805 protein-coding genes, 2 tRNA genes, 1 other RNA gene, 29 pseudogenes and 1 riboswitch (2 of these 838 cut by a window edge) are annotated in these 906,710 nt (G+C 70.9%); of the genes and pseudogenes, 391 read left to right on the top strand and 446 right to left on the bottom strand.

The genetic code is table 11. The features are described from left to right. From BKE41_RS27395 to ggt, 6 genes are all read left to right on the top strand, one after another. Positions 1-1,143, top strand: the 3' portion of a protein-coding gene (locus BKE41_RS27395) for an ABC transporter substrate-binding protein (RefSeq protein ID WP_063111952.1). 345 nt of this gene lie to the left of the window's left edge; only the last 1,143 of its 1,488 coding nucleotides appear in the window; its start codon lies off the left edge, out of view; it ends in the stop codon at positions 1,141-1,143. Further along, complete coding sequence (locus BKE41_RS27390) at positions 1,143-2,087, top strand: ABC transporter permease (RefSeq protein WP_012321987.1); 945 nt, start codon at positions 1,143-1,145, stop codon at positions 2,085-2,087. Before BKE41_RS27395 ends, BKE41_RS27390 begins: the two co-directional genes overlap by 1 nt. Continuing rightward, the gene (locus BKE41_RS27385; RefSeq protein ID WP_071000428.1) at positions 2,084-3,013 is read left to right on the top strand and encodes an ABC transporter permease; all 930 of its coding nucleotides are present in this window, start codon (positions 2,084-2,086) and stop codon (positions 3,011-3,013) included. The genes BKE41_RS27390 and BKE41_RS27385 overlap by 4 nt, the downstream gene beginning before the upstream one ends. After that, positions 3,010-4,026, top strand: a complete 1,017-nt coding sequence (locus BKE41_RS27380; RefSeq protein WP_071000427.1) for an ABC transporter ATP-binding protein — start codon at positions 3,010-3,012, stop codon at positions 4,024-4,026. Before BKE41_RS27385 ends, BKE41_RS27380 begins: the two co-directional genes overlap by 4 nt. After that, positions 4,023-4,946 (top strand): ATP-binding cassette domain-containing protein, encoded by a 924-nt coding sequence (locus BKE41_RS27375; RefSeq protein ID WP_043074913.1) that lies wholly within the window; start codon positions 4,023-4,025, stop codon positions 4,944-4,946. The genes BKE41_RS27380 and BKE41_RS27375 overlap by 4 nt, the downstream gene beginning before the upstream one ends. Before the next feature lie 202 nt (positions 4,947-5,148). After that, positions 5,149-6,750, top strand: coding sequence for a gamma-glutamyltransferase (gene ggt / locus BKE41_RS27370; protein WP_059408845.1), 1,602 nt, complete (start codon positions 5,149-5,151; stop codon positions 6,748-6,750). A gap of 186 nt (positions 6,751-6,936) precedes the next feature. Here ggt and prfB read toward each other — a convergent pair. Next, a protein-coding gene (gene prfB / locus BKE41_RS27365) for a peptide chain release factor 2 (protein ID WP_106427873.1) occupies positions 6,937-8,065 on the bottom strand; the annotation gives its coding sequence in 2 pieces (ribosomal slippage) (positions 6,937-7,995 and positions 7,997-8,065; 1,128 coding nt in all). 188 nt (positions 8,066-8,253) lie between these two features. Here prfB and BKE41_RS27360 point away from each other — a divergent pair. Further along, a complete protein-coding gene (locus BKE41_RS27360; protein ID WP_071000426.1) occupies positions 8,254-8,592 on the top strand; it encodes a DUF3140 domain-containing protein in 339 nt (112 codons plus the stop codon). Positions 8,593-8,613: 21 nt separating this feature from the next. Here the strand turns inward: BKE41_RS27360 and BKE41_RS27355 are convergent, their stop codons facing one another. The 4 genes from BKE41_RS27355 to BKE41_RS27340 form a co-directional block, all read right to left on the bottom strand. Next, on the bottom strand, positions 8,614-8,973 hold the full coding sequence (locus BKE41_RS27355) for a hypothetical protein (RefSeq protein ID WP_043074910.1): 360 nt from the start codon (positions 8,971-8,973) through the stop codon (positions 8,614-8,616). Positions 8,974-9,086: 113 nt separating this feature from the next. Then, positions 9,087-9,299 carry a hypothetical protein gene (locus BKE41_RS27350; protein WP_012321979.1) on the bottom strand — a complete coding sequence of 71 codons (213 nt, stop codon included), beginning with the start codon at positions 9,297-9,299 and terminating at the stop codon, positions 9,087-9,089. Positions 9,300-9,433: 134 nt separating this feature from the next. Further along, positions 9,434-10,651, bottom strand: coding sequence for an LL-diaminopimelate aminotransferase (locus tag BKE41_RS27345; protein ID WP_024828312.1), 1,218 nt, complete (start codon positions 10,649-10,651; stop codon positions 9,434-9,436). A gap of 111 nt (positions 10,652-10,762) precedes the next feature. After that, positions 10,763-11,149 (bottom strand): hypothetical protein, encoded by a 387-nt coding sequence (locus BKE41_RS27340; RefSeq protein ID WP_106427872.1) that lies wholly within the window; start codon positions 11,147-11,149, stop codon positions 10,763-10,765. Between the two features lie 156 nt (positions 11,150-11,305). Between BKE41_RS27340 and phaC the strand changes: the two genes are divergently transcribed. Then, on the top strand, positions 11,306-13,147 hold the full coding sequence (gene phaC, locus BKE41_RS27335; protein WP_012321976.1) for a class I poly(R)-hydroxyalkanoic acid synthase: 1,842 nt from the start codon (positions 11,306-11,308) through the stop codon (positions 13,145-13,147). Between the two features lie 181 nt (positions 13,148-13,328). Here phaC and BKE41_RS27330 read toward each other — a convergent pair whose 3' ends face one another. Beyond that, on the bottom strand, positions 13,329-14,618 hold the full coding sequence (locus BKE41_RS27330; protein ID WP_244413137.1) for an OmpP1/FadL family transporter: 1,290 nt from the start codon (positions 14,616-14,618) through the stop codon (positions 13,329-13,331). Between the two features lie 435 nt (positions 14,619-15,053). Between BKE41_RS27330 and BKE41_RS27325 the strand changes: the two genes are divergently transcribed. The 3 genes from BKE41_RS27325 to bioB all read left to right on the top strand — a co-directional run bounded on the left by BKE41_RS27325 (position 15,054) and on the right by bioB (position 18,318). After that, a complete protein-coding gene (locus BKE41_RS27325; protein WP_012321974.1) occupies positions 15,054-15,938 on the top strand; it encodes a fumarylacetoacetate hydrolase family protein in 885 nt (294 codons plus the stop codon). Positions 15,939-16,157: 219 nt separating this feature from the next. Further along, positions 16,158-17,273 carry a methyl-accepting chemotaxis protein gene (locus tag BKE41_RS32510; protein WP_107645324.1) on the top strand — a complete coding sequence of 372 codons (1,116 nt, stop codon included), beginning with the start codon at positions 16,158-16,160 and terminating at the stop codon, positions 17,271-17,273. A gap of 31 nt (positions 17,274-17,304) precedes the next feature. Further along, positions 17,305-18,318, top strand: a complete 1,014-nt coding sequence (gene bioB / locus BKE41_RS27315) for a biotin synthase BioB (protein WP_012321972.1) — start codon at positions 17,305-17,307, stop codon at positions 18,316-18,318. A 125-nt stretch (positions 18,319-18,443) separates the two neighbouring features. On the opposite strand, the gene BKE41_RS27310 is transcribed toward bioB, so the two are convergent. From BKE41_RS27310 to mnmA, 4 genes are all read right to left on the bottom strand, one after another. Next, positions 18,444-19,931 carry a HAMP domain-containing sensor histidine kinase gene (locus BKE41_RS27310; protein WP_043343100.1) on the bottom strand — a complete coding sequence of 496 codons (1,488 nt, stop codon included), beginning with the start codon at positions 19,929-19,931 and terminating at the stop codon, positions 18,444-18,446. A 223-nt stretch (positions 19,932-20,154) separates the two neighbouring features. Beyond that, on the bottom strand, positions 20,155-20,958 hold the full coding sequence (locus BKE41_RS27305; RefSeq protein WP_024828317.1) for a VTT domain-containing protein: 804 nt from the start codon (positions 20,956-20,958) through the stop codon (positions 20,155-20,157). Beyond that, entirely contained in the window at positions 20,955-21,608 is a 654-nt protein-coding gene (locus tag BKE41_RS27300; RefSeq protein ID WP_063111956.1) for a class I SAM-dependent methyltransferase, read from the bottom strand. Before BKE41_RS27300 ends, BKE41_RS27305 begins: the two co-directional genes overlap by 4 nt. Positions 21,609-21,633: 25 nt before the next feature. Further along, complete coding sequence (gene mnmA / locus BKE41_RS27295; protein WP_071000424.1) at positions 21,634-22,788, bottom strand: tRNA 2-thiouridine(34) synthase MnmA; 1,155 nt, start codon at positions 22,786-22,788, stop codon at positions 21,634-21,636. A 335-nt stretch (positions 22,789-23,123) separates the two neighbouring features. Between mnmA and BKE41_RS27290 the strand changes: the two genes are divergently transcribed. From BKE41_RS27290 to BKE41_RS27255, 8 genes are all read left to right on the top strand, one after another. Then, the gene (locus BKE41_RS27290; protein ID WP_245295856.1) at positions 23,124-24,596 is read left to right on the top strand and encodes a flagellar hook-length control protein FliK; all 1,473 of its coding nucleotides are present in this window, start codon (positions 23,124-23,126) and stop codon (positions 24,594-24,596) included. A gap of 95 nt (positions 24,597-24,691) precedes the next feature. Further along, complete coding sequence (locus BKE41_RS27285) at positions 24,692-25,378, top strand: flagellar hook capping FlgD N-terminal domain-containing protein (protein ID WP_043074908.1); 687 nt, start codon at positions 24,692-24,694, stop codon at positions 25,376-25,378. Between the two features lie 91 nt (positions 25,379-25,469). Further along, a complete protein-coding gene (locus BKE41_RS27280; RefSeq protein ID WP_007569077.1) occupies positions 25,470-25,745 on the top strand; it encodes a DUF1153 domain-containing protein in 276 nt (91 codons plus the stop codon). Positions 25,746-26,114: 369 nt separating this feature from the next. Then, positions 26,115-27,746: a flagellar basal-body MS-ring/collar protein FliF gene (fliF, locus tag BKE41_RS27275; RefSeq protein ID WP_071000422.1), complete on the top strand. Its 1,632-nt coding sequence runs from the start codon at positions 26,115-26,117 to the stop codon at positions 27,744-27,746. Between the two features lie 25 nt (positions 27,747-27,771). Beyond that, the gene (gene fliG, locus BKE41_RS27270; protein WP_071000421.1) at positions 27,772-28,830 is read left to right on the top strand and encodes a flagellar motor switch protein FliG; all 1,059 of its coding nucleotides are present in this window, start codon (positions 27,772-27,774) and stop codon (positions 28,828-28,830) included. Further along, positions 28,827-29,438: a FliH/SctL family protein gene (locus BKE41_RS27265; protein WP_071000420.1), complete on the top strand. Its 612-nt coding sequence runs from the start codon at positions 28,827-28,829 to the stop codon at positions 29,436-29,438. The genes fliG and BKE41_RS27265 overlap by 4 nt, the downstream gene beginning before the upstream one ends. A 10-nt stretch (positions 29,439-29,448) precedes the next feature. Beyond that, positions 29,449-29,781 carry a flagellar motor switch protein FliN gene (gene fliN, locus BKE41_RS27260; RefSeq protein WP_012321962.1) on the top strand — a complete coding sequence of 111 codons (333 nt, stop codon included), beginning with the start codon at positions 29,449-29,451 and terminating at the stop codon, positions 29,779-29,781. Between the two features lie 57 nt (positions 29,782-29,838). After that, entirely contained in the window at positions 29,839-31,200 is a 1,362-nt protein-coding gene (locus BKE41_RS27255; protein ID WP_012321961.1) for a sigma-54 dependent transcriptional regulator, read from the top strand. Between the two features lie 134 nt (positions 31,201-31,334). Here BKE41_RS27255 and BKE41_RS27250 read toward each other — a convergent pair whose 3' ends face one another. Together BKE41_RS27250 and BKE41_RS27245 are read right to left on the bottom strand one after the other, a co-directional pair. Continuing rightward, positions 31,335-31,619, bottom strand: a complete 285-nt coding sequence (locus BKE41_RS27250; protein ID WP_012321960.1) for a hypothetical protein — start codon at positions 31,617-31,619, stop codon at positions 31,335-31,337. A 105-nt stretch (positions 31,620-31,724) separates the two neighbouring features. Further along, positions 31,725-33,035 (bottom strand): capsule polysaccharide transporter, encoded by a 1,311-nt coding sequence (locus BKE41_RS27245; RefSeq protein ID WP_012321959.1) that lies wholly within the window; start codon positions 33,033-33,035, stop codon positions 31,725-31,727. Between the two features lie 194 nt (positions 33,036-33,229). Here BKE41_RS27245 and BKE41_RS27240 point away from each other — a divergent pair, with 194 nt between their 5' ends. Genes BKE41_RS27240 through fliP form a run of 3 tightly spaced genes read left to right on the top strand, consistent with a single transcriptional unit; the run spans position 33,230 to position 35,587 of the window. Beyond that, positions 33,230-33,658: a hypothetical protein gene (locus tag BKE41_RS27240; RefSeq protein WP_244632978.1), complete on the top strand. Its 429-nt coding sequence runs from the start codon at positions 33,230-33,232 to the stop codon at positions 33,656-33,658. Between the two features lie 55 nt (positions 33,659-33,713). Then, positions 33,714-34,781 carry a lysylphosphatidylglycerol synthase domain-containing protein gene (locus BKE41_RS27235; RefSeq protein ID WP_012321957.1) on the top strand — a complete coding sequence of 356 codons (1,068 nt, stop codon included), beginning with the start codon at positions 33,714-33,716 and terminating at the stop codon, positions 34,779-34,781. A 29-nt stretch (positions 34,782-34,810) separates the two neighbouring features. Beyond that, positions 34,811-35,587, top strand: a complete 777-nt coding sequence (fliP, locus tag BKE41_RS27230) for a flagellar type III secretion system pore protein FliP (RefSeq protein ID WP_029359978.1) — start codon at positions 34,811-34,813, stop codon at positions 35,585-35,587. A gap of 18 nt (positions 35,588-35,605) precedes the next feature. On the opposite strand, the gene BKE41_RS27225 is transcribed toward fliP, so the two are convergent. From BKE41_RS27225 to BKE41_RS31820, 4 genes are all read right to left on the bottom strand, one after another. Further along, complete coding sequence (locus tag BKE41_RS27225) at positions 35,606-36,085, bottom strand: AAA family ATPase (RefSeq protein ID WP_071000419.1); 480 nt, start codon at positions 36,083-36,085, stop codon at positions 35,606-35,608. Further along, the gene (locus tag BKE41_RS27220) at positions 36,082-39,465 is read right to left on the bottom strand and encodes a hypothetical protein (protein WP_012321954.1); all 3,384 of its coding nucleotides are present in this window, start codon (positions 39,463-39,465) and stop codon (positions 36,082-36,084) included. The genes BKE41_RS27225 and BKE41_RS27220 overlap by 4 nt, the downstream gene beginning before the upstream one ends. A gap of 137 nt (positions 39,466-39,602) precedes the next feature. Then, a complete protein-coding gene (locus tag BKE41_RS27215; RefSeq protein ID WP_012321953.1) occupies positions 39,603-40,286 on the bottom strand; it encodes an invasion associated locus B family protein in 684 nt (227 codons plus the stop codon). Positions 40,287-40,388: 102 nt separating this feature from the next. Next, entirely contained in the window at positions 40,389-40,565 is a 177-nt protein-coding gene (locus tag BKE41_RS31820) for a hypothetical protein (RefSeq protein WP_012321952.1), read from the bottom strand. A gap of 377 nt (positions 40,566-40,942) precedes the next feature. Between BKE41_RS31820 and BKE41_RS27210 the strand changes: the two genes are divergently transcribed. After that, a complete protein-coding gene (locus BKE41_RS27210) occupies positions 40,943-42,388 on the top strand; it encodes a saccharopine dehydrogenase NADP-binding domain-containing protein (RefSeq protein WP_071000418.1) in 1,446 nt (481 codons plus the stop codon). Between the two features lie 219 nt (positions 42,389-42,607). Here the strand turns inward: BKE41_RS27210 and BKE41_RS27205 are convergent, their stop codons facing one another. The 3 genes from BKE41_RS27205 to BKE41_RS27195 all read right to left on the bottom strand — a co-directional run bounded on the left by BKE41_RS27205 (position 42,608) and on the right by BKE41_RS27195 (position 45,131). Then, the gene (locus BKE41_RS27205; RefSeq protein ID WP_012321950.1) at positions 42,608-43,501 is read right to left on the bottom strand and encodes a transporter; all 894 of its coding nucleotides are present in this window, start codon (positions 43,499-43,501) and stop codon (positions 42,608-42,610) included. 140 nt (positions 43,502-43,641) lie between these two features. Beyond that, positions 43,642-44,493, bottom strand: a complete 852-nt coding sequence (locus BKE41_RS27200) for a metallophosphoesterase (RefSeq protein WP_012321949.1) — start codon at positions 44,491-44,493, stop codon at positions 43,642-43,644. A gap of 32 nt (positions 44,494-44,525) precedes the next feature. Then, positions 44,526-45,131: a cation transporter gene (locus BKE41_RS27195; RefSeq protein ID WP_012321948.1), complete on the bottom strand. Its 606-nt coding sequence runs from the start codon at positions 45,129-45,131 to the stop codon at positions 44,526-44,528. Between the two features lie 189 nt (positions 45,132-45,320). Between BKE41_RS27195 and croR the strand changes: the two genes are divergently transcribed. From croR to BKE41_RS27160, 7 genes are all read left to right on the top strand, one after another. Continuing rightward, complete coding sequence (gene croR / locus BKE41_RS27190) at positions 45,321-45,794, top strand: 3-hydroxybutyryl-CoA dehydratase (protein ID WP_012321947.1); 474 nt, start codon at positions 45,321-45,323, stop codon at positions 45,792-45,794. A gap of 1 nt (position 45,795) precedes the next feature. Then, positions 45,796-46,671, top strand: coding sequence for an RNA methyltransferase (locus tag BKE41_RS27185; RefSeq protein ID WP_012321946.1), 876 nt, complete (start codon positions 45,796-45,798; stop codon positions 46,669-46,671). Between the two features lie 139 nt (positions 46,672-46,810). Beyond that, positions 46,811-47,812, top strand: coding sequence for a helix-turn-helix domain-containing protein (locus BKE41_RS27180; RefSeq protein ID WP_012321945.1), 1,002 nt, complete (start codon positions 46,811-46,813; stop codon positions 47,810-47,812). Between the two features lie 234 nt (positions 47,813-48,046). Then, the gene (crtI, locus tag BKE41_RS27175; protein WP_058607694.1) at positions 48,047-49,636 is read left to right on the top strand and encodes a phytoene desaturase family protein; all 1,590 of its coding nucleotides are present in this window, start codon (positions 48,047-48,049) and stop codon (positions 49,634-49,636) included. 32 nt (positions 49,637-49,668) lie between these two features. After that, positions 49,669-50,100, top strand: coding sequence for a DUF2141 domain-containing protein (locus BKE41_RS27170; RefSeq protein WP_063110366.1), 432 nt, complete (start codon positions 49,669-49,671; stop codon positions 50,098-50,100). Positions 50,101-50,104: 4 nt separating this feature from the next. Continuing rightward, positions 50,105-51,082: an ABC transporter ATP-binding protein gene (locus BKE41_RS27165; protein WP_071000417.1), complete on the top strand. Its 978-nt coding sequence runs from the start codon at positions 50,105-50,107 to the stop codon at positions 51,080-51,082. Then, complete coding sequence (locus BKE41_RS27160) at positions 51,079-52,287, top strand: ABC transporter permease (protein WP_029359974.1); 1,209 nt, start codon at positions 51,079-51,081, stop codon at positions 52,285-52,287. Before BKE41_RS27165 ends, BKE41_RS27160 begins: the two co-directional genes overlap by 4 nt. Before the next feature lie 29 nt (positions 52,288-52,316). Here the strand turns inward: BKE41_RS27160 and BKE41_RS27155 are convergent, their stop codons facing one another. Beyond that, positions 52,317-52,826, bottom strand: a complete 510-nt coding sequence (locus tag BKE41_RS27155; protein ID WP_083374511.1) for a cache domain-containing protein — start codon at positions 52,824-52,826, stop codon at positions 52,317-52,319. Between the two features lie 103 nt (positions 52,827-52,929). Continuing rightward, positions 52,930-53,244, bottom strand: coding sequence for a hypothetical protein (locus tag BKE41_RS27150; RefSeq protein ID WP_012321939.1), 315 nt, complete (start codon positions 53,242-53,244; stop codon positions 52,930-52,932). Positions 53,245-53,442: 198 nt separating this feature from the next. Between BKE41_RS27150 and BKE41_RS27145 the strand changes: the two genes are divergently transcribed. From BKE41_RS27145 to BKE41_RS27130, 4 genes are all read left to right on the top strand, one after another. Then, positions 53,443-54,291, top strand: a complete 849-nt coding sequence (locus BKE41_RS27145; RefSeq protein WP_071000416.1) for a type 1 glutamine amidotransferase — start codon at positions 53,443-53,445, stop codon at positions 54,289-54,291. A gap of 97 nt (positions 54,292-54,388) precedes the next feature. Continuing rightward, complete coding sequence (crtI, locus tag BKE41_RS27140; RefSeq protein ID WP_012321937.1) at positions 54,389-55,918, top strand: phytoene desaturase family protein; 1,530 nt, start codon at positions 54,389-54,391, stop codon at positions 55,916-55,918. Between the two features lie 95 nt (positions 55,919-56,013). Further along, complete coding sequence (locus BKE41_RS27135) at positions 56,014-56,772, top strand: lysophospholipid acyltransferase family protein (protein ID WP_024828334.1); 759 nt, start codon at positions 56,014-56,016, stop codon at positions 56,770-56,772. 67 nt (positions 56,773-56,839) lie between these two features. Continuing rightward, a complete protein-coding gene (locus BKE41_RS27130; protein WP_012321935.1) occupies positions 56,840-57,976 on the top strand; it encodes a glycosyltransferase family 2 protein in 1,137 nt (378 codons plus the stop codon). Positions 57,977-58,022: 46 nt separating this feature from the next. Here the strand turns inward: BKE41_RS27130 and BKE41_RS27125 are convergent, their stop codons facing one another. Together BKE41_RS27125 and cutA are read right to left on the bottom strand one after the other, a co-directional pair. Beyond that, entirely contained in the window at positions 58,023-58,634 is a 612-nt protein-coding gene (locus BKE41_RS27125) for a hypothetical protein (RefSeq protein ID WP_083374461.1), read from the bottom strand. A gap of 324 nt (positions 58,635-58,958) precedes the next feature. Beyond that, positions 58,959-59,312, bottom strand: a complete 354-nt coding sequence (cutA, locus tag BKE41_RS27120) for a divalent-cation tolerance protein CutA (protein WP_012321933.1) — start codon at positions 59,310-59,312, stop codon at positions 58,959-58,961. 143 nt (positions 59,313-59,455) lie between these two features. Between cutA and BKE41_RS27115 the strand changes: the two genes are divergently transcribed. Next, complete coding sequence (locus BKE41_RS27115) at positions 59,456-60,223, top strand: NAD kinase (RefSeq protein WP_020090865.1); 768 nt, start codon at positions 59,456-59,458, stop codon at positions 60,221-60,223. Next, the gene (locus tag BKE41_RS27110; protein WP_089231450.1) at positions 60,220-60,708 is read left to right on the top strand and encodes a GNAT family N-acetyltransferase; all 489 of its coding nucleotides are present in this window, start codon (positions 60,220-60,222) and stop codon (positions 60,706-60,708) included. Before BKE41_RS27115 ends, BKE41_RS27110 begins: the two co-directional genes overlap by 4 nt. A gap of 10 nt (positions 60,709-60,718) precedes the next feature. Here the strand turns inward: BKE41_RS27110 and BKE41_RS27105 are convergent, their stop codons facing one another. The 6 genes from BKE41_RS27105 to BKE41_RS27080 all read right to left on the bottom strand — a co-directional run bounded on the left by BKE41_RS27105 (position 60,719) and on the right by BKE41_RS27080 (position 63,986). Beyond that, the gene (locus tag BKE41_RS27105) at positions 60,719-60,919 is read right to left on the bottom strand and encodes a hypothetical protein (protein ID WP_012321930.1); all 201 of its coding nucleotides are present in this window, start codon (positions 60,917-60,919) and stop codon (positions 60,719-60,721) included. Positions 60,920-60,955: 36 nt separating this feature from the next. Continuing rightward, positions 60,956-61,258, bottom strand: coding sequence for a DUF6481 family protein (locus BKE41_RS27100; RefSeq protein WP_234742139.1), 303 nt, complete (start codon positions 61,256-61,258; stop codon positions 60,956-60,958). A gap of 190 nt (positions 61,259-61,448) precedes the next feature. Further along, positions 61,449-61,658 carry a cold-shock protein gene (locus BKE41_RS27095; protein WP_012321928.1) on the bottom strand — a complete coding sequence of 70 codons (210 nt, stop codon included), beginning with the start codon at positions 61,656-61,658 and terminating at the stop codon, positions 61,449-61,451. 370 nt (positions 61,659-62,028) lie between these two features. Further along, entirely contained in the window at positions 62,029-63,168 is a 1,140-nt protein-coding gene (locus BKE41_RS27090) for a beta-ketoacyl-ACP synthase (RefSeq protein WP_012321927.1), read from the bottom strand. A gap of 7 nt (positions 63,169-63,175) precedes the next feature. After that, positions 63,176-63,655, bottom strand: a complete 480-nt coding sequence (locus BKE41_RS27085; RefSeq protein WP_012321926.1) for a 3-hydroxyacyl-ACP dehydratase FabZ family protein — start codon at positions 63,653-63,655, stop codon at positions 63,176-63,178. 22 nt (positions 63,656-63,677) lie between these two features. Then, positions 63,678-63,986: an acyl carrier protein gene (locus BKE41_RS27080; protein WP_012321925.1), complete on the bottom strand. Its 309-nt coding sequence runs from the start codon at positions 63,984-63,986 to the stop codon at positions 63,678-63,680. Between the two features lie 301 nt (positions 63,987-64,287). Here BKE41_RS27080 and BKE41_RS27075 point away from each other — a divergent pair, with 301 nt between their 5' ends. Next, positions 64,288-65,406 (top strand): AI-2E family transporter, encoded by a 1,119-nt coding sequence (locus BKE41_RS27075; RefSeq protein WP_071000415.1) that lies wholly within the window; start codon positions 64,288-64,290, stop codon positions 65,404-65,406. A gap of 13 nt (positions 65,407-65,419) precedes the next feature. Here the strand turns inward: BKE41_RS27075 and BKE41_RS27070 are convergent, their stop codons facing one another. After that, positions 65,420-65,911: a thermonuclease family protein gene (locus BKE41_RS27070; protein ID WP_234741058.1), complete on the bottom strand. Its 492-nt coding sequence runs from the start codon at positions 65,909-65,911 to the stop codon at positions 65,420-65,422. A 222-nt stretch (positions 65,912-66,133) separates the two neighbouring features. Between BKE41_RS27070 and BKE41_RS27065 the strand changes: the two genes are divergently transcribed. Then, positions 66,134-66,412 carry a hypothetical protein gene (locus BKE41_RS27065; RefSeq protein WP_071000414.1) on the top strand — a complete coding sequence of 93 codons (279 nt, stop codon included), beginning with the start codon at positions 66,134-66,136 and terminating at the stop codon, positions 66,410-66,412. A 26-nt stretch (positions 66,413-66,438) separates the two neighbouring features. On the opposite strand, the gene BKE41_RS27060 is transcribed toward BKE41_RS27065, so the two are convergent. Next, positions 66,439-67,119: a L,D-transpeptidase gene (locus tag BKE41_RS27060; RefSeq protein ID WP_012321921.1), complete on the bottom strand. Its 681-nt coding sequence runs from the start codon at positions 67,117-67,119 to the stop codon at positions 66,439-66,441. A gap of 171 nt (positions 67,120-67,290) precedes the next feature. Between BKE41_RS27060 and BKE41_RS27055 the strand changes: the two genes are divergently transcribed. Further along, entirely contained in the window at positions 67,291-67,731 is a 441-nt protein-coding gene (locus BKE41_RS27055) for a VOC family protein (RefSeq protein ID WP_012321920.1), read from the top strand. On the opposite strand, the gene BKE41_RS27050 is transcribed toward BKE41_RS27055, so the two are convergent. Next, positions 67,732-68,175 carry a Crp/Fnr family transcriptional regulator gene (locus BKE41_RS27050; RefSeq protein WP_012321919.1) on the bottom strand — a complete coding sequence of 148 codons (444 nt, stop codon included), beginning with the start codon at positions 68,173-68,175 and terminating at the stop codon, positions 67,732-67,734. It lies immediately after the preceding gene. Positions 68,176-68,311: 136 nt separating this feature from the next. On the opposite strand from BKE41_RS27050, the gene BKE41_RS27045 reads away from it, so the two are divergent. Beyond that, positions 68,312-69,070 carry an electron transporter gene (locus BKE41_RS27045; protein ID WP_245295855.1) on the top strand — a complete coding sequence of 253 codons (759 nt, stop codon included), beginning with the start codon at positions 68,312-68,314 and terminating at the stop codon, positions 69,068-69,070. A gap of 16 nt (positions 69,071-69,086) precedes the next feature. Here the strand turns inward: BKE41_RS27045 and BKE41_RS27040 are convergent, their stop codons facing one another. Then, positions 69,087-69,284: a hypothetical protein gene (locus BKE41_RS27040; RefSeq protein ID WP_012321917.1), complete on the bottom strand. Its 198-nt coding sequence runs from the start codon at positions 69,282-69,284 to the stop codon at positions 69,087-69,089. Between the two features lie 240 nt (positions 69,285-69,524). Here BKE41_RS27040 and BKE41_RS27035 point away from each other — a divergent pair, with 240 nt between their 5' ends. Continuing rightward, complete coding sequence (locus tag BKE41_RS27035) at positions 69,525-69,713, top strand: KGG domain-containing protein (protein WP_010683678.1); 189 nt, start codon at positions 69,525-69,527, stop codon at positions 69,711-69,713. Positions 69,714-69,877: 164 nt separating this feature from the next. Here the strand turns inward: BKE41_RS27035 and BKE41_RS27030 are convergent, their stop codons facing one another. Then, positions 69,878-70,141 (bottom strand): hypothetical protein, encoded by a 264-nt coding sequence (locus BKE41_RS27030; RefSeq protein ID WP_234741055.1) that lies wholly within the window; start codon positions 70,139-70,141, stop codon positions 69,878-69,880. 545 nt (positions 70,142-70,686) lie between these two features. Then, positions 70,687-71,490 (bottom strand): response regulator, encoded by an 804-nt coding sequence (locus tag BKE41_RS27025; RefSeq protein WP_012321915.1) that lies wholly within the window; start codon positions 71,488-71,490, stop codon positions 70,687-70,689. A gap of 174 nt (positions 71,491-71,664) precedes the next feature. On the opposite strand from BKE41_RS27025, the gene BKE41_RS27020 reads away from it, so the two are divergent. Beyond that, the gene (locus BKE41_RS27020; protein ID WP_234741054.1) at positions 71,665-72,003 is read left to right on the top strand and encodes a NepR family anti-sigma factor; all 339 of its coding nucleotides are present in this window, start codon (positions 71,665-71,667) and stop codon (positions 72,001-72,003) included. 206 nt (positions 72,004-72,209) lie between these two features. Here the strand turns inward: BKE41_RS27020 and BKE41_RS27015 are convergent, their stop codons facing one another. Further along, positions 72,210-72,386: a DUF1328 domain-containing protein gene (locus BKE41_RS27015; RefSeq protein ID WP_007568853.1), complete on the bottom strand. Its 177-nt coding sequence runs from the start codon at positions 72,384-72,386 to the stop codon at positions 72,210-72,212. A 205-nt stretch (positions 72,387-72,591) separates the two neighbouring features. On the opposite strand from BKE41_RS27015, the gene BKE41_RS31815 reads away from it, so the two are divergent. Both BKE41_RS31815 and BKE41_RS27010 read left to right on the top strand, forming a co-directional pair. Then, positions 72,592-72,768 (top strand): hypothetical protein, encoded by a 177-nt coding sequence (locus BKE41_RS31815; RefSeq protein WP_012321913.1) that lies wholly within the window; start codon positions 72,592-72,594, stop codon positions 72,766-72,768. A gap of 229 nt (positions 72,769-72,997) precedes the next feature. Then, the gene (locus BKE41_RS27010) at positions 72,998-73,918 is read left to right on the top strand and encodes an MBL fold metallo-hydrolase (RefSeq protein WP_024828340.1); all 921 of its coding nucleotides are present in this window, start codon (positions 72,998-73,000) and stop codon (positions 73,916-73,918) included. 13 nt (positions 73,919-73,931) lie between these two features. Here BKE41_RS27010 and BKE41_RS27005 read toward each other — a convergent pair whose 3' ends face one another. Beyond that, on the bottom strand, positions 73,932-74,711 hold the full coding sequence (locus tag BKE41_RS27005) for a DUF1499 domain-containing protein (protein ID WP_029361197.1): 780 nt from the start codon (positions 74,709-74,711) through the stop codon (positions 73,932-73,934). A gap of 67 nt (positions 74,712-74,778) precedes the next feature. Then, positions 74,779-76,611, bottom strand: coding sequence for an AsmA-like C-terminal region-containing protein (locus BKE41_RS27000; RefSeq protein WP_053622358.1), 1,833 nt, complete (start codon positions 76,609-76,611; stop codon positions 74,779-74,781). Positions 76,612-76,918: 307 nt separating this feature from the next. Here BKE41_RS27000 and BKE41_RS26995 point away from each other — a divergent pair, with 307 nt between their 5' ends. After that, positions 76,919-77,659, top strand: a complete 741-nt coding sequence (locus BKE41_RS26995; RefSeq protein WP_012321909.1) for a CoA transferase subunit A — start codon at positions 76,919-76,921, stop codon at positions 77,657-77,659. 24 nt (positions 77,660-77,683) lie between these two features. Further along, positions 77,684-78,346 (top strand): 3-oxoacid CoA-transferase subunit B, encoded by a 663-nt coding sequence (locus tag BKE41_RS26990; protein WP_012321908.1) that lies wholly within the window; start codon positions 77,684-77,686, stop codon positions 78,344-78,346. Between the two features lie 227 nt (positions 78,347-78,573). Here BKE41_RS26990 and BKE41_RS26985 read toward each other — a convergent pair whose 3' ends face one another. The 16 genes from BKE41_RS26985 to BKE41_RS26910 all read right to left on the bottom strand — a co-directional run bounded on the left by BKE41_RS26985 (position 78,574) and on the right by BKE41_RS26910 (position 95,377). Continuing rightward, on the bottom strand, positions 78,574-78,867 hold the full coding sequence (locus BKE41_RS26985) for a formate dehydrogenase subunit delta (protein ID WP_029361198.1): 294 nt from the start codon (positions 78,865-78,867) through the stop codon (positions 78,574-78,576). Between the two features lie 9 nt (positions 78,868-78,876). Further along, the gene (fdhF, locus tag BKE41_RS26980; RefSeq protein ID WP_024828344.1) at positions 78,877-81,738 is read right to left on the bottom strand and encodes a formate dehydrogenase subunit alpha; all 2,862 of its coding nucleotides are present in this window, start codon (positions 81,736-81,738) and stop codon (positions 78,877-78,879) included. Positions 81,739-81,748: 10 nt separating this feature from the next. Further along, on the bottom strand, positions 81,749-83,308 hold the full coding sequence (locus BKE41_RS26975) for a formate dehydrogenase beta subunit (protein WP_071000413.1): 1,560 nt from the start codon (positions 83,306-83,308) through the stop codon (positions 81,749-81,751). Continuing rightward, entirely contained in the window at positions 83,305-83,778 is a 474-nt protein-coding gene (locus BKE41_RS26970) for a formate dehydrogenase subunit gamma (RefSeq protein ID WP_071000412.1), read from the bottom strand. The genes BKE41_RS26975 and BKE41_RS26970 overlap by 4 nt, the downstream gene beginning before the upstream one ends. Positions 83,779-84,177: 399 nt before the next feature. After that, positions 84,178-84,834, bottom strand: coding sequence for a glutathione S-transferase family protein (locus tag BKE41_RS26965; RefSeq protein ID WP_071000411.1), 657 nt, complete (start codon positions 84,832-84,834; stop codon positions 84,178-84,180). Between the two features lie 96 nt (positions 84,835-84,930). Beyond that, positions 84,931-85,395, bottom strand: a complete 465-nt coding sequence (locus BKE41_RS26960; protein ID WP_012321903.1) for a cytochrome c-type biogenesis protein — start codon at positions 85,393-85,395, stop codon at positions 84,931-84,933. Continuing rightward, entirely contained in the window at positions 85,395-87,395 is a 2,001-nt protein-coding gene (locus BKE41_RS26955) for a heme lyase CcmF/NrfE family subunit (protein WP_012321902.1), read from the bottom strand. Before BKE41_RS26955 ends, BKE41_RS26960 begins: the two co-directional genes overlap by 1 nt. Positions 87,396-87,405: 10 nt before the next feature. Continuing rightward, positions 87,406-87,918, bottom strand: coding sequence for a cytochrome c maturation protein CcmE (gene ccmE / locus BKE41_RS26950; RefSeq protein ID WP_012321901.1), 513 nt, complete (start codon positions 87,916-87,918; stop codon positions 87,406-87,408). Positions 87,919-88,116: 198 nt separating this feature from the next. Beyond that, positions 88,117-89,604 carry a c-type cytochrome biogenesis protein CcmI gene (ccmI, locus tag BKE41_RS26945; protein WP_071000410.1) on the bottom strand — a complete coding sequence of 496 codons (1,488 nt, stop codon included), beginning with the start codon at positions 89,602-89,604 and terminating at the stop codon, positions 88,117-88,119. A 199-nt stretch (positions 89,605-89,803) separates the two neighbouring features. Further along, positions 89,804-91,222, bottom strand: coding sequence for a sensor histidine kinase (locus BKE41_RS26940; RefSeq protein ID WP_012321899.1), 1,419 nt, complete (start codon positions 91,220-91,222; stop codon positions 89,804-89,806). A gap of 15 nt (positions 91,223-91,237) precedes the next feature. Further along, on the bottom strand, positions 91,238-92,398 hold the full coding sequence (locus BKE41_RS26935; protein WP_083374460.1) for a PrpF domain-containing protein: 1,161 nt from the start codon (positions 92,396-92,398) through the stop codon (positions 91,238-91,240). Beyond that, complete coding sequence (locus BKE41_RS26930; protein ID WP_012321897.1) at positions 92,395-93,072, bottom strand: response regulator transcription factor; 678 nt, start codon at positions 93,070-93,072, stop codon at positions 92,395-92,397. The genes BKE41_RS26935 and BKE41_RS26930 overlap by 4 nt, the downstream gene beginning before the upstream one ends. 35 nt (positions 93,073-93,107) lie before the next feature. After that, on the bottom strand, positions 93,108-93,479 hold the full coding sequence (locus tag BKE41_RS26925) for a PepSY domain-containing protein (RefSeq protein WP_012321896.1): 372 nt from the start codon (positions 93,477-93,479) through the stop codon (positions 93,108-93,110). Between the two features lie 418 nt (positions 93,480-93,897). After that, a complete protein-coding gene (locus BKE41_RS26920; RefSeq protein WP_012321894.1) occupies positions 93,898-94,242 on the bottom strand; it encodes a hypothetical protein in 345 nt (114 codons plus the stop codon). A gap of 56 nt (positions 94,243-94,298) precedes the next feature. Further along, on the bottom strand, positions 94,299-94,820 hold the full coding sequence (locus tag BKE41_RS26915; RefSeq protein WP_012321893.1) for a hypothetical protein: 522 nt from the start codon (positions 94,818-94,820) through the stop codon (positions 94,299-94,301). Between the two features lie 59 nt (positions 94,821-94,879). Continuing rightward, positions 94,880-95,377 carry a phage tail tip lysozyme gene (locus tag BKE41_RS26910; protein WP_024828350.1) on the bottom strand — a complete coding sequence of 166 codons (498 nt, stop codon included), beginning with the start codon at positions 95,375-95,377 and terminating at the stop codon, positions 94,880-94,882. Between the two features lie 121 nt (positions 95,378-95,498). Between BKE41_RS26910 and BKE41_RS26905 the strand changes: the two genes are divergently transcribed. Further along, positions 95,499-96,059 (top strand): GDSL-type esterase/lipase family protein, encoded by a 561-nt coding sequence (locus BKE41_RS26905; protein ID WP_012321891.1) that lies wholly within the window; start codon positions 95,499-95,501, stop codon positions 96,057-96,059. 22 nt (positions 96,060-96,081) lie between these two features. On the opposite strand, the gene BKE41_RS26900 is transcribed toward BKE41_RS26905, so the two are convergent. From BKE41_RS26900 to BKE41_RS26875, 6 genes and pseudogenes are all read right to left on the bottom strand, one after another. Next, the gene (locus tag BKE41_RS26900) at positions 96,082-97,338 is read right to left on the bottom strand and encodes a DUF2793 domain-containing protein (RefSeq protein WP_071000409.1); all 1,257 of its coding nucleotides are present in this window, start codon (positions 97,336-97,338) and stop codon (positions 96,082-96,084) included. 18 nt (positions 97,339-97,356) lie between these two features. Continuing rightward, a complete protein-coding gene (locus BKE41_RS26895; protein WP_071000408.1) occupies positions 97,357-101,265 on the bottom strand; it encodes a glycoside hydrolase/phage tail family protein in 3,909 nt (1,302 codons plus the stop codon). A gap of 305 nt (positions 101,266-101,570) precedes the next feature. Then, on the bottom strand, positions 101,571-101,966 hold the full coding sequence (locus BKE41_RS26890) for a hypothetical protein (protein ID WP_071000407.1): 396 nt from the start codon (positions 101,964-101,966) through the stop codon (positions 101,571-101,573). Between the two features lie 173 nt (positions 101,967-102,139). Continuing rightward, positions 102,140-102,607, bottom strand: a pseudogene (locus tag BKE41_RS26885) (NlpC/P60 family protein); the annotation flags it as partial. Then, positions 102,604-103,479 carry a DUF2163 domain-containing protein gene (locus tag BKE41_RS26880; RefSeq protein WP_012321887.1) on the bottom strand — a complete coding sequence of 292 codons (876 nt, stop codon included), beginning with the start codon at positions 103,477-103,479 and terminating at the stop codon, positions 102,604-102,606. The gene BKE41_RS26880 and the pseudogene BKE41_RS26885, both read right to left, overlap by 4 nt. 14 nt (positions 103,480-103,493) lie before the next feature. Further along, positions 103,494-104,135, bottom strand: a complete 642-nt coding sequence (locus tag BKE41_RS26875; protein ID WP_059409911.1) for a DUF2460 domain-containing protein — start codon at positions 104,133-104,135, stop codon at positions 103,494-103,496. Between the two features lie 396 nt (positions 104,136-104,531). On the opposite strand from BKE41_RS26875, the gene BKE41_RS26870 reads away from it, so the two are divergent. Then, on the top strand, positions 104,532-105,449 hold the full coding sequence (locus BKE41_RS26870) for a TauD/TfdA family dioxygenase (protein WP_053622349.1): 918 nt from the start codon (positions 104,532-104,534) through the stop codon (positions 105,447-105,449). Positions 105,450-105,486: 37 nt separating this feature from the next. Here the strand turns inward: BKE41_RS26870 and BKE41_RS26865 are convergent, their stop codons facing one another. The 7 genes from BKE41_RS26865 to BKE41_RS26840 are packed head-to-tail and all read right to left on the bottom strand — an operon-like array spanning position 105,487 to position 108,433. After that, on the bottom strand, positions 105,487-106,065 hold the full coding sequence (locus BKE41_RS26865) for a phage tail tape measure protein (protein ID WP_071000406.1): 579 nt from the start codon (positions 106,063-106,065) through the stop codon (positions 105,487-105,489). Between the two features lie 9 nt (positions 106,066-106,074). Next, entirely contained in the window at positions 106,075-106,233 is a 159-nt protein-coding gene (locus BKE41_RS30655; RefSeq protein ID WP_076730264.1) for a phage tail assembly chaperone, read from the bottom strand. Between the two features lie 59 nt (positions 106,234-106,292). Then, positions 106,293-106,640, bottom strand: coding sequence for a gene transfer agent family protein (locus BKE41_RS26860; RefSeq protein WP_053622351.1), 348 nt, complete (start codon positions 106,638-106,640; stop codon positions 106,293-106,295). Between the two features lie 5 nt (positions 106,641-106,645). Then, on the bottom strand, positions 106,646-107,056 hold the full coding sequence (locus tag BKE41_RS26855) for a phage major tail protein, TP901-1 family (protein WP_012321882.1): 411 nt from the start codon (positions 107,054-107,056) through the stop codon (positions 106,646-106,648). 11 nt (positions 107,057-107,067) lie between these two features. After that, positions 107,068-107,496, bottom strand: a complete 429-nt coding sequence (locus tag BKE41_RS26850) for a DUF3168 domain-containing protein (protein ID WP_012321881.1) — start codon at positions 107,494-107,496, stop codon at positions 107,068-107,070. Beyond that, positions 107,493-107,846 (bottom strand): head-tail adaptor protein, encoded by a 354-nt coding sequence (locus tag BKE41_RS26845; RefSeq protein WP_012321880.1) that lies wholly within the window; start codon positions 107,844-107,846, stop codon positions 107,493-107,495. Before BKE41_RS26845 ends, BKE41_RS26850 begins: the two co-directional genes overlap by 4 nt. 23 nt (positions 107,847-107,869) lie before the next feature. Then, positions 107,870-108,433: a phiE125 gp8 family protein gene (locus tag BKE41_RS26840; RefSeq protein WP_029361546.1), complete on the bottom strand. Its 564-nt coding sequence runs from the start codon at positions 108,431-108,433 to the stop codon at positions 107,870-107,872. A 25-nt stretch (positions 108,434-108,458) separates the two neighbouring features. On the opposite strand from BKE41_RS26840, the gene BKE41_RS26835 reads away from it, so the two are divergent. The 3 genes from BKE41_RS26835 (at position 108,459) to dps (BKE41_RS26825) (ending at position 110,960) form a co-directional block, all read left to right on the top strand. After that, positions 108,459-109,232 (top strand): trypsin-like serine protease, encoded by a 774-nt coding sequence (locus BKE41_RS26835; RefSeq protein ID WP_024828359.1) that lies wholly within the window; start codon positions 108,459-108,461, stop codon positions 109,230-109,232. 149 nt (positions 109,233-109,381) lie between these two features. Next, positions 109,382-110,293, top strand: a complete 912-nt coding sequence (locus BKE41_RS26830; RefSeq protein ID WP_012321877.1) for a trypsin-like serine protease — start codon at positions 109,382-109,384, stop codon at positions 110,291-110,293. A gap of 121 nt (positions 110,294-110,414) precedes the next feature. Next, the gene (gene dps / locus BKE41_RS26825) at positions 110,415-110,960 is read left to right on the top strand and encodes a DNA starvation/stationary phase protection protein Dps (protein WP_012321876.1); all 546 of its coding nucleotides are present in this window, start codon (positions 110,415-110,417) and stop codon (positions 110,958-110,960) included. A 49-nt stretch (positions 110,961-111,009) separates the two neighbouring features. Here the strand turns inward: dps (BKE41_RS26825) and BKE41_RS26820 are convergent. From BKE41_RS26820 to BKE41_RS31380, 5 genes and pseudogenes are all read right to left on the bottom strand, one after another. After that, positions 111,010-111,423: pseudogene (locus BKE41_RS26820) on the bottom strand (phage major capsid protein); the annotation flags it as partial. 215 nt (positions 111,424-111,638) lie between these two features. Then, on the bottom strand, positions 111,639-113,564 hold the full coding sequence (locus BKE41_RS30650; protein WP_083374458.1) for a TniQ family protein: 1,926 nt from the start codon (positions 113,562-113,564) through the stop codon (positions 111,639-111,641). Positions 113,565-113,566: 2 nt separating this feature from the next. Further along, positions 113,567-114,640 carry an ATP-binding protein gene (locus BKE41_RS30645; protein ID WP_083374457.1) on the bottom strand — a complete coding sequence of 358 codons (1,074 nt, stop codon included), beginning with the start codon at positions 114,638-114,640 and terminating at the stop codon, positions 113,567-113,569. 7 nt (positions 114,641-114,647) lie between these two features. Then, positions 114,648-116,888, bottom strand: a complete 2,241-nt coding sequence (locus BKE41_RS26810; protein WP_159392805.1) for a hypothetical protein — start codon at positions 116,886-116,888, stop codon at positions 114,648-114,650. Beyond that, positions 116,885-117,580 carry a hypothetical protein gene (locus BKE41_RS31380; RefSeq protein ID WP_159392804.1) on the bottom strand — a complete coding sequence of 232 codons (696 nt, stop codon included), beginning with the start codon at positions 117,578-117,580 and terminating at the stop codon, positions 116,885-116,887. Before BKE41_RS31380 ends, BKE41_RS26810 begins: the two co-directional genes overlap by 4 nt. Positions 117,581-118,761: 1,181 nt before the next feature. Between BKE41_RS31380 and BKE41_RS31375 the strand changes: the two genes are divergently transcribed. The 4 genes and pseudogenes from BKE41_RS31375 to BKE41_RS26785 all read left to right on the top strand — a co-directional run bounded on the left by BKE41_RS31375 (position 118,762) and on the right by BKE41_RS26785 (position 120,748). Next, entirely contained in the window at positions 118,762-119,175 is a 414-nt protein-coding gene (locus BKE41_RS31375; protein WP_159392803.1) for a hypothetical protein, read from the top strand. 545 nt (positions 119,176-119,720) lie between these two features. Beyond that, positions 119,721-120,025: pseudogene (locus tag BKE41_RS26795) on the top strand (transposase); the annotation flags it as partial. Between the two features lie 93 nt (positions 120,026-120,118). Continuing rightward, the gene (locus BKE41_RS26790; protein WP_245295989.1) at positions 120,119-120,421 is read left to right on the top strand and encodes a hypothetical protein; all 303 of its coding nucleotides are present in this window, start codon (positions 120,119-120,121) and stop codon (positions 120,419-120,421) included. A gap of 48 nt (positions 120,422-120,469) precedes the next feature. Continuing rightward, positions 120,470-120,748: a hypothetical protein gene (locus tag BKE41_RS26785; RefSeq protein WP_071000399.1), complete on the top strand. Its 279-nt coding sequence runs from the start codon at positions 120,470-120,472 to the stop codon at positions 120,746-120,748. A 31-nt stretch (positions 120,749-120,779) separates the two neighbouring features. On the opposite strand, the gene BKE41_RS32340 is transcribed toward BKE41_RS26785, so the two are convergent. Continuing rightward, entirely contained in the window at positions 120,780-121,292 is a 513-nt protein-coding gene (locus BKE41_RS32340; protein ID WP_245295854.1) for a hypothetical protein, read from the bottom strand. Positions 121,293-121,453: 161 nt separating this feature from the next. Between BKE41_RS32340 and BKE41_RS32335 the strand changes: the two are divergent. Continuing rightward, positions 121,454-121,572, top strand: a pseudogene (locus BKE41_RS32335) (SOS response-associated peptidase); the annotation flags it as partial. A gap of 52 nt (positions 121,573-121,624) precedes the next feature. Here the strand turns inward: BKE41_RS32335 and BKE41_RS32330 are convergent. Then, positions 121,625-122,626, bottom strand: a complete 1,002-nt coding sequence (locus BKE41_RS32330; RefSeq protein ID WP_245295853.1) for a low affinity iron permease family protein — start codon at positions 122,624-122,626, stop codon at positions 121,625-121,627. Positions 122,627-123,848: 1,222 nt separating this feature from the next. Here BKE41_RS32330 and BKE41_RS26765 point away from each other — a divergent pair. Then, the gene (locus BKE41_RS26765) at positions 123,849-124,049 is read left to right on the top strand and encodes a hypothetical protein (RefSeq protein WP_071000397.1); all 201 of its coding nucleotides are present in this window, start codon (positions 123,849-123,851) and stop codon (positions 124,047-124,049) included. A 425-nt stretch (positions 124,050-124,474) separates the two neighbouring features. Here the strand turns inward: BKE41_RS26765 and BKE41_RS30630 are convergent. From BKE41_RS30630 to BKE41_RS26720, 8 genes and pseudogenes are all read right to left on the bottom strand, one after another. Beyond that, a pseudogene (locus BKE41_RS30630) lies at positions 124,475-125,187 on the bottom strand (IS5 family transposase). Positions 125,188-125,433: 246 nt separating this feature from the next. Next, a complete protein-coding gene (locus BKE41_RS26750; RefSeq protein WP_071000394.1) occupies positions 125,434-125,799 on the bottom strand; it encodes an SPW repeat protein in 366 nt (121 codons plus the stop codon). 828 nt (positions 125,800-126,627) lie between these two features. After that, complete coding sequence (locus tag BKE41_RS26745) at positions 126,628-127,119, bottom strand: HEPN domain-containing protein (RefSeq protein ID WP_159392802.1); 492 nt, start codon at positions 127,117-127,119, stop codon at positions 126,628-126,630. After that, positions 127,103-127,459: a nucleotidyltransferase domain-containing protein gene (locus tag BKE41_RS26740; RefSeq protein ID WP_159392801.1), complete on the bottom strand. Its 357-nt coding sequence runs from the start codon at positions 127,457-127,459 to the stop codon at positions 127,103-127,105. Before BKE41_RS26740 ends, BKE41_RS26745 begins: the two co-directional genes overlap by 17 nt. 382 nt (positions 127,460-127,841) lie before the next feature. Beyond that, positions 127,842-128,270, bottom strand: a complete 429-nt coding sequence (locus tag BKE41_RS26735) for a hypothetical protein (RefSeq protein WP_071000391.1) — start codon at positions 128,268-128,270, stop codon at positions 127,842-127,844. Positions 128,271-128,689: 419 nt separating this feature from the next. Then, positions 128,690-129,397, bottom strand: coding sequence for a TetR/AcrR family transcriptional regulator (locus tag BKE41_RS26730; protein ID WP_071000785.1), 708 nt, complete (start codon positions 129,395-129,397; stop codon positions 128,690-128,692). 595 nt (positions 129,398-129,992) lie between these two features. Further along, entirely contained in the window at positions 129,993-132,314 is a 2,322-nt protein-coding gene (locus BKE41_RS26725; RefSeq protein WP_071000390.1) for an MMPL family transporter, read from the bottom strand. An 85-nt stretch (positions 132,315-132,399) separates the two neighbouring features. Beyond that, entirely contained in the window at positions 132,400-132,858 is a 459-nt protein-coding gene (locus BKE41_RS26720) for a hypothetical protein (protein WP_159392800.1), read from the bottom strand. 893 nt (positions 132,859-133,751) lie between these two features. On the opposite strand from BKE41_RS26720, the gene BKE41_RS26710 reads away from it, so the two are divergent. Further along, complete coding sequence (locus BKE41_RS26710; RefSeq protein ID WP_159392799.1) at positions 133,752-135,089, top strand: MFS transporter; 1,338 nt, start codon at positions 133,752-133,754, stop codon at positions 135,087-135,089. Here BKE41_RS26710 and BKE41_RS31370 read toward each other — a convergent pair. Further along, positions 135,059-136,096 carry a LacI family DNA-binding transcriptional regulator gene (locus tag BKE41_RS31370; protein ID WP_159392798.1) on the bottom strand — a complete coding sequence of 346 codons (1,038 nt, stop codon included), beginning with the start codon at positions 136,094-136,096 and terminating at the stop codon, positions 135,059-135,061. The genes BKE41_RS26710 and BKE41_RS31370 overlap by 31 nt on opposite strands. 124 nt (positions 136,097-136,220) lie before the next feature. Here BKE41_RS31370 and BKE41_RS26700 point away from each other — a divergent pair, with 124 nt between their 5' ends. The 4 genes from BKE41_RS26700 to BKE41_RS26685 all read left to right on the top strand — a co-directional run bounded on the left by BKE41_RS26700 (position 136,221) and on the right by BKE41_RS26685 (position 140,834). Next, complete coding sequence (locus BKE41_RS26700; RefSeq protein WP_071000386.1) at positions 136,221-137,384, top strand: mandelate racemase/muconate lactonizing enzyme family protein; 1,164 nt, start codon at positions 136,221-136,223, stop codon at positions 137,382-137,384. A 91-nt stretch (positions 137,385-137,475) separates the two neighbouring features. Then, positions 137,476-138,216: a hypothetical protein gene (locus tag BKE41_RS26695; protein ID WP_071000385.1), complete on the top strand. Its 741-nt coding sequence runs from the start codon at positions 137,476-137,478 to the stop codon at positions 138,214-138,216. A gap of 97 nt (positions 138,217-138,313) precedes the next feature. Continuing rightward, positions 138,314-139,603 carry an MFS transporter gene (locus BKE41_RS26690; protein WP_083374451.1) on the top strand — a complete coding sequence of 430 codons (1,290 nt, stop codon included), beginning with the start codon at positions 138,314-138,316 and terminating at the stop codon, positions 139,601-139,603. Between the two features lie 262 nt (positions 139,604-139,865). Further along, positions 139,866-140,834 carry a zinc-binding dehydrogenase gene (locus BKE41_RS26685; RefSeq protein WP_071000782.1) on the top strand — a complete coding sequence of 323 codons (969 nt, stop codon included), beginning with the start codon at positions 139,866-139,868 and terminating at the stop codon, positions 140,832-140,834. A gap of 562 nt (positions 140,835-141,396) precedes the next feature. Here BKE41_RS26685 and BKE41_RS26680 read toward each other — a convergent pair. The 3 genes from BKE41_RS26680 to BKE41_RS26670 are packed head-to-tail and all read right to left on the bottom strand — an operon-like array spanning position 141,397 to position 144,774. Next, positions 141,397-141,855, bottom strand: a complete 459-nt coding sequence (locus BKE41_RS26680) for a Mov34/MPN/PAD-1 family protein (protein WP_071000384.1) — start codon at positions 141,853-141,855, stop codon at positions 141,397-141,399. After that, positions 141,830-143,497 (bottom strand): ThiF family adenylyltransferase, encoded by a 1,668-nt coding sequence (locus tag BKE41_RS26675; protein WP_159392797.1) that lies wholly within the window; start codon positions 143,495-143,497, stop codon positions 141,830-141,832. Before BKE41_RS26675 ends, BKE41_RS26680 begins: the two co-directional genes overlap by 26 nt. Positions 143,498-143,547: 50 nt before the next feature. After that, on the bottom strand, positions 143,548-144,774 hold the full coding sequence (locus tag BKE41_RS26670; protein ID WP_199825818.1) for a nucleotidyltransferase: 1,227 nt from the start codon (positions 144,772-144,774) through the stop codon (positions 143,548-143,550). A 90-nt stretch (positions 144,775-144,864) separates the two neighbouring features. Between BKE41_RS26670 and BKE41_RS26665 the strand changes: the two genes are divergently transcribed. Both BKE41_RS26665 and BKE41_RS26660 read left to right on the top strand, forming a co-directional pair. Next, positions 144,865-145,998: an SAVED domain-containing protein gene (locus tag BKE41_RS26665; protein ID WP_071000381.1), complete on the top strand. Its 1,134-nt coding sequence runs from the start codon at positions 144,865-144,867 to the stop codon at positions 145,996-145,998. Between the two features lie 347 nt (positions 145,999-146,345). Beyond that, a complete protein-coding gene (locus BKE41_RS26660; protein ID WP_245295852.1) occupies positions 146,346-147,680 on the top strand; it encodes a DUF2235 domain-containing protein in 1,335 nt (444 codons plus the stop codon). A gap of 510 nt (positions 147,681-148,190) precedes the next feature. Here BKE41_RS26660 and BKE41_RS26655 read toward each other — a convergent pair. The 5 genes from BKE41_RS26655 to BKE41_RS26635 form a co-directional block, all read right to left on the bottom strand. After that, positions 148,191-148,472 (bottom strand): hypothetical protein, encoded by a 282-nt coding sequence (locus BKE41_RS26655; RefSeq protein ID WP_071000380.1) that lies wholly within the window; start codon positions 148,470-148,472, stop codon positions 148,191-148,193. Between the two features lie 914 nt (positions 148,473-149,386). Continuing rightward, positions 149,387-150,940: an MFS transporter gene (locus tag BKE41_RS26650; RefSeq protein WP_071000379.1), complete on the bottom strand. Its 1,554-nt coding sequence runs from the start codon at positions 150,938-150,940 to the stop codon at positions 149,387-149,389. Positions 150,941-150,962: 22 nt separating this feature from the next. Next, positions 150,963-152,522: an efflux transporter outer membrane subunit gene (locus BKE41_RS26645; protein ID WP_071000378.1), complete on the bottom strand. Its 1,560-nt coding sequence runs from the start codon at positions 152,520-152,522 to the stop codon at positions 150,963-150,965. 2 nt (positions 152,523-152,524) lie between these two features. After that, the gene (locus BKE41_RS26640) at positions 152,525-153,559 is read right to left on the bottom strand and encodes an HlyD family secretion protein (RefSeq protein ID WP_199825817.1); all 1,035 of its coding nucleotides are present in this window, start codon (positions 153,557-153,559) and stop codon (positions 152,525-152,527) included. Between the two features lie 229 nt (positions 153,560-153,788). Further along, positions 153,789-154,706, bottom strand: coding sequence for a LysR family transcriptional regulator (locus BKE41_RS26635; RefSeq protein WP_159392795.1), 918 nt, complete (start codon positions 154,704-154,706; stop codon positions 153,789-153,791). Positions 154,707-155,102: 396 nt separating this feature from the next. On the opposite strand from BKE41_RS26635, the gene BKE41_RS26630 reads away from it, so the two are divergent. Together BKE41_RS26630 and BKE41_RS26625 are read left to right on the top strand one after the other, a co-directional pair. After that, positions 155,103-155,321, top strand: a complete 219-nt coding sequence (locus BKE41_RS26630) for a hypothetical protein (RefSeq protein ID WP_071000376.1) — start codon at positions 155,103-155,105, stop codon at positions 155,319-155,321. 1 nt (position 155,322) lies between these two features. Next, complete coding sequence (locus BKE41_RS26625; protein WP_071000375.1) at positions 155,323-156,921, top strand: Na+/H+ antiporter; 1,599 nt, start codon at positions 155,323-155,325, stop codon at positions 156,919-156,921. An 869-nt stretch (positions 156,922-157,790) separates the two neighbouring features. Here the strand turns inward: BKE41_RS26625 and BKE41_RS26620 are convergent. The 3 genes from BKE41_RS26620 to BKE41_RS26610 all read right to left on the bottom strand — a co-directional run bounded on the left by BKE41_RS26620 (position 157,791) and on the right by BKE41_RS26610 (position 160,118). Beyond that, complete coding sequence (locus BKE41_RS26620) at positions 157,791-158,693, bottom strand: LysR family transcriptional regulator (protein WP_083374448.1); 903 nt, start codon at positions 158,691-158,693, stop codon at positions 157,791-157,793. A gap of 375 nt (positions 158,694-159,068) precedes the next feature. After that, positions 159,069-159,653 carry an ester cyclase gene (locus tag BKE41_RS30615; RefSeq protein ID WP_245295851.1) on the bottom strand — a complete coding sequence of 195 codons (585 nt, stop codon included), beginning with the start codon at positions 159,651-159,653 and terminating at the stop codon, positions 159,069-159,071. 93 nt (positions 159,654-159,746) lie between these two features. Next, positions 159,747-160,118, bottom strand: a complete 372-nt coding sequence (locus BKE41_RS26610; protein WP_071000372.1) for a helix-turn-helix domain-containing protein — start codon at positions 160,116-160,118, stop codon at positions 159,747-159,749. A 203-nt stretch (positions 160,119-160,321) separates the two neighbouring features. Between BKE41_RS26610 and BKE41_RS26605 the strand changes: the two genes are divergently transcribed. After that, a complete protein-coding gene (locus BKE41_RS26605) occupies positions 160,322-161,833 on the top strand; it encodes an aldehyde dehydrogenase family protein (protein ID WP_199825816.1) in 1,512 nt (503 codons plus the stop codon). A 232-nt stretch (positions 161,834-162,065) separates the two neighbouring features. Here BKE41_RS26605 and BKE41_RS26600 read toward each other — a convergent pair. Beyond that, positions 162,066-162,443: pseudogene (locus BKE41_RS26600) on the bottom strand (FAD-dependent oxidoreductase); the annotation flags it as partial. A 570-nt stretch (positions 162,444-163,013) separates the two neighbouring features. On the opposite strand from BKE41_RS26600, the gene BKE41_RS26595 reads away from it, so the two are divergent. The 6 genes from BKE41_RS26595 to BKE41_RS26570 all read left to right on the top strand — a co-directional run bounded on the left by BKE41_RS26595 (position 163,014) and on the right by BKE41_RS26570 (position 168,591). Continuing rightward, the gene (locus BKE41_RS26595) at positions 163,014-163,985 is read left to right on the top strand and encodes a PDR/VanB family oxidoreductase (protein ID WP_071000370.1); all 972 of its coding nucleotides are present in this window, start codon (positions 163,014-163,016) and stop codon (positions 163,983-163,985) included. Positions 163,986-164,007: 22 nt separating this feature from the next. Next, positions 164,008-164,889: a polysaccharide deacetylase gene (locus tag BKE41_RS26590; RefSeq protein WP_071000369.1), complete on the top strand. Its 882-nt coding sequence runs from the start codon at positions 164,008-164,010 to the stop codon at positions 164,887-164,889. 12 nt (positions 164,890-164,901) lie between these two features. Continuing rightward, positions 164,902-165,222, top strand: a complete 321-nt coding sequence (locus BKE41_RS26585; RefSeq protein WP_159392794.1) for a hypothetical protein — start codon at positions 164,902-164,904, stop codon at positions 165,220-165,222. Beyond that, complete coding sequence (locus tag BKE41_RS26580) at positions 165,219-166,304, top strand: GTP-binding protein (protein ID WP_071000367.1); 1,086 nt, start codon at positions 165,219-165,221, stop codon at positions 166,302-166,304. The genes BKE41_RS26585 and BKE41_RS26580 overlap by 4 nt, the downstream gene beginning before the upstream one ends. Before the next feature lie 5 nt (positions 166,305-166,309). Beyond that, the gene (locus BKE41_RS26575; protein ID WP_159392793.1) at positions 166,310-167,557 is read left to right on the top strand and encodes an amidase; all 1,248 of its coding nucleotides are present in this window, start codon (positions 166,310-166,312) and stop codon (positions 167,555-167,557) included. Between the two features lie 95 nt (positions 167,558-167,652). Further along, complete coding sequence (locus BKE41_RS26570; protein ID WP_083374446.1) at positions 167,653-168,591, top strand: LysR substrate-binding domain-containing protein; 939 nt, start codon at positions 167,653-167,655, stop codon at positions 168,589-168,591. 7 nt (positions 168,592-168,598) lie between these two features. Here the strand turns inward: BKE41_RS26570 and BKE41_RS26565 are convergent, their stop codons facing one another. The 13 genes and pseudogenes from BKE41_RS26565 to BKE41_RS26510 form a co-directional block, all read right to left on the bottom strand. After that, the gene (locus tag BKE41_RS26565; protein ID WP_071000364.1) at positions 168,599-169,372 is read right to left on the bottom strand and encodes an MOSC domain-containing protein; all 774 of its coding nucleotides are present in this window, start codon (positions 169,370-169,372) and stop codon (positions 168,599-168,601) included. A 51-nt stretch (positions 169,373-169,423) separates the two neighbouring features. Further along, positions 169,424-170,758, bottom strand: coding sequence for an ABC transporter substrate-binding protein (locus tag BKE41_RS26560; RefSeq protein WP_245295849.1), 1,335 nt, complete (start codon positions 170,756-170,758; stop codon positions 169,424-169,426). 375 nt (positions 170,759-171,133) lie between these two features. Further along, a pseudogene (locus BKE41_RS26555) lies at positions 171,134-172,432 on the bottom strand (MFS transporter); the annotation flags it as partial. Positions 172,433-173,319: 887 nt separating this feature from the next. Further along, positions 173,320-174,327 carry an HWE histidine kinase domain-containing protein gene (locus BKE41_RS26550; protein ID WP_071000362.1) on the bottom strand — a complete coding sequence of 336 codons (1,008 nt, stop codon included), beginning with the start codon at positions 174,325-174,327 and terminating at the stop codon, positions 173,320-173,322. Between the two features lie 497 nt (positions 174,328-174,824). Continuing rightward, positions 174,825-175,103, bottom strand: a complete 279-nt coding sequence (locus BKE41_RS32325; protein WP_245295848.1) for a helix-turn-helix domain-containing protein — start codon at positions 175,101-175,103, stop codon at positions 174,825-174,827. Between the two features lie 160 nt (positions 175,104-175,263). Continuing rightward, positions 175,264-175,401, bottom strand: a pseudogene (locus BKE41_RS32320) (Crp/Fnr family transcriptional regulator); the annotation flags it as partial. A gap of 557 nt (positions 175,402-175,958) precedes the next feature. Then, positions 175,959-176,486 carry an SMI1/KNR4 family protein gene (locus BKE41_RS26540; protein WP_159392792.1) on the bottom strand — a complete coding sequence of 176 codons (528 nt, stop codon included), beginning with the start codon at positions 176,484-176,486 and terminating at the stop codon, positions 175,959-175,961. A gap of 206 nt (positions 176,487-176,692) precedes the next feature. Then, complete coding sequence (locus BKE41_RS26535) at positions 176,693-177,646, bottom strand: HlyD family secretion protein (RefSeq protein WP_071000360.1); 954 nt, start codon at positions 177,644-177,646, stop codon at positions 176,693-176,695. A gap of 254 nt (positions 177,647-177,900) precedes the next feature. Further along, positions 177,901-179,940 carry an FUSC family protein gene (locus tag BKE41_RS26530; RefSeq protein WP_071000359.1) on the bottom strand — a complete coding sequence of 680 codons (2,040 nt, stop codon included), beginning with the start codon at positions 179,938-179,940 and terminating at the stop codon, positions 177,901-177,903. Between the two features lie 827 nt (positions 179,941-180,767). Further along, entirely contained in the window at positions 180,768-180,992 is a 225-nt protein-coding gene (locus BKE41_RS32315) for a hypothetical protein (protein WP_071000358.1), read from the bottom strand. 60 nt (positions 180,993-181,052) lie between these two features. Next, a complete protein-coding gene (locus tag BKE41_RS26520; protein WP_071000777.1) occupies positions 181,053-181,328 on the bottom strand; it encodes a hypothetical protein in 276 nt (91 codons plus the stop codon). Between the two features lie 156 nt (positions 181,329-181,484). After that, positions 181,485-182,390 carry a S1/P1 nuclease gene (locus BKE41_RS26515; protein WP_071000357.1) on the bottom strand — a complete coding sequence of 302 codons (906 nt, stop codon included), beginning with the start codon at positions 182,388-182,390 and terminating at the stop codon, positions 181,485-181,487. 110 nt (positions 182,391-182,500) lie between these two features. Further along, on the bottom strand, positions 182,501-182,767 hold the full coding sequence (locus tag BKE41_RS26510) for a hypothetical protein (RefSeq protein WP_159392791.1): 267 nt from the start codon (positions 182,765-182,767) through the stop codon (positions 182,501-182,503). 1,063 nt (positions 182,768-183,830) lie between these two features. On the opposite strand from BKE41_RS26510, the gene BKE41_RS26505 reads away from it, so the two are divergent. After that, entirely contained in the window at positions 183,831-184,886 is a 1,056-nt protein-coding gene (locus BKE41_RS26505; RefSeq protein ID WP_083374506.1) for a cytochrome c peroxidase, read from the top strand. Positions 184,887-185,282: 396 nt separating this feature from the next. Here BKE41_RS26505 and BKE41_RS26500 read toward each other — a convergent pair whose 3' ends face one another. Continuing rightward, complete coding sequence (locus BKE41_RS26500) at positions 185,283-186,263, bottom strand: AraC family transcriptional regulator (protein WP_245295847.1); 981 nt, start codon at positions 186,261-186,263, stop codon at positions 185,283-185,285. Between the two features lie 198 nt (positions 186,264-186,461). On the opposite strand from BKE41_RS26500, the gene BKE41_RS26495 reads away from it, so the two are divergent. From BKE41_RS26495 to BKE41_RS26450, 10 genes are all read left to right on the top strand, one after another. Then, positions 186,462-187,151 carry a cytochrome b/b6 domain-containing protein gene (locus BKE41_RS26495; protein ID WP_071000356.1) on the top strand — a complete coding sequence of 230 codons (690 nt, stop codon included), beginning with the start codon at positions 186,462-186,464 and terminating at the stop codon, positions 187,149-187,151. After that, a complete protein-coding gene (locus tag BKE41_RS26490) occupies positions 187,148-187,921 on the top strand; it encodes a molybdopterin-dependent oxidoreductase (protein WP_071000355.1) in 774 nt (257 codons plus the stop codon). The genes BKE41_RS26495 and BKE41_RS26490 overlap by 4 nt, the downstream gene beginning before the upstream one ends. Before the next feature lie 119 nt (positions 187,922-188,040). Continuing rightward, the gene (locus BKE41_RS26485; RefSeq protein ID WP_245295846.1) at positions 188,041-188,448 is read left to right on the top strand and encodes a hypothetical protein; all 408 of its coding nucleotides are present in this window, start codon (positions 188,041-188,043) and stop codon (positions 188,446-188,448) included. A gap of 34 nt (positions 188,449-188,482) precedes the next feature. Continuing rightward, the gene (locus tag BKE41_RS26480) at positions 188,483-189,202 is read left to right on the top strand and encodes a DUF2064 domain-containing protein (protein ID WP_071000353.1); all 720 of its coding nucleotides are present in this window, start codon (positions 188,483-188,485) and stop codon (positions 189,200-189,202) included. Further along, positions 189,199-190,557, top strand: coding sequence for a glycosyltransferase 87 family protein (locus tag BKE41_RS26475; protein WP_071000352.1), 1,359 nt, complete (start codon positions 189,199-189,201; stop codon positions 190,555-190,557). Before BKE41_RS26480 ends, BKE41_RS26475 begins: the two co-directional genes overlap by 4 nt. Next, a complete protein-coding gene (locus BKE41_RS26470; RefSeq protein WP_071000351.1) occupies positions 190,554-191,606 on the top strand; it encodes a radical SAM protein in 1,053 nt (350 codons plus the stop codon). The genes BKE41_RS26475 and BKE41_RS26470 overlap by 4 nt, the downstream gene beginning before the upstream one ends. Positions 191,607-191,609: 3 nt before the next feature. Beyond that, positions 191,610-192,308, top strand: coding sequence for a glycosyltransferase family 2 protein (locus tag BKE41_RS26465; RefSeq protein WP_071000350.1), 699 nt, complete (start codon positions 191,610-191,612; stop codon positions 192,306-192,308). An 8-nt stretch (positions 192,309-192,316) separates the two neighbouring features. Beyond that, positions 192,317-193,543 (top strand): pyridoxal phosphate-dependent aminotransferase, encoded by a 1,227-nt coding sequence (locus BKE41_RS26460; RefSeq protein WP_083374443.1) that lies wholly within the window; start codon positions 192,317-192,319, stop codon positions 193,541-193,543. Continuing rightward, positions 193,540-195,708, top strand: coding sequence for a hypothetical protein (locus tag BKE41_RS32310; RefSeq protein ID WP_245295845.1), 2,169 nt, complete (start codon positions 193,540-193,542; stop codon positions 195,706-195,708). The genes BKE41_RS26460 and BKE41_RS32310 overlap by 4 nt, the downstream gene beginning before the upstream one ends. 433 nt (positions 195,709-196,141) lie before the next feature. Further along, positions 196,142-196,630, top strand: a complete 489-nt coding sequence (locus tag BKE41_RS26450; RefSeq protein WP_071000348.1) for a MucR family transcriptional regulator — start codon at positions 196,142-196,144, stop codon at positions 196,628-196,630. Positions 196,631-197,104: 474 nt separating this feature from the next. Here the strand turns inward: BKE41_RS26450 and BKE41_RS26445 are convergent, their stop codons facing one another. The 3 genes from BKE41_RS26445 to BKE41_RS26435 form a co-directional block, all read right to left on the bottom strand. Then, on the bottom strand, positions 197,105-197,755 hold the full coding sequence (locus BKE41_RS26445) for a DUF892 family protein (protein WP_083374442.1): 651 nt from the start codon (positions 197,753-197,755) through the stop codon (positions 197,105-197,107). Positions 197,756-198,318: 563 nt separating this feature from the next. After that, entirely contained in the window at positions 198,319-199,500 is a 1,182-nt protein-coding gene (locus tag BKE41_RS26440; RefSeq protein WP_083374441.1) for an HlyD family secretion protein, read from the bottom strand. 7 nt (positions 199,501-199,507) lie between these two features. Beyond that, the gene (locus tag BKE41_RS26435) at positions 199,508-201,049 is read right to left on the bottom strand and encodes an MFS transporter (RefSeq protein WP_071000346.1); all 1,542 of its coding nucleotides are present in this window, start codon (positions 201,047-201,049) and stop codon (positions 199,508-199,510) included. A 93-nt stretch (positions 201,050-201,142) separates the two neighbouring features. Here BKE41_RS26435 and BKE41_RS26430 point away from each other — a divergent pair, with 93 nt between their 5' ends. Next, positions 201,143-202,039 (top strand): LysR family transcriptional regulator, encoded by an 897-nt coding sequence (locus tag BKE41_RS26430; protein ID WP_159392790.1) that lies wholly within the window; start codon positions 201,143-201,145, stop codon positions 202,037-202,039. Between the two features lie 525 nt (positions 202,040-202,564). Next, a complete protein-coding gene (locus BKE41_RS26425; RefSeq protein ID WP_083374439.1) occupies positions 202,565-202,936 on the top strand; it encodes a DUF892 family protein in 372 nt (123 codons plus the stop codon). Between the two features lie 238 nt (positions 202,937-203,174). On the opposite strand, the gene BKE41_RS26420 is transcribed toward BKE41_RS26425, so the two are convergent. Further along, on the bottom strand, positions 203,175-203,426 hold the full coding sequence (locus tag BKE41_RS26420; RefSeq protein WP_245295844.1) for a hypothetical protein: 252 nt from the start codon (positions 203,424-203,426) through the stop codon (positions 203,175-203,177). Positions 203,427-203,559: 133 nt separating this feature from the next. Between BKE41_RS26420 and BKE41_RS26415 the strand changes: the two genes are divergently transcribed. Next, complete coding sequence (locus BKE41_RS26415) at positions 203,560-203,880, top strand: hypothetical protein (RefSeq protein WP_071000771.1); 321 nt, start codon at positions 203,560-203,562, stop codon at positions 203,878-203,880. Positions 203,881-204,074: 194 nt separating this feature from the next. Here the strand turns inward: BKE41_RS26415 and BKE41_RS26410 are convergent, their stop codons facing one another. Next, on the bottom strand, positions 204,075-204,791 hold the full coding sequence (locus tag BKE41_RS26410) for a winged helix-turn-helix domain-containing protein (RefSeq protein ID WP_071000344.1): 717 nt from the start codon (positions 204,789-204,791) through the stop codon (positions 204,075-204,077). Positions 204,792-205,156: 365 nt separating this feature from the next. On the opposite strand from BKE41_RS26410, the gene BKE41_RS31365 reads away from it, so the two are divergent. From BKE41_RS31365 to BKE41_RS31805, 5 genes and pseudogenes are all read left to right on the top strand, one after another. Next, positions 205,157-205,489, top strand: coding sequence for an NIPSNAP family protein (locus tag BKE41_RS31365; RefSeq protein WP_071000343.1), 333 nt, complete (start codon positions 205,157-205,159; stop codon positions 205,487-205,489). A gap of 10 nt (positions 205,490-205,499) precedes the next feature. Then, positions 205,500-206,459, top strand: coding sequence for an alpha/beta hydrolase (locus BKE41_RS26400; protein WP_071000342.1), 960 nt, complete (start codon positions 205,500-205,502; stop codon positions 206,457-206,459). Positions 206,460-206,481: 22 nt separating this feature from the next. Beyond that, positions 206,482-207,153, top strand: coding sequence for an antibiotic biosynthesis monooxygenase (locus BKE41_RS26395; protein WP_071000341.1), 672 nt, complete (start codon positions 206,482-206,484; stop codon positions 207,151-207,153). A 139-nt stretch (positions 207,154-207,292) separates the two neighbouring features. Further along, positions 207,293-207,451 (top strand): hypothetical protein, encoded by a 159-nt coding sequence (locus BKE41_RS31810; protein WP_199825814.1) that lies wholly within the window; start codon positions 207,293-207,295, stop codon positions 207,449-207,451. Positions 207,452-207,566: 115 nt separating this feature from the next. Continuing rightward, positions 207,567-207,785, top strand: a pseudogene (locus BKE41_RS31805) (PAS domain-containing sensor histidine kinase); the annotation flags it as partial. Between the two features lie 87 nt (positions 207,786-207,872). Here the strand turns inward: BKE41_RS31805 and BKE41_RS32305 are convergent. Continuing rightward, positions 207,873-207,965: pseudogene (locus BKE41_RS32305) on the bottom strand (sigma factor-like helix-turn-helix DNA-binding protein); the annotation flags it as partial. A 1-nt stretch (position 207,966) separates the two neighbouring features. Here BKE41_RS32305 and BKE41_RS30940 point away from each other — a divergent pair. After that, positions 207,967-208,194 (top strand): annotated as a pseudogene (locus tag BKE41_RS30940) (AI-2E family transporter); the annotation flags it as partial. A gap of 532 nt (positions 208,195-208,726) precedes the next feature. On the opposite strand, the gene BKE41_RS26380 reads toward BKE41_RS30940, so the two are convergent. Next, positions 208,727-209,635: a LysR family transcriptional regulator gene (locus BKE41_RS26380; protein WP_071000338.1), complete on the bottom strand. Its 909-nt coding sequence runs from the start codon at positions 209,633-209,635 to the stop codon at positions 208,727-208,729. 338 nt (positions 209,636-209,973) lie between these two features. On the opposite strand from BKE41_RS26380, the gene BKE41_RS26375 reads away from it, so the two are divergent. The 16 genes from BKE41_RS26375 to BKE41_RS26300 all read left to right on the top strand — a co-directional run bounded on the left by BKE41_RS26375 (position 209,974) and on the right by BKE41_RS26300 (position 226,332). Next, the gene (locus tag BKE41_RS26375; protein WP_159392789.1) at positions 209,974-210,468 is read left to right on the top strand and encodes a flavin reductase family protein; all 495 of its coding nucleotides are present in this window, start codon (positions 209,974-209,976) and stop codon (positions 210,466-210,468) included. Further along, positions 210,465-210,863, top strand: a complete 399-nt coding sequence (locus BKE41_RS30590; RefSeq protein ID WP_083374434.1) for an ester cyclase — start codon at positions 210,465-210,467, stop codon at positions 210,861-210,863. Before BKE41_RS26375 ends, BKE41_RS30590 begins: the two co-directional genes overlap by 4 nt. 13 nt (positions 210,864-210,876) lie before the next feature. Continuing rightward, on the top strand, positions 210,877-212,475 hold the full coding sequence (locus tag BKE41_RS26365; RefSeq protein ID WP_071000336.1) for a 4-hydroxyphenylacetate 3-hydroxylase N-terminal domain-containing protein: 1,599 nt from the start codon (positions 210,877-210,879) through the stop codon (positions 212,473-212,475). A gap of 86 nt (positions 212,476-212,561) precedes the next feature. Then, entirely contained in the window at positions 212,562-213,623 is a 1,062-nt protein-coding gene (locus tag BKE41_RS26360) for a maleylacetate reductase (protein ID WP_071000335.1), read from the top strand. An 18-nt stretch (positions 213,624-213,641) separates the two neighbouring features. Further along, positions 213,642-214,553 carry an intradiol ring-cleavage dioxygenase gene (locus BKE41_RS26355; RefSeq protein ID WP_071000334.1) on the top strand — a complete coding sequence of 304 codons (912 nt, stop codon included), beginning with the start codon at positions 213,642-213,644 and terminating at the stop codon, positions 214,551-214,553. A 4-nt stretch (positions 214,554-214,557) separates the two neighbouring features. After that, entirely contained in the window at positions 214,558-215,442 is an 885-nt protein-coding gene (locus BKE41_RS26350) for a hypothetical protein (RefSeq protein WP_071000333.1), read from the top strand. 121 nt (positions 215,443-215,563) lie between these two features. Continuing rightward, positions 215,564-216,163, top strand: a complete 600-nt coding sequence (gene wrbA, locus BKE41_RS26345; protein WP_071000332.1) for an NAD(P)H:quinone oxidoreductase — start codon at positions 215,564-215,566, stop codon at positions 216,161-216,163. Positions 216,164-216,192: 29 nt separating this feature from the next. Beyond that, positions 216,193-217,122: a ring-cleaving dioxygenase gene (locus BKE41_RS26340; RefSeq protein WP_071000331.1), complete on the top strand. Its 930-nt coding sequence runs from the start codon at positions 216,193-216,195 to the stop codon at positions 217,120-217,122. 81 nt (positions 217,123-217,203) lie between these two features. After that, complete coding sequence (locus BKE41_RS26335) at positions 217,204-217,821, top strand: alpha/beta hydrolase (RefSeq protein WP_071000330.1); 618 nt, start codon at positions 217,204-217,206, stop codon at positions 217,819-217,821. A 31-nt stretch (positions 217,822-217,852) separates the two neighbouring features. Then, a complete protein-coding gene (locus BKE41_RS26330; RefSeq protein ID WP_071000329.1) occupies positions 217,853-218,800 on the top strand; it encodes a ring-cleaving dioxygenase in 948 nt (315 codons plus the stop codon). 110 nt (positions 218,801-218,910) lie between these two features. Then, the gene (locus tag BKE41_RS26325; RefSeq protein WP_071000328.1) at positions 218,911-219,123 is read left to right on the top strand and encodes a dodecin; all 213 of its coding nucleotides are present in this window, start codon (positions 218,911-218,913) and stop codon (positions 219,121-219,123) included. Positions 219,124-219,977: 854 nt separating this feature from the next. After that, entirely contained in the window at positions 219,978-221,120 is a 1,143-nt protein-coding gene (locus tag BKE41_RS26320; protein WP_107645322.1) for an HPP family protein, read from the top strand. 411 nt (positions 221,121-221,531) lie between these two features. Further along, positions 221,532-222,653, top strand: a complete 1,122-nt coding sequence (locus BKE41_RS26315; protein WP_071000327.1) for a patatin-like phospholipase family protein — start codon at positions 221,532-221,534, stop codon at positions 222,651-222,653. A 23-nt stretch (positions 222,654-222,676) separates the two neighbouring features. Continuing rightward, positions 222,677-223,420, top strand: coding sequence for an acetoacetate decarboxylase (locus BKE41_RS26310; RefSeq protein ID WP_071000326.1), 744 nt, complete (start codon positions 222,677-222,679; stop codon positions 223,418-223,420). A gap of 20 nt (positions 223,421-223,440) precedes the next feature. Continuing rightward, positions 223,441-224,226, top strand: coding sequence for a 3-hydroxybutyrate dehydrogenase (locus BKE41_RS26305; RefSeq protein WP_071000325.1), 786 nt, complete (start codon positions 223,441-223,443; stop codon positions 224,224-224,226). 645 nt (positions 224,227-224,871) lie between these two features. Further along, a complete protein-coding gene (locus BKE41_RS26300) occupies positions 224,872-226,332 on the top strand; it encodes an FAD-dependent monooxygenase (RefSeq protein ID WP_071000324.1) in 1,461 nt (486 codons plus the stop codon). A 124-nt stretch (positions 226,333-226,456) separates the two neighbouring features. Here BKE41_RS26300 and BKE41_RS31355 read toward each other — a convergent pair whose 3' ends face one another. Both BKE41_RS31355 and BKE41_RS30585 read right to left on the bottom strand, forming a co-directional pair. Beyond that, positions 226,457-227,023, bottom strand: coding sequence for an AraC family transcriptional regulator (locus BKE41_RS31355; RefSeq protein ID WP_159392788.1), 567 nt, complete (start codon positions 227,021-227,023; stop codon positions 226,457-226,459). Between the two features lie 678 nt (positions 227,024-227,701). Continuing rightward, the gene (locus BKE41_RS30585; RefSeq protein WP_083374432.1) at positions 227,702-228,664 is read right to left on the bottom strand and encodes an AraC family transcriptional regulator; all 963 of its coding nucleotides are present in this window, start codon (positions 228,662-228,664) and stop codon (positions 227,702-227,704) included. A 606-nt stretch (positions 228,665-229,270) separates the two neighbouring features. On the opposite strand from BKE41_RS30585, the gene BKE41_RS26290 reads away from it, so the two are divergent. Then, entirely contained in the window at positions 229,271-232,672 is a 3,402-nt protein-coding gene (locus BKE41_RS26290; protein WP_071000322.1) for an EAL domain-containing protein, read from the top strand. A 108-nt stretch (positions 232,673-232,780) separates the two neighbouring features. On the opposite strand, the gene ribB is transcribed toward BKE41_RS26290, so the two are convergent. From ribB to BKE41_RS26270, 4 genes are all read right to left on the bottom strand, one after another. Then, on the bottom strand, positions 232,781-233,866 hold the full coding sequence (ribB, locus tag BKE41_RS26285) for a 3,4-dihydroxy-2-butanone-4-phosphate synthase (RefSeq protein WP_071000321.1): 1,086 nt from the start codon (positions 233,864-233,866) through the stop codon (positions 232,781-232,783). A gap of 160 nt (positions 233,867-234,026) precedes the next feature. Further along, complete coding sequence (pcaF, locus tag BKE41_RS26280; protein WP_071000320.1) at positions 234,027-235,229, bottom strand: 3-oxoadipyl-CoA thiolase; 1,203 nt, start codon at positions 235,227-235,229, stop codon at positions 234,027-234,029. An 11-nt stretch (positions 235,230-235,240) separates the two neighbouring features. Continuing rightward, positions 235,241-235,927: a 3-oxoacid CoA-transferase subunit B gene (locus tag BKE41_RS26275; RefSeq protein ID WP_071000319.1), complete on the bottom strand. Its 687-nt coding sequence runs from the start codon at positions 235,925-235,927 to the stop codon at positions 235,241-235,243. Next, positions 235,924-236,631, bottom strand: coding sequence for a 3-oxoacid CoA-transferase subunit A (locus BKE41_RS26270; protein WP_071000318.1), 708 nt, complete (start codon positions 236,629-236,631; stop codon positions 235,924-235,926). The genes BKE41_RS26275 and BKE41_RS26270 overlap by 4 nt, the downstream gene beginning before the upstream one ends. Before the next feature lie 125 nt (positions 236,632-236,756). On the opposite strand from BKE41_RS26270, the gene BKE41_RS26265 reads away from it, so the two are divergent. Together BKE41_RS26265 and BKE41_RS26260 are read left to right on the top strand one after the other, a co-directional pair. Further along, positions 236,757-237,512, top strand: coding sequence for an IclR family transcriptional regulator C-terminal domain-containing protein (locus BKE41_RS26265; RefSeq protein ID WP_071000317.1), 756 nt, complete (start codon positions 236,757-236,759; stop codon positions 237,510-237,512). 869 nt (positions 237,513-238,381) lie between these two features. Then, a complete protein-coding gene (locus BKE41_RS26260; RefSeq protein WP_083374431.1) occupies positions 238,382-239,335 on the top strand; it encodes a transporter in 954 nt (317 codons plus the stop codon). 301 nt (positions 239,336-239,636) lie between these two features. On the opposite strand, the gene BKE41_RS26255 is transcribed toward BKE41_RS26260, so the two are convergent. Both BKE41_RS26255 and BKE41_RS26250 read right to left on the bottom strand, forming a co-directional pair. Further along, positions 239,637-240,092 carry a carboxymuconolactone decarboxylase family protein gene (locus BKE41_RS26255; protein WP_071000316.1) on the bottom strand — a complete coding sequence of 152 codons (456 nt, stop codon included), beginning with the start codon at positions 240,090-240,092 and terminating at the stop codon, positions 239,637-239,639. A gap of 23 nt (positions 240,093-240,115) precedes the next feature. Then, on the bottom strand, positions 240,116-240,523 hold the full coding sequence (locus BKE41_RS26250; protein ID WP_071000767.1) for a cupin domain-containing protein: 408 nt from the start codon (positions 240,521-240,523) through the stop codon (positions 240,116-240,118). 87 nt (positions 240,524-240,610) lie between these two features. Here BKE41_RS26250 and BKE41_RS26245 point away from each other — a divergent pair, with 87 nt between their 5' ends. Beyond that, positions 240,611-242,068, top strand: a complete 1,458-nt coding sequence (locus tag BKE41_RS26245) for a PLP-dependent aminotransferase family protein (protein ID WP_071000315.1) — start codon at positions 240,611-240,613, stop codon at positions 242,066-242,068. Between the two features lie 104 nt (positions 242,069-242,172). On the opposite strand, the gene BKE41_RS26240 is transcribed toward BKE41_RS26245, so the two are convergent. Continuing rightward, positions 242,173-244,884, bottom strand: a complete 2,712-nt coding sequence (locus BKE41_RS26240) for a glucosidase (RefSeq protein ID WP_071000314.1) — start codon at positions 244,882-244,884, stop codon at positions 242,173-242,175. Between the two features lie 11 nt (positions 244,885-244,895). Further along, positions 244,896-246,833 carry an amylo-alpha-1,6-glucosidase gene (locus tag BKE41_RS26235; protein WP_071000313.1) on the bottom strand — a complete coding sequence of 646 codons (1,938 nt, stop codon included), beginning with the start codon at positions 246,831-246,833 and terminating at the stop codon, positions 244,896-244,898. A 362-nt stretch (positions 246,834-247,195) separates the two neighbouring features. Here BKE41_RS26235 and BKE41_RS32505 point away from each other — a divergent pair, with 362 nt between their 5' ends. Continuing rightward, positions 247,196-247,327 (top strand): hypothetical protein, encoded by a 132-nt coding sequence (locus tag BKE41_RS32505; protein WP_280944443.1) that lies wholly within the window; start codon positions 247,196-247,198, stop codon positions 247,325-247,327. A gap of 7 nt (positions 247,328-247,334) precedes the next feature. Here BKE41_RS32505 and BKE41_RS30580 read toward each other — a convergent pair whose 3' ends face one another. The 3 genes and pseudogenes from BKE41_RS30580 to msrB all read right to left on the bottom strand — a co-directional run bounded on the left by BKE41_RS30580 (position 247,335) and on the right by msrB (position 249,178). Beyond that, a complete protein-coding gene (locus BKE41_RS30580; RefSeq protein ID WP_083374502.1) occupies positions 247,335-247,562 on the bottom strand; it encodes a zf-HC2 domain-containing protein in 228 nt (75 codons plus the stop codon). Positions 247,563-247,687: 125 nt separating this feature from the next. Then, positions 247,688-248,233: pseudogene (locus BKE41_RS26230) on the bottom strand (sigma-70 family RNA polymerase sigma factor); the annotation flags it as partial. 417 nt (positions 248,234-248,650) lie between these two features. Beyond that, positions 248,651-249,178 (bottom strand): peptide-methionine (R)-S-oxide reductase MsrB, encoded by a 528-nt coding sequence (gene msrB / locus BKE41_RS26225; RefSeq protein WP_245295843.1) that lies wholly within the window; start codon positions 249,176-249,178, stop codon positions 248,651-248,653. A 250-nt stretch (positions 249,179-249,428) separates the two neighbouring features. On the opposite strand from msrB, the gene BKE41_RS32630 reads away from it, so the two are divergent. The 7 genes from BKE41_RS32630 (at position 249,429) to BKE41_RS26200 (ending at position 255,445) form a co-directional block, all read left to right on the top strand. Next, a complete protein-coding gene (locus BKE41_RS32630; RefSeq protein WP_348628363.1) occupies positions 249,429-249,905 on the top strand; it encodes a metalloregulator ArsR/SmtB family transcription factor in 477 nt (158 codons plus the stop codon). A 198-nt stretch (positions 249,906-250,103) separates the two neighbouring features. After that, entirely contained in the window at positions 250,104-250,514 is a 411-nt protein-coding gene (locus tag BKE41_RS31350) for a hypothetical protein (RefSeq protein WP_159392787.1), read from the top strand. A 452-nt stretch (positions 250,515-250,966) separates the two neighbouring features. After that, positions 250,967-252,247 carry an IS66 family transposase gene (locus tag BKE41_RS26215; RefSeq protein ID WP_071000312.1) on the top strand — a complete coding sequence of 427 codons (1,281 nt, stop codon included), beginning with the start codon at positions 250,967-250,969 and terminating at the stop codon, positions 252,245-252,247. Between the two features lie 256 nt (positions 252,248-252,503). Beyond that, complete coding sequence (locus tag BKE41_RS31345) at positions 252,504-252,746, top strand: hypothetical protein (RefSeq protein ID WP_159392786.1); 243 nt, start codon at positions 252,504-252,506, stop codon at positions 252,744-252,746. 300 nt (positions 252,747-253,046) lie between these two features. Further along, on the top strand, positions 253,047-254,129 hold the full coding sequence (locus BKE41_RS26210; protein WP_071000311.1) for a pilus assembly protein TadG-related protein: 1,083 nt from the start codon (positions 253,047-253,049) through the stop codon (positions 254,127-254,129). A gap of 16 nt (positions 254,130-254,145) precedes the next feature. Beyond that, positions 254,146-254,793 (top strand): TadE family protein, encoded by a 648-nt coding sequence (locus tag BKE41_RS26205; RefSeq protein WP_245295842.1) that lies wholly within the window; start codon positions 254,146-254,148, stop codon positions 254,791-254,793. Between the two features lie 4 nt (positions 254,794-254,797). Further along, positions 254,798-255,445: a TadE/TadG family type IV pilus assembly protein gene (locus tag BKE41_RS26200; protein WP_071000763.1), complete on the top strand. Its 648-nt coding sequence runs from the start codon at positions 254,798-254,800 to the stop codon at positions 255,443-255,445. 569 nt (positions 255,446-256,014) lie between these two features. Here BKE41_RS26200 and BKE41_RS26195 read toward each other — a convergent pair. Continuing rightward, entirely contained in the window at positions 256,015-256,908 is an 894-nt protein-coding gene (locus BKE41_RS26195; RefSeq protein WP_071000310.1) for a LysR family transcriptional regulator, read from the bottom strand. Positions 256,909-257,012: 104 nt separating this feature from the next. Here BKE41_RS26195 and BKE41_RS26190 point away from each other — a divergent pair, with 104 nt between their 5' ends. Genes BKE41_RS26190 through BKE41_RS26180 form a run of 3 tightly spaced genes read left to right on the top strand, consistent with a single transcriptional unit; the run spans position 257,013 to position 258,862 of the window. Next, positions 257,013-257,690 (top strand): peroxiredoxin-like family protein, encoded by a 678-nt coding sequence (locus BKE41_RS26190; RefSeq protein ID WP_071000762.1) that lies wholly within the window; start codon positions 257,013-257,015, stop codon positions 257,688-257,690. A 38-nt stretch (positions 257,691-257,728) separates the two neighbouring features. After that, positions 257,729-258,397, top strand: coding sequence for a glutathione S-transferase family protein (locus tag BKE41_RS26185; RefSeq protein WP_071000309.1), 669 nt, complete (start codon positions 257,729-257,731; stop codon positions 258,395-258,397). Positions 258,398-258,451: 54 nt separating this feature from the next. Further along, the gene (locus BKE41_RS26180) at positions 258,452-258,862 is read left to right on the top strand and encodes an SDR family NAD(P)-dependent oxidoreductase (RefSeq protein ID WP_083374430.1); all 411 of its coding nucleotides are present in this window, start codon (positions 258,452-258,454) and stop codon (positions 258,860-258,862) included. A 216-nt stretch (positions 258,863-259,078) separates the two neighbouring features. Here BKE41_RS26180 and BKE41_RS26175 read toward each other — a convergent pair whose 3' ends face one another. After that, positions 259,079-260,518 carry an IS1182 family transposase gene (locus BKE41_RS26175; protein WP_071000308.1) on the bottom strand — a complete coding sequence of 480 codons (1,440 nt, stop codon included), beginning with the start codon at positions 260,516-260,518 and terminating at the stop codon, positions 259,079-259,081. A 135-nt stretch (positions 260,519-260,653) separates the two neighbouring features. Then, positions 260,654-261,772 (bottom strand): NAD(P)/FAD-dependent oxidoreductase, encoded by a 1,119-nt coding sequence (locus BKE41_RS26170; RefSeq protein ID WP_071000307.1) that lies wholly within the window; start codon positions 261,770-261,772, stop codon positions 260,654-260,656. 56 nt (positions 261,773-261,828) lie between these two features. Here BKE41_RS26170 and BKE41_RS26165 point away from each other — a divergent pair, with 56 nt between their 5' ends. Next, complete coding sequence (locus tag BKE41_RS26165) at positions 261,829-262,344, top strand: MarR family transcriptional regulator (protein ID WP_071000306.1); 516 nt, start codon at positions 261,829-261,831, stop codon at positions 262,342-262,344. Between the two features lie 186 nt (positions 262,345-262,530). Here the strand turns inward: BKE41_RS26165 and BKE41_RS26160 are convergent, their stop codons facing one another. Then, positions 262,531-263,904, bottom strand: coding sequence for an IS5/IS1182 family transposase (locus BKE41_RS26160; RefSeq protein WP_071000305.1), 1,374 nt, complete (start codon positions 263,902-263,904; stop codon positions 262,531-262,533). Between the two features lie 232 nt (positions 263,905-264,136). After that, on the bottom strand, positions 264,137-264,409 hold the full coding sequence (locus tag BKE41_RS26155; protein WP_071000304.1) for a hypothetical protein: 273 nt from the start codon (positions 264,407-264,409) through the stop codon (positions 264,137-264,139). Between the two features lie 259 nt (positions 264,410-264,668). On the opposite strand from BKE41_RS26155, the gene BKE41_RS26150 reads away from it, so the two are divergent. Both BKE41_RS26150 and BKE41_RS26145 read left to right on the top strand, forming a co-directional pair. Beyond that, positions 264,669-266,843 carry an AAA family ATPase gene (locus tag BKE41_RS26150; RefSeq protein ID WP_071000303.1) on the top strand — a complete coding sequence of 725 codons (2,175 nt, stop codon included), beginning with the start codon at positions 264,669-264,671 and terminating at the stop codon, positions 266,841-266,843. Further along, positions 266,840-267,034 carry a hypothetical protein gene (locus BKE41_RS26145; protein WP_244535027.1) on the top strand — a complete coding sequence of 65 codons (195 nt, stop codon included), beginning with the start codon at positions 266,840-266,842 and terminating at the stop codon, positions 267,032-267,034. The genes BKE41_RS26150 and BKE41_RS26145 overlap by 4 nt, the downstream gene beginning before the upstream one ends. 241 nt (positions 267,035-267,275) lie before the next feature. Here the strand turns inward: BKE41_RS26145 and BKE41_RS31340 are convergent, their stop codons facing one another. After that, complete coding sequence (locus BKE41_RS31340; RefSeq protein ID WP_159392785.1) at positions 267,276-267,608, bottom strand: hypothetical protein; 333 nt, start codon at positions 267,606-267,608, stop codon at positions 267,276-267,278. A gap of 141 nt (positions 267,609-267,749) precedes the next feature. Between BKE41_RS31340 and BKE41_RS26140 the strand changes: the two genes are divergently transcribed. Continuing rightward, positions 267,750-268,067: a hypothetical protein gene (locus tag BKE41_RS26140; protein ID WP_071000302.1), complete on the top strand. Its 318-nt coding sequence runs from the start codon at positions 267,750-267,752 to the stop codon at positions 268,065-268,067. 287 nt (positions 268,068-268,354) lie between these two features. Here BKE41_RS26140 and BKE41_RS26135 read toward each other — a convergent pair. The 4 genes and pseudogenes from BKE41_RS26135 to BKE41_RS26115 all read right to left on the bottom strand — a co-directional run bounded on the left by BKE41_RS26135 (position 268,355) and on the right by BKE41_RS26115 (position 272,730). Continuing rightward, positions 268,355-269,667, bottom strand: a protein-coding gene (locus tag BKE41_RS26135) for an IS3 family transposase (RefSeq protein WP_245295841.1) whose coding sequence is annotated in 2 segments (ribosomal slippage) — positions 268,355-269,343 and positions 269,343-269,667 — 1,314 coding nt in all. Because the reading frame shifts where the segments join, the coding sequence is not laid out codon by codon here. A 343-nt stretch (positions 269,668-270,010) separates the two neighbouring features. After that, positions 270,011-270,898: pseudogene (locus BKE41_RS26125) on the bottom strand (phage major capsid protein); the annotation flags it as partial. 24 nt (positions 270,899-270,922) lie between these two features. After that, entirely contained in the window at positions 270,923-271,477 is a 555-nt protein-coding gene (locus tag BKE41_RS26120; protein WP_012321874.1) for an HK97 family phage prohead protease, read from the bottom strand. 59 nt (positions 271,478-271,536) lie between these two features. Continuing rightward, positions 271,537-272,730: a phage portal protein gene (locus BKE41_RS26115; RefSeq protein ID WP_012321873.1), complete on the bottom strand. Its 1,194-nt coding sequence runs from the start codon at positions 272,728-272,730 to the stop codon at positions 271,537-271,539. Positions 272,731-272,760: 30 nt separating this feature from the next. Here BKE41_RS26115 and BKE41_RS26110 point away from each other — a divergent pair, with 30 nt between their 5' ends. Beyond that, positions 272,761-273,738, top strand: a complete 978-nt coding sequence (locus BKE41_RS26110; protein WP_071000300.1) for a hypothetical protein — start codon at positions 272,761-272,763, stop codon at positions 273,736-273,738. A 580-nt stretch (positions 273,739-274,318) separates the two neighbouring features. Here BKE41_RS26110 and BKE41_RS26105 read toward each other — a convergent pair. The 5 genes and pseudogenes from BKE41_RS26105 to BKE41_RS26095 all read right to left on the bottom strand — a co-directional run. Then, a pseudogene (locus BKE41_RS26105) lies at positions 274,319-275,134 on the bottom strand (ATP-binding protein); the annotation flags it as partial. Positions 275,135-275,360: 226 nt separating this feature from the next. Beyond that, a pseudogene (locus tag BKE41_RS30930) lies at positions 275,361-275,498 on the bottom strand (IS5/IS1182 family transposase); the annotation flags it as partial. Then, positions 275,494-275,775, bottom strand: a complete 282-nt coding sequence (locus BKE41_RS31795) for a hypothetical protein (protein WP_043074888.1) — start codon at positions 275,773-275,775, stop codon at positions 275,494-275,496. The gene BKE41_RS31795 and the pseudogene BKE41_RS30930, both read right to left, overlap by 5 nt. Positions 275,776-276,103: 328 nt before the next feature. Further along, a pseudogene (locus BKE41_RS30565) lies at positions 276,104-276,343 on the bottom strand (transposase); the annotation flags it as partial. A gap of 610 nt (positions 276,344-276,953) precedes the next feature. After that, entirely contained in the window at positions 276,954-278,045 is a 1,092-nt protein-coding gene (locus BKE41_RS26095) for a mechanosensitive ion channel family protein (protein WP_236962057.1), read from the bottom strand. Between the two features lie 1,367 nt (positions 278,046-279,412). Between BKE41_RS26095 and BKE41_RS26090 the strand changes: the two genes are divergently transcribed. Beyond that, complete coding sequence (locus BKE41_RS26090) at positions 279,413-280,141, top strand: hypothetical protein (RefSeq protein WP_043074887.1); 729 nt, start codon at positions 279,413-279,415, stop codon at positions 280,139-280,141. A gap of 186 nt (positions 280,142-280,327) precedes the next feature. Here BKE41_RS26090 and BKE41_RS26085 read toward each other — a convergent pair whose 3' ends face one another. The 5 genes from BKE41_RS26085 to BKE41_RS26065 all read right to left on the bottom strand — a co-directional run bounded on the left by BKE41_RS26085 (position 280,328) and on the right by BKE41_RS26065 (position 288,361). Continuing rightward, on the bottom strand, positions 280,328-281,149 hold the full coding sequence (locus BKE41_RS26085) for a hypothetical protein (RefSeq protein ID WP_071000299.1): 822 nt from the start codon (positions 281,147-281,149) through the stop codon (positions 280,328-280,330). 1,392 nt (positions 281,150-282,541) lie between these two features. Continuing rightward, positions 282,542-285,511, bottom strand: a complete 2,970-nt coding sequence (locus tag BKE41_RS26080) for a hypothetical protein (protein WP_133250924.1) — start codon at positions 285,509-285,511, stop codon at positions 282,542-282,544. Further along, entirely contained in the window at positions 285,450-285,902 is a 453-nt protein-coding gene (locus BKE41_RS26075) for a hypothetical protein (RefSeq protein ID WP_127992109.1), read from the bottom strand. Before BKE41_RS26075 ends, BKE41_RS26080 begins: the two co-directional genes overlap by 62 nt. A 692-nt stretch (positions 285,903-286,594) precedes the next feature. Further along, on the bottom strand, positions 286,595-286,990 hold the full coding sequence (locus tag BKE41_RS26070) for a hypothetical protein (RefSeq protein WP_024828371.1): 396 nt from the start codon (positions 286,988-286,990) through the stop codon (positions 286,595-286,597). Positions 286,991-287,776: 786 nt separating this feature from the next. Beyond that, positions 287,777-288,361 carry a PepSY domain-containing protein gene (locus tag BKE41_RS26065; protein ID WP_052517014.1) on the bottom strand — a complete coding sequence of 195 codons (585 nt, stop codon included), beginning with the start codon at positions 288,359-288,361 and terminating at the stop codon, positions 287,777-287,779. A 182-nt stretch (positions 288,362-288,543) separates the two neighbouring features. On the opposite strand from BKE41_RS26065, the gene BKE41_RS31335 reads away from it, so the two are divergent. Further along, positions 288,544-289,113 carry a hypothetical protein gene (locus tag BKE41_RS31335; protein ID WP_124262942.1) on the top strand — a complete coding sequence of 190 codons (570 nt, stop codon included), beginning with the start codon at positions 288,544-288,546 and terminating at the stop codon, positions 289,111-289,113. A gap of 763 nt (positions 289,114-289,876) precedes the next feature. Here BKE41_RS31335 and BKE41_RS26060 read toward each other — a convergent pair. After that, entirely contained in the window at positions 289,877-291,397 is a 1,521-nt protein-coding gene (locus BKE41_RS26060; protein WP_043075248.1) for a phospholipase D-like domain-containing protein, read from the bottom strand. Positions 291,398-291,576: 179 nt separating this feature from the next. Here BKE41_RS26060 and BKE41_RS26055 point away from each other — a divergent pair, with 179 nt between their 5' ends. Both BKE41_RS26055 and BKE41_RS26050 read left to right on the top strand, forming a co-directional pair. Continuing rightward, positions 291,577-292,173 carry a DedA family protein gene (locus BKE41_RS26055; protein WP_245295840.1) on the top strand — a complete coding sequence of 199 codons (597 nt, stop codon included), beginning with the start codon at positions 291,577-291,579 and terminating at the stop codon, positions 292,171-292,173. A 46-nt stretch (positions 292,174-292,219) separates the two neighbouring features. Next, positions 292,220-293,521 carry a sodium:proton exchanger gene (locus BKE41_RS26050; RefSeq protein WP_083374428.1) on the top strand — a complete coding sequence of 434 codons (1,302 nt, stop codon included), beginning with the start codon at positions 292,220-292,222 and terminating at the stop codon, positions 293,519-293,521. 486 nt (positions 293,522-294,007) lie between these two features. On the opposite strand, the gene BKE41_RS26045 is transcribed toward BKE41_RS26050, so the two are convergent. From BKE41_RS26045 to BKE41_RS26030, 4 genes are all read right to left on the bottom strand, one after another. Beyond that, positions 294,008-294,679: a hypothetical protein gene (locus tag BKE41_RS26045; protein ID WP_043075246.1), complete on the bottom strand. Its 672-nt coding sequence runs from the start codon at positions 294,677-294,679 to the stop codon at positions 294,008-294,010. A 23-nt stretch (positions 294,680-294,702) separates the two neighbouring features. Then, entirely contained in the window at positions 294,703-295,725 is a 1,023-nt protein-coding gene (locus BKE41_RS26040) for a hypothetical protein (protein ID WP_127992110.1), read from the bottom strand. A gap of 409 nt (positions 295,726-296,134) precedes the next feature. Further along, positions 296,135-297,370: an HAD-IA family hydrolase gene (locus BKE41_RS26035; RefSeq protein ID WP_159392783.1), complete on the bottom strand. Its 1,236-nt coding sequence runs from the start codon at positions 297,368-297,370 to the stop codon at positions 296,135-296,137. Between the two features lie 232 nt (positions 297,371-297,602). Further along, positions 297,603-298,652 carry a DNA-processing protein DprA gene (locus BKE41_RS26030; protein WP_024828379.1) on the bottom strand — a complete coding sequence of 350 codons (1,050 nt, stop codon included), beginning with the start codon at positions 298,650-298,652 and terminating at the stop codon, positions 297,603-297,605. A 771-nt stretch (positions 298,653-299,423) separates the two neighbouring features. Here BKE41_RS26030 and BKE41_RS26025 point away from each other — a divergent pair. Further along, positions 299,424-299,636 (top strand): hypothetical protein, encoded by a 213-nt coding sequence (locus BKE41_RS26025; protein WP_043075244.1) that lies wholly within the window; start codon positions 299,424-299,426, stop codon positions 299,634-299,636. A 307-nt stretch (positions 299,637-299,943) separates the two neighbouring features. On the opposite strand, the gene BKE41_RS26020 is transcribed toward BKE41_RS26025, so the two are convergent. The 12 genes from BKE41_RS26020 to BKE41_RS25965 form a co-directional block, all read right to left on the bottom strand. Next, positions 299,944-300,858: a 3'-5' exonuclease gene (locus BKE41_RS26020; protein ID WP_071000297.1), complete on the bottom strand. Its 915-nt coding sequence runs from the start codon at positions 300,856-300,858 to the stop codon at positions 299,944-299,946. Between the two features lie 41 nt (positions 300,859-300,899). Next, complete coding sequence (locus tag BKE41_RS31330; protein ID WP_159392782.1) at positions 300,900-301,037, bottom strand: hypothetical protein; 138 nt, start codon at positions 301,035-301,037, stop codon at positions 300,900-300,902. 367 nt (positions 301,038-301,404) lie between these two features. Then, the gene (locus BKE41_RS26015) at positions 301,405-302,289 is read right to left on the bottom strand and encodes a hypothetical protein (protein ID WP_124262945.1); all 885 of its coding nucleotides are present in this window, start codon (positions 302,287-302,289) and stop codon (positions 301,405-301,407) included. A 472-nt stretch (positions 302,290-302,761) separates the two neighbouring features. Beyond that, complete coding sequence (locus BKE41_RS26010) at positions 302,762-304,804, bottom strand: AAA family ATPase (protein ID WP_124262946.1); 2,043 nt, start codon at positions 304,802-304,804, stop codon at positions 302,762-302,764. Continuing rightward, positions 304,801-305,250 (bottom strand): hypothetical protein, encoded by a 450-nt coding sequence (locus BKE41_RS26005; protein WP_124262947.1) that lies wholly within the window; start codon positions 305,248-305,250, stop codon positions 304,801-304,803. Before BKE41_RS26005 ends, BKE41_RS26010 begins: the two co-directional genes overlap by 4 nt. A 52-nt stretch (positions 305,251-305,302) precedes the next feature. After that, on the bottom strand, positions 305,303-306,307 hold the full coding sequence (locus BKE41_RS26000) for a metallophosphoesterase (RefSeq protein ID WP_107645320.1): 1,005 nt from the start codon (positions 306,305-306,307) through the stop codon (positions 305,303-305,305). Beyond that, positions 306,304-308,052: an AAA family ATPase gene (locus BKE41_RS32300; protein WP_236961830.1), complete on the bottom strand. Its 1,749-nt coding sequence runs from the start codon at positions 308,050-308,052 to the stop codon at positions 306,304-306,306. Before BKE41_RS32300 ends, BKE41_RS26000 begins: the two co-directional genes overlap by 4 nt. A gap of 41 nt (positions 308,053-308,093) precedes the next feature. Continuing rightward, entirely contained in the window at positions 308,094-308,876 is a 783-nt protein-coding gene (locus tag BKE41_RS25990; RefSeq protein ID WP_043075229.1) for a metallophosphoesterase, read from the bottom strand. A 99-nt stretch (positions 308,877-308,975) separates the two neighbouring features. Next, on the bottom strand, positions 308,976-309,932 hold the full coding sequence (locus BKE41_RS30560) for a hypothetical protein (RefSeq protein WP_052517004.1): 957 nt from the start codon (positions 309,930-309,932) through the stop codon (positions 308,976-308,978). Between the two features lie 1,332 nt (positions 309,933-311,264). Next, on the bottom strand, positions 311,265-311,531 hold the full coding sequence (locus BKE41_RS25975; protein WP_024828390.1) for a hypothetical protein: 267 nt from the start codon (positions 311,529-311,531) through the stop codon (positions 311,265-311,267). Positions 311,532-311,743: 212 nt separating this feature from the next. Beyond that, on the bottom strand, positions 311,744-312,652 hold the full coding sequence (locus BKE41_RS25970) for a GGDEF domain-containing protein (RefSeq protein WP_071000294.1): 909 nt from the start codon (positions 312,650-312,652) through the stop codon (positions 311,744-311,746). Between the two features lie 861 nt (positions 312,653-313,513). Further along, positions 313,514-313,927 (bottom strand): helix-turn-helix domain-containing protein, encoded by a 414-nt coding sequence (locus BKE41_RS25965; RefSeq protein ID WP_043075225.1) that lies wholly within the window; start codon positions 313,925-313,927, stop codon positions 313,514-313,516. A gap of 58 nt (positions 313,928-313,985) precedes the next feature. Between BKE41_RS25965 and BKE41_RS25960 the strand changes: the two are divergent. Continuing rightward, positions 313,986-314,718 (top strand): annotated as a pseudogene (locus BKE41_RS25960) (cation transporter). Positions 314,719-314,848: 130 nt separating this feature from the next. On the opposite strand, the gene BKE41_RS25955 reads toward BKE41_RS25960, so the two are convergent. Beyond that, positions 314,849-317,185 (bottom strand): restriction endonuclease, encoded by a 2,337-nt coding sequence (locus BKE41_RS25955; RefSeq protein WP_043075224.1) that lies wholly within the window; start codon positions 317,183-317,185, stop codon positions 314,849-314,851. A gap of 371 nt (positions 317,186-317,556) precedes the next feature. Here BKE41_RS25955 and BKE41_RS25950 point away from each other — a divergent pair, with 371 nt between their 5' ends. Next, the gene (locus tag BKE41_RS25950) at positions 317,557-317,835 is read left to right on the top strand and encodes a metal-sensing transcriptional repressor (protein ID WP_043343706.1); all 279 of its coding nucleotides are present in this window, start codon (positions 317,557-317,559) and stop codon (positions 317,833-317,835) included. Positions 317,836-318,144: 309 nt separating this feature from the next. Here BKE41_RS25950 and BKE41_RS25945 read toward each other — a convergent pair whose 3' ends face one another. Beyond that, positions 318,145-319,137 carry a hypothetical protein gene (locus tag BKE41_RS25945; protein ID WP_127992111.1) on the bottom strand — a complete coding sequence of 331 codons (993 nt, stop codon included), beginning with the start codon at positions 319,135-319,137 and terminating at the stop codon, positions 318,145-318,147. Between the two features lie 520 nt (positions 319,138-319,657). Between BKE41_RS25945 and BKE41_RS25940 the strand changes: the two genes are divergently transcribed. Next, on the top strand, positions 319,658-321,157 hold the full coding sequence (locus BKE41_RS25940; RefSeq protein WP_071000293.1) for a TniQ family protein: 1,500 nt from the start codon (positions 319,658-319,660) through the stop codon (positions 321,155-321,157). Positions 321,158-321,388: 231 nt separating this feature from the next. Here BKE41_RS25940 and BKE41_RS25935 read toward each other — a convergent pair whose 3' ends face one another. Then, positions 321,389-322,909, bottom strand: a complete 1,521-nt coding sequence (locus tag BKE41_RS25935) for a hypothetical protein (RefSeq protein ID WP_052517002.1) — start codon at positions 322,907-322,909, stop codon at positions 321,389-321,391. 158 nt (positions 322,910-323,067) lie between these two features. Between BKE41_RS25935 and BKE41_RS32500 the strand changes: the two genes are divergently transcribed. The 4 genes from BKE41_RS32500 to BKE41_RS25915 all read left to right on the top strand — a co-directional run bounded on the left by BKE41_RS32500 (position 323,068) and on the right by BKE41_RS25915 (position 328,954). After that, positions 323,068-325,968, top strand: coding sequence for an EAL domain-containing protein (locus tag BKE41_RS32500; RefSeq protein ID WP_269467569.1), 2,901 nt, complete (start codon positions 323,068-323,070; stop codon positions 325,966-325,968). A gap of 295 nt (positions 325,969-326,263) precedes the next feature. After that, complete coding sequence (locus BKE41_RS25925) at positions 326,264-326,785, top strand: LysR substrate-binding domain-containing protein (RefSeq protein WP_107645319.1); 522 nt, start codon at positions 326,264-326,266, stop codon at positions 326,783-326,785. Between the two features lie 608 nt (positions 326,786-327,393). Continuing rightward, on the top strand, positions 327,394-328,029 hold the full coding sequence (locus BKE41_RS25920) for a PAS domain-containing protein (RefSeq protein ID WP_043075221.1): 636 nt from the start codon (positions 327,394-327,396) through the stop codon (positions 328,027-328,029). A gap of 262 nt (positions 328,030-328,291) precedes the next feature. Next, a complete protein-coding gene (locus BKE41_RS25915; protein WP_043075220.1) occupies positions 328,292-328,954 on the top strand; it encodes a hypothetical protein in 663 nt (220 codons plus the stop codon). A gap of 13 nt (positions 328,955-328,967) precedes the next feature. On the opposite strand, the gene BKE41_RS25910 is transcribed toward BKE41_RS25915, so the two are convergent. Next, on the bottom strand, positions 328,968-330,635 hold the full coding sequence (locus BKE41_RS25910) for a TniQ family protein (RefSeq protein ID WP_071000291.1): 1,668 nt from the start codon (positions 330,633-330,635) through the stop codon (positions 328,968-328,970). After that, positions 330,632-331,138: a hypothetical protein gene (locus BKE41_RS25905; RefSeq protein WP_043075217.1), complete on the bottom strand. Its 507-nt coding sequence runs from the start codon at positions 331,136-331,138 to the stop codon at positions 330,632-330,634. The genes BKE41_RS25910 and BKE41_RS25905 overlap by 4 nt, the downstream gene beginning before the upstream one ends. Positions 331,139-331,594: 456 nt before the next feature. Between BKE41_RS25905 and BKE41_RS25900 the strand changes: the two genes are divergently transcribed. Then, positions 331,595-332,629, top strand: a complete 1,035-nt coding sequence (locus tag BKE41_RS25900) for a phage exclusion protein Lit family protein (RefSeq protein ID WP_083374425.1) — start codon at positions 331,595-331,597, stop codon at positions 332,627-332,629. 132 nt (positions 332,630-332,761) lie between these two features. Here BKE41_RS25900 and BKE41_RS25895 read toward each other — a convergent pair whose 3' ends face one another. The 8 genes from BKE41_RS25895 to BKE41_RS25860 form a co-directional block, all read right to left on the bottom strand. After that, positions 332,762-333,088, bottom strand: coding sequence for a DUF6527 family protein (locus tag BKE41_RS25895; RefSeq protein ID WP_238195010.1), 327 nt, complete (start codon positions 333,086-333,088; stop codon positions 332,762-332,764). A gap of 11 nt (positions 333,089-333,099) precedes the next feature. Continuing rightward, on the bottom strand, positions 333,100-334,494 hold the full coding sequence (locus BKE41_RS25890) for a ThiF family adenylyltransferase (protein WP_071000290.1): 1,395 nt from the start codon (positions 334,492-334,494) through the stop codon (positions 333,100-333,102). Then, a complete protein-coding gene (locus BKE41_RS25885; RefSeq protein ID WP_043075260.1) occupies positions 334,494-335,186 on the bottom strand; it encodes a multiubiquitin domain-containing protein in 693 nt (230 codons plus the stop codon). The genes BKE41_RS25890 and BKE41_RS25885 overlap by 1 nt, the downstream gene beginning before the upstream one ends. 143 nt (positions 335,187-335,329) lie before the next feature. After that, entirely contained in the window at positions 335,330-338,758 is a 3,429-nt protein-coding gene (locus BKE41_RS25880; protein WP_043075261.1) for a UvrD-helicase domain-containing protein, read from the bottom strand. Then, positions 338,745-339,377, bottom strand: a complete 633-nt coding sequence (locus tag BKE41_RS25875; protein ID WP_043075262.1) for a hypothetical protein — start codon at positions 339,375-339,377, stop codon at positions 338,745-338,747. Before BKE41_RS25875 ends, BKE41_RS25880 begins: the two co-directional genes overlap by 14 nt. After that, positions 339,374-340,147 (bottom strand): sigma-70 family RNA polymerase sigma factor, encoded by a 774-nt coding sequence (locus BKE41_RS25870; protein ID WP_043075263.1) that lies wholly within the window; start codon positions 340,145-340,147, stop codon positions 339,374-339,376. The genes BKE41_RS25875 and BKE41_RS25870 overlap by 4 nt, the downstream gene beginning before the upstream one ends. A gap of 133 nt (positions 340,148-340,280) precedes the next feature. Then, positions 340,281-341,078 carry a metallophosphoesterase gene (locus BKE41_RS25865; RefSeq protein ID WP_043075264.1) on the bottom strand — a complete coding sequence of 266 codons (798 nt, stop codon included), beginning with the start codon at positions 341,076-341,078 and terminating at the stop codon, positions 340,281-340,283. Further along, the gene (locus BKE41_RS25860; RefSeq protein ID WP_043075265.1) at positions 341,075-341,629 is read right to left on the bottom strand and encodes a metallophosphoesterase family protein; all 555 of its coding nucleotides are present in this window, start codon (positions 341,627-341,629) and stop codon (positions 341,075-341,077) included. The genes BKE41_RS25865 and BKE41_RS25860 overlap by 4 nt, the downstream gene beginning before the upstream one ends. Before the next feature lie 256 nt (positions 341,630-341,885). Here BKE41_RS25860 and BKE41_RS30555 point away from each other — a divergent pair, with 256 nt between their 5' ends. Next, the gene (locus BKE41_RS30555; protein WP_083374424.1) at positions 341,886-342,578 is read left to right on the top strand and encodes a DNA-binding protein; all 693 of its coding nucleotides are present in this window, start codon (positions 341,886-341,888) and stop codon (positions 342,576-342,578) included. Positions 342,579-342,705: 127 nt separating this feature from the next. Here the strand turns inward: BKE41_RS30555 and BKE41_RS25850 are convergent, their stop codons facing one another. Both BKE41_RS25850 and BKE41_RS30550 read right to left on the bottom strand, forming a co-directional pair. After that, complete coding sequence (locus BKE41_RS25850; protein WP_052517016.1) at positions 342,706-343,302, bottom strand: hypothetical protein; 597 nt, start codon at positions 343,300-343,302, stop codon at positions 342,706-342,708. A 93-nt stretch (positions 343,303-343,395) separates the two neighbouring features. Next, positions 343,396-343,476, bottom strand: a pseudogene (locus BKE41_RS30550) (arsenic resistance protein ArsH); the annotation flags it as partial. Positions 343,477-343,699: 223 nt separating this feature from the next. On the opposite strand from BKE41_RS30550, the gene BKE41_RS25845 reads away from it, so the two are divergent. Further along, the gene (locus BKE41_RS25845) at positions 343,700-343,909 is read left to right on the top strand and encodes a hypothetical protein (RefSeq protein WP_043075266.1); all 210 of its coding nucleotides are present in this window, start codon (positions 343,700-343,702) and stop codon (positions 343,907-343,909) included. A 27-nt stretch (positions 343,910-343,936) separates the two neighbouring features. Here the strand turns inward: BKE41_RS25845 and BKE41_RS25840 are convergent, their stop codons facing one another. Continuing rightward, entirely contained in the window at positions 343,937-344,149 is a 213-nt protein-coding gene (locus tag BKE41_RS25840; RefSeq protein WP_043075267.1) for a DUF2188 domain-containing protein, read from the bottom strand. A 97-nt stretch (positions 344,150-344,246) separates the two neighbouring features. Here BKE41_RS25840 and BKE41_RS25835 point away from each other — a divergent pair, with 97 nt between their 5' ends. After that, the gene (locus tag BKE41_RS25835) at positions 344,247-344,603 is read left to right on the top strand and encodes a hypothetical protein (protein ID WP_043075268.1); all 357 of its coding nucleotides are present in this window, start codon (positions 344,247-344,249) and stop codon (positions 344,601-344,603) included. Positions 344,604-344,625: 22 nt separating this feature from the next. Here BKE41_RS25835 and BKE41_RS25830 read toward each other — a convergent pair whose 3' ends face one another. Both BKE41_RS25830 and BKE41_RS25825 read right to left on the bottom strand, forming a co-directional pair. Continuing rightward, positions 344,626-345,207 carry a toll/interleukin-1 receptor domain-containing protein gene (locus tag BKE41_RS25830; protein WP_043075269.1) on the bottom strand — a complete coding sequence of 194 codons (582 nt, stop codon included), beginning with the start codon at positions 345,205-345,207 and terminating at the stop codon, positions 344,626-344,628. Positions 345,208-345,426: 219 nt separating this feature from the next. Continuing rightward, positions 345,427-346,179, bottom strand: a complete 753-nt coding sequence (locus tag BKE41_RS25825; protein ID WP_043075270.1) for a hypothetical protein — start codon at positions 346,177-346,179, stop codon at positions 345,427-345,429. 515 nt (positions 346,180-346,694) lie between these two features. Between BKE41_RS25825 and BKE41_RS25820 the strand changes: the two genes are divergently transcribed. From BKE41_RS25820 to BKE41_RS25790, 7 genes are all read left to right on the top strand, one after another. Continuing rightward, a complete protein-coding gene (locus BKE41_RS25820) occupies positions 346,695-347,357 on the top strand; it encodes a hypothetical protein (protein WP_071000289.1) in 663 nt (220 codons plus the stop codon). Positions 347,358-348,332: 975 nt separating this feature from the next. Beyond that, positions 348,333-349,319, top strand: coding sequence for a hypothetical protein (locus BKE41_RS25815; RefSeq protein WP_071000288.1), 987 nt, complete (start codon positions 348,333-348,335; stop codon positions 349,317-349,319). Positions 349,320-349,469: 150 nt separating this feature from the next. Then, positions 349,470-350,255: a hypothetical protein gene (locus BKE41_RS25810; protein WP_071000287.1), complete on the top strand. Its 786-nt coding sequence runs from the start codon at positions 349,470-349,472 to the stop codon at positions 350,253-350,255. Positions 350,256-350,353: 98 nt separating this feature from the next. Further along, entirely contained in the window at positions 350,354-352,456 is a 2,103-nt protein-coding gene (locus BKE41_RS25805; protein ID WP_071000286.1) for a DDE-type integrase/transposase/recombinase, read from the top strand. Positions 352,457-352,467: 11 nt separating this feature from the next. After that, positions 352,468-353,580, top strand: coding sequence for a TniB family NTP-binding protein (locus BKE41_RS25800; RefSeq protein WP_083374423.1), 1,113 nt, complete (start codon positions 352,468-352,470; stop codon positions 353,578-353,580). Continuing rightward, entirely contained in the window at positions 353,570-355,489 is a 1,920-nt protein-coding gene (locus BKE41_RS25795; protein WP_071000285.1) for a TniQ family protein, read from the top strand. The genes BKE41_RS25800 and BKE41_RS25795 overlap by 11 nt, the downstream gene beginning before the upstream one ends. An 879-nt stretch (positions 355,490-356,368) precedes the next feature. Continuing rightward, positions 356,369-356,674, top strand: coding sequence for a hypothetical protein (locus BKE41_RS25790; protein ID WP_024828423.1), 306 nt, complete (start codon positions 356,369-356,371; stop codon positions 356,672-356,674). Between the two features lie 64 nt (positions 356,675-356,738). On the opposite strand, the gene BKE41_RS25785 is transcribed toward BKE41_RS25790, so the two are convergent. From BKE41_RS25785 to BKE41_RS25775, 3 genes are all read right to left on the bottom strand, one after another. After that, a complete protein-coding gene (locus tag BKE41_RS25785) occupies positions 356,739-357,290 on the bottom strand; it encodes a PAS domain-containing protein (RefSeq protein WP_043075177.1) in 552 nt (183 codons plus the stop codon). A gap of 1,972 nt (positions 357,291-359,262) precedes the next feature. Continuing rightward, positions 359,263-360,594, bottom strand: coding sequence for an MFS transporter (locus BKE41_RS25780; protein WP_071000284.1), 1,332 nt, complete (start codon positions 360,592-360,594; stop codon positions 359,263-359,265). 10 nt (positions 360,595-360,604) lie between these two features. Further along, positions 360,605-360,877 carry a metal-sensing transcriptional repressor gene (locus tag BKE41_RS25775; protein WP_024828426.1) on the bottom strand — a complete coding sequence of 91 codons (273 nt, stop codon included), beginning with the start codon at positions 360,875-360,877 and terminating at the stop codon, positions 360,605-360,607. A 108-nt stretch (positions 360,878-360,985) separates the two neighbouring features. On the opposite strand from BKE41_RS25775, the gene BKE41_RS25770 reads away from it, so the two are divergent. Further along, positions 360,986-361,285, top strand: coding sequence for a hypothetical protein (locus tag BKE41_RS25770; RefSeq protein WP_071000283.1), 300 nt, complete (start codon positions 360,986-360,988; stop codon positions 361,283-361,285). Between the two features lie 849 nt (positions 361,286-362,134). Here the strand turns inward: BKE41_RS25770 and BKE41_RS25765 are convergent. The 8 genes from BKE41_RS25765 to BKE41_RS25730 all read right to left on the bottom strand — a co-directional run bounded on the left by BKE41_RS25765 (position 362,135) and on the right by BKE41_RS25730 (position 370,389). Then, positions 362,135-362,434 (bottom strand): hypothetical protein, encoded by a 300-nt coding sequence (locus BKE41_RS25765; protein ID WP_127992114.1) that lies wholly within the window; start codon positions 362,432-362,434, stop codon positions 362,135-362,137. Between the two features lie 145 nt (positions 362,435-362,579). Next, the gene (locus BKE41_RS25760) at positions 362,580-362,870 is read right to left on the bottom strand and encodes a hypothetical protein (protein WP_024828429.1); all 291 of its coding nucleotides are present in this window, start codon (positions 362,868-362,870) and stop codon (positions 362,580-362,582) included. Positions 362,871-362,970: 100 nt separating this feature from the next. After that, positions 362,971-363,141: a hypothetical protein gene (locus tag BKE41_RS31325; RefSeq protein WP_159392781.1), complete on the bottom strand. Its 171-nt coding sequence runs from the start codon at positions 363,139-363,141 to the stop codon at positions 362,971-362,973. Between the two features lie 15 nt (positions 363,142-363,156). Next, complete coding sequence (locus tag BKE41_RS25755) at positions 363,157-364,098, bottom strand: cation diffusion facilitator family transporter (protein WP_043075180.1); 942 nt, start codon at positions 364,096-364,098, stop codon at positions 363,157-363,159. A gap of 40 nt (positions 364,099-364,138) precedes the next feature. After that, positions 364,139-364,699 carry a threonyl-trna synthetase gene (locus tag BKE41_RS25750; protein ID WP_089231486.1) on the bottom strand — a complete coding sequence of 187 codons (561 nt, stop codon included), beginning with the start codon at positions 364,697-364,699 and terminating at the stop codon, positions 364,139-364,141. 5 nt (positions 364,700-364,704) lie between these two features. Next, a complete protein-coding gene (locus tag BKE41_RS25745; protein WP_043075181.1) occupies positions 364,705-367,953 on the bottom strand; it encodes a CusA/CzcA family heavy metal efflux RND transporter in 3,249 nt (1,082 codons plus the stop codon). Positions 367,954-367,964: 11 nt separating this feature from the next. Continuing rightward, a complete protein-coding gene (locus BKE41_RS25740; protein WP_071000282.1) occupies positions 367,965-369,332 on the bottom strand; it encodes an efflux RND transporter periplasmic adaptor subunit in 1,368 nt (455 codons plus the stop codon). 793 nt (positions 369,333-370,125) lie between these two features. Continuing rightward, positions 370,126-370,389, bottom strand: a complete 264-nt coding sequence (locus BKE41_RS25730) for a hypothetical protein (RefSeq protein ID WP_024828435.1) — start codon at positions 370,387-370,389, stop codon at positions 370,126-370,128. Positions 370,390-370,655: 266 nt separating this feature from the next. Between BKE41_RS25730 and BKE41_RS25725 the strand changes: the two genes are divergently transcribed. Continuing rightward, positions 370,656-371,387, top strand: a complete 732-nt coding sequence (locus tag BKE41_RS25725; RefSeq protein WP_043075184.1) for a YoaK family protein — start codon at positions 370,656-370,658, stop codon at positions 371,385-371,387. On the opposite strand, the gene BKE41_RS25720 is transcribed toward BKE41_RS25725, so the two are convergent. Together BKE41_RS25720 and BKE41_RS25715 are read right to left on the bottom strand one after the other, a co-directional pair. Further along, the gene (locus BKE41_RS25720) at positions 371,321-372,742 is read right to left on the bottom strand and encodes an ATP-binding protein (RefSeq protein ID WP_083374422.1); all 1,422 of its coding nucleotides are present in this window, start codon (positions 372,740-372,742) and stop codon (positions 371,321-371,323) included. The two genes, BKE41_RS25725 and BKE41_RS25720, sit on opposite strands and share 67 nt — an antisense overlap. Further along, positions 372,739-373,485 carry a response regulator transcription factor gene (locus BKE41_RS25715; protein ID WP_024828438.1) on the bottom strand — a complete coding sequence of 249 codons (747 nt, stop codon included), beginning with the start codon at positions 373,483-373,485 and terminating at the stop codon, positions 372,739-372,741. Before BKE41_RS25715 ends, BKE41_RS25720 begins: the two co-directional genes overlap by 4 nt. A 567-nt stretch (positions 373,486-374,052) precedes the next feature. Between BKE41_RS25715 and BKE41_RS25710 the strand changes: the two genes are divergently transcribed. Next, a complete protein-coding gene (locus BKE41_RS25710) occupies positions 374,053-374,349 on the top strand; it encodes an MgtC/SapB family protein (RefSeq protein WP_107645318.1) in 297 nt (98 codons plus the stop codon). Between the two features lie 63 nt (positions 374,350-374,412). Here BKE41_RS25710 and BKE41_RS25705 read toward each other — a convergent pair. Then, positions 374,413-374,727, bottom strand: a pseudogene (locus tag BKE41_RS25705) (IS256 family transposase); the annotation flags it as partial. A 337-nt stretch (positions 374,728-375,064) separates the two neighbouring features. Here BKE41_RS25705 and BKE41_RS25700 point away from each other — a divergent pair. After that, complete coding sequence (locus BKE41_RS25700) at positions 375,065-377,260, top strand: heavy metal translocating P-type ATPase (protein WP_071000281.1); 2,196 nt, start codon at positions 375,065-375,067, stop codon at positions 377,258-377,260. A gap of 127 nt (positions 377,261-377,387) precedes the next feature. On the opposite strand, the gene BKE41_RS25695 is transcribed toward BKE41_RS25700, so the two are convergent. Then, positions 377,388-377,999: an SCO family protein gene (locus tag BKE41_RS25695; protein WP_024828449.1), complete on the bottom strand. Its 612-nt coding sequence runs from the start codon at positions 377,997-377,999 to the stop codon at positions 377,388-377,390. A gap of 558 nt (positions 378,000-378,557) precedes the next feature. Here BKE41_RS25695 and BKE41_RS25690 point away from each other — a divergent pair. After that, complete coding sequence (locus tag BKE41_RS25690; protein WP_043075186.1) at positions 378,558-379,496, top strand: NAD(P)/FAD-dependent oxidoreductase; 939 nt, start codon at positions 378,558-378,560, stop codon at positions 379,494-379,496. 985 nt (positions 379,497-380,481) lie between these two features. Here BKE41_RS25690 and BKE41_RS25685 read toward each other — a convergent pair. The 5 genes from BKE41_RS25685 to BKE41_RS25670 are packed head-to-tail and all read right to left on the bottom strand — an operon-like array spanning position 380,482 to position 382,882. Next, the gene (locus tag BKE41_RS25685; protein WP_043075188.1) at positions 380,482-380,907 is read right to left on the bottom strand and encodes an MgtC/SapB family protein; all 426 of its coding nucleotides are present in this window, start codon (positions 380,905-380,907) and stop codon (positions 380,482-380,484) included. Between the two features lie 30 nt (positions 380,908-380,937). Next, positions 380,938-381,093, bottom strand: coding sequence for a hypothetical protein (locus BKE41_RS31320; protein ID WP_159392780.1), 156 nt, complete (start codon positions 381,091-381,093; stop codon positions 380,938-380,940). 48 nt (positions 381,094-381,141) lie between these two features. Then, on the bottom strand, positions 381,142-381,525 hold the full coding sequence (locus BKE41_RS25680) for a hypothetical protein (protein WP_024828456.1): 384 nt from the start codon (positions 381,523-381,525) through the stop codon (positions 381,142-381,144). Further along, complete coding sequence (locus tag BKE41_RS30545; protein WP_052516998.1) at positions 381,522-382,517, bottom strand: thioredoxin family protein; 996 nt, start codon at positions 382,515-382,517, stop codon at positions 381,522-381,524. The genes BKE41_RS25680 and BKE41_RS30545 overlap by 4 nt, the downstream gene beginning before the upstream one ends. Beyond that, positions 382,505-382,882, bottom strand: a complete 378-nt coding sequence (locus BKE41_RS25670; protein ID WP_124262951.1) for a hypothetical protein — start codon at positions 382,880-382,882, stop codon at positions 382,505-382,507. The genes BKE41_RS30545 and BKE41_RS25670 overlap by 13 nt, the downstream gene beginning before the upstream one ends. A 220-nt stretch (positions 382,883-383,102) precedes the next feature. On the opposite strand from BKE41_RS25670, the gene BKE41_RS25665 reads away from it, so the two are divergent. After that, positions 383,103-383,978, top strand: a complete 876-nt coding sequence (locus BKE41_RS25665) for a LysR substrate-binding domain-containing protein (RefSeq protein ID WP_024828459.1) — start codon at positions 383,103-383,105, stop codon at positions 383,976-383,978. Between the two features lie 956 nt (positions 383,979-384,934). Here BKE41_RS25665 and BKE41_RS25660 read toward each other — a convergent pair. Both BKE41_RS25660 and BKE41_RS25655 read right to left on the bottom strand, forming a co-directional pair. Continuing rightward, complete coding sequence (locus tag BKE41_RS25660; RefSeq protein ID WP_071000280.1) at positions 384,935-385,621, bottom strand: transporter; 687 nt, start codon at positions 385,619-385,621, stop codon at positions 384,935-384,937. A 7-nt stretch (positions 385,622-385,628) separates the two neighbouring features. Beyond that, a complete protein-coding gene (locus BKE41_RS25655; protein ID WP_043075190.1) occupies positions 385,629-385,922 on the bottom strand; it encodes a hypothetical protein in 294 nt (97 codons plus the stop codon). 1,726 nt (positions 385,923-387,648) lie between these two features. On the opposite strand from BKE41_RS25655, the gene BKE41_RS25650 reads away from it, so the two are divergent. Beyond that, complete coding sequence (locus BKE41_RS25650; RefSeq protein ID WP_071000279.1) at positions 387,649-389,760, top strand: carbohydrate porin; 2,112 nt, start codon at positions 387,649-387,651, stop codon at positions 389,758-389,760. 99 nt (positions 389,761-389,859) lie between these two features. On the opposite strand, the gene BKE41_RS25645 is transcribed toward BKE41_RS25650, so the two are convergent. After that, positions 389,860-390,159 (bottom strand): hypothetical protein, encoded by a 300-nt coding sequence (locus BKE41_RS25645; protein ID WP_043075192.1) that lies wholly within the window; start codon positions 390,157-390,159, stop codon positions 389,860-389,862. A 180-nt stretch (positions 390,160-390,339) separates the two neighbouring features. On the opposite strand from BKE41_RS25645, the gene BKE41_RS25640 reads away from it, so the two are divergent. Further along, positions 390,340-391,020, top strand: coding sequence for a hypothetical protein (locus BKE41_RS25640; RefSeq protein WP_124262952.1), 681 nt, complete (start codon positions 390,340-390,342; stop codon positions 391,018-391,020). 640 nt (positions 391,021-391,660) lie between these two features. On the opposite strand, the pseudogene BKE41_RS32280 reads toward BKE41_RS25640, so the two are convergent. After that, positions 391,661-392,110 (bottom strand): annotated as a pseudogene (locus tag BKE41_RS32280) (transposase); the annotation flags it as partial. Positions 392,111-392,177: 67 nt separating this feature from the next. On the opposite strand from BKE41_RS32280, the pseudogene BKE41_RS30540 reads away from it, so the two are divergent. Then, positions 392,178-393,013, top strand: a pseudogene (locus BKE41_RS30540) (IS3 family transposase); the annotation flags it as partial. A 238-nt stretch (positions 393,014-393,251) separates the two neighbouring features. On the opposite strand, the gene BKE41_RS25620 reads toward BKE41_RS30540, so the two are convergent. Continuing rightward, positions 393,252-394,529, bottom strand: coding sequence for an IS110 family transposase (locus BKE41_RS25620; RefSeq protein WP_071000277.1), 1,278 nt, complete (start codon positions 394,527-394,529; stop codon positions 393,252-393,254). Positions 394,530-394,675: 146 nt separating this feature from the next. On the opposite strand from BKE41_RS25620, the pseudogene BKE41_RS30925 reads away from it, so the two are divergent. Next, positions 394,676-395,038, top strand: a pseudogene (locus BKE41_RS30925) (integrase core domain-containing protein); the annotation flags it as partial. Positions 395,039-395,220: 182 nt separating this feature from the next. Here the strand turns inward: BKE41_RS30925 and BKE41_RS25610 are convergent. Then, positions 395,221-396,504: a hypothetical protein gene (locus tag BKE41_RS25610; protein ID WP_124262953.1), complete on the bottom strand. Its 1,284-nt coding sequence runs from the start codon at positions 396,502-396,504 to the stop codon at positions 395,221-395,223. A 1,041-nt stretch (positions 396,505-397,545) separates the two neighbouring features. Here BKE41_RS25610 and BKE41_RS25605 point away from each other — a divergent pair. Beyond that, positions 397,546-399,918: an EAL domain-containing protein gene (locus BKE41_RS25605; RefSeq protein WP_071000275.1), complete on the top strand. Its 2,373-nt coding sequence runs from the start codon at positions 397,546-397,548 to the stop codon at positions 399,916-399,918. 319 nt (positions 399,919-400,237) lie between these two features. Here the strand turns inward: BKE41_RS25605 and BKE41_RS25600 are convergent, their stop codons facing one another. Further along, positions 400,238-401,320: a catalase family protein gene (locus tag BKE41_RS25600; protein WP_043074875.1), complete on the bottom strand. Its 1,083-nt coding sequence runs from the start codon at positions 401,318-401,320 to the stop codon at positions 400,238-400,240. A 517-nt stretch (positions 401,321-401,837) separates the two neighbouring features. Here BKE41_RS25600 and BKE41_RS25595 point away from each other — a divergent pair. From BKE41_RS25595 to BKE41_RS25565, 6 genes are all read left to right on the top strand, one after another. Continuing rightward, the gene (locus BKE41_RS25595; protein WP_043074874.1) at positions 401,838-402,923 is read left to right on the top strand and encodes an isocitrate/isopropylmalate dehydrogenase family protein; all 1,086 of its coding nucleotides are present in this window, start codon (positions 401,838-401,840) and stop codon (positions 402,921-402,923) included. A 432-nt stretch (positions 402,924-403,355) separates the two neighbouring features. Further along, positions 403,356-406,637 (top strand): TerB N-terminal domain-containing protein, encoded by a 3,282-nt coding sequence (locus BKE41_RS25585; RefSeq protein ID WP_083374420.1) that lies wholly within the window; start codon positions 403,356-403,358, stop codon positions 406,635-406,637. Beyond that, positions 406,634-407,974, top strand: coding sequence for an ATP-binding protein (locus BKE41_RS25580; protein WP_071000274.1), 1,341 nt, complete (start codon positions 406,634-406,636; stop codon positions 407,972-407,974). The genes BKE41_RS25585 and BKE41_RS25580 overlap by 4 nt, the downstream gene beginning before the upstream one ends. Continuing rightward, the gene (locus tag BKE41_RS25575) at positions 407,971-410,289 is read left to right on the top strand and encodes a DEAD/DEAH box helicase (RefSeq protein ID WP_071000273.1); all 2,319 of its coding nucleotides are present in this window, start codon (positions 407,971-407,973) and stop codon (positions 410,287-410,289) included. Before BKE41_RS25580 ends, BKE41_RS25575 begins: the two co-directional genes overlap by 4 nt. A 130-nt stretch (positions 410,290-410,419) precedes the next feature. Beyond that, complete coding sequence (locus tag BKE41_RS25570; RefSeq protein WP_199825813.1) at positions 410,420-413,068, top strand: PD-(D/E)XK nuclease family protein; 2,649 nt, start codon at positions 410,420-410,422, stop codon at positions 413,066-413,068. Beyond that, complete coding sequence (locus BKE41_RS25565; RefSeq protein ID WP_071000271.1) at positions 413,068-416,481, top strand: UvrD-helicase domain-containing protein; 3,414 nt, start codon at positions 413,068-413,070, stop codon at positions 416,479-416,481. Before BKE41_RS25570 ends, BKE41_RS25565 begins: the two co-directional genes overlap by 1 nt. A 144-nt stretch (positions 416,482-416,625) precedes the next feature. Here the strand turns inward: BKE41_RS25565 and BKE41_RS31315 are convergent, their stop codons facing one another. The 3 genes from BKE41_RS31315 to BKE41_RS25550 are packed head-to-tail and all read right to left on the bottom strand — an operon-like array spanning position 416,626 to position 419,263. Next, positions 416,626-417,111 carry a Mov34/MPN/PAD-1 family protein gene (locus tag BKE41_RS31315; RefSeq protein ID WP_071000270.1) on the bottom strand — a complete coding sequence of 162 codons (486 nt, stop codon included), beginning with the start codon at positions 417,109-417,111 and terminating at the stop codon, positions 416,626-416,628. Beyond that, complete coding sequence (locus BKE41_RS25555; RefSeq protein ID WP_159392778.1) at positions 417,108-418,826, bottom strand: ThiF family adenylyltransferase; 1,719 nt, start codon at positions 418,824-418,826, stop codon at positions 417,108-417,110. The genes BKE41_RS31315 and BKE41_RS25555 overlap by 4 nt, the downstream gene beginning before the upstream one ends. A gap of 2 nt (positions 418,827-418,828) precedes the next feature. Next, positions 418,829-419,263: a hypothetical protein gene (locus BKE41_RS25550; RefSeq protein ID WP_127992122.1), complete on the bottom strand. Its 435-nt coding sequence runs from the start codon at positions 419,261-419,263 to the stop codon at positions 418,829-418,831. Between the two features lie 92 nt (positions 419,264-419,355). Here BKE41_RS25550 and BKE41_RS25545 point away from each other — a divergent pair, with 92 nt between their 5' ends. After that, positions 419,356-420,303, top strand: coding sequence for a WYL domain-containing protein (locus BKE41_RS25545; RefSeq protein WP_071000268.1), 948 nt, complete (start codon positions 419,356-419,358; stop codon positions 420,301-420,303). A gap of 197 nt (positions 420,304-420,500) precedes the next feature. After that, the gene (locus BKE41_RS25540; protein WP_052516965.1) at positions 420,501-420,734 is read left to right on the top strand and encodes a hypothetical protein; all 234 of its coding nucleotides are present in this window, start codon (positions 420,501-420,503) and stop codon (positions 420,732-420,734) included. A 135-nt stretch (positions 420,735-420,869) separates the two neighbouring features. On the opposite strand, the pseudogene BKE41_RS32275 reads toward BKE41_RS25540, so the two are convergent. Further along, positions 420,870-421,354: pseudogene (locus BKE41_RS32275) on the bottom strand (HAD-IC family P-type ATPase); the annotation flags it as partial. 668 nt (positions 421,355-422,022) lie between these two features. On the opposite strand from BKE41_RS32275, the gene BKE41_RS25530 reads away from it, so the two are divergent. Further along, a complete protein-coding gene (locus tag BKE41_RS25530) occupies positions 422,023-424,605 on the top strand; it encodes a PAS domain S-box protein (RefSeq protein ID WP_052516963.1) in 2,583 nt (860 codons plus the stop codon). Next, positions 424,602-424,985 (top strand): response regulator, encoded by a 384-nt coding sequence (locus BKE41_RS25525; RefSeq protein ID WP_043074867.1) that lies wholly within the window; start codon positions 424,602-424,604, stop codon positions 424,983-424,985. The genes BKE41_RS25530 and BKE41_RS25525 overlap by 4 nt, the downstream gene beginning before the upstream one ends. A 42-nt stretch (positions 424,986-425,027) precedes the next feature. Here the strand turns inward: BKE41_RS25525 and BKE41_RS25520 are convergent, their stop codons facing one another. Together BKE41_RS25520 and BKE41_RS25515 are read right to left on the bottom strand one after the other, a co-directional pair. After that, positions 425,028-427,478, bottom strand: coding sequence for a PAS domain-containing protein (locus tag BKE41_RS25520; RefSeq protein ID WP_043074866.1), 2,451 nt, complete (start codon positions 427,476-427,478; stop codon positions 425,028-425,030). A 720-nt stretch (positions 427,479-428,198) separates the two neighbouring features. Then, the gene (locus BKE41_RS25515; protein ID WP_071000267.1) at positions 428,199-429,005 is read right to left on the bottom strand and encodes an SDR family oxidoreductase; all 807 of its coding nucleotides are present in this window, start codon (positions 429,003-429,005) and stop codon (positions 428,199-428,201) included. A gap of 291 nt (positions 429,006-429,296) precedes the next feature. Here BKE41_RS25515 and dps (BKE41_RS25510) point away from each other — a divergent pair, with 291 nt between their 5' ends. From dps (BKE41_RS25510) to BKE41_RS25480, 6 genes and pseudogenes are all read left to right on the top strand, one after another. Beyond that, positions 429,297-429,833, top strand: a complete 537-nt coding sequence (gene dps, locus BKE41_RS25510; RefSeq protein ID WP_043074865.1) for a DNA starvation/stationary phase protection protein Dps — start codon at positions 429,297-429,299, stop codon at positions 429,831-429,833. 594 nt (positions 429,834-430,427) lie between these two features. Further along, positions 430,428-431,552 carry an ATP-binding protein gene (locus BKE41_RS25500; protein WP_043074863.1) on the top strand — a complete coding sequence of 375 codons (1,125 nt, stop codon included), beginning with the start codon at positions 430,428-430,430 and terminating at the stop codon, positions 431,550-431,552. After that, complete coding sequence (locus tag BKE41_RS25495; RefSeq protein WP_043074862.1) at positions 431,536-431,961, top strand: response regulator; 426 nt, start codon at positions 431,536-431,538, stop codon at positions 431,959-431,961. Before BKE41_RS25500 ends, BKE41_RS25495 begins: the two co-directional genes overlap by 17 nt. A gap of 7 nt (positions 431,962-431,968) precedes the next feature. After that, positions 431,969-433,141, top strand: coding sequence for a hybrid sensor histidine kinase/response regulator (locus BKE41_RS25490; protein ID WP_071000266.1), 1,173 nt, complete (start codon positions 431,969-431,971; stop codon positions 433,139-433,141). A gap of 197 nt (positions 433,142-433,338) precedes the next feature. Beyond that, positions 433,339-433,902 (top strand): Crp/Fnr family transcriptional regulator, encoded by a 564-nt coding sequence (locus BKE41_RS31785; RefSeq protein ID WP_071000265.1) that lies wholly within the window; start codon positions 433,339-433,341, stop codon positions 433,900-433,902. An 89-nt stretch (positions 433,903-433,991) separates the two neighbouring features. Continuing rightward, a pseudogene (locus BKE41_RS25480) lies at positions 433,992-434,715 on the top strand (response regulator); the annotation flags it as partial. A gap of 39 nt (positions 434,716-434,754) precedes the next feature. Here BKE41_RS25480 and BKE41_RS25475 read toward each other — a convergent pair. The 3 genes from BKE41_RS25475 to BKE41_RS25465 form a co-directional block, all read right to left on the bottom strand. Continuing rightward, positions 434,755-435,675, bottom strand: coding sequence for a molybdopterin-binding protein (locus tag BKE41_RS25475; protein WP_043074860.1), 921 nt, complete (start codon positions 435,673-435,675; stop codon positions 434,755-434,757). After that, a complete protein-coding gene (locus BKE41_RS25470; protein WP_236961835.1) occupies positions 435,672-436,556 on the bottom strand; it encodes a cytochrome b/b6 domain-containing protein in 885 nt (294 codons plus the stop codon). The genes BKE41_RS25475 and BKE41_RS25470 overlap by 4 nt, the downstream gene beginning before the upstream one ends. 76 nt (positions 436,557-436,632) lie before the next feature. Continuing rightward, positions 436,633-436,866: a hypothetical protein gene (locus BKE41_RS25465; protein ID WP_043074859.1), complete on the bottom strand. Its 234-nt coding sequence runs from the start codon at positions 436,864-436,866 to the stop codon at positions 436,633-436,635. 560 nt (positions 436,867-437,426) lie between these two features. Between BKE41_RS25465 and BKE41_RS25460 the strand changes: the two genes are divergently transcribed. Beyond that, positions 437,427-439,982, top strand: coding sequence for an ATP-binding protein (locus BKE41_RS25460; RefSeq protein WP_071000264.1), 2,556 nt, complete (start codon positions 437,427-437,429; stop codon positions 439,980-439,982). 289 nt (positions 439,983-440,271) lie between these two features. Here the strand turns inward: BKE41_RS25460 and BKE41_RS25455 are convergent, their stop codons facing one another. From BKE41_RS25455 to BKE41_RS25420, 8 genes are all read right to left on the bottom strand, one after another. Then, positions 440,272-441,969 carry a GMC family oxidoreductase gene (locus BKE41_RS25455; RefSeq protein WP_071000263.1) on the bottom strand — a complete coding sequence of 566 codons (1,698 nt, stop codon included), beginning with the start codon at positions 441,967-441,969 and terminating at the stop codon, positions 440,272-440,274. Between the two features lie 14 nt (positions 441,970-441,983). Further along, positions 441,984-442,643: a gluconate 2-dehydrogenase subunit 3 family protein gene (locus BKE41_RS25450; protein ID WP_043074858.1), complete on the bottom strand. Its 660-nt coding sequence runs from the start codon at positions 442,641-442,643 to the stop codon at positions 441,984-441,986. A 14-nt stretch (positions 442,644-442,657) separates the two neighbouring features. Beyond that, complete coding sequence (locus BKE41_RS25445; RefSeq protein ID WP_236961837.1) at positions 442,658-443,644, bottom strand: hypothetical protein; 987 nt, start codon at positions 443,642-443,644, stop codon at positions 442,658-442,660. Between the two features lie 40 nt (positions 443,645-443,684). Beyond that, positions 443,685-444,779, bottom strand: a complete 1,095-nt coding sequence (locus BKE41_RS25440) for an enolase C-terminal domain-like protein (protein ID WP_071000262.1) — start codon at positions 444,777-444,779, stop codon at positions 443,685-443,687. Between the two features lie 15 nt (positions 444,780-444,794). Then, entirely contained in the window at positions 444,795-446,582 is a 1,788-nt protein-coding gene (locus BKE41_RS25435) for a thiamine pyrophosphate-requiring protein (protein ID WP_043074856.1), read from the bottom strand. Between the two features lie 180 nt (positions 446,583-446,762). After that, positions 446,763-447,707, bottom strand: coding sequence for an SMP-30/gluconolactonase/LRE family protein (locus BKE41_RS25430; RefSeq protein WP_043074855.1), 945 nt, complete (start codon positions 447,705-447,707; stop codon positions 446,763-446,765). Between the two features lie 651 nt (positions 447,708-448,358). Beyond that, the gene (locus BKE41_RS25425) at positions 448,359-449,795 is read right to left on the bottom strand and encodes a YncE family protein (protein WP_007557737.1); all 1,437 of its coding nucleotides are present in this window, start codon (positions 449,793-449,795) and stop codon (positions 448,359-448,361) included. Beyond that, entirely contained in the window at positions 449,792-450,244 is a 453-nt protein-coding gene (locus tag BKE41_RS25420) for a DUF305 domain-containing protein (RefSeq protein ID WP_007557739.1), read from the bottom strand. The genes BKE41_RS25425 and BKE41_RS25420 overlap by 4 nt, the downstream gene beginning before the upstream one ends. A 181-nt stretch (positions 450,245-450,425) precedes the next feature. On the opposite strand from BKE41_RS25420, the gene BKE41_RS25415 reads away from it, so the two are divergent. The 5 genes from BKE41_RS25415 to BKE41_RS25395 are packed head-to-tail and all read left to right on the top strand — an operon-like array spanning position 450,426 to position 453,423. Further along, positions 450,426-450,809 (top strand): hypothetical protein, encoded by a 384-nt coding sequence (locus tag BKE41_RS25415; protein ID WP_007557741.1) that lies wholly within the window; start codon positions 450,426-450,428, stop codon positions 450,807-450,809. A 43-nt stretch (positions 450,810-450,852) separates the two neighbouring features. Beyond that, a complete protein-coding gene (locus tag BKE41_RS25410; protein WP_043074853.1) occupies positions 450,853-451,362 on the top strand; it encodes a sigma-70 family RNA polymerase sigma factor in 510 nt (169 codons plus the stop codon). Continuing rightward, positions 451,359-452,168, top strand: a complete 810-nt coding sequence (locus BKE41_RS25405; RefSeq protein ID WP_043074852.1) for an anti-sigma factor — start codon at positions 451,359-451,361, stop codon at positions 452,166-452,168. The genes BKE41_RS25410 and BKE41_RS25405 overlap by 4 nt, the downstream gene beginning before the upstream one ends. Next, positions 452,165-453,055 (top strand): LysR family transcriptional regulator, encoded by an 891-nt coding sequence (locus tag BKE41_RS25400; RefSeq protein WP_007557747.1) that lies wholly within the window; start codon positions 452,165-452,167, stop codon positions 453,053-453,055. Before BKE41_RS25405 ends, BKE41_RS25400 begins: the two co-directional genes overlap by 4 nt. Further along, on the top strand, positions 453,052-453,423 hold the full coding sequence (locus BKE41_RS25395) for a DUF202 domain-containing protein (RefSeq protein ID WP_007557749.1): 372 nt from the start codon (positions 453,052-453,054) through the stop codon (positions 453,421-453,423). Before BKE41_RS25400 ends, BKE41_RS25395 begins: the two co-directional genes overlap by 4 nt. A gap of 3 nt (positions 453,424-453,426) precedes the next feature. Here BKE41_RS25395 and BKE41_RS25390 read toward each other — a convergent pair whose 3' ends face one another. The 7 genes from BKE41_RS25390 to BKE41_RS25360 form a co-directional block, all read right to left on the bottom strand. Further along, the gene (locus BKE41_RS25390; protein ID WP_007557751.1) at positions 453,427-454,512 is read right to left on the bottom strand and encodes a sulfite oxidase; all 1,086 of its coding nucleotides are present in this window, start codon (positions 454,510-454,512) and stop codon (positions 453,427-453,429) included. A gap of 78 nt (positions 454,513-454,590) precedes the next feature. Beyond that, positions 454,591-455,574: a beta-propeller fold lactonase family protein gene (locus tag BKE41_RS25385; RefSeq protein WP_007557753.1), complete on the bottom strand. Its 984-nt coding sequence runs from the start codon at positions 455,572-455,574 to the stop codon at positions 454,591-454,593. A gap of 183 nt (positions 455,575-455,757) precedes the next feature. Next, positions 455,758-456,096, bottom strand: a complete 339-nt coding sequence (locus BKE41_RS25380) for a cytochrome c (protein ID WP_007557755.1) — start codon at positions 456,094-456,096, stop codon at positions 455,758-455,760. Between the two features lie 11 nt (positions 456,097-456,107). Beyond that, a complete protein-coding gene (locus BKE41_RS25375) occupies positions 456,108-457,331 on the bottom strand; it encodes a molybdopterin-dependent oxidoreductase (protein WP_043074850.1) in 1,224 nt (407 codons plus the stop codon). A 196-nt stretch (positions 457,332-457,527) separates the two neighbouring features. Continuing rightward, entirely contained in the window at positions 457,528-458,667 is a 1,140-nt protein-coding gene (locus BKE41_RS25370; RefSeq protein ID WP_007557758.1) for an adenylate/guanylate cyclase domain-containing protein, read from the bottom strand. A 101-nt stretch (positions 458,668-458,768) separates the two neighbouring features. Further along, the gene (locus BKE41_RS25365) at positions 458,769-459,866 is read right to left on the bottom strand and encodes a putative sulfate exporter family transporter (RefSeq protein WP_007557760.1); all 1,098 of its coding nucleotides are present in this window, start codon (positions 459,864-459,866) and stop codon (positions 458,769-458,771) included. A 147-nt stretch (positions 459,867-460,013) separates the two neighbouring features. Next, on the bottom strand, positions 460,014-460,628 hold the full coding sequence (locus BKE41_RS25360) for a 2,3-bisphosphoglycerate-dependent phosphoglycerate mutase (RefSeq protein WP_193375331.1): 615 nt from the start codon (positions 460,626-460,628) through the stop codon (positions 460,014-460,016). A 341-nt stretch (positions 460,629-460,969) separates the two neighbouring features. Between BKE41_RS25360 and BKE41_RS25355 the strand changes: the two genes are divergently transcribed. The 3 genes from BKE41_RS25355 to BKE41_RS31780 all read left to right on the top strand — a co-directional run bounded on the left by BKE41_RS25355 (position 460,970) and on the right by BKE41_RS31780 (position 463,350). After that, positions 460,970-462,250, top strand: coding sequence for an MFS transporter (locus tag BKE41_RS25355; RefSeq protein WP_052516962.1), 1,281 nt, complete (start codon positions 460,970-460,972; stop codon positions 462,248-462,250). A 73-nt stretch (positions 462,251-462,323) separates the two neighbouring features. Then, entirely contained in the window at positions 462,324-462,998 is a 675-nt protein-coding gene (locus BKE41_RS25350) for a phosphatase PAP2 family protein (protein ID WP_245295839.1), read from the top strand. A gap of 175 nt (positions 462,999-463,173) precedes the next feature. After that, positions 463,174-463,350 (top strand): hypothetical protein, encoded by a 177-nt coding sequence (locus tag BKE41_RS31780; protein ID WP_164706348.1) that lies wholly within the window; start codon positions 463,174-463,176, stop codon positions 463,348-463,350. Positions 463,351-463,752: 402 nt separating this feature from the next. Here the strand turns inward: BKE41_RS31780 and BKE41_RS25345 are convergent. From BKE41_RS25345 to BKE41_RS25335, 3 genes and pseudogenes are all read right to left on the bottom strand, one after another. Continuing rightward, a pseudogene (locus BKE41_RS25345) lies at positions 463,753-464,260 on the bottom strand (terminase family protein); the annotation flags it as partial. Then, entirely contained in the window at positions 464,235-464,885 is a 651-nt protein-coding gene (locus tag BKE41_RS25340) for a helix-turn-helix domain-containing protein (protein WP_012321870.1), read from the bottom strand. The pseudogene BKE41_RS25345 and the gene BKE41_RS25340, both read right to left, overlap by 26 nt. Before the next feature lie 117 nt (positions 464,886-465,002). After that, a complete protein-coding gene (locus BKE41_RS25335; protein ID WP_071000261.1) occupies positions 465,003-465,263 on the bottom strand; it encodes a DUF3761 domain-containing protein in 261 nt (86 codons plus the stop codon). Between the two features lie 421 nt (positions 465,264-465,684). On the opposite strand from BKE41_RS25335, the gene BKE41_RS25330 reads away from it, so the two are divergent. Together BKE41_RS25330 and BKE41_RS25325 are read left to right on the top strand one after the other, a co-directional pair. Continuing rightward, the gene (locus tag BKE41_RS25330) at positions 465,685-466,776 is read left to right on the top strand and encodes a PAS domain S-box protein (RefSeq protein WP_012321868.1); all 1,092 of its coding nucleotides are present in this window, start codon (positions 465,685-465,687) and stop codon (positions 466,774-466,776) included. A gap of 80 nt (positions 466,777-466,856) precedes the next feature. Then, positions 466,857-467,285, top strand: coding sequence for a SufE family protein (locus BKE41_RS25325; RefSeq protein ID WP_012321867.1), 429 nt, complete (start codon positions 466,857-466,859; stop codon positions 467,283-467,285). 15 nt (positions 467,286-467,300) lie between these two features. On the opposite strand, the gene BKE41_RS25320 is transcribed toward BKE41_RS25325, so the two are convergent. The 3 genes from BKE41_RS25320 to BKE41_RS25310 form a co-directional block, all read right to left on the bottom strand. Continuing rightward, positions 467,301-468,149: a DUF6456 domain-containing protein gene (locus BKE41_RS25320; protein ID WP_024828484.1), complete on the bottom strand. Its 849-nt coding sequence runs from the start codon at positions 468,147-468,149 to the stop codon at positions 467,301-467,303. 93 nt (positions 468,150-468,242) lie between these two features. Beyond that, complete coding sequence (locus BKE41_RS25315; RefSeq protein ID WP_024828485.1) at positions 468,243-468,467, bottom strand: hypothetical protein; 225 nt, start codon at positions 468,465-468,467, stop codon at positions 468,243-468,245. Between the two features lie 113 nt (positions 468,468-468,580). Then, on the bottom strand, positions 468,581-470,188 hold the full coding sequence (locus BKE41_RS25310; RefSeq protein WP_046154868.1) for a porin: 1,608 nt from the start codon (positions 470,186-470,188) through the stop codon (positions 468,581-468,583). A 554-nt stretch (positions 470,189-470,742) separates the two neighbouring features. On the opposite strand from BKE41_RS25310, the gene BKE41_RS25305 reads away from it, so the two are divergent. Then, positions 470,743-472,878: a S9 family peptidase gene (locus BKE41_RS25305; protein ID WP_071000260.1), complete on the top strand. Its 2,136-nt coding sequence runs from the start codon at positions 470,743-470,745 to the stop codon at positions 472,876-472,878. 195 nt (positions 472,879-473,073) lie between these two features. Here BKE41_RS25305 and BKE41_RS25300 read toward each other — a convergent pair whose 3' ends face one another. Then, entirely contained in the window at positions 473,074-476,514 is a 3,441-nt protein-coding gene (locus tag BKE41_RS25300; protein WP_071000259.1) for an AsmA-like C-terminal region-containing protein, read from the bottom strand. Between the two features lie 397 nt (positions 476,515-476,911). Between BKE41_RS25300 and BKE41_RS25295 the strand changes: the two genes are divergently transcribed. The 7 genes from BKE41_RS25295 (at position 476,912) to BKE41_RS25265 (ending at position 483,870) form a co-directional block, all read left to right on the top strand. Continuing rightward, positions 476,912-479,305 (top strand): UvrD-helicase domain-containing protein, encoded by a 2,394-nt coding sequence (locus BKE41_RS25295; RefSeq protein WP_071000258.1) that lies wholly within the window; start codon positions 476,912-476,914, stop codon positions 479,303-479,305. Positions 479,306-479,718: 413 nt separating this feature from the next. Then, positions 479,719-480,435, top strand: a complete 717-nt coding sequence (locus BKE41_RS25290) for a PhoH family protein (RefSeq protein ID WP_012321860.1) — start codon at positions 479,719-479,721, stop codon at positions 480,433-480,435. Positions 480,436-480,568: 133 nt separating this feature from the next. Beyond that, positions 480,569-480,817 (top strand): hypothetical protein, encoded by a 249-nt coding sequence (locus tag BKE41_RS25285; RefSeq protein WP_012321859.1) that lies wholly within the window; start codon positions 480,569-480,571, stop codon positions 480,815-480,817. A gap of 159 nt (positions 480,818-480,976) precedes the next feature. After that, on the top strand, positions 480,977-481,261 hold the full coding sequence (locus tag BKE41_RS25280) for an accessory factor UbiK family protein (protein WP_012321858.1): 285 nt from the start codon (positions 480,977-480,979) through the stop codon (positions 481,259-481,261). Positions 481,262-481,551: 290 nt separating this feature from the next. Further along, a complete protein-coding gene (locus tag BKE41_RS25275; RefSeq protein ID WP_012321857.1) occupies positions 481,552-482,061 on the top strand; it encodes a YbjN domain-containing protein in 510 nt (169 codons plus the stop codon). Between the two features lie 26 nt (positions 482,062-482,087). Further along, entirely contained in the window at positions 482,088-482,891 is an 804-nt protein-coding gene (proC, locus tag BKE41_RS25270) for a pyrroline-5-carboxylate reductase (RefSeq protein ID WP_041372842.1), read from the top strand. Between the two features lie 127 nt (positions 482,892-483,018). Then, positions 483,019-483,870 carry a TetR family transcriptional regulator gene (locus BKE41_RS25265; RefSeq protein ID WP_107645317.1) on the top strand — a complete coding sequence of 284 codons (852 nt, stop codon included), beginning with the start codon at positions 483,019-483,021 and terminating at the stop codon, positions 483,868-483,870. A gap of 9 nt (positions 483,871-483,879) precedes the next feature. On the opposite strand, the gene BKE41_RS25260 is transcribed toward BKE41_RS25265, so the two are convergent. Both BKE41_RS25260 and BKE41_RS25255 read right to left on the bottom strand, forming a co-directional pair. Further along, positions 483,880-485,826 carry a methyl-accepting chemotaxis protein gene (locus BKE41_RS25260; protein ID WP_083374499.1) on the bottom strand — a complete coding sequence of 649 codons (1,947 nt, stop codon included), beginning with the start codon at positions 485,824-485,826 and terminating at the stop codon, positions 483,880-483,882. A 538-nt stretch (positions 485,827-486,364) separates the two neighbouring features. Next, positions 486,365-486,799, bottom strand: coding sequence for a hypothetical protein (locus BKE41_RS25255; RefSeq protein ID WP_012321853.1), 435 nt, complete (start codon positions 486,797-486,799; stop codon positions 486,365-486,367). 230 nt (positions 486,800-487,029) lie between these two features. Here BKE41_RS25255 and argJ point away from each other — a divergent pair, with 230 nt between their 5' ends. The 4 genes and pseudogenes from argJ to BKE41_RS30525 all read left to right on the top strand — a co-directional run. Further along, on the top strand, positions 487,030-488,280 hold the full coding sequence (argJ, locus tag BKE41_RS25250; protein ID WP_071000257.1) for a bifunctional glutamate N-acetyltransferase/amino-acid acetyltransferase ArgJ: 1,251 nt from the start codon (positions 487,030-487,032) through the stop codon (positions 488,278-488,280). Further along, positions 488,277-488,993: an SIMPL domain-containing protein gene (locus BKE41_RS25245; protein ID WP_012321851.1), complete on the top strand. Its 717-nt coding sequence runs from the start codon at positions 488,277-488,279 to the stop codon at positions 488,991-488,993. The genes argJ and BKE41_RS25245 overlap by 4 nt, the downstream gene beginning before the upstream one ends. Beyond that, entirely contained in the window at positions 488,990-489,430 is a 441-nt protein-coding gene (locus tag BKE41_RS25240) for a (deoxy)nucleoside triphosphate pyrophosphohydrolase (protein WP_012321850.1), read from the top strand. Before BKE41_RS25245 ends, BKE41_RS25240 begins: the two co-directional genes overlap by 4 nt. Positions 489,431-489,519: 89 nt before the next feature. Further along, a pseudogene (locus BKE41_RS30525) lies at positions 489,520-489,915 on the top strand (transposase); the annotation flags it as partial. 16 nt (positions 489,916-489,931) lie between these two features. On the opposite strand, the gene BKE41_RS30520 reads toward BKE41_RS30525, so the two are convergent. From BKE41_RS30520 to BKE41_RS25215, 6 genes are all read right to left on the bottom strand, one after another. Continuing rightward, positions 489,932-490,471 carry a hypothetical protein gene (locus BKE41_RS30520; RefSeq protein WP_348628370.1) on the bottom strand — a complete coding sequence of 180 codons (540 nt, stop codon included), beginning with the start codon at positions 490,469-490,471 and terminating at the stop codon, positions 489,932-489,934. A gap of 1,316 nt (positions 490,472-491,787) precedes the next feature. Then, positions 491,788-492,765 (bottom strand): Gfo/Idh/MocA family oxidoreductase, encoded by a 978-nt coding sequence (locus BKE41_RS25235; protein ID WP_058608368.1) that lies wholly within the window; start codon positions 492,763-492,765, stop codon positions 491,788-491,790. A gap of 99 nt (positions 492,766-492,864) precedes the next feature. Then, positions 492,865-493,686, bottom strand: a complete 822-nt coding sequence (locus BKE41_RS25230; RefSeq protein ID WP_071000256.1) for an alpha/beta hydrolase — start codon at positions 493,684-493,686, stop codon at positions 492,865-492,867. 79 nt (positions 493,687-493,765) lie between these two features. Beyond that, a complete protein-coding gene (locus BKE41_RS25225) occupies positions 493,766-494,176 on the bottom strand; it encodes a DoxX family protein (RefSeq protein ID WP_024828494.1) in 411 nt (136 codons plus the stop codon). A 34-nt stretch (positions 494,177-494,210) separates the two neighbouring features. Then, on the bottom strand, positions 494,211-494,843 hold the full coding sequence (locus tag BKE41_RS25220) for an alpha/beta hydrolase (RefSeq protein WP_024828495.1): 633 nt from the start codon (positions 494,841-494,843) through the stop codon (positions 494,211-494,213). 69 nt (positions 494,844-494,912) lie between these two features. Next, entirely contained in the window at positions 494,913-495,836 is a 924-nt protein-coding gene (locus BKE41_RS25215) for a ring-cleaving dioxygenase (RefSeq protein ID WP_024828496.1), read from the bottom strand. Between the two features lie 119 nt (positions 495,837-495,955). On the opposite strand from BKE41_RS25215, the gene BKE41_RS25210 reads away from it, so the two are divergent. Both BKE41_RS25210 and BKE41_RS25205 read left to right on the top strand, forming a co-directional pair. Further along, positions 495,956-496,894 (top strand): LysR family transcriptional regulator, encoded by a 939-nt coding sequence (locus BKE41_RS25210; protein WP_043343129.1) that lies wholly within the window; start codon positions 495,956-495,958, stop codon positions 496,892-496,894. A gap of 289 nt (positions 496,895-497,183) precedes the next feature. After that, a complete protein-coding gene (locus BKE41_RS25205; RefSeq protein WP_071000255.1) occupies positions 497,184-497,879 on the top strand; it encodes a GntR family transcriptional regulator in 696 nt (231 codons plus the stop codon). Positions 497,880-497,904: 25 nt separating this feature from the next. Here BKE41_RS25205 and BKE41_RS25200 read toward each other — a convergent pair whose 3' ends face one another. The 4 genes from BKE41_RS25200 to BKE41_RS25185 are packed head-to-tail and all read right to left on the bottom strand — an operon-like array spanning position 497,905 to position 501,087. Next, positions 497,905-498,483, bottom strand: a complete 579-nt coding sequence (locus BKE41_RS25200) for a GbsR/MarR family transcriptional regulator (RefSeq protein ID WP_012321841.1) — start codon at positions 498,481-498,483, stop codon at positions 497,905-497,907. Between the two features lie 48 nt (positions 498,484-498,531). Further along, positions 498,532-498,654: a DUF2474 family protein gene (locus BKE41_RS25195; RefSeq protein WP_012321840.1), complete on the bottom strand. Its 123-nt coding sequence runs from the start codon at positions 498,652-498,654 to the stop codon at positions 498,532-498,534. Continuing rightward, positions 498,654-499,661, bottom strand: a complete 1,008-nt coding sequence (cydB, locus tag BKE41_RS25190; protein WP_012321839.1) for a cytochrome d ubiquinol oxidase subunit II — start codon at positions 499,659-499,661, stop codon at positions 498,654-498,656. Before cydB (BKE41_RS25190) ends, BKE41_RS25195 begins: the two co-directional genes overlap by 1 nt. Positions 499,662-499,668: 7 nt before the next feature. Beyond that, a complete protein-coding gene (locus BKE41_RS25185; RefSeq protein WP_071000254.1) occupies positions 499,669-501,087 on the bottom strand; it encodes a cytochrome ubiquinol oxidase subunit I in 1,419 nt (472 codons plus the stop codon). A 256-nt stretch (positions 501,088-501,343) separates the two neighbouring features. Between BKE41_RS25185 and BKE41_RS25180 the strand changes: the two genes are divergently transcribed. Then, positions 501,344-502,564: a pyridoxal phosphate-dependent aminotransferase gene (locus BKE41_RS25180; RefSeq protein WP_071000253.1), complete on the top strand. Its 1,221-nt coding sequence runs from the start codon at positions 501,344-501,346 to the stop codon at positions 502,562-502,564. A 55-nt stretch (positions 502,565-502,619) separates the two neighbouring features. On the opposite strand, the gene BKE41_RS25175 is transcribed toward BKE41_RS25180, so the two are convergent. Continuing rightward, entirely contained in the window at positions 502,620-503,546 is a 927-nt protein-coding gene (locus tag BKE41_RS25175; protein ID WP_012321836.1) for a dihydrodipicolinate synthase family protein, read from the bottom strand. Between the two features lie 237 nt (positions 503,547-503,783). Here BKE41_RS25175 and BKE41_RS25170 point away from each other — a divergent pair, with 237 nt between their 5' ends. The 3 genes from BKE41_RS25170 (at position 503,784) to BKE41_RS25160 (ending at position 506,086) form a co-directional block, all read left to right on the top strand. Further along, positions 503,784-504,569 carry an amino acid ABC transporter substrate-binding protein gene (locus BKE41_RS25170; RefSeq protein WP_012321835.1) on the top strand — a complete coding sequence of 262 codons (786 nt, stop codon included), beginning with the start codon at positions 503,784-503,786 and terminating at the stop codon, positions 504,567-504,569. 78 nt (positions 504,570-504,647) lie between these two features. Further along, positions 504,648-505,328 (top strand): amino acid ABC transporter permease, encoded by a 681-nt coding sequence (locus BKE41_RS25165; protein WP_012321834.1) that lies wholly within the window; start codon positions 504,648-504,650, stop codon positions 505,326-505,328. Further along, positions 505,325-506,086: an amino acid ABC transporter ATP-binding protein gene (locus tag BKE41_RS25160; RefSeq protein ID WP_071000252.1), complete on the top strand. Its 762-nt coding sequence runs from the start codon at positions 505,325-505,327 to the stop codon at positions 506,084-506,086. The genes BKE41_RS25165 and BKE41_RS25160 overlap by 4 nt, the downstream gene beginning before the upstream one ends. Positions 506,087-506,109: 23 nt before the next feature. On the opposite strand, the gene BKE41_RS31775 is transcribed toward BKE41_RS25160, so the two are convergent. The 3 genes from BKE41_RS31775 to BKE41_RS25150 form a co-directional block, all read right to left on the bottom strand. Then, positions 506,110-506,265: a hypothetical protein gene (locus BKE41_RS31775; RefSeq protein ID WP_012321832.1), complete on the bottom strand. Its 156-nt coding sequence runs from the start codon at positions 506,263-506,265 to the stop codon at positions 506,110-506,112. Continuing rightward, positions 506,262-506,771: a DUF2243 domain-containing protein gene (locus tag BKE41_RS25155; protein ID WP_012321831.1), complete on the bottom strand. Its 510-nt coding sequence runs from the start codon at positions 506,769-506,771 to the stop codon at positions 506,262-506,264. Before BKE41_RS25155 ends, BKE41_RS31775 begins: the two co-directional genes overlap by 4 nt. A gap of 175 nt (positions 506,772-506,946) precedes the next feature. Then, complete coding sequence (locus BKE41_RS25150; protein ID WP_071000251.1) at positions 506,947-508,956, bottom strand: oligopeptide transporter, OPT family; 2,010 nt, start codon at positions 508,954-508,956, stop codon at positions 506,947-506,949. Positions 508,957-509,163: 207 nt separating this feature from the next. Between BKE41_RS25150 and BKE41_RS25145 the strand changes: the two genes are divergently transcribed. Further along, the gene (locus tag BKE41_RS25145) at positions 509,164-509,613 is read left to right on the top strand and encodes a DMT family transporter (protein ID WP_024828504.1); all 450 of its coding nucleotides are present in this window, start codon (positions 509,164-509,166) and stop codon (positions 509,611-509,613) included. A gap of 43 nt (positions 509,614-509,656) precedes the next feature. After that, entirely contained in the window at positions 509,657-510,100 is a 444-nt protein-coding gene (locus tag BKE41_RS25140) for a DMT family transporter (RefSeq protein WP_012321828.1), read from the top strand. Positions 510,101-510,111: 11 nt separating this feature from the next. Here BKE41_RS25140 and BKE41_RS25135 read toward each other — a convergent pair whose 3' ends face one another. After that, complete coding sequence (locus BKE41_RS25135) at positions 510,112-510,840, bottom strand: SDR family oxidoreductase (RefSeq protein WP_012321827.1); 729 nt, start codon at positions 510,838-510,840, stop codon at positions 510,112-510,114. Positions 510,841-511,097: 257 nt separating this feature from the next. Between BKE41_RS25135 and BKE41_RS25130 the strand changes: the two genes are divergently transcribed. Together BKE41_RS25130 and BKE41_RS25125 are read left to right on the top strand one after the other, a co-directional pair. Continuing rightward, a complete protein-coding gene (locus tag BKE41_RS25130) occupies positions 511,098-512,270 on the top strand; it encodes a DUF305 domain-containing protein (protein WP_245295838.1) in 1,173 nt (390 codons plus the stop codon). A 62-nt stretch (positions 512,271-512,332) separates the two neighbouring features. Beyond that, positions 512,333-512,557, top strand: a complete 225-nt coding sequence (locus BKE41_RS25125) for a hypothetical protein (protein ID WP_012321825.1) — start codon at positions 512,333-512,335, stop codon at positions 512,555-512,557. A 64-nt stretch (positions 512,558-512,621) separates the two neighbouring features. On the opposite strand, the gene egtD is transcribed toward BKE41_RS25125, so the two are convergent. Genes egtD through gntA form a run of 3 tightly spaced genes read right to left on the bottom strand, consistent with a single transcriptional unit; the run spans position 512,622 to position 515,318 of the window. Next, a complete protein-coding gene (gene egtD / locus BKE41_RS25120; protein ID WP_053621863.1) occupies positions 512,622-513,581 on the bottom strand; it encodes an L-histidine N(alpha)-methyltransferase in 960 nt (319 codons plus the stop codon). Continuing rightward, the gene (locus BKE41_RS25115) at positions 513,578-514,552 is read right to left on the bottom strand and encodes a methyltransferase (RefSeq protein WP_024828507.1); all 975 of its coding nucleotides are present in this window, start codon (positions 514,550-514,552) and stop codon (positions 513,578-513,580) included. The genes egtD and BKE41_RS25115 overlap by 4 nt, the downstream gene beginning before the upstream one ends. Before the next feature lie 10 nt (positions 514,553-514,562). Beyond that, positions 514,563-515,318 carry a guanitoxin biosynthesis heme-dependent pre-guanitoxin N-hydroxylase GntA gene (gntA, locus tag BKE41_RS25110; protein ID WP_024828508.1) on the bottom strand — a complete coding sequence of 252 codons (756 nt, stop codon included), beginning with the start codon at positions 515,316-515,318 and terminating at the stop codon, positions 514,563-514,565. A gap of 391 nt (positions 515,319-515,709) precedes the next feature. On the opposite strand from gntA, the gene BKE41_RS25105 reads away from it, so the two are divergent. Beyond that, positions 515,710-516,294, top strand: coding sequence for a YgjV family protein (locus BKE41_RS25105; RefSeq protein WP_058607816.1), 585 nt, complete (start codon positions 515,710-515,712; stop codon positions 516,292-516,294). Between the two features lie 103 nt (positions 516,295-516,397). Then, entirely contained in the window at positions 516,398-517,135 is a 738-nt protein-coding gene (locus BKE41_RS25100) for a DUF4336 domain-containing protein (protein WP_071000249.1), read from the top strand. Positions 517,136-517,413: 278 nt separating this feature from the next. Here BKE41_RS25100 and BKE41_RS25095 read toward each other — a convergent pair whose 3' ends face one another. The 4 genes from BKE41_RS25095 to BKE41_RS25080 form a co-directional block, all read right to left on the bottom strand. Beyond that, positions 517,414-517,707 carry a hypothetical protein gene (locus BKE41_RS25095; protein WP_071000248.1) on the bottom strand — a complete coding sequence of 98 codons (294 nt, stop codon included), beginning with the start codon at positions 517,705-517,707 and terminating at the stop codon, positions 517,414-517,416. 59 nt (positions 517,708-517,766) lie between these two features. Then, positions 517,767-518,072, bottom strand: coding sequence for a hypothetical protein (locus tag BKE41_RS25090; protein WP_071000247.1), 306 nt, complete (start codon positions 518,070-518,072; stop codon positions 517,767-517,769). Between the two features lie 65 nt (positions 518,073-518,137). Next, entirely contained in the window at positions 518,138-518,335 is a 198-nt protein-coding gene (locus BKE41_RS25085; RefSeq protein ID WP_012321817.1) for a hypothetical protein, read from the bottom strand. A 21-nt stretch (positions 518,336-518,356) separates the two neighbouring features. Next, the gene (locus BKE41_RS25080; RefSeq protein ID WP_071000246.1) at positions 518,357-518,746 is read right to left on the bottom strand and encodes a hypothetical protein; all 390 of its coding nucleotides are present in this window, start codon (positions 518,744-518,746) and stop codon (positions 518,357-518,359) included. A gap of 230 nt (positions 518,747-518,976) precedes the next feature. Between BKE41_RS25080 and BKE41_RS25075 the strand changes: the two genes are divergently transcribed. Together BKE41_RS25075 and BKE41_RS25070 are read left to right on the top strand one after the other, a co-directional pair. Next, complete coding sequence (locus BKE41_RS25075; RefSeq protein WP_071000245.1) at positions 518,977-519,240, top strand: hypothetical protein; 264 nt, start codon at positions 518,977-518,979, stop codon at positions 519,238-519,240. A 150-nt stretch (positions 519,241-519,390) separates the two neighbouring features. Next, positions 519,391-519,579, top strand: a complete 189-nt coding sequence (locus BKE41_RS25070) for a hypothetical protein (RefSeq protein ID WP_012321814.1) — start codon at positions 519,391-519,393, stop codon at positions 519,577-519,579. 15 nt (positions 519,580-519,594) lie between these two features. Here BKE41_RS25070 and BKE41_RS25065 read toward each other — a convergent pair whose 3' ends face one another. Further along, a complete protein-coding gene (locus tag BKE41_RS25065) occupies positions 519,595-519,840 on the bottom strand; it encodes a hypothetical protein (RefSeq protein WP_012321813.1) in 246 nt (81 codons plus the stop codon). A gap of 155 nt (positions 519,841-519,995) precedes the next feature. On the opposite strand from BKE41_RS25065, the gene BKE41_RS31770 reads away from it, so the two are divergent. After that, positions 519,996-520,163, top strand: coding sequence for a hypothetical protein (locus BKE41_RS31770; RefSeq protein ID WP_164891345.1), 168 nt, complete (start codon positions 519,996-519,998; stop codon positions 520,161-520,163). A 45-nt stretch (positions 520,164-520,208) separates the two neighbouring features. Here BKE41_RS31770 and BKE41_RS25060 read toward each other — a convergent pair whose 3' ends face one another. Together BKE41_RS25060 and BKE41_RS25055 are read right to left on the bottom strand one after the other, a co-directional pair. Beyond that, entirely contained in the window at positions 520,209-520,538 is a 330-nt protein-coding gene (locus tag BKE41_RS25060; RefSeq protein WP_234741029.1) for a hypothetical protein, read from the bottom strand. Between the two features lie 85 nt (positions 520,539-520,623). Next, a complete protein-coding gene (locus BKE41_RS25055; protein ID WP_071000244.1) occupies positions 520,624-521,382 on the bottom strand; it encodes a CDP-diacylglycerol diphosphatase in 759 nt (252 codons plus the stop codon). 96 nt (positions 521,383-521,478) lie between these two features. Between BKE41_RS25055 and BKE41_RS25050 the strand changes: the two genes are divergently transcribed. The 7 genes from BKE41_RS25050 (at position 521,479) to BKE41_RS25020 (ending at position 527,517) form a co-directional block, all read left to right on the top strand. Beyond that, positions 521,479-521,904, top strand: a complete 426-nt coding sequence (locus BKE41_RS25050; protein ID WP_024828514.1) for a hypothetical protein — start codon at positions 521,479-521,481, stop codon at positions 521,902-521,904. 184 nt (positions 521,905-522,088) lie between these two features. Then, the gene (locus BKE41_RS25045; protein WP_012321808.1) at positions 522,089-522,391 is read left to right on the top strand and encodes a hypothetical protein; all 303 of its coding nucleotides are present in this window, start codon (positions 522,089-522,091) and stop codon (positions 522,389-522,391) included. Between the two features lie 360 nt (positions 522,392-522,751). Continuing rightward, positions 522,752-523,294: a MucR family transcriptional regulator gene (locus BKE41_RS25040; RefSeq protein WP_012321807.1), complete on the top strand. Its 543-nt coding sequence runs from the start codon at positions 522,752-522,754 to the stop codon at positions 523,292-523,294. Between the two features lie 240 nt (positions 523,295-523,534). Then, positions 523,535-523,795 (top strand): hypothetical protein, encoded by a 261-nt coding sequence (locus tag BKE41_RS25035; protein WP_024828515.1) that lies wholly within the window; start codon positions 523,535-523,537, stop codon positions 523,793-523,795. A 124-nt stretch (positions 523,796-523,919) separates the two neighbouring features. Next, complete coding sequence (locus tag BKE41_RS25030) at positions 523,920-524,987, top strand: phosphatase PAP2 family protein (RefSeq protein ID WP_058606332.1); 1,068 nt, start codon at positions 523,920-523,922, stop codon at positions 524,985-524,987. Between the two features lie 65 nt (positions 524,988-525,052). Further along, positions 525,053-525,982 (top strand): oxidoreductase, encoded by a 930-nt coding sequence (locus tag BKE41_RS25025; protein ID WP_012321804.1) that lies wholly within the window; start codon positions 525,053-525,055, stop codon positions 525,980-525,982. 59 nt (positions 525,983-526,041) lie between these two features. Next, positions 526,042-527,517 carry a protein adenylyltransferase SelO gene (locus BKE41_RS25020; protein ID WP_012321803.1) on the top strand — a complete coding sequence of 492 codons (1,476 nt, stop codon included), beginning with the start codon at positions 526,042-526,044 and terminating at the stop codon, positions 527,515-527,517. Between the two features lie 16 nt (positions 527,518-527,533). On the opposite strand, the gene BKE41_RS25015 is transcribed toward BKE41_RS25020, so the two are convergent. Continuing rightward, a complete protein-coding gene (locus BKE41_RS25015; protein ID WP_024828518.1) occupies positions 527,534-527,749 on the bottom strand; it encodes a hypothetical protein in 216 nt (71 codons plus the stop codon). 386 nt (positions 527,750-528,135) lie between these two features. Here BKE41_RS25015 and BKE41_RS25010 point away from each other — a divergent pair, with 386 nt between their 5' ends. The 6 genes from BKE41_RS25010 (at position 528,136) to BKE41_RS24985 (ending at position 533,303) form a co-directional block, all read left to right on the top strand. Continuing rightward, positions 528,136-529,122, top strand: a complete 987-nt coding sequence (locus BKE41_RS25010) for an ABC transporter substrate-binding protein (protein WP_234741025.1) — start codon at positions 528,136-528,138, stop codon at positions 529,120-529,122. A 201-nt stretch (positions 529,123-529,323) separates the two neighbouring features. Next, positions 529,324-530,520, top strand: coding sequence for an ABC transporter permease (locus BKE41_RS25005; protein ID WP_071000243.1), 1,197 nt, complete (start codon positions 529,324-529,326; stop codon positions 530,518-530,520). Continuing rightward, positions 530,517-531,449, top strand: a complete 933-nt coding sequence (locus BKE41_RS25000; RefSeq protein WP_012321799.1) for an ABC transporter ATP-binding protein — start codon at positions 530,517-530,519, stop codon at positions 531,447-531,449. The genes BKE41_RS25005 and BKE41_RS25000 overlap by 4 nt, the downstream gene beginning before the upstream one ends. Then, a complete protein-coding gene (locus tag BKE41_RS24995) occupies positions 531,446-532,189 on the top strand; it encodes an ABC transporter permease (protein WP_199825812.1) in 744 nt (247 codons plus the stop codon). Before BKE41_RS25000 ends, BKE41_RS24995 begins: the two co-directional genes overlap by 4 nt. 257 nt (positions 532,190-532,446) lie before the next feature. Then, the gene (locus tag BKE41_RS24990) at positions 532,447-532,665 is read left to right on the top strand and encodes a hypothetical protein (RefSeq protein WP_012321797.1); all 219 of its coding nucleotides are present in this window, start codon (positions 532,447-532,449) and stop codon (positions 532,663-532,665) included. Positions 532,666-532,829: 164 nt separating this feature from the next. After that, on the top strand, positions 532,830-533,303 hold the full coding sequence (locus BKE41_RS24985) for a hypothetical protein (RefSeq protein ID WP_245295837.1): 474 nt from the start codon (positions 532,830-532,832) through the stop codon (positions 533,301-533,303). Between the two features lie 382 nt (positions 533,304-533,685). Here BKE41_RS24985 and BKE41_RS24980 read toward each other — a convergent pair whose 3' ends face one another. The 3 genes from BKE41_RS24980 to BKE41_RS24970 all read right to left on the bottom strand — a co-directional run bounded on the left by BKE41_RS24980 (position 533,686) and on the right by BKE41_RS24970 (position 534,929). After that, on the bottom strand, positions 533,686-534,105 hold the full coding sequence (locus BKE41_RS24980; RefSeq protein ID WP_071000242.1) for a hypothetical protein: 420 nt from the start codon (positions 534,103-534,105) through the stop codon (positions 533,686-533,688). Next, entirely contained in the window at positions 534,105-534,365 is a 261-nt protein-coding gene (locus tag BKE41_RS24975) for a hypothetical protein (RefSeq protein ID WP_012321793.1), read from the bottom strand. Before BKE41_RS24975 ends, BKE41_RS24980 begins: the two co-directional genes overlap by 1 nt. 129 nt (positions 534,366-534,494) lie before the next feature. Next, a complete protein-coding gene (locus tag BKE41_RS24970; protein WP_053621872.1) occupies positions 534,495-534,929 on the bottom strand; it encodes a hypothetical protein in 435 nt (144 codons plus the stop codon). Between the two features lie 300 nt (positions 534,930-535,229). On the opposite strand from BKE41_RS24970, the gene BKE41_RS24965 reads away from it, so the two are divergent. The 3 genes from BKE41_RS24965 to BKE41_RS24955 all read left to right on the top strand — a co-directional run bounded on the left by BKE41_RS24965 (position 535,230) and on the right by BKE41_RS24955 (position 537,088). Then, complete coding sequence (locus BKE41_RS24965) at positions 535,230-535,640, top strand: MucR family transcriptional regulator (protein WP_012321791.1); 411 nt, start codon at positions 535,230-535,232, stop codon at positions 535,638-535,640. A gap of 138 nt (positions 535,641-535,778) precedes the next feature. Next, positions 535,779-536,021: a hypothetical protein gene (locus BKE41_RS24960; RefSeq protein WP_053621873.1), complete on the top strand. Its 243-nt coding sequence runs from the start codon at positions 535,779-535,781 to the stop codon at positions 536,019-536,021. A 227-nt stretch (positions 536,022-536,248) separates the two neighbouring features. Then, positions 536,249-537,088, top strand: a complete 840-nt coding sequence (locus BKE41_RS24955; protein WP_012321789.1) for an alpha/beta hydrolase — start codon at positions 536,249-536,251, stop codon at positions 537,086-537,088. Between the two features lie 190 nt (positions 537,089-537,278). On the opposite strand, the gene BKE41_RS24950 is transcribed toward BKE41_RS24955, so the two are convergent. Next, positions 537,279-537,740, bottom strand: a complete 462-nt coding sequence (locus tag BKE41_RS24950; protein ID WP_012321788.1) for a GNAT family N-acetyltransferase — start codon at positions 537,738-537,740, stop codon at positions 537,279-537,281. Positions 537,741-538,037: 297 nt separating this feature from the next. On the opposite strand from BKE41_RS24950, the gene BKE41_RS24945 reads away from it, so the two are divergent. Together BKE41_RS24945 and BKE41_RS24940 are read left to right on the top strand one after the other, a co-directional pair. After that, a complete protein-coding gene (locus tag BKE41_RS24945) occupies positions 538,038-539,426 on the top strand; it encodes an MFS transporter (protein WP_159392775.1) in 1,389 nt (462 codons plus the stop codon). A 128-nt stretch (positions 539,427-539,554) separates the two neighbouring features. Next, positions 539,555-540,514 (top strand): helix-turn-helix domain-containing protein, encoded by a 960-nt coding sequence (locus BKE41_RS24940; RefSeq protein ID WP_024828525.1) that lies wholly within the window; start codon positions 539,555-539,557, stop codon positions 540,512-540,514. Positions 540,515-540,524: 10 nt separating this feature from the next. Here BKE41_RS24940 and BKE41_RS24935 read toward each other — a convergent pair whose 3' ends face one another. Beyond that, on the bottom strand, positions 540,525-542,669 hold the full coding sequence (locus BKE41_RS24935) for a peptidase domain-containing ABC transporter (protein WP_063110351.1): 2,145 nt from the start codon (positions 542,667-542,669) through the stop codon (positions 540,525-540,527). Beyond that, positions 542,666-543,982: an HlyD family efflux transporter periplasmic adaptor subunit gene (locus BKE41_RS24930; RefSeq protein ID WP_041372407.1), complete on the bottom strand. Its 1,317-nt coding sequence runs from the start codon at positions 543,980-543,982 to the stop codon at positions 542,666-542,668. The genes BKE41_RS24935 and BKE41_RS24930 overlap by 4 nt, the downstream gene beginning before the upstream one ends. 552 nt (positions 543,983-544,534) lie before the next feature. Here BKE41_RS24930 and BKE41_RS24925 point away from each other — a divergent pair. Together BKE41_RS24925 and BKE41_RS24920 are read left to right on the top strand one after the other, a co-directional pair. Next, the gene (locus BKE41_RS24925) at positions 544,535-544,765 is read left to right on the top strand and encodes a hypothetical protein (RefSeq protein ID WP_012321783.1); all 231 of its coding nucleotides are present in this window, start codon (positions 544,535-544,537) and stop codon (positions 544,763-544,765) included. An 85-nt stretch (positions 544,766-544,850) separates the two neighbouring features. Continuing rightward, a complete protein-coding gene (locus tag BKE41_RS24920) occupies positions 544,851-545,777 on the top strand; it encodes an AraC family transcriptional regulator (protein ID WP_029361430.1) in 927 nt (308 codons plus the stop codon). A gap of 165 nt (positions 545,778-545,942) precedes the next feature. On the opposite strand, the gene BKE41_RS24915 is transcribed toward BKE41_RS24920, so the two are convergent. Together BKE41_RS24915 and BKE41_RS24910 are read right to left on the bottom strand one after the other, a co-directional pair. Next, a complete protein-coding gene (locus tag BKE41_RS24915; RefSeq protein WP_029361429.1) occupies positions 545,943-547,304 on the bottom strand; it encodes a Gfo/Idh/MocA family oxidoreductase in 1,362 nt (453 codons plus the stop codon). A gap of 177 nt (positions 547,305-547,481) precedes the next feature. After that, on the bottom strand, positions 547,482-548,414 hold the full coding sequence (locus BKE41_RS24910; RefSeq protein ID WP_024828530.1) for a LysR substrate-binding domain-containing protein: 933 nt from the start codon (positions 548,412-548,414) through the stop codon (positions 547,482-547,484). Between the two features lie 129 nt (positions 548,415-548,543). Here BKE41_RS24910 and BKE41_RS24905 point away from each other — a divergent pair, with 129 nt between their 5' ends. Then, positions 548,544-549,407: a class II aldolase/adducin family protein gene (locus tag BKE41_RS24905; RefSeq protein ID WP_012321779.1), complete on the top strand. Its 864-nt coding sequence runs from the start codon at positions 548,544-548,546 to the stop codon at positions 549,405-549,407. A gap of 34 nt (positions 549,408-549,441) precedes the next feature. On the opposite strand, the gene BKE41_RS24900 is transcribed toward BKE41_RS24905, so the two are convergent. Beyond that, positions 549,442-550,038, bottom strand: a complete 597-nt coding sequence (locus BKE41_RS24900; RefSeq protein ID WP_245295836.1) for a citrate/2-methylcitrate synthase — start codon at positions 550,036-550,038, stop codon at positions 549,442-549,444. 57 nt (positions 550,039-550,095) lie between these two features. On the opposite strand from BKE41_RS24900, the gene BKE41_RS24895 reads away from it, so the two are divergent. From BKE41_RS24895 to BKE41_RS24830, 14 genes are all read left to right on the top strand, one after another. Then, positions 550,096-551,544 carry a CoA transferase gene (locus BKE41_RS24895; RefSeq protein WP_071000241.1) on the top strand — a complete coding sequence of 483 codons (1,449 nt, stop codon included), beginning with the start codon at positions 550,096-550,098 and terminating at the stop codon, positions 551,542-551,544. 270 nt (positions 551,545-551,814) lie between these two features. After that, positions 551,815-553,278, top strand: a complete 1,464-nt coding sequence (fumC, locus tag BKE41_RS24890; RefSeq protein ID WP_085985321.1) for a class II fumarate hydratase — start codon at positions 551,815-551,817, stop codon at positions 553,276-553,278. 45 nt (positions 553,279-553,323) lie between these two features. After that, on the top strand, positions 553,324-555,051 hold the full coding sequence (gene poxB / locus BKE41_RS24885) for a ubiquinone-dependent pyruvate dehydrogenase (protein ID WP_012321775.1): 1,728 nt from the start codon (positions 553,324-553,326) through the stop codon (positions 555,049-555,051). Between the two features lie 30 nt (positions 555,052-555,081). Then, positions 555,082-555,480 (top strand): hypothetical protein, encoded by a 399-nt coding sequence (locus tag BKE41_RS24880; protein WP_071000240.1) that lies wholly within the window; start codon positions 555,082-555,084, stop codon positions 555,478-555,480. A gap of 11 nt (positions 555,481-555,491) precedes the next feature. After that, a complete protein-coding gene (mqo, locus tag BKE41_RS24875) occupies positions 555,492-557,003 on the top strand; it encodes a malate dehydrogenase (quinone) (protein WP_071000239.1) in 1,512 nt (503 codons plus the stop codon). A 107-nt stretch (positions 557,004-557,110) separates the two neighbouring features. After that, a complete protein-coding gene (locus BKE41_RS24870; protein WP_012321772.1) occupies positions 557,111-558,523 on the top strand; it encodes a cytochrome ubiquinol oxidase subunit I in 1,413 nt (470 codons plus the stop codon). Positions 558,524-558,529: 6 nt separating this feature from the next. After that, entirely contained in the window at positions 558,530-559,516 is a 987-nt protein-coding gene (gene cydB, locus BKE41_RS24865; RefSeq protein ID WP_012321771.1) for a cytochrome d ubiquinol oxidase subunit II, read from the top strand. 47 nt (positions 559,517-559,563) lie between these two features. Continuing rightward, complete coding sequence (locus tag BKE41_RS24860) at positions 559,564-561,420, top strand: FUSC family protein (RefSeq protein ID WP_029359516.1); 1,857 nt, start codon at positions 559,564-559,566, stop codon at positions 561,418-561,420. Next, positions 561,417-561,641 carry a DUF1656 domain-containing protein gene (locus tag BKE41_RS24855; protein WP_012321769.1) on the top strand — a complete coding sequence of 75 codons (225 nt, stop codon included), beginning with the start codon at positions 561,417-561,419 and terminating at the stop codon, positions 561,639-561,641. Before BKE41_RS24860 ends, BKE41_RS24855 begins: the two co-directional genes overlap by 4 nt. 1 nt (position 561,642) lies before the next feature. Next, positions 561,643-562,638, top strand: a complete 996-nt coding sequence (locus tag BKE41_RS24850; RefSeq protein WP_012321768.1) for an HlyD family secretion protein — start codon at positions 561,643-561,645, stop codon at positions 562,636-562,638. Between the two features lie 103 nt (positions 562,639-562,741). Then, a complete protein-coding gene (locus BKE41_RS24845) occupies positions 562,742-563,773 on the top strand; it encodes an aldo/keto reductase (protein WP_012321767.1) in 1,032 nt (343 codons plus the stop codon). A gap of 160 nt (positions 563,774-563,933) precedes the next feature. Next, entirely contained in the window at positions 563,934-564,872 is a 939-nt protein-coding gene (locus tag BKE41_RS24840; RefSeq protein WP_024828537.1) for a pirin family protein, read from the top strand. 166 nt (positions 564,873-565,038) lie between these two features. Next, a complete protein-coding gene (locus BKE41_RS24835; protein WP_071000238.1) occupies positions 565,039-565,614 on the top strand; it encodes a hypothetical protein in 576 nt (191 codons plus the stop codon). Between the two features lie 31 nt (positions 565,615-565,645). Next, positions 565,646-566,164, top strand: a complete 519-nt coding sequence (locus BKE41_RS24830; RefSeq protein ID WP_012321764.1) for a hypothetical protein — start codon at positions 565,646-565,648, stop codon at positions 566,162-566,164. Between the two features lie 77 nt (positions 566,165-566,241). Here BKE41_RS24830 and BKE41_RS24825 read toward each other — a convergent pair whose 3' ends face one another. Next, a complete protein-coding gene (locus BKE41_RS24825) occupies positions 566,242-566,682 on the bottom strand; it encodes a MucR family transcriptional regulator (protein ID WP_012321763.1) in 441 nt (146 codons plus the stop codon). Positions 566,683-566,803: 121 nt separating this feature from the next. On the opposite strand from BKE41_RS24825, the gene BKE41_RS24820 reads away from it, so the two are divergent. Beyond that, positions 566,804-567,772 (top strand): helix-turn-helix domain-containing protein, encoded by a 969-nt coding sequence (locus BKE41_RS24820; RefSeq protein WP_058606319.1) that lies wholly within the window; start codon positions 566,804-566,806, stop codon positions 567,770-567,772. 7 nt (positions 567,773-567,779) lie between these two features. On the opposite strand, the gene BKE41_RS24815 is transcribed toward BKE41_RS24820, so the two are convergent. Together BKE41_RS24815 and BKE41_RS32270 are read right to left on the bottom strand one after the other, a co-directional pair. Next, the gene (locus tag BKE41_RS24815; RefSeq protein ID WP_012321761.1) at positions 567,780-568,007 is read right to left on the bottom strand and encodes a hypothetical protein; all 228 of its coding nucleotides are present in this window, start codon (positions 568,005-568,007) and stop codon (positions 567,780-567,782) included. Between the two features lie 586 nt (positions 568,008-568,593). Next, entirely contained in the window at positions 568,594-569,328 is a 735-nt protein-coding gene (locus BKE41_RS32270) for a hypothetical protein (protein ID WP_012321760.1), read from the bottom strand. A gap of 214 nt (positions 569,329-569,542) precedes the next feature. Between BKE41_RS32270 and BKE41_RS24805 the strand changes: the two genes are divergently transcribed. Together BKE41_RS24805 and BKE41_RS24800 are read left to right on the top strand one after the other, a co-directional pair. Next, a complete protein-coding gene (locus BKE41_RS24805) occupies positions 569,543-569,818 on the top strand; it encodes a hypothetical protein (protein ID WP_012321759.1) in 276 nt (91 codons plus the stop codon). A 57-nt stretch (positions 569,819-569,875) separates the two neighbouring features. Beyond that, on the top strand, positions 569,876-570,736 hold the full coding sequence (locus BKE41_RS24800; protein WP_012321758.1) for a hypothetical protein: 861 nt from the start codon (positions 569,876-569,878) through the stop codon (positions 570,734-570,736). Positions 570,737-570,749: 13 nt separating this feature from the next. Here the strand turns inward: BKE41_RS24800 and BKE41_RS24795 are convergent, their stop codons facing one another. From BKE41_RS24795 to BKE41_RS24765, 7 genes are all read right to left on the bottom strand, one after another. Continuing rightward, on the bottom strand, positions 570,750-571,130 hold the full coding sequence (locus tag BKE41_RS24795; RefSeq protein ID WP_012321757.1) for a response regulator: 381 nt from the start codon (positions 571,128-571,130) through the stop codon (positions 570,750-570,752). A gap of 222 nt (positions 571,131-571,352) precedes the next feature. Next, the gene (locus BKE41_RS24790; protein ID WP_071000237.1) at positions 571,353-572,009 is read right to left on the bottom strand and encodes a hypothetical protein; all 657 of its coding nucleotides are present in this window, start codon (positions 572,007-572,009) and stop codon (positions 571,353-571,355) included. A gap of 77 nt (positions 572,010-572,086) precedes the next feature. Further along, entirely contained in the window at positions 572,087-573,433 is a 1,347-nt protein-coding gene (locus BKE41_RS24785; RefSeq protein ID WP_071000236.1) for an LLM class flavin-dependent oxidoreductase, read from the bottom strand. Between the two features lie 19 nt (positions 573,434-573,452). After that, positions 573,453-573,995 carry a cupin domain-containing protein gene (locus BKE41_RS24780; RefSeq protein WP_024828543.1) on the bottom strand — a complete coding sequence of 181 codons (543 nt, stop codon included), beginning with the start codon at positions 573,993-573,995 and terminating at the stop codon, positions 573,453-573,455. Between the two features lie 19 nt (positions 573,996-574,014). Then, on the bottom strand, positions 574,015-574,953 hold the full coding sequence (locus BKE41_RS24775) for an ABC transporter substrate-binding protein (protein ID WP_071000235.1): 939 nt from the start codon (positions 574,951-574,953) through the stop codon (positions 574,015-574,017). Next, positions 574,953-576,047 (bottom strand): LLM class flavin-dependent oxidoreductase, encoded by a 1,095-nt coding sequence (locus tag BKE41_RS24770; protein WP_071000234.1) that lies wholly within the window; start codon positions 576,045-576,047, stop codon positions 574,953-574,955. The genes BKE41_RS24775 and BKE41_RS24770 overlap by 1 nt, the downstream gene beginning before the upstream one ends. 27 nt (positions 576,048-576,074) lie before the next feature. Next, positions 576,075-577,220, bottom strand: coding sequence for an acyl-CoA dehydrogenase (locus BKE41_RS24765; protein ID WP_071000753.1), 1,146 nt, complete (start codon positions 577,218-577,220; stop codon positions 576,075-576,077). Positions 577,221-577,709: 489 nt separating this feature from the next. Between BKE41_RS24765 and BKE41_RS24760 the strand changes: the two genes are divergently transcribed. From BKE41_RS24760 to BKE41_RS24750, 3 genes are read left to right on the top strand one after another with little or no spacing between them, the layout of a single operon-like run. Further along, positions 577,710-578,810, top strand: a complete 1,101-nt coding sequence (locus BKE41_RS24760; protein WP_071000233.1) for an ABC transporter substrate-binding protein — start codon at positions 577,710-577,712, stop codon at positions 578,808-578,810. 8 nt (positions 578,811-578,818) lie between these two features. After that, positions 578,819-579,823 (top strand): ABC transporter permease subunit, encoded by a 1,005-nt coding sequence (locus BKE41_RS24755; RefSeq protein WP_071000232.1) that lies wholly within the window; start codon positions 578,819-578,821, stop codon positions 579,821-579,823. Beyond that, positions 579,817-580,608 carry an ABC transporter ATP-binding protein gene (locus BKE41_RS24750; protein ID WP_012321748.1) on the top strand — a complete coding sequence of 264 codons (792 nt, stop codon included), beginning with the start codon at positions 579,817-579,819 and terminating at the stop codon, positions 580,606-580,608. The genes BKE41_RS24755 and BKE41_RS24750 overlap by 7 nt, the downstream gene beginning before the upstream one ends. Positions 580,609-580,622: 14 nt before the next feature. Here BKE41_RS24750 and BKE41_RS24745 read toward each other — a convergent pair whose 3' ends face one another. From BKE41_RS24745 to BKE41_RS24730, 4 genes are all read right to left on the bottom strand, one after another. After that, a complete protein-coding gene (locus BKE41_RS24745; protein WP_071000231.1) occupies positions 580,623-581,981 on the bottom strand; it encodes an MFS transporter in 1,359 nt (452 codons plus the stop codon). Positions 581,982-582,021: 40 nt separating this feature from the next. Beyond that, the gene (locus tag BKE41_RS24740) at positions 582,022-582,933 is read right to left on the bottom strand and encodes an amidohydrolase family protein (protein WP_071000230.1); all 912 of its coding nucleotides are present in this window, start codon (positions 582,931-582,933) and stop codon (positions 582,022-582,024) included. A 4-nt stretch (positions 582,934-582,937) separates the two neighbouring features. Further along, positions 582,938-584,173 (bottom strand): MFS transporter, encoded by a 1,236-nt coding sequence (locus BKE41_RS24735; RefSeq protein WP_071000229.1) that lies wholly within the window; start codon positions 584,171-584,173, stop codon positions 582,938-582,940. Positions 584,174-584,259: 86 nt separating this feature from the next. Then, complete coding sequence (locus tag BKE41_RS24730) at positions 584,260-585,000, bottom strand: GntR family transcriptional regulator (protein WP_024828552.1); 741 nt, start codon at positions 584,998-585,000, stop codon at positions 584,260-584,262. Between the two features lie 159 nt (positions 585,001-585,159). On the opposite strand from BKE41_RS24730, the gene BKE41_RS24725 reads away from it, so the two are divergent. The 3 genes from BKE41_RS24725 (at position 585,160) to katG (ending at position 588,104) form a co-directional block, all read left to right on the top strand. Further along, complete coding sequence (locus BKE41_RS24725) at positions 585,160-585,399, top strand: hypothetical protein (RefSeq protein ID WP_071000228.1); 240 nt, start codon at positions 585,160-585,162, stop codon at positions 585,397-585,399. A gap of 60 nt (positions 585,400-585,459) precedes the next feature. Beyond that, complete coding sequence (locus BKE41_RS24720; protein ID WP_024828553.1) at positions 585,460-585,639, top strand: hypothetical protein; 180 nt, start codon at positions 585,460-585,462, stop codon at positions 585,637-585,639. A gap of 146 nt (positions 585,640-585,785) precedes the next feature. Beyond that, positions 585,786-588,104, top strand: a complete 2,319-nt coding sequence (katG, locus tag BKE41_RS24715; RefSeq protein ID WP_071000227.1) for a catalase/peroxidase HPI — start codon at positions 585,786-585,788, stop codon at positions 588,102-588,104. A gap of 58 nt (positions 588,105-588,162) precedes the next feature. Here katG and BKE41_RS24710 read toward each other — a convergent pair whose 3' ends face one another. From BKE41_RS24710 to BKE41_RS24680, 7 genes are all read right to left on the bottom strand, one after another. Next, positions 588,163-589,317 carry a M20 aminoacylase family protein gene (locus tag BKE41_RS24710; protein WP_071000226.1) on the bottom strand — a complete coding sequence of 385 codons (1,155 nt, stop codon included), beginning with the start codon at positions 589,315-589,317 and terminating at the stop codon, positions 588,163-588,165. Between the two features lie 77 nt (positions 589,318-589,394). Continuing rightward, entirely contained in the window at positions 589,395-590,771 is a 1,377-nt protein-coding gene (locus BKE41_RS24705; protein WP_071000225.1) for a DUF3100 domain-containing protein, read from the bottom strand. 106 nt (positions 590,772-590,877) lie between these two features. Further along, complete coding sequence (locus tag BKE41_RS24700) at positions 590,878-592,416, bottom strand: aldehyde dehydrogenase family protein (protein ID WP_071000224.1); 1,539 nt, start codon at positions 592,414-592,416, stop codon at positions 590,878-590,880. After that, positions 592,416-593,300 carry an NAD(P)-dependent oxidoreductase gene (locus tag BKE41_RS24695; RefSeq protein WP_071000223.1) on the bottom strand — a complete coding sequence of 295 codons (885 nt, stop codon included), beginning with the start codon at positions 593,298-593,300 and terminating at the stop codon, positions 592,416-592,418. The genes BKE41_RS24700 and BKE41_RS24695 overlap by 1 nt, the downstream gene beginning before the upstream one ends. A 101-nt stretch (positions 593,301-593,401) precedes the next feature. Next, on the bottom strand, positions 593,402-594,313 hold the full coding sequence (locus BKE41_RS24690; protein ID WP_012321736.1) for a LysR substrate-binding domain-containing protein: 912 nt from the start codon (positions 594,311-594,313) through the stop codon (positions 593,402-593,404). Next, entirely contained in the window at positions 594,310-595,551 is a 1,242-nt protein-coding gene (locus tag BKE41_RS24685) for an amidohydrolase (RefSeq protein ID WP_071000222.1), read from the bottom strand. The genes BKE41_RS24690 and BKE41_RS24685 overlap by 4 nt, the downstream gene beginning before the upstream one ends. 14 nt (positions 595,552-595,565) lie before the next feature. Then, a complete protein-coding gene (locus BKE41_RS24680; RefSeq protein WP_012321734.1) occupies positions 595,566-596,015 on the bottom strand; it encodes an Lrp/AsnC family transcriptional regulator in 450 nt (149 codons plus the stop codon). 147 nt (positions 596,016-596,162) lie between these two features. Between BKE41_RS24680 and alr the strand changes: the two genes are divergently transcribed. Then, the gene (alr, locus tag BKE41_RS24675; RefSeq protein WP_083374413.1) at positions 596,163-597,296 is read left to right on the top strand and encodes an alanine racemase; all 1,134 of its coding nucleotides are present in this window, start codon (positions 596,163-596,165) and stop codon (positions 597,294-597,296) included. Between the two features lie 8 nt (positions 597,297-597,304). Next, complete coding sequence (locus BKE41_RS24670) at positions 597,305-598,564, top strand: D-amino acid dehydrogenase (RefSeq protein ID WP_071000221.1); 1,260 nt, start codon at positions 597,305-597,307, stop codon at positions 598,562-598,564. Positions 598,565-598,752: 188 nt separating this feature from the next. On the opposite strand, the gene BKE41_RS31305 is transcribed toward BKE41_RS24670, so the two are convergent. From BKE41_RS31305 to BKE41_RS24630, 9 genes are all read right to left on the bottom strand, one after another. Then, on the bottom strand, positions 598,753-599,190 hold the full coding sequence (locus BKE41_RS31305) for a hypothetical protein (RefSeq protein WP_159392774.1): 438 nt from the start codon (positions 599,188-599,190) through the stop codon (positions 598,753-598,755). Between the two features lie 29 nt (positions 599,191-599,219). After that, positions 599,220-600,305 carry a chemotaxis response regulator protein-glutamate methylesterase gene (locus BKE41_RS24660; protein ID WP_012321731.1) on the bottom strand — a complete coding sequence of 362 codons (1,086 nt, stop codon included), beginning with the start codon at positions 600,303-600,305 and terminating at the stop codon, positions 599,220-599,222. Then, complete coding sequence (locus tag BKE41_RS24655) at positions 600,302-601,150, bottom strand: CheR family methyltransferase (RefSeq protein ID WP_012321730.1); 849 nt, start codon at positions 601,148-601,150, stop codon at positions 600,302-600,304. Before BKE41_RS24655 ends, BKE41_RS24660 begins: the two co-directional genes overlap by 4 nt. A gap of 13 nt (positions 601,151-601,163) precedes the next feature. Further along, complete coding sequence (locus BKE41_RS24650; protein WP_058607681.1) at positions 601,164-601,652, bottom strand: chemotaxis protein CheW; 489 nt, start codon at positions 601,650-601,652, stop codon at positions 601,164-601,166. Between the two features lie 113 nt (positions 601,653-601,765). After that, complete coding sequence (locus tag BKE41_RS24645) at positions 601,766-604,009, bottom strand: methyl-accepting chemotaxis protein (protein ID WP_071000220.1); 2,244 nt, start codon at positions 604,007-604,009, stop codon at positions 601,766-601,768. 49 nt (positions 604,010-604,058) lie between these two features. Next, positions 604,059-604,640 carry a chemotaxis protein CheW gene (locus BKE41_RS24640; protein WP_071000219.1) on the bottom strand — a complete coding sequence of 194 codons (582 nt, stop codon included), beginning with the start codon at positions 604,638-604,640 and terminating at the stop codon, positions 604,059-604,061. Then, on the bottom strand, positions 604,640-605,821 hold the full coding sequence (locus BKE41_RS32265; RefSeq protein ID WP_245295835.1) for a chemotaxis protein CheA: 1,182 nt from the start codon (positions 605,819-605,821) through the stop codon (positions 604,640-604,642). Before BKE41_RS32265 ends, BKE41_RS24640 begins: the two co-directional genes overlap by 1 nt. Further along, positions 605,788-606,774, bottom strand: a complete 987-nt coding sequence (locus BKE41_RS32260; protein ID WP_245295834.1) for an Hpt domain-containing protein — start codon at positions 606,772-606,774, stop codon at positions 605,788-605,790. Before BKE41_RS32260 ends, BKE41_RS32265 begins: the two co-directional genes overlap by 34 nt. Positions 606,775-607,330: 556 nt before the next feature. Beyond that, on the bottom strand, positions 607,331-608,614 hold the full coding sequence (locus BKE41_RS24630; RefSeq protein WP_024828567.1) for a methyl-accepting chemotaxis protein: 1,284 nt from the start codon (positions 608,612-608,614) through the stop codon (positions 607,331-607,333). Positions 608,615-608,933: 319 nt separating this feature from the next. Between BKE41_RS24630 and BKE41_RS24625 the strand changes: the two genes are divergently transcribed. From BKE41_RS24625 to glnT, 7 genes are all read left to right on the top strand, one after another. Then, complete coding sequence (locus tag BKE41_RS24625; protein WP_012321724.1) at positions 608,934-609,215, top strand: STAS domain-containing protein; 282 nt, start codon at positions 608,934-608,936, stop codon at positions 609,213-609,215. Positions 609,216-609,250: 35 nt separating this feature from the next. Beyond that, positions 609,251-609,616, top strand: coding sequence for a response regulator (locus BKE41_RS24620; RefSeq protein WP_024828568.1), 366 nt, complete (start codon positions 609,251-609,253; stop codon positions 609,614-609,616). Between the two features lie 147 nt (positions 609,617-609,763). Then, on the top strand, positions 609,764-610,369 hold the full coding sequence (locus BKE41_RS24615) for an XRE family transcriptional regulator (protein WP_012321722.1): 606 nt from the start codon (positions 609,764-609,766) through the stop codon (positions 610,367-610,369). Positions 610,370-610,507: 138 nt separating this feature from the next. Next, the gene (locus tag BKE41_RS24610) at positions 610,508-611,401 is read left to right on the top strand and encodes a glutamine amidotransferase family protein (protein ID WP_012321721.1); all 894 of its coding nucleotides are present in this window, start codon (positions 610,508-610,510) and stop codon (positions 611,399-611,401) included. Then, on the top strand, positions 611,401-612,090 hold the full coding sequence (locus tag BKE41_RS24605; protein ID WP_012321720.1) for a protein glxC: 690 nt from the start codon (positions 611,401-611,403) through the stop codon (positions 612,088-612,090). The genes BKE41_RS24610 and BKE41_RS24605 overlap by 1 nt, the downstream gene beginning before the upstream one ends. Continuing rightward, on the top strand, positions 612,090-613,418 hold the full coding sequence (locus tag BKE41_RS24600) for an FMN-binding glutamate synthase family protein (protein WP_012321719.1): 1,329 nt from the start codon (positions 612,090-612,092) through the stop codon (positions 613,416-613,418). The genes BKE41_RS24605 and BKE41_RS24600 overlap by 1 nt, the downstream gene beginning before the upstream one ends. 155 nt (positions 613,419-613,573) lie before the next feature. Next, positions 613,574-614,872, top strand: coding sequence for a type III glutamate--ammonia ligase (gene glnT / locus BKE41_RS24595; RefSeq protein ID WP_071000218.1), 1,299 nt, complete (start codon positions 613,574-613,576; stop codon positions 614,870-614,872). A gap of 36 nt (positions 614,873-614,908) precedes the next feature. Here glnT and BKE41_RS24590 read toward each other — a convergent pair whose 3' ends face one another. Together BKE41_RS24590 and BKE41_RS24585 are read right to left on the bottom strand one after the other, a co-directional pair. Further along, complete coding sequence (locus BKE41_RS24590) at positions 614,909-616,024, bottom strand: hypothetical protein (RefSeq protein ID WP_029361171.1); 1,116 nt, start codon at positions 616,022-616,024, stop codon at positions 614,909-614,911. A 71-nt stretch (positions 616,025-616,095) separates the two neighbouring features. After that, complete coding sequence (locus BKE41_RS24585; RefSeq protein ID WP_071000217.1) at positions 616,096-617,052, bottom strand: antibiotic biosynthesis monooxygenase; 957 nt, start codon at positions 617,050-617,052, stop codon at positions 616,096-616,098. 741 nt (positions 617,053-617,793) lie between these two features. Here BKE41_RS24585 and BKE41_RS24580 point away from each other — a divergent pair. Continuing rightward, a complete protein-coding gene (locus BKE41_RS24580) occupies positions 617,794-618,309 on the top strand; it encodes a hypothetical protein (protein WP_024828571.1) in 516 nt (171 codons plus the stop codon). An 8-nt stretch (positions 618,310-618,317) separates the two neighbouring features. On the opposite strand, the gene BKE41_RS24575 is transcribed toward BKE41_RS24580, so the two are convergent. Beyond that, positions 618,318-618,629, bottom strand: a complete 312-nt coding sequence (locus BKE41_RS24575; RefSeq protein WP_012321714.1) for a PilZ domain-containing protein — start codon at positions 618,627-618,629, stop codon at positions 618,318-618,320. Between the two features lie 158 nt (positions 618,630-618,787). On the opposite strand from BKE41_RS24575, the gene BKE41_RS24570 reads away from it, so the two are divergent. From BKE41_RS24570 to BKE41_RS24520, 11 genes are all read left to right on the top strand, one after another. Next, positions 618,788-621,532 (top strand): ATP-binding protein, encoded by a 2,745-nt coding sequence (locus BKE41_RS24570; protein ID WP_071000216.1) that lies wholly within the window; start codon positions 618,788-618,790, stop codon positions 621,530-621,532. Then, positions 621,532-622,203, top strand: coding sequence for a response regulator transcription factor (locus tag BKE41_RS24565; protein WP_012321712.1), 672 nt, complete (start codon positions 621,532-621,534; stop codon positions 622,201-622,203). The genes BKE41_RS24570 and BKE41_RS24565 overlap by 1 nt, the downstream gene beginning before the upstream one ends. A 231-nt stretch (positions 622,204-622,434) precedes the next feature. Then, a complete protein-coding gene (gene bcsS, locus BKE41_RS24560; RefSeq protein ID WP_012321711.1) occupies positions 622,435-623,178 on the top strand; it encodes a cellulose biosynthesis protein BcsS in 744 nt (247 codons plus the stop codon). A gap of 116 nt (positions 623,179-623,294) precedes the next feature. Then, positions 623,295-625,994, top strand: a complete 2,700-nt coding sequence (gene bcsA, locus BKE41_RS24555; RefSeq protein ID WP_245295982.1) for a UDP-forming cellulose synthase catalytic subunit — start codon at positions 623,295-623,297, stop codon at positions 625,992-625,994. A 7-nt stretch (positions 625,995-626,001) separates the two neighbouring features. Next, on the top strand, positions 626,002-628,302 hold the full coding sequence (locus BKE41_RS24550; protein ID WP_071000214.1) for a cellulose biosynthesis cyclic di-GMP-binding regulatory protein BcsB: 2,301 nt from the start codon (positions 626,002-626,004) through the stop codon (positions 628,300-628,302). After that, a complete protein-coding gene (locus BKE41_RS24545) occupies positions 628,299-629,402 on the top strand; it encodes a glycosyl hydrolase family 8 (RefSeq protein ID WP_071000213.1) in 1,104 nt (367 codons plus the stop codon). Before BKE41_RS24550 ends, BKE41_RS24545 begins: the two co-directional genes overlap by 4 nt. Further along, positions 629,387-631,255: a hypothetical protein gene (locus tag BKE41_RS24540; protein WP_071000212.1), complete on the top strand. Its 1,869-nt coding sequence runs from the start codon at positions 629,387-629,389 to the stop codon at positions 631,253-631,255. The genes BKE41_RS24545 and BKE41_RS24540 overlap by 16 nt, the downstream gene beginning before the upstream one ends. Further along, positions 631,252-632,232 carry a cellulose biosynthesis protein BcsN gene (gene bcsN / locus BKE41_RS31765; protein ID WP_071000211.1) on the top strand — a complete coding sequence of 327 codons (981 nt, stop codon included), beginning with the start codon at positions 631,252-631,254 and terminating at the stop codon, positions 632,230-632,232. Before BKE41_RS24540 ends, bcsN begins: the two co-directional genes overlap by 4 nt. Positions 632,233-632,239: 7 nt before the next feature. Further along, positions 632,240-633,616, top strand: a complete 1,377-nt coding sequence (locus BKE41_RS24530; RefSeq protein ID WP_059408634.1) for a response regulator — start codon at positions 632,240-632,242, stop codon at positions 633,614-633,616. 733 nt (positions 633,617-634,349) lie between these two features. Beyond that, positions 634,350-634,832, top strand: a complete 483-nt coding sequence (locus tag BKE41_RS24525; RefSeq protein ID WP_012321704.1) for a nucleoside deaminase — start codon at positions 634,350-634,352, stop codon at positions 634,830-634,832. 87 nt (positions 634,833-634,919) lie between these two features. Beyond that, positions 634,920-636,308 carry an FAD-dependent oxidoreductase gene (locus tag BKE41_RS24520; RefSeq protein WP_071000210.1) on the top strand — a complete coding sequence of 463 codons (1,389 nt, stop codon included), beginning with the start codon at positions 634,920-634,922 and terminating at the stop codon, positions 636,306-636,308. Between the two features lie 12 nt (positions 636,309-636,320). Here BKE41_RS24520 and BKE41_RS24515 read toward each other — a convergent pair whose 3' ends face one another. Then, positions 636,321-637,418 (bottom strand): DUF4272 domain-containing protein, encoded by a 1,098-nt coding sequence (locus BKE41_RS24515; RefSeq protein WP_083374412.1) that lies wholly within the window; start codon positions 637,416-637,418, stop codon positions 636,321-636,323. A 238-nt stretch (positions 637,419-637,656) separates the two neighbouring features. On the opposite strand from BKE41_RS24515, the gene BKE41_RS31295 reads away from it, so the two are divergent. The 7 genes from BKE41_RS31295 (at position 637,657) to BKE41_RS24485 (ending at position 645,868) form a co-directional block, all read left to right on the top strand. After that, on the top strand, positions 637,657-637,821 hold the full coding sequence (locus tag BKE41_RS31295; protein WP_159392773.1) for a hypothetical protein: 165 nt from the start codon (positions 637,657-637,659) through the stop codon (positions 637,819-637,821). Positions 637,822-638,145: 324 nt separating this feature from the next. Beyond that, positions 638,146-638,463, top strand: coding sequence for a hypothetical protein (locus BKE41_RS24510; protein ID WP_245295833.1), 318 nt, complete (start codon positions 638,146-638,148; stop codon positions 638,461-638,463). Positions 638,464-638,527: 64 nt separating this feature from the next. After that, complete coding sequence (locus BKE41_RS24505) at positions 638,528-639,700, top strand: efflux RND transporter periplasmic adaptor subunit (protein ID WP_245295981.1); 1,173 nt, start codon at positions 638,528-638,530, stop codon at positions 639,698-639,700. Between the two features lie 148 nt (positions 639,701-639,848). Then, the gene (locus BKE41_RS24500) at positions 639,849-643,037 is read left to right on the top strand and encodes a multidrug efflux RND transporter permease subunit (protein WP_071000208.1); all 3,189 of its coding nucleotides are present in this window, start codon (positions 639,849-639,851) and stop codon (positions 643,035-643,037) included. A 204-nt stretch (positions 643,038-643,241) separates the two neighbouring features. After that, positions 643,242-644,165: a hypothetical protein gene (locus tag BKE41_RS24495; protein WP_071000207.1), complete on the top strand. Its 924-nt coding sequence runs from the start codon at positions 643,242-643,244 to the stop codon at positions 644,163-644,165. Positions 644,166-644,700: 535 nt separating this feature from the next. Beyond that, complete coding sequence (locus BKE41_RS24490) at positions 644,701-645,432, top strand: Crp/Fnr family transcriptional regulator (RefSeq protein ID WP_071000206.1); 732 nt, start codon at positions 644,701-644,703, stop codon at positions 645,430-645,432. Between the two features lie 4 nt (positions 645,433-645,436). Further along, the gene (locus tag BKE41_RS24485) at positions 645,437-645,868 is read left to right on the top strand and encodes a hypothetical protein (protein ID WP_012321696.1); all 432 of its coding nucleotides are present in this window, start codon (positions 645,437-645,439) and stop codon (positions 645,866-645,868) included. 272 nt (positions 645,869-646,140) lie between these two features. Here the strand turns inward: BKE41_RS24485 and BKE41_RS24480 are convergent, their stop codons facing one another. After that, on the bottom strand, positions 646,141-648,498 hold the full coding sequence (locus BKE41_RS24480) for an EAL domain-containing protein (protein WP_071000205.1): 2,358 nt from the start codon (positions 648,496-648,498) through the stop codon (positions 646,141-646,143). A gap of 955 nt (positions 648,499-649,453) precedes the next feature. Between BKE41_RS24480 and BKE41_RS31290 the strand changes: the two genes are divergently transcribed. Then, positions 649,454-649,921, top strand: coding sequence for a hypothetical protein (locus BKE41_RS31290; protein WP_139342547.1), 468 nt, complete (start codon positions 649,454-649,456; stop codon positions 649,919-649,921). A 531-nt stretch (positions 649,922-650,452) separates the two neighbouring features. Here BKE41_RS31290 and BKE41_RS24470 read toward each other — a convergent pair. The 4 genes from BKE41_RS24470 to BKE41_RS24455 all read right to left on the bottom strand — a co-directional run bounded on the left by BKE41_RS24470 (position 650,453) and on the right by BKE41_RS24455 (position 655,049). Further along, complete coding sequence (locus BKE41_RS24470; RefSeq protein WP_029359906.1) at positions 650,453-651,664, bottom strand: acyl-CoA dehydrogenase family protein; 1,212 nt, start codon at positions 651,662-651,664, stop codon at positions 650,453-650,455. Positions 651,665-652,058: 394 nt separating this feature from the next. Beyond that, a complete protein-coding gene (locus BKE41_RS24465; protein WP_071000204.1) occupies positions 652,059-653,720 on the bottom strand; it encodes an SDR family oxidoreductase in 1,662 nt (553 codons plus the stop codon). Further along, complete coding sequence (locus BKE41_RS24460) at positions 653,717-654,436, bottom strand: DUF4166 domain-containing protein (protein ID WP_029359904.1); 720 nt, start codon at positions 654,434-654,436, stop codon at positions 653,717-653,719. Before BKE41_RS24460 ends, BKE41_RS24465 begins: the two co-directional genes overlap by 4 nt. A gap of 55 nt (positions 654,437-654,491) precedes the next feature. Then, positions 654,492-655,049, bottom strand: coding sequence for a MarR family transcriptional regulator (locus BKE41_RS24455; protein WP_012321689.1), 558 nt, complete (start codon positions 655,047-655,049; stop codon positions 654,492-654,494). 387 nt (positions 655,050-655,436) lie between these two features. On the opposite strand from BKE41_RS24455, the gene BKE41_RS24450 reads away from it, so the two are divergent. Beyond that, complete coding sequence (locus BKE41_RS24450) at positions 655,437-656,543, top strand: ring-opening amidohydrolase (RefSeq protein WP_053620605.1); 1,107 nt, start codon at positions 655,437-655,439, stop codon at positions 656,541-656,543. A 188-nt stretch (positions 656,544-656,731) separates the two neighbouring features. Here BKE41_RS24450 and BKE41_RS24445 read toward each other — a convergent pair whose 3' ends face one another. Continuing rightward, positions 656,732-657,406: a Crp/Fnr family transcriptional regulator gene (locus BKE41_RS24445; protein ID WP_012321687.1), complete on the bottom strand. Its 675-nt coding sequence runs from the start codon at positions 657,404-657,406 to the stop codon at positions 656,732-656,734. Between the two features lie 187 nt (positions 657,407-657,593). Between BKE41_RS24445 and BKE41_RS24440 the strand changes: the two genes are divergently transcribed. Continuing rightward, entirely contained in the window at positions 657,594-658,394 is an 801-nt protein-coding gene (locus BKE41_RS24440) for a pentapeptide repeat-containing protein (RefSeq protein ID WP_029359903.1), read from the top strand. Between the two features lie 411 nt (positions 658,395-658,805). Here the strand turns inward: BKE41_RS24440 and BKE41_RS24430 are convergent, their stop codons facing one another. After that, complete coding sequence (locus BKE41_RS24430) at positions 658,806-659,210, bottom strand: hypothetical protein (protein ID WP_012321685.1); 405 nt, start codon at positions 659,208-659,210, stop codon at positions 658,806-658,808. Between the two features lie 555 nt (positions 659,211-659,765). On the opposite strand from BKE41_RS24430, the gene BKE41_RS24425 reads away from it, so the two are divergent. Beyond that, on the top strand, positions 659,766-661,664 hold the full coding sequence (locus BKE41_RS24425; RefSeq protein ID WP_071000203.1) for a S9 family peptidase: 1,899 nt from the start codon (positions 659,766-659,768) through the stop codon (positions 661,662-661,664). Positions 661,665-661,990: 326 nt separating this feature from the next. Here the strand turns inward: BKE41_RS24425 and BKE41_RS24420 are convergent, their stop codons facing one another. From BKE41_RS24420 to BKE41_RS24405, 4 genes are all read right to left on the bottom strand, one after another. After that, the gene (locus BKE41_RS24420) at positions 661,991-662,794 is read right to left on the bottom strand and encodes a L,D-transpeptidase (RefSeq protein WP_071000202.1); all 804 of its coding nucleotides are present in this window, start codon (positions 662,792-662,794) and stop codon (positions 661,991-661,993) included. Positions 662,795-663,437: 643 nt separating this feature from the next. After that, entirely contained in the window at positions 663,438-663,968 is a 531-nt protein-coding gene (locus BKE41_RS24415; RefSeq protein ID WP_012321682.1) for a VOC family protein, read from the bottom strand. Between the two features lie 67 nt (positions 663,969-664,035). Then, positions 664,036-664,884: an alpha/beta hydrolase gene (locus BKE41_RS24410; RefSeq protein ID WP_012321681.1), complete on the bottom strand. Its 849-nt coding sequence runs from the start codon at positions 664,882-664,884 to the stop codon at positions 664,036-664,038. Between the two features lie 50 nt (positions 664,885-664,934). Beyond that, positions 664,935-665,819, bottom strand: coding sequence for an NAD(P)-dependent oxidoreductase (locus tag BKE41_RS24405; RefSeq protein ID WP_012321680.1), 885 nt, complete (start codon positions 665,817-665,819; stop codon positions 664,935-664,937). 174 nt (positions 665,820-665,993) lie between these two features. Between BKE41_RS24405 and BKE41_RS24400 the strand changes: the two genes are divergently transcribed. The 8 genes from BKE41_RS24400 to BKE41_RS24365 all read left to right on the top strand — a co-directional run bounded on the left by BKE41_RS24400 (position 665,994) and on the right by BKE41_RS24365 (position 675,324). Further along, positions 665,994-666,854 carry a LysR family transcriptional regulator gene (locus BKE41_RS24400; RefSeq protein WP_012321679.1) on the top strand — a complete coding sequence of 287 codons (861 nt, stop codon included), beginning with the start codon at positions 665,994-665,996 and terminating at the stop codon, positions 666,852-666,854. Positions 666,855-667,172: 318 nt separating this feature from the next. After that, complete coding sequence (locus BKE41_RS24395; protein WP_024828592.1) at positions 667,173-668,810, top strand: amidohydrolase; 1,638 nt, start codon at positions 667,173-667,175, stop codon at positions 668,808-668,810. After that, positions 668,807-669,799, top strand: a complete 993-nt coding sequence (locus BKE41_RS24390) for a GTP-binding protein (RefSeq protein WP_053620601.1) — start codon at positions 668,807-668,809, stop codon at positions 669,797-669,799. Before BKE41_RS24395 ends, BKE41_RS24390 begins: the two co-directional genes overlap by 4 nt. Then, the gene (locus tag BKE41_RS24385; RefSeq protein ID WP_071000201.1) at positions 669,790-671,409 is read left to right on the top strand and encodes an ABC transporter substrate-binding protein; all 1,620 of its coding nucleotides are present in this window, start codon (positions 669,790-669,792) and stop codon (positions 671,407-671,409) included. Before BKE41_RS24390 ends, BKE41_RS24385 begins: the two co-directional genes overlap by 10 nt. Then, complete coding sequence (locus BKE41_RS24380; protein WP_012321675.1) at positions 671,406-672,389, top strand: ABC transporter permease; 984 nt, start codon at positions 671,406-671,408, stop codon at positions 672,387-672,389. The genes BKE41_RS24385 and BKE41_RS24380 overlap by 4 nt, the downstream gene beginning before the upstream one ends. After that, complete coding sequence (locus BKE41_RS24375; protein ID WP_024828594.1) at positions 672,386-673,306, top strand: ABC transporter permease; 921 nt, start codon at positions 672,386-672,388, stop codon at positions 673,304-673,306. The genes BKE41_RS24380 and BKE41_RS24375 overlap by 4 nt, the downstream gene beginning before the upstream one ends. Positions 673,307-673,309: 3 nt before the next feature. Next, positions 673,310-674,305: an ABC transporter ATP-binding protein gene (locus BKE41_RS24370; protein WP_071000200.1), complete on the top strand. Its 996-nt coding sequence runs from the start codon at positions 673,310-673,312 to the stop codon at positions 674,303-674,305. Continuing rightward, positions 674,302-675,324, top strand: coding sequence for an ABC transporter ATP-binding protein (locus tag BKE41_RS24365; RefSeq protein ID WP_071000199.1), 1,023 nt, complete (start codon positions 674,302-674,304; stop codon positions 675,322-675,324). The genes BKE41_RS24370 and BKE41_RS24365 overlap by 4 nt, the downstream gene beginning before the upstream one ends. A 77-nt stretch (positions 675,325-675,401) precedes the next feature. Here the strand turns inward: BKE41_RS24365 and BKE41_RS24360 are convergent, their stop codons facing one another. Both BKE41_RS24360 and BKE41_RS24355 read right to left on the bottom strand, forming a co-directional pair. Further along, positions 675,402-676,784 carry an FAD-binding oxidoreductase gene (locus tag BKE41_RS24360; protein WP_041372817.1) on the bottom strand — a complete coding sequence of 461 codons (1,383 nt, stop codon included), beginning with the start codon at positions 676,782-676,784 and terminating at the stop codon, positions 675,402-675,404. 18 nt (positions 676,785-676,802) lie between these two features. Next, positions 676,803-677,201: a nuclear transport factor 2 family protein gene (locus BKE41_RS24355; RefSeq protein ID WP_024828596.1), complete on the bottom strand. Its 399-nt coding sequence runs from the start codon at positions 677,199-677,201 to the stop codon at positions 676,803-676,805. A 283-nt stretch (positions 677,202-677,484) separates the two neighbouring features. On the opposite strand from BKE41_RS24355, the gene BKE41_RS24350 reads away from it, so the two are divergent. Continuing rightward, entirely contained in the window at positions 677,485-679,005 is a 1,521-nt protein-coding gene (locus BKE41_RS24350) for an aldehyde dehydrogenase family protein (RefSeq protein ID WP_053620595.1), read from the top strand. Between the two features lie 22 nt (positions 679,006-679,027). Next, the gene (locus tag BKE41_RS24345; RefSeq protein ID WP_012321668.1) at positions 679,028-679,783 is read left to right on the top strand and encodes a sulfite exporter TauE/SafE family protein; all 756 of its coding nucleotides are present in this window, start codon (positions 679,028-679,030) and stop codon (positions 679,781-679,783) included. Here the strand turns inward: BKE41_RS24345 and BKE41_RS24340 are convergent. The 6 genes and pseudogenes from BKE41_RS24340 to BKE41_RS24320 all read right to left on the bottom strand — a co-directional run bounded on the left by BKE41_RS24340 (position 679,757) and on the right by BKE41_RS24320 (position 684,551). Further along, positions 679,757-681,262 carry a PLP-dependent aminotransferase family protein gene (locus tag BKE41_RS24340; RefSeq protein WP_071000198.1) on the bottom strand — a complete coding sequence of 502 codons (1,506 nt, stop codon included), beginning with the start codon at positions 681,260-681,262 and terminating at the stop codon, positions 679,757-679,759. The genes BKE41_RS24345 and BKE41_RS24340 overlap by 27 nt on opposite strands. Positions 681,263-681,638: 376 nt before the next feature. Further along, positions 681,639-681,759 (bottom strand): annotated as a pseudogene (locus BKE41_RS30905) (IS110 family transposase); the annotation flags it as partial. Positions 681,760-681,816: 57 nt separating this feature from the next. Beyond that, positions 681,817-681,906: transfer RNA gene (locus BKE41_RS24335), tRNA-Ser, on the bottom strand. Positions 681,907-681,987: 81 nt separating this feature from the next. Next, positions 681,988-683,106 carry an ATP-dependent RecD-like DNA helicase gene (locus BKE41_RS24330; RefSeq protein WP_071000197.1) on the bottom strand — a complete coding sequence of 373 codons (1,119 nt, stop codon included), beginning with the start codon at positions 683,104-683,106 and terminating at the stop codon, positions 681,988-681,990. Continuing rightward, a complete protein-coding gene (gene hemF / locus BKE41_RS24325; RefSeq protein ID WP_024828669.1) occupies positions 683,103-684,035 on the bottom strand; it encodes an oxygen-dependent coproporphyrinogen oxidase in 933 nt (310 codons plus the stop codon). The genes BKE41_RS24330 and hemF overlap by 4 nt, the downstream gene beginning before the upstream one ends. 102 nt (positions 684,036-684,137) lie before the next feature. Continuing rightward, positions 684,138-684,551, bottom strand: a complete 414-nt coding sequence (locus BKE41_RS24320; RefSeq protein ID WP_012321589.1) for a PaaI family thioesterase — start codon at positions 684,549-684,551, stop codon at positions 684,138-684,140. Between the two features lie 437 nt (positions 684,552-684,988). On the opposite strand from BKE41_RS24320, the gene BKE41_RS24315 reads away from it, so the two are divergent. Next, a complete protein-coding gene (locus BKE41_RS24315) occupies positions 684,989-685,498 on the top strand; it encodes a MucR family transcriptional regulator (RefSeq protein ID WP_012321588.1) in 510 nt (169 codons plus the stop codon). A gap of 81 nt (positions 685,499-685,579) precedes the next feature. Here BKE41_RS24315 and BKE41_RS24310 read toward each other — a convergent pair whose 3' ends face one another. Continuing rightward, positions 685,580-685,774 (bottom strand): hypothetical protein, encoded by a 195-nt coding sequence (locus BKE41_RS24310; protein WP_012321587.1) that lies wholly within the window; start codon positions 685,772-685,774, stop codon positions 685,580-685,582. Between the two features lie 285 nt (positions 685,775-686,059). On the opposite strand from BKE41_RS24310, the gene BKE41_RS24305 reads away from it, so the two are divergent. The 3 genes from BKE41_RS24305 to BKE41_RS24295 all read left to right on the top strand — a co-directional run bounded on the left by BKE41_RS24305 (position 686,060) and on the right by BKE41_RS24295 (position 688,214). Further along, a complete protein-coding gene (locus BKE41_RS24305) occupies positions 686,060-686,521 on the top strand; it encodes a GNAT family N-acetyltransferase (protein WP_043074674.1) in 462 nt (153 codons plus the stop codon). A gap of 69 nt (positions 686,522-686,590) precedes the next feature. After that, a complete protein-coding gene (locus BKE41_RS24300) occupies positions 686,591-686,947 on the top strand; it encodes a hypothetical protein (RefSeq protein WP_012321585.1) in 357 nt (118 codons plus the stop codon). A gap of 136 nt (positions 686,948-687,083) precedes the next feature. After that, on the top strand, positions 687,084-688,214 hold the full coding sequence (locus BKE41_RS24295; RefSeq protein ID WP_012321584.1) for a DUF2336 domain-containing protein: 1,131 nt from the start codon (positions 687,084-687,086) through the stop codon (positions 688,212-688,214). 11 nt (positions 688,215-688,225) lie between these two features. On the opposite strand, the gene BKE41_RS24290 is transcribed toward BKE41_RS24295, so the two are convergent. Then, positions 688,226-688,579, bottom strand: coding sequence for a hypothetical protein (locus tag BKE41_RS24290; protein WP_012321583.1), 354 nt, complete (start codon positions 688,577-688,579; stop codon positions 688,226-688,228). 261 nt (positions 688,580-688,840) lie between these two features. Between BKE41_RS24290 and BKE41_RS24285 the strand changes: the two genes are divergently transcribed. Both BKE41_RS24285 and BKE41_RS24280 read left to right on the top strand, forming a co-directional pair. After that, positions 688,841-690,724, top strand: coding sequence for a PAS domain-containing sensor histidine kinase (locus BKE41_RS24285; protein ID WP_106427862.1), 1,884 nt, complete (start codon positions 688,841-688,843; stop codon positions 690,722-690,724). Between the two features lie 26 nt (positions 690,725-690,750). Then, positions 690,751-691,512, top strand: a complete 762-nt coding sequence (locus tag BKE41_RS24280; RefSeq protein ID WP_071000748.1) for a peptidoglycan-binding domain-containing protein — start codon at positions 690,751-690,753, stop codon at positions 691,510-691,512. Positions 691,513-691,586: 74 nt separating this feature from the next. Here the strand turns inward: BKE41_RS24280 and BKE41_RS24275 are convergent, their stop codons facing one another. Continuing rightward, positions 691,587-691,877: a hypothetical protein gene (locus BKE41_RS24275; protein WP_012321580.1), complete on the bottom strand. Its 291-nt coding sequence runs from the start codon at positions 691,875-691,877 to the stop codon at positions 691,587-691,589. Positions 691,878-692,207: 330 nt separating this feature from the next. On the opposite strand from BKE41_RS24275, the gene BKE41_RS24270 reads away from it, so the two are divergent. Continuing rightward, a complete protein-coding gene (locus tag BKE41_RS24270) occupies positions 692,208-692,546 on the top strand; it encodes a DUF1491 family protein (protein ID WP_012321579.1) in 339 nt (112 codons plus the stop codon). 164 nt (positions 692,547-692,710) lie between these two features. Here the strand turns inward: BKE41_RS24270 and BKE41_RS24265 are convergent, their stop codons facing one another. The 5 genes from BKE41_RS24265 to BKE41_RS24245 form a co-directional block, all read right to left on the bottom strand. Beyond that, on the bottom strand, positions 692,711-693,760 hold the full coding sequence (locus BKE41_RS24265) for a 2-dehydropantoate 2-reductase N-terminal domain-containing protein (RefSeq protein WP_012321578.1): 1,050 nt from the start codon (positions 693,758-693,760) through the stop codon (positions 692,711-692,713). A 279-nt stretch (positions 693,761-694,039) separates the two neighbouring features. Further along, on the bottom strand, positions 694,040-695,023 hold the full coding sequence (gene dgcA / locus BKE41_RS24260; RefSeq protein ID WP_024828674.1) for an N-acetyl-D-Glu racemase DgcA: 984 nt from the start codon (positions 695,021-695,023) through the stop codon (positions 694,040-694,042). Position 695,024: 1 nt separating this feature from the next. Beyond that, positions 695,025-696,038 (bottom strand): N-acetyltransferase DgcN, encoded by a 1,014-nt coding sequence (gene dgcN / locus BKE41_RS24255; protein WP_012321576.1) that lies wholly within the window; start codon positions 696,036-696,038, stop codon positions 695,025-695,027. A gap of 259 nt (positions 696,039-696,297) precedes the next feature. Continuing rightward, a complete protein-coding gene (locus tag BKE41_RS24250) occupies positions 696,298-696,849 on the bottom strand; it encodes an N-acetyltransferase (protein WP_024828675.1) in 552 nt (183 codons plus the stop codon). A 226-nt stretch (positions 696,850-697,075) separates the two neighbouring features. Next, on the bottom strand, positions 697,076-698,242 hold the full coding sequence (locus BKE41_RS24245) for a type III PLP-dependent enzyme (RefSeq protein ID WP_024828676.1): 1,167 nt from the start codon (positions 698,240-698,242) through the stop codon (positions 697,076-697,078). 732 nt (positions 698,243-698,974) lie between these two features. Here BKE41_RS24245 and BKE41_RS24240 point away from each other — a divergent pair. The 7 genes from BKE41_RS24240 to BKE41_RS24210 all read left to right on the top strand — a co-directional run bounded on the left by BKE41_RS24240 (position 698,975) and on the right by BKE41_RS24210 (position 711,602). Beyond that, the gene (locus BKE41_RS24240; RefSeq protein ID WP_012321573.1) at positions 698,975-699,481 is read left to right on the top strand and encodes an N-acetyltransferase; all 507 of its coding nucleotides are present in this window, start codon (positions 698,975-698,977) and stop codon (positions 699,479-699,481) included. 482 nt (positions 699,482-699,963) lie between these two features. Next, positions 699,964-702,063: a HAMP domain-containing methyl-accepting chemotaxis protein gene (locus tag BKE41_RS24235; protein WP_071000196.1), complete on the top strand. Its 2,100-nt coding sequence runs from the start codon at positions 699,964-699,966 to the stop codon at positions 702,061-702,063. Between the two features lie 124 nt (positions 702,064-702,187). After that, positions 702,188-703,630 (top strand): polysaccharide biosynthesis C-terminal domain-containing protein, encoded by a 1,443-nt coding sequence (locus BKE41_RS24230; RefSeq protein ID WP_012321571.1) that lies wholly within the window; start codon positions 702,188-702,190, stop codon positions 703,628-703,630. Between the two features lie 129 nt (positions 703,631-703,759). Then, a complete protein-coding gene (locus BKE41_RS24225) occupies positions 703,760-704,947 on the top strand; it encodes an FAD-binding protein (protein ID WP_071000195.1) in 1,188 nt (395 codons plus the stop codon). A gap of 57 nt (positions 704,948-705,004) precedes the next feature. Then, a complete protein-coding gene (gene glcF, locus BKE41_RS24220) occupies positions 705,005-706,345 on the top strand; it encodes a glycolate oxidase subunit GlcF (protein ID WP_012321569.1) in 1,341 nt (446 codons plus the stop codon). 710 nt (positions 706,346-707,055) lie between these two features. After that, positions 707,056-710,187 (top strand): ribonuclease E/G, encoded by a 3,132-nt coding sequence (locus tag BKE41_RS24215; protein ID WP_071000194.1) that lies wholly within the window; start codon positions 707,056-707,058, stop codon positions 710,185-710,187. Between the two features lie 170 nt (positions 710,188-710,357). Further along, complete coding sequence (locus BKE41_RS24210; protein ID WP_012321567.1) at positions 710,358-711,602, top strand: methyl-accepting chemotaxis protein; 1,245 nt, start codon at positions 710,358-710,360, stop codon at positions 711,600-711,602. A 61-nt stretch (positions 711,603-711,663) separates the two neighbouring features. On the opposite strand, the gene BKE41_RS24205 is transcribed toward BKE41_RS24210, so the two are convergent. The 3 genes from BKE41_RS24205 to BKE41_RS24200 form a co-directional block, all read right to left on the bottom strand. Then, on the bottom strand, positions 711,664-711,885 hold the full coding sequence (locus BKE41_RS24205; RefSeq protein WP_043074667.1) for a DUF2934 domain-containing protein: 222 nt from the start codon (positions 711,883-711,885) through the stop codon (positions 711,664-711,666). A 112-nt stretch (positions 711,886-711,997) separates the two neighbouring features. Continuing rightward, positions 711,998-712,168 carry a DUF3606 domain-containing protein gene (locus BKE41_RS30505; RefSeq protein WP_012321565.1) on the bottom strand — a complete coding sequence of 57 codons (171 nt, stop codon included), beginning with the start codon at positions 712,166-712,168 and terminating at the stop codon, positions 711,998-712,000. A 122-nt stretch (positions 712,169-712,290) separates the two neighbouring features. Continuing rightward, positions 712,291-713,295: a 2-keto-3-deoxygluconate permease gene (locus tag BKE41_RS24200; RefSeq protein WP_024828681.1), complete on the bottom strand. Its 1,005-nt coding sequence runs from the start codon at positions 713,293-713,295 to the stop codon at positions 712,291-712,293. A 193-nt stretch (positions 713,296-713,488) separates the two neighbouring features. Between BKE41_RS24200 and BKE41_RS24195 the strand changes: the two genes are divergently transcribed. The 3 genes from BKE41_RS24195 (at position 713,489) to pdxA (ending at position 716,548) form a co-directional block, all read left to right on the top strand. After that, positions 713,489-714,301, top strand: coding sequence for an FCD domain-containing protein (locus BKE41_RS24195; RefSeq protein WP_106427859.1), 813 nt, complete (start codon positions 713,489-713,491; stop codon positions 714,299-714,301). A gap of 109 nt (positions 714,302-714,410) precedes the next feature. Further along, positions 714,411-715,526 carry a four-carbon acid sugar kinase family protein gene (locus tag BKE41_RS24190; protein ID WP_024828682.1) on the top strand — a complete coding sequence of 372 codons (1,116 nt, stop codon included), beginning with the start codon at positions 714,411-714,413 and terminating at the stop codon, positions 715,524-715,526. Further along, on the top strand, positions 715,523-716,548 hold the full coding sequence (pdxA, locus tag BKE41_RS24185; RefSeq protein ID WP_024828683.1) for a 4-hydroxythreonine-4-phosphate dehydrogenase PdxA: 1,026 nt from the start codon (positions 715,523-715,525) through the stop codon (positions 716,546-716,548). The genes BKE41_RS24190 and pdxA overlap by 4 nt, the downstream gene beginning before the upstream one ends. Before the next feature lie 175 nt (positions 716,549-716,723). On the opposite strand, the gene yidD is transcribed toward pdxA, so the two are convergent. Together yidD and BKE41_RS24175 are read right to left on the bottom strand one after the other, a co-directional pair. Further along, positions 716,724-717,056: a membrane protein insertion efficiency factor YidD gene (gene yidD, locus BKE41_RS24180; protein ID WP_024828684.1), complete on the bottom strand. Its 333-nt coding sequence runs from the start codon at positions 717,054-717,056 to the stop codon at positions 716,724-716,726. A 4-nt stretch (positions 717,057-717,060) separates the two neighbouring features. After that, positions 717,061-717,504 carry an iron-sulfur cluster assembly scaffold protein gene (locus BKE41_RS24175; protein WP_024828685.1) on the bottom strand — a complete coding sequence of 148 codons (444 nt, stop codon included), beginning with the start codon at positions 717,502-717,504 and terminating at the stop codon, positions 717,061-717,063. 240 nt (positions 717,505-717,744) lie between these two features. Here BKE41_RS24175 and folE point away from each other — a divergent pair, with 240 nt between their 5' ends. From folE to BKE41_RS24155, 4 genes are all read left to right on the top strand, one after another. After that, on the top strand, positions 717,745-718,563 hold the full coding sequence (gene folE, locus BKE41_RS24170) for a GTP cyclohydrolase I FolE (protein ID WP_012321558.1): 819 nt from the start codon (positions 717,745-717,747) through the stop codon (positions 718,561-718,563). A gap of 29 nt (positions 718,564-718,592) precedes the next feature. Further along, complete coding sequence (gene hisI, locus BKE41_RS24165) at positions 718,593-719,015, top strand: phosphoribosyl-AMP cyclohydrolase (RefSeq protein ID WP_012321557.1); 423 nt, start codon at positions 718,593-718,595, stop codon at positions 719,013-719,015. Then, positions 719,012-719,995 carry a patatin-like phospholipase family protein gene (locus BKE41_RS24160; protein ID WP_012321556.1) on the top strand — a complete coding sequence of 328 codons (984 nt, stop codon included), beginning with the start codon at positions 719,012-719,014 and terminating at the stop codon, positions 719,993-719,995. Before hisI ends, BKE41_RS24160 begins: the two co-directional genes overlap by 4 nt. An 88-nt stretch (positions 719,996-720,083) precedes the next feature. Next, complete coding sequence (locus BKE41_RS24155) at positions 720,084-721,655, top strand: alkaline phosphatase D family protein (RefSeq protein WP_071000193.1); 1,572 nt, start codon at positions 720,084-720,086, stop codon at positions 721,653-721,655. Positions 721,656-721,906: 251 nt separating this feature from the next. Here BKE41_RS24155 and BKE41_RS24150 read toward each other — a convergent pair whose 3' ends face one another. Both BKE41_RS24150 and BKE41_RS24145 read right to left on the bottom strand, forming a co-directional pair. Beyond that, positions 721,907-722,338: a CBS domain-containing protein gene (locus BKE41_RS24150; protein WP_012321554.1), complete on the bottom strand. Its 432-nt coding sequence runs from the start codon at positions 722,336-722,338 to the stop codon at positions 721,907-721,909. 150 nt (positions 722,339-722,488) lie between these two features. Then, positions 722,489-723,310, bottom strand: a complete 822-nt coding sequence (locus BKE41_RS24145) for a rhomboid family intramembrane serine protease (RefSeq protein WP_058606240.1) — start codon at positions 723,308-723,310, stop codon at positions 722,489-722,491. Between the two features lie 347 nt (positions 723,311-723,657). Here BKE41_RS24145 and BKE41_RS24140 point away from each other — a divergent pair, with 347 nt between their 5' ends. Together BKE41_RS24140 and BKE41_RS24135 are read left to right on the top strand one after the other, a co-directional pair. Beyond that, positions 723,658-724,257 carry a PAS domain-containing protein gene (locus tag BKE41_RS24140; RefSeq protein ID WP_012321552.1) on the top strand — a complete coding sequence of 200 codons (600 nt, stop codon included), beginning with the start codon at positions 723,658-723,660 and terminating at the stop codon, positions 724,255-724,257. A gap of 230 nt (positions 724,258-724,487) precedes the next feature. After that, positions 724,488-725,129 (top strand): PilZ domain-containing protein, encoded by a 642-nt coding sequence (locus BKE41_RS24135; RefSeq protein WP_024828689.1) that lies wholly within the window; start codon positions 724,488-724,490, stop codon positions 725,127-725,129. A 27-nt stretch (positions 725,130-725,156) separates the two neighbouring features. Here the strand turns inward: BKE41_RS24135 and BKE41_RS24130 are convergent, their stop codons facing one another. Together BKE41_RS24130 and BKE41_RS24125 are read right to left on the bottom strand one after the other, a co-directional pair. Beyond that, positions 725,157-725,738: an SCO family protein gene (locus tag BKE41_RS24130; protein ID WP_012321550.1), complete on the bottom strand. Its 582-nt coding sequence runs from the start codon at positions 725,736-725,738 to the stop codon at positions 725,157-725,159. Positions 725,739-725,843: 105 nt separating this feature from the next. Then, on the bottom strand, positions 725,844-726,347 hold the full coding sequence (locus BKE41_RS24125) for a PRC-barrel domain-containing protein (protein WP_071000192.1): 504 nt from the start codon (positions 726,345-726,347) through the stop codon (positions 725,844-725,846). A gap of 176 nt (positions 726,348-726,523) precedes the next feature. Here BKE41_RS24125 and BKE41_RS24120 point away from each other — a divergent pair, with 176 nt between their 5' ends. From BKE41_RS24120 to BKE41_RS24105, 4 genes are all read left to right on the top strand, one after another. Further along, positions 726,524-726,973, top strand: a complete 450-nt coding sequence (locus BKE41_RS24120) for a tRNA (cytidine(34)-2'-O)-methyltransferase (RefSeq protein ID WP_024828690.1) — start codon at positions 726,524-726,526, stop codon at positions 726,971-726,973. 205 nt (positions 726,974-727,178) lie between these two features. Next, complete coding sequence (locus BKE41_RS24115; RefSeq protein WP_053620565.1) at positions 727,179-728,606, top strand: protein adenylyltransferase SelO; 1,428 nt, start codon at positions 727,179-727,181, stop codon at positions 728,604-728,606. Positions 728,607-729,006: 400 nt separating this feature from the next. Further along, positions 729,007-729,234, top strand: coding sequence for a hypothetical protein (locus BKE41_RS24110; RefSeq protein WP_012321546.1), 228 nt, complete (start codon positions 729,007-729,009; stop codon positions 729,232-729,234). Between the two features lie 18 nt (positions 729,235-729,252). Further along, positions 729,253-729,609: a hypothetical protein gene (locus tag BKE41_RS24105; protein ID WP_071000191.1), complete on the top strand. Its 357-nt coding sequence runs from the start codon at positions 729,253-729,255 to the stop codon at positions 729,607-729,609. On the opposite strand, the gene BKE41_RS24100 is transcribed toward BKE41_RS24105, so the two are convergent. The 4 genes from BKE41_RS24100 to BKE41_RS24085 form a co-directional block, all read right to left on the bottom strand. After that, positions 729,545-730,786: a GNAT family N-acetyltransferase gene (locus tag BKE41_RS24100; RefSeq protein ID WP_058606242.1), complete on the bottom strand. Its 1,242-nt coding sequence runs from the start codon at positions 730,784-730,786 to the stop codon at positions 729,545-729,547. The two genes, BKE41_RS24105 and BKE41_RS24100, sit on opposite strands and share 65 nt — an antisense overlap. Before the next feature lie 10 nt (positions 730,787-730,796). After that, positions 730,797-732,212 (bottom strand): oligosaccharide flippase family protein, encoded by a 1,416-nt coding sequence (locus tag BKE41_RS24095; RefSeq protein ID WP_053620563.1) that lies wholly within the window; start codon positions 732,210-732,212, stop codon positions 730,797-730,799. Between the two features lie 126 nt (positions 732,213-732,338). Then, positions 732,339-733,850: a 2,3-bisphosphoglycerate-independent phosphoglycerate mutase gene (gpmI, locus tag BKE41_RS24090; RefSeq protein WP_041372804.1), complete on the bottom strand. Its 1,512-nt coding sequence runs from the start codon at positions 733,848-733,850 to the stop codon at positions 732,339-732,341. Positions 733,851-734,094: 244 nt separating this feature from the next. Next, complete coding sequence (locus tag BKE41_RS24085; protein WP_024828695.1) at positions 734,095-735,162, bottom strand: glycosyltransferase family 2 protein; 1,068 nt, start codon at positions 735,160-735,162, stop codon at positions 734,095-734,097. Positions 735,163-735,464: 302 nt separating this feature from the next. On the opposite strand from BKE41_RS24085, the gene BKE41_RS24080 reads away from it, so the two are divergent. From BKE41_RS24080 to BKE41_RS24070, 3 genes are read left to right on the top strand one after another with little or no spacing between them, the layout of a single operon-like run. After that, complete coding sequence (locus BKE41_RS24080; RefSeq protein WP_024828696.1) at positions 735,465-736,361, top strand: ABC transporter permease; 897 nt, start codon at positions 735,465-735,467, stop codon at positions 736,359-736,361. Next, positions 736,361-737,596, top strand: coding sequence for an ABC transporter ATP-binding protein (locus BKE41_RS24075; protein ID WP_029361107.1), 1,236 nt, complete (start codon positions 736,361-736,363; stop codon positions 737,594-737,596). The genes BKE41_RS24080 and BKE41_RS24075 overlap by 1 nt, the downstream gene beginning before the upstream one ends. Before the next feature lie 15 nt (positions 737,597-737,611). Beyond that, positions 737,612-739,306, top strand: a complete 1,695-nt coding sequence (locus BKE41_RS24070) for a glycosyltransferase (protein ID WP_012321538.1) — start codon at positions 737,612-737,614, stop codon at positions 739,304-739,306. Positions 739,307-739,604: 298 nt separating this feature from the next. On the opposite strand, the gene BKE41_RS24065 is transcribed toward BKE41_RS24070, so the two are convergent. Genes BKE41_RS24065 through BKE41_RS24035 form a run of 7 tightly spaced genes read right to left on the bottom strand, consistent with a single transcriptional unit; the run spans position 739,605 to position 746,217 of the window. Further along, positions 739,605-740,573 carry a glycosyltransferase family A protein gene (locus tag BKE41_RS24065; RefSeq protein WP_012321537.1) on the bottom strand — a complete coding sequence of 323 codons (969 nt, stop codon included), beginning with the start codon at positions 740,571-740,573 and terminating at the stop codon, positions 739,605-739,607. After that, the gene (locus tag BKE41_RS24060; protein WP_058606246.1) at positions 740,570-741,370 is read right to left on the bottom strand and encodes a polysaccharide deacetylase family protein; all 801 of its coding nucleotides are present in this window, start codon (positions 741,368-741,370) and stop codon (positions 740,570-740,572) included. Before BKE41_RS24060 ends, BKE41_RS24065 begins: the two co-directional genes overlap by 4 nt. Further along, positions 741,367-742,503 carry a DegT/DnrJ/EryC1/StrS family aminotransferase gene (locus tag BKE41_RS24055; RefSeq protein ID WP_071000190.1) on the bottom strand — a complete coding sequence of 379 codons (1,137 nt, stop codon included), beginning with the start codon at positions 742,501-742,503 and terminating at the stop codon, positions 741,367-741,369. Before BKE41_RS24055 ends, BKE41_RS24060 begins: the two co-directional genes overlap by 4 nt. Beyond that, positions 742,500-743,531 (bottom strand): NAD-dependent epimerase/dehydratase family protein, encoded by a 1,032-nt coding sequence (locus BKE41_RS24050; protein WP_024828698.1) that lies wholly within the window; start codon positions 743,529-743,531, stop codon positions 742,500-742,502. Before BKE41_RS24050 ends, BKE41_RS24055 begins: the two co-directional genes overlap by 4 nt. Then, positions 743,515-744,630 carry a DegT/DnrJ/EryC1/StrS family aminotransferase gene (locus tag BKE41_RS24045; protein ID WP_024828699.1) on the bottom strand — a complete coding sequence of 372 codons (1,116 nt, stop codon included), beginning with the start codon at positions 744,628-744,630 and terminating at the stop codon, positions 743,515-743,517. Before BKE41_RS24045 ends, BKE41_RS24050 begins: the two co-directional genes overlap by 17 nt. After that, positions 744,627-745,655 carry a Gfo/Idh/MocA family oxidoreductase gene (locus BKE41_RS24040; RefSeq protein ID WP_012321532.1) on the bottom strand — a complete coding sequence of 343 codons (1,029 nt, stop codon included), beginning with the start codon at positions 745,653-745,655 and terminating at the stop codon, positions 744,627-744,629. The genes BKE41_RS24045 and BKE41_RS24040 overlap by 4 nt, the downstream gene beginning before the upstream one ends. Positions 745,656-745,668: 13 nt before the next feature. Continuing rightward, positions 745,669-746,217, bottom strand: coding sequence for an acyltransferase (locus tag BKE41_RS24035; protein ID WP_012321531.1), 549 nt, complete (start codon positions 746,215-746,217; stop codon positions 745,669-745,671). Positions 746,218-746,564: 347 nt separating this feature from the next. Here BKE41_RS24035 and BKE41_RS24030 point away from each other — a divergent pair, with 347 nt between their 5' ends. The 4 genes from BKE41_RS24030 (at position 746,565) to BKE41_RS24015 (ending at position 753,047) form a co-directional block, all read left to right on the top strand. Further along, positions 746,565-747,854 (top strand): polysaccharide biosynthesis/export family protein, encoded by a 1,290-nt coding sequence (locus BKE41_RS24030; protein WP_012321530.1) that lies wholly within the window; start codon positions 746,565-746,567, stop codon positions 747,852-747,854. Positions 747,855-747,950: 96 nt separating this feature from the next. Next, positions 747,951-750,308 (top strand): polysaccharide biosynthesis tyrosine autokinase, encoded by a 2,358-nt coding sequence (locus tag BKE41_RS24025; protein ID WP_071000189.1) that lies wholly within the window; start codon positions 747,951-747,953, stop codon positions 750,306-750,308. Beyond that, a complete protein-coding gene (locus BKE41_RS24020) occupies positions 750,305-751,537 on the top strand; it encodes a glycosyltransferase (protein WP_012321528.1) in 1,233 nt (410 codons plus the stop codon). Before BKE41_RS24025 ends, BKE41_RS24020 begins: the two co-directional genes overlap by 4 nt. Before the next feature lie 682 nt (positions 751,538-752,219). Further along, positions 752,220-753,047, top strand: coding sequence for a response regulator transcription factor (locus tag BKE41_RS24015; RefSeq protein ID WP_012321527.1), 828 nt, complete (start codon positions 752,220-752,222; stop codon positions 753,045-753,047). A 155-nt stretch (positions 753,048-753,202) separates the two neighbouring features. On the opposite strand, the gene BKE41_RS31285 is transcribed toward BKE41_RS24015, so the two are convergent. Together BKE41_RS31285 and BKE41_RS24010 are read right to left on the bottom strand one after the other, a co-directional pair. Continuing rightward, positions 753,203-753,349 carry a hypothetical protein gene (locus BKE41_RS31285; protein WP_012321526.1) on the bottom strand — a complete coding sequence of 49 codons (147 nt, stop codon included), beginning with the start codon at positions 753,347-753,349 and terminating at the stop codon, positions 753,203-753,205. Between the two features lie 20 nt (positions 753,350-753,369). After that, positions 753,370-754,740, bottom strand: a complete 1,371-nt coding sequence (locus BKE41_RS24010) for a UDP-glucose/GDP-mannose dehydrogenase family protein (RefSeq protein ID WP_024828702.1) — start codon at positions 754,738-754,740, stop codon at positions 753,370-753,372. Positions 754,741-755,136: 396 nt separating this feature from the next. On the opposite strand from BKE41_RS24010, the gene BKE41_RS24005 reads away from it, so the two are divergent. The 4 genes from BKE41_RS24005 to BKE41_RS23990 all read left to right on the top strand — a co-directional run bounded on the left by BKE41_RS24005 (position 755,137) and on the right by BKE41_RS23990 (position 756,778). After that, positions 755,137-755,358 carry a hypothetical protein gene (locus BKE41_RS24005; RefSeq protein ID WP_012321524.1) on the top strand — a complete coding sequence of 74 codons (222 nt, stop codon included), beginning with the start codon at positions 755,137-755,139 and terminating at the stop codon, positions 755,356-755,358. Between the two features lie 96 nt (positions 755,359-755,454). After that, a complete protein-coding gene (locus tag BKE41_RS24000; RefSeq protein WP_012321523.1) occupies positions 755,455-755,691 on the top strand; it encodes a hypothetical protein in 237 nt (78 codons plus the stop codon). 300 nt (positions 755,692-755,991) lie between these two features. Further along, the gene (locus BKE41_RS23995; RefSeq protein WP_012321522.1) at positions 755,992-756,297 is read left to right on the top strand and encodes a hypothetical protein; all 306 of its coding nucleotides are present in this window, start codon (positions 755,992-755,994) and stop codon (positions 756,295-756,297) included. Between the two features lie 175 nt (positions 756,298-756,472). Continuing rightward, entirely contained in the window at positions 756,473-756,778 is a 306-nt protein-coding gene (locus BKE41_RS23990; RefSeq protein ID WP_024828703.1) for a hypothetical protein, read from the top strand. A 45-nt stretch (positions 756,779-756,823) separates the two neighbouring features. Here the strand turns inward: BKE41_RS23990 and BKE41_RS23985 are convergent, their stop codons facing one another. Continuing rightward, positions 756,824-757,849 carry a glycosyltransferase gene (locus tag BKE41_RS23985; protein ID WP_012321520.1) on the bottom strand — a complete coding sequence of 342 codons (1,026 nt, stop codon included), beginning with the start codon at positions 757,847-757,849 and terminating at the stop codon, positions 756,824-756,826. Positions 757,850-758,054: 205 nt separating this feature from the next. Between BKE41_RS23985 and BKE41_RS23980 the strand changes: the two genes are divergently transcribed. Continuing rightward, positions 758,055-758,888: a glycoside hydrolase family 16 protein gene (locus tag BKE41_RS23980; RefSeq protein ID WP_012321519.1), complete on the top strand. Its 834-nt coding sequence runs from the start codon at positions 758,055-758,057 to the stop codon at positions 758,886-758,888. A gap of 322 nt (positions 758,889-759,210) precedes the next feature. Here BKE41_RS23980 and BKE41_RS23975 read toward each other — a convergent pair whose 3' ends face one another. Both BKE41_RS23975 and BKE41_RS23970 read right to left on the bottom strand, forming a co-directional pair. After that, positions 759,211-759,441, bottom strand: a complete 231-nt coding sequence (locus tag BKE41_RS23975; RefSeq protein ID WP_012321517.1) for a hypothetical protein — start codon at positions 759,439-759,441, stop codon at positions 759,211-759,213. A gap of 45 nt (positions 759,442-759,486) precedes the next feature. Continuing rightward, positions 759,487-760,224, bottom strand: a complete 738-nt coding sequence (locus BKE41_RS23970) for a sugar transferase (protein WP_076729977.1) — start codon at positions 760,222-760,224, stop codon at positions 759,487-759,489. A gap of 211 nt (positions 760,225-760,435) precedes the next feature. Here BKE41_RS23970 and BKE41_RS31760 point away from each other — a divergent pair, with 211 nt between their 5' ends. Together BKE41_RS31760 and BKE41_RS23965 are read left to right on the top strand one after the other, a co-directional pair. Beyond that, positions 760,436-760,588 (top strand): hypothetical protein, encoded by a 153-nt coding sequence (locus BKE41_RS31760; protein ID WP_012321515.1) that lies wholly within the window; start codon positions 760,436-760,438, stop codon positions 760,586-760,588. A 169-nt stretch (positions 760,589-760,757) separates the two neighbouring features. Continuing rightward, positions 760,758-761,834, top strand: coding sequence for an acyltransferase (locus tag BKE41_RS23965; protein ID WP_029360035.1), 1,077 nt, complete (start codon positions 760,758-760,760; stop codon positions 761,832-761,834). A 34-nt stretch (positions 761,835-761,868) separates the two neighbouring features. Here the strand turns inward: BKE41_RS23965 and BKE41_RS23960 are convergent, their stop codons facing one another. After that, positions 761,869-762,090 (bottom strand): hypothetical protein, encoded by a 222-nt coding sequence (locus BKE41_RS23960; RefSeq protein WP_012321513.1) that lies wholly within the window; start codon positions 762,088-762,090, stop codon positions 761,869-761,871. A 555-nt stretch (positions 762,091-762,645) separates the two neighbouring features. Between BKE41_RS23960 and BKE41_RS23955 the strand changes: the two genes are divergently transcribed. Together BKE41_RS23955 and BKE41_RS23950 are read left to right on the top strand one after the other, a co-directional pair. Further along, the gene (locus BKE41_RS23955) at positions 762,646-763,665 is read left to right on the top strand and encodes a glycosyltransferase (protein WP_245295832.1); all 1,020 of its coding nucleotides are present in this window, start codon (positions 762,646-762,648) and stop codon (positions 763,663-763,665) included. Between the two features lie 4 nt (positions 763,666-763,669). After that, positions 763,670-764,602 carry a glycosyltransferase gene (locus BKE41_RS23950; protein ID WP_012321511.1) on the top strand — a complete coding sequence of 311 codons (933 nt, stop codon included), beginning with the start codon at positions 763,670-763,672 and terminating at the stop codon, positions 764,600-764,602. Between the two features lie 6 nt (positions 764,603-764,608). Here BKE41_RS23950 and BKE41_RS23945 read toward each other — a convergent pair whose 3' ends face one another. The 13 genes from BKE41_RS23945 to BKE41_RS23885 all read right to left on the bottom strand — a co-directional run bounded on the left by BKE41_RS23945 (position 764,609) and on the right by BKE41_RS23885 (position 779,763). Next, on the bottom strand, positions 764,609-766,744 hold the full coding sequence (locus BKE41_RS23945) for a TonB-dependent hemoglobin/transferrin/lactoferrin family receptor (RefSeq protein WP_071000747.1): 2,136 nt from the start codon (positions 766,742-766,744) through the stop codon (positions 764,609-764,611). 181 nt (positions 766,745-766,925) lie between these two features. Further along, positions 766,926-767,750: a heme ABC transporter ATP-binding protein gene (locus BKE41_RS23940; protein WP_071000187.1), complete on the bottom strand. Its 825-nt coding sequence runs from the start codon at positions 767,748-767,750 to the stop codon at positions 766,926-766,928. Positions 767,751-767,782: 32 nt separating this feature from the next. Further along, positions 767,783-768,829, bottom strand: coding sequence for an iron ABC transporter permease (locus BKE41_RS23935; RefSeq protein ID WP_071000186.1), 1,047 nt, complete (start codon positions 768,827-768,829; stop codon positions 767,783-767,785). Between the two features lie 24 nt (positions 768,830-768,853). Continuing rightward, entirely contained in the window at positions 768,854-769,732 is an 879-nt protein-coding gene (locus BKE41_RS23930) for an ABC transporter substrate-binding protein (RefSeq protein WP_071000185.1), read from the bottom strand. Continuing rightward, positions 769,729-769,941 carry a hemin uptake protein HemP gene (locus BKE41_RS23925; protein WP_012321506.1) on the bottom strand — a complete coding sequence of 71 codons (213 nt, stop codon included), beginning with the start codon at positions 769,939-769,941 and terminating at the stop codon, positions 769,729-769,731. Before BKE41_RS23925 ends, BKE41_RS23930 begins: the two co-directional genes overlap by 4 nt. Before the next feature lie 437 nt (positions 769,942-770,378). Next, complete coding sequence (locus tag BKE41_RS23920; protein ID WP_107645315.1) at positions 770,379-772,193, bottom strand: SpoIIE family protein phosphatase; 1,815 nt, start codon at positions 772,191-772,193, stop codon at positions 770,379-770,381. Between the two features lie 50 nt (positions 772,194-772,243). Next, complete coding sequence (locus tag BKE41_RS23915) at positions 772,244-773,089, bottom strand: GGDEF domain-containing protein (RefSeq protein WP_083374410.1); 846 nt, start codon at positions 773,087-773,089, stop codon at positions 772,244-772,246. Continuing rightward, a complete protein-coding gene (locus BKE41_RS23910) occupies positions 773,086-773,475 on the bottom strand; it encodes a DUF1987 domain-containing protein (protein WP_012321503.1) in 390 nt (129 codons plus the stop codon). Before BKE41_RS23910 ends, BKE41_RS23915 begins: the two co-directional genes overlap by 4 nt. Positions 773,476-773,488: 13 nt before the next feature. Further along, positions 773,489-774,043 carry a SiaB family protein kinase gene (locus tag BKE41_RS23905; RefSeq protein WP_071000184.1) on the bottom strand — a complete coding sequence of 185 codons (555 nt, stop codon included), beginning with the start codon at positions 774,041-774,043 and terminating at the stop codon, positions 773,489-773,491. 192 nt (positions 774,044-774,235) lie between these two features. Beyond that, on the bottom strand, positions 774,236-776,095 hold the full coding sequence (locus BKE41_RS23900) for an ABC transporter ATP-binding protein (RefSeq protein ID WP_059409789.1): 1,860 nt from the start codon (positions 776,093-776,095) through the stop codon (positions 774,236-774,238). A 2-nt stretch (positions 776,096-776,097) separates the two neighbouring features. Next, a complete protein-coding gene (locus BKE41_RS23895) occupies positions 776,098-777,030 on the bottom strand; it encodes an ABC transporter permease (RefSeq protein WP_012321500.1) in 933 nt (310 codons plus the stop codon). Further along, a complete protein-coding gene (locus tag BKE41_RS23890) occupies positions 776,996-777,955 on the bottom strand; it encodes an ABC transporter permease (RefSeq protein ID WP_012321499.1) in 960 nt (319 codons plus the stop codon). Before BKE41_RS23890 ends, BKE41_RS23895 begins: the two co-directional genes overlap by 35 nt. Positions 777,956-777,972: 17 nt before the next feature. Next, positions 777,973-779,763: a peptide ABC transporter substrate-binding protein gene (locus tag BKE41_RS23885; protein ID WP_043074649.1), complete on the bottom strand. Its 1,791-nt coding sequence runs from the start codon at positions 779,761-779,763 to the stop codon at positions 777,973-777,975. Positions 779,764-780,083: 320 nt separating this feature from the next. Here BKE41_RS23885 and BKE41_RS23880 point away from each other — a divergent pair, with 320 nt between their 5' ends. Further along, entirely contained in the window at positions 780,084-781,505 is a 1,422-nt protein-coding gene (locus BKE41_RS23880) for a M20 family metallopeptidase (protein WP_012321497.1), read from the top strand. 12 nt (positions 781,506-781,517) lie between these two features. Here the strand turns inward: BKE41_RS23880 and phnE (BKE41_RS23875) are convergent, their stop codons facing one another. The 6 genes from phnE (BKE41_RS23875) to BKE41_RS23850 all read right to left on the bottom strand — a co-directional run bounded on the left by phnE (BKE41_RS23875) (position 781,518) and on the right by BKE41_RS23850 (position 786,814). Continuing rightward, entirely contained in the window at positions 781,518-782,333 is an 816-nt protein-coding gene (phnE, locus tag BKE41_RS23875) for a phosphonate ABC transporter, permease protein PhnE (protein WP_012321496.1), read from the bottom strand. After that, positions 782,330-783,139 carry a phosphonate ABC transporter, permease protein PhnE gene (gene phnE / locus BKE41_RS23870; protein ID WP_071000183.1) on the bottom strand — a complete coding sequence of 270 codons (810 nt, stop codon included), beginning with the start codon at positions 783,137-783,139 and terminating at the stop codon, positions 782,330-782,332. The genes phnE (BKE41_RS23875) and phnE (BKE41_RS23870) overlap by 4 nt, the downstream gene beginning before the upstream one ends. Continuing rightward, positions 783,136-783,930 carry a phosphonate ABC transporter ATP-binding protein gene (phnC, locus tag BKE41_RS23865; RefSeq protein ID WP_043074660.1) on the bottom strand — a complete coding sequence of 265 codons (795 nt, stop codon included), beginning with the start codon at positions 783,928-783,930 and terminating at the stop codon, positions 783,136-783,138. Before phnC ends, phnE (BKE41_RS23870) begins: the two co-directional genes overlap by 4 nt. A gap of 35 nt (positions 783,931-783,965) precedes the next feature. Beyond that, positions 783,966-784,988 carry a phosphate/phosphite/phosphonate ABC transporter substrate-binding protein gene (phnD, locus tag BKE41_RS23860; RefSeq protein ID WP_012321493.1) on the bottom strand — a complete coding sequence of 341 codons (1,023 nt, stop codon included), beginning with the start codon at positions 784,986-784,988 and terminating at the stop codon, positions 783,966-783,968. A 183-nt stretch (positions 784,989-785,171) separates the two neighbouring features. Continuing rightward, positions 785,172-785,699 (bottom strand): cytochrome P460 family protein, encoded by a 528-nt coding sequence (locus BKE41_RS23855; RefSeq protein ID WP_012321492.1) that lies wholly within the window; start codon positions 785,697-785,699, stop codon positions 785,172-785,174. 65 nt (positions 785,700-785,764) lie between these two features. After that, on the bottom strand, positions 785,765-786,814 hold the full coding sequence (locus BKE41_RS23850) for an alpha/beta hydrolase (protein WP_071000182.1): 1,050 nt from the start codon (positions 786,812-786,814) through the stop codon (positions 785,765-785,767). A gap of 203 nt (positions 786,815-787,017) precedes the next feature. On the opposite strand from BKE41_RS23850, the gene BKE41_RS23845 reads away from it, so the two are divergent. Continuing rightward, positions 787,018-788,595: a winged helix-turn-helix domain-containing protein gene (locus BKE41_RS23845; RefSeq protein WP_071000181.1), complete on the top strand. Its 1,578-nt coding sequence runs from the start codon at positions 787,018-787,020 to the stop codon at positions 788,593-788,595. A 28-nt stretch (positions 788,596-788,623) separates the two neighbouring features. Here the strand turns inward: BKE41_RS23845 and BKE41_RS23840 are convergent, their stop codons facing one another. Beyond that, complete coding sequence (locus tag BKE41_RS23840; protein ID WP_012321489.1) at positions 788,624-789,520, bottom strand: LysR family transcriptional regulator; 897 nt, start codon at positions 789,518-789,520, stop codon at positions 788,624-788,626. A gap of 117 nt (positions 789,521-789,637) precedes the next feature. Here BKE41_RS23840 and BKE41_RS23835 point away from each other — a divergent pair, with 117 nt between their 5' ends. The 8 genes from BKE41_RS23835 to BKE41_RS23800 all read left to right on the top strand — a co-directional run bounded on the left by BKE41_RS23835 (position 789,638) and on the right by BKE41_RS23800 (position 799,168). Beyond that, positions 789,638-790,588 carry an NrtA/SsuA/CpmA family ABC transporter substrate-binding protein gene (locus BKE41_RS23835; RefSeq protein ID WP_012321488.1) on the top strand — a complete coding sequence of 317 codons (951 nt, stop codon included), beginning with the start codon at positions 789,638-789,640 and terminating at the stop codon, positions 790,586-790,588. Then, complete coding sequence (locus tag BKE41_RS23830; RefSeq protein ID WP_059409784.1) at positions 790,585-791,445, top strand: ABC transporter permease; 861 nt, start codon at positions 790,585-790,587, stop codon at positions 791,443-791,445. The genes BKE41_RS23835 and BKE41_RS23830 overlap by 4 nt, the downstream gene beginning before the upstream one ends. After that, a complete protein-coding gene (locus tag BKE41_RS23825) occupies positions 791,438-792,220 on the top strand; it encodes an ABC transporter ATP-binding protein (protein WP_012321486.1) in 783 nt (260 codons plus the stop codon). The genes BKE41_RS23830 and BKE41_RS23825 overlap by 8 nt, the downstream gene beginning before the upstream one ends. Next, entirely contained in the window at positions 792,220-793,134 is a 915-nt protein-coding gene (locus BKE41_RS23820; protein ID WP_024828724.1) for a polysaccharide deacetylase family protein, read from the top strand. Before BKE41_RS23825 ends, BKE41_RS23820 begins: the two co-directional genes overlap by 1 nt. 149 nt (positions 793,135-793,283) lie before the next feature. Beyond that, the gene (atzF, locus tag BKE41_RS23815; protein WP_012321484.1) at positions 793,284-795,089 is read left to right on the top strand and encodes an allophanate hydrolase; all 1,806 of its coding nucleotides are present in this window, start codon (positions 793,284-793,286) and stop codon (positions 795,087-795,089) included. Positions 795,090-795,204: 115 nt separating this feature from the next. Then, on the top strand, positions 795,205-796,212 hold the full coding sequence (locus BKE41_RS23810; RefSeq protein WP_012321483.1) for a dienelactone hydrolase family protein: 1,008 nt from the start codon (positions 795,205-795,207) through the stop codon (positions 796,210-796,212). 491 nt (positions 796,213-796,703) lie between these two features. After that, positions 796,704-797,795: an acyltransferase gene (locus BKE41_RS23805; RefSeq protein ID WP_159392772.1), complete on the top strand. Its 1,092-nt coding sequence runs from the start codon at positions 796,704-796,706 to the stop codon at positions 797,793-797,795. An 845-nt stretch (positions 797,796-798,640) separates the two neighbouring features. After that, entirely contained in the window at positions 798,641-799,168 is a 528-nt protein-coding gene (locus BKE41_RS23800; protein ID WP_071000744.1) for a hypothetical protein, read from the top strand. A 274-nt stretch (positions 799,169-799,442) separates the two neighbouring features. Here the strand turns inward: BKE41_RS23800 and BKE41_RS23795 are convergent, their stop codons facing one another. The 3 genes from BKE41_RS23795 to BKE41_RS23785 form a co-directional block, all read right to left on the bottom strand. Next, a complete protein-coding gene (locus tag BKE41_RS23795; protein ID WP_012321480.1) occupies positions 799,443-799,955 on the bottom strand; it encodes a hypothetical protein in 513 nt (170 codons plus the stop codon). Positions 799,956-801,399: 1,444 nt separating this feature from the next. Then, entirely contained in the window at positions 801,400-801,624 is a 225-nt protein-coding gene (locus BKE41_RS23790) for a hypothetical protein (protein ID WP_012321479.1), read from the bottom strand. A 351-nt stretch (positions 801,625-801,975) separates the two neighbouring features. Next, on the bottom strand, positions 801,976-802,734 hold the full coding sequence (locus BKE41_RS23785) for a sugar transferase (RefSeq protein ID WP_012321478.1): 759 nt from the start codon (positions 802,732-802,734) through the stop codon (positions 801,976-801,978). 1,187 nt (positions 802,735-803,921) lie between these two features. Between BKE41_RS23785 and BKE41_RS23780 the strand changes: the two genes are divergently transcribed. Beyond that, positions 803,922-805,067, top strand: a complete 1,146-nt coding sequence (locus tag BKE41_RS23780; protein WP_024828730.1) for a glycosyltransferase — start codon at positions 803,922-803,924, stop codon at positions 805,065-805,067. A 125-nt stretch (positions 805,068-805,192) separates the two neighbouring features. Here BKE41_RS23780 and BKE41_RS23775 read toward each other — a convergent pair whose 3' ends face one another. The 6 genes from BKE41_RS23775 to BKE41_RS23750 form a co-directional block, all read right to left on the bottom strand. Further along, positions 805,193-806,536, bottom strand: coding sequence for an NAD(P)-binding protein (locus BKE41_RS23775; RefSeq protein WP_029360244.1), 1,344 nt, complete (start codon positions 806,534-806,536; stop codon positions 805,193-805,195). A 520-nt stretch (positions 806,537-807,056) separates the two neighbouring features. After that, the gene (locus BKE41_RS23770) at positions 807,057-808,544 is read right to left on the bottom strand and encodes a hypothetical protein (RefSeq protein WP_012321475.1); all 1,488 of its coding nucleotides are present in this window, start codon (positions 808,542-808,544) and stop codon (positions 807,057-807,059) included. A gap of 150 nt (positions 808,545-808,694) precedes the next feature. Then, the gene (locus BKE41_RS23765; protein ID WP_012321474.1) at positions 808,695-810,053 is read right to left on the bottom strand and encodes a polysaccharide biosynthesis/export family protein; all 1,359 of its coding nucleotides are present in this window, start codon (positions 810,051-810,053) and stop codon (positions 808,695-808,697) included. Between the two features lie 279 nt (positions 810,054-810,332). Further along, on the bottom strand, positions 810,333-811,748 hold the full coding sequence (locus BKE41_RS23760) for a lipopolysaccharide biosynthesis protein (protein ID WP_063110079.1): 1,416 nt from the start codon (positions 811,746-811,748) through the stop codon (positions 810,333-810,335). A 243-nt stretch (positions 811,749-811,991) separates the two neighbouring features. Then, positions 811,992-813,053: a glycosyltransferase family 4 protein gene (locus BKE41_RS23755; protein WP_024828732.1), complete on the bottom strand. Its 1,062-nt coding sequence runs from the start codon at positions 813,051-813,053 to the stop codon at positions 811,992-811,994. A 181-nt stretch (positions 813,054-813,234) separates the two neighbouring features. Then, on the bottom strand, positions 813,235-814,257 hold the full coding sequence (locus tag BKE41_RS23750) for a glycosyltransferase family 2 protein (RefSeq protein ID WP_071000180.1): 1,023 nt from the start codon (positions 814,255-814,257) through the stop codon (positions 813,235-813,237). A 666-nt stretch (positions 814,258-814,923) separates the two neighbouring features. Here BKE41_RS23750 and BKE41_RS23745 point away from each other — a divergent pair. The 8 genes from BKE41_RS23745 to BKE41_RS30500 all read left to right on the top strand — a co-directional run bounded on the left by BKE41_RS23745 (position 814,924) and on the right by BKE41_RS30500 (position 827,724). Continuing rightward, positions 814,924-815,688, top strand: a complete 765-nt coding sequence (locus BKE41_RS23745; protein WP_071000179.1) for an HAD family hydrolase — start codon at positions 814,924-814,926, stop codon at positions 815,686-815,688. Next, on the top strand, positions 815,685-816,992 hold the full coding sequence (locus tag BKE41_RS23740; protein ID WP_024828734.1) for a glycosyl transferase: 1,308 nt from the start codon (positions 815,685-815,687) through the stop codon (positions 816,990-816,992). The genes BKE41_RS23745 and BKE41_RS23740 overlap by 4 nt, the downstream gene beginning before the upstream one ends. A 270-nt stretch (positions 816,993-817,262) precedes the next feature. Next, on the top strand, positions 817,263-819,281 hold the full coding sequence (locus BKE41_RS23735) for a glycosyltransferase (RefSeq protein ID WP_024828735.1): 2,019 nt from the start codon (positions 817,263-817,265) through the stop codon (positions 819,279-819,281). Position 819,282: 1 nt separating this feature from the next. Continuing rightward, positions 819,283-820,947 carry a Wzz/FepE/Etk N-terminal domain-containing protein gene (locus BKE41_RS23730; protein ID WP_012321467.1) on the top strand — a complete coding sequence of 555 codons (1,665 nt, stop codon included), beginning with the start codon at positions 819,283-819,285 and terminating at the stop codon, positions 820,945-820,947. Positions 820,948-821,018: 71 nt separating this feature from the next. Further along, the gene (locus tag BKE41_RS23725) at positions 821,019-822,131 is read left to right on the top strand and encodes a glycosyltransferase (protein ID WP_012321466.1); all 1,113 of its coding nucleotides are present in this window, start codon (positions 821,019-821,021) and stop codon (positions 822,129-822,131) included. Between the two features lie 351 nt (positions 822,132-822,482). Further along, the gene (locus tag BKE41_RS23720; protein ID WP_012321465.1) at positions 822,483-825,113 is read left to right on the top strand and encodes an FAD-dependent oxidoreductase; all 2,631 of its coding nucleotides are present in this window, start codon (positions 822,483-822,485) and stop codon (positions 825,111-825,113) included. 133 nt (positions 825,114-825,246) lie between these two features. Beyond that, a complete protein-coding gene (locus BKE41_RS23715) occupies positions 825,247-826,191 on the top strand; it encodes a family 16 glycosylhydrolase (RefSeq protein WP_024828736.1) in 945 nt (314 codons plus the stop codon). 438 nt (positions 826,192-826,629) lie between these two features. Then, the gene (locus BKE41_RS30500) at positions 826,630-827,724 is read left to right on the top strand and encodes a glycosyltransferase family A protein (protein WP_083374408.1); all 1,095 of its coding nucleotides are present in this window, start codon (positions 826,630-826,632) and stop codon (positions 827,722-827,724) included. 326 nt (positions 827,725-828,050) lie between these two features. On the opposite strand, the gene BKE41_RS23710 is transcribed toward BKE41_RS30500, so the two are convergent. The 5 genes from BKE41_RS23710 to BKE41_RS23690 all read right to left on the bottom strand — a co-directional run bounded on the left by BKE41_RS23710 (position 828,051) and on the right by BKE41_RS23690 (position 833,957). Beyond that, positions 828,051-828,127, bottom strand: a tRNA-Arg gene (locus BKE41_RS23710). Between the two features lie 126 nt (positions 828,128-828,253). Continuing rightward, positions 828,254-829,006 carry a nucleotidyltransferase family protein gene (locus BKE41_RS23705; protein WP_029358672.1) on the bottom strand — a complete coding sequence of 251 codons (753 nt, stop codon included), beginning with the start codon at positions 829,004-829,006 and terminating at the stop codon, positions 828,254-828,256. Positions 829,007-829,025: 19 nt separating this feature from the next. Further along, positions 829,026-830,588: a tRNA (adenosine(37)-N6)-threonylcarbamoyltransferase complex ATPase subunit type 1 TsaE gene (gene tsaE, locus BKE41_RS23700; protein WP_041372398.1), complete on the bottom strand. Its 1,563-nt coding sequence runs from the start codon at positions 830,586-830,588 to the stop codon at positions 829,026-829,028. Positions 830,589-830,766: 178 nt separating this feature from the next. Beyond that, complete coding sequence (locus tag BKE41_RS23695; RefSeq protein ID WP_071000178.1) at positions 830,767-832,047, bottom strand: EAL domain-containing protein; 1,281 nt, start codon at positions 832,045-832,047, stop codon at positions 830,767-830,769. Positions 832,048-832,133: 86 nt separating this feature from the next. Next, positions 832,134-833,957 carry a sigma 54-interacting transcriptional regulator gene (locus tag BKE41_RS23690; protein ID WP_043074641.1) on the bottom strand — a complete coding sequence of 608 codons (1,824 nt, stop codon included), beginning with the start codon at positions 833,955-833,957 and terminating at the stop codon, positions 832,134-832,136. A gap of 375 nt (positions 833,958-834,332) precedes the next feature. Between BKE41_RS23690 and cynS the strand changes: the two genes are divergently transcribed. Then, positions 834,333-834,821, top strand: coding sequence for a cyanase (cynS, locus tag BKE41_RS23685; RefSeq protein ID WP_012321458.1), 489 nt, complete (start codon positions 834,333-834,335; stop codon positions 834,819-834,821). Positions 834,822-834,879: 58 nt separating this feature from the next. On the opposite strand, the gene BKE41_RS23680 is transcribed toward cynS, so the two are convergent. The 5 genes from BKE41_RS23680 to BKE41_RS23660 form a co-directional block, all read right to left on the bottom strand. Beyond that, on the bottom strand, positions 834,880-838,152 hold the full coding sequence (locus tag BKE41_RS23680) for an efflux RND transporter permease subunit (RefSeq protein ID WP_071000177.1): 3,273 nt from the start codon (positions 838,150-838,152) through the stop codon (positions 834,880-834,882). Positions 838,153-838,440: 288 nt separating this feature from the next. Next, entirely contained in the window at positions 838,441-838,875 is a 435-nt protein-coding gene (locus tag BKE41_RS23675) for a tellurite resistance TerB family protein (protein ID WP_012321456.1), read from the bottom strand. 117 nt (positions 838,876-838,992) lie between these two features. Next, entirely contained in the window at positions 838,993-839,193 is a 201-nt protein-coding gene (locus BKE41_RS23670; protein WP_012321455.1) for a DUF3606 domain-containing protein, read from the bottom strand. Positions 839,194-839,346: 153 nt separating this feature from the next. After that, entirely contained in the window at positions 839,347-839,568 is a 222-nt protein-coding gene (locus BKE41_RS23665; RefSeq protein ID WP_012321454.1) for a YbdD/YjiX family protein, read from the bottom strand. An 8-nt stretch (positions 839,569-839,576) separates the two neighbouring features. After that, positions 839,577-841,637: a carbon starvation CstA family protein gene (locus BKE41_RS23660; RefSeq protein WP_012321453.1), complete on the bottom strand. Its 2,061-nt coding sequence runs from the start codon at positions 841,635-841,637 to the stop codon at positions 839,577-839,579. A gap of 286 nt (positions 841,638-841,923) precedes the next feature. Between BKE41_RS23660 and BKE41_RS23655 the strand changes: the two genes are divergently transcribed. Then, complete coding sequence (locus tag BKE41_RS23655) at positions 841,924-842,793, top strand: NAD(P)-dependent oxidoreductase (protein WP_024828742.1); 870 nt, start codon at positions 841,924-841,926, stop codon at positions 842,791-842,793. Between the two features lie 133 nt (positions 842,794-842,926). Here the strand turns inward: BKE41_RS23655 and miaA are convergent, their stop codons facing one another. Further along, positions 842,927-843,853 carry a tRNA (adenosine(37)-N6)-dimethylallyltransferase MiaA gene (miaA, locus tag BKE41_RS23650; protein WP_071000176.1) on the bottom strand — a complete coding sequence of 309 codons (927 nt, stop codon included), beginning with the start codon at positions 843,851-843,853 and terminating at the stop codon, positions 842,927-842,929. 14 nt (positions 843,854-843,867) lie between these two features. Between miaA and serB the strand changes: the two genes are divergently transcribed. Then, positions 843,868-844,761, top strand: coding sequence for a phosphoserine phosphatase SerB (serB, locus tag BKE41_RS23645; protein WP_071000175.1), 894 nt, complete (start codon positions 843,868-843,870; stop codon positions 844,759-844,761). 3 nt (positions 844,762-844,764) lie between these two features. Here the strand turns inward: serB and BKE41_RS23640 are convergent, their stop codons facing one another. From BKE41_RS23640 to BKE41_RS23610, 7 genes are all read right to left on the bottom strand, one after another. Beyond that, entirely contained in the window at positions 844,765-845,271 is a 507-nt protein-coding gene (locus BKE41_RS23640; RefSeq protein WP_071000174.1) for a DUF1640 domain-containing protein, read from the bottom strand. Between the two features lie 142 nt (positions 845,272-845,413). After that, a complete protein-coding gene (locus BKE41_RS23635) occupies positions 845,414-846,964 on the bottom strand; it encodes a DegQ family serine endoprotease (RefSeq protein WP_012321448.1) in 1,551 nt (516 codons plus the stop codon). A 113-nt stretch (positions 846,965-847,077) separates the two neighbouring features. Next, the gene (locus BKE41_RS23630) at positions 847,078-848,055 is read right to left on the bottom strand and encodes a protease modulator HflC (protein ID WP_012321447.1); all 978 of its coding nucleotides are present in this window, start codon (positions 848,053-848,055) and stop codon (positions 847,078-847,080) included. Further along, positions 848,052-849,236 (bottom strand): FtsH protease activity modulator HflK, encoded by a 1,185-nt coding sequence (hflK, locus tag BKE41_RS23625; protein ID WP_059408908.1) that lies wholly within the window; start codon positions 849,234-849,236, stop codon positions 848,052-848,054. Before hflK ends, BKE41_RS23630 begins: the two co-directional genes overlap by 4 nt. 282 nt (positions 849,237-849,518) lie before the next feature. Then, positions 849,519-850,019 (bottom strand): dihydrofolate reductase, encoded by a 501-nt coding sequence (locus BKE41_RS23620; protein WP_012321445.1) that lies wholly within the window; start codon positions 850,017-850,019, stop codon positions 849,519-849,521. Further along, entirely contained in the window at positions 850,016-850,810 is a 795-nt protein-coding gene (locus BKE41_RS23615) for a thymidylate synthase (protein ID WP_043074623.1), read from the bottom strand. Before BKE41_RS23615 ends, BKE41_RS23620 begins: the two co-directional genes overlap by 4 nt. 119 nt (positions 850,811-850,929) lie before the next feature. Then, positions 850,930-851,787, bottom strand: coding sequence for a type II CAAX endopeptidase family protein (locus BKE41_RS23610; RefSeq protein ID WP_053621366.1), 858 nt, complete (start codon positions 851,785-851,787; stop codon positions 850,930-850,932). Here BKE41_RS23610 and ssrA point away from each other — a divergent pair. Further along, positions 851,779-852,160, top strand: a transfer-messenger RNA (tmRNA) gene (gene ssrA, locus BKE41_RS23605). The genes BKE41_RS23610 and ssrA overlap by 9 nt on opposite strands. A gap of 65 nt (positions 852,161-852,225) precedes the next feature. Next, positions 852,226-852,852, top strand: coding sequence for an SspB family protein (locus BKE41_RS23600; protein WP_071000173.1), 627 nt, complete (start codon positions 852,226-852,228; stop codon positions 852,850-852,852). Between the two features lie 449 nt (positions 852,853-853,301). Here the strand turns inward: BKE41_RS23600 and BKE41_RS23590 are convergent, their stop codons facing one another. Beyond that, the gene (locus tag BKE41_RS23590; protein WP_071000171.1) at positions 853,302-854,690 is read right to left on the bottom strand and encodes a cytochrome P450; all 1,389 of its coding nucleotides are present in this window, start codon (positions 854,688-854,690) and stop codon (positions 853,302-853,304) included. A gap of 133 nt (positions 854,691-854,823) precedes the next feature. Here BKE41_RS23590 and fumC (BKE41_RS23585) point away from each other — a divergent pair, with 133 nt between their 5' ends. The 4 genes from fumC (BKE41_RS23585) to BKE41_RS23570 all read left to right on the top strand — a co-directional run bounded on the left by fumC (BKE41_RS23585) (position 854,824) and on the right by BKE41_RS23570 (position 857,562). Further along, the gene (gene fumC, locus BKE41_RS23585) at positions 854,824-856,233 is read left to right on the top strand and encodes a class II fumarate hydratase (RefSeq protein ID WP_012321440.1); all 1,410 of its coding nucleotides are present in this window, start codon (positions 854,824-854,826) and stop codon (positions 856,231-856,233) included. 62 nt (positions 856,234-856,295) lie between these two features. Further along, positions 856,296-856,499: a DUF4169 family protein gene (locus BKE41_RS23580; protein ID WP_012321439.1), complete on the top strand. Its 204-nt coding sequence runs from the start codon at positions 856,296-856,298 to the stop codon at positions 856,497-856,499. 130 nt (positions 856,500-856,629) lie between these two features. Next, entirely contained in the window at positions 856,630-856,854 is a 225-nt protein-coding gene (locus BKE41_RS23575) for a ribbon-helix-helix domain-containing protein (protein ID WP_012321438.1), read from the top strand. A gap of 81 nt (positions 856,855-856,935) precedes the next feature. Continuing rightward, the gene (locus tag BKE41_RS23570; RefSeq protein ID WP_012321437.1) at positions 856,936-857,562 is read left to right on the top strand and encodes a ParB-like protein; all 627 of its coding nucleotides are present in this window, start codon (positions 856,936-856,938) and stop codon (positions 857,560-857,562) included. A 33-nt stretch (positions 857,563-857,595) separates the two neighbouring features. Here BKE41_RS23570 and BKE41_RS23565 read toward each other — a convergent pair whose 3' ends face one another. Further along, positions 857,596-858,024, bottom strand: a complete 429-nt coding sequence (locus BKE41_RS23565) for a PRC-barrel domain-containing protein (RefSeq protein WP_245295831.1) — start codon at positions 858,022-858,024, stop codon at positions 857,596-857,598. Between the two features lie 120 nt (positions 858,025-858,144). Here BKE41_RS23565 and mepA point away from each other — a divergent pair, with 120 nt between their 5' ends. Further along, the gene (gene mepA / locus BKE41_RS23560) at positions 858,145-859,065 is read left to right on the top strand and encodes a penicillin-insensitive murein endopeptidase (protein ID WP_012321435.1); all 921 of its coding nucleotides are present in this window, start codon (positions 858,145-858,147) and stop codon (positions 859,063-859,065) included. Between the two features lie 25 nt (positions 859,066-859,090). Here the strand turns inward: mepA and BKE41_RS23555 are convergent, their stop codons facing one another. Beyond that, positions 859,091-859,744: a TetR/AcrR family transcriptional regulator gene (locus tag BKE41_RS23555; protein ID WP_024828753.1), complete on the bottom strand. Its 654-nt coding sequence runs from the start codon at positions 859,742-859,744 to the stop codon at positions 859,091-859,093. 55 nt (positions 859,745-859,799) lie between these two features. On the opposite strand from BKE41_RS23555, the gene BKE41_RS23550 reads away from it, so the two are divergent. Both BKE41_RS23550 and BKE41_RS31755 read left to right on the top strand, forming a co-directional pair. Continuing rightward, positions 859,800-861,326 (top strand): FAD-dependent monooxygenase, encoded by a 1,527-nt coding sequence (locus BKE41_RS23550; protein WP_071000170.1) that lies wholly within the window; start codon positions 859,800-859,802, stop codon positions 861,324-861,326. A gap of 9 nt (positions 861,327-861,335) precedes the next feature. Then, complete coding sequence (locus BKE41_RS31755; protein WP_164891351.1) at positions 861,336-861,503, top strand: hypothetical protein; 168 nt, start codon at positions 861,336-861,338, stop codon at positions 861,501-861,503. Between the two features lie 3 nt (positions 861,504-861,506). On the opposite strand, the gene msrA is transcribed toward BKE41_RS31755, so the two are convergent. After that, positions 861,507-862,163, bottom strand: coding sequence for a peptide-methionine (S)-S-oxide reductase MsrA (msrA, locus tag BKE41_RS23545; RefSeq protein WP_024828755.1), 657 nt, complete (start codon positions 862,161-862,163; stop codon positions 861,507-861,509). A gap of 188 nt (positions 862,164-862,351) precedes the next feature. On the opposite strand from msrA, the pseudogene BKE41_RS23540 reads away from it, so the two are divergent. Continuing rightward, positions 862,352-862,834, top strand: a pseudogene (locus BKE41_RS23540) (PAS domain-containing protein); the annotation flags it as partial. A gap of 25 nt (positions 862,835-862,859) precedes the next feature. On the opposite strand, the gene BKE41_RS23535 reads toward BKE41_RS23540, so the two are convergent. Next, positions 862,860-863,180, bottom strand: a complete 321-nt coding sequence (locus BKE41_RS23535; protein WP_012321429.1) for a hypothetical protein — start codon at positions 863,178-863,180, stop codon at positions 862,860-862,862. Between the two features lie 187 nt (positions 863,181-863,367). Here BKE41_RS23535 and BKE41_RS23530 point away from each other — a divergent pair, with 187 nt between their 5' ends. Both BKE41_RS23530 and BKE41_RS23525 read left to right on the top strand, forming a co-directional pair. Beyond that, the gene (locus BKE41_RS23530; protein ID WP_071000169.1) at positions 863,368-864,045 is read left to right on the top strand and encodes an HAD family hydrolase; all 678 of its coding nucleotides are present in this window, start codon (positions 863,368-863,370) and stop codon (positions 864,043-864,045) included. A gap of 408 nt (positions 864,046-864,453) precedes the next feature. Further along, the gene (locus tag BKE41_RS23525; RefSeq protein ID WP_029358695.1) at positions 864,454-864,741 is read left to right on the top strand and encodes a hypothetical protein; all 288 of its coding nucleotides are present in this window, start codon (positions 864,454-864,456) and stop codon (positions 864,739-864,741) included. Between the two features lie 8 nt (positions 864,742-864,749). On the opposite strand, the gene BKE41_RS23520 is transcribed toward BKE41_RS23525, so the two are convergent. The 4 genes and pseudogenes from BKE41_RS23520 to argH form a co-directional block, all read right to left on the bottom strand. After that, entirely contained in the window at positions 864,750-865,475 is a 726-nt protein-coding gene (locus BKE41_RS23520) for a hypothetical protein (RefSeq protein WP_053621371.1), read from the bottom strand. A 108-nt stretch (positions 865,476-865,583) separates the two neighbouring features. Next, on the bottom strand, positions 865,584-865,865 hold the full coding sequence (locus tag BKE41_RS23515; protein WP_024828759.1) for a hypothetical protein: 282 nt from the start codon (positions 865,863-865,865) through the stop codon (positions 865,584-865,586). A 148-nt stretch (positions 865,866-866,013) separates the two neighbouring features. Beyond that, a pseudogene (locus BKE41_RS23510) lies at positions 866,014-866,297 on the bottom strand (AAA family ATPase); the annotation flags it as partial. A gap of 135 nt (positions 866,298-866,432) precedes the next feature. Next, positions 866,433-867,812 carry an argininosuccinate lyase gene (gene argH, locus BKE41_RS23505; RefSeq protein WP_012321423.1) on the bottom strand — a complete coding sequence of 460 codons (1,380 nt, stop codon included), beginning with the start codon at positions 867,810-867,812 and terminating at the stop codon, positions 866,433-866,435. Between the two features lie 42 nt (positions 867,813-867,854). Here argH and BKE41_RS23500 point away from each other — a divergent pair, with 42 nt between their 5' ends. From BKE41_RS23500 to BKE41_RS23490, 3 genes are all read left to right on the top strand, one after another. Beyond that, the gene (locus BKE41_RS23500; RefSeq protein ID WP_012321422.1) at positions 867,855-868,496 is read left to right on the top strand and encodes a TlpA disulfide reductase family protein; all 642 of its coding nucleotides are present in this window, start codon (positions 867,855-867,857) and stop codon (positions 868,494-868,496) included. A 65-nt stretch (positions 868,497-868,561) separates the two neighbouring features. Then, the gene (gene nhaA / locus BKE41_RS23495; RefSeq protein WP_012321421.1) at positions 868,562-869,764 is read left to right on the top strand and encodes a Na+/H+ antiporter NhaA; all 1,203 of its coding nucleotides are present in this window, start codon (positions 868,562-868,564) and stop codon (positions 869,762-869,764) included. A gap of 71 nt (positions 869,765-869,835) precedes the next feature. Then, positions 869,836-871,593 (top strand): carbamoyltransferase C-terminal domain-containing protein, encoded by a 1,758-nt coding sequence (locus BKE41_RS23490; protein WP_071000168.1) that lies wholly within the window; start codon positions 869,836-869,838, stop codon positions 871,591-871,593. Positions 871,594-871,647: 54 nt separating this feature from the next. Here BKE41_RS23490 and BKE41_RS23485 read toward each other — a convergent pair whose 3' ends face one another. From BKE41_RS23485 to BKE41_RS23470, 4 genes are all read right to left on the bottom strand, one after another. After that, the gene (locus BKE41_RS23485; RefSeq protein ID WP_046154864.1) at positions 871,648-872,007 is read right to left on the bottom strand and encodes a hypothetical protein; all 360 of its coding nucleotides are present in this window, start codon (positions 872,005-872,007) and stop codon (positions 871,648-871,650) included. Positions 872,008-872,187: 180 nt separating this feature from the next. Then, positions 872,188-872,865 (bottom strand): haloacid dehalogenase type II, encoded by a 678-nt coding sequence (locus BKE41_RS23480; RefSeq protein ID WP_024828761.1) that lies wholly within the window; start codon positions 872,863-872,865, stop codon positions 872,188-872,190. Between the two features lie 71 nt (positions 872,866-872,936). Continuing rightward, positions 872,937-874,463: a murein biosynthesis integral membrane protein MurJ gene (gene murJ, locus BKE41_RS23475; RefSeq protein ID WP_063110270.1), complete on the bottom strand. Its 1,527-nt coding sequence runs from the start codon at positions 874,461-874,463 to the stop codon at positions 872,937-872,939. 200 nt (positions 874,464-874,663) lie between these two features. Continuing rightward, positions 874,664-875,263, bottom strand: coding sequence for a superoxide dismutase (locus BKE41_RS23470; RefSeq protein WP_012321416.1), 600 nt, complete (start codon positions 875,261-875,263; stop codon positions 874,664-874,666). A 309-nt stretch (positions 875,264-875,572) separates the two neighbouring features. Here BKE41_RS23470 and BKE41_RS23465 point away from each other — a divergent pair, with 309 nt between their 5' ends. Then, a complete protein-coding gene (locus tag BKE41_RS23465; protein WP_071000167.1) occupies positions 875,573-876,421 on the top strand; it encodes a hypothetical protein in 849 nt (282 codons plus the stop codon). A 25-nt stretch (positions 876,422-876,446) separates the two neighbouring features. Here the strand turns inward: BKE41_RS23465 and BKE41_RS23460 are convergent, their stop codons facing one another. The 4 genes from BKE41_RS23460 to BKE41_RS23445 all read right to left on the bottom strand — a co-directional run bounded on the left by BKE41_RS23460 (position 876,447) and on the right by BKE41_RS23445 (position 881,146). Continuing rightward, positions 876,447-878,162, bottom strand: a complete 1,716-nt coding sequence (locus tag BKE41_RS23460) for an HWE histidine kinase domain-containing protein (RefSeq protein ID WP_012321414.1) — start codon at positions 878,160-878,162, stop codon at positions 876,447-876,449. A 171-nt stretch (positions 878,163-878,333) separates the two neighbouring features. After that, positions 878,334-879,071, bottom strand: a complete 738-nt coding sequence (locus BKE41_RS23455) for a tRNA (guanine(46)-N(7))-methyltransferase TrmB (protein WP_024828763.1) — start codon at positions 879,069-879,071, stop codon at positions 878,334-878,336. Between the two features lie 312 nt (positions 879,072-879,383). Next, positions 879,384-880,562 carry a methionine adenosyltransferase gene (gene metK / locus BKE41_RS23450; RefSeq protein WP_012321412.1) on the bottom strand — a complete coding sequence of 393 codons (1,179 nt, stop codon included), beginning with the start codon at positions 880,560-880,562 and terminating at the stop codon, positions 879,384-879,386. A gap of 176 nt (positions 880,563-880,738) precedes the next feature. After that, a complete protein-coding gene (locus BKE41_RS23445) occupies positions 880,739-881,146 on the bottom strand; it encodes a helix-turn-helix transcriptional regulator (RefSeq protein ID WP_012321411.1) in 408 nt (135 codons plus the stop codon). A gap of 595 nt (positions 881,147-881,741) precedes the next feature. On the opposite strand from BKE41_RS23445, the gene BKE41_RS23440 reads away from it, so the two are divergent. From BKE41_RS23440 to BKE41_RS23430, 3 genes are all read left to right on the top strand, one after another. Then, on the top strand, positions 881,742-882,566 hold the full coding sequence (locus BKE41_RS23440; RefSeq protein WP_083374498.1) for a DNA-binding protein: 825 nt from the start codon (positions 881,742-881,744) through the stop codon (positions 882,564-882,566). Between the two features lie 5 nt (positions 882,567-882,571). Beyond that, positions 882,572-884,056: a M48 family metalloprotease gene (locus BKE41_RS23435; protein ID WP_012321409.1), complete on the top strand. Its 1,485-nt coding sequence runs from the start codon at positions 882,572-882,574 to the stop codon at positions 884,054-884,056. Positions 884,057-884,129: 73 nt separating this feature from the next. Further along, complete coding sequence (locus BKE41_RS23430; RefSeq protein WP_012321408.1) at positions 884,130-884,810, top strand: glutathione S-transferase family protein; 681 nt, start codon at positions 884,130-884,132, stop codon at positions 884,808-884,810. Positions 884,811-884,835: 25 nt separating this feature from the next. Here BKE41_RS23430 and BKE41_RS31750 read toward each other — a convergent pair whose 3' ends face one another. The 5 genes from BKE41_RS31750 to BKE41_RS23410 form a co-directional block, all read right to left on the bottom strand. Next, positions 884,836-885,003, bottom strand: a complete 168-nt coding sequence (locus tag BKE41_RS31750; protein WP_012321407.1) for a hypothetical protein — start codon at positions 885,001-885,003, stop codon at positions 884,836-884,838. Positions 885,004-885,078: 75 nt separating this feature from the next. Continuing rightward, complete coding sequence (locus tag BKE41_RS23425) at positions 885,079-885,516, bottom strand: EamA family transporter (RefSeq protein WP_012321406.1); 438 nt, start codon at positions 885,514-885,516, stop codon at positions 885,079-885,081. Between the two features lie 135 nt (positions 885,517-885,651). Continuing rightward, on the bottom strand, positions 885,652-887,919 hold the full coding sequence (locus BKE41_RS23420) for a xanthine dehydrogenase family protein molybdopterin-binding subunit (RefSeq protein WP_024828765.1): 2,268 nt from the start codon (positions 887,917-887,919) through the stop codon (positions 885,652-885,654). An 8-nt stretch (positions 887,920-887,927) separates the two neighbouring features. Beyond that, on the bottom strand, positions 887,928-888,935 hold the full coding sequence (locus BKE41_RS23415) for a xanthine dehydrogenase family protein subunit M (protein ID WP_071000165.1): 1,008 nt from the start codon (positions 888,933-888,935) through the stop codon (positions 887,928-887,930). Then, positions 888,932-889,456 (bottom strand): (2Fe-2S)-binding protein, encoded by a 525-nt coding sequence (locus tag BKE41_RS23410; protein ID WP_024828767.1) that lies wholly within the window; start codon positions 889,454-889,456, stop codon positions 888,932-888,934. The genes BKE41_RS23415 and BKE41_RS23410 overlap by 4 nt, the downstream gene beginning before the upstream one ends. A 295-nt stretch (positions 889,457-889,751) precedes the next feature. Here BKE41_RS23410 and BKE41_RS23405 point away from each other — a divergent pair, with 295 nt between their 5' ends. Then, positions 889,752-891,137: a M20/M25/M40 family metallo-hydrolase gene (locus BKE41_RS23405; RefSeq protein ID WP_029358713.1), complete on the top strand. Its 1,386-nt coding sequence runs from the start codon at positions 889,752-889,754 to the stop codon at positions 891,135-891,137. 19 nt (positions 891,138-891,156) lie between these two features. Here BKE41_RS23405 and BKE41_RS23400 read toward each other — a convergent pair whose 3' ends face one another. Then, positions 891,157-891,879 carry a ParA family protein gene (locus BKE41_RS23400; RefSeq protein ID WP_071000164.1) on the bottom strand — a complete coding sequence of 241 codons (723 nt, stop codon included), beginning with the start codon at positions 891,877-891,879 and terminating at the stop codon, positions 891,157-891,159. A gap of 297 nt (positions 891,880-892,176) precedes the next feature. Between BKE41_RS23400 and BKE41_RS23395 the strand changes: the two genes are divergently transcribed. Together BKE41_RS23395 and BKE41_RS23390 are read left to right on the top strand one after the other, a co-directional pair. Then, entirely contained in the window at positions 892,177-893,337 is a 1,161-nt protein-coding gene (locus BKE41_RS23395) for an L-dopachrome tautomerase-related protein (protein WP_083374405.1), read from the top strand. A 6-nt stretch (positions 893,338-893,343) separates the two neighbouring features. Next, entirely contained in the window at positions 893,344-893,787 is a 444-nt protein-coding gene (locus tag BKE41_RS23390) for an MEKHLA domain-containing protein (RefSeq protein WP_012321399.1), read from the top strand. A 69-nt stretch (positions 893,788-893,856) separates the two neighbouring features. On the opposite strand, the gene crcB is transcribed toward BKE41_RS23390, so the two are convergent. The 9 genes from crcB to BKE41_RS23345 all read right to left on the bottom strand — a co-directional run bounded on the left by crcB (position 893,857) and on the right by BKE41_RS23345 (position 905,409). Beyond that, the gene (gene crcB, locus BKE41_RS23385; RefSeq protein ID WP_012321398.1) at positions 893,857-894,288 is read right to left on the bottom strand and encodes a fluoride efflux transporter CrcB; all 432 of its coding nucleotides are present in this window, start codon (positions 894,286-894,288) and stop codon (positions 893,857-893,859) included. Positions 894,289-894,367: 79 nt separating this feature from the next. Next, positions 894,368-894,429, bottom strand: a riboswitch (Fluoride riboswitch). A 65-nt stretch (positions 894,430-894,494) separates the two neighbouring features. Next, positions 894,495-895,475, bottom strand: a complete 981-nt coding sequence (locus BKE41_RS23380; RefSeq protein WP_071000163.1) for an oligopeptide/dipeptide ABC transporter ATP-binding protein — start codon at positions 895,473-895,475, stop codon at positions 894,495-894,497. Further along, positions 895,472-896,452: an ABC transporter ATP-binding protein gene (locus BKE41_RS23375; RefSeq protein ID WP_058606270.1), complete on the bottom strand. Its 981-nt coding sequence runs from the start codon at positions 896,450-896,452 to the stop codon at positions 895,472-895,474. Before BKE41_RS23375 ends, BKE41_RS23380 begins: the two co-directional genes overlap by 4 nt. Further along, complete coding sequence (locus BKE41_RS23370) at positions 896,449-897,420, bottom strand: ABC transporter permease (RefSeq protein ID WP_071000162.1); 972 nt, start codon at positions 897,418-897,420, stop codon at positions 896,449-896,451. Before BKE41_RS23370 ends, BKE41_RS23375 begins: the two co-directional genes overlap by 4 nt. Positions 897,421-897,430: 10 nt before the next feature. Continuing rightward, entirely contained in the window at positions 897,431-898,411 is a 981-nt protein-coding gene (locus tag BKE41_RS23365; RefSeq protein WP_029358725.1) for an ABC transporter permease, read from the bottom strand. Positions 898,412-898,420: 9 nt separating this feature from the next. Then, positions 898,421-900,016, bottom strand: a complete 1,596-nt coding sequence (locus BKE41_RS23360; protein ID WP_348628368.1) for an ABC transporter substrate-binding protein — start codon at positions 900,014-900,016, stop codon at positions 898,421-898,423. 365 nt (positions 900,017-900,381) lie between these two features. Next, positions 900,382-903,540, bottom strand: a complete 3,159-nt coding sequence (locus BKE41_RS23355; protein WP_012321392.1) for an efflux RND transporter permease subunit — start codon at positions 903,538-903,540, stop codon at positions 900,382-900,384. Positions 903,541-903,558: 18 nt separating this feature from the next. After that, positions 903,559-904,839 carry an efflux RND transporter periplasmic adaptor subunit gene (locus tag BKE41_RS23350; protein WP_024828774.1) on the bottom strand — a complete coding sequence of 427 codons (1,281 nt, stop codon included), beginning with the start codon at positions 904,837-904,839 and terminating at the stop codon, positions 903,559-903,561. A gap of 156 nt (positions 904,840-904,995) precedes the next feature. Then, positions 904,996-905,409 carry a hypothetical protein gene (locus tag BKE41_RS23345; RefSeq protein WP_058606272.1) on the bottom strand — a complete coding sequence of 138 codons (414 nt, stop codon included), beginning with the start codon at positions 905,407-905,409 and terminating at the stop codon, positions 904,996-904,998. A gap of 260 nt (positions 905,410-905,669) precedes the next feature. Between BKE41_RS23345 and BKE41_RS23340 the strand changes: the two genes are divergently transcribed. Further along, a complete protein-coding gene (locus tag BKE41_RS23340; protein WP_012321389.1) occupies positions 905,670-906,233 on the top strand; it encodes a L,D-transpeptidase in 564 nt (187 codons plus the stop codon). Between the two features lie 61 nt (positions 906,234-906,294). On the opposite strand, the gene BKE41_RS23335 is transcribed toward BKE41_RS23340, so the two are convergent. After that, positions 906,295-906,710: the 3' portion of an NAD(P)H-dependent oxidoreductase gene (locus BKE41_RS23335; protein WP_012321388.1), read on the bottom strand. The gene runs 199 nt beyond the window's last position; the window shows 416 of its 615 coding nt (coding positions 200-615); its start codon lies off the right edge, out of view; the stop codon is at positions 906,295-906,297.

Here is a 906,710-nt window from a genome sequence, read left to right as displayed (position 1 = left end):
CAGCGCCGCTCGGAGATCGCGCCGATCGACTCGGTGGACGTCGTCGACGACCTGACCTTCCGGATCAACCTGAAGCAGCCCTTCGCGCCGCTGCTGGCGCAGTTCACCGACCGGGCCGGCATGATGGTCTCGCCCAAGGCCGCCGAACGGCTCGGCGACAAGTTCGCCACCGCGCCGGTCTGCGCCGGACCGTACAAGTTCGTGGAGCGGGTGCCGCAGGACCGGATCGTGGTCGAGCGCTTTCCCGACTACTGGAACAAGGACGCGATCCACATCCAGCGGGTCGAGTTCCGGCCGATCCCCGACGCCACCGTGCGGCTCACCAACCTGCGCGCCGGGCAGCTCGACCTGCTTGAACGGCTCGCCCCCACCGACGTGGCGCAGGTGAAGCGCGACGCCAAGCTGAAGCTCGACTCGACCACCGAGCTCGGCTTCCAGGAGATCCTGTTCAACCCCAACAAGGCCGGCTCGCCGGTCTCCGACCCGAAGGTGCGCGCCGCCTTCGAGGCGGCCATCGACCGCAACGCCATCAACCAGGTCGTCTACAACGGCGAGTTCCTGGCCGGGAACCAGTGGGTCAACCCGAAGAACCCGAACTACGTCGCCGAGTACCCGATCCCGAAGCGGGACGTCGCCAAGGCCAAGGCGCTGCTGGCCGAAGCCGGCAAGCCGAACCCGCAGATCACCCTGACCGTCTACGCCAACAGCGAGTCGCCGCAGGTGGGCCAGGTGATCCAGGCCATGACCAAGGAGGCGGGCTTCGACGTGAAGATCCAGGCCGTGGACTTCACCACCGCGCTCGATGCCGCCGACAAGGGCAATTACGAGGCGCAGCTCTATTCCTGGAGCGGCCGCTCGGACCCGGACGGCAACACGTTCAGCTTCCTGGCCTGCAAGGCGGCGCTGAACTATCCCAAGTACTGCAGCCCCGAGGCCGACGCGGCGCTCCAGGCCGAGCGCGGCACCGTCGATCCGGCCAAGCGCAAGGCCGCCTGGAAGGCCCTGGCCGATCAGGTCCTGAAGGACCGGCCGGGCATCTACATTCTGCACCGCAAGCTGCTCTGGGCCTACAGCCAGAAGATCACGGGCTTCGTGCCCTACCCGGACGGGCTGGTGCGCTTCACCGGGCTGAAGCTGAACTGATGCTGCGGTTCCTGGCGCGTCGCCTCGCCCTGGCGGTCCCGACCCTGATCCTCGCCTCGATGATCATCTTCGCCCTGCAGCAATTGCTGCCGGGCGACGTCGCCACCGCGCTCACCGGCGAGGAGCGCGACCCGCAGGTGATCGCCTTCATCCGCGAGAAGTACCACCTCGATGAGCCCCTGCCGGTGCGCTACGCGTACTGGGCCGGCGGCGTGCTGCGGGGCGATCTCGGCGAGTCGATCCGGCTGCAGAAGCCGGTCTCGGAGCTGATCGTCGAGAAGCTGCCGGTGACGCTGGAACTCGCCTGCCTCGCCATGCTGGTGGCGCTCGCCATCGGCGTGCCCATGGGCGTGCTCTCGGCGGTCAGGCGCGGTCAGGCCGCCGACACGATCGCCAACGGCGTGGCCCTCTGGGGGCTGTCGGTGCCCAATTTCTGGCTCGGGATCCTGCTGATCCTGCTGTTCTCGGTCGAGCTCGGCTGGCTGCCGGCCTCCGGCTACGTCTCGCCCTTCGAGAGCCTGTCGGACAACCTCGCCGCCATGGTGATGCCGGCCTTCGTGCTCGGCAACGCCATCGCGGCGGTGATGATGCGCCACACCCGCGCGGCGATGCTGGGCGTGCTGGGCTCCGACTACGTCCGCACGGCCCGCGCCAAGGGCGTCTCGCCCCTGCGCGTTACCCTCCGGCACGCGCTGCCCAACGCCGCGATCCCGATCATCACCCTCGGCGCGCTGGAGTTCGGTCAGCTCCTGTCCGGGGCGGTGCTCACCGAGCAAGTGTTCTCCGTGCCGGGCTTCGGCAAGCTGATGGTCGATGCCGTCTTCAACCGGGACTTCGCCACCGTGCAGGGCGTCGTGATCTGCACGGCGGCCACCTACATCGCCCTGAACCTCGCCGCCGACCTGCTCTCGGCCGCCGTCAATCCGAAGCTGAGGCGGGCATGAGCACCGGCAGCGAGATCGCCCGCGCCGAGGCGGTCGGCCTGGAGTCCGCCCCGTCCGGTACCCCCGCCCCCGCCATCCTTCAGGAACCCGGCACCCGCGCGGCCTTCTGGCGGCGCCTGCGCGCGCGCCGGAGCGCGGTCGCGGGCCTCATCATCGTCGGCCTGCTGGTGCTGATGGCGGCGTTCGCGCCCTGGATCGCCCCCTACGACCCCACCGCCACCGACTGGGGCAATGTCCGCGGCGCGCCGAGCCTCGCGCACCCGTTCGGCGGCGACGAGGTCGGGCGCGACGTGCTCTCGCGGATCATCTTCGGCGCCCGGGCCTCGCTCGGCGCCGGCCTCGTCTCGGTGGCGCTGGCCGTCTCCCTCGGCCTGCCCCTCGGCCTGCTCGCCGGCTACGCGGGCGGCTGGATCGACGGCGCGATCTCCCGGCTCACCGACGCGCTCCTGGCGATCCCGTTCCTGATCCTGGCGATCGCGCTGGCCGCCTTCCTGGGCCCGAGCCTCGTCAACGCGATGATCGCCATCGGCCTGTCGGCGACCTCGACCTTCATCCGGCTGACCCGGGCGCAGGTGCGCGCCGTGGCGGCGGAGGAGTTCGTGGAGGCGGCCCGCGCCATGGGCAACCCGCCCTGGCGGATCGCTCGGGTCCACATCCTGCCCAACATCGTCCCGGCGATCCTCGTCCAGGCGACCCTCACCATCGCGGCCGCGATCATCGCGGAGGCGAGCCTGTCGTTCCTGGGCCTCGGCCAGCAGCCGCCGGAACCGTCCTGGGGCGCGATGCTCAACACCGCCAAGAACTTCATGGACGAGGCGCCCTGGATGGCGATCTGGCCGGGCCTGTCGATCTTCCTGGCGGTGCTCGCCTTCAACCTGTTCGGCGACGGATTGCGGGACGCCCTCGACCCGAGGCAGCGCACATGACCAAGCCCCTCCTCGACGTCCGCGACCTCGCGGTCGCCTTCGACACCGACGGCGGCGCGGTCCACGCGGTCAACGGCGTGTCCTACACCCTGCACGAGGGCGAGACGCTGGGGATCGTCGGCGAGTCGGGCTCCGGCAAGAGCGTGCACGTGCTCGCCATGCTGGGCCTGATCCCGCGCCCGCCCGGCCGCATCACCGGCGGGCAGGTGCTGTTCGAGGGCCGCGACCTCCTCGCCCTGAAGGAGCGGGAACTCCGAAAGATCCGCGGCGGCGCGATTGGCTTCGTCTTCCAGGACCCGATGAGCTCGCTCAACCCCGGCATGACCGTGGCGGCGCAGATCGTCGAGCCCCTGCGCATCCATCTGGGCCTCGACGCCCGCGCGGCCCGTGCCCGGGCGAAGGAGCTGCTCGACCTCGTGCGCATCCCGAATGCGGGTTCCCGCCTCGATCAGTACCCGCACGAATTCTCCGGCGGCCAGCGCCAGCGGGTCATGATCGCCATCGGTCTCAGCTGCCGCCCGAAGCTGCTCATCGCCGACGAGGCGACCACCGCCCTCGACGTCACCGTCCAGGCCGAGATCGTCGCCCTGGTGCAGGAGCTGAAGCGCGAGCTCGGCATGGCGATCATCTGGATCACCCACGATCTCGGCGTGGTGGCCGGCATCAGCGACACCGTGCAGGTGATGTATGCCGGCCGGATCCTGGAACGCGGCCCGGTCGACGACATCTTCTCGGATCCGCGCAACGCCTACACGCTGGGGCTGCTGCGCTCCCTGCCGGACCTGTCCGGCGGCCGGGCCGGGCGGCGGCGCCTGCACCAGATCGAGGGCGCGCCGCCGGACATGCGCCACCCGCCGCCGGGCGATCCCTTCGCGCCGCGCAACGCCTTCGCCACGCCCCGCTGCCGGGCCGAGATGCCGTCCCTGGCGCAGGCGCCCGGTGCCGCTCCGGGCCACCTCGTCGCCGCCTGGTACGACCTGCCGAAGCTCCTGAGCCGGGAGGCCGCACGATGAGCGGGCAGGATTACCCGGTCGTCTCGGTGCGCGACCTGTCCAAGCACTATCCCCTCCGCTCGTGGTGGGGCGGCAAGGCCTCGGTGTTCCGCGCCGTCGAGGGGGTCAGCTTCGACATCCGCCCCGGAGAGACCCTCGGCCTCGTCGGCGAATCCGGGTCCGGCAAGTCGACCATCGGCCGGGCCGTGACCATGCTCAACCCGCCGACCTCGGGCACGATCGCCTTCGAGGGCACCGACCTCGCCAAGCTCTCGGCGGGGGCGATGCGGAGGATGCGCGCGCGCATCCAGACCGTGTTCCAGGACCCCTACGCGGCCCTAAACCCGCGGATGAGCGCCGGGGAGTACGTCGCGGAGGCCTTCAAGCTGCACCGGCGGGATATGCGGGGTCCGGAGCGGCGGGAGGCCGTAGCGGCCCTGTTCCAGCGGGTCGGACTCGATCCGCGCTTCATGGGGCGCTACCCGCACCAGTTCTCGGGCGGCCAGCGGCAGCGCATCTGCATCGCCCGGGCGATCGCCCTGAAACCCAGCTTCATCGTCGCCGACGAGCCGATCGCGGCGCTCGACGTCTCGATCCAGGCGCAGGTGGTGAACCTGCTTCAGGATCTGCAGGACGAGATGGGCCTCTCCTACCTGTTCATCTCCCACGACCTGCGGATGGTGCGCTACCTCTGCCACCGGGTGGCGGTGCTCTGGCGCGGGCGGATCGTCGAACTCGCCGAGGCCGATGCCCTCTACGAGGATCCGCGCCATCCCTACACGCGCCGCCTGCTCGCCGCCGTGCCGGTCCCGCACCCGGCCGAGGAGCGCGCCCGCCTCGCCGCGCGGGACCTCGCCGGCCACGACCAGCCGCCGGATGGGCCGCTCACCGAGGTGGCGCCGGGGCACTGGGTGGCGCTGCCCGCGGGGCAGCACGCGTGACAGGCTTACATTCTCTTTCCCGCCCTCCTCCCTCATCCTGAGGTGCGAGCGCAGCGAGCCTCGCGGGATAGCTCAGGCCGGCCTTGGGATCCCTGGGGCCCTCCTCCGAGGCCTCCGCTGCGCTCCTACACCTCAGGATGAGGTCGCGTCTTGGATCAAGCCATCCCGTCTCCCTGAGGCGGTCATCACAGCAGGACATCCCGTGAGAGACTTCTCCGCCCCCGGCCGCTCCCCGGTCTACGCCGCCAACGCCGCCGTCGCGACCTCGCACCCGCTGTCGACGCTCGCCGCCGTCGAGGTGCTGCGCGCGGGCGGCAACGCCGTCGATGCCGGCATCGCGGCGGTGGCCGTGCAATGCGTGGTCGATCCGCTGATGACCGGCATCGGCGGCGACTGCTTCGCCCTCTACGCCCCCGCCGGCGCCAGCAAGCCGATCGCCCTCGACGGCTCGGGCCGGGCGCCGGCCGCCGCCACGCCCGAATGGTACGCCGAGCACGGCGTCGGGATCACGCCGACCTCGCCGCACGCCGTGACGGTGCCGGGCGCGGTCGCGGCCTGGGACCTGCTGGTGCGCGAGCACGGCACCCGCTCCCTCGGCGAGCTGCTCCAGCCGGCGATCCGCTACGCGGAGGACGGGTTCGTCGTCCAGCAGCGGGTGGGCTGGGACTGGCTGCGCGGCGCCGAGCGCGTCGCCGCGGACCCGCACGCCGCCGAGACCTACCTGCCCGGCGGGAGACCGCCGGCGATCGGCAGCGTCGTCCGTCTGCCGAAGCTCGCCGCGACGCTCCGGGCGATCGCCGAGGCGGGTGCGCGCGCCTTCTACACGGGCCCCGTCGCCGAGGACATGGTGAGCCGGCTGAACGCCCTCGGCGGCCTGCACACCCTGGACGACTTCGCGGCCGCCAGGCCCGACATCGTCACGCCGGTCTCGACCCGCTACCGCGGCTACGACGTCTACGAGTGCCCGCCCGCCGGCCAGGGGCTGGCGGCGCTGATGATGCTCAACGTGCTCTCGCACTACGACGTCGGCGCCCTCTCGGACCTCGACCGGCTCCACCTCTTCGCCGAGGTGTGCAAGCAGGGCTACCATCACCGCGACGTCCTGTTCGGCGACGCCGCCCTCGCCAACGTGCCGATCGAGCACCTGCTCTCCGACGCCTGGAAAGCCGCCGCCCACGGGGCGATCGACATGGGCCGGGCCCGGGAGCCCGAGATCTATCCCGAGATCGCCCGCGAGATGGCCGAGGGCCGCGCCCACAAGGACACGGTCTATCTCTGCGTGGTCGACCGGGACGGCAACGCGCTGTCGCTGATCAACTCGATCTTCCAGGGCTTCGGCTCCGGCATCCTGGCACCCGAGAGCGGCGTGCTGCTGCACAACCGCGGCCTATCGTTCCGCACGGAGGGCGGCCACCCGAACAGCGTCGGGCCGGGCAAGCGGCCGATGCACACGATCATCCCGGGCATGCTGATGAAGGACGGGCAGGCCGTCGCGCCGTTCGGCGTCATGGGCGGCCACTACCAGGCCATGGGCCATGTCGAGCTGCTCTCCGGCCTGCTCGACCGGGGCCTCGACGTGCAGGAGGCCCTCGATGCGCCGCGCAGCTTCGCCTACGGCGGCAGCCTGGAGGTGGAAGGCGGGATCCCCGATGCGGTGATGGCGGGGCTCAAGGAGCGCGGCCACCCGGCGATCCGCGCGCCGCTGCCGCTCGGCGGCGGCCAGATCATCTGGATCGACCGGAAGGCCGGCACGCTGGCGGCGGGCTCGGACCCGCGCAAGGATGGGGCGGCGCTGGGGTATTGATGCGTGTGTGAGGATGGGCGCCTCCGGCGCTCATCCTTCGGTGCGGGCAACGGCGAGCCTTGTCAGCACATCGTCTTTGCGAGCGGAGCGAAGCGATCCCGGGTGGCGCCACGCTGAGCGATCGCGTGCTGCCCTGGGCCACTTCGCTCCGCTCGTGATGACGGCGTTGCGGATCGAGACCGCCGATCAGTCGATATCCTCGACCGCCTCGCCGCCGCCGTAGACCCGCTGGGCCAGCGAGGCCTCCATGAACGGGTCGAGGTCGCCGTCGAGCACCTCGTCCGGATCGGTGGACTGGGTGCCGGTGCGCAGGTCCTTCACCAGCTGGTACGGCTGCAGCACGTAGGACCGGATCTGGTGGCCCCAGCCGATATCCGTCTTGGCGGCGGCCTCGGCGTTGGCCTTCTCCTCGCGCTTCTTCAGCTCCAGCTCGTACAGGCGGGCGCGCAGCATGTTCCAGGCGGTCGCCCGGTTCTTGTGCTGCGAACGCTCCTGCTGACATGCCACCACGATCCCGGTGGGATTGTGGGTGATGCGCACCGCCGAGTCGGTGGTGTTGACGTGCTGGCCGCCGGCGCCGGACGACCGGTAGGTGTCGATCCGGCAGTCGGATTCCTTGATCTCGATCTCGATCCGGTCGTCGATCACCGGGTAGACCCAGACGCTGGCGAAGCTGGTGTGCCGCCGCGCGCTGGAATCGTAGGGCGAGATCCGCACCAGCCGGTGCACGCCGGACTCGGTCTTGAGCCACCCGTAGGCGTTGTGGCCCTTGATCAGGAGCGTGGCGCCCTTGATCCCGGCCTCCTCGCCGTCGGTCATCTCGACGACCTCGACCTTGTACTTCCGGCGTTCGGCCCAGCGGGCGTACATGCGCTGGAGCATGTTGGCCCAGTCCTGGCTCTCGGTGCCGCCGGCGCCCGCATGCACTTCGAGATAGGTGTCGAAGCCGTCGGCCTCGCCGGACAGTAGGGTCTCGACCTGCCGGCTCGCGGCCTCCTTCTCGACGGCCAGGATCGCCGCCTCGCCCTCTCGGATCGAGGATTCGTCACCCTCCATCTCGCCGAGTTCGATCAGCGTGGCGCCGTCCTCGAGGTCGCGCTCGAGCTTCTTGATCGCCGTGACGGCCTCGTCGAGCTGCTGGCGCTCGCGCATGACCTTCTGGGCGGCCTCGGCATCGTTCCAGAGGTCGGGGTCCTCGGAGGCTGCGTTCAGCTCCGCGAGGCGTTTATCGACTGTGTCCCAGTCAAAGATGCCTCCTCAGCAGCCCTATAGACTGCTTGGCGGCATCCGAGGCTTGCTCGATCTCGGCGCGCATCTGGTTTTTCGGGGATGGGGTGCGGGGAAGGGGTTTGGTGTCGGGCGGGGGTGATAGCCCCCGGGGACCGACCTGTAAACGCCGCCAAGCCGTCCAACCCTCCCCCCGTGCGGCGCCCGACCGCAGGGATGCGCGCGAGCCGGTCCGCGCCGGGCGCGTTGTCGGGCACGGACGAAGGAGGCTTGTAGATGGCGGATGACGATCACGCGGCGACGTGGAAGGACTTCAACGAGGCCGTCAACATGACGCCGGCCGCGCTGAAGAAGCACCTCGACAGCGACGCCAGCAAGGAGGTCGGCCAGAAGAAGGACGGCAATGAATCGACCGGCCACGAGATGGGCCGGCGCATCCTGGCCATCAAGGACAAGAAGAAAGCGGATCTGACCGACGACGACTACACTGCCATGCGCAAGGTCGTGGGCTACGTCCACCGCCACCTCAAGCAGGGCGGCGCGGCCCGGAAGGATCCGGACTCACCCTGGCGGATGTCGCTGATGAACTGGGGCCACGATCCGCACAAGGATTGAGGCCCCGGAGCGCCCGGCGGCTCAGTACCGCGGCGGCACGATGTAGGACGGGGCGATCACGTACTCCCGCGGCCGCTTGCGCGCGCCGAACCGGCCCTCGGTGATCTGGTCGTTGTAGTAATCGAACCCGGTGTAGCCGAAGCCGCCGCCGTTCATCACCTCGGCCACCGGGACCGCCGGCTGGGCGAGGTCGGGCCGGCCCGGCGGTACGACGACCTGGCAGCAGCCGTCGGTCTCCAGGACGGTCGGGCCGTTCGGGGCGGTGAACACGAAGGCGCGAGGTTGGAAGGGCGCCGCCGGGTAGGCGGCGTCCGAGGCCGAGGCGCCCTGCCCCGCAAGGAGGGCGAGGAGTCCGGCGGCGATCAGGGTCTTGGTGCTCACGCGATGCTCCGTCAGGGGGCCGGACGAGCCGGCATCCGGCCTACAGTCTAGCTGATCGCGGGCGGCTTGTCCGTCGGATCCGAATCGACCGGTTACCGAAATCCCGGGCGGGATCAGCCGCGCGCGCGCAGCACGACCTGCGGGCTCGCCGGAACGGGGCGGCAATCCGTCATGAAGGCGTTGACCGGCAACGGCTTCGAGTCGCACGCGTACACGTCCGCCGGTCCCGGCGCGGGGATCGGATCCCGGGCGATGATCGGGTTCGGCGCGCAGGCCGAGGCCGCGGCGGCGAGCAGCAGGGCGGCAATCAGGTTCAGGCGGCGCATGCGACACTCGGGACGCGGGAAGACCCCCGCACCTGACCCTGGCCATCGCGCCCCGCCCTGACAAGCGCCGGCGCGGGGCGCCGACACCTTTGACCGGGTCTGTCGCCCCGCGGCAACAATCTGCGCGGGCCCGGCTACCCGGCCCGGGCCATCGGCACGACGTTGTGCAGCGTCTTGTCGGTGCCGTCGAAGAACCGCCGGATGTTTCGCGCCGCCTGCCGGATGCGCTGCTCGTTCTCCACGAGGGCGATGCGGACGTACTCGTCGCCGAACTCGCCGAAGCCGATGCCGGGCGCGACCGCCACGTCGGACTTCTCCAGCAGCAGCTTGGAGAATTCGAGGCTGCCCAGCTCCCGGTAGCGCTCGGGGATCGGGACCCAGGCGAACATCGAGGAGGCGGGCGACGGGATGGTCCAGCCGGCCTTGCCGAAGGATTCCACCAGCGCGTCGCGGCGCTTCCTGTAGATGCTGCGCATCTCGTGGATGCAGTCGTCCGGCCCGTTGAGCGCGGCGGTCGCGGCGACCTGGATCGGCGTGAAGGCGCCGTAATCGAGGTAGGACTTCACCCGGGTGAGTGCCGCGAGCAGGCGCTCGTTGCCCACCGCGAAGCCCATCCGCCAGCCGGCCATTGAGTAGGTCTTCGACAGCGAGGTGAACTCCACCGTGCAGTCGATGGCGCCGGGCACCTGCAGGACCGAGGGCGGCGGGTTGTTGTCGAAGTAGACCTCCGCGTAGGCGAGGTCCGACAGCAGGATCAGCTCGTGCTGCTTCGCGAAGGCCACGAGGTCCCGATAGAAGTCGAGGCTCGCCACGTAGGCGGTCGGGTTCGACGGGTAGCACACGACCAGCGCCACCGGCTTCGGGATCGAGTGGCGCATGGCCCGCTCCAGGGCGGGGAACATCGCGGGAGTCGGCTCGGCCGGCACGGAGCGGATGACGCCGCCGGCCATCAGGAAGCCGAAGGCGTGGATCGGGTAGCTCGGGTTCGGCACCAGCACGACGTCGCCCGGCGCGGTGATCGCCTGGGCCATGTTGGCGAACCCTTCCTTCGACCCGAGGGTCGCCACCACCTGGGTGTCGGGGTTCAGGGTCACGCCGAAGCGCCGCTGGTAATAGCCCGCCTGGGCCTTGCGCAGGCCCGCGATGCCCTTGGAGGCCGAGTAGCGATCCGTGCGCGGCCGCCCGGCCGTCTCGCACAGCTTGGCGATCACGTGCTTCGGGGCGTCCAGATCCGGGTTGCCCATGCCGAGATCGATGATGTCGGCGCCCTGCGCTCGGGCGGCGGCCTTGATCCGGTTGACCTGCTCGAAGACGTAGGGCGGCAGTCGCTTGATGCGGTGGAAGTCGGTCATGGGCGTGTCCATCGGCGCGTCCCGGATCCGGCGTCTCTCGTCTGGGCCGGTCGGGCGAACCACTTGCTCTAGCAGAGTTGCGGGCCGTCGCCGACCCAGAAAAAGGGCCGGCTATTGCGGCGCCGCCGGGGCCGGCTTGATGGTGGCGGCCGCGCCCCGCCCGGCGCTCGCGGCGGCGCGGCCCCGGGCCTCGTTGCGTCCGCGGGCGCCCTCCAGCTCCGCCTCCAGGGCCTTCTGGCCCGTGACCGACTTGGCCCGGACCGGCCGCTTCGGCGCGTCGACGCCCACCGGCATGAAGTCGGGCTGCACCTTGCTGCGCGTGTCCGCGACGAAATCCGGGGCCGCGACGACCCGCGGCCCGTAGCCTGCATCGGAGGCCAGCGAGCGGACGACGTCGCCCGAGCAGGCCCCGAGCGCGCCGACCAGCACGCCCAGGCCGGCCACGCGCGTCAGGCGGCGCAGCGGACCGGCGCGACGCGGGCGGACGGCGGGGTTCAAAATGGCACGATCCATCGTCACATGCGTATGAAAAGATCGGCCGGATGTTTCGGCGACGTCCTGAGCCGGGCTGGCGAAAACTCTGGCTCGCTCCTTATTTTGTCGGAAACGAGGCCCGCGCCATCGGGTCAACAGATGAAGCACAGGGAGGCACGTTTGACGAGCCCGCAGGCGCCGGATCGGACCGCCCCTCCGAAGTCGGTCTCGAACGGCGCGATGCCGGACGGCACGGTCGCCCCGATGCCGGATTTCGAGGCGCTCTCCCGAAATGCCGGGCAGTTCGTCGAGGCGATGGGGCGCAACGTCGCCCGCCTCCTCGGGCCCGAGGGCCAAGCGGGCGCGCCCGGCAGCGAGATGAACGAGGCGGCCAAGGTGCTCGGTCAGGTGGCCGAGGCCTGGCTCGCCGACCCGAACCGCAGCGCCGAGGCGCAGGCCCGCCTGGCGCAGGCCTTCCTGTCGCTCTGGGGCTCCACCTACCTGCGCCTGCAGGGCCAGCCCGCCGATCCGGTGGCGCTGCCCGAGCCCCGGGACGCGCGATTCGCCCATGCCGAGTGGTCGACCAACCCGTATTTCGATTTCATCAAGCAGGCCTACCTGCTCGCAACCCGCTGGGCCGAGAGCCTCGTGGACGAGGCCGAGGGTCTCGACGCGCATACCCGCCACAAGGCGCAGTTCTACCTGCGCCAGCTCACCAGCATGCTGTCGCCCTCGAACTTCCTGCCGACCAACCCGGAGCTGATCCGCCACACCCTGCAGGAGAACGGCGCCAACCTCGTCCGCGGCCTCAAGATGTACGAGGAGGATCTGCAGGCCGGCGGCGGGCAGCTGCGGGTACGCCAGACCGACCCGAGCGGGTTCGAGGTCGGCCGCAACATGGCGGTCACCCCCGGCGAGGTGGTGTTCCGCAACGACCTGATCGAGCTGATCCAGTACGCGCCGACCACCGAGACCGTGCTGCGGCGCCCGTTCCTGATGGTCCCGCCCTGGATCAACAAGTTCTACATCCTCGATCTCAACCCCCAGAAGAGCTTCTTCAAGTGGATGGTCGATCAGGGGCTGACGGTCTTCTGCATCTCCTGGGTGAACCCGGATACGCGCCACGCCGACAAGGACTTCGAGTCCTACATGCGCGAGGGGATCGAGGCGGCCATCGACGCGATCGGCGTCGCCACCGGCGAGAACGAGGTCACGGCGGCGGGCTACTGCGTCGGCGGCACGCTGCTCGCCGTGACGCTCGCCATGCAGGCCGCGACCGGCAACCGCCGGATCAAGAGCGCGACGCTGCTCACCACGCAGGTCGACTTCACCCACGCGGGCGACCTGAAGGTCTTCGCCGACGAGGAGCAGATCCGCCAGGTCGAGGCGCGCATGGCCGAGCAGGGCTATCTCGAGGGCGCCCGGATGGCGAACGCCTTCAACATGCTCCGGCCGAACGACCTGATCTGGCCCTATGTCGTGAACAACTACATCAAGGGTAAGGCGCCCTCGGCCTTCGACCTGCTGTACTGGAATTCCGACGCCACCCGGATGCCGGCGGCCAACCATTCCTTCTACCTGCGCAACTGCTACCTCAACAACACGCTGGCGCAGGGCCGAATGGTGCTGGGCAACGTCCGCCTCGACCTCCGGAAGGTGCAGGTTCCGATCTTCAACCTCGCCACCCGCGAGGACCACATCGCGCCGGCGCTGTCGGTCTTCGAGGGCTCGAAGGTGTTCGGCGGCAAGGTCGATTTCGTGCTCGCGGGCTCGGGCCACATCGCCGGCGTGATCAACCCGCCGTCCAAGCCGAAATACGGCTACTGGACCGGCGGCCCCGTGAAGGGGACGCTCGAAGAGTGGATCAGGGCCGCGGTCGAGACCAAGGGCTCGTGGTGGCCCTACTGGTTCCAGTGGATCGAGGCGCAGGCTCCGGAGCGGGTGCCCGCCCGTCAGCCGGGCGGCGACGCTCTTCAATCCCTGGGCCCCGCGCCCGGGACCTACGTGCGGATGCGCGCCTGAGGCGCGCGACGCGCGCGGGTCGACGGGTGATCGGCCGCGACGATCACGGAGCCGCCCCGCCATCACGAGCGGAGCGACGTCACCCAGGGCAGCGCGACACCTGTCAGCGCGGCGCTGCCCTGGATCGCTTCGCTGCGCTCGCAACGACGGCGGCAGCGAAGCACGCAACCTGAGCTGGCTGTCAGTACTTCCGCACGAGCGGCGCCGGAGCCGGGGCCGGCGGCGCGCCGAAGACGTAGCGGAAGCCCACCGAGACGATGTCGGCGCTGGAATCCACCACGCCCGCGAAGGCGATGTTGCTGATGTTGTAGTCGCGGCCGATGCCCGCGAGGATCCGCGAGCGGTCCAGGAAGAAGTGCGAGTAGGCGAGGTTCAGCGTCAGCTGCTGGCTCCAGCGGTAGCTCGCGCCGACCGAGACGTTGTACCGGTCGCCGTCCGGCAGGCGCACCGAGCGGTTCCGGAAGTCGATGGGCGAGGTCTCGTAGGCGAAGCCGGTCCGCAGCGTCAGGTTCGGCGAGGCGTCGTACTCGGCGCCGATCGCGTAGGTGAACCCGTCCTTGTAGTTGAGCGGCAGGTTGTTCACCGGCAGGCCGATCGTCTTCGACACGATGCCGATGGTGCCGAGCCTCGACCAGTTGTCCCACTCGAAGCCGAGATTCACCCGCGCCACCGGCGAGACCGCCTGGGTCAGGCCGACGCTCAGCTTGTCGGGCGTGTTCAGCTTGGCGCGGACCTGCCCAGCCAGCGGCGCCAGGGCGACGAGCGGCACGCCGATCGAGCCGTCGATGTCGTGGTGCACCGAGGAGCGGTAGCCGATGCCCAGCACGGTCCCGTCGCGGGGCGTCAGGGTGGCGCCGGCGGTGAAGCCCGCGCCCCAGGACTCGCCCTTGAGGAAGGAGCTCGGGTACGAGGTCGGCAGGATGCCGGGGATCGGCAGCGCCTGCCGGAGGGTCAGGCGGAAATACTCGATGTTCGGGCCGGCCGCGATCGAGAGCCACTCGTTGACCTTGAAGCCGATGACCGGGTTGATCGCCAGCGAGAAGATCCGCGACGAGCGCCCGTAGACCTCGCCGGCCCACACGTCGCGCGGCTTGGTCACGAGGCCGAACGGGGCCCCGGTGGAGAGGCCGAGCCAGAGGCGGTCGTTGAGCTGATAGGACGTGGCGCCCGCCGGCACGACGGCGCCCTGGCCCAGCTCACCCGAGCCGCCCAGCCGCGCGAAGCCCGGATTGGTGCCCGGCGCGGGCCGGATCTCCGAGGAGAGGCCGATATAGGTGAAGTTCTGCTCCGCGACGAAGCCCGGGTTCATCGTGATCGTCGCGGGATTCCAGAAGATCGACGAGACGCCGCCCGATCCCGACGCCGCGCCCGCGAAGGCCAGTCCCTGGGCCTCGGTGCTCTGCTCCCGGATCCCGAACGCCCCCGCCTGCACCTGCCCGGCGCCGAGGATCACCGCCGTCGCCGCCAGCATCGCAGCGCGAACCGTCCCGCCCATCTGTTCCCCCAAGCCTTCGTTCTGCTGGGCGCCGTCGATTGTTCGAGACCCGTTATGCGGCGACCTTTCGTGCATGGTGCCGTTTTCGGGCGCAGGACCGCAATGACCCTGATCATTTTCGGCACCGAGAGGAATAACAGTAGATTACGATCGGTAAACGGCACCTTCACAAGCGAAAGCGCGCGATCATCGAGACTCTTCAGTCTTGATCCGGGGTCTCGCACCGAGACGGCGGCAGGAACAATATATCCAGATGTCGCCGACCCTGCACTTTTCCGCCGTCCTGTGGCCCGGCTGCGACACCCGATGGGCGGACCCGTAGCCGCGGCCGGCCTTGCACCCGGGTCGAGGCCCGGCCATGGTCCCGGCGTCCGGCGCAGACCGGTTCAGGGAAGGATGAGGAGTGCGACCATGAAGCTCTTCCGGCACGGCCCGAGCGGCGACGAGAAGCCCGGCCTCGTGGATGCCAGCGGGGGGCTGCGCGACCTGTCGGGCATCGTGCGCGACATCGCCGGGCCGGCCCTCGCGCCCGACTCGCTCGCGCGGCTGCGCGCGCTGGATCCCGAGACCCTGCCGAAGCTGCCTCCGGACGTGCGCCTCGGCCCCTGCGTCGGCGGCACCCGGAACGTCGTCGCCATCGGCCTGAACTTCGCCGATCACGCCGCCGAGACCGGCTCGCCGATCCCCGCGGAACCGATCATCTTCAACAAAGCCCCGTCCAGCCTGTGCGGGCCGAACGACACGGTCATCATCCCGAAGGGGTCGCACAGCACCGACTGGGAGGTTGAGCTCGCCGTGGTGATCGGGCGGCGCGCCAGCTATGTCCACGCCAACGAGGCGCTGAGCTACGTGGCGGGCGCCTGCATCTGCAACGACGTCTCCGAGCGCGAATGGCAGATGAACCGCGGTCCGACCTGGACGAAGGGCAAGAGCGCGCCGACCTTCGGCCCCCTCGGGCCCTGGCTGGTGACGCTCGACGAGATTCCCGACCTGAAGAACCTCGCCATGAGCCTCGACGTGAACGGCGAGCGCCGGCAGACCGGCTCGACCGCCACGATGATCTTCGACGTTCCCCAGCTCGTCGCCTACACGTCGCACTTCATGCTGCTGGAGCCGGGCGACGTGATCACCACCGGCACGCCGCCGGGCGTCGGCCTCGGCATGAAGCCGCCGCGCTACCTCAAGGCCGGGGACGAGATGGTCCTGCGCATCGACCGGCTCGGCGAGCAGCGCCAGAAGGTCATCGCGTTCGACGACTGGACCGCCAAGGTCTCGGCCGGGGAGCCGACGGACTGACAGGCTGGGCCGCCGCCTGCGCCCGGGCGGCGGCCTGTTCTCCGGGACACCCCACCGATATCGGTGATCGCCCGACGCCGGGTCCGGACGGGGTTTCTACATACCCTCGATTGAATTCTGATTTTATTTTAACATTGCAAGTTAGATCAGGAATATCGGCCAATTAAGACAGCGTTATAGCATCGATGTAAAATGCCCGCATCGCCGATCGGGCCAGACATGACGACCAACATTGATTTTTCAAGAGGCCGGACGTTCAGATCGGAGTCCGAGCCGCCGACGCTCAGGTCGATCGAGATCCTGGCCGATGCCGTGAAGCAGGCGGCTCAGGAGAAGACAGGTCGGATCCGGCGGATCACGGCGCGGACCAAGATCCTCGCCCTCAACGCCCTCATCGAGGCCGCACGGGCGGGAGACGAGGGACGCGGCTTCGCGGTCGTCGCCCAGGAGGTGCGCGCCCTCGGCGAGTCCGTGGACGTCATCGCCGGCGAGCTGGAGCTTCACCTGGCGGGCCGCATCGTCGAGCTGCAACGCACCGTCGAGACGATGGCGGGCCGCGTCCAGGGTGAGCGGCTGGTCGATCTCGCGCTCAACGCGGTCGAGCTGATCGATCGCAATCTCTACGAGCGCACCTGCGACGTGCGCTGGTGGGCGACCGACGCCGCCGTCGTGACCTGCGCGGCCGATCCCGGCCCGGCCGCGGCGGCCCTCGCGGGCGAGCGCCTCGGCATCATCCTCTCGGCCTACACCGTCTATCTCGATCTCTGGGTCTGCGACCTGGACGGCCGCATCCTCGCGACCGGCCGCGCCGATCGCTATCCCGGCCTGCGGGGCCGGAGCGTCGCGGGGGAAGCGTGGTTCCGGGACGCGCTCGCCCTGCAGAGCGGCGACGCCTTCGTGTGCGCCGACGTGCGTCGGGAGGAGGCGCTGGGCGGCGCGCAGGTGGCCACCTACGCGGCGAGCGTGCGGGCGGACGGCCGGGCGAACGGCGCCCCGCTCGGCGTCCTGGCGATCCACTTCGACTGGGCGCCGCAGGCGCACGCGATCGTCTCCGGGATCCGCGTCGCGCCGGAAGACCGCGACCGCACCCGCGCGCTGCTGGTCGACGCCGGCGGCCGGGTGCTGGCCGCCTCGGACCAGGCCGGGCTCCTGACCGAACGGGTCTCCTGCCGGATGGACGGCCAGACGAGCGGCGTCGCGCGGGATCCGCGGACCGGCACGGTCACGGCGTTCCATCGGACACCGGGCTACGAGACGTATCGCGGGCTGGGCTGGTACGGCATGATCGTCCAGACCGACCCCTCGGTCGGGCGTTCGGGCGCGCGGCCCGCTTGATTTCTGGCCGCCGATCCGGCTCAAACACCGGATGAGCGCGACTTCCCTCCCCGGTTCCCAGCAGCCTGACCTCGGCGAGATCCGCCACGACTGGAGCGTGGCGGAGATCCGCGCGATCCACGACCTGCCGCTGATGGACCTCGTGTTCCGGGCTGCACAGGTGCACCGCCGGCACAACGACCCCGCCGACATCCAGCGGGCGTCGCTCCTGTCGATCAAGACCGGCGGCTGCCCGGAGGATTGCGCCTACTGCCCGCAATCGGCCCACCACAAGGGCGCGGGCGTCGCCCGCGAGCGGTTGATGCCGGTGGAGACGGTGCTGGCCGAGGCGGCCGCCGCCAAGGCCGCCGGCGCCCAGCGCTTCTGCATGGGCGCCGCGTGGCGCCAGCCGAAGGACGGCCCGGAATTCGACGCGGTGCTCGCCATGGTGCGCGGCGTGCGCGGCCTCGGCATGGAGGCCTGCGTGACGCTCGGCATGCTCACGCCCTCGCAGGCCGGGCGCCTCGCCGAGGCCGGGCTGACCTCCTACAACCACAACCTCGACACCGGCCCGGACTTCTACGAGGACATCATCTCCACCCGAACCTACGACGAGCGTCTGCAGACCCTCGCGAACGTCCGCGAGGCCGGGATCGGCGTGTGCTGCGGCGGCATCGTCGGCATGGGCGAGGGCGTCACCGACCGCGCCGCGATGCTCCAGGTGCTCGCCAACCACGCCCCCCATCCGGAGAGCGTGCCGATCAACGCCCTCGTGGCGGTGCCCGGCACGCCGCTGGAGGATCAGCCGGCGGTCGATCCGTTCGATCTCGTGCGCATGTGCGCCACCGCGCGGATCGTGATGCCGCGCTCCCGCGTGCGGCTCAGCGCCGGCCGCAAGAGCCTCACCCGCGAGGCCCAGGTTCTGTGCTTCCTCGCCGGTGCCAACTCGATCTTCTACGGCGAGCGGCTGCTCACCACGGCCAATAACGGCCAGGACGACGACGCGGCTCTGCTGGCCGATCTGGGCATCCGGGTCGGCGAGCCCGTCCGGGCCGCGGCCGAGTAGGCAACAGGTCGCCGTCTCGCCCTTCCCGGCCCCTGCGCGCGGCGCCTCAGCGGCGCCACGGAGCCCGGCATCGCCCCCCGACCGGGCCCCTCCCGGTTCACGGCGGTCGCCCGCGGGCGATCGCGTCAGCCCTCCGGCAGCACGATCCGGAAGCGCGCCCCGCTCGTCCCCTCGTCCTGGTAGGTGTCGAGGGTGAGGGTTCCGCCGTTGATCCCGATCAGTTCGGCGGCGATCGGCAGACCGAGGCCCGTGCCGCCGGACCGCATGGATCCCTGGAACGGCGCGAACAGGTTCTCCCGGGCGCGCGCCGGCAGGCCGGGGCCGTTATCGGTGACCAGGATCGTGATCCGACCCGACGCCGCGCGCGAGGCGACCACGCTCACGGTGGCCTCCGGCACGGCGGCCCCGTCCAGCGCCTGCACGGCGTTGCGCACGAGATTGGCCAGCGCCCGACCGAGCTGCTCCGGATCGGCCTGCACGGAGAGATCGCCCGCCGCGACCTGGACGCTGACCGGGTGCGCCGCCAGCGCGGCGAGATCCGGGAGCTCCGCGAAGATCGGCGCCAGCGGCGTGCTGGTCAGGAGCGGCGTCCGCTCGGAGACGCGCCCGTAGGCGAGGGTCGCCTCGCAGAAGCGGATCGCGCGGGCCAGCGTCCCGACGAGGCGGGGGGCCACGCGCTGCACCGTCGGATCCTCGGTACCCTCCAGGCGGTCGCCCAGGAGCTGCGCGCCGGTCAGCAGGTTGCGCAGCTCGTGGCTGATCTTGCTGACCGCGAGGCCGAGCTCGGCGAGACGCCGCTTCTGCCGGAGCTGGTCGGCGAGGCTGCGCTGCATCCGCCCGAGCGCCCGCTCGGCCTGGCCGATCTCGTCGCTGCGGCGGGACGGGGCGATGATCCGGCCGGCATCCTCCGGATCGTCCGCGAAGACCGTGATGCTGGTGGCGAGGCGCCGCACCGGCCGCACGATCAGCACCTGCAGCACCACGAAGACGAGACCGGCCGCGGCGGCCGCGATGATCAGCGAGGAGACCAGCAGGCGCAGCGCGTAGTCGATCATGGCGGTGCGCAGCGGCGCCTCGTCGAGCAGGATCTCGACACGGTCGAAGCCGATCCCGCCCTCCCCGACCACGCGGATCGGCTCGTGGACCGGCGCCACGAGGGTGCGCCACGCGCCCCGGATCGCCGACAGGGCCGTGACGTCGCGCAGGTCGACGGTGTCGGCGACCTGCTCGGGCATCGGCTCGATGGCGAGCAGGCGCTGGGCGCCGCCCCCGCGGACCGCGATCGCCCGGGCGTTCACGCCGGCCAGGAGCCGGCTCTCGAGCGGCTCGGAGACCGGCTCGCCGGTCCGGCCATCGAGGACCAGGGCGGCGACCTGCGCGGCCGCCAGCCGGTCGGACATCCACTCGATCCGGTAGTTGGCCACCGCCGGCACGTAGGTCAGCACCTCGGCCACCACCACGAACGCGACGGTCACGAGGAACAGCCGCCCGGACAGGCCGAGGCGCGCCGTGCGCCGCTCGGGCAGGTCGCGGGCCGGAGCGGGCGCCGGCGTCGCCGGTGCCGCGGCCTGATCGGACTTGACGGACACGCCGGTCACGCTCCGCGCGGGCATCGCGGATGAGGATCGGCGGAGAGAGGATTGAGAAAGCTCGAGCCGGGTCCGGCCTTCGCGGGATACATGTTCGCAAGCCACAGATTCGCAGGCGGGAATACAGGCTCTCGGCGGCGAGCACTATACGATATCCACCCCCACGCGGTTGCATGTGCCCTTAGACACGGAAAAACGGATCCGGCGGTGGATCGCGTATCCCGGCGGCGCCTGTCAGCCGCGCCTGTCAGCCGCGCTTGGCGCGCCGGCTCAGCAGCATGCTGACCAGGGCGAAGGCGGCCAGCATCCCGAGACCCGCCACCATCTTCGGCGTGACCAGGGCGCGCAGGGTCAGAGCCGTGTCGCAGCCGCCCGACCCCGCCGCCAGGCAGGCGGCCTTCGCGGCCTCGTGGGCGGCGACGACGTCCTCGATGCCGGCGCCCGTGGTGGCGTACACGAGAGCCCCCGGCAGCAACCCCAGGAACGTCGCGAGCACGAAGACCCGCATCTTCACCCCGAAGGCGGCGGGTGCGAGGTTGGTCACCCAGAATGGGAACAGCGGCAGGAGGCGCAGCACGGCGATGTAGCCGAAGGCGTCGCGCCGGAAGCCCTCGGCCAGCCCGGCGAGGCGCGTGCCGCCCATGCGCCGCAGGAGGTCGGCGCCCGGCCCGCGGCCGATGGCGAACACGATGGCCGCTCCGGTGGTGGCGGCACAGACCGCGGTGAGCGCCCCCGGAACGATGCCGAACAGGAAGCCGCAGACCATCGTCAGGATCAGCGTGGCCGGCACAGACACGACGACGGCCCCGACATAGAGGCAGTAGGCCGCGACCAGCGCGCGGAGATAGCCGGCCTCGACGAAGCCCCGCAGCCAGAGGCGCGAGGTGAGCAGGCGGTCGAGGCTGAGGAGCTGCGCGGCCCCCGAAACCAGGACCACCGCCGACACCGTCAGGAGCAGCACGAGCGGGAGCCAGCGCCGCAGCCGCTTCCAGCGTCCTTCGCGGCTCTCCGCGCGACCCTCGGCGACGGGCGCGTTGCCGGTCTCGCTCACCCGGGCTTGCGCATCCGCAGGATCTTGAAGAACCCGCCCGGGAAGGTCGGCTTCAGGCCCAGGACCTCGACGCCGTTGCGCCGGGCCCAGGCCTCGATCCGCGTCGCCTTGAAGTCCGACGACCAGCCGATCTTCGTGCAGAGCGGCGCCACGATCTCCTCGACCCGCGCGACCGGGCCCTCGCTCTGGCCGAAATGGTTGGCGAGCACGATACCGCCGCCCGGGCGGACCACCCGCAGGAACTCCGACAGCGCGGCCTCGGGATCGGGAACCAGGGTGATCAGGAACTGCGCCACGACGGCGTCGAAGCTCGCGTCGGCGTAGCCCAGGTGGCAGACGTCCATCACCTGGAGGCCCTTCACGTGCGCCAGGTTCCGGCGCCGGACCTTGGTGCGGGCACGCTTGAGCATGTCCTCGGAGAGGTCGACGCCGCAGACGAAGCTCGCCTTCGGATAGTAGCCCAGCGCCAGCCCGGTGCCGACGCCGGCCTCCAGGATCCGCGGCCCGTGCTCGGCCGCCGCCTCCACGGCGGCGCGAGCCGCGGGCTCGGTGAGCTTGTCGTAGACCACGTCGTAGACGGGGGCCCAGCGGGCATAGGCCTTGCGCATCAGGGCCGTGCTCGGCCCGGCCATCTGCGGCTCGCTCAGCATCGTTCGCAATTTCCAGAGGTTGAGATCAGGCGGCCTCGCGGGGCCGGGCCGACAACGCGTCGACACGCCGGATGGTGCCGCCGCCCAGGACCCGGGCCCGGGGGCCGTCATCCGCGTAGATCGCGCAGGCCTGGCCCGGCGACACGCCGTCCTCGGGCTCGGCGAGCACGACCTCGACCGCGCCGTCCGGCCCGACCGTCAGCGTCGCCGGGCGCGGCGGCCGGGTCGAGCGCACGCGGACCGCCACGGGCTGGTCGCGCACGGCTTCCGCCGGCCCCTCGCCGAGCCAGTTCAGGTCCGACAGTCGGATCCGGGTCGTGGCCAGCGCCGTGCGCGGCCCGACCACCACCCGGGCCGCGTCCGGCTCCAGCCGCACCACGTAGAGCGGCTCGGGTCCGGACAGGCCGAGGCCCTTCCGCTGGCCCACCGTGTAGTGCACGATCCCGTCGTGCCGGCCGAGAACGTGGCCATCGAGATTGACGATCTCGCCGGGCCGCGCCGCGTCGGGGCGCAGACGCGCGATCACGTCGCTGTAGCGGCCCTGCGGCACGAAGCAGATGTCCTGGCTGTCCGGCTTCTCGGCGAGCGACAGGCCGAGTTCCTTGGCGAGCGCGCGGGTCTCGGTCTTCTCCATCTCGCCCAGGGGGAAACGCAGGAAGTCCAGCTGCTCCGCCGTGGTCGCGTAGAGGAAGTAGCTCTGGTCGCGGGCGGGATCGAGGGCGCGGTGGAGCGCCCGGCCGCCGCCAGGAAGCGCCCGGCTGGCCACGTAGTGGCCGGTGGCGAGCGCGTCGGCGTCGAGATCCCGGGCGAGGCCCAGCAGGTCGCGGAACTTCACCGTGCGGTTGCACTCGACGCAGGGGATCGGCGTCTCGCCCGCGAGGTAGCTCTCGGCGAACTTCTCGATCACCTCGTCGCGGAAGCGATCCTCGTAGTCGAGGACGTAGTGCGGGATGCCGAGATGCTCCGCCGCCGCCCGGGCGTCGTGAATGTCCTGGCCGGCGCAGCAGGCGCCCTTGCGGTGGCTCGCCGCGCCGTGGTCGTAGAGCTGGAGCGTCACGCCGACCACGTCGAAGCCCTGCCGCTTCAGCAGGCCCGCGACCACGGAGGAATCGACGCCGCCCGACATGGCGACGACGACGCGCGTCTCGTGGGGGGCTTTGGGAAGATCGAGGGCGTTCATCGCGAGGGTCCGCAGCCGCCGGCCCGGAAGCTCCCCGGCTGCACGGGCCGTCTATAGCGGGACTTCGCCCGGCTTTCCAGGGCGGCCGGGCCGGACACTCGGCAGATCCTGCCGGGCGGGCGGCAGCTTCGATCAGGCCCGCTCCGCGCATCGCGGGAAGAGAACGAACGTTTCCAGCACCTTAGCGGACCGTCCCGGTGGCGCGCGCCTTGCTGCGGAGCGGCTCAGAGGAGTCCGGTATGGCGAGCGGCGCGGCGGATCGGTTGGATGTCACCACGTGGATTCCGTCCGCGCGGAACGCGCAGGCGCCGCGTTCGGGCTGGGAGGCCGCGGGCGTGGCGGCCCGCGCCGGCAATTCCGCGCAGGACCGCTTCGGCGCCGCCCTGAGCGCGGCCCAGGCCGCACGCGCCGCCGCGGGCGGCCGCGCCGCCGATCAGCGCGACGTCACCGACGCGGCCCGCGCCCGGCAGGCCGACTGCGCGATCAGGCCGACGCCGCGCGGTGCCAGGACCGCGCGGGATGCGGCGCTGCGGAGCGAGGCCAGGGCCGCAGACAAGAAGGCCAGCCTCGCCAAGCCGGCGGACGCCGCGGCCCCGGCGGAAGCCGCGGCTCCGGCGGACGCGGCGGCTCCGGCGGCGCGGGCCCGGCAGGCCGAGGGGCAGCCCTCCGTCGCGGGTGCGCGCACCGCCGAGACCGGACGGACCGAAACCGCCGGTCGGCAGGGTTCCGAGGCCGCCGCGGCCGGGGAGGTTCCGGCCTCCGAAATGGCCGCCACGGCAGACCACGAGGCCGCGTCGATCGACGCGGCGGCGCTGCCGCAGAAGGCCGAGACCGCCGCGCAGCCGGCGGGGTCGAGCCCGTCCGCCTCCCTGCTGGCCCTCATCGCCGCGCTGTCCGAGGGCGGCGCCGCGACCGGGACGGTCAAGGTCGAGGCGGACGGGGACACCGGCACCGCGCCGGCGCAGGACGGCGCGGCGGCGCTCCCCGGAACCGGCGTGGCCGCGGGTCCTCCCGGCACGGACGCGCGGGGCAGCGGCCGCGCGGGCGGAGCCGTCTCGGGGGTCGCCGGATCCGGCCCCGCCACAGCGTCGGCCGGCGGTCACGAACCCGGCAAGGTCGGGCCGGGCAGCGTCCCCGTCGACGGCCCGACGGCCGGTGCCGGCGGCGCGGCGGCCGCGACGTCCGACGCGGCGACCCAGGACTTCCTCACCGTTCTGACCGACGCGGGCCAGGGCGCAGGCCCGCTTCAGACGATGCCCGCGGCGGCGCAGGGCGGTCCGACACCGCCCATACCGACCGGCCAGGCCGTGGACACGTCGCGTGCCGCTCAGGAGGCTGCCGCGCCGAACCAGAGCGCCGCGTCGGTCCGGACCGATCCGCCCATCCCGATCGGCCAGGTGCCGATGACCATCGGCCTGAGGTCCCTGCGCGGATCCAACGAGTTCCAGATCCGCCTCGATCCGGCCGAACTGGGACGCATCGACGTCAAGCTGGAGATCGACAAGGCGCACGGCCGCGTCATGACCCACTTGGTGGTCGACCGGCCCGAGACCCTCGCGCTGCTCCAGCGCGATTCCGGCCAGCTGCAGCAGGCGCTGTCCCAGGCCGGCTTCGATCCCGCGGCCGGCGGCATCAACCTGTCGCTGCGGGGCGACGGAAGCGCCCAGAGCGGCGGCAGCGGTGGTCAGCCGGGCGATTCCCCGCGCGGGGGCGGCACAGGCTGGTCGCGCGATCAGGCGGACGCCCCGCAAGAGATCGCCCCGATCCGCCACCTGCGCGGCTACGGCGGCGTCGACATGAGAATCTAGGCGGGGCGCAGGGCGCCCGCATCGCGGACCGACACGGACACCGACACAGCGCGCATCCGGCCCCTGCGCCAGGACGCGGCACGGGAGAGATCAGCATGACGAGCGGCATATCCAGCCTGACCAGCACGACGAACACCACGGGCTCGTCGACGAGCAGCAGCGGCAACGCCACCGAGATCGCCAGCAACTTCACGCAGTTCCTCACGCTGCTGACCACGCAGCTCAAGAACCAGAACCCCCTCGACCCGATGGACACCAACCAGTTCACGCAGCAGCTGGTGCAGTTCGCCGGCGTCGAGCAGCAGCTGAAGACCAACGACCGCCTCGACAGCATCCTCAGCGCGTCGCAGTCGGCGAGCTCGGCCTCGGCCACGAGCTACATCGGGAAGACCGTGACGGCGGACGGCAGCGCGTCGCAGCTGTCCGGCGGCTCCGCCTCCTGGACGCTGAACCCGGCCCGGGCCGCCTCGAAGGCGGTGATCACGGTCCTGGACTCGAAGAACAACGTCGTGGCCACGCAGACCACCGCCCTCAGCGCCGGCAGCCAGACCTACACGTGGAACGGCAAGACCTCGGCCGGCCTGACCGCGCCCGACGGGAACTACTCGATCAAGGTGGCGGCCACGGACGCCACCGGCTCGAGCGTCGCGGTCGATACGAGCCTGACGGGGGCCGTCGACGAGGTCGATCTCAGCGGAACGTCGCCGGTGCTGGTGATCGGCTCGCAGAGAGTGCCGCTGTCCAGCGTGCAGACCATCGGGTTGTCCACAAGTGGCACTTAACGAATCACATCCGAGTGACTCGCTTCAACATCTCTTAAGCGGGCACAAGTACCTTCAATGCTCGACAGGTCAGTCGAGTGTAGAGCGTATCATGACCGAACCGAGCCGCCCGAGAGTGAAGTACGTGATCGGGCCCGACGGCAGCCCCCTGACGATCGCGGACCTTCCGCCCCCGAGCACCCGTCGCTGGGTGATCCGGCGCAAGGCCGAGGTCGTGGCCGCGGTGCGCGGCGGTCTCCTCAGCCTGGAGGAGGCGTGCAAGCGCTACACGCTGACCACCGAGGAATTCCTGAGCTGGCAGTTCTCCATCGACCAGCACGGCCTTGCCGGCCTGCGGACGACCCGGATCCAGCATTACCGCCACTGATACGCGACGCCCCTGCCGGGCGCCATCGTCCCGGGACGCCGCAGGCGATCCCGGGGCCCATCGAGACCGAGGGTGCCGAGACCCGGCGCATCGGCGGCTCTGGTCGAGGGACTCGCCTCGCGGCCCCGGACCGACGCGAAGGCCTCACGCCCGCAGCGACGACCCGAGACGGCGCCCAGGGACTGGCCCGGTCGACTCCGAGATCCCACGAAGCCGCGTCCGGACCCCGGGCGCGGCTTCGTGCCGTTCCGGGCCCGCCTCCGGACCGGCCGGACCGTCGGCATTAACGACCCGCTAACCACGACCTGGGCAATTTCTGCCGAGCGGACCGCCGGGGTCCGCCAGCGTTAGAGTGCAGCGAATCCTCCCGTGAAGCCGGTTCTCGATCTCGTCACGAAGTTCGGACCGGCCCGAATCGCCGCCATGGCGGCGGTGACGCTGACGCTCATCGGCTTCTTCGCCTTCATCATCCTGCGGGTCTCGCGCCCCGATATGGGCGTGCTGTTCTCCGACCTGTCGATGCAGGACTCCGCGTCCGTGGTCCGGGAATTGGACAGCCGCGGGATCCGCTACGAGACGCGGGGCGATGCCGGGCAGACGATCCTGGCCCCGCGCCCGGACCTCGCCAAGCTGCGCATGGACCTCGCCGGCAAGGGGCTGCCGACCCAGGGCGGCGTCGGCTACGAGATCTTCGACAAGGGCGACGCGTTCTCGTCCACCAACTTCGTTCAGAACGTGAATCACCTGCGCGCCCTGGAGGGCGAGCTGGCGCGCTCGATCCGGGCGATCGGCCGGGTCCAGGCGGCCCGTGTCCACCTCGTCCTGCCGGAGCGCCGCCTGTTCGAGCGGGACCGGGAAAGCCCGAGCGCGGCGATCGTGCTGAAGCTGATGGGCGACCTCGATGCCGGGCAGGTCCGGGCGATCCGCCATCTCGTGGCCTCCGCCGTGGAGGGCCTCAAGCCCGAGCGGATCTCGATCGTCGACGAGCGCGGCCGGCTCCTGGCGGACGGCGCGCGGGATGCCGCGACCGACGTCGCCAGCGGGTTCGAGGACCGGCAGGTCGCCCTCGAGCGGCGCCTGCGCGGCCAGATCGAGGACGTCGTCGCCGGCATCGTCGGCCCGGGCCGGGCCCGCGTCCAGGTCAACGCGGAACTCGACCTCAACCGGGTCGAGAGCCGCTCCGAGACGTTCGATCCCGAGAGCCGCGTCGTGCGCTCCGCCCAGACCCGCACCGAATCGGCGGTCACCGGCAATGCCGAGGGGCAGGTCAGCGTCGGCAACGAGCTGCCCGGCGCCAATGGCGGCGACAAGGCGCCGACGCCCAAGGACGCGACCAACAAGAACGAGGAAACCACGAATTACGAGATCTCCCGGGTCACCAAGACCGAGATCGCCGAGGGCGGCCGGATCAAGCGCCTGTCGGTCGCGGTGGTGCTCGACGGGGTCTACGCCGCCGCGCCCGACGGCAAGCAGACCTATAGCCCGCGCACGCCCGCCGAGATCGAGCGGATCACCGCCCTGGTCCGCGGCGCGGTCGGTTTCGACAAGGCCCGCGGCGACCAGATCGAGGTGGTGAACCTGCGCTTCGCGGAAGCGCCGAGCGTGCCGCAATTCACCGAGCCGACGCTGATCGAGTCGCTGCTCGCCCCCACCAAGGACGACGTGCTGCGCATGGCCGAGCTCGCCGTCCTGGCGCTGCTGACCCTGATCGTCCTCCTCACGGTGGTCCGCCCCCTGGTGCGCCAGGTGCTCGCGCCGGTGCCGGAAGCGCCGGCCCTGACCGCGTCGGGACTGGCGATCCCCGGCGACGCCGCCGCGGTCGCGGGTCCGGGCGGGACCGTGACGGTCATCGACCGCGACAGCCCGACCGCGCGGCTGATGGAGTTCGCCAAGATCAACGGCCAGGTCCAGGCCGAGACGGTCCAGCGCGTGGTCGACATGGTCCGGGCGAGCCCGTCCGAGACCGTCGAGGTGCTGCGCACCTGGATCCAGGAAGAGTGAAGCGTAGGGCGTCGAGGGCAACACGATGGCGGCAGGTGCGGGACAGGGTCTGGCGAACACGCTGGCGACGGCGGGCGGCGATTCGTTCGCGTCGATGCCCGGCCCGCAGCGCGCCGCCGCGCTCCTGCTGATGCTCGGCGAGGAGGAAGGCGCGCCGATCTGGCAGATGCTCGAAGAGGAGGAGATCAAGAAGGTCAGCCACGCGATGGTCCAGCTCGGCACGCTGGAGGCGACCACCGTCGAGAAGCTGATCATCGAGTTCGTGACGAAGCTCAGCAACAGCGGCGGCATCTCGTCCAACTTCGAGCGGACCGAGGCGCTGCTCCTGAAGATCTTCCCGAGCGACCAGGTCTCGCTGATCATGGCGGAGATCAAGGGCGCGTCCGGCAAGCGGGTCTGGGCCTCGATCGCCCAGGTCGATCCGGAGATCCTCGCCTCGTTCCTGCGCAACGAGTACCCGCAGACCGTGGCGGTGGTGCTGTCGCGCGTGCGGGCCGACTACGCCGCCAAGGTGCTGACCATCCTGCCCGAGGATTTCGCCATCGACGTCCTCAACCGGATGCTGCGCATGGAGACGGTGCAGAAGGAGGCCCTGCGCCACATCGAGGAGACCCTGCGGGTCGAGTTCGTGTCGACCATCGCCCAGACCCAGCGCCGCGACGCCCACGAGATGATGGCCGACGTGTTCAACGCCTTCGACCGGCAGACGGAGGGCCGCTTCCTCGCCGCGCTCGACCAGGCCAACCGCGGCTCGGCCAAGCGGATCCGGGAGCTGATGTTCACCTTCGAGGACCTGCTGAAGCTCGATCCGGGCAGCGTCCAGACGCTGCTGCGCGGCATCGACAACGACACCTTGTGCCGCGCGCTCAAGGGCGCCAACGAGCCCACCCGCGGCTTCTTCCTGAGGCAGATGTCGACCCGCGCGGCCAAGAACCTCACGGACGAGATGGCCTCGCTCGGGCCGGTCCGCCTCAAGGAGGTGGACGAGGCGCAGGCCAAGATGACCGAGATCGCCAAGGACCTCGCCGAGAAGGGCGAGATCATGATCGCGAAGAATAGCGCCGAGGAGGAGCTGGTCTATTGAGCGCCCAATCCGCCCGGAGTGCGAAGCCGTTCCTGTTCGAGACCGACTTCCGCAGCGCCCGCCCCAGCGCCGAGGCCCAGCGCGCCGCCGAGGCCGCGGCCCGCGTCGAGGCCGAGGCCCACGCCCGCGGCATGCAGGAGGGCCGGGTCCAGGCCGAGGCGCAGGTCCAGGGCCGGCTCGCCGATGCCATGACCCGCCTGGCGCTCGCCACCGCGGGCCTGATCGCCCAGGCCGACGCGCGCGACCTCGAGCGCGAGGCGCAGGCGGTCGAGGTGGCCATGCTGATCGCCCGGAAGGTGGCCGGCGACGCCCTCGACGCCGCCCCGCTCGCCGGGATCGGCGAGGCGGCCCGGACGGCGCTCCAGCACCTGCGCGGCGTGCCGCACTTGGTGGTGCGGGTGCACGACAGCCTCGTCGAGGACGCCGAGGCCCTGGTGAAGCGCCTTGCCCGCGAGCGCGGCTACGAGGGCCGGCTCGTGGTGCTGGGCGATCCCGACATGGCGGCGGGCGACGCCCGCATCGAGTGGGCGGACGGCGGCATCGTGCGGGAGCGCGCCCGCATCGAGGCGGCGGTGCTCGACGCCCTCGGCCTGCCGACGAGCCCGTGAGGAGATCCTGATGTCCGACGATTTCAGCCTGCCCCAGCTCGGCGAGCACGACACCGACTACGCGGCGGGCTCGATCCGCGACGCACCCACCACGCCGAAGACGGCGGCCGACCTGGAGCAGCTCTTCGACGTGCCCGTGATGGTCTCGGCGGTGCTGGGCTCCGCCCGGATGCCGATCGGCGACCTGCTCCGGCTCGCGCCCGGCGCGGTGCTCGAACTCGACCGGAAGGTCGGCGAGGCGATCGACGTGTTCGTCAACAACCGGCTGGTCGCCCGCGGCGAGGTCGTCCTCGTCGAGGACCGCCTCGGCGTGACGATGACCGAGATCGTCAAGGGTGAGTGATTGTTCGGTGCGGATGCCGGGGGGCTGTCCGCGCCCGGGTTTTGAGAGGGACGAACCATGCGGCTCCTGATGATCGGGCGGCTCAACGGCGAGCTGATCACCGCCTCGAAGATCGCCATGCAGCGCGGCGCCGCCGTCACGCAGGCCGACGCCGTTCCGCAGGGCCTCACCGTCCTGCGCGCGCGGGGCGCCGACCTCATCATGATCGACGTGGGGCTGCCGATCCGGGAGCTCGTCACCGCGTTGGAGGGGGAGCGGATCCGCACGCCGGTGGTCGCCTGCGGCGTCTCGGCGGACGCCTCAGCCGCCGTGGCGGCGATCCGGGCGGGCGCCAAGGAATACATCCCGCTCCCGCCCGATCCCGAGATGATCGCGGCGGTGCTGGAGGCAGTCGCCACCGACCGCGCCGCCTTCGTCTGGCGCGACCCGTCCATGGAGCGGGTGGTCAAGCTCGCCGAGCAGGTCGCCCGCTCCGAGGCCTCGGTGCTGATCACCGGCGAGAGCGGCACCGGCAAGGAGGTGCTGGCCCGGCACGTCCACCAGAAGTCCAACCGGGCGGGCAAGCCCTTCGTCTCGGTGAACTGCGCGGCGATCCCCGAGGCCCTGCTCGAGTCCGAGCTGTTCGGCCACGAGAAGGGCGCGTTCACCGGCGCGGTCGCCCGACGCATCGGCCGGTTCGAGGAGGCCAACGGCGGCACGCTGCTCCTCGACGAGATCTCCGAGATGGACGTGCGCCTGCAGGCCAAGCTGCTGCGCGCCCTGCAGGAGCGGGTGATCGACCGGGTCGGCGGCACCGCCCCGGTCCGGGTCGACATCCGCGTGCTCGCCACCTCGAACCGCAACCTCGCCGAGGAGGTCCGCAAGGGCACGTTCCGCGAGGACCTGCTCTACCGCCTCAACGTCGTCGGGCTGCGGCTCCCGCCGCTGCGCGAGCGACCGGCCGACATCCTCGAACTCGCCACTCACTTCGCCCGGAAATACGCCGCCGTGAACGGGATGCCGGTCCGCCCGCTCTCCGCGGAGGCCCGGGCGCTCGTGCTGCGGAACCCGTGGCGCGGCAACGTGCGCGAGCTGGAGAACACTCTGCACCGGGCGGTGCTGCTCGCCTCGGGCGACGCGATCGGCCCGGAGGCGATCCTCTCGCCCGAGGGCGAGACCTTCGCGGCGGAGGGGCCGGCCGCGCGCGCCGCGCAGGTCGCCGAGGCCGCCACCCGCGGGCTGGTGGGCCGGACCGTGGCGCAGGTCGAGTGCGACCTGATCCTCGACACGCTGGACCATTGCCTCGGCAACCGGACCCACGCGGCCAAGATCCTCGGCATCTCGATCCGGACCCTGCGCAACAAGCTCAACGAGTACGTCTCGGCCGGTCTCGACGTGGCCGAGCCCGGCAGCGTCCGGGCGAGCGTCGCCTGCGGCTGACGCGCGTGTCCCTGTAGGGGCTTCGGGATCGGCTTCACCCTGCCATCCCGGGGCCGGGCGGCGGAGCCCGGGATCCCGACGCGCCAGCGCAGGGCGGACCCGGGCCGTGACGGGAGCGGAGCGGGAGAGACGCTCTAGCGCCGCCCGCCCTGGGCCGCCTTGTGGGCCTCGGCCTGGGCCGCGAAGGCAGCGTCGAGCTTGCGCAGGGATTCGTAGCGGGCGACGTCGCCCTCGACGTCGCGGATCGTCTCCTCGACGAGGTGGCGCTGAAGGGCGACCCGCGGATCGTCGGGCGGGAACGCCTCCCGCTCCTGCAGCCGGAGCACGGCCTGCCGCACGACCGTGTAGACCGCCTCGCGCTCCTCACGGGTCATCGACGGCTGGATCGCCTTCGCGACGAGATCGGAGAAATCCGACATGGACCGTTAGACTTCGCTCATCCAGGGGCGCCCGGTTCGCCGGGCCGCCTCCCTCTACAGATCGCGCGCCCCGGGATCCAGATCCCGGGGCCGCGGTCCCCGCGACTACATCCGCTGGTCGCGGATGCCGGCGATCAGCAGCGCGGACGAGCTCCAGATCACCAGGAAGCAGAAGAACGACACCAGCAGGGAGTGGCCCCGCTCGGGATAGAGGCTGTCGGTCGGCAGGACCGGCGGCACGAACGTGGCCAGGAAGATGTGCTGCTTGCTGGCCGAGATGCGGGCCCGGTCCAGCAGGCTGTGGGCCGACTCCTCGAGCTTCTCGGCGATGGTCCGCTCGACCAGCAGGCCCTCGTACTGGAGCAGCGCCTCGGTCATGTTCTGGCCGCCGGCAGCGGCGTTGGCGCTCGTCAGCTCGTCCTGAAGCGCCTTCATCTGCTGATCGATGGCCGCGATGTTGGCCACCAGCGTCTGGATCGAGCGCGAGCGCTCGTCGAGATTGGAGCTGCGCAGGACCTGCAGGTCGTTCTCGGCCTTCAGCTTGTCCTTCCGCAGGAGGGTCAGCGTGGTCAGCGTCCCCTCGGCGGTCTTGATCGGATCGATCACGCCCCACTGGTTGCGGAACGCCTGGAGCGCCACGTGCGCCTTGCGCAGCCGGTCCTGCGCGGTCTTCGCGTCGGCCTCGGCCTGGGCGACCATGTCGGCCTGCGCGCGCTTCGAGATGTCGTTGATCAGCGCCTCGGAGCGCGACACCACCGCCTGTGCGATGGTCAGGGCGTCCTCGGGCGTGAAGGCGCGCACGGACAGCCGGATCACGCCCGAGATCGAGTCGATATGCGCCTCGACGTGCTTGCGCCAGTATTTGGTCAGGTCCTCGATGGGATCACTGGGGTCGAAGCGGGCCCAGAAATCCGCCTCGGACCGGGAGAACATCTTGGAGATGCCGATGCTCTTCTCGAGCGCCTCGACCAGCGTCTGACTGTTGATGAAGTCGCGGACGATGAAGCTGTCCTGGCTGTTGTGCTTCTGAATGAGGTTCGTGTACTGGCCGAGCGAGATGTTCTCCATCGGCTCCACATTGCCGCGGACCGCGAACTGGGCTTCGGCGACGTACTGGTTGGACGCGAACGCGAACAGGTAGAGCCCGACCACGAGGGTCGGCAGGAGCACGAACAGGCCGACGCGGCGGATGATCCGCGCGCCGTAGGTCGAGGTGTCCTCCTCGCGGGGGCGCAGGCCCGGCAGACGGCTCCAGTCGAGACGCTGCCGCACCGTGGTCACGAGGGCCCGCGCGGTGCGCTTCTCCGGCACCGGCCGGATCGTCTCCGCACTGCGCCGCAACTCCGTCATGGTCGGAGCGGCGAACGTCACGATCTCGCCTTCGCGCGTGTCGTCCTTGACGTCGTCGAAGCTCATCCGCTCTTTGTTCCTGGGTCTGCGCCGGTTCCGCTGCCGCGGCGCCGGCCGAGGGGCGGCCCGTGCGCGGTGACCGGGATCCCGTTCTTTTAGGCCCTTTTTATGGCGCCCGGCCCGACCGCCTCTCGGCTGCTGCACCGCGGCGACGGGGGCCGTAGCCCGGGACGGGTATCGCGTCCTACAGTCTCTGAATGATGACAGAACCGCGTGCCGCGGCCCCGGATGGCCGCCCGGCCGGCCGCACGGCCAAGACCAACCTGTCCGAGATCGTGGTCGTCTGCTCCAAATGCGCCAAGCGGCAGGGCCTGCGCGGGCGCGATCTCCGCGCGCTGCTGAAGAAGGCCGGGAAGCGGGCCGCCCGCGACGGGGGAGCCGGGCGCCGTCAGAAGCTCCGCATCGTGGAATCGGGCTGCCTCGGTCCCTGCCCGAAGCGCGCCGTGGCGGTCGCGACCGGCGCGAGCCTGGCCGCGGGCCGGGTCGTCCTGCTCGACCCCGCGGCCGATGCCGCCGAGGCGCTCGCCGCGGTGCTCAATCCCGTCCTGCCGCGCCGTGCGGTCCCCGAATTCGGCCCCAATACGACTCTAGCGGCGATACCACCCGACGAATCGCCGCCGGTCCGCTGACCGGTACAACCTGGAGCGCGCTCTTGCCCGCCTCTCGACGCGAGGCCCTCACACCGTGACCGGCGACCGCGTTTCCCGGAAGCGGCGGGCGGCCCACGCCGCGCTGCGTCGCCTGCCGCTGTTCGGCACCCTGATCGGCCTCGGCCTCGCGGTCTGGCTCGTGGCGACCAACGATCTCGCCGCCGTGGCCGCGGCCTTCGGGCGGATCGGCGTGGCGGGCTTCGCCGGCGTCACGCTGGTGCGGATCCTGGTCATCCTGCTCTGCGGGCTCGCCTGGGCGCGCATCCTCGACGGTCTGGCGCCCGCGACGGCTCCGGCCTGCCTGATCCTGCGCTTCGTCCGCGAAGGCATCAACGTGCTCCTGCCCGTGGCCTCGGTGGGCGGGGACGTCCTGGGCGCCCGCCTCCTGACCTTCTGGGGAGTCGCCGGCTCCCTGGCGGCCGCCTCCGTCCTGGCCGACATGCTGTTCCAGGTCGGAACACTCGCCCTGTTCGCCGGGCTCGGCGCCGGCCTCCTGAGCCGGGTCGAGGGCGCCGAGGCGGCCGCCCTCGCCAGCTGGACGCTGCGGACGCTCGTCGTGGCCGGGCTGGCGGTGGCGGCGTTCTTCGCTCTCCAGCGGACCGGCATCGTGCGGGTGCTCGAGGACCGCGTCGCCGCCCTCGGACGGCGCTTCGTGCGCGAGGCCGAGGCCCGCCCCGAGCCGAACCGCCGGATCCAGGGCGCGCTGGACGCGGTCTGGGCTCCGGGTCGCCGGGGCCATCTCGCCCAGTCCTTCGCCCTTCACGCCCTGGCCTGGCTGCTCGGCACGGCCGAGGTCGCGGTCGTCCTCGCCTGCATCGGCGTGGACCATGTCGGCTGGGCCGACATCCTGGTGATCGAGGCGCTGAGCCAGGCGATCAAGGCCGCTGCCTTCCTGGTTCCGAGCGGGCTCGGCGTCCAGGAAGGCGGGCTCGTGCTGGTCTGCGGCCTGTTCGGCATCGACGCCGGGACCGCCCTCGCCCTGTCGCTCGCGCGCCGCGTGCCCGACGTGGTGCTCGGCCTGCCGGCCCTGCTCGTCTGGCAGAACCTCGAGGCCCGCCGCGCCGGCGTGCGCGCGGCCACACCCAGTTGCGACCGTCCGTGACCCGAGACCTTCCCGTGCCGACACGCCCGATGCGCCGGACGCGCGAGGTCCCGAAGCCGCGCCTGCTGCGGATCGCGCTCGCCGCGCTCGCCGCACTGGGCGCGGTGGCCGGAGGACTGCTCGCCGCCGGACCGGCCGTCGCGCAGAGCGTCACCCTCGATCTCGGCGCCGGCGGCACCACCGAGCGCGCCCTCCAGCTCGTGGCGCTCATCACCGTCCTGGCGGTGGCCCCCTCGGTGCTGGTGATGGCCACGGCCTTCACCCGCATCGTCGTGGTGCTGTCGATCCTGCGGTCGGCGCTGGGCACCCAGACGGCGCCGCCGACCGCGGTGCTCGTCAGCCTCGCGCTGTTCCTGACCGCCTTCGTGATGGCCCCGACCGGCCGCGCCGCCTACAGCGCCGGCATCGAGCCGCTGATCGCCGGCCGGATCACGCAGGCGCAGGCGTTCGAGCGCGCCTCGGCACCGTTCAAGACCTTCATGCTGCGCAACGTCCGCGAGAAGGACCTGAAGCTGTTCCTCGACCTCGCCAAGGTGCCGGCGCCGAAGGGCCCCGAGGATGTCGGCCTGGAGATCGTGACACCGGCCTTCATGATCTCGGAACTGCGCCGCGCCTTCGAGATCGGCTTCCTGCTGTTCATCCCGTTCCTGATCATCGACCTCGTGGTCGCCTCGGTGCTGATGGCCGTCGGCATGATGATGGTCCCGCCGGCCACGGTCGCACTGCCGTTCAAGCTGATCTTCTTCGTGCTGGTCGACGGCTGGACCCTCGTCGCCGGATCCCTGGTCCAGAGCTACGGCGGATGACGGCGGCGTCCCGGGCCGTCAGTCCGCCCGGGACGCCGCGTCGACGATCCGGACCGCCGCGAAGCCCTCCGCGCGCGAGGGCGGCTCGAACAGTCGGTCGACGGAGCGGACGCTCGCCTCGGGAACCTGCCGGTCGGCGGCGCGCCGCCGGTTCCGTTCGAGGGCGACCGCGAGCGGCGCGCGGATCCAGACCGCCTCCGCGGCGACACCGCGGGCTCGCGCGATGGCGAGGATCGGCGCGCGGTGCTGCCGGCCAGGCAAGGCCGCGTCGAAATAGACGCGGCCGAGCTGAGGTCGCTGCCGGGCGATCCAGGTGGACTTGCCGGCCCCCTGCAGCCCGCACACGACCACGAGCCGCTCGACCGAGTCCGCCGCGAGCGCCGCGCTCAGCGCCGCGAGGGCCAGCCGCCACGCCTCGGCGTTCCGTTCGGGCGTCCAGACGCGGCCGCGCTCGGTCTCGAGGAAGGCGTCCGGGTCGATGACGACCGCCGCGCTCACCCGGGGGGCGTACCGGGTGTCTCGGCGCTGCTCTGCTGCTGGCCGCCCTGCGCACCGTCGGCCGCCGCCTCGCCGCCCGCCCCCGGCGCGTCGGGGCGGCCGCGATCGGGGGCGGCGGCATCCGGATAGCGCTTGCGATACTCGGCGAGGAAGGCCGACAGCGTCTGGACTTTCGTGGCGCGCGCCGCGATGTCCCGGAAGCCCGGTGCCCGGGTCGGGTCGGTGCCGGTCAGCAGCGCGAAGGTGCGGGCGTCCGGACTCGCAGCCATCCCTTCCGAGAACTTCGCCTTGAGCCGCTCCAGGCCCATGGCCTCGTGCGCGAGATCGTAGGCGATCGCGGCGCGCACGACATCGGCGCGCGCCTGCTCGTCCAGCGGCTGGCCGGACTGCCACGCGTCGCCGAGCAGCGCCTCGTGGGCCTCCCCGGCCTCGCGCCAGCGGCGCGCGCCCCAGTAGATGTCGGCGCGGAGACGGTCGATGTCCGGGCCGCTCTCGTCCTCGATCGTTTCCAGCGCCAGATCGGTGCGGGTGAGGTCCGACAGGGCCCTGGCGCGGACGAGCCCGCGGGCGCGCCTCAGCTCGCCCGGAAGCTCGGGGAGCTCGGTGGCGTCGAGGACCTTCAGGGCCTCCATCGGCTTGTCGTCCATCAACCGGATCGTCGCGAGCCGCGCCGCTACCGCGGATCGCGCCGGGCCGGTGAGGCGATTGTCGATCTGGTACTGCAGCAGGTCGGCGGCCGGATCGAGGAGGTCGAGGGTCACGAGGCGGTCGGCCAGCCGGCGCACCACCTCGTCGCCGCGCCGCCCGATCGGGCTCAGCTCGCGGAAATCGAGGAAGAGCGCCACGGCCTCGACCCCGGGCAGCGTGTTGCCCTTGTCGGTGAGGTAGAGGTTCTCGAAGGCCGTCTGCGCCTCCCGCGTCAGGGCCGCCGTCCCGGGGGCGTTGGGGGCGGAGACGTTGGCCCGGCGCACCGCCGCGAAGGCGTCGCGCCACCGGCCGGCGGCGAGGTAGAGGCGGGCGAGGCCCGCGGTGATGCCATCCTCGGTCGGGCCGCCGTGCCAAGTCAGGCCGAGCCGCTCCAGCTTCTCGATGGCGGCCTCGGGGGCCAGCTTGCCGGAAGCCTGAGCCAGGAGCGCGCCGCGCAGGGCGGCCTCGACCGAGACCGGGCGCACGGCCGAATCGTCGAGCCGGGCATAGGCGTCCAGGGCCGCCTCGGTCTGGCCGGTGGCCTCGGCCACGCGGGCGCGAACCAGGGCCAGCCGATCACGGATCCAGGGCGGCAGGGCGCGCTCCGCCTCGGCGCGCGCGGCGGCGGTCTCGGCATCGCCGTTCTCGATCGCCGATTCGGCGGCGCGGGCCCGGATGAGCTGCGCGACGTCCGCGGGATAGCCGTTGGCCAGCGGCAGCACCTTGAGGAAGCCCAACTCCGCCGTCTTCCAGTCGCCCGCCCCGGCCGAGGCCATCGCCCGCCACAGAGCGGCCTCGCGGTCGTCGACCAGGGGCGGGACGCTGAGGGCCTTCAGCGCCTCGGCGTTCCGGCCGATCCGCACCAGGGCGATGCCCCGCAGGAGGGCGGTCTCGCGCTGCGTGGCCAGGAGCGGATCGTCGGCGGCCGCGATCTCGAGGGCGATCAGGCCCTCGTAGTCGAGGCCGTTGGCGAGGTCCGCGCGTGCCAGCGCGAGGCGGGCCGGGCCGCGCTCCGACGGCGGCGCCGCCACAGCCGCGTCGAAGAGGCCGCGCAGGGTCTCGCGGACATTCCCCATCCGGGCGCGCTCCCAGGGCTCCCGCGCGATCGCGAGGGTTCCCGCGTCGGTGAGCACCGTGTCCGGCTTGCGCGCCGCCATCGAGGCGGCGAGGCCGCCCTCGCGGCCGATCGAGACGCCCTCGAACTCGGGCCGCACCGCCAAGTCGTCGGCGCCGGCGAGCACCGCGAGGCCGTGCCGGCTCGGCAGGATCTCGAAATCGACGAAGCGACGGTTCTTGGGATTGCCGACGGGGCGCTGCGCGGCCGACGTGACGACCGCGATCCGCTCGTCGTCGAGGGCGAGCCACGTCGTCGATCCGGGATGCGGCAGAGTCAGGGTGACGGCGATGCGGCCGGACGGGTCGGGCTTGCGGACGGGATCGATCGTGTCGCTCGGACTCAGCGTATCCCCCGCCGAGAGTTCCCAGGCCACGCCGGTCCCGGTGGTGACGGCGTTGAGATCGACGAGGCGGCCGGGCGGGACCGGGAACCGCACGACCGTGAGCGGACCGGTCCGGGTGGGCGCGCCCGTCGGTGCGAGACCCTGGCTCGACGGCGGGACGACCACCGGCTCGGCGGTCTCGAAGGCCAGCGTCGCGATGCCGCCGCGCTCGAACAGGACCGCCGGCGGGAGGGTCTTGAACGGGAAGAGCAGGCCGCCGCCGGCCCGGCGCGTCGGCGGCGGTTCGGGCGGGCGAGACGCGAGTGACGGCGCCGGGGCGGGGGCCGGACGCGGCGCGACCGGGGGCGACGGGGCCGGCTTCGCGGCGGCGGGCCCCGGCACCTCGACGGCGGCCGTGGCCGGCTCCAGCGGCTTGCGGCGGACCACGTCCACCAACATGGCGCCGTCCTCCCGCTCCGTGCCGATCGTGAACCCGTCCTCGGGCGTGATCAGGAGGCTCGCCGAGTTCGCGTCGGTCTCCGTCGCCAGCTTGGCGATCCCGGGCCGCGGACGGCCGCGGGTTCCGCTCGGATCGATGGTCCAGGCGCCGATCACCCGCACGCGCGTCGCGGGCCCCTCGGCGGTCACCGCGGAGACGGCCTCCGCGGGCAGACGCAGCGACAGCCGCGTCAGGGTCGGGAGCAGCGCCAGCTCGAGCGACAGCGTCCGGCGCACCGGTTCCGGGGTGCGCGCCCTGAGCGCCTCCTCGGCAACCCGGGCCCGACGGGCGAGCTCGGCAACCACCTCGGGCGGCAGCGGCGGCATGAGGCCGGACCACCCTTCCGGAAGCAGGTCCACGAACACGCGCTCGCCGGCCGACTGGACGTTGACCCGGAAGGGACGCTGCAGGGCGAGGCGGAGACCCGTGCCGTCGGGATCGCGGCGGACGCTGGCGATGAAGGCCGGCATCTCGTCCACGAGATGCTCGGGTCCGGGCGCGACCCGCTCGCCGTAGCTGACGAGCAGCACGCCGCCGGCGAGCTTCGCCTTGACCGTGACCGGCTTGTCGAAGGTGAGCACGATCCGGCCGTAGCCGCCGGCCCCGGTGCCGGCCTCGCTGCCCTTCATGCTGACGAGCCGCGCGGCCAGCGCCGGAGCGAGCCCGGCCAGGAGGGCGAGCAGCGCCAGCGACGCGGTCAGCAGCCGCGCGCCACGTCCTCGACCGACCCGGGGTCGCCCGCCAACCGATCCCATCGCCTCGCCGATCCGAACCCGGCGCGCGGCCCCTGAGGGGCTCGCGGCGCGCGGCGCCACATCTCGGCGGCATCGTGATCGACCGCGGCTAACACTGGCTTAACCGTAACCGGAAAAGGCCGCGGGCCGCGGCGGGCTCAGCCGCTCAGGGCGACGGCGCGGTCGAAGGCCTGCGGGAAGCCTGTCAGCGGCACCGTGATGGTGGCCGGCTCGGTGCCGCCGGCCTTCTCGCCGGTCACGGTCAGCGCCTTGGCGGTGCGCATGCCGTCGAGGGCGAGCGTCGGGAAGCTGATCGCCACGATGCAGCCCTCGGCGCTGCAGGTCGTGTAGGGGGCGCCCTTGCCGAGGGTCTGCTCGTCGAGCTTGAAGGTCACGCCCGGCTCGATGGCGAGCCCGAACGGCATCAGCACGATCCCCTCGGCCCGGCCGTTCGCGGGCGTCTGCAGCTCGAAGCCGAACTTGCGCCGGCCGGTCCGCGAATCGCCCTGCGCCTGGGCCACGATGCAGGTGACCTTGTCGCTCGGGCGCGTGCAGGTCATCGTCCAGTCGCCGTAGCTCTCGCTGACGGTGCTGGCGCCGGTGGGCCACGCGGCGTGCGCGGCCGCAGGCGCGGCGGCCTCCTCGGGCTTCGCCGCCTCGGCTGGCTTGGCCGCCTTGTGGGGAGCCGGCTTCGGCCGCGGTTTGGGCTTGGGCTTCGCGGGCGCTTCGGCGGCCGGCGCGGCCGCGGGCTCGGCATCCTGCGCGCGCGCCGCCAGGATCGGGACCGCCGTGAGCGACGTCGCGATCAGGCTGAGACGCAGAAGCGCACGAAATGTCGGCATGGAATCACGATCCCCCGGAGAGCCATTGGGCGGCAGTGCCGCCTAATGCTCAAGCCGGGGCGACGCAATCGCCAGGGGCAGCGCCGGTGGGTTGCGCGCTTCTCAGAGAGGATTCGGGCCGCCGATGGAGCGGGCGAGGGCGCAGCGGCGCGCGAAGGCACTCTCCGCGCCGCTGCGCACCGTGCGGGCGACAGCGAAGACGAGGGTCAGGAAGCCGGGATCGCGATCGGCGGTCTCGACGGCCGGGCCGGGGATCCGGGATGTGATGAGCGCGAGCATGGCGGACTCCAGATGCGGGGTGCCGGGCGTTTCGGAGTTCCCCAGTTCCTGCGGTCCTCTGTGCGACCTTGCTGCACCGCAATATGAGACCTGCATCCCGAGCCTGCCACTGAGCAGACGTTGGGGGACGCATGCATCGAACTCATGGCTTGCGCCGCGTCCGGGAAAGGACGCGTTAACGAACGGTCGGGCGGGCGCGGTTGACCGGCGACGGGCGAGCCGCCATTGAGCGCGTTTCCGGCGACTCGGACCCTGGACCGCCCCGGCCCCGCCCCGGCGGCGCGGGCCTGTCGCCGCACTGTCACACGCGCGCCATAACCCGCCCGCGAGCCAGATGAGCGGACGCGCCCGGCGCCCGCCAGACGAGGATGTCCCGCATGACCGATCAGCCGACCCGTCACCCGATCCATGGCCGCATCACCGGCCCCATCGTGATGATCGGCTTCGGCTCGATCGGCCGGGGCACCCTGCCGCTCATCGAGCGCCATTTCGAGTACGACCGCGCGCGCTTCACGGTGATCGACCCGGTCGACACGCATCGGCCTCTCGCCGAGAAGCACGGCCTCCGGTTCGAGAAGGTCGCCCTGACGCCGGAGAACTACCGCGCCGTGCTCACGCCGCTCCTCACCAAAGGTGGCGGCCAGGGCTTCTGCGTCAACCTGTCGGTCGATACCTCCTCGCGCGCCATCATGGAGCTCTGCCGCGAGCTCGGCGCCCTCTACATCGACACCGTGGCCGAGCCCTGGCCGGGCTTCTACTTCGACAAGACCAAGAGCCAGGGCGACCGCACCAACTACGCGCTCCGCGAGAACATCCTCGACGCGCGCGCGCAGAAGCCCGGCGGCACCACCGCGGTCTCCTGCTGCGGCGCCAATCCCGGCATGGTCTCGTGGTTCGTCAAGCAGGCGCTCCTGAACATCGCCCAGGATACCGGCCTCCAGCGGCCGGAGCCGAAGACCAAGGCCGAGTGGGCCGCCCTGATGAAGGACCTGGGCGTCAAGGGCGTCCACATCGCCGAGCGGGACACCCAGCGCGCCAAGACCCCGAAGCCGCGGGGGGTCTTCGTCAACACGTGGTCGGTCGAGGGCTTCGTCTCCGAGGGCAATCAGCCGGCCGAGCTCGGCTGGGGCACGCACGAGACCTGGAAGCCCGCCAACGCCCGTGAGCAGGAGAAGGGCTCGCGCTGCGCGATCTACCTGCTGCAGCCGGGGGCCGACACGCGGGTGCGCACCTGGGTGCCGACCGCCGGCTCGCAGTTCGGCTTCCTCGTGACCCACAACGAGGCGATCTCGATCTCCGACTACTACACGGTGCGCGAGGGCGATAAGCCGGTCTTCCGGCCCACCTGCCACTACGCCTATCACCCGGCCGACGACGCCGTGCTGTCGCTCCACGAGATGTTCGGCAAGGCGGCCCAGGTGCAGGAGCAGCACCACATCCTCGACGAGACCGAGATCGTCGACGGCATCGACGAGCTCGGCGTGCTCGTCTACGGCCACGAGAAGAACGCCTACTGGTACGGCTCGCAGCTCTCCATCGAGGAGACCCGCCGGGTCGCCCCCTACCAGAACGCCACCGGCCTGCAGGTGACCTCGGCGGTGCTCGCCGGCATGGTCTGGGCCCTGGAGAACCCGGAGGCCGGCATCGTCGAGGCCGACGAGATGGACTTCCGCCGCTGCCTGGAGGTCCAGACCCCGTATCTTGGCCCGGTCGTGGGCGTGTACACGGACTGGACGCCGCTCACCGACCGTCCGGGCCTGTTCCCGGAGGACATCGACACCAGCGATCCGTGGCAGTTCCGCAACGTGCTGGTGCACGGCTGAGCCTCCGCGCCGAGCAGGCGCAAGCCGCTGTCGGCGGCGCGGATGTCGGGCAAGTCCGAGATCCGCGCCGGCCGTGACCGGGTCGCCCCTGCCCCGCCGCGATGGGGCACGGCCCGACGGCGGAGCTGTGCCGGACCGGGCGATGCCTCCCCTCGGCCCCGCGCCGCGGAAGCACGGACACCGCGGGCCGCGAGCGATCGCGGCGCGTCGATGGTTCGGCTACTCGGCCTGACGCCGCGTCACGAGGGTCCGGCCCGGCTCGACCTCGTTCTTGTCCTGGTACAGCGGCACGATCGCGCGCAGCCAGCCGCGGACCTCGCGGCCGCCGTAATTCCGCTCGACCACGTCGTGGGTGAGGTAGGCCTGCAGGTTCACCGGCCCGAAATTGTAGCCGACGAGCCCGCCCACCGCGATCTGGCCCTGCGGCCGGTAGCTCGCCACCCCGGTGGGAAGGTCCGTCGAGCCGAAGGCCACCGCGCCGATCTGCCAGGAGCCGAATTTCTTCGTCATGGTCAGGTCGAGGTTCATGTAGTCCGGGTAGAGGGTGCCGCTGGGCGAGCGCGTGTCGAGGAAGACGCCGTAGAGCAGGTTCGCCGTCAGGTTCCAGCCCTGACCGGTGTAGCTCAGCGCGAAGCGGTGGGTCAGAGAGGCTGACTGCGTCAGGAACCGCGTCTGGATCGGCAGGTAGCCGCCGAACAGGTAGCTGAAGCCGACATCGCCGCCGAGGTCCCAGGCGAGCTGGGCGGCCAGCAGCTGCTGCCCGACGCCGCTCTGGTATGGGGCGCCCCGGCTGCTCGCCGCCGCGATCGGCTGGGTGAAGAAGAACTGGAGGCGCGCGCCCGCGACGTTCCAGGGCGTCGCCCACGCGAAGGTCGGCAGGTTGACGTTGGTCGACGAGTCGCGCGGGAGGGTACCGCGCACGCCGAAGCTGGACAGGTTCACGAAATACAGGCCGACCGGCAGCTGGTCGCCCACCGGCAGGCCGACCGTCTGTCCCGGCTGCGCCGCGGACGCCGCCCGCGCGGTCGTCGCCGTCGACGCGGCGGTGATCGGAGCCGAGACGGCAAGAGCCGCCGCCGTGATCCAACGTGACGTCAGGCTAAAACCGGCCATGGGAACCCTGAACCCGAGCCCCGTCATCCGGGGCCGATCAGGGTTTGACGGGCGCTCACTCCGACAGCATCCGGCCGTTACGGCCGAGCTGTGCGCGATCGCACCGCTTCGACAGACCGATCTCTCGGCGGGGGACTAAATCACTGATCCTCGACTTCGACGACGAAGTCGCCGCGATAGGTCGTGCCCTCCACCGGGTTCGAGATCCAGCGGCAGCGGCCGACCCGCACATCGTGGCCGGCGTGGAAATGCCCGGAGATCCACAGCCCCGGCCGCTCGGTCTCCGCGAGGTCGTCGAGGGCCGTGCTGGCGTAGAAGGCCGGCACCCACCAGGGGACGCCGGGCGCGTCCCGGAAGCGATCGGCCGCGAGCGGGCTCGCGGGGTGATGGGTCACCACCACGGTCGGCCCGTCGTGCGGGGTCCGGAGCGCCGCGTGCAGGGCCGCCCGCTCGATCCGGTGCTCCGCCATCGCGTCCGCCGGCTGCCACGGGCTGCCGTCGGCCTTGCGGATCGAGCCGAGATACTCCCGCGAGCCCGTCACGGGGTCGGTCATGCGGGACGCCGCGTAGGCCACCGGATCGTCGGGCCGGTTCGGCGCGTCCGGTCCGAGCCAGCGCCCGGCGAGCGCCCAGTCGCTCCAGAGGGTGGTACCGACGAAGCGGACGCCGTCGATGACGCAGCTCCGCGCGCGCTGGAGCAGGTGGATCCGCGCGCCGAGCCCGTTGAGGCGGCCGACCTCGGCCTCGAGGGCGGCGAGCAGCTCCGGCGCGGTGCGCCGATCCCCGGTCGGCGCGTAGCGCTCGTGGTTGCCCGGCACCAGCACGACCGGCCGCCCCTGCGCGAGATGCAGCAGCGCCGCGAGCCCCCGCTCGGGATGCCCCTCGTGGAGGTCCCCCGGGCAGGCGAGCAGGTCGAACGGTTCCGCGGGCGGCGCGATCAGGTCGAGGCGCCGCCGCTCCAGGTGCAGGTCCGAGATGGGGAAGATGCGCATGATGGTCGCTGCCGTGTCGCCGCTCGGGGCCGCTAGCCCGCGGCTCTGCGCTCGGCCGCGGCCGCCTTGAGGATGTCGGCGGCCGAGTCGGCGTTGAGGATCGCGATCCCGGCCGCCACGACGAGGTCGGGCCAGGGGGACGGGTGGAGGGCCGTCACCAGGCCGGCGGCGATGATCGCCAGGTTGGCGACGGCGTCGTTGCGCGCCGAGAGGTAGGCCGCCCGGGTCAGGCTGCCCGAGCCGGAGCGGTGCCGGGCGAGCATGAGCGCGCAGGTGAGGTTGACGGCGAGCGCCCCGAGCCCCGCGAGGGTCAGAGGCAGAGCGGCGGGGGCAGTGAAGTCGGCGATCTTGCCGTAGGCCGCCCAGGCCCCCGCCAGCGCCGGCAGGAGCAGGATCCCCGCCATGGCGGTGCCGAGGCGGGCGCGGTTGCGCGCGCTCCAGCCGAGGCCCGCGAAGATCAGCAGGTTGATCGCCGCGTCCTCGAGGAAGTCGAGGCTGTCGGCGATCAGCGCCACCGAGCCGATGGCGAGCGCCACCGCGATCTCGATGCCGAAATAGCCGAGGTTGAGCGCCGCCACGCGGGCGACGACCGGGCGGAGGGCGGGCGGCGCGGGCCGGGGCGCATCATCGGCGATCACGGGACGCCTCTTCGCCGACGCGCGCGGCCCTGTCGAGCGGCTGTTGAGAAAAGCCTGTCCGCGGCTCAAGAAAGTTCGAGGCCGTTACGCCTTTGTCCGGGTGGATTCGGCGCCGCGATCGTGCGACGCCGTTGCCGGAGCCGGCAACACGAGACGCATGACCGGCCGGAACCGGAGGTCTGCCGCGTCATGCTGCCCGAACTGCGCGTGCTCTATTTCGAGGATCTCGAGGTCGGCCTGTCGGAGACCCTGTCGAAGACCATCGCCTCCTCCGACGTGGTGGGCTTCGCCGAGATCACCGGCGACCGCAACCCGATCCACCTGTCCGAGCACTTCGCCGCGCGCACGCCGTTCGGCACCCGCATCGCCCACGGCCTCTACACGGCCGGGCTGATCTCGGCGGTGCTCGGCACCCGCCTTCCGGGGCCCGGCGCCGTCTACATCTCCCAGACCCTGAACTTCCGCGCCCCGGTGCGGATCGGCGACGTCGTCGACGTCACCGTGACGGTGGCCGAACTCATGCCCGAGCGGCGGCGCGCGCGCCTCGCGTGCCGGTGCTCGGTGGGCGGCGAGACGGTCCTCGACGGCGAGGCGCTGGTGAAGGTGCCGACCAAGGCCGAGGCCGACCCGCTGGCGAACCGCTCCGACCGGTCACAGGGCTGAGGTGCCCCCGGCCCCGGAGCCCCTCACCGACCCGGACGACCCCCGCCTCGAGCCCTACACCCGGATGCGCGAGCGCGACCTCGTGGGCCGCGCCGGGCGCTTCATCGTCGAGGGCGAGGTGACCCTGCGGCTGCTGCTCGGCCGCCGCAGCCGGTTCCGCGCCGAATCGATCCTCCTCGCGCCCGAGCGCTGGCCGGGCCTCGCCGCCGACGTCGCCGCCTGCCCGGAGCCGCCGCCGATCTACAGCGCCTCCAAGGCGGTGATGAGCGCCGTGACGGGTTTCCCGATCCACCGCGGCGTCCTCGCGGTCGGCCTGCGCGGGCCGGGGCTCGACGCGGCCGCCCTCGTGCCGCCGCCGCCCGCGCCCGCCCTGGTGGTCGGCCTGGCCGGCCTGACCAATCACGACAATGTCGGCGCCGCCTTCCGCAACGCGGCGGCCTTCGGGGCCGACGCCGTTCTCCTCGACGGGGCGACTTGCGACCCGCTCTACCGCAAGAGCATCCGCGTCTCGGCCGGGGCCGCCCTGATCCAGCCCTTCGCGCGGCTCCCGGACGGGCAGGACTGGCTGCGGCTGGCCGAGACCCTCGACCTCCGGCCGCTCGCCTTCAGTCCGGGGGCGAGCGAGACCCTGGACGCGCGCGCCGCCCCGCCGCGGGCGCTCCTGATTCTCGGCACCGAGGGCCCCGGCCTCGACGCGGCGACGCTGGCCCGGGCGCGGCCGATCCGGATCCCGATGGCCGCCGGCTTCGACTCGCTGAACGTCGCTACCGCGGCGGGCATCGCCCTCTACACCATCGCCCGCGGCCAAGGGCGCCTCGGCGAACCGCGAGCGCGCCGCGGCGGCGAACCGTTCGACCCGGGGCCGGCAGGTTCTTGAAGTCAGTATTCCCCGCGTAGACGCCGCGGAACAGGGCCGGAGAACGCGCCTCCAGCTGGAACACATTGACATCTCGACGCCGCGCGCGGGCGCGCGCAATCTGAGATCCGACGACCGTCCCGACGCCGCGCCGGATCGCATGTCGAATATCCCGACGCTTCACTTCAACACCGATCATCTCGACCCCGCGCACGCCTTCGCGGCCTGGCGCGACCTGATGGCGCCGATCGTCCGGGTCGAGCGGATCGCGGGGGCGCCGGTGCCCCGCGGGAACCTGTCCTGCACGGTCCTGGGGGATATCCTCGCCAGCCGGATGGTCTTCTCCGCCCAGCACATGGTCCGCGATCGCCGCCACGCCGCGGCGACACCGGATCACTTCACGTTCATGCTCTACGTGTCCGGAGGCCTGTCCGGCGACGTCGCGGGCAGCCCGGTGGTGCAGCAACGCAACCGGATCATGGCCGCCAACATGGGCCGGGAACTGGATGCCCGCGGGGTGCGCTCCAGCGCGATCGGACTGACTGTACCGCGTCGTCTGCTGCCAGACTGCACGATCGAGCGGATACCGATCTTCCTCGACAGGGAACGGAACCGTCTGCTCGTCGCGCGGCTGCACGCCCTGTACCGGCGGCTGCCGACGACCACGGCCGAGGAGGAGCCGGCGATCGCGGGCGAGCTGGCCGGTTTCGTCCGCCGCCTGTTCGATCCATCGGCGGCCTCGGACGTCCTGCGGGGCCCGGAATTCGACGTCGGCTTCGTCGCCCTGGCCGAGCGCCTGATGGACCTCCATCTGGCCTCACCCGACCTCTCGCCGGACTGGCTCGCCGACGCTGCGGGCGTCTCGCGGACGGTGCTGTACCGCGCCTTCCGGAGCACCGGGGGCGTCATGCAGCGCGTCTGGGAGAAGCGGCTGGAGGCGATCCGGCTCGCCTTGGAGGATCCGCTGGAGACCCGGGCGCTCGCGCGCTTGGCGAGCGAGCACGGCTTCAAGGATCCCGCCCATCTGAGCCGCGCATTCCGCGCCCGGTTCGGGGAATCGCCGCGGGCATGGCGCCGGACGCGGGGAGCCCACGGCGTCCGGACCTTCGAGCGGACGCCGGCCCGGGCCCACGCGTGGTACGAGCGCCTGGGCCAGCGCTGAAACGCCTCCGCGGGCCAGGACGAACAGGACACCGGATCCTGCGCTCGCCAGGCTGCCGCTCAGAGCCCGCGACGGCAGGCGCCGCATCCGGCCTTCACAAACCTTACGGATGCGTCTCCACGGTATGATCGTGTACAGCGTTCTGCGCGCGACAAACGGCTGCAATTGCCGCCCGATGATGCGAAGCTAGCTTGGCCGCATGGGGTATCGGGATTCTGTGAGGAGTCGAGGACGTTGCTTCAGTCTGGGGACGGGTTGCGGGCGCTGACCGGACGCCGGGTGGCCGTGGTCGGGGCTGGGCCGGGCGGACTGGCCGCCGCCCTGCTGCTCGCGCGGGCCGGGATCCACGTCACCATCTTCGAGAAGGACCCGCAGGTCGGGGGTCGGACGAAGACCGTCGAGGCGCCCGGCGGCTACCGGTTCGATATCGGCCCGACCTTCTTCCTCTATCCACAGATTCTCGCGGACATCTTCGCGAGCTGCGGCGAGCGGCTGGAGGAGCACGTCAAGCTCGAGCGGCTCGACCCGCAGTACCACCTCGTGTTCGAGGGCGCGGAGGGCATCACGGGGACGATCAGCGCCACCGGTGACGTCGAGCGCCTGGAGCGCGAGATCGCCCGCCTCGCGCCGGACGACGCCAAGAACGTCAAAGACTTCTTCGCCGAGAACCGGACCAAGCTGAACTACTTCAAGCCGGTCCTCGAGCAAGCCTTCCACACCCTGCGCAGCATGGCGAGTCCGGCCATGCTGGCCGCCCTGCCCTACCTGCATCCGGGTCGGAGCGTCGACCGCGACCTGAAGCGACACTTCGCCGACCCGCGGGTGCGGCTCGCCTTCTCGTTCCAGACCAAATACCTCGGGATGTCGCCGTTCCGGTGCCCGAGCCTGTTCACCATCCTGTCGTTCCTCGAATACGAGCACGGCGTCTACCACCCGGTGGGCGGCTGCGGCGCCGTCTCCGAGGCGATGGCGGGCCTGGCCGGCCGCATGGGCGTCGATCTCCGGCTCAACAGCAACGTCGAGGAAGTGCTGTTCGACGGCAAGCGCGCCAGCGGTCTCGTGGCGGACGGTGAGACCTTCAACGCCGACGCGGTGCTGATCAACGGCGACTTCGCGAAGGTCGTCCGCGCCCTCGTCCCGGAGCGGCACCGGCCGCGCTGGCGCGATGCCAAGATCCGGAAGGCCCGGCTCTCCTGCTCGACCTTCATGCTGTATCTCGGCCTCGAGGGGAAAATGCCCGACAGCCTCGGGCACCACACGATCCTCCTGGCCGACGGCTACGAGAAGAACATCCGCGAGATCACCGAGGGCACGCTGCCGATGCAGCCGTCCCTGTACGTGCAGCACGCGGGCTACACCGATGGCGGCATGGCGCCGCCCGGACACACGGCCCTCTACGTGCTGGTGCCGGTGCCCAACCTGAAGGCGGGGATCGACTGGGCGGCGATGCGCGAGACCTACCGCGCCCTGATCCTGGACCGGCTGAAGCTCCTCGGGATCGACGATCTCGAGTCCCGCATCCGCTACGAGCGGATCATCGACCCGACCCAGTGGGAAGAGGATTTCGCCGTCCACGAGGGCGCCACCTTCAACCTCGCCCACGACCTCCTGCAGATGCTGTATTTCCGGCCGCACAACCGCTTCGGACCGGGCCTCTACATCGTCGGCGGCGGCACCCATCCGGGCTCCGGCCTGCCGGTGATCTACGAGGGCGCCCGCATCTCCGCCCGGCTGCTGATCGAGGAACTGGCGGGCGCCCGCGCCGCCGCCGCGGCCGGCATCCCCGATACCGCCCCGCTGGCGACCTCCGGCGAGGCCTCGTGAGCGCGGCGACCGACCGGAGGTATCTCCGGAGGCTGGCAGGCCGCGCGACGGTTGCCTCCGCGGTCTGGCTCTGCGCCGCGACCGTGCCGGCCTGGGCCGCCGTCGTGCAGGTCGAGGTCGACGGGATCGAGCCCGGCGGCGGCCAGGTGCGGGTCGCCCTCTGCCAGGGCGGTCTCTCGGAGTCGTCGTGCCTGCGCGGCGACGACGCGCCGGCCACCGCCGACCGGGCGCGGTTCACCTTCCGGGATGTCCCGCCGGGCACCTACGCGGTCGCGGCCTACCAGGACGCCAACGGCAACGGGCGCCTCGACCGCACCGGTCTCGGCCTGCCGCTGGAGCCCTACGGCTTCTCGGGTACGGTCGGGCGGCGGGCGCGCCCCGATTTCGCCGAGGCGGCCTTCGCCCTCCGGGAGCCCGGCGCCGCCGTGCGGGTGCGCCTCGGCCGTGCCCTGCCGAGCCGGTGAACCGATGGACGATCCCCTCGTCCGGCTCGCGGACGTCGGCCTCGACCTCAGCGGCCGACGGGTGCTGGATCATGTCGATCTCGACCTCGGGGCCGGCGAGACCCTGGCGCTGCTCGGACCGAACGGAGCCGGCAAGTCCTCGCTGATGCGCCTCGTGGCGGGGCGTCTCGCCCCGAGTGCGGGGTCGGTGCGCGTGGCCGGAGCGGATCCGTACCGGGCGGGACAGGCCCGCCGCGCCATCGGGTGGGTGCCGCAGGAGATCGCCCTCTACCCGCGGCTGACCGTCTCGGAGAATCTCGGCGTGTTCGGGCAATTGGCGGGGGTCTCCCGGCGCGAGCGGAAGGCGGCCGTGGAGGCCGCCCTGGCCATGGCCGACATCGCCGACGTGGCCCGGCGCCCGGTCGGCGTCCTGTCGGGGGGGTACCGGCGCCGGGTGAACATCGCCGCGAGCCTGATGAACCGGCCCCGGCTCGTGCTCCTCGACGAGCCGACCACCGGCGTCGACCTCGCCGCGCGGGCCGCGATCCACGCGGTGCTCGACCGCCTGAAGGCCGCCGGCACCGCGATCCTGATCGCCACACACGATTTCGCCGAGGCGGAGCGCCTCGCCTCCCGGGTGGCGTTCCTGGCCCAGGGGCGGGTCGTGCGCGCCGGCCGTCTCGCCGAGCTGCTCGCGCAGCTGCGGACCGGCGCGCCCGAGCGGGAGCTGAGCCTCGCCGGTCCGGCGTCGGGACCGGCCGAGGGCGTGCTGCGCCGGGCCGGCTTCGTGCCCGCCGAGGCGGGGGGCCTCGTCTGGCGGTCGGTCGAACGGTCCGGCCTCGACGGCGCGGCCTTGCTCGGCGCCCTGCGCGCCCAGAACGTTCCGGTGGCCGAGATCCGGGTGCGGGCGCCGCGGCTGGAGACGCTCTATCTGGACGCCCTCCGCCCGCGGGAACTGACGGATCCCGAGGCCGCCCCGCTCCGGGCCGGGACCGCCGGATGATCGGCGCCGCCTTCCGCGTCATGCTCCTGACCCTCCTGCGCGACCGGGCCGCGCTGGTGATGGCCTTCGTGCTGCCGACCGTGATCTTCTCGATCTTCGCGGCGATCTTCTCGGGAGCGATCGGCGACCGGATCCGCATCCATCTCGGCCTGGCCGACCTGGCCCACACCGCGGCGACGGGGCGCCTCGCCGACGCGCTCGCGGCCGATCCCTCCCTCCGCGTGACGCGGTTGCCCGCGACCGACATCGACGCCGTGGCGCAGGCGGTGCGGGCCGGCGAGGTCGACGTGGCGCTTGTCCTGCGCGGGGACCTGAACGCCGCACCTGCGGAGGCGGCGCCCGGCGCCGCGGATCAGCCGGTGGTGCTGGTCGAGAACCCCGCCAAGGCACTGGCGACGCCGATCGCCCTCGGACAGCTCCAGAGGGTCCTGAACGAGGCGCTGCCCGACGTGGTCCTGTCGCGGGTCGTCGCCGACGTCGAGCGCACGGGCAAGATCGGTCCCGACGAGCGCCGCTTCCTCGACGAGGCCTTCGCCGAGCAGCGCGCCAAGAAGGAGCCGTTCAGCTTCGCCTCCCTGGTGGAACGCCGCAGCACGGCGTCCGGGACCGCCAATGCCCGGGTGAGCTACTACGCCGGCGCGATCACCGCGGTGTTCCTGCTCTTCGCCGCCATGCAGGGCGCGATGTCGCTGGTCGAGGAGCGCGAGACGGGCCTCACCGAGCGTCTGATGGCCGGGCCGGGCGGTTTGCCCGTCGTGGTGCTCGGAAAGTTCGCCTTCCTGACGCTGCAGGGACTCGTCCAGGCCGGGCTGATCTTCCTGGCCGCCGCCCTCCTCTACGGCGTCGAGATCGGGCCGCACTGGCCGGCCTTCCTGGCCGCCTGCCTGCTGGTCTCCGCGATGGCGGCCGGCCTGGCGCTCGCGGCCTGCGCGCTCGCGGCCTCGCGCCAGCAGGCGCATCTCGCGTCGACTTTCGGCGTGCTGCTGCTCTCGGCCGTCGGTGGCTCCATGGTCCCGCGGTTCCTCATGCCGCCCTGGCTGCAGCAGGCCGGATGGCTCACCCCCAACGCCTGGGCGATCGAGGCGTACCAGAGCGCCCTGGGCGAGGGGTTCTCCGCCGCGGCCCCCGCCCTGGGGGTCCTGGCGGCGCTGACCCTGGCCGGTCTCGGCTTCGCCCTGGCGCTGGCGGCGCGGCGGACGGCCTAGGACCCGGCGCCGTCCCGACCCGGACGGCGCTACTCGACGTAGACGCCGGCACCGACGAGCGCCTCGACGCCCGCCACGCGCGTCGCGCAGACGTAGCTCCACTTCACGCTCGGCCCCGCCTGGCCGGGCTTCGGGAACATGTAGTCGACCCAGCCGGACCCGAACCGCGTGACGGCGTCGATGAAGTCCTGGTGGAACTGCTTCCCGTCGGCGTCGCGCTCGTGGAGCAGGTCGTGCCCCTCGCGGTTCGGGTGGGCGGCGTTGAAGAGAACGATCCCCCGCAGGTCGACGACGAACAGGTAGACGTCCCCGTATCGCCAGACGCCTCCCCGACGCCGGAACGCGTCGAACGCCCGCGCGCCCTCACTCTCCAGCACGTCGGCCGCCCTGTTGACGAGGGCTTCGATCTCGGCCGCCCGGTGCAGCGGCGGGGGCGTTCGTCGGGCGTCGGCCGGAATGGCCGCGTCCGGGACGAGCAGCAGGACCCAGATCAGCAGGGCTCTCGCCAGGCCGGCGTACCACCGCGCCGCCGGCCCCACCGGATCTCCCCGTCGCGCGCGACAGGGCTCCCCGCGCGAGATCCGGCCGATCGCGAGCGCGCTGACCGGCATGCGCGGGATCGGACGCCCCGCCGCGACGGCCCTAGGAGTGCGCCTCGATGCCATGGCCGGGGTGCCCGCCGCGCGGCCGGAGGAAGATCAGCCAGTTCCGCCTCTGCGGCGGGGGTGGGCCCGGGGTCGGGCCGACCGCGTTGGGCAGGGACTGGAACGTCAGGCGCCTGCGATGCCGCTCGATGATGCGCTCGAGGTTCCGCAGCGCCGCGAGGCCCTGGCTCGCCATCATGCGGTGCCCCTCGCAGGCACCGCTCCGGCCCAGGTCGTGAACGATGGCCTCCGCGTGGGCGAGGAGGTCCCGAGCTTCCGCGCAGTAGAGCTCCACCTCGGCGAGATCCGGCATCCTGTCCTCCGCGATGATCGCTCCTCGAAGTCCGACGCGGCAGAGGTAAACCCGGAGCGGGGGCGCGCATCACCCGTTTGAAGGAGCCGGGCCCGATTTCGACGCCCGCCTCCCGCGACGATCCGCGCCGTTCCTGCGACGCGGTGCGCACCGACATAGAGGCGCTTCCGCTACGGCCGCGCTCCCCGGAAATCCCGCATGCTCCGCCTGCTCATCGCCGACGGCAACGATCGCGCTGCCCGCGACCGCCACGTCGCGGCCACCGGACGAACCTCGGCCGAGTCCTACGCGGCGGTGGTGCGGGACCTCGCGCCGGGCTCCGTCTGCCGGCACATCAACGCCGCCGACGCCGACGCGACGCTGCCGGCAGACCTCACGGATTTCGACGGGCTGATCTTCACCGGGTCGACCCTCAAGGTCTCGGAGGGTACGCCGGCCGTGATCCGGCAGCTCGACCTGATGCGCGCGGCCTTCGAGGCCGGGCGCGCGGTCTTTGGCTCGTGCTGGGGCGTGCAGGTCGCGGCTACGGTGGCGGGTGGCCATGCCGCCGCCAACCCACGCGGGCCGGAATACGGCTTCGCCCGGGCGATCACCCCGACCGAGGAGGGTCGGACACACGCCCTGCTGGCCGGCCGTCCGGCGACCTGGGATGCCCCGGCGATCCACTCCGACGCCGTACTGGAGCCGCCCCCCGGCGCCCGCGTTCTCGCCGGCAATCGCGTGCTCGGCATTCAGGCCATCGAGATCCGCCGGGAGCGCGGCTGGTTCTGGGGCACCCAGTATCATCCCGAACTCGACCTCGACGAACTGGCCGCGATGCTGCGCCTCTGCGACACCGCCATCGTCGCGGCGGGGCTCGCCGAGAACCCGCGGGCCGTGGCGGCCTACGCCGACGAGATCGCGACGCTCCAGGGACGCGACCCGGAAGCCGCGCGCCGCCTCGCCTGGCGTCACGGCATCGGGCCGGAGGTGATGGAGGCCGGCCTCCGTCGCCGGGAGATCGGCAACTTCCTGGCGCGCCTGTCCACAGGCGAGCGCCGCCGGTAGGCTGCCGCGACCGGGTGGCGCGTTGACCCGCCCGGTCTCAAGTCTAGCTTCGCCCTGCGGGCCACGCGTTCTTCGGCCCGGGGAGCCAGCCAGCAGGATGAGCCAGGATTCCACGGTCGCCGTCATCGGCAGCGGGCTCGGCGGACTCGCCGCCGCGTGCGTCGCCGCCGCGCGGGGCCACCGCGTGACGGTCTACGACAAGAACGGCTGGCTCGGCGGCAAGGCGGCGGTGCTGCACGAGGGCGGCTTCCGCTTCGACATGGGCCCGACCATCCTGACCGTTCCGCGGGTGCTGGAGCGGATCTTCGCGGAGGCCGGCCGCTCGGTCCACGACTACATGGACCTGCGCCGCCTCGACCCGCAGTGGCGCTGCTTCTTCGACGACGGAACCCACATCGACCTGATGCAGGACGTCGAGCGGATGGCCGGCGACATGGAGCGCTTCGCTCCCGGCACCGGCGAGGGCTACAAGAAATTCCTCTCGATCTCCGAGCATCTCCACGGCGTCTCGGAAAAATTCTTCTTCTGGAAGCCCGTCGAGGACCTGTTCGACACGATCAACATCCGCGCCAACATGAACCCGGGCACGCTGCGCGACGTGCTGTCCCTGCGCATGCACGCCTCGGTGGCCTCGACGATCCGCGGCAAGGTCAAGGACGCCCGGCTCGCGCAGATGCTCGACCACTTCGTCCAGTATGTCGGCTCCTCGCCCTACGGCGCGCCGGCAGTGCTCTGCGCCATCGCCCACATGCAGACGGCCGACGGCGTCTGGTACCCGATGGGCGGCACGCGCGCGGTCGCGGAGGGCTTGGCGAAGCTCGCCCAGGAACTCGGCGCCACCTGCAAGACCGACACCGAGGTGACCGGGATCGAGACCGCCAACGGCGCGGTCCGGGGCGTGCGGACGGCCGCGGGGGTCACGCCCTACGACGCGGTGATCTCCAACATGGACTCGGTGCGCACCTACCGCGAGCTCGTGGGCGGCGAGGCCGCCAAGGCCTACGCCAAGAAGAATCCCGAGCCGGCCTGCTCGGGCGTGGTGCTCTATCTGGGCCTGAACAAGCGCTACGAGCACCTGAACCACCACGATTTCGTCTTCTCTCGCGACCCGGAGGAGGAGTTCGACTACATCTACAACAAGGGCGAACCGGCCCCGGACCCGACCGCCTACCTGGCCGCCCCCTCCTCGACCGACCCGAGCGTGGCGCCCGAGGGCGGCGAGGCGCTCTACGTCCTCGTGCACACGCCGTATCTGCGGCCGCACCACGACTGGCGCCCGGACGGGCCGCTGTTCCAGAACTACCGCCGGACGATCCTCGACAAGCTCAAGCGCACCGCCGGCATGCCGGACCTCGAGGAGCGCATCGTCGTCGAGCGCCACCTCACGCCGCAGGACATCCACGAGCGCTACAAGGTCCTCAACGGCGCGATCTACGGCCTCGCCTCGCACGGGCGCGTGATGGGCGCGTTCAAGCCCGGCAACCGGTCGCGGCAGGTGCGCGGCCTCTACCTCGCGGGCGGCGCCGCCCATCCGGGACCCGGCATGCCGATGGTGATGATGTCGGGCTGGATCGCCGCCGACGCGCACGACCAGGACGCGCGCGGCGCCCTGCGCGCCTCGGCGTGACCGCGACGCCGCCATCTCCGCCCCCCGCCGCGGGGGGTGCGAGAGGCACGCGCGGCGCCCCCCTGCCCACGGTCTCGCCCCGGATCCGCGCCTTCATGGTGGCGTGGTTCGAGCGCTACCTGCACCGCCACCTCGACGCCCTGCGGCTGCCCCTGTGGAGCACGCCGCCCGTCGCGAGCCATCCCGGCGCGATCGTGGTCTACTGCAACCATCCGGCGTGGTGGGACGCCGCGCTGATCATCGTGCTGGCCGGTCGCCTCTATCCGGAGCGGGCGAGCCGCGCGCCGTTCGACGCCGCGATGCTGGCGCGCTACCGCATCTTCGAGCGGATCGGCGCCTTCGGCGTCGACCTCGACAGCCCGCGCGGGGCGGCGCAGTTCCTGGCCGCCGCCCGGTCGATCCTGGGGGCGCCCGACGGCATGCTCTGGATCACCGCGCAGGGCCGCTTCGCCGATGCCCGCGCGCGTCCGCTGGCCCTGCGTCCCGGCGTGGCGCGGCTCGCCGAGATCGCCCCCGACGCGCTCTTCGTCCCCCTCGCCGTCGAGTACACCTTCTGGGACGAGCGCGGCGCGGGGGCCTTCGCGGCCTTCGGGCCGGGGATCGCCGGATCCGAGCTCGCCGCGCTCCCGCGCGACCAGCGCCTCGCGCGCCTGGAAACCGACCTGACCCAGACCCTCGATCGCCTGAGCGCCGACGTGATCAGCCGGGACCCGGCCCGCTTCCGCACCCTGGTCTCCGGCCGGAAAGGCGTCGGCGGCCTCTACGATCTGTGGCGGCGCCTCGCGGCCCGGCTCTCCGGCCGACGGTTCGATCCGGCGCACCGCGCGGCGGGTGGACAGGATCGCGCCGGATGAAACCTTCCGCTCGCGTCCGGCCCCATGCGATGCCTCATCGCGGCGCGACACCTTCCCGGCGGGGATGATGACCGACTCGATCCTCACGGTCCTGGCCCTGCTCTGCCTGATCGCGGCCCTCCTGCCGGCCGCGCTGGCGGCGGTAAATCTCTCGGTCCTGCGCCGGCCCGCGGCGGAGAGCGGCGCGGGCCTCGTCTCGATCCTGATCCCGGCGCGCAACGAGGCCGGCAACATCGACGCCACCGTGCGGGCGGCGCTCGCCAGCGTCGCGGTTCCGGTGGAGGTGATCGTCGGCGACGACCATTCCACCGACGCGACCGCCGAGATCGTGCGCGCCGTCGGCGACCCGCGCCTGCGTCTCGTCTCGGTCCCGCCCCTGCCCGAGGGATGGACGGGCAAGAACCACGCCTGCAGTCACATGGCCGGGATCGCCCGCGGCGACCACCTGCTGTTCATCGACGCCGATGTGCGGCTCGAGGCCGGGGCGGCCGCCGCCCTCGCGGCGCAAGCCCACCACACCGGCGCGGCCCTCGTCAGCGGCGTGCCCCGGCAGCGGACCGACACGGTCGGCGAGATGCTGACGGTGCCGATGATCGACTTCCTGCTCCTCGGCTTCCTGCCCGTGCCGCTGATGCGCCGCCTGTCGGACCCGTCGCTCGGCGCGGCCTGCGGTCAGTTGATCCTGATCGAGCGGGCTGCCTACGCGGCCACCGGCGGCCACGGCGCGATCCGCACCTCCCTGCACGACGGGGTCCGGCTGCCCCGGCTGCTCCGGGCCGCGGGCTACCGGACGGATCTCGTGGCCGCCGCCGCGCTGGCCACCTGCCGGATGTACGAGGGCTTCGCCCAGGCCTGGGCCGGCTTCTCCAAGAACGCCCACGAGGGCATGGCCACGCCCCGCGCCCTTCCGATCTGGACCCTCCTCCTTGGCTGCGGCCAGGTTCTTCCGCCGATCCTCGTCCTGGCCGGGCTGCTCGGGCTGCTGCCGGCCTCCGCCCTGGCCCCGGCCGCGCTGGCCCTCGGCCTGTCCCTGGCGACCCGGACGGCCGTCACCGTGGCGGTCCGGGCGCCGTGGGCGACGATCCCGCTCCATCCGGCGGCGGTCGCGGTGGCCCTGGCGATCCAGTGGAACGTGCTTCTGCGCCGGGAGCGGGCCGGCGCGGCGACCTGGAAGGGCCGCAGCTATCCGGTGAGCGGCGGCTGACCCGCGCGGGCCGGCGGACCAGAGGGTGCCGGCCCGCGCCCGGGCCTCACGGCTGGGACGGCTGGCACGGATCGGTGGAGCGGGCCTTCCCGGCCTGCGGTTTCAGGGAGACGATGAGCTGGACGTTCGGCACGTCGCCGACCTGCCGGGTCAGGTGTCCGACGTGGCCCTCGGGCCCCTGCGGCGTCGATCCCATGTCGGCGTTGAACTCCACCTCCCCGGGGCCCTGCTCCAGCACAGCCCCGTCCGTGGCCTCCACGGACCAGCGGCCCGACAGGGTGATCACCCATTGGGGACCCGGCGCCGTGTGCCACGTGCCGACATAGCCGACCGGCAGGACCGCGTACTTGATCGACGTCACCTCACCCGGCGGAAAGCCGACATATTGCGGCGCTGCCGGAGGCGCGTAGCTCTTGAAGATGAAGTTCTTCAGGTCGCAATACTGGACATGGCTGTGGCCCTTGTCGTCGGCATAGAGCACCCCGTACCGCAAGGCGGGCGGGTCGGCCGATGCGAGGCCAGCCGGACCGGACGGCGCCGGCGCGATGGTCATCAGCGGCTCGCTCTTCGGCGCCCCGGCCGCGTGCGCGTGCAAAACACTTATGGCCGACGCGAGCAGGGCCAGCTCGACCCGCCCAGCATTCCTGAACCATCCCATGATTTCCCCTCCGCGCCGTCTCGCGCACGGCGAACGCGCGAAGATTTTCTAGGTCTTCGGATCGAGAGAACGCAATATACCACCCAGCTTGCCTGGAACGATTGCTTATGATCATAGATCTATTCTGGATACTATACTCGCGGATGAACAGGGTTTGTTCACACATATCGGGCTTCACGGGCGCGGCGTCGGTACTGCTCTCCGATGGGCCGTCGAGGCGACCGTACCGGCGGCGCGGCGCGCTTGTCCACAGGCGTCTGCCCGGCGGTCCGGGGCCTTGCCAGGACCGGCCGGGGCGGAAGCGATGCGGCTCGGTCGGGTGGGTCAGTCCGCCTGAGGCCCGGCGCCGGCCGGCCCGCAGGGCCGCGTTTCCGCCAGGATCCAGGCAGCGGTGTCGGCGTCCGCCCCGGCGACCGGCAGATGCAGGATGATCGGCGTATCGTAGGGGTGGCGCGCCTTCAGCGCGACCGCCAGCGCGTCGGCCAGCCCCTCGCGGCTCTTGAGGATGGCCGCGACCTCGGCGCCACGCTCCACCGCGCCCTTCCAGCTGTAGACGGACTGCATGCCCGGAAACACGTTGATGCAGGCGATGAGACGCTCGCGGACCAGGGCCTCGCCGATGTTCATCGCCGAGGCGAGGTCGGGGAAGGTGGTGTAGACGAGGAGCGGACGCTCCATGCTATGCCTCCGTCGGCGCGTGTGCTCGCGGAGTGAGGCGCATGCCGGGTAAGGACGTCAACCGGGCGGTTCGCTCGCCAGACTGGAGCCGTGACGTGAACCCTGAGGCGATCCCGACGCGCCTGCGCGGCTGCGCCTGATCCATGCCGCGCTTCCAGAAGATCGCCTTCGTGGCGAGCCCGACCGGCTACGCCCGCGAGGCCGCGGCCGCGCTGATGCGGCGCTACGACCACGTCCCGCCCGAGGAGGCCGACGTCGTCGTGGCCCTGGGCGGTGACGGACTGATGCTCCAGGTGCTGCACCGCTTCATGGACCACCCGAAGCCGATTTACGGGATGAACCGCGGCACGGTCGGCTTCCTGATGAACGAGTTCCGCGACGACGATCTCCTGGAGCATCTGGAGAATGCCCAGCGCAGCGTCATCCACCCGCTCGTGATGGACGTGCTCGATACGGAGGGCCGATCCCACCGGGCGCGGGCGATCAACGAGGTCTACCTGCTGCGCCAGACCCACCAGACCGCCAAGCTGAAGATCGCCGTCGACGGCAATGTCCGGCTCGACCTGCTGATCGCCGATGGCGTGCTCGTCGCCACCGCGGCGGGCTCCACGGCCTACAACCTGTCGGTCGGGGGACCGATCCTGCCGCTCGACGCCAAGCTTCTGGCGCTGACACCGATCTCGGCCTTCCGCCCCCGACGCTGGCGCGGCGCACTTCTGCCGGACTACGCGCGGATCCGGATCGACGTGCTCGACGCGCCCCACCGCCCGGTCGCGGCGGTCGCCGACCACACGGAGTTCCGCCGGGTCTGCACGGTGGAGACGTCCCTCGACCGGGCCACCGAGCTGGTGCTGCTGCACGATCCCGGCCACAGCCTCGACGAGCGCATCCTGCGGGAGCAATTCGGGTGAGTCTGCACATCCGGGCCGCGCGGGCGGCCGACCACGCGGCCATCACCGGCATCATCGTGCCGACCATCCGGGCCGGCGAGACCTACGCGCTGGACCGCGACCTCGGCGAGGCCGAGGCCCTCGCGTACTGGACCGGCCCCGACCGCGAGACCTTCGTGGCCGAGGAGGCGGGCACGGTGCTCGGCACGTATTATCTGCGCGCAAACCAGGCGGGCGGGGGCGCCCATGTCGCCAATTGCGGCTTCATGACCGGCGCGGCCGCTCTCGGCCGCGGCGTCGCCCGGGCCATGTGCGCGCACGCCCTCGATCGGGCGCGGGCGCGGGGCTTCACGGCGATGCAGTTCAACTTCGTGGTGAGCACGAACGTCCGGGCCGTTCGCCTGTGGGAGAGCTTCGGCTTCGATGTGGTCGGCCGGCTACCGGGCGCCTTCCGGCACCCGGACCTCGGGCCGGTCGACGCGCTGGTGATGTTCCGGACGCTCTGAGGCGCCCGGATCAGGGCCGCGGGGCCGCGACGAGGTCGCCCTCGCGGATCGCCCGCTCGCCGGTCTTCGTGCGGATCCGGTAGCTCGGCTCGCCGGTCTGATCCTCCGGCATGAGCCGCAGGATCTCGAACACCTCGCCCTCGCCCGTCTCGCCCGGGATGCCCAGTCGGGGTCGGCAGACGCGCTCGCCGATCTTGAACTTGTGGGACATGCCGGGCTCCTGGACAGGTATGGCTGCGGTCGCGCCTCAGCGCTTCTTCTGAGCCTTCGCCTTACGGGCGAGATAGCGCGCGTCGCGCTGGGCCTTCTGCTCGGCCTGCAGCGCCTTGGCGCGCTCCTGGGCGGCCAATTGCTCGGCGTGCTTGCGCTCGATCTCGGCGAGGCGTTCGGCCTCGGCCAAGGCGGCGGCGCGCTCGATCTCGGCCTGACGCTGGGCAGCGCGTTCGGCCGCGCGGGCCTCGCGGGCATCGACCACCGCGCGGCGGGCGGATTGGCGGGCGAGGACGGCCGGGTCATCGGCGGACGGGCGCGCCCGGAACCGGGCCAGCATCTCGGAGCGCGCCTTGGCGGCGGTCTCGAGGCGATCGGCGACACCCTGCTTGTTCAAAAAGCTCACAGACACTCCTGGATCAGGTGCGGCGAAGACCGTCACCCGCAGAGGGGAAAGTAGAAACACGACGGCAGATACGAAGAAGCCGCTCCCAGAGGAGCGGCTTCCGGAGAAACGCTGAGGACGGCGATCAGGCCGTCTGGAGCTGACCGGCGGACTGCTTGCCGCTGCGACGGTCGGTCTCCAGCTCGTAGGAGACCTTCTGGCCCTCGTTCAGGCCGCGCAGGCCGGCGCGCTCGACGGCCGAGATGTGGACGAACACGTCCTTGCCGCCGTCATCCGGCTGGATGAAGCCGTAGCCCTTGGTCTCGTTGAACCACTTGACGGTTCCGGTGCTCATGGAAGTCCTTGATCTTCGCAGGCATAGTGAGAGATGGCGCCCTCCCGAAGGAGCGGGCGCCGGCATCGACCGATAGCGATAGGAAAGTCAGAACCGCCCTGCGAAGGCGTAACGGTCCAAGATATCCGGACACGTGCCGATGCGGTAGAAGTAGACCGCCGGCGGTTCTTTGGCAAGCGCGGGGAAATATTTCCCCCGGCCAGCGCCGCAGCGATGCGGGAAATTCTTTCCGCAAATTCCGGTTGAGCAGCGCCAGAACGGTCGCTTGAACAACGGGATAAGGGATTTCGATGCGGCGCGGCCGCGCGAAACCTGTGCTGCCGACCGGACGATCGGACGCGGCCGACGCGCACCCGGGCGGCGGGTTCGCTCAGGCCGGGACGAGGCGCAGGACACCCTCGCCGCGCCGGTGGCCGACGGCGGTCACGGCGACCTCGCGGGCGCGGCCGTCGGCGACGAGGGCGGCGGCGAGCGCCGCCCCGAAGGGCGCCGCCACCTCGAGCCCGTGCCCGATCACGTCCCCGAGGGCACGCAGGCGCGCGCGCGGCGCGAGCTGCGCCAGCGCCGCGCGCTCCTCCGCGGTGATCGGGGCGACGCCGGTGGCACCGGACAGGACGTGGTCGGGAGCCGAGAGGCCAGCCCGCCGCCAGAGGGTCTCGAGGCTGCCGGCGACGCTGCCCGGCACGCGCCGGGTCCGGTCACTCGCCACCGGCTCCAGCCGGGCCAGGGCGCGGGCGCCGCGGGCGGCGGCGTGCGCGGCGGATTCGAGCATCAGGAAGGCCGCACAGCTCCCGAGGATGAACCCGCCCGCCTCGCCACCCGCGTCGCCCCGCGCGAAGACCGGGCGGTAGGCGTCGCGGGCGAGATAGCCGCCCATCTCGTGGATCACCAGAACGTCCGGCCGCTCGGCGCTGTAGGAGCCGCCGACCAAGATCGCGTCGATCTGGCCCGAAGCCACCCGCGCCTGGGCGATCCGCAGGGCGTCGACGCCGGCGGATTCCTCGCCCATGAACGTGCGCGAGGCGCCCGTCACCCCGTGCACGATGGCGATGTTGCCGGCGAGCAGGTTCGAGAGCTGGGCGAGGAACAGCGTCGGACGGAGATCGTTCTGAAGGCGCTCATTCAGGTAGGCGCCCGGATCTGCGGCGTCGCGCAGACCGGTCAGGATCGCGCCGTCCGCCGCGTAGTCGCGCTCGCCGCCGCCCGCGGCCACGACGAGGTGAAGCGCCTGCTTGAAGGCGGCGTCGTCCTTCACGCCCGCCTCGTCGAGGGCGAGGCCGGCGGCGTAGACCCCGAGCCGCTGCCACGCCTCCATCTGCCGCTGGTCGCTGCGCTTGGGGATCTGGCCGTCCCACGCGATCGCCGGGGCCGGATGGACCGGATAGGGCGCGAAGGTCTCGCTGTCGGTGCGCGGGGCAGCCTCCCCGGCGAGGGCGGCCAGGTGGGCGTCGACGCCCTCACCCGCGCAGGAGACGAGGCCGAGGCCGGTGACGACGACGGGGCGGCTCATGGCTGACTCAGGGCTCGCGTTCGGCCGGCGCCGAATCGGGAAACAGGCCGATCGTCCGCGCCCGCTCGCGCATCGGCGCGTCGAGCCCGTCCGGGAACGGCATGGTGCGGAAGCGGAGCTCCGCGTCGCACAGCGCCTTGCCGTCGTGGCTGATCGCCGCCTTGGTCACCGCGTAGCCCGAGCCGTCGTGCTCCAGGGTCGCCGTGACGAGGAGGTCCGCGCCGGGCCCGACGAAGGACCGGAAGCGCGCCTTGTCGACCCCGGTGAGGAACGGCATCCGGGCGAAGTCGAGATGGGCGAGCACGAGGTACCCGGAGGCCTGGGCCATCGTCTCGGTCAGGAGCACCCCCGGCACGAGGGGATGGCCGGGGAAATGCCCCTCGAAGACCGGGCTCGCCATCGGAACCCGGGCGAGCGCCTCGATGCGGCCGGCGGCCCTGTCGAGGAGCCGCACGGAATCGATCATCTCGAAATATTCGAGGCGCATGACGGGTCGGATCGGCCTTGGTTCAGACCTTGGCGGCCTTCTCGGCCACGAGGCCGTCGATGCGCGCGCACAGGTTCTTGAGGACGAAGTACTCCTCGGCCGGGACCTTGCCCTCGTTCACCTCCTGGGTCCACCGCTCGAGCGGCAGCTTGATCCCGAAGGCCTTGTCCACCGCGAAGGCGATGTCGAGGAAGGCGAGGCTGTCGATGCCGAGGTCGTCGATGGCGTGACTCTCGGGCGTGATCTTGTCCCGCGGGATGTCGGCGGTCTCGGCTATGATGTCGGCCACGCGCTCGAAGGTGGCGCTGCCGTGGACGGGCTCGTCGGACATGTCTACTCGCGGGCTGTTCGAGTTCCGGATCGGTCGTGCGGGAGCCCCCTCGCCGCCCGGGCAGCCCGGCGCAAGCGCCCCGCGCGGCCGCCCTACGCGTGGACGGGCCCTGGAACGCGGCCCGGTCGAATGGCGGCGACCTCTACACGAGGGTGTCAGAAGCGGCAACCGCGGCGCTTCCCCGGCGTTTCAGCGCCTGTCCACAGGCGTGCGCTGCCCGGTGCGGGGGCGCGCGTACGCTCCGGACGCGCGGGCCCTAGCTTGACGGCGAGACGAGGCGCGTCCTCAGGAGACCAGACGGATGCCACCGATCACCAAGCCCGCCGCGCCGCCGGCGCGGATCGAGACGCCGCCGCTGCCGCCGCAGGAGCGCGCGCGCTCCCAGGGGGCGGCCCGCGTCCTGCTGGTCCTGGCCCTGACGGCCCTGGGCCTCTGGATCCTGCACGAGTTCCTGCCGGCGCTCGCCTGGGCGGTGGTCCTGGCGATCGCCCTCTGGCCGATCTACCAGCGGCTGGAGCACCGCTTCCCGCCGGGCAAGCACAACATCCTGCTGCCCACGCTGATGACCGCGGCCGTGGCGCTGGTCTTCCTGGCGCCGCTCGCGATCCTCGGCATCCAGGCCGCCCGCGAGGCCCACGACGTGGCGGAGTTCGTCCGGAACGCCGAGGCGAACGGCATCCCGGCTCCGGAATTCCTGCAGCACCTGCCCTACGGCGCCGCGCAGGCGACCGCGTGGTGGAACGACAATCTGGGCCACGCGCAGGCGGGCTCCGATCTGCTGCGCCGCTTCGAGAATCACTCGGTGCTCGGCGCCTCGCGCAATGTCGGCCGCGAGGTGGTGCACCGGATCGTGCTGTTCGGCTTCAGCCTCGTGGCGCTGTTCTTCCTGTTCCGCGACTGGCGGACGGTTCGGGACCAGTCGCTCACCGCCTGCCACCGCCTGTTCGGACCGCGCGGCGAGCGCGTCGCCCGCCAGATGGTGGCCTCGGTGCACGGCACGGTCGACGGGCTGGTGCTGGTGGGCCTCGGCGAGGGCTTCGTGCTGGGGATCGTCTACCACTTCGCGGGCGTGCCCCACCCCGTTCTGCTCGGCGCGTTCACGGCGGTGGCGGCGATGATCCCCTTCGGCGCCGCCGTGGCGATCGCCTTCGCGGCGCTCCTCCTTGTGGCGGCGGGGTCGGTGACGGCCGCTCTGGTGGTGGCGGCGGCGGGCCTCGTCGTGACCTTCGTGGCCGACCACTTCATCCGTCCGGCGCTGATCGGCGGCACGACCAAGCTGCCCTTCCTGTGGGTGCTCCTCGGCATCCTCGGCGGCGTCGAGACCTTCGGGCTGCTCGGCCTGTTCGTCGGGCCGGCCGTGATGGCCGCCCTGGTCCTGCTGTGGCGAGAATTCACCGAGGGACAGGACGCGACGGCCTGAGTCGCGCGAGCCGCTAGTCGGCCGCGCTCGTCCCGGCCGCGGCCTCGACCCGGCGCCGATCCTGGCGCCAGTCGGCCGGCTTCTCGAAGGTGCCGGCCCAGATGCCCCGGCGGGTCGCCCAGGCGTGGCCCTCCTGCCGGATGTAGGGGGCTGTCACCTGGCGGCTGGCCAGCGCCAGCCCCTGGCCCACCATCCAGGCGGACAGATCCTCGCCCTGGACATGGCAGATCCCGGCGACGCGGCCGGCGACAGTGCCCTCGCGCCGCTCGCAGGTGACCACGCCGCCGCCGATCCGCGCGCGCAGGGCCTGCGCGGCCTCGCGGCCGCAGCGATACTCCCGCCCCTTGGCGGTCTCGCAGCTCTGCGCGGTCTCGGGGGCGTCGATGCCGTAGAGATGGATGCGCGTGCCCTGCACCTCGATCGTGTCGCCGTCGATGACGGTCGCCGGGCCGCTGACCGTCCCGGCCGCGGCCGCGGGGCCGCAGAGGAGGAGCAGGGCAAGCATCGGTCTGATCATAACGGGGATGTCCACGCGGGTGGCGAGAATCTGGTGACGAGTTCGTCGAGCCCGAGACGGTGCCCGGCCAATGTGGCGAATTTGCCGGGCGACCGAATCGGCCTCGCAGGCGCGCCGCCGAGTTTCGGCCGTCATGGTTGCCAAAGCGTTCCGCCCGCCGGAGCGAAGCTTGGCAACGGAACGACGGCCCGGAGCCGCTCGTTATGAGTCATGACCTTCCTCAAGACCCTGCTGGCCAGCCTGGCCCTGTGCGCGGCTCTCCTGGTCTGGGCCGGCTTCGAGATCGGTCCGGAGCGGCCGACCGGCAGGACCGGACCCAGCCTGACCGCCGCCGCGGTGCTGGCCAGCGACGGCATGGCGCCGGACGGTCGGCCGGGCGGGCCCGCCGCGGACGGTGGCGGCCTGGACCGTGCAGCTCTGGACCGCCTCGCCGGACGCGTCTCCGGAGAGGTCCGCGACGCGTCCGCCGCGGCAGCGCCGGCCGGCTGACCGGCCCGGCGATCGGCGTCGGCCGCTCAGGTCCGGTACTTGCCGTTGCGCTTGATGAGAACGCGGGTGCCCACCGGCACGCGCTCGTACAGGTCGGCGATATCCTCGTTCAGCATCCGGACGCAGCCCGACGACATCTGCTCGCCGATGCTCCAGGGCTCGTTGGTGCCGTGGATGCGGAACAGGATGTCGCGGTTGCCCTGGTAGAGGTAGAGGGCGCGGGCGCCGAGGGGGTTGTCCAGGCCGCCCTTCCGGGTGCGCGGCAGGTCGGGATGCAGCGAGACCATCGTGACGGTCGGGCTCCAGTCCGGCCAGACGCCCTTGCGCCCGACCCGCGCCTCGCCCTTCCAGGAGAAGCCGGCCTTGCCCACACCGACCCCGTACTGCATCGCCGTGCCGTCGGCCTGGACGAGGACGAGCTGACGCTTGTCGATGTCGACCACGATCGTCCCCGGCTGCTCGGGACCGTTGTAGCTGACCTGCTGCCGGCGATACTTCGGATCGAGGCGCTGCGTGTCGACCAGCGGAATATCGAAGGGCTTGTCGGGTTTGCTGCCGATGTACCAGGCCGACTCGTCGTCCTGGGCAACTTGGACCGGACGGGTCTGGCACGCCGCCAGGGGGGCGATCGCCACGACGGCGAGGAGGACTCGCGAGAGAACGATCCGGCGCAGGCGGCTCCAGGCCGAGGGAAGCGTGGCGATCATAGGTCCTGTCGTGCGGGATACGGTCGTCGCGCCATGCCTACCGTCTCCGCGCCTGTGACGATGTAGCTTTTCCGCCGCAGCCGGCCGCGCGCGGGCCGCTCCCGCGGCCACGGTTGCGCCCTAATTCTGAATCGCAGAGGCGCTCTATTGCGCCCGGCGCGGAGGTGAGCGATGCCCGAGACCGAAACTCTTCCGACCGAGGCGACGGTCGCCCCGGATGTCCCGCTCAGACCGGCGATTCACCTCGATCACTGCGTGATCCACGTCAGCGACTGGGCGCGCTCCAACACCTTCTACCGGGACGTGGTGGGTGCCGAGATCGTCGAGCGCGGCGCCGGCTTCGCCTACCGGTTCGGCGGCGTCCAGCTCAATTGCCACGGCCCGGGCGTCGAGGCCGTGCCGGTGGCGGCGACTCCCGTCCAGCCGGGCAACAGCGACCTGTGCTTCCGCTGGTCGGGCGCGATCGAGACCGCGATCGCGCATCTCGAGGCCGCCGGGGTCCCGGTGGAACTCGGCCCGGTGGAGCGGCACGGCGCCGCGGGTGCGGGGATCAGCGTCTACTTCCGGGATCCGGACGGCTCGCTCCTGGAGTTCATCACCTACGCGGGATGATCAGCCCCGGCTCTCGGCCAGCGCCTGATTGGTCTGCTCCAGCCGCAGCGCCAGCACGCGCATCAGGGCGATGCTGATCTGCGGAAACTGTGCCAGGAGTTCCAGGAACACGCCGCGGTCGATGCGCAGGGCGGTCACCGCGGATTGCGCCGTCACGGTGGCGGAGCGGGGCTGCTCGGCCAGGATGCCCATCTCACCGACGAGGGCGTCCTGGCCGAGGAGCGCCAGCCGCACCGGCCCGGCGGGACCGTCGATGCTGACCTCCGCCGTGCCCGAGAGGATCACGTAGGCCGCATCCGCCACGTCGCCGCGGGCGAAGAAGCGTTGCCCCGGCTCGAAATGCACCCGCTCGCTGGTGAAGGCGAGGAGCTTCAGGCGCGCCGGCTCCACCTCGCGGAAGAGCGGCACCTGCTTCAGGGAGGAAACCTCGGTGTCGAGGGTCATTCGGGGGCTCCGCGACGGGTCTCACGCCCAGGACGGCGGGGCCGGACGGGCGCGCTTATCCATGCGGTTCGTCAGGCACTTGTCCAGCCCCGCGCCTGCCGCAACCTGTCGGTGTGGTCTGGGCGCCGTCCTGACGGTGGGCCTCGCCCTGGCCTCGGGCCCGGCCGCGGCACGCCTCGTCCAGGCCGATCTCGCCCGCGTCGCGGTCGCGCCGCCCCCGGGTGCCCGGGCCCCGCTCGACCTCGCCGCGACCGACGCGCGCACCGATCGTACGACCACTCTGGGGCAGGCCGTCGGGGGCCGCGCGGCCCTCCTGCTACCGGTGGACTACACCTGCGGGAATGTCTGCGACCCGATGCTGTCCATGTCGGCGGACGCCCTGGCGGCCACGGGCCTTCCGATCGACGACTACACCCTCGTGCTGGTCGGGATCGACCCGCGCGACGACGCCGCGGCCGCGCGCCGCATGCTGGCCGAGACCCTCGGGGACCGGGCGAAGACCGTCCGGCCCCGGGCACTCCTCGTGTCGGACGGCGCGCTGGCGCGCCTCACCGGCGCGCTGGGCTACAAGGCGGTGTACGATGCTGGGACCGACAGCTTCGCGCATCCCGCGGCGGCGCTTCTCCTCGCCGCCGACGGCCGGCTGTCGCGGGTCCTGTCGCCCCTGGCGCTGACCGGGCGCGACCTCCGCCTCGCCCTGATCGAGGCCGGAGAAGGCCGGATCGGCAGCATCGCCGACCGGCTCACCCTGCTCTGCTACGGCTACGATGCCGCGCGCGGTATCTACACGCCGCTGATCCAGCGAATCCTGACGGTAGCCGGGATCGTCACGATCCTGGCAATCGCCCTTCTGATCGCGGGCCTGACGCGCCTCGCGCGCCGGCGTCAGGCCTGAGACCTCTCCGTCCGACTCAGCGCTTCGTGGCGAGGCCCAGACCGCCGGGAGGGGGCGCGTCGCGCTTGAGACTGGCATTCAGGTGCGGCGAATCCGTCGGCTCCTCGCGCGTGGTCGGCGTGGCGGAATCTTCCGGCGCGGGCATCGGCGGCAGCGGTGGCGTGTTCGGCCGCGGCGCCGAGGCCTCATCCTTGACCATGTTGCGGTTCGTCATACGCGAAAACCTTTCCCTCGCGCCGCGCGGCGGCGCCATCCACCCGGAACAAGCCGCCGAACCTCCGGGGCAGCCGGAGCGAACGCGGACATCAACCAGCGTCGAATGTCGACCAACGCGGGACACAAGTCCGGGTTGCTGCCAAGCTTAGCTGGCGGAAGCTTGAGCAGGTCTCAGGATAGGAACCTTGGTTATTGCTGAAGGTTGTTGCGGGGTGAAGCGAAGCCTGAGGAGGAACTGATGGCATCCGGGAATTCGACCTCGAAGCGGGGCTTTGCCTCGATGGATCTGGAGCGGCAGCGCGAGATCGCCAGCAAGGGCGGCCGCAGCGTGCCGGCCGAGAAGCGCTCCTTCTCGCAGGACCGTGAGCTCGCCTCGTCCGCCGGCCGCAAGGGTGGCCAGTCCACGGGGACCGGCCGGGCCGAGTGAGGCCGCTGCCGAACCGAACCGCGTAGCGGCGCCGTGTCCCCCGGGACCGGCGCCGTTCTCGATTCCGGCCCCGGGCCGAGAGAGTCCCGCCAGCGTCGTTCACACAGCAAAAGGCCCCGCCGAAACGGCGGGGCCTTTTGCTGTGGGACTCCCGTCGGCGCCGATCAGGAGATGCAGCGGCCGGGGGTCATGCGCCGCGCCTCGGGGCCGACCAGTGAACTCAGGGCCGCCTCGCACCCCTCGCGCATCCGCCGCGGCGGCTGCCGCAGGATCGGCTTGATCTCGAGATCCTGGGCCTCACCCGCGACGGGCGCGTTCCGGCTCTCGAGCCGCTGCACGCCCGCCACCCGCGTCGGGCTGATCGACAGGGAGACCGGGCGCATTCCGGGCAGCGGGGCCTGAACGGTCTGAGCCGTGGGAACCGGCATCGTCCAGCGATCCGCCGTGTCGCGAACCACCGGCTGGATCAGAACGGTGAGAAGAGCGGCAGGAGCACTCACGCCCAGAATGAAACCAGACCGCAGCATCGCCCCGACCTCATCGCGAGAGCTTGACAGGATGTTCGTACAACGCGCCCTGCAATCGCAGGTTCCTAGACTGTGCCGCGTCTACGCATCCTGAGTATTCGAACGCAGCTCGGCCGTTGGTGCGGCGGCGCACGCCCGCTATCCACAGACCCGAACCGTTGCCGAAAAACCACTCGCTACGAAAAATCGCCCGCCCTGGAACCTCCTGGGCCGGCACCCGTTCCCTCTGCACCCGGCCACCTGGTCCTCCCCGCATTCCCCTTGTGCATCGGCCGGAACCTTCGCGACGGGCTGGAGCCTTCTCCGGCCCGTTTTTTTGCGCGCTTCCGGACACGGGCGGCGGCCAGGCAACAAAAAACCCCGGCTCGCGCCGGGGTTTTTTGTTGCCACCGTTCCCGGTCGCGGGCGGCCCGGGCGAACCCCGGGCGCGACCCTACAGGCCGGCCTCAGGCCGTCTTGGCCTCGCGCCGACGGGCGGTCTGCTGGAAGAACAGCGCCTGGCTGATCACCGCCGAGACGTTGGCGGGCTGGAACGGCTTGGCGATGAGGAAGGCCGGCTCGGGCCGCTCGCCGGTGAGGAAGCGCTCCGGATAGGCGGTGATGAAGATCACCGGCACCTCGAAGGACTTCAGGAGGTCGTTCACCGCGTCGAGGCCGGAGGAGCCGTCGGCGAGCTGAATGTCGGCCAGGATCAGGCCGGGGCGCTTGCCCTCGCCGGCGATCTTGATCGCCTCGGTACGGGTGCGGGCAACGCCGATGACGTTGTGGCCGAGACCCTCGACCAGAGCCTCCAGATCCATCGCGATCAGGGGCTCGTCCTCGATGATGAGGATCTCGGTCGCCATGTCGGCGGCGAGCTCACGGCCGGCCTCGTCGACGAGGTCGCGAACCTCGGACACGTCCACGCCGAGGATGATGGCCGCGTCCTCCTCCGAGAAGCCCTCGAGGCAGGAGAGCAGGAAGGCCTGGCGCGGCAGCGGCGTGATCTGACCGAGGCGCACCTCCGCAGGCAGGTCGTGCTGAACCTGCTCGCTGCGGCCGTTGACCGAGAGCGAGTTCCAGATCCGCGTGAAGACGCGGAACAGGTCGGCCTTGATGTTGGTGCTGCGACCGAGCGTGTCCGGCTCGTTGACGAGGGTCTCCAGGGTGGCGGCGACGTACGCGTCACCCGCCACTTGGCTACCCGTGAGCGCGCGCGCGTAGCGGCGCAGGTACGGCAGGTGCTGTACCACGAGTTGCGATGTCGACATTCGATCCCCTGTGCCTCGCCGTGTTGCCCGGCCGCGAGCGCCTCGATCCGTTACCGAGGGCCTGCCGGGGCCGGCTCTGTGTCCTGCGCAGCCTACCGCCCAACGCGGAGGCCCGCACTCCGTTCCACCCCCCGGCGGAACCGATGCCGGCGCGCAGGCGTTGCCGGCGCAGCCATGGCGTATGTCGAGCCGCAGCACAATGCGGCCGGGCCGACTTCGGCAACAAGGGGCGTGTTGATGGTGGACCAGGGGAAGGAGGCAGGTCTTCGCGCGCGCGACCCGCACGCCGAGACTGCTTCGGATCGCTCATCGGCGCCCGAGAACAGCTCCGGTGACGCATCCGCTTCCGACCAGCCCGACCGCGCCCGGAGCAGGAACGGCCTGAGCGATCAGACCCGCAATCGCATCGCCGCGCAGTTGCGCGCGATGTACGACACGGTCACGCAGCAGCCGGTCCCCGACCGCTTCGCCGAGCTGATCGCACAGCTCGACAGCGCCGACCGCAAGGGCTGAGCCGCCGACGCATTGATCGGCCTGCATGCGAGCAGCGCTCGGACCGCCCCCACCTGTCCTCACACGATCGTGGAGACCGGCCCGGCCAATCACCATCGCGCGCGGCGGCATCATCCCGACGGAAGAAGCCGCCGCCCTGAGGCGACGGCTTCTCCTGCGTGCCCGTGCGCCGGCCCGCGTTCGGGGCCGGCATATCCGGTCAGTCGTCAGAGGGTCGGCGAACGGCCCCGCATCAGGCCGACGACGGCGGAGATCGCGAACAGGACGATCGCCACGAAGAACACCAGCTTGGCCGCTTCCATAGCGGTGCCGGCGATGCCGCCGAAGCCAAGCAGAGCGGCCACGAGGGCGACGACGAGAAAAGTTACGGCCCAACCGAGCATGGTTCGTATCCTTAGAAAGTACCAACGCGGGCGGGCCGCGTCGTTCTGAACACGAAAACGCCAAGGTTTAGCTCCGGTTCCGCCCCTATTGCGAAGTCCTGTGAGTCCCTACGGCCGCGCGCGCCGTCCGCGACACGGGGTGACGGAACGAGACAGGGGCGCTAGCGTTCGAAGATAGGTCTCCAGGCTCGATCCGGGATTTGCGATGCTGCAATCTGCCAAGAGTGCCGTTCGATCGAAGGCCGCCGCGATGGCGGCGCGCGTGACCGAGATCGTCGACAGGGCCGGCGATGCCCTGCGCGCGGCCGCGCTCGGACTCGTGCCGGCACCGGCGCCCGTACCGGTCCGCGTGCGCGCGCGCCAGCCGCGCCGGCAGGACTGACCGCACGGCGGGCGCGCCCCGCGGGATCGGACGCGGCCCCCTCCGCGTCCATCCGGCTCGGCGCGCGGTGGGATCGCCACCCCGGCCGCGATGGCCAGCACCGCGGACGGGTCCTGACGGCGACCGACACTCCCTTTGCCGTGGCCGCCGATCCGCACAGCCTTCGGGGTGATTGCCACGCGGCCGCCGAGCGTCCATGGAACCGCCGTTTCGATCGCACGGGATCGCGATGGCGGACACCGACGAGACCACCCTGACCTTCGATCCCTCGATGCCTCCGGCCGGCCGGCTGGACCGGGTCGCGCCGCTGATCCGCCGACGGGTCGCGCCGAACGGCGGCCCGTTCACGGCGAGCGGCACCTGCACCTACGTGGTGGGCCAGGAGCGCGTCGCGGTGATCGATCCGGGCCCGGACGATCCGGCCCATGTCGACGCGCTGCTTCAGGATCTCGGCACCGAGCGGGTCGAGGCCATCGTGGTCACCCACACCCATCGGGATCACTCGCCCGGAGCAAGGCTGCTCGCCGCGCGCACCGGCGCGCCGATCGTCGGATGCGCGCCGCACAGGGCCGCGCGGGCCCTGTCGGAAGCGGAGACCCCGATGCTCGACGCGAGCGCCGACCGGGCGCACGCGCCGGAACGGATCATGGTGGAGGGCGACGCCGTGTCCGGCCCGGGCTGGACCCTCGTGGCCGTCGAGACCCCCGGTCACACGATGAACCATCTCGCCTTCGCGCTGCCGGAGGCGCGGGCGCTGTTCTCGGGCGACCACGTCATGGCGTGGTCGACGACGATCGTGGCCCCGCCGGACGGCGCGATGCGGGCCTACATGGAGTCCCTCGACAAGCTGCGCGGCCGCGACGAGGCGGTCTACTGGCCGGGGCATGGCGGCCCGGTGCGCGAGCCCGCCCGGTTCCTCCGGGGACTGGCCGGGCACCGCCGCCAGCGCGAGGCGGCGATCCGCGCACGGCTGGCAGCCGGCGACGGGCGAATCGCCGACATCGTCGCGGCGATCTACCAGGGGCTCGACCCCCGGCTCCGCGGCGCGGCGGCCCTGTCGGTCTTCGCCCATCTGGAGGATCTGGTCGGACGCGGGCTCGCGTCCTGCGACGGCGCCCCCCGGCTCGACGGCACTTACGCGCCGGCCTGAGGCGCGCGGCGGCTCACTTCACCGCGAGGGCGAGGTTGGCGACGTCGTCGAGATAGGCCCGGATCCGGTCGGCGTTGCTGCCGAAATCCCGGCCGCCGAGCCGCGAGGCCGAGCGCACGTCGATCCGCGCCCCGTCGGCACGGGGGCGGATGCGCACGGTGACATCGTCGGGCAGGTTCAGGATCAGCCCCCGGGCCACGGCCTCGATCCGGCCGTTGCCGGTCCGGCCGCCCGGCCGGATCGCCTCGACGATCTGCCAGTGCCGCTTCAGGGCCGCCTGCCGGGCGAGTTCGAACGCCTCGTCGGCGCCGATATCGAGGGTCAGCGGCGCGATCTGCGGATAGGCGCCGCGCTGGCTCTCGCGTGCCGCCGGGCTCGGGTCCGCCGGGTAGCGTCCGCCGCGGGCCGCGAAGGCCGCCCGCGAGCGCGAGAAGGCCGGCGGATTGTCGATGTCGGTGGTGATGTCAGACAGGGCGGGCAACCGCAGGCCGCGCAGGCCCAGGAAGGCGGGGTAGCCCAGCACCGCCAGCGCGAGGACCAACCCGGCGAGGGCGGCCCCGAGGCCGCGGGCGCCCTCGCGCCAGACCCGCACGAAGGCGAAGATCGCGGCCGCGGCCGCCAGCAGCGCGACGCCGAGTCCGGCCAAGAGGGCCACGAGGGCGGCGTTCGTGTCGGAGCGCGGATCCCGGACGAGGACGAGGGCGATCCCGGTGGCGATGACGGCGAACACGGCGAGCCGCCGGGCCAGCGGCCCCGCGCGGGTGACGGGTTCCTCGATGAGCAGACGGCGCATGGGGATCATGGAGGCGTTCGAGGCCTGATCTTAGAGCTTGGCCGGGGCCGGCACCATGGCGCGGCCGTCACGGGGCATAGGCGCGGGCGTTGCCGGGCAGTCCGAGCGTCGCGGGCAGCTTGAGCGGATCGGGGAGCATCGCGTCCCCGTACCGGCCGGCCGGATCGGAGGCCTCGCTGTGGGCGACCGTCTGGGCCGTCAGGGCGCTCCAGGGCCCCGTGACCGCGAACAGGATCCCGCGGGAGGCGTCGCCGGGCGGGCGCAGGACGAGGTCGCCCTTGGCATCGAGCCGCCGCTCCGGCAGCGAGACCTGACCGTGCAGGGTCGCCCCGACGCTCGGCCCCAGGAGCCCCGATTCGGCGATCTCGCCCACGCCGTCGACGAAGCGCAGCGTCACCACGGCCCGCTCGAAGGCCGTCCGGCCGTTCCGGCGCGCCAGGGCTCCGGACGCCACCGCACCGTTGCGGTGGACGACGTCGGCGAGGTCGAGGCCGGCGATGGCACCGCCGTCCATGGCGAGCGTGGCCCGACCATTCAGATGCGCCAGCAGCCCGGCCGTGTCGCGGGCCCTGGAATCGAGGGCGAAATGCCCCTGCACGGGCCCGATGACCCACCGCGCCGCACCGATCTCGCCGAGGAGCGCGCCGAGATCGACGCGATCGAGGCTCCCCTGCGTGCGCAACTCGGTCGCGGCCGGGTCGGCGCCGCTCGTCAGGTTCACGCGCCCCTTGAACGTGCCATCCTGGATCCGGGCCCGGTTCACCGCCACTTCCAGGGCGGCCTCCCGCACCAGGACGCTCGCCGCCAGATCCTGCACCCGGACCGCGCCGGCGCGTCCCTCGGCCGCCGACAGGCGCAAGTCGAGGTCGCCCCGCGTGAAGGGCGCCAGGGCGATCGACACGGGCGCGGGGTCGAGGAGTCGCGACAGATCCGCGACGAGCGGCGTGAGATCGAGTGTCTCGGCCGCCAGGGTCGCCTGCACCGAGAGGCGCGGCGCCTTGCCGGGCCCGAGTGCGACGGCGCCTGCCCCCTCGAGCACGTTCTGGCCCAGGCCGATGCGCAGGCTCGGCCACGAGACGGACCGCTCGGCCGTCTCGAACCGGCCGTCGACCGAGAAGGCCCCGGCGAGCGGCGCCAGCGGCACGTCACGGCCGATCCAGGCCAGGCTCTCCGGCAGGGATCGCGTCTCGAACCGGACCTGCCCGGACATGACGGGCAGCGCGCCCCCCTCCGCGGGCGGCGCCAGCGTTCCGTCCGCCGCGAGGCTGCCGTTCGGCCACGTGATCTCCGCGGTGAAGGGGCTGCCGCGGCGCTGGGCCAACGCGGCCGGACGCAGGTGAGTCAGGGCGATCCGGGTCGGTACGCCCCGCCAGATCAGGCTGGCCCGGCCCTCGGCGGCCCTGCCCCAGAGCGGCCACGCGATGTCGAGGTCGATATCCCGGGCCGCGTCGCCGGCGGCGAGGCGCGCGTCGCGCAGGACGATCCGGCGCGGCCGGGCCGTCTCGCCGGACCGGGCCTGCTCGGCGAGGCGCGCGAGGGCTGCGTCCCAGCCGACGGGATCGTCCGACAGCCGCGCGCCCTCCAGGCGGAGGCCGCTGACGGCCGCGCGCCCCCCGAGGAGGCTCAGCGGGTCGAGGTCGATGGTCAGGCGGCCCTCCTCCGCCAGGACCGGGCCGGCGGAACCGGCGGCGAGCCGGACGCGGTCGAAGGTCAGGCGCGGCCAGGGCAGCACCGCGAGGCGCGCCGGCCCCTCCAGCGTCAGACCGAGGCCGTAGGCATCGAAGGCGCGGCGGGCGAACGCCGTGACCCGGCCGTCCTCCACGGGCCAGTCGCGCAGGCCGAGGCCGGCAGCGATCAGGCTCCCGAGAGCGAGGACGAAGATCGGGCGGCGCAGCGACATCATGCTCCGAAGGGGCGGCGGCTGTGGCCGGAAGCCGGGCGCCGCGCCGGCCCCTCGGGCTGCCACGGCCCGGCAGGGTCTGCACGTCGAGGGGGCAACTTAGCGTCCCCGGCCGGCTTTGTCTGCCGCGCCCGCGCAGGGCCGCCCTGCCCTCCCCAACGCAGTGCCGGTTACGGATCGCCCGGGACCGCACGGACCGGTGCGGCGCACCACTGGATTTCGCGCGCGGAATCGGGGAGAGCAGGCGCGAGGACACGCGCTTCCCAAGGTTTCGGCCGGTCGGATCCGGCGGGAAAAGGACGGTTCGATGAAGAAGGTCTACACGGATGCCGCCGCCGCCCTGGCCGGCCTCCTGCACGACGACATGATGGTGATGTGCGGCGGCTTCGGCCTCTGCGGCATCCCCGACGAGCTGATCGAGGCGGTGCGCCTCTCGGGCGTCAAGGGCCTCACGGTCGTGTCGAACAATGCCGGCATCGACGGGGTCGGCCTCGGCAAGCTCCTGGATACCCGCCAGGTCGCCAAGATGATCTCGTCCTACGTGGGCGAGAACAAGGAGTTCGCCCGCCAGTATCTCGGCGGCGAGCTGGAGATCGAGTTCAACCCGCAGGGCACGCTGGCGGAGCGGATCCGCGCCGGCGGCGCGGGCATCCCGGCCTTCTTCACCAAGACCGGCGTCGGCACCAAGGTCGCCGAGGGCAAGGAAGTCCGCGAGTTCGACGGCGAGCAGTACGTGATGGAGCGCGGCCTGTTCGCCGACCTCGCCCTGGTCCACGCCCACACCGGCGACACCGAGGGGAACCTGCGCTACCGGATGACCGCCCGCAACTTCAACCCGATGATGGCCACCGCCGCCAAGATGACGGTGGCGCAGGTCGAGCACCTCGTGAAGCCCGGCGAGATCGACCCGGACACGATCCACACGCCCGGCATCTTCGTGAAGCGGATCATCGACGTCGGGCAGCGCGACAAGCGCATCGAGCAGCGCACCACGCGCAAGCGCGGCGACAGCACCCCGGCCGCGGCGGCCGGCGGCGGCACGCACTGATCGGACGGGAAGGGAGCGAGAACGATGGCCTGGACCCGCGAGCAGATGGCGGCGCGCGCCGCCAAGGAGCTGGAGGACGGCTTCTACGTGAACCTCGGCATCGGCATCCCGACGCTGGTGTCGAACTACATCCCCGAGGGCATGTCGGTGCAGCTCCAGTCGGAGAACGGCATGCTGGGCATGGGCCCCTTCCCGTACGAGGGCGAGGAGGACCCGGACCTGATCAACGCCGGCAAGCAGACGATCACGGCGCTGCCGACGACGAGCTACTTCTCCTCGGCCGATTCCTTCGGGATGATCCGCGGCGGGCACATCAACCTGTCGATCCTCGGCGCCATGCAGGTGGCCGGCAACGGCGACCTCGCGAACTGGATGATCCCCGGCAAGATGGTGAAGGGGATGGGCGGCGCCATGGACCTCGTGGCGGGCGTGAAGCGCGTCGTCGTGGTGATGGAGCACGTCGCCAAGAACAAGGACGGCACCGAGAGCCCGAAGCTGCTCAAGGCCTGCGACCTGCCGCTGACCGGCACCCGCGTGGTCGACCTGGTGATCACCGATCTCGGCGTGTTCGAGATCGACAAGAAGGGCGACGGCGGCATGAGGCTGATCGAGCTCGCCGACGGCGTCACCGAGGACGAGATCCGCGGGAAGACCGAGGCCGACTTCACGGTCGTCCTGAAGAACTGACGCCCCTGGGCCCGGCGGCCGACGTCGCCGGGCCCGTCGCGGGACGCGTTACCGGGGTCGGACGACCGATCGTCTAACGGTCCCGCGGACGCGGCCGACGCGCCCCTCACGCCTCGACTCGGACGCGAAACACCCCCTGCCACGTTCGGAACAGGAGGTGTTTCGCGCGGTCAGTGCAGGCCCGGCCGCGGGGCTCGGTCCCGTGAGTCCGTCCGGCCGCGGCCGTGTCAGCCCGCGTCGCTGGCGCCCGCACCCGCGAGCTGCGGGTCCCGGGTCGCCGGGCGCACCGGGCTGTCGGCCGCCGGCTCCGCGCCGTGCAGCGCCCGCCGGACGTAGCCGTCGACCCGGTCGCCCTGCTCCGGCAGGGCAGCCTCGAGATGGGCGATCATCTTGGGCGTCCAGAACGCCTTGATGTGCTTCTGGATTCCGGCCACCGCCTCCTCCTCCGGGTAGGACCGGAAGAAGGTGGCGATCTGGTTGGCCATGCGGACGAGCTTGTCCGCCTGCGTCACGGCGCTCATCGGGTACTCTTACTCTGCCGCGTCCAGGGTCTGTGCGATCCGGGTCAGGGAGAAGTCCTCCTCGTAGAACTTCGCCTGCCAGTCGGAGGGCCGGTTGGTCCGCCGGACCTGCACCGCCGTCACCTTGTACTCGGGGCAGTTCGTCGCCCAGTCCGAGTAATCCGTGGTGATGACGTTGGCGCCGGTCTTGGCGTGGTGGAAGGTCGTGTAGACCACCCCGGGCTGCATCCGCTCGGAGATCTTGGCCTTCAGGGCGATGTCGCCCGAGCGGCTCTCCAGGGCGACGAGGTCGCCGTCCACGATGCCGCGCAGCTCCGCGTCGAACGGGTGGATCTCCAGCACGTCCTCCTCGTGCCAGCGCGAGTTCTCGGTGCGCCGGGTCTGCGCGCCGACATTGTACTGGGAGAGGATCCGGCCCGTGGTGAGGATCAGCGGGAACTTCGCCCCCGTCCGCTCCTCGGTGGCCACGAACTCGGTGATCATGAACCGGCCCTTGCCGCGGACGAACCGGTCCACGTGCATCATCGGCGTGCCGAGCGGCGCCTTCTCGTTGCAGGGCCACTGCACCGAGCCGAGCTCGTCGAGCTTGGCGTAGGACACGCCGGTGAAGCTCGGGGTGAGCGAGGCGATCTCGTCCATGATCTCGGACGGGTGGCTGTAGGTCATCGGGTAGCCCAGCGCGTTGGCGAGCAGCACCGTGCCCTCCCAGTCGCCGTAGCCGCCCATCGGGGCCATGACCTTGCGGACCCGCGAGATGCGGCGCTCGGCGTTGGTGAAGGTCCCGTCCTTCTCGAGGAACGAGGCGCCCGGCAGGAAGACGTGGGCGTACTTGGCGGTCTCGTTCAGGAACAGGTCCTGGACGACGATGCACTCCATCGCCATCAGGCCCGACGTCACGTGGTGCGTGTCGGGGTCGGACTGCGCGATGTCCTCGCCCTGGATGTACATGCCCTTGAACGAGCCCTCGACGGCCTCGTCCAGCATGTTGGTGATGCGCAGGCCCGGCGCGTTGTCGAGCTTGGCGCCCCAGAGGGCCTCGAAGCTCTCGCGGGTGGCGTCGTCCGAGACGTGGCGGTAGCCGGTGAGCTCGTGCGGGAACGAGCCCATGTCGCAGGAGCCCTGGACGTTGTTCTGGCCGCGCAGCGGGTTCACGCCGGCGCCGAGCTTGCCGATATTGCCGGTGGCCATGGCGATGTTCGCCATGCCCATGACCATGGTCGAGCCTTGGCTGTGCTCGGTGACGCCGAGCCCGTAGTAGATGCCGGCCGCGCCGCCTTTGGCGTAGAGCCGGGCCGCTCCGCGGACCTGCTCAGGGTCGAGGCCGGTGAAGGACTGCTGGTTCTCCGGGGAGTGTCGCTCGTCGGCGATGAACCGCGCCCAGGACTCGAACTCGGCGAGGTCGCAGCGCTCGCGGACATAGGCCTCGTCGATCAGCCCCTCGGTGACGATCACGTGCGCCAGCGAGTTGATGAAGGCGACGTTGGAGCCGGGCTTCAGCGGCAGGTGATAGTCGGCCTTGATGTGGGGCGACTTGACGAGGTCGATCTTGCGCGGATCGGCGACGATCAGTTTCGCGCCCTGCCGGAGGCGCTTCTTCATCCGCGAGCCGAAGACCGGGTGGCCGTCGGTCGGATTGGCGCCGATCACCAGGATCACGTCGGAATGCTCGACCGACTTGAAGTCCTGGGTGCCGGCCGAGGTGCCGAGCGTCGACATCAGGCCGTAGCCGGTCGGCGAGTGGCAGACGCGGGCGCAGGTATCGACGTTGTTGTTGCCGAAGGCGGCGCGCACCAGCTTCTGGACGAGGTAGGCTTCCTCGTTGGTGCAGCGCGACGACGTGATGCCGCCGACCGAATCCTTGCCGTACTGGGCCTGGATCCGCTTGAACTCGGAGGCCGCCCGATCGATGGCCTCCTCCCAGGAGACCTCGCGCCACGGATCCGTGATCTTCTCGCGGATCATCGGCTTGGTGATGCGGTCCTTATGGGTGGCGTAGCCGTAGGCGAAGCGGCCCTTGACGCAGCTATGGCCCTCGTTGGCCTTGCCGCCCTTGTACGGGACCATGCGGACGACGCGCTCGCCCTGCATCTCGGCCTTGAACGAGCAGCCGACGCCGCAATACGCGCAGGTCGTGACCTCGGCGTGCTCCGGCTGGCCGTACTCGTGGATCGACTTCTCCTGCAGGGTCGCGGTCGGGCAGGCCTGCACGCAGGCGCCGCAGGACACGCACTCGGACTCGAAGAAGTTGGTCGGGCCGGCCGCCACGCGGCTGTCGAAGCCGCGACCCGCGATGGTCAGCGCGAAGGTGCCCTGCACCTCCTCACAGGCGCGGACGCAGCGGTTGCAGACGATGCACTTCGACGGGTCGTAGGTGAAGTACGGGTTCGACTCGTCCTTCGGCAGGTACTTCTCGGAGCTCGGCCGGACGTGGTTGTCGCCCTCGTAGCCGTAGCGCACGTCGCGCAGGCCCACGACGCCCGCCTGGGTCTGCAGCTCGCAGTCGCCGTTCGCCGCGCAGGTCAGGCAGTCGAGGGGGTGGTCGGAGATGTAGAGCTCCATCACGCCCTTGCGGAGCCTGGCGAGCTTCTCGTTCTGGGTGTGGACCACCATGCCGTTCTCGGCCGGCGTCGTGCACGAGGCGGGCGTGCCGCGCCGGCCCTCGATCTCAACGAGGCAGAGGCGGCAGGAGCCGAACGGCTCCAGCGAGTCGGTGGCGCAGAGCTTCGGGATCTGCGTCCCGGCCTGCATCGCCGCCGCCATTACCGAGGTGCCGGCGGGCACCGTCACCGACATGCCGTCGATCGTCAGCGTCACCGTCTGCGCGCTGACGCGGATCGGCGTGCCGTAGTCGATTTCTTTGATGAGGGCCATGCGCGCCGCCTCACTCAGCCGCCGCAGGCAGCGAGCCCGCACGGCGAAAATCTTCGGGGAAATGGGTGATCGCGCTCATGACGGGCATCGGGGTGAGCCCGCCCATGGCGCAGAGCGACCCGTCGGTCATGACCTCGCAGAGGTCCTCGACCAGCTTCAGGTTCGCGTCCGGCCGGATGCCGGCGATCACCTTGTCCATGGTCTCGACGCCGCGGGTCGCGCCGATGCGGCAGGGGGTGCACTTGCCGCACGACTCGGTGGCGCAGAACTCGAAGGCGAAGCGGGCCTGGGCGGCCATATCGACCGTATCGTCGAACACCACGATGCCGCCGTGGCCGACGAGGCCCTTCTTGGCCGCCATCGCCTCGTAGTCGAGGGGCGTGTCGAGGAGATGGTCGGGGAAGTAGGCCCCGAGCGGCCCGCCGACCTGCACGGCCCGGACCGGCCGACCTGAGCGGGTGCCGCCGCCGAAATCCTCGATCACCTGACGGAGGGTGATGCCGAAGGCCATCTCGATCAGGCCGCCGTGCTTGATATTGCCGGCGAGCTGGATCGGCAGGGTGCCGAGCGAGCGGCCCATGCCGTAATCGGCGTAGGCCCTGGCGCCGTTCTCCAGGATCCACGGCACGGCCGTGAAGGTCATGACGTTGTTGACCAGCGTCGGCTTGCCGAGGAAGCCCTTCAGCGCCGGGATCGGCGGCTTGGCCCGCACGATGCCGCGCTTGCCCTCCAGGCTCTCCAGCAGCGAGGTCTCCTCGCCGCAGATATAGGCCCCGGCGCCGAGGCGCACGTCCAGGTGGAAGCTCTTGCCCGAGCCCAGGATGTTGTCGCCGAGCACGCCCGCCGTCACGCCGTTGGCGATCGCCTCCTTCAGGGTCGCGAAGGCCTGCGGGTACTCGGAGCGCAGGTAGATGTAGCCGCGGGTGGCGCCGGTGGCGACGCCCGCGATGGTCATGCCCTCGATGAGGTTGAAGGGATCGCCCTCCATCATCATCCGGTCGGCGAAGGTGCCGGAATCGCCCTCGTCGGCGTTGCAGACCACGTATTTCTGGTCCGCCTCGGCGAGCATCACGGTGTTCCACTTGATGCCGGCGGGGAAGCCGGCACCGCCCCGGCCGCGCAGGCCGGACTCGCGCACCGCCGCGACAATGCCCTCGGCATCGAGCTTCAGGGCGGCCTCGAGGCCGCGGTAGCCGCCATGGGCCCGGTAATCGTCCACGGAGACCGGGTCGATCACGCCGCAGCGGTGGAAGGTCAGGCGCTGCTGCCGGGCGAGGTAGGGGATTTTTTCAGGATCGCCGAGGCGCAGGGCGTGGTCGCCGCCCGTGGTCAGGCCGGCATCCAGCAGGGCGTCGACGTCGGCGAGCGTCACGGGTCCGTAGGCGACCCGCCCCTCGGGCGTGCCGATTTCGACCATCGGCTCCAGCCAGAACAGGCCGCGGGAGCCGGTGCGGACGATGGTGACGTCGAGGCCGCGGCGCTCGGCGCCCGCGAACAGGGCGCGGGCGACCTTGTTGGCGCCGAGGCCGAGGGCGACGGCGTCGCGCGGAACGTAGAGGGTCACGCTCACTGGCGCACCTCCGTCAGGGCAGCTTCGAGGGCGTCGGCGGTCAGGTGCGCGACCGGCTCACCGTCCACCAGCGCGGCGGGACCGTTGGCGCAGAGGCCGAGGCAGTAGACCGGCTCGACCGTGGCGCTGCCGTCGGCGGTGGTCTCGTGCCAGCCGCAGCCGAGGCGGCCGAGGATCTCGCGGTGCAGCTTGTCGGAGCCCATGGCCTGGCAGGCCTCGGCCCGGCACAGCTTCACCTCGTGGCGGCCGGCGGGGTGGGCGCGGAAGTCGTGGTAGAAGGTGATGCAGCCGTGGACCTCGGCGCGCGACAGGTTCAGCGCGTCCGCGATCAGCGGCACGGCGCCGGAATCCACGTAGCCGAAGGTTTCCTGCAGCGCGTGCAGGATCGGCAGCGTGGCCCCTTCGAGATGGGTGTGCTCGGCGATGATCCCGGACGCGCGCTCCGCGCTCCAGGGCTTGTGACGCGCCATGGTTTCCAGCCCAGTCTGTTCCTGTTCTAATGCGAAGAGGAACAGAAATGCCGAATGGCATCAATCGCGCTGTCCGGTCGGGCGACAAAGGACGTTTGTCGAGCTGTAACGCGCAGGCCAGACGAGCGGAGACACCTCGTTAACCTGTTGCCACAGCGCGATTTTTCAGATCCTATACGCGGTTAGAATTTGTCGCGTGCATCGCAACATAAATTTGTGCCATGCAAGAAACTGCATCCTGTCACGTCGGGTCCGGAACGTCCGGTGAGAGCCCTCCGTCCTTGCGAGCGGAGCGAAGCAATCCAGGGCAGCGCGACCTCGGCAAGCGTGGCGCGACTGGATCGCTTCGCTCCGCTCGCAAGGACGGCGGCGGGCCCCGAGACCGGAGCCTCGGCCGCCTCAGAACTCCATCTCGAGTTCCTCGATCTCGTCCGGCTCGTCGGCGGCGGCCTCAGCCCACTCGACCATCAGCGGCCAGTGCAGGATCGTGTCGCGGTAGGCGGCGGCCCGGGGCGGCAGCGCGACGTCGTAGGTGCGGAAGCGCGTGCAGACCGGAGCGTACATGGCGTCGGCCAGGCACGGCCGCGCGCCGAACAGGTACGCACCCTCGTAGCGGTCCAGGCAATCGTCGAAGATCGTGACGATGCGCTCGATATCGGCCTTCGCCCCGTTGAACACCCGGAAGTCGGGGTGGAAGGCGCGCAGGTTCATCGGCAGCGCCGAGCGCAGATTGACGAAGCCGGAATGCATCTCGCCGGAGATGGACCGGCAATGGGCGCGCTCCGCCACGTTGCCGGGCAGGAAGCCGGCCTCCGGGAAGGTCTCGGCGAGGTACTCGGCGATGGCCAGGGTGTCCCAGACGACCACGTCGCCGTGGCGCAGGCGCGGCACCAGGAAGGACGGCGAGAGGTGAAGCAGCTCCGCCCGGGTGGTGGCGTCGGCGCCGGACAGGACCTCGGTCTCGAAATCGAGACCCGCCATCCGGCAGATGAGCCAGCCCCGCAGGGACCACGAGGAGTAGTTGCGGCTCGAGATGGTGAGCGTAGCGGCCGTCATCGTCCTGCCCCGGGCGCGTCGCCGATCGTGCGGTCTGCGAGGCCCGATCCAAGACTCGTGCCGAACGGGGCTGGCGAATCGCTTCCGCCCGCGATTCTACTCCCGTCGCAGCAGCGCCGCGACCTCCGCCTCCTCGGCCGCCGACAGGTTCCGGGCCGGCGCGGGCGGGCGGCGGCGGGCGAGGCGCCAGATTCCCAGCCCGCCGAGCAGGACCGCGAGCACCGGGGTGAGCCACAGCAGCAGGGTGTGCAGCGCGAAGACCGGGCGCAGCAGCACGAACTCGCCGTAGCGGGCCACGACGTAGTCGAGCACCGCCGTGTCGCTGTCGCCCTTCTCCAGCCGCTCGCGGACGATCAGGCGCAGGTCCTTGGCGAGCGGCGCGTCGGAATCGTCGATCGACTGGTTCTGGCAGACGAGGCAGCGCAGTTCGGCCGAGATCTCCCGCGCGCGATGCTCCAGGACGGGATCCTTCAGCACCTCGTCGGGCTGCACCGCGAGGGCCGGCAGCGACGCCAGCAGGGCGAGCGCCGCCAGCGCGGGCCGGAGCGAGCGGCGCGCCATCACTCGGCCGGCACCGCGACCGGGAGCGGCCGCGCCTTCGCCTTGGCGGGGACGCCTACGCGCATCCGCCGGTCCGTGAGCGACAGGCCGCCGCCCACGGCCATCACCACCGCCCCGAGCCAGATCAGCAGGACCAGCGGCTTGTAGTAGAGGCGCAGGCCGACGCCGCCGTCCTGCCCGATCTCCCCGAGACTCGCGTAGACCTGGCTGGCGCCGACGGTCAGCAGGCCCGATTCCGTCACCGCCATCTTGCGGCTCGGGTAGAACCGCTTGCCGGTCTCGACCTGCCCGACCTCGTCGCCGCCGCGGGTGCGGATGGTCAGGTAGGCGGCGGCCTCCTCGTAGTTCGGTCCCTTGCGCGGCGCGACGCGATCGAGGGTCGCCACGTAGGGTCCCGTCGCCAGGCTCTGGCCGGCCTTGAGGGTCGCCAGCCCCTCGGTCGCCCAGCCCTGCGCGGCGATGCCCAGCACCACGACGCCGACCCCGGCATGGGCGATGGCGGTGCCCCAGGCCGAGCGCGGCAGGCCGACGGCGCGGCGGCCGATCTGGCCGAGGGAGCGGGCGCGGCTCGCCCCGTAGCCCCGGGCGCGGGTGACGATCTCCAGGGCGGAGCCGATCAGCAGGTAGGCGCCGAGGCCGATCCCGACCGGCGCCATGACCGGCCCGCCCCAGGTCAGCGCCAGCACCCCGAAGCCGACGACGAGGGCGACCGCCAGCGCGGCGAACAGGCGCTGGGCGGCGGCGAGCACGTCGCCGCGCTTCCAGGCGAGCGACTGCCCCATGGGCACGATCAGCAGGAGCGGGATCGCCAGCGGGACGAAGGTGGAGTTGAAGAAGGGCGGCCCGACCGTGATCTTCTCGCCCGTCAGCATCTCCAGCACGAGCGGGTACAGGGTGCCGACCAGCACGGTGGCGCAGGCCGCCACCAGGAACAGGTTGTTCAGGACGAGCGACCCCTCGCGAGAGATCGGCGCGAACAGGCCGCCCTGCCGCAGCAGCGGCGCCCGCCACGCGAACAGCGTCAGCGAGCCGCCGATGAACAGCACCAGGATCGCCAGGATGAAGACGCCGCGGGTCGGGTCCGTGGCGAAGGAATGGACCGAGGTGATCACGCCCGAGCGGACCAGGAAGGTGCCGATCAGCGAGAGCGAGAAGGTCAGGATGGCGAGCAGCACCGTCCAGACCTTCAGGGCGTCGCGCTTCTCCATCACCACGGTGGAGTGCAGCAGCGCCGTGCCGGCGATCCACGGCATCAGCGAGGCGTTCTCCACCGGATCCCAGAACCACCAGCCGCCCCAGCCGAGCTCGTAATAGGCCCAGTAGGAACCCATCGCGATCCCGAGCGTCAGGAAGCACCACGCGGCCAGCGTCCAGGGCCGCACCGCCCGCGCCCAGACGGCGTCGATCCGCCCGTCGATCAGCGCGGCCACCGCGAAGGCGAAGCTGATCGAGAAGCCGACATAGCCGACGTAGAGGAGCGGCGGGTGGATCGCGAGACCGGGATCCTGCAGCAGCGGGTTGAGGTCGTTGCCCTCGAGCGGCGCCGGGATCACCCGGGTGAACGGGTTCGAGGTCGTGATGATGAACAGCACGAACACGAAGGTGATCAGCCCCTGCACGCCCAGCGTGCTGGCCCGCAGCCGCGGCGGCACCGAGTTCTTCGCGGCCGCCACGCAGGCGCCGAACAGGGTGAGGATCAGCACCCAGAGGAGCATCGAGCCCTCGTGGTTCCCCCAGACGCCCGAGATCTTGTAGATCAGCGGCTTCTGCGTGTGCGAGTTCTCGACGACGTTCTGGACCGAGAAGTCCGAGGTGACGTGCGCGTAGGTCAGCGCCGCGAAGGCGAACAGCACGCAGGCGAACGCGCCGAGCGCCGCCTGCGAGGCGATCTGGCGGAGCGCCGGATCGCCCGAGCGGGCGGCCCAGATCGGCATCACCACCTGGACGAGGGAGATCGCCAGCGCGAGCGCGAGGGCGAAGTGGCCGGTCTCGACGATCATGCGGGTTCCCTCACCGCTCGCTGCGGGGACCGAGGGTGCTGTCCGCCGCCGCGGTGGCGGGCTTCGGCGCCGGGCCGCCCCTGTTCGGGCCGCCCTCCTGCCAGCGCCCCTGCGCCTTCAGCGCGTCGGCCACCTCGCGGGGCATGTAGGATTCGTCGTGCTTGGCGAGCACCGTGTCGGCGCGGAACTGCCCGCCCGGCTCCAGCACGCCCTCGGCGACCACGCCCTGCCCTTCGCGGAACAGGTCCGGCAGCAACCCCTTGTAGTGGACCTCGACGGTCTCGTTCGTGTCGGTGACGGCGAAGTCGACCGTCTGGTCGGGACCGCGCCTGAGCGAGCCGTCCTTCACCAGACCGCCGAGCCGCAGGCGCGTGCCCGGGGCGATGGCCTGCTTGGCGATGTCGGTGGGCGAGCGGAAGAACACGATCGAGCCGCTCATGGCGTACAGGATCAGCCCCACGGCGAGCGCCAGGACGCTGCCGCAGGCGGCGATCAGGATCAGGCGGCGTTTCTTACGCGTCACGATACTTCCACCCCGCGGTCCGGCGCGCGGAGACCCGCCCCGACCGGAACCGTTCTCATTCTAGTCTTGAGGGTGTCGGCTCCAGGCGCCCGCGGGTCAAGGGCGGGCGTCGGGACCGATTGTCGTACGGACCGCTCGGCGGAGGCGGCCTCGCGATCTCGTGGTGCCGGGGGCTGGGCCTGGCGGGGGTCCGGCCTGTCAGGGATTGGGCTTGGCGGGCAGGTCCAGCTCCCGGGCGAGGCCGTCGAGCCGCGTCACCGCCTCGCTGTTGGCGGCCAGCGCCATCCGGGCGCGGTCGAGGGCCTTCACCGCTTGGTCCCGCTCGCCCAGCGCGCTGTAGGAGCGCACGAGGCGCATCCACTCGTCCGGCGTGCCGCCCCGCGCGGCGAGGCGCCGGTCCAGCCCCTCGACCATCCCGCGAATCGCCGCCTGCTGCTCAGCCTGCGGCATGGCGCGCACGGCCGCCATCGCGGCCTCCTTCTCGGTTTGGGCGCCCGATCCCGGCTGGCCGGATCCGGCCGGCGCGGGCGCCTCGCCCTCCGTGCCGAGCCCCACGGCGCGGGCGGCCTGCTCCACCTGGGCGAGCCCCTGCGGGTCGCCCGCCAGGGCCGCGCGCGCCCGGGCCAGGGCGTCGGCCGCCTGCTCGCGCTCGCCGAGGACCGCCCGGGACCGGACCAGCCGCAGCCACTCGTCGGGGGTGCCGCCGCCGGTCTTGAGCCGGGCGTCCAGCCCGTCGACCATGCCGCGGATCGCCGCCTGCTGCTCCGCGGGGATCTGCGGGGCGGTCTGCGGAGCTGCGGGCGGCGGCGGCTCGCCCTTGAGCCGGGCGAGGCTCTGCTTGACGATCCCGAGCCAGGGGGCATTCGGCGGGCTCGACGCCTCGAGCTCGGTGAGCTGGCGGATCGCCTCGCCGGTGTCGCCGGCCTGCTCGGCCGCGCGGGCCAGGTAGAATCGGGGCTTGGGCGCGTTCGGCTCCTTGGCCTGCGCCTTCTCGAACAGCGCCCTGGCCTCGGGCGAGACCGTGCCGTTGCCCGCCGCCGTGAGGGCCTCGCCCTGGTCGGCCAGCAGATCGGCGGTCTCACCCTTGATCCGCGCGATGTTGGCGTAGGCGCGGGCGGCGTCGTCGAAGCGGCCGGTGCGCATGTAGACCGGGGCGAGCACCGCCCAGCCGCGGGCGTCGTTCGGGTCCCGGGCGAGGCGCGCCTCGATCTGGCTGACCGCCTTCATCAGCTCGTCCGCGCCGCCACGGGCGGCCTGCCGGTCGGCCTCGGTCTGTGCCGGCACCTCGGGCGAGCCGTAGAGCCCGTAGGCGATCAGCGCCACGAGGGGGATGGTGGAGAGCGCGAAGGCCGAGGCGGCGCGCCGGCGGCGCAGGCGCGGCTCGGCCGGGCGCGCGGCCTCGGCGATGCCGGCATCCTCGGCCTCGCGCTGCGCCTCGCGGCTCGACCGGAGCAGGCGGCGGCCCGCCTCGGCCTTGGCGGTCTCGGCCTCGTCGGGGGCGATCAAGCCGCGCTCGAGGTCGCGCTCGATCTCGGCGATCTGATCCTCGTAGAACGCCGTCTCGGTGGCGAGCCCGGTCCCGCCCGCCTCACCGGTCGGCACGGCGGCGCGGCGCGACATCGGCCAGAGCAGGCCGAGCACGGCCGCCGCGGTCATGGCCGCCAGGATGAACCAGATCGCCGTCATGGACCTTATCGCCAACGAGCCGGACCGGCCCGCCCCTCCCCACGCCATGTGGAGCCGGCAGCGTGACGCCACGACGCCTCCCGGCGGCGGCACGGTGTCACGCAACTCTGTTGCGAAGACAAGGGGCCGGGCGGAGCCATGAGGCCGCGTCCCGCAGCTCGATCCGTGCCCGGCCCGTACCCGGAGGCGGCGGAGGGCCTCAGTGGGTCGGGGTGCCGACCGGCAGGTCGCCCGGCACCTCCAGCACCGCCCGCAGGCCGCCGAGCGCCGCCTCCTCCAGGGTGAAGCGTCCCCGGTACAGGGCGGCGAGGTCGGCCACGATCGACAGGCCGAGGCCGGAGCCGGGCTTCGATTCGTCGAGGCGCCGCCCGCGGCCGAGCACGGCCTGGCGGGCCTCCGGGGGCAGGCCGGGGCCGTCATCCTCGATGGCGACGACGAGGTGGGGATAATCGTTCGTGTTCACCGCCTCGGCCCGGATCGCGACGCGGCCGTGGGCCCATTTCGACGCGTTGTCGACGAGGTTGCCGACCATCTCCTCGAAATCCTGGCGCTCGCCGCGGAAGCGCAGGCCCGGCGGCACGTGGACGTCGTAGGCGATGTCCTTGTCCCGGTAGATCTTCCCGAAGGTGCGCACGAGGCCCGCGAGCGCCGGCTCCACCTCCGTCGAGGTGCCGAGCGTGCCGGCGAGGGCGGCGGCCCGGGCGCGGTCGAGGTGGTAGTTGACCTGATCGCGCATGACCGCGGCCTGCTCGCGGATCTTCTGCGCGAGCTCCTCGGGGGCGTCGGAGGCGCCGACCTCGTTGACGATGATCGAGAGCGGCGTCTTCAGGGCGTGGGCGAGGTTGCCGACCTGGGTCCGGGCGCGCTCCAGGATCTCGCGGTTGGTCTCGATCAGGAGGTTCACCTCGCCGGTGAGCGGCGCGATGTCGCGGGGATAGGTGCCGGTGATGCGGTCGGCCTCGCCCCGGCGGACGGCGCCCAGCGCGGCGCGCATCTTCTTGAGCGGCGCGAGGCCGAACCGGATCTGCAGCAGGGTGGTGATCGCCAGCGACAGGCCGAGCAGGCCGAAGGTGATGGTCAGCGAGTTCCGGAACCGGTCGACGTCGTTGACGATCTCGTCGGCGGGGCCGGCGACCCGGACCGTGTAGCGGCCCTCCTCGCCGAGATCGACGTCGCGCTCCATGATGCGCAGGAGGCGTCCGTCCTGCCCCTTGCCGTAGCCCTGACGGATCTGCCCGACCCCGACCTTGCCGTCCGAATCGGTGGCGGGCGGGAGCGGCACACCCACGAGGGAGCGGGAGGTGCGCACGTCGCGCGGCTTCGCGTCGGGCTTGCCGACCTGCCAGTACCAGCCCGACAGGGGCAGGTCGAAGCGCGGGTCGCCGAGCGAGAAGGTCCGGCTCTCGGGATCGTTGGGCGAGACGAGGTCGGTGGCGAGATTGTTGGCGAAGACGAGGAGCCGGCTGTCGAAGGAGCGCTCGGTGTTCTCGCGGTAGAGGGTCGTGAGGATCCAGGCCGCGATCAGCAGGATCGCGGAGCTCGACAGGAACGCCGACACGGCGAGCCGCACCGCGATGGAGCGGCGGCGCAGGGAGAAGAGGCCGATGAGGTCGATCATGGATGCGTCGGTCGCTCAGACGGGCGGCGGCGCGTCGTAGAACACCGCGCCGCGCATCAGCGGGCGCGCCGTGCGGAAGAAGGCGCCGCGCTCGGCCCGCCAGCCGTCGGCCCCGCGGGTCACGGCGGCGTCGGCGGTGAGGATGCCCGACGGCATGCCGACCCGCAGGGCCGCGCCGGTGGGGCGGGCGGCCTCGTGGACGAGACTGCCTTCGAGCCGGGCGGCGACCGCGAGGCACAGGGTGGCGGTCAGCGGCAGCGCCTGATGCGGCACGCCGTTGGAGATGACCCGGGCGGTCAGGTCGATCTCGGCGGCGCGGATCGCGTCGCCGGAGAGGCTGCCGGACTCCTGCGGCGGGGCGACGAGGCCGACGAAGGGCACGTGGACGACGCGCGCCGCCGCCTCGACGTCCGGCGCGATGCCCATCGCCACGGAGCCGGCCCGGCGGATCCGCGCCAGCCGATCGAGGAGGCCCGGCACGGACTCCAGGGCTGCGGGCAGCTCGGTGCCGGCCAGCCCGAGATCGGCGGCGCGGACGAACACGCAGGCGTTGGCGGCGTCGATCAGGGAGGCCTCGATCGCGCCGAGGCCCGGCACGTCGAGCCTCTGGCGGACGGTGCCGGTCGGGAGCAGCCGGCCGGTCGTGGCGCCGCCCGGATCCAGGAAGTCGAGCTGGATCGGCGCGCCGGTGCCAGCGACGCCGGGGATCGCGAGGTCGCCGCGGTAGACGCTGCGGCCGCCCTCCACCGCGAAGGTCGCCGCGATCCGCTTGCGCGTGTTGGTGTTGAAGATCCGCAGCCGCACCGGGCCGTCCGGGACCTCGACGAGCCCCTCGTCGACCGCGAACGGTCCCACGGCGGCGAGCATGTTGCCGCAATTGCCCGACAGGTCGATGCGGCCGTCCCGGACCACGACCTGCACGAAGGTGTAGTCGATGTCGGCGTCCGGCCGCGCGGAGCGCTCCACCACGCAGATCTTCGAGACCGACGAGACGCCCCCGCCCATGCCGTTGAGCTGCCGCCCGAACGGGTCGGGGCTGTCCATGGCGGAGAGGAAGACCGGCTCCCAGGCGGCGAGATCCCCCGGCACGTCCCGGCGGTGCAGCATCAGCGCCTTGCTGGTGCCGCCGCGCATGAACACGGCCGGCAGCGTGCCGGAACGCGGAGCCGCGCTCACATCCGCGCCGGCGGCTGGTTGGGATCCACGAGGTAGCCGAGGCCGCGCACGGTCTGGATCAGGTCCACCGCGAGCTTCTTGCGCAGGCGGCCGACGAACACCTCGATCGTGTTCGAGTCGCGGTCGAAATCCTGGTCGTAGAGGTGCTCGGTGAGTTCGGCGCGGGACACGACCCGGCCGGTATGGTGCATCAGGTAGGAGAGCAGCCGGTACTCGTGGCTCGTCAGCTTCACCTGGGCGCCGTCGACGAAGACCTTGCCGGAGCGCGTGTCGAGGGTCACCGGCCCGCAGGCGATCTGGCTGGTGGCGTGGCCGGCGGCGCGGCGCAGCAGGGCGCGCACCCGGGCCATCAGCTCCTCCATGTGGAAGGGCTTGGTGACGTAGTCGTCGGCGCCGGCGTCGAAGCCGTCGACCTTGTCGGACCAGCGGTCGCGGGCCGTGAGGATGATCACCGGGGTCTTCACGCCGGCCCGGCGCCACTTCTGCAGCACCGTGACGCCGTCGGCCTTGGGCAGGCCCATGTCGAGGATGATGGCGTCGTAGGGCTCGCTCTCGCCGAGATAGCCGCCCTCCTCGCCGTCATAGGCCTTGTCGGCGACGTAGCCGGCCTCCTCCAGCGCGGCCACGACCTGCCGGTTGATGTCCTTGTCATCCTCCACGACCAGCAGACGCACGGCTCACTCCCCTCCGAAACGGTTCCGGCGCCCGCTCAATACTGTCCCGCCACGGTGCCGGTGCGCGCGTCGACAATCACGTGCACGAAATGCCCGTCCCGGCGCAAGGCGGTGAGCATGTAGACGAGGCCGTCCGCGTGACGGCAGAGGCTCGCCCGCTGGATCTCGGCCCGGGGGATCACCGTGCGGGCCGCGCGGATCGCCGCGACCGGCGGGATCACCCGGCGCTCGCCGACCTCCTCGCGCAGGTCGGCGGGGGACAGGCAGCTCTCGATCCGCAGCGGCGCCTGGCTGGACACCGCGCCCGTCTGGGGGGCCGGCCCGTCGTCGGCCATGGAGCCGAGGCCGCCCGCGGCGAGGGCCGCGGCGGTCAGGCTGATGGCGACGAGGGCGATGGCGTAGCGCATTGGCAGATGATGTGCGCCCAGGGCACTGAATGCGTCCTGAATACGTGGCCGTGCGCCGCCCCCGGCGGTCGTCGGTGGCGGTCCGGACATTCCTCGCGCGGTTGACGCGGCTGACTTGGCGGCGGACGGCATCGTGCGGACATGACGGCCGAGGCGGCGCCCGGTTCCACGGCGCGGGCAGCTTCGCACAGGCGCGCGCGCGGGTCTCACGGCGGGCCGCGGGGCGGTCCGCAGGCGCGCGCGCGGCCGACGGCACGGCCCGCCGGCGCGCGCCGGCGCGCCTGCGCGCGCCGCCGGCCCGAGCGTCCAGCGCGCGCCGGCCGACCGCACCGCCCTCGTGGACGCGACCGTCACCGCCGCGGCCGACGCCAGGGCGAGCCACGCCCGGTCGAGAACCCTGTCCCAGCGCAGGCGCATCTCACGCTCCCGTCAGCAGCTTCCAGAGGGCCCGCAGGGCCGGGATGTGCGCGGCGAGCCACGCGACCTGGTCGGAGAACCAGTGCGCGGCCGCCGCCGCGGCGACGAAGGCGAACACCGTCGCGTGCTTGAGCCGGCGCAGGTAGCGGCGCAGCGCGCGGCGCTCGAGATGCGCGTCGACCAGCTCGTCGAGGGCGGCGAGGCGCGGCTCGGACTGGCGGGCGAACCACGCGTGCCAGACGGGCGGGAAGCGGATCGTCCGGGGCCGCCCGCCGAGGGCGACCCCGGGGCCGGCCGCGTCCTCGGGGGGCGCGGATCGCCGCGTCCCGGTGCGGAGGGGCTTCATGGTGATGTTCCCTGTCTCACGGCCCCTCTGTGCCGCCGGAGCGGCGACGCCCGGCTTCAGGCCGGGCGCGTGTCCGCCCCGCGCAGCTGCGCGAGCGCCGGCGCGAGGACGTTGGCGGCGCTCGCCTCCGGGTCGAGCGGCAGCGCCCGGAAGATCCGCGCGGCCACGCCCGCGGGTCCGCCCGCTTTCCGCACGACGTGCGCGGGGGCGGTGGCGAGGACGTGCCGGGCGCCGGCGGCCACCACCGCGGCGCCGAGATCGGCGCTGACGGTCCGGCCCCGGGCGGCGCCGGCCACGGCGTTCTGGCCGAACTCGGCCCCGGCGCGGATCGCGGCCTCGATCCGGTCGCGGGTGAGCACGGAGGCGGCCCATGGCGCGACCCGGGCGATGCCGGCGGTGACGGCGGCGGCGGCGAGCGGCACGAGGGCGGCCGTGACCGGCTGGAGCAGCCCGGCGAGCCAGTCGCCCCACGGGAGCGCCGGGCCGGCGGCGGACGCGGAGGGGGCCGCGATCGCGGGCGCGGCGAGCGGCAGGCTCGTGACGGCCAGGGCGAGGGCCGTCCGGATACGGTGCGTCATCGTTGGACTCCGTGGTTGCGCGCGGCGGACCCGGCCGGCTCGGGATCGGGTGCGGCGGGTCAGGGGCTGCCCGGCGGCGGGGCGGCGGGGGCGTCGCGCAGGGCGGCGAGGGCCCGGCGGGCCCAGGCGAGGCGGTCTCTCGCCGCCACGACGCCGGGCCGCTCGTAGCGGCGCCAGACCGCCGCGGTGGCGGACGCGAGGGTGGTGGTGGCCCGCAGGGCGGCGAGGGCCGGCGCCTCGGGCCCGCGCAGCTCGGCGCAGAGATAGCCGTAGCCCGCCTCGGGATCGGCGGGATCGAGGCCGCGCGCCCGGCACCACGTCTCCATGGCGACGCGCCGGGACCCGGTCCACTGGGCGAGCCCCCAGCCGCCGCGGGAGCCCGGCACCGCGGGCGCGACCTCCTGGAGGTGGCGGAACCCGCCGGTCTCGCGGCCGAGATTGCCGAGCAGGCCGGCGGCCTGGAGCTCGCTCAGGCCGAGATCGCGCATCAGCCGCGGGCCGAGGCGGCGGCAGGCGGCGGCGAAGGGCTCCTGCGCGGCCGGAACGGGAGGCGGCATCGGCCCAGGTTCGGGCCTGGGTTCGGGCCTGGGTTCGGGCATGGGCGTGCTCCGGAAGCTGGCCTCCCCGGTCGCGCCGGGCTAAGGCGGCCCGCGCCGTGGGCGGCGCCGAGGGGGATGCGTGGGACGCGGACAGGACCGGCCGCTCGTGTTCATCGGCGACTCGATCACCGCCGCCTGGGGCGCGGTGCGGGCCGAGACCTTCGCGCGCCACGGCTTCGTGGCCCGGGGCGTCCCGGGTGAGACGAGCGGGCAGATCCGGGCGCGCTTCCTGCGCGACGCGGCCGGGGCCCGGGGCGTTCACCTGATGTGCGGGATCAACGACATCGCGGAGATCGGCGGCCCGGTCCCGGACCGGGCGATCGCCGGGAACATCATGGCCATGGGGCGGATGGCCTTCGCGGCCGGGCTGCCGCTCACGATCGGCACCGTGATGCCGAGCGACTTCTGGGGCTGGCGCCCCGAGCTGCGGCCGGTGGCGCGGATCCGCGCCCTGAACGGGTGGCTGCGCGCCTACTGCGCGGCGGGTGCGGCCCGCCTCGTCGATTACGGGCCGCCGCTCGCCACGGAGGCGGGCGCGCTCCGGCGCGAGTTCACCGACGACGGCATCCACCTCAACGGCGCGGGCTACGCGGCGGTGGAGCCGGCGATGCTCCGGGCCCTCGGCGCAGGCCCGGAATGACGGCGGCCGCGGGGTCGGGCGCTCACGCGCCCAGCGCCAGCCAGTAGGTCGGCACCGACCCGACGCCCGCCACCGAGCCGGCCGCCGCGCGGCGGGTGCGGAGCGTGAACCCGGTGGCCGCGACGTCGCTGACCTGCGCGGCGTGGAGCGCGTCGCCGGCGCCGGCGACCGGCTGCGCCCAGACGCCGAGGCAGCTCCCCGGGAAGGCGATGCCGAACGCCACCGCGACATCCGCCTCGGCGGCGGTGACGAGCCCCCATTGCGCGATCAGGCCGCCCGGGAGCCGGATCGATCCGTTCGCGCCGAGCGCCTGCGCGCCGGCCGCGAGCGGCGTCCCGTCGGCGCGCTGGTAGTGGCGCACGCGCCAGCGGCCCGCCGCGTCCGAGGTGGCGATGCAGGTGTCGTCGGGGGCCGTGACGAGGTCGGCCCGGGTCGGCAGCGCCAGCGCCTCGGGATCGTGGACCAGGGTCGCGGCGCCCGAGAAGCGCACGAGCCGCTCCCGGTCGGCCGCGGCGCCGAAGCTCGCGATCCGCCCGGCGCCGGTGACGAGGACGCGCCGGGTGCCGGCCGCGCCGAGGTCGGTGGTGGGGGCGGCCGCGAGCGCGGTCTCGGCCGAGGCGAAGTCGATCCCGCCGGTCCGCGCCGACGCCGTGAGCGCCGTGGCGAAGGCGGCCCCGTCGGGCGAGACCTTCAGGGTGAAGTCGTCGCTCCCGAGGTTGCCCAGCAGCGCCCGCGCCGCGTAGCCGGTCTCGAAGACCAGGGCGGCGTCGCGGGCGGCGGATTTCCGGTTGACGGAGACCCGCATGTCGCCGGTGCCCGGCGTGGCGTCGTCCCAGGTCAGGAGGGCGGAATCGGACTTCACCGCGAGGCGGTTGCTGGCGTCGGCCGCCGTGTTGATCCCGAGGCGGCCGACGCTCTGGAGCGCCGTCAGCGCCCGGCGGAGGCTCGTCCAGGCGGCCCCGTCGAAGACGTAGAGGTCGGCCTCGTCGACCAGCCAGGCGAGCCAGCCGGCCCGCGGCGCCGCGCCGGTCCAGATCCCGTCGGCGTAGCGCACCACCTGGCCCGCGAGCCCCGCCCAGGCGCCCCCGGGCGCGTCGGCGGTCACGAGGTAGCGGTCGCCCTCCGCGGGGCCCGGCGGCGGCGCCGCGAGGTCCTTGTCCAGGCAGGCGAGCTGGACCAGCGCGTCGAGGAGGGCGAGCGCCTCGTTGTGGGTGACGTGCTTCTGCGCCTGGCTCGCGGCGATCAGCGGCAGGCCGAGAAGGGGCGTGGCGTCGGACATGGGGCAGCTCCCGGGCGGTCAGGCCGAACGGACGGGGATTCGGGCGCGGCAGGCGGGGCCGGGGCCGGCGACCGGCCCGATCTGCGTCACGGCCACGTCGAGATGCGTCTGGGCCCCGCCGAAATCGGCCGCCTCGTCCCCGTAGAGACAGTGCTGCGCCGCGGATCGGAGCGTGCGCAGGGCCGCGCCGGCGGCGGAGAACACCGTCACGGCGTAGGCGTCCGGCTCGTCGAGCGGGATCTCGGCCGGCTCCCAGGCGTCGCCGTCGCGGCGGGCCCGGCGGATCCAGGAGAGCCGCACGCCGTCCGCCGCGCGCCGCGCGCGCAGGTGGACCGGCCGCAGGGGCGTCAGGGCCGCGAGGCCGGCCGCGGCGGTGAGCTCAGTGACGGCCGGATCGGCCGGATCGCTGTCCGCCGGCCCGATCCGGTAGCGGAACGCGCGGCCGACCTCGTCCAGCCGGTCGACCAGGGGCGTCACGGCGCCGTCGTCGAGGCGCACGATCAGGCTCCCCGCCGGGCTGACGCGCCCCGCCGCCGCCTCGCTGCCCGCGAGCCCGCGCAGGAAGCCGGACAGCCGGTAGGTGTCGGGCCCGGTCAGGACCGCGGACGCGGCGCCGAGCAGCTCCACGGCTCCGTCCGCGCCGAGCAGGGCGAACAGGTTGCCCCCAGCGAGCATCGCCCCCTCCCCGATCGACGCGAGGGCCGCGCCGCGCCGCAGGGCGACGTCGAGGTGGACGCCCCTCTGGATCCGCCAGAGCGGGCCGGCCGGCAGCGCCGACAGGGTGCGCCCGAGGCAGGCCGGGTAGTCGACGACGCGGTGCAGGGCGAGCGGCCCGTCGCCCGCGGCGCGCCAGATCGCGACCGCGCCGGGCCAGGGCTCGGCCGCCACCGCGCAGTATTGCAGGGTGACCGGGTCGCCGCGGTCGACCGGCAGGTCGAGGGCGAGGGCGAGCGGCGGTCCCGGGAAGGCGGGCGGCGCCACCGCCGCCTGGGCCATCGGGCGGGGCACCCCGCGCCCGGGCCCCGCCCGGGGCGGCACGCCGCTCGCCTCGATCCGGCGGCCCGTGGGCGCGTCGTCGATCCGGTCGATCCGGCGCAGGACCGTGCCGCCGGGCACGTCGGCCGGCACCGCCACGAGGTCGCCGGGCTCCAGCTCGACCCGGCGCGGGCTCACGGTGAACACCGCGCCGTCGCGGGCCGCGATCAGCCGGTCGAGCAGCGCCTCGGCGAGGCCGTCGCCGGTCTCGCGGCGGGTGACGATCGCCGCCTCGATCCGGGTCTCGCGCCGCCGCTGGCCGGCGGGCCGCACGGCCGAGGCCGCGGCGCGGCGGTAATCCGGGCTCTCGGAATCGGTGATCCCGAGCTCCACGGAGCGCGGCAGGGCGCTCTCCTCGGCCCGGACCTGGTGCAGGACCGGCCGGTCCTCGGACAGCCGGACGAGGTCGGCCTCGGCCAGGACCGCGGGCCGGTCGCGGCGGGGACCGCGCAGCCGCAGGGTCCCGGCCACCGCCGAGACGTCGAGGCCGTAGACCTGCGCCAGGGTCTCCAGGGCGCCCCGCGCCGTGAGCGGCCGGTCGATCACGTAGCCGTCGAGATAGGCGGCGGCCTCCACGGAGACCGGCGCGTCGAAGCCGAAATCCGCGAGGATCTTCAGGACCAGCAGGTCGAGGTCGCAGCCCTCGATCCGGCCGGTGATCCAGTGGCCGACGCGCCAGTTGGCGGCGTCGGCCCACACGCCCCGCACCGTCGGGAAGGCGGGGAAGGGCCGCGCGTCCCAGGCCCAGACGAAGATCCCGTCGGGATCGACCATGCGGCCGCCGTAGACCGGCGAGACCGGGTTGTCGGCCTCCCGGAAGCCCGGCACGGCCGGGTCGAACCGGGCGATCACGGCCTCCAGCCCGCGGAGCTGGATCAGCTCGTCGCGCAGGGCGCGGGATTCCGGCGGGAAGGCGCTCTCGGACGATTTCGGGTCCGGGAAGACGTTGGGGCCGTTGGTGCCCTTGTCCACCGCCGGCACGCCGATCTCGGTGAGCCAGATCGGCTTGCCGGCCGGCACCCAGGCGGTGGTGCGGGTCTCGACGCCGCCGTCGCGCTCCACGTGCGGGCTCGACCACCACGCGACGAGGTCCTTGGCCCGGTAGATCCAGGGCTTGCCGGCGGCGCCGTCGGTGATCGGCCGGCGCCGCTGGGCGGCGCGGTCGGACGCGTCGGCGTAGTACCAGTCGAAGGCCTCGCCGGACGCGCCCCGGGCCTTCAGATAGGCCCGGTCGGCGATGTCGCCGGTCACCGCGAGGTCGGCGTGGTCCGGGTCGTCGCGCCAGTCGGAGACGGGCGGGTACCAGTCGATCCCGACGGCGCCGATATTCGGGTCGGCGAACAGGTCGTCGAGGGGGAAGCGCACCGTGGCGCCGCCGTCGCCGACATGGGCGCCGTACTCGGTCCAGTCCGCGCCGTAGACCAGGGTGACCGCCGGGCCGAGGCGGTCGCGGAGCGCGGCGGCGAGGTCGCGCAGCGCGCGCACCGCCGGGTAGCCGGCCGCGCCGCGCACCCGGGTCAGGCCGACGAGCTCGCTGCCGATCACGAAGGCCGCGAGCGGCGCGCCCGAGGCCGCCCAGCCGGCCGCGAGGTCGGCGTAGTGCAGGACCGCGGCGCGGTAGCCGCCCGCGAAGAAGGCCGCGACCTGCGCGTCGGCCGCGGCGGTGCCGTCCGGGCTCCCCGGAACGCCGGGAGCCGGATCGCAGGTGATGCGGCCGCGCCAGGGATAGGCGGGCTGCGCGGCGCCGGGGCTGTGCGGATCGGGCAGCGCGTTGCCGGCCGGCACGTCCATCATGACGAACGGGTAGAGCGACACCGCGAGCCCCCTTCGCGCCAGCTCGGCCACCAGCCGGGTCAGGCCCGCATCCGCCGGGGTGCCGCCGTAGGCGGGGCTGCCGTCCGGCAGGGTCGAGACCGTCTCGGCCCGGTCGCGGGTGATCCCGGCGACCCGCCAATCCTCCGGCCGGGCGCGCTTGTCGGCGGCCTCGACCTTGGGCACCACCCGGCAGGATCCCGCCCGCAGGTCGGTGCCGAACCACGTCGCCACCACGGCGACCCGGCGCAGGTTCGGGCAGAGTGCCTGGAGGGCGTCGAGCGAGGCGACGACGTCGGTGCCGCGCTGGAGCTGGTGCCGGTTGGCGGCCTCGGTGCGGCCGAGCCCGAGATCGACGGTGACGCGGTCCGGATCGAGGCCGAACTCGCTGGCGCCGGGGATCAGGTCGACGGCGCGCACCCGGTCGAACAGGCCGTTGACCGGGCGGATCACCTCGAAGGCGAATTGCGGGACGCGGTTGCCGAAGGCCGCGAGGGCCAGGTTCTCGAACACCACGTAGGCGAGGCCGCGATAGGCCGGCGCGTCCCCGGCCCCCTCCTTGGCGACGATCAGCGGGTCCGGCTCCTGGCCGGGGCCGCCGGTATGGACCCGCAGGGTCAGGCCGGCCTGGTCGATCTCCCGGCCGTCCGCCCAGATCCGGCGGACGCAGGCGATCTCGCCCTCGCACAGGCCGACCGCGAGGTTGGCGAAGTAGCTGTAGCGGGTCGTGACGGTCTTCGGGCCGCCCGCCAGGCCGCCCACGCCCTTGGCGGGTGCGGCGGCGCGCTGCACCGCGGTGTTGGCGAGCTCCAGCGGACGGGTCGCCCAGATCAGGGTGCCGCCGATCCGCGCCCGCCCGTAGACCCGGGGGATCGGATCGCCCTCGGTGGAGGTGAGCCCGGCGACGTCCGCGAGCCGCGGCCCCTCGACGAGGCGCGCGTGCCGCCCGGACCCCGACAGGGCGCCGCCGAGGGCCGCGCCCGCGACCGAGCCGAGCGCCCGCCCGACCAGGCCGCCGATCGGGCCGCCGAGGGCGGTGCCCGCGGCCGCGCCGGCCGAGGACAGGATCAGCGTCGCCATGACGGGGCTCCGGGCCAGTTTGATGCGGATCTCGGGTGGGCTTTATCGGGCGAGCCGACCCATCGGGCTCTCGGTGGCGCCGCGCCAACCCTGTAAAGGATCGCCGCGACCGCTGGGGGCTCAGAGAAGCTGAAGCCGCGCGGACCCTGGGACCTCGGCGAGCCCGCGTGTCGGATCTGGGGCGCGGAGCGATCCATCTGCGCGGCATTGACCTGCCCGTCGCGGCGACCGCAACGCGGGCAGCGCGGGGTCAAGGATCGAACTTCCTGCCGTCCCGGAGGCGTCAACCGTCCGAGGCCCGCCCCTCAGTCCGGGACGAATCCGGTCGGAGTTTTCCGGAAGCGTGTGTCACCGACACCGTAGCCGCGGCCGCCCCGCTCCCACCGGACGACATAACCGTCCGACGTCGGATAGCCGCAGATGAGACGCATCCATGGAAGGCGCTCCTGCTCGGGACCAATGACATCCGTTCTGAGAAACGGCTCGCCGGGATCCGCCATGCGCCCTGGCAACGCCCTCACTATTCCGCCGGGAAGCTCGGCCTGCTTCCTGGCGATTCGAGCGTCCGAAGAGCCACATTGAATCGCGGGATCCACCGGCTGGGCATGCGCCGCGATCGAAGACAGCGCAGGGATCAGCCAGAGCAGGATTGACTTGAGGCAGATCGGCATATCGACCCGAGGGATCAGGGCACCATCCATCGGCCGCGCCGTCTCGCAGCCTGCGCGCCCTCCTCACAGGCCTGCTGACGCGGCCGCCCCAAGCTAGACTCGAAGTCGGAGCCTGTCTCGCCCGCGAAGCTCAGCGGCACGTGGTGCCGTCGATCGGCGACGACCGACGAATCCTGCTCCAGACCCTCCGCAAGTCCGGCCATCTCCGGAAACCGGAACACCCCCGTCGCGTGCCGCCGCCACCACGCGGTCAGCGCCACCTCGGCGACCGCCGCCCCGTCGTGGGCGTGGATCATCGCGCCGTCGCCGGTGGCGATGGCGCAGTGGCGGGCCGGCAGGTGGCGGCGGAAGGCGAAGAGCAGGACGTCGCCCGGCCGCGGCGCGCAGGCCGCGGGCCTATCCGGCACCGGCACGAGGTGGCGGGCGGCCGCCTCGGTCAGGGGGTCGGTCCCGGGCGCGGCCGATTCCGCCCAGGTGCCGGAATAGGGCGGCGGCGCCTCGGGCTCGGCGCCGTAGAGCCCGCGCCAGACCCCGCGCAGCAGGCCCAGGCAGTCGCAGCCCACGCCGCGCAGCGACGCCTGGTGGCGGTAGGGGGTGCCCAGCCACAGCCGCGCCTCGCCGAGCGCCGCGACACCGATCTCTCGGCCGATCTCCCGCCGCATCGCGCTCATCGGAACAGGCTCCCGCCGTCGAGGACGTGGTCCGAGCCCGGGACCGACCGCATCACCGCGTCGTTGCCGGGCATGTGCGGGAAGCCCTGGAAATTGACCGCGTTGGCGAAGCGGTCGCGGCAGGTGGCGAGGCGCTTGTCGCACCCGGCCGTGAGGCTGAACCCGTCGCCGGGATCGACCGGCCGGGGCGGCGCGGTCCAGAGCTCGATCAGCGGCCCGAGTTGGAGGCGCACATCCGCCGCGAGCCCGGCATTGGCGCCCGTGGTCCAGGTCAGCCGCCCGCCGGTGAACAGGCCGTCCGCGAACGGTCCGGCGAGCGTCGCCGCGAGCGTGGCCGGCTCCGGGACGCCGGTCACCCGGCCGGCGGTCGTCCACGCGCCGCGGTCGACGCGGCAGCGCCCGTCCCCGAGATCGGCGCCGCAGGTCGCCCGGTAGGTGCGGCCCCGCTCGGCGCCGAGCCGGTGCGTCAGGCCGCGCAGCTCGGCCACGAAGGCGTCCCCGTCGCGGCGCACCTCGCCGATCGTGGCGACGTCGAGGAGGAGCCGGGTCTCGGGCTCGGTCCAGTCGACCAGCCAGGTCTCCACGGCGGCGCCGTCGTAGAGGCCGCCGGCGATGTCCGCCTCGGTGAGGCCGAGGCCGCTGAGCGCCCCGGCGACGTCGCCGCCCGAGACCGCGAAGCCGAGCTCGGCGCCGGCCTCGGCCGCCTCCAGCCCGGTGCGGGCGGCGTGGACGAGGCCCGCGACGGTGAGGTCGCGGTCGTGGTCGGTGAAGCCGAGGGCGAGCCCGTCCCGCCGCCGCAGGGACCAGCAGCGGCACAGGGTGGTCACGCCGCCGGCGAGGTGGGCCGCGAAGGCCTCCGGGATGTCGCGCATGGCGTCACGCCTCCTCAGGGCACGATCTCGACGAGCGGCACCCGCGGGATCTCCCCGGCCGTGAAGGCGGCCAGGTCGACGGTCAGCGCGTCGGTGTCGAAGCGGACCGGCACGTCGAAGCTGAAGCCCGCCGTCACCGCGGTGCCGGGCGGCGGGACCTGGCCCGCCGCGAAGGTCACGAGACCGGTCGTCGGGTCGCAGGCGAAGCCACCGGGCTCCACCTCCCGGCCCGCCACCGCGACCCGGACGCTGCCCGCCACCGGCTTGGCGATCCGGCGGCGGTAGGGCGCGAAGCCGGACCCGTAGGTCTTGAGCAGCGGGAAGGACGCGGTGGCGCCGTCGCCGGTGCCGAGGGGCTGATCGAGGGGGCCGATCGGTCGGCCGGGCGGTCCGGACCGGCTGTCGACCCGGTCGCGGAACCGGAAGCCGTAGAGCCGCCCGCGCCGCTCCTCGAAGAAGGCCAGCACGGCGTGCAGGGCGTCGAGGCCGCGCATCCCGAAGCCGGCCTCGTAGCGGCGGCGGGAATCGGCCCAGCGGCCGTTCCGGTGCTCCCGGCCCGAGGCCAGGGTCACGATCTCGGTGAGCCGCTGCGGCCCCCCGCCGGCGCGCAGGGACACGTCGAGGGGGAACAGCACCTCGTGGAAGTCTTCGGCCATGGCGGGCCACTCCGGTTGGGGTCGCGCTGTTGCCGCGCCGGTCGTCCGGGTCCTCACCGTCGTCGCGCGCAGCGAAGCGACCCAGGGCAGCGCGACATCGGTGACCGTGGCGCCGCGGGATCGCGTCGCTCCGCTCGCGGGGACGATCGCGGTGCCCCGCCTCGGCCGGCCCCCGCGCGACGTCGGGGAACGTGATCGCCGCCGGACGGGACCGGCTGAAAAGAGTCTTCCGGGCGAGACCGGAAAATAAAAAACTCCGTTCATCGACAAAGGACAGCGATCGATCGAAGATCGACGTGCCGGAGCGTAGGTCGTCCGAAGTTCTCCCGGTCCGAACACCTCGGTTCATCGCGCGATCCGCGCATCCCGTCGCCGCCCTGCCTGGGAAACCTTTCGATGAGCGCCGTCCCCCAGCCCCTCCACGCGCCTGTCCCCGCCCTCGACATCCGCCGCGTCGCCGGCCGTCTCGGCGCGGAGATCCGCGGCCTCGCCCTCTCGGGAGACCTGGACGACGGGACGGTCGCGGCGATCCGGCAGGCGCTGAACACCCACAAGGTGGTGTTCTTCCGCGACCAGGACCTCGACGAGGCCGGGCAGGAGGCCTTCGGCCGGCGCCTCGGCGACCTCGTCGCGCATCCGACCGTCCCCTCCCTCGCCGGCACGGCGGGGGTCCTCGACATCGACGGCAGCCGGGGCGAGCGGGCGAGTTCCTGGCACACCGACGTGACCTTCGTGCCGGCCTACCCGGCGCTCTCGATCCTGCGGGCCGTGACGCTGCCGCCCTACGGCGGCGACACGCTCTGGGCCAACACGGCGGCGGCCTACGCGGACCTGCCCGAGCCCCTGCGCGACCTCGCCGACAAGCTCTGGGCGCTGCACTCCAACGTCTACGACTATGTCGGCGGCCGGGTGAACGTGTCGGAGGCCGGGCGGCGGCGCTACGACGAGGTGTTCACCAAGACCGTGTTCGAGACCGAGCACCCGCTGGTCCACGTCCACCCGGAGACCGGGGAGCGCTCGCTGATCGTCGGCCACTTCATCCAGCGGATCCTGGGCCTGACCACCGCGGATTCGCAGCATCTGCTGGCGATCTTCCACGACCACGCGACCCGGCCCGAAAACACCGTGCGCTGGTCGTGGCGGACGGGCGACGTGGCGATCTGGGACAACCGCGCCACGGTCCACCGGGCGGTGGACGATTACGGCGAGGCGCCCCGCGTGGTCCGCCGCGTGACGATCCAGGGCGTCGCGCCGGTGAGCGTCGACGGCCGCACCAGCCGGGCGCGGGAGACGCAGGCGCGCGAGGCCGCGTGACCCGCGACGGGCCGCGCGGCGGCCGTGCCGGCCGCCGTCACGTCGCCCGCTGGCCGCGCGCCACCGCCCGGGCGAGGCTCGCGGTCACCTGCGCCTCCGAGCGGCGGAAGGCCCCCGGATCGGGGGTCGCGATGTTGACCGTCACGGAGACCGGCCGCGTCGGGGCGCCGCCCGCGGCGACGCCGAGGCGCCCGTCCGGCCCGCGGCCGAGGGGCAGGATCGCCTCCGGGCCGGCCTCGCCCATGAGGCCGGCACCGCCCGCCATCGGGAAGTAGGTCGGGGCGGCCACGACGCCCCCGGCGGCGAAGGGCTGGACGCGGCCGCCCCGGAACACGCCGCCCCGGGCGAAGCCCGTCTCCGCGCCGGAGCCCAGCATCGCGCCGACCAGGCCCGTGAGGCCCGACTGGATCGGCCCGGCCGCCGCCCGCGCCGCCACGCCCGCGAGGCGCGCCCCGATCGTGCCGAGCACGCCGTCGAGGCTGCGGCCGGACGCGGCCCCCCGGGTCAGCGCCGTGTCGAGGCTGCGGCCGAAACTCTGCGCCAGCCGGTCCAGGGTCTCGAGCTGCCGGATGCGGTCGTCGGCCTGCGGGTCGGTCTGCGCGTCGGTCTCAGCCATGGCGGCGCCTCACGGTGGGTCGGGATGGGCGGCGAGGAGCCGCGCGAAGGCGGCCCGGGTCAGAGGTTCCGGGCCCGCGCGCCGGCCGAGCGCGGCGGCGAACTCGCGCGGCGTCGCCGACCAGAAGTCGCGGGGTCGCCAGCCCAGCGCGCCGAGGCCGAGGGCCAGGGCGTCGTCCCAGGGGAAGCGGTCCGGGGCCGGACGCGGCGGCTTGTCCGCGCCCGGCCCTAGGGAGGGTTTGCCGGGCCCGGCGCCTCCCCGCCCGGCGCTTCCCCGAAGGCGGCCGCCAGGACGTCGCCCAGGGCGACCGAGACGGCGTCGAGCCCGCCCGCCAGCGGCAGCCGCGCCACCGCCGCGTCGTCGAGGTCGTGGCCGCCGCCCCGCAGGGCGACGCCCAGGAGGGCGATCAGGTCGCGGGCCGAGACGCGCCCGCCCGCGAAGCGCGCGGCGAGGCCCGCGAGGTCGCCGGCCTGGAGCGCGGCCTCCAGCTCGGCGAGCGCCCCGAGGGTGAGGCAGAGGGTGTAGCGCCGCCCGCCGAGGGTGAGCGGCACCTCGCCGCGGATCCGGTTGGCCACGGCGCTCAGACCGCCGCGAAGGCGAGCGCGCCGCCGGATTCGAGGCTCATGTCGAAGGTGACCTCGCCGGCATGGTCGCCCCGGTACTCCAGGCTCGCGATCTGGAACGGACCCTCCAGGATCCCGAAGGCCGGGATCACGATCTGGAACGCCTCGACCGCGCCCTCGAAGAACAGCAGCCGCAGGCGCGCGTCCGAGGCCTGGTCGCGGAACACGCCGGAGCCGGCGATCGCGGCCCGCCGCACCCCGGCCCCGGCGAGCAGCTCGCGCCAGCGCCCGGCGGAATCGGCGTTGGTGACGTCGACGGTCTCGGCGTTGAGGGTGATCTGGCGGCTGCGCAGGCCCGCCACCGCCGCGAAGCCGCCCGCGCCGTCGCCGGCCCGGATCAGCAGGTCCTTGCCCTTCTGCGCGCCCATCGGCACCCTCCTCACAGGTTCTCGGTGACGGCCTCGACCGTCAGGGTCGCCCGCGCCTCGCCGGTCCGGGCGTCGCGGTGGGCGCGGACGGCCCGCACCCGGAGGGTGACGAGCCGGCAGCCAGCCAGCGGCAGGACGAGGGGCGTCGCCCCGTCCGCGAGCAGCGCCGCCATCCGCGCCGCGGCGTCGAGGGCGGTGCGCACCGAGCCTGCCTGAGCGATCACCGCGATCGCGTGGCTGTGCCGGTGGCGCTCGGCGCCGTCGACGGACGCGTCGGTGATCTCGGACTCGCCGAACAGCGCGTAGACCGGGAGCGTGCCCCGCGGCGGCTCATCGTAGAGCCGGACCCGGCCGCCCAGGAGGGCGGCCAGGGCGGCGTCGGCGGCGAAGCGGGCGATCAGGCCGGCGCGGAGCGCCAGGAGCGGGCCCGGATCGCTCACGACCGGCCCTCACCGGGCAGTTCCTCGACGTGACAGACCAGGTCGCGGCCCCGCGCGTCGGGCTCGGCGACGGCGCGGATCGCGAAGCGGCGCGGCCCGGCGGCGAGGCGCATGGTCGGGTCGAGCGCGGCCCGGCTCCGCAGGGTGACGCGGTAGGCGGGCCGCGTGTCGGTGCGGCCGCCGGCCGGGCGGTCGGCGAGCCCCGCCGGGGCCATGGCGCCCCACAGGACCGGGCCGGCCACGTAGCGGCGCAGCACGCCCCCGAACCCGTCCGGCTCTTCCAGGGGCCGCTCGAGCACGAAGCGGCGGCGCCGCGCGCCGAGGGCTGGGCGTTGGGGCGAGATCGCCATCGGGGCAGCTCCGGGTGCGAGGATCACAGCCGCAGGCGCCGGAACGGCGCGGCGAGGGCGGCGGTGTCGGTGCGGGCGGCGTCGGGCTCGTCGCCGCGATGCTCGTAGCGGGCGGCCGCGAGGCGCAGGACCGCGAGGCGCAGGGGCTCGGGGAGCGGGGGCCCGTCGCCGCCGTACCCGGCCGCGACCTCGATCAGGATGGTGCGGCCGGCGGGATCCGGCGCGGACGGGTCGACCCGCAGGGACGGCGCCCCGTCCGGGTCGGGGCCGAGGCGCACCAGCCCGGCGTCGAGGTCGGTGACGCCTCCGGACGGATCCGCGAGGCCGGCGCGGAGGACCGCGACCAGCGGGCTCAGGGGCAGCGGCACCTGCCCGTCGGGCGGCCAGGCGGACAGGGCGATCCGGTACCGCCCCGGGACCAGGATCCGCCGGGTCTCGACCTCCAGGCTCGCGCGCGCCGCCGCGATCAGGGCCTGGAGCAGGCCGTCCTCGTCGGCGCCCGCGTCGGAGTCGACGCGCAGGTAGGCGCGCAGGTCGGGCACGCCCACCGGCTCGACGGCGGCGGCGGCGATGCGTAACGGGATCATCGCGCGTCTCTCTGCAGGTGGTCCGATGACGATCTCGAAGCGCCGCCCCGCGGCCCGCGCCGCGCCGGCGACGGCCCTGACGGCGATCCTGGCGGCGATGCTGACGGCGATCCTGGCTCTCGCGGCCGTCCCGGCGCGGGCGATCGTCGGCGGCACCGAGGCGCCGGCCGGCGGGGCCGTGATGGTCCTGTCGTCGAGGGGCGGCGTCTGCACCGGCGTGGTGCTCGCCCCCGACACGGTGCTGACCGCCGGCCACTGCCTCGCCGACGCGCGGGAGCACCGCGTCCATTTCCGCGACGCCGCCGGGGCGCCCGTGCTCGTCGACGTCGCCGCGCAGGCGCTCCATCCGGGCTACGATGCCGGCGCGGCCGCGGCCCGGCGGCGCTCCGTCGACCTCGCGCTGCTGCGCACCGCGACGCCGCTGCCCGCGCGCTTCGCGCCCGTGACCCTGAGCGCCGCCCCGGCGCGGGCGGGCGAGACCCTGACCCTGGCGGGCTACGGCGCGGCCAGGCCCGGCGACCCGCGCTCCACCGGCACCTATCGCAGCCTCGGCCTGCCGGTGATCGAGCCCTACGGGCCGAGCCGCATCCTGGTCTGGCTCAAGGGCGCGGGCGGCGGCGCCTGCCAGGGCGATTCCGGCGGCCCGATCGCGGGACCGGACGGGGCGGTGCTGGCCGTGTCGGCCTGGATCGGCGGCGCCTGCGGCGGCCTGACCCAGGGCGTCCTGGTGGGGCCGCAGCGGGGCTGGATCGACCGCGTGCTCGACGGCTGGAACCGGACGGCGCGCTGGGCGCAGTAGCGTCGCGGCGCGGTGCGCGCAGGGAACCTCAGCTTGGCCGGGCTATTGCCTTGCTCTAGGCTCGCTTCCTCTAGGGTGCCGTGCCCTAGGCCGTCTCGGCGCCGCCTCCGGCGTCCCCCACCCGCGCCCGCGCGCGCCCGGAGTTCCCGATGTCCCCTCGCCCGATCCGAAAGGCCGGCCCCCGCGAGCGCAGCCTGCGCGGCGGCCTGTGGGGCGGGATCCTGGGCCTGTCGCTGCTCGGCGCCCTCGGCGGCCTGCTGCCCACGCCCGCGGCGGCGGTGATCAACGGCACGACGACGCGGGACCCGAACGGGGCGCGCAGCTTCGTGGTGCGGATCGAGAGCACCGAGGGCGAGATCTGCTCGGGGACGCTGATCGCCCCGGACCTCGTGCTCAGCGCGGCCCACTGCGTGATGCGGCCGGCCGGCTACACGGTGATCAGCGTCGACCGGAACTTCCGCCAGCACCGGACCGCGGTGATCACCGCCTCCATGCACCCGGACTTCGTGCCCGGGACGACCCCCGAGGACCAGCCCGGCGTCGACCTGGCGCTGCTCAAGCTCGAGCAGCCCCTCGGCACCGATTTCGTGCCCCTCGATCCCCGGGGCGCGGCCTCGATCACCGACGGGCAGCCCGTGGACATCGCGGGCTTCGGTGTGGTGGCCGAGAATCGGCGGAACTCGGCGCGGATCCTGCGGCTCGCCCACCTCGTGTCGATCGGCTCGCTCCAGGTCGCCAACCGGGTGACCGTCGTGACCGATCGGCGGCGCATGGCGGAGACCTCGGGCGCCGGCGCCTGCCTGGGCGATTCCGGCGGCCCGATCCTGACCGGCGGCCCCGGCGGCTACCGGATCGTCGGCGTGGTGAGCTGGTCGAGCGGCGCCCTGCAGCAGGGCGCGCGCCGGACCGCCTGCGGGGGCTTCACCGCCGTGACGCCGGTCGCCGAGCATGCCGGCTGGATCGCCGCGCGCTCGGCGGAGCTGTCGCGCATCCAGGTCGGCGAGACCGCGCCCCGCGGCAACCGGTCCGACTGGATGGCCCGCCCGGGCCGCCGGCGCTAGAACGGCCCGGCCCCGCCGCGGCAAAGCCGCCGCCCTCCCGCGGATCCTTCGCGCCTGCGGGAACCTGGGGGCCGATCGGCACTTTTCGCATCCGAACCTTACCGGCTCACGGAGCGAGAGCATGGCCGACACCGGCACCAGCAACACCCCGCGGACGCACAAGACCCGCAACAACACCGACTCGAACGCCAAGAAGGTCTCGATCGAGGCGCTCAACGCGCGGCTCGCGGACGGCATCGATCTGGCCCTGGCGATCAAGCAGGCCCACTGGAACCTCAAGGGCCCCCAATTCATCGGCGTCCACGAGATGCTCGACGGGTTCCGCACCCAGCTCGACGAGCTGAACGACAGCGTCGCGGAGCGCGCGGTCCAGCTCGGCGCCACGGCCTTCGGCTCGACCCAGGCGGTCGCCGAGCGCACCAAGCTGCCGGCCTACCCGACCGGCATCTACGCCATCGCCGACCACATCGCCGCGCTGATCGACAGCTACGCCGCCTACGCCAACGCGGTGCGGCAGAACATCGACGAGACCGACGAGGCCGGCGATCCCGACACCGCCGACCTGTTCACCGAGATCTCGCGGGCGGTCGACAAGCACCTCTGGTTCCTCGAGGCGCACGTGCAGGAGCCGACCGGCACCCTGCGCGACGGCAACGCGGGCCGCTGACCGCCGACGCGGGCCGCGGCCACGCCGCGGCCCGCCTTGCCGTGGGCGCTCAGGAGAACTTCAGGAGCTTGAGCGCGTCGAAGTCCTGCACCCCGCCGCCGACGCGCCTGGTGGTGTAGAACAGCACGTAGGGCTTGGCCGAGTACGGGTCGCGCAGCACCCGCATCCCGGTCCGGTCGACCACGAGGTAGCCCCGGCGGAAATCGCCGAAGGCCACCGACAGGCTGTCCTTGGCGAGATCCGGCATCGCCTCGGCCTCGGTGACCGGGAAGCCGACCAGCGTCGCGGCCCGGCCGGCGGCGAGCGGCGGCTGCCAGAGATAGTTGCCCTCCGAGTCCTTGAACTTGCGGATCGCGCTCTGGGTGCGCCGGTTCATGACGAAGCCGGCATTCTGCCGGTAGGCCGCGCGCAGCCCGTAGATCAGGTCGAACAGCACGTCCCCCGGGCTGGCCGACGGGTGTGAAAAGAAGGTAAGTTCGGCCGAAGCATGCGCTAATGAGTTGTTTTTGTTAGAGAATTTTTTGAGCGATCGACTTTTTCCCCTGAAGTTTGGGAGTGCCACCACCGAAAGTCTGGGTAGCAACGGGTTTTCTTTTCGCCTATCACAGCCTCGGGGAGACCACAGATGGAAAAAAACCCGCGCCTAGGCGCGGGTCCGTAATGGTCGGGATTTAATTGCTAGAATATGATGGTGTTAGATTGTAGTTCCTCCTGACTCTGCACCTTCTTTCCCTGCTTCAGCACCACCATACTTCCTGCGATTGATTTTAAATCGTCAATTTTATACAAATGGCATCCTCTAGCCGGATTTTTCCTCCCCGTGTTCATAAGCCGTCGATAATATCCTCCTGTCACGAACGTACTTTGCACGCCTCGTCGGCGCAACGCAGCATGGAGAGCGTTGGTTTGGACGCCAATTTTCCGAGCCAAAGATGATACGATAATGTAATTCTTTTCAAATAAAATTATACTGGATGCATCTATGAGACGATATTTCCCTCTTACAGGAGGTGATCTTACTGCTATCAGATGCCCACTGCTTATCAACGCATCTAGAGATTGACAGCCAATCCCAAAATATTTTGCGGCAAAATTGAAACTGAAACCTGATGAATTCGCACGAAGTTTCATGACCGAGTCTAAATCGACATGGATCTCGGGAATCGTATCGACTCCACGCAACCGAAACGCCGGCAGGTGGCCACTTAAGATTTCCGAAGCCAAATCGGCAAATGTCATCGAAAAATAGCGCGCGGCGTGTCTCAAGCCAACGGCATAAAAATTTTTTGGGAATTCCTCTACTTCCGTCGCAGATGAAATCATACGCTGCGAGAAATCGACGATATCATTGTTCCAAAAGCGAAAAGCACCATTGTTTCGCTGACTCACGATCGGGGATATCATTTCGGCGCCGACGAGTGACAAAGCTTCCTTGCGAGTGAGGCCAAGGGTCTGCTGAAGCTTTGCGAGATTTACGCTGTTTGCTGCCTTGCGGAGAATCAAATCGTTCTGCTCGTTTGCTGCAAACAAGGTGGCTTCAAAAGGTGCGTCCAAGTCGTTCGGGATCACGCCAGCTTCCGTGAGAAGACGTGAAACTGTCCCCTGGGTAAGCCCGAATTTATTCGCCGCCGACGTCACACTCCAGAAGCGCCGGTCTGGCAGAGCCCTGCCAAACACCACAGTTCCCGCCGGCAGGGCCGTGGTCGAGAAGACCTGCTCCGCCGCGATATCCCGAATAGGATCGAAGGCCGGCCCGGCATGCGTGAGCCATCGATAGAAGGCGCCCAGATCGGGACTGTGCGACGCCCGGCCGGGAGATCCGCGTCGTTGTTTGATCCACTGCTCGAAGGCATCGGGGCCGCCCGCGAGGACTGAAAATCCGACGCCTCCCGCGCGCCACCATCCGTCGCTGTCGACCGAACACCAGGGCACTTCCTGTCCGATCGTTTCCAAGTATCCAATCGCCTCAGAGGTCTTTGCGACGACGTGCAGGGGCAGACCGTCCAGGAAGGGATCGCCCGTATCGCGGGCCCGAAGCCGTAGGCGGAGATAGTCCTCGAGCCTCGAGCATTTACGGGCAGCGAGACCGAAGGCGAGCCTGTCGAGGCGCGAGAGGAACGGCTCGTACCGCCTTGCCAGATCATGGGAGCGCGTCTTCTCGGTGGCATGTGTCAGCGTCGCCAGGGCGAGGCCATGCTCGGGGCAGGTCCTGAGCGACGCCACGTGCCACCAACCCCTTCCGAACGCAGCGGTGGCTGGATTTCGGGCGCCTCGGGCGTCGTTCGCGAGGCACATGGCGCAGGCGCGGATTTCCGACCTCGACAGCGCGCTCTTCGGCAGCGGCACCCCGCCGAGAGTGAACCCATCTTCGCCTTTGCGGAAACTGTTCGCGAGGAGATGCATGTGGTCGACGTCAGCGGCCTCCGACAACGAGCGGATCGTGTCGTCTCGCCCCACTAAGACGTGACCGAACAAGGCGCCATGCGCCGCACAGAATTCCATGGCGTTCGAACAGCCCGACCTCACGGCGAGACGGGAAACGAAGGAGTGGGCGGATTCGCCCTCTCCCAGTTCCAACGAGCGATAGATCCGCGAGAACGGCATAGTCAGCTTCTCCTCGAACCTTTCTGGCGGTCGGCTGCCACACCTACCTCCGTCGTGGCCTCAAGCGCGTTGCCGAGAAGCTTCTGGACATCGATCTTCCACCACTGCGTTGCGAGATAGGGATTGGCCAAGGCCGGCCACGCATATCTGCGATGAAGAGCATCCGCGAATGACGCGACGCGAATAGTCCGATCCTGCGAAGTGAGCGCCAGATTGACGGCGTCCATGATGATTTCGACCGACCTACCGAATGCGCGATTGCAAGCATGACCGTGTCGAAACACGAACTCCGCATCTTCCGGTAGGTCTATCTTGAGGCCGTAGACAGCCGCGTACCTTGCGATGAGGGGCCGGATGGAAGTGGTCAGCTCGACGTCCGACATGGGTTTGAAATGAACGGTCGCGTTCAGTCGGCGAAACATGCCCCCTTCGGTTTCAAACAGAGGCGCGATCTCCGGAGTACTCGATATCAGCAGACCGAACGGGCACCCCTTCCAATCCTGTATCTCTGCGAACTTGTCGCGAATACCAACGAATTCGGATTTGGAAGCAGACCTTCCAATCCGATAGCTGTCATCGATATGTATGATGTAGCGCCCTGAGGCCTCCCAGTTGCGTATCACCATATTCCAGACCTTCGTATTCACGAGACTTGTGCGTGGATTTAGTCCCGCCTCTTCCAGGATGTGCTCGCCGAGCGATCTATGGGTTCCTTGAGAATTCGCATTGAACGTCACAATCGGACAGTCGGAAAAGCGCTCGCCGTATCCTGGAAAGAGGTCGGGATACGACCGAATTGCCATTTTGATCGCATAGGTCTTTCCTGCCCCCGGCTGGCCGACGCAGAACAGGCTTGGCGCCGTCAGGTCTTCCATGACCTTGTCGGAGAAGGCTTCCCACGGCGCCTTCCGGGCCTCCTCGACAGCCTCGAACCGTCGGCAATATGCATCCCAGGCGGCTCTCGACAATGCTATGTTTTTGCGGGCCAACGCCGTCTCCGAGAGAAGCTTTAGTATCCCCAGACAGGTCTCGTGGTAGACGGGAGTTTCAAGCTGTATTTCACGGAGTCGAGACATCGTTCAATCACTCCCTGACCGACCAGTAGGGCTGCGACGGCTGCTGATCGCTCGACGACTCGTCCCGCTCAGTTGAGGGCGACGCCGAGAACTTGGCCAACTCCGAGGAGGACGCAGTCGGGACGCTCTGTTCGGACCGTGCAGTCCGGAAGCGAAGCGGCATCTTGTCCGTTTGGTCAGATGCACGACTGGTCGAGTACTCGCGCGCCGTGATTGCAATCGAAATTGAGCCTTCGGCTCGATTGACAGTTGCCTCCGTCGGCCTGGTCGGACCGAGCGCTGCCTTTGCAATCGCGTCCTCACTTCGCTGCCTGATGGCGAGCCGGGCCTCGTGGACCACGTGGGCATGAACTTCCGCCTGGTCGCCGAAACGCACGCGCATCTGTCGCATCGCCTCGACATGAAGCGTGAGCGGTATGCCGTCGAGCGTCTCGTCCATCGCGGGCAATTCGTACCAATCCCGCCCGAGACGGACGCTCACGGCGCCGAGATCATGCTGATCGACTGAAATCTCCAATCCCTCAGCCGGAATATCGCTCGTGTCTCGAATGTATTGCTGGATGTCAGTCGACTGGTAGTGGTTCCCGAGAACGACGACACCCCGTGGTCCGGGCTTGCGAAAGACTCGTATGCCAAACAAGACCCTGCGCTGGTTCGAGTTCAGCGGCGGGACGATCCCTCTCGTACTTGCAAGTCGCCGCCAGCGATCGATTGGTGTTTCACCCCTCATGGCCGGCGAAGGCGTGAGGTGATGGACGTCGACCAGCCACCTTGCGATGTCGAGAGCGAGATCGTCTCCGTCGATCGAAGCGCGGGCTTCACTGTCGTAGTCGCCGCGCACTACGGGATTCGAGAATGTCTGACCGGTGTATCCAGCGAGTAGATCGGTGTTCACGACGCCGAAGAAGCGCTCCTTCGTACCGCGCAACTGCGGCTGCCCGACTGGGCCGATCAGATTCTTGCTACCCATTCCAATGATGGCGCCCCGAACGTCATCGCTCGTGACTGCGGCGCCGGCATCCGTTGCAATCGTATCCGCACCACAGGCCATATCCCACCTGGAGCGCGCACCGGTGCCGCGAACGATCGCCGACTTGTCGCGTGTAGCGAGAGACAGAACGGAAAGAAGGGCGTCCGCACCTGGATTTCTGGTGAGGACGAAGCCTAGAATGACACCGGTCGCGACATCGATCGCAGAAACTATCCAAAGTCGTTGCACACTCCTGAGCAGCTCTTGCTTCAAGTCGCCAAGCGATTCCCAAATCCCCGCCGACTTGAGTAGAGTCATGATCGGCAGCTTCGACTCGTCTATCTCGACTCGAGCCCCTGGCCAGTCCGCGTCTACCCCGCTGGAAACAACTCCGAATCGACGCTCGGCCGACCGAATGCTTTTCCGAGCCGCCTCGATCTGAAACGGCGTGTATTTCCTTTTGATCGTGCTTGTCAGCGCCTTGTCCGACGGAACGATGAGGAGTGGTTCACCGTTCTCCGCGCGCTTGATGTTGTCTTTCTCGATCTCAGCCTTCATATCCCTGTGGAGCTTAGGCACACTCGGGCGGCGCTCATCAAGATATGATGCCGCCGTTCTTGCCAGTATAGCCAATATTTCCGCTTGGAGAGGAGATTCGCTACGACCACATCGAAAATGTTGCTTCCGCAGCGCCAATGGATGAAGATTATGCGCTTCATAGGTCGGCACCCAGCGCTCAAGATTGCGGCCGCTCGCGGCCCGAAGCACTGTCACAGGATCGCCGGCACGAGCCCGACGCTCCTTCGCGGCGTCGATCGCCGGGGCAGCCCTCTTACTCCGCGACGCCTGATGCGGCCGCTCCATCGCCTCGGAGTATTTGAGCGCCCCAATGACGCGTGCCGCCCTTTCGTAGCCTGGGCGTGTCCGGCAATACGTGTCCGGGTCTTCATTGTGGAGCCGAAGAAATTCGTCGCAACAACTGGCCGCATGTAGGCAAAATGCTCTCTCTTTCTCGGGGAGCTGATCCAACGAATCGACCCCCGACAAAAGTTTCAAGGCCGCGGTTGCCCTACTGAAAGATCCACGCTTGATTTCCAGTCTACCAGCCAGATGATAATTCCATATTTCCTCGTAGGTGAATGCCTCCGCTCTCAGTTTGGCGTCGTCGCGAGCGAGAATGTACCCGCTAGCTGTCGTTTCCACCAGAACGTAGCCACGGCCACAGATCTCAATTTTATCATGCAATTCAATTCTCAAGATTGTGCCGAGAAGGCTCATCGCCCGTCACTCCATTCCGGTGCATGTTTGACCAAAGATTGGGGAGTTATGCGGCCAGGCACGACCAACTTCAGAATCCCGGCATCGATCAGGCGGACGACTGCACGAAAGGCAGCTCCATCGGCGAACGTGCCGACGATCCACGAGATACGCACTGCTCCGAGCGTGTCGGCCAAGAGCTCGAGAATGCGTCCGTCGAGAGTGCTGGGTGGGTCGCGACGTACCGACATCACCAGCTCGGCGTTGTAGATCTCATTCGGGTGCGGATTTCGATCGGTGAAAATCTCAACCCAATCGGCGCGATGGCCATTTTGGGATGCGATCAGACTCATTTCCGCAATGAAAGTTTCGGAAATGAACAATTCCGGTTTTACCTGTACGAAGCATTTTTCGGCGCTTTTCATTGTGACGAGCAAATCGAATGTGTGCCTCTTCTCTATACCATTGGAATTCACGTAGCTCACGAATTCGGGCTGCTCGATGAGACTGACGAAATCCGATTGTGCGAAGTAGAATTTCATGGCCTTGGCTTCGAGATCGGCCTCGAAAACGTATTCGCGCCAATCAGGTCCAACGAGAGAGCCGCGAGCGGACGCCGCCGAGCGTAAACTCGGCATGCGGGTAGCGAGGCTTTCGTCCGGATATCGGTAAGGCGGCGACGTCCACCTCGTGTTGTAGTGTTCGGATTTCATGACGCTGATTCCGGGCACGCTCCTCCCCGCCGCCACTCCCGGCGAGGGCGCTCAAAGGACAGAATGAACGAGGTACGCCCGGCGTCTGCCGGGCGTGGGAGAATGCCGGCCCGCTAGGACCGACCGATCCGGAACTCGCGAACGGTACAGTCCGGGTTCAGGATCGCGTCCACGTTCAGGCCGCGAACAAGAAGGCCGCTCTCTGGCGTTGCATCGGAGCGGTCGTTGGGATTTTCGATAGCTCTCGTCTCTGCATCCGCGCCGTCGGCCGAGCGGGCACTTGCAACGAAGGGCTGGGCGTTCTGCGAGGCTCGAACGAATCCTGTACGAAATTCATCACATACGTGGCGCATGAGGGCTCCCCGGCTTCGTCGAACCGCGCCTCCTCCCCACCGCTGTGGATAACGGCGGGTCGGAATGGCGTCGGCGTTTGCAGGGCCCGGCGAACGATGGCAAAAAAGGATCGTGCCCAATGGCACGACTCGGCCCTCCTTATCCTGGCAAGAACAAGGTTGGTTGAGCCACCGGATCCGCAAGGATCCTGCTGGTGTGGAGCTGCTGTCTGGTTCCTAGGCCGTGAAGCAGCGGCTCCATTTTAATTAGGGCGCGACGGCGACGTCGCGCCCTGTTCTCGTTCAGATCATCACCTTCCTCCGCTTTGGGCGATTGCCCACAGGCGTTGAGTCGGCGCATCCAAGCGGATGCGACGGCCCGACAGGGCAAAATTTTGATTGAGATTTTCGAGCCCGCGCTATGGAGTGCGGCACAGCCATCCGGCTATGCAGGTTCCGCAGTCCTAAGCCGCACCGCGCGAGGGCAGATGCGACTGCGTAGCGCCGAGGGTTGGCAATCCCCGGCTACCGCCCGCGTCCCTAAGGATGGCTCCCACCTGCGAGAGCAACGCGAACGACCGCGCGAAGGACTGAGCCAGGCCTGGAAACCTATGGCAAGCGGAAGTCCCACAGATTCTTCGCCGACCTATCGGTTCCTGTGGACAATCAAAGGAACCGACTACCCGGTGATAGGCGCTCCTGAACTTCGGAAGGGTCCCGCGATCGGCGCCTCCACACCCTCGTTTCCGGCCGAATCCCGTCCGAGATCGCGAGCGCCAATTCGCCCAGGCACGCCATGCCAAGGATGGCATCGACACCGTCGGCGGGGGCTCGGACGCAGGCGGCGAGATGGGACAGCGTGCGCTGTTCAACCTGCTCGAACGCGGCCAGGATCCTGACGCGGTCGCTCGCCGCGACAATTTGATGTCGTGTCGCCCAGACCGCCCGCGCATCGCTCGCGATCGGTTCCGACAGAACGGTCGCCCTCGCGACGTGGACGATCTGAAGATCGCACTCGATCACCGGTTTGATCGTAGTGTCATCGACCCCGACGACGAGCATCCGTCGGGCTCCTTTTTGGACCACGAAGGCGAGACAACCCGGGACTTCGATCTCGACTGGATCCATCGCATCGACCGCAGGATCGAGGGCGGCCTGGAGGAGCAGATCTCGATGCCAGCGATGCCGGTATCGGATCGGGTGTCGGCATATTCCGCCTCTGAACCCGGGATAGCGCGCATGGAGCGATCGAACATCGGTTGACGGTAATATTTCTTTCATCGCGATCTGCGGCATTGCCTGTCCATCAAGATATGGTTCCACACGGACAGGAATCCACATCGTCGGATCCTGCCTATCCGGATCGAATTCGTTTCATCGAATCCCTTCCTGCAAGGCTCGGCTCGCGAACCCAGGGGAACGGCCGGACTTCATCCGATCGGTACGCAGCAAAAGGGGCTAAATATGCCCCTTTTGCAACTACGTCTTCTGCTCTTTGCCGGCTCGACATGGTGGATAAACGGGACGTCCGATACTGCGTCTCGTCATGGCGAACGCGAATCTTCGATTGGAATCATGGAAATAACCTCCGATAGGAGGATCGCGGATCTTATCCACACCCAAGCTTTCTCTCGGCCGACGGCATTCGGCCAGAGCGGCCTGCCTAATGGCGTCGAGGAGGCCACGCGAGAGCGTTGGCGAGCGCGGCAGGTCGAAGGTGGCGCGCTCGATGACCCTGACCCAGCAAACTGGTCCGCGCCGAGCGCAAGTTTTTCGGGCATCCTGAACCCTGAAGGAGGGTGGATGCCATGCCTCGCAAACGCTTCACGAACGAACAGATCGCCTTTGCCCTGCGGCAGGCGGAGAACGGCGCGACGGTGGACGAAGTCTGCCGGAGGATGGGCGTGTCCGAGCCGACGCTTTACCGGCGGAAGAAGCAGTTCGTCGGCATGGGCGTGCCGGAGATTCGGCGGCTGAAGCAGCTGGAGGACGAGAACAGCAAGCTCAAACGACTGGTGGCCGACCTGACGCTGGACCGCTCCATGCTGCAGGATGTGCTCAAGCGAAAGTGGTGAGGCCCGCCGTTCGCCGCGAGGTCGCCGGTCATCTGCAGGCGGCCTACGACATCAGCGAACCATCTCCTGGCCTACTGCTTTGGACTTCCCGCCGCGAACAAAGCGGAAAGCGGGACGGGAGACGCCCTTCCGTGGCCCGCAGCCGAGTTTGCGACACGCCCCCCAGCTATGGCCAGAAAGATCCCGAGCGTCGGCGACCTGCGCCGCAAGTCCGAGTTGTCGGACGAGGAGAGCGAAGCAGCCACCGCTGCCTCCTGCAGGACGAGGGCGCCCCGCCGTTCGCCTTCAAATCCGGCCATTGGGTCGACGTCGCCAAGGCCATCGAGATGCACCCGCACGCCAAGAAGCTGCTGGCTGAGGAGGCCGCCACGCCCGGCCTCCGCCGCACGATGGTGACGACCGCCGTGATCATGAGGTTTCCGGTCGCGAACTAGATTACCTGAGCCGTTCTCAATCTGGATCACGCTGACGGGAGGTAGCCTATGACCAAGGACATGAAGAGCGAGTTCCCTGGTTCTTTGCGAGAGCAAAAGGACGCGGCGAAGGCTGAAGCCGAAAAGGTGAACTCGAAGATTGATGAGGCGTTCGAGAAGCTAGCCAAGAAGATGCGTGATCGCGCGGACAAGGCGAAGGCGAAGATTGACGGCACAAAGAAGCCGGAGAAACGTGCTGTGCTGTTGCGGCGCTTTGAGTTGTACGCGGATGCTGCGACCCACCTCGAAGAGCGTCTTGCCCATCGCGGCGAGTCGTCTGACGGTTAACGCCAAGAAGCCGATCAATTCCAGGGGTGCGTCAGATCAGGCGCACCTCGTCCGGCTTCAGCCGCAGCTGCCGGGCTAGAGACCTCGATAATCGCCCGACTTCCCGGAGCTTGGATCGCGGAGCAACAGCAGCCGCAACCGCGTCCAACGCTTCATCGGCGGTGCTCGCCAACACGGCATAAACGGGCGCCGTCCCGCGTCGATGCTCGATGGCGATCAGGAAGCAGTGAAGCTTAAGCGGCTTGCTCACCCATACCGGGAGGTGGGCTGCGACTTTGACGTCGTCATCCTTGAGGGCATCTCGTCCAACACCGATGAAATCTGCATCGAGGGACATCCTGAGGCGGAGACGCACCGCCCCGGCTGCGTCGCGAACAGCCGCGATGAAATCCTGGCGCCCTGGCTCATCCGAGAAGCTGTGGGCGAACTGTGTGAGGACGCAGACCGCATGAGCGCGCGCAGCGTCGAGGTTGAGTAGCTCCTGACCTTCCGCGTCGCGAACCGCCTTGGTTCCGTCGTGCAGATCGATGAAGTAGCTGGGCATCAGCCAGACCCGGTCGCCGCAGCGCGGCGGCAACATAAGTAGTTTTCGCGCTGCGGGCCGTACCTCTTTCTGGCACGCAATTTTGCCTGCTGCCCGACGGCTGTTGACACGGGTTCCCGAACACCACCGCGACCGTGATCCGCATGCGCTTGGCCGAGGGCTGGCAGAGTGTGCGCAAGCTGAATGACGACCTCTACGCCTTCCTGCTCGCGGAGCCGAACGCCGAGGTCGGCGCAGTTCACCGTAGGCGATGCCGGTGATCCTGACGAAGCCCGAAGAGTGGATGGCATGCATGGCTTTCGGCGCCCTAGCCAAGGCGTTGTAACGGTCGCCTAAGCAGGCGGTGATGGCGTCTTGTCCTGGCGGAGAAGCTCCAGTTCCTCGGCGCTGCGATCCTCGATCCCGATCAGCCGCTCGTCCGTATCTTCGACCGCGCGAATAAGCTCATCGAGCTTGATCTGGATCGCAGCAGTGTCGCGGGCGCCGGCCACGAGGATGACGCCCGCTAGGAGCATGGCGGCGATTGAGAGGAACAGGTTGAAGACGAGCGCCCAATGATCGTTGAAGCTCAGGAAGAAGCCGGCTCCGAGACCTGCCGTGACGGTGAAGCAGGTGACCAGGAAACCAATGGGCTTCGAAAGCCAGACAGCCAAGCCGATGATTGGTCGGTCGAGCATCAATCCGTAGGCCTCGGCTGAGAGACTACCCCAATGAGCCATCGACTTCCTTCGCGGCAATGAATCCGAAGCCGACGATAGTTCCAGCGATGACGAGGATGTGAGCAGGTCAAAGCCCGGCTCCGCCGCCCGATCTGCCAGGCGCGCAGACGATCGCCTGCGAATGCCGGCGGGACGTCGTCTCAGGCTGCCCGCCAGCCCAGCATCGCGCCCGCGGCCAGCCGCGAGTTGCGGTAGCGTTCGTCCGCCGTCACCTCGCGCTCGACCCCGGGGCGGCAGTACCAAGAGCTGATCCTCGCGTGTCATCTCGATCTCCGCCAGGATCAGCCCGCCGAGGGCGCCGCCGAACACGTCCACGTCCCAGATCGCCCCGGCATGCTCGACCCGGTAACGCATCTTCTCGATCCGAGCCTGTGGCGGCACGCTGGCGAGCAAGGCTTCTCCGGCTTCCCAGGCAACCTCAAACTCCGTTTCCGTGCGGCTGAAGCCCTGGCGTGGCCCCTTCCACGCCATAAGCATCTGGTCTCCCGCGCGGCGGATGCGGACCGTGGTTGTGGCGTCGGTGAAGAGGTAGCCCTGTGTGAGGAGGGTTCCAGATTGGCAGAACGCCCGTACCGCGGGCCTTGCGAGGAACTTGCGCTCGATCTCAAGGGCCATGGGGCACCTCGCGTCTGGAGACGGGCCTCACGCACTGACAAACGCAGAACAAGTCGGCATGAGCGCCGCACCCACATCATTGTGGGATGACCTTCCTCGGCAAGCGAGGGATGATGCGCGCAACCTAGATCAAGATGCCGCACGGGCAACCGATGCGGGCATTCCTCCCGTCGAAAAAGAAGGCCGCTCGGGGGAGCGGCCAGAAGTCTTGGGAGGAAACGAAGCCCTAACGGGCCCTAGCACTACTTTGGCAGAAAGGCGTACAGACCTAAGAAAGCGTAGAAGGCGGACAATTGTCCGCTTCAGCCGCGACCAAAGGTGATAGAAAAGAGCGGCATTCTGGCGTCATTGCCTACCGTCAGGTAGCGCGACGTCGACACCCTGAATGGGACTGCCAAAGTAGTGCTAGCCCGGAAGAGCACAACGCCCATGCGTATGGCGCTGCATCGCACCAACTTGTGTTGCGCCGCGTCGTTCCGTTTGGTTCCGAGAGTATGCGAGGTCCACCGGCCCGGCTCGCAGGGATGGGGGGGCCTGTACAACCGAGCCGGTGGGTGTCTCTTGGGAGGACCACCCCAGTTTGGTGCGGCGGTGCAGCAAGTGAAGGTCGAGAATTGGCACGCCTGCCCTGATGTAACAGGGAGGATGCGACTGCGCCGGCGAGGCCGCGCCAGGACTGGGCGTGGTCGCGCCCTGGTGCTGCTGCCGACGCTCAGCCCTCGGCCGATCGCCTGGGCAACCTGGGGCAGCATCGTTAATGGATCGTGGCCGGTGCCGATCTGAACGGTGTCATGGAAGTGACTTCCAACGGTCGCACGGCAGGCGTATCCGCGGCCTCCCGCAGCTCTCGCGCAGGTCCGCCTATGACGCTTCCCGCTGCCCCTTCCCGCACCGTCGCCGAGTGGTTCAACTCTGGCTATCGTGGCCTTCGGATCCCTCGCTGCCCAACCTGCCATATCTCGACATCGGCGACCTGGGATCAGCTCCAGGCGGAGGCAGTCGAGGACGTGGTGGACGTTGCCCGGCGCTTCCGGTGCTCTGCATGCGGCGAAGTCCCGGCCGGGCTTGGTGTTGTAGTGAGCACCGGAGACGAGCCTTCCGGACAGCGGCCCAATTAGCCGCGAGCATCAGGATCACCGGCTGCATCCGTGCTCAACGGGCGGGCATAGAGTGTGTCGGTCATACGTTCACACCAAAGACAAGGCGCCGCAAAAGACATCCGATGAGCGAAACCGAACAGCTCCAGCCCTTCTCTTTCGAGCTGGTTCCCTCGAAGCGCGAAGCGGGCGGCTATCATTGGGCCATCCGCAAGCACGGCAAGCTCGTCCAGCGCTCCGATACCCCACTTCAGACGGAAGCTAAGGCGCGCGATCAGGCGCTGGCCATGATTGAGCGACTTCGGATCGGGCAGGTGAACTGGTAGGAGACTAGCTGCTGGGCAGGAGCCCGCCGCAGCTGTGCCGGGCGGGCTCCCTCCCTCGGACCATTTGTGTCAACGCGGGGCCCGATGGCTCGCTGGCGTCGGCTGTTGAGACGGACGCGCAAGGAAGCGTAGCATAACCGTGCGATCAGAAAGCCATGCAAGCAATCTGAAGGACGGGATGGGCGAAGGCTTTTCGCCTTGGCGCCTACTCCTACCATTGTGAGCGCGACAACCGCGTGACCGCACACTCAAAGTCGCCTTTTGGCCAATCATCCGATCGAGATTTTTGCCAACTCAGGTCAGAGTGCTAGTAGAACTGAGCTGTCTGTTCAGAGGCCTTTGCCGTCCCGAAGCGGACAGACGGCAAACCACCCGTTGCAGACGGTACCAAGTGTCAGATTTCGCCCACTAGGGCCTGTTGGGAATCATCGTGAGGCGATGACGGCAGCGGCCAGATGGATCATGGCTGCAAAGCTTCGATCGGTTTTATCTGCACGCATCGCGATGCGTTTGAATTCCTTCAGCTTGCAGAAGAAATTCTCGATCAAGTGTCGCCATTTGTACATCTCGCCATCAATGTCGCGCGGCTTGGTGCGGCATGGATGCTGTGAGATCACGATCTTGGCCCCCCGCTGATCGAGGCCCGCGACGATCGCGTTGCTGTCAAAGGCCTTGTCGGCGATCAGAGCCTCGAAGCTCACCCCGTCGATCAGAGGCGTTAACCCGACCGTATCGTGGCGCTGCCCCGGCAACAGCACGAAGCGCACGAGATTGCCCAGAGCATCGGTCAAGGCCAGAACCTTCGTGGTCATGCCGCCCTTGGAGCGACCAATGGCTTGGCTTGAAGTCCCCCTTTTGCGCCCTGGCCGTGGCGATGGACCTTCACGATGGTGGCGTCCACCATCGCATACTCCATGTCTGGCTCATCCGAGACCGCTTCGAACAGCCGCGTCCAGACATCGGCCCTCACCCAGTCGCGGAAGCGCGAGTAGATCGAGTCCCACTTTCCGAACCGCTCCGGGATGTCGCGCCAGGGACTACCCGTGCGCACCACCCACAGCACCGCTTCCACGAAGCGACGGTTGTTCTCGCCACTGCGACCCGGATCGCCCGGCTTGCCCAGGCAGTGCGCTTCCATCTGTGCCCATTGGGCGTCCGTCAGTACGTCGCGGTCCATCGTGAGCTTGAATCACACGCTCACCCGCGCCAACAACCCTGATTCCCAACAGGCCCTAGTCCTCACTTGGAGGGCGACTTCCGCGGTCCTCGTCCCGGGACATGCCGTCGGGGGCGCGAGCCGGCGATTGGCGACGGTCCGACGGGGAGGAGCGGGTTGACGCGATCGGCGTCGGACCCGCTCCCAGGCGACTTCGGGCGCCGCCGGTCAGCCGTGGACCGGTCGGTTCCGGCCGACGGTTGCCTTCGAAGCCGACACCAGCTGGACGGCGGCGATGCCGACGACGCAGGCGCCGAGTATGACGTGCGCCCACATCGGAGCCTGCACCGCGCCGAAGCCGAGCACGAACGGGGCGGCCACGGCCCAGCAACCCAGGCCGATGTTGGTCCATTCCGCCCAGGCTCCGTAGCGGGCCAGGGCGGCCGCCGAGCAGCAGGCGATCAGCACGCCGACGGTGCCCGCGTCCCAGGCTGCGGCTGGCAGGCCTCCCATTGCGAGGGCTGCGCACGCCAGGCAGCCGCCGAGCAGTAGGTTCGTCCATTCGAGCGGTCGGTTAGGGTTCTGCTTGGTCATAGGCTTTCTCCTTTTAATACGGCAACGTACCGTACCACGAAGAACGATCTGTCCAGGGCTTGGTTCCCGAGTTTCGTCCCGCGGTTCCAGGCCGAGGGTGCCATCTCCGCAACGGCTAGCACCGGTATGCCCCTTGATGGCGGATGGCTCGACAGCTGCGTGCTCACTCGGTTCCGGCGGCTCCGGCGGCGCGCTGCGCATCACGGGCGGCCGTCCCCGTGGATTCCGGGGACCACCGGCAGCCGAACGGGCCCGCCGAGGAAGTCGATGCGCCAACGCTCGCAACCGTCGCGCGCGACGGCTGTGTGGGCCTTGGGCGCCGCTGGGATTGCATCGCTGGGACGGCCGAGGTCCTGGACCGCGCTCATGGGAGGCGGAACTCCGGGGCGTCGCACAACGAGCGCCCGGCCCGTCGCATCGCAGCGGGCCTTCGAGACTGCGGCCGAGGACCGGGCAGGTCGGCCTCGCCCGCAGGTCGATCTCGGCGAGGCGCCGGCTTCCGGGCATGGCGTCGACGCCCGTCGTTGGCGCGACGTTTCGAAAAGCCGGCGCCTATCCGACCTGGTGCTTCCGAAGCTCGCCTGCGATCGGCGCTCCCCTCGACGGCCTCGGCGTCCGCTCCCGGCCGATGGCTGGTGCCGTCCGCGTAGCGGAGACCTTCGAGGGTGAGATACCACGTCGGGCGGTTACTGGGATCGAGACGACCGCGTGTGGCCGACGACGGCTTTCGGGGACCCCTCGACCTGCCGATCGGCGTCCCGCACCGCCATCCGGCGTCCTCGCGCACGGACGGACATCCCAACCCGCCGATCTCTCAGCTCCCCCGCGTCACTCCTTGAGAGGCGATGGTGGTTCCGATTCGGCCCTTCGCCGCATCGGCTCCGTGTTTCCTGCCGGGGCCCGGTCTCCGGCATCCAGATCCACTTGGAAATGCTGGGCGCTCGCGTCGATCAGCTGGCGCAGGGCTTTCGAGGCCCGGTCGAACCTTTCATCGGGAATGGCCTCGGGCAACCGGCCGCCGGTCTTCGGGTAGCGGAATGCGGTGGCGTAAGACTTCAGGAAACCCAGTCCCTGCATCGCGGACCGAAGGGGATGTTCTTCAGGAAGCCTATCGGCCAAGCGATCGAGGATGTGCGTGTCCCTGATCTCGACGTGCGTGCCTTCCGAGGTAAGCAAGGCCAGGAGTAGCTTCTCCGCCGCCTGCTCCAGGTGATAGGCGTCGTTCCTGCTCCGACACCTGTGTAGAATTATCGAATCCTTCAGGTCCCCATCCGCCAGCCTGAGCTGGTTTGCGATGTGGAGGTTAGCGGGTGAGGACACGGACGGCATGTCCGACGATTTCACGGGTCCTCGAATTCGCCACGGTGATGTCCGACAGGAACTCGCTTCTCAGCGAGCATAGCACGTCGGCGTAGACCCCCGATCCCCTCTGGGTCTCGTAGCCGAGGGACGGATCGAGCAGGCGCTCGTCGGCGTCGTCGGGAAGGACCACGAGGACGTCCCAATCGCTGTCGGGACCTGCTGTGCCCTTCGCACGGCTACCGAACAGAAGCACTTCCTCGGGGTCGTAGATCGCCTTGATGCGATCCATGAGCGTCTTCAGCACAGGATACTCGGCCGCGGTGGGCACGAGTTCCGCTACGGATGCCGGCATCGTCATGGTCCGATCCTCGCTGGCCGAAAGGATAGCAAGCGCCCCAGCTCGCGTCATCCGCTATCGACGCCGCTTGAAATGAAGCCGAGAGGCTTGCCAGGCAAGCCAGGATTGGAAGTATCTTCACCGCTGCGGACGAACCGACGAGATGCGCCTGCGGTGCATCGATCATCGGCTCGCGTCCCGGTCCCCGCCCATCGACCATGGGCGGGGATCGATCGTATCCCGGGACAGGACCAGGGGCGGTGCCGCTACTGCCCCCAGACCCCGAAGCCGGACGGCGGCTGGTAGGACCACGCACCCGGCGAGAGGCGGCCGGTGAGCGTCGACCGGCCCGACATGCCGGCGATGGCGTACGTCCAAGGCCGGTTGTAGGCGTTGCCGTAGATCAGGAGGGGCTTGGCCGGCAGGGCGAAGCCGCGGTGGCCGGGTTCTGGGTGCCGGAGCCGAACCAGGCCCCGTTGTAACCGAACCAGACCTTGGAGGCGCCTAGGTCCACCGCCATCATCGCCGTCCCGCCCGTGAAGTGCGGAGCGTTGCTGTAGAGGGCGCCGTAGGCGTTCGAGGCGCTGTAGTTGCGCACCCCCGCGGTGCCGTCGGACTGGACGTTGCAGTACATGACCGCGGCCGCGGAGTTGCCGGTGGCCGTGGAAGCGGCCTGGACGCCAAGGCACCCGTCGTCCCCGGCGTCGAGGACGGCCTCCGCGTAGAACCGGCCGGAGCTCTTCTGCCCGAGGGCGCGGCCCGACGTGTTGGAGTCGGCCACCGGGCCGGTCATGGTCAGGTTGCCGTTCGACAGCGTCGTGGCCGAGGTCACGTCCGCAGGGTTCCAGGTGGTCGGCAGCGACTCCAGGACGGTGACCGAGACGGCCGCCAGCCGCTTCAGGTCTGCGGGCGAAAGTCCGATCGAGATCTCCTGCGTGCCATCGCGGATGTGGAGGGTTCCCTCTGGGGTTTCGACCGGGAACGGGGTTCGAGAGGGACGGACGCATTGGCGCCGGTTCCCTTGCAATCGAGTTCAGGGATCGCTGCCGACGCAGCGGGACAGCGAGAAATCAAGCTGGGAAGACAGCATGACAGCTTGCTGTTTTGGATCGCTTCGAGAGTGAATGTGCCGAGGCGCTCAGAACGGTGACGTATCGGAGCGGTTTCCGACGGAATTCCGCCGCCACTGACTCCCAGGTCGGCTCCACGTCCGAGCGGGCGGTGGATGCCTGACCGGGGCGGCCGCTTTCGTCAGCGCCTGGTGGCGCCGGGCTGGTTCGAGTTGGCCGACGAGCCGCGACTGGTACGGGCTCGCGGCCCGCCGCCGCTCGATCGATCCTTGCCTTTCACCCCGTCGAGAAAAATTCCGACCGCGGTCGTGACGGACGTCTCGATCTCCGCCGGCGATAACGGTGGGCGCATACCGAGCACCACCTGCAGGTGGAGGTTGTCCCTGAGCATGCCGACGAAGTGGTTCGCCGCCGTCGCGAAGTCGTCGAGCCCGATCTCGCCGCGTTCTCCGGCATCCGCCAGAACCTCCGCCAGCCGGTCGGCCGCACGCCCGGGCCCCTTCTCGTAGAACGATCTCGCGAGGGCCGGGAAGCGCGACGCCTCGGCCATGACCGCCCGGTAGGTCCCGAGCAGGGCCGGCGACATGTACACCGTCATCAACTGCCGACCGAACTCGTGGAGGAGGTCGTCGAGGCTGGAGTCGGAGGACCGCTCGGCGGGCAACGCCGCCAGGATGGCGTCCGCGTTCTCCGAGACGAGGGCGGTGAACAGGCCCTCCTTGCTGCCGAACTCATTGTAAATGTTGCGCTTCGAGCCGCCGACACGCTCGATGATGGCGTCGATGCTGGTCGCCGCGTAGCCCTGGTCGAAGAAGACGGCGGCGGCCGCGTCCAGCATGGCGGCGCGCCGGCCGTCACGGGAGGCGCGCTTGGTGACGGATCCGTTCATCGGCTTCCCCCATTCCAACGGATGCCGAGACGGCACGGTATCCTACCCGGACCATGGCCGTGATCCCGACGCCTGGGTCGACGGCGGGTTCGCGGCGCTTCCGGCGTGCTCGCGCGTCTGGTGGATGACGCCTCCCTAAGTGGTACGGTACGTTACCAATCAGGTCAAGGCGCGGGCCGCCGGGCGGGGACGAATGCATGGAATGCCCGGTTTGCGCGGCATCATGGGACGCGCATTGGTAGGAACGGTCCGGCTGCCGCCCGCGCGGCAGTGGCGGCTACGCGCCCGACGCGAGGCGTCCGGATGCCGGCAACGGCGGTCGAGAGGGGGACGTCGCCGGGCGCATACGGGCGACGGCAGCCGATCTCAGGCGGGGAAGGGCGTTCCTTCTCTCACGGTCGCGTGCCGATCCTCGCCTCGGCGTTGTGGTGGGCTGCCACGCTTGCGACCGTGGGCTCACGGTACCTAGTCCACCCGAGCTTCGGATCGGCGTGAAGCCGGGACGACCTCCTTGATCGCGAATCGCGTCGACTTCCACCTTCTTGCGGTGGACCCGGTCGAGGGTCGATGGCGTCGGCCCATCGCCTCCCTTCGTCTAGGTACCGGTGCGATCGTAGCGATACAGAAGCGTGATCACGGGTCGCAGGATGAGAAGATCGGCGACCAGCGCGAACAGCATGGCCAGAGCGCTCAACCAGCCGAACAGGCGCAGCATCGGCAGATTCGACAGGATCGTGATCGCGAAAGCGCAGCTCAGCACGACCGTCGTCAGGATCAGGGGCGGCCCCATCTGGACGGTCGCCTGCTCGACCGCCAATCCCGGCCCTTCGGCCGTGACGAGGTCCAACGTCATTCGGTTCAGGAAATGGATGGTCGCGCTCAGGCCGAGGCCGAGAGCCACCGTCAACGCCACGACGCTCGCGAAGCGCAACCCGCCATCGGTCAGCCACAGGAGGCTGCCAGTCGCCACGACGGGGAAGATCGCCGGCAGTATGCTGGCGCACATCACGCGGAGCGAGCGGAACGCCACGCCGATCGCCGCCGCGATGAAAACCACCTCCACGGTGATGCCACGGCTGAGCTTATCGATCATGCGGGCGCTGTTGCGCGCGGCGATGGCCGACAGGCTCGTGACCGCAACCGTATATCCCGGGTTGCCTTGGCGCACGGCGGCGAGGGTACGGTCGAGGTCCTGGACGACGGGAAGCAGGTCGCTCGCGTCGACGTCGCGCACGCGGCCGGTCACGAGCAGCGCCCTCTCGTCGGCCGAGACGAATCGCCGGACGAGGAAATTCGGCAGGGCGTCGACGTAACCTTTGATCGTGTCCGGGTCGGCGCGCTGTCCGTTCTCGGCCAGCCACGCCCGCAGCGTCTCCAGAGACCACACGTTGCCCACCCCGGGCTGCCGTCCCAGCATCCGGTGGACCTCGGCGACGACACCGAGCGTCCGCGCGGAGTACAGGCTCTCGCCCGGGGGGATCTGGATCATGACGTCGATCGGGTTCGCTCCGGTCAGGTCACGATCGAGCCGATCGCTGGCCGCGACAGCCTGCTCGTGGCCGGGGACCTCGTCGGCGAGGCGGTAGCGCGGCTGCAACTGCAGGTAACCGATCGCGAGCAACCCTGTGAGCGCGAGGCCGCATCCCGTGTAGAGCCCGGGACGGTGGACCATCCAGCCCGCGATGAGCGCGCAGAAGCGCCGCAGGACGCTCACGCCCGGATCGGCCCTTCTGGCGCTGCGGGCGAACGCGTCCGCTCGCCCGAGCAACAGGAGGCCGAGGGGCGGCATCAGCGTCAGCACGGCCGCGAGTGCGATCGCCGTGGCGAGCAGGCCCGCCTTGCCGAAGTCGCGGATCAGGTCCGATTCCGAGGCCTGCAGGGCGATGAAGGAGATCGCGGCCGTCGCGTGGGTCAGGACGCACGCCGGCCCGACGACGAGCAGGGCGTCCCGGATGGCCTCACGCTTGTCCGTCCCCGCGATCAGGCGCGTCCTCACGTGGAAGGTCAGCTGCATGCTGTCGGAGAAGCTGATCACCATGATCAGCGGCGTCATCATGTTCAGGAAGATGTTGAGCCGCAGATCGAGCCAGCCGAACGCCCCGAGGGCGAGCAGGATCGACACTAGGGGCGGCCCCGCGGCGATGAGCATGAACGAGACGCGGCGGAAGAAGACGGCCGCGATGAGGCAACCGACCAGCAGCCCGGCCGCGTTGTAGAGGACGCGGTCGCGCTCGATCGCGCGACGGATCTCGAGCTGCATCACGGGCACGCCCGTGAGCTGGACCTTCAGGCCGCTCCCGGCGAGATCGGAATCGATGGTGGACTGGATGTCGTGAACGGCGGCGGCCAAGTGCGCGCTCTCGACGGCCTCGGGCGCGAGCGCCAGCACCATCAGGGTCAGCGCGCCGTTCGAGGCCAGCAGCTTGTCCTTGAGGATCTCGTTGGACCGCACGCTGTCCAAGAGGCGTTGGTAGGCCTCTCCTTCCGGCAGCGGTTCCGGGAACAAGGGGGCCGGCAAGCGGCCGCTCGTCGGCGCGGTGCGGGCCGAGAAGATCGACACGAGGCCGCGCGCGCCGTCGACGAGTTGGAGGTCGGTCGCGAGATTGCGCAGCGCCTCGAGCGAGGTTCGTTCGAGCACCGGACCCGTCACGACCGCGAGGATGTCGTACTCGCTGGACGGAAACCGTTTCGCGACCGTCTCGTACTGCCTGAATTCGGTGCTGTCGGATCGGAAGAACTGACTGAGCGAGTCGTCGACTTGCAGCTTGCCGATCCCTAGCAGCGCCAAGCCGACCAGGATCGCGGCCGCGACGCCGACCGTCACGGGATGCCGGAGAGCGAGGAGGCCGAGGCGTTCGGCGCCCAAGCCGATCGACGGCGGCACTCGCGTGCGCCGTTCCGTGACTTTGTTGCTCAAGGACGACCATCCTGCGCTGGGGAGCCGGCGGCCGGCGCCGGTTCCGGATGCGGTGAAGCGCCGATCCGTATGCGCCCGCGGGCCGCTAGCCCCGACGCAGGCGGATGCTGACCTGCCTGACGTCGTTGCCCTGCGGCGTGATCACCACCTCCTGGGTGTTGCCACGTGCGACGAGGCTCAGCCCGGCGCTGAAGATGGGCGCGGTCACGACGGCCTGCAGCCGACCGCCGTCCAACGTGCCCGCCAACGTTCCTGAGACGTTTCGGGTCGTCTCGGACCAACTTCCGGACACCCGTCCCCCGGCCTCGCTCGCGCGGCATTCGATGTCGAACTGGTAGCTCGCGCTGGCACACACGAGGTGCTGTTCGACGCGCGTGCCTCCGTCTGCGACACCGTACCGGGCACGGCAGCGGATCGTCTCGCTGCCGCCTGCCGAGTCGACGCGCCCGGAGCCGGACCAAGAGCCGGCGAAGTCGGCAAAGCCGCCGCGCGGAGCCGAGTATGACGGCCCGGCTCCGATGGACGCGACGACGATCGCAACCATCGTCGCTGATCCGAATCGCCCCAGGAGGCGCATGGCCGACATCTCCAGCATAAAAGGCTTAGAAGCGATACATCCAGATCATTGACTCGGCAACAAGTTGCCAGAAAAGGATCAGATGCAAGACGACGTTGATTGGAACTCGAAGCGTAGAAGATAAAAACATCGTGATGACTACGTGCGGAAAGCCGCACGAGACCGGAAAGCCGCACGAGACCGGATGGACGCGCGCGACGTGATCGATCGCCGAGCCGGAGACGAACACGGATCAGAGTGGTTTCTATCGAACGTTCTCGTACGACCTTTCGAACCTCACCAGGATTTCGGTTCGAGCACATACGTGCGGTGGTTCCTACCAGCACGTCCATCGCCACGGACATCATGGCTTCGACATAGCTCACCGCCGCCCCCCATCCATGCCGCCGCGGTCGATCGCCGTCACCTGCTTGCGTCGGAGGCGAGTGATTCGTAACGCGCTTCCGTGACGCTTCGGCAAAGGTTTCCCAACCGCGAATAAGCTGCACGGAGCGCCCGACCGATCCGGGTCGCACGCCTCACACCGCGGAGCTTCGCATGCCCCGAAGGCACGGAGTGCGACTCTTCGAGTCGAGCGGCTCGGAAAACCTTCGCTCGCCCGACGCGGCGGAAGACGCCGGCCATCCGATGGAAGTCCTGGGCCTCCCGAGGTTGGCTGGATGGCAGGGACGAGCGGAAGGCATGAGAGGGTTCGTTCGTGGCCTTTGCCACCCGGAACGCGAAGGCTGAAACATGGAAGGCCCGGCCACCAGCGGCAGCCTCTCTCCTTGACAGAGCCGAACGGCTCTGGAAACGTTTCCAAAGCGGGTGCGAGGGATGCGATCGGGTGACTCGCCCCAGCTATCGCGGGAGGATGGATCGTGACGACGCTGTCGCTGGCCGCACATCCGACCGCCGCCACCGACCTGCGCAAGGCCGTCATCGGCGCGATCGTCGGGACGGCCATCGAGTGGTACGACTACTATCTCTTCGCGACGGCGGCCGCGACCATCCTCAACAAGCTGTTCTTCCCGCAATACGATCCCCTCGTCGGGACGCTGCTCTCGTACGCGACCTTCGCCATCGGCTTTCTCGTCCGCCCGCTCGGCAGCGTCCTGTTCGGCCGGATCGGTGACCGCATCGGCCGCAAGAACACGTTGCTCATCACCCTCGTCCTCATGGGCGGGGCGACGACGCTCATGGGGCTGCTGCCGACCTACGCACAAGTCGGCCTCTGGGCGCCCATCCTGCTGATCCTGCTGCGCGCGGTGCAGGGTCTCGGGTCAGGAGCTGAGTATGCCGGGGCCGTCCTGATGGTCATCGAGAACGCACCGCGGGACCGACGCGGTCTCTATGGCTCCATGCCGTATATCGGCGTGGCGCTCGGGCTCCTCCTCTCGCTGGGTACGTTCACGCTCTCGTCGACCGTCGTGACGGGCGCGGCGTTCGACGCCTGGGGTTGGCGCATCCCGTTTCTGCTGAGCCTGATCGCGGTCGCCGTCGGCCTCGTGCTGCGCTCCACCCTGCACGAGACGCCGGTGTTCGAGCAGCTCGCCGCGCGCAGGAAGGCGCACGCACCCGTCAGCGAGGTCTTCCGGAATTATCGCCGGCCGCTCTTCTGCGCCTGGGGCGCCCGCCTCGGCGACGGGTCCCTGGCATACTTCTACGAGTCGTTCGTCATCGTCTACGCGACGCGCCATCTTGGCCTGGACAAGAACCAGATCCTGCCGGCCCTGATGGTCTGCACCTGCGCGCAGTTCGCGACGGTGCCGTTCTTCGGATGGGTCTCGGATAAGGTCGGCCGCAAACCGGTCTACCTGCTCGGCGGCCTCCTGTCCGGCGCGCTCGTGTACCCGTTCTTCCTCCTGATGGCGACGAAGTCGCTCCCGCTGATCTACCTCGGTCTCCTCATCGTCTCGGCCGGCGCCAAGACCATGATGACGGCAGCGCAGGGACCGTGGTTGACCGAGATGTTCCCGGCCCAGATCCGCTATACCGGGTTCGCGCTGGCGCGGGAGGTGACCTCGCCCATCGCCGGCGGCCTGGCGCCGATTATCGCGACCGCGCTCCTCGCCTATGACTCGTCCGCGACGCTCGTCGGCCTCTACGTCGCGGCACTCGGCCTGATCACCGCCATCGCCGTCTGGCTCGGCCCCGAGACGCGCGGCCGCGACCTCGCGGCGACCGCCTACCCCGATCCCGCGCCGAACCTGTCCTGATCCGCGCGCGAGTCGAACCACGTCGCCATGACCTCCGGCGGCGGGGTCTCGCCGGCGATGCGGGCCAGAAAGGCGCGCGCTGCGGCCCGGCCCATGCCGTCGGTGTCGCGCATCACCGTTGGGATCGGTGGCCGGTGCAGCCGGCCGAGCGGGATATCGTCGCAGCAGACGAGGGCGAGGTCCCGGCCGATCGCCACGCCGCGGCCCTGGGCCGCCTCGATTGCGCCCTCGAGGAGCTGATTGCCGCCGAGGATGATCGCGGTCGGTGGCTCTGCGGCACGGAGGAGTTCGCCCACCGCCTCGGCGCCGCGGGGGGCCGACAGCGGGCCGAACGTGAAGCCGAACGGCGGCACGCCCGCGCGCGAGTGGGCGTCGGAGTAGGCGCGCAGCCGCTCCCGGGCCGGCCGCATGTCGGGCCCGGCGACGAGGGCTACGCGCTGGTGGCCGGCCTCGAACAGGTGACGGGTGGCGGCCAGGATCCCGGTGTAGTGGTCCGACAGGACGACGCTCGCCTCGGGCACGCCCGGCAGCTCCCGGTCGATGGCCACGACCGGAACGCCCGCGCCGGCGAGCGCCGCGATCGTGCCCGGATCATCCTCGGACGCCGGCAGGACGATGAGCCCGTCGACCTGCCGGCGCAGCAGCAGGCCGATGCGCTGCGCGTCGACCTCCGGGCGCCCGCCGGAATTGGTCAGCAGGACCGAGTAGCCCGCCTCGCTCAACACGGCCTCGGCACCGCCGACGATGGCCGCCAGCAGAGGATTGGTGATGTCCGAGATGACGAACCCGATCGTGTTCGTCGCGCGGCTGCGCAGGCCCCGAGCTAGCAAGTTCGGCTGGTAGCCGAGGCTCTCGGCCGCCTCGCGGACGCGCCGCAGCATCTCCGGGCTGACCGAGCCCTTGCCGGACAGGACGCGGGAGACTGAACCGAGACCGACGCCGGCGCGCTCGGCCACGGCGGTGATGCTGACTGGCTTCCCACCCGGCAGACGTCGCCCCTCGCCCAACGACCGACCTCCTCTATCGTCCCACAAGCACATCGCACCTTGACGGGGCGCGCGCCGCGGCGCTAGCTGGAAACGTTTCCAAAGCGAGCGCGATCGGCGAGGTGGTCGTGCAAGGGGCGATCGCATGAAGATCACGAAGATCGAGCCGCTGCACGTCGGACAGTTCATGTATGCCCGCGTCGAGACCGACGAGGGCATCACCGGTGTCGGGGAGGCGGGGATCTGGGGCCACATCCGGACTGCCGGCACCGCGATCGAGCGCTTCGCCGAATACCTCGTCGGCAAGTCCCCCTTCCCGATCGAGCATCACTGGAACGTGATGCACCGCTTCAGCTACTTTCAGGGACTCGCGATCAACTCGGCGATTTCGGCGATCGACATCGCTCTTTGGGACATCAAGGGTAAGGCGCTCGGGGTGCCGATCCACGAGTTGATCGGCGGGGCTGCGCGCACGAAGGCCCGGATCTACGGCCACATCTACGAGGACACGATCGAGAAGGTCCTGGAGGAGTGCCAGCGCAAGATGGAGGCCGGGTTCAACGCCTTCGGCCACATCAACCCGTTCCTCGACGAGGGCGACGACCAGGTCTGGTTCAAGACCCACATCCGCAAGATGCGCGACGCCATCGAGAACGTGCATCGCATGCGCGAGGTCGTCGGCGATCGGGTCGACCTGCTGGTCGAACTGCACCGCCGCCTCACGGTGCCGGAGGCCATCACCTTCACGAACGGCATCGAGGACACGCTCCCGATGTTCGTCGAGGACCCAATGCGCCCGGACGGCCCAGACGCGATGGCGCGCATCGCCGAGAAGATTCGCGTGCCGATCGCCACGGGCGAGCGCTTCTGCACGATACACGAGTTCGAGACGATCCTGGCGCGCAACGCCTGCGAGTTCGCACGGGTGGATGTCTGTACCTGCGGTGGCATCACCGGCATGAAGAAGGTCGCCGCCATGGCCGAGGCGCGCCACGTTCAGGTCGTGCCGCACAACCCGCTCTCGCCGATCGGCCTCGCCGCCTGTCTCCAGGTCGCCGCCGCCATCCCGAACTTCGCGATCCAGGAATACGCCACAGGCTTCGAGGCCGGCACCTTCACCTCGACGATGAAGCACCTCGGCCACGACGTGGTCGACGCGGTGCCCGAGCCGAAGGACGGCTTCGTCGAGATCCCGCGCGGCCCGGGCCTCGGCATGAGCCTGCTGCCGGACGCGCAGAAGATCCGGCCCCCGCTGGTCAAGCCGATCGCCATGCGGCCGCACCTCGACGGCTTCGTCATCGATCAGTGAGGCGTGGTGAGCGGAGCGGGCCGGGCGTTCGCCCCGCTGGCGGCGCCGGGCGCGTGATCCGGCCGGACGTTCGGCAAGAAGGAGAGCAGGTATGATGGGATGGCGGGCACGTCTCGGCTTCCTGGTTCCTCCGGGCAATCCGACGGTCGAGGTCGAGATGGGCGCTCTGGCCGCCGTGCCGGGCGTCTCGGTCCATTACACCCGGATGAACGCGACCGGCGCGACCGGAAGCCTCGCGGGACAGGACGCGCGCAACCGCGAGCAGATCGCCGGCCTCGACGCCAACATGGACCTGCTCTGCCTGGTCAAGCCGAAGGTCGTCGTGCTGGCACACACCGCGACCAGCTACACGCTCGGGCAGGCCGAGGAGGCCGCCCTCGTCGCGCGGATGGAGGAGCGCTACGCCACACGCTTCATCACCGCGTTCGGGAGCGTCGTGGCCGGGCTCCGGCACCTCGGCATCCGCTCGATCGCCTTCGGCACGCCCTACGCGATGGAGGCGACCCTGCAGGGCAAGGCGCTGCTCGAGGCGCACGGCTTCGCCGTCGTCAGTCACGGTAATCTGCCGGGCGTCCGCAACATCTACGATGAGACGGCGGAGCGGGCCTACGGCCTCGGCCGCCTCGTGGACCATCCCGATGCCGAGGCCCTGGTGCTGAGCGGCGTCGGGATGCCCACCCTGGCGACGATGGCCACGCTGGAGCGCGACATCGGCAAGCCCGTGATCTCCGCGACCTCGGGCATGATGTGGAACGCACTGCGCGCGGCAGGCCTGCGCGAGGCCATAGCGGGGTACGGCGCCCTGCTGGCGGGAGCCACTGGGTCGGCCTGAGGTGCACGGAACGCCCCCATAGCGATGCGCTGCACGTCGCCGCGTGAGGCGGCCCAGACAACAGCCGGAGGCCTCCTTGCGGACACGAGCGGAAGCGATGGGCTGGTACGGCCAATTGGATGCGACCGAGCGCCGGACGTTCTGGGCGTGCTTTGCCGGCTTCGGCCTCGATTCCATGGACAACAGCATCTACGCGCTGGTGATCCCGGCCCTGATCGCCACGCTCGGCCTCACGCGGCCCGAGGCGGGTTACCTCGCGACCGCGGCCCTGGTGGGCGCTGCGGTGGGGGGCTGGGGCGCCGGCGTGGCGGCGGATCGGATCGGTCGGATCCGGGTCCTGCAGGGGACCATCCTGTGGGTCGCGCTGTGCACCTTCGGTGCCGCGTTCGCGACCGGGTTCGCGCCGCTGGCCCTGCTGCGCTTCGGCCAGGGCATGGGCTACGGCGGCGAGGCGGCGGTCGGGGCCACCCTGATCAGCGAGGTGGTGCGGCCCGCCCTGCGCGGGCGCGTCGCCTCCGCGGTCAGCAGCGGCTACGCCGTCGGCTACGCGGGCGCCGTGGCGCTGTTTCCGGTCATAGCCAGCCTGTTCCCGCAGGACCTCGGTTGGCGCGTGTTCTTCGCGATCGGGCTCATCCCGGCCGCGGCGGTATTCCTCATCCGCCGGTTCGTGCCGGAATCCGGCGTGTACGCCGAGAGCGCCGCCGCACCGCGCCGTACCGGCGGACTGGATGCAGTCTTGCGGATCTTCACGCGTGCGCATCGGCGGACGACGCTCGTGGCCGCGACCCTGTCGACGGGTATCTTCGGCGGCAACTACGTGATGATCATCTGGCTGCCCACGTACCTGCGGACCGCGCTCGGCTTCACGGTCGCGACCAGTGCGGGATACCTCGCCGCCAACATCGCCGGCTCGCTGGTCGGCCCTCTTCTCTACGGCCAGTTGGCCGATCGGGTCGGCCGCCGGCCGGCCTTCGGCGCGTTCCTGCTCCTACAAGCCCTCAATGTCAGCCTGTACGTGTTCGCCGCGCCGAGCCTCGGCTCCCTGATCGGGCTGAGCTTCGCTCTCGGCGCCTGCCAGAACGCCCTGGCGTCGGGCATGACGCCGACCTTCGCCGAGTTGTTCGAGACGAGCCTGCGGGGGAACGCCCAGGGCTTCTGCCTCGGTGGCGGCCGAGGGTTCGGATCGGTGATGCCGGCCCTCGTCGGGCTCATCGCCGCGGCCGCTCCGCTCGGCACTGCGATGGGCGTATGCGCGTTGGGCGCCTACGCCGTAGCCTTGGCCGCGACCCTGGCGCTGCCCGAGACGACTGGCATCGAACTGGGAGGCGTCGGCGAACCGCCCACGACGGGCCGTGATGGTCCGGGCCGCACCTGCCGTGCGCGATAGCCGTTCGCGCGGAATGGTCTACGCAGCTCGCCGCGATCCGCCTGATCTGCACGCCGCCGCGGCCCCAGACGCGTCCGAACCGAATCCTCCGCGTGCGCACACGCACCACCGCAGGACGTCACACGACAGCGCGCCGAGACAATGGCAGGAGAGACCCATGGACATCGATCGACGCCTCCTCCTCGCCGGCGCGGCCGCGCAGCTTCTGCCGGCCCGCGCAGCCTCGGCCCAGGAACGCCGCATCACCCCGGCCGAGGCCCGGATGAAGGCCATCGTGGTCGGACCGGACGGGGCGAGCCTCGCCGAGGTCGATACCCCAACGCCGAAGGCCACGGAGGTGCTCGTCCGGGTCCGGGCGGCCGCCCTCAACCGTGCCGATCTCGCCGTCGCCGCGGGGCAACCGCACGGCCCAACCGGTGGGCCCGGCGCGATCCCGGGCCTGGAGTGGGCCGGAGAGGTCATGGCCGTCGGCGCGGCCGTGAGCGACATCCATCCCGGTGACCGCATCATCTGTTCCGGCGCCGGCGGCTACGCCGAGTATGCCGTCGCGGATCACGGGCGAACCCTCCCGCTTCCAGCGGGCCTGTCGTTCGAGATCGCCGCGACCCTGCCGGTCGCCCTGCAGACGATGCACGATGCCCTCATCACCCAGGCGCACCTGCAGCCGGGCGAGACCGTGCTGATCCAGGGCGCGAGTTCCGGGGTCGGACTGATGGGGCTTCAGATCGCCCGGTGGCGCAAGGCTGCGGTGGTGATCGGCACGTCGCGAAGCCCCGAGCACCGCGCGCGCCTGCCTGAGTACGGTGCAACCCTGGCGATCGACACCAAGGATCCGGCTTGGCCCGAGCAGGTGCGGGCGGCGGCCGGCGGCCGGGGCGTCGACGTGATCATCGATCAGGTCTCCGCGCCGGTGGCCGACGGCAACCTGCAGGCCGCGGCCGTTCTGGGCCGCATCGTCAACGTCGGCCGCCTCGGCGGGAGCCGGGGCGAGTTCGATTTCGACCTGCACGCCACGAAGCGCATCAGCTACATCGGCGTGACCAACCGGACCCGGTCGATCGAGGAGCAGCGCGCGATCACCGCGCGCGTCCGTGCCGACCTGTGGCAGGCGATCGCGGCCGGAGGTTTCAGCCTGCCGATCGACAGCCGCTATCCGCTGGCCGAGGCGCCGGCCGCGCTCGCGCGCATGAAGGCGAACGCGCATTTCGGAAAGATCGTCCTCGTGACGTGACACCGAGCATCGGTCCCTGAACCGAGGCGAGAATGTTTCCCGCAAGGAGGTCGTCGGTCCCCACTCCCGCACCCGGATCCGCTTGTGCGTGTCCCGAGCACCCGCGTTCCGGGAGGGCGCCACCTCAGGCACTCCGCCAAACGTCAGGACGCCCTCCCTCTTCCCCCGATGCCAAGTGGACGATCGCGGAGGCGTGCCTCGCTGGATTCGCCTCCTGTGTCCCGAGGGTCGCTCCCGAGCGGACGATCTGCGGACCAAAATGGTATCCGGGAATGCAGGGCGGAACAGCGGCGCGAGGTCGATCCTCGATGAGGCGCCGAACCATGCTGACCGCTGGGACGGGTCTCCGGACTTCAGGCACGCCCCGTTCCGGACCGTCCGGCTGCGTCTAGGCTCGCGTTTCCCACCTCAAGCGGATATCAATTCAACGATCGACGTTCTCCCTTTCCGCAGTCGCTCGCAGGGCCTGGCCCGCCACAACGTAACGCGTAGGGCGCAAGCCCACGCCCCGACGATTTCCCGAAGGTTCCTGGGAATAGCCTCCGGCAGCCTGTCCTGCACCTCATCGGACGAGCGTGACGGGACCGACGACGCCCGGCCTCGCGAAGATCTGGCAGCCGGCCTCGATCCGGACGGAGCACCGCAGCCGGACGATCAACAGCACGGCGAAGGTGATGTCACGCTCCCCGGTCACCAGGTCGACCATCGACGCCACGTCCTCCCGGCTCGGCATCACGGGGAAGCTCGGGTGGGAATGCCACTCGCCGAGGTAGTTGAACCGCCGATAGTCCGCACCCGTCCTCCGGAAGAACGCGTCGAGTGCCGCGCGATGATGCTCCGGGCTGCGCACGAAATGGGCTCCCGTGCCGCTGGTCTCGTCCACGGTGAACTCGACGACGCGGAAGCGGTCGTGCTCCAGTTGCTCGCCCATGAGGATCCCGCCGATCTCGCGTCGCCCGGCCCGGCGCAGGTGGCGCCCGAGTCGGGCGCGCTGGTCAGGCGGCAGGCTGATCGTCGTCATCGACCACCGCCGGCATCAGCTCCCGGATAAGGGCCAAGCTCTCCTCGGCCGACGCGGTCGTCGCCTCGGGCGACCATTCCCTTGCGCCCAGAAGGTCGATGGGCCACGTCTCGAACGGTGCGTCGAACATCCATCCCGCCCGCAACGCGACGACGTAGGCCGGCGACGGGAAGATCGTGTCCGCGGGACGCGCGAGCGCATCCGTCGCGAACCGGGCGAGGTGGGCGGCGATCGCGCCCACCTCCGCGTCGTCGGCCACCCAGGTCCCGTCGGGGCCGCCTCCGTAGGGATCGGCGCCGGGGTCGGTCTGCACGGGGATGCCCCGCGCCTCGAACCACGCCGCGATCCGGCCCCTGGCGACCTGCGGCTCAGGTTCCAGGTCGGGCCGGACGCGCGCCACGAGGCCGCCGATCCCGCCCGCGAACACCTCTCCCCACACCAACGGCCGGCGGTTCCGCGAAGCGACCGCCGCACAGAAGTTGAACGCGTGCGGATCGGCCGTGGCGTCGACGATCACGTCGCAGGCTGCGAGGTCCGCGAGCACGGACTCGGTCGTGCCGGAGCTTTCCTGTCCGCCGAGGGGCACGCGCCGCTTGGTCACCTCGACTTTCCCTCGGACGGCCGCGAGCCGGGCCGCGAGCGCATCGACCTTGTGGATGCCGATCGCCGCCAGGCCGAGCTCGTTACGGACGAGGTTGCCCGGCAGGAACACGTCGTCGTCGATCAGGACGAACCGCCCGAACCCGGCTCGGGCCAGCGTCACGGCGACCTTCGAACCCAGGGACCCCGTGCCGACGATGCCGACGGTCTTGCCGCGCAGGGCGTCGTAGGCCTCCGGCAGCCGACGCCCCGGGTCGGTGATCGGCAGGGTCTGGTATTCGACGATGCTCCGCACGCCCTTGCTGTCGTAGACGTAGTAGACGACCACGTCGCCCGGCGAGGCGAGGACGACATGCACGCCACCCGGCATCCGGACGAGGCGTGCATCCTCCACGAGGCCGAGCCCTTCGAGCGCCGCCGCCAGACGTTCGACAGTGAGCCCGCGTTTCGGCGCAGCGGGATCAAGGGATACGACCCGGGCCGGGAACTGATCGGAGCCTGCCGTGCCCGGCTCCCATGCCCCCGCGATCGCTTCGCCGCCCACCTGGACGAGGGTCGACACGAAGGTGCCGGCACGCAACCTCTCGGACACGAGCGCCTCGACGGACGCTCCTTTCGGAACGAACGACAGTCGGCGCTCCGCCTGCGGCATGAGGAGGAACCGGAACGGTTGCCCCCTCGTCCGCTGCCCGAGCGTCGCATGATGGGCCGACGGCACCCCTCGATCGCCCTCGCCCCGTTCCCCGGAGATGAGGCGGTGCGCGCTTTCGATCAGCATCGCGCCCGTGACGTCCGGCACCCAGTTGTCTGGCCTGTACTCCAGGCACAGTTGCCCGTCTGCGTATTGATGCCCGGAGAGGCGACCGCCGTCCCGGGGCACGATCCGCGGCGGGGCATGGGGATGCAGCGCCGCGTAGGTCATCGTCAGCGGGAAGGTCTCGGCCCCGTGCGCGACGTCGAAGTCGACGGTCAGGGCCAGGTCATCTCCCACGTACCAACGGATGCCGCCCAGCCATCCCGCCCCTTCGGCGAGTTCGGCCACGGCGGCCTGTTCGGACCTTGCGCGGCCCGGATCTGTCACCCACCAGGCCATTATGCCGCGCCGAACCCCTGCGGCTTCGATGGCGCCCGCTGCTTGTCCGGGAACGAGAAGCCGGCGCCCGCGGGCGCTACGGACGCCGTCCTGAGCAGAGGGGAACCCAGAGACGGCTGGCGCCGCTTCCGGGCCCTCTCGGCGATAGAGGTGCCCACGCCACGGCCGACCGACGCGGTGATGACTTGGCGGTCGGTGGTCTGGGCCGCCTGCCCGAAATCGCGGCGGGCCTGCCCGAGCCATTCGAAGAACGCCTCGGCCCGCTCCGGATGCTTCTCCCACTTGTCCGCGAAGTTCTCCAGGGGGTCGGTCGGGTTGGGTATCGAGTACCGACCGCCGGTTTCGGAGATGTGCGCGTCCATGCCCTCAAGGATCGCGATGAGGGCCTGTCCGGTCGTCTCCTCGCTGCCGTAGGCGTGTGCGGCGAGGGTCGTGACGATAATCGAGATGGGCCGCACATCCGGCCGCTTCTCGAACATGTGGTCGCGATGGCGCTTCAGGATCATCACCGCGGCCTGCAGCGGCGTGCGCACCTTGTGATCGGGGATTTCCTCCACGCTGGCGTGGACCCTTTCCGCGAGCTTGCGCTTCCTGCGCTCCAGGGCGATCGCCATCCGGCCGCGGAACCAATCGGCGTATGCCTTCGGGTTGGAACGGGGCCACTCGTCGGTCACTACCGTGTAGGTCGGGACCTCGCGGTCCGTGATGGCGATGGCGGTCTTCGACCACTTCGGATCGTGACCCCGCGCCTCCAGGAGAAGGCGCACGGACCGCTCGTTCGGAAGCGCGGGCACGATGTCCATGTGGAACTGCGCGCCATCGGCGTAATCGAGGACCCAGCAGCGCCGCCCCTCGCGCACCGGCTTCGTCATGCTCTGCGCGTCGTGGTAGGCCTCGATCTCGCGACCGAGCATGGCCTTCAGCGTTTGCTGGCTGAGCTGGGACTTGCCGAGCTTCCTCAGCTCGCAGACGGAGTCGATGTCGTACTCCTCGGCCTCCGTCAGCGGCCGGATCGTGGTGCCCAGCCTGAAGGAGCCCTGGACATAGACCTGGGGATCGTACTGTCGCACCGTCGACGCGGGCCGATGCAGCCATTCACCCAGGGACTTGTAGCTCCGCTCGGCCTGCTCGTAGCGGCTCTCCGGCACGGCGAGCTCCTCTGCCAGGTCGTCGAGGTAATCCTCGCTCTCACGGGTCGGCTTCGGCAACGGCTCCTCCTCGGCCACATCGTGCCCGGGTCGCGCGACCCTGCGGGCCAGCCCGGGCTTGAAGAATGAAAAGGGAACATCCTATACCCTGCTGCGGAGGGGGACGCCATGGCAAAGACCCGGATTCCAGGTAAAACCCAGATCGAGCTCTGGGCGCGGGCGGCAGGTCGGTGCGAGTATCGCGGCTGTAACCACGACCTCGTCGGAGACTTGATCGCGGGGCGGGAGGACGGAACCTTCGGGTTCATCGCCCACATCGTCGCCGACAGCCCCGACGGGCCGCGCGGCGACGCGGTCCGCTCTCCCCAGCTCGCCAGGGATATCAAGAACCTGATGCTGCTGTGCGCCACCCACCACAAGGGCGTCGACGTCGATTACCTCGCCAGCCACCCGGAGGCCGTCCTGCTGGCCATGAAGGCAGAGCATGAGGACCGCATCGCCATCGTCGCCGGCATCGACGAGGACCGAGCCTCCTACGTGATCCGCTTCGCGGCCAGCATCGGCACGAACAGCGCGCTCGTCGATACGCGGTCGATCTTCATGGCCATGCCGCCCGACCGCCACCCGGCCGAGGGGAAGACCATCGACCTGGAGCTGTCCGGGTGCGACTATCAGGACCACGAGGAGCCGTACTGGACGTTCCAGCGCGACAACCTGCGTCGCCTCTTCGCGCGGAAGGTGAAGGAGCGCATCGAACAGGGCGAGGTCCGTCACCTCAGCGTCTTCGCGCTCGCGCCCCAGCCCTTGCTGATTGAGTTGGGCTGCCTCCTCGGGGACATCGTGCCGACGACGGTGCACCAGCGGCATCGGGAACCCGCGACATGGCGTTGGCAGGCCGCCCAGCCGGCCATCGCCTTCCGAACCACGGATCCGGGGGACCGACCCGGCGGCACCGTCGCGCTCAAGCTCGCACTCAGCGCCACGGTGAACGACGAGCGCATCCAAGCCGCGCTGGGGCCCGACGCGGCGATCTGGTCGCTCACGGCCGACACCCCCCACAACGACATCCTGCGCCGCCCCGAGGACCTGTCCGCGTTCAAGACGCAGCTTCGGCAACTGCTGAATCGCATCAAGGCGGTGCACGGGGAGGGCGCGACCATCAACGTGTTTCCCGCGCTGCCGAACTCCGCCGCCGTCGAGGTCGGGCGGGTTTGGATGCCCAAGGCGGATCTGCCGATGGTGATCTACGACCAGAACCGCTCGGCCGGCGGTTTCATCAGGACGATCGAGATCCGACCCTGAGGACCGGCGACGATGCGGCCAGGTGGGCATGGGCCCATGTCATCGCACGCGCACCGGCGCGACTTCGATCCCACATAAACCAATGCGTCGGATGGCGACACTCGGCGGTTGTAAACTCTCTAACCAGAAGACTCTGGAGCCGGTGGAGGCGCCCCCTTGTCGGACCTTGAACGGATCACGGATGCTCCGGGCATAGCATTCCGCCGCACCCTGATGCCGTCGTCACCGGATCGGCCTGCGGTATGACGATGCGAGGATCTCGAACCGCCAAGCGCACGATGCGTGGCGATGCCGGGACGTGAAGGTCGCCGCCTCGTCGTTCGCCACGCGGGAGCGAGGAGCGGTTCATGGCGGATCGGAGTGGGCGGGGTCACGCGATGGCGAAGCTCAAGCGCATCATCAAATGGACGTGGCACGTCCTCGTCGCCGCGACCGCCATTTCGGCCATGATCGCGGTCGGCGTCCTGATCGGCAGGCCGTCCGAGAAGAGTGGGAACCAGCCGAATTTCGCAGGCACGGACCAGCAGAAGAAGCGGCTAGTCGTCTTCCTCGACGGGACGTGGAACAGCGTCGAGAGCAATACGAACGTTTGGCGCATGCGCGCGCTCTGCGCCGCGAAAGGTGGCGACGGGAAGCCGCAGCTCGTGTACTACGAGGTCGGCGTCAACGGGTTCCTCGGCGGCGTCTTCGGCCAGGGTCTCGATGAGAACATCCGCCTCGCGTACGAGTGGCTCATCGAGAACTACAACGACGGCGACGAGATCTTCATCTTCGGATTCAGCCGTGGGGCGTTCACGGCCCGGAGCCTTGCGGGCCTCGTCGCGATCGATGGCATCCTGAAGGCCGGGTCGCCGATTGGCATCAGCGAGCTGTTCTCGCGGTACAAGAAGGGCGACGAGGAGAGCATCTGGCAACTCAGGGAGGTCGAGAAGGCCGGGCACGCGGGCACGCTGAGCGTGCAGGAGCGGTGGCTGCTGAAATACTCTCAGCCTGCCGAGGTGAAGGTGATAGGCGTCTGGGACACGGTGGGCTCCGTCGGCGTCGCGGCCGGGCGGATCCCCGGGATCAGCCGCTCGTCCTTCGACTACCTGCAGACTGGACTGCGCATCCACATCCTGAACGGATACCACGCGCTCGCCATCGACGAGCACCGCGCGGACTTTGCGCCGACGCTCTGGGACGTGCATCGATCGAAGGACGAGCGGGCGGTCTTCGCCGCGCCGCGCTCCCTCTCCAGCGTCGAGCAGCGCTGGTTCGTGGGTGCTCACGCCAACGTCGGCGGCGGCTACGAGACGGACCTCCTGGCACAGGCGCCCCTCAGGTGGATGATGAGGAAGGCAGAGGGGCAAGGCCTCAGGTTCCGCTCCGAGGTCGAGCTGGATGGGGACGCCCTGAATGCCCCGATCGCGGACTCGTACGGCTCGTTCGGCGGGGGGCTCTACGCCTGGGTGTCCTCGCCCCTGTACCGCACGATCGGCCAGCCGCCCGTCGTGCGCGAGGATGGCAGCCATACGAACGTCAACGAGACGATCGACGCCACGGTCTTCGAGCGGTGGCGCACGGACCCGGCCTACCGCCCGGCCAACGTCGCGGATTGGGCTAAACGGAAGAACGTCGACCCGGCCGGGCTGCTGACGTCTGTCCGTGCGGACGATCCTGCTACGAGCGTCCCCGATCCGTAGGCGGTGCGGTACGGTACGGTAACCTGCGGGGCGGGGCCTATATGTCATCCCCGAGTCATGGATTCCGCTCGCCGGGGAGTTCGGCCGTCGCGTCGGTCCGGCGGCAGGAGCCGGCATCGAGCGGCCGCCGCCCTCGGCGAGGATCTCGATGAACGAGACCCAGTGGCGCTGCGCGCGCGACGGCACGCGGACCCGCGGTGTCGGCCTCGGCGCCACCGTCGTGGCCTTGTCCGTCGGACCGGGCATTGGGATCGTATCTCTCCGTCACGGATCCGGCGGGCCTGGCCCTGGCGGGGATGGAACGTGATCCACGCTGTAGGCGGTCCAAGTCCGAAGCCCTTGCCGACCGTTTCCATGATCGCTCGGCAGGTCTTTGGGCCGGATCGCCACGAATGGCACGCCCGACCGGCGAGTGGCCTGCGGCTGGGGTCATCCCGGGGATCGACGGCTGGCCGACAGCCCCGTCATGACGCGCGCTTCCTGCAACGCGAACGCAGACCCATCACCTAGTCAATACGCGCCCGCAACCCACGGATGCTCGATGCCTACCTCCAGCGACGCCTCCATGCCAATCTGACCCGCGCCGAGCGCGACGGACTGCGTGCGCATCTCACCGATCTGCTCCTCGCCGGACGCTTCCCTACCTATCGAGGCCGTTGGGTCGATGCCAACGAACTGGCGGTCGGGACCGGCGTCCCGGCCGAACGCCTCCGCGCGGTGCGGACCAAGCTGCCGCCGCTCTGCGATGCGATTTGCCGGGCGGCCGCTGCGGCGCGGCCCGACGTCGGGCACGAGGCCCCGGTCCGCGCCGCCCCGAGGCGGTTGCCGAAGCGCGCTTCCAACGGGCGCGACTCCCCTCCCGCCAAGGAATCGACGCAAGTCCCCGCGTTGGACGACGTATCGGCGGTGTCAGACGAACCGCCCGGCTTCGCCGAGGCGTTGCGGTTCCACATGGTCTCTCGCTCGTCCGGGCCGAGACGGGCTGGTTGCGCCAGACCCCGACGGTCGCCGCTCGCCTCGTGCCGATACCGGGGCTCCTTTCGCCCGCCGACGTCGCGGCGGCCCGGGCCGACTGAGAGGGCACATGCGAGGCGATGTCTCAGCACGACCACGGCCGGATGTGGGAGATCATGCGCGTCGCCCGCGCGTACCTGCCCACGGATGCCACCGCCCGAGGCCATGCGCGCTCCGGACGCTCCGGCACCGGAGGTTGCGTGCGGGACGCGAAAGCTTAACGGCTGGACCTATCTGGCCTCCTCCGAACGTGCGTCGGGGCCTCGGCCCGGGGTGGGGGATGGCGACGGCGCACCACGTCCGGTTCGCGTACGTCCCGCGTTCGCGCAGGACTTCTCGCGGTCGAGCAATCCGGGCGTCCGGGCGAACCACACGCATGCCGCCGTCCGCGTGCCGGCCGCGCACGCAGGCCCCCGATGCCCGGCCACGCCTTGACCTCGTGGGCTGGCCGTCAGGTCGGTTCCCTCGCCACGGATCGATCGTCGGAAGCAGAAGGGGCGGCGCCGTGCGGCGCCACATCGGCGAAGCGCGGGGCGCCAGCCAGCGGCGGGCGACGTCGGGCGCGAGCCGACGGGTCGGGTCGGCTGACGCCGCCGGCCATCTTCCGAACCCCGGCGAACGGCCGAGCGATGCCGGATCCGACACCGTCGACGGCGTGGTCCGTCCGAGATGGTTTCGAACGCCGATCCCAGTCACCGCTTGCCGGCCAGAAGTATTCGAGGCGGAAGCGTGCGGACGGGCAGGATCAGGACTATGCCGATGACCACCAGGGTCAAGATCCCGAAGATGAGGTACGCGTCGCTTGTCGTCAGGATCTCGACCTGTTGCTTGACGCTTTCCGCGAACCCGGACAGGCTCCCGGGTACGCGTGGGATGCCGTCGGAGCGCAGCGGTGGCGGGTGCTGCGGCAGGACGCCGGGGCCTTGGATCAATCGCCAGCGGTCGAGCCCGACTTGATCGACAATCCGGTCGGAGTGGAAGTGGCCGCGCCGATGCTCGATCACGTCGAGCAACCACGGCCCCACGACCTCCGCGACCGAGCGGGGGAAGTTGATCCCAGCCGAAGCGAACGGCGCTTCCTCTTCCGACTTCACCGTGTTCGTCGCCATCATCAGCAGCGACATGACAACCATCGACTGACCCACCGACTGCAGTCCCTGCCAGAAGTAGAACTGTTCGCGGTTCCAGTAGACCGTCACGGACGCGCAGCCGAGGCAGGCGGCGGCCATCAAGCCCAGCCCGACGACGCTCACGACGCGGGAGTCGACGCTCCTTCGATCGAGCAGCGGTGCCATCAGCGGCAGCAGGAGAAGCTGGGAGGCGGCGATGACGAGCGTGACCGTCTGGGCCTGCAGCGGCCGGAGTCCGTCCACCTCCGTGAGGAACCTGAGCGGCAGCGGACCGGAGGCCTGAGCTATGACGATGAAGGAGAACAGCCCGACGACTCCGTAGGCGAAGTTGCGCCGGCCCAGCATCTGCAGCTTGATGAACGGGAGTGGATGGAACCACTCGTTGACCAGCAGCAGCGGGATGCCGACGGCGCTGATCAAGGCGAGAACGCAGATCGTCCTGGAATTGAACCAGTCGAGCCGGTCGCCCTGGTAGAGCATCGTCGTGAGCGAGCCGATGCCGACGACGATCAGCACGACGGCGCGCCAATCGAACTGCTTGAACCGTCCGTACTTCGGTTTCTCGGGTGGCAGGCCGTACCAGACCAGCAAGGCCCCGAGCGCACAGAGCGGCAGGGACTGATAGAACGCGAATTTCCATTGGACGACGTCGGACCAGAACGCGCTCACGGTGGGTGCCATCGCCGGGACGAAGGTCGCCGTCAGCGCGTAGGCAGCGAGCCCGTAGAGGCGGATCGGCGGTCCCAGGACGAACAGCGCCGTGTCCATCAGCAGCGGCGTCATCAGACCGCCGGCCAGGCCTTGCAGGATCCGAAGCGCGTAGAATGCCCCGACGTTCGGGCTGAACGGTAGAAGGATGCTCGTCGCCGCGATCAGGGCGATGACTGCGAGCGCCCAGCGCCGCAGGGTCAGGGTCACCATGAACCACGCCGAGACCGCCATGCCGAGTGGTTGCGCCGATAGGTAGAGGCTCTCGATCCAGGTGCCGGCGTCCAGGCCTATGCCGAGGCTGCCGCGCATGTCCGGCAGCGACACCCCCGTGACCTGGTCGTTCAGGTCGCTGGCCATGACGGAGAGCAGAACGCCCGCGAGGCCAAGCAACGGTCTGACGTTCATCGCGCGTGTCGCCTCCGACGCGTCATGGCTGGACGGCTGCGCTCGCCAGACCGTCGAGCAGGCTCGGGATTGCGAGCGGGGGACCGGCGACGGGCGGCGGCGGCCGGAGGCCGTCCGGCCCGTCCGCGACGTCCCAACCGCCACCGAGGGCTCGGTACAGCTGCACCAGGGTTGTCGCGATCTGCACCTCCGCCTCGGCGAGGTCGTTCTGGCTTTGCAGCAGTTGCGCCAGCACGGTGTTGACGTTGAGGAAGTCCGACGCGCCCTCGGTGTAGCGCTGGCGGGCGGCCGAGAGGGCGATCTGGTTCTGGGCGACCGCTCGGGCGAGCTGTCCCCGGCGCCCCTGCGCCTGCGCGTAGGCGGTACGCGCGTCGTCGACCTGCTGCCAAGCCGTCAGCACCACCTTCTGGAAGCGCACGGCGGCTTCCCGTTGCTGCGACTCGCGCAGCTCCAGGTTTCCCTTGAGGCGCCCCCCCTCGAAGATCGGGATCGTCACAGATGGGCCGACCTGCCAGGCCGTCGAGGCTAGATTGAACAGGCGACCGAGCGTCAGCGACTGCACATCGAGCGTGCCGTTCAGCGAGACGCTGGGATAGAAGCTCGCCGCCGCCACCCCCGTCTGCGCCACGGTCGCGCGCAGGCGCGCCTCCGCCTCCCGCACGTCAGGGCGCCGACCGAGCAGGTTCACCGGCAACCCGACCGGCACCGCGCGCGGCACCCGCGGCAGGGCCCTGGCCGGGCGCAGCGTGCTCTCCAACGCGCGTGGGACCTCCCCAAGCAGGAGCCCGATCGCGTTGATGAGTTCGGCCTCCCGGGCGAGCAACGGCGGCAACGCCGCCGCGAACGTGGCCTCCTGCGCCCGCGCCTGGGCGAGGTCGAGGGTGTTGGCCACGCCGTTGGCGAAACGGCTCTGCACTAGCGCGACGTCCTGACCCGCGAGCGAGAGGTTGCGCCGGGCGATGGCCAGCCGCGTCTGCACTCCGCGCAGCTGCAGGTAACCCTGCGCCAGCTCGGCCAGCGCGGCCAGCGCGACGCCGTGCCGGGCCTCGACCGAGGCCAGCGTCTCGGCGTCGGCAGCCTCGACGGCGTGGCGGATCCTCCCGAAGAAATCGAGCTCCCAAGACGCGGCGAGGCCCTCGTTGTACAGGGTGAAGTCGGGCTTGGAACCCGGGGCCGGCTCGACGAGCCTGAGCAGGCCGTTGGGACTCGCTCGCAGATACGCCTCCTGAGACGTGCCTTCGACACGCGGCAACCCCTGGGCGGCGGTGATCCGGATCTGCGCGGAACTCTGGACGACGCGCTCGTAGGCCGTCTTCAGATCGAGGTTCTGCGCGCCTAGCCGGTCGACAAGGGACACGAGCAGGGGATCGCGGAAGCTGCGCCACCAGCGCAGCTCGACATCCTCCTCGCCCTGCACGGTGCGGCTCGCGGACTTCGGCTCCGGGCCCCAGCGCTCCGGTGCCCGGATCACCGGAGGCGCGTAAACCGGCCCCGTCACGCAGCCGGCGAGCAGGGCGCCGGCCAGGGCGGCGGCACCGATCGGGCCGCCGCGCCGGGTGCCAACGCTGCGAGGCGGCGGCATCGTCAACGGCCCGTGACCGCGCGGCGATCATGCGCCTGCTCGGCGACGACGTCCTCCAGCCCGGTATGGACCGTGGTCTCGACGGAGAGGCCGACGCGCAGCAGCTTGGCGAGCGGCTGGTCCGGCTCGAGGTCCACGCGCACCGGGAGGCGCTGCACGATCTTGGTGAAGTTGCCCGTGGCGTTGTTGGGCGCGATCGGCGCGAACGAGGCTCCGCTCGCGGCGGGGATCGCGTTGACCCGCCCCCGCAGCGTGATGTCGTAGGCGTCGACGTGGATCGTCACCGGCTGGCCGGTGCGCATGTGGATCAGGTCCACCTCGCGGTAATTCGCGTTGATGTACACCTCCCGCAGGGGCACGACGGTCATCAGGGTCGCGCCCGGCGACACGACGTTGCCAACCTGGACCGATCGCTGTCCGACCATGCCGTCGATCGGGGCGAGGATGCGCGTGTAGCCGAGGTTGAGCTTGGCTTGCTCCAGGCGCGCTTGGTCGCCCTTGGTCGTCGCGTCGGAGGCGGATTTCTGCTTCTTGAGCACCTCGAGTTGGCGGCGGTTGGCTTCGAGCTGGGCCTGGGCGCCGCGCAGGGCGGCTTGGGCTGCCTTGAGCGTGGTGTCGGACTGCTGGCGCTGCTGGCCGGTGCCTGCGCCCGTGGCGGCGAGGTTGTCGTAGCGGCGCGCGTCGGCCTCCGCGAAGGCGAGGCGGGCACGCGCCGCGTCGACCTCGGCGGCGGCTTGGTCGATCAGGGCCGGTTGGCGTTCGATGTTGGCGCCGATGTCGCCGGACTGCGCCTGGTCGCGCTCGACCTGCGCCTCGGCCGCCGCGACCGCGGTCTCGAAGTCGTGCGAATCGAGCTGGGCGAGCACGTCCCCGGCCCTGACCACGTCGTCGTCGTCGACCGGGACGGCAGCGACGTGCCCCGAGACGCGCGGCGCGATCGTGGCGTAATGAACGCGCACGTAGGCGTCGTCGGTCCAAACGTCGGGCTCGGGCCGGAAGATCACCCACAGGACGCCGCCGACGAAGCCGACCACCACCACGGCCGCCAGGACGAAGGGCCAGCGCGGGATACGGGGCTCGCTCCCGGCATCGGAAGCCCCCTCGTCCGGGGATCCATCCTTTTCCTTCGATCGCTCGTCGTCCTTCCTCGACGGTCGATCGCCTTCGCCCGAGGCGTCGCCTTCCCGTCTCGACGGCTTCGCGTCATCCTTGGACGGTCCGGCGTGTTCGTCCGGGGAACCATCGCCGGGCTCGCGGTCGCTCTCCCTAGGCATCGCGGGCCCGGGGCTCGTCACCGGAGTACGGCGTCTGGAACCTTGTGTCCGCCAGATGCTCGAGGACTTCGGCGACGGCATGAACGACGCCCTTCGCGGATTTCGAAGGGCCGTACATCACGAAATCCACGTCCGGCAGGGAAGGCAGACCACTCTCGGGTCCAAGCACCGGCACGTGCTGATGGGGCATGCTGCTTGGCCCACCGACGACGCCCAGCCTGCATCGGAGCGCCGACTCGATTCCGGCGATGCCGGAACTTTCGAACATCACCTTCCAGGGACGCTCGGCGGCGTTGAGCGCATCGATGATCGCGGTCCGCATCGGGTTGGGGGCGAGCGGCACGACGAGGGGCACCGGATCCTCGACCCGCGTCGCGAAATAAGGGTGGCCGTACCAGACCGAACTGTCCGTCCAGAGGAGCTTCGTGTCCGGGAAGCGGTCCCAGCGGCGCATCACGACGAGGTCCAGGGACCGGGCGGCGATCGCCTGCGCCAGCAGGTCGTAACTGCCGGACACGATCCGCACGTCGACGGTCGCGAAGTTGTGCGCGAGTAGCCCGAGTACCGCGGGCAGCGCGGTCCGGCAGAAGTCCTCGCCCATCCCGATCGACACCTTGCCGCTGGTGCGGCCTTGGTCGAAGTGCCGGCGCATGTCCTCGGTGAGGCGCTCCATGGCGCGGGCGTAGAAGATCACCGTCTCGCATTCGCTGGTCAGGTCGATGCCCCGCCCGTTGCGCCGGAACAGCGGGAAGCCCGCGAGCCTCTCGAGGCGCTTGACCTGCTGGCTGATGGACGACTGCGTGATGCCGAGTTCGACCGCGGCGCGGCTGAAGCTATGCCATTTGGATATAGCGAGCAGCAACTTGATATGATCGGACGCAACCAACGCCCCAATGTCGCGGTCAGCCAAGATCGGCACCCATGCGCATCATCGCGTATTTCTCCGCCCTCGACGCGCAGCATCGTAGTCTCCTTTGCTTGATACCGCCAACGCTTGCCCGGAATTATCGATGCAATTCGACATTCTGTGTCGGGTGTACCACATTACTAAAGTCTTATATCAGATATTAGCTGGTATAATGACCGAAATAGTGTTTGTCTTGGAGCGCTTCACCATTTACCTCATTGATCGACGACGGTGTGCGGAAGGCCGGACTTGGCTGGGAATGCCACTCGAGCGACGCAAGATGCCGAGCCACTGTAAGCGGACGCCGCGGAGGGCCGTTTCCTGGCCCGCATGTCGTAGCTCGTCGACGCACGAGCGCTGCCGGGCCGCGCGGATGGCACGTTCCGGACGTTCGAGCGCGTGACGATCGCGCTCGAACGAAAGTTCGGCACGCTGTCCAAGGTGGCCGAGCCGGAGACGGACGCCTTCCTCGGCAAACTGTCCCAGGCATCGACTCACCTCGCCCTTAGCCACGCGGCGGCGCCCTTGGGCGGCATCGAGCCGCGAGACGCACTCCGGGGTGCGGACATGCGAGAGATCCTCATCGCGGGTGCGGACGCGGTAAGCCACGCGAGGTGACATGACCGCCGTCGCCTTGTTCGAACTGATCCTCACCCTGCTCGGCGCGGCCCTGTGCCTGTCGGTGGCGGCGGGACGGCTCGGGTTCCCCCCGGCCGCCGCCCTGGTCATCGGCGGCATGGCGCTGGCTGTGGCGCCTGGCCTGCCAGCCTTCGACCTCGATCCGGACCTCATCCTCGTCCTGTTCCTGCCGCCATTGCTCCTCGAATCGGCCTATGCCACCGTCTGGCGCGACTTCCGGGCCTGGCTGGGCCCGATCGTGTCGCTCTCGTTCGGCGCGGTGGCGTTCACGACCCTGGTGGTCGGGCTCTGCGCGCGCGCGGCGATGCCGTCCTTGCCCTGGGCCGCCTGCTTCGCCCTCGGCGCCATCGTCTCGCCGCCGGACGCGGTCGCCGCCAAGGCGGTCCTCGCCCGCGTCGCCCTGCCCCGACGGCTGGTGACGGTGCTGGAGGGCGAGAGCCTGGTCAACGACGCCTCGGGCCTTATGCTCTACCGCTTCGCCGTGGCGGCGGCGCTGACGGGCAGCTTCAGCGTCTTCGCGTCGGCGGCCAGCCTCGCGTGGCTGGCGGCCGCCGGCGTCGCCCTTGGACTGGCATTGGGCTCCTGCGTGAACGCCGCGATACGGTGGTTCGACGAGGCCAATGCAGCCACCGTGTTGAGTTTCCTCGCCGCCTACGTGGCCTACATCGCGGCGGAAAGGGTTCACGCCTCCGGGGTTCTGGCCGTGGTCGCCTGCGGTTTGATGATCGGCGGACGCGAGCACGAGACCTTCGACGCGCACGTCCGACGCCACGCGACGGCGGTGTGGACGTTCGTGGCGTTCGTGCTGGAGGCCCTGGTCTTCGTGCTGATCGGTCTGGCGCTGCGCGGCGTGCTCGCACGGATGGGTGGCAGCCTCGACGCCTTCGAGGCAGCGTTGCCCTTGGCGCTCGTGGTCATCGCGGCCTGCGTGGTCGCGCGCCTGTTCTGGTTGTATATGGCCGTCTACCTCCCGCTCCTGATGCTGCGGAAGACCCACGCCCCCCGCCCGCGCGCGGTCGTGCCCTTGATCGTCGGATGGGCCGGCATGCGCGGCGTCGTCACGCTGGCCGCGGCGCTCGCACTCCCGACCGACTTCCCGGGACACGATCCGATCCTGGTCGCGTCCTTCGCCGTCATCCTGTTCACGGTGCTGGTGCAGGGCACGACGCTCGGGCCATTGATCCGCGCGTTTCGGCTCGATCCCCCGGGGGAACCCTCTGACGGACAGCTCGACGAGCCGATGGCGCGTGTGGTGATGAATCAGGCTGGACTCGCGGCGCTCGAGGGCATGTCGGATGAGGGATCGGACCTGGCCCGGCACACGCGTTTGTTGGAGGAGTACCGCCATCGGGTGCGCGCAACCACGCGGGTGCGCGATGAGCGCGGTGCGGTCGACGCGGAGCGGGCCGCTCACTTCGCGGCAGCCCTCGCGGCCGTGCGCGCCGGACGCGACGCCTTGATCGCGCTGCATCGCGAGAACCGCATCCACGCTTCGGTGCTGCGCACACTGGAGATCGAGCTCGATCAGGAGCAGATCCGCTTGGAGCATCTGGACGGCAGGACCAAGACGAACGACTGACTCGCGCGAGTCGGTCGATCCCGCCTCCGTCGTGGTCGGCGACAGCTGCCTCTCCGCGCCACCGTTCTTCGACGTGGAGAGGCGGCGTCTCGGGGATCGGCCGCCGGTGGTTCGGCGTGCCGCTCAGCGAGCTGGCTCCGACACGGCCGCCCGGCGCGATTGCCTCCCACGCCGAGGGCGCCCGGCTGCCGGACCCGTCCGACGTGCCCGCGGGCGCGGGAGGCGGATGGCCGCTGCGCCCGGCCTGCGCGGGGCGGCCGCACAAGCGAGATCATTTCCGCGACCGAGGTTTGGGCGGTCCGACAAGTCGCATCGATTCGATGGAAGCTGGTGCGCGATCTCGGGGACCGGTCCACGCCTCAGAGCCCACCCCGCACCAAGCTCGGTCTCGAACCGAGGCAGATCGTGTCCCAGCCCGTGCTGCACTGGGGTTACGGGCTCACCTTCCGGGAGCCTCGCGCGCGACTCGGGGCCGCGGCCACGGTGGTCGCGCGAGTCCGTCGCCCGCACCGCGTCCGCTCGCACCGTTCTTGACCGGCAAGCCGCTCGCGGCGGGGGCGCCACGGGCGTTTGGTACGCCGCGGGGAGGCCGGCCCTCGTCGCCCTCGCGGCCGCTCGCTGCGCGCGCGAACAAATCGCTGCAGCGTCCTGCCGGCGGCGCCGAGGCCCATCACGACGCTCCGTCTCGCCCGACCCTCGGCTTGGTGCCATGCGCCGCGCCGTGCGGTCGGCCAAAGCCGAGCCGGATGCGGGGAGCGTCTCCCCGTTCGACCTCGCGTCGCGAGGCGGTACGCCATCGATCGGCCTGGGCGCATTCGGACCGCCTCATCGCGCGGGTAGCCTCATCGGCTCCCGTGAATGCGAGCCGTTCAGGCCTCGTGATCGATGGCAGGCGCTTGGAAACCCACGTCCGCCAGTTGCCGGAGGACTTCGGCGACGGCATGGATGACGCCGTTGGCCGATTCCGACGGGCCGTACATCACGAAGTCGACGTTCGGGAGGGCTGGAAGTCCGCTCTCCGGCCCGATCGCGGACACGCCATGGAACGTCATGCTCCGCGGCACGCCGATCACGCCCAGCCCGCACTGAAGCGCCGCCTCGATGCCGGCGATGCCGACACTCTCGAAGCGGACTTTCCACGGGCGCGATGCGCCGTCGAGCGTGTCGAAGATCGTCGTTCGTGTGGGGTTGGTGGCGAGCGGCACGACGAGGGGCACCGGATCCTCGACCCGCGTCGCGAAACGTGCATGCCCCTGCCAGACGAGGTTGTCCGTCCAGAGGAGTTTCGTGTCCGGGAAGCGGTCCCAGCGGCGCATCACGACAAGGTCGACGGACCGGGCGGCGATCGCCTGCGCCAGCAGGTCGTAGCTGCCGGATACGATCTGCATGTCGACGGTCGGGAAGTTGTGCGCGAGCAGGCTGAGAACCGCGGGCAGCGCGGTCCGGCAGAAGTCCTCGCTCATCCCGATGCGGACCCTGTCGTTGATCCGGCGCCGGTCGAAGTGCCGGCGCATGTCCTCGGTGAGGCGCTCCATGGCGCGAGCGTAAAAGACCACCGTCTCGCATTCGCTGGTCAGGTCGACGCCCCGCCCGTTGCGCCGGAACAGGGGGAAGCCCGCGAGCCTCTCGAGGCGCTTGACCTGCTGGCTGATGGCCGACTGCGTGATGCCGAGTTCGGCCGCGGCGGCGCTGAAGCTGCGCCACCTCGCTATGGCGAGTACCAGCCTGATATGATCGGACGCGATCAATGCCCGAATATCTTGCTCAGCCAAGGTCGGTACCCGTCAGCAAGTGGCGGCAGTCCCGTCACCTTACGTACGACGGCTCCGCTCGGCGGATCAATGTCCAGCGCATGGCGTACCGTCGGGTCGTGAGACCCGAAGGGACGCCTCGATGCGGCGTCCGTCCGCCGTGCTTGAAGCTCCCACGATCGACGTCGATGGGCGCACGGGAATGAAGTTTGCAACCGGGGAGCGGCGGGACGGTTTCCGAAGCCCCGGCCGTTTCGCCGTATCTCGGCCTTGGGGTCGAAGTGATAGCCGAACCAACGTTCCGCGTTCCGCTTTAGGCCCCCAAAGTTCCGTGATTTGGCAACCTAGGGCATTTGAGGCCACCCGCTTGCCGGACGGCCTTTTTCTTTGCCTATTTCATCTGTTGGCCCTTCCCTGCGTGGACCTATTTCGTTTGCGCGAGTCATCACACGGACGGCGTGGGTCAGCCTCGGTCCGTTCCTGCGGGACGGTCGGCGTATCCCTGCGCGCTGGCGGACGAACCGCTACGGGATCCGGAACGGCGGAGGCTCCGAGACCTCGATCTGGGCATCGGACCAGGTTCGGGAACAGGCGTTCGCGGTAATCGAGCGGAAAGACGTTCTCCGCGAACCGGACACGCCTGCCGCTGACCGCGACGCCCATGAAGGCGGCGGCCGGGTGGCAGTCGAAAACCAGCCGGCTCGCGATCCGGTCGCCCTCAGCCACCACTAGCTCGATCTCGAATCGAGGGTCAGGGATCGTGGCGACGTCCCTCTCCAGCATGGCCCGATAGCCCATAACGCCGAGTTGGTTGCCGTTGCGCGAGAAGCGTTCGCCGACGAAGCCGCCGAGCTCGTGCCAAGCCCTGGCGGATTCACCGACATCCTCCGGTCGCTGCCTCGCGGCGTAGGCATCCTCAGCGAGATAGTCGACCCGGAGACCGGTGACTTCCTTGGCAACACGCCCCAGGGCCTCCGCCACCTTTCCCTGATCCACGCCGCCTGCACCCTGGGCGGCGACAGGGCTCCGCATATCGGGAAGCCATGATGGTCCCGAGCGGATGCCACCGAGCCGCTATAGGCGCCAGGTCCGGTTCAGGAGGGTGTAGTTTTCCTCCGCCCACACGCACAGGCCGGCCAGCGGTTTCGCGAGGCTCACGCCCAGCGGCGTCAGCGAATACTCGACCATCGGGGGCACGACCGGGTAGACCTTGCGCGAGACGAGCTTGTCCTTCTGCAAGCCGCGCAGCACCTGCGTCAGCATCTTCGGCGAGATCTTGCCGACCTGATGCTGCAGTTCGCTGTAGCGTTTCGTCCCCTGGCTCAGGGCGTAGATCACCAGCAACGTCCACTTGTTGCCGACACGGGCGACGACCTGATGCGCCGGGCACTCGACGTTGAAGACGTTGATCTCGCGCACGCGATCCAGCGCCGAATCGGGTTCCATCGTCGAGCTCCAAGGGACGGCCATCGCACCGTCGAGATTTTATACCGGCTAAGGCATTGCGATAGCGCAGTTCTTACCGATAGGTAATAGCTACACTTTTCGGTGCATTCTTCCAAACGGGTAGCGCCAGAGGTACCTCAAGCCATGCCCGAAGGTCGATCCGGTTCGGTCGCCCAGGCAGCGGTTCGGAAGAGGATCTCGCCATGAACATGCACACGCCCACGCTCACGCCCAAGCTCGCCCCGGCCATCGCGGCCTACCTCGACGGCGCCCCCAAGCTCCTCATCGATGGCAAGCTGGTGTCGGCCAAGGCCGGCGGCCTGATCGACGTCCGGGACCCGGCTACCGCCCAGGTCGTGGCCCGGGTGCCCGAGGCGCAGGCGGAGGACATCGACGACGCCGTGCGGGCGGCGCGCAAGGCGTTCGACGACGGTCCGTGGAGCCGGATGACCGCGGCGGACCGCGGAAGGCTGGTCCATCGCCTGGGCGAGATCATCGAGCGCCACGCGGAGGAGTTCGCGCAGCTGGAGTCCCTCGACAACGGCAAGCCGATCGCGGAGGCCCGGGCCGCCGACATCCCGGTCGCCTACAACACCTTCTACTACATGGCCGGCTGGGCGACGAAGATCGCCGGCTCGACCCTGTCGCCGTCGGTGCCAGGCGAGGTGCACTCCTACACGCTGCGCGAGCCCGTCGGCGTCGTCGGCCAGATCATCCCCTGGAACTTCCCCCTGATGATGGCGGCCTGGAAGCTGGCGCCGGCGCTCGCGGCCGGCTGCACCGTGGTGCTGAAGGCCGCCGAGGACACGCCGCTCTCGGCCCTGCGCCTCGCCCAGCTCATCGTCGAGGAGGCCGACTTCCCGCCCGGCGTGATCAACATCGTCACCGGCTACGGCGAAGGCGCCGGCGCGCCGCTTGCCGCCCACCCCCTCGTCGACAAGATCGCGTTCACCGGCTCGACCGACGTCGGCAAGCTGATCGTCAAGGCGGCGGCCGGCAACCTGAAGCGGGTGACGCTGGAACTCGGCGGCAAGGCTCCGACCATCGTGTTCCCCGACGCCGACCTCGACCGCGCCATCCCGGGCGTGACGCTCGGCAGCTTCTTCGCCCAGGGCCAGGTCTGCGTCGCCGCCACGCGGATCTACGCTCACAAGAGCATCTTCGACAGGCTGATGCAGGGCGTGTCCGACGCCGCCGCCAAGATCAAGGTCGGGCCGGGCCTCGACCCGACGACGCAGATGGGCCCCTTGGTCAGCGCCGAGCAGCTGCGACGCGTGTCGGGCTACGTGCAGTCCGGGCGGGACGAAGGCGGCCAAGTGTTGACCGGCGGCGATGGGCTGCCGGGCACCGATGGTTATTTCCTCAAGCCAACCATCTTCACGAACGCCAACCCGGACATGAGGATCGTGCGCGAGGAGATCTTCGGCCCCGTCGTCGTGGCCCAGGCGTTCGACGACAGCGAGTTGGACGCACTCGCCGCCGAGGCCAACAACACCGAGTACGGGCTCGCCGCCAGCGTCTGGACGCAGAACGCCGGCGTCGCGCACAAGATGGCCAGGCGCATCAAGGCCGGTACGGTCTGGCTCAACTGCCACCACGTGTTCGACCCGGTCCTGCCGTTCGGCGGCTACAAGCAGTCGGGCTGGGGCCGCGAGAACGGGGCCCAGGCGCTGGAGAACTACCTCGAGACCAAGGCGGTGACGATGGCGCTCTGAGGCGCGCCTCCGACGAACCCGGCGGGCCGCCACGGCGTGGCCCGCCCCGACCGCGCCACCGGGCGAGGTCGGATGAACATGGCTCGCTTCGACGGACCGGACTGGAAGACGGTCTCCGAGGATGTCGACCGGCAGGGCCGGGGCGTGCTGCCGAGATCGCGGCCGGCACGTGAAGCCGCTAACGTGCCGCTCGAATTTCCCCGGTGGCAGAGGGGCTTCGCCGTTCAAGGGCCTATCTGCCCGCAAGCGCCGCCATGGCCTCGTCGACGGCCCTTTGGCCGCTGTCGTGGGCCCCGTGGGCCGTCGTGAAGTCGCGCGGGTGGGTCGCCTCGCCCGCGAAGAAGAGCCGGTCCTCGAAGGGACGGGCCAGCCGCGCCCGTTCACCGGATCGGCTCGGCAGGGCGCAGCTATAGGCGCCGCCGATGGACGCCATCCGGCTCCACGAGGTTGCTGCCACCGGACGGATTGCCGACGTCACGTCGCTGCCGAACGGGGGGGCCAGCTCGGCAGACGCATGGGCGAAGCCCGCGGCTGGGCTTTCCTGCGCCACGATGCGGGCGCCATCGCCCCCGAGGAACGCCTCGATCACCGGCCAGCCGTTGGGGCAGATGACCGCGTCGCCGCGCGGGACGTCCCCCGGCACACACGGTGGCGAAGCGGGCGCTGCGAGGAGGCGCCTCGCATCGCCCGTCGAGCGCGGTCCTTCGGTGATTCGCATTGGATCGAGACAGCTGACACCTGCGCGGTCGCAGGCCACGTTGCGTCCGCCACGCCACGTTCCCAGGGGATCGGGCATCCTGGTCATCGATCGCGACGGCGCAGCTCCCCCGGAAGCTGCGACCGCGACGCCGAGAGGTTGACCTCGCGACTTTCTCAGGCTGGAGATCCGCCCGACCGAACCAATGATGGCCGAGCGCGACGGCGGCGAACCCGTGCCGACATGGACCGACGCGGCCCAGCGCGAGCGGGGTCGGTCGGCCAGCTTGACACGGGACGGCGGTCGACGGGCGATCGCCGCGGCCCTGTCGCTGCCTGGGCGAAACCATCCCCGACCTTCGCGCCTCGGCACCGCAACCATGTCCCGACGCGTGATCGAAACTGATGGATCGGTGCGAATTAATCGATTGTCAGCTCGGACCTTCGGGACGAAATTGCCGGCCCGCATTCGTGAATTACGTCGATGGCCGACACGAAGAGCAATAGAATTCTACTCCAAGTGCAAAGAACGCGTGACCTGAGCGCGTGGGTCCGCGAGTACGAGCTGTTCTCGCTCGACGGGTCGATACTGATCCCATATGAAGCGGGAGCGCACATCGATCTCCACGTTCCGGGCATTGGCAACCGGCAATACTCGCTGGTGCAGATGTCACGCCCTGGGGCGCCCTACGTCGTCGCAGTCCAACGCGAGGACACGGGCCGCGGCGGATCGACGTGGATCCACGCGAACCTGGAGGTCGGCGGAGTCGTCGAGGCAGGCGGACCGCGGAATCATTTCCCACTCCTCGATGCGCCGCACACGCTTCTCATCGCCGGCGGCATCGGCCTGACCCCGCTCATGTGCATGGCGGAAACCTGCGAGGCGCTCGGTCGCTCGTGGCATCTCGTCGTGTGCGGCCGGGACGAAGGCCGCTTGATCTTCGTGGAGGAACTCCTCGGTCCGAAGAACCATGGACAGGCTCGGTTCGTGCTCGACGGCGGAGACCCGACGAAAGGCCTGGACATCGCGGCCTTGCTGGCGGGACAGCCGGCCGGCACCCGGGTTTACTGCTGCGGTCCGGACGGGCTGATGGGAGCCGTGCGCGAGGCCGGGAAGGACCTCGCCGGCATCGAGATGCATTTCGAGTCCTTCGGCGCGGCCGCCGCGCCGCTCGCCGACGACGCGGACTGCGGCCCGTTCTCCGTCGAGTGCGTCCGGAGCGGGGTCACCGTCGAGGTTCCCGACTGGAAGTCGGTGCTGGACGCCCTCTTGGAGGCAGGCATCGACGTCGATCACTCCTGCCGGGAAGGCTACTGCGGGACCTGCCTCACGCGATGGAGCTCGGGCGATCCCGTTCATCGGGACACCTGCATGACCGACGCGGAACGAGCCAGGTACGTGGCCGTCTGCACCTCCCGGGCCCGAACCGGCTCGAACCTCGTGCTCGATCTCTGACTTCTGCGGCGGACGGCGCAACATGACCAAGAAGATCACCTGCGGGTTCGGCATCGACGTGGATGCGGTGGCCGCCTGGATAGGAACGTTCGGCGGGGCGGACTCGCCGCATGACATCTCCCGCGGGATGTTCGCGGGCGAGGTGGGGAGCCTGCGCCTGCTGGACCTCTTCGATCGATACGGGCTCAAGACCACCTGGTTCATCCCGGGCCACTCGATCGAGACCTTCCCCGCGGAGATGGCCGAGGTCGTCGAGCGCGGCCATGAGGTCGCCCTGCACGGCTACACGCACGAGAATCCCCTGGCTATGTCACCCGCCCAGGAGCGTGACGTCCTGGACCGTTGCATCGAACTCATCACGGGCCTCGCCGGCCGCCGTCCCGTCGGCTACGCGGCACCCTGGTGGGAACTCAGTTCGAGCACGCCGGACCTGCTCCTCGAGCGGGGTATCCTGTACGACCATTCGATGATGCACCGCGACCACGCCTGCTACAGGTTGCGCGTCGGCGACAGCTGGGTTCCGATCGACTACGGCCAACCGGCCGCCAACTGGATGAGGCCGCTCCTACGCGGAAAGGAGACCCGCCTCATCGAGATCCCGGTAAGCTGGTATCTCGACGACCTGCCACCGATGATGTTCATAAAGAAGTCGCCGAACAGTCACGGTTTCATGAACCCCCGGGATATCGAGGAGCTCTGGCGCGAGCAGTTCGATTGGGTCTACGAGGAGATGGACGAGGCGGTATTCACGTTCTGCCTGCATCCCGACGTCGCCGGGCGTCCCCAGGTCCTGAGAATGCTTGCGCGCCTGATCGAGCACATGGCCCGCCATCCCGGCGTCGTTTTCCGCACGCTCGAGGAGATCGCCCTGGACTTCGACCGGTCGAACCCATTCCGCGGCTGATCCATGTGCGGCATGTGCGGGCTCTGGGGCGGCATGGCCCACTGGTCGAACGCCAGCAGCCTTCCGGGGCGGGCGAGAGCGAGCGGCCAGCCGATCGCCCTACGATTGGCCCAGGCCAGGGACCTGTCGGAGGTCGCGGCGCATCGAGGGGTCTCGGTCCGGGACTGGATGCATTCCTCCTGGATCCTCGAAACGCAATCGGGCGCGAGCTTGATCGCGGAGAGCCTCCCCCAGGTCTGGGAGGGCATCGAGCGCCTCGCGGGCAAGCCGCTCGACCCGCTCGAGCCCGCCTTCATAGCCCACCTTGAGAATGCCGGGCGCCGACGGCGATGACCGAGGGTTCCAGCGATCACCGGATCCCGGTGACGATCGTCGCCGGTCCGCTTGGGAGCGGCAAGACCACGTTCCTGCGACGCTCGCTCGCCGATGGGGCGCTCTCCGGCGCGCTGTTGGTGGTGAACGAAGCCGCCGATTACGGGGTGGACGACCTTATCCTTCGGACGAGCGCCGACGCCGTGGCCCTCCTCTCCAACGGCTGCCTCTGCTGCAGGGCGGACAGGGGCGTGCAGGAGGAGCTGCAGCGCATCCTGTCGCTCGACCGTCGCTCGTCCTCGTTCAGCAGCGTCGTGATCGAGCTGAGCGGTCTCGCGGAGCCGCTGCCGGTGATCGCCGCCATCATCTCCAACCCTTACCTCAATGGCCAGTTGAGGATCGCGCTGACGGTCACGATGGTGGACTGCCTGCAGCCGGCGGAGAACGTCCGGTCCGCCCAGGAGCAGAGAAGGCAGATCGAGGCCGCGGACGTCGTGCTGCTGACCAAGACCGATTTGGTGGGCGACGACCGGGTTGAAGCCATGCGAGGGCTCGTCGGCAGCATCCTGCCGCAGGCGCCATGCCTTACGGCCGGGAAGCTGCTCATGCACGAGCTTCCCGCACTCGTGCCGTCCATACGGCCCGGACGCTCCGGACCTGACCTCCCCGCATGCGCTCCGTCCGGCGCAGGTTCGTTCCGGATGTCACGGCCGTCGAGGGCCGCGCGCCCGCCCTATGCCTGCGACGCCGTGGAACGGATCAGCTTCTCGCTCCATGTCGAGGAGACCCTCGACTGGACCAGGCTCGCGCTCTGGTTGTCCATGCTGCTTCACGCGCACGGCGACCGCGTCCTGCGCGTGAAAGGCTTCCTCGCACTCGAGGGCGCAGCCGCACCGGTCTTGATCAATTGCGTGCGCCACATGGCGTACTTCCCCGAGCATCTCGATGAGTGGCCCGGCGACGATCGGTCGTCGTTCCTGATATTCATCGTCGAGGATCTCTCCCCGGATCTCGTCGCAGAGTCGTTCGACGCCTGCGTGCGGCGCGCTCGCTCAGGCGACCCGGGTCACGGTTTGTCCACCGATAGGGAGTTTCGATCATGAAGCCCTTGTCAGAGGCCAGCGAGGCGGATCCCGTCGGTGCGTTCATGCCGGGACCACGCCTGCTGCTGCCACCCACCGCCTCCGGCCCGCTGGACGGAGTCGTTTGCGCGGTCAAGGATGTCTTCGACATCGATGGGCGTGTCTCGGGCTACGGAAACCCCGATTGGGCGGCGACGCACGCTCCCGCCTCCCGGCACGCGTCGGCGGTGGGCCATGTGTTGGGGCATGGGGCGCAGGTCGTCGGGATGACGATCACCGACGAGCTCGCCTTCAGCCTCAGCGGTGCGAACCACCACTTCGGCGCCCCTCGGAACGCCACGGCACCCGGTCGCCTGACGGGCGGGTCGTCCTGCGGGTCCGCCGCCGCCGTGGCGGCCAGGCTGTGCGACGTCGCGCTCGGCACGGACACGGCCGGTTCCGTCCGGGTACCGGCCAGCTTCTGCGGCATCTTCGGCTTCCGTCCGACCCATGGTGCCGTGTCGAGCGACGGCGTGCGTCGACTCGCCCCTTCGTTCGACACGGTCGGTTGGTTCGCCCGGGATCCCCGTCTGCTCGTGGCGATGGGCGACGCGCTCCTGCCCCCGGACGGCATCCGGCTCGACGCCTCGGCCGCCCTTTGGGACCCCGGGGCCTGGGAGTTGCTGGACGAACCCCAGGCCGCCGACGTCCGGGCCGTCGTCGAGGGGTCCTTGCCGGCCGCACGATTCCTCGACCGACGCCTGGCCGACGACGGCTTCGGTCCCTGGTTCCAGGCCTTCCGCACCCTGCAGTTCGCGGAGGTCTGGGAGGAACTCGGCCCCTGGGTCTCGGATGTCCGGCCGACCCTCGGGCCGGGCGTTTCCGACCGGGTGGAGGCCGCGCGCCGCATCACGGCCCCCGAGGTCGAGGCCGCACAGGCGACCAGGGACCAGATCTGCGCCCTGGTGGCCGCCGTATGGAAGGAAGCCGGCGTGATCGTCGTCCCCACCGTCCCCGGAGCCGCTCCGCTCCGCACAAGCTCGATCGAGACGTTGGAGCGTTACCGCGGGATCGCCATGGGTCTAACGTCCTTGGCGGGCCATACCGGCTGCCCCCAGCTGTCCCTCCCCGTGCTCCGGATGTCGGGAGCCCCGCTCGGACTGTCCCTGATCGGGCCACGCGGGAGCGACCGGCAACTGCTCGCGCTCGGCTCGGAACTTGCGGGAGCCATCGCCGCCATACCCGAGCCGCCCTCGCCCGTGCATGCTTGGTGGCGGCGCGATGGAACCGGCTGAATCGCTGGCACCCGATCCTTCAGGTGTGTCAGGATCAGCGCCCGGGAAGTCACGTCCCCACCGGACAGGATCCGGGCGCAACGCGTAGCAGCCTGATGAAACGTCGCCTTCCACCGTTGCTGGCGCTCCGCGCCTTCGAGGCCGCCGGGCGACACCTCAGCTTCTCCAAGGCCGCGGACGAGCTGAACGTCACGCAAGGGGCGATAAGCAGGCAGGTGAAGCTGCTGGAGGAGTTCCTCCATGCGCGGCTGTTCAGGCGACTGACGAGGCAGGTGGAGCTCACGTCGTTCGGGCAAGACTATCTGGCGGCAGCAACGAGCGCCCTCGACGTGATCGAGCGCGCGACCGCTCGGAGCCTTTCCGAGGCGCGCGTCCTCTCGGTGAGCGTCCTGCCCACGATCGGCGCGTTATGGCTGATGCAGCGGCTCACCGCCTTCATGATCGGCCATCCGGAGATCCGGCTCCAAGTCTCGTCCTCCCTTGAGCCCGTCAATTTCAAGCGCGACGGCATCGACGTCGCGATGCGCGTCGGGAAGCTTCCGGGCAACGCCTACGACGCCCTGGCGCCGCAGATCGACTTCCGCATGACGGAGTCGTGGGACGACGTGATCGTGTCGCCTCTCTGGGAAGATCGGATCACGCCCGTGCTAAGCCGCAGGCTCGCCGACCGCGTAGGACCGGTCGCCACGCTCGCCGACCTGAAGCGCCTGCCCCTGATCCACAACCTCAGGCGTCCGGACTGCTGGCCCGCTTGGTTCCGGGCCTCCGGCTCCGACATGGCGGACGGCGCCGGGCGCATCGATGTCGGCCATTCGTTCATGGCGGTCATGGCGGCGCGCGAAGGCACGGGCGTCGCCTGCGTTCCCACGGTCGAGATCGAGAACCTGGAATGGCGGGACGAGCTTCTTCGCCCGTTCGAGCTACAGGTTCCGAGCGCAGGTGCCTATTACATCCTGTATCCGAAGGATCGAGCCGGGTCCAAGGACGTCAAGTTGTTCGCGGGATGGCTCGTCGACCAATGCGATGGCGTTTGATCGCCGCTCACGCAGGGTCGAGCCGTAGCGTGTCGCCGGGCGCGATGCAGCCCTCCTCCTCCACCTCGGCATAGAAACCGAGATCCCCGTGATCCCGGTACTCGCGGATCGCGAGCGGGAGGTTCGCGTCGCGTTCAGCCGTCCTCGGATTGACGTTCGTGGCGGCGCACCTCTTCGTGCGCCGAACGACCTTCAGCACCGTGCCGCCTATGCTCAGGCGCCTGCCCAGCCAATCGAGCTCCGACCATGCCTCGGCTCCGTCGAAATAGATGTTCGCGCGGAAGCGGATCGGGTCCAGATCGCGTCCCAGGTGCGTTCCGAGATCTTCGACGGTCGCAAGATTGATGAGGGACACGGAACGCATCAAGCTCACGGAATGGACGCTGACGTCGGTGAACTGATGGCCTTGCGCGCTCACGACCCGAGGCGTGCCGGGCAACGGTTCCTGCACGACCTTCGCGAGGTAGTCAGCCAATTCCTGGCGCCCAAGCTCCGGCTCTAGGTCGAAGGTCCGCGCGCCGTCGCCGTCCTCCACCTCGAGGCGGTCCGGAGAGGGGCGGAAGCGCGTCTTCAACCGGGCGAGGCGATGGTACTTCGCCAGCATCAGGAACTGGGTCTTCGGGGCCGGGACCGGATGCTCCGGATCGAACGCGAGCGACCCGTCGGTGACGGCGTACCGGCGATCGTCCGGGAACCCGTGGCCGGCTCGCAGCTCGACCTGCGGCAACCCCTCGGCGGACAGGCCCTTCACCGGATATCGAAATAGGCTGACGATGTTCATGAGCGATCCCGAGTTTGAACGCACCGCGACCACGGCATCTGGCCGCGGCTCTCAACGCGCAGCGGCGCAGGCTCCTTCGACCGGCGGCGAGAACGCCTCATCAGCCGAGACCCTCGACCTGAAGCTGTAATAATCCCAGGGATACTTCGAGTCTTTGGGTTGTTTGACTTCCATCATGAGCATGTCATGCACATGAAGGCCATCGCTCCTGATGTGGCCGCCGCGCGAAAAGAAATCGTTGATCGGCCGCGACTTCATGTTCTGCATCGTGACTGTCGCGTCGTCGGTTCCGGTTTCCGCCACGCTTTTGAGATAGTGCATCGCCGCGGAGTACATACCCGCCTGCACCATCGTCGGCATCCGGTGCACGCGCTCGAAGAACCGGCGGGACCATCGCCGGGTCTCGTCGTCGAGGTCCCAGTAGAAGGCCGTCGCGAGCAGCAGGCCCTGTGCTTGGTCCAATCCCATGCTGTGGACGTCGGTGATGAAGGTCAACAGCGTGGCCACCCTCTGGTCACCGGCGGCGAGCCCGAACTCGGCGGCCCCCTTGATCGCGTTGATCGTGTCCGCCCCGGCGCTGGCGAGCGCCACGACCTTGGCCTGCGAGGCCTGGGCCTGGAGCAAGTAGGACGAGAAATCCACCGTGTTGAGCGGAAAGCGTGCGCTGCCGACGACCTTTCCGTGTCCGGCCCTCACGACGTCGGCGGTGGTTTTCTCGAGCCCATGACCGAAGGCGAAGTCGACGGTCAGGAAATACCAGGAACTGCCCCCCTGGCGAACCAGTGCCTTGCCGACAACGTTAGAGAGGGCATTGGCATCGTATATGTATTGTATGCTGTTAGGCGTGCAGGAATCGGTGGTCACTTTGGGCGTGCTGACACCGCCAAGCATGACTATTTTGTTCTTCTCCTTCGTCACGTTCATGACCGCTAATGCGACCGCAGAATTCGACACATCAAGGATGGCGTCGACCTGTTCGACATCGTACCAAGTCCGCGCTATCGACACGCCGACGTCGGTTTTGTGCTGGTGGTCCGCAGCCACGACCTTGATCGGGACACCCGCGACGCTGCCACCGAAGTCCTCGACCGCCATCTTCACGGCCGTGAGCGATCCTTCCCCGGAGTAGTCCGCGTAAGACCCGGACATGTCCGTCAGCACGCCAAGCTTCACGATTCCGTCGGAGATCCTGGGCTTGTCCGGCGTCTGGGCGTACGCCGGCGAGGCGACCGCGAGGAAGCTCGACGCGACCAGACAACCCCTCAACCATCCTGGCTTTCCCATGGAGCTCCCTCCCGACCGGTCCCGCGGGCCGAACGCACGCGGCTTCCTGGACCGCAGTCTGAGCAAGGCGGCGAGGTCGACAAACGATTTTTCGGAGGCCATGCATGATCTCCGGTCATGCGAAACGGGGCGATCCGAGCCGCGCCCTGCCCGTTCGGCGAGGCTCGCCCGCGCGCGGCCTCGGCCGCCCGACATCCGGCGGGGTCCTCGGTCGCGGATCGAAACAGCGCCCGCTCGCCCCGGCCGCACGGTGCGGTCACCCAGCGGCGAACCGCAGGTCGACGACCGGAGCGGCGCGTGAGGGTCCGCGGACTTGCGAACGACCGGCGTCGGCGGCGCGGTTTCCGGCGCGACAGCGCGCGACGTGGCCGCACCGCCGAATAGGCGGCCGAGCCGCACCGGTCCCTATCGTTCGCGGCCGGCCCGGCCCCCAGCGGCCGAGGCCAGGATTGCGGTTCTGCCACGGTGCGGCAGGAGCCCCGGCCGGACGAGCAGCATAGCCGCCATACCGATCCCGGTCGCGACAGCCGTCGCGATGAACATCGCTTGGTAGCCATAGGCGCTCGCCAGGATCCCCGCCAGCGTTGGCGCGAGCACCGAGCCGATATTGGCGAAGAAGTGCATGAAGCCGCTCCAAGCCCCGAGGTGCTCGCGGGGGGCGGTGTCGATCACCACGGTCCAGTACACGGTGTTGACGAGCGCGTTCAGGCTATTGCCCAGCGTCATCAGGGCGATCACGGCGGCGGGGCTCGTGGCCTGCGAAACCCCGAGAAAGACGACCGTCGTCAGGAGCAGCGTGAGCGCGGCGAACCAGCTGCGCGCGATGCGCAGGTTTCCGGTCCGTTTGAGAAGCCAATCGGAGAAGCGGCCGCCCAGCAGGACCGTGACACACGGTCCCGTCCACGGGATCATGCCCAAGTACCAGAGCGAAGCCAGGTTGAAGTGGAATTGATCTTGCAGATATTTTGGGGTCCAGGTCAACAACATGAAATTGACGTAGATGAAGGCGAAGTAGCCGATGGTATTGAAGATCATGGTTCGGCTAGTGAAGAACACCCACCACGGGATGTCGGTCGCGCCACCGAAGGCCGGGGCCGATCCGACGCCCCGATCGTCTGTCGCGCTCCGAATCTCGGCGAGTTCTGCCGCACTGACACGCGGGTTTTCCTCGGGACGGTTGGTGAAGATGCGCATGAAGGCGAGGAGCGCGATCAGCCCTGTCAGACCAAGGATCCAGAACATCGCGCGCCAGCTGCCGGTGAGCAGCAGCAAGCCGACTGCCATGGGTGCCGTTAAGAGCGCACCCAGGGGCGTGCTGAGCAACCCGATCGCGACCGCGAAGCCGCGCTCGCGCGGCGTGGCCCAGTTCCCGACTGTCTTGTTGATGATGGAGTAGGCCGGCCCCTCCGAGAACCCGAACAGGACGCGGACGACAGCGAAGCCTGCAAGGGCCGAGCCACCCAGTGCCGCCACCCCGAAATCGCCCGCGTAGGCCGTCGCGATCTCGAACAGCGACCAGGCGACGCCTGCGACCAGCCAGACCAGCTTGGCGCCGAAGCGATCGCCCAGGGCGCCGCCGATCAGAGCACCGAATATGTAGCCGTACCCGAAATAGCCGAGCACGGCGCCCCAGGCCGCACGATCCAGGTTGTACTCGGCCGTGATGTCGGCCGCCGCGTAGGAGATCGCACCGCGGTCGATGTAGTTGATCATCGCGATCACGACGATCGACGAGAATATCACGAACCTGAATTTTCCAGATCTTGCATGATCCATATCGCTGTCCTCCCGACGGATCGTTGATTGGGAATCGCGCATCCGGGCCGTCTCCCGCACTCGCCTCGATCACCTCCGCCGGCCGAATCGGAGCGCCCGACCGGCAGTGGTACTCAATCGCGATCCGCGATCCGCACCGGCATCGAGTCACCTGGGCCATGGAGGCATGGGCGACGGTCCAATCCGGCACGCGGGGCCAGGCAGGGCTGAGGCACAAGGGCCGGTGGCCATAGGGCTCGTTCCGGAGCGGCGACGGCGGGGATTCGGCGAGCGTGAGGATGGGATTCCCGAGCGGGGGACCCGGCGGCCAGCCGCGCTCCTGCAGGAGGTGCCGATGACGCATCACGATCGGATCCCGCCCCCGCGAGCGGGCCCTTCGAAACCAGACCCCCTGTAGCCGGGCAATCCCGCCATAAGGCAACCGATTTGTTTTCGCCGATCGATGACTTGCGGTCATGCGTCCGGCAGCCCGGGGCTGCGCCCTGGAAGGCGGCGCGGCGTGCGGGAAAGGCAGCGACGGCGCCTGCGTGCCGTCCATGCCCGCGCCAGGGCGATCATCAGGCGCAGGGCCAGCGCACTCGCTTGCCTCCGACCTGCTACCCCCTATGGATCCTCGACAAGAACAGCACGAAGCGGCAGCGCTATCGCGACTTCCCCGTGCAGTCGCAAACCGCCTGGGTCGAGGTGAAGCGCCAGCGGTTTCGCTGCCCGAGTGCGGCGCCACCCACTACGAGATCTTGCCCGACACCGACGCGGGCAGCCCCTTTGGTCGATGGGGACGCCGTCGCCAGGACCGGAACCGCGCGTCGGCTCGGAGAGCCAATCTCGCCGAGCCGACGCTCTCCGTCGAGCGGCCATGCTTCATGGCTTCGCGTGAAGTATGGTACTCAGGAACGAGGCGCCGGCAGAGGCATCCGGACTGAAACCCTCAGCCCGTCCGAGGCGAAGGCGACGTCCACCTCCGCCCCGGTCTGCGTCGCCAGGACCTTGTTGAGGAGGCGGGAGCCGAAGCCCTCGCGCGTCGGAGGCGCGGCGGGCGGCCCGTCGTGCACGCTCCAGTCCCAGCGCAGCGCGCATCCCGCGGCGCCGTCCTCCAGCCGCCACGTGACCTGGAGGCGGCCGTCGGGGTCGGCGAGCGAGCCGTGCCGCAGGGCGTTGGTGGTGAGTTCGTGCAAGGCCATGCTGACCGGCACCGCGAGCGCGGAGGGGAGCCCGACCTTCGGGCCTTCCAAGGTCAGTCGTCCCCGCTCCCCGTACGGGTCGAGCTCGGCGCGCAGCAGCTCCTCGAACGAGGCGGCCTGGGCGAGGTCTTCGGTGATCAGTGCGTGGGTGCGGGCCAGCGAGGCGATCCGGCCCGTGAGGGCCCGGGTGAACTCGGGGATGGAGAGCGACGAGCGGGCGGTCGCGTTCAGCACGGCCTGAACCGTGGCGAGGGTGTTCTTCACGCGATGGTGCAGCTCGCGAACCATCAGCGCCTGCCGGTCCTCGACACCGCGCCGCTCGGTGATGTCGCGCTGGGCGGAGACCCAGTGGGTGATGCGGCCGTCCGCCTCGCGCACCGGCGTGATCAGCCACTCGACGACGTAGGTCGAGCCGTCCTTGCGGTAGTTGAGCGCCTCGCCCTGGCCCGGCTCGCCGGCTTCGAGGGCGGCGCGGAGCCGGTCCAGCTCGGCACGCTCGGTGCCGGGGCCCTGCAGGAACCGCGGCGACCGGCCGAGCACCTCGTGCGCCGCGTAGCCGGTCATGCGGGTGAAGGCGGGGTTCGCATACTCGATGCGGGGGCCGGGCTCGTCGAGTTCGGCCGAGGTGATCAGGATGGCCTCGCCGGATGCCTCCACCGCCGCACGCAGCAGACGGAGGTCGACCGCGCCCCTCTCGCACTCGTCCCGACCCATGCGGTCATCGTCCTCGAAGGTCGCCGCACACGGCGCTGTTGCGTGCTCAGCCCGACCAAGCCGGCAGGTGCCAACTAACCCATGATGCCTTTCGAGGTTGCTGGCAAACTCCCGTTCGTCTCGGCGCGGCGGGCTGCTCCGCGTCCCGGTCGACCGTCTGTTCGGCTACGGGCCGAGGTCGGCGACGCGGTGTTCTTGACGGGATTCGGTCGACCGTTCGCGTCACACCTGCGAGGCCGCACCGAACGCCACGAGGACGGTTTTGCCTGCGGCGTTCGCATCCTCGGGGGAAGAGTCGGCCTCCGGCGATACGCGAATGGACACGCCGCCGGCGTTAGGCTTGTGCCAGCGGTAATCGTATGGTTCTGACCGCCGCCCTCGACCGTACCGGTGACGGGGTGAGGTCGTCCATTCCTCGAGCGCCTTTGGGCGTCTCGTGGCCCCAGTACATCGGCGACCCCCGCGGTGTGAATGGCGGGTCAGCCGCGCCCTTCCAGCTAGCGAGCGGCGCACACACCATCTCGTGGGAGCAGGTGCAGATAGTCCGGGTTGAAACCGCAGAACGCCCTCAGCCGCTCGATGTCCGGCACGTCCAAACGCCGGCTGCGCAACACGATCAAGTTCTCGTCGCGGAGTGCCTGTAGAGTGCAGTTCACGTGCACGTCGGTCAGACCCGTCATGTCGGCGAGGTCTCCTTGCCGGATCGGCATGGGGCAGCCGTTCGCGCCACCGGCCATCTGGAGCCGTAGCAGCAATTCGCAGAGAAGGTGCGCCAATCGCTGATCGGCTCCGCGCCGACCGGATGTCGACCAGCCACTCGCGAAGCACGGCCTTGTCCACCGCCGTGGCCCACCAAAGGGCACGGGCGATGCCCGGATGGTTCTCGGTCAGCTCCAGGATCGTGGTCCGTGGGATCTGGACCATCGTGCAGGGCGTCAGCGTGGCGATGCCGTGATCCATCCTGCCCAGGATGGCGACGTGCAGATCGCAAAAGTCGCCGGACACCATCAGAGCCACGATCTGGCGAGCACCGGTCGTCAGAACCTTGTAGCGGCAGGCGAAGCCGTCGAGCACGAGATGGACGTTCTCAAATCGGTCCTCTTGTCGGATGAGGTCTCGTCGCGATTCGACCGTTCGCGTCGTCGCGCATACGCGCCGGAGTAGGTCGCGATCCGCTTCGGTCAGGCCGCCGGCGCGGTCGAGTTTGCGGATCAGCGGATTGATTACCGTTCCGACACAACGATGCCCGACAGTTGTCGGTGCCCGTCGTGGCTATCTCAGCGGCGATCGCATGCTGCGGACAGATCGACCGGGCTGCCCGCAAACCGTTGCAATGCGGGCCGCTCCTCCGCTCGCCGGGCGATGATCCATGCTGGGGCGATGATGTCACGACACGGCTGCCTCATCTCCTCGACGGAAGGGTGACTCCTGCCTCGTTCTTCCTCGACATCACGATGACAGATCGACGGTAGGCGGCGAGGGTCTGGAATTCCCGGATGCTCATGCCGCCCGCGACGCCGCACCCGCGATCCCGCCCGACATCGCATGCGACGAGCTTCGTCCAAGCCCGATCCGGGAAGCGGTCGTTGGAGCATGCGGTCTCAACGTCTGCATCGGAGCCGCCGTCCCGGCTACTCCGGTCGCGGCGTGAAGCGTGCGAAGGTGCGCGGCAGCGGCGCGTAGCCGGGACCGAAGATAGCTTTGATCCGATCCGTCTGGCTGTCGCGGATAAGCGTGTCGAGCGTCGCCCCGCCCGGCCGGACGGTCGAGCCGTCGTATCCGAGGACGTAGATGCCGTACTCATCCGAACCGGGGCGCACATCCCAGAACAGCCTCTCGCCATTGTAGCTCATGCCGAAGAAGCGCGCCCGGCCGAGGATCGCAGGGTCCACGCCCTCGTAGACGTCGACGCCGAACACGAAGCCTTCCTCGGCATGCCACGCCATGTCGTGCCGGAAGCGTTGGTCGGCCCTTGGGTTGGTGACGGTGATCGCGAGCGGGTGGTCGGAATCGGGCATCGGCGTCGCGACCGCGAAGTGGCCGCCGATCAAGCCTGGTCCGTAAGTCAGGCAGAACCGGCGATAGGACGGGGGAAAGGCAAAGCCAAGAGCGGCTTCGGCGGCCGCGACCTCGTCGGGCGTGCAGGGGCGCTCGATCACGGAGGTGTCAAAGAGCGGTTCCATGTCCGGTCAGGCTCCGCGCGTTCCGAGGTTCCACCGCAAGCGCTCACCCTGCCAAGGGATCGACTGAGATCGTAACGCCTCTATCCGCGTGGCGCCCGCTGCGGCCTCGGCTGCCTTCATCTGCCCGGCATCATCAGCACCTCGCCCGGTTCGGTTTCGTCGCGCGGCGCTTCGACGGGCGTTCATCTCTGCCGAGGTCCGCGTCGCTCGTCGAGCTGCTTCGAGGCACGGCGCAGCAAGGCGAAGGGGTCGAACTTCGGCATCTCGCCCCGGGGCTCGACGGAGACCGTCGCGGTCCTGCCCGAGACCAACCTCGTCTGGTCGGGCGCGCCGTCCAGCTTGATCCGCACGGGAATGCGCTGGGCGAGCCGCACCCACGCGAAGGTCGGGTTGACGTTGGCGAGCAGGTTCGCGCCGGCCGAACGCTCCCGGTCCTCGATGCCGCCGGCCACGCTCTCGACGTGGCCGGTGATCAGGCCGTCCTCGCCCATCAGGTGGATGCTCGCCTTGTCGCCGACGTGGATGCGCGGCAGCTTGGTCTCCTCGAAGTAGCCCTCGACCCGGAGCGTGTCGCGGTCGACCAGCGCCATCACGCCCTTGCCGGTGTTGACGTAGTTGCCAGGGCGCAGTTCCATGTTGGTGATGCGGCCGTTGACCGACGCCTTCACCGCCGAGCGCTCGAGGTTCAGCCGGGCGAGGTCGCGGTCGGCCACGGCCTGATCGTAGGCGGCCTTGGCCGCGAGGTCCGTCGCCCGGGCCAATTCCACCTTCTGCTGCGAGACGGCGGCATCGCTAAGCTTGCTGTAGCGCTGGTAGTCGGCCGCGGCCTGCTCGGCGGTCGCCATCTTGCCCTCGACGATGGCGTCGGCCTGCCGCAGGGCCAGGGTGAAGCGCGCGGGATCGATTTTGAACAGCACGTCGCCGCGCTTCACGGTCTGGTTGTCCTCGACCAGCACCTCGGTGACGAGGCCGGAGACGTCGGGAGCGACCTCGACCACGTCGGCGCGCACGCGGCCGTCCCGGGTCCAGGGCGCGTCCATGTAGTAGTCCCAGAGCGCGAGGCCGACGACGGCGGCCGCGGCCACCATCGAAAGGGTGACGGCGAGGCGGACCGAGAGGGTGAGGAACCGCGGCATGGTAGACCTCACGGACGAGGCGGCGACGAGTGCGAGGGAGTTCGGGCGGGTTAGCTGGCAAGCAGCTTCGCGAAGCGCACCACGAAGCCGGGCAGGACGACGTAGGGGGCGAGATCGTGACGGACGATGCCAGACCAAGCGATAGGATCCGGTCCGGGCGAGGAGCCACCGCAGCGGCGGTCGGACGGCGAACGCGAGCAGCATTCAGGGCGCCAGGCTTGGCACGAACACACCGTGGGGATCGAACTCGCTGGTCATGCCGCGAGCCCCGGAAGCGGCTTGGGACGGGACGTCCGGTAGCGTCGCGCATCGGGGAAGAGGCCGCGGCGGATGCCCACGAGAGCCATGAGCGCCGCACGGCCCGGGGCTTGGGCCGCCTCGGCGCAAACGGCGTCGAGGGCCCCGTCGATGATGTCGAGCAGCCCGGGCGGCGACGCTTCCGCGGCGCTTTCGAAATGGAGCGCCAGGGCAACGAGGAGTCGTTCGACCGCGACTTTCGCAGGGTCCGGGAGCCTCCCTCGGTCGCGGCGCAACTCGACCAGGTTGATGCCGACGCGGACCTCGGCGAGCAGGTCGGCCGTCCACTCCGCGTCGTCCGCTGGCAACGCGGCCAGGCGCGAAGCGATCAGGCCGACGCGATCGAGCATGAGCGCCGCGAGTTCGAGGCCGTTCTGGGCGCCCTGCCGCTCGGCGGCCCGCGCGAGGCTGCGCCGGTTGACGCCCCGGAGGCGCCGGACCGACCGATCGGCCCCGACCGAGCGGACGAGGCGCATGACCACGGCCGCCGCCCACATGCCGACGACGACGGCGATCGACGAGTTGGCGAAGGCGGCGAACTCGCCGGTGTAGCTGCCCTGGAGGGCGAGCGTGGCTGAGCCGTTGACCGCCGCGCCCATCGCTATCGGCGCCGTCCGCGACTGCGTCGTGAAGACCCCACAGAGCAGGAGGCCCGGCGCCAGGGCCAGCGACAGCATCTCGAAGGACGTCGCGAGCGGCAGGATCGCGAACAGGTAGACCCCGGCCCCGATCGCGCCGACGATGGCCGAGTTGGCGAAGCCGACGATGAACGGCGCGGGGTCGTCCTGGGCGGCGAAGAAGCAGCATCCGACCGCCGCCATCATCGGGGCAGCCGAGCCGTCCGACCATCCGGTGGCGATCCAGACCGCGCTGGTCAGGAGGACGGCGAGGAACACGCCGATCGCCGACAGGAGGGCCATCCCGCGGTCGCGATGGCGGATCGTGCGCGCCTGGGCGGTGTACCGGAAGGCGAGATCCTTGCCGACCGGACTGCCGTCCGCGATGTGGCGCTGGAGGAGGCGGGTGTCCTGGCGCAGGTCGATGAAGTCGCGCAGGCGCGCCAGCAGGCTCGCGAGGACGAGGTCGTCCCACTCCGCCCCTTCGGCGAGACTGGGCTCGATGGCGTCCGTTGCGGCACGGAGGCGGGCGGCCTCGGCCGGGTCGGTCGTCCCGGACGCGAGCCATGCGGCCATCTCGTCCAGCAGCGCCCGGACCCGGGCCGGGAGCGCCCGGTCCCTTTCCAGCGCCTCGATGCGGTCCGAGACCGCCGAAGCGATGGGAAGGAACATCAGCATGTGCTGGCGCAGCGTCGCCATGGCCGCGACAGAGCGCTCGGCGCCGGTCATGTCGTAGCGCAGCGGCGTCGCCAGGGCATCGAAGCTGATGGCGTCCGCGGCGAGCTTCAGCCGCTTGGCCTGCGTGTCCCTCGTCGGGTGCGCACGGCCGAGGACGTCGGCGACCCAGCCGCGTGCGTCGCGCAGCCAGAGGTCCAGCCGGGCGGCGATCGTCGGCGCCACGGACTGGGGCAGCACGACGGTGTTGACCAGGCTGGCGCACAGGATGCCGAGCGTGATCTCTTCGGCGCGCGCCACCGCGGTGTCGAACATGGTCCCGGGGTCGCCGACGCTGGGAAAGCCGATCAAGGCCGCGGTGTAGCCGCCGAGCATCATCAGGTAGCTGCGCGGGGTCCGGTCGAGCAGCGAGAAGTAGAGGCAGACCGACACCCAGAGTGCGATGGCGAGCGTCAGGAGCTCCGGCGAATTGACGAGATTCGGCACGAGCGCGACCGTCACGACCGCCCCGAGCAGGGTGCCGAGCACCCGGTACAAGGCCTTGGCCCGGGTCGCGCCGGCGAGGACCTGGCAGGTGATATAGACGGTGCCGAGGGCCCAGTACGGCCGAGGCAGGTCGATCCACATGGCGAGGTACAACGCGAGCACCGCCGCCGCGAAGGTCTTGATCGAGAACGCCCAGTCGCGCCAACCGGGAAGGGTCACCCCGCCGCCTCTCCGCCCTTCGCCTCGCTTCGGACGGCATCGAACCACGACATCACGCGAGCGGGGCGCCGCACCACCACGAACGCTCCCAAGGACGTCTTGAGACATGCGGGATCGACCTCGGCGGACATCGCCTCGGGCCGGCACCCGAGCTCGCCCCCGGCCGATCGGCCATGATCCTGCCGGGCTGCGTGAGGCTTGGCACCTCTCGTGTGGTGGTCGGACGAATTTTCCTCGCGCGTGACCTGTCCAGCGGCGTCACGCCAGTTCGGAAGGCGTACGGAATACGGCCCCTCGATCCCGGACGCTTCCTCGAGCGCGTTCCGGCGAGGATCCGCGCCCACCCATCCGAGTTTCGCGAGCGCCCTAGCATCGCAGATCCCTTGGCGATCGGTCGCCGTACCGGCGACGCGCCGCCACCGACGCCGTATCGGGAGCGGGACATGCGAGCAGGCCTGATGCGATTGGCACGAGACCGTGGCGGCCACCTCGTACCTCCTGGTTCGACGTCGATGGAACGCTTCCCAAGGTCCCGTGTCGACAACCAATGGTATAATACGTCTTCGGCCGGAACATAATCGGGCGTAGGACGATCCATCGTCCGGTCGCGAGGACGATGCTGCCCGCGAACGACGCGGCGTGCCGGACGCCCCGCCGATCGAGCCCGAGTCGCCCTAGAACCCGCACGGGCTCAGGATCCTGGATCGGGTCGACCCCACCGGCCGCGACGTTCGGTTCAGGCAGGGGCGGCCGGTCGCGGGCTCCGGCGGCGATCGTCGGCCGTGACTCCGGCCAACGCCGGGGGAAACGTCACTCGCCGACCGGGATCAGGTCGTCCAGTCGGCCCGCGGACACGACCATATGCCGGCGCGTTCCGCCGACGGTCGGCGTCGACCCGAGCCCATGCGACGCTCGCCGCCGTGATGGGGCGCGTCGCTGCCGACGATCCGCTCGATCGTCAAGCGCGGTTCCCAGCTGCCGGAGGTCCGCCGGCAGGTCAGCGCGAGATGCTTACCGAGCGCGTCGGCGAGCAACTTCGTCAGGTCGAACATGCCAAGCCCTCGCGGTGGGGATCGGCAGCGCCGGACAACGCTCGGCCGGATCGATGTCGTTCACGCGGGAAGCTCCCCGCGACGGACGAGGCGCTCCTCGAGGTAGGTCGCCGCATCGGCGTAGAGCTCGAAGCGTCGCACCAGCATCGCGCGCCTGTCGGCCTGCATCGCGCCGGCAAGCTTCGCCTTGGCCTTGACGGCCCGACCGCGCATCTTCTCGGCCAGCTTGCCGAAGGCCGCGTCGATCTCGGCATTCACCTTCCTGGCCTCGTCCCTCGCCGCGTCGGCAGCGCCCTGAGCGCGCCCGGGGATGGTGCACTGTGCGTCTCTCGTCACGACACATCTCCAGCCGTACTGATCCATCCTGAAGCCACGCAACGCCGCGATCGAGCCTCCCTCGAAGCGGCTTCCGGCGAGGTCATCCGGGCGCTCGGACGACCGGATCCCGGATATGGCACCGCATGCGGTCTCGACGTCATCGCCCTGCCTTCGCTAATGGAGGGCGGCGTTCAGCAATGCGGCCAAGCGGAAGCCCGCCTTGGCGAGCTGCTCGCGCGCGGTGGCCGAAGCCCGTCGCTCGTAGGCCTCGTCCAGTCGATAAGCCGGCGTGCCGTGCTCGTCCGGCACCGTCGCCGTCGGCAGCGCGTAGGCCGCCGCCTTGGCGGCCGCGAAGCTTTCCAGCGCCCAAGCGGCGGGTCGACCCTGCTGCCAAGCCTCGCGTTCGGCAGCGAAGCCCGTCGCCAGGTCGTCCGCGACCTTTGCCTCGTCGTGCCCGATCCGCTGCACGACGGCTGTGTCCCAATAGGCGTGCAGCCGGCCGGCCACGCGGTTGTGCCCGTAGAGCACCTGCACCTGGTTGCCGCCCTGGTCATGGTTGTCGGACGCGTGCAGCGGCTGGTGCAGGTCGCCGGTGAAGTGGAGCAGGAACTTGAGCGCCAGGATCCGCTCGGTTCGCGGCAGGCTCCCGTCAGCGAGTTCGGCGGCGAACTGCTCGACCTTGTCGACGACACAGTCCCGCGCCGGCCCCTGGCTCGCAAGTGTACCGTCGGGCAGCGGCTTACGCCCCGCACAGGCGTCCGACAGGTCGGGACGCGCGAGTTCGATGTCGACGAAGTGCCACTGCTCGGTGGCGCCGTAGCGCACCTTCGTCGAGTTGCGGTCCGAGTCGCGCCAGCGGTCGGCCCATACAGTCCGGAAGACGAAATCAGGTGCCGTGAGCGTGTCGTCGTCGGCCGCCAGCAGCGCGTCGACCTGGTTGCGCGCCGCCGATGTCAGCAGCGGCAAGGCGATGCGGCCGACGATGCGATGCCCCTCGTCACCCCAAGCCAAGGCATGGCCTGGAGGGACCGCCCCGGCCAGCGCGCAAAGGAGGAAGGCGGTCGTGCCGCGGCGCGACATGGAAAGGCTCCCGCGCGGTCGCCTACCCGCGGGACCGGCCTCGCGGCACCGCGCGATCGCCATACCTGCGGGACGCCGGGACGACATGCTGCGGCGTGCCGAGGACCGGTTCATAACCGCGACGAAGCCCGAACTCGTTCCGGCTCCGCGAGCAAGACGGCGGCCCGCACGGCCGCGTGTCGAAGCCCCTCGCCGGCCCAGGATTGTTCGATCAGCGTGCGAGCGAACGGATGCGAGGCGACGGCGGCAGCGGGGTCGATGCGATAGCCTTCCCCGAACGCCGCCGTCCTGGACGTGGGATCGGCCAGATAGGCCTCCACGAGCGCCGACACATCGTCGTCGATGATGTCGAGCGTGAGGAACGGGTCGAGGGTCATCGGCCGCCTTGCCATGGCGGCCATTTAGGCGCCCCTGCGCGACAAAGCGACAACCATGGGTCTCCGACGCCGTCGCCCCCGGTTCACGTTTGAGCTAGCCGGGCGGAGATCTCAACGTCGATGGTGGGCCGGGCCGCGGCGCGCGCCGAGCGATCGAGGCGCAACGGAGACGGGGCCGTTCCAGTCGGAAGGCGCGTTCCGGGCTCGGGAGGCCAGTCCCGAGACGACCTCATGCATGCGTGACCAGGATGAAGGGGAGGGAACTCGGCCCGCGTCCGTGTCGGTGCGGGCTCACGTAGGCTATTCGTCCCGACTCGGAAGCCCGACGCCTGTGGAGCGTCGCATAGCCGTCATTGAGGAGATCGTGGCGGCTCCGTGCGATATCCTGAGGCCAGGTATGAGGTCGAAGGCGATCCGCACGACGGTGCGGGACGGACATCCGGACGCAACGGGGAAGGATATTGTTCGGGCCACCTTCCATCCCATGGCGAAGGCGCCGGTTCAGGGCGCCGCCGCGGATCCGCACGACATCGCTCTGGCCGGGATCGGCCGCTGGCCCGGTTCGGCCGCCCGCGAGCGGATCATCCCGACTTCGGAGCAAACCGCGGATCGCCCCTCGCCGCCGGTTCCGAGCGACGGATCTCGATCGCCATGATATGCGATCCCGGCCTGCGTCCAGTCCCGGACGAAGTCGAGCGTCCGGCATGGCCCCATCCGTACGCTCCTCGAGACCGGCCGAATCCGGTCGGTCGTCTATGAAGGCGTATGTCTGTCGCCTTGCGCAGAGAAGTGAGCCGGCCAAGGCGGACGGTCGTCCCAAGTCGCGGTACGACGATCGCGTCCGGCGGCTTCGATGTGGTGCGGGCGCGATCGTCGATGGATCGCGGACGTAGATGATCGGCGGCGGCCTTGCTTAGATGAACCGGGGACGATTGGTTTGCCGCATCGAGGGCATGGGAACGCGATCGGGGACGACGGACCCTCGACCGTCGCCGACGGAAGCGCCTCTTATCACCGGGCGGGATCATCCATTCTAAACCTATCAGGTTCTAGCGTGGCTCTCATGAGACCATCTGTTCGACGGAAAGCCTGCGTCGTCGCAGTTGCACTCGCGGGTTTCCTCGGCTTCCCCGGCCCACCCAGAACCATCCTCGCATCCTGGGATGGGGAGAGGCGTGCAGCGTACCGCGTCCCGGCCGAAATCCCGTTCCCCGCCGACAATCCTTATTCGGCTGCGAAGGCCGAGCTCGGCCGCAGACTGTTCTTCGACCCGATCCTGTCCGGCGATCGCACGCGGGCCTGCGTGACCTGCCACCTGCCGGACCTCGCCTGGGGCGACGGGCGCTCACGTGCCGCCGCGCTCGACCAAACGGACATGGACCTGCGCAGCCCGACGCTCCTGAACATGGCTTGGCAGGACGGTCCGCTCGGTTGGGACGGGAAGTTTCGTGACCTGGAGGCGGTGACCCCAGTCCCGCTCATGGCGCCTGCAAACATGAATCTGACCATGGCGGAGGCCGTCGAACGCTTGTCCGAGGACGAGAGCTACCGTGCCGCCTTCGCGGCGGCCTTCCGAGACCCGGAGGTTACCCCCGAGCGGCTCGAGGCGGCGATCGCGACCTTCGAACGATTGATCGTCCCCGGTACAAGTCCCTTCGACCGATGGATCGCCGGTGACGACGAGGCGATCGCCGCGTCGGCGCAACGCGGCTTCGCCCTCTTCAACGGGCGCGCGGGCTGCGCCGGGTGCCACTCCGGGTGGTCGTTCACCGATGGATCGTTCCACGACATCGGGGTGGGTACGGGCGCGGACATCGGCCGCGGCCGCTTCATCAAGTCGTCGACGGCGCTGCGCTACGCCTTCAAGACGCCGACGCTGCGGGACGTGGCGAAGCGCGCGCCCTACATGCACGACGGTTCGGTGGCCACGCTGGGCCAGGTCATCGACCTGTACGATCGCGGCGGCATCGAACGGCCCAGCCGCTCGCGACAGATCAGACCGCTCGACCTGACGGCGACGGAGAAGGCGGACGTTCTCGCGTTCCTGGAAGCGCTGTCGTCCTCTTCGCGGCCAGACTTGGCGTCCGCAACCTTCGGCGACGTCCCGCCGACGCCTTGACGAGCCCGGGACCGATATATCCGGCCCGGGCGCGTGGCGAGGCGCGAGGGCGGCCCCGTCGTCCTGCCACTTGACCTTTCACCTCCGCCGAGCGGCGGGGGCGCGCCTCGGCGGGGCCAGACGCCCCCTCGATCTGGACGGCGCGCCTCGCCCCGCGGCCCCCGTGCTCGAAGGTATGGGCCCTTCCCGGAGGTCCAGGACCGCCGCGCGGTGCCGTTCGAGATCGGTGTAGGTCGTAGGCCAGCTTCTCGGGACGCCGACCAGCCGAAGCCGAGCGATCGCTACGCCGCGACACCCGATCCGAACGATAACGCACCTCGATCGGCTTTCGTCGATCGCACTCATCCGCGAGATTGCCGCGGATCGATGATGACGAACCGCCTGTCTGCGCCCCCGTCAGGGCCATCGGCTTCCGTGCCCCGCCAGCGCCCGATCGCTCCCGGTGGCTGGCAGCCCGTCGCCGAACGCCGTCGTCCTGGGTTCCGCGGCCTTCGCCGCGTCCGCGCGCAAACTGCGGTAAGCGTTCGGACCCATTCCGTAGGCCGCCTTGAACGCATGCGAGAAATAGCTGCGGCTGGCGTAACCCACACTCGCGGCAACCACCTTCACAGGCATCGGCGAGGTCGCCAGCAACTGTGCCGCCAGCCGCAGACGGACTCGGTGCAGGTACTCGATTGGGCCCTCGCCGAACGTGGTGGAGAAGCGCTCGGCGAATACGGACCGGCTCATTCCGCAGAGTGCCGCGAGGCTGTCGACCGTATGGGACTCGCCGGGCGCATCGAGGATCGTCGCGAGAGCCGGCACGAGCCGGGGATCCCGCAGCGACTCGAAGATCGGCGAGCGCGTGCCTCTCTCCTTCAGGTGCACGCGCAGCAGGATCGCAAGACACTGCTTCATCAGCGCGCTCGTCACTTCCTGCGTCCCCAGCCCGGGCTGGACCAGCTCCTCGATCATGAAGGCGAAAGCGTGCCGGAGCCGATCGTCGCTCGACAGATCCTCCACCAATGCGCCGTGCAACCGGTCGAAGAGGCCGAGCGCGCCGGCGTAGCTGGCCGAGATCGAGCCGCACGCCAGAAGGATATCGCGGCTTCCATCGCCGGCCGTGAGAGCGACCAGGCCGTTGGGGAGGACCCTGAGTGCCTCCCCGGCTGTAACCGTACGGATAGCTCCCGCGAAACCGAGCGAGTGGGGCACGCCGCGCGGCGGAATGACCATGCAGTTCGGTCCGAACGACACGGGCGGCTGATCGCCGACGACGATCGTGCCGGAACCAGCGAGTACATAATGGACGAGGAGCGCGTCCGACGTCCCTTGTTTCGCCAAGCGCCAATCTGCTTGGATTTCGCAGAATGCGAAGGCATGAACCTGTACCGTCAACGTCGAGAGAAGCTCCGCTAGAATATTTCCAGACATTCGGTGCCGCTCATAAAAGTCTCACGTCGCCGAACCCGATACGTCGGGCGGCAAACAGAATCAAAGGATAGTTCGCTCGATGTATCGTTACACCGCTACGGCGTCAGCTCGTCGCTCGCGCGACGGTCGGCCGTCCGAACCGCATACGCGCGAGCGCCGGTGATGTCCTCGATTAAGGGCCCACTGGTGGGCGCAATCCCGGATGCCGTCGCCGCGTCGCGCCGGCTCCATCCCTGGCCGGTGCGGGTGATGCACTGGACGAACGCCGTGGCGATGGTGGTGCTGATCGGCTCCGGCTGGGGCATCTACGACGATTCCGTCATCGTGCACGGCCTCTACTTTCCCAAGGCGATCCGGCTCGGGTCCTGGGCGGCCGAGAGCCTGCTCTGGCATTTCGCCGCCATGTGGCTGCTGGTTGCGAACGGCGGCGCCTATCTCGTCTACGGCGTCGCGACCGGGCGCCTGCGCGAGCGGCTCCTGCCGATCCGTCCGCGCGACGTGGTGCAGACCCTCCGCGACACGCTGCGGCTCAAGCTCGCCCACGACGACCTGACGACCTACAACGCCGTCCAGAAGATCCTCTACATCGTCGCCATCCTGGCCGGCATCAGCCAGGTCGTCAGCGGGCTGGCCATCTGGAAGCCGGTGCAGTTCTCCGGCCTCGTCGCGCTGCTGGGCGGCTTCCAGGGCGCGCGCTTCGTCCACTTTGCCGGCATGACGGTGCTGGCCGGCTTCATCGCCATCCACGTCGTGCTCGCCCTGCTCGTGCCGCGCACGCTGTGGGCGATGCTGACCGGCGGCCCCGTCCGCCGCCCGGCCCTCGCGGCCGCGGCGCGGGAGGCGACGCGATGAGGTCGCCCTTCCGTCCCCTCAAGGTGCCAGATCCCGGCATCCTCGACGATCACCGGCCGCTGGTCCGGCGGATCGAGCGGCGCGGCCTCCTGCGGGGCGGTCTGTCGCTGGGCGCGCTCACGATGCTCACCGGCTGCGACGTGACCGACACGACCGCGGTCGGCCGGGCGCTCCGCGCCGTCTCGGACTTCAACGACGGCGTGCAGGCCGCCCTGTTCGATCCCCGGAAGCTCGCGCCCGAATACCCCGCCTCTCAGGTGCTGAAGCCGCCGCGATTCAACGCTTATTACGACGTCGAGGACGTGAAGCCGGTCGACGGAGAAGCGTGGCGGCTCGAACTCGCCGGCCTGATTTCCGACAAGCGCCCCTGGACGCGCCGCCAGATCGCGGAACTTCCCGAGCGCGAGATCATCATCCGCCACGTCTGCGTGGAGGGCTGGGACTACATCGGGCAGTGGTCGGGCGTGCCGCTCCGCGCCTTCCTGGAGCGCGTCGGCGCCGACCTCACCGCCAGGTACGTCGCCTTCAAGACGGCGGACGACTACCCGAGCAGCATCGACATGGCCAGCGCGCTGCACCCCCAGACGCTGCTCGCCACCCGCTACGCCGGCCAGGACCTGCCGGACCCGTACGGCTATCCGCTGCGCCTGCGCACCGCGGTCAAGCTCGGCTTCAAGAACCCGAAGTGGATCACCGCCATCGAGGTCACCAACACCTATCCCGGCGGCTACTGGGAGAGCCGCGGTTTCAGCTGGTTCGCCGGCCTGTGAGCGCCCACGCGATCCGAAGCGCTCTCGGCGCCGTCCTTCTGACGCTGGCTACCGCCGGGCCGGGGCGGGCGCAGACGGCCGGCCCCTCGCCGGCCCCCGAGCACATGCCGAAGCCCGGCATGACCGCCCCCGAGATGGCCGGTCGCGCGGCCAGCCGGTTTCCGCAGCCGGTACGCGCCGGCGACCTCGCTGGTCGCTTCCTGCTCCAGCCGGAGGAATCCCAACCCGTCCTCGGGCGCGTCACGGGCCTCGTCCGCCGGGGGGACGGCGCCGTCGCTGTGCTCGTGCGCCTCGACGGTGCGCTGGGGCTGACGTGGCTCGGCCTGCAGCCGATCGCCTGGAGCGGGACCGGATCCCGGCTCGTGGCTGTGCCGGTCGAGGCGGTGGCGCTGCTCGGCGAGTACGTCGCCCTCATCGGTCTGACGCCGGAGCGCCTGCGCGCGCTGCCGACCTACACGCCCGGCTCGGCCACCGAAATCCCACCGGACGAGACGCTCCGCATCGGGATCGTCCGCCCCTTCCACTGATCACGCAGGAGGCTCGGAAATGGCACGAGGACCGATGTCCGGACCGGCCGCGACCTGCGCGATCGGCGTCATGGCCAAGGCTCCGCGGAGCGGCCGCTCCAAGACGCGGCTGTGCCCGCCGCTGACCCCCGACCAGGCCGCGACCCTGAGCGCCGCCTTCCTGCGCGACACGACCGCCAACATCTTGGAGGCGGCGCGCGCCGCGCCGATCGCCGCCTACGCGGCCTACGCGCCGCATGGCGCCGAGACCTCGGTGGTCCCGCATCTGGCCGTCGGAACGCACCTCGTCCTGGCGGATGGCAGCACGCCGGTCCCGGCGTCGGTCGAAGGCTTCGGCCGCTGCCTGCTGCAGGCCGTCGAGGCCATGCTGGCGCACGGCCACGCAGCCGCCTGCGTGCTCAGCTCCGACATCCCGACCCTGCCGACGCACGTCCTGGTCGCGGCAGCCCGGATCCTGCTCGCGCCGGGCGAGAGGGGGGTGCTCGGCGCCTGCGACGACGGCGGCTACTACATCCTCGGCCTCAAGCAGACCCATGCCCGCCTGTTCGCCGAGATCGCCTGGAGCACCGACACCGTCGCCGCCGCGACACGCGCCCGGGCGCGCGAGATCGGCCTCGAGCTCGTCGAGCTGGAGCCCTGGTACGACGTCGACGACGCGGTCTCGCTCGCCCGGCTCTGCGCCGAGTCCGCCGGCTACGCGGCACCGGCGACGCGCGCGGTCCTGGCGCGGCTGTCGGAGCCCGTTCCGGCATGACCCGGCTCCTCGCCAGCCCCGCGCGCCGGCTCGGGGCGCTCGGCCTCCTGCTGCTGGCCGTCACTGTCGGCGCGCTCGCGGTCCACGTGCCGGGGGCGGACACCGTCGGCTCGGTGGCCCGCGCCAACGTCTTCGTCGGCGTGGTCGCGGTCGGCCTCGCGGTCTACCTCCTCGCCGTCCGCCTGGTGCTGCGGGAGCACCTGCCGCGCACGGCCGTGTGGATGATCCTCGGCATCGCCGTGCTGATGCGGGCCGTGCTGCTGCCGGCCCCGCCGTTCCTGTCGAGCGACATCTACCGCTACGTCTGGGACGGGCAGGTCCAGGCCGCCGGGATCAACCCCTACCGCTACATCCCGGCCGATCCGGCACTCGAACAGTTGCGCGATCCGGCGGTCTACCCGCTGATCAACCGGAAGGATTACGCTCGCACGATCTACCCGCCCGCGGCGCAGATGGTCTTCGCCGCGGTGGGCCAGGTCTCGCACGGCGTCACCGCGATGAAACTCGCGATGCTGGGCTTCGAGGCCCTGGGCGTGCTGGCGATGCTCGCGATCCTGCACGGCGCCGGCCTGCCGTCGGTCCGCATCCTGATCTACGCCTGGAACCCGCTCGCGCTGTGGTCCTTCGCCTGCGACGGGCACGTCGACGCCGTGGCGATCGGCCTCCTCGGCCTCGCGCTGCTCGCCCGCACCCGCCGTCGGTACGGGCTCGCGGGCGCGGTGCTCGGCGTGGCGACGCTGGTGAAGCTGCTGCCCGTCGCGGTGGCGCCCGCCTTCGTGCGCGGTGGCCGGCTGTGGCGGCCGATGCTCCTCGGGGCGGCCGTGATCGCGGTCCTCTACCTGCCCTATCTCGGCGCCGGCGCGAACGTGCTCGGCTTCGCCGGGGGCTACGGGGCCGAGGAGGGGTACGAGACCGGCGCGGGCTACTGGCTGCTCGCCGGACTCGGCCACCTGGGACTTAGCCCCCCGGGCCTGCTGCGAACCTATATGGTCTGCGCCGGCCTGACGCTCGCCGCGCTCGCGCTCCGGATCGCCTTCGGCCGGGACCGGGCACCCGCGCCCGACGCGGTCGCGCTGTGCCGCGATGCCGGGCTCCTCGCCGCCCTCACCACCTGCGCGGCGAGCCCGCACTACGCTTGGTACTACCCCTGGCTGGCGCTGCCCGCGGTGGTCGCGCCGGCCCCGGTCCTGATCTGGCTCGGCGCGGCGCCGATCCTGTTCCTGATCGATCCGTTCAACGACCGCTTCCTCTGGCCGTCGCTGGTCTTCGTCCCGGCCCTCGTCCTGGCCGCCCGCGCGCTGTGGCAGGCCCGCACCACACCCCTCGCCGCCCTTCCGGAAGGAACCGCCCGATGACGGCCTCAGCCGCCCTGAAGGATCCGCGCCGCTACTTCGAGGCGGTCGGCGCCGACCGCGCCTCCGAGGCCGTGGCGCCGCCGGTCTGCCTCTATCTGGAGGTCACGAACCGCTGCAACCTGCTGTGCGAGACCTGCCCGCGCACCTTCGAGACCCTGGAGCCCCCGGCCGACATGAGCTGGGATCTGTTCACGCGGATCGTCGACCAGGTGCCGAACGTCGCCCGGGTCGTGCTCCACGGGGTCGGCGAGCCGATGCTGGTCGAGGACCTGCCGCGGATGGTCCGCTACCTCAAGGATCGCGGCACCTACGTCCTGTTCAACACCAACGGCACCCTGATGCAGCCGAAGCGCTTCCGGGAGCTGATCGACACCGGTCTCGACGAGTTGCGCGTGTCCCTCGACGCCGCCGACCGGGCCTCTTACCGCAGGGTGCGGGGCAAGGACTTCTTCGACCGCATCGTGCGCGACGTCGGCAGGTTCGTCGCGTTCCAGAAGGCGGCCGGCGCCACGACGCCCCGGGTGTCACTTTGGCTGACGGGCCTCAAGGAGACCGTGGACCAGCTCCCGGCCTTCGTGCGGCTCGCCGCCGAGATGGGCGTGACCGAGGTGCACCTGCAGCGCCTCGTCTTCGACGAGGCCGGGTACGGCATGGCCCGCGCCGACCTGTCGCTGTTCGAGAGCACGCAGGCCGAGGAGACCGCGGCCATCGAGGCGGCGCAGACGCTCGGCCGGGAACTCGGTGTTACGCTCGACGCCTCGGGTGCGACAGAGCCCGGGATCAGCCTGAAGCGGCAGGAGGACCGCGCCTGGGCCACCTGTCGGCGACCCTGGTCCTTGATGTACTTCACCGCCCACGGACGGGCACTGCCCTGCTGCATCGCGCCGTTCTCGGTGCGCGGCTATTCCAACTACACGCTGGGCGACGCGACGCAGGCCACGCTCCGGGAGATCTGGAACGGCCCGGCCTATCGCGACTTCCGCACGTCGCTCCTCTCCGACGCGCCGCCCGCCCCGTGCCGGAACTGCGGCTTGCGCTGGAGTCTCTGAGTGATGCATCCGGTCAGCATCGTCATTCCGACCCTGAACGAGGCCGAGGCGATCGGCGCGGTGATCCGCGAGATCCCGCCGGCCTACGCGGCCGACATCATCGTCGCCGACAGCGGCTCGACCGACGGGACTCAGGACAGCGCCCGGGCCGCGGGCGCCCGGGTGATCAAGGCCGGACGCGGCTACGGCCGGGCCTGCGCGCTCGGGGCGGCCGCGGCCGCCCCGGCCTCGCGCGTGATCGTCTACCTCGACGGCGACGGCGCGGACCGCGGTGACCTGATCGACCGGATCGCCGGGCCCGTGCTCGCCGGCAGCCATGACCTCGTCCTCGCCTCGCGCACGCTGGGCAGGCGCGAGCCCGGATCGATGCTCTGGCACCAGGTGCTCGCCGGCCGCCTCGCCGGCTTTGGCATCGGCCTGCGCTACGGCGTCCGCTACACCGACATGTGCGCCTTCCGCGCCATCGACCGCGCCACGCTGCGGGCCCTCGACCTGCGCGAGCTGACCTACGGCTGGAACATCGAGATGCAGATGCAGGCCGCGCGAGCCGGCTTGCGCATCCGCGAGGTGCCGATGCCCTACCGGTGCCGGCTGGGCGGATCCTCGAAGGTCGCGGGCTCGCTCGGCGGGACGCTGCGGGCAGCGACGCGGATCGGCGCGACGTACCTGCGCGTGGCGGCCGGGCCGGTGCGCGGAGCGTGAGGCCGGCCATGACCCTCCAGGATGACGCTGCACCGGGTCCGCGGACCGGCAACCCGACGGAGGTCGCCGCCCCCGAGACGCGGCAGGATCGCGGGATCGCGCCCGCCGGGTCGTTCGCGTTGGCGGCGTATCTGGAACGTTGGTCGGCCTGCGCGCATCCCGACCTCGCCGCCTCGGACTCGGAGCCGCTTCCGCTCGCCGCCTTGCTGCGCCTTGCCGGCCCGGAGGATCGGCTGCGCTGGCGCAGGGCCGACCTCGGCTACGCCGACCCGCGCGGCGCCTCCTGGCTGCGCGCCACCGTCTCCGCCCGCTACCACCGGCTCGAGGCGGACGACGTTCTGATCAGTGCGGGGGCGCAGGAAGCGGTCGCTTGCGTTCTGCGCGCGCTGCTCGGTCCGGACGACCATGCGCTGGTTGTGGTGCCGATCTATCAACCTTCGGAGCTGGCCGTCACCTGTCTCTGCGCCGCCGACGGCATCCCCCTCGATCCCGGCCGGGCCTGGGGTCTCGACCTCGAGCGCCTCGCGGCGGCCATTCGGCCGAATACGCGGCTGGTGCTGATGAACTTCCCCAACAGCCCGACCGGCGCGACATTGGACCGGGCGACGCTGGAGGGCCTCGTCGCCCTCTGCCGTCGGCACGGGCTGTGGCTCGTCAACGACGAGGTTTACCGCCAGACGGAGGTCGAGCCCGAGCGCGCCGTTCCGCCGGTCGTCGACCTGTACGAGCGCGGCATCTCCATCAACGGTCTGTCGAAGGGCTTCGGGCTCCCCGGCCTGCGCGTCGGCTGGGCCGCCTGCCGCGACCGTAGGGCGCTCGACCGCGTCCTCGCGGCCAAGAGCCTGCTGTCGAGTTGCCTCGCCCGGCCGAGCGAGATCCTGGCGCAGGTCGCGCTGCGGGCCGAGCCGCGCCTGACCGAGCGCGCCCGCGCGATCGGGCGACGCAACCACCGCCGGCTGCGTACGCTTCTCGACCGCCTTCCGGAACTGTTCGAGCCGGACGAGCCGAGGAATCTCGCCTTCGCCTTCCCGCGTTTCCACGGGGCGGAAGGCGCGACCGCATTCGCGCGGGTGGTCGCCTCCGAGGCTCGCCTGCTGGTGTTGCCTTCCGACTTGTGGCGGTCGTCGCTGGCGACGGTCCCCGTGGACCGCTTGCGCCTCGGCCTCGGCCGACGCGGCAGCGGCGCTGCGCTCGGGATCCTTGAGCATCACCTGCTCGGGCGCAGCCGCCGATGAGCGCCGGCCTGGAGCGTGGCCTCGGCGCCCCTACGCCAGTCGGTTATGCCAAGTCGATCCCGCGCGGGATGTGGCGAGCGGCGAGACGTCTCGTGCGCGTGGTCGGGGCCGGGATAGCAGCCGTCGCGTTCCTCGCCTTCGGTATCCTGTTCCTGAACTACGGCGTGCTCTCGACGCCTCAGGACCGCGCCTACCGTGACCTCGATCCCGCCGTCCCGGAATGCCGCGAGGGTCTCAAGACCGGTTGGGCCGTCCTCAGCGAGGTCGGCCGCGGCGTCCCGCAGTCGTCCATGCTCGATGGCGACGGCTGGCGCGATCCCACCAACGACGAGAACGCGCTACGCGCCGATCCGCTCTGGCGGACGCGGCTGCGGTGCGCCCTCCAGCGGCACGTCGTTCCGTCGATGCGCGGCGAACGACCGCTGGAGTACACGCTCGGCTTCCTGGAATTCAAGGAGGACGGCGAACCCTACGCCCTCGTGTCGCGCTCCGGCGGCAACGACGTCGCCATCGACAGCGCCATGCTCCGTCACGCGATGGAGAGTGGGCTGCACGACAGCGGCGCGCAGGCGACGCGGCTCAAGCCGGTCATCACGCAGCTGGATGCCCTGGTCCAACACCTCGCCACGGGCCGTCACTACGTCATCGCCTTCGTCCATGGCTGGCGCCACGATGCCCGAATCGGCGATGCCAACGTCGCGGACCTGCGCTTCTACGCCGCGCACGCGGCCCGCTTCCTGCGCGACCGTTGCCGGAGCGACCCGAACGCATGCGAAGCCGAGGTCACGGCGATCTACGTCGGCTGGCGCGGCGCCCGCGTCGACGAGCGCGGCCTGCGCGACAGGTTCGGGACGTCGCTCGGTGGCTTCTTCGGCGACCTCTCCGCGGCGGCGACGCTGTTCGACCGCAAGCCCGTGAGCGAGGCGGTCGCCCCGGCCGCGATCTCCGCGTTGCGCACCGTCGAGAAGACGCTGAGACGGCCGGCGCCTGACGGGACCGATCGGCGCAACAGGCTCGTGGTGGCCGGCCACAGCCTCGGCGGCAACATGCTCGCCGCCGGCTTGCGGGACGACCTGCTGAAGGCGGTGAGGCGCCATCGCTTCGGCGAGGCGTTGCCGCCGGTGCTGGGCGATCTCGTGGTTCTCATCAACCCGGCCGCCGAGGCGAGCAAGTGGACGGCGGTCCAGCGCGCGGTCTGGGAACGCGTCGCGACCGCAGCCGACTTGGGCGCCACGCCCGAGGAGGTGGCGCGCGACGGCGGCCTGTTCCCGATCGGCCAGCGCCCGGTGATGGTCTCGGTGACCGCGGCGCTCGCCTTCCCGGCGGGCGGGCTGCGGCCGGGCGACTGCGCCTGGGTCAACCTGGACGTCGAAGACGGATTCAAGGAGGCGCGGGCGCGCATCCGGCAGCGGCTCGCCGGCACTGATGCGATGTTTGATGCCGGCGTGGACTACGACTGGGCGACCCACGACCTGTTCCCGGCCTTCAAGTTCGACTTCAGGCCCGCCGCGGGCTTTCTCGAACGAGCCGCAGCGCGCTTCGAGCGCAGGTCACCGCGCGGCATGAGCTGCGCGGCCCCACGGGAGCCCGATCCCGTCGACGCGATCCTGACGGCACCCTTGCGTGGCCTGTCGCTCGTCGCCGCGACATTCCCGTTCCAGGTCAGCCTGCCGGAGGAGTCGCATACGATCGGCAACCTCGATCCGCCGCGGCCGGCCGCCGGGGTGCTCGCGGACGCGCAGCCCTCCGGCGCTCCCTTCGGCACGACGCACGAGATGCTGGGCCTGACCGCCAGCGGTAGCGAGCGCCATCACGCCTACGGGACCTTGGCGGACGCCGACATTACATGCCCGCGGACGACCGGTTGGCTGAGGCGGGCCCGACAGCGGCGCGCGGCGCAGCAGGGGCTCGGGTGGGACAGCCAGGATTTGGGTCCGCCGGAATCCGGGGGCGAGGGCCAGGACGCACCCGCGGTGCGGTTTCAGCATGGGCTGCCTTTGACTGGCATAGCCCCGATCACGCTGGGCAACGACCCGTTCTGGAACGTCCGCGCGTTCGACAACGCTCTGTCGCGCCACGACGGCTACCGGCTGTCCTCGTTCATCTGCGCGCTGAACCAGTTGGTGATGGACGACATCGTGGGCGGAGGATCGCGCACGCGATGACCCATCGCGGCCACGCGATACATGGCGGTGCAACCCCGGCGGCACCTAGATCGCCACGGGCCTGCCGCGGACATGGGAAGCCACGGTTTCCCTCGAACGCGCCCGAGTTCCTGCCGGCGATCAAGGCGGTCGGTGCCCGGGATTGGGCGGCCGCCAGGCCCGCCGCCGCCGCGGATCCCCGGGACTGCCGAATGCAATGGTCCGGGCCCGGCGGCCGTGTCGCCTTCCTCGCTCACCGATGATTCATCGCCACACGCCATACAAGGCGCATGACATCATAGATATCAATCGATGACTTGAGCCATCCATGAATATAATCTTAAATATCCATAACATTCGTTTGCATATATAAAGGATTTTTACGGTCAGAACTTGTGATTCGCAGTTCTTCAGCGCAAATCGCGCCCGAGGGCGCATATCAGGAACGCACGAAGTGTCTGAAAAATACGATTCGAATTTCACCGTGTTGGCCAGCAAGATCGTTGCCGCCTATGTCTCCCACAACCCTGTTCCGGCTTCGGAGATTGCAGGTCTCATCCAGGGCGTGCACAGGGCGGTCGCCAACCTGGCCGCCGGCGGCGAGCCCGCCGTGGATACGTCGGCTGCCGGGGTCAGGAAGGCTAGCGCGACCCAGATCCGCAAGTCCGTCCAACCCAGCGGCATCGTGAGCTTCATCGACGGCAGAACCTACAAGACGCTCAAGCGCCACCTGAGCGCCAATGGACTCGACCCGCGCAGCTACCGGGAGCGCTTCGGGCTCCCGATGGATTATCCCATGGTCGCCCCCGGCTACGCCGAGCAGCGCTCGGCGCTCGCCAAGGCCATCGGCCTGGGCCGACCGAGCGCGATGGCGTACAGGGCCACGACGGACCACGGCGGCACCGCTCGATGGGGCCATGACACCGGTGGTACGCATCGCTGACGACCCGACCCCGCGCGCCACGGGCCGCGGGGACCTGGGACCGGGCGGGTGTCACGACGGCTCGGCCGGCTTTCCGCGGCGTGCCTTGCCGCGTGCGCGACGTGAGTTGAGCGTCGCCTGCCATTCCGAGACCCTTCCGGCGAGTTGGTCGGTCCCGTCCCGGCCTGCGACCGGACCGCACCGAGGCCGACGGGTATGGCGGCTGCCGAGGCAGGCGGGCTGAGCCTTCGGGGCATCCGCTCGGATCGGCACGCCTGTAAGCCGCGGAGACCATATGAAGCCGCGTCGCTCGAATGCGCCCGCAAAGCGAGGCCGAGTTGCACTTGCCGCGCCTCTGCCGAGCGGTTTCGGACCTGGTTGGCCCCCGCGCCCGATGCATCCGTCGGGTCGGACAGGTCAGGGTTGGACCTGTCCCGTGCCCGCCAGCAGGGCCACCGCCCGGGCGCTCGGCCACGCCATCCAGCGCCACAACAATCAACGGGCTTTCGATTGTCCGGCGTCGATGAGCGCGATCGCAGCCACGACGCCGCCGAGCGTCAATCCGGCCGTCAGGGCAGGATGCATGGCCGCGGTGGTGACGAGAGCACTCTCCCCCGGATATTGGGTCGAGGCGCGGCGTGCCAGTAGGTGATCGTAGAGCCGCGTGAACGCGCGGTCGATCGAACGCGTCTCGGACAGCGTACGCTCGAGGAGTTTGGCCGCCTTGGCGTGTCCGAGCGCTCGCGCGGTGCTGCGCAGCGCGCCGTATCTGGCGATGTAGAAATGCGCCGCCACCTGGCCGTACTCGATGATGACGAGATCACGCTCCTCGGCGCCCGTGTGTTCCGACATCTGCGATTGGTTGAGGTCACAGATGCCCTGCATGGCGTCATCGTTTCGCGGCCGGGATTCGGCGCCGACCAGCGCGAGGACCTGCTCCAGCCGCTCCAGCTGAACGAGGTTTTGCCTCGCGCCCGTCTGCAACATCTGCTTCAGCTTGGGCAGCGTGGCGCACTCGTCGTTGCGCCTTGCCTGCGCCGCGCCTTGCCGGTGCGCCCCGAGGAGCAGGTGCAATCCATCCTCGAAAAGGTGTCGCTTCGCCGACATCGCATTATTCCTCATACGTTTGATCCGGGATTGGATCATGGCTTCGATCCGGCTCCTTACCGGCCGGACCTACGAGTTCATTTCGCGATCAGTTTCTTCTGAATTTCGAAGGAATTTGCTCCGAAGAGCAAAATACATCCACGATATCGAGAGAAAAACTGGCTCATTTGATCAGATTGGCATTCGAGGTCCTCGGTATACTGCAGAACATCTTGGACTCTGTGCCGATACCGTCCAGAGCGGGGACGGTCGCCGACCCGTTGCGCGTCAAGGCGCCCGCTCGGTCGATTTCTTGATCCACGCAATCATCCCTGCTGAGGAGGCATCGTCGATCGGAGGTCATTCGCCGCGCGACACCGACGGCCGACACGCTCGCCGCATGAGCCAGGATTGTAACGGCGTATATCTCAAGATGTTCCCGCCGAGGAAAGGCCCAAGAATTACCGCTCGATTATATCAGATATTAGTTGTCGGCCACGATATCCTGTCGAGCTGGTCTGGTGACTTGCAGGAGGCCCTAGGCTGGAACACGGCGACACCGATCGCCCGGATCGGGTCGCCATGGGTGTGCGCTGTCCCCGCGCCGGGATTCGGAACGGGATCTAGGGTTGCGGTGTCAGGCTGGCCGTCTTGGCCTGCGCCGCCTCCCGATGCTGGCCGACGACATCGGCGAGCTTCGTCTCGATCGTCGTTTCCACCGACAGTCCGACACGCAACAGGCTCGCCAGGGGTTGGTCGGGATCTATCACGATCTCCACGGGCAGCCGTTGGACGATCTTCGTGAAGTTGCCGGTCGCGTTGTCCGGCTGGATCGTCGCGAACGTGGCGCCCGTGGCGGCAGGGACGCCGACGACCGTGCCTTCCAAGTCGATGTCATAGGCGTCCACGTGGATCCGCGCGTGCTGCCCAGGCTGCACGTGCCTCAGCTCGACCTCGCGGTAGTTCGCCTCGACGTAGACCTCCGACAGCGGAACCACGGCCATCAGGCCCATGCCGGAGTTCACGTAGTTCCCCACTTGGACGCCCCGTTGAGCGACCATTCCGTTCACGGGTGCCACGATCTTCGTGTAGGAGAGGTTGAGGCGCGCCTGCTCGAGCTGTGCCTCGCTGCCCCGGACATTGGCCGTCGCGGACATCTTCTGCGCCTGCAGGACCTTCAACTGCTCCTGCGCGGCCAAGAGAGCGGCCTTCGCGCCGTCGAGCCCAGCCTTGCTTTGCTTCAAGGCGCTGTCGGCCTGCTGTTGGGTCTTGATGGTGCCGGATCCGGTCGTGGCGAGATACTCGTAACGCTTGGCGTCGGCTTGCGAGAACGATAGCTGCGCCTCCGCCGTCGCGACCTGCGCCTTCGCCTGTTCGATGAGCGCCCCCTGCCGGGCGAGGGACGCCTCCGCGTTCTCCACCATCGCGCGGTCGCGGGCGAGGTTCGCTTCGGCGGAGGTGACCGCAGCGCGATAATCGCGATCGTCCAATTCGACCAGCACTTGGCCGACCTTCACGACGTCGTTGTTGCGGACGCGCACCTCGGCGACCTGACCGGGGACGCGTGGCGCGATGGCGGCGTAATGCACGCGCACGTAGGCGTTGTCGGTCCGGACGTCCGGGTGGGGCGCCAGTATGTGCCAGGCGACGCCTCCGCCGAATCCCGCGACGACGAGGGTCGCGAGGATCCAGGGCCAGATCCGCCGGTGCAGGGCCCGCTTGCGGGCCGGCTCAGGGGTCGTGGGTTGCGTGGCCGCCTCGTTTGAGGCCGTCGGCGGGGACGGCAGGGTCGCGGTGGTGGACATGGGCGCCTCAATGCTTCGCGAAGAGGATGCGCGGCGGGTATGTGCGAACCGGGAGCAGCAGGACGAGCAGCGCGAGGAGGAGACCGAAGGAGGAGAGGATGAGGAACGTGTCGGCGGCCGTCAGCACGTCGGCTTGCGTCTTGACCGCTTGCGCGATGCGGACCGCCCCGGCCCCCGTTCCGTCCGGCGAGATCGGGACGGCGTTTCCGGGCAGGAAGCCGTGGGCGAGCTCGGGCCGGAAGCGCATCTGCCCGAGTTGGTCGACCAGACGCTCGGAATGGAGCCCGCCCCGGAATCGGTCGATCAGTTCGAGAATGCAGGTTCCCACCGGCGCTGCGAGGCTTCGGGTGGTGTTGATCAGGGCCGAGGCGAACGGACCTTCCGCGGGTCCCTGGACCGCGTTGGTGGCGATCATCAACAGCGGCAGGACGACCATCGGCTGGCCGATCATCTGCAGCGATTGCCAGACGTAGAACTGCTCCCGATTCCAGGAGGCGTCGACGAGCGCGGAACCGAGGCAGGCCGTCACGATCAGCGTCAGGCCGCACAGCGTCACGGCGCGGGCGTCGGCCCATTCCCGGTCCAGCAGGACGGCCACGGCGGGCAGCATCAGGAACTGGCCGAGGGCGATGAGGAGGGTGATCCAATGCCCCTGCAGCGCACGGTAGCCTTGGATGCTCGCGAGATAGGTCTGCGGCACCAGGCTGGCCGATAGACTGACGACCAGGAAGAGGAACAAGCCGACGACGCCGTAGGCGAAGTTCCGCCGCTTGAGCATCTGCAGCTTGAGCAGCGGCAGGGGGTGGTACCACTCGTTGACGGCGAGAAGCGGAAACGCGATCACGCACAGCATCGCCAAGATGCGGACCTCGTCGGAATTGAACCAATCTTGATGGTCGCCGTGGTACATCAGGGTCGTCAGCGAGCCCGCGCCGACGGCCAGGAGCAGGGCCCCGCGCCAGTCGAACTGCCGCAGCCGCTCGAGGCGGGGCGGGTCCTGCGGCAAGCCGTACGAGACCAGTACGCTCGCGACCGCACCGAGCGGCAACGCTTCGAGGAACACGAACCGCCAATCGACGAGGTCGGTCCAGAAGGCCGCGATCGAGCTGCTGACGTTCGGCGAGAACGTTGCGGTGAGGGCGTAGGCGGCCAGTCCGTAGAGGCGGATGGGCGGGGCGAGGACGCGCAGGGCGGTCGTCATCAGCAAGGGTATGGTGAACCCGCCGCCCAGGCCCTGGAGCGCGCGCAGACCCAGCATCATCGGCAGGTCCGGGACGAACGGGATGGCGAGCGTCACGGCGCAGGTGAACCAGACCGTGAACAGCGTGAATCGGCGCAGCGTGAACGTCACGGCGAGCCAGGGCGCGAGGGCCATGCCGAACGCGAGACCGGACGCATACACGCTCTCGATCCACAGCCCCGGATCGTGACTGATCCCCAGCGCGCCGCGCACGTCCGTGAGAGCCGTCGACATGACGAGTTCGTTGAACTCGGCATTGAGCGCCGCCACGAGCACGCCGAGCAGTCCAATCAAGGGCCTGAGAGTCATGGTCCAACTCCTCGACCGGCATGTGGAGCCCGACATAACATTCTTCAAATGAATTGATGTAATGTGGACATGCATGCAATGAATTTGAGTCGAGTGGACCTGAACCTGCTGGTGGTGTTCCACCACGTCGCCGAGTGCCAATCGGTGACGGTGGCGGCCGACCGCCTCGCACTCAGCCAACCCGCGGTCAGCCACGCGCTCAATCGGCTGCGCCAGCTCTTCGACGATCCGCTCTTCGTCCGCGAGAAAGGCGGCTTGGGGCTCACGCGGCGGGCGATGGAACTCGTCGAGCCCGTGCGCGGCGTGCTCGACGCCGTGGAGTCCGTCCTGGCACCCCGGACGTTCGATCCGAGCACCACGAGACGCCGGTTCCGCATCGGCGCGAGCGAGTACGTGTCAGCCACGCTCCTGCCACCGATCGCGTCCGCGCTACATGCCGCGGCCCCGCATGCCAGCTTCGCCTTCGAGGCCGTGGACGCGTCCGTCTTCGAGCATTTGGCGAAAGGCGAGTTCGAGGCGGTTTTCTGGGGGACAACCCCGCCGGCCGATCCATTCGTCGTCACCGAGCTCTTCCGCGAGCCGCATGTCGGGGCCGTCGGTTCGCATCATCCGCTCGCGGCGCAAGCGCGTTCGGGGACGGTCGGTCTCGAGGACTACCTGAGCTTCCCGCATTGGCGGGTGAACTACGCCGCCAGCATGCCCAGCGTCATAGACCAGACGCTGAACGACATGGGCCGCGTGCGGCGGGTGGCCCTCGAGACGGCGAGTTTCGGGAGCAACACGGCCTTGCTCGATGACGCACGCTTGATCCTCACCCTGCCATCCCGTGTCTTCAAAGGGAAGAACCGCGATGACGTGATCGTATTCTCCCTGCCTTTCGCGTCGCCGGAGTTCATCTACTACTTGATCTGGCATCCACGTTCGAAATCCGATCCAGGCAGTCTATGGCTGAGGTCTCAATTGATCCGCGAAGTGGAAAAAGAACTTTAGCTGAAGATCGGCTTCGAGGTGGAGCCTCTCACGGGGACACCGGCATCCTCGGAGAAAAACGATCCCCGATCTAAGGCGGGGTTCCGGTCGGCGCCGACCGGAACCCTCTCATATTGTCAATTCTTGCAGCGACATCAAAGAACTGTCTCGGTTTTTGGTCGCGACTCGCTTCGAAGCCGATCTGCAGTAGCGATTTCATGCGTCAAGTCGATTACCACCTGTGTTCGCGCCGAACAGTGCGAGGGAAACGCCGTGTCGAGCTTGCAAGCTCCGCGACCTATTGGGCAACACGCAAGTCTGCACTGACGAATGCTAGACCTTATTTAGAAGCTTAATATTGGGTCGAAAATTCTCCAAACTAAGCGCTTAAACATTTCTCTATAATATTAAATCGGCTATTCCACGCCGCAGTCGTTAATTGTCGCACGCAAGGTGAGGATCGAATTCTCAGGTGTTCCCCTCGGTGTCGGCAGTCGCAACCCGCCGTTCCAACGTCCCCGTCCCGGAGAACGACGATGAACGACGATGAACGACGACGCTCTCAAGACGCTCGTGGCTCAAGGGCTCGCCGCCATGAAGAACGGCGGCAAGGTCGCCGCTGCCGCCTCCGGCGAGATCCGCAACAACGCTCGCCATTCCGACCTCAAGGCCGCACTGGAGCAGGGCAACCAGACCTCGCAGCAATGGACGCAGCGCATCGATCAAGCCCTGCAAGAGGCCGGCGGCAGCGGCGAGCAGAAGAACCCGGTGCTGGAAGGACTCTACGAGGTCAGCCGCCAGATCCGGCAGCAGGCGCCCGACGACGTCTCGCGTGACCACGGCATCGTCGCCAACGGCCAGCTCGCGCTGCACTACTGGATCGCGGCCTTCGGCACGATCCGCGCCTATGCCGCGTAGCTCGGCTTGAGCGGAGTTGCGGACGCGATGCAGAGGTCTCTTGATGAGGCCAAGGCGGTCGACGAGCGGCACAACGAGATCGCCCGGACGATCATGGCCGGCTGAGCCTCCGGGCGCTTGCCGGGTTCGACCGTGCCAGACCGGCAAGCGCGTCGGCAGGCTGGTGAATTGACGTTGCGGCGGCTCTTCATGGAGAGACAAGTCCGGCACCGGCGTCTGCCGCTCCCGACGGACTGCCTCACACCGCCTGCTCTGGGCGCGCGAGCAGGATGGCAGCGCGCACGGCCGCCCGGCGCAACTCGTCCGTGGCCCAGGGCTGCCGAAGCAACTGGTTCGCGAACGGATGGGCCTCGACCGCGGCGGCGGGGTCGATCCGGTAACCATCCCCGAAAGCGACCATGCGAGGCCGAGGGTCGGCTAGATATGCATCGACCACGGCGCGGACGTCGTCATCGACGATGTCGAGCGTCGCCAAGAGGTCGAGGGTCATCGAGCCGGGCTTCATGGCGACGCGTCTGGAGAGCTGCGGCGACCGTTTGGTGACCACGCCTCGACCCTGGCGTGCATCGCCTTCACGGTTCCGTTATTGCCATCCGCGAACGAACCTCCGGATGGGAACCCCGATGCCCAAGGTCGAGACGCTAGCCGCTACGCTCTGTGACGTCGCCGTTCCCGGCATGAGCCGGAAGGACCTCGTTGCCGCCGTGCGCGAGCGGCACCCTGAGGTCACGAAGAAAGAGGTGGTGCGAGCGGCGTTCTACGCTCTGACCGACGCCGATGCTATCCGGGAGGAGCAGGCGCGACACCTGCATGAATTCGCCCTGGCCGAACGCGTCTCGGACGTCGGGCATGCAGAGCCGGCCCAGAAGGCGTCGCGTAGGGGAAAGAAGGTCCGGAAGCGAGACGCATCCGCGAAAGCTGCGGCGGCCCCCTTGGAACCGTAAGACTTCGCCCGGCGCCCGAGGTACGGCCGCCCTGGCCATTCGGATCGAGCGTGAAGCTCAGAGGCACGCCTCCCTCGTCATGTCGAACGCGCCGCTATAGAACCCCAGGATCGAGTGCGGGAGGCCACCTTTGAGGCGATCATTGTCGCCAACCTAGAGTTTCGGCAGCGCCTTCGCGCCCGACAACAGTCGGGTCAGATGTGGCCTCGCAAATCCTGGTCGGCGCGGTAGCCGAACGCATCCTCCAAGCCGCGCCGGCCTGCTTCGGTCACCGTGATGGTGCGGTCGCCGCGGATCCGCTCGATCCATCCGAGATCCTCGCAGCGTCGGCAGAGGGCGGGGCCCGGTCGACCCGCAAGGTGCGGCCTCCGCTCGCTCCAGTCCAGGCACGGCCTGCAAAAGGGACGCCGACTCCGCTCGGCCCGCTCGCCCGGGATGCCAAATCGATCGAGCCATGTCCGGCCCGCCTCGGTCGGCTCGCCCCCAGCTTGGCCCAAGACGATCAGGTCGCGCGCCACTAAAGTCTCGGCAATGGCGACGCCGAGGCGACCGGCGAGGTGGTCGTAGCAGGTGCGCGCTTCCTTCAGCGCCGGGTCGACCCGCGGCGTGGCACGTGTCCGGTCCAGATCGGGGTCGACGGCGGCCACCACCATGATGCCCTCCAGCATCCCGGCGACCTCGCGCGAGACGAGCCGGAAGTAGCGGTGGCGCCCCTGTCGAGCCACGCTGAGCAGCCGCCCGTCGACGAGCTTGGCCAAGTGCCCGCTCGCGGCCTGGGCGCTGATGCCGGCCGTGTGGGCGAGCTCAGTCGCGGTCAGCGCGCACCCGTCGAGGAGCGCGGTGAGGATGTTGGCACGCGCAGGGTCGCCGATCCGGGCGGCGGTCCCGGCCAGGACAGTGGCGTTCGTCATGGCGCGATCATAGTCCGCTCGACACCGCGCCGCACGCCCGAACGCTTCGACCGAGACCGAAGTGTTCGGGGCTGACCATCGGGATCGGATGCGCCATGTTCCGAGCAGCGGCGGCATGGCCAAGTGGGCGTCCCGTCGCCCGATACGGGCCCAGGGAGCCACCGGGACCCATTCGCGCCGTCAGCGTCGCCGCCTATCGAGCGGCCGCAGGACAGTCGGAGGACCTGCCGAGCACGCCGACCGGCCCGTCTCCGGGCGAGGCGCCGACCGCTACTCCCGACGCTTCGGTCGGAGCTGAAGCTCTCGAGCCCAACACATCGCCGCCTCGGACCTCACCTGACGGCGGATACCAGAGGAGATCGCCCATGCACACGCTCATCCTCCGCTACACGATAGACCCGAACCGCCTCGCGGCATTCCGCACCTACGTCGAGGACGAGACGCCGGTCATCCGGGACTGTGGTGGGCGCGTCGTTGGCTACTACCTGCCGACCGACTTCGGCGGTCCGACGAACGTCGGATACGGGCTCATCGAGTTTGACACCCTCGCCGACTACGAGCGCTACCGCGCGGACCTGGCCGCGGACCCAAACCATCAACGCAACGCCGCCGCCCTCGCCGAGAGCGGGGCCGTGCTCGTCATCGAGCGGTCCTTCATCCAGCGTCACGGCTACGCCGAGGCGCGGTCTGCGGCCTGAGGAGCGATCCATGACGCTCGATAAGATGGACGCGCGAGAGGCGCATCACCGCATCGACAGCCCGCATCCCGGCCTGTCGCTGTTCCTGCGCCGGCTCACGCCGGTCTCGGGACACGGGCGGCCGGTCCTGTACGTGCACGGCGCCACCTTCCCGTCGGCGCTCTCGGTCGCGCACAGGTTCGAGAACGGGTCGTGGCGGGACGCGCTGGTCCGGGCCGGGTTCGACGTCTGGGCGCTCGACTTCGTGGGCTTCGGCGGATCCGACCGGTACCCGGCGATGCACGAGGCCGCCGAGAACGCGGGGCCGCTGCTGCTCGCGGAGGACGCCGCCGGCCAGCTCGAAGCGGCGGTGACGTTCGTCCGGGAATGCGCGGGCTCCGAACGGGTCAGCCTCGTCGCCCATTCCTGGGGAACAGCCGTGGCGGGTCTCCTCGCCGGGCGTCGCCCCGAACTCGTCGGCCGCCTCGTCCTGTTCGGGCCGATCAGCCGGCGCGACCCGCCCCGCTACCTGCCGAGGCCGGACGGGCCGGCCTGGCGGATCATTACCGCCCAGGCCCAACAGGACCGCTTCGTCGAGGACGTCCCGCCGGGCGAGCCGCCGGTCCTGTCCCCGGTCGAGTTCGACCGCTGGGCAGAACGGTATCTCAACAGCGACCCGGAGAGCCATGGCCGTGAGCCGGCCGGGGTCAAGGTTCCCACCGGACCCTTCGTCGAGATCCTGCGGGCCTGGCACGGCGAGCTGCCCTACGACCCGGGGCTCGTCAGGGCTCCGGTCTGCCTCATCCGGGGGGAATGGGACGGGCTCGCGACGGACGCCGACGCACGTTGGCTGTTCGACGCCTTCGCGCAGTCACCCGAGAAGCGGGACGTCAAGATTGGCCGCGGCACACACCTCCTGCACCTGGAGGCGAATCGGACGGCCCTCTGGCAGGAATCGGTCGCGTTCCTGCGGGACGAACCAGCAGCTTGAGGCATCAACACGGGAGGAAGCCATGTTCTCGGTGATCTTCGAGGTCCATCCCGGCGAGGGCAAGAAGGACGAGTATCTCGGCTACGCCAAAGAGCTGAAGCCGGAGATCGAGACGATTGACGGGTTCATCGACAACGAGCGCTTCGAGAGCCGCCTTCACCCGGGCTGGGTGCTCTCGCTCTCGACCTGGCGCGACGAGAAGTCGGTCATCCGCTGGCGCACGCAGGCCAAGCACCACGTCATTCAGGAGAAGGGGCGGTTCGAGGTCTTCTCGGACTATCACCTCCGGGTCGGCGAGATCACGCAGGACACCCACCCGCCGCTCCCGCTGCGCGAGGAGCGGTTCGACACCACGGAGGTGGGTAAGTCGAAGCTCTGCACCATCGTCGAGCTCGTTCCCGAGAAGAGGCGGGACCTGCCAAAGGACGACGACGCTCTACTCGGCGCCATAGGGCTCGACCGCGCGGCGACGGGCCTCAACGAGATCAACGTCTACGACTCGATCTACAACTCGGGGAAGGTTCTGGTCCTCGGGTCCTGGGCGGAGCCGGAACATGCCGAGCCGTTCCGGCCCGGTGCCGTGGAAGGCGCCGAGACGGTCCGTCGCCGGGCCGTGCGGATCATCCGGCAGTATGGCATGTTCGACCGGCGGGAGAACACGATGTACTACTCGGAGGTCCAGCGGAAAGGCTGACCGGAGCCCCGGACCGCGCTAGACCGCAGGTGAGCGCACGCTTCCGCCTCCCACGAGGAGGCCCGATGCGGTTCGAGATCGAACGCAAGTTCCTGGTGGCCACGAGGGTTGGCGCGCCGGTGTCGTCAGTGAGCGGCGTATGACCGACGGCTTCGTCGCCCAGTTCACGGGCGGCAAGGTGCGGGTGCGTCTCGAGGACGAGTGGACGTGGCTGACGGTGAAGGGTGCGCAGGCCGGCCTCGCCCGCTCATCGCCGATGCGAAAACCATGCCGACGATGGTCTGCGCCACCTGCGTGATCGAGCGGAACCGGCCCTTCGTGCCCCATGCGGTCTCACCTGGGTGGCGGACGACTATGCCGGCGCGCTCCCGGGGACGGTTCTGGCCGAGGTCGAGTTGGAGCGAGAGAACCAAAATGTGGTCGTGCCCGGCGGCATGAACGACTCGCAACTCGCGCTGGAGGCGCAACGGCTGCGCCCGGCCATCAAGGTGCTGCTCACCTCGGGCTACGTCTCCAGCCTTGATGAGGGACAGGTCATCGGCCTCGGCGAGCCACCGGTGCGGCACAATCCCTACCGCTGTGACGAGCTCGCCCGCTCCCTTCGGCTTGTGCTCGGAGGGGAAGGTCGCTGACGTCCCCGACCGACGAGGAAGGCGGTCGGCTGACCCTGGCTCAAGCCGTCCGGAAGCCCTGGTCCAACCCGAGCTGATCGACCAGGATTGCGCGCGCGCGCGGCTCACGCGGCTCTTCACCGTCCCAACCTGGCACCCGAGCAGGGTCGCCGCCTCCTCGTAGGTGCGGCCCTCCGCCCCGCTGCTTAAGCGCTTGAAGCGCCGCGCTCCCGGCATCCCAGTGCTGGTGGGCCTGCGGCCGGTGGGGGAGAAGGTGCTGACCGACGCCGCCATCGGCCGCGAGGTTGGCGCAGACTTCTACGTCTCCTCGCTGCGCGATGGCGTCGAGGCCTGCCTGAAGGCAGCGGATGCCACGGGTCGCGATCCAGCCGTCCCGTCCGGCCGCCGGGCGTTCGGGGTCGTCCAATGACGGCGTTCTGCTCGGCCCCATTCGAGGGCGGGACTGAGAGGTAGGCTTGGGAAGCGGTCCTAAGTAGCCTCTCGGGCGATGTGCCCGTGTCTGAAGATTGGCTTTGAAGCGGGACCCTCACACGGGAGACGCCAACATCCTCAAAGAAACAATGATTTTTGATCTGGGTCGGCGTTCCGGTCGGCGCCGATTGAGACTTTCTCATCTTTTCCAGTCTTCACAGCGACACCATGGACTATCTCGATTCGTGGGAAGCGTCCGCGTCGAAGCCGATCTACATCTTGTCCGGGAGGGCCATTCATGTCGGTCGCCGGGCGGGAGGGCCGTTTCGTCGAGGCGGACCTCGGCCGTCGCGGGAGGCGGTCGACGGACCGAGGCTGGCGGCTCTCATTCGCCTCACCCCGACCATCGCGTCCGCTGGGTCGACCCGGGAGCCGCGAAGGCCGCGGGACCGTGGATCCCCGCGTGAACGGCGCCCATCGGATCCGGCCCCCGCAGCCGCGGAATCCCGACCGGCGGCTTAAGGCGCGGGCTAGCCGAGGCTTCCTGCGATCGCGGCGATGCGCTGGCGCAGCCAGACGTGCGCCGGATCGCTCGTGTAGCGCGGATGCCAGTACATCATCTCCTCCAGCTCGTTCAGGGGATACGGGGGCTCGACGATGACGATGGACTCGAGGCCGGACAGGGTCCTGACGGCGCGTTCCAACACGAGGCTCACCAGGTTGGTCCCCTGGATCAGGAACGGTGCCAGCAGAAAACTCTCGATGGTGACCTCAACCCGGCGCGTGACGCCGGCCTGGACGAGCTCCATGTCGGCTGTATTCAATTGCTTGTCCGGGCCGATCGAATAGATGAGGTGCGGAAGCTTCAGGAACTGTTCCTTGCTCATGCTGCCGGACCGGCCGACCTGCCGGTCCACGGCACAGACCCAGCGATCCACGAAGAGCTTCTGGTTGGGATAGTCCGTGTCGCCGAAGAGGGCCCGCGGCTCGATGACGATGTCGGCCTTTCCGGTTCGCAGGGTCCCCGCCGCATCGCTCGTCCTCGGCAGCAGGTGGATCGTGATGTTGGGCGACTCCACCGACAACACCCGCACGAGGGGCGCCAGCAGGATCAGGATCGCGTAGTCCGAAGCCGAGATCGAGAACGTCCTCGCATCGGCGGAGGGGTCGAAGGGACGGTCGTGAGCGAGCGCCCCCTCGATCGCCGCCAGCGCGTCGCGCAGCGGCTGGATCAGCGACTCCGCCTTGGCCGTCAGCTCCATCCTGCGGCCGACGGGAGTCAGGAGAGGGTCGTCGAACAACAGACGCAATCGCGAAAGCGCGGCGCTCGTCGCGGATTGGGTGAGGCCAAGGCGCTCTCCCGCACGGCTGACGTTCTGCTCCGCCAAGAGCGCGTCCAGGATAACCAGCAGATTCAGGTCCACCGACCTCAGGTTCAAGGGCCGACCCTCCCGTCCGAACGTGTCCAGCACTTTCCGTGCCCGGCTTCCGCTTCCCGCGGCGAAGCAGTTCTCCCGGCCGCGATATACAAATCGCATCAATAGAAGGGATGTTTATTATCGATTTGACGCATCCTAACCCGAGACATAGCGTCCGACAACCGCCTGAGAACGAGCTGCCGAGCAGAATAGCTTGCTCCGGAAAGCCATCCGAACCGGCAGGTCCGCTCCGCTACGGCGAAGTGAATGGGAGGGTTGATGTGAATACTTCGGACTCGGGGTATGCTCGTACGGCACGAGTGGTCGCCAACGACAGCGCGAGCGCCTTCCGAGGCGCGATGAGGAAAGTGATCTCCGGCGTCACGGTGATCACGACGCTCCACGAGGGCCGACCGTGGGGCATGACCGTGAGCGCCTTCACGCCGGTCTGCATGGATCCGCCCACGCTTCTCGTCTGCGTGAACAGCGAGACGACGACGGCCAAGGACATCCGGCGGGAGAAGCACTTCGGGGTGAACCTGCTGAGCAAGGGCCAGCAACACGTGTCGCAGCTCTGCGCGACGCAAGGTGAAAGCAAGTTCCTCAACGACCATGTCATCGCCGCCGACCTGTTACCGTTTCCCATGACGGCGCCTGTCATCAAGGACTCGCTGGCGACCTTCGATTGCGCGCTCACCGACGCGTTCGTGGTGGGGACCCACTTGGTCGCCATCGCGCGGGTCAACGCCGTGCTGTCGGAACAGCCGGTCGTGCCGCTCCTGTACGGACAGGGCCGCTACCACCACGGGGTCCTGATCGAGGAGCCGACGGCGCTCCGGGCAGCGAACGCATGAGCGAGGAGATCGCCCGCGCTTTCTACGCCGCTTACGCGGCCCACGACACCGAAGGCGTCCGGGGCCTCTACGCCCCGGACGCCACCCACGAGGACGTCGCGTTCGGGAAGCCGAAGTCCGGTCGCGACGCGATCGTCGCCGGCCTGGCTCTATTCCTGACTTGGTTCCCGGATGCCAAGTGGTCGATCGCGGATCAGGTGATCTCCGCCTCGACCGTGGCGACCACCTACCTGCTCACCGGCCATCTGCAGGCGGATCTCGGCAATACGCCGGGCAAAGGCCAAGCCATCTCACTTCGCGGCGTTCAGATCCTGAAGATCGAGAACGGCAGGATCGTGCGCAGTGAGGACTACTGGGACGCGGAAACTTTCAAGCGTCAGATCAACACCCACTGAAGGAGAGGAAAACATGCGTACGGGACAGCAGTATCTCGAATCCCTGCGGGATGGCCGCAAGGTCTATGTCGGCGGCGAAATCATCGAGGACGTGACAGCGCACCCGATGACCAAAGGCTACGCCAACGCCATTGCGGAGTACTACGACCTTCATCTCAAGCCCGAAAATGAGGATATCTGCACCTTCGTCGACGATAGCGGCAAGCGTCAGTCCATGCACTGGTTCCTGCCGAAGTCGAAGGAGGACGTGATCAAGCGGCGCAAGTACACAGAATTCCTGTGCCGGCATTTCAAGGGCGGCATCTTCACCCGTCCGCCGGCCGGCATGAACGTCGTCATGCTCGCTCAGGTCGATGACCAGGATCCCTGGACCGAGGGTTCCCGCTTCAAGACGGTGAAGCCCGACCTGAAGGGGAACATCCAGCGCCAGTGGGAGGAGGTCACCTCCAACGACTACGCCATCTCGCCGATGTTCCTCGACGTCCAGTACGACCGCGGCCGCGAGGACGCGATGTCCGAGACGCCGATGCTGAGCGTCGTCGAGGAGCGCGAGGACGGAATCGTCGTGCGCGGCTGGAAGGCGATCGGCACCTCGGTTCCCTTCGTCAACCACCTGCTGATCGGCAACCTGTGGCGTCCGGGCCAGACGTCGGAGCAGACCGTCTACGCGCTCGTACCGATCGCCACCGAGGGCGTCGTCATCGTCGCCCGCAAGTCGCGCGCCGAGCCGGACGCGGATCCCTACGACCGTCCCCTCGCGACGATCGGCGACGAACTCGACTCGATGGCCTACTTCGACGACGTGTTCATCCCGTGGGCCCAGGTCCAGCACGTCGGGAACCCCGAGCACGCCAAGTGGTACCCGCAGCGCCAGTTCGACTGGGTCCACCTCGAGACCCAGATCCGTCACTGCGTCCACGCGGAGCTGATGGTCGGCCTCGGGCTGCTGCTCACGCAGTCGCTCGGGACCGCCAGCAACCCGATCGTGCAGTCACAGCTCGCACAGCTGATCCGCTTCCGCGAGACGTGCCGCGCCTTCATGATCGCGGCGGAGGAAACAGGCTTCGCGACGCCGGGCGGCCTGTTCAAGCCGAACAACATCTACATCGATTTCGGCCGGGCCCACTACCTCGAGCACCAGCACGACATGGTGAACTTGCTGATCGACTTCTGCGGCCGCGGCGCGGTCATCCAGCCGACCAAGAAGGAGCTCGATGATCCGTACATTGGTCCGAAGCTGCAGGAGGCGCTGCGCGGCGCCGAGATCAGCGCCTACGACCGCATCAAGATCTTCCGTCAGATCTCCGAGCGCTTCCTGACCGAGTGGGGCCTGCGCCACGAGATGTTCGAGAAGTTCAACGGCACGCCGCTGTATCTCGTCAACCTCCTGACGATGCAGCGCACCGAGTACCAGGTCGACGGCCCGCTGACCCAGCTCGCCCGCGACGTGCTCGGCTTCGGCGACACGAAGGATCTCGGCAAGCGGGCCCGCGAGGCCGAGATGAAGTCGAACTACGCGAGCGTCCGCTATCAGCCGGGCTACGCCAGGGCGCAGGACGTCCGCGCCGGCTACATCGGCGACGACGTGCCGGGCTCGGTCGCGGCCGAGTGAGAGACCGGGTGCCGGGGCCGAGGCCCCGGCACCCTCCCCGCCGCTCCGGGACGGACCATCCCGGACGCCATCGACGCGAGCGCGCCATGCTACCCTTCGACCTGGACCTCCTGCCATCGCGCGTCCTGTTCGGGCCCGGAACCCTCGCCAGGCTACCCGCCGAGATCGAGCGGCTCGGATGCAAGCGCGCGCTGGTCCTCACCACGCCCCAACAGGTCGAGCTCGGCACCGAGGCCGCCGACCTGATCGGCGACAGCCAGGTGGGCCTGCTCTCGACCGCGACGATGCACACGCCCGTCGACGTGACCGAAGAGGCGCTCGTCGTAGCCCGCGACCGCGGCGCCGATTGCCTCGTCGCGATCGGCGGCGGTTCGACCATCGGGCTCGGCAAGGCCCTCGCGCTGCGGACCGACCTTCCTCAGATCGCGGTTCCGACGACCTATGCGGGCTCCGAGGCGACCCCCATCCTGGGCGAGACGCGCGAGGGCCGCAAAGTCACGCAGCGCAGCTCCAAGGTCCAGCCCGAGACGATCATCTACGATCCCAACCTCACGTTCGAACTGCCGGTCGGCCTGTCGGTCACCTCCGGCGTGAACGCCATCGCCCATGCCGCGGAAGCGCTCTACGCGCGGAACCGAAACCCGCTGATCCAAGCCGTGGCCGTGCTCGGCATCAAGGCCCTCTTCACCGCGCTGCCGAGGATCCATCGGCGGCCGGAGGACGAACGTGCGCGGTCGGACGCGCTGCTCGGCGCGTGGTGCTGCGGGGTCTGCCTGGGCACGTCGGACATGGCACTGCACCATAAACTCGCCCATACGTTGGGCGGCCACTTCGACCTGCCCCACGCAGAGCTCCACTGCGTTCTGCTGCCCTATACGCTCGCGTACAACGCGGCCGCCGCGCCGGAGGCGATGCGGCATCTGGCGTCGGCTCTCGACACCCTCGACCCGATCCGCAGCCTGAGGCGGCTGCTGCAGGCGCTGGACGCACCGCTCTCGCTCGCCGAACTCGGAATGCCGGAGGAGGGCATCGCCGTCGCGAGCCGCGCCGCGCTCGAGAACCGGTATCCCAATCCTGCGGATCTCACGGAGGACGGGATCCGGAAACTGCTCACGCGCGCCTATCACGGGGCCGATCCGCAAGAATAGACTTTTAGGGACAGGACCATGCGCGACATAACTGAGTCCACGATCACGGATGCTGTCCTCGAAAGCTTCGGATCGACGGGCGACGCACGCCTGAAGCAGTTGATGCAGAGCCTCGTGACCCACCTGCACGGCTTCGTGAGGGAGGTCGAACCCACGACCGCCGAATGGATGGCCGCAATCCGGTTCCTGACGCGCACAGGCCAGATCTGCGACGATCGACGCCAGGAATTCATCCTCCTTTCCGATACCCTCGGGGTCAGCGTCCTCGTGGACCTGATCAACCATCGCATGCCGATCGGCGCAACCGACACGACCGTGCTCGGCCCCTTCTACGTCGACAACCCTCCGGGATACCCACTCGGCGCCGACATCGCGGAGGGGATGACCGGCAAGCCGATGTACTGCGACGGACGGGTATTGACCGCGGCGGGCGAACCGATCCCCGGCGCGCTGGTCGATGTCTGGCAATGCGACGGCGACGGCCACTACGACATCCAGCTCGGTGGCGGGAAGCTCGGGCTACGCGCTCGGCTCGTAGCCGACGAGCAGGGTCGCTTCGCCTTCTGGTCGGTCGTGCCGAGCCACTATCCCATCCCGGAGGACGGTCCCGTCGGCGAGATGCTCGGGGCGACCGGTCGGCACCCCTATCGCCCCGCCCACGTCCATTTCATGATCTCGCATCCGGGCCACGAGACGCTCGTCACCCACATCTTCCTCGACGGCAGCCCGTATCTCGAGAGCGATACGGTGTTCGACGTGAAGACCAGCCTCGTGACCCGAGTCGCGCATCACGACGCCGGCACCGCGCCGGACGGCAAACGGATGGACCGGCCTTGGGGCCGCCTGCACTACGATTTCGGGCTCAAGTCGACCGCGGGCGATCCACCCGTCGCGACCCCGGCCCGCGAACTCACGGGGGCGAGGGCGTAGGATCATGGAAACGGCATTTCCCTTGCCGCGGGAGCTGCGCGGCGCCGTCGCGGCGCTCGGCAACTTCGATGGCGTTCACCTCGGGCACCAGGCCGTCGTCGGCCACGCCGTCGAGCTGGCGCGCTCCCTGGGGCGCCCCGCGATCGCGGTCACCTTCTCGCCGCACCCCGTACGGTACTTCGACCGAAATCGCCCGGCATTCCTTCTGACCGGCGTCCCGGAGAGGCTCCACCTGCTGCGAGCCTGCGGCGTGGACGAAGCGATCGCGCTACCGTTCGACGGGGCGATGGCGGCCTTGCCGCCGCGGGAATTCATCAGGCGATGGCTCGTCGAGACCCTGGGCGCGTCGGTCATCGTGACCGGGCAGGATTTCCATTTCGGCAGGGCGCGGTCCGGTACGTTGGAAATCCTCGAGAGCGAGGGGGCCCGGTACGGGCTCACGAGCGAAGCCGTGCCGATCCGCAACGATGGGGGCCAACCAGTCTCGTCGACCCGGATCCGGGGGCTCGTTCGGGTCGGCCAGCTCGAAGAGGCGGCGTGCCTGCTTGGCCGCCCGTTCCGCCTGGGCGGAACCATGTACCGACGGACCGACGGCGACCTCGGGCTCGGGTCCGACGACCGCCTGCTACCGCCCCGCGGTCGCTACCGGGCCCGCGTCCAGGCCGGCCAGCTTTGCTTCGGGGACGTCGAAGTGCGGATCGAGCAGGATCAGGTGCGTTGCATCCTGTCCGACGAAGGCCGGGCCCGTCTGATGGCCTTGACCGTGGGCATGCCCGTCACGCTCGCCCTCGCGCACCCGCATCCGGACATCGACGTGGTCCCCATGTCGCTCGAGAGGACGCTCAGGCGCCTCGGGTCCGTCGAGGGCCCGTCGATGGTGGGCGCCTGATGCCGCACGTCGAGTGAGGCGACGAGTTTCCGAGGATTCGATCGGCGCCGCGCGAGGGCGCCCTTAACCCCCCGCCGGGCCGCCGTAGGGACGGCGTCCGTGCGACGATGGAGCGAGCCCGATGCCCAAGGTCCTGGTCCTGTATTACTCGAGCTATGGCCATACCGAGTCGATGGCGAACGCGATCGCCGAGGGCGCCCGGACCGAGGGAGCCGAGGCGGTGGTCAAGCGGGTGCCGGAGACGGTCCCCGAGGACGTGGCCCGGAACAGCCATTACAAGCTCGACCAAGCCGCGCCGGTCGCCACCGTCGACGAGCTGCCCGGGTACGATGCCATCGTCGTCGGCACCGGAACCCGCTACGGTCGCATGACCTCGCAGATGGCGGCCTTCCTCGACCGCACAGGCGGACTGTGGGCCAAGGGCGCCCTCAACGGCAAGGTCGGCGCCGCCTTCACCTCCACCGCGACCCAACACGGCGGCCAGGAGACCACCCTGTTCTCGATCATCACGAACCTCATGCACTTGGGCATGGTGGTCGTCGGTCTGCCCTACTCGTTCCAGGGCCAGATGCGGCTCGACGAGATCACCGGGGGCACCCCCTACGGCGCCACCACCATCGCCGGTGGCGACGGATCGCGTCACCCCAGCGCGAGCGAACTCGACGGCGCCCGCCATCTCGGCGGCCACGTCGCCCGGACCGCCGCCAAGCTCACCGCTTGATCCCGCCGCATCGGAAGGGGGAAGCAGCCATGCCCGTCAACGGGATCCATCACGTCACCGCCATCTCCGGACCCGCGCGGCGCAACGTCGACTTCTATACCACCGTCCTCGGCCTGCGGTTGGTGAAGCGGACCGTCAACTTCGACGATCCGGGCACATACCATCTCTACTACGGCGACGAGGTCGGCTCCCCCGGTACGATCCTGACGTTCTTCCCCTGGGCGGGGGCCGCCCAGGGCCGGCTCGGGGTCGGCGAGACCCAGGAGACCGCGTTCCGGGTGCCCGCGGGCTCGATCCACGATTGGCGGCGTCGCTTCGCCGAGTGCGACGTCGCGCACGATCCGGTCGAGGAACGCTTCGGCGAGGAGGTACTACCCTTCCGTGATCCGGACGGCATGCGCCTTGCGCTCGTCGGTGTCGCTGGCATCGAGGCGGATCCGGCTTGGACCGGCGGCGTGGCTGCCGAGCGGGCCATACGAGGCTTCCATTCGCTCCGCCTCCTCCTGCGCGACAGCGCATCCACCGGTGCGATACTCGCCGACGTGTTCGGCTTCGCGGAGGCCGGGAGCGACGGCCCCGCCCGGCGTTTCGAAGCGGATGCGGTCCCGGGAGGGTTCGTCGACCTGGTCGCGGAACCCGGCGCCGAGCCCGGCACGCCGGGCGCCGGCTCGGTCCATCACGTGGCCTTCCGCGCCGCCGACGACGCGGACGCGCTGGGGATGGGCCGCAGGCTCCTCGAGGGTCACCGCATCCAGACGACCGACCAGAGGGATCGCAACTACTTCCGGTCCCTCTACTTCCGCGAGCCCGGCGGCGTGCTGTTCGAGATCGCTACCGATATCCCGGGCTTCCTCGTCGACGAGCCGTCGCCCGCCTTGGGGCGGGCCCTGAAGCTGCCCGCGCAGTACGAGCCGCGGCGCGAGGAGATCGAGGCCGTCCTTCCGGACCTGGGCATCTGAGCCCCTTCTCGCGCGGCCGCCCCCACGCCGTGTCACACCCCCTGCACCGGCTGCGGTCGGTGCCGCCATCCGGTGCGCGCCATGACCGACAGCCAGCTCTCCCACGTCCATCGCCATCGGCCGGCGACCGTTCCGGGTCGGGCGCCACTCCTGCTCCTGCACGGGACGGGCGGCGACGAGAATGACCTGCTCCCGCTGGGGGAGGCGTTGTCGGACGGGGCCGCGCTGCTCTCGCCGCGCGGCCCCGTCCTGGAGAACGGGATGCCCCGCTTCTTTCGACGCCTGGCCGAGGGCGTCTTCGACGAGGCGGACGTATGTCGCCGCGCCGAGGAACTTGCCGACTTCGTCAGCGCGGCGCGCGAATCATACGGACTCGCGGCACCCATCGCGGTCGGGTTCTCGAACGGGGCGAACATCGCCGCCGCTATCCTGCTGCTCCGTCCGCGAGTGCTGGCCGGCGCGGTGCTTCTGCGCGCCATGGTGCCGCTCAACGCGGCGCCCGCCGCCGACCTCGCCGGGAAGCCGGTGCTGCTGCTCTCGGGTGCCGCCGATCCCATCGTACCGACGCGAAACGCCGCCCAACTCGCGTCGATGCTCGCTGGGGCCGGCGCCGCGGTCGACCACCAGGTCCTGCCGGTCGGACACGGCCTCTCCCAGGCCGATATCGCCAAGGCGAGGGCCTGGCTCGACCGGACCTGATCCACCCTCCGGCCTTTCCTGGACCCACGCCATGCACCTCACAGGCATCCACCACGTCACGGCCGTCACGGCCGACGCGCGCTGCAACCACGCCTTCTACACGGGCGCCTTGGGTCTCCGCCTGGTCAAGAAGACCGTCAACCAGGACGACGTCTCCGCATACCATCTGTTCTACGGCGACGGGCAAGGCTCCCCCGGCAGCGACATCACGTTCTTCGACTGGCCGGTCGAGCGGGAGCGCCGGGGCGCGAACAGCGTCGGCCGCACCAGCTTCCGTGTCGGCGGCGCGAACGCACTTGATTGGTGGGCGGGCCGCCTGCGCGAGCTGGGCATCGGGCACGGGGGGGTCGTCGAGCGGGGCGGTCGGGCCGTCCTGGACTTCGAGGATCCGGAAGGCCAGAGACTTGCGCTCGTCGACGACGGCGGCGTGGGCGAGGGCCATTCCTGGGAACGCAGCGCAGTCCCGGCCGAGTACCAGATCCGCGGGCTCGGACCCGTCGAACTCTGCGTGCCCTCGCTGGCTGGAACGAGCTTCGTCCTGTGCAACGTGCTGGGCATGCGCCGCCGCCGCGAGGAGACGACCCCGTCCGGGGCATTGCATGTGTTCGAGATGGACTCCGGGGGGGCCGCCGGGGAGCTGCACGTGGCGGTGCGGCCGGATCTGGCGCCCGCGCGACCGGGTGCGGGCGGCGTCCACCACTTGGCGCTCCGTACGCCGACCGAGGCGCAGTATCACGCCTGGGCGGACAAGCTCGCCGTATGGGGCGTGCCGAATTCGGGTCCGGTCGATCGCTACTACTTCCGGAGCCTGTATTTCAGCGAGCCGAACGGCATCCTGTTCGAGATCGCCACCGATGGTCCGGGCTTCGCGACCGACGAGGTGGCCGAGTCGTTAGGCGAACGGCTGTCGCTGCCGCCGTTCCTGGAGCCCGAGAGGAATCGGATCATGGCAGGGCTCGTCGCCCTGCCGACGAACTGACGGGTGGCGTGGACGCCGCAGCCCGTTCGGGAGGATGTGCGCCGGACGGACGCCCGGATCAGTTGCCCCTCAAACCCGCATCGACGCGTCCTGTAAGCAAGGAGAACCACATGTCCGATCACATCTACAAGGTCGTCGAGCTCGTCGGCTCATCCCCGAACTCGATCGAGGACGCCATTCAGGGCGCCGTCAGCCGCGCCAGTCAGACGATACGCAATCTCCGATGGTTCGAGGTGCTCGAAACGCGTGGCCACATCGAGAACGGGAAGCTCAGCCATTACCAGGTCACGCTCAAGGTCGGATTCACGATGGAGGGAACCTGAGGCGACGACCCTCGCCGAGGGCCTTCGCATCCTGCTGCCTCCGGGCACCTGCCTTGGCCGTGGCGTTCGCCTGCGAAGGCTCGCCGGCGCGGCGAAACCATCGCCGTACGGCGTTCAGACATCGTCATCCGGGCGTGCCGAACACTTCGATCTCGGCATCCATGCAGTTCTCCGGGATAACGCGAAGCGGATTTTGTTTCGTTTCCGGATTTGAATTGTGCATCGCGGCAGTTAAATGTGCATCTGCGAGATCGCGATGGCGTCGTGATCCCGCAGCCCAACCAGGGCGTTTCCTCCCAAGACTTTAGACCGCTCCTCCCGGAGCGGTCTTTTTTTGGGAAGCGAGGTCGCTTTGCTCGATCCGCGAAGCCAGTCGGAGACCAAGACAGGTTGGATCGGCTCCCCTCGCCGACCGCCACGGCCGAGGATCCCACGTCGGTGCTCCGCGGATCGAACGGCCTGACAACTGCCCAGCCCCACCGTTTCAAGCGATCGACTTCCGCCCCGAAGGTCGTACCCGCGCCGAGCCATTCCTGCCGATGGGACGGCCTCGACGCCCTGAGTGATCCCGCCGACGTGGATCCCGACGCCCTCCGTGGAGCGGGGACAAAGAGGTTCCTGTCGTATGATTGGCGTGTTGAGCCGAGAAATCCCGAGGCGCGTTCCCCCGGCGTGGCGCAATAGTCGATACCTTGTCCTTCGAAACGCGAAGGATGCGCAGAGTTTGCCTGCGCTTTGACGATCCGTCGACGTCGCGACACCGCCACCACGCGCAGTGCGGCGCGGCGATGATGGGGGTGGCGACGGAAATCCGTGCCCTGCAGATCCCTCGCACGCGTCAGGATGGTTCCCACATGACCGACCAGAAGGGTTCGACCGTCGGCACCGGTCGCGTCTTCGGCTTTCGCATCTTCAGGCCCATCCTCGCGGGAGCCACCCTCCGGGAACGGCTCGTCGCCTGTCTGGGCGCGCTGATCGGCATCGCGCTCACGGGTCTCGTCTGCGGCTGGGCTTTCGGGGAAGGGGTGCACATCCCGTTGATCGTCGCACCCATGGGGGCGTCGGCGGTCCTGCTCTTCGCCGTTCCCGCGAGCCCCCTTGCCCAGCCCTGGTCCGTCATCGGCGGAAATACGATCTCGGCCTTCATGGGCGTGATCGCCGCTCGATTCGTTCCGGACCCGATCGTGGCGATCGGTGTCGGCGTTGCGCTCGCCATCGCCGCCATGTCGGTGACCCGCTCGCTACACCCGCCCGGGGGGGCGGCGGCCCTGACGGCGCTGATCGGAGGTCACGCCGCGACGTCCGCGGGGTTTCTGTTCCCGCTGTTCCCGGTCTGCGTGAACTCGGTGATCCTCGTGACGTTGGGCGTCGCCTTCCACAAGCTCTCGGGCCGCAGCTACCCCCATGCTCCCGTCGAGCGACCGGTCAACGACCACGGGACATCCGACCTCCCGGCCGCGCTGCGCGTCGGCTTCCGGGATGAGGACGTCGACGCGGCGCTGACGGCGATGAACGAGACGCTGGACATCGACCGGACCGATCTCGACCGCCTGCTCCGGCAGGTCGAGTTGCAGGCGCTCGTCCACGCCCACCGCGGGCTCGCGTGCGAGGACGTGATGTCCCGCGACGTCGTCACGATCGCGGAAGGCGCGACGATCGAACAGGCTACGGCGGTCCTGCTCGACCGCAACATCAGGACCCTGCCCGTGGTCGACGGGGAGGGTCGGCTTCTGGGTACGGTCGGGCTTCGGGAACTCGCGAAGCGGGGTGCGTCGCGCGTCGCCGACGCGGTCGTGGGCGCGAAGACGGCGGGAAGGAACGATCCGGCGGTTGGACTGGTCGGGACGCTGACGGACGGCCGGACCCACGCGATCGTCGTCGTATCGGTCGACAGGTTGATCCTGGGGGTGATCACCCAGACGGATCTCCTTGCCACGCTCGCACGGCAGGCCACCTTGCGGGCGATCGGACGGAATCCCGGACCGGCCGCGGCCTGATCCCGTCGAAGGTTGCGACCCGCGGCCGCCAGACCGGAAGCCGATCACGAATCGCGATCGGCCGCCGACTGCGCAGCGATAACCGCGTCGCGGTCGGGTATGATCTTCGGCCGCGGCCGAGGCTGATGCGATGATACACCGCCGAGCCCGGCGGCGGCTGGCGGACGGCAGGTTCGATCGCGGCACGGATGCGAGCGAGCGTGGTTCGATGGGAGACGCGGGTCGATCCTTCGGCCTCGGTCAGAGATCGGGGGCCATGAAAACGTCCCACCTCCGATCGAGCACCCTTGCCCCGTTGCACGCAACACGCACTTCGCCGGCGCGATACAGGCGATCGTCGAACGACGGTGTCATCCCCGCGTCATCAATCCCATAAAAGGGTGAGGCATCCCAAACGACGCAACGAGGTCGATGTTGTCCGCCTTCGATGCCGGTGAGACAGGCGTTCTCGTCCTGCAGGGAGGCGGCGCACTCGGTTCCTACCAGGCTGGCGTGTACGAGGCGTTGGACGAGGGTGGCATCGGCCTCGACTGGATCGCCGGCATCTCGATCGGCGCGATCAACGCTGCCCTGATCGCCGGTAACGAACCGAAGCATCGCGTCGAGCGCCTCCGGCAGTTCTGGCAGCAGGTCTCGTCCGGCGTCACGGGCTCACCCTGGATACCCGGCGAGCAGGCGCGCATCGCCTTCAACGAGCTCTCCGCCAACATGGTCGCGAGCTTCGGCGTGCCCGGGTTCTTCACGCCGCGCGTGCCGCCCGCCTTCCTGTACCCGCCCGGCGCGCCGGAGGCCCTCAGCCTCTACGACACCGCGTCGCTCAAGGGCACGCTGGAGCGGCTAGTCGACTTCGATCGCATCAACCACGGCGAGATCCGGCTCAGCGTCGGCGCGGTCAACGTGCGCAGCGGCAACTTCGTCTACTTCGACAGTCGGCGCGATCGCATCGGCCCCGAGCACGTCATGGCCTCCGGCGCGCTGCCGCCCGGCTTCCCGCCGGTCGAGATCGACGGAGAGTCGTACTGGGACGGTGGCCTGGTCTCGAACACGCCGCTCGACTACGTGCTCGAATGCGAGCGGCAGCGCGACCTCGTGGTGTTCCAAGTCGATCTGTTCGCCGCGCACGGGATGATGCCGCGGACGCTCGTCGAGGCGGCCGAGCGCGAGAAGGACATCCGGTACTCGAGCCGAACGCGGCTCAACACCGACAAGAACGTCGAGATCCGCAAGGCGAAGCTCGCCTTCCGCAACCTGCTGGAGAAGCTGCCGCCCGAACTCGCCGGCGACGAGAGCGTCGCCTTCCTCCGGCAGGTCGCGCATGCGAACTACCTGACGGTCATGCAGCTGATCTACCGGCGCAAGACCTACGAGGGGAATACCAAGGACTACGAGTTCTCCCGCGCCACGATGCTGGAGCATTGGACCGCCGGACGGAACGACGTGCTGCGCTCGCTGCGGCACTCCAAATGGCGCGAGCGCCGCTACACGGATCACGGCGTCGCCGTCTTCGATCTCACGCGCGACGCGCGCGATTAGGTCCTCAGCCGGAGCATAGGCTCATGAACCGCGAAGAGATCCTGTCCCAATCCTCGATGCCGGTCTTCAGTCCGAGCTATCCTCGCGGTCCCTACCGCTTCGTCCGCCGTGAGTATCTGATCATCAATTACGAAACCGATCGCGACGCTCTACGGCGCGCGCTTCCGGAGCCGCTGGAGCCGCATCCGGACAATTTGGTCTTCTACGAGTGGATGAAGATGCCCGATTCCTCGGGCTTCGGCGACTACCAGGAGAGCGGATCGGCCGCTCACGCCTTCTACGACGGCGAGCCCTGCAACTTCTCGATCCAGATGTACCTCGACGATGAGCCGCCGATCACCGCGGGTCGGGAGATCTGGGGCTTTCCGAAGAAGTGGGGGCAGCCGCGCCTCGACCTTCGCAAAGATACGCTCACCGGCACGCTCTACTACGACGAGGAGCGCGTCGCGATGGGCACCATGACCTACAAGCACAAGAGCCTCTGCCACGACCTCGACGGCGTGAAGCAGGGCCTCAAGAAGCTCAACGTGAACCTCAAGCTCCTGCCGGATGTCGACGGCTCGCCGAAGGTCGCGCAACTGGTGGGCTACAGGCTGGAAGACATCCACGTGCACGGCGCCTGGGATGGCGAGGGTCGCCTCGATCTAATCCCGCACGTGAACTGCCGCGTCGCCGACCTCCCGGTCCGCCGCATCGTCGGCGCGCGACACATGATCGTCGACTTCACGCTGCCGTTCGGACAGGTGCTGCACGATTATCTCGCCTAACGAGCCGATTGGAGGCTGTCATGGTTTTGAAGTCCAAGAGCGCGATCGTCACGGGTTCGACGAGCGGGATTGGGTTGGCCATCGCCAAGGGCTTTGCCGCTGAGGGCGCAAACGTCGTCATCAACGGCTTCGGTCAGCCAGCGGACATCGAGCGCGAGCGCGCCGCCTTGGAAAACGAATACGGCGTCAAGGTGCTGTACTCGGCGGCCGACATGACAAAGCCGGAGGACATCGCCGGCATGATCAAGCTGGCTGATGATAGCTTCGGCTCGGTCGACGTCCTGGTGAACAATGCCGGCATCCAGTTCGTCTCGCCGATCGAGGAATTCCCCGCCGCGAAGTGGGAGCAGATCATCGCGATCAACCTATCATCGGCCTTCTACGCCATGCATCATGCGATACCGCTGATGAAAGCCAGAAAGTGGGGTCGGATCATCAACACCGCTTCGGCGCACTCGTTGGTCGCCTCACCCTACAAGTCGGCCTATGTCTCGGCCAAGCACGGCATCGCAGGCCTGACCAAGACCGCGGCGCTGGAGACGGCCGCTTATGGCATCAACGTCAACTGCATCTCGCCGGGCTACGTTTGGACACCGCTGGTCGAGAGCCAGATCCCGGACACCATGAAGGCGCGAGGATTGACCAAGGATCAGGTTATCAACGACGTGCTGCTGCATGCCCAGCCCACCAAGCAGTTCGTGACCGTGGACCAGATTGCGGCACTCGCGGTGTTCCTCTGCTCGGACGCGGCGAGCCAGATCACGGGCGCCAACATACCGGTAGATGGCGGCTGGACGGCGCAATAAGACGGTCTTTAGCGTCTTATCGCGCCCTATCTCAAGGAATGGCGTCTATGCTTTGAGTTGGTCCCGGCACGGCGGGGGTTGGCCATCGATCCGGTCGGCGTCTCGATCCATCATCGGACGCCCCGGAGGGACGCGAACGGTATGCGCTCGGGAATCGATCGCGGGACCCGTCGGTGGCGACCTTCGCCCGCGACGACGGCCGGCCCGGCGGTCCCGCACGCGATTTTGAGTGACGTCCTTGGTCGCCCCCACCGGCGCGGTCGCGGGCCGCGTCCGGACGGCATGCCGCAGCCCGGGGTGTCGTGCTCAACCCGGGTCGTGCCGACCCGCGTAGGCTGCGATCTGCCGACATCCCGGGTGCGCGGACCGATGCGGGATCGCCGATCGCCCTTCGTTGTGCCTCGGCGCGTGGCCCCTTCAGCGCGAACTCGCGCGAGAGACGAGGCCGTGGAACGCCGGACGGATCCCGTCGGGGCTCTCGGGCATCGCTTTGGCGCCCCAAAGGTGGCGGGGCGCATCTGAGGGAGCGGATACCGTAAATCGTGGTCATTTTTCGTAAGACCGATCGGCCGCGCTGCTCCAACTTCTATCCTGCCAGGCAGCCGGAAGCGCGGGTGAGTCGCCTTGACCTTCGGAGTGATTCGAATGCAGCAAGTTCTGATTGTGGGCGCGGGCCCCGTAGGGCTCACCTTGGCGTCCGAGCTCGCCAGGTACGGGATCAGACCGCGGATAATCGATCGCAGCGCGCATCAATCCACGAAGTCGAAAGCCCTCGCCATATGGAGCCGCACGCTCGAGCTGATGGATCGCATGGGCTGCACGCCCGCGTTTCTCGATGCTGGCGTGCACGCGCACGGCGGCTCGTTCCACAACGGAAGCGTCGTGCTTGGTCACACCCGGTTCGATACGATCGCGAGCCCTTACAACTTCGGCCTCATGATACCTCAGACCGACACCGAGCGCCTCCTCATCGACCATCTCCAGTCGTTTGGCGTCGCCGTAGAGCGTGAGGTTGAGCTTACTTCGTTTAGTCAGATCGAGGACCGTGTCGAGGTCCATCTCAAGCATGCCGATGGACGCGAAGAAAATTTGCAAACGTCCTGGCTGATCGGCTGCGACGGAGCTCGAAGTACGCTACGGACGGCGCTAGGTCTAGAATTCAAGGGCACCACAGATGGTGACGACTGGATGCTGGCCGACATCCGTTTGGAAGGCGAAAATCAACCGCCGCGCGACGAGATCGCGGCCTTCCTGCATCCCGATGGCCCGTTCGTTGTATTCCCCATGCCGAACGACCGGACTCGGATCATCGCGGGCTTCAACAAGACCGAATCGGGCGGGGCTAAGCCTGAGCCGATCCTGGAGGACGTGCAGCGGCTTTCCGATAAGCGCATCGGACGCGGTTGGCATGTGACCGACCCCGTGTGGCTGGCCAATTTCCACATAAACGAGCGCAAAGTGTCGGAGTACAGGAAAGGGCGGGTATTCCTCGCCGGAGATGCCGCTCACATCCACAGTCCTGCGGGCGGGCAAGGCATGAATACCGGCATGCAGGACGCCATTAATCTCGCCTGGAAGCTGGCCCTGGTCGTTCGAGGTGAGGTGTCAGCTCAGCTGCTGGACAGCTATACGCCGGAACGGAGCTCGGTCGGCGAGAAGGTGCTGCGAAACGCTTCCTGGATTACGGAGCTGGGGACGCTGACGAACCCTGCTGCCCAGATGGCGCGCAATCTCGTCATGAAGCTTATGTTTGGCTTCCAATCCGTGCGGGATCGAGAGGCGGCCTCCTTCAGTGAGGTGGAGATCGCTTACGCCCAGAGTCCCTTGTCGACTGGCCGGCACGCCGGCAATCGCCTGCCCCCAGAGCAATATGACGGTCCGCCGCCCGGCAGCGGAAGCGTGCCACGTTTCGTCCTATACTCCGATGACAAGCAGAAAGGCGGCGCGCTCACGACGCGGTTCCCTGGGCTGCTCGAACCGGCTCCGCGTAGGTCGCCGACGCAGCACGATCTATTGATCGTGCGACCGGATGGCTACGTCGGTTTCGCTGCGGGAGCGGACAAATGGGGCGAAGCCGAGAAGTACCTCAGCAGGCTGGCCGCCTAACCGGGCTCTGCGCGGCGTCGGCACGATCGCGGCCCAGTCTGAAGTCCCACGGCGACCATTCGAGCTACGGCAGATGAAGAACACCAAACATACATCGATATGGGCCGACCAGGATTCCAGCTTGCTAAAGGCGGCGCGTTTTGCGCCACTCACGAGGACTTTGCCCCGTAAACTTCCTGAATATCGCCGCGAAATGATTTGGCCTCTCGAAGCCGCACCGAACTCCAATCTCGATCATTGGAAGATCAGTCTCCTTGAGGAGCTCGCACGCCCGCTGCAATCTCAGGCCGATCAGGTAACTGTGCGGTGCCTTGCCTGTGGTCCTGCGGAAGGACCGGGCGAATTGCGTCGGGCTTAGGCCGCAGAAGCGCGCGAGTGCCACGATGGGAAGCGCCTCGTCCATATGGGCTTGCATATGCTCGAGCACGGCCTGCATACGGCCGCCTTGGAGCGGAAACGTCGGCTGGAGTGGCCGTGGCGCCAGATTGGAATGATGTCGAAGCAAGCTTACGGCCAGAGCTCGCGTCAGTGAATCGGCGATGAACGTGGTGCCACGATCGCCGACCTCGGCCTCGGCAAGGATCAATCGGCCGATCTGTTCGAGTTCCCTACCGGGCACGGGAAGACATCGATCGAGCGATACATCCGCCGCATCGACGCCGTACACGCTCTGAGCCACCTCGGTGATCACGCAGGGCTCGATATGGCTGATGAGTACGTCAGGTCGCCCCATGAGCGTCCTCGAAATGGACTGCCCGGATGGGATGACGCTGATATGACCGCGCTCTCCCCAACTCCGGACACGCCGCCCCCCGTCGCGCCGTTCCTCGACCAGCACAGGTCCACTCAGCAGGGTTACGATCACGTGATCACGTAAGGGCGGGATCTCGAGCGTGCAGGGTGGCTGCTTGTATCGCTGCAGGGACAGGCCATCCCAACCCAACCCCTGGCTTGATACCAACGGCCTCGTAGGCATGTACCCAACGAACTCGTCGGGACCGATCGAGGACAACACGACAGGCTGCAATCGGGTCTCCCCACGGAAAATCCCTCGGACTCGACTCAGGCCGACTCGAGGTGCACCGAATGCCGGACCGCAGGGATCTCGCAGTCCTCGAAAATCTGCCGGTGCGATCAAACTAACGTGCATCAACTACGCGCGGAGTTCATCATCGGTTCATTCGAACCGATCCCGGGTCACGGATTCCGGGCATCACGTCCGATATGAGGTGGCGATATGGAGAGGATCGCCTGTCGATCCATGGGCGCGCGATGCGTTCACCGCGATGAAGATGCTCGATACACGCCGCGAGGAGGCTCATGCCGAACGGCTCGATCCAGTTCGACCGGCGGATCAAAGCAGCAGTCGTCAAGCGCAATAGATATCGCTAAAATTCAATTCAAAGCATTCATCTGACGATGTATCTCTGGCTTGCCCCCCGATCTTGCGCTCGTTGCGCCAATCTCTCGGAGTCATCCCTGTCGATTCCCGAAATGTGGACGAAAAATAATTAGGCCACTCAAATCCACATTTCAGGGATATTTCGTTCACTGGAATGTCCGTTTTCCCTAGGAGTTCGCAAGCCTTTTCGATTCGCAAATCTGATAGGAACTGATGTGGCGATTTTCCGGTCGCTTCCTTGAAAGATCTACGGAATTGCGATGGGCTCAAGCCACTGATCGCGGCAAGCTTCGATAGGGGCATGGCTTCATCGACGTGGATCGCCATGAAGTCGATCACCCGCCGAAGTCGGACGCTGGGTGATGATGGCGGAGGGCGCGGTGAGCGTCTTGAGGCATCGGAATGACAACGGAAAAGGTGTGTGACCAGGGAACGTGCAAGCTTGTCCGCAACGTAGCCTGTGCCGGGACCGCCCCTCTCAGCCTCCGTCAACAACGCTCTACAAAGTCCGTCGACGCAAACATCCGCGATTGCGAGGCGTGGGATCAATGCTATATTATGAACTGCAACGCCATATACGGTGAACGCCACATCGGCCATCAGGTCTGTCGCCACGTGAACGACGACAATATCGTGCTTACCCTTGATCGTGCAGCGAATAGGACGCCCGGCGGGAATAAGGCTCATCTGCCCACGTTCCACCCAGCGACGCTCAATGCTGCCTCGCTGATCCAACTCAAGCCTGATGGGCCCCTCGAGATACAATACCACGATTGGATCGCGGGACCGCGGCAGATCGATGCGGCAGGGCGGGTTGTAGAAGCGTTGCAGCACGATGCCCTCCCATCCGCGCTCATAGCTGGACTGAACGGGAATGCTCGGCATCAGCCTCGCCAGGTCGGCAGGGGTCGAGAGGCATTTCGATTTCATCACAGATGTCGACACGCTTATCTACCGCTCGTCCCACGGGATCTCGCCGATATGCGAAGCCATGCGAAATAAAGCAATTCACCTGTTAGTTAGATTTTCATATCGATACAGATCCTTAAATCCGCCATACGTCGTTCAAATTAATTGAACTGACGCCATACCATAAAACCTCATCCTGTTCGGTACGATCAAAGACCCGCGGCGACTTGATCTCACCTCGCCCGCTTCACGGCAGACGCGGGCCGCATTTGCCTCGCCCGGCTACGATCATGACTTGGCGGTCGCTACATGAACGGTCAAGGCTATAACGGCAGGTAAGGGCGATGCCGTCCACTCCGAGGTCGTCCTCTGCGCGGCCGACCCCGACCCGCGTGGTGTCCGGGTCGTTTGGAGCCCGAGGAGCCTCGGCCCTGTTCCGCACGGACGAGACAAGCACCTGTCGGCGGAGCCACGGGCGCTGCTGGAGGCGAGCAAGGTTCCGAAGGTCAGCGACGCGGCGCGTCAATCGGCTTGACGGCTCCGGGATGTTGAAAGCCTCTTTTACGTTTTCATGCTCTCCTATCGCCAGCCACCGCGCAGCTTTGAGTGGTGGCGGGAGCGGAGACGATGCCGTCGCGGATCAGGAGATCAGTCGCGACCCTGGGCTTGAGCGGGTGGTTGCGCGTCGCCGCTCTCGCAGTCGGCCTGGGCATCCCTTCGCTCGTCACCTGGACCCTGGACCGGCAATACAGCCAGGATCTCGCCTACGCTGAGAAGCGAGCTGCGAACACCGCTCGCGCCCTCGGTCAGCACGCCACGCGCAGCTTCGAGACGATCGACACATACCTGCGTGCCGTGGTGTCCCTCGTCGGTCCGCGCGCCGATACCCTACCGTCGCAGGCGCTGCACGCCGCCCTCCACGAGCAGTTCGTCCACTCGCACCTCAACAACATCATCATCATCGATCGTGACGGGCGGGCGATCGTCGAGGCAGACACCTTCCCGAGCCGGTCCCTCGACGTGCACGACCGTGACTATTTCCAAGCCTTGCGTGATCGGCCGGACGAAGACCTTGTAATCGGACGCCCGGTGATCGGGCGATTGACCGGCAAGCTCCTGCTCCCGGTCGCCCGCCGCATCGACAATCCGAACGGCTCGTTCGCGGGCATCGTCCAGGCGATGCTTGACCTTGAGACCTTCCAAACCGTCTACGCCGACATCGACAACGGTCCGGGGGCGACCCTCAACCTGTGGCACGCGGACGGAACGCTGCTGGTGCGCTCCCCCAGGATGCCGGAGTTGGTCGGCAAGAACTACGCGGACAGGACGAATTACAGGGAGCACGTACTGTCCAGGGATGACAAGCCGTTCTGGTCCCCCGGATTGACGGACGGTGTCGTGCGGGTGATCGCCTACAGCTTCCTCGACGGCTTCCCGCTCTACGTTGGCGCCGCGCTCTCCCGCGCCGACGCTCTCGCCGACTGGCGTCGGTCGGCCCTTACGCAAGGCGCTGTCGCGGGCAGCCTCACCATCGTGCTCGTGGTCGCTCTGCTCCTGCTCGCACGTGAGATCGAGCAGCGTCAGACCGCTGACGCGCAGACCAGGGCGAGCGAGGCGCGTTTGCGTGCGCTGACAGACACCCTGCCGCAAATGGTCTGGTCCATGGACGGTGAGGCTGGCGCGACCGTGTACCGGAACGCGCAGTTCGAGGCGTATTACGGCCCCATGGGTCCCACGCTCGCCGACCGATTGGCGGCTCACCATCCCGACGACGCCGGGGGCATGGCCGAGACGCGAACCGCTACGATCGAAAAGAGTCTCACCTACAGCGTGGAAGGGCGCCTACGTCGTCACGACGGCTGCTATCGCTGGCACAGGCTCGTGATGATCCCGGTGCGTCGCGACGGGGAAGTCGTGGAGTGGATCGGCACGGCCCTCGACATCGATGACATCGTGGTGGCGCGTAAGGAACAGGCAGAGACGGCCGCGCTGCTGCGCGCGACCTTGGAGACCATGGATGAGGGGCTGATCCTATACGGGCCGGACCTCCGCGTGCGCTTGCACAACCGGCGCGCGCGCGAGCTCCTCGACCTGCCCGAGACCGTCCTGCACGAGGGCAGCCCCTACAGCGCGATCAACGCCTTCCAGGTCGCGCGCGGCGAGTACCGGACCAGCCCGAACACCCTGGAAGGCGCGCTCGTGGCCGCCGACCTCGCGAGCTTGCCGGACGTGTTCGAGCGTCAGCGACCGGATGGGACGAGCCTGGAGGTGCGCGTCGTGCGGTTGCAAGGGGGCGGCTATCTGCGCACCTACATCGACACGACGCGGCGCCGTGAGGCCGAGGCGCGCTTGCGGATGAGCGAGGAGCGGCTCGCGCTCGCCCTCGACAGCGGCGAGGACGGGATCTGGGATTGGGATCTCGCGGCCGGTGAGATCTGGGTCTCGGACCAGTGGATGCACCGGCTGGGAGACGGGGGCTGCCAACGCATCGCGATGTCCGCCTACGCACAGTTCGTGCATCCCGAGGATCGCGAACGGATGGCTCGCGCGTTGCGCGAGCACCTCAAGGGCCTGACGCTCGCGTTCACCTGCGAGCACCGGCTCTGTCGCAGAGATGGCGATTACTTTTGGGTCCTGACCCGCGGCCGTGTCGTCGAGCGCGCCGCGACGGGGCACGCGACACGGATGGTCGGCACGCAGATCGACATCTCGCGGCGCAAGGAGGCCGAAGCGCGCGTCGAGCACATGGCCTACCACGACGCGCTCACCGGGCTGTCCAACCGCTTGCTGTTCCGCGAACGCCTCGATTGCGCCATCCGGGCAACCGCGACGGCCCCTGGTCGTTTCGCCGTCCTGGTCTGCGACCTCGACGGATTCAAGGCGGTGAACGACACGCTCGGCCACATGGTCGGTGACCGCCTGCTCTGCGTGGTGGCCGCGCGCATGCGTGCGGTCCTGAACGAGGGCGACATCGCAGCCCGCCTCGGCGGTGACGAGTTCGCGCTGGTGCTCGGAGGCCTGGACGGCGAATCCAGCGCGCGACGCGTGGCGGAGCGGATCATCGCGGCGGTCAGTGCCCCTGTCGAGATCGACCAAGCACGCGTCGAGGTGGGCATCAGCATCGGCTACGCGATGGTGCCCCAGGGCGGCGGCGATGCGGACGAGGTGTTCAAGCACGCCGACGCCGCGCTCTACGAGGCCAAGGCAGCCGGGCGCGGAATCTGCCGCCTGTTCCGACCCAACGTACACCGGCGGGCTGCGGTGCGGGGCTCGCTGGCGCTCGATATGAAGGAAGCGATCCGGCGTGGCGACTTCTCCCTCGTCTACCAGCCGGTGATCGACGTGACCACGAAAGCGGTGGTCAGCTTCGAGGCGCTGATGCGCTGGGACCACCCCGAGCGTGGCGCGATCTCACCCGCGGATTTCATCCCGGTAGCCGAAGAGACCGGGCTGATCGTGCCGCTCGGCGCCTGGGCGCTGGACCGAGCATGCCGCGAGGCGCAGCGCTGGCCTGCACCGATCCGGGTCGCGGTGAATGTATCGACGGTTCAGATCCGCGACGGATTGGAAGAGGCGGTGATGACCGCGCTCGCGGGATCGGGCCTGGACGCTCGGCGCCTGACGCTGGAGGTCACGGAAAGTGTGTTGATGCGCGATGCGGACGATGCGCTGACACGCTTGCATCGGCTGCGCGGGCTGGGCGCCGAGGTGGCACTCGACGACTTCGGCACCGGATTCTCGTCGTTGAGCTACCTGCGCCGGTTCCCGTTCGACAAGATCAAGCTTGATCGCGCCTTCGTCCGCGACATCGCCGAACCGGAGACGGCGGCGATCGTTCGGGCGGTAGCGGACCTCGGCGAGCGGCTCGGCAAACGTGTGGTGGCCGAGGGCGTGGAAACCTGGGAGCAATTGGATCAGGTGAAGCAGGAAGGCTGCACGGAGGTGCAAGGCTTCCTGTTAAGCCGACCGCTCGCCGCTGCCGACGCGCTCGCCTTCGCGATAGCCGACGCCGAGCGGAGGGCCGCATGATCGCTCGACTTTCCGAGCACCGTCCGCCGACGGCTGCGAGATGTCAGCGGCGCCGGTGCAAATCATCCGCGGGTTGGTGATGCATCCGCGAACGGATGCGGCGGGGCATCAGGCGTCGAGCGGCTCGCCGCCGACGATCTCGATGCCGAAACCGGTCAAGCCGACATAGGATCGCGGCGAGCCGCTGATATTGCGGATCGAGCTGACGCCCAGGTCGCGCAGGATCTGGGCGCCGAGACCGACCTCGCGCCACTGGCGGACGCGCTGCGCCTCGGCGCCCCCCTCCGAGCCGGCCGCGAAGCGCGATAGCGGCACGCCGGCGGTGCCATCGCGCAGATAGACCAGCACTCCTCTGCCTTCCTCGGCGAAGCGGCGCATCACGGACCTGATCTGTCTGCCGCCCTCGATCGCGTCGGCGACGACATTCGAGCGATGCAGACGCACGAGCACGTCGCGCCCGTCGCCGATCTCGCCGTGGACGAAGGCGAATTGCTGGACCGCGTCGAAGGGCGTGACAAAGGCGTAACCGGTCAGCGGCCCGAACTCGGTCTTGATCGGGAAGCTGCCGATGCGCTCGACCAGCCGGTCTCGCGCCTGTCGATAGGCGATGAGGTCAGCCACCGACACCTGCTTGAGTCCGTGCTTCTCGGCGAAGGCCTCGATCTGCGGCCCCTTCATCACGGCGCCGTCGTCGTTGGCGAGTTCGCAGATCACGCCGACGGGCGGCAGCTCGGCCAACCGGCAGAGATCGACCGCGGCCTCGGTGTGCCCCGAGCGCATGAGCACGCCGCCATCCCGGGCGATCAGCGGGAAGACGTGGCCTGGCCGCACGAAGTCGCCCGCGCCCATGTTGCCGTTGGCGAGCGCCCGCACCGTGTTGCAGCGCTGCTCGGCCGAGATGCCGGTCGTCAGGCCGTGTTTGACGTCGACCGTCACGGTGAAGGCCGTGCCGAGCGGCGCGTCGTTTGAGGCCACCATCGGGTCGAGCCGCAGGCGGCGCGCCTCGTTCTGAGTGATCGGCGCGCAGACGATGCCGCAGGTGTTGCGGATGATGAAGGCCATCTTCTCTGGCGTGCAGAGCGAGGCCGCGACGACGAGGTCACCCTCGTTCTCGCGATCGTCGTCGTCGGTGACGACCACGATCTCGCCGCGGGCGAAGGCTGCCACAGTCTCGGTAACACGGGAATAATGCACGGTGATCGTCCGGTTCGACGGGGTCGTCGGGCACGTCGATCGACGCGCCCTCGATGGCGCAGATGATGGCCGGCGGGGACCCGAAGGCTTGGCGGCCGTCGCCGATGCCGTCCATCGAAATGCGGCGCGGATGGCCCTCCCCACCGCCCTGGGGAGCCCCTCAGACGCGTTCGAGCGCGATCGCGATGCCCTGCCCCACACCGATGCACATGGTCGACAGGGAGTAGCGACCGCCGGTCTCCAGCAGCTCGAGCGCGGCGGTGCCCGTGATCCGCGCGCCCGACATCCCGAGCGGATGGCCGAGCGCGATGGCGCCGCCGTTGCGGTTGACGCGCGCGTCGTCCCCGTCGATGCCGAGTTCGCGCAGGACGGCGAGCCCTTGCGAGGCGAAGGCCTCGTTGAGTTCGACGACGTCGAATCGTTCCTGCCCGAGGTCGAGCCTTGCCATCAGCCGGCGCGAGGCTGGTACGGGTCCCATCCCCATGATGCGGGGCGGGACGCCCGCTGTCGCACCGCCGAGGATGCGCGCGATCGGGGTAAGGTTGTGTTGCTTGGCTCCGGCCTCGGAGGCGACGATCAGGGCGGCGGCTCCGTCGTTCACGCCCGAGGCATTTCCCGCGGTGACCGTGCCGCCCTTCCGGAACGGGGTCGGCAATTTGGCCAGCGCCTCCACGGTCGTGGCTCGCGGATGCTCGTCCGTTTCGACGAGAACCGGATCGCCCTTGCGCCGCGGGACGGTGACGGGCGTGATCTCCCTCGCCAGCCGGCCGCTGGCCTGGGCGCCCGCGGCGTTGGCCTGCGAGCGGACCGCGAAGGCGTCCTGGTCCTCCCGGCCGATCCCGTAGGCCTCCGCGACGTTCTCGCCGGTTTCCGGCATCGAATCGACGCCGTATCGAGCCTGCATCAGCGGGTTGACGAAGCGCCAGCCGATGGTGGTGTCGTGGATCTCCGCCTTGCGGGAGAAGGCGGCATCGGCCTTCGGCAGGACGAAGGGCGCCCGGCTCATGCTTTCCACGCCGCCGGCGATGACGAGGTCCGCCTCGCCAGCCCTGATGGCCCGGGCCGCGGTGACGACCGCATCCATGCCCGAGCCGCACAGCCGGTTGATCGTCGTGCCGCTCACCGCCACCGGCAAACCCGCCAACAGGGCGGACATGCGGGCGACGTTGCGGTTGTCCTCGCCGGCTTGGTTGGCGCAGCCATAGATCACGTCGTCCACCGCCTCCCAGTCGAGCCGGGGATGCTTCGCCATGAGGGCCTTGAGCGGAACGGCGCCGAGATCGTCGGCCCGAACCGCTGCGAGCGACCCGCCGAACCGGCCGATCGGGGTTCGGACGTAGTCGCAGATGAAGGCTTCCGGCATTGTGGCTTCCCTCACAGTTCCGGTGCGACAAGGTCGGCCACGGCGCCGTCGAGGTGCAGCGGCGCGCCGGTGATCGACTGGAGACCGTCGAGGGACAGGCCCGGCAGCTTCTCGCGCAGCACGAAGCGTCCCTCCACGACGTCGACGACCGCATGGCTCGTATAGATGCGGGTGACGCAGGCGACGCCGGTGAGCGGGAAGCCGCATCGCTCGACGAGTTTCGGCTCGCCGGTCTTGGTGACGTGCTCCGTGATGACGAAGACCTGCTTGGCGCCATGCACCAGGTCCATGGCACCGCCGACGGCGGGGACCCCCTTGGCGCCGGCGCGCCAGTTGGCGAGGTCACCGCGCTGCGACACCTGGTAGGCGCCGAGGATGGCGACGTCGAGGTGACCGCCACGCACCATCGCGAAGCTGTCCGCGTGATGGAAGAACGCTGCGCCCGGCTTGAGCGTGACCGCCTTCTTGCCGGCGTTGATCAGGTCCCAGTCCTCCTGGCCCTCGGCGGGGGGTTCGCCGAAGTTCAGGATGCCGTTTTCCGTGTGGAAGACGGGCTCGCGGCCCGGAGGCCGGTAGCGGGCCACCATCTCCGGGAAACCGATGCCGAGGTTGACGTAGGCGCCGTCGGCGATGTCCTGCCCGGCCCGCCAGGCGATCTGGGCGTTGGACAGCTTGGCGTCGCGACCGATGCTCGTCATTGGTAGATCGCTCCTGCCCGGATGAGCTCTTCCTCTTGGCGGGGGTCCGGCACCTCGACGATCCGGTCGACGAAGATGCCCGGGGTCACGACGGCCTCCGGGTCGATCCCGCCGGCCGGGACGATCCTCGAGACTTGGACGACGGTCATCGCCGCGGCCATGCACATCAGCGGGCCGAAGTTGCGGGCCGCCTTCCTGAAGGCAAGGTTGCCGAGCGGATCGCCCACCTCGGCTTTCACGAGGGCGAAATCGGCCTTGAGCCAACGCTCCTGCACGTAGGGACGGCCATCGAACTCGGCGACGACCTTGCCCTCGGCGAGTTCGGTGCCGTAGCCGGTCGGCGTATAGAAGGCGGGGATGCCGGCCCCGCCGGCCCGGATGCGCTCGGCCAAGGTTCCCTGCGGTACCAGTTCCAACTCGATATCCCCAGCGAGGTAGCGCTCAGTGAAGGCCCGCGGATCGGACGAGCGCGGGAACGAGCAGATCATCTTCCTGACGATCCCGGCATCAATCATCGCGGCGATGCCGATGCGACCGCTTCCCGCATTGTTGTTGATGACCGTGAGGTTCTGGGGACGCCGATCGATCAGCGCGTGGATCAGCTCGATCGGTGCGCCGGCGCCTCCGAAGCCGCCGATCATGACCGTCGCGCCATCGCCGATGCCGGACACCGCGTCGTCGAGCGTCCTCGCCGTCTTGTCCATGGCCGAAGCGCCCCTTGTCCGCCCTATGTTCCCGGCGATGGACCGATAGGACCCAAGCGATTCGACAGCAATAGAAAAGTGCGGCATGTGAACTTTGTTCATATGCCGCACTTTTGGAGACGCCGATGAAGCAGACCGATTTCCTCGCTGGGTTTGCCAAGGGATTGAGGGTGATCGAGGCGTTCGACGCCGGCAGTCCCCGTCAGACGATCACGAGCATCGCCGCGTCGACCGGATTGGACCGCGCCGCCGCGCGCCGAAGCCTGTTGACCCTCGCGGAGCTCGGTTATGCACGGTACGATGGCAAATACTTCGAGCTGACACCCAGGGTGCTCCGTCTCGGCCATGCGTACTTGGTCGCGACGCCACTGCCGCGCCTAATACAGCCGCATCTCGACAGATTCTCGGAGGAGATTGGGCAGAGCGCCTCCGCCAGCGTGCTCGAGGGGGCGGAGATCGTCTACGTCGCGCGGGCCGCGCAGAAGCGCGTGATGTCGATCAACTTGGTGCCGGGCTCGCGCCTGCCGGCTTGGTGCGCGTCCATGGGGCGGGTGCTCCTCGCCGCGCTCCCGGAGCCCGAAGCCCACGCCGTACTCGAGGGTTCCGCCTTGCGGGCGCACACGCCCCTGACCAAGGCGTCGGTCGAAAGCCTGCACATCGAGCTCGCGCGGGTGCGCGAACAAGGTTACTCGCTCGTCGATCAGGAGCTCGAGCTCGGACTTTGCTCGATCGCGGTGCCCTTGACCGATCGCCGCGGACGCGTGGTGGCGGCCTTGAACGTCGGGGCCCCGGCCCCGCAGGTCGCCGCGACCGAGATGGTTGCCCTCTACCTCCCGGGCCTGCAACGAATCCAGCAGGAGATCCGCGGAGTGCTTGTTTGAGGATCGATCGGCCGCCTCGGCGCCTGATGATCGGCGGAGGCCGCGACGTCGGCCGGCCGAGCGCCGATCTGGGGAAACGGCATCCAACCTTCGATCCCCGGTAGGCACGGTCGGGAGCGTGGCCTCCCTCGCAAGGCGCCCTCGCGGCCGGGGGCGCGTGTCCGCGACCCTCGGATATCGGGACCGCCGCCGCGTCGCGGCGTTTCCCGACGGGCTCGCGTGCAACCATGCTTCGGCGGTGGCCCTCAGCGACCCATCGCCATCCGGAGCCGGTTGGCCGGCTTCCTGTCACCCCTCAAGCGACACCGGTTTCGGCATCCCGGCCATCGTGGCCCCGAGCCAACGGCGATCCCTCCGCGCAGCAACGCTCCCGGACGGCGACTACGCGACGACCGATGCAGCGGCCGATCCCGGGCGCCCCCACGATCGGAAACGGCTTCGATGCCGATGGCAGAGCGGCCGTCGACCGCAAGGACGATCGACGGATCGGAAGATCCGACACCGGAAGATCACGGATCCAAGCTCCCATTGCGGGAAGATATCTCATGCCTAATGGCTCATCGAGCGCTATATCTCTGCAAATCTTTGCTCGATAGGCACTCCATAATCAACGCCCGTTCTCAATGATATATGCTCGCAATTCGAGACCATAATCGGCATATCTCCTCTTTATGCAGTCTATCATCCTGTTTTATCAACACATTACTGATATTGATACGTGGTATTTGAATTATCGATTAGACGGCTCTGCGCTGGCTTCATAGCTTACTTGCAAAAATCGAATAGCGGCGGACCGAGTAGGTCATCGCGGGATTTCTCGAGTTGTGGTGGCAGCAACCCGTGATCGCGGGCGAGGGGGAGAAATTGTCATGAAGAATGATCCTTTTATTCAACGCGATATCCTTAGATATCAATATTTGGCCGTCGCAGCATCATTGGGTATTCTTGCGTTTACGAATACGGCGTCCGGAACCGAGAACGGCAATACATATTGGCCACTCGGTGTTCAGACGATCGTTCCCGGCGCCCTGCCACCACCCGGCCAGACCGAATACTACGATTATTTTCTGTACTACCACGCGGGCAGCCTCAAGGGCGCGAATGGCGAGAGGCTGCCGGTATCGTTCGACCTGAACGTGGTCGCGAACGCCAGTCGTGCCGTCCATACCTGGAAGACGGACACCGGCCCGTGGAACTTCTCGTCGGGTCTCGTGATCGTGGGGAACCACGTCGACGCACGGGTTGGCAGTCAGCGAGATTCGCAGAACACGCTCAATTACGCCTACGTCACGCCACTCTACATCACATACAACACCGAGAATCTGCATCTGATGGCGGGGCCTGGCGTGTTCCTGCCGACCGTCAGCGCGGGATACAACCCCAATTCCGTAGCGAACGGCGGCCTCAACTACGTGAGTTTCAACCAAGAACTCGCCATCACCTACTTCCCGACGCCGCGCCTCGAGCTGAGTGCCCAGACCGTATTCACCGTCAACGGCAAGAACGGTGCGACCGGCTACCGCTCCGGCAGCATCTTCAATATCGACCTTGCCGCGAACTATGCTCCGTTCGAGTCGATACCGAATTTCTTCATCGGAGCCACCGGCTTCATCACGCGACAGCTGAGCAAGGATACGATCAATGGTATCGTCTATAACGATGGAAACTACCTGGAGAAGAACGCCGCCGGCGTGCAGATGATCTACTACTTTTCGAAAGCGGAAGCGATCGCTTTCAAGTATCAACGCGAGTTCGCCGTGCGGAACGGCCCGGAGGGTGATCGCTACTGGGTCCAGTTCGCGGTCCCCCTCCCCGCGTTCTAACGTTGGTGCTGGGGAACGGCTCGGGAAGGGTGCCGCGATCGCACGGGGACGTGGCTTGGCGGAGCGGACGATGGCCCGGTTCCGCGACGACGTTCCGGCCTTTCCGGCACAGACCGACCGCGACGATTGCCTGTGCCGGCCCTTGACGGACATCCAGAATCCCGCGCCGGGGCGTCCGCGTCGATCCCTGCAGCGCCTTGGCACGACGGATCATGGGCCGCCGCAGTTCGACGCCGGGGCCATCCGCCGCGTTCGCTTTTCGCGGGGGCGGCCGCCGGCGTCGGTGAGAGCGACGCGATCCCTAACGCTTGTGCACGGCCTGCGGCATGCTACGAAAACTTATGGCCACTCGGTTGTAGGCGTTCATCAGGCCCACCGCGATGGTCAGATCGGTGAGTTCGCGCTCGTTGAAAGCTTGTCGGGCCGCTCGATAGTCGGCATCGGGCACCCCGGTTTCGGCGACGCGGGTCACCGTCTCGGCCCAAGCGAGTGCGGCGCGTTCCCGCGCATCGAACAGGTCGCCGGCCTCCGCCCATGCCTGCACCAACGCCAGCTTCTCGATGCCGACGCCCTTGTCGACGAGGCTGCGGGTGTGCATGTCGAGGCAGAAGGCGCAGTTGTTGATCTGCGATACCCGCAGGTAGACCAGTTCGACCAGCAGCGGCGGCAACCCGCTCCGCGCGATGTAGCCGTACACGCTCCCGAGCGCCTTGGCGCCGTCGGGCGCGACCGCGGAGTAGTCGATGCGCTGGCTCATTGTTCGGGCTCCGGTTCGTACGGTCACTGCTGTTCGGGCGTGACCAAAACCTTGTCGTCGGTGTCGACCACGAACACGGCGAGCAGCCGCGCAGGCTCGGTGGAGCTCGCGTTGCGGCTGACGAGGTGTCGGGAACCGGGGTCCTCGTAGAAGCTGTCCCCGGCTCGGTAGACCCGCCTGGGGCCCTCATCGACCTGCGACACGATGGCTCCGGACACGACGTAAGCGAAGATGAAAGCCGATCTCGCGTGGCGGTGGGGAGGCGATGCGGCACCGGGTGGATAGTCGACCGTCACGGCGATCAGTGACTTGCCGGGGACATTCGGCAGCTCGCGATGGAAGGCCGGGGTGGCCTTCTCCACCAGATCGCGAGCGGCCACCGGACTCGCCGCGACCAGGGCAACGGCTAAGGTCAGGACTGACGGTCTCATCGCAAACTTCTCCTGTGCCCGCACAGTGGCTCGCGCGTGGGCTTCGATAAAGTACCAAAAACCGCCGTTGATCGTGTACCACAGGGCATGGAACAGCCGCTGCACCTGGAGATCGACCGCGCCGCCAAGACATCCCTGGCCGAGCAGATCCGGACGGGTATCGAGGCCGCCATCGAGAGCGGGATCCTCGTCCCGGGCGCCCGCCTGCCGTCATGGCTCGACCTCGCGGCACAGCTTGGCGTCGCGCGGGGCACGGTGCGTGTGGCCTACGAAAAGCTCGCAGCCGCGCAATTCGTCGTGGCATCGCGCACTGCGGGTACGCGCGTTGCCGACCGCCCGCATATGGCAAGGCCGCCGGGGCAACCCTCCGATGCCGGTCCCTTCATGGAAACCTACCGGGAGATGACCGCGGGGCCGGCGGTCTTCCAGATGGGCGTGCCGGGCCCCGACACCTTTCCGGCCACCCTGTTCGCCCGCATCCGCGCCCAGGCCGTACGGGCCGAGGCGAGCGCCCCCGCCCTGTACCCGGACCCACGCGGCGAGCCGGAACTGCGGCGGGAGATCGCCGCTTACCTCGCCCTGGCGCGGGGCGTCGCATGCTCGGCGGACCAGGTCCTGGTGACCGCCGGCTTCGCGGGTGGCCTCGGCTTGACCCTGCGCGCCCTCCGCCTGGAGGGACGCGGGGCGTGGGTGGAGGATCCCGGCTTCCCGTTCACCCGGCATGGGCTTCGCCTCGCGGGGCTGACCCTCGTTCCGGTGCCCGTCGACGCCGACGGCATCGATGTCGACCGGGGTCGACGCTTCGCTCCGGACGCGGCGTTGGCGGTCGTGACGCCCGGGCAGCAGGCACCGCTAGGCGTCACGCTATCGCTCGGCCGCCGCCTCGGCCTGCTCGATTGGGCCAACGCGGCGGGAGCGTGGGTCATCGAGGACGATTACCTCGGCGAATTGCAACTGGGGGGACGGGCCGCCCCGGCCCTGGCCTCGCTCGACCGCGCGGGACGCGTCATCCACATCGGTTCGTTCAGCAAGACGCTCAGTCCGGCGCTGCGCCTCGGCTTCGTCGTCGTTCCGGCCGCGCTGGTCCCGCGTTTCGCCGAGGTCGCGGCCTGCCTGGCGCCGGCGCCGGGGCCGTCGCTGCAGACGGCGGTCGCCGCATTCATGCGCGAAGGGCACTACATGCGCCACCTGCGGCGGACCAAGCGCGTCTACTCGGCGCGGCGCGACGGACTGTTGGCGGCGCTTCGGCCCCAAGTCGGCGAGGTGTCGACCGCCGGCTTGGCCGCCCTGGTACCGCTGGCGCGGGATGCACCGGATCCCGCCCTCGCCAAGCAGGCGTCAGCGTTCGGCCTGGCGCCGATGCCATTATCCCCGTGGTACGCCGCGCCCGACATGGGCCGGCCGGGTCTGTTGCTCGGCATAGCGACCGCCCCGCGACGGAATCTCGTCGAGGCGTGCGAGCGTCTCGGCGCGATCATGAGCCGCTTCCGCTCGGAAACCGGGTTCGCGGCCTTGTGGGATACAGGCGCGGCGCCGGACGGATGATAGCTTCCGGGCGCTTCCCGCCGCGCGCCTCGGCCAACCGGGCGGGGCTCGGCGGCTTCCTGGGGAGGACGCGACGTCCCCGAACCGAACCGCCGGTTCGGCCGTCAGGACGGGATGGCGCGGGTCGCCGGCAGGGCGGCGAGGCGACCGGGTCTGAGTAGGAGCGCGACCAGACCCGTCCAGCCCGTCTGATGCATCGCCCCGAGCCCGGCGCCGGTATCGCCGTCGAAGTATTCGTGGAACGGGATGCAGTCGCGCACGTGCGGATCGTCGGCGAGGGTGCCGTAGGAGCGGAGCACCGGCCGGCGGCCGTCAGGACCGAGCAGGAACGGGCGGCACAGGCGCCTGCTCAATTCGTCGGCAATCTCGGGCAGGCTGAGGTAGCGACCGGATCCGGTCGGGCACTCGAAGCGGATATCGTCCCCGTAGAACGTCCCGAAGCGGTCGAGCGCCTCGATCAGGAGGATGTTGATCGGCATCCAGACCGGTCCACGCCAGTTCGAGTTGCCGCCGAACGTGGCCGTCGTCGACTCGGCCGGCTCGTAATCCACGGCGTAGCGTGCGCCGTCCCAATCGAGGGCGAAGGGGTGCGCGGCATGCGCCTTCGACAGGGAGCGGACACCGTGGTCGGACAGCAACTCGGTCTCGTCGAGCATGCGTGCCAGCAGTGCCTTCATGCGATGCCGGCGCAGCAGCGACAGCAACATCCTGTCGCCGTCCGGGCCTGGGAGCGGGCCCTCGCCCGCGCCCTGGCTCCAGTGCGAGACCAGGGCGGCGAGGTCCGGCCGGTTGCGCAGCATCCACTCGGTCCGGCGCGCGAAGCCGGGAAAGCGGTCGCGCAGCGCGATGTCGAGCACCTCGACGGCGCACAGGGGGATCAGCCCCACGAGCGAGCGCACGCGCAGCGGCAACGTCCGGCCATCGGGTAGGTTCAGGACATCGTAGAAGAACTGATCCGCCTCGTCCCAGAGCCCGACCCCGCTGCCGCCGATGTCGGTCATCGCCTCGGCGATGTAGAGGAAGTGCTCGAAGAACTTGGTCGCGATGTCCTCGTAGACCGGATCCTCGGCGGCCAGCTCGAGGGCGATCCGCATGAGGTTGAGCGTGTACATCGCCATCCAGGCGGTCCCGTCGGCCTGGTCGATGGTGCCGCCGGTCGGCAGCGGCGCCGACCGATCGAAGATGCCGATGTTGTCGAGCCCGAGGAAGCCGCCCTGGAAGACGTTGCGGCCGTCCGCGTCCTTGCGGTTCACCCACCAGGTGAAGTTCAGCATCAGCTTGTGGAACACCCGCTCCAGGAAGGTCCGGTCGGGACGCCCCGTGAGGGCGGCGTCCATCTGGTAGACGCGCAGGGCCGCCCAGGCGTGCACCGGCGGGTTGACGTCGCCGAAGGCCCACTCGTAGGCCGGCAACTGCCCGTTGGGATGCATGTACCACTCGCGCGTCAGCAGCACGAGCTGACCCTTGGCGAATTCGGGGTCGATCAGCGCGAAGGTCACGCAGTGGAAGGCGAGGTCCCAGGCCGCATACCATGGGTATTCCCAGGTGTCGGGCATCGAGACGATGTCGGCGTTGTTGAGGTGCATCCAGTCGTGGTCGCGCCCGTTCCGACGCTCCGGCGGGGGCGCCGGCTGCGTCGGGTCGCCCATCAGCCACCGGCGCACGTCGAAATGGTAAAACTGCTTCGACCAGAGCATGCCGGCGAGCGCCTGGCGCTGGACGAGGCGCGCGTCGGGATCCGCCATGTCGCTCTGCAGCGCGGCGTAGAAGGCGTCCGCCTCCGCGATCCGGCGCGCGAACACCGCCTCGAAACCCGCCTCATCGAGGCCCGGCGCATCAGCCGGGCTCAACCGGTAGCGCAGGACGATCGTCTGACCGGGCGCGAGCCTGTGCTGGCTGAGCGCCGCGCATTTGGTGCCCTCGTGCAGCGGGTTCACGCGGTGCCGGGTTCCCGCCACCACGTCGTCGTTGATCGCGTCCTTGGGGTGGTACGATCCGCTCGCACCGAAGAGCCGCGAGGCGTTGGTCTCGTTCTCGCAGAACAGGAACTCGGCCGGCTGCAGGGCCGTAAAGAGCCGCCGAGGACCCGCCGGCCGGGTCGCCTCCACCGACGGGCCCTCGACCAGGCGTAGGAGCGGCCGTTTCGGATCGGCGCGCCACGACCACGTGTTGCGCGACCAGAGGTGGGGCAGGACATGGACCTCGGCCGCTTCCGGGCCGCGATTGACCACCGAGACCCGCATCAGCACGTCCTCGGGGGCCGCCTTGGCATACTCGACGGTGACGTCGAAGCAGCGGTTCTCCGCCAGCGCGCCGGTGTCGGCGAGCTCGTATTCGGGCATGCTGCGGCCCTTGCGCCGCCCGTTCTCGGCCACGAGGTCGGCGTAGGGAAACGCTGCCTGCGGGTACCTGTAGAGCATCCGCATGTACGCGTGCGTCGGCGTGCCGTCGAGGAACCAGTAGAGTTCCTTCACGTCCTCGCCGTGGTTGCCTTCCGCGTTGGTCAGGCCGAACATCCGCTCCTTGAGGATGGGATCGCGCCCGTTCCAGAGGGCCAGCGCGAGGCACCAGAGCTGCTTGTCGTCGCTGAACCCGGCAATGCCGTCCTCGCCCCAGCGGTACGCCCGCGAGCGCGCGTGGTCGTGGGGCAGGTAGTCCCAGGCGGTGCCGTCCCGGCTGTAATCCTCGCGGACCGTGCCCCATTGCCGCTCGGCGAGATACGGCCCCCAACGGTGCCAGCCCTCCGCGGCACAGGCCCGAAGTCGGCGCCCTTCCTCGGTTTCGAGCAGGGGGGATGGGATCCGGTCCTCGGCCATCGCGGTCTCCCTCAGAACGCTTCGAGGCCGAGCATTCGGCGGATGCGGACGTACTCGCCGAGCGACCAAGCCTGGAAGGGGCAGCCGCCGGGCCTGTGGGGTGCGTCGCCGTCGGCGACCTCGCTGACGTGGCCGAGGCCGGCCTCGCCGAGGTGCTGCTCCAACGGCGGCAGGAAGCGAGCCCGGCCCTCGGCCAAGGCCGCCTCGCTGCGACCGCGGACGGAGAGCCACGCGTCGACGAAGGGGCCGAGCAGCCACGGCCAGACTGTGCCCTGGTGGTACGCCCCGTCCCGCGCCCGCGCATCGCCCCCGTAGCGGCCGACATAGGCGGGATCGTCCGGCGACAGGCTGCGCAGTCCGAGCGGGGTCAGGAGCCTGGCCGCGACCGCATCGACGACGGACCTCGCGTCGTCCCCGGTCAGCAGCGGAAACGGGAGGCCACCGACGGCGAAGATCTGGTTCGGGCGCAGCGCCGCATCGTGCGTGCCGGGAACGTGGTCGACGTCGACGACGTCGAACAGGCCGCCGGCCGGGTTGGGAAACCGCCGCGCGAAGCTCGCCCGCGCCGTCGACTCCATCGCGGCGAACCGCGGCTCCCAGCGCGCCGCCGCGATGTGGAGAGCGTTGACCCAGAGGGCCTGGATCTCGACCGGCTTGCCGACCCGGGGCGTCACGACCCAGTCGCCGACCTTGGCGTCCATCCACGTGAGCTGCGTCCCGGGCTGGCCGGCAGCGATCAGGCCGTCCGCATCGGCCCGGATGCCGAAGCGGGTGCCGGACGCGTAGCCGTCGAGTATCGCCAGGCAGGCTTCCCGGAGCGCCGGCTCGGATCCGGCGCCGCGCCCGGCCGCGCCCGAGGCTTCCAGGAAGTCGTGCACGGCGACCACGTACCAGAGCGAGGCGTCCGCGGAATTGTATTCCGGCTGCTCGCCGGAGTCGGGGAAGCGGTTGGGCATCATGCCGGCGCTCACCGCACCGGCCCAGGCGGTCAGGATGGCCTCGGCGGCGGCGAGTTCGCCGGTCGCCAGCAGCAGGCCGCGCAGGGCGACGAAGGTGTCGCGGCCCCAATCCGTGAACCAGGGAAAGCCGGCCACCATGGTGCTGCCCCGGCCGCGATCGACCCGGTAGCTCCCGGCGCTCCGGCGGAGGTCCGGACCTGCCCGCGCCGCGAGCGCGGCGGCGACCATCCGGTCCGCCAGGGCGCGGACCCGGACCGGCGCGCTTTCGCCCGCGCGCAGCAGCATGAGTCCCGGCCCGGATTGCCCAAGGTCGAAGCGGAAGCTGCCGGGCGCGGCGAGATCCTCGACGCAGTCGAGCCCGCGGTCTCGCTCCGCGGCGTAGAGGAACTCGCGGTACCAATCCGGTTCGTGGCGATAGAGGCCTGTGGTCAGGGCGGATATGGCCGGTCGATCTCGGTAGGGACGCCACGTGACGCAGGCTCCGACCTCTGTGCCGCCGATCCGCGGCGTGAAGTCGAAGGCCGGGTTCGCCGATTGCAGGCCGTGATAGTCCCGTCCCGAGAGCAGCGGGACGACGACGAGCGTGCAGGGACCGCTCCCCGAGATCCGCCGCCATCGCAACAGCGTGTCGCAGGAATCTGCATCGACCAGGATCTCCTGGACGATCTGCGTCCCGTCCGGCATCCGGAACGTCCAGGACGGCCACGGATCGTGCGTGAATGCGACGATCCGTTCGAAGCCACGCGGATGGACGACGTCCGGCAGGTAGCGTTGGGTGGACAGGTCGAACCGTCCGGCGGCCGTCTCGACCCAAGCCTCGATACCGTTGATGAGCACCGCTCGCCCGGTCGGCGGATGGGCCGCCGTGAGCAGGAGCGCGTGGTAGCGCCGCGTCCTGACGCCCGCCGCCGTGCCCGATGCGAAGCCGCCGAGCCCGTCGGCCTCCAGCCACTCGCACGCCTCGCCCGGCAATGGCACCGCTTCAGGCATCCCGCTGTCCCGCTCCGTCCCCACGCCACCCGGCGTGCGCAGCCACACACCGATCCGGTCTCCTGCCGGCACTGAGGATCATGGCGCGATCGTCGCGCCGAGGAGAAGTCCGATGTTCGATCCCGCCCGAGCTCTTCCTCCGATCGTCGGCGCCCTCGTGGCCTTTCTCAGCCTGATGATCGTCGCCTTCGCCTGAATGCCCCCCGCTCGAACGTTCACGAGGACCGAGACCACGACCAGGGCCGCTATCGCTGCCGTCGCTCTCACCGGCCTGGTCGGGGTCCCGGCCCACTCCGCGCCGATCGATCCCATGCCGGGGCGTCGGTCCGGCGCGGACGATGCCACGGGCGCTGTTCCGCCACATGACGACCAACGGTACCACCAAGCCGGCGGGCCCGGCCCCCGACGGACGCGGCGGGACCACCGCCGCGCTCGACCTGAAGAGCCGTGACCTGCACGCCCTGATTGCGACCTCAATCTGCACCGGCTGCTGACGGAGCCTCATCGCGAGGCGGCCCGCACCGCCGCCACGATTGCGTCCTCGCAGGCGGGATCAAGGGGCGGAGGAGAAAGCCGACCGAGGGTGTCCCGAGTGTGTGCGATCTGTTCCACGAAACGACGGCAGTCCCCGCAGATCGCGAGATGGAGGCGGATCCGCCATCGCATCCGTCCGGGCACCTCCGCGTCGACGAATCCGCCCGCCTGCCCCGCCGCTTCCCGACACCGCATCCGGTCCTCCCCGTCGACAGGGTACCCAACCCCCGCACCGTGTCGCGGGTCATCGTCTCGAACACCCGTCGTATCTTCTGCCTCGCCCGGTCGAGCAGCGCGCGCTGACGGGCCTCGCCGAGGCCGAGCAGGTCCCCCGCCTCGCCCGGGCCGAAGCCCTCGACGTCGCGAAGCCGGAACACGGCGGCCTCGTCCGGCGATAGGTCGGCGATGGCCACCTCGACCGCGTGCCAGCCTTGGCGACCGGCAAGCCGGCGCTCGAGGTCGATCTCGCTCCAATGCCAGGGAGCCTCGCGCCAATGACCGTCCGCGAGGAAGGCGTCGGAGGCGAAAACGGATTCCGCACCGTCCGGCTCCGGGCGACCCAGTTCGTTGAAGGGTGCCGTTCGCCTGGCCTGGATCGACGCCTTTCGCGCGATGTTCAGGACGATGCCGGTCAGCCAAGTGCGCAGGGACGAGCGCGGCTCGAAACCCGCGATGTTGCGCATCACCGCGATCCAAGCCTCCTGCACCGCTTCCTCCGCCGCGTCCGGCCGAAGGCGCGCGCCGCGGGCGACCCCCACGAGGCGCGCGTGATGGCGCCGCACGAGGATCCGGAAGGCGGCTTCCTCGCCGAGCCGCAGGCGAGGCAGCAGCGCGTCGTCGCTCGGTTCCAGGGCGGCCGGCGGCATCGGATCAGCCAGGTCCGACAGGGGCAGCCCCGGTGCCGACCCCACGCTCGACGCGGGTCCGACCGTGGGCCCCGTGCGGCGCGGCGGCGACGGCAGGGCCTACGCATCACGTCCCTTCGCGCCGACGCACGCATCCACGACGCTCCCAACGATCCTCGGGGTAGGCTCCGCGCCCGGTCGGCCGAAGGCGCGGGGTCGGACACGTCCTTCGCGGGACCGAATCCCGGAGGTCCGATCGACGATCGACCCGGCGAATGGACCGGTGGCGTCGCCGTCCCGTCACGGCACCTCGCATATCGGCCTCGACGCCGGTACCGCGATCGCGGCCGTGCGGAGCACCGCCGACCGTCGCGCGGCACCGGACGGTCCTTCCATCCGGTGCCGGGGCAGGGACGAGGGCCGCGCCGATGGAAGCGCTCATGCCGCCATGGGCGTGAAGCCCAACGCCACACCGTTCATGCAATACCGCAAGCCGGTCGGCTGCGGACCGTCCGCGAAGACATGCCCCAGATGGCCGCCGCAGCGACAGCACGAGACGGCGGTCCGCAGCACGCCGAAGGAGCGGTCGTCGTCCTCGACCACGGCGCCGTCGAGCGCCGCCCAGAAGCTCGGCCAACCGGTGCCACTGTCGTACTTGGCCACGGACGAGAAGGTCGCGAGGTCGCAGCCCGCGCAGGTGAACACACCCCGGCGATGCTCGTCGAGCAGCGCGCTCGTGTAGGGTCGCTCGGTGCCGCTGCGGCGCAAGACCTCGTACTGTCCCGCAGAGAGGCGCCGGCGCCATTCGGCATCGCCCCGATCCCCTTCGAAGATCCGGGCCGTACCCGGTCTGGCCGTCCCCAAGCCGGCCGCCAGTGCCGCAGCGCCTCCGCAGAGACCGGTCGTTACGAGAAAGCGCCTGTTGACCATGGCCGTCTCCGTAGTGGTGTCGAAACGCGTTTCCATCGGCCGGTCACGGGCAATCGGATACGACGCGCGCTCGATCCGGCACCCTCGAGGTTCGTCGGGCGGCGGGCGGGGTTACGCCCGAACCCCTGGCTGCGAGACGATGTGGCCGGTCAGCGTGCCGAGGTCCTGGCTCGCCGTGGGACAACGTCCGCCGCTAAACCTCTTCCGTCGTGCGTCGCGTTCGCACGTTCGCGGGAAGGGCTTCACGAGGTCACCCTGCGCCACGCGATCGCGCAGCGACGCGTTCATGGCACCGATGGAAGACACGGGCTTCGCGCCCGGCACCGGTGCCGCCGACCGCACCCTTGCGGACGATCAAGCTCCTGACGAGCCGGCCATCTCCCGGATCCCGATCGTTGCAGGTATCCGCGAACGACTCCGGCTTGACACCGTGGACGCCCGTGGTCGAACCCAGGATATGGACGTCGGTACAGCCGCTAGCATTCTCGAAGCACTGGGGAACCCAACCCGGCTGCGCATCCTGATCGAGCTCAGGAGCGCCGGGGATGCCGGACTGTCGGTCGGTGCCCTTCAGGAGCGGCTTGGGATCGATGCAAAGTCCACGCTGTCGAACCACCTCAGGCAGCTCGTCGATGTCGGGCTGGTCACTCAGGAGAGACGCTCCACGACATTGCTGTGCCGAGCGCCGCTCGATCCCATGACCACGCTATTGGAGTTCCTGACCCATGATGCGTTGCGGCTAGGTGAGCGACGGCGCCCGTAGGCGTCGGTCGACCATGTCGCGGCGGCGATTGCGCCGCCGACCGAATGGCCGGTCCGACGGTCGGCACCAAGGTTGGAATGACCCCAGCGGCCGCCTCGCGTCGAGAAGTTTGGGACCCGAGGTAGCATCATCCACCACCGAGCCCAAGATGGCGGAAAGGTAGTTCGCTTACTCGGAACGCGCTGCGATGACGGACCTATGGCGCCGTCGAGAGATGAACATGATCCGGGGTCCGCAGCGCTCGCGGCCACCGCCTATCCGATGTTCGTCTGCACGGCAGTGGCTCCGCTCGGCCCGGTGGCCCTGGTCGCCGGCGCCGCCGCTGGCTCAATCGCCTTCGTGCCCGACAACCGGTTGTGGGCCGGCGAGCAGACGAAAATCGAGCATCGCCGGACCAGGCCGCTGCGCGTGGACGAGCGGTCAATCGAGCGGATGAACCGCATCATTGAGAGCCGCACCCGATCGCGTTGCAACGGGCTGGACAATGGGCAGCCTCTGTCCGGTTCGGCGCGACGGACCCCTTCTCCCGCACGGGAGCGGGGACCCGCGCCCGCCTCGGCAAGGACGCGGCCGACGGTCCCGTTGCAACGCGATCGGGAGCAGCTCTGACGCTGAGGTCATGCGCCATCATCACTTGAGCCATGATGGACTTCGGCAATACGTGCGGCTACTCGTGGGTGCCTCCAACTACGGCCGCCGGCTCCACGCCCTTCATGGCCTTAAGTCCTATGAGCTGGTCTGCCAACATTAGGTGGGAGCGCCGAAATGTTTCAGGCTCGACGCGTCACACCGCCTGCTGGAACCATGCGTCGAGGCCAGAAACTGCCACCGTATCGTCGGCCTGATGGCCGCGGCATGTCGGCTTGACCATGCGTCCGATCCCACCAGGGGCGCACTTCCGAAGGAGCGCAAACGTAGATTTTCCTTAAACGGTTTTCGGTAGGTTCGACCGTAATTACTCACGGGGTGGATCGGTCGGCGGCCGAGCGACCACCGCTGGGCGGCTTGCCGGGACGAGCTTGCCTCTTGCCGGGAGCCGATTTCGCTGATTCTCTCGTGAGATGGGCCGCAGCGAACTGGAACGGCTGAGCCGCGAGGAGCTGATCGAGCTGGTGCTGCGGCTGCAGCGTCCAGAGAAGACCTCGCGCACCTCGTCCAAACCGCCCGCGACGGATCGCAAAGAGCAGCGCGCGCAGTCCAAGCCGGGCGGCGCCAAGCCCGGTCACGAGGGTCACAGCCGGGTGCTGAGCGATGATCCCGATACGATCGTCCAGCATCGTCCCGAGGCGTGTGCGTGCTGCGGCGCCAGCCTGCACGCCGCTCTTCCGGCAGAGCTCGTCAGCGTCTCTGAGCGGATCGAGCTGCCCGCGGTGGTGCCGGTCGTGACGCAGCACCAGCGGCTCGCGGTCCGGTGCCCGAGCTGCGGGGAGCGGGTCGTCGCACCGGTGCCGGAGGCGGCGCGCGGCACGCCCTTTGGTCCGCGGCTGCATGCGGTGGCGACGTACCTCAAGACCTTTCAGGCGCTCTCGTACGAACGGCTGCAGGCGGCGCTCTCCGATCTGTGCGGCCTCACCCTCAGCCAGGGCGGGCTGATGAACCTGCTCCGGCGCGCGCAGGACCGCTTCCGTCCGGGTCGCGACGCGGCCATCGCGATCTTGCGCAAGGCTGAGGTCGTCGCCTGCGACGAGACCGGCGTGCGCATCGAAGGCTCGAACGCTTACCACTGGCTGTTCCACTCGGCCGACGCGGTGGTGCACACGCCGTCTCCGACGCGCGGTGCTGTCGTGGTGCGCGAGATGATGGACGGGCACCGGCCCGCGGTGTGGATCTCCGACCGCTACACCGCCCAACAGGGCCATGCGGCCGAGCACCAGACCTGCCTGGCGCATCTGGCGCGCGACGTCGCCTACGCCGTCGAGGCCAGCGACGATCCCGTCCCCTGGCGCGTGCAACTCTGGTTGCAGAGCGTGTTCGCCCTGGCCGAGCGCGTCACCCACTTGGCTGCCGCGACGCTCTCGGCCAAGCGCCGCAGCCTGGATCGGCAACTCGGCGCCATCCTGGCCACGCCGAGCCGCTGTGACCTGACCCGCGAGCTGCAGGCCAAGATCAGCCGCGCCCGCGATCAGCTCCTGGTCTTCCTCGCCTATCCCGGAAAGGTCGAGCCGACGAACAACGGCTCCGAGCGGCTGCTGCGTCCGGCTGTCGTGCAGCGGAAGGTCACCAACGGCTATCGCGCCATGTGGGCGGCCGAGGGCGAGGCCGCCATCCGCACCGTCGTCGATACCGCGCGCCTCACAGGCAGCAGTTCCTTCGGCGCCATCCTCAAAACCGTGGGCGCCTGAACCCGGCCATCACAGGCCTGGGTAATTACGTGCTTTCCGAAGACGGTAAGTCGTTGGTCGCTCAGTAACTCCGGCTCGGGAGGCAACCGGACCTTGATTGTTAATCTGGAAGCCGACGTTCTATCCCAGTTTCATCCGAATTTTTTCTAAAATGTTGAGAAATAGGCGGGAGAATGCCGGATAGCGTCAAAGCGCGGGACAAAATTTTTCGCTTGCACGCCCATGACCACTGCATGAATGCATATTGGATGATAAAATGCGCGAACTACGTCGATGGATCATGGCTTTTCTAGCCATCGAAGCAGCATGGATGATCTATCTCATGATGGCCTTCTCTGCGACAGATATCACTGTCGGCGACGATGCAGGAACGTCAGAACTTGGACCATTCTATCAAATGCCATTTGTAATATTACTGTTTTTTAGCGTGGGATTGTGGATGATAGCCGCCGCAATTCGCATTTCTACTGTTCTGCTTCGCTCCTTTATTCGTCTTTAAATGATTTTTCTTTTGTCATGATGGATGATGTACTATAAAAATTGGTTGATTCTGCGCGCGCTTGCTGCTCGACGTACAATTACTCTTGTAGAACGCTCTGTTGGAACTAAGCTCTAGATCGCCGCCAGCGCTGCGGGGAGACTTATGGAATATTAACTGTATGATGAAGTAAGGCAGCAAACTTTAAATCCGAAGCTGTCGCACCAGTGGCTATAATTTGATGTTAATGTGGTTGAGGCACATGTGAGCGCGAGTGTTGCGCAAATTCGTAGTCCTCAGGAGAAAGTGCCGAGGGGTCCTATGCGGCGAAATAAATGGCGCCGGCTGACGGCCTCGGAAAACGGCGAGGGTGGTAATGTTTTAATCATTTTCGGTCTCGGCCTGCCTCTGCTCCTTGGTGCAGGCGGCCTTGTGATCGATTACGGGAATGCCATACGCATCCGCGCTGTCGAGTCCAGCGTTGCCGACGCCACCGCCCTCCTCGTCGCCAGCGCCGACACCGTCGCAGCCGCAAATGAAGGTCTTCGTCTCGCTAGCGCCCAGCTCACGACACGGCTTGGAAGTGCGGGCACGACCAGCGGCTATCAGGTCGATGGCAAATGGATTGATGGTGCGAATTATCGCGTCACCATTTCGGCAACTTTGAAAACTACCTTGCTGCACCTGCTGCCCGGAATGCCTCGTCAGATCATAGTCGGGACCGCAGTTACTGTTAACCGAGTCGCGCCTGTCTATCAGACTTCATCGCCCGCGATCAGCCAGCTCTCGCCAGACGCCGCGGATTACAACCAGATCTCTATGTACTGTTATTCTTCCGACCCAGTCAAACAGGCGTCGGCCACTAAAGGCCGCACAACTCCTGTTCCCATCGCCGATAACGCCACCCCACCCACCAACTTCGGAACCAAGCCGCCGGTCTGCGGTGCAAACGAGGCACCCGCCTATATGCTGCGCAACGTCCGCAACGCGCGCAACAACAAATCCGCATGGAACGACCCACGATCAGAAAGCTACCAGTATTATACTGATACGGTGATCGACACTGGAACGCGCGTGCAGACAAATAATATAAAATCTTACAGTGTTAATTCCAACGGAAATTTGTCACCGACAAATATGTCAATTCCAATTCTAGAGACAATTGTTTGCGACAACCTTGATCAATGTAAAAATAAGAACAACGGCGGTATACTGCCAAACAATAACACACCACATACGCCGGCCACGGCGACTGCGAGTTGCAGCGAAGGCAAGTACATGTACTTCGGTTGGGAGGACCGGCCGGACGCGGGTAGCGACCATGATTACGACGACATTCGCATCGTCGTCTCCTGTCCAACCATGGTGAAGGTCGCCGACAAGAAACTGCGGATTGTCGAGTAGCTCAGATGGTCAGCTCATGATCATGCAGCCTTGCCGAGCGCTCAACGTGGCCACCGCCTCCCAGACCTCAGCTCGCCTATTTCGTGTCTGCACGATTGCCGTTCGCCGCTTTGGTACGCAGGACGGAGCGACTGCCGTCGAGTTCGCGTTGATAGCCTTGCCGTTCCTGAGCCTGCTCGCGGTGATCGTGCAGACCGCTATTATGGTCTGGACGGCACGCAACCTTGATGATGCACTCCAGCGCGCCGGGCGGACGATCTACACGGGCCAATTCCAGAAGGCGAACACTGGACAGTCCGACTCCGCCACCCTGCTCGCCGCCATGAAGACTGCCATGTGCGGTACAAACGCGTCGCGCATCGCAGGCTTGTTCGACTGCGGTTCGCTGAAACTCAACGTCGCCGTGAGCAGCACCTTCGCCAGTGGGGCCGTGCCGACTCCGCTCGACCCAAACACGAAGGATTGGTCCAAAGGCTTCGGCACAAATTACAGTTGTGCCCAGCCTGGGGACATTGTGGTCTTCACCGCCGCGGTCAAATACCGGCTTGCGTTCAGCTTCCTCTATGCGGGCATGCCCGGCTTCAGCGACGGGTCGAGACTGATCCAGTCCACAGCGGTGTTCCGGACCGAACCCTACGACACCTCGTCGGGGAAAGGATGCTGAGGTGATGGGGCCCGCAACGGATATTATCCTTGGGCGGGGTCGAGTGACCCCACACTTTGGCGACGATGCGCGCGGTGTTGCGGCTATCGAATTCGCGCTGGTCCTGCCGATCATGCTGGCGCTGCTTTTCGGCACGACGGAGTTTGGGCGCGCGATCGATCATTACCGCAGAGTTACGCTTCTGGCACGCGCGGTGGCCGACCTGACGTCCCAAGGAGACGGACAGGCCACGATGGCGGCGGCGTCGATGACCGATATCGTAGCTGCGGCCAAACTGGTGCTCACGCCTTACCCCAGCAGCGGGGCCAAAATCGTCATCAGCGCACTCAGCGTTCCCGCTGACGGTGCCGGTCAGCAGCCGCGCGTGTGTTCCAGCTACGCCAGCAGCAACGCTACGAAGCGGACGGTCGGGGCAGCGAGCGACCTCAAGGTACCCGAGGGCTTCCAACTCGCCGGAATGCGCTACGTGTTGGCTGAGGTGAGCGTGCCGTACCCAGCGATTTTCGGCAGCAGCGTCATGCGGCTCGTTGGTGGGGCAAACAACCAGTTCACCTTCAAGGCAAATGTGCCCTGGCCAGTTCGGGCGGGACAGAACTATAAATCGACCTATAATGAGATCGTTTTGCCGAACGGGACGGCGTGCCCATCCTGAATGCTGGCGTCAAACTTTCTGAAGTTTCCAGCGAACCGCCGGACCCCTCGCCTTCGCGATCCGAGGCTTGTAGTGGAGAAGCCACATCCGGCCACGACCGGTCGTCTGGGCTGGTCGGGCTGCCGGCAAGCGGACCTTCCGAACGTCTGAGAGAGGTCGGTAGGAGACTGTCTGCTTTTGCGGCAGAGCTACTCCGAAGCGGACCTGCCGCTTTCGGCCAGCTTACGTCATGCTGAATCGACAATACGCGCAGAACCGGACGTTCGGCTTTGCGCCATCCCGGTCATTCAAAGCCGGAGGACAACTTCTCTGAAGCAGACATCGCGGCCTCAATCACCATCAATAGCTCTCTCGTGTGAGGCTGAAGCGGCCCATCGCCCCGAGGAGATCGAGGACCGTGAGCCCTTTCTCATCTCGTAGAGAAGCTCCAGGCTGAGAACGCCGCGCTGACCGCCCGCGCCACGGCGATCGAAGCCAACGCTGGCCGCGTCCAAGTGCGCCTGGCGAAGATCGAGAGCAGCTCGAACGCTTCCGAGCCGAGGAGTTCTAGGACCGCGTCATGCAGGAGATCAGTTCGTGGCGAGCGATGCTGCAAGGTGCTCCACGATAGCCCGGACCTTCGCCGATGGCCTCGGACCTGCCGGGAAGATCGCATGGACCTGGGCCGGATCGAGCCGGTAGGCTTCGAGCACCTGGGTCAGCTGGCCGGTTTGCAACTCCTCCCCGGCCATAACGCGGGTCGCCAGCGCGATGCCCAGCCCGGCCACCGCAGCGGATAGGATCCCCGACGCCGAGTTGATCCAGAGCTTCGCGGGCACATCGACGAAGGTGACGGTCTGGTTGTGCGTGAAGCGCCAGCTCTCGCGACCGAACAGGCCGTGCTGGACGATGCAATTGTGTCGGGCGAGCTCGGCTGGCTTGTTGGGTGCGCCATGGGCTGCAAGGTAGGCCGGTGCCGCAACCACCAGTCGCTCAACCATCGCAAGTCTGCGGGCTCCGAAGGTGGAATCGTCCAGCGGTCCGACGCCCAGGCGGATGGCGACATCGACCCCATCGGTGATGAGGTTCTGGCGCGCGTCGCTCATGATCATCTCGACCCGGAGATCCGGATGCCGGGCCAGGAACGAGGAGAGCGCGGGAATGACCGCGCGTGAGCCGTAGAGCACCGGTATCGCGAGGCGGATGACGCCCTGCAGTGAGTCCACTCCCCGGGCCGCCTGCTCGGCCTCCTCGACCTCCGCGAGGAGGGATCTCGCGCGCTCAAGGTACAGGCTGCCGGCGTCCGTCAGCGAAATGCTGCGGGTGGTGCGCAGCAGCAGCTTCGTGCCCAGCCGCGCCTCCAGTGCACCGATGATGCGCGACACGGAGGGCTGCGAGAGCGTCAGTTCGCGGGCCGCGCGCGAGAGGCTGCCGGTCTCGGCCACGCGGACGAACACGGCCATTTCCTGCCAGCGGTCACTCATTTGAAATCCGGATAGATGTTGTTCGCGCAGAGCGGATACACCGGATTAGACGGATGGCCTACTTCCCGGCTCACGGCGCCACCACGGCGCTCGGGAGAACGGCGATGAGGCTCCAGGACAAGCTCGACGCCTTGCGCGAGGCCTTCGAGAACGGACGCTTTCCGCTGGTGCCGACCCGTGACCAGCTCGACACGATGCAGCGCGCGACTCAGGCGCTGATCGACGGTCGACAGGCCGATCAGGCGCTTAAGGCTGGCGACACGGCGCCCGCGTTCACGCTCAAGGATGCGGACGGCAACAGCGTGAGCTCGCAGGCGCTGCTCCAGCGGGGACCGCTGGTCGCAACCTTCTATCGCGGGGTCTGGTGCCCCTACTGCAACTATGACCTCCAGGCGCTGGAGAGGGTTCGGCCGGAGATCGAGGCGCGCGGCGCGGCCCTCGTCGCGGTCTCCCCTCAGACGCCGGCGAACAGCCGCAAGTCGCAGCGCGACAACAAGCTCGGCTTTCCGATCCTGAGCGACCCCGGCACGACCGTCGCCGCCCGGTTCGGCCTGCGCTTCGCGCTGCCGGACGACCTGATCGAGGTCTACCGCCAGTTCGGCAACGATCTGGCCAGGATCAACGACGATCCGGCCTGGGTCCTGCCGATGCCGGCCCGCTACGTGATCGGGTCCGACGGCGTGATCGCCTACGCCGAGGTCAACCCCGACTACACGCGGCGCCCCGACCCGGCGGAGCTTCTGCCGGTGCTCGACCGTCTGCGCGCCGGCGTCCCTGCCTGACCACCCACACCATCACCCAACAGAAGGAGTGTTTCGCAATGGATATCAAGATCTACGGCGACCCCGGTTCGGGCAGCCGGCGTCGCGTGACGGCAGCGGCGGCCGCCATGGGCGTCGACATCGAGATCGTGAATATCGATCTCTTTAAGGGCGAGAGCCATACGCCCGAGTTCCTGGAGCTGAACCCGCACGGGCTGTCGCCCGTGATGGTGGACGGCGACTTCGTGCTCTACGAGTCCGCGGCGATCAACCTCTATCTCGCGGAGAAGGCGGGAAGTCACCTGGCGGGTCGAACGGCGCGGGAGCGGTTCGAGATCCTGCAGTGGATGTTCTGGTCGGGCGAGCAGTGGCGGGTCTTCGCGACGCTCACCTTCGACGAGGTGCTCGCCAAGCGCTTCATGGGTCAGCCTGCCGACGAGACCATCGTCAAGCTCGCGGCCGACAAGCTTCGGGCGGCGGCGTCCGTACTGGATGCGCATCTCGCCAAGCACGACTACATGGTCGGCGACCGGCTGACGCTCGCCGATTTCGACGTCGCCGGTCCGTTCTCGCAGAACGAGCGGACGAAGATCCCGCTGAACGAGTTCCCGAACCTAGTCGCATGGCAGCAGCGCTTGCTGGCCACGGTGCCGGCCTGGGCCGCGACGAAGCGCGAAGTCGACGCCCGCATCGACGGTGCCCTGGCGGCGGCGGGCATCACGCTCTGAAGTATGGCGCCGGCACCCACGTGGTGACCGGCGCCAACGCAGGAGGACGGACCCATGAAGATTGATCTGAGCGGCCGCACGGCCATCGTGACAGGCTCCACCGCCGGCATCGGCCAAGCAACCGCGGAGGGGCTGGCGCGGGCCCACGCCTCAGTCGTCGTCAACGGCCGCACACAGGCGAGGGTCGACGATGCGGTACGGCAGATGCACGCCGCGTTCCCGGAAAGCGCCATCTCCGGCATCGCCGCGGTCCTATCGACCGCGGAAGGTGCGAACGACTTCGTCGCGCAAGCGCCAGATGGCGACATCCTCGTGAACAACGTCGGCACGGCATTCATCCGCGACTACAAGAGTATTGAGAATAGCGCGGCCATACCCGACGAGGACTGGCGCGGCCTATTCCAGCTCAACGTCATGAGCGGTGTTCGCCTGTCGCTGTACTACTTGCCACGCATGGCCGCTTGAGACAGCATGAAAGCGGACCATTTGGCGGTCTGCTGCGGGTCCAGGCCGCGTCAAAACGCCGGGAATGGGCTTTGCGCTCGGGTGACCCCCTATTTTGCGAGAATGGGCGTTGCATCGCTTGGAGCGACCGTTTTGTGGTCGAGCGACAATCCGTCTGAGTTGAAGGCGCTGCTGGACGGCTTTTCAGCTCCTCAGTGAGCGATCCAAGACCCTTGTTCAGGCGGGGATCGCTGCCAAGAGCTTCCGGCTTTCCATGATGTTGAGAACGCGCGTCAGATTGTAGGCCAGGACCTGGAGTGCCATCTCGGTCGAGACGCGCGGCAAGGTCTTGGTCAAGAAGTGCGTCGCCCCCATCCGCGCCTTCAGCGTGCCGAAGGGGTGCTCGACCGTCTCGCGCCGGACCCGCATGGCCAGCGGATCGCCGTCCAATCGGCGCTGCACGGCCTCCAGCACGTCCTCATGTTCCCACCGGGTCACCCGGCGCTCCTTGCCCGTCGTGCAGGCCCCCTTCATCGCGCAGATCGAGCAGACATTCGTCCAGTAACGATGCAGCGTCAGGCCATTTTCCACCGAGGTGTGCCGATAGGACAGCGTCTGACCCGCCGGACACAGGTAGGTGTTGTCCTGACGACGGTAGAGGAAATCATCCTTGCCGAAGCGCCCGACGGCCTTCGCGCCCGAGGTCATCGGCCGGGGCAGCGTCACGGCGATGCCGGTGCGTTCGCAGGCCAGGATCTGTTCACTGGAATAGTAACCCCGGTCAGCCACCGCATCGAGCGTGTCCGCTTCCAGAGCATCTTTGGCCCGCGCGGCCATGCCGCTGAGCTGCGCCCGGTCCGAGCCAGCATTGGTGACCGCGTGCGCGACGATCAGGTGATGCTCGGTCTCGACTGCCACCTGGACGTTGTAACCCACCACGCCCGATCCGCGGCCGCTGGTTGCCATGGACCGCGCGTCGGGATCGGTCAGCGAGACCTGCCGGTCGGGCGCGGCCTTCATCTGCTCCTCCAACCCCGCCAGCCGCTCCATCTCCTGCCCGAGGCGGGCGACCTTCTCCTTCAGCCTCTCCACCTTGGCTGCGAGTTCCGGCGTGGGATCCTGACGATCGGCTGTGTCGAGCTGCGAGAGGTAGCGTGACACGCTCTCCTCGATCTGCTGGCGGCGCCGGTCGAGCTTGCCTTGCGTAAAGTTGCGGTCGCGATTGTTGACCGCCTTGAACTTCGAGCCGTCGATCGCGACGCACGTCCCCGTCAGAAGGCCCATCGTGCGGCACAAAGCGACAAAGCGGGCACAGACTCGCCCGATGGCGGGGCCGTTCTGCCGACGGAACTCGGCAATGGTCTTATGATCGGGCGAGAGCTGGCCGGTCAGCCACATGACCTCGACGTTGCGGCCCGCTTCGCGCTCCAGCCGTCGGCTCGACGGGACCCGGTTGAGATAGCCGTAGACGTACAGCTTCAGCAGGGCGGCCGGATGGTAGCCCGGTCGACCCGTCCGTGCCGCATCGACGCCCGCAAAGCCGAGCGCGCCGAGTTCCAGGGCCTCCACGAAGGCATCGACGACGCGGACAGGGTTGTCCTCAGCGATCCAGTCTTCCAGGCAAGGCGGAAATAGCGTCGTCTGATCGCGCTCGGCACCGACAACGAACCGTCCCATGCCGCCCTCCGGTCGTGCAGAGGAAAGCTACCACCATCGGGGTTTTGACACAGCCTGGGTCGCGAGCTGCCGCCTGCAGATGTCGGGCAAGCGGTGGCTCTTCGGCAAAGGCAATTTGGAGAAGCTTGCGAGATGTTAGGCACCCACACGTTGGTGGTAGTGTGCCAGAACCTGATCGGCCCCATTTGGGGAGAACACACTCGCTAGTCCTGCCGCGGCGCCCTCTGCCGCCGGTGCGGCACGCGCAGCCATTGTCGCCTCATAGGCTTGGATCCCAGCCCAACCATCCTCGCCGGTGATCGCGTCCGCGAGGTCCGTCGCATCCGCGAAAGCGAGATTGACCCCTTCGCCGCTGAACGGCGACATCAGGTGCGCCGCATCTCCGAGCAGCGTCAGTCCCGCTCGCGACGGCCAACGATGTCCCGCCGGCAGCGCGTACATCGGACGAATGCCGAGGATATCGCCCCGCTCCACCAGATAGATCAGGGATGACGACCATCCCGAGAAGGTTTCACCGAGCCGCTGGCGGACGGTGTCCGGGGGCGCCCTCATCCAGGCACGGGCCTCGCCCTCCTCCAAGCGCAGGCCAGCGTACCCGCGGATGTGACCAAACCCGTTGCGTTGCGCAATCAGCGCTCGATTGTCGCCGACCGCAAACATCTTGCCGCTGCCGACCAGGGCATCCACCTGCGGATGCCGCGCCGTATCAAAACCGAGTTCCACCAGGGTCACGCCCTCATAGCGCGGCTTGGTCGCGGTCAGTAGATCGCGAACGCACGACCACGCGCCGTCGGCACCGACGACCAGATCGAACCGCTCCGTGGTATTGCCGTTCGCAATAGTGAAGCCGCCTTCGGAAGATGGGACGATGGCTTGGACGTGGCTTCCCCAGCGGACGACTCCGGGCGCGAGCGCATCGAGCAGGATCTGCCGAAGCACGGTCCGGTCGATCTCAGGGCGGTCGTCGCCGCTGTCATCCCGGTCGAAGAGCAGGTGGCCCGCCGCATCGTAGAGCCGGTCGCCCTGGTCCTCAGGTCGAGCGGCCTTGTGGAACGCGGCTTCCAATCCCGCCAGCCGCATGGCCCGCTGCCCCGTCTCGGCGTGCAGGTCGAGAGAGCCACCCTGGGGGCGCTCCCCGGTGTGGGCGTCCCGCTCATAGACGACCGGGGTGAGGCCTCGGCGCTGCAGGAGCCGCGCGAGCATCAGCCCACCGGGGCCGGCTCCGACGATGGCAATACGTGATGGACGGATCATGGGCTCGTCTTCTATAATAATAGGAGCCTATATACATAACCATAGGAGCCTATGCAATGCCGCAGGACGAATGGGATCCGCTCGCACATCCTGGCCACTACCTCAGTCGGATCAGTCGGGGGCTGACCCGGATCGGTGACGCTCGCTTGCGGTCGATAGGGTTGGCTACAGCGCAGCTGCCGGTTCTCTCGATGCTTCGCGACGGCGCGCAGCTTTCACAGATCGAGCTGGCTCGCCGGGCAAAGGTGGAACAGCCGTCGATGGCGCAGCTTCTGTCGCGGATGGAGCGGGACGGTCTCGTAAAGCGGAGGTCGGACCCGAACGACCGGCGCAGTAGCCTGATCTCGCTGACCGAAGAGGCGGAGCGGCGCCTGCCCGCTGGTCGCGCCGTGCTGCGGCAGGGCAATGCCGAGATGACCCGAGGCCTCACGCGCACGGAGGTCGATCAGTTCGTGAGTCTACTGCAGCGGGTGCTGATCAACGTCGAGGCAATGGAGGAGCATGGAAACTCGGGGGGCTCGGCTGCCGGCGACGAAGCAGGATTGCCTCTGCGCAAGGCGACGCCCCTTTGAGCCGGAAAGAGGAATTTCTCATTAGGACTGCATTCAACCGTTCAGCCAATGCCGCACGCCCGGCCGCTTTCCCTCTGCTTTTGCTCCGAAGCGGATAGGCCGCTTCCGGCCGATTTCGTTGAAAAACTCGCGGCCGGCCTGGATCGAGGTTTGATCGGGGCTTGGCTGAGGGCCTCCCCCAGCCGATCAGGCTAGGCTCGGCTGCCCCAGCGGGATCAGCTTGGCCAGCTTCCGTAGGTTCTGGGCGGCGGCCGCGAGGTGGAATTCGTCCCGGGCTCCATCCGGCCCCCGCAACCGAAGCCGATCCAACTTCAGGATCCGCTTGAGGTGGGCAAACAGCATCTCGACCTTCTTGCGCTCCCGCCGCGAGGTACGGCCCGCCTCCGAGGCGCAGATGTCGCGCGCCATCTGCCGGGCGCCCTCGTGGATCGAGCGTGGGATCTTGCGGGCGGATGCGTTGGGGCAGCATCGTGGCTTCAGCGCGCAAGCTTCGCAGTCGTGCTTGCTCGCGCGGTAGCGCAGCATCCCGTCTGCGTCGACGAGCGGAGGCGGTGACCTGTAGACCTTCTGACGTTGCCGCAGGTGCTTGCCGGCCGGGCAGGTGTAGGCGTCAGCGCCAGGGTCGTAGGTGAAGGCTGATCGGCTGAAGGTGCCGTCGCGGCGCTCAGACTTGTCGAAGACGGGGATGTGCGGCTCGATGCCCTGCTCGTGGACGAGCCAGCCCAGCATCGCGGCCGATCCGTAACCACTGTCGCCGGCGAGCCGTGCCGGGTAGAGGTCGAAGCGCTCGCGCGAGCGCACGATCATGCGCTTGGCGGCTGTGACCTCGGCCTGCCGGATCGCGGTGGTCGGCTCGACGTCCACGATGACCGCGTGGTCGAGGTCGATCAGGTAGTTGGCCGCGTAGGCGAAGTAGGCCAGCCCACCGTCCGCGCCCGTCCAGCGCGCGGCCGGGTCGGCGGGGGAGACGAGCTTGGGCACGACCGGCGTCGCAGCCCCGAACGCGGCGTCGTCGAGCACAGCCAGGTACTCCCGGGCGGCGCGGCTGACGCTCTCGGGTGGCAGGCCGTTCGTACCCTCGACACCCTTCTGCCGGTTGGCATCGGCCTTGATCAGGCTGGCGTCGACCGCGAAGCCCTCGCCGCCCACGAGCCCCTCGGCGATGCAGCGGGCGAGCACGGTCTCAAACAGGCGCCGCAGCAGGTCGCTGTCGCGGAAGCGGCCATGGCGGTTCTTGGAGAAGGTCGAATGGTCCGGCACCCGGCCGTCGAGCCCGAGCCGGCAGAACCAGCGATAAGCGAGGTTGAGGTGGACCTCGTCGCACAGGCGGCGCTCGGAGCGGATGCCGAAGCAGTAGCCGATGAGCAGCATGCGGATCATCAACTCGGGGTCGACCGAGGGTCGGCCCGTCGAGCTGTAGAACGGCTGCAGGTGCGCGCGCAGGCCCGACAGGTCAACGAAGCGGTCGATGGCGCGCAGCAGATGGTCGGCGGGGACATGGGTATCGAGCGAGAACTCGTAGAACAGGGCGCCCTGCTCGACTTGCCGAGGTCCCATCATCTGCTTCAGTCTCCGCCTCTCGACAGGAGTGAATCACCTCACGACTACCGCTGCAACACCGAGTTTTTCAACAGAATCGGCCAAGTTCGGTCGTTCGCGGCCGATCAGACTGCCGGCAAGCAGACGTTCCGAAAGTCGGAGAAGGATCGCGAACGGACGGTTCCAAGTGTCTGATCTAGGCCACTGGTGTGCGGTAACCGGAGCGCCGGCGCCGAAGCAGGAATCCCGCACCTCACGTTTCACTGCTGGGATCGCCCTCGAAGAGTTCGATCAGCCTGTAGGGTGCACGCTCGCCCAGGCAGAGATCGAGGATCTCGTGCATTTCGGCCGCCTCGGCCGCGCTGCGAGCGAACATGGCCTCCTCGTAGCCGGCGAGCGCCACCTCGACGTCGTCGGGCCGGGCGGCGACCTCCCCGATGGCCCATCCGAGGTCCGTTGAGCTCCGCTCCTGGGAGATCGGAATCACCCTCGCTCTGTTGTGGGCTGCAGGCGCGGCGTTGCGCATCACGATCCTGGCCCTGCCGCCAGCGCTGCCGGCCGTCGTGGCCGCAGGACTTTCGCCGTTCGCTTGTGGACAAGCCTTGCGTCCGCTGGCGTTTGTTCATGATACGTTCCATGAACGCACATCGCCTATGGCGCAGGTGATCTCCTGACGCGTCGCCTGCAGATCGTCTCGATTCCATCGAGACAGCCGCGTCGCCTCATCACCCCCAGCATCCACGCTGCCGGCCGGCGCTCCCGCGTACGGCCGAGGGAGATCTTTTATGCTCGTCTCATCATATGCACTCGCCCCTGCGATTTCAGCACCGGCGGAAGGTGAAGCTTCCGACCAACTCGCCCGCGCCTTCCTGCAGCAGCTCGCGCAAGATGAGCGGAAACGCCTGAAGGCAGGCCATCGCTCCACGTCGTACCCGTTCGAAGACGATGCTCCGCTCGACGACAGCGATGCCGTCGAGCAGATCGTCGCCCAGGACGAGGCGAACCGCGCCGAGACGGCACATGTGCCCATCCCGGCCGATCTCGCGGCCGTGGCCGTGATGCTCGCACGGGCCGTGGCGGCCGAGACCGGCTTGGTCCGCCGTCTACGTCGCGAAGCGCCCGTGGTCGCGCTCGCGACGAATGTCTCCGACCTCGTCGAGCCGGTCCGGATCGTCGCCGAAAAGTGCCTGTTCCGCTCCCAGACCAAGGTCGTCGACCTCGCCGTGGCGCGAGGCGGCCGGGAACTGAGCCGCCGGCATGCCGCGCTTTTCGTCTGCGACGGGATCGGTCGCGATGCTCGGCCGGACAAAGGCAACGAGGTGATCGGCAGCGCCCTGCATGTGCGTATTCCGATCGTTGGCATCGCGCCCGACCCGAAGCGACAACTGCCACGAGACCTGATGCGCTCGGCCGAGCACCGGATCGCATTGCCCGGATTGGATCAGACTGGCCTCGCATTCGTGGTCGAAGCCGTCGTCGGCGGCCTTCCTTCGCGGAGACTCGATCCGGACCTTCTGCGCATGATCGACATCGCCGATCTGCCCGTCGCATTTCGGAGAACCGGTACGCCCGATGCGTGTATCGACGCGCTTGAGCGGATCCTCGCCGCCAAGGCCGACTTTCTCGGGGACGGCCCGGCACTGGAGGTGCTCGACGGCTACGGCGAGGCCAAGACCTGGGGGCTGGCTGCCGCCGCCGATCTTCGGGCCTATCGCGCGGGACGGTTGGGATGGGCGGAGATCGATCATCGCGGGCTTCTCCTGTCGGGCCCACCCGGCGTTGGAAAGACGAGCTTCGCCAGAGCCTTGGCAAAGAGCGCGCGCGTGCCGCTGGTGGCGACTTCCGTCGCCGAGTGGAACGCGTCGGACTACCTGTCCGGGACCTTGCAGGCCATCCGCAAGGTCTTCGCCCAGGCCAGGTCGCAGGCACCCTGCATCCTGTTCATCGACGAGCTCGACGGCATCTCCGATCGTGCCCAGATCCGGGGAGAATTTGTCCAGTACTGGACGCAGATCGTGAACCTGTTCCTCGAGTTGCTCTCAGGCGTGGACGAGCGGCCGGGCGTCGTGGTCGTGGCCGCGACGAACCATCCGGAGAAGATCGATCCTGCGGTGAAGCGGGCGGGTCGCCTGGATCGTGAAATTGGAATCGAGAAGCCTGACACGACGGCGCTCGCCCGGATCTTCCGTCACCATCTCGGCCGCGAAGTCCTGTCCGATGCTTCAACGCTCCCGCTGGCGCTGGCTGCCCGCGGCATGACGGGTGCGGACGTGGAGGCTTTCGTCCGGCGAGCCAAAGGCACGGCGCGCCGCAACAGCCGGGAGGTCGCACTCGAGGACCTGCTCGTCGAGATCCGTCAGGGGCGCCCCCCGCTTGCTCCTGCCGTCAGGCATCGCGTGGCCATCCACGAGGCCGGCCATGCGATCGTCAGTCGCGCATTGGGCTTCGGTGCCGTTATGGACCTCTCGCTGCACGACGACGGGGGGCAGGCGTGCCTGGAATTGGTTGCCGACGGTGCGGCGACCTTGACGAGGCTGGAGGCGGCCTTGTCGTTTCTCCTGGCGGGTAGGGTTGCGGAAGAGATCGAATTCGATTCCGGTTCGATCGGTTCCGGGATCGGATCCGGTTCCGATCTCGCCAGTGCGACACGGCTGGCCCGCGACATCGAGCTCCGCTATGGCCTCGGCCACCTCGGCAACATTCACTTGGAACACGTCTCCGGCGAGATGGTCATGATCGCAGGCCTGCTGCCGGCCGTGACGGAGCGCCTGAATCGCGCGGGCCAGCGGGCACGCACCATCCTGACGGCACACAGGCCGGCACTCGGCACGATCGCTCGCCTGCTCGAAGAGAGCGGCTACCTGTCGCGCGAAGATATCGAGCCGGCGTTGGCCTCGGTCGGTCCTGACCCGGATCCGAAGGCCGACGGATCCCTCGCGTATGCCGAGGAGGTACGATGATGTTCGCGCTGCCACCTACCGACCCGGACGCCGGCGACCTGCGGTCTCTCTCCGACGCGATCGACCTGCTGTGCGACGTGCTCGATGGCGATCGCGGGGCTCTCATAGAAGGTTTGGCCGAGATCGTGAGGAGGCGAGCGGAATTCGAAGATTGCAGGCTGGATCTGGATCATGGAGCGATCCGGAACTAGGAACCTTCAAGGTCCGCCGCAGTCGAAAAGCCGGCTCGGCCTACCGAAGCCCTGGAAAGTGGCTGGCTTTCGCGCTCCGTCGGTCGAAACGCTCCGTGTGGTTGCGTTCAGACCATAGCTCGGCTCCCGTCGCGAGGACGCATATCCTTCGCGATGGGGCCATCGGGCATTCGACGGCTCGCCTCCGAACCACCGATCAGGTCCCATGCTGCCGCTCGAGATCGGCTCCGACCTTCGAGCGCTATTTCTTTGCAAATGGCAGTCGGGGCGGAGGAGATGCGATCTTCGGAGGCGCCTGTCTTTCGATCGCATCCGCCGGACGTTTTTCCCTTCTGATCTTTTGAACGACTTCGATCGCCGTCAATGCCGAAGAGGTGATCGGTGCCGCGCCAGCGGATCCTGCAGTGCGCCGACCCTTGGTTTCGACCACGACCGTCCTGCGCCGCACGACGGATGGAAACTCGGACTCTTCGCCCACCGAGCCCTCGGCTTCGAGGCGATCGGCCTCGGGGTCGTATTTGAATCCCATATGCACGCGCCCGATTTGGAATCGCTCGTGGATCGAGAACTCCAATCCTATCGGAGAACGGCTGTACGAGATGTTACCATTCCTTCCGCAGGGCGTCCGATTGAAGCAACGAACGAATTCGCATTCTCGGAGCGTGGACGGTAGGGATCGCCTCCTGCGCCTCGTTCGGAAAGACGACGATCCGTCATGACAGGAGCCGAATTTAAAGGCGCGTTGCGTCGGCTCGGGCGCACCCAGATCGGCTTTGCGCAGGAGATTGGAGTTTCCCGACGAACCGTTCACCTCTGGGTCGAGCGAGGTCCACCGGCCTACGCCATCCATCTCCTCGACCTCATCGAGCGTTGCGGGATGCTGCCCGTGCAGGGTCGTCCGGTGAAGCAATCGTGCTCGGACTTGGCATCCGTGCTCGGCGACATGTACGCGCGAGCGAGTTCCGAGGGCGCAGGTCCGGACTTCGTCCGCGCTGTCGAACGATGGCTCGAGATCCATCGGGACATCCGCTAGAGCCGGTCCCGATCGTGTTGCAACGGTCGGGAAGGACGGCGAGCCCGGTCTCGCAAGCCGCGCCAGGCCCCCTCTCCCGTGCGGGAGAGGGTTGGGGTGAGGGACGAGACGGATCAGGATAAGGCGCGCCCTCAGGCTGCCGACAGGGCGTGTCCCGTCCGGAAGGGCCTGCTCCCTCACCCCGTCCCTCTCCCGCACGGGAGAGGGGACCCGCGCCTCCTGCGGCACGGGCTCGCCGATCGCCTCCGTCCCAACCCGATCGGGAACGGCCCTAAAGCGTCATCGATTCAATCCGGTGTACCGCCTGCGGATTGTGAGACACCGATCTGCAGCCTACGCGGCGATGGCCGCGGGTGGTAGCTCGCGGCGCGGATTTCGGCCGGTGGCCGGAACCCGTGTCGCTCGATCAGCCACGTTTCATTGGAGAGATCCCAGAACGCCAGCAGCGCGTGGCGCAGATCCTCGACCGTATCGAAGTGCTCGACCCACAACAGGTTCTCCCTGAGGGTGCGGATGAAGCGCTCGGCGCAGCCATTCCCATCCGGGGCGCGCACGAAGGCGGGCGAGCTCGCGATGCCCAGGAACGCGAGCTCCGCCTGGAAGGCGTCCGCCATGTACTGGCTTCCGTGATCGTGCCGGACGCTCAGGCTCGAGGCGATCTCGGCCGCGAAGCCGCCGAAGCGCTGCCGCACTCCTTGGCGGATCAGCTCCAGCGCTTCGAAGCGCGTGGCCCGGCGCCCCGCATGGATGCCCACGCACTCGGCCGAGCCGTGATCGATGGCCACGAACACCGCGACCTGCCCCTCCGCGGTCCAGGTGGTGGTCAGGTCGGTGCCCCACATCGTGTCGACCCGCTCCGGAATGATGGTGCCGTCGTGGTTGCGCGGACCGCGCGGCGTGCCGACCCGCGTGGGGGCGAGCAGGTCGTGGGCGCGCATCAGGCGCAGCACCCGGCGCTTGGAGGTGCGCACACCCTTCATGCGCAGCCGTGCCCAGACCTTGCGATGGCCTTCGTCGTGGAAGGGGCTATCGGTGAGGAGGGCGCGGATCTGCAGGAGCAGCGCCGCATCCGGCATCGCCCCGACCGGGCCGGGCCGCCGCGCGGGATCGGGCGCGGCCTCCAATCCGAGCCCCGAGCGGGGCGGTGAGAGATGCCGGTGGACGGTGGCGCGCGACACGCGCCAGATCCGGCACACCCGAGCCAGCCCGTAGACTTTGCCGCTCGCCGGCGAGACGGTCCGGCTCATGGCCGCGACCGCCTGCGGGCCAAAGGGCCGGCGCCACGCGCCTCCAGGGCGGCGACCTTGGCCTCCAACAGCTCGCGCTCCAGCAGCATCTCGCCGAGTTTGGCCTTGAGACGCCCGCTCTCCAGAGCGTCCGCATCGAGGGGCCGGGTGGACAGGCTGGCCTCGCCCGCCGTCAGAAAGGCATCGCGCCAGCCCGACAAGGTCGCCGCCGTCACGCCCAGGCCGCGCGAGACGCTCTCCAGGTCCTCACCACGCAGAAGCCGCAACACCGCGTCCCGCTTGCGCTGCCGGGACATGCGCCCACCGCGGCCAGGTCCGACCGCACCGGCAACCGCTCCTGTATTCGTCGTCATCGTTCTCACCCCTGAAGCGGAGACCGTCCGCTAACGGGGTGTCTCAAGCAACCGTGGAGCGGTGGACACGGAAACATTGCAATAAGCCGGACCGCGCGTTCCGCTGCGTTGTCCGAGAAGCAGATGCGGTCCTCCTCGAGGAATCGGGCGAACTCCCTTAGGCGCTCAAGCAGCCAGACGATTGCCCTGTAAGCTGCAGCCCTGTCGACAGCTTGATGCGGTTCACACACAGCCAGCCGAGATGATTGGGCCGTAGCGCCTCACCATACCGCTCACCCAAACTTTCGTTTCCGAAATACCCAATCAGTCCGGCAAAATACCCAAACTCACGTTACATCCACAACGGGAACGCCCCGGCCGCCCCGGTGGCGACCGTGCCGATCTTGCCCGGCACCCAGGCGGCGTTGGCGACCGTGTCGTAGCTCAGGAAGCCCCGCGGGCGGCTCGCGCCGTTGCCGGACACGAAGGCGACGCCCTCCTGCTCGGCGAAGGCGGTCTCCACCTCGGCCGAGAGCCACGCGTCGAGATCCACCACGGCATCGTCGAGGAGCGTCTGGGTGGCGGCCGGCATCGCGTAGAGCTCCATGGCGGGGAACGCGATCTCCGACAGGGCCGGCGCGGCGGTCTCGGGCCGCGGCGCGGTCTCGGCGGCCCAGCCGGTGACCGGCGCGCCGACCGAGACGGCGCGCTTGTACTGGGCGCCCGAGATCGCCTGAACGCTGGCGATCGACCGGATCGGCGAGACCTGGCCGAGGCGCGTCAGCACGGTCCGCTCGATCGTGTCGGGGACGAGGTAGCCGCCGTCCGGCCCGGAGCCGGCCGACAGCGCCTTGGCCTCGAGGCGCTTGAGCCCGGCGCTCTCGCCCGCCCGGACGTAGAGGTCGAAGGCGGCCTTGTGCTCGTGCGCGGTCCCCGGCCCCCGCGCATCCGGCTGCTCGAGGGGCGGCCGGGCCCGCTCCAGGGCGATGCGGTCGAGGCGGGTGCGGGCGGCGTCGAGGGCCGCGTCGATCCGGGCGAGCTTCTCCTCGGTGAGCACGTCGACGCCGAGGCGGCCCTCGATCCGGTCGATCCGCGCGTCGTTCGTCTCCTTGAAGGCCGCGAAGGCGGCGGCGAGCTCGTCGAGGGCGGAGCGGACCGGGCCGCCCTCGGGGTGGGCGGCCTTGTTCTCCAGCGGCGGCAGGCCGCGCGGCGGCGCGAGGGCGGGTTCGGCGATCGGGGTCTGGGCGTCCATGGCGGGCCTCGTCGGGGGTGGAAGTCAGGATCGCGCGGCCGGCAGCGGCCGAGTGGCAGGTCTCGCGGCAGGTCTCGCGGCGGGTCTCGCGGCGGGTCTCGCGGCGCGCGGCGGCGCGATCAGGCCGGCGAGGTCGCGGATCGCGTCGGCCTCCGGGCCCGGGCCCGGAACCGGGGTTGGGCGCGCCCTGGCCCCCGGCTGCAGCGGGAAGGTCACGAGCGAGATCTCCCAGAGGTCGACCTGCTGGAGCCGGCGCTCGCCGCCGGCGCCCTTCCGGGCGCGCAGCGTGCGGAAACCGATCGAGAGCCCGTCGAGGCCGCCGGCGCGCATCAGGGCGTCGACCTCCCGGGCGCGCCGCACGGCGAGGTTGAGCTGGCCCTCCGCGAACAGGCCGCGGCCGTCCTCGCGCAGGGCGAGCCAGCGGCCGATCGGCTCGGCCGGGTCGTGCTGGAACAGGAGCCGCACATCCGCGGCCCCGCGGCGGGCGAGGCTCGCCGCGAAGGCGCCCGGCACCACCACGTCGCGGCCGAGATCGGGCACGCCGAACAGGCTGGCATAGCCGGAGAAGTGGCCGTCCATAGGGGATCCTCGGGTGGGCCGGTGAGGGGACGTCCGCAGCCGACGCGGAGACCCGCGCCTCAGGGAGTGCCCGGCGCCGGCGGCATCGCGGGCGGGTAGCCGACGGCCTCCCGCTTCTCCGCCACCGACAGGAAGTCCGCGGCCTGGACCCGGCGCCACAGGGATTCCCGCTCGCCGGCGAGCGCCTCGATCCGGTCGAGGTCCGGCTCCAGGTCGATCGCGCCGAAGGCGGGCTCCAGCCAGCCGGCCAGCGCCTGGGCGGTGCGGGCCGCGAGGGGGACCAGGGTCTGGCGGTAGAGGGCGCGGTTGGCCTCAGCGTAGTTGGCGTGGGTGTTGTCGCCGGGGAGGCCGAGCAGCAGCGGCGGCACGCCGAAGGCCAGGGCGATCTCCCGGGCGGCCGCGTCCTTGGCCGCCACGAAGTCCATGTCCCGCGGCGAGAGCGCGAGCGGCTTCCAGTCGAGGCCGCCCTCCAGCAGGAGCGGCCGGCCGGCATTGGCGGCGCCCTGGTAGTTCGCCTCCAGCTCCGCCTTCAGCCGGTCGAATTGCGGCTCGGACAGCGTCGCCCCGGCGAAGACGAGGGCGCCGGACGGACGGGCGGCGTTGTCGAGCAGCGCCTTGTTCCAGGCGCTCGCGGCGTTGTGGATGTCGAGGGCCGCGGCCGCCGCCGCGATCGGGGCGAGGCCGCCGGTCTCGTCCTCCGGGTGGAACAGCGCCAGCGCCAGGATCGGCGCCACGGCGGTGCCCGGCTCGGGGAGGTCGAACCGGCGGCTGCGCCCGCCCGCCGTGTACAGGTAGGCCGCCGGCCAGCCGTCCGGGCCCGGCAGCGCCCGCATCCGCCCGGGCCGCAGGGCCTGGAGCGCGGCGACCCGCCCGTCGAGGCTCACCGCCTCCAGATAGGCCGTGCCGGTGAGCAGGAGGTCGGCGTAGAGCGTCTCCAGGAGGTGCGGGCCGCTCTCCCGGGGGTTCGGCCGCGCCAGCAGGGCCAGCAGGTCGCCCGCGCGCGCGGCGCCGGGGCCGGTGGCGATCAGCGGCAGGCTCGCGGCGCTCTCGGCGACGAGCCGCACCGCCCGGTGGACCACCGGGTTGGCCTGGTAGCCGGCCCGGGCGAGCGCCGCCGGATCACGGGGCGTCCAGCTGGCCCGGCCCTCGGCGTAGAGGGCGAAGGCCGGGGCCGCGGCGGCCTTGGTGGCGAGGGCCGGGCCGCCGACGGCGCGGCGCGCCACCCGCGCCAGGCGTTCGAGGAGGGTCGACATGCCGGTCCGTTCCTGAGCTATGGTCACGCGATGCAGCCCCGGATCCCCACACGGCCCCAGGCGCGGTTCCGGGCGCGCGCCCGCGCCGCCCGTCTCGGCGGCCTCGTCGCGGCGCTCCTCGCCGCGCCGGCCCGGGCGGCGGATGCGCCCGCCCCCGTGCCCCTGTGGCCGGAGCCCGACGGGACGCTGATCCTGGCGCACCCCTTCGGCCGGTCCGAGATCAGCCTGCGCCTGTCCCGGCGGGTCGCCGGGGCGGTGGACACGCTGACCTGGGACGGCGTCACCTTCCTCGCCGACACCGAGCCCGGCGACGCCCTGCAGGCGCGGGCGGAGGTCGGGTCAGGCGCGGGCTGCCGCCGTGCGAGCGAGGCCGGCACCCCGCAGGACGGGACCGGCGCGCCGGCGGCCCGCCGGCTCCGCGCCCTGCGCACCGGCCGGAGCTGGGCCGAGACCGAGACCCGCATGGCCTGGGACGGCGCCGCCGACCCGGCCGACGAGCTCCCCTCGGACTGCCCGACCGCGCCCGCGAGCCCCGCGATCCCGGCCCCGATCCTGCGCAAGCGGGTCGCCCTCGGCCTGCCGGGCCTCGGCAACGCCGTGGAGGTGCAGACGAGCTTCGTGCTGGCCGAGCCCGCGGCGGCGCTCCGCCTCGAACCCCTCGCCGCCGCCGTGCCGGCGGACTTCTCCGCGGCCTGGCGCTTCGACCCGGCCACCGGCGGGATCGCGCCCCTCGACCCCGGAGCGGGGGAGCGGCCGGACCCCGTGATCCTGGCGACGCCGGAGGGCTCGCACGCCCTCGCGGTCTGGGCGCCGGGCCCGCCGGAGCAGGAGCCCGACGCGCCGCGGCCCGCATTCGCGATCGCCCCCGAGGCCGGGGCGAACCGCCTCAGCTGCCGCTTCCGGCTGGCGAAGGCCGCCGCCGGCGCGCACGACTTCGCCTGCTACGCCCTGGTCGGCGCCCTCGCCGACGTCCGGGCGGCCCTGCGGAGCCTGACGGCGCCCCCGTGACGGCCCCGGCACCCGCCCGTGCTGGAACGTCCGGACCGACGAACCGACGGCGGCTCCGATGGACGGGAGGCAGGCCCTCGAACTCGCGGTCTTCGTCGTCGCGCCCGTCCCCTTCCCCCGCTGCGGGATGCGAGCCGCGCGGCGCTCGCGGCGCGCCCAGGGCTCCCGCCCCTCCGGAGCCGGCAGCTTTGCTTCGGGCGCCGGCGGCGCCTGCGGCGGTGGCGGCGGCGATGGCGGCGGCGGGGGCGACCGGGCGCTCGATCGGGCTCCCGGCGGCCAGGCACGCCGATGTGCCGGCGTCGGGCACCGATGACCGGTCAGGATTGAGGGTCCGCCCGCGGCGCCCCGGAAGGACGGCGCGGATCATCCCGACAAATCCGCCGCTCAATCTGCCCGTCGCCGCCGCGCAATAAGGAGAATTACGGTGGGGATTCCCAGCACAGGACCGCGTGCCGTGGCCTGATCGCTACAGATTTGGCGCACGACATTGTGTATACAGCATGCAGTTCGTTCCAGAGACCACGAACCGACTCCGGCGCGCTTCTCCCGAAGCGCGCCGAATTGTTTCGGGCCCTCCCCGTCAGAGCCGCCGGATCCGCGGCGCGGCCCGGGGCTCCAGCATCAGGTGCGTGAGCGCCCAGACCAGGGCGTCGAGGCGGTCGGGCGACGCCCCGCCGGACAGCCCGTCCGGCCCGAAATCGCACAGCTCGTCCTCCAGCGCCGGGAAGGCGCCGACATGGTGGACCAGCCCGCGGGCGTAGAGCAGCGAGACCGGCTCGGCGCGCAGGTACTTGCCCCGCGTGGCGTGGACGCGGGTGACCGGCACGGCCGGGTCGCACTGGCCCAGCACGGCGGCGGCCATCTCGCCGCCCTGGTTGACCTCGACCACGAGGGCGTCCGCCCGGAGCCGGTGGTAGAGCGCCAGCGCCGCGGCCGCCCAGGCCTGCGGGGTGGCGCGGGCGAGGCTCGCGTCGGCCAGCACGTAGGCGTGCCCGCCGGCGCGCCCGGCCGCCACGATCCCGCAGGCATCCGAGCGCGCGCTCGAGGCGGCGGGCGGGTCCACCGCCACGACGATCCGGCCGAGATCGGGGGCGGCGGCGATCCGGTCCGCCTCCAGGGCGGCGCGCGTCCACAGGGCGTCGTCCCGGTCGGCGATGAGTTCGCCGTCGAGTTCCTGCCGGCCGAGCCGCGTGCCGGCGTAGCGCCCGACCACCTGCTGGAGGAAATCGGGCGCGAGATGCGCGGCGTTGTCGTGGGTCCGGGCGCGGCTCACCACCGTGCGCGGGTCGGCGAGGAGGCGGCGGATCAGCGGTACCGGCCGGGGCGTCGTCGTCACGAGGTTGCGCGGCCGGGCGCCGAGGCGCAGGCCGAACTGCAGCATGTCGAAGGCCGCCTCGGTGTAGGGAGTTGGAAAAAACTGCCCCCGGCGGCTGACAAATTCCCAATGCCAAAAAGGGGTTAGGCAAAACCCTGTTTAAATTACACACCCCCGTCCCGCGGAAAAAGCTACCCATCCCACGAATATGATCAGAATAAATTGCCCCGGCGCGTCAGACCCCGCGGCAAGGCGCACGAAGTTGTACCGCGGCGGCCATCCGGCTCCTTAGAGTCCGTCCGAGAAGTCAGGCTGATCGGGCGAGGCGCCTGACGAGGATCATGACGGCTGCGGCGTAGAGGAAGGCTCGTGCGGAGGCGAGTGTCGCTTCCGGATCCTTCCAGAGGCGTCGATTGCGGCTGATCCAGGCGAAGAACCTCTCAACGGTCCGCTGTACAACGTTGCCCTCTGCGAGCGTCGGCCTGATCCGGCCCGCTCGGGGGTGGTGGCACGCGGAAGACGATCTCGATGTGGCCATCATCGATCTCGATGCGCCGAACCATGAGACGAAGAACATCGCGCTTGGCCGTCCAGTCCAGAACGTTGAGGCTCTCGCGCACGCGAGCGGAGAAGAGCTCCAACTGGCCAACAATCAAGGTCAGTTCGCGCTCGGCTTCGCTCGCAGCCCGGATCTCCTCGCGCTGCTCCTCCAGTTGCGCCACCCGACCCCCTCAGATCGGCGATGCGCGGCTCGAACTCGCTCCGTTCGATCACGCCCTCAGCATAACCGTCGATGAGCCGACCGATCCCGCGCCGGAGTGTGGCGATCCGGCGCTCCGCCTCGCCCAAGTCCGCGGCACTGCCCACCCTGGCGCTCACCGCAGCTAAGCGTTGCTGGTATTCGTGGGCCACCCGCGCGGGATCGTTCAAGATGGCCTCGACCTCGGTCCAGACAGCGCGCTTAAGGCGATCGCTGCGGACGGGCCGGTTGGTGCAGACCGGCTTCCCATCGAACCGATGGCCGTCGCTGCCGATGCAGCGATAGGCACCGTAGCCGAACGTGGTCGAGCGCGGCGGCAGATCCTTGGGGATCATCCGCCAAGAGATCCCACCTCTCAGAACGTAGAAGATGGCGTTCAGGACCTCCCGTGTCGTCCAGAGCGGAGGCCGACCACAGGGCGCCGGCCTCGGCATCAGTGGCGCGATCACCGCCCACTCGGCGTCGGTCAGTTCGGTTTCATAGCGAAGGCCCACGCGGCTATGCTGCCGCCGGGTGGTCGGGGTCCACATGGCGCTTCCAAGTCAGGCTTCAGCACCCCCCTGGAAGCATCGCCATCCCGGCCACTCAACCCCGCTTCAGACCCTTACCGGACGGGCTCTTAGGGGCGCGGTGCTATGATCGTGTCCAGCGCATGCCCGGCCAGCGATTGATCTCACGTTCCTTCAAGGCAAGGTAGACCGGATGCATGATCCAAGATAGCCATAAGTGCTCCGTTCCGACAGCTTCAATCACTCTTCAAATCCAGACAGCGACGGAAGCGGCTGGCGCGCATGCGATCCCATGCATCTAACACCGGATCGAGAGGTTTCATGGCCGGGGACGATCAAGTTAAACCGGCTGATGCACAACTCAAGGTCAATATGGCGTCGGGATCGTGGTCGTTCCTCAAAGCGCAGGCTGGCCGGTCCGTTGGCTACATAAGCCAAGCATGGGAATCGGCGGTGCTCCCATCCGAACTTCCGTCGTGTCACGGGTGGTCGTGTAGCTCGCGGGGGTGGGGGGCATCGGCGAATGCCGGGTAAGGTTCGGCTGCGAGCACCTGCCTCAAACCTAGAGCCCCCGATGATTGACGAGATGATGAGCGTTCGCGGCGTGTTGGTGAAGTGCGCCGACGCCGAACTACTGTGCCGGGGCGCAGCCTGCTGACTGTGTTGGACGGTCACGATCGATTCGGAGCCATTCCGTCCTATACCGCGGCAGCGCGCTGGGCAGCTCGGCCTGCAGGAAGCCGACCATCTTCTCCCGGACTTCACATCGCAGATCCCAGGCCTGCGAAGCATTGCGAGCGCTCATCAGCATTCGAATTTCAATCACGTTCTCTCGCACGTCTGAGACCTGGAGATTCACGACCTTTCCGTCCCAGAGATTTGATTGCGCGGCGATCTCTGCAAGCTTTTTCCGCATGGCTGGGATTGGCGCGGTGTGGTCGACGTAGAGGAAAGCGCTTCCGATGAGCGACGAACCCTCGCGCGTCCAGTTCTGGAATGGCTTTTGAATAAAATATGTCAGTGGCACGACAAGCCGACGCCAATCCCAAAGCCTAACAACCACGTACGTCGAGTTGATTTCCTCGACCCAACCCCATTCGTTCTCAACGATGACCGCATCTTCGATCTTGATAGGCTGCGTTATCGCGATTTGGATTCCGGCAACGAGGTTCGAGAGTACCGGCTGCATCGCTAGACCGAGGATCAGGCCCGCGGCTCCCGCCGAGGCCAGAAGGCTTACGCCGTATTGCCGCACGGGCTCGAACGTCATCAGGCACACGGCGACCGTAATCAACGCCACGAGCGTCACGGCCGCGCGTTCGAGGAGGCGCACCTGGGTGAAGTGCTTGCGCGCGAGAAGGTTGTCTTCAGCGTCGAGTTTGAATCGCCGCAGGTAAATGACGGTAGCGATGTGGATCGCGATGCAGCAGCACCAACCGGCGAGCGCAACGAAACCAACGAGCAGAAGATGGTTCACCAAGACCCGGACCTCCCGGGACACCGGTGCGACGGCGGAAGCGGCACCAACAGCGACGATGATGAGGCAGAGACGGGTGGGACCTTGCGTCCGTCGAACGAGTGAGCGCCAGAACAGGCCTCGGTCTTGAGACGCTCGTGTCAGGAAGCGATACGCGAACTGATGAAGTGGCAGCACAACAACAAAACATCCGAGAACAAGAGCGACACTCTGCGCCCAGCCCGGCAACCAACGCAGCCATCGCATAGCGTCAGTAAGCACAATATCCGCATGCTGCATCGACTCTCCACATCTTGTAAAATGAAGCGTGACGCGCGAGCGACGGGGAAGACGCTTCCGCTCGAACTGTCACCCTCGTTGCCTACCGACCGCGAGTGCCGTCGGTGTCGTCGGCCCCAGGACGCTCGACACCAATACGATCAACCGGTGAATACACGTCTCGGCAAACAGGCGTGACATATTGGACCGCCTTATCGGAAGATATAATCCGGCAAGTGATCGTAGTCATCGCGGCGACGGAACATAATGCTGCAGGACGGCGCGGACTGGCCGATCCCACCTCGCCCACGAACTGGACCTGCCGCGAACGCCAGGTTCCGGAGGCGAGACAGACGGCGGTCGCCTCGAATGTAGCCGACCGTCTGTTCGTCCTAGTGAGGGCGCGGCCGGTGTTGCCGCCCTCCTGCGAACGGGACGGCCGGCAGGAACGTGTTGGAGCGAGGACCGCGATGGAGGCCAAATCTCGCAGACCCGTGACTACCCCCTCGGAATGCGCGATCGCCGCCGGGAGGCGAACCATGGTCGCCTGCCCGACCCCAGTCCGGACCACCGCCATGGCCGCCACGCTCGAATGCGAGGGCGGCGGTCGCACTCGATACTGTCGCGACGAACATGAATGCGGCCGTCAAGTACTCGACAGTTTGTTTCATCATCTAAAACTCCGTGTCGGCTGCGGATTGTCTGGAGACGTTCGAAAGTTCGGATAAACGGACGCGGTCTGGCTCTCGAAGACTACGATAGCTGGGTGGCCGAGCACGGCAGGGCTCGGTATTTCTGAGCCGTTTTGCCGAGGCGTCGATCCTCCTCGGCCGTCTCCAGGGGGTAATCCTTGGCATATTCGGCGTCGGTCGAAAGCGCGACGATCAAGATAGATCGCGGGTTTGTCTCCAGATCCTCGCGATCGTGACAAAGTGTGTCTGACCGAACAATTCCGCCGTTGGCCCGAATCTATCAGTTACCCTTAGGTTGTCGCATCCATCTACACTCACGCAATATGCCCCACGATGCTCCGATCCCTTCGGAGCATTTGCATAATCGCCAAGAATGACCCGAAGCACTCTCAGTTTTGCCGAGGCGTGCGCGCAAGAGCGCGTCGAGGTGCTCACCTCGGTGCAGCGCCGGCCGCAGGACCACGCGAGAGAAGTTGCGCCTGGTCGAGCCGACGTATCTCCCCGGCCAATCCGTCTGGCTCGGTGATCGCGCCCGACAATGACGCATCAGGCGTCCGCGGCGTCAGCAGCTAAACTCTGAAGCTGCATGGCGCTTGCGCCGCCCTGACGTTTGTCCCTTGCATGATCAACCGCGAACCTCGCTGCGACACACAGGAGGTTCCCATGCCCATCGCCACAGAAACATGCGTCGCGAATGTCGAGATACACGAAACTCCTTTCGGGACGCGCCACGTCGCGGCCGCGTTCGGCGACGAGGTGTGGGTGAGCGTCGTCCCCTTGGATTCGCTGCCCTACACATTGACGGATAGGCCTTACCTGCGGCCGCACTCCCAAACGGTCATGTTCACCGTACTTCGGTCCGAGGACGGCAGCCGCGATGTGGTGCTGCGCCACAATCCCAGGAGGCGGCCGCCGGCGATCGACGCCGCGTTCAACCATGCGCGGGGGCTCGCGACCGCCTACGCAAACGATCATGCCGGCTACATGGACGAGCTGCGCGTGACCCAGCGAGACGAACGGCTCGCCGAGCTTGCGAGGCTCGTCGCCAATACACCGACGAGGAACGAGAAGTGGCTCACCGATGAGCTCAAGAGGAAAGCCGAGGGCAAACTAACGATGCTGCCCGAGGCGTGGCAGGAACTGATTCGCGGGACGGTGCCAACGCATCAGGGGCTGCTGGCCGCCCCTGAGCCGCTCGGTCCGCTGCTGCGCCGAAATTCGCCTGAAAACGAAATCGAAAAGCTGGTCTTCCAGGTTTGCGGGCACTTGGTCGGGATTCAGCGCATCGAACACCAGGAGGAGCAGATCAGGGCTAAGTACCTCGCCGAGGCCGAATCGTTGCGCGATGAAGCGGACCGAGAGGCGGTTCCGTCGGGTCCATCCCTTCCTTGATCTCGGCGGCTGCGGCGACCTGCTCCGCGACAGCACGCCCGAAAGCGTCCGAAACGCCGCGAGCGCCGCGCATCGCGACATTCGCGGGGTGGCTGACGGCCCCACGGCTACCCTGGACCGACGCGGGCTCGGAGGCCCGGTCGGCCCGACGATCGTGAGTCGCACTATCTGGGGGGGGCGTCGAGCCTATGCCAGGGGTTCGAGCGGCGTGACCGCACGGCCGGTTGCGTGGTGATCGGACAGCCGCGATTGAGCCCCGGTCTCCCCTCCCGCCGACGACCTTGGCGCCGGGAGGCTTCCGGCACGGCCGATCGCCAAGGAGTCGCTGATCTCGCCGTTGTGAGCGGCGACCATGACAGCCAGGGCGTGGGACAGTGCCGCCTGACTTGTATCGTCGGGGTTCCAGTCGTCGTGGAAGTACTGGCGTTCGAGCCAAGTGGCGAGATCGTCGGCGAGCGCGTCGACCGCCCTCGCGCCGCATGCGTGGCCATCCCCCACCCCCGGCACGCTGCGCGAGGCTGCCCCGCCACCCGCCCGAAGGGCTGTCTCCCGCCCCAGACGAACTGTGCCGCCCGCCCATCCGCTTCCGACGTCGAGATGCGCCTTCACCGTACGCAGTGCAAAAGCACTCGTCACGTGGAACGTCGCCCCGTCGGGGCGGAATGCCAATCCCGCCAGGGCACGGTCTATCGCGGATCTCGACGCCGAGCGCTGACGTTCGACCTCGCGTCTCAGGAAGGCGCGCCTATCTCCGGCATCGCCGGAGCCCGCGGTCGGCGCCGCCTGCCTGCCCCCGCCCAGGATCACACTGGAGGAGGCGATGCGTGCGCTCCCACGCTCCGTGATCACCGCGAGGGCGACGTGCCCCCTCCAATCGGGATCCGACCACCACGCCATCGTTTCCGGCGAGTCGATGTCACCGAGCGTTCGCGCGAACAGGTCGAAATGCGGCAGGGTCCCAGGCCTGGGATCCATGACAACCCCGCCCCCGACCGACTCCATCTGCATGTTCGCCTCCCGGACATCCTTCCTTCGGCACGATGCGGCGGCCCGGCTTAACGGACGCCTGAGCGGGGTCGGGTAGTCGATCCATTGGTTGACGAAACGTCGATGTCTGGCGTGGCTCGCGGCGTGGCATCCGTGGCCGACCGGCCGATCCGGCTTGGACCCACGACGACGCCTGGACGGCGACGGATACCCCGGTCTCGACGGCGACAGCGGCGTGGGGCCCACACGCAGCGGCAGCGTTTCGCCGCCCCTCGGTCGTGCCGTCCGCCATGGTCCCGAACGACGGCGGGCCCGCGATCTCGTTCGGCCGGGCGTTCGAAGGCCGTCCGCACTTTCCGCCACGGCGTCGAGAACGGGGGATCGATCGTGCGCGAGCGCGCGCGCCGCCGAGTCCGTTACTCGATCTCTGGCGGGCTCGGCGAGCCGGTGCCCCCCCGGGAAGTTCCACGGCGGCGTTCGCGCAACGCCACAGCGCCTCGTTCGCCGCGGGATCGCGCTCGATTCTCCCGAGATGGTCCACCGCGCAGTACATCGGCTCATCGTCAGCGTCGGGATGGCAGAAGGGCGGACCGACCTCCATGTCGCCATGCGTGCGGACCAGATAGGCGCTCGTGGATTTCTGTCGCAGAAGCGTCGCCAACTCTCCGGAAAGCGCCTCGACGATCTCGAATGCGCCCCAATCGTTGATCTCGACGAGGTCGCAATAGCACGACCCCTCGCCATCCTCGTGACGTCCATTCGGCGACGGGGTGGAGATACGTAACGGCAGCGTCACGGCATCGCTCCTCGTGGATCGTCGGGCTCGAATTGGCGGCGACTTCGCTCGGCTGGAGGAGGGAGATCCCGCGGCCCGGCGAGCGCGAAGCGTCATGCCGCCCGCACCGGTCGCGCACCCCAAGTTCGCCTAGGGCGAAGCCGCGACCGTAATGGGGATCAGGGACACGGACCCCGTCGCCGCGGGCGGTGTGGCAGGATCACAACCGTGACGGGGCCACAGACAGCATCGGCGCTCGCGGCGTCGCGCGAGGGCGTAGCGACGAGAGGTCGGCTTCACCCGTTGATAAGGCGCCACGATGTCAGGACGATCCTCGGCAGAGGACGATGCGATCCGGATCATCCAGGCGGCCGCACGCCGCGTGAACGGACGCGTCATCAAAGCGCGGCGCGGCCAGGCGAGAGCCCGCTTTGGCCATGACCACTCCGGGCCCCCGCTCCCGGCTCCGGGGACAAGGTGGGTTGGAGTCGGACTTGGACCCGCGACCGGAGCGTCGAGCGCGTCGGCTTCCGCGCCGGGGCCGACGACGTGGGCCGGGCTCGTGCTCGGGACTTCGGTCCGCCCGGACCGAGACGACGGAACTCGCCGACACGCCCGGGACCGCCGGATGGCGCCGCCTACCCGAAGACGAGGTGCTTCCGGTACCCGCGCCTGAGGAACAGGGGGAGCCAGGGTTGCCCGGCATAGGCGCCGGGACACCACAGCGCGGTGATCGCGTGCGAGGGGGCGCTGGTGGGCGTGACCATGACGCTGCCGATGCCGCCGTAGCCGACCGCGTCGGCCGCGAGCGCCGCGTCCGCCGCGGCGTCGACCGGAGCGTCGCCGTGCCTGATGGCCCGCAACAGGCCACGACCCACCTCGGCGAGGAATTCCCGCAACGGTCCCGACAGGATCGGGCTCGCCGGGATCAGTCGGTCGAAGACGACGTCGAGGTCGGCGAAGCCCGCGGACCGCGCGGTCTCGACGACGCGGGTACGCCCGGACTCGGTGCCGTGCACGAACATCAGCCTGACCCTGCCGGACCGCAGCAGCTCCAGCGTCCGGTCGCCGGGGGCGCTCATGTCGATGTTGCGCTCGCCCTGGATCGCGGCGGGCCATCGCTCGCGCGGGACGCCGGCCCAGTGCAGGATCTGGGCGCTGGCCTGGCCGCCGCTGGCGAACTGGTCGTCGACGAAGGCGACGCAGTCGGCCGGACCACCCGCCAGGCGGACCTCAAGCTCGGCCAGATTTCGGACAAAGCCGTGGCCGGCGCCGAGATAGGTGTCCCGGCGCTCCTGCTCCAGCGCGATGCCGGTCACGTTGCCGCTGTTCGGCGAGAAGCGGGCGAAGACGATTCCACCCTCACCCCGGGCCCGCGACGCGGCGGTCATCCGATCGAAGGCTTGCCCGACCGCGCCGCGGGTGATGATCGTCCCTTCCGCCAGCAGGGACAGCATCTCCGGACGCAGGCCGACCGGGAACTGGCGGACGAAGGCAGCCACCGATCCCGGGCTGACCTGCCAGCCCCCCTCCCCCCGGAACGTGGCGTAGCGCGCCGCGACGGTGCCGCACCGCGGCAGCAACCCCCCGTCGAGCGGCACGATCCGCTCGGCGGCCCCGAAATAGCCGGCGCGGGCGGCCGTCGCCATGTCGTCGAGCAGCCTGCCGTGGTCGACGCCCGTGCGCGAGCAGACCTCTTCCAGGCGCAGAAGCAGGCGCGGTCGGACGGGGAAGCCCTCCCGGGCGGAGCCGTCGCCCGTTGCCGCCCCGTCGGGGATCGACGACGCCATGGTCCCCGCGTGCAGGTCGTAGAGCACCTTCGTGCACGCGACCGCGACGTAGGGGAGCCATTCGCGGTCCGCGTGGACGTGGTCGACGCCGCGCCCGAGATTGTCCGCGTTGGACAGCTCCTCGGACTTCGTCCACTGGCCGCTGTGGCCGATCGAGTTCTTCTCGCGGACGAGCACCTCGTTGATCGGCTTGAGCTCGAAGCGCGGCGACAGGCCGACGTAGGGCTCGGCCGCGTTGGGCGCCGGGGGTACGAAGCCCGGGTCGACGCTGCGTCGGACCGCGATGGCCTCGCGGCGGATCAGGTCCCGCAGCTCCGCCAGCCGCCGCGGCCTCTCGACCGGGTCGACCGGCACGAGCTGGTCGAACAGGCGCCAGCACGTGGCGCGTCGGTAGACCAGTTCGAGGTCGGCCAGCGCGCCCCGGGCGTCGTGCACGTCCCACTCGCCCGCGTCGAACACGTCGCGCAGGCTCACGAACGGCTCGCAGGCGTCCCGGTAGATCACGAACGCCCGCTTCGGCAGATCCCGGGTGACCAGCCGGGCGGCGATCTGGCGCGAGCCCCGCTCGCGCGACAGGCGCGCCAGCAACTCGTCGTCGCCGTACCCGAACCACGTGAAGATGTCCCTGGGGTCCGGACCGGCGGTCGCGGGCGCATCGCGGATCGCCCCGTGGACGGCCTCGGACAGGACCTGCTCGGCGTTGCGCGTGAGCTGGTGCAGGTAGACGCGCTGGTAAAGGACCGCCTTGGCGTTGGCGAGCTCGTCGTAGGTGTCGATCCCCGACGAGTTGACGATGAAGTGCACGCCGGCGGAGAACCGGCCGCCTCCGGTCTGGCCGATGCGCGACCGGCTCAGGGCGAGTGCCTGGTCCTGCGAGATCCGGACCAAGGCCGAGTTCAGGAACACGCGTGACACGTCGACGCCCACCGGGATGCCGCATTGGCGGGCGTCGCGGTTCAGGTAGTCGATCTTGTCGGCGTCGACGGCGGCCCCGGAGATGAGGTTGGCCAGGCCGGGGTACCGGGGGTCGTGCGGCACGCCGCCGATGAAGCAGCAGATCTCGCGCAGCCGGCCATCGACGTCGTCGGCGCCGAGCACGCGCCCGTAGAACGCCCGGAAGCGGGGCGACAGGCAGACGGCGATCGACAGGCACTCGGAGAGGCCCGACTCGAACCCCTCCTCCCTGAAGCAAGCGATGAAGTCCTCCAGCTCCATCCCGCCGACCAGGAGGCCCGCCCCGGCGGAGAAGGCCGTCTCCCCCGCGTGCGAGAACGCGAGGTGACCGACGTCATGGAGCAGTGCGGCGTGGGCGAGGCTCCGTGCGACAGCACCGTCCGCCGACGGGTCATAGAGCTGGTACTCATCGTTGCCGGCCCGCAGGATCGGCTCCCTGCGCGCGGCGTCGCTGATGGATGCGACCAGCCGCTTCAGGACGTGCGTGACGCCCAGCGTGTGCGAGAACCGGCTGTGCTCGGCCGAGGGATAGGTCAGGAACGTCAGGCCGAGCTGGGATATCCGCCGCAGCCGCTGGAGCAGCGGGGAGTCGATGATGGCGAGCTCGTGCGGCTCGAAGTCCATCATGCCCCAGACCGAATCCTTGACGTACTTGCGACGGCCGCCGTGCGGCGGCGCGGTCAGCCGCTCCACGTAACCTCCGTCGAAGCCGAGGGCGTCGAGGGCGCCGTGCAGGGCCGGCCAGAAACCGGTCGCCGCGTCTAGCCTCTCCTTGATCCGCCTGACGCCCATGCCCGTCACGTCATCCGGCAGCCAGGTATCGGTCGACGCTGTCCCGGGCGAGATCAGACGTGGCGTCGTCAAGGCCGGCGACGATCCGGTCGGCCATCTCGGCCGGCAACTTGATCACGATGTCCTGATAGTACGGGTTGGGATGGTCCGTCAGGTACACCTGCTTGGCGCGCAGCAGCGTCTCGAAACGATCGAACGAGCCGATCGGACTGGGCCTGAAGACGTTCCTGATGTTCACGATCGAGCGCCTCAGATCCTTGTCCGCGGCCCCGTCCACGCCGGCGAACCCATCGAGGAACAGGTAGACGCGGTATAGGCCGTCCCGGACGTCGGGATCGTTCAACCTGACCATGTTGCGCCCACGCTTTATCAGGTAGGCGGCGAACGCCTCGATGAAGCCGTCGAGCGTTATGCGTGCCATCTCAGCCGACCCCGAATCGATCCCGACATGCGTGCCTGCCACGGAACATATCAAGAACTCCTTAACCAGCCATCGTGCACCGCGCCGCGGTCCGCGTCGGGCTTGGCAGGGCCAAGCCACCGAACCGACGGGCCTTGGCGCCCGAACGTCCGTTCTCGACCGCTGGGCTAGGACTCCGGCCCCGCGACATAACCGCAACTCGCGTGACCGGCCAGCGAGGCGGGCGGCGGATCATCGCGGCGGAGCTGACCGAGGCCGATTCCGTCCGCCCAAGCATCGGCCCTCGCTGCGTCCTTGTCACGAGCGCTGCCCGGGCCCGGAAAACCTGTCGGGTCTCCTCGGGTCACAGCCGGTCGCGCTCGTCGACGAACCCTACCCGCCTTCCCAAAGCGGCCCGCACATCCGTGAACGGTTCGTAGACCCGATGCCACGCCTCGGCGGGGGGCGGCAGCCGGTCGACGCAGGCCACGCAGGGGCGACCTTTCGCTGTTAGGCCCGCGCGTCCGGCCCCTGTCGCCGCACCTGCCGATTGGGAGCGTCGAGCTGCCGGTCGGCTTGGAAGCGGCTCCCAACCAGAACCGAGTTGGCCCGTTGGTTCCTCTGCCAAGATCGGGAAGGCCGCAGGGTCCTGACCGGCGCCGACCGGGGCCTCACTTCGAATCGAGATTCCTTCGGTCTTCGAGGATGTTGGCTCTCCCGAGGGAGGGCGCCCTTCGGCTCCGACTCACATCTATCTAAGCTTTCAGGACGTCGATCGTCGCTTGCTCGATCCGCTCGAAGGCGGAGACCACGTCCAGGTTCTTTTGGTAGGCGCCGATGGCGTTGCGGAGATCCATGGTTTCCGCAACGCTGTTCACATTGGGCAACTTCACCAAGCCCGCGGCGTCCGCGGCAGGGTGGTCGGCCATCCGCCTGAGCGGAAAGGCCGACGTGTTGGCGGCGACGCGCAGCCTTGGGGACGGATCCTCGCCGACGGGTTCGAACAGGACATGCCTGCGTCGATAGGGGTCGCCTCCCGGCGTGGCCGCCGTCGATTCTGCGTTAGCGAGATTCTCCATAATGACTCGCAAGCGCGCTGCCTGCACCCGCATGCCCCCGATCGCCAGATCGCGCCCCGTGACCTCACCCATCGATGCATCAAACCCGCTTGTGCACTGAGGCCCCTCGCGGACAATTGATCGTCGGCATGGTTAACGATTGGTGAAAGCCACCCCTCCTCGATCCGGTGCAAGCGCGAGAGATAACGTTCCGACGCTGGCCCCGTTGCTTGTGCAAGCATCCGGCGGACTGCGCGCGACCGCATTGCCGCCCACAACGCAGGCAAACCAGGACGTCCGCAGCTGAGCCGCCACCGACGGTTGGCAACGATCGTCGACCTACCCGTGCGACGTCGTCGGACCTGTCTTCGAACTCGAACCGACGACCCGACAGATCAATCGACGCCGGGTCGTCGCGATCATCTCATAGATCCCCGGCCCCGGTTGGGATGGGCAGTCGAGATCCGCGTTGACCACGATCTCGCCACCGCGGTCTCGCGCCTGCAGGACTCAATCGGCGGAAAGATCGCGATCAGTGCAGGCATCAGCCCATTCGGGCGAGCGGCCGAGGCTCACGATCTCGACAAGACGCCTGCGACGCATGTCGTACTGTCGTCGTCCGCCGCGGCGACGGGGTGCGCACGATCACGATGCTGTCTCGGACACCTCTCGGGCTGGCCAGTCCCCCGTTCCCGATCACTTGGCGGCGGCTTCGTGTCTTTCAGAACAACGCAAACACCCGCGCTCGCTTCGCCCCTGAGACGTCCGGAACCAAGGGCGATCCCGAGGCGTAGCGGCGCATGCGAGGAACCGGTTCGATGGACGGCGGAGTCGATGCAGCCGGGGCGGACGTGGGGCTCCTCCGGGGCCGGGCCAGTCCTACCTGCTCGGTATGATCCTTCCGTCAGCCCCGACCTTGACCTCGTGCCCCTCGCCGTTAGTCACCACCGTGATTTTGTATTGCACGCCGTCATCCTCGCGTTCGATTTGAGCTTCCGCGACCTTGTCGCCAGTTTTCGCAGCGATGACGGCCGCTTGCCTTAAGCTCAAATCGACATCTCGCAGGTTAGACGGTTTCAATGAAGTGAAATAGCTTTCGATCGGATGATCGTCGCTTTTGGTCACCTGACCGGAATTAGCGTCGACACGATGATGGGTGAGCTTGCCATCGTCGCTGAGCAGCTTGACCTCGTAGCAAGGCTTGCCAATCCCGCCCTCGAACTCGGCCATGATAGCGCGGCCAGGCCCCTCGCCCTCGGCAATCTCCAGGGCTTCGACCAGAGAGACCTTGGCGGCCGGCAGCCCTTCGTAATCGCGCTCTCTGTGGCCGGTCGTGCCGTGGGCCAATTGCACGCCGCTCGAAGGGATAGCCGCCGGCGCCGCAATTCGGGCGATCGCGCCCGTCTGAGCCGTGGCGAGGCCAACCATGATTGGCAGCGCGATGGAAAGGGCAATTCGGGACATGGCGTCTTCCGTCGGTTCTCGAACAGTTACGAAGCAGTGCGGTCGCGGCGCAAGTGCAACAGGGCGGCCAGAGGCAGCAGCTCCGGCCGTTAGAGATTTCACGATGCCTGGTTCAGGCTTGCACCCGAGCCGATGATCGTCTTCCTCGCATCGATGTTTCCGCCCGACGGATGCCGCAGCGGATGGGATTGCTGCGCTTTTTACACTGCGTATCGATGCCGCCCCATACCCTGCCGCGCAATATCAAGACTCGCATGAGAGAGCGCGTCGAGACCTACCACATGGCGTTTGGCACGACCGTCGCGGACATCCTTCGCAAGACCCAGCTGTCGCTCGGTATCCTCAAGCGCGTGATCGGTTTGGACGACAGCCTTAGCGTCGGCCCGATCGACACACCCGCCCCGGGTATCCGACCCGCCTGGGGCCGGTCCATCCTGGGAGCGAAGTCCTTTCACCCAGGCGAACTCGATGGCGAACCGGATAGGCTGCCGTCGGGCACAGGTACACGGCGGCCACGGTACGGCGCGCGCGAGATCGGCCGCGTCCGGCGGCTCGATCCGGACGCGGCGCTCCATGCGGCCACACCTGGGGATCGCCAGGCACGCGCCCGCCGCGACCGATTCGGTCGAAGGAACTCATTTCGCTGGAACTCGAAGTCGTCGATCCGTGGCGAGCGACCATCGGTTCCGTCGGCTGGATCAAAAGAGAGAGCGTGGTGTTGCAGTCGGCATGCCGCCGACTGCAGCATCTAACCAGGCTATCGGCGCCGCCGGCGACCATCACAGTCCGATGGTGACAGCTTAGATCGACCGCGGCTGTCAACCAAGAAGGGGCGCCGCCGACTACGAGCGTATTCATCGGTCACCCATCCCCTTCGCCCACGGCCTCCGCAACGTTTCATAGAACACTATCTGCGCCGCCCATGAATTGGTCCCCATCGATTTGAAGCCTACGTGATCGAGGCTTCAGTTTGTATTCGCGCAGCTCGTGCATGATGGAAAGGTGAACGTGACTTCGTTCATGGGTCGTCAGCCGTATCCGCCGCGCTTGCCGCTCCGTTATTGGGACCGAGCCGCATGCCCCTCACGTTCTCGCCGCCATACGGCTTCCGGACCGTTTCGAGGTTAGAGGCTGCGTCGGCCTCTCCGATCCCTGAACCAGGCGCGCAAAGAACAAAATACCAGGCTCTCATATCAGGCCTTCGCGAGAAGCGGCACATAGGATATTGAATCTCAACAACTAATATATCTATCCTTTGATGGCGAATTTTTGTTTGCTATAGGCCTTCAGATTTTTTCATATCGTCACCGAAATTAGAAAAAATATACATTTTGGCGTGGTCTACCATGGAAAAGCATCGGACCAAATCTATCAGACTGCACAAGAAAGTGATAATTCAAAGTTTGGTTCATCAATCAACAAATCTTGTCTGAAGAATCAGCAGAGAAATAACATTTATAGGAGAGAATATGGCCTATTACTCCGATATGTTTGGAAATCATGACCGCACCCCCGTCACCATTCAAGGAATGCTGCGGGATCGGCTACACGGTGGCGCTTGGCGGCCAAGGCGTGCATCGCAGCCCGCCAGACCGGCTCGGGCCGCTCGGGGTCAAGAAGCTCACCGTCGCTCAACGGCTTCACGACCTCAACAGCTGATGCGTCGAGCGGGACCAGGGTACGCCCCGCCTCCCGGCGCAGGGCCTCGATCGTGGTGATGAGCGAGCCCGTGCGGGAATGCGATCTTGCGACCTCATCCGGCGGAACGCCGAGATGCTCGCCTAGAAGAGCGTTCCGCAAGCCGCGGATTCCCGCCGCGACCGCTCGATCGGTTCCTTGATCGGACGCGGCTTCGACGGCCAAATCACATTCCGTATCCAGACCCATCGAGCGGTTGTTCAGGTTGGATGAGCCGATCTTCAGCACCCGGTCGTCGACGATCATCACCTTTGCATGCACGTAGATCGGCTGCCCGTTCGCCGTCACGGGACGGTAGATGCGGAAGCGCCCATAGCGATCCGCGGAGCGGATGTGTGCCAGGACGCGGCTTCGGCCCCGCCCCATCGCCTTTTCCTCAAGCCAACCGACGGCGCGAGCTGGGTTGATGACAACGATCTCGGCTCCATCCGGCTCCTGTAGGCGGGCAGCAACGGCCTCGGCGACGCAGCGTGCGGCGAAGTATTGGCTCTCTATGTAGATCGTGTGCCGAGCGGCTGTGATGGCGGCGAGGTAGAGTTGCTCGATCTCATGCACGCCAGGGCGGCTATGATAGGCAGGCGCGGTCCGAGCGATTCCGACCGCCACGTCGCGCAGAAGCGGCGTCAACCCATCAGGCCAAGGATCTTGCACGGGCGGACCGGGCGGCGCGATCCGCTCGCCGGTGGCATGCCGCCAGCGCTCGCGAGCGAGGGTACCCAGGGCCGCGGCAGCCGCGCCGTCTACCGCGACCGTGGCATCGTGGAACGGCGCGTAGGGTCGCCCTGACGGGCGCACCCTCCGTCCATCATGATCATCGTGGGCGCGGGTATCCCAGCGGTCGTCTGTCATGTCGATGCCGCCGCAGAAGGCGAGCGCATCGTCGATCACCACGATCTTTTGGTGATGCGAGGCCCCCGGCGGGTGGGCGCTGTCGAGTCGGAACTGGAAGCCGCGAGCGCGCATCCAATTCAGGAGGTAGAGTGGCGTAGTTCCGCGCGCCAGGGTGCCAAGGAGCCCCAAATTCCACTGCAGCACCCGAATGCTGAGCTCTGGCCTGCGCCGACCGAGTTCCGCCAGGAACGGCCCAAGCTCCTCCGGCAAGCCCGGCAGCGGGTGATCGGGATCGAGCTTGATGCGAGTATCGAACTCCCAGCCGATGAACAGGATCGCATGGCGGGCGCCCAAGAGAGCGCTGCGCAGATGAGCGAAGTATGCGGCAGCATCGATGATCGGGGCAAAACGCGCTGTCCGCTCGATACGCCAGCAGGTCAAGCTTGGCTGCAGCAACTCTGTGCCGCCTGTGAGCGCGACCGGTGCCGTGTGGGGTGGATGATGCATCAGCGCGTCTCGTTCTCCCGATACCTGCTCGCTGCATCGTCGCGCTGGCACGATGCGGGCTTCGCTTTGGCGCCCCGGTATGAACCCGCGCCTACTCGGCGCGTTCCCGACGTGAACCGCGGCGGTGAAGGCCGCGGCTCGGTGCCGCTTGAGGGGAGATTGCGCTGGTCGACTGGATTGTGATTGCGATCGAGCAGACCGGCTCCTTCGGCGTCTTCCTGCTGATGCTGGTCGACAACATCTTCCCGCCGATCCCCTCCGAGCTTATCATGCCGTTGGCAGGCTTTGCCGCGGCACGCGGCGAACTCAGCCTCGTCGGCGTGTTCCTCGCCGGCTCGGCCGGATCGCTCTCCGGAGCGCTGATCTGGTACGGCGTGGGGCGCTGGCTGGGGCGCGAGCGCCTGAGACGCTTCGCCGCCCGGCATGGTCGTTGGCTGACCCTGAGCCCGGCGGAGGTCGACCGGGTCGGCGCCTGGTTCGCCCGACGCGGTGGCGTGACCGTTCTGATCGGTCGCGTCGTCCCGGGCGTGCGCAGCCTCATCTCGGTGCCGGCCGGGGTTGCCGCAATGCCGCTCACGCCCTTTCTGGTCTGCTCGACCCTGGGCACGATCGTCTGGACCGGGCTGCTGACGGCGGCCGGATACTGGCTTGGCGAGAACTACCTCCTGGTGGGCCGTTTCGTCGAGCCGATCGGCAATGGCGTGTTGATCCTGGCGCTCGTGCTCTATCTCTACCGTGTTGCCACCTTCGAGCCCGGGACGGGCGCTCGGGGCTGAGGCATGGACAGGCGGGCAGGCCGAAGCATGATGCGAAGGATCCCGCGTGAAGCGCTTTCTGATGCTGGTTGCCGTCGCTGTCGCGGCAACCCTTCCGGCCGTCATCCTCCGCTTCGGGGGCTGGCGGTTGAGCCCCTTTGTCGATGTCGCCGCATTCGGCATCGCCATCCTGGCCGCTGGCTTTTTGCTGTCCTGGGGCGCTGAGACGGCCGAGCAGTACGTCTCCCAAGGCCTCATCCTTGCAGCAGTGGCGCTGGTGACCGTGCTGCCGGAATACGCCGTCGACATCTACTATGCCTACATGGCTGGCGCTTCCGGCCCGGACTCGCGGTACGCGCAGTACGCGGCCGCCAACATGACGGGCGCGAATCGGTTGCTCGTCGGCCTGGCCTGGCCGCTGATGGTCGGGCTGCACTGGATGAAGGACCGCCACCGCTCGATCGGCCTCGCGCCCGGCAACGCCGTCGAGGTCGGGTTCCTATTGGTTGCCAGCCTCTACGCCTTCGTGATCGTCCTCAAGCGCGCCATCTCGCTCGTCGACTTCGTCGTGCTTCTCGCGATTTTCGGAACCTATGTCTGGCGCGTGCGCAGCATGCAGAAGAGCGACAATCCGGAGGAAGCCGAGGAGCCGGGACCAGCCGCGGCGCTCGACACACTGTCTCCGGGCCTGCAATGGGCGGCAATGGCCGGACTTGTGGCGACGGCGAGTGGCGTGATCCTGGTTTCAGCCGAGCCCTTCGCCGAGGCCATGGTCAACACGGGCCGGGCGATTGGGCTCAACGAGTTCCTGCTGATCCAGTGGCTGGCCCCCCTGGCCAGCGAGGCCCCGGCGATAACGGTGGCGGTTTTGTTCGTGCGTGCCAACCGTGCCGGTGACGGGCTGATCGCGATGATCAGCGACAAGATCAACCAGTGGACCCTGCTCGTCGGCATGCTGCCGCTCGCCCTGAGCATTGGTGCGGGCGCGACGAGCCCCCTGCCACTCGATACGCGCCAGAACGAGGAGTTCTTCCTGACGGCGGCCCAGTCGCTGCTCGGCATCGCGCTCCTGCTGCGCCTGCGCTTCGGGTTGGTGTCCGCGCTAACGTTGGCTGGTCTGTTCGCCGTTCAGGTCGGGCTGGCCTTCGTCTACCGCAACGACGAGGCGCGCACGATCACGACGCTGACTTGGCTGGCTTGGACTTACCTTGGGCTGGCCGGCCTCCTGTTCCTGATCAATCGGCGGCGGCTCGTTGCTCTGCTGCGCAGCGCAATCACGGGCGATGTCTCCGACGTCGAGCCGTCCGAAGACAGGGACGATCCGGCCCCGCGGCGGGGCGGGCGAGAAGCCAGTTCGCTCGTCGGCTGAGACGATCTAGCCCAGGCGGCGGAGGGGATTCCGCCTGGGCTAGATGTTTGGTCGCGGAGCTTGGTGGTGCGGGTTCTGGATAAGTAGGGGGGCGCGCCCTTCCAGGCTTTGCAGATCGCTCCGTAGGGCGTGAGGCCGCATGGCCCCGTTCGCGTTCGGGGCAGCTTATTCGCGGCCGTCGATGACTGGCGCGGTCGCTCTCGAAGAGCGCACAGGGCTCAAGGGTCGTTTATTCCGATCTCAAGGGGCGCTTATTTCGCGCCACGCTATGCATACCGGCGAGCCGAAACGCGTCGCCGGCAATCCGCAAGGTTGAGACCCCGCGCAGCCAACCCCGTCCGGCAGGAAAGGCGAGGGCAAATGAGGCCTGGCGAAGGGGCATGCGCCACACGGATCCCGCGCTGTCGACGCGGCCAGATCCGGGCATGCGCAGGTGCGATGCCGCCTCTCCGCTCCAAGAAATCGCTGCGTCGCCCAACTCGGTTGTCAGTAGTTGACGCTGATCTGCCAAACGGCGCCCGGGAGCGTGTCCTCGGCGCGATGCCCGCCGCTAGCGTCGATGCCCTCGTATCCGTTCGACGTCTCAAAAAGCAAACCGTGGGAACGGCCTTCGATCGAGAAGACTTCCCAGGCCGATCGAACGGTCGCCACTTTACGCCCGTACGAGAGTTGGGCCGGGTGAGACTGCCAGGTCTCGATCGGGTCGATGAGAACGACCGTCTCGGATCCCTCGACGTCCGCTAGCCGATAGTGCGACGGCGCGGTCGCCACCACCCTCGCCGGGCCGTCTCGCGGTGGCCCGAAATCATTGGATCGCTCGCGGACGGTGCGGAGCCGACACCGGTTCCAGGGCCTCACCGCCTTCACCCTGCCCATCGCGGGGAACAGCGCCATGTCGCCCCGGCTCAACCTCGCGGCGAGATCGAAGCCATGTTCCGTCAGGTTGGCCCCGGTCGGCGTACCATCGGCCGCGCGGCACACCACCGCCAGGTCATCGGTCTCGAAGGCCCGGAGAACGTACTCAAGGCGGCGCTGCAACGTCGGCATGTCACGCGGCGCGACGCGCAAGCGTTCATCCGCCTCAGCCATCCGCCGCGCCAGGTCGACCGCGCATGTTCGGTCCTCGAACTCAGGCCAGCGGTTGTCATTCGCGCTCATGTTCGGCCTTCGCGGCGATGTCATCACGCCTCGTCGGTCCGCACCAGGCCGAGGAGCGCGGCCTCGTCATCCGACGCGATCGCCGCGGCGCCCGCCGTCAGGAGCCTCGGCCTGGGGGCTTGCCGGACCCGACCGGTCAGGGTCGCCTGCCACCGCGCGAGCCGGGCCCGGTCGAAACCGGCCACGTGATGGTACTCGACGATGAAGGCGGCCGCCTCGGCGATGCGCCGCCCGACGAGTTCGCGTGGCAGGTACCCGTCGTCGTGCCAGGCCGGCGGCACGACGTGGTCGCGATCATGCCGGACCAGCGCGTCGACGAGCCGTCCGATGACCGGCGTGGCGACCTCCCGCGCCTTCCGGTCGAGCGTCTCCGCCCGTCGGGCCTGGGCTCGCTCGCCGCGAATCTTGCGGGCCTGCTCCTGTTGCGTCAGACCGCGGATCCGGACCGCGCGGCGGCCCTGGAGCGCGAACGACATCTCCCGGTCGATCAGCCGGTGGCGCGGCTCCCCGCCTGGGCCGGCCTCGACCGAGAGGAGCCGCAGGCGGTGGCACCGGCCGGCGAAGGCACCCGCCGCCTCGTATGCACGCGGATCGGGATCCGGCCGGGGGAACCGTTCGATGCGGCGCGACCGGCTCGCCATGAGCCGTGCGTGGCGGTCGACGAATTCGCGGATGCCGAGCACCCCGTCGGGGCCGAACGTCTCTAGCAGTGACGCGTTCAGGTCGACGGGATGGACCGCGGCGGGATCCGCGTCTTCACGACTGAACGCCAGATCGAACGCCTGCCGGCACTGCTCCGGATCGCCTTGCGGTCGCGCGCGGTCATCGCCAGTGTGCGGGAACGCTCCCTGTCGGTCGAGGGCGAACATCCTCGACAGGTCGCTTCCCGTGCCGGGCATGTGACCATCGCATTCTTCACTTCGGTCGGGCATCGCGATCGTCTCCGGGCCGGCGACAGGTCCAGGCGGCTCCGACGCCATGCTCACTGCCGTTCGCTCGCGAGAAAAGCCCGAGGCGGTAGCAACTTCACCGAGCGCATGGCCCATGCTGCCCGAGGCGGCCGAGGCACAGTCGAAGGGCCTTGCGAGGCTTCTTGAGGGCCGCCCGAACGCAACTCCGGGGCGGGAGATGAATCCCGGGTCGCCGAACACAAACCGATGAGCGGGCGGCTGAGGGGCCTTCCCGGCTGCGCTCAAACCTGTGGACAAACCCCGCGACCGGCCGCGGCGCCGCCCACGATGCGCCCGCCGATGAGCCGCGAGCGCTTCGCATGGCCCTCGGGCAGGCCTTCTTCACCGCGATCATGCGGCTTCCTCCCCCGCATGACGCCCGCACCCACGTCCAGCCTGTGGCGGCTGACCACGAGGCCGCCCAGGGAGGTCGGGACCCGACGGACCGACCGCCCGCGCCGGGATCGCCGAAAGTCCAGGGGCCCGGGGACGCGCTCGACCGTCCTCACAGGTCCTCGGTGTTGCGGCACGCGTCCGGGTACCCGGAACAACCCCAGAACTTGACCCCGACGCCGCTGATCCTGACGCGCATCGTACGGCCGCATGCCGGGCAGACCTTCCTCGCGAACGTGCGCTGGTCCTTGGCCAGGGCCATGATGCGGACCTCCGAGGCGCCGTCGCCGAGCAACGCCTCCGCGCACGCGGCGGTCGTGCCGCCCGTCGTATAGACGTCGTCGACGAGCAGGATCTTGGCTCGCCCCCAGGTGAACTCGGACTCGAATGCGCCCTTGACCGCCTCGCGCCGTTCGAGGGGACCGAGCGCCTTGTAACCCTCCACCTCCCGCGTGCAGCGCAGCCCGTCGCGCTCGACCTCCACCTCGTCCGGCATGTGCTGCGCGGCGACGCCGAGCAGCGCGGCGAACCTGTTGCGCGCCTGGGAGGGCTTGGGGGGAACTGGAACGACGATGTCGGGGGTCCAGTCCAGGCGGTCGACCGCCTTGCCGAGGGCGCGGCCGAGCGCCTCGGCGGGCCCATCGTCCTCCTTCAGCCTCAGCACGGCCTCGGACAGCCGGCTCCCGGCGTGCCTCGGGTCGGAAGTCGTGAAGTACCGACCCAGCGCATAGACCCCCGGGCCGTCGTCGCATCGTAGGATGGACCCCCAATGGCCGTAGTACGGCCGGCCCGCCGCGAGGCTCTCGCCGACGTAGGGCAGGCTCCCGAGCCGGTCGGTCCTCAGGAGGGTCGACGGCCTGCCGACGAAGATGTCGGGGGCGGCCGACGAGAACTCGAAGGGCGACGTCGGGCTCCACCCCACCCCGACGGACACGATCCCCGCATGGTACGATGCCTCCACATCGCCCACGTCGTCGCCGACGTAGTGGACGTCCGCCCCCGCCGCGACCCCGAGCCGACTGAGCGCCTCCAGGAGGGGGGCGGGGTCGGGCTTATGGTCCGCGGTGTCCTCGTAGCAGACCAGCACGTCGTAGGGGATGCGGAACAGCCTCGTGATCTCCTCGGCGTAGGGGCGCGGGGAGGACGTGACGATCCCGACGCGGTGCCCCGCCATCGACAGGGCCGCGGGCATCTCGTGGGGCGCGACGCCCCCGGGAAGCGCGCGGAACGCCCTGACCAGGTGCATGTTGGCGGCCACGAGGTGCCACTGCTGGGTCTTGCGCAGCGTCGCGAGGGCGGACGTGTCGACGAGGGTCATGTCGAGGTCGAACAGGAAGGTCTTGGTCATGGCGTCCGCCGGCCCCCCCGCCATCCGCGCCAGGGACACGCCCCGGGGCGGCGGCCACGCGTCGCGTGCCGTCGGGCAGCCTGGCGCCACCCGCAAGACACGCGCCGGACGACGTTTGGCCCGACTCGGCGTGCAAGCGCCCGCCAGGCTATCGGCGTACCGTGACGTCGGCAACGTCGGCGGTCCGGCCTCGACCCTCGGCCGCCGGCCCGGGTTCCCGCCGGGACGCCGCTCAGATCATCGATATCTGAGCCGTCGCCCTCCCCTCCCCTCCGGGGCGCGCCGGGGACAGCCGCCCCTCGATGGCGTCGAGCATCGCCGGGTAGTCGTCGCCGCTCTCCAGCGGGATGGCGACGGCATTCTCGCCGAACCTCCGGAGGAGCAGTTCCGCATACTCGCCCGTGGCCCCGACCATGGCCGACAGCCTGCGCCCGGGCACTTGCGTCAGCGCGAGGATGCCCCGGCTCTTGGGTTCCTCGGCGTGCCGGGCCCGCGGCACCGGCGCGAACAGGAGGCGCCCCTGCATGAGGGTGAAGCGCACGGTGTGCATCGACCCGCCCTTGACGTCGGTCTGCATGACGAACGTCGCCACGGACAGGCCGCTTTGCAGCCGATCCCTCTGCACGAGGTTGCGGGGGGCCGGCGGGATCCCGAACGCCTGCTCGCTCAGCAGCGCGCCGCCCCCGTCCACGATCTCGTCGGCGAGCCTCGCGTTCTGCCGGGGATACACGCCGTCCAGGCCGCCGCCCATCACGGCTACGGTCCGCCCCCCCGACCGAAGCGCGGTCGCGTGGGAGAGCTCGTCGACGCCGATCGCGAGGCCGCTTACGATCGTCCAGCCGGCCTCCACGAGCCGCCGCACGATGGCGGCCGTGACCTTCCGGCCGAATTCGCTCGGTTCCCTGGTGCCGATGCAGGCGACGCTCCGCTCGATCGCCCGGAGGTCACCCTTCGCGTAGAGGATCGGCGGTCGGTCCTGCAGGTCCCGGAGCGCCGCGGGATAATCCCCGTCGTGGACCGAGAGCACGCGTACCCCGAGCCGGTCGGCCTGATCCAGGGTCCGGGCCGCCCTGGCGAGCGCATCCGCGACGGCGTCCGCGTCCCGGAGCGACGCCGCCGCCGCCGCCGTGACGATGCCACGCAGTCCCCGCGGCTCGGCGTCGAAGACCTCGCCCAACGTGCCGAAGCGCTCGGCGAGCCGCTCCGCGCCCGTCGGTCCCAGGCCGCGCAGGGACATCAGCGCGACGATGCCGGCGGGGCTCTTCGTGTCGATGTCCCTCATGAGCGGCACTTACCCCTGTCCGTCGCCGACGCGCGGGCGTCGGCGCCCGCCGAATCCGGCGCGCATCGTACCACGGCGTCGTGAACGACTCCTCCGCCGCGGCTCGGCGTCGCGCTCGTCCGTCGCGTCCGTCGCTCAGGCCGAACCCGGCGCGCGCCGCGAGCGGTGTCCGGGCGGGTCTCGACCCTTTCGCCCGGACCGCCGGGATTGAGGTCACGGGCCGGTGGCATCGACCTGGATGGCCGCCAGGGCCGCCAAGCCCCTCGCGTCGGCGGCCAGCGCGTCCCAGTCCTTCGAAAGGCGAGCCATCCTCGATCGTGAACTGCAAGGCCCCGTCGATGACATGGCCCCGGCGGATCGCCGCGACGCAAGGCGCGGGGCCAGCCCACGAAACGATCGGGCGATCAGAGCGATCTCGGATACATCGCAGGCTGCCTAGCCCGGCTCGATTCGGCTTCGCGCATGTGGGGACGCGATCCGCCGACGCCCGCCCGACTTCGAACCGGGCAGACTTCGAGCCTGGCAAAGCGGACTGCACACCGTCCACCTCGATAAGGGAATGGATCGACCGGTCAAACCGGGCCGGTCAAGGCAGGCGCGGATGGTCCGGCCCCATGACCCCGTCGCGTATATCGAGGCGCCAAACCCAGATGGGCCGGCCCGCGACGATCTAGCCGACCCAAGCATGATCGCGACGCGGCTTTCAATCGCAAGTGGAGCTGGGTATGCTGATGCAGCTCTCTGGTTCGGCGGGATAGGCGGAGCTAGACGATGCCGGAAAAGCGCGAGACGATCCACTCCCGCCTGCAAATGATCGCCAGCCTGCTGGGCGTCCCCGTACAGGATTTGATTTCCGGGACGGTGCCCCGGCGGTTGTGGGCCGACAACGAGTGCATGCGCCTATGGCGCGGCCTCAGGACCGAGGCTGGCCGCGATGCGGCCCTCGATGCCCTACGCAGCATCTTGGAAGCGGAACGGCGTTGAGTGGTGTGCGGCTCCCTTGCCGGCGCGATCCACTTCGTTCCGGCTAAACGGGTGGCTGCTTCCTTCAGCGTGCCGGCTTAGCTTGCGGCCACGTCAGGGGCGCGCGTTTGTTTCTCCGGGTGAAGGCATCCGTACCGGGCTTACCGGGCGAGACAGGATCGTCAGCCTTGGCGACGACCAGTTAACTCACGCCGCAGCGTCGCCCGCGAAGCCCGAGCCGGCGGCCGGTCAGGATGCCCTGTCGGCGCCGTCGAGGGAACCACCGCCGATCCGGACCAGTCCCAGCAAGACACCCACCGCCCGCGTCTCAAGCGATGGTCTCCGAGCCGGCCTGGGCCGGGACGACCATCGCACGACCAGCGGAACAGAGCCGCCAAGCGTCCACGAACCGCCCCAGGTGGGGGCTCGCCGCCCGCGCGCGGTCGAGGTGGTCCATGAGGTCGAGGACCGATCGATCGTGCCCGGCCGCGTCCGTCCGTCCGGACAGGTGAGCCCAGCGCAGGTAGAGCGCGTAGAGGTTCAGGCAGTCCGTCTCGCAATACGCCCTGACCCTCTCGGTCTCGCCCGCGGCGACCATCGCCGACACGCGGGACCCGTGCTCGCCCATCTTGCCCGGCAGGCCGATCGAGGCCGCGGCCTCGTCGAGGGTCAGCCGCTGCGCCGCTCCGTGCTCGGACGTCGCGTCCATCAGGTCGTTGTGCCAGTCCAGGGCGAACCGATGCCGGTAACCCTCCCACCGCGTCCCGCGGCGGAACCAGGCGGGCGCCTCGACGCCGTGCATCATCGACCGCGCCAGGATCGTCGGCATGTCGAACGCCCGGCCGTTCCATGTCACCACGCGGTAGCGGCGCGCCTCGAAGAACCTCCAGAACGCCCGGAGCAGGCGCGCCTCGTCCCAATCCCCCTCCCCGCCGCTGCGGCACGCCGTCACCGCGTACGATTCCCGCCCGCCGGGCTCGCGCAGGATGTCCGCGGTGACGAACGAGATCGCCACGATCCGGTGCCAAGCGTTCTTCGGGAAACGGTCGGGAGGCCAGTCCGGGGGCACCAAGGCGGCGTCGGGGACGGTCTCGATGTCGAGGGCCAGCAGGGCGTCGTGTGGAGCGGCCCCATCGACCGGTCGGGGCCGGACCGGGCGGGCGGCGTCGGCGACGCGCGTGGACGCGGGACGCGGGGTCGGCGCGGGTTCGGGATCGGGCGCGGACGCCGGGCAGGTCTGCATGTCGTCTCCCTCGTCGTTACGGGCCGGCCCACCGCGGCGCCTCAGTCGGCGTTCGGGTCAAGGTCGTCCCAGCCTCGCCTCGAAGAACCGCGCCCGCCGGGCGACGGCAAGCCGTCGAGGCCGTGTGCGAGGTCGTCGCGCGCGTCGAAGCCGGGATCCAGCTCGATCTCGTAGGGCACGCGGAAAAGATCGTCCGGCCGGCGGCCAGACGCCGCCCGCCGAGGCACAGCGAGGAACCCGCGGCCGCGCACGGGGACCGCACGCCTGGCGCTCGTCCCGCTCGGTCCCCGCGCACGGCGGCAGCCCGCTCCCTCCCCGGCGCCGGTCTCGGGCCGGGACGGCTTTCGCGGGGGGCATGACAAGGATGTCCGTGCGCTCATTCTACGCTCCTCGGTGCAAGGGCCGGCCCGCGCCCAGCGGCATGCCGCAGCGGGGTCCGGAACGGCGACCGTCCCCGCATCGGGAACGGCCGGGGGCTTGATGGGACGGGCGCCCGGGCTGGCGCCGACGCACCCGGGCGAACTCGGCGACAGGCGTCGGACCACGTCAGGCCCGGCGCGGCATGATGCCGGCCGGCTCGCCGTCCGAGCTCCGACGGGCATGCGTCGCGCCGACCCGCGCGGGCAGCGCACGCCGGCCGGGCGCGCACGCGGCATGGCGCGGCCAACCCATCGCCTCGACGGCGGCGTCGAGCTCCTCATAGGCGTTGGCCAGTCCGACGAGCCGGTCGGACAACGCCAGCTCGGCGGGCAGCGTCCGCGCGGCCATCAGCGTCGCGAGGTCGGCGGCCTCCAGCCGCCTCGCCCCGGGATCGGCCGCGACGCAGAGCGCCAAGGCGGCGAGGAGCATGCCCATGCGGATGACAGTCGCGTCCGCCTCCCAGGCGGCGAGGCGACGACGCTCGGCCGGCGACAGCCAGGGCAGCGCCATCGGCAGCGCCCGGGTCGCGAACGGCAGGCGCGGCCCCACGGCCGAGGCCAGCTGCGCCCGGGTCCGGAGTTCCGACTGCCCCGGCCCCGCCAGGAACCAGGCCGGGGGCGCCGCGGCGAAGGCCCCGGCGTCCTCCGCGGCGAGATACCGCGCCGCCCTCAGCGCCCGGGAGGCGGAGGCCTCCTGGAAGCCGACCGTGACCACGGCATCGAACTGATTCCGCAAGGCGCGGTCGCGCACGCTGGTCAGGGGCAGCGCGGCGACGAAGTCGCCGCCAAGCGTGGTCGCCGCGCGCGCCGCCCGCTCGACCTCGAACGCATTCGCGTTCGGGGCGAGGGCGACGACCGACGTCCCCCCGGGCGCCCCGGCGCCCCCGGCCGCGGGGGCCGCCCCGGCGAGGGCGAGGGTGGTGTCGCCGTGCAAGGCGGACAACCCGAGGCAGAGCATGCGGCCGCACAGCGCGCCCGCGTCGTCGTCGGAGAAGAAAGCGATCTTGGTCACAAGCATGCCCTCCTTAAACGCGTCCCCGGAACGGGACGATGCCAATATACCCATGGGGGGTATTGTTGTCCGCCTGTCGCGGCCGCCTTCAGTCGAAGATGAGTCACGAGTCCGTAGCGCGAAGGCAGTCATTCTCCCTTCGCGCTTAGCGCCGTGTTCACCAATCGCGCCCTCCGATCAGTCGATGCGCCAGGTAACTCAGTGAGGCGATCGGCGCACCGCCGCCGATGCCTCGTCATGTTGACTCGTTTTGAGAACCCTCCCGCATCGATCGCCGCTCTACTGCACGCGACACTTGGATCAACTTGGGATCAAGATCGACTATCGCCGCAGTCGATTTCGCTGTTTGCTCGCAGATCGAAGACGAGACTATTTCAGTCCAGCGCACTCGATCGCGGAAACGCCGTGTATTCGACCGCGGCCGGGGGCGCCGCGATCGTGGATCGACGACATTGTCCACAGGCGCCACGGCTCACCTGTCGGCGTCCGGCTCGCCCCGGCGGCGCGAGCCCCGGATTATCTTTCTGATCGCCGCGTCGCCGATGTCGCCCTGGCGATCCAGGGCATCGGCCAGCCGACCCAAGGCCGCCCGCCGGGCCCGAACGGCCCCGGAGGCACGCCCGTACGCCGCCGTCAGGCGAAGGTGCACGGCGGCCGCCACGCCGGGGACGCGCAGCAGGTCGGCCGTGGCCGCCTTCGGGAGCGCCACCAGGGGCGTGCGCGGCGAGAAGCCGAGGTGGGTCTCCATCGCGACGGCGAGGCGCGTCGCCGCCGCGAGGTCCTCCGCGGCCCCGGCCGTCACGTCGCCGAACACGGCCTCCTCCGCGGCCCTGCCCGCCAGCATGATGGCGAGGCGCTCGTCGAGCTGCGCCTCGGTGACGGGACCCGCCCCTTCCCCGGCCCCGATCCACGCCGCGCCGCCTTCGGCGCCGATCGCGGCCGACAGCGACGCCGCCCCCGCCCCGATCGTCGCGGCGGCGAGCACGTGCCCCGCCTCGTGGACCGCGACCCTGCGGCGTACGCTCGCGGGCAACGGCGGCCACGCCTCAGCCGCCGCCGCGGCAAGATCCGCCGCGTCGAGGTCGCGCCCCGCCCGGCGCGCAAGCCCGCGGGCCCGGCGGACCACCGCCTCGGCGTCGGCGCCGGTGGCGCCGAGCAGCTGGCCCGCGAGGGGCCGCAGGTCGAGGCCCGGCAGGGCGCCGGCGAGGTATCCGCGCAGGATGAGGGCCAGGTCGACGGCGTCCGGCGGCTGGATCCGGACGTGGCGCTCAAGCCGGCCCGACCTCAGGATCGCGGGGTCGATCCGGCCGGGGTGGTTGGTCGTCCCGACCACCACGACCCCCTCGCGGGAGGCGGCCCCGGCCAGGTGTTCGAGCAGGGCGTTGACGACCTGCGTGGCGTAATCCCGGCTATGCTCGGGAAAGCTCGCGCGGTCGCCGAAGGAGTCGATCTCGTCGACGAGGGCCACGCAGGGGGAGCGGCGGGCGCGGTCGAAGAACGCGCGCATCGCGCCCAGGGTGTGGCCGAGGTGGCCGTCGCGGGCCGCCTGCCATTGCGCGAGCGAGCCCGCGATCAGGGGGAGTCCGGCGCTGCGGGCCAGCGCCGCCGCGAAGGCCGTCTTGCCCACGCCCGGGGGACCGGACAGCAGGGCCGCGGATTCGAGGTCGGCCCACCGCGGCGCAGCCGGCCCGCCGGCGAGCCACGCCCTCAGGTCGAGGACGAGGGAAAGGCCCCAGTCGCGGGCGGCGCCGTAGCCGTGCAGCTCCTCCAGCCCCGGTCCGCCCCGGTCGGTCCCGGCCTTGGCGGACACGATCGCGGCGAGCCTGCTCGCGGAGCCTTCGCCGCCGCGCGCGGCGTGCACGGCCAGGCTCAGGTCCCCGGGATCGCAGAGCGCGGCCCCGGCGGCGGACAGGCGCGACCGCGGCGCCGCGCCCGTCACCGCCTCGACGACGAGGGCGACCTCGGTCGGGTCGAGGGCCTCCACCTCGATCCGGAGCTCGGCGCCGCGCACCAGGTCGCGCGGCAGCAGCCGCGCAGGATCCTGCGAGACCCCGATCACGACGGCGCCGTCCTGGAGCGCCTGCCGGACCTCGCCGTTTCGCCTGTCCGGCTGGTGCCCCGACGACGAGCCGTCGGCCTGCACGACCAGGGCGGTTCCCGCACGGCCGTCGCCGCGCGGGAACCGCCGCCCCGGGTCGACGAGGCACAGCGCGGACGCGGAGGCGACCGGCTCGACCCATTCCATGGCCGGCACGGTCACCAGCAGGATCGCGGGGCCGAGCCGGGGAAGCGCGCCGACCCCGCCGACGGCGTCCACCGCGCGGCCGAGGGCGACGGCCGCGCCGGCGAGGTCGGCGCTCGGGCGCCGGGGGCCGTCGAGGAGTGCGTCGACCGCCTCGTCGAAGCTCGCCGCCGGACGGCCGTCCTCGACCAGGAGGGCGAGGAACGCGCGCGCCGTCGCCTCGCGGCGCGGGATCGCGGACGCGGCGCGGGTCGGACCCACCCCGGCCGTCACGCGCGCCTCCCGCGGCGGGGCCGCGCCGCGCGTCCAGACCGCGCGGTCCACGCCCGCGCGATCCGGGCCAACTCGCCGTGGCCGGGGCGCGACCGCGACAGGGCGCGCAGCGCGTGGGACAGCACGACGCCCGCGGTCGGGTCGCCGTCCCGGTGCGCCAGGACGAGAAGGTTCCCCATCACCAGGTCGGCGAGCGGGCCCTCGGGACCGTGGTGGCGGATCCGGTCGATGGCGACGGCCGCGGCCGCGGCGGGATCGCCGGCCCGGGCCGCGGGCCAGCGGCGCTCGTGCAGGATCGCGGTCGCGGCGACAGCGCCCGCCAGGGCCGTCACGTCGGACTTGGCGATCTCGGACGGCGCCCGGGTCCGCCACAGGGTCAGCGGGCAGCAGCGCGGCGGCATCGTCCCGCCCCGACGCGCCAAGCGCGGGCCGCGTGCTCTCGACATGTCCATGTGCGCTCCCATTCCCAGCTCCGGTGTTCGGGATCGTGGCGGCGCCTCAGGCCGTCACGACGAGGGTCGGGTCGAAGGCGTGCGCCGCCATCGCGTGGTCGCGGCCGCCGGTCCGCGGGTTGGCCACCACGCGCGTCTTGGCGACCCGGTGGTCGGCGGCCGCCGGCACGTTGCCGTGTACCCACAGCGACGGGGCCCCCCAGGCCGCCATGGCGGCGGCGGCCTCCGACGCCAGGGACGCCGGCAGCCAGGGGTCGGCGTGCCATCCCTCCCAGTCGACGGGGAGCGAGCGCGGGGTCGGCGCGTGGCACGTCACGACGACGGCCGCGTCGCCCGGCAGCGCGGTGTCGACGCACGCGTTCGGGCCGGGCGGGAGGCCCAGGGAGCCGATCGCCGCGCTCGTCAGCGCGTCCTCGATGAAGGCACGGCTGCGCGCATGCATCGCGAGGGTGTCCAGGGGCGTCAGGGGGCGTCCGCGGCGGAGCTCGATGCGCCCGGCCTCCTCCCAGGCCGTGCGGGCCGCGACGCGCGCCGGGGGCCGGCCCGACGACGCGCCCAGCTGCCAGTCCGTCCACAGGGTGGCACCGACCACGACGGTCCCGTCGCCGTGGGCGGGCCCGAACCGGAACGCGTCGTCGGAGAGCAGGACGAGGCCGAGATCGGCGGCGAGCTCGCGACCCCGGGCGAGCGCCTCGGCCATCGGCGTGCCGGATCGGTATTCGACGTTGCCGGGCACGACGCAGACCGGCCGACGGCCTTGCCGGCCGTCGAGCGCCCGGGCGAGCCAGGTCAGGGACGCGGAGAGGCCCGGGCCGACGTTGCCGGCGACCAGCATCGCGTCGAAGGCGGGCAGCGGCTCCGGGAGCGCGAGGTCCGGGCGGAGGTCGACGCGCAGGTCCGACAGCACCCAGAAGGCGGGGCGCGGCGAGACCCGCTCCGCGGCCCGCGCGTGCGCCAGGATCCCGGCCATCGCGGCCGGGGCGAGCCAGCACACGCCCGGCTCCGCCCGGACGGGCGTCCCCGTCCCGTCGGCGCTCGGGCGGATGTTCATTGCGGGCTCCGGGTCAGCGCGCGATCCCGCACGCGCAGGATCGCCTCGACCGCCCGGCGCAAGCGCCGCAACGAGCCGCCGCGCCAGCGCGCCCGCAACGCGGCGCGCTCGACCGCGTCGAGGGGCAAGTGGAATCGCGGGTCGAACCCCGCCTCCATGGCGACCCCGGCGAGGATGCCCGGGAGCAGGGCGTCGAGGTGGTCGGCGCGTGCCTCCGGGAACCGGACGACCCGCATCCGGTCCAGCAGGGGCGCCGGCAGGACGGCAGGCGCGTTGGCGGTGCAGATGACGGTGACCCACGAGAGGTCGAGCTCGACCTGCAGGCAGGGGTCCGGGAAGCGGGCGGCGTTCTCCGGGTCGAGAGCCTGGAGCATCGAATCCCAGAGACGCCCATGATCGGTCCGCGTCGCCGCCTTGTCGACCTCGTCGACCATCACGATGGGGTTGGCCTGGGCATGCCGTGCGACGGCCATGAACGGCCGGCAGGGCTCGGACGAGTACCAGCGCCGCTCGGTGCCGCCGAAGGAGCCTCCGGCGTCGTTCGCGCCGTCCACGCGGTAGACCCCGACGCCGAGCGACTCGCCCAGCCGCCGGACGAACCGCGACTTGCCGGACCCGGGCGGCCCCGCGATGACCATCGGCGGGGCGTGGACGTGCGGACGCGCCGCGAACGCGCCGAGCGTGGCGTCCACCGCCGCGACGGCGTGCGGGAACTCCTCCAGGAGGGCACGGCGCACGCCGGCGAGGTCAGGGGTCGGGACCAGCGGCAGCGCCGTGCCGATCGCGTTCTCGTAGCCGCGCGCCACCTCCTTGGCCTTGCTGTGGCCCGTCCGATTCAGGTGGGGGCAGACCAGGACGTGGCCTGCGGGGACGTCGGCGACCGCGGCGGCCCCGCCGTCCTGCCGGCGGTCCGCCTCGTCCCGGTAGGCGCGCACCATGTCCCGCAGGTCGGCGATCTCGGATTGGGCGCGCGCTTCGCCGGCCCGGCGTCCGTCCCGCTCGGCGGCGACCGTCAGGGGCTGCGCGACGGCCTGCCCGACGACCGCCGCGACCTGCGCGAGCGTGCCCGTGGTCCAGAGGCCGCGGGACCGGCCCGTCGCGACGGCCGAGAGGCCGACGGCGAGAAGGCGCGCCTCCTGGCAGATGTCCGCGAACGCCGATTCGAGTTCCGCGCGCCAGGACGCCCCGGCCTCGTCGGTCGCCTGGGTCGCGCCGTCGGGAGCCGCCGCCGGCCTCCCGAGCGGGTCGAGGTGCGCCCACGGCGCGCGCGCGGCGTCCCCGCCGGCCTGAGCGCCTGCGGGGACGGGCGCAAGCCGGTGGAGCTGCGCCCCGACCTCCGGGAGCCGATCGAGGTACGACCAGGCCGCGGCCGCGGCGCGCCCGGCGTGCTCCGCGACGCGCTCGAAGGCGCCGAGCAGGACGAGGGCGTCGGCGATCTCCCGGAGGGTGGGGTCGTCCCCGAGCGCGGCCGCCCGGTCGAGGGCGCCGAGGCCGCAACCGTCGGCCTCCCCCGGCCCCGCGGCACCGTCCTGCGGCGGCACGTCCAGCCCGGGACACGGCCCGACGTTCTCGCGAAGCCACGCCGTCACGCCGGCGCCCAGCCCGGGCGTGGCCGCCTCGGCGTCCGCGGCGAGCTGCGCCGGGAGCGGACCGTCCGTGGCGTCCGCGTCGAGGCCGGCGCGCAGGGCCCGCGGCAGGTGCCGCAGGACGATGCCGCGCGCGATGTCCGGGGTCACGTCCTTCATGGCATTCTCCAGGCGGTTGCGGCGGGACGGGCGGCGGACGCTCAGGTCGTGGCGTCGAGGACCAGCGCGGGGTCGAAGGCCCGGTTCTCGCGCCCATACCCCTTGGGGTTGCAGACAACCCGGGTCCGACCGACCACGTGGTCGCGGCTGGCGTGGACGTGCCCGTGGACCCAGACGGCAGCCCCCAGGCGACCGATCGTCCCCTCCAGGCGCGAGGCGAAGGCCGGGTTCAGCGGCCGGCCCGCGAAGGCCGGGTCGAGGGACGCCGCGGCCGGGGCGTGGTGGGTGACGACGACCCGGGCCCGGGCCAGGGTCCACGCCCGGTCGAGGGCGAGCGACTCCAGCCGGGCGCGGCTGGCGCGGTGGACCGCGGCGGCGTCCTCGGGCCGGAACGGCATGGCCGCCGGGCGGCGCGCCCGGTCGATCCGGCGGTGATCGGCGAGCATCCGCCGGGCGTCGTCCATCGAGGACGCCACCCGCCCGTCCCCGTCCAGCCGGTAATCGGTCCAGAGCGTGCACCCGGCGAACGCGACGTCGCCGATCCAGGTGGCCTCGTCCTCCAGGAAGTCGACGCCGGACCGCGCCGCCGCGATCCGCCCGGCCGCCAGGGCGTCGGGACGGCACGACCGGTAGTATTCGTGGTTTCCCGCCACGAAGACCACGCGCATGTGCGGGCGTATCGTGCGCGCGAGCCAATCGAGCGAGGTCTCGATCCCCTCGCCGACGTCGCCCGCGACGACGGCGACATCGGCCTCAGGAATGGCCTCAGGCGTCCACGGGACGCCCATGTCGCGGTGCAGGTCGGACAGGATCCAGAGGCGCATGCGCAAGACTCCGTCAACCGACGCCGCGTGCGGCTCGGCTCGGCTGGACTGGGCTTGGAACTGGGACTTGGACCGGGGGCCCGGGGAGGCCGCGCCGACCTAGTGCACGGCGCCCGCGGAATCGCCGGCCGGCGTGCGCAGGACGTACCAGCGCGACAGCGTCCGGGCGAACGTCGCGCGATCCGTGAGGTAGACCTCGCTGGTCCGCACCCGGTGCCCCTCGGCGATGCCGGGGTGGCCGGTGACCCGTCCCTTGAGCACCGGGGCGAAGACGGCGTCGCACGACCAGCCGTCGAGCACGGGCGCGCCGGCCAGGTCGTCGGCGGTCGGCTTGAGCCCGGCCTCCGCCGCCTCGACGTCGTCGGCGAGGTCGCGCAGCCTCTCGGGCAGCGACCGGACGTCTGCGGCCTCGCCGATGCGCCTCGCCTCGTCCTCGCGGGCTTCGGGCGGCAGGTTCCGCCCGGGAGCCCCCGTGGCCCGCCGAACGGCGCCCAGCAGCGTCAGCGCGACCCGCAGGGCATGCCCTCCGGGGGTCCCGTCGGCCAGGCCGGAGGCCTCGCCCCGACCTAGCGGCGGCACCGCGCAGGGAAGCGTCGGTCCGTCGGGATCGAGGAGCGCCATCGCGGCCGCGAACCGCGCCGCCGCCGGCGCGCCGCCGGCGCGTCGGCAGCCGAGATACCACGTCGGTACCGGGGTCGTGTGTGCGGCGCGCCATGCGGCGGCCTCGCGCTCGTCCGCGGCGTGCGGGCCGACCACGAGGACGGATGCGTCCAGCAACGCGCGGACCGCTCCCGCGCGCAGGTGCCTCGACGGCAGGTCGACGAAGACGGGTCCGCCGCCCCGCAAACACGCTTCCGCCGCCCGGGCGACCTCGCCCGCGGACGCCGTCTCCCGGAAGCGGACGTGGCGCAGGCCGGTGCGCGATCCCGGCACGGCGACGCGCTCGGACGCCAGCAGGGTCGCCGCGCCGTCCGCGACGGTGGCCGCGTGCGCGGCGAGGAGGGACGCGTGTGACGCGTCCGTGCGCCCCGAGGCGCCGGAGAAGGCGATCAGCATGGTGGAACTCCAAGCACGCCGGGACGACGTCCGGGATGGACGCCATCGGCGGCACATCGCTGGCCGGGCCGCGCCGAGGCGCGGCTGGTTCAGGGAACGACGACGCGCCGCCGCGGACAAGGCGATGGTCGAGGTCAGGGGATTATGGAGGGCCCGGGCGCGCACCTGCACGTCTCACCGGGAGAAGCGTCCACTACAGCAGAAGCGCTTCGATGTCTAGACTTTACCGGGCAAAACATCTGTTGATTGCGGGGATATCGACAAATATTTTCCCGTCGGAACAGTCGATCCTGATCGTGGGTCCGGTCCGCCTTCACGCCGCATTGGCTTCGTCGCCCGCGCGGCGATGGCGGGAGGGCGAGCCGCGACGCCCGCGCACCGAGCCATTCGATGAATGGCCGTGACGCCCCGCGAAACGGCGCCCCGGCTCCCGCGTCCGGGGGGCCGGGTCACGCAGCGCGTGGCTTGCGCCGGAGGCGGCGGAGTGCGTCGGTCGTGCCATTGCCGTGACCCGACCGGTGACGCGGCCGTCCCGAAGCCGGCCTCGGGACGGCCGCCTCGTGGACACTTGGCCCTTCCGGGCAGGCCCGGGCAACCGCACCGAGGCGCATGCCCCGATGACGGCATCGGCCGGGGGCGAACGCCCGCGCGGCGCGCGGGACGTTTCGGGGCGCGGCGGGCGGCTCCACGCTCACGTAACGCCCGGCCGGCGCCTGAACGCGAACGGCTCGATCTCGTGGATGAGTTTGTCCCCGTGCCAGAGCTGCGCCCTGCCCGTTCCGCTGAGCGCGTGTGCCAACTCCACAGCCTCGTCGCCATCCATGGCAACGATGTCGTGGGTCTGGATCGTCCTACCCCGCGCGTCGAGGCGCCTGACGCAGTACCGCCCTTCTGGGGAAGCTTGCTCCTGACCGCCGGCCCGGGAGGCCGGGGACGGATCGACATCATCCACCACAGCAAACCTTCGGAGTTTCAGCGCGGCGTCGGCCGGATGCCCCTCAAGAGGCCTCACCGCGACATTGCATCGCCACACGGCACGCCGACGCATGACTTGTCGCCGGACGGCCAGCACACCTCGTATGTAGTCTCGGATCCTGTGCGCCCGTACATGGGCGCATATCAGGCGAACTCTATACTTTGGTTCACCCCGGATGGCCAGCATGCGGGCGCCCCCGCAGGGTTGGAAGCAAGCCGTCGTACCCGGCAGACGCCCCATGCCCGGCCGATCCCGACTGATCAGCATCGGGCCCGGGCGACGGAGCCGGGGCGCGAACCGGTGCCCCGGCGGAACGGTGACGTGAATCGGCCGGCATCGAGCTTCAGGCCGGGACGCTAATCCTCGCCACCAGAGAATCGTCCTTCGATGTGCGTCGCCGCGTCTGCGTATAGCTCGCAACGTCGGAGCAGGACGGCGCGCCTCTCCGGCTTGCGCGTCCCATCCGCCTTCGCTTTCGCCTTGTCGGCACGCTCGCGCATCTTCTTGGCGAGCTTGCGGAAGGCCTTGTCGATCTTCGAGCTGACCTGCTCGACCTCCGCCTTCACCGCATCCTCATGGTCTGGCATCGGCCCGGGAAGCGTGCTCCTTTCGTCCTTGGCCAAAGGCATCTCCATCGACCTGCCCGCACCCCTTACCCGATCCACTGCGACAATGCGATCACGGTCGCGATGCATGCCGACCGGCGGGCGCGCCGACCGCCCAGCCCGCGGGCATCATGCGTGAGGTCCGGATCGTCAGGTCGGCCGCGAGGATCGCCGGCGGCATCGAGCCGTTCCCGCGAGTGGCGGCGGGCCCTGCCGCGCCGGCTCGCACGTCAGGCAACCATCGGGATCGCGGCGGCATCCGGTTCGGGGGAGGCCCGCACCGTCGGCGGCAAGCTGCCGAGGCGCAGGCCCCCCTTGCCCCCGGCCTTGGCGGCGTACATCAGCGCGTCGGACGCACGTAGCGCCGCGGCGAGGCTCTCGCCCGAGCCGGCCGCCAGGACGATCGCCCCCATGCTCGCGCCGACGCCGCGGCCGGCGAGCGCATGCACGAGGCTTTGGTGCAACGCCTCCGCCCGGACTGCCGCCAAGGCGTCCGTCTCGGCCTGCAGCAGGAAAGCGAACTCGTCCCCTCCAAGCCGAGCGATCCGCTCCCCGTGGGAGAGGGTTGCCCCTGCCGCGGCAACGACCCGGCGCAGAACCTCGTCCCCGGCGGCATGGCCTTCCCGGTCGTTCAGCGCCTTGAAGCCGTCCAGGTCGGCCATCACCACGACGTGGCGCCCGCCGCGCCGCGTCGACAGGACGGCCTGCGCGTGATCCTCGAACGCGATCCGGTTCAGGGCGCCTGTCAACGCGTCCTGGCGGGCGGCCTCCCGCTCGCGGTCGTAGGCGCGCCGCAAGGTGCAGGTGGCGAAAACCACGAAGGCATAGGTGCCGAGGCGGAGGAAGGCCCGGGCGACCGCGACCGCCGGAGGCAGTGCCGCTTCCTCGGGCAAGGCGGGCAACACGTTCAGCAAAGCGGCGGCCAAGGCGACGCCACAGGCGACCGCAGGTCCGAGCCGCCAGCCCGCCAGGACGATCAGCGGGATGTAGGCGGGCCCCATGCCGATCCCAGGAACCATGCGGTCGATGGTGGCGAGCGCGAGGCCGGCCGCGGTCAGCACCGCCCACGACGCCGCCAGCGGGTATTCCCTCGGTGGGATGATCGGACGCCGGTCCGGCAACCTGCCCCGCGACAGCATCGCCTTCCCTCCCATCGGTCGCGGAGCCAAGCGCCGCGCCACGAGATTGCCATGCGATTCCTTAAGGTTGTCCTGGGCGGCTGGCGCCGGCGACAGTCCGCGGTCCCGTTCGCCGGAACGACGGACGCCGCCTGGATTCGGCATCCCTTCGGTCCCGTCGGGTTCGGGTCCCGACCAATGGCCCTTGGCCGTCGTCCCGCGGACGCCGCCGGATCAATGACGCCACTCGCGGGCTTCACCCGACCGAGGCCTATCAGGTTCGATGACGCTGCTTTCGCAGCGTCTCGGCGGATGTATTCCGCAGGCCGGAGGCGATGATGGCGATGGCGAATCCCGGCGCGCCGATCGCGGCGCTGCGGGGGGGCGACCCCGAGGATGGATCCGGCCTTGCGCGAAGCCCGCACCCGCTACGATCACCCCACCGGATGGCTCGGCGTCGACATCGCCGACGCCCTGGTCGCGCGGTGGCTGATCACGCCGGGCGATGAGGCCGGCACGGTGGCCACGCCCCACGGCGGGCGACTGGGTTCGTCATCGAGGCCGAGCCGGCCGGACGGAGCCACCTGCCCCGCCGCCCGTTCCGGCACTGGAGCGAACGACGGCCGCATCTCGTCAGCCGGCCCGGCGGCGCCCAGTGTCGCCGCCGCGGGGGGACTTGTATCGAGCGAGCGTCGACGGGGCGGGCGCGCCGTCCGGGTGACCGAAGCGGGCCCAACGGCCAACGGACCTTTCGACGGCGGCCGCCCCTCCCGATCCCCGACGACGGGCGGACAGGCGTGACCCGCCCCCGCCACTCTTGCGGGGCGCTCCTCCCCGGGCATACGGGCCGCGGCTTGGATCACACCGGGGACGGACCGCCCGCTACTCGGCAGGTTGCTCCATATCCGCGAGCGCCTCGATCACCCGGCAGTCGCCGACCCGCCCTCGGCCACAGGTGTCCAGGGCGCGCCGCAGCTCGCGTCGGAGGGCCACGAGCCGGGCGATGCGCCGGTCGATGTCCTCGACGTGACGGCGGGCGATGCCGTCGACCTCCGCGCACGGGCGGTCCGGCTGCTCACTCAACGCCAGCAGTTCGCGCACCGCGGCCACCTCGAACCCAAGCTCGCGCGCGTGCCGGATGAAGTGGAGCCGCGCCACTGCGGCGGCGTCGTAGCGGCGCTGCAGTCCACCCGTGCGCGCCGGGACGCGCAGCAAGCCAACGCCTTCGTAATAGCGGATCGTCGGCACCTTTACCCCTGAGCGCCGCGCCAGCTCGCCGATCGATATCTCTGCCATGGCCCTTGAACCTTTGGTGGCTATAAGAAGTAGGTGAGGGCCGAAGGCGAGTCACCCCATAGCCGACGGCTGCTGCGAAAGACGCGTTGCCCGCTGCCAACCACCCGCGCCCGCACCGGCGGGACATCCCTCCCCCGCCATCGCCCACGGCGCGGCGGCCGCTGCGTGCTGCACCGGCGGCGTCCCGGTCTTCGATGGCGGGAACCCACGCCACAAGCGCATCCTCTGGACGGTGATCGGCCCGGAACGGGGCGTTGTTCCTCGGAGAGATGGCGGCGGGCCGGCTCGCTGGGTCTCAGGCGCTCAGGCCGACGCAATGGCCTTGCTCGCCGACACGGTGACCTACGGCCTCTGGCTGGCGGTGATCGGAGCGAGCCTGCGCACCCGTGCGTCGGCCGCGCTCACCACGGGCGTGCCGCCGTCGCTGATGGCGTTCGGCTCGACGGTCTGCCAGACGCTGGCCCTCGGCCTGCCGAAGGCGGAGGTCATGGGTCTGGCCGGCGAGCTGGCGCTGGCGGTCAACGCTGCCTCGGTGCTGCTCCCGAGCCCGTACAAGGACGGCGGTGCGAACATGCGCTCGCTTTTGGTCGTGCTCGCGCAACGACGCGATCGGCAATGTCATCGCCATGGGCGCGGTGCTGGCGGTGCGGGGCACCTCGACCGCGTGGCCCGACCTTCCGGCCGCCGCCCTCATGCCCGGCATGTTCCTCACCTCCTCCGCGCAGTTGCCAAGGCGGGCATGGTCGGAGTACCGCGAGGGCGAGCGGGTGCGCCCGGCGCCGGTGGAGTAGCCGATACGGACCGGTGCCAAGCGCGGACTGACTGGGCTCCGTCGGCCGGAGCGTTGCGACGTGGCATGGGCCGGCGACCGCCGGGACGTGGGCCTCGGTGCGGCCGCCGAACCGGCCGAACCGGCGCGTCTCACCGGCCGTCCGTCGGATCGGTTCGGTCGACGTCGCTGAAGATCGACCTCCGAGGCCGCTCCCGCGGCGGCGGCGGGGCGGCGGCGATCTCGGGGATCGTGGTCGCGGAGGCGAAGGCCCATTCCTCCTCCTCGTCGCCGGGCTCGGTCAGGGCGTGCCGCTCCCGCCGTCGCTGCACTAGATCGTGGACGGCTTCCGCCATGAGGTCGCGCGCCTCCTCGATGAGTTCCTCGGCCCCGTCGTCGAGCACGCCGATGTCGGCGAGCGCGCCGAACCCCTCCTCGAAGCGCTCGAAGTTCCTGTCAGGGTCCTCCTCGGGATCGGCCGTGGCCGCCGCCTGCCGGATCAGGCCGGCGACCGCCGGCAGGGCGCGCGTCCTGAGTTCCAGCCCGAGCGCGACGAGGCCGCCGGGCGGCAACAGCGCCAGGAAACCGGGATCCGGCAGGAACGAGAGCTCGAAGCCGTCGACGGCCGCGGCTGCGAGCTCGGCCGCCGCCCGGGCCCGGACCGTCTCCGGGAGGAGACGAAGCCGGTGCGCCCGCGCGACGAGATTGAGCCACGGGTCGTCGGCGGCGCGCTCGGTCCGCCAGGTCGCCCTGTCCAGGAGTCCCGGGTCCGCCGCGACCACGCGGGCGAGCAGGTCATCGCTGGCCCGGCGCGCCAGAAAGAGGAACAGCGAGCGGTTGGTGTCCTGCCTGTCCTCCACTCCGGCGATCCTGGCGGCGACGACGTCGTTCATCGACGCCGGGATGATGCCGGCGTCCCTGGCGGCCGGCATCCCCTCCGAGACGAAACCGGACAGGATGTTCTCGGGGGCGATGCCGCGCAGCAGCGCCGCGACCATGTGGGCCTGCCCGCGCAGGATCTCGGTCAGGGCGTCGCCGATGGTCGGATGGGAGAACGTCCAGGTTCCGCCGCCGGCCGACCGCTCGACGACGAACGAGCCCGCCAGCTCGGCGATGCGGTTGCGCACGTCGGCCAGGCGGACGCCGAGCAGGTCCGCCACGGCCCGGCTCGTGTCGTCGTCCCAGCCGTCGGCCGACAGTCGCCCCTGATGGACGTAGACGAGCATCAGGGCGGCGCGCAGCGTGTCGCCCAGGGAGCCGATGGTCTCGACGAGGTGCTCGCGCGGCTCGCGCATGAACCGGAGGAGACCCTCCACGGTCGGCCGCAGGCCCCGCGTGAACGCCGGGTCGCCGAGACGCTCGGCGACCCCGGGCAGGAAGCCGTCGACCTCGGCCACGGCGTCGAGGCAGGGCTTGACCGACGCCTTCCATGCCGGCGCCTGGCCGCCGAACGCGACGTGGTTGTACAGGATCTGCGCCCTCTCGGCACCCGTGAGCGCACCGACGTCGACGACCGCCCGCCCGTCGACGAAGGCGGCGAGGTTGCGCTGCCCAAGGAGCGGCTTGGCGCGCTGGTAGATGTGGCGGCGCGAGGTGAGCAGGAAGCGGTTGCCGTGCGACAGGGCCGCCTCGATCTTCCGGAAGGCGGAACTCCAGTCCTGGACGTACTCGTCCCGCATGACGTTCGGGCCGAAAGCGTCGTCGATCCAGAAGAAGCGCTTCCGATCATTCGGATTCCAGCCGTCACCGAGCTCCCGCGGCCCGGTCAGGTGCAGCACCGTGCAGCCCGCCTCCTCGCTCGCCATCGCCGAGAGGATGGCGCCGATGGTCGACTTGCCCGCCGAGGGGTTGCCAAGGAGCAGGACGGCTCCGTGCTCGTTCAGGGCGTGGACGGCACGGCGGTGCGCCTCGGTCGGCACGTACGAACGCAGCTTCGGCAGCCACTGCTCCAGCAGCGCGCGCGACTGCGCCGCCATGCGCTCGTCCAGGATCGCCCCGAGGTCGCCGAGGCCGTAGACCTGCGGGACGAGGGCGCGCAGGCGGGCGCGCGCACGTATCGACCGGATCAGCCATTCCCGGCCGAGGACGTGCGGCCTCGCGACGCCCCGCGCACGAAGCCGCGCGCGTATCGCGCAAGCCACCGGGGCGTCCACGCCCATGCTGGTCATCAGGATGTAGGTCTTCGCCTGCCCCAGGGCGACGAGCCGGTCGACGCTGGCGAGCTCCGCGGCGATGTCCCCCACCCTCAGGCGCCTCCGTCCGTCCGCGGAGTGCTTGCACTGGATCGTCGCGTCGTGGCCGCCGCCCGGCCCCGACAGGAACACCGCGTCCTGCCCGCCGTCCTGCGCCTCCCGATAGACCTGGACCGGGCGCCGCAGCACCTCCTCGCAGACCTGCGCGCATAGATCCTGGAAGGCCTTCCACCCGATCGTATGCAGGGCGAGGTCGCTCCAGGGCCCCTCGGCCCGCACCCGCATCGTACCGGCCATGCCGTCCCTCCGACCCAGGGCAGCAATCGTTCGCCCAGGCCCAAAGGATAGGCCGGCATCGCCTACCCATTCGATAGCGCATTCGGCCGCCGCACTGGAAAGCCCGGCGCGACGGGGCCGCGGACGATGCCCCCCGATGCTCGGCTAGGTCGGGAGTCCCCTTCGGCCCGCGGGGACGATGACCGGGCATGCCCCTTCGCGGAGCGGCGTCGCCTCCCCGCTCGCCCGCGGCGCGTCCGGTCCGCCACGGGCCCACGGATGCCGGGCGCCGGCCCTCCCGGTCTCCCGCATCGGCGCCTCCCGCCGCCCTGTCGCCCCAGGGTCGACGGCCCCGTCCGGCTCAGCCTATGGTGCGGCGGGAGGACCGTGACGTGGGGGATACGGACGCAGGCAAGGCGAAGCTCGTCGCGCGCATCCGCCGGGTCATGGGACAGGCTGGGGCCGTGGAGCGGTCGATCGTCGACGAGGGCGACACCCTGGAGCTGCTCATGCTCCTGTCGGCGTTGAGCGGGGCGATCGACGGCCTGACGGCCGAGGTGATGGAACGGCACGTCCGCCGGACCCTGGCGGACCCGGCGACCGACCCGGATCCGGGCCGAGCCGACGGGGCGAGCGTCCTGATCAAGGCGATCCGGACGTACATGAAGTGACCGGGCGCCGAATCCGGATCTCGCCAGCAGCGGCTGCCCGGGGACGTGTGCGTGGCCCGGCCATCGTCCGACCGAGGCGTTCATCGACGGCAGGACGCGAGGTTTCGGCGGACGCGCGCCCCGGCGCCGCGGCCGGGTCCCCCGGATCGAGTTCCCGTCCGTCGGCAAGGTGCGCCGATGCGAACCACGGCGGACGCAGCGGTGCCGGCTCACGCCCTCGCCAGGGGCGCCGCCCAGCGGCAGAAAAGGGTCACGGGCGCCCGACGGGCCCACGGCGCCGGCCCGTCCGTCGCCGATCGCGGCGCCCCGTCAGCCACCGCCGATCCCTGCAGGACCCACAAGCGACTGGAACCTTCGCTCGCACCTCTTGCTCATGCCGAGCGAGGACAGGATCCTGGATGCACCCAACGAGTCGACATTCCTGACCCTGTACCGATCCGAGAGTATGTAATTTATCGTCGCCGGCATGCTTCTCCTGATCTCGGGATCGTTCGCCGACGGAATGGAAAGCAAGCGTTTTGCCGCGGCGTAAACGACGCCCTCGACCCCCAATATGGTCAAGGCCTTCTCGTTGACGTCCATGGCTATCAGCCTCAGGATCGAAGAGTTCGAGAGGGCCTGCCTGTGGGTGAAGAGGATCTCCGCACCTTCCTTGAGCGGCAGTATCTCCGGCACGCGCATATCGTCGGTGTGATCCGGCCACGCCTCCAGCGCATCTCGGATCCCGTCCCCTCGCGAGAGGTCTTCCGCCGCGCCGCTCGCGATCGCGTCGCGGTGCGCGATGCAGTTGCGAGCGACGCGAAAGTATACGTACAGGGGCAGCAGGAACTTGACGCCGTCGAGGTCGGCGCCGATCCGCTCATAGTATCTGGTCAGCCCAGCCTCGGCCGCGGCCGCTCCGTCGTCGGTGCCGTCGCCACCCTGCCTGGCAGGGAGACGCCCCTTGGGCTTCGGCTTGGCCCCGCGGAAGCGGCCGTAGCTCTCCAGCTCGGCGCTCAGGTTGTCCAGGAACAGGTCGAACGCCGAGAAGCCGCGAACGACGCCCGCTCGCCCGATATCCAGCCTCCCCTCGTCGATCAGCTCTTGCGGGCGGCCCCAGTCCGGCATCCCGCCCCAGAGGTCGTTCTGGGCGTACAGGATCTCCTTGATGCCGTCGCGGGTCTCGCCCTTGTCGATCGCGTCCTTAAGCATCCCCAGCCCGATGACCTGCGTCTTGAGGGAACGGTTGAGCCTCTCGTGAAAGCGATGAAACCGCAACGACGCCTCGGTGTTGGCCCCCGCGAGACCGTGCTGCGTCTGCATCCTGTCCTTCCGTTCCGTCATCGGCGGGGGGATCGCCCGCCCCTGGGCGCGGCGCGTCTATAGAGGCCTGTCACCGAAGCGTCGATTCCGGGGGAGCGCGCGCCGGCGACTGGCGGCGGCGGAGATCCGACGCGAGGAACCGTGCCCGGCCGCCGCGACGGCACGTATCGGGTGGCCTCGGCATGGAGCCGCGGTTCGAGGGTCGATGACCTTCATCGCCGCAGCGCCGCCGATGCGGGCGTCGCCCCGGCCGGGTCGGCCAGGGATCGGGTCAGGACGAGAAGCGACGCAACCGTGCGGTCCCGGCCCCGTCGGCCGGCCCGCTCGCGGACGTCGCTCGCCAGCCGTGGACGGGGCGCGACGCCGCCGGCCGGCCCTTCTTCCCGGTGCCCGATCTTGCCTCGGCGCGCGGATGGGTGGAGCTGCCCCTAGCCGGGCCGCGCGGCTGAAGGCTTGACGCCGAAGGGGGAACCACCCTTGGGATCGGGCGTCAGGCCGGTTTCGTCAGCACGCCATCACCATGCCACATGCGATCCGCGTTCCGCCGCGGCCGGGGGAGCCCGCGTACGAGGCGTTCGAGCGGCTGGCCGCCCGTTTGGGCGATGCCGACGGCGACCGGCTGGCCCGCTCGCTGGGAATCGATCGCAAGGCCTTGCGGCACGGCGTAGGCGTGGACCGGGTCGGCGAGTTGCTCGGCCTGGAAGCCCGGTCGTTGACCGACGCGACGTTCGTGCGGGAGGCCCGCGGCATGCGGCTCGGCGGCTTCGTCGTGCCGTTCCGGGGCTGGGCGCCTTCGAAGCGCGTCTGCATCCCGTGCCTGGTACAGGATTCAAACGGCGATGATGACGCAGCAACGCTCTGGAAGTACCGTCGGACGTGGTGGGACCTTCGGGCCGTCGACCGCTGCGAACGCCATGGCTGCGCCTTGCTCGACGCCTGCCCGGGATGCGGATCGCCCCTCGCATGGCGCGATCGCCCCCCGCGCCTGTGCTCGTCCTGCGGTCACGACCTTCTCGCCGCGTCGGGGGCCTCGGCCCCCGACGCGGGCTGGGAAGCCTACCTGGTCGGTCGGCTGGGCTTCGGTCCGGCGCGTCCCGCCGCGATCCTCGACGCCATGCCGCTCACCGACGCGCTCTCATGCGTCCTGGCGGTCGGCGAGACGCTGAGCCCTCGTTCGGCGTCCAGGAGCAGCCCGCAGGTCGACCGCGCGCGCGCGACCCTCGGCTTCGGCCTTGTCGGGGACGGGGGCCGCGCGCTGCGGGCCGGCCTCCTCGGGCTGGAGCCACCGTCTCCCCACCTCGACGGCCGGCGCCTGCGCCGGTTGCTCGACCCGCTGCTGGGCTGGCTCGAAGCGCATCCCGGCGATGCGACCGGTCCGATCAGGGACGCGCTCCTGTCCCACGTCCGATCCGCCTGGGTCGTGTCGCGCGAGCTCCCCCTGCTCGGGGAGACCCTCGCGCCGGTGGTCCAGGAGCACCGCCTCGCCCTGGGGCGCCGGCTCGGCCTCGACCCGACGATCCTGGATCGTCTCTTGCGGCACGCCGGCCTCGCCGCCGCGGGCGAGCGAGAATGCAGCGCGGAGGAGTTCGCCAGGCTCAGGGACGCGGTCGAAGCCTCCGTGTCGGTCCCCGAGGCGAGGCGCATCCTCGACCTCGACACGCGGACGCTGTCGGCGCTTGCGGGTATGGACATCCTCCCGCGGGTCCCTTGGGCCGAAGGCGAGGCGACCCGCGGTCGCTTCGTCCGGAGCGCCCTCGAACGCCTGGCGGCGTCGTTGCGGTACGATGTCCCGACGGTGGGTCGCCGGACCGCGGACCATATGACCTTCGACGACGCGTCGCGGGCCCTGCGCCGCGGGTCCCGCCACCACGATCGCGCGCGGGCCATCCGGCACCTGCTGAGCGACAGGATCCGGCCGTGCGCACGGCTCGACCGCGGGCAGGGGCCGACGACGCTTCTGTTCGACCGGCGGACGATCGAGGTTCTCCAGGACGCGGACATGCAGCCCCCAGATCTCTGAGCGTTCGGGCGCCGCTTCAAGCCTCCGCGCTCAGTGGGCGAAGACGCTGCGGGAAGTAGCATCCTGCGTCGTCGATGCCACGAGCGCCACCTGCCTCTAAATAGTGGCTTCCCCGATGACGGCCGCCGCCGCGGAAGGCGGGGCATGACCGGCCCGGGGAACAGGTCCAGCGCGGGCGCGGCGACCGGGGTGCCGCCCCCGGTCCCGAACCGCCCTCGTCCGTACGGCCGATCACCCGGCGGGCCGGCCCTGCTCGATCTCCTGCACATGCGCGGCATGAAGCGCCTCCCCTTGCCGCAGGAGCCAACGCATCGCGGCCGGGATGGCCTCGACGTCGAGCCCTTCCGACCGGGCCCGGCCCGTCAGGGCGGCGGCGATGTCGGGGTGCCTGCCGAACTTCAGCCGCAGGACCCAGAGATCGATGGCCAGCGACCGATGGCGGACGAACTCGGCCTCGGCCACGGCCAAGGCCAGATTGGCCCGGTCGCACGCCTCCGCCTTCGCGACATCGATCTCGGGCTTCTCGTTGTCGCGCACCTCGCCGAGGCATTCGCGCATGTCCTCCAGCGTCAGCGTAGGTCTCCGATCCACGACGGGGCGGGCGGACTGCAGCCTGGAGGAGACGTCGCCGCAGTCCGAGCAGACGTATACCTGCCGGCGCAACGCCACGACGAGCCCGGCGCCGCCGTGGCCGTAGAGCGCATGCCTGAACTCCCGGCTCTGCGGGTCGGTCTCCAGCTCAAGATGCGAATGGGTGCGCAGCTCCGCGAACCATTTGCCGCCGCCGGAGATACGCAGGATCGCGGGCTTGCCACGGCCGCAGCACGGGCAGGCCCAATCGGGCGGCGTCCGCTGCCAGCCCTTCCCGGCCTGTCTCTCGAACGCGGCGATGTCGGCGGCGGTGGGACGCCGCCCGGCGACCGGCTTGCGCGCCCGTCCCGAGTTGCCGACAGCGTCGCGGCGCACGGACCTGGCGCGCAACCGCGCCTCGATCCCCAATTGCCAGGTCCGCATCGCATGCAGGTCCGGGTCGTCGCGGACCCAACGGTCGATCATTCGTTCGTCCGCCGGCCTGGCGAACGCCATGACCGCGTCCGGCCCGCGCTCCTGAGCGAAACTCCCCGAGGCCAGCCGCTCGACCAGGAGCGCGGCGAACGCCAGCCGGTCCTCGAAACCATGCCTGACCTCGCTCCAGGTGCGGCAGGCCGCCTCCACGTCGACCTCGTGGAGCGCATTGGACCGCGGCCGGATGAACCGGCCGATCTCAGCCGGGGAGAAGGAGAAGGCGGGGTGGATCTCCGATCCCAGCAGCCGCTTCGCGGTGCCGTCCGCCGCGTTGCACGCGTCGCAAACGAGCGTGTCGCGGAAGCGCACCACCAGCGCACGCATGTGCTCGCCGGCATGGGCCGACCCGGCGCCGGCGCCCTCCACCCGGGAGACGCCCACCCATGCGCCGACCAGGCTCTGCAGGTGATCCCGGAGGTGGTCGTGATGCAGGTCGAGATGCGCGAGCAGGACCCCGTTCCGTGCCTTGCGCACGATCATCGGCTTGGGCCTGCGACAGCATGTGCAGTGCCAGTCGGCCGGCACGCCGGCCCAATTCGCGTTCAGGTCCAGTCCGGTGGCGCCATGCGCCCGCAGCAACGTCTTGGTCTGCTCCGTCCATTGCCCGTCGAAGCCCGGGAACCAATGCGCGAGCCCGGCATCATCGAGGCCCGGGACGTCGGGCAAGCGCAGGTCGGCCCTGATCATGCCGGCCTCTGACGTAGCCATCTCCAACCCGCTCCAATTTCATGCCGGTCGACGGATCTCGCGCCGCCCCCCCCGCACCCGCCATGGACGTGGCAGGATAGCCGGGCGTCAAGCGCGCCCGGCGCCATCACGCGCGCGCGACGGCGCCGGAGGACGCATTGGGCGCCATCGCGGCCGGTGCCGGTCTCCGAACCGAAGGTCGCGCGGGTCGCGGGGAGCGCTTCGAGCACCACCGTAACGCATGGTTCATCGTATTCGAGGCTCGGCCAGGGGAAGTCGATCGACCGGTAAGATTCTCAACGCACCCGGCCCCAGAAGGCAGCCGGGACGTGCGAAGACATAAGGGGAGCCTGTTGCCGGTGCCGGGACCTCGGTCGATGCTCGCCTCCGCGCTTCGCCCCGGCGCGGCTCTCGCCGCCGCGCTGGCCGCATTGGCCCTGGCGATCGCGTCGGCCGCGGCGCTGCTCGTGGTCGACATGAACCGGCAGGCCGTTCAGGACGTCGAGCGCGGCCTGGTCGGGCTTTCGGCCGTCCTCGCCGACCAGGCCGACCGCTCCCTGCAGGCGATGGAGATGGTGCAGGATGCCGTCATCGACGGCTTGCGCGAGGCGGGCGTCGCCACGTCCGAGGAGTACGCGGCGGCGGCGGGCCGGCAGGACCTCCACCTGGCCCTCAGGGCCCGCATCGCCGCGCTCCCGCAGGTCAACGCGATCACGATCGTCGACCACGCCGGCAAACTGCTGAACTTCAGCCGCTACTGGCCGATCCCCGACGTCAACATCGCGGACCGAGACTACTTCAAGGCGCTCGCCGCGGACCCGGGGCGCGGACGTTTCGTCGGCCGACCGGTTCGGAATCGCGGCGACGGCGCATGGACGATCTACGTCGCCCGCAAGGTCTCAGCCTCCGACGGGACGTTCCTCGGCCTCGTGCTCGGCGCGGTAGAACTCGGCTACTTCGAGGGCCTCTACCGGCAGATCTCGCCGACCGACGACGCCGTCGTCTCGGTCTTCCGCGACGACGGCATGCTGCTCGTGCGCCACCCGCACCGGGCGGCCACGATCGGCAAGGTCCTGCCCACCGCGGCGGCTGCGCTGATCGCCGCGCGGGACCGGGCGGGCGGCGTCCTGCGCAACGTCAGCCCGATCGACGGCCACGAGCGCCTCGTCGCGACGAAGGCCCTCGCCCGCTACCCGCTCATCCTCAGCGTCAGCCGGACGGTGGAGGCGAGCCTCGCCCCCGTCCGGCGCCAGGCTTTCGTCGTCGGCGCGTCGGCGGCGCTCCTGGTGTCATGCATCGCCGCCCTGTCCGCCCTCTTCCTCCGTCAGGCCCGCGCCTTGCGGCGCGCCGCCGCCGCCGAGGAGCGCGCCCGCGGCGAACGCGACCTGCGTGAGCATTGCGAGCGCTTCGGCTTCGCGCTCGACAACATGATCCAGGGCCTCTGCCTCTTCGACGCCGACAGGCGGCTGGTCGTCATGAACCAGCGCTTCGCCGAACTGTACGCGGTCCCGCGCCATCTTCGCGAGCCAGGCGCGAAGGCGGAAGACCTCCGCCGGGTCGTCCTGTCGCTGCGGGGGGAAGCGGGAGGCGACTGGGACATGGTCGTCACCCCGCCGGGTTCGGACGCCCCTTCGTTGACGGCCTCCGTCGTCCGCCTGTCCGACGACCGGGACGTCAGCGTCATGCGCGTGCCCGTTCCCGGCGGGGGGTGGATCTGCACGCACGAGGACGTCACGGAGCGCCGCAGGAGCGAGGAGCGCCTCGGCTTCCTCGCGCGGCACGACGCCCTGACCGAGCTGCCGAATCGCGTGCAGTTCGCGGACGTGGTAGCCCGCGAGCTGGCGATCTGCGCCGGGACGGGGCAGGAGGCCGCGCTCCTCTGCCTCGACCTCGACGGGTTCAAGCAGGTGAACGACCTGTTCGGCCATCCCGCCGGGGACCGCCTGCTCGTCGAGGTCGCCAAACGACTGCGGGGGCTGCTGGGCGAACGCTGCGTCGCCGCGCGCCTGGGAGGCGACGAGTTCGCCGTGCTCGCGACCGGCCTCGATGGCCGCAGGACGCCCGCCACGACCGCACGGGCCGTCATCGACGCGCTGGGCGCGCCCTTCGCGGACGGCGAGCGGCGGATCGACGTCGGCTGCAGCGTCGGAATCGCTTCGTTCCCGCGCGACGGCGACACCTGCGAACGCCTTCTCTCCGCGTCCGACATGGCGTTGGTGCGCGCCAAGCGTGACGGCAAGGGGGGCTACCGTTTCTTCAAGCCGGAGATGGACGCCGCGGCGCGCGAACGGCATCAGCTGGCGCTCGACCTACGCGCGGCCATCGGCACCCCGCAGTTCGCGCTGCATTACCAACCGCAGTTCGAGGTCGCCACGGGCCGCGCCTGCGGCTTCGAGGCCCTCCTGCGCTGGACGCACCCGATCCGGGGAGCGATCCCGCCGACACTGTTCGTGCCGCTCGCCGAGGAGACAGGCGCGATCCTGCCGCTCGGCGAATGGGTGCTGCGGGAGGCCTGCCGCGAGGCTGCAACCTGGGGGCTGCCCCTCGGCATCGCCGTCAACCTCTCGATTGCGCAGTTCCGGCAGGCCGACCTGTGCGACGTGGTCAGGCAAGCGCTCGCGGAGACGGGACTGCGGCCCGATCGCCTGGAACTGGAGGTGACCGAGAGCCTGTTCCTCAATAGCGCGGCGCGCTCGCAGGAGGTGCTGGGCGACCTCAAGGCGCTCGGGGTGCGCATCTCCATGGACGATTTCGGGACCGGCTACTCGTCGCTGGCCACGCTGCAGTCATTCCCCTTCGACAAGATCAAGATCGATCGCTCGTTCGTGGGCCAAGTCGGCGTCACGAGCAAGGGTGGCGCGATCGTGCGCGCGATCATCAGCCTCGGCGAGAGCCTCGGCGTCCCGGTTATCGCCGAAGGGATCGAGACGGAGGAGCAGCTCGCATTCCTGCGGCGGCACCGCTGCGCGGAGATGCAGGGCTATCTGCGCGGCATGCCACGGCCGATAGCGGAGTATCTCCCGCTGCTCGCTGCGGAGGTGGACCTTCGCGTCGCGTAGGCGCGCAGCCGGTGCACCGAACGCTCGGCGGAAGGCGGCGCCGGCACCCGCGACGCGAGCGCTGACCTGGGCGAGACCTGTCAGCAGGCACATGCCGTTCAGGGGTGCCATCGATCTTTTCCCGATGCCGCCGAAGTCTTCATCCGGGGGGCGGTTCTGACGCTCGGCATCCACTGCTGGCGCGATCGAGCGAAGCGCTCGTCCTTCAGCGACCGTGGCGTCAGAACGGTGGCAGGGCGGCCCATTCCGAGGCGCTCCTCCGCCGGTCCATCGACGCCGCGATCACCTGCGATAGATGTCCGACCTCGACGACATCGAGCGGTTTCCGTTCTACCGGGAGCCCTACGTGCTGGTCGTGCCGCGCGGGCTCAGGGAGGAACTCGAAGGGCAGGAATTGGCCGCGATCTTCGAGAAGCATCGTCGCGTCCGGCACAGCGAGCGCTCCTATGTCGGCGGGCAGGTCGAACGGCACCTCAGCCGCTCGGGTCTCCGGCCTCCACGGGCGTTCGAGTTCGACACGTCGGACAGTCTCGTCGCGATGGTGGCGACCGGCATGGGGGTCGCCATCACCACGCCCCTGTGCCTGCTGCAGGGCATCGCGCATGCCAGCCACGTCAGCGTCCTGCCCCTGCCCGGTCCGGGGTTTTCCCGGGAGCCGCTGCTGGTCACGCGCCGAGGTTATCTGGTCTCATTGGCACCCCGGATCGCCGAGCTGGCTCGGGCCGCGATCATCCAGCGAGAGCTGCCCCGCATTCACGCGCTCGTGCCGTGGTTCTCGCCTCCCTCTTCCCCCGCAGCGCCTTCGATGGCTCGATAAGCCCAAGGCTCTGATCCAGCACATCAATACGGCATCAAATCTGCTATGTTTATTGGTGCTTTAAATCTTTTTGATGTGCGTGTATAGATAACCGCGCCACAAGCAGATTAGCCTCTAAGGGCGTTCAATGATTTGTTACTATGTACGCCAAATACAAACTTTTGATACTTCGCAAGTGTCTGCTTTTGGCAAGCGCCGACACTCGTTCTCATGGCTGACATGGGTCGTAGTCTGAACGTCCGGTTGCGTGGAGCGGGTCAGCTTCCGCTTCTGAGCCTGCTTTGATTTTCCGGGCTAGCCACGAATGGCCGCCTACCGGAAGCGACGATCGCAATCCGCGCAGCTGGCATGGTCCGGATCCGAGAGCTGGCATGCGTCGAGCGCTGCCGCGGCAGATGCAAGCGGCTGTGCACGAAACCTGGGCGAAGCTTGTCTGGGAAGCCTGAGCCCATGCCCCGCGAAGCCGCGTTTCGGCCAATGCCTAGCCTGACGCGCTCAAACACAGCATGGCCACCTCGACCCGTCGTACGAAAGCTGCCTTTCGGATTGCTCCGCAGCCCTGGGTTGTGTTTCAAATGCCTTCGGCGGTCTTGGAACCTGGACAGAGCATGCCACGCCGATCAGCGGACGCCCATCTCTCGGCGGCCTCCCTGCCGCTCACGACGCTCGACATCGGCCTGTGGGAAGAAGACGTCGACGCCGACCGGGTCCGCGCCGACGAGGTGATGGCACGGATGTTCGGGCTGTCCGGCGCGGCGGTCACAGAAGGCATCTCGCGCGCGCACCTCCTTTCAATCTTCCATCCCGAGGACGTGGCCCGGGACCCAGAGCGCCGCCGCAGCGTGCGGGAAGAAGGCGGGCTGTTCGTATGGGAGCACCGCATCCTGCCCGCGCCGGGCGTCGTGCGCTGGGTTCTCGCCCGCGGACACTACGAGCGGGACGTAGATGGTGGGATGCGCGGGCGCGGGATCGTCATCGACGTGACCGACAGCCGGACAGACAGCCGCATCGATGGCCCCGCGCACTTCCTCGCGGCCTTCGAGACGTCGGGGTCCGTGTTGGAACGCATCGCGGACAATGCGATCGAGGCCTGCGACCTGATCCGCTCCCTGGACGCGGACAAGGCGGCGCGGCTGCGGCTGCTGGTCGACGCCTTGCTGCACGAACTCGGACGCCAGCTCGCGGCCTCGCTTCACGAGGACGCCGCGAGGCCCGCCATATCGCGCGGTTCCAAGGTACACTGAAGCGGCCCCGCGCGCCGACCCGGTCTGAGTCGAGTATCCGGGCGCTGATAGCCGACCCAATGTTCCGCGTTGAGAACGTAGGGGATGAGAGGCAAGCAACACCATAGTTGCGTGCCTCGAACACCAAAGATCCGCACATGTTTCGAGGCTCTGCGCAACCTCACATGTGATGAGGCTTCGGACGGTTTTTGGGTTGCAGCCCGGGATCAGAGAATCGCTTGACCGGCCGGCGCTCCCGCCGTGGGCGGGACGAGGCTTCGCCATGGGCTACAAGCATAGCAATCCGCAGAACCGGGCGAAGGCGGCGTCCCTGCTCAGGCAGCTGAAGGGCCAGCTCGTGGACGTGACGGGCGTGCGGGTGGAAGCCCTGAGCAACGTCTACGCCGCCGCCGAGGCGTACTGGCAGCTTTCCAAGGCAGCCGGCGTCCACCTGTACCAGGAAGGCGGCGGCTGGCACGCCGACCTGGAGTTCAAGGGACTGCCGCACGGCATCCCGAGGATCGTCGGAACCCCCGAGCCCGTCGCGACGCGGGCGGAGGCCATCGAGAGCGTGGTCGAGATGATGTCGATGTGCGCCCAGCGCGACAACGTCCCGCCCCCGGATCCGGCGACGGGGCTACGCTGGTTCCGGTTCGACGAGCATCAGATCCCGGTCGACCCGCGGATGCTGCAACACTTTGTCTCCCGCGTTCCGGAGGTCGCGTTCGACGCGGATCACATCCGGAAGGAACTCGACGTCCTCCGGGCCGACATCTCGGGCGACGCCCCCGTCACGGCCGATGCCTGGGAGGCTGCCGAGTTCCAGCTCCGTTACGACGCTAGCCGGATGTGCTGCGCCGCCATGGCCTTCGGCATCATGCAGATGTCGTACGATCCGCCGGCGGACCTCGATCTGGCCTTGGCGGCCGCCCCCGGAATGCACTGAACGCCGCGGCCGGTCATGCGGCGTCGGCCGCCGACAGGCAAGCCGTCAGGTCGCGGCGTCGGTAAAGCTTCATCCGGACCCGGTCGTACGCCGCCGCGTCCCCGATGCCGGCTTCAGCGAGCCGACGCATCGCCTGCTGGGGCGCGAGGCCCAGGACGGCGGCCGCCTCCTTCAGGGTGACGTACTCCGAGGCGAACGCCTCGACGCTCGCCCTGGTCAACGCCCTCACTGACCGCGGATCGCGCGGGCGGTATCCGGGTGACCATTCCAGCATCCCTTCCCTGACCGGGCACCACAGTCTCCCCGGGTCCACGCCGGCCAGCATGGCGGCCGCCTCGGTCTCGGTGACGTCGTCGGGGGAGCCGGCGCCCTGGAGGACCGTGGATAGCTCGTCGCGGTCGATCAGGAGGTCGCCGTAGCGTCCGCCCGTCGTATGGCGTCCGACCCATGCGAGCCGCTCGTCGAGGATGAGGTTCAGGATCTCGACGGTGCCGACGCGCAAGCCGGGCGCCGCACGCTCGATCGTCATCCTCGGCTCGGCGGGGTTGGCCACCGGCACCGCGTTCCTAAACAGCCTCGCCATGAAGGCGTCGACGTCCGGACGGAGGAATCGGCGTTTCGAGCCCGCGTTCCGGTCGGCCTCGGGCAAGGGCGACAGCAGTCCCGCCTCCTCAAGGTGCCCGACCTGCTTCGCTGAGAAGCCGGTCCTGGCGGCGACGTCCTTGGCCGTGAGGTGGTCCTCGACGTCGGCGACGACCCTCCCGAACTCCTCGACGGTGATCCAGAGCCGCCGCCCGTCGGCGACCGCCTCGGGGCCGACCAGCCGGATCAGCCCGGCGTCGGACCGGGAGCTCGAAAAAGCGGCGCTCCTTTGCGTGTGCATGCGCCGCTCGTCCAGCCGCACGCCGAGGAAGGCGGTCCCCGGGCTTATGGGGAGCCTCCCGAAGGCGTGCTCCCGCAGGACGTGGCGGAATTTCTCGAACGCGACGTCCTTGGGATTCGCCCGCAGGACTGCGTGGACGCGCCCGTAGACCTTGCCATGGCCGACGGAGCCGCGCTTCCCGAAACGGACGCGCCCGACGATGCCGTCGAGGGCGCTCCCGACCGCCTCGGCCCCCTGCGCGGCGGTGCGGTAGCCCTCCTCCGCGGCCCGCGCGAGGTCCGCCATGCCCATGTCCGAGGGATGCGTTCCCGGACCGTGAAGGACCGAGGTCCCGAGCCCCTCGCAGAAGGCCGAGGCGGCGTGCAGGGGCACGTCGTCGAGCCAGTTGCCGGGATTGCGCATGCCATCGAGCCTGGCGACGAACCAGTCCACGAAGGCGGTGCCAGTGGCGGGTTCAGCCTCCGCCCGGAGCCGGTCGAGCACGGGGAGCACGCGGCGCGCCAACGTCGCCGAGAAGTCGTGACCGGCCCGGAGCGTCGCATCGGCCTCGACGTGGACCAGCACGGCCCCGTGCCGGCCGCAGACCCGGACCGGTAGCAGCAACCATTCAAGCCTCGACCACGGCCGGGCCTTCGTGGGGTTCTCGAACCGGGCGAGGTCTTCCGCGACGCAGTGCGGGCAGACCCTCGTCGCGGAGGTCAGGACCGATCCGGGCGGGAGCCGGTGACCGCCGACCTCCGCGGCCTTGTCGCCGACGGCGTGCGTGGGCGTGTAGCGACCGAGGTCGAAGCGGCTCACCGGCGTCGGCCGGCGCAGGTTGGCCAGGAGATCGGCCCGATCCTGACGTAGAGGTCGGCGGATGCGACGAGGGTCGCAGGCAGGTAGCGCGCCGGGCTCTGCGAGACGCCTGCGACGCGCGCGCCGTCCGAGAGCAGGCGCCCGACCTTCTCATTGCCCTCCGTCGGTCTATCCTGAGTGCGTGAGGCGCCGGATCTGCAGCAGATGTGGGCGAAATCGGTGAGACTCCGGAGCGCCAGTTCGATGCCGGGGATCCAGTCCGGGCTCGGAACCTCGACCACGACGGCGATGCCGTCCGCTTCCCGCAGGCGGCGCAGACCCGCGGGGCCAAGGGCTTCGGCGAGCGCCACGGTGGGAAGCACGTCGCGGGCGGGGCGTAGGCCGTTCAGGCAGGCGGCGACGTAGGTGTCGTCGGCCGCTTCGACGGGGAACTCGACATCGATGGGGTCCGCCGGCGGGCGACGCTTGCCGAGGATGCGGCTCTCGATGGTCTGACGGGTCATGGCTGCCTCCAAGCGCGAGGCAGCCATCCGCTGACGCGGCGAGCTAGGCCTCGGGAGGTTTCTGGGTCTGGCGAGGGATGCGCGGCCGGCCGGCTATGCCGACGGGCGTCGCGGACCGGCGGGAACGCCGGCGATCCCGTTTTCGCGGGCACGTCCAGGGCATAGAAGGGCTTTCGAGGCTGGGGCCGCCCGAGCGTCAGCTACGAGGGCGGTATGGGTGCTTCCGCATCGGCGGGGGCACAGGAAGCGCCTTCGACGCGCCGAGAACACATACAGAACGCCGCGAATCGGCGTCAACAGATTTGGCAGTTCCCGAACTACCTTTCATGCGTTCCCGTGGATAGCGGGGATGACGCTGGGGGCTCTCTACCGATCGCGCGAACCCCAAGCTCGCTCGCGCCCTAGCCCAAGGGTTGCCTCGGATCACCCCGAGAGCGTGCGAGCCGCCGATACTTGATGGCCAATGGGCGTCCTAGCCATATCGGCGGCGGCAGGCACGACCTACTCGATGCCGTGTCCCGCGCCGCACGTAGAGCAAAATCCATGAGTTGCCTTCCTCAGGTGTTCTCGACATTCCGACCCGTCGTCGAACGATGGTACCTCGCCTGCTGTGACGATGCCGGCGTGACACCGGCCGAAGTGCCCTTGAAGCTTGAGGACTTGGCTCTGGAAGTTCCTCGGACCTTCAGGTCGGAGTTCGCGGCCGTGACGCCCCCGCCTGCAGTGAGGATCACCTGGAACGGTCTTGCGAGCCTGTGGGCTTTTTCCCAGGCGGTCGTTCGGGTCGGACGTCCCATGTTCGAGGCCCAGAGAACAGCCGACCCTACCGCAGGCCCTCCGCAGCTTGCGATCGGCGGAGAGCTTGAGGAGGGGCTGCATCTCTTCGAACTGTCGTCGAGACTGAGCAGGAACAAGTTCGACGGCTGGGTCGATTGGGCTCCGGTGCCGGACCCCGACGCCGTCGGTGCCAGCCTTGGCGGCAACCGCACCTTCGAGAACGCACTCGGCTGGATCATGCGTCACGAGTTGGCTCATCTGAGGCTGAACCATCATGCCGTGGCCGAGCCGTTGCCGCACGAAGCCAAGGAACAGGAATTCCAGGCCGACGCGCAAGCCACGCATTGGATGAAGGGATCGTTGCAGGTCGATCCGGGCAGGGCTCTGGAGACGCGACCCTCGGAGACCGAGCTGGATCTGGAGCGGCGTGCCCTCGGCATGTTCACCGGGCTTGCCTGGGTGGCGCAATTCGAACTCGTCCCTCATGGAAACAGCTCGACGCATCCGCCCGTGATGGATCGCATCGGTAGGATGATCGGCGACCTGAGACTCGCGGATGACAGTTTCGCCTGTGAGATGCTCTCTTACGTGACCAAGGTGTTGGTCGATCCGGAAGGCGTATGGCCTCCGGACCAGGAAGTCCCGACCGCCAAGGACGCGGCGATGGAAGCGATGTTCAGGCTGAGCCGTGCGGTGGCCGCCTTCAAAGGCTGACGCGCGGTTCGAAAGGCTCGTAGATCCCGGTGACCCGGGCCGGCCAAGCCATGCCCGGGTGTGTCGCGCTCTCGGGCATGGCTTGGCATGCTTGAGGCGTCGCCTAACGAGATTTCGACGCCGGCGTCGCGGTCAGCACCACTCGACCCTGCCCTTGCGGAGCCAGAAATGGCTCTTGCATCCGACCTTGCGCCAGACGCTGGGTGCGAGCGACGCGGTGCCGTCCCAATGATCCCTCAACTTCCAGCCGGGACGGTCGCCGGGGACGAGCGAGAGCTTGATGGTCTCGCCGCAACCGCAGGGGCAATCGAAAGCCGCGAACCAGCGATGGCCGTCCTCGCCCACGACGTAGACGGTGCGCGGGGCGAGCGCGTCCGGCTCCTCCTCAACGAAGGCGGCGGTGTGGCGTCCCCGACGACGGGAGACCCAGCCGAGGGCGGCCCGGATCTTCGAGAGCATGGCATCCCTCATCACGCTGCCCTCGCGAGCATGTCGAGGGCGGGCCGGTTCAGGAACGGCACCATGTCGCCGCGGCCGACGTAGCGGGCCAACGCCTCGTCGACGCCCTCGTCCGGCAGGTTCTCCCAGTAGCCGGCCGTCAGGCTGAACGTCTGGGTGGCGAACCCGCCGTTCGGGTCGAGCCGCGAGGGATGCAGCCTCAGCAGGAACTCCATGACCGCCAGGCTGGAGAAGAGCCCGTTCAGCGCCCCGACCGCCGGTCGGTCCTCGGGAACCCCACGGATGTAGCCGCGGGCGAGCCGGTCCTCGTAGGCCGCCGGATCCTGCCTGCGGAGGCTCTCGGCTTCCAGCATGCCGTCCGTGTAGAGGCCCCGGCCCCGCAGGCTGGAGCGTCCGGGTTGCAGGTAGTGGACCGAGCCGCAGATCTGCCCGATGCCCCCATGTCCGTCGGCGTCGAGCATCACGCCGACATCGAAGTAGGCCAGGCCGTAAAAGGTCGCGAGCCGGTTCAGCAGATCACGCCCCTCGACGCCGTCCATGCATCCGAAGACGACGTCGCAGGTCGAGATCGCATGCAGGGCGGCGGGGTGGGAGAGGTCGTGGGCGAAGGCCTCGACCCGCGAGCCCAGGCCGAGCCGTTCGACGAAGCCGGCGAGCACCTCGACCTTCGGTCGTCCGATGTCGCCCCGCGTCGTGTTGACGATGCGATTGAGGTTCTTCTCCTCGACCTTGTCCGGATCGACGAGCACGATCTCGCCGACGCCGAGCCGGGCGACCTGATCGACGAGTGGACTGCCGGTGCCGGAGCAACCGACTACGCCGAGCCTGAGCCCACGGACAGCCTGGAAGGTGCCGCGTCCGAAGGCCTGCGCGTGCCGCCGGGCGAACTCGGGGATCTCGCGATCCGCGTCCGCCGGCGGCCTCCAGAAGCGGATGTCGTCGCCCACGACGCAGACGTGATGCAGTTCGCCATGCGTCCCGTCGGCCCTGTGGGCGCGGGCCAGCACGGCGCCCGAGGGCACCATGACGGCGCTGAGGTGCGGGGCCCCGTCGTCGACCCAGGCGTGGACGCTCCCGAACAGGGCGGCGTCGGCCTCGTCGTCGACCTCGCTGAAGTGGAGATTCCCGCCCGGATGGGAGTGGATCTTCGCCACCGCCATCCCGCGCCGCGCCGCCTTGTCGAGCAAGGGTTCGAGGTAGGAGGTTGGCCAGGTGACGCGCCGGTCGGTGCGCTGGCAGGCCTCGTGGGGCACCGGGACGATCTCGTGGACGACGAGCTTGGTGCGGCCGGGCGACACGGCCCGACCGCACAGCATCAGGGCGACGGCCTCGCGGCCATCCCCCGGGAAAAGGTGGGCGTGGATCGCGGCGTGCTGGGCGCCGGTGAGGGCGAGCGTGACGCGCATCAGGCGGCCCCCACTTCCTTGGCGAGGTTGTGCTCGACGACGGCGAGGTGGGTGCCGATGTCGTCGATGTCCGGCCGCCAGGGGTTCAGGCCGGTGCGGTGGCGCGACCAGCCCTGCCAGTGCTTGCCCTCGAAGATGTCACCGACGAGCGCCCGGATCTGCGCGCCGTCCGTGCGGGCCAGGGGCGGGTGGAAGTACCACATGTCGATCTGCGAGGTCGGGTATCCCGGCAGGAGCCGCAGCATCAGGTCCGTCCGTTCCGGCGCGTAGCCGGCCCGGACGGGATAGCCGCGGATCACGACGCGGGGGACGCCCATGTCCTGGACGGTCTCCCAGCGCAGTCCCGTGGCGTCGAGGGTCTCGCGATCGCCCTCGGGCAGCACGAAGTCCCGGCGAAGGGGGAGCGCCTGCTCCCCCTCGGTCTGGTCCAGCGGCAGGGTGATGAAGCGCTCCTCGCCCTTGTCGCTGACGTGCACCACCTCGTCGAGGGCGATCGGCTTCATGGTGGCGCCGATCTTCTGGAGGAGCTTGAACCGCTCCGGGTGGTGCTTGCCGGCGATGACGAGGAGGTCGCGGCCGGTCAGGTCCGGAAGCGGGTTCTCGTACTCCGTCTTGTCGATGCGGAAGCGATAGACCTGGACCTTGCGGGTGCCGTCCTCGTCGCGGTCGTTGTCGTGGCCGTTGGTCGTCATGACTGTTCCTTTCGATCTCTCGGTGGGTCGGGTGCTCCCCGCACCGTCGAGAGGTTGATCGAAAGGGACCGGCGGATCCGGAAACGGCCGCGCTCACTTTTTTTCCAGGATTGATCGCGGCCATCTTGCCGGCCGGCCGAGCCTCAGCGCTCCCTGGACAGGGGGTGCCGCACGAAGGCGCCGCCGGCCGGTAGGCCAGGGCAGGCGAACAGGTGCGGGCAGCGGAGGCAACCGCGCCCGGGATTGGGGGCGAAGCGGCCAGCGCCGACGTCGGCCATGTGCTGGGCGACGGCGGCCACGAGTTCCGCCCGCTTGTCGGGCGGGACCGGTCGGCGGGTCGCGCCGGTGAGGTGGATCGCCTCGACCGTCACGGGCTCGCCGAAGGCCTGCTCGGCGGCCGCATCGAGGATCGCGTATTCGATCTCCTTCTCAAGCGAGGCCATGGCCTTGCGCGTGGCGACGCGCCTCACGACGAGGCGGCCGTCACGGGTGCGCACCACGTCGTGCGCCCGTGACAGGACATGTCCGCCGCCGGCGCCCAGGCGCAGGGCCCTGGGGGGCTGCCGGCCTTCCTCGGCGCGCGTGCCCACGAGGAAGCGGAGCATCTCCTCGGCGATCTGCCTATAGGCGTTGGCGTGGCCATGCTCGGCCGGCCCGTGCCCCTCCCAGGCACCGTCGAACGCCGCCGCGAAGCCCGCCGGCTCGGCCTGCGCCGCGTCGAAGTTCCGGTCGAGCCAATCGATCATCGCCCGGACGGCGTTGTGCATCCGGATGTAGGGGTTCTCGTCGCGTCGGCCGCCGAGGCCGAGGACGTAGGTGTAGAGGAAGCGCAAGCCGCACTTCCCGTAGGAATCGAGGTGCTGGTGATCGAGTTCGACCGGCACGCTCCAGGCCACCGCCACCGGTGGCGGCGCGGCCGCAGCCGGCGGTGCCGGGAGAGGAGCGATCGGGGGCGCGGGGTCCAGCGTCGCGGCGATCCGGGCGTTGTACGCGGACGGGTTGCGCCTCCTCGCTCCACCCTTCTGAAGCGTGGAGCGGTAGAGGCGCAGGCCGTCCCGCGCGCGGGAGAGCAGCACGAAGAACAGGCAGGCCTCCTGTTCTTCGTGGCCGGCCACGCTGGCCTGGAGGCCGGTCAGGCCCGCGCTGCCGGCGATGAGACCGTCCGGCGGCGGGCAGTCCGGCGCCTTCGCGCTTCTGGGCAGCCCCGTCGCGATCATGCCCGGGGCATGGACGAGGTCGAATTCGAGGCCCTTGCTGCCGTGGATGGTCATCAGCCGGACGGCATCGAGCTCCAGGGCGGCGTCCGGGAACTGGCGCAGCGAACGCTCCTCGTTCAGCCGGATCAACCTCCTGATCTGACGCGAGACCTCGGAGGTCGGGAACTCCCCCTCGATCGGCAGGGATCTGAGGAAGTTGAGGAATTGCCAGACCGCGACGCCGGCCATCCGGTCGGCCAGCGTCGTGGCCCCGCCGATGCGGCGCGCGATACCGAGCCTGTCGAGCACCAGGGCGCTCGCTACGTTCCAGGGATGGGCGCGGGCCTCGAAGCCGCCGCAGGCGTCGCGTAGGCGCCTGAGGGATTCACGCCCGGCGAGGCTCAAGCCGGGGAGCGCGTCGGCGTCCTCCAGCCAGGCCAGCGGGCCGCCGGCCGCCTCCCTGAGGTGGACGGCGACGAGGGCGACGTCGCCGAGGCCCATCGCGACCTCCGGGATCATGGCGACGCGCACCAGCGTCGCGGCGCGGGGATCGTGGAACAGGGCGAGCAGGCTGAGCAGGTCCTTGATCTCGGGCCGCTCGAAGAGGGGCCCGAGGTAGAGGACGGGGATGTTCCGAGCCGTCAGGCCGGCGGCGAACGCGGCGAGCCGGTCGTTGGCCGTGCAGAGGATCGCCTGGTCGCGATAGTCGATCCCACCGTCGTTCGCCTCGGCGACGGAGGCGGCGACCAGCGCGATCTCGTCGTCGGGCGTGCCGGCCTCGTGCATGACCGGTCGCCGGCCGCAGGCTCCTCGATCGGCGGTGAGGCGGAGATCGCCGAGGCGTCGGAAGGCCTCGACGCTCGACGCGAAGGCCGAGAAGGTGTCGATGATCTCGCCGCGGGAGCGATAATTGACGGTCAGTGCGCCGTCCGTCGCTTTGGGATAGTCGTCCTTGAAGGCACCCATGCTCGCCGAGGTCGCGCCCCGGAAGCGGTAGATCGACTGGCGGGCGTCGCCGACCACCCAGAGGCGCTCGCCCTCGTCCGCCGCGAGTGCCGCGATCAGGCGCACGGTGGCGAAGTTCACGTCCTGGTATTCGTCGACGAGGATGTGACGGTGCCGGAGCGCCAAGGCCCTGGCGACCTGGGGATGGTCGGCCATCAGGCGAACCGGCTTCATGATGAGGTCGCCGAAGTCCAGGGCGTCGCTGTCCGCCAGGAGGCGTTCGTAGGCCGCGTAGACGAGTGCCTCCTCGGCCGCGCGCTTCGCCCGCAGGCGTGTCGCATCGTCGGTCGCGGCTCTCTCCATGGCCTCGGCGAGCTCGGCGTAGCGGACGTGATCGACGAGTTCGTCCTTGGCCCGCGAGATGGCGGCGAGGATGTCCGCGAGGTTCTCCTCGGGATCCCAGAGATCGCGGTAGTGGTCCAGGGCCAGGCTCGGGATCACCCCTTCGAGCATCGTGATGGCCGTGGCCTTGTCGACGAGGCGCGGGCTCGCAGGGAGCCGGAGCCGATCGTGGAAGCGGCGGACGATGTCGAGGCCGAAGGCGTGGAAGGTTCCGATCCAGACTGAGGCGGCCGCCTCGGGATGGGACAGGGCGAGCCGGTCCATCAGCTCGCCGGCCGCCTTGTTCGAGAAGGTCAGGACGAGGATGCCGTTCGGGTCGACGCCCTCGTCGATGAGGCTGGTCACACGCCGGATGAGGGTCCTCGTCTTCCCCGTGCCCGGGCCTGCCTGAAGGAGATAGGGGCTGCCGCGGTGCGCCACGGCGATGTCCTGGCTGGGGTCGCGCCGGAGCGCACCGCCGGAGGGGACGGCGACCGCGTCTGGGACCGGCGGAAGCAGCAGGGCATCGAGCAATTGCTGGGTGACGACGTCTTCCGTGATGCCGAGGCGGGCGGCGATGTCCGCGACGCTCATGCCCTCCGCGTGACGATCGCGCGCGACCGATCGTGGCAGCACCAGTTCGCGGGCGAAGAGGTCGGCCTGGACCTCCCGACGCTCGCCTCGCCCATAGTCGACGAGCTTCTCGACGGCGGTGCCGCTCTCCGCCGAGCGGCTGGGATCGGTGTGGTGGGTGAGGACCGGGTCCGTGCAGCCGTGCATCGCCACATGGCCGAGCTCGTGCCCGATCAACAGGGCGTCGCCACCCGCCGTGCCAGTCTCGCCGTACAGGATCCCCTTCGTGTCGGGATCGATGCGCGCTTTGCATCCATGCAGCGACACGTCGCCGGCCTGCACCGGTTGATGCCACAGGTCGTGCGTGGCGATGGCACGTACGACGATGTCGAACGGCTGCCAGGGATCACCGCCGTCGGCGACGATCTCCCGGTGGATGCGTGCAGCTCGTTTCCTCGCGGCCTCAATCGGATCCACGTTCGGCCCTTGCCATGTTGAGCAGCCGTTCCTGCTGCTCGGGGGTCAGGCCGGACGTGGCGACGGCTTCCTCGAAGCTCTGCTTCGCCCCGGCTTCCGGTTTCCCGTCCGATTTGGCCATCATGCCGCGGGGTATCGCGGAGGGTCGTCCGAGGCTGGCTATTATGAGGTCCACTTCATGCCCGACCTCATCGGCGACGAGCTTCGAGAAAGCCCTCGGGAAGCGGGCCGCCTCGATGAGGCCGTCCTTCATCTTGATCAGAAAGAGCGGGGTCACATCCAGGCGCGCCGCCAATCGCGGGAAGGCCGCCCCGCTGAACCCGGCGAAGACGTTCGGCAACGCCGCCGCGCTGCGCACGGGGGCTCTCTCGACGTCCGACCTTGTTCCGGCCTGGAAACGGGCCCATGCGGACGCCACCGTAGCTTTTGTCGAGGCATCGGCGGGCGGTAGCGGGCGGGAGGGTTCCAGCACCATCTCGACCGCCAATTCCGTCAGCTCCCGGCGCAACTCGGGGTGATCCTTCGCATACGCTTCGAGGCGTCTCGGCGTCGGCTCACCCTCGGTCGCGAACATCATCAATACGTCGCGCGCGCCGCGCGCGGTGCTGGTCGTCGTCATCGTCCCTCTCCGAGTTCACGACGCAGCTTCTCGTACGCCTTCTGGAGGCGATACCGTATCGCCCGGTCGGAGACGCCGCAAAGCTTCGCAATGGTTTCCGCGTCGTCGCCCTCGATGGGATGCCCCTTGAGGACGAGCGTGACAGCCACCCTTTCGTGGTCTGGCAAACGGTCGATCGCCCGAAGAAGCTCGTTCCGGAAATGTTCTTTTTCCTGTTCGGCGCCCTCTGCCTGGGAAAACTGCCTGAGTTGCTTGGCCAGCGCGGGAAGTGGCTGACCCTCCTGGTCGTGCATGTCCTCGACGTGATCTTCCTTGGCGGCGAGGCGTCCGGACGCGCGCAGCACGTCGATGCGCAACGCGGCGAGCGCGCTTGCGAAACGCACCTCGAAGTAGTCGAGACCGTCCCCAGGCTGGTTTCGGTCCTCCACCAGGAGGTCGACGAACCTGTCGGCCACCTCCTGTCGCAACTCCTCGGGATCGTAGAGGGAGCTCGGCCGGATGGATCCTTTCAACGACCGGGCGACCCGATCGAGGAGGATCTCGAACAGCTGCGCGAAGCGGTCATCGGAATTGTCGAGGCGGGTCGACCTGACGAGGTGGAGCAGGCACTCGGGCTCCATGAAGCCCGGCGCTCCTCGATCGTCGACGCGGGCCTCGCGGATGACGGCGTCGAGATCGAGCCCTGCGGCACGGTCTATGGCGGCGTCGACGGAAGCCGTCCTGACATAGAGTTCCCCCGTTTTCTTGCGCTTCGTGAGAGGAGGCGGCATGCCGGATCCGTGTCGCGTTCGAGCAATGCTACCTCAAGATGATTCGCCGCCAAGCTCGAAACGTCGGGCGTGTCCTCTTCTCCCCGAAGTGCGTCTTCGGAGTGCGCGGCCCTGCTGACCTTCCGGTGGCCGATCAAGGCAGGTCGATGGTGCGACCATCCTCGAAGCCGCTGGCTTCCTCGTGGTGGCCGCGCGAGTTGCAGACCATCCGGGTCCGGCCGACGTGGTAATCGACGCTCCGGTGGATGTGGCCGTGGACCCACAGGTCCGGGCCGCACGCGTGGATCAGGTCACGCAGATCCGAGGTGTAGCACCAGCCGAGATCCTCGTGCGGACGCGGCAGGCTGTCGGGCTGCGGCGCGTGATGGGTGACGACGACCGTCGGGCCGTCGTGCGCCGTCGCGAGCGTCGCCTCCAGGAATACACGCGTCTTCCTGTGCAGGGCGAGGATCTCGCCCGGCTCGACACGGTGCCGTGACCGCGGCCCGTTCCGGATCCGGCGATAGTCGTTCATGCCGCCGCGGCCCTGGGCGGCGCGCATGGCGGCGTGAAGCCCGAAGGGGCCGAGCCGGAAGTCGGTCCAGAGCGTGCCGCCGGCGAAGCGCGTGCCACCGATGACGACGGCGTCGTCGAGCAGCAGGTGGATGCCGTGGCGCGCGGTGACGTCCCGGCCGCGGGACAGCTGGTCGACGAGCGTGTAGCGGTCCTCGCCCCGGTCCCACCAAAAGACATGGTTGCCCGGAACGTAGACGACCAGCACGTCGGGCAGGCGCTCGGCGAGCCAGTCGAAGGCGCGCACGAGCGGCGTATGGACGTCGCCCGCGACGACGGCCACGTCGAAGCCGTCGGGCGGCGCGTGCGCCGCCGGATCCCAGGCGTTCTCGGGCCATTCCTGATGGAGGTCGCTGAAGACCCAGAGCTTCTGCGTCATGGCGCCCTCCCGTCGTTGGCGGCATTCTCGGCGAGGCGGATGCGGATCTCGTCCAGGGTGACCGGGCGGAAGCCGAAGCAGTCCACGCCGACGTCGGTGCTCGCCGCGGTGCCGGGCAGCGTGCCGTGGGAATGGCCGTAGAGATGGATGTCGCCGCGGTGCATTCGGGGCCAGACTCGGTGGGCATAGTGGCTGCACCACACGCCCTGGACAGACCCGTCCGGCAGCGGAACCTGCACGTGGGCGACGTCGAAGATGCCGTCCCAGGGCAGGCGCGCGCCGATGCGGTCGTGGTTGCCGCGAACGAGATAGCGCCTGGCGCCGTTCAGTCGCGTGAAGATCTCCCGGGCCTTGGCTTCGGAGCAGCGGTAGCAGAAGTCGCCGAGGTGCCAGACGGTGTCGCCCGGGCGGACGTCGGCGTTCCAACGCACGATCAGGGCCTCGTCATGGGCCTCCATCGTGTCGAAGGGGCGTCGCAGGCCCAGCCGGTCGCCAAGGGTGGCCCGGTGCGCGAAATGATGGTCGCTTGAGAAGAGGATCCGAGGGGGCATGAGAGCCTCGCGCGCTTGGCGGAGGCTCGACGCAGGTGGTCTCGCGCTCCGGGTTTTAGGGGGGCGTGGGACGACCGATGCGTATCATGGCGGGCTCCTGGGTCGGGGCGGTCCTTATTCCCTGGACGGTCCCGGGGCGCAAGGAGCGCGACTCGGTGGGGTAGCGGTAGCGGTAACGCGACCATGATTTGCTACCGAAATCCATAGGCTCGTTAACCATCTTGGGTGATGCTCGTGGCGTGGCGGGGGGCGGGCCATGAATGAGCAGCGGAAGCAGGAACTGTTCAGGGCGGCGGACGGGCTGTTAGCCAGGACCGGACGCGTGTCGCTGCGGACGCTGATCCCGCTTCTGAAGAAGGGCGGCTCGAACCGTGAGGTCGGGCCGGCGCTGGCGGAGTGGAAGGCGGCGAAGGGCTACGCGCCAGCGCTGAAGATCAAAGAGCTGCCGGTGCCGCTGCAGGATGCGCTGGCGAAGGTGGCGGGGGATCTCTGGGCGGCGGCGCAGGCCGAGGCGGCGGCGCGGCTGACCCGGGACCGCGAGAACCTGGCGGTGACCGTGCGTGCGAGCGAGGAACTGCTGGCCGAGGCGCTGGATCGTCTGGACGCGGCCGAGGCGGAGATCGCGGGGCTGCGCGAGAGCGTCACGCGGGCCGAGGCGCGGCTGGAGCGGGGCCGGTCGGAGGAGTTCTGGGACCGCGTCATGCGGGAGATCTACGAGATCCTGCGCGCCTCCGGCACGATGACCGCGGCGCAGATCCTCCGGCTCCTGAAGCCGGCGACGGTGCGCGGGGCGGCGGATCGCCGGGAGCCGCTGACGCCGAGGACACTGCACAAGAAGATGTCGGTGCGGGTGAGCCACGGCTGGTATTTCGAGCGCGGCGAGACGGGATTCTCGCGCGGCACGTTCCCGACGCTCGGCCGCGCCAGGGAAGCGGCTCCCCCAGCTTGAGCGAAGCGGCCACGGTCGTTGCCGGCTGGCCCGCCGGAATTGTGCCGACTTTATCCGCGCCGGCATATTCGGGCGCAGACGACGGATCCGCCCGGCGTTTCTCTGTGACCGCCGGCCAGCGAACCGCTCAATCGGGATCGCTCAAATTCATGGGCAGGGGCTCGAAGCGATCGCGAAACTGCTTGCCGAGATCCTGACACGCCATGAAGGCATGGTGGTTCAGCTTCGAGCAAAGCTCGTAGATGCGGAAGATCTCATCGAGGTCGAAGCGCGGCCGCTCCTCGAACCGCGGCATGAACAGGTTCATCTCCGCGCCGTTGTGATTGAACACCTCGTGGAGATACAGCATCCGTAGTTCCACGGCGTCGGCGTCGGAATGCCCGTAGAGACTATTGCGATGGGCGACGACCTTCTCGTGCAGGGCCAATTCGGCCGAGGACAGTTCGACGCCGAGCGCCTTCCAGCCGAGCTTCGGGACCCGTCCCTTGGATTGCGAGAACGGTCGTGCGTAGGCCACGACCATCGTTGTCTCGTAGCAACGGAACTTCCGCCAGGCCGGCAGGCCGTAGACGACGTCGTCTTCCAGTTCCTGCAGGAGGAAGGTGGCCGCGCTCATGGCCTGCGCGAAATCGGAGCAGGAGAGCTGAAGGCGCGTGAACCGATGGAATTCGGCTTCGTCGCGAGGGCTCGGCGCGGCTGCTGCCCCGTTATCCGGTTCGTCCATGCTCCGATGCCCCCGATCGTATCGTCCCGTTCGAAACCTGACCCGATCGCGGCATGATCGGGAAGGGGCAGCGTGATCGGGCCGGACGGTTCCTCAACGCTTCACGAAGCCGATGTCGGCGACGACCGCCTTCAGGCGCTCGGGCTCCCGTTCTTTCCGCTCGCTGTAGCGGTCGGCGCGCTCGCGGGTACCCGCACTGGGGAATGTCGGGCTGGCTGCCGCCCTATGGCGCGTGTGCGGTCCCGATCCGAAAAACAGCGTTTGACCTCCCGCCGGCGGGAAGCGTCGCGAAGGCTGTCGCTCCTGATTGGCGCGCTTCATCCACCGTCCGGAACCCGACGATACGCGAGAACTTGGCTTCGAGGACCGGGCGGTTTGCCCGGCGGGAGCACGCATCATGTCGAGTGACACCGAAAAGCATCGCGAACTGCTCAGCGGCCTGAAGCAGGCCCGGGGCAAGGCGGACGGCTCGTTCGAGGCAGCCATCACGGCCGCCTTCGAGCATGTCTTCGAGCATCTGGAGCGCTTGAATGGCCACGTCTCGTCGGGCGGTCCCGGCGGAGCGGACCGGCATCTCGAACCTGACGAGAGCGCAACCCTTCGCTGACGAAGGTCGCGATCCGACGGCCGTGGACTATCGGGTCTTCCGAAACTGGTCGGGACCGCCGACCTTCGTGTTCCGGACCCGCGCCACGTTCGGCTTCTTGTCGGGCTCCAGTTCGCGAGCCCGCTCGATCCCCGCCTTCTGGGTCGGCGTGATGGCGCTCGCGCGCTTGGATCCCTCGCGGCGCACGGCGAAGTCGCCGTCCTCGCGCGGCTCCACGTAGATGTTTCCTGGCTTGGTCATCGGCAGTCTCCGTCACCAACTAGGCGTGACGTGATGGCTGGCCGCCACGCTTTCAATGCACGGGTCAACCATTTGACCCACGCCAAGGGAGAACCCCGTGACGCCTACGGAGATCAAGGCCAAGGTTCAGGACACCCACCGCCGGGCGATGTCGAACGCCTCCCTGCAGATGTCGCGCGACGGCGGCGTCCACCACCTGTTCCGCGACGTGAAGCTGTATGGCCGGGACGCCGGCGTCGACTTCGTCGAGACGAATATAGGCCAGATCGTCCAGGAAGCGGTGTCGATGGCCGAGTGCAAGCGGCCTTCCTTGGAGATCCCGGCCTACGGCTTCGGGAAGGCGGCCGTCGCAGGCATGGCTCAGGCGCTGGAGGACCTCACGGCCCTGAAGATCGAGGTCAAGGGGAACACACTTCAGCTGATCTGGGCGCAGCCGAACCCGGGCTACGTCTAGGCTACCTCCGCCGCGGGGCGGATCAGGTCTTGGTGCCCGCTTTGGAAGGCTTGCGTGCCACGTTCGCCCGGGCACGTGGCTTCTTCGCCTTCGGCGGCGCCGAACCCTTGGCGGCCGCCTTCGCCGTGGCCTTGGCGGCGGCCCGCTTCGGCTTGGCCGGCTGCGAAGCCGCCGCGATTTCCCGTCGGACGGCGGCCACTACGCGTCGAATGCCCTGAGCGACATTGAGATAGGCGGCATCCGCACTGCGCCAGCGGGTGACCTCCCGCCCGTCTTCCGGGAGCAGCTTGAAGCCTGCGGCCGGGGTCGACTTCCAGTCGCAGGGCCGGACGACGACGGCGACCACCCGCATTGTGCCGCGGGCACGCCGGTTCATGGCGCGCCTGTACTCGATCTTCCAGCAGTAGTGGCTCGCCAGGTAGTCGGGGCTCAGCAGGCCGACGAAGACGTGGGCGTTCCTGAGTGCCCGGGCGATGGCGGTATCGAGCTTGTCGCCCGCGTTCATGTCGCCGTCGAACCAAGTCGAGACGTTGTCGCCCTTCAAGGGGGCCAGATGCGTTTCGAGTTTCCTGCGCGCGTCGGCGTCCATGTGCGAGTAGGACACGAAGATCCTGACCTCGGACTTTTCCTTCCTGCCGGGCTGCCCGGACGGCCTCGTCGTGCGCGCCGGCGGCCGTGCCGCCTTGGGCCGGGGGACGGCCTTCCGTGTGGATAAGGAAGCGCGGGCGCGCATCGTTGCCCCCGTTTGGCTAGCGGCCAAGGTCGCGAGTCATGCTCCCTGGACCCGGTTTGTTCCCAAACCGGAAGGGTTTCGGTCGTCGGCCTAGGCGAGGTGGGGCAGATATCCCGGTCCTGGTTGGACCAAGCGCCTGTCGACGAGGATGGTCCGCCGGTTGGTGGCCCCGGGATCCGAGAGACGGGGGGTCAGCGAGATGATCGCGACCTTCCAGTCCGGGATACCGGGGATAGGGGCTTCCATCACGGCGACCAGCACGGTCACGCCTCTCCTTCGCAACTCGGACACCGATGCAAGGACATTCCCGCATAGATCCCGCCTGCGGTTGAACTCGCCGCCGCCTATGGAATGCGGCCCCATCACCCATGAAACCAGATCGATCCATTCCGTCAGGGCTTCGACGTCGGCGTCGTAGGCGGGCCCGAGTTCCGGACGATGGATCAAGAACGCCTGCGTGCCGGCGACCATCCGGACCTGCCGGTGCGTCAGAAAGGGCCGTACCGGAACCGCTTCGAGGTTACCCATTTCCTCGACGAACTCGGCGGCGGCCTGCTCGCGTGGAATGGGAATGCGGGCGGCCGTGAAGGCCCCCTTCTCATAGCCGAGCGCGAGGGCGACCCTGTCCAGGCTTTCAACGCCGACCGGCTCGGCGCGCTCGACGCGTTCGATCGTAGACAACGAGACACAGGCGAAATCGGCCAGGGTCTCCTTCTTCCACTGTCTCAGGCTTCGTCCCATCCGGGTCACCATCGCGACCAGCTCGATGGGCGGCACGGCAGGAACCCCCGGCGGCCGAGGCGGCATGGCTGCCAGGCGCTCGATGATTTCCTTGGACTTCATGACGTTCTCCTTCCGACAAGGGGAAGGTGACCCGGGACGCTCGTCCAAAGGAGATCGAAAAAACCTTCAGCGACGAACGCCGGTGACGGCTGATTCGGGCGCCGCCCACGCTCAAAGGCAGCGGGCCGTCATCAAGTGATGGCGGCCCGCTTTACTCTAGGCTGACCCGACGTGGAACTTAGATGTCCGAAAGCGGATCTTTGGATCGGCTATCAGGCGCGCGGCCCAGCCAGCGAAGTCCTGGAGTTGGCCGCCCATTAACCATCCGCTCAATCCGCGATCGCCAACGTCGGCCAGAACGGCTTTGCTGCCCCCCGACCCGGAACCGCCACAGGGCCTGCGCGGCCAGACGCGGATCGGCCCATGGCCGCGGCGCCTACGCATCGCGCCACCTTCGGAACCGGCTCGCTCACGGCGTCCCTGACCCCGTTTCCGCCCTGGCCATAGTCGGACCAGGCGCCTGGCCACGCGGGGGAATGCGGGTGCCGACCATCCCGCACCAGGAGTCACCAACTATGCCGGAGCCCACTCAGATCCCCCGAAGACCGCCGCTGCATCGCGATCGGCTGGAGGCATTCGAGCGCGTGAGGCGCGCTGTCGCGTCGGGAACGTCGACCTTCGCGATCGATCACGGCGAAAACCGGCGGACCTCGGATCGGGCCGCGGAGATCGTTCGCGCGCTGGAGTCCGACAAGACCGCGACCGTTCGGCGAGGCGGTGGCGCGGACGTGACGCGGGTGCTCGTGACGATGGCGGGACGCCGCCTCGCCGTGGCGCGGGATGCGGGCGGCGTCGCGCTGTTCCCCCTGGACGGACCCATGCGGGTCGTGGATCGGCCGCAGCGATGGGACGCGGACGTCGACCTGGCGCGACAGGATCGGCGCGGCCTCGTTCGCGCGATGGCCCCCGACGAATACGATGACGACACGCGTGCCGGCTCCGCCGTCACCGTCGTGCTCGACCCGGTGGTCGATTGGCCCACGCATCCCGTCTACGAGGCCCGCCGGCACAGCGCCGGCGACGCGATCCGTGTCTGGGAAGTCTTCACCCTGGACGGCGAGTCCCACGGCCTGCTGCTCATGATGGAAAACGGCTTCCACGGGGTCGAACCGTGCGGCGCGGTCAGCCCGGAAGTCAGCCCCGGCGCGGCCGCTTGGCAGATCGTCATGAACGGCTAGGGGCTCGGCCGGAGGCCCGGGCCGACGACGGGATCCGCCAGCCCACGGGGCCGGAGATGGCCGGCACGGAGGGCGTGTGGGAGTTCCCCTGGCGCGGCTCCGCCGCGACCTGAAGCGCCATCCCGCGGAGGATCCGTCCGTCGCCCGGGATGCCCGCGCCGCCGCGGAACCGGCCGGAGCACGGCTGCGCGGTCTGACGTCGGCGAAGGAGAGGCCGGGCCCGCGGACCGACCATGCCCCACGCATGGCTGGCCGACGCCCGCGGCTCCTGCTTCTTCACCGCCGCCGATGTCGACGCGGTCCGACCTGCGACGGGCAAGGCCCGGAATCGCCGCAGTGTGCGGGCGAGCCTCGCGGTGGCGGTCGATCAATCGATCGGGCGGCGCCGCTTCGACGGGCGGACCGTACGCGGGGCCGCCCGCTTCCGAAGGGTCGCGCAGCTTCGACCGAGCCGATCGGCGGGACGCCGGCGCGCTTCTCCCCGCGACCGGACGCGAACGAAGCCGGCCGCGCCGTTTGTCGATCTTTAGATAGTATTAACGATGTACAAAACGCCTTATCCACAGTCTTGCGGACCTTAGCGCATTTTCTCACTTGCATACATCCGCTCTCGCATGTATTACGACCGTGAGCGTCGCTGCGACACCCGTCCGCGCTCAACCCTCCCCCAAACATACATCCCTGCCCGACCGCGGGCATGGCGACCTGTCCTGGTCGCATTCTCCGGTCGGGGCCGCCCCGGTCAGCCGGATCCAGGCGGCACGTTCGCCCCGCCGGCGCCAGCCGTTCGACGCCGCGCGAGCCCGCCCGTCCCCGATGTGCCCCCGTCCGTCAGCGTCCCCCTTGGGCCGCGGCGGTACGACGACGACCCGCACGGGTCCGCCCGTGCAGCGGCGCCCGAAGCCGCCGGTCGGCGGCCGCCCCGTGCCCGCCCGGCATCCGCTCGTCCCGCAAGCCGCCAGGCAAGGAAGATCCATGCCCCCCCAGAACGACTTTCCCACCCGCCACGCCGCGCCCGCCCCCAGCGAGCGTCTCGCCGCCGAAGTCGAACGGCGACTCGTCTACGTCCGCGCGATGCGAGGCCTGGCCCGGCGGCCTGCGCTGACCAGGGTCGCCGCCGTCGTCGCGGAGGTCGCGGCGGAGGTCGGCGGCAAGCCGCCGGCCCCCCGGACCGTGGCCGCATGGTGCCGCCGGTACGAAAGCGCCGGCCGCGACCCTGCCGCTCTGATCCCGGTGCTGCGCAGCCGCGGGACGGCGACGCCCGTCAGGCCTGTCCGGATGGGCGACGGCGCACAGCTGCCGGACGTCATGGGGCCGGCGAGACCGGCGAAGCCCGGCACGACGCCTGATCACGGCGTCGTGTCGATGACGACGCCCGCGCGCACGGTCATCCCGGAACAGCGCCGCTCCCGCCAAGCCCCGCATCGACGCGCGGCCGAGCCGGCCGTCGATCCTGCGGATGCCCCGCGGCGCTTCGGCAGGATCGACGGCGCGCGACGCCCCGACCCCCGGCTTCCGGAGGGCGCGGTTCGCATGGACATCGTCCGCCTGCGGGACGCTTCGGGGGAAACGGCGGACCTGGCCCTCGCGTGGGACCGCGGCGGGCGCCCGTTCGGGGCCGCGCTCGGACGGTCCCTCGAAGCGGGCGAGTTCGTGCGCCTGCTCCATGGCGGCGTGTCCGCCGCGGGCGTCGAGGTGATCGGACTCGCGGCCCTCGCCCCCACCGCCGTCCTGGTCGACAACGCCCGCGAGTTCCATAGCGCGTCGTTCCGCGAGGCGGCGCACGCCCTCGGGGTCAGCATCCACTACGTGCCGACCGGCGCGTCTCAGCGGAATCCGTCCGAACGAGTCCTGCGCAAGGTCGCGGCGCACATGGGCATCTCCGGCATCCGCGGCCTCGCCGAACATCTTCGGCGGTGGCTCGGACCGGACGGCGAGAAGATCGCCGCGACCGCGGGCTGACCGCGCCGCAGTCCCGCCTGCGCCGACCGTCGGTCGGCGGGGCGCCGCCCGCCGCGCCCCGGATCGCATGCCGGGGCCTACCTCGCCCCGACGGAACGGCCGCGACCGCCCCCACCCTCGGGATCGCCGCCGCCGATCCAGGATCTTGCCATGACCGAGAGCAGACACGCCATGTGTGCCACCCCCTTCGCCGCCGAAACCCATGAGTTCGTCAGGGCGATCGCCGACGGATACCTGTTCCGGGAGCGGGCGACCGGGATCCATGTCGCCGTTTCCCCGGCGGGGATGGTCGCGTCCTGGTGCCGCAACGTCTCGGGCCACCGGACGGTCGCGGCCGCCCCCGACGGCGGGCGGCCCGGCCCGGCCGTCTCCGGGACACCCCCGGCTGTCCTCCCGCAGGGTCGGCCTCGGCCGCAGGAGGCGGCCGGCACCCTCGCGACCTGGCGCGGCGCGTTCGCCGCGGATCCGGCCGCCGCGGCGCCGCCCCCCGGCTATCGGCGCCTGCGGCGCCGCCTGGTGACCGGCCGCCGCGACACCTTCAGCGGCTTCCGGCCGTCGAGGAAGACGGGGCGGATGGTGGCCTACGAAAGCCTTCTCGAACGGACCGCCGCGATCCTGCTGGAGGAGGCGCGGGAGGTCTCCGACTACCTGGAGCAACCGGCCTCCGAGTCGTGGGACGACGCGGGGACGCCGCGCCGATACACCGCCGACTTCGGCGCGCTGACCGCGCTCGGGATCGCCTACGTCGAGGTCAAGCCGCGGCGCCTCGCCCGTCGGCCCGGGACGATGGCGCGTCACAGGGCCGTCCGCGAGGCCCTCCACGCCCGGGGGATCGGCTTCGTCGTCTGGACCGAGCGCGAGATGGCGCGGCCGGCACGGGCGATCGCCCTGCTGCTGTGCGCCGCCCGGCGCGCCGAGCGGGACCGGCGCGCCTGATCGCCCGTCCCGGCGGCGGGCCGTCCCGGCCGCCCGGACCGCACCCGTCGCCGTCGATCCCCTCCCGCGCCCACCGCCCAGCAAGTCGGCAGCGACCCATGATCGTGCCCTTCATCAACTTCCCCCTCGGCTCGTCGGTCAGGATCGAGGACGTCACGCATACGTACATGTCGCGCGAGCAGGCCGGCTGCGTGTTCCGGAGCGAGGTGGACGGGCGCACGGTGACGCACGGATCCAAGGAGATCGCGTCGCTCTACTTCTCCGGGAAGTTCGTGATCCCGAGGCAGCTGCACCCGGCCCTGCCGGCCGGCATCCGCGAGAACCTGCGGCGGAGCCTGTCCGAGTTCCCCGACCACAGGCAGGCGGAGGCCGAGCGCCGCCTGGACTACGTCATGACGATCGACGGGCTGGAGGAGCGCCGGAAGAACGGCGACGGAACGCTGTTCCGGCGCAACGCACGCCGGTACGCGTCCGTGGCCCGGGCGGTGGCGAGCCTCAGGCGGCGCCGGGCCGGCGTCCCGGGCCTCCTGCCCGACGCCGCGGCGCGGAAGCAGGCGAGGGCCGAGGCCACGCCGTCCGCCCCCACGCTGCGGGATTGGATGCGGCGCTGGGAGCGGTCCGGCCGCGAGCCCTCCGCCCTGGTGCGGCTCGACGATCGCAAGGGGCGCAAGCCCAGGGAGCTGGCGCCCGCCCTCGTCGACCTCATGGCCGAAGCCGTCAGGACCTTCTACCGCCAGGAGGAAGGGCCGACGATCCGCCTGCTCCACGAGTACGTGGCGGGGCGCGTCCAGCAGCACAACCGGGAGACCGGCGACAGGCTCACGCCGCTCACGGAGACGGCGCTCCACCGTTTCGTCACGGGGCGCTTCGGCGCCCGCGAGCTCGCCGAGGCCCGGCTCAAGCCGCGCAAGGCGGCGATGCGCTTCGACGCCAAGCGGCGCCGGGCCTCGCCAAAGAAGGCGTGCGAGGTCATCGAGATCGATCACGTCCTCCTGGACGTGACGGTCGTGCGCGACCGCGGCGGCGAACCGCTTGAGACCGAGGAGGGCTCCCATCGGCGAAAGCGCGGCATCGCCGGGCGGCCCTGGCTGACGCTCGCCATCTGCACGGCGACGCGATGCGTGGTGGGATGGTCGATCTCGCTGGATCCCCCCTCGTACGTGTCGGTGATGCTGTGCCTGCGCAGCATGCTCTCGGCGAAGGCAGACGTGAGCGTGAACGGGCGCGCGGTCGTGAATCCGGTCTTCGGGATGCCGAAGGTCCTGAGGCTCGACAACGGCAAGGAGTTCCACAGCCTCGCCCTGAAGGCCGCGGCGGCCAAGCTCGGCTTCGAGCTGCTCTACTGCCCGCGGCGGGCGCCCTGGGAGAAGGGGCGCGTCGAGCGCTTCTTCGGCGAGGTCCAGCGCAACTTCGCAACGATGCCCGGCCGAACGTTCGGAAGCCCGGAGCGGCGCGGCGACTACCGCCCGCACGACCGCGCCCGCATGACCATGGGCGAGATCAGGGTGCTGTTCGCGATCTGGGTGGCGGCCTACTACCATCAGAAGAACCACCGCGGGCTGTTCCACAGGACGCCGATGGAGGTCTGGCAGGAGATGTCGCCCCTCGGGGTGGACATGCCGCCCAGCGCGCGCGACGTCGTGGTGGCTACCGCCCTGCCGCTGCTGAAGCCGATCCAGGACACCGGCATCGAGTACCTCGAACTGCACTGGGACTGCGCCGAGCTGGAGCGCCTGCGGGAGCTCCACGGACGCAAGCGGAAGTGGCGGTGCGCGCTCGACCCGCTCGACCTGACGACGATGACCGTCTGGGACGACACGGTCGAGCCCAACGTGGAGATCCGGGCGACCTGCCAGGAGCCGGACCTGATCGAGGGCCTCGACCTCGACATGTGGAAGCGGCTCAGGAACCGGTCGAAGGAGCGTACGCCCGAATCCGAGCGGGTCCGTCGGGAGACGCTGGCGGACGCGCGCGTGGAGATGTTCGAGCGGGCCAGCCGGGACGACCGCGCCGGGAAGCCCCTGGGCAGGGGGAAGCAGAAGTTCGCCGACGCCGCCCGGCCGGCCCGTGCCGTCGCGGCCCTGCCGACGCCCGAGGCGGCCGAGGCACCGTCCGCCGCGGCGACGCATTCCCCCGCCGAGGCTGCCGGCGCGCCGGCCCGCCGCGGCTCCGTGGCCACCCGCTCGCAATACTACGACTGAGGACGACACCCATGACACACGCCATGACGCCCGACGCCCACGCCTCCCGCGAGCCGGTCCCCGGATCCGCGCCCCCCTCCGGCGCGGCCGCGCCCGGCGGCCCCGCGGGGGGCGGCAGGACGAACTGGGACGCGCCGCACAACGCCGCCCGGCTCGACGCCTTCGTCCTGGCCATGCGGGAACGCATCCACGTCCCCACCGTGGCGTACGGGGAGGCCCAGCGGGAGATGCGCCTGCTGCGCGACCGCGCGCGCCGGCGGGAGCGGGGCAACGTCCTGGTGATCGGCGGCGAGGCCGGGGCGGGCAAGAGCTGGGTCCTCGACCGCGAGCTGACGGCGGTCGACTTCCCCGACGTCAAGACGAGCTGGGCGGACCCCCTGCCGGTCCTGCGCCTGGACGCGCCCTCGCCCGGCCGCATGAAGGCGCTCCTGGTCAAGATGCTGTCGCAGGTGGCCGGGTACGAGGCGAGCGACCGGCCGTCCGAGCCGATGCTGATGCGGCAGTTCGTCAAGGTCGCGCAGGCGCGCGGGGTGCGGGTGGTCAAGATCGACGAGTTCCAGCACATCGTGAACCTGGCGCGCACGGACAGGCACGAGCGCACCGTGTCCGAGACCCTCAAGACGCTCCTGAACGAGACCGACATCCAGCTCGTGCTGGCGGGCGAGCCGTCCGTCATGACCTTCTTCGATCGCTGGAAGCAATTCGAGCGCCGCGGCGCGAAGCTGCCGATGACGCCGTTCGCCGGCGAGGCCGCCCGGGAGGAGTTCGCCGACTTCCTCAATCATTACGACGACCAACTCGTGGCCCTGCATTTCCGGGCAAGAAGCGGCTTCGCCGAGAAGGTCGACCGCTTCCGGCTGGCGACGGACGGCTATGTCGGCCTCGCGTCCAAGCTCATCCACCTCGCCGCGGAGATGTCGTTCAAGGCCGGTCACAACTGCGTCGACGACACCCTCGCCGTGGCCTACGAGCGCTGGCGTCGCCGCGGCGACGGCGCCAACCCGTTCCTCATGAAACCCGACGCGGTGTGCAGGGCGCTCCGGCGCCCGGCGACGCCGGCAGGGGGCGACCTGACCCGCCTGCGCGGGACCGGCGGCGTCCCGGAGCCGAGCTATGGCAAGTAGGCCCGAGCCGGCGGCCCGCCTGCCGCTGCACCTGGCGCCGGGCAGCGGCGAGCCGGCCTACGCCCTGCTCGAACGCCTCTCGCGGCGGTACGGGGCCGGGAGCCCGGCGGCGTTCGCGGCCGCCAACGGCCTGGACTGGAGGTCGGTCGTGGCGGGGCGCGACACGGACCGGGTCGCCGCGCTGGCCGGCGTCGACGCCGGCGCCCTGCGGGCCGCCACCTTCGTGGTCGAGGGCGCGACGGTCCGGCTCGGCGACGAGATCGTCGCGCGGGCCGATTGGTCGCCCCCGGCCCGGCGACGCTGCCGCGCGTGCGAGGCGGAGGACGCGGCACGGCTCGACGCGCCGCCCCCCCGGGCGTTCCGCCGGGCCTGGTGGGACGTCCGCTCCCTCCGGCGCTGCCCCCGGCACGGGACCGACCTCGCCGCGGCGGCGGCGGGGGACGCCGGCATGCCGGATCCCGCCACCACACCCTGCGAGGCCGGATTCCCCGGCGAGACCTACGTCCTCGGACGCCTCGGCTTCGGGGGACGGCGCCGGGTCCCGCTGCTCGACGCGCTGTCGCTGGCCGCCGCCATCCCCCTCGTCGAGCGCGTCGGCGCGATGCGCCTCCACGGACGCCGCGCGCGGAGCGACGCCAGGCTGGTGGACGCCGGCCCGCTGCTGTCCGCCGGCATGGCGGCGTTCGAGGGCGGCCCCTCGCCGTTCCGCTCTTTCCTCGACGGCTTGGTGGCGACGGCCCGGCCGGACCGCGACGAGTTGACCCCCGGCGTGGCCTACGGCCGGCTCTACGGCTGGCTCGTGCACGACGAGCGGGACCCGGCCTACGGGCCGGTCCGCGAGGCGCTCCGCGCGCACGCCATCGCGTCCCTGCCCCTTCAACCGGGCAGGGACCTGCTCGGCCGGCCCGTCACGGAGCCGGTCCTCGGGACGGTCGCCCGTCTCAGCAGGGTTACCGGCCTGGAGAAGGCGACCGTCGAGCGTCTGCTCGCGTCTCTCGGGGCGGTCCCGGCGCCGGGGCCGAGCCCGATACCGCTCTACGCCGCCGCGGACTGCGCCCGTCTGGCCGACCTCGCCGCCGCGACGTGCTGGTCGGCCGAGGCGCGGCGGGCGCTCGGCCTGACCAACGAAGGGATGGCCTCGGTCGTGTCCGCCGGCTGCCTGGTCCCTGTCCTGCCCCGGCACGGGCGCGAGGTCCGCGAGGACCGGTTCGACCGGGCCGCCGTGGAGCGGCTCGCCGTCGGGGTGTTCACGGGGGTGCCGCGCCTGCGCGACGTGCCCGCGGGCTGCGCCCCGCTGCCGGAGGCCGCGCGGCGCGGCATGTCGTCGATCGGCTCGATCGTGCGGGCGGTCCTGGACGGCCGCCTTGCCCCCCGGGGACGGGTGCGCGGCCGGGCCGGGCTCCCCGGCCTGGTCCTCCGGGTCGCCGACGTCGCGGCGCTGCAACGGGCGCCCAGCGACGACGTCCCCTGGACGGAGGTCGTGGCCCGGGTCGGCGACCGCGGGCTCGCGAGGTCCCTGGTCGCGTCGGGCCGGCTCGGGCTGCGCCGCGCGCCCTGCGGCTTCCGGAACCGGCACCGGCGCGAGGTGGCGCGCGCGGACTGGGCGCAGTTCCGGCAGGGCTTCGTGTCCGCCGGCGAGCTGGCGCGCGCCGAGGGGACGTCTGCGGCGGCGATGGCGCGGAGGCTGTCGCGGTCCGGGATCGGGCCGGCCTTCGGGTCCGGGTCGCCCGGCGGCCCGACGTTCTATCGCAGGGAGGACGTCGGAACCCTCCCGCGCGCGACGCCGGCCACACGGCGGAGACGGCCGCCGCGACCCGGGCCTGGAGTGGGCTCCCGACCGGTCGTGCGCCCGTCCGCCGGGGCCGTGGCCGACCGGTTGCCAGGAACCCGCCGCCGCGCAGCGCCATAGGGCGCCGCGGAACGGCGCGAGGCCCCGGCCCAGCGTCCGGCATCGATCCGAGCCCGCCGTCGGGGCCGCCGGCCGACCCCGGCGCCGTTCGACCGCGGCGCCGACGACCGGCAGCGTGGAAGCGGCTCAGCCGATGGTGTTCGCCGGAGGTTGCGGACTGTCATGGGCGCAGCGACGCGCGATCCGAGCCGTCGACCGGCCCGCGCCCGGATTCCCCCCGAGGAACCCGCAAAGCCTTGTCCGCGGGCCCCTCGCTCGACCGGACGCGGGTCGGTGGACAGGTTCGCCGAGCCCCGGGGGCTCATGGCGGATCGTCGACGGCTCGCTGGCGGTGACATCGGCATTCCACCGTCGACCCCTCGTTCAGGGTGTCCGTCCTTGAACCGAAGGGACCTCTCGCTGACCGTCGCAGCCGCAGCCGGCTCGGGCCTGCCGAGGCGGATGCGCACGCATCGGAGAGCTGCCAGGCCGTTCGGACGTCGGGCACGCAGGCGGCCGCTCCAGATGGGGCCGGGGCCCCGAACGTTGCGGCACTCCCCACCCATCGACGCGACGCAGGATGTGGACGTGCCGCCAAGCCGAACGACCGGGCCATGCCACAGACGCACGCTGGGATTGTTGCGCTGCACGAAACTCCATCCGGCGTGGTGCGGTTTGAGAACCTTGTCGGGGCGGCAGGCTTCGGCCATCGCCCGTAGGTCCCCACCGCACATGACGACCGAGCCGAAGTCGAGGTGGCGCCCCACCACTAAACGCCCGACCGGTGGATGCGCGACCAGCACTGGCGTCGCCGAAACGCCGACCGCTCATGGAGCGGACCGAACAGCTCTCGGCCCCGCGTCCCATGCCTCCGTTCGGCGCCGACCAGCGGACGGGGCGGTGGGCTACAGGACCGGCGCCGATCGCCTGCAAGCCATCGCGGATCGGCTGCGCGTCCCGGTCGCGACCTTCTTCGTCGGAACGGTCGGCTCGATCGAGGGCGTATCGCCGGTCCTCGACCTGCTGCGCCATCCGGAGACGGCAAGGCTCGTCAGGGCGTTCGCGGCGATCTCCGACCCGGTGACGCGCCATCGCGTGCTGTCCGCCGTCGAGGCCGCTGCGGCGGGCGCCGAGGCGCCGGATGAGCCGCCGTCCGGGCCGGCGACCGAGGCCGCATGCGACGGTTCGCAGGAGGGCCAGGGGTAGCGGTGGGTCTTCGTGTCCGGTGACCGCATCCAGTCCGCCGCGACGCGGGTTCTGTCCTGGTCGGTCAGTTCAGCGACCGGCCTTGCATCCGCATCCGGGCGGCAAGGGCAAGGCCAACTTCAAGTAGGGCGATCCGCGCGCCCGGCAGCGCTGCCTTCGCCCCGTCGTCCTCCTCGATCAGCGAATGGGTGATGATCAAGTGATCGGCGATAAGGTCGAGGGTGTCGATCGGCATGGTCGCCGGGTGGGGTGGGGGCGGCACGAACCGACCGACGTTGCCATAGGCCGCGATCGTATCGGTGGCCCCCCCGGCCAGTTCGGTGATCGAGCCGAGATAGCCGATGAACGCGCCGTTCTCGATGCCGAACGAGGGCACGCCACCCGCCCCAACCCAGCGCGGGGTATCGTCGGGCTTGAGCAGGCGATACCGGATGCTGAACTCCGCCCCGCTCGCGAGGGCCTCATCGAGAATGCCGGTGGCGGTGCCGCGGTCGTCCGGGTGAACGCGTAGGACCCACCCCCGATCGAGGGCCTCCGTGCTTGGCTGGCCGGTGAGTGCCTCCCACTCAGGGCAGGCGTAGACGCATCGCCCGCGAGCGTCGGTCACGAAGATCATCGTCGCATGGTCCGGCCGTGCTCCCCGCGCGCGATGAACGGACGCGAGCGGTTCTCGACCCCAGGGCGACGCCACGAGCGGTCGGTCCTGACGAATGCTGCGGCTGTGGCACGGACTGCGGACCGACGCGGGCCGCGCGGTCGCCCTCGACGCCCACCGCGAGGTCGCGGACCGGGAAGGCGGCCGAACGGTGAAACCTACCGATCCTACATCGGGACCGCGCAGTCGGGCAGGGCCATCGCCGCCAGGGGAGGCACCGGTAACCTTGGCCTCGCGATCGCGGTTCGGGACTCCCTGAGGTTGGATGGGGGCGATGCACTTCCGGATGCGCCGGTTGAGAAACGAGGCGACCGAGATGGGCTTCCTGGTCCTGGCCTACGGTCCGGAGCGGGTGATGGCGGTCCTTGGCACCGGTCCCCGTCCACGCCGCCCTCCGCGTGTGAGCGCACGCGGCACCGCGCGCGCTGTCACAACTTCGCACCGACACACCGAAACCCGTTTCCACCCGGCCCCCACGCCGAGAAGGACAGCCGCTTATGAGGGGAGCTGCCAGCGCTCTCGGCGGCTCGGTTGGGTCGGAAGCGGGCAGGCCGCCTTTCCCGGGTCGTGGACGCCGACCGGAATCCGGGGGTGATCACACCGGCCTCGGCTACGATCATTGCGCTGCCTGCGAGTGGATGGGGAAGCGCCAGCCGGCGCGAAGGCGAGAATGACCAAGCAGTCGATGATCGGGTTGATCCGCCGACGTTGGACGTCGGAACGACCCTTCGAAGGCCATACGACCGATAGCCTGAACCGCAAGATCGCAAATCCCGCCACACGAAACGACGTTCGAGAGTAGGCCCGGCGTGAGCTGCAGATCCGGCGACAGCTGGAACCCCTCACCTGAGGCTTCTGGCGTGCGATCGCTTCCGAGCAATTCTGATCTGGCGGCTCACCCATCCTCCCAGATCGGGCATACGCGGAACGTTCCCTTTCCGGCCAGGAACCGGGGTCCCTTGAAGTCCGGCCCTGCCTTCGGCGGCGGTCGCCGTGTCCGTGAAAGCGCGCTGCCGCAGCGACACCGGCGCCGCGGCGACCTCGGCGGCGAGGGCCGCACGAGGTTCGGGCGGCGGCGGGACCGGCGTGATGTCGCCGAAGCCGCTCCGGTCATGCTCGTCTGGGACCGGGATCGCGCGCGTCCGCCGCATGATCTGAGGCCACCGATGAGCCGTGTTGAGGATGCCGCGCGCGGTTTCTTGGCACAAGGCAACGGATCGCCGCCGCTGCGGCGCGGCCCATTCCCGGCGCGCGGAAACACGGCATCTGAAACGTCCCGTCGTCGCGGCCCCGGGGCGGGATCCCGTGGACGGACGCATCGTCGTCCCCCCGCTGGTCGTGGACGCTCAAGTCCTTCGCGGGCGAGACTTCGATGCGCGTCATGGGGTTGGATGGCCACTCGGGGGACGTGCCGCCCCTTTCCTGGGACGCCACGCGCGGCTCGGCTCGTCAGGCGACCGAGGGGAATGCGGTCCGAGCCGATCCACGCCGGACCTTCAGCATCTCGTGGGGAGCGGCGAAGCGCCCGACACCCGGGGCCGTGGCCCGGGCCACCGCGCACCCGGCCAAGGCCGGGCGGCACCCGATGGCCGAGTCGGAGTGTGGCTCGGTGGCTTGACCGAACGACGGTCCCGGACGCCACGACGCCGCCAGGCCGCAACGGCGGCGCGCTTCCGGCGCGCTTCGGGATGCGAGGACGGAACAGTTGGCCGCCCGCCCATCGGTCCCGCGCAGCACCGCCCGGCCCGCGCAGGGCGGCTGCCGGCCTGGCCACCGGGATGCGCAGCCGTTGCGGCAGACCGCGGTCAGACGCAGATGTCGGGGACGAGCAAGCCTCCCCGCAGCCGGCGGCCCGCCCGGTGGACGGCATGGGGCGCACGGCTTGGGACCGGCGCCCTGGCGTTCCGCCGGCAGCGCCCGGTGCGTGCCGGCCTCAGCCCGGCCTAGCCGTCGGCCACCGGGGATGCAGGTCGTCGATGACGAAGGCGTGGACGTGCCGGCCCCGGCCGGCGCCCGCAAGGTGGGGGTGGTCGGGCGAGAGGTCGGGATGCGCGTGCTCGACGACGTCCGGATCCGAGGCGGGCCACAGCACGGCCGCCGCCGCGACGGCCGCCAGGGTGAGCGCAGCCAGGACCGCGAGCGTGACCGGCAGGCCGGCCTCTGCGCCGAGCCACCCCGCGAGCGGATAGGTGATGAGCCAAGCGACGTGAGACAGGGCGAACTGCGCCGCGAACACCGCGGGCCGATCCTCGGGCGTGGCCGAGCGCCGGAGCAGCCGCCCGGTCGGGGTCTGGGCGGCGGAGTAGCCAGCCCCGAGCACGAGCCAGGTCGTGAGGAGCATCGGCCAGCCGATCACGCCTCCCCAGGTCGTCGCGGCGAAGGCGAGCAGCCCGACGCCGAGGAGACCCGCCGCAAGCAGCATCACGGTCCGGTCCGGCAGCCGGTCGAGCGCCCGCGGCAGGAGCAGGGCCGCAACCATCGAGCCACCGCCGAACAACCCGAGCGCCACGGCGACGTCGTTCTGGGGCCGGTGCAGGATGGCTTGCGCGATCACGACTGTGTTGACGATGACCATCGAGCCGGCCGCCGACACCGCGAGGTTCAGGGCCAGCAACCCGCGCAGGCGGGGCGTGGCGAGGTAGATGCGCAGACCCCTCGTGGTCCGGTCATAGATCCCGCGGCGCTCGGTCGACTTCGGGCTCGGCAGGCTGACTGAGACGACGAGCGCCGCCGAGCACAGGAAGCCCACCACGGTCCCTTCGAACAGCCAGTGGAAGTCGATGACGGTCAGCAGGACCGCAGCGAGCGCCGGGCTGAGCAGGTTCTCCAGGTCGTAGGCCAGCCGTGAGAGGGAGAGCGCCCGGGTGTAGTCGCGCTCTTCCGGAAGGATGTCCGGGATGGTCGCCTGGAAGGTCGGGGTGAAGGCGGCCGAGCAGGACTGAAGCACGAAGACGAGGACGTAGACCTGCCAGACCTGGCCGACGAACGGCAGGATCAGGGCGACGGCGGCGCGGACGAGGTCGGTCGAAACCAGGAAGGCGCGACGCGGCAACCGCCCGGTGAATGCGTTCGCCACGGGCGCCACCAGCACGTAGGCGACCATCTTGATGGCGAGCGCCATGCCGAGCACCGCGCCGGCCTCCGGGCCTGCGAGGCGATAGGCCAGCAGCCCGAGTGCGACCGTCAGCAGGCCGGTGCCGATCAGGGCGATGACCTGCGCGGCGTAGAGGTGCCGGTAGGTACGGTCGGCGAGGACGCTCAGCATCGGGCGAGCCTCACAGGTACTTCGCCAGCGCCTTGAACTCGGCGAGCGCGGCCTTGGCTGTCGTGCCGCCGTCCCCGACCCCGTCGCCGATGCAGTGTTCCATGTGGTCCTCGATGAGGACGCGCTTGGCGCTGGCGATGGCGCTTTCGACCGCGTGGAGCTGCTGCGCGAGGTCCACGCAGGCGCGGCCCTCCTCGATCATGGCGATGACGCCGGCGAGGTGGCCGTTGGCGCGCCTCAGGCGCTTGACGATGTCCGGGTGGGAGGCGTGCGCACGTTCCATGTCGACGTGCTATCCCCCCGGATAGGATATGAGAAGGGAAATCGACGTTCCGGCGTCGGCTGGCTCGCTCCGAGAGAGGGGGGTCGGGTGTCCTCGTGGCGGCGTCTCATGGCGGCGGCCCTCGCATTCGCGCCGATGGCCGTCCTGGTCATGCCGACGATGGTCGATGGTCGTCGTGGGGCTACGACGCCTGTCGTGCACGCGTTCGCCGACCACGACCATGGCGCGGGCCGGCATGCCGAGGACGACTTGGCCGACCACGCCCAATCCCGCGCGCAGGACGCGATGCCCGTTCTCGCTCCGGCCGCCGGGGGCGCCGCCTGGACGGCCACGACGTTCCCGGTCGGCGACCGGCCCGTGCATGCCGCTGGCAGGGTCCGGGAGCCGTTCGAGCCACTGAGGGCGTGAGGAAGCCTGTCCGGTACCTGCACTCGAACGGCGGCACCGCGCGCCCACGCCTGCGGCCGACCGCCCATGGCATCGACATGTTCAGGCGTCCCCTCCCCGCGCCGCTGACCATCGCCGACGGCTTCCTGATCGCGACGTGGCGGCTCGGGGCGCAGGATGCCGGCCGCGCCCATCACGGCGAAGACGACCGGCGAGGTCGCCAGGCTGCGCATGGGCCGCGGCGACCGGATGGCGAAGGGCGAGGTCGTCACCCCGCTCGACGGCCGCGAGATCACCGAATCGAAGGGCGAGCACCCCGTCGCCAGGGTGTCCGCCGCCCCCCGGAGGCCGGTGTTCGAGCGCGACAAGGTCCTCTGTGCCAAGCGCATCATGTCCGAGCGGCAGTACCTGCGCTCGCAGGCGAGCTACCCGACCTCAAGGTCAGGGAGGACGCCGCCCGGCGCAAGCTCATCTTCCCGGGCCCGGGCACGGCCGAGATCGACGCCTGTCGAACCAGCCGGAGGCACAGTGCGAGCGTCAGGAGATCCGCTCACACATCGCGGGCAAGATCGTCGAGCGCCGCGTCGACCCTGGGGCCGCGGTCGGGCGGGACAACCTGGAGATCGAACTCTACTCGGTCGTCGACCTGTCGAAGGTCCGTGTCGGCCCCGCGGTGCGCGCAGGCGGCATGCCCCTGGTCGGCGAGCGTCCGGCGGTCACGGTCCGCGGCGAGGCGGCGAGGCGGCGAGCGGGCGCAACGTCTTCAACGTCGCCGCTCGGTTCTGGGATGTCGTTCCGAAGCCGGCCGGCCGGGGCTGGTGCGAGCTGTCGCCCGCGATGCCGGTCCGCCGCGGCCCCGAACAGGAGTCGTCATTGGCCCGGCCCGCCAGGGGGCGCCAACGCCAGGGCGCGCGCGAGGGCCAGGACCTCCTGGCGGTCCGCCCGGTGGCGCAGGCCCTGCCACGCCTGCAACATCGCGGCCGTCTCGGCGTGCTCTGCCAGCGCCGCCGAGCCATCGCGGAAGGCCGCCTCGGGGACGCCGAGCGCTGCGGCCACGCCCGCCAGGAGCACGGCCGTGGCGGGCCGGGCCGGCCGCGCGGGCTCCCCGGGCCCACCATCGACGCGGCTGCCGGAACGGCGCCGCCGAGAACGTCGGTCCCTCGAACCCATCGATATCCTCATGGCACTTCCGAGGGCCGTCCCCCCGAGACATCCCCCGATCGGACCGAGGTCCGCCCGGCGGGGCGGGAAGGCGGTCGCGCGGCGATCTTCGCCGTTCCGGGAGCCGCGGGCCGGCCGCACCGGGCCCCCGGCGTCAGGGATCCTTTCGGTCGAAGGTCCGGCGCAGGTCCCGCGCGAACGCCTTCGCGAGCTCCGGCGCCTCGGCCACCACCTCCTCGTAGAACCTCGTCCCGACCGGGCTCTCCTGGGTGTAGTCGGGGGGCAGGTCGCCGATCGTGCTGGCGATCTCGCGGAAGACCACTTCCCGCTCGTGAGGCGGCAATTTTTGCATGACGAGATGCATCATCGCTATCGTGGATGTCCGCAATACCGCGATCATCGCCGTGGTGGTCACCGCGAAGTGATGCGTCTGCTCGCTGTTCATGATCTATCGCCTCGCATCGCCCCCGAAACCTCCCGTGCGCCCGCGCGCGATTGACAAAGGCCGGCCTCGCCGGAGCACATCCCGATCCACGACGGGCACCTCAATGAAACCTGCCCTTCATGGCCATGATCAGAAGCAGCGCGACAGCGATCCCCATCGAGTAGACCACCATCGCCCGGTTGGCGGCCTTGCGGACGTAGGGCCTGACGCGTCGCCTGCCGCGTGGCCTCGACGTCCAGTCGGGTTGGAGCCGCTCCGATTTCTTGCTCATGTCCGACGCCCCCGGTCACACCGGCAGGTGCGCGCCCTCGGCCGCGAGCGCCTCGTCCTCGACCTGGACCGTGACGTGCTCGATGCCGTGCCGCTCCTTCATCAGCCCGCGGACGGCCCGGATGACGGCGGGACCGCCGGCGGGGTCGTCGACCACCACGTGGCCGCTCATCGCGTCGAACCCGGAGGTGAGCGTCCACGCGTGCAGGTCGTAGGCGCGCCGGACGCCCGGCATCGCCTCGATCTCGGCCTTCAGGGCCGCGAGGTCGACGCCCGGGGGCGTCCCCTCCAGCAGGATGTGCAGGGCCTCGCTCAGCAGGCGCCACGTCCGCGGGACGATGAACAGCCCGATGCCGGCCCCGACCAGCGGGTCCACCCAGCGAACGCCGGTCCACATCACCACGAGCGCCGCGACGATGACGCCGAGCGAGCCCAGCATGTCGGAGAAGACCTCGAAGTAGGCACCCTTGACGTTGAGGCTCTCGGACGATCCGCCCGACAGAAGTCGCATGCTGGCGAGGTTGACGCCGAGGCCGACGAGCGCCACCAGCATCATCGGCCAGCCGAGGATCTCGGTCGGCTCGACGAAGCGGCGGTAGGCCTCGAAGAGGATGTAGACGGTCACCCCGAGCAGCACGACGGCGTTCGCGAGCGCCGCCAGGATCTCGAAGCGCATGTAGCCGAAGCTCTTGCCCGGCGTCGGGGCCTTGCCCGCGTAGTGGATGGCGAGCAGCGACAGGGCGAGACCGCCCGCGTCGGTGACCATGTGCGCGGCGTCCGCGAGCAACGCCAGGCTGCCGGTGAGCAGGCCGCCCACCACCTCGGCGAACATGTACGTGAGGGTCAGCGCCAATGCCCAGGCGAGGCGCCCCTTGTTCCGGGCGGCCGCCGAGCCGGAGGGGATGCCACCGCCGTGCGAGTGCCCATGGCCGCCGCCGTGCGCGTGTCCGTGTCCCATGCCTACCTTCCGGATGTGCTGCGTTGCGAGGGGGGCGGCCTCACGGACCGTCCGTCCCGATGAGGTCGGCGACGTGCGCGCCGGCCGGATGCCCGGTCGCGGCGCGATGGGCCTGCGAGCAGGCCGCGTAGCCCGGGCCGAAGGCGGCCATCACGAGCTGGCGCCGCCCGTCGGCGGTCCCGCGGCTGGCAAGGAGCGCACGGCCGCCGGGCCAGACCTCGGAACCTGCCGACGGGCCGGGCCCGGGCTCGCCGTAGCGGCGCACGCCCTCGTCGTGGATGGTCCTGCGCGAACGCTCCAGCGCCTCCCCGGACAGGGGCACGCCGACCCAGACCATCTCCTGGAGTCCCTCGTCCCGGCAGACCACCAGGACCACCTCCGCGGTCTCCGATCCGGTGGCCGGCCCCCACCCGCTGGGATAGTAAAGGCCGGTCAGGTTCGCCTCGCGGTCGACCTTGAGCGGCCGCGGCACGGTGGCGACCGGGCCCCAGGCGAGACCGAACGGGGCCTCGCGGCCGGGGGCCTCCTCCGCCCGCGCCGCGTGCGACAGGTTCAGGACGCACAGCGCGGTGGCCGTCGCGAGTCCGGCGATTTCCCGCATCGCGCCTACTCCGCCGCCTTGAGGTGCCGGGGGGCCGCCTCGCCCGGCCGCTGGGCCGCCTTCGCGGGCTCGACCTTGCCGAAGCGCGCATAGAGGGCCGGCAGCACCACCAGGGTCAGTAGGGTGGCGCTGATCAGGCCGCCGATGACCACGGTGGCGAGCGGCCGCTGGATCTCGGCGCCGGTCTCGGTGGCGATGGCCATGGGCACGAAGCCGAGCGACGCGACGAGGGCGGTCATCGCCACCGGCCGCAGCCGGGTCATGGCGCCCTCCAGGATCGCCTCCCGCTTCGGCCGGCCCTCGGCTACGAGCTGCTTGATGAAGGTCAGCATCACGAGGCCGTTCAGCACCGCCACGCCCGAGAGCGCGATGAACCCGACCGCCGCCGGCACCGAGACGGGCATCCCGCGCAGCCACAGGGCCACGATGCCACCGGTCAGCGCCAGCGGCACGGCGCTGAACACGAGGAGCGCGTCGCGCGGGCTGCCCAGCGCCGAGTAGAGCAGCAGGAAGATCAGGAAGAAGCACACCGGCACCACGACGGCGAGCCGCTTCTTGGCCGAGGCGAGGTTCTCGAACTGCCCGCCCCAGGTCACGTAGTAGCCGGGCGGCAGCTGCACCTGGCTCCCGACCTTCACCTGGGCCTCCGCCACGAGCGAGCCGATGTCGCGCCCGCGGACGTTGGCGGTGACGACGACCCGGCGCTTGCCGTTCTCGCGCGAGATCTGGTTCGGCCCCTCCGCGACGGAGAAGCTGGCGACCTGCTTGAGCAGGACCGAGGTCGCCCGGCCGTTCAGGCCGGGCGGCAGCGGCACCGGGATGTTCTCCAGGGCTTCCCGGTCCTCGCGCACCGTGTCGGTGAGGCGCACCACGATGGGGAAGCGCCGGTCGCCCTCGAACACGACCCCGGCGTCCCGGCCGCCGATCGCCGCGCCGATGACGTCCTGGATCGCCCCGGTACTGAGGCCGTAGCGGGCCGCCTCGGCCTTGTTGATCTTGATCTCCAGGAACGGCAGGCCCGCCGTCTGCTCGACCTTAACGTCCTCGGCGCCCTCGATGCCCCTGAGGATGGCCGCGACCTGGTTGGCGACCTTGAGCATCGGCTCGAACTCCTCGCCGAACACCTTCACGGCGAGGTCGCCGCGGCTGCCGGCGAGCAGCTCGTTGAACCGCAGCTGGATCGGCTGGGAGAACTCGTAGACGTTGCCGGCGAGTTGCCCGACCGCCTTCTCGATCTGCTCCTGCAGCTCCGCCTTGGGCAGCTCCGGATCCGGCCACTCCTCCTGCGGTTTGAGGATCACGAAGGTGTCGGACGAGTTCGGCGGCATCGGGTCCGAGGCGACCTCGGCGGTGCCGGTCTTCGAGAAGACGTAGGCGACCTGCGGGAACTTCGAGACCACCTGCTCGACCTTGAGCTGCATAGCCTGCGACTGGCTCAGCGAGGTCGAGGGGATGCGGGTCGCGTTGAGCGCGATGCTCTTCTCGTCCAGCGTCGGGATGAACTCGGTGCCGAGCCGGGTGAACAAGGCTCCCGCGACGACGAGCAACAGCAGGGCCCCGCCGACGAACGCGAAGGGCGCCCTGACCGCGGCGCCGAGCACAGGCCGGTAGGCTCCCTTGAGCGCCCGGATGATCAGGTTGTCCTTCTCGGTGACCTTGCCCGTGATGACGATGGCGATCAGCGCCGGCACGAAGGTCAGCGAGAGCACAAAGGCGGCGACCAGCGCGATGATCACGGTCAGCGCCATCGGCTGGAACATCTTCCCCTCGACGCCGGTGAAGGTCAGCAGGGGCACGTAGACCAGGATGATGATCGCCTGCCCGTAGAGGGACGGCTTGATCATCTCCTCGGCCGAGGCCCGCACCGTCTGCAACCGTTCCTCGGTGTCGAGGGTCCGGCCCAGCGCATGCTGTTTCTCGGCGAGGTGGCGCAGGGCGTTCTCGGTGATGATCACCGCCCCGTCGACGATCAGCCCGAAGTCGAGGGCGCCGAGGCTCATCAGGTTGGCCGAGATCTTCGCCTCGACCATGCCGGTCATGGTCATCAGCATGGCGACCGGGATCACCAGCGCCGTGATGATCGCCGCCCGGATGTTGCCGAGCAGCAGGAACAGGATGACGATGACGAGGGTCGCGCCCTCGGACAGGTTCTTGGCCACCGTCTTCACGGTCGCCTCCACCAGGCGGGTCCGGTCGAGGACGGTCTGGACCTCGACGCCGGGCGGCAGGCTCTTGCGGATCTGGTCCATCTTGGCGTCGACGGCGGCCGCGACCGTGCGGCTGTTCTCGCCGATCAGCATCAGCGCGGTGCCGACCACGACCTCCCGCCCGTCCTCGCTGCCCGAGCCGGTGCGCAGGTCGCGGCCGATGCGGACCTCGGCGATGTCCTTGATCCGCACCGGGATGCCGCCGCGGGTCGCGACCACGACGTTGCCGATGTCGTCCATGTTCTCCAGGCGGCCGGCGGCGCGGACGACGTAGCCCTCGCCGTTGTCCTCCAGGTAGCGGGCGCCCTGGTTGGCGTTGTTGGTGTCGAGGGCGCGCCCGACGTCCGCGAAGGACAGGTCCAGGGACGCGAGCTTCGTGGGATTGGGCTGGACGTGGTACTGCTTCTCGAAGCCGCCGATCCCGTCGACCCCGGCAACGCCGGGCACGGTCTTGATCAGCGGCCGGATGATCCAGTCCTGGACCGTGCGCAGGAAGGCGGTCTGCTCCAGCGGGGTCCTGAGGCGCTGGCCCTCGGGGGTCAGGTAGCTGCCGTCCGGCTGCCAGCCGGGCTTCCCGCCCTGCGAGACCTTGCGGTCGCCCGGTTTCGCGTAGTGGATCGACCACATGTAGATCTCGCCGAGGCCCGTCGAGATCGGGCCCATCGCGGGCTCGGCGCCCGGCGGCAGGTCTTTCTTGACCTGGGCAAGGCGCTCGGCGACCTGCTGGCGGGCGAAGTAGATGTCGAGGGTCTCGGCGAAGACCGCGGTGACCTGCGAGAAGCCGTTGCGCGAGAGCGAGCGGGTGTATTCGAGGCCCTTGATGCCGGCGAGCGCCGTCTCGACCGGGTAGGTGACCTGCTTCTCGATGTCGACCGGCGACAGCGACGGCGCCGTCGTGTTGATCTGCACCTGGTTGTTGGTGATGTCGGGCACCGCGTCGATCGGCAGCTTGGTCACCGCGTAGCCGCCGAAGCCGGCGGCGAGCAGGGACAGCAGGAGGATCAGCCAGCGCTGGTGGACGGAGAAGTCGAGGATGCGGGCGATCATGGTCCGTCCCCTCAATGGTCGTGGTCGGCTTCGGACTTGCCGAGCTCGGCTTTCAGCAGGAAGGTGTTGCCGACCGCGAGTTCGTCGCCGGCCTTCAGGCCCGAGGCGACCTCGACGGCGTCGTCGTCGGACCGGCCGAGTTCGACCTCGCGCTTCTCGAACCCCTCCGGCGTCCGCACGAAGACGACGCTCTTGCCCTCGACCGTCTGGACCGCCGCCTTGGGCACGCGGACGGCGACGTCGTCGCGCGAGACGTCCACCTCGGCGGTGACGTAGGTCCCCGGGCGCCAGGACATGTCCTTGTTCGGCAGGGCGACGACGACCCGCGCGGCGCGGGTGTCGGCGTTGAGCAGCGGGCTGACGAAGATGACCTTGCCCCGGGCCTTCCGCTCGCCGTCCCCCTGGTCCGGGGTGACCGTGACCTCCGCGCCCTCCTTCACCTTGGCGAGTTCCGAGGTCGGCACGGAGAGCTCGATCCAGACCGTCGAGAGGTCGGCGACGGTGTACACGTCGGCGGGGTCGCCCTCCTTGCCCACCGCGGTGCCGACGTCGACCTTGCGTTCGACGATCCGGCCCGCGAGCGGCGAACGCAGCTCGTACTGGCGCAGCGTCGAGGCGTTGGGCGTCGCCTCGTCGCGCTTCTGGGCGGCGGCGACCTCCGCGGCGTTCAGGCCGAGCGCAGAGAGCTTCTGCCGGGCGAGGTCGACGCGCAATTGGTTCTCCTGGAACACGGCCTTGGCGTTGTCGTACGCGGCCTGAGACGCCGCCGCGGACGCCAGCAGCTTCTGCTGGCGCTCGAAGTTGATCTTCTGCAGGTCCGACTGCACCATGGCGGTGAGGTACTCGCTCTTGGCGTCGGCGACCTCGCGGCTGTCGAGCACGGCGACGACGTCGCCCTTCCTCACGTCGTCACCCAGGCGTTTGCGCATCTCGGACACCGTGCCGACGACCCGGACCGGGACCCGGGCGATCCGGTCGGTGTCCGGCGTGATGGTGCCCGGCGCGAGGATGTGCCGGGAGATCGTCCCGCCCTCCGCCTTGGCGACCTTGATGTCCTGGTTCTCCACCTGCTCGGCGCTCATCTTGATGTGGCCTTCCTCGCCCTCCGACTCGGAGTGCTCGTGCTCGCCGCGCGCCTGGCCGTCGGCCTTCCCGGCCGAGGGCTTGCCGTGGTCGTGGCCGTCGTCCGCGGTCTCGGCGGGTCCCTTGGCTGGCTCCTTGGCGGGGGCACTTGTAGCCGGCCCTGCGGCGTACGTGACCATCGACGGCGGCACGCCGACCGCGGTCAGGAGGCCGCGGACGAAGCCGGAGACGGCGGGAAGGGTGGCGCCCGCAAAGACGCCGGCGGCCACGAGGACCGCGGTCAGAAAGATGCGCATGATGTTCGCTCGGCCGAGACCGTGCGCCGTCAGGGACGGCGCCGTCGTTGATGCTGGGTGACGTGCGGCGACGCCCCGGAAGCGATCAGCTCCGCGCGGACGCGCCCGTGGCAGCGTCGCCTCAGGCGCGCGGGGGCCTCGGCAGGCGGTCCGGGAAGACCGAGCGGACGGACGCGGCGACCCGCGCGTAACTCAGGCGCGAGGCCATGACAGGCGTGGCCGCAGTCGTGCCATGCGGACTGACGGCGAGGTGACAGCCGCAATGGAGATGGCTGTGCACACCCGGGTCGGCGGCCCTATCCGCAGCCGCCCCCTCGTCGGACGCGACGGCGAGTTCCGTGCGGCCGTGCCCGTGATGCCCCTGGTGGTACGCTAGGTCAGAGGCCATTCCGGCGCTCGGCGCCGCCATGGCGAGCGCCAGGACCAGGGCGAGCGCGCGCGCGGCGGTCGACCACCACCCCATGACCGCCCCGAAGGACCTATGGCTCCGCGCCGCTGGCATCACCGCCCTTATGACCGATTAGAGGATTCGACCGCAAGCCATCGCCATCCAGGTCGCCGGCCGGAGCGAAGGTTGTCCGGGCGCCCCCACGTACCCGCCCCGACTGGCGTCGGGGCGGGCGTTCCACGGCACGCTTGAGGGGCAGACGACGCACCGTGAACCCTTTGTCGCGCGGGCCGGCTCAAGCGAGCGCGTAGCCGATGCTCGCGGCGAGAACCGCGAAGACGACGAGGAGGGGCAGCAGTCGCATGACGGCATCTCCACCCTTCGCCTCCACCGCCCGCGCGGCTGTCACCTCTTGCCGCTGGCGTCCTGGCTGTGCCCGTGGGCGTGGCCGTCGTTGGCGCCGTGCGCCGGCGTGCCGTCGGACCGCCGCTCCTGCGACTCACGGACCCGCGGATCGTCGCGGTGGGCGGGTCCGCCGGAGACGCCGCCGGTGTTCGGGACCGCGCGCTCGGGGTTCGCCGCGTTTCCGTGCCCGTCGATCGCGAGCGCGGGCAGCGCGGCCGCGGCGAGCGTCGCGACGGCGAGGGCGGCGGTGAGCGTCCTCTTCATGGGTCCATCTCCTGTCCGGTCTGCGGTCGGGCCGACCGCTTCGGGACCCGAGATAGACGACCCGTATGTCTGCCGGTCGCCGCGTCGGTGACGAAGTGTGTCCGCTCCGCACACGGGCATCCGGGCCTGTCGCAGCCCGGACGATCGCGTCGACACACTTCGTCACCGTCCGGAAAAGCCGCGACCACGGGGCGGCCTTAACCCTGGCGGCAGCCCGGCGCGACCGAGCGAGGCCGGAACACCCACCCGAAGATCATAGGTGACGAATGGACAAATCCTTCCCGTCGAGCCCAGCGACGCGCGTGCCGCTCGCCATCGCGCTGGCCGCGCTGGCGGGCTCCGCGGACTCGATCGGATTCCTCGAACACTCGCAGCTGTTCATGTCGTTCATGAGCGGGAACACGACCCGCTTCGGGGTCGCGGCCAGCGGTTTCGACTGGCCGGGAGCCATGCGCTTCGGCAGCACCATCTCTCTGTTCTGCTTCGGCGCCTTCGTCGGGACGCTTCTGGCGGCTTGGGCCGGCCGGTGGCGCCTCTCGGTCCTGCTCGGCGTCCAGGCCGTGCTGCTGTCCATCGGCAACCTCCTGCCGGAGGGACCGGAGGCGTTCCCGCTTCACGCGTACCCGGTCGTGCTGGCGTTGGGGATCCTCAACGCGACGCTGCAGGACGAGGGCGGCCGAAGCCTTGCGCTGACCTACGTCACGGGAACGGTCGTGCGCTTCGGGACCGGGCTCGCGAACATGGTCCTGCACGAACCCGCGCCCTCCTTCTGGCTCCAGGCCCCGCTCTGGGGGGGCCTGACCGCGGGGGCGGTCGCGGGCGGCTTCCTGCAGAGGCTGCTCGGGCCCGACGCCTTCCTCGTGCCCGCCGCGCTCTCAGCGGCGCTGGCGGCAGCCACGCTGCTACTGACGCTGGCGCTGCCGGGCAGCGCCTACGTGTCCAACGCGCGGTCGGCGCAGCCGGACGCGCACCCCGACGCGCCGGCGACCGCGCGCTGAGGGCCGGCCGGGGGGACGCCGCCCTGACCGCGCCCGCCCGGCCGAGGCAGGCGGATCTCGGCCCGTAGGCCTCCCCCGGGCCGGTTCGCCAGGCGGAGGCTGCCACCCTCGGCCTCGACCGCCCGTCGCGCGATGGTCAGTCCCAGGCCGGTCCCGCCCGTGTTCCGGTTTCGCGACGCCTCCAAACGCACGAACGGCTCGAAGGCCCGGGCCACGTCCTCCGACGGGATACCGGGCCCGTCGTCGTCGACGTGCACCACGAGGTCACCGTCTTCGAAGCCCAGGGCGATGCGCACCCGGTCGCCGTAGCGGACGCCGTTGTCGACGAGGTTTTCCAGTGCCCGCCGAAGCGCGACCGGCCTCACTTCCGCCAGCGCCCGTCCGGGGCCGGCATACGCGACATCCCGGCCGGCGTCCGCCGAGGCGTCCGCCACCCCCATCAGGAGGCTCGCGACGTTGACGGCCTGCCGCGCTTCCGGGTCGTCGCCGCCGCGCACGTAAGCCAGGGTCGCCTCGACCATGGCCTGCATCTCGTCGAGGTCCGCCGCCATCGCGCGACGCTCGTCGGCGTCCTCGACCCGGTCGAGGCGCAGGCGGAGCCGGGCGATGGGCGTGCGCAGGTCGTGCGAGACCGCCGCCAGCGCCTGGGTCCGCTCGGCGACGAGACCGTGGATGCGGTCCTGCATGGCGTTCAGCGCGCGCCCGATCCCACGCGTCTCGTCCGGCCCCACCTCCGGCACCGGTACGACCGCCCCGCGGCCGATCCGCCCGGTGGCGCGGGTCAACTCGCGCAGGGGGCCGGCGATGCGGTGAACCACGACCACGGCGGCGACACCGACCAGGATGGCCATCGCCGTCGCCAGGTAGGCCCAGGCCCCCAGGCGGGCGAGGCCCGGCGCGTGGGCCGAGCGGAAGGTCAGGTAGCCGCCGTCAGGCAGCGGGAAGGCGCCGCGCAGGTCCCGCTGGCGCAGCGGCTCGTCCGGCGCGGCCAGGGTCAACGCAAGCTTCGGGCCGAGCACCGGCTCGACCTCCAGGACACGGTCTCGGAGGTCCAGCAGCGCCGGGTCGGTCCCGACGGCCCCGGCTGGCGGCCCACGTTCCCAGCCGATCTCGAAATGCGCCGAAGAGAGCGCCTGCGCCTCGGTCCCGCGATCCTCCGGAGGCCGGCGCAGCACCGCCTCGCGCGCCAAGACGAGTTGGTGGGCGATCTCGGTCGCGAACGCGTCATCGGCGGCGGCCGACGCCGACCGGCGGTAGAGCGCGAGCGCGCCGCCGTGCACGGCCAGGACCGCCAACAGGAGGACGGCGACCGTGCGCCCTTCCAGGCTGCGGGCGAGGCCGGCCAGCCCCCTCAAGTGCGCCCGACCTTCGCGGCCAGCATGTAGCCGGAGCCGCGCACCGTCTTGATCACCGGGGCCGCGCCCTCGGGCGGTTCGAGCTTGCGCCGGAGGCGGCTGACCAGGGTGTCGACGCTGCGGTCGGATGGCGCGGCGAGGCGCCCGCGGCCCATCTCAAGGATCTGCTCGCGGCCGAGCACCCGCCCGGGATGCTCCAGGAAGACCAGGAGCAGGTCGTGCTCCGCCCCCGACAGGTCCACGGCGGCTCCCTCGGGATCGGTCAGGGCCCGGCTGCGCAGGTCGAGGCGCCAGCCGGCGAAGGACAGCGTCTCCGGCCGCGCCGCGGCGTTGGGAGCCGGCGCGATGGTCGCGCGGCGCAGCACCGCGCGGATGCGGGCCAGCAGCTCCGGCCGTCCGAACGGCTTGGCGATGTAATCGTCGGCGCCGAGCTCCAAGCCAAGGACCCGGTCGGCCTCCTCGTTGCGGGCGCTCAGCATGATGACGGGTACGGTGCCCTTCACCCTGAGGGCCTTGAGCAGGTCGAATCCGGAGGCGCCCGGCAGCATGACGTCGAGCAGGACGAGGTCGACGGGCACCTCGGGCAGGAGCGTCCACATCTCGGCGCCGCTCCGGCAGCCCGTCACGCGGTAGCCGCTCTCCCGAAGGATGCGCGCGACGAGCACGCGCATGCCGTCATCATCCTCGACGAGGAGGATGTGCTCCGTCGGGGAAGCCCCGCCCCGTTCACCGCCCTGCTCCATCAGGCGCCTGTCCCGCCGGCCGGCGAGGGACTGCCCGTCGGGGCCGCGGCAAGGAACCTCTTGGCCGCCGGCCACCAGGGGGCTGTCCGAAGGGGTGCGGCAGGGGAGCCGCAAGGTCGGCCGGCCTCGACGGCCCGAGCCTCGGCCTTGTCCGCGTGTGGCGCCCTCGTCATGAACCCTCCACCGTGTCGGCCGAGGACGGCCCATGCAAGGGCAGGCTTCCCGGCCCTCGACGGGATCGTCGCGCCCTGCCGCGGGGCGCGGTCGCCCCCCGAGCCGGCCGACCGAGACCTGTCCCGTTCGCGTCAAACCGTGTCAAGGCCGCCTGTCCGCACTGAAGGCCGTTATCATCGCGGTTCTAGTAGGTCCGAGGACGCTCCCGCCGGTCCCCCCGGGGCGGCCCATCTTGACCACGCCCCTTTCTCGTCGCGACGCCGCATGCCGGTCCTGGCCATGACGCCGTTCCAAACGAACGCGCGGTCGGTGGCCTCCCACCTCATCCGCCCTTCATTGGCGCCCGCGATCCCGATCGGATGAGACCGCGAGCGGAATGCGCGCTCCGCAGGGATTCGGACCTTCCCCCTTGGCTCCATCGCCGCCTGCGGCTTCGTGTGGGTCGCCATTCGGGCCGTCGGGATCGACCCCGGCAATCCCGCCAGCATCATCGAAGGCTTGGCCACCGGCGTAGGCTTCATCGGCGGCGGCGCGGTCCTCCAGCGCGCCCGGCGTACGTCGGGTACGGCCACGGCTGAGAGCTTGTGGGCGACGGGCGCGGTCGGCGCGGCGGCGGTCTCAGGCCTCCACGACGTCGCCCCCATCCTGATCATCGTGATGTTCCTCGCCTGCGCCGACTCGCGCCCCTGAATCGGCCATGGGCGTCGCATCTGCCTGGATCTCCCAATCCGCGGAAGCGATGCGCCGCGCCTATTTCGGCGGGAGCGTCGAAGTGAAGCGGCCCCGGTCCAGAAACCCGTTCCAGCCGTGTTTCTGGACGCGAACGCATGCTATAGGCTTCAGGCCGATGCCAGTCTGGAGAGCTCGCTCGGGACCGTGGCCGTACCGCACAAGCCGGACGCGCCCTTCCGGCAGCCGCAGATCCTGCATCGCGCTCGGGACGACGTCCGCTTCCATCTCGAAAGCTTGAGCGAGCGGGCGGCGGTCGCCGGTGCGCAGCACCTCTACCGGGCGATCGTCGACGTCCTCGGGCTGACGAAGCCGGACGACGTTGGGCGGTGTCTCCATGCCGGATCGCTCTCGCCGAGAGGTTCTGGCAGGCCAGGACACCCGCCCCGATACGCCGCCTTCAAATCACCGCCGTCGCTCGATCTCCGGCATTGCTCGATGGCGGAAGCCCCCGGCATTTACCTTGGTGGCAGCCCGACAGGCGGCCGAACGACACCTGGAGACTCACCCTTCGGCCGGACCAGGATCGGATGCGGGGTACCCCCGGCGGATCGTCGGCTTCTTGAGCCCGGCGCGACACTCAGGAGCGCGGTGGACCTCGCCCCGAACATGGGGCTTGAACCTCTAGTCGGTAGAGGTCGTACACGCCCTGGCGAGGCGACAAGGACCACGTTCCATGAATCCCACACTGGCTACCTCCCGCTACCGCATCGCCGGCATGGACTGCGCCGCCTGTGCGGCCAAGATCACGAACGCCGTGCGCCGCGTGCCCGGCGTCTCCGACGTGTCGGTGTCGGTCACAGCCGGGACGATGACCGTCGAGCATGAGGATGACCCGCATCTCGGAGTCGCCGTGGTCCGCCAGGTCAACGGCCTCGGCGGTTATCGCGCCGCGCCCCTGTCCCAGGCGACTCAGGCCGACGTCGATGGCACCGGCACCCATAGCCATGGCCCCGACAATGCGAACGGGCAGGCCCAGAGCCACGACCATGGGACGCCAGCGGCGGAACCGTGGTGGCAGGGTGCCAAGATCCGCTTGGCAGCCGCGAGCGGCTGCGCCTTTGCACTGGCCTGGCTCGCCGCCAAGGTCGTCCCGGCCTACGAGCCCTGGTTTTACGGCGCCGCCGTCCTCGTCGGGCTCGTCCCCATCGCCCGGCGCGCCTTCGCCGCAGCTCGGTTCGGCACGCCCTTCACCATCGAAAGCCTCATGACGATTGCGGCCGCGGGCGCCCTCGTCATCGGGGCCGCCGAGGAGGCCGCCGCGGTGGTGTTCCTGTTCCTGATCGGCGAGCTGCTGGAGGGCGTGGCGGCCGGCCGGGCCAGGGCCTCGATCCAGGGCCTCGCGGCGCTGGTTCCCAAGACCGCCCTGGTCGAGCGCGACGGCACCACGACCGAGGTGCCCGCCGAGCAGCTGACCGTCGGTTCGGTCATCCTGGTGCGGCCCGGTGACCGCATCGCCGCCGACGGCGAGGTGGCCGAGGGGACCGGCGCCGTCGACGAGGCGCCGGTCACCGGCGAGAGCACGCCCAAGCGCAAGGGGGTGGGCGATGCCGTCTTCGCCGGCACCGTCAACGCGGATGGGGTGCTGCGCGTGCGCGTGACGGCGGCGGCGGCCGACAACACCATCGCGCGGATCGTGCAGCTGGTGGAGGAAGCGCAGGAGGCCAAGGCTCCGACCGAACGTTTCATCGACCGCTTCTCCACCTATTACACACCCGCCGTCGTCGCGGTCGCGGCGCTCGTCGCGGTCGTGCCGCCGCTGGTGTTCGGCGGGGCCTGGGGCGAATGGATCTACAAGGGCTTGGCGATCCTGCTGATCGGCTGCCCCTGCGCGCTGGTCATCTCGACGCCGGCGGCCATCGCCGCTGCCCTCTCGGCCGGCGCCCGGCGCGGCTTGCTGATGAAGGGCGGCACGGTGCTGGAGGGGCTCGGCGCCATCAAGGCCGTGGCCTTCGACAAGACGGGCACCCTGACCGAGGGCAGGCCCAAGGTGACGGACATCGTGGCGATCGGGCGGTCCGAGGACCAGGTGCTGTCCCTCGCCGCGGCGCTGGAGACCGGATCGAGCCACCCGCTGGCGCTCGCCATCCTGGGGCGGGCCAAGGCCGCGGGCGTGCCGGTGCCCCCCGTGAGCGACGCTTCGGCCCTTGGCGGCAAGGGCATCCTCGGCCGGGTCGGCGGCAAGGCGGTGTTCCTCGGCTCGCCGGCCGCGGCGGCGGAACGCGTCACCGTGCCCGAGGAGCACCGAACGCGCATCGCGGCGCTCAACGGCGAGGGAAAGACCGTGTCCGTGCTGCTCGACGGCGACGCGCTCGCCGGCTTCGTCGCGATGCGCGACGAGCCGCGCGCCGACGCACGGGCCGGCATCGAGGCGCTCAGGGCCTCGGGCGTGGAGCCGGTGATGCTGACCGGCGACAACCGGCTGACCGCCGAGGCGATCGGGCGGGATCTGGGCCTCGCGGTGCGGGCCGAGCTGTTGCCGCAGGACAAGCAACGCATCGTCCGCGAGTTGCAGGCGGGCGGCCGGAAGGTCGCCAAGGTCGGGGACGGCATCAACGACGCGCCGGCCCTCGCCGCGGCCGACATCGGCATCGCGATGGGGGGTGGCACCGACGTGGCGCTTGAGACCGCGGACGCGGCGGTGCTGCACGGTCGGGTCACGGATGTGGCCACCATGATCGCGTTGTCGAAGCGGACCATGGGCAACATCCGTCAAAACATCGCGGTCGCGCTGGGGTTGAAGGCGGTATTCCTGGTGACGACCGTGATCGGCGCGACGGGGCTGTGGCCGGCGATCCTGGCCGACACCGGCGCCACCGTGCTCGTCACCATGAACGCGCTTCGGCTCCTAGCACCCATCCGGAGCGCCTGAGACGTGGCGGACCGTCCGCGCCGCTGACTTCCGGCAGTCAGCGTCCGTTGACGGCCGCCCCGTGCGGGTAGCGCCCCGCCTTGGACGAAGGACGTGGCGTCGGAGGGCGCTGCATCGGCCCTCCGCCTCAGCGAGCGATCAGCCGCCTCAGCTTCAGCAGGCGGGTTTCTCTCGGTTCGTGGGGGTCGAGCGCGTTCGCCATCCCGCCCCCAGGGCGCATCAGGTAGGTCGTAGCCGTGTGGTCCATCGTGTAACCGCCGCCCTCGATCGGGACTTTTCGGAAGTAGGCGTGGTAGGCCCTCGCGGCCGCCTCGACCTCCGCGATCGTCCCGGTGAGGCCGACGATGCGCGGGTCGAAGGCCCGGAGGTAGTCGGCGAGGATCTGCTTTGTGTCCCGTTCGGGATCGACCGTGACGAACAAGGCAGTGACCTTGTCCGCATCCGGGCCAAGCGCCGCCAAGAGCTCGGTCATCTCCAAGAGGGCGGTCGGGCACACCTCCGGGCAGTGGGTGAAGCCGAAGAAGACCGCGAGTGGCCTGCCTTCGAAGTCACCATCCGTCAGCACCTCGCCCTTGTGGCTTGTCAGACGGAAAGGGCCTCCGATTTGGGTTCGGTCCGGTGTCGACGCCATCCGCCGTGGCTTCGGCTCGAAGAGGCCGTTGCCGTAGAGGCCAAACGCGACCAGGGCCGCCAGGGAGAGCGTCCAGGGACCGGCCCGCACGATGCGAAGTCTCTTCATCGGAGTTTCCCATGATGCCCGCGCCCTTTTGACCGACCATGCTTCCGGCGGCGCGATGGAGGATCGCGCCGGGGAGGAGGCGACGAATGGGGCAGCGCGGGAGGTGATCTCCGCATCCCCAGGATCGAACAGAGTGGGAGCACGCGGCGATCCTGAAGCAGCATCGCACCGTGAGCGCGCCAGGGACGGGACATGGGACGCTGGAGTGATACTTGTCCTCGCGGGGAGCGGAACGGCAGCTGGCCTGCCTCGAACGATTTGTGTGAGGAGCTCTCGCATCGGAAGAGGCGATCGGCGTTTGCCGCAGAGATCGGCCGTAGCACCTGTCGGGCTATCCGATGCAGCCCGCTCCGGGCTGCTGGCCTCGATGGGTTCGGCAAACAGGGGCTCGATCTGCGCATTGGGCTATGTCCCGCCGAAGCTGAGACGCGCTACTTTGCTCCAGCCGAGGTGCGAGCCTCGGCCGCCCGACCCAAACCAAAACGTCTCCGGGAAACCTGGGCCGGTTCACGCAATCCGCGGGCGGCACTCGTCCGGAGCCATGAGGAGGCGATGGCAATGAGCGGCAGCGATGAGCGGCCGATAGACACGCTCGTGATCGGCGGTGGCCCTGCCGGGCTGACGGCAGCGATCTATCTCGCCCGCTACCACCGGACGGTTGCGGTCGTCGACGACGGCAACAGCCGGGCCAAATGGATCCCGCGCTCGCACAATCACGCCGGCTTTCCCGACGGCATCGGCGGGGAAGAACTCCTGGCGCGCATGTCGGCGCAGGCCGGACGCTACGGCTCTCGGTTCGTGAGGGGCCGCATCGACGTGATCGAGGGGCATCCCGGCCGCTTTCTCGCGCGGGGAGACGGCATCGCCCTGGTGGCACGCACCCTCATCCTCGCGACCGGAACCGTGAACCGGCGGCCAGACGTCGATCCGGACACGCACCGACGGGCCCTCGATCGCGGCCAGCTCCGGTACTGTCCGGTCTGCGACGGCTTCGAAGCAACGAGCCAGGCGATCGGCGTCATCGGCGCTGACGCGCGCGGCGTCGCGGAGGCCTTGTTCCTACGCACCTACTCCGCTGACGTCACGCTTCTCCCGACCGGCCCGATGGAGATCACGGCCGGCGACCGCTCGCTTCTCGAACGGGCCGGCGTCGCGATGGAGGCACGTCCGCTGGCGCGGCTTGTCTTCGACGACGACCGCGTCACCGCGCTTTTGGAAGGTGGCGGCGAGCGCCGCTTCGACACCGTCTACCCCGCGCTGGGATCGGACTCGAACGACGGCCTCGCGCACGCGCTCGGGCTGGAGATGGGAGACGGCTGCTGCATCGCGGTCGACCAGAAGCAGCGCACGAGCCGCGAGGGCATCTATGCCGCGGGCGACATCGTCTACGCTCTCGATCAGATCAGCGTCGCCATGGGCCACGCCGCGATTGCGGCGACGACCCTGCACAACGATCTGCGCGCGCAGGAAGGCCGTAGTCAGCCGGGCCTTCCCTGACAATGCTCATTGCCAACCTCTTCATGATGGCGGTTGAAGCGTCGGGCGCGCAGGTGCAGTGCTTCGGGATGACCGATGCTCGGCAGATCGGCTGGACGGCGGTCATAGCGGTTGTGAGGGGCTGAGCTGGTTGCGCCGCTGGGGGGGACAGCGCCCCTGCACACGGCGCGCTCGGGCGACGACCTCGACACGACCGTCGCTCCGGATGAGGCCTTCGATGGTGGAGCATGGCAGGGATGGGGACAGGATCATCTCACCTCGTGAAGCAGCCCGTGCCCCCCTCGCAGCAACCTTGCCACCCGAGAGGCGAGTGAACCACCGAGCCGCTACTGCTGGCGGATTACCCCGCGCCGGCCGTTGGCTGGGGCATCCGGCAGATCGCGCTGGAGGAATTGGCGGTCGCGAACATGGTGTGCCCGGCCTCCGGCGCCATGCCTGAGCCAGGCACGCACATGGCGCAGAAGGAATGGATGAACCGGTCCATCCAGGACGCGGGCTGGGGGACGTTGACCGGGATGGTCCGCTACAAGGCCGCGAGAGCCGGTGCCGCGCTGATCCTGGTCGATGCGTAGAGCACGCCCGCCGAGTGCGGGTGGTGCGGCGCGGCTCCGCCGGCGCCGCTGCCCGTGCGGGGCGGACGAGCACCGTGACGTCAATGCGGCCAGGGTGATCCTCGGCCGTGGTCGCGCGGCGAAGGCCGCTGGCGAAGGGGTCACCCCTCGGGGGCGCCGACGCGGGCCGTCGGGCCGTGCGTCGCCCCGGGATGCACGGCCCGGCGTGAACCGCGCCGGAGACCGGCGGGCGAGGTCATCGGCCTCAAATGACGACTGACCCGAAAAGACCCTCGTGCCCACCGAGATGCCGGAGCCGGCGGGCAGCGTCCGACTTCCGGATGGCGAGCTCCCCGATCCTGAGCACGCCGAGCCGGTCGGGCGCGTGGCGGGGCGGGCTGTGCGGGTCCGCCTCGCCGGCCCGCACCGGCGGCCTATCCCTTGAACGCTGTGTTGAGCTGTAGGGTCGCGAACGTCACGATCGATAGGATCGCGGCGATGTCGTAGAGCCCGTAGCCGACGGCTGCCCCGAGCGCACCCGTCGCCCACAGGCTCGCCGCAGTGGCGGTGCCGGAGGTTCCCCCGGCGCGCTTGAGGATCGCGCCGCCGCCGATGAAGCCGACGCCGGTGATGAGACCCTCGATGATCCGCGCCTGACCAGCCGAATCCTGGCCCAGCACTCGGATGGCGACGATCACGAAGCCGCAACTGGCGATCGCCACGAGCGGGAAGGTGCGCAGCCCTGCGCTCCGAGCCTCATGCTCGCGGTTCCAGCCGATAGGCAGGGCCAGGGCGTACGCGACCGCGAGGGCGATGAGGTGGGAGGCGACCTCCCAAAGGTCGAAGTTGCGTCCTGGCATTCGGTCCCCCTGCCCGACCGGGCGATCCGTCTACGACCTCAGGACGACGAGCGTCGCCTTCTCGATCCGCGCGAAGACGGCGATCACATACACGTACTTCGGGCAGGCCCCTACCGCGGAGCAAAGCCCCATGCGCTCGGCCATCGCGAACCCCGAGGCCCCCTTGCGGGCGGAGCTGGCAGTCACATCACGGCACCGCCCGATCCCAATGGGGGCGGCCGAGCGACCGTCCCGTTAGGTGGATGTTTCCGATGGCACTTCCGTATCGCCGGGCGCGGCATTCGGCTTCCCGGCCTCCCGCACGGACGACCGCAGCGCATCGCGAATGTCCTCGTCATCGGGGAGCGGATCGTAGCGACCGTTGCGGTGGCGGTAGAGGCGACAGGTCAAGGCGGCGGGCTCATCGCCGACCGGCGCGATGTCGCGGCCATCGACACGGATCGTGGGCGAGCCGACAAAGTTCTCGTCCCTCGCCTCCCGCAAGACCAAGATCTCGCGCAATTCGATGGCCTGTGGATCCAAGCCGAACTCCGGCAGGAGGCGGCGCAGCTGGGTCAAAGCCTCCGCGTGAGACGGGCAGTCCTCCCAGTAAAGCAGTGCGACATGCGGCGGGGTCATCGCTCGCTCCCGCCAGGACCGGACCCGAGGGTCCACTTCACGGTGCAACCGACGGGTTTGGTCTCAGGGACTGCCACATCCCTTCCGGCGAGCACGGCGTCCAGGGCGGCGCGCAGCCATCCGGCGTCGCGGGATGGGTCGCGGTGGTCCTCATCCGGCGCACCGTGATAGGCGACCCGTCCGTCGGCATCGAGCACGAACGCCTCTGGGGTATGGCGTACGCCCCATGCCCGAGCAACTTCCTGGCCGGCGTCCATCAGGTAGGGACTGGCCATTTCCCCGGCCGTCACCCGATGTCTGCAGGCATCCAGCGTGTCATGGGGGGAAACGATCGGGTCGTTCGCGTTGATCTGCAGGACGCGGACCAACAGATCATAATCACGCGCCACGTTTTGTATGCGCTCATGCCAGGCAAGTGCCCAGGGGCAGTGGTTGCAGGTCCAGACGATCAGGGTGGCCGGGACCCGCCCTCCGTGCAACGACGTCGACCGGTCGCTCGTATCGCGCAGCACGAACGGCGGGGCACGATCCCCCACGCGGAGGGCAGGCTTGAGATCAGCAGGCTCCTTGTGGTGCGGCGAAGGCTCCAGATGTTGGATGCGCCCGTCGTCTCCGAGAGTGAAGGCGACATCGAGCGCCGAGAGGCCGTTGGGACCAGTGCGCCCATCCGCCCCGCCGGTGAACCTCGCGCGAAGGGCCAGCCTCGTGGCGGTTGCGGCGGGCAACAGGCGCCATTCCAGCGCCTGCATCGCAGGTCCGGCCGGCATCCGCGCTTGGTGAGCCAAGACCGCATCGATGCCGACGACCGTCTGGCCGGCAAAGGTCAGTCTCACGTCGTCGCTCAGCGCGGAACGGCGGGCGGCATCGGCCGAGGGCCCGGTCTGCCCGAGGGCGTTCATCCATGCGGCGACGGCAGTCGGGAGCTTGTCAGGCAACACCATGGTTCGAATCTCCTCGTGGGACACGTCGCTGGTCTGGGTCAGCCGCCCCATCGCTCGGAGCCGTCCCGGTCGTTGCGCCAAGGGGCGTCACGACCGACGCGACACAGGGTGATGGCGAACAGTTGGACCGACGATCCATCGAGCGAGTAGACGCTGTCCTTGCAGGCAAAGTCGGCGCTTCCGGTCTCGCGCTGCACCAAGACTTGCCCCGTGACGGGACTGGTCCAAGGCAGAAGGGGCTTGGCCGTCCAAGCGGCCGTGGCTCCGGGCGGGAGATCGGCGACTGCGCTGCTGATGGCGGCCATCTCTCCGGCGTGTATCAGGCGCTGCCAAAGTCGGCCCGCGGCACCGACGACGGGTAACGGCACCAGCAGCACCGCCGGGATCAAAAAACGGAAACGTCCTTGCGGCAACACGACCCTTAACCTAGCGAATGAACGTTGCCTCGATGCGACGCGGCCCCGGTACCGCCGATCCCGCGGTCCAACTCGCGCCGCACGAGTCGGCTGACCTCCGCGCGAGACGCTCCCTTGGCCCGGTGCGGGGAACGATCCGATGCCTGCGGCACACCCGACGGCATACCGGCGTCCCTGCGCGACCGCCAATCGTCATTGATGCAGGCTGTGATCAGGATCGATGATCAACCTTGAGCTTCGGCACCTACGATCGTTCGTCTGTCTCGCCGAGGAACTACACTTCGCGCGAGCCGCCGCACGCCTCAACATCGTGCAGCCGGCGCTCAGCGCGCAGATCCGCGGCATGGAGGGCATGCTCGGCGTTGAGTTGTTCGATAGAGGCCGACACAAGGTGGCGTTGACCGAACCAGGGCGCCTCTTGCTGGCCGAGGCCCGCGCAACCCTGGCGCAGGCCCAACACAGTATCGAGGTCGTTCAGCGCGCCGGGCGCGGGGAGGCCGGCCACCTACGGATCGGCTACACCGGCGCCGCTGCGTACTCGGGACTGATGTCGCGCCTGGTCCGCGATTTCCGCCGACGCGCGCCCGCCGTCACCTTCGGCTTCGAGGAGCTGTATCCGACGCTGCAACGCGATGCGCTCCTGGCAAGCCGCATCGACATGGGACTGATGGTGTTCCTGCCCTCGTTCCGCGACGAGCGGCTGGCCCATCGCGTGATCGAGCATTGGTCGCTGGTGGTTGCGCTGCCTGCCACCCATCCGCTCGTGTCCTGCGATCGGATCCGCCCCGATCAACTTCAAGGAGATGCGTTCGTCGTCTACGCGGCGCACGGCGGGGAACTCGGCGGGGAAGTTTTGGACCGGATCGGTGTGGTGCCGACCGCCGTCCATAGAGCCGCAACCGTGACCTCGCTCCTTGCCCTCGTTGCAGCCGGGCTTGGCCTTGCCGTCGTTCCCTCGGGTTTGGCAATCAGCACGACCGCCGACGTTGTTTTCCGATCCCTCGACTTATCGATTCCACCGCTGGAGGTTTCAGTCGTCTATGACGCGACGACCATGGTCCCGGCCCTGATGAATTTCATCAATGCATTCACATGACGGTCGCTGGCGAACGTTTCCGGCACAAAGACGCTCACTTCGCCATGTCAGCGAGATTCCTCGCAGGGATTGTATGTCGGAAGCGGGAAGATCGATTGGGTCGGTTGTCGTGATGAAAGCCGATCGCGGCCGCGATCGGCGACAGGTGGCATCAGCCCTCGACCTCGGCCATTAGCCCTTCAACCGATCCGGCGGCGCTCGGCCGCGGCATCGGGATGATCGTGGCGACTTTTCTCGGGTTCGGGGCGGTCGCTGCGAGACGGAACTCGTATCGCGGTCGGTTCGGTCCTCGCAACCGCAGGCAATCCAAGCTTCACGCAGCAAGCCCTGCCGGCCTCGTCGTGGGCGACATTCCGACGGACACGTCCGCGTCCCACAAGCCAAGCCGGCGCGTCGTCGGCATCGTTCTCGGCCCTGACCCCGGTGGACGTATCTTACGAGTACCGTCGCTCACGGTACAGGGTGCATCGTTTCGAGTCCTGTCTCAGTTTGAACCAGCCCGCGGGCCGGCGCTCCTGCGATTCCGTCCCACTTCCCGGACGCGCATGCGCGGCGGGGTCTGCGGCCCAGGCGACACCACGGACTGGTGGCCGGGGCCCGGCCGGGCGGATCCTCGCCCGCGAGCATGAGGCCGCGGGCGGGATCGGCGCCCCCTCGCAGTTCGGTTTCCCGGTCCCCGCTGGCCATCCGCGACGATTTGCCGATGAGTTGGCGTCGGGGGAGCCCAACGCAGGAGGTGACCTGTCGCCGCTCGCGGAACCTTTGTCGTCCCCCCGGAACGGGTGGGCGTCGGCCCCGGGGCAGACATGGCTCGCCCTTCAGAGATCTGCTGGCGGATCCCGGTCGGCGTCAGGCGCCCCCCTGATCGCGGAGATCGGAACCCATGCGGCGCCCGGGAACGGGCCGCACGACGGGTGACGGGCGGCCGGCAGCGGGCGAGCCTCGCCCGCGGGGCCTCATCCCACCAGCTCGTCGAGAAGAAGCAGCAGCAGGAAGCCGACGAAGAACATGGCGGTCACCCAGGGACGGTCCTCGGACTCGTGCGCCTCGACCAGCAGTTCCTCGGTGACGAGGTAAAGCAGCGCGATCAAGCCGAAGGCCAGGAAGCCGCCTTGGACGGGGGCGGGCATGGAGCCCACGGGACCGCCGAGCAGGGCGCCGAGCGGCAGCAGCAGGACGAGACCCGCCGTCGCGCCGACCACCTTCCACTTCGATGCGCCGCCCTCGCCGAGCTCGCTGGCCACCGTGAGGCCCAGGAACAGCACCTCGACGGTGAGAGCCACGGTGAGCAGGAAGCCGGCCCTCGCGGCGGATGCGAAGGCGATGCCCAGCACGAGGCCGTCCACCAGGATGTCGATGCCGGTCACGGTCAGCAGCCCCACCGGCCCGGCCGCCCGCCGCTCCAGCATGCGGACCCCGAGCATCGCCGCCACGCCGACGGCGCCCCCGACCAGCGTGGCCCAAGGGGAGCCGACATGCTTCAGGTCTGGCAGGATCTCGCCGGCGGCAGCGGCGAACACCACCCCCGCCGCGAGATGCTGGATGGCGCTGACGAAGACGGCCCCCGGCCGCAGGTTGGCCGCGATCGCGGCCCCGAGGATGGCCGCCGCGGCCGGGATCAGCGTGTAGATCCAGGCTTGCATCGTGGCCTCACGCGGCGCCGTTCGGGCGGGCGGCGACGGGCCCGTCGTTGCACCCGAAGCGCTGCCCCTCGCCCCCGCGGAACTTCCGCCGGGCCTGCCGCGGGACCTGTGCGGACGTGGCCGGCGAGATGCCGGCCCTCGTCCTGGCGACCGCGAGGCCGGTCCACGCGCTCGACGGGTCGCGGAGGCAGTGCGCCGCGGCCGCGGCGTCCCCATCGTGCCGGAACGGCCCGGCAGCAGGCGCGCCCGTTGGCCCGCAGGCACGGCCGATCGGGTCCGCGTCGCGGCAGAGGCTGGCCATGTCACGCTCCCTTCCGAGGTCGAGCCGCGAGCCCTAGATCATCCAATGGCCGGTGGGGCAAGCCTCCCGGGCCGTGCGGGAAGCGAAATGAATCGAGCGACCCCGGCGCCATCGCGCCGGGGTCGCTCGGTCTTCCACGTCGCATCCTTCCCGGCCTCGCCCCACCTCGTCGCGTGCCCGATGCGCGATCGCCGCCGCGACGGAGATTCCCGGCGCGGCCTGGCTTGAGCCGGGGATCGATCCCGCGCCGACGCCGATGCCGTTCGTCACCTTCCTGCGGGTGCCGCTGCGAGAACCCGGCCGCGTCTTCGACCTGGCCCGCATCCGCGGGGCCCTGCTGGCCGCCGCCTCCTCGTCGGTGCCGCTGTCGGGCACGGCCCCCGATCTGGTATCTGCCAGCCGACCCGATGCTGCCCGCCGGCCTTCCGATCTACCGGTTCCGGGATTTGGCGACGGTCTACGGCACTGCCTGCCAGGAGCCGATCCAGGGGAGTTCGGCGACGGCATCATGTCGGCGATCGGCTCTGGACATGGACGTGGCTCAGAAGGCCAAGAACGAGCGCGACCGCGTGCGGCCCAGGATGTCGGGGAAGCTCCCGCTATACAAGCGTCACGGCGACGACGACACCTCGAATGCGGTTTCAAGGAGGACCAGGGACGCGGGTCCGGCCGGCGGCTGGCGAGCCGTCGCGCCGGTCATATCGAGGCGGCGGGCCCACTCCGTCCCACCAGGCATCCCGGTCGGGATATGCGTCATGACGGTCGAAATCGACAAGGACCCGTCGGCCGCCCCACGAACCCGCCGAGGCATGGAAGTGAATGAGGTGCGTCGGTTCGGCGGGGCGACACTCGACATCTTAGCCGAGACTAACAATCACAGTCCGGCCCAAGAAAATGCGGCCTAACTTGCTCATCCGTCAATCGGATTCATGATTTTTGGGCTTGACCGCCTCGGCCCTTCGTTTACTGGAATGCCGTCGCCGGCGCGCCTGTGCCGCCCGCGTCGCACACCGGAACCCTCTCCACCCCATGCCCAGCGACAGTCACAGTCGATCGACTGTGCCGCGCGCCGGCTAGGTCGCACGGACTCGCCCTGGAAGGGTGAACCCGGGACCTGGCCGCACGCGCGGCCCGTCCCAGGAGACCCTCATGTCCATCGTCCATCTCGCGTGGGCCGCGTCCGCGCCCGCCATTCCCCCTCGCGAAGGAACGGCGCCTCCTCGTCTTTCGGCCCACTGGTCGCTGAATCCCGCCACGGGTCGCCTGGAGTGTGCCTGGGTTCGGGCGCCGGGCCCACTGCAGGCGGCCGCGGTTGCCCAGGATCGCCCTGGACGTCTTGCGTTGCCGGAAGCGGCGTGAGACGGGGGCCCGCAAAGCTGCCCTCCCCCGACCCGCGCGGACAGGCGAGGCGTCCTTCGTTGGCGGATCTGCGCCGCGACGTCAGCCGGCCCGCGCGCGGCGGCCGCGGGCGCAAGACATCCGTACGACGCCAGTGACCGAATCGAGGCTGCGGTGGATTCCGGGGTTGCCCGCCAGCCCATCGCCGTCCACGACGGGCCGGAGGGGCGCCATGGCGCGATCGGGATCCGGCCGTCATCGAGATGTCTTGCGGGTTTGTGACTGACGCCCATGCCTTCGGGGCGACGTTCGCGGGCCTCGCCCCGTCGGAGCGAAAGCCGCCAATCAGACGATTCATCGCCGGCGTGCGACGTTCGGAAGTTTAGCCATGCGTACCCTAGTCAGGCTTGCGATCGCCGCTCCATGGTGCGTCCCGTTGATCCCGGAGGCGGGAGCCGCGGACCTGGGGATCCCCGCGCCGTCCGCGGCCAGCTTCGTCGATTGGTCGGGGCCGTACCTGGCCGGGCAGGCCAGCGGGGGCGCGTCGTACGGGGGCTTCGACCTCGGCGCGCCGCGCGTCGGGGGCCGGACCCTCCCCGATTTCCGGACAGGCGACGGGGCCGGGCGCAACGACGCCGGCCGGCGGGCGACCTCCGCGGTCGGCGGCCTCGCCCTCGGCTGGGACTGGCAGGCCGGGCAAACGGTGATCGGGCTGGAGGCGGACCTCTCGGCGGCATCGCTCAAGCGGCCGGTCCTCGGCACGACCCCCGGCTTCGGCTACGAGCGCCGCGACGGGCTGGACGGGCTCGACATCGTGCGGGCCAAGACCGGCGCGTACGGCACGCTCCGCGCGCGGCTGGGCTACAGCTTCGACCGCTACCTCGTGTACGGGAGCTTCGGCCTGGCGGCCGCCGACAGCCACGTGCTGTCGACGTTCCCGGGGCAGGACGGGACCGCCCCCGACCGCGGCCGGCGCGAGTTCGGGTCGGTCGGGTTCACGTTGGGCGCGGGCATCCAGTTCGCCATCCTCCCGAACTTCGCGCTCGGCATCGACTACCGCTACCTGGACCTCGGGCGGACCGACCGCCTCGGGCTCGGCTTCGTGCCCGGCGCCGACGGGGGCCCCTTCTCCGCGCGCGTCGGCGCCGCCTCGAACCAGGTGTTGGCCCGCCTTTACTGGTTCCCGGGGGGCCTCGCCCTGCCGCCCGAACCCGACGACGCGGCGCCGCACGATCCGGACACAGGCAATTCCGACCGCATCTCGGTGCACGGGCAGACGACCCTCGTCGCGCAGGGCGTGCCAAACTTCCGTTCGCCCTACGTCGGCCCTCAGAGCCTGGTCCCGAGCCAGACCCAGCAGACCACGACCGCGACCGTGTTCCTCGGCCTGAGGCTGACCGACAGCACCGAGCTCTACTACAACCCGGAGTTCAGCCAGGGCTTCGGCCTCAGCCGGACCACTGGCGTCGCCGGCTTCCTGAACGGCGAGGCGCAGAAGGCCGGCGCCGCGGCGCCCCGGCTGCGGTCGAACCGCTACTACGTGCGCCAGACCTTCGGGCTCGGCGGCGAGACCGAGACCGTGCCCGACGGGCCCAACCAGTTGGCCGGGACGCGCGACGTCGAGCGGGTCACGGTGGTGGCCGGCAAGTTCGCGCTCGGCGACTTCTTCGACGGCAACGCCTACGCGCACGACCCGCGCGTCGACTTCTTCAACTGGTCGCTGTGGGCCTCCGGCGCCTACGACTTCCCGGCCAACCTGCCAGGCTACACGCAGGGCGTCATGGTCGAGTACAACCGGAGCGCGTTCGCCGTCCGCGGTGCCTACACGCAGGTCCCGAAGGAGCCGTCCAGCGACGTCCTGGACCCGAGGGTCCTCCGGCGCGGCGGGGCCACGCTGGAGTTCGAGGAGCGCCATACCCTTCCGCTCCTCCACCAGCCGGGCAAGCTGCGCGTCGGCCTGTTCAGCAACGAGGGCGTGACCGCGAACTATCGCGACGTCGTCGCCCTCACGCAGGCGGGCGCGTTCGCCGACGCCAACGAAGCCGCGGCCGCAACGCGCCGCCCGAGGCGCAAGAGCGGCTTCTACGTCAACCTGGAGCAGGCCCTGACGGCCGACCTCGGCTCGTTCCTCCGGTTCAGCGACGGCGACGGCCGGACGGAGAACCTGTCGTTCGCCGACATCGACCGCTCGCTCTCGGGCGGCCTCTCGCTGAAGGGGGCCGGCTGGGGAAGAGCGCAGGACACCGTCGGCGTCGGGGCCGTGATGAACGCCCTGTCGCCCTCGCACCGGGCATACCTCGCGGCGGGCGGCCTCGGCCTGGTCGTCGGCGACGGGCGGCTTCGGTACGCCGCCGAGCGCGCGTTCGAGGCGTACTACGCCGTCGGCGTCAGCAGGGCCGTGACGGTGACGTTCGACTACCAGCACGTCGACAGCCCGGGATACAACCGCGACCGGGGGCCAGTGGACGCCTTCGCCACGCGCCTGCACGTCGACTTCTGACGGCATCGAGACCAGGGAGACGAGCCGACGGGCTCGACGGCAAGCCGTCGTGGCGGATGCGGCAGCGCCGGATCGGACCTGACGCCAGGGCCGTCTGGGTCAGCGCAGTCGCAGGTGGGATCCCGCGAAGGGCGGGAGTGCGATCCATGCGTCGGTTTCGGTCTGGCCCGATGCTGCATAAGCCTCGGACAGCCTCTCGAAGGCGATCTCGTCCCACGCATAGCAGTCGACTGGCCGAAATCCGATCGGTTGGCTGCGGCCGGTCCTGATCGCGTCGAGAAATCGGGGATTGGCGACGTACAAGACGTCCGGCCCCGTCGCGAGGATGACGCGTTTCAGGGGCTCCCCGTCGTAGGCTCGTACCAGGGCGAGATGCGCGTGATCCATCGAGGCCTCCATGGCCTGTTCGTGCCACCGATCCCCGTTTGATCAACCCTCTGGTTCCGCGGCGATTCGAGTGGCTGACCTTAACGAAACAGTAAGGCACCTTTGGCGAAACAGAAGGGCTTTGACGATGCCGCGACTTGCTGAGGGGGTGCGAATTCCGCCGGCCCCGTTTATGTTTCGCTGAGCGCCGTCTTGGCTGTAATCACTGTCCTGCGCGATCACGGCACGCCAAATCCCATCGACGAAATGGCGTTGCAGCACGTGTCTCAGAGTATGCGACGGCAGGTGCTCTCGGGCCTGAGGTTTCTGCGGCTGATCGATGCCCGTGGCCGTGCGCTGCCGAGGCTGAAATCCCTGGTTGTGGCGTACGAGACTCCGGCATGGCCGACCGTGCTGACGGGCGTGCTCAAGGCGGCTTACGAGCCGCTGTTCCAGCATGAGCTCGGCACGATGTCGCCGACTGTGTTTCAGCGCCTGTTTCGCTCGCAGTATCCCTCGACGGATGGCGTAACGCGGAAGGCCCTGACGTTTTTCATCAGCGCGGCGCGGTCGGCCGAGATCCCGTTGAATGGGGATCTCTTCGAGGGCCGCCGCGTGCGACGGGGTGGGCAGCGGCGGGAGGCTTTGGGCCGCGAGAATGGCGGCCGTGTCGAGCCCGTCGACGACGCACAGGATGAGACCCCGAGCCTTGGCGAATCGGGGGGCGAGGAATCCCCAGGAAAGGTGATCGCGGCCGATGACGGGCACGCGGCGCTCGCCTTTCTGACGGACCTTCTCGACGAGGCCCGTATGACGGGACAGGAGCAGGAGGCCGTGTGGACCCTGGTGAAGTATGTCCGCCGCTGCCGCGACCACGCGCATCGCGCTGCGTGACGACTCTTGATCCGGTTCGTGCCTGACTGCGTCTGGTCTCATGGCGTCGTCAATTTGACCGGTCTCGGCCAGGGGACGCCCCGCGCCGCCGGAGCTTGGGGCCCGTCGCGCGCAGGATCCGCGCCGCACGGATGCGCCGGTAGCGTGGGTTGTCGATCCGCCGCAGGCGCTTCAGGCGTTTGTCTTGAAGGACGGGGAGGAAGGTCCGGTCGCGGCGAAAACCTTCGGGCAGGCGGAGGATCTGGCGCGCGAGATCGCCGGGCCGGGCGACTTTTCGGAACATCCGCTGAGTGAGCCCGGCTTCGCCGGCGGCAGTGAAGAAGCGGCGCGGCCAGTCTTCGATCCACGCCGCGACGGTCTCGACGATGACAGCACAGTCGCCGGCACTGAGACACCGCGGGCAGATCTGAAGCGCGTGCCGGATCCGTGTGCGGCGATAGATCCCGGCCGACAGGATCAGGGACGCATCGCCCGATCCCCGCCCGAACCGACGGCGAGGGGCATCCAAGGTCATCGCGCGGACCCGGTCGAGCGTCAGGCCGGCGCGACCCGCGAGATCGGCGAGCCATGCGGTGTCCGCGACCTGGTCGAGATCGCGGTTCCACACCGGTCGGTCCGGCCACCACAGTGCGGCGAACGGCTTCACGACCTCCAGGGTGATGCCGTGATCGGCGGCCGCTTCCGCCGCGCGCTCAGGTATAGAGCCCTGATCGACACAGGCGAGGTTCACGCTGTCACTGGTTGCCCTCTGCACGGCACAAGCGAGCGCGGCCACGGCTGCGCGATCATCGGCGTTGGCCGGTGTGACGTGCAGAGCCAGCACTTGGCCGAGCGTACCGACCGCTGCGTGCAGCTTCGAGCCACGGGTGCGCTTGTGACCGTCCCAAGCGGCGCGAGCGACGCTCTCAGGGGTCGAACGCGGGGTGCGGCTGTCGTGCACCACGGCCGAGGGCTCCTCGGCACGACCCGCAGCCAGGCGCAACACGGCGCGCAGGTTGTGGATCAAGCTCTCGAAGCAGCCGGGCCGCAGCCAACGTTGCGCCTGATCGTACACGGCGTGCCACGGCGGCAAGTCATGGGGCATCGCGCGTTGACCTGACCGGCTGGCTTTGGACCGGGCTGATTGAGAGGATCAGCCGGGACCGAAGGAGCTGGGTATGAAGCGGGGTCAGAAGACGAGCGCAAAGCAGGTCGTGCTCAAGCTGCGCCAGATCAAGATCCTGACGGCACAGGGCAAGAGCTTGGCGCTCGCATGCAAGGAAGCCGAGATCCCAGAGCAAAGCTACTATCGCTGGCGCAAAGATTACGGCGGCTTACAGATCGATCAAGCCAAGCGAATGAAGGAGCTGGAGCGCGAGAATACCCGCCTGCACCGGCTGGTCGCCGATCTGTCCCTTGAAAAGCAGGTGCTCGCGGACTTCGCCGCGGGAAACTTGTAGCCCCCGAACGACGCCGGCAGGCGGTCGATGGTGCCCGAGAGAAGCACGGTCTCTTGGAGCGCCACGCCTGCCGGATCGTCGGCCAGCACCGGGGCACGCAGCGTTACGTGCCCACGGTTGCGGCCGACGAGGATGAACTGACCCGCGCCATCATCGCCCTGGCGTCCGAGTACGGCCGCTACGGCTACCGCCGCGTGACCGCGCTGCTGCAGGCGGCCGGCTGGCGGGTGGGCAAGGACCGGGTTCAGCGCATCTGGCGTCGTGAGGGGCTGAAGGTCCCAAAAAAGCACCGACCGCGCAGCCGCCTCTGGCTGAACAACGGCTCGTGCGTGCGGCTGCGCCCGCTCCACCCCAACCACGTCTGGAGCTTCGACTTCGTCCAGGCGCAGACCCATGACGGGCGGAGCCTGCGCGTCCTGACGCTGATTGACGAACACAGCCGGGCCTGCCTCGCGCTGAAGGTGGCGCGGCGCATCGGCAGCCTCGGCGTGATCGAGGCGCTGGCCGACGCGATGTGCCTGCACGGCATCCCGGAGCATCTCCATTGCGACAACGTCCTACGTAGCGATGAAGGACGGCTGGCCAGGCAACAGGTCTCCGTCCGCGAACATGCGCCCGCGGTGTGTTTGTCGTCAACGTCGATCCAGGCGGCTCCTGCCGATCCGGAAGAACTCTCGGCCATAGCGAACACAGGATCCAGCCGATGCACGCGGCACCGTGGTCCTCACCGTCCTCAACACGAGATGTCGATCCAGGCAGGAGACCCGAGCATTATCTACAGGGTCGTGGTTCTCACGCCCTCACGGCTCTGCTGAGAGGGGTTCTCCCACCTGGCACCGGCCCCTCGACGAAGGGCCGGTAGTCGGCACCGGTCTTGATGACGGCGTGCACCACGCGCGCCATCTTGGCGGTGATCGCGGTCAGCGCCTTACGCCGCAGGTCGGCATTGTGCCGGTCGCGGGCGATGTAGCGCTCGAACTTGTCGCGGAAGCCGTTCTCCCGCTGCCGGATAGCGACCTGTCCGGCCAGCCAGAGCGTACGCCGGAGCCGGGCGTTGCCGTACTTCGACAGCTTGGTCTGGCCGCGGAAGGTGCCGGATTGCTGGGTGGCCAGATCGAGCCCGCAGAACTTCAGGAACTGCCGGTGATGGCTGAAGCGGCGCAGGTCGCCGGCCTCAGCCAGGATGGTCAGGGCGTTGATCGGGCCGATGCCGGGGATGCGGCGCAGCAGCTTGTAGTCGGAGCTGTCGGTCAAGAGGGCGTCGGCCGTGGCCTCGATGGCGTCGCGCTGCTGGATCAGCCCGCGCGCCTCGCCGATGACGAGCCGGAACATGCTCACCGCCGGAGCGTCAGGCGGCACCGGCAGGCCGATCGAGCTGTGGGCCGTCTCGTAGATGTCGCCGAGCAGTTGCGCCTTGGCGACCTTGCGCCCGACGACATCCCAGGCGGCGGCGATGAAGGCTTCCTTGCTCAGCGCGGTGATGCAGGCGGGCGTGGGGAAGCGATCGAGGAAGGCGAAGAACCAGTCCGAGCGGCTGTTGTGGCGGAAGCGGTCGACCTCTGGGAAATACAGCGGCAGGTAGTGGGTCAGGATCCGATGCAGCACCTCGGTCTTGGCCCGCGAGACGGCGTCGTGCGTCTTGGACAGCTCCTGCACGTCGTTGATGCCGGCGGCGAGCGGGTCGTGATACACCTGCGAGGCGCCGATGCGGATCATGTGCAGCATGACTTGGGCGTCCTTCGGGTCGTTCTTGTCCCAGCCGTTGTGCAGGGCCTCGCGGGTGCGGGCGAGCCCCACGGAGGAGATCAGGCGCACGGCAAAGCCGGCCTGGAGCAGGCGCCAAGCGATCGGGCGGTGATAGTTGCCGGTGGCCTCGAAACCGCAGGTCACCGGCTGGCCGAGGTTCGACAGGAGCGCGATCAGACGGTCGTGCTCGGCGCGGGTGTTGAGGACGCTCAACCGGCGTCGTCGGCCGGAGCCGGGCACCTCGATGAGGACCTCGTTGCGGGCCTTGGCGACGTCGATGGCTACGAGAACGCCGGCCGGCGGCGTAAGCTGTGGTCTGGTCATGGTCGATCCGTCTCCGGAATGAGGCTTCGAACACCGTCATTCTAGAGACCTGTCGATCGGCCATGACCGCCCAGGGCGGCGCGCTGCGCTCAGCATGGCTTCGCGCGCCGCCCCAGAGCCGTCGAGCCATCTTCCCGATGTGCTATGGCCCCGAGATGATTGCGAAGGCGCTGCGCAAATGGGTCGCCAAGACGGGCCCGCAGATCCAGTACATCACCCCAGGCTCGCCGTGGAAGAACGGGTACTGCGAGAGCTTCAACGGCAAGCTGAAGGACGAGTGCCTGAGGCAGGAGATCTTCTACTCGCTCAAGGAGGCGCAGACCGTGATCGGGATCTGGCAGAACACATACAACCGCGTCCGGCCGCATTCGTCCTTGGGCTACCGGCCGCCCGGGCCCGTCACCTTCCCGGATCTGGCCTTCCGGCCTCCATGGTCGCTGCCATGCAGTAGCCTCTCACTCGGCCCGGTCCAAAATACCGGTCAGGTCACCCGTGCCGACGGCCGGTGAGGAAACTCGCAGGGATCGACAGGTTTCGCGAAGCGGCTCGGCCGTTCGAAGCCTAACGATGTCCAGGGCGCGGCGAACACGCCTACGGCGCGGAAGGCCCACGGCAGCTTGGTACGCGTTTACCGAACCTCGCCCCGAGACGACGGCCCGTCCGATCGGGGAGCCGCGGAGGGGGCAGCGGGTCAGATGGACGGGCTCGGTCCATCGAGACCCGGACGATCGTCGGGCGATGGCGCCGTCTCTTGGTCCGGAGCACCTGCGGCGATGAAATCGAGGAGGGCTTGTTCCCGGTCGATTGGCCCGTTCGTCGCCGCCGGACGGCGTTGGCCATCGACGTCGAATGCCTCGAAGTGGAGTTGCGCGTTGCCGACGTCGCCGAAGGCCGCCCTGATCGGCTTGGCGTGGTATTGGGGGAGTCGGTTCGCGGCGAGCTCGTACCAGACTTTCTCCCGGATCGTTTCCACCATGCCCGAGGGTGCGAAGAGCAGGCCGCGAAGGCCCTCCAGATCGTCCTGCGCCTTCAGGGTCGCGACGACGCACGCGATGTGCCGGGCGAGCTTGCGGGCGTTGCCGACCTCGAAGCGCTTGCTCCCGTCGCCGGGACGATCGCCTCGGAGAAGCAATGCCGTCATCACCGGGTCGCGCCTTACGAGTCGGGCGATGTCGTCGGCCGCCGCGAAGGCGGCCACGGCGTCGCCGGCCTCGATCGCGCGCCGGGCCTCGCGGACGCCCGACATGAACGCCTCTCCCGTCGGGGGCAACGGCCTGCGGGTTGCCAGCCGGTTCCGCACGCACTCCTCGTAGGTGGCGCCCGGGTACACGGTCTCGGTCTGCGTCTCGGATCTGACGGTCGGCCGCTCAGTCCCTGCCGGCATCAGGGAGGCCAGGTGGTCGGCGAGCTTCCGACCCAGGCGGTCGACATCCCCGTCGGGGCCGCTGAGCATGACTTGGTAGTTCACGTGCACGAAGGGATCGACCGGGGCGAAATAGAACGCGCGCGACAGCCCGAGGACCTGCTTCACCCGTTCGCGGATGTTGTCGGGCGCGGCATGGAGCACGGTTCCGGGTGCGACCGCCTCGATCCTGGATGTCCAGGACACATGCACGCCACAGGCGCGGGCCTCCTCCATCGCCTCGGTCATTGCCCCCCGGACGCCATCCTTCAGGCGAGCGGCCTGGACGGAGACGCAGGCGCCGACGATGCCGAACAGCTCGTCCATCCGGTGCTCCACCATGGATTGGTCGAGACACTGCACCGCTTCGTCGCCGCCCGCCTCGGCCAGCGACGCGCAGAGGTCGTCGAGGACCGCGCCGCGGTTCGCCTTTGGGAGGGCCTGGTTGAGGGCGAAGGCGCGAGTCTCGTCCGGATGTCCCACCGCCGGAATCGAGCGCGAGAGTCCGATATGGCAAAAATGCGTGACCCGCACGGTGGGGCCGACAGAAGAACTTATTTCCATGGATGTCATGACTGGCCCGTCCCGCTCAGTGCACCATCGAGCCCGATGCCCGATCGTCCCGGCGAAGGTTGGTCGGGGGGCTTGCAACCCACAACCTCGGCCCACGCCGCCGACGGGAATGGGCCACCCGGCTGATCCTGCCCCGCCGACGGCCCGGCCACCGCGCCGGGACCGCACAAGAAAGTTCCGCGATCACCGGGGCACATGCGTCACCGCCCTCGCACCGTGCCAGAGCACAATGGCTGGGCCGTCTAGGGGCCGGGAACGGCTGCGCGGCGCTCGGCTTCACGATGCCGGTGATGGACGGGTTCCACTCTCTCGACAGGCTCCCGGGGCTGCCCGGCTGCGCGAAGGTCCCCGTGGTGGCGCTCAGCGCACGGGACGTGACGGCGACCGAGCGCGACCGCCGTCCGAGGCCGACCAGGCTGGCGCAACGGCGAAACGAGCCCGCAGAACATCGCCACGGGAGATGCGCAAGCTCGACAATCAGCAGACGGACGGCGCGAACGCCGCCACGACGCACGAGCCGGCACGGGCTCGGCGGGCTGACCACTGCGACGGCCTGCCCGTCGTCGCCGCTACCCGGGACACCATGGGTTCGACTTCGGCTCAGCCCGCGAATGTCTGGAGCGCGGCTTCGATGCGGCGGGGGTCGAACGGCTCGCCGAGCACGATCCCGCGCTCCGGAATCTTCGAGGCGTCCAAGGGCCGCGACGGGACCATCAGCAACTCGATAGGCGGCCAGCGGTGGCGGATCGAAGGCGGGCTGCATGCCCGCGGTGGAGCCGCGCATGTCGAGGCCGGTGAACACCGCGTCGATCTCGCTTGTTGGCCGGCAAGGTCGACGAGCCGTGGTCCCATGCCGCGCCCCTCGACGACACCGTCCCGACGCCACGACGATGACCGGGAGGCCCACCGGAAGGGGGGCCTGGCCGATCCGCGGCACCCATCGGCGATCGCCTGTGGATCCACGACATGGTCGCGCACGCTTAACTCGTCCGACAGGGACTTGTGCGATCAGAGGGATTCAACGGGTTTCGAGGCCGCGCCATGCTCAACGTCGTCGGATGCCTCGTCGAAACCCATGATCTCCGCCTCGTCGTCCTGGCGGCCGCCACCTGCGGACTGTCGGCGCTGACGACGGTCTGCCTCGTCGACCACGCCCGCCGGACCGCCGCCTGGGTCCAGGTCGGCTGGCTCGCCGTGGCCGCCTTCGCGGGGGGATCCGGCATCTGGGCGACGCACTTCATCGCCATGCTCGCGTTCGCGCCTGGCGTCCCGGGCGGCTACGATCTCGGTCTCACCGCGCTCTCCCTCGTCCTCGCGATCGCGCTGGTCGGCGCCGGCGTGGCCCTCTCGGTCTCCGTCGGGGGGCGTGCGGCCGCATGGGCCGGCGGTGGCGTCGTCGGGCTCGGCATCGCGGCGATGCACTACACCGGCATGGCCGCCTACGACGTCGCCGGGCACAAGGCGTGGGACCCCGCCGCCGTCGCGGCCTCGCTCGCCCTTTCCGTCCTGCTCGGCGGGGCCGCCCTGTCGGCCCGGCCGGGCGGGCGAGGCCTCGCCCGCCAGCTTCCCGCCGCGCTCCTGCTGCTGCTCGCCATCTGCGGGCACCATTTCACCGCGATGGGCGCCGTCACCGTTACCCCGGACCCGACCATGGCCGTCTCCGAGGCCGCGGTCCCGAACGCGTGGCTGGCCGTCGCCGTCGCGCTGGCGAGCTTCACCATCCTCCTCATGGCCGGCGCCGCGCTCGCGCTGGACCTCCGCGACCGCCGGCATGCCCAATTGGAGGCCGACCGCCTGCACAGCCTCGCCAACGCCGCCGTCGAGGGGCTCGTGGTCTGCACGGGCGACACCGTCGTCAGCGCCAACCGCAGCTTCGCCAAGCTCGCCGGCCGGCCCCAGGCCGGCCTCCCGGGCTCGTCCCTGTCCGCCTACCTTCCCGGGGAAGCGACACGCCTCCTCATGGCCGGCCATCCCGAGCGACCGGTGGAGGTCGAGCTTCGGCGCGCGGACGGCACCTTGATCCCGGTCGAGGTGATCATGCAGCCGGTCGAGCATGCCGGGCGGCCCCACTACGCCGTGGCCGTGCGCGACCTGCGTGCCCGTCGCCAGGCCGAAAGCCGTATCGCGTTCCTCGCCCACCACGACGCCCTCACCGGCCTCGCGAACCGCGCCAGCTTCGGCCAGCGGCTCGACCTTGAGATGCGGGCGGCGGACGTGGGGGGACGCAAGCTCGCCGTGCTCTGCCTCGACCTCGACCGCTTCAAGGAGGTCAACGACCTGTTCGGTCACGCCGCCGGCGACGCGATGCTGGAGGCCGTCGCCCGCATCGTCTCCGCGGAGCTCGACGGCACCCAGACCATGGCGCGCCTCGGCGGCGACGAGTTCGCCGTTCTGATGCCGTGCGAGCATGCGACCGCCGCGGGGGGACTCGCGGAGCGCATCCTGGAGGCGCTGCGCGCCGGCCGGGCTGAGGGGGGCGGCCCCAGCATCGCGACCAGCATCGGCGTCGCCCTCTACCCGGACGACACCCGGGAACGCGCGGCGCTCCTCAACTTCGCGGACACCGCCCTGTATCGGGCCAAGTCGGAGGGCCGCGGCACGTACCGCTTCTTCGAGGCCCGGATGGGCGCGGAGGTGCACGAGCGCCGCTCGCTGGAACATGACCTCCGCCATGCCGTCGCCCGCGGCGAGATGGAGCTCGTCTACCAGCCCCAGACCGAGGTCGGCACCGGCGAGGTCATCGGCTTCGAGGCGCTGCTCCGTTGGAGGCACCCCGAGCGGGGCCACGTCCCGCCGTCCGTGTTCATCCCCATCGCGGAGGAGAGCGACATCATCCTTCGGATCGGCGAGTGGGTCCTGCGCGAGGCCTGCCGCGAGGCCGCGGGCTGGCCAAGGCCCCTGTCCATCGCCGTCAACGTCTCGGCGGTGCAGATCCACTCCCCGGACCTCGTCGGGCTGGTGCACGAGGTGCTCCTCGGGACCGGGTTGGCCCCCGGACGGCTGGAGGTCGAGATCACGGAGACGGCGCTGATCAGCGACCCGAACCGGGCGCTCCTCACCCTGCGGCAACTCAAGGCGGTCGGCGTGCGTGTCGCGATGGACGATTTCGGGACGGGCTACTCGTCGCTCTCCAACCTGCGCTCCTTCCCGTTCGACAAGATCAAGATCGACGGCTCGTTCACGCGCGCCGTCGACACCAACGAGCAGACCGCGGCCATCGTGCGCTCGGTGTTGGGCCTCGGCCGGGGCCTCGGGCTTCCGGTCCTGGCCGAGGGGGTCGAGACCGAGGCCGAACTCGGCTTCCTCGCCGCAGAGCGATGCCATGCGGTGCAGGGCTATCTCCTGGGACGCCCGTCGCCCATCGCGGCGTTCTCCCGCCATACCCATGGGATCGTCAGGCAGGATGCCGCGTGACACCCCCGGCGAGCGAGAGGCACGCCATCACCGAACGGTCGCGCGACGGATCGCCCGAATGGCCAAGCGGGCGGAGGACGCGGTCGCCGCCGACCTGAAGCAGGCTTTCGCCGGAGAGGCAGCGGAGCGACCGCGCCCCGCGACTGAGCGGCGTTCGGCCCGATGACCATCATGCTCGCCCCGGCCTCGAACACCGCCTCGCGCGGCCTGGTGAACGCCGGTCCTCCGTGACGCGCGGCGCAATCAGGGTCGCGGGCCGTCTGCCCTCGGGCTCGTCATCGAATCCTCTCTGACCGACCGGTCCCTGGCGTCGCCGTCCTCAGGCCGGGATGCGGTCGATGCCGCCAGTTTCCTCTTCCGCCACGCCGTTCTCGCGATGGCGGAACGCGCTGAGCGCCCTGTACACCTGCAGCCGCGCCCGCATGACGGAGCCAAGCGGCCGGTGCGCCGCGAGGCTATGCGCGGGACGGAAGGTCATCACCTCGTCGAAGTAGTTCACCCGCTCCGGGGAGTAGGCGTCCTGGGGCGGCAGGCGAACCGTCGCCACCGTGCGGTACGGGCTGACCGAGACCGGCCAGTCGACCGAGGCGTCCTCGATGGGCTGCTTGTCGGCGTCGGCCCAAAGCTGGACCCTCAGCTCGTAGACGACGTCGTGCTCCCGAAAGAAGTCGACCGTGGCGTGCCGGAACCCGTTTTCGTCCTGATGGGGGTCGAGCCGCCATTCGGAGAGCGCGCGCTGGGCGTCGGTCACCGGCACGGCCCCGAGCTTGGCCACGTAGTCCCCGAAGCGGACCGGCGCCTGGCTGAAGTAGCTGTCGGCGAGCGGATGGCTGTAGGGGTGGCCGAAGAAATCGGCCATGGCGCTCTCCGTGCCGAAGGCGTGTAGGACACGGTTGAGGTTACGCGCGGTCGAGGAGACTGCGCTCTTCACCCCCTCCGGCATCCCCGTCGACTTGCCGATGACCGTGCCGTCGCGCAGGAACCCCGCCGCCGTGCCGGACGGGAAGGTCGTGCCGGTGGCGAGGACGAAATCCTGGGTGTCGACCGCGTGGCCGGGCAGCTTCTCGCCGGGCACGTCGAAGACCTTGATCGACATGCCGCGGTGGGTCGAGACGCGGTCCCCCAGCGTTTCGCCGGGGCCTTGCGCGAAGCGCACCGCGACCGGATGCGTCCCCGGAGTGGCGAAAAGGCCCTGAGCCAACTCGGGCGGCAGACCCTCTGCGACCACCAGTTCGCCGGTCACGCAGGCCGAGCTCTTGGCGTGGCTCGCGCGCACCGCATGGTGCTCGCGCGCCTCGACGGCCCGTGACTGCCGGGTCATCCCCTCGATGATGCCGTCGATGGTCTTCTGCTCGTCCGGCGCGGGGGTCTCGATCTCGGCTGCGTAGCGCAGGTAGTCCATGGCCGACCTCCTCAAGGATGTGCCCGTATCGGGCGCCACGCTCGACGCGAGACGATGGCTGCACCGGGCGGACGTGCCGGCTCCCGGGTCGCCCCCGGGACTGCCGCGCGCGTGTGCCATGATCGGGGTACTGGCGGCATCGCCAACCGTACCTCGACAAACGCAGCCCAGGCCCTTCGTTCCCCGAAACTCGGCGACGGACGATTGAGTCATGCCCAATTCGGAGCGCACGTACGCCCTGGCAATTCGATCCCGGGTGTTCCGCCGACTGCGACCAGCGGCGCCGCACAGCGGAGACCCTGTCGTTCGCGCAGGCGCAAGGCCTCCGGCGGTCGAAATCCGCCCCCTCGTACCCACCGCCGGAGGCTGAACGGCGCCCGCGGCGGCGCCGGCCCTCGCTGGAGGGCAAGACGTCGATGCGCCCTCGACCGCACCGCAGTCCGAACGCCTTGCGTTCCGGATGTCGAGGGCTGACTCTATGAGCCCAGCGTACCGGCGCGGTCAGGGAGAAGCGCTCATGCACCTCGTCATGCTACCGGGTGATGGCATTGGACCTGAGATCTCACATGCCACCCGCCGCGTGCTGGAAGTCGTCGACCGGGCGCTCGCCCTGGGGCTCACCTTCGAGGAACACGAGATCGGGCTGTCCCGCCTCGCGAGGGATGGCTCGACGTTCCCGGAGGCGGTGTTGGAGCGCTGCCGGGCGTCGGACGGGGTGATCCTTGGGCCGGTCTCGCACTCGGACTATCCGCCCCGCGAGAAGGGTGGGATCAACGGCTCGGCGCTGCTGCGGCGCGAACTCGACCTCTATGCCAACATCCGGCCGTGCCGCTCGCGTGAAGGGCTGGCCTATTACGGCCGCACGCCCATCGACCTCGTGATCGTCCGCGAGAACACGGAAGGGTTCTACGCCGACCGCACGATGCACATGGGCACCGGGGAGTTCATGCCGACGCCCGACGTCGCCATCGCCATGCGCAAGGTGACCGCCAAGGGCTCCGAAAGGATCGCCCGCGCCGCTTTCGAGATCGCCCGCACCCGGCGTCGGCGGAAGCTGACCTACGTCCACAAGGTCAACGTGCTGAAGATGTCGGACGCCCTGTTCCTGAAGGAAGGCCGCCGCGTGGCGGAGAGCTATCCGGATATCGCCACCGACGACCAGTTGATCGACTCGATGACCGCGATGCTCGTGCGCGATGCCGCCCGCTTCGACGTGATAGTCACCACCAACATGTTCGGGGACATCCTGTCGGATCTCGCCTCCGAGTTGTCGGGCAGCCTCGGTTTGGGCGCGGCGATCAACGCAGGCGACCAGCACTGCGTGGCGCAAGCTCAGCACGGCTCGGCGCCCGACATCCAGGGGCAGGACAAGGCCAACCCATGCTCGCTGGTGCTGTCGGCCGCGATGCTGCTCGATTGGTTGGCAGATCGGCTCGACCGTCCCGATCTTCGGCGGGGCGCGGCGGCGATTGACGCGGCCGTCGATCACCTGGTCAAGGACCCAGCGACCCGCACACGCGACCTCGGTGGCCTGCTCGGTACCCAGGCTTTTGCGGAGACCCTCTGCAAGGAAGTCGAAAGCCGGCTTCGTCATACGCGGTAGGTCGTCAGCCAACGACGCGACTGGCCCGCCTTCCCCCGGTGCGGACCTCGCGAGTGGGTGCGCGGCTCGCGTCGTCGACCCTGCGACGAGCGCGACGGCACGGTTCGATTCGACCTGCGAGGAATCGGGCCGGCCTGTGGCCCGTCTCGACGGGCAGGCGCGGCGCGATGCGGGGCCAACGGCCCGAAACCGCGCGCCCTGTCCGGGCCGGATCGGCCACGATCGGACCGCGCGCATCCGTGCGACCCGCACGGCCGGCTATCCTCAACCTAGGATAGCGGACCCGGAACGGCGCGTTCGGTCTTGGATTCGCGGACCAAATCAGAATACGGTCGTGGGCCAGGCGGCGACAACGCGCGGCGGCCCGCGGAGCCAGATCACGTGGCAAGGGTAAGCAGAGCCAAGGGGCGTTGGGCCGCCCTGGTCTTGGTGATGGCGTTCGTTTCCGTCCCCCCGTCGGGTGGGGATGCCTCGGCGCAGGGGGTCGATCAGGCCACCCGCGCCGCACAGAACGACCTCAGGGACCTTGGCTTCGACCCTGGCACGATCGACGGCAGGTGGGGCCCGCGGTCGTTGGCTGCCCTCAGACGCTTCCAGCGCGGCGAAGGTCTCCCCGAGAGCGGAAGGGCCGATCCAGACACGCTGGCGCGCTTGCGGCAACGATCCAGGCAGCCGTCTGCGGCTTCGCCGATCGCCAAGGCCCCGGAGCCCGACGCGACCGCGCGCTCCCCGCTGCCATCCGTCGGTGTCGCACAAGTCCCGGATCCCGATGCGCGAGCCAAGGAAAGCCCGGCGCCGACGTCGTCGGCCCAGGATGCCATCGATAGCGACAGCCCCGACGGACACACCGGGGGGGCGAAAGCCGCCGCGCCTTCGGTCTCCGGTCAAGCGTCGGGAGAGTCCAGGGCCAACGCGCCGAACCCCGCCGCCGAGCCACGATCGCAAGCGCCGGGGACTTCGAGCCAGTCCCCGGCCCCCGCCTTCCCCCTCGCCACGCTCGCGCTGGTCGGCGCCATCGTACCCGGCGCCCTGCTGGCCGCCTGGGGCGTGCGCCGCAGACGCCGCCAATTGGTCCCGTCCACGCCGGAGACCATCGACGCCGGGCTTAGGGACGGCGAGCCGGCTCCATCGACCGGCCTGCCGCGCGAGGCACCCGTGGGTTTGCGCGCTGCACGGCCGGCGGCCTCGAACCACGTCGCCGTCATTCCCGAACCGAGGACGCCGATGGCCGACCCGAGCCCGATGACGGGGCTCGTCGGCTCCACGGAGGTCCCGGCGCCGGACGCCGTCGCCGATCCGCCGGCGGATGATCCCATTGAAGCGACGGATCGATCCGGCGCGATCGATCCCGGACAGGGATCCGGAGAGCCGCCGCGCGCCGGTCCGGCGCCTGCCTCGAACCCTTTCGTCGCGCGATCGCCGGAGACGGCCGACGACCGCTCGTGCCACCCGCCGGCCATCGCCCCGCGTTCCCCGGATGCGGCCGCGCCACCCCGGGCATCCGAACCCGCGACGCGTCCATCGAAGCACAGGCTTGCCGGCGACCGGACGTGGGTCCCCGCCGGCGTCGGCGTGGCCGTCGCGGGCCTGACCCTTCCCGGGCTCGTCTACGTCGGCAGGACCTTGCCGCCGGCCAAGGGGGGCGAACAGAACGACAACTGCCTGGTCGACCCCGGGCTCGCCGTCCCCAGGACCACCTCCGACACCGCCGGCCGGCACCTGGAATACTGCCCGTCCTACGGGAGCATGAAGCCTTCGTCCCGTCGGGCCTACCTCGAATGGCTGGCCGGCGACCGGGCCGCTCCGGGGACGCCCATCGGCTACGTGTTCCTGTACCTTTACGGGCTCGAACGGCGCGGGGTGCTCGAAGGATCGGCCGAGGACAGGCCCGCCATCCGAGCGGAAGTCGAGCGGCTCCTCTCGGTCTACGGCGACAACGGCTCGTTCCGCCACTACGCGAGCTGCCTGCTGGCGGCGCTGGACGCCCTGTCGCTCGTGCCCGGGACGGATCCGGCGCCGGTCTTCGAGCCCAGCGGCTACGAGCTGCCGCTGTCGGTGCGCTTCGCCGTCGGCTCCCGCATCCGCGACGGCAAGCCGGTCGAGGGCGTCTGGCTGCTGGCATGGACGATGTCCCACCCCGAGACGCGCGTGCGCACGCCGGCGCGCCGCGCCTTCGACCGCGTCAGGGACGAGTTCGTGGCGGAGTTCGAGCGCCGGCATCCGTCCGGCGGCCTGCCGATCAAGTGGCGCAAGGGCGCGCCGTCCCCGGCCTTGTACCGGGCGGCGAGCCGGACCTTCGAGGTCGACCTCGCGCTCTTCGGGTCCGAGCGGATGCCCGACCTCGCGCGTCACGCGGACGCGCTCGCCCTCGGGCGCGAGCTGCTCGACCTGAGCTCCGACCGGCTGGACGCCTACAGCCGACACCTGGGCAAGGAGGCGGGCCGAGCGTCCCCCCTCTCGCTCCAGGCCCTGGCCCTGTTGCCGGCCGGCCAGCGCGAGCGCGCGGCGGACGCGCCGGCCGCCGCCCACCTCTCGTGGCTGCGCGAGCGGGCGGAGGCGTGCGCCCCGGTGCCGCTGGCCGAGCTGGGCAGGCGCGTGGCCGGGCGGTCCGATGCGGGAGCCACCGCCGCCAAGCCGCGGGAGCTGGCCGACGTCCTGTGCCGCTTCGGGATCGGCCTGATCCCCGACCCCCGCTTCCCTGTCCGAGCCCCGGCGGCGGACGTGACGCTGTTCGCGTTGACCGGGCCTCGGGACGCCGTGGACGCCCCGTCCGCGGCTTACGAGGCTGCGTTCCTCACCCTGTCCGTCGGCATGCTGATGGCCCGCGCGGACGGCGTCGTGACCGAGGACGAACGCGCGGTCCTGCGCGACCTGGCTTCCGATGCGCCGGGCCTCGGCCCGGACGAGCGCTTGCGGCTGGGTGCCGACGCATCGTGGCTCGAAGCCCACCCGACCGAGCTCACCTCGATGCGCGCCCGGCTCGCCGGGCTGGACCCGGAGCGGAAGCGGGCCGTCGCCGACACGCTCGTGCGCGTGGCGTCCAGCGACGGCCGCCACCACCGGGCCGAGATCGCGCTGCTGGAGAAGGCGTTCCGTCAGATGGGCCTGGACCTCAACGGCTTGTACTCGGCGCTGCACGGGGCCGCGCCGGCGGCGGCGCCGGACGGGCCCGTGCTCGTCGCGCGCGGCCCGGCGCGCGAGGCGGCCTTCCTCATCCCCGGCGGCCCCGAGGACGGGCGGGAGCCGTCGGGCCGTGCGGCCGCCGACGCGTCCCGACGGGCGGAACGGGGACCGCCCGCGCCGGCGGGACGCGTCGATGCGGAGCGCCTGGCCGCCATCAGGTCGGAAACCGAGGCGGTGAGCTCCGTCCTCGCCGGGGTGTTCGACCTGGACGCCGACCCCATCCGTGAGGCGCAGGGGGCGCCCCCCGAGGCCGAACCGGCCCCGATGGCCGCCCCCGGGGCCCCCGACGGCGGGTTCGATGGCCTCGACGCCCGGCTCGCCGGCCTGATGCGCGCCCTCGCGGGGCGACCCGAGTGGCCGAGGGACGCGTTCGACCGCCTGGCCCGCGAGCGCGGGCTGATGCCCGGCGCGGCGATGGAGGACCTCAACGCGTGGTCCTTCGACCGATTCGACGACCCGCTCGTCGAGGAGGGCGACCCGGTCCTCGTGAACGTCGGCCTGATCCCGGCCCACCTTTTGGAAACAGCATGACCGTCACCGTCACCAAGCCCGCGCCGAACATCAGGCCCCGGGACCGCGACACCATCGTCAACGCACTGCGGGCGGGGGTCGTGCCGCGCCTGGGCCTGCAGCACATCCAGGTGGGGCGCCGAAGGGAGATCGAGGCGCTCCTCGCGGACGTCTCGCGGGTCGCCGACGGCGGCGCGGCGTTGCGTTTCGTCGTCGGCGAGTACGGTGCGGGGAAGACGTTCTTCCTCTTCCTCGTGCGCCAGCTCGCCCTGGCCAAGAACCTGGTGGTGATGCAGGCCGACCTCGCCCCGGACCGCCGGCTCCACGCGACGGGGGGCCAGGCGCGGCTGCTGTACGCGGAGCTCGCCCGGAACCTCGCGACCCGCGCGGCGCCCGACGGCGGGGCCATGCGCAACGTCCTCGAACGTTTCGTCGCCAGGGCCGTCGAGGACGGGAAGCGCCCCGGGCGCGCGACCGAGGACGCGATCCGGGCCGGCCTCGCCGAGTTGCAGGAACAGGTGGGAGGCTACGACTTCGCCACCGTGGTCGCCGCCTACGCCGCGGCCCACGAGGACGGCGACGAGGCACGGCAGGCGAACGCGCTGCGCTGGCTGCGGGGCGAGTACGCGACGCGGACCGAGGCGCGCCAGGATCTCGGCGTCCGCGGCATCATCGACGACGGGAACGTCTACGACAGCCTGAAGCTCCTCGCCCGCTTCGTACGCCTCGCCGGCTATGACGGGCTGTTCGTCTGCCTCGACGAGCTCGTGAACCTCTACAAGCTCCAGAGCCCCCAGGCCCGCAACCAGAACTACGAGCAGATCCTGCGCGTCCTCAACGACGTCCTCCAGGGCACGGTCGAGGGCCTGGGGTTCGTCCTCGGCGGGACGCCGGAGTTCCTGCTGGACACGCGGCGGGGCCTCTACTCCTACGAGGCGCTCCAGTCCCGGCTCGCGGGCAACAGCTTCGCGACGGACGGCCTTGTGGACCTGTCCGGTCCCGTGGTCCGGCTGCAGAACCTGACCCCCGAGGAGATGCTGGTCCTGCTCGAACGCCTGCGGGACGTGTTCGCGGGCGGCGACCGGGCCCGCCACCTGGTCCCGGACGAGGCGCTGCACGCGTTCCTCGACCATTGCCGGGCCAGGGTGGGCGACGCCTACTTCCGCACGCCCCGCAACACGGTCAAGGCGTTCGTGGACCTCCTGGCCGTGCTGGACCAGAACCCGGGGGCGGACTGGCGCGAACGGCTCGGCGCCGTGGCCATACCCGAGGACGGCGCCGCCGACGCTTCGGCGCCCGCGGACGACGGCGACGGCGAGGCCGCGGGGACCGACGACCTCGCGCGCCTGCGGCTGTGACAGGCGCGCGGGCGCCGGGCGCCCACGTCGTCCCCGACGCGGCCTCGACGGCCTTCGAAGCCCTGGCCGAGCCGGTGCGCCGCTGGATCTGGCGGCAGGGCTGGACCGCGCTGCGCGAGGTCCAGGAGATGGCCGTCCCGGCGATACTGGCGGGCGGCGACGTGATCCTCTCGGCCCGCACGGCCGCGGGCAAGACGGAGGCGGCGTTCCTGCCGTTGCTGACGCGCGTCCTGCCGCGGCTGGACGGCGGGAGGCCCGGGTTCGCCATCCTCTACGTCTGCCCGCTGAAGGCGCTGATCAACGACCAGCACCGGCGCCTCGAAGGCCTGCTGCAGGCCTGCGACGTCCCCCTGCACCGTTGGCACGGCGACGTCCCGGCCGACGCGAAGCGCAAGGCGCGCGAGCGCCCCCAGGGCGTCGTGCTGATCACGCCGGAATCCCTTGAGGCGACGCTGGTCCGCCGCGGACCCGACGCGGCGCGGCTGTTCGGGGCGCTCGACGCGGTGGTGGTGGACGAGCTGCACGCCTTCGTCGGCACGGAGCGGGGCCGCCAGCTCCAGTCCCTCCTGACGCGCGTCGAGGTGGCCTGCGGGCGCGACCACGTCGACCGCGTCGGGCTGTCGGCCACGTTGGGCGACATGCGCCTCGCCCGGGAGGCGTTGCGGCCGGGCGCCCCGGATTCGGTCCGGCTCGTGGAGAGCCGCGAGGGCGGCGCCGACCTGCTGCTGCAGGTCCGCGGCTACGAGCGCCCGCCGCGAAATGGCACCGGGAGCGAAGCCGCGGACGCGCGTCGCGAAGGCGCCCCCGACGCCGACGGTCCGGAGCGCGCGGAACCCGTGAAGCCGGCCCCGGACGCGAACGGGGCCGACGAGCCGATCGCGTCTCACCTGTTCGAGGTGCTCCGCGGCCGCCGCAACCTCCTGTTCGCCGGATCCCGGCAGCGGGTGGAGGTGTATGCGGACCGCCTGCGCGCCCTCGCCGAGGACGCGCGGCTCCCCAACGAGTTCTTCGCCCACCACGGCAACCTCGCCAGGGCCGAGCGCGAGGCGGTCGAGACCCGCCTGCGCGAGGACGGCCGGCCGACGACCGCGGTGGCGACGACGACCCTGGAGCTCGGCATCGACATCGGCGACGTCGAGAGCGTCGCGCAGATCGGTCCGGGCCCATCCGTGTCGTCGCTCCGCCAGCGGCTCGGGCGGTCCGGCCGGCGGCCCGGCATGCCATCGGTCCTGCGCATCTACGTCGCCGAGGAGGCGGCGGGGCCGACGCTCCATCCGGCGGACCGGCTGCGCCTCGACCTCGTGCAGGCCGTGGCGACCGTCGACCTGCTCCTGGAGCGCTGGTGCGAGCCGCCGCGGGTGGGCGGGCTGCATCTCTCGACGCTCACACACCAGGTGCTCGCGCTCGTCGCCCAGACGGGGGGCCTGCGGCCGGACGCCGCCTGGAGGACGCTCTGCGGGCGCGGGCCGTTTCGAAACGTCTCGCGCGACCTGTTCGTCGAGCTGCTAAGGGCGATCGCGCGTCCCGAGGCGGCCCTGGTCGAGATGTCGCCGGACGGCTTGCTGATGCTGGGGCCGGCCGGCGAGCGTCTCGCGGAGGGCCATCAGTTCTACGCCGTCTTCCAGACGGACGAAGAGTACCGGGTCATGGTCGTCGGCGGGAAGGTCCTGGGCACGGTGCCGCTCGACCTGACGCTGGCGCCCGGGCAGACGATCATCTTCAATGGCCGCCGATGGCGGATCGAGTCCCTGGACGCACGGGCCAAGGTCGTCGTGGTGGCTCCCACGAAGTCGGCGTTGCCGCCGAGGTTCGGCGGCGGATGGTCGGGCGTGCACGACGCCGTCGCCGCGGCGATGCGGCGATGCCTGTCCGGCACCGGGATGCCCGCCTACCTCGACGCCGGGGCTCGCGCGCTGCTCGACCAAGGCAGGGCGGCCTTCCTGGGGTACGGCCTCGACGGGACCTGCATCGTCGAGGTCGGGCGTGACTGCACGGTCCTGCCGTGGGTCGGCGCGGCCAAGCTTGAGACGTTGGCCTTGACGCTCCTGGCCCGCAACCTGCAGGCCACGCCCTACGGCCACGCCGTCGAGGTGCGGGGTTGCTCCGCGGGCGACCTGCGCGCCGTCCTCACCGACATCGCCGGCTCCCCGCCCCCCGACGCCGGCGCCCTTGCCGGCCTGGCGGCGAAGCCCGTCCGCGAGAAGTACGACGGCTACCTGACCGACGCCCTGCTCGCCCGGTCGCTGGCGGTCGAGCGGCTGGAGGCGGACGCCGTCCCTGACGTCGCGCGCCGCATCCTCGAACCCGGCGCCTGACGCGGTCGGCGCGGCCGACCGCGGCATCCGGGACACGGGACGCCCCCCGCACGCGTCGATCGGCGGCGCAAGCTTGACCATAAGGATCGCGTGCTCCGATAATGCCCGCAATCCGAGGTGGGGGTTGGCGATGGGGTTTCGCCGGACGGTTGTGGTCCACGGTCGACTGGCCGTGGCGGACGAACGGCTGGCGGCGGCTCGCCGGGGCGAGCACGGCGTGCAGGTGCTGACCGTGGAGGCCCTGGCCGCGCGCCTCGCCGGCGGCTTCGCCCGCCCCATCGACGACGAGTCCCTCAGGGGGGCGCTCAAGGAGGCCCTGGACGAGGTCGAGATCGGCGAGCTCGACCCGATCAAGTCGCTCCCGGGCATGGTCGACGCCGCGGCGGAGACGCTGCGGAAGGCCTGGGCTGCCGGGTTCGCCCTGGACGGCGCGGGCGCCGGCCGCGTCGCGTCCCTCGCCAGGCTGGAGGCGGCCGTCGTCGGGAAGCTGCCGTCAGGTATGATGCGCCCCACCGACCTCGCCGCCGCCGCGACGGCCCGCGCCGCCCACGCCGGGCGCGTGCTCGGGCCGACGACCTTCCAGGGTATGGCGGACCTCGCGCCCTGCTGGCGAGGGGTCGCCGCGGCCCTGGCCCGGCACGTGGCGGTTTGCTGGGCCTCGGGGCCGCGCCCGGTTCCCGAATGGGTGCCGGCGGCGGCCCTTCGCGTCGTCGACGGGCCCCGCTCGGCGCCCGCGGTCGAGGTCTGCACCGCGGCGACGCCACGCCACGAGGTGCTGGAGGCCTTCCGCTGGGCGAGGTGGCTGATGGCGACCGGCCGGGCCCGGCCGTCCGAGATCGCGGTGTCGTCCTGCAGGACGGAGGATTACGACGACGTCGTCCTCGCGCTCCGCGCGGAGGCGAACCTGGACGTGCGGTTCGTCCACGGGGTCCCTGCGACGGCGGTGCGCGAGGGGCAGGCGGCGGCGGCGCTCGCGGACATCCTGGTGAGGGGCGTCACGCAGGATGGCCTGCGCCGCCTCGCCGCGCTGCTGCGGCACGCCCCCGGGCCGTTCGCCGCCCTGCCGGAGGGATGGACGCGGATCCTGCCCCGCGAGGCCCCGCTTTCCGACCTCCCCGCCTGGGAGCGCCTGCTGGGCGGGGAGGGAGTGACCGGCCACTCGGAGGGTCCCGCGCTGGCCGCCGGGCTTCGCGCGATCCTGGCGCTCCTGGCCGCCGGGACCGCGGGGGCCGCCCGGGCGGGGGAGGCCCTGCTATCCGGGCTCGCGCTCCGGATCTGGCGGAAGGCCTTGCTGGAGGGGGCGCCCGCCGTGGTCGACCTGACGCTGTCACGGCAGCGCATCGACGACGACGCCGACGCCGGCACGTCGGTGGTCTGGGTGCCGGCGTCCTCCCTGGCGAGCGCCCCGCGGCGGTTCGTCCGGCTCCTCGGGCTGAGCTCGCGCGGCTGGCCGCAGGTGGCCACGGAGGACCGGCTGCTGTCGGACCATCTGGTCCCCTCGCACGTCCTGGATCCGCAGCCGCGCTCGGCCGTCGACCGGGGCGACTTCGACGCGATCCTCGCCACGAGCGCGGACGCCGTGGTGCTGTCGCGGGCCCGCCGCGGCGCCGACGGCCGGCTCCTCGGCCGCAGCCCTCTTCTGCGCGACCACCCCGACGGCGCGCACCTCGGGAGGAACCGCGTCCCCGAGCATGCCGCCGGCGAGGTCGACCGGCTCACGGCGCGGCCGGAGGAGTTCGCGTCCACGGCCCAGGCCCGGTCCGCCGCTTCCTGCTGGGCGTCGTGGGCCTCCCACTCCCCGACGCCGCACGACGGCCTGGTCCGGCCCGACCACCCCGTCATCCTGTCGGTGCTGGGCCGGGTGCACTCCGCCAACTCCCTGCGCAAGCTGCTGCGCGACCCCCTCGGTTTCGTGTGGCGCTACGGCCTCGGCCTCCAGGCCGCCGATTCCAGCCAGGAGACGCTGACGCTGGACGATCGCGCGTTCGGCAACCTCATGCACGAGGTGCTGGAGCTGGCGGTCATCGCCCTTGAGGCGGGGGACGGGGCCGCGTCGTCCGAGGCCGCGCGGCGGGCGGCACTGGAGGGCGCGGTCCGGGCCGTGGCCGACGCGTGGGAGCGCGGGCGGGCGATCCCGCCCGCGGTGGTCTGGCGCCGGGTCCTCGACGACGTGTCGGTCGCGTCGTGGAGCGCGCTCACGCACCCCGACGACGCCTACGAGGGGCAGTCCAGCTGGGTCGAGGTGCCGTTCGGCGGCCGGGGCCCCAAGCGGGCCGGGGGCGCCGTCCCGTGGGATCCGGACCTGCCCGTGGAGATCCCGGGGACGGGCTTCCGCATCTCCGGCTACATCGACCGCCTCGACCTCTCGGGGGACCGCGCCTCGGCCCGCGTCCGCGACTACAAGACCGGCAAGCCCCGCGGGTCCGACGACGTGCTGGCCGGAGGCCGGGAGCTGCAGCGCTGCATCTACGGCTACGCCGCCCGGGTCCTGCTCGGCGGCGACGTGGCCATAGACGCCTCGCTTCACTACCCGCGCGAGCGGACCTGCATCGCCCTCGAACGCCCCGACGCGGCGCTGGCCGACCTGGCCCGGCACCTCGCGGCGGCCGGGCGAAGCCTCGGGGCGGGCAACGCCTTGCCCGGACCCGACACCGAGGCCGGGTGGAACGACCTCGCCTTCGCGCTGCCGGCCAACGCCGGCGAGGTGTACTGCCCGCGCAAGCGGGCGTCGGCGACGGCGGCGCTCGGCGACGCCGCCCTGGTGTGGGAAGCGCCCTGATGACCGTGCACGACAGGGCCTTGGCGGACGCGGGGCAGCGCGCCCTGGCCATCGCGCGGCACGACCGCTCCATGCTCGTCGAGGCCGGCGCCGGCTCCGGGAAGACGGCGGTCCTCTCCGGCCGGATCGCCATGATGCTGGCGTCCGGCGTCCCGCCGCGCGAGATCGCGGCGGTGACGTTCACGGAGCTCGCCGCGAGCGAGCTGCTGGAGCGGATCGGCGACGTCGTCCACCGCCTCCTCGCCGGGGAGGTCCCCGAGGAGTTGCGCTGCGTCCTGCCGCATGGCCTGACGCGGGAGCAGGAGGGGAGCCTGGCCGCCGCGCAGGGCCGGATCGACGAACTGGTGTGCACGACCATCCACGGGTTCTGCCAGCGGCTCGTGAAGCCGTACCCGGTCGAGGCCGACATGGACCCCGGGGCGCGCGTCGCCGACGACGCCGAGGCCGACGGCCTGTTCCGCGACATCCTGGACGGCTGGCTGCGCGAGACGCTCGCGGGCGGCCGATGCCTCGTGGCGGAGATGTTCCTCGCGGATCCCGTCGCCGCCGAGAAGGCGGTAGAGCGCGTCGCCGGCTGCCTGCGCGCGGGCCGCGCCGTGGGCCCGCCGCCCCCGGTGCCGTCGTCCCGCCTCGCCGAAGGCTTCGCCGAAAGCGTCGCGGCCTACGCCGCCTTCGTCGCGGCGTCGCCCGCCGAGGCCGAGACCGCGGCCGCCGCCGCGGCCTTCGGCGCGATGGCGTCCCGGACGCCGGCGCACGGCCCGGTCGGGGACGCGGAGCTCCTGGGCGTCCTGACGGCGAAGCCCGACCCGGCGCTCTGCACGTCGAAGGGCGCGTTCGCGGCCTACAAGGGCGGGAAGGGCAAGTGGCAGGCCGCGGTCCGGAGCGCCGGGCTCCCGAAGGTCGAGGCGGACAGGCTCCATGCCGCGGCCAAGACGCTGCACGGGGATTGCTGCGCCGCGTGGGACGGCATGCGGGCGTCCGCGGCGAGCGAGCTCCTGGCCAGGCTCGTGCCCCGGGTCCGGACGGTCCTCGACCGCTACCGGGAGCGCAAGCGGGCCGGCGGCCTGCTCGACTTCGACGACCTCGTCGAGGCCGCGGTGCGCCTGCTCCGGGACCACGAGCCGGTCCGGCAGGCGCTGGGGCGGCGGCACCGGCACGTGCTGGTGGACGAGTTCCAGGACACCGACCCGCAGCAGGCGATGCTGTTCTGGCTGCTGTGCGGGGAACGGCCGGAGGGGGCGCCCGCCGACGACTGGACGGCGCGCGTGCTGCGGCCCGGCGCCCTGTTCCTCGTCGGCGACCCGAAGCAGGCGATCTACCGCTTCCGCGGCGCCGACGTCTCGACCTACGTCCGCGCCCGCGAGCGGATCCTGGCCCGCTCGCCCGACGACGTCGTGCCGATCTCCACGAACTTCCGGTCCTGCCGGTCGATCCTCGCGTTCGTCGACCGGTGCTTCCAGGACATCCTGGCCGGACCCGGCCAGCCCGGGTTCGCCCCCCTCGCGGCGTTCCACGAGGACCACGACCGCGGCCCCTGCGTCGCCGCCCTCGACGTGCCCGGCCCGGCGGACGGGACCAAGCGCAAGGCGGGCGCCCTGCGGGACGCCGAGGCGGAGGCGGTCGCCGAACTCTGCGCCCGCCTGATCGGGACGCAGCTGGTCACGTGCAAGACCCACGGCACGCGGCCCCTCCGGCCCGGCGACATCGCCCTGCTGGCGCCGAGCGGGAGCGACCTGTGGCGCTACGAGGAGGCGCTGGAGGCCCGGGGCGTCCCCGTGTCGACGCAGGCCGGCAAGGGCTTCTTCCGTCGCCAGGAGGTCCAGGACCTCATCGCCCTGACCCGCGTCCTCGCCGACCCGCGCGACACCCTGGCGCTCGGCGCGTTCCTGCGCGGGCCGACCGTAGGCCTGACCGACGAGGAACTGCTGGACCTGGTCCACGGCCTGCCGCGCGACCCGGACCGGCCGGACGCCGTGCCGCCCCTGCGCCTCGGGATCGACGTGGCCGCCGTCGCGCACCCGGTCGCGCGCCCCGTCCTCGAACGCCTCCAGGCGTTGGCGCGGCAGGCGCTGGGGACCACGCCGTACGACATCCTCAGCCGGGCGGTCGACGCCGTCATGCTGAGGCCGGTCCTGGGCCGGCGTCACGACGGCCACGCCGAGCGCGCCCTGGCCAACGTCGACCTGTACCTTGAGATGTCCCGCCCGTACGCCGTGCGCGGACTGCGCGCGTTCGCCCGCGCGATGCAGGCCGCCTGGGACGGCCGGACCCGCGCGGTCGAGGGGCGTCCGGACGCCCAGGCCGAGGCCGTCTCCCTGTTCACCATGCACGCGTCGAAGGGCCTCGAATGGCCCGTGGTCATCCCGATCAACACCTCGACGCTCACGATCCCGGCGAGCGGCGCCTTGGTCGACCGCGCCTCGAACTGCCTCTACTGCCCGGTCTTCGGGGTGCGGCCGGCCGGCTACGACGCCGTCCTGGCCGCCGAGGACCGCGAGGTCGGGAACGAGCGCGTGCGGCTCTGGTACGTGGCCGCGACCCGCGCGCGCGAGACCCTGGTGATCCCGCGGTTCCCCGACCCGGCCCACGACGACGCCTGGGCCTCGGTCGTCGGCCTGGGGCTGGACCGGCTGGCCGCCATCGACATGGACCGGCTTCCGGTCCCGGGCGCGAGGACCGGTCCCGCGGGTCGCAACGCCCAGACGCGCGAGAGTTTCGCGGAGGAGGCCGCGCGGGTGGCAGGCCACCGCCGGTTGAGATGGGTCGTGCCGAGCCGCCACGAGGGCGACGAGGCCGCGCCCGGCGGGGCCCTCGACATCGAGGCGCCCGACATCGAGGCGCCCGTCGCGCCGCCCGGCCTCGCGGCGGCCGTCCGCGGGAGCCGCGATCGCGGGCTGATCCTGCACAAGCTCATCGAGGAGCTGCTGACCGGCGAGACCGACGAGGGCGGCGATCTCGCGCTCCGCGCTTCCCAGCTCGCGATGCAGCTCGCCGTCCGGGACGTGGACCCCGACGAGGTGGCGGCCTGCGCGGCCCGGGCCTTGGCCGTGCCCGCCATCGCGGCCCTGCGCGCACGCCTCGTGCCGGAGCTGCCGGTGTACGCCTTGGAGGAACGCGACGGCGAGGACCACGCGACGGCCGGCATCGTCGACGCGATGGCCTACGACGAGTCCGGGCGGCCGGAGGTCGTCGTGGACTGGAAGAGCGACGTCGCGCCGACGGAGTCCGCGGTCGAGGGGTACCGGGGCCAAGTCCGGCGCTACATGGCCGCGACGGGCGCCGGCATCGGCCTGATCGTGTTTGCCACGGACGGGCGGGTCGTTTCGGTAGCTCCCCCGGCGGGGGCCCTGGCCGGGGCCGTACGTGAGGCGTGCCGCACCGAGGCTCCGCCGTCACTCGCCGGCGGCGCATGATCCTCCCCGTCGCCTGACGTCGGGAGCCGGCAGCGGAGCCGGCCCGGCCTGCGCGGCCGGCCGAAGATCCGGGCGGCCAAGGCGGACACGGCGTCCCTCACCGCGACCCCGGCCGGCGCGGAGGACCCGGATCGCCATGGCCCGCTACGGCGTCACCTCGTCGACGACCTCGACCCCGACGGGGGCGACGCCCCTTGGCCGCCGGGCGCCGGGTGCCAGCCTCCAGGCTCCGGCGCGCCAACCGTCCGCCCCGCGGAACAGGATCATCATGGCCGGGTCGGGACAACCCAAGGGGGTGAAGCCAGCCAGCTTCGCCAGGGTCGCGACGTCCAACCGGCTCAACGCGGCGTCCGTGGCGTCCGGATGGGAATGCCAGTCCGCCAGGAACGCCACGTCGCCGCCACGGTCCGCGAGATCGCGGATCCGGCGATTCTGCCAGTCGTGGTCGACTTCGAGCCAGGTCCGGGCCCGGCGCGCGCCGGGCCCGGACCCGATGACGTGGCGTACGAACCGGTCGCCGCGGCCGTCCCGCGATCCGAGCAGGATCCCGCCCTCCTCGTGCGGCAGGGCCGCGTCGGCCGCCGCGACGCAAAGTTCGAGAAGGCGTTGGGGGATGGCGAGACGGGTCAACCGCAGGCGCAGGCCGGATGGCGTTCGAATGGATCGAAGCGCCAGGCGGGCCTCCGGTCCTCGCCGACGAAGTTCAATGTCTCGACGAACGACGTCGCCGGCGCCGCGCGGAGGGTTCGGACCGCGACGCGCACCGCGTGCATCGACAGCTCGCCCAGGTCGTGCGAGGCTCCGGAGAAGGTCGCGTCGGCGCAACCGGGCAACCGAACCGCGTGCGCGTCCCCCCGCTCGCCGGACGGCCGCGCGATGGCGCCGGACCCGTATTGGTGGAGCAGGCAGTTCGGGCAGCCACCCCCGGGCGCGAAACATGCCACGACGCCGCCGGTGAACGCCGCCGTGCCGTAGGCGGAAATCAGCGGCGCACCCATGCTCCCGGCATGTCGGGCGAGGAGCCGCTCGACCTCGAACGAGGTGCTGCAGTCGACGACGAGATCGGCCTGGTTGAGGGCGGCGACGAACTCGCCCCCCTCCCCCTCGGCCGTCCGGAAGTCGAGGTTGCCGATCGGCATTCGGGCGACCGCCGTCCGCGTGGCCGCATGGTTGGCCGCGATGAAGTCGGCGAGGGCGTCGACCTTGAAGCGTCCCCATGCCGACTCGCCGAGCGGCCAGCGCACGGCATTGCCCGGCGTGACGATGTCCAAGTCGGCCATCGCGATCGAACGCGCCCCGTTGCGCGCTAGGTCGAGGGCGACCGGGGCGCCGACGGCGCCGAGGCCGACGATCGCGATCCGCTTCCCCGCGATGACGCCTGCGGACGGGGAGCGTGAGCGGCGGTCGTCCAACCCCGCCCGCAACGTCCGGGCCGTGCCGGAATGGATCTGGTCCGCGCGGCCGTGCTCGAACGCCCGCCGGCTGCCCGTGCGGACCAGGAGGATCCAGGACAGGCCGCGCTCGCCGTGCGTGATCTCGGTCCTGCACGCCACGGCCGCGATGCGGGCGCGCAGACTGTCGGCGAGCGGGATCAGCCCTGTCGTGCCGGTGCCGGGCGACACGGCGCCGAACACGCGTTCGTATTCGTCCGGCTGGGGTTCCTCGTCGAGCAGTCGCCACGGGACACGGATCGAACGCGCTGCGGAGAACTCCAGGGGAAGCGGACCGGCGTTCCGGGCGATCTCGCCGCCGCCGCCGTCCAGGACCCCTTCCACGAACGCTCGCAGCGCGGGGGGGCGGCCGGGCACCACCCCGACCCGCAAGGCCAACGTGCCGCAGGTATGGGTGCCCAATTCCCATCCCGACTCGATCACGAAGGCCGAGCCCGGCACGGCGAGCGCCGCCCACCAATCCTCCATGGGCTCGGCCACCGGCTCGCCGTCGGGGGTGCCGTCCAGGATCATCGGCAGCCGATCCTCGATGTAGGATGCGACCGACGTCTCCGGCTGCCAGGCATGCCGGTCGTGCGCCAGGAAACAGAGGTTGCCGTTCACCGGGTTGCAGTGGTTGCGCGGGCGATCCTCGACCCGCAGCATCCGGATCTCGGGTCGCGTCAGGGGAAAGCCGGGCGGGTAGATGATCGCCAGCGGAAGCGTGCGGCCCCGATGGTCCCACTCGTATCGGACGACCAGGAATCCGGGCGGCGCGGTCTCGCGGCCGGCGCCGGTCACGCGCCCCCGCTCGCGCAGCCGGGCGAGCTCCCAGGTGAAACGGTCCGGCCAGGCCGCCCCGCACGGCGTGTCGCCGCCGACGGGGCCGCCCGACCGGGCCATGGGAGCCGGCACGCTCATCCGACGCGACGCGGGGGGACCACCGGCGGGTTCCCGGGGCCGGGCGCGGGGGGAGCGGCCGGCGGCACGGGCTGACCGCCATGGGCGGGCGGGCAATCGCCGCCGTTCAGGGCATCGCGAATGTCGCGGTCGTCCTCGGCGATCCGCCGCTCGTCGGCGGCGATCGCCGCGTGCGCCTTCGTGGCGGCGTCCTCCTGGATGACGCGACGGCGCGCGAGCTCGGCCATCTCGGCGTCGATCCGCGCCGTCTCCGAACGGGCGTCCAACTCGATCGCGCGCTGCCGCTCGATGTCGGTCGCCGCCTCGACGATGTCCGCCGCATCGTGCTGGATCCGATCCTGCTTGTTTCCGTCCTGCATCGCCGCTCCTTTCGCCTCGCCGCCTGTGTCACCTATGTCCGGATGACGCCGCCTCGCGCCGGTCGCCGGCATCCTTCCGTCGGTCGCCGCGCGAGAATCGGCGACCCGTCTAGTCCATAGATGGGTATTGTTGCTATACCCGTCAAGTGAGCGGAGGGGTAGACATGGCCGAGCCGGAGCGGCGCGTCTGGGCGAGGAACGTCCGATACGAGTTCATGGAATGGAAGCTGTTCTGGGAAGGGCAGCTCAACCGCAGCGACCTGGAGGCGGCCTTCGACATCTCGACGCCGCAGGCCTCGGTCGACCTCAAGAATTACCGCGGCCTGGCGGAGGGCAACGTCGAGTACGACTCCACGGCGAAGTCGTTCGTGCCCGGCGCCGCGATCCGGCCCCGGTTCCTCGTGCCGTCGGCGGACAGGCTCCTGCTGCAGCTCCGGGCGCTGATGTCCGGGGCCCTCCCCCGGGACGTCGTGTGGTTCAAGACCTTGCCGGCGATCGACATGGCGCCGGACGTCGCGAGGCACGTGGATCCGGAGTGCCTCCGGCTGATCCTCGGCGCGATGCGGTCGCGCAGCGCCCTGCGGATCCGCTACCAGTCGCTGACGAACTCGCGTTGGCGGGTCATCGCGCCGCACGCGCTCGCCTTCGACGGTGCGCGGTGGCACGTGCGCGCCTGGGCTTGCGACCACAAGGATTTCCGGGACTTCGTCCTGAGCCGGATCGACGAGTTCGGGGGGGCGGAGGCCGCCAGCTACGAGCCCGCCGACGACGTCGAGTGGCACACGACGATCACCTTGAGGGTGCTGCCGCATCCCGGGCTGACGGACGACCAGCGCCGGGCGATCGAGCGCGACTACGGGATGGTCGACGGCGCCAGGGAGGTGGAGGTGCGTCTGTCGATGGCCTTCTACTTCATCAAGCGCCACAACCTGGACCTGATCGACCTGCCGCCGGAGCGGGTCCAGTTGCGCCTGGAAAACCTCGCCGAGGTCGGCCTGCGGGTCGCCGCGGCGAAGGAGGAGACCCGCAGGCGGGTCATCCCGTCCGGCGGCGGCGGTCCCGCAGACGGTTTGAGCCATGCCGCGGACCCGTGGGATTCAAGCCCGGCATGAACCTTCCGAATGCATCATGCACTGGGACGCGTCGATTCCGTGGATCCTGCCAACGCCCCCGGCCCCGGAATATGCTTTCGCGCGCAGAGTTCCGCGCCACTATGCCAAGAGTTTCCTCACGCAAGATTTTTGACTTCAAGCCCTTCCGAGGGTTCGTGATATCGAGCGGGGCGTAGGCTTCGGCTCGACAAAGCGCCATGGTGGCTCGCGCCCGGCTGATCTCGCTGGCGCTGCTGGCCTACTTGCTCACGCCTGTGGAAGGCGAGGCCGCCGGCCGCGCCGACGCGGCCTACGGCGGCTTCTGCATCGTTGCGGCCATCTTCCGGCTCCGCGTCTTCGAGGGCCATCGCCGAGACCGGTGTGACGTAACCCGCGGCTTGGTGTGCCTGCCCGGCGGTACCCTCAACCTGTTCGCTCCGCGCGGTTCGTAGGCCGCCGGGCTGCCGGCCCACAGCGCCGCGGCTGGCGCGACCATGGACAGTCCCCGCCGATGATGCCGGCGCCTGGTCAGCGAGGCGCCCTGGTCGCATGGGGGCCATGGATGGCAGCTCCGGGTGGGCCGCCGGTCAGATTCGTGCGCGCAGAAGCTGCAGAGCGTTGCCCGTCACCGGAACGGTCGCCCCGGTGTCGGCCAGGATCGCCGGCAACAGGCCGGTTATGCCGACGATGGTCGTCACCAGGAAAACCAGCTTCAGGCCGATGGCGATATCCGCCCGGATGTTGCCGAGCGTCTAACGGGCGAGCGCGACCATGCGGGCCACGTCCGCGGCCCGTCCGTGCAGGATCGCGGCATCGGTGGTCTCCTACGCGACGTCCGTGCCGCCACCCATGCGATCCCGACATCGGCGGCCGCCAGCGCCGGGGCGTCGTTGATGTCATCGCCGACCTTCGCCACGACGGCGCCCGCGCCCTGGAGCTCGCGCACGATGCGCAGCTCGTCCTCCGGCAGGAGCTCGGCCCGGGCCCCGATGCCGAGCGCGCTGGCGACGGCCTGGGCCGTGCGGGCATTATCGCCGGTCAGCATGATGGCGCCTGCGCACGCGGCCGCGACGCTGTCAGCTGCATCGACGGCATGAACCTGAAAGATGCTCTTGGCCAGATGGATGCCGACAGTGGTGATCTCCATGGGGATGGCTCCTGCACCTGCGTGGCTGCGGATTCGGTAGCAACCACATCTTGGCACCGACATGCCGTCAGTCGGAGCGGGAGCCATCCACTCCATCTGCTTCCGGGAGGCTGCCGGCTTCATCTGACTTCCGGCACTCGCCGCAAAGCCGAACGACAGGTTTCGCGCGCCCGGCGATCCGCTATGGCGTAGTCTCGCCAAAAGCCGTCGGTCTGCTTCGGAGAGGCCACGCCGGACAAGCGGACCAACCTCTATCGACCCAACACGGTGGTGCGGGTGTCCACCGGAGCATCCCAAAAGCAGCCATCCGCGGGCCACATGGCAACTCCGACGTGGATCAGAGAGCCATCGTAAAGCGCTGAACCGAACGCCGCAGTGACGTTGCGATGGCCCTTCGCTATCAGCGCGCTCAAAGGACGACATTATTCGCCGGGGGGCGGGCGTAGTTTTAAATGAACAACGATCTGCATGGCCTCTCGCGCGAGGAACTTGAGGCAGAGGTCCTGCGCCTTCGGGCGGAGCGAGGCGAGCGGACCGCTCACGGCGCAGAAGCGTTCAGCCGGCGTGACCACTCTCCTGTATCTGATGCCGACGTGCTGTTCTCCGCCGTCGACAAGACCGGCCTGCCGATGATCCTCACGGATCCCAACCAGGACGACGACCCCATCGTCTTCACCAACCGCGCCTTCCTCGACCTCACGGATTACGGGATCGACGAGGTCGTCGGTCGCAACTGCCGGTTCCTCCAGGGTCCGGCCACCGAGCCCAACCACGTCGACGAGATCCGCGCGGCGTTGCGCGACAACCGCGACCTCACCATCGAGATCACCAACCATCGCCGGGACGGCACGCCCTTCGTCAACGCCCTGTTCATCGGACCCGTCTTCGACGGCGAGGGCCGCCTGCGCTACCGCTTCGGCAGCCAGATCGACGTCACCGAGGCGCACCGCAACCGGCGCCGTCTCGCCGAGAGCGAGGCGCGCCAGCGCGCGATCTTCGACAGTGCGAGCGAGATGGCCATCGTCGTCACGGATGCCGCGGGCAAGGTGACCGACTGGAACGTCGGGGCGGAACGCATCCTGGGCTGGAATGCCGAAGAGATGCGCGGGCAGACCATCGAGCGGATCTTCACGCCCGAGGATAGGGCGACGGGTCGAGCCCGGGAAGAGATGGCTCTCGTCCTCGACGAGGGGCATGCCGAGGACATGCGCTGGCATCTGCGCAAGGACGGCGGCCGGTTCTACGCGGTCGGCGACATGACCTCGCTGCGGGGGCTCGACGGGACGCACCAGGGTTTCGTCAAGGCGTTCAGCGACCGCACGCAGGAGCGCAACGCCGCCACGAAGGAACAGGCCGACGCCGAGTTCATGCGCAGCGTCCTGGCGTCGTCCGCCGACTGCATCAAGGTGCTCGACCTCGACGGCGGCCTGACCTTCATGAGCGAGGGCGGCCGGAAGGTGATGGAGGTCAGCGACTTCAATCACATCAAGGGCTGCCCATGGCCGAGCTTCTGGCAGGGCCGGGGGAACGCCGATGCGCTCGCGGCGCTGGCAGCGGCCCGGGACGGGCGGATCGGTCACTTCCAGGGGCGCGCGGACACCTTCCTCGGTAACGCCAAGTGGTGGGACGTCCAGGTGACGCCGATCTTCGGCCCCGACGGGCGGCCGGAGCGGATCCTGTCCGTGTCGCGCGACATCACCGAGCGGCGGTCGTTCGAGGAGCGCCTCGCGACGAGCGAGGCCCATTGGCGCGGCCTGTTCGAGCGCCTGAGCGAAGGCTTCGTCGTCGGTGAGGTCGTGCGCGACACGACCGGGCGCATCACGGATTGGCGCTATGTCGACGTCAACTCCGCCTGGGGCCGTCTCGTCGGCATCGCCCCGGCCGACGTCGTCGGCCGCACGGTCCGCGAGGTGATCCCCGGCGTGGAGGACGCCTGGGTCGACGAGTTCGCCGACGTGGTCGAGACCGGGGAGCCCGTAACGTTCGTCCGGCAGGTCGGCACCCTGGCGCGGTGGTACGAGGGCCGGGCCTTCCCGCTCGGGAGCGGGCGCTTCGGCGTGATCTTCATGGAGGTGACGGAGCGAGTGCAGGCCGATGCCCGGCGCAGCGGCCTCCTGGAGTTCGGGGAGCGGCTGCGGAGCGCCATCGGCACCGACGCGATCGCGATGGCGGCCTCCGCCATCCTCGGGCGTGTGCTCGGAGTCGGTCGGGTGGGCTACGGCACCGTCGGCCCCGACGGCGAGGGCTTCGTGGTCGAGGAGGACTGGACCGCTCCCGACTTCCCGACGCTCGCCGGCCGCTACCGCATGGACGATTACGGCCTCTACGCCGAGGACCTCCGGCAGGGGCGGACGGTCGTCATCGGCGACGTGCGCGAGGACCCGCGAACCGCCGCTTCCGCCGCGACCTTGGAGGCGGTCTCCGCGCGAACGCTGGTCAACGTGCCCATCGTCGAGAAGGGCCGGACGGTGGCGGTGCTGTACGTGAACGACGACCGTCCGCGCTCCTGGGGGGAACCGGAGGTCGCGTTCATCCGCCAGATCGCAGAGCTGACCCGCCAGGCCGTCGAGCGGCGGCGCGCGGAAGAGCGGCAGGACCTGCTGAACCACGAACTCTCCCACCGCCTCAAGAACACGATGGCGATGGTCGTGAGCATCGCGCACCAGACGCTGCGCTCCGTGTCGGAGCGCGGACCGGTCGAGGCTTTCGAGAAGCGCATCCAGGCGCTGGCCTCGGCCCACGACCTGTTGCTGCGCAAGGACTGGACGGCCGCCGACCTGCGAAGCGTCTGCCGGGAGGTTCTGGGCACCGCGGCCGAGGCGCGCCGCTTCACGCTCGATGGCCCCGACGTGGCGCTCGGCCCCAGTGCCGCGCTGTCGGCGTCGCTGCTCCTCCATGAACTGGCGACCAACGCGGCCAAGTACGGCAGCTTGTCCGGCGAGGAGGGCGAGGTCAAGGTGCGGTGGTGGATCGACGGCGATGCGGGAGAGCCGGGGTTGGTGCTGCGGTGGCGCGAGCACGGCGGCCCTCCCGTGGTGGCCCCGACGCGGCGCGGCTTCGGATCGCGCCTGATCCGGACCGGCCTGGTGGGAACGGGCGAGGTCGACGTGACCTATCATACCGAGGGGCTCGTGGCGGCGATGCGTGCGCCGCTGGTCGAGGTGCAGCGTCTATGACAGCGAGACAGCCGGACGGAGCGAACCCGAAGCCGGTCGTGCTGGTGCTCCAGGACGAGCCGATCCTGGCGGGGATCATGAGGGACTTCGTCGAGGAGGCGGGATGCGAGGCCGTCGTTGTCCGCACCGCCGAGGCGGCGGTCCGCACCCTGGAGGGGCGGACGGACATCCGGGTCGTGTTCGCGGACCTCGACGTTCGCGGCTCGACCACGGGGCTGAAGCTGGTGGCGATGATCCGCGACCGGTGGCCGCCCATCGAGCTGGTCCTGACGGGCGCCCTGGCACCGGACCTCGACGCCATCCCGGCGCGGGGCGTGTTCTGCGACAAGCCCTTTCGGGAGAACAAGGTCATCTCCGCCATCCGTGGCTTCGCCGCCTGAGCGCGAAAGCTGCGCCCTCCCGGGGCGTCGCTTCACCCGGGCCTATCGCGGGCCGGTCTCCGACCGTCCCGGTACCGCCCGGAAGGCCTCGGCGACTTGCGCGGCCGAGTAGGGCTTGCGCACGAGGTCGAAGCCGTGCGTGCCCTCCCGGGCCATCACGTCGCTGTAGCCGGACGTGAGGATGATGGGCAGGTCCGGCAGCATCGCCCGGATGCGGTGGGCCATCGCGATGCCGCCCATCCCCGGCATCACCACGTCGGAGAACACCGCGTCGAACCGGTCCGGGTCGCGCTCGATCTCGGAGAGGGCCTCCTCGCCGTTCCTTGCCCAGACCGTGGAATGCCCGAGCTCCTCCAGGATCTGCGTGCAGGTCCGCCCGACATCGAGGTTGTCCTCGACGACGAGGATGCGCAGCGCCCGGCCATCGGACGCCGCCGTTTGCGTGTCCGGTGCCTCGGCGGCGGGGGCGTCGGCTTGGGGCAGGTACAGGGTGAAGGCCGTTTCGCGGCCAGGGACGCTGGCGACGTCGACGTCGCCGCCGGACTGCTTGGCGAAGCCGATGACCTGGCTGAGTCCGAGGCCGGTCCCCTTGCCGATGCCCTTGGTGGTGAAGAACGGCTCGAAGATGTGGGGGAGCGTCGCCGGGGGGATGCCCGTACCCTGGTCGATGACGGAGACCGCGACGAACGGCCCGCGCGTGCCGGCGTGCCCGCGGATCTCGGGCAGGCTCCGCCGGCATTCGAGCCGCAGCGTCAGCGTGCCCTCGCCGTCCATCGCGTCCCGGGCGTTGACCGCCATGTTAATCAGCGCCGTGTCGAACTGGGTCGGGTCGGCGAAGACGTGGCAGGTCGCCGTCGGGACCTCGACGACGACCCGGATGCGGGCCCCGGTGACCGATGACAGCATGTCGGCGGTCGAGGCGATGCGCGCGCCGACGTCGAACGTCTCGGGCATCAACGACTGACGGCGGGCGAAGGCGAGGAGCTGGCCCGTGAGCTTGGCGGCCCGGTCGACGGTGTCGGACACCGCGTCCATGTAGCGCCGCCGCCGCTCCTCCGGCAGGTCGGGCTTGCGCAGCAGGTCCATAGACGAGCGGATGATCGTCAGCAGGTTGTTGAAGTCGTGGGCGACGCCGCCGGTCAACTGCCCGACGGCCTCCATCTTCTGGGCTTGGCGCAGGGCTTCCTCTGCCTTGGCGAGCTGCTCCAGGTCGCGCAGCCGCTGGGTCACGTCGGTCGCGTACTGGAAGGCGCCGATGCGTCGGCCGTCCGCGTCGCGCAGCGGGGTGAAGGCGAGTTCGTAGTAGGGCCGCTTGCGGTCGGGGTCGCCGAACTCCTCGACCAGCGTGAAGGCATCGTCCGTCAGCGCCCGGGACCAGACGGCCCGCGCCTGGGCCTGCTGGTCGGGGGCGTGCGAGAGCAGGCCGATCAGGTCGTCGCCGACCTGGGGCCGGATGCCGTAGATGGCCTCGAACTCGTCGGCGTAGGCCCGGTTGAGGGCGAGCAGCCGGAACTCCGGGTCGAGGGCGCAGACGAGGGCGTCGGTGATCTCGAACACGTCCGCCCAGAGCTTGCGCTGGGCGAGCGCCTCCTCGATGCGACGCTCCAGGTGCGCGTTGAGCTCGCGCAGGTCGCGCTCGGCGAGCTTGCGGTCGTGGATGTCCTCGACGACGCCGTACCAGGAGACGATGGCACCGGTCCCGTCCCGGCGCGGCTGGGCGCGGGCGCGCATCCAGCGGTACTCGCCTGTCGAGCCCATGCGCAGGCGGTAATCGACGTCGACCGTGTCGCCCGAGGCGAGGCAGGCCGTGAAGACCGTGACCGTCGACGGGATGTCTTCGGGATGGACCGCCTTGATCCAGCCGGACCCGTAGGGCTCGCGCGGCCCCTGGCCGGTCAGGGTCAGCCACCGATTCGAGAACGAGGTGACGTTCCCTTCCGGGTCGCAGGTCCAGGGCACCTGCGGGTTCAGCTCGACCGTGTGCCGGTAGTGGTCCTCGCTCTCCCGGAGCGCCGCCTCGCCGACGACGCGGGCGGTCGTCTCCGCGGTGACGCAGAACAGGCCCGCGATCCGACCGTCCTCGTCGAAGGCGGGCGAGTAGGTGAAGGACCACCAACCCCGCTCCGGCCTGCCGTCGCGCGAGAGGTCGAGCGGCATGTCGGTGACGGTTGTGCCCTCGCCGGCCAGCGTCGTGGCGACGAGCGGGCCGATCTCGTCCCAGATGCTGGCCCAGACCTCCCGGAAAGGACGTCCCAGCGCCGTGTCCCCGCGGTAGCCAAGGATCGGCCGGTACGCGTCGTTGAAGAAGCACAGGAGATCGGGCCCCCAAGCGAGAAACATCGCCGTGGGGCACGCGAGCATCTGCGCCAGCGTGCCCTTGAGCGCCGGCGACCAGGTCCCGGGCAGTCCGAGCGAAGTGCTCGACCATTCGCGCTTACGGATCTCGGCGCCGGTGACACCGCCGGAGGGGAGGAACTGGAACGGGTCGATCACGCCGGGTCGGACCCCGCTATCGCGGCGCGGCGGGCATTCCGGCAAGGGCTCGTTCCTCGGCGGCGGAAGTCGCCGCCGGGAGCGGGCGAGCGGAAGATCGATAGGAGTGGCCACATGCGGCGGCTATCGCCCGTGATGGTGGGCCGGGCAATCGGACGGCCTGTCACGCCTTGCCACCAGCAGTTGGTGCAGGTTCGTCGCCTTCTTGACCCCTCCCGCCCTGGTTCGGATCGGGCGGAGGCAGGTGCGGCGGGGGCAACCGACCGGGGCTGGGAGGCGTCGGCAGGCCGATGTCCTCGGTCACCGGCGGGACTTCGCCGGATTCAATGTCGTTTCCCATCGCCTTGCCCTACGCTCGACAGCGAGGGACAACGCGGAAGTATCCGGAAGGTCGCTGGCCCAATCCTAAACCGAGAAGTCGAGACCGGAACGGCAAACGGCCAGACCGTTCGCACCGGAGAGGTCGTCCGTGCTGCCGCCGGCTGCACAACACCTCGCCGGTGCCGCAGCTTGCCTTCCATACGGACAAGGGCATGTGAAGCAGGTGCTTGCTCTGAGACCAGCCCCAGCCCACCGCACGACGCGTGGGACCTGACTCTACCAGCCGCTTCCCGTAGCCGGCCGCAGGATCGCCGAAAGGCAGTCCTAACCGGGCTGACGGCTCAGGTCGTCTCGGAGCTGCAGCGACTTCGTCCGGTACGAGACAGGCTTATCAGCGCCTCAAGCTCCCATGGTCATGACCGAGCCACCGTCGACCCGTAGGAACTCACCGGTGATGAAGCTGGCGTGTTCCGAACAGAGGAACGTGACTGCGGCGGCGACTTCCTCCGCGCGTCCGCGGCGCTTGGCGACGATGCCGGGGCGCTCCTCGTCCAGCGTCACCTGGACCGCCTCGTCGAAGGAGATGCCCTTCTCCCTCGCCTTCTTTTCCATCTGGGCGTCGGTCATCGGCGTGGCGATGAAGGCCGGCCCGACCGCGTTCACGAGTACGCCGTCAGGCCCGTAGGCCTTGGACAGTCCCTTAGCGAGGTTCAGGACGCCCGCTTTGGCCGCGGCATACGGCAGTTCCTCGACGTAGGGCTGCACGGCGTCCTCGGAGGAGAACAGCACGACCCGGCCCCAGCCGGCCTTGCGCATGTGTGGGATGAACGCCCTGGTCGCGCGCACTCCGGCCATGAGATCAGTTTGAATTGCCTCAAGCCAGTCGTCGTCGGTCAATTCGAGGAAGTCCCCCGACGCCCCGGTGATGCCTGCGGCGCAGACGAGGATGGTGGGCTTGTCGTCGAAGGCCATGTTGGCGAAGGCGGCGAGCACGTCGATCCCCTTGGCCGTGCTCAGGTCCGCCTCAACGGCGCGAACCTGGCCCAGCGCCGCCAGTTCGTTGGTCGTCGCCTGCAGCTCGGGACCTTCCTTGTCAGTCAGGACGACGTGGACGCCCTCGCGCAGAAGGTGTTCGGCGGTCGAGCGGCCCATGCCCGACTTGGCCCCCGTCACGACTGCGACCCGTCCGCTGATGCCGAGATCCATCTCTACGGTTCCGTTAATCCTTGGGAGGTCCACCCGGGGGCCCGGCAGGACCGGTAGTTGAGAAGTCCGCCTTTTGACGGGAGTTCCGTTCCCTTGATCCTCCCCGGGGGGAGCACAAGCTTGACGTTTGCGTGCGCCTGGACCGAACGACCACTTCAACTGGTGCAACGACCCCGCGTCGAACCGATGCACCCTGGACGATGCAGGCCTGCAAACCTGCAGGGCGGTGTCCGACTGGGGGAACCTCCTTTACGCTCCACTATTGCCGCCTCGACACAGTGGAGCACAGGCATGGCGACGAGCAGCACCCCGCGTACTCACCAGACCCGCAACAACACCAATTCCAACGCCAAAAGGGTTTCCATCGAGGCGCTGAACGCACGGCTGGCCGACGGCATCGACCTCGCCCTCGCGATCAAGCAGGCCCATTGGAACCTGAAGGGACCGCAGTTCATCGGCATCCACCTGATGCTGGACGGCTTCCGTGCCGAGATCAGCGACCTCAACGACAAGGTAGCGGAGCGGGCGGTTCAGCTCGGCGGTACGGCCCTGGGAACGGCGCAGGTCGTGGCGGGATCGACCAAGCTCCCCGCCTACCCGACCGGCATCTATGCCATCGCTGACCATATCGCCGCGCTGATAGACAGCTATGCCGTGTACGCCAACGCCGTGCGCGAGAACATCGACGAGACCGATGAGGCGGGAGACCCCGACACCGCCGACCTGTTCACGGAAGTGTCCCGCGCCGTCGACAAGCAACTGTGGTTCCTCGAAGCCCACGTCCAGGAGCCGACAGGCCAGATGCGGGACGGCGACGCCCGCAGCTGAGTTGTGTGCCGCCTCTCCGTGACCGACCGAACGGGGGGCGGCTACGGTGCTCATCGACGAGCGATGCGCTCGGCAGGTCGGTCATCCCCGACACCCAAGCCGCGACCTGCCGAGGCTGCGCGGGAGCTGACCCAGCGTTGCCTGCCCCGCGAGCGACGGGCGTCCCTCAGCCATGACCGGGATTCCGCCGACGCCTCGCGGTCGAAGCAGGGCGGCCGCATTACCGCGCAACTCCATGGCGCGGATGCGCTGGCTGCGAACCAGTACGCACAAGGTTGGAACGTGGATGTCCCCGGGCCTGCATACCGCCAGGTCCACCAGGGCTTCGGCATGAAACTCACGCCCGACTGCCTCGTCCAGCAAGCGGCGCATCGAACCGTATTCCCCGTCGTGCATCCCGATCCACGTCGCTTCGCGGTCCAAGTGAGCCGGGCCCGCTGCCGCGGAGATGTCGACGCGACCACGGCTAGTCAATTCAATCACGCTACGACAGGCCTTGCCGCCACCGCTTTGTCACGGCATGGGGCGTCACGCCTATACCGAAGTGGGCGGGCGTCATCTTCCCCGCCAATCTATCGACCAAGGAGAGCTTGCGTGGAGCGAGCCGCGAACCTGACTGCGGACGACTTCCGGGCGCTCGCCGACGCGCTGCCGCAGATGGCCTGGGTCGCCGAGCCGAACGGCGACATCATCTGGTACAATCGGCGCTGGTACGACTACACCGGCACCACCATCGAGCAGATGCGCGGCTGGGGCTGGCGCGACGTCCACCATCCCGACCATGTCGAGCGCGTCGTTGCGCTCATCAGCGAGGCGTTCCGCACCGGCGAGCCGTGGAAGGACACTTTCCCGCTGCGCGGCACCGACGGCGAGTACCGTTGGTTCCTGTCGCTGGCCGCACCCTACCGCGGTCCGGACGGCGCCATCCTGCGCTGGTTCGGCACCAACACCGACATCACCGAGCGCAAGGGCTTGGAGCGCCGCCTCGCCCGTCACGCCATCGACCTGCGCCGCTCGAACGAGGAACTGGAGCAGTTCGCCTACGTCGCCTCCCACGACCTGAAGGCGCCCCTGCGCGGCATCGAGAACCTTGTCGGGTGGATCGAGGAGGACCTGGAAGGCTCGCTGACCGGCGACGTCCAGACAAACATGGAGTTGCTGAAAAGCCGTGTGCGCCGGCTGGACAGCCTGCTTGACGACCTCCTGGCCTACTCACGGGCCGGGCGGGCTGATGCGACGATGGACACGGTGGACACGAAGTCCCTCGTCGATGAGCTCGCCGTGCTGGTAAGCCCTCCAGAAGGCTTCGCCATCACGGCAGATGCGTCCCTCCCGACGTTACAGGCGGCGCGTGCACCGCTGACCCAGGCCTTGCAGAACCTCATCGGCAACGCCATCAAGCACCACGACCGGCCGGCCGAGGGGCACATCCGGGTCGAGGCGAGGCCGGCAGGGGACGTGGTCGAGTTCGTCGTGACAGACGACGGCCCCGGCATTCCCGAACAGTTCCGCGAGCGCGTGTTCGGCATGTTCCAGACGCTCAAGCCCCGCGACGAGGTCGAGGGCAGCGGCATGGGGCTCGCCATCGTGCGCAAGCTGGTAGACCGTCAGGGCGGGAAGGTCTGGCTCGCCGACGGGCCGGACGGGCGCGGGCTGGCGGTGCATTTCACGTGGCCGCTCGACGGCCGGAAGGGACGGGCGGATGGGATCGACGGTTAACATCCTGCTGGTCGACGACGACGAGGTCGACGTGCAGGGGCTGAAGCGGGCGTTCAAAAAGAGCAAGATCGGCAACCCGATCACGGTCGCCCGCGACGGCATCGAGGCCCTGGAGATCCTGCGCGGCCAGAACGGGCGCGAGCGCCTGCCCAAGCCGCACCTGGTCCTGCTCGACCTGAACATGCCGCGCATGAACGGCATCGAGTTCCTGGAGGCGGTGCGCGCCGACGAGGACCTGCGCTCGGCGGTGGTGTTCATGATCACCACGTCGAAGGCCGACGAGGACCGGATGCGTGCCTACGGCCACAACGTCGCCGGCTACATCGTGAAGCGGGACCCGGCCAACACCTTCATGGAGGCGGTGGCGCTGCTGGAGCACTACTGGAAGGTCGTCGAGTTTCCTGCATAGTCGACCCGTGACGAATCCGACCCGCATCCTGCTGATCGACGACGATGCGGTCGACCGTGCGGCCGTGCGCCGGGCGCTGCGCAAGTCCGGGCTCAAGCATACGCTGACCGAGGCGTCGGGTGGCGAGGAAGGCCAGCGCCTCGCCGCCGAGATGGCCTTCGACTGCGTCCTGCTCGACTACCGCCTTCCGGGTATTGATACCTTCGCACTGCTCAAGACCCTGCTCGCGGCGGAAGGCGATGCGCGGGCGGTGCTGATGCTGACCGGCGAGGCCGACCCGGAGCTCGCGACACGGCTGATGCGGGCCGGCGCGCTGGATTACCTCGACAAGGCCGAGGTCACGCCGTCCGGCCTAGCCAGGGCTATCCGCTACGCCGAAGCGAGGCGGGCCTTTCAGGCGGAGCTTGCCGCCGCGCGGCGGGAGGCCGAGGCGAAATCCCTCGAACTCGACACGCTGAACCGGCAGAAGTCCCTCTTGTTCTCGATCATCGCCCACGACCTGCGCAACCCGTTCCAGGCCCTCCTCGGGCTGTCGGAGGTGCTGGGCAAGGCTGTCGCGGCCCGCGACCCCGCCTCCATCGAACGGCGAGCGAAGGGCATCCACGAGGCGGCGACGCAAGCCTACGCCCTGCTGGAAAGCCTGTTCTCCTGGGCGAGCCTGCAGATGGACACGATGGCGGTCACCCTGACCGACGTCGACCTCGACGCCGTGACCAGTGAGGTGGTGCGCGGCGCGGCGGAGGCCGCCTCGGACAAGGGTTTGAAGATCGAGGTTTCCTGTGGCGGGATCATCGTTCGCGCACAGCGGGACATGCTGACCACGGTGTTGCGCAATCTCGTCGGCAATGCCGTCAAGTTCACGCTGCCCGGCGGGACCATTTCCGTCACGGGCCGCCAGGATTGGGACGACGTCGAGATCTCCGTTACGGACACCGGGGTCGGCATGCCGCCAGGCAAGGTCGACGACCTGTTCCGGCTGGACAGGCGGACCACCACGAACGGCACGGCTGGCGAGCGGGGAAGCGGGCTCGGCCTGCTGCTGTGTCGGGACCTGGTCGAGCGACAGGGCGCCGTGCTGACCGTGACGAGCGCCGTCGACCGTGGCACGACCTTCCGGTTCCGTCTGCCTGCACCGCTCATGGCCAGACAGGTCCCCGCCTCCGCCGCATCGACTTCCTGAACTCCTCCAACGCCCCTGGCTTTTCGGAGGTGACGAAACGTCCGTCGCCCCGGGAAAAAGTCGCGCCTCCTTGGACGACTTTGGCTCCACTCGTCAGGTATCGGACTTCTTCGCGCCAGGAAATCCGCTAGTTCGCAACCCGACGACCAGCGCTGCGACCATCCCCCCGTGAACATCCGCCCTTCATCGACGGCAACTTGCTGCTCGAAGCCCTCGATGCCGACGACCGCAACCTGCCGGCTCTGCACGCCGAGCGGCGCGAGGTCGAACGGGGCGACGTCCTGTTCCGTGCCGGCGACGACGTCAGCCACGTCACCTTTCCGGCTCACGGCTGCGTCGTCATCCTGGTTGTGCCGCTCATGGACGGGAAGTCCGTCGAGACCGCCACGGTCGGTCGCGAAGGCGCCATGCGCGGCGTCGTCAGGCATGGATACCTGCCGGCGTTCGGGCAGGCGGTCCAGGTCGGCGGCCCGGTCGTCCGGATCGACGCCGCGCGCCTGTCCGAGGCCAAGCAGGCCTCGAAGGCCATCCGCGACCTGTTCGTGCGCTACGCCGACTGCCTGCTGGCGCAGGTGCTGCAGTCGGTCGCCTGCAACGCCGCCCATACCATCGAGCGACGCTGCCTGCGCTGGCTCCTGACCCGGCAGGACCGCCTCGGCACGCCCGACTTACCGGTGTCCCGTGAGATCCTAGCCGACATGCTCGGGTGCGCCGCGCCTACCTTACGGAAGTGCTCGGGCGCATACATCGGGAGGGTTTGATCGAGATCGGCCACCGGCGCCTGACGCTGCCGGACCGTGCACGCGCGGAAGCCGCGTCCTGCGAGTGCCATGCCGCCGTCCGACATCACCGCATCACCATCGAGACCGCCAACCGTTGGATCGACGAGGCCGGCGGCCGCCAGCACGACCTCGCGCCCGGCCAGTACCTGGGCGTCTGCGTGACCGACACCGGCACCGGCATGGCCCCGGACCTGATCGGCAAGGTGTTCGAGCCGTTCTTCACGACGAAGCCCACCGGCGAGGGCACGGGCCTCGGCCTGTCCATGGTCTACGGCTTCGCCAAGCAGTCCGGCGGGCAGGTGCGCATCTACTCCGAGGTCGGCGAGGGCTCGACCGTCTGCCTGTACCTGCCGCGGCACTACGGCGAGGCCGACGAGGACGAGGTCGTGCGCAGGCTCGCCGAGGTGGAACAGGCGGGCCAGGGCGAGACGGTGCTCATCGTCGACGACGAGCCCTCGGTGCGGATGCTGGTTACCGAGGTGCTGGAGGATCTCGGCTATACCGCCATCGAGGCGGCCGACAGCGTCGCCGGCCTCAAGGTGCTGCAGTCGGACGTGCGCATCGACCTGCTGGTCACCGACGTCGGTCTGCCAGGGGGTATGAACGGGCGCCAGATGGCCGATGCCGGCTGCGAGCGTCGCCCAGATCTCAAGGTGCTGTTCATCACCGGCTACGCAAAAAAATGCCATGCTCGGGAACGGTTACCTGCGCCCCGGTATGCAGGTCCTGACCAAGCCGTCCGTGCTGGAAACCCTTGCCACCCGCATCAAGGATCTCATCGCCGAGAGTTAGTCTCCCGCGCATGCGCCGACCCCTGATCGCCGCAGCGGGTCAGATTCCCGCGTACCAAGCGTAGCCCTGGTCTTCCCAGTATCCGCCCTTGCCCTCGCCGATGTCGGCGAAGCTCTCCACCACCTCGATGCGCATCACGTACTTGGCTTGCTTGTAGCCGAGGTTGCGTTCGAGGCGCAGCCGCAGGGGAGCGCCGTTCGCCACGGGCAGGGTCTTCCCGTTCAGCTCGTAGGCGAGGATGGTCTGGGGATGGAAGGCGTCCACGAGGTCGATGCTCTCGTAGTAGCGAATGGGCGCGTCGTTGCCAGTGGAGCTTCCCTCGGCGGCCTGCTGGCCTCCGGAATCCCGCTTGTCCTCACCCCCGCCCGATTGCTTCGTCATCGCGGGGTTGGCGTTGCCGCCGGACGAGGCGTCCTCCGTCCCGTCACCCTCGGCGCCATCGTCCTCGCCCTGGTCCATCGTGTCGGCGCAACGGAACACGACGTAGCGCGCCTGCGGTTTCAGCCGTGCCCGGTCCAGGATCTCGGACAGTGGCACGCCGGTCCACTTGCCGATGCAGCTCCATCCCTCAACGCAGTCATGCCGGGTGATCTGCGTCCGGGAAGGGAGCTTGCGCAACTCGGCCAGGGAAAGCTTCAGCGGGGTCTCGACGAGGCCGCACACCTCCAGCCGGTAGTCCGCGAACTTGCGCCGCTCCAGCGCCTTGTAGGCCCGGTCCGGCGGATCCTCGGTGCCGTTCGGCTTGAACCACGGCGAGATGTCGGCCTCGGCGTACTCGGGCGCGAGCGTTCGCTCCGTGAGGAGCAGCCGCTGCACGAACAGGTTCGCGTCCTCGCCGGCCTTGAGCGTGCGCCGGAACCAGTCGGCCTCGCCGAGGCGGTCGCAGCCTCCGAGCATCGCTGCTCCGGCCGCGGCGGTGGCGCCGAGCAGGAGGGAGCGTCGGCTGGGCTTCCGGGTCATGCCCGGTCTCCCGCGCGGTCCGCCGATGCGGGCTCGACCTTGCGCTCAATCACGAACCAGCCGGTGAGCATGCCGCGCATGTTGTTCCAGAACCCCGAGAGCACGACCAAGGCAACGTGGACGACCACGAACAGAACCAGCAGGGCCGCCACGACGAAATGGACCGTGCGGGCCGACTGCCGCCCGTCGAACAGGGTCAGGAGGAACGGGAACGCCGCGTCCATGGCTGGAGACATCGCCAGCCCGGCCAGAACCTGCATCGGCAAGAGCACGAACAGCACGATGGCGTAGGTTAGCTTCTGGATGACGTTGTAGCGCTTGGCCTCGTCGCCTTGCGGGAAACGCAGGGTCACGTGCTCCCACACCGAGGCGGCGAAATGCCGGACCTGGTCGCGCTGCGGGACGACGCGAAAGCGAAGCTGGCCGCTCAGCAGCCCGTACAGGAGGTACAGGGCGCCGTTCAGGACGAAGGCCCAGGCGAAGAAGAGGTGCCAGGAGCGCCCTCCCGTGAGGTCCTGATCGCTGGGAAGCGTCAGCCAGGAGGGGAAGCCGCGGTCGGCCGGCTCGCCGTCAGCGCCGGGCGAGGAGCCTAGCCAGCCGGTGGTGTCGAGGCTGTGGCCTAGCAAGGTCGTGACGCCCTTGGGCGGGTCGTCGTCAGTCGAGGTCATCGACAGCAGCGGGTGATCGAAGGTCGAGACCTTGCCCCAGTACAGGGCCGGGTGGGCGTTGAAGATCTGCAGGCCGCTCATCAGCAAGACGAGCAGGCACAGGGCGTTGACCCAGTGGGTGATCCGGATGACGGCGGGGTGCCTGAACATCCAGCGCCGATGCTCGACCTCTCCGGTGTCGGGGGCGGAGCGCGTCAGGTAGGTGCGGGGCACAAGGGCGGCTCGTCCTGAGGACCGAGGGGCGCGGCGACCGGACCGAGGGTCGGGCCGCCGCGTTCGGGATGGCCGCTTACATGCGGTTCATCATCATCTTCCGCTTCATCATCCGGCGCTTCATCATCTTCTTATGCATCATGCGCTTCTTCATCATCATGCGCTCGCTGTGCGTCATGCGGACCTGCGTGATGCCTGCCGGGCCGGCCTGAAGGCCGTTCGGGCCCATCGGGGCGGCCGAGGCGGCGCCAGTTCCAAGCGCGAGGCTTCCGAGGACCGAGGCGGTGAGCGCGAGGGTGGTGATCTTCATTCGGTATCTCCTTTACAGGGTAGAATTTCCCTTTCGCACAGTGGAGCAAGAAGGGAAATACGTCACAAGTTCCTGATTTATCGAATTAATTTCTTTGATTAGTGGCCTATGGGCGCAACTCTCCGGGCGCCGGGGCGAGGCGCCGCGCCACGCCCCAACCGGGCGTACCCCGACCTGTACGGAGGCTCGCCGCGGAAGGTTTCAGGGGGCGGGAATAATCTGGTCCCGGGCATGAATGGGGTTGTTGGCATTTTACACCCTATTGGCATCACGGACGGGAGCGGACCGGAAGCCGAGCAGCTTGACCTGCGCTGGCCTGTTACTGAATGGAGCGGACTAACCTTCCTTCTGTTGCCTCGCCACCGACAAGGGGACGGCTTCCTCCCCGGCCGGATCTGGGGGATTCGGGCAACCGCGGCACCAAGAAGGCGCGACCGCGAACGTCGCGTGGGCCGGTGCGTTCTCCCAAGGCCAGGCTGCGGACGGGAATAGAGTTGGCACAGGTTCCTCGACGAGCGGACAACACGGCTGCGGCGGGTCCCGCGGCAAGGGCAAGGGCCATGTCCCGGGCGCTCGCCTACTTTGGCATCGCGGTCTCGATCACTGTCGCCTCGGGCTGGGCGTTCCGATTGCCTCTCCTGACGACGATCCTACCGGGCGAGGCGCCGATGGTGGCGCTGACCGCCCTCGCGGTGCTGATCCTGTCGGTCTCGTTGCTGCTCTCGGCCCAGCCCGAGGGGCGAGAGGTCGACAGGTCTGTGGGCCGCTGGCTCGCCGTCGTCGCCGTCGCGGTGGCCGCCGGCGGAGGCATCCAGTACGCCAGTCCGCACGGTTTCCGGCTCGACGACTGGCTGCAGCGGCTCGTGTCAGGCCCGCTCGGGCCGGACAACGGGATGTCGCTCGCGACCGTGGCCTGCGTCCTGGGGGCCGCGGCCGGTATCATCCTCGGCGACGCGCGAGGCCGGACATTCACCCGCCTCGGCGTGGCGACGGCTGCCTTCGCCTTCGTCGCCGCCGCCGTCGGCGGCCTGGGCTACGTCTACGGGGTCGGCGCCCTCCATCAGGGCGGCCCGTTCTCGCGCATGTCGCTGCTCAGCGCCCTGGCCCTGGGCCTGCTGTCGGCCGGGGTGTTGCTCTCCAGGCCGCACGGGCCGTGGGTCGCGACCGTACTCCGCGGCGGCGAGGTCGCGCGTGTCCTCCTGCCGGCCGTCGTGGTCGCACCGCTGCTGCTCGGGGCGCTGGAGATCTACGCCGTCCGTTCGAACCTGCTGGAGCCCGAGACCGGGACCGCTCTCCTCGTCACGGTGCTCGCGATCTGCCTCGCCGCGCTCGCCCTCCGCCTCGCGCGTGACGTCGAGCGGCGCATCGTCGGAGAGAGACGGCTCAGGGATGCTCTCCAGGCCATGAACGAGGCGCTTGAACGGCGGGTGGAGGAGCGGACCCGCGACCTCGCCCAGGCGCAGGACGCCCTGATCCAGGCCCAGAAGATGGAGGCCATCGGGCAGCTTACCGGCGGCGTGGCCCACGACTTCAACAACCTCCTGACCATCATCCGGTCGTCGGTCGAGTTCCTCCGCCGGCCGAACCTGCCGGAGGAACGGCGTGTTCGGTACATGGACGCCGTGTCCGACACCGTGGACCGGGCGGCGAAGCTCACCGGGCAGCTCCTCGCCTTCGCCCGGCGGCAGCCGCTGAGGCCCGAGACCTTCGACGTCGGCTCCCGCCTCGTCGGTCTGGCCACGATGCTGGACACCCTGACGGGGGCCCGCATCCGCGTCGTGACGACCAAGCCCGAGTGCCCCTGCTTCGTGCACGCCGACGCCAGCCAGTTCGACACCGCCATCGTCAACCTCGCAGTGAACGCCCGCGACGCGATGGACGGCGAGGGCACGCTGACCCTCACCCTGTCCTGCGGCAGGGAGAAGCCGGCGATCCGCGGCCACGCTGGCCTGTCGACGCCGTTCGTAACGCTCGGCGTCGGCGATACCGGCGCGGGAATCGCGGCGGAGAACGTGGCCCGCATCTTCGAGCCGTTCTTCACCACCAAGGAGGTCGGCAAGGGCACGGGCCTCGGCCTCTCCCAGGTCATCGGCTTCGCGAAGCAGTCCGGCGGCGACGTCGACGTCGCGAGCGTCGTCGGTCATGGGACCACGTTCACGCTGTACCTGCCGCAGGGCCAAGAGGCGGTCATGGACGTCGTCGAGGACGCCGTCCATGACGACGCACAGGCCGACGACGAGGCCCGGTGTATCCTGGTGGTCGAGGACAACGTGGAGATCGGGCGCTTCTGCACGCAGATCCTGCACGACCTGGGTTACGGCGCGATCCTGACGGAGACCGCGGAGGCGGCGCTCGCGGAGATCGAGGCGGTGCCGTCCCGCTACGACGCGGTGTTCTCGGACGTCGTCATGCCGGGAATGGGCGGCTTCGAGCTGGCGAAGCGGCTGCGGGAGACTCACCCCGGCCTGCCGGTGGTCCTGACGTCCGGCTACAGCCACGTGCTGGCGCAGGACGACGCCCACGGCTTCGACTTGGTGCGGAAGCCCTATTCCGCCGCCCAGGTCGACGGTGCCCTACGTTCGGCGACGCGCCGTCGACGACGCGCGCGCGCACTCGGCATCCATGCGGGAGATGAGCTCATGACCACCTCGAAGCCTCGCCTCGTCGGGCTGAACCACGTCGCGCTTGAGGTCGGAGATATCGGGGAGTCACTCGGGTTCTACCGGGCCGTGTTCTCGTTCGAGCTCCGGGGCACCCATGAGGATGAGGCAGGCCGCACGGTCATGGCCTTCCTCGACATGGGCGACCAGTTCCTCGTCCTGTCGGCCGGGCGGGAACAGCCGGCCGACACGGAGCGGCATTTCGGACTCGTCGTCGATGATCGGACCGGCGTCATGGAACTCGCCGAGAAAGCGGGTGCGAAGGTCCTGGACCGCCCATTCAACTTCCTCGACCCCTGGGGCAACCGCCTGGAGATCGTCGCCTACCCGGATGTCCAGTTTACGAAGGCGGGCGAGATTCTCGGAGGCATGGGCCTGAATCTCGGGAAAGGCGATGAGGCGTTGGGGGAGTTGCGGCGCAAGCTGTCTTCGCCTCCGGCACGCGCCGAAGATTGAAGGCGTGTTTTTCGGGAAAGGCGGGCATCGGATCACCCGCATAAGCGATGGACGGTCGCAGGTCTCCTGGCGCGAACTACAAGAACGATGGCCCCATCCACATACGGAAAATGGCGACCGAGGGGCTGTCAGTCGCCCCTTTCGTTTCCATCCTGACGATTTGGCCTCGAACCTCCGATGACTCCGCAATGCCTCAGTAACCGTAGCCGTAGGCCCGGCAACCGTACCTATAGTTCGGCGCGTAGCCATCACCGGCGTATGAATTTGCGTCATCGACACGCGAAGCCGGTCACCGCCTCCTCGCGAGTATCCGGTCCGCCGTACGCAACGCGACCGCTTGGATCGTGAGCGAGGGATTGACCCCCCCAACCGTCGGGAAGACCGAACCGTCGCAGACGTACAGGTTCGGGATGTCCCAGGACCGGCAATCGGCATCGACCACGGAGGTCCGCGGGCCGGACCCCATCCGGGCGGTGCCGTTCAGGTGGCAGGTGTCATCACCCTGGTCCCAGACCTCGCGCCCGCCCGCGGCCGATAGGGCCTCGCGCATGAACTTGAGCGCGTGCCGGTTCAACGCCTTGTCGTTGTCGCACCAGGAGTAGGTGATGCGCGCCACCGGCAGCCCGTACTGATCCTTCACGTCCGCGAGGGTCACCCGGTTGCGCTCCTGCGGCATGTACTCGGAGACGACCTTGAGCCCGGCGACGTGGTTGTAGCGCTGCATCTCCGAGACGAGCGCCTCCCCCCACAGGCCGTGCGCCGAGGCCTGTGTGTTTGCCCAGAGCTGCGGCAGCGGCCCCTGGCTCATGTAGGAATAGCCACCGAAGAAGTCCTTTACGAAGGGGCCGTGACCCTTGTCGTCGTAGTTCCAGTGCTCGCTGATCGCCAGAGATGGCGGGCCCTTGTAGCTACGGATCTCCTCGTCGAAGACGCCCCAGACCGCTTGGTTGCCCTGGACCATCAGGTTCTTGCCGACGAGGCCCGAGGAGTTGGCGAGGCCGTCCGGGAACTCCTGGTTCGCCGAGTTCAAGAGGAGCCGCGGCGTCTCGATGGCGTAGCCCGCCACCACGACGTTCTTCGCGCGTTGAAACCGCCACTTCCCCTCGCGGAAGTAGTGGACGCCGGTGGCGCGCCCATTCCTCGTCTCGATCCGCCCGACCATGGCGAGGTCGCGGATCTCGGCGCCCGCCTTCAGGGCGCGCGGCAGGTAGCTCACGAGCACGCTCTGCTTGGCGTTGGTCGAGCAGCCCAGCGTGCAGAAACCCCGGTAGACGCAAGGCGGTGCGTCGCCGTGCGGCGCCGAGACCGTAGCGAGCGGCGTCGGCGTCCAGTTGATGCCCATCGCCTCCGCGCCCCGGGCCAGCACCTTGGCGGCGGCGTTGATCTCGTGCGCACGGCGGTGATAGCGGCGACGGTGCGGTCCCCATGGGTAGGAGACCGGGCCGGAGATCTTCAGGTCGTCCTCGACCTGATCGTAGTAGCGCCACATCTCCCGCCAATCGAGCGGCCAGTCGGCGCCGTAGCCCATCAGGGTGCGGGTCTTGAACCATTCCGGTCGGAAACGCAGGGCGACCATGGCGTAGTGTACGGTCGAGCCACCCACCGCCTTGCCGGAATTGTTCGAGCCCATCTGCAGCGGGTTCTCGCCGTCGACGATGCGCTCGTCCGTCCAGTAGAGCTTGGACTGATGGCTCTCGTCCGAGGCGAAATCCTCCAGCGGCCGGAAATACGGTCCGGCGTCGAAGGCCACCACCGACACGCCACCCTCCGCGAGCCGGCAGGCCAGGGTGCCGCCGCCCGCGCCGGTGCCGACGATGGCGAAGTCGACCTCCTCCTCGTCCCGGTGCTGGCGCATCGGCACCCATTCGCCGATCCGCATGACGTTGGGCGCGCGGCCGTCGCGGGCGCGGGGATGGTGCTCCGGGTCGTCGCCGGGCGTGGCGTGCTTGGGGTTGTCGGCGGCGTTGCCGAGGCCGGGGATGCGCATGGACGGAGGTATCCTTATCGACCGACCCGAAGGTTCTCTTGGTAGGCCTCGTCCTCGCGGCCGGGCTTGGCCTCGGCGGCCTCCCAGGGGTCGCGGCGGTCGAAATCCATGCGCACGTAGCCGCGCGGGCTCGCCGGGCCGCCCCAGCCGATCTCGTTCCAGGCCGTGGGGTGGGCGTAGTACGCCTTGACCACATCGGCGAGGACGCGCTGGTGGAAGAACAGCTTCGAGGGCATGCCCTCCCAGACCGCACCGGTCAGGTCACCCTTTTCAGCAAGCTTCAGAAGCTCGTCCTGCGCCCAGGCGCCGAGTTCGTGGAAGCGTGCCCCGAACCGTGCCCGTGCCTCGGCATCGAGGGCGCGCAGTCCCAGGCGCCATGCCTCGCGCTCCCCGGGCATTTCGGCGTTGCGGTAGCCGTCGCGGGTATCGGTCGCGAGCTTGTGGTCCACGAGGGCGGCCACCGGAACCGGATCCCCCCGGTCGGCGGGTTGCGGGACGATCCGCTCGGCCAGCGACTTCATCGTCGACCATTCGGCCTCGTCGAAGAAGCGGCGCGTCTCAGGTCCGATGGCGAGCCGTTCCTCCAAAACCTCGCGGGTCTTGGCGTTCCAGGACGGGCCGTCGCGCTTCGCGAGCACGTCGTAGCCCGGATAAAGGTCCAGTCTCGGACGCATGATGATCTTTCGGGTCAGAAGCGGAAGCGGCTGCGTTCGATGAGTTCGAGGGCCGCGAGCCCCCCGAGCGCCACCCCCGAGAAGGAGGGCGGGGCCGGCAGAGGCGGCCCGTCGATGAGGTTCTGGCGCCAGTTGGACCAGCCGCCCATCATCCGGGCGACGCCGTAGCCGTGGAACGCGACGCCACCGACGCCCATCGCCGAGACCGCCCACATCCCCCACTTGGCGCCCGATTGACTCGCTCCCTCCGGTTTGGTCGCGGCGCGGACGAGAAGGGCGGCGGCAAGCGGCGGCAGGGTGACGGGAACGAACATCGCCGGGTTCTGGAAAGCACCCCGGAAGTGAAGCAGCCCGGCCTCCAGGGTCGTGCCGGCGAGCATGCCCGCCGTGGCGACTGCAAGGGAGCGCCCCGCCGGCAAGCCACCGAGCCGCGGCTCGTCGGGGTCGGCGTCGCGCACGCGCTCGGCGATGACCCCGAGGACGCCGGCCAGCGTCAGAGCCATCGGCGCGCCGATGGGGGCGGAATAGAACAGGTTCTGGAAGGAATACCCACCCTCGCGCTTGCCGACGTTGTAGGCGTGGAAGCCGAAGCCGATCAGCCCTGTCAGGCCGGCGAGCGCCTGCACCCCGTGCCGGACGCGGGAGCTGCCGGGGTCGGTGTCGCCGGCCCCGTGCAGGGACGCCGCCAGGATGACGCTGGACACGACGATGGGCGTGTACATCGCCCGGTTGAAGAACTGGCCGCGGTAGTGCTCCAGGCCGGAATCGAACAGTACCGAGGCGGCGAGCATCGTCGAGGCGTGGTTCAGGCGCTGTGCCGCGCTCGCGGTGACCTCGCGCCCCCGCGGGCTGTAGCTGCGGCCGCCGGCGGCGTGACCTAGGGGCTTGGAACGCCCGGCGGCGAACCAGGTCAACAAACCGGCCCCCGCCGCCACCGCGGCGAGGACCACCACCGGGTGGACGGCCGCCTCAACTCTCACAGGTGCGACGCGCCGCTTCATGCCTGGCGCATGTTGACGTTTCGGCGGGGGTGGGCCGCGATCAGACGGCATAGGCATCGGCATCCCGGGTCTTGAGGGTGAGGCCGTGTCCCGGCCGGGTCAGATCGGGGGTGATCACGCTATCGCGCGGTGCGGGCGCCCCGTCGAACAGCATCCGCTCGATGCGGACGTGGTCGTGGAACCATTCGAGGTGTCGGAAGCGGGGAGCCGCAACCGCCACCGGGAGGTGCAAGGCGGGGGCGCAGTGGCCGGACAGATCGATATGCGCCGCCTCGCACAGGGCCGCGATCTTCAGAAACCCGCTGTAGCCGCCGCAGCGGGTCACGTCCGCCTGGGCCACGTCGACTGCCCCTACGTCGAGCAGTCCACGCAAATCGTTCAAGGTGTAGATGTACTCGCCCGCGGCGACTTCGATGCCGGCAGGCGTAGAGGCACGGACGGAAGCCATACCTGCGGGATCGTCACTGGACACGGGTTCCTCGAACCACGCCACGTCGTAGCGGTGTGCTTCGTGCGCAAGGGCGACGGCGCGCTTCGGGGTGAAGGCGCCATTGGCGTCGATGAACAGACGTGCATTGCCGATGGCTGCCTTCGCCACCGCCATGCGCGCCGGGTCGTGCTCGGGAGCGCTGCCGACCTTCATCTTCACCGCCCGGCAGCCGTCTCGCTCGACCCACCCGGCAAGCTGCTCGCGCAACTGCCGGTCGCCGTAGCTCGTGAAGCCGCCGCTGCCGTAGATCTCCGCGTGTTCCCGCGCCTGCCCGAACAGGCTCGCCAGGGATACGTCGAGGAGGCGTGCCTTGAGGTCCCACAAGGCGGTGTCCAATGCCGAGATCGCCGTGGCGGCCAGCCCGGAGCGCCCGAGGTTCCGCACGGCGCCCCACAGCACGGCATTGGCCCGCGGGATGTCGAAGGCGGACAACCCGGTAAGACGCGATGCGAGCGTGCCTACAATCAAGCGCGCGACACTGGCGTCGGTGTAGCTGTAGCCGAGGCCGGTCTCGCCCCCGGCCTCGACATGGACGACAACGAGCGTCGTCCTGTCCCAGCTGAACGTCCCGTCCGCCTCCGGCGCGTCGGTGGGAACGGTGTAGGCTCGCGCCCGCACCGTTCCGATCCTCGGATCGTCATGCATGCCGTAGAAGCCGTCCTACTTGCTGCCCGGTAGGACGGAACTCAGCACCTGTCGGGCGGTGTCGACAAGGAGATGACGCTCCTTCGGGTCGCCCTTGCCGAGCATCGACATGAAGTTCTGCACCTGCTGGAGCGTGAAGAACGGCGGCAGCGGCGGCACCTCGGGGTCGGTCTTTACCTCCAGCACCACCGGCACGGGGCTCGCCAGCGCCTCGTCCCAGGCCGCCCCCATGCGCTGGGGATCATCGACGTAGATGCCCTTCAGGCCGATCAGCTCGGCGAACTTGTGATAGGGCACGTTCGGGATAGTCTGGCTCGCCTCGAACTTCGGGTTGCCCTCCATCACCCGCTGCTCCCAGGTCACCTGGTTCAGGTCCTCGTTGTTGAACACGCAGCAAATCCAGGTCTTGTTCGACCAGCGATGCATGTACTTTGAGACCGTGATCAGTTCGGCCATGTTGTTCATCTGCATGGCGCCGTCGCCGACCAGCGCGATCACCGGCCGGTCGGGATGGGCTACCTTGGCGGCGATGGCGTAGGGGACCGCCGCGCCCATGGAAGCGAGGCCGCCCGACAGCGAGCACATCTGGCCGCGGCGCATCTTCAGGTCGCGGGCGAACCAGTTGGCGCAGGACCCGGAATCCGAAGTGATGATCGCCCGCTCGGGCATGCGCGGCGAGAGTTCCCAGGTGACGCGCTGCGGGTTGACCGGGCTGGCCTTGGCCATCGCCCGGTCCTCGGCCTCCTTCCACCAGGAGACCATCCCCTTCTCGATGCCGGTGCGCCAGGAGCCACCCTCCTTCTTCTGCTCCAGCAGCGGCAGCAGGGCACGCAGGGTCTCGGCGGACTCGCCGCAGAGCGGCACCTCCATCGGGTACCGCAGCGACAGCATCTCCGGTGAGATGTCGATCTGCACACCGCGGGCCTGCCCCTCCTTCGGGAGGAACTCGGCCCAGGGAAAGCCGGAACCGATCATCAGGAGGGTGTCGCAGTCCTCCATCATGTCCGAGGACGGCTTGGACCCGAGCAATCCGATGGTGCCGGTCACGAACGGCAGGTCGTCCGGCAGCGCCGCCTTGCCGAGCAGCGCCTTGGCGACGCCGGCCTGAAGCTTATTGGCGACGGCGATGACCTCGTCGGTGGCGTGCAAGGCGCCCGCACCGACCAGGATCGCGACCTTCTTGCCGGCGTTCAACACGTCGGCGGCGCGGCGCAGATCGGCGTCGAAGGGCACGACCTTCGGGGCGGTGTAGCCCACCCCGGAGAAGGTGTTGCCGTGCTTGCGTACCGGCTCCTCGTAGGGAACGTCCTGCAGGTCGTTCGGTAGAATGATGGCCGAGACCTTCCGTTCGGCCTTAGCGATCCGCATGGCGCGGTCGACGATGTGGCGGACCTGCGCGGGCGAGGACGCCTGCTGCACGTAGGCCGAGACGTCCTTGAAGACGCTCGTGAGGTCGAATTCCTGCTGGTAGTGGGCGCCATTGACGTTGCGCGCCTGCTGCCCGCAGATGGCGAGAAGCGGCACGTGGTCGAGATGGGCGTCGTACATCCCGGTGAGCAGGTGCGTCGCGCCGGGACCGGAGGTCGCCATGCAGACGCCGACCTCGCCGGTGAACTTGGCGTAGGCCGCGGCCATGAACGCCGCCATCTCCTCGTGGCGGACCTGGATGAACTCGAACGGCAGGTCGTTGCGCTGGAGGGCGCCGAGCAGGCCGTTGATGCCGTCGCCGGGATAGCCGAAGATCTTCTTCACCCCCCACTCGGCCAGGCGCTTCCAGAAAAAGTCGGCGACGGCTTCGGCCATGGCGGATCCTCGGAATAGGTATTGGTGCCGCCCGCTGGGCGAACGTGGTCGGGGGCGGCATGGGATGAAGCCTGCGTGTACCGGCACACGGCTTCCTTAGTCCGAGGCCAACCTCGCGTGGGAACCCAGGTTCCTAGGAGTTTCCGGAGCGTTCTGACGATGCCGTGATTTCACCCCGATCTACTGGGCGGCGAGGTCCAGGGCGTACAGGTGCTGTTTGGACGTGATGAACAGCCGTTGCTGCTCCGGGGAGAAGCAGAGATTGGAGCACACCTGAGGCGTGGGAATCAGTCCGAGCCGGTGCCCCTCCGCGGAGAGGACTTGAACCCCTGCCTCCGAGCTCGTCCAGATCCAGCCGCGATGGTCCACGCGGAACCCGTCCGGCACGCCGGGCTCGACCTCGGCAAAGACCCGCGGTTCGCCCAGGGTTCGGTCATCCACGACCGCGTAGGCGTGGATCGTGTGCCCGTCACCGCCCTCGGTCCGTGAAGTGTCGCTGACGTACAGGGTGTGCCCGTCCGGCGAGAAGGCCAGCCCGTTCGGTTGGCCGAGGTCGGCCATGCGCCTGACGGAGCCGTCCGCCGGGTCAAATCTGTAGACGCTGTGATGGCCCAGGTCGGACGCGGCCAACACCCCCTGCCTGGGTAGCCGTAGCCCATAGGCTGGATCGGTGAACCAGAGGGCGCCGTCGGCGGCGCAGACCACGTCGTTCGGAGCGTTGAACCGGCGGCCCTCGTAGGTCTCGACCAGGGCCTCGTAGTGTCCGTCCGGGGATGTGCGTGACAGGCGGCGGTTGCCGTGCTCGCAGTGGATGAGGTTGCCGTCCCGGTCGACCGTGTTGCCATTGATGAACGGGGTTGCGTCGATGACGACCCGCACGCAGCCGTCGGCGTGCCAGCCAAGCACCCGGCGCCCCTCGACATCGGACCAGACCAATATGTCCCGCGCGGGCCACCAGGTCGGCCCCTCGCTGAAGACGGCCTGATCGTAGAGCGAGACGAGACGGGCGTGGTAGGGCACTACCTCGGTGAAGCGCGGGTCGGACGCCCGGGGTGGATCGACGTGGTGGACGGGCTCGGGCGGACCGGGTCGCCGCAGCAGATTCGACGCGGGTTCAGCGTTCATGATCCCTCCCTGATCGAAGTTTTAGGGCACCTCAGTGGGTGCATGTCTCGAACGGTTAATCCCTCCGGGTTGATGTCGTTCTCCCGCCACCCCCGGCTGACTTGTCGGGTACGACCTAAAGAATGCGGGATCGTCGAAGATCATGAATCAAGAAAAACGCCGATCTTTTCGATGACGACTGCAGCCGGCACCTTGGGGCTAGGTTACTGTCGGCGCACGTCCCGAAGGTCGAACGCAATCGCGAACCTCGTCTTCAGGGCGGCATGGAGACCATTTTAGAAATGGGTGCCCAGCTAAACGCAAGCCCGACCGTGGAATATCGTTCCGTAGCGTCGCCTCATGCGAATGGCCGATCGCAGCTGGTAGCGTCCACTTACGGGATATTGTCAGAACCATCTGAATGACCGGGATGGGCGCGAAGACGAATGTCCGGTGTTGCGCGCTCCAGCGGTACGGCGTGACAAAGTGGGGCCGAAAGCGACTGGTCCGCTTCGGAGAACTCCCGCGGGAAAAGCGGACAGCCTCCTATCGACCCAACTGCGCCGTAGAAGCAGTCCGACGTCGTTCTCGAAAGCAGACATCGAAACTGGGCTCGCGCCGCCAAGGTACTCTTATGAGTGTTCGCCTTCCGAACTAGCGCCCCCCACTCGATCAATCCACAGTCTGCATCTGGACGACACTGCCGAGTTCACCGGGCTTGCCCGAGACCACCACGAGGTAGCGCCGGCTAGCGCCGGCATCCGTGCGGGTGACCTGTCGGATCGGGCCGATCGCGTTGACGATGGCCGCGCCGGCCGGGTTGGTCATGAAGGCGGCGAGCGGCTCCAGGCCGGTCGCTCCCTTCGGATTGGCGGCGAGCGCCAGCACGAAGGGCATTTTCGCGGGCAGTCCTGTGACCGCGGCCTGTAGCGTTTGCAGCACGCCTTGGTCGAACAGGGTGACCTGCGTCGCCGGCTTGTCATCGGAACCGGTGAGCGTCAGCGCGCTGGTCTTGCCGGCAGCACCCAGCGGCTGGAGGTTCTGCTTTCCGTCGCCCTCCGGCACGGCGTTCGGGACGTAGGCGACGCCCTGCGGACCCTGCCCGATCGGCACCTCAGCGATCACCGTGTTCGACGCCGTGTCGATCACCGCCGCCATGTCGGCGTTCTCCAGGCCGACATAGACGCGGCTGCCGTCGCCCGAGGGCCAGAGCCCGTGCGGCAGGGCGCCGGTCGCGATGGTGGCGACCTGAGAGAAGTCGTCGGTGCGGAACACCTTGAGCTGGTTCAGGCCGCCGATCGTCACGTAGGCGAACTGGCCGGCCTTGGTCGAGACGATGTTGACGTGGTTGGTGATCGGCCCGGTCTCGATCGTCTTCAGCGGCGCGAAGGGCGGACGCGCCGAAAACACTTGGGTGCGGCCGACATCCTTAAGGGTGAACCACACCTGCTTGCCGTCCGGCGTCGCGGCGATGTCGGGGCAGAACGGGCTCTCTTGCTTCACGCGGCCGACGATGGTGTGGGTCTTGGTGTCGATGACGACGGTCTCGGGGCTGAAGCTGGAGCAGACGTAGCCGTAGGCGCCGTCCGGCGAGAAGATCGTCATGCCGGGCCCGTTCGGTACGGTGATCCGGCGGGTCTCCTTGGCGGTGGCGGCATCGAGCACCGCGATATGGTCCTCGCCGCGCACGCTCACCCAAACCTCTCGGCCGTCCGGCGTGAAGAAGGCTTCGTGCGGCGAGCGGCCGACATAGGCGGTGTGGCGGACCGCGTTGGTCGCCGTGTCTATGAAGCTCACGGAGTTCGAACCGATCGAGACCGCGAGCAGGGTCCTGTGGTCCGGCGAGAAGCCCATGCCGTGAACCAGAAGCTGCCCGCGATAGAGCGGGCTCAGGTTCATCGGCGTCGGGTCGCCGAGCCGGATCACCCCGAGCAGGGTGTTGGCGGCGGGATCGACCACCGAGACCGTGTTGGAGAACTGGTCGGAGGTGTAGAACCGATCCTTGCCGCTAACCGGCACGTCCGGGGCGGAAGCTGCGCCCGGGGCCTGCCCGGCGAGCGCCGGGCCGGAGAGCAGCGCGAGGGCGAGGATAGTCAGGGCGGTCTTCATCGGCGGGTCTCCGAGGGCATGGCGGCGGGGGCTGCACTGTGGTCGTGGGAATGGGCCGCACCAGTCGATGGCTGCGGCGCTTTAGGAAGACTGGCGAGCGCACGGCGCATCACATCGATCTCCTGGCCCTGCTCGACGACGATTCCTTGCGCGAGGCGACGCAGGACCGGATCCTTGCCGTAGAGCAGCTCCGCCTTGGCCATCGCGATCGCGCCCTCGTGGTGGGGGATCATCATCGCGGCGAAATCGCGGTCGGGATCGCCCGAGGGCGGGACCATCATGTCGGCGTGCATCCGCGTCATCGACTGCGCCATCATCGCGTCGAACGACGTTGACGACGCGGCCGGAGGCTCGCTGGCGGCCAGCGTCGGGCGCATCATCATCCGGCCGCCGACGAGGCCGCTCGCCATCAGCGCCGACGTCACGGCAAATCCCAGTGCTCCGCGCATGCGGCCTCCTCGCGATCCGGTATCAATGGAAGGGATGCCAGAGGACCGCCTTTATTCCGCGGCGGGGCCGAAAAAGCGTTCGCGCCGATGGGATCGCCTTTTTTCGTGTGTCAGCGGAATAAAGGCGCCCGTTTCGCATCCCTCCCGATGCGGTCATGCTCGACCGCGGGAGACTTCACCCATGCGCAATCTGCTGATCCGCACCGCCTTCGCGGCTATCGCCTTCTCCGCCGTGGCCGCCCAGGCCGCCGCGCCCGCCATGACGGCCGAGACCGCCAAGGGGCCGGCGCTCGTGGATGCCAAGAGCATGACCCTCTACACCTTTGACAAGGACATGGGCGGCAAGTCGATGTGCAACGGCCCCTGCGCCGCCAACTGGCCGGCCCTGACGGCTGCCTCCGGATCGGCGGCCTCCGGCGATTGGACGACGGTGACCCGGGACGACGGCACGATGCAGTGGGCCTACAAGGGCAAGCCGCTCTACACCTTCGCCAAGGACACCAAGCCGGGCGACACCACCGGTGACGGCTTCCTCAACGGTGCGTGGCACATCGCAAAGCCCTGATCGGTGAATGCCCGGATCGGCTCCCTCTGATTGGGACACGTCGTTGGACGAGATCGCCCCCCTGATCGAACCGCAGATCCCGGCCCTGCGGCGCTACGCGGTCGCGCTTCTTCGGGATCGCGAAGCGGCGGACGACCTCGTCCAGGACACCCTGGAGCGGGCATTGTCCGCCTGGTCCGGGCGTCGCCGCGACGGCGACCTGCGGGCGTGGTTGTTCACGATCGAGCGCAACCTGTTCCTCGCCGCCGTCCGACGCCGGGGCCGGCGCGGCGCCGATCTCGGCGCGGAAGTGTTGGAGCAGGTGCCCGATCCGAGCGCCGACCCGGGGGCAGCTTTGGGAGCCCGTGACGTACTCGCAGGGCTCGACACCCTGCCCGAGGAGCAGCGCTCGGTGTTGCTCCTCGTGGCGGTGGAGGACCTGTCCTATGCCGAAGCGGCACAGGTGCTCGGGGTGCCGCTCGGCACGGTGATGTCACGATTGAGCCGGGCGCGCACGCGGATGCGCGGATTTGTGGAGACGGGCCGGACAGGCCTGCTGAGGAGGGTTAAATGAGCGGGGATCCGCGCCCGGTCGGCGAGGACGATCTGCACGGCCTGATCGACGGCCGCCTTGAACCGGAGCGGCAGGCGCTGGTCGAGGCGTGGCTCGTGGGGAACCCCGCGCGTGCGGCTGAAGTCTCGACGGACCGAGTTCTGCGCGAGCGCCTGCGCGCCCGCCTCGCGCCGATCGCCGAGGAGGCGATCCCGGCGCGACTGCGGGTGGCCAACATCCGCTCGCGACACCTGTACCCTGGCGCACGCTGGTTCCCCATGGCGGCTGCGGCCGTGCTCTGCCTCGCGCTCGGCAGTGCCGGCGGCTGGGTTGGCCATGCCCTGCACGGTGTGCCCGCGGCGGCGGCGGTGGCGGAGGCACCGGCGACGCAGGACGCGGTCGCAGCCTTCCGCACCTTCGTGGTCGAGGCGGTGCATCCGGTGGAGGTGCGCGCCGACGAGAAGCCCCACCTCGTGACGTGGCTCTCGAAGCGTCTCGGTCACGCGGTCGCGGCCCCCGACCTCTCGGCGCAGGGCTTCCGGCTGATGGGCGGGCGCCTGTTGCCGGCCGGCACCGAGCCCGCGGCGATGTTGATGTACGACGACGACCGCGGCACCCGGCTGACGCTCTACAGCCGCGTCGGTGACGGCGACGGCCGCACGCTCTTCCGCTTCGCCCGCGAGGGCGACATCGCTGCCTTCTCCTGGGTCGATGGTGGCATGTCATACGTCGTCACCGGCCGCACCGACGAGGCCCGGCTGCTCTCCGTCGCGCAGGCGGTCGATGCGCACGTCCGCGACCTCGCGCCGGATCGTCGGCAGCCATGACCCTCGATCAGCTTCGCATCTTCGTGGCGGTGGCCGAGCGACAGCACGTGACGCGGGCCGCCGAGGCGCTGAACCTCGTCCAGTCGGCGGTCAGCACGGCGATCGCCAACATCGAGGGGCGGCACGCGACGAAGCTGTTTCACCGGGTTGGCCGCGGGATCGAGCTGACCGAAGCAGGGCGCGTGTTCCTCGTCGAGGCCCGCGCCGTGCTCGCCCGGGCCGAGGCCGCCGAACTTGTGCTCGCCGACCTCAGCGGCCTACGACGCGGGACGCTGGCGCTTTTTGCCAGCCAGACCATCGCCAGCGACTGGCTGCCTCGCCACCTCGTCGCCTTCCGCCGGGCCTACCCTGAGATCGCTATCCGGTTGGCGGTGGGCAACACCACCGACGCCGCCGACGCGGTGCGCGCGGGGCAGGCCGAACTCGGCTTCGTCGAGGGGGCGCTGGACGACCCGACGCTCGCAAGCACGACCATCGCCCAGGACAAACTCGTCCTCGTGGTCGCCCCAAACCATCCCTTCGCCGGGGCGGCTGCACTCGCACCCGAAGACCTCGCCGGGGCCGACTGGGTGCTGCGCGAAGCGGGATCGGGAACCCGCTCGGCCTTCGAGGCGACCCTGGGTGCGGCCGGCCTTGCCGCGGCCCAGCTCCGGGTCATGCTCGAACTGCCCTCGAACGAGGCAGTGCGCGCCGCCGTCGAGGCCGGGGGCGGGGCCGCCGTCCTGTCCGAGACCGTGGTCGCCGCAGCGCTTCGAACCGGGACCCTGGTGCGGGCGGCGTTCGACTTACCGAGCCGGCCGTTCCGGGTGCTGCGCCACAAGGAGCGCTACCGCAGCCGGGCCGCCGACGCGCTTCTCGACCTGATCGCGACGGCGAACATCAAATGAGCGAGCCCGCGAAACCAGTGCCCCCCGACGACCCGCGGGTGAGGCTCGCCGAGGACCGGACGGTGCTGGCAGCCGAGCGTACGTTCGTGGCGTGGCTTCGAACCGGGCTCGCCTTTCTGGGCGTCGGCTTGGCCGCGCAGCGCTTCCTGCGGGAGGTGCTGGCGGTCTGGCCGCTGAAGGTGCTGTCGCTCACGTTGATCGGCTGCGCGCTTGCCTCGTTCGCCGGCGCCGCATGGCGGGACCGGGCGATCCGGGCGCGTCTCGCCCATGCCGAGATCCCGATGATGCCGCGCATCCTCACCATCGGGATCGCGGCCTTGCTGATCGCGATCTCGGGCCTCGCGGCCACCGCCTTGCTCTGGGCGTGATGATCAGGCCACGGTGACCCGCACCCGGTGCCATGCGGCGCTAAGGTAGCCCTTGTAGTTCCAGGTGTCGTCGGGGGCGGCCGGCTGGGTCTGGCCGGCGGAGTCCCAGGCCCGCACCGCAAGTTCGTGCTCGCCGGCCGTCAGCTCGCGCTCGATCTCCCAGAATGTCCACGCGTAGGGCGCGTCGGCATCGCGGTCGATCCGGGCCTGCGCCCAGCTGCGGCCGCCATCCGTCGAGACGTCGACGCGGGCGACCGCGCGGTCGCTGGCGATGGCATAGCCGCGGATCGCGTGCCGGCCGGCCTTCAACGCCGCGCCGCGGGCGGGCTCGCAGATCGCGCTGTTGAGCGGCATCGCCTCGATGGTGATGCCGTGGGCGGGGTCCGCGGTCTCGGCCGTCACGTCGGGCGGAAACAGCTTGTAGTCGTCGGCCTGCATCGGGTTGTCGGAGGGCCGGTCCTGCACCGTGATCCGGGCGAGCCATTTCGGGCTGCGGATGCCGGCAAATCCCGGCACCACCACGCGCAACGGATGGCCGTGCTCGGGGGCGAGAGGCTCGCCGTTCATCGCGAAGGCAAGCAGCGTCTCGGGCGCCAGCGCCTTGGCGAGAGGGATCGAGGCGCCGAAGCGCGTGTCCGTGTCCGCGATCCGGTCGTGGCTCTCGAAGGCGACGTAGCGCTCTTCATCTGCATCGATGCCGGCCGCGCGCAGCACCTCGGCGAGCCGCACGCCGGTCCATTCCGCGTTGCCGATGGCACCGGGCGCCCACGGGTCACCGGAGACCGGCGCCACCGCCAGCATGTCGGCCCGTCTGTTGCCGGCGCATTGCATCACCGCCGTGACGGTGGCGTGCGCAAAGCGCGCCTTGAGTTCCGCGAGGGAGAGTTCGAGCGGCATGGTGACCATGCCATCTACCGTCAGGCGGTAGCTGTCGGCGTCGAGGTCCGGGATGTCGCCGTGGCTGCGGACGTAGAAGTCGGCCTGTTCGGTGAGGAACGCCGCCCGCAGGCGATCGAGCGGCGGCTCGGCGTTGTAGGGCGCCTTTCCGTGGACGATGAGGCGGTCCTTGCGCTGGAACAGGCGGAGCATGGGGTCTTTGTCCTGCGTACTTGACATGTCGACGACGAGAACGCGCCGGGGGCGATAAGGCCCCCGGCGCGCGTCGCCTCAGGGCTTCATTGTCGAGACCACCGCATTCTTCGCGCGATCGACCACGGCGACGCTGAGATCGCGGTTGAGGACGTAGGCGCGGGCGTTGTCGGCCGAGAACGCGATCGCCTGGCGCGGCTCGTTCAGGCCGGTCACCGTGGCGACAACCTTGAGGGTGCCGGTGTCGATCACTGAGAGTGAGTTGTCCTTGAGGTTGCCGGAATAGACGAAGCGACCGTCCGGTGTCAGTGCGGCTCCGTAGGGGTCCTTGCCCACCTCCACCTCGGAGGTGACTTTGCGGGCGGCGATATCGACCACGCCGATGGTATTGCGGCCGCTGTTGGCGGCAAACAGCGTCTTGCCGTCCTTGGTGATCGAGATGGCGCGCAGCTTGTCGAACCCAGCGATCTCGCCGGTGATCTTGTTGGTGGCGGTATCGACCAACGTGATTTTGTCGCCGAGGAAGTTCGTCACGAACACGGTCTTGCCGTCGGGCGACAGCTTCACGCCCTGGCGCGGCTGCGCGAAGCCGGGAATCACGGCATCTGCCAGCATAGTCTTGGTGTCGAACACGGTCAGCGTGCTCGCGGCCTCGTTGTTGACGTAGAGCTTGCCCCCGTCGGCCGAGAGCACGGTGCCGAAGACCCCGGGCCCGGCGGCGAGAACGCCGGCTTCCTTGCCGGTGGCGGTCTCGTAGACCGTGATCCGGCCGGTGCCGCTGTCGGAGACGTAGAAGCGGGCGCCGTCCGGCGCGAACACGATGTTGCGCGGCGTGACGAAGCCGTCGAGGCGGCGCAGCACCGTGCCCTTGGCGACGTCGTAGACGACGACGGCGCTCTCCTCGCTGTTCGATACAGCGGCGACGGTCCCGGCAGCGTTCAGCGCCAAGGCGTTGTTCTTGATCGCGCCGTCGAAACCAGCGGCGGACCCGGGCTGGCCCTGGGCGAGAAGCAAGGCAGCTCCGGCGAGGAAGGCGCGGAGACTGGTGCGGATATGGGTCATGAAGCGGGTCTCTTGGGCATGCGCGCTCGTTCGGCGGCCGGGGCCAGCCGTGCGGGCGGGTTCGAAATCGGATTGCGTCGTGCGGGACCGGTCCGGCCATGCATCGCCTTAAGGAGATGCCAGCGAGGGCGGTCTATTCCCCGAGGCCGGCGAAAAAACGCGGCGGCCTCGGGATTCGGGAGTTCAGGGGGTCGGCTTCAACGCCGTGAGGTAGTCGACGATGGTCTGCACGTCGGCCTGATCGACCGGAGCCTTGTAGATGTGGACCATCTTGTTCACGGTCTCGGTCCACTGCGCCTTCGTGAGCTTGGGCTGGGTCAACACCATCCCGGCCGAATGGCAGGCGAGGCAGTTGTTGTTGACCGCCTCGGCCCCGGGCCCGTCGGGGAAGATCCGGTCGGAGGTCGGCATCTCGATCGATTGCGAGGTGAAGCGCATCGGCTCGGGAGCCGGGGCGGCGAGCGCCACCAGGGGAGACAGTATGAGCGCGACGCTGAGGGCTGCAGAGCGGATCGGGGTCATGGCTGTTCTCCTCAAGCGGCCTGGAAGGACACGGTTTCTATACCGTTCTGCATGAAGCCGGCCCCGTTCCAGACCCGGTCCGTGGGCTGCGCGACGCCGTTGGTGTTGGTGCAGCGGACCTTCACCGTGTGGGTGCCGGCGGCCAACGCCGGCAGGCTGCCCTCGAAGCGGCGGAAGCTGTAGGGGCCCTCGTCCGCGCCGAGCTGTGCTGGAAACCACGTCGCGCCGCCGTCGCCGGAGAAGTCGACCGCCTTCACCCCGCAATCGCCGCCGAAAGCGATGCCGCGCAACGCCACCGGCGCGCCGGCCGTCACCTTGGCGCCATCCTGCAGGTTGGTGACGAACGAGCGCGGTACCATCTTGTTGATCGGCACCGTCTTGAAGCCGGTCTGGCCGGGCTTGATGTTGGCGCCCGGCACGTCCGGGATGCGGTAGGCGGTCTTCATCCAGTACTGGTCGTCGGGCTTGTCCAGCACCTCGATCTCCGACAACATCTTGACCCAGTAGGTCGAGTACCAGCCCGGCACCACGAGGCGAAGCGGGAAGCCGTTGAGAAGCGGCAATTGCTCGCCGTTCATCGCGTAGGCGATCATCACCTCACCGTCGTAGGCGTGGTCGAGATCGAGCGACTTCTTGAAGTCCGGCGCGTCGTCCACGACCGGCTCATCGAGGCCGCTGAAGCGCACCTGCACGGCACCGGCCTTCACCCCGGCCTTTTCGAGCACGTCCTTGAGGCGCACCCCGGTCCAGCGGGCGTTTCCCATCGAGCCGTTGGCCCATTGCGCGCCGGGAACCCGCGGCTCGAACAGCCCGCGGGAGTTGCCCGAGCACTGGTTGACCGCGGCGATCTCGAAGCGCGGCAGGCCGGCGATGGCATCGAGGGAGAGCGAGAGCTCCTTCTCGACATGACCGTGGACCTTGAGACGGAAGGTGCCGGCATCAACCTCGGTTGGGATCGAGGCCCAGTGCCAGCGCACGTAGAAGCGGTCGTTGGGGGTGAACACGCCCTCATCGAACACCGCAAACGGCGTCTCCAGCAGCGGCGGATGGGTACGCTGGAGGATCATCTCGCCCTTGCCGGGAAAGGCCGTCGTGAGATCCCGCACATCCGGGCCGCCGGGTAGCGGCAGCTTCACCGAGCCCGCGGCCCAGGCCGGCATCGCGGCGGCAAGGCTGCCGAGCCCGAGCCCGCCCAACAGGAGGCGGCGGTTCGTCGGTCTTTCCAATCCGTGCATGGTCTCTCCCTTCAAAGTTCGTCGGCGTCGATGCGTTCGAGGGCACCGGACCCGTGGCGATTCCTTGCGACTAGGGAGATGCTACGGGATGCGTTTAATTCCCACCAACGGTCTTTCGCGATGCGAACGATCTCCCAATGCGATGATTTGAGAATTTTGGATCTCCGCGCCGGTGGTGCCAGATATCGTCTCGACGTCAGACCGCCGGTGCTTCGACAGGCGCGGTCCTGCGACACCCGAACAAGGCGTGACGCTCGGCGAAACCGCGAAGGGCGACAATGCCGAGCGGTTCGAGGGCATGCGCCAGGCCGTGGAGGAAGGTGTCGGTGGCGATCAGCGGCGTGTCGTAGGTCTTGCACAGGCGCTCGACGCGAGCGAGCACGTTGAGATCGCGGCCGATCGCCGTGAAGTCGACCCGGTCGCCGCCGCCGATATTGCCGTAGGCGACCTCCCCAACATGAAGTGCGACGCCGACCTCAAAGGCAGCCCTGTCACCGTCGCGCAGGGTCGCAAGCGCATCGAGTGCGGCCTCGGCGGCACGCAAGGCGGCACGGCGCGCCTCGGCCTCGTCGCGATCGGCATCGAACACGGCCAGCAGCCCGTCACCAATATACTTTAGCACCTCGCCGCCTTCCGCCTCGACGGCCGGCACGATGGCATCGAACATCCGGTTGAGGGCGGCCACGACATGGTCGGGGCTTTGCCGGTCGGACAGTTCACCGAACCCGCGCAGATCGGTCAGCATCATCGCGGCCCGCATGAGGCGTACGTCGCCGCGCCGCACTGTGCCGGCCAGGATTTGCCGCGCCGGGTCGCGCCCGACATAGGCGCTCAGGACCGCGCCAAGCATGTCGTCGAGCGCCTTGATTTCGAACAGCAGCGAGAACGGCTCGACCAGCGCTAGCAACGTCTCGATCTCGATCGGCGTGAAGCCGCCCGGTCTCGCCGTGGCCCAGGAGGCGGCACCCATGCGTCCACGCGCGGCATGCAGCGGCGCGATGAGGTAGTCGGTCAGACCCTCGTTGCGAAGCTCGCCAAGCACGGGAAACGGCAGCGGCCCATCCCCGTCGAGACGGCATTGGAGTGGGGTCCGCGTCTCGACCACGTGCTCGACGGTGTTGCCGTGGAAGGTCGGCGTGCCCTCGATGCCGTGGCGGCGACGCAGGGCTAGGCTCGACGTTCCTGGATGCCAGACGCGCATCACCCACCGGAACGACGGATGCAGGGTCGGCGCGTGGGTGGTGGCGCGGGCCAGCGGCAGGCCAAGCCCCGAGAGGCACGCACTGAACCCATCGAGAAGGGCTGCCGCGTCCACCGCTTCGCGACCCGGCCCCATCAACCATCCCGTCGCCTGCGCGACTGCCTCGGATGAAGATTGGGACGAACGTGTCACGGCAATTCTTCCATCAAGGGGTCGGATCGATGCCATAGCGTGGATCAGACGAGGCCGAGCACATGGATCAGGCCGAGGCTGACGGCGCCGAGGGCAAGGAGCGAGGCGACCACAGCGAGGGTCACCCGCGCCCCGGCCTTGGCGACGCTGCGCACGTCGACCCCGAGGCCGAGTGCCGCCATCGAGACTACGGTCAGCACGTTGGCGGTCTCCGACATCGGCGCGAGCGCGACTTGCGGGATCAGCCCGGCCGAGCGGAGTCCCGCGAGCGCCAGGAAGGCGAGGATGAACCACGGCACCAGGCGGTGGATCGCGAGGCCGCCGGGGGCCGGGCGGTCGCCGGTTGTGACGCCGGGGGCGGCCTCGTCGGTCTCCTCGCGCAGCCGGCTCGCGCCGAGGGAGAGCATCAGAACGACCGGCCCGAGCATCAGCACCCGGACGAGCTTCACCAGGGTTCCGACCTGGACGCTGAGCGCCGCGACCGGCGCGGTGGCGGCGAGGACCTGCGGCACGGCGTAGACGGTGAGGCCGGCGAGCACGCCGTACTGCATCGGCGACAGGCCGAGCAGCGGCACCAGCAGCGGCAGGCCGAGCACCACCAGCACGCCCAGCACCGCGGTGAAGGCGATGGAGGCGGCGACGTCCTCGCCGTCGGCGCCGATCACCGGGGCGGTGGCGGCGATCGCCGAGTTGCCGCAGATCGAGTTGCCGCAGGCGACGAGGATCGCCATGCGCGAATGCAGTCCGAGCGCCCGGCCGATGCCGTAGCTCGACAGGATCGCGACCACGACGACGCCCGCGATGCCGAAGAGCAGGCCCGGGCCGGCGGCGAGGATCGTCGCGAGGCTGAGCGACGCGCCTAGCATTACGACCGCGATCTCCAGCACGGTCTTGGCCCCGAAGGCGATGCCGGGAAAGAAACGCTGCGACGGGGTCCAGGCGGTGCGGATCGCGCTCCCGAGGAGGATCGCCAGCACCAGGGCTTCGAGCCAAGCGCGACCGAACAGGTGCGTCTCGACGGCTTCGAAGCCGACCGCTGCGGCGGTAACTGCCACGCAGAGGCCCAGTCCTGGAAGGATGGCTCTCGTGCCGGCCAGGGCACGCATCGATCGAGGGTGGGAGACAAGTCTGGGGGCGGACATGGGTGGCTCCGATGTGATGCCGGAGAATCCCACTTCCCTTTCATTCACTCCAACGGAATGATTAGATAATTCCAATCACTTAATTAGATCAAATGGGGATCCCTTCGAAGCGTGAGGCGACCCATTCTTGGGGGCCTACAGGCGGATTCAACCGTCGATCCAGCGGGCCTCGATCGTCGTGTCCGCAGCAAACTCATAGATCCTGACGGAGCCCGTCGCGAGTTCGAGTTGCTCGACCTCCGCCGGGCTGAGGTCGTCGAGCGCCATAACGAGCGCCCGCAGGCAATTACCGTGGGCGACGACGAGCACGTCCCCGCCCATGACCGCCGGTAGGATGGATCGGAGGTAGCATGGCACGATGCGGGCGACGGTATCGCGCAGGCTCTCACCGTTCGGCGGCGCCTCGGCGTAGGAGCGCCGCCAGGTCTCGATCCGCTCCGCCCCCCAGCGCGCATCGGCGGCGGTCTTGTCGAGCCCGCTGAGGTCGCCGTAGTCTCGCTCGTCGAGCGCGGCGAAGCGTTGAGGGATTAATCCGGGTTGCCCGAGCGTATCGAGGATAAGCCGGCCGCTCACGACGGCCCGCGTCAGCGTCGAGGTGAAGGCATCGGAAAAGCGCCAGCTGCGCTCGGCCAAACGCCGCCCGGCTGCCACGGCTTCTATCCGACCCTGCTCGGTCAAGGGCGAGTCCAGCAATCCCGTGAACAGACCGGATCGGTTGGCTACGCTCTGGCCATGCCGGACCAGCACGAGACGTCGCGTGATTGGGGCTTTGCGATCGTGAATCACTCTGTCTCCCAAGGCAACGCACTTTCGCGTCGGTCGCATCGCCTCTGATGAAAACGGCATCCGGCTTTAACGAACTTCGACCCTGAGATGGGTTGGACCGTCCATCCGGAGACGGCGATTCATCCTAGGTCCGCTTTAGAACGTCTTGCGACCGAAAGCAGCCAAGCTGCTTCCCACCCCGAGCGGTCATACGGCGAGCGCCCCGTCCGTGATCACCGGGTCGAGCACGGCTGCAAATCGTTCATGCCCGCGGATAGCTCCCTCATTCGGTTTGGTTCGGCGACGCCCTAGGTGAGTTTGAAAGGGAGGCCGACCACGTGGAGCAGGACAGCGGCGAGGATGACGGGCAGCCTGCCGCCCAGGTGCGAAAGCCCATCTCCAGACCTCTCGATCTCCTGAACTTCCTGCTGATCGACGTGAACGGGGCGATCAAGCCCTACCTCAACGTCTACCTCTACGTGCATCGCGGATGGGACGACGCCTCGGTCGGACTGGTCAGCACGGTGTCAGGCATCGTCGGCATCGTGGCTCAGACACCCATCGGGACGGCCATCGACGCAGTGCGGGACAAGCGAGTCATCCTGCTCGGCGCCCTGGTCGCGCTCTCGCTGGCCACGCTCCTCGTCGCGCTCTTCCCGCAGTTCTGGCCCGTGCTCGCGGCTTCCTGCGTGTTAGCCGCCGTCGGGGGCATGCTGAGCCCGGCCATCGCAACGCTGACCCTCGGCCTTTTCCCGGCCGACAGGCTCGCCCGGCGCTTCGGCCGCAACGCCGCACTGGAGCGGACCGGGAACGTCGCCATCGCCGTGCTAATCGGGCTCGTCGGTTGGCTGTTCCCGGACCGGGCGGTCTTCCTCTTGGTCCCGGCCTGCGCCATCGTCTCGGCCGCGGCGCTCTACTCGATCCCGCGAGGTGCCATCGACGCGCGTCGAGCCCGCGGTGGCGGCGAGGGTGAAGGCGAACAAGCCCCGGCCGGATGGCGAGCCCTGCTGACCTGCCGGCCGCTCATGATCTTCGCCGCCTGCGTGGGTCTTTTCCATCTTGCTAACGCGCCGCTGCTGACCCTTGTCGCTCAGGAGATCGGGCAAGCGCGCCCTGACTGGTCGTCCGTCATCGTGTCCGTCTGCATCGTCGGCGCGCAGGCGGTTATGGTGCCGATGGGGCTCATCGTCGGCCGCCGGGCCGAACATTGGGGCCGTAAGCCTCTTCTCGTGATCTGCTTCGCCGCGCTGCCCATGCGCGCCTTGCTTTATCTCGTCTGGCGCGACCCGTATTGGCTGATCGCGGTCCAGTGCCTCGACGGCGTCGGCGCCGGCCTGCTCAGTGCGGTGAAGCCCTTGGTGATGGCCGACATCACCCGCGGGACCGGCCGCTACAACGCCGCCCACGGCCTGATCGGGACCGTTCAGGGCGCGGGCGCTTCCCTATCGTTCGTGATCGCCGGAACCTTGGTCCAGCAGGCGGGGTTCGATGCCGCCTATCTCGCGTGCGCCGCCGTCGCGGCGGTCGCGCTCGGGGTGCTCGTGGTGATGCTGCCGGAGACCGCCCCCGGGAAAGCCTTGGAGCTGGCCGGCGACGTGACTGCGGGCGGTACGACCTGACACGGCGTGAGGAGGGGCGGTGAAACATCGGAACTTCGTCAGGGGCTGCCAGCGATTCACTGCGACGCTGGCGGTGGTCCTGTCCCTTGCCCTGCCTGCCGCCGCCGCCGGGACGCTGCGCAGCACCTACATCGACCCGGAGGCGATGGCGCTCCAGCGCGTCCTACCGCCCCCGCCCGAGGCCGGTTTGGAAGCAGCCAAGGTGGACTTGCAGACCGTGGAAGCCGCCGTCCGTGCCCGCACGCCCGAGGACGAGCGCCGCATCACCGCGAACCTGCCGTGCACCCTCGACCGCTTCACCGGTGTGCTCGGCCCGGCCTTCACGGCGGAGACGATGCCGGTCACCGCAGCGCTGATCGAGCATGTGTTCCAAGACGGCGAACTCGCCGTGCTGGCGGCCAAGGCCACCATCGCCCGGCCGCGCCCCTATAAGGTGAAGCCGGACCTCGCCACGTTCGGCCATCGCTCCGACAGCACGTCCTATCCGAGTGGGCACGCCACGTTCGGGTATCTCGCGGCCACGGTGTTGTCGCGCCTCGTGCCCGAGAAACGCCAGTCGCTGTTCGCGTTCGCGGCCTCCTACGGGGAGAACCGCATGATTGCCGGAACCCATTTCCCGTCAGACCTCGAAGCCGGGAAGATCGCCGCGGCCGTCATCGCGGAGGTGCTGTTCCGCGATCCTCGCTTCGAACGGGATCTCGACCGGGCGGCCGCGGAGATCGCGGCCCAGGGAGCGTCAGGTCGTTGAGGCGGACGCCGCTTCGGTGAGGATCACGAAGGCGGGAGCCGGGTTGCGACGCCCGCCCGCGTGTCCATCTCCGATTCCAAGCACCCCGGGCGTCCGCGCGCCCTTCGTCGCCGCATGCACTTACCCCGGAGACAGGCCGCTCGACGTCCGAGCCCCGAACGACAGGAGGCCGACCATGCACTACGTCACCAAGGAAAAGGCGGCCGACGGGCACTTCATGGTCAAGGTCGCCGGTCGGCCAGTCATCGAGACCTGCGAGAAGCGTCAGGCCAAGAAGCTCGTCCGCGCGATCAGGAGCCTGCGCCGCCTGAAGAAGGCCAGGAAGCAGGCTGGAGCCTGGCGCCTGTACTGAACGGGCCGGGGGGGGGGGCTGGGTCGCTCAGACGAGCCTCATATCGCCCGGCTTGAGGCCTAGACTCCGTGTCAGGTCCCGTGAGAGGGCGCTGGGATATCGACGCGTCAGGACCGAGGTCAATCGACACGCTCAGGGCGCCCCCGCTCACGTGCGAACTCCGAATCGGCCGTGAAGGCGAGCTTGACGCTCCACGGCCCGATGCGTCCGGCCTTGGTCTGGGCGAGGAGCCGGGAAGGTCAGCGAATGGCTTGCATACAGGTCGGAGATAGCCCCAAGCACCGCGTTTGGGGGTAGCTTATTCGAACGGCGCGGCAGGCGATGGCACTGCTTCAACTCGGGTTGCAAGGGCGAAGGGGTAGCCTATTCCGTCAACCGGGGGACGTTAAACCCTATTTGGGGCATGTTAAACGCGCTCCTGACACTCGGGCCGGCGCCACTTGGCGGCCTCGTCGCACCACGCGGCGCCGAATTGCGGGCCGCGCAGGGCGTCGGGCTCCTCCGCCGAGAAGGCGAGCGCGACGGCGCCGTTGCTCCACTCCACCCGGCGGCGGCTCGGCGACCAGGTGGGCCGGGCCCGCCCCCGCGCCGGCAGGCCGAGCAGGCCGGAGGGCCCCTCGACCATCACGTCGCGCACGTCGAGATGGGTCTCGCCCACCAGGGCGATCCGCCCGACCGGCGCGGCCGCGAAGGCCGGGTCGCCCCGCGCGAGGGCGTCGACCCACTCGGCCCCGGTGCGGGTCTTGCCGCTGCCGCGGCCGCCGATCACCGCCCAGGTGGTCCAGGGCTCCGCGTCGGGCGGCGGCAGCTGGTCCGGCCGGGCCTGGTGCAGCCAGTCGCCCGCGAGCGCCCGGAGGAGATCCGGCGGCAGCGTCCCGAGGAAGTCAGGCAGCCGCCCGGCCGCCGACAAAGCCAGCAACGCGTCGCGCGATCTCCGCGCGCAGGGCGGGCAGGTCGGGTTCGGGTTCGGTGCCATCGCCCCCCTCCCCCGCGGCGGCGCGCGCGCCCGCCGCATCCACCGTGTCGAGAAGCCGCTTGAGCCCGCCGAGGTCGCGCAGGACCCGGGCGGAGTCGCGCGCGCCCGGCCCCGCCCCGCTCAGCGCCGCGTCGAAGGCGGCGATCTGCCGGGCGATGTGGGCGCGCAGACGCGCCCGCAGGGTCGCCGGATCGGCCGCCGGGTCGCCGCGCCCGGTGACCGCCGGCGGCAGCGGCAGGTCCACCCCGAAGGCCGAGGCCATCATCCCCGCGTCGAGCCGGCCGAGACCCAGGACCTCGGTGACGTCGCCGGGATCGGCGCCCGGGGTGCAGAGCAGGCGGATCAGGGCGGCGCGGCGCGCCGCCGGCCAGCGCCGCGTCAGGAGTCGCGGCCGCAACCGCCGCGGCCTCGGCCAGCCGGCCCGGGCGTTCCAGGTGCGGACCGTTCTCGGATGGACGCCGAGGCGGTCCCCGATCGCGTCGAACGTCAGGTCGGTCTCCCGCAGGAGCGTCAGCGCCTCGGCGCGGCTGTCCGCCCGGCCGGGAGGGGGTGGCCACATCGGCGTCTCTCCGCACACGTCTCGACCGTGCCGAGGTGATACCCCGACAGCGCGCCGGTGTCAAGTGTAAATTCCTAATTTGCGGCGGTCATAGGATTTAAGGCAGGGCGCGGAGCCTCAACCCTCCCAGTGCGCCACGCCGCCGTGGCGGGAGCAGGTGCCGCGATGCGTGTGGCTGAAGCTCCACGTGCCGTCCCGGCACTTGGCCGTGGCCCCCGCGGGCTTCCCGCCGTCGAGGCTCTTGGCCGGCCGGTGCACGTCGGACCCGTCCCGGCTGCGGTAATGGCCGTGGCGGTCGAGGGTCCGGTCGTCGGGCTCCGGGAACGGCCGGGCGACGGCGCTGCCCGACAGGCCGATGAGGACGAGGCCGGCGAGCACCGGCCAGCGGGCGGCGCTCCGAGGGGGGTGACGGACAGGGCGCCGTCCGCGGCGGGCGGCGCTTGTCGCGGTCGGGGCAGGCAGCACGGTATCCTCAAGGTTGTGTCTGATGCCAAAAGACACAACTGAGACGAGGCGTCACGCACGATCTACGGTTATCCCATGACCGGCTACAGGTTGTGCGCGGGGGATGTGGCCGGTCCGCCGGCCGGGCCACGCGGCGGGTCGTTCGACCTGTGCGGGCCCGCACGACGGCGGGATGCTGAACGGGCTCGAAAGGTATTGCCGCTAATGTCCCGCTGACTGGCGGATCTGAAGGCGGTTCAGGACCGGAACGGCCGTCCGGTCGACACGTTGACCGGCGCCATCCGCACGCAGGCGTCGCCTTTCACGCAGTTCGTCAGAGTGAATCGGGTACAGAATGGTCGGTGAGCCACCAGGGTCCGGCGCGGAAGACTCGCCGGGCAACGGCCCCGCGGGGAACCCGGGTCGGGGTCCGGCACAGGGTACCGCGGAAGCCGCCGCCCTGAGCGACAGCTTCAAGCGATTCGCCGACGTCGTGCCGCTGATGATGTGGCGCTCGGACGAGGCCGGCCACGCGATCCACCACAACGAGTGCTGGCTGGAATTCACCGGCCGCCCCCTGGAGGCGGAGCTCGGCCTCGGCTGGCGCAGCGGGCTGCATCCCGAGGATTTCGAGCGCCACGCCCGGATCGTCGCCGAGGCCTTCGCGACGCGGGCGCCGTTCACCGTCGAGTTCCGCCTGCGGCGGCACGACGGCGAGTACCGCTGGCTCCTCGACACGGCCCGCCCGCTCGTCGAGGACGGCCGGTTCCAGGGCTATCTCGGCTCCTGCTTCGACATCACCGACCGCAAGCACGCGGAGGAGCATATCGAGCACGCGCTGGCCGAGAAGGAGGCGCTGCTGGCCGAGGTCTATCACCGGGTCCGTAACAACCTCCAGGTGATGGTCAGCCTGATCGGCCTCTACGGGCGGGCGGCCCCGGACGCCTGCCGCGGCAGCTTCGAGGCGCTGGGCCAGCGGGTCCGGGCGATCGCGCTGGTGCAGCAGCACCTGCACGAGGCACCGCACATCGCGTCGATCGACCTCAAGGACTACCTGCACCGCCTCGCCTCGGGGCTCGGGCAGCTCCGGCGCGCCGGGCGGATCGGCGTCCAGGTCGGCGGCTCCGGGAACGGCCTCGTGGAGCCGCGCACCGCCAACGCGCTGGGCATGATCGTCGCGGAGATCGTGGCCGAGTGCCTCGACGCCACCGCCGAGCACGTCGCCTGCTCCATCGCCATCGACATCGAGGCCGGCGCGCCCCTGCGGCTCGCGATCGTCTCGGGGGTGAGCGACATGGCCGAGTCCGGACGGCCGAACGTCCCGAAGCTCGGCCCCCGCCTCATCGCCGCCTACGCGGCGCAGGCGGAGATCACCGTGGCGGGCGATGCCAGCCCGGGCGATCCCCTGTGGCTGACCCTGCCGCCGGCGCGGCCCGGCGCGCAATGAGCGCCCGCGGCGCCGGACCCCGTCGCCACGGCGGCGCGGCCGGCCTATAGCGGCGCAGACCTCTCCGGACCCGGCCGAGCATGCTCCCTCCGATCGACACCATCATCGAGAATTTCGAGATCGTCGAAGACGACGACATGCGGCTCGAATACCTGATCGAGCTCGGCCGCGCCCTGCCGCCGATGCCCGAGTCGGAGCGGACCGAGGCGAACCGCGTCCACGGCTGCGAGAGCCAGGTCTGGATCGACACGCGCGCGGAGCGGGCGGACGGCACGCCGCGCCTCGTCCTGCACGGCTTCAGCGACTCGTTCATCGTGCGCGGCTTCGTGGCGCTGATGATCGCGCTCTACACCGGCAAGACCCCCCGGGAGGCCGCCGAGACCGACGGCCTCGACCTGTTCCGACAGCTCCGCTTCGGCGCCCACGTCACGTCGAAGCGCTCCAACGGCGTGCGGGCGATGGCGGAGCGCATCCACCGCGACGCGGTCCGGCTCGCCGCCGAGGCCTGAGCGGCCCGGGCGGCCTCACCCCCGCCAGAGGCGCAGGCGGGCCCGGTCCGGTCCGGTCGCCTCCCGCTCCAGACCGTAATGCTCGGCGAGCCGCCCCAGGGCGATGCGGGCCACGACTTTGGCGGACCGGGCCGGCCAGCGCCGCTCCGCCTCGATCCGCTCCAGCCCCTTCAGGAAGCCGCAGAGGTCGATCAGCAGGCCCGAGAGGTCGCTCCCGACCGCGTCGAGGGCGCCGCGCACCCGCTGCCGGGCCGCGATCACGTGGTCGGCCGCGGAGGCCGGGTCGCGCGGGCCGCCGCCGTCGATCCGGGGCGCCCCGAGATCCGCGCCCATCCGCGGCAGCAGGGCGGCGGCGGTCATGTCCCGCCGCAGCCGCTCACCGGCCTCGAAGGCGGCCGCGTCGATGAGCGGCGCGCCGTCCCGGTCGCGCCGGCGCACCATCCAGGCCAGGGGGTTCTCGGCGGCGTTGCGCAGGGTCGGTCCGGCGCCGCCCTGCACGACGGCCAGCTCCCGGTGCTGGTCCGCGAAGGCCAGGTCCCCCGGCCTGGCCTCGCGGCGCAGGCGCGCCCGCCCGGCCTCGCTGATCGTCAGGCGCGTGCCGGCCGCGTTCCACGTCGCCAGATCGGCCGCCGCCAGGGCCCGCCCCGAGGCGGCCGCGAAGCGCCCGCTCCCCACCGAGATCCCGTCGCCGCCCCGCCGGGTCACCAGCGCCTCCTCGACGAGGGGGTCGGGCCGCGCGTAGGCGCCCGGCTCGCCGAGCCGCGCCAGCAGGCGCGACGCCTCCGCCGGGAGGTCGCCCGCGGCGGCGCCGCGCGGGCGGGCCCCCGCGGTGGCTGAACGGCCGCCCCTGAAAGATTTGTTCATGTTTTGTTCCGTGCATGCTACGACGGACGTGCGAAGCCCCCAGTGTCTCAGGAAAACTTAGAAGGTCAAGGCTTTTTTACCTACAACCCACAGCTATCTCGCGGCGGCGCGCGTCGGAGGCCGGTGCAGGACGTCGGCGATCTCGTCCTCGGACTTGCCGCGGACCTCGTACCCCATGGCCTCGAACCGGTCGATCAGCGCGTCGCTCTCGGCGGCGGAGCGCGCCGCCCAGACGGCGAGGATATCGTTGACGCGCTCCAGGTCCGCGGCGGGTTGATCGTCCTGCGGATCGGGCTGCGGATCGGGGATCGCGTCCATGTCGGCACCTCGGGATCGAACCGGCGACCGTGATGGGTGCCACGGCCGGCGGTTCAACGCCCGAGGTCGGAACCGGCTCCCGGCCAAGCCGGTCTCGCCGCCCGCGGCCGCCCTCAGAAGTCCCGCTGCACGCGCGCGCGCACCTGGATGACGTCGACGTGGCGGGCGGTCGAGACCGGGTTGGCGGGGTTGTTGACGTAGGCCGCGTTCTGGTTGGGATACCGGCCCAGGTCGAGGATGCGGCCGCTCCGGGGCCCGTAGCGCGTGTAGATCGCCTCGACGCCGATATCGAACTCCTTCACCGGCGACCAGATCAGGTTGGCGCCGGCGACGAAGCGGTAGCTGTCCCGCAGCACTTGGCTCAGGTCGAAGAACCGCGTCCCGGGGGTGCCCGGCCCGGTCCCGGTCACGCCGAAATAGGCGCCCTGCGCCGCGCGGGCGCCGCGGGCGAAGCTCAGGGCGCCGTAGGAGCCGAAGAAGGCGGAGCGGACCGCGGGCGTCCAGTAGTGCAGCATCGCCGCCGTGAACGAGTAGCTCGTCGACAGCTGGAGGCGCTGGGTGAAGGGATTGATGACGCCGTCGTTGAAGAACTGGGAGAAGGCCGCCCCCTGCACCGCCGTGGCCGACTGCGCCCAGGGGCCGTTATAGGCCGGCAGGCCGGTATACAGGGCGGTGCCCTCCCCGTAGGCGCCCTGGAGGTAGAGGGTGTCGCCGGTCGCTATCGCTGGCAGGTTGATCTTCACGCCTCCCTGCACGGCCCAGCCGAGGGCGGAGGCTCCGCCGGCCGGAGCGCGGTTGTTGCCCACCGAGACCGGCGCGCCCAGGTTCGAGCCGGCGAACGCGACGCTGCTGAGCAGGCCGTGGTTGACCTCGTGCACGGCGCCCGAGAGCTGCGCGGAGCCCCAGGACTGGTCGGAGCGCAGCACGCCGACGAGGTCGGGCATGCGGCTGCGCTGGACCGTGTCCACGAAGCCCACGCCGGTCGGGCGGCCGGCGGCGTCGTACCCGACGAAGATCGGGGCGACGGGGTTCCCGGGCGAGAGGATCGCGCCGGGGTTCGGGAAGGCCGAGGCCGGAGCGTTCTGGGACGCGTAGACCGGCGTGCGGCGGAACATCGGGTCCTCCACCGACAGCGAGGCGGACAGCCCCTTGCCCAGCGTCGCCGTGTAGGCGGCGAGGTTGGTCGAGGGATTGTCCGAGCCGATGGTGGAGACGATGAACTCGAAGTCGTGGGCGTAGAAATCGAAGAACGAGGAGGCGCGGCCGGCGGTGATGCCGGCGAACTGGATGAACGCCTTGTCGACGTTGAACTGCTGCTGGGCCCGCCCGAACTGGTCGACGCCCAGGGCCGGGAAGGCGCCGCCGATCCGGTTCAGCGCGCCGGCATGCATGGTGGCGAAGCCGGTCCGGCTCCCAGCGTCGAGGCGCAGGAAGGCGCGCAGGGTCCCGTAGGACGTCTGGGTCCGGGCATCGAGGTTGATCCGGAGCCGGCCCTGGTAGCCGCTGTAATCCCCCGGGGTGGCGGCAGCGGTGCCTGAGCGGCTGTAGGAGGGCTGGTAGGCGTACTCGAAGCGCGCGCGGCCGGAGAGGCGCAGGCAGGTATCCGTGCCGGGGATGAAGAAGAAGGCTTGGCCGTAGGCCGAGCAGATCCGCACGTGCTCGATGAGCTGCGATTTTCGCCGATCGGGAAGTTCCGCCGCCGCCACTGGCAGACTCAGCACCCCCGCGACACCCGCCAGAACGCCCGTTGTCCCACGCTTCGTACGATGTTTCCGGTAATCCGCAGACACAACATGCATCGAATCGGCCATTCCACCATCCGCACATCCCCCTTTAGGTCGGACGGATCGCGGCGCCGGATAATCCCAGGCCGGTTATCTCAGGCCTGTGCTCGGCTCGACTTGTCACGACCTGTGCAGCACCCGGGGCGATCCGGTGCCGGGACGCGGCGGAAAACGGCCGCTGCGCCAAGTCCCTGGCGGGTTCGCGGTCCCCGCCGAGACCGCCCGATCCGGCCGCCCCGGCGCGGCTCCGGACGCCGCTCCGGCGCGGGACCGGACGCGCGGATCCCGTCCGCGGCCCGGCCGTTTCCCGCGCCACCGATGCCGCGAGGCAACGGGTCGGCGCCGGTCCCGCGGCCGCGCCGACCCGGCCGGCGGCACAGGGCTCCCGCCCCGGCCCCGCCTCCGGACGCCTTGCATCCGCGCGCCCGGCGGGACACATCCGCTCACCCGGACGCGACACCCGCGCGCGACGGGACCCGACGGGAGAGACGATGACGGAGATCGGCCACGGCTTGCTCGCTCACAGGACCGGCGCGCCGGTGGCCGAGGCCCGGCCGCGGCGCTTCAGCGTCCACGGGCAGGAGATCATTGACGACTACGCGTGGCTGAAGGCCGAGAACTGGCAGACGGTCCTGAAGGACCCGGCCGCGCTGCCGGACGACATCGCCGCCTACCTGAAGGCCGAGAACGCCTTCGCCGAGGCGGCGCTCGCCGGGAGCGCGGAGCTGCGGCGCCAGCTGGTCGCCGAGATGCGCGGGCGGATCCAGGAGGACGAGAGCGGCGTCCCCGAGCCCGACGGGCCCTTCGCGTACTACACGCGCCACCGCGAGGGCGGGCAGCACCCGCTGATCTGCCGGCGGCCGGCCACCGCCCCCGACGTGCCCGAGTCGGGGCCGGACCCGGACGAGACGATCCTCATCGACGGCGACCGCGAGGGCGAGGGCCTGCCGTTCTTCGAGATCGCCGCCGCCGTCCATTCCGACGACCACGCCCGCCTCGCCTGGAGCGTCGACACCAAGGGCTCGGAACTCTACACGATCCGGGTGCGCGACGTCGCCACCGGCCTCGACCTCGACGACCGGGTCGAGGCGACCTCCGGCGAGGCGGTCTGGGCCGCGGACGGCGCGAGCTTCTGGTACGTGGCGGTCGACGCCAACCACCGGCCCGCCAAGGTGATGCGCCACCGCGTCGGCACGGGGCAGAGCGAGGACGAGACCGTCTACACGGAGGCCGACGCCGGCTACTTCGTCCACATCGGCAAGACGCAGTCCGGCGCCTTCCTCGACGTGACGGTGAGCGACCACGAGACCTCCGAGGTCCGGCTCCTCGACCGGCACGCGCAGGACGCCCGCCTGCGCCTCGTCGAGCCGCGCACGCCGCTGCTGATCTACGGGGTCGAGCACCGCGGCGACCGCCTGTTCATCCGCACCAACGCGGACGGCGCCGAGGACTTCAAGATCGTCACCGCGCCGCTCGACGATCCGGGCCGCGCCCACTGGACCGACCTCGTGCCGCACCGGTCCGGGGTGATGATCCGCCACCTGCACCTGCTGGCCGGCCACCTGATCCGGCTGGAGATCGAGAACGCCAGGCCGCGGATCGTCGTGCGCGACCTCGCCGACGGTACCGAGCACACGGTCGCTTTCGCCGAGGAGGCCTACTCCCTCGGCCTGCGGGCCGGTCTCGCCTTCGACACGGCCACGATCCGCTTCGTCTACTCGTCGATGACGACCCCGTCGGAGACCTGGGACTACGACTGCGCGGCCCGCACCCGGCTCCTGCGCAAGCGGCAGGCGGTGCCAAGCGGTCACGACCCGGCCGCCTACGTGACCCGGCGGCTCTTCGCCACCGCGCCCGACGGCGAGCAGGTGCCGATCTCGCTGCTGCATCGCCGGGACCTCGCCCTCGACGGCGGCGCGCCGCTGCTGCTCTACGGCTACGGCTCCTACGGCACGCTGATGCCGGCGGCGTTCCGCACGAACCTGCTGAGCCTCGTCGACCGCGGCTTCGTCTACGCGATCGCCCATATCCGCGGCGGCACCGAGAAGGGCTGGCGCTGGTACCTCGACGGCAAGCGCGAGAAGAAGCCCAACACCTTCACGGACTTCATCGCCTGCGCGCGGGCGCTGATCGAGGCCCGCTACACGTCCGAGAAGCGCATCGTCGCCCACGGCGGGTCGGCCGGCGGGATGCTGATGGGGGCGGTGGCCAACCTCGCGCCGGAGCTGTTCGCCGGGATCGTCGCCGACGTGCCCTTCGTCGACGTGCTCAACACCATGCTGGACGCGGAGCTGCCGCTGACGCCGCCGGAATGGCCCGAATGGGGCAACCCGGGCGAGAGCGAGACCGCCTTCCGGACGATCCTGTCGTACTCGCCCTACGACAACGTCGCCGCCAAGGAATACCCGGCGATCCTGGCGCTCGGCGGGCTCACCGACCCGCGGGTGACCTACTGGGAGCCGGCCAAGTGGGTCGCGCGGCTGCGCGCCACCATGACGGGCGGCGGGCCGGTGCTCCTGCGGATCAACATGGAGGCCGGCCACGGCGGCGCCGCCGGCCGGTTCGACCGGCTGGAGGAGGTGGCGCTGATCTACGCCTTCGCGCTCATGGCGGTGGGCAAGGCCTGAGCGCCGCGCGGGCGCGGCGTCCGCGACGGGGTGCTGCGCCCGAGGCTCTCGGGGTGATCGCCCCCTTCCACGCCCTCATCCCGCGGTGCCCGCCCCGGCGAGCCTCGAAGGAGGGCTCCGGGGGTCACCGTCGGCTCTGGACGGCCCCTTCGCGGCCTCCGCGTCGCCCCGGCCCGTCGGGACGCGGCCGGGGCTTCACGGCCGGGCCTCGGCGGGCGCCGGCGGCTGGGCGATCCCCTCCTCCGGATTGCGGACCCGCTTCGCCGCCTCCTCGGCGGCCTTGTCGGCGGCAGCCCTGTCGGCGGTGGCCTTCTCGGCCGCGGCCTTGAGGGCCGCCGCGCGGGCGCGGTCCATCTCGATCCGGGCGCGGCGGCGCTGACGCTCCACCTGGTCGGCCTCGGTCAGCTCGATCGTCTCCAGCTCGCGCTGGAGCACGAAGGCCGCGAGGCCGTTCGACAGGGTGCCGACGTCGAGCGCGCGCTCCGGCGCGCTCAGGGGCCCGGTCAGGCCGAACTGGACCGCGGGCGGACCGGCATTCCAGCCGCGGGGCACCGGGCCGCCCACGAGCGTGCCGCGGACGTCGAGGCGGCCGGCGCGCAGGTCGTAGCCGACGGTGCCGGCCCAGCGGGCCGGCCCGAGATCGAGGTCGAACGGCCCGGCCCGCAGCACGCCCCCCACGATCGTGGCGGCGGCCCGGGCGGATCCCCGCGCCTGCGCGCCGCCCCGGGCGAGCTCCTCGGTGACCAGGGCCTGGAGCCGCCCCTCGCGGAGCGGGTCGTCCATCTCGGCCGCGCGGGCCAGCGCCCGGCCGAGGGCCGCGGGATCGGCCGCGGGCAGGCTCAGGTCCGTCAGGGTGAGCGCGCCGCTGCCCGAGAGGCTGTCGGCGAGGCCCGACAGGGTCTCGGCCGTGGCGGCGAAGCGCAGGTCGGCGCTCAGGCGGCCGCCGAACGGTCCGCCGGCCAGGATCGGGAGCGCCGCGCCGTCGAGGCTGCCCGAGCCCGAGACCGAGGCCCCGGCCCCGGGCCGGGCGACCGTCACCGAGCCCGCGAGCCGGCCGCCGGCGAGCTTGCCGGTCAGGTCGCGCAGGGTGAGGCCCGCGTCGGCGAGGCCGAGGGCGGCGGCCGCGTCGGTGGCGACGAGGCCGCGGCCGAGATCCAGGCTGGCGACGCGGACGTCGAGGGACACGGCCGGGTGGGCGGTCGGCGGCGCGAACGCGCCGTTGGCGCCCGGCGGGATCACCAGGGCGGCGGCGAGCTGCGGGATCGACAGCCGGTCGAGGGCGAGGCGGCCGTGCAGGGCCCCGCCCGCCGCCCGCAGCAGCGTCCCGTTCACCCCCGCGCCCGCCACCGTGCCGGCGAGCGCGGCGGCGGCCTCGCCCTGCTGCCGCGACAGCGTGACGGTGAGGTCGGCCGGCCACGCCCCCGGCGCCAGGGTCGCGGCGCCGGCCAGCGTCAGGAACGGCGCCAGGTCCGCCGTGTCGGCGCGGAGCGTGCCGCCGGTCGGGACGAAGTCGGGACCGACCAGGATCGGGCGGCCGGTGGCGAGCCGCAGGCCCGCGACCGTGCCGTTCGCCGTCAGGGCGAGGGCCTGGCCGTCCGGCCTCTCGGCGGTCAGGTGCAGCTCGGCGGGCTGCTGGAGCCCCGGGATGTCGGTGCGGCCGAACCACGGCCCGGCCCGCGGCGCCGCGAGCATGGCGGTGCCGCCCTCGATCCGCGCGCCGCGGCTCGCGAGCGTCAGGTCGAGGGTGCCGCCACCGGCGCTGCCCCGGGCCTGGGTCCGCAGGGCCGCGGCCGCGCCGCCCTCCCGGTCGAGGGTGACGGCGAGGTCGAGGGGCGCGTCCCGCAGGAAGGCGGGCAGCAGGCGGATCTCGCCCACCCAGACCCGCTCGAGCAGGCCGAGCAGGGGCGCCGCCGCCGGCGCCTTCAGGCGCCCGGAGACGCGGCCGGTCCCGTCCGCGCCGATCTGCCCGGACAGCCGGGCGCTGGCGCCGGCGAGGTCGGTGACGTCGAGGCTGTCGACCGTGAGGCCGGCGCCGTCCGACTGGATCCGCGCCGCGATCGTGCCGGTGCCGGAGCCCGCGGCGCCGAACCGGACGTCCTTGGCCTCCAGGGTCAGGGCGAGGTCGGTGTCGCGCAGGGTGCCGAGCGCCGTCCCGAGGGGCGGCAGGCCGGCGATGTCGAGGCCGGTGGCGCGGATCTGGGCCTCGAACCGGCCGCGCTCGGTGCCCTCGGCGGCGGTGTAGCGGGCGTTGCCGGTGATCCGCGCCGGCCCGAGGCCCAGGCGCATGTTGCGCAGGGACAGGCCGGTGCCGGCGGCCGACAGGTCGGCGGCGGCCTCGATCTTCCGCCCGTCGAGGAGCGCGACGAGCGGCCCCTCGGCGCCGAGGCGGCGGAGGTAGCGGCCGAGCGCCTCCGAGTCGGGGGCGGCGAGCGCCACCGGACCGGAGAAGCGCAGCGGCGCCGTCTCGACCTGCCCGCTCGCCGTCACGGTGGACTCGGCCGGGCCGGTCACCGCGAAGCGGCGCAGCAGCAGGCCGCCGGCCCGCTCCAGGGTGCCGGTGAGGGCGAGGTTCGACCAGTCCTCGCCGCCCAGAACGGCGCTGCCCACGGTGAGGTCGAGGTCGAGCATCGCCGGCAGGCTGCCGGCCGAGCGCGGCAGGCCGCGGGCGATCAGGTTCTGCCCCTCCGCCGAGGCCAGGAAGGCGTCGAGGTCGAGGCGGCGGGCGTCCAGGGTCAGACCGGCGCGCCACTGGCGCAGGTCGAGCCGTCCGGTGCCGCCGAGCCGCAGGGCCCGGCCGCCGGGGTCGATGGCGAGGTCGATGGCCTCGAACCGCACCTGCGTGCCCCGGGCCTTGAAGGTGCCGGCCAGCGAGAACGGCAGGTAGGCGCCGGCCGCCTGGGTCGGCGGCCCGACGACGAGGCGGGCGGAGCCCTCGGCCTCGACCTGGGTGCCGCCGGCCTCGGCAGGGGCGAGGCCGAACCGCGCGTCCGCCTCGAAGCGCGGCGCCGCGTCGCCGCCGCCCGAGATCTTGGCGGCGAGGCGCCCGTCCGGCCCCGGCGTGCCGCTGACCGCTCGGAACGGGATGCCGCCGCTCGTCCCCTCGATCCGCCAGGGCCCGACCAGGGCCGGCGCCTGCAGGCGGAGGTCCTGGACGTAGAGCTGGTCGGTCCGCCCGGTGGCGGGGACCTGCGTGGTGACGAGGAACTGCTGGATCTGCAGGTTCTCGATGGCGAGGTCGCGGTCGCGCAGGGCTCCGCCGAAATCGGGCGGCAGCTTCAGCGTGTCCGGGCCGGCGACCGGGAGCTTGATCTCGGCCCGGCCGATCCGGGTCTCGGTGAAGCGGAACTCGCCCTTCAGGAGCGGCGCGAGGGCGATCTCGGCCTTGACGAACCGGGCATCCAGGCTCGGGCGGTCCGGATCGGTGCCGAGGTGGAGGCGGTCCACGCGCAGCCGCGGCGACGGCAGCAGGCGGACCTCGATCCGGCCGTCGGTCCGGACCGGCACGCCGAGGGACCGGGCGAGCGCCCGGTCGACGAGCCCGCGATGGGCCTGCCAGTCGACGAAGGGCGGAACCGCGAGCGCCGCCACGAGAACCAGGATGACGGCGCACGCCAGCGCGGTCAGAAGATCACGCAATGGTCCCGTTCCGCACCATCTCTGCGCGAGGCCGCGACCTCACCGGGCCGCCGTGCCCCGCGTGCCCCCGCGAGTCAGTCGCCACGGCCATAGCACGATAAGCCGCCGGGGGCGCCAGCGGCGATGCCACGGTCGGGAGCGGCTCGCGGCACGCCGGGCCTGCGGCCTCCGGACCCGGCGCGGGTCCCCTCTCCCGTGGAGGAGAGGGGGCTCGTCGCGCTCCGCCGCTGGCGGCCCCCGGTCGCACACGTGCCGATCCGCGGCCGCCGAGGGGCAGGCGGCGCGCGCCTGCAGACCCCGGATCGTCCCGGCGCGGACAGCCGCGTTTCACGGCTCCGCCCCCCTCCGCGGCGCGAACGGCCTCGACGCCGTTCGCGATTTGGTCCAGGGAAGCGGGATGCAGAACCGTCCGCATCCGCAGGCCGCCGGGGACGGCGCGCCCGCCACGTCCATCGCCGCCCGCGCCATGGGCGCCCTCCGCCGCGAGGCGGCCGGCTACCTCGAGGGGCTGAACCCCGAGCAGCGCCGCGCCGTCGAGACCACGGAGGGCCCGGTCCTGGTGCTGGCCGGCGCCGGCACCGGCAAGACCCGGGTGCTGACCACCCGCATCGCCCACCTGATCGCCACCGGGCGGGCGCGTCCCTTCGACATCCTGGCGGTGACCTTCACCAACAAGGCCGCCCGGGAGATGAAGCACCGGATCGGCGCGCTGATCGGGCCGGCCGGCGAGGGCATGCCCTGGCTCGGCACCTTCCACGCCATCGGCACCAAGATCCTGCGCCGCCACGCCGAGCTGGTCGGGCTCAAATCCGACTTCACCATCCTCGGCACCGACGACCAGCTCCGGCTGATGAAGCAGGTCATCGCCGACCAGAACGTCGACGAGAAGCGCTGGCCGGCCCGGGCCCTGTCGCACGCCGTCGACGGCTGGAAGAACCGCGGCCTCGGCCCCGAGCAGGTGCCCCCGGGCGAGGCCGCGGCCTTCGCGTTCGGCAAGGGCGGCGCCCTCTACACGGCCTACCAAGCCCGGCTCGCGACGCTGAACGCCGTCGATTTCGGCGATCTCCTGCTGCTCTGCCTCAAGCTCTGGCGGGAGAACCCCGACGTCCTGGCCAATTACCAGGACCGGTTCCGCTACATCCTGGTCGACGAGTACCAGGACACCAACGTCGCCCAGTACCTGTGGCTGCGCCTGCTGGCGCAGGCCCGGAAGAACATCGCCTGCGTGGGCGACGACGACCAGTCGATCTACGGCTGGCGCGGCGCCGAGGTCGACAACATCCTGCGCTTCGAGCACGACTTCCCGGGCGCGGTGGTGGTGCGGCTGGAGCGCAACTACCGCTCCACCGGCCACATCCTGGCCGCCGCCTCCGGGCTGATCGCCAAGAACGAGAGCCGCCTCGGCAAGACCCTGCGCACCGACGACGAGCCGGGCGAGCGCGTCACCGTCACGGGCGCGTGGGATTCCGAGGAGGAGGCGCGGATGCTCGCCGAGTCGATCGAATCCCTCCAGTCCAAGCAGCACCCCCTGTCGGAGATCGCCGTGCTGGTGCGGATCTCCGCGCAGATGCGCGAGATCGAGGACCGGTTCGTCCAGCTCGGGCTGCCCTACCGGGTCATCGGCGGCCCGCGCTTCTACGAGCGCGCCGAGATCCGCGACGCGCTGGCCTACCTGCGCGCCACCGTGAACGTCAGCGACGACCTCGCCTTCGAGCGGATCGTGAACACGCCGAAGCGCGGCCTGGGCGACGCTACCCTGCAGCAGCTCCACACCTACGGCCGCGCCAACCGGCTGCCGCTGCGGATCGCCGCGGAGCGCCTGTGCGAGACCGACGAGCTGAAGCCCCGGGTCCGCTCCACCCTGCGGGCGCTCACCGAGAGTTTCTCGCGGTGGGCGCGGCTCGTGGAATCGCAGCCGCACAGCGAGGTCGCGCAGACCATCCTTGAGGAGTCCGGCTACACCGAGATGTGGCAGAAGGACCGCTCCGCCGACGCCGCCGGCCGGCTGGAGAACCTGAAGGAATTCGTCCGCTCCATGGAGGAGTTCCCCGACCTCGCGGCCTTCCTGGAGCACGTCTCCCTGGTGATGGAGGCCTCCGAGGCCGAGGGCGCCGAGCGGGTCTCGCTGATGACGCTCCACGCCGCCAAGGGGCTCGAGTTCGACACCGTGTTCCTTCCCGGCTGGGAGGACGGCCTGTTCCCGAACCAGCGCGCGCTGGACGAGAGCGGCCGGGCGGGCCTGGAGGAGGAGCGGCGCCTCGCCCATGTCGGCCTGACCCGGGCGCGCAAGCGCGCGAAGCTGTCCTTCGCGGTCAACCGGCGCATCCACGGGCTCTGGTCCTCGACCATCCCGTCCCGGTTCATCGACGAGCTGCCCGAGACGGCGGTCGACGTGGTCGAGGCCCCCGCCCACTTCTCCGCCGGCGCCTCGCGGTTCGACCGCAACCCGGCGCCGTTCGGGTCGAGCTACGGCACGCCGGGCTGGCAGCGGGCGCAGGCCAACACCGCGCCGGGCGGCCGGTCCGGGTTCGGCGCCGCGGGCGGCTTCCGCGCGGCGACCCCGGGCGGCCGGTCCGGCGGCCAAGCGGGCGGTCCGCGCCAGATCGAGGGCGAGCTGATCGCCAAGTCGACCGGCGCGCCCTCGGCCTTCCAGGCCGGCCAGCGGGTCTTCCACACCAAGTTCGGCCCCGGAACGGTCGCCGCGGTCGACGGCAACAAGCTGACCGTTGACTTCGACAAGGCCGGCCGGAAGATGGTCCTCGACAGCTTCGTCCAGGCCGGATCGAGCTAGTCCCGCCGACCAAGCCCGGACGTGTCAGGGCGGCAGGGTCGGCCGGCTTCGCCCGTGCGGGCGGGGAGGATCGCGATCGTGCCGGATGCCGCGTCACCGCGACACCACCGTCCCGAACCTGATGCATCCGCGCCAGCCGCGCGGCTTTTCCGAAGCCTCTCGACCGACCGTCACCCCTTAGTCACACCCGACGCGCAATCGTCGGGCGCGAATCGCGATGGTGCGTCAGTTGCATCGCGTATTCGGCCGCGCACGAAACGTCGTGACGCTCTCCACAGGCGGACGAGCGCGGGGCGGAACCTTCGGCCTGGGGCCGGTATTAAGTTCCGCAAACGAGTAGACCCGGGAGCACGCAGGTAAACGGCAGTTCAGATACAGATCCAGGTTGGCAAGTCCCGTTGGAGTGTACATCCATGAAGAGACGCCGCGCACGACTTGAACTGGTTGAAGACCGCACGTCCCGCATTCATCGCACACGCTTCGACGAAGAACGCAATCTCGCTCCCATCCAACCGCTCACCGAGCGCCAAGCCGAGTACCTCGACGCCCTCGCCCGCTCGCCGCAGGTCATCGTCCTGGGGCCCGCCGGCACCGGCAAGACCTTCATCGCCGGCACCCGCGCGGCGGACCAGCTCCGCCAGCGCCGCATCGCCAAGGTCGTCATCACCCGCCCGAACGTGCCCTCGGGCCGGTCGCTGGGCTACTTCCCCGGCACCCTGGAAGAGAAGATCGCCCCCTGGGTCGCCCCGCTCACCGAGGCCATGAAGGAGCGCATGGGCGCCGCCGCCTTCGAGATCGCCCTGAAGACCGGCGACATCGAGATCGTCCCCTTCGAGGTGATGCGCGGCCGGACCTTCAAGAACTGCCTCGTGATCCTGGACGAGGCGCAGAACACCACGATCAACGAGATCAAGATGTTCCTGACCCGAATCGGCGACGATTGCCAGGTCATCATCAACGGCGACGTCTCGCAGACGGATCTCCGCGAGACCTCGGGCCTGCGCACCGTCATGCACATGGTCAAGAGCCGGATGATGCCGATCCCGGTGGTGGAGTTCACCCGCAACGACATCGTCCGCTCGGGCATCTGCGCCGAGTGGGTGAAGGCGTTCGAGGAAACGAATCTCTAAATCGAAAGTTGATGGCGGCGGGTCCTCGCAGGCCCGCCGTGCCGTCCCCCGGCACGAGACGACTCTCCGCACCTCCCATCCGGGAGGATGAACCGGGCGCCGAGCCCGGCCTTCAGAGAACTGGAGTCTCCTCGTGAGGAAACTGACCTTCGCCTTCGCCGTGCTGGCCTCCCTCGGCGGCGCCGCCCTCGTCCAGCCGGCCTCGGCGGCCCCCGCGATGCCCGGCGCCGTCGCGGCCCCCGACGCGGTGACCCACGTCCGCCTGACCCCGATGGAGCGCCGCATGATGCACCGGCGCATGGAGCGTCGCATGATGCACCGCCGGATGGAGCGCCGGATGATGCATCGCCGCATGCACCGCCGCATGATGCGCCACATGTGATGGCGTCGGCGGAGCGGGCCTCGACGGCCCTGCTCCGCCTCCCCGCTCGGTCCCGGACCGGGCCGGGCGTTGCTCCCCATCGCGAAGATTCCTATCTCGTCGGCTCGAATCGCGCCGTCAGGCGGCCGCCGCGGCAGCCGGCCGATCCGGGAGACCCCGATGCCCCCCTCCAATCGACTGTTCGACGACCTCGCCCGCCTGATGACCGACGCCGCCGGCGCCGCCCAGGGCGTCCGCCGCGAGGCCGAGACCGTGGTCCGGGCGCAGCTCGAGCGCGTCGTCCGCGACCTCGACATCGCCTCGCGCGAGGAGCTCGACGTGCTCCGCGACCTCGTGACCCAGCTGCAGGCGCAGAACGAGGCCCTGACGGCCCGCGTGGCGGCCCTGGAGGCGCGAGCCGGCAGCGCCGGAGCGGGCGCCGCGGGCCTAAGCGAGGTGGTCTGAGTCTCCGCGGCAACGCCGCGGGCTTTTACACAGGAAGCGGCGTCGACGATCCGGTTTCCTGTTCACTGAATGTGACCTGCACTTTGTGTCGCGAGTCACGGCCGGTCTATAGTCGGGCATAGGGTGATTCGGGGGCAGCGGGGCAATGTCCGCAGAGCTTCGACAGTCGATCGCATCACCGCCGGCCTAGATCTGCCGGTCGTTCAAGTTCTCGGAGTGTTCTCGCGCTCCGGTTTCGCGTCACCGCCACGTCGGGCCGGATCTCGTCCGGGCCGTCCATTTGGATCGTCATGCCGCTTCTCAACGTCGACTTCCACGACCCGGACCGGAACGAGCATCCGCTCGACGTCGTCGAGCGGCTGGCCTCCCTGCGCGACTGGATCTTCGACCGGGCCGAGACCGACGAGATGTCGGTCACGAGCCCCGGTCGCTGGACCGACTACAACGTCGCCTTCACGTGGATCGAGGACGTCGAGGCGCTGCACGTCGCCTGCGCCTTCGACCTCAAGGTGCCGGAGCGGCAGCGCACCGAGGTGATGCGCCTCATCGCCCTGATCAACGAGCAGCTCTGGGTCGGCCACTTCGACCTCTGGACGACCGACAGCGTGGTGATGTTCCGGCACGCGCTGCTGCTGACCGGCGGCGCCGTCCCGACCCATCCGCAATGCGCCACCATGATGAGGACGGCGGTCGACGCCTGCGAGCGCTACTTCCAGGCGTTCCAGTTCGTCCTCTGGGCCGGCAAGAGCGCCCGCGAGGCCCTCGACGCCGTCCTGTTCGAGACCGAAGGCGAGGCGTGACCGGGCCGGGCGCCTCGACGGCGCGGATGCCCGCCTCCCTGGTCCTGGCCGGGGCCGGCAAGATGGGCGGCGCGATGCTGGCGGGCTGGCTGGACGCGGGCCTCGACCCGCGCCGCACCACCATCGTCGACCCGGTGCCCGCGCGCCCGATCGTGGATCTCTGCACCGAGCGGGGCATCGCCCTGAACCCGACCGACCCCGAGCCCGGCGCCGTCCTGGTCCTGGGGATCAAGCCGCAGGGCCTGGACACGGCGGCCCCCGGGCTCGACCGGCTCATCGGCCGCGACACGCTCCTCGTCTCGATCCTGGCCGGCAAGACCGTCGCGGATCTCCGCGGCCGGCTGCCGCGGGCGCGCGCGATCGTCCGGGCGATGCCCAACCTCCCGGCGAGCATCGGCCGGGGCGCCACCGGCGCCTGCGCGAGCCCCGAGGTCACCCCGGCGCAGCGGGCGGCCGCCGAGGCGCTGCTCGCCGCGAACGGCGCGGTGGCGTGGCTCACCGACGAGGCGCAGATCGACGCGGTGACGGCGGTCTCGGGCTCCGGACCGGCCTACGTCTTCCTGCTGGCCGAGACCCTGGCGGAGGCCGGCATCGCGGCCGGCCTGGAACCTGAGGTCGCCCGCAGCCTCGCCCGGGCGACCGTGGCGGGGGCCGGCGCGCTCCTCGATGCCAGCCCGGCCGAGGCGGCGGAGTTGCGCCGCAACGTCACGTCGCCCGGCGGCACGACCGCGGCGGCCCTCGAGGTGCTGATGCGGCCGGACGGCCTCGGCGCGCTGATGCGGGAGGCCGTGGCCGCGGCCCGTCGGCGGGCGGGGGAACTGTCCGGCTGACATCGGGCTGATGGCGGGGGCTGACATCGGGCAGCGTCCGTGCGGCATGGCCGCGCGACGGACCTGCCCTTCGCGGCCCGTCCGCCTACATGAGGCGACACGACCGATCAGACCGGGCGACCGACTCATGACCGACAGCAAAGCCCCCTCCAAGCGGCCCCGCAAGGCCGCGAGCTCCGCCAAGGCGGGCACCGATCAAGAGAGCGCTGCCCACGCGAGCGTCGCGCCCGCGGGCGTCGCGCCGGGGGCCGCCCGGGCCGGTGCGGCCGAGGCTGCCGATGCGGGGGCGAAGGGCGGTGCGCCGAAGCTGCCGCCCCGGGAGGCCGCCGTCGAGGCCCTGATGCGCCTCGCCGCCGAGCAGCCCTGGAACGACATCGAGGTCAGCGACATCGCCCGCGAGGCCGGCCTCACGCTGGCCGAGCTGCGCGACCTCTTCCCCTCGAAGGGAGCCGTCCTCGGCGGCCTGACCCGCATCATCGACCGCAAGGTTCTGGAGGGCGACCTCACGGGCCTGGAGGAGGAGCCGAGCCGGGAGCGGCTGTTCGACGTGCTGATGCGCCGCCTCGACGCCATGGAGCCCTACAAGCCGGCACTGCGCCGGATCGCCTACGCGCTCCGCGGCGAGCCGCTCTCGATGCTGGCGCTGAACGGCGTCATGCTGAACTCGCACCGCTACATGCTGGCGGCGGCCGGGATCGACACCGAGGGTTCGCTCGGGCAGCTCAAGCTGCAGGGCGTGGTCATCGCCTTCGCCCGCGTGACCCAGGTCTGGCTGGACGACGATGATCCGGCCCTGGCCCGGACGATGGCGCGGCTCGACAAGGAGATCCGCAACGGCGAGCGCATCATGGAGCGGGCCGAGGATGTCCGCCGGCTCACGGCGCCGCTGCGCGCCATCGGCCGCTCGTTCCTGGATCGGCGGCCGCGCGAGCGGCGGAGCCGCGACGGCGACGAGACCGATCCCGCCGCCGCGATCTAGGCCGCCCGCTCACGCGGCCTGGATATCGCTGAGGAAGCTGGCGACCTCGCGCTTGACCGTCAGGGACTGGGTCGCCAGTTCGGACGCCGCGCTCTGGACCTGCGCGGCGGCGCTGCCGGCCTCCCGAGCGGCGGCCAGCACGCGCGCGACGCTGGCCGAGACCCCCTCCGTGCCCCGCGCGGCCTCGCCGGCATTGCGCGAGATCTCGCCGGTCGCCGCCGTCTGCTGCACCACGGTCGCCGCGATGGCGCCGCTGATCTCGTTCACGGCGGCGATCGTGCGGGCGATCTGCGCCATCGCCTCCGCGGCCTGCCCGGAGGACGCCTGGATCGCGGCGATCTGGCCGCCGATCTCCCCGGTGGCCCGCGCCGTCTGCGCGGCGAGCTCCTTCACCTCGGAGGCCACGACCGCGAATCCGCGCCCCGCCTCGCCGGCCCGCGCCGCCTCGATGGTGGCGTTGAGGGCCAGCAGGTTGGTCTGGTTCGCGATGCCGGAGATCATGACCACGGCGGCGCCGATCTGCTCGGCGGCCGCGCGCAGGCCCGCCATGGCGGCGTTGGTCGCCTCGGCCTCGTGGGCGGCGTGACCGGCCACCTCGTTGGAGCGCACGACCTGCCGCTCGATCTCCTGAAGCGAGGAGACCATCTCCTCGGCGGCCGACGCGACGGTCTGGACGTTCGCCGAGGTCTGCGCGGCGGCCGAGCTCGACGTCATCGCCTGGCTGTTGGTGTTCTCGGCCACCTGGGTCATCGCCTGAGCGGTCGCGTCGAGCTCGCTGGTCGCCGCCGTGACGATGTCGAGCGAGGCGGCGATCTTCTGCTGGAAGGTCTGGACCCGCTGCTCCACCCGCTCGGCCCGGCGCAGGCGGGCCTCCCGCTCGGCGGCCTGCGCCGCCTCCAGCTCGACCCGGGCGACGGCGTTCTGGCGGAAGACGTCGACGGCCTTGGCCATCGCGCCCATCTCGTCGCGCGCGTCGCGGTGCGGCACGGCGACCTGCAGGTCGCCGCCGGCCAGCCGCGTCATCGCCTCCGTCATGCCGGCGACCGGCCGGATGATGCTGCGGGCCAGCACGAGGGCTAGGACACCGCCGAGGAGCAGGGCCGCGGCGACGAGACCGATCAGGATGTACCGGGCCCGCGAGGCGGCCAGCGCGGTGTCCCGGGAAATCCGCTCGCCGGCGGCCACGATCCGGTCGCGCAGCGCGACGCCGAGCCGGTCGATGGCGTCGGCGTGGGGCTTGATCCCGGTCTCGAACGTCGCCTTCGCCGACGCCACCGCCTGATCGTACGCGCGGAAGCCGGCCGCGGCGGCGATCAGCGCGTCGCGGACGGCCCTGAGCTGCTGCGCGAAGGCCGCGCCGCCCTGCGTGTCCTTGAACGCGTCCAGGGTCGCCAGAGCCTGCTCGGCCCGCTGCTCGAAGGCGCTGCGGTCCTGCGGATCCAGGCCGATCACGAAGCGGGCCGACGCGATGCGGGACCGCAGGATCGCATTCTCGACGTGCTCGGTCCGCGCCAGCATCGCCTCGCCGCCCCGGGCGCGCACGTCCGCGAGCATGTTTCCGAGAAGGACCGTGAGGGTATTGCCGGTCTCGTAGAGTCTCGCCCTGGCCTCACGCAGGCTCGCACCCGTGTCCGCGAGGCGCTCCAGCTCCGGCTTCATCGCGCGGGCGGCTTCCCGCATGTCGTCGTACAGCTTCCGCCCTCCGTCCGTGATGGCCAGCGAGAAGTACTTGTCGCAGGTCTGCTCGATCGCCCGCCGGGTCTGCTCCATCGCGACGATCAGATCGGGATCCGGCTGGAGCCGGTACCGTTCGGCAGCTCCGATGAGGCGCGCGGCATGACCGTCGATCAGCAGGACCGATTGTGCACCCCGCTCCACCCGCTCCTGAAGCGCGTGGTCGTCACTGATCACACCCTGCTGGTAGATCGCGAATGCACCGATGATGCCCGTGATCATGACGAGCACTGCAAATCCCGCGTAGACGCGCGCGCGTATCCCAATTGTCACAGGCGTATCTTCCACAGAACAAGCCAATTTCTCGGCCGGATGATAGACGACACGATCATGACAACATCGTGTCACTCGATCAAGTTCAACTTGTACTATAGATATAGGGTGTCCCTGTCCGAGAATAGACTTGATATCTCGGCCGGACGAGGCGGCCGCAGACCCTGGGCCGCGCGCGCAGACGGCAATCGGGGCGTTCTCGCCGCGATGGACTAATTCTGACCGCGCGTCCCGGGCCGCCCGACAGCTTCGCCTTGCGCGTGTCCGCTGCCGAGCCGCGTCAGAACTCCGCGCGGATCCCTCTCACCGGATCACGCGGGTGCTGCATCTGGATCGCCGCGCGGCGCCGCGCGCGTTGCTGACATCGGGCGGGAAGTTCCGATCGCGACAGTCCCGAACCTGCGCGGAGGCGCGGCGACGCCGTGAGTCGCGTCGGGCACGATTCGAGCGCCGCGCCGCGAGCCTTCTCGGGCCGTCGCGCCGGACTTCAGGCCGCGCGGTTCGCCAGCGCCTCGCGCATGGTCGTGGCGACCATCCCGTTCTGGAGCTGGTCGCGCCGGACGAGCAGCGCGTCCGGCACGCGGGCCGACGCGTCCGGCCCAACCGCGTCGACCGGGTCGCTGGCGAGGATGATGCGCAGGGCCGGGCGCAGGGCCCGGGACTCGACGGCGAGCTGCGCGCAGCACAGGCCGCCCTGCAGCGCGGTGTCGACCACCATCACGTCGACCGGGAGACCCAGGGCCAGAACCGTCATGGCGTCGACGCCGCGGTCGCAGGCGGTGACCTGATAGCCCAGCATCCGGACCTGGGTCGAGACCTCGTCGCGCCAGCGCTTGTGGCGGCCCACCACCAGGACCTGGATCCGGTAGCAGCTGCCCTGGGGAAGGCTGCTCGAGGCAGTCTCGACGTCGGCTGGGGGCATTCCGCACTCGACTTCGCGCTGGCTTTGCGATGCAGCATGCTAAGCTGGGATGCAATCCCCACGCAAGCCCGGCGCCGTGATCGCGCCGCATTCGGCGCCGCCGTTGCACAAAGGCGATGCACTCCGGCAGCCTGACCATAGGCTAGGCACGGAGTTGACGCCGGAGGGGTCGCGCGGGCAACACCGGGCCGCCGCGGAACCTGTGCCGCGCGCTGCCGGAGCCTGAGCCGATGTCGTCCGCGAAAGCCCCTCCCGTCTCCCCGCTGGCGCCAACCGCGATGCCCGACCTGCCGCCCCTGCCGGGGGTGCGAATCGCGACCGCCCAGGCGGGGATCCGCTACAGCGGCCGCACCGACGTGCTCTACGTCGCCCTCGAGTCGGGGACCCGGGCGGCGGGGGTGTTCACCCGGTCGAAATGCCCCTCGGCGCCGGTGGATTGGTGCCGCGACGCCCTGGCGGACGGGTCGGCGCGGGCGCTCGTGGTCAATTCCGGCAACGCCAACGCCTTCACGGGCCGCCTCGGGCGCGACGCGGTGGCGCGCACCGTCGAGATCGCCGCGGCGGCGGCCGGCTGCGCCGCGCGCGAGGTCTACGTCGCCTCGACCGGCGTGATCGGCGAGCCGCTCCCGGCGGAGCGCTTCGCCGGCGTGCTCGCGGATTGCGCGGCGCGGGCCGAGGACGGGCCGGCCGCCTGGACCGCGGCCGCCCGGGCGATCATGACCACCGACACCTTCCCGAAGCTCGCCACCCGCACGGCCGAGATCGACGGCGTCCGCGTGACGATCAACGGCATCGCCAAGGGCGCCGGCATGATCGCCCCCGACATGGCGACGATGCTGTCCTTCGTCTTCACCGACGCGGCCCTGCCGCAGGACGTGCTGCAGGCGCTCCTGTCCGCGGGGACGAAGACCAGCTTCAACTGCGTGACCGTGGACGGCGACACCTCCACCTCCGACACGCTGATGCTGTTCGCCACCGCCAGGGCCGGCAACCCGGCGGTCACCGATCCCGCCGACGCGCGGCTCGCCGGCTTCCGGGACGCGCTCGACGGCCTGCTGATCGAGCTGGCCCAGCTCGTCGCCAAGGACGGCGAGGGCGCGCGCAAGTTCGTCACCGTGCGGGTCACCGGCGCCGAGAGCGACGCCTCCGCGCACCGCATCGCCATGTCGATCGCCAACTCGCCGCTGGTGAAGACCGCGGTGGCCGGCGAGGACGCCAACTGGGGCCGCGTGGTGATGGCCGTGGGCAAGGCCGGCGAGCCCGCCGACCGCGACCGGCTCGCGATCTGGTTCGGCGACGTGCGGGTGGCCGTCCAGGGCGCCCGCGACCCCGACTACAGCGAGGCGGCGGCGAGCGCCGTGATGCGCGAACCGGAGATCACGGTCCGGGTCGATCTCGGCCTGGGCGACGGCACCGCCCGCGTCTGGACCTGCGACCTGACCAAGGCCTACGTCGAGATCAACGGGGATTACCGCTCGTGAGGGCGCTCCTGTCCGGCGCCCTCCTCGTCCTGGGCCTGGCGACCGCGGCGCGGGCCGACGACGCGGCGTGCAAGCGCCACATCAGCGTCGTCGGGCGCGCGTCGGAGACGCGGGCGCCGGACTTCGCCGAGGTGACCGTCGGCATCGAGGCGCGCGGGGCGAGTGCGGCGGCCGCCCTCGACGCGGCCTCGAAGGCGGTGACCGGCGTGTCGGCGCAGGCCCGCGCCCTCGGAGTCCCGCCGGCCGATATCGGCACCGCCGCCGTCACCCTGCAGGCGGCGACCCGCCCCGTCGCCCGGCCGGGGGGCGCCGTCACCGAGGAGCCCGACGGCTACCGCGCCGGCAACCTCGTCACGGTCCGGCTCGCCGACATGGACCGCCTCGGCGACCTGCTCCGGCAGGCCCTCGACTCCGGCGCCAACCGCATCGACGGCGTCAGCTTCGGGCTGCGCGACCCGGACAAGAGCGAGGCGGCCCTTCAGGTGGCGGCGACCCGGGACGCCCGCAGCCGGGCCGAGGCCCTCGCCGAGGCGGTCGGCGCCAAGCTCGGCCCGCTCTGCACGCTGAGCACCGCGGCCGCCACGCCGTACCGCCCGGCGCCGGAGATGGCCCGCGCGGCCCCGATGGCCGCCAAGGGGCGGCGGGTGCCCCTCGAGGCGGGCACGATCCAGATGTCCTCCGAGGTCTCGGCCACCTTCGCGGTGGCGCAGTGAGCGCGCCCGATAGCGCCCCCGCGGCCGCGCCCCTGCGCCTGCTCCTCGTGGTCGCCGTCGCCCTCGTCGACGTCGACGGCCGCGTCCTGGTGAGCGAGCGCCCGGCGGGCAAGCAGCTCGCCGGCCTGTGGGAGTTCCCCGGCGGCAAGGTCGAGCCCGGCGAGCGCCCCGAGCAGACGCTGATCCGGGAGCTCGCCGAGGAACTCGGCATCCGGGTCGAGGAGCCGTGTCTCGCGCCGCTCACCTTCGCCAGCCACGCCTATCCGGACTTCCACCTTCTGATGCCGCTCTACGTCTGCCGGCGCTGGACCGGCACGCCGCGCCCGATGGAGGGGCAGGCGCTCAGATGGGTCCGGCCGAAGGCGCTGCGCGATCTCGCCATGCCGCCGGCCGACGCGCCGCTGATCCCGTTCCTGATCGACCTGCTCGAGGTCTGAGAGGGTATCCGGCTGAGGCGACCGGGTGACGGACCCGCACCGTCCTCGCGAGCGCAGCGAAGCGATCCCGGAGCCGGGTGACATCAGCCGGCGTCGCGCCGACGGGATCGCTTCGCTCCGCTCGCGAGGACGGCGGGACGGGAGCGATCACCGCAGTCCTCGGCCGGCCCGGCGCCCTCCGGCTGACGCCCGGCAACGCCGGCCACGTCACCGCCGCTCCGGCCGTCCTGGCCGAAGCGCCCGGCCGGATCCGCCGCCTGAGCGCCGACAAGGGCTACGACGCCGACGGGCTGCGCGCTGACCTGTGCAAGCGCGGCAGCAAGAGAAGGATCCACCACGACAAGCGGCACGACCGGGACCGCGGGCGCATCGAGGCAACCTTCAATTACCTCAAGGACTTCCGCCGCATAGCCACGCGATACGACACGCTCGCCCGCAACGACGCCTCAACCGTCGCCCTGGCTGCCGTCATCGCCTTCTGGTGCAGAACGAGTCCAAACCCTAGTCCGTCGGATCCAAATTCTTTCTTATCCAAGCTCCGGCCGCACCATCAAGTCGGAGAGCATAAGCTCCGTTTCCGCACAGAACGGTGTTATAGTATCCATTCGGCTGCCCGCGAATAAGAATGCCTATAAGATACTTTACACCATTCTTGCGCGCAAAGACCGGCGACCCTGACTGGCCCTGGCATATCAAATCCGAGCGATCGACGATCATGTTCTCATGCATGTTGATCGAAAACGCCATCGATCCGGCGCTTTTCGGACCAGGAAGACTGATACGGCTCTGCTTATCGAGAGGCAGAAGGACGATATCATCGTATCCCTTCGAGTAATGCATCGGCACAATTTCGACGATCCGGGAACGCGCGTCATGTCCGCTGGCGTCAAATGTCTTTAATTCGATTGAGAAACTCTGCTCGTCATTGAAATTCTCGATCGGCTCAGCATCCCCGATGGCGATAACGCCATCGACTTCGGCCGCGAGAGTTTTATTCGCCTGAAATATGGCTATGTCAGTAATAGGCGAGCGAGAATACAAAGTTTTTACTCTCGAGACTTCAGAAAATCCGACCCGACTGCCGACAAAATATCTAACTCCGAGCCCCTCTCTACCTCGAAAACAATGGGCCGCCGTTATGATATCGTTGCCGATTTTCAGCCCTCGACAAACAAATTGATCTTTTTCATATATACCTACGTGTGAATATTCAAATACTTTGCTCGCATACGATGTCGAAACTGAATGCAATAATACTACGATTCAAACAAGCACAGACAAAATCGTGCAGAAATATTTCATATGACCTAATGCGATTGTGGGCAGGCACCCCGAAGAGCGCCTGCCAAGATTTATAATCCTCTATTTCAAGGCTCGTCGCCAGGATACCCCGGACCATACGGCGGGGGATCATAGGGAAGCATTGGAGTTGGCTCCGGGTAGTCCGGAGGGTTCGGAATGATTTCCGGCGGGTTGTCGACGGGATTATTGGGAGGAAGGTCGTCACCTGGATTTTGCGGCATGTTTGCAGTTTAAAATATTAAATCTCTGCTTGCCGGAGACAGCGTCAGAGTCGATCGCGGATCGGCCGACTGCTTCAGCTGTGTTGTTTCGACATCGTCCAGAGAAGGCGCTGCCAAACGATCAGTCGGCAGGGGCACTGTCCGAAGGCGAGATGTCGTGACAGAGGAAATTGCAGCACTCATTCAACGGCTCCTACAAAGACGTGAAATGACTGATGTTTCCTTTGACGACAGCTATGTTCGCTGCAGCCGAGCCGCGTTTCGCGATCTTACGATCGCATCCGCCCGCCAATGATCGATCCGGACCGATTTCAGATTCCGAGCCCGCATGGAGTCGCCGGGCTGTCATGCTCGATAGACCGCCACTGATACTTCACGTGCAACCACAGCAACGTTGCCGGATATGGCGGTAGGACAATCGTCTTAGTTCGTCAAGCATCGTGCTGCACGACAGCGCAGATTATCACTGTTGGCGCGCAGAAGCTCTCAAGCATTCCTCGCCGAATATTGCCGGGCGCGATCTTCGAGTTTGTAAGGTCAGCTCTGTGAGATGTAGCGAACCGCGATCATGGGAGCATGCGATCGCAATTCCCAATCAGCCGCGCCTGGGATCCTTGCACGGGGTTTGCCCCACACTCCGAGCGACCGGGCGCATATACGCTGCCTCTGGTACCGTCATCGTCGCGGTCGTGCCCAAGCTGACGACGCGGGTGGCGGACGGGCCCTCGGGCGGCGCGCTCCCTTCGAGGGTTGCGCCCCTGGATCGCTTCGCTCCGCCCGCCAGGGCGGCGGGGCCGAAGCCATCACCCGGACAGGGTCCGAGGGCCTCCGCCCTCACAGCGCCAGGATAGCCTCGACGACCTCCTGCACGTCGAGCGCCTCCGCGAAGGTGGCGAGGTGGTGGGGCTCGCCGCGCGCCATGCGGACGACGCCCTCGAGCTGGCGCCGGAGGGTGATCGGCCGCAGCCGCTCGTTCGGGATCGCGTCGGGCTCCGGCTCGAACCGCCCGTCGGCGCCCCGACGCTCGGCGATGGCCCAGTCGCGCAGCCGGACGGCGCCCGCGTCGCCCTCCAGCGTCCACGTGTTGTGGTCGTCGGCCTCGACGCCCCCGACCCGGCCGGTCAGGGTGACGGGGATCCCGCCCGCCGTGAGCGTCACGTCGATCGCGCGCTCGGACCGGCCCGGCTCCGGGAAGGCGATCCGTCCGGCGAGCCCCGCGAGCGGGCCGAGCTGGCGGCGGGCCAGGAAGAGGAAGTGCGAGACCACCTCGCGGGTGAAGCCGCCCTCGCCGCGCGCGTCGAGCCAGCGGGCGGCGTCGGCCTGCCACGGGCGGGGCCAGCGGGCGAAGGCCACCGCCACGGTGAGCGTCCGGGGCGTGCCGACCGCGCCGGCCGCGATCCAGCGCTCGAGGGTGGCGACGCCCGGCGACGAGGCGAACGGGAAATTGACCGCGCCCGCGCCCCCCGCCTCCGCCACGAAGGCGCGGGCGTCGGCGCGGTCGATGGCCAGCGGCTTCTCGCAGAAGACGCTCCGGCCGGCCGCCAGGGCGGCGCGGGCGTAGCCGAGATGCGAGGCGGGCGGCGAGGCGACGTAGACGCAGTCGCTCGCCGCGACGACGGCGGCGGGATCGGCCACCCGCGGCACCGCCGGGAACGCCGCGCCGATCCGGGCCAGGGCCTCCGGGGCCGGGTCCCAGATCGCCGCGACCCGCACGGGCGAGTCCGCTGCCCCGTGGATCGCGCCGAGCAGGCGCTCACCCATGATGCCCGCGCCGATGATCCCGAGGGCGAGCGGTGCGGCGGAGGTCGGCATGCGGGGATCCGTGCGGAGGTTCGGGATGACCGGCCGCGCGGCGCGGCCCGTCGCAGGCTTTAGGAGCCCGGGCCGGCGCGGGAAAGGCCGCCGGTCTCCTCAACCTTGGATGAAGGCGAGCAGGTCGGCGTTCAGCCGGTCCTTGTGGGTGGCGGCCAGGCCGTGCGGGGCGCCCGGATACTCCTTCAGCACGGCGTTCGGCACGAGCTTGACGGCGGCGCGCGCCGCGGCGTCGATCGGCACGATCTGGTCGTCGTCGCCGTGCACCAGCAGGGTCGGCACGTCGATGCGCGTCAGGTCCTCGGTGAAGTCGGTCTCCGAGAAGGCCGCCACGCAGGCGTGCACGTTCCGCAGCCCGGCCATCATGCCCTGCATCCAGAACGTGTCCCGCATACCGTCGCTGACCGCGGCGCCGGGACGGTTGGCGCCGTAGAACGGGCCGCTCAGGTCCTTGAAGAACTGCGACCGGTCGCGCAGGACCGAGTCCCGGATCCCGTCGAACACGTCCCGGGGCAGGCCGCCCGGATTCGCGTCGGTCCGGACCATCTGGGGCGTCACGGCCCCGACCAGGACCGCCTTGGCGACGCGCGCCGTCCCGTGCCGCCCGAGGGTGCGGGCGACCTCGCCGCCGCCGGTGGAGTGGCCGACCAGCACCGCGTCGCGCAGGTCGAGATGGGCGATCAGCCCGGCGAGGTCGTCCGCGAAGGTGTCCATGTCGTTGCCCGACCAGGGCTGCCCGGAGCGACCGTGCCCGCGCCGGTCATGGGCGATGACCCGGAACCCGCGCTCCGCGAGGAACAGCATCTGGTCCTCCCAGGCGTCGCCGTTGAGCGGCCAGCCGTGGCTGAAGACCACCGGCTGCCCGGTGCCCCAGTCCTTGTAGTAGATTTGGGTCCCGTCCCGCGCGGTGAAGTAGGGCATCGTGGTCTCCCGAGGGTCGAAGGGCGGGGGTCGAAAGGTGGAGGGCGAGAGGCAAGGGTCGCGCGGATCGCCGGACTGGTCAGGCCCGGCCCTGCCGCGCGTCGAGGCTGAGCGGGCCGGCCCCGAAGGCCGCGACCTGAAGCAAGCCGCCGGCCATGGCGAGGTTCTTCAGGAAGTGGAACATCTGGTTCTGGTCGCCGAGGGCCGCGTGGAAGGTCACCGCGGTGGCCACCGCGAAGAGCGCGAGGACCAGGGCGACCAGCCGGGTGCGGTAGCCGGCGACGAGCAGCAGCCCGCCGACGACCTCCACGCCGGTCGCCGCCGCGTAGGCGAGAGGCGGCAGCGGCAGGTGGGCGGCCTCGATGGTGGCGAGCGTCGCGGCCGGGGCCGCGAGCTTCCCGGCGCCGCTCACGAGGAAGATCGCGCTCATCAGGACCCGGCCGGTCACCGGCAGCAGGGCGGTCGCGCTGGAAGAGGAGATCGGGGACATCGTCGAACGCTCCGTCCTGTCGTGCGCGGCCGAGTCAGGCCGCTTCGGGAAGTGCGAGGCCGCGAAGCCAGTTCAGCGCCAGGCCGATATCGGCCTGCGACAGGCCGTGGCCGACCGGCAGGATCCGGTGCTCGACGCGGGCTCCGGCCGCGGTGAGCTGCTGCGCGAGGCGCCGCGCATTCTCCGCGGGCACGATCGGGTCCATCGCCCCGGAGAGGATCAGGACCGGCCGGCCGGCGAGATCCGCGACCGGCGGCTCGGCGAACGGGACCATCGGGCGGAGCAGGACAGCGCCCGCCAGGGTCTCGGACCGGAGCAGCAGCAGCGACGCGGCGATGTTGGCGCCGTTCGAGAAGCCCAGCGCCAGGGGCGCCCCGATCCCGTACCGCGTCCGGGCGGCCGCCACGAAGGCCGCGAGGTCGCCGGTGCGGCGGCGCAGGTCCGCCTCGTCGAAGACGCCCTCGGCCAGGCGCCGGAAGAAGCGCGGCATGCCGTTCTCGCTGACGGCGCCGCGGGGCGCGAGCAGGGCGGCCTCCGGCGCGACCGTGCGGCCGAGGGGCAGGAGGTCGTTCTCGTCGCCGCCGGTCCCGTGGAGGAGCAGCAGCGGACGCGCGGTGTCGGGACCGGGCTCGAAGCGGTGGATGAAGCCGGCGGTGTCCTGGGTCATGATGGCCTCACGGGTGGCGGGGAGAGGTCCCGCCCCGCGCGGGCGCGGGGCGGGCGTGGTGGTCGCGGCTCAGGCGACCTTGGGCAGCACGGCCTCGATCTCGGCCCGGTGCGGCTCCAGGCCGGCGGGGAGCTTGAGGGCCTGGCCGAGGGCCTCGATCGGCTCGTCCACCGCGAAGCCGGGCGCGTCGGTGGCGATCTCGAACAGCACGCCGCCGGGTTCGCGGAAGTAGATCGAGCGGAAGTACTGGCGGTCGCGCTGCTCGGTGACGTGGAGCCCCCGTGCCTCGAGAGCCCGGCCCATCGCGGCCTGCGCGGCGTCGTCCGCCGCCCGGAACGCGATGTGGTGGACCGAGCCGGCCCCCGGGCGGCCGGGCAGGAACCCGCCGACGGCCCGCAGGGTGACGAGACCGCCGAGCTCGGCGCTGCCCGCGAAGCGGATCAGGTTGCCCTCGCGGCCGACCTCCTCCAGCCCGAGCACCTCCGTGAGGATCGCGGCGGTCGGCTCGGCCCTGTCGATGAGGAGGGTCACCCCGTGCAGGCCGCGGATCGCGTGCTCGGCCGGCACCTCGCTCGACGCCCAGCCCTCCGCGTCGCCGACGTTCACGCCCACCAGCGCGAGCATCATGCCGTCCGGGTCGCGGAAGCGCAGCGTCGGCGCGCCGAAGACCTGGACCAGCGGCTCGTGGGCGACGCCCTTCTCGATGAGCCGGTGGGTCCACCAGCCGATGGAGGCGCGGGGGACCCGGAAGGCGGTCTCCTGGGTCTCGCCGATCCCGACGCGGCCCGGCGCGGCGTGCTCGACGGGGAAGAAGGTCAGGATCGTGCCGGGCCGACCGGCCGCGTCGCCATAGTACAGGTGGTAGGTGCCCGGATCGTCGAAGTTGACGGTCTTCTTCACCAGCCGCAGCCCGAGGATCCGGGTGTGGAAGTCGAGGTTGCGCAGGGCCGGCCCGGAGAAGGCCGTGACGTGGTGGAGGCCGGTCTGAACCATGGCGATGTCTCCCGACGGAAGGCCGCGACGGGCGGCCTGTTGCGATGACGGGAATGTGCCCCTTGCCATGAGCCGCGAAAATAGAAACGATGGAAACCTATCGTTTCTGGAAATGGCTGATGAGACTGCCCGATTTCGAGGCCTGGGCCGTGTTCGCCAAGGTGGTGGAGACCGGCTCATTCGGGCGCGCCGCCGCGGAGCTCGGCCTGTCGAAGGCCACGGTCTCGAAGGCGGTGAGCCGGCTCGAGCTGCGGATCGGCGCCCGCCTGTTCAACCGCACGTCGCGGAAGCTCGCCCTCACCGAGGCCGGGCAGGCCGCCAAGGACGGCGCCGCGCGCATCCTGGCCGAGGGCGAGGCCGCGGAAGCCCTCGCCACGGCCGGTGCCGCGGAGCCGCGCGGGCTGGTGCGGCTCGCAGCGCCGATGACCTTCGGGGTGATGCACGTGGCGCCGATCCTGCCGGCCTTCTTCCGGGAGTACCCGGCCGTGTCGGTGGATCTCCACCTGTCGGACGCGGTCGTCGACCTCGTCGGCGGCGGGTTCGACATCGGGCTGCGCATCGCGGCCCTGCCCGATTCCTCCCTGCGCGCGCGCCGGCTCTGCGGGATCCGCCGCTCGCTGGTCGCCACCCCCGCCTATCTCGACCGCCACGGCCGGCCCGAGCACCCGGACGACCTCGTCCGCCACACCTGCCTCGGCTACGCCTACCTGCCGACGCCCGACCGCTGGCGATTCGTGGACGGGAGCGGCGCGGAGGCCGTCGTGGTGCCGGCGGGCCAGCTGCGGGCGAACAACGCCGAGGCGCTGGCGCCGGCGCTGCGGGCCGGGCTCGGCCTCGCCCTGCAGCCCGACTTCATGATCTGGGACGACCTCGAATCCGGGCGCCTCGAGCGGGTGCTGCCGGCCTGGTCGCCGCCGCCGATCGCCCTGCACCTCGTGACGCCCCCGGGCGACCCGAGGCCGGCCCGGGTGACGGCGCTGATCGCCCATCTCGGCCAGGCCCTCGGCCAGGCGCCCTGGGCCGCTCCGCAGCCGCGGCGCGACCCGGCGGACCGGTGAGCCGCGCGTCGGCGCCCTCCCCGCCGCCGGCCCCGATCCGTGCGCCTCATTCACCTGGATCAGTGTCGGGGTCGTGCGCCTGCGCTATCGGCGCGTCGCACGGATCCGAATCGCGGCGCGGTCCTTGCTGCTCGGCGTTCCGGGCGACAGCCGCGGCGCGCGGTCCCCGTGCAATCCGTCGGCCCATCTAACCTCAGGTTTATTCGGGACAATCTGGCATTGGACAGACGCGCGTTTTCCGGGCAAGAGGCTTCCGTGTATACATGTATACCGTTCTCCTGAGGCACTGATGTCCCCCACGGGCCCTGGACGTCCCGCACCCGACCGGCTGCGGCACAAGACCGTGGCGGCGGCCGTCGCGGATTCCCTGCGCGAGCAGATCCTGAACGGGGATCTGCCGCCGGGGGTGCAGCTGCGCCAGGACGCCCTGGCGGAGGAGTTCGGGATCAGCCGCATCCCGGTCCGCGAAGCCCTGCTGCAGCTGGAGGCCAGCAAGCTCGTGCGGATCGTGCCGCATCGCGGGGCGGTCGTGACGGGCCTGTCGCTCCAGGAGGTCGAGGACATCTTCCAGCTGCGCGTTCAGCTCGAGCCGCAGCTGCTCCAGCTCTCGGCACCGCACCTGACCCCCGACGACATCCGCGATCTCGACGCCCTCTCGAAGCAGTACGGCGCGGCGCTGGAGACCGGCCAGGTCCTCCGATGGGGCGACCTGAACAGCCGCTTCCACCTCGACCTGATCCGGCACGCCGGCCGGCCGCGCTCCCTGGCGATCGTGTCCGCGCTCCTGCAGGATTGCGAGCGGCCGACGCGGCTGCAGATCTCGACCTCCGAGGACGCGACCCGCGCGGTCAGGGAGCACGCGCAGATCCTGGCCCTGTGCGAGGCCGGCAAGTCCGACAAGGCGGCCGCCTGCCTGCGGCGCCATATCGAGCATATCGGCGTCTCGCTCATCGCCCTCTACCGGGGCGCGCTCGTCGAGGCGTGAGGGGGCCCGCCCCCGCGCGGCCGGGTCAGTCCGGCTTGGCCGACCGGCCGCCGATCCGGCCCGGCAGACGGGTCAGGCGATCCTTCATCTCCAGCACCTTCTGGACCTTCGAGCCGAGAGTCAGGAGCTGGACGAGGCGCTCGGTGTCGAGGCGGCGCACGTCCGCGTACCATCCGGCGAACAGCTCGAAGAGGTCGTGCATCTCCCGGAGCCGCGCCTGGGCGTGCCGCTCCTCCTCGGTCCCGGGCTCCTGCATCAGGAGCTCGCGCAGGAGTGTCAGCGTCGGGTCGACCTCGCGCTTCTTGCGCTCCTCGACCAGCGTGCGGACGATCTGCCAGATATCTTCGGGCGTCGTGAAGTAGTCGCGCCGGTCGCCCGGCCTGTGCTGGAGCCGGACGAGGTTCCAGGCCTGGAGCTCCTTCAGGCCCATGCTGACGTTCGAGCGCGACACGCCGAGCCGCTCGACGATCTCGTCGGCGTTGAGCGGCCGCTCGGCCACGAACAGCAGGGCGTAGATCTGCCCCACGGTCCGGTTGATGCCCCAGCGCGAGCCCATCTCGCCGAAATGCAGCACGAAGGTCTGGACGAGCGGGGGCAGCTGCACGGCAGGGATCCGACGCGGGGAGAGGTCAGGCGGGCGCCCCCCGGCTTATCAGCTCTTGAGCCAATACCGGAGGACCGTCGCGACGAAGCCGAGGCCGACGATGCTCGAGGCCCAGAGCCCCGCGAACCACGCGAGGCGTTTCCAGAGGGGCTGTGCTGCTGCGGGTGCCATCAGTGATATCCGTGCGCGTCGACTTTGCCGCGGAAGACCCAGTACGCGTACGCGGTGTAGGACAGTATGATCGGGATCAACACCGACGCGCCGGCGAGCAGGAAAATCTGGCTCGCCTCGGGGGCGGCCGCCTGCCAGATCGTGATCCGGCCCGGCACGACGTCGGGGAAGATGCTGATGCCCAGCCCCGCGAAGGTCAGGGCGAACAGCCCCAGCGCGATCAGGAAGGGCGCCCGCTCGGCGCCGCCCCGCAGGGTGCGCCACAGGGCGAAGGCCGCGAGCGCCACGAGCAGCGGCACCTGCGCGGTGACGAGCACGTTCGGCATCGCCAGCCAGCGCTCGTAGTAGCGGCCCTGGAGGAACGGCGTCACCGCGCTGACGAGCGCGATGGCCGCGACCGTCGCCGCGGTGAGGCGCAGGGCGAGGCGCCGGGCCCGCGCCTGGAGCAGGCCCTCGGTGCGCATCACCAGCCACGTCGCCCCGAGCAGCGCGTAGGCGACGACGAGGCTCGCGCCGACGAGGAGGCTGAAGGGCGTGAGCCAGTCCCACCAGCCGCCGGCATAGGCCCGCCCCTCGACCGCGATGCCCTGCAGCAGCGCGCCCAGCGCGATGCCCTGGGCGAGGGCCGCCACCAGCGAGCCGCCCGCGAAGGCCACGTCCCAGGCGGCGCGGTGGCGGGGATCGCGCCAGCGGAACTCGAAGGCGACGCCGCGGAAGATCAGGCCGAGGAGCATCGCGATGATCGGCGCGTAGAGCGCCGGCAGGATCACCGCGTAGGCCAGGGGGAAGACGGCGAACAGGCCGCCGCCGCCCAGCACCAGCCAGGTCTCGTTGCCGTCCCAGACCGGGGCGACCGAGTTCATGGCGGTGTCCCGTTCCTCGCCCGGCCGCAGGACCGGGAACAGCAGGCCGATGCCGAGATCGAACCCGTCCATGACGATGTAGGCGAAGACCGCGAAGGCGATCACGAGCGCCCAGACCACCGTGAGGTCGAAGCTGTAGGCCATGGGTCCCTCACTCGGCCGGCTGGAGGTGACGGTCGGGATCGATCGCCGGGGCGGGCGTGATGCCCGCCGTCCGGATCGGCGCGCCGGGCTCGATCCCGCTCTCGCCGGCGTGCGGGGGCTGGCCCATCAGGCACAGGATGTAGCCGGTGCCCATGGCGAAGACCGCGAAGTAGATCAGCACGAAGGCGGTGAGCGAGGCCGCCACCGCCGGCGCGTGCAGCGGCGAGGCCGACTGCGCGGTGCGCAGCAGGCCGTAGACCGTGTAGGGCTGGCGCCCGACCTCGGTGGTGATCCAGCCGGCCAGCACCGCCACGAACCCCGCCGGGCCCATGGCCACCGCGAAGCGGTGCAGCGGGCGCCACGCGTAGAGGGTGCCGCGCCAGCGGGCGAGGAGGCTCAGGGCGCCCAGGAGCAGCATCAGCATCCCGAGGCCGACCATGACGCGGAACGACCAGAACACGATCGGCACCGGCGGCCACTCCGCCCGCGGCAGGCTGTCGAGCCCCTTCAGGGGCGCGTCGAGGGCGTGCTTCAGCACCAGCGAGGACAGCTTCGGGATCTCGACCGCGTAGCGCACCGTGCCGGCCTCCTGGTCGGGCAGGCCGAACAGCACCAGCGGCGCGCCGTCCGGGTGGCTCCGGAAATGGCCCTCCATGGCCATGACCTTGGCGGGCTGGTGCTCCAGGGTGTTGAGGCCGTGCGCGTCGCCCGCGAGGATCTGGACCGGCGCGACCAGGGCGGCCATCCACATCGCCATCGAGAACATCGTCCGGGCGGCCGGGTTGGCCCGGTCGCGCAGCAGGTGCCACGCGCCGACCGCGCCCACCACCAGCGCGGTGGTGAGGTAGGCGGCGAGCACCATGTGCACGAGGCGGTACGGGAAGGACGGGTTGAACACGATCGCCCACCAGTCCAGCGCCACGAACTGGCCCTCGGCGTTGGTGCCGTAGCCCGCCGGCGTCTGCATCCACGAGTTCACCGCCAGGATCCAGAACGCCGAGAAGAAGGTCCCGAACGCCACCATCAGCGTCGCCGCGAAGTGCAGCCGCGGCCCGACCTTCGTCATGCCGAACAGCATCACGCCGAGGAAGCCGGCCTCCAGGAAGAAGGCCGACAGCACCTCGTAGGCCATCATCGGGCCCAGGACAGGGCCGGTCTTGTCGGAGAAGACCGACCAGTTCGTGCCGAACTGGTAGGACATCACCAGCCCGGACACGACGCCCATCGCGAAGGCGATCGCGAAGATCTTTATCCAGTACTTGAACAGGTCCATGAAGACCTGGCGGCCGGTGGCGAGCCAGAGCCCCTCCAGCACGGCGAGGAAGCTCGCGAGGCCGATCGAGAAGGCCGGGAACACGATGTGGAAGGCCACCGTGAACCCGAACTGCATGCGGGCGAGGATCAGGGGATCGAGGTTGGCGAGCACGTCGGGCCTCCGGCTCTGGGCGCGACTCGTCCTATAGCAATTTCAGAAATATCTGAAAAGTCGGAACCAACGGGGCCCGCGCGGCGTCGGGCCGCGCGCCGGCGCGCGGCGGCGATCCGGGCATCGGGGGTCTGGACGTCCGCGCCCGAACGCGTCAGGGTCGCGGCATTCCCTACAGGTCGGGACCGCGCGGGCCCCTGGACGCGCGCCGCGCGACGGGACGCCGCGTCCCGACGCAAGGAGAGCACGCGCCCCCATGGCCGAAACCCCCGTCTCCGCCGCGCCCGTCGATCTCGCCGCAGCGCTCTCGGCGCGCATCCGCGGCATCGGCACGAGCCAGATCGGCCTCGTGGCGGATCGCGGGCGGGACGACCCGGAGGTGGTCAAGCTGTGGATCGGCGAGGGCGACCTGCCGACGCCGCCCTTCATCGTCGAGGCCGCGCACCGGGCGATGCTGGCCGGGCACACCCGCTACACGACGTCGCTGGGGCTGCCGGCGCTGCGCGCGGCGCTCGGCGCCTACCACGCCCGCCACTGGGGCGTGGAGATCCCGCCGGACCGGTTCGGCGTCACGGCGGGCGGCATGAACGCGATCATGCAGGCGGCGCAGGTGCTGCTGGAGCCGGGCGACGAGATGATCATCCCCTCCCCGGCCTGGCCCAATCTCGGCGAGGCGGTCCGCATCGCCGGCGGCGTGCCCGTGACGGTGCCGTACCGCCGCCTGCCGGACGGGCGCTTCGCGCTGCCGCTCGCCGACATCGCGGCGGCGATCACGCCGCGCACCCGGGTGATCATGGTGAACTCGCCCTCGAACCCGACGGGCTGGACCATGCCGCTCGCCGAGATGAGAGCCCTGCGCGACCTCGCCCGGGAGCGCGGCCTCTGGATCCTCTCGGACGAGGTCTACGCGCACTTCACCTACGGCAACCGGATCGCGCCGTCCTTCCTGCAGATCTGCACGGAGGACGACCGGCTGATCGTGACCAACACCTTCTCGAAGAACTGGGCGATGACCGGCTGGCGGGCCGGCTGGGTGATCTATCCCCGCGGCCTCGCGCCGACCTTCGCCAAGCTCGGGCAGTACAGCACCACCTCGATCCCGACCTTCGTCCAGCACGCCTGCATCGCGGCCCTCGAGGAGGGCGACGGCTTCATCCGCACGATGGTGGACCGCTGCGCCGAGGCCCGGGCGATCCTGGTGGAGGGGCTGTCGCGCCTGCCGGGCGTCACGGTCGCGCCCCCGGACGGGGCCTTCTACCTCATGGCCCGGATGGGCGGCGCGGAGCCGAGCCTCGACCTAGCGCTGCGCCTGCTGCGGGAGGCCAAGGTCGGCGTGGCGCCGGGCACCGCCTTCGGGCCGGAGGGCGAGGGTCTGGTGCGGATGTGCTTCGCCATCAGCCCGGACCTGGCGCGGGAGGCGGTGCGCCGGCTCGCGGGCGTGCTCGGGACCCGGGCGCCGGCCGCCGCGGCGCAGTGAACCTGGCGGGGTCCGGCGGCCCTTCCGCCGCCGTGCGGTCCCCGCCCGCGCCGGCTCAGCGACCCCAGCGCAGGACCAGCGCGTCGTTCCGCCGGGCGAGCTCGATCAGGCCGGCCCGCGTCGCCGGGTGCAGGGGCTGGATCGGCAGCCGCGCGGTCTCGCTCGCGATCACCCCGCCCTCGGCCATCAGCGCCTTGCAGGCGAGCAGGCCGCACTGCCGGTTCTCGTAGTTGATCAGCGGCAGCCAGCGCGCGTAGGCGTCCATCGCCTCCTCCCGGCGGCCGGCCGCGTAGGCGTCGGTGATCTGGCGGATGCCGTCCGGGTAGCCGCCGCCGGTCATCGCACCCGTAGCGCCGGCGTCGAGGTCGGCCATCAGGGTGATCGCCTCCTCGCCGTCCCACGGACCCACGACGGCGTCGCCGCCCAGCGCGATCAGCTCGCGGAGCTTGGACGCGGCGCCGGCGGTCTCGATCTTGAAGTAGGCGACGTTCGCGATCTCCCGGGCCATGCGCGCCAGGAGCGGCGCCGACAGCGGCGTGCCCGCCACCGGCGCGTCCTGGATCATGATCGGGATCGCGATCGCGTCCGAGACCGCGCGGAAGAAGTCGACGATGCCGAGCTCCGGCACGCGGATCGTGGCGCCGTGATAGGGCGGCATGACCATCACCATCGCGGCGCCGGCCGCCTGGGCGCGGCGCGAGCGCTCGGCGCAGACCTGCGTGGCGAAGTGCGTCGTCGTCACGATCACCGGCACGCGGCCGGCGACGTGCTCCAGCACGGCGTGCATCACCCGCTCGCGCTCGTCGTCGGTGAGGACGAACTGCTCGGAGAAGTTGGCCAGGATGCACAGGCCCTGGCTGCCGGCGTCGATCATGAAGTCGACGGCCCGGCGCTGCCCGTCGAGGTCGAGGGCGCCCGACGCGTCGAAGACCGTGGGGGCGACCGGGAAGACGCCGCGATAGGCGTGGGCGGGCGAAGTCATGCGCGATCCTCCTGCCGGGATCGCGCATCCGGCGGACGACCGTGTCCGCGGGCGGGATCCGGGCGCCTCTTAGCACGCGGCCTCGATCCTGGCGCGGGCCGGGGCGCGCGCACCGAGCAGTCGACAAGCGCACCGGCTTTCCTGTACGGCCGAGCTCTTCTTTGCTTTGTCCCTCGACAGCCGAGATCACGCGCGGCGGCCGCACGAGAACAGCGTTTTCTTTTCGGAGCTACTGTAATGCGATTTTTCTCTGCCAGCCGCGTCGCGGCGTTCGTCGTCGCGGCGCTCCTCGGCGCAGCCGCCAGCGCGCCCGCGAAGGCCGACGATCTCGACGCGATTCGCGCCGCCAAGACCCTGCGCATCGGCACCGAGGGCACCTACGCGCCCTTCACGTTCCACGACGCGTCCGGGCAGCTCGTCGGCTTCGACGTGGAGATCGGCCGCAAGGTCGCCGAGCAGCTGGGCGTCACGCCGCAATTCCTCGAGGGCAAGTGGGACGGGCTGATCGCCGGGCTCGACGGCAAGCGCTACGACGTGGTCATCAACCAGGTCGGCATCACCAAGGAGCGGCAGGCGAAGTTCGACTTCTCCGAGCCCTACATCCGGGCGCGGGCCGTGCTGATCACGCGGGCGGACCGGTCCGACATCAAGTCCTTCGCCGATCTCAAGGGCAAGAAGGCCGCCCAGAGCCTCTCCAGCAACTTCGCGCGCCTCGCCGAGCAGTCCGGCGCCGAGCTCGTCGGGACGGACGGCTTCGACCAGTCGGTCCAGCTCGTCCTCACCGGCCGCGCCGACGCCACCGTCAACGACAGCCTGTCGTTCCTGGACTTCCACAAGCAGAAGCCGAACGCCCCCGTGAAGATCGCCGCCGAGCAGGCCGACGCGGACGCCTCCGGGATCATCATGCGCAAGAACAACCCGGCGCTGAAGGCCGCGATCGACAAGGCGCTGGAGGCGATCCGGGCCGACGGCAGCTACGCGGCGATCGCCCAGAAGTACTTCGGGGCCGACGTCTCCAAGTAACCCGTCCGCGGCGCGCCCGCCCGGGCGCCGATCCCGCACAGCCCGCCGCTCGATCCGCCCGGTAGGAGACGCCGCCCCGTGCCGCACTGGCTCGACCTCATGCTCCAGTCGCTGGGGCCGCTGCTCGCGGCCGGCCTGCGCTTCACGGTGCCGCTGACGCTCATCGCCTTCGCGCTCGGCCTCGCGCTGGGACTCGGCACCGCCCTCGTGCGGCTGTTCGCGCCCCGGCCGCTGGCGGCGTTGGCGTGGCTCTACGTGTGGATCTTCCGGGGCACGCCGCTCCTCGTGCAGCTGTTCGTGATCTTCTACGGCCTGCCGAGCACCGGCATCCTGATCGACGCCTTCCCGGCCGCCGTGATCGGGTTCACCCTCAACGTCGGCGCCTACACGTCCGAGATCGTCCGCGCCGCCATCGCCTCCATCCCGAAGGGGCAGTGGGAGGCGGCCTACGCCACCGGGATGACGCCGGTCCAGGCCCTGCGCCGCACGATCCTGCCCCAGGCGGCGCGGGTGGCGGTGCCGTCGCTGGCGAACTCCTTCATCGCGCTGGTGAAGGACACCTCGCTCGCGGCCGCCATCACGGTGCCGGAGCTGTTCCAGGCGGCCCAGCGCATCGTCGCCGTCACCTACGAGCCGCTGATCCTCTACATCGAGGTGGCGCTGATCTACCTCGTCCTGTCGACGCTGCTGTCCTGGCTCCAGACGCTGCTGGAGCGGCGCCTCGGGCGCTACGGCGGCTACCTGGAGGCCCGCGCGTGATCGCCCTGTCGGCCATCGAGAAGCGCTTCGGCGACAACCCCGTCCTGCGGGGCGTCGACCTCGCGGTCCCGGACGGGCGGGTCACGGCGCTGATCGGCCCGTCGGGCTCGGGCAAGTCGACGCTCCTGCGCTGCGTGAACCTGCTGGAGGTCCCGCAGGCCGGGACGCTGACCCTCGGCGACGTCCGCCTCACCTTCCGGCCCGGCAGCCCGCCGGCGCGGCGGGACGTGCTCGCCGTGCGCCGGCAGACCGGCATGGTGTTCCAGAACTTCCAGCTCTTCCCCCACCGGACGGTGATGGAGAACGTCACCGAGGGGCTCGTCACCGTGGCCAAGTGGCCGCAGGCCCGGGCCCGGGCGCGCGCGCTGGAGCTGCTGGAGCGCGTCGGCCTCGCCCACAAGGCCGTGGACTGGCCCGCCAGCCTGTCGGGCGGCCAGCAGCAGCGGGTGGCGATCGCCCGGGCGCTGGCCCCCTCCCCGCGCCTGCTGCTCTGCGACGAGCCGACCTCGGCCCTCGACCCGGAACTCGCCGCCGAGGTGGTGGACGTGCTGGCCGGCCTCGCGGGCGCCGGCACGACCATGCTGATGGCGACCCACGACCTGCGCCTCGCGCGGCGCGTCGCCGACACGGTGGTGTTCCTGGAAGGCGGGCGCGTCGTCGAGCAGGGCGCGGCCGCGGACGTCTTCGCCCGGCCGGCCGATCCGCGCACCCGCCGGTTCGTCCGGACGCTGCTCGGCGAGGCGGCGGACGAGGCCTGACCGGCACGGGCCGGACGCGCGGATCAGCGCGACAGGCAGCGCAGGGTGAGAAGATCCTCGACGGTCAGCGCGGTCCCGAAGATCAGCGGCCGCCAGGCCGGCAGGGTGGCGAGGATCAGGCCGGCCGTCAGGGCGAGCCAGGGCAGGACCGGTCGGAGGCCGGGGCCGGCGGCCCTCACGCGGGAGACCGCGCCAGCGACGCCTCCTCCCCGCGGCCGACCAGCACGAGGCCCAGGCCCGCGGCCAGCATCGCCCCGCCCCAGAGCAGGAAGCCGAGGTCCCAGTACAGCCACTGCTCCCGGGGCGTCAGCTCGTTGACGTGGTGCACGCCGAGGATCTCGTGGTCGATCACGCCCTCGACGAGGTTGAACAGGCCCCAGCCGATCAGGAGCGACCCGGCGAGCAGCTTGCTGGACCAGTAGAGGTGCGTGCGGTGCGCGGCGCGCCAGAGGATGAACAGCCCGAGGACCACGAAGACGTAGGTCGCGCTGTGGAAGATGCCGTCCCAGCGGGTGTTCAGTTCGAGGTTCGGGATCGTGTCGATCGGGTACCAGCTGCTCAGCATGTGGTGCCATTGCAGCACTTGGTGCAGCACGATCCCGTCGAAGAAGCCGCCGAGGCCGAGCCCGAACAGGATGCCCGCGCTCAAGGGGAAGACCCGTTCCCGGGTGTCAGCCGCTCTCATGCGCAACTCCAGCGTGGCGGATGCCGAGGTAGCGCGTCGCCCTCCTCGCGGCGGGCGCAGCGAAGCGCCGCGGGACACGCGGCATCCGTGAGCGTCGTGTCGTCCGGGCGGCTTCGCTCCGCCCGCGCGGACGACGGCGTCCTGGGGGAACCCGCTCCGGAACCCGGCGGATCCGTCACGCCCCCCGCTGGGCCGCGGCCGGCGTCGAGACCATCCGCAGGTAGACGGCGAGGCCCGCCAGGAACACGGCGAGGCCGAGCCCCGTGGCGTAGGGCGCGAAGCCCTTGCCGGCGACGGCGATCGCCGAACTGTGCCCAGCCAGGAGATCGGTGCCGGCGAGCAGCACGCCGATGCAGCTCTCGCCGACGAGGAATCCGGAGGCGAGGAGCACGCCCCGCCGGCGGGCGTACCCCACTGCCTTGTCGGCCTTCGCGTCCCCCTTCGGTCCGACGCGGGCGCGCAGCCGGCGCTCGGCGATCCAGCCGAGGACGCCGCCGATCGCGATCGTCATCTCCACCGAGAGCGGCAGGTACATGCCGATCCCGACCGTCAGGGCCGGGAAGGTGAGGTCGCGCCGCTTCAGCCAGGTCTCGGCCGCCACCAGCACCACCCCGAGCCCGGCCCCGATCAGCACCATGGTCCAGGGCAGCTCGCCGTGCGTGATGCCGTTGGCGATCTGGGTCATCAGGGCCGCCTGGGGCGCCGGCATGGCGCTCCCCGCGTCCTGCCCGTCATGCGCGGGCGCGCCGACGAAGCCGTAGGCCTCGTAGAGCAGCGACAGGAGCGGGGCGATCACCACGGCGCCGACCCCGACGCCGAGGATGAGCGCGACCTGCTGGTGCCAGGGCGTGGCGCCCAGCACCTGCCCGGTCTTCAGGTCCTGCAGGTTGTCGTTGGCGATCGACGAGGTGGTGATGATCACGGACGTCAGCAGCAGCGCCATGCCGGTCACGAACCGGTCCCCCTCGGGCCCCGCGGAATGCCCCAGGATCAGGGGCAGGAGCAGCGCGGTCGCCATCGTGGTCAGGATGCCGATCCCCGAGATCGGGCTGGACGAGGAGCCCAGCAGGCCCGCGAGGTAGCCGCAGGCCGCCGCCATCAGGAAGCCGAACAGCACCGTGAACAGGGTCGCGGCCACCGCCAGCACGATCATCAGGCCGCCGAGGTCGGCCGGCGCGGCGAAGTACGCGAACAGGATCGCGAGCGGCACGCACAGGGCCAGCGTCGCGGCGGCGACCCAGGTGATCGGCAGGTCGCGCTCCTCGCGCGGGTGATCCTTGCCGAGACCGCCGCTCCCGGACAGGGCGGCGCGGATGCTTCCGAAGATCGGGCGCGCCAGCGAGCCCACGGTCCACAGCCCGCCCACCGCGATGATGCCGGCGCCCATGAGGCGCACCTGCCCGGACCAGACCGCCTCGGCGGCCGCACCCGCGGACTTGCCGGGGTCGGGCGACAGGGCGGTCAGCATCGGGACCGCGATCCCCCAGGCGATCAGGACGCCGGTCAGCAGCGCGAGGCAGGCGCCGATGCCCACGAGGTAGCCGACGCCGACCAGCGCCAGCGAGAAGCCGGTCCCGGTGCGGAACACCGCGCCGCCGAGGCTGACCGCGCCGTTGAGGCCCTCGCCCAGGACCTTCAGCCCCGTGGTGGCGAGCCCGATCGTCCCGGCCGCCGCGGCGGCCCCGAGCAGGTCGCGCAGGCCGCGGCCGCCCTGCTCCTCGTGCCCGGTCTTGAGAACCTCCGCGGCGGCGATGCCCTCGGGATAGGGGAGATCGCTGCCCGACACGAGGGCGCGGCGGAGCGGGATCGAGAAGGCGACGCCGAGCAGACCGCCCAGCAGGCAGACCGCCGTGGTCTGCCAGAACGGGAAGCCGTGCCAGTGGCCGACGAGGACGAGGCCGGGGAGAGCCAGGATGACGTTGCACAGGGTGCCGGCCGCCGAGGCCTGGGTCTGCACGATGTTGTTCTCGAGGATGCCGGCGCCGCCCATCAGCCGGAAGGCGCCCATCGAGATCATCGCGGCCGGGATCGAGGACGAGAACGTCATCCCGGTCTTCAGGCCCATGTAGAGGTTGGCGGCCATGAACACGACGGTGATGGCCGCGCCGAGCGCGATCCCCCGCAGGGTCAGCTCGGCCTGACGGTCCTGCGTCTTCGGCGTGATCGTCGGGCTGCGGGCGTCCATCATCCACTCGGGCTGCGGAAGGCACAGCACGCGAGGGGCCGGAAACGTTCCCGCGCCGTCGCCGGCCGGGCGGCCTCGCCCGGTCCCTGGGGCGATCTGTCCCGCCGCGGACCGAGCATCGTGATGCAGTCACCCGGCGCGGCGGCGGGTTTGACAGCAGACCGCCCCGTCCGGGTGCGGACCTCTCCTCCTCCGGAATGCGCCGCCGTGTCCAAGTGGTACCTCTACGGCATCGCCCTCGTGGCCGGGGTCGCGAACGCCATCGAGCCCGGCCAGAACGCCACGCTGGCGAAGGTCACGGGGCAGCCGATGCTCGCGGGCCTCTTCTGCTTCGGCCTCGCGATCGCCTGCTTCCTCGCCGCGATGGTCGTCGCCCGGCTGCGCGGCCGGACCCGGGCCGAAGCGGCCACGCCCGTCCCCTGGTGGGCGTGGCCGGGCGGCATCCTCGGGGCCACGGTCGTCCTGGCGCAGCTCTACATCTCCGAGAAGGTCGGCGCGGCGCCGTTCCTGGGCTGCGTGATCACGGCGGGCGTGGTCGGCTCCATCATCCTCGACCATCGCGGCCTCGTGGGCTTCGAGCGCCACCCCGCCGGGCGCTGGCGCGTCCTCGGCGGCGCGCTGATGGTCGCGGGCGTCGCCCTCGTGGCGGCGTTCTGACGGGTCGGTCGATCCGAACGCCTCGCACCCTCAGGATCCCAGCATGCTCTTCCTCTACGGCTTCGCGCTGCTCGCGGGCGTCGCCACCGCGATCGAACCGGGCCAGAACGCGGGCCTCGCCAAGTCCCTCGCGCGGCCGCTTCTCGCCGGCGTGGTGAGCCTCGTCGTCAGCGTCGCGGCGATCTCCGTCGCCATGCTGGTGACGGGGCAGTACGGGCTGCCGCCGGTGGACCGCCTCGCGCAGGTGCCCTGGTGGGCGTGGCTCGGCGGCCTGATGAGCGCGGGCCTCACGATGGCGCAGCTCTCCGTGTCCAAGCGGATCGGGGCCGCCACCTTCCTCGGGCTGATCGTGACGGCGGGCGTCGTCACGTCGATCCTGCTCGACCATTTCGGCTTGGTGGGCTTCAAGGTCCACGAGGCCGGCCTGTGGCGCGTCCTGGGCGGCGCCCTGATGATCGGCGGCGTCGGGCTCGTCGCGCGGTTCTGAAGCCCGCCCGGTCAGATCGTCCAGCCGCCGTCGATCACGACGGCCTGGCCGGTCGTGTAGGTCGCGCCCGCGAGGTAGACGGCGAGGTCGGCGATCTCCTCGGGCGTGCCGAGCCGGCCGATCGGCTGGCGCGCGATGAAGGCCGCCCGGGTCTGCTCGTAGTCGCCCTGCTGGCGGATGCGCTCCTGCAGCGACGGGCTCTCCACCGTGCCGGGGCAGATCGCGTTGCAGCGGATGTTGTGGCCGACATAGTCGGCGGCCACCGCCTTGGTCAGCCCGATCACCGCCGCCTTCGTCACCCCGTAGGCGCAGCGGTTGGGTACGCCCTTCACCGAGGAGGCGACCGAGGCCATGTTGACGATGGCGCCGTCCCGGCGCTCCAGCATCCCGGGCAGGACAGCCCGGATCGTGCGGATCATCGCCTTCACGTTGAGGTCGAGGGCGAAGTCGAGCTCGTCGTCGCGCATCTCCAGGATGGTGCCGGCGTGCACGGTGCCGGCGCAGTTGAACAGGATGTCGACCGCGCCGATGCGCGCGACCAGGGCCCTGACCGCGTCCCCGTCCAGCACGTCGAGGGTCGCGGTGCTGAGGGTGTCGGCGCGCAGCGCGGCGAGGGCGTCGGCGTTGATGTCGGTGGCGTGGACCCGCGCCCCGGCGCGGGCGAAGGCGAGCGCGCTGGCGCGCCCGATCCCCTGCCCCGCCGCCGTGACCAGGACCGTCTTTCCGGAAAGATCTGCCATTGCTCGCTCCAGCAGGCTGCGCGTCGCCGCGACGGTGTCCGGACCGGGTCGCGCGGGTCGCGCCCGGCGGGGCCGCCGATCAGGTCCGGAGGCCCGGCTGAGCGGCCCATCCTTGTAGGTTCTGACCGCGCCGGGCTCCAGGCCCGATCGTCCCGCGCGCCCCGCCCGGACACGACAGAGGCGGCGTTTCCAACATAGGCTGTCGCCCGCCCGCATCCGGCCCCGTATGGCGACTGCGATCACGAGCGGGGCAGCGCGTGCGCCGAAACCTACGACGCCTCTGGTCGGGCGAGGCCGGGATCACCTGGCGCGCCGCCATGCTGCTCGGCCTGCTCAGCAGCACCGTCTCGACGCTGTTCAGCCAGCTCACGGCGGCCCGGATCGGCCGGGACGCCGCCGTCGACTGGATGGTGGTCGCCGCGATCCCCCTGCGCGACGGCGCCCTCCAGGTGGATCCGTCCGGTCCGGTGATTCTCGCCGGCATCCTGTTCCACCAGTGGGCGGACTTCTCCTGGGCCGTGGTGTTCTTCGGCCTGCTCGGGCGCTGGACCGGCCGCCTCGGCCCCTGGACGCTCGCGCTGGTCGCGCCGGCCTGGGCGCTGCTCACCTCGGCGAGCGAGTGGCTCGTGCTCGTTCCCCTGCTGCCGTTCCGGCAGCCGATCTTCCCCCTGGAGCAGCCCTACTGGATCGGCTTCCTGGTCCACGCCACCTCGGCCTCGCTCTACCCGCTGTTCCCGTACCTGCGGGACGCCGTCGCCGGGCGGCGCCCATCGCCGCATCGCCGGTTCGCGGCCGGCTGGAGCGGCGCCACGCTGCTGATCGGCGGGTTCCTCGGGGTGCTGGCGCTCCTCGGCGCGCAGGGTCGGGAGATCGCCTGGATGGGCCGCGACCCGGCCTTCGACCAGGCTTACATGCGGCGCATGATGGCGCACCACCGGCAGGGAATCGACCTCGCGAGGCTCGGGGCCGAGCGCGCGCAGGACGCGCATCTCCGGGCCCTCGCCCGCCTGATCGCCGCCGCCCAGAGCGGCGAGAACGCGGTCTTCGATCAGTGGTGGCGCAGTTGGTTCGGGGCCGCGTCGCAGATCTGCGCGCCGGCGGAAGAAGCGTCGATGCCGGGCATGCTGGAGCCCGGCCGGATCGACGCGCTCCGCGGGATGCCCGGCAAGGCCTTCGACGCGCAGTTCGTGGCGCTCATGACCGTCCACCACGTCGGCGCCATCCGGATGGCCGACGCCGCGATGGCCGAGGCGTCCGATCTCCGCCTGCGGATCATGGCGCAGGCGATCCGCCACGGGCAGCGCGGGGAGATCGCCCTGATGCGCGGGGTCGAGGGGCCCGAGGCGGTGCGGGTGGCGCTGGGCAACCTCGTCCTGCCGGCCGGCGACGCGGCCCCCGACCGGGCGGCCGCGGATCGGCCGGCCCCGTAGCGTCGGATCCGGGGCCGGCGTTCGGGCGTTCTCCCGGAATCGTCGTTCTATGGAGGATCGCCGTGGGGCTCGCCGCCTTCGTCTTCTTCGTCGTCCCGTGGATGGCCGTCGCGATCTGGATGTCGATGCGCCCGTCCGGCGCGCGCCTCGGTACGCCGGCCGCCCCCTGGCGCCCGCTGACCGATTACCCGCCGCCGGCCCGGGACCAGCGGCGGGCCGGCGAGACGCGGAGCATGGAATCGGGCTCCGCCCACGACGGCAAGCACGCGCCGATCGAGGCCGTCTAGGGCGCTCGCCGCCGCGGCGGATGCCGGCTCGGCGCGCGCGTCAGAACGCGGGCTTCGAGCCGGGTCAGGGCTCCGCCTGCAGCAGGTGGAGGTTGAAGTCTCCGCCCTCGCCCTTCCAGAGGGCGCGGGGCTGCCAGCCGCTCTCGACCGCGAGCGCCCGGAAGGCGTCCGCCGGGTACTTGTGCGAGATGTCTGTCCGGATGCTCTCGGCGGCCGCGAACGCGATCGTCCGGTCGCCCAACCGGTAGGTGGCGGGCCGCGTCGCGACGAGGTGGGCCTCCACCCGCAGCGGGTCCGGGCAGATCCGGACGGCGTGCCGGAAATTGTCGCGGTCGAAGTCGGCGCCGAGTTCCCGGTTCAGCCGCGTCAGGATGTTGCGGTGGAACGCGGCCATCAGGCCGTCGGCGCGCCCGTAGGCGCGCTGCAGGCGGTCCGGGTCGGCGGTGCCGTCCGCGCCGACGAGGAACAGGCTCGGCCCGAGCGTCGCGCGCGCGCGCTCCAGGAACAGCCGGGCCTCGCGCGGATCGAAGTTGCCGATGCTCGTCCCCGGATAGAAGCCCAGGATGCCGCCCGGCCCCGCCGCGCGCGGCAGCCGCACCGGCTGCGAGTAGTCGGCGCAGACCGGGATCATCGGGATGCCGGGGTAATCGGCGGCCAGCCGCCGGATCGCGGCCTCCAGGTACGCCCCCGAGATGTCGATCGCCACGTAGGCCGCCGGATCGGGCAGCGCGTCGAGGAGCGTGCGGATCTTGCGGCTCGCGCCGCTGCCGAACTCCACGACCGTCACGCCCGGCGGCACCCGGCGCGCCACGTCGGCGGCGGCCTGGGGCAGGACGGTCATCTCCTGCGCGGTCGGGTAGTAATCGGCGCTGTGGCAGATCCTGTCGAACAGGTCCGAGCCGGTCTCGTCCCAGAGATACTTTCCCGGCAGCGTCTTCGGCTCGGCGGTCAGGCCCGCGAGGGCGTCCTGGAGGAAGGCGTCGGTCGAGGCGTCGGTCGAGCTGTCGGTCGAGCTGTCGGTCATGGCCGGGTCGCCGGGCGCGTGGCGGTCAGGATCACGAGGGCGAGCCGCTCGACCGCGTCGTAGGCGTCGGTCGCCAGCTCCTCGCCGTACTCGTCGGGGTCGAACTCGCGGTAGGTCCAGTCCAGTCCGGACCGGCCGCAGAGGTCGGCCACGGCGTCGCGGAACGGGTCCTCCCCGTCGACGATCGCCGCGCCGGTGAACAGCACGAGGCTGCCGCCGGGCGCGAGCCGCCCGGCCGCCTGCTCGGCCACCGCGAGCGACAGCCCGGCCCCGAGGGGACCGCCGCCGTGCCGGTAGGCCCGCTCCGCCGTGTCGATCATGAAGGGCGGGTTCGACACGATGAGGTCGAACTGGCCCTCGACGTCGCGCAGCATGTCGCTGCGGCGGACGTCGACCCCGTCGGTCCCGGCGAGCCGGGCGTTGACGCGCGCCGCCCGCATGGCCGCCGGGTTGATGTCCACGAGCACCACCTCCGCGCCCGGCGCCCTCTTGGCGACGCAGATCCCGGCCGCGCCCGAGCCGCAGCCGATATCGACCGCCCGGCGCACCGGCCGCGACCGCCCCTCGAGATGCGCGATCACAGCCGCGGCGAAGCGCATCGTGTCGGGACCGAAGAACACCGCGTCGGCCGCGCTCGGGGGATACGCGGAATGCGCGAACAGCTCGCCGTCGAGGCTGGAGAAGCGCAGCGTCGGCCGCAGCAGCGGGCCGTCCTCGATCACGGCGCCGGCCGCCCGCATCAGGCGCAGGATCGGCTCCGGGACCAGGTCGGCGCGGAACGGCCGGCTCCAGCCGAACACGTCGCGCAGGCTCCGGGCCTCGGCGTTGCGCGGCCGGGCGTTGACGTGCGCGTGGGTGGCCGGCGTCACCGTGGTGAAGCTGTAGCCGGTCTCGCGCAGCGCGCGCCCGAGCGACAGCACCGCCTCCTCGTCCTCGGGAAACGGAACGGCGGTCGGAACGGAACGCGTCATCGGTCGGCCCTCAGCTGTCCATCTGGCGCACCACGAAGGCGCCCGATGCGAGATCGGCGGCGACCTGCTGGGCGTCCCAGGTCGGGGGCGCCTCCCCGCGGCGGAACGGGCAGGCCCAGTCGTCGGGAACGGCGCGTCCGCTGAACTGACGGGCTGCCGAGCTCTCGCCGTGCTGGGCGAGCATGGGATTGATCGTCCCGGTCCAGGCGGCGTCGCGGTCGACGATCGCGGTGCGCAGGCGCTCGTAGCGGCCCGCCGCGCGCAGCCGCTCGAACTGGTCGTGCAGGTTGAACACCAGGGCGGGCGTCTCGAAGCGCCGGGCCCGGCGGCTCGCCCCGGGATGCAGCCCGACCAGGAAGAACCCCTGGCCGCCGAGGCTCAGCGAGAAATGCGGATCGTCCGGGTCGGCGGCGACGCGGGGATCGTAGGCCTGACCGAGGCGCTGGTCGGTGTCGGAGAGCGACTGGACCCGCCGCCACAGCGCCGCCTCGAAGGCCTCCTCCGTGAGCGTGCGCGGCCCCTCGAACAGGACCGCGAAGCTCTGGAACAGGCTCGGCTGCGCGCGGTACCGACAGATGAAGGCGAGCAGCGCCGGATAGATGCGGGTATCGTCCCGGTCGGAGGTGATGTCGCGGGCGACCACGATCTTCATCTGACCGCGCGAGAGGGCGGATTTGGCGCCGACGCAGGGAAACGGGGCATGCTGGATGAAGTCCCGGAACCGCGCGGCAACGGGATGATGCTCGTCATTCGTGGGAAGCTGCATGTGAGCGTTGGTTCACACCACCGAGATCGGGCGCGCACGCACACCCCCGCCCGACCGGCCGAGGTGTCGTCCCGACTTGAATGCCCGGAAAACCGGAGCCCGAGGGCATTGTTCCCGATCGAACACAGCCATACCGCGATTAATGTATGTTAATCCCCGAATTGATAGATAGGAAATCGACTGAATACTTGGGTGGCGGCGACGGTGATCTCGATCGACCGGTGGCCGAATGCTCGGGGGCGCTCACAGGGCGCGCGGGATCGCGGTGCGGCAGCGCGGCCACGCTCGCCGCGTCGTGATCCGTGCCGGAGACGGCGTTAACCATCCGATTACCGCGCGATCCTAGCGCGATCGACTGAAACGGCGCCGTCGCGCCGGCCGGTCGCGCACGATGAACGCCGCATCTTACCTGTATTCCTGGTCCGCCGCCGCCGCGACGCACCTCGATCTGTTCGGTTCCCTGGGCCTGATCCTGGGTTTTACTGCGGGGGTGATGCCGCGGCGGACCTGGATCCTCGCGGCCTCGGCGGCCTGTGCGGCGTGCTTCGGTGCCCATTACCTCACGCTCGGTGCGCTCACCGGGACGGCGATGTGCGCCATCTCGGTGCTGCAGAGCCTCGTCTCCCTCCGCTGCGTCGGCGCGCCCGGCCGGAGCGGCTGGGTCCCGCCCGTCTTCGCCGCGAGCACCCTCGCGGCGGCGTGCCTGACGGCGGCCACGTGGAACGGGTGGCCCTCGGCCTGCGCGGCGACGGGCTCGCTGCTCGCCACCGGCGCGCGCCTCCAGGCGGCGCCGCAGACGATGCGCCAACTCTTCCTCGGTGCCTCCCTGTGCTGGGCCGGGCACAATCTCCTGGTCGGCTCGGTCTTCGGATTGACCTGCGACGTGCTGACGATCCTCGGCCTCGTGATCGCGCTGCTGCGCGCCGTCCCGGTTCCGCCGCTCGAGCCGGTCGGGCCCGACTGCGCGCGGGCGTGAGGCGCACCGGGCCTGCGGCGATCGATCCGGGAAACCCGCCGCGGCTCCGCTGTTGCACAGGTGCGGGGCCGTGCCGGCCCGCGGCCGAGGAAGAGAGCGGGACTTGCCCGAAGCGACCTATCCGCCCCTCGACGTGCTCAAGCCGGTGGCCGACGGCGTCTGGATCGTCGACAGCGGGCCGCTCCGCGCCCTCGGCATACCCCTGCCCGTCCGGATGACCGTCGTCCGCCTCGCGGACGGAGCGCTCTGGCTGCACTCGCCCACGCGCTTCGACGCGGGCCTGCACCGAGCGATCGCCGCGCTGGGACCGATCCGCCATCTGGTCGCGCCCAACATCGCCCACTGGACCTACCTGAAGGACTGGCAGGCCCAGTGTCCGGAGGCTCTGACCTGGGCAGCCCCGAACCTGCGCGAGCGTCGCCAGGTCCGCCGCTCCGGCCTGCGCGTCGACCGGATCCTGGAGGACGCGGCGCCGCCCGATTGGGCGGCGGACCTGCGCCAGGTCGTCGTGCCGGGCGGGTTCGGGTTCCGGGAGGTCGCGTTCTTCCACGGCGCGAGCCGCACCCTGATCCTGACCGACCTCGTCCTCAACCTGGAGCCCGCGAAGATGCCGGCGCTCCTGCGCCCGTTCCTGCGGCTCGCCCGCATGACGCCGCACGGCGAGCCGCCGCCCTATCTGCGCCTCGTGATCAGGCTCCGGCGGCGCGACGCCGCGCGGGCGGCCGCGGATCTCGTCGGCCTCGCGCCGGAACGCGTCGTGTTCGCGCACGGCCTCTGGTTCGCCGCGGACGGTGCGGCACGTCTGAGACGCTCCCTCCGCTGGCTCGGGACGCCGTCCTGAGCATGGCCGCCGTCGGCGTCAGGCCGCGGCGATCCGCTGCCGCATGATCCGGGCCCGGCCCCGCCGGCAGGTCCGCGGACAGCGGCGGCGCGACGGGCCCGATCGGGCCGAACCCGGCCGCCAGGAACCACTTCCCGGCATCCGCGTCGCGCCGCGCGATCAGCCCCTCGCGGCGAAGTTCCGGCCCCGCACCGCTCCGGAACACCGCCGGGACCGCGCGGTCGGCCAGCCACGGACCGGCGGCCGCGCAGGGCGGGATCGCGGCCGTCCCGGCCGGCTCAGGCGCGGCCCATGGCGACCGATCCGTCCGCCCGGTTCAGGGCGCTGACCCGGGGCCCGCGGAGACGCGGGTTCTGCTGCTCCAGCGCGTCGAGGACGGCGTTGGCAGCCTCGATGATCGCGCCCGGCGATCCGCCCGGGATCTCGGGCCGGATCGCCTCGGCGAGACGCGCGAGGCAGGTCTGCTCGATCTGCGGATGATCGGCGCCGGCGGCCTGGCGCCAGTAGGCGGCGTAGACGTTCTCGGCGATCGTTCGGGCCGTCCGATCGTCGCCCGGCGTGTCCTGCTCCATCGCGTCCCTGCCTCGATCGCGTGATGACCGGCACAAGGGCGGCGACGGCAGCGGTGCGTTCAAGGCTCTCCGGGGAAGTCCTTTTCCGGACCGTCCGCCCCGCCGCCCTCCCCGCCCTCCCCGCCTTCGGCGGGATCGGCTCCCTCGATCGCGCGGGCGAGCTCGGTCAGCACCTCCTCCACCATCGGCGGCCAGGGTGCCCGCTCCTCGTCCATCAGGCGCGCCGCGCCGACCAGCGCCGAGATCTGCGCCTCGTAGACCGGCCGGCCCACCAGCTGCGCGTAGCGAACCCGCGCCGCGAGCGCCGTGGCGAGGCGCTGAACCTCCGCGATCTTCGCGCTCGGCGCGCCGCTGCCGTCGCCCATCCGTCCACCCCCTCGGGATCCTCAGAGATCCTCATAGGCCATGGCCGGGATGCAGTCAGGACCGGCTACCAGGCTTCGAGGATCCGGCCGCCGACGAGGGCGACCACGAGGCCGACCAGCAGCGCCAGACCGATGTCCCGGAGCGGCGCGGTGATCCAGCCGGTCTCGGGAACCGGGGGCGCCACGAAGCGCGTCAGGCTCTCGGGCAGGGCCGGCGCCGGCGGCACGGACCTCCGCCGCAGGCCGTTGCGGATGCGGTGCATGGGCGCGATCCCCGGGCGACCTCAGGCGGTCTCGACTTGGCGGGACGCGGCCGCCGGCTGGGCCTTCCGCGCGGACGTCTTCGGGCGAACGAAATCGCCGAGCGGCTTGCAGGTCGGCAGGCCGATCACCTCGACCGAGCGGGGCGCGGCCTGCGGCAGCGCGGTGTGCGGAACCGGGGTCTCCGTCCCGTCCGCGGCCTCGGCCTGCCCGTCGGCGGAGTCCGGCAGCTCGACGCGGTGCCCGATCAGGTAGGCCTCGATGTCGATGAGGCGGTGGCGCAGGCGCCAGATGTCGTTCTCGACGCCGTTGATCTGCACGAGGAGGTCGGAGACGGTGCCCTGACGCGCCGCGATGGCCGAGAGCACGGTGGCCCGCTCGTTCAGCAGAACGGCCTTGACGGTCGGGTTCATGACGTACGCCTCCGAATGTTACGGCACCACGATTCGCGAATTCGGAAGCGAAGACAGTTCTCAAAATGGCTTAGCCGTTACGCCCGAAGGTGAGCCGCCGCATTCGCTCGCCGAACGACTCGCGCCGCGACGGCGATCGCGCGGATGGCTGACGGAGGCGGACGGGAACTTCTCGCGCGCGCGTGCGTCAGTTTCGCACAGACCGACGCACGCAGCGCTGGGAGCTTCACATGCGCAGATCCGCGACTCTCGCCATGGCCGCCGCCCTGACCCTGGCCTCCGTCACCGCCTGGGCCGATCCCGTGAGCCAGACGGGCACCGGCGGCGGCCCCGCCACCACCGCCAAGGCGCCCCACACCGCCGCGACCGGCCAGACCGTGCCGAATCCCGGCGCCCTCGGCCCGAACGAGACCGGCAGCATCGAGCGCCGCGACGCCGTCGAGGAGCGCAACGACGCGATCACCCGCGGCATCTGCATCGGCTGCAGCCGCTGAGGTGTCGGTGCGCCGAGGGCGGGACGTCGATACGGCCGCGTCATGACCGCGGTTCATGGCCGGGGCGCCGCGGCCGCGGCCGGGGCTTGAAGCCGCGGCCGTCCTGGCCCACATCAGCGCGCCTCACCAACCATGAACAGGAGTGAACACGTGGCAAACGAGTCTGTCGAACAGGCGGCAGAGAAGACCTATTACGGCCTGACCCTCTCGCAGCACGCCGAGCGGATCCGGAAGCTCGCGACGGAACGCGGCCTGACCGGGGAGACCTTCGACCGCGTGACCGCCCAGGCCGTGGCGATGATCCCGACCATCAAGGTGACCGACGCCGCCCAGCGGTGAGCCGGGCCGGGCCGATCACTGCTCGGCCCGCAGCCCCTTGAGGATGCGCCGGGCGATGGTGCGCACGGCCTCATCGTCCCGCGCCTCGCCCTCGACCGTATCCCACAGGTGGGCGAGGCTGCCCTCGAGCTCGTCCAGCAAGTCCGGGTGCCGCCGCGCCAGGAACCGCATCGTCCCGAACAGGAGATGCTCGGTCGCCATCTCGCGCCGGCGCGCCTCGGTGACGGGATCCGCGTGCGGTTTGGTGGTCTGATCACTCATGGTCGGGCAACGGCCCGAGCGGGCCGCGGTTCGCCGGGCCGAGCGCGGTGCGACGCCGCGGATGGCACCGCGCTCGGCCCGGCGCGCGCGACCGGGAACAGCGCCGGACCGGCCCGGTTTGCCGGTCAGGACAGGGCGTCCGGAGAGGGCAGACGATGGCCGAGGCGGATCCGCGCAAACCCGGGGACGAGGCCCCGCCCGGCACGCCGGGCACCGGCGAGAACCTGTGCCGGACCTGCGGCGGCACCGGCAAGGTCGCCGACGCGCAGTGCTCCGAGTGCCGAGGCACCGGCACGGTGACGACCGGCATCGGCGGGGCCTGACGCCGCACCGCCCCGCTCAGGGGTCCGCTCGGAGCCGCGGCGGGCTCAGCGCCGCAGCGCGCCGAACCACGCGGTGAGCGGTTCCACGAACGCCGCCCAGGTCCGCGACCACACCGTGCCGGTGCGCGCGTCCGCCGGGCGCGAGCCGGACATCAGGGCCGCCACCAGGGCATCCTCGCGGGTCTTGCACTCGTCGAGGGCGTTGCGCTCGTCGCCGGCGCGGCTCTGCCCGGTCGGCTGATGCCCCGAGGCGTCCCGCAGGCAGCGGTGCCAGGCGCGCTCCAGCTCGGCCGGATCGGTCGCTCCGGCGGCCGGCGCCGCAACCGCAGGTCCGGTGGCCAGGAGGAGCATCGCGGACAAGCTGAGCACCGGCATGCGCATGCTCGCTCTATGCCCGATTCGCGTCCCGGAGGGATAGAACGTAGCAGCAACAGTGGTCGCGGCTCGGCGCGGTCGCCGGTCAGCCGGACCGATCGTGCTTGGCCATCCGGCAGCTGTGATCCATCAGGTACTCGGCGCTGGCCTCCGGCTCCCGATACGCCAGCAGAATCATCCCGCCCCGCGGATCCCCGGGATCGGCTTCCACCGCCGCGAAGCTCGCGTCGTGCAGCCGGCCCTGCCAGCCGGGCACGCGGGCCAGCGCGGCGAACGGGTTGAACGCCGCCATCGCGTCCGCCGGGACCCGCATGGCGACGTAGGGCACCTCCTCGAGCGGCACCGGGAACGGGGCCCAGCTCTCGCCGACGGCGTCGCCGTGGGCCTTCAGGGCCGCCACGACGCTCCGGCGCATGCAGTCGAGGTGGATGTGCAGCTGATCCTGGCTGCGGCCGCCCACGGAATTGACCTCCAGGCCGACCGCAGAGGCGGGCAGACGGCCCTGCAGCGCGTCCGACACGTAGTGCCGGGCCGCGAGCGCCGCCCGCCAGTAGGCCGCTCCCCGAGGCCCCTGGAGCACGGAGGCCTCGATGCCCGAGACGCTGTCGGTGGGCATCACCACCGTGTGGGTGGGCTGGCCCGGCGCGCGCAGCACCGCCGTTCCCGGGCGCGCCGCGTCGCCGAGGTCGACCGCGAGGCAGGGAAAGCTCCGGCCCGCGGCCTTTTTGGCGAGCACGCAGCCCTGCAGCGCCACCCAGAGCACGTCCCGGACCGGGTTGGCCGCGATGGCCGCCGGCATCGCCGCGAAGGCGAGGAGGGTCGCGACGACCAGAGTACCACGCATGATCAGATGTTCCGGTCCCCGGCCGTTGTTATGATACGTCCGGCGGCGCGCCAGCAGTGTACGCGGCCGCCGTCGCCGTGAGGTTACGTTTCCGCGATGCTGAGATGGAACGCGCAGTGGCAGGGCCTGATACGGGTCGCGGCCTGGATCCTGGTGGCGCTGATCGCCGCGGTCACGCTGGTGCCGATCGGCCTCCGCCCGGTGGTCACGGCCGATCCCAGCTTCGAGCGCGTCGCGGCCTACGCGGTGGCCGGGCTGCTCATGACGGTGGCCTACCCGCGGCACTGGCTCTGGATCCTGGCGGGCACCGTCGTGCTGGCCGGCGGCTTGGAAGCCGGCCAGACCCTCACCGGCACCCGCCACGGCCGGTTCGACGACTTCCTCGTCAAGGCCGCCGCCGGCCTCGTCGGGGCCCTGGCGGGCCGCCCGCTCGCGATCCTGGCCGACCGCTACCGCGCCGGCGGCACCGTGACCGGCACCACCCTGGCCGGCCGCGATCTGGGCGACCGCACCTGCGGCTGAGTCGCGGCGGGCCCGGTCCGCCGCCATCTCGGACACGGACGGCGCGCGGCGCCGCGGGCCGTCACCGCGCCCATGCCGCCGGTGCATGGCCGCGGCGCCGGTCCGGTGCCGGGCGACGGGCTCCCGGTGGAAACCGCCGAGCTTGACCCGCGTTGCCCGAAGGGGCTCTCACGCGGGGTGCTGCATGTTCGGCGCGGCCAAGCTCACGGGACGGTTCTGGTTTCGCAAGACGTGGACGGGCAAGCTGGTCCTGCTCGTCGAGGAGGAGAGGCCGCGGTGGTTCGGCCGCTCCGGCCTCACCAAGCTTCGCTGGCGCGACGCCCGCCTCCTCGACCTGGCCGAGGCGCCGATGCGCACCCTGATGACTCTCGAGCGCAGCTACCGGGCCGACTACGCGGCCGGGCCAGCCCGGGTCCTGCAGGCCGTCGTCCCGCCCGGGGCGCGCGGCGCGATCACCACACCGATCGGGACCGCGGCCAACGCCTGAGCGTCGCCGCGGCGCGAGGGCGCGGGCCGAGCATGGAGGGGCAGGGCTCGGCCCGCCTGTCGTTCGGCTTCTTACCCCCAAAGCCGGAGCGACCCTGCCAGTCACCATGGCAGGGTTAACGCTTCCTGAAGAGCCCGCGGCTGGCCGGTCGGTGGGCGGCGGCGGAACGCGCGCCGCGACCCGCGGGTCGGCCCCGGGGCGGCGGAAAGATCGGGCACGAAGAGCGCCATTGATCTATGTTGGTATTCGCCACTCCATTCGGTAGATAACAGGCATAATGGGTTATCTCCGTGCAGATAAGGCCTTGACTGTCGAGAAGCGAATCCACGTTCATGAATCACTCACACGTGAGAGGCGCCCATGGAAGATAGCAATCCTGCACCGCATCAGGACCCGATCGATTTCGTCGAGCTGACTGCCGATATTGTTTCGGCTTATGTCGCCAACAACTCCGTTCCGGTTCCCGACCTCCCGTCGCTCCTGTCCGGCGTCCACGCCGCGCTGGCCGGTCTCGGCCACACGACGGGCTCGTCCGAGCCGGAATTCAAGAAGGCGACGCCCGCGCAGATCAAGAAGTCGATCACGCCCGACGCCCTGATCAGCTTCATCGACGGCAAGCCGTACAAGACGCTGAAGCGGCATCTCACCGGCAACGGCATGACGATCGAGCAGTACCGGCAGCGCTACGGGCTGCCGCCGGACTACCCGACGACCGCGTCCAACTACTCGGCGATGCGCGCCGAGTTCGCCCGCAACGCCGGCCTGGGGCACAAGCGCCGCAGCCCGGCCGCCAAGCGGAGCGAGCCCGCGGACTCCGTCGCGGCGGATGCCGGCGCCGGCACCGGCACCGGCACGAAGGCCACCAAGAGCCGCAAGACCCGGAAGGCTACCGCGGAGGCGTGAGAGCCCCGGCCGCGCGCTCCGGCGCGCGCTCTGCCGGCGCCCACCGCGCCAGGACCTGAGATGACGGGACCGGGTACGGCCTCGCCGGACCCACCCGTCACCTCCCGGCCGGTCCCGGACCGGCCCGCGCCACACCGGCCCGTCCCGTGCGGGCCCCTCCGCCGGTCGGCGCGTCGGAACGACGCCTGCGGCCAGCCGTTGGGCCGGTTGAACGCCCGACCGCGCCCGACGGAGCCGAGCTTGACCCGATCGATCCCCGCCCTTCTCCTCGCCGCCGCCACGTTGGCCGCCCTTCCGGCCGCGGCCCTCGCGCAGGATCGGCCCGGAGCCGGAGCGGCGCCTCCGGTCGAGACCGCGCCGAAGCCGGCAGCCGACACGAAGGATCCGGGCAAGACCGCCACGGAGGCCGTCACGCATCCGTCCGCCGTGCCGCCGGCGGAGGGCGAGGTCGGCACCGGCAAGCCCCCGGCCACCGGGGACGCCCCCACGACCGGCCGGTAACGTCCGCCCCCGCGAACCCCACCCTGTTCGCCCGTCCGCCTGCGCGGCCGGCGGGCCTCTCCCTGTCGCGGCCGAGCCCCGTCGCGGCCAAGCATCGGCCCTGTCGGGCGAGGTGAGCCGGATCATGCGTCCAGACCGGGTCGTTCACACCGGCCGCGAGCCCATCGTCCCCGTTCGAAGCCCCGCCGGCACTGGGTCGCGCCTGCTGCGCCGGCACAGCGCCGGCATCGCCGCGCCGGACCCGCGTCTCTGGGCGCTGACCCTGGCGATCATCGCGGTCGACGCCGTCTGGATGGCGGCGTCCGGCATGGCCGTCGAGCCCCTGGGCTTCGGCCTCGCCGCCTTGGCCGTCCTCGTCCTGCTGCTCGCCGCGGCCTGCCTGAGCACGGTGAAGTCCGATCCGCCCCTGCGGGGCATGGCCCTGGCGAGCGCGTTCCTCATCGCCTTCACGGTGCCGGTGGCGGTCCTGCATTTCCTCGCCGCCGGGATCGGGCTGCCCTTCGTCGATCCGGCTTTGGCCCGCATCGAGACCGCCCTCGGCTTCGACTGGACGGGCCACGTGGCCTTCCTGGCGCGGCATCCGACCCTGTCGTGGTGGCTGGCGCTCGCCTACCATTCCAGCGGCCCGCAGGTCGGGCTCGTGGTGATCGCGCTGAGCGCGACCCGCCGGCTCGGCCGGCTCTGGACCTACATCCGGCTGTTTTCCGCGACGCTGCTGTGCGTGATCGGCCTCGCCGCCCTCCTGCCGGCGCTCGGCCCCTACGCCCACTACGCCCCGCGGGTCGTCCCGTCCGAGCCCCTGGAGACGGTCGGCGCGCTCTGGCACCTCGAGCCGGTGGCGCGGCTGCGGGCCGGCACCCTGCACACGCTGGCGCTCGGCGACCTGCGCGGCCTCGCGACCTTCCCGTCCTTCCACGTCTGCCTCGCGCTCCTCACGGCCTGGGCGCTGGCGCCGGTGCCGCTCCTCGGCCCCCTGGCCGCCCTGCTCAACGCCGCCGTGATCGTCGCGACCCTCGGGTCGGGCGGCCACTACCTGCCGGACGTGCTGGCGGGGGGGCTCCTGGCCCTCGCGGCCCTGGCCTGCCGGGCCCGGCGGCGCGGGCCGACGGCCGATCCGGCCGCGCGCGGTCCGGCCGCCCGGAGGATCGAGGCGCTCGACGCGATCGAGACGATCCGGCCCGCCGACGCCTGAGGGCCGGTCCGGCCGCGAACAACCCCGCGCCCGGCGGATTAGCCGAGGAGCGGAGAGGCGCGACGATGACCCGGACCCGGTGGACGACCCGCGACATGCCGAGTCAGGCCGGACGGCACGCGATCGTCACCGGCGCGACCAGCGGGCTCGGCTACGAGGCCGCCCTCGCCCTCGCGGGGGCGGGCGCCGCGGTCACCCTCGCCGCCCGCGACGGCGAGAAGGCCCAGCGCGCCATGGCGTCGATCCGGCACCGTCACCCGGAAGCGCGGCTGGCCTTCCGCCGCCTCGACACCGCCAGCCTCGCCTCCGTGCGCGCCTTCGGCGAGGCCTGCCGCGCGGACGGGCAGCCCGTCGACATCCTGCTGCTCAACGCCGGCATCGCCTCCGTGCCGCGGCGCGAGGAGACGGGGGACGGGTTCGAGCGCCAGTTCGGCACCAACTATCTCGGCCATTTCGCGCTGACCGGGCTGCTCCTGCCCCTGGTGCCCGCGCGGGTGACCTCCCGGATCGTCCCGGTGGCGAGCCTCGCCCACCGGCCCGGACGGATCCACTTCGACGACCTCCAGCTCCGGCGCGCCTACGGGCCGCAGAAGGCCTACCGGCAGTCGAAGCTCGCGATGCTGATGTTCGGGCTCGAACTCGACCGCCGCCTGAGGGCGGCGGGGGCGCCGATCCGCGCGATCCCGGTCCATCCCGGCGCCGCCCGGACGGACGTGTTCCGCCGCGGCGACCGGGCAGGCCCCGTCCAGCGCCTTGCCGGGCACCTGATCTTCGCGGTGATCGGCCAGCCCGCGGCGCGGGGCGCGCTGCCGCTGCTCTTCGCCGCCACCGCGCAGGAGGCCGAGGGCGGCGCCTATTACGGTCCCGACGGGATCTGGGAGCTGCACGGCCATCCGGCCCGGGCCGACATCGCCGCGCAGGCCCGCGACACCGCCGCCGCCGCGCGGCTCTGGTCGGTATCCGAGGCCCTCACGGGCGTCGACTGCACCGTCTGATCCTGCGCCCCCGACGGGCGCCGCTTGCCCCCCGACCCCGCTCTCCATAGATCCCGACGATGACGGCACTCCCCTTCGACAACAGCTACGCCCGCCTGCCGGAGCGCTTCTACGCGCGCCGGCCGCCGACGCCGGTGGCGGCGCCGCGCCTCGTCCGGCTCAACCGCCCGCTCGCCGAGGAGCTCGGCCTCGACCCGGACTGGCTCGCCGGCCCGGACGGCGTCGCGGCGCTCGCGGGCAACACCGTCCCGGACGGCGCCGACCCGATCGCCGCGGCCTATGCCGGGCATCAGTTCGGCCAGTTCGTGCCGCAGCTCGGCGACGGCCGCGCGGTCCTCCTCGGCGAGGTCGTCGACCGCAACGGGCACCGCCGCGACATCCAGCTGAAGGGCGCGGGCCCGACGCCGTTCTCCCGGCGGGGCGACGGGCGGGCGGCGCTCGGCCCGGTCCTGCGCGAGTACCTCGTCAGCGAGGCCATGGCGGCGCTCGGCATCCCGACCACCCGGGCCCTCGCCGCCGTGACGACCGGCGAGCGGGTCGTGCGCGAGACGCTCCTGCCCGGCGCGGTCCTGACCCGCGTGGCGGCGAGCCACATCCGGGTCGGCACCTTCCAGTTCTTCGCGGCGCGGGGCGACGTCGAGGGCCTGCGGGCGCTCGCCGACCACGTCATCGCCCGGCACCATCCGGACGCCGCCGGGGCCGCCAACCCCTACCGCGCGCTCCTGGAGGGCGTCGTCGCGGCCCAGGCCGACCTCGTGGCCCGCTGGCTGCACGTCGGCTTCGTCCACGGGGTGATGAACACCGACAACATGTCGGTCGCCGGCGAGACGATCGATTACGGGCCGTGCGCGTTCCTCGACGCCTACGATCCCCGGACGGTCTACAGCTCCATCGACCGCAACGGCCGCTACGCCTACGGCCAGCAGCCGCGGATCGCGCTCTGGAACCTGACGCGGCTCGCCGAGACCCTGCTGCCGCTCCTCGCCGAGGCCGAGGACGCCTCGGTCGCCGAGGCCGAGGCGGCGCTGGCCACCTACGCGCCGCGCTTCGAGGCGGCCTATCACGGCGGCCTCGCCCGCAAGCTCGGACTCGCCGAGACCCGGGACGGCGACCCGGCCCTGGCGGGCGACCTCCTCAAGCGCATGGCCGAGAACCAGGCCGACTTCACCCTGACGTTCCGCGCCCTCTGCGCCGCCGCGGAGCGCCCGGACGCCGATGCGACCGTGCGCGACCGGTTCGTCGATCCGACGAGCTACGATGCCTGGGCGGCCGACTGGCGCGCGCGGCTGGCGCAGGAGGCCCGCGACCCGGCCGAGACCGCCGCCGCGATGCGCGGGGTGAACCCGGCCTTCATCCCGCGCAACCACCGGGTCGAGGCGATGATCGAGGCCGCCGTGGAGCGGGACGACTTCGCGCCGTTCGCGACGCTCCTCGCCGTGCTGGCCCGCCCCTACGACGACCAGCCGGATCACGCCGCCTTCGCCGAGGCGCCCGCGGGCGGCGGCGTCGGCTACCGGACCTTCTGCGGCACCTGAGCCCGGGCGCCGCCGGTCAGGACCGCGGCCAGGTGAAGATCTCGCGCACCCCGCCCGCGTGGCGAAACCAGTGGACGCGGGTCGCTGGATTGAAACCGTGATCCTGGTACGAAGTGGCGATCACCGACACGAGAGTCTCGGCCGCCGAGCGGTCGTGAATGTCGTAGGCCAGAAGTTTCGGAGCACCGTCGGTCTCGCGGGTGAGATCGCGAACCAGAATCGAATACGACATATCCCCCCTCCTTTCGACACGAAGCATGTACTCAAGATTATATCTCCAACGCCAGGATCGTTCGCGGAAGGATCATGTAAAGGTTAAACAACGTTAACGGGAATGTGTTGATTTGATACGGCCCCGGTTGGACTCGCCGAGCGCGGCGGTCATCCCGGCGGTTCCGCGGGTCGCGACGCCGGATCGGTCCGGGGCGAGAGGCGAGGCTGTCGACCGGGCTCGAGCACCGAATCACGCCGCGGCACCGGCCCGAGAGCTGCTCCCGATCGTGTCGCAGCGGTCTGGACGGACGACGATCCGGGTGGAGAAAGTCGCGCCATGCCCCCTCTCACGTGCGGCACAGGCTCGGCGCGCCTCCGCCTCAACTCGATCGGGACCGGCCCTAGATGAAGGCGAGCGCCCGACCGGACCTGACGGGCGCCGGAGCGGACCCGGAGGCCATGGTGAAGCGGATCCGGGCGGGTCTCGTCGCGGCAGGACTCGCGCTGCTGGTCGCCCAGTGCGCGCCCACGCCCGGCGCGCCGGCGGCCGGGATCGTCGTCGCCTCCAAGCTCGACACCGAGGGCGGGGTGCTGGGCAACATCATCCTGCAGGCGCTGCAGGCCCGGGGCCTGCCGATCGTCGACAAGATCCAGCTCGGCGCGACCGCGATCGTCCGGCAGGCCCTGATCGAGGGGCAGATCGACGTCTACCCGGAATACACCGGCAACGCGGCGTTCTTCTTCGGGAAGGCCGATCTCCCGGTCTGGAAGGATCCGGAGGCGGCCTACCGCACGGCCCGGGACCTGGATCGCGCGGCCAACGACCTCGTCTGGCTGACGCCCGCCTCGGCCAACAACACCTGGGCGATCGCCGTGCGCCAGGAGATCGCGCGGGCCGCGGGCCTGAGGACCATGAGCGACTTCGGCCGCTACGTGGCGGGCGGCGGCGCGATCAGGCTCGCCGCCTCGTCGGAATTCGTGACCAGCCCGGGGGCGCTGCCGGCCTTCGGCCGCGCCTACGGCTTCACCCTCCGGCCGGACCAGCTCGTCATCCTGGCCGGGGGCGACACGGCCGCCACGATCGCGGCGGCGGCGCGGGGCACCTCCGGCACGAACGCCGCCATGGTGTTCGGCACCGACGGCAGCATGGCGGTCGCGCGCCTCGTGATGCTGGACGACGACAAGGGCGTCCAGCCGGTCTACCAGCCGGCGCCCGTGGTCCGCGGCGCGGTCCTCAAGGCCCATCCGGAGATCGCCGCGGTGCTGGACCCGATCTTCCGCAGGCTCGATCTGGCCACGCTCCGGGATCTCAACGGGCGGGTCCAGATCGGCGGCGAGCCGGCCTCCGCGGTCGCGGCGGACTTCCTCCGGCGGAACGGGTTCGCGCGCTGAGCCGGTCACGCGGACAGCGCCGCGACCCGCGCCTCCGCGGGCGGGGTCGTCGGCCGCCCGCGGGATCCCGCGTCGACAAGCCGGGGCTCCGTCGGCAAGGATGCGCGGCGGGGCGCCCGAGAGCGTCGCGACGCCGGTGACCCGCCTCATGAGACCCGTCCCGCTTCAGTCCACCTGTGCGTCCCGGGACGCCGTCGGCGCGTGAGGACGGGATTACTGTCCGCGACCGGGCGGCCGCGCCCGGGCGTCGATCCGCTGGGCGCGGCCTTCGCGGCCGTGCTCGGGGTGAGCCTGCTCGCCCTGCCGCTGATGACGACCCGGCCGAACCGGATCGCGGCCGGCACCGCGCTGTCGGCGTGGTCGGCGCTCCCGACCGGCGCGGCGCTCCTCCTCGGGGGCGTCGTCGCCCTGGCGCTGCCGCTGCTGGCCCTGCGGTCGGCGCCGCTCCTGCGGCTGGCCGCCGCCTCCGCGATCCTGCTGCTGCTCGGCCTCGCGGCCGGCTGGGCGGCCGACCACCTGACCGCGCCGGGCGACCGCTACGGCCGGGTCTCGCCGGATGCCGGCTGGTGGCTCGCCTCCGGGACGGCGGCCCTGGCGGTCGGCGACGCGCTGGCGCGGATGCGGCCGGGGCCGATCCCGCGGATCGCCCTGCTGGCCCTGCTGGTCGCCGCGACGGGGCTCGCCCTGCGCACCGGGTTCTGGGACAACCTCTCGGTCCTGCGGGAATATGCCGGCCGCTCCGACACGTTCGGCCGGGAGCTGCGGACCCACGCCGCCCTCGCCCTCAGCTCGGTCGCGGCCGCCGCCCTCATCGGGATCCCGGCGGCCGCGCTGGCGCGCCCGGTCCCGCCCCTGCGGGCGGGCCTGCTCACGGGCCTCAACGTCGTGCAGACCGTCCCGTCCATGGCCCTGTTCGGCATGCTGATCGCGCCCCTGGCCTGGATCGGCCGGGAGGTCCCGGGCGCATCGGCCCTCGGCATCGCGGGGATCGGCGCCGCGCCGGCCTTCGTGGCGCTGTTCGCCTACGCGCTCCTGCCGGTGGCCGCCGCGACCGTCGCGGGCCTCGACGCCGTGCCCGGGCCGGTGCGCGACGCCGCCCGGGGCGTCGGCATGACCCAGCGCCAGCGGCTGTTCCAGGTGGACCTGCCCCTCGCCCTCCCGGCGATCCTGACCGGGATCCGGATCGTCCTCGTCCAGAATATCGGCCTCGCGGTGATCGCGGGCCTCGTGGGCGGCGGCGGCCTCGGCGTGTTCGTCTTCCAGGGCATCAGCCAGAATGCGGGCGACCTCGTCCTGCTCGGCGCGCTGCCGACCGTCGCCCTGGCGACCGGCGCCGCCGTGCTGCTCGACGCCGTCATCGACCTGAGCCGCGGCCGCGCGGCGGAGCGGACCCCATGATCGATCTCGCCGGGGTGAGCCGCGTCTTCGAGGGGCGCACGGTCGTGGCGGACGTCACCCTGCGGGTCGAGGCCGGGACGATCCTGACGGTGGTCGGCACCTCGGGATCCGGCAAGACCACCCTGCTGCGCATGATCAACCGCCTGATCGAGCCGAGCGCCGGGACGATCCGGATCGCGGGCCGGGACGTCCGGGAGGTGCCCCCGCACCTCCTGCGCCGCGGGATCGGCTACGCCATCCAGGGACACGGGCTGTTCCCCCACCGCACGGTCGCGGAGAACATCGCGGTGGTCCCGAAGCTCGTCGGCTGGGAGCGCCGGCGGATCGCCGCGCGGGTCGACGAGCTTCTCGGCCTGTTCAACCTCGATCCGGCGGTCTACCGGGACCGCCTGCCGGCGGCGCTCTCCGGCGGCGAGCAGCAGCGGATCGGCGTCGCCCGGGCGCTCGCGGCCGAGCCGCCGATCCTGCTCATGGACGAGCCGTTCGGCGCCCTCGATCCGATCATCCGCGGGCGGGCGCAGGCGGATCTGCTGGCGATCCAGGCGCGCTACGGCACCACGATCGTGCTGGTGACCCACGACATGACCGAGGCGCTCCATCTCGGCGATCGGGTCGCCGTGATGGATGGCGGGCGCCTGGTGCAGGAGGCCGCGCCGGCGGACCTCATCGGCGCACCCGCCACCGCCTTCGTCGGCGCCCTCCTCGGCAGCGGCGAGCGGGCCTTCCAGCTCATGGCCCTGCGCGTCGTGGACGATCTGGTCGAGCCCGGCCCGGCGCCGGGCCCGCCCATCCCGGCCGGGACCACGGTGCGGGCCGCCCTCGCCGAGAGCCTGTGGTCGCGGCGCCCGGCCCTGCCGGTCAGCCGCGACGGCGTCGTCCTGGGCCGGGTGACGCGGGAGGCCCTCGCGGCGCGGGGTGCCCGGCCGTGATCGGCGCCCCGCGGATCGCCCGGGCCGCGCTCCTCGCCCTGCTGGGGGCGTTCCTGGTCGCTCCGGGCCTGTTCGCGCCCCTGTTCCGGCCCTTCGCCCCCGGCGACGCGCCGCCGATCTACGCCCAGACGCCGCTGCTGACGCTCGCCGTCACCCACCTCCTGCTCGTCGCCGCCGCGACCACGATCGCGGCCGCGATCGCCCTCGGCCTCGCGGTCGCGGCCACGCGGCCGGCCGGCCGCGACGTGCTGCCGTTCGCCCGGTCGGTGGCCCGCATCGGGCAGACCTTCCCGCCCGTCGCGGTCCTGGCCCTGGCCGTCCCGATCCTCGGGTTCGGGGCGGTTCCGACCCTGATCGCCCTGGTCCTCTACGGACTCCTGCCGATCTTCGAGACCGCCCTCACCGGGCTCGAGGATCTCGACTCGGCGCTGATGGAGGCCGCGCGCGGCATGGGGCTGACCGACCGGCAGCGGCTCGTCCGCGTCGAGCTGCCCCTGGCGCTGCCGATGATCCTGTCGGGGATCCGCCTCGCCGCCGTCATCGGGCTGGCGACGGCGACGATCGGCTCGACGGTCGCGGCCAGCACCCTCGGCGAGGTGATCATCTCCGGCCTGCTCACCGGCAACACCGCCTACGTGCTGCAGGGCGGCCTCGCCGTGTCCGCGCTGGCCCTGCTGATCGATGGCGGCTTCCGAAGCCTCGAGCGCGAAGCGGCACGACGGGCTGGATTTCGTTCCTAGACGCGACTAGAACGCCAGCGGGGCCGTACGCGCGGCCCTGGGGCGTGGAACCCCCTGTCTGATGGTCGGTGCCGACCACAACGGCACCCGTATCCTTGACCACACGGTCGGGGAGCCTGCGGCGTATGTCCAGGCGTTCCGGCGCTAAAGGTCGTAGGGACCGTTCAGACACGGTTTTCCAACTCCCCGACTCGGGATGGTCGAAGGCTCGCTCGCGGGGGCGCACCGCGAGCCAGGGCCTGCCGGGAGGATGGGCCGTGGGTTCCAGCGATCCCGAGACGCGCAGGCGGCAGCTCGACCGGCTGCGCGCGGCCTACGAGGCCCATCCGGGCCGGCCGGACCGCGCGACCATCGGCAACGGCGCGCGGCACTCGCGGGCGCTCCTCGGACGGATCCTCGTGGCGCTCGGCGGACTGCCGGACGGGACCGGCCTGCCGGCGATCGGACCGCGCGGGAGCGGACGCGTCCGGACGTAGCGGCACGAGCCGCGGCGCCACCGCCGGGAGACCTCACGGAGGCCGCCGTCCGGATCGTTTGCGAGAGCCTCGGCCGCTTCGCCGGCACGGTGGCCGGCGCGCCGCCGCACTGACGGATCGGAGCGACGGGACAGGCGGGCCGACTTGGCGGTAAGACGCCGCTCATGACCCCCGCCGACCGAGACCGGTTCGAGAAATGCCTCGCGCTCGCCGCCCAGGGCGCCACGGCGGGCGAGCGGGCGGCCGCCCGGGCCGCCGCCGAGCGCATCGCGCGGGGCGCCGGAATGACCCTCGCCGAGGCGGCCGAGGCGCTCCGGCGTGACGGGCAGGCCTCCGCCGACCGGGCGCCCCGCCCGCCTCCGCCGCGGCGGCCCTATCCCTGGGCGCAACCCAGGGCGCCCGTGACCCCCATCACGGTCGAGGAGTTGCTGCGCCAGAAGGCCGAGACGGAGGCGTGGCGCAAGCGGAGCGCGGCGGCCGCCGACCGCCGCCGGAAGCGGGAACGCGCCGACGAGAACGCCTACGTGGCGGAGCAGCGCGCCCGGCAGGCGCAGCGCGACCGGACTGGGCGCCGCCCGCGCGGATCCCCGGCGCGCCGGGCGACGAGACTGAGCGCCGGCCGGCCGGCTCAGCGGTGATGCCGCGGCCGCGCGCTCCGGTGCGCCCGCGCCCTGCGGTGCCGCGGCGCGACCCGCGGCGGCGGCGGCTCCGCGGCGGCGACCGGGGGCCGGCGCGACGCCGTCATGGGCCGCGACGACCCGGCGGGCCTCCTCGACGCTCATGTCGCAGGCGCTCGTCATGCCCTGCAGGGCGCCCAGGGCGCGGTTGTACTCGGGAAGGTTGGTGCATCCGGGGACGCCCCACGCCCAGGCGGGGGCCGGCGCCGCGCCCGCCGCCGCCAGCACGAGGGCGGCAAGACCGTTCCTGACCGACACGGATCCCTCTCCTCTTCACCGGCGCCCGGAATCCGGCCCCGGGAGGCCGCGCGCTCGTCCGAGCGGCGGGTTCACGGAGGCCCGTTCAGGCCCCGCCGCACATGTGCTGCGAGTCGGGCAATGTCCAGGAATCCAGCGTGCGCAGGTTGGTCGTCGTGTACATCTTGCCGCGATCGTCGCCCCTGGGGCAGCCGGTCGGCAGGAGAACGAGGCAGGTCATCACCCGGTCGCCGACCCGCGAGCGCGCGACCGCGTCGACATACGCGTAGGACACGCCGTAGACGCCGTTCTTCAGATCGACGCTCGTCCCCTCGTCGATCCCGTCGCCCTTCGGCTTCGCGAGCGTGTCGCTGAACCGCGTCCCGATCCGCGCGATGGTTGTCGCCGCACAGGTGCCGACCCGCGTCGGCATCTGCGCCTCGGCGGCGGGCGCGAACCCGAGACCGCCGACGACCAGCGCGCCGGCCACCGCGCCGGCCAGGATCGCTCCGGGGCGAAGGCGCATCAGGCGGCTTCGAGGAGGAAGTTGGCCCGGCGGAACATCAGTTCGCGCCGGTAGAAGTAGACGCCGCGGCTCCGCATCGCCGCGTGCGCGGCGTCCGCGTCGAACCCGTACGGCCTGTCCCGGGTGATGTCGATGCAGCCGACATACGTCCAGCGCACACCGTCGAGGAGCGACGGGATCGGCTGATCCTGCCGGACGGCGCAGAACTGCTCACCGTCCGAGGCCGAGACGAAAATGTAGAAGGTCTTCCGCGCGCACATCCGAACCTCCACGGGACTCGGGGGTGTAACCGCAACGCCACGGTCAAGCTATAAACCGATCACGGCAGAATAGTCAAGCTTCTGCCACATTTTCGTCACGTGTGAGACGGAACGCCCACGCCCTCCGCCTCACAGGCAGCCGACCCGCCGCAGGGCGCCGATCAGCTTCCGGCCGACGCGATAGCCGTTGAGGGATTCCGATCCGAGGATGCGGACGGTCTCGGCCGTGTCGGTCCGGTCGTACAGGAACAGGTGGTAATCCGCCCGTCCCCGCTCGGCGGGACCGCTGCTGACCTGACCGCAGAACGCCACCGTGGGCCCCGCCTCGGCGGGGATCGGCCGGATCTTGCGGAACAGCACGAGGCCGGCATCCGGGAAGGCCGCGGCGACCCGCGCCCGCATCTCGGCCTCGGGATCGTCCGCGGCCTGCCCGTGGGCGAACGGGGCCGCGAGCAGGCCACCGAGAAGCGCCGCCAGCACCGCGCATACACGGCCGGCTCCGGGCGCGGCGCGGAACGTCCGGACCTTCGATCTCGGCGCGGGCGGGCGGCGTGTGGCGACCATGGAGAGATTTCGCGATGCGCTCGAACCGTATTGGACCACGAAGATCCGCGAATCGGAAGCGTCGGAGCCCGGCCGGTGCCGCACGTCGCGCGCGCGTCGAGAAATTCGACGGCTACCCTCGAAACCTCAGACATGACGACGGGCGGATGATCGGCCAGAGGAAGCAGATCACGTCGCAATAATTCTGCATTCAAAATTCGTTACTTGCCGATCCCGTCATTCTTCATTGACATCGGGTAATGTCCGAGTATTCATGGTCTATATCAGGTATCGCGGAGATCGAAGAAGGGGCCGATCGAGTTGCGCAAGAATCAGGATCATCTCGAACGGACGATCAGCGACGTGGCCCTGCGCGTCGTGACCGCCTACCTGTCGAACAACGCGCTGCCGCACACCGGCATACCGCCGCTTCTGGTCACCGTGCACGGCGCGTTCTCCGCGCTCGCCGTCCGGCCGGCGGTCACCGAGGCGCCGCCCGAGCAGCCCGACGCCGCGCGGATCCGCGGCTCGGTCCGCCCGGACGGCATCGTCAGCTTCATCGACGGCCGGTCGTACAAAACCATGAAGCGGCACCTCACCGCGCACGGGCTCACGCCGGAGCGGTACCGCGCGCGCTACGGGCTCCCGGACGATTACCCGATGACCGCGCCCGGCTACGCCGAGCGCCGCTCGGAGATCGCCAAGGCGATCCGGCTCGGCAAGGCCGCCTGACCGACGTCCCCGTCCGCCGAGCCCCCCGTGAGCCGATCGCCCGCACGGACGGAGATACGCGGGACGGGGCGGCGCGCGGGCGCCTTCACCGAGGGTTCGCCCGTCGCGGCAACGCGCTCGGGCGGGAGGTATCGGGCCATGAAGGTTCTGTCGGGCTGCGTCACGCTTCTTCTCGTCTGCGCGGGGCCGGCCTCGGCGCAGACCGTCCTGGCCCCGTCCGGCGATTCGGCCGTGACCCAGCCCGGCGGGATGGCGGGTCGGGCCGCGCGACACAACATCCGGGAGGCCTATCGCAACGGCGACGTGGTCGGCCATCGGCACGCCCCGGTCACCCCCGCGCCGCGGCCGGACCAGCCCCGCCGCACGAACCCGCGCTTCTAGAAGCCCGATCCTCCGCGCCGGGGCCGGGCACCGCCTTCGGCGCTCGGGACCGCGCCGCACGGCGGACATCGCGTTTCCGCGTCCGCGCGGGCCGCGGTCTGAAATCGTCGTGTAATCCGGGCCGGTCACGGTCCGCGCGCATATCGACCGCGGATCGCGGTCGCGGCGGGTCGAGGAGGACCGGATCGCTCCGGCAGCCGGTCCCGCCCATGACGGACAGGCGCTCGATGCTTCGGATTGTGATCGTCCTGACACTTCTGCTGGCCGGCGCACCGGCCTGGGCCGGGGCGCGCTGGCAGGACTTGCCGCCGACCCCCGCGCCGGTCGCCGGCACGACCCCGGGCCGGGCCGCCATCAACGGCATCCGGCTGTATTACGCCACGATCGGCAGCGGTCCGCCGGTCGTCCTGCTGCACGGCGGCCTGTCGAACTCCGATTACTGGGGCCATCAGGTCGCCGCGCTCGCCGCCCGCCGCACGGTCATCCTCGTGGACAGCCGCGGGCACGGCCGCAGCACCCGGGACGATCGGCCGTTCGGCTACGACCTCATGACCGACGACGTGGTCGGCCTGCTCGACGTGCTGAAGATCCCGCGCGCCGACATCGTCGGGTGGAGCGACGGCGCGATCCTCGGTCTCGACATGGCGATGCGCCACCCCGACCGCGTCGGCAAGGTGTTCGCGTTCGGCGCCAACGCCGATCCGTCGGGCCTGATCGAGGGTGTGGAGAAGAACCCGACCTTCGCCGCCTTCATCGACCGGGCCGGCAAGGAGTACGAGGCCCTCTCGCCGACCCCGAAGGACTACGCCGCCTTCGTCGACGCCGTGGGCCGGATGTGGAGCGGGCAGCCGCGCTGGACCGAAGCCGATCTGAAGCGGATCCGCGCGCCGGTCCTCATCGCGGACGGCGACCACGACGAGGGGATCAAGCGCGCGCACACCGAGTACCTCGCCGCCACGATCCCCGGGGCGGGCCTGCTGATCCTGCCGAACGCCAGCCACTTCGCGTTCCTGCAGGATCCGGCGCTCTTCAATGCAGCGCTTCTCGCCTTCCTGGACGGGCCGTGACCGCCGTGGACAGCCGCTCACGCGCGTGACGTCCGCCGCGCGCGCAACACGGCGACAGCAACGCACGGGCAGATACCCCACCCCACAACCTGGATGGCCCGCCTCGACCCCGTCCGCCGCTGCGGCCGGTCGCACGGATCGCGGCCGCGCGACGCTCCGGGAACGGCGGCGCGATGTGGCCCCCGCTCGGTCAGGCGATCGCGAGATGGAGGAACTGGTTGAATTCACTCGGCAGGTAGGTCCCGAACGCGGGGCCGTTCACGAAGCCTCGACGCCGATAGAGTGCGAGCGCGGGCGCGAATGCGGGTCCGCATCCGGTCTCGAGGCTCAGGCGCCGCGCGCCGCGGGCGGCGGCGGCCGCGATGATGGTGTCGAGGATCGCCGCGCCGGCTCCCTGACGGAGGAAGTCCGGATGCGTCCGCATGGACTTCACCTCCGCCCAGCCGTCCGTCGCCATCCTGAGCGCCCCGACGCTCGCCACCCGCCCGCCCCGCCGCGCCGTCCAGACGGTCACGCCCGGTGCTCGCAGGCCTGACAGGTCGAGAGCGAACACGCTGCCCGGCGGCGAGGATGCGTGCATCCCGGCGAGATGGAGCGCCAGCAGCGCCCGTGTCTGACCATCGGACAGATCGTCCTGCGCGACCTCGAACATCGTGCCCCGACCATCCGCCCCGACATCCCCCGCGCAGGATGTCCTCCCGACCGACGATCAGCAAGGCGCGTGATGGCGGTGCCGGCCCGCGCGCCGAGGCTCCCGGCGGAGGGCTCGTCGGCGGATCCGCGCGATCCGCGGATCGCCGGACCGGGCCGCCCCGGCTTCCGCGCGACCCGCGACCGTGGCGCGCTCGGTGCATTTGTGAACGCCATCGCGTTCCCCGGTGCGGAACACGCCGCTATGGCGGTGCGTCACCGGGTGCGCGCACGCTCCGGTCGCAGAGGATCCACACGCTTGGTCGACGCCCGAATCCAGGCCGCGCGCCTCTCCGACCCCCTCGCGCCGGTGGACGGGTCGGTCGCGGCCGTCACGCGGCGGCTCGATTCCCTGCCGATCACGCGGCTCCACGCGGCGGCGCTCGCCGTCTGCACGCTGGGCCTGTTCACCGACATCGCCGAGGTCGCCCTGAGCAACGCCCTGGCGGCCATCTTCCTCGCGCCGCCCCACAGCATGCCGCGGGGCAGCCTCTCCCTGCTCCTCGCCTCCGTCTTCGCCGGCGGGGCCGTGGGCGCGCCCGTCTTCGGGATGCTGGGGGATCGCCTCGGCCGCGGGCGCGCGCTCCAGGCCTCCCTCGCGCTGATGGCCGCCGGATCGCTGGCCGCGGCCGCGAGCCAGGGGCTCACGGCGCTGACGATCGCCCGCACGGTCTCGGGCTTCGCGATCGGCGGGTTCCCGCCCCTGGTCGCCACCTACCTCGCCGAGGTGACGCCCGCGCGCCACCGCGGCGCGACGCTGCTGGTCTGCGCCGGCCTCGGGCTCCTCGGCGGCCTGGCCGCCATCGGCCTGGTCCAGATGCTCGCACCGGGCGCGCCGCTGGGGATCGAGCCGTGGCGCTGGGCGCTGATCCTCGGGGGCGCCCTGGCGGCGCTCGGCGGCCTCCTGTTCGCGCGGCTGCCGGAATCGCCGCGGTGGCTCGCCTCGGTGCGGCGCTCCGCCGAGCGACGCGCGCTGCGCGGTTCGAGCGGGCGGCCGGCCGGGTCCGGGTCGCCGCCCCCGCCGGCCCGGACCCGGCGCGGCCGGCCGGGCCGCGGGTTCCGCGGCCTGTTCGCCGGGCCGCGCCAGCTGCGCCGGACGGCGCTGTTCGTCGGGCTCTACACCCTCGCCCCCCTGGCGACGATCGCCTTCCCGCTGCTCAGCGCCGTCGTGATGGTGGAGAAGGGGTTCAAGATCGACCAATCCCTGGTCTTCGCTGCCCTGTCGATGCTCGGGCCGCCGCTGGGTACCCTGCTGACCGCGCTGGTGATCGACCGGCTCGAGCGGCGCGCCTGCCTGACGGCCCTGGCGGCGGCGATGGCGGCCCTCGGCACGGCCTTCGCCGCGAGCGGCACGTTCCTGACGCTGGTCCTCGTCGGCATCGCGTTCAACACCGCCGCGGCGACCTACGGCAGCATCCTCGCCGTCTACGCGACGGAGCTGCTCCCGACGCCGCTGCGGGCCTCGGCCATGACCTGCGCCTGGGCCGGCGGCCGGGTCGCCGCCGCGCTGGCGCCGATCATCCTCCTGCCGGTCCTCTCGGCCTACGGGCCGCACGCGATGTTCGCGGTGATCACGGTCGTCCTCGCGGCGAGCGCGGCCCTGCTCCTCTCCGGACCGCGCGGCCTGTCGGGGCGGGCCGTTGCGTAGGGAGCGCCAGAGGCGGCGCGGGCCTCCCGCAGGCGGGACCGGGGCGGATGGCGCCGGTTGCCGATCCGGCACGATTCACACGATAGGGTCGCGCAGGCGGCCGAAAGGGCGCGCCGGGAGTGCCGCACGTGTCTAGCCCGGAGCTCGTCCCGAGCCTCGTCGAGACGACCAGCCACGTCGACCCCAAACGGGCCTTCGAGTTCTGGCGCTGCACGGCCCTGGCCAGGTTCGGCGATATCGGCCGGCGGCACCCCCGGGAGCGGTTCTCGGCCAAGCGCCTGAGCGTGGCCTCGGCCGGCTGGTCGCTGACCCACACGGTGAGCAGCCCGGTCGAGCTGGAGTTCCGGTCCCGCCACGTCGACCGCAACGCCCGCGCCATGGTGGTGATCGGCCTCGGGCTCGACGGCGTCGGCTATCACGAGCAGCACGGACGGGGCGCCCAGCTGAACCCGGGCGACATCAGCTTCCTGACGCGGAACCGGCCCTTCGTGGCCGGCACCCAGAGCGCCTACGAAGAGATCCGCCTCGCCGTCCCGCGCGAGATGTTCGAGGCCTGGATCGGCGCCGCCGACGCCTTCGCGGGCCGCAGCCTCGGCCCGCACCCGGCCGGGGCGGAGGTCCGGGCTCGGCTGCGCGGCGTGGCCGGCTCGATCGCCTGGATGTCCGCGGACGAGGCGCAGGCGGCCGTCGAGGGCGTGCTCCATCTCCTCGGCCACCTCGTCGACGGCGCCGCCCGGCGCGGCGACCCGGAGGCGGTCTCGCAGGCGGCCGTCGTCTCCCTCGCCCGCGCCCATATCGCGCGGCGGATGCACGATCCCGACCTGAACCCGCAGGACATCCAGCGCGCGCTGGGCCTCTCCCGGACCAGCCTGTACCGCGCCTTCGCGGAGACCGGCGGCATCGCGGCGGCGATCCGCGACGCGCGCCTCGACCTCGCGCGCCGGCGCCTCGAGGCCCGCCGCGACGACAAGGTCCGGATCGCCTCGATCGCCTACGCGTGCGGCTTCACCGACGTGCCGACCTTCAACCGCGGCTTCCGCAAGCGCTTCGGCCTGGCCCCGGGCGACCTCCGGCCCACGCTCCCCTAGGCGCGGCGCGTCAGCCGGCGGCGGCGAGATCCGCCCGGCCCCGGACCTCGGCGGGGAAATCGAACACCGCGTCCGCGTGCGCGATCGTCGCCGGGCGATGGGCGACGATGACCCGCGTCATCCGCAGGTCCCGCAGGGCCCGGGCGATCACCGCCTCGGTGGCCTCGTCGAGATGGCTCGTGGCCTCGTCGAGGAACAGGATCTCGGGCCGCCGGTACAGGGCGCGCGCCAGCACGATGCGCTGCTTCTGGCCGCCCGACAGGGTCGAGCCCATGTCGCCGACGAGGCTCTCGAAGCCCATCGGCATGCGGCGGATGTCGTCCAGGATCGCCGCCCGAGCGGCGCACTCGGCGATCCAGCCCGCGTCCGGATGCTCGTCGAAGGCCGCGATGTTCTCGGCGATCGAGCCGGCGAACAGGCCGTCGCCCTGCATCACGCCGGCGATCCGGCGCCGGTAGGACCCGGCCGCGGTGCGGATGTCCTGGCCGTCGGCGGCGACGATCCCCTCGCTGGGCGGCGTCAGCCCCATCATCACCTTCATGAGCGAGGTCTTGCCGCATCCCGAGGGGCCGGTGATCGCGAAGCAGGCGCCGGCCCGGACCGACAGCGAGACCCCGCGGAAGATCCAGGGCTCGTCGGCGCCGTAGCGCAGCGCCAGGCCCGCGCCGGCGAGCGCGCCGGCCCCGATGGCGGCGACCGGGGGCGCCCCCGGCTGCGCGCCGGCGGCGAGATCCTGCTCCTCGGGCTCGCACAGCACGATGTCGGCGAGCCGGTCGGTCTGCACGTCGAGCATGCGCAGCTTGAACCACGCGTCGATCAGGCTGCCGATCCGGGTGGCGAACTGGTCGCGGTAGGCCAGGAACGCCACCAGCATGCCGAGCGACAGGGACCCGCCGATGACCGCGCGGGCGCCGAGCACCAGCAGGATCAGGCGGTCGAGGCCGAACAGGAACTCGTTCGCGCGGCCGAACACGAGGTCGAGGCGCTGCAGCCGCAGCCGGGCGTTCAGGGCCGTGACGAAGTGGTTCATCCAGGCGTTGCCGCGCCGCTCGCGCAGGTCGAGGAGCTTGACGCTCGCCATGCCGCGGACCGTCTCGATGAAGTGCGTCTGCTGGCGGGCCTCGGCCACGAGGGCCTCCTCGCTGCCCTCCCGGTAGGCGCCGTAGGCGAAGACCCGCAGGACCGCGTTGAGCGCCGTCGAGGCCAGGACCACGGCGACCAGCCAGCCGCCGTAGACCGTCAGCATCACCAGCATGCCGACCGCCATGAGCCCGTCGAGCATGGCCTGGACGAGGTCGGTCGTCAGGCCCTTCTGGATGGTGGCCAGGGAGCCGAACCGCGAGATCACGTCGCCGACGTGGCGCTTCTCGAAATAGTCGAGGGGCAGCCGCGACAGGTGGTCGAACAGGCCGGCCGACCACTGGTAGTTCAGCCGGGTCCCGGCCAGCATGATCGCCCAGGTGCGGGCGATGCTGAGGCCGAGCTGGAGCAGCAGCAGCAGCGCGAGGCCGATCGCCACCACGAGGAGCAGGTCGTGGTCGGCATTCACGATCACCTCGTCGATCACGACCTGCGAGGCGATGGGCATCAGGAGGGCGACGAGCTCGATCCCCAGCGACAGGGCCAGGACCTGGGCCAGGGCGGCGCGGATGCCGGCCATGTTGCGGAACAGGTCGCGCAGCCGCAGGCCCGGGGCGGCCCGCTCGCGCCGGAAGCCCGGGTTGGGCACCGCCTCCAGGGCGACCCCGGTGAATTCCCGCGACGCCTCCGCGAGGCTGACCCGGCGCCGGCCGCGGCCCGGATCGTTGATGACGAGGCCGCCGCGCTCGACCCGGGTCAGCACCACGAAGTGGTTGAGGCCCCAGTGCAGGATGCAGGGCAGCCGGAGCCGGGGCAGATCCGTGAGCTCGACCCGCAGGGCGCGGGCGGTCAGGCCCTGCGCGCCGCACAGGTCGATCAGGTTGCGCAGGGTCATGCCCTTGAGGGACAGGGGATGGCGCCGCCGCAGCGTCGCGAGGTCGATCTGGCGCCCGTGATAGGCCAGGACCATGGCGAGGCAGGCCATGCCGCACTCGGCGGCCTCGGCCTGGAGGACGACCGGCACCCGGCGGCGGAGCCCGAAATCCAGCCGGGCGGCGCGGGACGGCGCCGTCACGGCGCGGCCTTCCGGACCGGCAGGGCGTCGAGGCCGCCGCGCGTGACGAGGGCGAGGCTCTCCCGGACATGCGCCACGGGATCGAGCAGCCAGCGGTACAGCGACCGCTTCTCCAGGGCGATGTCGGCCTCGACCCGCATGCCCGCCTCGAGGCTGCGCCGCTCGCCGTAGGCCAGCACGGTGTCGGAATCGGGCCGGACCACGATGCGGTAGAGGTCGGTCCCCTCGCCCCGGGCGGCCGCGCGCCGCGCGAAATCGGGCGCGTCGTCGCTTCCCAGCGGCGCCCGCGTCACCTCGGTTACGACGCCGCGGTGCAGGCCGAAGCGCTGGAACGGGAAGGCGGCGTAGCGCAGCATCACCGGCGCGCCGGCCTCGGCGAAGCCGATGGCCGACGAATCCACGAACAGGTTGGCCTGGAGGCGCCCGGCGCTCGGCAGCAGGGTCAGCAGCGTCGCCCCGGCCGCCACGGTCTGGCCGACCTGCGCGCGGATCGACGTCAGGGTCCCGGCCTCCGGCGCCCGGACCTCGATGGCGCGGCGCGCCTCGCTCTCGGCCTTCTGCTGCGCCAGCTGGGCGGCGGTCCGGTCGAGGTCGGCGAGGTCGCGGGCCAGCCGGTCGTCGTAGGCGGCGAGCTGGGATCTCGTGTCGGCGAGCTTGCCGTCGATCTGGAGGCGGCTCTGCTGGAACTGGGCGAGCTGCGCGCTCGCCTGCATGTAGAGGTAGTTCTGGCTCTGGAAGTCGGCGGCGCGGGCGTAGCCGCGCGCCACGGCGTCGGCGAGCTCCTCGACCCGCGCCCGGAGCGGCGGAACCAGCTTGTCCTGCAGGTCGATCTGCTTGGCGAGCTGGGCCGACTGCTCGCTCAGATTCGCCACCTGCTCGCGCAGCGCCTGCCGCTCCGTGCCGGCGAGATCGGCCCGGGCGGCCCGCTGCCGCTCCACGCTCTGGCGCTGCCGCTCCAGCTCGGCGATCACGCGCTCCTGCGTGGGGCCGCTCGCCGACACGGCATCGAGGTCGATCGTGTACAGGAGCTGCCCGCGGGCGACCTTGTCGCCCTCGCGGACGCCGGTCGAGCCGACGCGCCCCGCCACCGGGCTGGCGAGGCTGATCAGCCCGATATCGGGCGCGAGCAGGCCGACGGCGTGGATGCGGCGCGTGTAGGTGCCCTGCCAGGCATAGAGGCCGAACGCCGCCACCATGACCACGCAGGCCAGGGCCACGATGCGGACCGGCAGAGGCTGGATGATCTGCGCCTCGCCCAGCCACGCGTTGCGTCGCGCCTCGATAACCTCAAGTCGAAAGAGCGGACTTGGCACCCGGAGAAAGCAACCTTCCTGAAAGAGACAGCCGTATTCGAGGACTATGCGCTCAGCATGCGCCGCCATACTCGGTCGCACCACGTGATCTGTGTGTCAACACTTGTTGCCACAACGAATTTTGAATACTTTCTCGTGCGTCAGAACGTCGCGGTCAGCCATAAATCTCAAACACAATCAGAGACTTACTCAGAAATCAGGCATCGCCGAGTTTGCGTCGCAAAATCGGGTCAATTTTTGCGATATCAGATGCTGCACCGCGAAGATCCCGCGGGAGGGGCCGCGCGGGAATCCGCCGTTCCGCAGCGCGCAGGCCGTCGAGTCCTGCGACGCCTGGAGCAGCGTCCGCGAATGGCAAGCCCTGTCAGTTTTTGCGCAGTCGCCGATATCGGTCGTCCGCGAACGGCATCGGCCGTTCCAGACCGATTGACACGAAGCACATCTCTGTAATCCTAAGGGCAGGCGCCGACGTCCAAGGCGCCTCGACGCTACGATCAGGCAATAGATCGAAGCAAATAACCTTCTTCCTGAATTCCAATCTGGAGAACGATCATGCAGGACAGCATCGATACCGTCCGCGAGCTGAGCGCTGCCGAGCTGGACCAGGTCGGCGGCGGCCTCGGGGTCGGCCTCACCGTCGGCCTCGGGGTCGACGCGAGCCAGGAGCTCGGTGCGGTCTCGGGGGTCGTGGGCCAGGTCGGCGGTCTAGTGAGCGGCCTGGTGGGCAGCGTGCTCGGCGCGGTCGGCGGTGTCGTCGGCGGCGTGACCGGATCCCTGCGCTGACGGTCTGACACCGGGAGGGCGGCCGCGGGGCCGCCCTCCTCCGTCGTGGGGAAGACCGCGACGATACCGGGATCGATGGGCCCGCATGGACGACACAGCCGAGAGTTCGGCCGAGAATTCGGCCGCGACCACCGACGGGACGTTCGCGTACGCCACGAGCGGCAGCACCGGGCATCTCTCCGGCCGTCCCGAGCTGACCTGCTACGCGCCGAGCGACCGCGGCCTCCCGGAGATCACCTTCATCGATTTCCGCTTCCCCGTCGGCGGGTGGAGCACGCACGCGGTCACCGGCCTCGAGGTCGCGGCCAGCACGCAGCCCGCCGGGGCGCACCACGCGGTCGATTACGAGATCGCGGCGCGGCTGAGCGAGCGCGAGGGCCTGCTGGTCCGGCGTCCGGGCCTGACCGGCACGACCCGGTGGGTGGGTCCGTATGCCGGCCGGGTCCTCTCCTTCTCGGCCGCGGCCGTCGAGCGGCTCGCCGAAGCGCCGGTCGGCAAGATCGCCTTCGCCGCGGACGGGCGCGATCTCCGCGCCTGCCGCAGCACCTGTCACATCCTCGACGCGCTGGCTTGCGCGCACCGGGACGACCCGTCGCCCGACCCGCTGCTCATCGAGAGTCTCCATCTGGCCGTCCTGCGCTCGGTCGTCGCCGCGCGCGCGCCGGGCCGGTCGGCGGCGCCCGACCTCTCGGCGTCGCAGGCCGGACGGGCCTGCGCGTATATCCGGGAGCACCTGGACCGGGAGATCACCGTCTCTGCCCTGGCCGGCATCGTCGGGCTCAGCGAGGGCTACTTCATCCGGGCCTTCCGCCAGACCACCGGGGTCACGCCCTACCAGTACATCATGCGCGAGCGCGTCGGCCGGGCCGAGGCCCTGATCCGCTCCGGCGCGGGATCGATGGCGGAGGTCGCCGCGCGATCGGGCTTCACGAGCGCCGGCGCCATGAGCCGCACGTTCCGGAAGCTCGTCGGGCGCTCGCCGACCGGGCGCACGGCGGGCCGGCGCGCCTGAGGCTCTGGAGCCGCTCACGATCGCTCAGGCAACGGTCTGGAACACGGGCATCTCCGGTTCGGACGGCCGCGCCACGAACCCCTCTCCCGCAAGGGGAGAGGGACCCGCGCCTCGTGCGGCGCGGGCTCGGCAATCGCGTCCGACTCATCGCGGTCGGGAACGGCTCTACCCGGCGGGCCGCCCCGTCGCCCCGCGGAACAGGTCCTCCATCTCGCGACGGACGCGGATCGCCTCCTGACCGGCGTCGTAGGCGACGTCGCTCCAGCGCACGGCCCGGCCCGCGGGCACGTCGGTCTTGAGGACCATGTTGTGGGCGAGCCCGATCGGCAGGGCGTCCTGCGCCAGGGACTCGGCCGCCGGCATCAGCTTGCCGTAGACGGTGAACCCGCCCTCGCCGTCGAGCCGCTCGCCGGCCCGCAGCGCGCGCTTGGCCGTGGCGGCGACGTCGCCGCGCCACTCGCCCGTCGCCCCCGTCGCCTCGCCGCGGACCGCGATGGAGGCGACCGAGATGCCGAGCTCGAGGCCGATCAGGTGATAGGGCTTGTAGGTCGCGGCGAACCGGCCGCTCGAATCGGTCTTGAGGCCGTACTGGGCGAAGCAGTCGCGCACGTAGGGGCTCGGCGCCTCGAACACCGCGTAGACGCCCCAGCGCAGGTCCCGGAAGACCGGCCGCCCGTCCCGCTCCACCGACGAGACCACCTCGACGGTGCCGCGCTCGGTGAGGAGGCCGCCGTCGGCCGCCGGCTTGAGGATGCCCGGCAGGTCGTCGACGCCGCAGGGCGGGAAGGCGAGGCCGTCGCGCGGCGGGGTGAGCCCGCAGGCGTTGGCCACGGCGGCCATCTCCAGCGCCGACTTGGTGCCGTCGAGGAAGGAGTTGAACATCTGCGGGTTGAAGTCGCCGCCAGCGACCTGGCTCTCGCTGAAGCCGTAATGGCCCCAGACCGTGTCGGGCGTGGAGGCGTGGTAGGCCGGGAGGTACTTGGTGCCCTTCCCGGCGCAGATCACCTCCAGCCCGATGGTGCGGGCCCAGTCGACCAGCTCGGCGATGAGCGCCGGCTGGTCGCCCGAGGCCATCGAGTAGATCACCCCGGCCTCGGCCGCCCGGCGCGCCAGCAGCGGCCCGGCCAGCACGTCGGCCTCGACGTTGACCATGACGATGTGCTTGGCCGCCGCGAAGGCCTGGAGCGCGTGGCGGATGCCGGCGGCCGGGCTACCGGTGGCGTCGATGACGATGTCCACGAACGGGCTCGCGATCATCGCGTCGGCATCCTCGGTCACGAGGGTCGTGCCGCCGCGCGCGGCCGCCTCCAGCGAGCGCGCGGCGAACCGGGCGTCGTCCCAGCCGACCCGGCGCAGCGCTTCGCGCGCCCGGTCCGGCGACAGGTCGGCCACCGCGACGAGGTGGATGCCGGGCGTGCGCGGCGCCTGCGACAGGTACATCGAGCCGAACTTGCCGGCGCCGATCAGGCCGACCCGGACAGGCCGGCCCTCGTCGGCGCGCCGCCGCAGCTTCGCGAAGAGGGACATGGGGCGTTCTCTCCCTGGGCGGGGCGGTCGGGACCGGGCCCCGCCGCGTTCGCCGCGTTGTTGGACAGGGACCTAGTGCGGTTCCCGAGGGCGTTGAGGGCCGCGGCCTGACAAGTCTGGCCGTCGGTACGGACGACGCGCGCCCTCGCCCGTGCCGGCGAGGGTCGGGGCGAGGGATCAGGTCTCTGCGCCTCGGGCCGCCCCCGCCCGGCTCTCCGCCTCCACGTCCAGGAGCCAGCGCCGGAAGGCCCGGATCTTCTCCAGGGCCCCGTCGCGCTCGCGGTAGCAGATGAAGTGGAGGTCGCGGGTCAGGCTCGCGGCCCGATCGCCGCCGAGGCGCACCAGCTGCCCGGCGGCGAGCTCGTCCCGGGCGAACCGCAGGGTCTCGAGCGCCACGCCGAGCCCCTGAGCGGCCGCCGAGATCACCAGCGAGCCCCGGTCGAAGGCCGCGCCCGCCGCCCCGGTCGGCATCGGCAGGCCGTTCCGGGCGAACCAGTCGGGCCAGCGGACGGGACTGAAGGACGAGTCGAGCCGCGCGAAGGGCCCGATCGGCCCGGCCGCGTCCGGCTGCGCGGCCCGGGCGACCGCCGGCGTGCACAGGGCGGCGATCTCCTCCGGTCCGAGGGACTCGACGGTCAGCCCGGGCCCGCGCGGCGGGCGGCCGTAGGCGATCAGGATGTCGATCTCCGCGTGCCGGCCGAGATCCACCGGGTCGGCGCTGGTCGACAGGTGGATGGCGATGCCGGGATGCGCCTCCACGAAGGCGGGGAGCCGCGGCCCGAGCCACTTCGCCGCGAAGCTCGGCGTGCAGTGGACGGCGAGCGCCGCGGCGAGGGCCGCGGGCGGCGGGCCGAGCTCCGCGCAGATCGCCTCGATCGCGTCGAAGGCGCCCGTCAGCCCCGCGAGCAGGCGCCCCCCGTCCGGCGTGAGCGTCGCCTGCCGGTTCGCCCGCCGGAACAGGGCGCGCCCGAACCACCGCTCCAGGGCGCGGATCTGGTGGCTCACCGCCGAGGGGGTGAGGTGCAGCTCCTCGCTCGCCCGCGCGAAGCTGCCGAGGCGCGCGGCCGCCTCGAAGGCCCGCAGGGCGGGGAAACTCGGGATCCGGCGCATCGGCGATCCGTGAATTGAATTCACGAAAAGCGTGAGAAATCGTCGTTTGTCAACGGAACGGGTGCGCAAGAGAGTGCCGGCGACTGCGCGCTCGGCCGCCGGACGGGCGCCCCGACGGGAGGATACGCCATGCTCGACGATCACGCCCACGACGCGGCCGTCGCCCTCGACCTGCCGAACGACGATGCCGGCCGCAGGCGGACCTCGATCTACCAGCCCGAGCAGGCCGGCCTGATCTTCCCGGAAATCCCGGACTTCGCCGACCACGCCGAGGAGCGCGCCTACCGCAAGCAGCACCTCGTCGCCGCCTGCCGCGCCTTCGCGCTGCACGGCTTCGACTACGGCTTCGCCGGCCACCTGACGATCCGCGACCCCGAGCGCCCGGAGCTGTACTGGACCAACCCGATGTGCGTGCACTTCTCGCAGGTGCGGATGTCGAACCTGATCCTGGCCGACCACAAGGGCCGGGTGGTCGAGGGGCGCCACGCCATCAACCGCGCGGGCTTCGTCCTCCACGCCGCCGTGCACGAGGAATACCCGGAGGTCATGGCGATGTGCCACGCGCACACGACCTACGGCACCGCGTGGTGCGCCACCGGCCGGCCGCTGGACATGATCAGCCAGGACGCGGCGGCCTTCTACAACAGCCACGCGGTGATCGGCGCCTCGGCGGGCGCCGTGGCGGTCGAGAAGGAGAGCGGCCTGTCGGTCGCCCAGCAGATCGGCCGCAACCGCGGCGTGCTGCACCAGAACCACGGCCTGCTGACCTGCTCGCAGCACAGCATCGACGACGCCGCCTTCTGGTTCATCGCCCTGGAGCGGGCCTGCCAGCAGCAGCTCCTGGTCGAGGCGTCCGGCATCAAGCCGCAGCTCCTCTCGGAGAAGACCGCCCGCTACAGCCGCGAGCACGTCGGCAGCGACTATATCGGCTGGCTGCACTTCCAGACGCTGTACAACCACATCGCCGAGACCCAGCCCGACATGTTCGCCTGAGACCAAGATCGACCCGAGCGGGCCGGCCCTCCCGCTAGGGGCCGGCGCGATCCGCCGGCCCTCGCCGCCCCTCGTACCGGGCCCGCGGCCGGATCAGGCTGCCCTGGCGGCCCTGCTCCATGGCGTGCGCCGCCCAGCCCAGGCTCCGGCCGAGCAGGAAGATCGTGAACGGCGCGCTCCGCGGCAGGCCCGCCGTCCGCACGAGCGCCGTCAGCGCCAGGAACGGCGTCGCGGCGGCGCCGGCCGGCACATCGAAGAGGGTCGGCTCCGGGCTGTCCCACAGCAGGTCCGCCGTCGCCTCCAGGCTCGCGTCGCGGGCGAAGGCCACGGCGTCGCGGCCGCGATAGATCAGGCTGCCCCGGTGGACGGTGCTGATCGCGGTGACGACCGACGGCTCGCCCCAGGCCATCGCCCCCGCGGCGATCGCCGCGCTGGCGCGGCTCCGGCCGCGCCGGTCGGCGAGCGCCGCGACGTCGGCGGCCCGGTACTGGCTGCGGCGCCCGCCCGGGGCGCGCCGCGCCTCGATCAGCCCGCGGCTGACATAGGCGTAGAGCGTCTGGGCCCGGATCCCGAGGGCGTCGAGGGCTTCGGCGCGGTCCAGCCAGTCCGTCATGTTGATCAGATGTATCAAGATTGATCGGTCCGTCGACGGCCGGCAGCGTGCGCGAACCACCCGAGGGCCGCGACCATGCGCGAACGACATGCCGACCACGACGCCCTGCCGCCGATCCTCACCGAGGCGCTGGCGGCCCTGGCGCTCCCGCCCGAGGCCGGGCACCGGCTGACGGTGACCGGCACCGGGAGCCTGCCCTCCTGCTTCCCGGTCACGGCGCTGGCGACGGCGTCGATCGCGGCCGCCGGCCTCGCCGTCTCCGAACTCCTCGGCCTGTCCGGACGTGCGCCCGCCGTCACGGTCGACCGGCACCTGGCCTCGGCGTGGTTCGGCACCTCGGTGCGGCCGCAGGGCTGGACGCTGCCGGCCGCCTGGGACCCGATCGCCGGCGACTACCGGACGGCGGACGGCTGGATCCGCCTGCACACCAACGCACCCCGTCACCGCGCGGCCGCCCTCGCGGTGCTCGACTGTCCGGGCGAGCGGGAGGCGGTCGCGTCGGCGGTCGCCCGGGCAGCGGCGGAAGGCCTCGAATCCGCCATCCTGCGCGCGGGGGGCTGCGCCGCGGCGATGCGCGGTCCCGACGAGTGGCCGAGGCTCGACCAGGGCCGGGCGGTCCGGGGCGAGCCGCTCGTCGCGGTCGCGGACCGGCCCGTCCGGCACCGCGCGCCCTGGCGCCCGGACCCGGACCGGCCCCTCGCGGGGATCCGGGTCCTCGACCTGACCCGCATCCTGGCGGGACCGGTGGCCACGCGCTTCCTGGCCGGCCTGGGCGCCGACGTCCTGCGGATCGACCCGCCCGGCTGGGACGAGCCGTCCCTGGCGCCCGACGTCACCCTGGGCAAGGTCTGCACGCGGCTCGACCTCCGGCAGGCCGCCGACCGCCGGCACTTCGAGACCCTGCTCGCCGAGGCCGACATCCTCGTGCACGGGTACCGCCCGGACGCCCTGGAGCGGCTCGGCTACGGCGCGGCGCGGCGGCGGACGCTCAACCCGGACCTGATCGACGTCGCGCTCTGCGCCTACGGCTGGGCCGGGCCCTGGGCCGGACGGCGCGGCTTCGACAGCCTCGTCCAGATGGCGGCGGGCATCGCGGCGGCCGGGCAGCGGTGGATGCGGGCCGAGCGGCCGGTGCCGCTGCCCGTCCAGGCGCTCGACCACGCCACCGGCTACCTGATGGCGGCGGCCTCCATCCGCGGCCTGATCGCCCGGCGGAGCGAGGGGCGCGCCGTCACCGCCCGGCTCTCCCTGGCCCGGACCGCGTGCCTGCTCACGGATCATCCCGGCAGCGCGCCGGGGCCCGCCTTCGGCGGATATCGCGACCGCGATTACGCCCCGCGGATGGAGCACACGGCGTGGGGACCGGCCCTGCGGCTGCACCCCCCGGTGCGGATCGGCGGCGCGCCTCTGCGCTGGGATCACCCGGCCGGCCCACTCGGCGCGACGGACGCGGCGCAAGTCCGGACGTTCGATAGCGCACGATTGTCCGGCTCGATCCGCCATCTCGGGGAGCAGAAGCGCTAGAAATTGACCAATCCTGGGAATGTTTTTGCAGCCGCCGCGCCGGCGAACGCTTGACACCGATCTATGTTATCTGGCAATCCGCATTCATGATTTGAAATCCGATCTGTAGCCGCTTTAAATATTGACTTTGATCTATCGACAAGCATCCAATTTTTATAAACACGATTCAGATCCGCAAAAAGCAGAGTAAATCACCACCGTTTACGTCAAAGCGCACCCGGTTCGCCGACCCCGTCTTGCACTGTGCCACACGGTTCGATGCCGAGAAGGATGACGATGAACGCGCCCGTCCCGGACCATCCCGTCCTGCGCGATGTCCCGATCGGCATCTCCGCCACGGGGATGCGGCGGGAGACGGATTCGATGGGCGGGATCGACGTTCCGGCGGACCGCTACTGGGGCGCGCAGACCCAGCGCTCGCTCCAGCATTTCTCGATCGGCAACGATCGCATGCCGAAGCGGGTCTACCACGCCTACGGCTACGTCAAGAAGGCCGCCGCCCTGGTCAACGCCGCCGCCGGGCGGCTGGAGGATTGGCGCGCGCAGGCCATCGTCCAGGCCGCCGACGAGGCCATCGCGGGGAAGCTCGACGCGAACTTCCCGCTCTACGTCTGGCAGACCGGTTCCGGCACCCAGTCCAACATGAACGTCAACGAGGTGCTGTCGAACCGCGCGATCCAGCTCCTCGGCGGTGAACTCGGCTCCAAGAGCCCGGTCCATCCGAACGACCACGTCAACATGGGCCAGTCGTCGAACGACACCTTCCCGACCGCGATGCACATCGCCACGGTGCTCGAACTCGACGAGGTCCTGCTCCCGCAGGCGCGGGCGCTGGCCGACGCGATCGACGCCAAGGCGCGGGCCTGGATGGACGTGGTCAAGACCGGAAGGACCCACCTCCAGGACGCGACGCCCCTCACGGTCGGCCAGGAATGGTCGGGCTACGTGGAGCAGATGCGCGACGCGCTGGCCCTGGTCGAGGCGTCGCGCGCCGGGCTGTACAAGCTCGCGGCCGGCGGCACCGCGGTCGGCACCGGCCTCAACGCCCCGGAGGGCTTCAGCGCCGAGATCGCCGCCAAGATCGCCGACCTCACCGGCAGGCCGTTCGTCACGGCGCCGAACAAGTTCGCCGCGCAGGGGTCGCTGGACGCCATGGTCGCCGCCATGGCGGCGGTGCGCGGGCTCGCCGTCGCGCTGATGAAGATCGCCAACGACATGCGCTGGCTCGCCTCGGGGCCGCGCTGCGGGCTCGGCGAGCTGCTGCTGCCGGCCAACGAGCCGGGCTCCTCGATCATGCCCGGCAAGGTCAACCCGACCCAGTGCGAGGCCATGGTGATGGTCTGCATCCAGGTGATCGGCGAGGACAACGCGGTCGCCTTCGCGGGGGCGCAGGGCAATTTCGAGCTGAACGCGATGCGCCCGATCATCATCAACAACACGCTGCACGCGATCCGCGTGCTGGGCGATGCCTGCGAGAAGTTCCGGACCTACTCGGTCGCGGGCACGGAGCTCAACCGGAAGCGGATCGACGAGACCGTGAACCAGTCCCTGATGCTGGTCACGGCCCTGTCGCCGGTGATCGGCTACGACCTCGCCTCGAAGATCGCCCACCGCGCCAACGACGAGGGCACGACGCTGCGCGCGGCCGCCCTGGCCGAGGGCGTTCCGGCCGAGCGCTTCGACGCGGTGTGCGATCCCAAGACCATGATCGGCCACGGGCTGGCCGGCGCCTGACCCGCCGGGACCGTCCGTCCTGCCCCCTCAGCTGAGCGAGACACCATGAGCACGAAGGTCGCCGATCTGTTCGTCCGGGCGCTGGCGCAGGCCGGCGTGAAGCGCATCTACGGCGTGGTCGGCGACAGCCTCAACGGCCTGACCGAGGCCCTGCGCCAGGACGGCTCGATTGCCTGGATCCACACCCGCCACGAGGAGAGCGCCGCCTTCGCGGCCGGCGCCGAGGCGCACCTGACCGGCGCGCTCGCGGTCTGCGCCGGTTCCTGCGGGCCCGGCAACCTGCACCTGATCAACGGCCTGTTCGACGCGCACCGCTCCCGCGTGCCCGTGCTGGCCATCGCGGCCCAGATCCCCTCGGCGGAGATCGGCCGCGCCTACTTCCAGGAGACGCACCCGCAGAACCTGTTCCAGGAATGCAGCCACTACTGCGAGTTGGTCTCCTCGCCGGCCCAGCTGCCCGGCGTGATCGAGACCGCGATCCGCGTCGCCGTCGCCGAGCGCGGGGTCGCGGTGGTGGTGATCCCCGGCGATGTCGGCCTCATGGCCATGCCGGGCGGGGCGCCCGACCTCTCGGCCGCCCTGGTGCCGCCCCCGCCCGTGGTGCGCCCGCGCGACGCCGAGCTGGACGCCCTCGCCGGGATGCTCAACGCGGCCGGGCGCGTGACCCTGTTCTGCGGCCGCGGCTGCGCCGGCGCCCACGCGGAGCTGCTGCAGCTCGCCGAGGCGCTGAAGGCCCCGGTCGTCCACGCGCTCGGCGGCAAGGAGCACGTCGAGTGGGACAATCCCTACGACGTCGGCATGACCGGCCTGATCGGATTCTCGTCGGGCTACCGGGCGATGCTCGACTGCGACACCCTGCTGCTGCTCGGCACCGGCTTCCCCTACCGCCAGTTCTACCCGGAGGACGCCAAGGTCGCGCAGGTCGACCTGCGGGCCGGGAGCCTCGGGCGCCACTGCCGGATCGACCTCGGCCTGATCGGCGACGTCGGCGCGACCATCACGGCGCTGCTGCCGCGGCTGCAGGCGAAGACCGACCGGGCGCATCTCGACGACAGCCTCGCCCATTACCGCAAGGCCCGCGCCGGGCTCGACGCGCTGGCGGTGGGCAAGCCCGGCGGCAAGATCCACCCGCAATACGTCGCCCGGACGCTCAGCGAGGCGGCCTCCGAGGACGCGGTCTTCACCTTCGACGTCGGCACGCCGACGATCTGGGCGGCGCGCTACCTCGCCATGAACGGCAAGCGCCGGCTGATCGGCTCGCTCAACCACGGCTCCATGGCCAACGCCCTGCCGCAGGCGATCGGCGCGCAGGCGGCCTATCCCGGGCGGCAGGTCATCTCGTTCTCGGGCGACGGCGGCTTCGCCATGCTGATGGGCGACCTGCTGACCCTCAACCAGCACAGGCTGCCGGTGAAGATCGTGGTGCTGAACAACGGCACGCTGGGCTTCGTCGAGATGGAGATGAAGGCCGCGGGCTTCCTCGAGACCGGCGTCGCGCTGGTGAACCCGGACTTCGCCGCCATGGCGAGCGGGGCCGGCATCTTCGCCCGGCGCGTGGAGGATCCGGCCGCGCTGCCGGACGCGATGCGCGCGATGCTGGACCACGACGGCCCGGCGCTCCTCGACGTCGTCTCGGCCCGCCAGGAACTGTCGATGCCGCCGAAGATCGGCCTCGAGCAGGCGACGGGCTTCGGGATGTGGCTCGCCAAGGCGGTGATCGACGGGCGCGGCACCGAGATCATCGACCTCGCCAAGACCAACCTCTGGCGCTGAGGCGCCCTTCCGAAGCCGGAGCTCTGCCCGATGATCCGCTGCGTACGCATCTGGACCGGTGACGACGACAATTCCTACTTCGCGGAAGGTGTCATCGACCTGCCCCACGGCGAGCGCGGCGACATCCTCAGCGGCACGACCGACGTGGTCTCGATCTCCTTCCGCGAGACCCAGGCCGGCGGCACCTACGCGTGGCACGCGGCGCCGACCCGGCAGTTCGTCATCACCCTGCGCGGCACCCTCGACTTCCAGACGAAGGCCGGGGCGCACTTCACGATCCGGCCGGGGGACATCCTCATCGCCGAAGACACGGCCGGCTCCGGCCATTCCTGGCGCCTCGTCGACGACGAGCCCTGGTGCCGGGCCTACGTGATCCTCGCCCCCGGCGCCGAGGCCAGGCTCCCCTTCGTCCCGAACAAGACCGCCTGAGGAGGGGCCCGATGGCCGACACGAGCGACGACGACAATCCCGACGTGGTGCTGATCGGCGCCGGGATCATGAGCGCGACCTTCGGCACGGTCCTGAAGGAGCTGGAGCCCTCGCTCAGGATCGCGATGTTCGAGACGCTGCACGACTGCGCGCAGGAGAGCTCGGAGGGCTGGAACAACGCCGGCACCGGCCACGCGGCCAATTGCGAGCTGAACTACACGCCCCAGCGCCCCGACGGCAGCGTCGACATCGCCAAGGCCCTGGAGGTCAACACCGAGTTCGACATCTCGCGTCAGCTCTGGGCGCACCTCGTGCGCAAGGGCGCGATCCCCGATCCCCGCGCCTTCATCCATCCCTGCCCGCACATGAGCTTCGTCTGGGGGGCCGAGAACGTCGCCTTCCTCAAGGCGCGCTACGCCGCGATGTCGGCGCACCACTGCTATCACGGCATGGAGTACAGCGAGGACCCGCAGGTCATCGCCGGCTGGGCGCCTCTGATCATCGAGGGCCGCGCCCCCGGCGAGCCGATCGCCGCCACCCGGATCGTCACCGGCACGGACGTCGATTACGGCGCCCTCACGCACCTGCTGGTCGGGCAGCTCGCGGCGCAGCCCGGCTTCGCCGTGCACTACAACCGCAAGGTCGTCGCCCTCGACCGGGTCGACGACGGCCGCTGGGCGGTGACCGTCGAGGACACCTACGACGCCACGCGCCGGACCGTGACGGCCAAGTTCGTGTTCATCGGCGCGGGCGGCGGCTCGCTGCCGCTGCTGCAGGCCTCGAAGATCCCGGAGGGGCGCGGCTACGGCGGCTTCCCGGTCTCGGGCATCTGGCTGCGCTGCGACGTCGACGCGGTCAGCGCGCGCCACCACGCCAAGGTCTACGGCAAGGCGGCCTCGGGCTCGCCGCCGATGTCGGTGCCCCACCTCGACACGCGCATCATCGGCGGCAAGCGCTCGCTGCTGTTCGGGCCGTACGCGGGCTTCTCGTCGCGGTTCCTCAAGCACGGGTCGCTCACCGACCTGTTCACCGCGCTGACGCCGCACAACGTCGTGCCGCTGCTCGACGTCGCCAAGGACAACGTCGCGCTCACCGAGTACCTCGTAGGCCAGGTGCTCCAGAGCTCCGACCACCAGTTCGCGACCCTGAAGCAGTTCTTCCCCAAGGCGCTGAAGCAGGACTGGACGTCGGCGGTGGCCGGCCAGCGGGTGCAGACGATCAAGCCGACCGGCCGGTCGAACCCGCTGGAGGAGGGCTACCTCGAATTCGGCACCGAGCTGGTGGCCGCGGCCGACAACTCGATCTGCGCGCTGCTCGGCGCCTCGCCCGGCGCCTCGACGGCGGCCTACATCGCGGTCGAGGTCCTGGAGAAGTGCTTCGCCGACCGGCTGACGCCGGACGCCTGGCTGCCCCGCCTCAAGGCCGTGATCCCGACCTACGGCATCGACCTCAAGCAGGACGCCGAGGCCTGCCGGCGCAGCCGGGCCGAGACCGCGCCGGTCCTGCGGATCGACAACGTCTGACAGTTCCGCGAGGCGCGGTTCCCCGCGCCCCGCCGGCGGACATCTGAGGGGGCGACGCGCCCGCTCCGGGGCGGCGGACCGGCGAGCTTCGGCCGGAGGGAGGACCGATGGACATCTCCGCCCTGATGCTGTCGCGCATCCAGTTCGCCTTCACGGTCTCGTTCCACATCATCTTCCCGGCCTTCACGGTCGGCCTGGCGGCCTGGCTCGCCTTCCTCCAGGCGCGGGCGATGATCTCGGGCGAGCCGGTCTACGACCGCCTGTTCGACTTCTGGCTCAAGATCTTCGCGGTCGCCTTCGGGCTCGGCGTCGTCTCCGGCATCGTCATGGCGTTCCAGTTCGGGACCAACTGGAGCGAGCTCGCCCGCCGCACCGGCCCGATCCAGGGGCCGCTCCTCGGCTACGAGAGCTTCACGGCCTTCGCGCTGGAGGCCTCGTTCTTCGGGGTGCTGATGTTCGGCCGCAGGCGGGTGCCGCGCTGGTTCTACCTGTTCGCCTGCCTGATGGTCTGCCTCGGCACCAGCCTGTCGTCGTTCTGGATCCTCGTGAACAACTCGTGGATGCAGTACCCGACCGGCTTCGCCCTCCGGCCGGACGGCGTGTTCGTGCCGACCGACTGGTGGGCGATCATCTTCAACGGGGTCGTCTGGGTCCGCTTCCCCCACATGGTCCTGGCCGCCTACGTCACCACCAGCTTCTGCGTGGCGGCGACGGGCGCGTGGTCGATGCTGCGCGGTCGGGACCGCGCCGAGGCCCGCGCCATGGTCCGGATGGGGCTCGGCCTCGCCGCGGTCCTGGTGCCGCTGCAGCTGTTCTTCGGCCACCTCACCGGCGACTACGTGGTCAAGCACCAGCCCTCGAAGATCGCCGCGATCGAGGGCCACTGGGAGAGCCGGGCGCCGGCCGGCGAGATCCTGTTCGCGTGGCCCGACGAGGCGCAGGAGAAGAACCACTTCGTCATCGCCCTGCCGGCGCCCGCCGGCAGCCTGATCGACGACGGCACCCTCACCGGCAAGGTGATCGGCATCAAGGACATCCCCAAGGCCGACCGGCCGCCGGTGCTGATCCCGTTCTTCGCCTTCCGCATCATGGTCGGCTGCGGGCTGCTGATGCTGGCCCTGGCCTGGGGCGGGATCGCCTTCTACGCCACCGGGCGGCTGGAGCGGGCGCGCTGGCTGCAATGGGCGATCTTCCTGTCGTTCCCCTTGGGCTTCGTCGCGACGCTGACCGGCTGGTTCACCGCCGAGGTCGGGCGCCAGCCCTGGACGGTCTACGGCCAGCTGCGCACCGCCGACGCGGCGACGCCGTTCCTGACCTCCCCGCAGGTGGCGACCTCGCTCGCCGTGTTCGGCGCGGTCTACGCGCTGATCTTCGCGGCCGGCACCGTCTACATCTACCGCATGCTCAGGGCCGGCATCCTGCCGACGCCGGCCCATGTGGGGAGCGCCGCCAACCCCAAGCGGCCGCTCGCCGTGCCGGGCAACAGTCCCGGCACCCCCAGCAGCAATCCGGCGGAGTGAGCGGCCGTGATCGAATTCTGGGCCGCCGCCCTCGCCCTCACCCTGATGCTCTACGTGCTGCTCGACGGGTTCGACCTCGGCGTCGGCATGCTGTTCGGGATCGCCCCGGACGAGACCGCGCGCCGGCACATGATGCAGGCGATCGCCCCCGTCTGGGACGGCAACGAGACCTGGCTGGTGCTCGCCGCCACGATCCTGTTCGGCGCCTTCCCCACGGTCTACGCGCTGCTGCTCTCGGCCTTCTACCTGCCGCTCCTCCTGATGCTCGCGGCCCTGATCCTGCGCGGCGTCGCCTTCGAGTTCCGCTACAAGTCCCGGCGGCTGCGGCGGGTCTGGGACGCGGGCTTCGTCGGCGGCTCCGCCTGCGCGGCCTTCGTGCAGGGCGTGACGGTCGGGGCGCTGGTGCAGGAGCTGCCGGTGCGCGACGGGCTCTACGCCGGCGGGGCGTTCACGTGGCTCACGCCCTTCTCGCTGCTCTGCGGTCTCGGCCTGTGCCTCGGCTACGCGCTGCTCGGCGCCGCGTGGCTGTGCGGCAAGACCGAGACCGACGTGCGCGACCTCGGCTTCCGGCTGCTGCCGCGGCTCCTGCTCGGGGTGCTGGTCTTCCTCGGCGCGGCCTTCGCGTACGCGCTGGCGATGAACCTGCGGGTGCTGCACCGCTGGCTCGAGCGGCCCGAGATGCTGGTCCTGCCCCTCGTGGGGGCCGCGGCCTGCGCCGGGCTCCTCTACGCGGCGCGGCGCCGGAACGACGCCCTGCCCTTCCCGCTGGTGGCGCTGATCTTCGCCGCCGCCTTCGCGACGCTCGCCGCCTCGTTCCTGCCCTACATGGTGCCGTTCAGCGTGACGGTGACCGAGGCGGCGGCGCCGGAGGCGAGCCTGTCCTTCATGTTCTGGGGGGCAGGCGTCGTGGTCCTGCCGATCACCCTGATCTACACCCTGGTGGTCTACCGGGTGTTCAAGGGGAAGGTCGACGTCGCCGAGCATTATGACTGAGCCCGCGACCGGACACCCGGACCCGCCCCGGCCGGTGAGGCCGCGCCGTGGCCGGTGAGGTCGCGCTCCCCGACGACGCGCCCGGCCTCCTGCAGCGCGCCGCCGCGTGGTGGCCGCGCGAGGCGGCCGAGGCCGTGCGCATCGCGCTCACCGCCATCGCGGCGGTCTGGCTCGCCATGTGGCTCGAGCTGGCGCTGCCGCACTGGGCCGGCTGGACGGTCATCTCGGTGACGCTCGCCACCCGCGCGGCCTCCCTGCGCAAGAGCCTGTGGCGGGCCGGCAGCACGCTGGTGGGCGTCACCGTCGCGATGGTGCTGGTGGCCAATTTCGCCCAGGCAACCCTGGCCTTCGACCTCGCGCTGGCCCTGTGGATGGGCCTGCTCACCGCGGCCTCCAGCGTCGAGAGCGGCCAGCGCGCCTACGGCTTCGCCTCGATGGGCTTCACCGTGCCGATCATCGCGCTGGCCGACGTGCAGAACCCCGAGGCCGTGTTCCAGATCGGCGTCGACCGCTGCTCGACGATCCTCCTGGGGATCGGCTGCGCCTACGCGTCGAACGTGTTCGTGGCGCCGGGCGTCCCCGCCGTCAGCCGCGCCCTGGCGGGGCGGCTCGAGGCGGCCGCCGCGGCCTGCGATGCCTGGATGGCCGCCCTGCGGCGGGGCGAGCGGCCCGGCCCGATGCCGATCGCCGCCGTCATGACCCTGGGCGAGGAGGTCACCGACGCGTTCACCGAGCAGCCCTCCCTCCGCTCCGGCGGCCGCGGCATCCGCAACGCCGCGCCCCGGCTGCGGCGGGTGCTCGCCGCGGGCCTGCTGCGGGCGCTGCTGCCGGACCGGCCGGGATCGCGCTCGACCGACCTGATCGGGGCCGGCGGGGCGATCGCCGTCCGGCAGATCGGGCGCGTCCGCGTCTCGGCCCGGCTCCTGCGGGCCGGGGGCCGCGTGGGCCGGCGGCGGGTGCCGTTCCGCCCGCACCTGCTCCTGTGGAACGACCTGGACTGGGACGGCTGGCACGCCTTCGACAACGGCCTGCGCACCGCCGCCGCCGTCCTGCTCGTCAACGGCTTCTGGTACGTCACCGGCTGGTCGCACGGGGCCGGCGCCGCGACCTGGGCGAGCCTCGTCTGCGTCCTGCTCGCCGCCCATGCCGACCCGCGGGCGGAATCCCGCGCCTTCCTGGTCGGCGCGCTGCTCGCCGGCGTGGTCGGGCTGACCCTGCGCTACACCCTGCTGACGACCACCGGGAGCTTCGCGCTCCTGGCCGCGGTGCTGCTGCCGGTGGCGATGCTGGCGGTGGTCGGCCGCGCCGACAAGCGCGCGATCTACGGGATCGGCTTCGGCTTCTTCGTCTTCGGCGTGCTCGATCCCAAGAACCCGATGACCTACGACCTCGCCGACTCGCTCAACACCGTGCTGGCCGAGCTGCTCGGCATGGCGGTGGCGGCGATCGCGTTCGCCGCCCTGCCGCCGCCCGTGAGCGCCGCGACCCTGCGGATGCGGGCCCGCCGGCGGCTGGTCCGGTCGGTGCGCGGCGCGGCCCTCGACCCGGCGCCCCTGCTGCCGCCCCTCGACCGCTACCTCGCCCGGGGCTTCGGCCGGCTGGCCCTCATCGGCGCGGACGACGCGGCGGCCCGGAGCGGCGAGCGCCTGCTCGTCATCGGGCTCCTGCTGCTCGCCCTGCGGGAGACGGACGACCGGGAGGGCCGCCGCGTCGGCCGGGCGGTCTGGGCGCGGCTCGCCGCGCCCAGACCGGCGGGGCCGGAGACGGCGCCGGATCCCTTGCGCGATCTCGCCGACCGGGCGACCCTGCCGCTCCAGGCGGAGCGCATCGGGGCGCTGGCCGCCCTCGTGTCGGATCTCGACCGCGCGGGCTGGCCCAACCTCGATCCGGGAGGGCGGGCGTGATCGGCGTGGTCGGGTTGCGGGCGGTCGACGTGCTGGGGCTCTACGTCGAGCCCGCGGTGATCTGCCTGCTCGCCGCCCTGGTGATCACCTGGGGCCTGCGCTGGATCCTGGACCGGATCGGCATCAACCACCTTGTCTGGAACCGCGCCCTGCTCGACTTCAGCCTCCTGACCGCCGTGACGGCGCTGCTGATCCTGTCCCTGCGCGTCCAGGGTCCGTGACATGGCCGCGAACCCGCGATCGTCCCTGCGCGACTGGCAGCCGCCGCCCGCCTACAACGTCGCCGCCACTCTGCTGGCGCTCGCGGCGGCCGTGGGCCTCGCCTACCTCGCCTTCCTCTACTACGCCTACACGCCCTGGACCCGGGACGGGCGCGTGCGCGTCTACACCGTGCAGGTGGCGCCCGAGGTCTCGGGCACGGTGGTGGCGGTCCGGGTCCGCGACAACCAGTTCGTCCGCAAGGGCGACGTGCTGTTCGAGATCGACCCCGGCACGTTCAGGAACGCCGTGACCCAGGCCGAGGGCGCCCTCGCCAGCGCACGGGCGCAGGCCGGATACCTCGCGGGGATCGCGCGGCGCACCGCCGATCTCGACGATCTCGCCACCACGCCGGAGCAGAAGCAGACGACCAGCGGGCAGGCGCAAGCCGCCCAGGCCAGCGTGGTCCAGGCGGAGGGCGCCCTGGCGCAGGCGCGGCTCAACCTGGAGCGCACGACCCTGCGGGCCACCGTGAACGGCTGGGTCACCAACCTGCTGCTGCAGGAGGGCGGGTTCGCCGCCACGGGGCAGCCGGCGCTGACCCTGGTCAACGGCGACAGCTTCTGGATCGAGGGCTATTTCGAGGAGACGCAGCTCCCGCGCATCGGCGAGGGCGACGCCGCGCGCGTGTCGCTGATGGCGTGGCCGGACCGTCCGATCCGGGGCCGCGTCACCGGCCTCGGCCGCGGGATCAGCGTCGCCGACGCCGCCCCGGGCGTCCAGGGGCTGCCGACGGTCAACCCGATCTTCACCTGGGTCCGGCTGGCGCAGCGGGTGCCGATCCGGGTCGAGCTCGACGACGTGCCCTGCCCGATCGTGCTGGCGGCCGGGATGACGGCGAACGTCGCGATCCTGGCCGAGAAGGCCGGACCGCCGGACGCCCTGCCGCCCGACCGGCGCACCGGCGCGGCCGCCGGCCGGCGCTGCGACGGGGCGCCGGTCGTCGAATCGCGGCGCTGAGAGCCCGCGTCGGGCCGCACCGTCCGGGAAAGCCGGGGCGTCTCGCCGCGTTAGACCGGCAGGCGCGCCGACGCGCGGCGCCCGCGATCGCGACGAGGATCCGATGGACTACAGGCAGTTCGGACGCTCCGGCCTCACCGTGCCGGTGCTCAGCTTCGGCACCGGCACCTTCGGCGGCACGAACGAATTCTTCCAGCGCTGGGGGCAGACGGACGTCGCCGAGGCGACCCGCATGGTCGATCTCTGCCTCGATTCCGGGGTCAACTTCTTCGACACGGCCGACATCTACTCCGGCGGCGCCTCGGAGGAGATCCTGGGCCAGGCCCTGAAGGGCAAGCGCGGCCGGGCACTGATCTCCACCAAGGCGACCTTCCGGTTCAACGACGACCTGAACCAGGTCGGCTCCTCGCGCTACCACCTGATCCGCGCCTGCGAGGCCAGCCTGAAGCGGCTCGGCACCGACCATATCGACGTCTACTTCATGCACGGCTTCGACGCGCTCACGCCCGTGGACGAGACGCTGCGGGCGCTGGACGACCTCACCCGCGCGGGCAAGATCGGCTATATCGGCGCCTCGAACTTCTCGGGCTGGCAGCTCATGAAGGCGCTCGCCACGTCCGAGCGCCACGGGCTCGCCCGCTACGTCGCCTACCAGGGCTACTACTCGCTGATCGGCCGGCACTACGAGTGGGAGCTGATGCCGCTCGGCCTCGACCAGGGCGTCGGCCTGATGGTCTGGAGCCCCCTGGGCTGGGGCCGCCTCACCGGCAAGATCCGCCGCGGACAGGCCAACCAGAGCGGTCGCATCGCCGCCGGCGGCGCCGAGGGCGGGCCGCCCGTCTCCGACGACTACCTGTTCGGCGTGGTCGACGCCCTCGACGCCGTGGCGGCCGAGACCGGCAAGACGGTGGCGCAGGTGGCGCTCAACTGGCTGCTGACCCGGCCGACCGTCTGCAACATCGTGGTCGGCGCCCGCAACGAGGAGCAGCTGAAGCAGAACCTCGGCGCCCTGGGCTGGACCCTGACGGCCGAGCAGGTCGCCCGCCTCGACGCGGCGAGCCAGGAGACGCCGATCTACCCGTACTGGCACCAGCGCGGCTTCGACGAGCGCAACCCCAAGCCGACTCCCTGGTAGACCGCCGCCTCGGCCGGGACGATCAGGCGTCGATCGGAAACGATGCGTTTCGATCGTTTCTGTTTCAACTCACTCGGTCCCGGTCCAGGATGCCTGCGGATGGCGGGCCGGCTCGCGACGGCGTCGGCCCGGCCCTCCCCCCGCGCGAAGGAGCAAGGCGATGAGCTGGCACAGTGCCGAGGACCCGATCCCGGGCGACCATTTCAGCTGCGACGCGATCCGAACCCTGATCGTGCCCCGCTCGCGCGATCTCGGCTCCTTCGCGGTGCGGCGGGCGCTCCCCTCCACTGAGTGCCGGATGGTCGGCCCCTTCATCTTCTTCGACCAGATGGGCCCCTCGGAGTTCCTGCTCGGGCAGGGCATGGACGTGCGGCCGCACCCGCATATCGGCCTCTCCACCGTCACCTACCTGTTCGACGGCGAGATCATGCACCGCGACAGCCTCGGCACGGAGCTGCCGATCCGGCCGGGCGAGCTGAACTGGATGACCGCCGGCCGCGGCATCACCCACTCGGAGCGCACCGCCCCGACACTGCGTCAGACCGGCTCCCGGCTGTTCGGCATCCAGAGCTGGGTCGCCCTGACGGACCGGGACGAGGAGAACGCCCCCGCGTTCGAGCACTACGACGCCGCCGCGCTGCCGGTCCTCACCGGCGAGGGCAAGACCGTCCGGCTGATCGCCGGCGAGGCCTTCGGGGCGCGCTCGCCGGTCCGGACCTCGAGCCCGATGGTCTACGCCGACGTGGCGCTCGAGGCCGGCGCGGTCCTGCCCCTCGATCCGACCTACGACGAGCGGGCGATCTACACGGTCGCGGGCGCCATCGAGATCGCCGGAGACGGCTTCGGCCCCGGCCAGCTGCTGGTGTTCCGGCCCGGCGACCGCATCAGCGTGCGCGCCCTGGACTCGGCCCGCTTCATGGTGCTGGGCGGCGAGCCGATGGACGGTCCGCGCCACCTGTGGTGGAACTTCGTCTCGTCCCGGCCCGAGCGGATCGCGCAGGCCAAGGAGGATTGGCGCCAGGGCCGGTTCGACACCGTGCCGAACGACGCCGAGTTCATCCCGCTGCCGGAGGACCCGCAGCCCGTCCGCTACCCGTGAAACGGGCCGCGCCCCGACTGTCCCGCGCGGCACCCGCGCGGGCATCGCCGCACCAACGCAACCCTAGCGCGAACATTAAGGAGTTGTTAACCATTTTCCGTCGGTGTGAGACGGACCCCGATGCCTCACCGAAGGCTTGCGCTGCACCCTGTCGGCAGGACGCGTGATGGAACAGACGAAGCACCCCAAGGCCGAGGCGCTGGACCAGATCGACGCCGTCGCGCGCGAGGCCCGCGAGCCGACGACCCGGATCCGCACCGGCAACCTCGTCCTGCTCGCCGCGGACGAGCGCGTCTCGGCGCAGGGGCGCAACCAGAACCCGTCGCCGGTCGAGCGCTGGCCCGACCTGCTGGAGCGGGTGCAGGGCGCGGCGCGCTACATCCGGGACGTCGAGGACCGGGCGCAGGAGCAGGAGTCGCACGTCCAGCAGCTGCTGCGGCAGGTGCGCGCCGACATGGACGCGGCCCGCGCCCAGGTGCTGGCGGCCGAGCGGGAGACCCACGAGGTCCACGCGCAGGCCATCAAGCTGATCCAGGCCGCCGAGGACCGGGCCGCGGCCGCCGAGGAGCGGGCCGCGGCGGCGGAGCAGATGCTCCAGCGCATCGCCGAGACGATCGACGCGGAGTTCGTGATGCAGCCGGGCGGGCAGGCGGCCGGGCAGGCGGCCGGGCAGGCGGCCGGGCAGGCGGGCGGCACCCAGGACGCCCGCACCCGGGCCTCCGCGACGCGGGCGGCCTCGTGACGGGCGCGGGTCCGGCGGGGTCGCCGCGGCGATGAACGCGGCGTTCTGGGCCGAGCTCGATGCCCGCATCGCGCGCGCCCGCGATGAGCCGGCGGAGCCGGCCCCGGCGCTCGCCGACGGCCCCGGGACGGCCGACGCGCTGAGCCCGGCGGCGCCTTCCGGAGCGCCCCCCGAACCCGCCGCGGATCGCCCGTCGCGGCCGGTGTCGGACTGGAGCCAGATCCTCGACACGCTCTCGGCCGCGACCGTCGCGGCCCAGGCGCAGGATCAGCGCCTGCGCCGGCAATCGACCACCTGCGAGACCCTGGCCGCGGATCTCGAGGCCGCCCAGCAGGAGATCCAGACCCTGAGGGCGCTTCTGGAGGAGACGCGGGCGCAGGCGGCGCGGCAGATCCACGAACGCGAGACGGAGGCCGACCGGCGCGTCCGGGAGGCGGAGGCGCGCGCCGAGGCCGCGACCCTGCGGGCGGCGGCGGCCGAGGACTGGCTGAGGCGGATCGAGCAGGCCAGCCGGGACCTGCGGCCCGACGGGCGGCACGCGGCCGCCTGAGGCGGGGAGCGCCGGCCGGCGCGGAGGCGACCGGGCGTCGGCCGCGAATCAGCGGCGACCTGACGGGGCCGGTCGGCTCAGGCGGCGCGCTCGCTCGGCACGCCGAGGCCGATGGAGCGCGCCAGCGCGGACCGACGCTCGGCATATTCCTGCGCGACCATCGGATAGTCCGCCGGCAGACCGTAGCGCTCGCGGTAGCTCTGGGGGTGCAGGCCGTGGGCCGTGAGGTGGCGCTTGAGCGTCTTGTAGCGGCGCCCGTCGATGAAGCTCACGATGGCGTCGGGCCGGATCGAGTTGCGGATCTGCGCAGCGCTGGGCCGGTCGCGCAGCGCGTCCAGATCCGCCGCCGCGATCGACGCCTCGCCGCGGTTGGCGAGCGCGGTGATCGCGTCGTGACACTGCGCGATGAGGGCCGGGAGATCCCCGGCGGAAACCCGATTGTTCGATACGTAGGCAGCGACGAGCCCGGCCGTCAGCTCGATATTGGTTTGCGGGCTGACGAGGGTCGAATCGGACACGGTCTAGGCTCCTGGGAAGGTCAAGAACCTTCATAAGTCGGCCCGCGCCGTTGCGCTTGCCTGAGAGCGTGCTACCGTTTTCCCGAGCGCGCGCGGCGAAGCATGAATACAAGAAGTTGCGATGAGGACTTTGTTCTCGACGGCGGATTTCAAGCCGAAAGACAGTTTCCGTCTCTGGCGTGAAACGATCTTCGAGCGCATCGTGCCGGTCGAGCTGACCCCTGCCACGGCACACGCCTTCGCCGGCACCCTGGAGGCCGCCGAGGTCGGACCGCTGCTGATCACGCGCGTGACGCAGAGCGCCGTCACCACCGTCGCGACCCCGGACACGATCCGCCGGCACGGCAAGCACGAGACCCTGAACGTCGCGATCACGCTGAAGGGCCGCGTGTACAGCGCGCAGGACGACCGCACCGCCATCCAGAATCCCGGCGACATCGTCGTGATGGACCGGCGGCCGGCCACGATGGCCTCCGACGTCGACACGCAGACGCTGTTCGTCGAACTGCCGCGCGAGTCGCTGGAGCGCGCCCTCGGCTCGACGCGCCGCTTCACGTCCCTCACGATCGGCGCGGATCAGGTCGGCACGTCGATGGTCACGACCTTCTTCCAGGAACTGGTCCGCAATGCCGGGCGGCTGACGCCCGACATGTCGAACCGCATGGCGTCGGTCGGCATCGATCTCATCGTCGCGAGCATCGCGGAGCGCCTCGCGCACGACACCCCCAAGAACATCCAGGGCGTCCTGATCTTCCAGCGCGCCCTGGCGCATATCGAGGCCCATCTCGGCGACCTGAACCTCGACCCCGCCCGGCTCGCGGCGGCCGTGGGCGTGTCGCTGCGCCACCTCCAGGCCCTGTTCCGCGAGCAGGACAGGAACATCGCCGACTGGATCTGGCGGCGGCGCCTGGAGATCGCCGCGCAGCGTCTGGCCGATCCCGGCTTCGCCCATCTCGCCGTCGGGGAACTGGCCTATAGCTGCGGCTTCTGCACCCAGAGCCATTTCAGCCGACGTTTCAAGGACAGCTACGGGATCTCACCGAGCGAGTACCGGTGGCGCAACCGGAGCGCGCCCGAACTCGTCGGCTGACGATCCGCTACTGCAGGACGGCGCCCGCCGTGTTCGCGCGGATCCATCCCGGAGCGAGGATGTCGCCGCCCTCGGTGATGATCCAGGGATTGGCATCCTCGGCGTCGATCGCCGCGATCGCGGCGGCGAGGGCTGCCCGCAGCGTGGGGAAGTTGTGTGACACGGCCACCCGGGCGGGCGCGTAGCCCGGCCAGAGGGTCAGTTCGGCGGGCCTGTCGAGGTCGGTCGGCATCATGGGTCGCGCGGGGCTGGGAGAGCACGCCGTCCGGGTCGCGGGCGTGCGGGAAAGGGGCGGAGGACGCGTGCGGTCAGGCGGTTTTCGGCTTCGGCCGGGGCACGCGCACCTCGACCATCTGTCCGGTCATCGGGTTCAGGATCAGCATGACAGCACGTCTCCGGTGGACCTGCCCGTAGAACGCCCGCCGATCGCGCCCGGATCGGGGCGGTCGGCGCAATTGTGCGGTTTGGGTAAACCAACCGTTCACCGTGGCGGCACGCCGTTCATCCGCCCCGTATCCGCCGGAGGCTACAACCGAGCGTCGTGCAGGCGGAGGGCCGCGCACGTACCGTTTTAGGCGTAGGAACCGGCGGAACGCTGCCGCCCGACACCGGGATCGGATGCCGCACCGATCCGACGCGCTCCGTCGCGAAGGCCGTCCCGCGGGCAGACAAAAGCCCGCCGCGGCAGGACCGGGCGGGCGAAGTGGCGGCATAGGGTCGGGAGGTTCGCCGTGGCGGCGACCTGCCATTCTGCCCATGACAGCCGCATGACAGGCGCGTGACTTGTCGCGCGGCCGTCGCGTGACACACGGCCGGTCGGGTCAGGCCCGTTCCGGCTCCGCCAGCAGGATGGCGGCGCGGATGGCGGCCCGGCGCAGCCCGGCATCGGCCCAGGGCTGATCGATCAGCGTCCGGGCGAAGGGATGCGAGGCCACCGCCGCCGCGGGGTCGATGCGGAAGCCGTCCCCGAACGCCACCGAACCGGGCGTGGGATCGGCCAGATAGGCGTCGACGACGGCCGAGACGTCGTCATCGACGATATCCAGGGTCGTGAACAGGTCGAGAGTCATCGGGCGCTTCGCCATGGCGGCGCTATAGCCGCGCCACCGCGACAGGATCACGACTCCCCTGCCGCTCTCTGCGCCGCGGTCAGGACGCGCTCGGCCCGACCATCGCGGTGGAAGAGGCAGATGAGAGACGTAGCGCTGGAAATACCATCGCGTCCGCTCGTGCTCGCTCGGGGCGGGCAAGGCGGCCACGCGGCAGACGCGGGGATTGAGGCGCTGCGTGATCCGCTCGATCACCCCGCCCTTGCCGCCCGAGTCGCGGCCCTCGAGCAGCACGACCACGCGCAGCTTCCGATCCTGCACCCAGTCCTGCCGGGGGACCAGCTCGTGCTGCAGCCGGAGCCGTTCGCGGACGTGGACCTTGCGGTCGAGGCGACCGGGCGGTGCGCCGCCGTGGTCCGCCGCCAGCCGGTCGAGGCGCTCCTCCTCGAGCCCGAGGCCCGGCTCCTCGTCGCAGCTGTCGGCGAGGTCGCGCCGGATCGCCTCCAAGGTGGCATCCGGGGTGGCATCCGGGGTGGCGTCCAGGACGGCGCTGTCGTCGGGCCGCAGCGCCGGTCCTCCTGCGCGTCGCGGGACCGAGCCAGGGCAGTGTTCCGTGACACGCCTGAGAAAGCGCCGCGCCGCCGGCGGCCGTTCCCGTGTCGCGCCGGTGATCGTTCCGTCATACGGTTCCGCCACCGATCAGGGCGACCGGAGATGCGTCATGGCTGGAGAAGCGACGAGGGCCGCGCCGAAGCGTCGGCGGGACGATCCGGATCCGGCGCGCGCCGAGGGCGAGAAGGTCGGCGCGCGCATCGATGCCGCCTTCGAGAAGCTCGCCGGGAAGCTGCGCGCCCGCGCCGACAAGGCCCACGCCAAGCTCGACGCGGCGACGAAGGCCGACAAGCGCGCGGTGCTGCTGCGCCGCTACGAACTCTACGCGGACGCGGCGGCCTATCTCGAAGAGCGGCTCGTCGATCGCGGGGAGCGATCCGCGTGATCTCCATCGACCCGGCCGGGCGCGCCGCCGCCCACCGCAGCTGACCGCGAGGATTCCATGTTCGACGCGACGAAGATGCTCGCCGACGCCCTCGGCGAGCACCTCGCCCTCACCTACCAGCGGACCTTCGGCAGCCGGGAGCCGCGCTACGCCGAGATCATCGAGGCCGCGGCGCGCCTGACGATCGAGCGGCTCGTCGGGAGCGACGCCCTCTACCACGACGGCGACCACACGGCCCTCGTCACCCTGGTCGCCCAGGACATCCTCCGCGGCCGCTTCCTGCAGCAGGGCATCACGCCCGAGGACTGGCTGCACATGATCCTGGCCGCCCTCTACCACGACATCGGCTACGTGCGCGGCGTCTGCGCCGGGGACCGGCTGCAGGCCTTCGTCATCGACGCGCAGGGCACGACCGTCAGCCTGCCCCGGGGCGCCTCGGACGCGGCGCTGGCGCCCTACCACGTCGAGCGCTCGAAGCTCGCCGTGCAGGAGCGCTTCGGCACGCACGATCTCGTCGACGCGGCCCGGGTCATCCGGGCGATCGAGCTGACCCGCTTCCCGGTGCCGGAAGCCGATTCCCATCGCGAGACCGGAACCGAGGCCGGCCTGTTGCGGGCGGCCGACCTGATCGGTCAGCTCGGAGACCCGCTCTACCCGCGCAAATTGAACGCCCTGTTCCACGAATTCGCCGAGATCGGCGTCAACGCCGAACTCGGCTACGACAGCCCGGCCGACCTCGCGGAGCGCTACCCGTCGTTCTTCTGGGGCAAGATCGAGCCCGTGATCGGGGACGCGATCCGGTTCCTCGACCTCACGGTCGAGGGGCGGGGCTGGGTCGCGAACCTCTACGCCCACGTCTTCGCCATCGAGCACGACCGCCGGCGCATGGGCCCGCATCCGGGACCGGGCCCCCTCTGAGGCCGCGGCGACCTCAGGGGACCGCGACGAGCTTGGTCAGCGCCCGGACGAGCTCCGACGCCACGAACGGCTTCTCGAGGATGGGCCGGCTGGCTCCGGCCGAGGCGCCGGAGACCCGCACGTCGCCGGTGGCGAACAGGTACGGCACGCCGAGGACGCCCAGCCGGTCGGCGACCGGATAGACGGTGTCCCCGTCCCCCAGATTCACGTCGAGCACCGCGGCGTCGGGCTTCCGCTCCGCGATCAGATCCAGCGCGAGATCGGCGCGCGAGACCGGACCGATCACCTCGGCCCCGGCGCTGCGCAACCAGCGTTTGACCTCGCTGGCGATGAGATACTCGTCCTCGACGACGAGGACGCGGCACCCCGAGAGCGGGGGAACAGCCTCGGGCACGACCCCTCCCGTCCTTGCGCGACCTTCAACCGCGATCCCGCGCAACCACCGGAGGTTCGCCCGTCCAGAGGATCGGCCGCGCGCTCGAAAGCGTGGCCCCACCCGGCTGTGTCGGAGGAACGTCGGGGCGGGGCCACACCGACGGCGAACCGTCGGCGGATCGAGCATGTCACCGGTCGCGCCGGCGCGAACTTACCTGTGTCAGATCCCGCGCCGCAAGTCTCAGCGATCCGATTTCGGCAGCAGGTTGCGGGCCTCTTGCACGGCGTCCCGGCAGCCCTGGTCGCCCTTCGCGTTGAGGTCGACGGCGCGCTGGAGGGCGGCTTTGGCCTGCGAGACCTTGTCCTCCGACGCGAGGCCCGGCGCGGCCTTGGCGTCGCCGCCCTGCGCGGCCGCGGCGGCCGCGGCGGCCGCCGTCGGCCGGTTCTCGGACTGGCGCCGGACATCGTCCGGCGAGGTCGCGACCCGGCCGCTCGCCACGTCGTCGGCCTGCCCCTTGCCGCTCGCCGCCCCGACCGGTCCCGACACACCGCCCACGGTGCCGGGCGTGCCGCCGCTCTCGCGGGAGGCCCCGCCCTTCTGGGCGCGGTCCGTGTCGGGCGTGCCGACCGGCTTGGCCGCGCTACCCGTGGTGGTGCCCGTGGTCGTGCCCGTGGTCGTGCCGGCCGTCTGCCGGCTCGCGGCGTTCTCCGGCCCCTTGCGCTGCCCGTAATCGGGCTCGGAGGTGGGTGCCCCCATCCCGACTTGGTTGCCCATGTCCCGCCTCAGCTGGGCGATGGCGTCCGTGCAGGGGCCGCCCTCCTGGGCGAGGGCGGCGGCCGGGATCGTGGTGAGGGCGGTCAGGGCCGCGGCCCCGCGAAGTAGGTTGAACAGGCGCATACAGGTTCCCTTCAGACGCTTGGGATCACCTGTGGTTCAACCCCCGCTTCTCGGCGTTGTTCGGCGCCCGGCCGCGCTCATGCGGGTGGCGGGGCGCCGGGCGGGAAGAAGCGGTTGGCCGGTCGCGCGAGGCCGAGATGGTCGCGCAGCGTCGTTCCCGCGTAGTCCCGGCGGAACAGCCCGCGCCGCTGCAACTCCGGCACCAGCCGGTCGACCACGTCGTCGAGCCCCTCGGGCACGAACGGGAACATCACGTTGAAACCGTCGCAGGCGCGCGTCTCCAGCCATTCCTCCATCCGGTCGGCCACCTGCGCGGGCGTGCCGACCATCTGCAGGCCGCCGTAGCCGCCGACCTTGCGGGCGAGCGCCCGCACGGTCGCGCCGGTGCGCCGGGCGTAGTCGACGATCTGGGCCTGCCCGCTCTTGCTGGCGTTGCTCTCGGGGAGCTCCGGCAGCGGCGCGTCGAGGTCGAAGCCCGTCGCGTCGACGCCGAGGCGGACCGAGAGGTTGGCGAGGCCGCTGTCGGGATGGACGAGGTCGTCGAGGCGCGCCTTCTTGGCCCGCGCCTCGTCCTCCGTCTGGCCCAGGACGACGAAGCAGCCGGGCAGGATCTTGAGCTGGTCCGGGTCGCGCCCCGCCGCCGGCATCCGACCCTTCACGTCGGCGTAGAAGGCTTGCGCCGCCTCCAGGGTCGAGCCCGCGCCGAACACCATCTCGGCGGTCTCGGCGGCGATCTGCTTGCCGGCCTCGGAGGCGCCGGCCTGGACGATCACCGGCCAGCCCTGCACCGGCCGGGCGACGTTGAGCGGGCCCTTCACCTTCAGGAAGTCGCCGCGGTGGTCGAGGACGTGCATCTTCGCCGGATCGAGGAACAGGCCGCTCGCCGGATCCATCGTGAAGGCGTCGTCGGCGAAGGAATCCCACAGGCCGGTCACCACGTCGAAGAACTCGCGGGCGCGGGCGTAGCGGGTGGCGTGTTCCAGATGCGCGTCGCGGCCGAAGTTCAGGGCCTCGTCCGGGTTGCCGGAGGTGACGAGGTTCCAGCCGGCCCGCCCCTTCGAGATGTGGTCGAGGGAGGCGAACTTGCGGGCCACGTGGTAGGGCTCGTTGTAGGTGGTCGACGCGGTGGCGATCAGGCCGATCCGCTCGGTGAGCACGGCGAGCGCCGGCAGCAGGGTCAGCGGGTCGAACGACGTCATGGTGGCCGAGCGGCGGAGCGCCGCCACCGGCATGTTCATCACCGCCAGATGGTCGGCCATGAAGAACGCGTCGAACTTCGCGGCCTCCAGCCGCCGGGCGAAGTGCGCCAGGTGCTCGAAGTTGAAGTTCGCGTCCGGATAGCCGCCCGGATAGCGCCACCACGCGGTGTGGATGCCGACCGGGCGCATGAAGGCGCCGAGATGCAGCTGGCGGTCCCGGCTCATCGCTCTCCGCTCCGGTCTCTCACGGATGCTTGTGGATCGGGTCGACCCAGTACACGGTCTCGGGCGCCTCGGCGGCCTCGACGTCGGGCAGGTTGACCACCACCGCCTCGTTGTCGGAGCGCACCAGCACGCAGTGCAGGGGCTCGTCGGTCGAGGCGTTGATCTCCTGGTGCGGCACGAAGGGCGGCACGAAGATGAAGTCGCCCGGCCCGGCCTCGGCGACGTATTCGAGCCTGTCGCCCCAGCGCATCCGGGCGCGGCCCGAGACCACGTAGATCACGCTCTCCAGTTCGCCGTGGTGGTGCACGCCGGTCTTGGCGTCGGGCTGGATCGCCACCGTGCCGGCCCAGATCTTCTGGGCGCCGACCCGGGCGGCGTTGATCGCCGCCTGCCGGTACATGCCGGGCGTCTGCGCGGTGTTGGCGTCGAGCCGGTCGCCGGGGATCACCCGCACGCCGTCGTGCTTCCAGCGCTCGGACGCCCCGTGGTCGTGGGCGTGGGCGTGGTCCTGCGCGTGGCCATGTTCGTGCGCGTGGCCGTGGTCGTCGCCGCTGTCGTGCATGTCGGATCCTCCCGCGCCATCATTGCACGGCGGCGGCGGTTTGCGAGACGCTCGTGTCGAGGATCGCCTCGGCCCGCGGCGCGCGGGCCTTCGGGATCAGCCCGGCGCGGACGTAGAGATCGATGCTGCGCTGCTCGTCGGCGATCACGGACGCGTCGATCGGGACGGCCCGGTAGGCGGCGCGGCCGAACCAGCGCAGCGGCACCGCCTCCGGCAGGCCGATGAGCTTCGACCAGACGGACGCGTAGGGCTTCGGATCCGTCAGGGCCCAGGCCCGGGCGCGGGCGAGGCGCGCCCCGAAATCGGCGAGCAGCGCCCGCTTGGTCCGGATCGCGTCGTCGCTCGCCACCGCGAAGGTCAGGCCCGGGGTGATGCCGTTGCCGTCGCGGATCACCCGGACGAGGCCGGCGAGCTCCGCCGTGGAGGTGTAGGGCTCCCAGGTCGACCAGGCGTCGACCGCCCCGGAAGCCAGCGCGATCTTGGCGTCGGCCGGCGGCAGGAAGCTGAAGGTCACGCTGTCGGCGGGCAGCCCCGCCTCCTCCAGCGCCGCCAGGACCACCTGATGGCCGATCGAGCCGCGGTTCGTCGCGACGCGCTTGCCCTTCAGGTCGGCCACGGTGCGCAGGGGCGATTCCTTCAGGACCAGGATCGCCAACCCGTCCTGCCGGTTGCGGAAGGCCAGGAAGGCCTTCACCGGCACCCCGGCGGCGGCCGCGAACGTGAAGGGCGCGTCGCCGACGCCGCCCGCGTCGATCGCGCCGGCGTTCAGCGCCTCGAGCAGGGGCGCGGCCGCCGGGAACTCGCTCCAGTCGAGCCGGTAGGGCAGCCCGTCGAGCACGCCGGCCGCCTCCATCAGCGCGCGGGCATTGCCGCGCTGGTCGCCGACCCGCAGCACGTCCTGGGCCTGCGCCGGCCGGACCGCCAGGATCGCCAGCAGGGCGAGGATGACGGCGCGCATCAGGCGGCCTCGGCGGCGCCGCGGCGCCCGAGGGCGTCCCGGAAGGCGGGCAGCAGCGCCCGGCCGTACTGGAGCGCGTCCTCCAGCGGGTCGAAGCCGCGGATCAGGAAGGTCCGCACGCCCAGGTCGTGATAGTCGAGCAGGGCGTCGGCGACCTGCTCGGGGGTGCCGACCAGGGCGGTCGAGTTGCCCGCCGCCCCGGTCTCGGCCGCGATGGCGGTGAACAGGCGCTTGTCGTGGCGCGGCCCCGCGGCGGCGGCCGCGAGGAGCCGCCGGGAGCCCTCGTTCTGCGGCGTCGCGGCCGGGCCGAGCCCCCTGGCGGCCCGGACCGCCCGCGTCCGGGCCAGGGTGTCCTCGGCGCGCTCCCAGGCGCGCGCCTCCGTCTCGGCCAGGATCGGCCGGACCGACAGGCTGAAGCGCGGCGCCCGCCCGTGGGGCGCGGCCGCCGCCCGCACCCGGCCGATCAGCTCGGCGACCTGCGCGTGCGTCTCGCCCCAGAGGGCGTAGGTGTCGGCGTGGCGGCCGGCCACTGCCAGCGCCGCCGGCGAGGCGCCGCCGAAATAGACCGGGATCGCGTTGACCGGCTTCACCTCGGAGAAGCCGCGCTCCACCCGGTAGTGATCGCCCGCGTAGTCGAACGGCTCCGCGGCGGTCCAGCTCTGCCGGACGATGTCGAGGAACTCCCGGGTGCGGGCGTAGCGCGCGTCCTTGGTGAGGTGGTCGCCGTCCTGGGCGAGTTCCCGGTCGTCGCCGCCGCTGATCACGTGGATCGCGACCCGGCCGCCGGTGAGCTGGTCGAGGGTCGCGAACTGCCGCGCCGCCACGGTCGGTGCCGTGAATCCGGTGCGATGGGCGATCATCAGCCCCAGCCGCTCGGTCACGGCGGCGACCTGCCCGGCGAGCAGGAGCGCGTCCGGCGTGGTCGCGTGGAAGGCCACCAGCACCCGGTCGAACCCGCCCCATTCGTGCGCCTGCGCCAGGAGCTTCAGGTAGTCGCGGTCGATGGCCGGCCCCGCGGCCGGGTGGATCTCGGAGGTGTGGCGGGGCGCGACGAAGCCGATGAACTCGACGGCGTCGGGGGGAAGCAGGCTCATGGGGCGATCTCCGGGTCGAGGGCGGGTTCAGGCGCCGAGGGCGTCCCTGCCGGCGGCGGCGCGGACGGCGTCCCCTTGCGGCCAGTGGATGCGCGCGCACAGGACGTCGCGCAGGTGCCGCTCCAGCGGGTTCGCCCGGGACAGGGCGGCGTTGCCGCACAGCTCCGCGGCGCGCTGGACCGCCGCGACGGCGTTCTCCGTTGCCGTGAGCTTCACGAATCCGGACTCGCGCGGCGGCGGGGGATGTCCCGCGTCGACCTCGGCGGCGAGCCCGGCGACGAGGCGCGCGTTGACGGCGAGCAGCCGCTCGTTCTCGCCGACCGCCTCGTGGAAGCGCGGCAGGCTCGCCAGCGGCGCCCCGAGGCTGCCGGGCCGGCGCGCCCGCAGGAAGCCGATGAACCAGTCCTGCGCCGCCCGGGCCACGCCGTCGTAGAGGGCGGCGAGCAGGGTGCAGCTCCAGGCCTGCTGCCAGGGATCGGGCCCCGACCAGCCGCCCGGCGGCCGCAGGTCGACGGCGTGGTCCCCGGGGATCGGCACGTCCGTGAAGTGGACGTCGTGGCTGCCGGAGGCGCGCAGGCCGAGATGGTCCCAGGTCTCCGCGATGCGGATGCCCGGCGCGTCGAGCGGCACCAGGACGTTGCCGGTGCGCGGCTCCGCCTCGTCGGTGCGGACGAAGACGAGGCCGTAGGCGAGCCCCGGCGCGCCGGTCGCGTAGATCTTGTGCCCGGAGATCCGCCAGCCCGCGCCGTCGCGGCGGGCGACCGTGGCCGGCAGGCCGCCCCGCGCGGGCGTGCCGAGTTCGGGCTCGACCCGCAGGGCGTTGATCAGCGCCCCCCGCGCCACCGCCGCCGCGCCGACCGCGTCGGCGAGCGCGCGCGGCCACGGGGTATCCGGCCGGTGGATCAGCCCGTGCTGGAGATACTGCATCGCCACGACCAGGGCGGTCGCCGGGTCGGCGGCGCCGAGCGCCCGCACCAGAGCGGCGGCCCGCGCGAGGCCCACACCGCCGCCGCCGAGACGCCGCGGCACGGTGAGAGCCAGGAGCCCGGCCTCCCGGAGCGCCGCGAGGGAGTCGTGCGGGAAGGTCCCCGCGCGGTCGTGGTCGGCCGCGCGGGCGGCGAGCCGCCCGGCGAGGCTGCTGACGATGTCGGGGGGCGGGACGGCGACGGTCATGGGGTGTTCGGCGACGTGATCGGCGGGCGGCCGCGCGGCGCCATCCCGGGAGCCGCGATGGTCCGCCCGGACCCGGATCGCGTCAACGGAATGCCGTTCCGAATATTCATGGATCGGCAGGAGGATGTTGCCGCGTCGTCGGTCGGCGAAGAAGAACGTGTCTCCGCCCACAGGGGGCCGGCATCGAACCTTTCCCCGTCATCGTTCGGTATCCCATCATCGAGAGACAGACGAACGACGCCCCGTGCCGATGAGCCGAGCCGCCCGAGCGCCGCGCGACGGCGCCGATCCGTGAATGATCTTACCCGATCGCGCGAAAATAGAGGAAACGCTTTCGTTGACTCGGTCTCGCAGCGATCGAATACTCGGCACCCTGATCCCTCGACGGATCATTCCCGAAGACGAGGACGCCAGATCCGCCCGGTCGCGCGACCGGGGCGGTGACGCGCGCCGTTCCCGCCGCGCGGTCGCGCGGCCCGGAGACCCGAGATGACCGACGCGCCCTCCCGACCGGGCAGCCCCTCCTCCGATCCCGCGCCCTCCCGGCGGCGCCTGCTGCAGGTCGGCGCCGCGGCCGCGGCCCTGCCGCTCGGCCTCGGCATGGGCACCGGCCGCGCCTGGGCGCCCGGACCGGGGGCACCGTTCGATCCCGGCCCGCTCTGCCGGCCCGCCGCCGCGGAGGCGCCCGCGGGCCCGCTCCGGATCGTGAAGCTGGCCTGGAACGCCACGGCCATCTGCACGGCGGCCGCGCCGCTCGCCAAGGAGCAGGGGATCTTCGCCCGGCACGGCCTCGACGTGGAGTTCGTCAATTTCGGCGGCTCGACCGAGGCCCTGCTGGAGGCGATCGCCACGGGCAAGGCCGATGCCGGGATCGGCATGGCCCTGCGCTGGCTCAAGCCCCTGGAGCAGGGCTTCGACGTGAAGATCACCGCGGGGCTGCACGGCGGCTGCCTGCGGCTGCTCAGCGCCAAATCCTCCGGCATCGCCGACATCGCCGGGCTGAAGGGCAAGACCATCGCGATCAGCGACCAGGCGAGCCCGGCCAAGAACTTCTTCGGCCTGCTGCTCGCCAAGGCGGGGATCGACCCGGAGAGCGGGGTGGAGTGGCGGCAGTACCCGGCCGACCTGCTGAACCTCGCGGTGGAGAAGGGCGAGGCGCAGGCGCTGGCCGATTCCGACCCGCGGACCTGGATCTGGCTGAAGGACCCGCGCTTCACCGAGGTCGCCACCAACCTGTCCGGAGAATACGCCAGCCGGACCTGCTGCGTCGTGGCGGCCCGCGGCAGCCTGATCCGGAACGACCGCGCGGTGGCGCGCGCGCTGACCCGGGCGATCCTGGAGGGCGGCCACGCCGTCCACCGGGATCCCGAGGCCGCGGCCCGGGCGTTCTCCGGCTACGGCGGCAAGGGGTCGATCGCGGATCTCGCCGCGATGCTGCGCAGCCAGCAGCACGGCGACAGCCCGGTCGGCGGGGATCTCAAGCAGCAGCTCGCGCTCTACGGGGACGAGCTGAAGCAGGTGAACGTCCTGCGGCGATCCACCGACACGGCGAAGTTCGCCGAGCGGATCTACGCCGACGTGCTGAGCTGAGGCGCGCCATGTCCGGAAGCATCGCCGCCGGCGTCGCCCCGCGGGCCGCCGCCCCGTCCCGAAAGCTGCCGCGGCCGCCCTGGCGGATCGTCCTCGCGGGTGCCGCCTGGCTCGCCCTGGCCGGGGTGACCCTCGGCCTGCCCGAGGCCGACGACCTGCCCGAGACCGCGGCCCTCGGCTCCGGCGCGGCGGCGCTCGGCCTCGCCCTCCTGGTCCTCGCGCCCGCGGCCGGCCGCCTCGGCACCCTCGGGGTGCGGCTGCGGCACGGGAGCCCCTGGCTCGCGGCGCTGGCCCTGGCGCTGATCGCCTGGGAGGCGATCACGGCGAAGCTCGCCCTGCTGCCGATGCCGTTCTTCCCCTCGCCCCAGGCGATCCTGGAGGTCTTCCTCGATGACTGGCCGAAGCTCGGCGGCAGCATCCTCAACTCCCTGATCCTGCTCTCCGGCGGCTACGCCATCGGGGCGGCGACCGGCTTCGTCCTGGGCGTCGCCATCGGCACCTTCCGGGCGGTGGGCTACTGGGCCCATCCGGTGCTGCGCTTCGTCGGGCCGCTGCCGGCCACGGCGTGGCTGCCCCTCGCCTTCTTCGTCTTCCCGTCTTCGTGGTCGGCCAGCACCTTCCTGGTGGCTCTGGCCACCGGCTTCCCGGTCACGGTGCTGACCTGGTCGGGCGTGGCGGGCGTCAACAAGGCCTATTTCGACGTGGCGCGGACGCTCGGCGCCTCGCGCGGCTTCCTGATCCTGCGCGTGGCGATCCCGGCGGCGCTGCCGCACGTCTTCGTCGGGCTGTTCATGGGGCTCGGCGGCTCCTTCGCGGTGCTGGTCGTCGCCGAGATGCTCGGCGTGAAGTCCGGCCTCGGCTGGTACCTCCAGTGGGCGCAGGGCTGGGCCGCCTACGCCAACATGTACGCGGCGCTGATCGTGATGGCGCTGATGTGCTCGTCCCTGATCACGCTGCTGTTCCGCCTGCGCGACCGCCTGCTCGCCTGGCAGAAGGGGCTGGTGCAATGGTAGCCGCCGCGACCCTCGAACGCCCCGAAGCCGGCGCGGCCGGCGCCCGCCTGACGGTCGAGTCCGTCAGCCACGCCTTCGCGATCCGCGGCGCGCCCCTGCCGGTCCTCGACCGGGTGAGCCTCGACGTGGAGCCCGGCGGCTTCGTCGCGCTGCTCGGCCCCTCGGGCTGCGGCAAGTCCACCCTGCTGCGGCTCGTCGCCGGCCTGGAGCCGCCCGACCAGGGCGCGATCCGGGTCGACGGCGACCTCGTGGAGGGGCCGGACCCGTCCCGGCTCCTCGTCTTCCAGGACCCGACGCTCTACCCGTGGCGGACCGTGCGCGGCAACGTCGCCCTCGGGCTCGAGGCCCGCGGCGTCGGGCGGTCGCGGGCGGCCCGGGTCGACCGGGCGCTGGGGCTCGTCGGCCTGTCCGGCTTCGCGGATGTCTACCCGCACCAGCTCTCCGGCGGCATGGCGCAGCGGGCGGCCCTCGCCCGGGCGCTCGTCAACGAGCCGCGCCTGCTGCTCCTCGACGAGCCGCTCGGCAAGCTCGACGCCCTGACGCGGCTGGCCATGCAGGCCGAGATCCTGCGGCTCTGGCAGGAGAAGCGCTTCACCGCGCTCCTCGTCACCCACGACGTCGAGGAGGCGCTGGTCCTGGCCGAGCGCGTGATCGTGCTCTCCGACCGCCCGGCCGCGATCCGGGCCGCGCTGCCGGTCGCGGTGCCCTATCCGCGCCACCGCGACGATCCCGAGATCGTGCGGCTGCGCCGGGAGATCCTGGGAATCCTCGGCCAGCCGGCCTGAGCGTCGCCGCCGCTTCAGCCCCGCGCCGCCGACGGGGCCGCCCCGACGGCCGCTGCCCGCGGCCGGTGCCGGCCGATCCAGAAGACCAGGGCGCAGCCGGCGCCGGTGAGGGCGCAGAGCGGGAGCAGGGCGACGGGGAAGCTGCCGGTCTGCTCGCGCAGCACCCCGATCAGCGAGGTGATCGCCCCGGTGCCGAGATGCGCCAGGGTGTTGATCGCCGCGATGCCGGCGGCCGTCTGGGCCGGCGGCAGCGTCTCGGTCGCCAGGGCGAAGAACGGGCCCTTGATCGCGTAGTTGCCGAGCAGGACCAGCGAGAGCAGGACCAGCGTCATCCAGAGCGAGCCGGTCAGCAGCGTCAGGGCGAAGCTCACCGAGGTCAGCGCCAGCGGCAGGGCCGTGCTCCAGATCCGCTCGCCGCTGCGGTCCGCCCGCAGGCCCCAGACGATCATGAAGACCGAGGCGATGCCGAACGGGATCATGTTCAGCAGGCCGGTCTGCAGGTTGCTGAGGCCGAACCCCTTGAGGATCTGCGGCATCCACAGCGACAGCGTGTTGCTGGTGGCCGAGCTGCCCGCGTAGATCACGGCCAGCAGCCAGACCTGCCGGCTCGCGAGCACCGCCCAGACCGCCGCGAGGCCGTGGGCGTGGTGCCCGGCGCTCGCCTCGGCGGCGCGCCGCTCGGCCTCCAGCCGGTCCGTCAGCCAGCCGCGCTCCGCCGGGCTCAGGAAGGTCGCCTCGGCCGGCCGGCTCGGCAGCAGCGCGAGGGCGGCGACGCCGAGGATGACGGCCGGGACCGCCTCCATGATCAGCAGCCACTGCCAGCCGCGCAGGGACGCGACGCCGTCGAGGGTGAGCAGCGCCGCCGAGAGCGGCGAGCCGAAGAAGCTGGAGAGCGGGATCGCGACCATGAACATCGCCACGATCCGCGCCCGGTAGGCCTTGGGGAACCAGTAGGTCAGGTACAGGATCACGCCCGGGAAGAACCCGGCCTCGGCCGCGCCCAGCAGGAAGCGGGCGGTGGCGAAGCTGACCGGACCGGTGACGAAGGCCGAGCCGATGCCGACGAGCCCCCAGGTGATCATGATCCGCGCGATCCAGATCCGCGCGCCGACGCGCTCCATCGCGAGGTTGCTCGGCACCTCGAACAGGACGTAGGCGACGAAGAACAGGCCGCCGCCCAGGCCGAAGGCCGCGGCGGAGAGGCCCAGATCGTGGTTCATGGTCAGCGCCGCGAAGCCGACATTCACCCGGTCGACGTAGGCGATGAAGTAGCAGAGCACGAGGAAGGGGATCAGGCGCAGGCCGACCTTCCGCATCGTTCGGCTCTCGAAGGCGGCCGCGTCCGCCGCGTGTGGCGTGGTCGGTGTTGCCATGGTCCTGTCCTCGCTGGAATTCGGGCGGGCGCGCCCCGGCCTAGCGGTCGAAGCGGAAGAGTTCGGCGGGCGTCTCGGCCAGGACGATCCGGCGCTCGGCCGGGTCCGGCACCCAGGCGTCGAGGTCGCGCCGGGCCTCGGCGGGGCTGGCCTGGGTCTCGAACTGCGTGTGCGGCCAGTCGCTGCCCCAGAGCAGGCGCCGCGCCCCGAAGGCGCCGCGCAGGCGCTCGGCGGCCTGCAGCGCCGTCTGCCGGCCGGCCTCGCCGCTGCCGATGCGGTAGGCGCCCGACAGCTTGACCCAGACGCGGCCGCCGCGGCCGAAGCCGAGCAGGTCGGCGAAGCCCGGATCGGCGATGCCGAGGGCCGGGTCGATCCGGCCGAAATGGTCGACCACGACGGGGACGCCCGCCTCGACCAGCGGCGGCAGCAGCCGCGCGAGGCGCCGCGCCTCGGCCTGGACCTCGATCTGCCAGCCGAGATCCGCCACGCGCGCGAGGTGGGCGCGCCAGACCGCGCCGGCGAAGTCCGGGTCCGGCCGCCCGATCAGGTTCAGGCGCAGGCCGACGACGCCCTGCCCGGCGAGGTCGCGCAGCGCGGCGGTCTCGGCCTCCGGGGCCAGCACGGCGATGCCGCGCAGCCGCTCCGGCGCGGACCGCAGGGCCGAGACCATGTAGCCGTTGTCGGTACCGAGGAAGCTCGGCTGGATTAGCACGCCGCGCGCCATGCCGTTCCGGTCCAGCATGGCGCGGTAGTCGGCGATGCTCGCGTCGTAGTCGGGGGCGTAGCGGCGGTCCCCCGTGAGGGTGAGGGACCGGGTGAAGACGTGGGCGTGGGTGTCGACCGCCGCCACGCTGTCGGCGGCGGAGCCGGGCCCGGCCGCGCGGCCGCGGGCCGGAAGCGCGAGCGTGACGCCGCCCGCGAGCAGGGTGCGGCAGAAGCGGCGCCGGTTCATCGGATCATCTCACGGTCTGGGGGATCAGCGCGCCGCCGGACTGCCGATCCGGCAGGAGCGCGACGGCGAGGAGGACGAGCCCGTAGGCACCGAGGGCCGACAGGCCGATCGCCGGGCCGAGCCCGAGGATCTCGCTGAGCAGGCCGACGCCGAGGGGCAGCAGGCCGGAGGCGAGGCGGCCGGCGTTGTAGCAGAAGCCCATCCCGGTCCCGCGCAGGCCGTCCGGGAAGAGCTCGCTGAACAGGGCCGCGAGGCTCGCGGGGATGCCGGCGGTGCAGAAGCCGAGGGGGGCCCCGAGGAGGAGCAGGCCCGTGCCGCCGACCGGCAGCAGCAGGTAGACGACGACCAGCGCCATGCAGCCGGCCGCGTAGAGCGCCACCGTCCGGCGCCGCCCGAGCCGGTCCACGAGCCCGCCGGCGACGAGGCAGCCGAGGCCGAAGGCCGCGATGATGATCGCGAGGTAGAGCCCGGTGCCGAGGACCGAGGCGCCGCGCTCGACGCTCAGGTAGGTGGGCAGCCACGTGAACAGGGCGTGGAAGCCCCCGTGGGCGCCCAGGCCGAGCAGCGTCGCGAGCACCGTGACCCGGCGCAGGCCGGGCGCGAAGATCGCGAGCGATCCGGCCGGCGGCCGGGCCGGCCTTCCGACCGGCCGCGCCGGCTCCGGGACCGAGCGGCGCAGGTAGAGCAGGAGGAGCGCGGGCGCGAGGCCGCAGGCGAACAGGGCCCGCCAGGCGGTCTCCTGATCCAGCACCGAGAAGGCCGCGGTGGCCAGGAGCACGGCCGCCCCCCAGCCGAGGGCCCAGCCCCCCTGCACGGCGCCCAGCGCCCGGCCGCGGTGCTCGGGCCCGATCGCCTCCGCCATCAGCGCGGCGCCGGCCGCCCACTCGGCGCCGAAGCCGATCCCCTGCAGCGCCTTCAGGGTCAGCAGCTGGGCGAAGCTCTGCGCGAAGGCCGCCAGGAAGGTCGCGACCGCGAACCACAGCACCGTGATCTGGAGGGCCCGGACGCGGCCGATCCGGTCCGCCGCGAGGCCGCCGAGCCAGCCGCCGAGCGCCGCCGCGACGAGCGTGACCGCGCCGATCAGGCCGGCCTCCGAGCGGCTGAGCCCGAAGCTCGCGACCAGCGCGGGGATGGCGAGGCTGAACATCTGCACGTCCAGGGCGTCGAGCGACCACCCGCCCAGACAGGCCCAGAAGGTGCGACGCTCGGCCGGACCGACGTCGCGGTACCAGCGGAACACGGGCTTTCCTCCGCCCTCCGAAGAGGACTAGTCATTTATATGAATAAATGAGCACGCGCGCGCCGGCGCGTCAAGGCGCCGGCCTCTCAGCGGATGTCGACGTGATACCGGAAGTCCTTGGCCGCACCGCGGGTCACGCGCCACTCGATCGGGCGGGCGTCGAAGCCGAAGGCGAGGCGCTCGATGACCACGACCGGGTCTCCGTCCGCGATCTCGAGGCGCTCGGCGTCGGTCGCGTCGGCGATGCCGACGGTCAGGGTCTCCTCGGCGCGGGCGACGATCTCGCCGCAGAGGCGCTCGTAGGCGGGGTAGAGGAGGTCGCCGATCTCCGTCAGCGGGGCGGTCAGGATCGGTGCGAACCGTGCGGCCGGCAGCCAGATCGCCTCGGACAGGATCGGGCGGCCCTGCAGGTGGCGCGTCCGGATCAGGCGGATCGCCGCGCCGCGCGCGTCGAGACCGAGGGCCTCGCGTGCGGCCGCGGGGGCCGGACGGGCCTCGCGCGACAGGATCCGCCCCTCCGGCACCGCCTGCGTGCCATCCGGCCCGAGATGCCGGAAGAACCGGAACAGGGACCGGTCGAAGCGCGGCCGCCGCACGAAGGTGCCGCGGCCCTGCTGACGCTCGACGAGGCCGTCGGCGACGAGGACGTCGATCGCCTTGCGCACAGTGCCGATGGCGACCCGGTGGGTCGCCGCCAGCTCCGCCTCCGTGGGGATCGGCTCGCCCGAGCGCCAGACGTTGCGGGCGATCTGGAAGGCGATCTCGTCCCGCAGGCGCTGATAGAGCGGCAGACGGAGATCGGGCTGCGGCGCGGACGTTGCGGTCATGTGTATGACTGTATGACCAACGCCGGCGGACGCCAATGGGTGGCACAGCGGTGTCGGCGTGCCCGAGGGGCCGGTCCACAGCGTCGCAGGACTGGATCTATCCGCGGGGTCGCGGGTTCTCGCCGGGATTTCCCGGAACCAACCTCCAGCGAGGCGCGGATGGTCGAACGTCACACGGCCCAGGAGAGCCGACAGGGCCGGCGCGGCAGGCCGGTGCTGGTCGTGCTGCTCGTCAGCGTGGGGCTCATGATCGCCGCCCTGGCCGGGCTGATGATCTGGCAGGGTGAGACCGCGCCGCCCGATTACGCCAGCCAGAGCCAGGCCGCCGCCCGCACGGCCGTCACCGGCTCCGGGAGCGGCGCGGGCGCCGCGCCGTCCGGCTCGCGGTCCGCGCCCTGACCCACGACGACGGGCACCGGCGGCCTCGCCCGGCCTTCGAGGGGAGCCGAGACGTCCCTCATGACGCTCGACGACGCCCCCAAGACGAAGGGTAATGCCCGGGCGCGGGCCCGCGTCGACGTCGAGTCGACGCCGTCGCTCGGCGATGCCGGCGACAGGGCTGATCGCGACAACGTCATCGCGATCATTGCGCGGTTGTCGACCGGACGCCCGGGCAAGACTTCGGCGACCCGAACTTGATCCCGCCGGGAACCGCCTCATTTCGTCACGAGGCTCGAGCGCGACGGGAAGCGCCTGAGGGTTCGGACCGCCTGCACCGCCCAACGCCGTCGACGTCCGAGCCCCGCGCGCCCGGTCGTCGCGCAACACCCAAGGGGGACCACCCGATGAGCGAGACGATCGACAAGACGGACACGACGACGTTTCACATGGAAGGCAAGTGCCCGTTCGGCGGCGACCGGATCGGCGGCGCCCTCGGCAACCGGCCGACGCTGGAGAACTGGTATCCCCATCGCCTGCGGGTGGAGGTGCTCCACCAGAACGGGCTGGCGGCCGATCCCCTCGGCCCGGATTTCGACTACGCGGCCGAGTTCGCCAAGATCGACTTCGAGGCGCTCAAGCGCGACATCAAGCAGTTCCTGACCTCGTCGGTGGACTGGTGGCCGTCCGACTACGGCAATTACGGCCCGCAGATGATCCGGATGGCCTGGCACTCGGCCGGCACCTACCGGATCGCCGACGGGCGCGGCGGCGCCGGCACCGGCCTGCAGCGCTTCGCCCCGATCTCCAGCTGGTGGGACAACGGCAACACCGACAAGTCGCGGCGCCTCCTGCAGCCGATCAAGCACAAGTACGGCAACGCCCTGTCGTGGGCCGACCTGATGGTGCTCACCGGCAACTGCGCCCTCGAGATCATGGGCCTGCCGACCTACGGCTTCGCCGCCGGCCGCCTCGACGCCTGGGAGGCGGACAACGCCACCTACTGGGGTCCGGAGGTGGTCGAGATGGGCTCGGTCTCGAGCTTCGACGACATGGTGAACCGCGACAAGCGCTGGCGGGGCAAGAACGGCGACGCCGATTACGACCTGGAGAACCCGCTGGCCGCCTCCCACCAGGCGCTGATCTACGTGAACCCGGAGGGCCCCTACGCGAGCGGCGACCCCCTGGCCTCCGCGCGCGACATCCGGATCACCTTCACCCGCATGGCGATGAACGACGAGGAGACGGTGGCGCTGATCGCGGGCGGGCACGCCTTCGGCAAGAGCCACGGCATGACCCCCGCCAAGGAGATCGGTCCGCCCCCCGAGATGGCGCCGATGGAGGCGATGGGCCTCGGCTGGCACAATCCGAAGGGGTCCGGCGCCGGCAAGGACACGATGACCAACGGCATCGAGGGCAGCTGGACGCCCGATCCGACCAAGTGGGACAACGCCTACCTGGAGAACCTCTTCAGGTTCGAGTGGGAGCAGACCAAGAGCCCGGCGGGCGCCCTCCAGTGGACGCCCAAAGATCCCGACGCGCCGAAGACGCCGGACGCCCACGTCGCGGGCCAGATGCACCCGCTGATGATGATGACCTCCGACATCGCCCTGAAGGTCGATCCCGACTACCGCAAGGTCTGCGAGAAGTTCCTCGACGACTTCGACGCCTTCACCCAGGCCTTCTCCAAGGCGTGGTACAAGCTGACCCACCGCGACATGGGTCCGAAGCACCGCTACCTCGGCCCGGAGGCGGTGATCGAGGACGGGCTCCTGTGGCAGGACCCGCTGCCCGAGCGGGACTACGCGCTCGTCGGCGAGGCCGAGATCGCCGCGCTGAAGCAGGCGATCGCCGCGACCGGCCTGTCGGTCTCCGATCTCGCCTTCACGGCCTTCTCGGCGGCCTCGACCTACCGCGACAGCGACAAGCGCGGCGGCGCCAACGGCGGCCGCCTCGCGCTCGCGCCGCAGAAGGACTGGGCCGTCAACCGGCGGGCCGCGCCCGTGGTCGAGGCCCTGCGCGGCGTGATGGCGACCTTCAACGACGGGCGCAGCGACGGGAAGAAGATCTCGCTGGCGGACCTGATCGTGCTGGGCGGCTGCGTCGCCGTGGAGAGGGCGGCCCGCGACGCCGGGGTCGAGACGCCGGTCCCGTTCACGCCGGGCCGGGTGGACACGACGCAGGCGCTCACCGACCTCGAGATGTTCGAGTGGCTGAAGCCGGTGGTGGACGGGTTCCGCAACTACGTCGACGACGGCTTCGGGCAGATGACGCGCAGCGTGTCGCCGGAGGAGATGTTCCTCGACAAGGCCAACCTGCTGACGCTGACGGCCCCGGAATGGACCGTCCTGACCGGCGGCCTGCGCGCGCTCAACGCCAACCACGACGGGTCGAACCGGGGCGTCCTGACCGACCGGGTCGGGGTGCTGACGACCGACTTCTTCCGCAACCTGACCGACGTCGACCTGGTCTGGGAGAAGGCGGACGCGGACGGGATGACCTTCGCGCTCAAGGACCGCGCGAGCGGGCACACGAAGTTCGAGGCGACCCGCAGCGACCTCGTCTTCGGGTCGAACGCGCAGCTCCGGTCCATCGCCGACGCCTACGCGGGCAGCGACGGCCAGCGCCGCTTCGTGGCGGACTTCGTCAAGGCCTGGGACAAGGTCATGATGCTCGACCGCTTCGACGTGAAGGGTCACCGGCGCTACGGGCCGATGGCGGCCTGAGACCCGCCATCGGGACCGCCCGCGCCTCCGGCGCGGGCGGTCCCTCAGAGCGCTCGCCTCACGGCCTGAGGCTGTGCGACGCCAGCGCGGCCCAGTACGCGGCGCCGACCGGCAGCGCCTCGTCGTTGAAGTCGTAGCCCGGATTGTGGAGCGGCAGGCTCCGCTGCGCCCCGTCGGTCCCGATCCAGGCATAGGCGCCGGGACAGGCCTGGAGCATGTAGGCGAAATCCTCCGACGCCATGGAGGGTCCGACCTCGCCGCGGCGCGCGGTGATGTCCGGGACGGTCCCGGCCGCCTCCAGGGCGGTGCCGACGGCGTCGGCGGTGTTGACGGTGGCGGGGTACCCGAACCGGTAGTCCACCTCCGCGCGGGCGCCGTGCGTGCCGGCCGTCCCGCCCGCGATGGCCGCGACGAGCTCCGCGACGCGCTTGCGCACGGCCTCGTCCAGGCACCGGACCGTGCCGCGGATGACCGCGCGGTCGGGGATGACGTTGTAGGCGTCGCCGCCGTGGATCTGCGTGACGCTGAGCACGACCGGGTCCGTCGGGGCGATCCGGCGGCTCACGATGGTCTGCAGGGCGAGGACGATCTCGGAGACGACCACCAGCGTGTCGGTGCCGCGCTCCGGCATGGCCGCGTGGGTCCCGAACCCGGCGACCGTGATCTCGAACGTGTCGAGGGAGGCCATGATGGCGCCGACCCGGGTCGCGAAGGTCCCCAGCGGCAGGCCCGGCCAGTTGTGCAGGCCGTAGACGGAATCGCACGGGAACAGCCGGAACAGGCCGTCCTCGACCATGGCGCGCCCGCCGCCCTCGCACTCCTCCGCCGGCTGGAAGATGAAGTGCACCGTGCCGGAGAGGTCGGTGCGCGACGCGAGGTGCCGCGCCGCGCCGAGCAGCATCGCCACGTGGCCGTCGTGCCCGCAGGCATGCATCACGCCGGGCGTCCGGGAGGCGTAACTCGCGCCCGTCGCCTCCTGGATGGGCAGGGCGTCCATGTCGGCCCGCAGGCCGACGGTCGGCCCGTCGCCCCGGCTCAGGGTCCCGACCACGCCGGTGCGGCCGAGCCCGGTCTTCACCGAGAGGCCGCAGGCGGCCAGTTCCCGGGCGACGAGCTCCGCCGTGCGGACCTCCTGGAAGGCCAGCTCGGGGTGGGCGTGCAGGTCGCGCCGCCACGCGACCATCCGCTCCACGGTCTCCGCCTCGATGCCCATGCGACCTCTCTCAAATGCCGGCGCTGCCGGAGCGCCTCGATCCCCCGTCCGGACCCTACGCCGATCGGCGCGGCGGTTCACCCCAGCGGGGCGTGCATGAAGAACTGGGCGATCAGGACCGCGCCGAGGAAGGTCCCGGCATTGGCCATGAACGAGACCACGACGATCCGCCAGCCGAGGCGGCGGAAGGCGGGCACGTCCTTGGCGACCGAGAGCCCCGCGAAGGTCAGGATCGGCGTGGCCAGCGCCAGGAAGTTGAGCTTGCCGGTCAGGGCGGCGATCTCGGCGGCGTAGGGCGTGCCGGGATAGGTCAGCGCCATGCCGATGATCGAGACCCAGAGGACGGCGGGCAGGCGCCGGCCGAGGAGCAGGTAGAGGCCCCAGCCGGCGAGCACGGTGCCGATGATGATCGCCATCCCGGCCACGACCTGCGCGTCGGGGACGACGCCGTAGGTGAGCCAGTTGCCGATGAGCCCGTAGGCGCCGATCAGGATCCAGGCGAGCACGGTCTCGCCGAGGCCGATCCGCACCTCCTGATGGGCCGGCGCGGCCGCCTGCGCGGCGCCCTGCGGGTCGGCGGCCGCCGGGCGGGCGGCGTCCGGCCGGTTGCGGCCGAGGATCGGCTCCAGCTTGCCGTAGGCCCAGATCGTGAAGGGCAGCGACAGGAACAGCGTGAAGTACGTGCCGATCGTGGTGGTGACGAGGTTGCTGGCCGCCGCGAAGGTGGCGACGTCCTTGGCGACCTCAGGCGTCTGCTGGGCCGCGATCGCCCCCGAGGCCGCGGCCATCATGCTGCCGGAACCGACGCCGGCGCCCATCGCCAGCGCCAGCGGGTTGAAGATCCCGAGGCTGGTGACCAGCCCGGCCAGCAGGGCGATGAACACCGCGCCGAACACCGTGCCGGTCAGGTACTCGGCCAGCACGCCGCGCCCTTCCGGCGAATCCATGCCGTAGCGCTCGCCGATGATGGCGAGGCTCGGCTCGCGGCCGACCGAGAAGGTCGCGCCGATCGCCTCCCGCTTGATGCCGAGCAGGAGCGCGACCGGCAGGCCGAACACCATCGTGCCGAAGAAGTGGCCGAATTCCTGGAACGCCAGGGCCCAGCCCGAGGCCAGGATCTTCGGCAGCGACCCGCCGACGAGCAGGCCGAGCTTGGCGATGAAGATCAGCAGCGCCGGCTGCAGGTAGGCGCCGGCCGCGTTCTGCAGGGCGCCCGACAGCCGCAGCGGCGCGGGCAGGCGCGGGCTCATCAGCCCCAGCGCGCCGCCCAGCAGCAGGGCCCAGAGCAGCGGGAGCAGCACGATCTTGCCCGACCCCACCGGGATGCTGACGTTGCCGATCGCCTCCGCGATGACGACGATGACCAGGGCGAGCAGGAACAGCGTCAGCTTCCCGCCGCCCGAGACGGCGGGCGCGACCGGTCTCGCCTCCGCCGCATAGAGTTCGCCCGCCATCGTCACTCTCCCCTGCCCTGCTCGGGCCTGCCTGTTGCTCCGCCTGCCGGTCTCGATCGCCGGTCTTGTCGCTTGATCCTGTCGAACGGTCCGCCCGGCGTCGGGCTCAGCCCACGTAGCCGAAGGTCACGGCCGGCGCGGCGGCGGTCTCGACCCAGACGCTCTTGGTCTGGGTGTAGGCCATCAGCGCCTCGCGGCCCGAGGAGCGGCCGAAGCCCGAGCGGCCGAAGCCGCCGAAGGGCGAGGCCACGTTGATGGTCTTGTAGCCGTTGACCCAGACGGTGCCCGACCGGAGCGCCGCCGCGACCCGGTGGCCGCGCCCGCCGTCGCCGGTCCAGACCGCGCCGGCGAGGCCGTAGGGCGTGCCGTTGGCCAGCGCGACCGCCTCGTCCTCGCCGTCGAACGGCAGGACCGCCAGGACCGGGCCGAACACCTCCTCCCGGGCGATCGCGGCGTCCGGCGCGACGCCGTCCACGATGGTCGGGCCGTAGTAGAAGCCGCCCGTGTCGCGTAAGGCGGCGGGGCAGGCCCCACCCGCCGCGATCGTCGCCCCCGCCCCCGCGGCGGCCTCGACCATGGCGGCGATCTTGTCCCGCTGGCGCCGGTTGTTGATCGGGCCGATCTGCGTCGCCGGGTCGGTCGGCGCGCCCACCGGGATGCGCGCGGCGGCGTGGGACAGGCGCTCGACGAAGGACGCGTGGATCGAGCGGTGCACGAGGAGCCGGGAGCCGGCCACGCAGCTCTGCCCGGCGCCGCCGAAGATCGCGGCCTGCGCGCCGATCAGCGCCCGGTCGAGATCGGCGTCGGCGAACACGATGTTGGCCGACTTGCCGCCGAGCTCCAGCACGCTCGGCACGATGGCGCGGGCCGCCGCGGCGGCGATCTGCGCACCGGCCTCGGCCGAGCCGACGAACACGACCAGCCGGGTCTCGGGATGGGCCACCGCGGCGGCGCCGGTGGTCGGGCCGGCGCCCGCCAGCACCGAGACGAGGCCGCGCGGCATCCCCTCGGCCCGGTCGCAGAGCAGGCCCAGCGCCAGCGAGGTCAGGGGCGTCAGCTCGGAGGGCTTCAGCACCACGGCGTTGCCGGCGCAGAGCGCCGGCGCGATCTGCCAGCCCGCGGTGAAGATCGGGGCGTTCCAGGGGGTGATCTGCACCACGGTGCCGAACGGCTCGTGGCGGGTGTAGTTCAGGTGCGAGGTCGGGACCGGGATGACGTCGCCGTGGAGCTTGTCGCACCAGCCGGCGTAGTACTCGAACATCTCGGCGACCTTGGCGACCTCGCCGCGGGTGTCGCGGATCGGCTTGCCGGCCGAGAGGGTCTCCAGCTCGGCGAGCGCGCCGGCGTGCTGCCGGACCAGGGCGGCGACCGCCCACAGCGCGCGGCCGCGGGCGGCGGCGCTCATGCCCCACCACGCGCGCTGGGCGTCGCGGGCCGCCGCCATGGCGGCCTCGACGACCGACGGGCCGGCATCGGCGAAGGTCGCGAGCACGCCGCCGTCGGCGGGGTTGGTGAGATCGAGGGCGGCGCCGGTCCCGGCGAGGATCTCGCCGGCCACGACGCTGCCGATGCGGCCGCCCGGCAGCAGGTCGGCCAGGAGGGCGGCGACCCGATCGGCGGCGGGCGAGTGCGGCGTGCCGGACATCAGTGGGCTCCCTTGGGATCGCGGTAATCGGCCATGCGGGTGAAGTCGGCCGCGTCGGGGATGGCGGCCTGCGTCGCCTGCCAGATCCGCTTCACCTCGGCGGAGAGCGGCAGGTCGATCCCGCACGCGGCGGCGAGTTCGAGGGCGAGGCGCACGTCCTTGCGCATCAGGCCGGCCGAGAAGCCGCTGTCGAAGGTGCCGGACTGGACCCAGCGCGGGACCATGACCTCGCTGATCGCGCTGCGGCCGGTCGCGGTGTTCACGACCTTGACGGCCTCCTCGGCCGAGAGGCCCGCCGCCTCGGACAGGCGCAGGGCCTCGCCGGTGGTCACGAGATGAGCCGCCACCAGCAGGTTGTTGACGAGCTTGACGATGTTGCCGGCGCCGGACGGCCCGACATGCGGGGCGCGGGCCGACATGGCTTCCAGGACCGGACGGGCCAGTTCGTAATCCGCCTCCGCTCCGCCGATCATCATGGTCAGGGTGCCCTCGGCGGCGCCGGACGGGCCGCCGCTCACCGGGGCGTCGAGGAGCGCGTGACCGGCCGCGGCGAGGCGCTCGGCGAGGCGCCGTGTCGTGCCGGGATCCGAGGTCGAGGTGTCGATCACCACGACCTTCCGGTCGGTCCGGGACAGGAGGCCGCCCTCCGCGGTGACCACCGCCTCCACGTCCCGCGCCAGCGGCAGCGAGAACACCAGGGCGTCGGCCCGGCGGAGCACGTCGTTGAGGGCGTCGAGGGTGGTGACGCCGGCCGCCTCGGCAGCGGGGCGCCGGCCCGCGTCGATGTCGTAGCCGAGGACCGCGAAGCCCTTGCGGGCCAGGGTCGCGGCCATGCCCAGACCCATATTGCCGAGCCCGACGACCCCTACCGTTGCGATGGTCATACCGATCCGTCCTCACCGTGCGGGAGGATGATCTCGGCAAACGAGCGTTGCTACAATCATGGATTTTTGCACGTAACGTGCGGAAATCCAGCACGGTAGGGTCAGGCCGGTGGCGGACGGAACGCCACCATGTGGTCGGCCAGCCAGCCTAGCAGGCGCGCCGCGCCCTCGGGCAGCCGTCGCCCGGCCCGGATGACGAGGTGGGCGGTCGCCTCGGACAGGATGCTGTCGCGCAGCGGCACAGCGTCGAGGAGGTCGGCCCGCAGCTCGGCCGCGACCACGAAGCGGGGCAGGAAGGCGACGCCCATCGCGGCCATGACGAAGCGGCGATGCAGCTCGAAGGACGCCGTCTCCAGCCGCGGCACCAGCCGGAAGCCGCCATCCGCCTCGACGCGGCCGATCAGCTGGCGCACCCCGTGGTCGGGCGGCAGGAGGGCGGCGGGCTCGGTGGCGAAGCTGCGCAGCGGAACCGGCGCCGATCCATCCGCGAGGGGATGGTTTTTCGGCAGGATGGCGAGCAGCGGCTGCCGGGCGGTGACGATTCCGCGGACATCCGGATGCGCGGGCGGGTTGTAGACGAGGCCGATATCCGCGTCCCCCCGGGCTATGGCCGCGAGGATCCCGTCGGTGGTGCCGATCTCGACCTGATAGGCGATGCCCGGATGGTCCTGCGCGAACCCGGCGAGTGCATTGTCGAGGAGGTCGATCAGGAAGCCGGCGCCGCAGCGCAGGCTGACCGTGCCCCGCTGCACCCCGCGCAGGCGCTTCAGCTGGTCCTCCAGCAGCGCCGCCTCGTCGGCCTGCCGCTGCGCGTGCGCGGCGACCAGACGGCCGGCCTCGGTGGGGACGACACCCCGGGGCAGGCGCTCGAGCAGGGTCTCGCCGACCTGCGCCTCGAGTTCGATGATCTGCCGGCTCACCGCCGAGGCGGCGACGTTCAGCACCTCGGCGGCCGCCCGGACAGAGCCCGCGCGCACGACGGCCAGCAGGTAGCGCAGGGCGCGGTCGTTCACGGCGGCGGGTTCCCGTCTGCCGCGCCGCGCCGGTCGACCGCCACGGCGCCCCGTGCGACGACGAGCACGGGCTCCTGGCGCTCGACGATCACCTGTGGCACGCCGCCGGCCGCGAAGGCGATCAGGTCGGCCCGCGCGCCGGGCGCCACCGCGCCCGGACCGATGCCGAGCACCTGTGCCGGGACGGCGGTGATCGGCGCCAGCAGCGCCGCGAGCTCCGCGTCGGTGCGCAGGTCGAACCGGTAGGCGGCGAGCTGGGCACGGGCGACCATGCTGGTGACGGTGGCGGGGTTCCAGCAGTCGCGGACGTTGTCGGTACCGAGGCAGACCGGGACGCCGAGCGCCCGCAGCCGCGGGATCGGCGGGCATCGGGCCCCGCCCGGCACGCTGCTGAGGATTGCGACCCCGGCCCGGTTGAGGGCCTCGGCGATCCGGCCGAGCTCCAGGTCGTCGGCTTCTGCCAGGGCGAAGGCGTGACTGATCGTGACCTGCCCGCCGAGCCCGGCCGCCACTGTCCGGGCCGCGATCGCCGCGATCGTGGCGAGGCCGGCCGCGCCGCCCTCGTGGAGATGGATGTCGATGCCCCGTCCGTGCCGCTCGGCCAGGGCGAAGACGACGTCCAGGTGACCGTCGCGGTCGCCGTCGATGCCGACGGGGTCGAGGCCGCCGACGAGGTCCGCGCCCATCCGCAGGGCGGCGTCCAGGTCGTCGGCGACCGGCGGGCATCCCAGGATCCCGCTCTGCGGGAAGGCGACGATCTGGATCTGCAGGCAGTCGGACCAGCGCGCCCGGAGCTCGAGGATCTGGGCGAGGTGGTCGAGCCGCGTGACGTCGTCGACGTCGACATGGGTCCGCAGGCTGGTCGTGCCGCCGCGGAGCATGCGTTCGAGCAGCGCCTCGGCGCCCTGCTCGGCGAGCGGGATCCGCGTGGCGCGGCGGAACGCCTTCTCGTCGTCGATGATCGCCCGGACGGACCCCGCCGCCGCGTGCGGGCGCCACGGGAGGCCGAGCAGGCACTTGTCGAGATGGACGTGCCCGTCGGTCAGGCCCGGCAAGACCAGGGCGCCGCCGAGATCGATCGTGCGGCCGGCGGGCGGCAGCGGCGCGCCGGGATCTCGCAGCGCCGCCACGCGGTCGCCCAGGATGTCGACGGTTGCCCGGCTTCCGTCGGCGAGCGCGGCGTCGCGGAGGCGCAGGTCGCAGGGAGCGTCCGCGGGCGGTTCGGCGATCGACGTCATGGCGGGGGCTTCCTTCAGAGCGGCCGGCCCGCCGCCACGACGGTCCGGATGGCGAAGCTCGACTGCAGCCGGGCGACCCCCGGCAGCCGCGACAGCACATCCTTGTGCAGCCGCTCGTAATCGGCCGCGTCGATCACCTTGAGCTTCACGAGGTAATCGGCCGTCCCGGTCATCAGATAGCAATCCTGCACCTCGGGACAGCGCCGGACGGCCGCCTCGAACCGGTTGAGGTAATCCTCGGTCTGGCGGTCCAGGGTGAACTGGGTGAGGACCACGAGGCCCGGCCCGTCGACCGCGCCGCCGATCAGCGCCGTGTAGCCCCGGATGGTGCCGGATTCCTCCAGCAGCCGCACGCGGCGGTGGCAGGCCGAGGCCGACAGGCCGACCGCCGCGGCGAGATCCGCGTTGCTGATCCGGCCGTCGCCGCGCAGGGTCTGGATGATGCGGCGGTCGATCTCGTCCACGCGCGACTCGCAGGATCTTCGAAGAGGCCGCAGAAACTTGCACAGCCAAGCTTCGAATTCAAAGGCCTTCGACAGCACGCACGCTCATTCGACGATCCTCCGTGTAGCCTTCCGGCATCGCATCCGAGCGCTGTCCCGAGGGCCGCCATGAGCATGATCGATCGCGATCTCCGGCCCGATGCGGGCCCGGCCGGGACGGCCTCCGCACTCCTCACGATCGATCTCGCGGCCCTCGCGGAGAATTACCGCCTGCTCGCCGCCCGGGCGGGGACCGCGACCTGCGCGGCCGTCGTCAAGGCGGACGCCTACGGGCTCGGCGCCGACCGGGTCGCGCCGGTTCTGGCCGCCGCGGGCTGCCGGCACTTCTTCGTCGCCCAGGTCGGCGAGGGCGTGGCGCTCCGGTCGATCCTCGGACCCGGCGCGGTGATCGCCGTGCTCAACGGCGCCGCCCCGGGCAGCGAGGCGACCTGCGCGGACCACGACCTCGTGCCCGTCCTCAACGACCGTTCCCAGCTCGACGGCTGGCAGGGCCTGGCCCGGCGGCGCGCGCGGCGCCTGCCCGCGATCCTCCAGGTCGACACCGGCATGGCCCGCTTCGGCTTCGCGCCGGACGAAGTCGGCGTGCTGCTCGACCGGCCGGACGCCCTCGCGGGCCTCGACCTGCGGCTGGTGATGAGCCACCTCGCCTGCGCGGGCGAGCCGGACAGCCCGGTCAACGCGGCGCAGCTGTCCGTCTTCCGGGCCGTCCGCCGGCGCCTGCCCGCGGTGCCGGCGAGCCTCGCGGCCTCGTCGGGGATCTTCCTCGGTCCGGACTTCCACTTCGACCTGGTGCGCCCCGGCGCCGCCCTCTACGGGATCGCCCCGCAGGAGGGCGCGCCGAACCCGATGCGGCCGGTGATCGGGCTGCGGGCCCGGGTGATGCAGACGCGCAGCGTCCCGGCGGGGACGCCGGTCGGCTACGGGCACGCGGCCACGGTCGCCCGGGACAGCCGCCTCGCCACGGTCGCGATCGGCTACGCCGACGGGTTCTTCCGCAGCACGGCGGGCGGCGCGGCGTGGTTCGGCGGCGTTCGCCTGCCGGTGGTCGGGCGCGTCTCGATGGACAGCCTCGTCCTCGACGTCACCGACGCGGCGCCCGGCACCCTCGGCCCGGGCGCGCTCGTCGACATCGTCGGGCCGGAGCGCGACGTCGACGCCGCCGCCGCCGCGGCCGGCACGATCGGCTACGAGGTCCTGACCAACCTCGGCCACCGCTTCCACCGCGTCTATCTCGGAGCCTGAGGCCCGCCATGCACGTGCTCATCCTCGGCGGCGGCGTCGTCGGCGTCACCTCGGCCTACTACCTCGCCCGGGCCGGCCATCAGGTCACCGTGCTGGAGCGCCAGCCCGGCGCCGGCCTGGAGACCAGCTTCGCCAATGCCGGCCAGGTCTCGCCGGGCTACTCGGCCCCCTGGGCGGCGCCCGGGATCCCCGTGAAGGCGCTCAGGTGGCTGATGATGCGGCACCGGCCCCTGGTGCTGTGGCCGCGGCTGGAGCCCCGCCTCTACGCGTGGCTCACGCGCATGCTCGCGAACTGCACCGAGGAGGCCTACCGGCGGAACAAGGGCCGCATGGTGCGGCTGGCCGAGTACAGCCGCGACGCGCTGCGCGACCTGCGCACCGAGACCGGCATCGCCTACGATCACCGGGAGAAGGGCACGCTGCAGCTCTTCCGGACGCGGAAGCAGCTCGACCATGTCGGCGACGACACCCGCGTCCTCGACGCCTACGGCGTTCCCTACACGGTGCTGGATCCGGCCGGCTGCATCGCGGCCGAGCCGGCACTCGCCGCCGTGCGCGACGTCTTCGTCGGCGGCCTGCGGCTGCCGGGCGACGAGACCGGCGACGCGCACCTGTTCACACAGCGCCTCGCCGCGCTCTGCGAGAGCCTCGGCGTGACCTTCCGCTACGGCACGGCGATCGCGCGGCTGCATCACGCCGGCGACCGGGTGACGGCGGTCGAGACCGCCGACGGGGCGCTTCTGCGGGCGGACGCCTACGTGGCGGCGCTGGGCAGCTACACGCCGGCCCTGCTGCGCCCCCTCGGGATCGCCCTGCCGGTCTACCCGGTGAAGGGCTACTCCCTGACGCTGCCGATCACCGACGCGGAGGCCGCGCCGGTCTCGACGGTGATGGACGAGACCTACAAGGTCGCGATCACCCGGCTGGGCGACCGCATCCGCGTCGGCGGCACCGCCGAGCTCGCCGGCTTCAGCAACGCCCTGCGCGGGCCGCGCCGCGAGACCCTCGCGCGCTCGGTGCAGGACCTGTTCCCGGCCGGCGGCGATCTCGACCGCGCCGCGTTCTGGACCGGCCTGCGGCCGATGACGCCGGACGGCACGCCGATCGTCGGGGGCACGCGGGTCGGGAACCTGTTCACCAACACCGGTCACGGCACGCTGGGCTGGACCATGGCCTGCGGCTCGGGCCGCCTGCTCGCCGACCTCGTGTCCGGCCGCGCCCCCGAGATCGCGAGCGACGATCTGGCGCTCGGCCGCTACGCCGCGTGAGCCGCGCGGTCATGGCAACGCCGGCGCGCCGCGCGACGCGTGTCGTTGCGCACCAGCACAACCCTACCCCGCGCAGTGCAGAACGAGATATGACTCTGCGTTGAAAAACACGCCGCGAGTCACCGCGAGGCATGTTCGAGACCCCGGCACGGTCATTCATTATTCATCGCGATACGACCAACGGTTGATTACATGATGTCCATGAATCGCGGAGTCGCGACATCGCGGCATAACTTCTGACAGACTCGGGCAACCCCTCGCACCGAATCGAGTTTAGGATCTGAACGAACGATCCGGGTGCGCAGATGAGTTTCATCGTCGTACAGGGCCAGGAAGATCACGAGCAGGCGGACGCCGTTCTCCGGGGCGTCGCCGACGGGCTGGCCCGCCTGTTCCGCGTGCCCGATCACCCGCCCGGCGTTCAGGACCTGCTGGATGCCGGAACGCGGGACGAGGATGACCGCCCAGGGCAGGTCGTCCAGCGCGGCGCGCGGCGCGGCGGGAGCCAGGGGCCTCCCGGGGCCCGGTCGGTGAAGACGGGCACCCGCGGGACGCGTCGCGGAGCGGCTCGACCGTCCAGCCGCGCGCGCGGGCGCCGGGCGATGGCCGAGGCGCAGTCCGGGCAACGCGACCCGTCCTGAGTCCGGCCCCGGCCTCAGCGCGCCGCGGACAGGCCGAAGCGCCGGATCTCCAGGTGCATCTGCTCGAGCGGCAGGACCTTGGCGGCCGCGCCGCGGTCGATCGCTTCCTTGGGCATCCCGAACACGACGCAGCTCGCCTCGTCCTGTGCGACCGTCTGCGCTCCGGCCCGGCGCATCTCCAGCAGGCCATTGGCGCCGTCGTCGCCCATGCCGGTCAGGAGGATGCCGAGGGCGTTCGCGGCCGCCGCCCGGGCGGCCGACCGGAACAGGACATCGACCGACGGGCGATGGCGCGCGACGAGAGGACCATCCTTCACCGACACCGCGTAGCTGCCGCCCCGGCGCTCGACCATGAGGTGACGCCCGCCGGGGGCGATCAGGGCGCGGCCCCGCATCACGGGATCGCCGTCCTCCGCCTCCTTGACGGTGATCGCGCAGAGGCCGTTCAGGCGCTTGGCGAACGCCGCCGTGAAATGCTCCGGCATGTGCTGCACGATGACGAGGCCGGGGGACTCGGCGGGCAGCACCTCGAGCACGTCGCGCAGGGCCTCCGTCCCACCCGTCGACGCGCCGATGCAGACGATCCGGTCGGTCTCGACCACCACGCGACCGGGGACGGGCGGCGGCAGGACGGCGTCGGCCGAGAGCTTCGCCTCGACCAGCTGCCGGGGCGGCCGGCTCCCGCGCAGCTTGGCCCGCGCGGCCGCCCGGACCGCGTCGCAGACCCGGACGGTGGACTCGAGCAGGAACTGACGCGTGTCGACCCGCGGCTTCGGCAGCACGTCGACGGCCCCCGCCTCCAGGACCTCGAACAGCATCCGGGAGCCCGCCCCGGTCAGGGTCGAGCAGACGATCACCGGGAGCGGCTTCTGCGCCATGATCTTCCGCAGGAAGGTCAGTCCGTCCATGCGGGGCATCTCGAGATCGAGGATGATGACGTCCGGGATCTCCTCCTGGATCCGGCGGGCGGCGATGAACGGATCGGCGGCCGTTCCCAGGATCTCGATGTCGGGCGCCGTCTCCAGGATGCTGCACAGGGTCTGGCGGACGGAGGCCGAGTCGTCGACAACGAGGACGCGGATCGGTCGGGACGCGCTCACCGGCTGGATTCCCTCAGCTTGCTGAAGACGGTGGAGGAGACCTGGTCGAGGCCCGCCACGCCGACGCCCGCCATGGACTCGGAATGGCCGACGATCAGGTAGCCGCCGGGGCGCAGATGCGCGGCCAGACGCGCGACCACGGCCTTCTGGGTCGGCTTGTCGAAGTAGATCAGCACGTTGCGGCAGAAGACGAGGTCGACGTCCCGGTCGATCGGGTAGACCTCGTCCATCAGGTTGAGCTGCTGGAACCGCACCCGGGCGCGCAGCTCCGGCACGATCCGCCCCTCGCGCCGGGCCCGGTCGCGCGCGACCATCACGTAGCGCCGCCGCAGGTCCGGCGGCACGGCGGCCAGCATCTCCTCCGGGTAGATCGCCGTGCGGGCGCGGTCGAGCACCTCCGACGAGATGTCCGTCCCGAGGATGGCGTAGCGGAACCGGTCGGCGGCCATGTCGTGCAGGACCATCGCCAGCGTGTAGGCCTCGGCCCCCGTCGATGCCGCCGCGCTCCAGACCTTGAGCAGCGGCCGGTCGCCCCGCGCCGCCAGCCGCGGCACGATCGTCGTGCGCAGCAGGTCGAAATGCGCGGGCTCGCGGAAGAAGTCGGTCTTGTTCGTCGTCACGCAGTCGACGAGGTGCGGGAACTCGTCCGCGAGATGGCCGGCCTCGAACAGGTGGCGGCCATAGGCCTCCAGGGTCGGGAGATCGAGGGCGCGCATGCGCTTGCGCAGCCGGCCCTCGACCATGGTGCGCTTGGCCGGCGGGAGCTGGATGCCGACGTGCTGCTGGATGAGGTCGGCGACGGAGCGGAAGTGCCGGTCGCTCAGGTGACCCGGATCGGCCTCCATGGTGGCGGATCCCTCAGGCGGCCTGCGAGGGTGCGGCCTGCGAGGGTGCGGCCAGCGCCGGGCCGTCGCCGTCCATGAGCGCGACGAGGTCGAACACGACCACGAACGCCTCGCCCCGGCGGCCGATGCCCGCGATGTAGCGCGCGTTCCAGCGCCCGCCGACCTCGGGCGCGGCCTCCATCTCGGCGCTGTCGAGTTCCGTCACCTCGATCACCCGGTCGGCCACGAACCCGACCCGCAGCGCCCGGCCCGGCATCGGAACGTTGAGCAGGATGATCCGCGTCGCCGGCGTGCGCGCGACCGGCGGCAGGCCGAGCTTGGTCCGCAGGTCGACCACCGGGTAGCTCTGCCCGCGCACGTCGATCATCCCCAGCAGGAAGGCCGGCGCCTGCGGCAGCGCCGCCGGCACCCGGTAATCGAGGATCTCGTGGACGTGCTCGACGTCGATCCCGAAGGTCTCGGCCCCGAGGCCGAGGGTCAGGTACTGCCACACACTGGACATGCGGGATCTCCGGATGGATCGGGGCGCGGCTGCGGCTGCGGCTGCGGCGGCGGCCCGGCGGCGGGATCCGCGCGGCGACAGGTGCCGCGCGGATCCGGGCTTCGGGCGGCGGGTCAGGCGACGCGGGTGAAGGCGGCGTCCTGCGCGTCGCCCGCGCCCATGTCGAGGGCGAAGCCGCCGCCCGCGGCCGGGCCGCGCCCGCCCGCCCGCTTCGGGCTCGGCGAGCGGATCGCCGCCGAGGAAGCGCCCGAGGCCGGGCCCGCCGAGGCCGTGCCCATCCGCGCCGCGGTCGCGCGCAGGCGCGTCACCGCCTGATCGACGCCCGCCAGGGGGACACCCGCCAGGGGCGCGCCCGGCGCGGACGCCTCGGCGAGGCGGAAGTAGGCGATCGTCGCCTGCAGCTTCTCGGCCTGGGTGGCCAGCTCCTCGGAGGTGGCCGAGACCTGCTCGGAGGCGCTGGCGTTCTGCTGGGTGACCTTGTCGAGCTGCTGGATCGCCTGGTTGATCTGGCCCGAGCCGACATCCTGCTCCCGGCAGGCGGCGGTGATCTCCTCGACCAGGCCGGCGGTCTTCTTGATGTCGGGCACGAGCCGGCCCAGCATGTCGCCGGCCTGCTGGGCGGCCTTGACGGTGTCGGCCGAGAGCGTGCCGATCTCGGCCGCGGCCGCCTGGCTGCGCTCGGCGAGCTTGCGCACCTCGCTGGCCACCACCGCGAAGCCGCGCCCGTGCTCGCCGGCCCGGGCGGCCTCGACGGCGGCGTTGAGGGCCAGGAGGTCAGTCTGGCGGGCGATCTCCTGCACGATGGTGATCTTCTGGGCGATGGTCTGCATGGCCTCCACGGCCCGGCCGACCGCGACGCCGCTGGCCTCGGCGTCCTGGGCCGATTGCCGGGCGATCGTCTCGGTCTGGCTGGCGTTCTCGGCGTTCTGCTTCACGTTGGCGGCCATCTCCTCCATCGACGCCGAGGCTTCCTCGGTCGAGGCCGCCTGCTCGGTCGAGCCCTGCGACAGCTGCTCGGCCGACGCCGACAGCTCCTGGGACCCCGCGGACACGTTGCTCGCCGCCGCGCTCGCCTCGGCCACGACGGCGCGCAGCTTCGTCAGCATGGTCTGCAGGGCGAGGCCCATCGTGTCCTTGTCGGAGAGCGGCCTGGCCTCGACCGTGAGGTCGCCCCGCGCGATGGCGTTGGCGAGCGCGGCCGTCGCGTTCAGGTTCTCGGTCATGCGGCCCATGGCGCCGACGAGGTCGCCGAGCTCGTCGTTCGAGGTGACCTTCGCGGTCTGGCTCAGGTCGCCCATGGCCACCGCGTCGGCCAGGGTCACGGCGCGGCCGAGCCCGCGGGAGATCGAGAGGGCGAGCCAGGTGGCGATGCCGAGGCCGAGGAGGAGGGCCGCCGCCGCCACGGTCAGCAGGATGGTCTGACCCTGGGCCGATTCCGCGTTGGCCTGGACCGCGGCCTCGTCCATGAAGCGCTTCTGCCGCTCGGCCAGGGCCTCGAACGCGTCGATCGCGGTCGTGCTCACCTTCGCGTAGTCACCCGAGGCCAGCTCGGCCGCCTTCACCGATGTCCCGGTCTCCACGACGGCCAGCGCGCGCTGGAACGAGGCCGCCCAGGTCGCGAACCGCTCGCGGACGCCCGCGACGGCGACGCCCGCCGTCTGGGCCGCCGGGGCGAGTTCCTCCAGGGAGCGGTTGATCTCCTCGCGCGACTGCTTGGCGAGGGCGACGCGCTGCTGCAGCGCCTCGGCGCTCGTCGTCCCGGTCGCGGAGGTGAGCTGGCCCCAGGCCCGCTCCACCCGGCCCTTGAACACCGCGGCGACCCGCGCCAGCCGGTCCGCGGCGGGGTTCTGGGCGTCCGCCGGCGCGACGATCAGGGCGTCGAGGTCCGTGCGCAGGGCGGCCAGCGCCGGGCGACCCGCGGCATTGATCTCGGCCCAGGTCTTCCCGTTCGAGTTCTCGCGGGTCATCTCCAGGGCGCGGGTCCCCAGCTCGGTCTGCTTCTCGAACTTGCCCATCAAGTCCTCGAACAGGCGCCGGCCCTCGTCGGACATGAGGAGCGGCCTCACCTTGGCCAGGGCCGCCATGGCGTCGGCCCGGTTGTTCGTCACGCGCTTGGCGAACTCCGCCATCTGCGCCTCGTCCGGGCTGAGCAGGGCGCCGCGGACGTTGAACCCGGCGCGGATGGCGTTCGCCTTGCCCTCGAGGACCAGCTTCTGCACCTCGGCGCGGCTGAGGACGTACTTCATCGTGGCGTCGGCCGCGGTGAGCCGCTGGTAGCCGACGCCGCTGGCGGCCCCGAGGAGGACGAGGATCGCGCCGAAGCCGACCCCGAGCTTGGCCTTGATCGAGAAACGCATCGTACTCACCCCTACGCACACAACGCTTCGAGAAGACTGCACCAGGACTTCAGTTGAGGATCTGCTCGAGGTCGGGGACGATGATGAAGTCGTCGCCCGCCTTGACGATCGCGCGGATGTACTCGGGCCGCCACGTCGTCCCGACCGGCGGCACCGCCTCGCAATCGGCCGGGTCGACCTCGGTGACCGCGAACACCTTGTCGGCCACCAGCGCGACCACCACCGGATCGCCCGCCACCGCCACCTCCAGGACCAGGAAGCGCGTGTCCGGGCTGTCGGCCGCCGCCGGCATCCCGAACCGCCCGCGGATGTCGGCCAGCGGCACGACGTTGCCGCGCACGTTCACGATCCGGTCGACATGCGCCCGCGCCCCCGCCACCCGGGTCGCCGGGATCGGGTCGATGATCTCGCGCACCATCCCGGCCTCCAGCGCGAAGCTCTCCGTGCCGATCCGGAACATCACCACCTGCCGGCCGCCCCGCTGACCCGCCGGACCGCCCACCCGCGCGCCAGGCTGAGCGCCCACCTGCGCGTCAGACTGCGCGCCCGCCTGCGGCCCGGACCCGGGAGACCCGCGCGTCACGCCGCGCGTCACGCCGCTCATCACGCCACTCGTCACGCCGCCGCTCATCACGCCACCTCCTGGTAGGCGCGCGGGCTCTCGCGCGGGCTCTCGTGCGCCCGCTCGCCGCCGCCCACGAGCCGGCCGACATCGACGATCAGCGCGGCCGTGCCGTCGCCCAGGATCGTCGCCCCCGAGAACGTCGCCACGTCCGCGTGCAGCTTCGACAGCGACTTGATCACCGTCTGGTGGTTGCCGATGATCTGGTCCGCCACCAGGCCGACCCGCGCCTCGCCCGCCGACACCACGATCACCTTCTGGTGCTCCTCCGGCTCGCCCGGCGCCCCGAACAGGTCGCGCAGCCGCAGGAACGGCACCAGCGCGCCGCGGATGTTCAGGAAGTCCCGCCCGCGCCCGCCGCGCTCGCCCGCGGGCAGCGCGACGCACTCCTCCACCGCCGCCAGCGGGATCACGTAGCGCCCCGCGCCGACCCGGATCAGCAGCCCCTCGATGATCGCCAGGGTCAGCGGCAGGCGCAGCGCCACGCAGGTCCCGCCCCCCGGCTCGGTGGTGATGTCGATCGTGCCGCGCAGGCTCTCGATCGTCTTCTTGACCACGTCCATGCCGACCCCGCGCCCCGACAGCGCCGAGATCGTCGGCGCGGTCGAGAAGCCCGGCGCGAACAGGAACTGGTAGATCTGCTGGTCGCTCAGCACCGCGCCGGGCGCGCACAGGCCCCGCTCCTCGGCCTTGGCGCGGATGCGCGCCGCGTCGAGCCCGGCGCCGTCGTCGCGCACGCTCACCAGCACCTGGGCGCCGACATGCTCGGCGGTGAGCGTGATCCGGCCCGTGGCGGGCTTGGCGGCGGCCGCGCGCTGCGCGGGCGCCTCGATGCCGTGGTCGATGGCGTTGCGGATCAGGTGGACGAGCGGGTCGGCCAGGCGCTCGATCACGGTCTTGTCGAGCTCGGTCTCCTCGCCGCCGGTGACGAACTCGACCGGCTTGCCGAGGTCGCGCGCGAGGTCGTGGACGAGGCGGCGGAAGCGGCCGAACAGGGCGCCGATGGCGACCATGCGGATGCTCATCGTGGTGTCGCGCAGGCGCGCCGAGAGGCGCTCGATCTCCTCCGCGACGGTCTTGAGGCCGGGATCGGCGTGCAGGCCGGCGAGCTGGCCGAGGCGGGCCTGGGCGATGACGAGTTCGCCGACCCGGTCCATCAGCTCGTCGAGCCGCTCGGCCTCGACCCGCACGCTGCTGGCCGGCCGGTCCTCGGCCCGCCGCGCCGGCGCCCGGGCATCGGCCGGCGCGGCAGCGGCGACGGGCGGGGCGGCGACGGCCGGGGCGGCGGCGGCAGCGCAGCGCAGCGCGGGCGCGGGCGGTTGAGTGGTGCCGGCTCCGCCGCGACCGGAGCGGGGGCGCGCGCCTGGGCCGGCACCGGCTCGGGCGGGGCGGCGTCCGGCAGCGCCGGGCCCGCCGGCTCCAGGGTCAGGACCATCTCGTCGCGCACGAACAGGAACACGTCCTCGACCGCCGCGCGGCTGACGGGCCCGCGCAGCGTGACGTCCCAGCCGAGGGCGAGGCTCTCGGGATCGAGGCCGGGCAGCTCGGGCAGGGCCTCGAGCCGCGGCACGACCGTGCAGGCGCCGAGGTCGCGCAGCTCGTCGAGGAGGGCGAGCGGGTTGGTGCCGTTGCGCAGGACGTCCGGGGCGAAGGCGATGCCGATCCGCCAGCCGGCCTCGGCGGCCGGGGCGGCGGAAGCGGCGGCGGTATCGGCAGCGGTATCGGCATCGGCGGCGGTATCGGCAGCGGCCTGGGCCGCGTCGGCGCCCGCGGCGCCGAGGAGCTGCTCGAGCTCGGCCAGGATGGCCTCGCCGATGATGGGCGCGCTGGCCTCGGGCTCCTCGATGAGGCCGCGGATGAAGTCCTTGGCCGAGAGGGAGACGTTGACGAGGTCGCGGCCGACCGGGACCTCGCCGCGGCGGACGCGGTCGAAGGCGGTCTCGAAGTCGTGGGTGAAGGCGGCGACCTGCTCGAAGCCGAACATGGCGCCCGAGCCCTTGATGGTGTGCAGGGCGCGGAAGGCGGTGTCGATCAGGGTCCGGTCCTCGGGCCGGTCGCCGAGGTCGAGCAGGGTCGTCTCCAGGCAGGCGAGCAGCTCGGCGGCCTCGGCGCGGAAGATCTCCGCGGGATCCAGGGCAGTCATGGGACGATCGGACCCTCGCACACAGCACGCAGATACAGAATGAAGCGCCCCATCCCGAGCGGGGCGAGATTCCAGCTCCGAACGCGGGCCGTTTCCTTCGCGACCAGGCAGTCGAACGGACTATCCCGGCGCGCGACGCCCGCGCGGCGACGGGGAACGACGAGCACCCGCCGCCCGACCTCTCCGGTTGTATACGATTGGACCCGAAATTTTCCGTTAACGGCCAGATTTCGACCCTGGAAGCAAAGTATATCTCGCCAAGCCATGAAGCAAAAGATTGTCGGATACAGCGATCGCGTGAGCCACGGATCACAGGATCGCGGGCGCGCGGCCTCCGGCACGCGGATGAGCCCGGCACAGCGCGTCGACGCGCAGCCGCGCGGATGCGGGCCGCGACAGCCCCGTGCGGGAGGCGGCGAGGAGATCGGATCGGGAGCGGTCGTCGGACCGGGGCCGGTCGCGGCCTAACCGGCGCGGGCAGGCCCGGCCGCGATGCGACCGCCGGCCGGGCCGGAGCGGGCCGCGCCCGGACCGCGGCTGCGCGGCGCGCCGGCGCCTAGAACAGGTCGATGCCGTCCAGATCGTCGGCGGCCGCAGCGTCGGCGGCCGGCTTCGCGGTGGCCGGGGCACCGCCGAGCAGGCGCTCCGTCAGGCGCGCCCGAACCTCACCCAGCGTGCAGCTCCCGATCGCCGCCTCGATCCAGGCCGGGTCGGCCGCCGCACCCGGCGCCGCGACGCGGTCCGCGCTGTCGGCGGAGAGCCGGCCGAGTTCCGCTCCGGCCGAGCGCAGCAGGCCCTCGACGTTCTGGATGCGCTGCTTGGCCCGGTCCTGGAACTGCATCGCCACGATCGCCGCCGACACATCCTGCGTGATGGCCTGCGTGGTCTCGGCGGTCTGCTGCAGGATGCCCGCGACCTGCGCGTTCTGCTCGACCAGCGCCCGCATCACCATGCGGACGCGCGTCTCGGCGGTCCGGCTCTCCTCGGACATGTCGATCGCCGCGATGTCGCCCAGCAGGGCGTGGCTGCTGCGCAGGCCGGCCGCCATGGTGCCGATCTGCTGCTTGATCACGTCCGACAGGGCGTTGATGGTCGTGGCGAGGCCGCGCACCTCGTCGGCGACCACCGCGAAGGCCGCGCCGCTGGCGCCGGCCCGGGCCGCCTCGATCTTGGCGTTCAGGGCGAGGAGGTTGGTCTGGCGGTTGATCCGCTCGATCTGCGCGACGCTGCCCTCGACCGACGTCAGGCCCTCGAGCACCCCCGTGAGCCCCTGGGCGAGGGTCGAGCCGCGGGACGACATCAGGGTGATCCGCTCGATCAGCGCGGTGAGCGTCTCGCCGAGGCCGGCGGCGACGTCGCCGAGCTGCAGGGTCTTGTCGTCGATCTGGACGGTCTGAACCGAGGCGACGAGCCCCCGGACGATCTCCGACTGCTCGCAGGTCGAGGCGGCGATGTTCTGGAAGCGGTTGGACAGGCCGTGGACGTTGGCCTCCACGTCGGTGGAGACGATCCCGAGCTCGGCGACGAGGGCGTCGAGCAGCGCCCGCTGCTGCGCCGAGAGGCCGAGCCAGGCCTGGAGCAGGTCGGCCGCCCCCGCGGCGGGTGCCGGCTCGGCCGGCATCGCGACGTGCGGCGGCGCGGGCTCGGACTCGATGGATGACGCGGCCGCCTCCGCGGGCGGGGCCGGCGGGATCGCGGCGCCGGGCGCCGCGCCCGATCCGGGCCGGTCTTCGACCCGGCCATCCCCCCGGCCATCGGGCCGCAGCTCGGAACGCATCTGGGGCCGGCGAAACCGGCCCGGGACCTGCCTGAGAATGTCGTGGGCGGCTTGGAAGGACATCGGCGGGCGGATCTCTCGGCGTCGACCGATGCGCGCGGGTCAAGCGGCAATCCGACGGTCGGTGCCCGCCCGAGGCTAAGGATCGCCGTTAAAGAAAGCGTTATCGGTCGGCCGAAGGCTGCAACGGGAGACGCAGATCGCAGTATTAAATCAGGAAGACTATTCAATGCAGGGCAGACCTCCGTCCTGTGCTGGACCCGCCCCCGCGTCAGCCGCCCTCGATTGGCCGAACCTTCAGGAAGAATTTACCCGCCACGGTGTTGACTCGAACGGGGCGGCGCGTCGCCCCGCAAGTCTGTCGTCGAGATCACGAACCCGCATGTCCGAGGCTCCCGCCCTCACGCTCGCTCCCGACTGCACCATCCGGACCGTCCGGTCGCTGCAGGACACGCTGGCGGCGGCGCTCGCCGGCGCGGCGCACCTCACCCTCGACTGCGCGGCGGTCGAGCGCGCGGACATCACCTTCGTCCAGATCGTACTCGCGGCCGACAAGGCGGCGCGGCGGCGCGGCGCCGGCGTCGCGCTGGTCAACGTCCCTCCAGCGGTGGAGAGCGCGTTCCGGCGCGCCGCGATCGCACTCCCCAGCGCGCCGGTCCTCTAGGCGCGCGCTCCAGGCGCAAGAACGGAATACGTGTCATGGCCACTGTCCTCGCCGTCGACGACTCGCCCAGCATCCGGCAGATGATCAAGGTGGTGCTCGGCCCGGCCGGCCACACGGTGATCGAGGCCGGCGACGGCGCCGAAGGCCTCGCGAAGGCCCGGAGCGAGAGCGTCAACCTCGTCATCACCGATCTCAACATGCCGGTGATGAACGGGCTGGAGATGATCAAGCAGCTGCGGACTCTGCCGAGCTGCACGGGCGTGCCGATCCTCTTCCTGAGCACGGAATCCGACGAGGGGATCAAGCAGCAGGCGAAGGCGGCCGGGGCGACCGGCTGGATCACCAAGCCGTTCAAGCCCGAGCAGCTGCTCGCCGTCGTGGGCAAGCTCGTCCGCGCCTGAGGCCGCGCGGCCGGGACGGCCGCGCCCCGCCCCGCCCCGCCCCGCCCCGCGCGGCGGGCCTGCGGAACGCGGTGCAATCGGCTATGGACCTGGATCGACCGGCCGGGACGCCTCCGGCCGCGGGGTCTTCCAGTTCGCGGGCCTTCCATGCTGAATACCGGTTCGAACGCGCCGACCGAGGACGGCAAGAGCCTGGAACGGGCCCTCGGGCACCAGGTCCGCGCCCTGCGCCGCGAGCGGGAACTCTCAGTCGCCGATCTCAGCGCGGCGGCCGGCATCTCGCCCGGCATGGTCTCGAAGATCGAGAACGGGCAGATCTCGCCGTCGCTCGCCACGGTCAACGCGGTGGCGAAGGCGCTCAACGTGCCGATCACCACCCTCTTCGCCGCCTTCGAGGAGAGCCGCGACTGCTCCTACGTGAAGAAGGGCACCGGGGTCGTCATCGAGCGGCGCGGCACGAAGGTCGGGCACATCTACGAACTGCTCGGCGCCGGCATCCGCGGCGAGACCGTGCTCGAGCCCTACCTCATCACCCTGGAGGAGGATGCCGAGGTCTATACCGGCTTCCGCCACGCGGGCATCGAGTTCATCTACATGCTGAGCGGCGAGGTGAGCTACCGCCACGCCGGGCAGGATTACCACCTCAAGCCGGGCGACGCGCTCCTGTTCGACGCCGAGGCGCTGCACGGGCCGCAGGCGCTGATCAAGCGGCCGATGACCTACCTGTCGATCATCGCCTATCCCCGGCAGTGAACGCGGCGCGCCCGCCTGCCCGACCTCGCCGCAGCCGGTGGCTAATTTCTCGGCAGGAAATTTTCGTGATCCTCAGTTGACGAATCCGGGACGCCGTGCGAGCCGTATGCCGGCAGGCGGCACGGAGTTCGCAGCGTCATGTGCGGGATCGTCGGACTATTCCTGAAGACTCCGAGCCTGGAACCGCAGCTCGGCGCGCTGCTGTCCACGATGTTGGGGACGATGACCGATCGCGGCCCCGACAGCGCCGGCTTCGCCGTCTACGGCGACGCCGCCGCCGGGGTGAAGCTCACCTTGCGCGGGGCGGATGCGCGGGCGCTGGCCGCCGTCGTGACCCGGCTCGAGGCCGAGACGGGCCAGGACTGCGCGGCGCGCGCGCGGGATACCCACACGGTGCTGAGCGTGGACGCGGCGGCGGCGGACGCGGTCCGCGCCTGGCTCGCGGACCACGCGCCGGAGATCGACGTCGTCTCCGCGGGCCGGCGGATGGAGATCTACAAGGAGGTCGGCCTGCCCGCCGCGGTGGCGGACCGCTTCGACCTCGCCGGCATGGCGGGCAGCCACGGCATCGGCCACACCCGGATGGCGACCGAGAGCGCCGTGACCACGAACGGGGCGCACCCGTTCTCGACGGGGCTCGACGAGTGCCTCGTCCATAACGGCTCCCTGTCCAACCACAACGACCTGCGCCGGCGGCTGCGCCGGGAGGGCGTGCACTTCGCCACCAGCAACGACACCGAGGTCGCCGCCGGCTACCTGAGCTGGCGGATGCGCGCCGGCGCCTCCCTCGAGGAGGCCCTGCAGGCGAGCCTGACCGATCTCGATGGGTTCTTCACCTTCGTGGTCGGCACCCGGACGGGCTTCGCGGTCCTGCGCGACCCGATCGCCTGCAAGCCCGCCGTCATGGCCGAGACGGACGCCTACGTGGCCTTCGGCTCCGAGTACCGCGCCCTCGTGGGCCTGCCCGGCATCGAGGCCGCCCGGGTCTTCGAGCCGGAGCCCGCCAAGGTCTACGCCTGGGAGCGCCACTGATGCCGACCGTCGACCTGCGCGCCGAGCCGCTGCGCGCCCTGAACCGCGCCCTCCACGCCCTGCGTCCCGACACGAACGAGACCCGCTGGACGGTCGTGAACCCGGACGGACGGCACGCCATCGCGGCGGGCCTCGACGCCCCGGTCCACGTCGAGATCGAGGGCAACGCCGGCTACTACTGCGCCGGCATGAACAAGCGGGCCACCGTCGTCATCGGCGGCAATGCCGGGGTCGGCGTCGCCGAGAACATGATGTCGGGCGTCGTCCACGTGCGCGGCGACGCCAGCCAGGCGGCCGGGGCCACCGCCCAGGGCGGCCTGCTCCTGATCGACGGCAATGCCGGGGCGCGCTGCGGCATCTCGATGAAGGGGGTCGACATCCTCGTGAAGGGGTCGATCGGCCACATGTCGGCCTTCATGGCCCAGGCCGGAACACTGACGGTGCTGGGCGATGCCGGCGAGGCGCTGGGGGATTCGCTCTACGAGGCCCGGCTCTATGTCCGCGGCGCGGTGACGAGCCTGGGCGCCGACTGCGTCGAGAAGCCGATGGGCGACGCGCACCGGGAACAGCTCTTCGCCAAGCTCGCGGCCGCGGGCCTCGCGGGCGAGGTCGATCCGGGCGAGTTCCGCCGCTACGGGTCCGCACGCAGCCTCTACCACTTCCACGTCGACAACGCCGGAGCCTACTGATGGCCGAGACGCCCCCGCGCACGGTCCCGCGCACCTCGGCGACCTTCACCCCCGAGGTCATGGCGGAGATCCGCCGGGCGGCCGCGACCGGCATCTACGACATCCGCGGCGCCGGCGCGAAGCGCGCGCTCCCGCATCTCGACGACCTGCTGTTCCTCGGCGCCTCGATCAGCCGCTACCCGCTGGAGGGCTACCGCGAGCGGTGCGGCACCGAGGTGGTGCTGGGCGACCGCTTCGCCGCGAAGCCGATCCGCCTGAAGACCCCGGTGACCATCGCCGGCATGAGCTTCGGCTCCCTCTCGGCCAACGCCAAGGAGGCCCTCGGCCGGGGCGCGAGCCTCGCCGGGACCTCGACCACCACGGGCGACGGCGGCATGACCCCGGAGGAGCGGGGCCACTCGCAGACGCTGGTCTACCAGTACCTGCCCTCCCGCTACGGCATGAACCCGGACGACCTGCGCCGGGCCGACGCCATCGAGGTGGTGATCGGCCAGGGCGCCAAGCCCGGCGGCGGCGGCATGCTGCTCGGGCAGAAGATCACCGAGCGAGTCGCCGGGATGCGCTGCCTGCCGCCGGGCATCGACCAGCGCTCGGCCTGCCGCCACCCGGACTGGACCGGTCCGGACGACCTCGCGATCAAGCTCGAGGAGTTGCGCGAGATCACCGACTGGGAGAAGCCGATCTACGTGAAGGTCGGGGCGAGCCGCCCCTACTACGACACCGCCCTCGCGGCGAAGTCCGGCGCCGACGTCGTCGTGCTGGACGGCATGCAGGGCGGCACCGCGGCCACGCAGGACGTGTTCATCGAGCATGTCGGCATCCCGACCCTGGCGGCGATCCGGCCCGCCGTGCAGGCCCTCCAGGACCTCGGCCTGCACCGGAAGGTCCAGCTCGTGGTCTCCGGCGGCATCCGCTCCGGCGCCGACGTCGCCAAGGTGCTGGCGCTCGGCGCCGACGCGGTGGCGATCGGCACCGCGGCGCTGATCGCGCTCGGCGACAACGATCCCCGCTGGGAGGCCGAGTACGCGGCGCTCGGCACCACGGCGGGCGCCTACGACGACTGGCACGAGGGCAAGGACCCGGCGGGCATCACCACGCAGGATCCGGAACTCGCCCGGCGGCTCGACCCCGTGCTCGGCGGCCGGCGCCTCGCCAACTTCCTCGCCGTCATGACCCTGGAGGCGCAGACCATCGCCCGCGCCTGCGGCAAGAGTCACCTCCACAACCTGGAGCCCGAGGACCTCGTCGCCCTGACGATCGAGGCCGCGGCCATGGCCCAGGTCCCCCTCGCCGGGACCGACTGGATCCCCGGCAAGGCCGGGCTGTGAGCGCCGGGCCATGAGCGCCGGGCCATGAGCGCCGGGCCGTGAGCGCGGGACCATGAGCGCCGCGCTCTGACGACCGCGCTCCGAGAGACCGGGGCCGCCGCCGGGCGACCCCTCCCCCGTTCCGGCCCTCGTCGGCCCTAGTGAGGGTGCACGCGATGTCGCTCGATCTCGAGACCGCCGCCAAGGAGCGCGGCATCAAGTACTTCCTCGTCTCGTACACCGACCTGTTCGGGACCCAGCGGGCCAAGCTGGTCCCGGCCGCGGCGATCGCCAGCACCTGTCGGAACGGCGCGGGGTTCGCGGGCTTCGCCACCTGGCTCGACATGAGCCCGGCCGATTCCGACCTCCTCGCGATCCCCGACGCGGACGCGCTGATCCAGCTGCCCTGGCGCCCCGAGGTCGGCTGGCTGCCGGCCGACCTCGTCATGGACGAGCGCCCCGTCGAGCAGGCGCCCCGCAACCTGCTGAAGCGCCTGATCGCCGAGGCGGCGGATCTTGGCCTCGCGATGAAGACCGGCGTCGAGTGCGAGTTCTTCCTGATCACCGCCGACGGCGCCGAGCCCGCCGACATGTCCGACCGGCAGACGAAGCCCTGCTACGACCAGTCGGCGCTGATGCGGCGCTACGACGTGATCAGCGAGATCTGCGACGCGATGCTCGCCCTCGGCTGGAACCCCTACCAGAACGACCACGAGGACGCGAAGGGCCAGTTCGAGATGAACTGGGACTACGACGACGCCTTGGTCACCGCCGATCGCCACGCCTTCTTCAAGTACATGACCCGCTCGATCGCCGAGAAGCACGGCCTGCGCGCGACCTTCATGCCCAAGCCGTTCGCGGAGCTGACCGGCTCGGGCTGCCACGCCCACGTCTCCCTCTGGCGGGACGGGCGGAACGTCTTCGCCGACCCGTCCGACCCGACCGGCCTGTCGCCGACGGGCTACCACTTCATCGGCGGCCTGATCCACTCGGCCGACGCGCTGGCGGCGATCACCAACCCCTGCGTCAACTCCTACAAGCGGATCAACGCGCCCCGGACCAATTCGGGGGCGACCTGGGCGCCCAACACGGTGACCTACTCGGGCAACAACCGCACCCACATGATCCGCATCCCCGGGCCGGGGCGGTTCGAGTTCCGCCTCGCCGACGGGGCCGTCAACCCGTACCTGCTCCAGGCGGCGATCCTGGCGGCCGGCCTCGACGGGATCCGCAACCACCGGGATCCGGGCCCGCGCCTCGACATCAACATGTACACCGACGGCCACACGGTCGAGGGCCTGAAGCGGCTGCCCCTCAACATGCTGGACGCCCTGCGCGCCCTGTCGGGCAGCGCGATCCTCGGCGAGGCCCTGGGCCCCTTCGTGCCGAGCTATCTCAAGCTGAAGAACGAGGAGTGGAACGCCTACTGCCAGCACCTCACCCAGTGGGAGCGGGACACGACCTTGGATTGCTGAAGCCGCGCGGAACGGCCCGCGCCGCGACCGGCCGTCTCATTTCAGGTGGTAGGCCACCCCGGCGATCAGCGCCTTCTCCTCGGTGTTGAGGGTGCGCCGCGGGTCGCCGCCGAACTTGTTGTGCCAGTACTGGAAGCCGGCGAAGACCTCGACCCGGTTGGGCGTGTCGGCGAGCAGCTGCCCGACATCGAGCACGAGGTTGGTCTGCGAGACGAATTCCAGCTGCGTGTCGTACTGGTTGATCGTGCCGTAGCGGCCCTTGGGCAGGACGATCGTGTTGAAGCCGGCCAGCGACAGCGGCAGCCCAGTGAACGGCAGCGGGATCGTGTAGGTGATCTCGAATTCCGGCGTCATCTTGAACTCGACGCTGCGGAAGTGCGCGTAGTCGAAGCCCGGTACGGCATCGCGCCCGGAATTGCCCGGTACGGGACCGTTCCCCGCCAGGCCGTTGCGGGAGAATTCCTTGTAGCCCTGGACCTTCAGGTTCACGAACCCGGCCGGCACGTCGAAGGCGAAGCTCAACCCGAAGGTGCCGGCGCGCTTCTCGGAATCGAAGGTCGTGTCCTTGGTGTTGACGTCGGCCCCGAACGACAGGCCGATATCCTTGACGATACCGGGAACGGCGAGGGCCTGCGTGTCGAAGACCTGGTTGAGGCTCAGGACGCCCCGGTAGATCAGGTAGAACTCGGTGGCGCCGACGCCCTCGAACCTGCCGACCCGATTGCCCGCCGGGTCCTGGGATCCGGACCGGAGGATGTCGAGGGAGAGCAGGTTCGTCCCGTAGGCCCACGAATTGGCGTGGAACAGGTTGATCACGTTCTTGGGGACCTCGCGCCCCACGAACTGGCCGTCGGGACGCTGGACCCGGAGGCCGGGCTCCGCGGAGGGCCCCTGGAAGCGGTAGCTCACCACAGTGTCGGAGAAGGCGAAGACGGACGGCGGCGGCGCCGCCATCACGGTGGCGGCCGCGACGGGAACGCCGGCCTCCTGGCGCCTCGTGCGGGCCGCGGCCGGCGTCGGCGCCGCGGCTGAGGCGGTGGCCGGGGCCGGCTCGGGCTCGGCGCGGGCCGGACCGGCCAGCCCGGTCCCGCAGGCCAGGATCAGCAGCCCCGCAGCCGAGAGCGGGCTCACCCGGGACACCGACCGGAGCATCGCGCGCGCCTCCCCTGGCCCGTCCTCTGAACGGCGCCCCGCGGACCGCGACCGCCCCGGCGCGACGCCGGTCACAACAGCTTCCAGAACACGAGGATCATGACCGCGTAGGCGGCGGTCAGCAGCGCGGCGCCCTGCAGGTTGACCCGGGTCCGCCGCGCCGGATCCGGCGTCAGCCACCAGTCCAGCCGCCGGGCCGTCCAGGGCACCATCAGGGAGGTGAGCAGCACGCTGAACACGTTGCCGATGAACAGGGCGACCGGGAAATCCACCTTCAGCAGCCCGGCGAGGATCGGCGTGCCGACCAGGACGCCCCACAGGAACACGGTCGGGTAGAGCGTCAGCACGACGATCATGTTCATCTTCCACGCCGCGGGCGCCACCCCGCCGGGCGGCGCGACGTTGCGGAACCACTGCTCGAAGCCGCTCTGCACCGTCCGGGTGTGGAATTCCGCGGTCATCGGCACCGCCTCGGCGACCAGCGCCTGCCGCTCCGGCGAGTCCATCCAGGTGCGCAGGTTCGCCTCGCTGTCGAAGCGCAGGATCGCGACGTAGTCCTCCTGCACCCCCGGCACGGCCGGCTCGAACCGGTAGCCCTGCATGCCGGGCGCCCGCGACTGCGCGGCCGCGATCTTCTGCTCCCAACGGAGGTAGGCCGCCTCCATGCCGGGCTTCACGCGGGTGCTGATCACCGCGCTGACCGGCGAGGTCCGGGCCGCGCTGGCGTCGTCCTTGACGATGTGGACGTCGTCGCGGCCGACGAGCATCGGCGTGGCGCCCTGGATGCGGGCCTGCCGCTCGGGGGAGGCCAGCCAGGCCTTGGCCTGCTCCAGGCTGTGGAACCGCTGCACGATCACCCAGTCCACCTGCAGCGGCGGGCGCGGCGGGATCAGCTGCTGCTCGATGAAGCCGGGAAAGGCCGCCACGACGGCACTGGTGTCAGTCTGCCATCGGGCGAAGGCGTCCGCGCTCTCCGGCCGGATGGTCGTCTGCGTCACGATGCTGACGGACGTTGTGGCACCGCTCATGACCCTACGCGCTTCCGTTGCACGGCTGTCTGCACGCGCGCGTTCGTGCGGAGAGGCGGACGGCCCTCGGCCCCGCCTCTGGTCACCGCCCGGCGGGTCCGGGACGGTCCCGACGGGCTCCACCTCCGGCGGACCGGGCGACGGGTTCGTGGGCCAAGACACCGGGACGGCGACAGACTCGCGGGGACCTGCCGCTCCGCGAAACACGAGGAGAAACAACCGAGAATTGATCTTGCATCCAGCGTTCACCACTTGACTGGCGGCACTGCCCTGCAAGCCTGCATCAGCAGACAAGCCTCTGCCGAAGTCAAGACCTCAACACGGAAGACAAATATATTATTTGTAAATACGATACGTTCTCTACAGCACTCGTCTTTTTAGCCGAAAGTCTTCGACGATATTTATCTCGCGCGCGCGGGTCCTGGAACGCCGAAATTTTTCGGCTCCAGCCCGGCCCGGCGCCCGCCACGCTGGGACGGAGCGACAACAAAAAAGAGGCGGGCTGGAGACGTTCGTTCCCCGACGCGCGCCGCCGAGGGCCCGGCCGGACGGTCCTCACCGGATAGCTTGGCCGGGTAGCCCTGGCCGGGCAGCCTTGGCCGGGCAGCCTTGTCGGGCACCCTTGGCCGGGCAGCCCCGGCCGGACGGGCCGGCGCCCCGTAAGGCAGCCTTAACACTAACCGACCATACCCGGGGGCTGTCGTAGGGCCTCTGGGGTGTGTGCGTGCCGCAATGAATGCCGTGTCAGGACCGCCCGCCGGGCTCAGCACGTCCCTGACGCCGCGCGTTCTCGACGGCAGCACCCCGCACGCCGAACCGGTGACCGGCGTCGTGGCGGGCGAGGCGGCCCGGGCGGCGTCGAGCAGCGCCGCGACGGCCCCCGCGGCGCCGGCTCTCGACCCGGCCCGGATCCGGGACCGCATCGACGCCCTGATCGACAACCAGATCACCGCCGGCCGGATCACCGGCGACCAGGGCGGCGTGCTCCGCCAGCTGCTCACCGCGCCCGAGGCCGGGGCAACCGCCGATCCGGCGGATGGACCGGCCTCGCAACCGGCGCGTTCCGCCACCAGCGGAACTCCCGACGCGTCCCAGGACCCGACCGCGTCGGGCGACGCGCGCCTCAGCCCCAGCGAGACGCTGGCCTCCTTCATCCAGCAGATGCAGCGGACGCAGAGCCGGACCATCGGCTACGGCAGCGACGGCGCCCGCAACACCGATTTCGCCAGTTCCCGGCTGCTCGACTTCAACACCTGAGCGCGGCGCTACCAGGATCGCGCGATCCGCGAGACCCGCTGCACGGCGAGGCTGTAGGCCTCCGCATCCGCGTCGACCTGGACATGGACCCCGCGCGCGCTGGTCGTCACGACGCGGGCGCGCACGGTCCCGAGGATCGCCGCGTCGATCACCAGCTCCGTTCCGGGCGCGGCCGCGAACGCGTCGGGCATCGCCATGAGCAGGCCGCCCGCGCTGACGTCGAGGATCGCCGCCCGATAGCTGCGCCCCGCGTCCCGGACCCGAGCGGAGAGCGTGACCGGAAAGCGGGGCGCCGCGCGGCGGTCGCCGGCCTCACGCATGGTGCCCTCGCGGGCAGGACGACTTCATCTCGACTATAGACACCCACACCGACCTAATAGAGACAAATACATTCTCGGTTAAGGTAAAGAGCCGGTTAACCTTCTGCCACGACACTGCGCCCGCGCGCACAGTTCCGCGCCCGCCCGTGTCGGAGCCGATGAGCGCAGACCTGCCCCTTGCCCAGCCCGCCCGCCCCGGCGCCCCCGGTCCGGAGACCGAGGCCCTGCGCCAGATCGTCGACGCCGCGGCCGGGCTGATCCTGCGCCTCGACGGTGCGGGTCGGGTGACCTTCGCGTCCGCGGGGGGCCGGTCGATCCTCGGCGCGGGCGCCGAAGGCCTGGTCGGGCATCCGCTGCGCGACGCCCTCCACCCGGACGATGCCGGCGCCCTCGCGGACGCCGCGGGCGCGGGCCGGTCCGACACGGCGCTCGTGCGGATGCGGGGTGATCCGGGCTGGGTCGCGACGGTGCTGGTCGTGCGCGCGATCGCCGGCACGGCGGATCGGGTCGTCACGGTCCGCGCGGCCTCGGAGCCGGAGCAGACCTACGCGAACCTGCGCACGAGCCGCGACCATTACCGGGCCCTCGTCGACACGCTGCCGCAGCTCGTCTGGATGGAGCGGGCCGACACGGGCGAGACGATCTACGTCAACCAGGCCTTCGAGGCCTATTGCGGCCCGATCCCCACCACCCGCGCGGCCCGCACGGACCGGTTCCACCCCGAGGACGCCGGCCGGATCGCCGGGGCCTACGCCAAGGCCCGCGTGCAGGGCCGGTCGAGCGAGATCCAGGGCCGGGTCGCCGACCGGGCCGGCCGCTTCCGCTGGCACCAGTTCGTGGTCCGGCCCCTGCACATGGGCAGCGACCTGATCGGCTGGCTCGGCTCCGCCCTCGACATCGACGAGATCGTCAGCGCCCGGGAAGCGCTGGTCGAGAAGGGCGAGCTCCTGCGCCTGGCCCAGGAGGCGGCGGGCGCGGGCCTGTTCGACCTCGACCTCGCGAGCCGCGACCTGATCCTGTCGCCCGACAGCGCGCGCCGCCTCGGCTTCTCGGGGGACCGTCCGGCGGTGGTGAACGTCGCCGAGGGGATGCGGCGGGTCGTCCCCGCGGATCGCGCCGCGACCCTGCGGGCGGTGCGGGCGGCCGCGGCCGAGCGCAGGACCTTCGACGTCGCGTTCCGGGTGCCGGACGCGGGCGGCGGCTGCCGCTGGATCCAGGCGATCGGGCGCCCCCATCGCGACCGCGACGGCGTCGCGGCGCGGATCGTCGGCCTGACCCTCGACATCACGGCCCGGAAGGACGGCGAGCGCGCGCTGATCGCCGCCAAGGCGGCGGCCGAGGCGGCCCGCGCCGAGGCCGAGCGCGCCGACGCGGCCAAGACCGAGTTCCTCTCGGCGATGAGCCACGAGATCCGCACGCCGCTCAACGCGGTGATCGGCTTCGCCGGGCTGCTGGCCGAATCCGGCCGGCTCGACGGCGATCTCCGGCGCTACGCGGAACTCGCCGCGACCGCGGGGGCGAACCTCCGCACCGTCGTGGACGACATCCTGGACTTCTCGTCCGTCGAGGCCGGGGCGATCAACCTCGACCCCGAACCGGTCGCGCTGCGCCCCCTCGTCGATGCCTGCCTGGGCATCGTCGAGGCGCCGGCCCGCGCCAAGGGCCTCGATCTGGTCGCCCAGATCGACGCCGCGGTGCCGGACCGGCTGGTGTGCGACCCCGGGCGGCTGCGGCAGATCCTGCTGAACCTCCTCAACAACGCCGTGAAGTTCACGCCGCGGGGCCGGGTGACCGTCGACCTGTTCCACGAAGAGGCCGGTCCGCGCGGCGACACGATCCGCTTCAGCGTGACCGATACCGGGATCGGGATCGCGCCGGACCGCCAGGAGCGGCTGTTCCAGCGCTTCTCGCAGGCCGACAGCTCGATCCGCCGCGCGTATGGCGGCACCGGCCTGGGGCTGGCGATCAGCCGGCGGCTGGTCGAACTGATGGGCGGCACGATGGGTCTCGTCTCCGCGGAGGGACGCGGCTCGACCTTCTGGTTCGCCCTGACCCTGCCGCGGGCGCCGGCCGCCGCGGCCCCCGTCCGGTCGGCGCCGGCGCGGCCCGGACGCACCGGGCGCATCCTCCTGGTGGAGGACGTGGAGATCAACCGCGAGCTGGCCTGCACCGTGCTCAGGGCCGCCGGTCACGTCGTCGACGTCGCGGCCGACGGTATCGGGGCGGTCCGCGCCGTCGAGGCGGCGCCCTACGATCTCGTGCTCATGGACGTCCAGATGCCGCGCCTCGACGGCATGATGGCGACGCGGCTGATCCGCTGCCTGCCGGGCCCCGCCGCGCGGGTGACCGTCGTGGCGATGAGCGCCAACGTCCTGCCGGACCAGGTTCAGGCGTTCCGGGCGGCCGGGATGGACGACCATTTCGGCAAGCCGTTCGAGCCCCAGGAACTCTGCGCCGCCGTGGCGCGGTGGCTCGGCGACCCCGCCGGCGAACCGGCCGGCGAATCCGCCGATGCGGCCCCGGAAGACGAGCCGACCCTCGACCGCGCCCGCTACGCGGACAACATGGCGCTGATCGCCCCGGACACGCTGGCGCGGCTCCTCGGACAGTTCCAGAGCCGGGCCCGAGAGGCGTTCGCGGCCCCGGATCCCGGAACCGCCGGCACGGCGGCCGGGCGCGCGACGCTGCGCGCCGAGGCGCACGCGCTCGCGGCCGCGAGCGGTCTCCTCGGCTTCATGCCGCTCAGCCGGGCCTGCGCGGCCCTGGAACAGGCCGGCGACGACGTGACCTTCGACGCGCTGCTCGCCCGCGCCCGCGACCTCGCCGTGGCGGCCGTCGCGGAGACCCGGACGCTGCTCTCCGGCGGCCCCGCGTCCCTCCGGACCGCCTCGGGAGCGCGGTGATGACGACGACCCGACCGGGCGCCGGCGCCGAGGGCCGCGTCGCGATCCTGGCCGACGACGACGAGTTCTTCCGCCTCGCCATGGCGTCGCTGCTGTCCCGGCAGCTCGGCTTCGCGCGGGTGATCGAGACGGCGAGCCTGGACGAGGCGCTGGCCGCCCTCTCGGGGACGCCCGAGACCGCCCTGGCGCTGTTCGACCTGCAGATGCCCGGCATGGCGGGCGCGGGCTCCGTGGCGGCGGTGCGGGAATGCTACCCGGCGGTCAAGGCCGCCATCGTCTCGGCCTCCACCGCCCGGGCCGACGTGCTGACGGCGCTGGCCGCCGGCAGCCACGGCTACGTGCCCAAGACCCTCGGGACCGCGGAAGTGCTGCGGGCGGTCTCGGCGATCCTCGACGGCGCGATCTACGTGCCGCCCTTCATGGCGGACCCGCCGCCCAGCGCGGCCGCGCCGCCGGTCGGCGAGGTGTCGCTGACCCGCCGGCAGCGGGAGGTGCTCGAACGCATCGTGGCCGGGCGCTCCAACAAGGAGATCGCCCGGGAACTCGATCTCGGCGAGGGCACCGTGAAGGTGCACGTCGCCGCCCTCCTGCGCACCCTCGGCGTCGCCAACCGGGCGGCCGCGGCGGCCACCGGCCCGCGGATCCTCGCCGGACTAGGCCGGCCGGCCTAGTCCCGGCCGGCCCGTCCACAGCCTGTGGGCATCGCCGGGCCGCGGAGGAATGCCTGCGGGTGCTGCGCGGTCCCGGCGAGATCTTGCGGCGTCTACTGGATCGACTGCGAGGAAACCGCCTAATAGCGGCCTAGTCCTTCTTCGCTCTGTATTGTCCGCGTCGCGGAAAGGGGTGGTTAGGGATAGAGGCCGGATTCTGTCGGTGTCCCGCAAGTCACGTAGCGTATCGACATGCATCGCAGCCTCATCGGGTGGGCCGCGGCCCTGGCCGCGGCGGGATGCCCCGCGGCCCGGGCCGCCGACTGGTATACCGGGGCCGAGACGCCGGCCGGCCCGGATGCCTGGATCGTCGCCGTCGACACCTCGGCCGCGATCGCCTCGCAGGGGTCGCAGTTCGCCAGCGCCACCGTGACGGCCGCTCCGGCGGGCGACCTGCTCACCAGCGGCGTCCGCGTGCGGGTCGACGGGCTGATCGGATCGTACCGGGCCGAGAGCCCCGGCGCCCCCCGCGCCGTCGGCCAGCAGGCCGACCTCGCCGCGATGGCCGGCTACGCCCTCGTCGGCCCGGACAGCGTGCTCAGCGGCTTCGTGGGCCTGGCCGTGCGCCGCGACGAGGTCGCGCAATCCGGGCTGACCGAGACGGTGGCCCGCACGGGCGTCGGCCTGAAGACGGCGCTCGACTACTACGCCCGGCCGACCGCCTTCACGATGTTCCACGCGACCGGCACCTACAGCACCGCGTTCAACGCCTATTACGGCCGCGTCCGCTTCGGCATCGCGGCGCTGGCGGGCGGCTATGTCGGGCCGGAATTCGCCGCCCTCGGGGACGACTACTACCGGCAGTGGCGGGTCGGCGCGCATCTGAGCGGCATGCAGATCGGCGCGGTGCAGCTCGGCCTCTCGGCCGGCTACGTCCACGACCACGTGCGCAAGGGCGGCCTCTACACCGCCCTCGACATGCGGACGGGCTTCTGATGGCCCGCGCGACGCCCCTCGGCGGCCCGGCGCCCGCCCAGGCCCTTCCAACCGCCATCCCGGGCGCCATCACGGGCGCCATCCCGGCCGCCCCGGCGGCGCGCCCGCGCCTCCTGATGGCCCTCCTGTGGGCGACCTGGGCGCTCTGCGCCGCCCTCGCCCTCGGCTTCCTGACGCAGCCGGTGGGCCTGACGGCCCAGGGCGTGCTCTGCGCCGCCGCCGGAGCCGGGATGCTCGCGCTCTGGCTGCTGTTCCCCCGCCGGGGCCTCGCCCGGATGGCCTTCCTGGCGCTCGGCACGGCCGTGGTCATCCGTTACGCCTACTGGCGGGTGACCGGCACGCTGCCGACCCTCGACGATCCCGTCAGCTTCGGGCTCGGCGTCGTGCTGGCGCTGGCGGAACTCTACTGCGTGCTGATCCTCACGGTCAGCCTGATCATCAACGTCGCGCCGCTGGCCCGCGGCGCCGCGCCGGTCCTGCCCGAGGCGGACCTTCCCACCGTCGACATCTTCATTCCGTCCTACAACGAATCCGCCGAGATCCTGGGCCTCACGCTGGCGGCGGCGCGCAACCTCGACTACCCGGCCGGCCGCGCCACCGTCTGGCTGCTGGACGACGGCGGCACGGACCAGAAATGCGCCGACCCGGACCCCGCCAGGGCCGGCGCGGCGCGGGCCCGCCGCGCCGCGCTGCAGGCGCTCTGCGCCGGGCTGGGCGTCCGCTACCTGACCCGGGCGCGCAACGCGCACGCCAAGGCCGGCAACCTCAACAACGGCCTGACCCAGGCCCGCGCCGACCTCGTTCTGGTGCTCGACGCCGACCACGCGCCGTTCCGGCCGTTCCTGCGGGAGACCGTGGGCCTGTTCGCCCGCGACCCGAAGCTGTTCCTGGTGCAGACCCCGCACGTCTTCATCAACCCGGACCCGATCGAGCGGAACCTGCGGACCTTCACCCGGATGCCGTCCGAGAACGAGATGTTCTACGGGGTCACGCAGGCCGGCCTCGACAAGTGGAACGGCTCGTTCTTCTGCGGCTCGGCCGCGCTCCTCCGGCGGAGCGCCCTCGACGCGGTCGGCGGGTTCTCGGGCGTCACGATCACGGAGGATTGCGAGACCGCCTTCGAGCTGCACGCCCGCGGCTGGACCAGCGCCTACGTCGACCGGCCGCTGATCGCCGGCCTCCAGCCCGAGACCTTCGCCGACTTCATCGGCCAGCGGGCGCGCTGGTGCCAGGGCATGTTCCAGATCATGCTCCTGAAGAATCCGCTGTTCAAGCGCGGCCTGAAGCCGATCCAGAGGCTCTGCTACCTGTCGAGCATGACCTTCTGGTTCTTCCCGCTGCCGCGCCTGATCTTCATGCTCGCGCCGCTGCTGCACATCTTCTTCGACGTGAAGATCTTCGTCTCCTCGATCGACGAGGCGCTGGTCTACACGGCGACCTACGTGGTCGCCAACATGATGATGCAGAACTACCTCTACGGCCACGTGCGCTGGCCGTGGGTCTCCGAACTCTACGAGTACGTGCAGGGGGTCTACCTCGCCCGCTCCATCGTCTCGGTGGTGCTGTCGCCCCGCAAGCCGAGCTTCACCGTCACCAACAAGGGCCTCGGGCTCGACCGCGACCACCTGTCGGGGCTGGCGTGGCCGTTCTTCGCGATCTTCGGGGCGCTGGCGGCGGGCTGCGCGACGGCCGCGTGGCGCTACCTCTACGAGCCGGGCGTCACCAGCCTGATGCTGGTCGTCGGGCTCTGGTGCCTGTTCAACCTCGTCATCGCGGGCGCGGCCCTCGGCGTCGTGGCCGAGCGCCGTCAGACCGAGCGCAGCCACAGCCTGCCGGTGAACCGGCGCGCCGTCGCGTCGGTCGGCGGCGCCGTGTTCGAGGTCGTGGTGGAGCGCGCCTCCGCCGAGGGCTGCCGCCTGCGCCGCTGCGACGGGTCGACCTGGCCGGCCGCGGCCGAGGCCGGGAGCCCGGGCCGGATCGTCCTCGCCGAGGGGTCCGGCGCCGTTCTCGCCTTCCGCCCGCGCGCCGGCCTGTCGGGCGACACCTGGGAGGTCGCGTGGGAAGTCGCGCCTGCGGAAGCCGGCGCCCCGCTGTTCCGCGGGCTGGCCGAGCTGATCTACGGCGACGTCTCCGCCCTGCAGGCGTTCCTGTCGGGCCGGCGCCGGCCGAAGGACCTGCTCTCCGGAAGCCTCCGCTTCCTGGCCTGGGGCATCACCGAGCCGGTCCGGGCCGTCACCTACGCGCTCCGGGACCGCGGCGCCGCTCCGGCGGCCGCTCCGGAAGTCCCGGCCGCGATCGTCCCGGCGCCGGCGGCCCCCGCGGAGATCCCGCAGGCGGCGTCGATCCCCCTGCCGGTCGTCGACGTGCCCGTCGCCGAGCGGGCTGCCGCGGCCGCCGCCCCGGCGGTGCCGGCGCCCGTCGCGGTGACCGCTCCGGTCGGCGCCCCGGCGACCGCCGAGCCGGCGCCGGCCAAGCCCGTGCCCGTGCCCGTGCCCGCGCCCGCGCCCGCGCCCGCGCCGGCGCCGACCCCGCTCCCGGCGGCCGAGCCGGACGTCTCCGTCGCGATGCCGCTGACGGAAGCGGCGTGGAGGCAGGCGGTCGCCAGGCTCGCCGCGGCCGAGCCCCCCGCCGCGGCATCCGGCACGGACGCTCCCGAGCCGCGCCTCGACCCGGCCGCCTGGCTCGCGGGGATCTTCGCCCTCGCCGGCGCCGAGCGCCCCGAGCCGGCCCGCGCCGCCGACATCGTCCGCGGCCCCGACTTCCGCGCGCTCGTCCGCGCGCCCGCCGATCCCGCCGCCATCCGCTCCGCCGCCTGAGGTCCCGATGCGTCACGGCCTTCGCCCGGTCCTCGCGGCCGGCCTCCTGACCTGCGCCGCCGGCGCCTCGGCCCAGACCTTCTCGGGGGTCGGGGCGGCCCCGGTCCTGACGCTGCCGTCGCCCGAGCGGGCGCCGGTCGCCGCGCCCGCCGCGCCGCCCCCGACCGCGGCCGGCGCGGCGGACCCGGTCGTCGCCGAGCGCGGTCCGACCCTCCGGCGGCTGCCGTCGATCGCCGAACCCATGCGGCTCTGGGGCGAGAACGGCCGCCTGAGCTTCGCCTTCTACGCCACCGAGGCCGAGGCGCGGGCGGGCGGGCGCTTCCAGGTCGGCTACATGGCCGCGGTCTCGATCCTGCCCGACACCGCGCGGCTGACGCTCAGCGTCAACGGCGCCGCCCTCGGCAGCGGCGCGATCGACGGCAGCCGCGGTCTCCGCAGCCTCGCCTTCGACCTGCCCGCGGGGACGCTGGCCCGGGGCTTCAACCGGATCGACATCGCCGTGGCGCAGCGCCACCGCGTCGACTGCGCGGTCCCGGCGACCTACGAGCTGTGGACGCAGATCGACCCCGAGACGACCGGCCTCCTCGCGGTCACGGACGGCCCGCAGGCGCCGGCCGATCTGGCGGCGATCGGCGGCGGCCCCGACGGAGCGGTGCCGATCCGGCTGCTCCAGACCGGCGGGAAGCTCAGCCCGCGCGCCGTGGAGCGGGCGCTCGCCGCCCTGCAGGCCGCGGTTCTCCTCGGGGGCTTCCGGCAGCCCGCGGCGGAGTTCGCGCCGGCCGTCGAGGCCGGCGACGGGCTGGCGCTCGCGGTCGGGCGCGTCTCCGAACTGGCCGCGAGCCTGGATCTGGCGCCGCTCGGCCCCGTGACCGGGCCGCGCCTCGCCCTGCTGCCGCGGAACGCGGAGCGTCGCCCGGTCCTGGTCGTCACCGGGCCGGAGGACGCCGACGTGACCGCGGCCCTGGGGCAGCTCGAGGATCTCGCGCGCGCCGACCGGCCGGGGACGCCGCAGGGCCGCCGGGCCCTGGCCGATGCGGGCGGCCGCCCGGTCTCCGGGGGCGAGACCCTGACCTTCGCGGATCTCGGCATCCCGGACGCCCACGTCGCCGCCCGCACCCACCGGATCGCCTTCGACCTCGCGCTGCCGCACGATTTCATGCCGGCCGATTACGACAAGCTGATCCTCGACCTCGACGCCGCCTATCCGGCCGGTCTCGCCCCCGGCGCCCAGATCGTCGTGGCGATCAACGGCGCCACCGCGGCGAGCACGCCGCTGGGCCGGCCGGGCGGCGAGGCGATGACCCGGCGCGCGGTGGTCCTCCCGCTGCGGCTGCTCCGGCCCGGCCAGAACCGGATCGCGGTCCGCGCGGAGCTGCCGCGCGGGGACGACCGGGCCTGCCCGGACGAGGCGGCGGTGCCGACCGAGCGGCTGTTCCTGGCCGCCACGAGCCGCCTGACCCTCCCGCCGCTCGCGCGGATCGGCCGCCAGCCCGAGCTCGCCGAGACCGTCGCCGAGGCCTTCCCGTACGCGACGGCCGGCCGGCGCCCGACCCTCGTGGTGCCCAATCCCGATCGGGACACGATGGCGGCGGCCGCGACCCTCGCGGCGCGGCTCGGCCTCGCCGCCGGGCGGGTGCTGCCCTTCGCGTTCGCGGCCGGCCGGGCCGGGATCTCCGGGCCGGCCGTGGTGGTCTCGCCCGCCCCGGCCCTCGACGGCACCGTGCTGGCCGCCGCCGGCCTCGATCCCCGGGCCGTGTTCGACGCCTGGGCCGGGCGGGACGCCGTGCCGGCGCGCGAGAGCGGGCCGGCGCTGCGGCGGCGCGTGCTGCGGACCGACGGCCTCGCCGCCTGCAGCGCCCTGGTGCGCCCCGCGCCCGACGCCGTGGCCGAGGCCGCGACGCGGTCCGGCGCGCGGCCGCCCGCCCCCGTCCTGACGGATGCCGCCGCTCTCCTGGCCCAGGGCGTGACCGGGCCCGCCCCGGACGATCTGGTGACCCTGGTGACGGCGCCGAGTTCGGCGGGCCTGCGCGAGGCGGTGGCCTGCCTCGTCCATCCGCGGGTCTGGACGCGGCCCGCGGGGCGTCTCGCCGCGCTCTCGTCCGTCGACGGCGGCGTGGCGGTCGAGGCGGCGGCCGAGCCCCGCTACGTGGCGACCCTGGCCCCGGCCCCGGGCAACCTCCGCCGCGTCGCGGCGGGCTGGCTCTCGCTCCACGCCGGCCTCTTCGGCCTCGCCGGCCTGCTCCTGGCCGGCGGCCTCGCCGGCTCGACCCACCTGCTCGTGCGCAACCTCGGTCGGAGACCGGAATGAGCGTCCTGATAAGCGTCCTCCTGCGCGGCCTCGCCGGCCTCTGCGTCCTGACCCTCCTGGCTGCCCGCCCGGCGCTCGCCGCGACGGCCTCGGCCCCGCCCCTCGCCGGCACCCTCCGGAACGCCGAGGCGTGGCGGGCCTACAAGGCCCGGTTCGTCAGCGAGCAGGGCCGCGTGGTCGACACCGCCAACGGCGGCATCAGCCACAGCGAGGGCCAGGGCTACGGGATGCTGCTCGCGGTGGCGGCGGGCGACCGCGAGGCCTTCGAGCGGATCTGGACCTGGACCCGGGCGAACCTGATGGTCCGCGACGACCAGCTGATCGCGTGGCGGTGGGAGCCGGACAAGCGCCCCGCCGTGGCCGACATGAACGACGCCTCGGACGGCGACCTGCTCGTCGCCTGGGCGCTCACCGAGGCCGCCGAGGCGTGGCACGAGCCCGAGCATCAGGTCGCCGGCCGCCGGATCGCCGTCGAGCTCGGGCGCAAGCTGCTCCTGCCGCGCGCGCCGCAGGGTCCGCTGATCCTGCCGGCGGTGGCGGGGTTCTCGGCCGAGGATCGGGCGGACGGCCCGGTGGTGAACCTCTCCTACTGGGTCTTCCCGGCCCTCGACCGGGTCGGCCTGCTCGCGCCCGAGTTCGACTGGCGGGCGCTCGCGCGCAGCGGGCGCCGGCTGATCGCGGCCGCCCGCTTCGGGTCGCAGCGGCTGCCCGTGGAGTGGATCTCGCTGTCCGGGGCCGCGCCCCGCCCCGCCGACGGGTTCCCGGCGGAGTTCGGCTACAACGCGCTGCGGATCCCGCTCTACCTCGCCATGGCGGGCATCACCGAGCCGGATCTCTACGCGCCGTTCCTCGCCCTGTGGCAGAAGCCCGAGGCCGGGCTGGCGCTGGTCGAGACCGGGACCGGACGGGTCGCCGCGCGGCTGACCGAGACCGGCTACGCCGCCATCCCGGCGCTGGCCGCCTGCGCGAGCCGCGGTGCGCCGTTCCCGGCGGCCCTGACGCGCGTCCGCGCCGAGAGCGAGAACTACTACCCCGTTACCCTGCAGCTGCTGGCCCTGGCGGCCCTGAACGCGCGGTACCCGGCATGCGCACCGCGCTGATCCTCGCCGCCCTGCTGGCCGCCGCTCCGGCCGCCGCCGCCGGCGCGACCGCCGGGCCCGCCGCCAGGCCGGACGAGACCGCCCTGCGCTACTACGCGAGCCAGCACCAGCGCGCGCGGGTGGAGGCCGAGACGGAGCGGCTGCGGCGGCGCCATCCCGGCTGGCAGCCGCCGGCCGATCTCTGGACCGCGCGCGCCGGCGGCGAGGACGAGGACGGCCTCTGGGACCTGCTCGGCGCCGGCCGCGACGCCGATCTCGCCGCCGCGCTCGCCGCCCGCGCCCGGGCCGAGCCGGGTTGGACGCCCTCCCCGGCGCTGCAGTCCGCCCTGTCCGCGCGCGCGCTGCGCGAATCCTGCCTGTCCCTCGCCAGGGCGGGCCGCTGGCCCGACCTCGCGACCCTCGCCGCCGGCCGCGCCGCCGACATCGCCGCGGCCGACGCCGAGGTGGTCTGGGCCGTCGCCGAGGCCTACGGCCGGACCGAGCGGCCCGAGAAGGCCTACGACCTGCTGCGCGGCGCGCTCACCGGCGGCCGGTTCGGGCCCGAGGAGCGGCGGGTCAGCCTGCTGCGGGCGATGCAGATCCTGCCGATGGCCGATGTCGACCGGCTGGCCGCCCTCGGCGAGGCCCGGGACCTGGACGCGATCCGCGTCGACCTCATCCGCGGCCGGATCGGCGCCGTGCTCCACGACGAGGCCGGGCAAGCGGTCTCGGCCCACGACCTCGCGGCGTTCGAGGCCTACGCGGAGGCCGCGCACGATCCCGACCAGGCCGCCCTCGTCGCGTGGCTGGCGTTCAAGCGGCGCGACCTGCCGACGGCCCTCGCGTGGTTCAAGCGCGCCGTCGCGCGGGGCGGCGACGCCATGGTGGCGCACGGCCTCGCCCACACCCTCCGTCTCCTCGGCCGGCGGCGCGACGCGGAGGACGTCGCCTACGCGTGGCGGGCGCCGCTCGTGAACAACAGCCTCCTGTTCATCGACCTGCTGGAGACGGATCTGACCCGGGCGGACCCGCCCGCCATCGAGCCGGAACGGCTCAGGCGCTACGCCGAGGTCACCCTGGCGACGGCCTCGGGCGAGGGCGCGCAGGCCCTCGGCTGGTACGCCTACAACCGCTGCCAGTTCGACACGGCCCTGGGCTGGTTCCGGCGCGCCGTGGCTTGGTACCCCAAGGAGGCGACGGTCTACGGCTACGCCCTGTCGCTGCGCCGGACGCGCCAGGAGCGCACCTTCCTGGAGGTCGTGAACCGCTACGACGGGCTGTTCCCGCGGGTGGTCGACCTGCTGTTCCAGAGCGCCGCGGCCCGGCCGATGCCCTGCGAGGCGCCGGAGTCCCGGACCGCCAGGGCCGAGCCCGCGGCGAGCGCCGGCTATCTCGAACTCGCCGCGGTCACCGGCCCGGCCGCGCGCGGCCGCGTGCCGCCGCCCGACGAGATCGCCGCCGGCCGGACGCCGGCGCCGCCGGCGATCCGGCGCAGCGACTTCCCGGTGGCGGTGCTCATGGAGAACGACCTGCGCGCCGCGCCGACCGGGAGCCCGGTCACCGAGGCGCGCTGGTCGGCGCGGCCGCGCGGCCGCGCGCCCACGGTCGCCCGCCGCGTGCCGGGCGTCGGGCCGATGCCCTACGAGCGCTACGGCTTCGCGCTCCTGCCGGCCTGGAACGGCGGCGAGCAGGCGAGCCAGCCGAGCGCCGCCGACAGCCCGGCGCCGCGGGGGACCCTCTGGGCCGAAGAGCAGGCCGCGCGGGCCGGAACGGAGCCGGGCGGCCCCGCGGACCGGGAGGCGCCGGCGACCACGGGCGCCCTCGGCGCGCGGCAAGCGATGCGTAACCAGACCGTGCGAGAGACGACGCCGTGACGTTCCCTGTCCGCCCCCTCCGCGCCCTGGCGCTGACCGCCCTCCTCCTCGGCGCCTGCACGGCCCGGGACGCGGCGCGCTCCGTCGCCGGAACCCCGCGCTACGCCAGCCTGGACGCGATCGCGGACGGGCGGCTGCCGGCCTCGGCCGATCCCGGCCGTCCCGCCACGCCGATGGCCGTCCTGCCGGACTGGGCGGGCCGGCCGGTGCGACTGCGGGAGCACGACGGCGCCGACGCCTTCGAGCAGGCCGTGTCGCTGAGCCCCGCGCCCCGCGGCGCGGGGGGCGAGAACGGCATCCTGCTGCGCATGCCCCGCGGCAGCGCGGCCGGGGAGGCGAGCCCCGCCGGCGGCCGGCCGACCGAGACCGGCATCCGCGCCGAGCTCGCCGCGGCCTTCCCCGGAACGGCGATGCAGGTCGTGACCCGGCCCGCCGCCAACGCCTACGGGCCCTACGGACTCGCGGTCGGCCGGGCGGCGGGGGGCGCCCGCTGCCTCTACGCCTGGCAGTGGATCGCCGCCGCCCCCGATCTCGACCCGGCCTCCGGGCGATCCGGCCCGGTGTCCCTGCGGATCCGGCTCTGCCGCGACGACATCACCCTCGAGGCGATGGCCGCCGCGATCACGCAGATCACGCTCGTGCCACGCCACGCGGGAACGCCCGTCGCGGGCCCGTCGGCGGCGCGGCCCGTCCCCGCGGCGCGGCCCCGCACCGCGGGCCGTATTCCGGCCGCGGCGCGGGATCCCGCCCCGGTCGCCCGGGCCGCGGTCGCCGCGACCGCCCCGCCGCCGGGCCGGCGCTACCTGGGCGTCGCCGAGGCGCCGGACGGCGGGCGCGGGCCCCAGGACGCGGGTCCGGCCGCGCTGCGGCAGGCCTCGATCGGCGCACCGCCCTCCATCCAGGCCGAGGCGAGCGGCGCCGACCTGCCACCCGAGGCGCTCCGCGGCCCGGTCGCCCGGACCGGGATCCGCCCGTGAGGATCGCATGACCGACCGTATCCTGCTGGTCGAGGACGATCCCGGCTCGCGCGACCTGATCGGCGCCCTGCTGGCGGCGCGCGGCGACGCGTTCGACTGCGCGGCCGACGGGTTTCTGGGCCTGCGGCTCCTGAGCGAGCGCCGCCACGCCGTCGTGCTCATCGACTACCACCTGCCCGAGATGGACGGGTACGCTCTCGCGCGGCTGATGCGCGAGATCGTCGGCGCGCAGGGGCGCGTCCGCCTCGTCGGGATCACGGCCGACCGGCACGGCCTGGCGTCGCGCCGGGGCGCCGACGCGCTGTTCGACGCGATCCTGGTCAAGCCGGTCGAGCCCGACCTGCTGTACGCGACGCTCGACCGCCTGCGCGCGCCCGACGCGGCGCCGGACGCGGCGTCGGACGGGCCCGCGGGCGTCGCACCGGACCCGTCGCCGAGGCCCGCCGACGAGGCGCCGGCCGAGGCGCTGTGGCGGCGGCGCGGCCTCCCGGGGCGCCCGCGCGCCGCCCTGTACCCGGATCTCGGCGCCGAGGCGGCCGCCGCGGTGGGCCACGCCTTCCGCCTCGCCCCCGTGGCGGAGGCCGATCTCATCCTGATCGGCGCGGCGGAGGGTCTCGCGCAGAGCCGGGCGCTGCCGCCGGGAAGCCCGGGCCACCTGCTCCCCACCGTCGATCTGACCGGACGTCTCGGCCACGCCTGCGACGCGACGTTCCGGGTGGACGATCCGGCCGCCTGGACGGCGCTGGCGCAGACCTGCCGCGCCTTCGCCGAGCGCCGCGCGGGACTCGCCGCCGCGGTTCGGGATTCGGACGATCCGGCCTGCCGGCTGCTCAGCTGGCTCCACGTCGGCGCCCGCAGCCTGCCCCTGTCGGCCGCCGAGGCGCCGGCGCCCATCCTGGCGGCCGGGCTGGTCCGCAGCGCCGCCATGGCGGCGATCCTGGCCCTGACGGAGCAGGAACTGGCCGCCTGCGTGCCGGCCGGAGGCGGGCTGGCGGTCAGCCTCACGCCGGCCGGGCTGTCGGCCGCGGCGGCCGGCCTTGCGGCGGCTCCGGCCGCGCGCCCGGCGCCCGATCCGGAACCTGTCCGCGACGCGGCGCGGGTCGAGCGCCTCCGCGACGCGATCGGCGCGGCCGAGGTCGCGCGCCTGACCGGCGACCTGCGGGCGCGCCTCGAGGCGGCGTTCCCGCCCGGAACCCCGCGCCCGACGATCGCCCAGGAGGCGCACGCCCTGATCGCCATGGCGGGCAGCCTCGGCTACACGCGCCTGGCGGCGGCGTGCCGGACCCTCGAGGCCGCCGTGACCGGCGGCTCGGACGAGGCGGACGCCCTCGGGCACGTCAGGGGCGCCATCCGCGACGTCCTCGCGGAGCGTCCGGCCGCCTGATCGCCCGATTCCGGGACGACCCGCGATCCGGGCCGGCACCAGCGACTGGAAGATCGCCCCGCGAAGCCTGGAGGTCCCGGATCGGTCGCGCCGTCGCCCCGCGCGGCGGCGCCGCCCCCTCCGACCCGGATCGCGGTGCCCTGAGGCGGGATTGCCCGGCCGTGACGGGACGGATTATTTCTTGTCCGTCCGTCTCAGCCGGGGCGCCGCCGCCCCGATCGAGGGCCGCGGCCGCGGCCGCAACGCGCCGGATGTGCTGCCCGGATCGGCCTGCCGGCAACATTGATCAGCTATTCACGGCCGCTCTATTGCATTCTTGGACATTTACAATTCCACCGCGATCGATTGTCCGGAAGCGTTGACGGGGCTCCGTCGACCCTGTCTATCCTGTCGACAGAGACATCGTAGCCGCGCGTTATTGGCTGACGAACATGCGCTTCGCGGGACGCACGGTCTCAGCCGGACGTCCCGCACCGCGCCACGCCCCGTCGCCGATCCTGCCCGCGCAGATCGACGGCGGTCGCGTGCCCGTCGCGGCCGACACCGCTCGGCCGTACCGCGCGGCGACGTTGCTCAACCCGACGGCAATGTCGGCCGGCCGATCCCGAGTCGTTAAGCACGCCTTGAAGTCTAGTGCGGTTCGACACAACAAACGGGATCGCCCCTCGATAAGCAAGTCTCCGCGGTTCACAGTCTCGATCAGCCGACCCGTTTCGCGACGACAGAGGTTCCAATGTCTGACAACCACGAGAAGTTCATGGCCCGGGCGATCGCCCTGTCGGAGAAGACGTCACTGGTCGACAGCGCCGGCGGCGTGTTCGGCTGCGTGATCGTCCAGGACGGCGAGATCATCGCCGAGGGCGCCAACCGCGTCGTCGCCGAGAACGACCCGACCTGGCACGGCGAGATCGAGGCCATCCGGAAGGCCTGCAAGGCGCAGGGCAGCTTCAAGCTCCGGAACGCGACGCTCTACACCAGCGCCGAACCCTGCCCGATGTGCATGGCGGCCGCCTACTGGGCCGGCGTCAAGAACGTCTACTACGCGGCGCAGGTCGAAGACGCGCTGGAGTACGGCGGCTTCGACGACAGCATGATCTACGCCGAACTCAAGAAGGATGTCGGCGAGCGCTCCATCCCGACCCAGCAGATCATGCGCGAGGAGGCCGTCGAGGTCTGGAAGAAGTACGCGCAGAAAGCGGACCGCGTCCCCTACTGAGGGCCGGATCGCGAGATCGGCCGTCCTGTTCCGCCCGCTCAGGCCCCCTCGCCCGAGCGGGTCTCCCCGCCCGCGCAGTGCCTGGACATGAATGCTGAGAGCCTGAGGACGGTCTGCAGAGGCCCGGTCATCGACGCGGGCGACCCGCAGTTCCGGGACGCCCTTCACGGGAACCTGTGGAACAGACTGATCCCGGACCGGGCACCGCAGATGATCGTCAAGGCGGCCGACGAGGACGACATCGTCGCCACGGTGACGTTCGCCCGCGCGCACGGCCTCAAGGTGGTCGTCCGCGGCGGCGGCCACAATTGGTGCCAGCCGACCCTGCGCAACGGCGGGATCCTGATCGACCTCGGGAGCCTCGACAAGATCCTGGCGATCGACGTCGCGCAGCGCCGGGCCGTCATCCAGCCCATTCTCAGCAACCGCGACATCCAGAAGGCGCTCAACGGCCACGGCCTCGCCTTCCCGACCGGCCACTGTCCTCAGGTCAAGGCCAGCGGCTACTTCCTCGGCGGCGGCATGGCCTGGAACCCCACGGTCTGGGGCTACGGGACCGAGAGCCTCGAGGCGATCGAGCTCGTCACCGCCCAGGGCGACTTGATCCGGGCCAGCGAGACCGAGAACCCGGACTTCTTCTGGGCCGCGCGCGGCGCAGGCCCGGGCTTCTTCGGGATCGTCACGAAGTATTTCCTCAAGCTCCACGCGCTGCCGAAAGCCATTCACGGGAGCGAGTACTTCTATCGCCTCGAGGACGCGCCGGCCATCGGCAGGTGGCTCGGCGAGGCGGCGCCGACGATCGCGCCGAGCGTCGAGCTGACCCAGTTCCTCGTCAAGGCGCCGCCCGCGCTGGCCGCGCAGGCGGCGGCCCAGAACGGCTGGGTCTGCATGGTCACCGCCACCGCCTTCGAGGACACACCGGAGGCGGCGCGGCGCGCGCTGGCGCCGCTGGACGGCGCACCGGTCGCGCCCCTGTCGCGCGCGCGGGCGACGCCCCTCGACTTCGAGCAGCTCTTCGACGCGTCCGGCGCGCTCTTCCCGGAGGGCGTGCGCTCCCGGGTCGAGGCCACCTACTCCAATCACTGCCCCGGCGCGCTGATGGCCGCCATCCTGCCGCTGTGGCGGAGCGCGCCTTCGGCGACCTCGGTGTTCCTGTCGACGATCTTCTGCGGGCCCGACGTCCCGGGGCCGCAGCGGGACATGGCCCGCTCCATGACCTCGAAGGTCTATGGCGGCCCCTGGACCATGTGGCGCGAGGCGGACGACGACCAGGCCAACGCCGCGTGGCATCAGGCGGTGATCGCCGCGCTGAAGCCGTTCAACATCGGCTACTACATCGGCGAGACCGACACGGTCGAGCAGCCCGAGATCGTCGCCCAGGCGTTCACGCCCGAGAAGTGGCAGAGGCTGTGCGCGCTGCGCGACAAGCACGATCCGGACCGCGTGTTCTTCGACTACTTCGACGGTCTCCGCTGAGCCGAGGTGCGGTCACGTCGGCGTGTCGATCGCGTCCCACGGCGTGTCGCGGTCGTTCTGGAAGCCGGTCAGCCAGTTCAGCGCGACGTGACGCTCCGCCACGACGTCGCCGTTGAGCCCCGCGGGGGCCACTCCCTTCTGCCGCGCCTGCCGGACGACCCAGTGCTCCCGCCACGCGCGGTCCAGCGCCTCCAGGATCTCGCCGGGCGGCCGCAGGCGCGCGACATCCGCCGCGCCCGCGTCCTGCGCGAGCGGCGCGACTGCCCGCCAGAGCGCGTCCACGTCGGCCGCGGCGTCGCTGTCGGCGATCCGGGCCGCGCTCGCGCCGAGCGTCCACAGCAGGGTGTTCGCGGCCTCGTAGCGCCAGGACGCCGCCGCGGCGTCCCTGGGGTCCGCCGCCTCGATCCGGGCGCGCTCGGCCGGCGACAGGGAAGCGAAGCCGGTGGGATTCAGCGCCCTATGTCCCGGCGCGATCAGCGTCGTGCCGGCGCCGAAGGCCTGCCCCCAGGCGGCGATGTAGAGCAGTGCCAGAGCCCGCCGGAGCACCTCCGCCGGTGGTCGAAGTGCCAACTCCGCCTCGCCGAGCGCGGGGGGCATGCCGGCCGGCGGCTTCGGGTCCAGGTTCCCCAGCCGCTCCAGGGTCCGGGCGCGGCGCGCGACGGCGTCGGGCGGATAGGGCAGGCGCGCCGCGGGATCCGTCTCACCCGCGGCCGACATGAGGAGCGCCATGTCGGGCGCGCGCACCGAGCCGTCCGGCAGGAAGAGGACGGCGTTCGCCGCGAGCGCCCAGGCCTCGACGCGCGGCAGATCGGGCGCGGCGACCGCGAAGCTGACGTGGTTGCGGACGCGCTGCAGGTGGCGCCACAGGTGGTAGCGCAGGGCGGTCATCTGGCCGTCGCCCCGTCCCATGACGTAGCCGATGAACCCGTCGAGATGCGGCTGCAAGGCGGGGTCGGACAGGTCCCGACGCCCGTTCGGCTCGTGGGGGAAGGCCAGCGCGGGCAGGTCGCGCACGGTCGCGTAGGCGTTGACGAGAAGCGGCTCGTCCGGCGGCGCCTCCGCCGCCGGTGCCGCATCGGCGCGTCCGAACAGCCGCTTCAGCAGATTCATGTCTCTCCCTTCCGGTCTTCCCGTGAAGCGGCGCCGTCGGGTCTGCGGCCGCGGAAGCGGGCGCGCGCACAGTGAGGCGGGCGCCCCGGCCGGGCAAGGCGCACCGCGCGCGCCCGGACGATCCTCCCCGAGCCGGCCGCGCCGGCGCCCGGCGAACGCTCACCCGAACGGCCCGGGCGCCGGGCCGCGGACGCGAGCCCGCCCGCTCCGCGCCGGAGGCGGAGCCCTCGCCGACAGGATGGGCGCGCTCAAGCCCGAGGCCCTCGTCGTCGGCCGCACCGGGGGCTTCTTCGTCAGCGCAGGCCCGGCGCCGGCCGACGACACGCCGACGACACGCCGACGACACGCCGACGACGGCGGGCGCGGCCCGAACGATTGTACAGTCGCCCCGCGCGCACGCTGAACCGATCCAGCGCCCGGGAACACGCTTATACTTTATATAATAACCTTTTCTCTCTATCGATCTTACGTATCCGGTGGATATCGCAGATATCGCCTCGCCGATATGCCGGTCGCCGGCCATGTTAGGTAGTATGCCCTGGTTGATAACAATTTTTGTTGCGACAACTCGGCGGCGAGCTATGCTATCGATACAGGATAGGCAACCGAATCGAGTCGGTCTTGCGTATCGAACCTGTATTGCCGCAGGGCACGGCAACCGTTCGGGGCTGCCAAAACACGGATCGACCGGGCTACCCGGTCGAGGCGACGCGCGGGTGTGCCGATCATGATGTTTGCTGTCCCCGCCCTGCTGTTGGAGCTGGCGTTGACGACGCCGGCCTCGGACAAGATGCCGGTCTTCGACGTTCGTGGCAGCTGCCGGGCGGCGACGCAGGAGATGACCCTCGATGTCGGTCGGCAGAAACTCTGCCTCCAGGACGAGGGATCGGCCCGCGCCGAGGTGGCCAAGAAGTGGTCCAGCTTCCCGGCGGTCGACCGGACGCGCTGCGCGGCGGAAGCCCAGCTCGACGGCCTGCCCAGCTACGTCGATCTGCTGGAGTGCCTGACCCTCGCCCGGGAAGCCAAGGCCGAGGACGGCCAGTAGCCGCGGCTGGACCGAGGCCGAAGACCGTCCCGTAACGCTCTCAGGTTGAGGGTCGACCGTGCCGATCGTGTTTCAGCTCCCCGGATCCCTCCGTCTCCTCGTCCTGGCCGCCATCGCGGGACTCGCCGCCGGCTGCCACGATTCGAACCAGTACGTCCCGCCGCCGCCGCCCACCGTCTCGGTCGCGCAGCCGGCCATGCGCACGGTGACGCGCTACTTCGAGCTCACCGGCAACACCAAGGCCTTCGCGGCCGTCGAACTCGAGGCGCGGGTCCAGGGCTTCCTGGAGGCGATCACCTACAGGGACGGCGCCGTCGTGAAGAAGGGCGCGCCGCTCTTCTCCATCCAGCGCAACACCTACGAGGCGCAGCTCAAGCAGGCGCAGGGCGCCCTGGCGGCGCAGCAGGCCACCCTGGCGAACGCCCAGTCCGAGTATCAGCGCCAGTCCACGCTGGGCCGGCAGGAATTCGCCTCGCAGGCGCGCGTCGAGGACGCGAAGACCAAGCTGGACCAAGCCAGCGCCGCCCTCATGGAGGCGCAGGCCAATCTCGACATCGCCACCATCAATCTCGGCTACACGCAGGTCTCGGCGCCCTTCGACGGCGTGGTCACCAACCACCTCGTGGATGTCGGGGCGCTCGTCGGCATCAGCGGGCCGACCAAGCTGGCGCAGCTCGTGCGCATCGATCCGCTCTACGTCTACTTCAACGTCAGCGAGCAGCAGGTTCTGCTGGTCAAGCAGCACCTGCTCGCGACGCAGCGGACGCTGGGCGACCTGTCCAAGATCCCGGTGGAGATCGGCCTGCAGACCGAGACCGGCTATCCCCATACCGGCAAGCTCGACTACCTCGCGCCGCAGGTCGACCCGTCCACCGGCACGCTGATGGCCCGGGCGCTCATCGAGAACGGCGACCACGCGCTCCTCCCGGGCCTGTTCGTGCGGGTCCGGATCCCGGTCGGACGCCAGGATAAGGCCCTGCTGGTCCGCGACGACGCCATCGGGACGAACCAGCAGGGCAGCTACGTGCTCACGGTCGGGGCCGACGATGTCGTTTCCCAGCGGGTGGTGACGCTCGGCCCCCGGGACGGGCGCTACCGGGTGATCGAGACGGGGCTCGCGCCCGGCGACTGGGTCGTCACGGACGGCATCCAGCGGGCGATACCGGGCGCGAAGGTCGCCCCCCAGAGGGCGGCCGTGGCCGACGCCTCGTCCGAACCGGCGCCGCCCCAGCGGTGAGAGATCGGCCGCGGGACCCGGCCGCGCCGACGCGGCCCCGGGTCTGCGGCGCCGATCCTCCCCGCGCCCGGGGGCCGGCCTCCGCCAAAGCGCGTCCCGCCGATGCGGTGGGACGGCCCCTGAGACGCCGGCACCGAGGGCCAACGGCATGATCTCGCGCTTCTTCATCGAGCGGCCGGTCCTGGCCAACGTGCTGGCCCTGGTCATGGTGCTGATCGGCGCGGTGTCGCTGCTCAACCTGCCGGTGTCCCAGTATCCCAACGTCGTGCCGCCGACGGTCCAGGTCACCACCCGCTATCCGGGCGCGAGCGCCCGCACGGTGGTCGACACGGTGGCGCTACCGATCGAGCAGCAGGTCAACGGCGTCGAGGGCATGCTCTACATGCAGTCGACCAGCGCGAGCGACGGCACCTACACGCTCACGGTCACCTTCGCGATCGGGACGGACGGCGACCAAGCCCAGGTGCTGGTGCAGAACCGGGTCGCGATCGCGATGTCGTCGCTGCCGCAGGCGGTCCAGGTTCAGGGCGTCACGACCCAGAAGAAATCCACCGCGGTCCTGCAATTCGTGACACTGTCGGCCAGCGACGGGAAGTTCGACAGCCTGTTCCTGTCGAATTACGGCGTCATCAACGTGCAGAACGAGCTGGCCCGGCTGCCCGGCGTCGGCAACGTCACGGTGTTCGGCGCGGGCCAGTACGCGATGCGGATCTGGCTCGACCCCGACCTCGTCCAGGCCCGCGGCCTCACCCCCGACGCCATCATCAACATCGTGCAGCAGCAGAGCCAGGAGGTCACCGCGGGCGCCGTCGGGATGCCGCCGGTCCCGGCCGGACAGGACTTCCAGTACACCCTCAACGTCAACGGGCGGCTCAACAACGCCCCGGACTTCGAGAACATCGTCATCAAGGCGGACGCGCAGGACGGGGGCCGCATCACCCGCCTGCGCGACGTCGGCCGGGTCGAGCTCGGCGCGCAGACCTACAGCCAGTCCTTCACGCTGAACGGGCAGCCCGCCGCCGGCATCGGCATCTACCAGCTGCCCGAGGCGAACGCGCTGACGGTGGCGAACGCGGTCCGCGCCCGGATGGCCGAGCTCGCGAAGACCTTCCCGTCGGGCCTCGTCTACGCCATCCCGTTCGACACGACGGAGTTCGTGCAGGCCTCGATCCACGAGGTCTACAGGACGCTGTTCGAGGCGGCCGTGCTGGTCCTGATCGTCATCCTGGTCTTCGTCCAGGACTGGCGCGCCATGCTGGTGCCGGCGACGACGGTGCCGGTGACCATCATCGGCGCCTTCGCGGCCATGGCGGCGATGGGCTTCAGCGTTAACCTCTCGACGCTGTTCGCCATCGTGCTGGCCATCGGCATCGTGGTGGACGACGCCATCGTGATCGTCGAGGGGGTGTCCCACCACATCGACGCGGGCCTCTCGCCGCGGGCGGCGGCCGAGAAGGCGATGGAGGAGCTGTTCGGCCCGATCATCGGCATCACCCTGGTGCTCATGTCGGTGTTCGTGCCGGCCGCGTTCCTCCCCGGCCTGACCGGGCAACTCTACAAGCAGTTCGCCCTGGTGATCGCCGCGACCGCGCTGATCAGCGCGATCAACGCCGCCACCCTGAAGCCGACCCAGTGCGCCCTGTGGCTGCGCAAGCCGGTGCCGCCGGAGAAGCGGAACGTGTTCTACCGCGGCTTCAACCGCGTCTACGGCGTCCTGGAGAACGGGTACGCCCGGCTGATCGCCAGCATGGTCCGGCGCAGCGGCCTGATGGTCGCCGCGGCACTCCTGCTGATCGGTCTCGCCGGATGGGGGCTCACCCGCCTGCCCACCGCCTTCCTGCCCACCGAGGATCAGGGCTACGTCCTGATCGGCGCGCAGCTGCCGGACGGGGCCTCGAAGGAGCGCACCGACGCCGTGATGCAGCGGATCAGCGCCCAGGCGAAGGCGACGCCGGGCGTCGACAACGTCCTCTCGATCAGCGGCATCTCGGTCCTCGACTCGAACGCCACCCTGCCCAATGCCGGCGTCGCCTACGTGGTTCTCAAGAACTGGGACGCCCGCGCCGGGGAGAAGGGCCAGGATCTGCGCAGCCTCTACGAGCGCTTCAACACGATGCTGGCGGGCGTCGAGGACGCCGACACCTTCGTGCTGATCCCGCCGCCGATCCAGGGCATCGGCAACGCCAGCGGCTTCACCATGCAGATCGAGCTGCGCAACGGCGACTTCGACTACCCGCTGCTGGAGAGCCTCGCCCGGACGATCGTCGCCGACGGGAACGCGCAATCCGGGCTGCGGAAGCTCAACACCTCGTTCCGGGCCGGCGTGCCGCAGATCGCGATCGCGGTGGACCGGGTCAAGGCCGAGGCCCTCGGCGTGACGGTCGGTCAGGTCTTCTCGACGCTCTCGAGCTACGTGGGCTCGTCCTACGTCACGCAGTTCAACAAGTTCGGCCGAACCTTCCAAGTCTACGTGCAGGCCGCGCCCGATTACCGGCTCCGTCCCGAGGACGTCGAGAACCTGAAGGTGCGCGCCGGCAACGGCGTGATGGTACCCCTCGGCACCGTCGTGGAGATCAGAACCGTGCAGGGCCCGTCCCTGATCAGCCTGTACAATCTCTACCCGACGGCGACGATCGTCGGCGGGGCGGCACCGGGCTTCAGCTCCGGGCAGGCGCTGGACCTGATGCAGCAGATCGCCGCGAAGGTGCTGCCGCCGGGCACGGGCTACGACTGGACGGCGATGTCGTACCAGGAGAAGGCGGTCGGCGCGCAGATCTACCTCGTGTTCGGGCTCGCCATCCTCCTCGTCTACCTGGTCCTGGCCGGCCAGTACGAGAGCTGGATCCTGCCGCTGGCGGTCCTGCTCGGCGTGCCGCTGGCGCTGCTGGGCACGGTCGGGGCGCTGCTGCTGCTCGGCGTCGCCAACAACCTCTACACGCAGATCGGCCTGATCCTGCTGATCGCGCTGGCGAGCAAGAACGCCATCCTGATCGTCGAGGTCGCCCGCGAGAAGCGGCAGTCCGGCCTCGACATCGCGGCCGCCGCCGTGGAGGCGGCGCGACTGCGCTTCCGCCCGATCCTGATGACCTCATTCGCCTTCATCCTCGGCGTCCTGCCCCTCGTCACCGCCTCCGGGGCCGGGGCCGCGGCGCGCAAGTCCATCGGCATCACGGTGTTCAGCGGCATGCTCGCCTCGACCTGCCTGGCGGTGCTGTTCGTCCCGTCCTTCTACGTGATCCTGCAGCGCCTCGAGGAGCGCCGCGCGCGCGGGCGGCAGCCCGGGCCGGTCGCCGCCCCGCCCGCGCCCGGGACAGCCCCCGAGACCGGTCCCGCGTGAGCCGGAGCGCGGATACGGCTCACGCCCGACCGGCCCACGACCGGCGCCGCGGCCGCCGCGCGCCGCCGCTTCCTCCGGCGCGCGCCGCGCCGGATCCGCGGCCGGACCTTCGTCGACCCGCCCATACGGCACGCCCGACCGTTGACGGCCTGGCATCGCCAACCCTATTAGATATAGCATCAGCTATAATGATGGGTCAGGGCTATGACGCACACCGGCACTCCGCGTCGACGCTCGGCTCCGGGATCGGTCCTGTGCGGCCTCGCCGCGGCGCTCGCGCTCACCGCGGCCCCGGCGCGGGCCCAGAGCCTGCCCACCGCCGCCGAGAACCTGACGCCGGGCGACCTCGACAGCGAGCATCTGTTCGGCTTCACCGAGGGCAGCGACCTCGGCGTTCCCGGAGAGGCGGAGCTGGAATGGGAGACGAGCGGGCGCCTCGGCCGGCGCGTCGCCCGCTTCCTGACCGTGGACAGCTCCCTGGCCCTGAAGGTGCCGCTGACCCACGATTTCCGCTTGGCTCCGGGCGTCACCTTCAACGCCTACGACATCGGTGCGCCCGGCACCCCGACCCGGACCACGGGCGGTTTCAACGGCGGCTTCCTCGAGACCCGGCTGCGCCTGCTGGACCGCCGGGCGGCCGCCTTCGGTCTGACCCTCAACATCGTGCCGGGCTACGGAACCGTCGACGGCGGGTCGGGCGTGCCGGCGCGCAGCTTCGGCACCGAGATCGGCCTGCTGGCCGACCGCGAGATCATTCCCGGCAAGCTGATCGCCGCCGTCAATGTCGGCTTCGCGCTCTCGACGACGCGGCTGACCGCGATGGACGCGCCCGTGCGCGGTTCGGGGATCGAGGTGGCGGGGGCACTGGCCTACTGCGTCCGGCCCGGCCTCTTCCTCGGCGGCGAGGCACGCTATGCCCGGACCTACGACGGTCTGGCGCTCGATAGGTTCGCGGGCGAGGCCGTGTATCTCGGGCCGACCGCCTACACGACCCTGTCACCCCAGGCCTGGGCCTCGTTCACCTGGAGCTTCCAGGTCGCCGGGCGGGCGACGGGCGAGCCCGGGCCGCTCGACCTGTCGAGCTTCGACCGCCATCAGATGCGGTTGCGCGTCGGGTACAGCTTCTGATCGCGGCCTGCGGGCTCCACAGAGGTCACGGACGGGCGCCGGTACAGCGGGAGGACGCCGGTCCTCGAGCGCTTTGAAAGAGAGACTGGCGGAGAGGGGGGGAGAATCCCCCACGTGAAGCCGGTTACGGCGCCGAGCCCTCGAATGCGCGAGGCTGAGACGGGCCCCCGCGGGCCGGCAGGTCCTGTGGAGGCGAGCGGAAGGCCGCCTAGGGCGCGCTTCGCTCCGATGCCGTCTGTTGGCCTGGCGCTCATCATTTCGATCAGGGCGGCGCGATGTGCCCGCACGTCCGGTCTGGAGACCGGGCCGCGCAGCGCGTGCCGCCCGCAGTGGGACGCGGAGATCGACTCACCGCCCGCCGGCGGACGTTCCGCCCTCAACCTTCCCGCGCCGCAGAAGCTTCCATTTCGCGCAGCGCCGTCCGTACGATTCTGCCCTGTGCCTCGCCGGCATTGACCGGCGACGCGCCAGCACAACTTGCGCTGGGAGATCGAACGTTTCTGACTAGATACCGACGACGGAATGGTGCCTCCTTATGCTGGATCGTTTCCTCCGCAGGCTGGCATATGGTGCAGATCTCACCGCGGAGGATCGCGCCTGCCTGAATCGCCTTCTTCGACAAACGCGGGTCGTCGAGCCACGCCAACAGCTCGTCGCGGAAGGCGATGCAGTCCAGCGCGTTTTCGTCATGCTGGAGGGCTGGGCCTGTCGGTCAAAGCTTCTCGCCGATGGTCAGCGTCTCATCACCGACTTGATCCTGCCCGGTGACATCAGCCACGTGCAGACGAGCCTGCTCGGTTACGCCGATCATTCCGTGACCACGCTGAGTGCGGGCCTCATCGCGGAAATCAACCCGGCCGAGATCGCAGAGGCGGTGCAAGGTCGCCCGGGTATTGCCCAGGCCTTCCGCTGGTCCTCGCTCCAGACCGACAGCATCTTGCGCCAGTGGCTCATCAACAATGGCCGCCGCTTGGCGGCCCCGCGCCTCGCTCACCTGATCTGCGAGATACAGGCTCGGCTACAAGCTGTTCGCGTGCCAGTCGAAGATGGTTTTCCCTGGCCGTTGCGACAGGAAGAATTCGCCGACGCCGCGGGCCTGACTCCCGTGCACGTCAACCGATCGATCCGCGTGCTACGGGATGACGGGTTGATCGTGCTGAAACAGCGCTGGATGCACGTGCCGGATCCAGAGCGGCTTGCAGCCCTCTGCGACTTCAAGCCAGACTACCTTCATCTCGCCCCCGCGCGGGCGATGGTGATGCGCTGAGACGATGCCGCTGTTCTACTTCCACCTGCGCACCCCCAGGAGGCTGGAGCGGGATACGGACGGGCTCGACAGACCGAGTTTGGAGGCCGCCTACCTGGAAGCCTGCCGGGCGATCCCGGATCTGTGCGTTGATCTCCTGCACGAGGGCACCGCCCCCCTGGCCTGTGCGTTCTTGATCTGCGACGCCGCGCAGACTGAGCTGATGGAGGTGCCGTTCAACGAGCGCCTTCACGACGGGCGCAAGTCTGAGCGGGCCCCCCAGGCCCCTGACCTATCTCCTTCGGCGCAGGTGCGGCATGGACGCGCGATGGTGGCTGAGATGCGGGCTCAGATCGCCGAGATGCGAGCGGACGCCACAGAGATGCGAACAGCCGTGGAACGGAGCCGCGTGCTGCTCAAAGAAACGGAAAACGCTGCAGCAAAGCCGTTGCGCTGATTGACGGCCAAGCGCCCGCCGAGCGCGAATTGCGGTGCATGGACCATTCGCTTCTTACCGAGTGATCCTTTGAAAGCCTGACGGCAGAACCTTCCCGGGTCCGCGTTGGGTCAGCGGGGGTCCCTACATCCATGCCAGCATCGATGCATCCGCTCTCCAGAAGCAGAAAGGCTTGAAACCACCCGGAGCGGCTCCCGTTTCCGCCCCTATCCGGCCGCCGCCTACGGCTCATGCGCACTGGCGAAGCGGACGCTCATGACTCGGTCGCGAAGCTAGGCCGAGAGAGCCATCGGCACAGTGCTGTCCACCAATCGCTGCGGCCGTCCAATCAGGTAGCCCTGGATCGCATCGCAACCAATCTCGCGCATGAGGGCGAGCTGCGACGGCGTCTCTACGCCCTCGGCTTGCAGCACGACATCCAGCGCCTTCGCGATATGCATGATGCCTTTCAGCACCGCCAACGAGTGACGGTCCGTCTCGGCCGTGGCTACGAAGGAACGGTCCACCTTGATGCGGTCGAGCGGAAAGTCGCGCAGATGGGCGAGCGACGAGTAACCCGTGCCGAAATCATCCATCGCGACCGTCACGCCGAGGCGGCGGATAGCGGCCAGGATCTTGGCGATCCGAGGGCCGTCCTCGACGATCGCTGTTTCCGTGAGTTCGATCTCCAAACGCTCGGCCGGCAGGCCACTTCTGGCCAGAGCCTGCGTGAGATCAGACAAGAGCTGCGGAGAGCGAAACTGAACCGGTGAAACGTTGACCGCGACGTAGACATCGTTCGGCAATCGCGCGGCCTGCCGGCACGCCTCCTGCAACACCCAGGCTCCGATCGGAATGATCTGCCCGGTCTCCTCTGCCAACGGAATGAACCGGGCCGGAGACACGGCTCCGAGCTTCGGGTGATCCCAGCGGATCAACGCCTCGTAGCCGATGATCCGGTCGTCGACGAGGGCGATCACCGGCTGAAAGGCCAGATACATCTCTCCCCGTTCGATCGCGGCACGCATGTCCGTTTCCAGCTGAACCCGATCGGCGACGGTCCTCAACATGTCGGGCGTGTAGCAGCTCGTTCGACCTCGACCCTGGCGCTTCGACTCGTAGAGCGCGATGTCCGAGAACTGCATGAGTTCGATCGCATCCTGCGCGTCATCCGTGCAGCACAGACCGATGCTGCAGCCGATCGACACAGTGAGGTCGTCGATCCCATACGGCAGGGCCAGTGCCTCGATCACCGCGGTGGCGACAGCCATGGCCTGGGTCTGATCGCCGTAGACCAGCACCGCCATCTCGTCACCGCCGAGCCGGGCTACGAAGCCGTCCGGTCCCGCGATCGTCCTCAGCCTGTTGGCGACCTGGATGAGGAGCTGGTCGCCGACCACGTGACCGTAGGTATCGTTAACCTGCTTGAAACGATCGAGATCGATCAGCAGGAGCTTGACGACGCGCTTAGGTGTAAAATCGTGCTCCAACCGTGCACTCAAAGCCCGTCGATTGGCGAGCTTGGTCAGGGGATCGCAGAAGGCCAATTCCGCAATCCGGCGCTGCGCCTCGCGCTCTTTGGTCACGTCGTCGAAGGTGACGACATTGCCGCCGTCCTCGATGGGGCGGATCTCGACCTGTAGAACGCGGCCGTCCTCCAGCGGGTAGTCGATCTGTTTGGAGTTCTTGACGTTCCGCCAGTCGTCGACCCGCCGGCGCGCCGCCTCTCGCCGCTCTGCGGTCCAGCCGTGACGATAGCCGACAAGGTCGATGATCTGATCGATGGTCATGCCCGTAAGATCGACATCGACAGGGATGTGATAGATCTCCAGGTAGCGCCGGTTGTACAGGCGCACGCGTTCAGCCGGGTCCAGATACAGCAACCCATTCGACATATTGTCGAGAGCGGTTCTCAAAATTGATGAATGGGCACGCTCTTGGGCGTCGAAGCGTCGTGCCGCGAGGATCGTCAGGAATGCCCCGAGGAAGAGGACAGCAGCGCCTCCCGTGGTCAAGATGCTGAGCACGATATTTTCGTTCGGCAAGCCGCGATAGCCCTGGATGGGCACCAGCGTCGTGCCGGCAATCGCGACGAAGTGAGTACCGGTGACTGCCAGGGTGAAAAGAGCGCAGACCACCCAAGGCGTCGCCAAGCGTCGCGGCAGCCCACAAACCAGCGCGAGACTGCAAGCACCGATACCTGCGGCCAGAACGTTCATGACCGGCGAATGGGTCTGCTGGCATCCCTCGAGCGCTGCCATGCCGGCGTGATGCATCGCGCCGATACCGAACCCGGCGGCCGCGCCAGCCAGGGTCCGGATACGCCAAGACGGAAAGAGCCTCGCCAGGGCCAGCGGCAGCCCCACGACCAAGATGGCGACCAGCGCCGAGAAGATGGTGGTCGTGTCATCAAAGCCCAGCACCATATCGGGCCGGTAGCCCAGCATGGCGACGAAATGGGTTGTCCAGACGCCCAAGCCGGCCACGACTGCCGTTCCCGCCAGCCAGCGGTACCGCTGAGCCAGATCGGCCTCGCTGATCGTGCGCATGAGTGCGGCGACCAGCCACCCGGCCACGAGGCAGATAGCAAGAGCAGTGAAAACAAACGCGCGCGAATGGTCGGCGGCTAGACCGGCAGCACCATAGATCATGTCTTGCCTGTACGTGCCGCCCCCTGAAGTCGGTATGAAAGAAGACGATGAAAATACCGTTCATAACAGGCCCGGCCTTGAGCCTGACATTCCCGTCACGCCTCTCCTGTCCGAAACGGCGGCCTGGGTCGCGGACGGCTGCCACGGCTACGTCCGCCTCGGTGCATCCGAACTCTCGAAGCGGACGGGCAGGAGTCCCCCCGAACTGCCGTTCCGGAAGCGACCGAGGCCGTGTCAGAACGCGTTGCTCGTGGCCGGCAGCGTCGCTCGGCAGGACGATGACGGCGGCGCGGTCGGCCAGGTCAGGCTCGAACGGCCTGGATGAGCCAGGTTGTGCCGAACAGGCGGATCATCCGATTCACGTTGTAGGCGAGGAGTTGGGTCCGGTCGGGCCCTCGTGGACGACCTCATGGGCCACGACGAGATGAGGCTCGCGGGGTCGACGGCACTCGGTTGAGATGGCCGTAGAGGTGGAGCTGCGGAAGCGTGGCCGGATCATAGGCAGGCCGTCCCGTCGCCGCGGGCTCGAAGCGGGTGAAGCCGGGACGCCCAGATCGCGTTCCTCGATGAAGACCTCGATCACCCGAACCGGATTGCCGGCGGTGACGTCGTCATCCAACGGACTGGGCGACAACCAGGACTGCCGACGGTCCTGTCCTTCGACGAACCGCCCCGTGCTGGCCTCCGCAGGCAAGGCCGAAAGTCTGTCTCGGGAGGGACTCTCGACACAGCCTCGGCCGCAAGCGGATGACCGCTTCGAAGCAGATCCTCTGGAAGAGGCGGATCGCTCCTGCGGACCCGTGCCAGCCATACGGACGAGCATTGGCGCTGCCCAGAAGCGGACACTCGTCGGCTGCCCGGCAACTCGGACAGGGGTAACAAGCGGGCCTCGAATGTTCGCCTCGAAGCAGCCACCGCTCGATGAGCGAATTTGACGACTCATTCTAGGAGTTGCATGAAGGCGCGCAGGAACCGCGCAATGGTTGAAATCGAAACTCGCTTCTCACAACTCCGGGCTTCGGTTGAAGCGACCATAACCCGTGCCCGGGAGTTGCAGGCGGTCAGTCTTGCATTACAGCAGCGTCTTTCAGCGATACGGCGAGAACTGAAGGAAGTATCTGACCATACTCAGGAGACGCTCAAGGCAGTGCGTCTCCACCGTGCATCGCTGCGCGCTGAGCCAGCCAACCAGAACGGATCCGAACCAGCGCCATCCGATGCTGTGCTCAGAGCGATATCCATACTCGGGCGCGACGAGAGCGATCTCGAAGAGATGACCGACGACCTGATCGCGGCCTTCAAAACTGCGAGCGCCGTGGGCGACGATGACGGACGAGCATTGTTCGCGAACGCCCTCATGCTCGTCGGCCGCCATCTCGCTACGCAGGTCAGCCCCAAGGCTGCGGGCGTGGTCATGAACTAGGGCCAGCGTGGCGTCGCGATGGCATAGGTTTGTGATGGAACGCGAGATACCCACCGCCCGCCTCGTCCAGCGGATTGCCGCTGAGCTCGGTGTGCCTGTCGCCTCCTTATACGATCAGGCAGGATCTCCATCCTCCGACAGCGACGCGATGCAGAAGGCTATTGCGGCGCTCCTGAGCGCATTCGCTGCGGTACGTGACCCCAAGAGCGTCAGCGCTCCGTCGCGGTGCTGACCGCTGAAGCAGAGCGTCTCCGCGACCTGCCGGATGCCAGCGACAAGGCGTAGGACTTCGGCAGCGTCCGACCCGGCTCCGAACGTCCTCACAGCTCCCTAAGCGTCGTGATCGGCTCCCGCGGCTATGTCCGCACGAAGGCATCCGCCAGCCGGAAGCGGGCGCGCCGATTTCACTGAGCGGCGACCCCGATGTCTGGCCGGCGCGGATGCCGCGACGGGAAAAGGGGACCGCGCGCTCCCGGCGCCGCCGAAACCCGCGCGTCTTCCCACTATTCAGAAAGGATCTGTCGCTTCTATCTAGATGAAAGGTGCGTCGGCCTCGAGGCTCAGGAGGATACGGCCAGGCGGCACGAGCATGCGGTCCTGATACTGCATGTGCTGGCAGGTCGCGTACACATCGCGCAACTGGCGCGCGAACGGCAGCGCCTCGAGAACGGCGGAACTGCCCGCCGCTTCGTACATGCTCGTGACCACCTGCTTCCCGACGTGGCCTGCGTACCAGCAGGCCTGCCGAATCTTGGCCTGCCACGCGGGGGTGACCGGGCGGCCGTTCTCGGCTTCAGACCAGAGACCGGAGACCGTATCGCGGGCGAAGGCGCGGGCGGCGCCGAGACTCGTCTCCGCGCGCGCGACCGCGACCTGAACGTCCTCGCGAAGTCGCAAGGGCACCTTGCCGCCATGCGGCGTCTTCGTCTGCGCGAGATCGATCAACGCGTCGATCGAGGCCCGAGCGAGTCCCAGCGGAACGCCGGCGGCGGCAATCGCGGCCGCCGATGCCATCGGCAGCATGTAGAGCGGCTCCCTATCGTGCGGCATCATGATGCGCGCGCCGTCGACTGTCCGCGCGTCCGGCACCCAGATGTCGGTGCAGACGACGTCGTGACTCCCGCTGGACCGCAGCCCACCGGCGTTCCAGTTGCCGACGACCTCGACGTCCTTCGAGGCCATGAAGACGCCCCGCACAGACGGCCGCCCGTGCGCGTCGAGTTTCGGTTGTCCCCCTTCGATCTCGAGACACATCAGTGCCGAGACCGAGCTGAAGCGGCAGAAGCTCGCCCAGGACCAGCGTCCGTTGATCCGCCAGCCGGCCCCGTCGCGAACCGCCGTTCCCGTCGGCTGGCCGCTGCCGCTGCCCGCGAACTTCTTGCCGGCGGGCATGAGCGCGCGCATCGCGTCCCGATCGATGAGGTCGGCGAAGCGTGACGCGCCCCCGGACGAGATCGCGGCGCACCAGGCAACCGAACCGTCGAGTTCCGCCAAGGCCTCGATGGCGGCGAGAACGCGCAGCGGATGGGTCTCAGGACCGCCCAGGCCCCGGGGGAGCCAGAGTTGTGTGAGACCGGCCTCGACGAGCGCCTCCGCGACCGGCTCCGGCAGGTCCGGTCCGACAGCCAAGGCCGACCGGTGCTCCGCGATCAGAGGCCGAAGTGTCTCGACAGTCGCGAGCAGCGCCGCGTCCGGATCTCCGGCCCTCGCGGCAGGGGCAGGCGAGGATGCTACGACGTTCATTCTCAGACCTCTCATCCGTCCGAGATGCATATTAGATTCGGCAATCGATCCATTTCGTGTCGTTCGGAAGATCATTCGGTTACGGTTGTAACCTGGAACTCTGGCAGCTGGGACGTCGATCGGATCTGACATACTCGAGCGCGCCATCGCGGCGGCCCTTGATCTAGGCGCGGGGCCGATCCGCCGCGATGATGCTTGGATGATACGGGGGCGCGATCTCGGGATCGCGATCAGGTCCGACGTCCCTCGGAGGTCCGCGTCCGAGACGGCGCGATCCCGATGGCGCCCGGACAGCTCGAGCCCGCGGCAGAGCGTCGGCACCCGGAGATCCCGAGAGCTCCTCCCGCGCGCACCGCGGGCCGCCCGCAGTCTCCGGGACGGAGCGCGTGTCGACTCATGCCGCGAAGCCGGAACGCTCGCCCGCGCGGTCGTCGGTAGCCAACCAGCCCGCGTAGTGGACCATCAGCCCGACGAGTGGCAGGACGATCGATACGTCGAAGTGGAACAGCTCGGCCTCTTGCCACTCGCGGGCGGAGGCGCGGGGTACGAAGGCCAGCGGAAGCGGCAGGCGGGCAACCGACCAGCCGCGCAGCACCATGCGCAGCCCATCGCCGTCGCTCGCGAGGTGGAACCGGAAGCGGAACGGGCCGAACCGTTCGACCACGCAGCCGCGCTCTTCGAAGAACGCGCTCGCGAACCGGCGACCGGAGAACGTCCGCGTCCAGCGTTCCACTCCGTGCCTCTCGCTGAAGCCGACGTGGACGGCATGTTCGCCCGTGGCCGGAAACCCGAGCAGCGCGGCGAGGGCTCGCGCGATCGGGTGACGGCCGCGCGTCACGACGGCGCGACCATGCGCCCCTGCCTCGCGCAGGACGCCGTGCAGGGCCGCGACGCGCGGGGCGAGCTTGGCGAAGCGCGGCCCCATGACGGTCGCGTAGAGCGCATCGGCCTGGACCGACTCCCGCACGTCGTGACGGATCGACAGGCCCGCGAAGATCGGCTCGAAATCCGTCAGATCGAGCAGGGTCCCGGCGTCGCGCGCGCCGGGGGCGATCGAGCCGGCCAGGATCCGCTCGGCGAGGATCGCCGCCGGCAGCACGGGGATCTCCGGGCCGTGACCGTCGGCCGCGAGGAGCGTCCAGCACCGCTCGACGCGGCGCCCATCGGCCGAGCCGAACATCCGGACGACCATGCCGGACCGATCCGAGCCCCGGCGGGCGGTCAGCTGCTGCGCCAGGAGGAGACCGCCCGCGAGCGTCTGCAAGGAGGGGATCCAGCGCCAGCGCACCGGCCAGCTCGCACACCAGAGGCCGATCACCTGCAGCGCGCGATCGGTCCCGGCCCTGAAGCTGACCGCCGGCCGGCCAGGAAGCCGACCGGGCAGGAGTTCGAGGTCCGGGACGTCTGCCAGCGCCAGCCAGCGGCGGCCGAGGGAGGAGCCGTCAGACAGGGCGAAGCGTTCGCGCCGCAACTCCTGCCAGCCGATGGCCACCGACCAGCGCTGCCCGCGCCAGAGCCGGATCGGCCTGCCCACGTAGCTCAGGATGGCCGCGGCGACCGACGTTCCGGCGGTCGCGCGGTTTGAGGCGCTGATGGCGATCTCGACGGCGCTGACAGCGTCCATCCCCTGGGCCAAGCGCCGCGCGGCGGCACCGGACAGGGCCGGGACGCTCGACGCGCCGGCCAGGATCGCGACGCCGGCCGCTCGCGCGGCGTCGTCCAGCTCGCCGATGCCGGCCACGAACGCGCGGCCGTCCGCGAGATCGAGATAAGGGATCGCCGCGGCGATGCAGGCCCGGGGCAGCTCGTAGCCGCTGCCCTGGAACGGACCGGCCGCGTCGATGACGAGGTCGGGACGGACGCGCTCCAGCACGGGCGCGACCGCCCCGCCGCGGTCGGCCTGGAGGGGTCGGCACGGCGGATGGGCCGCGCAGAACGCCTCGGCGCGCGCGAGGCGCCGGCCGGCGACGACGACCGCGTGCCCGGCGGCCGCGAGCCGGCGCGACAGGCGCGCACCGAAGCCGCCATAACCGCCGAAGATCAGGATCGTGCTCACGCCCCGCCCTCCTGCGCTGCCGGCTCAGCGTCCTGGAAGATCGCTTCCTGGCGGATCAACCGCCCGAACCAGGGATGGACGATGTCGAGGATGAAGCGGAAGGCGTCCGCCGTCGCGTCCGGGGCAGCATCGGCATGCGTGACGGTGATCGCACCGGGGGTGAGCCAGCCCGGCAGGTGCAGGCGGAGCCCGAGGCAGTCGATGAAGTAGCGGTGGCTGCGAAACACCAGCGCCCCGTCCGCGACCGCGACGGTCAGGGTCATACCGACGCCGGCGCCGACGTGCTCCTCCAGGCCGGTGGGGCCAGCGAAGCGCTTGGCCGAGTGGATCACCTGCGGGAAGCCGGAGGCGCGCGCGTACAGCCGCGTCCAGATCTGACCGCCCCCGTCCGGATCCTCGGTGACGGTGACGACGCCGGCACGGCCGGTCCCGCGCTCCAGGGGGAGCGGGGCGCCGACGAGGCGCGTCGCCTGCGCGACGAGCCAGCCGAGGCGGCTGACGCGCATCGCGACGACGTGGCCGACATAGACCGCGCTCGCCCCCTGCGCCAGGCGCTTGCCGAAGCGTCGGCGCACCGCCGGCGACAGGCTCGCCCACGCGCGTTCCGGGATCAGCGTCCGGAAGCGCAGGTCGAGGAGGTCGCCCGGCCCGTCGAACGACGGCGCGGTGCGGGTCTCGCGGGACGGCCCAGCATCGGCTCGACGGACGCTTCCCATCGCGGTCACCTGATTCCTCGATCGTTCGGGCTCTCTGAGCGCGATCCTCGGACCGTCACTCGGTCTTGGCCGGCAGGAACTTCACGATCCGGGCGCCCATCCGGATCAGCTTGGCCAGCGTCCCGCGGGGCACGTTGAGCATCTGGCCGTACCAGCGCTCCATCGACTCGGTGAAGTCGAGCATCGCTTGCAGGCGCCGCTTGGCGACCGCCCCGAGGGCCGGGTCCGCGTTCGCCTCGGCGACGCAGGCGCGCAGGGCCGCGAGGGCGGGATCGATCTCCCGCTCCTTGCGGCCGGCGGCGATGCGCGTGACCATCTCCCAGAGGTCGGTCTCGGCGACGAAGTGGTCGCGGCGCTCGCCCATCACCGGCACGCGGCGGATCAGGTTCCAGCCGAGCAGCTCGCGCAGCGAGTTCGAGACGTTCGAGCGCGCGATGCCGAGCAGGCCGGCGATGTCCTCGGCGGTGAGAGGACGCTCGGAGAGGTAGAGGAGCGCGTGGATCTGCGCGACGGAGCGGTTCACGCCCCACTGGCCGCCCAGGTCACCCCAGTGCAGTACGAAGCGCTCGACCGCGGCGGGCAGGGGACGCGTTGCATCTGTTATTTCTGTCATGACAGAAATAACAGACCTAAGTGACGCCCATGTCAAGCGGTGGGACCGGGGGAAGCCGATGCCGCGGCTCGGCCCGGAACCGCAGCCCCGGAGAGTCACGGCAGGATCGGCGCGTCCCCGGACCCCCGCCGGTCCCGGCTCGGGCGCTTACGCTGGGGACCAGGCGCGTGCCGGACGACTCCGTCACCGTCTCACGACCCCGTGGCGCTCGGCGGCGTGCCTCCGCGGCGAGTCCGGGACCGGGCCTCCGCCAGCCATGTCGTCCCGTCGGGGCGGTGCCGGATCGTCCGCAGCCGAGAGGAACGCCTAGCGGCGCTCCCCGGATTCTCCGACGCTGGTCCGGTTCGTGCCTAGCGGGGCCGCACTCCTCTTTGCGCCCGGTTCCTCATGCCCGAATGCCTCGTCTTCCGCGTGCCCGCGCAGCATCCCGCCGACGTTTCCGGGGTGATGGACCTCGTCACCTCCGGGACGGTGGGTGCGCCCGAGATCGTCGCGATCTTCGGCAAGACCGAGGGCAATGGCTGCGTGAATGACTTCACCCGGCAACTCGCGGTGATGGCTCTGGAGACCGCGCTCGCCTCCGCACTCGGCTGCACGCCGGCGGAGGCCGGAGCCCGGATCGCCCTCGTCATGTCCGGCGGCACCGAAGGCGGGCTGTCGCCGCATTTCCTCATCCTCGCCCGGCGTGAAGGACCCGCGGCGCCGGAGCGGAAGGCGCTCGCCATCGGCACGGCCTTCACCCACGCGTTCCGGCCGGAGGAGATCGGCCGGATGTCGCAGGTCGAGGCGACCGCGGCGGCGGTCGGCCGGGCCATGGCAGAGGCGGGGCTCACCGATCCCGCCGACGTGCATCTCGTGCAGGTGAAGTGCCCGCTTCTGACGAGCGCCCGGATCGCCGACGCGGCCGCCCGGGGCCACGGCGTCGCCACGCACGACACCTACGCCTCGATGGGCCTGTCCCGGGGCGCCTCGGCGCTCGGCATCGCCCTCGCCCTCGGGGAGGTCGATCGCGAACAGCTCACGGATCCCGCCATCGGCACCCGGCGCGATCTCTTTTCCGGCCGCGCCAGTGCCTCGGCGGGGATCGAGCTGATGCGCAACGAGATCATCGTGCTCGGAAACGCCCCAGGCTGGACCGGCCCGCTCGCCATCGCCCACCGGGTCATGGACGACGGTATCGACCTGCCCGCGATACTGGGGGTCCTCAGCGACCTCGGCTTCCCGGAAGCGGGGCCGTTGTCGCGTCAGGAGTCGGAGCGCGTGATCGCCCTGCTCGTCAAGGCCGAGCCTTCCCATGACGGCCTGATCCGGGGACGGCGCCACATCATGAACGACGACAGCGACATCAACGCCACCCGGCACGCCCGCGCCCTGGTCGGCGGGGTGGCCGCCGCCGCAATCGGCCGGACGGACCTGTTCGTCTCCGGCGGCGCCGAGCATCAGGGGCCAGACGGTGGCGGCCCGGTCGCGGTCATCGCCCGCGTGAGGGACTGAAGCGGCGCCCCGGAACCGCAGAAATCCGATCAGCGGACGTGCGAGCGCCAGGAGGTCGGAGCCGATCCTGCGCGAAGACAGACGGCATGACCTTTCGATGTTGCAACGCCTGGTGCTGGCCATCGCGCTGACAGCCGCGACCTCGCCCTAGACATACCTGCCGACACCGCCTTCCGTGACCGCGCAGGTCATCGGCGGCCGGCGGCCGCCAGGCTGGCGCGGTCGACGATCTCGACCGCGCCCCGGCGAAGCTCGATGAGGCCCGCCTCAGCCCACTGCGCCAGGATCCGGCTCACCACCTCCCGCACGCTGCCGACATCGTCGGCAAGCTTCTGATGGGTTACCGCGGCGATACCCCGCGGCTCGGACTCGGCCAGGAGCCGCTGCACGAGGCGCTGCTTCAGCGGTGCGAAAGCGACCTCATCGATCAGCGTGAACAGGCCGGACATCAGCCGCGTGTAATCGTCCATGACGAAGCTGCGGAAAGCGGCGCTCTCGCCCATCAGGTGCTGGAACGTGCTCACCGGCAGCGCCGCCAACTCGGTCCTCTCCTCGGCGACGCTCTGCGCCGGGAACGTGCCGCCGGACAGCAGGCACTGCGTGGTCAGGGCACACGTGCCGCCGGGACCGACCTTGTAGATCAGCACCTCGCGCCCGCCCTCCGACATGCGGAAGATGCGCGTGCGACCCTCCAGGCACATCAGGTAGTTGGCGCACTCGCCATCCAGTTCGTAGGCGATGGCGCCCGCGTCCAGCACCGGGAAGTGCACGGTTCCCCGGGCGATCTGGAGGTGCGCCGGGCTGAGCGCCCGAAGAAGCGGGAACCGGTCGATCCAACGCTCGACCTTCTGAGCATCCGTCATGGCTGGCGTCGTCCCCCCCGGCCATGACGACGGGCTGATCGTCCGGCTAGCGTCGCGTTCTTCTCCCGCCGCGCCGGACTTGTGTGACCTGGGTCACCGACCGGGCGCAGCGGGTCGGCATAGCATCCGACCACACCGAACACGATAAGGGCGCCCGCCATGTGCGGCACCCGCCGGGAGTGAACCGATGCGCCGCCTCGCCCTCAGCCTCACGCTCGCTGCCGTCGCCGCCGGCCCCGCCGCGGCCGAACAGGACCTCCTGCTCGGGGCGGACATGTCCTCGCCCGCCATGACCAAGGCCGACATGAGTCGCGCCGACGTCGAGGCGCTGATCGAGGGCGCGGACGGCAAGCCCGTCGATCTGCACGACAGGTCCCTGTCCGGCCTCGACCTTTCCGGGCTGAACCTGCGGGGCGCCAACCTGCGGACGGCGCGCCTGAACAGGGCCAACCTGCGCGGCGCCGACCTCAGCGGGGCAAACCTCGAACAGGCGTGGTTCCTGAAGGCCGACCTGGCCGGCGCCAAGCTCGCGGACGCGAAGATGTTCGGCATCACGGCGCGGGACGCCGACCTCAGCGGCGCCGACCTCAGCCGCTCCATGCCCATCGGCGACTTCAAGGGCGCCAACATGAGCGGCGCGACGCTGGTCGACCTCAAGGGCGGAGCCGACATCAAGAACCAGTCCATGGGCCTGATGCGGGCGGTGTTCACATCGGTGAACCTGGCGGGCGCGAACCTCAAGGGAGCCGACCTCGGCCGGTCGCGCCTCGAGTATGCCAACCTGAAGGACGCCGACCTCACCGACGTGGTGCTGATAGGCTCGGATTTGTCGGGCGCCAACCTGACCGGCGCTACGGTGACGGGCGCGGACTTCAAGAACGTCGACGTCAGCGGCGCCCGGTTGATCGACCTCAAGGGTCAGTCCGAGGCCAAGGACTGGACCGAGCGCGTGAACGTCGACCGCGCCGTCACCCAGGCTTCGAACTGAGCCGCCCGTCGCCGCGGACCCCACCTGGTCGGCGCCCTCCCCGCCGGCCTCGCGCTGTCCGTCGTGGCCATCGGCCCGATGACCGCCACGGGCTACGACAAGTCTGCGGAGACTATCCCGGTCGACGCCTCACCAGACTGGCTGACAAACCTGACTACCCGCCGCTGACCGGGTTGGATCGTCAGGGAGATGTCCGCTTCGGCGCCCGTGTCGCGCAGAAGCGGACCGACGGAAATCCACCCTGAGCGGTCCTCCCGCTGCCGACCGACCCCTTCGATCAGGGGCCGGCCGTGATCCACGCTCCAGGAGGAGATCCGCGGCCGTCGAGCGGCGCGGGCGCGGCCAACCGCCATCGCCCGCGCGCCCAAGATCTCACGCCGCAGCGTCTATCGCACCCTCGAGGGTGCGGCATCACCAGGCGCGGTCGCGCCGTCCCCGAACCTGGTATGAGTGCTGGTTCATTTCGCGACCCTCGTGTGAGTAGTCGATCGGCCCCCAGAAGCCGTCCGGCGACCAACTGCGCGGCTGCACGGGAACATACCCACCGTCCCAGTTGCGAGGCCTCATATCGGCGATCAGCCTGGACCCATGGTCGTAGCGGTACATCCCGCCGCGGTTGCCCTTGGTGGGGCGTCGCACGGCGTTCAGGTCAGCGGCGATGTCGACAGGAGCCGTCTTCTTGAAACCTCTGCTCGGCGCGCGCTTCACAGTCACAGACTTCGTATCGAAGTAGTCACGATAGTCCCCATATGACTCGACCGCCGTCGCGCCGACCGTCGATCCGAGCAATATGGCGGCTGCGAGCAGGTTCTTCACGGCCCAACACCTTCTGCCTTTCAGCTGGCATCTAGCCGATCCGAATTTACGCTGGCCTGCCGAACTGTGTAGGATTGTAGGCGCTCTTCCAGGGATTGCGGTGACGTGCAGCACAAGCCGGCCGCTGCTCACGACGCATGAGCGGTCCGGTTCTCCGATTCCCAGGATCCTGCCGATGGAGCTCGATCGGCTGTTTTCGATGCGGCCCGATCCCGCCATTCAGCTGGCTTGAAACGGGCCTGCGAGCAGCCGCGGCCGTGTCGTTCGCTTCTCCGCCCAGGAAGACGTCTCCTATCCCTCGACGTTGCTTCCGCGCCGGCCTGATGGCGATCGCATGGTGAATCAACGATTTTACGGCCTCGCAACGGCGCCCAGTTTATCTGACTACTCGCGTCGACCGAATTCGGTGCGAGAATTTAAACCATCACCCAATGAAACAAATCGCACCGACGGGCCGCGCCACAATCGCCACACGATTATCCTCACCTCAGCGTACAGTAGATCTCTATTTACCGGTCGAGAACAAATCCCTCTTCCTCCATCGAAGGCTCTCAAATGCAAGGCGATCTGATCCCACGGCGCATCCTGTTCGGAAATCCCGAGCGTGCCTTTCGGCAAATCAGCCCGGACGGCGAGTGGTTGACCTGGGTCGCACCCGCCAATGGGGTGATGAACATTTTCATCGCGCCGCGCGCGACTCCCGACCGCGCTCGGCAGCTGACCTTCGATCAGGGCCGCGGCGTCACCGCCTACTGCTGGACGATGGGTGCGACGCATCTTGTCTACGGCCAGGACACTGACGGCGACGAAAACACCCGCCTCTACGCGCTGAACATCGCCGACGGGAGCGTGCGCAACCTGACGCCCGAACCCGATGTGAAGGCGAACCTCGGCGGTGTGAGTCGCAAGATCCGCGACATGATCATGGTCTATCTCAACGACCGGGATCCGCGGTTTCACGATCTATACGCGATCAACCCGGCAACAGGCGAGCGGCGCAAGCTCGCTGACAATCCCGGCTTTGCCGACATCATGGTCGACGCGGCGTTCCGGCCGACCCTCGCGGTCGCCCTGCACCCGAACGGCGAGATGCACCTGCTGCGCAATGCACGCGCCGAGGGGCCACCCGCGCCCGAGGACTGGCAGCCGTGGCAGACCATCCCCCGCGAGGATGCACGCACCACGTTCCCGCTCCACCTGAGCGCCGATGGGTCGATCCTCTACATGGCCGACAGCCGCGGTCGCGACACCGCCGCGCTCAGCGCGATCACCCTCGCCACGGGTGAGCGGACCCTGATTGCGAGCGACCCGCGGGCCGACATCACCGAGACCTTCACCGACGCCGAGACGCAGGAGATCCTGGGCTACGGCGTCTCCTACCTCGTTCGCGAGTTCCATACGGTCGATCCGCGCGCCGGCGATTTCGCGTGGCTGGCAGATCAAGGCCTCGAGAACCCCGTCGTGGTCGGTCGCACCGAGGCCGACGACATCTGGCTCGTCGGGACCTATTCCGACGTCTCCCCGGGCGAGGTCTTCGTGTTCGACCGGCCGAACCGCACGCTCACGCGGCTGCCGCCAAGCTCGCCGGAGCTGGCAGCGGCAGGTCTCCGTCCGATGGAGCCGCACACGATCCCGACCCGGGACGGGCTGAACTTGATCTCGTACGCGACCCTGCCGGAACGCGCGGGCCCGAGTGAGCGCGTTCCGCTCGTGCTCGTCGTCCACGGCGGCCCCACGGCCCGTGACGAGTTCGGTTGCAACCGGGAGCATCAATGGCTTGCCAATCGCGGTTACGCTGCGCTCAGCGTCAACTTCCGCGGCTCTGCCGGATTCGGGAAGGCGTTCGTCAACGCCGCCGAGGGTGAGTGGGGGCGGCGGATGGACGACGACCTCATCGAGGCCGTGACTTGGGCCAAGGATAACCTGCCCATCGATCCGAACCGGATCGCCATCTACGGCGCGTCCTACGGCGGCTACGCTACCCTCGTCGGGCTCACCCGAAACCCGGATCTCTACGCCTGCGGTGTCGACATCGTCGGACCGTCGAACTTGGAGACCTTACTAGAGACGATTCCTCCTTACTGGGAGGCGGGCCGCCATCAGTTGAAGCGGATGATCGGCGACCCGGACACCGCCGAGGGCCTGGCACGCCTGCGAGATCGCTCGCCGCTTCATCAGGCGGACCGCATTCGCCGGCCGCTCATGATCGCGCAGGGCGCCAACGATCCGCGGGTGAAGCGGGCAGAGAGCGACCAGATGGTCGCGGCCCTGCGCAGCAAGGCCATCCCTGTCACCTATCTGCTGTTCCCCGACGAGGGACACGGGTTCGAGCGGCCGGAGAACACTCTCAGCTTCTATGCCCAGGCCGAGGCGTTCCTGGCTGCGCATCTTGGCGGCCGCTGTGAGCCGGACGATCCCGTGACCCGGGAGCGCAGCAGCATGCAAATCCTCTGATCGCGCCGCCGAGCCGTCACCGAGGCCGGCGATGGTCTCAACGGCATCGCCGGATCCCTCGCGAGGGCCCGAGCGGTTGACTGAACCATCGTGTGTCCGCTCACGGCTCACCGCCGAGCCGGAGCGGACGGGCAGAGAACGACCCACCCGGCCAGCTGTGGTCCGACGCGCTTCGCTCAGGAGCGGAGATGCCGAGGTGTATCAGGGAAGCGAGCAGTCGACGGGACGATCGGTGTGGCGGGCGCTCACGAAGGAGGATCGGTGCAAGAGCGAACCTTCCTCCTCAAGAATGACGGCTTTCGGATACGTAATGTATCCCTGCATCATCAAGGCTTCGGAACGGCACTGAGATGTCCAGGCCCCTCTTCTTCGCGCGCTGTCGCGAAGGCCTCTAGCGGCTCGACGTGCGCGTCGGGCCGCAGCACCACGACCTTCGTATTCACGGGCACGCGCTCGTAGAGGTTGATGATGTCCTGGTTAAACATCCGGATGCAACCGGACGAGACGTTCGTGCCGATGGTTTGCGGCTCGGTCGTGCCGTGAATGCGGTAGAGGGTGTCCCGATCGCCGTCGAACAGGTAGAGCGCGCGCGGGCCGAGCGGGTTCGTCAGGCCCGGCGCCATGCCGTTGCGCCAAGGGCCGTTGCGCTCGGGCTCGCGCCGGATCATGTCGGCGGTCGGCGTCCAGCGCGGCCATTCCGCTTTGCGCTTGATCTCGGCGGTCCCGTTCCACGCGAGACCGGCCTTGCCGACACCCACCCCGTAACGCAGGGCCCTGCCGTTCTCGCGTACGAGGTAGAGAAACTTGTTGCCCGGATCGACGACCACGGTACCCGGCGGCTCGCTGCGCGGGTATGCGACCTCCTGGCGGAAGTAGCGCGGATCGACCGCGCTGATGTCGGTCGCCGGCAGCGGGAAGCGTTCGGCGGGCTTCGCCGCGTACATGGCGAGGAAGCTCGGGTGCACCGGCGCGACGCTCGCGATCGCCCCAACATCACGATCGGTCGCCATGCAGCCCGCCGCCAGCAGCGTGAGCGACAGCACGGAAGCGCCGCGCAGCGCTCGGGCACGGGCCGAGCGCAGACCATTGCAGAGATCAGGCATCATGGCTTCGCAGTCGTCTCCTGTCATCGCGTCATGCTTCTTCGACAGCCGGCACCTTGGCGCCGGAGTCGCAGCGATCACGAAGCTATAGGCCGATTTTCTGAGATCGTTTCTTCGAATGATGCGAGCGTCGATCTATCACCCGACCATATCTTCGCAATGGAGTGGGAGCATCAACTTACATGATCCGCATAAATTGCGATTCGGCCCGTATCCGCCTGCACCACTTGCACATGAACCGGTCCTTTCGAGCAACCGGCGGGCAGGCTCGGCAACAGGCGGATCATCGCGGCCTCGATGGCCGACATTGAGGCCTGATGCAGTCTCAGCCTCGCCGTGCCGACTGAGCGCAGAGGGCCGGGAGGGGGCGAGCAGGATGGAGGCTTCGAGCTTGGAGCCGGGCTAACGGCCCTCGCGCTGAGCCGTTGTCTGCCGTGACCGTCACACGAGCCGCCCACCAGATCACAGCGGCGGTGCTCACCGGTAGCGGGCTGCCGCAGGGTGAGAATGGCCGGCCGGCGCCCACGGCGTTCACAGCGCAGATCCGCAGGCCGTGGCTCTACGCACAGGCCGTCGCGCCCGGGCGCCCCCCAGGATCGATGCGCGCGTCGCTTCAACGACACCGACGATCGTGGAAGCCGCTGCTGATGCGAGCCGCCTTCTCTCCTACTCACTCCTCGTCTTGCCATCGGCGCAGATCAGTTTGGTCATGATAGGCCATGCGGTCCGGCGTGGTGATGAATTCTACCGTCGTGCCCCAGGGCATACGGCAGTAGCAGACCTTGTTTCCCGGACCTTTCTCGGTTGCATAGGGAATGACGCGTGGCGCGGTGAGAGGGGTCCCCCCGGCTCTCTCGAAGCGCTCGACCGAGGCGTCGATGTCGTCGGTGTAGAGACCGAAGTGCGTGATGCCGAAGTCGCTCGCTCGGACCGGCTGGGCTTGCTCGGGGCCGTGCATTTCGAAGAGCTCGATATCGGGTCCGGTTCCGATCTTGACCATCGCCTGCCCGCGCACGACCGTTCCTGGGTATGCGCCGACGGCCCGCTCGAACTCGGGCCCCTGCCGCGGTGGATCCTGCGGTCCGAAGGACTGGTAGATCACTCGGGCGCCGAGAGCTTCCACCAGAAACGACTTTGCCGCTTCGATGTCGGGCACCGTGATGCCGATATGATTGACCCCGCGCGTGACAGGTGCCGTCATGACAGTGTTCCCTTCTTGATTGATCAACCGCGATTCGCCCTGGCGACACGGGCGCGGGAGCAGAACCTCAATCGGCCTCGAGGAAATCGATCAGAGCGGCCGCGACTTCGTTCGGCCGCTCATCCGCGACATAGTGGCTGCACCGCGCGATCGAGCCGCCGGTCACGTTGATCGCGAATTCCTTGAGCATCGGCACCATCTCCGCACCGAAACGCTGATCGCCGCCGAGACCCAGCACCGGTATTTCGAGCGGCTGCTTCTTGTACTCGAGCGCGGCCGCATGGTCGGCGGCGAGGGTGCGATACCATTCCATGCCGCCGCGGGTGCGGCCAGGAAGCGCCATCGCTTTCGCGTAGATCTCGATGTCCGCCGGATTGAAGGTGCTGTGGTCGTAGAACCGCTCAGCCATGAAGGCCGATACATAGTCATATTCGCGGCCATGGATCAGACGCTCGGGCAGATCCCGGTTCACATGGAAGCTGAAATGCCAGAGCCTCGCGGTCGTCGCCTCCCACTCGGTCCAGCCGGGAAGCGGCACGTCGAGGACGGCGAGATGCGTGACAGCCCTTCGATGAAGGGCCGCCTGCGGCAACGCCACCATGCCGCCGATGTCGTGTCCGCACACGGCATAGCGTTCGTGTCCGAGGGCGACCATGACTTCGTGCGCGTCGCGCGCCATCGTCGCCTTGTCGTAGCCGCCGAGCGGGCAGTCGGAAAAGCCCGCGCCGCGCAGGTCCATGGCCACCACGCTGAAACGCTCGGCCAGCAGCGGCATCACGTGGTGCCATTCCCACCATGTTTCCGGCCAGCCGTGAAGCAGAAGGATCGGCGGGCCTGAGCCCCCTGTGACGGCGTTGATCTTGATGCCATTCACCGGCATCGACTGCTGGGTAAATCCCTTCAAAGTCGCGATCATGATCGCATTCCACACGATGTTGAAGTTCGGACAGAGCTCGCGGCCGGCGCTCAGCGCTCGCCGGAATCGGTGGCGGTCGCGATGTTACGAACCGTCATGTCGGCCATGATCGACCAGTCCTTCTCGCCGAGGCCCGCTGAGACAGCGTTGGCGAGTCCTTCTCGGACAGCCTCAAGCATCGGGAGCGTGCGTCCGATCTGGTTGCCGGCCTCGACCGCCAGGCGCATGTCCTTGAGCGCGAGCTTGGCTTTGAAGCCGGGCTCGAACGATCGGTCCGTGATCTGCGCGCTGTAGCTCTCGTAGGCACGGCCCGAGAAAAGGGTGCCCAGGATGAGCTCGAAGAAGTCCGCGCGGTCCAAGCCCACGCTCTCGGTCAGCACGACACCCTCAGCCATCGCCTCGATCGCCATGGCGATCATCATGTTGCAGGCGATCTTGGCGGCGTTCGCGCGCGCCGGATCCTCCCCCAACTTCCAGACTCTCTTGCCGATCGAAGCGAGCAACGGCTCGATCGCGGCAACCGCATCGGCCTTCCCGGCTGCCAGGATGTTGAGCTGGCCGCTCGCCGCTACGTTCGGCCGCCCGAGCACGGGCGCGGACACATAGCCGAGGGCAACCTTCTCGTGCAGCACCTCCAGCTCTCGCGCGAGAGCGACCGAGATCGTCGATGTGATGACATGGGTCAGCCCTGGACGCGCCTTTGCGAGCAGACCGGCATCGAGGATGACTTCTCGAATGGCAGGATCGTCGGACAGCATCGTGAAGACTGCGTCAGCCTGGAATGCATCAGCCGCGACCGGGACCAGCGTTATTCCGGGAACGCGATCCTGGACGATCCTGCTACGGTTCCAGGCCCGCACCTCATGGCCTGCCTTCACCAAGTTCAGGGCCATGGCTGAACCCATACTGCCGAGACCGATGAACCCGATCTGCATGATCTATCTCCTGCCGTTCGGACGAGGGCCGTGCGCGGGATCGGACGCAGGCTGTTGAGCGATCATCGGGCTGAGACCCGCGCCCTCAGATATCGGCAGCAACCTAGATGGTCAGAATCGTTCTTGAAGTGACAGAACTGTATTCCTAGCGTTCAGTTTTGTGTGGGTGCCGCGATGGAATGGAGTGACGTCAGAATCTTTCTCGCTATCGCGCGATCCGGCACGCTCGGCGGCGCCGCGCGGTCTCTTCAGACAAGCCATCCCACCGTCGGCCGGCGTCTGCGCGCGCTTGAGCAGGCGATCGGTCACACGCTCTTCCAGCGGACTGCGGACGGTCTCGTTCTGACCGAAGAGGGTCACGGGATCATCGCGCTGGCGGAGCAGATGGAAGAAGGCGCGCTGGCCATGGAGCGCCGGCTCGCAGGGCAGGAGCAGAACCTCAAGGGCAGTCTCCGCATCTCATCGGCGGACTGGTTCGGGGCCTATGTCCTGCCTCCCATCCTGGCGGACTTCTCGAGGGCCTACCCCCATGTCGACGTCGAGATCCTGACCGGCACGCGCCTGTTCAACCTCGCCCAGCGGGAGGCCGACCTCGCTTTCCGTATCGTGCCGTTCAACACCGCCGATGTGGTCCAGCGGCGACTCTTCAGGCTCGAGTATGGCGTCTACATCGCCGAGGAATCACCTGACCCCAGATACGGCGATGGCACGGGTTTCCGGCTGATCACCCACGAGACATCGACGGGTCACTTCCCGGACATCGCGTGGCTCATCGAGACTTTCCCCAACGCAAGACCGGTCCTGCGCTCGAACAACCGCAACGTCCAAGGGCGCATGTGCAGGCAAGGCGTCGGCATCGCGGTCCTGCCCCGCGTCGTCGGCACGCAGATCCCGGGTATCCGCAGGCTGGACCTGCCGACGCAACCGCCAGCGCGAGATATCTGGGTGGGATACCACCGGGATCTACGGCGTCTTCGGCGTCTTCGTGCGTTCGTCTCGACCGTATCGGACCATCTCGGGAACGCGACCGTATGATGGGTCGCCGGGAGAGCGATCAAGGCTGCCGGAGGGCTTGAGCCGAGGCGTCTGATCGCGACGCGCGCGGTGTCGCCGGTGGAACGCCGGAGCGGGTCCTGACGCGAGCAGAGGACAGCCAAGCCACGCTGACGCCTACTGCCACCTGTTGCCGGAAGACGCCCGCACCGGCCACGTCGTCCCCGGCAGCCCCGCATCGCCGCTCAGGCCGAAGCTCTGAAGCGGCACCGCCGCGCCCTGGCTCCCTTCATCCCCGACGTCTGGCGCTAGCGGCCCGGGCGAACGGCCGACATCCTGGGCGCCGTGCCGAGGACAGCCATGCCGAGCGAGATCACCCTCTTCGAGGCCCGGCGGGTCATCACGATGAACCCGTCGCGGCCGGACGCGACGCATATCGCCGTGCAAGACGGGCGCGTGCTGATGGTCGGGACGCAGGCCGAGTTCGACGGGCTCGACGCGGTTCCGGACCGCCGCTTCGCCGACAAGGTCATCCTCCCCGGCTTCGTCGAGGGGCACGCCCACGTGATGGAGGGCACCCTCTGGCGCCAGACCTATGTCGGCGCCGGCGACCGCCGCAGCCCGGACGGGCGCCGCGTGCCGGGCCTGCACGACATCGGCTCCGTCGTGGACCGGCTCTCGGAGGCGGACCGGTCCATCGCCGATCCGGACCAGCTGCTCTACGGCTGGGGCTTCGATCCGCTGCATCTCGGCGGCGCGCGCCTGACCCGGCACGACCTCGACCGGGTCTCGACCACCCGGCCGGTGATGGTCCACCACGCCAGCCTGCACATCACCAACGTCAACAGCCTGCTCCTGGAGATGGCGGGCTTCGATGAAACCACCGCCATCGACGGCGTGCCGAAGCTGCCGGACGGCACCCCGTCCGGCGAACTGCAGGGGATCGCCGCCCGGCTGCGCCTGTTCCGGGGGCTCGGCTACAACCCGATGAGCGGGACCCTCGACGCCGCCGACGTGGCCCGGTTCGGTGCGGCCGCGCAGCTGCAGGGCATCACCACCATCGCCGACCTGCACAACGACCTCACCGACGCGACCGTGGCGGTCTACGGCGCCGCCTGCGTCGAGGGCCTGCCGGTGCGGATCGTGCCGGCTCTGGCCTCGGTCTCGTGTCCCCCGGAAGACGGCGTCGCGAGGATCGGCCGCCTCGTCGCCGCCAACACCGATCGCCTCCGCTTCGGCATCGTCAAGATCGTCGTCGACGGGTCGATCCAGGGCTTCACCGCCCGGCTCCTGCCGCCGGGCTATCACAACGGCGCTCCGAACGGCCTCTGGTACGTCGCCCCCGAGGATCTCGACCGGATCGTCGGCGTCTACCACGCCGCCGGCATCCAGCTTCACATCCACACCAACGGCAACGAGGCCACCGAGGCGGCCCTCGACGCGGTCGAGAAGGCGCAGATCGCCCATCCCCGTCCCGACCATCGGCACACCCTTCAGCACTGCCAGATGGCGACCGAGGCGCAGCTGCGGCGGGTCAAGGCCCTGGGCCTGTGCCTCAACCTGTTCTCGAACCACCTCTATTACTGGGGCGACGCCCATCACGACCTGACGATGGGACCGGAACGGGCGGCCCGGATCGACGCCGCCGGGAGCGCGGCGCGGCTCGGCATCCCGCTGGCGATCCATTCGGACGCCCCGGTGACGCCGCTCGGGCCGCTGTTCACCGCCTGGTGCGCCGTCAACCGGACCACGTCGTCGGGGCGCCTGCTCGGCCCCGAGGAGCGGCTGAGCGTCGCCGAGGCCCTGCACGCCGTGACGCTGGGGGCCGCCTACACCCTGCGGATGGACCATTGCGTCGGCTCCATCGAGGCCGGGAAGTTCGCCGACTTCGCCGTGCTCGACGCGGACCCGTACGAGGTGCCCCCGGAGGCGCTCAAGGACGTCCCGGTCCACGCCACGGTGCTCGGCGGCCGCGTCTTCGCGGTGCCGCCGGCATGAGGCGCGGGCTTCCCGCGCCCGCGACGCGCTGCCCGCTCACGGTCGTCGGCGGCTTCCTCGGAGCCGGCAAGACGACGCTGCTGAACCGGCTGCTCGCCGGCTCGCAGGGCCGCTACGCGGTGCTGGTCAACGATTTCGGGGCGATCAACGTCGATGCCGGCCTGATCCGGGACCATGACGGCCAGACCCTGCGGCTGACCAATGGCTGCGTCTGCTGCAGCCTCGCCGACGGCTTCCTCGACACGCTGATGCGCGTCCTCGCGGAGCCCGAGCCCTTCGACCACATCGTCATCGAGGCGAGCGGCGTCGGCGATCCGGGCGCCATCGCGGAGATCGCCCTGGTGGAGCCCGGCCTCGTCCTGCGCGGCGTCGTCGTGCTGGCGGATGCCGAGCGCCTGCCCGGCCTCGCCGCCGACCCGCGCCTGGGCGACACGCTCGCCCGCCAGATCCGCGCCGCCGACCTCCTCGTGCTCAACAAGCGCGACCTCGTGGACGCGTCCGGCCGCGCGGCCGCCCGGGACACGCTCACCGCCCTCGCGCCGGGCGTCCCGGTGGTCGAGACCGTGGCGGCCGCGCTGCCCGCGGCGGTCTTCGATCTCAGCGGCGCGGGTCCGGAGCGGGTCCGGCCGGGATCGAGCGGGCTGCGGGCCGAGGCGGTCCCGCACGAGGAGATCTTCCAGCGCCTGCTCTACCGGCGCGCGGGCGCGTTCGACCGCGTCGGGCTCGAGCGCGCGCTCGCCGGTATGCCGGCCTCGCTCCTGCGGCTGAAGGGGCGCCTCGGTCTGGCCGGCCGATCCGAGACGCATCTGCTTCAGATGGTCGGGCGCCGCTGGAGCCTGTCGCCGCTGCCGGAGCCCGCGCCGGACGGGGCCGAGCTCGTCGGCATCGCGGCGACCGATCCCGAAGCCGGCCCGGCGCTGGCCGGCCTCCTCGACGCCGCGCTGCGACCCCCGCAAACCCCACACGGAGACCGAACCCGATGCGCCTGACCAAACGCACGCTCCTCGGCGCCGGCCTCTCGGTCCTCGCCGCGCCCCTGACGGCCCCGATCCTCGACCTGCCGAAGGCGCTGGCCGACGACGCGATCGCGCCGCTGGTGATCGGCACCAACCAAGTGCCGCGCCACTTCAACGGCGCCGTGCAGTCCGGCATCGCCACCGGGATGGTCTCGACGCAGATCTTCGCGAGCCCGCTGCGCTACGACGATCAGTGGAACCCGCAACCCTATCTGGCGAAATCCTGGACTATCGCCCCCGACAACTTGAGCGTGACGCTCCACCTCGTAGAGGACGCCGTCTTCCACGACGGGCACCCGCTCACCGCGGAGGATGTCGCCTTCTCGATCGGGGTGATCAAGGCCAACCATCCGTTCCAGACCATGCTGGAGCCGGTCTCGACGGTCGAGACCCCCGACGCCCACACGGTCATCATCCGGCTCGCGCGCCCGCACCCGGCGCTGCTGCTGGCCATGTCGCCCGGCCTGATGCCGATCCTGCCCAAGCACGTCTACGGCGACGGCCAGGACATCAAGACCCATCCGGCCAACCTGAAGCCCGTCGGATCGGGCCCGTTCAAGTTCGTCGAGTACAAGCAGGGCGAGTCGATCCAGCTCGAGCGGTTCGACCGGTTCTTCATCCCCGGGCGGCCCAAGCTGGCGCGGCTCGTCTACCGGATCCTGCCGGACCAGAACAGCCTCGTCATCGCCACCGAGCGGCGCGAGATCGGCATGCTGCCGTTCCTCTCCTCGGTGCGGGACATCGAGCGCCTCGCCAAGGCGCCGACCCTGACGGTGACGGATCGCGGCTTCGAGGGGATCGGCCCGATCAACTGGCTGGCCTTCAACTGCGGGAAGAAGCCCCTCGACGACGTGCGCGTCCGTCGGGCCATCGCCCTGGCGGCCAACCGCGCTTTCATCACCGGCAAGCTGCTCGGCGGCACGGCGAAACCCGCCACTGGCCCGATCGTGCCGGGCTCGCCGTTCTACGAGCCGGCCGTCGACCTCTACACGCTCGACATCGCCAAGGCGGACGCCCTGCTCGACGAGGCCGGGCTGAAGAAGGGGCCGGACGGCACGCGGTTCCCGCTCACCATCGACTACATCCCCAACGACAACGACCAGCAGCGCAACGTCGCCGAGTACCTGCGGGCCGGCCTCAAGCGGATCGGCATCGCCCTCCAGGTCCGGGCCGCGCCGGACTTCCCGACCTGGGCGCAGCGCGTCTCCAACTCCGACTTCGACCTGACCATGGACAACGTCTTCAACTGGGGCGACCCCGTGATCGGCGTGGCGCGGACCTACCTGTCGACCAACATCCGCAAGGGCGTCATCTGGTCGAACACGCAGCAGTACAAGAATCCGAAGGTCGACGAGCTGCTGAACGCCGCCGCGGTCGAGACCGACCTGGCGAAGCGCAAGGCGCTCTACAGCGAATTCCAGAAGATCGTCGTGTCCGAGGCGCCGATCGCCTATATCAACCTCACCCCCTACAAGGCGGTCTACGACAAGCGCCTGACGAACCTGCCCCTGTCGATCTGGGGGCCGCTCTCGCCCCTCGACGAGGTCGCCTGGGCGCAGGGCGCCGCCGGAGCCGAGCGATGACGGGCCTGCGCAGGCTCGGCGCGACGGCGGCGAACGCCGCCGGCCTGCTGCTCGCCGTGGTGGTGCTGAACTTCCTGCTGATCCAGGCGGCGCCGGGCGATCCGGCGCAGGTCATCGCCGGGGAGATGGGCGGCGCCTCGCCGGAGATCATGGCCGAGATCCGCACCCGCTACGGCCTCGACCGCGGCCTCCCCGAGCAGCTCGCGACCTATGTCGGCAAGGTGGTGCGGGGGGATCTCGGCTACTCGTTCTACTTCAACGAGCCGGTCTCGCGCCTGATCCTGGGTCGTCTGCCGGCCACCGCGCTGCTGGTTCTGAGTTCCCTCGCCCTCGCGGTGCTGGCCGGGGCCGGCCTCGGGATCCTGGGCGCCCGCAGGCCGAACGGCCTCGTCAGTCACGCCGTCTCCCTGGTGGCGATCGCCGGCAACGCCGCTCCGGTGTTCTGGACCGGCCTGATGCTGCTGGTCGTGTTCGCCTCCCTGTGGCCGGTGCTCCCGGTCGCCGGGATGGAGGACGTGGCCACCCCACGCCACGGCCTCGCCTACGCCCTGGACGTCGCCCGCCACCTGGTCCTGCCGGCGCTGACCCTCGGCATCGTCTACGTCGCGCAGTACAGCCGCCTGATGCGCGCCAGCATGATCGACGCGCTCAACGCCGACTACGTCCGCACCGCCCGGGCCAAGGGCCTGCCGGAGCGGACCGTGATCGGCAAGCACGCGCTGCGCAACGCGCTGATCCCCCTCGTCACCATGGTCGGGCTCCAGTTCGGGCAGCTCTTCGCGGGGGCGATCCTGGTCGAGACCGTGTTCGCGTGGCCGGGGCTCGGCCGGCTGACTTTCGACTCGATCCTGCGGCGCGACTACCCGACGCTGCTCGGCATCCTGTTCTGCTCGGCGCTGCTGGTCATCGCCGCGAACCTCGTCACCGACCTCCTCTACCGCCTGATCGACCCGCGGATCCGCGCCGGGAGGCCGGCATGAGCGCCCTCGCCGCGGCCGAACCGGCGGTGCGGCCCCAGCCGGTGCGATCCGAGGCGCCGCCGATGCCGCGCCCGGCGGCGGATCCCGGCCTCGCCGCCTTGCGCCTGTTCCTGCGCAACCCGAGCGGGCTCCTGGGCCTGGCCATCCTGATCGGCCTGCTGTTCGCCGCGCTGGCGGGCCCGCACCTCTACGGGGTCGACCCGTTCGAGATCGTCGGCGCCCCGTTCCAGCCACCCGGCGGCGACCCGGTGCTGGGCACCGATTACCTGGGTCAGGATATCCTGGCGGCCCTGCTCCAGGGCGGCCGCGCGACCCTGCTGGTCGGGTTCTCGGCGGCGCTCATCACCGTGGTGATCGGCGTGACCTTCGGGGCGCTCGCGGGCTTCTTCGGCGGCCGGGTCGACGCGGCGCTGATGAAGGTCACCGAGTTCTTCCAGGTGCTGCCGACCCTGCTGTTCGCGATGGTTCTGGTCACCCTGTTCGGCCAGAAGATCGCCATCACCACGATCGCGATCGGCATCGTGTCGTGGCCGCCCACCGCCCGGTTGACCCGGGCCGAGTTCCTGCGCCTGCGCGGCCTCGACTTCGTCAAGGCGGCCCGGGCGGCCGGTGCCGGACCGCTCTACCTGATCGGACGGGTGATCCTGCCGAACGCCGCGCCGCCGATCGTGGTCTCCGCGACGCTGGCGATCGGCACCGCCGTGCTGTTCGAGGGGGCCTTGAGTTTCCTCGGCCTGGGCGACCCCAACGTGATGAGCTGGGGGCTGATGATCGGGCAGAACCGCGCCTACGCCCTGGAGGCGTGGTGGACCGTGCTGCTGCCCGGCGCGGCGATCTTCCTCGCGGTCCTCGGGGTCAGCCTCGTGGGCGACGCGGTCAACGACGCGGTCAATCCGCGTCTGCGCAAGCGGAGCTGAGCGATGGCCCCCGTACTCGCCGTCGAGGACCTGACTGTGACCCTGACGCGGCCGGACGGCCGCGTGCCGGTCCTGGAGCGGCTCAGCTTCTCCGTCGAGGCCGGCCGCACCGTCGCGCTGGTCGGCGAATCCGGCTGCGGCAAGAGCATGACCGCGCTGGCGATCATGGGCCTGCTGCCGGAGGGCTTCGCCCGCGCCGGCGGCCGGATCCTGCTGGCCGGGGAGGACATCGCGGCCGCCAAGCCGGCCCGGCTGCGGGCCCTGCGCGGCAGCGCCCTGTCGATGATCTTCCAGGAGCCGATGACGGCCCTGAACCCGGTCTACACGGTCGGCGACCAGATCGCCGAGGCGCTGCGGCTGCACCAGCGGCTCGGGCACCGCGCCGCCCTGGAGCGGGCGCTGGCGATGCTCAGGGCCGTGCAGATCCCGGCGGCCGAGCGGCGCCTGCACGCCTACCCGCACGAACTCTCCGGCGGCATGCGCCAGCGGGTGATGATCGCCATGGCGCTGGCCTGCCGGCCCAAGCTCCTGATCGCCGACGAGCCGACCACGGCCCTCGACGTGACCGTCCAGGCGCAGGTCTTCGACCTGCTGAAGGCCCTGCAGGACGAGATGGGCACCGCCATCGTGCTGATCACCCACGACCTCGGGGCGGTGGCCGACATCGCCGACACCGTGGCGGTGCTCTACGCCGGGCGCTGCATCGAGCAGGGCGACACCCGGTCGGTCATGCGCGCGCCGCAGCATCCCTACACGCGGGGGCTGATGGGCTGCACGCCGCACCTGCGCCTCGGCGCGGCGGCCGATGCGGGTGCGGGGATGCTGCGGGAGATCCCGGGTCTCGTCCCGCCGCTCGGCCGGCGGCCGGCGATCTGCGCCTTCGCGGACCGGTGCGGCCGGGCCGACGCCACCTGCCTGGACAATCCCCAGCCGCCCCTGGCCGAGGCCGGCCCGGCCCGGGCGGTGGCCTGCTGGCACCCGGAGGCCCGCGCAGCATGACGACGGACGCCGCATCGACCCCGATCGGGGCCGACCTCCTGCAGGTCAACGACCTGAAGGTCCATTTCCCGGTCCCGGGCGGAGGGCGGGTCCACGCCGTCGACGGCGTGAGCTTCGTCGTGCGGCGGGGCGCGAGCTTCGGCATCGTCGGCGAATCCGGCTCGGGCAAGTCCACCACGGCGCAGGGGATCATGCGCCTCGTCCCGGCGGCCGCGGGTCAGGTGGTCCTGCGCGGCGAGGACATAATCGGCCTCCGGGGCGCCCGGCTCCGGCAGGCGCGGCGCCACATCCAGATGGTCTTCCAGGACCCGTTCGCGTCGCTCGATCCCCGCCGCTGCGCCGGCGACCTCGTGGCCGAGCCGCTGCGGCTGCTGGAGGGCCTATCGCGCAGGCAGGCGGCGGCGCGGCTCGACGCGCTGTTCGCCGCGGTGGGCCTGCCGGCCGAGGCCCGGAGCCTGTTCCCGCACCAGTTCTCGGGCGGGCAGCGCCAGCGCCTGTGCATCGCCCGGGCGCTGGCGACCGAGCCCGACATCATCGTCTGCGACGAGGCGGTCTCGGCCCTCGACGTCGCGATCCAGGCGCAGATCCTCAACCTCCTGGCCAAGCTCCAGGCGGAGCGCGGCCTCGCCTACATCTTCATCTCGCACGACCTCGGCGTCGTGCAGCATCTCTGCGACGAGGTCGCGGTGATGTATCTCGGCCGCATCGTCGAGCAGGCGCCGACCCGGACGTTCTTCTCCGCCCCGCGCCATCCCTACAGCTGGTCGCTGATCTCGGCGGCGGTACCGGCCGGTCCGGCGCGGGATGCCCTGAAGGCGCGCTACCTCGTGCGCGGCGAGCCGCCGAGCCCGATCGATCCGCCCGCCGGCTGCCGGTTCGCTGCGCGCTGCCCGTTCGCGGTCGAGCGCTGCCGCGCCGAGGATCCCGCCCTGCTGGCGACCGGCCCGGGCCACTACGTCGCCTGTCACCGGGTCGGCGAGATCGAGGCGCCGGACTTCGACCGGGCCCAGGCAGCCTGATCCCACCGGGTTCCCCCGTGCGAGAAAGGCCGCCCCGAATGCGCGGGGCGGCCCGTTCAATCCGTTCTGTAGCCGGCTCAGGCCGCCTCGTCGCGGTGGTGGTACCAGCGATACAGCATCCGCTGCCCGATCCGCCGGAACGGGGCGAACGGGTGGCCCGGCAGCGCGCCCTCGAAGATCGGCAGGCCCGCGGGCCTGCGCCCGGCCACCAGCCCGGCGAGCCGGCGGCCGGCCTGGGCCGAGAACGAGACGCCGTTGCCGCCGTAGCCCAGGGCGTAGAACAGGGGCTCGCCCGGTTCGGGCTGGACGATGCGGGGCATCATGTCGTGGCTGACATCGACCCAGCCCCACCACGAATAGTCGATCTCGATCCCCGCGAGGGCCGGGAACTTCTGGTGCAGGCCATCGACCAGCAGGCGCAGATGGCGCGGATGGGTCGCGTCCGCCCCCGTGATCGCGCTGCGGCTGCCGATCTGCACCCGGCCGTCGGGGAGCCGGCGATAGTAGAACCGCAGGGTGCGCGTGTCGGTGACGAAGGTGGTGGTGCGCAGCGTCGCCGCGATCTCGTCGGCGGTCAGGGGCCGCGTGACCAGGGAATTCGACAGGATCGGCATGATCCGGCTGCGCAGGCGCGGGTGCAGCCCCTGGCTGGTATAGCCGCCGGTGGCGATCGCCACCGCGCGGGCCCGCACGGTCCCGTGGGGCGTCCGCACCCGGAAACCGCCGCCGTCGCGGTCGATCCCGAGCACCGGACTGGCCGGATGGACCTTGGCCCCGGCCGCCCGCGCGGCCCGGAGGTAACCGAAGGCGAACTTGGCCGGATGGATGCCGATCCCCAGCGGCTCGTGGAGCGCGCCGACGGCCCCGGCCTCGTCCATCCAGTCGCGGCGCAGCTCGTCCGCGCCGAGCATCCGGGTGCGGTAGCCGAAGACCGTGTTGGCCACCTCGGACTCGGCCGAGAGCTTGGCGAAGGTGCGGGGCCGATGGGCGACGTAGATGTGGCCGCCGGGCTGGGGATCGGGGTCGAATTCGCGCACGAGGCCGGTGAAATACGCGAAGCCCTCCAGGATCTCGGCGTGGAGCCGGAGCGCGGTCTCGCGGCCGTAGCGGGCGATCCACTGCGAGCGGCTGAGCCGGCCCGAGGCGTTCTGGCCCTGGCCGCCATTGCGGGTGCTGCAGCCCCAGGCGACCCGGTTGGCCTCCAGCACGGTGGCCTTGATGCCGTGGTCCCGGGCGAGGCTGAGGGCGCAGGACAGGCCGGTGAAGCCCGAGCCGACGATCACCACGTCCGCGTCGACGTCCCCCGTGATCGGGCCGTCATCCGCCGGCGGCGGGCCGGCGGTGGCCACCCAGTAGGTCGGCGCGTAGGCGCGGTCCGTCCCCGGGGTGACGCTGGTCAGCGGGTCGTAGGTCGGATCGTAGGGCGCGCCGGTCGGGCTCGGAACGGGATCGGGGGTCAGGCTCACGATCCGCCTCCCTCAGGCCGCCTGGACCGGGCGGTCCTTGCGGAAGGCGCTCTTGCGGGCGATCAGCCGGCCCTCGAACACGAACAGGTCGACGCCCTCCACGGCCACCCGGCCACCGTCGGCCCGGGTGCCGGTGAACAGCCATTCCGACGTGGCCCGCTCCCCGGCCAGCGTGTGGCGCGACACCGTCCAGGCCACGTCCGGCATGTCGGTCCACACCGCCACGAAGGCCGCCCGAACCGCGTCCTGGCCGGTCAGCCGGCGGCCGTGCGCCTCCGGTCCGGCTGCCGTGTCGAACACGACCCCCGGCGTGAAGCAGGCCATGACGCCGTCGGCGTCGTGGCGGTTGAAGGCCGCGAACAGGCGCTCCAGGAGGGCGTGGCGCTCCGCCTCGGTCGTCGCTTCAGTCATCGCACTGCGCTCCCCTTGCGCGCCCGCAGGCGGCCATCGTCCGCCACGACCTAGCGCCGCCGCCGTCCGCCCGACGAGGTCCAGACGGATGCCAACGACGCATCCAGTTGGCGGGTCAGCCGAGGCGCCCGACAGGAGCGGCGGAGCGGGTCCGGTCGGCCGGAGCCCGAGGACACCGGGCTGCGCCTGGCCCGCTCACTCGCCACCGCCTGGACCTGTCGCGACGCCCGGGGCGCTCGTATCGACGCCCGGACGCCCCAGTCCGACCGCGAGCGAGCCGCCCATGTCGAATGAATCCGAGAGCCTGGCGGGTGGCCGCGCGCGCCTCCCCCAGGGCGTGCGTGACCTCCTGGCCGCCCTCGCCGGGCGCCACCTCGTCGGGAACGCGCTGGTCGGCCCGGTGGACGGAGCCTGCCTCACCGTCCTCGATCCGGCCACCGGGCGCGCCCTGGCCCAGGCGCCCGCGGCCGGCCCGGCGGACGTCCAGGCGGCGGTCGCGGCCGCCCGAGCTGCCGGACAGGCCTGGGCGCGGGTTCCGGCCCGCGAGCGCGGGCGGTTGGTGGCCGAGGGCGGGCGCCGGATCGCGGCGGCGTCCCCGGATCTCGCCCCCCTGCTCGCCGCCGAGACCGGCAAGGCGATCCGCACCGAGTGTCGCCCCGAGATCGCCACCGCGGCCGATATCCTCGCGATGTTCGGCGGTCTCGCCACGGAGCTGAAGGGCGAGACGCTGCCCTTCAGCCCTGACATGCTCGCGCTGACCACGCGCGAGCCCCTCGGCGTGGTGGCGGCGATCCTGCCTTGGAACGTGCCCCTCGTGCTGATGGCGCTCAAGATCGGTCCGGCCCTGGTCGCCGGGAATACCGTGGTGGTGAAGGCCTCCGAGGAGGCTCCCTTCGCGACGATCGAGGCGGCGCGCCTCCTGGCCGATCTCCTGCCGCCCGGAGTCCTCAACGTGATCTGCGGCACCGGTCCCGCCTGCGGGGCGCCGCTGGTCCGGCACCCCGACGTCGCCAAGGTCACCTTCACGGGCTCGCAGGCGGTGGGCGAGGCGATCTACCGCGAGGCCGCCGACAAGCTGATCCCGGTGAGCCTGGAGCTCGGCGGCAAGAGCCCGATGCTGGTCTTCGCGGACGCGGACCTCGACCGGGCCGTCGCGGGCGCGGTCGCCGGGATGCGCTTCACCCGACAGGGCCAGAGCTGCACCGCCTCGAGCCGGATCTACGTCGACGCTGAGCTGCACGACCGGTTCGTCGAGCGGCTGGCCGCCGCCGTCTCGAATCTCCGGATGGGCGATCCCCTGGAGGAGGCTACCGACATCGGCACCGTGATCAACGCCCGGCAGCGCGCCAAGATCATGGACTACATCGCCCGGGGCGAGGCGACGCCGGGCGCGCGGGCCGTGCGCTGCGGGCACCTGCCGGCCGCGCCGGATCTCGCCGCGGGCCTGTTCGTCGAGCCGGTCCTGTTCACCGGTCTGACCGAGGACAGCCCGCTCATGCGCGACGAGATCTTCGGACCGGTCGCCTGCATCGTCCCGTTCTCCGACGAGGACGACGTCCTGGAGGCCGCGAATGCGGGGGAATTCGGCCTCGCCGCGACGGTGTGGACCCGGGACCTGCGCCGGGCGCTGCGGGTGTCGCACGCGCTGGATGCCGGCTATGTGCAAGTCAACCAGAACCTGACGATCCAGCCGAACCTCAGCTACGGCGGATTCAAGAAGTCTGGCCTCGGCAAGGAGGCCTCCCTGGAGTCGATGCTGGAGCACTTCACCCGCAAGAAGACCATCGTGGTCGACATGCGCTAGGGCGGTGGCGCCCGCTCTACCGATGGCTGAACCGGCAACCCTGATCGCGATCGCCGCCGCAATCTTCGCCGCGGCGCTCATCCGCGGCTTCACGGGCTTCGGGTTCGCCCTGGCTGCCGTGCCGCTGCTCGGCTTCACGCTGCCGCCGAGCCAGTGCGTCCCGCTCGCCGTCGCCCTCCAGTTCTGCGCGAGCCTGTCCGACCTGCCGCGGGCGCGCCGAACCTGCCATTGGCCGTCGCTCGGCTGGCTCGTCGCCGGCACGGTGGTCGGATCGCCGCTCGGCGTCGCCGCGCTGGCTGCGGCGAGCCCGGACGTCGCCCGGCTCGGCATCGCGCTGGTCTGCGGCTGCGGGACCGTCGCTCTCCTGCGCGGCTTTCGCTTCGCCGGGCTCCCGCGCGGCGGCGCGACCCTGGCGGTCGGGCTGGCCGCCGGCCTGTGCAACGGGCTCGCGGCGATGCCGGGTCCGCCCGTGGTCGCCTACTATCTCGCGACGCCGCTCTCGCCGCAGCAGGGGCGCGCCTCGCTGCTGGTATTCTTCCTGGCGACGTCGATCGCCAGCGCCGTCAGCCTCGCGACCGCCGGGCTCTTCGGGGCCTCCCTGGTGCTCCCGGTGATGGTCGGCATTCCGCTCATCGTCGCCGGCAGCCGGCTCGGCGAAGCGGTTCTCAGGCTCGGTGCCGGACGGGGTCATCGAGCCCTGTCGATCCTGCTGCTCTGCACCGTCGCCGTCACGAGCGCGGTGCAGGCGGTCTCAGACCTGCTCGGCCATCCCCTGTGACGCGGGGATTTCGGCCGGCGTGACCAGCTCCGCGAGGCGGGTGAGGCCCGCCTCGATCCGGTCGGTGCGGATCGAGGCGAAGCCCAGGCGGAAGCAGGCCCGGCCGGCCTCCGGATCGGCGTAGAAGATATCGCCCGGCTCGATCAGGACGCCGCGGGCGCGGGCGCGCACGCTGAGATCCCGGGCATCGAGGTCGGCAGGCCCCTCCACCCAGAAGCTCGTGGCCCCCGGGTCGCGCCGCCAGCGGAACGCGGGCAAGAGGCGGGGCAGCAGACCGGCGATCCGGACGGCGCGCTCCTCCAGCACGCCGGCGGTCCGGCGCAGATGCGTGCGGTAATGCCCGAGCGCCACGAACATCGCGGTGGCGCGCTGATTGTTCGACGGCGGGTGGCGCAGCATCAGCCGCCGCAGCACGCGCAGCTCCGCGATCACGGCCCGGGGCGCCACCACGTAGCCGACCCGCAGGCCCGGGGCGAGCACCTTCGAGAAGCTGCCGACATAGATCACGCGGCCGTCCGCATCGAGGCTCTTGAGGGACGGGATCTCGTCCGCCAGGGCGAGGTCGGCCTCGTAATCGTCCTCGACCAGGACGACGTCGTGGCGCCGCGCGGCCTCGAGGAGGGCACGGCGCCGCTCCAGCGGCATCACCGCGGTGGTCGGGCACTGATGCCCCACGGTGACGAACGCCACGTTCCGGCTGGCGAAGGCGGCATCGGGCACGACCCCGTGCCGGTCGATGGCGAGCGCCGCGAGGTCGTCGGTGGCGAGGGTCAGCATGTTGCGGGTATCGGGATAGCTCGGGTCCTCGACGCCCACCGGCGTGTCGCGGCCGACCAGCAGCTGGATCAGCAGCGAGAGCGCCTGCTGCGAGCCGATGGTGACCATCACCTCGTCGGCGCTCGCGAAGATGCCCCGCCGCGGCAGCACCTGCAGGCGAAGCTGCTCCACGAGATCGGCATCGTCCTCGTCGATCAGGTCGCCCGCCCAGGCGTTGATCTCGGACACCCCGGAGGCTGCCCGCACACTCTCGCGCCAGTCGTTGGCCGGGAACAGGGACGGATCGAACTGGCCGAACAGGAAGGGATAGGGATAGTCGAGCCAGTCCCGGGGCTTGGTGATCTGCCGCAGCTGCGCGGGCCGGACCGCGAAGCGCCGCGACCACGCGATCGTCCGTCCGTGGGACGGGCCGCGTGTTTCGGAGACGGTCAGATCCGGCGCCAGGAAGATCCCGCTGCGCTCGTGAGCGACCAGGAAACCCTCGTCGATGAGCTGCTGATACGCGTTCACCACTGTGTTGCGGGCGACACCGAGCAGGGACGCCAGCTGGCGCGTCGAAGGCAGCCGGGCCTCCGCGGTGAACAGCCCCCGTTCGATGGCCGTCACGATCGCCCGGCGGATCTGCAGGTGTAGCGCCAAGCCGCTCCGGTCAAGCTCGCCAAACAGCTGCGTCCAAGCGAGGGCATGATCTGTGATAGCCATGACATCCGGCTCCTGCTCGGGGACGGGTCACCCAAGGCAAGGATGGCGCCAGCGCTTCAGGATCGGCTCCTCTCCTCGCGGAGCCCTGTGTGGATGGCTCCCGCATCGCCGCTGGCGAACAGAGCTTCTGGCGCGTGGGTCGGGTGCAGTCCTGTGTCCGGCCTGTCCATGCAGTCGCTCGTGTTGACCGCTGGCCCTCACGGTCTTCGCGAGCTGGGCCCCGCTCTGCTTCGCGGGCTACGACGTCCGAGACCTTACGCGGGGTATCCCGGCTCCCGGTCTGACCGATGCGCCATCGACGCTCATCGTCCTCGCGACCGGGAAGAACCTCCTCGTCCTGCTGCCAGGCGGCCGCGGCCGCAGGTCCGCGGCAGGTGCCGCACGAGGCCGCGAACTGCCGACCGGAGCGGCAGCGCTCGGGCTCGCTCACCGAGGCGGCCAGCGCGGTCGCCGAGACGATGCCAGGCCAGCAACGCCGTCTCCAGTCGGGTGAGCTGCTGCGACGGTCCGCGAATTCGGCACGCGCCCGAGGGTGATCCCTCTAGGGACTGGTGTGGCGGAGAGGGGGGGATTCGAACCCCCGATGCCCTTGCAGGCATGCCGCATTTCGAGTGCGGTGCATTCAACCGCTCTGCCACCTCTCCGCAAGGTGCCTCGATGAGACGGGCGGTGCGTAGCACGCGCGGTCCGGCTTCACAAGCGAGACGTCGCGCGCCGGCGCCAGCTCAGACCACCACGGTGATCGCCTGCGCGGCGCGGGTCAGGCCGGTGTAGAGCCAGCGCGCCCGGTGCTCGCGGAACGCGTAGGATTCGTCGAACAGCGTCACCCGATCCCACTGCGACCCCTGTGCCTTGTGCACCGTCAGCGCGTAGCCGTAGGTGAACTCGTCCGTCTCGCGTCGCAGGAACAGCGGGATCTCCTCGTCCGTGCCGGAGATCATCGCGCGCAGCACCTTGATGTCGGTGGGCTTCCGGCGGAGCGCCGGGTCGTCCTCCGGCACCACGTCGAGGCGGATCAGGTCCGGACGCGGCGGCGCGCGCAGGGCCTGCACGGTCCAGGTCGAGCCGTTGAGCAAGCCCTTCACCCGGTCGTTGCGCAGGCAGACCAGCTTCTCGCCGATCGCCGGCATCGGGTCCGTGTGGCCCGCGAGTTCCCGGAGCCGGGCATTGTAGAGGCGGCGGGTCTTGTTCAGACCGACCAGAACCTGGTCGCACTCGAGCACCTCGGCCGGATCCAGGGCGCGGCGTGACACGATCCGGCTCTGCCCGTAGCTGCCGAGCTCCAGCCGGCCGCCCTCGCGCACCGTCATCGCCATGCGGACGATCGGGTCGTCCTTGGCCTGCCGGTGGACCTCGGTGAGCATCACGTCGGGCTCCGCCTCGGTGAAGAAGCCGCCGCCGCGCACCGGCGGCAGCTGCGCCGGGTCGCCCAGAACGAGGACCGGCCGCTCGAAGGACAGGAGATCGTTGCCGAGGTCGGAATCGACCATCGAGCACTCGTCGATGATGATCAGGTCCGCCTTGGCGGCCGGGCCCGACCGGTTCAGCGTGAAGGTGGGCCCGCCCTCCTCCGCCTCCTTGGTGCGGTAGATCAGCGAGTGGATCGTGGCGGCGTCGTAGCAGCCCTTCTGGCGCATCACCGAGGCCGCCTTGCCGGTGAAGGCCCCGTAGACCACCGTGCCGTCGACGTCCTCGGCGATGCGGCGGGCGAGCGTCGTCTTGCCGGTGCCGGCATAGCCGAACAGCCGGAACACCTGCGATCTCCCGTCCCGCCGCCACGCGGCGATCGCCTTCAGCGCCGCGTCCTGCTGCGGCGCGTAGGCGGCCGGCAGACCCGCACTCACGGCCAGCGCACAGTCGGCGGCATCGAGGAGAGGATGGAGGCGACGTTGCCGCCCGTCTTCAGGCCGAAGATCGTGCCCCGGTCGTAGAGCAGGTTGAACTCCACGTAGCGGCCCCGCCGCACCTGCTGCTCGTGGCGGTCCGCCTCGGTCCAGGGCGTGCCGAGATTGTCGCGCACGATTTTCGGGTAGGCCTCCAGGAAGGCCTGGCCCACGTCGCGGGTGTACGCGAGGTCGGCCTGCGGCGTCCCGCTCCAGAGGTAATCGTAGAAGATCCCGCCGATGCCGCGCGGCTCGTTCCGGTGCTTGAGGTGAAAGTACTCGTCGCACCACGCCTTGTAGCGGGCGTGATCGATGCCGTGCGCCGCGCAGGCCCGCTCCAGGCAGGCGTGGAAGTGGCGGCTGTCGGGATCGTCCTGCGTGCGGCGCCGGTCGAGCACCGGCGTCAGATCGGCCCCGCCCCCGAACCACGCCCGCGTCGTGGCGACGAACCGGGTGTTCATGTGCACCGTCGGCACGTGCGGGTTCCACGGATGGGCGATCAGCGAGATGCCGGTGGCGAAGAAGCGCGGATCCTCGGCGGCGCCGGGCATCTGGGCGCGGAATTCCGGCGCGAACTCGCCGTGCACCGTCGAGATGTGCACGCCGGCCTTCTCGAAGACGCGGCCCCGCAGCATCGCCATGACGCCGCCGCCGCCCGGCCGCCCGGTATGGTCGGTCCGGTTCCACGGCGTCTTCTCGAACGTCCCCGGGGCCTCGGGCGCGTCGGGGTGGAACGGACCCGCCGCCTCCGCCTCGAGGGTCTCCAAGGCGGCGACGATCCGGTCGCGCAGCGTCTCGAACCACGCCGCGGCCTCGGACTTCATGGCCGTCACGTCGGCCTCGGAGGGAGGCGCAGCCAGGGCTGCGCGCGCGTCGTCCGGCATCGTCATGGCACAGGCTTTTCCACCCTGCCGGGCGCACGTCAATGCGGTCGCGACCCCGCGTGACCGCGCCGGCCTCCCGCGCCGGCCTCCCGGCCGCGGACCGCCGCCCTACGCGGGCGCCGACCGCTCGCCGACGGGCTTGAGCAGCCCCGTGGCGGTCGCCACCAGTTCCCCGGCCTCGTCGCGGATCTCGGCCTCGCAGAAGATCACCGACCGCCCGGCCCGGGTGACCCGTCCCTCGGCCGTCAGGACGCCGCGGCCGGGCGCGAGGAAGCGGGTCTGCATGTCGAGGGTCACCACGGGGCGCCCCGCCCGCAGCCGCGCCGCCGTCCCGAGGGCGACGTCGAGCAGGGTGCAGAGCGCGCCGCCATGGGCGATGCCGAGGTTGTTGGCGTGCTCCGGTCGCAGGGGGAGGCGCAGCCGCGTCCGGCCCGCGCGGACGTCGAGCGCCTCGATCCCGCAGTAATCCACGAACGGGATGGTGGCGCCGAAGACGGTGCCCGGTTCCGATTGCTGGTCCACGTCGATCGCCCCGGCTCCTGCCCCGCCCGGCTCCTTACCGCCCGGCCGCCCCCGAGGCCATGACCGGACCGCCGCAGATCACGTGACAGTCGGGCCGAAACGTTCGTCCCGCCCCGACCGGCTCACGGGCCGTCCCGGCGGGCCCCCGCGTGAAGTTCTGCGCCTCTCATCTGACCGGAGACGGATCTTCGCAGAGGAAGCCGGCGGCGAGATCGCGGCAGAAGGCATAATCGATGCCCGTCCGCGTAGCCCGGTCTCATCCAACCTCGGCTCCGGGGTGTCGGTTTGCTCCACCGTCGATTTCAGCTCGACCCTCGGTTTGAATAATATGCGTGTTCATGGCGGGGGCATTGTGTAGGGAAATGCTCGACGACGACTTGATTTTGCTGCACAGACGTTAGAACCGTCTCACCACGGTCGGATAGAGGGAATCATCGATGGACGACAACGCCACTGAGCAGCAGCAGACCTTTATCGAGCAGGCGTCCGACATCGTCTCGGCGTACGTCTCGAACAACTCCGTGCCGATCAGCGAATTGCCCGGTCTGCTCGCCGGCGTTCACGCCGCGCTGACGAAGCTGTCCGCCCCCGCGGCGGCCGTCACCGAGACGGCCGACAAGCCGACGCCGGCCCAGATCCGCAAGTCTGTGACACCGGACGCCCTGATCTCGTTCATCGACGGCAAGCCGTACAAGACACTGAAGCGGCACCTGTCGCGCAACGGCCTGACGATCGAGCAGTATCGCGAGCGCTTCGGGCTGCCGCGCGACTATCCGTCGACGGCCGCGAGCTACTCGGCCCAGCGCTCGGAACTCGCCCGCAGCCTCGGCCTCGGCCAGCAGCGCCGCAAGTCCGCCGCTCCGGCGCCGGCTCCCGAGCCCGTCGCGGAGGCGACCGAGAAGCCGAAGCGCGCCAGCCGCTCCCGCAAGGCCAAAGAGACGGCCTGAGGCCGCCCGACGCAGGCCCGAGCCCGGCACCCGCCCGGGGCTCGTGGATACCGGCCGGCGCGCGCCCCGCGCGTCGGTCCGTTACGCGAAGTCGGCGAGGTCGTCGGCCACGTCGCCCGCGGCGATCTCCGTCTCGGCCCTGTGCCGCTCGTCCGGCTCGGCCTCCGCCTCGGTCCTCCCGGGCCGCGGCACCGGCCGCTCGGGCACCGGCGCGGGCTCCGGCCGCGCCTGATCGGCCTCCGCCTCGGGGAATCGATCCGTCACCCGCCCCGCCATGCTGCGCGCTCCCCGACCCGACGACCGGAGGGCAAAGCGCGGACGGCCCTCCGCGTTCCGCCCAGGGCGATCGCGCCGGCTTGATCGGGCTGGCCGGAGGGGAGATCCGGGAGGTCGGCGCTGTCGGAGCGGACGCGCCCGACGGGCCTCCGGCATCGGCGACGGAATGCCCGATGATCGACACACCCGGGCGGAGACACGCCGCGCCATGCTGAGAGGCACCGCGAGGCGCCGAGAGGCGTCGCGATGCGTTGAACGGCCGGACAGGCCGATCGGGAGCGGGATTTGGGCAATCGCTACGGGCTGGAGATCCGCGCCGCCGCGGGGGCCGATGCCGCGGGCCTCGCGGCCCTGCTGGGCGAGGCGGGGGTCTCGGTCGGTGCCGCCGACCTCGCGGCCCGGCTCGAAGCCCTGCAGCGGGGCGGCGGCAGCGCCCTCGTCGCCGTGGAATGGGGACCGCCGAGCGGCGTCATCGCCGTCGCCCCCGTGCGGACCCTCGACGCGCCGCGGCCCTTCGGCCTGATCACCGGCCTCGCGGTCGCCGCCGAGTCCCGCCGCCGCGGCATCGGACGGGTCCTGCTGAAGGCGGCCGGCCGGGCGGCGCGGCAGGCGGGCTGCGACCGGCTGCTCCTGGCCGCGGGGCCGGACCAGGAGGCCCTGCGCGCCTTCTGCGCCGCCGCCGGCTTCGCCGCAGAAGGGACGATGCTCGCGCGGCCGCTGCTGAAGCGGGGCGCCGGGGACGGGTGAGATCCGCGACATCCTGGCCGAAGCCGACACGGCTCACTGGGCGTTGATCTCGGAGAGTGGAGCCCCCCGATGACGCTGCGATCCGAGACCCCGCCGCCCCCCGCGAACCTGCCCGTCGATCCGCCGCCGGATTCCGAGGCGCCGACCGCCGCGCAGCTCAAGGGCGACATCGACAGCGGCCGCACCGCCGACAAGACCCCGCACATGGATATCGGCGCGGCCCCGCTCGGGACCTGCGAGGAGGCCGGCGGGACGCCGCCGACGCCCCGGGAGGTCCGGATCGCCCGGCAGAACGAGCGGGCGCCCTCGGAGCGGGTGGCCCAGGGCTACCCGCACCAGCGGCAGCCCTGGGTCCTGCCGCTCTACGCCGGCCTCATCGTCGCGGCCGCCGTGGGGCTCGGCCTCGTGCTCTGGCTGACGCGCTGACGGCGGGGCCGGGGCGGAACCGGGCCGGTGCCATCCTGGCGCAGGACGGCACGGTCGCGGCGGAGGCGGCTTAAAGGTCGATTCACGTCGATGCGGTTAGCGTGACCTTACTGCAGTCTTGCGTAACCGATCCTCCATGCCCCCATCCGTCGATGCTCCGCCGGACCTGTCCGGGCTCCTCGAACTGTCGCGCATCGAGAATCTCGATCTCAAGCCGGTGATCCTCCGGGTTCAGACGGACCTGTTCGTCCGGGCCGCGGCCCGGGACCGGACCGAGATCGAGATCTTCGAGTCCCTGGCCTGCGGCCTGATCCCGACGGTGGACGAGGAGACCGCCCGGGTCGTGGCCCGCAAGCTGGCCCCCTGCCCCGAGACACCACCCGCGGTGCTGGAGGCGCTCGCCCTGCGCGGCGGCGGCGCCCGCGACGCGGTGGTGGAGCTGGCCCCGACCCTGAGCCACCGCCTGATCGAGGCGGCCCTGGCCGAGGGGTCGGACATCGCCGCCCGCATCGCCGCCCGGGCCGGGCTGAGCCGGGAGGCGGTGGACGAGCTGTCCCGCGAGGGCCGCCCCGAGATCGACCGCGCGCTGGCGGCCAATCTCGGCCACACCCTGCGGGGCGCGGCCCTGTCGCGGCTCGTGGATCGCGGCCGCGGCGCCCCCGACCTCGCCCGGCTGCTGCTGGTCCGGCCCGACGTGTCGGCCGCCGACCTCGTGCCCCTGTACCTGCACGCCGACCCGATGCGCCGCACGGTGATCGGCCGGGCCGTGGAGGCGACCGCCGCCCTGCGCCCCTGCCCGCCGCCGCCCCGCGGCCTCGGCGAGACCCTGACCGGCCTGTCCGCGGCCCGCGACGTGCCGGCCTTCATGGCGGCGCTGGCCGACGGACTCGGCCTGCCCCGCGATTTCCTGACGGTGGTCGCCGACGCGAGCGCCCGCTACGATCTGCTGACCCTCGGCCTGCGGGCCGCCGGCCTGCACGAGGAGGAAGCGGTCTACATCTTCCTGACCCTCAACCAAGGGGTGGCTCGCTCGGCCGAGCGCGTGGCCGACCTCGTCCGGCTGTTCCGCACCGTGAGCCGCCCCGCCTCCCGGGACCTGATCGCCGCGATCCTCGACCGGCCGCTGGCCGAGCGCGGGCGGAGCGAGGCCCACCAGCCGGCGCACGGCCCGGAGGCCAAGCTGCGCCAGGGCGCCGAGCGCGTCGCCGCGCAGCGGCCGCCCGTGCCGGCGCGGGCCCGGACGGCGAGCGGCGGGGAGCCGGCCTGACCGGCCGGCCGTCAGCGCGGCTCGGTCCGGAGATCGCCCTTCGGACCACTCTTCGGATCGCTCTGCGGCTCGGCGCCCCGCCAAGCGGGCTGCCGGTCGGTCTCCTGCAGGGTGTCGTTCGAGGGCGGCGCCTCCGCGGCGCGGCGGCTCAGCTCCGCCATCAGGCCGCGGGCCAGCACGGCGCGCACCGCCCGGTCCCGGGTCTCGGGCGGGACCGCCTCGAGGGCGGCCGGCACGACCGCCTGGGCGCTCGGGACCGCCCCGGCGAGCTTACGGGCCTCCGCGGCCGGATCCGCGCCGGTGCGAAGCATGGCGAAGTAGGAGAGCACGCCGATCACCAGCGCGGCGCGCAGCAGGACGGTCATGAGACGGTTCCTCCGCTCGAGATCGCGCGAAGCATTCGACGGATTTCGTGAACCGGGCCTCTACCAACCCGAGCTTTCCCGCACGATGGTGAACGAAGCTTGTTCGCGATCGGCTGGTTACCTCGCGGAAAGCATCCCGACCATTCGGACAAGTCCCGCAACACTCGTTTAAGCCGGCTCTGCGACCGTCCGGTAGTCGTTCGAAGTCGAACCGGAGGCGCGACGGATGCGGGAACGCAGCCAGCGCGACGCGTGCCAACCTTGACCATCAAGACTGTCCTGACGTCTCTGATCGACGACCGGCTCGCGGGTCTCGTCCACGAATCCGTGGCCGACAATCCGGCCGCCCGCGCGCGCCACCAGCGCTTCCTGGTGTCGCGGCTGGCGACCGGCGCCGTGATGATGGCCGGGCTGCCGCCCTACCTGCTCTGGCGGGGGGTGCCGTCGGGCTTCGAGGTCCTGGCGATCGCGAGCCTGCTGCTGCCGGTCCTCGCCGCCGTCCTCCTCACCCGCACCGGCTCCCTCTGGGTCGCCCACGCGGTCTCGTCGGCGGGCCTGACCGGCCTCGTCGTCGCCCTGGCGGGCGTCACCGGCGGCGTCACCTCGCCCGCCGCGGTCTGGCTCGTGGCGATCCCCCTGGAGGCGCTGGTCTCCGGCTCGCTCCGCGCGACGATCGCGGCCGCCGCGATGGCGGTCCTCGGCGTGCTGGCCGTGGTGGCCCTCGGGGCCTGGGCCGGCTCCCTGCCGGTCATGGACATCTCGGCCGCGATCGCCCTGCCGGCCTTCGCGATCACGGCGATCGGCCACGTCGCCGCCCAGGCCCTGGAGCACATGCGCAACGAGGGCGTCTGGCGCGAGCGGCTGCGCGACAACGAGGCCCGCGACCGGCTGCTGCTCTCGGCGATCGACGACCTCGTGACCTGGCACGACCGCAACGGCCGCGTCCTGGAGGCCTCGGTCTCGGCCGTGCGGCTCCTCGGCAGCGACCCGGCCCGGCTGCGCGGCCACGGCCTGCTGGAGCGCGTCCACGTCGCCGACCGTCCGGCCTTCCTCAAGGCGGTGAGCGACGTCGCCGCGACCGGGCGCCCCGCGACGCTGCCCCTGCGCCTGCACGTCGAGCCCGAGACCGGCCGCGCCGACGGCGCGAGCCTGATCTACGCCGAGATGCGCGCCCACCGGATCGAGCACGGCCCGCACGACGCCGCCATGGCGGTCGTGGCGGTCACCCGCGACATGACCGAGCACCACCGGCACGCCGCGGAACTGGAGCGCGCCCGCGCCGAGGCCGAGCGGGCCGACGCGATCAAGGGCCGGTTCCTGGCCAACGTCACCCACGAGTTGCGCACGCCGCTCAACGCGATCATCGGCTTCTCCGAGGTCCTGGCGGGCGAAGGCGCCGTCAGCCTCGGGCCGGTCCAGGCGCGGGAATATGCCGGCATCATCGGCGCCTCCGGCCACCACCTGCTCGGCGTCGTCAACACGCTGCTCGACATGAGCCGGATCCAGAGCGGCAACTTCGACTGCGCGCCCGAGACCTTCGACGTCGCGGACCTGCTCCGGGGCTGCTGCGACCTGATGCGGCTGAAGGCCGACGCCGCCGGCGTCGCCCTCACCGCCGCCCCGTCGGGACCGGTGGAGATCACGGCCGATCCCGCCGCCTGCCGGCAGGTCCTGATCAACCTCATCTCGAACGCCGTGAAGTTCACCCCGTCGGGCGGCCGCATCGACCTCTCCCTGCGGCGCGGCGCGGGCAGCCTGGACATCGTCGTGGCCGATACCGGCGTCGGCATCGGCGCGGACGACCTGCCCAAGCTCGGCACCCCGTTCTTCCAGGCCGGGAGCGGCGGCTACAAGCGGCAGCACGAGGGCACCGGCCTCGGCCTGTCGGTGGTCCAGGGCCTCGTCGGCCTCCACGGCGGCTCCCTGCTGATCGAGAGCGCCCCGCAGGCCGGGACCGTGGTGACCGTCACCCTGCCCCTCGTCTGCCAGGCCCCCGCGACCGCGCACGGCCCGGCCCCGATCCGCACGGCCGTGCGGGGCGCCCCGGCGCCGCGCCGCGTGGTGCGCCTGCCGCTCGGCCTGTTCGACGCGGAGCCGGGCCCCGCCGCGGCCCCGGCCGAGCCGGTCCTGCGCCGCACCGGCTGACCCGAAGATCCCCGGAAGGAGACATGATGTCAGGCTACCGCGAGATCACCGTACCGGGCGAACCCGGCCGCGCCCGCCGGTCCGCGCCGCGCCGCGCCGCGGTCCAGGGCGACTGGCGCGCCGTGCTCGTCGGCGCGCTGAAGGCGACGGGCGCCACCTGCCGCACCAGTCCGGGCACCGTTCTCGGCAGCCTCGTCGCCCTCGGCGCGGCGGGCTTCGTCTGCGTCAACGCCCTCGGCTACCAGACCGGGCGCCACCCGGCGCCGATCCTGCCGAAGCTCGCCCAGAAAGCGCCCGCCCCCCGCGAGGCGGCGCCGGCCGCCAAGGAGGCCACCCGGGAACCCGCCCGGGAACCGGCCCGGGAGCCGGTGCGCGTCGTCGAGGCCGACCGTGCCGCCGCACCGCTCCAAGCCAAGCCGGCGGCCCGGGACGCGATCGGCGAGCTGATCCGGTCCGAGGAGACCACCGCCTCGGTCACCCCGAAGGCGTCGCCGGTCCGGCCGGCCGCCAAGCCGACCCCGAAGGACACGAAGGACGCGAAGGACGCGAAGGACACGAAGGACACGAAGGACGCGAAGGCGGCCAAGCCCGAGAAGGACGGCGATCCGGTGCTGCGCGCCCAGAAGGCGCTGTCGAAGCTCGGCTACGCGGTGAAGCCCGACGGCGCGATGGGCCCCGGCACCCGCGCGGCGATCGAGAAGTTCGAGCGCGGCGCCAAGCTGCCGGTGACCGGAGAGGCGACCGGCCGGACCCTGCGCGAACTGGTGGCGCGGGCGGGCCACGGCTAGCGAGACCCGGCGGCAACCCGCGCCGGAGGGGCGGCGCGGGTGCCGATCGTCGCGACAAGTCGGTGCGCCGCCCCTCAGTACTGCGTGCCGGTGAACCGGCAGATCGTCTTGCAGCGCGGGCCGCCATTGGCCTGCCAGGACTTCGCGTGGCCGATCGATCCGGTCATGTCCTGCGTGGGATTACCGCCGGGCCGATGCACGACGATGTTGCAGGCATCGCTCGGGGTCCGCTGGTAGCGCGGGCAGGACGTGGAGTCGCGGTTGCCCAGTAAATCCATGAGCGTCTCCGGACGGGCGTGGGCCGACGGCACAACACCGCACAGGCAGGCGACGATCAGCGTCGCGCGCGAGGTCATTCTCCGCATCGGAGTGCTCCTTGAATCATCGTGAACTGCGAATTCGGGCGCCCTTTGCTCAGTTAATCAGCAAAAAATACTGTAGATGTGCGCTGACGCACACGGATCAATCCTTTTTTAATCCCGAAGAATACTGGTTTTTCTGACGGAATATTTTGCGCGCTGAAGCGTTCATGCCAGATGGCCGACGCGGCGCGTCCGCGCTGGCCCGCGCTTGCCCGCGCCGGCGCTTTCGCGCATGGCGGAGGCCGCACCGCTCCGAGCCCGCGGGGTTCGAGGGACGACCGCCGCGTCGGACCGCCTCCCGCGGCGAGCCGAGGTTCACAGGGCTACAGACGCATGCGCCTGCGCTCCGATTTCTGGGTCTCGGCCCATCTGCGGCGCCTGGACGTCGCGGGCATCCCGGCCGTGCTGCGCCGGCGCGGGTCCGCGGAGGCGGGCGCGATCTTCGTGAAGGTCGACCGCCTCGACGGCAGCGCCGATCTCTACGGACCGGCGCCGCAGGCCCTGTTCGAGGCCGAGGAGAGCGGCGACCGCCGTTTCACCGCGATCGTCACCGGCGGCAGCCCGCTCGACGTGGAGGAGCGCCTGACCAAGGAGATCCGGTTCGATTCCGATCTCTGGATCATCGAGATCGACGACCGCCAGGGGCGGCATTTCCTGGATCTGGCGGAGTAAGGTGAAGGCGCGCCGACCGTCTCTGCGAGCGAGAGCGAAGCGACCCGGAGGCGCCACGCCGACCGACGGCGCGCCGCCCTGGGATCACTTCGCCCCGCTCGTGAAGACGAGAGCACAGCAAACGCCGCGCGGCGCTCCGCACCGCGTGACAGTGACGGGGCCGATCAGCCCTCGATGATGCGCTCGTCGAGCTTGCGATCGACGGTCTCGACGGTGCGGTCGATCTCGGCGTTCGGCTCGCCGAGCTGGTGCGAGATCAGCTTCACCAGCAGGTCGACCCGCTCGATGTAGGGCGCGCCGTTCGCCACCGCCCGCGCCGCCGAGGACGGCTTCAGCAGGCTCTCGGCGGCCTTAGCGTACTTCTCGAACGGCACTTGGTCGGCCGGGTCGGCGCCGAGCTTCCGGGCGATGCCGTCGACGTGGTCGTAGATCGCCCGCGAGCGCGCCAGGTCGCCGTGGACGGCGTCGTGGATCGATTGCGGCTCGCCCGGGGTGATGCAGCGGTAATTGCCGGTGAGCAGCATCGACCACTTGGCGAGCGGCACGAACAGCGAGTCGAACACCTTGAGCTTCACCGGCACGTCGTGCCCGTCGAGGCGCACGGCGTCGATGTCGGCCTCCAGCTCCCGGAGCAGCCGGTTGTGGGCCTCGTCCGCGAAGGTCGCGGCCTTGAAATTCGTCGGCAGGCCGACGTGGAGGACGTTCGCCTCCTCCTCCGGCGGCCGGAAGGCCTGCGGATCGGGGGAGCAGAGCGACACCAGCCCCGGCTCGAACCGGTCCCACACGCCGGCATTGGTGTAGGCATCCTCGAGGTCCATGGCGGCGAGCGCCGGGATCCGCTTGAGGTAGGGCAGCGGCGGCATGTTCATGATCGACAGGCACGGCAGCCTCGCCGCCGCGATCTTGATCATCAGGACGCGGATCGTGTGGTTGTTGTACTGCGGCTCCTGCATGGCGAGGCCGACGAGGTCGTAGCGCGACACGTCGACCTCTTCCGGCGGCATCGCGTCGACCTTGCCGGGCAGATCGCGTGAGTGGATCGCCCGGTGCTCCTTCTCGTCGCGCAGCTTGATGCGGACCTCGGTCCCCTCGCGGTTGATCAGGTCCGCGGTCTTCCGCCGGCACACCAGGGTCACGTTGTGACCGGCCATCAGGAGCTTGGTCCCCAGGAGCGAGCCGTAGGAGGCCCCCAGGATCAGGATGTTTCTGGCCACGTCTTTCCTCCCCAGCATTGAAGACTTGCTGTGTGTTGTCTGGCTGCTGGGAACAGCGCGTCCACGCCACGCCCCGAGCGCACACGCGATGGATGGCAGCCGGGCGAGAGGAAGGCAAGCCTTCTGGTATACCTAATCCCAAACCCTTTGTGAGGCCCCGCCGGTGACAGGCGGGGCGATCCCTATCGTCCGCACCTGGGATCTCCACAGGGCCGAGCCTCCGAGATCTCGCGCTGGGCGGTCTCGGACCGCGGACGGCGACCGCTCCGCCCGCGTGCCCTAGCCCCAGAGCTCCGGCGTCGGCGGGTGCATCAGGCTGCCCTCGTAGCGCAGCGGCGGGTCACGGTCGCGGGCCAGCAGCAGCGGTCCGTCGAGGTCGACGAACTCCGCGGCGTTGGCGAGCAGTGCCGCCGGCGCCATGCCCAGCGAGGTGCCGAGCATGCAGCCGACCATGATCGAGAGCCCCCGGGCCCGCGCCTCGCGGGCGAGGAGCACCGCCTCGGTCAGGCCGCCGGTCTTGTCGAGCTTGATGTTGATCGCGTCGTAGCGCCCGGCCAGCGCGTCGAGTCCGGCACGGTCGTGCAGGCTCTCGTCGGCGCAGACCGGCACCGGGTGGGGGATCTCGGCCAGCAGGGCATCGGCGTCGGCCGGCAGCGGCTGCTCGATCAGCGCGACGCCCGCCTTCAGGCAGGCCGCGAGGTTGGCCTCGACGTTCTCGGGCCGCCACGCCTCGTTGGCGTCGACGATCAGCCGGGATTCCGGCGCGCCGGCCCGCACCGCGGCGATGCGCTCCGGATCGCCGTCCCCGCCGAGCTTGACCTTGAGCAGCGGCCGGTGGGCGGCCTTGCGGGCGGCCTCCGCCATGCTCTCCGGCGTGCCGAGGCTCAGCGTGTAGGCGGTGATCGCCGGCCGGGGCTCGGCGAGACCCGCGATCTCCCAGGCGGGGCGGCCCTGGCGCTTCGCCTCGAGGTCGAACAGCGCGCAGTCGAGGGCGTTGCGCGCGGCGCCCGCCTTCATGCGGGCCATGAGCGCGTCCCGCTCGATCCCGGCGGCGATCGCCTCTGCCTGGCCCTCGATCAGGGCGCTGACGCTCTCGACGCTCTCGCCGTAGCGCGGATAGGGCACGCACTCGCCGCGCCCGACCGCGTCGCCGTCCGCGATCGTCGCCACCACGACGGCGATCTCGGTGCGGCTGCCGCGCGAGATCGTGAAGGCGCCGGCGATGGGAAAGCGCTCGACGGCGAGGGTCAGGCGGCGCGCCATGTCAGGCCTCCGGGAAGTCGGCGACGATCCGGTCGACCAGCCCGTCGACGCCGAAGCGCACCGGGTCGGTGGCGGGCAGGCCGTGCTCGGACGCGAGCTTGTCGAGGAGGGCCCGCGCCTCGCCCTCGGCGAGCGCCTGTGTGTTCACCGCGATGCCGACCGGCCGGATCGCCGGGTTGGTCAGGCTGCCGAGCTGCACGGTGAGGTCGATCACCTGCCGGATGGTCGGCAGCGGGTGCTTCACGCCGCGCATGTTGGTGCGGGTCGGCTCGTGGCAGACCACGAAGGCGTCGGCCTGCGCGCCGTGGAGCAGGCCGAGGCTCACGCCCGCGAAGGACGGGTGGTAGAGCGAGCCCTGGCCCTCGATCAGGTCCCAGTGGTTCGGGGCGGCTTCGGGCGCGATCGTCTCGACGGCGCCGGAGATGAAGTCGGCCACGACGGCGTCGATGGCGACGCCCCGGCCGGAGATGAACACGCCGGTCTGGCCGGTGGCGCGGAAATCGGCGTCCAGGCCGCGCGCGCGCATGCCGCGCTCCAGGGCCAGCACGGTGTACTTCTTGCCGACGGAGCAGTCGGTGCCGACGGTGAGCAGGCGCCGCCCGGCCCGCTTGGTGCCCTTGCCGGTGGGGAAGCGCTCGTCGGTGTGGCGGACGTCGTGGAGCTGGCGGCCGCGCCGTGCCGCGGCCTCGGCGATGGCCGGGACCGTGCCGAGCTTGACGTGCAGGCCGCTCGCCACGTCGAGCCCGGCCTCGATCGCCGCGACGATCTCCTTCACCCAGTGGTCCGGCAGCACGCCGCCGGCGTTGACGACGCCGATCACCAGGGTCCGGCAGCCCTTCGCCAGGGCCTCGGCCAGGGTCATGTCGGGGATGCCGAGATCGGCGGCGCAGCCGGGCAGGCGCATCTGGCCGACGCACCACTCGGGGCGCCAGTCCTTGATCCCGTAGGCGGTCTTCGCCGCCAGCGTGTCGGGCACGTCGCCCAGGAACATCAGGTAGGGCGTGGCGATCTGCATCGGTCGAGCAACCTTCTCCGGGAGGCCGGCGGACCGTCTATGCGGGATCGCGGGCGCCCGGCGCAATGCACGAGGCCGGCCAGGCGCGCAGATGCGGCCGCATCCCCAACATGCCTGGCCTGCACACCGTCGTCGCGGGCGCAGCGAGGTGACCCGGGCATTCGCGGCGCTCGGGGACCGCGCTGCCCCGGATAGCTTCGCGGCGCTCGCAGGGACGGCGCGGTCGTCGCCTCAGGCTTTCGGCGCCTGTCGATCCCGCTCAGGCGGCGCGTCGTCGCGCCACCCCCGCCTCGTTGGCCACCGCGCCCGCCGGCGACAGCACGCCGGTCGCCCGGACCATCCCCGCGGCGCCCGCCAGCGCCCCCGCGCGCAGCTCCAGACCGAGGAAGCGCGCGCGCTCGAACGGTCCCGGCAGGGTCAGGCCGTCCGCGAGCGCCCGGTCGAAGCCGAAGCGGGCGTAGTAGGGCGCGTCGCCGACCAGCAGCACGGCGCCGTGGCCGAGGGATTCGGCACGGCCGAGCGCCGCCTGCATCATCACCGAGCCGAGCCCCTGCCCCTGGATCGCCGGATCGACGGCGAGCGGGCCGAGCAGCAGCGCCGGGCGGGCGAGCCCGGCCTCGACGTGCCACAGCCGCAGGGTGCCGACGAGGCGCCCCGCCCGGGTCGCCGCGAAGGCGAGGCCGCGGGCCGGCAGCCGGCCCTCGCGCAGGCGCTCCGAGGTCTTGGCGCGTCGATTGCCGGGAAAGCACGCGTCGAGCAGGCGCTCGCGCGCCGGGACGTCGTGAAGGTGCTCCGCGCGGATCTCGATCATGGCTGTGCCCTCCCCGGGCCGGCAAGCGGGAGAAGCGATGGATCGTCTCGACGAGCGATCAGGGCTGGCCGCCGCTTCCGGAGAAACGGCAGCGGCCCTTAACGCAGCGTGACCGCAGGGTGGTTCCAGACGCACGGGATCCGTGCGTCCGCCTCCTGCCGCCTGTCACCCGCCGGGAGCAGTCTCGGAAGGATGCCGCCCGGAGTGTCCCGGGCGGCGCGCGCGATCAGATCACGATCTGCTGAAGGGGCGGGAAGCCGTTGAAGGCCACCGCCGCGTAGGTCGTGGTGTAGGCGCCCGCGCCCTCGATCAGCACCTTGTCGCCGATCGAGAGCGAGACCGGCAGCGGGTAGAGCTGCCGCTCGTAGAGCACGTCCACCGAGTCGCAGGTCGGGCCGGCGATGACGCAGGGCTCGGTCGCGTCCCCGTCCCGCGCGGTGCGGATCGGGTAGCGGATCGCCTCGTCCATGGTCTCGGCCAGCCCGCCGAACTTGCCGATGTCGAGGTAGACCCATCGGACCTCGTCGGCATCCGCGGACTTGCGCGACACGAGAACAACTTCCGCCTCGATCAGGCCGGCATTGCCGACCATGCCGCGGCCCGGCTCGATGATCGTCTCGGGGATCTGGTTGCCGAAATGCTTGGTCAGGCCCCGGAAGATCGCCTCGCCGTAGCTCTCCACGCCCGGCACCGCCTTGAGGTACTTGGTCGGGAAGCCGCCGCCGAGATTGACCATCGACAGGCCGATGCCGCGCTCCGCGCACTCGCGGAAGACCGCCGCCGCGGAGCCGAGGGCCCCGTCCCAGGCCTCGGTGTTGCCCTGCTGCGAGCCGACATGGAACGAGATCCCGTAGGCCTCCAGCCCCTGGCGGTGGGCGTGCTCCAGCACGTCCGCGGCCATCTCGGGCACGCAGCCGAACTTGCGGGACAGGGGCCAGTCGGCGCCCGCGCCGTCGCAGAGGATGCGGCAGAACACCCGGATCTCGCCGGCCGGCACGTCCACGGCCTCGGCGGCCCGGGCGATCTTCTCGACCTCGGCCTGGCAGTCGACCGCGAACAGGCGGATGCCGAGCTTCAGGGCGCGGCCGATGCAGCGCTCCTTCTTGATGGTGTTGCCGAAGGAGATCCGGTCGGCGGTGGCGCCGGCGGCCAGCACCATCTCCATCTCGGCGACGGAGGCCGTGTCGAAGCACGAGCCCATCTCGGCCAGAAGGCGCAGCACCTCGGGAGCCGGGTTCGCCTTCACGGCGTAGAACACCCGGGTGTCCGGCAGGGAGCGCGCGAAGGCGGTGTAGTTGTCGCGCACGACGTCGAGGTCGAGGACCATCACGGGGCCCTCGTCCTGACCGAGGTCGCGGCGCACGCGCAGGTAGTCACGGATGCGGTCGGTCATGGTCGTCTCCCGGCACGGGTTCGCGGGCGCCCTACGCGGGGCGCGCTGTCGAAGATGACGGCCTGACAGGCCGCCGGCGTCAGGGGGCGATGCGTCGCGCGGACCCACGCGCTTTGGAGACGCGTGCGTCAGTGCGGGCGCAGAGCACCCGGAAGCTGCCGTGGATTGGAAGGGAGGACCCCCACCGCACGCCGGGCAAAGAGAAACAAGCCTCTTCGGTGCCGGCCTTTGGAGGGCCGACGAGACCAAAAAAGCCCGTTCGTCGTTGCTTTAAGCTGCGTCCCCCGTGGAGAGCGGGGTTCGCCGGTTTCGCCTCCGGCTGCCGGTTGTTGTCGGGGTCCGGTGTTGCCACCTGGATGCCGGCCGTAGGGATCCACCCTTGCGACCATCGATCCTTTAAGACCCCTGGCGGCTGTCCGGCAGTTGACCGGATGCCCACCAACCGACACGCGGCCACAGGCACGTGCGAAATTGGGCACGGCGCATATACGGAGACGGGTCCCGCGCGACAAGGGGAAACCGCCCCGAAACGCCCGCTTTTCCGCCCGCAATCCACACCCCGCGCGCTCCGTTGCAAAAACGACGCATCCCGCCGGCGCGCGGCGGGCCGCGCGGGCTTCCCAAGCGCGGCGGAAGCGGGCATCTGACCGGAGGGGGCAGAGGACTCAGGCGAGCGAGCGATGGCCGGGCCGATCAGATCCACCGCGACGGCGCGGGCGTGAGCGCCCCCCTGTGAGCGCTCCCTTGCGCAGCCCGGTCGGCGACGGGCTCCCCGAGCCGACGATCCGCACCGCCACCCTCGCCGATCTCGACGCCCTGGTCGCCCTGGAGCACGCCGCCTTCGCCACGGACCGGGCCGAGCGCCGGGCGATCCGCCACGCGATCCGCTCGCCCACCATGGACGTGCTGGCGGCCCTGATCGACCCGCCGGACCGGGATCCGATTCCGGTGCTCGTGGGCGCCGCGGTGCTGGAGCGGCGGCGCGGCAGCCGGATCGCCCGGCTGGCCTCGATCGCGGTGGCACCGAATCGCGGCGGCCTCGGCCTCGGCGGCCGGCTCCTCGACGCCGCGGAGGCCCGCGCCCGCGCCCAGGGCTGCGACCGGCTGCGGCTGGAGGTGCGCGCGGACAACGGCGCCGGCATCCGGCTCTACGAGCGCCGGGGCTACACCCGCTTCGCCGTGCGGCCGGACTATTACGAGGACGGGATGGAGGCCTGGCGCTACGAGCGCGCGCTGTAGGCGACGCGCGGGGTGCCGCCGGTCCGCGGGCGGCCCGCGGGCCGGCAGGCCCCCGCCGATATCCGGCCCCGATCGAACGGTCCGTTCTCGCGACCCGATCCGCCATGACGAGGGCGCGCGACGGCCGGACGGGCAGGACGCCGGCAGGTTGCCGGCAGGACGCCGGCAGGCCGGCCCCGCGCGGCCCCGGGCCCGGCCCGGGGCTCCTCGCGGATGCGGCGCGGGGCGCCAGATCCGCTCCCCGCCGCTCCCGGGGCGGGAGCCGCACCGCCGCGCCGCCGAAGAGCGGGCCGATTTCGGCCCGTCGAAATTCGGCGCGATTTCGTCAGACAAGTCTTCGCGCGGACAATCTCTGTGTTTATCCATATAAACGGCGGATCATAAAATATCCTAATCTTTATTACGGATAGCGCGATCGCTCGATTGCCCGACGAAACCTGACGTTATAGGACCGAGCATCGCAGATCCTGAGATTTTCTCCCATGAGTCGCTGGCTGGGACGCTTCTCGATCCGGACCTTGCTGTGCCTGGTGATCGTCATCATGGCCTGCATGGCGCTGGGCAACGCGGTCAGGTCGCTCGTCGACGCGCGGGCGCAGGCGGCGCGCGCGGCCCGCGCCGTGACCCTGACGGAGGCGAGTCAGGGCCTCCTCAGGGCGATCCTGCCGCTGCGGCTCGAGCGCGGATCGTCCCTCGCCCTCGGGGGTGAGGCGCCCGCGGACGCGAAGACCCTGTCGACCGTCGCGGGCAGCCGGCAGGCGCTGACCGAGAATTACCGCCGGGCCCAGCGCAGCCTGAGCGATCTGGCCGAGCCGGCGGTCAGCGCGACGCTCGACCGCCTGACCACGGCGCAGGAGGCGATGGCGGCCCTGCGCCCCCGCATCGACGAGGCCCTCCGGCTGCCGAAGGCGCGGCGCGACCCGGCGCTGCGGGAGGCCGCGATGGCCGCCTTCCAGGACCTGCTCGAGGCGCTGACGGCCACGCTGAAGGCGGTCGACGCGTCCATTCCCCGCTCCGATCCCGCCCTGCAGCGCTATCTCGCCCTCAAGCAGGCGGCCTGGGACACGCGCGTGGCCAGCGGCAACGTCGCGGTGCGGGTGCAGAGCTCGCTGGTCGCCGGCGCGTCGTGGTCCCTGCCCGAGACGATCGCGGCGGCCGAGGAGCGGACGGAACTTCTGGCGGCGTGGCGGCGCACGACCGAGGCCGCGACCGGCGTCTCGGAGGCGGTGCGGGCCGCGTTCGAGCGGGCGAAGGCCAGCAATTTCGAGGGCGAGACCAGGGCCATCGGGCAGGCGGTCTTCGACGCGCTCAGCACGCACACGCCCCCGCGCCACTCGTTCGCGGAGCTGCGCGACCGCAACACCGAGAACCAGCGCTCCCTCGTGGCCCTCTGCGACGCGGCCCTGGACGCGATGGTGGCGCGCGCCGAGGCCCTCGCCGACGCGGCCCGGAGCGACGTCGCGCGCAGCGGGGCGGCGCTGCTGGCGGTGATCCTGCTGGTGGCCCTCGGCCTGTGGACCCTGTTCGGCGGCGTGCTGCGCCCGCTCCGGGCGCTGACCGCGACGATGCGGGCGCTGGCCGACGGGGACGCCTCCGTCACGGTCCCGGCGCGCACCTACCGCAACGAGATCGGCGCGATGGCGCGGGCCGTCCAGGTGTTCAAGGACAACCTCATCCGCAGCCGGCAGCTCGAGTCCGAGGCCGCGGAGGCGCGGCTGGCGGCGGAGGCGCGCCGCCGGTCCGACCTGCGGGCGATGGCCGAGCGGTTCGAGCGGACGGTCGGCGGCATCATCGCCCAGGTCTCGGACTCGGCCACCGCGCTGCAGGGTACGGCCCAGACCATGACGGCCACCGCGACCCGGACCGCCAGCCAGTCCAGCACGGTGGCGGCCGCCGCCGAGGAGGCCGCCGCCAACGTCAGCACCGTGGCGGCGGCGGCCGAGGAACTCGGCGCCTCCGTGGAGGAGATCGGCCGGCAGGTCGAGGGATCGACCAGGCTCGCCCAGGGGGCCGTCTCGGAGGCCGGGCAGACGGGCGCGCTGGTCCGCGACCTGAGCGGCGCGGTCGCGCGGATCGGCGACGTGGTCGGGCTGATCGCGGCGATCGCCGGGCAGACCAATCTGCTGGCGCTCAACGCCACCATCGAGGCCGCCCGCGCCGGCGAGGCGGGCCGGGGCTTCGCGGTCGTCGCCGGCGAGGTGAAGGCGCTGGCGGCGCAGACCGCCCGGGCGACCGAGGAGATCGCCGGCCAGATCGCCGGCATCCAGGGCGCGACCGGCGGGGCCGTCGCGGCGATCGGCGCGATCACGGGGCGGATCCAGGAGATCAGCGGCGTGGCGAGCGCGATCGCGGCGGCGGTGGAGGAGCAGGGATCGGCCACCCGGGAGATCGTCCGCAACGTCGGGCAGGCGGCCATCGGCACCGGCGCGGTGACCAGCACCATTCTGGGGGTCGCCGGGGCCGCCGAGGAGACCGGCCGGGCGGCCGCCGCGGTACTCGCGGCGGCGTCCGCGCTGTCGCGGCAATCCGAGACGCTCACCGCCGAGGTCGCGCGCTTCCTCGACAGCGTCCGGGCCGCCTGACCGAACGGTGCCGGGGCCCGCGGGCCTCCGCCCCGATCTCGCCCGTTTAGGGGAGTCTTACGGCTCGCGCGCTACAGCGTACGCAACGGGCGGGCGCAATCCCGCCGCGCATGAGTCGCCGTCCATGGCCGTGATCGTCGCCTTCGTCATCAATGCGGGGCTCAACTTCGTCCTCGGCCTGCTGATCGCCAAGCTGCTGGGCCCGGCGGATTTCGGCCGGTTCGCCCTCGCGACCACCGGCGCCATCGTGCTGAACACGGTGCTGTTCGAGTGGCTGCGCCTGTCGGCGACGCGGTTCTACTCGGGGCGCGTGCGCGTCGACGAGCCGTGGATCCGCCACGGGCTCGACCGGGCCTACCTGCGCATCGGCGCCCTGCTCCTGGCCGCCGCGGCCCTGTGCGGGGCCTTCGGCTTCGCCGGCGGCGCCGACGGGCGCGAGGCGGTCCTGTGCGGCACCGGCCTCGCGGCCCTGGGCATCGGCGTGTTCGACTATCACGCGGCCCTCGCCCGGGCGCGCTTCGACGGCAAGCTCTATCTCGGCCTCGTCGCGGTGAAGAACGTCCTGTCCTTCGCCCTGATGGCGGCGGCGGCGTGGTGGCTGCCCCAGCCGGCCTGGGTGCTGGCGGCGGCGGGACTGAGCCAGCTCCTCGCGGTGGTGGTGCTGCGCCACCCCCTGCGGGACCCGCGCACGCCCCTCGAGCGGCCGCGCCTGTCGGCGACCTGGCGGGTCTTCGCGCGCTACGGCCTGCCGCTCATCGCCGCCAACACCGCCTACCAGTGCCTCACCTTCGTCAATCGTGGCGCCATCGCGGGCCAGGCCGGCTTCGCCGAGGCGGGCTACTTCGCCCTGGCGGCCGACGTCACCTCGCGCGCGCTGATGACGCTGGGCACCGCCCTCGACCTGCTGCTGTTCCAGCTCGCCGTGCAGGCCGAGGAGCAGAGCGGCCGCGCCGCCGCCGAGGCGCAGGTCGCCGCCAATGCCGGCACCGTGTTCGCCCTGCTGGCGCCCTGCGCGGTCGGCTTCTGGGCGGTGCTGCCGGCCCTCCAGGGGCTGGTGGTGCCGGACGCCTATCGCGGGCCGTTCGAGACCTACAGCACCGTGCTGATGCCGGGCCTGTTCTGCCTCGCGATGATGTTCTACGCCCTCAACCCGGTCTTCCAGATCCGCCGCCGGACCCTGCCGGTGGTCGCCGCCGCCCTGGTCGGCCTCGCGGTGAACGGCGCCGGCCTCCTCGTCCTGCCGGACCGGATGGGCGGTCTCGGCGTCGCGCTGGCGCAGAGCGCCGGGCTCGCCGCCGCCGGAACGTGGCTCGGCTGGCGCGCCCTGACCGGCGCGGAGCGGATCGCGCTGCCCTGGGGGGAGATCGGCGTCGCGGCGCTCGCCTGCGCGGCGATGGGGCTCGCCCTCGCCCCCTTCCGGCAGCTGCCGCCCGCCACCGCGCTGGCGGTCCTGGTTCCGGCCGGGATGGTTCTCTACGGGACCCTGGTCTGGATCCTCGACATCGCCGGCCTGCGCCGCCAGGTCCTGGCGCGCCTGCGCCCGGCAGGGACCGTGGCGGCGGAGTAGGCTCGCGCGCCGCCGCCGCAGTGGAAATCCCGCCGCTGAAACCCCGCGACTCCACCTCCGCTTGAATCCGCCGCCGGATCCGGCGACACCCGTCCTGGAATGGATACAAACAGGACCGGGGCGGGAACGATGGGCGTGTACGAGCCCGGCACCGAGGCGGAGGCCGGGGAGATCGTGCGGGCGGCCGCGGGGCGCGGCGAGCGCCTGCGCCTCGCCGGCGGCGGCACCGCCGCGGGGCTCGGCCGGCCCGCGCAGGACAGCGCGACCCTCTCGGCGAAGGCCCTCACCGGCGTCACGCTCTACGAGCCCGCCGAGATGGTGGTGGCGGCCCGGGCCGGGACGCCGCTCGCCGAGGTCGAGGCGCTGCTCGCCTCCCGCGGCCAGATGCTGCCCTTCGAGCCGATGGACCTGCGCGGCCTCTACGGCAGCGCCGGGGAGCCGACCCTCGGGGCGGTCGCGGCGATCAACAATGCCGGTCCCCGGCGGATCAACGCCGGCGCGGCCCGGGACAGCCTGATCGGCGTCCGCTTCGTCAACGGGCGCGGCGAGGCGATCAAGTCGGGCGGCCGGGTGATGAAGAACGTCACCGGCCTCGACCTCGTGAAGCTGATGGCCGGCGCCCACGGCACGCTGGGCCTGCTCACCGAGATCACCTTCAAGGTGCTGCCCGCCTGCGAGCGGGTGGCGACCCTGGTCTTCTCCGGCCTGGAGGACGCCCGGGCGGTGACCGCCCTGGCGGAGGCGCTGGGCTCGCCCTTCGAGCTCACGGGGGCCGCGCACCTGCCGGCGGGGATCGGCGCCCCGGAGGCGCGGACGCTGATGCGCCTCGAGGGCTTCTCCGACTCCATCGACTACCGCGCGGGCGCGCTGAGCCGCCTGCTGAAGCGCTACGGTCAGCCCGAGACCCTGGACGGTGAGGCCGGCGCCGCCCTCTGGCGGTCGGTGCGCGACGCGGCGCCGCTCGCCGAGCCCCGGGAGGCCGCCCTCTGGCGGATCTCCACCGCGCCGACCCGCGGGCCGGCCCTCGCGGCGGCGGTCGCGGCCGAGCGCGAGGCGCGCTGGTTCTTCGACTGGGGCGGCGGCCTGATCTGGCTCGCCACCGGCTCGGCGGGCGATGCCGGCGCCGCGACGGTGCGCCGGGCGGTGAAGGCCCAGGGCGGCCACGCCACGCTGGTGCGCGCACCCGACGCCGTGCGCGCCGCCGTGCCGGTGTTCGAGCCGCTGGCCGAGCCGCTGATGCGGCTCACCGCCGGCATCAAGGCGGCGCACGATCCCGCCGGGGTGCTCAACCCCGGCCGGATGTACGCCGGACTGTAAGCATCAGATTTCGCCCCTCCCCGACCGTGGGGAGGCGTGGCGCCGAGGACGCGACCCGTGCAGACCAACTTCGCCCCCGCCCAGCTCGCCGATCCCGCCATGGCGGCGTCGGAGAAGATCCTGCGGACCTGCGTGCATTGCGGCTTCTGCACGGCGACCTGCCCGACCTACCTGCTTCTCGGGGACGAGCTCGATTCCCCGCGCGGGCGGATCTACCTGATCAAGGACATGCTGGAGGGCGGCAAGCCGGCCTCGCAGGAGGTGGTCAAGCACGTCGACCGCTGCCTCTCGTGCCTGTCCTGCATGACCACCTGCCCGTCGGGGGTGCACTACATGCACCTCGTCGACCACGCCCGGGCGCATATCGAGGAGACCTACACCCGCCCCGCCGGCGACCGGTTCCTGCGGGCGCTGCTCGCCCAGGTCCTGCCCTATCCGGGCCGCTTCCGCCTCGCGCTCACCGCCGCCAGGCTCGGCGCGCCGTTCCGGGGCCTGGTGGCCCGGCTGCCGCGGGTCGGCAACCGCCTCGCGGCCATGCTCGACCTCGCGCCGGCCGGGACGCCGCCCCGCGAGCCGACGAACCGGCCCGGCCGGTTCCCGCCGGCGGGCGCGGGGGCGGCCGGGACGGCCCCCAAGCGCGTCGCCCTGCTGCGCGGCTGCGCCCAGAGCGTGCTGCGGCCGGACTTCAACGCCGCCGCGATCCGGCTGCTCAACCGGCACGGGATCGAGGTCGTCCACGCGAACGAGGGCTGCTGCGGGGCGCTGACCCACCACATGGGCAAGGAGGACTCGGCCCACGCCCACGCCAAGCAGGCGATCGACGCCTGGGACGCCGAGATCGCCAAGGGCCTCGACGCGATCCTGGTCACGGCCTCGGGCTGCGGCACGACCATCAAGGATTACGGCTTCATGTTCCGCGACGACCCGGCCTACGCCGAGAAGGCGCTGCGGGTCTCGAGCCTGGCCAAGGACGTGACCGAGTACCTCGCGCTGCTCGACCTGGCCCCCGTCGCCGAGACCGACCTGGTGGTGGCCTACCACTCGGCCTGCTCGATGCAGCACGGCCAGGGCATCCGGCTGGAGCCCAAGACGCTGCTGAAGCGCGCGGGCTTCACCGTGAAGGACGTGCCCGAGGGCCACATCTGCTGCGGCTCGGCGGGGACCTACAACATCCTGCAGCCGGAGCTGGCCGCGAAGCTGCGCGCCCGGAAGGTCGCCAATATCGAGCGCGTGCGCCCCGACGTGATCGCCACCGGCAACATCGGCTGCGCCACGCAGATCGGGAAGGGCACCGGCATCCCGATCGTCCACACGGTCGAGCTGCTCGACTGGGCCACCGGCGGCCCGAAGCCCGCGGCGCTGGCCGGGGTGGCGCCGCGGCTCGAAGCGGCGGAGTAGGCACACGCCTGTCGCGACGCGGCAGGCCGTCATCGCGCGCGCAGCGAGGCGATCCGGCGATGCGGCCCAGGGATGCGGCCCATCCGCGATCGTCAGCGCCGCCCTGGATCGCTTGGCTGCGCTCGCGACCGCGGACCGGCCGCCTCCGCGCCGTGACAGGCCCGTGACATCTATTCACGTTGACCCTTGCCAAATCCGCGCAGCGGTCTGTAATGATGTCGACCCCTCTCCGGTCCCGCCGGTCGCCGCAACGGCCCGCGGACGTGACCGAATTCCTCGCGAAATCGGTCGTGGTGTCGCGGCGGGCCCTGTCGGTCCGCCTGGCGGCGGCCCGTGCCGCCCGCGATCGGGCAGGTGTCGCACGACGCGGCGGAGTTCCTCCGTCGCACCCAGGAATTCACGGCCGGTCCCCCGCCGGCCGAGATTGTTTCGCGAGGTCGGGACCACGATGGACGGACGCACGGCCCAGCATAGAGCTGCGCGTGCCCCGGAGGCGCACGAGGCGCGTCGCACCGGTCCGTCCGTCCGCCCGGCCTGTTTCAACCCCAGGCGCCCAGGGCGCCGAACGGCGGTTGACGGCAATTTCCCCTCGAACCCATCCGCCTCGGCGACGAGGCCGGCATCCCGCCCGACAGGTTTGACGTCGGGCGAGGCGCCGCCGGGACCACGGGCACGGAGAACGACGTCGGCCGCCATGCCGAGAGTCCGACATGGCCAACAAAATGCTGATCGACGCGATGCACCCGGAGGAGACCCGGGTCGTCACGGTCCACGGGTCTAGGGTCGAGGAGTTCGACTTCGAAGCCGCCAACCGGCGCCAGCTGCGCGGCAACATCTACCTCGCCAAGGTCACCCGGGTGGAGCCGTCGCTCCAGGCGGCGTTCGTCGAGTATGGCGGCAACCGCCACGGCTTCCTGGCCTTCAACGAGATCCATCCCGACTACTACCAGATCCCGCTGGCCGACCGGCAGGCGCTCCTCGAGGAGGAGGCCCGCGACGCCGAGGAGCACCGCGAGCGCGAGGAGCGTCGCCGCCGGTCGTCGTCGCGCCGGTCCCGCGGCCGCCGCGCCGAGGCCCGTGCCCGCGGCGCCGACGAGACCGTGAGCGCCGAGGACACGCACGCGGCCGCCGAGGGCGAGGATCAGGCCGAGGTCCGGAACGAGTCGGGGATCGACCCGGCCGTCCAGCCCGACACGCTCGCCGAGAACCCCGAGGCCGTGCAGGAGGCCCTCGCCTCCGAGGCCGCCGCCGGCGACATCCCGGCGGACGGCGAGCCGGCGCGCGCCGCCGAGCCCGCGGTCGACGCGGCCGGATCCGACCTGTCCGAGACCGCTCCGGTCGAGGCGCAGGCCGCCCCCGCCGGGGCCGAACCGGTCGCCGCCGAGTCCGGATCCGACCTGTCCGAGCCGGAGGCCCGCATCGCCGTCGCGGAGGCGCTGACCGTGTCCGACGCGCCGGGCGAGACCGTCGCGGACGCGCTCGCGACGGAGGCGAGCGAGGCGGAGGAGTCCGCCGCGCCGACCGCCGCCGACGCGGCGGACGAGGCCTCCGAGGAGGACGACGAGGAGTCCGACGACGACGAGGATGAGGACGAGTCGGAGGACGACGAGGACGAGTCCGACGACGACGAGGAGTCGGACGAGGAGTCGGACGATCCCGACGCCGAGCCCAAGATCGCCCAGGTCGGCGGCAACGGCGACGCGCTGGCCGAGATCCCCGAGCGTCCGCGCCACTACCGCCGCCAGTACAAGATCCAGGAGGTGATCAAGCGCCGCCAGATCATCCTGGTGCAGGTCGTCAAGGAGGAGCGCGGCACGAAGGGCGCGGCGCTCACCACCTACCTGTCGCTCGCCGGCCGCTACTCGGTGCTGATGCCCAACACGGGCCGCGGCGGCGGCATCTCCCGCAAGATCACCTCGGCGGCCGACCGCAAGCGCCTCAAGGAGGTCGTGCAGGACCTGGAGGTGCCCGAGGGGATGGGCGTCATCCTGCGCACCGCCGGCGCCTCGCGCTCCAAGCCCGAGATCGCCCGCGATTTCGAGTACCTGATGCGGCTGTGGGAGTCGGTCCGGGAGCTGACCCTGACCTCCATGGCCCCGGCGCTGGTCTACGAGGAGGGCTCGCTGATCAAGCGCGCCATCCGCGACCTCTACAACAAGGATCTGGACGAGGTTCTGGTCGCCGGCGAGGACGCCTACCGCGAGGCCAAGGACTTCATGCGGATGCTGATGCCCGGCCAGTCCAAGGTCGTGAAGCCCTACCGCGACTCGACGCCGATCTTCGCCCGCTTCGGCGTCGAGCAGCAGCTCGACGCGATGTTCTCCACGCACGTCTCGCTGAAATCCGGCGGCTACCTCGTGATCAACCCGACCGAGGCGCTGGTCTCGATCGACGTCAACTCCGGCCGCGCCACCCGCGAGCACGACATCGAGGACACCGCCCTCAAGACGAACCTGGAGGCCGCCGAGGAGGTCGCCCGCCAGCTGCGGCTGCGCGACCTCGCGGGCCTGATCGTCATCGACTTCATCGACATGGAGGAGAAGCGGAACAACCGCGCCGTCGAGAAGAAGCTCAACGAGTGCCTGAAGAACGACCGGGCGCGCATCCAGGTCGGCCGGATCTCGCCGTTCGGCCTGCTGGAGATGAGCCGCCAGCGGATCCGCACGGGCGTGCTCGAATCCTCCTCGATCCCCTGCGCCCATTGCGGCGGCTCGGGCTTCGTGCGCGCCACCGCGTCGGTGGCCCTGCACATCCTGCGCTCGATCGAGGAGGTGCTGCTCAAGTCGGCCTCGCACAACCTCGTCCTGCGCACCCGCACCGAGATCGCGCTCTACATCCTCAACCAGAAGCGCGGGCACCTGCGCGAGCTCGAGGTGCGCTTCGGCGTGACGATCACGATCGCGGCCGACGAGCGGCTGGCGGCCACCACCCCGTTCCAGCTCGACCGCGGCGAGCCGGCCCAGCGGGCGGAGGGCCCGGTGACGGGCGTGCGCGCCCAGGCGATCTCGCCCGCGATGGAGTTCGACGACGAGGACGAGGAGGCCGACGAGGCCGAGGCCGAGACGGAGTCCGAGGGCGAGGCCGACGAGGGCCGGGCCGAGGCCCGCGAGGACGGGTCGCGCGAGGACGGCGAGGGCCGTCGCCGCCGCCGCCGCCGCCGGCGGCGCGGCGGTCGCCAGGAGGGCCGCGGCGAGGAGGGCCGCGCCGAGGACGATCGCGGCGACGACGATCAGGACGACTCGCAGGACGACCCGCAGGACGGCGCCCGTTCGGACGCGGAGAGAGGCGACGGGGACTGGGACGGCGAGCAGCCGGCCGGGACCGAGGCCCCCGCCGCGGCCGTCGCCGCGGAGGCCGGCGAAGCCGACGAGACGGTGGCCGGTTCGGACGAGGCGGCCCGGTCCGAGGACGAGGGCGGCCGTCGCCGTCGCCGCGGACGCCGCGGCGGGCGCGGGCGCAGCGAGGGCCGCTCCCGCGACGCGTCCGCGACGGACGACGCTTCGGAGGCCGCGGGCGACGTCGTCGCCCTGTCGGCGGAGGAGCCGGTGAGCGCTGAGGCGGTGGCCGAGGCGGTCGGATCGGCGCCGGCACCGGCCGCCGACGCCGAGACCGCGGTGGACCTGCCGGTGGCGCCGGCCGAGTCCGCGGCGCCGGCGGCCGACCGGGCGAGCGTCGGCGCGCAGGCAGAAGCCCCGTCGCCCGAGCCCGCGTCGCCCGAGGCCGCCCCCGCCGAGCCGGCGCCCGAGCCCGTGGCGATCGTGCTGACGCCCCCGTCCGACCCGGATCGGCCGAAGCGCGCCGGCTGGTGGTCCCGCACCAAGGCGGCCCTGACCGGCGAATGAAGCATTGCGCCCCTCGATAGAGCGCTATCCGGGGGCGCAACTTCTCGAAGAAAAGCTGTTGCGCCGCAGGGATGCCCCGCAACGCTTGTTCGGAGACTAGTCTATCCTTCACCATTGGTTGAAGGTTCTGTGTGACCATGCGCTCCGATTAGAATGTCGGAGAGGCCCGCATGTTCAGTTTGCGCCGGCAGCGTCAGACCCCTGACGCGCTAGCAACCCCGGTGACGGCGATCGCACCGGTCGAGACGGCCGTTGCCGCGCCGGTCGAGACGGCACCGAATCCCGTCGCGGAACTGGCCGTCGACCGGGAATGGCTGACCCTCCTGGCGCGCCTGTCCGCCTCCGCGTCCGATGCCGGCACCTCGATCGGCTGGATGACCCACGACGCCTCCGGCACCGCCGAGCAGGCCCGTCTCATCGCGGCCGCCAGCGAGGAACTCGCCGCGACCACCGGTGAGATCGCGGCCCGCTCCTCGTCGGCGGCCGAGATGGCCGAGACCGCCCGGGCGGGCATCGCCACCTGCGTGGGCGACCTGCACCGGGCCACCGACGGCATGCGCGGGATCGAGGAGGGCACCGAGGAGATCGGCAGCCGTCTCGACAGCTTCTCGACCGCCGCGCTGCGGATCGAGGAGATGGCCGGCACGATCGCGGCGATCTCGGCCCAGACCAACCTGCTCGCGCTCAACGCCACGATCGAGGCGGCCCGGGCCGGCGAGGCCGGGCGCGGCTTCGCGGTGGTCGCCGCCGAGGTGAAGACGCTGTCGGCGCAGACCGCGAAGGCGACGGACGAGATCCGGGCGCGGGTCAGCGGCCTGCGCGAGGAGATGGCCGCGATGCAGGCGGCCGTGTCGCGCAGCCGCAACGCCGTCGAGGCCGGCGCGGCCGCGATGGTGCGGGCCAATGCCCGCGTCGAGGCCGAGAGCGGCGCCGTCGCGAACGTCGCCGCGCAGATGCGCGAGGCCTCGGAGATCCTCGGCCAGCAGATGCAGGCCACCGGCGACATCGCCCAGAACGTCGGCCGCATCGCGGAAGGGACCGACAAGGCGCGCCGGGAGATCGGCGACGCCCTGGCGCAGCTCGGACGGATCGAGGATCTCGGCCGCACCCTGCTCGACCGGCAGACCGGAACCACCGCGGATCAGCGGGTGATCCGCCTGTCGGCGGATTGCGCCGCGTGGCGGCGCGCCGTCGCGGCGACGCTGGTCGGCATGCGCTCGACCGACACGCCGCCGGAGGGGATCCCCGCCGACGCGACGCGGCCGGCCGCCATCGAGACGCCCCTGGCGCAGGCCCGCGAGCAGGCGGCCGCCCTGGTCCGCCACGTGCGCAGCCAGGCCTGGGACTCGGCGACCACGGCGTTCGTGGCGTTCGAGGCGGCGGTGAAGGAAGCCCGGGCGGCGATCGAGGCCTGAAGGCCGGCCGGCCCCGGGTCCGCCGCGACCCGGGACCGTCTCAGGAGGCGATCGGACGCCGTCAGCCCGGCGGCGGCTCGGATCCCGGAGCTGCCGGCGCCGCGTCGGCCCTCTGGCGATCCCGCTCCTTGCGCAGTTCCCGCTCGGCCAGCAGCCAGAACTCGATCTCGAAGCCCTCGGGCCGGTGGTTGCGCTCCCAGAGTTCGTAGGCCCGCTCGCGGATCTGCTCGAAGGTGATCGTGTCGGGCGACCGCGGCGGGGGCTGCGGTGCCGACGCCTCCACCCCGGATGGGGGTTCCGGCGCGGTGCCGGTCTCGGACGCGGGCGCCTGTGTCCCCGCCATCGGGTGATCCGGAGGCGGACGGAAATCGGGGGGCACTTCCATGGCGCCGGCCTCAGGAGGCCGGCTTGTCGAGATAGGCGGCGACGCTGGTGATCCGGCTCCCGACCATCGTCACCGCCTTGCGCAGCCGCTCCTCGCTGACACCGAAACGCTGCGCCCACTCCTCGCGGGTGGCGCGGTCGTAGATGTCGATATGCGTCTTGCCTCTGGCCTCGGTCGACATGCTGTGCCCGCTCCGGTTCGCCGTCAGGCGCGGCCGTGCCGCGCGCCCTGGAGGGACAACCGGGCTCGGAGACTTCGGTTGCCGCCGGTCGCGCGGGACGGGCGGCCGGGGCGCGCGGCGGATCAGGGTGCGGTCGGCGCGGGGCTCGGGACCGGCGCCGGATCCGCTTCGGCCGCGTCCGGGCGGACCCGCGCCGCCACGAAGGCGGTCAGCAGCGGCACCAGCAGCGCCGTGACCACCACGCTCGCCGCCACCAGCACGGTGGCGGGACCGGCGGCCTCCCTGTAGGCCGGGTTGGCGGCGGCGATGATCGCCGGCACGGCGGCGGCGTTGCCCGCCGTCGAGGCGGCCGCGACGCCCGCCACGCCGTTGCCCCCGGTGAGCCGGTCGGCGACGAACAGGGCCGCCCCGGTGATCGCCACCACCGCCACGCCGAGACCGATGCCGAGGAGGCCCGCCTGCCAGATCTTGGCGAGGTCGAGTCCGAAGCCGAGGGCGAAGGCGAAGAACGGGATCATCACCGGCGCCGCCCCCGACAGGAAAGCGCGCATGTCGCGGTCGAGGTTGCCGAGGATCATCCCGATCAGCAGCGGCAGGATGCTGCCCACCAGCGTCGGCCACGGGAAGGCCGACAGACCCGCCAGCCCGAGGGTCACCATGGTGAGGAACGGCCCGGATTCGAGGCTCATGATCGCGTAGGCGCCGGCATCCTTCGGGCGGCCGAACTGCCCCATCAGCGCGAGGTAGAGACCGCCGTTGGTGTCGTTCATGGCGGCGACGATCGCCAGCGTCGAGATCCCCGCGAAAGCCCCGCCCACCACCGGCGCCTCGCCGAGGAGCTGGCCGAACACCACGCCCATGATCGCCGCGATGCCGACCTTGGCGGCCAGCAGGACGCCGCCCTTGCGGGCGATCGCCGGGGTGGCGCGGAAATCGATGCCCGCGCCCATGCAGACGAAGAACACCGCCAGGATCGGCAGCGCGCCGTTGAACAGCGCGCCGGTGAACGAGCCGAAGAAGGTCGCGGTGTTCGGGAAGAGCGTGTGGAGGATCGCGCCGAGGAACAGCGGCACGACCATCAGGCCGCCGGGCACGCGCTCCAGGGAGCGCTTGATGGGTATCTGCATAGGTCGCCCTTCCGGTGCCGCCCTGCCCGGGCCCTGGCACCCACTCTTCCCCCCGGGCGGGCTGCTACAACCTTTCGACAAGTCGGCGCAACTGGCGCCCGGATCAGCACAAATGTTGACAAGTCCGCCGGCGCAACGCTGACTCGGCGCGGATCGGCTCGATCCACGGAGGCGTCCCCGGATGTCGTCAGCGATGTCCCCTTCCCTGTCCGGCTCCCCTGACCCGGCGGAGGCGCCCGGGCAGCGGGCGCTCCGCGGCGCGGAGCCGGCACGGCCCGCCTCCCTGGCCGACGGCCTCTATCAGGCGATCCGCACCGGCATCGCGAACGGCACCTACGGGCCCGACGCGCGGCTCCCGAGCGAGCACGACCTCGCGGGACGCTTCCAGGTCTCGCGGCCGGTGGTGCGGGCCGCCCTCGACCGGCTGCGCCGGGAGGGCGCGATCGTCTCGCGGCAGGGGGCCGGCAGCTTCGTGCGGGCGCGGCCGGTGCGCCCGGCCCTGGGCTTCGCCCCCGTGGAGAGCGTCGCCGACATCCAGCGCTGCTACGAGTTCCGCCTCACCCTCGAGCCGGAGGCGGCCTACCACGCGGCGCTGCGCCACGACGCGGCGGCCCTCGACCGGATCGCGGCGGCCCTCGACCGGCTGGCGGTCGCGACCCGGCAGGAGCAGCACCGGGCGGACGCCGATTTCGCCTTCCACCACGCGATCGCGGCGGCGTCGAACAACCACTACTACGCGGCCTGCCTGGAGGCGCTGCAATCCCACATCGCCGTGGGCATGACGATCCACGGCCTCGCCCTGCAGGGCCCCCGCTCCGGCCTGCGCGGCGTGCTGGAGGAGCATCGCGGGATCTTCGCGGCGATCGAGGGCCGCGACGGCGCGGGCGCCCGCAGCCGCATGGCCGCCCATATCGCCGGGTCCCGCGACCGGCTGTTCGAGGGGCGGCTCCTCGATCTCTCGCTCGGACGGCCCGCGGAGGCCGGCGCCGCCGCGCCGCCCGCTTGACCGCCGCGCCGGCCGGTCTGTATGCCTCGCGACAACCTGACAACAAGGACGCGAGCCGCGCTCGGCCGGGCGGCGCGGCCGGCGAGGCTCCCGCCATGATCCGCCCGACATGACCCGCCTGCGCCTCATCGCCGACGATCTCACCGGCACTCTCGACACGGCCGCGGGCTTCACCGGCCTGTGCGGGTCGATCCCTGTGGCGTGGCCCGAGATCCTGGCCGCGGAGGCCGCCGAGGGCTCGAGCGGGTGCCTGGCGATCGATTCCGGCACGCGGGAACTGTCGGCGGAGGCCGCCGGGCGGATCGTCGGCGCCCTCGCGCCCCGGCTGGACGGAGCCGGCATCGCCTTCAAGAAGGTCGACAGCCTCCTGCGCGGCCCCTGGGCGGCGGAACTCGCGGCGGTGCTGCGGACCGGGACCTGGGAGCGCTGCGTCGTGGCGCCGGCCTTCCCGTACCAGGGACGCCGCACGGCGGGCGGGCGGCAGCTCGCCCGGCGCGGCGCGGGCTTCGAGCCGGTCTCGGGCGACATCGCCGAGGCCCTGCGGGCGGTCGGGCTGCCGGCGCGTCGGGTCGACCCGGCCGACGGCCCCGTGGCGGGCGTCGCCGTCTACGACGCGGCGAGCGACGCCGATCTCGCCCGGGTGGCGGGTCTCGGTGGCGGCGGCCCGGTGCTCTGGTGCGGCAGCGGCGGCCTCGCCGCCGCCCTGGCGCGGGGCGCGGCGCCGCCGGGCGACGCCCGGCTGGCCGGTCCCGTGCTCGGGCTGTTCGGCTCCGACCGGCCCGAGACCGCGGCGCAGCTCGCGGCCTGCGGCACCCACCACCTCGTCCTGTCGGCGGACGATCCCGACCATGCCGGCGCTGTGGCCGCGCGCCTCGACCGGGACGGCGTTGTCCTGGCGAGCCTCGCGCTGCCCGCCGGCACCGCCCGGGAGGACGCCGCGGCGCATATCGCCGCGACCTTCGCGGGCGTGATCGACCGCATCCCGCGGCCCGGTACGCTGCTGGTCGCCGGCGGCGAGACCCTGAAGGCGCTCTGCCTCGCCCTCGCCGTCGCGCGCCTCGACGTCACCGGGCAGATCGCGCCCGGCCTGCCCCGCTCGACCCTGCGGGGCGGCCGCTGGGACGGGCTGCCGGTCGTGTCGAAGTCCGGCGCCTTCGGAACAGAGGGCGTCTGGCGCGACCTCCTCCACCAGAACGGCTTCCCGCACGACAGGAGCGCCCCGTGACCCAACATCTCGCCATCACCATGGGCGATCCCGCCGGCATCGGCCCCGAGATCATCGTCAAGGCCGCGGCCCGGCTGAAGGACCGGATCGCGGCGGGCGACCTGAAGCTCGTGGTCATCGGCAGCGCCCCGGCCCTGCGCCGGGCCGAGCAGGCGCTCGGCCTCCTGCCGGAGGCCATCCCGGAGGTCGCCGAGGCCGGCGACTGGCCGGCGCTGTGCTGCCTCCAGGCCGACGCCGAGGGCGCGCCGATCGAGCCCGGCCGGCTCTCCGCCGACGGCGGGCGCTTCGCCTACAAGGCGATCGAGGCCGGCGTCCGCCTGGCCATGGCGGGGCGGATCGGCGGCATCGTCACGGCGCCGCTCAACAAGGAGGCGCTCAACAAGGCCGGCTACCACTATGCCGGCCATACCGAGATGCTGGCGGAGCTGACCGGGGTGCGCGGGTCGGTGATGATGCTGGCCCACGGCAACATGCGGGTCTCCCACGTCACCACCCACGTCGCCCTGGAGGACGTGCCGAAGCGCCTGACCCCGGAGCGGCTGCGCCTCGTCATCGACCTCACCGACAAGGCCCTGAAGGGCCTCGGCCTCGCCAAGCCCAAGATCGCGGTCGCCGCGCTGAACCCTCACGCCGGCGAGGGCGGCCTGTTCGGGCGCCAGGACATCGACGTCAGCACGCCGGTGATTGAGAAGGCCAATGCCGAGGGTCTCGACGTGCACGGGCCGGTGCCGGGCGACACGGTGTTCGTGAAGCTGCGCGCGGGCCAGTACGACGCGGTGGTGGCCATGTACCACGACCAGGGGCACATCCCGGTGAAGCTGCTCGGCTTCGAGATCGACCCGGCCACGGGGAAGTGGATGGACCTGTCGGGCGTGAACATCACCCTGGGCCTGCCGATCATCCGCACCTCGGTCGATCACGGCACCGCCTTCGACATCGCCGGCACCGGCGTCGCCAACGAGCGCAGCCTCATCGAGGCGATCGAGTTCGCCGAGAAGCTCGCGGCCAGCCGCGCGGCGTGAGACTCGGCGGCGTGAGACTCGGCGGATGACGGGGGCGGCGATCCGCGCCCCCGTCCCGAGGTGCCGCGGCGGTCGCGATCATCGCCGGAGCCGGCCTCCGTGGAACGCGAGCCGGTCGTCCCGGGCCACGGGCTCGGCGAGCGTGTTTCACGTGAAACAAACCGGGAACATCGGCCTAGCGGATGTCGGCCTCCTGCCCCACCGCCTCGCAGGCGAACGGTGACGGCGGCGCCTCGACGCCGCGCCAGCGGCCGTAGGTCCAGGGGCGATACCACGCCGCTCCCGCGGGCAGGCGCTCCGGCACGAGGTCGATGCCGTGCGTGCCGAACGGCCCGCAGCGGCAGATCCGGGCGAAGCCCATCCAGCCGCCGGGCCAGAGCCCGTGCCGGGTGATGGCCGTGTCGGTGTACTCGGAGCAGCTCGGCCAGTGGCGGCACTGGCGGCCGACCAGGCCCGACAGCGTCAGCTGGTAGCCGCGGATCGCCCAGTGGGCGGCGCGCCGGACCATCCCGTCAGGCGGCCTGCCGCTTGGCGGCGATCTGGTCGAGGGCGTCCACCACCGCGTCGAAGGTCAGGAGCGTCGAGGCGTGGCGCGCCTTGAAGTCCCGCACCGGCTCGAGCACCGCGAGGTCGGACCACGCGCCGTCGGGCGCCGGACCGTTCTCCTTGAGCATGGACCGCATGGTCTCGCGGACGCCGCGCAGCTCCTCCGCGCTGGCGCCGACCACGTGCCGACCCATCAGCGACGAGGAGGCCTGCCCGAGGGCGCAGGCCCGGACCTCCTGGGCGAAATCCGCGACCCGGCCGTCCTCGCCCAGGACGAGGTCGACCGTCACGGTCGAGCCGCACAGGCGGGAATGGGCCGTCGCGGTCGCGTCCGGGTTCTCGAGCCGGCCGAGCCGGGGGATGTCGGCGGCGAGTTCCAGGATACGGCGGTTGTAGATGTCGTCGAGCATCGGGTCCTCGGCCGGAGGCACAATGTCCATCGGGACTCTGCCGCGTGCGACGCGCATTGCGCGTTGCCCCGCGAACGATGATATAGGCGCGATGCGGCCGCTTCGCGAGGAGGCGGGCCGTCGACCAGGGTCGCGCCCACGGCCACGGTGGTTCCCACGGCCTTTCGTCCATCCCGGGGCGCCGGCTTGAAACCTTTTCGAGCCCGGGATCTTCCCTCGAACGCCCGACGCGATCCGACGATGTACGCCAAGCCCGACAGCACCCCGATGAAATCCCGCATCGCGCGGGCCGGAGATGCCATGGATGCCGCGCTCAAATCCTTGTCCTACCAGGGTGACGGCCAGGGTTTCGACCGGAACGGGATCGACGGGCAAGGTCTGAACGGCATGCGCAATGACAATCGGCCCGCCGATGACGGGCGGCCCGTCGAGGTGGCGCCCGAGCCGACCTCCGCGACCCGCGTCCCGGACGGGATCGAGACCGGCCGCCCGAGCCGCGCCGAGGCCGAGGCCGCCGTCCGCACCCTCCTGCGCTGGGCCGGCGACGACCCGACCCGCGAGGGTCTGCTCGACACCCCGGCCCGGGTCACCAAGGCCTACGAGCAGCTGTTCGGCGGCTACGCGGTCGACGCCGAGAAGTTGCTGGAGCGCGTCTTCGAGGAGGTCGAGGGCTACTCGGACATCGTGCTGGTGCGCGACATCCCGTTCCACTCCCACTGCGAGCACCACATGGTGCCGTTCATGGGGCTCGCCCACATCGCCTACTATCCGACCCGGGGCGTGGTCGGCCTGTCGAAGCTCGCCCGCGTGGTCGACACCTTCGCCCGCCGCCTGCAGACGCAGGAGACCATGACCGCCCAGATCGCCGACGTGATCGAGAGCATCCTCAAGCCCCGCGGCGTCGCCGTGATGGTGGAGGCCGAGCATCTCTGCATGGCGATGCGCGGCGTCCAGAAGGCCGGCGTCTCGACCATCACGAGCCAGTTCCGCGGCGTCTTCAAGGACAACGCCAACGAGCAGGTCCGCTTCCTGACCCTGGTGCGCGGCGGCGCCAAGTAGCTCCGACGAGCGAGCCGGATCACCCTGCCATGACCGCGCGCGACATCGCCTTCGATCCCCCCGGCACCCGCGCCGAGGTCGAGGAGGGCGCGGCCCTCACGCCGCGCTTCGACCGCGACGGCCTCGTCGCCTGCATCGCGGTGGACGCGCGGGACGGGCAGGTGCTGATGCTCGCCCACATGAACGCCGAATCGCTGGCGCGCACCCTCGAGACCGGCGAGGCGTGGTACTGGTCGCGCTCGCGCCGGGAACTCTGGCACAAGGGGGCGACCAGCGGCCAGATCCAGCGCATCGTCGAGATGCGGGTCGACTGCGACCAGGACGCCCTGCTGATCCGCGTCGAGGTCGGCGGCGACGGCGGCTGCTGCCACACCGGCCGGCGCGACTGCTTCTACCGCAGCGTCGTCCGGGAGGCGGACGGCCGGGTGGTCCTGAAAGCCGCCGGGCGATGAGCCGCCCTCTTGCCACCCGGTGGCAAGACGAGTCCGCCGACCCGCATTTCCCGCCCGGAACCGTCGAGCCGCTCCGGCCGCCGCCGAGCCCCGGTCCGCTCGTCGGGCTCGCCCTCGGGGGCGGCTCGGCCCGGGGCTGGGCGCATATCGGGGTGATCCGCGCCCTGGAGGAGGCCGGCATCCACCCGTCCGTGGTGGCGGGCTGCTCCATCGGCGCCGTGGTCGGCGCCTGCTACGCGGCCGGGCGCCTCGACCGGCTCGAGGCCTTCGCCCGGGCGCTGACCCGGCGCCGGGTCGTCGGGCTCATCGATCCCCGCCTGCCGGGCTCCGGGCTGATCGCCGGCAACCGCCTCCGCCAGCGCCTCGCCGCCGATCTCGGCGAGCGCCGGATCGAGACGCTGCCGGTCCGCTTCGGCTGCGTCGCCACCGAGTACGGCACCGGCCACGAGGTCAGCCTGACCGCGGGCCCGGCGGTGGACGCGGTGCGCGCCTCCTACGCGATCCCCGGCCTGTTCCCGCCGGTGGCCCATGACGGCCGCGTGCTGATGGACGGGACACTGGTCAACCCGGTGCCGGTGGCGCTCGCCCGCGCGCTCGGAGCCGACTTGGTCATCTGCGTGAACCTCAACGGCGACACCGGCGGACCGGTGGTGCGCGAGGCACCGCACCCGCCCCCGCGCCGGGGCTTCCTGCAGGGGGTGCGCGGGCGCCTGCCGGGCTTCGACCGGCCGGAGCCCGAGATCGCCGTGCCGGGCATCGCCCGGGTGGTGCTCGACGCCTTCAACACCACGCAGGACCGGATCTCGCGGGCGCGGCTGGAGCGCGACCCGCCGGACGTGGCCATCGGCCCGGATCTCGCCGCCTTCGGGCTGTTCGATTTCCACCGGGCCGCGGAGGGCATCGCCCTCGGGCACCGCGCCGCCCGCGCCGCCCTGCCCCGGATCCGGGCCGTGCTGGAGGGTGCGGCCGCGCGGGCCTGAAAGGTCCGGGCGCGTCCCTTCGGAGGAGGCCGTCATCCGGCTGTCGTGGCCGCCTGCGATGGGCGCCGTGCATGCTGGAGGACCTCCAATGTATACGAGTCGCCGTCAGATCCTGCTGTCCGGAGGCGCGGGCCTCGTCGGGCTGGCCTCGGGCCTCGGACGGCCCGGCCTGAGCCGCGCCGCCGACCGGCCGGTCCTGACCCACGGTCTCCAGTCGGGCGATGTCGGCACCGACTCGGCGGTGGTCTGGGCCCGGTCCGACCGGCCCGCCCGGGCGATCGTCGAGTGGGCGACCACCGAGAGCTTCGCCGACATCCGCGGCGGCGTCTTCGCCGACGCCCTGCCGGAGACCGACGGCACCGTGAAGGTGGCGCTGACCGGGCTGCCGGCCGGCCAGGACGTGTTCTACCGGGTCCGCCTGGAGGACGTCGCCGCGCCGACCATCGTCGGACCGGCCCAGGTCGGGCGGTTCCGGACCGCGCCGGCGGACCGGCGCTCGGTGTCGTTCTGCTGGTCGGGCGACACGGCGGGCCAGGGCTGGGGCATCGACGAGGCCCGTGGCGGCATGACGATCTACTCCGCCATCCTGAAGAACCGGCCGGACTTCTTCATCCATTCCGGCGACACGATCTACGCCGACGGGCCGATCCAGTCCGAGGTGAAGCTCCCCGACGGCAGCCTGTGGCGCAACCGGGTGACCGAGGAGGTCGCCAAGGCCGCCGAGACGCTCGCGGAGTTCCGGGGCCGGCACAAGTACAACCTCACCGACCGGAACGTGCTGGCGATGAACGCCGCCGTGCCGATCCTGGCGCAGTGGGACGACCACGAGGTCACCAACAACTGGTGGCCGGGCGAGCCCCTCACCCGGGCCGAACACCTGAAGAAGAAGTACGCCGACCCGAACGTGCTGGCCCTGCAGCTGCGGGCGGCGAAGGCCTTCCACGAGTACATGCCGATGCGCTTCGAGCCGTCGGAGCCCGGCCGGGTCTACCGCAAGATCGGCTACGGCCCGCTGGTCGACGTGTTCATGCTCGACATGCGCTCCTACCGGGGGCCGAACGGCGAGAACCGGCAGACGGCGTACGGGCCCGAGTCCCACTTCCTCGGGCCGCAGCAGATCGCGTGGCTGAAGCGGGCGCTGCTCGAATCCCGGGCCACCTGGAAGGTGATCGCCGCCGACATGCCGCTCGGCCTCGTGGTCACCTACGACACGGACCGCAACTTCGGCTCCGAGGCGGTGGCGCAGGGCGACGGCCCGCCCCTCGGGCGCGAGCTGGAGATCGCCGACCTCCTGCGCTTCATCAAGAGCGCGGGCATCCGCAACACGGTCTGGCTCACGGCCGACGTGCACTACACGGCCGCCCACTACTACGACCCCGACAAGGCGCAGTTCCAGGATTTCGAGCCGTTCTGGGAGTTCGTCTCCGGGCCGCTGCACGCGGGCACCTTCGGGCCGAACGCGCTGGACAACACGTTCGGGCCGCAGCTGCGCTACGTGAAGGCGCCCGACAAGGGGCAGGTGAACCTGTCGCCGGCCGCCGGCTACCAGTTCTTCGGCCACGTGGCGGTGGACGGTCGGACCGAGCAGATGACCGTGACCCTCAAGGACGCGGCCGACACCGACCTCTGGCACGTCACGCTCGATCCCGTGAAGGCCTGAGACGGACCGCGGGTGATACGGGCTCGCGATGTCGGCCTGCTGGCCCGTCGACGCGAAGGGGTGCGGGTCCCCTCTCCCGTGCGGGAGAGGGACAGGGTGAGGGGTGCGACCGCTCCGGAAAGACCTGATCCCTCACCCCAACCCTCTCCCGCACGGGAGAGGGAGCGCGTCGCGCCCCGGCCCCGGCGGCCTGCCCAGAACCGGCGAGGCCCGGGGGCGGAGGGCGAGAGAGACGCGCGGTTCCGGCGCCGCTACGCCATCGTGATGTAGTCGCGCAGGGCCTGGTGCTCGGCCTCGACGGTGGCGATCTTGCGCGCCACCACGTCGCCGATCGACACGAGGCCGATCAGCCGCCCGTCCTCGCAGACCGGCACGTGGCGGAAGCGCCCGTCGGTCATCAGCGTCATGACCTCCTCGATCGTCGCGCTCCGGCCGCAGGTCGTGACCTCCGCGGTCATGTGCGCCGAGACCGGCGCGTCGAAGGCCGAGCCGCCGTGCCGGGCGAGCGCCCGCATGATGTCCCGCTCGGAGATGATGCCCGCCACCGTCCCGTCGGCCTGGGCGACCACGAGGGCACCGATGCGCTTGTCGGCGAGGATCTGGATCACCTCATCGAGGGTCTTGTCGGGGCCCACGGTGACGACGGAGCTGCCCTTCTCGGCGAGGATGCGTGCGACGGTCATGGCTCTCTCCCTATGTGACGCGTCCGGTGCGCCGTCAGCCCGCGGCGCCCTGATGGCATTCTCGGCCGGGTTGGCCCGGCTCGTTCACATTGTGGCGAGTGTGTGACCGATCCGGCCGGATGGCAAGGTGCCGGGCGCCGGGGCCGGGACTCAGTGCCGGCGCGGCTCCCGGGGATCCACCAGGGGGAACAGGAAGAAGCCCGCGATGAAGCCGCCGAGATGCGCGTCCCAGGCGATGGCGGCGTTCTCGCCGACGAGCGGCACGCTGACGAGGCCGAAGAGCAGGTTGGTCAGGAGCCAGATCACCAGGAACGACACCGCGGTGCGGTTGCGCAGCAGCTCCGGGATCGTCTCGGCGGGCCGGGGCGGCGGCACCTGCCAGGCCGGCGCGCCGTAGCCGGAGACCGGCGGCTGGAACACGAACCGGGCGGCGGCCGCCATCAGGGCGGAGATCCCCGCCGAGGCGCCGACCAGCGGTCCCGCGCTCAGCGGGTCGATCAGGATGTGGAGAAGCCCGCCGGCCGCCGTGCCGGCCAGCGCGAGCACGCACCAGCGCAGGGCGCCGCAGCGGCGCGCCACCGGGGCTCCGAAGGCCGCGAGCCAGACGCTGTTGAAGATCACGTGCATCCACGAGCCGTGCAGCAGCCCGTAGGTGACGAGCGTCCAGGGCTGGAGCGCGTGCTCGCCCACGATGTAGCGGGCGAAGGCCTCGCGGGCGGCCTCCAGGCCGGGATCGCCCGTATCGGCGGCGGCGCGGATCACCTCGGAGGCCCGGCCGGGATCGAACCAGAGGGTCCAGCGCGCCGGCACCAGCGCGAGGTCCAGGACCAGGCGGATGTCCCAGGTGTCCGGCAGCAGGAACTCGCGGACCGCCTGGATCGCCAGGAGCAGCCCGATCGACGCGGTGACGATGCCCGGCATGTTGAACACGGGCACGCGGCTCTGCCGCGGGAAATCGGGGGAGGCATCCATCGCGGCACCATGTCGGGGTGCGGCGCGATGGGGCAAGCCCCGGCGACGTATTGAAGCTCGCGAAGACCGGCCGGATACCGGTCCGCCACACCGGACCGGCCCGTCTCCGAGCCGGATCCACCGCGGGCAACCGCGGCGCGCCCGGCGGGGTGCGACGATTGTGTCGCCGGCCACGACGCGCTACCCCCCGCCCGGTGCGTCGCCGGTGGCCCGGCGACGCGCGGGTGCGGGGCCGGCACGGCCCGTGCGCCCGGACGCGGTGAACGCCCGGATCGGCCGGTCGCATCCCCGCGGATGTGCCAGAATGATCCGGGGATGAACCACAGGCGTTGAGAATCGGGACACCGATGAAGCATCCCACCAGCCGCATGCTCCATGCCTATTGGGAGCGCCTGCGCGGAGAACGGGCCGCGCCGGAACGCGCCGAGATCGAGCCGGGCGAGATCCGGCACCTTCTCGCCGACAGCCTGATCCTGGAGCTCGACATGCCGAGCCGCTCGGCGAGCATCCGGCTCGCGGGGACGCGGGTCTGCGCCCTGTACGGCCGCGAGCTGAAGGGCGAGCCCTTCGCCCGGCTGTGGGGCTCCCGGGCGACGGATCCGTGGCGGATCGTCGAGATCGTGGCCAGCGACACCCTCGGCGTCGTGGCCGGCCTGCGCGGGACCAACGCGGCCGGCGAGGCGGCGGATCTCGAACTCCTGCTCCTGCCCCTGCGCCACCGCGGCCGGACGCAGGTCCGCGCCCTCGGCACCCTCAGCCTCGACGGCGCGCCGCACTGGCTCGGCCTGCGCCCGCTGGTGGAGGCCGAGACCACCTCCCTGCGCATCCTGCCGAGCCGCCGGACCGAGCCGGTCCCGCCCGCCCGCACCGCCGTGCGCACGAGCGCGGGCTATCCCGGCCCGGTCCGGCACGGCCACCTCCTCGTCCATGCCGGCGGGCGTGCCTGAGGACCGTATTCGTCCAAGGTTACGCCCGGGCCGCACCGGCCAGTTGGATCGAATCAGCGCGCGCGCCCGCGGAAATCTTCGGCGCACAAGTCGATCGCGCGCGCCGCGACGGCGCTCGATAGTGGATGTTTCTACAAGGCCGATAGACCGCGAGACAGGAAAAAAGGGTTTCGTAACAGTCCGCACCTAGTCTGCACCGGCCATTCTCCCGGCGCAGGACCAAACTCGGAATGATCGCGGTCGCGGCCACCGCTGGAACTGATCTGCGCGGCCTCGCCGCCGAGCCGGCGCGCGGCGCCGCCGACCAGCGCCGCCACCAGCGCGTGCGGGTCGCCGTGCTCGGCCGCTACATGCTGGCCGACCGCCGGGAATATCCCTGTCAGACCGTGGACATGTCACCGGGCGGCGTGCGGCTGACCTGCGCGGTCAAGGGCGAGGTCGGCGAGCGCGTGGTGCTCTACCTGGAGCATATCGGCCGGATCGAGGGCGTCGTCGCCCGCACCTGCCCGGACGGGTTCGCGGTCCAGCTCAACGCCACCTCCCGCAAGCGCGACAAGCTCGCCTCCCAGCTCACCTGGCTGGCGAACCGGGAGATGCTGGGCCTGCCGGAGGGACGCTCGCACGAGCGCCTCGTGCCGACCAACACGGCGGTCGTCCTGCGCGTCGAGGGCGGCCGCGAGATCCGGGCGCGCCTCATCGACATCTCGATGTCGGGCGTGGCGATCTCCTGCCCGGTGCCGCTGCCCCTCGGCGCCGCCGTCACGGTGGGCAGCACGCCGGGACGGCTGGTGCGCTACTTCGAGGGCGGCTTCGGCGTGCAGTTCCTGCTGCCGCTCTCCCCCGACCGCTTCCACGCCGGGATGACGCTCTGACGCGCCTCCGGCCGGACCGGCCCGCGGTCAGATCTTCTTGGCGAGCTGCGCGGCGACCTCGTCGGCCGGCCGGGTCAGGTCGAGGGCGCCGACGAAGCGGTTCTGCGCGTCCATGACGTAGACGAGCGCGGTGTGCTCCATCGTGTAGTCCCCGTCCTTGGCCGGCACCTTGCGGGCGTAGGCCCGGTACGCCTTCTCGGTGGCGGTGACCTGCTCGGGCGTGCCGGTGAGGCCGGTGATGCGCGGGTCGAAGCTCGACAGGTAGGTCTTGAGGCTCGCCGGATCGTCCCGCTCGGGATCGACCGTGACGAAGGCGACCCGCATGGTCTTGCCCTTCGGGCCCAGGGCGGCCAGCACGTCGGAGATCTGCTGCAGGGTGGTCGGGCACACGTCCGGGCAGTGGGTGAAGCCGAAGAACACGAGGTGCGTCGCGCCGGCGAAGTCGCGCTCGGTGACGGTGCGGCCGTCCTGGTTCACCAGCGTGAACGGGCCGCCGACGCTCGGCACGCCCACCGGCGCCTTGTCGGGCAGGAACGCGAACACCGCCGCCCCGGTGAGGCCGACGAGGCCGAGGCAGAAGGCGACAAGCGGGACGAGGGCGCGGCGCATGGGACGGGTTCCGACCTCCGGGGGAGGCCGGCACAGCACACAACGGCGCGCGGAGGCAAGCCGGCGCGGTGCCGCCGGCCGCCCGGCGCCGCGCCGGCGCGACCGCTACGGCTTCGACGCCGGCTCCCCCGCGGGGCTCGCCGGGGCGGCGCCCTTCGGCGGCTCCTTGCCGAGATAGACGTATTCCGGCGCCGCCCGGAGCTGATCCTTGGTCGTGTCGATCCGCGCCTGGAGGGTCTTGCCGTCGGTGCGGTCGAGCTTGAGCACGGACGGGTCGACCGCGACGTATTTCGAGCCGATCCCCAGGAAGCCGCCGACCCCGATGATCCAGGCCTTCACGGCGCCCTTCTGGTCGAGGACGAAATCGGCGATCTGCCCGATCGTCTCGTTGGCGCCGTTGACGACGCTGGAGCCGATCAGCTTGCTGGCGACCATGTCGTCGGGATTCTGCGCCACGAAGGTCGGGCGCAGGTTGTCGGCCATGGTGGCGGGCGCACCGGGAACCGGGGTCGCGGCGCTGCCGCCGTCAGGCTTGGCGCCGTCGGTCTGCGCCGAGGCGGTGGCGAGGCCGGCCAGCAGGAGGGCCGAGGCGAGGAGCGGGGTGCGCATCGGAGCAGGTCTTTCAGAGAGGCCGAACACGGGGTGGCGCCGCCTCAAGGTTCTGGCGGGGCTTAAGTTCCGCGCGGTCTCGGCGCCGGCCGGGGATGCCGCGGCGGTTTGCCGGCTGCGCGTCGGCGCGGCGCGTCTTTGACGGCCGGGCCCGCGCCCCGCACAAGGCCGGCGCCATGCTCCGCCTTGCCCTCTACCAGCCCGACATTCCCCAGAACACCGGCACGATGCTGCGCATGGCCGCCTGCCTCGGGCTGGCGGTGGAGATCGTGGAGCCCGCGGGCTTCGACGTCTCGGACCGCCACCTGCGGCGCTCGGGCCTCGACTACCTCGACCACGTGGCGATCACCCGGCACCGCTCCTTCGCGGCCTTCGCGGCGTGGCGGGCCGAGGCCGGGATCCGGCTCGTCCTCGCCACCACGGCGGGCGCCGTACCCTACACGGACTTCGCCTTCCGCCCGGACGATTGCCTGATGGTCGGGCGCGAATCCGCCGGCGTGCCGGAGGCGGTGCACGCGGCGGCCGACGCGCGGATCGTGGTGCCGATCCGGCCGGGCCTGCGCTCGCTCAACGTCGCGGTCGCGGCCGCGATGATCGCCGGCGAGGCCCTGCGTCAGGTGGGCTAACCGCCGCCTAAGACAGCGCGCACGATGACGGCTTCCCGCCGTTTTCGCGAGCGGACGGAAGCGATCCAGGGCCGCGCGCCCTCCGTGACCGGGGCGCCGGCTGGCTTGCTCCGCTCCGCTCGCAAGGACGGAAACCGCAACGGATCCCGTTCCGCCGGCTTGGTAGGACGTGGTCTACCTTCCGACTGGAGAGACGCGCCGCCGCATGGACGACACCGCCTTCACGCCTTCCCGGCGCCACGCCGATCTCGGGCCCGCCTTCTTCGATCCCGTCACCCCGGCCCGGTTCCCGCGGACCATCCTGCGCTACCGCAATCAGGCCTGGGCGGAGCGGGTCGGCCTGGGCAACCTGTCCGACGAAGCGTGGATCGCCCATTTCGGCCGGTTCGAGCCCCTACCGGGCAGCTTCGAGACGCCGCTGGCCCTGCGCTACCACGGCCATCAGTTCCGCTCCTACAATCCGGACCTCGGCGACGGGCGCGGCTTCCTGTTCGCGCAGCTGCACGACCGGCTGGACGGGCGCCTCCTCGACCTCGGCACCAAGGGCAGCGGCACGACGCCCTGGTCGCGCGGGGCCGACGGGCGGCTCACCCTCAAGGGCGGGGTGCGCGAGGTGCTGGCCACCGCCCTCCTGGAGGCGCAGGGCGTCTACACCTCGAAGAGCTTCAGCCTGATCGAGACCGGCGAGGACCTCGTGCGCGGCGACGAGCCCTCGCCGGCGCGCTCCTCGGTGCTGGTGCGCCTGTCCCACGGCCATATCCGCATCGGGACCTTCCAGCGCTTCCTGGCGCTCGGCGAGCCGGACAACATCGCCCGGCTCCTCGACCACGCGATCGCGACCCACCGGCCGGAACTCTGGCGCGACGGCGCGGAGGATCGCGCCGTCGCCTTCCTGGACGACGTGGTCGCCCGGGTCGCCCGGATGGGGGCGCAGTGGGCGGCGGCCGGCTTCGTCCACGGGGTGCTCAACAGCGACAACATCAACGTCACCGGCGAGAGCTTCGATTACGGGCCGTGGCGCTTCCTGCCGCATTTCGACCCGGACTTCACGGCCGCCTACTTCGACGAGACCGGGCTCTACAGCTTCGGCCGCCAGCCGGAGGCGCTGTTCTGGAACCTCGCCCGGCTCGCCGACTGCCTGCTGGTGCTGGCCCCCCAGGCGCGCCTCGAAGCCGCCCTCTCGGGCTTCGGCCCGGCCCTGCAGGAGGCGTTCGCCGAGGCGCTGTTCCGCCGGCTCGGCCTCGCCGCGGCGCCGCGGCCGGAGACCGACCGGCTGGTCTCGGCGGTCTGGCGGTTCCTCGCCGAGACGCGGGCGCCCTTCGAGCGGTTCTTCTTCGACTGGTACGGCGGCCTCGCGAGCGCGCCCCGCGCGCAGGCCGGGCCGTCCGCCGGCCACTACGCGCACGAGGCCTTCGCGCCGGTGCGGGCCGCGCTGGAGCCGCTCGCGCCCGCCCCGGGGGCGCGGCTCGACCACCCCTACTTCGCGGAGGCGCCCTGCACGCTCCTGATCGACGAGGTGGAGGCGTTGTGGGCGCCGATCGCCGCGGCCGACGACTGGTCCCTGTTCGAGGCCAAGCTCGAAGCGGTGGCCCGGATGGCCGAGGCCTGCGGGACGGTGCCCGCCTCGGCCTGAGCGGCCTCCTCCTCGGCGAGTCGCCGGCGCTCCTCGGCGTAGCCCCCCGCGATGGCGAGATCGACCAGGCGCCGGGTCAGCCGGAAGGCCAGCCAGAACAGGGCGAGGCAGAGCAGGGTCGCTGCGGCGGCCTTGAGCGGGTCCACGGGGTTGCTCCGGTGATGTCTCCTCGGGCGGAGCGGTCCTCTTAGGGCCGCGGCGGGCCGCGGGGCAATTGGCCTTCGTGCCGAGACCGAGCCTGCGGCGCGGCGCCCAGGAATCGCCGCGCGGCGCCCCGACAGCGCGGCGCGGTCAGCCCACGCGGGGCGCCGAACCCGGTATCCGACCGGAACATGCTATGGCGGCCGCCGGCCGGATCCCGATATCCGGCGCTGAACGTCCCTCGATCAGGCGGATACCCGTGCGCGAGACCTTCCACATCGAAGTCCTCGGACCGGAGCCGGACGAGATCCAGACGCGGATCTCCGTGCGGGTCGGCAGCCTGGAGAGCGCGCAGGAACGGGCCCTGCGGCTGTTCGCCCGCGCGCGGGTGCCGCAGCGCTCGGGCGAGCCGGCCGAGGCCGTCCGGGTGATCGACGGCGCCGGCCGCGAGGTGTTCTATCGGACGCGCTTCGACGTGGGGGATTGAGGCGTCCGGAGCCCGCCGATGCGCACAGCCCTGATCCTGCCGATCCTCGTCCTCGCGGCCTGCGCGCTGTTCCTGCGCAGCTACACCCTGCCGCCGGCCCCGGACCGCCGGGGCGGCACCACGCTCCTCCTGACCTGGCCGAACCGCCCGGCCTTCGGCAGCCCCCGGGCCGAATGCCTCGCCGGACCGCCCGACGGGCCGGTCCTGCCCTGCCTCGTCGCCTCCGTCGCCCGGGCGCGCGACGACGGGTACGCGCTGCTGCAGCTGCCGTTCTGCGCGACCTGCTACGACCTGTCCGGGCGGATCGCCGTCATGGGCCGCGACGCGGCGGCGACGCGGGCGCGGCTGGAGCAGATCGCCCGCTTCGGATGGTGACGCGGGCCCGGGCGACGCCCTCCCGGGCCCGCTCCAGGATCCGGGCCACCGGGAACAGCGGATCGCGGCCCGCCTCCACCAGGAGATGGGCGATCGGCCGGCGCGCGGACCAGAAGGTGGTGCCGAGGGCGAAGCCCGGCGGCGCGCAGGAATCGATCCGGTCGATCGGCCAGTCGCCCGCGGCCACCGCCTCGGTCAGCCGGTGGACGAGCTGGACGCCCGGCGCGGTCTCCGGCCGCGTCTCGTCGTTGGCGATCTTCAGAACCCAGGCCTCCCGGCCGGTGACCGGCAGGATCAGGGAGGCCAGGAGCCGGTCGCCCCGGCGCAGGCGCGCGATCCGCACGCCGTCCGCGGCCCCGCGATCGGCCCCGAGATCGGCACTGAGATCGGCCAGCGCGGCGCGCAGGAACGCGACCTCCGCCGGCCGCTGCGCCAGGCTCGTGCCGGCCTCCCCCTTCCAGCCGGCGGCCTCGAGGGCGACGTGGGCCTCGAGGGCCGGGCCGAGGGCGTCGGGCGCGGCGAGGATGTCGAAGGTCACGGGCCCCGCAGCCTCCAGCCGCGCGCGGGCGCGGCGGAGCTTGCGGCGGCGCTGCCCGGAGAGGTGCCCGAGATAGGCGGCCCGCGCCTCTGGCCCGAGCCCGGTCAGGTCGAGCAGCCCGCGGTCGTGCGGCCAGAAGGCGGCGCGGCGCCCGCCCCGCGCCGCCAGGAGCTCCGGCAGGGGGCCGTCGGCCGGGGCGTTCGGCAGGAGGAGGCGCGGCGGCAGGCCGAGGGCGCCCGGCGCAGCGAGCAGCCCCGCCAGGGCGGCCTCCGGGGCGGTGCCGTCGAGGAGCGGCGCCCCGAACGGGGCGTAGCCGTGAGTCCAGCCCATGAGCAGCGGCAGCGGCACGCCCCAGCGGCGGCGCGACGGCCGGAACGGCCAAGCGGCGACGAGCCGGGCCCCGGCGGCCTCGGGGGGCCGGTCGGCGACGAGGAGGAGCCGGACGCCCGCCCCGAACGCGTCGCGGGCCGCCAGGGCGTAGCCCGCCTCGTAGAACGGGTTGCGCACCAGGCTCGCCCGGCCCAGGGCCCGCCAGGCCGGGACCCAGGGCGCCGCCCCGTCGAGGGGCCGGACCGCCGCCACGAGCCCGCCGGGAAGCGCGGCCGTGTCCGATGGGGTGCCTGACGCGGGGCCTGCCATCGCGGGACCGTCAGGCCGCGAGGCGGTGACGGATCGCGCCGGCGAAGCCGAGCACGTCGTAGCGCCACGCCGTCACCCCGGCGGCGGCGGCGAGCAGGACGAGGCGCAGGGCCTGCCCCGGCGGCATCAGCCCGCCGGGGACCAGGGCGATGCCGGCATTCACCGCGCCGCAGGCCAGCGCGATCCCGGCGATGCCGGCCATGTCGGCGAGCGGCAGCGGCATCGTCGTGCCGGTCCGGCGGGCGCCGAGCACCAGCACGAGGCAGGCCGCGCTCTGGCCGCCCGCGAAGGCGAGCGCCGCCCCGGCGGCGCCGAAGCGCGGGATCAGCAGGAGCGACAGCGCGGCGACGGTGGCGAGGGTCGCGAAGGCGGCGGCCGCCTCCAGGCCGCTGGAGCGGGCGAAGTAGATCACCTGCCCGAAGTAGTAGGCGCGGAACATCATCAGGATGCTCGCCAGGATCAGCACCGGGGCGAGCTCGCGCGCCTCGGCCCGGTAGTCGGGCCCGAGCAGCACCGCCACGACCAGATCGTCGAAGCACAGGAAGAACACCGCCCCGAAGGCCGCGATCAGCGTCATGGCCCGGGCGGCGTCGCGCAGCACCCCGGAGGCCGCCGCCATCCCGCCGACCCGCGCCTCGCGCTTGGCGATCGAGATCAGCGACAGGGCGATCGCCTCGCCGAACACGATGAAGCTCTGCTTCAGGAAGTCGGCCAGGGCCCCGTAGGCGCCGAGCCCCGCCGGCCCCACCGTCTTGGCGATGATCAGCCGGTCGAGGCTCTGGGCGAGCGCCGCCGTCCCGAAGGACAGCACCAGCGGCCAGCCGTAGGCGAACAACCGCAGGGCCTCCGCCCGGCTGCCGCGGCCGGGCATCATCGGGGCGATCGTGGCGGCGGCCGGGAGCGACGCCAGGGCGTTCGCGGCCGCCACCGCGCAGGCGAGGTGCAGGGGATCCTGCGAGAGGTGCAGCGCCAGGCTGCCGAGGGCCAGGATCAGGACGGCGCGGCTCATCACCGAGGCCGCCACCGCCCCGGCCCGCAGGCGGGTCCGGGCGATCTCGGTGGAGCCCTCGAACAGGGTGGTCCCGAAGGCCAGCGCCAGGATCGCGGCCGCCATCCGCGCCGGCATCAGGCCGAGGGCGGCGGCGAGCGCGCTGCCGAGCCCGGCGAGGAGCAGCGTGCCGCCCAGGATCCGCACCACGGTGCCGACCTGCGCGGGCTCGCGCGCCTCGTCGTAGAGGGCGAAGAACGCGAATTTCGGCCACTGGCAGGTCGCCCCGTAGAGCACGAGTGCCCAGGACAGGACGTACAGGTAGGTGCCGTAGCTCTCCACCGGCGCGAGCCGCGTGAACACCGCCACGGAGGCCATGTTCAGGGCGGCCGCGAAGCCCCGGGAGCCGACGTAGATCAGGCTGTGCCGGGCGATCATGTCCTAGAACCGGTCAGACGCACCACGACCTCGCACCACGCTGGGACAGACCGGCCCGTGGCGGGAGGTAACGCAGGGACGGCGCGCATGACAGCCCGGCCGTTGCAGGCGGCGTGCCGCCGGCCCTCAGCCCTGGCCCCGCGGGCGGATCAGCGACGTGCCGGTCATCTCGGCCGGCTGGTCCAGTCCCATCAGGTCGAGGAGCGTCGGCGCCACGTCGGCGAGCCGTCCGTCGGCCAGGGTCACGCCGTCGACGCCGACGAGCGCGGCGGGCACCGGGTTGAGGGTGTGGGCGGTGTGGGGCTCGCCGGTCTCGGGATCGCGCATCATCTCGCAATTGCCGTGATCGGCGGTCACCAGCAGCGCCCCGCCCTGGGCCGTCACCGCCTCGACGACGCGGCCGAGGCAGGTGTCGACGGTCTCCACCGCCTTCACGGCCGCCGCGAGGCTGCCGGTATGGCCGACCATGTCGGGGTTGGCGAAGTTCAGGATGATGAGGTCGTAGCGCCCGGAGCCGATCGCCTCCACGGCGCGGTCGGTGAGCTCCGGCGCCGACATCTCCGGCTGCAGGTCGTAGGTCGCGACCTTCGGCGAGGGCACGAGGACCGCGTCCTGCCCCGCGAAGGGCTCCTCGCGGCCGCCGTTCATGAAGTAGGTGACGTGCGGGTACTTCTCGGTCTCGGCCATGCGCAGCTGCGCGCGCCCGGCCCGGGCCACGGTCTCGCCGAGGCCGTTGGGCAGGTCGAGGGCCCCGAACAGGGTCTCGGCGAAGGCGTCGATCTCGACGCTGTACTGGACGATCCCCAGGGCGGCGGCGAACCGAACCGCGCGCGCGCGCTCGAAGCCCGCGAAGGCCGGGTCGAGGAGCGCCTCCAGGATCTGCCGGGTCCGGTCGGCGCGGAAGTTGAAGCTCAGGATGCCGTCGCCGTCCCGCATGCCGGCATAGTCGCCGATGATCGCGGGCTGCATGAACTCGTCGGACACGTCCTGCGCGTAGGACGCGGCGACGGCCTGCCCGGCCCGCTCGAACCGGGTTCCCCGCGCCTCCGTGAGGGCGTCGTAGGCTCTCTGGACCCGCTCCCAGCGCCGGTCGCGGTCCATCCCGAAATAGCGGCCGCACAGGGTGGCGATGCGGGCGCCCTTCGGGAGGGCCGCCTCGACGTCGGCGATGCAGGCGGCGGCGGAGCGGGGCGGCATGTCGCGCCCGTCGGTGAAGCCGTGGAGCCGGACCGGGATGCCGGCCGTCGTCAGCGCGCGCGCCAGCGCCACGGCGTGGTCCTGGTGCGCGTGGACGCCGCCGGGCGACAGCAGGCCGACGAGGTGGCAGGTTCCCCCCGACGCGCGCAGCGCCTCGATGAACCGGATCAGGGCCGGGTTCCGGGCGAGGGAGCCGTCGGCGACCGCCGCGTCGATCCGCGGCAGGTCCTGCAGGACCACCCGGCCCGCCCCGATATTGAGGTGGCCGACCTCGGAATTGCCCATCTGACCCTCGGGCAGGCCGACATCGGCGCCGAAGGTCTTCAGCCGCGCCCGGGGACGCTCCCGCATCAGCGCGTCGAAGACCGGGGTCCTGGCCTGGTGGACGGCGTTGTCGGCCACGGCGTCCCGCAGACCCCAGCCGTCGAGGATCACGAGCATCACGGGACGCGGGGTACTGTCGGGCACGGTCACAACTCTCCTGGGCTGCCGCGCGCGGCGCGCGGCCGGTCTCCGGGCCCTCTGCGCGGCCGGATCGTTGCGCGTGTCGATAATCGCCTTGGCCGCGCGAGACCACCGCCCCGAAGGGCCAACGGGCGACGGATGCGTGAGAGCGTCGGGTTTCTGACACGCCTCGTCCGCGCCCCGAACAGGCCGGGCGCGCGGACGACGGGGCCTCAGCCGGTCAATTGACGCGCGCCGCGTCGGATCCCGGCGGCAGGCCGAGCAGGCGGCGCTTCCGGCGCAGGGCGGCCCGGAACAGCGTCCGCCGGTAGCCCGGGTAGGACAGGAACCCCGCCGCCCAGGACAGGTGCATGGTCACGGCCGCCGGGCCGCTCATCACCAGGACGGGCTCCCGCGCCTTCAGCGCCAGGGCGAGGCCGCTCAGGGCGCAGCCTCCGGCATAGAGCAGCAGGGGAAGCAGCAGGGCGGGCATCAGGGCCGCCAGCGGCAGGGCCGCGACGGCGTAGAGCAGGACCAGGGCCGGCAGGATCTGGCGCGGGCGCGGCAGGCTGGCGTGCTTCTCGAGGGTCCGCGCGCAGCCGCGCCCGTAGTGGAGGTACTGCCGGGCGAGGCTGCCCAGGCAGGCGCGCGGGAAGTACGTGATGGCGAGCTCGGCGGCGAGGTAGATCCGCCCGCCCGCGGCGCAGAGCCGCCGGTCGAGTTCGGCATCCTCGTTGTGGGTGAAGGTCTCGTCGTAGCCGCCCACCCGCAGGAACTCGCGCCGGTCGAAGACCGCGTGATGGCCGTGGGCGACGTAGCCCGAGATCCCACCCTGCCGGTGGGCCGAGCCGCCGTTGCCGAGGCGGCTGTTCTGCGCGGCCGCGATCGCCCGCTGCAGCGGTGTGACCCCGACGGTCCGGAGCGGCACGACCACCGAGACGGCCTCGCGCAGGCGTATCGTGCCGACGAGATTCTGCACGAACCCCTCCGGATAGACGGCGTGGCAATCGGCGCGGACGAGGTAGGTGGAGGCGGGATGCGCCAGCCGCGCGGCGAGATTGATCGCCGCCGCCTGGATGCGGCGCTCGTTGTGGACGAGCCGGATGCGCGGGTCCCGGACGCTCAGGGCGGCGACGATCGCGCAGGTGTCGTCGCGACTGCCGCCGTCCAGCACCAGCAGCTCGCAGGCGATCGCGTCCCGGTCGGGCAGCACCGACGCGATGGCGTCGGCGATGTGCGCGGCCTCGTTCAGGGCCGGCATGGCGATCGTCACGAGCGGAGCGCCGGCGGCGCTCACGGGGTCCTGCATGGCGGTTCTCCCGAAACCTGGCCCCGGTCGCCGGCCGATCAGAGCCGGTCGTCCCGGACGGGGACCGGCGCCGCGCGCGGCGCCCCCCGAGGTCTCATTTGACGTGATTGGCTACGATTACGGTCGTTGATCACAACCACCACTTCAGTCGGCCGGACCGATACGACGAAAGGTGTAATTCGGACCGCCGCACCGCGATGATAGCCCGTTCCGGCGGGACGACCGGACGGCACAACTTCCGATTCGCACCGAGTCCCCCGAGCTCGACCACGGGCTCAGAGCGTCATGCGGGACCGCCTCGAATGATGAAATCTCTGGATGCGCTTGCCCTCGGCACGTCGGAGCGCGGGCCGGCCGAACAGCGGACCGACCCGTCGACGCTGCGGGTGACCGAGATCGCGCCCGACGACCGGATCGTCGCCTTCGACGCGGTCGGCCTCTGGCAGTATCGCGACCTGCTGCGCGTCCTGATCCTGCGGGACCTGAAGGTGCTCTACCGGCAGACTGCCATGGGCGCCTCCTGGGCGATCGCGCAGCCGCTCTTCACCGTGCTGATCTTCACGGTGATCTTCGGGCACTTCGCCAAGATCCCCACCGACGGCGCCCCCTACGCACTCTTCGCCGGCAGCGCGGTCGTCCTGTGGACGTACTTCTCCGAGGCGGTGCGGCGCAGCGCCAACGGCCTCGTGGCGGAGGCCGAGCTCATCCGCAAGATCTACTTCCCGCGGCTGGTCATCCCGCTGGCGACGGTGGTGTCGCCGATGGTCGACTTCGCCATCGCCCTCGGCGTGCTGCTGGCCCTGATGGCCTGGTACGGGGCGGTGCCGGACTGGCACCTCCTCCTGGCCGTCCCGACCCTGATCGTCACGGCGATGCTCGCCCTCGGGGTGAGCCTCTGGCTCGGGCCCGTCAACGTCCGCTTCCGGGACATCAAGCACACGCTGCCGTTCCTGATCCAGATCTGGATGTACGCCTCGCCGATCGTCTACGCGTCGAGCATCGTGCCCGCCTCGGTGCGCTGGATCTACGCGCTCAACCCGATGGTCGGCCTGATCGAGGCGTTCCGCTTCGCCATCCTGGGCGGCACGCCGCCCGACGTTTTCGCGGTCGCCGTCTCGGTCACGGCCGCGCTCGCCCTGCTCGTCAGCGGACTGATCTTCTTCCAGCGCATGGAGCGCTCCTTCGCGGATGTAATCTGATGTCGATGGCAATCAGCGTACAGGATATCGGCAAGCAGTACTGGCGCGCCCCGCGCGCCGCGCACCAGAACTCGCTGCGCGACGCGCTGAGCGAGGGCGTCCGCGGCCTGGTGACCCGCCGCTCCGCCGCCCGCCCATCGCAGGAGAGCTTCTGGGCGCTGAAGGACGTCAGCTTCGGCATCCGGCACGGCGAGAATGTCGGCATCATCGGCCTCAACGGCGCCGGCAAGAGCACGCTCCTCAAGCTCCTGTCGCGGATCGCCGCGCCGACCACCGGCCGGATCCGCCTCGAGGGCCGGGTCGGGGCCCTGCTCGAGGTCGGCACCGGCTTCCACCGGGAGCTGACCGGCCGCGAGAACATCTTCCTCTACGGCTCGATCCTCGGGATGGACCGCCGGGAGATCGCCGCGAAGTTCGACGCGATCGTCGCGTTCTCGGAGATCGGCGACTTCATCGACATGCCGGTGAAGCGCTACTCCAGCGGCATGTATGTCCGGCTGGCCTTCTCGGTCGCCGCGCATCTCGAGCCCGACATCCTGCTCCTCGACGAGGTGCTGGCGGTGGGCGACTACACCTTCCAGCGCAAGTGCATGGACTTCGCCCGACGGCTCCAGGGCAAGGGTTCGACGATCCTGCTGGTCTCGCACAACATGTTCAGCATCAAGACCATGTGCGAGCGGGTGATCTACATCAAGGGCGGCCGCGTCGCCTATGACGGCCCCACCGACGAGGGCCTGACCCACTACGAGCGGGACAGCTACCTCGCCGACACCGCGTGGTTCCGCCCCGACGCCGGCGACCTGCCGGTCCGGATCAGCGACGTGACGATCGCCGACGAATCCGGCGCGCCGCGGACGCTGTTCCGCCACGGCGAGCGGATGCGGATCCGGGCCCGCTACAGCGCCGCGGAGCCGGTCGCCGACCCGCACGTCCTGTTCTCGATCACCCGGTCGGACGAGCTGCTCTGCTGCAATTTCAGCACGCAGGCGGACGGCGCCGGCCTGACCGCCCTCTCGGGCGAGGGCGAGGTGGAGCTGCTGACGCCGCCGCTGACCCTGACCGCCGACACCTACACGGTCTCGGTGGTGGTCCGGCAGCGCGGCTTCGAGCGGCTCCTCGCGGCCAAGATCGGCGGCCGCTTCCACATCGAGCACCCCGTCTTCGCGCCGGACGTCTTCGGCGTGTTCCACGAGGCGGGGACCTGGACAACGTACGGCGCCGCGTCGCAGCGCTGAGGCCCGGAGGGCGTGATGGTCAAAGGCGCGTCGGAACTCTGCCGTGACGGCGATGGGGGAACCGCGGGCGGGACGGCGTCCCGCGCCGGGCGGATCCGGTCGAACTTCGCCGCCTTCGATGCCCGGGTGCGGCACGCGGAGCGCCTCGCGGCAGCCGGCGACCGGGCCGGCGCGGCCGTCGAGACCGCCATCGCGGCGACCCTGGCGGCGCACCGGCACTGCGGCGTGTTCGCGAGCCCGCGCCTCGAACGGTTGATGACCGGGATCGGCCGAACCCTCGACGGCGGCGGCGACGCCCGGCACGGCGCGGGCGCCGACGGGGCCCCGTACCGGCGCGTCCTCCACGTCTGCACGCAGCTCGCCCCGGTGGGCGGCCTCACCAAGATGCTCGCGCTCTGGATCGGCGCCGACCGCGACCGGGTCAACGGCGTCGCCCTGACCCAGCACCGCGGCCCGGTCGACGCGCGGATCACCGCCGCGGTGCGCGAGAGCGGCGGCGGGATCCACCACCTGAACCACCACAAGGGCGACAAGCTCGCCTGGGCGCGGGAGCTGCGCCAGATCGCGCGCGGCTACGACGTCGTCGTCCTGCACATCCACTGCGAGGACGTGGTCCCGCTGATCGCCTTCGCGGATCCGGCGAAGAGCCCGCCGGTCCTGCTCCTCAACCACGCCGACCACCTGTTCTGGATCGGGACGCGGATCAGTCACGCGGTGATCAACCTGCGCGAGGCCGCGCGCCGGCTGGCCGTCACGCGGCGCGGCGTCGATCCGGCCCGCAGCCTCCTGCTGCCGACCCTGATCACCCTGCCCGAGCGCCAGCGAACCCGCAGCGCGGCCAAACGGGCCCTCGGTGTCCCGGAGGACAGCGTCCTCCTGGTCTCGGTGGCCCGGGGGGCGAAGTACCGCAACGTCGGGGCGGTCACCTACGCGGACCGCCACGTCGACCTCCTCGCGGCGCATCCGCAGGCCCGGCTCATCGTGGTCGGCCCCGGCGAGCGGGCCGACTGGGAACGGGCCCGGGCCGCCACCGGCGGGCGCATCACGGCCCATGCTGAGCTGCCGGACCCGCGGGTCTTCTTCGAGGCGGCCGACATCTACGTCGATTCCTACCCGTTCGTGTCGTCGACCTCGATGCTGGAGGCCGCCGCCTACGGGCTGCCGCTGGTCACGCGCTTCGAGGCCCCCGCGGCGGCGGAGATCGTGGCGATCAACCATCCGGGGCTCGACGTCACGGCCCGGGTCGCCCACGACCAGGCCGCCTACGAGGCCCACCTCACGGCGCTGATCACCGACGCCGCCGCGCGGGACGCCGCGGGCGCCGAGAGCGCCGCCGCGGTCGCCGGCCTCTACGCGCCGGCCGCCTGGCTGGCGGGACTCGACGCGATCTACGCGCAGGCGCGGGCCCTGCCCCGGCTGCCCCCGGAGACCGACGCGGCCGGCCCGGCCGAGACGCCCCATCTCGGCGAGCCGGACCTGCGCCACCAGGACATGTTCGGCTCGGACTTCCCCGTGTCGGAGATGACCAAGAACTACATCGGCATGCTGCCGCTGCGCCAGCGCGTCGCCTCCTGGCTCGTCCTGCGCCGCGCGGGCGACTTCTCCGGCCTCTGGGAACCGGTGCGGCTGCTCCTCCCGGAATGGCTGGTCCGCAACGTGAAGGACCGGTTCGGCCCGATGCGGGTCCGGGCGCAGGTCCCCAGCACCTGAGGCCGCCACCTGGGCCCGGGCGGCCGCAAGTCGGTCATGCGGGGACGGGGCGCGTCGCGACCGGCGACGCGGTCCCCTCCGACTCGCGCGGCGCCGGAGGCCGGAGCGGTCGTCTCCGGGCCCTCACGGGCGTCCGCCGCGACGGCCCGCGCTTCGCCGGGAGCGGCGGTCGAGCCTCGCAGGACGGCGCGGCCTCCCGGGCGGCGGCGCGCGCCGGGTACGACAGGGACACAGCGAGCGCGCTCCGGCGGCCGGGCCCCGGGGAGGCCCGCGCCGCGGAGCGACAGTCCCGTCCGGCTCAGCGCGTCTTCGGGTCGGCGGTCAGCGGCCGGGCTGCCGGCCCAGCGGCCAGCGCCAGCAGGGCCGCGCGCACGCGCGTCGGCCGGAAGGCCTGCCGGATCGCCCGGTGCGGCATCAGGCGGAAAGCCGTGAGGAAGGCCCCCGCGGCCGCGCGGCGGTCGCCGCGGGCCATGTGGGCCTCGGTGGCGTCCAGCAGGGCGTCGTAGTAACCCTGCACGGTCCCGAAATAGAGCCGCAGGGCCGCGATCCGCGAGACGCCGAGCGCCGGCGCGTGGCGTCGGAAGACCACGCGGGTGAAGTGGATCCGGCGTGCGATCAGGCGGTCGAAGGTCCCCGCCGGCCGCTGCCGGAAATGGACGCAGGGCGCCGCGACGAAGCCCACCCCGTGGCCGCGGACCGCGCGCAGCTGCCAGTCCCAGTCCTGATCGCCGAGCAGGGCCTCGTCGAACAGGCCGATCGCGTCCACGACGGTCCGGCGCACCACGGTCGCCCCGATCTGCGGGAAGTAGCCGCTCAGCATGCGGCGCAGCAGCGCGCCCTTGTCGGACGGAAGTTCCGGCGGCCAGGGGCCGTAGGTCGGCACGAGGTCGTGGTCGGCGGTGACGATCTGCCCGAACACGACCCCGAGCTCCGGATCGGCCTCGAACAGGCGCAGATGCTCCCGGATATGCGCCGGCTGCCAGACGTCGTCGTCGTCGAGGAACGCCACGTAGGGCGCGCTCGCCCGGGTCAGGCCGGCGTTGCGGGCCGCGCCGGCGCCGGGCCGGTCGACCGGGACGTGGATCGCGCCGAACGCGGCGGCGACCTCGGCGGCCGGCCCCGGCTCGCCGTTGTCGCCGACGATGATCTCGAAGGCGAGGTCGGGGCCTTCCAGGGCGCGGATGCTCGCCAGGGCCTCGCGCAGGAAGGCGGGCCGGTTGCAGGTGGGCACCACGACGGAGACGCGGCGCTGCGCGGGTCGGTTCATACCCACTCCTCCCAGGCGTCGTAGGCGCCCCGGAGCAGGGCACCGAAGACGAGATCGTTGTCGAACTGCGTGACGAAGCTGCGCGCCACGGTTCCGGCGGGACGGGTCTCCACCGCCTGCGCGTAGACGATCCGGTAGCCCGCCTCCCGGGCCGCGTGGGCGGCCGCCCGCGTCCAGTTCGCCGACTGCCCCAGGGGGATCGCGAAGGAGTCGGGCAGGACGCCAAGGCGGGCCCCGATGGCGCGCCGGGATTCCTCCAGCTCCTCGGCCGCCTCTTCCGCGCTGAGGCGCCCGAAATCCGGGTGGGTCACGGAATGGCTGCCGATCTCGACCCCGTTCGCGGCGAGCGCCTCGATGGCGCGCCAGCCCAGGATTCCGGGCGGCGCGCTCTCGGGCCGGTCGAGCCAGCCCGACACGACGAACAGGGTCCAGGGGATCCCGAGATCGCTGAGGACCGGCGCCGCCCCGCTGAGGACGCTGCGCCAGCCGTCGTCGAAGGTGACGGCGAGATCCCGCGCGCCGCCGCGCCCGTCGGCGATCGTGGCCGCCGGCACGAAGCGGTAGCCCAGACCGAGCGCCCGCTCGAGCTGGTGGCGGAAGCGCGCGGGGCTGACGTCGTTGACGCCGCATTCCGACTGGCCCACCGAGTGGTAGCAGAGGATGCGGCCGCCCGGCGCCGGCCGCCGGATCCGGGCGAGGGCGAGCGTCGTGCGCTCGCAGGCCATCCGGGCGGCGGCGACGCGCGGGCGCGTCAGGCCGACCGTCCGGGCGAGGCTCTTGACCGGTGCGGGGATCATCGCAGGGCGTCGCGCAGGGCGTCGACGACCTGATCCTGCTCCGCCTCCGTCATCGCCGCGTAGAGCGGCAGCAGGATCGCGTGGTCGCGCGCCCGCTCGGATTCGGGCAGCGCGAACCGCCGCGGCGCCTCCGCGTAGGGCGGCTCCAGATGCGCGCACATGATGCCCCGGCGGGTGGCGATGCCCCGGTCGAGCATCGCCTGCATGACCGCCTGCTGGTCCGCGTCGTCCGGGAGGCGGACGCAGTAGCTCTGCCAGTTGCTGCGCAGCCCCATCGGCTCGGGCGGCGGCGTCACCCCGGGAAGGTCGGCCAGCCGCGCGCGGTAGCCGTCGGCGAGGGCGCGGCGCCGGGCGATCAGGTCGGGCAGCCGCTTCAGCTGCTCCCGGCCGATGGCCGCCTGCACGTCCGTCATCCGGTAGTTGAAGCCCGCGATGGCGTACTCCTCGATCACCACCCGGGCGCTGCCGTGGCGGGCGATGTCGGAGACGCTCATCCCGTGCTGGCGCAGCAGCCGGAAGGTCCGGTCCCACGCGGCGCTGGCGGTGGTGATCATGCCGCCGTCGCCGGTGGTCAGCACCTTGCGCGGGTGGAACGAGAAGCAGGCGATGTCGCCCGCCGGGCTGCCGATCGGCCGCCAGACGTCGCCCTGGAGCCGCTCGGAGCCGATGGCGCAGGCCGCGTCCTCGATCACCGGAATGCCGGACCGGCGCCCGATCGCGGCGATCGCCTCCAGGTCGCAGGGCATGCCCATCTGGTGGACGCAGACGATCGCCTTCGTCTTAGCGGTGATCGCCGCCGCGGCGGCGTCCGGAGCCATGTTGAAGGTGGCCGGGTCGATGTCGACGAAGATCGGCGTCGCCCCGCACTGGGCGACGGCGTTGGCGGTGGCGATGAAGCTGTGGCTCACCGTCACCACCTCGTCGCCGGGGCCGACCCCGACGGCGAGGAGCGCGAGATGCAGCGCGGTCGTGCAGTTCGAGACCGCGCAGGCGTGGGGCGCGCCGACGGTCGCGGCGAACTCCGTCTCGAAGGCCGCGACCTGCGGCCCCTGGGTCAGCCATCCGGAGCGGACGACGGCGGCGGCGGCCTCGGCCTCGGAGTCGCCGACTTCGGGCTTGGCGATCGGGATCATGCCATCGCCCGCCGCAGATGCTCGGAGCGGGACTCGTCCTGCCACCAGGCGACGAGGTCGGCGAGGCCCTCGGCGGCCCCGATCTTCGCCTCGAAGCCGATCAGCTCCTTGGCGAGGCTCGTGTCGCAGAGACGCCGGGGCACCGGGTTCACGGCCCGCTCGGCCTCGTGGATCAGCGGCGTGCCGTCCCGGCCCATGATCCGGGTGAGGTGGCCGGCGAGGTCGACCAGCGAGGTCTCGACGCCGGTGCCGACGTTGAGCACCACGTCGGTGGCCGGCGAGATCGCCGACAGGATGTTGGCCCGGGCGATGTCGCGGACATGGACGAGGTCCATGGTCTGCAGGCCGTCGCCGAAGACGATCGGCGACTGGCCCTCGGCCAGGCGCTGCATCCAGCGGACCATGACCTCGGTGTAGCGGCCGGTCAGGTCCATCCGCGGGCCGTAGGCGTTGAAGTACCGGAGCGCGACGTAGTCGAGCCCGTGCATGTCGTTGAACGAGCGCAGCAGACCTTCGCCGAAGGACTTGGCGGCGCCGTACAGGGTCCGGTTGTCGTAGGGGTGGTGCTTCTCGGTCGTCGGGAAGACCTCCGCCATCCCGTAGACCGAGGCCGAGGAGGCCATCACCACCTTGGCGACGCCGGCCTCGACGCAGCTCTCCAGCAGGTTGAAGGTCGCGGCGGCCATCACCTCGAAGGCGTGGCGCGGCTCCGCGGCGCACTGCGTGATCCGCAGGGCCGCCTGGTGGAACACCACGTCGGTGCCCTTGATCAGCGTGTCCATCAGGGCGCGGTCGCGGATGTCGCCCTGGACGAGGCGGACGCGGCCGGAGCCGAGGGCGTCCCCGAGATTCTCGGGGCGGCCGCGGATCATGTTGTCGATGGCCACGATCTCGTCGCAGCCGGCCTCGACCAGCAGGTCGATGATGTGGGAGCCGATGAAGCCCGATCCGCCGGTGACCAGGATCCGGGTCCCGCGCAGGTCGCCGCTGAACCGGCTTCCCTTGGTGACCTCACGCAGCTTGGGCATCGGCGACCTCGCAGTAGCTGGTGACGGCCCGGCAGACGGTGTCGATCTGCGCGGACGTCATCTCGGGGAACATCGGGAGGGACAGGGTCCGGGCGGCCAGCCGCTCGGTGACCGGCAGCCGGCCGGCGCCGTCGTCGAGGTGGCTGTAGGCGGGCTGCCGGTGGACCGGGACGGGGTAGTGGATGCCGGTGGCGATGCCGGCCGCGTTGAGGTACTGGCGCAGCCCCTCGCGGTCCGCCGTCGACACGGCGTAGACGTGGAACACGTGGTCGAGCCCGGCGGGGGCCGGCAGCTCCAGTCCGAGGCCCGCGAGACGGGCGCCGTACTCCGCCGCCACCGCCTGGCGGGCGCGGGTCCAGGCCTCCAGGTGCGGGAGCTTGACCCCCAGCACCGCGCCCTGGACGCCGTCCATGCGCAGGTTGAAGCCGTGGCGGACGTGGTTGTACTTGCCCTGCTGACCCCAGTCGCGCAGGCAGCGGGCCGCCGCGGCGAGGTCGTCCCGGTCCGTGACGATGGCGCCGCCCTCGCCGTAGGCCCCGAGATTCTTGCCGGGATAGAAGCTGAAGCAGCCGATATCCCCGATCGTGCCGGCCTTGCGGCCGGCGCGCTCGGCGAGGTGCGCCTGGGCGGCGTCCTCGACGAGGGCGACCCCGTGGCGCCGGGCGATGGCGCCCAGGGCGTCGAGGTCGGCCATCCGGCCGTGGAGGTGCACCGGCAGGATCGCCTTGGTGCGGGGCGTGATCGCCGCCTCGACCAGGGCAGGGTCCATGGTCCAGTTGACCGGGTCGATGTCGACGAGGACCGGGGTGGCGCCGGCGTACAGCACCGCCGCCACCGTCGCCACGAAGGTCGACGAGACCGTGATCACCTCGTCGCCCGGACCGATGTCGAGGGCGAGGAGGGCGAGGTGCAGGGCCGCGGTGCCGCTGCTGACGGCGATCGCGTGGCGGGCGCCGCAGGCCTCGGCGAAGGCCGCCTCGAAGGCGCTGACCGCCGGGCCGAGGACGAAGTCGCCGCTGCGCAGGACGTTGAGAACCGCGGTCTCGACGTCGCCGCCGATCGCCGCGTACTGCGCCTTGAGGTCGAGGAAGGGGATCACGAGGCCCTCGCAAGTGGCATGAGGTCGATGGGGTGGCCGTTCTGGCGCAGGGAGCGCATGGCGGCCTCGAGCATCTCGACGACGCGCAGGCCGCTGTGGCCGTCGGTCATGGGCGCGGTGCCGTTCTCGATGGAGTCGGCGAAGTGCTCGATCTCGACGATCAGCGCCTCGCGGAAGGACAGGTGCGGCGACCACATGTCGCCGGTCCGGTAGGAGACCATCAGCTCGGTGATGTCGTCCGAGCCGCCGCCGACGGTGACGCCGCGGTCGTAGACCTTGACCTTCTCGATCGGGTCGAGGTCGTTGTAGACGATCATCTTCTTGCTGCCGCCGATCAGCGTCTGCCGCACCTTCACGGGCGCGAGCCAGTTGACGTTGATCTGCGCGACGACGCCGCGCGGGTAGAAGACGGTCAGGTGGGCCATGTTCTCGGGGCGACCGCTGAAATGGCCGGTGCCGCTCGCCGAGATCGCCACCGGGGCGAGGTCCAGGATGTGGTCGAGGATGGCGAGGTCGTGGACCGCCAGGTCCCAGATCACGTTCACGTCGCGCTGGAACAGGCCGAGATTCACACGGGTCGAGTCGTAGTAGAACACGTCGCCGATGGCGCCGGTCGTGACGAGCTCGTGGATCTTCTCGACCGCGCCCGTGTAGACGAAGGTGTGGTCGACCATCAGGGTCAGGTTGCGCTTGGCCGCCTCCTCGATCAGCAGCCGGGCCTCGAAGGCCGAGGGCGTGATCGGCTTCTCGATGAAGACGTGCTTGCCGGCCCGGAGCGCGTTGATGGCGATCTCGAAGTGCGAGCTCACGGGCGTCGCCACCATGACGGCGTCGATCGCGGGATCGGCCACGAGGTCGCGCCAGTCCTGATGGAGCTGGACGGCGGGGTAGCGCTTGCCGGCCCGGGCGAGTGCGGCGGGCGACTGGTCGGCGATGGCCACCAGCTGGCAGCGCTCGCTCTCCGAGGTGCACCGGGCGAGGTTCGGCCCCCAGTAGCCGTAGCCGACGATACCGATCGAGATCATGACTGCATTCCCCTCAAGCAACCTGCAGAGGCTCGGCCGGCTCGGGCCGCGGCGACTGGACGGAACGGGCGCGCGCGGCGCTCTCGGCGCGCTTGGTGCGCGTGTCGCCGACGACCCGCGCGGGGCATCCGGCGACGATGGCGAAGGCCGGGACGTCCCGGGTGACGACGGCACCGGCGCCGACCAGGGCGCCCTCGCCGATGGTGATCCCCGCCACGATGGTGGCGTTGGAGCCGATGGAGGCGCGGGCCTCGACCACGGTCTCGACGAGCTCCCACTCGCCGTCCCGCTTCAGGCTGCCGTCCGCGTTGGTGGCTTCCGGATACAGCTCGTTGGTGAAGACCACGCCGTGGCCGACGAACACCTCGGCCCCGATCGAGACGCCCGCGCAGATGAAGCTGTGCGAGGAGATCTTGCAGCGCGGGCCGATCCGGCTGCCGCGCTGGATCTCGACGAAGGGGCCGATGCGCGAACCGCTTTCGATTCGACATCCATAAATATTGACTAGATCCGGGTAGAAGATACCCACATCTGACCCAATATCCGCATCGGTAATCGGCATAACCGCCGCTCCTTCCGCACAACTTCTGTGCGTCAAAACTGCACAGAGCTGCGGACGGCCGGGAACCCAGGCTTTCGATGCGGTTCGTCCGTCGAAAGGCGAACGGCGCCCATCCGGGGCGGCCCCTCCCGGCCCCGGCGCGCCGTTCCGGACAGGGGGGCTACGCCGAAAGGCGAAGCCCCCGCCCCGGCATGGATGCGCGCGCCCGCCTTTTGGAGGGGTCCCGGCCGGCTCGGCCGTTACGCATCATGCCGTCTCAGCCCTCAGGAGCCCGTGAGGCCGGCGCGCGGTCCCGCCGCTCGACCGCCGCGCCCGGGCTCCGAGGGCGAGCCTCAAGGGGACGATGCGTGTCGAAGACGTCGACGAAGACCGCGGCCACCCGCGCCACCACCCGCACCGGTCTCGCGGCGTGCCTGCTCGCCCTGTCGGCGCTGCCGGCGGCCGCGGAGTACCGCATCGGTCCCGGCGACACGATCGAGGTCACGGCCCTCAGCATCCCGACCTTCAAGCAGGAGGCGACGGTCTCCACGGACGGCACCGTCATGGTCCCGCTGCTCGGGGACGTGCCGGCCGCCGGGCTCACCGTCGCGGAGCTGCGCCAGAGCCTGCAGAAGGCGCTGCCCGCCAAGGCGGTGCGGCAGCGCAACTCCGAGGGCAAGGAATCGATCGCCGTGCTCGAGCCCGACGAGATCGGGGTGCGGATCTCGAAGTACCAGCCGGTCTACCTGAGCGGCGACGTGACCAAGCAGGGCGAGCACCCGTTCCACCCGGGCATGACCGTGCGGCAGGCCATCGCCCTGGCGGGCGGCTACAACCTCCTGCGGTTCAGGATGGAGAACCCCGTCGTCGAGACGGCGAACCTGCGCGCCGAGTACGACAGCACCTGGGCGAGCATCCAGCGGGAATCCGCCACGATCTGGCGCCTGAAGGCGATCGTCGCCGCGTCGCGGGGCGACAAGTCCCCGCCGCCGGCGGACGTCGCCCCGGGCAGCCGCGCGACCCCCGCGCAGAAGCTCGCCGAGCAGCAGCTCCGGGTGCAGATGACCGACATCGCCAAGGAGAAGGACCACCTGCAGCGGTCCCTCAACCGGACGCAGACGCAGTTCGCCAGCCTCAGCGAGCAGCAGGCCAAGGAGAAGGAGGGCGTCACCGCCGACGCCGAGGATTACGACACGGTGCGGGCGCTGTTCCAGCGCGGCGCGGTCGTCACGACGCGCCTGACCGACGCGCGGCGCGCCGTCCTGCTCTCCTCGACCCGCGCCCTGCAGACGACGGTCCAGCTCACCCAGCTCGAGCGCGACAAGAGCGAGGTCGGCCGCAAGCTCGAGCGGGTCGACGACGTGCAGGCCATGGACGCCCTGGAGAAGCTCCAAGTCGCGGAGAACAACCTCGCGACGTACCGGTCGCGCCTGAACAGCATCAACGACAAGCTGGTCTACACCGGCGCCCTCCGGGCGCAGCTCCTGTCCGGAAGCCGGGCGCAGGCGGCGATCGCCGTCTACCGGCAGAGCGGCCCGTCCAAGACGCAGATCGACGCCGCCGAGGACACGGCGCTCCTGCCGGGCGACGTCGTGGAGATCGCGCTCAAGCCGGATCCCGCCATGCGGGGCGTCGGCGACGGGGCCGGCCAGAACTGACCCACCACCCCGGCTCGACGCGCCCATCGGGCCGAGCCGGCGTCCCCTTGACGGAGAGCGCTCCGGGGCGGTGACCGCCGCGGCGAGGAGAGATCCATGAACCGACACTCGACCAGCGCGTCCTTCCTGCCGATCGGTGCGACCCGCCCCGGCGGGACCGGAGCCTGGCGCGGCCAGCCCTTCTCGCCCGAGACGGAGTCCCAGGTCTCGATCCTGACCATCGCGCGGCAGAACTGGCGGTCGATCCTGGCCTTCGCCGCCGTCGGGCTGGTCTGCGCCGGGATCTACGTCGCGACCGCGCCGGCCATCTTCACGGCCCGGGCCCGCGTCTACATCGAGAGCCGCTCCAGCCCGGTCACGGCCCGCGACACGCCCAACGCCGGGACCCCGCTCGAGATCGCCGAGGTCGAGAGCCAGGTCGAGTACATCCGCTCGGAGAAGATCGCCCTCGCCGCCGTGCACAGGCTCGACGGGTCGGCCCTGCGGGATCTGGCGACGCCGACGCACCCGCTCGTCGCGAAGGTCCGGGAGTTCGTGAAGGCCGCCAAGGCGCAGGCCCTCCGGCTGATCGGCGCCGAGCGGCCGGTCCGCGAGCCCGCTCCCGTGAGCCCGGACCTGCGCCAGGCGCGGACGCTGCGCGAGAACGTCGAGGCCAGCCGCATCGGCGCCGCCTACGTCATCGAGGTCGGCTACAGCGCCGACAATCCCGCCACGGCGGCGGCCGTCGCGAACGCGGTGGCCGAGGCCTATGTCAGCACCGAGCTGGAGAACCGGGCCCAGGTCTGGAAGGTCGCCGGCGAGTGGATGCTGCCGCGCCTGAAGGAACTCCAGCAGCGCGCCAGCCAGGCCTCGCGCGAGGCCCAGACCTACAAGGCCGAGCACACCATCATCGACCTCGGCAAGCGCGGCCTCGTGGGCGAGCAGCAGGTCGAGGAGCTCAACACCGCCGTGGCCGCCGCCCGGTCCAAGACCGTCGACGCCCGCGCGGTGCGCGACCAGATCCGCGGGCTCCTCGATTCCGACATCGCCGATCCGGGGATCACCGAGGCCTTCAAGGACAGCGTGATCATCCAGCTGCGCCGGCAGTACGTCGACCTCGTGCAGCGCGCCGACGACCTGAAGCGCCGCCTCGGCCCCGACCACGAGGCGGTCCAGGCGATCCAGCGGGACATCCAGGCGGCCAAGCAGTCGCTGCGCACCGAGCTCGAGCGCCTCGCCGTGTCCCTCGACCACGATTACGAGGTCGCCAAGGCGCGCGAGGACAGCATGACGGCGGCCTTCGACGCCCTGATCTCGAAGACGCTGATCATGAGCAACGCCCGGGTCAAGGCGAAGGAACTCGACCGCACCGCCGAGACCTACGACCAGATCTACACGAACCTGCTCCAGCGCTACATCGACGCCGTCAACCAGCAATCCTACCCGCAGCCCTCCGCCCACGTGATCACGCCCGCGACCGTGCCGGAATCCCCGAGCGCGCCCCGCGGCAGCCTGATCATGCTGCTCGGTCTGCTGGTCGGCACCGGGTTCGGCGTCAGCGGCGCCTTCGCGCGGCACTGGTTCGACCGGACGATCCGCACGCCCCGGCAGCTGACCGGGCACGGCCTGACCTGCCTCGCCGCCCTCCCCGAGCTGCGGCGCGAGCCCGGCTTCCGGGCGGCCCTGGCGCTGGCGCAGGCCCACGCCAACGAGGCGCAGCGCCCGGCCAGCGTCGAGGCGTTCCGGGCGAGCGCCGTGCGGTTCATGCCGCAATCGGTGTTCGTCGAGCGCCTGCACAGCCTCAAGGCCCACGTCCTCGGCAGCGACCGCCGCGGCCCGGTCTTCGCGATCGGCGTCACCTCGGTGGGGACCGGCGCGGGCAAGACCCTGTTCGCGAGCAATTTCGGCCAGCTCCTCGCCCGCGCCCGCTCGAGTTCCGGGCGGGTGCTGATGATCGACGCCGACGTGCGGCAGGCCACGCTCTCGCGGCTCAGCCAGGCCACCGAGCAGCGCGGCCTCCTCGACGTGCTCGCCGGCCGCTGCTGCGCCACCGAGGCGGTCCGGCCCCAGCCCGGCGAGGTCCGCCTGCTCGCCTGCGGCAACCGCCACCCGAACGATCCCCATTTCAGCGACCTGATGACGCCGGAGGGCGTCGCCGCCGTGGTCGGTGACGGACGCCCCGCCCTCGACCGCGTCGTCGTCGACCTGCCGCCGGTGGACGAGCTCCCCACCCTCCGGCCGCTGCTCGACGGACTCGACGGCCTGATCATCGTGGTGGAGGCGGGCCGGACCAGCATCGACGACGTCGCCGCCGCCGTGCACGACCTCGAGTCGGGCGGCAGCACCGTTCTGGGCATCGTGCTCAACAAGACCAACGACGGCCCGACGGTCCGGCGCGGCGGCCTGCGCGGCGCGCTGACCCGCTGGGCCGCGGCCCGGCGCAACGCCCGCGGCGCGACTCAGGCGGCCTCGTGACCGGCCCGCGCGCCGAAGGCCTCGACCCCGTGGCGGCCTACGCGCCGGCCCCGGTCGCCGCGCTCGCGACCGCCCCCGCGACCGCGCGCGGCCGCCGCGTCGCCTTCTTCGGACACGACAGGGCCGAGCCCACGGTCCGGAAGCGGGTCGACGCCATCCGGGACGCCGGGTGGTCGGTCACCGTGTACGCCTTCGAGCGGGACCGCCCCGGCGGGGTGGTGGCCGAGGCCCCGGTGGCGGACGACGTCGTCCCCCTCGGCCTGACCGTCGACCGGAACTACGCCCGCCGCCTGCCCCGCCTCGCCGTCGGCATCGCCCGGGCGCTGCGCCGCCGGCGCGACCTGCGCGCGGCGGACGTGATCTACGTGCGCAACCTCGACATGGCTCTCGTGGCCTGGGCCGCGGCGCGCCTCGCCGGGAGCCGCGCGCGCCTCGTCTACGAGGTGCTCGACATCCAGCGGCTGATGGTCCGGCGGGACGCCCCGGGGCGGATCGCCCGCGCGGTCGAGCGCTGGCTCCTCGGCCAAAGCGACCTCCTCGTCGTCAGCGCCCCGGATTTCATCGACCGGTATTTCCGGCCCGTCCAGGGCTTCGCCGGCGCGTGGCACCTCCTCGAGAACAAGGTCATGGGCCACCGCCTCGGCGAGGTGTCGACCCGCCTGGACCGCACCCGGACGGCGGAGCCGCCCTGGGTGATCGGCTGGTTCGGGACGCTGCGCTGCCGCCGGAGCCTGACGATCCTCGCCGCCATCGCGGACGCCCTCGGCGACTCGGTGCGGATCGTCCTGGCCGGGCGCCTCTCCGAGGAGGACATCGCCCCGCGCGCCCTGGCGGACACGCTGGACGGCCGGCCGAACATGTCGTTCCGTGGTCCCTACGCCAATCCCCGCGATCTTCCGGAGATTTACAGTGGGATTCACTTCAGTTGGGCCGTCGATTACCTCGATGACGGACTGAATTCGGACTGGCTCCTGCCGAACCGGCTCTACGAGGGCGGCCTGTGCGGCGCCCTGACTCTGGCGCGCGCCGCGACGGCCAGCGGCCGCTACGCGGTGGCGGAACGCCTGGGCTGGGCGTTTCCCGAGCCGCTCGCGGACTCGGTGACTTCGTTCCTGCGGACGCTGACGCCGGCCGCCTACGCGGAGCGACATGCCGACCTGCTCGCCCGCGACCTCGCCGCGTTCGTCGATGTCGGCGGCATGCGCGACCTCCTGGTCCGGCTCGACTAGGTCGCCGCCGCGGCGGCTCCGAGCCCGGCCGGGACTCGCCGGTGATTCGCCCGCCGCGCCGGACAGCGCACGGGGCGGCTGTCCCGCCCGCGGCGCGTGCCGTTCGGTACAGCGCCGTACCAACGAAATCAGTACTCGGACCCCAACATGGTAAACAACCGTGTACGCATGTTGCCTTTTAGCCTCAGCCAGGTAAAGCGAGCCTAAACCGACCGAATACTATCGCCCCGAATAGGGACATCGAACCCAGATCACTGAATTGCGATCGAAGCCTTGCCAAGACGCACTCGCAATAAGCAGAGATACAGGAGGCAACATTTCCATATTTCTAAATCTGGCATTCGCGCGCCTAGATTCGGAAAGATCTTGCGTCGGGTCACCGACCGCTGGCGGATGACCTTGCGAATGCATCTCTCCATCAGCGCCGCCCCCCGCACCCAAACAAATCACCGTGTACGTACGTAGTGCCCGATGATTGTATTTAGCCCCGCAATTTAAGCGTTTAGATTCAGATAGGGTATTTACAGACGATTTTACGAAAGCTAGCATTGTTTCCGTGGTCATCGGCAATCGCCCAAGGCGACCGGCGCCACCGCGTATCTCAGTGTCACGCCGTCGGCGAGCGCATTGGGTATCCCGTCATCGCTGACATTCGGCTTCCTTCGAAAGGAGGTAATTCTCTATGGCCAGTCTTGGTACTCGAGACGCGCTCACCCTCGTTGAGCGGGACACGGCCGAAAGCCGCGGCGGCTTTTCGGGTGCACATGCCGGTGACAGCCCGGTCGTCGTCGAGCAACGGGACCAGTCCCGGGGCCGCTCCAGCCGCATCGTCATCATCGATCGACGGCAGCTCGTCGGCCGATGCCTCGCCGCCTCTCTCAGCGAGGCCGACCGGCAGACCTCGTTCGAGGTCTTCGCGGACATCGAATCGTGGAAGCGGCAGAAGCCGTTCGTCCCCGCGAGCGTGGTCGTGCTCTGCCGGCCCGACGGCAACCTGACCGAGACCGAGTGGACCGAGATCACGCGGGAACTGGCGTTCCTGCAGGGCGAGGCCGGCGCTCCGCCGGTGGCCGTCATCTCGGACGGCGAGAACCTCGACCAGATCGTGCGGATCATCAAGCTCGGCGTCAAAGGCTACATCCCGACGACGACCTCCGTGGACATCGCCCTGCAGGCCCTCCAGCTCGTGCAGGCGGGCGGCGTCTACATCCCGGCCGAGTGCCTCCTCCCCCTGCTGGCCAACATCAAGGTGGACGAGCCGGTCGAGGCCGGGGACGACGATATCTTCTCGCCGCGGCAGCTCTGCGTGGCCCGGGCGCTCCGGAAGGGGACGCCGAACAAGATCATCGCGTACGAGCTCAACATGTGCGAGAGCACCGTGAAGGTTCACGTCCGCAACATCATGAAGAAGCTCAAGGCCAAGAACCGGACCGAGGTCGCCTACCTGACCAACAAGTACTTCCTCCGGGAAGATTCCAGCCTGGCGAGCGTGAAGGCCCCGGCGGCCTGACCGCTCCGGCGCTGGCCCCGCCGCGGCGGGGCCGCCCGGGCAGAGATCCGGTCCGGCGCGCCGGACGGAGCTTCGGGGCCCCCTCGCGGGCCGCCTGTTCGGGCGGCCCGCGAGGGGGTCCGTTTGTTATCGGACCGGTCAGGGAGGCGGGCGGATCACCCGCCCGGCGCGATCGGCGCGGCCTCGACGCCGCAGGTCGGCGTCGCCGCCGTCTCGACCCGCCCGCCGGCCGGGCGGAGATCCCGCGTGCCGGAAAGGTCGCGCGCCGGGTCGGCGATCCCGAGGATCTGCGGGGCTTCCATCCGCCGATGTCGGCCCCGCCTCACGCCGTCGCGGCGGCGTCCGCGCGATGGGGAGCCGGCGGGATCTCGGCCTCGTCCCCGGGCGCGGCGGGGCGGCCCACGCTGCTGTAGGCGAAGCCGTGAGCCCGGACGTCGTCGGCCCGGTAGACGTTGCGGAGATCCACGAGGACCGGTCGCTGCATCACCGCCCGCAGCCGGTCGAGGTCCAGCGCCCGGAACGCGTCCCATTCGGTGACGAGGACCAGCACGTCCGCGCCCTCGGCGCAGTGATAGGCATCCTCCGCGAAGGCGACGCCGGGCAGGAGCGGGCGCGCCTGCTCCATGCCCTCGGGATCGTAGGCGCGGACCACGGCGCCGGCATCCTGCAGGCCGGCCACGATCGCCAGCGAGGGCGCGTCGCGCATGTCGTCGGTGTTCGGCTTGAAGGTCAGGCCGAGCAGCGCCACCGTCTTGCCCCGCACCGAGCCGCCGCAGGCCCTGATCACCTTGCGCGCCATCGCGCGCTTGCGCTGGTCGTTGACCGCCACCACCGTCTCGACCAGCCGCAGCGGCGTGCCGGCGTCCTGCGCCGTCTTGACCAGCGCCAGCGTGTCCTTGGGGAAGCACGAGCCGCCGTAGCCCGGCCCGGCGTGCAGGAACTTCGACCCGATCCGGTTGTCCAGGCCGATGCCGCGCGCGACCGCCTGCACGTCCGCGCCCACCGCCTCGCACAGGTCCGCGACCTCGTTGATGAACGTGATCTTCGCCGCCAGGAACGCGTTCGCCGCGTACTTGGTCAGCTCGGCGGTCCGGCGGCTCATCGCCACGATCGGGGCGGCGTTGAGGTAGAGCGGGCGGTAGATCTGCTCCATGACCGCAACGGCCCGCGGCTCATCGGTGCCGACGACGATGCGGTCGGGGCGCTTGAAGTCGGCGATGGCCGCGCCCTCGCGCAGGAACTCGGGGTTCGACACGACCGCGAACTGCGCCCCGGGGTTGGTCTCGCGGATGATGCGCTCGACCTCGTCGCCGGTGCCCACCGGCACGGTCGACTTGGTCACCACCACGGTGAAGCCGCGCAGCGCGCGCGCGATGCTCCGGGCAGCCGCGTAGACGAAGCTCAGGTCGGCGAAGCCGTCGCCGCGGCGGGAGGGCGTGCCCACCGCGATGAACACCGCGTCCGCCTGCCCGACCGCCGCCTCCAGGTCGGTGATGAAGGACAGGCGATCCTGACGGACGTTCTCGGCGACGAGAGCCTCGAGGCCCGGCTCGTAGATCGGCATCCGGCCGGCATTCAGCGCGTCGATCCGGCCGCGATTGCTGTCGACGCACACGACCCTGTGGCCGAAATCCGCAAAGCACGCGCCGGAGACCAGACCGACGTAGCCCGACCCGACCATCGTGATGTTCATGGAGTCCTCGCCGCGAGCGCACCGACGCTCGGGTCTACGGCGGCCCGACGGGGCGACCAACATCATATCTTAGGCGTACGCGACTCTGCCGATCCGGCGTAGCGCCGGCGATTCGACGATACCGGCCCGAACCCGCCGCGGCCCGGCCCGCACGCGCGACCGGTCCGCGGCGGACTTCGCCATCCGGCCATGGCGGCGGCCGGGCAGCTACGCCATTCGGCTTACAGGGCGCCGCCGGCCGACGATCGCGCGAACATTTCCCCGGCGCATCACCCGAATTGTCAGAGACAGGCTGCTTTTTCCCGAGCACTTTGTCGGGGAGCGCGACCGGCTAAGATGCTAACACCGATCTATAGAACTGAACTCCCCGAAGAGTTCCGGCGGAGGAGAACCCTGTTGGCGGCGCGTTTCTACTTCGAGATCGCAAATGCCGAGGAGACGATCCACGACCTTGTGGGGGTTGAGGCTGCCGGCCTTGAAGAAGCCCTGTTCGAGGCGCGCAGCGTGATCGCCGAGATGGCCGACGAGATTACGGGAAGCGGCCAGGAGCCGCCCTGGACCCTCCTCGTGCGCAACGAGGAGGGCTGGCTGGTCGGTCGGCTGCCCATCCGGAAGTAAGGGCCCGGCCGGAGCGGCCGGTGCCGCGGAGCGGGCCTTAAGATATCGTTAACGGATCGTCCGGAGGATCGGGCCTGCCCTCGAACCGTGGCAGCCATGGCCGGAATGCCCCTCTCTCAGAACGCCCCGAACGCCGCCCATCAGGCGGACGCGATGGCCGCCCAGATGGCGCTCGCCGCCCACACGCTGCGGATGCGCGGCGATGTCGGGACGGCCGAGTCGCTCCTCGCGATGGCGCGGCACAACCGGATCCTCGGGCTCAAGCTGCGGATCGAGCAGGATCTGGCGCCGCGCCGGGACAGCGCCGGGCGTCGGGCCACCGCCGGCCGCTAGGGCCGGACCGGACGACACCGGACGGACCGCGCCTCGGAGCGGCGCGAACGGGGTGGGCGTGCCGGCGATCCGCCGCCCCTGCCGCGGCGCGGCCCCGCTGGCGGGAGCGTGCCGATCCCGGCCCGCAACGTCCCCGCGCCGTCTCGGCTTCCTGAAGCCGACGCCCCTCGCCGCCGCGAGCCTGCCGCTGGCCGCGGGGACCCGATGCAGAATCCACACCGCCGTTCTTCGGCGCGGTTGGCGCCGAATAAAGTCCATGTTAGTGTAGAAAACTAACATCCGACAGGAAATTCAGTCGTCGTGTCGACCCCGGACGCCGGACATTCTGAGGTCAGCACGACCCTGGCGCTGGACATGGTGGGGCGCGCCTACCTGGCCCTGGCGCTGCTCTACGAGACGGCCCATCCGGGTGAGTTCGGCGACGTCCAGCAGAAGATCCGCTCGTTCGTCGAGGACAATTTCCGCATCATCCAGGAAACAAGCCGCAACGAGAGCCTGACAACCGGGACCGTTGACGGCGCCATTCACCTTGTGAACAGCGTCCTGGTCGAGGTCGAGAACAAGATCGCCACAATGATCCGGCCGACGCGGCACATGCGGGGCTAGACGAAACCTTGAACTGACGCCCTCTGATCATCGACTGTTGCAGTCGAGCCATGCCGCTCGGATAAACGGCCCCGCGCCATAGGGGATCGAAGATTGCAACGCTCCCCAACGTCGACAGTCTTAGGTCGGCATGTTACCCGGCGAAAGGGGCAGCGATAAATTATCAAGCACGACGATGGGCAGCGATAATTGCGATCGAGCGGCGCGCAGTGCGGATGTCGCACTCGAGGTTCTCGTCCGAGCCTATCACGCCCTCGCGGTCGTCTACGAGTTGTCCAGCCCCGGCGCCTACGCGGCGCTCCACGGCAAGATGATGCCCTACCTGCTGGACAGCTTCCGTCACGGGACTGCGCCGGGCGCCGTCGACCCGGACCCGGACGCGACGTTCACCACGGCCCTGGAGCGGGTCCGCAGCGCGCTGGACGACGTCCGGTCCGACGTGGCGGCCGTGCGGGCGCGCAAGGAAGACCGCGACCGCTGACGGACCGGGCCGGTCCGAGGCGCCGACCCGGCTCGAGGCGCCGGCTCAGCGCGCCGGCTCGAGGCGGCGCTCCGGCCCGAGGAGCAGGCGCGGGCCGGTCTCCCGATCGGGCGCGGGCGCCGGCACGAGGCGCCCGAGCTTGGCCGCCAGGGTCACCGACAGGATGTGGCGCCACGCCAGGGGCGTGCCGAGCAGTTCCCGCAGGGCTGCCGCGTACCCCTGGGCGCGCCGCCGGTCGAGGACGCGCCGGTGCTGCCAGCGCTTCGCCGTCGCGGCGCGGTGGGCCCTGAGAGCCGCCCGGGCCTCCGGGCCGAGACCCGGCCGGGCCAGCACGGCGTCGTCGAAGGCCAGCATCGCCCCGAGGTCGTCGGTCCGGTGCTGCGCGCTCAGCGAGTTCGACCGCTCGACCGCCACGTAGCCGCAGGGCGCCGTCACGGCGAACACCGCCCCGGCCGCCAGCGCCTCGACGTAGAGGGCGTAATCCTCCCCGAGCCGCAGCCGCGGATCGTAGCGCAGCCCCTGCCGGTCCAGGAAACCCCGCCGCATGATCGGTTTCAGGAAGCCGAGTTCGCGCCGGCTCGCGCCGGGGCGGGCGATGTTGCCGGTCACGAAGGTCGCGAGGGTGAGCCGCTGCGGCCGTCCCGGTCCGGTGACGAGGCCGGCGGCGGAGGCGGCCTCGCGGCCGCGGACCATGACGATGTCGTCGGCGATCAGATCCCAGGTCCGGGGCGCGGACAGGAGCCGGCCGAGCCGGCCGTCGAGGAAGTAGTCGTCGGCGTCGAGAATGCAGAGCAGCGGGGCCCGGGCCGCCGCGATGGCGCGGTTCCGGGCCTCGGCGGGCCCGACATTCTCGGCGAGCCGGATCACCTGCAGGCGGCCCGACCCGTCGTCGGCCGCCGCGGCGGCCGCGCCGGTCGCGTCCGCGGAGGCGTCGTCCACGACGATGACCTCGGCGACCTCCGGCTGCCGGAGCGCCGAGGCGACGGCGGTCCCGATCGTGTCCGCGGCGTCCCGCGCGGCGACGATGACGCAGACCTCCGGGACGGGGGACGAGGCCTCTAAGCTGCGCACCGGACGACTCCGCGACTCTCCGGCCGGTCCGCGCCGCGGCCGGTCCGTCGGCACGGTAGGGCGACCCCGGCGGGGCGCGCGAGATCGTCCGAAAGGAGGGGGCCGGCCCGGGCCGGATCGTCCGAATGATCGCCGGCCGGCATTGCCCCCGCCGCTACGATGCGCGCCGCCGCGATCCTGCGGCGACTGGTTTGAGGACGTGCGCATGACGATCTGGTCCGCCCCGGGCCGCCGCCTCTGCGTGGCGGCGACGCTTCTCCTGCAGGCCTACCCCGCGAGCGCGGGCGAGACAGCCGCGCCGCCGGCCGCCGCTCCGGCCGCCCAGGGCGGCCCGTCCTTCGTGGAGCTCTTCAGCAGCCTGAACGACCGCCGCTGGTACGTCTCGGACGGCTGGGTCAACGGCGACTGGCAGGGCTGCACGTGGTCGAAGCACCGCGCCCGGATCGCGACGCCCGGCGCTCTCTCGCTGTCCCTGACGGACATCACCTACAAGGAGCGCCCGTTCAGCTGCGCCGAGATCCAGACCCGCGAGCGCTACGGCTACGGCACCTACGAAGTCCGGATGCGGGCCGGGGCCGGGTCCGGCATGGTCTCGGCGTTCTTCACCTATAACGGCCCCGAGAACGGCGACCGGCGGACGAACGACGAGATCGATTTCGAGTGGCTCGGCAAGGACACGAGCAAGGTCCAGCTCAACTACTTCGTCGGCGGCGTCGGCGAGCATGTCAGCCTCGACGCCCTCGGCTTCGACGCCGCGACCACCACCGCGGACTACGCCTTCGAGTGGCTGCCCGACCGCCTGCGCTGGTACGTCAACGGGCGCCTGCTGCGCGAGGTCATCGGCACGCCCGACCGGCCGATCCCGTCGCACCCGAGCAAGATCATGCTCAGCGTCTGGTCGGGACAGGGCCCGGACTTCGCCTCCTGGCTCGGACCGACGGAGTACTCGGGACAGCCGGTCACCGCGCTGTTCGAGCGGGTCGCGTTCACCCGGATGGGCGATCCGTGCGGCTTCAAGGAATCGATCGTCTGCCGCTAGCCACACCGGCGGGCGGACGCCGCACCGGAGACCGCCCCTGACATCGACCCGGACATCGCGCCGGACATCGCCCCGCACACGGCTCCGCACAGGCCCCCGCACACCGGAACCGAGACCGGGCGGGGCTAAATCTTAACGTCTCCGCGGCAGGCTGGGCCCTCGAACGCGCCCGGAGCCACGCGATGCATTGGTCGAGCCTCGTCATCGCCGCGTACGCCGCCGGCTTCGTGGAGTTCTGGCGCCTCTGCCTTCAGGCGCCGGCCGCCGAGGAGGATCCGGCCTGACGTGCCCGCGTCGCCGCGCCGGGCCGCGCTGGGCCGGTTCAGCGCTCGTTGGCGATCGGCCGCAGCAGGGCGCCGAGCAGGAAGGCCAGCTGTCCGCAGATCAGCAGCGCCGTGCCGCGCCGCAGGCACGCGCCGGCGCTCAGGTTGTAGACGACGAGGCCGTAGCCGACCTCGGCCGCCACGATCGGGACGAAGACCAGCAGACGCCAGACCGAGCCGAAGCGGCCCAGCATCACGCCCAGCAGGGCGTTGAGCATCATGCCCTTCATCGGTGCGCTCCGCGGCGGGCGCGGCGTGGCCGCCCGGTCATGGCGCTAGCGGCTGCCGCGCTGGCACAACACGGCCGGGACCGTCTTGAACAGGATGGCGAGGTCGCGGGTGAGGCTCCACTGACTGGCATAGGCGCAATCCAGGGCGACGCGCTCGGCGTAGCCGGTATCGCTGCGTCCGGAGACCTGCCACAGGCCGGTCAGCCCCGGCGGGACGGAGAAGCAGGCGGTGAAGTCGGCGCCGTAGCGGACGACCTCGGCCTGGACGATCGGCCGCGGTCCCACGAGGCTCATCTCGCCGCGCAGCACGTTCCAGAGCTGCGGCAGCTCGTCGAGGGAGGTCTTGCGCAGGACGTGGCCGAGCGCCGTCACGCGGGGATCGTGGGTGAGCTTGAAGGACGCCTCCCACTCGGCCCGGGCCTCGGGATTCTCGGCGAAATGCCGCGCCAGCACCGCGTCGCCGTCCGCGACCATGGACCGGAACTTCAGGCATCCGAAGGGGCGCCCGTACCGGCCGAGGCGCTTGTGGCGGAAGATCGGCGACCGGCCGTCGCTGCCCCAGATCAGCAGCGCGATGAACAGCAGCAGGGGCAGCAGCAGGAACAGCGCCGTCAGCGCGATGCTCGCGTCGAGGACGCGCTTCATCGCCCAGCTCACCCGGAGGCCGGGGCCGGCCTGCCGCGGGGCCGGCAATGTCTTGACCAACGCGTCGTTCAGCGTCTCGACCATTTCCTGCGGCGTCGACGACTCGATCGGCGTCGGGGTCCCAGCCGGGCGCAACATGTCGGCTCCTTGACTCGGGGCGAGACGGGGTCGGAACTTGCGGAGCGACGGGCGCAGCCGGCCGGTCCGGCCAGCGTCGCCGCAGCCGGCTTCGGCGGCTCTCGGCCGGTCCGAAGGGGCGTCGATCGCAGGCAAAACCCTTGCGACAACACTGGGCCCACGACAGGTTCGGCAACAAGACGGCCGCCGATCCATCAATGGAGGTAAGGCGTTGCTGGTCGTGCTGGTCTTCGCTGCGCTGATTGGAGGAGCGATCGGCTTCGCGGTTGTTCTACCGAAGGGTTTCCTGCTCGCGGTGCTCTCCGCCCAGGCTGGGGCGGCCGTCGCCGTCGGCCTCGTCGTCCTGCTCACCCGGCGCCGCTGACGGCCCTGCCGGGCGGCGGGACCGCTTTCGGGGAGGTCCGGTCCGCCGATCGAGGTAGGGGCTCCCGCGCGAGGCCCGGTCTAAGGCGGGGTGTCCGGCCCTCCCGGCCGGACCCGACCGCGCGGGCGCGTTCTGCCCCGGCACGGTCGATCACCGGACGGGACGCGCCGTGGCCCCTTCAGAGCGCCGCATCAACGGGTTCGACGGCCTGCGGGCCCTGGCGTTCCTAATGGTCTTCGTCAGCCACAAGGCGCCGAGCCCGAGGACCGAGGCCCTCGGCACGACCGGCGTGTGGCTGTTCTTCGTCCTGAGCGGCTTTCTGATCGTCCGGATCCTCGCCGCCGCCCGCACGGCCGTGGAGGCGGGCGCGTCGACGCCACTCGGCAGCCTCGGGCTGTTCTACCGGAACCGCCTGGCCCGGATCGTGCCGGTCTACTACGTCTTCCTGTTCGTGCTCTACACGGTCCGGCCCGGCGATCCGGCCAGTCTCGGCGACGAGGCGTTCAAGCTCGCGACGTGGTTCTACGTCACGAACATCTACATCGAGCAGAACGGCTGGGGGACCGAGCTCGGCCATCTCTGGAGTCTCGCCGTCGAGCAGCAATTCTACCTTCTGTTCGCGCCGGCGGCCCTGTTCCTGCCGCGGCGCCATCTCGGCGCGCTGTGCTGGCTCCTGGTCGGGATCAGCGTCCTGATGCACGGCGCCCTGTTGTGGGCGGGCGCCGCGCCGCGGTGCTTCGACGTCGACACCCTCGCCAATCTCGGGCTGATCGCGCTGGGCGGTCTCGCCGGCCTGCGCACCCGGCCGCTCCCGGCCTGGCTTGCCCGCGACGCCGCCCTGGCCGGCGTGCTGATCCTGTTCGTGACCCTGCCGCTCCTGATCGCGCCGACCGGCTGGTGGCTGATTCTCGGCCGCCTCAGCGGCGTCCTGGCGGCGCTGCTGCTGCTGCAGGTGGTCCAGCTGCGGGACGGCCGCGCGGTCGCCCTCCTGGAGATCCCGTGGCTGCGCCGGATCGGCGTGATCAGCTACGCCGCCTACCTGTTCCACGTGCCGCTCCACGCGGAGCGGGTGCTGGCCCTCGTCGGCATCGACGTCGCCGGACCGCGCTCGGTCTCCATGGCGCTCGACCTGCTGCTGACGCTGCTGCTGGCGGACCTGTCGTGGCGGCTCCTGGAGCGGCCGGCCCGTCGCCTGCTGCGGGCCCCGCGCCGGCGTGTCGGCGCCTCCGCGCTGGTCAGTCCGTAATCCCGTCGCGCAGCGACCGGGACCGCCCTCCGGCTCAGCCCTTGATCGGCAGACGGCCGACCTCCGCTCCGGTGGCGTCGCGCACGACGAGCGTCCACGCGCCGCCCGGTCCCGCGGCCTCCAGTTCACCCGCCATTTCGTCGATCACGCTGCGGGCCTCCGCCAGCGCCTCGGACAAGTCCTCGGCTTCCACGCCCTGGGCGTCGCGGATCGTCTCCTCGCCGTTCTCGATGTCGAAATAGAAGCGACTGGGCACTCATCTCCTCCCTGAATGCTGCCCTCGGGAGGGCCCTCGGATACTACCTACGTAGTTCGCCCACGTCCGACAATGCTCAGTAGGAGACATAAACCTTAACAAACACCAAAACTGTTTTCGTTGGTTGCGTTGCAATAATGTCGAGATTCCAGCCAAATAATCCATTATAGGTATCGCCGATCACCCTTCCGGCCGCTTCGGCGATGGCGGCGCGCGGTGACGGGCCTCAGGGGCGTTCGGCATGGCAGCCTCCGGCGATTCGAGCCTCGAAAAAGATTCTCCCGCCACGGCGGCGAGAAAACAAAGATTGCGCGCCCACGTCCGGGCGATTCTGGCGAAGGGCCTCACCGTCCGGAATTCCCGCGCCGCCGGCGACACGGCCTCCGACGAACGCTGACCGCGGCCGGCCGCCGGGGCCATCCCCCGCAATGGGAGGGGATGGCCGCCGCCCTACGCCCTTTGAGCGTCGTGCACCCGGATCGCTTCCGGCCAAAGTCGGGGGCGGTCTCGGAGGCCGCGCCCGGCGGCCCAGGAAGCGCGATGGCGGATCAACTCTTGTCCGATGCTCGGGGCACGTTCGTGGACGTCTCGTTCATCATGGCCGCGCACGATGCGGCGCCGTGGATCGCGACGGCCGTCCGCTCCGCCCTGGCCCAGACCGGCGTCGCCGTCGAGGTCGTGGCGGTCGATGACGGCTCGCGGGACGGGACCGCCTCCGTGCTGGCGCGCCTGGCGGAGGCCGACCCGCGGGTCCGCGTGATTCCCCTCGCCGAGGCCGGGCCGGGCGCCCCCCGGGGCCCGTCGAGCGCCCGGAACGCGGCCCTGAACGCCGCCCGGGGCCGCTGGATCGCGATCCTCGACGCCGACGACCTGATCCTGCCCGACCGCACCCGGACCCTGCTCGATCTCGCGCTCGCGGCGGATGCCGACATCGTCGCCGACAACCCGATCCCGTTCACCGACATGTTCGACCCGCAGGGGCCGGGCATGCTGGATGGCGGCCGGGAGCCGTACCTGTTCGAGATCGATCTCGCCAAGTACATCACCAGCAACCACATGCTCAGCCGGGTCACCAAGCTGGGCTACCTCAAGCCCATGATGCGCGCCGAGATCCTGCGCCGGCACGGCATCCGGTACGACGAGGGCGTCCGGATCGGCGAGGATTTCCTGCTGTGCCTGGAAGCCCTTGCGGCCGGGGCGCGGTTCGTGGTCACCACCTATGCCGGTTACGGCTATCGGCGCGGACCGAGCTCCCTGTCGCACCGGCTGCGCCAGGGCGACATCGCGCGCCTCGACGCGGCCTTCGCGGCCCGGACCGAGCGTGGCCGCCTCGCGGAGGCCCGGTCGCGGTCCGCCGAGGTCCGCCACGGCAGCCACGCCTACCGAGACGGCCTCGCGATGACGCGGCTGATCGCCCAGGTCATCGAGGCGGCCCAGGCCGGGCGGTGGCTCGCGGGCACCGTGCTGGCGCTTCGGCATCCGCGGATCTGGCGGTTCCTGGCCGCGACGCTGCTGGAGGCGGCGGGCAAGCGCCTGCGGCCGCGGCCGCACGCCCTCCCGATCGGACAGAGGTAAGACGATGCGCCTGTGCATCTGCATCTGCACCTGCGAGCGGCCCGTCGGGCTGGCGCGCCTGCTCAAGGCCCTGGACCAGCAGCGGCTCGGCAGCCTCGCCGAGACCGCCCTGCGCATCCTGATCATCGACAACGGGCGCGGCCGCGCCGCCGTCCCGGTGGTTGAGGCCTACCGGGCGACCGGCCGCTTTCCGGTCACCTACGTCCGGGAGGAGACCCGCGGCCTCGCCGCGGTCCGCAACCGGAGCCTCGCGGAGGCCTCCGCGGCCGGCGCGGACTGGGTCGCGCTGATCGACGACGACGAGTTCCCCGACCGCGACTGGCTCCGCAACCTGCTCGAGACCGCCCTCGCCGCGGGCGTCGCGGCCTGCGTCGGGCCGGTCGTGCCGTTCTTCGACCGGGTTCCGCCCGCCTGGGCGGCCGCCGGGGGCTTCTTCGCCAAGCGCCTGCCGGTCCGCGACGGCTTCGTGGAGGACGGCTACACCGCCAACGCGCTCCTGGACCTGCGGGTGATCCGGGCGCTGGGCCTGTCCTTCGACATGCGCTTCAACACCATGGGCGGCGAGGACACGTTCTTCTTCCGGACGCTGATGCTCGCCGGGCACCGGATCGCCTGGGCCGAGAGGGCCCTGGTCTACGACAGCATCCCGACGCACCGGATGCGGGTGCGCTGGCTGCTGGCCCGCTGGTACCGCAGCGGCAGCGTCGAGGCCTATCTCGGCCGGCTCCGCCCGGAGACGGTGAGCGGCCGGCTCGCCAACGCGGGCCGCGGCTTCGCGCGCCTCGCCGGCGGCCTGCTGCGGCTCGGGGTCGCCGGCCTGTCCCTCAGGCCGGCGACCCTGATCGGCGGCGGCTACACGCTGTGCCGGGGAGCCGGCCTGCTCGCGGCCGTGATCGGCCTGAGCTACCGGGAGTACCACCCGTCGCGCTACCGCTAGCCGCGCCTACCGGGTCGCGAACGCGATGCTGAGCGACGCCTTGGCGACGAGGCCCGGGCTCGCCAGCGCGTCGTTGTACGCGCGGTAGCGCCGGTCGAGGACGTTCTGGACGGCGACGTCCGCGGTGATCCGGTCGGTGACCGCGCAGGTGGCGAAGAGGTCCACCAGCCCGTAGGCCTTGGTGGCCCGGCTCCGGGCGGCGGCGGGCAGGTCGGTGCGGGCCTCCACCAGGGTCAGGCGCGTGCCCACGACGAGCCGGTCGGCGAGGAAGCGCAGGCCCAGCGTCGTGCCGATCCGGTCCGGCGGCACCGTGAGCAGGCTCTCGCGGGTGGCGCGGTCGCGGCCGTCGACGTGGGTGGCGGCGAACGACACGAAGCCCCGGCCCCAGTCGTAGGTCCCCTCCAGCTCCGCGCCCGACAGGTCGGCCCGGGCGACGTTCCGGTACTGGTAGGACCGGGCCGGGATCACGCAGGGGAAGCGCCCGGGCCGGGCGGCGCAGATCGAGGCCGGGACGCCGGGAATCGCCGGGACGTAGGAGGCCGGCCCGACCGCCTGCATGTCGATGAAGCCGTCGACCGCCGTGTCGAACAGCGCGAGCTTGGCCCGCAGCGCGTCCTCCGGCCCCACCACCCCGTCGGCGCGCAGGTTGGCGCCGCCCTCGACGGTGCGGGCCACCTCCGGCCGCAGGGCCGGATTCGGCAGGATCGCGAAGGCCGGGAACGGGTGGATGCCCTCCATCAGCGTCTCGGTGATCGTGGGCGCGCGGTAGCCCTCGGCATAGGTCCCGTAGAGTTCGAGGCCGCCGACCGGCGCGACGCCGACCGTGATCTTCGGCGAGACCCGCGCGCCGCGCGCGCGATAGGCCCCGCCGTCGAGCCGGTAGCCGTCGTGCCGGAGCGCGCCGACGATGCGCAGCCACGGCGCGGCGCGGATCTCGTCTTGGAGGAAGGCGCCGGCCAGCTCCCGCCGTCCCGACGGCGTGAAGGCCGCGCCGAAGCCGCCGGCCTGGTCGGTGGTCCGGACGCGATTCGCCACGCCGTCGCCGCCGAGCGTGAGCGCGTGCGCGACCGGGCCGGTCTCGAACCGGGCGGTGTTGTGGGCGTCGAAGCCCGCGGTGGCGAGGTCGTAGGTCAGGCGGTCGCCGGCCCGGGTGCCGAGCCGGCCGTAGAGACCGCGCGGCGAGTCCTGCAGGAAGGTCAGCGCGTCGCGGGTCGTGGTCGCGTAGCCGTCGAGGCTGAGGTCGACGAGCGGCACGTCCGGTCGGGCGAACCGGTAGCCGAAGGTGACGGTGTCGGCCTGCACGGCGTTGGCGAAGCGGGCCCCCGCGCCGGTATCGCCGCCGTTGACGAAGGCGAATCGCTGCAGGAGCGCCGTGGCGTGGAGCGCGTGCCCCTCGGCCGGCCGGAGGGTGAGCTTGGCGAGGCCCGCGTTCAGCTCGCTGCCGGTGTCGGGCACCGGCAGGCCGGCACCGTCGCGATAGGGCGCGGTGTCGCGGAAGACGAACTGCCCGAACACGTCCGCGGCGGTGCCGATGCGGGCGCCGAGCGCCGAGCTGTTCACGAAGCGCTGGCCGTTCGTGCCGAAGCCCTGCTTCTGCACGAAGCCGGTACTCTCGTCGGGAGCCAGGATGTCGTCGATCGACCGGGTGCGGAACGCCGCGACGCCCCCGATGGCGCCGGAGCCGTAGACCGTCGCCGTCGGCCCGCGGGTGACGTCGACGCCGCCGACGAGCTCGGGATCGAGGTAGAACACGCCGTTGGCCCCGTGGCCCGAGACCTGGAAATCCTGCCGGGCCCCGTCGACCAGGACGTTCACCCGGCCGAAATCCTGGAGGCCGCGGATGTTGATCGCCTGCGCCGGGTCGTTCCGGTTCTCCTGGGTGATCACGCCGGGCACGTCGCGCAGCACCTCGGACAGGCGCCCGGGCTGGAGACGGTCGAGCGCGGCCCGCGGGACGACGCTCGTGCCCGCCAGGGCGTCGACGGCCGGGACGGCGGTCTTGGTCGCGGTGACCGACAGGGTGTCGAGGCCGATCGCGGGCTCGGGGAGCGCGGCCTGGCCGGCCTCCTCCGCCCGGGCGCCCGGCAGGGTCGCCAGCACGACGCCGAGGGCGACGAGCGCCCGGTGAGAAGCATAAGGCATGATGACAGCCGCCCGCACACAGTCGTTCCAGAGAGCTGGCTGGCGGATGGCTGGCTTGCTGAAGATTGTCTCGCCGATCGCGACAGAGATGTGCAACCGGCATTTCCGGGATTGCTGGCCCGCGCGCCGCGCATTGCCTGCCCGCGCGGGCCGGACGCCGCCCGGGAGCCGCGAAGTCCGATCAGTCCCGCGCGCGACCGGCCGCACTCCGGTGCGGCAGCAGGAAGGGCTGGCCGCCCGCGGGCACCCGCCCGACCGGCCAGCGGACGCCGAAGACCCCGGCGATCAGGTCGTCGGTCAGGACCTCGGCCGGCCGCCCGCCGGCGACCAGCCGGCCGCCGTCGAGGACCAGCAGCCGGTCGGCGTAGGCGGCCGCGAGGTTGAGGTCGTGGAGGATCGCCACCACGGCGACGCCGGTCGCCGCCAGCCCGGCGGCGGCGTCGAGCAGCGCGCCCTGGTGCCGGAGGTCGAGGCTCGCGGTCGGCTCGTCGAGGAACAGTACCTGCCGGTCGGCGACCGTGCGGCCGGCCTCCAGCTGACAGAGCACCCGGGCGAACTGCACCCGCGCCTGCTCCCCGCCCGAGAGGGTCGGGTAGGCCCGGTCGGCGAGATGCGCCACGTCGGCCCGCGCGAGGGCCCGCGCCAGGATCGCCGCCCGGTCGCGGGCCCCGAGGCCCCGGCCGATGCCGTCGAGGCCGATCCGGGCGACCTCGGCCGCCGCGAACGGGAAGGCGAGGCGCGCCGCCTGCGGCAGCACCGCCCGCATCGCGGCGAGCCGCCAGGGCGGGATCGTCGCCACGGGCGCGCCGTCATAGGCGACGGTGCCGCTCGTGGGCCGCAGGGCGCCGCTGAGCAGGCGGACGAGGGTCGACTTGCCGGCCCCGTTCGGGCCGACGATCACCTGCAGGCTGCCGGCCTCCACCGCCAGGGAGACGTCGCGCACGAGCGCGCGCCCCGCCACCGTGACGGTCAGGTCGCGGGCCGCGAGCAGGGCCGGATCAGGCATGGTCAGACATCGTCAGACATCGTCAGACATCGTCAGACATCGTCCACCCGCACCCGGCCGAGGAGCAGCCACAGGAAGACCGGCGCGCCGACCAGCGCGGTGACGATCCCGATCGGCAGCTCGGCGGGCGCGGCGACGAGGCGCGCCACCACGTCGGCGAGCACCAGGAAAGCGCCGCCGAGAAGCGCCGCGGCCGGCAGCAGCAGCCGGTGCCCCGGGCCGATCAGCAGCCGCAGGGCGTGCGGCACCACGAGGCCGACGAAGCCGATCACCCCCGCCGCCGCCACGCTGGCGCCGACCGCCACCGCCACCAGCACGATGCAGGCGCGCTTCAGCCGCTCCACCGGGACGCCGAGGTGGAAGGCCTCGGCCTCGCCGAGGACGAGCGCGTTCAGGCCGCGGCCCAGGAGCGGGACCGCGGCCAGCACCGGCAGGATCAGCGGCGCCGAGGCCGCGACCTTGGACCAGGTGGCGCCGCCGAGGCTGCCCAGCGACCAGAAGGCGAGATCGCGCAGTTGCCGGTCGTCGCTGACGAAGGTCAGCAGGCCGGTCAGCGCGCCGCTCAGCGCCCCCAGCGCGATCCCCGCGAGCAGCATCGTCGCCACCGCGGTGCGCCCGGACCGGGTCGCGAGGGCGTAGAGGATGAGGGTCGCGCACAGGCCGCCGAGGAAGGCCCCGGCCGGCAGCGCGGCGTAGGGCAGCGGTCCCAGGACACCCAGGCGGGCGAGGATCCGGTCGCCGAGCACAATGATGACCGCGGCGGCGAGCCCAGCCCCCGACGAGACCCCGACCAGCGCCGGGTCGGCCAGGGGGTTGCGGAACAGCCCCTGCATCAGCGCTCCGGAGACCGCCAGCCCGGACCCGACCAGCAGCCCCAGCAGGGTGCGGGGCAGGCGGATCGAGAGGATCACCAGCGCGTCCCGGGCGCGGGCCGGATCGCTCCCCTCCCCGGTCAGGGCCGCGAGGACCCGCTCCGGCGGGATGCGGATCGCCCCGAGGCTCACGGAGAGCAGGGCGGCGGCGAGCACCAGGGCCGCCAGGATGCCCAGCACCCAGGGCGTCGCGGAACGGCGGCTCACGCGCCCCGCCCGCCGCGGCGCGGCTCAGTCACGCGGCAGGTCCGGATAGAGCGCCCGCATCAGGTCGGTGGCGGCCTCGGGCGTGCGCGGCCCGAAGCCGAGGAGGTAGAGGCCGTCCATGGCCACCAGCCGGCCCTGCGCCGCCGCCGGCGTCTGGCCGAGGGCCGTGCCGGGGGCGAAGATGCTCTCGGGCCTCGGCGGCTCGGGGCCGTTCTGCATCATCACCACCGCGTCGGGGGCGGCGGCCAGGATGGCCTCGTCGGTCATCGGCTTGAAGCCGTCCAGGCCCGCCGCAGCGTTGGCGATGCCCGCCAGGGTCAGGATGCCGTCCGCCGAGGAGCCGGTGCCGCCGACGACGGTCCGGCCGCCCTGGACCGACAGGACGACGAGGGCCCGGGCCGTCCGGGCGATCCGGGCGCGCCGGACCGCGAGGTCGGCGAAACGGGTGCGGACCTCGGCCTCGAGGGTCTCGGCCTCCCGCTCCAGGCCCGCGAGGCGCCCGACTGTCTCGATCTTGTCCAGCACGCCCTCGGGGCTCGGCGGCTCCGTCACCGTCTCGACGCGCAGCCCGGCCTCGCGCAGCTGCGTCAGGACCGCGGGCGGCCCGGCCCCCTCGGCGGCGATGATCAGGTCGGGCTGCTGCGCGAGCAGGCCCTCGGCCGAGAGCGCCCGCAGGTAGCCGACATTCGGCTTCTCGCGCAGCGCCTCGGGCGGGTAGAGGCTGGTCGTGTCGACCGCGACGATCCGGCCGCCGGCGCCGAGGCGGTAGAGGATCTCGGTGACGGCCCCGCCCAGGGCGGCGATGCGGGTGGCCGCCTGCGCGGCGGCGGTGCGCGGAGCGAGCGCCCCGGCCGCGGCGGCGGCCAGGAGGGCGCGGCGCGACAGAAGGCCGGGTGCGCTCATTTGGTCAGGATCAGCTTGTCGCTGGCGGTCACCCGCAGGCGATAGGCGTGGTCGCCGTGGCGGATGACGATCTCGCGGCGCCCCTGCAGGAGGCGCGCGGAGCCGATCTCGCCCGCCACCTCGGACCGCGGAACCGGCTGGGCCGCGCCGGGCCCGGCGCGGGTGCCGGCCGGAACGCCGCGCTGCCCTTCTCTTTCGGCACACAACATGGACCGATCGCTCCAGATCTGTTCTTTGTAAATTTTCAAATGAGAGAATGGTATCGACAGAAAGGCAGCGTAACGGCAATTGATCGCGGGCGCCACCCCGCCGAGAGGTGGCGGTTTTACTTGAGACATCAGCGGTGAAAAGCGGGCGATATCGCTGTTCGGCCACGGAGATCGTCGCGCGCGCGCCCGCGGCCGATTCCGAGCGGCGGACATTGGTACAGACGGCGTCCGCGGCGCAGGCGGATCGCGCGACGGCGCGGCCGGCCGCACGGCTCCTTCGAGGTGCCCGCCGCGCGGCCGCGACGCCTCTCCCGGGCCCGGGCATGGCGCGGGCCGGATCGCCGGCCCGAGGATCGCCGGCCCGACGCCGCTGTTGGATCGATCGATGCGCCGCCGGACTCGCCAGTCCCGGACACGGCGCCGGATAACGGGCCGCCTCAGGCGGCCGCCGCCGCTCCGTTCTGGGGAAACCGGAACGCCACCAGGGTCATGTCGTCCCGCCGGGTCTCGGCGCCGCGATAGGCGTCGAGGTCGGCCTCGAGGGCGGCGGCCTGGGCGGCGAGGGGCAGGTCGGCGTGGCGCAGGAGGCTGTCGGCCACGCCGCGCTGGCCGAGGAGCCGCGGCGCCCGGTCCGGCGCCGCGCGGCCCATCTGATCGGTGATGCCGTCCGTCATCAGGTAGAAGGTGGCGCCCGCCACCGGAACGGCGATGTCCGCGATGACGTCCTCCCGCTGGCCCGCCCGGGCGGGGCGCGGGTAGCCGAGACCCCGGCGGCCGCCGCGGACGCGCTCGGCCACGCCGTCCCGGACCACCGTGAGCGACAGGCCGGCGCCGGCGAAGTGCAGGGTGCCGGCCGCGCGGTCCCAGACGCACAGGCCGCAATCGAGCCCGTCATCCGATTCGGCGCCGCGGCCGTCCTGGCGGAGCTGCGTGCGGACCATCGCGTCGAGCCCGGCGAGGATCGCGGCCGGCGCGCGCAGGCCGCGCTCGTGCAGCAGCCGGTCGAGGGCGGTCGCGACGATCAGGGTCAGGAACGCGCCGGGCACGCCGTGGCCGGTGCAGTCGGCCACGGCGATCACGCAGAGGCCGTCGATCTCCTCCAGCCAGAAATAGTCGCCGCCGACGACGTGGAGCGGTTCCCACAGCACCGCGACCTCGACCCCGGCGCCCGCCAGGGCGTTCCGGTCCGGCAGCACCGAATCCTGGATGCGCCGGGCGTAGCCGATGCTCTCGACCACCTGGCGGTTGGCGCGCTCCAGCCTGTCGTGGGCCTGCTCCAGCTCGACGAGGAGCTGCTTGGCGGCGTCGCCGCTCCGCAGGCCCTCGACCATGCGGTTGAAGGCCTGGCTGATGACGTCGATCTCGTTGCTCGGCCGGTAGGCGCCCCCGAGCTCCACGGTCGTCCAGCGCTTGTGCTCGATCTCCCGCATGGCGAGCAGCAGCCGCATCAGCGGCGCCATGACGTGGCGGCGCACGGTGGCGTGCAGGGTGATCACGAAGGCGATCATCAGCCCGACGCTGGCGCCGAGGGCGAGCATCACCTGCCACGCCGCGTTGTCGCGCAGCGCCCTGGTGGAGACCGTGACGGTCAGGCTGCCCGCCGGGCCGGCGCGGCCGGGCACCGAGAGGTCGGCCTGGGCCGAGAGGGTGGACCAGCCCCGCGCCGGGGGCGCCGCGCCCGCCGTCCCGACGACGTGGCCCGCGGCGTCGCGCAGGACGGCGTGGGCGAAATCGGGCTCCGCGGCCAGGGCCTTGAGCGGGGCGTCGTAGGCGTCCGGGTCGCGCGCCCAGTCGGGCCGCGCGATCGCCGCGGCGGTGAGCCGGGCGAGGAGGTGCGCCCGGTCGCCGTACAGGCGGAGCTGGTCGGTGTAGGTCACCCAGGCGATCCCGAGCTGGGTCAGCAGCAGGAGGGCGCCGATCACCGGGTAGATGCGCAGGAACAGGGTGTGGGACAGGCTGTCGAGGTCGCGGCCCCGGGCCGCCCCGCGCAGGGCGCCGGGCTTCATCAGCTCGTCCGCGGGCGCCCCCGCGGCCAGCACGTCGGCGAAGCCGCGCTTCGACAGGGGATCGCCCCGGCGGATCGGGCCGGCCCCGCGCAGGCCGCCCGCGCGCCCGGCGCCGCCGGCGGCCGGGACGGGGTCGATGTCGGCGAAGCCGAGCTGCGCCAGGGCGTCGCCGGTCCGCAGCGGTCTCGCGCCGCGGATCCCCCCGACGGGACGCGGGCTGTCCAGGGCCGTGTCAGGTCCGCTCACGCGACGTCACTCCGTGTCACAGCGGTTGCGCGCATGCGCCGGGCGGCACCTCAGGTCAGGGACGCGCCCGGCTCCGCCGCGCAGCGCACGCAGTCGCGGCCGGCGTGCTTGGCGGCGTAGAGCGCCGCGTCGGCCCGCCGGAGCGTCGCCGACATCGACTCGCTCGGGCCGAACGCCGCGAGGCCGATGCTCACCGAGATCGGCAGCGGCCCGTGCTCCAGGCGCACGGGCCGCTGCGCCACCGCGTGGCGGAGCTGCTCCGCGATGGCCTGCGCCTCGGCCAGCACGGTGCCGGTGACGAGGATGGCGAATTCCTCGCCGCCCATGCGGCCGATCACGTCGACCGCGCGCAGGCTATCGCGGCAGGTCTCGACGAAGGCCTTGAGGACCGTGTCGCCCGCGCTGTGGCCGTAGCGGTCGTTGATCAGCTTGAAGCGGTCGAGGTCGAGCATCAGCACGCTGGAGGGCGTGTCGCCCGACTGGGTCCGGGCCCAGACCTCCTCGCAGATCTGCAGGAAGCGGCGGCGGGACAGGGCGTCGGTGAGGTGGTCGGTGTCGGCGAGGCGGCGGAGCTCGGCCTCGAGGCGCGCCCGGTGCTCGATCTCCGCCGAGAGGGCGTCGTTGAGGTGGCGCAGGGCGCGCTGCTGCTCGGCGAGCCGCTGGTTGGCCCGGTGCAGGTCGAGCTGCATCCGGTCGCTCAGCCGCACCAGCCGGCGCTGCTCGTGGTAGCTGCGCCGGTAGGCGCCGGCGAGCTCCCGCACCCCGTCGCCGACCTCGGCGAGGCGGGCCAGCATCACCTCGGACCGGCCGAGGACGGCCTCCTCGGTGTCGAACAGGCTGAAGGCGTCCGCCGGCTCGGACAGGAGATCGTGGGCCGGCGCCCGGTGCGGGCTCACGCGGGGACGCTCGCGATCATCTCGAACCGGGCATGCGCGAAATCGGCCGCGAAATCCTCGCCGGCCTCCTGGATCACGTCGTCGTCGGCGCCGAACATCCAGCGGATCGTCACCGGGCGCCCCTCGGCGGCGGCGTCCTCCAGGGGCATGAACAGGTTCATCAGCGCCTTGGCGCTCGACGAGTTGAAATAGGCGAGCGCGACGTCGAAGGTGATCGGGCTCGCCTCGGTCGCCGCGAGGTGGCCGCGCAGGGCCTGCAGCAGCGGGCCGAAGAACGCGGCGGCGTCCTCCGGGTAGGATTCGCCGCGCAGGACGAGCCGCCCCGACGCGAAGTCGAAATCGACCTCGGGCGAGCGCTCGGTCCGGGGCAGCGTGATGCGGTCCATGTCCGTGCGATCCTCAGATGAAGGCCTTGAGGCAGAACAGGCTGCGCTCCGCGCCCAGATCCTGGAAGTCGTACTCGACAGGGGCGCTCGACCGGCGGGCGATCTCGATCAGTCCGATGCTCCCGCCGAGGCTGCCCTCGTCCGGCGGCTGGCGCAGCTTCTCGCGGTAGACCTTCTTGAGTTCGTCGCTCGACAGGGTGGCGATCTCGTCGAGCCGCTCGCGCAGCCGCGGGACCTCGGTCTTGCCGACCTCGTTGCCGCAGACCACGAAGAACCGTCCCTCCTCGGTGCCGACGGCGATCATGCCGGCGCTGACCCGGGCGGGGCCCGGCGGCTCGGCGGGCGCGACCTTGTCGGCCGAGTAGCGGATCACGTTCTGGGCCTGCTCGACGAAGATCGAGAAGACGCGCTTGGCGACGGCGGCGTCGGTCTCCTCGTGCTGCATGCGCAGCTTCAGCACTTCCCCGAGCGAGAACAGGATGTTCTCCGACAGATCTCCGCCGAACGACAGGATCACGCCGCTGCGCTTCGACGCCTCGTGGAAGGATCTGAAATCGCTCGCGCGCAAGGAAGCCTCTCGACCGCTTCGTCGCGGCAACACACCGCGTGTGTGGCGACCACATTAATGCGGGAATAATCAAAGCTTTCTTACCGGTACTGACCGGTTTCTGGGCAAGATTGCTCGTATAGTGAGCACGACAGCAAGCTTTACGCTGGATCCCGTCGCCGACCGCGCCTGTGAGCTTCGGGGCCGCCGGCCTCAGGCGGCCGCGCCCCGGAGGCTGCCCGCGTCCCAGTCGGCGCCCCAGTCCTGCACGACGTGGCCGGGCGCGACTTCCCGGTAGAGCCGCTCCGGCGCCACGTAGTCGGGGGCCCGGATCGGGCTGCGGATCTCGTCGTCCGGCAGGGCGTGGCGCGCGCCGCGCCGGGCCGGGTCCGGGACCGGCACGGCGGCCAGCAGCTTCTTGGTGTAGGGGTGCTGCGGGTTGCCGAAGATTGCGGCCCGGGGGCCGATCTCCACGATCTCGCCGAGATACATCACCGCCACCCGGTGGCTCACCCGCTCCACCACCGCCATGTCGTGCGAGATGAACAGGTAGGCGAGGCCGAGTTCCGCCTGGAGATCGAGCATCAGGTTCACGACCTGCGCCTTCACCGAGACGTCGAGGGCCGAGACCGCCTCGTCGGCGACGATCAGGCGGGGGTTCAGGGCGAGCGCCCGGGCGATGCAGATGCGCTGGCGCTGGCCGCCGGAGAACTCGTGCGGGAAGCGCCCGGCGGTCTCCGGGGGCAGCCCGACCCGGGCCAGCAGGTCCTCGGCGCGCCGCCGGGCCTCGCGGGGCGTCGCGAGGCGGTTGATCAGCAGCGGCTCCGCCACCGCCGCGCCGACGCTCAGGCGCGGGTCGAGGCTGGCGAACGGGTCCTGGAAGATCATCTGCATGCGCTGGCGGCGGGCGCGCAGGGTCTTCGGGTCGAGGCCGGTGACGTCCTCGCCGTCGAGCAGGACCGACCCAGAGAGCGGCTCGACGAGGCGCAGGATGGAGCGGCCGGTGGTGGACTTGCCGCAGCCGGACTCGCCGACGAGCGCCAGGGTCTCGCCGGCCGCGAGGCTGAACGAGACCCGCTCCACCGCGTGGACGCGGCCGGTCACGCGGCCGAGGAGGCCGGAGCGGATGTCGAACCGGGTGGTCAGGTCGCGCACCTCCAGCACCGGGCGCTCGGCGGCCCTGACGGTGTCGGGGGTCTCGGGCGTCGGTGCCGCCAGGCCAGTGGCCCGGTCGACCACCGGGAAGCGCATCGGGCGGGGCCGGCCCGCCATGGTCCCGAGGCGCGGGACCGCGGCGAGCAGCGCCCGCGTGTAGGGCTCGGCGGGGGCGTCGAAGATCCGCGCGGTCGGGCCGGCCTCCACGGCGCGGCCCCGGTACATCACCACGGTGCGGTCGGCGATCTCGGCGACCACGCCCATGTCGTGGGTGATGAACAGGACCGACATGCCCTCCTCGTCCTGCAGGCTCTTGATCAGGTCGAGGATCTGGGCCTGGATCGTGACATCCAAAGCCGTGGTCGGCTCGTCGGCGATGAGGAGCTTCGGCCGGCAGGCGAGCGCCATGGCGATCATCACCCGCTGGCGCATGCCGCCCGAGAAGCGGTGCGGGTACTCGTGCAGGCGCGACCGGGCGGCCGGGATCCGGACCTTGTCGAGGAGCCGCAGCGCCTCCGCCTCGGCGGCGGACCGCGACAGGCCCCGGTGCCGGATCAGCGCCTCGGCGATCTGGAAGCCGATCGTCAGGACCGGGTTCAGGGAGGTCATCGGCTCTTGGAAGATCATGGCGATGGAATCGCCGCGCACCCGGCGCATCTCGGCCTCGGGGGCGGCGAGCAGCTCGCGGCCCGCGAAGCGCACGCGCCCGCCGATGCGGCTCGCGTCCCGCGGCAGGAGGCGCAGGATCGACAGGGCGCTGACGCTCTTGCCGGAGCCGGATTCGCCGACGAGGGCCACGGTCTCGCGCGGGCCCACGTCGAACGAGACGCCGTGCACGACCTCGCGCCAGCGCCCGTCCGAGCGGAAGGAGACGGTGAGGTCGGAAACCGAGAGGATCGGGTCCACCGGATCTGCCATCGCTAGAGAACCCGCCGCGGGTCGAGGGCGTCGCGCAGGCCGTCGCCGATGAAGTTGATCGACAGCACGGTCAGGAAGATCGCGCCCCCCGGGAACAGCGCCCAGTGCGGGGCGACGTCGAGGTGGTCCTTGGCGTCGAACAGCAGCCGCCCCCAGGTCGGGATGTCGGGCGGGAAGCCGAGCCCCAGGAAGGACAGGGTCGATTCCGCGATGATCGCGGACGAGACCTCGATCGAGGCCGCCACGATCACCGGCCCCAGCGCGTTCGGCAGGATGTGGCGGCGCACGAGGTGCCCGGTCGTCGCGCCCTGCGAGCGGGCCGCCTCCACGAACTCCTTCTCGCGCAGGCTCAGGAACTGCGCCCGCACCAGCCGGGCGACCGGCATCCAGCGTAAGCCCCCGATCACCGCGACGATCATCAGGAACACGCCGCCCTGGCTGCCGAACACGGCCTTCAGGCTGTCGCGGAACAGGTAGATCACGAGGAGCAGCAGCGGCAGCTGCGGCAGCGACAGGAACAGGTCGGTCAGCCACATCAGCACCGGGTCGAGGAACCGGCGCGACATGCCGGCGAGCGCGCCGACCAGCACGCCGATCAGGCTCGCCACCGCCATGGCGGCGAAGCCGACCGCGAGCGAGATCCGCCCGCCGTAGATCATCCGGGCGAGCAGGTCCTGGCCGAGATCGTCGGTGCCGAACGGGTGGTCCCAGGACGGACCCTGGAGCTGGGCCGCGAAGTCGATGTCGTCGATGGCGACCGGCCAGAGCAGGCCGCCGAACACCACGCCGGCGACCAGGAGCGCCAGCACGCCGACGCTGGCGAGCGCCAGCCGGTGCCGCCGGAAGCGCCGCCACGTCTCCCGCCCCGGCGAGGCCGGCGCGCGGGCGACGGGCACCGCCTCATCGGAGGGCGATGCGAGGGTCGAGCCAGCCATAGAGCAGGTCCGCGACGAGGTTGAACAGGATGACGAGGCCGGCGAACACGAAGGTCACGGCCATCACCACCGGTGTGTCGTTGGCCAGCATGGCGTCGATCAGCAGCGAGCCGATGCCGGGAATCCGGAAGATCTGCTCGGTGACGATGGCGCCGCCGAATACCGCCGGGATCTGGAGGGCGACGAGCGTCACCACCGGGATCAGGGCGTTGCGGGCGATGTGCCGGCGGGTCACCGTGCCCTCGGTCAGGCCCTTGGCCCGGGCCGTGGTGACGTAGTCGAGGCGGGCGACGTCCAGCGCCGAGGCGCGGACGTAGCGGGTGTAGGAGGCGGCCTGGAAGAATCCCAGCACCGCCACCGGCATGATCGCCTGCCGGACATTCGCCCAGATCCAGGGCAGGCCGGAGCCCGGCAGGTCGGCCTGGTAGACGAAGGGCAGCCAGCCGAGCTTGATCGAGAACAGCAGGATGAACAGCAGGCCGGTGAAGAAGGTCGGCAGCGAGAAGCCCACGAAGGCCAGCGTGTTGGCGACCTGGTCGGCGAGCGAGTAGGGCCGGCGCGCCGCGGTGAGGCCCACCGGGATCGCGATCAGCAGCGCCAGGACCTGGGAGGAGCCGACCACGAACAGGGTCGTCGGCAGCCGCTGCAGGATCAGCGTGTCGACGTTCACCCGGCTCGCGAAGGAGAAGCCCCAGTCGCCCTGCAGCATGGCGGTGAGCCAGTGCAGGTAGCGGGTGAGGATCGGGTCATCGAGGCCGAACTTCACCCGCAGGGCCGCCCGCACCTCCGGGGGCACGTTCGGGTTGCTGGCGAGCTCGCCGAACGGGTCGCCCGGCGCGAGCGCCAGGACGGTGAACAGGATCAGGCTGATGCCGAGCAGGCTCGGGATCGCGATCAGGAGGCGTCGCAGGATGTAGGCGCCCATGGCGCTCAGGCTCCCGCTCAGGCCTCCCTGTACCAGTCGGGCAGGAACGACAGGTCGTTGTCCCAGCCGCTGCGGGGCGCCGTGAGCGTGGCGCCCACCGCCGAGACCTCGGCGCGGTGGATCAGCGGCAGCACGTTCTCGGACACCGCGAGGTCGTTGCAGGTGATCAGGAGCGCCGCGCGCTTGACCGGGTCGAGCTCGCTCTGGGCGGCGTTGTAGGCCTTGTCGTAGGCGTCGTTGCGCCAGCGCACGACGTTGCGGCCCTGCCACTTGTTGGCCTTCTGGGCCACCTCCCAGGAGGCGTACATCAGCAGCCAGATCGCCGGATCGGCCTGCGTCATGCTGTAGGCGTACATCTCCATGTCGGCGTAGAAATGCGTGCAGGTGTCGGGGTTCGCCGGGTCGGAGGAGAAGAACACCGAGCCGGTCACCGATTTCAGCTCGATCTCGATGCCGGCCTTGGCGGCCGCCTGCTTGATGATCGCCTGGGTCTTCTGGCGCGGCGCGTTGATCGAGGTCTGGAAGACGAGCTTCAGCTTCTTGCCGTCCTTGGCGCGGATGCCGTCGGAGCCCTTCTTCCAGCCGGCCTCGTCGAGGAGCGCGTTGGCCTTGGCCGGGTCGAAGGCGAAGCTCGTGTTCTTGGAGACGAAGCGCTCCGGGCCGTTGACCGTGTTGGCGGTGGGCTTGCCGGTGCGGCCGTAGATGTAGGTCTGGATCGACTTGCGGTCGACCAGCAGGTTCATCGCCTGGCACACCTTCGGGTCGGAGAAGGCGGGGTGCTTCGTCGTGATCGAGGCGCGCTCGCCGTCGACCTCGACGTTCGGGTCGGTGGCGTTGAGCAGCAGGAACTCGAGCTTGCCGCCGTAGACCACGTCGACCCGGCCCTTGCCGCCGGTCTCCAGGCGCTTGAGCACCTCGTCCTCGATCAGCATGTTCCAGGCGTAGTCGTACTCGCCGGTCTGGAGCACGGCGCGGGCGGCCGAGACCGCGTCGCCCCCGCCCTTCATCTCGACCGTGTCGAAGTAGGGCCGGTTCGGCAGGTGGTAGTCCGGGTTGCGCTCGCCGCGGACGATGTCGCCGGGCCGGAACTCCACGAACCGGTACGGGCCGGTGCCCACGGGGGCGAGGTTCTGCGGCGCGTCCCGGGACTTGGCGCCGCTGTACGGGCCGAACAGGTGCTTCGGCAGCACCATCCCGACGATGCCCACGAAGGCGTCGCACCAGTAGGGCGTCGGCTTGTCGAACAGCACCCGGACGCTGAGGTCGTCGACCTTCTCGACCTTGCAATCCTTGTAGGACCCGGCCGTCACCGCCGCGGTGGCGGGGTCGCGGGCGTACTCCCAGGTGAAGACGAGGTCGTCGGCGGTGAGCGGCTTGCCGTCGTGCCACTTCACGCCGGGCTTGAGCGTCCAGACCACCGAGCGGCCGTCAGCGGCGAGCGCCCCGTTCTCCTTGGACGGGATCGCGGCGGCCAGAACCGGCACGAGGTTGCCGTCCGCGTCCCAGGCGGCGAGCGGCTCGTAGAAGATCCGCGAGGCGTCCTGGTCCTTGGTGCCGATGGCGAAATGCGGGTTGATCAGCGTCGGCGCCTGCCACCAGAGCAGCTTGAGCGCGCCGCCGCCGCCGGCCTTGGTCGGCTTGTAGCCGGACCGGATATCGGCCGCCATCGCGACACCGTTCCCGGCCAGCATCAGCCCGGCCATGGGCGCGGTGAGGCCGACAGCCACCATCCGCTGCACGAAGGCCCGCCGCGACAGGCGACCGTCCTTCACCCGCCCGATGAGGCCGCGCAGATCCCGCTCGTCCATGTACGCATCCCGTTTACCGCCGTGACAGGCACAGCAACATTCCGGCAGCGGCCTTGGCAAGGGGCGGGCCAGTGACGGTTCAATCGGAACGTGTTGACGGACGCTTGGTTCGGGCAGGAGCATGGCCTGGGCGGTGCATACGGTCAGGCAGCAGCAGCGCTCGCGCCGCATCCGTCCTTGCGAGCGGAGCGAAGCGAGCCAGCGGCGCCACGCTTCCCGAGGGCGCGCAACCCTGGGTCGCTTCGCTGCGCTCGCGATGACGGCGCGGAGGCCGCTATGGTGGCGCGACCTCGATGCGCAGCTTTCCCGGAGACGACACGATGGACAACCGCAACGCCGTGTGGCGCCACGTCGACGCGCAGTCGGAGCGGCTGATCGCCCTGTCCGAGCGGGTCTGGGGCATGCCGGAGGTCTGCTACACGGAAACGCGCTCCTGCGCCGAGCACGTCGCCGAGCTGCGCCACCAGGGCTTCCGGGTCACGGAGGCGGTCGCCGGCATTCCCACTGCGGTCATGGGCGAGGCCGGGGACGGCGGGCCGGTCATCGCGTTCCTGGGCGAGTACGACGCCCTGCCGGGCCTGTCGCAGGAGGCGGGCGTCGCCGAGCACCGGCCGGTGGAGGCGGGCGGCCACGGCCACGGCTGCGGCCACAACCTCCTCGGCTCGGCGGCCTTGCTCGCCGCCACCGCCCTGAAGGACTGGCTCGCCGAGACCGGCACGCCGGGCCGCGTGCGCTACTACGGCTGCCCGGCGGAGGAAGGCGGCGCCGCCAAGGCGTTCATGGTCCGCGCCGGCGCCTTCGCGGACGCCGACATCGCGATCTCCTGGCATCCGGGCAGCTTCTGGGAGGTGGCGCCGCCGGTCGCCCTCGCCAACACCCGGGCCGACTTCGTCTTCACCGGCCGCACCGCCCACGCGGCGGCCGCGCCCCATCTCGGGCGCTCGGCGCTCGACGCCGTCGAGCTGATGAGCGTCGGCGTGAACTACATGCGCGAGCACATGCCGTCCGACGCGCGGGTGCACTACGCCTATCTCGACGCCGGCGGCATCGCGCCGAACGTCGTCCAGGCCGGCGCGACGGTGCGCTACTCGATCCGGGCCCGCGACCTGCCGGGCATGCTGGCGCTGGTCGAGCGGGTGAAGAAGATCGCGCAGGGCGCCGCCCTGATGACCGAGACCGCGGTCGAGGTGCGGATCGTCAGCGCGGTGTCGAACCTGCTGGCCAACGATCCCCTGGAGCGGGCGCTGCACGACGTCATGGAGGAGCTCGGGCCGCCGCATTTCGACGAGGCCGACCGGGACTTCGCCGGGCAGATCCGGGCGACGCTCACCGACGGCGACATCGACGCCGTGTTCCGCGCCATCGGGATGCCGCGCACCGAGGCACCGCTCGCCGATTTCCTCGTCCCCCTCGACGCGCCGCGCAACCCCGCGGTCGGGTCCACCGATGTCGGCGACGTCAGCTGGGTGGTGCCGACCGTCCAGGCCCACGCGCCGACGGTGGCGATCGGCACGCCGTTCCACACGTGGCAGGTGGTGGCGCAGGGCAAGACACCGGCGGCCCACAAGGCGATGGTGCAGGTCGCCAAGGCGATGGCCGCCACCGGCGCCCGGGCGCTGACCGACGCGGCCCTGCGCGACGCCGCCAAGGCGGACCTCGCCCGCCGGGTCGGCGCGGCGGGCTACGTCTCGCCGCTTCCGCCGGAGGTCGAGCCGCCGCTCGGCATGTCGCTGGGGCGCTGACGGGCCCCCGTCTCAGAGCGTCCGGGCGCGGAGCGCCGTCACGACGATCTCGGCCAGGATGACGACGCCGAAGATCGCGGCGAGCACCACGGCGACCTGGTCCCAGTAGAGCAGGTTCAGGGCGGTATCGAGCGCGACGCCGATGCCGCCCGCGCCGACCAGCCCGAGCACGGCGGATTCGCGGATATTGATGTCCCAGCGGAACAGCGCGATCGACCAGAAGGCCGGCTTCACCTGCGGCCAGTAGCCGAGCAGCAGCGTCGACATCCGGCCGGCGCCCGCGGCCTGCAGGGCCTCGATCGAGCCGCGATCGGCCTCCTCCAGCGCCTCGGCGAACAGCTTGCCGGTGAAGCCGACGGAGCGGAGCGCGATCGCGAGGGTCCCGGCCAGCGGCCCCGGGCCGAACACCGCCACGAACAGCAGCGCCCAGACCAGGGAGTTCACCGAGCGCGAGGTCACGAACACGAACTTGGCGAACAGGTTCAGCGCGCGGTTGGGCGCGACGTTGCGGGCCGCCATCAGCCCGATCGGCACCGCGATCGCGATGGCGATCAGGGTGCCGAGCGTCGCGATGTGGAGCGTCTCCACCAGCGCCCGCAGCGTCGGGCCGACATAGCCGGCATCCATCGGCCACATCCGGCCGAACAGGTCGGCCAGCTGGTCGGGGGCGTCGTAGAGGAATTCAGGGATCACCTCGATGGTGCGCAGGCTCGCCACGAAGGCCGCCACCGCGCAGAGCGTGAAGGCGAGCCGCGCCAGCCGCTTCCACAGGGGGAAGCGCTGCCAGCGGCGCGGGCCGGCGGAAGCGGGCGCGAGGGCGACGCTCAATGGAACACCTTGCGGGCCCAGCCGGAGACGATCTCGGCCACCATGATCAGGGCGACGATGACGATCAGGATCGCCAGCACCACGTCGAAGTCGAAGCGCTGGTAGGCGGTGAACAGCGTCGCGCCGATGCCGCCGCCGCCGACGATGCCGACCATGGTCGAGTTCCGCAGGTTGGAATCGAGCTGGTAGGTGGCGAAGCCGATGAAGCGCGGCAGCACCTGCGGCTGCACGCCCATGATCAGGGTCGACAGGAAGCCGGCGCCGGTCGCCCGCACGGCCTCGACCTGCTTCAGGGAGATCTCCTCGATCGCCTCGGCGAACAGCTTGGCGATGAAGCCCACCGAGGCGACGATCAGCGCCATGACGCCGGCGAGCGCCCCGAAGCCGATCGCCTTCACGAACAGGATCGCCACGATGATCGGGTGGAACGACCGGCAGAGCGCGATCAGGACGCGGGTCGGCCACGTCACCCAGGGCGGCATCAGGTTGCGGGCCGCCAGGAAGCCGATCGGCAGGGCGACCGCGATGCCGGCCACCGTGGCGATCACGGCGATCTGCAGGCTCTCGACGATCCCCGACTGGATCAGCTCCCAGCGGGAGAAGTTCGGCGGGAACATCCGCGCCAGGAATTGCCGCCCGTGGGCGAGGCCGCCGGCGAAGCGCTCGGGGGAGAAGCCGAGCTGGGTCGCCGCGTAGACCGCGTAGACGGCGAGGAGCGCCCAGCCGGCGCGGGCGGTCCAGTTGGGCCGGAACGCGACGCGGTCGGGGGAAGCGTCCGGGGAGGCCGGGCGGGCGGGCGTGCTCATTCGAGCCAGTTCTCGCCGCCGTAGATGCCGCGCAGGTCGGCCTCGCTCAGCCGGTCCGGCGGCCCGTCATAGACCACGTGCCCGCCCGACATGCCGACGATCCGCGCGGCGAAGCGCTGGGCGAGCGCCACGTTGTGGATGTTGACCACCACCGGCACGCCGCGCTCGGCCGCGAGCCGGGACAGGATCTCCATGATCTCCACGGAGCTCTTCGGGTCGAGGGACGAGGTCGGCTCGTCGGCGAGCACGATCTCGGGCTCCTGCATGATCGCCCGGGCGATGCCGACGCGCTGGCGCTGCCCGCCCGACAGGGCGTCGGCCCGGCGGGTGGCGAAACCCGACAGGCCGACCGCGTCGAGGAGGTCGAAGGCGCGGGCGATGTCCGCCTCGGGGAAGCGCCGCAGCCACGCGCGCCACGCCGGCACGTAGCCGAGGCGGCCGCAGAGCAGGTTCTCCATCACCGAGAGGCGCTCGACCAGGTTGTACTCCTGGAACACCATCCCGATCCGGCGCCGCGCCCGGCGCAGGGCGGGGCCGGAGAGCCGGGCGAGGTCCTCGCCGCGGAACAGGATCTCCCCCGAGGTCGGCTGGACCAGGCGGTTGATGCAGCGGATCAGGGTGCTCTTGCCGGTGCCGGACGGCCCGATGATCGCCGTGAGCCCGGTGCCGGGCACCACGAGGTCGATGCCCTTCAGGACCGGCTGCCCGGCCCGGTACGCCTTGGTCAGCCCGCGGATCACCAGCGCGCGCGGATCCTCCGCCCGGGGTTCGCCGTCGGGTCCGGCCGCCACCGCGCGCGCGGCGCGTCCCGCCGTCACCGCTCGCGTCACGGCTTGGGCGCGCCCGCGGCCTTCTTGCGGGCGGCCTCGGCCTCGCGGGCGGCCTCGCGCTCGTAGGCGGCCTTGTTGTACGGCGTGCCCGATTCCTCCGCGACCTTGCGGACGATCGCCCAGTCCTTGAGGTAGGTGATCGGCGCGAACCGGTCGTCGCCCTCGAAATCCTTCACCATGTCGGGCGGGAAGCGGAAATCGTAGAAGCACTGCTTCAGCTTCTCGGCGAGTTCCGGCTTGAGATCGTGGGCGTAGGCGAAGCCCGAGGTCGGGAACTTCTCGCTCGTGTAGATCACCCGGTAATCGTCGCCCTTGATCGTGCCGCGGGCGACCATCCGGTAGAACACGTCCGAGGCCACCGGGGCGGCGTCGTAGTCGCCGGTGCCGACGCCCAGCGCCGACTTGTCGTGGCCGCCCGAGTAGATGAGCTTGTAGTCCTCGCCGGGCTTCAGCCCCTGCTCGGGAAACAGCGCCTTGGGCGCGAGGTTGCCGGAATTCGACGACGGCGCCGTGTGGGCCACGCGCTTGCCCTTGAGGTCGGCCAGCGTCTTGTACGGGCTGCTCGCCTTCACCACCACGATCAGGTTGTAGCCCTCGGCGCCCTTCTCGGTGCCCTTGGCGGCGAACGGCACCGCGCCGGCCATGTTCACCGCGAAGCCGAGCGGGCCGGTCGAGAAGCCCGCCACCGTGAGCCGACCCGAGCGCATCGCCTCGATCTCGGCCGAGTTCGACTGGACCGGGTAGTAGACGACGCGCTTGCCCGTGCACTGGCTCAGGTAGGTCGTGAACGGCTTGAACGAGTTCTCGTAGACCGCGGGATCCTCCACCGGCGTGTAGGCGAAGACGATCACGCTCGGGTCGCGGGTCTTGGCCGGGACGTCGGCGACGAGGTCCTTGTTGGCGTCGCAGTAGGCGTCGTCGAGCTGGCCGCGGTTGGGGCACTCGTCGGCCCTGAGGGGCGACGGGAAACCGAAGCCGCAGAGCAGCGCCAGGGCTGCGCCGTATCGGGCGATCGTCACGCGCTATCCTCCCTGCGGGGCCGTGCCTCGGGCCGGCGCCGTCATGTCCCGCCCGGTCCGGGCCGAGCTTGAGCCGGCAAAGGTGTAGGCGCCGGCTGACGGGAGACGCAAGGCGCGGCATCGAGCGGAAGTTGAGGGAAGCGGCGCGCTGACAGGGCGCCGCGGCCGTCCGGGCAGCCCGCGTCAGGGCGCGAGCCGCGTGAACACGTAGTCGTGGTCCCGGACATTCGCGCTGTGGCAGGCGAAGCAGGTCTCGTGCTGGGCCGCGTCCGCGGGTTTGCCGTCGACGAAGCGCCCGAACCCCCAGCCGCCCGTCGCCGCGTAGCGCCGCGAATCCTTCACCATGACCTGGATCGTCGTGGCGCCGCCGGGCACGAAGGCCGGGGCGAACTCCGCCGACGGCACCCGTGTCCAGGCGCGCTTCACCAGCACCGTCCCGTCCGGGAACGGCAGGGTGCCGGACCGGTAGGCGTCGAGCGCCCGCGCGTTGCCGACGACCGCGCGCAGCTCGTCGAGGGCCCCGGTCTCCTGCGCGACGCCGACGAGCTGCCAGTCGCGGTACCCGTCCGGGACGGTGACGCCGTAGATCGGCGAGGCCGCCGGGACGGTCCCCGCCTCCACGGCGCGCACCGCGGAGCCGGCGAAGAATGGGCCTGCAGAGAGCAGGCCGGCAGCGAGCAGGGCCGGCAGCGCGACAGCCAGGAACCGCATGGCAACCTCCGTCATCGTCTCGGGATGGTCGTGTGTCCGGGGATGACCCGGCCGCGCCGGCGCGGTCAGGCCGCGGCCGCGTCGATCACCGCCTGCGCGAAGGCGCGCGGGGCCTCCTGCGGCAGGTTGTGGCCGATCCCGCCGGTGATCAGCCGGTGCGCGTAGCGCCCGGTGAACTTGGCCGCGTAGCTGGCGGGTTCGGGATGCGGGGCGCCGTTCGCGTCGCCCTCCAGGGTGATGGCCGGCACGCCGATCGTGGGCGCCTCAGCGAGGCGGCGCTCCAGCGCGTCGTACTGGCGCTCGCCTTCGGCGAGGCCCATCCGCCAGCGGTAATTGTGGATGACGATGCTGACGTGATCCGGGTTGTCGAGGGCCGGGGCGCTCCGCGCGAAGGTGGCGTCGTCGAAGCGCCAGCGCGGCGAGGCGGTCTGCCAGATCAGCCTGGCGAAGTCGGCGCGGTAGGCCTCGTAGCCGGCCCGCCCCCGGCTGGTGGCGAAGTAGAACTGGTACCACCAGGACAGCTCGGCCCGCGGCGGGAGCGGCTTCTTGCCGGCCTCCTGGTTGCCGATCAGGTAGCCGCTGACCGCCACCAGCGCCCGGCACCGCTCCGGCCACAGCGCCGCGACGATGTCGGCCGTCCGCGCGCCCCAGTCGAAGCCGCCCAGGATGGCCTGGGGGATCTTCAGGGCGTCCATCAGGGCGATGACGTCCACCGCGAGTGCCGCCTGCTCGCCGTTCCGGACCGTGTCCGATGCCAGGAAGCGGGTGGTGCCGTAGCCACGCAGGTACGGCACGATCACCCGGTGCCCGGCCGCCGCGAGGATCGGCACGACCTCCGCGAAGGCGTGGATGTCGTAGGGCCAGCCGTGAAGCAGGATGACCGCCGGCCCGTCGGCGGGACCGGCCTCGACGTAGCCGACGTCGAGCACGCCGGCCTCGACCTGCTTCAGGACGCCCGGCATGACGCCGGGGACCGGGGCGCCGGGGGCCGGGGCACCCTGCGCCCGCGCGGTCCCGCCGACGCCGAGTTCGGCGAGGGCGGCGGTGGCTACCGCGCTCTTCAGGAGGCGGCGGCGGCTCCAGGCGGATGTGTCGGGATCGGTCTCGCGGGCCATGGACGGCTCCCTCGTCGGAAAGTCTTCGATGGAGCGAAACCTATCCCGATGTTCGACACCGCGCTTTGAGAGGGCCTTGAGGACACCTTCAGAGGCCCATGATTTATGCCCGCCCGGGCCCGTGCTAGAGCGCCCTCCGCCGCGGAGACCGGTTCGGTGAGCAGGGCGCGGAACGCGGACATAGCCCCGCCCAGGAACGCCCCGTGATCTACCGGTTCGGACCCTTCACCCTCGATTCCGCCCGGCGCGAGCTGAGCCGGGACGGCGCGGAGATCGCCGTCGAGCCGCAGGTCTTCGACCTCCTGCGCGTGCTCATCGAGCGGCGCGACCGGGTGGTCAGCCGCGACGACCTGCTGGAGGCGGTCTGGAACGGGCGCATCGTCTCCGAGGCGACACTCGGCAGCCGGATCAACGCGGCCCGGACGGCGATCGGCGACACGGGAACCGGGCAGCGCTGGATCCGGACCCTCCCGCGCAAGGGCGTGCGCTTCGTCGGCGCCGTGCGGGAGGCCGCATCGGAGGTCTCGCCCGGGATCGCTCCGGAAGACGCGGCGGAGCCGGGCGTCACGTGGCGCGCCGGGCCGCGCTTGCCCGCGGTGGCGGTCCTGCCCTTCACCAACATGAGCCCGGATCCGGAGCAGGACTACTTCGCCGACGGGATGACCGAGGAGATCATCACGGCGCTGTCCCGCGTCAGCGGCCTGTTCGTGATCGCGCGCAACTCGACCTTCACCTACCGGGGCGCGGCGATCGACGTGCGCCGGGTCGGGCAGGAGCTCGGCGTCGGCTACGTGGTCGCGGGCAGCGTGCGCCGCGGCGGCTCGCGCCTGCGCATCACCGGCCAGCTGGTCGATGCCGGGACCGGCGCCCATCTCTGGGCCGACAGCTTCGACGGCGGTCTCGACGACGTCTTCGCCCTGCAGGAGCGGGTCGCCGCGCGCGCCGCCGCCGCGATCGAGCCGACCCTCCAACTGGCGGAGATCCGCCGGCTCGGCCGCGACGCGCCCGCCCATCCGGACGCCTACGACCGGCTGCTCCGGGCCAACGCCCGGCTCGCCGACTTCACCGCCGCCGGCATGGCGGCCGCGCTCGATCACCTGGACGAGGCCCTGGCGCTCGACCCGGGCTACGCACCGGCGATGGCCGCGGCGGCCTATTGCCGGGCGCAGTGCCACTTCCAGGGCTGGATCGCGCAGGGCGAGGCGGAGCGCGCGGCGGCCGTGCGGCTGGCCTGGGGCGCGGTCGAGCGCGCGCCCGGGGACGCGCAGGTGCTGTGGATGGCGGCCTTCGCGGTCTGGAACATGTCGGAGACCGGGCGGGAGCGGGCGCGCGACCTGTTCGGCCGCGCGCTGCTCGTCAACCCGAACTCCGCCCTGGCGCTCACCCTCGCGGGCTGGATCGAGACCATGTGCGGCCGCGCCGAGGCGGGACGCGCCATGGTCGAGCGGGCGCTGCAGCTCAACCCGCGGGATCCGCGCGGCTGGCTGATGTCGGGCGTGATGGCGGTCGCGGCGGTGAGCGAGGCCGACTATCCCGAGGCGATCCGGTGGGCCGAGCGGGCGCTGGCGCAGAACCGGCGCTTCGCCGTCGCCCTGCGGGCGCTCGCCGTGGCCCATGTCGGGCTCGGCCAGCCGGAGCGCGCCCGGCAGGCGGTCGCCGAGCTCCTGGAGATCGAGCCCGAACTGACGGTCTCGGGCTTCCTGGCGCGGATCCCCTTCCCGGTCGCCGCGCTGGGGCAGCGATACGCCGAGGCGCTGGCCCTTGCCGGCCTGCCCGCCTGAGCGGGGCGACGGTCAGGCCCCTTCCCGTTCAGGTCCCTTCCCGGTTGAGCCGGACGACGAGCTGGTCGGCGAACTTGGCGGCGGCCACCGAGAGCGAGCGCCCGCGCAGCTGCGCCAGGACCAGCGTCATCGGGGTGAGATCGCGGGTGTCGATCGGCCGGCTGTGGAGGCGCGGGTCCTCCGGGATGCCGCTGGGTACCTGCAGGCTGACCACGTCCTCCCGCAGGGTGAGGTTGCGCAGGAACTCAAGCGAGCCCGACTCCACCACGGGCCGCAGCTCGACGCCCCGCCGGGCCAGCGCGTGCTCGATGTGGTGGCGGATGGCGAGCGACCGGTCGGGCAGCGCGAGGGCGTGCGCGAGGCAGTCGCGCAGGCGCACGGGCCCGCGTTCCGCCGCCAGCGCGTGGCCCCGGCGCATCAGCGCGCACAGGGTCTGGTGGCCGGCATAGAGCGGGTGCAGCTCCGCCGAGGGCGGCGGCTGCAGGATCAGGGCGAGGTCGGCCTCGAAAGCCGCCAGGGCGGTGACCGCCTGGGCGTGGTCGCGGACCTGCACGGTGAAGCCGACCTGCGGAAAGCGGGCGCGGTAGGCCTCGACCTCCTCGGGCACCACCTGGGTGACGAAGGCCTGGCTGCAGGCGAGCGCCACATGCCCCCGCCGCACGCCCGACAGGTCGGCGATCTGCGAGCGGACCCGGTCGAGATCGGCCGCCTGGTCGCGGATGTGCCGGGCGAAGAGCTCGCCGGCCGCGTTGAGCCGCATCCCCTGCGGCAGGCGCTCGAAGATCGGCGTGCCGAGCTCGTACTCGAGATCCTGGATCTGCCGGGTCAGGGCCGAGGGCGTGAGGTTCAAGCGCTCCGCGGCGCGCCGGATCGAGCCGGCGCGGGCGACCTCGGCGACGTAAGTGACGGTGCGCAGGTGCTTCACGCCCGCACCCTGCCCGACCGTTGCCCGCGAGGCAACGGTACGCTCAGAAAATAGCACTTCCTCGCAACAGGTGGTGCCCGTAGCGTCGGCACATCGGGACCCTGCAGGAGCCGTTCGATGATCCGCCGCCGCACCCTCCTGGCCGGTCTCGGGGCCGGCCTCGCCCTCGGCCCCCTGGCCCGGGCCCGCGCCCAGGGCGCCCCCATCACGATCCGGATGGGCTCGCTCAAGCTGATCCACTCGATCGCGCCGAGCTTCTACGAGCGCTTCACCCCCGCGGGCGTGAAGGTCGAGGTCGTGCCCTTCGAGAGTCCCACCGAATGCAAGAATGCGGTGGTCACCAAGTCGGTGGATTTCGGCACGTTCGGCATCGCCGCCGCGACGCTGGGCGCGGCCGCCGGCGAGCCGCTCGTGGTCATCGCCTCCACCTGCAACCGCGGGATGGCGGTGATCGCCAAGAAGGGCTCCGATATCCGCGCCATCAAGGACCTGCGCGGCAAGCGCGTCGCGATCTGGCCCGGCAGCACCCAGGAGGTCTTCGTCCTAGAGCGGATGCGCATGGAGGGCCTCTCGGTGAAGGACATCACCCCCGTGCGCGTCTCCTTCTCGGAGATGCACATCGCGCTCGCCCGCGGCGACGTCGACGCCTATGTCGGCGCCGAGCCGGGCCCCGGCGTCAGCCTCGCCTCGGGCGTCGGCCAGCTCGTCGAGTACCCCTACGGCACCGAGATGGGCGCGCTGAACATGGTGTTCGGCGCCCACCGCGACACGGTCGCCGAGCGCCCCGACCTCGTCCGGACCATGCTGGAGATCCACCGCAAGGCGACGGACTTCGCGGCCGGCGACCGCGACGCGATGATCGCCATGGCAGTGGCGAAGCTCGGGCAGAAGCGCGAGGCGCTCGAGCTCTCGGCCCCGAACGTCGAGCTGACCTGGCGCCTCGGGCCGAACGAGGTCCGACAGGCCGACGCCTACGCGCAGCACATGCTCGCCCTCAAGCAGATCAAGCGGCTGCCCGAGCCGGGGTTCATCGACACCCGCTTCGTCGACGCGCTGGGGCGGGCGTGAGCACCGGGATCGAGGCCGGCGCCCTGCCGGCGGCGGTGACGCCGGGCCCCGCCCGCCGGGCTGGATCCGGGCCCGGGCTCGCCCACCTGCGCCGGCTGGCGCTCGCCTGCGTGGTGCCGGCCGCACTCGTCGCGGTCTGGCAGATCACCACCGCGGGCCGGCCCTACAGCCTGATCCCGCCGCCCGCGGAGGTCTGGGCGGAGATGCGGGACCTCGCCGTCGGCGGCGTCAACGACGACGCGTTCAGCGGCACGCTCTGGACCCATCTCGCGGCGTCGCTGAGCCGGGTCTACGGCGGCTTCGCGCTGGCGGCGGCCGCCGCCCTGCCGCTCGGCCTGCTGATCGGCCGCGTTCCGCTGATCCGGGCGCTCCTCGACCCCGCGCTTCAGGTCCTGCGCCCCGTTCCGGTCACCGCGTGGCTGCCGCTGGCCATGATCCTATTCGGCCTCGGGCCGCGCTCGGCCTTCTTCCTCGTGTTCCTCGGGGCGTTCTACCCGATCCTGGTCAACACCGTGTTCGGGGTCCGCTCGGTGGAGCCGCGCCTGTTCGAGGCTGCCGCGATGCTGGGCTGTACCGGCCCGGCGCAGTTCGTCCGGGTCGTGTTGCCGGCGGCGCTGCCGTCGATCTTCACCGGCCTGCGGCTCGGCCTCGGCTTCGCCTGGGTGGTGATCGTGGTCGGCGAGATGACCGGGGTCCAGACCGGCCTCGGCGCGATCATCATGGAGGCGCGCCAGCTCTCGCGCACCGAGATCGTGATCTGCGGCATGGCGGTGATCGGGGTCGCGGGCTTCGTCTCCGACTGGCTGGTCATGCAGCTGGGCCGCCGGCTGCTCGCCTGGAGCCCCAACCATGGCTGACCCCACGATCCCGATCCTCGACATGCGCGCGGTCTCCAAGACCTACGCGGCGGGCGGCCGCCGGACCGAGGCCCTGCGCGAGGCGAACCTCACGGTGTCCCGCGGCGAGTTCGTCTGCCTGCTCGGCGCCTCGGGCTGCGGGAAGTCGACGCTGCTGCGGGTCGCCGCCGGCTTCGAGGCCCCGAGTTCCGGGCAAGCCCTGATGTGGGGCAAGCCGATCGCGGGGCCGGGGCCGAGCCGCGGGATGGTCTTCCAGGATTACGGCCTGTTCCCGTGGCTCACCGTGCGCGACAACATCGGCTTCGGCCCGAAGGCGCGCGGGCGGCCCGCCGCCGAGGTGCGCGACACCGCCGAGCGCTACATCGCCCTGGTCGGCCTCCAGGCCTTCGCCGACGCCTACCCGCACCAGCTCTCGGGCGGCATGAAGCAGCGCGTCGCCATCGCGCGGGTGCTCGCCAACGAGGCCGAGGTCGTGCTGATGGACGAGCCCTTCGGGGCCCTCGACGCCATGACTCGCGAGCGGCTGCAGGACGAGCTGCTCGACCTGTGGTCGCGGACGGGGCTGACGATCCTGTTCGTCACCCACGCCATCGAGGAGGCGATCTTCCTGGCCGACCGCATCGTGATGATGTCGCCCGGCCCCGGCCGGATCGAGGCGATCCATCCGGTCGAGCTGCCGCGGCGGCGCGACGTGTCGAGCCCGGCCTTCAACGACCTGCGCCGGATGCTCGCGGCCCAGCTCCACAGCCACCACGCCCCGCGGGCCGCTGCCTGATGGACACCGCCCCCGACGATCCCCGCCGGCCCGAGAACCGCCTCGCCTACCGCGCCGCCGTGGACCGGCCGCGCCTGACGCTGCCCGGGGGCCGGCACGTCGCCGTCTGGCCGGTGGTCAACGTCGAGCACTGGCTGATCGACCACCCGATGCCGCGCCAGATCCTGGTGCCGCCGACCGCGGCCAGCCTGCTGCCGGATATCCCGAACTGGGCGTGGCACGAGTACGGCATGCGGGTCGGCTTCTGGCGGTTCCTCGAGGCGTTCGAGAGCCGGGGCATCCGCCCGACCCTGTCGATCAACGGCTCGGTCTGCACGGCCTATCCGCGCATCGCCGAGGCCGCCCACGCGGCCGGCTGGGAGTTCATGGCCCACGGCTTCCACCAGGTCCCGACCCACAGGGTCGCGGACCAGCCGGAGATGATCGCCCGCACCGTCGCAGCGATCACCGGAACCACGGGGCGCCCGCCGCGCGGCTGGCTGGGGCCGGGCCTCACCGAGACCCTCGACACGCCCGACCACCTGCGCGCGGCCGGGCTCGAGTACGTCGGCGACTTCGTGGTCGACGATCGCCCCTGCCGGGTGGCGACGCGCACGGGCGACCTCGTCGCCCTCCCCTACTCGGTCGAGCTCAACGACATCCCGCTGCTGGCCATCCAACACCACCGGGCCGACGAGTTCGTGGAGCGGGCGCTCGCCCATCTCGACCGGCTCGCCGCCGAGGCTGCCGGCTCCGGCCCCCTCGGCGGCGCCAAGGTGATGGGCTTCGCGATCCACCCCTACATCACCGGCGTCCCGCACCGGATCCACCTGCTGGAGCGGCTGCTCGACGCCATCCTGGCCCGCGACGACGCGGTGTTCATGCAGGGGGTCGAGATCCTCGACTGGTACCGCGCCACCGGCGACGCATCCTGAGCCGTCCGGGCGCATCGGGCCGCGGGGGAGGACGACCGTGCGATCCACCGCTGCACCTCGAGATGCGGGCGCGGGCAGGGCCTAGCCCCCCGCGCGCCGAATCCCCTCGCGCGCGAACTTGTCTGCCGACCTGAGAACGAGGAGCCGCCGTGCCCCCCTTCCCGACGATCCCGCTCCTGCACGCGGCCTACGCCGACGGCCTCGACCCGCGCGCCGTCGTGGCCGAGGCCTACCGGCGGCTCGCCGCGGTGGACGATCCCGGCATCTTCCTCGCGCTCGTCCCGGAGGCGGACGCCCGGGACGCCGCGGCGGCGCTCCCGCCCTTCGACCCCGCTACGATGCCGCTCTGGGGCGTGCCCTTCGCCGTGAAGGACAACATCGACGTCGCCGGCCTGCCGACCACCGCCGCCTGCCCGGACTTCGCCCACACCCCCGCCGAGACCGCACCCGCGGTGGCACGGCTCCGCGCGGCGGGCGCGATCCTGATCGGCAAGACCAACCTCGACCAGTTCGCCACCGGGCTGGTCGGCCTGCGCACCCCCTACCCGGCCCCGCGCAACGCGATCGATCCGGCCTACGTGCCCGGCGGGTCCAGCAGCGGCTCCGCCGTGGCGGTGGCCCACGGGATCGTCGCCTTCGCGCTCGGCACCGATACGGCGGGGTCGGGCCGGGTGCCGGCGGCGCTCAACAACGTCGTCGGGCTGAAGCCCTCCCTCGGGGCGATCTCCAGCCGCGGGATGCTGCCGGCCTGCCGGACCCTCGACACGCTCTCGGTCTTCGCCGGCACCGTCGCGGACGCCGACGCGGCCTTCCGGGTCATGCTGGGTCCGGACGGGGCCGATCCCTGGTCGCGGGCCCTGCCGGTGCCGGCCGCCCCCGCCGGCCTGCCGCCGGGCCTGCGCCTCGGGCTCCCGGACGCGGCGAGCCTCCGCTTCGGCGGCGACGGGCTCTCGGAGGCGGCCTTCGCGGCGACGGTCGCCGATCTCGAAACCCTCGCCGGGGCGGCGGCGCCGGTGGATCTCGCGCCGATGTTCGCCGTCGCGGCCCTGCTCTACGACGGCCCGTGGGTCGCCGAGCGCTACGCGGCGATCCGTGCGGTGATGGAGACGCGCCCCGAGATCCTGCACCCGACGACGCGGACGGTCATCGCCGCCGCCGAGCGCCACAGCGCCGCGGACGCCTTCGCGGGCCTCTACCGCCTCGCGGCGCTGCGCCGGGAGGCGGACGCGGTCTGGGACCGGATCGACGTCCTCGCCGTGCCGACCTACCCGCGCCCGCAGACCTGCGCGGCCCTGGCGGCCGACCCGATCGGGCCGAACAGCGAGCTCGGCACCTACACCAACTTCGTCAACCTGCTGGACTGGTGCGCCCTGGCGGTGCCGGGGCGGCCCCGCGCCGACGGCTTCCCCGCCGGGATCACCCTGCTGGCGCCGCGCGGCTCGGACGGGCTGCTCGCCGCCCTGGGCGCGCGCCTGCACGCGGCGTCCGCGCCGCGGATCGGCGCGGGCACGATCCCGGTGCCGACGGCGGAGCCGGGACCGGCCGCGGCCGGACCGGACGCGATCGAGCTGGCGGTCGTCGGGGCGCATCTCTCGGGGCTGCCGCTGAACCGCGAGCTCGCCGGGTGCGGCGCGCGCTTCCTGCGGGCGGTGCCGACCGCGCGGGACTATCGCCTCTACGCCCTGCCGGGCGGTCCCCCGCAGCGCCCGGGCCTGCTTCGGGTGGCGGCCGGCGAAGGCGCCGCCATCGAGACCGAGGTGTGGGCCCTGCCGCCCGCCGCGTTCGGACGCTTCGTCGCCGCCATCCCGGCGCCGCTCGGGATCGGCACCCTGCGGCTCGCCGACGGTACGGCGCCCAAGGGCTTCCTGGTCGAGCCGGCCGGCCTCGACGGGGCGGCCGAGATCACGCGCTTCGGCGGCTGGCGCGCCTACCTGGCCGACCGCGCGGCCGCGTAGCCTCCCGGGCCCGGGACTGACATCGGCCGCCGAAGGGAAACCGGCTCCGGCCCGTCACGCGGGGACAGGGCGCCCGCGCCGCTGCTAGGCTGCCGCCCGGTGGCGGAGGGCTCCGATGCAACGACCGATCCTGTTCCTGGCGGCCTGCCTGCTGGCCGGCATCCCGCGGGCGGTCTCCGCCGGGCCCGCGCCGGACGGCGTCGCCGATCTCGGCAGCTACGCCACCCGCGTGGAGATTCACCCTTTCGAGAGCCTGACGTTGACCGACCGGCAGTTCCTCACCGGCACGTCCGAGGGGGCGAAGCCGGTCACGGTCGCGGGGCTCCTGCGCGTCGCCAAGGCGGGGACGGAGCGCCTGCCGACCGTGATCCTGATGCACGGCTCCGGGGGCCTGGGCGGGAACATCGAGTTCTGGCAGCGGGCGCTGGCGGCGCGCGGGATCTCGACCTTCGCCATCGACGGGTTCACCGGGCGCGGCCTGACCAGCGTCAACACCGACCAGAGCCTCCTGGCGCGCACGAACCTCATCCTCGACATCTACCGGGCGCTGGGCGTGCTGGCCCGGCATCCGCGGGTCGACCCGGCGCGGATCGCCGTGATGGGCTTCTCGCGCGGCGGGCAGGCCGCGCTCTACGCGAGCCTCAAGCGCTTCGACGCGGCCTGGAACCGCTCCGGCGTCACCCCCGCCCTCTACCTACCGGTCTATCCGGACTGCTCGATCCGGTTCCGGGACGACACCGCCGTCGTGGACCGGCCGATCCGGATGTTCGGGGGCAGCGGCGACGACTACAATCCCGCCGCGACCTGCGCGGCCTACGCGGAGCGTCTGAAGGCGGCCGGCGCCGATGTCGACCTCACCGTCTATCCCGGGGCGCAGCACGTCTTCGACAACCCGACCGGGCCGAGCCAGCCCGTGGTCGCCAGGGGCGCGCAGACCGTCCGCGCCTGCGCGATCCGCGAGGCGGCGGACGGCGCCCTCGTCGAGGGCGCGAACGCCGCGCCGTTCACCTATGCCGACCCGTGTGTGCAGCGCGACCCGCATATCGGCTCCGACGCCGCCGCCCGCGCCGCGGCCCTGTCGCGCGTCTCGGAGGCGCTCGACACGGCTTTCCGGGCGCGGTGAAGGACGCCGCGCAGCGCCGCGTCCTTGCCTGATCCTGCGGGCAGAGCCGCCGCGGGATCCGCCGCGTTGTCGCTGCCGCGGGCAACAGGACGATCAAACTGGGCGGCTCGCTCACGCTGCAGGTTTGAAGGCCCGAGACCGACGCCCAGCCGCTCTGCAGAGCCGTCCGACTCTCCCGGTGCAGCGACAGGACTCCCTGCCTGAACCTCGGCGATGCCGGTCGATCCGGGGCTTCAGCCTGCTTCCGTGCCAACCCGCTCAAGGTCCAGCGGATCGAGCCGGACGCGTCGCCGACACGAGACGGCCGCAAAGCCCAAACATAATGCAAATTGTGGCCCTATAGGCGCGGAAACGCCCAAAAAGGTGACTGTTCGCGGTAGGGAATCCGGCGAACGTCCCTGCTGCCCGAATTCGCCGAGACGATCGGATCGTTCCCTGTGCCGCGTGACACGATCGAACACCGGCGGACCGAAGTGTGGACTCCCTCTCTCATGAGTACCCTTGCCCCGCGTGTTGAGAGAGGCGCCCGCAGGAATAATTTCGGCTCTCTTCGGATCGCACTCGCTCTGTTGGTCATTATCGGACACGCGCCGGAACTGATCGACGGCGATCGCGCGCGCGACTTCCTGGTACGGATCACCGGCAGCTTCTTCTCGGGAGACTTGGCCGTTGACGGCTTCTTCCTGATCAGCGGCTACCTCATCACGAAGAGCCTCCAGTCCTCACGATCGTTGAAGAGTTATCTGTCCCGGCGCATCGCGCGCATCTATCCCGGATTCATTGCCGCGTTCATTGTATCGATACTGCTCTTTGGAAGCCTGTCGGGCGGATCACTGAGCGACATTCCGGTCGTCAAAAGTGTCACGAAGCTCTTCATTCTCGGTCTGCCTGTCGTCCCAGGCGCGTTTGCCGGCCTGCCGCATCCGGACCTCAACGGGTCGATGTGGACCATCTCGTACGAGTTCCGCTGTTACGTGCTCGCGATCGGTATCGGCGCCCTCTCGACGCTCGCCGGACGGCGTTACTGCCTCGCGATCATCGTCGGGCTCGGCATCCTCTACGGCTTCCGTCACGCGGTGCCAGACATACCGCACGGAAGCCCCATCTTCGGCAGCTCGAGCGCAACGATCCGGTTGACCTTCATCTTCCTCATCGGATCTGCGTTCTACCTCTGGCGGGACGTCATCCCTCTGACGGGGCGCGGAGCTCTACTGGCGCTGATTTCCTGTACGGGCCTCCTGTTTGTCCCTCCTCTGGCAGAGCCGGCCTTCGCGATCTTCGGCGGCTACCTGATCTTCTGGTATGCGCTGGCAACGCCTGCCAATCGCCTGAGCCAGTGGGTCGACCGCACGGATCCGAGCTATGGTCTGTACCTCTACGCGTGGCCGACGCAGAATCTCCTCATTCAGAAGATTCCAGGGATCACGCCACTTCTGTTGATCGTTTTGACCATACCGATCGCGTTCTGCTTCGGGATCCTGAGCTGGCACTGGATCGAGCGGCACTTCGTGCGGCGGCGCAACGCGGGTAACCCGAACTTCATCTGCGCTGACCCGGACGCTCTGCTCCCCAGGCTCCGCTAGGAACCGGCCTTTCCAGGCTCCGGCCCTTCGTCACCGACGATGCGCGAATCCGAACGGGGTGTTCCCGCACGGGGCAGCGGCGCTCCGCACAGGGCAGTCCTGATCGCGGCGCTTTCGCGTGAAGGCCGGCCCGCAAGAGGGGCCGCCCGGGCGATCGCTCGCGCCTGGCGGGCAGCCAGCCAATGCGCCCGCGCGAGGAACCTTCGGGGTCCTCGGTCGAGACGGCTCGGCTCGCTCCGAGATCTCGACAGGACGAACAACGCCCGATGATGCGCTCGCCGACCGGGTCCTCCCGCTGTGTGCGGCGCGTCGTCCGTTTCAACAGACCGCATCTCGTATCCTAGCCCATGTCCTGTGCACCGTCGGACTGTCCTGATCCCGTGTCCGGCGAGGCCAGTGGGCGGATGTGTTTCGATGGCGAGCCGCCCGATCCGGCCAGAACTGGACCGGCCCACCATCTGAGAGCCCGTTCTGGCAGGGCATGACATCGTCCGCGCGGAGCCTCCCAGGCGTGCCTGCTCGGTACAACGAAGTCACTCAATATTACTTCCACACGATCTCGCAATTTCAGAATTCAAGCGAGAGAAATTTTCATAGCATTACTTTACAACGACTTTAACGATGACAATCGCAGCGGGAAATTACGCCAGAATCCGTCGCCGCGAACCGACCCACCTCAAGACTGGTTCCGCCAAGAACGGTTGCCGAAATTCGTACTACTTTCGGCTATTTCAGACCATGGGTACTGCCATGAGCAGTTTATAAGGGTTGGACTCGGGCGTGCCAACACTGGTATGCCGGGTCCGAGCTTGGCTAGAATGGCCGGGCGCAGCGCGAGGGCGGCCATGGCTTTCAGACGTATCGGAACGCTCGCGGTGGTGCTGACATCGAGCGCGTGCTCGCATGCGCCGCCGATGCCGACCGCCTACAGCGCCTTGCCGCCCCTCACAGCGACACCCGCCGCAGCCGCGTCGACGGGACCGCTCGTGGACGCCGCCGCGCCGCGTGCTGATGCCGATATCGGTCCACCGCCCGTCATCATTCCCGGCACGCTGAAGCTCAGGGATGCGGAGATCGGCCAGCGCGGCGTGAATCCTCTGGCGGTGCTCGATTCCTCGATGCGCAACCGCATGAGCTGGAAGAGTCTCCATCCGGAGAATCTGACGAAGCCGCCGATCTATTCCGGCCTGTCCCGGATGGCGAACGGTGTCGACGTCGGAGAGACCTCAGCCACACGGAAAGACAACATCCCCGGTTTCGACCGAGAGCTCGCCACGAAGCGGATCATGTCGGAGTACAATCGCGAAGCGGCTATGGCAGCGCTCCTGAAGGGCGGCCGGGACGCTTCGAAGAGCGTATGCTCTGGATGCTAGCGTCGCCCTCCGACGCGGCCGGGGCGGTGGACGGCGAAGTCTCGATCACGATCAGGAAGCGTCTGGCGCGCTCTCACCCGCCGCCTTGACCTGCCCTCAACGCCCCCATCACGCGAAGCGGCGATCCCTCTCGCAGAGAACTCTCTCAGCCGACGCCACCCAGAAACCGGTCCGCGGTCGTCACCGACGATCGCGCCTTCACCGGCGACGAGGGCGCCTGCGCTGCAGCCATCGCCCCGGCCCTCTGCGCCTCTCTCCGACCTGCGGCGAGGCGTCAGTAGCGCGGCGAGAAGTCCATCCCTGTCACGACGGTGAACACCGGCGGCGTACGGTCAGCGAGCTCGATGCGCGTGGGATCTTGCGATCGCTCGGTCTGAACCGAGGGGCAGAACAGAGTGGAGGGCAACTCGGCCTTCGGCGAGAGGACCCGGTCCAGAGGAGCCGGCCTCGTCATGGCGGGCTTCGGATCCAGCCAGGTGCCGGGCATCACCTGCTGTCCACAATTGCCGACGACCGCCTCGTGTATCGTCCCATCGATCGCGGCGGAAACCACGCAACTGGCGGGGTGATACACCAACTCGTACTGGAACCTCCTGCTCGCGTCGGACTCGGTTCGGAACCGGTCATCCAAGACCACCGCCGTGTGGGGGCGGTCGGTTGTACCGACGACATAGAGCCGGCCAGTGGCGATGGCAGCGACCGTGATATCGGAGGCGGCCGAGGCGGACATGCTGAAGACAAGCGCCAGCGCTCCTGAGAGCGCCGCAGTCGAAATCAAGCCGAGCATCCTGCCCTCACCCTCAACCCGTCACCTGACCAGACCCGACGCGATCGTATCGCAGATATCGCGAGCCGCGGCCGCACTCTGAACAACGAAGCCCACGGCCATTTTACCTAGCGATGATCAGTACCCATCACTCGATAGAGGTACATCGACATGCCATCCACCGGAATATCGGGCCGGATGGTCCGTAGATCCAACGCACGGGCGCCGGCCCGTACCTAATCGCGTGCCAACACGCTCCAATCTCGACGAGAGCCTATACGGGACGGGCCCCGAGGCATCAACGAACGCACTTGCCCATACTGGAAATCGGGCACCGTCTCGATCACTGATCGATAACTTCCAGATCTCGGACCGAGACGCGAGTTCCAGCCGCCAAGTTCGTCGGCGCAAGCACTTGCCTGGACCTGCGGCGCCCGCAGACTTCGCCGCGACGGTGCTTTAACCCCCACTCCTTCCGGCTGCGGCGCCGTGATCCGCGCGCGTTCGGACGGATGGCGTCGCCGACGTCCCGCGTCGATCGGTGCGCGCTTCACGCCCGCTGAGAGCCGACCGCGCCGATGAAGCGAAGGCTGGGCAGGAGCGGACAGTGATGCATCGCTAAAATCCCACATTGAAAAATCTCAATACATAATAAACAGCACCAGACAGAACCACACCCGCAGCGATCCAGATAAATATCAACACCCAGCGATCGAAATACGCCACATCGTCGTCGGCATAGTTTATTGCACAGGGAACACAATAAATTCCAGAATGCTCCACCTTTGCACCACACGTTTGGCAAACACTGATCGAAGAAGAGCGCTCTCTGGCGGTCATTCTGCGCGTGCGCAGAGGCAGGCCAAAGTGCCAGCGTCGAACGCCAACTCCCGTCTCCCAAAGCCTCATACCAGCACTCGCCATCCCACACAGGCGAATACATTAGACCCGACCGATGAGTCCCCACGCTTCGCCGACTTTACATACCAACAAAACATATATCAAAATGTGAATATTGTCAATTTCAGCACGATGACGCACCAGACCCGAAGCCTCAGTCCGGACATTTCAGAGATCTTCCGTCCGCAGGAAGCTTAGTCGTTCTGGCGACCAAGGTCGAACGAACACTCAGATCAAATCCGCCGAAAATCGCGCAGCCACCGCGGGTCATCGCGCGCTCCGATCCGTGCGATCCACGACTCATCGCTGCGCCCGAACGCCCGCAGGGCACCGCCTGCACAGCAGAGGTGCCGAAGGGATCGAACGTCGGCGACTCCGTTGCGATCGCGCCTCCGGCTGAGGTTTGGCTCGTCAACGGCGATCATCGACGCAGTGCCGATCTGTCCCCGCCGCGATCCGGTGCTTCGACGGTGGGCAGCCGCGGCGACGGGCCCGGGTTTGTGAAATCCCGGGATGGGCCGCTTGAGCCCGGCGAAGGCTCGGCCGGGCCGATGTTGCGCTCGCCTCAGAAACGCTTCGCCGCGGCGGCCCGACGGTGCAGGACCCAGCGCGAAGCCCGACACCACAGCTGCGTTGGCAGCCAGTACAGCGTTCTTGCCGCACCGATCCCGGCCATGATCGCCACGAACACGTGCGCCAACAGATCGAGGATCAAGCCGGGCGGCTCGTCCACCTCGATCCGATCATACCAGATCGGATCCTCGTGCCGGCACGGTTCATGGTTGACCATCGCTGGATTCTCCGCGGCTCGATCCGACGAACGAGCAAGCTGTCGACCGGTCTCGTCGAGGCCAAGACCCGAGTCTCAGGCTCCGCGCGCCGCGTGGCCGTCTCCGGCGCTGCCGGGTGATGGTCTCGCGCACCCCGAGGTCCGTGATATCGTCCACGTCGCGACGCGGCGCGAATAGCCGCCCGGCGACGTTCGTCCCGTCGATCCGCACCTCGGAAAGTGGTTCGGGTCACGCCGTCGCACCGCGCCGGAGCCGAGGCCAGGGCCAGCGGCGTCGGAGCCGTCCCAACCCCGATTGCGCCGGGGCGCGCCGCAATCCGGCGAGGTGCGGCGCCGCGGGCCGCCCGTGTCTCATCGGCTCCCGCGCTGCGCCAGAACCGCGGGAACGGTGCGCAGCATGATGGCGAGATCCCGGTGCAAGGTCCACCGGGTGGCGTAGTCCAGATCCAGCGCCACGCGCTCGGCATAGGTCGTGTCGGAGCGGCCCGAGACCTGCCACAGCCCGGTCACCCCCGGCGGCACGGCGAAACATGTGGGGAAGGCCCGCCCGTAGCGGGCGACTTCGGCCGGCACGATCGGGCGCGGACCGACCAAGCTCATCTCACCGCGCAGCACGTTCCAGAGCTGCGGCAGCTCGTCCAGCGACGTCTTGCGCAGCACGTACCCGATGGCGGTGACGCGCGGATCGTCGCTGAGCTTGTGTGTGGCCGCCCATTCGGCCCGGGCTTGCGGATTTGCGGCCAAGTGCGCCGTCAGAACGGCGTCGCCGTTCGTCACCATGGAGCGGAACTTGAGACAGCCGAAACGGCGCCCGTCCCGTCCCACTCGCATATGGCGGAAGATCGGTGCCTTGCGATCACCGGCATAGACCAGCGCGGCGATCAGGAGCAGCAGCGGCAGGAGCAGAAACAAGGCCGTGGCCGCCACGGTGATGTCCAGACCGCGCTTGGCGGCCCAGCCCAGCCGCAGACCCCGCGCCACGAACGGCGCCGCTGGCAGAACGGCCTCTGCGACCGCCTCTGCCGCCTCGCCCACTTGGTCCGCCAGCTCAACACTGTACTGCGGTGCACGCAAGGTAGGCTGAAGCGGTGGGCCGACGTCGCGCAGCATGGTTTTGGCTCCTCGTGACGGCAGGGGGCCGCCGGGTGCAGCAACGATTAATCAATTGTTAACGATCCGATATCAAATCATCGCGTCTGTATCAAGCTTAGCCGCGCCCTATATGTCAGTACATTTTTCACTGTAAATTGTAAGAATAGATTTCGATCTTGCAGGCTGAAGAGAAGTGGCACCGTGACTCTGTCCCGCGACGCCGCAACGAATCGGGTTCAGCGTCGCCATCCCCGCAATGTCGCGAGACACCTACCTCGGCCGGATGCTCACCCATCATTGTGCACTGCGTGCGTCCGGGCCGAGGAATGCCGCGCATTCCAACGGTTGATGATCGAGAGCTGAGCCACGCCCGGCTCTGTGCTTTTTCCGCGCGAGCGGCCCTCATCCGGATCGGGGCGTCCTCGCGTGGGGAACGCTGTGCAATGTCCGGAATCCCCGGCGCAGGTATTCCGGAAGGTGGCCGCGGCGGCGATCGCCAGGATGCCGCGGAATGGCTCCGCCAGATCAATTTCGTCTCGAACGCGGCCATGACAACGGAGAGGGCGCTCTCTATGGGTGGGCTGACGATACAGTACGTCGAACGCCGTCGACGGGCGGGATGCGCACCGGATCGTGGAAATCGGTTGCCGCGCCGCAGCAGGACGCGCGTGCGCGGCCGTGGTCCGACGCCGTCGGACTAATCACTATGGCGGCGGCAGCCTCGGCGTGACCCGGATGGACGAACTCAGTATCCTGCGGATGGCTAAGCGGCATCCGACGTGCAGGAGCGGCGACAATGCCGAAGTCAGTGCGGGTTGGGGCGGCTTATGACGCATGCGCCGAGAGAGAGAGAGAGCAGGGTGCCGAGGTGCGCGGCGCGCAGAGCGGTCTCCGCCCGTTCGGGCGAATGCCGGGAGACCCGAGCCTGATGCGGATCCAGAGAATACCCGCCCGGTCGGCACGCCCTGTCCGGACCACCGCCGCACAGCGGATGTCGTGAGACTCATCGCGACCTTCTGAATTCCGCCACCGCCGGCAGCACCCGAGGCTCGGCTCAATCTGGTCCAGCTGATGGCGCCCGTATCCGATCAAGCTGAGAACATCGCAATCATGGTCCCTTGCCTATGGAGCAGCTGCCTGACAGCGGCAGATTGGACATCCGCCGGCCCGACCTGCGCGATGACCGTGGAAGCAGGGTCCGATCGATGAGGGTCGCGATCGTCCATTACTGGCTCGTCGGGATGCGAGGCGGCGAGAAGGTCATCGAGGCGCTCTGCGATCTCTATCCGGAAGCCGACATCTTCACGCACGCCTACGCGCCGCAATCCATGTCGCCGACCATCAGGGCACACCGGGTCAGAACCTCGTTCATCGGCAGATTGCCGTTCGCGACCAGCCGCTACAAATCCTATCTGCCCCTGATGCCGATGGCCCTCGAGCAGCTCGACCTGCGGGGATACGATCTGATCATCAGCAGCGAATCGGGTCCGGCGAAGGGGATCATCCCGCCCTCGGACGCGCTGCATATCTGTTACTGTCACTCGCCGATGCGGTACGTCTGGAACATGTACCATGACTATCGCGAACGGACTGGGCTGCTCACGCGCATGCTGATGCCGCCGGTGGCCCACTACGTGCGCAACTGGGACGCGGTCTCGGCCGGCCGGGTCCACGAGTTCATTGCCAACTCGGACACGGTCGCGCGGCGCATCGAGACCTACTATCGGCGCCAAGCCAAAGTCATTCATCCGCCGGTGGATACCGCCGCTTTCGAGACTGTTCCGGACAGCGAGCGCGGTGACTACCATCTGATGGTCGGCGAAATGGTCCGCTACAAGCGGCCGGAACTGGCGATCCAGGCCTTCAACCGGTTGGAGCAGCCGCTCGTGGTGATCGGCGGCGGCGAGATGCTGCGCGAGCTGCGCAGCATGGCCGGCCCGCACATCAAGATCCTCGGTCCGCAGCCCTTCGAGGTGTTGAAGCACCACTACGCACGGTGCCAGGCCCTGATCTTCCCCGGGGAGGAGGATTTCGGCATCGTTCCCGTCGAGGCCATGGCGAGCGGCCGGCCGGTGGTCGCGTTTGGCAAGGGCGGCGTCACCGAGACGGTCATCGACGGCGTGACCGGGACCTTCTTCCACGAGCAATCCGTCGACGCGCTGATCGATGCCGTCCGACGCTGCCGGTTGATCGGCGTGGAACCCGAGCGCCTCGTCCGCCGCGCCGCCGACTTCGGCGTCGGCCGCTTCGCGGACGAGATCAGGCATTTCGTCGACGGGGTGCTGGCGCGCGAGCGCCTCGCGGCGCCGCGCCCGCCGCGCGAGTCCAGCCGCGCCTACCTGGTCCAGTGACACGGTCCCGCGACAGCGGCGGGCGGATCCGGGGGCTGCGCTGAACCGCCGAGGCGACGACCGACGAGCGGGTGGCACCGGTCTCAGAGGGCGAGGCGGCGCGTCCTCTGGTCGGATCGCCTCGACTAAGCGTCGGCCGTGCCGGCCGGCATCAGATGGGCCGCCGCGTTGAGGGTCGAAACACGGGCCGTCGGCTGGTAGTCGAAGCCACCCTGCCGACCGAACGACTCGATCCCGAAATCGCTGAGCTGCGAGAGCGCGCGCGACACCCGCTGATGGGCCTTCCCCGTGTAGACGGGATAGGCACAGGGCACCATCTGACTGCCCTCGCAAACCAGATCACCGGCGAAGAGCCCGTTCTTGGCGACGTGCGCCCGAAAATCCTGCTCGGCGATCGTCACGGAGTCGCCGGCATGTCCGGCAATGACCTCGACTCCGAAATACTCCCGCCCTTCCACCCGACCGTAGAAATCCGAATACATCGTGAGCCGCTTCCACGCCCCGTCGTGCGCGAAGTTGTAGAGCACCGAACAATCGAAGCCGCGGGTCCCGCTGAAGCTGAAATACAAGCTGATCAGCGTCACCGACGCGAGACCGGGATCCTCCCGGATACCGCAGAGCGCAAGCGCCCGAGCAATGGGAATCGTCGAGATGAGTCGATTGGCGGTGAAGCGGCCGCTCTCGGTGCGGACATCGAATTGCGTCCCGCGCCGCGTGATCGATACGATCCGCTGACCCATGTGAAAGGCCGAGCCGCGCTGCCGGAGGGTCCGCGCGGCCACCTCGTAGAGGGCGTTGAAGCCTTCGCGGGGCCGCGCCAGCTGCCGGTTGGTCGGACCCGGCGAGCGATGCCGGCGGACATAGCGCAACAAGACGCGCGGCGTGGCGTGCTCCTTGATCCAGAGCATCCGCTTCTCGGCGAATTCCAGATCGACCCAGTCGGCCGGCACGCCGAAGAACCGCTTCATGTAGCTCTCGAGGCCGGACCGTCTGAGCAGATAGTCACCGATCCAGTAGCGGGCGAACTCCCGCGCATTCCCGATCTTGCGCCGCGCCACGCGCGAGAACGCGGCCGACAGCGCGATCCTCACGATTCCCCACGGGCCCGCCCGGACAACATCGTCCCGGATCGACAGCGGGTATGAGGTCACGAAAGCCTGAGGTGTCAGCTTTCCCCACGTCGGCTTGATCGGAACGTAATGCTCCAGCAGTTCGGGAAAATACTTCAGCAAAGGCGAATCGTCTTGAAAGATCAGGCTTCCGACATCGAAGGTATACCCCTTGATAGCCCGGTCGATATGGTTTCCCCCAAGATTGGGAAATTCATCGATGACGGCAATTCTGCGACACCCGAGATCGTGCAATATAGAGGCTGAGACGATGCCGGTAATCCCGGCCCCTAAGATGATCGCATCGAACATCTCATCTTCGGATCGCCCGTCGCCGTCGAGATTCGAAGAGTCGGTCATGCTTCTCTTTGCACCGGCAATGGCGTCAGACGAGATAGGACGATGGCGGAGCATGGTGATCGCCCGGGCAGAACGTGATTACCACCGCCGAGAGCTCGAATCATACCGAAGTTTTCGCATCGACACCATAAGAACCGACCGGAACCAAGTCGTCACCAGCATTAACGATCCGGAATATGTAAACATGCCATGGCGCGGGCCGAAACACCGCCTATGGTCCAACGACAACCCTCGCCACCCGTTTCGAACGGGCCGAGCGGCGCCCGCCGCCGTGCGGCCGGCAGCGGCAGCAACGACCGCTCGGCAGCAGAGTAAAATGGATGATAAGCCCGATACATACCCTTGAGCCACCGGATCAAGAGAGTCGAATCTGCCCAGCAGCCCCAGGTGTTTCCTCAGAACCGCGAGCCATGTCGGTGTCGGCCATCGCGGCGCGACGGCGCGGACCTCAGTGTTTCTCCCGGAGCGGCACGCGGACAGGCGGCTTCCGGTGCCCGTCATCGGCTCGCCGAATCGGCGTTCAGGCCCGCTCCGACGTGCCGAGTGATCCACTCCGAGCCAGCTGCCGAGCTGGCTCAACGAGCCGGGCCTGTATCGCGGCTGCGGCCGGCGCGATCGAGGCCGCGGAAACACTGCGCCCCCCGACCGGACCGCGTACGGGATAGGCGCACGCGGTCGCGGCAAAGATATAGAACATCAGGCCCTGATCGACCGTCGGACCCGCGATGATGCTGCCGGAGAGCAGGCACAGGCAGGCGACGCGGCCAGCGGCGCGGATATCGCTCGCGTAGGTGCGCGGCGCTCCGCGCCGAAATCCGAACACAGAAGCCAGGAACAGCACGTAGAACACGGCTCCGGGTATCCCGACATTCGACAGCACCGCGAGAGGAAAGCTCGACGTGCGGTTGGTTCCGAGGCCGACGCCCAGGCCGTTCGAGTCGACGAAGTTCCGCCACGCGTAGGCGTTCCAGGCCGAGCGCTGAACACCCGAGCTTGTCTCGGCTTTGCTCAGAACAAGCGTATCGACGTAATCGTAGACGCGCTCGGCCACACCGTTGACGGAGAGGGCCAGGAGCACGAGGACGCAGAGGACCAGCGGACCGGCCACCACCAGTCCGGCACTGAAACGGTCCTGCCGATGCGTGCTGCAACGCATCAGCGCGATCGTGTAGAGGATCGCTATCAGGACCGCGGCGCCGACCAGGCCGGTCGAGGATGTCGATAGGATCACGAACAGCAGCGAGATCAAGGCGAGCGGTCCCGTCACCGAGGGCTTGCGGCCACAGAGCCAGAGCATGCCGGTGAAACCGCAACCGCCCAGCGTCATCCCCGCGAAGGCCGACGCCTCCGGCCAAGCCCCGATGATCCGCCGCATACTGCCGACACTCTCCTCGTCGTGGAACGTGTACTGAGCGTTGCGAATGAACTGCAGGACCTCCTGAGTGCCCGTCGCGGCGGTCAGCACATCGATGATGCCGAAGCAGATATTAGCGGCCACATAGATGATGAGCGCTCTCGCGAGCGTCTCGATCCCGTTCTTGGTGGATCCGAAAGCGGTGATGACACTGAAACAGACCAGATCGCCGATGAGATAGATCGGCTGCGTGAAATTGCTGGAGACCGGGCCCAGGGGAACGACGCCGTCGCTCGTGATCAGATGTGACGAGGTTCCCAGCGGCACGATATAGGTCTGGCCGGCGAAGAGCCGGGGCAGGATGTAGCTGCTCGCCACCCCGTAGAGCGTGAGGCAGAGAAGCCAGAAGCCCGCTTCCGGCAGGCGGAAGGAGCTCAGGACCAGTGTCGAGATGTTGCGATAGAACAGTGTCGCAATCATCAGAAACACGAGGAAGAGATGCGCCGGCTGCACGTTGGCGCCGCCCAGAAGAAGAGCCGCGGCCGATCCGAGATTACAGAAGACCACGAAGGCGATCACGACCGATTCCCGGCCGAGCAGGAGACAGAACAGGCCGACGACGACCGTGATGGCACCTATCGGTTCGAAGCTCATGTCAGGCCGGTCCAGGCATGATCGACGACGGGTCGGCAGCGGCGCTCGGGCGACGCATCACCGGTCGGACGGTCGAGGCCGGGCCTGTATCGGACGATCGCGTCGCCTGATCGCCCCGCCGATCGATGCGACGCGCACGCACCGGCCAGCTCAGCGATTGGCGCTGTCGGTCGGCCGGTGTGGCGCGTCCGAAGCGGCCGGACCGCGACTCACCGGCGCGCCCGCCGATCCGTGCCGCGGCGTCGGGGATGACCGCGTCTCCCCGGGTTTATCGGCCGGCTGACGCACGAGCGTCACGCGCACGACGTCGCCGGGTTCGACGACGGCCTCCTCCGAGGCGAGCCATGTGCCCGCCTTCACCCCCTGCTTTCGAGTGATCTCGTAGCGCGCGCTCAAGGTTTCGGACGCGTCATCGGTGTTGCCGACCATCTGCGACTCGGCGTCGGCCGTGAGCCGCTCGGCCGTGCGCGTCTTCTCGTCGATCGAGGCGAGTTTCTGACGGACATCTGCGGCCTCCGACAGAGCTTCGCGGCGGAACCGGGCTTTGAGGTCGATGATATCGCGCTCGGCGCGCGTGAGGCTCTGCTGAGCGCGCAGCATGGCAACCTGCACGTCGAGCCGGCTGCTCTCGAACGACGCCTGACTCTGCTCTGCGGCGAGCTTTCGCGGGGCGATCGTGAGCCCCTTCGAGACCAGATCGTTGATCAGACCGAGTTCGCCGCGGCTGAGCTCGATCTGGCGGTCGAGGGTTTTGGATTTATTATCAAGGGTGCTCATCTCATTCTGGAAGCTGGCGATCGACTGCTCAATCGCCTTGATCTCGGCCTTCAGCGCGTTCCGACGCGTGTCGAACAGGAGCTGTTCACCGCGAACGGCCTGCTCCGCATACGTCTTGTCCACTGTGCCTCTCAGATCGCCTCCGAACGCGATCGTCTCCGCGCCCCCGATCTCCGCCTCGAGACGGGCCAGCTTGGCGGCCAAGCCGACGCGCTCCGCGGCCAAGTTTCGCAGCTCGCCGCGCGACGTGACCGCGTCGCGCTGGATGCTGCGCGGATCGGTGCCTCGCATCAGGCCCTGAGCCGTGCTCACGGCCTGCAGTACGGTCAAGCCAGGTTGGTACTCGTACTTGCCGGGCTGCTGGACGGCGCCGATGATGTAGAATGGACGGTAGGTCGCGACCTCGACGGAGGCCGCAGGCTTCTCCGCGAGATCGGCCACCTGCTTCAGCGCGACACCGATGGCGTTCGCGAGATCGATCGGCGTCCCGCCCGCCGCCTTGATCTGTCCGATCAGCGGCATCGACACTGTTCCATCCGCCGCGACGACGAATTGACCGTTCAGTGCCGTCCACGAGTACGCTTCGCCGGTGTTGCGACGCAGATCATAGACGCGGATCGTCAGATGATCCTGAGGGCCGAGCACGTATCGACCCGCCTCGTCGGCGGCCGCATTCGCGAGCGGGCCGCCGAACAGCAAAATGCAAGCCGCCGCACCTACACGCAGACGCATCAAATTCTCCTCGACCGCACCCAGATCTTGAGTATGAATCTGTGCGCCGCGCCGGCCCTACGGTATCCGAAGCACAGAGTCCCGAGAGCCATATTGAATCGTAGCAGACGCGGCCAGATTAGCCAAGATTTATCGATCCCAGGTCTGTCTTGCGGCCGGCGCCTTTCCGAGTGGTCGGCGCAGGTTCCACTAAGATTTCATGGCGCGCGGCCCTGTGTGTCAGACCGATGACCCCGATGAGTCCAGCGATATTCGCCCCCGGCCCGCTCGAGATTGACCTCAGGGACGCAAGGTCCGCAGGCGAAATCCGAGCAGAAGCATGGTCAGGCTGTAAGCCGCCACGCCGCTGAAGATCATGGCTGTCAGAAGACCGGTGAGCCCGATATCGACGCGGCTCAAGACGACCCGCAGCGCGAGAACCGCCGCCGTCATCACCAAGCACGAGAGGCCGATCTGCCACAGATTGCGGATCTGTCTCGCCACACCCGCGCCGACGAGACGCCGCGCATAGAAGGCGCTGATCAAGAAGTGAAACAAGGCGGTGGCAAGACGCGCGTAGATCATCACCATCACGCCGCCGAGGTAGAAACCTATTGTCATGCTCAAAACTTTCACGATCGACTCGTAGAGCGTGATCTTGAGCATCACATTCGGCTCGTCCATGGCCAGACAGAGAGATGAAACCGGCTGATAATAGGCGGTGAACATGATGGCCAGCGACAGCCAGCGCAGATAGGGTGCTGCGGAACTCCACTGCGAGCCGAGGACGACGCTCACGATCTGGTCGGCGGTCAATGCAATTCCCACTCCAGCCGGGAGCGCGATGATCATCGTGAGTCGGGCCGCCTTCAGGAAAGCAGATTGCAAGCGGAGGCGGTCATCGGCGATCGTCGCGAACGCGGCCATGACGGGCCGCATGGCAGGGCCGATGACGCTCTGGGTCGGAAGGACGGAGAAGTCGCTCGCGACCCCGTAGCGACCGAGCACGGCCTTGTCGACGTGGTAGCCGAGGAACATGCGATCATACTGCCAACTGAAGGCAGCGAGGATCTGAGAGGATGTGAACCAGCCCGTGAACGCCGAGAAGGCGCTCAATCGCTCCAGGGAGAGCCCGGGGCGGTAAGGCGCCAGCACGTAGGACAGGATGGTCGGCAGGATTGCGGATGCGGCCGGATTGATGACCAGGGCCCAATAACCGGCCCCCAAATAGAGGGCTCCGATGGAGATCAGGGCCGCGACCGCCTTGCCGGAAAAATCCGCCAGAAACGACGCCCGGAAGTCGATGTTGCGGAACAGGTGCACCATGGCCGGGCTGTAGAGGCTTCGCGCGATCGGGGCCGACGAGAGCGCGAGCGTGATGGCGATGAGGCGGGCATCGCCGTAGATGTGGGCGACGGGCCATGCGGCAGCCACCATCAGGACGGCGATCACCCCGCCTCGGAGAAGACCCAGCGTGAATGCCGTATCCAGATGCGACTTCTCGATCTTCGGCAGGCGCAACAGGGCTTGAACGAGCGGGATCTCGAGGATCATCTCGACGATGGAGACCAGGGACGCGGCGATGGCCGTCAGGCCGAAATCGGCCGGTGACAGGACCCGCGCGAGAATGAGCAGCGTGCCGAGGTCGATCGCGCGCGCTGAGATCCGTGCGGCGACACTCCATCCGGCGCCGCGCAGCGTCTTAAAGGCGAGCATGAACGTGTCCCACGGAGCGATGACCGTCGTCACACCCGCCCGAAACGACGCCGCGCCTCGTCCTCACGACATCGATCCGGATCTGGGCAACATGGCGTCTCCGATCCTGACCCGCTCTGCAAGGCAGTCCTGGACCAGCATCCGGCAGCGGCATCAATCTAGTCACTTCGGTCAGCTTGCAATCGAGCCGCGGTGCGTCGCGGACGCGGCCCGGTGCCCGGGTCCCGCGCACTGGAATGCGCATCACCCCGCGAGGCCGGCAGCGCGCCGATAGACCGTCAAGGTCTCGTCAGCCACCCGGGCGATGCGCAGGTTATCCAGGTTGATCTGACTCCTCGCCCTCCACGCGCTCAGCTGCGCCGGGTCGGTCGTGAGTGCGATCAGCGCTTGCGCAAGCTTGTCCGGATCGCCGGCCGGGACAAGAACGCCCGCCTCCCCCCCGCCGAGCAGCTCGGGAATCCCGTCGACGTCGGTGCCGACGATCGCGCAACCCGCCTCCCGGGCTTCTGACAGCACGAGCGGAGCCGGATCGGCGTGGGACGGGAGGACGAAGATGTCGGCGCCCAGCATCCAGCGGTAAGGATCATCCCGCGGACCGGTGAAGGTGATGGCATCCGCGCAGGCGAGCGCGCGCGCGGTCCGCACGTAGGCGTCCTGGTGAGGACCACCGCCGACGACGTAGAGCCGCATGGCGCGATTGTGGGTGAACGCCGTGTCGAAGGCCTTGAGCAGATCGGGCAGTCCCTTCCGGGGATGCAGGCCTCCGACGAAGACGATGGCGGGATGATCCAGGCTCTGCGGTTCCTCCGAGCGGCCGCGCATGCGGGCCGAGCCGATCGTCCCGTTGAGCACGACGTCGATGCGGGAATCCGCGATGCCGCGCTTCCGCATCGACGCGGCGACCGCGCCGCTCACCGCGATGACCCTGTTTCCAAGGCCCATGAGGATCGCGCCCTTCTCGAACTCATTGTGGACGGTCGTCACGAGGGGAACGCGCAACAGCTTGCAGGTTGGCCAAGCCAGGACGGCGCTGGTCATCATATGGGCATGGACGACATCGGGACGCCAACGCCGGAGCACGCCGCCACATCCGAGGAATGACTTCAGGATCTGGGCCGGCGCGCGCGCGTGGCTCGCGAAGATCGACTCGACGCCATTGGACTGGAGCAGAGCATCGAAATCCCCCCCCTGACTGGCGATCGCGACCTGGTGTCCGGACTGCGCCTGCTGACACGCGAGATCGACGGCCGCGTGGACATGGCCGTTCAACCGGCGCGTATGGTTCAGCAGATGGAGAACACGCATGATTCACTAGCGCTCGTGTCAGATCCGAGCCTCGGCCTGCGCTGGGGCCCATGCAAGCTGCGGCGCTGATTAAGGCGCGCGATACGACTCCAGCCGAACAGGAGAGCCGCTACATATTTCAGGCATTTAGGTGTAAAAACGCGACCCGACGCAAGAGAAAAATCCGTCGATTTACTGATTTTCAACAAAGCCCCGCGCCTATCCTGGCGCGCAGGATCTGGCGGACCGGCCGGCGCTTGATCGAGAAGCGGAAGGCGAGCAGCGCCTGTGCGCAGCGAACGGGCGCGAGAAACGTCGCGGCAACGAAGAGCGCGTTCGCGACCTTCCACTTCAGCGAACGCGGCTCGGTCAGGACAGATCTGAGCAGGCACAGGAACGGCCGACCACCGTACCGGACACCCCGGAGGATCGCCATGCAGAACTCGAGGAACTGAAAATAGTACGTCTTCTCCGGCTCGATGAGCGAGACCCCGGGCCGCCAATTCCGGAGCAGATCTCGCAGATGTTTCAAACGCGACTGGAAGCGCTGCAGGTCCCGCTCGAAGGTCGCCGCCTGCGGGACGCGCCCCAGACCCGAGTCATTCCGGCCGTGGACGCGGTAGAGCCCGAGACTGTCGGAGAGACTGACGATCTCGCCCATGAACGGGGCGGCCAGCAGGATCACGCCGTCGACAGCTTGGTCGTAGTCACATTGATGGAGCAGGTCGCAAACGTCGCGACGGAACACATTCCCGGACGTGGGCGGCGTCTGGTAGACTCCGGATCTAAGGATGTCGTTGACAGTCCTGTCCTGCCCGCGGAACGCGTCGAGAGCGGGATAACGATCCGCCAGCACTGCTCCCGCGGAATCGACGCACGTCAGACAAAACTGAAGTTTGGCGACATTCGCGTCCAGCGCCGGCAGGATGCGGTCGAGCGCGCCAGGCAGGAGCTCGTCGTCCGCGTCGAGAAAGAGCAGAAACGGGGCCTGAGTCTTGGCCAATCCATAGAGGCAGGCCGCCCTCTGACCGCCGTTCGGGATCCGGAACGCGGTGATGCCGGACCGCTGGATAATTGACCACGAGTCATCCGTCGACCCATCGTCAATCACGACGATCTCACAAGCGTCATTACCCTGAGCGATGACGCTCTGGATTGCTTGGCCGACATAACTCGCGTAGTTGAAGCAGGTGATGATGACTGCGAGTTTAGGATCCGTGGCCACGACAGATGTCTTTCTCGCTCGTCGCTTCGCGCTCCCGTATCTCACCGCCCCGAGCGCCCGACACAGGGTGGCTACCACGACACCTCACTGAAATCCACAGTCAAAACCCTGAAAGAGCGGCAAAAACTCAGTTCTGATTGCTGAATTTGGCACTGCCCATCTCGGCACTTGACGATGATCCGGGGCAAAGATCAACTCTCCGTGATCGCGAATTGATCGATAATCATCCCCGGCCGAGCCGGGACGCGGAAGATCGAAGCGCCGTCCGAGGACGCGAAGAACGTCGGTCGTCGCGGCCGGCGGTGTCAGCCCGTCCGCCTTCACGATGGTGGTTGTACCTTTGATCCCCGCGCCTCCACCAAACGGCGGTCTTGTTGGCCGTTTCCAGGCCTCGTATGGGCCCTCGATCCCGGGAGGCGAACTCCGCGGCCGGGCCGATCAACCCGCCTTTCCGGGGGAGCGTTGCCGTCTCTTCAATGCTTATGGATGTAGCAGCACGTCTTCATTCATGTCGGACGGGACAAATTCTTGTTATACTGCTCAGAGTACGGTTGTCGTGCGCGGCTTCGCGCCGACACGGCACCGTCATTGCAGGAGGCTGCCGGACACCGTCCGGCAGCCGGAAATCGGGTTCGGTCGCAACCGATCGGGAGAGATCAAGCCACCATGCACCTACCCGAGACGGCGGCCCGAATCGTATCCTGCGACGTCTTCGACACGCTGCTCCATCGCGACCACCGATCCGAGCGCTGCCGCTTCCACGACATCGCGACGGTCGCGTCGCGGGCGCTCGCGGCGGAGCACGGCACGGCGCCCCGTCCCGGCGCGATCTACGCCGCGCGCCTGCAGGTGCAGCGCGCGGCCTACCGCGCGCTCGACTTGGCCAATCCCTCGGGCGACGTGCGCTTCGCCGACATGCTCGCGGCCATGACGCGCGTCCTCAGCCTCGACGATCGTGCCGCGGACATTCTGTACCGGGCCGAGATCACGGTCGAGCTTGCCCAGTTGCGCGCGAATACCCCGCTGATGACCTGGCTGAAGCGGCGGGCGCAGGCCGGGGACAGGATCATCGCGGTGAGCGATACCTACCACCGCGGCGCGACGATCGCGCATCTGCTGGACACGCTTGCTCCAGGCCATCCCGTCGCGCACATCTACACCAGCGCCGATCACGACGCGACCAAGCGGACCCGGGCGCTCTTCGACGTCGTTCTCCGGAACGAGAAGGTGGCGCCCGCCGAGATCCTCCACCTCGGCGATGACACGCTGGCGGACGTGACCATGGCCGCCGCCGCGGGCCTGCGGACGGCACAGCTGCTCCGGCCGCGCCACGTGGTACTGCGTCGCCGCCTCGATGCCGTCCGCGCCCGCGCGATGCACCGGCACTGGATCGGTGTCGCCCGGAACGGGACCAGGAGGACCGGGCCGTGACCGCCGCCGACGCCGCACGCCGCGCCGCCGGCGACGACGCGGTCGCGTTCGGGCAGCGCGTGCTGGGTCCGATCCTCGCCGAGTTCTGCCTACGCCTCTGGCTCGTGGAACGCTTCCTCGCGCCGGACAGGACCGTCCTCCTGTTCTGCGCCCGGGGCGGCCTGCGCCTGCAGCTCGTCTACGCGCGATTCCTCCGACAGACCGGTCTGCCGCAGAATCTCCCGCACGCGTCCCTGATGGTGTCGCGCCTCGTGGCCGCCCGCACCGCCTTCGATCCGCCGAGCCCGGGCGTTCTCTCCGAGCTCGGCCGGGAGTTCAGCGGCCGGTCGATGTCGGAGATCGCGGCGGCGCTGGCGCAACGCGACGATCTGGCCCTGCCGGCGTCCTGGGACGCGCCCTTTCAGGACGCGACATTCGCCGCGCTCCTGGCCGGCAACGAGCCCGGCGTGGCCCGACTGCACGCCGCGGTCGCCCAGCAGGATGCCTGTTTCCGCGCGCATCTCGATGCCTGCGCGGGCCCGGCGCGCCATTGCGTTCTGGTCGATACCGGGCTCTACGGCAGCACGGTCCGCATGCTTCAGGAGGGCCTGCCGGAGCGGACTTGGTCCGGGCTCCAGTTCGCCCGCTGCAACTACAAGCGCCTCGCCACACCGCATTTCCGCCGCACGCTCGGCCTGAGCGTCGAGAGCGATTGGTACAAGCCCTGGGACGCGCGCACATCGGTGCTGCGCTTCTGGCACCTGATCGAGGCCTGCCTGGAACCGGACCTGCCGAGCGTCCGCACCTTCGCGCAGCCCGTCCCGGGATCGCCGCCGCGGGCCAATCTCCAGGAAGACGGCTGGGAGGCGCGGATCGCATCGACGCGGCCGGACCTCTTCACGGGCGTCCTGGCCCACATCGACCGCCTAGGCTCCGAGAGCGTCGCGGCGATCCCGGACGACGCGGCGCGGGCGTGGACGGCCCTGAAGAAGGCAATCATCTGGCCGGATGACCGGGCCGTCTCGACCTTGAGCCTCGGCGGCAGATCCCGCGATTTCGGACGCGTCGAGTTGAGCGCGCAGTACGCCGCGCCACGACCGACCCGGCCCGTGCAGCAGATCCGCGACAGTCTCTGGCGCGAAGGCGCGCTTCTCCGCTGCTTCCCGCGGGCCGGTCGGCTCCTGCTTCCCGTCATCGAGGCGGTCTACGCGGGACGCGCCGTCCACAGAGAGGCCACGTCCCGTCTCCGGCGAAGCCGCGAGCCCGCGCTCGAGGCGCGCGCGGACCCGCCCCTGTGGCGTCGGCAGGCCTCCGGCGCGAACTGAGGACTTCCAGGTGCCGTTGAATGCAGCGCTCAGGCCGCCGCTTCTGCATTCGGATTTTCTTGTAGAAAGTCGAAGCGCTGGCTATAAAATAATTAGCGCCGCGATTTTTTGCCTATATTAAATATAGAATTTCTGCGTGCGATCGGGGTCGTGCGCGATCCCGGCTTCCGAGATCGCGGGCCCGACCGCGCCGCTCTCGCGAAAGGTGAAACACTCTTGTTCTCGCATTCGATCCAAGAAGCGGGCCTCCGACGGGAGTAGAGCGACAGCATGACGGCAGTCGGATCGTTTGGAATCAACGGTCGGTTCCTCACCCAGCCGATGACCGGGGTTCAGCGCTACGCGATGAACGTCACCCGGGCGATGAGCGCGGCCCTGGCCGCGCGGGGCGAGAGCGCCCCCTTGCTGTCCGTGCCGGACGCGGAGGATCCCCGGCTCGCGGGCACGCCGCTCCGCACCGTCGGACCCGCGGCTGGGCATGCCTGGGAGCAATTCGTCCTGCCGCGCGCGTGGCCCGGCCGGTTGCTCAACCTCTGCAACACCGCACCCGCGCTGAAGACGGATCAGGTCGTCTGCATCCACGATGCGAACGTGTTCAATGCGCCGGAGAGCTACAGCGCGTCGTTCCGGACGTTCTACAGGACACTCCAGCCGCTTCTGGCCCGCCGTGCCGCGCGGATCGCCACCGTCTCGACCTTCTCCGCCGGGCAGATCGCGAACCATCTCTCTGTGAGGGCCTCCGACATCGCCGTCCTCCCGAACGGGCACGAGCACGTGCACGCCTGGGATCCGCGACAGGCCGTCCGAGCCCCGGCGGGCCTGGACCGGGACTCCGACGGCCTGGAACGCCCCTTCGTGCTGGCCCTCGGGTCCCGCGCCCGTCACAAGAACCTCGATCTGCTCTTCAAGCTGGCGCCGGCCTTGGGCGAACTCGGGCTCGACCTCGTGGTGGCGGGCGGCCAGGCGACCATCTACGCCGCCGAGGACTTGAAGCGCGGCGAGAATGTCCGCCACCTCGGCTTCGTCACCGACCACGATCTCGCCTACCTGATGGAACGCGCCCTGTGCCTGGCCTTCCCCTCCCTCACGGAGGGGTTCGGGCTCCCGGCACTGGAGGCGATGGCGCGCGGCTGCCCCGTCGTCTCGACCGACCGCGCGAGTCTGCCGGAGATCTGCGGGTCGGCGGCCCTGCTCGCTCCGCCGGACCGGCCGGACCGTTGGATCGCCCAGATCCGCGCCCTGGCCGCCAGCCCGGACCTGCGATCGGACCTGATCGGCCGCGGTCGCGATCAGGCCGCCCTCTTCTCGTGGGAGGCTTCGGCGCAGGGCTACCTCGATCTCATGCGCGGGCCGAAGGTGCGGCCGGCCGCGCAGACGGCGGCGCGCGACGCGGCACCGGCGCCGCCGCCGAGCATCGCCGTCGCCATCGCGACGCTGGGCCGCCCCGAGGTGGTGACCGGCACCCTCGGGCGGATCCTGGATCGGCAGACCCTGAAGCCCGCCGCCATCCTGATCTCCTGCGTCACCCCGGACGATGCCGGCGAGGCGGCCACGTGGCCCGGCGTGACGGTGGTCACGGGGCGTCCCGGCCTCGCCACTCAGAGAAATGCCGCCCTCGCCGCGCTGCCCGAGGCGATCGATATCGTGGTCTTCTTCGACGATGACTTCGTCCCCGAGGCCGGCTGGCTCGAAGCGGCCGCGCAGCGCTTCGAAGACGAGCCGGACATCGTCGGCCTGACGGGCGACGTCGTCGCGGACGGCATCAAGGGGCCCGGACTGCGCTTCACCGAGGTCGACCGGATGCTCGCCGCGCTGGGTCCGGTCGAGCCGGCGGCGCCCATCGAGGCCTTCAGCCCGTACGGCTGCAACATGGCGTTCCGTCGCTCGGCCATCGGCACGCTGCGATTCGACGAGCGGCTCGTCCTGTACGGCTGGCTCGAGGACCGCGATTTCGGCGCCGCTCTGGCGGCCAAGGGCGGCCGGCTCGTCAAATGCCTGGAGGCCCGCGGCGTCCATATGGGCGTGAAAGGCGGCCGTATCTCGGGCGATCGGCTCGGCTATTCGCAGATTGTCAACCCGTTATACATGCTGCGGAAGGGCACGATGACCCTGTCTCAAGTCTTCGGCCAGATCACCCGCAACGTTCTCAGCAACGTGACGCGCTTCGCGGCCCCCGAGCCGTTCATCGACCGGCGCGGCCGGCTGCGCGGCAACCTGCGCGGCGCCGCGGACGTGCTCCTGGGACGGCTGGAACCCGAGCGCGCCCTGCAGATCCGGCGGAAAGCGTGAGATGAACATCTACAACACCACCCGGATCGCGCCGGACCCTTCCCAATCCGTTACCCATTTCCCGGAGGCGGCGTCCGTCGGCGTGCAGGACGGCCCGCTGGCCGTCGTCTCGGCGGCCCTCAAGGCGGCCCGCCGGCACAAGTTGGCGGTGGCCGTCTGGGTGGTCTTCTGCATCGGCTGCGCGGCGCTCTACACCGTGACGGCGACCCCCTCCTACACGGCGACCGCGGTGCTGCTGCTCGAGCCGCGGCGCCCGGTGGGCGCGGGCTCCTCCGAGGGCGCCCTGATGCCGAGCCTCGATGTGGGCCGGGCCGAGAGCGAGCTCCAGGTTCTCCGCTCGGAACGGCTGCTGGCGAACGTGTTCAACAGTCTCCAGCTCGCGAACAATCCGGAATTCGGCCCTCCGGAAGCCGAGAGCCCGAGAGAGCCGGCTCCGAGCGCCTCGGAATTGTCGGGGCTGCGGACCGCCCCGCCGTCGACGGCGGCCATCCTGCAGCAGAGGAAGTTCGAGAACTTCGCCGAGCGCTTCACCGTCCGGCGCGTCGGCCAATCGTACGTCGTCGAAGTCTCGTACACGTCCAGAGATCCGAACCTGGCGCGGCGCGTCGCGAACGCGGCCGTCTCGGCCTATCTCCTCCAATCCATCGCTGCCAAAGCCGATGCGGCGAAGAACGGCGCCGAGTTCCTCCAGGGACGCGTCAACGCCCTCGCCTCACAGGCCCGGTCCGCCGCGGCGGCCGTCACCGAGGGCACGCTGCCGGACGCGCCGACCCCCGATGCCGATGCGCGGGTGATCGGCGCGGCACTGCAGCCCCTCAAGCCCTCGGCCCCGCGCAAGACCCTGATCCTCGGCCTCGGCGCGATGATCGGCCTCGTGGGCGGGTTGCTGGCCGTGGCGCTGCTGCAGGCGTTCGACCGCAGGATCCGGACGCCGCAGGATCTCGTCCAGCGGGCCGGCATTCCCTGCCTCGCCGTGATGCCCGAGGTCCTGCGCAAGACCGCCGACGGGCGCCGCGAGACGGTGGATCTGCGCAACGTCAACGCGCCGTGGTTCCTCAACGTCAAATTCTCCACGGGTGTCCGCGATCTGCGGACGTCGATCCAGCTGGCCCTCTCGGCGCGCGGTCACGATACCGACTGCGTCATCGCCCTCATCGGCTGCACCCCGCGCACGGGCACGACCCTGATCGGCCTGAGCTTGGCGCGCCTACTGCAGGAGGGGGGCCGGACCGCTCGGCTGATCGACACCAACATCCACGGCGCCGGAACCTTCTTCCTGACCCCGGACTCCAAGGCCGGCGTCGGCGCGAGTCTGGCCGACCTGATCATCAATCCCAGCCATCTGGCCTTGGCCAAGTTCGTGGATTTCGGCGGTGTCTCCGTGCTGCCGTCGCGGTCGCCGTACACGGCGGTCGGCACCGGCGTGTCCCTCAGTTCCTCGATCTTCCAGAGCGTCATCGACCAGATGCGCCGGGGCGGCTACGTCATCCTCGACCTGCCGCCGCTCTCCGTCTCGGCCGAGTCCCGGGTCGCGGCCCGTCGGGCGGATGTCGTGGTGATCGTCGCCGAGGCCGGGCGGACCACCGTCGACGAGCTGTCGGACGCGGTGAACGGCCTGATCGGTGCCGGCGCGAACGTGATCGGCGCCGTTCTCAATCGCGCGTGAGTCGGGCCCCGGCACCGTCGACGGGTCCGCGCCCGGATCGTCGGAGCTCTGAACGGAAGGAGTTGGTTGGGATGCCGGCCGGAAATCGTGAGAAGTTCCAGATCCTCTATCTTCAACCTGGGACCTCCGTCTTTGCCGGCATTGAGCGGGTGGTCGACACGATCGGCGCGGAGCTCGCGGCGACGTGCGGCACCGAGTTCGCCATCGACGTGCTGCGGGTCACCCAACACGAGAACTATCCGGCGGAGCCGCGACATTACAGAAGCATCTTCAGGCCGGTCACGTCGCGCCTGCACCTGATGCGGATCTTTCGGGATGTCAGCAAAGGAGGTCGCTACGATCTGATCATTGTTCCGCAGATCGAGCCGACAGTCGTCTTCTGGCTGGCCCGGGTGGGCATCCCGCAGCGGATCACGATGCACCTGCACGGCAACCCGCGGCGCGAATCCGGCAGCCTGAAATCGAAGATCAAATTCTTTTTCCTGAAATACTACGTTCTACCGCGGATCACTTCCGTTTTCGGGACGTCGCCGCGGCAGCTGAGAGCGTTCGAAGCCGATTTCAAATGCAGGCGTCCGATGTATTGGGTTCCCAATCCGGTCAGGCACTTCGAGGCTCCGGGCGAGGACATCAGGCCCGACCCCGCCGTCATCACCTTCGTGAACGTCGGACGTTACGCCTTCCAGAAAGGCCAGGACCTTCTCATTCGCGCGTTCGCGAGAGTGTACGAGCGGCGCAGGAACGTGCGCCTCAACCTGGTCGGCCACGGATCCGGCAAAGCGGCGCTGGCGGAACAGATTCGGGCGCTCGACCTGTCCGACGCCGTCCGGCTGATCCACTACCCGGACGACCCGCAACGAGCGCTCTTCGTCAGCGACGTCTTCGTCGCGACGTCCCGATGGGAGGGCTGGTCGCTGGCCATCTGTGAAGCCTTGCGGTGCGGACTGCCCGTCATATCCACCGATTGCGAGTTCGGTCCCAGCGACATCTTGGTCGATCAACGCCTCGGGCGCCTGGTCGCGCCCGACGACGAGGACGGACTCGTCAGAGCCATGGAATATTATTGCGACAATATCGAGCCAGAACGGTCGTTTTCCGATTTCAGGAAGGACTACATTGACCAGTACAGCGCCGAAAAGGTCGTGCACATTCACGCCGACGCGATCCGGCAATCGGCATGCTGAACCTCGGTCAGCCGTCGGTCGAGCAGCGGCCCCGTGCTCCCTCGGCCCCTGCCGTTGGACGGCCGTCGCATCTGCGAACCGCATCAGCGACGTTCAACACCCGGACCGCGCCGCGGCGCGTCATGGACCACGGTCCGCACGATCGCGCGCATCCATCGCGTCGGGATGGGGGCGGATCTATCCATGGCACACATCCGCTTCGCACCGCGAACTCCGAATATTTTTCCCTATCTTGGCAGAAGCCGGCTGAGAAAATCGGCCACTCGCCGATCGTTTGAACGATTATCGCCGCGCATCAACCGTGCGTCCGCGCCGATAGTCTCGATGGAATGAGCCCGGGAGCCGCTCACCGTGATCCAGCTGCGTGCCGCAAGTGAAATCGAGGGTCTTCTGGATGCGGCTTGCGATGTCTGCATTGTTGGAACGGGGCCGGCCGGGAGCACCCTGGCCCGCGAGCTGTCCGGCAGCGGCCTGAGGGTCGTGCTGCTGGAGAGCGGCGGCCTCGACCGGATGGAGAGCGCGGACGCGCTGGATGCCATCGTGAATGTCGGGCGGCCGCGCGCCACGCAGTGGGCCGTCCGGAACCGGATCGTGGGCGGCAGCTCTCACACGTGGGGGGGCCGGTGCGCGCCCTTCGACACCATCGACTTCGAGCAGCGTGCCTGGGTCCCGGAGAGCGGGTGGCCGTTCCAGCGCGACGCGCTCGATCCCTATCTCGAGCGGACGGCCAAGTATCTCGGGCTCGCCTACGGCAACCATTTCAGCGACGCGCGCTTCTGGGAGCTGTTCGGTTCGCGGCCGGCCTGGTCCGAGCCGGATCCGCGGCTGCTCCTGCCCTTCTTCTGGCAGTTCAGCCGCGACGATGCGGAGTCCTATCCGTTCGAGTACACGCGCTTCGGGCGGAAGCTGGACGAGCAGCTGGGCGCCAACGTCACGTTGATCAGCGGCGCGACCGTCGTCGCGATCGACGTGGATGAGGCGGGTGACAGGGTACAGGGCGTTCAGGTCGCGGCGCCCGACGGCGCGATCGTCAAGCTGCCGGCCCGCCGCGTCGTCCTGTGTGCCGGCGGGATCGAGAACGCGCGGCTTCTCCTCGCCTCCGACCATCAGATCCCGGGCGGCCTCGGGAACGCGTCTGACCTCGTGGGTCGCTACCTGATGGATCATCTGCGCGGGCCGGTCGCGCATTTCGACGTTCGCCGGTCGCGCGCCCTGCAGCGACGGTTCGGCCGCTACACCATCGCGGATCGGCTGTTCCGGGGCGGGCTCCGCCTGAGCCCGGACGTCCAGCGAAGCCGCCAGCTCCTGAACTGCGCGGTGTGGCTCGGAGAGACGCTGGCTCCGGACGACCCGGGCGACGCGATCCGGAGGATGCTGGTCGGCAAGCCGCGGGCGAAGGACGTCCTGACCCTGGCGTCGAACCTGCCGCTGCTCCTGCGCGGCTGCCGGGATCATTTCATCGCCCGCAACGGCTTCCCGCGGAAGCTCTCCGAGCTGAGCCTCGAATGCATGGTCGAGCAGCGGCCGGATCCCGAGAGCCGGGTCATGCTCTCCGATCAGCGGGATCACCTGGGCAGCCGGCTGCCCCTGATCGACTGGCGCAGTCACGAAGATGAAGGCCGCACCATGCGCGAGACGGCGCGGCTCGTCGTCTCCGAGTTCGCCCGCCTGGGCCTGCCCGCGCCCGTGCTGGCAGACTGGGTGCGCGACGAGGCGCCGATCCCGGTGAGCTTCGTCGATGTCGCCCACCCGACCGGCACCACCCGCATGTCCGATGACGCCACCAAGGGCGTGGTCGATGCCCAGGGCCAAGTTCACGGGATCGACGGCCTGTTCGTCACGGGAAGCTCCGTGTTCCCGACGGCAGGCCACTGCAATCCCACGCAGATGATCGTCGCCCTGGCGATACGTCTCGCCGACGCGCTGAAGGTCCGGGGGCAGCGCGACACCGCGGTATCCGGCCTCCGAGCGTCCCCGCCCGTCCCGACCGGTCTCCGCGTCCTCGTGACGGGGGCGACGGGGCGGATCGGCCGGATCCTGGTGGAGGACCTGCTGGAACGCGGCTACGCGGTCAGGGCCGTCACGTCCCAGCCCCTGACCGAGGCGCAGCCGCGCACGGGTCCGATCGAATGGCGGACCTTCGACTTCACGGCGGATCAGGATTACGCCGCCCTCGTCCGCGGCTGCGAGGCCGTCATGCATCTCGCCGCCGAGCTCGGGAAGCAGGACCGGATGCCGGCCATCAATGTTGAGGCGACGCGGCGCCTGGCCGAAGCCGCGGAGCGGCACGGCATCAAGGCCTTCTGCTACATGAGCACCGTCTCCGTGTATGGCAGCGGCCGCACGCGCACCATGACGGAGACGGCACCGGTTCTCACCAGCAGCGTCGACGTCAAGTCCGAATACTGGGCCCTGGACTACGTTCGCGCCTACGGTCGAACGAAGCTCGCCGGCGAGGAAGCCATCCTGCGGGTCGCCGCGACCCTTCCCTACGTGATCTTGCGCCCCACGGTCGTCGTCGACCTCCATAATCTCATCGGCTTGCGCGACTGGGGTCTCTCGAAGCGCCTCTTCGCCGCGCACCGGCCCTCCCATCACGTCTACGTCCGGGACGTCACGGACGCGGCGATCTGGACGATGACCCAGTCCCTGAGCGGGGCTTGGCCGGCCGGGCAGGTGCAGATTTTCAATCTCTCCGACCACGAGACGCGCGATGCGCGGATCGGCGACTTCATGCGACGGGCGTACGCGATCAGCCGCGATCGCCGCTTCCGGGTCATCCCGATGCCCGCCGCCGTCGACTGGCTCCACGATTTCCTACGCAACCGGACGCTGCCCTTGCGCAATCCTCTCTGGCGCATGCGCTTCCCCAACGATCGCCTGCGGCAGGCCGGGTATCGACACCGCTACGGCATGGCCGAAGCCCGCACCAGGGCGCTGGAGGTCCTGCGAGCGGAAACACGGGAGCGAACAGGGGCCTGAAGGCCGTCAGCACCGTTTCCATCGGCGTGCCCTCGGGCACCGGCACACCCCAGATCATGGTGTCACGGTGAGAGGGATGTCGCTGCCGCGAAGCTCTTACGCCCTTGCCACGCCGCAACTCGGAGCCTGAGCCATGACGAAACTTCGCTGGGTCCGCCGCGATCTGCTGAAATCGTGCTTCCGGGATCTACCGATCTGCGCGGCGGCGTCCCTGTTGCCGACCAGCCGCTCGAGCGCGGCGATGGACGCCTCCTCGGATCCGACGCAGGGCCGCACGCTCGTCTTCGACGAGCCCTTCGCGGAGATCAACGGGCGGATCTGGAATGGCGGACCGAAGGCCACGACGGGCCCCTCCGGATTCTACGGCCGTTCCGCCTTCGCTCCCCTTGCCGGGGCGGAAGGCTTCAAACCCTACGCGATCGTCGCGGACGCGGACGCCACGGGCGGCACGGCCCTTCAGATCTCCGCAAAGTATATCGGGCGCAATATGGGCGTCGTGAATTACTATGGAAACAATATACCTGACTTTCAGTGGATTTCCGGGAACCTACAGACCGGCAGCCGGAGCGGCGTCGTATCGGTCGGCTGGCGCCAAGGCTATTTCGAAGCGCGGATGCGATTCCCGCAGCATCCGCTCACGTGGCCGGCGTTCTGGCTTCTCAACCGGGACGGCATCACCAATGCCAAGCGGAGCATAGAGGTCGACATCGTCGAGCACAAAGGTTTCGAGCCGAAGCTCTACGGGGCCTATTTGCATGAATGGGGACAACCGGGTGAGCACAACGAAGGAACGGGCGTCCCCACCCCCGTCGACATGACCGAGCAGTACTGCCGCTACGGCGTACTGATACAGGACGGAAAATGCATCCCCTACTTCGAGCGTGCGCCAATTATCAATCCAAAAACGGGTCAGCTAAATATCTGGACACTCACACGCGCCTCGGAGATGGAACAGACCGGCGACGTCTTCTGGCCGCTCCTCACACTGGCGCTGCGGACGGACGTCCCGGCGCCTCAACTGACCGAGGCCCAGAAGCTCGTCCACATGCGCGTCGACTACTTTCGCGTGTACGCGTAGTCGAGCACGCCGTGTAGACGAAGCCGTGAGGGCGCCGCGGCTCGCGCTCGCAACCGGATTTCCTCGCGATCGACACGCGGAGCGCATCGCTCCGAGATCGCTGACGCCTGTCGATCGGGCTCGGTGCCGCCGATCCGCCCGCTCGATCCAGACCTCTCGAACCGTAGCGCGGCCGCAGATGCTCCGCCGCGCACGCGTCGGGAGGGGTGTGCGGCCGCGAGCGGACGCGACGATACTGTTCCTGTTTCCGGCCCGGCCGCGGAATAAATGGCTTCGCGAAACGTTCGAGCTCTAATCAGATTTTCGTCGCGCCGCCGGCCTATAACGTCCTTGAAATCCGATCTGAAATGCGCGAAATATAGTTTATTGCCGGGGAAGCCCTGCGCCTGATGAGTCAATCGTGATGATGAGCTGCAGCTCTCGTTCTGCGAAGCATACATGAGCACTGATGCGGTCGCAGCCGAGGTCCTGACAGGCACGAGGCCTCCAGCCCTGGCAGTCATCATCAATTGCTTCAATTACGAGCGCTATATTGAATGCGCGATCCAGAGCGTCGTCTCTCAGAACAACCCCGACTGTGAAATCGTCGTCATAGACGACGGCTCAACAGACGGATCTTGGACAATAATACAGAACAGCGGCGTTCGCGCCTTTCGCAAGACGAATGGAGGGCAGGTCAGCGCGTGCCTTCTAGGGATTGAGAAAACGACAGCGCCCTTTGTTTTATTTCTCGATGCCGACGATCAACTTCTACCCGGCTCTCTGGATGCGATCATAGACGCGCTCGATGCGGACATTTCTAAGCTCCAGTTTCAATTGGTGCGGATCAATGAGACCGGCGCGGTGATCGCACCCGCTTTTCCCGCACTCCCGATGGGACGGGATCGGGATAAATTTCAGGCGCATGTGAAAAAATCCGGCACGTACATCTCTCCACCAACGTCCGGCAATGTGTTCCGGAGAGATGTCTGCGAGTTACTGCGGAATGCGTCCTACGACACAGCCGTCGACGGTGTTATCCTCACGGCGGCGCCGTTTTTTGGCGATATTGTCAGCCTGAACCGGCCGCTCGGATGCTATAGAATACACGGTCAAAACAAGTCGGGAGTCCAGAACGGGGTATCCCAAGCGCTTCTCGAGAAGCACAAGCGCCGTTTCAACGACCGCGTCATCCATCTCAAATCAATATTGCGGCAAAACAACTGGAGCGACACGATTAGGGACCCGAAGTCAATGTATTTCTACAATATTTATGAGATCCATCAGGACATGATCTCGGGACGTCGCGTCTCGGCCAGGAAGGCGCTGGGCGCCGTGAAGCAACTGCCAGCTTGGTACAGCCCTCTCAGGCGAGCCGTCACGGCTGCTGCACTTCTGACCGCCCCCGTCCTACCGAACGCCATCAATGTACGCTTCATCAATTCTTGGCGCCTTGTTCTTGTACGCCTCGTCTCTTCCTTTGCGCGTATGCAGGCGCTGACGGTTGCGCCGCGTTCCTATCCCCGCTGCCCTCTTCCCGGCGGCCCGCGCTGACGGCCTTGCGCCCAAGCGCCCGCGTCGTCGGCGGAGCGCGGCGCATGAATGGCGTGCGTGCGGTCGCGGTATCGCCTTCGACAATCATCGAAGCGGATGCTCCGCGGAGACGGCCGGCTTCCGCGCGGTCAGAGCGCCGCTGTGACCTGCACCGCGCGAACGGGGCAACGGTCAGGGCGTGTTCCGAAGATAACGGTCAATCGGATCCGAGGACGGAGGTCGGGCGACCTGAATGCGCTCGAGCGAGCACCGTGGGTCTTCGACTCTGGTGCTGATGCACCCGTCTACGTGGGCTTTCCTGCCCGACCACGGGAAAATGCAGGGAATGGCGCGCCCGAAAGGATTCGAACCTCTGACCCCCAGATTCGTAGTCTGGTGCTCTATCCAGCTGAGCTACGGGCGCCTGACACGGCGGCGGGCTCTCGGCCCGCCGGTGTGAAGGGGCTTCTAGAGGCTCAAATCCGGCTTGGCAAGACACTTCGGGCAACGACTTGTGCGGGCCGTGCGCGCGCCTCGGATTTCGCGGGGCCTACGGCGTCCGGGCGCTCGCGCGCACGCGCTCCTCCGCGGCGCGGATCGCCTCCGGCGTGCCGACATGCAGCCACTGGCCGTCGAGCCGCATTCCGAACAGCCGTCCCGCCGCGATCGCCCGGTCGAACAGCAGGTTGAGCGAGAAGGCGCCCTCCGGCGTGTCGGCGAAGAGGCCCGGCGTGAGGATCGCCACGCCCGCGTAGATGAACGGGGCCACCGCGCGCTCGCCGCGGCGCTCCAGGCGGCCGTCCGGATCCATCACGAAATCCCCGGCCCCCTCGTAGCCGAGGCTGGTGGCGGTCGGCGCCACCAGCAGCAGGCCGTCCATGCGGTCGCCGTCCCAGGTCTCGACCAATCGCCGCAGGTTGGAGGCCGGCCCCTCGAGCCAGAACGAATCCGAGTTCAGCACCGCGAACGGCGCGTCCCCCAGGAGCGGCAGCGCCTTGCGGATGCCGCCGCCCGTCTCCAGCAGCGCCGCGCGCTCGTCGGAGACGGTCGTGGCCGGTCCCGGGGCCGCCCCCTCGGCCCGGCGCGCGAGGTGCCCCTCGATCAGGTCGGCGAGATAGTGGACGTTGACGACCGCGGTCCCGATCCCGGCCTCGGCGACCCGGTCGAGGGCGTGGTCGAGCAGGGCCTTGCCGGCCACCTCCACCAGGGGCTTCGGCACGGTGGCGGTCACCGGCCGCATGCGCTTGCCGAGGCCCGCGGCCAGGACGAAGGCGCGGCTGACGGCGGGGCTGGGATCGCTCATGCGGTCGGGAATCCGGAGGTCAGGGGTCGGGCGCCGGGGCGACGAGGCCCGGCAGGTGGTCCGCGTGCCAGGCCCGCAGCCCGGCGAGCGCCGGATGGGCGAGGTTGCGGGCGAGGTAGCCCTCGATCCGCGGCAGGTGCGCGAGGTAGCCGGGCTTGCCGTCGCGCCGGTCGAGGCGCGCGAAGATGCCGAGGATCTTGGTGGCGCGCTGGGCCGCCAGCAGCGCGTAGGCGGTGGCGAAGGCGCCGACGTCGAAGGCCGGGTCCCGGCCGCGGCGCTCGCGGGCGTAGAGGCCGAGCAGCCGCAGCTCGAACTCCGCGCTGGAATCGACCCGGGCATCCTGCAGCAGCGAGGCGACGTCGTAGGCCGGGTGGCCCATGACGGCGTCCTGGAAGTCGATCAGCCCGACCCGCTCCAGACCGTCGCGCTCGGGCAGCCAGATCAGGTTCGGGGAATGGTAGTCGCGCAGGGTCCAGGTCGGCCGGTCCGGGATCGCGCCCTGGAGCGCCGCCCGCCACAGGTCGACGAAGGCCGCCCGCGCCTCCGCCGACAGGCTGACGTTCCGGATCGCCGGGGCGTACCATTCGGGCATCAGCTCCGCCTCGAACAGCAGCGCCTCCATGTCGTAGGGCGGCAGCCTGTGCTCGGTCCCCTCGGCCACGGGCAGGACCGGGGGAAGCGGGTTGGCGTGGAGCTTGGCCAGCACGCGCACGGCCTCGGCGTAGCGCTCGGGCCGCGGAGCGCCCCCCTCGACCACCGGCTCGCTGCCGAGATCCTCCAGGATCAGCAGGCCCTCGGTCAGGTCCTCGCCGTAGATCTTCGGGGCCGAGAAGCCGAGCGCCCGCAGACCCCGGTCGAGGGCCACGAAGGCGTGGACGCTCTCGGCGAGGTGCACGATCGCGCTGTAGGGCTTGCCGTCCCGCACCGGCGGCCCGTCGGGCCGCGGCGGCGCGATCATCAGCACGGCGCTGGTGCCGTCGGGCTTGGTCAGGCGTTCGTAAGCGCGAGAGGAGGCGTCCCCCTGCATCAGGGTCCGCTCGGCGATGTCCCAGCCGCTGCGGTCGAGGAGGCGGCGCACCGCGCGGGCCCGGTCGAGGCGGGCGCGCATGCCGCCGGCGCCGTCGATCCGGGCGAGACGCGCCTCGGGGCCGAACTCCGCCCGCAGGGACAGGTCCACGGTCAGCACCGGGCCGTCGCGGGGCGGCATCCGGTCGGGCCACTCGACCAGGGTGATCGCGCCCTCGGCCATCTCGTCGAAGCCGAGTTCCACCAGCTCGTCGGGATCGCGCAGCCGGTACAGGTCGGCGTGGACGATCGGCCGGCCGTCGCGGGCCGCGTAGGGCTGGATCAGCGTGAAGGTCGGGCTCGGCACCTCCAGGCGCGCGTCGCCGGCGAGCTCGCGGATGATGGCGCGGGCGAGCGTGGTCTTGCCGCCGCCCAGCCCTCCGGACAAAGCCACCACGTCCCCGGGCATCAGGAACTCGGAGAGAAACAGGCCGAGATCCTCGGTGGCCGTCTCCTCCGGCAGCACGAATTCCCAGGGCGCCGGCCGCGCGGATGCCCCCGCCGCCTCTTCGGTCATCTGCCCGTCCCGCTCGTCTCCGCCCAAAGCCCGCCTCCGAGACCCGAAGACGCATGGTCCGAAAACACGCACCGGATGCAAGCGTTTCCGCCCGGAACCGCGCGCTTCCCGCCCGCCCGGTGCATCGAAAGCACGCTCGCGGAGGCGGCGAGAGATCGCGCCGCCCCCCCCAAATCCCTCAGCCCTGGGCGCGGACCCTCGGCCGGCCCTGGCCGGTCCCTCGGGGCAGCCCGACGCGCCACGCCTCGGCGTTCCAGGCCGCCGCCGCCGCGAGGGCGTCGGCCTCCGGCATCGGGCGGCCGAAATGGTAGCCCTGGCCCAGGGCGCAGCCCAGGGCGGCGAGGGCCTCCGCCTCGGCGCGGCCCTCGATGCCCTCCGCGACCGCCACCACGCCGATCTCCTCGGCGAGCCGCAGGATGGTCTGGACGATCCGGCGATCGCGCGGCTCCGCCAGCATCGCCCGGACGAAGGCCCGGTCCACCTTCAGCGTGGTGATCGGCAGGGTGCTGAGATGGCTGAGCGAGGAGTAGCCGGTGCCGAAATCGTCCACCGCGATGCCGAGGCCGGCGGCGCGGCAGCGCGCGAGGGCGGCCGCTGCCCCGGCCGGATCCTGCATGAGCGCGCTCTCGGTGATCTCGAGCTTGAGGGCGTCGGGCGCGATGCCGGTCCGGCGCAGCATCACGTCGATCAGGGTGGGGATGTCCGACCGGGCGAGGTCCTGGGCCGTGACGTTGAAGCTCACGAACAGGGACGGCTCGACGGCGGCGGGGGCTTGGAGGCCGGCCTGCAGGATCCGGGGCACGATCCGGCCGATCGCGTCGATCACCCAGGCGGTGATCGCGAGGATCAGGCCGTTCGCCTCGGCGGCCGGGATGAAGGACGCGGGCGCCACGAGCCCGCGCTCGGGATCGTGCCAGCGGATCAGGGCCTCGAAGCCGGCGAGCCGCCCGGTGGCGAGCCGCACGATCGGCTGCAGGAACAGCGCGAACTCGTCCCGGGCCAGGGCCCGCCGCAGGGCGCGCTCCTGCGCGAGGGACGCGACCGTCGCGTCGAAATCGGCGCGGGCGGAGGGCGACAGCGGCGCCGGAGGCCCCTCCACCACGGCCGGCCCGAGGCGCGGCAGGGTCTCGCGGAACCGGGCGATGAGCCCCTCGAGGCAGAGGCGCAGGATCGGGTCGGCGCCGGCGAGCCGCTGTTGAATCTGCGCCGCGCTCACGGGGACGAGCACGCAATCCGCCTCGGCACGCGCGCCCGCGGAGCGCGGGAGGGCGTCGAGGATCGCCATCTCGCCGAAGATCTCGCCGGCCCCGCGCCGGGCGAGCACGGTCTCTCCGCCGTCGCGCCGCCGGAAGATCGCGATGCGGCCGCTCAGGATCAGGTAGGCGCAGTGCCCGATCGACCCCTCGTCGAACAGGACGGCGCCGGCCGGGAGGGTGACGGGATCGGAGAGGTCCTGCATCGGTCGGAGACGCTGCGCCTCCGCGGGGAAGGCCCGGCGCGATCGTTGGCACAGCGACCTTAAGATCGGATCAAGGGGTGGCCGGATCAGCCGCGCGGGATCCCGTGGGCCTTGATCCGCGAGGCCAGCGTCGTCGGCCGCAGGCCGAGGAGCGCGGCCGCGCCGCCCGGCCCGGAGATCCGTCCGCCCGCCAGCGCCAGGGCCGCGACGATCTCGGCGCGGTCGCGCGCCCGGCGCTCGGCCTCGGTGGCGGGCCGGCCATCCGGCGGAGCGGCCGGGGCGGCCGCGTCGGCGGGCCCGGCCGCCTCCCCGTCGGGCAGGTCGAGGCGGAGGCGGCCCCGGGCGGAGAGGATCACCGCCCGCTCGATCACGTTCTCCAGTTCCCGGACATTGCCGGGCCAGGGATAGCGGCAGAGACGGCGGACATCCCCCTCCGTCAGGCGCGGCTCCGGGACGGTGAGGCGGCGCGCGGCGACCCGGAGCAGGTGCTGGGCGATGGGCGGGATGTCCTCGGGCCGCTCGCGCAGGGGCCGCGCCTGGATCGGGAAGACGTTGAGGCGGAAGTAGAGGTCCTCCCGGAAGCGGCCCGCCCGGATCTCGGCGCGCAGGTCCCGGTTGGTGGCCGCGACCACGCGCACGTCCACCGCCCGGGTGCGCGCCTCGCCGACCCGCTCGAACGAGCGCTCCTGCAGGACGCGCAGCAGCTTGCCCTGGAGATCGAGGGGGATCTCGCCGACCTCGTCGAGGAACAGCGTGCCGCCGTCGGCGAGTTCGAACCGGCCGACACGGTCGCGCAGCGCCCCGGTGAAGCTGCCCTTGGCGTGGCCGAAGAACTCGCTCTCGAACAGCTCGCGGGGGATGGCCGCGCAGTTGACGCGGATCATCGGGCGGGCGCTGCGCCGGCTGGCCTCGTGGATCGCCCGGGCGATCAGCTCCTTGCCGGTGCCGGATTCGCCGGTGATCAGCACGGTGGCGTCGGTGGCGGCGACGCGGTCGACCTGCCGGAGCGTCGCCGCGATGGCGGGCGAGCGGCCGATGATGCCCTGGTGCTGGCGCTCGGCCCGGATCTCCTCCTTCAGGTACGCGTTCTCCAGCTCGAGGCGCTCCCGGAGCGAGTCGACCTCCGCGAGCGCGCTCGTCAGGCGGGCCTCGGCCTCCCGGCGCTGGCTGATGTCGCGGAACACGATGACGGCGCCGAGCAGGCGCCCCCGGTCGCGGATCGGCGTCGAGGTGTACTCGACCGGGAAGGAGGTCCCGTCGGCGCGCCAGAAGACCTCGTGATCGACTTGGTGGACGATCCCGTCCCGGAAGGCCGCGTAGATTGGGCAGTCGCGGTGGGGGTAGTGGCTGCCGTCCGGGCGGGTGTGGTGCACGGCGGCGTGCATGTCCCGGCCGACGAGGTCGCCGGCCTCGCAGCCGAGCATGCGCGCGGCGGCCGGGTTGACGAAGGTGGTCACGCCCTCCGCGTTGACGCCGTAGATCCCCTCCCCGGCCGCGCGCAGGATCAGCTGGTTGCCGCGCTCGATGTCGCGGAAGATGCGCTCCACGCGCTGCCACTCGGAGAGGCCGGCGCGCATGTGGGCCTCGGCCTCGCCGTCGACCTGGCGGCGGTGGAGCGTGTCCGGGTCCGCCAGGGTCACGAGGAGGCGCATCGCGTCGCCGGGGAGCGGGTAGGCCGCCGTCTCGACCCGCAGGTCGCGGCCGGCCGCGTCGCGCGGCGCCAGCGTCCGGGTCCACCAGTGCCCCTTGGCCAGGACGGCCTCGGTGAAGACCGTGAGGGCCGGGCGCTGGCCCGGGAACAGGGCGCTGGCCCGCGCGCCGCGCAGCGCCGGCCGGCCGTAGCCGAGGAGGCGCGCCGCCGCCGGGTTGGCGTCCGCGACCCGGTCCTCCTCGGGCGCGAGGACCAGCATGGGATCGGGACTCGCCTCGAAGACCGGCCCGAAGGTTCCCGCGGCGCCGGGCTCACGAAATGTCGTCATCCGCTCACGATATCTCGTTTTCGACGAGATGTCGTGAGCGACGTCTGCCGCGCCAACGCGTTGTCATCTCGCGCGATTTCCCCGGGAAACAGACTGGCATACCGTTTGCCGAGAGAGCCTGTCCGCCCGTCGGCCGGCGCGGCTCCCGAAGCCACGCCGCGACGATGCCCGGCGGATGTCCGCGTCCGGACGCGACCGTTCCCCCTCACCGGTCGCGATCCGGACGCGCACCCGCATCGGGTGGGTGGGGCCGCGGAGCGCGCGGCCTCACCGGACCCATCGCAGATCGAACTCCGGGAGCCGACGATGAAGCGCGAAGACCTCACCGAGAAGCTGCTCGACATCAAGCGCGAGAAGGGGTGGAGCTGGAAGCACATCCACGAGGAGATCGGCGGCCTGTCGCCGTTCCTGATCACCGCGGCCTGCATGGGCCAGATGAAGCTGCCGAAAGCCCAGGCCAAGCGGGCGGCCGAGCTCTTCGGCCTCACAGCCGCGGAGGAGCGGATGCTGAACGAGCCGCCCTATCGCGGCTCGATCCCGTCCATGCCGCCCACCGACCCGCTGATCTACCGGTTCTACGAACTGGTGATGGTGTACGGCACGACCTTCAAGGAGCTGATCCAGGAGGAGTTCGGCGACGGCATCATGTCGGCGATCGACTTCAACATGGACATGGCCCGCGAGGCCAACAACAAGGGCGACCGCGTGAAGCTCACCATGTCGGGCAAGTTCCTGCCGTACAAGTACTACGGCAACGACGACGACACCCCGGAATACGGGTTCAAGGAGGGGTAAGGGATCCGGAGTGCGCCCCTCCCCCCGGGGAGGGAGCCGCAGCGGACGCCGCGGTCCCCTATGCGGTCGCCGGCCGCCCCTCCGGCTCCAGGTAATCCTGCACCGGCTGCGCCGGGCCGCCGCGCATCAGCACGTAGAGGAACGGCACCAGCAGCAACGTCGCGGGCGTCGCGAAGGCGATGCCGCCCATGACCGCGCGGGCGAGCGCGGCGTTCTGCTCGCCGCCCTCGCCGGTGCCCAAGGCCATCGGGATGAGGCCCAGAAACATCGCCGAGGCGGTCATCAGCACCGGCCGCAACCGGGTCTCGCCCGCGGTGATCGCCGCCTCCAGGGCGCCGCAGCCCGTCGCCTCCCGGTGCTCCTTGGCGAAGGTCACGAGCAGGATCGAGTTCGCCGAGGCGATGCCCACCGACATGATCGCCCCGAAGATCGACGGGATCGAGAACGGCGTCCCGGTCACGAACAGCGCGAAGGTGATGCCGCAGAACGCCATCGGCAGGGCGGCGATCACCACGAACGGGTCGCCCCAGCTCTGGTAGTTCACCGCCATCAGCAGGTAGACGGCGATCAGCGCGATGCCGAGGCCGATCTCCAGGCGGAGGAAGGCCGAGCGCATGTTCTCGATCTGGCCGCGGACGACGATCTTGTCGGGTGCCTCGAGGTTCTTCTGCTCGTCCTCGACGATCGCGTCGATCTCGCGGGCGACCGAGCCGAGGTCCCGGTCCTGCACCGAGGCGAAGATGTCGAAGGTCGGCTGGATGTTGACGTGGCTGATCATGGTCTGCGTCGGCGTCCGGCGGATGTCGGCGAGGCTCGACAGCAGGGTCAGCACCCCGGGGCCGGAGCCGGCGGTCGCGGCGGCGCGCACGAACATCGGCGTGTTGCGCAGGTCGGTGAGCGAGCTGTTGCGGTACTCGGGCGTCTGCACCCAGAGCTGGTAGGGGATGCCGGTCTTCGGGTCCGGCCAGAAGTTCGGCGTGACCTGGTAGCTGCCGGACAGCGAGATGTTCATGTTCTGCGCCACCTGCTGCTCGGTCAGCCCGAGTTCGGAGGCGAGGCGCCGGTCGACGTCGACGTAGAATTGCGGCTCGTTGACGATCTGCTGCAGGTGGACGTCGACGAGGCCCTTCGTGTGCTTCAGCCGCTGCACGATGCGCTGGGCGACCTCCAGGTCCTTCTCCTTGTGCCGGCCGGAGACCTGCACGTCGATCGGCGTGAGGACGCCGAAGTTCAGGATCTGGGTGATCATGTCGGCGGGCTGGAAATACACGATCACGTCGGGGAAGCGCTTCATCAGCACGTCGCGCAGGCGCTTCGTGTAGCCCGCCACCGAGCCGTGCCCCTCCTTCAGGCTGATGAGCATCTGCCCGTCATTGTAGGAGACGAACGAGCCGTCCGAGAACGCGAAGTTGTAGTTGTTCGACGGCAGGCCGATGTTCTGGAGGATCTGGTCGACCTCACCCGCCGGGATCACCTCGCGGACGGTGTCCTCGATCTCGGCGAAGACCTGCCGGGCGGTCTCGATGCGCATGCCGACGCGGGTGCGCAGATGCATGGTCATCTGGCTCGCCTCGATCTGCGGGAAGTAGTCCTGGCCGACGAAGACGAACAGCACGCCGGTCATGCCGAGGACGCCGCCGACGGCGCCCAGGGTGGCGACGCGGTGGCGCAGCACCGCGTGGAGCAGGCCGACATAGCCGCGGTGGAACCGCGCGAAGCCGCGCTCGAAGGCGGCGTGGATCCGGCCGGCGAGCCGCATCAGCGGGGCGCCGACGAGGCCGGCGGCGCGGGCGATCCGGCCCCGCCGGGGCGGCTCACGCGTGTCCCGATCCTTGGCGTGCTTCTGCCGGTATTCCGGCGCCACGATCACGTCGATCAGCAGCGGCACCAGGGTGCGCGACAGCAGGTAGGAGGTCAGCATCGCGAACACGACCGCGAGCGCCTGCGGGGTGAACAGGTACTTCGGCGTGTCGGTGAGCGCGAACACCGCCGTGAAGGCCGCGCAGATCGCCAGCGTCGAGATCAGCGCCGGCTTGGCGATGCCGGCGGCGCCGTGGACCACGCTCTCGCGGAACTCCTCGCCCTCCTCGAACAGCCGGTAGGTGTTCTCGATCGCCACCGTGGCGTCGTCCACGAGGATGCCGACCGCGAGCGCGAGGCCGCCCAGCGTCATCACGTTGATGGTCTCGCCGAGCGCCGCCAGCACGGCGAGCGAGGTCATGACGCAGAGCGGGATCGAGATCAGCACGATGATCGTCGAGCGCCAGGAGCCGAGGAACAGCAGGATCGCGAGCCCCGTCAGGGCCGCCGCGGTCAGCGCCTCGTGCAGCACGCCCTCGATGGCGTTCGAGACGAAGACCGACTGGTCGAAGAGCTGCTTGATCGACAGCCCCTCGGGCGCCGCCGCGCGGATCGTCGGCATCGCCTTCTTGACGTTGTTGACCACGCCGAGGGTCGAGGCGTTGCCGTTCTTGATGATCTGCATCAGCACGGCCTGCTGGCCGTCGGCGCTGACCACGTTGACCTGCGGCGGGCCGCCGTCACGGACATAGGCGACGTCGCGCACCAGCACGGGCTGGCCGGCCACCACCTTGATCGGCGCGAGGTTCAGGGTCTCGATCGACGGCGGGGTGCCGTTGAGCTGGACCGGGTACTGCTGCTCGCCGATCTTGGCGAGGCCGGACGGCACGGTCAGGTTCTGGGCCGTCATGGCGTTGGTGACGTCGAGCGGCGTCAGGCCGAGCGCCTGGAGGGCGTTGAGGTCGAGGTCGACCATGATCTGCCGGGGCGCGCCGCCGAAGGGCGACGGCAGGGTCGAGCCCGGGACCTGCGCCAGGGTCTGGCGGATCCGGTACTGGGCGTAGTCGTAGACCTGGTTGAGGCTGTCCTTGGCCGAGGTCAGGGCCAGCTGGATCACCGGCACCGAGGAGGCGGAGTAGCGCACGATCACCGGCGGCTGCGTGCCGGGGGGCATCACGGCGCGGATCGAGTTGGTCGATGAGACCACCTGGGCGATGGCGAGATCGAGGCTGACGGTGGGCTCGAAGTAGATCCGCTGCACGGCCGTGCCCTGGAGCGTCGTCGACTCCATGCGGCGGATGCTGTTGACGTTGTTGGAGATGCCGTACTCGGCGTAGGTCGTGATGCGCTGTTCCATCTCCGGCGCCGAGAGGCCGGTATAGGTCCAGACCACCACGACGACCGGGATGTCGACGACCGGGAGAACGTCCTTCGGCGCGACGACGATCGCCCCGACGCCGCCGAGCATCATCAGGACCGCGAGCACATAGGTCGTGATCCGGAACTTGAGCGCGTAGAGGACGAGGCCCATGCGGTCTCCGCCGTCCGGCCCCGGGCCGGCCGCTCCGCGTTGCGTACCGGCTCACCGGCTAGAACCGGAATGTTTCGCTATCACGTCCGGATAGGCAAAGGACGGGCCGCGTCGCCGCAGGGTTGTGATCGCGGCCCGTCATACCTCGTCGCCCCCGCACCCAGGGGCGCACGCGTCAGCGGTCCTCGCAGGCGGGTCCCGTCGCGGCCTCCGCCGCGCTCCGGCACCTCGGAATGAGGGCGCGGGGCCGGAGAGGGATCCGCGCGCACCGTCCCCGAGGCGGCGGGATCAGCGCAGCAGGGCGGACTTGTCGACCTGCAGCGCCCCGGCGATCTCGTCGAGCGCCCTGTGCTCGACCTCGCTGATGCCGTCGATATCGGCCACGTCCGCGCCGATCAGGAACACGTCCTGGCGCTGCTCGATCGGCCGCTCCGCGATGGCGCCGATATGGCGCAGGTTCTCCAGCCGGCCGGCCCGGGTCTTGGCACGGGCGATCGCCTCGTAGAGCTCCTGCTCGACGCGCAGCGTGTCGTAGGACTTCTCGAGGATCGGGTTGGCGCGGATGCCGCTGATCGCCGACTCGATCTCCTCCTCGCCCACGTCCCCGTCCGCCACGATGACGTTGGCGGCGGACGAGACCGCGGCCTGCAGGAAGACCGCGTCGCCCGCGTACGACATGATCGTGCGGCCGAACCGAAGGATGGCGTCCTGGAAAATGCTCATGCCGACCTCCCGTCGGGCCTGAGATGGCGGATATTGTGGCGGCCGAGTCAAGATGCGGCCGAGCTTATGCCCGGGATCGCGGAGGACTAGTCCTCGCGCGGGGGCCGGGGTCCAGCTTCAGGTGGCGGGCTCGTGGCCCGGCCAGTCCCGTCCGAGATGGGCGGCCACGCGGGCCGGATCGTCGCCGACCGCCGCCACGGCGGCCTCGACCTGCTCCACCGGGACCATGAACCGGCGCGCCCAGTAGGCCCGCTCCCAGGCATGGGTGGTGTTGACGGCCCGGGGTTCCTTCGCGTCCTGCGCGCTGTCGTCGGTCATCGGCCCTCCGCATCCGGCGAGGGCCCGCGGCCCCCCGGCGTGGAGAACGCCGGCCGGGCCGGATCGGGTCCGCGCAGCGAGCGGGACTCGGTCCGCCGCGAAGACGCGCCGCCGTCCCTGCGGGCGGAGACGACCAGGCTCACCGGCCGCCGCTCAGCAGCAGCGGAACCCCGCGGTGTTGCCGACCCCGAAGCGGGCGTTCTCCCGGTTGCGGAAGAACTCCACCTCGGTCATCGGCGCCCGATCGGGATGGGTGCGGCGGACATGCTCGGCATAGGCCGCGTAGTCCCCCTGCCCGACCATCAGCCGGGCGCCGTCGCAGACGCACTTGGACAGCGTCCGGATCCGGTCCCGCAGGTTCGACGACGGCAGCATGGGACCTCCTACTCCGCCGCGACCATGTGCGGCTCGGTCTCCAGCGCGGTCCAGCGATCCGCGCGCCACGCCTTCAGGCAGGCGGCGATGCCGAAGCCCGCGATGGCGACGACGAGGCCGATGAACAGGGCCGCCAGCACCGCGTCGATGCGGTCGTTGAGGATGATCTGGCTCATCTGGTCGGCGTTCTTGGCCGGGGCCAGGACCTTGCCCTCCGCGGCGGCGGCCGCGTAGCGCTGGGCGTGGGCCAGGAAGCCGATCTTCGGGTCGGCCGAGAAGATCTTCTGCCAGCCGGCCGTGAGGGTGCAGATGCACAGCCACGCGGTCGGGATGATGGTCACGAACGCGTAGCGCTCGCGCTTCATCTTGAAGATCACCACCGTGCAGAGGGTCAGCGCCACCGCGGCCAGCATCTGGTTCGAGATGCCGAAGAGCGGCCACAGGGTGTTGATGCCGCCGAGCGGGTCGGTCACGCCCTGGTAGAGGAAGTAGCCCCAGGCGCCGACCGAGATGGCGGTCGCCGCGATGCTCGGCCCCCACGACGTGGTGTTCTTGAACGACGGGATCGCGAGCGCGACGAGATCCTGCACCATGAACCGGCAGGCGCGGGTGCCCGCGTCCACGGCCGTGAGGATGAACAGGGCCTCGAACAGGATCGCGAAGTGGTACCAGAAGGCCATCATCGCCTTGCCGCCGATGGCCGACGAGATGATGTGGGCCATGCCGACCGCGAGGGTCGGCGCGCCGCCGGCCCGCGAGATGATCGTGTGCTCGCCGACGTCGGCGGCGGTCTGGGTGATCACCTCCGGCGTCGTGGCGAAGCCGAGCTTGGTCACGGCGGCGGCCGCGGTCTCGGGCGTCGTGCCGATCAGGGCCGCGGGCGAGTTCATGGTGAAGTAGACGCCCGGGTCGATCACGCAGGCCGACACCAGCGCCATGATCGCCACGAACGATTCCATCAGCATGCCGCCGTAGCCGATGAAGCGGGCATCGGCCTCGCTGGCGATCAGCTTCGGGGTGGTGCCCGACGAGATCAGGGCGTGGAAGCCCGAGACCGCGCCGCACGCGATGGTGATGAACAGGAACGGGAACAGGCTGCCCGCCCAGACCGGGCCGGTGCCGTCCACGAACTTGGTGACCGCCGGCATCTGCATGTGCGGCGCCACGAAGGCGATGCCGAGCGCGAGGCCCACGATGGTGCCGATCTTGAGGAAGGTCGACAGGTAGTCGCGCGGGGCGAGGAGCAGCCAGACCGGCAGGATCGACGCCACGAAGCCGTAGCCGATCAGCATCCAGCAGAGCTGCGGCCCCGTGAAGGTGAAGGCCGGGCCCCAGACCGGGCTCGACGCCACGGAGCCGCCGGCCACGATCGCCAGCATCAGCAGGACGAAGCCGAGGATCGAGACCTCGCCGATCTTGCCCGGCCGGATGTAGCGGGAATAGACGCCCATCAGCATGGCGATCGGGATCGTCGACATCACCGTGAAGGTGCCCCAGGGGCTCTCGGCGAGCGCCTTGACGACGATCAGCGCCAGCACGGCGAGCAGGATCACCATGATCAGGAAGGTGCCGAACAGGGCGATGATGCCCGGCACGGTGCCGAGCTCGGCCCGGATCAGCTCGCCGAGCGACCGGCCGTCCCGGCGCATCGACACGAACAGGACCATGAAGTCCTGCACGGCGCCGGCGAGGACCACGCCGGCCAGGATCCACAGCATGCCGGGCAGGTAGCCCATCTGGGCGGCGAGCACCGGGCCGACCAGCGGGCCCGCGCCCGCGATCGCCGCGAAGTGGTGGCCGAACAGGACGCCGCGGTTGGTGGGCACGTAGTCGAGCCCGTCGTTGTGGCGCACCGCGGGGGTCGCGCGCTTCGGGTCGAGCCGCATCACCTTGTCGGCGATGAACTGGGAATAGTAGCGGTAGGCGATGAGGTAGACGCAGACCGCCGCGACCACGATCCAGAGGGCGTTGATCGTCTCGCCGCGCTCGCTCGCCACGATCGCCAGCGCCGCGGCGCCGAGCGCCCCCACGAGGGCCCAGGGCCCGTGCCTGCCGATCGCCGAACCCATGTCCCACTCCCTGACCGACCGCCTCGCGCGCGGGGCCACGCGGGGGGCTCCGGCTGGGACTTCGTGGTCCCGGGCTACACGGGCGGGTTATCCTATTGGTCCGCCGTTGACGCAAGCGATCCGAGCTGTGATGCAGCGTCGGCGGCGGCACGACGCCCAATCTGTCACATCGGGTCCCCGGCACGGCCCCGCCCCCTTCACGGCCCGGCCGCCGCGCTCCGGGGCCGCCCGCCGTCGGAGAAGGAAGGGCGCCGGCGCGGTCCGGGCCCGCGAGGAGCGCACGACAATGGCGAAGGTCGCATTCCTGGGTCTCGGCGTGATGGGCGGCCCGATGGCCGGACACCTCGCCAAGAAGGGTGGCCACGACGTCACCGTCTACAACCGCACCACCCCGAAGGCCGAGGCCTGGGTGAAGACCTACGGCGGCGCCTTCGCGCCCACGCCCCGGCAGGCCGCCGAGGGCGCCGAGATCGTGTTCGCCTGCGTGGGCAACGACGACGATCTGCGCAGCGTCGTGCTGGGCGACGACGGGGCGCTCGCCGGCATGAAGCCCGGCGCGGTGTTCGTCGACCACACCACCGCCTCGGCCGAGGTCGCCCGGGAGCTCGCCGCGGCGGCCGAGGCCAAGGGGCTCGGCTTCATCGACGCCCCGGTCTCCGGCGGTCAGGCGGGCGCCGAGAACGGCGTGCTCACCGTGATGTGCGGCGGCGACGCGGCGACCTACGCCAAGGTCGAGGGCGCGATCGGGTCCTTCGCGCGGGCCTGCCGGCTGATGGGCCCGGCCGGGGCCGGCCAGCTCACCAAGATGGTCAACCAGATCTGCATCGCCGGCCTCGTCCAGGGCCTGTCGGAGGGCGTCCACTTCGCCAAGCGGGCCGGCCTCGACGTCGAGGCGGTGCTCGACGTGATCTCCAAGGGGGCCGCCGGCTCCTGGCAGATGGAGAACCGCGGCAAGACGATGAACCAGGGCAAGTTCGACTTCGGCTTCGCGGTCGACTGGATGCGCAAGGACCTGGGCATCCTGCTGGACGAGGCCCGCCGCAACGGCGCCAAGCTGCCGGTCTCGGCCCTCGTCGACCAGTTCTACGCCGAGGTGCAGGCGATGGGCGGCAACCGCTGGGACACGTCGAGCCTCGTGGCGCGGCTGGAGCGCTGACACCTCCGGCCGTTCTCCTGGACCTCGAGGCCAGGGTGAGACGCGACGGGCTCCCGCCCCCGTGCGGGAGAGCGGCGCGGGCCGATCGCGGCGCCGGGCGAGCCTCCTTCGCCCGGCGGAGGGGACGATCGCGTCAGAGCAGGTCTTCGACCGTCGCCCCCTCCGGATCCACCCAGCGCCACGCCTCCCCCATCTGGTGGCGGAACCACGTGAACTGGCGCTTGGCGTAGGCGCGCGTATCCGCCTGCCCGCGCGCGATCGCCTCGTCGAGGCTGAGCGCCCCGTCGAGATGGGCGATCAGGCCCGGCACGCCGTGGGCGCGCATCACCGGCAGCATCGGGTCGAGCCGTCGCGCACGCAGGCGGGCGACCTCGTCCAGGGCCCCCTCGGCGATCATGGTCCGGAAGCGGGCGTCGATCCGCTCCCGCAGCGCCGCGCGGTCGGGCGCCAGGAAGATTCTTCGGAGGTCCCGCCCGGCCAGCGGGCCGGGAACGGGATCGCCGTAGAAGCTGGCGATCGGTCGGCCCGTCGCGAGAAAGATCTCCAGGGCGCGCATCACCCGCATCCGGTCGCTCGGCCGCAGCCGGGCGGCCCCCGCGGGATCGTGCCGGGCGAGGTCGGCGTGCAGCGCCTCGGTCGGGCGGCCCTCGGCCGCGTCCCGCACCCGCGCGCGCACGGTGTCGGGAACCGGCGGCAGCTCCGAGAAGCCCTGCTCCAGCGCCCGGAAGTACAGGCCGGTGCCGCCGACGAAGACCGGCAGGCGCCCGCCGAGCGTCGCCAGCAGCGCCGCCGCGTCGCGGGAGAAGTGCCCCGCGGAGTAGTTCACCGCGCCGTCGACGTGGCCGTAGAGCCGGTGGGGCACCCGCGCCTCCTCGTCCGGGTCGGGCCGGGCGGTCAGGCGGCGCAGGTCCGCGTAGACCTGCATGGAATCGGTGTTGATCACCACGCCGCCGTGACGCTCCGCCAGCCGGGCGGCCAGCGCCGACTTGCCCGAGGCGGTGGGCCCTGCGATGAGGATCGCGGCCGGGCGCCGCCCGGCTTCCTCCCGGTCTGGCGGCAAGGCGAAACTCCACGATGCTGGTCGCGGTCCTGATAGCAAACCCGGATCGGCCGTCCATCACCGACGCGGTGCTGGCCGAGACGCGCGCCGTGCTGCGGACGGAGCACCAGCCGCGGATCCTGCACGGGGAGGTGGCGGCCGAGCTGCTGGTGCCGGGCGAGCCCGCGGCCGCGGCGTCCCTCACCGACAGGCTGCGGACGGCGCTCGCCGGCGAGCCGATCGACCTCGCGGTGCTGCCCGCCGACGCGCACCGGCGCAAGCGCCTGTTCCTGGCCGACATGGACTCCACCATGATCGAGCAGGAATGCATCGACGAGCTCGCCGGGACGCTCGGCCTCAAGGACCGCGTGGCGGCGATCACCGAGCGGGCGATGCGGGGCGAGATCGCCTTCGAGCCGGCCCTGCGCGAGCGCGTCGCGCTGCTGAAGGACATCCCGGTCGGCGCCGTCGACGGGCTGATCGCCGAGCACCTGACCCTGACCCCGGGCGGCCGCACGCTGGTGCGGACGATGCGGGCGCACGGCGCCCATACCTGCCTGGTCTCCGGGGGCTTCACGCTGTTCACCGGCCCGATCGCCGCCATGATCGGCTTCGACGAGCACCGGTCCAACGTGCTGGGCGTGGCGGACGGGCGGCTCACCGGCCGCGTCGAGGACCCGATCGTCGGGAAGGCCGAGAAGCGCGCGACGCTGATCGCGCTGCGCGGAGATCTGGGCCTCGGCGCCGCCGAGACCCTCGCGGTCGGCGACGGCGCCAACGACCTCGACATGCTGGGCGAGGCCGGCCTCGGGGTGGCGTTCCGGGCGAAGCCCGCGGTCGCGGCCGCGGCGCGGGTCCGGGTCGAGCACGGCGACCTCACCGCGCTCCTGTACCTGCAGGGCTACGCCGCGGCGGAGTTCGTGGGGTGAGGCTCAGTGCAGGGTGCGGGTCAGGGCGGTGACCGCGCTCAGCACGGCGAGCGTCTGAAAGCCGAGCGCGCCGACGAGCCAGCGCACCGTCTCGACCTTCGCGGAGGCGATCGCGCCCTTCACGGCCTCGATGTCGGCCTTCGTTTCGAGGCGCAGACCGTCCAGCCCTGCTTTGATCTCCATACGTAGGCCTTCGAGGCCAGCCGTCGTGGAGAGCCGAAGATTGTCGCTGTCGGCCTCGGTCGTCATGCGAAGGCTTTCGATATCCCCCTGGGTGGCGAGCCGAAGCGCTTCGGTGTCGGCACGGCTCTGGATTTTCAGGGCCTCGATGTCACCACGGACTATCTGAACATCGGCTCGCAGCTCGTAGATATCGGCCTTCGTCGCCAGATTCCCGTCGAAGACGTCCACCGGCCCGTCAGCCAGGCCCTCCGCCTGCTCGGGCGACAGCTTCGCCTTCTCCCGCAGGGCGCGGGCGAACTTCAGGGTGTCGAACGCGACGGCCGTCATGGGTCCGAACTCGCCCGAGCCGCACCGACTCGCTGCCCCAGTGTGCCGTGCCGCGGCGCAGCGTCAATGTGGGGCCCCCTGAACGCGCGAGGGCCGCCTCTCCCCGCGGAGCGACGGCCCTCGGCAACGCGGATGAGGCGGCTCAGTCGAGGCCGACCGCCACGAAGCGCACGTCGCCGGTGGCGCCCGCCACCAGCAGCAGCACCGACTTGCGCCCGTCCTTCTTCAGGGCGTCGATCCGCTTGGTCACCTCCGCGGGGGTGCTCACCGCCTCCTGGCCGACCTCGACGATCACCTCGCCGGGCTGGATCCGCTTGTCGGCGGCGGTCGAGTTCGGGTCGACGCGGGTGACGACCACGCCCTTCACGGTGTCCTTGATGGAGTACTTCTTGCGCAGCTCGTCGGTCATGCCGGAGAGGTTGAGGCCGAGCGCCTGCCGGGTCGCGCTCTCGGGCTCCGGCTGGCGCAGGTTGGCGAGCTGCGGCTTGTCGCTGTCCTCCAGGCGGCCGAGGGTGACGGGCTTCGTCACCTCCTCGCCCTTGCGCATGACGACCACGTCGACCTTCTGGCCGACCGGGGTCGAGGCGACGATGCGCGGCAGGTCGCCCGAGGCCTTCACCGGCGCGCCGTTGAACTTCAGGATCACGTCGCCGACCTCGATCCCGGCGGTCTTGGCCGGTCCCTTCTCGTCGACGCCGGCCACCAGGGCGCCCCGCGCGCCGCCCTTGAGGTTGAGCGCCTCGGCGGTGGTGTCGTCGACGTTCTGGATGCGCACGCCGAGCCAGCCGCGGCGGACCTCGCCGAAGTCGCGCAGCTGGTCGATCACGGGCTTGGCCGTGCCCGAGGGAACCGCGAAGCCGATGCCCACGGAGCCGCCGGTCGGCGACAGGATCGCCGTGTTGATGCCGATCACCTCGCCGTCCATGTTGAACAGCGGGCCGCCGGAATTGCCCTTGTTGATGGCCGCGTCCGTCTGGATGTAGTTGTCGTAGGGGCCTGACTCGATGTTCCGGCCCCGCGCCGAGACGATGCCGGCCGAGACCGAGCCGCCGAGCCCGAACGGGTTGCCGATGGCGATGACCCAGTCGCCCGGCCGCATCTTGTCGGAATCGCCGAACGGCACCGCCTTCAGCGTGCGGTCGGCCGGGGGCTTCACCCGCAGGACCGCGAGGTCGATCTTCGAATCCTTGCCGACGATCTCGGCCTTCAGCTTGGTGCCGTCGTGCAGGATGACCTGGATGTCGTTGGCGTCGCCGATGACGTGGTTGTTCGTCACCACGAGGCCGGCGGAATCGATGATGAAGCCGGAGCCCAGCGAGTTCGACTTGCGCTGCTGGCGCGGCCCGTCGCTGTCGCCGCCACCGCCGCCGCGGCCGCCGCGCCGGTTGAAGAACTCCTCGAACAGGTCCTCGAACGGGGTGCCCGGGGGCACCTGCGGCCCGGCGCGGCCGGCCCGGGCCTCGACCGTGGTGGACGCGGAGATGTTCACCACCGCGTCGGTGACCTGCTCGGCGAGGTCGGCGAGGGAGGCCGGCCCCTTGGCGAAGGCCGGGACCGGCAGGGCGGCCGCGGCCACGGAGACGCTGACGGAGGCGCCGATCAGGATCGAGGCCATCAGCGCGCGGGCGCGGGAGCGGGGCTGCGCCGGGGCGCGGCCGAACAGCGCCTCGGGGGCGCTCGCGACGGGGTGCATGGTCGACCTCTTCAAGAACGCGTTTCCGGTCCCGCGGGCCTCGACCGACGGTCGATCGCCCGCGGGTTGTCCTGCACGGTAATCCCCGGGCGCCGGGGCGCCAACGGGCTCCCTCAGCGCGCCGTCCCGGCCGTGGAGCCGGTCGTCGACCCGGTGGTGGCGCTCGGATCGGCCGGTCCGCGCGGTCCGCGGGCTGCCGGGGCGGGTGCCCGGCCCTGCGGATCGCTGAAGAAGCGGAAGAAGTCCGTGTTCGGGCTGATCACCAGGCGGGTGTCGGATCCCTTCAGCCCGCTCTCGTAGGCCTGCATCGAGCGGTAGAAGCTGAAGAAGTCCGCGTCCTTGCCGAACGCGTCGGCGAGGATGCGGTTCTTGTCCGCGTCACCCTGTCCGCGCAGCTGCTCGGACTTCTGCGTCGCCTCGGCGAGGATCACCGTGACCTCGCGGTCGGCCTTGGCGCGGATCGTGGCGGCGATCTGGTCGCCGTTGGCGCGGATGTCGGCGGCCTCGCGCTCGCGCTCGGTCTTCATCCGCCGGTAGACGGCGGCCGAGTTCTGCGCGGGCAGGTCGACGCGGGTCATGCGCAGGTCGACGATCTCGATGCCGAGCGCCTTGGCCTGCCGGTTCACGTCCTCCTGGATCTGGTGCATCAGCTGCCCGCGATCGGTCTTCACGATCGCGTCGCGGGTCGAGCGGGCGAGCACGTTGCGCAGGCCGGAATTGGTGAAGCTCGCGAGCCGCTGGTTGGCCAGCGCGATATTGCCCACCGCCTGGTAGAAGCGCAGCGGATCGACGATCCGGTAGCGGGCGAAGGCGTCCACCTCCAGGTTCTGGCGGTCGGCGGTGAGCACCGTCTGCACCGGCAGGTCGAGGTCGAGGACGCGCTTGTCGAAGATGACCACGTTCTCCATGAACGGGATCTTGAAGTAGAGGCCGGGCTTGTCCTCGCCGGTGGCGTTGAGGACGGCGCGGACGCGGCCGAACTGCAGGACGAGCGCCTGCTGCATCTGGCCGACGGTGAAGATCGAGGCGTAGAGGCCGATCGCGACGATCGCCGCGACCACGATCAGGCCGGTGCGGAGAGCCTGCTTCATCGGGCGGCTCCCGTCTGGGTCTGGGCGCGGGCGCCGAACTCGGAGAGCGGCAGCACCGGCAGCACGCCGGCCGCGGTCGCGCCGCCGGGCTGCGTCCCGTTCTGGTCGATGATCACCTTGTTCACGGAGCCCAGGACCTTCTCCATCGTCTCCAGGAAGATCCGCTCGCGGCTGATCGCCGGGGCGGCCTTGTAGGAGGCATAGACCTCGCTGAAGCGCGCGGCCTGACCGGTGGCGTCGGCGGTCGCCTTCGTCCGGTAGGCCTCGGCCTGCTGGACGATCTGGGACGCCTTACCGCGGGCCTGCGGCACTTCGCGGCTGGCGTAGGTCTTGGCCTCGTTCTGCGCCGTGTCGGCGTCCTGCTGGGCCGCGTTCACGTCGATGAAGGCGGGGCGCACCTCCGGCGGCGGGTTGACCGAGACGAGCTGCACCACCTCGATGCGCACGCCGGCGCCGTACTCGTCGAGCGCCTTCTGGACCATCTCCTTCACCTCCTGGGCGATGCTCGACTGCTCATTGGTGAGGATCGCCTGGATGTTGCGGCGGCCGATCACCTCGCGCATCGCGCTCTCGGAGATCGCCTTGATGGTGCCCTCCGGGTTCTGGAGGTTGAACACGAAGTCGGAAGCCTTCAGCGGGTTGACGCGCCACTGCACCTCGAAGTCGAGATCGACGATGTTCTCGTCACCGGTGAGCATCAGGCTCTCGTCCGGCACGTCGCGGGTGCGGCCCTGGCCGTTCGGGCCGGCGCGGAAGCCGATCTGGATCGAGTTCTGGGAGCCGACATCCGGCTTCACCACGCCGCCGATCGGATAGGGGAAGTTGTAGCGCAGGCCCTCGCCCTTGGTGCCGACATAGCGGCCGAAGATCGTCTCGATGCCGACCTGGCGCGGGTAGACGGTGTAGAAACCGGTGGCGAGCCAGATGGCGATGGCCAGGACGGCGATGACCGCCGCGCTGCGGCCGCCGCCGACGCCGGTCGAGCCGCCGCCGCCGTAGCCGCCGCCCGAGCCGCCGCCGCCCGGGATCAGGCCGCGCAGGCGGTCCTGCCCGCGCCGGAGCAGGTCCTCGAGGTTCGGCGGCGTCTTGCCGCCGCCACCGCCACCGCCCCAGGGACCGCCGCCGTTGCCGCCGGGCCGGCCCCACGGGCCCCCGCCGCCGCTCTGATTGCTCCAAGGCATCCTAGCCGTCGTCTCCTGCCTGTCCGCGCCCGGCCCATATCCCGGCCGGCGCCCCCTGCCTGAACGGCCACGCTCGCCCGCCTAGTCCCGACCCTCCGGACCGATCGCACCGCGACCGCGCCCGGTTGGAGGCCACGAGAGCCCGCACGCGCATCTTCCCGCAGGATGTGCAGGCCCGGCGTGAGCGCGCGCACCCGACAGGCACCTGCGGGCGCACGCCCCGTGCTGTCAAGGCTGGCAGGTGGGCATGCGCGGCGCGGAACGCAAATGCGGCGGCGCGCCTCAGCGTGCGCGCTCCCAGTCGACGAAGGCGAAGGCGTGCTCGTCCCGCGGGCCCGCGGGGTGCGCCTCGCGGAACGTCTCCCGGAAGCGGGCGCGGTCGAAGGCGGGGAATCGCACGTCGCCGGCGGGCTCGGCCTCGACCTCGGTGAGATGGAGCCGGTCGGCGTGCGGGAGCGCGAGCGCGTAGATCTCGGCACCGCCGACCACCATCAGCTCCGCCCCGGCGGCGGCCAGCGCGGAGTCCCAGTCGTGGACGGTCTCGACGCCCTCGGCGCGGAAGCCCGTATCCCGGGTGAGCACCAGGGTGCGGCGCCCCGGCAGGGGCCGGCCGATCGAATCCCAGGTGCGCCGGCCCATCAGCATCGGCTTGCCCATGGTCAGGGCCTTGAAGCGCTTGAGGTCGCTGGAGAGATGCCAGGCGAGCCCGTTGTCGCGGCCGATCACGCCGTTGCGGGCGACGGCGGCGACCAGGGAGACGAGCGGGGCGACGGTCGCGCTCATACCGCCACCGGGGCCGCGATGGCGGGGTGCGGGTCGTAGTTCTCGATGGCGATGTCCTCGAACCGGAAGGCGAAGAGGTCGCGGACCTCCGGGTTGAGCCGCAGCTGCGGCAGCGGGCGCGGGGACCGGCCCAGCAGGGTGCGGGTCTGCTCCAGGTGGTTCCGGTAGAGGTGGGCGTCGCCGAAGGTGTGGACGAAGGCGCCGACCCCGAGGCCGGTCACCTGGGCGATCATGTGGGTCAGGAGGGCGTAGCTCGCGATATTGAAGGGCACGCCCAGGAAGGCGTCCGCCGAGCGCTGGTAGAGCTGGCAGGAGAGCCGCCCCTCGCTGACGTAGAACTGGAACAGGCAGTGGCAGGGGGCGAGCGCCATCCGGTCGAGGTCGGCCGGGTTCCAGGCCGAGACGATCAGGCGGCGGGAATCGGGGTTGCGCCGGATCTCGTCGAGCACCCAGGCGATCTGGTCGACCGTGCCGCCCCCGGGCCTCTCCCAGGAGCGCCACTGCCGGCCGTAGACCGGGCCGAGGTCGCCGTTCGCGTCGGCCCACTCGTCCCAGATCGTCACGCCGTTCGCCCGCAACGCCGCGACGTTGGTGTCGCCGGCCAGGAACCAGAGCAGCTCGTGGATGATCGAGCGCAGGTGCAGCCGCTTCGTGGTGACCAGCGGGAAGCCCGCCGACAGGTCGAAGCGCATCTGGTGGCCGAACACCGAGAGCGTGCCGGTCCCGGTGCGGTCGTCCTTGGCGACGCCCGCGTCGAGGATGCGCCGGAGCAGGTCGTGATATGCGTCCATCGCCCATTCCTGCGCGCCGGCGCGCCGCCGGGCAAGCGCGCCGCCGCGATATGTCCACCGCCGTCGCGCCGGGAGCCTGTCCGCGGGCGGCGTCCGGCCGGCGCCCCTCGGACACGCCCTCACGCCGGCCAGAGCAGGTAGGTCACCAGGGCGAGGTTCGACCATCCGTGCAGGGCGATGCCGGGCCAGAGCCGGCCGGTGCGCCAGCGCAGCCAGCCCAGCGCCAGGGCGAGCGGCAGCAGCGAGACCGGCCGGGCGAGCCCCCAGGACGAGATGTGGGCGGCGGCGAAGATGAGCGCCGTGACCAGGATCGCGCCTGCCGGCCCCACCGCGGCGCTGGCGCGGGCGAAGGCCTCGCCGCGCAGCAGCAGCTCCTCGGCCACGGGCGCCAGGATCGCGAGATAGGCCAGCCAGGCCGCGACGGCGGCCTGGCTCATGAACGGCGACAGCCGCACGTGCTGGCCGAAGCTCGCGCCGAACAGCTCCGCCGTGCCGGTGACCCAGGCGATGTGCAGCACCGGCCAGATCAGCAGGAGGCCCAGCAGGGCGACCGGCCGCATCCCGTTCGGCCGCTCGCGGTCGAGGGCGAGGCGACGCCGCCAGCCGGCCCGGTCACGCCACCACGCGCCGCCGAGCACCAGGGCGGCGAGGAAGACCTGGCGCAGGGCGTCGACCGCGAAGGCCCGGTGGGCGAGCTCCACCGCGCCCAGGAACGGGCGCCGCTCGGGGGGCAGGAACGGGTCGATCCCGCTCCACAGGTCGAAACCGACGCGCACCGTGGCCAGCGACAGCAGGCTCGCCGCGCCCAGATAGACGACCACGAGGGCGACCAGGGCGCCGAGCCGCCACGTCGCGGCCCAGACGCGCTCGAGGGGGCCCCGCGCCTCGGGGGCGGCGGCGCGCGACTGCGCACTTCCGGCAACAGCCTCGCCCTGAGGCTCCAAATGAGACAGCGGCGCGACACGATCGGGCTTCAAAACCGGACCGATCCCCTCTATATCTTGGGAGCCGGTCGCGAGGCCGGCTATGGCGATAAACGTTCTTCGCAATAAACCTATCGGACCCGGGGGCGGTACCCGGCGCCTCCACCCGAGCCCAGGACATGCTGCCGCAAGGCGCGTGCTCGGAGCCTGGGCTTCGGCGGGGGCGACATAGGATCGACGAGGGCGTAAAGGTTGGACTTTCGCTCGGCATGGTTCCGCCGTTATCGGGCCTTTGCAATAGTTGCCAACGACAACTTTGCTCCGGTGGCGGTGGCCGCGTAAGCGGTCCCCAAAACCGATCTCAAGTCCTAGCGGGTAGCACCGCATAGGCGGGGTTCGGAGGCACCTGGCAACAGAAGCCTCCACTTCAAGTCCTCGGTCCGGCCATCCGCGGCGGGGCGCCGGGCAGACCGGGCTAGAGCGCGACCGCAGATGGCAGACGACCTGATCCGCTACGACCTCCTGGTACAGGACGCCCTGCGCGGCGTGGTGCGCAAGGTGCTGACCGACGCGGCCCGTGAGGGGCTGATGGGCGAGCACCATTTCTACGTCTCGTTCCGGACGGAAGCGCCCGGCGTGCGGATGTCGCAGGCCCTGCGCGAGAAGTACCCGCAGGACATGACGATCGTCCTGCAGCACCAGTTCTGGGACCTCAACGTCACCGAGCACGCCTTCGAGGTCGGCCTGTCCTTCTCGGGCGTGCCGGAGCGCCTGCTGGTGCCGTTCGACGCCCTGTCGGGCTTCTTCGACCCCTCGGTCCAGTTCGGCCTGAAGTTCGACCTCAGCGAGGCCGGCGAGACCCCCGAGGAGGCGAACGCCGCCCCGGCCAAGCCCGGTCCCCGCGGCGCCGGCTCGGAACCCGGCGAGGTGCGGCCCAAGAGCGCCGGGCTCGCCACGATCGGCGCGAGCGCGCCGAAGGGGCTTCCCGCGCCCGCCGCCCAGGGCGAGAAGGCCGCCGGCAAGGCCGACGACAAGGCCCCCGGCCCCGCCGCCAAGAAGGAGGGCGAGGAGGGCAGTGCCGAGGTCGTGAGCCTGGACGCGTTCCGCAAGAAGAGCTGAGACCGCCCCTGGCCGACTCGACGGCCGGGGCGTTCGGGCGGTGGACGACACGGTCGCGCAGCCGACACTGTCGGCGCGCGCGCGGAAACCATCGCGCCGAGCGCTTCGACGCGGGCGAGACGCTCACCGCGTCGTTCTTCACCGCCACGGCGAGTCCGACACGCGGGACGGCCTGCATCGCGCCGCTGGTTCAGCACCCGACGGATGTGCTGACGAGCAGCGGATGAGCTTGCCCGCTGTCAGCCCCCTCCTCCTCCTGATCGGCCAGATCGCGCTTCGTCAGTTCCTGCGGGCGGAGGACACGCGACATGCCACGGCCTCCGCTCTCCAGATCCCGGCCATGGCGGTGGCCATGTTGGCGCCGGGCCTCGGAAGCTCGCTCGTCGCCGCGCGGATCTACGACCGTAGCGCGCAGGCTCGAAGCGCGCAGGCTCGAAGCGCGCCGGGCCCTAGCCCCGCGCCGTCGCCTCCATGAGCAGGCCGTGCTCCGGCCGGAGCGTCACCCGGTGGAGCGGCGTGACCGGCGGGTGATCGGCCGGCAGCCGGAAGCGCACCGCCCGGACCACGTGCGCCAGCAGGATCACCGCCTCCTGGATCGAGAAGCTCTGGCCGATGCAGACCCGCGGCCCCGCCCCGAACGGCAGGTAGGCGAAGCGCGGGATCGCGTCCCGATTCCCCGGCAGGAACCGCTCCGGCACGAAGGCCTCCGGGTCCTCCCAGAGCAGCCGGTGGCGGTGGAGCACCCAGGGCGCCACCATCACCAGCGAGCCCCGCGGCACCTTGATCCGGCCGAGCCGGTCGTCCCGGATCGCCTGCCGGCTGAGGAACGGGACCGGCGGGAACAGCCGCATCGCCTCCTCCATCACCGCCCGGGTGAAGGGCAGGCGCTCGACGGCGAAGTCCCCCGGGCCGGCGGCGTCGATTTCGGCCTCGACCCGCGCCTGCGCGGCGGGATCCTGCGACAGGCAGTAGAGCGCCCAGGTCAGGGAATTGGCCGTGGTCTCGTGGCCGGCGGCGATGAAGGTGACGATGTTGGCCTTCACGGCGAGGTCCGTGAGCCCGTTGCCGGTCTCGGGATCCTGCGCGGCGAGCAGCAGCGTCAGCAGGTCCCGGGGCGCCTCGCCCCGCGCCATCAGCGCCTTGCGCCGGGCGATGAGTTCGTCGACCACCTCGGCGAAGAAGCGGCCCGCCGGGCGCGCCCGCAGGCGGCCGATCCGCGGCACGAAGTCGGGCACGCCGAACACGTCGAGGGGGTCGATCGGCCCGACGGCCTCGAGGAAGCGCGTGATGGCGCGGCCCAGCGCGTCGGGATCGCTCGGCAGCCCCTGCGTGAAGATCGTCCGCTCCAGCACGTCGAGGGTGACCCGGGTCATCTCCAGGGCGACGTCGACCGGCTTGCCGTCGCGGCGGACGAGGCGGCGGCCGAGCCGCGCCCCGGCGGCGTTCATCGCGTCGGAGAAGCCCTGGACCGTGCGGGCGTTGAAGATCGGCGCGAGCGTCCGGCGCTGGAGCCGCCACTCGTCGCCCTCGGCGCTCAGCAGGCCGTTGCCGAGCCCCGGGGCCAGGACCCGGCGCTGCAGGTCGTCCTTGCGGTAGCCGTCGGCGTTCTCGATCAGCAGGTGGCGGATCAGCGCCGGGTCGCTCACCAGGGTGATCCGGCCCATCGCGCCCTCGGCCGCCACGACCGGCAGCTTGAAATGCGCGTCCATCCAGGTGGTGATCGGATTCTTCCGCGCCGCCCGCAGGAATTCGAACAGGCCGAGCGGCTCCTTCAGCGGAGGCGGCACGGCCGGGCGGAACCGGGTGGCGGGCTCGGGCAGGTCGATCGTGGCGCTCATCGGCTCCCAGTTCGGCTTCACGTCGGGCGGGAACAGAGCCCCGCCCTTGTTGGCGCGCCGGGAAAACCGGCATCGCGATTCACCCGCACCTCATTTAAGTAGGCACCGCACTGCACCAGACGTAGAGGCCACGATGTCGCCCACCGAGACCGCCACCCGCACCGAGTCCGACACCTTCGGTCCGATCGAGGTCCCGGCGCATCGCTACTGGGGCGCGCAGACGCAGCGCTCGATCCAGAACTTCAAGATCGGCACCGACCGGATGCCGGCGCCGCTCGTCCACGCCCTCGGTGTGGTGAAGCAGGCCGCCGCCCTGGTGAACAAGGATCTCGGCGCCCTCGACCCGAAGCTCGCCGACGCCATCGCGGCCTCGGCCGCCGAGGTCGTGGAGGGCCGCTACGACGACGAGTTCCCGCTCGTCATCTATCAGACCGGCTCGGGCACCCAGTCGAACATGAACGCCAACGAGGTGATCGCGAGCCTCGCCAACGAGCGGCTCGGCGGCCAGCGCGGCGGCAAGTCGCCGGTCCACCCGAACGACCATTGCAACCGCGGCCAGTCCTCGAACGACACCTTCCCCACCGCCATGCACATCGCGGTGGCCCGCGAGATCCAGGGGCGCCTGCTGCCGGCGCTCTCCCACCTGCACGGGGCGCTCGACGCCAAGGCCAAGGAATTCGAGTCGATCGTCAAGATCGGCCGCACCCATCTGCAGGATGCGACCCCGGTCTCCCTCGGCCAGGAATTCTCCGGCTACGTCGCGCAGGTCGCGCTCGGCGGCTCGCGGGTCGCCGCGACCCTGCCGGGCGTGCTGGCCCTCGCCCAAGGCGGGACCGCGGTCGGCACCGGCCTCAACGCCCACCCGGAATTCGCCGAGCGCTTCGCCGCCAAGGTCGCCGAGCTGACCGGCCTGCCCTTCACCTCGGCCGAGAACAAGTTCGAGGCGCTCGCCACCCACGACGCCCTCGTCTTCACGCAGGGCGCCCTGTCGGCGCTCGCCGCCGGCCTGTTCAAGATCGCCCAGGACATCCGCTTCCTCGGCTCGGGGCCGCGCTCCGGCCTCGGCGAGCTGTCGCTGCCCGAGAACGAGCCCGGCTCCTCGATCATGCCCGGCAAGGTCAACCCGACCCAGTGCGAGGCCCTGACGATGGTCTGCGCCCAGGTGATCGGCAACGGCACCACGGTGAGCTTCGCCGGCTCCCAGGGCAATTTCGAGCTCAACGTGTTCAAGCCGGTGATCGCCAACGCGGTGCTGCAGTCGGTGCGGCTGCTCGCCGACGCGGCGGTGAGCTTCACCGACAATTGCGTCGTCGGCATCAAGGCCAACGAGGACAAGATCGCCGACCTGATGAGCCGCTCGCTCATGCTGGTGACCGCCCTCGCGCCCTCGATCGGCTACGACAAGGCCGCCGAGATCGCCAAGACCGCGCACAAGAACGGCACCACCCTCAAGGAGGAGGCCCTGCGCCTCGGCTACGTCACCGAGGAGGAGTTCGCGCGCGTGGTCCGGCCGGAGACCATGCTGGCGCCGAGCGCCGACTGATTCTTCCGAGACTCGCCGGCGCGGTCCGCCCGCGCCGGCCGCGGGACACCGGGAGGCGGTCCATGGCCGAGATCATCAACCTGCGTCAGGTCCGCAAGGCGAAGGCCCGGGCCGAGGCCGACACGAAGGCCGAGTCCAACCGGATCGCCTTCGGGCAGCCCAAGAAGGCGAAGACGCTCCAGCAGCGCCGCAAGGCCCTGGAGACCGAGCGCCACGAGGGCCACCGCCTCGAGCGGGGCGCCTCCGAGCCCGATACCGCGGAATGATCCTGTCGCTCCCCGGCCGGCGTCGTCGCGCGCGGGGCGGAGCGATCCCGTCTCGCGGGGCTGAGAGGCGTCGCGCCGTCCTGGACCGCCTCGTTCCGCGCGCGGGGACGGGACGCGCGGCCGATCCCGCATGAGCGCCGGCATCACCAAGCGCTCCGTGATGATCGCCGGCCACCGCACCAGCGTGTCGCTGGAGGACCCGTTCTGGGCGGCCCTGCGGGCGATCGCGGAGGCGCGGGGCCAGTCGGTCCAGGCCCTCATCGGGCACATCGACGCCGGCCGCGACGGGCAGAACCTGTCCTCGGCGATCCGCGTGTTCGTGCTGGAGGCCGTCCGCGCGATGCCGGAAACGTGAGCGCCGCGCGCCCTGGCCGCTCCTCCGATCCTGGATAGGTTGTGACGAGCGCGTGGCAAATCCACGCAGGAAGGAGACCTCATGGCCAACCGAGAGCCGCTGCTCAAGCCCGTCCCGATCGCGGAGCTGCGCCCGACGCAGATGACGGTGGGCTATCGGGAAGTGGCGGAGAAGCGGCGGCGCTGGCGGGAGTACGACGGCGAGAAGAAGAAGGAATTCCTCGGCGCCCACATGATCCCGACCCTGCTGGGTCCGAAGAAGCGCCACTACATCATCGACCACCACCACCTGTCCCGCGCCCTGCACGAGGAGGGCGTCGAGAGCGTGCTCGTCACCGTGGTGGCCGACCTGCACTACCTCGACAAGGATGCGTTCTGGACGGTCTGCGACCACAAGTCCTGGACCCATCCCTACGACGCCGACGGCGTGCGCCGGCACTTCGGCGACATCCCGAAATCGGTCGACGCCCTGGTGGACGACCCCTACCGCAGCCTCGCCGGCGAGCTGCGCCGGGCCGGCGGCTTCGCGAAGGACACGACGCCGTTCAGCGAGTTCCTCTGGGCCGACTTCCTGCGGCGGAACATCAAGGAGAAGCGGATCGAGAACGACTTCTCCTCCGCCCTGGAGCGGGCGATGTCGCTCGCCAAATCCAAGGACGCCGACTACCTGCCCGGCTGGTGCGGGCCGGTGACCCGCCATGTCCGCTGAGTTCCGCTCCGAGCAGGCGACGCCCGGCGTCGCCTAGATCCCCCAGTAGGGCGCCGCGTCGTAGTAGCGGTGGATCTGCTCCTCCCAGGCGCCGTCCGCGGCCGGATCGGTGCCCTCGGGGGTGCGGGCCGGGGCGGCGCGCAGCTGCTCCTCGGTGATGTCGACCACGTAGGCGTCCTGCTGCGGCTCGAACCGGAGCACCGACCAGGGCAGCGTGTAGAAATCCTCGCCGAGGCCCAGGAACCCGCCGAAGCTCATCACCGCGTAGGCGACCCGGCCGGAGACCTTGTCGAGCATCAGCCGCTCGATCCGGCCGACCCGGGTCCCGTCGGACCGGCGGACATCCGTCCCGATGACCCGATCGCTGGCGATCAGGCGGCGGGGTGCCCTGTCGGCGGGATTCGCCGTGCCGGGCTGACCGCTCGCCGTGCCCGTCCCCGTGCCCGTCCCCGTGACCGCCATCGTCGCCTCCCGACCGTTTCCGCGCGGCGCGCGCCGTCTGCCCGAAAAACGCCCCGCCCCTGGGCCACGTTCCGGCGGGCGCCCGCGCCCGCCCTCTCCAGCCGGACGAACAGCCCCCGCATGCCGATGCCGCGTTTCGCCCAGAGCCTCGCGCTCGCCGCCCTGCTCCTGCCCGCCGCCGCGCAGGCCCAGGATCGCGGCAGCATCAACCCGAAGCCGCTGCCGCCCCTGGAGCATCCGGACGCGCCCTCGACGCCCGCCAAGGCCCTGTTCGGGCGCGTCACCAGGCCGGCCGGAGGGCCGGCCCACATCTACGGCTTCTACGCCAAGGGCTGCTTCTCCGGCGGCGAGGCGCTGCCGATGGACGGGCCGAACTGGCAGGTCATGCGCCCGTCCCGCAACCGGATGTGGGGCACCCCCTACCTCATCGACTTCATCGAGCGGCTGTCGCAGAAGGCCGCCCGGGTCGGCTGGCCCGGCCTGCTCGTGGGCGACATGGCCCAGCCCCGGGGCGGCCCGATGATCACCGGCCACGCCTCGCACCAGATCGGCATCGACGCCGACGTCTGGCTGACGCCGATGCCCGACCACCGCATGAGCCGGGCGGAGCGCGAGGAGACCTCGGCGACCGACATGGTCCGCCGCGACCGCCTCGACATCGATCCCGAAGTCTGGACGCCGACGCACCTGCAGCTGATCAAGATCACCGCCGAGCAGCCGGAGGTGGAGCGCATCTTCGTCAACGCGGCGATCAAGAAGGCCCTCTGCCGCGACGCCGCGGGCAGCCGCTGGATGTCCAAGGTGCGCCCGATGTACGGGCACAATTACCACTACCATATCCGGCTCGCCTGCCCGGCCGGCCAGGAGGATTGCCAGCCGCAGGGCGCGCCGCCGCCGGGCGACGGCTGCGACGACCTCAGCTACTGGTTCTCGGACGCGGTGCTCCACCCGAAGCCCCCGAAGACGCCGCCGAAGCCCAAGCCCGCCATGACCATGGCGGCGCTGCCCGCCGCCTGCCGGGCGGTGCTGAAGGCGCCGTAGGCCGGCACTCCGGGGCGGTCGCCGCTCAGGGCGCGGCGGCCTCCGCGTAGGGCGTGCCGGCCAGCGCCGCCCGCAGGCCCGCCGTCCCCCGGTCGATGACTGCCAGGAAGGCGGCATTCGCCGCCTCCGTCCGCCGCGTCGCCCCGAACGTCCGGTGCGCCCGGAGGAAGGCCACGCTCCAGGTCGCCAGGAGCAGGCCAGCCGCCAGATCGGCGTCGGGATCCTCCGGCCCGCGCCCGACGGACTCGGCGAGCGCGACCCGCAGCACGGCCGCGAGTTCGTCCCGGATCGCCCGGGCCCGGGCCTTGAGCGTCTCGCTCTCCGCCGCCGTCGCCACGAAGGCGCCGCTGCGCGCGGAGAAGTCCACGACCGGGTTCCGGCCCGTCACCAGCCGGTGCGCCAGCTGGCGGAGCGTCTCGACCGGCGCGACCCGGGGATCGCGCTGCCGTAGGGTCTCGCGCAGGAGGTCGCGGCCCTCCTCGTCGCGGTCGTAGAACATGTCCTCCTTGCGGGGGAAATGGTTGAACACGGTCATCCGGCCGACATCGGCCGCCGCCGCGATCTCGTCCACCGTCACGGCGTCGAAGCCGCGCTCCAGGAACAGCCGCGTGGCGGCGTCCGAGATGGCCTGCCGCGTGGCGAGGCGCTTGCGGGACCGGCGGTCGGGGGACGTTGACATGCGCCGCCACATACCACATCGATTTATGGACTGAGTATATAAATGGATTGAGTCCATGGATCGGGCGATCGACGTCGTCGTGGCCGGAGCTGGGCCGGTCGGGCTCCTCACCGCCATCGAGCTGACCCTCGGGGGCGCGCGCGTCCGGGTGCTGGAGCGCCTCACCGCGCCGAGCACCACCCTCAAGGCGCTCGGGGTCGGCCCCCTGGGCGTCGAGGCGCTGCAGCGGCGGGGCATGGGCGCGGCGATCGAGGCCGCGGAGGCGCGGAGCCTGGCGGCGATGGACCGGGTGCCGGGGCAGGCCGGCGGCGGCCTGCGCGGCGCGAAGTTCAGCGGCCATTTCGGCTTCCTGTTCATCCGCCGCGACCCGCAGGCGGAGCCGGACCGGCGCATGCGCGCGGTCGATCAGCAGGGCCTCGAAGCCATGCTGATCGACCGCGCCGCGGCGCTCGGGGTCGACCTGCGCCGCGGCTGCACGCTCACGGGCTTCACGGAGGCGGCCGACGGTGTCGAGGTCACCTGGACCGCGCCCGCGGGCGACGGGCGGGTCCGCTGCGCCTATCTCGTCGGCTGCGACGGCGGCCGCAGCGCGGTCCGCAAGATGGCCGGCTTCGCGTTTCCCGGCACGCCGCCGACGCTCACCATGTACCAGGCGATCGCCGATCTCGACGATCCCGCCGGCGCGCTGCCGGTCGGCTGGCACCGCGGGCCGGGGGGCGTCTTCGGCCACGGGCCGTTCCCGCGCCGGCTGTTCATGCTGGATTTCAGCGGCCCGCCGGCCGACCGGCAGGCGCCCGTCACGCGCGACGAGATCGAGACCGTGCTGCGCCGGGTCAGCGGCACGGATATCCGCGTCGCGGGAGTCGAGGCCGCGAACCGGTGGGCCGACAACACGCGCCTCGTCGACACCTACCGCCGGGGCCGCGTGCTGCTGGCCGGCGACGCGGCGCATGTCCACGCGCCCTTCGGCGGCCAGGGCCTGAGCCTCGGCCTGGGCGACGCCGCCAATCTCGGCTGGAAGCTCGCCGCCGTGCTGCGCGGGGAGATGCCCGAGAGCCTGCTCGACACCTACACGGCCGAGCGGCGCCCGGTGGCCGAGGCCGTCACGGCCAACACCCGCGCCCAGGCGGCGATCCTGCGGCCCGATCCGCAATCGGGCGCGCTGCGCGACCTGATGGCGCGGCTCCTGGAGAGCGACGAGGTCAGCCGGATCCTCGGCAGCCTGATGCGCGGCCTGAGCGCCCGGTACGATCTCGGCTCGGCCGAGGACGCGGTCGGCCGGATGGCCGGCGACGGGCCGCTCGGCCCCGGCGGCGCGACGCTCTACGGGGCGATGCAGGACGGACGGGGCCTTCTCGTCGACGGCAGCGCCGACGGCGCGGCCTCCCGGATGGTCGCCGCGGCCACGGGGCGGGTGACCTGCGTCGCGGTCCCGGAGAGGCCCTCGATGCTGGTCCGTCCCGACGGCTGCATCGCCTGGACGGGCGCGGCGCACGCCCTCGACGGCCTGCGGGAGGCGGTGGGCCGCTGGTTCGGCCCGTCGCCGGGTGCGCCGCTCGGCGCGCCGGCCCCGATGTGCTAACGGCCCCGGATGCCCCGCTGGCTCTTCATCCTCCTCGCGACCGCCCTCGCGCTCTCGGTCCTCGGCAGCGTGCTGATCGTGCTGCGCAGCCCGAACAGCACGCCGCCCCTGCGGGGCAGCGCCGCCGGCGCCCCGGTGCCGGGCCCGCAGACGCGGCCCGACAGCCGGAGCCCGTGAGGTTCAGGCGGCGACGCCGGCTCCCACCGGGCAGCTGACGCCGGTGCCGCCCAGGCCGCAATAGCCGGCCGGGTTCTTCGCCAGGTACTGCTGGTGGTAGGCCTCCGCGAAGTAGAACTGCTCCAGCGGCCGGATCTCCGTGGTGACGTCGGGAAAGCCGCGCGCCCGGAGCGCCTCCGCGTAGGCGGCGCGCACGGACCGGGCCGCGGCGTCCTGGTCGGGGCCGACGGTGTAGATGCCCGAGCGGTACTGCGTGCCGACATCGTTGCCCTGGCGCATCCCCTGCGTCGGGTCGTGACTCTCGAAGAAGGTCCGCACCACCGCCTCCAGGGGCAGAACCGCCGGATCGAAGGCGACCAGCACCACCTCGTTGTGGCCGGTCCGGCCGGTGCAGACCTCCTCGTAGGTCGGGTTCGGGGTGTAGCCGCCGGCGTAGCCGACGGCCGTCACGAACACCCCCTCGGGCAGCTGCCAGAATCGACGCTCGGCGCCCCAGAAGCAGCCGAGCCCGAGCACGATCGTCCCGGTGCCCGGCGGATAGGGACCCTTGAGCGGGTTGCCGTTGACGACATGCGTCTCGGCGGTCGGGATCGGGGTCGGGCGTCCGGGCAGGGCGTCGGCCGGGGCCGGCATCGCGGGACGCTTGCGAAACAGGAACATCGGCTCGCCTTCCGGTCTCGGGCTCCGGCCCGATATGGAACGGCCGGGACCGCCGGGAAAGCGTTCGGCGCTCCGGCCGCCCTAAATCGAGCCGCGAGACTGGATCTCGCGGGCAAATTCCGGCTTGTTGCCCGGAGAGATACTGGTCGGATGGCCGCCCTGCGCGGCGTTATGAGGGGCTGATCCGGATGGAGACGGGCGGGACCGCCACGAGCCACGTGCCGGACGAGCTGAAGGCGGAGTCGCACCGGGGCGACCCCTTCGCGGCCGCCGTGCGGGCGACCCGGATGCCGATGATCATCACCGATCCGGCCCAGCACGACAATCCGATCGTCTTCGTGAACGACGCGTTCCTGAAGCTGACCGGCTACACCCGGATGGAGGTGGTCGGCCGCAACTGCCGCTTTCTGCAGGGGCCCGACACCGAGGCGGCGGCCGTGGACCGCCTCCGCGCGGCCATCCGGCGGGAGGAGGATATCCGGGTCGACCTCCTCAACTACCGCAAGGACGGCTCGACCTTCCAGAACGCCCTCTATGTCGGGCCGGTGCGGGACGAGGCGGGCCGGGTGGTCTACTTCTTCGCCTCGCAGCTCGACGTCAGCGAGCACTACGCGCTGACCGCCGAGATCGAGCGGCTGAAGGCCGCCCTGGCCGAGGCCGAGGCCAAGCTCGCGGCCCGCTAGGCCGCCCGGAGGATCAGGGCTTCGTCAGGAACCCGATCGGCTCGCGGCCCGGCTGGCCGAGCCAGAGCAGGACCGCGCCGAGCCCGAGGCCGATCAGGGAGGCCGGCGCCAGGGTGAGCGGCAGGCCCAGGATGTGCCAGAGCCAGGGCGCCGCCCCCTCCACGCTGCCCTGCAGGGCGCTGGCCTTGTCCTTGAACAGGATGGCGATCACGTCGGAGAGCGGCGTCACCCGCAGCCCGTTGTTGGCGATGGAGCGGGCGCCGTCGTAGACCAGCGCGACGAAGCCGCCGGCCATCAGCAGGAAGCCCAGGACGCGGGCCAGGAAGCGGAACATCGCGGGGCCTTCTGAGCCTTGCCTTACGGGCCGTGGGGGCCGGAGCGGCGCGCCCGCCCCGGGAGTATGGGGCCGCGCCGCAAGGTGCAAGCGCCCGGGGCGAGCGTCGATCCGCGCGGTTGCCGGGCCGTCGGGCCCGTGCCACAGGGTCGCCCGGCGGCGGCGGGCCGTGCGGGAACGGTCGACCTTGGACGCGCGCGCGACGAATCTCGGCCTCGTGATCTTCGATTGCGACGGCGTCCTGGTGGACAGCGAGCCGCTGAGCCTCGCCTGCCTGACGGCCGGGCTCAACCGGATCGGCGCGGACATCGACTTCGCCACCGTGCGGGCGCGCTTCACCGGCACCGCGATGCCCTCGATCATGGCGCACGTCGCCCGCGATTACGGCGTCACCGCCCCCGACGGCTTCGTCGAGGCGGTGAAGGCCGAGACCCTGGCGCTGTTCGACGCGGACCTGCGGGCGATGCGCGGCGTCGCCGAGGCGGTCGCCGCCGTGGGCCTGCCGGTCTGCGTCGCGTCGAGCAGCGACCCGGTTCGGCTGCGCCACTCCCTGACGCTGACCGGGCTCCTGCCCCTGTTCGGCGACCACGTCTTCTCCTCGGCGCAGGTGGCGCGGGGCAAGCCCTTCCCAGACCTGTTCCTGTTCGCCGCCGAGCGGATGGGCGTCGCCCCGGCGGCCTGCCTCGTGATCGAGGACAGCGTCCCCGGGGTCACGGCGGCCCGGAGTGCCGGCATGCGGGTCGCCGGCTTCACCGGCGGCGGCCACTGGGGACATGACCCGGCGGGCGCCGGGCTCGCGGAGGCCGGCGCGGCCCGGATCTTCTCCGACTTCTCCGACCTCGCCGCGGTGATCGCCGCGGCCTGAACGATCCGCCTCCCGGACGCGCGCCCGGAGCCGGCTTCCTGCCAGGCGGGCTCCGAAAATCGGAAGTCCGTTCCGTTGACGGTGCGCGGCGCCGCGCCCATTTTCAGGGGTGCCGGTCCGGCCGAGCCCCTTCGGGCGCTCGACGGGGCCGGCCGCGGTCATTTGAGAAGCGTAGCTTGCGCCGCGTGATCAAACGCTAAAGCACTGCGCCGGCCCCGCGCCGCGCGGTCCTTCAGTCTGGAGGACGTCCGATGGTCACTCGCACATCGTCCCTTCGATCCCTGCCCCCGATCGCCCCCTGCTGCTCCGCCGCCCGCCGGCGCTGTCGACGCTGAGCCCCGTCGAATCTCCGCAGCAGCCAACGCGATCCGGAACGGCGAGAAGCCGGCCCAGGGAGTTCCCAATCCGATGCACAGTCTCGCAGAGTACAAGCCCGAGAACCGTCCCGACCTCGCAGACCCGGTCCTCGGCCCGACCGAGCCCGCCCGGGTGATCGAGATCGGTGAGGTCACCGCCGGGATCGCCGTCCCGGAGGGGCGCGGCGTCCGGTTCTTCTCGTCCGCGCGCGATTTCGACGGGCTCGACGGCGCCGTGTTCCGCACGGCCGAGCAGGCGACACGCGCGGCCCGCGCGCGCATGAGCGCCCGGACGCGATCACCCGCCCGGGCGCACCGGCCCGCGCTGCGGCGGGCCTGACCCGCCCGCTACTTGCTGCACTCGTCGCGGGTGCGCTTCATGGCCTCCGCGAACCCGCCGAGCGCGTACTCGTCGCTCGTCGGGTTCCCGCGCAGCGAGGTGGTCTTGATGATCAGCTTCGGGTTGCGGGCGCTCATCTCGGAGACGACCCGCGCCTCCTCGGCGGGATTCTGCAGCCAGGCATTGCCGTCCTTCACCACGAGGCCGTAGCGGCTGGCGCCGAGGTTGAGGCTCGGGTCGGTCGGCGCGGCCGCGGAGCCGGGCTTGATCTGGGAGGCCGCGGGCTTCGACGGGAAGCCCAGCATCACCGCCACCTCGTTCTGGATGTTCTCGCCCCTGCGCACGCTCACGAACAGGTAGGCGGTGTCGCGCTTCAGGGTCTTGGGCGAGCGCGTCTGCGGCTGCGCGATCGCGTAGCAGAGCTTGTTGCGGCCGTCGCCGTTCACGAACACGTTCCAGTCGCCGAAGATCGCCACCGGCGTGGCCTGCTGCATCCCGGGCGGGGTCGCCGTCTTCTTCTCGGCGCGCTTGCTCCGCTCGCGGCCGTGCCGCCGCCCGCGCCGCGTCGGGGCCGCGTCGCCGCCCCCCGCGTCCTGGGCCGCCGCGTCCTGGGCGTGGGCCGCCGTCGCGACCAGGCAGGTCCCGCCGAGAACGCCCCCAACGAGGCCGGTAACCAGCCCGGAGGCGAGCAGGGCGAGAGCTCCGACCGGGAGCGAGCGGGGGACGCGGACCATCTTCACTTCCTGACGACGGGCGGCTCCGTCAGGAGCCGGACCGGGGTTCGGGATTAGTGAAGCTTGCGTAAAACGTCGGCAAGATGGCGAGGCGGGATCCGTCGACAATCAGACGGCGCGCGCTTCCGTCGCCCGGGCCGCGATGACGCCGGCCGGAACCGGCAGCGGCTCGGCCGCCGGGCCGGCGGGCACCGCGATCGCGTTCGGCTGGGCCGGCGCGGCGCGCTTGCGGGGCGGATCGTTGTAGGGGGTGTTGTAGCCCTTGCGCACGGCGGCCCAGTAGGCCTCGCGCGTCAGGCCCGAACCGGTCAGAGCGGCGTCGATCATCGCCGTGGCGTGCGCCGCGAAATCCGGCACATCCTCCGTGTTCAGCCAACTCTCGACAGGCATCCTGCGAACTCCGATCCAGACGGCGAAGCTTGTAGCTGAGCGGACTTAGCCAGACGGTGAACGCGCGGGCCGGTCGAGGGTTGCAATGCACAATTTTGAAGGGCCCTGTGGATGAGCGGGCGCCGCGATGCGGGCGGAGCGGCCCGCCTCACGCCCGGTGAACGACGCGGGTGAAGCCCTCCGCCGGGGCCGGCGGCACGAAGTAGCGGCTGAACAGGTCGAACTCCGCGTCCGTCACCGTGAAGGGATGGGCACCCGCGGGGTTCCGGAGGCGGAGGCGGGCCTGGCAGACCGCGTCGGGCACGTCGGGACGTGGAGCCGATGGGCGACGCCGGCCGCCTCGAACAGGGTCCGCATCCGGGCCCGGCTGGCGACGGTGTTGGCCGGGAAGTCCAGCACGACCGAGAGGCCGAGGCGCAGCAGCGCCACGAGCCGGGTTCCGAATTCGGCCGCGCCTCGCGGCCCCTGCGCCGTGAACCGGCAGGGTCATGGTCCCACCCTGCCATCCGCCGGGCGCCGCCGCCAAGGGCACCGGTCACCGAGGGCGCCGGTCGCCGAGGGCGCGGCTCAGCCCAGCCGCTCGATCCAGGCCTGCGCCTGGCGCCGGACGTTGTCGGGCGCGGTGCCGCCGTAGCTGGTGCGGCTCGCCACCGAGTTCTCGACCCCCAGCACCGCGTAGACCGCCTCGGTGATCCGCGGCTCCGCCTCCTGCATCTCGGGCAGCGACAGCGCCTCGAGCCCGACCCCCTTGGCCGAGGCGACGCCGACGAGGCGACCGGTGACGTGGTGCGCCTGCCGGAACGGCAGGCCGAGCTCGCGCACCAGCCAGTCGGCGAGGTCGGTGGCGGTGGCGTAGCCGGAGCCGGCGGCCCGGGCGAGCACCTCGGCGTTGGGCTCGAGGTCCTTCACCATGCCGGTCATGGCGGCGAGGCACAGGGACAGGGCCTGGAGGGCGTCGAACGTGCCCTCCTTGTCCTCCTGCATGTCCTTCGAATAGGCGAGCGGCAGGCCCTTCATGACGATGAGCAGGCCGGTGAGCGCGCCGATGATCCGGCCGCTCTTGGCCCGCACCAGCTCGGCGGCGTCGGGATTGCGCTTCTGCGGCATGATCGACGAGCCGGTGGTGAACCCGTCGGACAGCCGCACGAAGTTGAACTGGGCCGAGGTCCAGACCACCAGCTCCTCGGCGAAGCGCGACAGGTGCACGGCGCAGATCGAGGCCGCCGCCAGCGCCTCCAGGGCGAAGTCGCGGTCGGCGACCGAATCGAGCGAGTTGGCGGTCGGCCGGTCGAAGCCGAGGGCCGCTGCGGTGGCGTGCCGGTCGATCGGGAAGGAGGTGCCGGCCAGCGCCGCGGCGCCGAGCGGCGATTCGTTGAGCCGCGCCCGGGCGTCGCGGAACCGGCCGCGGTCGCGGGCCAGCATCTCGACATAGGCGAGGCAATGGTGGCCGAAGGTCACCGGCTGGGCCGATTGCAGATGGGTGAAGCCCGGCATCACCGTGTCGGCATGCTTCAGCGCCTTGTCGGCGAGTGCCCGCTGCAGGTCGGCGGCCTGCTGGTCGAGGGAATCGAGGGTGTCGCGCACCCAGAGCTTCATGTCGGTGGCGACCTGGTCGTTGCGCGAGCGCGCCGTGTGCAGGCGGCCGGCGGCCGGGCCGACGATCTCGGTCAGCCGGCTCTCCACCGACATGTGAATGTCCTCGAGCTCGCGCTTGAACGCGAAGGTCCCGGCCTCGATCTCGTCGCGCACGGACTTGAGCCCGGCCTCGATTGCGGCCACATCCTCCGCCGGCAGGATGCCGGCTTTGCCCAGCATCGCCACATGCGCCAGCGAGCCGCGGATGTCCTGGGGCGCGAGGCGCTTGTCGAATCCGATGGAGGCGTTGATCTCCTCCATGATCTCCGCCGGGCCGCTCGCGAAGCGGCCGCCCCACATCCGGTTGCTCATGTCGATCCTTCCGCGCCCTGAACGCCCCGGCAGGCAAAGCTGATGCCCGGCCGCACACCCATCCTGGCCGGCGCGGGCGTCGCCGCGCTCGCCGTCCTCGGGCTCGCCCTATACGGGAGCGGTCTCCTGCCCGGCAACACGGGCGGCGCCCTCCAGCCCTGCGCCGCCGCCAAGCCGGCTTTGGCCCGGGTCGATGCGGCGTCCAAGGGCGAGGTCGCCGCCATGCAGGCGCTGCCCCAGGCCCGGCCCGCCCCCGAAATCCGGTTCAAGGGCCCGGACGGCGCCGAGACCGGCCTCGCCGACCTCAAGGGCCGGCTGCTCCTCGTCAATCTCTGGGCGACGTGGTGCGCGCCCTGCAAGGCCGAGATGCCCGCCCTCGACCGGCTCCAGGCGCAGCTCGGCGGACCCGACTTCCAGGTCGTCGCCATCAACGTCGACACGCGCAACCTCGAGAAGCCGCCGGAATGGCTGAAGCAGGCGGGCATCCACGACCTCGCCTACTACGCCGATCCCGGCGGCCGCGTGCTGCCGATCCTCCAGCGCGACACGCAGTCGCCCGGCCTGCCGACCACGATGCTGGTCGACGCGCAGGGCTGCACGATCGGGGTGATGAAGGGGCCGGCCGCGTGGTCGAGCCCGGACGGGCTGGCGCTGATCCGCGCGGCCCTGGGGCGGACGTCGTAGGGCTTCGAGCGGGACTTCGGCCAGTCGCTTGCGCGTCCCCGCGATGCGCGGCAAGGCCTGCCGCGATGACGTCGCCCACCCCCGACAGCCCCCCGCCGCGGCGCGGCCCGCGCCCCCTCTCGATCATCCGCACGCTGCTCGCCGGCGAGGCGGCGGGCGGGCTGATCCTGATGGCGGCGGCGGCCCTGGCGCTGGTGGTCGCCAACGGCCCGCTGGCCGGGACCTACGCGCACGCCCTCCACGCCGAACTCGGCCCGTTGAGCGTCCAGCACTGGATCAACGACGGCCTGATGGCCGGCTTCTTCCTGCTGGTCGGGCTGGAGATCAAGCGCGAGGCGCTGGACGGGCGGCTGCGCACCTGGCCCGACCGGGTCCTGCCCGGCTTCGCGGCGCTCGGCGGCATGGCGGTTCCGGCCGCGTTCTACGCGCTCGCCAACCTCGGCGCCGGCACCCTGCGGGGCTGGGCTATTCCCGCGGCCACCGACATCGCCTTCGCGCTGGGCGTCCTGGCGCTCCTCGGGTCGCGGGTGCCGGTCTCCCTCAAGATCTTCCTCAGCGCGGTCGCCATCGTCGACGACCTCGGCGCCGTCGTGGTGATCGCGCTGTTCTACAGCTCCGGCCTCGACCTCGCCGCGCTGGGGCTCGCCGCCCTGGTGCTGGCCGGCCTCTACGGCCTCAACCGGGCGGGGATCGGGTGGCTTCCGGCCTACGGGCTCCTCGGCCTCGTGCTCTGGGTCCTCGTGCTGCGCTCCGGGATCCACGCGACGATCGCGGGCGTGCTGCTCGCGCTCACCGTCCCGATCCGGGTCAGCCCGGGCCGGCCGGAGGACGCGCACTCGCCCCTGCACCGGCTGGAGCACGCCCTCGCGCCCTGGATCACCTACGGGGTGGTGCCGGTCTTCGGCTTCGCCAATGCGGGCGTGGACCTCTCCGGCCTCACCCCCGAGGCCCTGCTCCAGCCGGTGACGCTCGGCATCGCGGCGGGCCTGTTCCTGGGCAAGCAGGCCGGCGTGTTCGCGAGCCTGCGGCTGGCGGTGGCGCTGGGATGGGCCAAGCGCCCGGCCGGGGCCGGCTGGGGCCAGGTCTACGGGGTCGCGGTGCTGTGCGGCATCGGCTTCACCATGAGCCTGTTCATCGGCGGCCTCGCCTTCCCGGACCCGCAGCACGAGACCGCCGTGAAGCTCGGCGTGCTCGCGGGCTCGGCCCTGTCGGGACTCGCCGGCGCGGCGATCCTTCTCGTCACGAAGCGCCGCGCCACCCCGCACTAGCGGGCGGCTGTCGGCACCTCTCACACGTGCCGGGCTCCGTCCGGCGCGAAAATGCGCTAGGCCGCGTCGACATGCGCTTCTATCTCGGCCTCGCCACCACCTTCCACGACCCGGCCGTCGCCCTGGTCGGGCCCGACGGCACCCTGCTCTTCGCCGAGGCGGCGGAGCGCGCCCTGCAGTACAAGCGCGCGCCGAACTGCGAGCCGGACCCCCCGGCCGTGATGGCGGCGCTGCTGAAGGCGCACGTCCCGCCGGGCTCCGAGCTCGTCGTCGCCTCCACCTGGGGCCCGCAATTCACCGACTTCCTGCGGGGCCAGGCCGGCGCCGGGGCCTTCGACCTCATGGCGCTCTCGGCCCACACCACGGCGCTCAACCGCTCCTACGTGCCCGAGCAGGCCGAGCGGGTGTTCATCGCCGACCTCCACGGCGCGCAGGAGCGGGCCGGCCACGGCACACTGCTGGCCCTGAACCAGGAGGCGCGGATCACCGGCGCGGCGCCCCGGGCGACCGTCGCCGGGCAGCGGCGCTACCCGCACCACCTGTGCCACGCCGCCTACGGCCTGTGGGGCAGCCCGTTCGAGACGGCCACCGCCCTGGTGGTCGACGGCATGGGCGAGACCGGCGCGGCGGCGATCTACCGCCTGGAGGGCGGCCGGATCACGGAGCTGCGCCGCCACCGCGGGCGCGGCTCGCTGGGCTTTCTGTACGGGCTGATCACCGACCTCGCCGGCTTCGACCAGGTGAAGGGCGAGGAGTGGAAGATCATGGGGCTCGCCCCCTACGGCCGTCCCGACCCGGACCTCGCCGCCCTGCTCGGCCGGCTCTGCACGGTCGAGGGCCACCGCCTGCGCTACGCCGACGCGGAGACGATCCGGGCGGTCGCCGCGGAGATCCGCGCCCGCCGCCCCGCGGATGCCCTGGAGGCGGGCTGGGCCGACCTCGCCCGCTGCGGCCAGGACCTGTTCGCGACGCTGATGGACGCGCTGGTGGCGGAGGCCCGCGCGCTGGCGCCGTCCGAGAACCTCGTGATCGCGGGCGGCTGCGGGCTCAACTCCTCCTACAACGGCCGGGTGCTCGGCCGGTCCGGCTTCACCCGGCTGCACGTGCCCTCGGCCCCGGCGGACGACGGCAACGCGGTCGGCGCGGCGTGGCTCGCCTACGCGGAGGACCATCCGGACTGGGCCGGGCCGCCGCCGGCGCAGCGCCCGCTCTCCCCCTATCTGGGCTCCCGGGTCCCGACCGGCGCGATGGAGCGGCTCGCCGAGCAGGAGCCGCGGGCCAAGCGCGTCGGCCACGCGGAGGCGACGCGCGCGGCGGCGCGGATCCTGGCCGAGGGCGGCCTCGTCGGCTGGGTGCAGGGCCGCGCGGAGTTCGGGCCCCGGGCGCTCGGCAACCGGTCGATCCTGGCCGATCCGCGGCCGGAGGGCGCCAAGGACGCGCTCAACGCCAAGGTGAAGTACCGGGAGGCGTTCCGGCCGTTCGCGCCGTCGATCCTGGCGGAGGCCGGGCCGGACTGGTTCGAGGATTACGCCGACAGCCCCTACATGGAGCGCACCCTGGTCTGGCGCGCGGCGGTCCGCGGCCGCGTCCCGGCGGTGGTCCACGCGGACGGCACCGGCCGGCTCCAGAGCGTCACGGCGGAGCGGAATCCGGCCTACGCGGCCCTGATCGGCGCCTTCGCGGAGATCACCGGCGTGCCGATCCTGCTCAACACGAGCTTCAACGTGATGGGCAAGCCGATCCTCCACGGCGCGGAGGACGCGATCCTGATGTTCTACACCACCGGCCTCGACGCCCTCGTGGTCGAGGATTGGCTGGTCGTGAAATGAGACGCGCCGCGCCCCCGGGGGACGCGGCGCCGATTCGATACCCGCGGTAGCGACTTACTCGCAGACCTCGACGCGGCGGTAGGTGAACTCGCCGTCGCCGAGCCACTCCTTGCGGCGCTCGTAGTGGCAGATCGGGCCGCGGCGCTCGCGCACCACGATGGTCTCGGGCTCCTCGACCACGACGCGGCGCGGGCGGTACTCCGGCGGCGGCGGCGGGGGCGGCGGGTTCGCGCCGTTGACGAGGGCGCTACCGACCATGCCGCCGACGACGCCGGCCGCGAGGCCGCCGACGATGGCACCGGTCTGGTCGCGGGCGGCGGCCGGGGCGACCGCCCCGAGCACCAGGGTCGCCGCGAGGGCTGCGGCCCCAGCGCGGATCGTCGTGAAGGAACCGTTCAAGGACACGCGAAACATCTCCCGTTCGTGTTGAGGATGATCCAACACCGGGAGGATTAAGAATCCGCGAAGTGGGCCAATTGAATTGTGTGCCGGATAAGGCGGCCCGCGGTCGCTCCAGCCTGAGGCGGGACGCTGCCGTGGCGACGTCCCGACGCCGGCCGCGTCTCGGATCGGGGACGCTCAGCGGACAGCCCGTCAGAGCAGCCCGTCGAGGGACCCGACCACGACCGTGGGCGCGAGGTCGGCATACTCGTCGGGCAGCCCCTTGCGGTTGACCCAGGCGGTCCGGAAGCCGAAGGCCCCTGCCCCCGCCACGTCCCAGCGGTTCGACGAGCAGAACAGCACGTCGCCCTGCCCCACCGCCAGCCGGGTCAGGGCGATCCGGTAGGCGTCGGGATGGGTCTTGAACACCTGCGCGTCGTCCACCGAGAGGACCGCGTCGAGGTGGTCGGCGAGCCCGGCCGAGGCGACCGCCCGGTCGACCATGGCGGCGTTGCCGTTGGTGAGGACGGCGGTGCGGATGCCGCGCTTGCGCAGGGCCGCCAGCACGCCCGGGACCTCCGGGTAGGCCTCGAGGTCGCGGTAGGCGTCGAGGAGCCGCTCGCGCAGGCCGGGATCGACGTTCGGGTGGATCGCCAGGGCATAGTCGAGGGCCCGCACGGTGAGGTCCCAGAAGGCGGCGTACTGGCCCATCAGCGACAGAGTCCAGCTGTACTCGAGCTGCTTGTTGCGCCAGACCTCGGAGAGGTGGGCGGCGTCCGGCCCCACCGCCTCGGCGTAGCGCTGGACCGCGGCATTCACGTCGAACAGCGTGCCGTAGGCGTCGAACACCGCGGCCTTCACGCCCGCGAGGGGTTTTGCTGCGTCGGTCATGGCGTTCCTCACTGGGTGCTCTCGCCCGATCTGGGGCCGGACCCGCGCGGCGGCGAGTCCGGCCGGGTCATTCAGGCCCGGCGCAGGCGCAGGCCGAACAGGTGCAGCAGGCCCGCCAGCAGGCCGCCGTAGACTAGGGCACCGGCGAGCCCCAGCACCGCCAGGACGACGAGGTCGCGCCCGTGCGGGAGGGCCGGCACCAGCGCCTGGACGAGCCCCTGGCCGTAGACGGCGACCGCCGCCAGCCCGAGGCAGGCCAGCGCCACCCCGGCGACGGTGAGGCCGAGCGCGCGCCCCGGCGCCGTCCAGTCCCGGCGCTTGGCCAGGACGAGCAACAGCAGCAGGTTCACCCACTGGGCGACCGCGGTGGCGAGCGCGAGGCCGGTCACGCCGTAGGGGCCGGTGAGCCACAGCTTCAGGGCGACGTTGACGCCGATCGCGGTCAGCGAGGCCCAGAGCGGCGTCTTGGTGTCCTGGCGGGCGTAGAAGCTCGCCACGGCGCTGCGCACCAGCACGACCGCCGGCAGGGCGAAGCCGTAGGCCGCCAGCACCGAGGCCGCCCGCGCCGTGTCCTCGGCGCTGAAGGCGCCGCGCTGGAACAGCGCCGCCATGATCAGGCCCGGGATGGTCAGGAACGCGACGGCGAACGGCGCCGAGAGGGCCAGGGAGAAGCCCGCGGCCCGGTTCTGCGCCGCGTGGGCGCCCGCCACGTCGCCGGCCGCGATCCGGCGGCTCATCTCCGGCAGCAGCACCGTGCCGGCCGCGATGGCGATGACCCCGAAGGGCAGCTGGTAGAGCCGGTCGGCGTAGTAGAGCGCCGAGACCGCCCCGGTCGGCAGCCAGCTCGCGATGATCGTGTCGGCGAAGGCCGCGATCTGGAAGCCGGCCGAGCCGACCACCGCCGGCCCGAGCACGACGAAGAAGCGCTTGAGCGCGGGATCGAGGCGCGGCACCGCGAGGTCCGGCATCACGCGGACCCGGCGGCAGCCCCACCACAGCAGGCCGAACTGGAGCACGCCCGAGACCGCGACGCCCCAGGCGGCGGCGTAGGCCGCGTTCGGGAACAGGAAACTCACGCTCAAGGCCGCCAGCATGGCGAGGTTGAGCAGGACCGGAGCGCCCGCCGCCACGGCGAAGTGCCGGTGGGCGTTCAGGATGCCCGACAGCAGCGTCACCAGCGTCATGAACAGCAGGTACGGGAAGGTGATGCGGGTCAGCGCCACGGCGAGCTGGAAGCGCTCGCCATCCTCCGCGAAGCCCGGCGCCAGGGCGTGGACCACCCAGGGCATGGCCGGCAGGGCGAGGTTGAGCAGCACGAGCTGCACGATCAGCATCAGGGTGAAGACCCGGTCGGCGAAGCGGTGCGCCGCCCCGGGCTCGCCGGCCTCCGCGAGCCCGGCATAGGCCGGCACGAAGGCGGTGTTGAACGCGCCCTCGCCGAAGATCGCGCGGAAATGGTTCGGGAGCCGGAAGGCGACCACGAAGGCGTCGGCCAGGGGCCCGGCGCCCATGACGGCGGCCATCACCACGTCGCGGGCGAAGCCGGTGACGCGCGAGACCAGGGTCCAGCCGCCGACGGACAGGATGGAGCGGATCATCGGGCGGGGCGCTCGCCCACCCCCTCGCCCCTCAGCGGGGGCGGGCGGGAGCACGGTCGAAGCGTCGCGCGTGTCGATCGAAAGGAAATGGCCGGACCCTTCCGCACCGGGTCATCCGGCGTCGGGCGCATCAAGAGCCGGTTTCGTGCGCCACCTCAAGGGTGCCGCGGACACAGGGACCGCGGCACCGGCGATACGCCTCAGCGGGTCGCCTCGGCGTACATCTTCTCCACGTGCTCCCAGTTCACGAGGTTCTCGATGAACGCCTTCAGGTAGTCGGGCCGGCGGTTGCGGTAGTCGATGTAGTAGGAGTGCTCCCACACGTCGACGCCGAGGATCGGCTGAGCGCCGTGGACCAGCGGGTTCTCGCCGTTCGGGGTCTTCATGATCGCGAGCTTGCCGTCCTTGACGGCGAGCCACGCCCAGCCCGAGCCGAACTGGCCGACGCCCGCCTGGATGAAGTCCGCCTTGAACTTCTCGGCGCCGCCGAGATCCTCGTCGATCTTCTTGGCGAGGGCGCCGGGGATCGCGCCGCCGCCGTTCGGCTTCATCCACTGCCAGAAGTGGATGTGGTTGTAGTGCTGGCCGGCGTTGTTGAAGAGCGGCTGATTCGTGTTGTAGGCGGCCTTGACGATCTCCTCGACGCTCTTGCCCTGGAGATCCGTGCCCTCAAGCAGCTTGTTGCCCGTGTCGACATAGGCCTTGTGGTGCTTGTCGTGGTGGAACTCGAGGGTCTCCTTCGACATGTACGGCCCCAGCGCGTCGTAGGCGTAGGGCAGTTCCGGCAGGGTGAAGGTCATCGCGTCTATCTCCGCTTAGCAGGGGGCGGCCTCGTCCCCGGCGGGGGCTCCCGAGTCGAGAGCCCGCTAGGTAAGTCGGTGGCCGCGGGACGGCAACGCCGTTCCGCCACGGCGGCGCGGGAAGTTCCGCCGACCCGCTGATCCGGGCGCGGATCCGCGGGTCGGCCGTCCCGGGCATAGCCGGCGCAGATCCGGACTATTCCGGTTTCCCGGACATCTCGGCCCCGAGTTTTGCAATATGACGGCTAGGCCTTACTGTGCGGCACGCCTTGAGCGCCGGCCGTCAGCCGGCCCGTGTCAGAGAGTAACATGATCGCTGCGCTGTTCGCGCTCGCCGCCGCCATGATCATCGGGGGCTGCGCCGCCGTGATCCAGGGCTTCCCGTACGTGCGTCTGGAGAGCGGACTCGCGATGGTGATCGCGGGCTCGGTCGCGGCCTCGTCGGGCGCGGTGCTGCTCGGCCTCGGCGTCGTGGCGCTCGGTTTCCGGCGGGTGGAGCGGGCGTTCGGGCGCGCCCCGGCGGCCGGCGAGCGGCCGGCCCCCGCCGCGGCGCCGGCCCCGGCCCCCGTCGACGAGGCCCGGACCCGGCTGCCGCCGGTCCTGCCGGCGGCGCCCGCCTTCATCGTGCCCTCGGTGGTCGAGCCGTCCTTCGATCCCGAGCGGCCCCGGATCGAGCCGAGCCTGGAACTCCGCCCGGACGAGGCCCGCGCCCCCTTCCCGGAACTCGGCGCGGTCGAGTCCCCGAAGCCGGCCCCGGCCGAGCCGGCGCCCGTGGCCCCGCCCGTCCGCGTTCCGGAGGCGGATCGCCGGCCCGAGCCGGACGCGCCGACCGAGCGCGCGATCGCGCCCGAGGACGACCTGTTCGCCGCCCCCGAGCCGCCTCCGCCCCCGCTGGAGGAGCCCGGGAAGGCCGCCGCGGAGGAGCCGCCGGCCCTGCGCCCGAGCCTCGACACGCCCCCCGAGCCCGAGCCGGCCCCGCAGGCCGCCCCGCGCACCGTGGTGGGGCGCTACGCCTCGGGCGGCAACACCTACGTGATGTTCGAGGACGGCTCGATCGAGGCGGAGACGCCGCAGGGCCGCTTCACCTTCGCGTCCCTCGACGAGCTGAAGGCCTTCGTGGACGGCGGCGGCGAGTCCGGGGCCCGCGGCGCGGCCTGAACCCGCCCTGAGGGCGGCCGCGGCCTCACACCAGCGGGTTGAGGCTGTCGTTGCGCGGCGGGATCGGGGCCCGCATGGTCAGGGAGAAGCCCCCGGGGGCGTAGTCGGTGGTCACCTCGGCCTGGACCTGGGTGATCAGGACGCGCTGCAGCAGGCGCGAGCCGAAGCCCTGGCGGCTCGGCGGCGCGACCGGAGGGCCGCCGGTCTCGCGCCATGAGAACCGCAGGATCCCGGCCGGCCCCCCGGGCTCCAGGGACCATTCCACCGCCACCCGGCCGGTGCGGTTCGACAGGGCCCCGTACTTCGCCGCGTTGGTGGTGAGTTCGTGGATCGCCATGCCGATCGGCACCGCGATCTCGGACGGCAGGTCGATCGCCGGCCCGTCGAGGCTGATGCGGCCCTCGGCGCCGCCGTCCGGCGCCACCTCCGCGTAGGGCTTCAGCTCGTTGCGCAGGAGGTTGGCCAGCGACGCCGTCTGCCACGTGTCCTCGGTGAGGACCGAGTGCGTGTGCGCCAGGGATTTGATGCGCCCGACGAACGCCTCGTAGAAGCTCTCGATGCTCGACGCCGTCCGCGCGGTGGAGCCCACGATGGCCTGGACCGTGGCCAGCGTGTTCTTCACCCGGTGGTGGAGCTCGCGGATCAGCAGGCTCTGGCGCTCCTCCGCGACCCGGCGGTCGGTCACGTCCGCGACGACGCCGATCAGGCGGCGGGGCAGGCGGCCGGGGGCGTCGCGCTCGAACCGGCCGGCCATGTCGATCGTGCGCCACACGCCGTCGGACTTGCGGCGGATCCGGCCGCTGATGTGCAGATCCCCGTCCTCCCGCAGCGCCTGGGAGATCGCCCGGCGGACGGCGGGGCGGTCGTCGGGGTGGAGGATGTCGTTGAGGAACTCGTTCTTGCCGATCGTGCCGTCCTCGGGCGCGTGCCCGAAGATCTCGTACATGTGCTCGTTCTCCCAGATCGCCTGGTCCTCGAGCATGTGCCACTCGAAGATGCCGAGCCGGGCGACCGTGGTGGCGACCCGCAGGCGCTGGTCGCGGGACAGGATCTCGTCCCGGGCCTCGACCCGCGTGGTGATGTCCTGGAGGATGCCGACCATACCGGCCGGCGTGCCGTCGGGGCCCGGCACGGCCTGCCCCCGGACCCGCAGGATCACGGTCCGTCCGGCCACCGTGGTGGCCGTGTCGAACTGATAGGGCTCGTCGGTCCCGTCCGCCTCGGCGATCAGCGCGCGCAGGCGCGCGAGTTCCGCCTGCGACAGGCCCGTCTTCAATTCCTCCCACGAGACGGACCGGCCCGGCGGCCGCCCGAGGATGCGGGCGGCGCGGCGCGACAGGGTGAGGAGGCCGGTCGCGCGGTCCCAGCGCCATTCCCCGAGCCCGGCGGCCGCCAGGGCCTCGCGGTTCGCCTCGGAATGGGCCGCCGCGTCCACGTCGACCGCCTCGACCACCAGGGTCCGGCCCGCGCGCCGGACCCGCACGTCGAGGGGTGCCCCGTCCGCCCGGCGCCAGACCTGGAGACCGTCCCGGAGGCCGTCGGGCCCCTCGTTCAGGAGTTCGGCGGCCGCCCGCCCGGACAGCGTGCCCGGCGGCCAGCCGACGAGATCGTGCAGGGCGCGGTTGGCGGCGACGATCCCCGCCCCGTCCGCCGACAGCACGGCGAGGCCGATCGCGGCCTCGTCGAAGCCGGCGCGAAACGGGTCCTCCGCCGCCGGGTCCTGCCCCACCCTCTCATTCACTCGGAAGAATCCTCGAACGTGCCGTGGCACGCTCCCGCCGGAGATGGCCCCCTCCCGCCACGATCCGGGACCGCGGCGAGCCCTGAGGATGGCGCCCGAGCGTGACCGTGGCAAGGCGTTCCGCTCCGCCTGCGGCGACCGGGCACCCGCGCGACCCGCCCGCGCGGGCCGTCACCGGGGGCGGCGGACGAATTCCAGGTAGGTCGGCCGGCGGCCCGCTTCCAGCGCCTTGGCCTCGTAGCGCGTGCCGGGCCAGCCCGGGAAAGGCCGCGTCCAGTCCCGCGCGTCCCGCGCCGTCCAGGCGAGGACCGGGCACCGCGCGGCCCGGACCAGCGTCCAGCCGGCATAGTCGTCGATGTCGCTGGCGAAGCGGAACAGGCCCCCGTCCTTCAGGACCCGGCCGATCTCGGCGAGGGAGGCGTCGGAGACGAACCGGCGCTTGCGCTGCCGCCGCTTGGGCCAGGGATCGGGATAGAGCAGGTAGACCCGGTCGAGGCAGGCATCCGGCAGGCGCGCCAGCAGGGCGGTCACGTCCTCGTCGCGGATGCGGACGTTGCGCAGCCCCTGCGCCTCGACGGCCGCCAGCAGCTTGACCACGCCGTTGACGAAGGGCTCGGCACCGATGATGCCGATATCCGGCCGCGCGGCCGCCTGGGCGGCGAGGTGCTCGCCGCCGCCGAAGCCGATCTCCAGCCAGAGCGCCTCGGGCGGCGCCGGCATGGCCGGGAACAGCGCGCGCGGATCGAGGATCGCCTCGCCCGGCGGCAGGTCGACCCGCAGGGCCGGCAGCAATTCGGCGAGCCGGCGCTCCTGCTGCCCGCGCAGGCGCTTGCCCTTGCGCCGCCCGAAGAAGGCGCGCTCCGGCTCCTCGGCCGGGTGCTCGGGGCGTCCAGGGGTGTCGGTGTCCACCGGCTCAGTCTACCTCGGAGATGCGACGCGGCCCGCGTCCCGGCGGGCCACGCGGAGCGTCGGCGGGACGCCAACCGGGACACCGCGCCCGACGTGCCGCGACCTGATGCGCACGCGCGGCACCCGCGCGCGGGCGCCATCGCGTCGGACGCGCCGCGGCGCCCAGCGCCGGATGCCGGATCGCGGGCGCCGCTGGTTTCCGGAACGGAACCGGGCGGCGCTCAGCGCACCGCCCGCCCCGCGTTCACGTCGCCCCGGCGCGCCGCCGATCTCCGGCCAGCGCGTCGGCCCGGGGCCGCGCGGAGGCCGCCCTCAGGCCAGCGCCGACTTCAGCTTGCCGGCGAGGTCGGTGCGCTCCCACGAGAAGCCGCCGTCGGCCTCGGGGGCGCGGCCGAAATGGCCGTAGGCCGAGGTGCGCGCGTAGATCGGCTTGTTCAGGCTGAGCGCCGTACGGATGCCGCGGGGCGACAGGTCCATGGCGTCCATCAGCACGGCCTCGAGCTTGGCCTCGTCGACCGTGCCGGTGCCGTGCAGGTCCACGTAGATCGAGAGTGGCTTCGAGACGCCGATCGCGTAGGCGAGCTGGATCGTGGCGCGGCTGGCGAGGCCCGCGGCCACCACGTTCTTGGCGAGGTAGCGCGCCGCGTAGGCCGCCGAGCGGTCGACCTTCGTCGGGTCCTTGCCGGAGAACGCGCCGCCGCCGTGCGGGGCCGCGCCGCCGTAGGTGTCGACGATGATCTTGCGGCCGGTGAGGCCGGCATCGCCGTCCGGGCCGCCGATCACGAACTTGCCGGTCGGGTTCACGTGCCAGACCGTGCCCTCGTTGACCCAGCCCTGCGGCAGCGCCTTCAGGATGTAGGGCTCGACGATGGCGCGCACGTCCGCGGAGTCGAGGGACTCGTCGAGGTGCTGGGTCGACAGCACGATCTGGGTGACCTCGACCGGGCGGCCGTTCTCGTAGCGGACCGTGACCTGGCTCTTGGCGTCGGGGCCGAGCTTGGCGGCGTCGCCCTGCCTCGCCTTGCGGGCGTCGGCGAGGTCCTTGAGGATCTTGTGGGCGTAGAAGATCGGCGCCGGCATCAGCTCGGGCGTCTCGTCGGCGGCGTAGCCGAACATGATGCCCTGGTCGCCCGCGCCCTCGTCCTTGTTGCCGGCCGCGTCCACGCCCTGGGCGATGTCGGCCGACTGGGCGTGCAGGTGGATCGCGACGTCGTTGTTCTTCCAGTGGAAGCCCGACTGCTCGTAGCCGATGTCCTTCACGGCCTCGCGGGTCAGGGCCTCGAGGTCCTTGAAGGTCACCGAATCGGGTCCGCGCACCTCGCCGGCGATGACGATGCGGTTGGTCGTGGCGAGCGTCTCGACGCCGAGCCGCGCCTCCGGCATCGCCGCGAGGTAGGCGTCGACCACGGTGTCCGAGATCCTGTCGCAGACCTTGTCGGGGTGTCCCTCGGACACGGACTCGCTGGTGAACAGGTAGTTGGAACGCGGCATCGGACGGCCTCGGCTGCAGAGGTACGCCGTCGCGATCGCGGCGTTTGACCCTTCATGGGGCCGGGGTTCTCGCACCCGACCGGGAGGCGGTCAAGATGGAGGAACGAACGGATCCGCTATAACGGACGAAGCGACCGGAAGAACGATCGAACCGGCCCGCGGGGATCGCCGCCGGCTCAGCCGCCGAGCTTGCTCTCGAGCGCCCGGATCGCGTCGGCCACGTCGCGGCGCGCCTCCTCGGAGAAGTTCTCGGTGATGTGGCGGCCCACGACTTCCGCCAACCCCTTCAACCCGGCTTCCGACAGGGTGGACTGCTCGCGCTCGCTGAAGCCCGGGGCGATGAAGTCATCGTTCCGGGGCATTCCTTTGAAGAAGTAATCCATCGGCACGCCGGTCATCCGCGAGAAGATATCGAGATGGACGGCGCTGATCCGGTTGGTACCCTTCTCGTATTTCTGGAGCTGAGCTGCAGACATACCGAAGCTCTGCGCGACGCGGCGCTGTGTGAGCGATGCCTTCCGGCGCTGCTCGGCGATGCGTTGCCCGACATAGACGTCGCGCTGATCGGTCTTCTGGCCCGCCATGAAGTGCTCGTCCACCCCCCGCCATGAATCCTGGCGGCAAAGCTTAGCGCGGCCCTCGGTACTTGTCACCGGCAGGCGCCCGACGTGGTGGACGATTTGCTCACGGCTCTGCAACCGCGAGATCTGCGAGATGAGACAACTTGGTGTCCCCGGCAGGGCTCGAACCTGCGACCCCAGGTTTCATACCACTTCGGCTTTCGCCGCCGCGTCCCGAAGGTCCGCGTTCGTGGCCTGGACTATCCCTTCACCGTGGGCCGGATTGCATCCGACCGTTAGGTGCCGCCCGTCTAGTCTCTACACCTTCCCGCAGAACGCCGGGGCGCCGCGCGGGCTTGGCTCGGGATCGGCAGAGCATCGGACGGCGGCGCGTCGATGCCGGAAGCTTTCCCCGACTTTGAGCGGATCCGCCGCGCGGTTTCCCGGCGCGACGCCCAATTGAAGCTTCTAGGAAACCTGTGCTCTGTCCAGCTGAGCTACGGAGACGACCGCGCGCTCCATAGCATTCTCGCCGGCCGAGGCCAACCGCGCCCGGTGGAGAGGCGCGGTGTCGGGGCCTGCGATCTCGGGGGAATCGATGCGCGGGAGCGCGGCGGTCATGCGGGCAGCCTCGCTGGCGGCCCTGATGGCGGCGTCGCTCGCCGCGGTGCCGATTCGTCCGGCACGCGCCGCGCCGGGGGCCGGCCCGTCCGACTGCGCGACCGGGCCGGCGCGCGACGAGGTCGTGGCCGGGATCGGGCCCCGGGGCGAGATCCGCCTGGTCTCGGGCCTCCGCGCGGTGTTGGACTCGCTGCGCTGGCCGGACGCGCCGGAGGCCGAAGCCGCGGCGCTGGCCTGGCTCGAGCCCCGGCGGGGCGCCCGCGTCACGGTGGTTCCCCGCGGGCAGCCCGACCGGTGGGATCGCGTGCGGGCCGATCTCCTGGCCGCGGAGGACGACGCGGACCTGGCGGGCGGCCTCATCGCGGCCGGGCTCGCCTACGCGGACGCGAACGAGGCCGATTCGCTCTGCCGGCCCGGCCTGCGCCTCGTGGAGGCGGCCGCCCGGGCGCGCGGGCTCGGTCTCTGGAGCGTCGCGCTCCCGGCGGCGCGGGACGGTCCGGCGCTCCGGGCGCGGGCCGGGCGCTTCGTCGTCGCGGAGGGCCGGATCCGCCACGTCGGCGAGCGCGGCGCGCGCACCTATCTCGATTTCGCGGCCCGCGGCACGGACGGCCTCACGGTGACGGTATCGAAACGCACTTGGCGAATGATGCGCGCCCGTGGTTTGAGTGCGGCCTCGCTCGAAGGCCGGCGCGTGCGGGTGCGCGGCCTCCTGGAGGTCCGGCGCGGCCCGACCCTGGAGGTCGCCCTCGACGGGCTCGAGACGCTCGGGGAGACGGACCGGCCGGAGGCCGATTCGGACGGGGAACGGGGATTGCGGCGCTGATCGCGATGGGCGGGATCACGGGGCACATCATCGCGGGGCGGACCCGCGCGGCGGGCCGGCGCGCCCTCGGCGCGGCGGCGCTGGGCGGCCTCGCCCTGCTGCTCGGCGCCTGCGTCGCCGACCAGACCGAGGCGACCGTGCGGCCGGCCGTGGTGCGGGTGCCCGCGGAGGCGCCGCGCACCACCGGCCGCGAGCGCGCCGCGGATGCCGACCACCTCAAGCTCGTGGCCTCCTTCGGGGGCGAGGCCCGGGCCCCCAACGTCACGCGGATGCTGACCGAGGTGACCGACCGCCTCGTGAAGGCGAGCGACCGGCCCGACCAGGCCTACACGGTGACGCTCCTCGACTCGCCGGTGGTCAACGCCTTCGCGCTGCCGAACGGGCGGCTCTACGTCACCCGCGGCCTCGTGGCCCTGGCGAGCGACACCTCCGAGGTGGCGGCCGTGCTGGCCCACGAGATGGCCCACGTGACCCTCAACCACGCCACCGCCCGCAGCGAGCTCGAGCTGCGCTCGGCGCTCGTCAGCCGCGTCGTGGCCGACGTGCTGAACGACCCCGATACCGGCGCGCAGCTGCAGAGCCAGTCGCGCTTCGCGCTCGCCCGGTTCTCCCGCGAGCAGGAGCTGGAGGCCGACGCCACCGGCGTGCGCACCCTCGCCAAGGCCGGCTACGATCCGTTCGCGGCCGGGCGCTTCCTCGCCGCGCTCAACCGCTCGACGGGGCTGAAGTCCGGCAGCGCCGGCGCGCCCGACATGCTGGCGACCCACCCGGGCACGGCCGAGCGCATCAATCAGGTCACCCGGGCGGCCCGCCGCATCGGCGCGCCGGGCATCGGCACCGACGACCGCGCCGCCTACCTCGCGGCGGTGGACGGGCTCGCCTACGGCGACAACCCGCGCGACGGCGCGGTGCGCGGGCACCGCTTCATCCATCCCGGCCTCGGCATCGCCTTCGAGGTGCCGGAGGGCTTCACCCTGGAGAACACCCGCTCGGCGGTGCTCGGGACCACCCAGGACGGCGGCCGGCGCCTGCTGTTCGATCAGATCGAGGCGAAGGACGGCCAGCCCCTCGAGGCGGTGCTTAAGGCGAGCTGGAACGACGCCTTCGACCCGGCCGGCTTCGAGACCCGGGACGTCGCCGGCCACCCGGCGGCCTTCGCGCTGTCGCGGGGGAAGGAGTGGACCTTCCGCCTCGCGGCCATCCGGATCGGGGACTCGACCTACCGGATGATCATGGCCGCCAAGGGCGCCACCGACCCCGACCCGGCCTTCCGCCGCTGGACCGCGACCCTGGTCGCGGTCGCGCCCGACGAGGCGGTCCTGCGCCCCCTGCGGCTGCAGGTGGTCCAGGCCGCCTCGACCAGCGCCGAGGACCTCGCCCGCCGCATGGCGGTGCCCGACCGGGCGCTCGACCGGTTCCTCGTCCTCAACGGGCTGGAGCGGGGCGCCGCGCTGGTGCCGGGACGCGGCTACAAGATCGTCGTGGAATAGCCGCCCTGCGCGCCCGCGCCTTGTGCCGGCGCGGGGCCCGGACATCCTGCCCGCGTCGTTCAGGGAGAGCGCGGTGATTCGATTCTTCTACAATCTCAGCCCCAACCCCATGAAGGTCGCCCTCTGCCTCGAGGAGATGGGGCTGCCCTACGAGCCGGTGCCGGTCGATACCCGCAAGGGCGAGCAGTTCGATCCGGCCTACACGGCCGTCAATCCGAACGGGAAGGTGCCGGCGATCGTCGACGGCGACGTGACCGTGTTCGATTCGAACGCGATCCTGATGTACCTGGCGGGCAAGACCGGCCGGTTCCTGCCGGAGGGCGAGCCCGTCCGCGGCGAGATGCTGTCCTGGCTGATGTTCGTGGCGACCGGCATCGGGCCGTTCTCCGGCCAGTGCGTGCATTTCCGCCACTTCGCGCAGGACGGGGGTGCCTACGCCACCGAGCGCTACACCTTCGAGGCGCGCCGGCACTGGGGCATCCTCGACCAGCGCCTCGCCGACCGCACCTACGTGCTGGGCGACACCTACACGATCGTCGACATGGCGGTCTGGGGCTGGGCCCGGATGGTGCCCTTCATCCTCGGCGAGGGCGCCTTCGGGGACCTGCCCAACGTCAAGCGCCACCTCGACGCGCTCAACGCGCGGCCGGCCGCCCAGGCCGCCGAGGCGCTGAAGGGCCGCCACGCCTTCAAGGCGGAGATGGACGCCGAGGCGCGGAGCTTCATGTTCCGCGCCGTGCAGGGCGCCGCCTGACACCGCCGCGGACCGGTCCCGCGCCTCAGGGCGCGGGGGCGGTCACCGTGAGCATCGGCAGGGTGACGGAGAGCGTTCCGGCCGGTGCATGTCCGGTGCCGAGCCCGGTGCCGAGTGTCAGGCAGGCGCCGAGCCCGAGACAGAGGGCGAGACCGAGAAGCGAGGTCTCGAAGCCGCGATAAACCCATTCCATGACGGTCCCCTTTCGCGAGGCAACCGCATGATGCGCGCATCGCGTTAAGGGATCGGTGCGCCAGCGCGCATGATCTCACAGTCCGGAGGCGACGAGGGCCGCGCCCGCCGCGATCAGCGCGACCCCGGCCCAGGCGGCGAGGCTGAGGGTCTCGCCGAGCAGGGTGGCGCCGAGGATCGCCACCAGCACGACGCTGAGCTTGTCGAGCGGCGCGACGCGGGCGGCGTCGCCCAGCGACAGGGCGCGGAAGTAGCAGAGCCACGACGCCCCGGTGGCGAGCCCCGACAGGATGAGGAAGGCGAGGCTCCGGCCGGTGACCTGCGCGAGGCCGCCCGCCTGCCCGGAGACGACCACGATCGCGCCCGCGAAGACCAGGATGACCGCGGTGCGCACGAAGGTCGCGACGTCCGACGGCACGCCCGCGACCCCGACCTTGGCGAGGATCGCGGTCAGCGCCGCGAAGCCGGCGGCGGCGAGCGCCCAGAAGCGCCAGGATTCCAGCAGGGGGCTCACCGCGATCCCGTGTCGGTTCTCAGGGCAGCGCGCGGGCGCATCACCGTCCTCGCGCGCGGAGCGATTCAGCGCGGCGGAGCGCCCGCGTCCGACTCCTTGCCGAACCGTCAATGTTTCCTGTGAAACATTCGCCGCTCACAGGAGCTTGTCGACGGTGATCGGCAGGTCGCGCACCCGCCTGCCGGTGGCGTGGAAGACCGCGTTGGCGATCGCCGCCGCGGTGCCGACGATGCCGATCTCGCCGAGCCCCTTCACGCCCAGCGGGTTCGCCTTGTCCTCCTCCTCCACGAAGATCACGTCGATGTCGTAGATGTCGGCGTGGACGGGCACGTGGTACTCGCCGAGATTGTGGTTCATGAACCGGCCGATGCGGTGGTCGAGCATCGACTCCTCCTCGAGCGCCGAGCCGATCCCCATCACCACGCCGCCGAGGATCTGGCTGCGCGCCGTCTTCGGGTTCAGCACCTTGCCGGCCGCGATCGCCGAGACGATGCGGGTGACCCGGACCTGGCCCAGCTCCTCGTCGACCTTCACCTCGGCGAAGATCGCCGAGTGGGTGTAGGCTTCGTATTTCTGATTGAAGTCCTTGTCGGGCCCGGCCTCCTCGACGGCCTCGACCTTGTCGACGCCGGCCGCCTGCAGGACATCCACCAGCGCGACGCTGCGGCCCGGGTCGCCCGCGACCGCGATGCGGCCGTCCGCGAACACGGCCCGGTCGAAGTCGACGTTGGCGAGCGGCGAGTTCTCCATGGCGCGGGCGAGCTTGAACACCTGGGCGCCGACGTTGCGGCAGGCCTTCATCACGGCGGTGCCCGAGGAGGCGGCGGTCCACGAGCCGCCGGCGACCGGGGCCTCCGGCAGGCGGGTGTCGCCGAGCTTGGTCGTCACCGCGTCCATCGGCAGGCCGAGCGTGTCGGCCGCGATCTGCGTCAGGATCGTGTAGGTGCCGGTGCCGATGTCGCCGGTGGAGTTGCCGACGGTCAGGCGGCCGTCCGGCGTCAGGGTCGCGATGGCGCTCGACTGCATCATCATCGATTCCCAGATGCCGGTGGCCACGCCCCAGCCGACGAGTTCCCGGCCGTCGCGCATGGAGCGGGGCTCGGGGCTGCGCCTCGCCCAGCCAAACCGCTCGGCGCCCTGCCGGAAGCAGCTCTTCAGCTCCTTCGAGCCGAACGGCTTGCCCTCGGCGGTGGCGTCGGACTCGGCGTAGTTCTTCAGCCGCAGGTCGATCGGGTCGAGCCCGGTCGCGTAGGCGAGCTCGTCCATCGCGGTCTCGATCGCGAAGACGCCGGTCACCGCGCCGGGCGCGCGCATGTCGCCGGGCGTCGGCGTGTCGAGCTTCACCAGCCGGTAGCCGAGGGCGACGTTGTCGCACCGGTAGAGGACGCCCGACCAGTTGACGACGACCTCCTGGTAATCCTCGTACTGCGAGGTGCCCTGGACCGCGTCGTGGCGGAGGGCCGTCAGCGTCCCGTCCGGCTCGGCACCGAGCGCGATCGTCTGCAGCGCCTCGGACCGGTAGGTGAAGCTCCACAACTGGTCGCGGGTGAGGGTCACGCGCACGGAGCGCTTCAGCTCCTGGGCGGCCAGCATCGCCAGGAACAGCTGGTACTGCGGGCGCAGGCCCGAGCCGAAGCCGCCGCCGAGATAGGGGTTGAGCACCCGCACCTGATCGGGCTTCAGGCCGAAGACGTTGGTGAGGTACTGGTGGCTGTTCGAGACGCCCTGGATCTTGTCGTAGACCGTGTAGGTGCCGTCCTGCTCGACCACCACGGTGGAGGCGTGCGGCTCCATCGGGTTGTGGTGCTCGTCGGCGAGGCTGTAGGCGCCCTGCACGCGGACCGGCGCGCTGCCGAACGCCGTGTCGGCGTCGCCCCAGGGCTCCGGCGGCGGCTTGATGCCCGTGCGCTTGTAGGGCGGGTCGTAGGCGGTGCCGCGCAGGGCCTCCAGGTCGGTCCCGGGCTCCTCCATCGCGTAGCTCACGCGGACGAGGGACGCGGCGTAGCGCGCCGTCTCGAAATCCTCCGCCACCACCAGGGCGACCGGCTGACCGCTGAACACGATCAGGTCGTCGTAGAGGGCGCGGAACGGCGAGCCGGGGGGCGCCACCTGGTCCTGGAAGTTCTTGTCCCGCCACGCGGTGCGCGGCCGGTTCTCGTGGGTGAGCACCGTGAGGACGCCCGGCACCGCCTCGGCCTCGGCGGAGTCGATGCCGGTGATCCGGCCCTTGGCGATCGAACTCGACACCACGAAGCCGTAGGCGAGGTCGGGCGCGGCGAACTCGCCCGCGTACTTGGCGAGGCCGGTGACCTTGGCGGGCCCGTCGATGCGGCTGCGCGGGCTGCCGACGAAGGTGTCGCGGCCGGTGGAGCTGAAGGTCTGGGGGCTGGAGGTGTGGGTCATGGCGGGACCTACTGGATGCGCTTGTCGCTGAGCGACTGGGGCGTGCCGGCGGCGGCCTGCTCGAGGCCGCGCACGATGGCCCGCCGGGCGAGATCGATCTTGAAGCCGTTCTCCGACTGGGGCTTGGCCTCCGCGACGATCAGGTCGGCCGCGGCCTGGAAGCTCTCGCGGGTCGCGGGCTTGCCCTCCAGCAGGGCCTCGGCCTCGCGGTTGCGCCAGGGCTTGTGGGCGACGCCGCCGAGCGCCAGCCGGGCGGTCTTCACCCGGTCGCCGTCGAGCTCCAGGGCCGCCGCCACCGAGACCAGCGCGAAGGCGTAGGACAGCCGGTCGCGCAGCTTCAGGTAGGTGTAGTGCTGCGGGAAGCGGCTCTCCGGCAGGTCGACCGACACGATGATCTCGCCGGGGGCGAGGTTCGTGTCCGTCTCAGGAGAGGCCCCCGGCAGGCGGTGGAACTCGGAGAACGGGATCGCCCGGTCGCCCTGCGGCCCGCTCACCCGCACGGTGGCCTCCAGGGCGGCCAGCGCGATGCACATGTCGGAGGGGTGGGTGGCGATGCAGTGCTCGCTCGTCCCGAAGATCGCGTGGATGCGGTTCATCCCGCCGATCGCCGGGCAGCCGGAGCCCGGCGCGCGCTTGTTGCAGGGCGTGGCCACGTCGTAGAAATAGTAGCAGCGGGTCCGCTGAAGCAGGTTGCCGCCCGTGGAGGCGGCGTTGCGCAGCTGCGCCGAGGCGCCGGCCAGGATGGCGTTGCGCAGGAGCGGGTAGCGGGCCGCGACCTGATCGTCGTACGCCACCTTGGCGTTGGTCACGAGCGCCCCGATCCGGAGACCGTCCCCGTGCGCCTCGATCCGGTCGAGGGGCAGCTGGGTGATGTCGATCAGCCGGCCCGGCTTCTCGACCTCGTACTTCATCAGGTCGATCAGGTTGGTGCCGCCGGCGATGAAGCGCGCGCCGGCCCCGAAGGCCTGCACCGCCTCCGCCACCGTGCCGGCGCGGACGTAGTCGAAGCGGTTCATCGGGCGCCTCCCTGCATGACGTCCTCGATGGCGTCGACGATGTTGGTGTAGGCGCCGCAGCGGCAGATGTTGCCGCTCATCGCCTCGCGGATCTCGTCCCTTGTGCGGGCGTGGCCCTCGTTCATCAGGCCGACCGACGAGCAGAGCTGGCCCGGGGTGCAGTAGCCGCACTGGAAGGCGTCGTGCTCGATGAACGCCTCCTGGATCGGGTGAAGGGCGTTGCTGCCCGCCCGGTCGCCGAGGGCGGCGAGACCCTCGACCGTCGTGATCTCGGCGCCGTCCTTCATCACCGCCAGCGTCAGGCAGGAATTCACCCGGGTGCCGTTCACCAGCACCGTGCAGGCGCCGCACTGGCCGTGGTCGCAGCCCTTCTTGGTGCCGGTGAGGTCGAGCCGCTCGCGCAGCAGGTCGAGGAGGGTGGTCCACGGCGCGACCCGGAGTTCGCGCCGCTGCCCGTTGATCGTCAGCGTGATGCCGATCGGCGTGTCCGCCGACACCGGCGGCTGGGTCTCGAGTCGCATGATGTCGTCCACGGGCTGGGCCGGCCGGAGCCGGGCGGGAACGGATCGGCCGAAGCGGCAGCCGAGAGAGACGGGCGGGCGTCGGCCTGAGCTTTCGGTCGATAACCATTCCAATCTGCGCCTGTTCCGGCGCGCGCGCTCTCAACCCGTGAGCGATGGCGGCGCGCCGGCGGCCAGAAGTCCGTCCGCCGCACCGTCCGACGTTGCCGCCGCGGCCCCGCCTCGGCTAACCCTCGTGCGCGCGGAATTCCCGCAGAGTTCTCGCAGAGTCCACGCCGTACCCCGGAGCCCCCCGATGGCCGCGCTCGACGCGATCCTCAACGACATCGACACGGACCTGGAGAACGCCCTGGAGCGGCTGTTCGCCTTCCTGCGGATCCCGTCGATCTCCACCGATCCCGCCTATGCCGGCCCGTGCCGCGAGGCCGCCGCCTGGCTCGCCCAGGACCTGACCGCGCTCGGCTTCGAGACCTCCGTGGAGGAGACCTCGCTCCATCCGGTCGTGCTGGCGCACAAGCCGAAGCCCGGGGCGCCCCACGTCCTGTTCTACGGCCATTACGACGTGCAGCCCGTCGACCCGCTCGATCTCTGGACGACGCCGCCCTTCGAGCCGCGCATCGCCGAGGACGGCCGGGGCGGCAAGACGATCGTCGGGCGCGGCGCCTCCGACGACAAGGGTCAGGTGATGACCTTCGTGGAGGCCTGCCGGGCCACCATCGCCATGACCGGCGAGCTGCCCTGCGGCGTCACGATATTGATCGAGGGCGCCGAGGAGAGCGGCTCGCAGGGACTTCCCGAGTGGGTCGCGGCCAACCGCGAGAGACTCGGCTGCGACGTGGTCCTCGTCTGCGACACCGGCATGTGGGACCGGAAGACCCCGGCCATCACCTCGTCGCTGCGCGGGCTCGCCTATTTCGAGGTGAAGGTCACCTGCGCCGACCGCGACCTGCATTCGGGCTTCTTCGGCGGCGCCGCCCGCAACCCGATCCACGTGCTGGCCAAGATCATCGCCGACCTGCACGACGCGGACGGGCGCGTGACCATCCCGGGCTTCTACGAGGGCGTGCACGAGCGCCCGCCCGAGGTCCTGGAGCAGTGGCGCGGCCTCGGCCTGACGCCGGAGACGCTGCTCGGGCCGATCGGCCTCAAGGAGCCCGCGGGCGAGCGCGGCCGGATGCCGATCGAGCTGGTGCAGTCGCGCCCCTCCTGCGACGCCAACGGCATCGTCGGCGGCTATACCGGCGAGGGCACCAAGACGGTGATCGCCTCCACCGCCTCCGCCAAGGTCTCGTTCCGCCTCGTGGACGACCAGGACCCGAAGCGGCTCGCCGAGAGCTTCGAGGCCTTCGTGCGCGCGCGGGTGCCGGCGGACTGCCAGGTCGAGGTCATCACCTACAAGGGCTCGCGGGCGATCAGCCTGCCCTTCGACATGCCGCAGCTCGGGGCCGCCAAGGCGGCGCTGCAGGACGAGTGGGGGGTGCCCGCGGTCACCGTCGGCGCGGGCGGCTCGATCCCGATCGTCGGCGACTTCAAGCGGATCCTGGGGCGCGACACCCTGCTGATCGGCTTCGGGCTCGACGACGACCGGATCCACTCGCCCAACGAGAAGTACGACCTGACGAGCTTCCACAAGGGCACGCGCTCCTGGGCGCGGATCCTCGCGGCCCTGGGCCAGGGCTGAGCCCGGCGGAGGGCCGATCTCAGCGGGCGGGCGCCGCCCGCATCTTCCCGTCGATCCAGGCCCAGAGCGCCCGGACCTCCTCGGCGGCCTGGCTGCCGGGGGCGAATTCCGTGACGCCGAGCCCGGTCGCCAGGGCGTCCTGGTGGTCGACCCGGTGGATGATCCCGGGCTCGGCCAGGACGCCCAGGGCGCGGAGCTGCGCCGCGTAGGCGCTGGTGCGCGGCGAGGGCGGCGGCGGGCACTGGTTCAGCACCAGGGCCAGCCGCTCCCGCAGGCCGAGGCCGACGAGCGCCTGGAGCGTCGGCCGGGCGGCCACGATGTCGAGCCGCGAGGGGCGCACCGGCATCAGGACGAAATCGGCGTCCTTCAGCGCGGGCGCGAGGCCGGAGGCGCTGCCGGCGGTGTCGAGGACGGCGAGCGTCGTGCCCTGCTCGGCGAGGATGCCGAGGATCTCCGAGAGCTGGCCCATCTCCCAGGGCTGGACCCGGTCGACCGCGACGGCGTCGCTCCCGCTCCTGCCGTCATTCTTGCGCAGGGCTCCCCATCCGGCCAGCGAGCCCTGCGGGTCGAGATCGAGCGCCGTCACCTGCTCGCCCGCCTCCGCGGCGGCGACGGCCAGGGAGGCCGCCAGGGTGGTCTTGCCCGTCCCACCCTTCTGCACGGCCAGGGCGAGGACCCGCAGCGGCCCGGCGGCGGGCCGGGGCGCGGTCTCCGGCGCCGGTTCGGATCCTCCGGGATCCATGCGTGTCCCACCTCTCCACATCGCCTGCCCGGGCCGCGGCCCGCGCGGCGCCGAATCGAACGCCCGGCCCGACCGTGCTTAGCGTGCCGCCGCGGGCCGGGGCCAGCGTCGCGCCCCGGCACCTGTGGACCGCCCGCAGGCGGCTCCCGATCGCCGGGCGCGCGGGTCTGCGCCGGGCTTCCGTCCAGATGCGGCGTCGGGGGATCGGGCACCGGGCCCGCGCGTTGGGCCGGCACCCCCACGGGTTGAGCGGCGCGCCAAGGCCCTCGCCCCGACAAGCTCCGCGACAGGATCCCCATGCGCCTCGATCGCCGCCGCCTGCTCGGAACGGGTCTCGCGGCCCTCGCCGCCCCCGCGGCGCGCGCCGCGGCGCCGTCGCCCCCGACGAGCCGGCCGGTGGGGACGCTGGAGCTCGCCGTCGCGGCGGACGCGCCCTCGACCCCCACGGGGCTCGCCATCGCCCGGGGCGGCCGGATCTTCGTGATGATGCCGCGCTTCACCGGCGCCGAGCCGATCACCCTCGGCGAGGTGCTGCCCGACGGGTCGGTGAAGCCCTACCCGGACGCGGCGACCAACCGCCCGGATCCGGGGGCGCCGCAGGCGTCGCTGTTCCACGTCCCCAACGGCGTCTTCGACCGCCACGACACCCTCTGGGTGCTCGATGCCGGTCTGCCGGAGGGCAAGGGCCGGCCGGTGCCGGGCGGCGCGAAGATCCTGGCGATCGATATCGGCCGGAACAGCATCCGCCGGACGATCCCCCTCGACGCGGGCGTGGTTCCGGATTCCTCCCTGAACGACCTGCGGGTCGACGTGCGCGACGGCCGCGCGCTGGCCTACGTCACCGACCAGGGCCAGGCCGGCGCGGGCGCGATCCTGGCGGTCGACCTCGACAGCGGGCGGGTGGTGCGGCGCCTCGCGGACCATGCCAGCACGCGATCCGAGGAGGGCCTGGTCAAGTTCGTGGAGCGCCGCCCCGTGATGGAGCGGAAGGGCGACGCGCCCGAGAAGAGCCCGAAGGGCGGCGCCAACGGCATCGCGATCAGCCCGGACGGCGGCCGCCTCTACTACGCGCCGCTGATGAGCCGGCGGCTCTACGCGGTCGAGACCGCGGCCCTGCGCGACCCGGACGTCCCGGACGCGGCCGTGGCCGCCGCGGTCCGGGATCTCGGCGAGAAGGGCATGACCGGGGGACTGACCACCGATTCCGAGGACCGGGTCTATCTCAGCCTGCAGGAGCACAACGCGGTCGGCCGGCGCCTGCCGGACGGCACCGTGGAGGTGCTGGCCGCCGACGACCGGCTGGTCTGGGCCGACACCTTCTGGATCACCCCGGACCGTTGGCTCTATATCTCGGCGGCCCAGGTCAACCGGCGGCCGGAATTCAACCGCGGCCGGGACCTGCAGCAGCCGCCCTACGCGATCCTGCGCATGCGCATCGACGCGGACCCAGTCCTGTAGCGGATCATGACGGACCTCTCGCACGACCCGGACTTCTTCGCCCTGCTCACCGGCAGCTACGCGCGGCGACTCGGCGAGTCCCTGGTGCCGGCGGGAGCCGACGCGGACTGGCTCTACGCGGAGGCCCCCTTCGCGGTGCTCGCCCATGACGGCGGCGCGGATCCGCGCTTCGTCTACGCCAACCGGACCGCGCAGGCCTGCTTCGGCTACGCGTGGGACGAACTCGTCGGCCTGCCCTCGCGGCTCTCGGCCGAGGCTCCCGAGCGGGCCGAGCGGCAGCGGCTCCTCGACGCGGTCACCCGGGACGGCTTCAGCCGCGGCTATCGCGGCCTGCGGATCGCCAAGGACGGACGGCGCTTCTGGATCGACCAGGCGGTGGTCTGGCAGCTCGACCGCGACGGCGCGACGGTGGGCCAGGCCGCGACCTTCGCGCAGTGGCGCGACGCGTGAGGGCCGGGCCGCGCCGGGGCCCGTGAGCCCCGCGGCGGCCCATGCCCGCCGTTGCGGGTGGCCGTCCGGTCAGCCGTCCTCCTCGATGCTCACCTGGGCGATCTGCACGGCGCCGCCGTTCCAGTGGGCCGCCACGACGTGGCCCAGCGCGACCGCGAGGACGCAGAGCACCACCGAGGCGCATACGTTCACCATGGCGCGGACCACCGCGCCGTTCCGCATGAGGTCGAGGGTCTGGAGGCTGAACGACGAGAAGGTCGTGTAGCCGCCGCAGAGCCCGATCATCACGAACAGGCGCACGTTCTCGGAGACCGGGAATCGCCCCTGCGCCAGGGTCAGCGTGCCGAACAGGCCGATGATGAACGAGCCGGTCACGTTGATGAGGATCGTGCCCCAGGGCAGGTCGCGGCTGATGGGCAGCGACAGCACCGAGACGACGTAGCGGGCCAGCGTGCCGAGGGCCCCGCCGATCATGACCAGGATGCAGGTGGTGAAGGACATGCGCGCTCCAGTTCGTCGGGCGGGCATGAGAAACCCGCCGTCGCGGCGGGTGCTTGCAAGACGCACTCCCACCGCCGGTTTCGCGGTAGGAGTCATCAGCCCTGACGGGCGGTTTCGGGGAACTCCATCCCCATCGGGACGGGCCATAGCGCCTGCCCGGGCCGAGCGCAACGGCAGGCCGCGGGCGGCCGCTCAGTGCCGGTCCCTCAGGCGCGCCCCTCCTGCACGGCGTGGCAGGCGACGCCGTCGAGGAGCGCCGGCACCTCGGTCCGGCAGCGGTCGTTGGCCAGCGGGCAGCGCGGGTGGAAGGTGCACCCGGAGGGCGGGTCGATCGGGTTCGGGATCTCGCCCGAGACCGGCACCCGGGCGCGGCCGACATGGGCGAGGTCGGGCACCGCGTCGAGGAGCATCCGCGTGTAGGGATGGCGCGGCGTCGCGAACAGGTCCTTGGCGGAGGCGACCTCCACGAGGCGGCCGAGATACATCACCCCCACCCGGGTCGCCATGTGGCGGACCACGGCGAGGTTGTGGGAGATGAACAGGTAGGTCAGCCCCAGCCGGTCCTGCAGGTCGCGCATCAGGTTGAGGATCTGCGCCTGCACCGAGACGTCGAGCGCGGAGGTCGGCTCGTCGCCCACCAGGAACTCCGCCTGGCTCGCGAGCGCCCGGGCGATCGCCACCCGCTGGCGCTGGCCGCCGGAGAATTCGTGCGGGTATTTTCGCGCGTCGTCCGGGTGGAGCCCGACCAGCCCGAGCAGCTCGCTGACCCGGGCGCGGATCGCCCCCTCGCCGTGGATCAGGTTGAAGGCCCGGATCGGCTCGGCGATGATCTTCCCCACCCGCCAGCGCGGGTTCATGGACGCGTAGGGGTCCTGGAAGATCATCTGGATGCGCGCCCGCAGGCGCCTGCGGGCGGCGGCCTGGCGCGGGTCGGTCATCGAGACGCCGGTGATCGTCACCTCGCCGGCGGAGGGCGGCAGCAGGCCGACCACCATGCGGGCCACCGTGGACTTGCCGGAGCCGGATTCGCCGACGATCGCGAAGGTCTCGCCCTTCTCGATGGCGAAGCCGACCCGGTCGACCGCCGTGAGGAACTTCCGGGGCTCGCGCTCGATCACCCGGTTGAGCCAGGGCTTCGAGACGTCGAACCGGCGGCGCAGGTCGGTGACTTCGACGTAGGCGCTCACGCCGCACGCTCCGCTGCATCGTACAGGTGACAGGCGACCCGGCTCGCGTCGACCGGGATCGGCTCCGGCCGCTCGACGCGGCAGCGGGCAAAGACCTTCGGGCAGCGCGGGTTGAAGGCGCAGCCCTTCGGGATGGCGGTGAGCCGCGGCATCGAGCCGGGGATCTGGCTCAGCCGGTCGGCCTCCTGCGACAGGGTCGGGATCGCTCCCATCAGGCCGACCGCGTAGGGGTGGTGCGGCCTGGCGATCACCGAGGCGACCGGGCCGATCTCGGCCACCCGCCCGGCATACATCACCGCCACCCGGTCGGCGGCCTCGGCGATCACGCCCATGTCGTGGGTCACCAGCATCACCGCGGTGCCGTGCTCGCGGCAGAGGCGCTTGAGCAGGGTGATGATCTGGGCCTGGACCGAGACGTCCAGAGCCGTGGTCGGCTCGTCGGCGATGATCAGCTCCGGCTCGGCGGCGAGGGCGAGCGCGATCACCACCCGCTGGCGCATGCCGCCGGAGAATTCGTGCGGGTAGCCGTCGATCCGCCGCTCCGGCGCCGGGATGCCGACCTCGGCCAGCAGGTCGATGGCGCGGGTGCGGGCGGCCTTGGCCGACAGGTCGGTGTGGGTGCGCAGGGTCTCGACGATCTGGTCGCCCACCCGGAACAGCGGGTCGAGCGAGGTCAGCGGATCCTGGAAGATCATGCCGATGCGCCGGCCCCGCACGCGCCGCATCGCCTCCGGGGAGAGGTTGTCGATGCGCTCGCCGCGCAGGCGGACCTCGCCGCCGGCGATCCGGCCGGGGCGGTCGATCAGCCCGATCACCGCCGAGCCGGTCACCGACTTGCCGGCCCCGGACTCGCCGACGACGCCCAGAATCTCGCCGCGGCCGATGTCGAACGAGACCCGGTCGATGGCGGTGAGCGGCCCGCGGCGGGTGTCGAAGGCGACCGTCAGGTCGCGCACGGAGAGGACGGTGTCGCTCATTGCAGCTTCGGATTGAGCGCGTCGCGCAGCCAATCCCCCAGGAGGTTGATGGCGATGACGAGGCCGGCCAGCGCCAGACCCGGGAAGGCGACGATCCACCACTCGCCGGAGAACAGGAACCGGTTGCCGGTGCGGATCAGGGTGCCGAGCGACGGCATGGTCTCGGGCAGGCCGGTGCCGAGGAACGACAGGGTCGCCTCGGTGATGATTGCCAGCGCGAGGTTGATCGTCGCGATCACGAAGACCGGGCCGGTGACGTTCGGCAGGACGTGGCGGATCATGATCACCGGGGGCGACAGGCCGATCAGCCGGGCCGCCTGGACGTAGTCCTTGCCCTTCTCGACCATCACGGAGGAGCGCACAGTCCGGGCGTATTGCACCCAGAAGGACAGGCCGATCGAGACCACGATCAGCCCGATCAAGGGCCCGACATCCAGCGCGCTGCCGAAGCTCGCCTTGGCGACGCCGTCGACCACCAGGGCGATCAGGATCGCCGGGAAGGTGAGCTGCACGTCGGCAACCCGCATGATCAGCGTGTCGAGGAAGCCGCCCGCGTAGCCGGCGATCAGGCCGAGCGCGATGCCGAGGATCCCGGAGGTCACCACCCCGAGCACGCCGACGATCAGCGACAGGCGCAGGCCGTACAGCACCGCCGAGAGCACGTCCCGGCCCTGGTCGTCGGTGCCGAGATAGTACGGCGCCTGCCCGTCCGCCTGCCAGATCGGCGGCAGGTTGGAGTTGATCAGGTCGAGCTGGGCCGGGTCGTAGGGGTTCTGCGGCGCGATCCACGGCGACGCGAAGGCGAGCCCGACCATCAGCACGGTGGCGACCAGCGCCGCCACAGCGGTTTTCGAGCGCAGAAAGTTCGCCAGCAGGTCGGAATCGCGCCAGCGCGCGAGGCGGGAGGGCTTCGCCTCCGGCAGTGGGACCGGCGGGGCGTCGCCCGCGTCGATGTCACGTCCGCTCATCGGTCGCTCCTCACGCCGCCCGCCCGGCGGGCAGCCGCAGGCGCGGGTCCACCACCGTGTAGAGGATGTCGACCACGAGATTGATGGTCACGAAGATCAGCGCGACGAGCAGCAGGTACGCGGACATGATCGGGATATCGACGTTCTGCACGGCCTGGACGAAGAGCAGGCCCATGCCGGGCCACTGGAACACCGTCTCGGTGATGATCGAGAAGGCGATCACCGAGCCGAGCTGGAGGCCCGCGATGGTGATCACCGGCACCAGGGTGTTCTTCAGGGCGTGCCGCAGGTGGACGGCCCGGGTGGTGAGCCCCCGCGCCCGGGCGAAGCGGATGTAGTCGGTGCGCAGGACCTCCAGCATCTCGGCGCGCACGAGCCGCATGATCAGCGTCATCTGGAACAGGCCGAGCGTCACCGAGGGCAGGATCAGCGCCTTGAGCCCGGAGGCGGTGAGGAAGCCGGTGGTCCACCAGCCGAGCCGGACCGTGTCGCCCCGCCCGTAGGAGGGCAGCCAGCCGAGCGTCACCGAGAACAGGTAGATCAGGAGGATGCCGATCAGGAAGGTCGGCAGGCTGATCCCGATCAGCGAGACCGCCTGGAACAGCCCGGCGAGCCAGGACTCGCGGAAGAGCGCGCAGTACACGCCCATCAGGATCCCCACCACCAGGGCGAAGACCGTGGCGCAGAAGGCGAGCTCCAGCGTCGCCGGCATGCGCTCGGCCAAGAGCTGCGAGACCGGCTGCCGGAACTGGTACGAGATGCCGAACTGGCCCCGCACCACGTTGCCGGCATAGCGGACGAACTGGACCAGGACCGGGTCGTCGAGGCCCAGATCCGTCCGGATCTGGGCCCGCTCGGCCACGGTGGTGTCGGGGCCGACGATCTGGTTCACGGGATCGCCCGCGAACCGGAACATCGCGAAGGCGATGAGCCCGACGACCGCGAGGACCGCGGCCGCCTGGATCACCCGGCGCAGCAGGAAGGCGAGCACGCCGCGCTCCTACTGCGGGTCCTTCGACACCCAGTAGAGCAGGAGCAGGTTGTCGGCGCGCTGGGTCAGGTGGACCTTCTTGGAGACGCCCCAGGCGAGCGCCTGCTGGTGCAGCGGGATGTAGCCCCAATCGGCGTTGAGGACGTCGAAGCCCTCCTTGATCAGGGCGTCGCGCTTGGTCTTGTCGGTCTCGCCCTCGACCTTGTCGGCGATCTCGTCGATCTTCGGATCGCAGTAGCCCGCGAGGTTCCAGCCGCCGCGGCCCGACTTGTCGCCGGGCTTCCGGCAGCCGACGATCTCGTAGAGGATGTTGTGGCTGTCGAGCGAGGACGGGGTCCAGCCGAGCAGGTAGAACGAGGTGTCGTAGTTCGGCGCCAGAACCTTGGCGAAGTACTTGGCCTTCGGCTGGGCGTTGAGGTTCACCTTGACGTTGATGCGGGCCAGCATCGAGACCACCGCCTGGCAGATCGCCTCGTCGTTGACGTAGCGGTCGTTCGGGCAGTCCATGGTGAGCGAGAACCCGTCCGGGTAGCCCGCTTGGGCCATCAGCTCCTTGGCCTTCTTCAGGTCGGTGGCCGGGCGCTTGAACTCGGCGCCGCGGTCGTAGAGGGCCGGGGCGATCATCAGCGCGGAGGGCACCGCCTGCCCGCGCATCACGCGCTTGGCGATCGTGTCCTCGTCGATGGCGAGGTAGAAGGCCTCGCGGACCTTGATGTCCTTGAACGGGTTCTTGCCCTTGACGCTCGAGTCCTTCAGCTCGTCCCGGTCCTGATCCATGCCGAGGAAGATCGTGCGCAACTCAGGCCCGGCCATCACGGTGGCGGTGCCGCTGGCATTGACCCGCTGCTGGTCCTGCAGCGGCACGGGGTCGATCCAGTCGACCTCGCCGGAGAGCAGCGCCGCGACGCGGGTCGCCGGGTTGGCGATGGTGGTCAGCACCGCCTCGTCGAGGTTCGACTCGACCTTGCCCCAGTAGCCGTCGAACTTCTTGAAGACGGTCTTCACGCCGGGCTGGTGCTCGGCGATCACGAACGGGCCGGTGCCGTTCTCGTGGAGCGTCGCGTAGCTCGGGCTGGTGGCGCTGGGCGGCGTCGGCTGGACGACGCCGTTCTTCTCGGACCACGCCTTCGACATGATCACCCAGGTCGGGAACTGGGCGATGGCGATGGGGTTCGGCTTCTTCAGCACCATGTCGACGGTGTAGTCGTCGACCTTCACGAACTCGGCGTCGGCGGGCACGTTGGTCGTGAAGTTCGAGCCCGGCGCGCGGACGCGCTGGGCGGAGAAGATCACGTCGTCGGCGGTGAACGGCGAGCCGTCGTGGAACTTGACGTTCTTGCGCAGGTGGAAGCGCCAGCGGGTCGGCTCGGGCGTCTCCCAGGATTCCGCGAGGGCGGGCGCGAATTTCAGGTTCTTGTCGAGGGTGACGAGGGGCTCGTAGGCCGCCTCCTGCATCCCTTCCGTGAAGCTCTCCTTGAGGGAGTAGGGATCGAGGGATTTCAGGTCACCCTGGAAGGCGAAGCGGAAGACGTTGGCGGCCTGCGCGGGCAGCGCGGCGAACGCGAACGTCGCGACCGCGACCGCGGACACGCCGCGGGCGAGAATCTTCAGGGCTGAACGGGACAAGCGGATCTCCGAGACCGTGAATGCGCCACCGGCCGGCAGCCCCGGCGGTGTCCACCGCGGCGACAGCAAGCTTCGGACCAGCTGTATACAAGACGAAGGCCGAGCCTGTCGCGGCTGCGCGACATGAGTCGCCTTGCAAAGCGCGTTTTCCCCGCTTCATCGCCATGTCCGATCGATGGCTGTGACGCGCCCCGTCTTTGCGAGCGCAGCGAGGCGAGCCAGGGCGGCGCCACGCCTCGCGGCGTCGTGCGACCCTGGGTCACTTCGCTCCGCCCGTGATGACGGAGCGGCCGGCACCCAACGAAGACGTCGACCGGACGCCAGAGCGCGCGGCCGAGGCCGGCCTACTCGGCCGCCACGCGCGCCGGCTCGTGCCGCGTCTCCGCCTCGGCCCGCTCGCCCTCCGCCACCGCCTTGCGCCGGAACAGGCGCATGACGACGACGAAGAACACCGGCACGAAGAACACCGCCAGCACGGTCGCGGTGATCATGCCGCCCATCACGCCGGTGCCGATCGCCTGCTGGCTCTTCGAGGCGGCGCCGGTGGCGATGGCCAGCGGCACCACGCCGAAGATGAAGGCGAGCGAGGTCATCACGATCGGCCGGAACCGGAGCGTCGCGGCCTCGATCGCCGCCCGCACCACGGAGGTGCCGGGCTTCCAGAGGTCGCGGGCGAACTCCACGATCAGGATCGCGTTCTTGGCCGAGAGGCCGATGATCGTGATCAGCCCGATCTTGAAGTACACGTCGTTGGGCATGCCGCGCAGGTACACGGCCGCCACCGCGCCGATGACGCCGAGCGGGATCACCAGCATCACCGAGACCGGGATCGCCCAGCTCTCGTAGAGCGCGGCGAGGCACAGGAACACGATCAGCACCGACAGGGCGAGCAGCAGGCTCGCCTGGCTGCCCGCCTGCTTCTCCTGGTAGGACTGGCCCGTCCAGGCGTAGCCGAAGCCCTTGGGCAGCTGCAGCATCAGCCGCTCCATCTCGGCGATCGCGTCGCCCGACGTGTAGCCGGGGTTCGGCTCGCCGGTGAAGCGCACCGACTGGTAGCCGTTGAAGCCGACGATCTGGCTCGGCCCCATGCTCCATTTCAGCTCCGCGAAGGACGACATCGGCACCATCGTGTTGGTGGCGTTCTTCACCGCGTAGTTGAGGATGTCCGCCGCGTTCATGCGCTGGAGCTGCTCGGCCTGGACGTAGACGCGCTGCATCTTGCCGCGGTTGGGGAAGTCGTTCGGGTAGACCGAGCCGAGGTTGAGCTGGATCGTGTTGTTGATGTCCTCGAACTTCACGCCGAGCGCCGCCGCCTTCTCGCGGTCGATGACCAGCTCCGCCTGCGGGGTCGGCGGCAGGCCCTCGATCTTCACCTTCTGGAGGATCGGGCTCTGCTGCGCGAGCTTCAGGAGCTGCTCCTGGGCCGAGAGCAGGGCCGCGTAGCCGCGGTTCGCCCGGTCCTGCAGGCGGAACGAGAAGCCCGCCGCGTTGCCGAGGTTGTCGACCGGCGGCGGCTCCTGGGCGTCCACCGTGGCGTCGCGGTAGCTGGCGAGCGCCGCGTTGGTGCCGGCCACGAGGGCGGCGGCCGAGTTCTTGGCGTCGCGCTCGGACCAGGGCTTCAGGGTCACGAAGGCCTGGCTGGTGCTCGGGGCCTGGCCGGAGAACGAGAAGCCGTTCAGCATCGTCACGGTGGCGACGCCGGGCTGCGCCAGCAGGTGCTCCTCGACCTTGCGCACCGCCTCCTGGGTGCGGTTGTAGGAGGCGCCCGGGGGCGTCTGGACGTCGACCGTGAAGAAGCCCTGGTCCTCCACCGGCAGGAAGCCCTCCGGCAGGTTGACGAAGGCGTAAGCGGTCCCCGCCACGAGCGCGACGTAGACCAGCATCACCCGACCGGACTTCCGGATGAACGCCGCGGTGCCGCGGCCGTAGCGGGCGGTCTCCCGGTCGACGAACCGGTTGAACATCCCGAACACGCCGCCCTTGGCGTGGCCGTGGCCTTTCTCGATCGGCTTCAGGAAGGTCGCGCAGAGCGCCGGCGTCAGCGACAGGGCGAGCAGCGCCGAGAAGGCGATGGAGGTCACCATCGCGATCGAGAACTGCCGGTAGATGATGCCCACCGAGCCGGGGAAGAACGCCATCGGGATGAACACCGCCACCAGCACCAGGGTGATGCCGATGATCGCGCCGGTGATCTGCCCCATGGCCTTCTTGGTGGCCTCCTTGGGGGGCAGCCCCTCCTCGTTCATGATCCGCTCGACGTTCTCGACCACCACGATGGCGTCGTCGACCAGGATGCCGATGGCCAGCACCATGCCGAACATGGTGAGCACGTTCACCGAGAAGCCCGAGATCCACATCACCGTGACGGTGCCCATGAGGGCGATCGGCACCACGATGGTGGGGATCAGGGTGTAGCGGATGTTCTGCAGGAACAGGAACATCACGAGGAAGACCAGCACCACCGCCTCGACGAGCGTGTGCAGCACCTTCTCGATGGAGGCCTCCACCGCCGGGGTGATGTCGTAGGGGATGTCCCACTTCAGGTCCGGCGGGAAGAACTGGGACAGCTCCACCATCTTGGCGCGGATCGCCTTGGCGGTCTCGAGCGCGTTGCCGTCGGGGGCGAGCGTCACCGAGATGCCGGCGGCGGGGCCGCCGTTGAGGCGGGTCGAGAACTGGTAGGCGTCACCGCCGAGCTCGATCCGGGCGACGTCGCGCAGGCGCACGTTCGAGCCGTCGGGATTGGCCCGCAGCACGATGGCGCCGAACTCCTCGATCGTGCCGAGCTGGCCCTTCACGATGATCGGCACGGTGAGCGCCTGCCGGGTCGGGCTCGGCTGCGCGCCGACCGACCCGGAGGCGACCTGGACGTTCTGGTTGCGGATCGCGTCGGTGACGTCCGAGGCGCTGAGCGAGAGGCCGCGCAGCTTGTCGGGATCGACCCAGACGCGCAGCGACCGCTCGGTGGAGTAGAGCGTCGCGCGCCCGACCCCGGGGATGCGCCGGATCTCGTTGATGACGTTGCGGATCAGGAAGTCGCCGAGGCCGACCTCGTCCATCGACCCGTCGGTGGAGACGAGGGTGATGATGTTGAGGGTCGCGGCCGAGGCCTCCTCCACCAGGATGCCCTGCTGGCGCACTTCCGCGGGCAGGCGCGCCTCGACGCGCTTCAGCCGGTTCTGCACCTCGACCGAGGCGAGCGACGGGTCGGTGCCCGGCTGGAAGGTGGCGGTGATGTTGACCGAGCCGAACGAGTCGGTGGTCGACTCGAAGCTCATGATGTTGGCGGCGCCGTTGAGCTCATCCTCGATGAGCCGGGTCGTGCCGATGTAGAGGCTCTCCACCGAGGCCCCCGGATAGGCCGTGGACAGGGCGATGGAGGGGGGCGCGATCACCGGATACTGCGCCACCGGCAGGTTCGGGATCGCGAGGGCGCCGCCCAGGCAGATGAACAGCGCCACCACCCAGGCGAAGACCGGGCGGTCGATGAAGAAGCGTGCCATGATCGGGCTCTCCCGGACTCAGCGGCGCTGCTGGACGGCGGCGGCCCGCGGGGCGACCTCCGCCTTGTCGCCCGGCACGTCGGGGGCCTCGTCGGTGTCGTGCTTCGGTCCGGTCTCGCCGTGGACCGGGGTCTGGTCGAGGGGCTTCACCTTGGCGCCGACGGTGATCTTCTGGAAGCCGTCGATGATGACGCGCTCGCCGGCCTTCAGCCCGGACCGGATCAGCCAGTTCTGCCCGACCACGGGCCCGACCTCGACGGGCTGGCGCATCACGGTCTCGTCGGCGCGCACGATCCAGACCTCGGCGCGGCCGTCGTCGGTGCGCTGGATCGCCTGCTGCGGCACCGCGATCGCGTCGGAATCGATGCCCTGCTTGATCCGCGCCCGCACGTACATGCCGGGGAACAGCTCGTCGTGCGGGTTCGGGAACTGGACCCGCAGGGTCACCTGGCCGGTGCTCGGATCGGCGGTGACGTCCGAGAACAGCAGCCGACCGGCCAGCGGGTAGAGCGAGCCGTCGTCCATGATCAGGTGGACGTTGGCGGTGTTGTCCTCGAGCCGCGCCAGCTCGCCGCTGGCGAGGTCCCGGCGCAGGCGGTTCAGTTCGCCCACCGACTGGGTGATGTCGACGTAGATCGGGTCGAGCTGCTGGATCGTGGCGAGCGCGCCGGTGGAGCCCGGCTCGATCAGGGTACCCTCGGTGAGCAGCGCCCGGCCGATGCGGCCGGTGATCGGCGCGCGCACGTCGGTCCAGCCGAGGTTGAGCTGCGCCCGGTCGCGGGTCGCCTTGGCGCCGGCCACCTCGGCCTCCGCCTGCTTCTTGGCCGCGAAGGCGGCGTCGTACTGCGCCTGGCTCGCGGTGGCGCGGGAGAGCAGCTGCTCGAGCCGGTCCGCCTGCTGGCGGGCGAGCACCAGGGCGGCCTCCTGGCGGGCGAGGGCCGCCTCGGCGCTGGCGAGCTCGACCTCGTAGGGCGCCGGGTCGATCTTGTAGAGGATGTCGCCCTCCTTGACCTGGCTGCCCTGCTCGAAGAGCCGCTTGACCACGAGCCCGGAGACCCGGGAGCGGACCTCGGCGATGCGCATCGGCGCGACGCGGCCCGGCAGATCGCGCAGGTAGGGGATCGCCTGGGGCTCCACCTTGACGAACCCGACCTCCGGCACCGGCGGGGTCGGCGCGGCGACCTGCTTCGGGTTGCAGGCGGCGACGCCCAGCAGGAGCAGGGCCGCGGGCAGGAGGGCGGTCGCGCGGGCCGAGGCGCGGAACGACGACGGGATTCTGGCGGACAAAGTGCGGGTCACGATTACCGACGCTCCTGAAAGCATGCGTCTGCTGAGGCTGGCGCGGAGCATGGGCCCGCGCATCGTCGAGTCAGATCCCGGGACCGGTCACGGGGCCGGTCAGACGAAGATCAGGACGGGCGCGCCTTCATGCCGGCCGCGAGACCGGGGCGCGCGTCAGGCCCGGCGTGGAGGCCGGTGCGGCGAACCGTCCGGCGCGGAGGCCGGCACGCTGTCGGACCTGTAATCGAACGATGCGGAGACAGTGTGACGCGGGCGCGGCGCGTCGACCGGCGGGCGCGGCAGCCCCAGTTCGGTAGGGATCTCGCTGTCGGCGGCGCAGAGATCGGTGCGGCCGAAGACCGACCGCTTGGCCTCGGGCTGCGCGTCCGGCGCGCCGGACAGGACCGTCAGGCGCGGGCTCGCGACGGCGCAGGCCGGGCCCTCCGCCCGTGCGGTCTCGGCCCGCGCGGGCACAGCCGCCAGCGCGGCCGTCGCGAGGACGAGCAGCGCCAGCGCGGCGAGGCCCCTGGCGAGGCGGTCCGGCAGGTCCGCGACGCGGCGGGCCAGAAGGGCGGCGGATCGGATCACGGATCTGAGATAAGCATGGCTGTCGCCGCGCGCAATCACCCACGGCGTCGCGCCACCCGCCCAGTGTTGCGCGCAGCACACATCTACGCCCGGAAGTGTCCATGCCGGCGACCCGGCCTCAACCTTGCCGTGAAGTCCGGGCCGGCTCGCCCGATGCGCGCAGGGTTCTCGCGCGGGCCCGGGCCATGTCTGCCAAGGTCTGCCAAGGTCCGCAAAGGTCCGCGAGAACCCGCGCCGCCACGAACGGAGGACGGAAGACGATGTCGAGACGGATCGCGCTACTCGGGCTCGCGGGCCTGCTGCTCGGGAGCGCCCCGGCGGCGGCCGCCAACCCGCTGGACAGGGGTCCGATCGCGGACTTCCTCAACATCTTCCGCAGCCAGGCGATCCCGCGCGAGACGGTGGCGTGGACCGGCAAGGAGAAGCCCGGCACCATCGTGGTCTCGACCCGCCAGCGCCGGCTCTACTACGTGCTCGGCGGCGGCGCGGCGGTCCGCTACGGCGTGGGCGTCGGGCGGCAGGGCTTCTCGTGGTCCGGCACCAAGACCGTCACCATGAAGAAGGAATGGCCGGACTGGCGCCCGCCGCAGCAGATGCTGGCCCGCCGCCCCGACCTGCCGCGCTACATGGCCGGCGGCCAGGACAACCCGCTGGGCGCCCGCGCCCTCTATCTCGGCTCCTCGCTCTACCGCATCCACGGGTCGAACGAGCCCGAGACGATGGGCGCGGCGGTCTCCTCCGGCTGCATCCGCATGACCAACAAGGACGTGGTCGACCTCTACGACCGGGTTCGCGTCGGTACCAAGGTCGTCGTGCGCGACTGATCGGGCGGGCGGCGGCGTCGGCCGCCGCTCCGCCGGCCGCCCCGCGGCCGGTCGCTCGGCCTCAGGCGGCGAGCTGCCCGACCGCGTCGCGCGCCGAGGCCAGGGCCTGCGCCTTGTTGTGCTCGCCGGCCGCCAGCCCCTCGGCCAGCACCAGCTCGGGCACGATGCCCATGAAGCCGAACACCGTGCGCAGGTAGTGCTCGGCGTGCTCCGCCGGGACGGAGGCCGTGCCCGGCCCGTAGAAGCCGCCGCGGGCGAGGGCCAGGATCACGCGCTTGCCGCCCATCAGCCCCTCCGGCCCGGCGGCGCCGTAGCGGAAGGTCGTGCCCGGCACGAGCAGGCGGTCGATCCAGGCCTTGAGCTGCGACGGGATCGTGAAATTGTACATCGGCACGCCGATGACGACCGTGTCGGCGGCGACGAACTCCGACAGCATCCGGTCGCTGGCGTCCCGGACGGCCTGTCCGGCCGCGTCGA

It is taken from the genome of Methylobacterium sp. C1 (assembly GCF_001854385.1).
GTDB lineage: Bacteria > Pseudomonadota > Alphaproteobacteria > Rhizobiales > Beijerinckiaceae > Methylobacterium > Methylobacterium radiotolerans.
This window is presented reverse-complemented; position numbering and strand designations above follow the sequence as displayed.

What these genes read in the sequence shown, in the direction of transcription:
- BKE41_RS26490 (WP_071000355.1), top strand. Translation starts at nt 187,148, where the DNA reads ATGAGGTCGCCCTTCCGTCCCCTCAAGGTGCCAGATCCCGGCATCCTC.
- BKE41_RS24745 (WP_071000231.1), bottom strand. Translation starts at nt 581,981, where the DNA reads ATGGCAACACCGACCACGCCACACGCGGCGGACGCGGCCGCCTTCGAG.
- BKE41_RS25800 (WP_083374423.1), top strand. Translation starts at nt 352,468, where the DNA reads ATGACACACGCCATGACGCCCGACGCCCACGCCTCCCGCGAGCCGGTC.
- BKE41_RS26880 (WP_012321887.1), bottom strand. Translation starts at nt 103,479, where the DNA reads ATGCGCGACATCCCGGAGGCCTTCGCGGCCCACCTCGCCGGCGGCGTG.
- BKE41_RS27350 (WP_012321979.1), bottom strand. Translation starts at nt 9,299, where the DNA reads ATGCGCCGCCTGAACCTGATTGCCGCCCTGCTGCTCGCCGCCGCGGCC.
- gpmI (WP_041372804.1), bottom strand. Translation starts at nt 733,850, where the DNA reads ATGCTCGTGATCCTCGACGGCTGGGGTCTGCGGGACGCCGTGGCCGAC.
- BKE41_RS26255 (WP_071000316.1), bottom strand. Translation starts at nt 240,092, where the DNA reads ATGAGCCAGCGCATCGACTACTCCGCGGTCGCGCCCGACGGCGCCAAG.
- BKE41_RS25665 (WP_024828459.1), top strand. Translation starts at nt 383,103, where the DNA reads ATGATCAACCTTGAGCTTCGGCACCTACGATCGTTCGTCTGTCTCGCC.
- BKE41_RS25725 (WP_043075184.1), top strand. Translation starts at nt 370,656, where the DNA reads ATGGACAAATCCTTCCCGTCGAGCCCAGCGACGCGCGTGCCGCTCGCC.
- BKE41_RS23615 (WP_043074623.1), bottom strand. Translation starts at nt 850,810, where the DNA reads ATGGACGCATATCACGACCTGCTCCGGCGCATCCTCGACGCGGGCGTC.
- BKE41_RS32340 (WP_245295854.1), bottom strand. Translation starts at nt 121,292, where the DNA reads ATGCCCAGCTACTTCATCGATCTGCACGACGGAACCAAGGCGGTTCGC.
- BKE41_RS26000 (WP_107645320.1), bottom strand. Translation starts at nt 306,307, where the DNA reads ATGAACATCCGCCCGAGCGCCGACGGGACGGGGACGCCCGTCCGGGCG.
- BKE41_RS25155 (WP_012321831.1), bottom strand. Translation starts at nt 506,771, where the DNA reads ATGAGAGCGGCTGACACCCGGGAACGGGTCTTCCCCTTGAGCGCGGGC.
- BKE41_RS27000 (WP_053622358.1), bottom strand. Translation starts at nt 76,611, where the DNA reads ATGTCGCTGCGCCGCCCGATCTTCGTCCTCGCTCTCGGGAGCCTGATC.
- BKE41_RS24840 (WP_024828537.1), top strand. Translation starts at nt 563,934, where the DNA reads ATGAGCTGGCACAGTGCCGAGGACCCGATCCCGGGCGACCATTTCAGC.
- BKE41_RS24120 (WP_024828690.1), top strand. Translation starts at nt 726,524, where the DNA reads ATGCTCCGCCTTGCCCTCTACCAGCCCGACATTCCCCAGAACACCGGC.
- BKE41_RS25060 (WP_234741029.1), bottom strand. Translation starts at nt 520,538, where the DNA reads ATGCCGGTGCTCAGCTTGTCCGCGATGCTCCTCCTGGCCACCGGACCT.
- BKE41_RS25585 (WP_083374420.1), top strand. Translation starts at nt 403,356, where the DNA reads ATGGCGTTCGTTTCCGTCCCCCCGTCGGGTGGGGATGCCTCGGCGCAG.
- BKE41_RS25645 (WP_043075192.1), bottom strand. Translation starts at nt 390,159, where the DNA reads ATGGAGGCCTCGATGGATCACGCGCATCTCGCCCTGGTACGAGCCTAC.
- BKE41_RS32630 (WP_348628363.1), top strand. Translation starts at nt 249,429, where the DNA reads ATGGCACCGATGGAAGACACGGGCTTCGCGCCCGGCACCGGTGCCGCC.
- BKE41_RS25000 (WP_012321799.1), top strand. Translation starts at nt 530,517, where the DNA reads ATGATCGATCTCGCCGGGGTGAGCCGCGTCTTCGAGGGGCGCACGGTC.
- BKE41_RS24720 (WP_024828553.1), top strand. Translation starts at nt 585,460, where the DNA reads ATGACGCTCGACGACGCCCCCAAGACGAAGGGTAATGCCCGGGCGCGG.
- BKE41_RS24780 (WP_024828543.1), bottom strand. Translation starts at nt 573,995, where the DNA reads ATGCACGACAGCGGCGACGACCACGGCCACGCGCACGAACATGGCCAC.
- BKE41_RS23370 (WP_071000162.1), bottom strand. Translation starts at nt 897,420, where the DNA reads ATGAGCGGACGTGACATCGACGCGGGCGACGCCCCGCCGGTCCCACTG.
- BKE41_RS23570 (WP_012321437.1), top strand. Translation starts at nt 856,936, where the DNA reads ATGGCCAACCGAGAGCCGCTGCTCAAGCCCGTCCCGATCGCGGAGCTG.
- BKE41_RS24700 (WP_071000224.1), bottom strand. Translation starts at nt 592,416, where the DNA reads ATGTCCGGCACGCCGCACTCGCCCGCCGCCGATCGGGTCGCCGCCCTC.
- BKE41_RS24670 (WP_071000221.1), top strand. Translation starts at nt 597,305, where the DNA reads ATGCACGTGCTCATCCTCGGCGGCGGCGTCGTCGGCGTCACCTCGGCC.
- BKE41_RS25075 (WP_071000245.1), top strand. Translation starts at nt 518,977, where the DNA reads ATGCGCAGATCCGCGACTCTCGCCATGGCCGCCGCCCTGACCCTGGCC.
- BKE41_RS26870 (WP_053622349.1), top strand. Translation starts at nt 104,532, where the DNA reads ATGAGCGCCGTCCCCCAGCCCCTCCACGCGCCTGTCCCCGCCCTCGAC.
- BKE41_RS27310 (WP_043343100.1), bottom strand. Translation starts at nt 19,931, where the DNA reads ATGCCCGCGCGGAGCGTGACCGGCGTGTCCGTCAAGTCCGATCAGGCC.
- BKE41_RS24950 (WP_012321788.1), bottom strand. Translation starts at nt 537,740, where the DNA reads ATGTTCGAGGTCGCGCAGGACGATCTGTCCGATGGTCAGACACGGGCG.
- BKE41_RS26960 (WP_012321903.1), bottom strand. Translation starts at nt 85,395, where the DNA reads ATGGCGCGCCGCTCGCTCCGGCCCGCGCTGGCGGCGCTCGCCCTGCTG.
- BKE41_RS25210 (WP_043343129.1), top strand. Translation starts at nt 495,956, where the DNA reads ATGAGACTGCCCGATTTCGAGGCCTGGGCCGTGTTCGCCAAGGTGGTG.
- BKE41_RS25235 (WP_058608368.1), bottom strand. Translation starts at nt 492,765, where the DNA reads ATGCCGACCTCCGCCGCACCGCTCGCCCTCGGGATCATCGGCGCGGGC.
- BKE41_RS25875 (WP_043075262.1), bottom strand. Translation starts at nt 339,377, where the DNA reads ATGACGACGACCAGCACCGCGCGCGGCGCGCGCGACGTATTGATGATG.
- BKE41_RS23480 (WP_024828761.1), bottom strand. Translation starts at nt 872,865, where the DNA reads ATGACCGACGCAGCAAAACCCCTCGCGGGCGTGAAGGCCGCGGTGTTC.
- BKE41_RS26375 (WP_159392789.1), top strand. Translation starts at nt 209,974, where the DNA reads ATGAGGAAAGTGATCTCCGGCGTCACGGTGATCACGACGCTCCACGAG.
- BKE41_RS25925 (WP_107645319.1), top strand. Translation starts at nt 326,264, where the DNA reads ATGTCCGACCTCGACGACATCGAGCGGTTTCCGTTCTACCGGGAGCCC.
- metK (WP_012321412.1), bottom strand. Translation starts at nt 880,562, where the DNA reads ATGCCGCGTTCCAACTACCTGTTCACCAGCGAGTCCGTGTCCGAGGGA.
- BKE41_RS25780 (WP_071000284.1), bottom strand. Translation starts at nt 360,594, where the DNA reads ATGCTGAGCGTCCTCGCCGACCGTACCTACCGGCACCTCTACGCCGCG.
- BKE41_RS24195 (WP_106427859.1), top strand. Translation starts at nt 713,489, where the DNA reads ATGTCCCCTTCCCTGTCCGGCTCCCCTGACCCGGCGGAGGCGCCCGGG.
- BKE41_RS25105 (WP_058607816.1), top strand. Translation starts at nt 515,710, where the DNA reads ATGAACGCCGCATCTTACCTGTATTCCTGGTCCGCCGCCGCCGCGACG.
- BKE41_RS26115 (WP_012321873.1), bottom strand. Translation starts at nt 272,730, where the DNA reads ATGTCGACCCTCCTCGAACGCCTGGCGCGGGTGGCGCGCCGCGCCGTC.
- BKE41_RS26560 (WP_245295849.1), bottom strand. Translation starts at nt 170,758, where the DNA reads ATGGCCTCCGAAAAATCGTTTGTCGACCTCGCCGCCTTGCTCAGACTG.
- BKE41_RS25365 (WP_007557760.1), bottom strand. Translation starts at nt 459,866, where the DNA reads ATGTCCGCCCCCAGACTTGTCTCCCACCCTCGATCGATGCGTGCCCTG.
- BKE41_RS26110 (WP_071000300.1), top strand. Translation starts at nt 272,761, where the DNA reads ATGCAGCCCCGGATCCCCACACGGCCCCAGGCGCGGTTCCGGGCGCGC.
- BKE41_RS24100 (WP_058606242.1), bottom strand. Translation starts at nt 730,786, where the DNA reads ATGGCAGGCCCCGCGTCAGGCACCCCATCGGACACGGCCGCGCTTCCC.
- BKE41_RS25175 (WP_012321836.1), bottom strand. Translation starts at nt 503,546, where the DNA reads ATGACTTCGCCCGCCCACGCCTATCGCGGCGTCTTCCCGGTCGCCCCC.
- BKE41_RS23785 (WP_012321478.1), bottom strand. Translation starts at nt 802,734, where the DNA reads ATGCTGCGCGACGTCGGCCCACCGCTTCAGCCTACCTTGCGTGCACCG.
- BKE41_RS26900 (WP_071000409.1), bottom strand. Translation starts at nt 97,338, where the DNA reads ATGTCCGACGCCACGCCCCTTCTCGGCCTGCCGCTGATCGCCGCGAGC.
- BKE41_RS25955 (WP_043075224.1), bottom strand. Translation starts at nt 317,185, where the DNA reads ATGGCCGGTACGATGCGGGTGCGGGCCGAGGGGCCCTGGAGCGACCTC.
- BKE41_RS24150 (WP_012321554.1), bottom strand. Translation starts at nt 722,338, where the DNA reads ATGACCGTCGCACGCATCCTCGCCGAGAAGGGCAGCTCCGTCGTCACC.
- BKE41_RS23520 (WP_053621371.1), bottom strand. Translation starts at nt 865,475, where the DNA reads ATGGTCCGCGTCCCCCGCTCGCTCCCGGTCGGAGCTCTCGCCCTGCTC.
- BKE41_RS23760 (WP_063110079.1), bottom strand. Translation starts at nt 811,748, where the DNA reads ATGCTCGCCTTTAAGACGCTGCGCGGCGCCGGATGGAGTGTCGCCGCA.
- BKE41_RS23550 (WP_071000170.1), top strand. Translation starts at nt 859,800, where the DNA reads ATGGATCGGGCGATCGACGTCGTCGTGGCCGGAGCTGGGCCGGTCGGG.
- BKE41_RS25230 (WP_071000256.1), bottom strand. Translation starts at nt 493,686, where the DNA reads ATGCCCTACTTCACCGCGCGGGACGGGACCCAAATCTACTACAAGGAC.
- BKE41_RS27390 (WP_012321987.1), top strand. Translation starts at nt 1,143, where the DNA reads ATGCTGCGGTTCCTGGCGCGTCGCCTCGCCCTGGCGGTCCCGACCCTG.
- BKE41_RS23515 (WP_024828759.1), bottom strand. Translation starts at nt 865,865, where the DNA reads ATGCCTGTCGAGAGTTGGCTGAACACGGAGGATGTGCCGGATTTCGCG.
- BKE41_RS26040 (WP_127992110.1), bottom strand. Translation starts at nt 295,725, where the DNA reads ATGGGCCATGCGCTCGGTGAAGTTGCTACCGCCTCGGGCTTTTCTCGC.
- argH (WP_012321423.1), bottom strand. Translation starts at nt 867,812, where the DNA reads ATGAGCAACCGGATGTGGGGCGGCCGCTTCGCGAGCGGCCCGGCGGAG.
- BKE41_RS25905 (WP_043075217.1), bottom strand. Translation starts at nt 331,138, where the DNA reads ATGACCCGTCAGACCATCGAGAGCCGCATCCTCGGCAAGCGTCGCCCG.
- BKE41_RS24750 (WP_012321748.1), top strand. Translation starts at nt 579,817, where the DNA reads ATGGTAGCCGCCGCGACCCTCGAACGCCCCGAAGCCGGCGCGGCCGGC.
- BKE41_RS24050 (WP_024828698.1), bottom strand. Translation starts at nt 743,531, where the DNA reads ATGCCCAAGCTGCGTGAGGTCACCAAGGGAAGCCGGTTCAGCGGCGAC.
- BKE41_RS27025 (WP_012321915.1), bottom strand. Translation starts at nt 71,490, where the DNA reads ATGTCGACATCGCAACTCGTGGTACAGCACCTGCCGTACCTGCGCCGC.
- BKE41_RS26300 (WP_071000324.1), top strand. Translation starts at nt 224,872, where the DNA reads ATGCAGCAAGTTCTGATTGTGGGCGCGGGCCCCGTAGGGCTCACCTTG.
- BKE41_RS24405 (WP_012321680.1), bottom strand. Translation starts at nt 665,819, where the DNA reads ATGCAGATCGGGTTCATCGGTCTCGGCAGTATGGGTTCAGCCATGGCC.
- BKE41_RS26830 (WP_012321877.1), top strand. Translation starts at nt 109,382, where the DNA reads ATGTCCCCTCGCCCGATCCGAAAGGCCGGCCCCCGCGAGCGCAGCCTG.
- BKE41_RS26965 (WP_071000411.1), bottom strand. Translation starts at nt 84,834, where the DNA reads ATGACGGCCGCTACGCTCACCATCTCGAGCCGCAACTACTCCTCGTGG.
- BKE41_RS25620 (WP_071000277.1), bottom strand. Translation starts at nt 394,529, where the DNA reads ATGACCAGACCACAGCTTACGCCGCCGGCCGGCGTTCTCGTAGCCATC.
- BKE41_RS24390 (WP_053620601.1), top strand. Translation starts at nt 668,807, where the DNA reads ATGAGGCGCGGGCTTCCCGCGCCCGCGACGCGCTGCCCGCTCACGGTC.
- BKE41_RS27165 (WP_071000417.1), top strand. Translation starts at nt 50,105, where the DNA reads ATGGACGATCCCCTCGTCCGGCTCGCGGACGTCGGCCTCGACCTCAGC.
- BKE41_RS26595 (WP_071000370.1), top strand. Translation starts at nt 163,014, where the DNA reads ATGGCCGACACGAAGAGCAATAGAATTCTACTCCAAGTGCAAAGAACG.
- fumC (WP_085985321.1), top strand. Translation starts at nt 551,815, where the DNA reads ATGACGATGAACGCGCCCGTCCCGGACCATCCCGTCCTGCGCGATGTC.
- BKE41_RS26720 (WP_159392800.1), bottom strand. Translation starts at nt 132,858, where the DNA reads ATGGTTGCGATCGTCGTCGCGTCCATCGGAGCCGGGCCGTCATACTCG.
- BKE41_RS25040 (WP_012321807.1), top strand. Translation starts at nt 522,752, where the DNA reads ATGGAAGATAGCAATCCTGCACCGCATCAGGACCCGATCGATTTCGTC.
- BKE41_RS25595 (WP_043074874.1), top strand. Translation starts at nt 401,838, where the DNA reads ATGCACCTCGTCATGCTACCGGGTGATGGCATTGGACCTGAGATCTCA.
- BKE41_RS24710 (WP_071000226.1), bottom strand. Translation starts at nt 589,317, where the DNA reads ATGGGCATCGAGGCGGAGACCGTGGAGCGGATGGTCGCGTGGCGGCGC.
- BKE41_RS26685 (WP_071000782.1), top strand. Translation starts at nt 139,866, where the DNA reads ATGAAGGCCATCGTGGTCGGACCGGACGGGGCGAGCCTCGCCGAGGTC.
- BKE41_RS26890 (WP_071000407.1), bottom strand. Translation starts at nt 101,966, where the DNA reads ATGGATGGTGCCCTGATCCCTCGGGTCGATATGCCGATCTGCCTCAAG.
- BKE41_RS25600 (WP_043074875.1), bottom strand. Translation starts at nt 401,320, where the DNA reads ATGGACTACCTGCGCTACGCAGCCGAGATCGAGACCCCCGCGCCGGAC.
- BKE41_RS24190 (WP_024828682.1), top strand. Translation starts at nt 714,411, where the DNA reads ATGACCCGCCTGCGCCTCATCGCCGACGATCTCACCGGCACTCTCGAC.
- BKE41_RS24805 (WP_012321759.1), top strand. Translation starts at nt 569,543, where the DNA reads ATGGCTGGAGAAGCGACGAGGGCCGCGCCGAAGCGTCGGCGGGACGAT.
- BKE41_RS25015 (WP_024828518.1), bottom strand. Translation starts at nt 527,749, where the DNA reads ATGTCGTATTCGATTCTGGTTCGCGATCTCACCCGCGAGACCGACGGT.
- BKE41_RS23910 (WP_012321503.1), bottom strand. Translation starts at nt 773,475, where the DNA reads ATGGACCGCATCACGCTGCCCCGGACCGAGCGCTCGCCCGAGGTCGAT.
- BKE41_RS25515 (WP_071000267.1), bottom strand. Translation starts at nt 429,005, where the DNA reads ATGGATCTCGGCATCAGCGGACGGGTCGCAGTCGTGACGGGGGCCAAG.
- BKE41_RS24125 (WP_071000192.1), bottom strand. Translation starts at nt 726,347, where the DNA reads ATGCGCACCCCGCTCCTCGCCTCGGCCCTCCTGCTGGCCGGCCTCGCC.
- BKE41_RS24585 (WP_071000217.1), bottom strand. Translation starts at nt 617,052, where the DNA reads ATGAGCGGTGCCACAACGTCCGTCAGCATCGTGACGCAGACGACCATC.
- BKE41_RS23340 (WP_012321389.1), top strand. Translation starts at nt 905,670, where the DNA reads ATGTCGAGACGGATCGCGCTACTCGGGCTCGCGGGCCTGCTGCTCGGG.
- bcsA (WP_245295982.1), top strand. Translation starts at nt 623,295, where the DNA reads ATGGCCCTCCTGTGGGCGACCTGGGCGCTCTGCGCCGCCCTCGCCCTC.
- BKE41_RS23790 (WP_012321479.1), bottom strand. Translation starts at nt 801,624, where the DNA reads ATGGTCAACCATGAACCGTGCCGGCACGAGGATCCGATCTGGTATGAT.
- BKE41_RS26095 (WP_236962057.1), bottom strand. Translation starts at nt 278,045, where the DNA reads ATGCGATGGCTGCGTTGGTTGCCGGGCTGGGCGCAGAGTGTCGCTCTT.
- BKE41_RS26395 (WP_071000341.1), top strand. Translation starts at nt 206,482, where the DNA reads ATGTTCTCGGTGATCTTCGAGGTCCATCCCGGCGAGGGCAAGAAGGAC.
- BKE41_RS26240 (WP_071000314.1), bottom strand. Translation starts at nt 244,884, where the DNA reads ATGGCCGAGGACCGGATCCCATCCCCCCTGCTCGAAACCGAGGAAGGG.
- BKE41_RS26535 (WP_071000360.1), bottom strand. Translation starts at nt 177,646, where the DNA reads ATGCCGCGGTTCCTCACCCTCTCGGTCCGCCTCGCCGTCACCCTTTCG.
- BKE41_RS26200 (WP_071000763.1), top strand. Translation starts at nt 254,798, where the DNA reads ATGGGGCCCGCAACGGATATTATCCTTGGGCGGGGTCGAGTGACCCCA.
- BKE41_RS23635 (WP_012321448.1), bottom strand. Translation starts at nt 846,964, where the DNA reads ATGCACCCCGTCGCGAGCGCCCCCGAGGCGCTGTTCGGCCGCGCCCCG.
- BKE41_RS26690 (WP_083374451.1), top strand. Translation starts at nt 138,314, where the DNA reads ATGGGCTGGTACGGCCAATTGGATGCGACCGAGCGCCGGACGTTCTGG.
- BKE41_RS24955 (WP_012321789.1), top strand. Translation starts at nt 536,249, where the DNA reads ATGCTTCGGATTGTGATCGTCCTGACACTTCTGCTGGCCGGCGCACCG.
- BKE41_RS27005 (WP_029361197.1), bottom strand. Translation starts at nt 74,711, where the DNA reads ATGCGCCGTCTGCTCATCGAGGAACCCGTCACCCGCGCGGGGCCGCTG.
- BKE41_RS24370 (WP_071000200.1), top strand. Translation starts at nt 673,310, where the DNA reads ATGGCCCCCGTACTCGCCGTCGAGGACCTGACTGTGACCCTGACGCGG.
- BKE41_RS24235 (WP_071000196.1), top strand. Translation starts at nt 699,964, where the DNA reads ATGAGTCGCTGGCTGGGACGCTTCTCGATCCGGACCTTGCTGTGCCTG.
- BKE41_RS24350 (WP_053620595.1), top strand. Translation starts at nt 677,485, where the DNA reads ATGTCGAATGAATCCGAGAGCCTGGCGGGTGGCCGCGCGCGCCTCCCC.
- BKE41_RS24850 (WP_012321768.1), top strand. Translation starts at nt 561,643, where the DNA reads ATGGCCGCGAACCCGCGATCGTCCCTGCGCGACTGGCAGCCGCCGCCC.
- BKE41_RS27035 (WP_010683678.1), top strand. Translation starts at nt 69,525, where the DNA reads ATGGCATCCGGGAATTCGACCTCGAAGCGGGGCTTTGCCTCGATGGAT.
- BKE41_RS24760 (WP_071000233.1), top strand. Translation starts at nt 577,710, where the DNA reads ATGACCGACGCGCCCTCCCGACCGGGCAGCCCCTCCTCCGATCCCGCG.
- BKE41_RS23675 (WP_012321456.1), bottom strand. Translation starts at nt 838,875, where the DNA reads ATGAGCATTTTCCAGGACGCCATCCTTCGGTTCGGCCGCACGATCATG.
- BKE41_RS30580 (WP_083374502.1), bottom strand. Translation starts at nt 247,562, where the DNA reads ATGCGGTGTCGGGAAGCGGCGGGGCAGGCGGGCGGATTCGTCGACGCG.
- BKE41_RS24845 (WP_012321767.1), top strand. Translation starts at nt 562,742, where the DNA reads ATGGACTACAGGCAGTTCGGACGCTCCGGCCTCACCGTGCCGGTGCTC.
- BKE41_RS25765 (WP_127992114.1), bottom strand. Translation starts at nt 362,434, where the DNA reads ATGGGTTCGAGGGACCGACGTTCTCGGCGGCGCCGTTCCGGCAGCCGC.
- BKE41_RS23820 (WP_024828724.1), top strand. Translation starts at nt 792,220, where the DNA reads ATGGACACCGCCCCCGACGATCCCCGCCGGCCCGAGAACCGCCTCGCC.
- BKE41_RS26400 (WP_071000342.1), top strand. Translation starts at nt 205,500, where the DNA reads ATGACGCTCGATAAGATGGACGCGCGAGAGGCGCATCACCGCATCGAC.
- BKE41_RS24605 (WP_012321720.1), top strand. Translation starts at nt 611,401, where the DNA reads ATGCCGACCGTCGACCTGCGCGCCGAGCCGCTGCGCGCCCTGAACCGC.
- BKE41_RS24440 (WP_029359903.1), top strand. Translation starts at nt 657,594, where the DNA reads ATGCGCCGCCTCGCCCTCAGCCTCACGCTCGCTGCCGTCGCCGCCGGC.
- BKE41_RS24565 (WP_012321712.1), top strand. Translation starts at nt 621,532, where the DNA reads ATGACGACGACCCGACCGGGCGCCGGCGCCGAGGGCCGCGTCGCGATC.
- BKE41_RS26305 (WP_071000325.1), top strand. Translation starts at nt 223,441, where the DNA reads ATGGTTTTGAAGTCCAAGAGCGCGATCGTCACGGGTTCGACGAGCGGG.
- BKE41_RS25475 (WP_043074860.1), bottom strand. Translation starts at nt 435,675, where the DNA reads ATGACCCGGAAGCCCAGCCGACGCTCCCTCCTGCTCGGCGCCACCGCC.
- BKE41_RS27160 (WP_029359974.1), top strand. Translation starts at nt 51,079, where the DNA reads ATGATCGGCGCCGCCTTCCGCGTCATGCTCCTGACCCTCCTGCGCGAC.
- BKE41_RS25810 (WP_071000287.1), top strand. Translation starts at nt 349,470, where the DNA reads ATGACCGAGAGCAGACACGCCATGTGTGCCACCCCCTTCGCCGCCGAA.
- BKE41_RS25135 (WP_012321827.1), bottom strand. Translation starts at nt 510,840, where the DNA reads ATGGCAGATCTTTCCGGAAAGACGGTCCTGGTCACGGCGGCGGGGCAG.
- BKE41_RS25870 (WP_043075263.1), bottom strand. Translation starts at nt 340,147, where the DNA reads ATGCCGCCTCCTCTCACGAAGCGCAAGAAAACGGGGGAACTCTATGTC.
- BKE41_RS25580 (WP_071000274.1), top strand. Translation starts at nt 406,634, where the DNA reads ATGACCGTCACCGTCACCAAGCCCGCGCCGAACATCAGGCCCCGGGAC.
- BKE41_RS25525 (WP_043074867.1), top strand. Translation starts at nt 424,602, where the DNA reads ATGACAGCGAGACAGCCGGACGGAGCGAACCCGAAGCCGGTCGTGCTG.
- BKE41_RS26310 (WP_071000326.1), top strand. Translation starts at nt 222,677, where the DNA reads ATGAACCGCGAAGAGATCCTGTCCCAATCCTCGATGCCGGTCTTCAGT.
- BKE41_RS25655 (WP_043075190.1), bottom strand. Translation starts at nt 385,922, where the DNA reads ATGGCCAGCCTCTGCCGCGACGCGGACCCGATCGGCCGTGCCTGCGGG.
- argJ (WP_071000257.1), top strand. Translation starts at nt 487,030, where the DNA reads ATGTCGTCCGCGAAAGCCCCTCCCGTCTCCCCGCTGGCGCCAACCGCG.
- BKE41_RS26060 (WP_043075248.1), bottom strand. Translation starts at nt 291,397, where the DNA reads ATGCATCATCCACCCCACACGGCACCGGTCGCGCTCACAGGCGGCACA.
- serB (WP_071000175.1), top strand. Translation starts at nt 843,868, where the DNA reads ATGCTGGTCGCGGTCCTGATAGCAAACCCGGATCGGCCGTCCATCACC.
- BKE41_RS27015 (WP_007568853.1), bottom strand. Translation starts at nt 72,386, where the DNA reads ATGCTCGGTTGGGCCGTAACTTTTCTCGTCGTCGCCCTCGTGGCCGCT.
- BKE41_RS26590 (WP_071000369.1), top strand. Translation starts at nt 164,008, where the DNA reads ATGACCAAGAAGATCACCTGCGGGTTCGGCATCGACGTGGATGCGGTG.
- BKE41_RS23925 (WP_012321506.1), bottom strand. Translation starts at nt 769,941, where the DNA reads ATGTTGTGTGCCGAAAGAGAAGGGCAGCGCGGCGTTCCGGCCGGCACC.
- BKE41_RS23600 (WP_071000173.1), top strand. Translation starts at nt 852,226, where the DNA reads ATGGCAGACGACCTGATCCGCTACGACCTCCTGGTACAGGACGCCCTG.
- BKE41_RS27105 (WP_012321930.1), bottom strand. Translation starts at nt 60,919, where the DNA reads ATGTCCCACAAGTTCAAGATCGGCGAGCGCGTCTGCCGACCCCGACTG.
- BKE41_RS26005 (WP_124262947.1), bottom strand. Translation starts at nt 305,250, where the DNA reads ATGTCGAGAGCACGCGGCCCGCGCTTGGCGCGTCGGGGCGGGACGATG.
- BKE41_RS25205 (WP_071000255.1), top strand. Translation starts at nt 497,184, where the DNA reads ATGTCCCCCACGGGCCCTGGACGTCCCGCACCCGACCGGCTGCGGCAC.
- BKE41_RS25570 (WP_199825813.1), top strand. Translation starts at nt 410,420, where the DNA reads ATGGGGTTTCGCCGGACGGTTGTGGTCCACGGTCGACTGGCCGTGGCG.
- BKE41_RS23400 (WP_071000164.1), bottom strand. Translation starts at nt 891,879, where the DNA reads ATGGATCCCGGAGGATCCGAACCGGCGCCGGAGACCGCGCCCCGGCCC.
- BKE41_RS24040 (WP_012321532.1), bottom strand. Translation starts at nt 745,655, where the DNA reads ATGATCTCGATCGGTATCGTCGGCTACGGCTACTGGGGGCCGAACCTC.
- BKE41_RS23655 (WP_024828742.1), top strand. Translation starts at nt 841,924, where the DNA reads ATGGCGAAGGTCGCATTCCTGGGTCTCGGCGTGATGGGCGGCCCGATG.
- BKE41_RS31380 (WP_159392804.1), bottom strand. Translation starts at nt 117,580, where the DNA reads ATGAAATCCGAACACTACAACACGAGGTGGACGTCGCCGCCTTACCGA.
- BKE41_RS23745 (WP_071000179.1), top strand. Translation starts at nt 814,924, where the DNA reads ATGCACCTACCCGAGACGGCGGCCCGAATCGTATCCTGCGACGTCTTC.
- BKE41_RS27385 (WP_071000428.1), top strand. Translation starts at nt 2,084, where the DNA reads ATGAGCACCGGCAGCGAGATCGCCCGCGCCGAGGCGGTCGGCCTGGAG.
- BKE41_RS23670 (WP_012321455.1), bottom strand. Translation starts at nt 839,193, where the DNA reads ATGACCGACGACAGCGCGCAGGACGCGAAGGAACCCCGGGCCGTCAAC.
- BKE41_RS25395 (WP_007557749.1), top strand. Translation starts at nt 453,052, where the DNA reads ATGAGCGAGCCCGCGAAACCAGTGCCCCCCGACGACCCGCGGGTGAGG.
- alr (WP_083374413.1), top strand. Translation starts at nt 596,163, where the DNA reads ATGAGCATGATCGATCGCGATCTCCGGCCCGATGCGGGCCCGGCCGGG.
- BKE41_RS31780 (WP_164706348.1), top strand. Translation starts at nt 463,174, where the DNA reads ATGCACTACGTCACCAAGGAAAAGGCGGCCGACGGGCACTTCATGGTC.
- BKE41_RS24740 (WP_071000230.1), bottom strand. Translation starts at nt 582,933, where the DNA reads ATGAACCGGCGCCGCTTCTGCCGCACCCTGCTCGCGGGCGGCGTCACG.
- BKE41_RS24135 (WP_024828689.1), top strand. Translation starts at nt 724,488, where the DNA reads ATGATCGCGGTCGCGGCCACCGCTGGAACTGATCTGCGCGGCCTCGCC.
- BKE41_RS24625 (WP_012321724.1), top strand. Translation starts at nt 608,934, where the DNA reads ATGTCCGAGGCTCCCGCCCTCACGCTCGCTCCCGACTGCACCATCCGG.
- BKE41_RS25085 (WP_012321817.1), bottom strand. Translation starts at nt 518,335, where the DNA reads ATGCACCGCATCCGCAACGGCCTGCGGCGGAGGTCCGTGCCGCCGGCG.
- cydB (WP_012321839.1), bottom strand. Translation starts at nt 499,661, where the DNA reads ATGGCCTACAGCTTCGACCTCACGGTGGTCTGGGCGCTCGTGATCGCC.
- egtD (WP_053621863.1), bottom strand. Translation starts at nt 513,581, where the DNA reads ATGACCGACAGCTCGACCGACAGCTCGACCGACGCCTCGACCGACGCC.
- BKE41_RS26460 (WP_083374443.1), top strand. Translation starts at nt 192,317, where the DNA reads ATGACCCTCCAGGATGACGCTGCACCGGGTCCGCGGACCGGCAACCCG.
- BKE41_RS24540 (WP_071000212.1), top strand. Translation starts at nt 629,387, where the DNA reads ATGCGCACCGCGCTGATCCTCGCCGCCCTGCTGGCCGCCGCTCCGGCC.
- BKE41_RS24985 (WP_245295837.1), top strand. Translation starts at nt 532,830, where the DNA reads ATGACCCCCGCCGACCGAGACCGGTTCGAGAAATGCCTCGCGCTCGCC.
- BKE41_RS27055 (WP_012321920.1), top strand. Translation starts at nt 67,291, where the DNA reads ATGCCCGAGACCGAAACTCTTCCGACCGAGGCGACGGTCGCCCCGGAT.
- BKE41_RS25540 (WP_052516965.1), top strand. Translation starts at nt 420,501, where the DNA reads ATGGTGGCTCGCGCCCGGCTGATCTCGCTGGCGCTGCTGGCCTACTTG.
- msrB (WP_245295843.1), bottom strand. Translation starts at nt 249,178, where the DNA reads ATGGAAACGCGTTTCGACACCACTACGGAGACGGCCATGGTCAACAGG.
- BKE41_RS31345 (WP_159392786.1), top strand. Translation starts at nt 252,504, where the DNA reads ATGCGCGAACTACGTCGATGGATCATGGCTTTTCTAGCCATCGAAGCA.
- BKE41_RS26165 (WP_071000306.1), top strand. Translation starts at nt 261,829, where the DNA reads ATGCCGCAGGACGAATGGGATCCGCTCGCACATCCTGGCCACTACCTC.
- BKE41_RS24470 (WP_029359906.1), bottom strand. Translation starts at nt 651,664, where the DNA reads ATGAACGTCGTAGCATCCTCGCCTGCCCCTGCCGCGAGGGCCGGAGAT.
- dps (WP_012321876.1), top strand. Translation starts at nt 110,415, where the DNA reads ATGGCCGACACCGGCACCAGCAACACCCCGCGGACGCACAAGACCCGC.
- BKE41_RS26325 (WP_071000328.1), top strand. Translation starts at nt 218,911, where the DNA reads ATGTCCGATCACATCTACAAGGTCGTCGAGCTCGTCGGCTCATCCCCG.
- BKE41_RS25785 (WP_043075177.1), bottom strand. Translation starts at nt 357,290, where the DNA reads ATGATCTTCGTGACCGACGCTCGCGGGCGATGCGTCTACGCCTGCCCT.
- BKE41_RS25565 (WP_071000271.1), top strand. Translation starts at nt 413,068, where the DNA reads ATGACCGTGCACGACAGGGCCTTGGCGGACGCGGGGCAGCGCGCCCTG.
- BKE41_RS24460 (WP_029359904.1), bottom strand. Translation starts at nt 654,436, where the DNA reads ATGGGAAGCGTCCGTCGAGCCGATGCTGGGCCGTCCCGCGAGACCCGC.
- BKE41_RS23990 (WP_024828703.1), top strand. Translation starts at nt 756,473, where the DNA reads ATGGGCAGCGATAATTGCGATCGAGCGGCGCGCAGTGCGGATGTCGCA.
- BKE41_RS23555 (WP_024828753.1), bottom strand. Translation starts at nt 859,744, where the DNA reads ATGTCAACGTCCCCCGACCGCCGGTCCCGCAAGCGCCTCGCCACGCGG.
- BKE41_RS27145 (WP_071000416.1), top strand. Translation starts at nt 53,443, where the DNA reads ATGCTCCGCCTGCTCATCGCCGACGGCAACGATCGCGCTGCCCGCGAC.
- BKE41_RS26625 (WP_071000375.1), top strand. Translation starts at nt 155,323, where the DNA reads ATGACCGCCGTCGCCTTGTTCGAACTGATCCTCACCCTGCTCGGCGCG.
- BKE41_RS25340 (WP_012321870.1), bottom strand. Translation starts at nt 464,885, where the DNA reads ATGTGGCCACCCCCTCCCGGCCGGGCGGACAGCCGCGCCGAGGCGCTG.
- BKE41_RS24295 (WP_012321584.1), top strand. Translation starts at nt 687,084, where the DNA reads ATGCCCCCATCCGTCGATGCTCCGCCGGACCTGTCCGGGCTCCTCGAA.
- BKE41_RS24070 (WP_012321538.1), top strand. Translation starts at nt 737,612, where the DNA reads ATGGTCAAAGGCGCGTCGGAACTCTGCCGTGACGGCGATGGGGGAACC.
- fliP (WP_029359978.1), top strand. Translation starts at nt 34,811, where the DNA reads ATGCGCCGGACGCGCGAGGTCCCGAAGCCGCGCCTGCTGCGGATCGCG.
- BKE41_RS26065 (WP_052517014.1), bottom strand. Translation starts at nt 288,361, where the DNA reads ATGTCCCGAATTGCCCTTTCCATCGCGCTGCCAATCATGGTTGGCCTC.
- fumC (WP_012321440.1), top strand. Translation starts at nt 854,824, where the DNA reads ATGTCGCCCACCGAGACCGCCACCCGCACCGAGTCCGACACCTTCGGT.
- BKE41_RS25095 (WP_071000248.1), bottom strand. Translation starts at nt 517,707, where the DNA reads ATGGAGCAGGACACGCCGGGCGACGATCGGACGGCCCGAACGATCGCC.
- BKE41_RS26495 (WP_071000356.1), top strand. Translation starts at nt 186,462, where the DNA reads ATGTCCTCGATTAAGGGCCCACTGGTGGGCGCAATCCCGGATGCCGTC.
- BKE41_RS25050 (WP_024828514.1), top strand. Translation starts at nt 521,479, where the DNA reads ATGCTGAGATGGAACGCGCAGTGGCAGGGCCTGATACGGGTCGCGGCC.
- BKE41_RS26750 (WP_071000394.1), bottom strand. Translation starts at nt 125,799, where the DNA reads ATGACCAAGCAGAACCCTAACCGACCGCTCGAATGGACGAACCTACTG.
- BKE41_RS25315 (WP_024828485.1), bottom strand. Translation starts at nt 468,467, where the DNA reads ATGGACGCGATCCCCGATCCGCAGCCCGATCCGCAGGACGATCAACCC.
- BKE41_RS26730 (WP_071000785.1), bottom strand. Translation starts at nt 129,397, where the DNA reads ATGAACGGATCCGTCACCAAGCGCGCCTCCCGTGACGGCCGGCGCGCC.
- BKE41_RS32330 (WP_245295853.1), bottom strand. Translation starts at nt 122,626, where the DNA reads ATGGCCCTTGAGATCGAGCGCAAGTTCCTCGCAAGGCCCGCGGTACGG.
- BKE41_RS27345 (WP_024828312.1), bottom strand. Translation starts at nt 10,651, where the DNA reads ATGACCGACTTCCACCGCATCAAGCGACTGCCGCCCTACGTCTTCGAG.
- BKE41_RS24620 (WP_024828568.1), top strand. Translation starts at nt 609,251, where the DNA reads ATGGCCACTGTCCTCGCCGTCGACGACTCGCCCAGCATCCGGCAGATG.
- BKE41_RS23805 (WP_159392772.1), top strand. Translation starts at nt 796,704, where the DNA reads ATGAGTACCCTTGCCCCGCGTGTTGAGAGAGGCGCCCGCAGGAATAAT.
- BKE41_RS23465 (WP_071000167.1), top strand. Translation starts at nt 875,573, where the DNA reads ATGATCGCTGCGCTGTTCGCGCTCGCCGCCGCCATGATCATCGGGGGC.
- BKE41_RS25420 (WP_007557739.1), bottom strand. Translation starts at nt 450,244, where the DNA reads ATGCGCGGAGCACTGGGATTTGCCGTGACGTCGGCGCTGATGGCGAGC.
- BKE41_RS25755 (WP_043075180.1), bottom strand. Translation starts at nt 364,098, where the DNA reads ATGGGACACGGACACGCGCACGGCGGCGGCCATGGGCACTCGCACGGC.
- BKE41_RS26420 (WP_245295844.1), bottom strand. Translation starts at nt 203,426, where the DNA reads ATGACCCTCGACCTCTTGGCGACGCTCGACATCGTCGATGACGACGTC.
- BKE41_RS24645 (WP_071000220.1), bottom strand. Translation starts at nt 604,009, where the DNA reads ATGCGTTTCTCGATCAAGGCCAAGCTCGGGGTCGGCTTCGGCGCGATC.
- BKE41_RS27325 (WP_012321974.1), top strand. Translation starts at nt 15,054, where the DNA reads ATGAAGCTCTTCCGGCACGGCCCGAGCGGCGACGAGAAGCCCGGCCTC.
- BKE41_RS23445 (WP_012321411.1), bottom strand. Translation starts at nt 881,146, where the DNA reads ATGGCGGGCCAGAAGACCGATCAGCGCGACGTCTATGTCGGGCAACGC.
- folE (WP_012321558.1), top strand. Translation starts at nt 717,745, where the DNA reads ATGTACGCCAAGCCCGACAGCACCCCGATGAAATCCCGCATCGCGCGG.
- BKE41_RS25405 (WP_043074852.1), top strand. Translation starts at nt 451,359, where the DNA reads ATGAGCGGGGATCCGCGCCCGGTCGGCGAGGACGATCTGCACGGCCTG.
- BKE41_RS23775 (WP_029360244.1), bottom strand. Translation starts at nt 806,536, where the DNA reads ATGACCGACTCTTCGAATCTCGACGGCGACGGGCGATCCGAAGATGAG.
- glnT (WP_071000218.1), top strand. Translation starts at nt 613,574, where the DNA reads ATGTCGCTCGATCTCGAGACCGCCGCCAAGGAGCGCGGCATCAAGTAC.
- hemF (WP_024828669.1), bottom strand. Translation starts at nt 684,035, where the DNA reads ATGACGATGCCGGACGACGCGCGCGCAGCCCTGGCTGCGCCTCCCTCC.
- BKE41_RS25970 (WP_071000294.1), bottom strand. Translation starts at nt 312,652, where the DNA reads ATGCTGTCGCGGGGCAGGTTGCCGGACCGGCGTCCGATCATCCCACCG.
- BKE41_RS26995 (WP_012321909.1), top strand. Translation starts at nt 76,919, where the DNA reads ATGAAGAAGGTCTACACGGATGCCGCCGCCGCCCTGGCCGGCCTCCTG.
- BKE41_RS25550 (WP_127992122.1), bottom strand. Translation starts at nt 419,263, where the DNA reads ATGCCGGCGACCGGCGCGAGGCGGCGTCATCCGGACATAGGTGACACA.
- BKE41_RS24055 (WP_071000190.1), bottom strand. Translation starts at nt 742,503, where the DNA reads ATGATCCCGATCGCCAAGCCCGAAGTCGGCGACTCCGAGGCCGAGGCC.
- BKE41_RS25045 (WP_012321808.1), top strand. Translation starts at nt 522,089, where the DNA reads ATGTTCGGCGCGGCCAAGCTCACGGGACGGTTCTGGTTTCGCAAGACG.
- BKE41_RS24725 (WP_071000228.1), top strand. Translation starts at nt 585,160, where the DNA reads ATGGTCGAACGTCACACGGCCCAGGAGAGCCGACAGGGCCGGCGCGGC.
- BKE41_RS24400 (WP_012321679.1), top strand. Translation starts at nt 665,994, where the DNA reads ATGGAATGGAGTGACGTCAGAATCTTTCTCGCTATCGCGCGATCCGGC.
- BKE41_RS26035 (WP_159392783.1), bottom strand. Translation starts at nt 297,370, where the DNA reads ATGACCAAGACCTTCCTGTTCGACCTCGACATGACCCTCGTCGACACG.
- BKE41_RS24815 (WP_012321761.1), bottom strand. Translation starts at nt 568,007, where the DNA reads ATGATGCCGACCGACCTCGACAGGCCCGCCGAACTGACCCTCTGGCCG.
- BKE41_RS31295 (WP_159392773.1), top strand. Translation starts at nt 637,657, where the DNA reads ATGGGCGCGCTCAAGCCCGAGGCCCTCGTCGTCGGCCGCACCGGGGGC.
- BKE41_RS24270 (WP_012321579.1), top strand. Translation starts at nt 692,208, where the DNA reads ATGCGCCTGCGCTCCGATTTCTGGGTCTCGGCCCATCTGCGGCGCCTG.
- BKE41_RS25935 (WP_052517002.1), bottom strand. Translation starts at nt 322,909, where the DNA reads ATGATCAGGGCCGACCTGCGCTTGCCCGACGTCCCGGGCCTCGATGAT.
- BKE41_RS26445 (WP_083374442.1), bottom strand. Translation starts at nt 197,755, where the DNA reads ATGATCCAATCCCGGATCAAACGTATGAGGAATAATGCGATGTCGGCG.
- BKE41_RS24600 (WP_012321719.1), top strand. Translation starts at nt 612,090, where the DNA reads ATGGCCGAGACGCCCCCGCGCACGGTCCCGCGCACCTCGGCGACCTTC.
- phnE (WP_071000183.1), bottom strand. Translation starts at nt 783,139, where the DNA reads ATGAGCACGCCCGCCCGCCCGGCCTCCCCGGACGCTTCCCCCGACCGC.
- BKE41_RS25385 (WP_007557753.1), bottom strand. Translation starts at nt 455,574, where the DNA reads ATGACCCATATCCGCACCAGTCTCCGCGCCTTCCTCGCCGGAGCTGCC.
- BKE41_RS25320 (WP_024828484.1), bottom strand. Translation starts at nt 468,149, where the DNA reads ATGAACAAATCTTTCAGGGGCGGCCGTTCAGCCACCGCGGGGGCCCGC.
- BKE41_RS25055 (WP_071000244.1), bottom strand. Translation starts at nt 521,382, where the DNA reads ATGCGTGGTACTCTGGTCGTCGCGACCCTCCTCGCCTTCGCGGCGATG.
- BKE41_RS26120 (WP_012321874.1), bottom strand. Translation starts at nt 271,477, where the DNA reads ATGGACGGCCACTTCTCCGGCTATGCCAGCCTGTTCGGCGTGCCCGAT.
- BKE41_RS31755 (WP_164891351.1), top strand. Translation starts at nt 861,336, where the DNA reads ATGCCCCGCTGGCTCTTCATCCTCCTCGCGACCGCCCTCGCGCTCTCG.
- BKE41_RS24775 (WP_071000235.1), bottom strand. Translation starts at nt 574,953, where the DNA reads ATGCGCGCCGTCATCCTCGCCCTGCTGGCGATCCTGGCGGTCCGGCCG.
- BKE41_RS24490 (WP_071000206.1), top strand. Translation starts at nt 644,701, where the DNA reads ATGCTGGATCGTTTCCTCCGCAGGCTGGCATATGGTGCAGATCTCACC.
- tsaE (WP_041372398.1), bottom strand. Translation starts at nt 830,588, where the DNA reads ATGACCGAAGAGGCGGCGGGGGCATCCGCGCGGCCGGCGCCCTGGGAA.
- BKE41_RS25020 (WP_012321803.1), top strand. Translation starts at nt 526,042, where the DNA reads ATGACGGCACTCCCCTTCGACAACAGCTACGCCCGCCTGCCGGAGCGC.
- BKE41_RS23895 (WP_012321500.1), bottom strand. Translation starts at nt 777,030, where the DNA reads ATGGCTGGCTCGACCCTCGCATCGCCCTCCGATGAGGCGGTGCCCGTC.
- BKE41_RS25660 (WP_071000280.1), bottom strand. Translation starts at nt 385,621, where the DNA reads ATGCAAGCCTGGATCTACACGCTGATCCCGGCCGCGGCGGCCATCCTC.
- BKE41_RS25990 (WP_043075229.1), bottom strand. Translation starts at nt 308,876, where the DNA reads ATGCGCCTCTGGATCCTGTCCGACCTGCACCGCGACATGGGCGTCCCG.
- BKE41_RS25915 (WP_043075220.1), top strand. Translation starts at nt 328,292, where the DNA reads ATGGGCTACAAGCATAGCAATCCGCAGAACCGGGCGAAGGCGGCGTCC.
- BKE41_RS25330 (WP_012321868.1), top strand. Translation starts at nt 465,685, where the DNA reads ATGGTCGGTGAGCCACCAGGGTCCGGCGCGGAAGACTCGCCGGGCAAC.
- BKE41_RS25795 (WP_071000285.1), top strand. Translation starts at nt 353,570, where the DNA reads ATGGCAAGTAGGCCCGAGCCGGCGGCCCGCCTGCCGCTGCACCTGGCG.
- BKE41_RS26265 (WP_071000317.1), top strand. Translation starts at nt 236,757, where the DNA reads ATGAAGCAGACCGATTTCCTCGCTGGGTTTGCCAAGGGATTGAGGGTG.
- BKE41_RS26415 (WP_071000771.1), top strand. Translation starts at nt 203,560, where the DNA reads ATGCCCAAGGTCGAGACGCTAGCCGCTACGCTCTGTGACGTCGCCGTT.
- BKE41_RS23950 (WP_012321511.1), top strand. Translation starts at nt 763,670, where the DNA reads ATGCGCCTGTGCATCTGCATCTGCACCTGCGAGCGGCCCGTCGGGCTG.
- BKE41_RS25760 (WP_024828429.1), bottom strand. Translation starts at nt 362,870, where the DNA reads ATGAACAGCGAGCAGACGCATCACTTCGCGGTGACCACCACGGCGATG.
- BKE41_RS25295 (WP_071000258.1), top strand. Translation starts at nt 476,912, where the DNA reads ATGCAGAACCGTCCGCATCCGCAGGCCGCCGGGGACGGCGCGCCCGCC.
- BKE41_RS24310 (WP_012321587.1), bottom strand. Translation starts at nt 685,774, where the DNA reads ATGGCGGGGCGGGTGACGGATCGATTCCCCGAGGCGGAGGCCGATCAG.
- BKE41_RS24080 (WP_024828696.1), top strand. Translation starts at nt 735,465, where the DNA reads ATGATGAAATCTCTGGATGCGCTTGCCCTCGGCACGTCGGAGCGCGGG.
- BKE41_RS24705 (WP_071000225.1), bottom strand. Translation starts at nt 590,771, where the DNA reads ATGGCGGGCGAACTCTATGCGGCGGAGGCGAGACCGGTCGCGCCCGCC.
- BKE41_RS25080 (WP_071000246.1), bottom strand. Translation starts at nt 518,746, where the DNA reads ATGAACCCGACCGTCAAGGCCGTTCTGCTGAACGAGCGGGCCACCGTG.
- BKE41_RS26845 (WP_012321880.1), bottom strand. Translation starts at nt 107,846, where the DNA reads ATGGCGATCTCGCCCCAACGCCCAGCCCTCGGCGCGCGGCGCCGCCGC.
- BKE41_RS23390 (WP_012321399.1), top strand. Translation starts at nt 893,344, where the DNA reads ATGACGGACCTCTCGCACGACCCGGACTTCTTCGCCCTGCTCACCGGC.
- BKE41_RS24420 (WP_071000202.1), bottom strand. Translation starts at nt 662,794, where the DNA reads ATGACAGGAGACGACTGCGAAGCCATGATGCCTGATCTCTGCAATGGT.
- BKE41_RS24450 (WP_053620605.1), top strand. Translation starts at nt 655,437, where the DNA reads ATGCCCGAATGCCTCGTCTTCCGCGTGCCCGCGCAGCATCCCGCCGAC.
- BKE41_RS25885 (WP_043075260.1), bottom strand. Translation starts at nt 335,186, where the DNA reads ATGACGACCAACGGCCACGACAACGACCGCGACGAGGACGGCACCCGC.
- BKE41_RS24910 (WP_024828530.1), bottom strand. Translation starts at nt 548,414, where the DNA reads ATGCGCCGGATCCCGAGTTTCCCCGCCCTGCGGGCCTTCGAGGCGGCC.
- BKE41_RS30545 (WP_052516998.1), bottom strand. Translation starts at nt 382,517, where the DNA reads ATGGGGCGGCTGACCCAGACCAGCGACGTGTCCCACGAGGAGATTCGA.
- BKE41_RS25180 (WP_071000253.1), top strand. Translation starts at nt 501,344, where the DNA reads ATGGCCGAAACCCCCGTCTCCGCCGCGCCCGTCGATCTCGCCGCAGCG.
- BKE41_RS24830 (WP_012321764.1), top strand. Translation starts at nt 565,646, where the DNA reads ATGAACGCGGCGTTCTGGGCCGAGCTCGATGCCCGCATCGCGCGCGCC.
- pcaF (WP_071000320.1), bottom strand. Translation starts at nt 235,229, where the DNA reads ATGCCGGAAGCCTTCATCTGCGACTACGTCCGAACCCCGATCGGCCGG.
- BKE41_RS23680 (WP_071000177.1), bottom strand. Translation starts at nt 838,152, where the DNA reads ATGGGCCTCGTCCTCTACGCGCTCAAGTTCCGGATCACGACCTATGTG.
- BKE41_RS25825 (WP_043075270.1), bottom strand. Translation starts at nt 346,179, where the DNA reads ATGAAGTCCAAGGAAATCATCGAGCGCCTGGCAGCCATGCCGCCTCGG.
- BKE41_RS24640 (WP_071000219.1), bottom strand. Translation starts at nt 604,640, where the DNA reads ATGAGCGGCGGCGTGACGAGTGGCGTGATGAGCGGCGTGACGCGCGGC.
- BKE41_RS25740 (WP_071000282.1), bottom strand. Translation starts at nt 369,332, where the DNA reads ATGCGCATCTTTCTGACCGCGGTCCTCGTGGCCGCCGGCGTCTTTGCG.
- BKE41_RS26680 (WP_071000384.1), bottom strand. Translation starts at nt 141,855, where the DNA reads ATGACGACGATCAGCCTGCCGCCTGACCAGCGCGCCCGACTCGGGCGC.
- BKE41_RS31815 (WP_012321913.1), top strand. Translation starts at nt 72,592, where the DNA reads ATGCTGCAATCTGCCAAGAGTGCCGTTCGATCGAAGGCCGCCGCGATG.
- BKE41_RS27285 (WP_043074908.1), top strand. Translation starts at nt 24,692, where the DNA reads ATGACGAGCGGCATATCCAGCCTGACCAGCACGACGAACACCACGGGC.
- BKE41_RS26645 (WP_071000378.1), bottom strand. Translation starts at nt 152,522, where the DNA reads ATGCCGCCGCCTCGCAGCGTTGGCACCCGGCGCGGCGGCCCGATCGGT.
- BKE41_RS30560 (WP_052517004.1), bottom strand. Translation starts at nt 309,932, where the DNA reads ATGCTGATCGCCTTCTCCGGCGCCTCGGGGCGCACGGACGCGTCACAC.
- BKE41_RS25650 (WP_071000279.1), top strand. Translation starts at nt 387,649, where the DNA reads ATGCGTACCCTAGTCAGGCTTGCGATCGCCGCTCCATGGTGCGTCCCG.
- BKE41_RS26180 (WP_083374430.1), top strand. Translation starts at nt 258,452, where the DNA reads ATGAAGATTGATCTGAGCGGCCGCACGGCCATCGTGACAGGCTCCACC.
- BKE41_RS23880 (WP_012321497.1), top strand. Translation starts at nt 780,084, where the DNA reads ATGGACAACCGCAACGCCGTGTGGCGCCACGTCGACGCGCAGTCGGAG.
- BKE41_RS26915 (WP_012321893.1), bottom strand. Translation starts at nt 94,820, where the DNA reads ATGACGCACCGTATCCGGACGGCCCTCGCCCTGGCCGTCACGAGCCTG.
- BKE41_RS24880 (WP_071000240.1), top strand. Translation starts at nt 555,082, where the DNA reads ATGATCCGCTGCGTACGCATCTGGACCGGTGACGACGACAATTCCTAC.
- BKE41_RS23695 (WP_071000178.1), bottom strand. Translation starts at nt 832,047, where the DNA reads ATGCAGGACCTCTCCGATCCCGTCACCCTCCCGGCCGGCGCCGTCCTG.
- BKE41_RS25680 (WP_024828456.1), bottom strand. Translation starts at nt 381,525, where the DNA reads ATGACCCCGCCGCATGTCGCACTGCTTTACTGGGAGGACTGCCCGTCT.
- BKE41_RS25275 (WP_012321857.1), top strand. Translation starts at nt 481,552, where the DNA reads ATGCCGCTTCTCAACGTCGACTTCCACGACCCGGACCGGAACGAGCAT.
- mqo (WP_071000239.1), top strand. Translation starts at nt 555,492, where the DNA reads ATGGCCGACACGAGCGACGACGACAATCCCGACGTGGTGCTGATCGGC.
- proC (WP_041372842.1), top strand. Translation starts at nt 482,088, where the DNA reads ATGCCCGCCTCCCTGGTCCTGGCCGGGGCCGGCAAGATGGGCGGCGCG.
- BKE41_RS26940 (WP_012321899.1), bottom strand. Translation starts at nt 91,222, where the DNA reads ATGATCGACCTCATCGGCCTCTTCTCCCTGCGCCGCCGCTCCATCGCG.
- BKE41_RS23930 (WP_071000185.1), bottom strand. Translation starts at nt 769,732, where the DNA reads ATGAGCGCACCCGGCCTTCTGTCGCGCCGCGCCCTCCTGGCCGCCGCC.
- BKE41_RS26330 (WP_071000329.1), top strand. Translation starts at nt 217,853, where the DNA reads ATGCACCTCACAGGCATCCACCACGTCACGGCCGTCACGGCCGACGCG.
- BKE41_RS26695 (WP_071000385.1), top strand. Translation starts at nt 137,476, where the DNA reads ATGATGGGATGGCGGGCACGTCTCGGCTTCCTGGTTCCTCCGGGCAAT.
- BKE41_RS25455 (WP_071000263.1), bottom strand. Translation starts at nt 441,969, where the DNA reads ATGCGCATCCCCGGCCTCGGCAACGCCGCCGACAACCCCAAGCACGCC.
- BKE41_RS26340 (WP_071000331.1), top strand. Translation starts at nt 216,193, where the DNA reads ATGCCCGTCAACGGGATCCATCACGTCACCGCCATCTCCGGACCCGCG.
- BKE41_RS26350 (WP_071000333.1), top strand. Translation starts at nt 214,558, where the DNA reads ATGGAAACGGCATTTCCCTTGCCGCGGGAGCTGCGCGGCGCCGTCGCG.
- hflK (WP_059408908.1), bottom strand. Translation starts at nt 849,236, where the DNA reads ATGCCTTGGAGCAATCAGAGCGGCGGCGGGGGCCCGTGGGGCCGGCCC.
- BKE41_RS25030 (WP_058606332.1), top strand. Translation starts at nt 523,920, where the DNA reads ATGCGTCCAGACCGGGTCGTTCACACCGGCCGCGAGCCCATCGTCCCC.
- BKE41_RS26465 (WP_071000350.1), top strand. Translation starts at nt 191,610, where the DNA reads ATGCATCCGGTCAGCATCGTCATTCCGACCCTGAACGAGGCCGAGGCG.
- BKE41_RS26550 (WP_071000362.1), bottom strand. Translation starts at nt 174,327, where the DNA reads ATGGGTCGGGACGAGTGCGAGAGGGGCGCGGTCGACCTCCGTCTGCTG.
- BKE41_RS24530 (WP_059408634.1), top strand. Translation starts at nt 632,240, where the DNA reads ATGACCGACCGTATCCTGCTGGTCGAGGACGATCCCGGCTCGCGCGAC.
- BKE41_RS26925 (WP_012321896.1), bottom strand. Translation starts at nt 93,479, where the DNA reads ATGCGCTACGCCATCGCCCTCGTCGCCATCAGCCTGACCGCCGCGGCC.
- BKE41_RS23660 (WP_012321453.1), bottom strand. Translation starts at nt 841,637, where the DNA reads ATGGGTTCGGCGATCGGCAGGCACGGGCCCTGGGCCCTCGTGGGGGCG.
- BKE41_RS31810 (WP_199825814.1), top strand. Translation starts at nt 207,293, where the DNA reads ATGACCGACGGCTTCGTCGCCCAGTTCACGGGCGGCAAGGTGCGGGTG.
- BKE41_RS24545 (WP_071000213.1), top strand. Translation starts at nt 628,299, where the DNA reads ATGAGCGTCCTGATAAGCGTCCTCCTGCGCGGCCTCGCCGGCCTCTGC.
- wrbA (WP_071000332.1), top strand. Translation starts at nt 215,564, where the DNA reads ATGCCCAAGGTCCTGGTCCTGTATTACTCGAGCTATGGCCATACCGAG.
- BKE41_RS25690 (WP_043075186.1), top strand. Translation starts at nt 378,558, where the DNA reads ATGAGCGGCAGCGATGAGCGGCCGATAGACACGCTCGTGATCGGCGGT.
- BKE41_RS26570 (WP_083374446.1), top strand. Translation starts at nt 167,653, where the DNA reads ATGAAACGTCGCCTTCCACCGTTGCTGGCGCTCCGCGCCTTCGAGGCC.
- BKE41_RS26440 (WP_083374441.1), bottom strand. Translation starts at nt 199,500, where the DNA reads ATGTCCACCACCGCGACCCTGCCGTCCCCGCCGACGGCCTCAAACGAG.
- BKE41_RS24835 (WP_071000238.1), top strand. Translation starts at nt 565,039, where the DNA reads ATGGAACAGACGAAGCACCCCAAGGCCGAGGCGCTGGACCAGATCGAC.
- BKE41_RS23780 (WP_024828730.1), top strand. Translation starts at nt 803,922, where the DNA reads ATGAGGGTCGCGATCGTCCATTACTGGCTCGTCGGGATGCGAGGCGGC.
- BKE41_RS23690 (WP_043074641.1), bottom strand. Translation starts at nt 833,957, where the DNA reads ATGCTGGTCCTCGCGCCCGAGGAGGACCGGGTCGCGGACGCCAACCCG.
- BKE41_RS26765 (WP_071000397.1), top strand. Translation starts at nt 123,849, where the DNA reads ATGAGCGAAACCGAACAGCTCCAGCCCTTCTCTTTCGAGCTGGTTCCC.
- BKE41_RS31820 (WP_012321952.1), bottom strand. Translation starts at nt 40,565, where the DNA reads ATGCTCGCGCTCATCACATCCCGGATCCCCGGCCCGGCCGTCGAGACC.
- cynS (WP_012321458.1), top strand. Translation starts at nt 834,333, where the DNA reads ATGAAGCGCGAAGACCTCACCGAGAAGCTGCTCGACATCAAGCGCGAG.
- BKE41_RS26245 (WP_071000315.1), top strand. Translation starts at nt 240,611, where the DNA reads ATGGAACAGCCGCTGCACCTGGAGATCGACCGCGCCGCCAAGACATCC.
- gntA (WP_024828508.1), bottom strand. Translation starts at nt 515,318, where the DNA reads ATGCAGCTTCCCACGAATGACGAGCATCATCCCGTTGCCGCGCGGTTC.
- dgcN (WP_012321576.1), bottom strand. Translation starts at nt 696,038, where the DNA reads ATGCAGATCGCCACGCCCTACCTGATGTTCCTGGGCGACGTGCCCGAC.
- BKE41_RS24500 (WP_071000208.1), top strand. Translation starts at nt 639,849, where the DNA reads ATGATCTCGCGCTTCTTCATCGAGCGGCCGGTCCTGGCCAACGTGCTG.
- BKE41_RS30500 (WP_083374408.1), top strand. Translation starts at nt 826,630, where the DNA reads ATGAGCACTGATGCGGTCGCAGCCGAGGTCCTGACAGGCACGAGGCCT.
- BKE41_RS23975 (WP_012321517.1), bottom strand. Translation starts at nt 759,441, where the DNA reads ATGAAGGGCATGATGCTCAACGCCCTGCTGGGCGTGATGCTGGGCCGC.
- fliN (WP_012321962.1), top strand. Translation starts at nt 29,449, where the DNA reads ATGTCCGACGATTTCAGCCTGCCCCAGCTCGGCGAGCACGACACCGAC.
- BKE41_RS23855 (WP_012321492.1), bottom strand. Translation starts at nt 785,699, where the DNA reads ATGCGGTTCCTGGCTGTCGCGCTGCCGGCCCTGCTCGCTGCCGGCCTG.
- BKE41_RS24175 (WP_024828685.1), bottom strand. Translation starts at nt 717,504, where the DNA reads ATGCTCGACGACATCTACAACCGCCGTATCCTGGAACTCGCCGCCGAC.
- BKE41_RS26190 (WP_071000762.1), top strand. Translation starts at nt 257,013, where the DNA reads ATGAGGCTCCAGGACAAGCTCGACGCCTTGCGCGAGGCCTTCGAGAAC.
- BKE41_RS25225 (WP_024828494.1), bottom strand. Translation starts at nt 494,176, where the DNA reads ATGTCCCCGATCTCCTCTTCCAGCGCGACCGCCCTGCTGCCGGTGACC.
- BKE41_RS25390 (WP_007557751.1), bottom strand. Translation starts at nt 454,512, where the DNA reads ATGCTCCGCCTGTTCCAGCGCAAGGACCGCCTCATCGTCCACGGAAAG.
- BKE41_RS24905 (WP_012321779.1), top strand. Translation starts at nt 548,544, where the DNA reads ATGCTCGACGATCACGCCCACGACGCGGCCGTCGCCCTCGACCTGCCG.
- BKE41_RS23640 (WP_071000174.1), bottom strand. Translation starts at nt 845,271, where the DNA reads ATGACGGCCGTCGCGTTCGACACCCTGAAGTTCGCCCGCGCCCTGCGG.
- BKE41_RS27280 (WP_007569077.1), top strand. Translation starts at nt 25,470, where the DNA reads ATGACCGAACCGAGCCGCCCGAGAGTGAAGTACGTGATCGGGCCCGAC.
- BKE41_RS23735 (WP_024828735.1), top strand. Translation starts at nt 817,263, where the DNA reads ATGACGGCAGTCGGATCGTTTGGAATCAACGGTCGGTTCCTCACCCAG.
- BKE41_RS25380 (WP_007557755.1), bottom strand. Translation starts at nt 456,096, where the DNA reads ATGACCCCGATCCGCTCTGCAGCCCTCAGCGTCGCGCTCATACTGTCT.
- BKE41_RS25745 (WP_043075181.1), bottom strand. Translation starts at nt 367,953, where the DNA reads ATGATCGCCCGCATCCTCGACTTCTCCGTCCACCAGCGCTGGCTGATC.
- BKE41_RS25865 (WP_043075264.1), bottom strand. Translation starts at nt 341,078, where the DNA reads ATGACGCAGAAGCTCTGGGTCTTCAGCGACCTCCATCAGGAATGGCCC.
- BKE41_RS23900 (WP_059409789.1), bottom strand. Translation starts at nt 776,095, where the DNA reads ATGGCAGATCCGGTGGACCCGATCCTCTCGGTTTCCGACCTCACCGTC.
- BKE41_RS26665 (WP_071000381.1), top strand. Translation starts at nt 144,865, where the DNA reads ATGGCAAAGACCCGGATTCCAGGTAAAACCCAGATCGAGCTCTGGGCG.
- BKE41_RS31285 (WP_012321526.1), bottom strand. Translation starts at nt 753,349, where the DNA reads ATGGAAGCCCCGCAGATCCTCGGGATCGCCGACCCGGCGCGCGACCTT.
- BKE41_RS26475 (WP_071000352.1), top strand. Translation starts at nt 189,199, where the DNA reads ATGACCCGGCTCCTCGCCAGCCCCGCGCGCCGGCTCGGGGCGCTCGGC.
- BKE41_RS25545 (WP_071000268.1), top strand. Translation starts at nt 419,356, where the DNA reads ATGGCCGAGCCGGAGCGGCGCGTCTGGGCGAGGAACGTCCGATACGAG.
- BKE41_RS26170 (WP_071000307.1), bottom strand. Translation starts at nt 261,772, where the DNA reads ATGATCCGTCCATCACGTATTGCCATCGTCGGAGCCGGCCCCGGTGGG.
- BKE41_RS24105 (WP_071000191.1), top strand. Translation starts at nt 729,253, where the DNA reads ATGCGCACAGCCCTGATCCTGCCGATCCTCGTCCTCGCGGCCTGCGCG.
- BKE41_RS23945 (WP_071000747.1), bottom strand. Translation starts at nt 766,744, where the DNA reads ATGCCTTATGCTTCTCACCGGGCGCTCGTCGCCCTCGGCGTCGTGCTG.
- BKE41_RS23470 (WP_012321416.1), bottom strand. Translation starts at nt 875,263, where the DNA reads ATGACCTTCACCCTGCCGGAACTGCCCTACGCCTACGACGCGCTGGGG.
- BKE41_RS23375 (WP_058606270.1), bottom strand. Translation starts at nt 896,452, where the DNA reads ATGAGCGACACCGTCCTCTCCGTGCGCGACCTGACGGTCGCCTTCGAC.
- BKE41_RS26235 (WP_071000313.1), bottom strand. Translation starts at nt 246,833, where the DNA reads ATGCCTGAAGCGGTGCCATTGCCGGGCGAGGCGTGCGAGTGGCTGGAG.
- yidD (WP_024828684.1), bottom strand. Translation starts at nt 717,056, where the DNA reads ATGGTCCGGCGCGCCGCCCACTGGGCGATCCGCGGCTACCAGCTGACG.
- BKE41_RS23970 (WP_076729977.1), bottom strand. Translation starts at nt 760,224, where the DNA reads ATGTTGCGCCCGGCTGGGACCCCGACGCCGATCGAGTCGTCGACGCCG.
- BKE41_RS25695 (WP_024828449.1), bottom strand. Translation starts at nt 377,999, where the DNA reads ATGAAGAGACTTCGCATCGTGCGGGCCGGTCCCTGGACGCTCTCCCTG.
- BKE41_RS24000 (WP_012321523.1), top strand. Translation starts at nt 755,455, where the DNA reads ATGGCCGGAATGCCCCTCTCTCAGAACGCCCCGAACGCCGCCCATCAG.
- BKE41_RS23485 (WP_046154864.1), bottom strand. Translation starts at nt 872,007, where the DNA reads ATGTTTCGCGTGTCCTTGAACGGTTCCTTCACGACGATCCGCGCTGGG.
- BKE41_RS27115 (WP_020090865.1), top strand. Translation starts at nt 59,456, where the DNA reads ATGCCGCGCTTCCAGAAGATCGCCTTCGTGGCGAGCCCGACCGGCTAC.
- BKE41_RS24655 (WP_012321730.1), bottom strand. Translation starts at nt 601,150, where the DNA reads ATGGAGGCCGATCCGGGTCACCTGAGCGACCGGCACTTCCGCTCCGTC.
- BKE41_RS25715 (WP_024828438.1), bottom strand. Translation starts at nt 373,485, where the DNA reads ATGGAGCAGGGCGGTGAACGGGGCGGGGCTTCCCCGACGGAGCACATC.
- BKE41_RS24115 (WP_053620565.1), top strand. Translation starts at nt 727,179, where the DNA reads ATGGACGACACCGCCTTCACGCCTTCCCGGCGCCACGCCGATCTCGGG.
- BKE41_RS26700 (WP_071000386.1), top strand. Translation starts at nt 136,221, where the DNA reads ATGAAGATCACGAAGATCGAGCCGCTGCACGTCGGACAGTTCATGTAT.
- BKE41_RS23580 (WP_012321439.1), top strand. Translation starts at nt 856,296, where the DNA reads ATGGCCGAGATCATCAACCTGCGTCAGGTCCGCAAGGCGAAGGCCCGG.
- BKE41_RS25115 (WP_024828507.1), bottom strand. Translation starts at nt 514,552, where the DNA reads ATGACGCGTTCCGTTCCGACCGCCGTTCCGTTTCCCGAGGACGAGGAG.
- BKE41_RS25440 (WP_071000262.1), bottom strand. Translation starts at nt 444,779, where the DNA reads ATGCATGACGATCCGAGGATCGGAACGGTGCGGGCGCGAGCCTACACC.
- BKE41_RS26030 (WP_024828379.1), bottom strand. Translation starts at nt 298,652, where the DNA reads ATGAGGGACATCGACACGAAGAGCCCCGCCGGCATCGTCGCGCTGATG.
- BKE41_RS23410 (WP_024828767.1), bottom strand. Translation starts at nt 889,456, where the DNA reads ATGCGACTCGAGACCCAGCCGCCGGTGTCGGCGGACACGCCGATCGGC.
- BKE41_RS27380 (WP_071000427.1), top strand. Translation starts at nt 3,010, where the DNA reads ATGACCAAGCCCCTCCTCGACGTCCGCGACCTCGCGGTCGCCTTCGAC.
- BKE41_RS30555 (WP_083374424.1), top strand. Translation starts at nt 341,886, where the DNA reads ATGAATGAGCAGCGGAAGCAGGAACTGTTCAGGGCGGCGGACGGGCTG.
- BKE41_RS24520 (WP_071000210.1), top strand. Translation starts at nt 634,920, where the DNA reads ATGAATGCTGAGAGCCTGAGGACGGTCTGCAGAGGCCCGGTCATCGAC.
- BKE41_RS24970 (WP_053621872.1), bottom strand. Translation starts at nt 534,929, where the DNA reads ATGGTCGCCACACGCCGCCCGCCCGCGCCGAGATCGAAGGTCCGGACG.
- BKE41_RS26985 (WP_029361198.1), bottom strand. Translation starts at nt 78,867, where the DNA reads ATGAGCGCCGTGACGCAGGCGGACAAGCTCGTCCGCATGGCCAACCAG.
- BKE41_RS26505 (WP_083374506.1), top strand. Translation starts at nt 183,831, where the DNA reads ATGAGACCATCTGTTCGACGGAAAGCCTGCGTCGTCGCAGTTGCACTC.
- BKE41_RS24375 (WP_024828594.1), top strand. Translation starts at nt 672,386, where the DNA reads ATGAGCGCCCTCGCCGCGGCCGAACCGGCGGTGCGGCCCCAGCCGGTG.
- BKE41_RS26360 (WP_071000335.1), top strand. Translation starts at nt 212,562, where the DNA reads ATGCTACCCTTCGACCTGGACCTCCTGCCATCGCGCGTCCTGTTCGGG.
- BKE41_RS23825 (WP_012321486.1), top strand. Translation starts at nt 791,438, where the DNA reads ATGGCTGACCCCACGATCCCGATCCTCGACATGCGCGCGGTCTCCAAG.
- BKE41_RS25965 (WP_043075225.1), bottom strand. Translation starts at nt 313,927, where the DNA reads ATGGCAGAGATATCGATCGGCGAGCTGGCGCGGCGCTCAGGGGTAAAG.
- BKE41_RS24790 (WP_071000237.1), bottom strand. Translation starts at nt 572,009, where the DNA reads ATGCGCCTGTTCAACCTACTTCGCGGGGCCGCGGCCCTGACCGCCCTC.
- BKE41_RS26025 (WP_043075244.1), top strand. Translation starts at nt 299,424, where the DNA reads ATGCCGGAAAAGCGCGAGACGATCCACTCCCGCCTGCAAATGATCGCC.
- BKE41_RS27030 (WP_234741055.1), bottom strand. Translation starts at nt 70,141, where the DNA reads ATGCCGGTTCCCACGGCTCAGACCGTTCAGGCCCCGCTGCCCGGAATG.
- BKE41_RS24275 (WP_012321580.1), bottom strand. Translation starts at nt 691,877, where the DNA reads ATGCGGAGAATGACCTCGCGCGCGACGCTGATCGTCGCCTGCCTGTGC.
- BKE41_RS26865 (WP_071000406.1), bottom strand. Translation starts at nt 106,065, where the DNA reads ATGGCTGAGACCGACGCGCAGACCGACCCGCAGGCCGACGACCGCATC.
- BKE41_RS27300 (WP_063111956.1), bottom strand. Translation starts at nt 21,608, where the DNA reads ATGCTGAGCGAGCCGCAGATGGCCGGGCCGAGCACGGCCCTGATGCGC.
- croR (WP_012321947.1), top strand. Translation starts at nt 45,321, where the DNA reads ATGCTGCCCGAACTGCGCGTGCTCTATTTCGAGGATCTCGAGGTCGGC.
- BKE41_RS26660 (WP_245295852.1), top strand. Translation starts at nt 146,346, where the DNA reads ATGGCGGATCGGAGTGGGCGGGGTCACGCGATGGCGAAGCTCAAGCGC.
- BKE41_RS24245 (WP_024828676.1), bottom strand. Translation starts at nt 698,242, where the DNA reads ATGACCGACCGCATCCGTGACTACCTGCGCGTGCGCCGCGACCTCGGT.
- BKE41_RS27125 (WP_083374461.1), bottom strand. Translation starts at nt 58,634, where the DNA reads ATGGGATGGTTCAGGAATGCTGGGCGGGTCGAGCTGGCCCTGCTCGCG.
- BKE41_RS23665 (WP_012321454.1), bottom strand. Translation starts at nt 839,568, where the DNA reads ATGCTGCCGTCGTCGAACCTGCGGGACCGGATCCGGACGCTGTCCAAG.
- BKE41_RS25840 (WP_043075267.1), bottom strand. Translation starts at nt 344,149, where the DNA reads ATGACCAAGCCAGGAAACATCTACGTGGAGCCGCGCGAGGACGGCGAC.
- BKE41_RS26510 (WP_159392791.1), bottom strand. Translation starts at nt 182,767, where the DNA reads ATGACCCTCGACCCGTTCCTCACGCTCGACATCATCGACGACGATGTG.
- BKE41_RS26335 (WP_071000330.1), top strand. Translation starts at nt 217,204, where the DNA reads ATGACCGACAGCCAGCTCTCCCACGTCCATCGCCATCGGCCGGCGACC.
- BKE41_RS25370 (WP_007557758.1), bottom strand. Translation starts at nt 458,667, where the DNA reads ATGGGGCCGGGTCGCGAAGCGGTGGACGCGGCAGCCCTTCTCGATGGG.
- BKE41_RS24340 (WP_071000198.1), bottom strand. Translation starts at nt 681,262, where the DNA reads ATGGCTATCACAGATCATGCCCTCGCTTGGACGCAGCTGTTTGGCGAG.
- murJ (WP_063110270.1), bottom strand. Translation starts at nt 874,463, where the DNA reads ATGATCCGCTCCATCCTGTCCGTCGGCGGCTGGACCCTGGTCTCGCGC.
- BKE41_RS23395 (WP_083374405.1), top strand. Translation starts at nt 892,177, where the DNA reads ATGCGCCTCGATCGCCGCCGCCTGCTCGGAACGGGTCTCGCGGCCCTC.
- BKE41_RS25325 (WP_012321867.1), top strand. Translation starts at nt 466,857, where the DNA reads ATGCTCCCTCCGATCGACACCATCATCGAGAATTTCGAGATCGTCGAA.
- BKE41_RS24480 (WP_071000205.1), bottom strand. Translation starts at nt 648,498, where the DNA reads ATGATCTATGGTGCTGCCGGTCTAGCCGCCGACCATTCGCGCGCGTTT.
- BKE41_RS32300 (WP_236961830.1), bottom strand. Translation starts at nt 308,052, where the DNA reads ATGAAGGACGTGACCCCGGACATCGCGCGCGGCATCGTCCTGCGGCAC.
- BKE41_RS31375 (WP_159392803.1), top strand. Translation starts at nt 118,762, where the DNA reads ATGGGACAGCGTGCGCTGTTCAACCTGCTCGAACGCGGCCAGGATCCT.
- BKE41_RS25265 (WP_107645317.1), top strand. Translation starts at nt 483,019, where the DNA reads ATGACCGACAGCAAAGCCCCCTCCAAGCGGCCCCGCAAGGCCGCGAGC.
- BKE41_RS26785 (WP_071000399.1), top strand. Translation starts at nt 120,470, where the DNA reads ATGACCAAGGACATGAAGAGCGAGTTCCCTGGTTCTTTGCGAGAGCAA.
- BKE41_RS24630 (WP_024828567.1), bottom strand. Translation starts at nt 608,614, where the DNA reads ATGTCCTTCCAAGCCGCCCACGACATTCTCAGGCAGGTCCCGGGCCGG.
- BKE41_RS24200 (WP_024828681.1), bottom strand. Translation starts at nt 713,295, where the DNA reads ATGCAGATACCCATCAAGCGCTCCCTGGAGCGCGTGCCCGGCGGCCTG.
- BKE41_RS31290 (WP_139342547.1), top strand. Translation starts at nt 649,454, where the DNA reads ATGAAGGCGCGCAGGAACCGCGCAATGGTTGAAATCGAAACTCGCTTC.
- BKE41_RS24495 (WP_071000207.1), top strand. Translation starts at nt 643,242, where the DNA reads ATGACGCACACCGGCACTCCGCGTCGACGCTCGGCTCCGGGATCGGTC.
- BKE41_RS23415 (WP_071000165.1), bottom strand. Translation starts at nt 888,935, where the DNA reads ATGAACCGCTTCGACTACGTCCGCGCCGGCACGGTGGCGGAGGCGGTG.
- BKE41_RS23940 (WP_071000187.1), bottom strand. Translation starts at nt 767,750, where the DNA reads ATGCCTGATCCGGCCCTGCTCGCGGCCCGCGACCTGACCGTCACGGTG.
- BKE41_RS25290 (WP_012321860.1), top strand. Translation starts at nt 479,719, where the DNA reads ATGAAGAGACGCCGCGCACGACTTGAACTGGTTGAAGACCGCACGTCC.
- BKE41_RS27215 (WP_012321953.1), bottom strand. Translation starts at nt 40,286, where the DNA reads ATGCCGACATTTCGTGCGCTTCTGCGTCTCAGCCTGATCGCGACGTCG.
- BKE41_RS25700 (WP_071000281.1), top strand. Translation starts at nt 375,065, where the DNA reads ATGAATCCCACACTGGCTACCTCCCGCTACCGCATCGCCGGCATGGAC.
- BKE41_RS24695 (WP_071000223.1), bottom strand. Translation starts at nt 593,300, where the DNA reads ATGACCATCGCAACGGTAGGGGTCGTCGGGCTCGGCAATATGGGTCTG.
- BKE41_RS26425 (WP_083374439.1), top strand. Translation starts at nt 202,565, where the DNA reads ATGAACGACGACGCTCTCAAGACGCTCGTGGCTCAAGGGCTCGCCGCC.
- BKE41_RS26920 (WP_012321894.1), bottom strand. Translation starts at nt 94,242, where the DNA reads ATGAAGCCCCTCCGCACCGGGACGCGGCGATCCGCGCCCCCCGAGGAC.
- BKE41_RS27070 (WP_234741058.1), bottom strand. Translation starts at nt 65,911, where the DNA reads ATGCTTGCCCTGCTCCTCCTCTGCGGCCCCGCGGCCGCGGCCGGGACG.
- BKE41_RS24785 (WP_071000236.1), bottom strand. Translation starts at nt 573,433, where the DNA reads ATGAGCCGGGACCGCCAGCTGCATCTCGGCGCCTTCATGCGCCCGGTC.
- BKE41_RS24485 (WP_012321696.1), top strand. Translation starts at nt 645,437, where the DNA reads ATGCCGCTGTTCTACTTCCACCTGCGCACCCCCAGGAGGCTGGAGCGG.
- BKE41_RS24230 (WP_012321571.1), top strand. Translation starts at nt 702,188, where the DNA reads ATGGCCGTGATCGTCGCCTTCGTCATCAATGCGGGGCTCAACTTCGTC.
- BKE41_RS23620 (WP_012321445.1), bottom strand. Translation starts at nt 850,019, where the DNA reads ATGAGCGCGACCGTCGCCCCGCTCGTCTCCCTGGTCGCCGCCGTCGCC.
- BKE41_RS27090 (WP_012321927.1), bottom strand. Translation starts at nt 63,168, where the DNA reads ATGAGCCGCCCCGTCGTCGTCACCGGCCTCGGCCTCGTCTCCTGCGCG.
- BKE41_RS25770 (WP_071000283.1), top strand. Translation starts at nt 360,986, where the DNA reads ATGGCGGCGGCCCTCGCATTCGCGCCGATGGCCGTCCTGGTCATGCCG.
- BKE41_RS26410 (WP_071000344.1), bottom strand. Translation starts at nt 204,791, where the DNA reads ATGACGAACGCCACTGTCCTGGCCGGGACCGCCGCCCGGATCGGCGAC.
- BKE41_RS27050 (WP_012321919.1), bottom strand. Translation starts at nt 68,175, where the DNA reads ATGACCCTCGACACCGAGGTTTCCTCCCTGAAGCAGGTGCCGCTCTTC.
- BKE41_RS25260 (WP_083374499.1), bottom strand. Translation starts at nt 485,826, where the DNA reads ATGATCACGGGCATCATCGGTGCATTCGCGATCTACCAGCAGGGTGTG.
- BKE41_RS24010 (WP_024828702.1), bottom strand. Translation starts at nt 754,740, where the DNA reads ATGAACATCACGATGGTCGGGTCGGGCTACGTCGGTCTGGTCTCCGGC.
- BKE41_RS26610 (WP_071000372.1), bottom strand. Translation starts at nt 160,118, where the DNA reads ATGGAACCCGATTCGGCGCTGGATCGCGTGCGCGAGATCAACGTCTTC.
- BKE41_RS25610 (WP_124262953.1), bottom strand. Translation starts at nt 396,504, where the DNA reads ATGACATCCATGGAAATAAGTTCTTCTGTCGGCCCCACCGTGCGGGTC.
- BKE41_RS25140 (WP_012321828.1), top strand. Translation starts at nt 509,657, where the DNA reads ATGCTCTTCCTCTACGGCTTCGCGCTGCTCGCGGGCGTCGCCACCGCG.
- BKE41_RS26485 (WP_245295846.1), top strand. Translation starts at nt 188,041, where the DNA reads ATGACCGCCCCCGAGATGGCCGGTCGCGCGGCCAGCCGGTTTCCGCAG.
- BKE41_RS24280 (WP_071000748.1), top strand. Translation starts at nt 690,751, where the DNA reads ATGTCAGGCTACCGCGAGATCACCGTACCGGGCGAACCCGGCCGCGCC.
- BKE41_RS25430 (WP_043074855.1), bottom strand. Translation starts at nt 447,707, where the DNA reads ATGAACGCTGAACCCGCGTCGAATCTGCTGCGGCGACCCGGTCCGCCC.
- BKE41_RS24035 (WP_012321531.1), bottom strand. Translation starts at nt 746,217, where the DNA reads ATGCCGATTACCGATGCGGATATTGGGTCAGATGTGGGTATCTTCTAC.
- BKE41_RS26810 (WP_159392805.1), bottom strand. Translation starts at nt 116,888, where the DNA reads ATGAGCCTTCTCGGCACAATCTTGAGAATTGAATTGCATGATAAAATT.
- BKE41_RS24025 (WP_071000189.1), top strand. Translation starts at nt 747,951, where the DNA reads ATGAACCGACACTCGACCAGCGCGTCCTTCCTGCCGATCGGTGCGACC.
- BKE41_RS23770 (WP_012321475.1), bottom strand. Translation starts at nt 808,544, where the DNA reads ATGAGCTTCGAACCGATAGGTGCCATCACGGTCGTCGTCGGCCTGTTC.
- BKE41_RS24085 (WP_024828695.1), bottom strand. Translation starts at nt 735,162, where the DNA reads ATGCAGGACCCCGTGAGCGCCGCCGGCGCTCCGCTCGTGACGATCGCC.
- BKE41_RS27080 (WP_012321925.1), bottom strand. Translation starts at nt 63,986, where the DNA reads ATGTCCGACGAGCCCGTCCACGGCAGCGCCACCTTCGAGCGCGTGGCC.
- BKE41_RS23405 (WP_029358713.1), top strand. Translation starts at nt 889,752, where the DNA reads ATGGCCGCGCTCGACGCGATCCTCAACGACATCGACACGGACCTGGAG.
- BKE41_RS24550 (WP_071000214.1), top strand. Translation starts at nt 626,002, where the DNA reads ATGCGTCACGGCCTTCGCCCGGTCCTCGCGGCCGGCCTCCTGACCTGC.
- BKE41_RS24380 (WP_012321675.1), top strand. Translation starts at nt 671,406, where the DNA reads ATGACGGGCCTGCGCAGGCTCGGCGCGACGGCGGCGAACGCCGCCGGC.
- BKE41_RS24525 (WP_012321704.1), top strand. Translation starts at nt 634,350, where the DNA reads ATGTCTGACAACCACGAGAAGTTCATGGCCCGGGCGATCGCCCTGTCG.
- BKE41_RS24765 (WP_071000753.1), bottom strand. Translation starts at nt 577,220, where the DNA reads ATGACCGTCGCCGTCCCGCCCCCCGACATCGTCAGCAGCCTCGCCGGG.
- BKE41_RS24095 (WP_053620563.1), bottom strand. Translation starts at nt 732,212, where the DNA reads ATGATCGCCCGGCACAGCCTGATCTACGTCGGCTCCCGGGGCTTCGCG.
- BKE41_RS25945 (WP_127992111.1), bottom strand. Translation starts at nt 319,137, where the DNA reads ATGCAGACGCAGCACGGTCTCGCGGGGGCCAACACCGAGGCGTCGTTG.
- ccmI (WP_071000410.1), bottom strand. Translation starts at nt 89,604, where the DNA reads ATGACGGCGATCTGGTTCATCCTGGCGGCCATGACCGCGGCGGCCGTG.
- BKE41_RS26855 (WP_012321882.1), bottom strand. Translation starts at nt 107,056, where the DNA reads ATGGGCGCGCAGAAGGGCAAGGACCTGCTGATCCGGGCCGGCGACGGC.
- BKE41_RS26145 (WP_244535027.1), top strand. Translation starts at nt 266,840, where the DNA reads ATGATGTTCGCGCTGCCACCTACCGACCCGGACGCCGGCGACCTGCGG.
- BKE41_RS26990 (WP_012321908.1), top strand. Translation starts at nt 77,684, where the DNA reads ATGGCCTGGACCCGCGAGCAGATGGCGGCGCGCGCCGCCAAGGAGCTG.
- BKE41_RS25775 (WP_024828426.1), bottom strand. Translation starts at nt 360,877, where the DNA reads ATGGAACGTGCGCACGCCTCCCACCCGGACATCGTCAAGCGCCTGAGG.
- BKE41_RS25890 (WP_071000290.1), bottom strand. Translation starts at nt 334,494, where the DNA reads ATGCGCGTCACGCTCGCCCTCACCGGCGCCCAGCACGCCGCGATCCAC.
- BKE41_RS24515 (WP_083374412.1), bottom strand. Translation starts at nt 637,418, where the DNA reads ATGAATCTGCTGAAGCGGCTGTTCGGACGCGCCGATGCGGCACCGGCG.
- BKE41_RS26585 (WP_159392794.1), top strand. Translation starts at nt 164,902, where the DNA reads ATGTGCGGGCTCTGGGGCGGCATGGCCCACTGGTCGAACGCCAGCAGC.
- BKE41_RS23890 (WP_012321499.1), bottom strand. Translation starts at nt 777,955, where the DNA reads ATGGGCGCCTACATCCTGCGACGCCTCCTGATCGCGATCCCGAGCCTG.
- BKE41_RS27180 (WP_012321945.1), top strand. Translation starts at nt 46,811, where the DNA reads ATGTCGAATATCCCGACGCTTCACTTCAACACCGATCATCTCGACCCC.
- BKE41_RS26515 (WP_071000357.1), bottom strand. Translation starts at nt 182,390, where the DNA reads ATGTCGCGCCGCGGCACGACCGCCTTCCTCCTTTGCGCGCTGGCCGGG.
- BKE41_RS27255 (WP_012321961.1), top strand. Translation starts at nt 29,839, where the DNA reads ATGCGGCTCCTGATGATCGGGCGGCTCAACGGCGAGCTGATCACCGCC.
- BKE41_RS25220 (WP_024828495.1), bottom strand. Translation starts at nt 494,843, where the DNA reads ATGACCCAGGACACCGCCGGCTTCATCCACCGCTTCGAGCCCGGTCCC.
- BKE41_RS24975 (WP_012321793.1), bottom strand. Translation starts at nt 534,365, where the DNA reads ATGTGCGCGCGGAAGACCTTCTACATTTTCGTCTCGGCCTCGGACGGT.
- BKE41_RS32310 (WP_245295845.1), top strand. Translation starts at nt 193,540, where the DNA reads ATGAGCGCCGGCCTGGAGCGTGGCCTCGGCGCCCCTACGCCAGTCGGT.
- BKE41_RS25010 (WP_234741025.1), top strand. Translation starts at nt 528,136, where the DNA reads ATGAAGGCGAGCGCCCGACCGGACCTGACGGGCGCCGGAGCGGACCCG.
- BKE41_RS25450 (WP_043074858.1), bottom strand. Translation starts at nt 442,643, where the DNA reads ATGCGTCCGAGACTGGACCTTTATCCGGGCTACGACGTGCTCGCGAAG.
- BKE41_RS25195 (WP_012321840.1), bottom strand. Translation starts at nt 498,654, where the DNA reads ATGGCACCCGCAGCAGCACAGCCCCTCTGGAAACGCCTCGCGTGGTTC.
- BKE41_RS26970 (WP_071000412.1), bottom strand. Translation starts at nt 83,778, where the DNA reads ATGGCGCGTCACAAGCCCTGGAGCGCGGAGCGCGCGTCCGGGATCATC.
- BKE41_RS23565 (WP_245295831.1), bottom strand. Translation starts at nt 858,024, where the DNA reads ATGGCGGTCACGGGGACGGGCACGGGGACGGGCACGGCGAGCGGTCAG.
- BKE41_RS26365 (WP_071000336.1), top strand. Translation starts at nt 210,877, where the DNA reads ATGCGTACGGGACAGCAGTATCTCGAATCCCTGCGGGATGGCCGCAAG.
- BKE41_RS26355 (WP_071000334.1), top strand. Translation starts at nt 213,642, where the DNA reads ATGCGCGACATAACTGAGTCCACGATCACGGATGCTGTCCTCGAAAGC.
- BKE41_RS31350 (WP_159392787.1), top strand. Translation starts at nt 250,104, where the DNA reads ATGGCGCCGTCGAGAGATGAACATGATCCGGGGTCCGCAGCGCTCGCG.
- BKE41_RS24215 (WP_071000194.1), top strand. Translation starts at nt 707,056, where the DNA reads ATGGCCAACAAAATGCTGATCGACGCGATGCACCCGGAGGAGACCCGG.
- BKE41_RS24290 (WP_012321583.1), bottom strand. Translation starts at nt 688,579, where the DNA reads ATGACCGTCCTGCTGCGCGCCGCGCTGGTGATCGGCGTGCTCTCCTAC.
- BKE41_RS27060 (WP_012321921.1), bottom strand. Translation starts at nt 67,119, where the DNA reads ATGATCGCCACGCTTCCCTCGGCCTGGAGCCGCCTGCGCCGGATCGTT.
- hisI (WP_012321557.1), top strand. Translation starts at nt 718,593, where the DNA reads ATGACCGCGCGCGACATCGCCTTCGATCCCCCCGGCACCCGCGCCGAG.
- BKE41_RS25940 (WP_071000293.1), top strand. Translation starts at nt 319,658, where the DNA reads ATGCCACATGCGATCCGCGTTCCGCCGCGGCCGGGGGAGCCCGCGTAC.
- BKE41_RS26045 (WP_043075246.1), bottom strand. Translation starts at nt 294,679, where the DNA reads ATGAGCGCGAATGACAACCGCTGGCCTGAGTTCGAGGACCGAACATGC.
- BKE41_RS26315 (WP_071000327.1), top strand. Translation starts at nt 221,532, where the DNA reads ATGTTGTCCGCCTTCGATGCCGGTGAGACAGGCGTTCTCGTCCTGCAG.
- BKE41_RS23800 (WP_071000744.1), top strand. Translation starts at nt 798,641, where the DNA reads ATGGCTTTCAGACGTATCGGAACGCTCGCGGTGGTGCTGACATCGAGC.
- BKE41_RS24960 (WP_053621873.1), top strand. Translation starts at nt 535,779, where the DNA reads ATGAAGGTTCTGTCGGGCTGCGTCACGCTTCTTCTCGTCTGCGCGGGG.
- BKE41_RS24445 (WP_012321687.1), bottom strand. Translation starts at nt 657,406, where the DNA reads ATGACGGATGCTCAGAAGGTCGAGCGTTGGATCGACCGGTTCCCGCTT.
- BKE41_RS26605 (WP_199825816.1), top strand. Translation starts at nt 160,322, where the DNA reads ATGAACATGCACACGCCCACGCTCACGCCCAAGCTCGCCCCGGCCATC.
- BKE41_RS30590 (WP_083374434.1), top strand. Translation starts at nt 210,465, where the DNA reads ATGAGCGAGGAGATCGCCCGCGCTTTCTACGCCGCTTACGCGGCCCAC.
- BKE41_RS25415 (WP_007557741.1), top strand. Translation starts at nt 450,426, where the DNA reads ATGCGCAATCTGCTGATCCGCACCGCCTTCGCGGCTATCGCCTTCTCC.
- BKE41_RS26275 (WP_071000319.1), bottom strand. Translation starts at nt 235,927, where the DNA reads ATGACGAGCATCGGTCGCGACGCCAAGCTGTCCAACGCCCAGATCGCC.
- BKE41_RS27075 (WP_071000415.1), top strand. Translation starts at nt 64,288, where the DNA reads ATGCCACCGATCACCAAGCCCGCCGCGCCGCCGGCGCGGATCGAGACG.
- BKE41_RS26290 (WP_071000322.1), top strand. Translation starts at nt 229,271, where the DNA reads ATGCCGTCGCGGATCAGGAGATCAGTCGCGACCCTGGGCTTGAGCGGG.
- BKE41_RS27040 (WP_012321917.1), bottom strand. Translation starts at nt 69,284, where the DNA reads ATGACGAACCGCAACATGGTCAAGGATGAGGCCTCGGCGCCGCGGCCG.
- BKE41_RS25400 (WP_007557747.1), top strand. Translation starts at nt 452,165, where the DNA reads ATGACCCTCGATCAGCTTCGCATCTTCGTGGCGGTGGCCGAGCGACAG.
- BKE41_RS27010 (WP_024828340.1), top strand. Translation starts at nt 72,998, where the DNA reads ATGGCGGACACCGACGAGACCACCCTGACCTTCGATCCCTCGATGCCT.
- BKE41_RS26565 (WP_071000364.1), bottom strand. Translation starts at nt 169,372, where the DNA reads ATGAACATCGTCAGCCTATTTCGATATCCGGTGAAGGGCCTGTCCGCC.
- BKE41_RS32260 (WP_245295834.1), bottom strand. Translation starts at nt 606,774, where the DNA reads ATGACTGCCCTGGATCCCGCGGAGATCTTCCGCGCCGAGGCCGCCGAG.
- BKE41_RS26150 (WP_071000303.1), top strand. Translation starts at nt 264,669, where the DNA reads ATGCTCGTCTCATCATATGCACTCGCCCCTGCGATTTCAGCACCGGCG.
- BKE41_RS24385 (WP_071000201.1), top strand. Translation starts at nt 669,790, where the DNA reads ATGCGCCTGACCAAACGCACGCTCCTCGGCGCCGGCCTCTCGGTCCTC.
- BKE41_RS24075 (WP_029361107.1), top strand. Translation starts at nt 736,361, where the DNA reads ATGTCGATGGCAATCAGCGTACAGGATATCGGCAAGCAGTACTGGCGC.
- BKE41_RS26835 (WP_024828359.1), top strand. Translation starts at nt 108,459, where the DNA reads ATGACGATCTCGAAGCGCCGCCCCGCGGCCCGCGCCGCGCCGGCGACG.
- BKE41_RS27375 (WP_043074913.1), top strand. Translation starts at nt 4,023, where the DNA reads ATGAGCGGGCAGGATTACCCGGTCGTCTCGGTGCGCGACCTGTCCAAG.
- BKE41_RS24755 (WP_071000232.1), top strand. Translation starts at nt 578,819, where the DNA reads ATGTCCGGAAGCATCGCCGCCGGCGTCGCCCCGCGGGCCGCCGCCCCG.
- BKE41_RS26155 (WP_071000304.1), bottom strand. Translation starts at nt 264,409, where the DNA reads ATGCGCAACGCCGCGCCTGCAGCCCACAACAGAGCGAGGGTGATTCCG.
- BKE41_RS27205 (WP_012321950.1), bottom strand. Translation starts at nt 43,501, where the DNA reads ATGGCCGGTTTTAGCCTGACGTCACGTTGGATCACGGCGGCGGCTCTT.
- BKE41_RS24570 (WP_071000216.1), top strand. Translation starts at nt 618,788, where the DNA reads ATGAGCGCAGACCTGCCCCTTGCCCAGCCCGCCCGCCCCGGCGCCCCC.
- BKE41_RS25090 (WP_071000247.1), bottom strand. Translation starts at nt 518,072, where the DNA reads ATGGGCGACGGCAGCGGCGCGCCGAGCGCGAAGATCGCGGAGGTTCAG.
- BKE41_RS26470 (WP_071000351.1), top strand. Translation starts at nt 190,554, where the DNA reads ATGACGGCCTCAGCCGCCCTGAAGGATCCGCGCCGCTACTTCGAGGCG.
- BKE41_RS31365 (WP_071000343.1), top strand. Translation starts at nt 205,157, where the DNA reads ATGCACACGCTCATCCTCCGCTACACGATAGACCCGAACCGCCTCGCG.
- BKE41_RS25845 (WP_043075266.1), top strand. Translation starts at nt 343,700, where the DNA reads ATGTCGAGTGACACCGAAAAGCATCGCGAACTGCTCAGCGGCCTGAAG.
- BKE41_RS25460 (WP_071000264.1), top strand. Translation starts at nt 437,427, where the DNA reads ATGTCCCGGGCGCTCGCCTACTTTGGCATCGCGGTCTCGATCACTGTC.
- BKE41_RS24160 (WP_012321556.1), top strand. Translation starts at nt 719,012, where the DNA reads ATGAGCCGCCCTCTTGCCACCCGGTGGCAAGACGAGTCCGCCGACCCG.
- BKE41_RS24610 (WP_012321721.1), top strand. Translation starts at nt 610,508, where the DNA reads ATGTGCGGGATCGTCGGACTATTCCTGAAGACTCCGAGCCTGGAACCG.
- BKE41_RS24015 (WP_012321527.1), top strand. Translation starts at nt 752,220, where the DNA reads ATGGCCAGTCTTGGTACTCGAGACGCGCTCACCCTCGTTGAGCGGGAC.
- BKE41_RS24065 (WP_012321537.1), bottom strand. Translation starts at nt 740,573, where the DNA reads ATGAACCGACCCGCGCAGCGCCGCGTCTCCGTCGTGGTGCCCACCTGC.
- BKE41_RS26910 (WP_024828350.1), bottom strand. Translation starts at nt 95,377, where the DNA reads ATGCCGCCTCCCGTTCCGGCCGCGCAGGAGCCCTTCGCCGCCGCCTGC.
- BKE41_RS25900 (WP_083374425.1), top strand. Translation starts at nt 331,595, where the DNA reads ATGGCCAATGGGCGTCCTAGCCATATCGGCGGCGGCAGGCACGACCTA.
- BKE41_RS24315 (WP_012321588.1), top strand. Translation starts at nt 684,989, where the DNA reads ATGGACGACAACGCCACTGAGCAGCAGCAGACCTTTATCGAGCAGGCG.
- BKE41_RS27245 (WP_012321959.1), bottom strand. Translation starts at nt 33,035, where the DNA reads ATGAGCTTCGACGACGTCAAGGACGACACGCGCGAAGGCGAGATCGTG.
- BKE41_RS24800 (WP_012321758.1), top strand. Translation starts at nt 569,876, where the DNA reads ATGTTCGACGCGACGAAGATGCTCGCCGACGCCCTCGGCGAGCACCTC.
- BKE41_RS30650 (WP_083374458.1), bottom strand. Translation starts at nt 113,564, where the DNA reads ATGCCGTTCTCGCGGATCTATCGCTCGTTGGAACTGGGAGAGGGCGAA.
- BKE41_RS23440 (WP_083374498.1), top strand. Translation starts at nt 881,742, where the DNA reads ATGCGGGCAGCCTCGCTGGCGGCCCTGATGGCGGCGTCGCTCGCCGCG.
- BKE41_RS27065 (WP_071000414.1), top strand. Translation starts at nt 66,134, where the DNA reads ATGACCTTCCTCAAGACCCTGCTGGCCAGCCTGGCCCTGTGCGCGGCT.
- BKE41_RS26260 (WP_083374431.1), top strand. Translation starts at nt 238,382, where the DNA reads ATGAAGAATGATCCTTTTATTCAACGCGATATCCTTAGATATCAATAT.
- BKE41_RS24140 (WP_012321552.1), top strand. Translation starts at nt 723,658, where the DNA reads ATGAAGCATCCCACCAGCCGCATGCTCCATGCCTATTGGGAGCGCCTG.
- BKE41_RS26210 (WP_071000311.1), top strand. Translation starts at nt 253,047, where the DNA reads ATGCGGCGAAATAAATGGCGCCGGCTGACGGCCTCGGAAAACGGCGAG.
- BKE41_RS23810 (WP_012321483.1), top strand. Translation starts at nt 795,205, where the DNA reads ATGCAACGACCGATCCTGTTCCTGGCGGCCTGCCTGCTGGCCGGCATC.
- BKE41_RS27085 (WP_012321926.1), bottom strand. Translation starts at nt 63,655, where the DNA reads ATGCGCCTCGAATATTTCGAGATGATCGATTCCGTGCGGCTCCTCGAC.
- BKE41_RS25465 (WP_043074859.1), bottom strand. Translation starts at nt 436,866, where the DNA reads ATGAAGATCACCACCCTCGCGCTCACCGCCTCGGTCCTCGGAAGCCTC.
- BKE41_RS27220 (WP_012321954.1), bottom strand. Translation starts at nt 39,465, where the DNA reads ATGGGATCGGTTGGCGGGCGACCCCGGGTCGGTCGAGGACGTGGCGCG.
- BKE41_RS31750 (WP_012321407.1), bottom strand. Translation starts at nt 885,003, where the DNA reads ATGGAATGGGTTTATCGCGGCTTCGAGACCTCGCTTCTCGGTCTCGCC.
- msrA (WP_024828755.1), bottom strand. Translation starts at nt 862,163, where the DNA reads ATGTTCCTGTTTCGCAAGCGTCCCGCGATGCCGGCCCCGGCCGACGCC.
- BKE41_RS26160 (WP_071000305.1), bottom strand. Translation starts at nt 263,904, where the DNA reads ATGATGGGACCTCGGCAAGTCGAGCAGGGCGCCCTGTTCTACGAGTTC.
- nhaA (WP_012321421.1), top strand. Translation starts at nt 868,562, where the DNA reads ATGACGTCGCCCACCCCCGACAGCCCCCCGCCGCGGCGCGGCCCGCGC.
- BKE41_RS32510 (WP_107645324.1), top strand. Translation starts at nt 16,158, where the DNA reads ATGACGACCAACATTGATTTTTCAAGAGGCCGGACGTTCAGATCGGAG.
- BKE41_RS24250 (WP_024828675.1), bottom strand. Translation starts at nt 696,849, where the DNA reads ATGATCGAGATCCGCGCGGAGCACCTTCACGACGTCCCGGCGCGCGAG.
- BKE41_RS27240 (WP_244632978.1), top strand. Translation starts at nt 33,230, where the DNA reads ATGACAGAACCGCGTGCCGCGGCCCCGGATGGCCGCCCGGCCGGCCGC.
- BKE41_RS23525 (WP_029358695.1), top strand. Translation starts at nt 864,454, where the DNA reads ATGCACAGTCTCGCAGAGTACAAGCCCGAGAACCGTCCCGACCTCGCA.
- BKE41_RS26650 (WP_071000379.1), bottom strand. Translation starts at nt 150,940, where the DNA reads ATGAACGTCAGACCGTTGCTTGGCCTCGCGGGCGTTCTGCTCTCCGTC.
- BKE41_RS24410 (WP_012321681.1), bottom strand. Translation starts at nt 664,884, where the DNA reads ATGATCGCGACTTTGAAGGGATTTACCCAGCAGTCGATGCCGGTGAAT.
- BKE41_RS26085 (WP_071000299.1), bottom strand. Translation starts at nt 281,149, where the DNA reads ATGCAGATGGAGTCGGTCGGGGGCGGGGTTGTCATGGATCCCAGGCCT.
- BKE41_RS25750 (WP_089231486.1), bottom strand. Translation starts at nt 364,699, where the DNA reads ATGCGGGAAATCGCCGGACTCGCGACGGCCACCGCGCTGTGCGTCCTG.
- BKE41_RS24345 (WP_012321668.1), top strand. Translation starts at nt 679,028, where the DNA reads ATGGCTGAACCGGCAACCCTGATCGCGATCGCCGCCGCAATCTTCGCC.
- BKE41_RS27020 (WP_234741054.1), top strand. Translation starts at nt 71,665, where the DNA reads ATGGCGTATGTCGAGCCGCAGCACAATGCGGCCGGGCCGACTTCGGCA.
- BKE41_RS24415 (WP_012321682.1), bottom strand. Translation starts at nt 663,968, where the DNA reads ATGACGGCACCTGTCACGCGCGGGGTCAATCATATCGGCATCACGGTG.
- BKE41_RS24510 (WP_245295833.1), top strand. Translation starts at nt 638,146, where the DNA reads ATGATGTTTGCTGTCCCCGCCCTGCTGTTGGAGCTGGCGTTGACGACG.
- BKE41_RS25150 (WP_071000251.1), bottom strand. Translation starts at nt 508,956, where the DNA reads ATGGACGCCCGCAGCCCGACGATCACGCCGAAGACGCAGGACCGTCAG.
- dgcA (WP_024828674.1), bottom strand. Translation starts at nt 695,023, where the DNA reads ATGGCGCGCCGCCTGACCCTCGCCGTCGAGCGCTTTCCCATCGCCGGC.
- BKE41_RS23630 (WP_012321447.1), bottom strand. Translation starts at nt 848,055, where the DNA reads ATGAAGCAGGCTCTCCGCACCGGCCTGATCGTGGTCGCGGCGATCGTC.
- BKE41_RS25375 (WP_043074850.1), bottom strand. Translation starts at nt 457,331, where the DNA reads ATGCACGGATTGGAAAGACCGACGAACCGCCGCCTCCTGTTGGGCGGG.
- BKE41_RS24980 (WP_071000242.1), bottom strand. Translation starts at nt 534,105, where the DNA reads ATGCGCCTTCGCCCCGGAGCGATCCTGGCCGGCGCGGTGGCCGGCGCG.
- BKE41_RS24145 (WP_058606240.1), bottom strand. Translation starts at nt 723,310, where the DNA reads ATGGATGCCTCCCCCGATTTCCCGCGGCAGAGCCGCGTGCCCGTGTTC.
- BKE41_RS23755 (WP_024828732.1), bottom strand. Translation starts at nt 813,053, where the DNA reads ATGCGTGTTCTCCATCTGCTGAACCATACGCGCCGGTTGAACGGCCAT.
- BKE41_RS25445 (WP_236961837.1), bottom strand. Translation starts at nt 443,644, where the DNA reads ATGAAGCGGCGCGTCGCACCTGTGAGAGTTGAGGCGGCCGTCCACCCG.
- BKE41_RS24060 (WP_058606246.1), bottom strand. Translation starts at nt 741,370, where the DNA reads ATGATCCCCGCACCGGTCAAGAGCCTCGCCCGGACGGTCGGCCTGACG.
- BKE41_RS25305 (WP_071000260.1), top strand. Translation starts at nt 470,743, where the DNA reads ATGACGGAGATCGGCCACGGCTTGCTCGCTCACAGGACCGGCGCGCCG.
- BKE41_RS24920 (WP_029361430.1), top strand. Translation starts at nt 544,851, where the DNA reads ATGGACGACACAGCCGAGAGTTCGGCCGAGAATTCGGCCGCGACCACC.
- BKE41_RS26205 (WP_245295842.1), top strand. Translation starts at nt 254,146, where the DNA reads ATGATCATGCAGCCTTGCCGAGCGCTCAACGTGGCCACCGCCTCCCAG.
- BKE41_RS25025 (WP_012321804.1), top strand. Translation starts at nt 525,053, where the DNA reads ATGACCCGGACCCGGTGGACGACCCGCGACATGCCGAGTCAGGCCGGA.
- BKE41_RS31770 (WP_164891345.1), top strand. Translation starts at nt 519,996, where the DNA reads ATGGCCGAGGCGGATCCGCGCAAACCCGGGGACGAGGCCCCGCCCGGC.
- BKE41_RS26215 (WP_071000312.1), top strand. Translation starts at nt 250,967, where the DNA reads ATGGGCCGCAGCGAACTGGAACGGCTGAGCCGCGAGGAGCTGATCGAG.
- BKE41_RS23835 (WP_012321488.1), top strand. Translation starts at nt 789,638, where the DNA reads ATGATCCGCCGCCGCACCCTCCTGGCCGGTCTCGGGGCCGGCCTCGCC.
- BKE41_RS27095 (WP_012321928.1), bottom strand. Translation starts at nt 61,658, where the DNA reads ATGAGCACCGGAACCGTCAAGTGGTTCAACGAGACCAAGGGCTACGGC.
- BKE41_RS27135 (WP_024828334.1), top strand. Translation starts at nt 56,014, where the DNA reads ATGGTGGCGTGGTTCGAGCGCTACCTGCACCGCCACCTCGACGCCCTG.
- BKE41_RS27330 (WP_244413137.1), bottom strand. Translation starts at nt 14,618, where the DNA reads ATGCTGGCGGCGACGGCGGTGATCCTCGGCGCCGGGCAGGTGCAGGCG.
- BKE41_RS24915 (WP_029361429.1), bottom strand. Translation starts at nt 547,304, where the DNA reads ATGTCCCTCTTCGCGAAGCTGCGGCGGCGCGCCGACGAGGGCCGGCCT.
- BKE41_RS23590 (WP_071000171.1), bottom strand. Translation starts at nt 854,690, where the DNA reads ATGAGCGCCACGATCGACCTGCCCGAGCCCGCCACCCGGTTCCGCCCG.
- BKE41_RS23730 (WP_012321467.1), top strand. Translation starts at nt 819,283, where the DNA reads ATGAACATCTACAACACCACCCGGATCGCGCCGGACCCTTCCCAATCC.
- BKE41_RS24300 (WP_012321585.1), top strand. Translation starts at nt 686,591, where the DNA reads ATGACGCTGCGATCCGAGACCCCGCCGCCCCCCGCGAACCTGCCCGTC.
- BKE41_RS27100 (WP_234742139.1), bottom strand. Translation starts at nt 61,258, where the DNA reads ATGCTGGCCCGGTTCCGGGCGCGCCCGTCCGCCGATGACCCGGCCGTC.
- BKE41_RS24770 (WP_071000234.1), bottom strand. Translation starts at nt 576,047, where the DNA reads ATGAGCCTGCTTCCCCCCGACGCCGTCGAGTTCATCGGCTTCGTCGCG.
- BKE41_RS24210 (WP_012321567.1), top strand. Translation starts at nt 710,358, where the DNA reads ATGTTCAGTTTGCGCCGGCAGCGTCAGACCCCTGACGCGCTAGCAACC.
- BKE41_RS26270 (WP_071000318.1), bottom strand. Translation starts at nt 236,631, where the DNA reads ATGGACAAGACGGCGAGGACGCTCGACGACGCGGTGTCCGGCATCGGC.
- BKE41_RS27150 (WP_012321939.1), bottom strand. Translation starts at nt 53,244, where the DNA reads ATGCCGGATCTCGCCGAGGTGGAGCTCTACTGCGCGGAAGCTCGGGAC.
- BKE41_RS26070 (WP_024828371.1), bottom strand. Translation starts at nt 286,990, where the DNA reads ATGGGTGAGGTCACGGGGCGCGATCTGGCGATCGGGGGCATGCGGGTG.
- BKE41_RS25255 (WP_012321853.1), bottom strand. Translation starts at nt 486,799, where the DNA reads ATGCCCCCAGCCGACGTCGAGACTGCCTCGAGCAGCCTTCCCCAGGGC.
- fdhF (WP_024828344.1), bottom strand. Translation starts at nt 81,738, where the DNA reads ATGGCCCTCATCAAAGAAATCGACTACGGCACGCCGATCCGCGTCAGC.
- dps (WP_043074865.1), top strand. Translation starts at nt 429,297, where the DNA reads ATGGCGACGAGCAGCACCCCGCGTACTCACCAGACCCGCAACAACACC.
- BKE41_RS23435 (WP_012321409.1), top strand. Translation starts at nt 882,572, where the DNA reads ATGGGCGGGATCACGGGGCACATCATCGCGGGGCGGACCCGCGCGGCG.
- mepA (WP_012321435.1), top strand. Translation starts at nt 858,145, where the DNA reads ATGCCGATGCCGCGTTTCGCCCAGAGCCTCGCGCTCGCCGCCCTGCTC.
- BKE41_RS26250 (WP_071000767.1), bottom strand. Translation starts at nt 240,523, where the DNA reads ATGAGACCGTCAGTCCTGACCTTAGCCGTTGCCCTGGTCGCGGCGAGT.
- BKE41_RS26090 (WP_043074887.1), top strand. Translation starts at nt 279,413, where the DNA reads ATGCCCATCGCCACAGAAACATGCGTCGCGAATGTCGAGATACACGAA.
- BKE41_RS27250 (WP_012321960.1), bottom strand. Translation starts at nt 31,619, where the DNA reads ATGTCGGATTTCTCCGATCTCGTCGCGAAGGCGATCCAGCCGTCGATG.
- BKE41_RS26140 (WP_071000302.1), top strand. Translation starts at nt 267,750, where the DNA reads ATGACAGGAGCCGAATTTAAAGGCGCGTTGCGTCGGCTCGGGCGCACC.
- BKE41_RS32315 (WP_071000358.1), bottom strand. Translation starts at nt 180,992, where the DNA reads ATGTTCGACCTGACGAAGTTGCTCGCCGACGCGCTCGGTAAGCATCTC.
- BKE41_RS26185 (WP_071000309.1), top strand. Translation starts at nt 257,729, where the DNA reads ATGGATATCAAGATCTACGGCGACCCCGGTTCGGGCAGCCGGCGTCGC.
- BKE41_RS23500 (WP_012321422.1), top strand. Translation starts at nt 867,855, where the DNA reads ATGCCCGGCCGCACACCCATCCTGGCCGGCGCGGGCGTCGCCGCGCTC.
- BKE41_RS26480 (WP_071000353.1), top strand. Translation starts at nt 188,483, where the DNA reads ATGTCCGGACCGGCCGCGACCTGCGCGATCGGCGTCATGGCCAAGGCT.
- BKE41_RS25920 (WP_043075221.1), top strand. Translation starts at nt 327,394, where the DNA reads ATGCCACGCCGATCAGCGGACGCCCATCTCTCGGCGGCCTCCCTGCCG.
- BKE41_RS25860 (WP_043075265.1), bottom strand. Translation starts at nt 341,629, where the DNA reads ATGCCCCCTCGGATCCTCTTCTCAAGCGACCATCATTTCGCGCACCGG.
- BKE41_RS23725 (WP_012321466.1), top strand. Translation starts at nt 821,019, where the DNA reads ATGCCGGCCGGAAATCGTGAGAAGTTCCAGATCCTCTATCTTCAACCT.
- BKE41_RS26740 (WP_159392801.1), bottom strand. Translation starts at nt 127,459, where the DNA reads ATGACGATGCCGGCATCCGTAGCGGAACTCGTGCCCACCGCGGCCGAG.
- mnmA (WP_071000424.1), bottom strand. Translation starts at nt 22,788, where the DNA reads ATGAACGCCCTCGATCTTCCCAAAGCCCCCCACGAGACGCGCGTCGTC.
- BKE41_RS26320 (WP_107645322.1), top strand. Translation starts at nt 219,978, where the DNA reads ATGACCGACCAGAAGGGTTCGACCGTCGGCACCGGTCGCGTCTTCGGC.
- BKE41_RS26875 (WP_059409911.1), bottom strand. Translation starts at nt 104,135, where the DNA reads ATGGCCGAAGACTTCCACGAGGTGCTGTTCCCCCTCGACGTGTCCCTG.
- BKE41_RS24730 (WP_024828552.1), bottom strand. Translation starts at nt 585,000, where the DNA reads ATGACCGCAACGTCCGCGCCGCAGCCCGATCTCCGTCTGCCGCTCTAT.
- BKE41_RS24615 (WP_012321722.1), top strand. Translation starts at nt 609,764, where the DNA reads ATGCTGAATACCGGTTCGAACGCGCCGACCGAGGACGGCAAGAGCCTG.
- BKE41_RS25495 (WP_043074862.1), top strand. Translation starts at nt 431,536, where the DNA reads ATGGGATCGACGGTTAACATCCTGCTGGTCGACGACGACGAGGTCGAC.
- BKE41_RS27210 (WP_071000418.1), top strand. Translation starts at nt 40,943, where the DNA reads ATGACCGATCAGCCGACCCGTCACCCGATCCATGGCCGCATCACCGGC.
- BKE41_RS23795 (WP_012321480.1), bottom strand. Translation starts at nt 799,955, where the DNA reads ATGCTCGGCTTGATTTCGACTGCGGCGCTCTCAGGAGCGCTGGCGCTT.
- BKE41_RS24685 (WP_071000222.1), bottom strand. Translation starts at nt 595,551, where the DNA reads ATGACGTCGATCGCCGAACCGCCCGCGGACGCTCCCTGCGACCTGCGC.
- fliG (WP_071000421.1), top strand. Translation starts at nt 27,772, where the DNA reads ATGGCGGCAGGTGCGGGACAGGGTCTGGCGAACACGCTGGCGACGGCG.
- BKE41_RS25425 (WP_007557737.1), bottom strand. Translation starts at nt 449,795, where the DNA reads ATGAAGACCGCCCTGACTATCCTCGCCCTCGCGCTGCTCTCCGGCCCG.
- BKE41_RS24895 (WP_071000241.1), top strand. Translation starts at nt 550,096, where the DNA reads ATGCGCGAACGACATGCCGACCACGACGCCCTGCCGCCGATCCTCACC.
- BKE41_RS30645 (WP_083374457.1), bottom strand. Translation starts at nt 114,640, where the DNA reads ATGTCTCGACTCCGTGAAATACAGCTTGAAACTCCCGTCTACCACGAG.
- BKE41_RS23490 (WP_071000168.1), top strand. Translation starts at nt 869,836, where the DNA reads ATGCGCTTCTATCTCGGCCTCGCCACCACCTTCCACGACCCGGCCGTC.
- BKE41_RS23420 (WP_024828765.1), bottom strand. Translation starts at nt 887,919, where the DNA reads ATGACCCACACCTCCAGCCCCCAGACCTTCAGCTCCACCGGCCGCGAC.
- katG (WP_071000227.1), top strand. Translation starts at nt 585,786, where the DNA reads ATGAGCGAGACGATCGACAAGACGGACACGACGACGTTTCACATGGAA.
- BKE41_RS26840 (WP_029361546.1), bottom strand. Translation starts at nt 108,433, where the DNA reads ATGATCCCGTTACGCATCGCCGCCGCCGCCGTCGAGCCGGTGGGCGTG.
- BKE41_RS24395 (WP_024828592.1), top strand. Translation starts at nt 667,173, where the DNA reads ATGCCGAGCGAGATCACCCTCTTCGAGGCCCGGCGGGTCATCACGATG.
- poxB (WP_012321775.1), top strand. Translation starts at nt 553,324, where the DNA reads ATGAGCACGAAGGTCGCCGATCTGTTCGTCCGGGCGCTGGCGCAGGCC.
- crtI (WP_012321937.1), top strand. Translation starts at nt 54,389, where the DNA reads ATGAGCCAGGATTCCACGGTCGCCGTCATCGGCAGCGGGCTCGGCGGA.
- BKE41_RS27130 (WP_012321935.1), top strand. Translation starts at nt 56,840, where the DNA reads ATGACCGACTCGATCCTCACGGTCCTGGCCCTGCTCTGCCTGATCGCG.
- BKE41_RS24590 (WP_029361171.1), bottom strand. Translation starts at nt 616,024, where the DNA reads ATGCTCCGGTCGGTGTCCCGGGTGAGCCCGCTCTCGGCTGCGGGGCTG.
- BKE41_RS25730 (WP_024828435.1), bottom strand. Translation starts at nt 370,389, where the DNA reads ATGAAGAGGACGCTCACCGCCGCCCTCGCCGTCGCGACGCTCGCCGCG.
- BKE41_RS26195 (WP_071000310.1), bottom strand. Translation starts at nt 256,908, where the DNA reads ATGAGTGACCGCTGGCAGGAAATGGCCGTGTTCGTCCGCGTGGCCGAG.
- BKE41_RS23355 (WP_012321392.1), bottom strand. Translation starts at nt 903,540, where the DNA reads ATGGCACGCTTCTTCATCGACCGCCCGGTCTTCGCCTGGGTGGTGGCG.
- BKE41_RS27360 (WP_071000426.1), top strand. Translation starts at nt 8,254, where the DNA reads ATGGCGGATGACGATCACGCGGCGACGTGGAAGGACTTCAACGAGGCC.
- bcsS (WP_012321711.1), top strand. Translation starts at nt 622,435, where the DNA reads ATGCATCGCAGCCTCATCGGGTGGGCCGCGGCCCTGGCCGCGGCGGGA.
- BKE41_RS25820 (WP_071000289.1), top strand. Translation starts at nt 346,695, where the DNA reads ATGCCGGAGCCCACTCAGATCCCCCGAAGACCGCCGCTGCATCGCGAT.
- BKE41_RS25065 (WP_012321813.1), bottom strand. Translation starts at nt 519,840, where the DNA reads ATGAGTGATCAGACCACCAAACCGCACGCGGATCCCGTCACCGAGGCG.
- BKE41_RS23980 (WP_012321519.1), top strand. Translation starts at nt 758,055, where the DNA reads ATGACGATCTGGTCCGCCCCGGGCCGCCGCCTCTGCGTGGCGGCGACG.
- BKE41_RS25805 (WP_071000286.1), top strand. Translation starts at nt 350,354, where the DNA reads ATGATCGTGCCCTTCATCAACTTCCCCCTCGGCTCGTCGGTCAGGATC.
- BKE41_RS26580 (WP_071000367.1), top strand. Translation starts at nt 165,219, where the DNA reads ATGACCGAGGGTTCCAGCGATCACCGGATCCCGGTGACGATCGTCGCC.
- BKE41_RS25895 (WP_238195010.1), bottom strand. Translation starts at nt 333,088, where the DNA reads ATGCTCTCGAAGATCCGGGCCGCCCTCGGCTGGGTCTCCCGTCGTCGG.
- BKE41_RS26955 (WP_012321902.1), bottom strand. Translation starts at nt 87,395, where the DNA reads ATGATCGTCGAGACCGGCCACTTCGCCCTCGCGCTCGCGCTGGCGATC.
- BKE41_RS23885 (WP_043074649.1), bottom strand. Translation starts at nt 779,763, where the DNA reads ATGGACGAGCGGGATCTGCGCGGCCTCATCGGGCGGGTGAAGGACGGT.
- BKE41_RS24130 (WP_012321550.1), bottom strand. Translation starts at nt 725,738, where the DNA reads ATGCGCCGCGCCCTCGTCCCGCTTGTCGCCTTCTGCCTCGGCCTCGTC.
- BKE41_RS25170 (WP_012321835.1), top strand. Translation starts at nt 503,784, where the DNA reads ATGCGATTTTTCTCTGCCAGCCGCGTCGCGGCGTTCGTCGTCGCGGCG.
- BKE41_RS25280 (WP_012321858.1), top strand. Translation starts at nt 480,977, where the DNA reads ATGCCCCCCTCCAATCGACTGTTCGACGACCTCGCCCGCCTGATGACC.
- BKE41_RS32505 (WP_280944443.1), top strand. Translation starts at nt 247,196, where the DNA reads ATGACGACCAACGGTACCACCAAGCCGGCGGGCCCGGCCCCCGACGGA.
- BKE41_RS24650 (WP_058607681.1), bottom strand. Translation starts at nt 601,652, where the DNA reads ATGTCCAGTGTGTGGCAGTACCTGACCCTCGGCCTCGGGGCCGAGACC.
- BKE41_RS24455 (WP_012321689.1), bottom strand. Translation starts at nt 655,049, where the DNA reads ATGACAGAAATAACAGATGCAACGCGTCCCCTGCCCGCCGCGGTCGAG.
- BKE41_RS25605 (WP_071000275.1), top strand. Translation starts at nt 397,546, where the DNA reads ATGCTCAACGTCGTCGGATGCCTCGTCGAAACCCATGATCTCCGCCTC.
- BKE41_RS24820 (WP_058606319.1), top strand. Translation starts at nt 566,804, where the DNA reads ATGAGGACTTTGTTCTCGACGGCGGATTTCAAGCCGAAAGACAGTTTC.
- BKE41_RS26435 (WP_071000346.1), bottom strand. Translation starts at nt 201,049, where the DNA reads ATGACTCTCAGGCCCTTGATTGGACTGCTCGGCGTGCTCGTGGCGGCG.
- crcB (WP_012321398.1), bottom strand. Translation starts at nt 894,288, where the DNA reads ATGTCCTTCACCACCTGCATCCTGGTCATGATCGGCGGGGCCCTCGGC.
- BKE41_RS24355 (WP_024828596.1), bottom strand. Translation starts at nt 677,201, where the DNA reads ATGACTGAAGCGACGACCGAGGCGGAGCGCCACGCCCTCCTGGAGCGC.
- BKE41_RS30505 (WP_012321565.1), bottom strand. Translation starts at nt 712,168, where the DNA reads ATGTCGACCGAGGCCAGAGGCAAGACGCATATCGACATCTACGACCGC.
- BKE41_RS24575 (WP_012321714.1), bottom strand. Translation starts at nt 618,629, where the DNA reads ATGCGTGAGGCCGGCGACCGCCGCGCGGCGCCCCGCTTTCCGGTCACG.
- BKE41_RS26175 (WP_071000308.1), bottom strand. Translation starts at nt 260,518, where the DNA reads ATGGGACGGTTCGTTGTCGGTGCCGAGCGCGATCAGACGACGCTATTT.
- BKE41_RS24870 (WP_012321772.1), top strand. Translation starts at nt 557,111, where the DNA reads ATGGACATCTCCGCCCTGATGCTGTCGCGCATCCAGTTCGCCTTCACG.
- BKE41_RS23765 (WP_012321474.1), bottom strand. Translation starts at nt 810,053, where the DNA reads ATGCGTCTGCGTGTAGGTGCGGCGGCTTGCATTTTGCTGTTCGGCGGC.
- BKE41_RS23715 (WP_024828736.1), top strand. Translation starts at nt 825,247, where the DNA reads ATGACGAAACTTCGCTGGGTCCGCCGCGATCTGCTGAAATCGTGCTTC.
- BKE41_RS24155 (WP_071000193.1), top strand. Translation starts at nt 720,084, where the DNA reads ATGTATACGAGTCGCCGTCAGATCCTGCTGTCCGGAGGCGCGGGCCTC.
- BKE41_RS23850 (WP_071000182.1), bottom strand. Translation starts at nt 786,814, where the DNA reads ATGGCCCGCGAGACCGATCCCGACACATCCGCCTGGAGCCGCCGCCGC.
- BKE41_RS31325 (WP_159392781.1), bottom strand. Translation starts at nt 363,141, where the DNA reads ATGAGCAAGAAATCGGAGCGGCTCCAACCCGACTGGACGTCGAGGCCA.
- BKE41_RS27200 (WP_012321949.1), bottom strand. Translation starts at nt 44,493, where the DNA reads ATGCGCATCTTCCCCATCTCGGACCTGCACCTGGAGCGGCGGCGCCTC.
- BKE41_RS25685 (WP_043075188.1), bottom strand. Translation starts at nt 380,907, where the DNA reads ATGCCAGGACGCAACTTCGACCTTTGGGAGGTCGCCTCCCACCTCATC.
- BKE41_RS30585 (WP_083374432.1), bottom strand. Translation starts at nt 228,664, where the DNA reads ATGAAATCGAAATGCCTCTCGACCCCTGCCGACCTGGCGAGGCTGATG.
- BKE41_RS24225 (WP_071000195.1), top strand. Translation starts at nt 703,760, where the DNA reads ATGGGCGTGTACGAGCCCGGCACCGAGGCGGAGGCCGGGGAGATCGTG.
- BKE41_RS23705 (WP_029358672.1), bottom strand. Translation starts at nt 829,006, where the DNA reads ATGAGCGATCCCAGCCCCGCCGTCAGCCGCGCCTTCGTCCTGGCCGCG.
- cutA (WP_012321933.1), bottom strand. Translation starts at nt 59,312, where the DNA reads ATGGAGCGTCCGCTCCTCGTCTACACCACCTTCCCCGACCTCGCCTCG.
- BKE41_RS25215 (WP_024828496.1), bottom strand. Translation starts at nt 495,836, where the DNA reads ATGGTTCAGACCGGCCTCCACCACGTCACGGCCTTCTCCGGGCCGGCC.
- BKE41_RS25850 (WP_052517016.1), bottom strand. Translation starts at nt 343,302, where the DNA reads ATGGACGAACCGGATAACGGGGCAGCAGCCGCGCCGAGCCCTCGCGAC.
- BKE41_RS23535 (WP_012321429.1), bottom strand. Translation starts at nt 863,180, where the DNA reads ATGTTCCGCTTCCTGGCCCGCGTCCTGGGCTTCCTGCTGATGGCCGGC.
- BKE41_RS25815 (WP_071000288.1), top strand. Translation starts at nt 348,333, where the DNA reads ATGCCCCCCCAGAACGACTTTCCCACCCGCCACGCCGCGCCCGCCCCC.
- BKE41_RS26020 (WP_071000297.1), bottom strand. Translation starts at nt 300,858, where the DNA reads ATGCAGACCTGCCCGGCGTCCGCGCCCGATCCCGAACCCGCGCCGACC.
- bioB (WP_012321972.1), top strand. Translation starts at nt 17,305, where the DNA reads ATGAGCGCGACTTCCCTCCCCGGTTCCCAGCAGCCTGACCTCGGCGAG.
- BKE41_RS31335 (WP_124262942.1), top strand. Translation starts at nt 288,544, where the DNA reads ATGGGATTGCTGCGCTTTTTACACTGCGTATCGATGCCGCCCCATACC.
- BKE41_RS24925 (WP_012321783.1), top strand. Translation starts at nt 544,535, where the DNA reads ATGCAGGACAGCATCGATACCGTCCGCGAGCTGAGCGCTGCCGAGCTG.
- BKE41_RS26895 (WP_071000408.1), bottom strand. Translation starts at nt 101,265, where the DNA reads ATGGCGACGCTGATCCTGTCCTCGGCCGGCGCGGCCGCGGGCACCGCC.
- BKE41_RS24425 (WP_071000203.1), top strand. Translation starts at nt 659,766, where the DNA reads ATGCAAGGCGATCTGATCCCACGGCGCATCCTGTTCGGAAATCCCGAG.
- BKE41_RS23575 (WP_012321438.1), top strand. Translation starts at nt 856,630, where the DNA reads ATGAGCGCCGGCATCACCAAGCGCTCCGTGATGATCGCCGGCCACCGC.
- BKE41_RS25435 (WP_043074856.1), bottom strand. Translation starts at nt 446,582, where the DNA reads ATGGCCGAAGCCGTCGCCGACTTTTTCTGGAAGCGCCTGGCCGAGTGG.
- BKE41_RS24365 (WP_071000199.1), top strand. Translation starts at nt 674,302, where the DNA reads ATGACGACGGACGCCGCATCGACCCCGATCGGGGCCGACCTCCTGCAG.